Origin of the sequence: Enterococcus sp. AZ171, assembly GCF_051714005.1 — a bacterium.
In the GTDB taxonomy this organism is placed as follows: domain Bacteria; phylum Bacillota; class Bacilli; order Lactobacillales; family Enterococcaceae; genus Enterococcus_B; species Enterococcus_B pernyi.
Map to the genome: position 1 here is coordinate 1,873,285 of NZ_JBIORA010000001.1, position 849,216 is coordinate 2,722,500.

An 849,216-nucleotide genomic window follows, 5' to 3' on the forward strand; every position below is an offset into this window, starting at 1 on the left:
CATTATTAATTAAGTGTGGATATTTAGAAGCAACTTTCTTAAAAAAAATAAATAAATGATAAAAATATTTTTTTTAACTAAAATGAATATATACTTATAGAAAATTAAATCTTATGGAGGGATATCTATGAACCGACTTAATTTTTTCGCTAAATTGTTTAAACGTATAAACACTATGCCACCGTCAACTGTAAAAGTTAAAGATATGTTTTATATACAAAACCCCAGTGATCGAGGGACATTCCAAAAAGTTCAAAAAGAAGCTCTACTTGTCCAACAAAAGATGTCTGGTATTCCAACTGTAAAAACTCCTTATCCCGGAAGAAGCGGATGTGAGGGCAAATCTTTACAAGAACTACTAGTAAGATTTGCTCCCCAAAATACTCCAAAAAGTAATTTACCAATCAGTCGTCCTAGACAAAATAACATAGAATTATAATAAAAAGTCTAACTTTTTTGGGGGGGGGGAGAGAAATCTCCCCTCAGATTGTAGACAAACTCCCAAATTTGGAGTGTTGTTTGCGGTTTTTTTGTTTTGTACTCATTGTATAAACTATTTTGGGAGTGATTTTAATGATGAGAAAACAATCGATTGAAGGTAGAAATCAATTTGCTATGTTAACAATTGATGATCTTGTTCCTAAAGATCACTTAGTTCGAAAGATTGACGCTGCGATTCAGTTCGATTTCATTTATCCCATTGTAGAATCTACGTATTCGACCTATAGTCGTCCCAGTGTTGATCCAGTGGTCTTAATTAAATTAGTATTTATACAATATTTATTTGGGATTCGTTCGATGAGACCGACCATTAAAGACGTTGAAACAAATGTTGCTTATCGTTGTTTTTTAGGTGATTCATTTGAGGATCCTATCCCGAATTTCTCTACTTTTGGTAAAAACTATGTTCGAATTTTACTTCAAGTTCATTTTCTTCTTCAGAATACCAATCAGAAAAATCAACATCATTTTTAACTTTAAATATTGATTCACTAATAATATTTTTAACTAATCTTAAATTACTTAATTGAGTTTCTTTTTTTTACCCATTTATACTGCAGACTCACAATATAATTTTCCATTTAAACTAAGCTTTACAAAAGAAAAACTATTATTTTTAGATTTATCTTTATCTACGTAATCTTCAAATGACATATTGACTTTTATATCATTTGAACTGCTATTTTTAATCCTATTTTTTTCTAAAGGTAGGAAAAAATCGTCAGTTTTATTATAAGTATATTCATCCTCAATTATTCCGAAAGCAAAAAATATTTCACGTACTGAGTCTTCTGTAACCCAATTTTTTTCCTCATCTATACTTGAATTGATTTTTATAGACATATTATAAACACTCTTCCTCTAGTAAATCTATCTTATCTTTATTTCTTATACATAATTCCAATCCATTCGGAACATAAGAAACAAGTTTTCTGTCTTCTTCTGTTTCCTCACACGGCGTGAATGTCCACATCAGAACTGAAGAAATTGTTTTATTTTCTCATCTAGCTAATTCATTAATAAAATTTTCTATAACTAACCCATCAATAACATACTGATTATATGTATTACTGGGTTTGCCAAATTGTTCATTTATAATTTTGATGTGTTGTAAAAAAACATTCCTAAATGCCTGGAATTTATCTCTTACATCTTTTTCCTCAAAATCTAAAATTTCATCTTCTTCAGAATTAGAAATAACTTTCATTACTGTATAATCAGACTGACATTTTGAAATAAATTTTTCAGATAATTCCTTTGTATACACAAACGAATAAAAAATCTGCGTAACAAATATATCGATGTAAACAAGTAAAGTATATATAGCTGAAAGTAAATTAAATTCCGGACAAATAACCATTGACAATCCCAAGACTATAAGTAGTAGCCGTAAGATGATTATGACCGATCGAGCGCAACAAGGTTTTATGGATTTTTATAATTATTTTTACAATACCTCAGCCACACTTCCTATTACTAAACAAGTAGATGATTTCGTTTTTATATTTACTACTGGAAACTCCAAAGGAAATATTATTCGTAGTCGTAGTACAAATGGAGCAAGCGATAGAATTGCTAAGAAAGCAAGTTTGCCTAGAATAAAAGTACATGATGGCAGACATACTTACGCAGTGACTCTCCGAAAAGCTGATGTCCCTCTAGAAGACATAAAAGAATTATTACAACCCAAAGATATTTCTACCACTCAAATCTATGCCCAAGTATCTACCGAAGTGATTGAACGCGCAACAAATAAATTCAATGATTACATCAATAATCAACATCGAAAAGTTTCTGGGCAAATTATCTCATTACCAAAAAAAGGATGGCTATAATAAACCATCCTTTCATTTTGGGTACCTAAATGGGTACTAGTTTTTATTTCAAAAACCTACAAGTTTTGGGTACTATTTTATAAAAACTACCTAGAAACCCTTATTTTAAAGGCGTTCGTTCAATTCTTTCGCAAGGTCTTCAAACCCTGGTTTGCCTAGTAAAGCAAACATGTTTTTCTTGTAAGCTTCTACTCCTGGTTGGTCGAATGGGTTGATGCCATTCAAGTAACCTGAAATGCCGACAGCAATTTCAAAGAAGTACATTGTGTAACCTAATGTGTAAGCATCCATTGTAGGGATTTTAACTAATAGGTTTGGTACATCGCCGTCTGTATGAGCTAATAATGTACCTTCAAAAGCTTTTGTATTTACAAAGTCAATTTCTTTTCCTTGTAAATAACCAAGTCCGTCCAAGTCTTCTGCTTGTTCAGGAATTGTAATTGATTTACGTGGTTTTTCAACTTTTACGATTGTTTCGAAGATATTGCGACGTCCTTCTTGGATGTATTGTCCAAGTGAGTGCAAGTCTGTTGAGAAGTTTGCACTTGAAGGGTAGATTCCTTTTTGGTCTTTACCTTCTGATTCGCCGAATAATTGTTTCCACCACTCAGAGAAGTATTGCATTCCTGGTTCGTAGTTGATCAACAATTCAGTAACTTTGCCTTTACGGTAAAGAATATTACGCATTGCTGCATATTGGTAAGCTTCGTTTTCTTCAAGTTTGTCGCTTGAATAAGCTTTGCTTGCATCGGCAGCACCTTGCATCAAGGCATCGATATCTGCTCCGCTTGCGGCGATAGGTAGCAAACCAACTGCTGTCAATACAGAGAAACGTCCACCGACGTCATCAGGAATCACAAATGTTTCCCATCCTTCTGCGTCTGCTTCTACTTTAACAGCCCCTTTTGCTTTATCTGTTGTAGCGTAGATGCGTTTGTTTGCTTCTTCTTGACCATATTTTTTAACAAGTAATTCTTTGAATACACGGAATGCAATGGCTGGCTCAGTCGTTGTTCCTGATTTTGAAATGACATTTACTGAGAAGTCACGGTCGCCGATCACTTCGATCAAGTCAGCAAGATAAGTTGAGCTGATTGAGTTTCCAGCGAAGAAAATTTGTGGTGTTTGGCGTTTGTCGCTTCCCAACAAGTTGTAGAAGGTATGTTGTAAGAAATCGATTGCTGCACGAGCACCTAAATAAGAACCACCGATACCGATGACCACAAGGACTTCAGAATCAGATTGGATTTTCTTAGCAGCAGCTTTAATACGAGCAAATTCTTCTTTGTCGTAGTTCGTAGGTAGGTCGATCCATCCTCGGAAATCGCTACCTGCGCCAGTTCCTTCTCGTAATAATTTGTCTGCAGCAGTAACTTGACTCTGCATATAGCCTAACTCATGTTCATTGACAAATGGTGCAACTTTTGAATAGTCAAAATGAATGTGTGCCATTTTTGTTCCTCCTTAAAAGTTTCAATCTACAGATATACTTTACGTTTTTTTTTATTATTTTTCAAGCAAATATGCGAGAAGCTTCTAATATTTGCAAGAAACTTCCATTTTTTAGACTAAACCTTGCATAGCCATTACTTTTGCGACTTTTTCAAAACCTGCCACATTAGCACCAAGCAAAAGATTTTTTTCGTTGCTAAATTCTTTGGCAGTTTGACGACATGTTTGATAGATCGTTGCCATGATCTCATCAAGTTGCGCATCAACTTGGCTGCTTTCCCACACCAATCGTTGTGAATTTTGGCTCATTTCTAGCGCAGATACAGCTACACCACCAGCATTGGCAGCTTTTCCTGGACAATACCAGATGTCTGCTTTTTCATAGACTGAAACAGCATCTAATGTGGATGGCATGTTCGCACCTTCTGCGACGATCTTCACGCCATTTTCTACAAGGATCTCTGCCAATTGTCCGTCGATTTCATTTTGCGTTGCACAAGGTAAAGCAATATCAGCCGCTTGTTTCAAAGTCCAAACCGATTCATTTGCGTGGTATTCAGCTGATGAGCGTTCTTTGACGTATTCTGTTAAGCGGGCTCTTTTGACTTCTTTCAATTCTTTTAATAGATCAAGATCGATACCTTCTGGGTCATAGATATAGCCACCTGAATCAGAACAAGTAACCACTTTCCCTCCTAATTCATGGACTTTTTCGATTGCATAGATTGCCACATTCCCACTGCCTGAAACCATCACTGTTTTGTCAGCAAATGAATCTTGTTCTTCGTTCAATAAGTGTTTCACATAATAAACTAAGCCATAACCTGTTGCTTCTGTTCGGATCTTACTTCCCCAGAAATCTAAAGGTTTCCCTGTCAAAACGCCTGCATCATATTGTTTCAGTCGTTTATAGGCACCATACATATAGCCGATCTCACGAGCACCTACACCGATGTCGCCTGCCGGTACATCAATTGAAGGTCCGATATGTTTTGCCAGTTCCAACATGAAACTTTGACAAAAGCGCATGATTTCATTATCCGATTTTCCTTTTGGATCAAAATCACTTCCGCCTTTACCGCCACCGATTGGTAGGCCTGTCAGGCTGTTCTTGAAAATTTGTTCAAATGCTAAGAATTTTAAAATACTCAAATTGACACTTGGATGAAAACGTAAGCCACCTTTATATGGTCCGATGGCTGAATTGTATTGGATTCGGTACCCACGATTCACTTGCCAGTTTCCTTGATCATCTTGCCAAGGAACACGGAATTGGATCACTCGTTCTGGTTCTACTAAAATCCCTAGAATATTTTTTTCAATGTATTCTGGATTTTTTTCTAAAAATTGGATGACCGTAGGCATAAATTCATCGACCGCTTGCAGAAACTCGATTTGGCCGTCATCTTTTTGGTGAAGTTTTTCTTGTATCGCTTGTACGTATTCTTTTGCATTTGACATAGGTTCACGCTCCTTTATTCATCTGACTTTATTTTAGCTTATTTCAATCATAGGTCAAAACATTTTCTGCGAATCGTCTTCAAATATGCTACACTCTCTGTGAGGTGAGAAAATGGAAAAAACTTATGACGTGATTGTTGTTGGCGCAGGAACAAGTGGCATGATGGCTGCAATCAGTGCAGCCGAGTATGGTGCCAGTGTCTTGTTGATCGAAAAAAATAAAAAAGCAGGTAAAAAATTATTGATGACTGGTGGCGGTCGATGTAATGTCACAAATAATCGCCCTGTTGATGATTTGATTGCGCATATCCCAGGAAATGGTAAATTTTTATATAGTACGTTTTCTCAATACAACAATTTTGACATCATGGAATTCTTTGAAACACAAGGGGTTCACTTAAAAGAAGAAGATCATGGACGAATGTTTCCAGTGACTAATAAATCTAAAACGATCATTGAAGCACTGGTTCATCGTCTGAATGAATTGAACGTCACGATGTTTTTTGGTGAACGTGTAGAAAAATTGATCCATAAGGACAACCAAATCTATGGTGTGCGTACTGAATTTGATGAATTTAAAGCAAAATGCGTCATTTTGACGACTGGTGGACGCACCTATCCTTCTACTGGTGCAACGGGTGATGGGTATAAATTGGTCAAAAAAGTAGGCCACACGATCACACCACTTTATGCAACAGAGTCTCCTTTGATTTCTGAGGAATCATTTATTGCGGATAAAGTGTTGCAAGGTCTTTCTTTACAAGATATCACGTTACGTGTCTTGAACCAAAAAGGAAAAGTGATCACGGAACACACGATGGATCTTTTATTTACCCATTTTGGGATCTCTGGACCAGCAGCTTTAAGGTGTTCCAGCTTCATCAACAATGAACTACAAAAAACGCAGGCACCTGTAACTGTTTCTTTAGATTGCTTCCCGACGAAATCAGTCGAAGAACTGATACAGGAGTTAGTGGAACTAAGTAAGGAATCGAAAAAGAATTTGATCAATGCGTGGCGTGGTTTTCTACCTGAACGTCTACTCCAATTTTATCTTGAACGTCTAGAAATGACCGAACTAACTGGTAGCCAAACAACCGAAAAACAAATCCAAGAATTTGCTGAATTATGTAAAAACTTTGAGCTATTGATCCATAAGACATTTCCCATCGAGAAATCTTTTGTTACTGGTGGTGGCGTTTCATTAAAAGAAGTCAATCCAAAAACCATGGAAAGTAAAGTATTGAACGGATTGTTTTTTGGCGGTGAATTACTTGATGTAAATGGGTATACAGGTGGCTTTAATATCACGGCAGCTTTTGCTACGGGGCGTGTTTCAGGGATGCACGCAGCCATGCAAAGTCAATGGTAAGAGACAAAAAAGCAAAACATTGCTTGAATGAAACATCCATGAAAGGCAACGCGTGTCGTTCGCCTTTCATGGATCGATCTTTCAGCATTTGTTTTGCTTTTTGTTTGTGGTTTTTAAATTTTGATATCGACAAATGTTGCATTGGTCAACTCAGCGATTGCTTCTGGAGCAAGTTCCATTTGCAATCCGCGCTTTCCAGCAGAAATAATGATCTGGTCATATTCTTTTGCCTGTTCTTCAATAAATGTTGGGAATAATTTTTTCATACCAATTGGTGAACAGCCACCTCGAATATATCCGGTCGTTTTTTCCAAGTCCTTGAGATGGAGCATTTCTACTTTTTTATTGCCGGAGACTTTTGCTAGTTTTTTTAAATCAAGTTCAGTGCTTCCAGGGATAACGGCAACGATCGGACCTATGTTATTCCCCACTGCTACTAATGTTTTAAAAATTCGTGATTCACTTCCTGGCAACTGAGCAGCAACGGATGAGGCACTGATATGTGCTTCATCCCAAGCATATTCATGTTCTGTATAAGCAATCTTTTTTTGTTCTACCATACGTATAGCATTCGTTTTTACTGGTTTCTTCTTTGCCAAAATCTTCACCTTCGTCTAGCTTAATTTTCATTGAGTAAACTAATGATTTGTTTTAATTCTTTAACTGGTAATTGGCCAGGTGCAGAAGCTCGTGTCGCATCTAACGCACCGAAAGTGATGGCTGAACCTGTCACGTTGCCTGCAAGTCGAGAGACCATGCCAAGCTCACCCATTGACATAGTGATTAGAGGCATTGACACAAACGCATGTGCACGACGAGTCAATTCCATCATCCGTAAAACATCACGTTCATTATTTGGCATCACAGCAATTTTGCCGATACTTGCACCAAAATGTTCCATCATATTCAAACGATACAGCAAGACCGGATCTGCTGGTGTTTCTTTAAAATCGTGACTACTGATGACCAGTGGGATCTGGCGGCGGTGGATATCATGGAGCAGATCCTTTTCCATACTTTCGATTTTGAACAACTCAATATCTAGCATTTCCACTAATTCTGTGTCGATCAAAAATTTATACAGATCGTGATAGTCTTTGATTGAAATATCTTGCGTTCCACCTTCTTCTAAGGTTCGAAAAGTCAAAAGCAATGGAAGTCTTTCTAACATTTCATAGATCAGTACTAACGTTTCCTTTAGTTGTTCTTTGTTGAAGACATCCTGATAACAATCAAGACGCCATTCAGCCAAATCAGCACCGGCTTCCCTCGCCAGGATTGCTTCTCTCAGAAGTTCTTCGCGAGTTGTACCAGTCAAGGGCGCACAGACTTTTGGACGTCCAGTACCAAATCTTACTCCTTTTACTTGAAACATTTACTTCACGCCCTCTCTATTTTTTTATTTCATAAACAAATACCTTTAAATAATTTCCTTCTGGGAAAGAATCAATGGTTTGAAAATCATCAGGCAAACGATAAACACCGCTGATTTGGTATTCATACTCTGCAGAGATTAGTTCATCTTCGATCATTGCTTGAAATTGATCAATCGACACATTGGCTGCATTTGTTGAGGCAATCAGGATTCCTTCATCGGCTAAGATCGACAAGCTATCTTTCACTAATTCACCATAATTTTTGGCTACACGAAAGACTTTTTTCTTGTTCCGAGCAAAACTTGGAGGGTCCAAAACGATTACATCATAAGAGAAACCTTTACGTTGGGCATATTTAAAGTATTCAAAAACATCCATGACGATGATTTTATGGGCATCCGGTGTCAACCCGTTGACCTCAAATTGTTCACGAGTTTTTTTCAAACTTCGTTTTGCTAGATCGACACTTGTCGTTTCTGTTGCCCCACCCATAGCAGCAGCTACAGAAAAAGCACCGGTATAGCTAAACATATTCAGTACTGATTTCCCTAAAGCTAAGCCATCGATCAATGCCCCTCTGACTTCTTTTTGATCAAGGAAAATTCCTGTCATCAGACCTTCATTCAAATAAGTGGCATAAGTCACTCCATTTTCTTGGACAAGTAGTGGTTCTTTGGCCTCTTCTCCAGTCACATGCTGGCTCTCCGGTAATCGTGTTGTTTCAAAGCGGATTTTTTCGTAGATTCCGACAATTTCAGGATAAGCAGCTTGAAAAGCTTTTAATAAAACTTCACGAGCCAAATATAAGGTTTCATTGTACCAAGAAAAGACAGCAAAGCTATCGTAGTAGTCAATGATCAAACCACCGATCCCATCCCCTTCTCCATTGAACAAACGAAAAGCTGTTGTCTGCTCATCATTAAAATAGCTTGTCCTTTTTTCTTTAGCTGTCAGAAATTTTACTTCAAAAAATGATTGATCAAATGGTTCATCCTTTTGACTGAGTACCCAACCAATCCCTTTGTTTTGTTTTCCTAAATAGCCTTTTCCTAAAAATTTTCCTTGCTGATCAATTAACTCTACCCATTCCGTCGTTTTTTTCATTTGGAATAGATCTTCTTCTTGGATCAATGGATAGCCTTTTAAAAATTTTTTGACTGCTCTTTTTTTTATTGTTAGTTTCATTGGCTCACCTGCTTTTTCATTCTCCCTTTTAGTATAACAAAAAACACGCTTCTTGTCTTAGAGATTCCTTGTCTTATAGGTAGTTTCCCTTAGAAAAGAGCTAAAATAAAAACTCCTTATCTCCCACTAAAACGAAATGCACAGTGTTCCGAAAGTAGCTCCTTCAGAAAAAAATTTGAAAAACGACAATTTGAAGAATGATTTCCGATTTTCCATGATGATTTCTCAGTACTGCGCACTTTTGTCCTCCCTATTCATGTGTAGATTTTTGTACAAAACTTAGCGATCTTAAAGAAAATCTTAATCTATCAAGCTTGATTTGTACTTTCAATTGACACTATTTTGGTCTACTAGTAAAATGGTTAGGAGTATGTGAGTCGTGAGTATGTTTCATGTCACTCTTTTTTTATGTAAGAGTGCAGAAAGGAAGATTAATTTGAAAATAAAAACACCCGCTTTTTTAAATAAAAGGCTCGGATTTTTTTCTTTACTAGCAGTTTTGTTATGGGTCAAAACGATTGCTACTTATCTATTTGATTTCCATTTAGGGATCGAGAGTGGCATCCAATATTTTATCTTGTTCATCAACCCGATCGCAACGACTATCCTTCTTTTAGGGATTGCCTTATATGTTAGACGAACGAAAGCAGCGTATATCACGATGCTAGTCATCTATTTCTTGTTGACCTTGCTCTTATTTTCTAACATCATCTATTATCGTGAGTTCACTGATTTTATTACGATCAACGCGATCCTAGGCGCCGGAAAAGTCGCAAGTGGTTTAGGCGAAAGTGCCTTACGGTTATTCCGTCCTTATGATGTCCTTTATTGGATCGATATCATTTTGATCATTGCACTTTTAGCAACGAAAAAAATCAAAATGGACCCACGTCCTGTACGCGCTCGAATGGCGTTTGCTTTTACTACATTAGCAGTGATGATCTTCTCTGGAAATCTATTTTTAGCTGAAGCAGATCGCCCAGAGTTATTGACACGTACATTCTCTCGTGATTATCTAGTTAAATATCTTGGACTGAACGCGTTCATGGTATACGACGGTATCCAAACTTACCAAACGAACCAAGTACGAGCTGAAGCAAGTCCAAATGATATGAAAGAAGTAGCAACTTACGTCAAAGAACATTATGCGCAACCAAACCAAGATCTCTATGGATTAGCTGAGGGTAAGAATGTTATCTATATCCATTTAGAAAGCTTACAACAGTTTGTGATCGATTATAAACTGAAAGACGAAAATGGCGTAGAACATGAAGTAACACCTTTCTTGAATAGTTTATTCCACAGTAATGAAACATTTAGTTTTGACAATTTCTTCCATCAAGTAAAAGCTGGAAAAACAAGTGATGCAGAGACATTGATGGAAAATTCATTATTCGGTTTGAACCAAGGATCGCTATTCACTCAACTTGGTGGTAAGAATACTTTCCAAGCAGCACCAAATATTTTAAAACAAACAAAAGGCTATACCAGTGCAGCATTCCATGGGAATGCTGGTACATTCTGGAACCGTAACGAAACTTATAAGAGTTTTGGATATGATTACTTCTTTGATGCTTCATACTATGACGTGAATGACGATAACTCATTCCAATACGGTTTACATGATAAACCATTCTTTGAACAATCCGTCCAATATTTAGAACGGATGCAACAACCCTTCTACTCAAAATTCATTGCTGTATCGAATCACTTCCCTTATTCAAAATTCACGAATGAGGAAGCTGGATTCCCAGTAGCTAATACGAACGATGAAACAATCAATGGTTACTTTGCGACAGCTAACTATTTAGACACAGCGGTAGAAGAATTCTTCAACTATTTAAAAGCAAGTGGCTTGTATGAAAACTCAGTCATCGTCTTATACGGTGACCACTACGGGATCTCTAATACAAGAAACAAATCTTTAGCTGAATTAGTTGGTAAAACAAGTTCGACATGGACAAATTTTGACAATGCAGCGATGCAACGCGTGCCATATATGATCCATATCCCCGGACAAACAAAAGGTGGAATCAATCATACGTACGGTGGCCAAGTAGATGCTTTACCGACATTGCTTCATTTGTTAGGTGTTGATTCAAAAAATTATATCCAATTAGGACAAGATCTTTTCTCACCTGATAATAACCAGTTAGTCGCTTTCCGTGATGGTGACTTCGTTTCACCTAAATATACCTATTATGGTGGATCTGTCTACGATACCCAAACAGGTGAAGTCCTATCCGATATGACTGAAGAACAACAAGCAGAAGTTACTGCCTTACGTGAAGCAGTCAGCAAGCAACTCGCCGTTTCAGACCAGATCAACAATGGCGATCTACTTCGATTTTATACAGAAAGTGGTTTAGAACCACTTGATACTTCTAAGTTTGATTACAAAAATGGCTTGCAACATCTAAATGATGCCGAGCGTTCACTTGGTGACAAATCAACAAGCGTCTTCAGTGAGAACAACAATCAAACGACACAAAATCTTTACGAAACAAAAACTTTCCAAGATATCCATGGTATTCCTACCGAGGAACCTACCGATAGTGAAGATGCAGTAGAAAACAACGAATGAACAACGTGAGAACAAGTAGCGGATGTTATCACTCAACGAACAGCACTCGAGGAAATCCTTTCTTCGGGTGCTTTTTTTGATCTAATAACTAGCGATATAAATAGATTTGCTTATTTCTACTCAGTGATTTTTTTTACCCGCACGATTGAAAGTGCAAAGAGATGCTACTAATCATATTCGATGCATCTCTGTCCCCTCATACATACTCTAAGTCTGAAACCATTAAGATTCCAGACAAATCATTTGATTCTTGGGGACTCATCGCTCGTTCATAAATCTTGAAATTAATACATTTTCCTATTAGTTTTTGCACTGGATCTCATAGTAGGACCAAAAGAATAGCGTCACTAAAGAAGTTTTTTATACGCCTCCAGGTTCCCATTGCTTGTCCTACTTGGTCAGCCTTCCTTTATTTCGGTTTTTCACTAAATGATTTTCATACTTTATTCATATTCATTTTTTATACTATTCTTGAGGTGAAAAGTATGAATATGATCCGTTATTCTACCGCACGATTACTTTATTACAAAAAACAAACATTTCTATATACTTTGTTTTCAAGCTTTTCTGCTTTTCTATTATTGATTAGCTTTAACTTATATAATCTACAAACCACTTTACACAAACAAATCCAAGATCGGGTGTTGATATTTGATGCTTCTGATGTCAAAGAAAACTTGCCTTCATCAGAAACACTTCAACAAGCCTATCTGGTTGTGATCAGTTGTATACTGGCACTGTTTGCCTTGTGTTTCTTTTTTTTCTTTTTACTCTCACTCTATCGTCATCGTATGGAAATCATCAATTGGCGATTAGCGGGTCTTTCCAAACCAAAAATGTTCTTCTTTGTTTTTTGGCAATCCTTGATTCCATTAGTTCTGAGTTGTCTTGGCGTTCTTTTGATCGTTTTTGCTTTCCAAAATGGCTATCAAGCTTTACTCCAAAAAATCAATTTGGCTCTGTTAGATTTCTTCGAACTACCGAATTTACCAAGTGTCTTTTCTTCTGGAAATGGTTTATCGATCTCGATTGACCAAAATAGTTTTTTCATGATCGATTTTTTTAGCGATAACTTTTTAGTAGATACCTTAAAAGGGATCGGACAGACGATCATTTGTTTAGTTAGTATTAGCACATTACTTAGTACCTGTCTTTTCATGATTTCAAATCGACTTTTAAAAAGAAAGAAGCTGATCATTGATGAACCAACATGATTCACTGATATCATTTAGCGGTTTTACTGTTCTGATCGGTTCGAAAGCCGAGCAACAGGTGATTTTCACAGAGATCAAAGCACAACTCCTTGCTTCAGAACGAACTGATCTGATGATCGTTCAAAAAAATTGGCCGTTCTTCCCTTATCTTAATTTAAAAGAACAAGTATTTTTGGACATCCCCGAAAAACAAAAAAAAGCCAAACAGGAACAAGCGCAAGATAAGCTAATGATAGATTCCTCGTTGCTCAAAAAATCAGTAAGTGAATTGAGCACGTATGAAAGAATCAAATTGCAACTGATGCATGCGATCCTCGCCGATAAAAATAAACTGATCATCGAAGACCCTATCGATGATTTGTCGATTATCGAGATTCAAGATCTTTTGACAAATCTTTGCGATTTAGTCAACGATCGTTCTTTTTCGATCTTATTGTTGACTCATGATCTTTCGATTGCCGAAAGCCCATATGTCACTGATTGTAAAGAAGCGAGTTGACTTGTGCTTGTTGATCTTCATAAAAAAACCGTTAAAACAAGAGAGAAGCCTTGTTTTAACGGTTTTTGATTTAGTTATCATTCGATTTCAACATCTGGTAATTTTACAGTAAATGTCGTTCCTTTTCCTAACTCACTTGTTACGTCGAGTTTTCCTTTATGCAATCGAACTAATTGTTGAACGATCGGTAACCCTAAGCCGGATTCGCCATATTTTGTATTTTTTCTAGATGGATCAACTTTGTAATAGCGATCCCATATGCTTTTCATTTGTTGTTCTGACATACCAATACCAGTATCGGTCACTTTGATGATCGTTTCAAGATAACCTTTTTCTAATGTGACTGTGATCGTTCCATTTTCAGTGAATTGGATCGCATTTTGAATAATGTTGACCATGATCTGTACAAACCGATCATAATCAGCGTATACGTCTAATTGTTCAGGTGCTTCTAAAATCAATTGATTACCCGCAGCTTCTGCTTTTGCTTCCAATTGAGCAACAATGTTTTTTAACGTTTCTGTCCCATCAAATTTTTTGATGACCATACTGATTTGATTCGTTCTGATTTTTTCATAATCTAAATTCTCATTGACTAGACGAATCAAACGTTCAGTTTCATTTTTCATTAATTTAATGGCATTTTCCCGTTGGTTTTCTGGGATGGCATTATACTCTAAGCCTTCTAACAAGCCATTGATGGTTGTTAAAGGGGTCCGCATTTCATGGGAAGCATCTGCCATGAATTGTCTGCGCCGATTCTCTTGTTCCTCGATTTCTGCTCGTGATTCTTTCAGTGAGTTGGTCATCTTATTGAAATCGTCTGCTAATTCATCAAATTCATCTTTGTCATTTACAGGTAATTGCACATCGAAGTTGCCATTCGTGACTTCTTTTGTAGCATTTCTCAAACGATTGATCCGTTTGACTTGGAAAGCCGCAAAGGCATAGCTTGCGATGATTGCAATGATACTTGAGAAGATGAAGCCTTTGAAGAGATTCAAGGTGACTGATCGCACGCTATTGTCGATGTTTCTGGCTGGTTGGCTTACAACTAATCCCCCATAAAACTCATGATTCAAGTTGAAAGGAACCAAAGCATAGGATGTGGCTTGATTCTCTCCTGAGATATTTTTATTTGAAGTAAACTTGACTTGGCGACCGCTTCTCAAACTTTCCCATTGATCTGCTGTAATCGTAAAATTCAAGTAAACCCCAGCAGTTGGATAAATCACTCGCTCATATTTATCAATAAAGATAAAATTGACATTTTGTTCAGTTAATACTTGTTCAGTCAGTTCCAACGCATTTTGGAATGCTTGATCTTGATTGAATTGAGGAAACGTATCCGCAAAGGTTTGGGTCGTTTTCTCCACCGACTCGGCATAACCAAAAAGTTGTTGGTAATTATTTTCTTCTATGGTCTGCTTGGTCAATTGCGTAAAAGAAATACCGACGATCAAGATGATCATCGCGATCATCCCACAAAATGCCAGTAATTGTTGGTATAAATAGCGCATCAGGCAACACCTGAATCATCAAATTTATAGCCTACTCCCCAAACGGTCTGGATCACTTGTGGGCCTACTTTCTCGATTTTTTGACGCAATTTTTTGATATGGGCGTCGACGGTTCGTTCATCACCAAAATATTGATAATCCCAAACGAGTTCCAATAACTGTTCTCTTGAAAACACTTGTCTTGGTTTTTTTGCTAATGTAAATAAAAGATCAAATTCTTTTGGTGTCAATCCATCGATCGGTTGGTTATTCAAGTAGGCTTCACGCGTTTTCGTATTCATCTTGAAGTGATCGGTTTGGATGTCAAAATTTTGATCAGATAATGGATTTTCTTCTTTTGTTTCTACCAATTCGCTACGACGGTGTAATGCCTTCATACGTGCAATCAATGTCAAGGGACTAAAAGGTTTAGTGACATAGTCATCAGCTCCCATCTCTAAACCGATCACTTGATCACTTTCAGAATCTCGGGCGGTCAACATGATGATTGGTACTGTACTAGAAACTTTTCGGATTTCTCGTCCAACCATCATGCCATCCATTGTCGGAAGATTAAGATCCAACGTGACCATATCCCAATGTTGCGGATTCTCTAAAAACGCATCTAATCCTTCTTTTCCGTCGTATTTGAAGGTTGCTTCCCATCCTTCATTCAAAAAAAACATCTGCATCATTTCAGATACGGATTGATTATCTTCAATCATTAAAATGTTCATGCTCGTCTCCTCCATTTATCAAATCGTAAGTTTGTAATTTTTTTTCTGTTAATATAAAAATCGGCATGATCGGAAACACTAAGACCAACATTTCAATAATAAAAAAATTGGTATGTCCTGTGATTTTTAATCCGTAGCCGATCAAGGTCATCAATAATCCGAAAATCAAGAAATATTTTCCGCTTGTTCGTTGGGCAATCCGCCAATGTTCGTCGGATCTTGTGGCACGTTCTGAATGATAACCATAGAAAGGTAAATTACCTTTAGAAGGCAAAATTAAAAATAAGAGCCCTATCAAGGTCAAAAAAAGACCAACTGTTAAAAAAATCATGATTTCACTCTCCAATCTCTGTCTATAGTATACTCTAAAATGGTTGCTGAACCAATAAGTTCAGTAATTCTTCACGAAACGTTTGTCTTTTGTTCATTCTTTGATAAGATAAAGATAGTCAAATGAAAAAGGAGTTTTATTTGTGACAAACTATCAAGCAATCACATTTTTCGATCTCGATGGAACTTTATTAGATGGACATTCTAAAATAACTCCTGAGATCGCCGCAGCAATCCAAGTATTAAAAGAGAATGATATCCTACCTGTTATCGCTACTGGACGGACAGAAATGGAAATCAAACAAATCATGCGTGATGCGGGTATTACTTCCGCTGTAACAATGAATGGTTCTTGCATTAGCGTAGAGGGAGAAGAAATTTATTCTGTACGCTTTTCTAAAGAAGAATGTCAAAAAATGCGTGACCATATCGAAGAGCAAGGTCATGCCCTTTGTTTTTATAATAGAGAGAACATTTGGAGTACTCATCACACAGAGACCATGAGAAAAGCTTATGGCTTTATCCATTCAGATGTGCCACCAATCGATCCTTCCGCTTTTCAGGATCATCCGATCAATATGTTGCTGATTCTTTCCGAATCAGGTGATGAATATTATCATGAACGTTTCCCAGACATGACTTTTTACCGCAATAGTCCTTATTCGATTGATACGGTCAGAAAGGGTATTTCAAAAGGTGCAGGCGTCAAACACTTAAAAGAAACGTTACAATTGGAAAATGTTCCGACTTTTGGTTTTGGTGACGGACCGAACGATTTTGCCTTACTCGAAGCTTGCGATCACAAAATCGCAATGGGCAATGCCTATGATGAGTTAAAAGAACTTGCAACCTTCATTACGAAGAAAAATACCGAAGGCGGGATCGTTCACGCATTGAAGCATTTTGAATTGATTTGATTGTGGAACTGCTTAAACATGACAAAACAAAATAGCCGTCACTTTAACAGAGGACGACTATTTCTACTATACCGAATGAAATTTTTGGCGCCTTTTTTAGCGGCGCTTTCCAAAGGGACTGTTCAAGCAGTTCCTTTTTTATTGTTAATCTCGCCCAAGACTGAGGATTCAGACATCGCCCCTAAGTCCATGAGTAGGGAATTTTATCTACTCAACATCTCTAAAATGACATATATCCACCTTTATTTTACTATCTCTCAACTGCGGCTAAAAACCGAATCCTTGTTTTGACATCAGTCCATGTCGATCATCACTTCAACCGTTTGCAGTGGTACGTCATAGAAGCGGTCTTCGCGACGCCCTAAGAAATCTTTGGCTTGTTGAGGGAACAAGGCATAGCTTAAAAGATCTTCTGGTGATTTTGCATACTCACTGATTTCTTTTTTGAGTAGCGACAATTGAGGTGCTAGTAAATCTGCGGGTCGTTCCTGGATCACTTGTTCATCACCAATGATTGTTTGTTGGATGGCTTCAGCGATTGGTGCTGGAGGACGGCCGTACAACCCTCGAACATATTCTTTGATTTCAGTTGGGACGAGTTTATATCGCTCACCAGAAAGTACATTCATCAGCGCTTGAGTTCCTACCATTTGGGACAACGGAGTAACGAGTGGCGGAAAGCCAAGATCTGCTCGAACTTTTGGCACTTCTGCTAATACTTCTTCATATCTCTCTTGTAATCCTTGTTCCGTCAACTGACTTAATAAATTAGATAACATACCGCCAGGCACTTGATAAATCAATGTTTTAGGTTCAATGTCCTTGACTTTAGGATTTAACATCCCTTCTTCGCGAAAACGATCTCTGATCGGATTGAAGTATTCTGCTATTTTTGTTACTTTTTTCATATCTAACCCTGTCTCATAGCCCATTTCTTCAAGCACCAAAGCCATTGATTCAGTTGCAGGTTGGCTCGTTCCACCCGCAAAAGAAGAGATAGCCGTATCGATGATGTCCGCCCCTGCTTCAACTGCTTTTAAATAGGTCATTTCAGCGATCCCACTTGTTGCATGGGTATGGACTTCTAATGGTAATGGAACAGCATCTTTGATTCGACTGATCAATTTGTAACCCGTTTGCGGGGTCAATACGCCCGCCATATCTTTGATACATAACGAATCTGCTCCAGTATCCGCCATTTCTTTTGCTAACCTTACAAAATAATCGATCGTATGGATCTCACTCGTCGTATAAGAAATAGCTGTTTGGCAATGACCACCAGCTTCTTTAGCTGTCACAATAGCAGTCTGTAAATTTCGGACATCATTCAATGCGTCAAACACACGAATACTATCAATGCCATTCTTGATCGATTTCTCGACAAATTCTTTGACTACATCATCTGCGTAATTTTTGTACCCAAGGAGGTTTTGTCCTCGAAGCAACATTTGTAGCTTTGTTTGTTTGACTTGTGAACGAATCATACGCAAACGCTCCCATGGATCTTCATTTAAGAAACGTAAGCACGCATCAAAGGTAGCGCCACCCCACATCTCTAATGAATGGTAGCCTGCTTGATCCATTGTTTTCAGGATTGGCAACATGTCTGCTGTACTCATTCTTGTGGCAATCAAGCTTTGTTGCCCATCACGCAAAACGGTTTCCATCATTTGGATTTTTTTTGCCATTTACTTCCTTCCTTTCTCAACAAGTTGCTGGATATGTGTGCGTATCATTTGAAGGGAATGTTTCTGTTCGCGACTACAAACTTTGGCTACTTCGTTACACACGTAACATGTCCGTTGGTTATATCCCAGCATCTCGCGACTCAACTGCTGCATCTTTCCTTCTTCCCAAAAAAGTACATCAAGATCAACTAATCGACCATAGGGGCATGTTTCTTCGAGTTCGATCATGCGCTTTTTTAGTAGCTCTTTTCTTAAAGAAAGAAGCAAAAAATACTCGTAACCTGTTTTTTTCTTACGGTACAACTGGACCAATGGAGTGACTTCTGAAACACATTCTTCTATAGCTTCGACCACTATATGAAAGACTTGTGCGATTTCTTCTGACGTTTTGACAGGACCTGGTATATTCGTAGTTGCTGAAAGCAACACATGTTGTGGATTTGCTACCAATAATTTTCTTTGTCTTTTAGCACGGGCCTCTCTTGCGATAAGGATCTCTTCATGCGTCACAATTGGTCCATTGAATAATTTGCTACACATTTTTGACCACGTCGATCAATGTGCCATCGCGATATTCCACCAAGGCAACGATTTTTTCGCCATACTGGATGGCTGAAGGCTCGCCAACGATGGCATATGCTTTTTGTTTAAGCTCGTCAATCGTATATTGCGGTATATCTACACCCTTAAAATACTCGATCAGATCTTGACGTTCAGGATTGATGGCGATACCTACTTCCGTAACTAAGACATCAATGCTAGTTCCGGGAGTCACAACCGTATTGACATGATCAACAACAGTGGGTATCCGTCCACGAACGAGTGGCGTGATCACCAGGCTCATTTTACAACCCATGCTTGTATCTGGATGCCCGCCAACAGCTCCACGAATCACTCCATCTGAACCAGTCATGACATTGACATTGTAAGCCGTATCGATTTCTAGCGCAGACACAATGGCTGTATCTAGCTGATTTACCATAGCACCTTTACTTGCTGGAGAAGCATACATACTTGCATCTATTTCATAATGTTGGTTGTTTTCACCTAAAGAAATCGCAGATAAATGATCGAAATCCTGGACATCAATAATCTTTTCTACTAAACCTTCCTCCAGTAATTCCACCATCGCATTTGTAATTCCACCTAAAACAAAACTAGCAGTCATTTGGTCTTTCAACATTGCTTCGCGTAAAAAACGGGTAACTGCCAGTGCCGCACCACCTGTGCCAGTTTGAAAGGAGAATCCCTGTTGATAATAAGGCGAATGAGTGATAACTTTTGCTGCATACTCTGCGATCAAAAGTTCTTTAGGATTTTTAGTAAAGCGTGTCGCACCTTTGGCAATGCCTTCGGGATCACCTATCGCTTCCACTTCTACAACATAATCGACATCCGTCTGTGCAATACTGATTGGGATATTAGGAAAAGAAACTAATGTATCTGTGAGGATGACCACTTGATCCGCATATTTTGCATCGACCATGGCATAACCTAGTGATCCGCAAATGGCCTTTCCAGTGGTTCCATTGGCATTTCCATATTCATCTGAACTCGTCGCCCCTAAAAAAGCGACATCAATATGCAGATCACCGGATGCAATTGCTCGCGCTCGTCCACCATGGGAACGAATGATTACTGGTTTTTCCATGATTCCTTGCGAAATCGCTGCACCTACTTTATCCCGCAAACCGCTTGTGGTAATTCCTGTCACAACGCCATTTTTTATATGATCAATCAAAGGTTCATGGACATTTGCGATTGAACTTGGTGCGATCGTGATATCTTTGATTCCTAACGAGGCAATCTCTTCCATGACCTTATTAAGTACAAAGTCTCCTTCACGGAAATGATGATGAAAAGAAATCGTCATTCCATCTTTCAGCCCTGTTTTTTCAATGGCTTCTTTGAGACTTTCCACTATTTTTTTCTCATTTGATCGGACAGGATGGATGTTTCTACTGGCTTCCTTGTATGGTTCAATATGGTCCAACTCACCTTCGTACAGACGATGAGCAACTGTTGCTGTTTGTGGAATCTCTTTGCCAACTTTATTTACAACCATTTCTAGATCTCCTCCTCTCTGATAAACTTCGCTGCTTTTGCAAGAGCAATCACTCTTTCTGCTCGCTCGACGATTGGTTTGTCCACCATCTTGCCATTCACAGAAATCACGCCTGAACCTTTTGCTTCCGCTTCTTGGATACCCCAGATCACTTCTTTCGCTGCTTGGATCTCTTTTTCTGTTGGTTCATAAATAGCATGGACTAATGGAATCTGACGTGGGTTGATCACTGATTTCCCATCAAAGCCTAGTTGCTTGATCAGACGAACTTCTGTTTGAAATCCCTCAAGATTTTCAACATCTGAATAGACAGTATCGATTGCTGCAATACCAGCAGCTCTGGCTGAATGAAGGATCATATTTCGGGCAAAAGACAATTCTTGCCCATCTGGGTATCGTTGGGTTTTCATATTGGTCACATAATCTTCGGCACCTAACGCGATGCCAACTAACCGTTTGGAAGCTTTAGCGATTTCTCTTGCATTCAATACCCCTTCTGCAGATTCGATCGCTGCCATCATTTTTGTGGTTCCCATTGGGATTTGATAGGTTTCTTCCACTGAAGTGATGACCTGATCAACCTCGATGATGTCTTGTGCGGTTTCTGTTTTTGGCAAGCGAATGACATCGATCCCTGCTAATACCATTGCCTCAATGTCTTGGTCACCCCCAGCCGTCAATGCGTTGATTCGAACGACCGTTTCTACTTTGCTATAGTCAAATGTTTTTAATGCCATATGAACGAGCAAGCGTGCCGAATCTTTTTCTTTTAAGGATACGGCGTCTTCCAAATCAAACATGAGTGAATCTGCACCGTATAATGGCGCATCTCTCAGCATCGCTGCATTTGCACCAGGGACAAACATCATCGTTCTCCTTAAACATTCCATGAATTGATCTCCTTCCAATCATAGCGCTCTTGCTTTCCAGCTCGATGGACTGCTGTAATCGTCCTTGCCTGGATCGTGCAATCAAGCGCACCTTTATCGACAGCTGTTACTTTGGCGGCTTCAATGCCTAACTGTTGAAGGGTGTCCATAATGACTTTTCTGATTTGGTGACCAAATTGTTTTTCGACATTGCTTGTCAAGGAAAGTTCAATGCCTTTTTCTATCTTTGGATCGATCGTGATCATGATATCACTGGATTCAATTGTTCCAGCCACTGCACTTTGATAAATTTTCACTTCCTGTCACCTCTATTACGTTTATGATTTTTGATATAGTTATAAGTCGAAGCAGGCAAATACGCTTGTAATGTCTGCAAGTCATCTTCTTGTAAGGCTTTTCGGACTTTTGTTGCACTGATTGCTACTCTTTTGATACGTTTGCGTGGTAGGACAATCAAAGAAAGCGATTCTCCAAATACCTTTTTCAACGTTTCATTATAGATTTCAGTTATCTTAGAGTAGGGTTCTTCACCGACAAACCGATTTTCAATTTTAAGTATCGGTGCGATTTTTTCTTTAAAAAGTAGCGCATCCAAAGTACCTTGCGCTTTTGCCGCTTCTTCTGTAGCATGTTCCTTTAAAAAATAGGCAGGAAATGTGGCGGAAGAAATCAGATAATCTTCAGTCGGCAAAATCGTGACATTTTTTACATGCGCGACCCCTTGCTTGACCATTTCGAACCGTTCAGAAAAGGAAAATTCTGAACAATCTTCTGAAAGGATAAAAAGGTAGACTTGGTCTGCTTGTTTGGCTGCGCACTCCACCAAGTACTGATGTCCTTTTGTAAAAGGATTGGCATTAATCACAATCCCACAGCCTGTACCTTTTTTCTTTTTTGCCTTCAACATGTCAAGATAATCTTGAAAGTCAGGTGTACCTTGTTCCATAAACAATATGGTTTCAGTGGCAATGATCTCTTTAAATCCCATAGCATGAAAAATGGAGTGATTACTAGGATCTGTGTAGACAAAGAAATGCCTTTTGTTTTCTTCGGATAAATGATCAATTAATTGCTGAACGAGCTTCGTCAACAAATTTTCTGATTGGAAATCTTTCGCAACAGCCAAATATTTTAAAATATTACGCTCATAAGAACCGGTGGCAATCAGCTGCTCTTCTTGATAGATCCCAACGGTATAGTCAACCTTTTCATTCAATGTGAGACCGGATTTTTCGATCAGCTTCAGCCATTGTTGATAGACTTGAGCGTCCTTTTCCAACCATAATCTTTTGATTGTATACATGTACAAGACCTTCTTTTTATTTTCTTACTGGAAACAAGCGACTCAATAGCATCGAGGCAAGATAAATGATCAAGATAACAACGAATACGCCACCCCATCCTAAAACTAGTAGTTCAAGAGATTTAATTAACTCTGCTGACATCGTTTTTCTCCTTTCTTATACCAATAAGGCGAGCAATAAGCCGCCGGCAATCACTGAAGCAATCTGACCAGATACATTGGCTCCAGCTGCGTGCATCAAAATAAAGTTCTGTGGGTCTTCTTCTGTTGCCATTTTCTGAATGACGCGACTAGACATTGGAAAAGCAGAGATTCCTGCTGCTCCGATCATTGGATTGATTTTCTCTTTTCGGAATAAATTTAACAATTTAGCAAACAATACTCCACCGATCGAGTCCATAATGAAAGCAACCAGCCCTAGACCGATAACCATCAACGTATCGATCTGTAAAAATTCTTCATACTGCATTTTGACCGAAATGGCGATCCCTAATAATATGCTGATGAGATTGACTAACTCATTCTGAGCAGTGATCGACAAACGATCCAATACCCCACATTCTCGTAACAAATTTCCAAACATCAAAAACCCAACAAGTGGCAGAGAGACAGGCGCAATCAAACCAGCGACGACTGAAATAACTAAAGGAAAGAGGATTTTTGCTGTTTGCGACACTTCCCCTGCACGATAATTCATTCGAATACGTCGCTCTTTTTTAGTCGTCACAGCTTTGATCGCAACTGGCTGAATGATTGGCACGAGGGCCATATACGAATAGGCAGCCACCATGATGGCACCCATATATTTCGAATTCAACGTGTTCGCGACAAAAATGGAAGTTGGTCCATCCGCTGCTCCGATGATGCCAATAGAAGCTGCATCATTCAAATCAAAACCTAATAGGATCGCTACGATGATCGTAAAGAAAATCCCAAATTGTGCGGCGGCTCCAAAAAGTAATAAAAATGGATTTTGTAACAAGGGACCGAAATCGATCATTGCACCAATACCAATGAATAATAAGAGCGGAAATAGCTCCGTCGTAATCCCCATATCAAACAAAATTTGGAACGCGCCGGCCTCACCACCGGCACTCAGCACACCTGAATTAGGGAAATTAACTAAGATCGTACCTAACCCCATCGGTACGAGTAACGTTGGTTCATATTCTTTTTTTATCCCAAGGTACATGAGGACTCCGCCAATCACCATCATCACGATGCGTCCCGGCTCTTGCCCCATGCCAATAACTCCTTCAATAAGTGTTTCCACAGATGTCACTTCCTTTTACTTAATACTGAATACCAAGAGTCACCAAAATGACTCTACTCTCAAAGCGAACATTTAACTAATCGTGATAAGTGGATCACCAGGATTCACCATTTCTCCTTGACTGATATGAATTCCAGTCACTTGACCAGCTTTTCCAGCAACAATTTCATTTTCCATTTTCATCGCTTCTAAAATCATCAAAGGTTGATTGATTTCCACTACCTCCCCAACTGTAACTAATAAACGAGAAATCGTGCCTGGCATCGGCGAAGTCATCGCATCCGCTCCCGCTCCGACTGAGGATTTCGTTTCTGGTACAGTTGTTGAGACCTCTGATGGTATGACCGCTTCAACTGGTGTAGATCGTTCTGGTGTTGGAACTGGATTCGTTTGCGGACTTCCACCGATTTCTTCCATTTCCACTAAATATTCTTTTCCATCAATTGAGATTTTGAATTTCCGCAACATTTTTTCTCCTCCAAAACATTTATTTTTTGGCTATTTTTCGTATAATAAACTGACTATTTGGATTGACTCCCGCTGCTACACCTGTAGCAATCAGTGAAACCAAAATTGCTTCCGGATTTCTCTGCTTGATTTTTTTGATAATGAATCGACTCTCCGGATCATATTCTGCTGCTAAACTTGCAGCTACCACGCTGACAAGCTGAATATCAGCTGGCGCAGCATCAATATATGCAGGAACCGGTTTCATTTTTTCTGGCTTTTCATTGTCTCTTTCTACTATTGTGGGATTGGGCTTCACTGCTGGTTGTTGCTTCTTTCTTCGTTTTGTAAACAGCCACATACTTCTTGCTCCTTTCTTCTTTTCTGTCCTTATTTTTATTATAGGATGATTCAACCAATTATGTTTTCCAAACTGATATAAGATTGTTTTTTTGTTGTTTCTTTTTCTTGAATCAGGCAAAAAAAGCAATACAAACATTGATATAAAAGCTTTTTCCAATGAATTAATGTTTTGTTAAGGTACTATTAAGCATTCGATAAGATTAGGTAGACCAAATTGTTTTTTTCATGTTCTTTTTTCTTACTTCATCTATCTTCCCTTTAAAATATTGCTTATCCTAGAGTCGTCAAGGAGGCGTCAATTTTAGAAACACACAACTCTTTCTGTCCTAAGAATAATTTTCTACCCATCTAATTTTAATACCGCTTACAAACAATGCAATCAGAAAAGGAGAAGCGTATGTTACTAACCGTTTTATCTTATGCAATGATCATTATCTTCATGTATGTCATCATGAAAAAGAAAATGTCCCCTTTTACTTCCCTTGTGGTTATTCCACTTTTATTTACCTTAATTGCAATGATTTCTGGTGCTTCAAAGAAAGGAAATATTGGCGATTTTGTATTAGAAGGCATCAAAACAACTTCAAATACAGGAATCATGCTATTATTTGCCATTTTATATTTTTCAATCATGTTAGACGCTGGTCTATTTGATCCAATCACTAAAAAAATGATTTATTTTGCCAAAGGCGATCCGATGAAAGTTTTAATGGCAACTGCGATCGTTGCCGCAACCGTTTCGCTGAATGGCGATGGGACAACGACTACGTTGATTTGCTGTTCCGCTTTTATTCCTATCTATAAAAAATTAAACATGAAAATGATGAACTTAGGGGTATTGATCATTCTTCAAAATACCATCATGAATCTATTACCTTGGGGTGGACCGACCGCTCGAGCGATGGCAGTATTGGAAGTCGATGCGGATATCTTGTCTTACCTAGCTCCTGGAATGATCTTGTCTTTGCTTTATGTCATTTTTTTCGTTGCACGCCGGATGGGAAAACAAGAACGTGACCGTTTAGGTATTACCCAATTATCAAATGAGGAAATTGAAGAAATCACTAAAATCACCGATCCTGAAACAGTCAAAATGCGCTGTCCTAAAAATTTTGTATTCAATGGGATACTCACGATCGTGTTGATTGCCTGGTTGGTTGCAAGCTCGTTTATCTCTTCGATTGCCTTACCACCTCTTTTATTATTTTTAGTAGGAACATGCATTGCCTTAATGGTCAATTACCCTAATCTAAAAGATCAATCCGCCCGTATTGGTGCAAATGGTGGCGATGCAGTGCAAGTCGTGATTTTAGTTTTTGCAGCAGGAGTTTTCATGGGGCTTTTCCAAGGTTCCGGTATGGCTGAAGCACTCGCGAATAGCTTTACTTATCTCATTCCAAAACAACTAGCAGGATTCTGGGGATTAGTCATTGCGTTGATTTCAGCGCCCGGTACTTTCTTTATTTCAAATGACGGTTTTTATTTCGGTGTATTACCCGTTTTAGCAGAAGCCGGACATACCTATGGCTTTACGAATATGCAAATGGCTCTCGCCTCTTTGATGGGTCAAGCCTTCCATTTGCTCAGTCCTTTAGTCGCTTTTATCTATCTTTTGTTACGTTTGACCGGATTGGATATGGGGAAATGGCAACGAGAAGCTGGAAAATATGCCTTGGGTATTTTTACTATTTTTGTCGTCACAATTATTCTTTTTGGCTATATGCCATTTTATATTTCCCAATAAAAACAACCGTCTAAAGTAGATGTCCACTCTGAGAAGTGCTCCGTAATAGTAGAAAACAATTGATCCTCTCTTTTTCGATGTTACGGAACAATTTCTCAGAGATTTCCAGACGGACACTTTATTCCGATTTGTAAAATAAAAGTCACTCACATTTTAGTCATTTCTCATGAGGCGAAGGATAAAGCATGATAGACTTATTCATTGACTTAGTTTTTTATAGCAAAAGTAGAAATGGGGAGAAGAAATGAACAAGGTTGTTGAAGCATTACGTAAAAATTTGGACCTCACACAAAATAAGACATTGAATGTGCTTATTTATGAAGCGTTTCGTAAAACGATCATTCTTGGCGATATCCCTGCCAATACGCGGATCAACGAAAAAGTCTTAGCCGAAGAATTGAATATCAGCCGTACACCTATTCGCTTAGCAATGAAACAATTAGTCAATGAAAAATTGGTTGAACACGTACCCAAAAATCGGCATCGTCGTCAAAGGTATCCGCATAAAAGACGCTTACGAAATCTATGATATCCGTAAATCTTTAGATACACTTGCCACGATCAAAGCAATGAATCAGATGACAAAAGAAGATTTCATTGAGCTGAAAGAACTATTATTACGAGGCGAAAGCTATAATCAAGCAGATCAAACAGAAAAAGTCTTGCAAAATTTTTCGGACTTCAATACGTTCATCTATGAAAAAAGCCAAATGCTCCGTTTAAAATCCATTGTCTTAGAGTTACAAGCTTACCTCGTTTATTTTCGCGATATCGCCATTCGTTCATCCAGACGCAGGGATAAAGCCCTTGAAGAACATTGGCTGATCTATCGCGGGATGCAAACAAAAAATGCAGAACAAATCACTTTGATCACCCACGAGCATTTAGATCGTTCATTACAATTTATTTTAGCTGAAATGGAGCGTAGAAAAATTGACTGACCACAAACTGATCGGTACGATCTCACAGGCTGCACAGCACGCTTTGTTTTACGAAGTAGCATTAAGTCCAAAACCAGGATTAGTCGATCCTATTTCAAATGGCGCGCATACAGATATGGATTTTCAGACTTTTCAAATAAGTATCCAAACCTTAACACCTTTTTTTCAAAAATATATCGCATTAGGTCTTACCCATAAAGGAAACACAAAATCATTATTTGAACAGCTAAGGCAGACTGGATATCAAGCAGAGCAAGCAATGCTTGACGCAACAAATGACATCAACACACATAAAGGAGCGAATTTTTCGTTTGCAGTCATCTTGGGCGCGATCGGTTGGCACATGCAACAGTGTTTTATCCAAAGACTTCCATTAAACGCCAAACAGACGGAGCAAATTTTAAAGCTTACCGGAGAACTGACCCATGATTTGATCAAAGAGGATTTTCATGATTTAGCGCGGAAGACACAGCGTACACATGGGGAAGAGCTTTTTTTGGTGCATGGTATTTCAGGTATTCGTGGCGAAGCTGCTCAGTGTTATCCCAGTCTTGCTTCCATTCTTCTTCCCTACTTACGTTCAGCAAACTATCATGCGCCCGATGAAGTCTTTCTACGTGCCTTGGTTTTATTGATGAGCGAAATCGAAGACGGGAATATACTTCACCGAGGCGGTATTCAGGAGTGGCAAAAAGTACAACAAGAGACAAAAAAAATTCATCAAGCAAAGCTTCCACGGAAGCAGCTACTTGATGAATTAACGATCTATGATCAACGATTGACCAAACGCAATCTAAGTCCTGGTGGTGCAGCAGATTTACTTTCATTAGGTATTTTTTTCGCTCAATTAGAAGGATTACTTTCTTTACCAGAGGGTAAGAAAATATAACCAAGTCCTCTAACCGTTCTGAGGTACTGGACATTTTTTGGATCATCTTCGATTTTGTTTCGTAAGTGATTGATAAAAACCATAATGGTATTGGCATCCAGCTCACTGTCATTCCAAACACTTTGATAAATTTGTTCCTTTGAAAAAACCTGTTCGGGATTTTCTATAAAGAATTGCATCAGCTTGATTTTTTTTGAAGACAACTCAATGGATTTGCCTTTTTTATATAAACGATAAAGCGCTTTGTCAAAGCAAAAATCACCTATACTGATTTTATTTTTTTTGCACTTTGTCGTTTGTTCTTTAAGTACGTTGTGTCTGTCCAAAATAGCGAGAACTTGCGCCTTTAGCAGTGTCGGATTGAATGGTTTAGTGATGTAATAATCTGCTCCCATCTCCAATCCAGTGATAATTTCAATCTCATTTTGTTGTTCGGTAAAAAAAACGATGGGAGAAAGACTGTCTTGCTCTCGGATGAGTTGAACAATATGGTAGCCATCTGTTTGATGGGCTAAACGAATATCTAAGAGATATAGATCAAAAGTCACTCTAGACATGATATCCAGTGTTTTTTCGACGCAATCACTTTGATAGATCAATACACCAGCTGGTTGTAAGGCCTTCCAAATCATTCTTCTAAATGTTAGATCTTCATCGATCGCCAATATCTTCTCATTTCTCATTTTCTTTCCTCCTGCCTAGAGCATCCATAGGTTAAAAAATACACTATGACCTGTATTTTACTTATTCAAGTAAAAAAAGTAATTGATCATAATATCACAATTCATCCTCCAACTCTATTATACGCAAAGAAACGGTGATTTTCCGACTTCAAAAAAGAAAATACAATATAAAAACATTTTTGACCTGGATTTTGACCTAGATAAATTTTCATAAAAGCAAGAACAACTGAAAACTGAAAACTAAAAACGCTAAAATCCTTCATAAAAAGGATTCTAGCGTTCAGCTAAATCGTGTGATTTCTCCGAATGGAGACGGCGGGAGTCGAACCCGCGTCCAAACACATCGCCACTTAAAAATCTACGTTCATAGTCAACTCATTTAGAGGTTCGCTTTACAGCTTGCCGAGTGACAGGCATTCTGTATCGCTAGTCTGATGTTCTCTTTTTCAACTTACAGACGGAAAGTTGAAACGTATCCCACTAAAGTTAGGACCCTTACTCGAGCACATGGGCGATGCCGAGAGGATCTACGCTAACTGTTTTTAGGCAGCTAAAGCGTAAGAGTTGTTTTCGTTTTTAGCAGTTATATTTAACTGTAACGTTTTAGCGTAGACGTAACCTACGAAACGCAATTCAAGCTCGAACTGTGCCTGTCGAATCCGTAACGTCCCCTTAATAAAATGGGTTACGGTATTTTCAAGATACTTACATAATATACCATATATGTAGTTTTTTTTCAATATGGTTGTTTGCTTTTCGAGTAGATGCTTCACTTCTTGAGCGAAGCAAGAAAGGTCTTAGGGATGAATAGACATCAGACTTTTCTTGCTCCCTCTTAAAGTGAACGTTCTTTCTACTTTAGCTGCTTCGATCGTAAAAGAACGTGTCAGCGAATCCTTTTAAGCAAGTGTTTTCGCGACATTCAATTCTGTTTCTTTTTCTGCATATTCAGGCATATTTTTGAACAATTGTTGCAACAATGGACTTTGGTTATGTCCTTCGATTGCTTGTTCGTCACGCCAGTTTTCAACCATCACAAAGACATTTACTTGTTCCGTTGACTCATACAATTGATAACTCAAGCAGCCATCTTCTTTTCTAGTCGCTTCGATCAATTGTGTCGCTTCTTCTAAAAATTCAGCGCGTTTTGCTTCTTTGATGGTAAATTTTGCATTGATGATGATCATTCGTCCGTCTCCTTTTTCTTTCTATTTGAAAGAAGTGATTTTTTCTGAAGCTAAACGAACAGATTCGTAGCCTTGATCGACTGCTTTACCAACTGACAAGATCATTACAGGGACATAACGTTCTTTGTCCAAATCGAAAGCTTCGGCTAATTGGTCTGCTTCAAATCCGCCGATTGGATTTGTATCATATCCATGGCTACGTGCAGTTAACATAAATTGCATAGCTGCTAAGCTTGAATCGATCTTCACTACGTCATTCATTTGTTCACGTGTGAAATTTTTGTAATAAGGAATGATCGCTGCTAGTTGTTCGTCACGAACTTCTGCTGGCATTTTGCCTTCTTCCACAGCTTGATCATAGATTTCTTCTCCGTATTCATAGCAATTCATATCACCAAAAATCAAGACCATGGCAGATGATGTATCATTTTGTTTTGTGTTGAAACGGATCAATGGTTTCAATTTCGCTTTTGCTTCTTCGCTTTCAACTACTACAAAGCGCCAAGGTTGTAGATTCACAGAAGATGGTGCTGTTGTTGCTTCTTGGATCATTTCCAACATTTCTTCATGAGGGATTTTCACATTTTCATCGTACACACGGATTGATTTTCTGCCAAAGACGATATCAGAAAAATCATTGTTTGCTAGAGTTTTATTCATTACTTAACCGCTTCTTTCTTCGTTTTGATTTTTAGTATAATTTATCTAGTAATTTAGTCAGTTGATCGATTTCTTCATCTGATAGCGAAACACACAGGGAGTCATCTGATTCTTGATGATTTTTTTCACACTCGGTCAATTCATTCACTGCTTTATCGGACAAAGAAACGAATACTTCACGATTATTGTTCTCATTTCTTTTTCTGATCACATATCCTTTTTGTTCTAATATCTTTAGATGACGTGAAATAGCTGCCAAATCGATTTTTAAATCGCTCTGTAACTTATTTTGCAAACATTCCCCGTTTTCTTGTAAGAACATCAAGATCTCGTACCTCGTTAAACTAAATCCAGTTTCTTTTTCAAATAAAGCTGTTCCTTCTTGACTGATGATTTTTATCTGATAAAGCAATTGACTTAACTTTCTCAGCTCCATAATGTTGCCTCCTACTATCTTTGACTAATCAATTATTGACTTGTCAATAATATAAATCATTTACTTCCTTTTGTAAAGTAAAAAGAAAAAGAAGCAAGTTAAAAGTTATTTTCCCTTTTAACTTGCCCCTTCTTCAACTGTCTGTATTCGAGTATTCTATTTCTTAACGATTATGTATGAATGTTCAATTGCTTCTATTATGTATGCAAATTAAAGGAAGTCTGATAATTAACAATAGCTTATTCAAATCAGACTTCCTGCTAGGCGATAGGCGTATTCATCACTTTAAGATACCATTGCTTGTGTATACAGCTTGGTTGGTGACTGAAAGACCTGTTCAACGGGACTCAACTCAAAGATATCTGTATATTTTGCGACAACTTTCCCACATTTCTCTAGAATATCTAAGTGATCTGTACGATCATATTCCTCTACACTCATAATCACACAGTTTTCTAATTTTCCAATTACTTCTCCGACTACTTTATTTTTGATGCCGATTGGATAACATACATATTTTTGTCCTAAAACGATTGTTTCGCTTGTCATAACTCATTCTCCTCTTGGTTCTTTAATATTTTATAAAATGATAATAAAATTAAAATTAGATTATGAAAACAAAAATATTCAATAAATTAAAAAAAGTTGAAAAAAAGTGATCAAACACCTTTTTTCAACTCTTTTTCATTTTATTTCATAACATTTACAGGAAAATCACCTAACAATAACTCAACATATTGTTCCAAAAATTCTTGATCTAAAGCATCGTAGCCCTCGGTCACACCACAATCGATATCAAGTACTCCGATCAATCGACCTTCTTTGATCATAGGTACTACGATTTCAGATTGTGCGGCTGAATCACATGAAATATAATTTTCATGGGTTTTCACATTCGCAACGATCAATGTTTTTTGTTTTTCTGCTGCTTCGCCACAAACACCTTTTCCCATTTTGATACGGGTACATGACACTCTACCTTGGAAAGGGCCTAAAATCAATTCTTGTCCATCATATAAATAATAGCCGGCAAAGACTGTTTGAGGTAATGTTTCATTCAATAATGCAGAGGAATTAGCTAAATTGGCCAACCAGTTGTCTTCTGCTTCTAAAAGTCCTTTTTGTTGGAGTAGCAAAATTTCATAAGCATCTCTTTTTTCTTTTTCTGTCCATAACATCCAAAATCACTCCTTCTATGCCCAAAATTATAGCCTAATTCAAGGAGCAACGCTATGGTTTTATTTTTGTTTCTTAATGACTAGATCATTCTGCTTGCTCGATTTCAGCAGCTAGATCTGCATAGTCGATTTCATTTTGGATAAAAGTCGGATCATTCGTCGGAAAATGTTGCACCAAAGATTCCATTTGACTGATTTCTACTGTTCCTTGCGACACAGTAAAATCGAGGATATGCCCTCCAAATGTTTTCTCATCGTCAATAAAATGCAAATGGAAGCCTGCAGCAGCCACCCCTTGAAATAATTCCGGTGTATAAAACCCAACAATTGTCCCTTGAATATCTGATCGATGAAACTCTGGCTGGGATTCTGAGATCTTCGCTAAGCGTCGATATGGTTTTTCTTGTTTTGGCATGATCCGGATATGCATATCTTTAAATAAACCGCTGATCTTGACTGCTAAAAAGAGATTTTTCCCTGCTTCGTCCTTCAAGATTTTTTCTTTTAATGCTTCGCTAGATAGATGTTGGACTGTAAATGAACGGTCCGCTGAAAATGCAGTGATTGCCGCATAAGGAGTGGACTCTTCTCCGGACAAATGGATCAATGCACCATCTGATCTACCTTGATAGGCTTCACCGTCTAAAAATATCACTTCGCCGTCTAACCCATGTAATGTTCCAAGACCTAGTGTACCGTACTTCAAGACCCCCGCAATGGAAGTAGTCCCGTCCATCAGTCCCGCCATTAGCGCACCTAATGTACCATGTTGATATAATACTTTTTCTGTCATCTGAACATCCCCTTAGTAAAATTGGTCTGGTAATGTTAATTCGTTTCTGATTCCGATTAAATCAGCGTTTTTCTGCCATATCTTTGTCTATTTTCGAATATGAGTATGAAATGAGCATGGTTTTTTGACAAGTATGGGCAAGCTAATTTTGAGGTTTGGTGTAGATATACTCTTCCTATATTTTTGAAAGGTCTGCTAAAAGTTTCTAAAATTAGTTGATTTTCACTAAAATTTTATCGACCAATTGTTCCAACTTCTTGATATCTCAATGAACAGTCCCATCCAGAGATAAATTATAAATCTCATCATCAAGTTCAACATTAAATTCCGAATCATAACCCTTAGCTAAGCCTAGGGATCGAATCACTTCACGCTGAGTCCTCCCATTTCCTTCACGAAAAGGGTGCAAATAATTTTCATTAGCTAATATTGACGCTAAATGCCTAATAACTTTGTCCCTTGTATTTGCATTCTTATAATAATCTTGAATTAAAGAGTTCATATATGACTCAGCTGTTCCAAACGATTGCATCGCCATAAAAGCATGCTCTTGTTTTGAAATGTTCCCTTTCCAGTACTACCCTGCCCGCTAGTACAAATCTTGAAAAAGAAACTCATGAATTTTTAGTATATCTTTCATTGAATGAACTTCAATCGGTTGTGCAATTAATTTTAAGATTTGAGAAGCAACCATTCTGTATTCTGCTTGTTGCAATTTTTCAAAGTCTTACTCATCAAGTTTATTTATTGATACTTTTGAATTTGGGGAAGTATAAATATTATCAGGATCTTCATATTGTTTTCTAGCCATTATGAAATACCTAATACAATGGCTTCTTCACGCAATCGAATAACCTCTTTTACTTTGGGAATACAACCTTCAATCATATTTGTACTGATTGCATACCAAACACTTTTGAATAGTCGAAAACTATCGAATTTCACGCCCATAATAGTCAATTCTTCTTTGTTTACATCTAAAGTCATTAGCTTATCCTCCCTTATGTTCTTCTTTGATTATAGCATTTTTTAGCTTAAGATTCCCGTCATCTATTCGAAAAACACATAACAGTTAAAAGAAATGGTTAGTTTAAATATTCGCGATCATTACAAAATTCAAAAATGAAAACACTGTTCATCATAGGTTCTAGAATTATACTAAATATTTACTTTTCCTAAATAATATTAAGCTTATTACTTAGTTCATTTTTTTCAAATAAGTTCCAATAAAATGATTTACCAATAAATCATTTTGTGATAGATATTGGATTTGAGTCAATATCTTGGACATATTTTAGTAGAGACTGCTAAGACATTTTCTCTGTTTCTAAATCTTCAAACTCCTGTGGAGTTAAGTAATGAATCGAACTATGGATTCGATTACGATTATAAAATCCTTCAATGTAGCTAAATAAAGATCGATTCGCTTCTTCGAAGTCTGAGTAAGTCGTTGTGTATACTTCTTCTTTTTTCAATGATGCATGGAAGGACTCAATTCCTGCATTATCATATGGTGTTCCTTTGCGACTATAGGAATGCCTTATTTTATTGTTTTCAAGCCAATTTTCCACTTCGATTGCTGTATATTGACTACCTAAATCAGTGTGTAGAATCATTCCTTCTGGAATGTAGTACCGTTGCTTTGCTTGATTGAATGTTTGTAACACACAATCGACAGTCATTCGTTTAGAAAATGTATAGCTAATAATCTTTTTCATGTGTAAATCCATAATCGAAGATAAGTAACACCAACCATTTTTCTTAGTTGGAATGTAGGTGATGTCAGCTACCCATTTTTCACAGATAGTTTTAGTAGAAAAGTCCTGATTTAAGATGTTCTCTTTTAAAAAAACCGGCTAAACAGGCCGTTGAGGTCTGTATTTCTTAACCACAATTGACCTTAGATTTAATTGTTTCATCAGTTTTTGTACATGATTAAGAGATACTGAAATTCCTTATTTTAGCAACACTTGATGGATTTTTGTTGAACCATATCTCTGTTTATGATCAAAAAAGATCGTTGAAATCTTCTTTTTCAATTGGTTATTTCTGACTTCTGTAGCTGTTAACGATTTATTTTTATAAAAATAGTAGACACTTCTAGGAATTTCTAATAACCGACACAACAAAGAAACAGTGTACTCCTTACACCATTTTTCAATGAATCGAACAAGTGACTTTAGGTCTTTCGAGAGAATATGGCTGCGGCTTTTTTTAATATTTCAAGTTCCTCTTTCAAACGAGCATTTTCTTTTCTCAAATCAGCCGCTTCTTTTCCGGTCAGTCCTGTGGACTGATTTGGTAAATATAAATTTTTCCATTTGTAAATCGTTGCTTCAGATAAGCCATATTCTTTCGCCAATCCTCGAACAGAACGTCCAGTTTGATTCAGCTCAACAATCATCTGTTTGAAATTTTCTTCGTATCGGGTCATAAAATCCATCCTCTCGTAGATAAGTTTAATTTATTTCTGGCTCTACGAAAAGATGTCTAAGATTTGATACTAACACCAGTAATTGAACGCATTGTTGTCTTATCAGCAACTGGATTTGCATTTGTATCTGCATGGGCAACTGGAACATTGATTACAGCTTGACCAACAACTGGACCACCCAAAACGAGCAGTGCAGAGCATGCAAGCAAGTGATTCAAAACTTTTTTCTGTTTTTTCTTCATAAAAAACTCTCCTAGTATTTATAATTAAATGTAGTTTGTCTTATTTGTCTATACAGGCCCCACGAACGAAAAAGACTACACCAGAGAACACAAACAAGACATACTGTTTTTTACAATATTATTTTACAAAAATCTCCCCCCTCTGCGCACAACTTGTTCAAATTGACCAAATATTTCTTTTGAGGAATCGCGTATGTATGAAACTGCTATATTTCTCGGTAATGTCTCACTTTGAGGATAAAAAAAGCACGGAGGACTTGCCCCTCGTGCTTTACAATTCTTTACTTAGCTTTAGTAAATTGGTAAAAAACTCTGCAATTTTCATATACTCTTCTCGAGTTAATATTATCTCTAAAGCCTCTTTTTGTTTTGAGAGTTCGATTTTCATTTTCTCTACTTGTCCATAAACAAAACCTTTCTCTAGAGTATCCAGTGTCCTTTTAAATACTGACAAAAACCAATCCGAATGAAAGAATTCTTTATCGCTAATAATTTTTTTAAAAACGTTAAACTCTTTCATCCTTTTTTGTTCTAATACTGTCAGCGTAAATTGAATAAAAAAATTATCAAGAACTAATTTGGTTCTAAAATCAGTCATTTGGATATCTGTTTCTCTGAGTAATCTCAAGAAAAGGTTGGAATCCATCCGTTGTAAATTTAATTGATATTGCAAGGCCAAAAATTCAATATCAAAAAGCGTAAAAACCTCTGCTTCTTCTAGTCGCTTTAAAATTTCATTTTCAGTTGCTAATGCTTCCTCTTTTGTAACTATAGTCTGAGGATGATGCAAGAGTAATAAAGCTTGGAACATATACATGACTGATAGTTTTCCTAATGTAAAGGAGGTAGAATCAATATACTCCCTAAATCCTTTATAAACTCTTTGTGCCTCCTCAAACTCCCCAGTTTCCAGAAATTGTATGAATCGTTTGCGATAACTTACTGTCAACGAGGCATTTTCTGCTTCCATGTTTACTTCTAATGGCGATAAACAAAGTACCTCTGTTATGATTGCTAAGTCAGATAGCTTTAAATCAGCCTCTTCTTTTACAACCCTTTGGTATGTAGAAACAGACAAACCATTTTCTTTAAAAACGCGATATGGGATGTGCTTTCCCTTACGTATTTTTTCTAAATAATATCCCAAGCTTTTGTATTCTTCCAATTTTTTTTGCTCATACATCATTTTGTCCTATTCTCCCATTCTTGCACGAATTGTAAATCCTGAAATTGTACCTATGTAAAGGTTATTATATATTATACGATAAAACTAAAAAAATTCCCTCAGTAATGAAATTAGCTCTGAGGAAAGCTATTCAAACACTATAATCAAACACCCTGGGAATAAGTATTAGAATTAATACAACGAAAACCACAATGATATCATCTAAGTGTGCTGACCAAACAACTAATCCCGACAATACATATTAAAATACCAGTAATCCTTCTAGCCATAGGCTTTAAGATTCTTCTTTTCTTTTTTATTGATATTATCTGAGATTATAATAAAGTCAAAACCACCCGTTATACGGGTGGTTTTGACTATTCCTATTGAAACAAGTGGCTGGAAGCCATAAACTAAATAGAAGGTAACTCTATCTTTTTTTATCAAAAGTGAGAACTTAACAGTTTCGTATTAAATTCCTTTTGAGTAACCGTTCTTCACTTCAATTATTGGAAACTCCAATCTGGTCTTGTCATAGAAGAATGCGGGAAATCAGTTGATCCATCTTCACCAGCATGAGTAAGCTCTTCAACAACATTCACTTTAACAGTTGTCTCAACAGTCAAATCCTCCGCTACAGCAAAAGTTGCTTCATAACTGCCTGTTTTATTTGGATGAATGGTGGTATTTTTTACAACAACTCCCACACTACCTCCAATTAAATTCATAGCCTGCACACTAGCAGCTTCAATTAACTGTTGATCACTTGTTTTGCCTACTAAAATTTGAGCAACATTTTCTGCGTAAATAAAATATCTTTGAATATCATTTACTTCATTGCCATCATTCCCATTACTTTCCCCACTACTACCTGGATCTAGAGTCACATTTCCTGTAAGCCCATCAGCATTAACTACAGGCATGCTCATGCCACACCCCATGAAGACTACTGTTCCAATTCCTACTACCGCTTTTAAAATATTTTTTTTCATACTTGTAAATACCTCTTCCTTTTCCTTTTCAAGGCTCTGAAAAAAATAACATCATTGTTTTTTCCAAAGTTTTAAAAAATTTCATTTGGAAGTTGGTGTGCTCCTCCACTTCCTCCTGAGTTACCGAGGACTGTTACTTGGATTGTTTTATCTGGAACTGATGAATATCCGCCTTTTGCATCTAATACAACTGTATAGGTTCCTGGCTTGTCTTCAATTGTACTTGATTTAATATAGGGAGTATCAATTGTCATGCCCGTAGCCGCATTAATGACCGCAGCATTTGCAGCGGAAAGAATGCTATTATCATCAATTTGACCTGTTTCAACTGTAGCATCATACGCACGAATCATCCACGGACTAGGGATTGGTGTATCCGGATTTGTTTCTCCACCTCCAGATGAGTTGCCAAGGACTGTTACTTGAATTGTTTTTTCTGGGACTGACGAATCACCTTTCGCTCCTAATACGACAGAGTAGACTCCTGCTTTATCTTCGACTGTACTTGATTTGATATAAACTGGGGTTTCTATTACTTCCATTCCAGTAACTGGATTGATAACCGCAGCATTCGCAGATGAAAGAATCAAATTATCGTCGATATGCCCCGCCTCTACCACGGCATCATAAGCACGAATCACCTTTGTGCTAGGCTTTTCACCTTCTGTTCCAACAATCTTCACGTTAATTGTAATGCTAATAGTTGGATCTTCATTTATACCTAATACAACTTTGTAATCTCCAACCTCTGAACTCTTAACATCTGATTTTTTAATAATTACTTCTAGAGGAATCCCTGCCGTAGTCTTAGCTTGAGCTCCTGATTGAGCAATAATAGTTTGTTCATTTGCCTGCCCGATAGAAAAAACTACATCATTCGCAGTTAATGAATAAATACCATTTTGACCAACATCCTTTTTCTCATCTACAACGGTAATTGTCACAGTCTTTTCTAACTCTGGATCTTCAGCAATGCCTAATGTAACCTTATATTGACCAGGTACATCTTTAACGTTGCTTTGCTTCAGAATAACTTGTATATTCGGTGACTGCATCGGAATTTCACTTGCAAGAACATTCGTAGCAATAGCATGTGTAGCAGATAAAATTGAAGTTGCGTTCACAGAACCAACCTCAATCGTTGCATCTGTCGCACCAAGCGTATAAATACCATGCTGTACCAAATAGTCATCTGAAGACTTATAACCTGTCTTAACACTATCGGCACTAGCAACGGTTCCATTAGCACCTGTTAGCACCAAGCCAGACGCAAGTGCTAAACCTACAGCAACCAAATTAAAACATTTCCTCTTTTTAGTTCCCATAATTTTTCTCCTTACTTTTGATTTTGAAAAAATTTTGTACATCTATTTATACACTAAATTCCACCTAACAAAACCTAACTTGGTCAAATTGACCAAGCACTTCTTTTTTTGGAATCGCGCAAAAAAAGTATTATTCGCCAAATCTCTTTTAACGTAGTAGTTGCAATGCACCTCAAAAAGTTAAATTCTATTTGGCTAGTTACGGGCAGAGAGTATTATAATCCAGTTTTTTTCCAGCTCAATGTAAACTGTGGTAAACACTTGATGAATTTTTATCTTTTAAACCGCTTGTGTCTTCATCCATACTAGCGTAGATTTTAAAAAGCAGTAATACGCTCTCTTTCATTATTTTTGTGCATACTCTCACAAGAGCATTTGAATAGTTTCTAGCATCCTCTTGGAGAAAAAAGGGCATTTTATTCGGCAATTATTGGCAATTTTTCACAAATTCCATTGAGAATTTTTCTTATATGTTTCACAAAAAAAATCCCTGAACTCTTAGAGGTTCAAGGACTTCTTTTTTATGATTTTGATATTTCACAAATCACGCTATTTTTTCAATAAAATTGGTCTGGTAAGATCGTTTCACCTAATTTTTCATTATCTCGATAGTCAATCGGGATATCGATGATGACTGGTCCTTCTGTAGCAAATCCTTCTTCTAAGGCAGATGCCAATTCTTCTGCATTGCTTACTCGCAGACCTTTAGCGCCAAAAGCTTCGGCATATTGAACAAAATCAACTGGACCAAAATCAACCCCTGATGCTCGATCATATTTCATGATTTCTTGAAACTCGACCATATTATAACGACCATCATTCCAAATCAAATGAATGATCTTCAATTTTTTACGCACAGCTGTTTCTAAGTCTTGGGCAGAAAATAAGAAGCCACCGTCACCTGATACAGAGATTACTTGCGTATTTGGACGAACTAGTGCAGCAGAGATCGCCCAAGGAAGTGCAACGCCTAACGTTTGCATGCCATTACTGAATAGCAAATGACGTGCTTCATAACTTCTAAAGTGGCGGGCCATCCAAATATAATGACTACCTACATCAACCGTCACAGTCATGTCGTCTGTTACTTTCGATTGCAGTGTATTGATCACTTCTAACGGATGTAAGATCCCGTCTTCACTACTGGTTTCACAAATATCTCGTGCCTTCAACTTTTCTTGCAACGTATTTAAATATTCTTGCGCATCTGCTGATACTTGTGTTTCTTCTAATGACTCTGTCAGTAAATCTAATGTTGCAGAAATATCCCCGATTAGTTCACGTTCTGGTTGCATGTAACTGTCGATTTCAGCTGGTGTTTCATCAATGACGATGATTCTAGCATCTTTTTCAGCATTCCAGTTTCTCGCTTCATATTCGATTGGATCATAACCAATCGCAATCACTAAATCACTCCGTTTTAACAGCATATCTCCTGGTTGATTGCGGAATAGACCTACTCGACCAAAAAAGTGGTCTTCTAATTGACGAGAAATGACACCGGCTGCTTGGAAAGTTTCTACCACAGGCAATCCTGTTTTTTCAACAAGCTGACGAATGGCTGCTGTTTCATCTTTACTTGATCCACGCATTCCAACTAACAATACAGGTAACTTCGCTTCACGAATCCGTTCAACCAGATAGTCGATATCTCCTGAAGATGCTGAGCCTAATTTAGGATCTTGTAATGGTTTGATGACCTCACTTTTGACTGGTGCATCTACCACATCTTGAGGGATACTGATAAAACTAGCGCCTTTTTTCGAACTCTTTGCCATTCGATAGGCATTAGCGATAATTTCTGAAATTGTTTCAGGATCTTGGATCTCTGCACTATATTTTGTGATTGGTTCAAACAACGCAGCATTGTTCATGCTTTGATGTGTTAATTTTAATAAATCACTTCGTTTTACTTGCCCTGCGATTGCCAACACGGGATCACCTTCTGCTGTTGCTGTGACTAGTCCGGTTGCTAGATTACTCGCACCTGGCCCACTTGTCGCAATCACCACACCTGGTTCTCCAGTAATACGACCAATTGCTTGCGCCATAAAGGCAGCATTTTGCTCATGACGCGTCACGATCAACTCTGGACCATGATCTTCTAATTCATTGAATACTCCATCGATTTTCGCTCCTGGAATACCGAATACGTAATCAACTTGATGATTGATTAAACTTTCTACTACAGTTGTTGAACCTTGTTTTTCTTTAATCATTTCTTCTGATACAGTTTCGTCACCTTGTTTTTCTTTAATTACTTCTTCTGATACAGTTCCTACACCTTGTTTTTCCTTAAGCAACATGAGACACCTTCCTTTTCAAAGCTATTTACATGATCATTACATTATAAATAGAAATAATATTAATACAGATATTCATAACTGTTTCATCTATTAGTCTAGCACTTAATGAGTCATTTGTGTAGTAAGAAGCAAAAAAAAAAACATACATTTTTGTCACATGGACAAAATGTACATCTTTTTTATTGATTTTGATATTTTTTCCCTAGAATGATCAGGTCATTTTCTTGATTGCCCATATTGGCAACTTTTGGCAAATGTCCCCAAACGGCATATCCATTTTTGAGAAATAACTTTTTACTTGCCTGATTCACATCAAAAACAAATGCAAGCACTGTCTGGATTTTTAAACGATGCAGTTGAGTTTCCACAAAGGCAAGTGCGGCCTTACCTAAATGATGACCACGTGTCACTGGGTCTAGATAAATACTGATTTCCGCTGTCTGTTGATACGCAGGCCGACCATAAAAATCACTAAGGCTGATCCAACCGACGATATGATCGCCATGACGCATTACCCAAAGCGGTCTAGAATCAGCATGATGCGCCTCAAACCAAAGGACCCTCGAGTCAACCGTTATCGGTTCTAGGTCCGCTGTTGCTTGCTTCGATGCGATAGACTGATTATAAATGTCCACAATTCGCGGTAGATCCTTGATCGTTGCATAGGTATACTTGATATCGATTGGTTTCGCCCCCTTTATTTTTGAATAGTATAACACGTTTTTTATCATCGTTATACAGCAAAAAAAAGAGTTGTATCGAAACCAATGATATTACTACTATTAGTATTTATTCTTCAATCTTTTTGATTGTTGGATGAGTTTGAGCGCACGTTTTCGTGTTTTGATATTCGGGCTTTTCAATCGTCTATATGCGCTTGAAAGGTCTTGCTTTTCCATTTTATCCCCCCATTTTCTAGAACATTCATTTCACCTTATTTTACTTCTGTAAATAGCATTTTCTTTCTTAACTTTGGCGAATATTTCTTTAACGTTAATCGTTCCGGTGTATTTCTTTTGTTTTTACTCGTCAGATAGATTCGCTCACCCGTTTCTTTGCATTCTAATGTAATGTTTTGTCGCATGTTTTCTCCTTCTCTCACTCTTTTTTAGCAATTCAATCGTTGCCCTATTTTCAGCTTCGATCAAACCACTCAATTTTTAAATAGTAATGATTACGATTTATAAAATATAATATACGCTAGTAGCGAATTACTGTCAATAAAAAAACGAATGAAAATAACTTCAAATGAATGGATACTCATTTTAAACAATTAAAAATAACAAAAAAACTGATTTTCAATAGGCAACTACGTACGCCATCGAATGACAGTTTTTTTGTCTTTACTATTGTTTTACAGTTGTTTCTAGTAGTTCAAACAGATCGGCTAGTACAAACTCTGCTTGTGGCTCATCTGCCCAAATACCAACCATACTACCCATCACTGGTAATTCGGTATTGCTGACTACAGTGGATGTCGAAATTGTCGCTAGTGCGTTTTTTGCTGTATCAAAGGAGTAATGTCCTTGTTCACTTGTTTTTCGACCGATAACCCAATACCAGTGATCGTTCGTATTCACTAGTTGATGCCCTTGATCAAGTAAAAATTCGGCAGAACTGACGTGATAGTTGTCCCACCCTGCTGTCCAATAGGCAATCACTAAGTCTTGATCGAATCGACCAAATTGTTCTTTTTCCTCGTAGTAGATGCCGTCGTTAAATACGATCGGAATCATCCCATAGGTTTTGACCAGTTCAGCCAATTGATTGGTATAAGTGACAAAATCGCGATACTTCCCAGACTGCTGGAGTCCTCGCCATCCGCCATCAGTTAAATCATTGGCAAATTCATCGCAACCTATATTGAAGGAATTAGTGATCGTTGAGAAGTAGCTCACATATTTTTCAAGTAGTGCTTTGGTGAAAGCGACCGCTTCTTGATTATCCAAATCAAGTGTTCGAATCGACGTTTGATAACAAGGGTGTTCGATGCCTAATTGTTGCATTCCTGTTAGAATCGCGTCCATATGGCCAAGGGTATTGATAAGCGGGATCACTTCCATGTTTTCTGCCTTAGCCACACTAGCTAACTCTGCCATTTCTGTTTCCGTCAAATAAGTACCATTAGGATCATCATAGTACTGTTTTGTTCCTGCAATCAATGCTTCTTTGACTGATTGACTGGAATAAGTTTTTCCTTTGACAGTCAGCGTCATGTCATCCAGTAAAAAGCGTAATCCGTTATTTCCCAGCGCAAAAGAAATCGCCGTGTATCGACATTGACTTGCTTTTTTTATGATCTGGATCAATTGTTCTTTCGAAAAATATTTACGGCCATTATCAATCAATAAAACCTTTTTCATCTTTACCTCCACAAAAAGAAATCGTTTACATATTATACAATAAAGGAGGTCCAACGAAAATACTCTTTTGCACTTAAATAAAAAAATCCCCTCTCAACTAGATTACTCGATCGTTAAGAAGGGAGGTTGCTTATTCAACTGAATCTACACAGAATGCCTTTTCTTTGGCTAAAAAGAAGGGACGGAGATAGCCGACAGTGTTTGATAAAGGCAGCAATTCTTCACTTAAATGAATCTTCAAGACATCCGCTAAATATTGCTTACGTCTAACGATCCGCTCCCACATGTCTGGATATTGCTCTTTCAGTTCATTTCTCAATCCTTCATCTGCTAGTGCCACACATTCTTCTGCACTTACTCCAGTATATCCTGATACAGAAGGAATAATATCTAACTGGAAGATCATACCACTCTTGATGATTTCTTGCGAACCAGAATAAATGGGCGAGGCTAACCATTCTTCATCCGCCGTCAAGTGTCCTGGATTCAAATGCCAGTGATAGGTCACTTGTGGCAAGACTGTTTCAATCAATTGATATAGATCAGCCCCTTTCATTCCGATATGGATAGCTTCTAGCCAGCTGACGATAGCTGCATAATAAGGTTTTGCTACTCGATCCAGATAATCGGCTTGTTCTACTGGCAGTTGAGCTTCTTCTTCGATCACAAATCCTGTACGACTGGATAAGCCACCTTTGAAGCCTGTCGTCAATGACAGCGGATCACCGAATTGGATCGTTTTTGCTGTCGGATAAAGATTCGCAAATTCAAAACGGCGTCCAGTTGCAGCAATCGTGATCACTGTATTCGCTTGTCCTTGTCCGTGCAACAACTCTCCGATCTCGGATTCTTTCACACCAAGCTCAATGGCATCTAATGCACGTAGCATGCAAGACGAAGCAAGATTTGCCCCATATTCGTAGTGTGCGATTTCATTTGCATTGTTCGTGACACGCGCCCCTTCCTCACCAATCAATAGATGAGTGCCATTGACGATAGCAGTTTCCGCAGTGATTGCTTGTTTTAGCGCATCTACGATAAAGAATGGTACATCGAACAATTGGCTATTGTTTTGTGTCATAGACATAAACAACTTCCAACCGACTAACCCGATTTTCTTTCTATCTGCCACCTTTAATGATGCAAAAATAGCTGACAGGTTTTGTTCATGGTCCATTGGTTGATTCGGTAAAGAAAATGCTGGATAATGGATCAAATCCGCAGTGATCCGCGCATGGGCATTCATTTTTAGATTCTCATTCCCAAGAATCATCGTGAATTTGCCCGATTGATCTAACACCAATAATCCTTCTTCAAATCGCGGAATAAAGCCTGTAAAATATTCAAAATTACCACCATGCTCTTTATCTGCATATATCACCAACAGATCTATCGCTTCGTCTTTCATGCGTTCGATCGTTTTGTTGATCCGTTCGGTGATCGTGTCCTCCGTCAAAAAGACAGGGGGAACATCTGGAAAAATCGCTGGTTTTGGTATAGTTGTTAACTGGATGTTTTCTTTTTTCATTCATTCTTCCTCGCTTCTATGAGTTCTACATGGTTCTGAGTCAGTGCTTTGGCTAATGCTTTTGGAGGCTTTTGATCCGTGATCAAATAATCAATCGCTGATAAGTCGCTGACTTTATAAAAACCAGTTTTATCTAGTTTGGTATGATCCGCTAGCGCGATCACCCTACGTCCTTGTTGGATCATCTGACGTTTCACTAAGCCTTCTTCCTCTGTATGGATGAACAGTCCTTCGCTTGTCAACGCAAATACTCCAAGTAGTGTGTAGTCTGCTTGATAATTTTTCAACTGTTCCACTGTTTCCGTTCCAAATAAAAACAACTGTTCTTTGTGTAATCTACCAGGTAATAAGGAAATAGCTGTTTTCGGATGATGGGCTAGTAATAAAGCGTGAGATAAAGAATTGGTGACCGCATGGATTTTTTTGTCCGGCAGTTCTCTAATCACTGCTTCCACTGTGGTCGAAGAATCAAAGATGATCGAGGAAGGATCTGCCATTATTTCAAGCGCCTGCTCAGCCATTTGTTTTTTCACATCATTTAGGATCGTTGACCGTTGCTCATAATCAAAGATCGTTGCTTCTTTTTGAATCGCTAAAGCACCGCCATGGGTCCGTTTGATTTGGCGCTGTTTTGCTAACTGGATCAAGTCCCGACGAATCGTATCTTTAGACACATCTAAGCGATCTGCTAAATCTTCGATCGAAGCACTTTTTTCTTGATCAATCATTGTTTTAATACGTTGGATGCGTTCTTCCTTCAACATGACCGCTCACTCCTTTCATCTAAGATACGCTATTTTGCATTATTTTGCAATATTTTGCTGTTTTTTTCGTAAAATAAGTGGGCCACTAATTCTTTACCACCTAAAACCGAATAAATGGCAGGAACAGAAGTAACCTCTTCGAAAAAAATAAGGCGCCAGCCACAAAAATTGGAAGAACAATTTTCGCGGCTAGCGCCTTATTTTTCAAGGCTAAACATTTCGGTCTCGACCTCTTGATGGTTTATTGATTCAATTCATAACAGCTTGCTTCTCTTCAATTGTTTCAATGAGTCTTGGCAAATCAGAAAACCGATCGATCACATAATCTGCGCCAGCTTCTAAAAATTCTTGCCGCACCCGCTCAAAAAGTTTCTCTTTTTCAGTAGACGATAATTGCTGATACGTGTCAAAGGAATAACCAGCTTGTGAACTTCCTTCAATTACGCCCACAGAAAGAACTCCTGCATTCTTCCCTTCGAGTATATCAGAGATCGTATCTCCTAGTTTTAACACTTCTTGTCTATTTTCCTGTTTAAAATAATTCAAGTTCGTTAATAACATCTCTGGAGAGGGACGCCCTTTGCCGTCTACTTCATCTGGTGTGACGATGTGATCTGGCTGATACCCTTGTTCTTTCGCCTTCGCAACAACGATTGCCATCATTTCACTCGTATAACCAGTCGTACTGCCGATTTTGGTTCCTCGCTTACGTAAAGTTGCGACGGTGTCAAGTACACCAGGTTTCACTTCTGCATGATTTGCCAATTGCTGGAATAATACTTCTTCAAATGTTTCATAGATTGCCTCGATATCAGTAGTTTCAGGCTGACGTCCGTGAGTTTCTAACCAACTTTCAGCAATACGAGGCATTTCTAGCATCATTTGGATATGCTCGATTTTTTTCATTCCCATTGGCTCTCTGATTTCTCGTTCAGTCACAGTGATCCCTTGATGTTTGAATGCTTCGCGAAACGCCGACACCGGTGCCATACAACCAAAATCGACTGCTGTTCCTGCCCAATCTAAGATGACCACATTAATCATTTTTTCGCTCCTCCATATATTGCTGGATCAACCCAGCTACTTTTTCGATATCTTCCAGATAGATTTCACCAATATTCCCAATCCGGAAGCAATCAGTATCACTGATTTTCCCAGGATAGATCGCGTAGCCATGTGCTTTTAAATAGTCATAAAATGCTTGGAATTCGAATTGGATGTTCTCAGGATATTTGAATGACGTGATGAAAGGTCCCTGATTCTCACTAACATAGGCTTCAAACCCAATTTCTGCCATTCGTTCACGCAAACGCTCATTGTTCATCTGATATCTGTCATAGCGAGCATCGATACCACCTTCTTCCGCCAACTCTTCTAGCGCTTGCCAAAATGCGAGAACAGTATGGGTTGGTGAAGTGAAACGCCATTTCCCGTCTACATCCATCACACGAAATTGATCATACAGATCCATACTCAACGTGCGTGCTTGTCCGGCACTTTTTTTTAATAGCTCTTTTTGACAAATCACAAAACCAAATCCAGGTACTCCTTGGATACATTTATTTGCACTTGAAACTAGAAAATCGATTCCTAACGCGCCAACAGGGATCGGAATGCCGCCAAAGCTTGACATCGCATCGACGATAAAACATAATTTGTGTTTCTTTGTCACTGCTGAAATCTCTTCTAAAGGATTCAAAATACCAGAAGTCGTTTCACTGTGGATCATTGCAAGTGCAGTAATACCAGGATGCAACGCTAATAGTTCCTCGATTTTTTCAGCTTGTGGTGTTTCATTTTCAGCCACTTGATAAATCACATGATCAATGCCATGGTATTGAGCCATTTGCACCATCCGTTCGCCATAAGCACCATTTGTACAGATCAGTAAACGATCGGTCGCGCCAACAACTGAACTTAACACAGATTCAACTGCAAAGCTGCCACTTCCTTGCATCAAAACAGCTGTATAAGCCTCATTGGAGACACCAGCAAGATCAAGCAATCGTTGTCGAATCGCCTGAGTGATGACTTTAAAATCATCATCCCATGTACAATGATCGACAAGCATTGCTTCTTTCACTGTACGACTCGTGGTCAGAGGACCTGGTGTCAGTAATTTATAATTGATTTTACTGTGATTGATTTCTTTTTCATAATGTTCGATCACCTTTGTTTTTCCACTCATTTTCTTTCTCCTATTCAACTAGACTGGCATGTTTTTTTAGCAGATCTGGGGTTAATGCTTCCGGGAAAACTTTTTGATTTTTGGCGGTTTCAACCCCCGCTAGATCATCTGTTTCATAAAGTTTACTTGGGTAGAATTGTAATAAATCTGCCCGACCTTCTTTAAGGATCACATTCAACATTTCTTCGGCTAAAGGATTCGTCGCTTCTCCTTTATCGATCACCGCGAGTGATTCTGTTAAAGCATATGTTCCTTCACTTGGTTCCACAAAATCGATCGGCAATCCTTCTTTTTTATCTTTGATTGCTTGATGACGTAACCCAAAACCCAACGCCAATTCACCGACGCGGACTTTTTTCAACGGACCCGAACCAGACGCTTCAATATGGTCGCCTGCATTGTCATAAATATTGGCTAAAATCGCTTGTGCTTTTGTCTCTCCATATTGATCAATCAATCCTTGGAACAATAACCAAGCTGTTGAGGAATGGTTGATATCAGAAATCGCTAGTTGCCCTTCATAGATCGGATCAGCTAAATCAGCTAAACTTGTCGGTACAGGCAAGTCTGCTTCTTCCATTGCTTGAGTATTGTAGAAAATGCCCCCTTCTTGTGTCGTCATCGGTGCTTGGTAATTTGGCAGATCATCGATTGGTTGGACTTCTAATGCCAATTCTTTGAATATCAGTTCATTTTCTTGGACACCATCCAAATAGAACGTGCTCATTGTCACTAGACCCGCTTCAATATCTGTGCCTTCTGCCCAGAGTTTACCGCTCAATTCCGAAGTACCGAAGGATTGTAGCAAGTATTGGTTTTCAAATCCATTCGAATCAAGAACATCTTTGATGATTTGAACCGGCTCTTCATCTGCATTCGTGTATATTATGACTTTTTCTTCGTTACCGTTGGCATTCTCACTTGCGTTTGACGTACTACACGCCCCTAAAATTCCTAAAGCGCTGGCGAAAGACAGATAAATGAACCCTTTTTTGACTAATTTTTTCATTTGCTTCAAATCTCCTCATGATAGATTGCGCAAGTATTCTTGCGGTTAGATTGATCAACAATAATAAGATGGATAGGATAAAGATCTCAGTGAATCTGCCGAAATGTTGTAATTCTTTGATTTTGGTCGTGATCACCATCGTTCGGGCACTTGTCAAAAACACCACTGCACTGATCGTAACCATCGAATTTGTAAAATAGTAACAAGCCATTTCCACGATCGTCCGCTTTGAATTTGGAAGAATGATCCGAACCACTGTATCAAGCCAACTATCCCCCATCATCTTCGCTGTGTTTTCCCAGTTGGGATTCATTTTTAATAAGGCACTTTTCGCTAACTGATAAGGGGTTGCAAAATAATGCACCATGTTGGCAATCACCAAAATACTGATCGTACTTTGAAGAGTTGTTCCGCTAAACACCAGCAAATAGGCAATCCCTAAAACCATTCCTGGAATCGAATTCGTGACAGAAGCAAGACTATCGATCATTTTCAGGATCACGTTTTGTTTTGCGGATCTAGCGGTAAAAATGGCTGCCAAATAAGCAATAACTGTTCCAAACAACGCTGTCCATAAGGCAACGAATATCCCTGTATTCAACGTTCTTCTTAAATCAGACGTTTGTAGGAACGCTTCGATATGACGTGTAGTAAAAGTCATATCAAAGGGCCACCCTTCTACAAAAGGAAGAAGAAACATCACGAGGAAGACTCCTAAAATAAATAAACCACCAACTGTCAGTCCTACGCCAAAGAATAAATCTCTGACAGGGTTGCTTTTTACTGACGTATTTGTCCCGGGGGTTGCATGATCATTTTTTTGGATCTTACGCAAAAACAGAATGCTAACGATCGAAGGAACTAACATGATCAATGCAATGACGGCTCCTCGATTAAAGTCTGGGATCGAACCCATAAAGTACTCATACAATAAAGTCGTGATAAACGGTTCTCGCCCCCCCACCGCTACAGGTATACCAAAATCCGTAAAACTCATGAAAAAGGCTTGGACGAAAGCAACTCCAAATGTTTTACCCAAAGGTTGCAGGATTGTGATTTTCAATCCTCTAAAAAATCCGTCTCCCATCAATCTCGACACCGTCAAATAGCGTTTATCCAAATAATTCATGGCGTCATTCATCAATAAGAAAGTCACTGGGATCGTATAGATCAGTAATCCTAAGATCACACCTGATTTTCCATAGATCGAAAACAATTCTTGACCGACTAGACGTGTCCACAATCCTTGACGGCCAAAAGAATAGATCAACACAAACCCGTATGTGATGGTCGGTAATAACATTGGCAACATAAAGCATTTCTCAATCATCCACTTGAACCCCTTAGGTAGATTCGTAAAATGCATCCCGTAAGCAAACCAGAAACCAAGAAAGGTGGCAAAAAGTGCTGTGAGCCCAGCAATGAGCAAACTATTACTTAACGCATTTAGCCAATCGAAGTTCCTTGCTAGTTCCCTGAACAACTCAAAGGAAAATCCGCCTTCAACAGTCAACGCTTCTTTCAAAACATTCGCTAAGGGATAAAACAATACGAGGACAAAACCAAACAAGATGAACGCTGGCAGTAGTGCTTCTATTTTCATCTTTCTCATGAGAAGCGAACCACTTTTTCATGAACTACGCCGGTTGCTTGAGTAAAGATCCGTTCAATATTACGTCGTTTGATTTTTAGCTGATCGACAATAAATGCCTGTACAAAGGGTTCCATCGTGTTCGTCACGATTTCTTTTGGTGTACTGTATTGTGCGATTCGACCATCTTTCAAAACCATGATTTTATCAGAAAGGGTCAATGCCTCTTCTGGATCATGCGTAACGATGATCGTCGTTAAGTTCAGTTTTTTAGCAATCAATTGGATACGTTCTTTGATCGATTCTTTGATGACACCGTCCAATGCACTTAAGGGCTCATCAAGTAACAATACTTGGGGTTTCATCACCAGAGTCCGACCTAATGCCACCCGTTGTTTTTGCCCGCCAGATAGTTGGTGGATGCGTTTATCCAAATGATCATTCAAATCCAATAGATCGATCAATTCTTGCAATTCTTCTTTGGAAGTGATATTTTTTTGTTTTCGCAACCCGTACACCAAGTTTTCATAGGCACTTAGGTTAGGGAATAAAGCATAGTCCTGAAAGACAATATTAAATGGTCGTTTTTCCATGACCTGTTTTGTGATATCTTCGCCATCATAAAGTAGTTGACCATTTGTTGGTTGCTCCAATCCAAGGATGATATTCAATAAAGTTGTTTTTCCTGAACCCGAAGCACCGAGTATCGAAACGATCTCACCTTTAGCGATCGATACATTGATTTCTTTTAAAACTTCATGATGATTAAACGTCTTACTAATACCATCTAGCTTTAACATGCGTTCACTCCTTTGTTCTTTCTATACTGCTAATTGTAGAAAATCACTTTTTACTTCTGATTAACTTTAAGTAAATTATTTGTAGGAATATATATTTTTTGTGTAAATTTTCTAGTCATTTTCAGATAAGTATTTCTATAAAAAAACAGTGGCTTGCTTCAATGCGCTATCCTCAGCATTGAAAGCAGACCACTGTTTCAGTGATTACTTATTAGATCATTTTATTTATCTATTTGATGTAAATTTGGTTCAAGTGTAAGCTCGCTTCGTTCCAAATCGTTCTCCGGAAATAAGCACTTCTTCGACTTGATTATCGTTGCTCGGCAAGTGTTTCTTTAATATTTTTCACGATATTCTCTACTGTCAGCCCATTTTCCGCTAATAGTTCTGATGCTTCATAGCGATCATGAAAAGCTTTATCTAAGCCGTAAGTTTGTACACGAATCGTTGCATCTCCTAAATAGCCAGCGACCATTTGACCGTAGCCACCTTCCAAGAGACCATCTTCAAGTGTTACTACTATATCGTGCGTATCTTTAAGTTCATCCAGTAATTCAGTATCTAAACCAGAGATGAACGCTGGATTGATCACCGTAGCAGTTAGTTGGAGATGTTTCTTCAATTCAACAGCGACTTCTTCTGCCAAACCATAAAAATTACCTACACCAATGATTGCTACTTTTTCGCCTTTTTGGATGACTTTGTTCTTATATAACTGACTGTAATCTGTTCGATCTACTTTACCATAAGAAGTGATTGGGCCGACTGGTACGCGGATTGCCACTAATCGATCCGTTTGATCGATCGACCATTCAAGCATCGCTAAGTATTCTTCTTTAGTTGTCGGTGCTAAGTAGACTAGATTTGGGATATGACTCAAAAATGGAATATCAAAGATCCCTAAATGACTTTCATCATTCATTCCGTTTACAGAAGCAAGTGTCACGAGGATCGTACCTGATAAACGATTCAACGCTAAGTCATGAGAAATTTGATCGTAACTTCTTTGTAAAAATGGTGAATGGACTGCCCATACAGGTTTTACCCCGCCTTTAGCTAAACCAGCAGTCATCGTCGCCGCATGTTCTTCGGCAATCCCTACATCAACAAATTGTGCGCCAACTTGTTGACGTTGTTCCGGTGTAAATAAAATCATCGGTGTGCCTGCATTTACTGCCACAACTGTTGGATCATCCGCCATTTTGCGCAATAAGAAGTCTGTTGTTAGACCGCTATAGGTTTCTGCTCCTTTCGATCGCAGATACTCACCTGTTTCGAGACTAAACGGTCCACCCGCATGGAACTTTTCGCGATTTTCTTCTGCAAAGGAGAAACCTTTTCCTTTGACGGTATGGATATGCAACACAACTGGCTCTTTTTGATCTTTTACTTCTTCGAATAACTCGATCAAAGCAGCTAAATCATTACCTGCGTCAAGATAGCGATAATCAAGTCCTAATGCTTTAAAGAAATTGTTCGTGGCCTGACCATTCGTTTCCCTTAGCTCTTTGAGATTTTTGTAAAGTCCTCCATGATTTTCTGCGATCGACTGGTCATTATCATTGACGATAATGATCGTATTGGTGCCTAGTTCAGAAATGTTATTCAAACCTTCATAGGCTAAACCTCCCGATAAAGACCCATCGCCAATCACTACAACGACATTATTTTTTTCGTTTTTTAAATCTCTCGCCTTAGCTAAACCATTTGCTAAAGACAATGAAGTCGATGTATGTCCGATCGTAAAGAGATCATGTTCACTCTCTAATGGGTTCGTGTAACCTGAGACTTCCTGATAATGTGCTTGGTCCAAAAACGCTTGCGCTCTTCCTGTCAACATTTTATGCACATAGGTTTGGTGTGAGACATCAAAAACAAATTGATCTTTTGGTGAATCGAACACATAATGTAGCGCTACCGTCATTTCAACAACGCCTAGATTGGGGCCATTATGTCCACCATATTGGCTGATTTTTTGCAATAACGCGGCACGTGCTTCCTCTACCACTTGTTGAAGCTCTTCTTGCTTCAATTTCTTTAGATCTTGAGGACCTTTTATTTGTTTTAATAACATGAATTTCCCTCCTTTATTTCTGCTTAATCATACACCTTGAACCGAACTCTAAGTCAAGTGATTTTTTTAACAAATAATTCTGATTTGCGAAAATGTTGAACCTGCTGTTATAAAGCTATTTTTTATAAAAAAAAAAACGTAGATCCTTCAATCTACGGTTTTTATTTATTTCTTCGATGAATAGTTCACAATGATTTTACCCATTTTTTTTGGATTTCGTCGCTTGTCACGAATAATTTGATAACTAACAAGAACGATCAAAATCAAAATCACACCTGTCAAAACGTACAATACTTGTATTTGTTCTCCCAATGGTGGTAAAACGTTCTTTTTAGGCGGTGCGCTTGGTGTCACTGATTCTTTCGGATCATCGGTGTTCGGCTTTGTGGGGCTTGTTTCTTGTGTCGCATTTGAATCAAACTCTAGTTCTCCAGTGACTTCAATGGTATTAGAACTAGCTTCTATGTGCGTTTGTGGCAATCCAACGATCAATAGACTTAAAGCCATGAACAAACAAAGAATTGTTTGTTTTTTTTGTTTCATCCAATCACCTCACGATTTGAACTATGGATAAGGATCTCCAGCTTCATCTAGCGCTTCAATATTCAATGTCAACGTACTTGCAATTGAGATTGATCCTTTATCCGTTGGAAAATCAAGAACATCAGTATCAACATCCCCTTCAAAAGTAAACGTCGCTGTGCTTGCTCCTGTTAAATCACCAGGACGTGCATTCGGTGAAGCTAAAGTCATAAAGTCTTGTGATAAGGTTGAATTCACCGAACCATTTTCAATCAAAAGATTGCTGTCTCCTAAACTACCAACCAATGTTAACCGATCGATTGCTGAGATATCACCAGATGAAACTGCGTAATTTCCTAGAGTGATTTTTACTGGACGACCTGAATGATTGGTGATCGTATGCTCTCCACCTAGAATTGTCTTATAGTCTTCTGGTTCAGTGAAGAAGACCGCTTTTAAAGGTAACGTCACATTCAACCATTTATCTGGATTTTCTGGTTCTGGCGCTTCCGGATCTGTGTTATCAAAACCTATAGTTCCATCGATCGCCACATCTGCAGTCTTATCGATCGATCCACCTAATGAATTATCGATCGTTTGATCATCTCCGTTGATGACAATATCAGCTTGAACACTTGCCCCTGCTGCTAAAATCGTGCCGAATATCAAACCTGTTGCTAGAATATTTTTTGCTTTCATTTTGTTTTCTCCTTTATTTATGTCTTTATATCCTAAAGCATGATTGCTTTATTCCCTCTTTATTGATTGACATTGATGGTCACGTCAACCGTCGTTTTACCCATAAGCTTTTTATTTTCTAAATCATAAAACTCTAGTTCCACTACTCCTGGATGCGTGCCTGTCGTTAACTCTTTTGCTAATGTCAATTCGGTTACTTCATATCCAGGCTCCAATAAGCCTGTTTCATATAATGTTTCTTTAGAATCCTTCATAGACAATATGGCTTGTTGCCCATAACGATTGGTCGGCAAGTTTTGGATCCAGATATTGCCCGTTTTCCCATCCGCATTGACACTGACTTCTGGATACACATTGATAGTTACATTACTATCGTCTACCGCTTGATTGGCATATTTTTTCAGTTGATCGCCTGTCATTTTTTCCGCATGTTTGATTTCCGGAAAATCGTCCGACAAAATCTGCGTTGGTTGGATATTGACATACCAATACCAACCAATCGCAACAAACGCAAGCAATAATAAAAGAAGCGCCAGTAATCTTTTTTTCTTTTGTTGTTCATTTTTTTCAGTTATTTTCTGTGTTTCCTGTGTGATCATGTTCACCTTCTTGTGTGTGTTCAATTTATCTTCGCAGCAAGGTGTAAATTTAACTTGCCTGTTACTTTATTATTTTGTGTGGTATCCCCAAAATATTTTCCTGTAAAACCAAGCGACATTCGGGAATCTGACGGCACTGATTCCGCCCATTGAGTACCAGCAAAAGTACTTGCTTGTCCAACTAACGGCTTTTCAGATGGTGCCGCACCGATTTGTTGTAAATATAAAAACATCGATTCGCTCGTCGTCTCTTGTTCTGATGAATCTAAAAAGACAATATTTGAAGTACTTGCTAATTCCACATCGTTTTTGGTATGGAAGGAAACTGTCAGTTCTGTCGTTGTCGAATGATTGACCACCTCGTAATCATCACTAGTCACTTGATCGTCTAAGACATCAAAAGCCATCCGAACCGGTAACGTTACATGGATCGCTGGATCACTTTCCACCACAAAAGGAACGGTATATTCCCATGTGGCTGTTTCACCATTAACCAATGACTCGCTGACAACGATCTTACCAATCGTCGCTCCTTCTTTTGACGTATCAGGATATTGAGTGAAACCTTCAATTTTCAAGGTTGGATATTGACTGATATCTAAATATCGCCCAACTTGACGATCCATATCTTCACGAGACATTCCTAACACTGTTTTTTGTTCCCTTGGATTTAAACGATCGATGTTTATTCGTTCAAACCCCTTCGCAGTGATTTGATAACGACTTCGATTATCCGATATCCTTGACTGCACCACATTATCTTGGAAGTTGTCCAGTCTGCCATTGGCTTCTGCATGGAAAATTTCCACGATATCGCCTTTCGTAACTGATAGTCTTCGATTTGTTCCAAAACCATTCAATGTGTCTAACCTTTGATTGCCATTTACAGAAAAATCGAAATCTGGCGTTTGTGCATTCATTGGACCACTAGAAACAGTTGCTTGGTTATAGTGCCTGATTTGATAATACATATCATCTCCAAAATAGGGATGAACCGAAGTTCCAGCTAATGCACTATTATAGGTCGCAACAATTTGTGTTTGATCACTGTTCAAGCTTAAAGTTGCTGCTCGTAGGTCTGTTCCTTGAAAACTAATGCCTCTTACATTTAGCGAATGACCAAACTGATAAGTGACAGGAACATCGATCGTAGCTAATACTGTGCCATTTTTTGAAACCTCTACACGTGCAGCTTGACCATTCAGTGAATCAGGGAAACTTACAAAACGTGCATCATAATCCTCTGTTTCAGTTTGATCTTTGAAGACTGTGACAAAGTCTTTTGCCTGATAATCCGTTTCTCCATATCCATAGTTCAAAACTTGGTTCTTTGGCTGGATATCTGTATAATTTCCGATACCAGTAAAACCAATGATGCCTTGTTCATTGATGACCCCGATTGAAAAGCGTTCGGCATTATTCCGATTGATCTGGAATGTACCTGATGTGATCTCTCCTGCCAAGTCCGCTTGATATGGATTGAATAAGCGAACAGGTTGTCCTGCAAGATCTAAAGTTACTGTTACTTGGTTGGTTGAGACAGCTGTGTCTACTTCTGGTTGGATCGAGTGGAAGAACTCGACTGTTTGCGCTCCATTCGTCTGCCACCTCAAGTACGGATAAGTTCGATTGGCATTGCTCCCCAAAGCAAAACCTGTGAACCACTTTTCACCAAACCCAAGTTTAGTTATAGCTGTATCAATCAGCCCTATGGTGCTACTTGCTTCCCCCGCACCATTTGTCGTCGTTTTTCTTGTAGTGGTTGCATCAAAATATACATTGCTTGCTGTAATTCCTGTGGTAGTATTCGAAATTGGTTCTCCAGCAGTAAATCCTGCGACGAATAAATTCGTAAGCTTTGCGGTAGCAGTTGCACTTATCGCTCCGATCACCCCTTGTGCATTTGATGAACCAACACTATAATTGTCGGTCATCACTAACTGAGCATTGCCTTCGATCTTTCCGACAAAACCACCAGATCCACTAGTAACATTCCCAAGGATATAGCCATTGTGATAACTCTCATTGATCGTTACATTTCCTGCTAAACGACCAACAAATCCGCCAGCATAACTATTTCCACTTCGTAAATCACTCGAATTGATACTTCGCTCAATCTGCACTTGACCATTTTCTGTCACATAGCCAATCAATCCTCCACGATAGCTAGCAGTTAAAGAATTAACTGTCGAGCGAGTTTCACTATGTGTATCGATGATCGTAACTGTACCAGATACTTCACCGACCAGCCCGCCTAGATTCAAGGTATAATTATTACCACCAGTAAAATTCACTTTTGAACTAGCGTGATTTATGGTAAGCACGCCCGTCGTGCGACCGACGAGACCACCTAATAGACCGTTCGAAGTATTCGAGTGAAGATTACTTGATGCTTGGCTATTCGTAATCGTTAGTTGTCCATTGTTTTCTCCAATAAAAGCTCCACTTCCATTTGACTGGTTTGAAACAATGCTACTGTTACTATCCATCTGGATATTCTCAAGTTCAACCATATTTTCTGTACCAATTTGAGCAATCACCCCTGCTGTATAGTTGGTATATGACTGTCCTCTAGTATTCGTCACCCTCAAGTTTTCAAATGTTAGATTCTCAATTCGTAAAGAAGCATTCCCGACTGAGCGAATAAAGGCTAAGTCTATTTCTCCACTAGTCAATGTCAAATTCTTGATGACCGCATGATTACCGATCAATTTCCCTCCGTATACTTGTCTACCAGAAAAGATACCTGCATTTGCCATATCGATTGCTATCCCATCTTCTGGTTCAATCGAATAGTTTTCATCGTCTTGATCAAAAGGTGCTTGACGATTCAAAAAGCGACTGAGATCTTCTGCTGTACGAATGACCGTTTGCACATAATTTGCTGTCACTGTTGCATCTTCTGTCCCCATCGTGAAAGTAGCTGTTCGATTTTTTTGATCGACATTTGTCACGGTACTTCCTGTGCCCGTCACGCTAAATCCAACAAAACGATACCCTGTATTTGCTTCAGCCGCCTGAATCGTTGTTGTTTCCCCTTCGATAAAATTTGTTTGGTCAGCGTTTGGATCAGCTGCACTCCCTGCCAAGGGATCACGGGCCAGTGTCAAACTCATTCGCCGTGCGGTAAAGCCCACGACTCCTTGCTGATTGATGACACCAATCGACACTCTTGCAATAGATCCACGATTGAAAGTGAAGGTTCCTGCTGTCGCTTCACCAGCTAAGCCAGAACTATATGGATTGAATAGTTTCAATGGCTCGTTTTGTAAATCTAACGTTACCGACACTTGATTACCCGTTACTTGACGATCGACCATTGGATCGATGCTGTCAAAAAACATAGATGGTTGCGTATTTTGGGTCTGCCAACTCAAGTATGGATAAGTTTTATTCGTGCGTTGAGCCACTGAAAAGTCGGTTCGCCAACGACTCCCGAAACCTAGCGCAATAGTTGTTGACTCAATCAACTCTAGCGTAGTTTTCGCTTCACCTACTCCAGTCGTAGTTGATTTGTTCGTTGTACTGGAATCATAATACACATTGGTCGTAGTGATACCCATCGTATCTGAGGTAATGGGTTGTCCCCCTGTAAACCCTGCAACAAATAGTTGGCTGAGTGTCACTCGATCCGTTAATTGATTGATCCCGATCACACCATTGCTATTGGAGGAGCCGATGCTATAACTATCCACGATACCAAGTGCGCCATTGCCTTCGGTCATACCAATGAACCCAGCAGTTCCTAGACTTGTACTTCCTTGAACATGTCCATTGTGATAGCTTTCCTCGATTTTAGCAGTTCCTGACATCCTTCCGATAAATCCGCCCACATAACTGCTACTTCCTCGCATATCACTGGCATTGATACTTCGTTGGATCGTGACATCTCCTGAGAAGGTCACTCGACCAATCATTCCACCTCGATATGTCCCGCTCAATGAATTGATTGCTGTTTGGCTTTCACTCACAGAATCAGTGATTGTTACCTCACTGCTGGTTTCGCCCACTAGTCCACCGATATTTAATGTATATGAACCACCACCAGTAAAAGTAACTCGAGAAAGACTACTCTCAATGGTCAATGAACCGTCATTTTTACCAACGAGTCCACCCATTAGTCCATTAGCTGTGTTGGAATGTAACGTTCCTGAAACCTCACTGTTTTTGATCAATGCTGAACCTTGGTTGTTCCCGATCAATCCTGCACTTCCATCGGGTTGACTAGCAGTAATTTGACTGTTTTCATCGATCGTGATATTTTCAAGCTCAACTGACTTACTGCTTACTACTTGACCGATGATTCCAGCCACGTTAGACCGCGTCCTCGTATCATTGACGAGTACTCCTTCTAACTTCAAGTTCTCGATTCGTGAAAGGTTGCCACCGTTTAACGTTTGGATCAATCCAAGAGAAACGCCGGAATCTACTAATGAGAGATTTTTAATGATCGTGCCATTTCCGATCAGATGACCAGAAAATTGACTACGTCCTGAAAAATCACCTTCTCCTGACATGTCGATCGTTTGATTTGATTCTGGTTCGATCGTGTAAGTCTGGTCGTTTGCATCATAAGGAGACTCACTTCGTAAAAATTTTCCGAGATCATCGGCATTACGGATAATCGTTGAGGCGTATTCTGCTGTGACTGTCGCATTTTCAGTTCCCATGGTAAAGGTTGCTGTTCGATTTGCTAAATCAACATTTGTGATCGTACCATTACCTGTCACATTGAAACCAGCAAAACGATAGCCAGGAGAAGGTACGCCTGCTGTGACTGTCGTCGTTGCACCTACTACTAGAGTAGTCGTTGGTGCATCTGAATTACTTGCACTTCCGGCCTGTGGCGAATGTGCCAGAGTCAAGTTTCGATTACTCAACTCATAACATGCGGTAACGGTCGCATTTTGTGATCCCATAGTAAATGTGCCTGTGCGATTAGCTATATTCACATTCGTGATCGAACTTCCTGTACCACTCACATCAAACCCTGCAAATTGATATCCCGTCGCTGGGGCCGCCGCAGTCACTGTCGTTGTTTCTCCCATTTGAAGAGTTGTCTCTCCCGCTGTTGGGTTTCCTGCACTTTCTGCTTCCGGAGAACGTCCTAAGGTCAATGTTTGAAGTGTAATTGGTAGTTCAGTAAAGCTCCCTCGAATTGCCTGACGAACTGTCGCTGTGTAGTTCGGATAATATGCATGTGCAGGAAGGGTTCTCATATAGAAGTACGTATTAAAAATCCAATCTAGATCTATCGTAAATGAATTGGTTCGTGCACTAGTAATTGACGCAGCTCTAATTCGTTCCACAACAATGCTAAACTCATGAAAGTCTGCCAATACACCCTCTCTAACATCTGTAGGTGGTGATACAACTGCCGACTTTATATTGTACGGCGAGCTTTCTCGAACTGTAATTAAAAAGTCCCCTTGGTTATGTTCAATAACTGCATTTCCAAATTGATAGTCATTTCGAATAGGCATCGAATAGAAAGAAACCCCCGCTTGTAACAACGAGCCTATACTATCATTTGCGCTATCCCTATACAAATACTGCCTCGGCAAATTAACCGTGCCTTCAATCTTATCCCCTATCCTATTCCCTAATTGATCGCTACCATTCCACGATACCCTTGCACGGCTATCATTGGCAAAGAAATTAGCATATGTCGTTGGGAATTGCGTACGGCCGGGTGCATTCGCATTGCCTTGTAAAAATCTAGTAATAAAATGATGATCTAGACTCGTGAGTAAATTAGGTACATTCCGCAGACCGGGATCTAATTTTATTACCCCCTTATCCCCCTGGGTCTTTTCTTCCGAAGCATAGGTCTTTTGGGCGTCCCCGCTCTCTACAGGTACTTCTCTTGAAAGTTCATCGTTCTCTGTTGGGGAATCATCATCTGTTGATTCACTTATTTGTCCAGCAGTGCTCTCTTTTGTTGTTTCTGCTATAACACTGATACTATTTCCTAATGACGAGAAAAGCAGCAAGATAATTACAATAATATGTAAACTTTGTTTCTTATAAAAATGAGTCATTTCCTCCTCCTACTCTACACGTATTATTTGACGTGACGTAATCTGCTGATTTTTGGCAAAAAGTTATACTCAATGTATGGAATGTACTAATTTATAGTGATTCATTTTCTACTTAGTGTCTTCTATTGCACGATTGATTTCCTAAACAACTGTTCTTTACATTAGAACATGCCTACTTTTTTAGATATCGCTAGTTATATGTTCGACTAATTAAATAGCTGCACCCCTTTCTTAACCCAGATGAAACTACGATATTAAATAACGACGTAACAAAGCTGTTATTTTTTCATCTTTTGATTATAATAACACTAATCTACCCTTTGTTTATTTTTATTTTTTTTCGAACAAAAAAAAATAAAGCACTGCCTTATTTCTATAAGTTCTGTAATTCTAGTAATAGTCATTGGTTGCAATACATATATCTATAGCCAAAACTATTTTTTTATTATTCAGAAAAAAATATCACACTATACACCTAAGAAATTTTTGTATACTTTTTATTGAAAAAACAAAATATCTTCACTTATAAAAAATAACAAAATTATTTAAAAAATAATTATTCGATAAAAAACACGGCAATTCCAACTATTTCCCCTTAATTTAAAACAGATTATTTTTAAATTATAATGATTTTTTATTTCAAACGTTTGTTTTTTTTGTATACTTATAATATGCACATCTTTCCCTGAGCCTATCTAACTATGTGTTTTAACTTTAAAGAGAGACTATATTTCTTACATATTTATAGAAAAATAAAGATTGGAAGCCAGAATAATGGAAAATTTACCCATCACCTTACAACTTGATAATCAGTTTAAACGACAATATCAAATTTTAAATTTAGTACATAAAAATAAAACCAACCAGTTAACGCTCAATGATCTTTCTCTTAACTTAGAGAAGTCAAAACCAACACTAAAAAAAGACATCGAGGAAATCAACCATGCGCTGAATGAGCAGTGCGTTTCACTAAAGATTGATCACAAAGGACTACTATCGTTTCACTACAAAAAGGTAATGACGATCGATTCAATGATCACCTTATTAGCTAAAAGGACCATCACCTACCAGATCATGGATCTATTGCTTCATAATGTAACTTACTCAACCGATGAATTAGCCGATGCCTTGATGGTCTCTAGAAGTACAATTTTTAAAACGATCCGTCATATGAATAATATCTTGAAGGAATTCAGTGTGACGATCACCACTGGACCATTGAGTTTATCTGGTAGAGAAGAAGATATTCGTTTTTGTTTTTTTGCCTTTTACTCAAGTTTTGGCGATAGTACGATCATTGATTCAGATAGTGAAATCGATGCACAGTATTTAGTCGACGAAGGCCATAAAAGAGATCATGCCTTTTTACATTTTAGCCATTTTCGTGCCGCTTTATGGCTGTCGATTGCAAAAGCACGTTGGAAGTGTAAAAAACTTTGCAACTTAAATCGAAGTATCAAAGTGTTGATCAAAAGCAGCAAAGGCTTCTCTTCACTTGAGCCATTATTACAGGATTACTATCTTTCACGCTCCAATGAAACACTCTCATTAAATGAAACGATGTGGTTATACTTGGTCTCACTTCATTGTATTTCCTACACACGACAAAGTAATTTGGACGATGGTCGCTCCTATGCATTTTATCGAGAAGAAAGCCCGGGTGTCATCGAAGCGATCCAACGTTTTCTAGCGACTGTTTTCCCGGAACACATGATCAAAGACGGGACACTAGAAAAAATGGAAGCTTACTTGGTCAATGCGCGTTTACTTTCTAAAATGAGCCATACTTATGAATTACATTCACCCACGATGGTGACACAAATGAAGGCACGTTATTCTGAGCTCTACCAAGTATGGCTTGAAAAACTGACGATTCTAAAAAATAACCCATTATTTGGTTTTGTTCATATCGATTATCTTGCAGCTGCGTTGACAACGTTTCATGCTTCGCTGTTGATGAAGCAGTCGTATCGCCCTTTACGCATTTTGTTTACGATCCAAGGACCGCCATCTTTAGATGATTATATCCTGAATGAGATCGAGACACTTTTTATGCAACGGTCAACGGTCGAATTTCAAATTGAACATGCTGTCACAAAAGAATCGATCGAAACCTACCAAGCTGATCTCGTAGTTTGTAATTACGATCTTCATTTGATTGATGAACAGGTTTGTCGCATCCATCGAATCTCCAATGTACCGACGATAGCGGATTGGCGTCTTTTAATGGAGACGATCACTTATTTGTCTTTGCCTGCGTATTCAGAAACTAACTAAAGGAAAAACACTCCCTATTCTTTAGCCGTGATCTCAAAAAGACGTCGAAACAGACGTGTTTAACCTCGAGAAATAAGGCGCCACCCACGAAATTTGTTCTCCAAGTTTTCGTGGGTGGCGCCTTATTTTGCGAAGAGGTTTCTTCTATTCTTGCCGTTCATTCGGTTTTAAGTGGTACGAGAGGACGAATATCACACTCTCTTTTGATTGTCTCAGCCCTCTAATGAAACATTGAAATTTAAAAATATTTTCCTTTTTTTCTTTTCTGCTTCTACTAAAGCCTGGCGATACTCAGAAATTGGATATACGGGAGCGGTAGTTAGTAGATTCAATTGTCCCTCTTCAACCAAACGGAATAGTTGTTGAAATTGTTTTTGCCATTCTTCATTGGAAACCGAATCCGCCCAATGCCTTAGATGATAGACTTTAGCTTGGATCGGCAATGTTTGGATAAACGCCCAATCAACTTGTTGGCCAGAGAGTAACCCGATCGCAACGAACTTCCCATACGGTTGAATCGCTCGCGCCATGGTTTCACCGCTTTTCCCACCTACTTGATCAATCGCCGCCCTTACGCCTTTCCCCTTTGTATGTGCCAAAATTTGCGGCAACGTTGTTTCTTCATCCCAAAGAACGACCAAATCTGCTCCTAGTTCAGTTAACTCTTCTTTATATTTTTCGTGGCGAACGATTGCAATGACTTTAAATGATAAAATTTTACTCAATTGGATAAAAATTCTACTAATGGAAGAATTTCCTGCGTTGAGCAAAATATGATCTCCTTTATTCAGGTTCAATTCTTTTGTACAGATCAACCAGGCGGTTACAGGATTGATGTACATCTGGGCAGCTGTCAAAAGATCGACCGAAGAGGGAACAATAACTAATTCACTCTTGGGTACTGTGTGATAGGTTTGCCAAGTTCCTTCCCCTCGTAGAGGTAAAACGTATTGTCCTATCATTTGTTCATCCTGAGGATCAGTGACTTGGATCACTTTCCCGACACCTTCATACCCAGCAATTTGTGGCAAGTTGATGCGATGTGCATAGGCGCCGTGGATTGGAATCAAATCAGAAGGATTGATTGGAGCCACTAACATTTTGACCAAGACTTCTCCTTGTCTTAAAGAGAGTGGTTGCTCTGCTAGTTGCACAACCTCTTGTGGCAAGCCAAACGCTCGGTAAATCAGACAGTGATTTTTCATTTTTTTCTCCTTTGATGATCGTTGGATTCTTTTCACAAGTGTAACATTTACCTAAAATAAAAAGAAGACTATGCGCGCCTTAGAAACGAATAAACGGCGGAAACAGAAGTACGATCTTCAAAAAAAGACGACCACAAAAATTTTAAGAAGCGATTTTCATGGTTGTCGCCTTATTTATTGAGCTTGAATACTTTTATTCCCACCTCTTGTGGTATCCGTGAGATATCATAGTAACCGACTTCGTCTTTGACTGTCGATGCTTTGATCACTGGTCGTGCGTCGACTGGTTGACTAGATAAATCTGTCACAGTGGCCCGACTGCCGTTAAGATTGATTGATCATCCGTCTGTCCGACAGTCACAGCAGCATCCGCTACATTTAAAATGTACTCTTGTTGTGGAACTTGCTCCCCAACAACTGTGATTTTCACTGTTGTTTCCACACATTCATCTTGTTCAAGACCAATCGTCACTTCATATTCTCCTGGAGTATTTGTCCTACTAGTACAGTCACGTCTTTTGCTAAAATCGTATATTTTGTTTCTTCTTATTTCTCATTTAAAACTGTTACTTTTACTACTTTTTCCACACTGACACCTTCTTTTAAGCCAATGGTTATCTGGTATTCTCCTGGATTTGATTCAACGGTTGTTGCTTTGATATAAGGCGTGAAATCACTTAGAGGTTCCCTTCTCCATCAACAACTTTCGCATCTGCAGCCACTAAGAGTGACTTAGGATCAATTTTTTCAGGCAAGACAGTTGCATCATAAGCGACTAACTCATACTTTTGTTCTAAACGATTGATTTGTTCTCGGTTAGAAGTGATCGATCCTAGTCAAGACTGATTGCGTTGACTCGTCTGTATCGAATCATTCCCCTTCCTCTTTTCTACTGATTGAATTGTTGCTGACACATGGGAAACTGTCACCATTGTTGTCGACACAGAGAGAGCGAGCAACATCAACGGACACATTGTTTTCTTTTTTTCATAATGTAAATCATCCTCCTAAGGAAATTTTACCCACCAATTATCTACGGATAGATTCTTCACCCATTCATAGTCCCTTTTTATTAGCGGTTTTTTGCAAATAAATAACAATCTACATCCTTTAACCAAGAATAATAACACCATTCATCAGCGTTATCGTGCTTATTATTTCCTATTATATAAATAAACACCAATAACTTAGAAATATTCGTCATTGATTATTTCTATTAAAAGAACATTCAATTATTAGAAATCTCCCAGTATCATAATTTTTTCAGAAATAAAAAAGAAAAATCGAAATATCCCAGCTAAGATTCGATGGCTGCTCCATCATGGAACAGCCATTTAATGTTATACTGGATTTGTGAAACCCTTACCAAATACTTACAATAAGCAATTGAAGAAATCATACTTTTATGGATACAGCTTATTGATTAAAAATGAAAATAGATCAAAATGAACCGATTGAAGATTCCATGCTCTATCTTGAGCAAACACTGATCGTCAAATAATATGTACAACAAGAGAAACTATCCGCGTTAGGGAAAATTTTTGCTTTGGTTGGTTTAGCCGAAATCACCTATACCAGTCAATTACCGGTTACCCAGTCATTCAGTATGCGTCGCCAAGACTGTCCTTGGATCACTGAAATGATCTTACATTTCATCCGTACAAACTTGTTAAAATCATTTAAAAAAAATGGTCGATATATAACAAAGTAACCTAATTTCACTTTTTTAAATGTTATTAAAAAACGAACATTCCGCATGAACACCTTTTCACAAATATCTTTAAATCAAGCTTTCATATATAAAAATCACTTATTTTTATTTTAAAATCAAAAAAAATATTTTGTTATGATACTATTAATAGTTTTAAAAATAACACAAAAATGGTATTATTTGATTACGAAGATTATAGAGGAGTGAATGATGTTGGTTCAGTTAAGCAAGTTTTTATTTTGGTTTCCTTTAAGTATTGCCGTGCTAGCATTTTTTTATTTCTTTAAATTAACTAAGCGCACTTTCCTGGTGTTCCTAGCTGCATGTCCAGTGATTTATTTTATCACTAAAATCATGGCGTATTACTTTTACGATTCTCTGAGGGTGTTTGTATATTACGAAATCGGCCTTCTAATATCTGTGATTTTTTTCATCAGTGTGCTTTATTATTTCTATAAAAAACGCTAACTGACAGAAAGAGATTGTGATCCCTATGCTAAGACTCGTGTTAACATAAGGATCACAACCCCTTTTGGTTACTCTTCTTTTTTCTTCTTACGTATGAATAGAAAATAAATGATCAATAGAAGGATGATCCCAAGTAAGACACCCACAACTACATAGACCCAAGTTGGGATTGACTGCTGATTCACTTTAGAGATTGCTACCTTATTCACTTCTTTCGCATCACTCTCACTGATTGAAAAATCGCGATCGAATACCCATTCGTTGTCTTTTGCATCTGAGATTGTCAAATGTAAGGAATAATCTCCCGCTTCCAGTCGTTCATTGTCCCAATCGATTGCAAATCGATACGTTGACAAGGGCGCCATTTGCATCTCTTTATCATAAGATACTTCTTTTATAACTTCCCCTGTGGCATCTTTCACCTCAGCTGCATATTTCAAATGACCGATCGCATCCATCGTTGGATTCTTCAAAGTTGCTACCACACTTGTTTTCCCAAATGAAATGGCTGGTTCGACGCCTTCTAATTCCACCTTTCTTTGCACTTCATTCGTATTATTCGTTAATTTCAATCCTAAGACATAGCCATAATTGTTAACGATTTGGCCCTCTTGTTCCGCTTGACCTATTTTCATGACATGGATGGCTGCCAAGATTTGTCCATCAAATTCTTTTTCCGGCATTGTGAGGTCAACGCTAACTTCTTGTGACTTCCCACCAGCTAAAGTGATGCTTTCTGGGACTTTCGCAATGTTGTTGATTTGAAATTCCTCCGGTATATCTGATTCATCAGTTGGTTGCGTGTAATCAATAAATCCTTGATCATTCGTATAGGCTTGGTTTACTGCAACCTGATAAGTTGACTCTTCATTCGATGTATTTTCTATCAGGAACTTGATCGTTTGTTTTTGACCAGGTTCTAGTTGTAAATCAAAATAAGTTAATTTTTTATCGGCTTGATTTTCTGGAATAATTGCTTTGATATGAAAGCCCACTTCACTCTCAGTCTCTGCCTCGGTGACTAAGGGGAAGCAAAAAGCAAACATGAAACAAATGATTAAAATTATTTTCCGCATCACTACACCTCATTTATCGATTCATTTGGTTTTTCCCAGAGATTTGATCATGAACAAAAACCTATAGAAAGAATTGAAGCAATCGCTGAATGCGATTGCTCCAATCTTCTCAATTTGGACACAGCCATTAAGAAGCATCTGCCGTATTGTACAATTGATAATTGATCGTACCGTTCAAGACATTATTTACTTGTAAGACATTGCTCGGATCGGTAAAACCAATTGCGATCGATGTTACCGGAGTGGTGATTTGACCGGTATTATTTCCGGCATCTGGTGTAGTCGCTGATCGAGCGACAATCCCAGTTGCGCCTGTACCAACTAATTGTGCGCCATTGATTTGGAATGAATTCACATCAAATGTGGCTGGTGCAGCTGCTCGTGTCAATTGATTATTCGCAACAGTTGCTCTCACAGACCATGCTTGAGCGATACTATCATTTGAAACAACGATATTTCCTGATGTACCGATCGTTCCAGTACTAAGTGAATACGTGCCATTTTCGATTTCCGTCTCAAACGCATAAGTCGCTGGAACGGCATCGAGTCTTAAATCTCCTGAAGTAGCATCGGTGATCGTTACAGTCGTTGGTGTACTTCCAGTTTGTCCTGGTACCTCTGCTGCGAATGCTGCTACTCCACCTATATTTACTAAAATCAACCCTGCGAATACTGCACTTAATGTTTTTGTTTTGTGGTTCATTTTTATTCCTCCTTGATTTTCAATTAATCTACATCGGCAACCACATTTACGAGGTTGACCGTCTGTATCGCTTTATAGGTACCACTTGGACTATTAGCAGGAACACTCAACTTAATACTTTCTTTCGGGATGATCAATCGAAAGTTTTGTTTCGTTCCTTGACTGACTTTGACGAGTTCTTGCGTTTCACCATGACTGATATTTTCTATATCATTGACTTGATAGACACTGTTTTTTTCTGTCGTCAACTGTCCATCTTTCATAGAAAGTTTTGCTGTATATTCCTGCTGATTTTTAAAAGCAGATAATGAATAATCGAGTTTCCACCCGTTTGTTCCAGAACGATTGTCAACCACTTCGATCACTAGATCTTGCTTTGCTGGTACTTCAATGTCCGTCTCAGGGACTGGGTAGCGATCAAAAGTTGGGGGTATTACTTTCTTTAAATAAATAGCAGGTTCGATGATTTGGACATTCACTGCTGATTTTTTCTCTTCACCAACAGAAGACGCTCGAATCTTTGAAGGAGAAACAAACATCAGGGGCAAGATAAATAGTAGCAACCATTTGATTTTAGGCTTCATCGCTTCTGCCTCCTTGATCGATACATCAGTCCGACAAATCCAATCAGCAATGTACCGAGAAATGCAGATGTTCCATACAACAAACTACCTGTTTGCGGAAGCATCCCTTCCGCTTGCGGTTTGGTCGTTCCACTTTCACCCTTATCTATGGGACTCACTTCGTCTTTTTCATATAATTCAAACTGGATTTCTTGCTGATCGGAAGCAATCACCTCGTCGGCAAACGTAGGAGCGACTCGCACAAAGCCAGTGAACAAAACAACACTAAGCAGGAACAAAAGATTCATAGTTATTCTCTTCATCTCATCGCCTCCTTATTCGATCGTAGCCGTGTTATATAGCTTCCAATTGGCTGTTGCTCGTCCACTATAATCACCTACAGGCAACAGTTTTGAGCTATTTAACAATACACCCGCATTTTCACTCATATTCAGCGTATAAACATAACCAGTCGGGGTCACACTCGCAGAATCAAACACTTTGATTGGTGAATTACCCAGATTTTGAACCGCACTCGTAGGACTTGTTTTCCAGACGAAAGAAAAAGGTGCGTTCGTTCCACTCGTGATCGAAAGTCCAACTGACCAATTTCTTGTTGTTCGTGGATCTCTCGAATCCCATACCTTTAATTCTAAGCTATTGCCCGCATCACGATCCAAGATCCCTTTACTTTGACGAACCTTTCGATTCGTCCATTTGAATGTACTTGGTGCCTGCTCAAGTCTTAATTCTCCAGTGTAGTTTACCGTCAGATTCAATGACGCTGCCGGTTCTTCAGGTTTCGTCATTTTTCCGGAGGAGTAGACTTCAATGACAAATTTATTCTCACCATAATCAAAATATTTTGTTGGGATCACTAACTGTGTATTTGCGTTAAAATTTGTCGCCCCTGTTGTCGTGACATCAGAGAATGGAACATCAGTGAGATAATTCGTTCCTTTTCTCACTTTGAAACTCAATCGATCGCCGATATCTAAATCTTTCCAATAAAATGTTCTTTTGTACCCAGGATCGCGATTCGCAGAGATATCCAACGTCTCACTAAAATTGGTCACCGTATTGACATTTTCCCATGACAAAGCAGTAAATTGATCCGTTTTTCGAACCCAATAATACACGGTATCGCCATAGTAGATGATGTTTGTTGTATCATTTGGTGTCGTTCCCACTGGATTTGCCAAGACTGAACTTCCGTAACTAGTTAGTGCATCCGCTGACAATGTTCTTGTTGGTGCTGAATAACTCAGTGTCGCTGAATCTCCTGGATTGAGATTGATCGCGTTATTGGCTATTGTCGTGACCACTGTGATCACACCAGTCGTTGTATTATTTGTCACGACTGTTGCTAAATTTGCTGGGGCAATCGTTGACGTCACCCCTGCAGCAGTCGTTTTCGTGATCGTCGATGTGACTGTCGCATTTGTTGCCAAATTGACTGCTTTCGCATCAAGTACCGTCGTCCACCTCGTAGTATTCAAGGCTGCTTCACCTGTATTTACCTTGATCGTTGATTGGATCTTAGCTGGCTGCTCACTCATCAAATATTTACTTTTACTTGTATCTGTACTTGGAACAGTCACAGATGTATTGGTGTTGTCCAATACATTACTCGTCACTGTCGCGCCTATCGGTATCGGCGGCTGAGTAAAAGCAAAACGAACTTGTCCTGATACGCTACCGTTGGCCGCTGTAAATCCCCAGTAGGCTCGATTGTTGTTGGTCGCTAATTGTAATTCCGAGTTCAAATCCCCCCAAGGTATCGTTGTGTCAGCAGTTTTTGCTCCATTGACAGGATTTCTAAATGAATACGTAAAGTTCCGTGTGTTGCTATTAAAGCTATAATTGAACTCGTACCATGTTCCATCTTGGACATTGGTACTGACAGCTCCATTAAGTGGGATCAAGCTGTTGTGTTTGATCCGTCCGGGATTGGCGAGGGTCAAAGTGAACCACTCATTTGCTCCTAAATCACCATTCACTGCATTGATTGGTTGATACGTTCGGCTTAGGTTACCCGGAAAGGTATACGCCATATGTGGCGTACTTCCAGCAGGAATCTGTGCGTCATAGCGTGCTCTACCAGTTACTGCTTCATTGGCAAATAAATCAAATTCAACCGCAAATGAATTACGAATAGCTGTCGTTTCTGGCGTTCTCTGAGCCAATAACTCATAGTAGCCGCCAGTCGCTCCGTAGACACCCAAGTTTTGACCGTCGACACCTACCGCTCGTGAGTTCGTAATGGCCGTTGTTTTTCTTGCATCGTTATGCATGACAAACGCCACGCCATCTGCTTGTTGTGTGCCAAAATTGACGTAGACACGTTGCGAAAAGGATTTTGTGAAATCCAAGCGATACGCGTCATTTGACCAAATCGACGTCCAGTTATTACTCCCCGAAAGAGAGATTTGTGAAAATGGTTTTCCGCCATTGTCATTTGTATTCGTGACATTTGAAACGACAGCCCCACCATTTGGTGCGGCAAAAGCGCCACTGATAGGGATAGCTCCCGGCGGTACGTATTGGGAACCTGTACCTGTTGCAAAAGCTTGGATTGCTCGTGCCTGGGGTGGTTGATAGTCAGAAGACGTCGAGCTTTGCTCTTCCGCTACTTTCGCTTCACTGGTTGCTTGCTGTGTCTCAGTTGTTTCCTGATTTTCTCCAGTTTCGCTATTTTCTTCAATGGTACCGCTCGTTACTTCGGTTGGTTGACTCCCTGAAGTACCTGATTGATCATTATTTTCTGGTTCAACAAGTGGAAGAATTTCTCCTTCAGGTGGTGTCAGATCCGTCAGTGTTCCATTTGCGGACTTGTACTTGACAAATAATCGAACAGGTTCAGTTGGTTTAGTAAAATGTAGGGTAGAAAATTGTTCTTCTGTCAACACCTGATTCTCAGTAATGGATTGATCATCTATCATACGTGGGATTTTTTCACCCTTAGAATCAATCAAATTTACGGAAAATTGTAACGCTTCAGATGAATTTTTTTCTAGTTTAAAACGCACCCCTTTATTCGTGTCTTCGAGTGATAACGCCACTTCTCCATTATCGACCAACACATTTGTTGACTGCCTTTGATTGACATCAGCAAAAACAGAAGAGCAAACGCCTCCAATAAAGAACACCACAATAATAATGAACGTTATAAAAAACGGTCGCGTATTGGTTTGAATTCCATTCCTTATCCCCACAAACTTTACCTCCTTTGTCCAAACTATCGCAATTTGAATATAGAAGACTTTTAAAAAGTCGTTACTTTTATCATTTTTTCAAATAGCCTTTGAGATCAGGTCCATTTCTACTAGATTTCACTAGAAAATGAAAATTTATCAAAGACTATTATGTAAAAACAACGGAGGAACTAAGCGAGTTACCCAAAATAAAAAAATAAAACTATGTATAATCTAACTATTCTCTTACGATATCTCTCATCAAAAAAATAATAACATGCTTTATTTTTCAAATGAATTTTTATGCTTATAACATTATGTATTTAGAGAACAACAACTATAATAAAACACTTCAATACCAATAGTTGGAAACGCAATCGCAAAATATTAATATTTATGAACAAACAATGAATACGATGCTCATTGTATGCATGACTCGCTTTTTTAATCAACTAATAGGTTGCTTTAATTTTCCCCACACTAAAATTCTGCAAAGCAACTAAATTTACGATTGCTAAAAAAACACTAGTAAAGGCAGATAGATCCGCGTTTTACTAGTGTCATTCTTAGTTATTATTCCTTCACCCGAGCTAACTCCGTCCATTTCCAGTTTTCCACTACTGGCAGATCATGACCTTCTTTCCGAATATACTCTCGATGTGCTTTCAATTGTTGCGTCATTTCCTCAGAAAAAGCTGTTGCTTCTTCACCGTACACAGTTACCGCTGCATGTTGCGCTAAGTGGAAACGATCCAACTCACTAAAGACACGCATATCAAACGGTGTAGTGATATCGCCATTTTCTCGATAACCATGAACCATCAATTGGTGATTGTGCCGTAAGAAGAAAATATCCCGGATCATGCCTTCATAGCCATGGAAAGCAAACAGAATTGGTTTGTCTTTCGTAAAGAACGTGTCAAACGCTTCATCACTTAGTCCTCTCCGATCAACGGATGGGTGTCTTAACTTCAAGATATCCACCACGTTGATAAAGCGGATTTTTAGTTGTGGAAATGCTTGATTCAATAGCGAGACTGCCGCAAGTGCTTCAAGGTTTGGTTCTGTGCCTGCTGCTGCGACCACTAGATCTGGCTCTTCATTCGCAGAAACCGTACTAGCCCACTCGATGATTTTCACCCCCTCATTGGCTAGTTCTTCTGCTTCTGTTGCAGAATAAAATTGCGGACGTGGATGTTTACTGGAAATAATCAAGTTGATGACTTGCTCTTCTTGCAACGCACGATCCATCACAGCCATCAAACTATTCGCATCTGCAGGCAAGTATTCGCGAATAAACTCTGCTTTCTTCTCTGCTAGATGGGTCAACACACCAGGATCTTGGTGGGTATACCCATTGTGATCTTGTTGAAAAACAGTCGATGTGGCAATCAAGTTCAATGAAGGATAGTTTTTCCGCCAAGGCTGATCACTAGCTTTACGCATCCACTTGAAGTGTTGCGTCAACATCGAGTCAACCACACGTAAAAAAGATTCGTAACTAGCAAAGAACCCGTGTCGCCCTGTCAAAACATACCCTTCTAAAAATCCTTCTGCTTGATGTTCCGACAGTTGTCCATCAATGACCCTTCCTACAGAAGACTGCCACTCATCTGAAGCATCTTTAGGTTCCAACCATTGTCGATCTGTCACTTCAAAGACTTTATTCAAGCGATTGGATTTTGTTTCATCCGGGCCAAAGATCCGAAAATTGGTTGGGTTCTTCGTGATTACATCTTTGGCTTGTTCTCCAAAGACCATCATATCTTGCGCAACAACAGCTCCTGGTGTTGCAGTATCCACGGCATAGTTTTTCCAATCAGGCATAACTAACGGTTTGGGATCGATTCCGCCATTTGTGATTGGATTTGTCGACATCCGACGATTGCCTTTCGGTGAAAGATCTTTGATTTCTTGTTTGATTCTTCCTTGTTCATCAAACAGCTCTTCCGGACGATAAGATTGTAACCAATCAATCAAATGATCGACGTGTTCCATATGCTCAGAATCGACTGGAATCGGTACTTGATGCGCACGAAACGTTCCTTCCACTTGTTCATTTTCCCACGTCTTTGGTCCTGTCCAGCCTTTTGGCGTCCGAAAAATAATGACGGGCCACCTTGGCATCGTGGCTGATTCCGCAGGTGCTTGTCTTGCTTCGTTTTGGATTTCTTTGATTTCTTCGATCACTGTATCTAGCGTTAAAGCCAGGATGTGATGAACAACCTCTGAATCTGTTCCCTCAACAAAATATGGTTTCCAACCCATTCCTTCGAAATACTTTCGAAGATCCTCATCACTCTTGCGGGCAAGGATGGTTGGATTAGAAATTTTTCCGCCATTCAAATTCAAAATTGGTAACACCGCACCGTCATTGACCGGATTGATAAAGACATTTGAAAACCAACCGCCAGCTAATGGACCTGTTTCTGCTTCGCCATCGCCTACAACTGTCGCCGCGATCACATCCGGATGATCAAGGATCGCACCTGTCGCATGGGCAAGTGAATAGCCAAGTTCTCCACCTTCATGGATCGATCCTGGTGTTTCCGGCGCAGCATGGGATGCAATCCCGCGAGGATAAGAAAACACCCGACATAAATGTGCCAATCCGGCTTCATCTTCTGTAAATTCAGGATAGATCTCACTGTAACTGCCATCAATATAAGAATTGGATACCATCACTTGTCCACCATGACCAGGGCCCTCTATGTAAAACATATCCAAATCGTATTTATTGATGACACGATTTAAATGTGCATACACAAAATTTTGTCCAGCAATCGTTCCCCAATGCCCAATAGGATTTGTCTTTACATCGTCTTTAGTTAATGGACGGCGTAATAATGGATTATCTTTTAAATACATTTGAGCAACAGAAATATAATTTGCAGCCCGCCACCAAGCATCTAATTGTTCGAATTCTATTTGTTTGTCTACGTTTGTCATATCGAACACCCCTTTAATCATTGCTAGTCCTACGAAAGAACAAAAAATGAGTCTGGCCTTTACCAGAGTGTCCAGACTCATCTTCGTCGCTTCTTTCGACTGCTCGTATGTGCTATCCCTTAATCAGCTGATAACATTACGGTATTTATTTAACTTTAACTTGAATCTCTAAGAAATGACATCATAACGCTCTACTTCTTTGAAAAAGAGTGTTTGACGTAAGTTTTTCTAAAGTCCCAAAGTCCTTCAATTGATCATTTCACTTATTTGATGACGACATCTTCTAAATCAACCAAGCGCGCCCATGTTTGGATCTGATCAGTAGTAAGGTGCAATGACACAACGGTATGGTGTCCGCCACCTGTGCGGATCCAAGCACCTACTCCCTCATGGAAATTCGGTTTGACTTTCCAAAGTACGCGTGCCACTGGTAAATGTGGGGCTTCTTCTGTTGGTTCGAAGGCTTCCACTTCATTGATCAGCAATTTGTAATGCGTGCCAAAATCTGCCATGGAAACCACGACACCATCGCCTGCTTTACCGTCAAACACCAAACGAGCCGGATCTTCTCGATCACCCATCGATAATGGCGAAACAACGATTTTTGGTCGATTGACCGCCAATGTCGGATCTACTTCCATCATGTGAGATTGTAAAATTGCTTCTTTTCCTGGCGTCAATTCATACGTGTAATCTTCCATAAAACCTGTGTCTTTGTTTTGTGCCATGATTTTTAACATCCGATCCAAAGCAGCTGTTTTCCAATCCCCCTCACCGGCAAATCCGTAGCCTTCTGCCATTAACCGTTGGACTGCCAAGCCAGGTAATTGTTGCATACCGTAAAGATCTTCAAAGTTTGTTGTGAAAGCATTATAATTGCCCGCTTCCAAGAAACGTCTGATCCCGATTTCTTGTTTTGCTTGTACTTTGACATGTGCTTCCCAAGTGTCATGGTCATAATGTGCATAATCAAAATCATAAAGTTGTTTATATTCTTCAAATAATGACGCTACCTCTTCATCAGTGACTTCATCGATCACTTTGACTAAATCGCCGATCCCATAATAGTCGACCACCCAGCCAAACTGGATCTGTGCTTCTACTTTGTCTCCTTCGGTCACAGCCACATTACGCATATTGTCTCCAAACCGAGCAACCTTGATCGAGAAGCTTTCATTATAAGCCACAGCCACGTGCATCCAGTCTGAGATCTGACGTTGCACATCTTCGGATTGCCAATGACCTACCACGATTTCATTTTTCTTATTGAGTCGTGCATTGATAAAACCATATTCCCGATCCCCGTGGGCTGCTTGGTTCAAGTTCATAAAGTCCATGTCGATCGTTTCCCAAGGAATACTCTCATTAAATTGCGTAGCTAAATGCAACAAAGGCTTTTGTAATAACTGCGTGCCACGAATCCACATTTTTGCTGGGGAGAAAGTATGCATCCAAGTGATCACACCTGCTACTTGCTCCTGGTAATTCGCTTCTTTCATGATCGAGGTGATCGTATCAGCAGTTACTGCTAGTTCTTTTAGTACGATCGGATAAGGCAACGTTTGTTGATCATTTAGTGCCGTAACGATCGTCTCTGCATTCTTTTTGACCTGCGCTAACGCTTCTTCCCCGTATAGATGTTGTGAACCTACGACGAACCAAAATTCTTTTTTACTGATTGCTAACATGATTGTAACTCCTCTATTTTTTATTTTTTTTGGCCATAATACGCATCTTTACCATGCTTGCGTAAATAATGTTTATCTAATATTCGTTGGGGCAATGGTTCAGAAAAACTATTCAATTGGCGAGTAAATAAGTTCATTTTCGCCACTTCATCCAGTACAACGGCATTCATCACCGCTTGGGAAGCATCTTTCCCCCAAGTAAATGGTCCATGGCCATGTAACAACACTCCTGGAATTGCCATGATATCAATATTTCTATTTTGGAATGTCTCAATGATCACATTGCCGGTTTCATGTTCATAACCAGCATCGATTTCTTCTTGTGATAAAAATCTTGCGCAAGGAACGCTCCCATAAAAAGTATCTGCATGAGTCGTACCCATGGCGGGTAGATCGATACCCGCTTGTGCCCAGATCGTTGCCCACGTCGAATGCGTATGACAAATCCCACCAATTTCCGGGAAATGTTTGTAGAGAACCGCATGTGTCGGTGTATCGGAAGATGGATTTAGTTCACCTTCGATGACTTGATTATTCAAATCAACAACGACCATATCTGCTGCTTTCATTTCCTCATAACTCACGCCGCTAGGCTTGATGACAAAATAACCCGTTTCCCGATCAAATGCACTCACATTCCCCCATGTGTATTTGATCAGTCCTTGTTTTGGTAAAGCTAAATTCGCTTGATAAACAGATTCTTTCAGACTTTCTAACATTCTCTCACTCCTTCTTCCATTGATACGATCGCGGATGCTTCGATAGGCAACCCTTTTTCATACAGCTCAATAAATTTTTCGTAACCTTTTAAATCTGCCTCTTTAGGCTCGATCGTCAGACCTTCACTAGTTGAAAATACCTCTTTTGCTAAAAATTCTTCCAAAGTCATGCCGTCTGCCGATCGGAGATAAGCAGCTAATAAGGCAATCCCCCAAGCGCCTCCTTCTCCGGCTGTTTCCATGACTGTGACAGGTGTTTCCATTGCTGAAGCTAAAATCGTTTGAGCAACTTTCGGCGTTTTAAAGATCCCGCCATGTGCGACTAAACGATCGATCGTGACTTGTTCGGATTTAAGAATCTCCATCCCTAGACGCATCGCCCCAAAAGCACTTGAAAGGTGCATCCGCATAAAATTCGCTAAATCAAACTTACTATCCGACTGTCGCACGAATAATGGTCTACCTTGTTCCATTTTTGTGATGTTTTCTCCTGAGTGGTACCCGTAGCTGAGTAATCCTCCACAGTCACTCTCTCCTTGTAGCGCTTTCAAAAATAAGGTTTCATAAATCTGCTGTGTATCGATCGTCACGCCAAGACTCTCACTGAACTCTTTGAAAATCTTGACCCATGCGTTGATTTCTGATGAGCAATTGTTTGTATGCACCATTGCAACAGGGCTTCCGTCAGGTGTTGTTACTTGGTCGATTTCTGGATGGATATTTACTAACTCTTTATCCAATACGATCATTGCAAAAGCCGATGTCCCAGCTGAAACATTCCCTGTGCGTAGCCCCACACTGTTCGTTGCGACCATGCCGGTGCCGGCATCCCCTTCTGGTGGGCAAACAGGAATCCCTGCAGATAAGTTACCGGATAGATCTAAGAGCTTGGCTCCCTTTTCAGTCAGCGTCCCTGCAACCTCACCAGCTAAACGAATTTCTGGAAGAAGCGTTTCTAAAGGTTGCATAAAACCTTCTGCTTGTGCCAATTGATCAAAAATAGCAATCTTTTGTGCATCATATCCCTTCGTTTGACGATCAATCGGAAACATTCCTGAAGCATCTCCAACTCCTAATACTTTTTGTCCGGTCAACTGCCAATGGATATACCCAGCTAATGTTGTAAAGTAACTAAGATCTTTTAGATGTGTTTCTTTATTTAAAATTGCTTGATATAGATGGGCAATGCTCCAACGCTGTGGAATCGTATAATGAAAGGCTTTGCTCAATTTTTCTTCTGCCTCTGCGGTAATGGCATTGCGCCACGTGCGAAAAGGAACAAGCAATTCATCGTGCTGATCAAATGCTAAATAACCGTGCATCATTGCGCTAAAGCCGATCGCTCCTATCATAGTCAGTGTCGTATCATACTCTTCAGAAACCACATCGACTAATTGCTGATAACTCGATTGTAACCCCTTCCAAATATCGTCAAGTGAATAGGTCCAAATACCGTTTTCTAACTGGTTTTCCCAATCGTAACTTCCAGCTGCAATCGGCTCATAGTGTTGATCGATCAGCACTGCTTTGATTCTCGTCGAACCTAGCTCAATACCTAGTGCTGTTTGTCCTGTGCGAATCGCTTCTATTCGTTTCAGCCTAGTTTCTTTCGCTTCGATGTCAAACGCCCCCTTAGTTTCTCTTTATGATAGTTACAGTATAAAACTTTTTGTACGTACATGTCAATACAAACATAGTTATTTGTTCGTACATAAATCCTTTTTCTTTTTCCTGATAAATTCACATTTATCATATAAAAAAGGCAAAGAGAGTAAATTCCTCCTCTTTACCTTTTTAAGAGCAAATAATCTTGCTAGACATTGACTAATGTTCATTAAATAAATTTTTATCGTATTTGGTACACTTATCGTTTTCCCTCAGCTACTCGCCATTCTTTGTTGCACTTACTGAATCTCTGATCACCAAACTAGGTTCATAGACGATATTTTCTCCTTGATTGCCCGTTTGGATCGTGTGAATGATCCATTCTGCTGCATCTTTCCCCATCCGCTCTTTTGGATGAGTTAAAGTGGTCAGTTTCACTGCGCCCATCTGACTCAACGAGGAATCATCATTTCCGATGATCGACAATTGCTGCGGTACTTGATAACCCTTTGCGATCACCTCATCAAGCAACTGGCTAGCAACTTGATCGTTGTAACAGATGATGCCGGTGCTTGCCGATTCCTTTAGCTGTAAGAGGACTTTTTCACCTAGTTTCCCACGTGAATCAGTCGTGTAGGTAATGATATCTTCCGGCGAAAATTGGATACCGTAGGCTTCGCACGCTTGAATAAATCCCTTCATCCGATATTTCCCTTGTAAATCATCGATTTTCGTGATGAACAGTAATCGCTGATGTCCTTGCTGGATCAAATACTCAGTCCCTTTAAAGCCAACTTTTACATCGTCGACACAAATCGAGGCGACCGCTAATTCTTCATAGACAGCATTGATCATGACCATCGGGATCCCTTGTTCTCTCAATCTGACATAGAGCGCAAGGTTCGGATTGTATTCATTACTTTTTGTCGGCTCTACGATTAAGCCATCTACACCAAACTGCAACATTTTTTCCAAGCAGTTTTTTTCTTGTTGATGATCATTATTCGTACTGGCTAGTAAGAGGGAATAGCCTTGTTCACTCAACGCTTTTTCAATTCCTCGGATGATCGAGGGGAATATATAATCCGATAAATACGTCGTGATGACGCCAATCGTTTTTTGGTTTTTTCTACTTTCTGATGTTTTCTTATACGCGTCATCGACATATGTTCCAGAGCCTTTCTCTTTACGCAGATATCCTTCATTGACTAACAGACCAATCGCTTGTCTTACCGTATGACGGCTGACTTGATAGTCTTTTTGTAATTGGAGTTCAGGTGGTATCGGTTCATTTAGTTTGAAAATTTGGTCAATGATCTTATCCTTTATCTCATCTGCGATCATTTGATATTTTGTTTTATCCATGGTTACTTTGCCAATCCTTTCACTCCGACGTAAGTTGTCCGAACAATTATTTGATATCATTGTAGCACAACTTGTTTTGGAAAGGCTTGTTAACACGAAAAAATATTTACGAGTTTCTTTTTATTAGCGCTTTGTAAGGAACAACTGCTTTTTTTCAGCTTTTAGTTCAAGTGATTTCAAAAGAATTGTAAGATATCTGCTAAGACAGATTCTCCATCAAATGATTCGTAATCCTCTTTACGAATCAATTTGTAAGGAACAGCTTTCACCGTCAGAAAATCTTTTAATCGTTCCACTTCATATTCTGATTGTGGACCGATCATCAGTCCGTCAATCTGCTGGTTTTGGATCGCCTGCTCTGCCACGATTGCTGGTGCAGAGTATACATGTAGAGGTACACCTTTTTCATTTGCTGCATTTTGGATATTTTTTACTAGCAGACCTGAAGTGATCCCAGCGGTGCAAATCAATAATATCCGTTTTTCCTCTGTCGTTTCCATCCGTTCACCACCTTAAGAAATTTTGCGTTTTTTATTGTAAATATCCAATACGACAGCAAGCAACAAAATCAAGCCTTTGATCGCTTGTTGCCAGTCTACTCCAACACCCATGATCGACATCCCATTGTTCAGCACGCCCATGACTAAGCCACCGACGATTGCTCCAGTGATCGTTCCAATCCCTCCAGAAGTGGAAGCTCCTCCGAAGTAGACAGAAGCCATCGCATCCAATTCAAGCGAAGTCCCTGCCTGTGGGGTAGCAGCATTTAAACGTGCGGCTAAGATCAGTCCTGCTAAAGCAGCCATGACGCCCATATTCACAAATACCCAAAAAGTGATTTTCTTCGTCTTGATCCCAGATAATTGAGCAGCTTTCAAATTACCACCTGTGGCATAAATTTGTCGTCCCGCAACTGTCCGATTGGTCAAAAATCCATATATCCCAACAATCACACCTAAAATGATCAATATTACTGGAAATCCTTGGTAGGAAGCAAAGATATAACTTAATCCTAAGACAAGAACGATCGTCAATGCCGCTTTGATCAAGAATGCGTTCATTGATGGTACTTCAAATAAATTTTCTTTTCTTCGCGCTCTCGCACGCCATTGAGCAAATACTAAACTAACAGCTAACACGACACCTAAAATCAACGTCAATAAGTGCATTCCAGGAACACCAAAGATATCTGGTAAATACCCCGTCGAGATTTTTTGGAAACCTCCAGGGAAAGGCGCTAAAGATTGCCCTCCTAAGACAACCTGTGTCAAACCACGAAACATCAATAGACCGGCAAGTGTCACGATGAACGCCGGAATCCCTACATAAGCGACCCAAAAGCCTTGCCATGCGCCGATCACTCCACCGACTAATAAACATAAAGGAACGGCGAGCCATGGACTGATGTTGTTGTTGACCATCAACATACCGGCCATCGCTCCAACAAATGCCATGACTGAACCTACCGATAGATCCACGTAGCCTAAAAGCACGACCAACAACATTCCCGCAGCCAAAATCAAAATATGGCTGTTTTGCAACACGATATTCGTTATATTCAGCGGTCTTAAAAAGATCCCGCCGGTCATTAGTTGAAAAGCAATCAATAAAGCAACCAAAATAATGACCATACTATATTTACTAAAGATATCTAATATCTTTTCTTTTACATTCCAAGCTTTTTTTTCCTGACTTTTTTTTGTGACATTTTCCATCAGCCCACTGCCTCCTCTTCTTTTGTCATCAGGTTCATCAATAACTCCTGATTTGCCTCTTCTCTAAGCACTTCTCCCGTCATTTCCCCTTCATTCATGGTATAGATCCGATCACACATACCGATGATCTCAGGTAGTTCAGAAGAAATGATACAGACACATTTTCCTAAGGCAGCCATTTCTTCGATAATCGTGTAGATTTCATACTTTGCCCCGACATCGATACCACGAGTCGGTTCGTCCAGAAATAAAATTTCCGGTTCTGTCATCAACCACTTAGCTAAAACGACTTTTTGTTGATTCCCACCACTTAAACTACCAACGTTTTGGAACACATTAGTGGCTTTGGTCCTCATTTTTTTCCGGAAGTTTTCTGCTTCGATCACTTCTTTTTCTTGATCTAAAATACCACTTCGACTAATTTTTTTGAGACTAGCAATCGTCGTATTTTCTCTGATGTCCATCAAAAGATTCAAGCCAACAGACTTACGATCTTCGGACACATACGCCAACCCATGATCAATTGCTTGAGAAACATCTTTGATCACTAATTCTTTTCCATCTTTAAAAATCTTACCGCTGAGATTGCTTCCATATGATCGACCAAAAATACTCATGGCAAATTCAGTTCGTCCTGCCCCCATCAATCCGGCGATACCAACAATTTCTCCTCGTCGAATCGAAAAATCGATATGATCATTGATGATTCGGTCGGTGGTCAATGGATGATGGACCGTCCAATCCTTGACTTCAAAATAAACCTCGCCGATATCAGGATGACGATCAGGATAACGATTCGTTAAATCACGACCAACCATCCCCTTAATGATCCGTTCTTCACTGATTGCTGTATTTTCTAACGTTTCAATTGTTTGGCCATCTCGTAAGATCGTGATTCTGTCCGCCACCGCAACGATTTCATTCAATTTATGCGAAATGATGATCGAAGTGATCCCTTGATTGCGAAACTCCTTGATCAACGCTAAAAGATTGGCACTTTCTTCTTCATTCAGTGCTGCTGTCGGTTCATCTAATATGAGTAATCGAACATTTTTAGAAAAAGCCTTCGCAATTTCCACCAACTGTTGATGCCCGACACCGATTTGTGAAACTAAGGTATTTGGATCGATTTTCAAGCCCACTGTTTTTAGTAGATTTTCTGTTTTTCGTTCCGTCAAGTTCCAGTCGATCACGCCATATTTTGTTTGTTCGTTCCCTAAAAAAATGTTTTCTTTGATGGATAGATAAGGACTCAAGGCTAATTCTTGGTGGATGATCACGATCCCTTTCGCTTCACTATCTCTAAGATTTTTGAATTGGCATACCTCACCGTCATACATGATTTCGCCTGAATAACTGCCATAAGGATACAAACCGCTCAACACATTCATCAACGTGGATTTTCCTGCACCATTCTCGCCACAAAGGGCGTGGATCTCTCCACGTTTGATGCGGAGATTGACATTGTTCAACGCACGAACACCAGAGAATTCTTTGATGATTTCTTTCATTTCTAAAATATAATCTGCCATTTTTTCACTTCCTAATCGAGGGTGTGATAGTAGCGCTCAACTTCGAAAAATAAGCGCGAAAACTGAAAATTGTTCTTCAAATTTTGAGATCTCACGCTTGTTTTTGAAGGAGCTACTACTGAAACACTGTTTATTGAGGTTGTGCCAGAAGCGTTTTGAACTTAGCAATAAGAGAGAAAATTGAAAAATAGTTGGTTATATTTCCCGTTTTTTTGCTTAATATTGAAGGTCAGCTTCTAAACACCGTTTATTCGGTTCTAAGGAGTACAAGAGGACAAATGTTCCAAAGCCCTCTTATTGGCCTAAATCACTTTCGCTGTAATACTCAGTATCGATCAGCTCTTGTTTATAATTTTCTTTATCTACAGAAACTGGGTTAGCTAGATAAGTCGGAATGACTTTCACACCGTTATCGTAGGTTTCCTCATCATTGACCGGCACTTCTTTATCATTGTTGATTGCTTCGATCATCTCTACCGTATTATCAGCTAGCACCCGTGTATCTTTAAAGATCGTTTGTGTTTGCTCTCCTGCAATGATGGATTTCACTCCAGCAATCGTTGCATCCTGTCCTGTGATAACTGGAAGTGGTTTGTCGGCTGAGCCATACCCTACTCCTTTTAAGGAAGAAATGATCCCTAAACTAATTGGATCGTAAGGAGAAAGAACTGCATCTAGTTGGTCATCTGTATAGTTAGCACTTAATAAGTTATCCATACGTGCTTGTGCAGTTGAGCCATCCCAACGAAGCGTCGCGATTTGATTGAATTTCGTTTGACCTGATGAGACGTTCAATTGTTTGCTGTCGATATAAGGTTGAAGAATCGACATCACACCATTGTAATTGATCAATGCGTTGTTATCGTCAGGCGAACCGCCAAATAATTCGATCGTAAATGGGCCAGCACCATCTTTTAAGTCTAATTTATCTTCGATATAAGAAGCTTGTAAAACACCTACACCAAAATTATCAAATGTTGCATAATAATCGACATATTCAGAGTTCATCAATAAACGGTCATACGCAATGACTTTGATATCCGCCTGATGTGCTTTTTCTAAGACATCTGTCAATGCTGAACCGTCAATCGAAGCAATGACCAACGTATCCACTCCCTTTGTGATCATATTTTCGATTTGCGCCACTTGGTTTTCTACTTTGTCTTCTCCATATTGCAAATCCGTTTTGTAGCCTTTTTCTTCTAGTTGCTTGACCATATTGTCGCCATCTGCGATCCAACGCTCTGCAGATTTTGTTGGCATCGAAATACCTACGAACCCTTTTTCATCTCCGGCTGCACTGCCATTGCTACAACCAGCAAATACTGTCACTGACATTAATAAAAAAACAATTGCTACCAACCAATTTTTCCCAACTCGTTTCATGTGTGTCCCTCCAAATACTTATTTGATGAATTTATCATAGTTGAAATATAAAACGCTTTCATTGATTATTTTTCTGTGTTTCTATAAATTCCCTCGCAAATTTATGTAAACTTTTGATTTTTCTTCATTTTCTTTTGACGATTCTTGATTTTCTTACGAAATTGACAAACATGCTAATATGAAATTTGAAAACGCTATATGATATAGATAAAAGGGGAGATTCATTATGAAGAACAAAAGTTTTTTTATTCTGGCAGCTTTTTGCCTGTTGTTGACTGGGTGTGCTTTCAACTCTACTGAGCCTACAAAAAATGAGTTGACTATTGGTTTTTCTCAAGCTGGGACTGAAAGTAATTGGCGCAAAGTTCAAAATCAGTCCATCAAAGAAGCACTGGAAAAACAAAATTTCCAAGTCCTTCACCGAAATAGTTACTCTGATCCAAAACAACAGATACAAGATGTGATGACATTTATTGCCTATCAAGTCGATATGATCGTGTTATCTCCTATCGAAGAAACTGGCTGGGATTCTGTTTTGGAAGAAGCCAAAGAAGCGAATATCCCAGTCATCATCGTTGATCGTAACATCACAACGGAAAAACAAGATCTCTATTTGACCCATATTGGTTCAAGTTTCAAAGCACAAGGTAGTCGAGCTGGCCTCTACGTCACCAATCATTACCAGCAAAAAACACAAGAATCGATCCAAGTATTTGAGATACGTGGTTCAGAAAACACATCTCCCACTCGCTTGCGATCAGACGGTTTTTTAGAAACTATCGGTCGCGACCCAAGAATCCATGTCAGGCAAGTGATCACCGGAGACTATATTCGCTTAAAAGCCAAAGAACAATTTTCAAAAGCCATTGATGAGGGAAAACTTGAGGGAATCGATGTCATTTATTCTCACAATGATGAAATGACACTAGGTGCCTTAGATGCGATCAAGGAAAAAAAGCTCGAAAAGAATTTTGTGATTGTCAGCATTGATGCACAAAAAGAGATGATTGATCAATTAAAAAAAGGAAAGGTCAACTGTGTGGTAGAATGCAATCCTTTTATGGGTGAACTAGTAGCCAATACAGTCAAACGCTACTTCGGAAAGAAAGCGATTCCACAAGACATCTACGTTTCTGATACGGTGTTCTCAGATCAAAATGATTTTTCAACGATCCCACCGCGGGGATATTAGGAGGAAAAATGAAAAAGAACGAAAGCATTAAAGTACTACTTCGACATACAAGTTGGCTCATGTTATCTTTAGCAATCACGCCTTTGATCATTAGCATTGCACTTTATACACATTATCTTTTTTCCTATGAAAAAAGTATCCATAATATCTCGATTGCTAATCAAATCGCCAGTAATGTAGAAGAAACGATCATCGAAGAAGCTCTTGGATTAACTTATGGACAGATCACACCTGAAGAATTCCAAAAGAGCAACCAGATCAATCGCATCAAAGAAGAAATCAGTGCAATCAAGGTCAGCACTCAAAACTCACAAGAATTAGCAACACTCAATATCGTTTTGCGCTCCCTTGATAATGTTTCTGACTATTTAGACAAAATCATTGCAAATATCCATCAAAAAGAAACATTCGCAGAGAATCAAGCATTGATGTTACATGTTGAATCTGCGGTCAAACTTGCCCATGACATCTTACAAGATTTTGTCAAAATCGAAATCGATACAGCTTCCGTAAAAAGTGAAGAAGTTCGCAGTTCCTTGGTGATTCTCTCCACCATCGAGGCTGTTATCATCGCGCTGATTTTCCTAATGACAAGAAAGTTCAACACGAAAATGATGTACCAAATTCAACAGCCTATGGATGAAATGATCAAAATGGCTGATGCTTTAGCAGAAGGACATTTAAATCATCGGATCAAAACTCCACAAAATAATGAGTTAAAAAAATTAAGTAATAGCATGAATGATATGGCTGATAACTTAGTGATTTTGTTAGAGGAAAATGCGTTGAAACAATATAATCTTGCGCAAAGTGAAGTCAGGACACTACAAGCTCAGATCATTCCCCATTTTATTTATAATAGTTTAGATGCCATTTTGGTCTTGGCAGAAATGGGTCAAATTGAAAAAGTCAAAGAAATGACATATTCCTTATCTGACTTTTTCCGCATTTCATTAAGCCAAGGAAAAGACTGGATACCAGTCGAACAGGAAATTCGACATTGCGACAATTACCTGAAGATTTTGCAAATCCGCTATGGAGACCAATTATCTTATCAATTAACCATTGATCCAAAAGTCAATAATCATCCAATATTGAAAATGATTCTTCAACCATTGATTGAAAATGCGGTCTATCATGGAACCAAATTGGTACGTCGGTCAGGAAAAATCATCGTAAAAGCGTATATAGACCAAGAAGAATTTATCCATTTTTGGATCATTGATAACGGAAAAGGGATTACTGAAACCAAGTTAGAGGAGATCAACCAAGAACTCGCAGATGGCCTAGATACTAATTTCCATAAAGGATATGGACTCTTTAATGTCAACAAACGCTTGCTTTTATACTATGGAACCGATGCAAGTATCAAGATTACTAGTCGGATCGATCATGGAACGGTCATCCATGTCGTTGTCCCTACAAAAAATATAGATAGGAATGAAGCAAATGTATAAAATTTTTATTGCAGAAGATGAACATTTGATTCGCGAATCATTGAAGAGGATGATCACTGAATTTTCAACCTTTTTACCTTTGGGCTCTATTGAAGATGCCAGCGATGGCGAACTTGCTTTATCAATGATTGCCGAGCAGAAACCAGATATCTTATTGACAGATATTCGTATGCCTTTTATGAATGGGATTGAATTAGCCAATGAAGTAAAAAAACTTTTGCCTGATATCCAAATCATTTTTATTAGTGGATATGATGAATTTACGTATGCAAAAGCTGCGATTCAACTTCAAGTAGCCGAGTATCTGTTAAAACCGATCAAACCTAATGAACTACAAAAAAGCCTAGAACAAATCATTCAAAAACTAGAAGCTGACTCCTTATTGAAACAGTCTAAAGAAACAAATGGCTATTCCTTAGAAGTACAAAAAAACTTCTACTTGAATGCCCTGTTCAATAATCAGTTACTACTTTCAGAAGCAATTGAAGAAGGTCGAAAACTTGAACGTGAAATCGCCGGAAATAAATATATGGTTCTTTTGATCGCAAATCATACAAATAAATTTTTTTCAGATTATGATATTTTTCATGAAAAGATGGCTGAGCTATTCGATCACGATAAACAAATACTTTTTTCTTCCCTTTCTTCACGATTTATCAAACTATTGATTTTTGATCCAAATGAAGATCTATTACAAAAAAAAGCAAATCAGGTTGCATTGCTTTCTCACAAAACATTAGGGCATACAACAGATGATTTAGTTATTGCAATCGGATATCCTGTGAAACGAATCAGCGAAATTCCACATAGTTATCAGACTGCTGTTCATTTGCTCAGTTACTTGAAGATCGATCCTAAAATAAAAATTCTTTCTTATTTAGATTATGAAAAAAAGCTTGGCAATTACGGACAATCTTTTGATCTAAAAGAATCCATTCGTTTACTAAGAAAAAGCGAAATTTCTTCGTTTGTTGAGAAGTTGGTCAAACAGACCAATCAACATGCCGATCCACTTCTCGTTAGGCATCTGATCATCAATGAGTTGAATGAATTAGTAACGATACGTCAAAACCAAACCAATCAAGTCGTTTCTTTTACCACTACAGAGGAAATTCCGAACATTCTGTCAGAGAGGCCTCTCTTCATCCAATACCTTGAACAAATGATTTACTTTTTAAAAGAAATGGTACTTGAGAATCACATGAATCAATATAAAGAAGTACTCGAACAATCCATCACGTATATTGAAAACCACTATTTTGAACCAGAGCTTTCTCTTAAAGAAGTGGCTAATCATGTCCATTTGAGCAGCTCACATTTCAGTACGATTTTTTCTCAAGGAATAGGACAAACATTTATTGACTATCTTACTGAACAACGATTGAGCATGGCTAGGCGACTTTTGCGGGAAACCAATTCAAAACTATCTGTCATAGCCTCAGAAGTGGGATACAATGATCCAAATTATTTTAGTTCTATTTTTAAGCGAAAAGAAAAAATCTCACCAAAAGAGTATCGAAAAATGAAAAAAAATCGTACACATTCTTTACAAGAAAATAATTATCTAGTCAACAAATAAGCAACAAAGTCGCGGAGTATTTTTTTCAGTTTAGTCTGAAAAAGTTGTTACTTTCTTAACTGGACTACTTGCTATAATTATAGAAATAGTGAAAAAAGAAAGGAATACGCGTGTGAAAGCAGAAATAAAGAAATTACCTGTGATTATTGTTGGAATCATTAGTATTACTGTGGGACTAAATATGTTTTTGCTTCCACATCAAATTGCTTCAGCAGGCGTAGGATCAATTGGTTTTCTTCTAGAAATGGTCTTGCTGATCGACCGGACATTGATTGTTTGGGCAATCAATCTAGCGATGCTGTGTTTAGCTTTTATCTTTCTGGAAAGAGCAGTTTTTTTTAAAACTCTGATAGGTAGTTTGATATTTCCGATTATTTTAGCGTACACACCGGCTTTGGTAATCACCCAACATTTCCCAATTGCCTTAGTCGCTGGCAGTTTTCTATTTAGTCTTGGAATATTCATTCTTTATCAAATCGGCGCGTCAAACGGCGGGGTTACGGTTCCCCCATTGATTTTCAAAAAATATTTTGGGATCGAACATGCTCTAGGCGTTTTACTGACAAATACCGTGATCATCGCTCTAAACCTTGTGATTCTTGGGATAAGACAAGCGGTTATCTCTGCCATCTCTATTTATCTCATTTCATTTTTCATGAAAAAACTATTACAATTTCAAACTCAATTTTTAGCTATTAAGCCGATTGATTTAGTGAATGAGAGTTCGCCTATTCTAGATGAACAACCTAATAAAAATCTAGCAGAATAAGCATTGTAACTAATAGCTATTAGAAAACAACCCATGAAATCCAAAAATAGGAAACTATTTTCGGGGTTTCATGGGTTGTTTTCTATCGTTTTATTTTATCCATTCTTTAGTTGGAATGAGTTGAATCAAAATGACCACTTCCAAATAAAGTGTCTGGACATTAGTCCTATCACACACCTAAAACCGAATAAACAGCAGAAACAAAAGTAACATCATTGGAAATAAGGCACCATCCACTAAAACAAATTTCGTGGATGGTGCCTTTTTTTCGAGGCTAAGCACTTATGCTTCGATTTCTTGCTTATCGAGGTAAAAGTACTCTATTGTATCTTATCTTCTACTTTTTATCCTTATTTTCCTCTTTATTTTCTTGTTCTTCATCTTCCTCTTTGATCACACGTTCGACACGATCTTCATCCTTTTGTAATTCACGACGTTTACGTTTGAATAGTCCAAAGAATCCCGCAAAAGCAACAAGTATTCCACCAACAAATTTTCCAAAAATCCCTGAAGTTGAACCAGTCTTAGGTAATTGCTTACCTGAAACATCTTCAGAGTCACTTGTTCCTTGTGTGTTAGTCGTTTGGTCATTCGTTTGGTTATTACTAGATAATCCATCGTTAGAGCTGTTATCACTTAGTACTTGGGTTCTTACAATTTGATTATCTGTATCGGTAGTCTCAGTTGTTGTGGTACTACTTAAATCAGTTCCTCCACCACCGGTTCTTGGATTTACCTCTGGTGTTGTCGTGCCTAGGTCGGTTTCGCCGTCTCCTGTACCTGGATCGACTTCTGGTGTGCCTGTTCCTGGGTCAGTTTCTCCGCCTGTGCTTGGGTCTACCTCTGGCGTGCCTATTCCTGGATCGGTTTCCCCTCCTGTACTTGGGTCTACTTCTGGTGTGACTGTTCCTGGATCGGTTTCCCCTCCTGTACTTGGGTCTACCTCTGGCGTGCCTGTTCCTGGATCGGTTTCCCCGCCTGTTCCTGGGTCAACTTCTGGCGTTGTTGTCCCTGGGTCAGTTTCCCCTCCTGTACCTGGATCTACTTCTGGTGTGCCTGTTCCTGGATCAATTTCGCCACCTGTTCCGGGGGCTACCTCTGGCGTGACTGTTCCTGGATCAGTTTCGCCGCCTGTGCCGGGGTCTACTTCCGGTGTTGTCGTTCCGGGACCAGTCTCGCCTCCGCCCGTTCCTGGATCTACTTCCGGCGTTCCGGTGCCTGGATCAGTTTCGCCGCCTGTGCCGGGGTCTACCTCTGGCGTAGTTGTTCCTGGATCAGTCTCGTCTCCGCCCGTTCCTGGATCTATTTCCGGCTTTCCAGTGTCTGGATCAGTTTCGCCACCTGTGCCTGGGTCTACTTCTGGTGTGACTGTTCCTGGATCAGTTTCGCCGCCTGTGCCGGGGTCTACTTCCGGCGTTGTCATTCAGGGATCAGTTTTGCCGCCACCTGTTCCGAGATCTACTTCTGGTGTGCCTGTGCCGAGGTCAGTTTCGCCACCTGTGCCTGGGTCTACTTCTGGTGTGACTGTTCCTGGATCAGTTTCGCCGCCTGTTCCTGGATTGACTTCCGGTGTTGTCGTTCCGGGATCGGTTTCGTCGCCTGTGCCTGGGTCTACTTCCGGTGTTGTCGTTCCGGGATCGGTTTCTCCACCTGTGCCTGGATCGACTTCTGGTGTAGTTGTTCCTGGGGTCACTTGTGGGTTGGTTGCATCCGGTGTTGTTGCATCTGGTGAAGCCATATCCGTCATTGAGGAAGAAATATAAGCAAATTCTCCCCCGATTTGGTAGATATTAAAGTTCGTATCTTTCACAACGATCGTAAAATCACTGCCGCTTCCGTTTGCACCAGTTAAATAACCAGCATACTGAACCCCATTGACCATGATTGGTTGAGCAACAAACTGATTATAAGACACACCGTCTACTGTTATATTGACCGTACTTATAACTGAAGAAAAGTTTGTCTGAGAAACCTGTCCTGTTTTCACAGTTACTGCCGAATTCGCTGTAATCGTGTGTCCGCCATATCCACCACCAGAAAACGTCGCTGTCTGATTCCATCCTGCTAATCCAGCTGCGTCTTCTGCGAGATTACCATCAACTGCTCCCCCAGGACTAATACCTGATTGAGAACCACTATACGTTGGCATCGACATCTCATCTGCGTATGCTGTAGTTGAATCAGTGGCTTTTTGCTCGTCTAAACTAACGGTCACATATTCATATTTCAATGACTCGATCACTTGATCTTTTGCTTGGATTTCATAGTAAGTTGTATTTTCATCCGCTAATTGATCAACGAAATTTACTTTTACATTGATATTGGATTCATCTGTATTTAACCAAGAATCTGTGTTCTCAAAACTCCGTACACCGTGCAAGGATAAAGACGTTTTCAAGCTGTCGACTGTACTACCGAACTGAACAGGTGAGACCAAGTAATGACCATTGATCTCTAAAGGCAATCCATGTGTCGACGAAGAAAATGTGAAATAACCATCTGCTTGATTTTTACCATGGTCGGTAGAAATAGACTCATCATGATAAACTGCATAATAGGTACTACCTTCATAAGTGATGGAAAAATTCTTCTCCATTGCATCTTCAAAATCGCTTTTGATTTCATCTGTTAATTTTGCTTGACCATTTTCTGCTTTCACGTTCAGAGAAAAGCCTGTATCGATTTTCATATTTCCTAATACTGCACCATCATCCGCGGTAAAGTTGGTGCTTTCAGGTTTCGTTTTAGATGAGAAACTTAAGGATTTTTCTCTCGTACTTGCAACTACTTTTGAATCTTTCCAGTTTGCAGAATCTTCATAAGCCTTTTCTTTGGATTCATATAAATGAGGAGAGACCGTTTTATAATTATCTTGTGAAGTTACCTTCACATTCGGATTTGCTTGGATCAATTGCCGATAGCTTGACATTTTCATTACTTGCGCATCACTTGTAGATAAAGTGGAAGTTTGGTAATAAACGTCCGCATCTTTGATTCCTAGAATTTGTTGGATATCATATGCCGTATGACTATCACTGACTTTGATCCCTTCTCCTTCATACATAGAAGAAAGTTTTTCTTTACTTGGTAGTTGATCCATTAACTTAGCTACAAAGCCAGTATTTGTCTTCACACTGCTACTTTGACCTTTTTGTAAGGATTGATTCAATTCATCCACAGAAGTATGTTCAATATCTTGGATGGTCTCATCTTCAACAAGTCGCTTTTCGGACAAAGAGGAACTGTCTGCAGAGGCAGAAAGATTTGGAATCGTGACGCCACCGATAAATGCACCAGCACCTACTGTCAACAGTGCGCCAGCTTCAATCATTCGCTTTTGTTTTTTTGACATCTCTTTATCTGGTTTATTTAATTTCATTTGATCTTTCTTCTTTGCCATCACGACCACTCTCTCTTTCTTTTTCCCTAACTAAAGAGGCTAATATTTTTGTAAAACCTAGAGGATTCTTGTAGCCATGTTCATAAAAGAAATCCGTAAATTCAATTTCTGGCACGGTCACATTTTTTTGGATTGCTAAACTGATGATATTGACATATTGAGAAATATCAACTGTTCCTAGAACCTGCAATCCTAAGATTTTTTTTGTTTTCTTCTCATAAACTAGATAAATACTTGAATAATGATTCTTTCTGCCTTTTTCAATTGGTGAGTATTTGACAATCGATTCATGCACAAGCTGTCCGCCACGCTCTAGATAACGATTCTGGTAGTGTACTTCTTCTGCATCATATCCGAATTTTCTTGCTTGATTCAATGTAATCCCAGTATTCGCAATGGTAAATCCATCCATATTGAATTTATAAGTCCCTGTGGTCATTGCTACTTCTTGCTTTTTCTCGTGGATATTGACAGCAGCGATCAGTCCTTGACGAAAAGCATCGGAAGCATGAGGATTATAAATATTTTCTTTGGTCAAGTCCATATAAGTCGTAGAACAATCCCCTATCGCTAAAATCGAATCATCTGTTGTATACATGTACTTATCAACGACGATTGCTCCACGGTCACCGGTTTCGACTTGTCCAGCTAATAAGAACGAATTTGGTCGGAAGCCAACAGAAACAAAGACGCCATCTGCACGGATAGTCAAATCAGAAGAAGTTTCAACTTCGATTTTAGGTCGACTCCAGATTTTTTTATCAATTGTATGGTAGCTTGTCACTCTAGTACCTAGTAATAGTTGGATACCTTCTTCTTCTAGTTGCTTCTCTACTTCGATTGCGGCATTCTCATCCAAATATTTGTCAAGGATTCTTGCATTTGATTGGATCAAAGTGACTTTCATTTTTCGTTGAGCTAAGATACGAGCAATCTCTACACCGACCAGTCCAGCGCCAATCACTACCGCATGATGGGCTTCTGATATAAATTTTTCAATTGCTTCAGCATCCTTACGCTCTTTCAAAAGAAAAAGTGTCTCATTCAGTTTTCCGCCAGTTGGAGGAAGGTTGGGATACGAGCCCGCAGCCATGATCAATCGGTCATAAGTTATTTCGTGCTCATGTTGACTTAACACATTTCTAAAATTCAACGTCTTCTTTTTCGCATCGATGTTGGTTACTTCTTTTTGAATGCGTAAATCCACTCCTTGAGCAATAATTTCATGCGGTGTTGCATAATTTGCTTGGGAGTGGATATCTTGATGTCCCATCAAAAATAATGGGATTGTTTGGGAGACAAATGTTATTTCATCTTTTTTTTCAAATACGATTACTTCATCGTCTGGATATTCCTCACGAATACGAAGTGCTGCGGCAATCCCCGCGTGGTTTCCTCCAACAATTATGATCCTCATCAACTGCCTCCTTCATTAAGCTATAAAATATACATACGGTTATTTTTAATCTACTATTTATATAAATTATATCACTTAGAAAGACTAGTTGTCAGTTATAAAGGTCTAACCACTAAGACGCAATGAAGCAACTATTTCCTCTTCCACTTATTCAAATCGGTATATTAAAGAATATAATCATTCTTGCTTCAACGGATGAAATATACCGTTCATTTTTTTAGTAAACATCCAGTCATAAAGTAGATATGCTTATTTGTTGAATGTCATAAAAAAATAATTTTTAACGATATCAACTATATGTAGATGGACATATGAAGTTCCCATTCCATTGTTGGTTTAACTACACGGTGACTATTTGATTATGGATGAATATAATAAATATAACGTTATTTAAAAAAAGAGCCATAGAACGGATCGATCAACCATTCCATGACTCTTTATTCTTTTTTATTTAGTAGGACTTATCGCCCCTGTTGCTCCTAATGCTTTCACATCTTTGACACCGAATGTCTCTTCCCAATCTTTCCTAAAATCTGTCACTGCCTTATGAATGGAAGGCATACCGAATACTTGTGCAAAAATATCTGGTGACGCAGTAATACTGTGCGCCCCTTGGCGACAAGCATGATTGACTTGTGCAACATTTTTAAAACTAGCAGCTAAGATCTTGCTCTGAGATTGCGTTCGTTCGATTTCCATTGCTAATGCTTTGATAATAGCAACAGCATCGATATTCAGATTTTCCATACGGTTATAATAAGGTGCCACATAATCGGCACCTGCGGCAATTGCTAAGTATCCTTGCATTTCAGAGTAGATAGCGGTTGCAGTGACATATGCTCCTTTGGCTTTCAGTTGTTTGATGGCAGCCAGTCCTGGTTCGTTCACTGGTACTTTAATGAAGATATCCTTACCAAGGTGATCCATGATTACTTGGGCATCAGTTAAGATTTCCTTCGTTGTTTCTCTAACTACTTGTACATGTAAACTTGCTTTTCCAATGAGCTGCTTGATTTCTTTCAAGTGAGCAAACAAATCAATCTTTCCTTCTTTTTTGATGATTGAAGGATTTGAAGTTACTCCAGATAGCGGAAGGATCGATTGGTAATAACTAATTTTCTCAATATTGATCGTATCTAACATAAATTCCATTTTTTTCATCCTTTCAACAGATATGTTGCTCTGTATTTTACTGAATACTGATTTTAGTCTTGATACCAATCTCAACGATTTCTTTTCCTTCGACGTATAAAGTACCTGGAAGTTCAGGTGTTACCGCTCCATCAAATTTAATTGTGATATGTCCAAGCTCTTTTAGATTATCATTGACCAAACTTCCGACAGACGTGATGCGATAGCTTGTCTCATCGACGAAGAGCTGTTGTCCTACTTTGATCTCTCCGTGGATTGGCTGAAGTTCAATATGGTAACAATAGGCTGATAGCATATCGGGTGCATCTTTTCCAAATAGTATCACGAGCTTCTCTTCTTTAAAGAGCGTAGCTTCTGCGCCAATCGAAGTGACTTTTGTTGAATAAACTGACATTTTTTTCCTCCTAGATTCAACTATACATTCCAAAGCTTGCTATCCATGCGACTAACACCCTAGGTACACCGTTTAAAAAGCGTGAATATAAAACGGAAGGTACGCCAACCTCTACTGTTTCAGCCTCTGCTTCTTCTAAGCCTAATCCGACAGGGATGAAATCACAAGCATTTTGAGTATTGATGGCAAATAACGCAGGTAAAGCAAGCTGTGGTGGAATATTGCCTTTTCCGATCTCCACCCCGATCAGTGTCCCGATGACTTGGCTGATTACTGCCCCAGGTCCTAATAATGGAGAAAGAAACGGTAAGGAACAAATAAAACCGATGATCATCAACCCCCAAATATTCCCTGCTAAAGGTGCCATAATATTGGCAAAGAAATTACCGATACCAGATCCTTGTATGATCCCGATCAACAAAGAAACAAATGCCATGAATGGAATGACCGTATTGATCATCGTCTGTACACCTTCGCGCGCGGACTGATTAAAAGTTGCCACTACTTTTCCTGCACCCATGCCGATTTTTGCAATAAAATTCTGCTGTTCAGCTTTTTGTTCAGTAATTTTTTTGCTTGTATCGTACTTATATTCACGTGCTGCTACACGCTTATTTTCTATGTTATCAGATTGACCGACTGTGCCTTCTTCAGTAGTCAGTGTGATTTGATTGATCCCTACTGCCGAGACGTAAATGTCTTCTGTAATGTATTGTGCTAATGGTCCGCTTTTTCCTGTTGGTACGACATTGATCGTAGGTATTCCTTTTTTTGGATAGATCCCACAACGCAACGTTCCTCCGCAATCAACGATTGCTAAAGCGATTTCATTATCTGGGATAGAAGTTTTAAAGCCATTGACTGCTTCCATGCCTGTCAATTCAGCAATTTTATCGACGATTGCTGGCTTTTCTCCCCCACCAGTAATATAAATGAATTTGTGTTTTTCTTCTGTTGGTGTGATCACTAATGGCCCTCCGAACCCACCAGTTCCTCTTACAATTCGAATACTATGATAGCTCATTTTCTCACTTCCTCCTTATTCTGTCGCTGTTTCTACTGTTTTACTCAGGGTAACCCCTTGTTGTTTACAAACATATGCGGTGGTAAAATCTGTCACCCAACCACCAATAAAATTCATAAGAATTCCGACAAACATATAACGTACAGCTAATTCCATTGAATTTAATCCTAAGGTTGTGATTCCTTGGGCGATTCCTAACCAAACAAATAATTCACCCGGATTGATGTGGGGAAAGACGCCATTGCTCGTATGACAAAATTGTGCTTGAGAAGCATAATAGCTTGGCTTGTAATATTCAGGCAAAAAGCGAGCCATTGTAAAAGACATCGGATTCCCCAACATAAAGGCAGATAAAAAAGGTAAGATCAAATATCTTGTGACGGGATTCTTCGTTGATAATTTGGCAACTTTAGTTACTCGTCCTTCACCTAAGAAAGCAATCAGTGTATTCATTGCGACCATTAGGATCAACACTACAGGGACGATACCAGTCATCCAAGATATAAAAGTTTCCGCACCCGTTTCAAATAAACCGATGAAGCCTTCCGCAAATTTTGTGATATATTCCATTATTCAACACTCCTTTTTCTTGATAGGTATTGTTTTTTCCATAAACTGAATTGAATGCCAAGCATCGTAAGTGGGGAAGGTAGCGATTCTTCTTGATAATTGCCTAGTTCTACCCGCAAATAGATTTCTCTGGCATTTGCCATTGCTTGTTGCACCAATTTATTTTCTGTTCGTACCAAAGGATGATAGTTGTCGATGTAGTGGATATCTGTTCCGATATATTGTGGCAATAGACGAAACTTTGCTAGAACAGTCACGCCCTGCATCTTTCGCGCATCAATAATGATCCCTTTTTGATCGACAGCAAACATGACGATCGTTCCTGCTTTGATTTTTCCAGATCGACGACCGATAGCCACCTTCCCTTTTCTGCGCATTTCTAGATAGATTTGATTAAAGTGCTTGATTTGTTTCATTCCAAGTATTACTTGCAGTCCGTAAGCAACAAGTGCAAATGCGCCGAATATATATATGAAATTCATGTTATGACCCCCTTTCGTATCATCCAATTTTGTAACCCAACTAAATCATCCAAACGACATAGTTCACTTCTAAATTCAGGATCGCCAATAACAGCAAAAAGCTGATCATACAGTTTTAGCAATTCTTTTTCTTTTTCCATCGTTAGATCTTGTGGAATGGCTAACAACAAGACGACTTGTACTTGTCCGTTGATCGTGGAGATTCCTTTCCTAAAGATACCCACTGATAAAATAATTTCAGCCGATTTTTTATTGATGGCATGAGGAAAAGCAATGCCATATTCAAAAATCGTACTCCTTAACTTTTCTCTAATAAACAGTTGCTCCTTAAATTCTTGATCGACTAAGCCTTTGCTCTCAAGAGATTCAAGCATATGATCAAGATTTTGTTTGTAGGGTTTCTTTTCATTTAAAATCTCAAAATCTAATTTTAAGTGATGAACGTTTGCGGCTCTCAACTTTTCTGCTTTACGCCACTCTTCTTGCAACCAAGTTTCGTTGAATAGATTGATCAATCGAATGATTGGGGTATGTTTCTTTACATTTTTCAGCGGAATGGTTGTAAAAACAGCAAAATATTGGTCTAAGTCTTCCTGCTGATACTCCTCCTCAGAAAAATGGACCATGCTGATTTGCGGACCCAAAACCCGTTCCAATTGACGGCGAATAATCAAGGCTGTTCCTTTTCCGGTATTACAGACGATTGCAATTTCTTTGTGTTCGTTGTTACTGGTTTGTTTCCTCAATGCAAGTTCAAAATAAAAGGCAATATAGCTGATTTCAACAGTCGGAACCACTCGTTGTAACTGCTCCCCAATCTGCTGTAGACCAATTTTTGCCAGTTCATAGGCTAGAGGATATTGGGATTCGATTTCACCATAGAACAGATCTTGAAGCTCTATTCGAAAAATCAAACGATTGAGCATGTAAATGAAGTGCTCTTTTATTTCATGGACTAAGAAGGTTTCATCAAATTCTACTAGTAAATTTTGATGAATTGTCTCTATCATTTGTTGAAATAACTGTTCGATTTTTTGCTCATCAATAGTAGACTTATCCATGCCAGCAATAGCACTTATATTAAGAGGAAAACTGAGAAAAGCTTGTTCTGTTTGGCTTAATGTGATGCTATATTCATATTCCAAATGATGGATCAATTCGACAAAAGCAGGATGACTCGTCATAAGGTCCATATATTCATTTGGCAAATCTACCAGTATATTTCCTTTAAGGAGTCGTTTCATTGTAATAGAAATCGTTTTTTTCAAAAGAAGGCCCTGATTTTTAGGTAAATTAAATTTTTGAACTAAGTGTTCTACGAAATCTTGTGTGCATTCTGATAATGGACGTTCGGCAAAATATTCTTGTACATAATGAAGGTGTAACAGTCGTAGATCCAGTTCTTCTCCACGCATACGCAGTCCACGATTCGGCGTTCCAATCACTTCGACATTAAAAGAGGAAATCAGTTTTTTCATCACTCGTAGATCTTTGACAACAGTACTTCGGCTGACCCCTAATGCTTCTGACAGATCATCGATCAGCAAAAAATCTTTTTGCTCGATCAGCTTCTTGACGATAAAGAAAACTCTTTTACTGCAAGAATTAAAATCGCTCTTCCGCCTCAAACTGCCGTTCATTATCAAATCAAATTTTTCAAAATTTTCAATTTCGATATGAAAATCATTCTTATGTTGAACGATTTCTGCAATTCCAATCAATTCTTCGTTTAAAGATTCAATGCTGGTTTTTACCGTTTGCGTACTTGTATTCAGCTGTTGTTTCAAACTGCCGATCCTCATTTCTTTGTGGGTAACCAGTAATTGTAGAATTTGATACCATCTGTTCACCACCGTCATTTACTTCCCCCACTTATTATCCTCTAGTTTTTCCTCCGGCCACATTTGTGGTTACTCCAGTGATATAACTCGAACGATCAGATAGATAGTAACTAACTAAGTCAGCGACTTCTTTTAATTTCCCGCTTCGACCTAATGGAATCGTGCTCGTTTTGGCATAACCTGCTCTAAGCTCTTCAATCGTGATGCCACGAGTATAGGCCAAGGCTTCTTCATAAGAAAGTGTGCGTAGTCCGGTTTCCTCCATGATTCCTGGGGCGATCCCTATTACCCGAACATTTGATTTTCCTAACTCTTTTGCCCAAGATCGAGTAAAGCTGTTGACAGCGGCTTTCGTTGCCGCATACGCACTTTGCCCCTCTGAACCTTCAAGTCCTGATTCAGAAGACATATTGATGATTACTCCTTCTCCTTTAGCAACTAAGATTCTACTTACTGCTTGAGTCATCAAATATAATCCTTTTTGATTGATTGCGATGATTTTGTCAAATACTTCCTCGGATAATTCATATCTCCCATGCGCTTGCTTTTTATCCACTAATAAGCGTGGAATGTTGATGCCTGCATTGTTGACCAAACCATCTATCGTACCAAAGTGATCCTTTACTTTTGCAACTCCAGCTTCTACTTCTTGTCGTAATGTTATATTGGTTTTTACAAATAATAATCGTTGATGTTTAAGTGTCGAATCTTTAATATCAAAATTTGCTACATTGACATGTTGTTCCAATAGACTTTCTACGATACTTTTCCCGATACCAGAAGATCCTCCGGTTACAATAATCGTTTTCCCCTCAATGTTCAGCCAATTTGTCATAAGCTATCACCCCTTTTTTTGTTTACGCTTTCAGTATAGCTACGTAGAAGAAAATAATTAAGTCAGACTTTTTTTGAATTTCCAAAAAAAATCTGACTTAATGTCTTTTTATGAGTGATGTTTTTTTTATTTACTAGTTCTTTCCTTTATAATATTTTTTTACGTGAGGATTATCTTTCAGTTTTATCGGCTACCTTCTGATTTCGAACGTTTTAACCAGCATATTCCTATTACGAAGACTATAAACATACCCAAGCCAACCATACTAGTCGAATACATCGATTGTTCCGCCGTTTTTGGAAGATGACTCACTTTTCTAGGTTGTTTTATGGGTGTACTATACGTAACTTTATCTTTTTTCATTACTTTAGTTATTGCTTTAGTTGTTTCAGTTGTTTTTACTGTTTCATACACTTTGTTTCCTTCTGGTTGTTGGATCGGTGGTATCACCGGTTCAATGATTTGCGGTAATTTTTCCCATTGTGCGGTATAAGTCATATTACCTTCCACAAACTCGCTGACAGTTGGCGTCCAACCGATGAATTTATAGCCTTCTCTTGATGGTGTTCCACTAAACACAGGGGTTGCTATGCCTTTAATCAATTTTGAAAATACTTGGTTTTCAAAAATGGTTTGATTTGCAACACCGTCTGTATAGATCACTTGATAAGTGACAGTTTGTGGAATCACAGGTTCCCAAATGGCCGTATAAGTGACATCACCAGTCACTGTATCAGTTATTGCTTTATCCTATCCTTTAAATATATACCCAGCTCTTGTAGGTTGCCCACTAAATATGGGTGTCGCAGAACCGGCGACTAAATTGTTAAAGACTTGATCTGCAAAAATCTCTTCATCTGGTACACCGTCTGTATAGTTGACCTGATACGTTGGAATTGGTTCCCATGTTGCTGTATAAACCGCATCGGTTGTAACTGTCTCGCTGACAGTCGGACTCCAACCAGCAAATGTATAACCTTTTCTTGTTGGTTCTGCACCAAAACCTGGTGTAGCAGTTCCAGGTTCAATACGTTTGAAAGTTTTATCCTCAAATACAACTTCATTCTCTACACCATCTACATAACTCACTGTAAACGATTCAATTGGTGTGAATGAAGCATTTATAGTAATTGATGCTAGTCGAGAAGCATTTGACGCATCTACTGGTAGCTAGACATGAATTTCAAGTGTATTTATATCACCGACTTCACCTTCGATGGTAAATGGAACGCCGATCATACGAACACTTGGATCTAGGTACGGGCTAGTATTACTGAATAGGTCGCCGACCTGATATTTTCCTAAGGAGGTCCCATTTAGAAAAACTTCCAGCTCCATCTCACTAGGATTTCTTCTTTCCGCATCAGTATTATCTAGCGTGCTTAGATCAACCATGACCATTGCTCTGCCACTTTGTTGGTTTTGAGATAACAATTTCACTTGTGTTGAAAATATCCCTGGAGAACTTCCAGGATTGATTTGTGCACCATTAAAACGCCATGGGATCATTGCATCTTCCCCGACATCATAGTAATCAATGCCATTTGCAGAATACGACACTTCTGAATTGATTCATAGAGTTGCCGCAGAAATAGTTGGATTGAAACCTAAAAATACCAGTAAAACAATAAAACAAGCGACTATCTTTTTCATAATGATCCTCCATTCTGACATGAAGTCAAAAATCACATTCCGTTTACATATTAAATTGCTCAATACTGATCAATAAAAAAATGAATGTTTTCCGTTTTGTAAAACCTCCTTTTTTTGAAAAATTAATGATAGTAAATTCGATCACAAATTTAATCTCCTACCTTTCTATTTAGTTATAATGTTTCATTCGCTTTTAATTTATTATTAAAATTATAAAAATATAAAAGCCTGCGATCATACACCAAAATTGTTATGTTTTTTTGTTTATTAGATATTTTTTAGCGGTTTACAAAAATGAAAGTTCACTTAATCTCAAGTAAATTATAACGAATTTTAAATTAAAATTGCATGAATTTTAGCGTGCCAAATTCTCATAATACTAGTAAACCAGTAATTAAATATGTTCTATTTTTTTGTTTAAGTTCTCGTTTTTTCAAATTCAATCAATTTCATCGCTTCTTCCTAGCAATATATTTCTGTTAAAAAGTTATAAAAAAACTAAATATTGTTATTAAATTCACAAAAAAATATTCTTTAATAATTTCGTATTTTCTATCTTCATCGCTTATTTTGATCAGAAAAGTAAAACAAAGATTGCTTATCCATCGATAGCAATGAACTTTTTTTAAAAAAATTATACAAAAATAAGCAACGAAATACGGAACAAGCCACAATTTCCGGGTTTCATTGCTTATTATTTTAGCTTAGGCTTCGATAGAATTGCTTTAACTTTTCTTTTTCCTCTTTTGTCAAAGCTTGCATAGGCTTGCCTTTTCTCGCTCCTTCGATTCCATATAGCATATGCAGACAGGCGCCACTGTCCACCTTTTGACGAATTTCAAAAAATATCTGTTCCGTTCCCTTTTCTTTAAATTTTTCTTCCGTTGTCACACCAATCTTTCGCAAATTTTCTTCTAATACTTTCCCTATATTCGGTAGATTACTTAACTCTGTCATAAGATTCCCTCCAAAAGTTTGGCTTTGATATATTGCATCGTACACTTAGAATATTCTATCGTTTTTCTTTAGTATACCATCTTGAGAAACGCACTAGCAATTCCTATAAGAACGCTACTTCGAAAGAAAGTAAACTGTTGCTTTTAGCTACTCAGTGTAGGCTTGCTCCTGTAAACTTGAATCTTCTGCTTTTTTCAGATATCATTGGTTCGTAACTAAATATGATTTTGTTTGCAGGAGGACGTTATCGCGTTGAGAAGGTAAAACCTGACCCTTTGAACCTGTTGGTTGATACCAGCGTAGGGAGCAAATGTCCTTTTTGTTGATGCGAAATCGAAACAATCAAGGCATTCTTCTATACTGGAAGAATGTCTTTTTTCTATTTTAAGGAGGAATTTGATGAAAAAAGTACTAAGTATTGCTGGCTCAGACTGTAGCGGTGGCGCCGGTATCCAAGCCGATTTAAAAACATTTGCCGCTCATGGTGTTTATGGAATGTCTGTGATCACCTCAGTAGTCGCTGAAAATACCGCTCGTGTGATCTCATACCAAGACATCGCACCAACAATTATCAATGAACAAATGACAGCTGTTTTCGAGGACATCTATCCTGATGCAGTTAAAATCGGTATGTTGTCGTGTGCAGATACGATGTTAGCTGTCGCAAGCAGTCTACAAGAATGGCAACCTAAAAATATTGTACTAGATCCTGTGATGTATGCGAAAAATGGCGATGCCTTGATGGAGCCAGAAGCAATCGACACATTGATCAAAAACGTCTTACCATTAGCTACTTTGATCACCCCAAATATTCCAGAAGCAGAAAAAATCGCAGATCGCTCGATTACTTCCCTGGAAGAAATGGAACGAGCAGCAAAAGCTATTTATGAAACATGTCACGCTGCAGTTTTGATCAAAGGAGGCCATCGCACAGGTGAAGCCACTGATATATTGTATGATGGGAAAAATATTTACTCCTATACATCTGAACGAATCGTCACAAAAAACACCCATGGCACTGGTTGTACCTTCTCTTCAGCGATTGCCTCACAACTCGCTTTGGGCGTACCATTAGACCAAGCAATTTCCAAGGCTAAAAAATATATCACTACTGCAATCGCACATTCACTAGAATTGGGCGAAGGTCATGGCCCAACCAATCATTTCTATTCACTCTATCGCAATGGTCTTAAGGAGGAACAAAGTCAATGAATACATTTTTAAAAACAGCTGTAGAAACGGTCCGTATGAAAAATCCTTTGGTCCACCATATCACGAACTATGTAACGGTCAATGATTGTGCGAATGTCACTCTTGCGATCGGTGGTTCACCAATCATGGCTGATGATGCGTTAGAGGTAGCGGAAATCACAGCAATGTCACAGGCATTGGTACTAAACATGGGTACTTTGAATGAACGTACCGTAGCTTCGATGCTTTCAGCTGGGCAAACAGCCAACGAAAAAGGTATCCCGATCATTTTTGATCCAGTCGGTGCAGGGGCTTCACAGTTTCGTAATCAAACAGCGAAAACGATCATAGAAAACTTGAAATGTGCAGTGATTCGTGGCAATATTTCAGAAATCCGCTTTTTAGCGGGAATCGCAAGCACGACGAAAGGTGTCGATGCCTCGGCAGATGATGCAAGCTCCATTGAAGAAGCCCAACGGATTGCTGATCAATTAGCAACCGCTCACAAATGTATCGTAGTGATCACCGGTGCGACAGATGTGATTTCTGATGGGCGGCGTAAAATCTTAGTGCACAATGGTTGTCCTGAAATGAGTCGGATCACTGGCACGGGCTGTATGCTCACTTCATTGATTGCTAGCTTTTGTGGGGGGTCTCCTGAACATCTTTTCCATGCAGCAACTACAGCTGTTCTTACCATGGGGATTGCTGGCGAGCTTGCGTTGGAACAAACGGCTGGTACGGGAAGTTTTCGGATCGCACTGATTGATGAAATCAGCCGTATTGATCGGGAAACATTACTACTGCGAGGAAACTACTTTGAAAAATGACATCAACTATTCCTTATACCTAGTGACAGACCAGTCACTGCTGAAAAAAAAGCCCCTCCAAGAAGCAGTGCAACAAGCCCTTGAAGGAGGTATTACCGTCTTACAGTTGAGAGAAAAAAAAGCCAATTCACGAGATTTTTATGAGGAGGCGATCGCATTGAAACGATTAGCTAAACCATACAATGTTCCATTGATCATCAACGATCGAGTAGACATTGCGTTATCTTGTGATGCAGAAGGTGTTCATGTCGGTCAAACAGATCTACCTGTGGCTGTGGTGAGAAAAATGATTGGCCCTGAAAAAATCATCGGCGCTTCCGTCCAAACACTCGAACAAGCAATTTCCGCTGAACAAGCTGGGGCAGATTATTTAGGTGTAGGGACGATGTTTCCAACCGCTACTAAAACAGATGCCATCATCGTATCAAAAAATGAACTCAAGAAGATTCTTCAACACGTTTCGATCCCTGTTGTTTTGATCGGTGGTCTCAACGAACACACGATTGCAGAATTCAAAACCTTCCCCGTTCAAGGCTTTGCTGTGGTTTCAGCGATCCTAGCAAAAGAAGAAATCAAAAAAGTGACTAAAGAACTTTCTGTACAAATCAATACGTTCATCAAAAAACAGTAAAAACATAACCACCATTAAAAAGGGGGATTTACATTTCGATTGATCCTCGATGATATTCATTTAATTTAAATTCACGAACCCTACTTGTCGTAAAGCAAAAAAAGAACCCTTGAAAATTCAAGGGGTCTTCCTCTGTCTGATAATAAGAAATTAACGACGGATTTCTTTGATACGAGCTGCTTTTCCGTGTAATGCACGTAGGAATTTAAAGACTAGTTACATATACACCAAAAACTCCAAAACATTTTCATATCAAAATTTTAGATGTCTTAGACTATTCACAAATTGTCATAAAAAATCAACTATCAATCAATTTTTGCCCCTTTTCTGCCCCTTTCTCAAAAAAAGTACCTCAAGGCACTCCGCTATTTAGAGTTATAAAAAGACTGAAAACTAACATATCAACTATTACTTTTATCTACAATCTGAATTTTTTCCATTTTAGTAAAAAAAAAATAATAATAGGTTCATTAGAGAATTTCACCTAACTTACAGTATAAAATGTAATGAAAAGAATATGAATAATATTTGTAATTAAATGGATAATTCTATACAAACTATTGCAATCTAAAAAACCGCTAAGTTATAAATAAATATGGGATAAATCTATCTCTCTTATATTTATTTAAAGTGTTTGAAACATAAATATAATATTTTTTTATTATTATAAGTTAATTAGAAAGGATTTTTATTTTGACTTCAGAAGAAACTTATCAAACTTTAAAATTACTTGCACAAACAAAACGAAAAGATTTCTTAAATTCCAACGATTATGCCTCAATAATGACTGATATCATGCTACAAATACTAAATTTAAAAGACAATTCTTGGAAGTATCAAGATTTAGCACATTATAAATTCAATGTTGATCTAATATCTCTTTATAATGATTATTTAACACTAAATGAATCTGACTTTAAAAATAGAGATATTTTAAATTTAAAAAAATCATTAGAAAATAGCATATATAGTACCCTAGAACCTAGATTATTACAAGATGAAATACAGAATTTAATTACAAATGAAGAAGATAGTTTTTTAGTAATACCATTAAGTATATTTCAATATGACTCATCAAAAAATGAATGGATTAGTCACGAAGTAGGATCCATTATAAAAAAAAAATCAGATCAGATTGAAGTAGAGATTATCGATAAATCTGGTTTATTTATACCTTCTCGTGCAAAACAAGCAGATTATGTTTGGTCTCAAAATTATGAAAATACTCCTCCAAAAATAATTATTGATTATCATTATTATGTTTCATTTGAAAAAATTTCAGAACTTTCTGATTTATTATCATTAGGGATTAATAATTTAGAAACACAAAAAAAACGTGTTTTTTTATTGCCTTTCACACCTGAATTTACTAATTTTCCTCATTCAAATATAATAGATTATTTTTTTACTAAATTAAGTACTATATCAAGTAAAGAATATTATGGAAATAAAATCAGTAGTTACCAAGCTTTAGGAAATTGTTTCTCAAAAGAATTAGATGCCACACTAAAAGTAGCATTAGGTAAAATAAAGCCTAATAATTATTTCGAACCCCTATCTATGGATAAGCTTAATTCTTATACTTCATTTTCAGAATATAAATTACCTAATATTAAGTCTACTAGTACTATTTATGCTTCTTTAATTGCTATTCTGATGGACCGTTTAGAATCTCTAAAATTTACGAAAGAAGAGTATCAAACAAACCTCATAGAACTATATAATACTTATAAATATTTAAAGAGTTGTCGTCAAGATAGTCCGTTTAAAAAAACATTACAAAATAAATTAACAAATCAACTATACAGTAAATCTAATTTAGTTATTTCAAAATCCCAAAGAACAAATCTTTCTATAGATAGTTCCAATATGAATATAGACTATATAAGAAACATAAGAAAAGCATTAATACACGGATATTATAATCCTAAAAGTCTAGATGGTTTAAACGAAGAAATAAAAAAACAACCTTTTTATAAAAGAAAAAAATGGAAAGAAAGTATTACAATCAATTATAGGAACCGGTAAAAAAATATAAATTAATTAAAAATAACAAAAGTTATTTTTATATGATAAGACGGGGGATAAATATGAATCAAGAAGAGAACTATGCCCATTTCGTAGAACAGGCAAAAACTAAAAGAACAGCATTCATGAATGACGAAAAATATGCTTTTTTTTCTATGCAAATAATTTTACAATTACTCAATCTAATGGGTAACAAAATTACTTTATCAAAAATGGAATCCTATAAGCCTAACATAGAATTAATTTCTTTATATAAAGATTATTTGGATCTAAACGTAAATGATTTTAAATCTCAAAATATAGAATTACTAAAAGTTTCGTTAGAAAATAGTATAAATGCTTCAATTGTACCAGAGCTGTTACCTTTTGAAATTAAAAATTTAATTCCTAATAAAAAAGAAAGCTTTTTAATACTACCAATTACGGTAGCTTATTATGATTTTTCTATTGAAAATTGGCAATTTCATGAAGTTAGTTGTAGAATACAAAATAAAAATAATTTTATTCAATTAGAATTTTTTGATAAAGCTAATCAATTCTATTCATTAAGAAATAATTCTAAACCATTAACTATGGATCCTCATCCTGTCCAACGTAATAAAAGAGATATTATTAATTACTACTATATTATACCTAAAGAATCCGTGAAAAAACTATCTACAGTTCTTTGCTTGGGTACTGTAGGTATTAGAAAACAAATTAATGAATTATTAGATAAAATAGAAATGCAGAAATCTGATTCAAATAATATGGAATCAGATTTATCAGAAAATTTTTTTTCAAAAATTAAAAAATTAGCAATAAACGAATATTATGGAGAAATTGTTAGCACGTATCAAAATCTTGTAGAAAATTGCCTAATTAAAGAATTAGATATTGCTTTAAAAATTGCATTAGGAGAAGAAAAAGAATGTGAAGTATCCAAAATAAAGCATTCGCTTTCTTTGAAAGGCATTCAAGCTAAATATTTGTCTACTTGTAAATTACCATATATTAATTCAACTAAAGAAATATATTGGTCATTAATTGCTATATTACTAGATAGATTGGAAACTTTAAAATTTGATATTTCTATAACTAGAGAAATTATTGAAGATATCTTCAATACTTATTCTTATCTTAAACATTGTAGAATTAATCATCCACTAGCAAAAAAACTACAAATGTATCTAACAAATAATTTCTATAAAAAACAAGATTTTTATATTCCAAAATTGGATTATACTAATATTCATACTGATGTTATTAGTATGAATATTAGTAATGTTCACTCTATTAAGCAATCATTAAATAGAACGTCTATAGTACCCAAGAATATTGATTTATTAGAAAAAGAAATAAATAAAGTAAAAAAAAACAAACAAAAAAATTTTAAACGTAGTTTAAAATATATAGATCGTTAAATATAGCCGATAGTATTTTCTTTTCCTTAACTAAAAAATTATATTTAAATAATCATAGATAAAAACTCTCAGTCACTTCCATAAAGGAATTTTATGACAACAACGAACTGCCAATTGATTCTTCTTTTTACAAATAAACATATACAAAGGTTTTATTTTATAGGAATTAAAGCAACGTCTTATACTTAAAGTAACAACTAAAGAGGACGTGAAGATAAATGTCAAATTTAGAAAACAAAGAAGAAAAAGTTCTAAACAAAATCGTTGTAGTAATCAATAAACTGGATAATGGAATTAAACGAACTTGATACGTTATCTGAAAATCCAGAAAAAACATAAGCTAAAAAATGGTTAGTTGAACGAAAGGCGATTCATGAAATAAAAAATGCTTCGTGAAGCTGACTAATATGAAAAGTATGATGAAAAAAGAACTTGATAAAAAATTTAAAGAAATTAACGATCTATTACTTTGATACATTTAAACGACTCATTTCGAGTCGTTTTTTTACAATAAAAAACTGTTCTTTTAGACATCATAAATCAAATAATGCATTATAGCTGAAATTTGTATGGAGTGGATTCCTATTACTATATATACAAATCCTCATATAACAAGTAAGATGAATAATGAAATAATCAGCATCATGAAGGAATTAAGAAAGAATCCTTAGATTTTGCTACCAAAAAACCACCAGGGGTGATCCAGAAAGATATAAGTAAAAAAGCCACTCATTTGAATGGCAGTGAAAAATACCCATTGATTTATATGATATCCTTCAAAAAAATTCTTGCACAGAACTAACTAAATTACTATAGTATGTACCCTGTAGGACTCGAACCTACGACCGGACGGTTATGAGCCGTCTGCTCTGACCAACTGAGCTAGTGGTACGAATTGGCTAAGAATAGATTAGTTATATATAGTAAAAAAGTAGGATAATACCCATTATATTTTATCTGTCTTAATCATAGATAGTCTCAAGATGGATAAAAGTATTTACCTCCTATATCTGTTGTTCCCGTAGTTCCTTCTTTTCACTAGATAATGATTTCAGATTGAGTTTGAACTCATTCGGTTTGATACTCGTGGATTGAAGTTTAGGAATCGTAAAGTCTCTTTGACTATATATTTTGCTAGCTTCTGTTGTTTGGATTTTTTTTTGAACAAAACTGCTTTGTCTAACTTCTTTCAGCTGCAAATAATGTTGAAAGACTTCAGTTAGAAGACTTTTGTAAACCTGTGGATCAAATTTTAATATTTCCAATTGTTTCTCAATAATGGCTACTATATCTTTGAAAACTTCTTTTGTAGAATATCGTTTTGGATTTGGTGAACAATATTGAATTTTTTCTTGTAAACTTTGTTTTGATTCACTTTTCAAAAGATCAGCATCAGATGTATCAAATAATACATATTTAATCGCACCATCAATTTCTTTTGCAAAGCAGTTATCAAGATATTGTTGATAATTCCCTACCTTCGTCCCCCATTCTTCTGAATGTGCCAATATACTTAACTCATAAAAAAATAATTCCTGCACCTTATGTTCCATTAATATGTTTACTTGTTTATTTATATATTTATTATCTGTCAATAGACCTAATTTCAAAACATCAGATAATTCTTCAATATTCTTTGGACTATTTTTTATTTTGTATTGATACTCTATAATTCCTTTCTTATCATTAAGTTGAGCGTTCCTATCAAGGATAGGTGAAGATACTTGTAATCTATCTTTTATTCTAGTATCCGCTTTATCAATGATAGAAACAACAATATCACCTTCTATTTTTCTTAGAATTGCGCCAACTTCATGTGCATACCAATCATCTTTTTCCTCTTCAAAGAATATAATTGTTAAAGGTAGAATTAAAAAACTATCTTGATTATTAACAACTAGACTATCGATATAGTTACTTACAAGTTGTGGTTCGATTGAACTGTATATACTATTTTCCAGCGAAGAGTCTATCAAATCAATATTTCTATGACTAAACATTTCCCAATTACATTTCACATATTCTTGATATACTGCTAATAATTCGATATTTTGTTTATAAGGAGTTAACTTAGCAAAAGTAAAATGAGAAGAATCTAAATTCAATAATTGCAATAACAATTGAAGCATTATTTCTCCATAATCTTTAGAATTAATCAGTCTATGTCTTTTATACTTTGCTAATCTTAATAATGAATCTATCGTTACTTCGTCATACATCATTTATCCTCCACAGAAAATAATTTTTTTCAAATGTATATTTCTAATTTAATTTTATTTCGATAAAAAAGATAATAGCCCATTTTATCCAATATTTTCTTTAAAAAATAAATATTAAGAAAAATCAATATACTCGTCTTAAATTTTTAAATTAATCATCAAAAGTTTAAATATTTTTTATGATCTAATATAAAAATAATTCCTATAGTATATATCACTCTTCAATAAGAGCTTTTCTCAACTATAATTTTAAATAGATCTCCTTAATCCGCACATCATTGACTGCAGATTTACCATTTGCTTGATTACAGCAACGGAAAATCACATCAATTTTTGTGCCTTTTTTCACCCAACTTAGATCCACTGTGACGTCCATTCCTAGGATATCGCCACCTTTATAACCATAATTTTTCTTCACGTCAGGTCGTTTGATACCTTCTGGTTTATCTGGTACCAGCCATCCAGCAATTCGGACTTTCCCTTTACTTACTTCATTGAACTTATCTAATTTCGCCCATGCGTTACCTTGATGAACAGCTTTACTTTCTGCTACGGCTTTATCAGGATCAGATGGTGTTTGTGATTTTGAAACTGCATTTGTAGAAGAAGTAGCCTCGCTCAGTAACTCCCCTGTAATCGCTTCAACTAAACCTTTCGTAATCGCATCAATATTATCGACTAATCTCTTTACGTCACTCGTATTAGAAATGAATCCTACTTCAACTAAGCAATAGGAAATTCCACGATTAGAAAATACATTACAGTTCAATAGAACATCACGCCTATAAGTACCTGTTGTTTTTGATGATCCCCAAAGACCTATATACTTTTCCAAAACTTTGGCTATCGCAAGATCATTGTTATCTGGTAAATATTTAGCATTGAAAATTACATGACCACCAGTAGCTGTAGCACTTGCAGCATCCAAATGAAACTCTGTCACAGAGGCATAACCATTTACGTCATACGTGCCACCTCCAGCTTTTTTTGCTGAAAATGTCTAACGATTCATTGTAAAAGTCGATTTGATTCTTTTTCAACTTAGAGGCCCATGTTTTTAATTTTTGACCTAAAATATTTTTGGTAAACGCTGCTTTCTGATAGCCATTTCCTACTGTGCCTGGATCTACTTGTCCGTGTCCAAAAACTACTAAGTGTTTACTCATGATTAGTCTCCCCCTAAAGTATTATTTTTGTCTTTTCCTTGTTCTTCAGACGAATCTTTTAATTTGCTGAATCGATCTTTCACAAAATCTGGAATCGGGATACTTAGCTGACCTAAATTTTCGATCACCGAAATTCTATAAACAGTAATATACGAAAGTACAAAAGCTGTTGTGACTCCTTCAAAATTCATGATTTTGAGATAAGGATACACAATCATCCCTTACAAACTCCTGTAATAATATCTACAATGACAATTCAAACAAAAATTTGAATATAAACGTTGCTGACTAGATTTTTAAACTCTGATAACAAAACTAAATTATCTATGATCACCATATATCCACCCTTCACTTTCTATTTTTGACCATACAAAAAGCGCACTCATTTAAGTACGCTAATAACTGATATCACATTTCTTAATCTAACCAATATGAAAATGTATCTAAATAATAATATTTCACATCTTTGCCACTGTCATTTCCTATATATAGATTCCCAGAACTAGTAACAGCTATTCTACATGAAGTACTCAATAAATTAGTTGGCCCTAAGCCCATTTTAGTAACAGAAGGAATAAGTTCCTTTGGTAGGGTAGAAATAATATGTTGTTGTGATTGGCTAGGCAATGTATTATTTGTTGTGGTTAATGCACCACTAAATGATATTTTTTTTTGACCATCTTTTGTGTCAATTCGATACTTAGGACTAGTTCTGTCTCCTCCTTGATAGCCTTCTGCTAATGGTAAATCTTGCCATTTTCCTAAAACATAGGTATTATTTTTCATCCAAGCAACATTCGCCGTCACTACTCTTAAATCTTCAATTAATGTTTTGATGTTATTCGTGTTTGTTTTAACATCTGTTTCCTTAGCATAATTTGCTTCTATATATCCAGAAGTCAAATCCCATACAAAGTCATTTTGATTGTCACTATCTTTAATTCCTGTACCAAAATATTTGTATCCGCCTTCTCCTGTTACTTGTTTTGATAAATAAAATGGGGCTACTAATAGATTGGGCTGATATGGTGTAGCTGATTCACCTTCTTTAATTTTAATTTTGATAGCACCTGTAAAGTCATTTAATAGTAATTGTAACCAGGCACTGGTTATCTCAGAAGGATCAAACGATATTTCGTGTTTATTTGCCATTGTTTCTACTTCTATCCACTCATTTAATGGAAAATCACTTAACTTTATATGCAAATAAGAGCGACTGATTCGCTTCGAACAATTTCCACAGTAAAACCCACTTCTTCTAAAGCGGGCTTCAATATTTTTGCACGGTGCTTATCCATAGCAATCTTTTTAATGTGATATTTATTACTCATTTAAAGAAACCAACCTACAATATAATCAGCTTCTATATTTTTACCATGAACAATCTGTGCTTTACCTTGATTTATAGAAATATCTATAACCTCTCGTTTTATATTTTGTAAGCGAAGAGCTGATTCGTGGATAAAAATATGTTGTTTAAAATAAACATCTTTATCATATTTTCCTAGCAACCCAACGCTGGCAAAATCTCGTCTATCAGCAACATCGACTGTTCCTATCACTTCATCCACTTTTTCAGGAAATTCTTTTTCTTTCGTATGAAGAACATCATCATATGAAGCTACGGCAAAGCGTGTATCTTCCATTGGTCTGTTCATTCGTTTAGTCATGAACGTAAGTCTTAGTCCAGTATTTCGTTGCATTTGTGAATACTCTTGGAACATCTTCCGTTTTAAATCTGCATTATAATTAATAGATGGACAAGCTTTCTCCCACATATCAGGATCATCAACTTCATCATCATTATCCAAGCAAAAAACAAACGGAAATAGACTAGAAAATTCTGCTCCTTCTTTATCAATCCCAAGTTCTCCAGAAAGAATCATTTTCGATTCTTCTATGATGGCATCAAGTGGACCACCTCGAACATGAACATTGGTAGTATCATAAAACTCCCAATAATCTCGAATTTTATCACTACCAGAAGTAGCCACATTTATCATTGAATAATCTTCATTTTCGTGAATTTCATCAAAGCGGTTTGCACCTGGTCGCTTACCATCTTTTGTTCTAGCGTTTGCTGTGTTATAACGAAGTTGGCTATTTGTAGCAATATTTTGAATGACTTCTTTAGTTGCTTTGAATACTTTTTTATCTAAATCAGAATGATCTTTAATTACTTTATATACATCATCAAAGCTAGTCTTTGCCTGGCTCTCATTATTTGCGTAAATATCAATGTCATAATTTTTAATTCCATGTTTTGCCGTCAATAAAAAGAAATTGTTCCATGAAGCAAAACCAGTTTTTCCATTGCCACGCCCCATTAATGAAAGATATTTGTTAAATACTAGCGTATTATCTTTTTTCAATCGAACACCATAAATAAAACATTGCATAAATTTTCCCATGGAATTAGTTTGAATGGAAAGTATGTTGCTGGTATGTTGATAGAGTCTTCCACCATCTGTTTATCAAAATAAATATCATCTCTAGTAAAGACTCTTTCTTCTAGATACTCCTTTAGAGATAATTGATCTTTGCATACTTTGATAGTGCCTTCTTCTATTCCTTTGAACCAGCTTTCAATATGCTTATAACTCCTGAATTGATTCATTTGCTTCACCTACCAATTCAGAAGTAATGGCAAGTTTATCCAACATCAATCCCATTTGTTTGTTGACAGAAACAAGCAACGCTACTGATTCATTCTTTTTACCATTCTCCAATCTAATGCCGTTCTTGGATATATCTTCTTCCAGTGATATCGCCGTTTCCCATAAACTGATATAACGATCAACATTATCTAAAAATGGCTCAATATTTGTTTTCTGACTTTCCAATTGGCTTATTAAAGAGCGGCGTAATTTTTCTCTGTAGCGATTTTGAGAAAATTCGTTTTTAAACATTTTAGCCCTCCTTTCATGATAAAGTTCGAAAAAATCTCTTTACCTGTTAGCCTCCTCCGTTTCATCACCCCAAAAAAATTTGCGATTTATTTTAAGGGGGGGTTATCTCACCATCGGAATGAAAGTTTCAGCGAAGTCAATGTAATAATTAATCTCTTCCATGCCATATCCAAAAACATTTTTTATTCTTTCAATGTTATTATCTTTATTCAATGCTTCTCTTACTTGATTCACTTTGTATTTGTTGCAACAGTTCTCTGATAACAGATCCCTGATACCCACATAGCGAACGTATATCAAACATTTAATCAATCCTTGTACATATCTTCAATCTTTTCTGTGTCATATTCTCTGCCATTGTCATTGATGATCATGCACTTACCACCTTTCACTTGCATCGAAGTTAGCAAAGCTTTCTATCTTTTTCTCTTGTTTATCTAATGTCGTAAGATATCTGCCATGAACTTCATTATGATGTTCAATACATGCACAAATAAGATTATCTAAATCTAAAGCTAAGTCAGGTCTATCCTTGACTTCCTTTATATGATGAACGTTCTCTACTCTATGATACTTACCTAGCCGTCTACACTCTTGACATTCATAGTGATCTCGTTTCATCGCTTTCTCTCTGAGTCTGCGCCATTACGGTCTTCTCTTATCAATTGTAATAGCCATCTATAGAATTCCTCGGTCATAGCCTCGCCTCCTTTTATATAAAACAAAAAGACCACTCAACGAGTAGTCTTCATTATCAATTTCTTAAACTTATAAACCTATCATATGCTTCTTTATCTTGGATCAATTGGAAGTATTCAATATCCCGCTCCGCAATAAGTTTGTTATATTTTATATGATTTTTTTATTTGAACCATTTATAGAATTTTTTGATTAACTCAGTTAATGGTTCGCCAATTCCTTTTTTGAAGTTAAATCCAATAAGCTGAAGAACATTTAAGGTATTTATGGATAGCCGTGACTCAAATGCATCTAAAGATTCCATTAATTTTATTATCTTTAATTGCTCCTCTTTTTCTTGTGTTTCGGCTAATTTTTCAAGAAATTTTTTCGTAATTGGTAAAACAGTTGAAGAAATATGCTTCAGATCATCTTCGCTCAATTTTTGTGCGATGAATTCTTCTTGGTAAGATTTTACTATTGTTTCTAGCTCCTGTTTATCATCAAGCAATTCATAAATCATATCGTTCATTTCAGCAATTATTTTCTTATCATCTCTGCTTTGTTTTTACAACTTTAAGTTTTGATGAAATCGATGTTGATGTAGTTTTTAGTGCTACCTCATTAAGCCTCGAGCTTAGTTCAACTAATTGTGGATCCACTTATTTTTCCCTTTTCTCAATCTTTTTGTTTAAATCATAACAAATAGACTGCTTCGGTAAAAGAAAATCTAAATAAAAATTATCTACTTGATTCCAAGAGGTATCCATTAATGTCACTACCATTTCTAATCCTCCTTCAAACAAAATAAAAAGACCACTCTATGAGTGATCACATATGTAAAAAATAAATCTAAGAAATGAAATGCAGTTATACCTCTATACGCTTTTTGCTAACTGATAGCTTTAGATTATCGCAAACCCAAAATCACTGGCAAAGATTTGTACCTTTCATGATACCTACTCTAATTTGAGCTAAGCTCCGCCCTTGACTGGTATCCTTTGGAAGGACTAGTGTGTCTACCTGTTCCGCCACAGCGACATATTGATAAAAATAAATGACCATAATATAATTTTCTTATCAACAGGTGGTCCGCTGAAATAATTATACAAAGGTGGATAATATGCAGTTTTATTTTTTCAACGATAATGTTGATGAACACAATCGGCATGAAGTCCATACAGATGATTGTAAATTTCTTCCCGAAATTTTTCATCGGACATATATTGGTTTAGAAGATAGTTGTAGAGCTGCTATTACTATTGCTAAGAAAGAATATCCCGAGAAGTCCTTTGATGGCTGCTATTATTGTTGTAGATTGTGCCACAAAGGCTAATTAACTTGAGGAGCATTTTATCTGCTTCTCTATTCTTTTTGTACAACTGATCTATAATATTCTACTGAACGACACTCAATCACTTTCTCCAAACGATTTTGATAAACTTTTAAAGTCTCTTTCAAATGTTTATTTTCCTCTAACAAAAATTTTTTTCTTTTTCTAAATCTATATGATTACCTCCGATACATCAATTAAACAGACAGCAATCAGTTGAATAAATCAAGAGAAACACATAGTTAAAGAGCATTTCCACTTCCTTTGCTATAATTTTGTATGACTGCTGCCTATCAAAGCATAATTACAACGATGAGGGAGATTTCCTCCCTTCAAATTGTTTTTGTCGAAGCCCTGTTTCCTAATCTTTCGACACTATCATAATAAACCATTTGCTAGGTAGTTGATTAGTATAAAAAAGGTATAAACAGGAAAGCATTTGGGCAGTAAATAGGTATAAAAAGTGTAAAAGCTGGCTACTTAAAAGCAACCGGCTCTAATGCTGAAGCAAATTGAATATTGATTATATTTGATTCCTGCTTCACTGTTTCTTCACTTAAATTAGTTCTTTCTGCAACACCAAAGATAGCATTACCATAAATATAACGATCATAGAATATCTTTCTTCTTATCTCGGTGATATCAGGCTTATACGCATGTTGAATCGATGAATAACCTCTAATGAACAGTTTGTGTAGTTGAGTGAACTCTTCAAATGTGTCTTCTTTATCGATTAGCATTCTTTCTGCCTCAAAATCATGATTAGAAGTAGATGGCGGAATCAATGAATACGAAGCTGTAACTTTTAGCTCTCTCGGCTGTCCTACTCTGTATCTTGCTCTTAAATAAGCAGCCAAGAAGACGCTAACGTTATACTTCGTTTTTTCCATATCAACATCTTTTGGCTTTAGCGTTTCATACTTGCTTACATCAAAAAGTACCATCTTCGATTCCTCCGTTAAGTTATAATAAATGTGCTGATTTTATTTATTTTTTATCTGGTTATTTTGTATTTCATATTTCCTTTATTTTTATTCAAAAATAAAGATAAAGTATTAAATGATTATGCTATATTATTTATGTCCTTTGACACATAGATGATGGATAACTAGCGGAAAATAGTTGTCCAATAAAAGCGGCTGGCGGAAAACAGTCGCTTTTTTTAACACTTATTTCTTCGATACCTATTAGAAAAATAATACATAATGTAAGATAATAAATGTGCCAATAGTTAGTGTTACTCCCCTCTTCATTAAAAAATCAGCTGCCATTTATGTCTAACTAATAATTTTGTCATCCATATTTTTTCTTAATATTTTTAGTTTATATTCAACATATTAAAGGAGGAGATGTTGATGAAATCATATACAATTTCCATTATATTTTTTAATATCGGTTTACTTTTATTTGCACCCCATTCATTTGTCGGTTCTTATGTTGATTCAATCGGTATTTTGGTTGAACCAGCATTCTTTTGTATTCCTTTAGGATATTTGTCTTTTATGCTCTCCATTTTTCCGCAATGTATAGCTTCACCAGAAATAAGTTCTACAAAAAAGTCATTGAATTAAACGACCAATTGGTCGTTTTTTTTCAGCAATATATCTTCCTACTTCTTCTCTGTCGCAGTAAATGGAATAATACTTTCTGGTATGTAATTGACCTCATATTTATACTCGTTTACCTTAGCGCTCTCTAAATCAACTAACCCATTTTGCCAATCGACGAATAGAAAATTTCTTAATATTTGCATTTCTTTATCCCACTCTCTAAATTTCGGTACCAATTGCTAACCTCCAAATCGTTAAGCTCACGCTAAAGACTTCGAATGAATCACTTCTTTTGTTGACCTAACGAAACACCTTATTTCTTTGAAAGGAACAATCGTTCTTCCACCACTAAGTGATCATCTTTTGGATAATTACTCATAATGATCACCATTGCTGATTTCTCATAAATTTTTTCCCACATATTCTTCGAATAGATATAGCTATAGTGTTTCACGCTTTGAACTGCAACAAAAGCATTCGACTTCTTGATCAACTTCTGGAATAAATTTTTTTCATTTTTTATTTACCTCTTTTTCATCCAAGCTTGATTAGACTTTGTCTGTCTGTCTTTTTTCAAATTTCCCCTTTTAGAAAGACTAGCTTTATATAGCTTTTGAGAAAAATCTTTTACTTCCACTACTTCACCATTACTAACGTAGGCTGCTAGTTCAGCTTTAGGCGGTTCGTTAGCTATAATAGGGTTTATTTTGATACCAACAGATGATGATGACAAAAAATAAAACTAGTAATTCTACTGCATCTACGCATATTTCCTATGAAAATACACAATTAGAACAAAAATCAATAGAAAATATAAATAACTTCAAACAATTTCTTAGAAATAATAATCAATATTTGGGAAATTTTGTTGAACAATATTATTCTATTAATCCGACATCAGACCAATCAAAAGTATTTGATGAATTAATTAGAAATAAAAAATTTACTTTTACAGTTACAGTTATAGAATCAAGGAAGCACAGGGTAACTGTTATAGCAAATAATAAATTTAATAATGAATATTGGACAACTTCTATTTCAGATACTCACTTAGCATCTTATGTTATTTTTGTAAAAAATATTGAAGATACTAGCCAATTTTCAATTGGTGATCAAGTAGTTTTTCTGGTACTATGAGTTCTCCAGGAGCAAATTTAAATTCTATGTATGTTCAGTTAGATATGAATAACGGAGAAATAACCAAAATATAAAAAGCCTTCAGGCTTCTCTTTTAGAATAATAAGAACGTATGTTCGACAAGAGAAAAGGAAGATGTAATGTGAATCAAAGAACTTCCTAGTGGAAAATATAAATATATAGAATGATATACTGATCCCTTAACTGCTAAATTAAGAAGAGTATCAGTCATTAAAAATAATAAAACTAGACAAACACAAAAAGAAGCATCTTGTATTCTTAATAATAAAATTGCTAAAAAAGTTGAAGAAACTAATTCCACCACTAAAGAAATCACATTCCTTGAATTATATAGAGAATGGTTTAATCACTATAAAAAACAAGTAGCTGAAAGTACTTATTTATCTACAAGCAATTTAATGAATGCAGTTAAAAAAGACATTGGAGAAAATACTTTGGTCTCACGAATTAATACTAGATTATTAAATGATATTCTTGATAAATACTTATACGATAAAAATTTATCAAATAAGTACGTTGCAATCATAAAAACTAAAATCAATCTTGTATTAAAATATGCTGTAAGAAAAGAATATATTCATGATAATCCCATGGATAAGGTAGAAATTAATTATAAAAAAGAATTTAAAACAGCTAAAATAAAAGACAAATACCTTGAAGATACAGAATATAAAAAAATAATTGATTTCTCAATGGCTCACAACGAACGATATGGATTACTATTCCAATGGCTTTATCTCACAGGAATACGCCCAGGTGAAGCCACAGCTCTTCTTAAATCAGATATAGATATTCAAAAGAGAACAGTAACAATAAACGGCACTTTACTTTATCGTGAACGTAGTGTAAAAGAAATGAAAAAATCTAATCGGACAAAAACTGCCGCTGGAATGCGTACAATTGATTTATCAAAAAAAGCTTTAGGCATCTACCAACGTCTTCTCGAATTAAGTCCACAAGGTGAATTCCTTTTTCAAACCAAACATGGTACTCCAATCTTGATAAATGCAATAAATACGTATTTACGGACTCATAAGAAGCAAATGGGAATCGATGAATCTAAAAATTTAAGCTCTCATATTTTTCGACATTCTCATATTTCTAAACTTGCTGAAATAGGAACACCGATGTATGTCATTCAAGACAGAGTAGGTCATGAGGACAGTAAATTAACTCAACAGATTTATCTTCATGTTACTGAAGGAATGCGTGAAAAATTACAAAGCGATCTTGAGCTTTTATGACAGCTTGCCCCTTTTATGCCCCTTACTGCTATTTAAATTGAAATATCACTAATATCAATAAGCATTAGTATAACATAAAAAAGAAAAGAACCCTTGAAAATTCAAGGGTTCTTTCTCTGTCTGATAATAAGAAATTAACGACGGATTTCTTTGATACGAGCTGCTTTTCCGTGTAATGCACGTAGGTAGTACAATTTCGCACGACGTACTTTACCGTAACGGACAACTTCGATTTTTGCAACACGTGGTGTGTGCAATGGGAATGTACGCTCAACGCCTACACCGTTAGAAACTTTACGTACTGTATAAGTTTCGCTGATTCCAGCACCACGGCGTTTGATTACAACACCTTCAAATAACTGGATACGTTCACGAGTACCTTCGACAACTTTCGCATGAACACGTACAGTGTCACCAGGGCGGAAAGCTGGAATGTCAGAACGTAGTTGTTCTTTTGTTAATTCTTCGATTAATGGATTCATTGTTTTCTTCTCCTTATTCCAAACATTCTTATGAGTAATTTCTCACAGCGGAACATCGTAATAGTTAAGTGTTTTTACACTCACCATAGAATACTATCATATTCTATGGTGAGTGTAAAGAAAATTTTCATTTATTTGTTGCAACTCAAGCTTCTTCTTTTTTGATCTCCGCTAGCATTTTTTCCATTTGCGGTGTCATGTCTAATTTTGCTAACATATCTGGACGTCGAAGATATGTTCGGCGTAAGGATTCTTTTAGTTGCCATTCTTCAATCAATTTATGGTTACCATTGGTCAATACTTCTGGTACCTTCATGTCTTTGAATTCTGCTGGTCTTGTATATTGAGGATGTTCCAACAAGCCAGTAGAATGCGAGTCTGTTTGGGCAGATGTTTGATTACCTAAAACATCTGGCAATAGCCGCACGGTCGCATCGATCATCACCATGGCGCCTAGCTCACCACCGGTCAATACATAATCTCCCAATGAGACTTCATCTGTTACGAGTGAACGGATGCGCTCATCATAGCCTTCATAGTGGCCACAAATAAAGATCAGATGCTCTTCTTCCGAAAATTCTTCTGCCATTTTTTGATTAAATGGTTTACCAGCTGGATCAAGCAAGATCACACGTTTTTTTGTTTCTTGATGTTTTTCTTCGATGGCTTTGATATTGTCATAGATGGGTTGGACTTTCAATAACATCCCTGCCCCACCACCATATGGATAATCATCGACTGTTTGGTGTTTGTTGTCCGAATACTCACGAAAATTAGAAACATTGATTTCTAACAATTCTTTTGCTACTGCTTTACCAATGATCGATTCCCCCATCGGACCTTCAAACATTCGTGGAAACAGAGTCAACACGTCAATCTTCATCATCGATCAATCCTTCTAATAATGTCACACGAACCAAGCCATTTTCAAGATCGACTTCTTGAACGACGGAATCGATATAAGGGATCAGTGCATCTTTTTTCTTTGGTCGTTGGATGACCCAAACGTCATTTGCGCCTGGAGATAAAATCTCTTTGATCTTTCCTAGTTCTTTTTCGTTTTCATCAATGACCTTCAAGCCAATGATTTCATGGTAGTAATATTCATTTTCTGTCAATTCAACTAAGTTTTCTTTTGATACACGTAAGATACCATCACGGTATTTTTCAACGTCATTGATGGAAGGATGATTCTCAAAGCTGAGTAAATCAAAGTTTTTGTGTTTACGGTGACTCTTTACAGTCAATTCTACAGGAGCTTTTCCTTCTTGGAAGAGTGTCAAAACTTCACCTTTTTTGTAACGTTCTTCAGGGAAATCTGTGGTTGAGATGACACGGACTTCACCTTTGATTCCTTGTGTATTGACAATCTTGCCAACGTTTAGATATTCAGTCAACTTTTGTCCTCATTTCTTTCATGATTCTTGTCACTCTGCTTGGTCCCGATTTGCTTTTGGACTCAGAGTGTTCTATCGTTTCCTGTCTATTTTAGCATGTGGTTCTTGGCAATTCTAGTCTTCTTTTATTGTTGTTCCATGGAAACAGCCATTTTTAATGCATTCATCGAATCTTGATTCGTGATGGTATAGACAGTGGTTGGTTTTTGCCAAATGATTCGAGTATTTTGATTCGTGCCATCGGTCATATTGATTTCGATCGTTCCGACTTTTTCCGGTGCAGGTAAGCGGGCAGACTCCAAGTAAGTCACGATCTGTTTCGCCAAAGGTACAGGATCTTGTCCGTCAATATTGCTGGCACGTATTCGTAACCGCCAATTTCCTTCTTGCCATTCAAGAATCGAAGAACCAGCAGCACCTTGTTGATAACCGACAATGTTATAACCGAGATCGACTTGTCTTCCTCCAGTATCGACCGTAAATGGCTGAATCGTGTTCAGTGTTTCTTGGGAAGATGCAAAGTCATCTTGATAAAGGTAAGAAGCGATTGGTTCTGCTTGGTTCAATGAGGCGACGTTTAGTGGTAGCGCTTGTTCTGATTGATAGTATAAGACAGAAAAGCCTTGTTTTGTCATCGTTGCTGCGATGTTCAAGTTAGATGACCCAACTGGGATCTCTTTGGGCATCGGTGTGTCTGGATACTCTTTTTGCAATTGCTCAAAGGCAGTTTGCGTCGAATTTTCTTGCGTACTCGTACTTGTTTCAGCTGATGAGGCTGTCTCATTGCTACTCACGGAAGATGACCCTATCTCTTCTTTTGAAGTACTTGTTTCTGTCGTACGAACTGTTTCATTTGTCGTTTTTTGACTCGTTTCACTTGGTGATTGACAGGCACCGAGTAAAGCGACTGCGAATAAGCTGATCAAACCTATTTTTTTCATTCGAAACACTCCTCTCTTACTATTAAGGATACGCTTTGTACCTGTTTTTGCCAAATATGATCTCTAAAGAACACAAAAAAACTGTTTCGCGAAAACGAAACAGTTTATTCTTTATTGTCGATGATATTCAAACGCACTTTTTTCGGTGCATTGATTCGTACTCCGTAAACGATTGTGCGGATTGCTTTCGCAACGCGTCCTTGTTTACCGATGATACGACCGATATCTTCGGGAGCCACAGTTAGATTGTATTCGTAAAAATCTTCCGACTCAACGACTTCTAGCTGGACTTGATCAGGATAAGTAACTAACGGACGAACGATTGTTAAGACTAAGTCGCTTAAATCTTTCATATCCGGTCACCTTATTTCTTTGAGAATTTAGCTTCATGATGTTTTTTCATAACGCCTTCTTTTGAAAGGATGTTACGTACTGTATCTGAAGGTTGTGCACCTTTTGATAACCAGTCAAGTACTAAATCTTCTTTTAAAACTACTTCTGCAGGGTCTTTCAAAGGGTTGTAAGTACCTACAGTTTCGATGAAACGTCCATCACGAGGAGAACGTGAATCAGCTACGACGATACGGTAAAAAGGACTCTTTTTAGAACCCATACGTTTTAAACGGATTTTAACTGCCATTATATATTTCCACCTCCATTGTTTTATTCACAAGATGTAGTGTACCAGTTTTTTTTTACCCTGTAAAGCTTTTTTTCTTTACAGTCTGATTTTTTTCTATTTTTATTCTTTCTCTAAGTAGTTTGTTCCTTTTCTACGGATTTCTTCTTACTTTTTTGAATCATCAAGGTTGAACATAGGAAGCTTGTAATTCCCCTATCCATAAGCATTTCCTATGTTTTCGATCACACATTAAAATAACCCAAGTGTTTTTATTTGCTCAGTTTACTTATTTTTTGTAAGATAAATATAGAAAGATTGAAGGAGGAATTGTTTTATGACAAAAAAAATTGGTTTTTTCATCGGAAGTTTAAGAAAAGATTCATACAATAAGAAAGTTGCAGAAACTTTTGCGGACTTATTACCGGAAGGATACGAGAGCGTATTTGTAAAAATCGATGACCTTCCTTTTTATAACGAAGATATCGAAACACCTGAGCAAACGCCTGCAGAATGGACACGTTTCCGTGAAGAAGTCAAAGATCTAGACGGCGTGATCTTTGTAACTCCTGAGTACAACCGCTCAGTGCCAGCTGTATTGAAAAATGCCTTGGATGTTGGTTCTCGTCCTTATGGTCAAAGTGTTTGGGATAAAAAACCTGGTTTAGTGGTCACTGCTTCTCCTGGTGGAGTCGGTGGTTTTGGCGCAAATCATCACTTACGTCAATCATTAGTCTTTTTAAATGTCCCAACATTACAACAACCAGAAGCGTATATCGGAAATATCACTAACTTACTTGATGAAGAGGGCAACATTATCCAAGGAACCGTTGATTTCTTCCAAACGATTTTAGATGCGTATCTAGATTTCGCGGGAAAATTGAACGCTTGATGTCTTGCTAATTTTACAAAAAACCACGAAACAGCATGTTGTTTCGTGGTTTTTTGTGTGACCTACTATTCTTTGTGCTCTTCTTTACGATAGTGTAGCTCGATGAACTCGCCAAAGCGTTTCGTGTCCACCAATTGATACCGCTGTACATAATCCCCTTCTTGAAAAAGACGAATCCCATTCCCAAGTAAAACCGGCGCAATTTGAATGTACCATTCATCGATCAGTTGCTGTTCAATGATTGGTTTGAGCAAACTGCCCCCACCAACTACCCAGATCCTTTGTTCACTTGATTCCTTCACCCCCTTGATAAAGCTTACGGGATCTTCGTGAACGACCCTCGCATCCTCCAGCTTCAATTCTTTGTCTGTTGAAAAGACATAATTGGTTTTTTCTGGATAGATCTTGGCTGTATCTAAATATTTTTTTGCTTCTTGATACGTTTTTCTGCCCATGATCGTTGCATCGATGGTTTGATAAAACGCATCATAGGTTGTTTTTTCCCCAGTAGGCGTATCGAAGAGCCATTGTAAGTCATCATTAGTTGTTGCTAGATAGCCATCCATACTGATTGCTCCGTAAAAAATGATCTTAGACATATTATCCTTCTCCTTTAGCGTTTGACTTCTTGGTGGCGAAAACAAGTGATCAGGTGATCGTTGATGATCCCTACCGCTTCTAAAAAGGCATAAATTGTCGTACTTCCAATAAATTTGAAGCCGCGTTTTTTCAAGTCCTTTGAGATACGATCAGAGAGTTCACTAGTAGTTGGCACTTCACTTTGGTCTTGGTAGTTTCCGGTTACCACTTTGCCATCCACAAAAGACCAGAGATAATCCGAAAAACTGAGTCCAGTGGCTTGCATTGCCAGAACAGCTTGTGCGTTCGTTATTGCCGCTTCGATTTTTCGACGATTGCGAATGATCCCCTTGTTGTTCATCAATTCTTCGATTTTTTCTTCATCATACTTGGCAATTTTTTCGAGTTCAAACTGGTCATAAGCTTCATCAAAAGCTTGGCTCTTGTTCAAGATCGTTTGCCAGCTGAGACCTGCTTGATTGATATCAAGCATTAATTTACGGTACAGTCGTTGATCTTCATATTCAGGTACCCCCCAAATCGTATCATGGTACTCACGCATCATTTCAGTTGATTCACTCCATGGACAGCGTTTCATCGACTCACTCCTTTTAGGATTTTCAAACAATGTATGAAAAAACTCCGAAGACAAAATTAAATACGTCTTCGAAGCTTTTTTGCACTTGATTACTGTTTATTTCTTTTTCTTCTTTTTCTTTTTGTTTTTCTTCATCATGCGATTCATCGCCATTTTTCCTAGCTTCCCTTTGACACCGGTACCGAACATTTGGTCCATGCCAGGAATATTCATGTCCCCTTTAGACATTTGTTGCATCATCTTACGGGATTCTTTGAATTGTTTGATCATACGATTGACTTCTACTACGCTGTTCCCTGAACCAGCAGCAATTCTGCGTCGACGGCTGGGATTCAATAGGTCTGGATTTTCACGTTCTGCAGGTGTCATCGAATAAACCATTGCTTTTTTACGCTCAACATCTTTCGGATCAACTTTGATATTTTCGATTCCTGGCATTTGATTCATTCCTGGGATCATTTTTAATAAGTCTTCGATTGGGCCCATACCCATGACTTGATCTAATTGTTCAATGAAATCATTGAAGTCAAATGAGTTTTCACGCATTTTTTGCGCAAGCTCTTCTGCTTTTTTCTCATCATAGTCTTGTTGCGCTTTTTCGATCAGCGTCAACATATCCCCCATACCAAGGATACGACTTGCCATGCGATCTGGATGGAAGACTTCTAAGTCAGTCAGCTTTTCACCAGAACCGATGAACTTGATCGGTGCGCCGGTCACTGAACGGATCGATAGCGCCGCTCCCCCACGTGTGTCTCCATCCAATTTTGTGATGACGACCCCGGTGATCCCTAATTGTTGATTGAAGCTATCCGCAACGTTGACGGCATCTTGACCAGTCATCGCATCGACAACGAGTAAGATTTCGTTAGGTTGTGTCAAGTCTTTGATTTGTTTTAATTCATCCATCAATGTTTCATCAATGTGTAAACGACCGGCTGTATCGATCAATACGTAATCATTTTTCTTTTCTTTTGCGAGTTCCATCCCTTGACGAACGATTTCTACAGGACTCACATCTGTCCCCATATCAAAAACCGGAACATCCAATTGCTGTCCTAAAACTTTTAACTGGTCGATGGCAGCAGGACGGTACACGTCACCTGCAATCAATAAGGGACGAGCATTTTCATTTTTCTTTAAATAATTCGCTAATTTACCAGTAAACGTTGTTTTACCTGCACCTTGCAACCCAGCCATCATGATGACAGTCGGGATTTTAGGAGATTTAGTCAATTCAACTGTTTCAGAACCCAAAGTGATCGTTAACTCTTCATCCACGATCTTTACGATTTGTTGTGCTGGAGAAAGACTATCAAGTACTTCTGCTCCAACTGCACGTTCGCGCACACGTTTCGTAAAATCTTTGACTACTTGTAAGTTGACATCGGCTTCTAATAACGCAAGACGGATCTCACGCATCATTTCCTTGACGTCAGCTTCAGAGACTTTTCCTTTTTTTCGTAACTTTGACATCGCCTGTTGTAGGCGTTCAGTTAAGCTTTCAAATGCCATATTTTATTCATTCCTTTTTGTTATTCTTCGATTTCTTGAATTTTTTTGATGTATCCTTGTAGCGTTTGATCTTCAGGATACTGTTCATTGATATAGTTCGTCAATTCTGTCAACAACTGTTCACGAACGACATAGTCAGAAAAAAGGTGGAGTTTTTTTTCGTAATTCTCCAAGATCTTGCTCGTTCGTTTGATATTATCATAAACTGCTTGGCGACTGACTTCATATTCTTCAGCGATTTCTCCAAGTGAGAAATCATCTGCATAATATAATTCCATATAATTCATTTGTTTCTCAGTCAACAGTGTCGAATAAAATTCAAAAAGAGCATTCATCCGATTGGTTTTCTCAATTTCCATTCAACTCACCTCGTTGATCCATCCACTCTTCTTCTGAGCAGACACTGATTTTTTGTTGGAGAAAATAGGCGGTAGCTACGCCAATGCCTTCTTTCAGACTACCAGTGAAACTACCATCATAGATAGTTGATGAGCCGCAGGAAGGACTATTTGCTTTTAAGATCAACGTTGAGACCTGCTTTTCCTTTAGCACTTGATAAGCATTGATCGCACCTTTTTTATAGGCTTCTGTGACATCTTTTCCAGAGATCGTCATGACCTTAGCCTGATGATCCCAGACATCAAACCCATCACCACCAACGATTTCTGCTGGTTCTCTTGGAATGGGCAAACCTCCTGCTACTTCTGGACAGATCACGATTGCTTGACCTTCTGTCACGAGTTTTTTTAAGGCAGGGATTGTTTGTTCCCGATCATCATAGCGACATGAGACGCCACCTAAACAAGCACTGATACCGATCATCGGACATTTTCTCCTTTAGCTGAGCAAATTGCTTTTATATTATACCATTTATTTAACTGGTTAAATAGTCTTTGCCCCCGATTCTGTGCTAAAATAAAGGAGATGAAATTTATCAAAAGGAGAATTTATGAAAAAAGTACTAGTTGTTGATGACGAACCCTCAATTGTAACATTACTGACATTCAATCTTGAAAAAGAAGGATATAAAGTAACCAGTGCTGCAGATGGTCAAGAAGGTCTTGATCTTGCATTGGAACATTCATATGATTTCATTATTTTAGACGTGATGCTTCCTTCGATCGACGGTATCGCGATCACACAAAAACTTCGTCAAGAAAAAAATGACACACCTATATTGATCCTAACAGCTAAAGATGATCAAGTCGATCGAATCATTGGACTGGAGATCGGTGCGGATGATTATTTGACGAAACCCTTCAGCCCTCGGGAAGTCCTTGCACGGATGAAAGCCATCTTTCGTCGGATCGAACCCCGTAAAACTCAATCTGATGAGGCAGAACCAGAATACTTATCCATTGGACAAATCAAAGCCGACTTGACGAATTATCAAGTGACGATTGAGGACCAACCGATCGAACTTACGCCGAAAGAATTTGAGTTGCTTGTTTATTTCATGAAACGCAAAGATCGAGTGATCGACCGAGATACACTGTTGGATCGTATCTGGAATTTTGATTTTTCTGGACAAAGTCGTATTGTTGATGTCCACGTCAGTCATTTACGTGAAAAAATCGAGCGTGATCCGAAACATCCTAAATATTTACTGACTGTTCGGGGCTTTGGTTATAAATTCCAGGAACCAAAACGATGAAAAAACAATGGAAAAAATTCTCCGAGCGCTTATTTTTCCTCGTCTTGTTGCTTGGCTTATTTTTTGGCGGATGGCAGATCATCTCCCATTATTTCCAACAACAGATCATTGAACAGCAAGAAAGTTATTTGACTAAAAAAGCGCAGTTATTGGCTCGTCAACTAGATGTTGAGAATCCTGCATCTGCTAGTAATAAAGCAGTTCTGGATGAATTTGTCCATCAATCCAATGAACGAGTGACGTTGATCGATCAAACTGGCACGATCATTTATGACACGGAAGAATCTTCTTTGCATGAACAAAGAAAAACACGTCCGGAAATCAAAGCGATCTTAGAAGGCAGTACGCTTGGCACTTCACTTCGTAAGAGTACGACATTGAACGAAGAATTACTTTATGTCGCCTTGCCTATCAAAGTCAATGGGAAATTAGTAGCGATCATTCGCATCGCTGAACCTACAAGTGGCTTTCTTCCTCGCACGGAAAGTTTTCGCCGTTGGGTATTTGGTTTCTTCTTAGTTTTCTTTCTTTTATTGACATTTATGATCTACTATCTGATTTACCAACGGAACCAACCACTCAAAACAGTGATTCCTGTTTTGAAAAAGATGGTCAAGAACCCGGAACAAACGGAAATCATTATGCAGACTTCTGATCAATGGGAAGAATTATACCAGACGATCAATGGCTTGAGTGAACAGATGACCAAAATGTATCGCGCCTATACGACGACGGAAGAGCAATTATACAGCTTGTTGAATGAATTGATGATCGGTGTCTTTCTGATTGACTCCAATGCGACACTGCGTCTGCTTAATCCAAAAATGCAAGTCCATCTAGGTGTGAAAGATTATCAAGAAAATCAACATTACACAGAAGTGATCCGCGAACCAAAATTGATCCAATTGATCCATCAAGTTTCTCCGACTGAACCGATCGTTCATCAAGAAGTCACGATTGCTGACGGTACGCAAACACTGGATATCAGCTTGCGTTATTTCAATAGTTCAGAGGATACTGGCCAAATTTTAGGTGTTGCTTATGATCTGACAAAAGTCAGACATTTAGAAAAAATGCAAAAAGATTTTGTCGGCAATGTCTCACATGAATTAAAAACACCTGTCACTTCTTTGATCGGGTTTACTGAGACTTTACTGGACGGTGCAAAAGAAGACCCCGACACACTGACTGAATTTCTATTGATCATGCAAAAAGATGCGATTCGTTTAGATAAGCTGATCCGAGAAATTATTCAGTTATCAAAAGACGAAGAGAGTTTACATGAAACCCAAACGATCTATATGAAGCCTTATTTCCAACAAGTGATCCAAAGCTATCAACCAATGATCCGGAAAAAACAGTTGACGATCAAATTGATTGGAGAAAATACTGCCTTTACGACACATCCTGATTTGCTTTACCCGATCATCAAAAACTTATTTGAAAATGCGATCCAATATTCAAAAGAAGAAAGTGAGATCATCATTCGCTACGAAAGCCACGATCAGCTGATTTTCTCTGTACAAGATTTTGGTATTGGTATCGATCGCGAAGACCAAGAACGCATCTTTGAACGTTTTTATCGTGTAGATAAAGCGCGTAGTCGCCATTCAGGTGGTACAGGATTAGGATTGTCGATCGTGAAAGAATACGTGAATTTACTTCATGGTACGGTGGAGATCGAGAGTCACCCTGGTATCGGCTCTACCTTTATTGTGAAGATCCCTAAAATCAATTAATCGTGAACCTGATAGGTATAAATGAAATAAGCGTCAACCTCCAAGAACATTTCTGTTTTAGGAGGTTGACGCTATCTCTTTGTACCCAACAATTCTTCGCTCATTTCTTGAAAAATGGAAATACTTTTCTCCAACGTTTTTTCGTACGTGTCGTATCGATCTTATCTAAATGCAAATATTTTTCCACGAAAAAGGTCAACTGACGAAAGATGGATTCTGCTGCGAAAAAGAGCATGACCACCATTAAGATAGACACTGGCGAAATGGCTGATATTGAAAATAGTTTATGCAAGAAGACAACAGAAAAGACGATTCCACTTGCACAAAATAGTATGATCCGTGTTCGAAATTGATTCAATGGTTGACAGATTTTATAAAGGACTAAAAAGCCAACAACGATCAGCAACATGGTAGAGGCTGTCGACGTATCGGTTTTGTTCAGATTTAAAATTGAACCACCCACGACTAAAGCGCCTACCACCATCATATCGGTCAGACCACCCGGAATGGCTTTTTCCAAGACGTTCTCAATGAATCGGCCTTTGATTCGGTTTTCATTTTCTTCCAATGCTAATAAAAAGGAAGGTAACCCGATCGTAAATAAACTGATCAATGTGATTTGTGAAGGTTCTAATGGATAAGTGAATGCAAAAAGAACAGAAAAAACAGACAATAAGAATGAAAAAATATTTTTTACTAAGAAAAGGCTGGCAGAACGTTCGATATTGTTTACGACACGCCGTCCTTCGCCAACAATCTCTGGCATTTTAGAAAAATCTGATTCCAACAAGACCACTTGTGCAGCTTGCATCGTCGCTTCATTCCCTGATGCCATCGCAATGCTACAATCGGCTTCTTTCATCGCCAAGATATCATTTACCCCATCCCCAGTCATCGCCACTGTATGCTTCTCTTTTAGTAAACGAACAAATTCCTTTTTTTGTTCTGGTTTGACACGGCCAAAGACGGTATATTTTTCCATGGCTTCTGGAAATTCTTCTTCCCTTAACGAGGAGACATCCACATATTGCTCCGCGTTTGAAATACCCGCTTGTGTGGCAACATGAGAAACTGTCGCTGGGTTATCACCAGAAATCACTTTGATAGCAACATCTTGCTTCTTAAAGTAATTAAACGTCGCTTTCGCTTCTTGACGGATCGGATTAGCAATCAATAAATAACCTAACGGGATAACGGCTTCTTCCAAGTCTTCTTGTGACAGTATCCCTTGGTATTCACCGAAAACTAATACCCGATAGCCTTGATCCGTATACGCGCTAAATTCAGAAGCATAACTCGTGAACGCTTCACGTAAGACCATCTCTGGTGCTCCAAGGACATACGTTTTATCTGTAAATGTCACGCTGCTATATTTTCTCACAGAAGAAAAGGGTAAACTTGCTGTTGCCTCTCTGTCAGAATGCTTCGTGAAGTAATTTTTGATTGCTTGCATCGTTTCATTGTCAGCTTCGATTGCCTGTGCGTAGTCACCAAGTAATTCATCCAACTGATCTGCTGTTTGTTTTGCTAAAGGATTTTCAGGAATCAGCACACGTTGAACGTCCATTGAATTTTCAGTGATTGTTCCTGTTTTATCGACACATAATACATCCACTCGTGCTAACGTCTCGATACTTTTCATGTCATGAAGCAACACTTGTTGTTTCGCTAAGCGTGTCGCACTCATTGCTAGAGCAATCGTCGTGAGTAGGTACAGTCCTTCAGGAATCATACCGATCAACGCAGCTTCCATCGAAACAATACTTTCCCTCAACGTATTGCCATTGTAAAAATAGCTTTGAGAAAATAAGGTCAATCCAATGGGGATAATGATGATCCCTACCCATTTGATGATCCTATCTAACGAAGCAATCATCTCTGATTGTTCTCCAGTACCCATTTCTTTTGCCTGCATCGTTAATTTGGCAATATAAGATTCATTGCCGACTCGTGTCAACTGAACCTTCGCTTTACCCGCGACGATGAAGCTTCCCGACATTAGTTCGTCGCCGATTTCCTTATTTATCTCATCCGCTTCACCAGTCAATAGCGCTTCATTCACTTGTAGATTGCCGTCTATGATCTTTCCATCTGCGGGGATCTGGTCTCCTGTTTTTAGAATGACGAGATCATCTAGCACTAACTCTTCGATAGTTATCTTCTGTTCTTGACCATTCCGTAATACTTTGACCGTTGCGGCGTGTAACATGCTCAACTGATCTAAAATTTTCTTGGAATGGATCTCTTGATAGATTGCGATGCCCGTATTTGCCAATATGACAGGTAAAAAAGTCAAATTTTTATAGGAATTGACGACACATAATAGAATCGCTAAGACTAAAAAAATCAGATTGAAATAAGTAAAGACATTCTCCATCACGATTTGCTTGTTCGTTTTAAATGTAGGACTCGTTGCTTGATTGACAGCGCCAACACGTATTCTTTCTTGTACCTGTGTGTCTGTCAGCCCTTCATTTTTGTTAGGATCAATGCGTTCTAATTGTGCCAACATTTGCTGCATCTGTTTTTTTCGTTGTTTTTCTTTTTTATTCATAGCTAATCCCTCAACTTTTTTTCTACTCTTTAACCATACGTCATTTTGTCCAATAAATCCTCAGATATAACTGATATTCTTCTTTCAAAACTGTCATATGAAAAAAAACGAAACCGTAGAGTGGGCAATAAACTAAAAAAGCTTAGATCCTCAACGAGGAACTAAGCTTAATGATCAATGGTAGTCGTTTTGAATAAACATGTGATTGAAAGATGTATTCAATCTTATGATAAGTTACCTTCTGCGTCACGTTCAACTTTCATCATGCTGATCGGTAGGTAGCCTAAATCTTGTACTGGTCCTTCTTGAACGGCATCTGTCATCATGAAGTCTAAGAACTTCTTCACTTCTGGTTCAGGTTCGCCATTTGTATACATATGCTCATAAGACCAAATTTCCCAGCTGTTGTCTGAGACATTTTCAGGAGTTGGTTCTACACCGTTGATTTTCAACGCTTGAGTAGAATCATCTAAATAAGAGAAAGCTAAATAGCTGATCGCACCTGGTGTTTGTGAAACGATTTGACGAACTGTTCCTGATGAATCTTGTTCTTGAGATTGTATTGGTACAGCGCCATCTAATGCCCAGTATTCAAAGGTTGCACGAGTGCCGCTTCCGTTTGCACGGTTGATGACGTTGATTTCTTGATCTGCTCCGCCTAGTTCACTCCAGTTAGTGATCTTACCAGTGAAGATGTCGATCAATTGTTCTTTTGTAATATCTTCAACGCCTGTATCTTTATTTACGATTGGTGCCATTCCAACAACTGCTACACGATGGTCTACCAATTTACTTGCATCGATTCCATCTCTTTGTTCTGCAAATACATCAGAGTTTCCGATTGTTACAGCACCTGACGCTACTTGACTAAGACCTGTTCCACTTCCGCCACCTTGAACAGAAATCTGATAGTTGGGGTTATCTTGGATAAACATTTCTTGTGCAGCATCAACTAAAGGTTGCAAAGCGGTTGAACCGACCGCTACGATTTTTACTTGATCATCTGAACTAGCCGAGTTGCTGGCTGATCCATCCGTACTTCCTGAACCAGAACCACATCCAGCTAAGATAAAACCTAATACTCCTAAAGAAAATAAAACTTTTTTCATTTATATGCCCCTTTCTTAGTTACAAATTGATTGTATCAGGGTACTGTAAATCCTAGATATTGAATATGTAAAGTTATTGTTAAGTTGTGTAAATATATCGTAAAACAAAAAAATGTCCGAAAATGGACGTCCTACAAAAAACTATATCTTTTCTATAAGTAAAGATTGTTCACGGATCTCTGTATAATAGAATAGGCCGACTGCTAACGCAAAGGAAGCAATCGCTACATAAAAACAAGGTTTGATGGTCAAAAAATACATCGCAGAATAGCTTGTATCTTTTAGTCCACTTTCACTTAATCCATTCGGACCGATGATGATCCTCGGTAATATCGAGAAATAAGATGTAAAGACCAGCATAGAAGAAAACTGGATCAAATGCCAATTATACTTTTTTATAAATGTTTTTGAAACGATCAAATTCACACTGATCAAAAAATAAAAAAGGGTCAATGTCGGAAAATTTTTGGAAATAATAAAGCCACTTCCATTGATGATGCCAAGAATCTCAGCACCTTGTACCACTGCATTCACCCATGTAAAAGGCAAAAGAAAAATTGGGAAAAACCAAAGAAACAAATACAATTGTTCTAGTTTTATTCTCTTTTTCATACAAAACCTCCCAAAAGACACTCCATCTATCATACTATATTCTATTTCTCTAAAAAAACTGAGGGGAAAGACTAGTTTTTTAAGAATAAAGCAATGAGAGTTTATTCATTTTATTCAGAATATTTCTAAAAAGAATTGATTATTCATTGTTTGATTTTACAATTAAAACCAAGGAGAACTGATTTGGAGGAATGGACCTTTGCAATTATTCTACATAAAAAAAACAATCTACTTATTGATGTGTGTGCCTTATTTTTATCTTGCTCTACTTTTTGATTATTATTATCATTCAGTCATCCTATTTATACTATTGATATTTTGGGCTTTTTTCCTTGGTTTTACGTTGAGACGAGCCAATCGTTTAGGAACATTGGTTCTTGGCAATCTTTGTTCTACGATCACCTCTTATTTATGTTTTGCTAAATGTACTGAATGGCATTTTTTATATCATCCTTTTCCCCCTGAACAGATCATCTTACTGCTCGCTGGTATTTACTTATTTCCACAGTTATTAGGGATCATTTGGGGTAGTATATTTGCCTATTCGCGTAAGCAAATAAAATAAGCGTTCACTTTTTTAGATAGCAAAATAAAAGTAAAACCCCCAGAGACGGCTAGTGGTCGTTAGAGGGCTTTACTTTTATTTTTATATTCTTTTTGGCCTAGGTTCGATGTTTAGCGAAGCAATCAAGGCAACACTTCGTAGTTTTTTATATTTCATGTAAATAGATTTTTTTGATGATCAGCTTATCGAATAGTTGAGATTGACTATCTTGTTCACCGATGATCTCTGCGATCACGATTTTACCATTTGGTTTTTTCCTTAATTGGTAATTGATTTTACCCGTTTCTGTTAATTCATTGAGCATATCAACAACCCCGCCAAAACCAGTTTTCTTCGTAATGAATCCCAATGCCACCATTCGTTCATCAAGATTTTTAGCAGAGATAGATACACCTGTAACTAAATATTGTTTTAAGGCGCTAACCAATTCATCCAACGATTCAGAAGTGGATACGATGGCCGTGCGATTTTTTGTGAATGGTTCGTTTGTCCCAGTTCCATTTGTTTTTGCCTCTTCTGTTTCTGTCGCAACGAGTTGGCGAAGCGTGGCTAATTCTTGCAACAACGTCTCATATTGCTCTTGGGTCAACATCACACCAGCAACTTTTTCACGATTAAAAATATATACGCCTGTTTCAGCTTTTCTAGCTTGGTCAAACACATCCATCGGCGATCTTTTCACTTCTGTAATTGAAGATGTAGGTACTTCTAGTTTCTTTAATTCCAATGGATTTTCCTCCTTTGTTTTTCCAGTCCATTATAGCATATTCTAGCGTTCGATGATTCGTTTACTCGTAAAAGTTATATTTGTGTTGATCCAATAATCGATGTCTGATAATAGTTTTTCGATTCCAAGTGAGTCTTGATAAAAATAAGTTTTCTGATCATTAGTGAGACTAGCAGAAAAAAAATGGTCTGTGATGACAAGCTGAGCATAACTAGGTGGCTTACTCCTGGTACATACGTGGATCGATGTGCGTTTGCGATGACGTAACGTTTTATCTAAAATTGCTGCAAGTCGTCTAGCTTCTTCATGGTCATAGCGAAAAAAGAATACGATTTTAACTTCCGGTGCATACATCTCCAGATAGCCTCGTTCATTTAATAATTTCAGCAACATCCTTGCCCAATCGGTGGTTGGCTGAAACAAAGCTTGTTGCAAAGCGATACGAAACTGGTTTGATTTTTCAATAAAATTAGGGATCGTGTCTGCTAATGCTTGGTAGGCAACAGCTTCTTCATGGATAAAGCGATCATGAAGACCAATTGAATATTTTAACCACTCTTGGAATAGTACTCTTGTTATTTTCTTTTTGTTGGAACTTTCAAAATCATTCGTCAACCAAAATAATGAATCTAATTTTTCAGTAACGATCGATAATTTTTGATTGACGGAGGTTTTTTCGATCCTTTCCCACCGCTTGTCTGTGATCAAATGGCTATTCAGTCGCAGGATAGCCCGATAATTCTTTTCTTTTGTCGGAAGCTTTTGTTCAGAGCGAAAGAGTAGTTCTGGAAAAATCTCATAGAAGAACAATTGATGATTTGTAAAAATCTCAATATCTGTATGTTTGGGACGTTGGTCTAGAAGTTGGATGAATAGTTCTGAAAATGTTTGATCATGGTCTTCCTTAAAAAAAGTTGGGAACTCTTTGAGAAAACAAAAAAGTAAATATCTGATTTTTCGTTCAGAACCATAGATTTGTCGCTTTTTGTAGGAAAAAGAAAGATGATAATCCCCTAGCCATTTTTTCAATCGTTCTTGTGCGGAACGATCGTATTCGAAGGAGTATTCCCTTTGTAAAATCAGATCCCGTAATAAACAGAACGAATCCGATCGGATCAAAAATTCAAACAAAAGAAATGGCTCATTGTATGCTTGATGATAAACCAGTTGGACTTCTTTTTTGTCATACGCTAGTTCTAAGGGATAATCCTCTGATTTCAATCGCTTCAAATAACGATCGATCGTTTTGACATCGACATCCATCCTTTTTGCTAAGTCGCTTTTCTTCCATGTCAGATCTTTCATTTGGTTGATCAGTAAAAAGATATTCTGTGCATTTTTTGTTAGTAATGTTTGCCAATTCATTGCTTAACCTCACTCTATCAATAGTTTTTCCAGAGTGGTTCATCAATACTCTGAAAATGTCTCTTATATAAAGTACGCAAAGAAATATTTTTTATTTTTATTATTTTACTAATTTACAAAATTAACCAGAAATTAATCCAAAGTCTCTCGTTTGTGTAAATCATACCAACGACAAAAAAGAAGTGAGCCCTTCGTTCTCTCCCACCACCTAAAACCGGATAAACAACAGGAACAGAAGTAACTTCTTCGGAAATAAGACGCCAGCCACAAAAATTTGAAAAACAATTTTCGTGGCTGGCGCCTTATTTCTTGAGACTGAACACTTCTGTCCCGACCGCATTGACATAGTCATATTCACTCTTTATTCAATAATTATTTACTAAAAATGATCATTCTTTGATCTTCAACGTCAACGCATTCAGTGCTACAACTACGGTACTCAATGACATCAAGACAGCTCCAATCGCTGGGCTTAACAAAATCCCGATCGGCGCAAGAATCCCTGCTGCTAAAGGAATGGCAAGAATGTTGTAACCAGCTCCCCACCATAGGTTTTGGATCATTTTCTTTCTCGTTTGTTTGGCTAGATCTAAGAAATGCAAGATATCTTTTGGATCACTGTTGATCAAAACCACATCCGCTGAGTCGATCGCAATATCGGTTCCTGCTCCAATCGCCATCCCGATCGTCGCACGTGCTAAACTTGGGGCGTCGTTGATTCCGTCACCGACCATGATGACTTTTTTCCCTTGTTCCTGATAACGTTTGACGATATCTTCCTTGTCATTTGGTAAAAGTCCGCCATAATACTCTTCAATACCTAAGTATTGTGCGACCACTTCTGCTGCATGTGGATTGTCACCAGTCAACATCACCGGAGTGATATTTCTTTCTTTGAGACTTTGAATAAAGGTTTTTGCTTCTGCTTTGATGATGTCGCCTAAAGCCACTAATCCCACTAAACGATCATCGATCAATAGAAAACTGACTGTATTCCCTTGTTCTTCGTAAGGAGTTAATCGTTCCTTTGCAATTTCAAGTCCTAAACGTTTGATTTCTTTTTCGTTGACTACTTTTACATTCTTATCTGCTACTGTGCCAGTTAAGCCAACCCCTGAAAGATTTTTTTGATTCTCTGCTTGATAAGGAGAAATATTTTGTTCCTTCAAATAACGCATGATCCCAATGGCTAAAGGATGATTGGCGTTCGCTTCTAAGGCACCTAGATATTTCAATAGTTCTTCTTGAGGATAATCATCGTCTAAGCTTTCGATACCAGTGACGGTGAACTTTCCTTCCGTCAACGTACCTGTTTTATCCAGCATGATGACATCTAACTCATTGGCTTGTTCTAAGGCGCGACGACTTTTGAGCAACAACCCATTTTTAGCAGCAATCGATGTCGAACGTGCAACAACTAAAGGAATCGCCAAACCTAACGCATGAGGACAGGCAATAATGAAGACGGTGACCATCCGTTCTAAAGCAGTTGGTAAATCGGTTAAAAAGAGCCACACAACAAATGCCAATAGGCCGGCGATCAATGCGACATAAAACAACCATTTGGCTACTTTGTCAGACAAAGATTCTAGTTTTGACTTTTCACCTTGTGCTTGACGGACCATATCCATGACTTTTGCTAAATAGCTATTTTCACCAGTTCCAGTTACTTCGATCTCAATAGTACCGTCTCCATTGATCGAACCACCGATCACTGGATCAGATGTTTGCTTTTTGACCCCTCTGGATTCGCCAGTTACGGCAGATTCGTCCACGATCGTTTCACCTTTCAGGATCTTCCCATCCGTTGGCATTTTATCTCCTGCTCGAACGACTAAATGATCGCCCTCTTTGACCTCTTTTAAAGAAATTGTCTCTTCTGTCCCATCTGTTCGTAATCGTTTGACCGTTTCCGGTAATAATTCTGCTAATTTCTGTAACGCATTACTTGCATTAGAAACGGCACTCATTTCGATCCAGTGCCCTAATAGCATGATGACGATCAACGTCGCCAATTCCCAGAAGAAGTCCATCACATGAGTATGGGGATTGATGAGATTTGCGATAAAAGAATAGACACTATAAACATAGGCGACACTGATCCCCATAGCAATCAAGGTCATCATTGCTGGACTTTTTTGTTTCAATTCCATTTTAGCGCCACTTAAAAAGGGTTGTCCGCCATAGATGAACAAGATGGTCGCCAGGATCAAGACGAGCCAATCAGAGCCAGGGAAAGTCACTTGAAAGGGGAATTCCATGCCCATCATGGGAGAAAACAAGATGATCGGAATCGCTAGCAACAAGGACAACCAAAATTTTTGTTTAAAATTCCCCATGTGCATCGAATGATCCATCCCGCCGCTCATATGGTCATGATGATCCATTGAACTGTGGTCCATTGAGTGATGCTCATGTGCCATGCTCTCGTGGTTCATTTTTGTATGGTCCATACTCGTATGATCCATTTTATGGTGTGTCATGTTCGTTTGTTGCTTCATTTCATCATGATGATGCTCGTGCATCGTTTGTTTTTTTTGCTCGTTCATTTTCATTCTGTCCTTTCCTTTGTTGAACCGTTTATTTCTTCATTTTTTGGTTTAGACTTAATGAATTGAGTAACACACTGATTGAGCTAAAGGCCATCGCTCCTCCGGCAATGATTGGATTCAATAAGCCAAACGCAGCAAATGGAATGCCAATCGTGTTATAAATAAATGCCCAAAATAAGTTTTGTTTGATTTTTTTCAAGGTCACACTTGAAAGTTCGATCGTTTGTCCAATCGACGAGAGTTGACTATTCATTAACGTTACATCTGCTGTTTCCATAGCGATATCGGTGCCATTCCCCATGGCGATACCGACATTTGCTAAAGCCAAGGCGGGGGCATCATTGATACCATCACCGACCATCCCCACTTGTTTTCCTTCTTTTTGCAATTTTTCGACATATCCTGCTTTTTCATCAGGTAATACTTCAGCAAAGATGTGTTCTTTTGGAATACCAACTTCTTGTCCAATCGTCGTTGCAACTGATTGATTGTCCCCTGTGACCATATAAACTGCCAATCCTTGGGCTTGTAATTGTTGGATTGCTGATCGTGCGTGTTCTTTGATCTGATCAGCCACAGCGATCATCCCCAATACCTGTCTGTCATCTGCAAGAAACATCACGGTTTTTCCTTGTCGTTCTAATTGTAACGCTTGTTCTTGATACGCTTCAAATGAAACGTTCAGCTCCACTAGTCGTTTTCTCGTACCAATAAAATAAGATTTTCCATCTATTACCCCACTGATCCCAGCACCCGGATGTGCTTTTGCTTGAACCACAGGCAAAGTCGCGATCGCCTGTTCTTTTCCATAAGTCACAATGGCTTTGCCTAAAGGATGCTCTGAGCCTTGCTCTAATGTGGTGGCGATCGTTAACACTTCTTCGTCACCAATAACGTCTGTGACCACTGGTTTACCTTGTGTGATCGTACCAGTTTTATCTAAAAGGATCGTGTCTAGATGTGTTGCAGCTTCTAATGCCTCGCCGCCTTTGATCAAAATACCCTTTCGTGCGCCTAATCCTGTACCAACCATGATAGCAGTTGGTGTCGCTAGTCCTAACGCACAAGGACAAGCAATAACCAACACTGAAACACTATGGATCACTGCCAGTTCCCAGTTGCCACTGATGAGTCCAGTGACTATTAAGGTAAAGAAAGCAATGACTAAAACGATAGGAACAAAAATACCAGAAATCTTATCAGCAATTTTTTGGATCGGTGCTTTACTTCCTTGGGCATCTTCCACCATTTGGATGATTTGTGAGAGGACAGTTCCTTTTCCTACTTGGGTCACCGTCATTTCAAGAATCCCTGTGGAATTGATGGTTCCGCCGAAGAGTAGATCCCCCGTTTTTTTCTCAACTGGCACACTTTCTCCAGTCAACATTCCTTCATCGATCGCACTATCTCCTTTGATGACTTTCCCATCTGTTGGGATTTGTTCTCCCGGTCGGACGAGTAAAATATCCCCAATCTCTACTTCCTCGATTGGTATGGTCTTTTCTTCACCATTTTTTATGACCTGTGCTGTTTTTTTCTGAAGAGACATCAACTGCTTGATGGCATCGCCGGTTTTACTTTTGGCTGTGTGTTCCAAATATTTTCCTAACAAAATCAGTGTGATGATCATATTGCTACTTTCAAAATATAAGTCCGATGAATGTGTACTGAAAAAACCATTGTATACACTAAGCGCAAATGCGGCGGTCGTACCGATTGCCACTAACACATCCATATTGGGTGCGTTTGTTTTGATGGCATGATACGCTCCTTCATAAAAGCGCCAACCAATATAAAACTGGACAGGGGTTGCTAAAATCAGTTGGACCCATGGATCATGGAAAAAATGGACAAGCGTTCCGTGAAAGCCTAACATCATTGCAATCATCGCGATCATCATAGGAAGCGTCAAGATAGCACCTATGATGACATCTCGCTTCATCTTTGTTAAATAAGTTTGCTTTTCTTCTGCAATTTTTTGCTTATGGGCCTCATCATATAAAATCGCACCATAACCAATGGTTTCAACACTCTGGATCAGTTCTTCAATTGATACTTCCTGATAATTGATCGTCGCTTTTTCTGTTGCCAGATTAACAGTCGCAGATAATACACCGGGCTGTTCATTCAACTCTTTTTCGATTCGTGCAGCACAATTGGCACAAGTCATTCCAGTAATCACGAGTGTGTCTTTTTTAGCTGGATACTCCATTTAAATCACCTCTGCTTGATAGCCTAAATCATTGATTGCTTGACATATCATAGATGGTTGGATCACTGTTTCATCTAATGACACAGTTCCGATCTCTTTTTTTAAGTTGACATTAATTTTTTTTACACCCGGTAGCGCATTGACCGTTTCTTCCACTCTTGCAACGCAATGTTTACAGCTCATTCCTTTGATCGTTACTTTTGTTTTCATCCCTGTTTTCCTCCTAGTTGTTTTGATGGCAATGACATTGTCCTGGAATGCAATTGCACTGGATATCTGTTACTGGCTCTTTTTTCTTTAGTTCTGCCATGATTTGGTCAATATCTGCATGTGTTAAAGTTGCTTCTGAGACAAGATCTGCAATCGTCTCGCCGATTTTCTTCGCACAAATATGTGAGAATAAATTTTCAGCAGCACTTTGCACAGTGTCCGTTTCAGACACCGCTGGGTGATAAATAAATTTTTTCCCTTCTTGTTCTGTCCAAATCGCTTCTTTTTTGACAAGTCGTCCTAATAACGTTTTGACTGTTGCTGCTTTCCAGCCCATTGATTCAGAAAGGATCTGTGTGATTTCCTGAGCTGTGGTGTCTCCTAATGTCCAGACGACACGCATGATTTCCCATTCTGAGTCACTGATTTTGATTGGCTTTTTCACTTCTTCCATATGTATCACTCTCCTCTTCGTTTACAAATGTAAACTTGAATTCTAAATACAGATTACACTTGTAAACGAAACGTGTCAACTACTTTTACTTCGCCATTGCTCTAGAAATTTTTTTTGCTGTCGTGAACCATTCAAAATGACTAATTTTCCTTCTGCTCCTTGTTCATAGATTTTTTTGATTGCTAAGGGTTCCCTTTCTTTCTTGAAACGCCAAACAAAAAGTAAAAAGTCCAAATATTCTTTGTCGAATTTTTCTATAAATTCTTCTGGAACATCTGGACGGGTACTTTTATCTAATTTTCGTTTAATCGAACGTTTGACCACACGATACATCGCGATGTGTCTCGGCAAGCGAAGTAACAGGATCAAGTCAGTTTGTTCAATTCGATCTTTTGCAATCGATAGATAATTCCCTTCGATGATCCAATCCTTGTTCTCAGCCATAAATTTTTCCTGTTCTTTTAACAACCATTGCTTAGCTGCTTTTCCATAGTCCGTTGTTAGCCACAAACGATCCAGTGCTAAAAGAGGGCTTCCTGACGTTGCTTGTAAGCTTCTTGCAAGTGTGGACTTACCTGCACCCGACTGTCCAATAATCATTATTTTCATTTTTGTCCTCCTTCGAATGGTCATCTTTTTATTTTACCTCTTATTCTTAATAACTCAAAAAAAGACCGAACCAATCGTTGGACTGATTCGGTCAAATCTTATTTTAAAGTTGAGAAACTGGTTCTTTCAATGGATTTTTCTTATTATCACGACGCGCGATTGCTGGTAAGATCATACCTAGTAAAATCAAAATGATCGGTGTGACGATGTTTGAGATCAATTGGAACCACCAAGCTTGTGGATCAGCAGCGTATTCCACTTTTGGTACCATTCCCAAAATACATGCAAACGCAGTGAAAGCAAAACACCAAGCACCAAAGATGAATCCAACTTTAGGATTTTTCACGAACTTATATTCTGACGTGAATTTTTTGTATGCTTTGTTCAACATCATATAGGCTAGGAATACCCATAAGTAACGCATTGGCATAACGACTGAATTTAAGTTCGTCAACCATTTAACTAATTCATTCATATCTTTGATACCAATAATCGGTAATAGAATGATGATACCGACTAAGATACCAGTTAACATGTAACCATTGACCAACGTTCCTTTACGGTTACGTTTACGTAACCAACTTGGTACAAATTCTGGATCTGCATCGGCTAACAAGATCTTCAATGGCGCATCAATAGAAAATGCCAAGGCAGAAATTTGACCGACCATATTCGTCAATGCATAGATGATCATCAATGCATTACCGATACCATAATAGTTACCTAAGATTTGGAAGGCACTGTACGCACCGTTTGCCATTAAATCTTTCGGAATATTGTCACTTGCAAATAACATACCCATTGCCACAGAACCTAAAACAGCACAGATACCGACCATTGCTGCTAAAAAGATCATCCCTTTTGGAAATTCTTTTGCCGGGTTACGTGTAGAATTAACATAAGGAGAGATTTTCTCAGCGCCTCCTACAGCAAAGACTAACATTGAAACAGTCGTAAAGTAACTAAAGTCAAACTTAGGAATATACGTTTTGACTTGGTTCATATTTGCTGTCGCAAATTCCATCGTTGGATTGATGAATGGCGCAGTAACAGCAAGTAAAATGAATAATAATGACATGACGAACATCGCTGTACCTGCTAAACCACCGATAACTTTTAACGTTGATAAGCCTTTTGTTGATAGATACAAGAAAGCTAAAAAAATGATCAAGGAGATCACTGCGACCATTTGGACAGACATCGTATTGACGATATCGCCATTTCCTTGAACTGCCCAACCAGCTGCAATCAAAATCGCTTGTGGTTTTTGTGCTAAGTATGGAATATGCACGACCCAATATGTCCAGGCAGCATAATAAGCTAAGCGTTTATTCGAAGTAGTATTTTCTACCCAAGAACTAACGCCCCCTTTACTATCTTTGAATGCTGATCCTAATTGACCGACGATCAGTGCATAGGGGATAAAATAAATAGCTAGGATCAATAACCATGAAGTGATTACTGAGATTCCTTGTTGCGCGTAGTTATTGACGACATTCCCCATACCCCAGACCATGTTGAATGCAATCAACGCTACTGTAAACCAGCGCAGTTGTTTTTCGTTCATCTGATTTCTCCTTTATAAATATTTAATAATTATTCATTGACTATCATATTCAATTTTCATAATGTTTACAACACTTCGTTATTTTATTTGTGGATTATTTTAGGTAAAACACATTGTTTTTACATTTATTTTTCATTTTACCCTCTAACACCTAATCTAAAGGCGCACAAACAAGAAGTATTTTCTAACTATTTTGGAATTTTCAGAACAATTAAAATCTTCCAGTTATTTTAATCACAGAAAAACCACAGTCCTCAAATAAATGATTTCTGTGGTTTAACGGTGCTTTTTTGACTGTTTATTTGACTTTTTTGACAGATAGCCCACGCATGGCGTTTAAAACTGCTATCAGGGTCACACCCACATCGGCAAAGACTGCATTTCCCATAGAAGCAAAGCCAATAGCTCCGAGAACCAATACGATTACTTTTACTCCGATAGCAAACGCAATATTTTGCTTGACGATTTTCAACGTTTTTCTTGAAATTTCAATCGCCTCCGCAAGTTTTGATGGCTCATCGTTCATGATGACGACGTCGGCTGCTTCAATGGCTGCATCACTGCCTAAACCACCCATGGCGATTCCCACATCTGCTCGAGCTAATACCGGTGCATCATTGATCCCGTCTCCGACAAAGGCAGTTTTCTGAGTCGTTTCGCTCATCAATGCTTCTAATTTTTCTACCTTATCTTCTGGAAGCAGTTCACTATAGACTGTATCGACTCCGACCTCTTTTGCGACTTGTTCCGCAATCTTTTGGGCATCACCTGTCAACATCACTGTCTTTTTGACGCCGACTTTTTTCAATGTCTCGATAGCAAATGTTGCATCTGGTTTGATCGTATCCGCAATAACTAAATAGCCCATGAGCTGACTGTCGATCGCTAAATAGATCAATGTTCCTATTTCATGATTCTCTGGTTGCTCGACTCCATAGCGAGCCAATAATTTTTGATTTCCGACAAGTACCTCTTGTCCCTTGACCTGGGCGTTGATTCCTTCTCCAGCGATTTCTGCAGGTTCTTCAATTTCATATAACGGGCCACTGTAGGTATCCATGACCGCCTTGGCGATTGGATGTGTCGATACATTTTCTAGACTCGCCACATATTTCATAAATGCTTTCTTGTCAATGGTAGAAACAACTTTTTGTACGGCAAAATCACCCTTGGTCAGGGTACCTGTTTTGTCAAATACTACTGTTTCTGTACGAGCTAAAAGTTCTAGATAATTTCCACCTTTGACAAGTATCCCCCGTTTACTAGCTCCACCGATTCCTCCGAAAAAGCTAAGTGGAACAGAAATGACCAATGCACATGGACAAGAGATCACTAGGAATGTCAATGCTCGATAAATCCATTCAGAAAAATCTCCTCCATAAAGTAAGGGTGGGACAGTTGCTAAAAGAACAGCTAACGCAACGACGATCGGCGTATAGTAACGAGCAAACTTAGTGATGAATTTTTCAGCAGGTGCCTTTTTACTGCTTGCTGTCTCCACTAGTTCTAATAATTTGCTGATGGTCGAATTTTCATAGTTCTTTTTAACTTCGATGGTTAGAGGATGGGTCTTATTGATAAAACCACTTAATACATTTTCACCATTCATCACTTCTTTAGGCAATGATTCTCCTGTTAATGCAGATGTATCTACGAGGGATTGTCCCTTCAAAATCGTTCCATCCAAAGGAATTCTTTCACCTGGTTTGACCATGACCGACTCACCGATCTGCACTTCTTCTGGTTGCTTATTTACCAAGCCGCTTTCAGTGATCACATGAGCAACTTCCGGTCGGATCGCCATCAACTCACGAATGGACCGACGAGACTGATCGACCGCAAAATGTTGGAAATACTCACCGATTTGATAAAACAACATGACAGCAACTGCTTCTGGATATTCACCGATCATCATTGCACCAATCGTTGCAATCGACATTAAAAAATTTTCATCAAACACTTGTCCTTTACGAATATTGACAACCGCTTGCTTGATCACATCAAAGCCGATAAGAACAAAAATGGCGAAAAAAGTAACGAAACGAATTGGCTCAGCAGGCTTCCATAAAAACAATAAAAGTAAACTAAGTGACGCTATGATGATACGTAACAACGCTGTTTTATTTTCTTTTTCTTGTTCATGATTTTCACTTATCTGGTTTTTCACTTCGATTACTTTGACCTCTGGTTCTAATTGATGGATTTCTTCTGTTACTTGCTTTTCAATCGCTTCAATGACCGCTTTATCTGCATCGATCATCATTTTTCCAGTCGCAAAATTGACTGATGCTTCTTTTACGCCAGGTATTGCTTGTACTTTTTTTTCGATTTTCATCGCACAATTTGCGCAATCTAAACCTTCTAATTGATAACTTTTCATTTCAAGTCCCTCCTTACCAAACATATGACTATCTATTCATAAGTCATTATACATGAATAGTTATTCATATGTCAAATCATAGTAATAACAGATCATGATTAAAGTATCGTTCGGGAGAATCATTATTTCTGCAAGGTGTAAAAGAAGTTTCTTATGTAAAAGTGACGAATGATAAACTTTTACATAAGACACTAAAGGAGGAAATACATGATTGATTTCAACGATCAATACCATATACTAGCTATGGCTTTGCGACTAGGAAAAGCTACCAACTTCAAAGCAGTCGGAAAGAAAGGAAAAGAAAATTATCAATTTTTATTTTCAAAATTGATAAAAATGATCGAAAATGATCAAGATTCATTTTTTATTGAAACAGTCAAAAAAAATGACTTGATACACTCTCTTGAACATACAATTGACTATTACGATGCCAAAAAAAGATAAGACATTCAGCACATCATGGAAAACTTAAAAGAGGATGACCCAACTAGCTTTGTCATCATTCCCTCTTACTCTACTACTATAAGATTATTTCATGATCACATATATAGCTTGATCATTCACAAAAATAAGGACTACATTGTTACTAAGATCAATAAATTAGAGTCAATGACTACGAACTTCCAGCTTAAAATTGATGAAAAAAATTTAAATAAGCTTAGCGATATTCTTTATTATTCTAAGTTTGAGTATCGAAAGACGAGAATATCTGTTGATATATTCTCAAAACTAAAAAAAATAGCTGTTGAAAAACCCTCTGCTTTACATGTGGAAATGCGTGGTTATCCAGGCATTACAAATTGCCCGATACTTGAACCGTTAACAGCATTAAAATGGACTGTCTACAATTGCAATAAGCCAATTTCGTCTGCCGAAATCAAGGAGAAGAAAGTGATCAATCCAAAACTATGGCCTTCAAAGGAGCTTCGGATGCGATTTTATCAAACGTTTTTAACCGATAATGAACAACATAATCAACAATTTTCTATATTATGGCATTATTACACCATGCGAAAAGCAGAAACTCAATTAGTTGATAAAGAATACAAAGGAAAAATCCGCTATCTTTCTATATAAATATTTAAATAAAGTCTTAAATGATCCAGCCGTTCCAATAGAATTTAAGAGAAATCAAACAAATGAAGCCAGTCAACAAAATTATAAAGTATTTCATTCAAGGTCAAAAAAATTGGAAACATTGCACACAAAAATAAGTCATATAACCAATAAAAAGAACATAACAACTGATAAATCTCAACATAAAAACAATGAGAATTCTCAATATTTTAGACCAAGTAATAGTATTGCTTCTACTTCATCAGATAACATTACCTCCATTAGTTTTCTCTCAAAAAAAGAGCGCCAAGTCTGTTCAATACAAAGATAACTGTTTTCCTACGAAATTGAGATAAAGCGAAAAACAGTTGCCAAGTAAATTTATCCTATCCTTTCTATGGTGGGACTATTGCACGAAAATAAAAAATAAGGAGAGTTATTATGCTTGATTTTGATGGACAATACCACCAATTGGCACTTGCTTTAAGATTAGGAAATGCGGCGGCATTTGAAGTTGTCGGTTCAGGCGGAAGAAAAAATTATCAATTTTTATTTTCAAGATTTATCAAAATGATTGAAAATGATGTTGCTGGTACCTTGATCAATGAAAGTCAAAAAAATCAAGTGATCCAGTCTTTAAGAAATACGATCGTCTACTACGATATGAAAAAACCGACTGAACTGGAAGAGAAAATCAGACATTTAAAAAAAGATGACCCAGCCAGTTTTATGATTTTTCCAGCTTATTCAGTGACCCCTGACTCTTATCATAATCATATTTATGGCTTAGTAATTTATAAGCAAGATAATGATTATCTTGTCGCGAAATTAGATAAATATGAGACAAATAAAAAGATGGGGAATCATTTGCTAAAAATCCCAGCGGATCAGTTGGGGAAATTAAGTAAAATACTATTTGCGACAAAGCTTGAACACCACAGTGAGTCTAAGATCAACCTCATCAATGAAATCACCAGACTCTCAGATAAGCCTGCAAAAAACCTTAATTTTGAAATGAGAGGGTATGCAATGATTCCCAACTGCCCGATTTTAGAACCGCTTGTCACTTTCCGAAGTGTTCTTCATAATTGTCAGGAAGCTATTTTTACTCCACCATTGATTGAAGATAAAGTGAAACCTAAATTCTGCTCATCGTTTGCGTTTCGTGAGCGGTTCTTTCAGACTTTTTTAGGTGAAAATTTAAAACACGATCAAAAATTTTTTCAATTATGGAAACATTACGAACAGCGAAAAAAAATCACTGGTCTAAAAGAAACTATCTCCAGAGATGAATTCGTTGATATTTCGGGTGATTTCGTAAAGAAAGTCTACGAAGATCCTAAAACACCTAAAAAATTTGTCAAAAATCAATCCATCGAGGTTGCACCTTATTATTATCATGTTTTTTATGATGATTCCAGGCGATTGAAACCATTGGATGCTCACATCAACGCAATCATCGATGGAACGGATCAACCATTAAAAGAGGGATTTCGCCAAAAAGTAAAAGTTAAGAGCCAGCGGTTTGGGGGAACAGTCAAAACAGTCAAAGATAGGATTTTTTCTGATAGACAGACCTCTAAAAGTAACACCACAGACGTGACACTTCCAACTTCTCCAACACAAACGTCCTTTACACAAGCGAATTTTAATCATCGCGTAGTAGACGCAACCAACAAATCGAATTTTTTGAGTAAGCAAATACCTAAAAAACATACAGATATCACTCGCTAAGTGTAAAAAAAGTAACTCTTTGGACAGACAACCAACTGTGCAAGAGAGTTACTTTTATATTTAGTGACTATTTAAACGATTTCTGCCCCAAATGGCATCAACGCTAGGCGTGCTAGTTTGAAGGATTGCTTTGCGAAAGGAATACCAATGATCGTGATACAAAGTAAAATCCCACTGATGACATGACCTAAAGCAATCGGCAAACCTGACACGATCAACCAAATGATATTGACGATCAAAGACACGCCATTGTTTGTATAAATGACTTCTTTTCCAAAGGGTGCAAACGATAAAGAAGCTAGTTTGAAACATTGTAGCCCGACCGGAATACCAACAATTGTGATACACCATAATACACCTGCTACCGCCCAACTCAGTCCTCCGAGTAAGCCACCAAAAATAAACCAAATAATATTTCCAATACAACTCATTGTTTCTTTCTCCATTCTAATAAGAGTCTTACGTTAAAAACCATTGAAATCGACTCTCTTGATTTTACGTTTTTTTGCTTCTAGTAACCACTGCTCCATAAACTGAGCGGCTACTGTTCTTTCTTGATCGACTGCCACAAAAATCGTTTGAAGCAGTTCACCTGATTGCTGATCTGCTTCAGTCGTTTCGATTTGTCTCGCTTGTCCAAAAGCGAAAATCATTTGTTTTTCTGCGTCATCATGTGCTGCTATAAACGATATATTCAATGGATCGTTTATATCTGGCAGCATTAGTTCCTCCAAGAATCGATTTTCTTGTTGCCTGATCAACCTATTGATCATCGGTAGATCTGCTTCGGTTGCTGGGCGAATGATCATTCAAACCACTCTTTTCTTTTTTTGACCGTTTCTATCCAAATATTGGCAATCGTTTCATGACCCAGTAGTGTCGGATGGACACCATCATCCCCTGTATATTTCTCATAGCCATATGAGATGCCTAAAGAATTCAACGTTCCATCTAACGGGACAAAAACTGCTTGATATTCTTTTGCTAGTTGACGAATCAAGTGGATCTTTGGATCAAGATCACTACGCCAACTTCTCCGATCGTCAGGCTCTGGCAAAACAAATGGTTCCATCAAGACGATTTTTTTGATGCCACTTTCCACTAAACGATCAAGTAAATACCGATAATCGGCTTCAAAACGCTCAAAAGATTCTTTTGTCGCAAATGCTGCAGGCTCGCCTACATTGTGCCATGTATCATTGATACCAATCAAAATCGAGACCATATCAGGTTTCAAATCGATGCAGTCTGCTTGCCAGCGCTTCTTTAGGTCTGCTAACTTATTTCCGCCGATTCCGCGATTGACGAATGTCCACGTGTTTTCTGGATCACTCGCAGCCAATTTTGCCGCTGTTAACAGTGCATAGCCCTGACCGAGATCGTCAGTTCCTCTACCCGCATCTGTGATACTATCTCCAATGAATAAAAGTCGTTGTTCCATCACACACCCTACTTTCCTTGCCACTTTTACGTTATTATCCCACACACATCTAGCCAAAGAAAGAAGGAATTGGAACAATAGTGATTTCATAATAACTTCTTAAAAAAAATGCGTTCCACGAAAATACGATGAACGATTTTCGTGGAACGCGTCTTATTTCTTATGGGTAAATACGATTTAACAAACGTGGGAATGGAATTGCTTCACGTACATGATCGATTCCTGAGATCCAAGTCACTGTACGTTCTAAGCCTAAGCCGAAACCAGAATGTGGAACAGATCCGTATTTACGTAGATCTAGGTACCATGAGTATTCTTTTTCGTCTAAGCCATGATTCTTGATTTGTTCAAGTAAGAAATCATAGTCAGTCGCACGTTCACTTCCGCCGATGATCTCGCCATATCCTTCAGGTGCGATCATATCTGCACAAATCACGACATCTTCTCTTGTTGGATGTGGTTTCATGTAGAATGGTTTGATCGCTTTTGGATAGTTCAAGATAAAGACTGGTTGTTCAAATGAGTTCGCAATAAACGTTTCGTGTGGTGAACCGAAATCATCGCCCCACTCGATATCGTCAAAACCATTTTTCTTCAATAATTCGATGGCATCATCATACGTGATACGTGGGAAAGGTAATTTAGTATAAGTTTTCAATACTTCTTTATCACGTTCTAAGACGTCTAAAGCATACTCGCAGTTATCTAATACACTTTGAACTAAGAAAGCAACATATTGTTCTTGTACTTCTAAGCTTTCTTCTTGATGCGTGAACGCCATTTCAGGTTCGATCATCCAAAATTCGATCAAATGACGACGTGTTTTTGATTTTTCAGCACGGAAAGTTGGTCCAAATGAAAATACTTTACCAAATGCCATTGCAGCAGCTTCCATGTACAATTGACCACTTTGTGACAGATATGCTTTTTGATCAAAGTAGTTTGTCTCAAATAGATCGGTGGTTCCTTCTGGGGCAGAGCCAGTCAAGATCGGTGGATCGATTTTAACGAATTGGTTGTTGTTGAAAAATTCGTAGGTTGCACGGATGATTTCATTTCGAATCTGCATCACTGCATGTTGGCGTGAAGAGCGTAACCATAAATGACGATGATCCATCAAGAAATCTGTTCCATGTTCTTTTGGTGTGATTGGATAATCATGACTTTCACTCACTACTTCAATGTTCGTGATCCCGATCTCATAGCCAAATTTAGAACGGCTATCTTCACGAATCTCACCTGTCACAAGGATCGATGTTTCTTGAGAAAGATTTTTTGCCATTTGGAAAACTTCTTCAGGCACTTCGCTTTTTACGACAACTCCTTGGAAGAATGCTGTCCCATCTCGTAATTGTAAAAAGGCGATTTTCCCACTTGAACGCTTATTAGCGACCCAAGCACCGATCGTTACTGTTTCGCCTACATGTTTTTTTGAATCGATGATTTGAATTTGTTCCACGTAAAATTCTCCTTTGTCCTATAATAATTTCTATTCGTTTTGACTTTTACTCTCAATAAAACGTTGGATTCGTCGGATTCCTTCTTCTAACGTTGCTAGATTCGCCGCATAACTCAAACGAACATTTTCCGGTGCGCCGAAACCTTCACCTGTAACTAGAGCAACCCCTGCTTCTTCTAGTAGATCTTCGACCCACGGCGTCACTTGTTCATAGCCACATATCGCTAACGTTTCTTTCACATTCGGAAACAAGTAAAATGCGCCTTGTGGTCTTTTGACCGACACCCCGGGCAAATCAGCAACAAGCGGAAATACGATGTCTAGACGTTCTTCAAATGCTTTGCGCATCTCTTCAACGGTATCTTGTTCCCCTTGTAATGCTTCAACAGCCGCATATTGACTGACTGCAGTTGGGTTACTAGTTGATTGTGATGCAATCGCAATCATCCCATCAATGATTTTTTGATCGCCGACCGCGTATCCGATACGCCAGCCTGTCATTGCATAGGTTTTTGATACACCGTTGATGATTATCGTCTGTTCACGTATTGCTTTTGAAATCGTTGCAATTGGAGTAAACTCATTGTCATTATAAACTAATCGGCCATAAATATCATCAGCAACTATTAAAATATCGTTTTTTACTGCCCATTCACCTATAACTTGTAGTTCTTCTTTTGTATAGATCATCCCTGTCGGATTAGAAGGAGAATTGATAATGACTGCTTTTGTCTTGGAAGAACGTGCTTGTTCCAATTGTTCGAGGGTCACTTTGAAATCATTGACTTCTTGACCAGTGACAAAAACAGGGACACCTTCTGCTAACTTGACTTGTTCACCATAGCTTACCCAATAAGGTACTGGAATGATGACTTCATCTTTTGGATCTAGGATTGTTTGGAATAAGGCATAGAGGGCAAATTTCGCCCCGTCTGTCACAATCGTCTGAGAAGCATCGTAAGTCAAGCCATAATAGGTTTCCAGATACGAAACGATTGCCTGTCTTAATTCTGGAATACCCGCTGTTGGCGTATAATAGCTTGCTTTTCCATTCTTGATGGCTGCGATCGCTGCTTCTTGGATATTTTCAGGTGTAGCAAAATCAGGCTCTCCTACGGTCAAACTGATAATGTCTTTCCCTTGTGCTTTCAATGCCTTTGCTTTTGCTGCAGTTGCTAGTGTTACGGAAGGCTCTAAGCGTTCCACTCTTTTTGACTGTTTCATCCAATCTATCCTTTCATCCGTCTTTTCTATACCCCGCTAATGACTTTGACTTCCTCTCCCGTTTTAAAAGAAAGTAAATAATAATTCAACTGGTCATCTGACGTTTTGGTAATGACTTCCCATACCGGTTCATCTTTGTACATCCCTAAGGAAGCTTTTTCCACTTGTTGATCGGGATGTTGTTTGCTGATTTCTTGGCGGGCAGCTTCTTCGGTCAAGCCTGCTTTTTGTTCTAACACTTTCACACGCTCACCCGATTTAGGTATGATCACTGCAATATCTTGTCCTTTATCATTTTGGCCTGTTAATGAAAAATAAGTGGCTTCCCGAGTAAACCAATAGAATTGGTCCACTTCCTCAAGATTTGCATATTGTTCAGCTAGTTTTGTCGCCTCTTGTTTCGCTTGCGTCATTGGGCGTGTCGCACGCAGATAAAAAATCGTGCTGATCACGATTACTGCTAATAAAGCGATGATCAAGCCCAGCAAGATGCGATTGATCGTATATTCTTTGTTTGTCTGATTCTTCAAGGACTGTCGCTCCTTCTTTTTTCATTGATGTCCATTATAACAGATTTCGAGGTGAAAATAGTCCTCGATTATGGCTTAATTTCTTCGTTTTTGTTTAAGAAATCATGGATATCCTCACAAATTTGTTCAAAAGGCGCCTCTTGGACAGGCATCTTTTTAGGCAAGGCATGAATGATCCTCGCGCCATATTTTGCGGTCACTAATCGTCGATCTAAAATCAGCAAGACACCTTTGTCCGTTTCCGAACGAATCAAACGACCTAAAGCTTGTCTGACCTTCAGTGCTGCCTTTGGTAAGGATTCTTGATAAAAAGGGTTGATGCCTTCCGATTCCAAATACGCATTTCTCGCTTTGACCATTGGACGTTGTGGATGATCGAATGGCAACCGCGTAATGACGACTAGCTGTAACGCATCTCCTGGCAGGTCGACGCCTTCCCAAAAACTATCTGCGCCGAATAGCACGCTCATATCAGAAAGAACAAAACGCTTCAATAGTTTCTCACGACTGCCACCGATTCCTTGAGCTAAAATCTCTCTTCCTTGTTCAAGCATTGTCAAATGCATTCGTTGATACACCTTTTGTAAAACATCATGAGAAGTAAACAAAACTAGGATCGGTCTTTTTTCTTGTCTGATCAACTGGTATAACACATCCGTTAGATAGTCGACATACGTTGTACCACTTAATTGATTGATCTCTGGTGCTTCTTTTGGCACGAAGATCCGTGCTTGTTTTTCGTAATCATAAGGAGAGGCAATGACTTTCAGCGGAGTACCTTCAATTCCTAATCGTTTCGCCAAATATTGACGATCTGGGCCCACTTTCAATGTCCCTCCTATATATAAAATCCGTTCATAGCGCTGATACCAAACTGTATTGGGAATCAGTGCGGCAGTAAAATCGTGGAGATGGAACATCGTCTGCTGAGGGGTGGCACCCGGAACAAACCAATGGACTAAACTTTCTTGCCAATTCTCCAACCATTCTTCCATAAAACTTGCTTGTTGATCTAAACGTTCAAACAAAGCATACAGACTTGCAAGATCGACACGCATTTGCTTCGTCCAACTTTCTTGAAGCACCTCTAAGCCTGAACGGATCCTGTACTGTAATTCCTTTATTTCTTGGTAAAAAAGATGAAGATGGTCAATGGCTGTACTTGCTTCAAAAGATAATTTATCTAAGTCCTCTTTCGTGATCATGACTTCTTCCGGGTAAGTTTGTCTTTTTTGTTGAGGTATGATCTCAAGTAACCCTTCAGCTAAACAAACCTGTGCCTCACGAAGCGCAGACAACTCTTCTTTGTAGATATCAAGCCAGCGCTGCCCCTCATGATTGGCTGGAAGATAGCCTTTGAAGCGATCGAACAAACGATCAGGTTCTTCGAATAATTGTACTTCCTTGTTAAAATAGCTCAAACTGAATCGTTGATCATTGACTTTTTCAGCAATCTCAGGTAAATGATGTGCTTCATCGATCAATAAATAAGGACTTTCAGGCAACAACGGTGTCTTTCTTTGTGTTTCTTGGACTAAAAAAGCATGGTTGACGATCAAGAAGTTACTTTGCTTGATTTGTCGATGCAAAAATCGAATAAAATCTTGTTCATAGAACGCTTGTTTTTTCGCTAAAAAGTCAAGCCCGCGATGCGAAACATCTGTAAAAAAGGCATGATTCAAATTCGTTAGATGCAACTCATCTAAATCTCCTGTTTTCGTCTGCGTCAGCCAGACAAGAACTGTCATTTGATAGAGTGCATATTGTTTTTGCTCCTTTGGCTCAAGGAGTGTGGCTTTGAACCGTTGCAAATCAAGATAATGGCGGTAGCTTTTGATAATCGTCGCTTGGATCGGTTGGTCGAATAATTGATTCAACAAAGGAATATCTTTTTCCATGATCTGCTCTTGTAAAACAAGTGATACCGTACTGATCACTGCCGGCTTCTCCGGTGTGGCCAGATAGCTAAGAGGCAATAGATAGCCAATCGTCTTGCCCATACCAGTCGCTGCTTCAATCATCAAATTTTTCGATTCATCTTTGGTAAAATGATCATAGACAACATTCATCAAACGATTTTGTTCTTTACGATACATCAACGTTTTTCCAAATATTTTCTCTTTCGCTTGTTTTTTTCTTGGATAATCTTTATGACCATAGTAAACTTCTGAAAACAGTTCGACTTCTTTTTTTTGTAAGGCGATTCCCTCGATGATTTCCAGTTCATCTGATAAAGGTGGGGGCTGCTTTCTCAGTTCGTTGGTGGTTTGTTCGATGAATAATCTAGTATCCATCCCTGTATGATTGCTCAGTTTCACGATCTGTTCAAGCGTCACTAAAGGTAACTGACGCATCCGTTCTTCAATCAGTAGAAGCAACTGTGCTGTCACTTCCGCATCGCTATCTGCCTGATGGGGATTATCGTGGATAAACCCCAGACTTTCCGACAAATCAGCTAAACGAAAGCTCGGTTCAGTCGGCAAAAATATCTGGGCCAACTCGACTGTATCGATTCCTGGAATCTGTAATTTAGGTACGCCACAGCGAGTCAATTCATGGTTCAAAAACTGATAATCAAAATAAATATTATGCGCCACGAAGATGGTATCCGCTAGAAGGTTGTAAATCGTTTGTGCTACATCTTCAAAATAGGGTGAACGATGGACACGTTGATTGGTGATCCCTGTCAAATGCTGGATCTGTTTTGAGATTTTTCGCCCAGGGTTGATATCCATCGAATAACGAGAGGTGATCCGCCCATCTTCGATCATGACACATCCAAATTGGATAATGCGATCTTCTTTTGGATTTGTCCCAGTCGTTTCAATATCGACGACTGCATAAGTTTTCGGTTTCAACATATCTTCCTCTTCTCTTCCCTCTAGTCTTCTTTTGAAATTATACTACAAATCACTTGAAAATTCTTAGGAAATCAACCTAAAGCATACGTCTGTTGTTATCTTTGCTACTGAGAGAAACAGTAAGTTTACTTCTCCCCTTCCTTTTCTCGTTATCACTCATCTAACCATGTAAGGCGATGTTCTTAGGTGTAGAGAATCAAAGCATATGAAAAGAAAACACAAAAAAGCCCAGACCACTAGGAACTAGCAGACTGAGCTTTTATTTAGTAGTGGGTTAATTAAGCTTTAACAACGTTAGTTGCTTGAGGGCCACGTTGACCTTCTTCAACATCGAAGTTTACTGTTTGGCCTTCTTCTAAAGTTTTGAATCCATCACCTTGGATAGCTGAGAAATGAACGAATACATCGTTGCCGTTTTCTGCTGTAATGAAACCGAAACCTTTTTCTGAGTTAAACCATTTCACTGTACCTGTTTCCATAATAAAAATCCTCCTTGTGTATCAAACACATATTTTGCAATTACTTGAATGGTGAATATCTGGAAGATGTTTATTTGAAACAAACTACCAAGATTACCGAACAAAAACTACATAGTTATTGTAGCACATTAATTACAGTTTAGCTAGTAAATTTTGAACTTTTTTTATTTTTTTTTCATTCTTTTGCTTATTTATCCAAAAAAAACGAACGTTTTAATTTACGCTTAAAAAAAAATTCACTTTTAAACTTGATGATCTTCTGATCTTTCTCCCCTGAGAAATAAGAAAAAGCCACGAAATCAAATAAATGATCTACATGGCTTTTCCTTTCTTATAAAATGAATGATCAATCGGTTCTAGGTACTGTTCCTAGAGACTAATAACGCAATATCGCGGTCAAACTCTTTTCGTCAGGCGCATCTTTTTGATCCAAGATAAAGACTTGTCCGCCATTGGTGATCACATCATCAGCTAGTTGATTCAACACTTGTCGACGGTCGTACTCTGTTTCTGGGTCTTCACCAAATCCGTCAGCCAGATTAGAGGTTGCGATAAATAAGTGAGAAATCTTTCCCTCTTTCGCTGCTGGCACGATGTCCACTAGTTGATCCAAGAATTTTTTATCTAACAATTGATTGTAGCTACTTGCTTCCTTCGCTGCCAGTTCATCCGAAAGTTTCTTCGCACCTACTTCGATATCTTTTAAAGATAATTGGGCAGGTGAAGCTGAGATCGCCACATCCGAACGGTAATAAGGGTTTTTCGCCACTTTTTTGAACATTGTTTGATTTTCAGGCAAAGCATACAAGTACACAGGCCATTTTTCAGGATTATCCAAGCTGTCTTTAAGAAATTCATCGACCGCTTGGTAATAATTGATCCAGTCAATTTCAACTTCTTCGTCTTTAGGATTCACCCCATGGAATGTTGAGCCTTCACTACCATTTGACGAGTAGTTGATACCTCCACCTGTCAACTCAGATCCTAAAGCTGTCACCACATCTGTAGGTGCTCCTTCGGGTAGATCAACTTCTTTTACTTGTTTGTTGCTTACTTCGTAAAGCTTCATTGAATCACGATTCAATCCCAGTAAATAATACGAGTAGTTAAAATGTCCATTTTTAATGATCGCTAATAAATAAGGTAGGTCACTTACATAATATTGATCATCTACTGCAATGCTCAAACGATGAACAATGGTACTTTCAGGAGACAAGATCACCGCGACACTCGCAGTGGCACTGCGCCAAAATGAAGCATCTTCTAGTAGTTGATCGATTTTTTTTTGAAAATTCGACCAATCATGCTCCGCATATTTCTTTTCAAAACGTTTTTTTGCTTCTTTTGCAAAGTTCTTGAATTTGATCTGATCTTTTTCCACATCTTGATGTGCAACGTGAGTGTTTAGCATAATAGTAATAAATGGTCCTTTGACACCTTCTGAAGTCAGTTGTGACAGTAACTCTCTATCCTTTTTCGCCATAAACGTACCCCTCCTAAAAATCATTTCTTCAATACTACTAACTAAAGTCTACCACAACCATTTTTATCCATAAAATAAAATGGTTCCTAGATAAAAAATCGTTTACAATCCCATCTCTGACTAAGGATTGTTTTCTTCAACTATTCTTCAAAATTTCATCAATGATTCGTTACATTTCACAGCGAAATTATTCATACCTAACTGCTAACATAGAGAAAAGTAGAAATCGAGGTGTTTATATGCAATTATTGATGATATTTAGTTTACTATGTATGACTGCTCTATTTGTATTCACTGCCTTTCGTCTAAATGAACCCGAGGCTCAACCTGTACGAGTCAAAAAGAATCAACGCTAACTATCCTCTTGTGTTCGTTTGGTTTATCTAAAGTTTTTTTCAGAAAGATTGAAACTACGCACACTCTCTGATAAAATTTTAATTTGTAGCAAATCAAATTAGAAAACAAGGAGATTGGACATGGGCACTAAGAAAAAACATTTCGCTTTACTGTTGGCAACGCTTCTTTTAACGTTAGGATCATTCTTGCCAACTTTATCCGTACAGGCCGATGAAGCATTTTCTGTGAATTCCCAAGCAGCATTTGCTGTGGACGCAACAAGCGGAAAAATTTTATACGACCAAGACGGAGAAAAAACAATGGGGATCGCGTCAATCTCAAAAATCATCGGGTTGTACATCGTACTTGACCAAGTCAAAGAAGGAAAATTATCCTGGGATGATGAAGTGGCAATCTCCGATTATGCTGAAACATTAAGCATTGCACCTAATTTATCGAATGTTCCTTTACATAAGGAGAATACCTATACTGTAAAAGAACTTTTTGACTCTGCCTTTATCCAATCAGCCAACGCATCAATGGTCGCTTTAGCTGAAAAGATCTCTGGTAGTGAAACAGCATTTCTGACTGTCATGAATGACCAGTTAAAAGAATGGGGCATTGAAAATGCAACGATCGTCAATGTTTCTGGGTTGAACAATGTTTACCTCGGCGCAAATCGTCCAGAAGGTACTGGCGAAGCAGATGAAAATCAAATGTCCGCAAAAGACGTAGCGATCATCGCACGTCACCTGTTACTCGATTTTCCTGAGGTACTAGAAGTGACGAGTACTGCAACAAAAATGTTTGGTGAAAACACACAATCGCCGGTTGAAATGGTCAATTGGAATTGGATGCTTCCAGGTTTTATCAACTTCAAAGAAGGCGTTGATGGACTAAAAACTGGAACAACTGATTTTGCTGGTGCTTGTTTTGTCGGTACCATCGAACGAGACGGCAAACGCATCATTACAGTCATATTGAATGCGGAAGGTCATGAGCAAAACCCAAGCGTTCGGTTCACCGAAACGGCTCGCTTGATGGATTATTGCTATGATAACTGGTCAGTCAAAGAAATCGGTAAAGCAAACGCAAGCATTCCTTCACTCAAATCGATCGATGTGAAAAACGGAAAAGAAACTTCTGTCAATGTCGTACTAAAAAGCCCAGTCAGTGTCTGGGTCAGAAATGATATGGATACGGGTCAATTGACGATCACACCTAAGATCGATGAGACAAAAGTAAAGGATAATGAACTTGAAGCACCGATCGTTAGAGGCACAAAGGTTGGCACAGCCACTATCACTTTAGCTGATGATCAATTAGGTTACTTAGAAGATGGTGCCTCTCCAAGCACAGACATCATCACTGCTAGTTCGGTTGAAAAAGCGAATATCTTTGTGATCGGCTGGCGCAATGTCACTAATTTTTTCAGTAATCTATTCTAAATAAACATTCCAAATAGTTACATCCACTCCTTACCCAAACAGTAAATGCTGGCTCTTCTTCACGAATCGACGAGACGCCATCAACCTTTACTGTTTGGGTATCTTTCTGCTTCTTACAGAAAATAAATGTATTTTCTATTTTTTCTTTTTTTTATAACAGCATTTTTACAAATTTTTCGTTATACTGTAGATGGTAGATTGTTACTTGTAGGGTTGGTCTATGAGAGGCGAGTAACACTATCAGTTCGTGTTGAATAATCATCACTAGTCTGCTAATCAGCTGTTTCCTTTTCATTCGCAGTGATGACTCCACGATTAGAAAAAGGAGTTGGTATTATGAATTTAACAAGAGATTTGATTTTTTCGATTCTCTATATCGTAGGGATGGTTGGGATCATCACCTGGCGCAGGAAACAAAAAGATCCCGCGTTATTCTTTTATTGTGGTACTTGGACATTCACATTGATGCTTACGTACTTCGTTGTATTAGAGATTTTTTATGCGAGTTTTTATTTCTTGATCCCTCTCGCTTTTTTCAGTATCTTTGCTTTTTTTTACTTTACCGAAAAAAGGCGACTACTGAATGGTTTGATCTTCAATTTATTTTTGATTAGTTTCGGCGCTTATTTATTACTCTTACTTTTTGAGACGCAGAATATCTTTATTGGTGGGATTTTTGCTTTGATTGCAGTACCAGCTTTTTTGATTTTACTATTTGGCATATATATTTTGGTCGTCTTTCTCATTTGGAATGGCATCATCGTCTTAAAAAGAGAATCACGTTCACTAGCTAATCTTTTGACTTTACTGCTAGGGATTGCCTTAACGCTATATTTAATTGCCACTGTATTTTTAATCAACTACTTACCAGCGTGGATCAATGTTCTTCTTTCTGGTATAGCAGTCATCTTGATTTATCTGTTTATTGTCTTCTATAATTTTATGACTGTCTCTTTCTTATATCAGTTCAACCGACCACGTTACAACCAGAATTATATTATCGTGTTAGGCGCAGGCCTGATCAACGGGGAACGTGTTTCTCCCCTCCTAGCCAAACGGATCGACAAAGCAATTGCTTTTTATTGGGCCCAGAGTCATGCTACGCTCAATCCACCGATTCTTTTGATGTCTGGTGGTCAAGGTGCAGATGAAAAGTTACCAGAAGCAATTGCCATGAAAAACTATGCCTTAGAAAAAGGGATTCCGGAGCGGGACATTTTAGTTGAAACAAATTCAACAACCACTTTAGAAAATATGCGTTTCTCCAAAGAATTAATGGATCGTGAATCTGGCGGTGGCGCTTATCGTGCGATTTTCAGTTCAAATAATTACCACATTTTCCGTGCAGGACTCTTTGCGAAGCAAGCACAGTTAAAAGCCAATGGCATTGGTGCAAAAACAGCCTTTTATTATTTGCCAAATGCTTTTCTTAGAGAATATATCGCGATCTTGATGTTGCATAAAAAACGTCACATGATCGTATGTGGTATCATCCTTGGCCTGACTGCATTGTTAGCTTTGATCACACTTATTGCCTAAAAAAAGAAGTTGCGTTTCATGCAACTTCTCAGACTGTAGACAAAAAGGAGTGGCTTAATTGCCAACTCCTTTTTATTAGTCTTTGTAGAAATTTGAAATAAAAAGCCATAGGCTTTTTTGCTTTCCATAGCCATGAGGCTAGTTTTTTTAAATTCATGGCAGCAAACGTAAGCATCGTGTGCGTGGCGACTTTTTCGAGACCTCGATATTTTGTCCAACGCATACCATGCTTTTCTTTTGCATCTGCAAATATTCGTTCAATAGTTTGTTTTCTCTTTTTATAAATTTCTCTATTCAACGCCGTATGGCGTTGGTGTTCAAGTTCATCCATAAGATCCGCCCAAACATGTCGAGTTACTATTTTTTGATGTTTTGTACTCAAAGTACAGTTTTTAAGTAATGGACAACTCCTACAGAATTTTGGATTTGATTTATAGGTTCGATAACCATCACGAGTGATAGTTGAAAATAACAACGGTTGATTATTGGGACATAAATAGCAGTCAAAATAGGCATCATAAACAAAGTCTTTTTTACGAAACATTCCTTTTACTCCATGAGGTACAGTATATGGAAGAATCGGGTAGAGTTTCAAGTGTGACAGAAAATGAACAAATTTAGGCGTCTTATATCCTGCATCAGCGACAACACGCTTTATATTTGGAAAAGCTCTTTTCGACTGTTTGACCAGATCGATTGCGACTTGGCTGTCATGTACATTTCCTGGTGTGATTAATGTAGATAAGATAAAACCATTATCTTCACAGGAAGTATGCGCGGAATAAGCAAATTGTTTTTCTCGTTCACCTTTAACATAGTAACCACTTTCTGGATCTGAATGACTTATTTTTTGAAGACTCAACTCACTTTCTGTGTCCCATGTAAAAGGACGTTTTCCTACAGCAATACGTTCTTTATTTATTTCATCTTCTAATTCATCTTGATAAGCTTTAGCTTGACCGTAGGTCATTTCTTTTGTGAACTTATGTTTATTGGCATTTGCCTTAATATGAGTAGAATCAATATAAAGGTTGTCTTCCGTAACGAAGCCAGCTTTTACAGCTTGTTCTAGAATATGAGAGAAAATGTCTTCAAATAAAGTTGTTTCTCTAAATCTTCGAACATAGTTTTTACCAAAAGTAGAGAAATGCGGGATAGGATCCTCGAATGAATAACCTAAAAACCAACGATAAGCAACATTTGTTTCAACGTCTTTAATGGTCTGTCTCATCGAACGGATACCAAATAAATATTGGATAAATACTAATTTAATTAAGACCACTGGATCAATACTGGGACGACCATGGGTCGAATACGTAGATTCTACAATGGGATAAATGAAATCAAACTGAATCGCAGCATCAATCTTTCGAACTAAGTGATCTTTAGGTACAAGATCATCAATTGTTAACATAGCAAATTGATTTCTACCTTCAATCGATTGTTTTCTCATCATTAGAATCACTCCCAGAATAGTTTATACAATGAGTATAAAACAAAAAAACTGCAAACAACACTCCAAATTTAGGAGTTTGTCTACAGTCTGAGAAGTTGCGTTTCATGCAACTTCTTTTTTTCTTTCAATCAGTAAACTATTCTCTCTGATCATTATTCATTGGTAAAAATAAAATCCCTTTTTTGATCATTACTTTTTGTGCGGAATAGATTCCGTTATTTCCCGAACACATGAAACTGATCAAACAAATCATAAAAAAGAAACTAGCTGCTTCTCCTCCAAATAATTCGATGCCCATGACAAAACAAGCAATGGGTGTATTCGTCGCTCCAGAAAACACACCGATAAATCCTAATGCAGCTAGAAAAGGAATCGAAACATGCAGGATGGGCGCTAAAGTTGCCCCTAGAGTTGCACCAATCTCAAACAAAGGGGTCACTTCCCCACCTTGATAGCCAGCGCCTAAAGAAAGGACAGTAAATCCTAACTTACCGATAAAATCATAGGCATGTGCTTTTCCGGCAAACGCATCTTGCAATAAAGGCAAGCTAAGTCCTAAGTAGCGTTGTGTTTGTAAAATCATTGCCACAACTACGACAATTCCTCCACCTATAAAATTTCTAGTGATTGGATGTTTGAACCATTTCAGATACCACTTTTTCAAAAAGACGATTGAACGACTAAAAACCCAACCAATAATCCCAAAAGCGATACCCGCCACCATCAGTTTGCCAAAGAGTGCAGGACTCCACCCTGGAATTTCTCCCATCTTATAATGGATATGTGTGACACCAATCCTTTCGGTTACGAAGTTAGCAAATAAAGCAGCAAAAAAGCTGGGAAAGATCGCTTCTGTACGCATCTTTCCGATTGCTAGTACTTCAAGTCCAAACAATGTGCCTGCTAAAGGTGTCCCAAACACTGAACTAAATCCTGCACTGATCCCACTGATGACCAGCACCTCTCGCTCGATAGGACTCAATTTTAATCCCCTTGCTAGATTTTCAGCTAAAGCGCCACCCATTTGGACTGCTGTTCCTTCTCGACCGACAGAACCGCCAAAAAGATGCGTCGTGATCGTACCGAAAAGCGTTAAAGGAATCAATCGGAGCGGGATTTTTTCTTCCCCACCATTCCCTTGATCAATGACCAGATTATTCCCACGACTAGCATTCCCACCGTATCGTTGATAAAGAAACGCAAATAATGCCCCACTGACAGGTAATAGATACAATAACCAAGTATGTGCTTCTCGTAAATCCGTCACCACAGTTAAGCTATTTAGAAAAAAAGCGGAAAGTCCTCCCATTAGTACGCCTAAACAAGCAGTGATCACTAACCATTTCACCATATATGTCCCTATTTTGAATGGACTAAGTAACCGTTGATCCATTTTTCTATTCCTCCCCACAAAAAAAGCCTACTAAAAAAACGGATTCTCCGATTTTTAGTAGGCGTCATTAGTCATCTATCGATCGACATTTAAAGGCGAACACCATCACCTATTCATTTACAGAAAGTTTATCATACATTCTCAAGAAAAACAATGGCGCTATTTTTCTTTCTTCACGATGTCTGTAAATTCATAAAATGGTGCCAGCTTTACTAGTTGCTGATTGCACTGATCACTATCATGACAAATGTAATTTCCTTTTTTAGTATACGTGCCATCTGATCCTGATTTTGTCGTGGAAAGAAACATCGAAACACTCGAAGTCTTATGGCAAATCGCGCATACTCCTTTGATGATCGTCGGAGAAAGTGTGCCATGGACACCTTGTAGCCGCTCATCTGCATAATAAAGCAGATATTTCTTCTGTGTTCCTGGATCATTCCAGCCCACATAAGTATGCTCTTTAAGATCCAATGTTTGCCAATCTGGGTGTTTCAACTTTTTTACTTTTCGGAATATTTTTTCCACTTGGATTTTTGATGGTTGCTTGAATGGCGCAACATGTTCTTTTAAACGTTCGAGCAATTCTGTCGCTTTTTCTTTTTTCAAGTTTGTATCCATAACTTGCTTCACAAATGGTTCAACTAAGGCGATTACTTGTGGATCATTTTCTACTACCTCATTGATTCTTTCTGTGGCTAATGCTTGAACGGTTGCGACAGTTTTTTTATCATTCACTGAATGATAGACATTTAACAGTTGCTCGATTTCTCGTTTGATAAAGAAATATTGATACGTTTTGATTGTTGTTTCCATGATTTTTTGAGTCCTTTCTTCTTTCAAAAGTAGCTACTTTGAAGAAAAAAGAGTCCTTCAACAAAGTTAGCTTAATAACTGAAGTCCTTGAACTCTGCTAAATAAGATACGTATGGCATCTTATCATCACCCCCTTTATGCTTTTTTCATCTATGTACATTCACCTAATAAAGAGTTAACCTTATAAATCTTATTTCGTCAACTACTTTCGCAAAAAAAAAAAAACAGTCAAAGGTTTCCCATGATCGGGACCTTCGACTGTTTCCGTTCGGCTGGTCAAATAGTTAGATCGACTGTTCTTTTCCAAAATATCGTTGCCATTTTTGTTTCATTGTATCCGTTACTGGTTGCGCCGCTTCTTTCACTGCACAATACTTGTCAACAAATGTCACAATATAGCTTTCTTTGTATTTTGGTGGAGCGATCGTTGCTCCCCACATATGTTTCAAGATGATGTCGCGCTCTAAATCAGAAAGTTCAGTAATCTTTTCTGCATTTTTCACAGCGATCCTAGGATGCACATACGCATGTGTGCCTTCATCAAATTTTGTTGTACGCCAGTCATAATAGAATAGGTCATGTAAAAGTCCTGCACGTGCAGTAGCTCTTGCATCTCCACCCCATTTTTTTGCTAATTTGTAACTGTAATAAGAAACACTGATTGAGTGTTCCAATCTTGTCGAATGTACATGTTGGATATAATCAGCTAATTTTTGTACTGCTTCTGTTTCTAATAGATCTTCGATATAAGACATGTATTCTTCGTCTTCACGCCATTTTTCTGTCATAATTTTCGATCTGCCACCTTTTTGAATTTCATTTATCGTTGAAATTGTACATAGTATATCATTCATGTTCGGAATATTCTAGTGAGGTTGATTAAAAATCCAAAAAGCTTAATAGTTCCTTAATCAAGAAGAAAGATGATACAACAATATGCCGGTAGCTACGCCGACATTCAATGACTCAGCATGGCCATTCATCGGGATGTAGATATTTTTATCAGTTAGCGCCAATAATTCTGATCGCACCCCTTGCCCTTCATTTCCCATAATGATCGTATAATTTTTTGTTGGTACGACGGTTGGAAGAGAAACAGCTTCTTCATTGAGTTCTGTTCCGTATATCGCAAATCCTTTTTCTTTCAATTCAGGAATGAGCGCGTCTAACTCTTGTGAGATAACTGGTAAATGGTAATTGCTTCCCTGCATGCTTCTTAAAACTTTGGTGCTATAAATATCAGCTGAGCCTTTCCCTAAGATCACACCTGCTAAACCAAACGCATCTGCTGTTCGGATCATCGTTCCGACATTTCCAGGATCTTGGACATTGTCTAAAAGCAACCAGCCTCCTGTATCTATTGACACTTGGCTAACTTCTAGCGGCATCACTGCCACGATTCCTTGTGGTGTTGGTAGATCAGAGATCACCGCCATCACCTCATCAGTGACTAAAAAGCAATCCAATGCGTGTTGTTCGACCCATGTCCTCCATTCTGACCAGCCTCGTTCTGTCAGAAAGATCTCTTTAGGTATGACTTTGGCATTCACAGCTTCTTCGATCAAGTGAAACCCTTCAAGCAGGTACTCCTGTCCTTCTTCGCGGTGCTTCTTTTTATGTAATTTTTTTATTTCTTTGATTCTAGGATTTTTTGCTGATTGAATTTTTTTCACGTTTTCCACCTCACTTTATTATAGCATGGAATCAATCGTTGGGCTTGTTAGTTTTATAAAAAATCGTTATCATAAATTTATCAAATAGAGGAAAGAGTGGTGCTTCAAATGAAAAAAGTTAAAATGAATGTGCAAGGGCGTGTCCAAGGTGTAGGTTTTCGTTATATGACAAAAATAGTAGCTGATCAATTGGGCGTGACAGGAACAGTTAAAAACGAAGAAGATGGTTCGGTGACGATCGAAGCCGCTGGTGAGGAGGAAACCATCGATCAGTTCATCAAAGAAGTCAAGTTATCCCCTAGTCCCAGTGGCCGTGTCCAATATGTCGACTTGCAAGAACATCCGATGATGGAAGAACGAAAGAAATTTGATGTGATCGGCTAAATGTTTCTTCTTGAAAGCACATATGAAGAAAGTCGTTGTTGCCGTCTACTGGAAGATGATCGTTTCAATTCTCTGTTCTTTTATGTGCGCTTCCCTGTCCTTCCCATGATCGGTTAAACTTAAGGGAATTATTTGAATTTTCTATGAAGTTCATTGAATTATTCTCATATTTTTAGTATAGTTAAGCTTGTGTAAAAATTTTAAAAGAGGAAGTATTTTATGAATAAATGGAAAAATTGGTTACTAGGTTCTGGTCTTGTAACACTCTTACTTTTCTTATCTGGTTGTGTCAGAATGGATGCTGAAGGAAACCCTGATACATCTGGAATCGTCTATCGCGTATTAGTACAACCTATGGGACAAGCGATTACATATCTCGTGCAGAATTTCAACTGGTCATACGGTTGGGCTGTTATCTTGATGACTGTGATCGTACGAATCATCATTTTACCTTTAGGAATCAGTCAATCGAAAAAGACAATGATCCAATCTGAAAAAATGCAAGCATTGAAACCTCAAGTCAGTGCCGCCCAAGAAAAACTAAAAGCGGCAACGACCCGAGAAGAACAAATGGCTGCACAAGCAGAAATGCAACAAGTGTATCGCGAAAATGGGTTAAGTATGACTGGTGGAATCGGTTGTTTACCTTTATTGATCCAAATGCCGATCTTCTCAGCGCTGTACTTTACTGCTCGCTATACAGAAGGTATCCGTGAATCGACTTTTTATGGTATCGACTTAGGAAATCCAAGTTTAGTCTTAGTTGCGATTGCCGGGATTGCTTACCTAATTCAAGGGTACATCTCAACGATCGGTATTCCTGAAGAACAGAAAAAAACGATGCGCACCATGTTGATCGTTTCACCTGCGATGATCGTCTTCATGTCGATCAGTGCTCCTGCAGGAGTGACCCTTTACTGGGTAGTCGGTGGAATCTTTAGTTGTCTACAAACATTTATCACCAATGTGATCATGAAGCCACGCTTAAAAGCTCAAGTCGCAGAAGAATTGAAACAAAATCCACCGAAACAAGTCGTGACACCTCGAAAAGATGTGACACCTGAAGAAGCGACGAAACCAACGAAAAAAATCAATACACAAGCAACCAAGAAAAATGCTAACGGTCGAAATGCCGGTAAACAGCAACGTAAAAAATAAAAGGTTTGGGATGTTCGCATCCCAAACCTTTTTTGTTTCAAGCTTTTACTTGATCCGTCTTATTTTGTAATGATTTGATCCAGACTAGCAATACTTAATGCCATATCAGCAATTTGTTGCAACTGTGCTAAACGGTTGTTACGGACAGCTTCATCTTCGACCATGACCATCGTTTGATCAAAATACTGATCGATAACTGGTCTTAAGCTGACTAATTGCTCATAGTTCTCTTTAAGTGTACGTTCCGCAAACTGAGCTTTCACTTTCTCAACTGCTTCGTACAATGCTTGCTCTGCTTCATTTTCAAACAGGCTTGTATCAATCTCATTCGTTGTTCTTTCGGCTTTTTTCGCTAGGTTCATCACACGCGTCAAAGCTTCCATCGATGGTTTGAAGTTTTCATCTTGCAAACGTTCCTTCAACAGACGTGCAGCTGCAAAAACGGTTGTCAAATTACTTTCCTTCGCATTCAAGACAGCATCGATCACATCGTGGCGAATGGCTTTTGTCATCAATCGTTGGCGCAAACGACCTTTGATAAAGTCGATTACATCAGTTCCTTGAACGAAAGCTAACCCGAAACGCTCTTGATTTTCATTGATTGCAGCATTCACTTCTTGTTGTAATTGTGCCAATGGGAAAGCCCATTGTTTTGCTTCAATGATCCGAACGATACCATATGCTTGACGACGTAATGCGTAAGGGTCGTTTGAACCACTTGGCACCATTCCTACAGTAAAGAAAGAGAAAATACTATCTAATTTATCGGCAATGGCTAAGACTGCACCAATCGTCGTTTCTGGCAATTCACCTTCACTAGCGATCGGTAAATAATGTTCACGGATCGCTGTCGCAACCGCTGGATCTTCTCCATGCAACAACGCATATTTTTCACCCATGATTCCTTGAAGTTCTGGAAATTCTCCAACCATGTTCGTCACTAGGTCAAACTTATAGATTTCGCCGGCACGTTGTAATGCAGCTAGTTCTTCCCCCGATAAACCGACAGATTTACCGATAACAGATGCAATCACTTGCACACGTTGCATTTTTTCATAAATACTACCGATCTTTTCATGGAAAGTCACTGATTTCAACTTATTGACATAATGCTCGATTGGGAATTTTTTGTCTTCATTGTAAAAGAATTCCGCATCTTCTAAACGCGCCGTCAGTACTTTTTGGTTCCCACGAATAACGTTATCTAGCTTCACACGATCGCCATTTCGTACAGCGATAAAATGTGGTAAGAGTTGACCTTCGGCATTTCGAACATCAAAATAACGTTGGTGTTCCTTCATGGAAGTCACGAGTACTTCTTCCGGTACAGATAGATATTTTTCTTCAAAATCACCAGCAAAGACAGTTGGATACTCCACTAGATTATTGACTTCTTCAAGTAGGTCTTCATCAAAATCGATGTGCCAATCATTTTTTGTTGATAATTGAGTCGCTTGTTCCATGATCATTGCTCTTCTCTTTTGTGGCGAAGCAACTACAAATTGTTCAGATAGCTTTTCTTCGTATTCTGCTGGATGAGCAAATGTCACATCTTCACCTAAGAAACGATGCCCACGAGAAGTACGTCCAGTTTTCACATCTAAAAATTCAAACGGGATCACTTCTTCTCCAAATAGTGCCACGATCCAATGAATCGGGCGAATATATTCAAAGTCAAAAGAAGACCAGTGCATTGTCACAGGGAATGTCATGCTTTTAATCACATCGATCAATCCTGTCAAGACTTCGATTGCTGGTTTTCCTTGAGTATATTTCGTCACATAGACATATTCCACACCTTTGATTTCTCGGAAGGTGATATCGTCTGTCGTCAATCCTTGCCCACGAACAAATCCTTGAGCTGCTTTCGACCAGTTTCCTTCAGCATCTAATGCGATTTTTTTCGCTGGTCCCTTCACTTCTTCTTCACTGTCAGCCTGACGTTCTGGTACATTTGTTACTTTGATCGCCAAACGTCTCGGAGTAGAGAATGTCTCGATTGCATCGTAAGTCAATTGATTGTCCGTTAAAAACGCTGCTGTTTTTTCTTCTAATTGTTTCATGCTTGGTGTCACAACATGCGCTGGCATTTCTTCCAAGCCAATTTCTAATAATAAGTCCTTTGCCATCTTATTCACCTTCCTTAACAGTCGTTGGATTTTCTGATTGATTATTTAGCAATGGGAATCCAAGTTTTTCACGTTCTGCAACAAAGATTTTCGCCACAGATTTCGCCATGTTACGAATGCGAGCCAAGTAGCCAGCACGTTCAGTCACAGATACTGCACCACGAGCATCTAATAGATTGAAGGTGTGACTACATTTTAAAATGTAATCATATGCTGGATGGACCAGATTTTCTTCAATACAACGTTTCGCTTCTTTTTCAAAACGATCAAAATTACTTAATAATAATTCTTGATCACTCACTTCAAATGAATATTTTGAGTGTTCATATTCAGGCTGTTTGAAGATCTCACCATATTTGACACCTGCTGACCATTCAAGATCATACACACTTTCCACTTCTTGGATATAAGAAGCTAAGCGCTCTAACCCATAAGTGATTTCTGAAGTGACTGGTTTACATGGCAAACCGCCGACTTGTTGGAAGTACGTAAATTGCGTGATTTCCATGCCATCTAACCAGACTTCCCAACCAACACCGGCACAACCCATCGAAGGGTTCTCCCAGTTGTCCTCAACAAAGCGGATATCATGTTCTAACGGATCGATCCCTAACAAACGCAAGCTTTCCAAGTAAAGTTCTTGGATATTTTCTGGTGATGGCTTCATCACCACTTGGAATTGATGGTGTTGATATAACCGGTTAGGATTCTCACCATAACGACCATCAGCTGGTCGACGTGATGGCTCAACGTAAGCGGCATTCCAAGGTTCTGGACCGATTGCTCGTAAAAACGTGTAAGGGCTCATTGTACCTGCCCCTTTTTCTGTATCGTATGCTTGCATCAGCATACAACCGTTCGATGACCAAAATTTTTGTAATGTCAAAATCATTTCTTGAACTGTTTGCTTCTTACTCATATAATTACCCCTTTCATCTTAACCAAGAATCAAAAATAGTAACAAAAAAAGTCCCTATGTTTGCGTAAACAAACATAGGGACGAATATCTTCGCGGTTCCACCCTACTTCCGAGCGACTCGGCAGCTTCGTTGATCGTACTCACAAGTGCCTCTTCAAAAACCGTTAGCATTCGGCTCACACTCTCCCGAACTCGCTTGTGCCACTTGATTTTCTACTGATCTTGATCATCGTACGTATGTGATTATTGAATATCCTTTATAAATGACATTCGTCTATTGAAAAAACAATAGTTACTATCTAGGCTTTATAATAGACGTTAACCAAGTACTTTGTCAAATATTTTTGAAAAAAATCCATTGTTTCAAACATTTTTTCATTCTTCTGCAGGATTTTCCTTCGTTGCCTCATTGGTCGGTTTCATGATATGTTCCCAACTTTTCATTTGATCAATAAACTTTTTACTTTTCAAATGGATGCCTACGTATTCTTCATATAACAGATCAATCAATTGGCGAATCTTTTGTTTGGTTTCTTCTTTGAGGTCGATCCCGCTGATGCGATCATACGAGATTGCTGAGAAGAGCCGTACGAAGTGAACTGCACGTGGGTCCGCGTGATACCGATAATGATCTAACTCCCAGTGATTTTCACATAAGACGCCACCATATTTGGATGAATAATCAAATTTTCCTTGCGTCTTTCCACACACTGCACAGTGGGTCCAAACTGGCGAGATCCCGAAACGTTGCAATAATTGAATCTCAAAAATATTCGTAATGATCTCTGGGTCATCTCCTTGATCCATGCGTTGCAATGCTTGGTGTGTGAATTGAAATAGATTCGGATCATATTGCCGATCCTCGATCGCCGCATCCACTAAGTTCAACAAATAAGTCCCGTAACCGCTAAGAAAAATATCTTCTTGTATCTTACGAAACGAGTGGACATCTTTTACACTGTTAACAAAGGACAAGCCTTCATTATGAAAATGACCAATATAAATTGCTTCCGTAAAAGGCAACAATGCGGGTGCAATCGGTTGATTTTGACGATGGATCCCCTTGACATAAAACATCATTTTTCCTGCCGATTCTGTAAATATCTTGACTAATTTATCTTTTTCCTTGTAGTTGCGACTAGAAAGGATGATTCCTTTTGATTCTGCAAGCTGACTCATCGTCACCCCTCCTCTGACTTTAACGTAAATTGCTTTTTTAAATTGAAAAGAAGGAAAAAGTCATGCGAGCATCCGTGAAGTCGAGACAAAAGTAACTATTACTTTTATTCCAGACTCTTAATTGCTTCCATGACTTAGTTGTCCTCTAACTTCTGTAACTGGATAACCGGTGCTCAAGAGCAACTCTTCAATAGTAAGGCGAAACGTGAAGAAATATGGAAAGCTATTTTCCCACGTTTCGCCTTACTATTCGGAGCTGACCGGCTTTCTCACAACCTTGTTTAATACTCGTCTTGACGATATCCAAAGTCTTGTAAATAGACTCGTTTGTCTCGCCAATCTTTTTGGACTTTTACCCAAAGTTCTAGAAAGACTTTGTCCCCTAGCAGATTCTCAATATCTCTTCGTGCTTTTGTTCCGATGTCTTTCAGCATCTTACCGCCTTTACCGATTATGATTCCTTTTTGACTATCCCGCTCGACAATGATCGTAGCTTGGATATGGATTTTATTATTCTCATTACGTTTCATCGTATCGATGACTACTGCGACTGAATGGGGTACTTCATCTCGTGTCAAAAACAAGACTTTTTCCCGAATCAATTCAGAAACGATAAAATACTCCGGATGGTCAGTGACTTGATCGTCTGGGAAATATTGCGGGCCTTCAGGCATTTCATCCACTAAGACCTCCATCAAACGTTCGACATTGTTTCCTTCTGTCGCAGAGATCGGAACAACTTGGGCAAACTCCATTTGTGAGGAATAATCTTCAATGATCCCTAATAACTCATCTGGATGGACTTTGTCGATCTTATTGATCACTAAATATACCGGTGATTGGACATTTTTCAAGCGTTCGATGATGAAATCGTCGCCTTTTCCTCTTTTTTGATCGGCGCTGATCATGAACAATACCGCATCAACTTCACGTAAAGCACTATAAGCTGTTTCTACCATAAAATCGCCTAAGCGATGTTTGGGTTTATGGATTCCAGGTGTATCAATAAAGATCAATTGTGCTTCAGGAGTCGTATACACTCCTTGGATCTTATTTCTTGTCGTTTGCGCTTTATCACTCATGATCGCGATTTTTTGACCAACGATCCGATTGAGCAACGTCGATTTACCAACATTTGGTCGTCCGACGATTGCTACAAATCCAGATTTATGTTCTGACATAATTACTCTCCTTTTAATTAAAAAACAGTTGATAGATTTTTGGACCAAATAAGATGATCCCCACGATTACAGCGAAGCAAGCAGTCAATAACACTGCCCCAGCTGCCATATCTTTGATTTTTTTCCCAATGGGATGAAAATGGAAGTCTGTGAACATATCCACTACATTCTCAAACACAGTGTTCATGATTTCGACGATCCATACGAGAAAGACTGAAAGGAGCAACCATAGCCACTCCATTCGATCCAATTGAAAGATGAACCCCATGATCAGAGCAATGATCCCAAGAGCCACATGTTTCTTCATATTTCTTTCTTCATCAAAAACGGTTTTGACTCCTTGTAAAGCAAACTCCACTGACATCAAAAAATGTTTGTTTTTATCTACTTTTTGTTCTTCTCTTTTATCTTTTAAGTCCATAAGCATCTAAAATCTCTTTCTGTAAGCCAAACATTTCCGCTTCATCTTCAGGTGTCATATGGTCGTAGCCGTTGATGTGTAAAAATCCATGGACGGCTAAGAAGCCTAGTTCGCGATCATAGGAGTGACCATATTCTTCAGCTTGTTCTTTTGCCCGATCGATTGAGATCATGATATCTCCCAATACACGAGGCATTGGCTCATCGTCCTCTTCAAAAATCACTGGGATCTCGTCTTCACCTTCATCTTCTAACGCAAAACTGATCACATCTGTTGGTGCGTCTTTGCCACGGTACGTACGATTGATTCCTTGGATAGACGGATTATCCATGAAGGTCACCGACATTTCCGTCTCATCTGATAAAGAAAGTTTTTTTGCCGCAAATTGAAGCAATTCTTCAATTTCTTTGATTTTCGTTTCAGATACAGTGTTTGTTTCATCGATAAATGTAATATCCATTAGTCATCGCTTCCTTCTTGCTATTCTTTTTCTTGTTTCATTTTTTCTGCTTCAGACTTCATTTTAGGGTATTTGATCCTTGAGTGGAAGGTACTGCTCAATCCACTAACAAGAGATTTTTCAACTTTGCGGATTTCTTTGAGTGTCAATCCACTATCATCAAGCTGACCATCAGAAATCCGTTCTTCAATCAAATTATGCACAAAAGCTTCGATTTTTTCACTGGTTGGATGATCCATCGCTCGCACAGCGGCTTCGCAACTATCCGCAATATTGACGATCCCAGCTTCCCGTGTTTGCGGTCTAGGGCCAGGGTAACGGAATTGTTCCTCTGTTACTTCGGGATTACGTTCTTTTGCTTTGATATAGAAATAACGCATCAAAGTCGTCCCATGATGTTGCTTGCAGATATCGATCACCATTTGTGGCATATCGTACTCTTCTAAAATCTTCGCACCGTCTGTCACATGCCCAAAAATAATTTGTTTACTATCTTCAGGAAGTAAAAAGTTATGGGGATTTTCCGCACCAGAAGGTAAGTTCTCCACGAAAAAGCTGGCATGTTTGATTTTGCCGATGTCATGGTAATAACAAGCCACACGTGTCAACAATGAACGCCCACCGATTTCAGCAACTGCATTCGCACTCAGATTCGCAACCATCATACTATGATGATACGTTCCCGGTGCTTCTTCTAACAATTGCTTCAATAATGGATGGTTCGGGTTACTCAATTCATTTAGAACGATCACACTGTCGTCATTCACTAATAGCTCAATATAAGGGTGCAGACCAATCGTCAGTAAATACGACAGAAATGCGCCCATGAAGCCACATACAAGTGTTAACCAAGTGGTGCCATCGCTAAAGCTCATGCCTTGATAAACCACTAAAACGACATCCATCAATAACGGAAAGACAACGACCCACATGATTGCTGGGAACCATTGTTCTGAAATACGTTGCCGTTTTAAAATGGCTGCTAAAAAGCCGGCAAATAGGTACGAGACCAAAATCACAGTCAAGAAATTCGTACCGATCGAATTGTAAAAAATGAATAGCGCTGAAACTGCTTGGAATAACGCAGCCATGATACCCGCTCTTCGATTCAAGAAAAAGTTTAAGACAAGCGGTACAAACGCTGCTGGGTAAAGTAACGGAATATACGTCGCTTGCTCTGTTTGAAAGACTTGGAAAAATTTCATCAATAAAATACTGATGGACATCGCTGTTACGTAGAAAAGAATATACTCTGTTCGTTTGAATAGATCTTTATACTGTAGTGAATTGTAGAATAACACACCAATTTGCAATAATACCGCTAGAATCATAGCGACAAGAGGAAAAATCGAAGTAGATTGACTCGTCAAACCTAACAACTCTAATTTTTTCATAGCAGCTGCATCGATTTGATTCCCTTCACGAACAATGATCTCCCCTTGGAAAATCATGACGGGTTGGATGGAGTCACGTGCCTCTTGCTTCAACTCTTCTGTTCGTTTTTCATTTAGCACATCATTCACAACAATGCCCTGATCGACTAAATAGCGGATCATTTCTTGTTGTTCTGCCGAAACATTCAAATACTGGATCTTATCATTTGCTTCTTGTTTGAAATTATCTAAATCACTTTCTCGAACTTGCTTACTCATTTGTTCGTCGATCAATTTCAAGCTTTCATCACGAACCGTCGTAATCTCGCTTTCTGACATATTCATGATCGTTGAGTAAAAACTATTTGGTAATTTTTGGTAGAACGCGACATCATCCGCATTTGAACTTTCGAATATTCGTTTCAATGCGGCTATCCGTTCTTCTACTGTTGGCTTTGGAACATTTTCATCTTCTTTTGCCTTACTGACTTTTTCTTCGTATTGTTTGTCGATCGTGTCATTCGCACGATCGATCAAAACAAACAGTTGATTGATCCGACGATCTTGTTCCGAAGCTAGGTCACTTTGGTAGGTGTACTCAGGTGTCACTGCTTCAGCTGCTAATTTCCTTTTTTGTTCGGTTTCTTCCGTGTTCTCAATCGTTTTATTGGCACGGATACTTTCTTCCGCTACTTGTCCCTCTCTAAAATCATTGGGCTTTTGCTTCACGCTGCTAAACGTGATCCCACACATCAATAGAAAGAAAAGCAATAAGAGAAAAGGTGCTGCAGCTTTCCCTAATTTCGCTTGAAGCTGCTGCAATATTTTGTTCAACATGTGGTAATCCTCCTAAAAAAGCTATTCTTGATGAAGATCCGCTTTTTCATAAGCTTTGATGATTTCTGCCACGACAGGGTGACGAACGACATCACTAGCTTCAAAATTCACAAAATCGATTTTTTTGATTTGTTTGAGTGTTCGTTCTGCATGGATCAATCCACTCATTGTCCCTTTTGGTAAATCGATTTGGCTCGTGTCCCCATTGACGATCATTTTTGACTGATAGCCAAGCCGAGTCAAAAACATTTTCATTTGGGCGACTGTTGTGTTTTGCGCCTCATCCAAAATCACAAAGGCATCATCTAACGTTCTACCACGCATATATGCAAGTGGTGCAATCTCGATGATTCCTCGCTCCATCAAACGATTGGTATGATCCAACCCAAAAATCTGGTACAGTGCATCATAAACTGGTCGTAAATATGGATCGACTTTTTCCTTCAGATCTCCAGGTAAGAATCCAAGATTTTCACCTGCTTCGACGGCTGGACGAGTCAAGATGATTTTTTGGACTTCGCCTTTTTTTAAGGCAGCAATCGCTAATACGACAGCCAAAAATGTTTTCCCAGTACCAGCTGGTCCTACGCCAAAGACCACATCATGTTTGGCGACAGAATCGACGTATTTTTTTTGTCCGCTGTTTTTGACACGGATCGGTTTGCCATTGCGATCTTTGACGATCTCTTGTTCATACATCTCAACAAAATAGTCCAATGTCCCTTTTTGAGCCATTTTCAAGGCAGTGACCACATCAGGCATACTGATATGGATCCCTCGTTTGATCAATTCTTGTAACGTTCGGATGACGGAAGCAGCCAAAGAAATATCGGTTTCTTCCCCGATGATCTGGATCACTTCACCTCTTGTGTGGATCGTCGTTTCAGTTGTTTCTTCGATCAGTTTGATATGTTTATCATGTGACCCTAAAAGCATACTGATATCATCAGTTGCTGTTAATCTAATATCCAAAGAACTAGACGCTTCTGTCAAAAATAGACATCTCCTTTATTTCAAATCGTTCTTACCTATTCTACCATAATCATGAAAAACTATATAGCGAATAAAATGAGACGACTTGAGAAAAAAGTTTTAATTTGGATTACTGAGACAAAACGTTCTTCAACTAAAACAACCTAATCATTTAGTAACTAGCAGAGATACCTGACTTTGATCATCAGTTGTCCGATTTATTTTAATCTATGAATCTTTTGTCAAGTAACAACAAACGTTTTTAAACAAAAAAATATTGATCAAAAAACTATTCTTTTAATGAACACAAAAAAACTACGGACACTTTCGCGTCCGTAGTTTCGTTTGCTAAGATTAAGACTGCAATAGTTCTTTTACGATAGCATTTACTTGATTTCCATCAGCTTTTCCTTTGACTTTAGGCATGATAACTCCCATGACTTTACCAAATTCTTTTGCAGATGAAGCACCTGTTTGCGTGATCGCATCTTGAACAAGTTGTCGAATTTCTTCTTCAGAAAGTTGCTCTGGCATATACTTTTCGACTATCACAATTTCACTTTTCACTTTTTCAGCTAAATCGTCACGTCCAGCTTCCTCGAATTCATGCAAAGAATCACGGCGTTGTTTCATTTCGCGAGACAACACTGTTAGTTCTTCTTCTTCTGTCAAGTCGTGACCTTCTTTAATTTGCTCGTTTTGTATAGATGACTTGATCATACGAATCACCTGTAAAGATTCTTTATCTTTAGCTTTCATCGCTGTCTTCATGTCATCGTTCAATCTACTTAGTAGTGACACACTACCAACTCCAATTCATCAAAGAACTAGAATTTTTTGCGTTTTCTAGCTGCTTCAGATTTTTTCTTACGCTTTACACTTGGTTTTTCGTAGAATTCACGTTTACGAGATTCTTGTAAAGTACCCGCTTTTGACACGGAACGTTTGAAGCGACGAAGAGCATCGTCAAGTGATTCGTTTTTGCGAACGACTGTTTTTGACATATTAATTCCCTCCCTCCGAGCTTAAAAAGTAACCGTAATTGTTATTGAAATGTTAATCTCAAGAAACAAGACTGTTCTATAAACATTATAGCTAAAGCAGTTTTGACCGTCAAGAGAATCTTATGTTTTTTTTTAATAATCACCTGTTATTTTATTGAAAATTATTATTGACAGCTCTCACAGCGACCAAATATCTCAAAGCGATGCCCTTCAATGGTACACCCACTGAGTTGTTCTTCAAAATAATTCATTGGACACATATGGATTTCTTTTGTCGTCCCACAAACGGTACATATGAAGTGGTGATGATGCCCAATCTCGCCTTGACAACAATGAAAACGGAATTTCATTTCTCCATTTAGATCCGTTTCTTCCAAAAGATCTAACTCTGAAAAGTCATGTAAATTACGATAGATCGTATCATAGCTGACTCCTTTAAATTCCTGACTCATATAGTCAAAGACTTCTTTTGCAGAGACGTAACGATTTCGTTTGATTAAATATGCGAGTAATGCTTCTCGCTTTTTCGTGTATTTGAACCCGTTATTTTTCAATGTTTCTAAAGATTGTTCGATCAATGTTTGTTTATTCATCATTATCCCCCAAATCAAAATGATTACGAAGTATGTACACTCGAGTATGGTATAATAAACCTAAAAAAAAAGCAAGCGAGGTTTTTTATTTATGACTGCCGAATCAAATGAAGTCGTCACCTTTTTTGTCATTTCAGACTCTGCAGGTGAAACAGCAACAAAATTAGCCCAAGCCACAATGGCGCAATATCCATCCATCGAATTTAGTTTATTTCGACGAACTTTTGTGACTGATCCAGAGACGTTGCAACGCGCACTAAATGATGCATTGTCAGAACAAGCATTAGTTCTCCATACATTGATCAACCAAGAATTGGTGGATTTAACAAATGAATTTTGTCAAAAAAACAAATTATACAGCTTTGATGTATTGACCCCGCCAATTGCAGAAATCGAGCGCTTGACTGGCATCAAACCGACACGTCAACCAGGGGCACTTCACTTATTGAATGAAAATTATTTCAAACGAATCAAAGCGATGGAGTTTGCGGTGAAATATGACGACGGAAAAGATCCTCGAGGTTTTTTGGAAGCCGATGTCGTCTTACTTGGTGTTTCCAGAACTTCTAAAACACCATTAAGTTTGTTTTTAGCCAATAAAAATTTAAAAGTAGCGAATCTCCCACTGATACCTCAAGCACATATCCCTAAACAGTTGTGGGAAATCGATCCGAAGAAGATTGTTGGATTAACAAATAACCCTGATATTTTAAATAACATTCGTAAAGAACGCATGCGTTCATATGGCCTGAATCCAGATACTGCGTACTCCGATATCGAAAAAATTCGTGCAGAATTGGAATTTGCCAATGAACTTTATGAAAAATTAGGGTGTGTCGTCATCAATGTTGCTTCTCTTTCCATTGAAGAAACAGCATCATTGATATTGAATGAGTTAGAGCTGGAAGACCATAGCTATTACGGCACAGAAACTTCGGAAGAGAAATAGCTTTTTATTATCTTTTTAAATGATAAAAATAGGAGTTGATCGAGGTCGGGACAGAAGTGTTCAACCTCAAGAAATAAGGCGCCATCCACGAAAATTGTTCTTCAAATTTTTGTGGATGGCGCCTTATTTCCGAAGTGGTTACTTCTGTTCCCGCCGTTTATTCGGTTTTAGGTGGTACAAGAGGACCAATGTCCCAGACACTTTCAAATCCTTTTTTAATGACTTTAGTTAGCTTTTTTGATGCTCTACATGTTTGATCGTTTGTTCTAAAATATCTAATACATGAAAGTCATCTAAACTGTAAAGGATCGTTTTTCCTTCACGTCGTGATTTCACCACGTGGTTTTCACGTAACAACCGTAATTGATGAGACACAGCCGATTGTTCCATTTGAACAGATTGACTGATCGACGTCACATTTTTTTCACCATCTTTTAAATAAAGTAAAATATTCAAACGTGTCGGATCACTTAATACCTTGAATAATTGACTCACTTTTTCTACTTTAATGTTTTGATTCCCCGACAAACGATTCACCTCCAAAAAAAGACTGACTACTAAAGTGTACCACTTTTTTCGTCAGTCTCAACTGTTTATTCTTCTGTCATTGATTTGATGCTAGCTTCAAGTGCAGCAATTTTTTCTTGTGCTGCTTGGTTTGAATCACCTTTGACACCAATATAAAATTTGATTTTTGGTTCCGTTCCAGAAGGACGGATCGCGATCCAACCGTCTTCTTCTAGTGTATATTTCAATACATCTGAAGGTGGAGTCGTTAGTTTTTCTACATTTCCTTGGTCATCTGTTTTTGTCAGTGCCTTGAAATCTTCTGTTTGTAAAACTTTTTCTCCGGCAAATTCAGTTGGTGCATCTTTTCTGAATTTCTCCATCAGTGCTGCAATTTTCGCTGAACCTTCTTGCCCACTCATTGTGACTGAAATTGTTTTTTCTGCATAATAGCCATACGTTTCAAAAATCGATTGTAACCCATCATAAAGGGTCTTACCTTGTTTTTTATAAAATGCAGCAACTTCTGCTAATAATAATAGTGCTTGAATCGCGTCTTTATCGCGAACGAATGGTTTGACTAAATAACCGTAGCTTTCTTCAAAACCAAACATGAATGTATGCGCCTTGGTTTCTTCAAATTGTTGGATTTTTTCAGCAATAAATTTGAAGCCAGTCAAAACGTTCATCATTTCTACACCATAATGTCTAGCGATTGCTGTCGGTAGTTCACTTGAAACGATTGATTTCAAGACCGCCGCATTTTCTGGCAGTGTTCCTTTTTCTTTGTGAGCTTCTAGGATATATTGGACAAGCAAAGCGCCGATTTGATTTCCAGTCAATACTTTGTATGAACCGTCTGGCAAGCGTACAGCTGCACCTAGACGATCGGCATCTGGATCAGTAGCAATCAATAGATCTGCGCCTTCTTTTTCGCCTAAACGGATTGCGTATTCAAAAGCAGAGTGTTCTTCTGGATTTGGTGATTTGACTGTGGTGAAGTCTGGGTCAGCGACTGCTTGCTCAGGAACCAAGACAAATTGTTCAAATCCCGCTTGAGTCAACGCACGCTCACCTAACATTTTGCCTGTTCCGTGTAACGGCGTGAAGACTAGCTTCAATTCTTTCCCTAATGTTTCTACTAATTCATGATTGATCGTCACTGCTTTGATTTCTTCCAAGTACGCTTGGTCGATTTCTTCGCCGATGATCGTGATCAAATCACTATTTTTTGCTTGTTCTTCTGCTAAAACTTCTACTTTTAATGGATTGCTGATGTTTCGTACATATTTTGTCAATGCGTCTGCATCAGCAGGCGGCATTTGTCCACCATCTTCGCCATAGACTTTATAGCCATTATATGCCGCTGGATTATGAGAAGCTGTAACCATGATCCCAGCGAATGCGTTAAGATGACGAACCGCAAATGAAAGCTCTGGGGTTGGTCGTAAGCTTTCAAATACAAAAGATGGAATACCATGTTGCGCTAAAGTTTTTGCCGCTTCCATCGCAAATTCTGGCGATTGATGACGTGAATCATAAGCAATCGCTACCCCACGTTTTTTTGTTTCTGCTCCTTGTTCATCCATAAATTGTGCAAGCCCTTCTGTTGCTTGACGTACAGTATAGATGTTCATTCGATTGATTCCAGGTCCTAAGATCCCGCGCATTCCTGCTGTACCAAATTCCAAAGGTGCGTAGAACGCATCTTCTAATTTTTCAGGATTTTCACTTAATTCTTTTAATTGTTTTTTTAAATTTTCTTCTAATGATTCTTCAGTTGCCCATTGCTCGTAAACTTGTTTCCAAGACATGAAGCTGACACCTCTTTCTAAAAATATATTCCTTTCTAAGTATAGCATTCTCTATTTAGATAGCAAAGCATAAGAAAAAGAGGTCGGGAAAGAAGTGTTCAGCCTCGAGAAATAAGGCGCCATCCACGAAAATTGTTCTTCAAATTTTTGTGGATGGCGCCTTATTTCCGAAGAGGTTACTTCTGTTCCCGCCGTTTATTCGGTTTTAGGTAGCACAAGAGGACTAATGTCCCAGACACCTTTCGTTTTTTAAATCATTAGTTATCCTTGAGCGTTTGGCGTTTCTTCTAATGCTTCCAAGTATTTATACACTTGTTGTCCAGCAATCCCGCCATCGCCTACTGCTGTGGTGATTTGGCGTAGATCTTTTTCTCGCACATCGCCAATAGCAAACACACCAGGCATATTCGTACGCATATCTTGATCTGTTGGAATCCAGCCAGCAGCATTCGTGAGTCCTGCTTTGCGGAAAGGTTCAGTTAATGGATCTAGTCCAACGTAGATGAACACACCGTCAGCTGCTAATTCGATTTCTTCCCCTGTTTTTGCGTTGTGCCCTTTGACACCAGTAACGACCATATCATTTCCGATGATCTCATCAGTGATCGTATCCCAAACAAATGAGATTTTTTCGTTCGCAAATGCGCGATCTTGGATGATTTTTTGCGCTCTTAGTTCATCACGACGATGAACGATAACGACTTCTGAAGCAAATTGTGTCAAATACACAGCTTCTTCTACTGCAGAATCGCCACCACCGATCACGACTAAGCGTTTATCACGGAAAAATGCACCGTCACAAACCGCGCAATAAGAAACGCCACGTCCAGCATATTCTTCTTCGCCTGGTACTCCTAGTTTACGATGGATACAACCAGTTGCAATGATGACTGTTTTCGCTTCGTAACTTTTGTCTTCACAGATGACTTCTTTATAGTTGCCATGATCTTTGATATCTTGGACGATACCGTAGACATTTTCAGTTCCAAATCGTGAAACACCTTCATACATTTTATACGCAAGGTCTGGCCCCATGATCGAATCAAATCCAGGATAATTTTCTACTTCTGCGGTGTTGTTCATTTGCCCACCAGGTGCCCCTTGTTCGATCATCGCTACTGATAAGTTTGATCTTGAAGCATACAAAGCAGCGGTCATGCCAGCAGGTCCTGCACCAATTACGATTACATCATACATATGTAGATTCCTCCGTTTTAAAATCAAGTAAGCCTACTTTACAGCCAATCACACAAAAAGTCTATTGTTCTGCCTACGAGTTTCGAATAGATATATTATACTCGAAATCGATAGACAAAAACAATAGACATTCTTATTCTATCCTATTTGTTCGCTAGATTTTCACCATTCGAAGCAATCACTTGTTTATACCAATCAAATGATTTTTTCTTTGTTCGTTTCAATGTACCATTGCCTTCATTGTCACGATCAACGTAGATAAAACCATAGCGTTTCTTCATTTCACCAGTTCCAGCAGAAACTAGATCGATACATCCCCAAGTCGTATAACCTAAAAGATCAACACCATCTAATTCGACTGCATCTTTCATCGCTTGGATGTGTGAAGCAAGATATGAAATGCGATAGTCATCTTCCACATAGCCATTCTCATCCGGAGTATCTACCGCGCCCAAACCATTTTCGACAATAAACAATGGTTTTTGATAACGATCATAAATATCATTCAAGGTTACCCGTAAACCTAATGGGTCAATTTGCCAGCCCCATTCACTTGCTTCTAAATAAGGGTTTTTCGTTGATTCAAAGATATTTCCTGCGGTTTGTTCTAATAGTTTTGGATCGGTTGTTGAAACACGAGAAGAATAATAAGAGAATGAAATAAAATCAACAGTATGTTGTTTCAATAACTCTAAGTCTCCTGGTTCCATTTTGATCTCGATGCCTTGGCGTTCCATTTCTTTTAGTGCATATGCTGGGTATTCTCCTCTTGACTGCACATCGATAAAGAAGTAGTTTTCACGGTCTGCTTGGCGTGAAGCCCAGACATCTTCTGGTTTACATGAATAAGGATAATAAGCCCCCGCAGCTAACATACAGCCGACTTTATTCTCAGGGTCGACTTCATGCGCGATTTTTGTGGCAATCGCACTCGCTAGTAACTCATGATGAGCTGCTTGATATTTGACTTGCTCTACATTGTCGCCTTCTTCAAAATACAAGCCAGCGCCCATGAACGGTGCATGTAAAATCATGTTGATTTCATTAAAGGTCAACCAATATTTTACTAATCCTTTGTAACGGTTAAAGATCACGTGACAAAGGTTTTCATAAAATCCGACTAATTCACGCGAACGCCATGCCCCATATTCCTTGACTAGATGCATCGGGCAGTCAAAATGGGTGATCGTTACTAAGGGTTCGATCCCATACTTTTGACATTCTTTAAAGACATCTTCATAGAATTTCAACCCTTCTTCGTTTGGCTCTTTCTCATCACCTAATGGAAAAATACGGCTCCAGGCAATCGATAGACGGTAGGTTTTAAAGCCCATTTCTGCAAATAAGGCAATATCTTCTTTATAGTGATGGTACATATCGATCGCTTCTTTTGCTGGATAAAAATGTTCGTCATCAAACTCAAACATTTTTTGTTGACCGGTAATCACTGGAAAACGATCTGGACCAATCGGCACGACATCTACATTGGCTAAGCCGCGCCCTCCTTCGTCGTATCCACCTTCACATTGATTGGCAGCTGTTGCGCCACCCCATAAAAAGTCTTTTCTAAATCCCATCGTTGTTATACTCCTTCCACTACACGTTTTTCTGACAATTCTCTTGCTAATTCATCTTGCACTTCGATGCCTTCTGCTGTTAAGCGATCGATGGCTTCTTTAAATTGTGGTAAATACTCTTGATGAGCAATAAATAATTCATCCATCATACGTTTTGCTGTTTTACCAGAACGAACTAATGGGTTGATCGTAAATGCTTGTAACGCCGTCCCGTAATCACCTGTGACAGCTGCTTCGATCGTCAACAACTCCATATTTTTCATCACTTGTAACCAGCCACGTTCTGCTGTAGGTAATGAACCAAAAGCAACACTTCTTGCTCCTTGCGCGCCTACATACGCTGTTACTTCAACGACACAGTCTGCTGGTAGATCAGGCACTGCCCCATTGTTTTTCGTTGAGACAACGATTTGAGTTTCTTTATTGCCATAGATCGAAGCAATCGTTTCACACGCAGCATCCGAATAATAGGCACCACCTCGTTGTTGTAATTGTTCTGGTTTATGATCGAGTTGCGGATCTTTGTATAGCTCAAACAATTCCGCTTCTGTTTGTTTGACTTGTTGTGCTCGCGTTCCGATCGTGTGGTATTCTTCCAACGCATGCTCCAACATTTCTTCTTCACGATAGTAATAGCGGTGATAGCCACAAGGAATCATTTTCATCTGATCGAGTTGTTCTCTAAAGAATGGCACATCGAATATGTTTTTTGGCAACCCGTTATCTTCCGCATAAAGTTGTTCAATCAAATCTTCTGTACGATCATTTCCTTTTGCATCCGCTACTTTGTGCCAATGGAAATGGTTCAGCCCAGCAAATTTATAAATCAACTCTTCTTTCTTTTCACTGATCATGACTGGCTCTGTCATCATTGCCATTACTGGTACATTGCACAATCCAATCACTTTGTCCCATTTCCCATAACGAACGACTGCTTCAGTCACCATACCGCTTGGATTAGCGAAATTGATCAACCAAGCGTTCGGACAGAGGCGTTTCATGTCTTCAACTACTGCTAAAATGACTGGGATCGTACGAAATGCTTTGAACATTCCCCCAGCTCCATTGGTTTCTTGGCCTAACATGCCGTAGTACGCTGGAATGCGTTCGTCTTTTACACGAGCATCCAATTGACCGACCCGAAATTGTGTAGTGACAAAGTCCGCATCTTTCAGTGCTTCTTCGCGATCTAAGGTGGCATAGATTTTCACGTCATATGGAGAAGCATCCCACATCCGTTGGGCCATTTCACTGACGATCGCTAGTTTTTCACGCCCAGCTTCGATATCGACTAACCAGATTTCACGAATCGGCAATTCATCGTAACGTTTGATGAATCCTTCCATTAGTTCCGGTGTGTAACTACTTCCGCCACCAATTGTCGCGATCTTGATTCCTTGATTCATACACTCACTCCTTCGTTTTTTTACAACTCCATTATCATTTTTGTAAATAAAAGTCACAATACTTTTTGATCAATTTGAATAACCATTTACAAAATGATAGATATTCTTGCATTTTTTTGTAAATTTATTGCGCATAACAAAAAGAAAAATAATGAGAAAATCCAAATAAAACCTAATTTTTCAATCAAAATAAACGAGTAAAGGAATTACTTCTCTTTTTTTTGTTTCATTGACACACTAAATAATACCGTTTACAATTATTTTACATATTTTTAACTAAAAACGTAAAAAAGAGGATCGAATTATGCTATTAAAGGAAAAGCTTAAACAAATCAACTTTTCACCTTCAGAAAGCGAAGTCATCCGTTTTCTCCAAGCCAATGAAACAACTCTGGCCGATCGAACGATTCAACAAATTGCTGAAACTTGCTATGTCCATCCTTCTACTTTGATTCGGATCGCCAAAAAAATGGGTTTTCACGGATGGGTGGATTTTAGAGATGCGTTCATTGCTGAAACAGAATATCTACAAGGAAACTTTCAAGAAGTGGACGCCAATCTCCCTTTTTCCGAAAATGAAGGCATCATGACGATCGCTAATCGGATTGCGGCACTTGAACGTATGACGATCCAAGATACGTTATCCTTGTTGATGCACGACGATCTCCAACAAGCAAAGCAACTTCTGCTGCGATCGAATAAAATCGTATTATTTTCGAGTGATACCAACACATTGATTGCTCAATCATTCAAATTGAAAATGAATCGGATCAAACAAGAAGTGACCATCGTGCCCACATCTGGCGAGTCCTATTACGATGCCTACAATTGTCAGCCTGAAAACTGTGCGATCTTGATCTCTTATACGGGAGAAAATCAGATGATGCTTCGGACTGCTGAAATTTTGAAAGAAAAAAATGTGCCGATTTTATCGTTGACGAGCATCGGTGAGTCCAGTTTGTCCACAGCGAGCGATGTGGTATTACGCCTGACAACACGTGAACGATTGTACTCAAAAATCAGTAGTTTCACGATCAATACGTCGATCTCCTATTTGTTGGATGTGTTATATAGTTGTGTCTTTGCTGAACATTATCGTGAGAACCTCGATTATTTGATCGAAGTCGGGCAAAAAGTCGATACACGGCAGATCAGTTCATCCATTATGAAAGAAGAACTATTTACCGATTCAATCGAAGATGGCGATTAGTCTACTTTTATAGCGGGAACGATCAGAAAGATTCGTTCAGAACAAAGTTGCTCCTTGAAATTTACTCTCTAATTAAATAGCTGAACTTCTAAGAAAATAAGCCGTAACATCCAAAATATGAGAGGAAACCCTCGGATGTTACGACTTTTTTTGGAATCAGGTACTTAGAAACATTCTCCTGTGGAAAAATGCTTTTTAACACTAAGCTAACTTTCTAAAACCTTGATCTAAAGGGCTTTGAACTCATCAAGTCAACGCTGTGATCAACTCATCCCCATTCGTCACGATCTTCGATTGATTCTCGACGATATCGAGGTAATCTGCTGAATTGGTAATGATGACAGGGGTTTCTACACTATAGCCTTCACTTTCGATCGCATTGATATCAAATCGCAATAAGACGTCTCCTTGTTTCACTTTATCCCCTTGTTTCACAAAAGACTCAAAATGTTTCCCTTCCAATTGTACAGTGTCTAACCCAACATGGATCAACAGTTCTAATCCACTTTCAGAAACTAAACCGATCGCATGTTTTGAAGGAAATAACGTCATCACTGTCCCATCGAATGGTGCAACGACTTCCCCTTTTTCTGGATAGATCAAGATTCCTCGTCCTAACGCGCCTTTAGCAAATGCTTGGTCTTTTGCTTCGCTTAAAGATGCAATACCACCTTGGATCGGTGTTTTGACGATTTCTTTGATTTTACTTTCTTTTTTCTCAGGCACTACTTCTTCGGTATCTTTCCAGAACAAGAAAGTCGAAGTAAAACCGATTGTTGCTGCAATTGCGATACCGATAAAGGCATTGTACATGCCACTTGCATCGCTACCACTAATGAAGTCGACCACTCCGAAGATGCCCAATCCACCCATTGTATAACTTGTCGTACCACTCATCATCAAATAGATACCAGAGATTGCCCCACCAATCATTGAATAAATGAACGGGGTCTTTTTAGGTAGAGTGATTCCATAGATGGCTGGTTCTGTCACACCAAAGATTCCTGAGATAAAGGCAGGCATACATAAGGCTTTCATTTTCTTGTCTTTAAACTTGAAGTACATTGCTAATACCACGGCGGTTTGTGCAAAACTTGCCCCAAAAACACCTACAAGCATTTGACTTGAGCCATTTTGTGCCAACTGCATGATTGCCAAAGGAATGATACTCCAATGTAGACCGAAGATAACTAATACTTGCCAGAAGAAGCCTAGAACCCCACCATATAATGCTGGTGAAAAATCCATCAATGCTTGGAAACCTGCACTCAACCACTCTGTTAACAAGCTAACGATTGGGCCAATCACCAAAAAGCCGATCGGTAGAGCAATCAATAAGACCATAAAAGGAACAACAAATGTTTGGACAACTGTTGGAACGATCTTCTTCGCAAATTTTTGGACTTGTCCGGCAAAAGCAATGATAAAGATGACAGGAATGACACTTGATGTATAAGAAGCTCCTACCCAGGGAATACCCAAGAAACTTTCATATGCAGGTAATCCTAAAAGGCTAAGCGGCGCTGCAGCACCTTGATTGGCTGCTTCAAAACTACTTTGTAATGCGGGACCTTGCACGGTCGGATAGAAAAGGGCTGCACCGATGACGATGCCGACCATTGGATTCAATTTGAATTTTTTAGCTGCTGTATACCCTAGAATAACTGGCATGAAATAAAAGATCGAATCACCGATCCCATTTAACATGATATAAGTTCCGGAAGTCTGCTCATAAAATCCTAAAAAGATAAATAATGCATTCAATCCTTTGACCATCCCGGCAGCTGCTAAAGCTCCTAAGAAGGGTTGGAAACAACCACTTAAAATATCGATCAAACGATTAAATATATTGCCTTTCGCAGGGGCTAATTCCGCATCTTCTGAAATCCCTGCTACACTTAATACATCTGCATATACGTCTGGTACATGATTACCAATGACTACTTGGTATTGCCCACCGCTTTTCATGACGGTCACGACACCATCCATATTCTTCAATGTCTCGTCATCTGCTTTACTTTCGTCTTTTAACCGAAAACGCAAGCGAGTCACACAGTGCGTCAAACTACTGATATTTTCTTTTCCGCCAACATATTTCACGATTTCTTTTGCTAAATCTTGGTATTTTCCCATGTTCTTTTCCTCCAATTGTTTGATTGAAGGTTTAGCCAACTCAATGTCACTATCCTTTGGTACTCATTCGTTGAATCCACGGCCCTCCTTTTAGTGATTTTTTTAATGATTATTATCTGCCAAACGAGCCAGATGGATCGTTAAGTAGACAATTTCATCGTCTGACATATGATAATTAAATGTTTCCTGTAAGAATAAAGCGATTTTGTCCACGCAGCCAGAAGCCGTTTGGTATTTTCGCTGGATCATCTGGACCAATTCCTCCTCGACCTCACCTTCTTGGGTAAGGGACGTGTTCATCACACGGCTAAGAAAAAAACGAAGATGCGTGACAAATCGGAAAAAATAAAGCGATTCTTCATCAAAGGGTGTTTGATAATAATAGCGAACGATATTCAAAATATCTTGAATGGTTTTCGTAAACTGGTACATATTGTTCATACTATCTTGTTCTGATTGTGCATTGACTAAATGAAGGGCAATGAATCCAGCTTCATTTTCGGATAAATCAAATCCATATTTATGATGGACTTTTTCAATCGTTTTTTTACCTATTTGGTATTCTCTCGGAAATAATTGCTTGATATCATATAATAAAACATTAGGTAATCCAACGCCGGTTTTATAACGTTTGATCGCATTGTATAAATGATCGGTCAATGAAATATAAATGGATTCATTCAATGTCACATCTAACTTTTCTTTCGTATACTCAATGATCTCGTAGGAGAGTTCGAGGTATTCCATCGGGATATCCTCCGCTAATTTTTGAAAATGTCTCGACAGTCGATCATCTGTCAAATGAAATTCTTTATCCACACCCGCTTCTAAAATAGCATCACCAATCTTTTTTTTGAATGCTAATCCTTTTCCCATAACGATCATTTCTCGATTTAATTTGTCCCTTGTGACAACGACATTATTATTTAGAATTTTTTCAATCCGCATAATATCCCCTTTCTATGATTGTCACTCCTAAAAAAACAAAAAAACCCAAAAAGTCAGCCATGGAATCGTTTCATGGTGACTGATTAGGTTTAGCTTGCGTGATGCAATCACTATCCAACAGTATGTTCTTTTCTTCATAGTAGCGAAACAATTTTAAAATGTCAACGCTTTCTTTTGTATTATTCCTATATTTCTAAAAAAAATTCTTTCACGTTAACATGGAAACTACCACTCCCCCAGAACAGCCATTAACTAGACAGTAAGAATAGCCGATTGACTTTTTTGATTTGAATCACACCGCTATCAATCAAGTCATAAAAAAAAGCCTTGATCCCCAAAAGTTGGCATGTTTTTGGGGATTCAAGACTTATGAGTTGAGGCTAACTATTTTTATCACGGCTTACGATACAAGTGTTTCAAAAACAGATGCCTTTATTCTTCCCTGTTACTCACTTTGTAATTTGTACATATCTGCGTATAGCCCTTCTTCCGCTAAAAGTGTTTCATGATTCCCGCGCTCCACGATATGTCCTTTATCTAATACGAGGATCAACTCTGCATCACGGATCGTTGACAGACGATGGGCGATAGCAATCGTTGTCCGACCTTGACGCATCTTCGCAAGTCCTTCTTGGATCAACACTTCTGTTTCTGTGTCGATATTCGCCGTTGCTTCATCCAGAACTAAGATTTTAGGATCCGTTACAATCGTTCTGGCAAACGTGATCAATTGGCGTTGCCCACTTGAATAGCTCGCCCCTCTTTCAATCACTTTTGAATGATACCCTTTCGGTAAGTCTTCAATAAACTGATTCGCTTGGACAAACTCAGCGGCTTCACGTATTTGTTCGTCTGTGATCTCTGGATTCATCATTCGGATGTTTCCAGCGATATCCCCATAAAATAAGAACGCATCCTGTAATACTAGACCCATTTTATTGCGTAATTCAGCGATCGGATATTCACGAATGTCATGGTCATCAATCAAGATCTGCCCTTCGTAAAACTCATAAAAACGCATCAACACATTGATGATCGAACTTTTCCCACTTCCTGTATGTCCGACTAATGCGACAGTTTCTCCTGGATTAGCAACAAATGAAATATTGTTCAATACATTGTTTTTTCCATCATAAGAGAAACTGACATTACGAAATTCGATTTTTCCAGCAGTGATCGTCCGATCCGCTGATTCCTTTTGCTGTGGTGCATATTCTTCCGTATCCATGATTTTCAAGATACGACTTCCTGCGACTGTTCCGTCCGTAAAGACACTCAAGAAGTCCATCATTTGCGACATCGGATTAAAGAATCCTTGAACATAGGTGGTGAAGGCAAAGATCAAACCGACTTCAACTGGTGAATGTAACGCGTCGAGTCCGAACAACGTCAAAGTCAAGGCAACTGCTAAAGCATATAAAAAACTGATGATTGGACTCAAAAGAATCGAATTTGTCTTGATCATGGCATAGCGAGTCGCTAGATACTCTTCATTGACTTCCTCAAATTCTTTTGCTAAACGCGATTCTTGACGAAATTGTTGGATGATCCGCATCCCAGAAATCGATTCATTTAATTTTGTGTTCAATTGACTCAAGCGCTCACGCATATTTCGATAGATCCTTGAACTGAATTTTTGATAATACCAAATCACTACTCCTAAAATCGGTAAAAAGATCAGACACCATAGCGCGATTTTTTGATTGATTTGAAACATCGCAATAAATGAAGAAATCACGGCAAAAATTCCTGTTAAAACCATTAGAAAGACATACCAAAATTCAAACAGTGTTTCTGTGTCATTAGTCACACGAGAAACAGTCGATCCAGCTGGCGTTTGGTCAAAGTACCGCATTCCTAGTGTATGAAGTTTCTCAAACAACTTTACACGGATATGTTGGTAGGTCTTCAATGACGCCATCGAATATAGATACCATTGGAAAAACCAGATGATACTTTTGACAATGACCCCAAATAGATAAAGCCCTGCAAAGAAAAGGATGACTTGTGTCGTTGCTGACTGCTTCGCTAGATGCTCATCCATGAATGTTTGGATGATCCTTGGCAATAGCACATTGATGACTGATAATACTAAAGCAAATAAAATCGCAATGATGAATGTCGAGCGAAAGGGTTTAGCAAATTGCATCAACCGTTTAATGATCGAAGCTTGTTCTTTATAGGTCATGGATTTTGACCATTCCGACTGATATTGATCTTCCATTATTCGCCACCTCCTTCAATTTTTGCTTCTAATTGTTGTTTCTGCCACATTTGTTCGTACCAACCGCCAAGAGCTAACAACTCTTGATGTGTGCCACGTTCAATGATCCGACCATGATCGATGACGATGATTTCATTGGCGTGCATGACACTACTTAAACGATGGGCCGCAATGATCGTGGTTTTGTTTTTCCGTTCTGCTTTAAGGTTACGTAAGATTGCTTCTTCTGTCTTAGCATCAACAGCGGATAATGCGTCATCCAAAATCAATAATTCGGGACTTTGGATCAATGCACGAGCAATCGACAACCGTTGCTTCTGTCCACCAGAAAGGGAGACTCCACGTTCACCGACCATTGTCTGGTACCCTTCTGGCAGTTCTTTGATTTCTGTGTTGATATACGCCAATTCCGCTGCTTCTTCCACTTCTTCTGGTGATTTCTGTGGATTGGAGAAGCGAATATTATCTAGGATCGTCATCGAAAACAAGAAATGATCTTGTGGCACATAACCAATCGAGCGCAACAAGGCATCTAGTGAGTAGTCTCTGATCGTTCGTCCGCCAAATTTGATTTCTCCTTGATAATGGTCATACTCACGCATCAATAATTTGATGATCGTCGTCTTACCGGCACCTGTTTTACCAACGATACCTAACGTATCACCTTCATTGATCGCAAATTTGATGTGTTCTAATGCTGGCTGTTCATCGTCTGGATAGGTAAATTGTGTGATTGCCACATTCAACTCACCTTTTGCTGGTGTCATTTCTGCTCCTACTTTTTCGACGATATGTGTTTTCTCATGCAATAGTTCATTGACACGATCATACGAAGCATTCCCTCTCTCTAGTACATTGAACAGACGTCCAATCGCAAACATCGGCCAGACAAGCATACCGATATAACTGATAAAGGAAACCATCTGTCCAATTGAGATCGTACCATCCAAGACATAACGTCCACCTAAAATAATTGTCGCCACATATGACAAGCCAATGATCAATGTGATGAATGGATCAAAAAGCGCATCTAAAAAGTTTACTCGCTTATTTTTCTCAATGGCATCATCGATCTTTTCTTGGAAATCTTCCAAGTCTTGTTTTTCTTGACCAAATGTTTTGATGACTTTGATACCTGTGATACTTTCTTGCGTTTTATCGTTGATACTTGAAAAGGCTTCTTGTGAGTCACGAAACGCATCATGTAATTTTGAGCCTAAGATCCTTGAAGTAACCGCTAATAATGGCAATGGGATCAATGCAATCAACGTTAACCGCCAATCAACGAATAGAACCATCGCAATGATCGTCGTTCCTCCAGTGATCACTGAATCTGCAAATGTTAAAATTCCTGCACCAGCTACATTTTGAATCGCGTTCAAATCATTCGTTGCATGAGCCATCAAATCACCCGTCCGGTATTTTTGATAGAACAAACTATCCATTCGCGTAAAATGAGCAAATAGACGCTGGCGTAATTCTTTTTCAAGTCTAGCTGCACTGCCCCAAATGTTCATTCGCCAAATATAGCGAAAAAGATATTGCAAAAAAGCTGCAATGATCAATACACCTATCCACAATGCAATGATTTGCATCGAGATATTTTGATCGGCGATTTCATCGATAATGATCCCGATGACTTTAGGTGGGATCAACTGCACTATTGCCACCGCGAACAAAGAAAATACGCCAATCAAATAGTGCCTTTTCTCTTGTTTAAAAAACCAACCCAATTTTCTGAAAATCGACATATACTTCCTCCTTCTAACTCCTAAAAATTTCATTTATTTCCGAGGTTGAATTGCATCCTCAGATATCGTTGATCACAATCGAAAAAATATGATCGTCATACAATTTATAAAAAATAATCATTGATCGGCATGAATGCGCTTTTCTCAAATGGAGAAAAAGAAAAAAGCGAGCTGAAATCAATCAGCCCGCTTTTTGATGTTGTCGAATAAGAACCTACTTCTTCCCTTGGTTCTTCATCTGTTGCATCATCTGACGAATTTTCTTTTCAGATGGTTTTTGCCCCATAGACATCATCATTGATCTTAACATTTCCTCATTAACGGGAGGATTTTTTTCTAAGTAATCTTTCATATATTTACGCGCAAGAAAGAATCCACCGACTGCGCCGATTAACAATGCAATAACTGCAATAAGTACAACGATTCCGTTTGATACCATGTAAATCTCTCCTTTCCTTTTCCTAATTGCTCTCAATGATTCATTTTACTAAAACTTACAAAAAAAAGAAAGGCGTTTTCTTAAGAATATGTAAAAAAAGTCATTTTTATTTCATGATTATACAAAAATACCTATTTAGAAAGTGAGCCACATTTAATTTTTAGGTTAGCCGAATTTTTTTCTTTTATTTTTTCGTCTCTGGGTGTAGAATGAATTCGAAAAGAAATAGAAGGGTGGTTTTCATTTGAATAATCACGAGAATAAACATAAATGGATTGAACACACTAATGGGTTATCCCTTTCAGAAGTAAACGGTACGGTTAAAGTACCAAAAGGAAAAAGTTTCTTCCGCACCTTACTTGCCTATTCCGGACCTGGTGCACTCGTAGCAGTCGGCTATATGGACCCAGGTAATTGGTCAACATCGATCACCGGTGGCCAAAATTTCCAATACTTATTGATGTCAGTTATTCTGATGTCCAGCTTGATTGCTATGTTACTACAATATATGGCGGCCAAACTTGGGATCGTCAGCCAAATGGATCTGGCACAGGCGATTCGTGCTCGTACGAGTAAAACGCTAGGGGTCATTCTTTGGATCTTGACCGAATTAGCGATCATGGCGACAGATATCGCTGAAGTCATTGGTGCAGCGATCGCTTTATATTTATTATTTGATATTCCTTTGGCAATTGCTGTCTTTATTACCGTCTTGGATGTCTTTGTCTTGCTTCTTTTGACAAAGATCGGTTTTCGTAAAATCGAAGCGTTAGTCGTCTGTTTGATTTTCGTTATCCTATTTGTCTTTGTCTACCAAGTGGCGCTTTCAAACCCTGATTGGAGCAGTCTATTCAAAGGCTTTATTCCTAATAGCCAAACATTTGCTGAAGAACCAAAAATCGGTGGAGAGACCCCATTGACTGGAGCTTTAGGGATCATTGGTGCAACTGTGATGCCTCACAATCTCTATTTGCACTCTGCTGTTTCCCAAACCCGCGAGATCGATCGAAAAGATCCAGAAGATATTGCAAGAGCGGTTCGTTTCTCAACATGGGATTCCAATATTCAATTAACGATGGCTTTCGTTGTCAATGCACTTCTATTGATCATGGGGGTTGCCGTCTTTAAAACTGGTGCAGTTCAAGATCCCTCTTTCTTTGGTTTATATGAAGCACTTTCCGATCCATCTGCGATGAGTAACGGCGTCTTGATCGCCGTAGCAAAATCAGGCATTTTATCAACCTTATTTGCAGTAGCACTGCTTGCTTCTGGTCAAAATTCAACGATTACCGGTACATTGACTGGACAAGTCATTATGGAAGGCTTTATCCATATGCGCATGCCGATCTGGTTACGCCGTTTAGTCACTCGACTATTGTCCGTCATTCCAGTACTACTTTGTGTCTTGTTCACTAGCTCCAAAGGCACGATCGAAGAACATACAGCACTTAATAATCTAATGAATGAGTCCCAAGTATTCTTAGCTTTTGCCTTACCTTTTTCAATGATTCCTTTATTGATGATGACCAACAGCCAAGCAGAAATGGGCGCCCGTTTCAAAAATTCACTGATCGTCAAAATACTTGGTTGGTTTTCTGTCATCAGTTTGACGTATTTAAACTTGCGCGGACTCCCTGGACAAATCGAAGCTTTTTTCGGCGATCAAGCTTCTACTGCGTCAATCGCCCTTGCTGATCGGATCGCTTACATCATCATCGTTGCAGTTCTCGCCTTACTCGCTTGGACGATCGTTGATCTTTACAAGGGAAATAAACGCTATGAACAACGTTTACAAGAGTTGTCGTGAGCCATTCCCCCCTCTAAGCAGGAAAAAAAGAAGCATAGGTTTTGACCTATGCTTCTCAGACTGTAGACAAAAAGGAGTGGCTTAATTGCCAACTCCTTTTTATTAGTCTTTGTAGAAATTTGAAATAAAAAGCCATAGGCTTTTTTGCTTTCCATAGCCATGAGGCTAGTTTTTTTAAATTCATGGCAGCAAACGTAAGCATCGTGTGCGTGGCGACTTTTTCGAGACCTCGATATTTTGTCCAACGCATACCATGCTTTTCTTTTGCATCTGCAAATATTCGTTCAATAGTTTGTTTTCTCTTTTTATAAATTTCTCTATTCAACGCCGTATGGCGTTGGTGTTCAAGTTCATCCATAAGATCCGCCCAAACATGTCGAGTTACTATTTTTTGATGTTTTGTACTCAAAGTACAGTTTTTAAGTAATGGACAACTCCTACAGAATTTTGGATTTGATTTATAGGTTCGATAACCATCACGAGTGATAGTTGAAAATAACAACGGTTGATTATTGGGACATAAATAGCAGTCAAAATAGGCATCATAAACAAAGTCTTTTTTACGAAACATTCCTTTTACTCCATGAGGTACAGTATATGGAAGAATCGGGTAGAGTTTCAAGTGTGACAGAAAATGAACAAATTTAGGCGTCTTATATCCTGCATCAGCGACAACACGCTTTATATTTGGAAAAGCTCTTTTCGACTGTTTGACCAGATCGATTGCGACTTGGCTGTCATGTACATTTCCTGGTGTGATTAATGTAGATAAGATAAAACCATTATCTTCACAGGAAGTATGCGCGGAATAAGCAAATTGTTTTTCTCGTTCACCTTTAACATAGTAACCACTTTCTGGATCTGAATGACTTATTTTTTGAAGACTCAACTCACTTTCTGTGTCCCATGTAAAAGGACGTTTTCCTACAGCAATACGTTCTTTATTTATTTCATCTTCTAATTCATCTTGATAAGCTTTAGCTTGACCGTAGGTCATTTCTTTTGTGAACTTATGTTTATTGGCATTTGCCTTAATATGAGTAGAATCAATATAAAGGTTGTCTTCCGTAACGAAGCCAGCTTTTACAGCTTGTTCTAGAATATGAGAGAAAATGTCTTCAAATAAAGTTGTTTCTCTAAATCTTCGAACATAGTTTTTACCAAAAGTAGAGAAATGCGGGATAGGATCCTCGAATGAATAACCTAAAAACCAACGATAAGCAACATTTGTTTCAACGTCTTTAATGGTCTGTCTCATCGAACGGATACCAAATAAATATTGGATAAATACTAATTTAATTAAGACCACTGGATCAATACTGGGACGACCATGGGTCGAATACGTAGATTCTACAATGGGATAAATGAAATCAAACTGAATCGCAGCATCAATCTTTCGAACTAAGTGATCTTTAGGTACAAGATCATCAATTGTTAACATAGCAAATTGATTTCTACCTTCAATCGATTGTTTTCTCATCATTAGAATCACTCCCAGAATAGTTTATACAATGAGTATAAAACAAAAAAACTGCAAACAACACTCCAAATTTAGGAGTTTGTCTACAGTCTGAGAAGCATAGGTTTTGACCTATGCTTCTTTTTTGTGGTTACTAAATTAGAAAGTTCTATTTTTCATCATGAAGATAAATAGGTACCACGGCAATAGCTATGATTGTAAAAGCAACCATCCACCAGATCTCAGTTTGAAAATTAGTAGTAGTCGAGACAATCAATGACAAACCAATTGGTCCACCAATTTGGTGCATGGTATTCGTCAAACCACTTGCGATACCTGCTAATTCGTCAGGTGCTTCATGGATACCAGCAGATGTCACTGGCGCTAAAATCATTCCTTGTCCTAATCCAAGGATCATCATAGGAACAAAGATCGTTTGCCAATAACCATTAAACGGGTTCGAAACCGCCAGTAAAATCAACCCTATTACTAGTATTATTTCTCCAACAAACAATATCCTATTATTTCCAAATCGTGCAGTCATTCTCGGCAACTGCATCGCAATAATAAAATTAACTATCGTTAGTGGTAGAAAAGCAAATCCTGATTGTAACGCTGAGAATCCATATTGACTTTGCATCATTTGAGGTAAAAAGAACCAAAATGGCAGCATCGCCATCATAAATAAGAGACGAGTAGCATAGGCACCAGAACGTATCTTATTTTTAAAAAGTTCGAGGGGAAGCATTGGCGAAGAAGTCCTTCGCTCCCATAAAATAAACAAACCTAAAAACATGATACCTATGAATAAAAAGTTGCTTTTTCCTTCAGTAAGACCGTAGATGATTCCTATCAATCCGAGGATCGATAATAAACTTCCTAAATAATCAATACGTTCCCTTCGACGTTCCGAAGGTCTCACATATTTCAATGTTAAAACCACTAACAAAAGAGTAAATGGCACATTTATTAAGAAACCAGCGCGCCAAGAAATCAAGCTAGTCAGTCCCCCACCAACTAACAAACCAATACTTGAACCAATTCCCGCCGTTGCTCCATAATAAGAGATCGCACGTTGCCTCATATTATTTTGATAAGCATCCATGAGCAGTGCTAAAGATGTCGGAGCAATTATGGAACTACCTACTCCTTGGACACCACGCATCATGATCAACGTTCCTGCTGTTTGTGATAATCCAATAAGCAGTGAACTTATCCCAAAATAAATAAACCAACTAAAAAAATCTTTTTTCTTCCGAATAAATCAGAAAGGCGACCACTTAATAGTAAAAAACCACCAAAAGTAAGCGTATATGCACTTGATACCCATGAAAGTGCTCTTGCAGATAAACCTAAACTTTCTCCTATCTTCATAGAACTTGTAAAAATAATAGAATTATCCATTAAAATCAAAAAATAGGATAATAAAGTAATTGGTAAAATGACACCAAATTTTTCTCTCTTCAAATTTCCTAACTTCTTTCTATTGCTTTTATTATTTCGTCCTTTCACATTCGATTCTTTTAAACTTTTATCCTTTTCACAGATCAATAGTTTTCTATCATTTTTCTGTAGCCAACATTCTCTCCATAAACCATTCCACTTGTTGTGGTGCATCATGGTCAAAGAAGGCAGACTCTTTCATATCTAAAGCGGCTATTTTTTCAACATCTTCATTCGAAAGTTCAAAATCAAAGATATCAATATTTTCAGCCATTCTCTCTGGTCGAACAGATTTTGCTAGAGCAACGATCCCTCTTTGCATCAACCAACGAAGAACAACTTGTCCGACTGTTTTATCATATTTTTTACCGATTTCTGCTAATTCAGGATTTGTGAACAACTCGTGACGACCTTCAGCAAATGGTGCCCAAGCTTCGATTTGTACGCCATATTTTTCATGCCATTCTTGATCTTCTACACGTTGGTTCCAAGGATTTACTTCTATTTGATTGATTTGAGGTTTCACATCATTCAAACCAACAAATTCGATCATTTTAGCCGATTTGAAATTGGAAATCCCAATTGCACGTAATTTCTCTGCTTTTTGAGCAGCAACCATTGCACGCCATGCGCCATAGATATCTCCATAGGGTTGATGAATTAGATATAAATCAAGATACTCTAACCCCATTGCCTCCAGAGAATGTTCGATCGTTTCAGTTGCTTTTTCTTCTGGAGTTTGTAGAATAAATAATTTAGAAGTGACAAAAAGTTCATCACGCTTTACAATTCCTTCGGCGATCGCACGTCGGATTCCTTCACCAGTTTCTTTTTCATTTCCGTAAATAAATGCTGTGTCGATCAAACGATATCCTGCATTGATGGCTTGATAAACCGCTTCTGCTGTTTCTTCTAGTGGAATTTGATAACCCCCAAATCCTAGTTGAGGCATCTCTACACCATTGTTCAATTTTATTGTGTTCATGTTATTTCCTCCTTTTCTATCCTAAACCTTGAAGTTAGATCCATAGCAAGAAAAAATTTTTACTTTTTTCGTTCCCATAATTTTTCGACTTTATCTGGAATCATTTCCCCAGCCTTGAACTTCGCAATATGTTCATCATACGTTTCGATCTTATAAACCAGCAATTCTCTCACTTCCTGCATCTCCTCTAGTTTTCTATCTAGTTCTTCTAACTGATCAACTAAAATCTGCTTTTGCGCTTTTTCCACGTTTTGTGCTTCGCGTAATTGAGCCAAGTGAGCAAATTCAATGAGAGATTCTACAGACAAACCCGCGTTACGTAAATTTTTTGCTAAATAAATCCAATTTAGGTCATTTGTTGTGTAATCCCGATACCCACTCTCATTACGACTAACCGGCGGGATGACTCCTACACGTTCATAGTAACGGAGTGTATCCACACTCAAATCAAACATGTCAGCTGCTTTTTTTATATTCATTCCATCACCCTCCACTTTTATATAGGTTATCATAAACCCTAAAGTCAACTCCAAGGCAAATGATAATCAACAAATTTTCTTTATTTGATTGGTTTTCTTTTATCATCCGTTTCTTTCAAAATAAACATAACCTTATCTTTTTAATTTAAAATCAAGTTAACAACGAGAAGAGAAGCAACTTCTTCAAAAAATAAGGCACCATCCACAAAAATTTGAAGAACAATTTTCGTGGATGGTGCCTTATTTCTCGAGGCTGAACACTTCTGTCCCGACCTCATGTCATTCGATCCTAAAAATCAATTTATTTAATAAAGAATATGACTTACTTAGCCTTCTACATCTGCTAATAATTCTGGGAATACTTCTGGGTTGAAGGTTTCAGCTTTGAACATCGCGATTTCTTTCCCATAAGGGGCATAAGCTAATTTTTTATCTTTTCCGACATATGGTGTTTCAAGAATCTTTGAAACATCTTTGAACATTGGTTCATGGACGATTTTATTCAATGCATCAAAACCGATCGTACCAAAGCCGATATTGGCGTGGCGGTCTTTATGTGAACCTTGTGGATTTTTTGAATCATTGATGTGTAGTACTTTTAAGCGATCTAAACCAATCACTTTATCAAACGTTTCAATGACGCCATAAAAATCATTCGCTACATCATAGCCGGCATCATTCGTGTGGCACGTGTCAAAGGTGACTGATAGCTTTTCATTCAATGTCACTCCATCAATGATCTGTGCCAACTCTTCGAACGTTCTGCCGATCTCTGTACCTTTTCCTGCCATTGTCTCTAAGGCGATTTGTGCGGTCTGTTCTTTCGTCAAGACTTCATTTAGCCCTTCAATGATCCTTGCAATCCCTGCCTCTGCTCCAGCACCGACATGTGCGCCTGGATGCAATGTGATCTGAGTTGCTCCTAATGCTTCCGCTCGAACGATTTCTTCTCTTAAAAACTGTACAGCAAAAGGAAACATCTCTGGTTTCGTTGTATTTCCTAAATTAATGATATACGGTGCATGGACCACTATATTCTTCAATCCATTTTCTTCCATATATTGTTTTCCAGCTTCAATATTCATTTCTTCAATTGGTTTTCTACGGGTATTTTGTGGTGCGCCTGTATAGATCATAAAAGTAGAAGCACCATAGCTGGCTGCTTCTTCTGCTGCACCTAGTAACATCTTTTTACCGCTCATACTGACATGTGAACCTAATAACATCTTACTCCTCCTATAAAGCCCTCTCGGCTAGTAACTCAGTGAATGGATTTGTTCACTCTCCTTTTATCTTAACTGAAACGAATTTGAAAGAAAAGTTTGAAATCTGTCCAATGATCCGAGCAGATACAAAATAACTAGAAGAATTTTTAATGTTTTCTCAAAACCAAAGGTCAAATAAGACACAAAAAAAGCCATGTCTGTTTTTTTGTTCTATTATTTGCTATAATTAGCGAAATAAAACCATTAGTTGAGGTGAAACCTTTGCCACGTAATAATACACGAAGAAAACAAGCACGACGAACAAAAGAAAAGTGGTTTGTTCCTAAGGTCATTTTTCGCGTTTTTCAATCATTAACCGTTTTTATCATGGTTCTTATCATTCTATTCGCTGCATTAGGTGTGGGAGTCGGTGCCGGCTATTTTGCGTATCTAGTTGAAGATACAAAGCTACCTTCCAAATCTGAGTTACAATCTGAGTTAGGCAATATAACCGAAACATCAAAACTTGTTTATGCCGATAATACAGAGATCTCGACGATCCAAACTGATTTGATGCGGACAACCGTCCCTTCAGATCAAATGTCGCCTTATTTAAAATCTGCGATCATCAGCACAGAGGATGAATATTTTGAAGAACATAAAGGCTATGTTCCTAAAGCGGTGATCCGAGCACTTTTCTCTGAAGCAACCGGGATCGGCTCATCTGGAGGATCAACACTGACCCAGCAGTTAGTCAAGCAACAGATTTTGACCGATGAAACAACCTTTAAACGTAAAGCAAATGAGATCTTATTGGCTGCTCAAGTCGAGAAACATTTTACAAAAGACGAAATCATCTCCACTTATTTGAATGTTTCACCTTTCGGAAGAAACAATAAAGGCCAAAATATTGCCGGTGTCCAAGAAGCTGCGCAAGGGATCTTCGGAGTCAATGCGAGCGATTTAACCTTACCACAAGCGGCATTTATCGCAGGTTTACCACAAAGTCCTATCACTTATAGCCCTTATACCAATACAGGTGCATTGAAAGAAGACCTTACTGCCGGCTTAGAAAGAAAAGACATCGTGCTATTTAGCATGTACCGTGAACACCAAATCACAAAAGAACAATATGAAGAAGCAAAAGCCTATAACTTAACAAAAGATTTCTTAGGTCAACAAGTGGCAGAACAAACTGACCGTGACTTCTTATATTACACGGTCATGAATGCCGCGACCGATATCATTGCTAGACAATTGGGAGAAAAAGATAACGCAGATCTATCCGATACAGACGTCTACAATGCCTACTATCAACGTGCAGAACAAACGATCCAAAATCAAGGGTACACGATTCATTCAACGATCGATAAAGGCATCTATGATGCGATGCAAGCAGGTGTTGCCAATTATGGTTACTTACTTGATGACGGAAAAGGCACACCTGTTGAGACTGGTAACGTTCTGATGGATAATAAAACCGGTCGAGTTTATGGATTTGTCGGTGGTCGTAATTATGCGCTGAACCAAAATAATCATGCCTTTGATACTCAAAGACAAGCCGGGTCATCGATCAAGCCGATGTTGGTTTATGGTCCAGCGATCGATATGGGCTTAGTTGGTTCAGAATCACGTGTTTCTGACTATGCAACTACTTGGCAAGAAGGCTCAAATGCGGGAGAAGACATCGTCAATGCGACGAATAAAGGATCAAATACCTTCCAAACGGTTCGTGAATCATTGGAATGGTCGAACAATATCCCTGCTTACCATTTATATCAAGATGTTTTGAACAATGGCGGCTCAAAACAATACGCCTACGAAACGTATCTATCAAAAATGAACTATCCCGCAAATGCCAACTGGGGCGTTGAATCGGCACCACTGGGAACAGTCGATGTCACCACTCTTCAACAAACCAATGGCTTCCAGGCATTAGCAAATAATGGCGAATTCCAGCAAGCGTATATCATTGATGCGATCACTGACAACGAGGGGAATGTTATTTATCAACACGAAGTTAAACCAGTGCGCGTCTTTTCCGAAGCCGCAGCTTCGATCGTCAATGATATGTTGCGTAGCGTTATCAATGAAAAGATCACCACACCATTCAAAGATGATATCACTAGTCTCAATGGCAGCTTAGGTCAAGCGGATTGGATCGGTAAAACTGGTTCAACGAATGATTACCGAGATTCATGGTTAGTTGTCTCCACACCCTCTGTCACGATCAGTAGTTGGGCAGGACACGATGATAATACCGGAATGGATGCCCAAGCAAGATTGCGTTCATCCAAATATTTAGCGAATTTAATCAATCAAGTGTATCAAGTAAACCCAACGATTTTTGGTACCGATCAGAAATTCACACTTGCTTCTGATGTGAAGAAAGAAGACGTTTCTGCCTTCACAGGACAATTACCTGGAAAAGTGACCGTTGACCGAAGATCGATCAATACACCTAGCAAAACTGTCGAGTCACTTTGGGCAAAAAATGGTCCTGAGAAAAGCACCTTCAAATTTGGTGTAGGTGGAACGGATGAAAATTACAAAGATTACTGGAATACTGTCGGAACATTCGAACGTGAAAATCCACAGAACAAAGAGGATGACAAAGACGACGATTAACGAAACAATCTGAGTCCACTACTCTTTCTCAAAAAAAAATGAGTCAGATCTTGATAAATGATATCAAGATCCGGCTCATTTTTTTTTCGTTTTTACTTATCTTTGGTGAAGCTTTGCCCCTGTTATTTCCATAAAAAAGTAGCTGAAACGACTATTCTTTGTCATTTCAGCTACTTTTAGTTATCGTTTTATTTGATCAATCGCTTGATGTTTATCTCAATCGATTTATTTCGTTGAACCTTTTTCTTCAATTCCATATGGTAAGATGATTGTTTTTTCTTCTACTTCTTCTTTGTTCATCATTTTTGTCAATAGACGCATTGATACCGCACCTAAGTCATATAATGGTTGCGTAATACTTGTCAAGCGTGGTCGAGCAACTTCAGTCAATAAAGAATTGTTGCTTGTGATGATCTCAAATTCTTCTGGTACTTTGACACCACGGTCAATCAAGCCATCTAAAATACCGATTGCTAGTTCATCATCCGTTACATAAACAGCAGTTGCTCCACTATTGTGGATACGTTCTACTAATGACAAGCCATCTCTAAAATTATAGCTTGATTCAAAGATCAAACCTTCACTATAAGTCAGCCCGTTTTCTTTCAACGCTTCTTTGTAGCCTTTCAAACGGTTTTGGCCATTGATCGGGTCAATCAATGCACCACTTACAAAGGCAATTTTTTTATTGCCGTTTTTAGCTAATTTAGTTACTGCATCTTTTGTCGCTGAAGTATAGTCGATATTGACACTTCCTACTTGTTCGTCTGGATCGATCGAACCAGCTAAAACAACTGGAGTTTTTGAACGTGAGAATTCGCCACGGATTTCATCTGTGATATGATGCCCCATGAAAATCACACCGTCAACTTGTTTGGCTAAAAGATTGTTCAGTACGTTGACTTCTTTTTGGTCATTTCCGTCTGAATTTGCCAAAATGATATTATATTTGTACATCGTTGCCACATCATCGATCCCACGTGCTAATGAAGCAAAGAACATATTGCTGACATCTGGGATGATGACCCCAACCGTCGTTGTTTTTTTACTTGCAAGACCACGAGCTACAGCATTTGGGCGATAATCTAAGCGGTCAATGACTTCCAATACTTTTTTTCTTGTAGCTGGTTTTACATTTGGATTCCCATTGACAACACGTGAAACAGTAGCCATAGAAACATTTGCCTCTCTCGCTACGTCATAAATAGTGATAGTTTGTTTTTCCATCGTTGTTCTCCTATTCTGTTTTTATATCTTTTCTGAAAATACGATTTACATTTCTAAAACAGGATATCAAAGATTGACAGAAATTGCAACCGTTTTACTAGCGTTTTCATGAAAAAAATCACCTTTTTCACTTTTAGTCAATTGGTCTTTTTTTACAAGAGTGGTACAATGAATTATCGAAACATGCCATAAATGCGAAAGAAGGATGTCCAAATGAATCTTGAAAAAATCAATGAATTACGCCAATGGATGGCTCAAAAAGAAATCGACCTTGCTTATATCAGTGATCCAGGTCATATCGCCTATTTTGCTGGTTATGAAAGTGAACCCCACGAACGTGTACTAGCTCTATTTCTTCCACTTGACCAAGATCCTTTCTTGTTTACACCAGCGTTAGAAGTAGAAGATGCACAAAATAGTCCTTGGGCCTATGATGTCCGTGGTTATCTTGATAGTGAAGATCCTTGGCTATTGATCGAGCAAGAGATCCGCACCCGTTATCCACAAATAAAAACGATCGGGATCGAAAAAAATGCATTGACGGTTGATCGCTTTGACGCATTATCGCTACAAATGACAAGCAGCATCCGATTTGCTGACCTGACTCCGGTCATCCAACGTCTGCAATTGATCAAAACAACAAAAGAAAAAGAGCAATTGATTGCGGCAGGAAAATGGGCAGATGTAGCTTTTGAAATTGGTTTTCGCTCCATCAAAGAAGGCGTAACGGAACAAGCGATTATTGCTGAAATCGAATATCAACTAAAAAAACAAGGGGTATCTCAAATGTCTTTTGACACGCTAGTTTTAGCGGGGACAAATGCAGCAAGCCCTCATGGAACACCTGGAAGTACTACGATCCAACCAAATGAACTTGTCTTGTTCGATCTAGGCGTCGTATGGGATGGCTATTGTAGTGATGCGACACGAACAGTTGCCTTCCAAAAACCGACAGAATTTCAAGAGAAAATCTACCAAATCACGCTTGAAGCCCAATTAGCAGCTCAAGAAGCTGTTCGTCCAGGCGTCACAGCCGCTGAACTTGATCAAGTCGCACGTAACGTCATTGAAAGCTACGGCTACGGCGAATACTTCAATCATCGTCTAGGTCATGGTATTGGTACAACTGTTCATGAATATCCCTCACTAGTGGCAGGCAATGATCTAGTGATCGAAGAAGGCATGTGCTTCTCATTAGAACCAGGTATTTATATCCCTGATCAAGTAGGCGTAAGAATCGAAGATTGCGTCTATGTCACAAGTGACGGTTGCATCCCATTTACAACAACACCAAAAGAATTATTAGTAGTGGAGTAAGGTTGTGAAAGAAGCGTTTTGACCTGAGCAGTAAGAGGGGAAATCAGAAAATAGCTTTCCATATTTTTTGATTTCTCAGCTTAATGTTGAAGGTCAGCTTCTTGAACACCGTTCATCGAGGTTGTGAGAAAGCCGTTCTGCTCCGAGTATTAAGACAGAACTTGAGAAAATAGCTTCTCATATTTTTTCAAGTTTTGACTTAATATTGAAGGAGCTGGCTTTCGAACACCGTTTATCTAGGTTGTGAAAGAAGCGCTCAACACTGAGTAATAAGGGCAAAAAAACAAAATGGCTTTTTTTATTTTGGTTTTTTTGACTTATTATTGAAGTGTTGCTTCTTGAACACCGTTTATCATAGGTTGTGAAAGAAGCGTTTTGACCTGTAAATAAGCGATAACCCCAAAGTAGAAACTATTTTCGGGTTATCGCTTATTTTTTTAGTTGCTTTTTCTGATATCCGTTAGTTGTCGATACCTATTCATTTGCTATTTGTTGCTTTAAATAGAATTTCGTTGTGCCAACAAAAGGCATATTTTCCACCGAAGCAAACACCTCAAAGCCATGCCTTTCGTAGAACTCTCGAGCTTGATAATCTTGCGTATTGACGGTCATATACAAACACTGGTTTTCCAATGCTGTTTGTTGAACCGCTTCTATTAATCGCGATCCGATGCCTTCGTGACGGTACGATTGATCTACGGCGAGCAATGATAGATGCAAGGTATTACCAAATAAAGATGCTACTGCGCCACCGATCCACTTCTCATCCTTAGATGCACTGATTGAAATGATTTGAGTTGTTAAGTGTTCATTTGTAGAAAATGATTGCATATATTGTTCGTTCAGCAGACCAATGATTTTCTTTTCTGTTTCTTCGGAATCGCTTTTCTTGATCTCAATGATTTACAATATCCTCTCCACGTAAGATTAGAGAAAAAAGGACACGAATCAGGTTGTTTCCTGATCGTGCCTTTTCTTGCTCACTTTTTAGTGTTGCTTATTTAAATGTATCTTTTAAATCTTCTTTCGCAGTAGCTGCATCTTCTTTTGCCATCTCAGACAAGATTTTTGCATCTTCAGCTACTGGTTTAGCTTCGTCAATGCCTTCTTTTACAGTACTACCTGCTTGGTCTGCTGTATCTTTGATGTCGATCATAATGTCTTCTTTCGCAGCAGCTGCTGTGTCGCCTAAATCAGCAGCTGATTTTTTGAAACGATCAGATAAATCAGCTGATTGCTCTTTCAATGTCACTAAAATATCTTCTGATTCGTCTCCTGCGTCGGCTGTTGCGTCTGAGACTGTTTGTTTGACATTACCAGCTAAATCGCCTGCTTGTTGTGAAAGATCATGCGCTTTGTCTTTTGCGATACTTGTCAATTCAGTTGATTTTTCTTTTACCATCTCTGTATAATCAGAAGCCATATCTAGAAAATCATCCGCTTGTGCTGCTAATTCATCACGTAATTCTTTACCAGATTTTGGTGCAAGTAGCAATGCTGCCACTGCTGCGGCTGTACCACCAATCACTGCACCTAGTAAAAATCCACCTTTTTTTGCCATGATTATTTTCCTCCTGTCGTATCTGTTGTTGGTTTTTTATGTTTAAAGAATTTCACTGCAGTCCCACCGACTTTGCTGGCAACAGTTGCTTTTGCTGTTGTTTTACCGATGCCACCAACTTTTGTAACGATGTGTTTGCTTGAAGAATTCAATTCTGATACACTCTCGCTCAAATCAGCGACAGCTGTAAATAAAGGATCGATCGTTGCTACTTTTCCGTTGATATCATTCAACAATTCGTTGCTTTTCACTAACAAGCCTTCGACTTGTCTCGATAAAAGATCAACATCTTTGGTAACGACTTCAATCGTTGTGTTTGCTTCTGTTACTGTTTGTTCTGCTTTTTCAATCGTTTTTGCTAATCGAATCAATACACGTACTAGAAAGACCACAAGTATTGCAAAAGCAATTGCTGCAATCAAGCCAGCAATTTCTCCAACTGTCATAATCAAGTCTCCTTCTCCTCTTCTTGCTATAAGGATAGCATTTTCATATTTTTTAAACAAATAAAAAATAGCAAAAAGCTTCAACTACCTACATTTTTATCAGCAGCTGAAGCATCTCGCTTGTTTACTTTTTGTTAGTTGGTTCAGAAGTTTCTGTTGATTGATTGAAAGATGAAGGCGTCTCTGCTGCTAAAGACTTGCCTAATGATAGAATGTATTCTCTTAATGGTCCACCCACTTCTGGATGTGTCAATCCATATTCGATACTTGTTTTCATAAAACCAAATTTGTCGCCGACATCATAACGTTTACCCGTAAATTTACGTGCGAATACGCGTTGTGTCTTATTCAATGTATCGATTGCATCGGTCAATTGGATCTCATTACCTGCACCTGGTTTTTGCTCTGCTAAGACATCAAAGATTTCGGGTGTCAATAAATAGCGTCCAATAATTGCTAAATCACTTGGTGCTTTACTTGGTTCAGGCTTTTCAACAAAATCTTTGACATTGAATAAGCCGTCTTCTAGTTCTTCTCCTGGATTGATGATCCCATATTTAGATGTATCTTTGTGAGGTACTTGCATCACGGCGATCGTTGAAGCATGTGTACGCTCATAATCGTCGATCAGTTGTTGTGTCAATGGGATTTCATCTTCCATGATGTCATCACCTAACATGACAACAAACGGTTCATTTCCGATGAATGCTCTTGCTTGCAACACAGCGTGTCCTAACCCTTTAGGATGCGATTGGCGAATAAAATGAAGGTTTACATCCGTTGTTTCTTCCACTAATTTTAGTAATTCAGTTTTTCCTTTTTCGCCTAAGTTCGTTTCTAATTCGATATTTGAGTCAAAATGATCTTCAATTGGGCGTTTTGCTTTCCCTGTGACAATCAAAATATCTTCAATCCCTGATTTTAACGCTTCTTCTACGATAAATTGAATCGTTGGTTTATCAACGATCGGCAACATTTCTTTTGCCATCGCTTTTGTTGCAGGTAAAAATCTTGTTCCTAAACCTGCTGCTGGAATCACTGCTTTTTTTACTTTCATTTTTTTCTCTCCCTTAAAAATGTTAGTGAAATTCATTCTCTTTTTTGCCATCGCGCAACATGATCTCTGTCGCTGCTTCATTTATGTTCTTGTGCTCATATAGCACTTCATAAATCGTTTGAGTGATCGGCATCTCGATCCCCATGGTCTCAGCTAACTCTTTAGCAGCTCGTGTGGTCTGGACACCTTCCACGACCATGCCCATATTATCCAAGACTTCGCTTAATTCATGGTCTTGTCCAAGCAGATTACCGGTACGCCAATTTCTCGAGTGGATACTTGTACAAGTGACAATTAAATCACCGACACCGCTCAGTCCGATGAAGGTCAACGGATTTGCTCCCATAGCAACACCTAAGCGGCTGATTTCTGCTAATCCTCTTGTCATGATAGCTGCCTTTGCATTATCCCCAAAACCTAAGCCATGGATTGCACCTGCACCGATTGCGATAATGTTTTTTAAAGCGGCACCCATTTCGACCCCAATAACATCAGGATTCGTATAGATTCGGAAATAATGATTCAAAAATAGTGTTTGAACAAATTTAGCAGCATCTGCTTCCGTGCTTGCAGCAGTGATCGTCGTAATATCGTGACGAGCCACTTCTTCTGCATGACTTGGACCCGATAAAACAGCAATTGCTTGTCTCTTTTCTGCTGGGATCTCTTCTGCCAGGACTTCTGAGATCCGCTTGTGTGTTCCTTGTTCTAAGCCTTTACTTGCATGGATGATCACTGGTTTTGTTTGCAAGACCTCAACGAGTTCTTGACATACCGAACGAATCGCCTTAGTCGGTACAACGAACAAAACAGCATCTACATCAGAAACAGCCTTCGCCATGTCCGAGTATGCGATGATCGTTTTGGGCAATTGGTGTTTTGGTAAATAATGCTCATTGGTATGCTTTTGGTTGATTTCATTAACCTGTGAGGCACGGTGACTCCAGAGTCGAACGTCATGACCATTTTCAGCAAGCACTTGTGCTAATGCTGTTCCCCACGAGCCAGCACCTAAAACCGCTACCCTATATTTCATTTTACCACTCCTGCAAATTTTTTCATTTTTTTCGACTTGGACTTTAGATAATGAATTGATTTTTCCCTAAAGATCGGTCGTAATCTGGTAAGTTGCCTTTTTTCCGACGCCAGATGAATAGAACGATTGCTCCAATGAATAGCACAGCAGATAAAAGCTGTGACACACGGATCGTATCTAAAAAGTAAAGACTATCCGTTCTCATTCCTTCGATGAAGAAACGACCAAAACTATACCATATCAAGTAAAGCAGTGCGATTTCCCCTTTTTTCAAAAGATGCGTTTTCTTCCGTAGTAATAAGAGGATGATCACGCCAATAAGGCTCCATACTGATTCATAAAGGAAAGTTGGCTGTCGATAGATCCCATCGATATACATATTATCAATAATAAAATTCGGTAAATATAGACTTTCTAAGAAACTCCTTGTTGTATCTGGTCCAAATGCTTCATGGTTCATGAAATTTCCCCAGCGCCCAATTGCTTGTGCTAATAAAACACTAGGTGCAGCAATGTCCAAGAACGTCCAGACATCAATGAAGTGATATTTCGTGTAAAAATATAATGTGATACCGCCTGCAATCAGACCACCATAAATCGCTAGACCGCCTGAACGGATATTGAATATTTGGATCGGATTTGCAATATACTGTGGTAAATCGAACAAGATGTAATACAAGCGTGCGCCAATGATCGATAGCGGTAATCCCCATAACATAAAGTCAGTGACGTCTTCTGCTTTCATTCCTACTCTTACTGCTTCTCGACTGCTTAACCACATGGCGATGATAATGCCTGAAACAATGATCAATGCATACCAGTAAATAGGAACTCCTAAAAGGTCAAAAGCGACCCGATTGATTTGTGCAATCATACTTTCACTCCTAGCTATTGTCCGTTTGAATTTTCTTCAATCAAACGGCTCAATCTTTCTTCAAATGTCTTCGTTGCATCGAATCCCATCGTTTTCGCACGGAAATTCATCGCAGCAACTTCAATGATGATCGCGACATTTCGTCCAGTTTTCACAGGTATTTTGATTTGGGGGATACCTACTTCCGCAATTTCAACAGAAGTATCTTCAGACCCTAAACGATCGTATTTTTTCTCTTTTGCCCAAGCTTCTAAGTAGACAGCTAATTGGACTTGCATCGATCCTCTGACTGCACTGGCACCAAAAAGATTCATCACATCAATGATCCCGATTCCGCGAATCTCAATCAAATGTTCAAGGATTTTTGGTGGCTCTCCAATAACAGTTAGCTCATCTTGTTGATACACATCCACTCGATCATCTGCAATCAATCGATGGCCTCTTTTGATCAGTTCTAACGCTGTCTCACTCTTCCCAATACCACTATCTCCTTGGATCAAGACACCTAGTCCATAGACATCGACTAAGACGCCGTGAACACTTGTCCTAGGTGCTAATCGTCCATCTAAATAACTTGATAACTCACCAAGTAAACGTGAGGTTGAGATTGGCGAACGCAAAACGGCCATGCCATGTTCATTTGCTGCTTGAATCATTTCTTCTGGTGCAGCTAAACCTCTAGAGATGATAAAGGCTGGCATGTCTTCACTGCATAAACGACGCATGATCATCAAACGCTCTTCCGGCATCATCCGTTCTGCGAAGCTGATTTCTTTGCTCCCAAATAACTGTAGTCTATCATGCGAATAATAATTAAAATAACCGGTCAATTCCAGTCCAGGTCTGGAGATATCACCGGTTACGATGACACGATTTAAACTTTGCTCGTCACCAGTGACGATTTCTAATGATAGTTTTTCTACTAATTGGCTAACTTTTACCATTTCTGCCATTCGTATACCTCATTTCTATTAAACTGTTCTCTTTTATTTTATCATTCTATCGGTAAAAGTACTACCAATAAAAAAAACAAGGGATATCCTTTTCATTACACTCGTTTTTTATGGCAAGCACCGATCAAGAAATCGCTGTCATTTCTTTAGAAATAAGAAGAGGAAGCGACAATTGCCACTTCCTCTTTCCACTTATTTGATTGTGCTTTATTGTCCTTTGCATTGTTTTCTAACGATTCCTGTTCATATTACGATTGCTAACGATGATATTTACGAATGACATGATCACTGCAATCATTATAGCTGATCCAAATGACGAAAAGCTAAAATTAGCTGCTCCGACAAAGAAGGAGGTCATTTGTAAAATCAATGCGTTGATCACAAAAGTGAATAATCCAAACGTCAACAAGGTAAAGGGGATCGATAAAAACATAATGAATGGCTTGACTAATAGATTCAGCACAGAAAGAACAAAACTCGCCACAACTGCGGTCCAAATACTATTCACAAATATCATATTTGGAAAAATAACTGCCAGAGAGATAAACGTCAGCGTACTAACAACAATACGTTGAAGATAAGACATTAAAAGTCACTCCATTCGTCATCGTTGATTTTCTCTGCCTCTTTTCGTTTATTCGTTTGTTCTCTGTAGTTGTTTTTTTGATAATAGTCGTTGTCATGTCCATAACGACGTTGATTATTCTTTCCTGAAGGCACAAGCAAAGCCAACAGAATGTATAAAATAATTGGGCTTCCGAATGCAACTAAACTTAAGAAGACGTAAATGACACGAACAACTGTTGGATCAATCCCAAGATATTCAGCAATCCCAGCTAAAGTACCAGTCAATACAATATTTTTATTTGATTTTGTCAACTTTTTTTTCATTTTCTTTCACCTCTGTTCTCCTATTTTAATTGAAGAAAGATGCTAAAACAATCTTACTTCGGAAGATTTATTGAAATAATAAACCTATTGTTTGTTTCTTATAAGTATGATTTTCGCTTCGCCTTCCTCTTTCAGAAGGTCGAAGCGAAAAAATTATTTATCTGTATCTTTTAAATAGATACTACCAGTTGTAGTAGACAATTCAATTTTCGCCATTTCATTTTCAGAAACGCGACGGAATTCTAACATTTGATTCGTGCGCTCTTTCTTTTCACGGATCACTTCATAATCAGACAGGCGGCTATTGATACTGCCGAGACTTGTTTTTGCATGACCGTCCATACCGATGGTTGTTGGCAATGCAACTTTGACGTTACCATTGACTGAGCTTGCTTCGATTTTCTTCAAACGATCTTCTTTCACTGTCAAACGAACATCCCCATTGACTAATGAAATCGCTAAGTTTTCTGGTGTTGCGCCAAAAGTAACTGTACCGTTGACTGTTTCAATGATTGAATCTAAAATATCTCCATTACGGACATCGATATTCCCATTGACTCCACCAATCTCAAGCATCGTTGCAGCCATTTGCTCAACCAAGATATTACCGTTTGTTGATTTCATATAAATATCTTTTACATCTAAATCTTCAACTACAATATTACCATTGAGTAATTTGATTGCTGTATGGTCATACGTGCGTTTTGGTAAGTAGAAGACTAAATCGGCACGTACACGTTTGTTCGGGATTTGGAAATAAATGTGTTCATCATTGACTTCGATTTGACTGCGTTCAGCAAAAGCTTCATAAGGCTCTGCACCCATTTTTCCATAAAGCTTGATTTTCGCTTCGACTTTTACGTCTTCGCTATCCCAAGTTTTCAAGGTGACATTCCCATTAGCCGCTTTGATGTCGATAATACTTGCTTGTGGCGCGCTATAGTAAAATTCGTGTTCAAATTTAGTTGTAGCGATCCCAGGTACTCGTAAACTGACATCTTTCCATTCCATATTATCATTCACTGTTACGGAAACATTTTGGAAGGTTTTCTTTAAGAATTTACCTAGTTGACTCCCAGCTTCAGTCATTTTTTCGCCGACTTGGTTCAATGTGTCATTTGCTTGTTCTTTCCAATCCTCTGGCAAGTCAAATTTCTCAGCAAAGGTGTCTTTTTTCTCAGACCATTGGCTTTTACGGATATCTTTTAATTCAGCTTCAAGCTTGATCCGCTCTTCAGATAAGAGATCTCCGGCTGCTTCAAGTTCTTTGACTTCTTGCTCCAATTGTTGACGTTGTGTCAATTCTTCTTCTGTTAGTTGATCCAACTCTTCTTTTGTATTCAATTGCATCAATGTTTCCTGTTTTTCATTGCGTGCAATTTTATTTTCAAAAAGTTTTGCGTTGACTTCATCTAAGTGAGCAGAAGTTTTGTTCGCTTCAGTCGCCAATTCATCTAAGATTTTTTCTAGATTCTCTTTGTCTTCTTGCTCTTTTTGTCTTGGATCTGGTTCTACTGCTTCACGTTCAGCTTTGCCATTTTCAAGTTCATCGATCAAACGACTTGCTTCATCTTTTTCTTTACGATCAGCATGTACACGATCTGCCTCTTTTGCGATTTGCTTTTCATCTTTTTCAGTTGCCATACTCTCCAATAGGTCTAAACCTTCTTCAGTTGAAAGGATGCCTTTTTTAACTAATTCTAAAATACGTTCTCTTTCTTTCATGGAAATTGCCTCCTTATAGCAAAAATTGTTTGCAAGCTTTTCCTTACATACATATTATGCAATGATTTGAAGAAAAAGTCATAGGACTTAAGTTGTAACTTTCTCTCATTCTTAGGATGATTTTTTCTGTCGAGTAAATAAAATTGAAGAAATGACTGATGTTATCGGTAAAACAAGGATCGCTGCGCTTGTCGTGACTACTACAGTTACATACTCCAAAACGAAAGTTTTTTCGTTGATCAACTGGCCAAAAGACAATTCTAGATCAATGAACCACAATATCAGGGCTAAACAATTTCCCATAAAAGCAAAAACCAAGGTCGTTACTGTTGTAGCTAAAATTTTTCTGCCGATCCGTATACTCGATTTTACTAATTCCCGATAGCTTTGTAATGGATCTGTCAGATATACTTCATACGTCGCACTAGCGATGGACACACTTGCATCTAATACGGCTCCACTCACACTGATCAATAAAATTGCTCGCGTCAATGCGAAAAAATCCAAGGGTATATGCAAATCGAACCCTGTCAGTTCATCTAATTCAATCCTTGTAAACCCTTGGATCGCTAATTCAGAAAGAAACGGCGTCACCACTAAGAAAACCACTAAAAAAAGCAATACACTAAGAAAAGCTGCTTTCATCTTGAGATTATAGCCATTAACAAAAAACAATGTGACACTAGTGATCAATAAAAAGATCACGATGGCACTTGGTAATATTGGCAACCGAAAATGATAGAGGAGTAATAGAAGGAAAAACAACAGGACGTTGATGAACAGACCTAAGATCGTATAGAGCCCATTTTTCCCACCAACCAGTAAAATCAATAGCACTAAGAGAAGTGCTAAGAGCAAAAGTACATTCATCAAATCGCCCTCCGATACTTCAAATGGCCTAAATAGCATAAAAGTGTAATGGGAATCGAAAGGACAATGCCTAGACTTCCGCTGATCACACGTAGCAATTCCAACGAGAGATGTAGCTCAATCGCATCTCTCAAGGGCCAACCATTGTTAAAGTAAACAAGTAATATCGGGATCGTCCCACTGACGTATACGAATAGTAAGATATTCGTCATGGAGCCAATTACATCTTGTCCTACCATTTGACCAGACTGCCACAATCGTTTCATCGTTATTTTTGGTTTTTTATTCACTAACTCATCTAAAGTTGTCGTGACTGTGACAACTGTATCCAATACCCCACCTGTCATCCCTACTAATAAACTAGCTAAAAAAACGGAACGATACGGTCGAGTCAAGTAACTCATTTCCTCATAACGTAATCCTTGATCGTTCAAATAATCCATTGCGAACAAACAAATTAGAAAAGCTACACCTACACTCGTCATGGTTGCGACGATTTTTATCCGTCCACCTTGTTGCCAACCATCTAAGGCAAAAACGCAAATGACCGTTCCTAGAAAGACAAAAAGGACACTCGTCATCACCAAAGATATCCCTTGGATCTGCGTGAAACCCTGAAGAAGTAAAATCAATAACAAGAGATTGAGTCCTACACTGATCAAAGTGAATATGCCTGCTTTTCCGCCTACGAACAAGAGCGCACAGATAAATAAACTTGTAAAAAGGAATAACCAGCCGTCATTTTTTTTGCTGAGTATCTGCCATTCATCCCCGATTTTCCGTACGAGATAAAGTTGATTCGTCTTAGCTTTTGCATGTTCGATCTGATTTTCTTGGTGCGGAATAAACAGAGTGAGTTCTGTTCCTTTCGCTTGCGTATTCATCAATTCTCCTTTGATTACTTGTTGTTCATTTTCTAGCGATACTTGCTGTACTTGCATGATTGGGTCTTCGTACCATTCAGTGGCATGTTGGATTACCCATGCGGCCACAAAACAACTACAAAGAATCAAACATTTGATCAATAATCGATTTTTTTTGTACATACGCCTTCCTTTCTAAGGTTGTGAAAGAAGTGCTCAGCTCCGAGAAATAAGCGTGAAGAACCGAAAATTGTTCTTCAAATTTTGGGGGGTTCACGCTTATTTCTGAAGGAGCTACTTCTTGAACACCGTTTATTCTAAGGTTGTGAAAGAAGCGGTCAGTACTAAGGCATAAGGCAGAAAAATCGAAAATGGCTTTTTCATTTTTTATTTTTTTGACTTATGTCCGAAGTGTTGCTTCTTGAACACCATTTATTCATTTTTAGAAGGAACAGGATATCTAATGTACCCGATCCTTAAAATTTATGAAATGGATAACAACAAACAATTAATCATCGCCAAATCTCGAATAATTGTCTTCTATATTAATAAAAAAGCCAACTTCCAAAAATATATCTCTCTTTTCGGAAGTTGGCGCTTATTTCTCAGAAATACTGATCAGCATTTGACAAAAATCAGCGAATGATTTTTATCTTTGATTAGTCTCTTCGTTATGATTTGTGTTCAACTCAGTGATTTTACCTGTAGCTAGATACACGATCCATTCACAGATATTTGTTACGTAATCACCGATCCGCTCTAAATAACTTGCTACGTTGACATAGTCCGTTCCACTGATAACAGTTTCGGGATTTGCTTGCATATTTTTGATCGTTGCATTGTAGATCCGATTGAATGATTCATTGACACGATGATCCATATTTGCAATCGTACGTGCATCCTTTTCATCTGTTTTAACGTAAGCGACTAAGACATTATCTACCATTTTTTTGACATAATCAGACATATCAGAGATTTCTTTTTCGATTTCAGGAATTCTTGTTTCTCCTTTAAGACGAATCGTTGACTTGGCGATTGATACTGCGTGGTCAGCCATACGCTCTAAATCTGAACTTGCTTTCATGACTGTGATGATCGTTCGTAGATCAGTTGTCACCGGTTGTTGCAAAGCAATCATTTCAAAACTTTTTTTCTCTAATCGTGTTTCCATATCATTGATTGTAATGTCATTTTCAATTACTTCTTTTGCAAGAACTTTGTCGTGTTTTGTATAAGAGCGCACTGATTTATGCACGGCATTACTAACCATCATTCCCATTTCGTAAAATTGATTATGAAGGTTCAATAATTCTTCTTCAAATTGTGTTCGTAACATCCTCTTTCCTCCTTATCCGAATCGTCCTGAGATATAATCTTCCGTTTCTTTTTTATCAGGATTCATAAATATTTTTTTCGTATTGTTGAACTCGATCAAATTGCCATCTAAGAAGAAAGCTGTTTTGTCTGAGATACGTGATGCTTGTGACATATTGTGAGTCACAATGATCATCGTATAGCGTTCTCTTAATTCTAATAACATACTTTCTATTTTACCAGTAGAGACTGGATCTAAGGCACTAGTTGGCTCATCTAATAAAATAATTTCTGGATTGACAGCTAACACACGGGCAATACACACTCGCTGTTGTTGTCCACCTGATAAAGACAACGCACTTTTATGCAATTTATCTTTGACATCTTCCCAAACAGATGCTGCTTTCAAGCTCTCTTCTACTACTTGGTCTAACACTTTTTTGTCTTTTTCACCTTTGATTTTCAACCCATAAATGACATTTTCATAGATGGAGAATGGAAAAGGATTTGGTTGTTGGAACACCATACCGATTTCTTTACGTAGTCCAACGATATCCGTTTTAGGACTGTAGATATCATTGCCCTTGTAAACGACACTACCAGTGATCGTTACACCTGGGATCAAATCATTCATACGATTCAATGAACGTAAATAAGTAGATTTCCCACAACCAGATGGTCCGATCATTGCAGTGATCTCGCCTTTATTGAAACTTAGATCAATGCCTTTCAAGGCTTCTTTTTCCCCATAATACAGATGAAGATCTTTTGATGAGATAATTTCTTTTGTCATAGCAAGTCCTCCGTCTTAACCAAAATGACCGGACACATAGTCTTCAGTTGCCTGAATCTTAGGTCTAGTAAATATCTTATTCGTCTTGTCATACTCGATCACATTTCCAAGATAGAAGAACGCAGTGTAATCGCTGATCCGGGCAGCTTGTTGCATATTGTGAGTCACAATAATAATCGTATAATCTTCTTTTAAGTTGACTAACGTTTCTTCAACAGTCCCAGTAGAAATCGGGTCTAACGCACTCGCTGGTTCATCAAGCAATAAAATATCTGGTTTCATCGCGATTGCACGAGCGATACAAAGACGTTGCTGTTGTCCACCTGATAACGCCAAAGCACTTTTATTCAAACTATCTTTGACTTGATCCCATAATGCCGCTTGCTTCAAACTAGTTTCGACGATCTCATCTAGTTTTTGTTTGTTTTTCTCACCATGCTGTTTCAAGGCAAACGTAATATTGTCATAGATTGATTTACTAAAAGGATTCGGACGTTGGAACACCATGCCGATTCGTTTGCGCATTTCGTAAACGTCGATTTGTGGTGCATTGACATCGACTTCTTTATACATGATCTTTCCAGTGATCTTCGTGTTTGCGATCCCATCGTTCATTCGATTCAATGAACGTAGATAAGTGGACTTCCCACACCCTGATGGTCCGATCAATGCAGTGATTTTATTCTTTTCAAATTCAAGATTGACACCTTTAATGGCTTCGTTATCGCCATACCATACATGCAAATCATCTGTATATAGCGCGATATCTTTTTCAGCGCCCATTTTGATGATGTTGGTTTCATTCATATTATATTCTTTCATTCTGCTTCTTCTCCTTAAGCTGAAGTCATTTTACGGTGCAGACGTTTTCCAATTGCTCGAGCACCAAAGTTGAATAGTAACACAGCGATGATCAATACTGCAGAAGCTCCTGCCGAAACGGAAACCCCATCGGGCATCGTTCCTTCTGTATTGATTTTCCAAATGTGGACAGCTAGTGTTTCAGCTTGTCGGAAGATACCGATCGGGCTGGAAATGCTAAATGGATTCCAGTTAGTAAAATCTAAGGCTGGCGCACTTTGACCAGCGGTATAGATCAACGCTGCGGCCTCACCGAAAATACGGCCAGAACTCAAGATGACCCCCGTCAAAATACCTGGTGTCGCTTCAGGAACAACGACACGAAGCACTGTTTCCCAACGAGACAATCCTAGAGCTAAACCAGCTTCGCGTTGTGTGTAATGAACTGCTTGTAAAGATTCTTCGACTGTCCGAGTCAATAAAGGCAAGTTGAATACGGTTAATGCCAAGGCACCTGAAATGATCGAGAACCCATATTGGAATTGGATAACGAAAACCAAGAAACCAAAGAGACCGACAACGACAGAAGGCAATGAGCTAAGAATCTCAATGGATGTGCGGATGACATCTGTCAACCAGTTTTTACCTGCATACTCAGACAAGTAGATTCCTGCACCCAGTGAAATCGGAAAACTGATGATCATTGTGATGATCAGTAAATAGATAGAGTTGAATAATTGGATTCCAATTCCTCCGCCAGTTTGATACGCTTTTGACGGTTCAGTCAAAAATGCCCAAGAGATATGTGGAATACCGCGAACTAAGATATAAAGAAGCAACGCAGCGAGGATCAGGACGATGATGCCTGAAATCACATATAAGACACCTGTTGCTATTTTATCAGAACGTTTTGCATTCATTATTTCAATTCTCCCTTCTTACCAATCAAGCGGATAACGATATTAAAGAATAATGACATCAAGAGTAGGATCAAGGCTAGAGACCACAAAACGTTGTTTTCAACGGTACCCATGATCGTATTTCCGATACCCATCGTCAAGATCGATGTCAGCGTTGCAGCTGGAGTGGTAAAGCTTGTTGGCATCAATGCCGCATTACCGATAACCATTTGGATCGCTAAGGCTTCACCAAAGGCACGAGCCATCCCAAAGACGATAGCTGTCAAGATTCCTGGAATTGCTGCGCGTAAGACTACTTTATATGTGGTTTGCCATCTCGTTGCTCCTAATGCAAGAGAAGCTTCACGATAGTGTCTTGGTACGGCTTTTAACGCATCGACTGTCATCGTCGTAACCGTTGGTAAGATCATTACGAACAACACAAATGTTCCGGCTAAAATACCAAAACCCGTTCCGCCAAAAATGCCGCGAATGAATGGAACGATGACGGATAGACCGATAAACCCATAAACAACTGAAGGAATACCTACAAGTAGTTCAATGACCGGTTGTAAAATCTTTGTTCCGTTTTTCGGAGAGATTTCTGTCATGAACACAGCTGCTCCGATGGCAAAAGGTGTTGCAATGATCGCAGATAAAAAAGTAACGATAAACGAACCCGCGATCATTGGTAGAGCTCCTACCATTGGTTTTCCATCCGGCCCGAGTGCGCTTGGATTCCAATTTGTTCCAAATAAGAAATCAAAAACATTGATTTTATCAACAAAAAAGGTCGCTAACCCTTTGCTGGCAACAAAATAAAATATTGCTAAAACAACCACTACAATCAATGCAATACATAAAAAGCTGATAAACTTTCCACGTTGTTCCATTTTCGAGCGCTTGGATTTAGTTACTAGTGCTTTTTTTACATCTTCCACAGATGATTCCTCCTTGGTCCTTTAACATACCTATACAGTCTACTAAGCGAATATCAATTTGATTTTAATAACATGTAAATTTTTTGCTAACTTTGTAAATTTTGTGTAAAGATGGTTAATTCACCACATTACCTTCCCAATCGCGTTCAACTTTCATACTCGACACTGGAATATAGCCTAAATCTCCAACGATATTTTTTTGCACTTCATCTGATAAGATATAAGCTAAAAAGTCTTTCGTTAATTGACTTGTCTCTTTTCGCGTATACATATGCTCATAAGCCCAAATCGTCCAATCATTTGTTGTGACATTCTTGTCTGTTGGCTCGACTCCGTCGATTTTCAGTGTATCCACATCTTTTGATACATAAGAGAATGCGACATAGCTGATTGCTCCTGGGGTATCCGCAACGATTTGACGGACCATTCCACTAGAATCTTGTTCTTGGGAACGAATCGCTGTTTCACCGTCTAAGACCCATTTTTCAAAAGTTGCTCTCGTTCCACTACCTGCTGCACGGTTCAAGATCACGATTGGCTGATCTTTCCCACCTAGTTGTTTCCAGTTCGTCAGTTCACCAGTAAATACTTTTTTCAAGTCTTCCATCGAAATGTTGTCAATGCCGACTTCTTTGTTGACAATTGGTGTAATGCCCACTACTGCTACTCGATGGTCAATCAGCGCGGACGCATCGATCCCTGATTTCTCCTCTGCGAACAAATCAGAATTACCGATCTCAACAGCACCTGATTGGACTTGCGATAAACCAGTACCACTTCCGCCACCTTGTACATTGATAAATTTGCCGGGATTTTCTGATTGATATGTCTCAGCAACCGTTTCAACTAAAGGTTGTAAAGCGGATGACCCCACCGCTGTGATCGATTCACCTTGGTCGACCAGGTTTGAACACCCAGACATTGTTATAAATAGTGCTATCATTGGTATTAATAATCGTAATTTTTTCATTAGAAATCTCCTTCAATCCTAAAGTATTTCCATTTTAACATTTTCACTATTACTTGAAAATCAATTGATTTTATTAAATAACAAATAATTTAATTTAATTAAAAAAAATACTATCTCAATAAATTTTTCTATGCTATACTGGCATTGAAATGTGTCTCTGTACCAAGCAAGCATTAACTTATTTCTTGCTTTCCCCAAAAAACAAGAAATACCCCAAAAGTTAATTCCCGCTCTTGCGAGACGCTTTCTCCATTTCTTGTAATAAAACTACAGAAATGGCCCCGATAGAAAAGGACATGAAAATCTGCTCTTATGAGTCTATTTCATGTCCTTTTTTGTTCAGTTTTTTACAAGAGTGGTGAAACAAGTCGAGCCAATCCCTCTTTTAGCTTGATCATCCAGCCCCGAGCCTCGTAACGTTCTTTTGTCAAACGCTCAGAAACTTTTGCATCTTCAAAAAATGCCCCTCGCACTTGAGTTGCGAGCCGTTCGTCATAGATCAGTGTATTGACCTCAAAATCTAAACGGAAAGAACGAACGTCGATGTTTGCTGAACCTACGGAAACGATTCCGCTATCGATGATCATTGTCTTCGCATGAATAAATCCATTTTCATAAGTTTCGATGACAGCACCATATTCGATCAATTCAGCAGCAAAAGAATACGTTGCCCAATACACTAATGGGTGATCTGGTTTATTGGGAATCTGCAAATGGACCTTCACACCGGATAGCAATGCCAATTTCAACGCTTCATGGATTGATTCATCTGGAATATAATAAGGCGTTTGGATCAAAATCTCCCGCTTGGCCAGTGAGATCATTTTAAGGTACGTCATTTTGATTTGTTCATGTTCTGAGTCTGGTCCACTCGTCACGACCTGTAAGGCAATCTCACCGGTTGATGCAATACTTGGGAAAAAGCGCGCCGCATAATGCACTTCTTTTGTATGTTGAGAATTCCAATCCATCAAAAAGCGATTTTGTAGCGCATAGACTCCTTCACCATAGATACGCAAATGATTATCTCGCCAATAACCAAATTTTTGTACGAGACCTAAATACTCATTTCCCACATTGAATCCACCTGTATAACCAATTTTCCCATCGATTACTACGATCTTTCGATGATTACGATAATTGATTCGCGGGTTCAGATAAGGAACAAAAAGCGGAAAAAAGAAAGCAACTTCTCCACCAGCTTCTTTTAACTCATGGAAAAACTTGGTTGAAACTTCCGTCGATCCCCACGCATCCAGTAAAACTCTTACTTGTACCCCTCTGCGAGCAGCAGAAGTTAATGCTTGGCAGACCTCGATCCCTAAGCTATCGCTGCGATAAATATAATATTGTAGATGGATGTGGTCAGTTGCCTGTTCAATATCCTCGATCAACCGGTCAAATTTTTCTCTGCCATCGGTGAACAGCGTCACATCATTGCTTGTGGTATACAGTGTGCTTTCTCCAACAGTTAACATATAAATCAACTGTTTGACATCCACTTGTCCAGTCGGAGGATGTGGGTATAATCCCCGCATCAATGCCTGTCGATCCTCTTCGATCTCTAAGTTCTTACCGATCTTTCCTTGAATCTTCAAATCAAATATCTTATCTTTTGAAATCCCACGTCCAAAGAAAATGTAAAGGAAAAAACCTAGTATCGGGATAAAAGTCAATACAAGTAACCATGCCCAAGTTTGAGCAGTTTCTTTTCTTTCGGTAAAAACGATCACTAAAGATAATAATGTGTTCGTAAGCAGTAAGATCGTCGAAAAATTGTCAAAAATAATATCCATTGCCTCACCTCTTATCCGGCTATCCTCCTTAGGATAGCGAAGTTGTTTTTTAAAGTAAAGAAAAACCACTGATTTGTCTACCAGAAAAACCGACTTCCTTAGAATACTATAGATAGACAGGAAAGAGTAAGTTTATTTTTCTATAAAATAGATTTTTCGAGAATGAAAATTTTTACAAAAAAAACCAGCAGGATCGCTCCCACTGGTCTGCTTCATATCTTTGACTAAAATTTCAAGAATCTTCTCATTGAAATAATCGAACCTAATGAACCAATAATGACACCAATACCGGCCATCAATGCGTCGATTTTCCAAACGATATCCTGTGGCTGTATCAATGAGTAATTTGAACGCAACAAGGTTGGGTTGAGCAATTTGTAGATTTCCTGATACCCAAATGTGAAAATCAATACAGGAATAATGGCTCCAATCAAGCCGATCCAACCTCCTTCAAGGAAGAAAGGCCAACGGATATAGCCATTCTTGGCACCAACTAAACGCATGATCTGGATCTCTCTTTGACGTGAAATGATCGTGATACGAATCGTATTTGAGATCAAGAACATCGCGACAAATAATAGCAAGGCAGCTGCTGCTAATCCCCATGTACGTACTGCCGCAGCAATATCAAAGATTCGGTCAGACGAAGTGCCACCATAATCCGAACGGAAAACATTTTTCAACTTCGCGGCTTCTTCAGAAACTTCTTTAGTATAAGAAGGTTGTGTCGTTGTTACAACGTATACATCGTATAACGGATTGCCGTCTCCCTCAAACAAACTCCAAGAATCACCCATTTGATCCTGGATTTTCTTTAATTCTTGGTCTTTACTTGAAAATTCAACTTTGTTGACGTGTTCAAGTTCATTCAATTCTTTTTCGAGTGTTTTCATATCTTTCTCATTCGTCCCGATATCAACGAACACAGAAACATCTACGTTACCTTCGATGTCTTCGGCTAATTTAGTCGCATTCATGATGATTGCCATAAATACACCAACCAAAGTCAGTGTGATCGTCACCGCACTGATTGATGCGATGGTCATCCAACCGTTTCGTTTTAAACTTTTGATACTTTCTAATAAATGACGGAAAAAGGTTCTAATCATCGTATCCATATTCCCCTTCCGCTTGGTCACGAATAATCCGGCCATTTTCAATGGCGATTACGCGGTGACGAATTGTATTAACGATCGTACTGTTATGTGTAGCCATAACAACAGTCGTTCCTTGCGCATTGATCCGATCCAATAACTTCATGATTTCCCATGAGTTTTCCGGGTCTAAGTTTCCTGTCGGTTCATCTGCAATCAATACTTTTGGTGTATTCACGATTGCTCGAGCAATCGAAACACGCTGTTGTTCCCCACCTGATAATTCACTTGGGAAAACACGTACTTTATGTTTCAAGCCGACTAAGTCTAAAACTTCCATGACACGTTTTTTTATGTCACGAGGTTTTCTACCGATGACTTGCATCGCATATGCGACATTTTCATATACTGTTTTTCGAGGCAACAATTTATAGTCTTGGAAAACTACTCCGATTTCTCTACGTAAATAAGGTACTTCACGATCTTTGATATTTATCAGATCATGGCCAGCAACGTTCAATGTTCCTTTCGTTGCTTTTTCTTCTCGGTACATCAATTTGATGAATGTAGATTTACCAGCACCAGATGGTCCTACTACATAAACAAACTCTCCTTGGTCAATGACGATCGAGAGATTTCGGATAGCTGTGGTACCATTTGAGTACTTCTTCATTACATCCTTCATTTCAATCATGGCGTTCTCTCCATATCTTTTCAGTCTTTAGTCATTATAGCATGGGAATGTTTCAGCTTGCTTTCGAAATCTTACAATTTTATTTCAATTTACTACTAATCGTAAGCATACTATATATGCATTTTTAAATAGCCATCGATGAATGGGTCTAACTCGCCATCCATCACCGCTTGGACATTTCCAGTTTCCACATTGGTCCGATGATCTTTGACCATCGAATACGGATGGAAAACATAAGAACGGATCTGTGAGCCCCAGCCGATTTCCATTTGTTCCCCACGTAATGCAGCTGCTTCTTGTTCTTTCTTTTCAACTTCCAATTGATAAAGTTTCGCTTTCAGCATCCCCATCGCTTGTTCACGGTTTTTTAATTGTGAGCGTTGTGCCTGACTGGCAACGACCGTTCCTGTTGGCAAATGCGTGATCCGTACAGCAGATTCTGTTTTGTTGATATGCTGTCCACCCGCTCCACTTGCTCGGTAAGTGTCGATCTTCAAATCATCAGGATTGACCTCGATGTCGATCATGTCATCTAATTCTGGCATGACATCGACCGAACAAAATGACGTATGTCGGCGTTTCGCCGAATCAAATGGCGAGATCCGAACAAGACGGTGAACGCCTTTTTCTGATTTCAGATAACCATAAGCATTATGCCCTTTGATCAATAATGTCACACTTTTGATTCCAGCTTCATCACCAGCCTGGTAATCTAACATTTCCACTTGGTAGTTGTGTTGCTCTGACCAACGGGTGTACATTCGTAACAACATACTTCCCCAGTCTTGAGATTCTGTTCCCCCAGCACCTGGATGCAGCTCGACGATGGCGTTATTGCGGTCATAAGGTCCGTCTAGTAACATGGCTAATTCGTAAGTCGTCATTTTTTCAGCTAACGCACTGATTCGCTCTTGTGCTTCTTCTTGCATTTGCGCATCTGGCTCTTCTTGTAACATTTCCACCATCAATTCTAGTTCTTCTAGCTCTTGTGCGAGTTCATTGAACTGATCATAGGTTTCTTTGTTTGCATTATTTTCATTGATCACTTTTTGTGCAGCTTCACTATCATCCCAAAAACCTGGTTCAGCCATTTTTGCTTCTGCTTCAGCAATATCTTCTTCCAGCTGATCTAAGTCAAAGAGACCCCCTAAAACTTGTGACTTTCTCTTGCATTTCGGTTAGGAGGTTTCGAATTTCAGAAATTTCCATTTCGATTTCCTTCTTTCTGTCTAATCTTCATTGTTTAGTCTACCAGAATCTTGAACGAACAGAAAGAATAAGATGCGACAAGCTTGCCACTTTCCCTTTTTCATTCCGTTCTTAATGGTAGTGTGTCCCAAAAGTAACCTCTTCGGAAATAAGGTGGAATCCACAAAAATTCAACGAACGATTTTTGCGGATTCCACCTTATTTCTTGAGGCTCAGTACTGCTTGACCTCAGGGAAGTCATAAAACAAAAAATAGTGCTTTAAGATTCCCTATCTATTTTAGTTTGTGAAAAGGAACGATCACTCTCATATGAGGGGAGTTCCTTTTCTGAATTGATCAAATCTTATTGTTCAGTATGAACGATTTCTTTCAATAGGAAAGATTACATTTCATTCTTGCCGTGACAATTTTTGAATTTTTTACCACTGCCACATGGACAAGGGTCATTACGACCAACTTTATTGACACTGACAGGCTGTGATTTCACATTCAATCGACTGTTTTCTTTCGCGCCGCCTTCTGTTGGTTGAACAGGCTGTCCTTGAGACACTTGTTCACGTTGGACGTTTTGACGGATCTCTGCTTTCATAAAGATACGTGTTACTTCGTATTCGATTGCACCAATCATGTCTTCAAACATTTTGTAGCCTTCTGTTTGATATTCGACAAGTGGATTGTTTTGTCCGTAAGCACGTAGTCCGATCGATTGACGTAATTGATCCATTGCATCGATGTGGTCTGTCCATTTTGAATCGACAACACGTAAGATCACGACTTTTTCAAACTCAAGTAATTGCTCAGGTCCATTTAGTTGTGAAGCTTTCGTATTAAAGATTTCTTGTGCTTTTTCATTTAAGAATTCTTTGATTTGTTGCGGTGTCTTGCCTTCTAGATCAGCCAATGAAATACTGTCTTCATGAACAAGTGTACTACCAGCAAAGTCAACGATCCCTTCAAGGTTCCAGTTTTCCTTTTCAAGTTGAGTATGTGCATCTACTACTCGACTGATCGTTCGTTTGACCATATTCATCAATGGTTCAGATAGACTTGTTTCTTCCATGATGACGTCTTGACGTTGTTTATAGATTACTTCACGTTGTTCACGCATCACGTCATCGTATTGAAGAACGTTTTTACGTGTGTCGTAGTTGTTTCCTTCTACACGTTTTTGCGCAGATTCAACTTGTTTCGACAACATCTTACTTTGGATCACTGCATCTTCTTCACCGATCTTCATGCGTTCCAAGAAAGCTTTGATTCGTTCTGAACCGAATCGTTTCATCAAGTCATCTTCAAGAGACAAGTAGAATTGTGACATCCCTGGATCTCCTTGACGACCGGCACGTCCACGTAACTGGTTATCGATACGTCTTGATTCGTGACGTTCTGTACCAATAACGGCTAATCCACCCAACTCACGAACACCTAGACCTAACTTGATATCCGTACCACGACCAGCCATGTTCGTTGCAATCGTAACTGCTCCTTTTTGACCAGCATTCATGATGATCTCGGCTTCTTTAAAGTGGTTTTTGGCATTTAGTACTTCATGAGGTACGCGTTCTCGGTTCAATAAATCAGAAAGCAATTCAGACGTTTCAACAGCGACAGTACCTACAAGAACAGGTTGTCCTTTACGGTAACGATCTTTGATATCTTGAACGACTGCATTGAACTTGCTTGTCAATGTCGGATATAACAAATCTGGACGATCATCACGAATGACCGGACGATTTGTAGGGATTTGAATGACTTGGATGTTGTAGATTTCTCTAAACTCTTCTTCTTCTGTCTTCGCTGTCCCTGTCATACCAGATAATTTCTTATACATACGGAAATAGTTTTGGAATGTGATCGATGCCATCGTTTTTGTTTCATCTTCGATCTCCACGCCTTCTTTGGCTTCAATCGCTTGGTGCAAGCCATCAGAATAACGGCGTCCATCCATGATACGACCAGTAAATTGGTCAACGATCATTACTTTTCCATCTTGGACCACATAGTCGATATCTAAAATCATGATATAGTTTGCGCGTAATGATTGATCGATATGATGCGTTAAAGCAGAATTTTCGATATCATATAAGTTATCTAAACCAAAAGTTTCTTCGGCTTTTTCAATTCCCGCTTCAGTCAAGCTGATCGTTTTTGATTGAACATCGATTTTATAATCTTCTTCTTCTTTCAATCGTTTGACAAAGTTATCAGCACGCGTATATAACGCAGTTGACTTTTCTGCTTGTCCAGAAATGATCAATGGCGTTCTTGCTTCATCGATCAAGATCGAATCGACTTCATCGACGATTGCATAGTTCAATGGACGTTGTACCATTTGATGACGATAAACGACCATGTTGTCTCTCAAATAGTCAAACCCTAGCTCGTTGTTTGTACTATACGTAATATCACAATTGTAGGCTTCACGTTTTTCATCTGCTGATTTTGAATTGATATTCAAACCAACTGTCAAACCTAAGAAGTTGTATAACTCACCCATCTCATTGGAGTCACGGGTAGACAAGTATTCATTGACAGTAACTACGTGAACGCCTTCTCCCGTCAAAGCATTTAAATAAACAGGCATCGTAGCAGTCAAGGTTTTCCCTTCACCGGTACGCATCTCTGGAATATTTCCATCATGAAGTACGATCCCCCCCATCAACTGCACAGGGTAAGGGTACAATCCTAATACGCGTTTTGCTGCTTCACGAACGACTGCGAAAGCTTCTGGTAAAAGTTGATCTAATGTTTCCCCTTTTTTATATCTTTCCTTAAATTCGGTTGTCTTTGCTTGTAATTGTTCATCTGTTAATGCTGCCATATCATCAGCATGAGCTTCGATTTTTTTTACAATACTTTCTAAACGTTTTAGTTCTTTCTTATCATTTTCGATAATCGAACGAATAAAATTGGCCATGCGTTGTTTAATCTCCTTTTATATAATATCCAAACTATGTAGACTCTGTTTCTTATTTTATCATTAGTTGTGGATAAATGAAATAACTTAAGACAATTAAAGTGATATCTTCATAATTATTTCATATTCTTTTTTATCTATTCAATCCGAAAAAAAAGCTTGCAGTAGTCATTAGAGACCACTGCAAGTTTTTCTCATGTTATTCTTTCGTTATTTATCAATCAGTTTCGATCAATCCATATTTGCCATCTTTACGACGGTAAACAATGCTTGTACCATTCGTTTCTGCATCTTCAAAGATGAAAAAGTTATGGCCTAACATATTCATTTGTAAAACAGCTTCTTCGCTGTCCATTGGTTTCAATGACAAGCGTTTTGTACGCACGATATCTAATTCAGACTCATTTTCTTCTTCGTCTTCATTATTGAACATAACCGCCGCATTTGCTGTATTCAAACCAGTTTCACGAGATTTGCGATTGATTTTTGTTTTGAATTTGCGGATTTGACGTTCCAATTTATCAACAACCAAATCAATACTTGCATATAGATCTGGTGAAGTTTCTTCGGCACGTAATACGAGATAAGGTAATGGAATCGTAACTTCCACTTTTGCTGTTTTTTCAGTATAAACTTTTAAATTCACATGCGCCGTAGCATCGGGAGCATCGCTGAAATAACGTTCTAATTTTCCTACTTTTTTCTCTACGTAGTCACGAATCGCTTCAGTTACTTCGATATTTTCGCCGCGTACATTATATCTAAACATAAAAACTACCCCTTTCATCTACCACAATCAAGAAGGAGAAGGACCACTCTTTCCCTCTTCTTACTTCTATTATATCGAACTCGTAAGCATTTGCAAACTAAATCGCTGTCATTTTACTGCTGTTTCTACAAAAAGCTTATCTAGCAAGTGAGAACGTCTGTACTTTATTGGGTGACTGCGCCAATAGGCAGGTCGCTGCATGGAACATCGTCTGGCCAGTCGTATAAACATCATCGATCAGTAAGATATTTTCCCCTTTGATTTTAAGTGTAGATGGCTGATAAACAAATGGTTGGGACGTAATCAAACGTTGCTCTCTTGTTTTTTTAGATTGCGGTGTATGGTGTTTTTCTCTGATCAGCAATTCTTGAAAAGGAAGCCCAGCAGCTCTCAATAGTTCACTCACTTGATTAAATCCCCTTTCGCTGATCCTTTCTGTAGACAATGGGATCGGACAAAAAAGAAACGACTTATATTGTTTTCGTAATTCTTGTAACTCTAAGCTGAATGTGTGTGCCAACAGGATATCCCCCATGAATTTATATTGTTTGAGCCAAGTACGGAACGCGTGATCATAGCGGAAGAACGCACGATGACAAAAACGATAGTCAGGATAACGCGTACGCCAATGCAAGCAATCTCGGCAATAGTCAGGTTGATCAATCGCCTGTTTCGTCCATACTTTTTGGCAGCCTTCGCACTGATGGCTACTCTCCTGTTGTATTCGTTGGAATAAAAATTGACATTCCTGGCAACGTCTCGCTATTTTTTTCAGTCCAAGCAATTCACTAATTGTTATATTTCTACTAAATGTTTTCTTACAGTATACGCATCTCATCTCGTTGCTCTTTTCCTTTTTTATTCATTTGTTTGATTTCTTTACACGCCTTTGCGATAGCACGTGTCTTTTCTTCATAGAAAAAATAGACCTGACTATTGGTGAATCCTCCCTTTCGATCGGCACGTCCAGCAATTTGGACCAGTGATGATTTGCTGAATACCGGATGGTCGGCGCCTAAAACAACGACTGAGATCCGTTCAAAAGTCACCCCGCGCTCTAAGATCATCGTTGTCAAAAACACATCGTAATGTTGCTTTCTCATATTTTGGACTTTGCTACTACGTGCTTCATCTTTTGATGAGGCGGATGTCATACGACAAGACAATTGTTTTTTTAATTGTTTCTCCAATTGCTCCATTAAAGAGATACTCGGGCAAAACAATAGCACATGGTTTTCTTTGACTAGCTCTTGGATCAAGCGACACAATCGTTGATTCTTTTTTGGGTGTAAACAGCGATTAGCCCACTGATCCCAAAAAAGCAGTTTCGGTTCTGGCAATAATCGTTGATGAAAGCGTAAAGCCAACTGATGAACAGTCATAGCTGTTCGGCTTTTTTTCAATAACTGGTCATCGGGTGTCGCACTTAAATATATCAGTTGGCCATTTCTTTGTAGCGCGGTTTCCACTGCATAAGCTAACCCTTGATCCCCCACAAATGGAAAAGCATCCACTTCATCTACTACTAAAAGAGCAAATGCTCGGTAAAAACGATACAACTGATGCGTCGTACAAATCACTAAAGAACCATAGCGATCAGGTTCGTCTAATTTCCCATGAAGCAGGCGGATCGTTTCTTCTGGGAAGACCTTGCTAAGTCGTAGGTATAATTCCTGACAAACATCGATCCTTGGTGAGGCGATAGCAACTCTCCTACCTTTAGCTAAGGTCTTTCGGATACTGGCGTAAAGCATCTCCGTCTTGCCTGAACCGGTAACTGCCCAAACCAAATGCTCACCCGATCGTTCACATAGATCATCCGAAATTTGCTGTTGTAGTGTTGTTAATTGACCTTCCCAACAGTGATTTATATGACGCTTCTTTCCATTTGGTTGTTCGAATAAGTAGAGCTGTTGCAGGGTATCGCAACGCCCCAAAAACAGACAGTGGGGACAGTAGTAGGTAGACGCATTGAGCCTTGCAGTTTGCAAAGGGGTAGTTTGACTGCAACGATTGCAATAAAGCTGCTTCTTTTTTATTGTGATTGCATCGACCACTACATAGTTCAATTTTTCATAAGAATGTTCATTCCCATATACTTCTTTAGTTAATAATCGCCGCCCAAAAAAATCTTCCGCTTGCATGTGCACTTCTCTCCCTTCGCAAAATAGATATGCCAAAAAAGAAATTCTTCATGCAGAATCAATTGGATTGATCCAATTAGAAAATCAGCTAATAAGCGGACGAACGAACGTGATGATTTCAATGAAAAACAAAAAAAGTATGAAACTGAGTCAGCGGGCCATTTCTTTAACAGAAACTTTCGGACTCAGATCATACTGATATATGTAGCTAGACCTAAATTTGAACTTGAATCGAAGGATCGGATCAACAGCTAGAAAAATAGTTATTCGTCAAACAACCAACTGGATTTGACTAATTGATTGAATACGATAAATTCTTTTTCTAAATTGATGACCACCACTTCATAGCCAGCATTGATCCAGCCATAGGCGCCTTTTTCAGGATGTTTATAGTCGTTCGCCCACCAATCGGTACTTTCTCGTGCAGAACGGGGCAAGGCACTACTTGGAAAAAGCAACTCATCGATTTGAGTAAATGTCAGCGTGATTTGAGAGCCACCATTTGTCTTTAAATAATGAGTGATGGCATCATACTTTTTGACTCGTTCTTTCATGTTACGCACCTCACTTTTCTTTATTATCCCATATTCCCTTCGTTAAGCAACTATTAACATAATTGTCATGCAGAAAAAAATTCTCTATACTTGAAAAGAGACGAGAACAAACAATGAAAGTAGTGAAACAGATGTTAGAACGTTATTACACGATCAAAGAAAATGGTCAAAGTGAGCTTGAAATAAAAAAATCACGTTTTATCTGCTCACTGAAACGAGTTGAAACGGAAGAAGAAGCAAAACAATTTATCCAAGAAACAAAAAAAGAACATTGGAAAGCCAATCATAATTGTAGTGCGTTCGTGATTGGTGAAAAAAATGAGATTCAACGAAGTAGCGATGATGGTGAACCGAGTGGAACTGCTGGCGTGCCGATGCTAGAAGTAATCAAAAAAAATGAACTAATCAATGTTGCGGCTGTTGTGACTCGTTATTTCGGCGGGATCAAATTAGGTACAGGCGGCTTGATTCGTGCATATGCGCATTCGGTTTCCCACGCATTACAAGAAATTGGCATCGTTGAAGGGACATTGCAACAAGAATTATCGATTCATATTGCCTATCCCCAGCTAGGAAAAATAGAAAACTTCTTGGCACTCCAGCAGGTGAATGTGAAAGAAATCCGCTATACAGAAAAAGTCATCGTTGTTTGCATGATCAATGAAAAAGAGGTCTCTGCTTTCCAAGAAGCAATCATTGAACTTTTGAGCGGTCAAGTGACATTTACTGAAGGCGCTGTTTCTTATCATGAACAACTCATTCAAACAAGAGAATGAGCCTGATCATAGAGAAAAAGACCAAAGAATAGAAGGCAGCTATGCCAATGACTATTCTCTGGTCTTTTTATTCAATATGAACGATCATCTTTCTAAATAAAACTCAAAGCGGTCGCCGACATATTGGGTACGTACGTATTCAAATGGCGTGCCATCTTCAAAGTAAGAGATCTGTCTTAAACGTAAAACAGCATCTCCTCGCTTGACCTCTAAATATTCAGCAATTTTTTCTGAAGCTAAGACTGCTGAAATTGTTTGTTTCGCCGCACCGATCTTGTTTCCTCTTTTTTCTTCGAGTGTTCGGTACAATGACTCCGTAATTTCTGCTTTGCTGTATCCGTCGATGATTTTTTGCGGAATACTCGCAATCTCAAAGCAAATAGGGATATCATCAGCAAAACGAATACGTTCCATTCGTAAGATAGTATCATCTTTTTTTAGTTGCAATTTCTCCATTTCACTCGAACTGGGTGACGTGAGAAAATAAGAAATCGTTCGACTGGATGGTACACGATTTTGTGATTCCATGATTTCGGTAAAACTGGTTGCACCAGACATCTTTTCTTGGACTTTTTCTCGTGCCACGTAGGTACCTGATCCAATTTTTCTTTCAAGGATTCCTTCATCGGCTAAGTTTTGGATTGCTTGTCTTAAAGTCATTCGACTAACATTAAACTTGATGGCTAATTCTCTTTCTGAAGGAAGACGATCTCCAATTTTCCAGACGCCTTGCTCGATTTCACTTTTGATTTGATCGTGAATTTGTATATATACCGGTAATTGATTCGACATAACATCTACCCGTCCTTTCATTTCTATTTTATTATAACTGGTATATACCTAATTCTCAACAAAAAAGAGCCCATCATGCTGTTCATTCCACTGCCTTGCCCTCCGATATAATAGCGTTTGGATATAGACCTATGATCATTCACTCTTATTCAATAAGTAATTAAAGTAACAAGCCCTTACTATTCTTGCTCGGAAACGACAGAATCAAAAAAGGCTGGCTCAAGTTCACCCAACTAATCATTGATCCAGTATTTTCATGGCCGTTGCCATCATCAAACGGATTCGATTCAATTGATTGACTAAGGAAGCACCTGGGTCATAATCGATTGCCGTAATGTTGGCTTTTGGGTAACGATGACGAAGCTCTTTGAATACCCCTTTGCCTACGACATGATTCGGTAGACAGCCAAATGGTTGCATACAAACGATATTAGGCACATCATTTTCCAACAATTCAATCATCTCACCGGTTAAAAACCAGCCTTCGCCGGTCTGATTGCCAATTGATAAAATCTGGCTTGCTCCCTCTGCTAATTGATGAATTGGTGTTATTCCATCAAAGCGTTGTGATTTCCTTAATGCTTTATCCATTGGCTTTAGAACATATTCAATCAAGCGGATAAGAAACTGCGCGACCCATTTACTTTTTTTCGAATGACCTAAATGTTCATATTTCCAGATTTGATTGTATATCGAATAATTCATAAAGCCCATGATATCAGGTACAACGACTTCAGCTCCTTCTTCTTCTAATAATCGGACGATATCATTATTGGCTGTCGGTGAATACTTGACTAGGATCTCTCCAACAATCCCTACTTTAGGTTTCGTTTGGTTCGTTAGCGGAACCGTGTCAAAATCATGGATGATTTTCGCCATATTTCGATTGAAATTTGTCAAAGAACCATTTTTGACATTGCGTTCCACTCGTTCAAGCCATTGATGGTGTATTTCATCAATCGCGCCTTTTTCTATCTCATACGGTCGAGTGCGGTAAACGACTCGTTCAAAAAGATCGCCATATAAAAAAGCAACAGCTAAACGTTTCAACAATGGCAATGTGAACGTAAAACCAGGAGAAGATTCTACCCCTTGATTGCCGAAAGACACAGAAACCACAGGTATCTGTGGGAAGCCAGCTTCATCAAGCGCCTTGCGAAGTAGTGGGATATAATTAGTCGCTCGGCATCCACCTCCTGTTTGGGTCATCATCACGCTGGTATGATTTAAATCATATGTGCCACTTTCCAATGCCTCGACTATTTGCCCAATCGAGATGATTGCTGGATAACACGCGTCATTGTTGACATACTTCAACCCAACATCAACGGCACTGCCACTTTCACTTGGCAAACAAACGACTCGATATCCCGAGGATTTTAGAGCAACATCAACTAAACCAGATTGATGGATAGGACTTAACATCGGCAATAACAAGGTATGTGTTTTCTTCATTTCTTTGGTAAAGGTGATTTTTTCCGGTGTAAGAAATTGTTTCGTTGGGCGAAATTGTTGTTTGGTTCGTGCATTGACTGCCGCTTTTAATGAGCGCAAGCGTATCCTGATGGCACCTAAATTTGCACCTTCATCGATTTTTAGGACAGTGTATAACTTGCCATATTGCGCCATGATTTCTTCCACTTGATCAGTTGTCACCGCATCGATACCACACCCGAAAGAGTTTAATTGCACTAATTCTAACTCCTTAGATTTGGCGACGACTCGGGCAGCTGCATATAATCTTGATTGATAGACCCATTGATTCACTACTCGTAATTGCCCCACATCTCCTAGATGAGCAATGCTATCTTCTGTCAAGACATGGAAGCCTTCTTGTGTGATCAATTCTGCAATCCCATGATTGATTTCCGGATCTAGATGGTAAGGGCGACCTGCAAGGACGATGCCACGTTCATTGTTTTGATGTAGCATCCTCAAGGTTTCTTCTCCTTTTTGCTGAATTTCTTTTTTAAAATCGGCTAATGCTTCATATCCTTGGTGTAAGGCTTCTTTTATTTGATCTTCTGAAAATCCATAGTCAGAAAATGTTTGGTGTAACGTCTTTGCCACTGATGCTTCGTTCGCTAGATTCAAAAACGGCTGACGGTAATCGATCCTTCCTTCTCGAATCGCATCGACATTATTTTTGATGACATCTGGATAACTTTGAACGATGGGACAATTAAAATGATTGTCCGCTTGGTTGTTCTCCTTTTGCTCAAAGATCACGCCCGGATAAAAAATGCAGGGAACACCAGCATCGATCAGTGACTGGATATGGCCATGCACCAGTTTCGCTGGATAGCAGACGGTATCACTTGAAATCGTGTCGATTCCTTGTTCGTAGATTTCCTTACTCGAACGAGGGGATAAGACTACTCGAAAGCCTAAAGTACGAAAGAAAGTCTGCCAAAGAGGAAAGTTTTCATACATATTCAATACTCTTGGAATCCCGATTTCCCCGTTGACAGCTTCTGTTTTTCGTAATGGACGGTAACGGAATAATTGCCGAGATTTTTCAGCCACTAAATTGATTTTCTTATCGGCTTTTTTGATTTTGATCTGTGCCCCACGTTCACAACGATTACCAGAAATCAACTTCCGACCATCAGAAAATAAAGTGACCGTCAATAGGCAATTATTCTCACACAACCCACAGTGCGTCAATTCTTTTTCTGTCGTCAACTGAGACAATTCTTCGAATGAGAGTACTTCACTTATTTCCCCTTTTTGATATTCTTCCAAAGCAATCAAAGAAGCCCCATATGCACCCATCAATCCTGCGATAGAAGGACGAACAACTTCTCTTCCACTGATTGTTTCAAATGCTCGCAAGACTGCATCGTTGTAAAAGGTTCCACCTTGGCACACGATCTTATTGCCTAGATCTTCTGGTTTTCTGATTTTGATCACTTTGTAGATCGCATTTTTGATCACAGAATAAGATAGACCAGCCGAGATGTCTCCAACAGAAGCGCCTTCTTTTTGGACTTGCTTGACCTTTGAATTCATGAAGACCGTACATCTGGAACCTAAGTCCACAGGGTTCTTGGCTGAAATAGCTGCAACCGTAAAATCTTGGATTCCATAACCTAATGACCTAGCAAATGTTTCGATAAATGAACCACAACCTGAAGAACAGGCTTCGTTCAATTGAATCGAGGACAATGCGCCGTCCTTGATCGTCATTGCCTTCATATCTTGTCCGCCAATATCTAAAATAAAATCGACACCTGGTTGAAAAAAATTTGCTGCTTTATAATGCGCCATCGTTTCGACTTCACCAATATCGATTTTCAACGCACTCTTGATCAACGCTTCACCATATCCAGTCACTACCGCTTTACCGATAAAGCAGCCTTTGGGCATTTGCTGATACATATTTTTCAATACGTTGATGGTTGTTTCTAAAGGCTGTCCTTCATTGTTTCCATAAAACGAGAATAATAGCTCTCCTGATTGATTGATCAAGGTGACTTTCGTCGTTGTCGAACCAGCATCAATACCTAGAAAAGCCACCCCCTGATGGGTAGCTAGCGCACGTTCTTGCACCTTCGCTTTTTCGTGTCGACTGCGAAAATCAGCTAACTCTTGATCGTTCTGAAACAGTGGCGCTAAAGAACGAGATGGATGAAGCAACTCTTGCTCTTGGCTTTTCAATTTCTGGATTAATTCACTGAGTGTTTTTTCCTTTGAAGTTTTTGCGTGATAAGCTGCCCCTAATGCTACGAATAGTTGCGGATTTTCTGGAAAAATCACTTCTTCTGTCGATAGACCAAGCGTTTCAATAAAGCGTTGGCGCAATTCGGACATAAAGTAAAGTGGGCCACCTAAAAAGGCGACCTTTCCTTTGATCTTTCTGCCTGCTGCTAAACCAGCGATCGTTTGATTGACGACGGCTTGAAAAATACTAGCAGCGATATCGGCTTTCGCCGCTCCTTCATTGATCAGTGGTTGTACATCCGTTTTAGCGAATACACCACAGCGAGAGGCAATTGGATAAAGCTGTTGGTACGCTTTGGCTAGTTCATTCAACCCATTTGCATCGGTTTTCAATAGTGCTGCCATCTGATCAATAAACGCGCCTGTCCCTCCCGCGCAGCTACCATTCATGCGTTGTTCTAAAGAAGAACCAAAAAAAGTGATTTTGGCATCTTCTCCCCCTAATTCAATTGCTACATCTGTTTCGGGAATCCTTTCTTCGATCGTTTTTGTACATGCAATCACTTCTTGGATAAAAGGTAATTGTAGATGTTCCGCTAATCCCATACCGCCAGAACCAGTGATGGCAAAAGCAATCCCCTGATCTTGTAAGGTTGTTTTGGCTTCTTCTAATATGTTGATGGTTGCTTTTCTGATATCTGCATAATGTCGTTCGTATTTAGCAAAAAGAGTTTCGCCATGGTTATCAAGAATCACTAATTTTACTGTCGTTGAACCTACATCGATACCTCCGTACATTTTCATCGTCTCGCCACCTTCTTAAAAAAACGATTTGTTTAACATTGAACAAACCGTCTGTTATACTACATATATCTATTTTAAAACGATTTAGAGCGATTTCAATAAGCAATAATCGTCAGTTTGTGAGATAAACAACAATCGTGTGCGATTTGTCGACCAAAAGTGAGGAGATTTTTATGATGAAGAAAAACGATCTTCGAGTGAAACGTACCAATAAAATGATTATTGAAGCATTCTTACGTTTACTAGAAACAAAAAGTATGGAGCGAATCACGATCCAAGAAATTGCCGATGAAGCAATGATCAATCGTGCGACTTTTTATGCTCATTTCAAAGATAAACAAGATCTTTATGAGCATTTATTCCATATCGCTATCCAGACATTTACCTCGATCTTAGATTTGGAACCCTTGATGGAAGACAATAAATTGAAGCTGAAACGGGTCAACCGCGCCTTAACTCAAATTTACCAATTGGTGGCTGAGAACAAAGCCATATTTATTACGACTTTGGACGGCACTTCGATCGAGTTTTTCAGGAAAAAGTTAAAAATTTTCTTATCAGATAAATACGCCACTATCTTTGATCGTCTAAAAATCACAGAGAACGAACTAGAAGTACCTATTGACTTTATCACAGAATACATAACTGCCATTTTCACCGGTACTTTACATTGGTGGGTCACTAGTGATACCGAGATGACACCACAGCAGTTAGCTACTTTAGTCATCAAATTAGTGGGAAATGGTCACTTGACCGTCTTAGGGATCGAGATTGAAAAATAACAAAAGCTCTGAAGAACACAAGATTATGTGAACTTCAGAGCTTTTGTTATTCTTAACGATTTTTAGACAACCATTTTTTGGTATGATTTGTTGGACGTTTCGCTTTGATTTGGATAAATTTTTCTGATTTTTTCGGTACATGGATCTCTACATTGTACTTCTCCGATTTGATCATATCGTAAATTTTTTCTGCTGTTTCATCTACTTTTTGTTTCCACTTCATTTGTGCCGCCTCCTTTTTTTCTTCTTATATCTACTCTAGCCTATAATAGCAAAATCAGCAAGAAACAAGGTGTTTTACACAAAAAAAAGAGTGATCTGCAACTGATCACTCTAGGAACTGGGGTAGCTGGATTCGAACCAACGCATGAGGGAGTCAAAGTCCCTTGCCTTACCGCTTGGCTATACCCCAATGAAATGGAGGAGAGTGGATTCGAACCACTGAACCCTAAGGAACGGATTTACAGTCCGTCGCGTTTAGCCACTTCGCTACTCCTCCGAAAGGTTTGTATCAACCTGACTTAGTTATAATACCTAATTTTCCAAGTGATTGCAACCCTTTATTGAAAATTTTTTTGATATTTTTTTATTCGTGTAAATTCCAATGACGAATTACTGTTTCTATCGCATTTTCAAGACTTTTTTCTTTGCCAAAGTCTTCTTCTCCCAAGAAAATCTCAAATTCTTTTGGGCCATACGCTAAAATTTCACCGATCATTTTTTTACCAATAAATAACTGCGTTACCTCATATGTGTTCCCTTTGATCGTTTTTTTGATCTCTTCGGTACGCACTTCAATATCTTTATTCTTTTTTGACATTATTTCCCACCTCCTCAATAGTTTATCACATTTAACGGCAGAAAACATTCACTGCGTGCCTTCTATTTGATAATTTATTTTCCTGCTTCGTGTTGCGCTAGATAATTTGCTGCTGCCCCTATCAGGTTCGCATCATTGCGATACTCACACAGGGTGATCAATGGATCAAAATCATTCAACCCAAAATGATTCGTCAATTTTTTCATCCGTTGATTGATTTCTGTCAGTAATCCCTCTTTTGCAGAAATTCCGCCACCCAATACGATCACTTCTGGATCAAAAGAAAATTGAATACTAAATAACCCTTTTGTTAAATAATCATAAAAAGATTCAACTTCTTCTTGTGCGAGCGGATCACCATTTTCTGCTAATTCAAAGACTTCTTTTCCACTAAAGGTATGTTTATCTAATCCTTTGCGTTCACAATACCGCCACGCCATTTGGACTGCCGTTCCTAATGTACTGAATGTATGCTCCCCATTAAGAAACATCAAGCCAAATTCTCCGCCATAAAGATGAGCGCCTTTATTCAATTCACCATTAGTGAACATCGCACCACCTACGCCTGTACCAATTACTACAAAAGCAACATTTTGATAGCCACGAGCAGCACCTTCATAAAACTCAGCCATTCCCGCGCAATTCGCATCATTTTCCATAGCAACTGGCAGACCAAATAATTCCTCTAATTCAGTATAAATATCAAACCCATGGATATAAGGGATCGCGCTGATACCTTCAATCACTTGTCGTTGGCTGTTCACAACACCTGGTGCACTAAAGGCGACCCCACTGATTGCTACTTCTTGTGATAATTGTTGGAATACCAATGATAATTGCGCTTTCATTTCTTTCCATGTAGCTGGTGTTGTGAACTGACCTTTATGTGTTAGTGTTTCTTGTTCCCAATAACCATATTTGACAGCTGAACCACCAAAATCGAATGCTAAAATCCCCATAATTATTTGTTCCTCCTCGATAGTTTTTCATCATTATTTTCACTATGAAACGCTTTCTTTTTATTCTATAATTCTTTGGATAAAGTGACTTGATCTCTCAGAAGTATTCCTTCTTCATAGATTGGTTCTGGGTAGTTATTGATGAAGTAATCCTTTTCTCTTGATACTTCTTTAAAGCCTTTTTTTTGATAAAGATGTAACGCTGGATTCGTGATACTTCCTGTACGGATCAGTATTTTTGTTGGTTGTTTGCATTCCTTGCTAAACTGTTCGAGTGCATGGTCAATCAGCTTGCCACCGATTCCTCTTCCTTGATGCGCATCAGCAACAGAAACATTCATGATCTCACATTCCGTTTCTCTGATTTCATAAACAAGCACACCAATCACTTCATCCTGCTCTTTCCAGATAAATCCATCGCCATTGGTCACATAAGCGATCACTTTGTTTTTATCAGGATCGGCTTCTAGTAGTAATGCCCATGGTAAGTCACTTTTGTTCAATTGTTGAAACATCGCTTTCTCCCATCTAATAAAAATCAATGACTCTATTTTTTGTATTTTTTATAGTCTGGCATCGATTGATCTTCTTTATTACGCGTCAAACGAAAGTTACGAGGCACATAATCGATACCGCCTTTCACAAATGGGTGGCAACGAAAGATGCGTGCTGTTCCCATTAGGGTTCCTTTGAGCGCACCATGTACTTGGATGGCTTGGATCATGTAATTAGAACAAGTTGGATAATACCGACAACTTGGTGGGAACGCAGGTGAAATAAAACGCTGATATCCTCGAACTAAATAAATTAAAATCTTTTTCATATTCTCATCTCCATAAAAAAGAGGATTGGTCATACATCCACTTACCATCCCCTATAACCGGATAAACGGTGTTCTAAAAGCAACTCCTACAGAAATAAGCGCCAAAACCCAAAAATATGAAAAGCTATTTTCGGATTTTGGCGCTTATTTCTCGGAGCTGTACGCTTTTGCCACAACCTCTTTTTATCTTATCTGTTACCTAGTGTACACACTTAACTAAAGAAATCGAAGATATGCAACCATAAGCTCGGTTGAAAGACCTTGAATGGACTTCCACCGCCAATCAAACCATATCCGATCATTGTTCCAATGATGAATAATAGGAGTACAAGTAAAATGACAGCTAAAATTTTTACCAAACTTATCAAAATATAGCGTGGACTCGTCATCTCTCGTCACATCCTTAAGCGATTGTTTGTGGTGTTTTTTCGACTGGTGTTTCTTCTACATTTACACGTTCCACATCTGCACCTAATTGTTGCAATTTAATATGGAAATTATAATAGCCACGATCTAAATATTTTAGGTTACGAACGCGTGTGATTCCATTTGCTTTCAAACCAGCTAATACGAGCGCTGCTGCTGCTCTTAGATCTGTTGCATAGACTTCAGCACCTTGTAATTCGTGATTACCATCCATGATTGCAACGTTGCCATCGATTTTTACATGTGCATTCATTCTGCGCATTTCTTCAAGATGTTGGAAACGGTTCTCAAAGACTGTTTCAGTCACAACACTTGTACCTTCTGCAACCAACTGGATAGCAGTCATTTGTGCTTGCATATCCGTTGGGAAACCAGGATGTGGCATTGTTTTTACATCTGTTGGTAAAATATGTTTTGGTCCGATGACACGAACGCCACCGTCTTCTTCAGTGATCGTTGCACCCATTTCGATCAATTTAGAGATCAATGGACGATTATGCTCAGAAATCGCATCAGCGATCAATAGATTGCCTTCAGTCATTGCTGCTGCTACCATGAAAGTACCAGCTTCGATACGGTCTTGGACGATTGAATGGTTGACTGCATGCAAATGATCAACGCCTTCGATACGCATCGTTTCTGTACCAGCGCCATAAACATTCGCACCCATTTTATTTAAGATATTCGCTAAATCAACGATTTCAGGTTCACGTGCGACGTTTTCAATGATCGTCGTGCCTTTTGCTTTGACAGCAGCCATCATGATGTTTTGTGTCGCACCAACACTTGGAAAATCTAAATAGATCGTATTTCCGATCAGTTGATCGGCGATTGCTTCGATATAACCATTCTTTTGAATGATTTTTGCACCCAAGGCTTGAAAACCTTTTAGGTGTAAATCGATCGGACGTTTTCCAATCGCACATCCACCAGGCATTGCAACTTTTGCATGACCATTTCTAGCCAATAATGGTCCCATCACAACGATTGACGCACGCATTTGGCTTACGTATTCATAAGGTGCTTCAATTTCTAATTCTCTCGATGCATCAAGTGTCACACGATTATTCTCTTCATCAAACGCTACATCTACGTTCAAATGACGGATCACTTGATTCATAGTGAACACGTCAGAAAGAATTGGCACATTATCTAAAACGGTCGTTCCTTCTTCAGCCAATAAACTTGCGGCTAAAATCGGCAATACCGCATTCTTTGCTCCTTCGATCTTTACTGTTCCTTTTAATTGATTGCCACCTTTTACGATGATCTCTTCCATGTTGTTCCCCCCAAAAAAATCCGTTGAGTATACATTCGCTCAAAATCTTTTTTATTATATCACTTCTTGTTTTAAAATAGTACCTTTTTTTAAAATTATAGGCTGACGAAAAGATTTCGACATAGCGCAATGATCTCTAAGAAAAAACTGCTCGCTGTATACCCTAAAAAAATTGAAAAAAGGACAATTGCCATTCTAATTTGTGTCGTATGCATTGAACGAAAAAAAGCGTCAACGCGTAAAGAACGCAAAGACCAAAAGGCTAAGTAAATAAATGCCAAATGACTAACGATCCGAATGATTGCATCAATACCATATACTTGCATCATTACGCCCTTTCTAACAAATGTTTTTGATAACTAACACACTGATGATACCATAAATTTTATAAAAGTAGAAATTATTGGTTGTAAAAATGATAAATCTCTGTAATTTTCTTGACAAACTCTGAAAAATGGATGAAAAATATCATTTCTTTACACCAAAAAAATAAATTTTATCCTAACAATGAATGATAAAGAAAAGAAGAGATCGGGAAACACACGTGGCTGCATTAGCACCCATAAGTGTTTGTCCCGCTCTCTTCTTTTGGGAGTTGTTCTCCCGCCATAATTCAATTACTTGTCAATTATAGTAATCACTTATGTTTTGATACATTGATACGGTTCACTGCGCGGTGTAACGCAACAGTTGCCCGTTTCAGTTCATTCTTATCTTCTTTTTGTTTGGCTTCTTCGATTTGGCGTTCAGCACGTTGTTTTGCGCGTTCTGCTCGAGTGACGTCGATATCTCGTTCACGTTCCGCACTATCTGCGACGATTGAAACTAAGTTATCGCGAACTTCCATGATGCCGCCGTTCACAGCGATCCAGTCAACGTGTGTATCTGAATCTGTCCGCTTCACACGAACTTCATCGATCGTTAAAGGCACGATGATTGGCGCATGCTGTGGTAAAATACCAAGTTCGCCAGCAGTAGTGCGTGCAACAACGATTGCCGCATGGTGATCATAAACTAAACCATCGGGAGTAACCACATTAACAGTTAAATATTGATCCATGGGGCACCCCTTTCTAGTAGCCTAGTTTTTTCGCTTTTTCGACAACGTCTTCGATTCGGCCGACACTGCGGAATGCTTCTTCAGGAAGATCATCGTATTTACCTTCAAGAATCTCACGGAAGCCTTTGACAGTTTCTTCAACTGGTACATAAGAACCTGGAAGACCTGTGAATTGTTCAGCTACATTGAAGTTTTGTGATAAGAAGAATTGGATTCGACGAGCGCGTGAAACCAATATTTTTTCTTGATCTGATAATTCATCCATCCCTAAAATAGCGATGATGTCTTGCAATTCACGGTAACGTTGTAATACATGTTGTACTTCAGTCGCTACTTTGTAGTGTTCTTCTCCTACGATTTCAGGAGATAACGCACTTGATGAAGAAGCAAGTGGGTCAACGGCTGGATAGATCCCTTGTTCGGTCAATTTACGTTCCAAGTTTGTCGTTGCATCTAAATGGGCAAATGTCGTTGCTGGCGCTGGGTCAGTATAGTCATCCGCTGGCACGTAGATTGCTTGGATCGAAGTGATCGAACCTTTTTTCGTTGAAGTGATCCGTTCTTGGAGTTGTCCCATTTCAGTCGCTAAGGTTGGTTGATAACCAACCGCTGATGGCATACGTCCTAGTAAGGCAGATACTTCCGAACCTGCTTGGGTGAAACGGAAAATATTATCAATAAATAAGAGCACGTCTTGTCCTTCGACATCACGGAAATATTCCGCAATCGTCAATCCAGTTAGTGCGACACGCATACGAGCACCTGGTGGCTCATTCATTTGTCCAAACACCATCGCTGTTTTTTCGATTACGCCTGAATCTTTCATTTCGTAATACAGATCGTTTCCTTCACGGGTACGTTCACCAACACCGGTAAACACTGAGATTCCCCCATGTTCTTGGGCGATATTATGGATCAATTCTTGGATCAGTACGGTTTTACCAACACCGGCACCTCCAAACAATCCAACTTTCCCACCTTTTAAATAAGGTGCTAATAAGTCAATGACTTTGATCCCAGTTTCAAGAATCTCTGTACTTGTGCTTAATTCATCAAAATTTGGTGCTTTCTTGTGGATCTCGCTTCTTTGGGCATCCTCTGGAAATGGTGCTTCCAAATCGATTGTTTCACCTAACACGTTGAACACACGACCTAATGTTTCTGTTCCAACTGGTACAGAGATCGCTTTACTTGTGTCGATGACTTCCATTCCACGTTGTAGTCCATCCGTCGATTCCATTGCGATCGTACGGATCACACCGTCACCTAATTCTAATGCTGCTTCAAGAACAACTTTTGATTTTTGCTCATCATTTTTATAAACAACTAATGCGTTGTTGATATCTGGTAAGGATTGGTCTAAAGAAAATTCCACGTCGACAACGGGACCGATTACTTGAACAATCTTGCCTGAACTCATCTTTTTTCCTCCAATCTCCTTGCTATTCTAGTGCCGATGCTCCGGCAACAATTTCGGTAATTTCTTGGGTGATCGCCCCTTGTCTTGCACGGTTATAAGAAACCGTCAGATCATCGATGATGTTCGCAGCATTATCTGTTGCGGTTTTCATTGCAGTCATTCCCGCGGCATGTTCTGCCGTTTTCGCATCGACGATCGCACCATAAATCAAACTTTCGGCATATTGCGGCAACAGTTGAGTCAAGATTTCTTCTTTTGAAGGTTCAAAAATATATTCTTGCTCAAAGCTTTTCGCTTCTCCCGGATCTAAATCTGAAATAGGTAACATTTTTTCTACACGAAATTGACTAGTCAATGAATTGATATGATGGTTATAACATACATACAATTCGTCAAATACTTCATTTTGATACATGGTCGTTGCCATGTTCACGATTTTACGAACCTCATCAAAGCTAGGTTGATCAGACAAATTGCGCAGTTCATACGCTAAGTTGATGTCACGAGCTTTAAAGAAATCCGCTCCGGTACCACCAATGGCGATCATGACATATTCATCTGGTGATTGATGGTCTTCTTCCAAGATGGACATGGTTTGTTTCAATATGGAACTATTGTAGCCACCGACTAACCCACCATCAGCTGTGATCACGATATAACCGGTTTTTTTAACTGGTCGACTGATCAGCATACTATTATAATTGACATCTCCTCTTGGATTAGCCGAAGCAATGTCAGTTAATTGTGTTGCTGTTAAATGCGTAACGATTTCTCTCACCTTATTGGCATAAATCTGGAACTTCTGTGAAGAAGCTTCAGATTTTGTCAATTTAGAGGCTGACACCATTTGCATGGCACGAGTGATTTGGCTCGTCTTTTTCGTTGACGCGATTCGTGTCTTGATTTCATTTAATGAAGCGCCCATTCATCTCACCTCACTATGCATTTTGAATGGATTTCAATTTGTCTTCTGTTGAAGAATTATTTCCTTTTGTTGCCATAAAGATATCTTTGTACTCTTGAATTGCTTGGTTCAACGCTTCTTCTTCAGGAAGATCTTTCGTCGTACGGATCGTTTCAAAGAGATCTGCATGATTTGTCTCAAGATATTCAAATAACTCATGTTCAAAATCTAAAATGCTATCTACAGGGATACTGTCTAAGTAACCGTGTGTCAATGCATATAAGATGACTACTTGTTTTTCCACTGCAAGAGGTGCATGTAATTTTTGCTTCAAGATTTCTACTGTACGACGACCACGATTCAATTTCGCTTGTGTCGCCGCATCTAAATCAGAGCCAAATTGAGTAAATGCTTCTAATTCACGGTAACTTGCTAAGTCTAGACGCAATGTTCCGGCAACTTTTTTCATTGCTTTGATCTGTGCTGAACCACCAACACGAGAAACTGATAACCCTGCATCTACGGCTGGACGAGTTCCTGCATAGAACAAATCACTTTCTAAGAAGATTTGTCCATCAGTGATCGAAATGACGTTTGTTGGAATATAAGCAGAGATATCCCCAGCTTGTGTTTCAACAAATGGTAAAGCAGTCATTGACCCTCCACCTAGATCATCACTTAATTTTGCTGCACGTTCTAACAAACGTGAGTGCAAGTAGAAAACATCCCCTGGATAGGCTTCGCGGCCTGGTGGTCGACGAAGTAATAAAGAAAGCTCACGATAGGCAACAGCTTGTTTAGATAGATCATCAAAAATGATCAATACATGTTTGCCGTTATACATGAATTCTTCACCCATAGCTGTTCCAGCATAAGGTGCGATGTATAGCAATGGTGCAGGTTGAGAAGCGCCCGCATTGACTACGATCGTATAATCCATTGCGCCATATTTTTTCAATGTTTCTACTTGTGTACGTACCGTTGAATCTTTTTGTCCAATAGCTACATAGATACAAATCATATCTTGACCTTTTTGGTTGATGATTGTATCGATTGCAATCGATGTTTTCCCTGTTTTACGGTCACCGATGACTAATTCACGTTGTCCACGTCCGATCGGAACTAACGCATCGATCGCTTTCAACCCTGTTTGCATTGGTTCGTTGACTGATTTACGTTGCATAACACCAGGTGCCATCGCTTCAACTGGACGTGTTTTGTCCGTCACGATTTCTCCTAGCCCATCAATGGGTTGTCCTAAAGGATTGACGACACGTCCGATCATTGCGTCCCCTACAGGTACTTCCATGATCTTTCCTGTGCGTTTTACTTTATCCCCTTCACGAATGGATTCAAAATCACCTAAGATAATGATTCCGACATCATTTGATTCCAAGTTTTGTGCCATACCATATGAACCGTTCGAAAATTCAAGTAGTTCACCACTCATGGCATTTTCAAGTCCATGCGCACGTGCGATTCCGTCACCAACATAAGTGACTGTACCGATTTCTTCGACTGAAAGCACGTTTTCATAATGTTCAATTTGTTCTTTAATCAAGGCACTAATTTCTTCTGCTTTGATAGCCATTCGATTCACCTACCTCTTTGTACTATCTATTTAATTGATTACGCAATTTTTCCAACTGCGTCCGAATGCTTCCGTCGATCACTTGATGATCTGCTTCTACAATTGCCCCACCAATGATCGTAGAATCAACTTGTTGCTTCAATTCGACCGTTTGATAGTTCATTGTTTTAGCGACATTTTCTTCAAGTCTAGTCAATTGTTCCGCTGAAAGTGGGACTGCTGTAGTCACACTTCCCAGTAACAAACCATTATTTTCATTGTAACGATGTTCATATTCGTCGATCATCAAAGGTAGATCGTTCATCCGATTGTACATGAACACGACTTCTAAAAAGTTTTTTACGATTCCTTGATAACCACTGACTAATTTGTCCATGATCAATCGCTTTTCATGAGGTTCCAACCGAACATCACTAAGGATACTCCCTAATTCAGGAACATCAGCATAGATTTTACGTAGACTAAGAAGTTCTTGGTAAATTTCTTCTGTATTATTTGAATCGATCGCCAGTTCAAATAATGCTTTTCCGTAACGTCTACCTACTGTATATTTATCTAGTTTCATTTGACGAACCTAGACCTTCGATATATTGATTGATTAAAGATTCGTGCATTTCTGGAGATAATTCTTTATTCAAGATTTTTTCCGCGATTTGAAGAGAAAGTTCAGCTACATCGTCTTTGACTGAGTTCAATGCCGTATCACGTTCCATCGTGATATCCGATTGAGCTTTACTTTTTAGACGAGCAACTTCTTCTTGCGTCTCCTTCAAAATATTTTGGCGGCTTAATTCTCCACTTTCTTTCGCATGTTTGATGATATCCGCAGCATCAGAGCGAGAAGCCAACAATTGTTGCTCACGTTCTTGTTCTAATTTTGCTGATTTGATGCGAGATTGTTCTGCAGAATCTAAATCATTGGCGATCTTATCTTCACGTTTTTTCAAAATATCGCTGATCGGTCCCCACGCAAAGTGTTTTAATAGGACCATTAATATCAAAAATGAGCCGCTGACAACGATGATATTACCTAACATCGGATTGCCAACTTCTGCAATTGCCAATTGATTCAGCATAGGTTAGCCTTCCTTTCTCTGAGAATCCAGTTTTCTTAGATTGCGTATTTAATAAAATAGTAGATAGCTTTTTTGACTATCGCGCAACCTCAGCATTTTTATTACACACCAAAAACTAGGATCAAGGCGATAACAACACCTAGAATAGGAACGGCTTCGACTAAGGCTACCCCGATGAACATCGTTGTACGTAATTGACCTGACATTTCAGGTTGGCGTGCCATTGATTCGATTGTTTTAGAAATTACTTGACCATTACCGTAACCAGCTCCGATAGCTGCCCCTAAGATTGCGATTGCTGCTGCGATATAATTCATAATTTACTTCCTCCTAAAATAGTTTAAATAGTAATTAAATCTAGTTATTTTACTCTTCTACTTCGATTTTGTGACTCATATATACCATTGATAAAGTGACAAAGACAAATGCTTGGATGCTTCCGATAAATAATGAGAACGCGATCCAAACCATCTCTAACGGAATTGCTAAAGGCAATGAGAACCAGCCTAAGCTTGTCATCATTTTTGCGATTAAAGTTAGCAATACTTCTCCCGCATAAATATTCCCATAAAGACGTAAAGCAAGTGTTAACAAGTTTGTGAACTCTTCGATCACCTTCATTGGAAACATAAAACTATAAGGTTTTAGGAACGAGTTGACAAAGTAACCTTTGAAGCCGAGCTTCTTCACCCCGAATAGATGAGTAAGTGTGATCATAATAAATGCCAATGTTAAAGTTACAAACGGGTCTGCTGTCGGACTTTTCCAAAGTGTCGTTTCGCTAGGTAAGACGATTTTTGTAACTAAACCGATATTGTTCGCAACAAAAACAAAGAGAAACAAGGTAAATGCCAATAAATGAAAATTATTCAATTCTTTTCTAGGCACATTATCTGTAACGATCCCTCGTGTAAAATCAATGACCCATTCAAGTGCATTTTGCTTCCCAGTTGGCTTCATCTTTAGATTTCTTGTAAAGAAGTAAACTAAAAAGAAAACGATCAAACAAGTTAACAACACCATCAAACAAACAGTCCCATCAAACCAAACCGGTCCAATGTGGAACGTTAGCGAGCGTTCATCCAATCCATTTCACCTCTTTTCCCCGAATTTCACATAAAATCAATTTCATGTGTGTATCTGGTTTTTCTTTATCGGTTTCTAACCAAACGGTATCATACCACCACGAAATAGAAATTTCAAAGTATTTTCATGAAAATTAGACACTTTTTTATTTCAGTCTAAAAATCATCAAAAACATGGATGATATGATGCCAGGAAACTCAGAAAAAACCTGTGATAATCATGTTTCATCAGATTAAATGCTAACAAATTTTATCATTAAGTAAATCTAAAAGCACCGAATATGCGAAAAAGGATAATGAAATTATCTAGAGAAATTTTTTAATGTACGATCAATTTGTCGATCCACATCTTTTCGCTTCAGATCTTCTCGCTTATCATACGATTTTTTCCCTTTGGCCAATCCGATCAAGACTTTCGCATAGCCATCTCGGATATAGACTTTCAAAGGAACAATCGTGATTCCGGTATTTTTTGTTTCATTCAATAAACGCGCAATTTGCTTTTTATGCAATAACAATTTTCTAGTTCTTAGTGGATCATGATTAAAGATATTCCCTTGTTCATAAGGGCTGACATGGACATTATGCAAAAAAGCTTCGCCGTTTCTCACACGAACAAATCCATCTTTTAAGTTGATACGACTATTGCGAATAGATTTGATCTCTGTACCTTGTAAAACCATTCCTGCTTCCATTGTGTCGATGATCGAATAATCATGGCGAGCTTTTTTATTTTGCGCAATCAGTTTTCCCTCGCCTTTTGGCATTGGACATTCCCCCAATTCATTTTCATTTTATATTTATTTTTTCTTTTTCTTCTTGGTGACGCCTTTGTAAAAAGGTTTTTTCCCTTTTTTCCCTTTTTCTTTTTTTGGACCATATTTACTATCGGCTTTCTTCGGACGTTTTTTCTTGTCCGTTTGCCGTCCATTTGAATGTTTTGAAGAACCTTTATTGGCTTCTTTTCTTCTTCCTTTTGGCGCTTCCAACGGTGCCAATTCCTCTGCGGAGACTAATTCGAAATCAACCGCTCGCTCCGTAGGATCAGCCTTGACTACTTTTACTCGAACTTTTTGTCCGATCTTGAAAGTTAATCCTGTCCGCTCACCAACGAGCGCTAGATGGTTTTCAATGTAGTGGAAGTAATCTTGTTTCAATTCATTGATATGGATCAAACCTTCTACTGTATTTGGAAGTTCGATGAATAACCCGAATTTCACCACAGAGCTGATGATCCCATCAAATTCTTCTCCCACTTTATCCATCATAAACTCGGCTTTCTTCATTGAGTCCACTTCACGTTCTGTTTCAACTGCACGTCGCTCCATTTTCGAGCTATGATCGGCAATATCAGGCAGTGCATTTTCCCAATGCGTCTGATTGCTTTCACTTGGATCTTGACCATATGAACGAATCAAACGATGCACGATCAAGTCTGGATAACGACGGATCGGTGATGTGAAATGTGTATAGTACTCTGCTGCTAATCCGTAATGACCAAAATTATCCTCAGAATAGCGTGCTTGTTGCATACTTCTTAACAACATGGTATTGATCACTGCTGACTCCGGTTTTTCTTCAACATCTTCGATCACTTTTTGTAAGTCCTTAGGTGTGATCGTGCCCTTCGTTCCTTTGACTAAAATCCCTAAAGCAGATGCAAAATCAAAGAATCGTTGCATTTTCTCTTCTTTTGGTTGCTCATGGATACGATAAATAAAAGGGAAATTCGCACGTGAATAATGTTCTGCCACCGTTTCATTGGCTGCTAACATAAAGGATTCAATCAAACGTTCTCCTACACCACGACTCCGCAAGAGGATATCTTGAGGGTGACCGTCTGGATCAACCATGATTTTGGCTTCCCGATCTTCAAAAGAGATCGCACCACGACGAATACGCATCGTCTCTAAGATCTCATGCAACTCACCCATCGCTTGAAACATAGTAACCAATGGTTCATAGCGAGCCATAGTTTCTTCGTCTTGCTCTTCTAAGATCTGATTGACTGCTGTATAAGTCATTCGCTCTGTTGTTTGGATCACACTTGGAAAAATCTCATGAGAAATGATTTTCCCTGTTGGGTCGATCTCCATTTCACAACTCATCGTTAAACGAGGAACCTTAGGATTCAGCGAACAAATACCATTTGATAAACGTTGCGGGATCATCGGAATCACACGATCAGTCAAATACACACTTGTTCCACGTTCATAGGCTTCACGATCTAATTGACTGCCTTCTGTCACATAATATGAAACATCGGCAATGTGGACGCCTAAAAAGTAATTCCCATTATCTAACTTTCTAACTGTGACTGCATCATCTAAATCTTTGGCATCTTCGCCATCGATCGTCACGATCAATTGGTCACGTAAATCCCTGCGACCAATCAAATCTTTGTCACTGATACTATCTGGTACAGCATCTGCTTCGCTTAATACATCATCCGGAAACTGGGTCGGTATTCCATTGGCTACGACAATCGATAAAATATCCATCCCAGGATCATTCTTATGACCAATGACTTGTTTGATGATTCCTTCTAAACTCGTTGCATAGCTTTTTTCTGGATAATGGGTCAATTCGATCAGCACGATACTTCCATCTACTGGACGGACACCTTCTGCTGCGGCGTACACTTTGAATTGATTCATTTTTTTATCTTTTGGAATGACTACTCCATAAAGATCCGTTTCTGCCATTTCATCTTCTGTATAAGCGATGAACTCTCCGGCAATTTGTGTGGTTGCGCGTTGACGAATCTCAACGACCTTTCCTTCGGCTCCACGATCCGAAAAGGCATCCGCCGTTTTGACGATATCGATTGCAACAGTATCCCCGTCCATCGCATAGCCAGTCGCTTCTTTAGGGATATACACATCATCTTCTTCAGGATCGATCGTGACAAACCCAAATCCTCGCTCATTTGCGCGGAACGTTCCTTCAATCAAAATAGGCTGAAGTGGCAGTTTGATTTTTCCTTTTTTGGTAAATACGATACTTTGTTCTCTTTCCATCTGTGCGATGGTTTGCACTAGTAATTTAAAATCTTCGCTTTTTTGAAAGCCAAGACCTTCAGCGATTTCTTCCATCGAAAAACTTTTCTTGCGACTGCTTTCAATAAAGAAAATGATTTTTTCTTTTAATGTTTCTTTTGTCATTATTATTCCTCATTCCAAGGTAAGTTCTCTAGAAAATCCAATACATCCTTTTCAAACGCTTTTCTTGCTATTCCTACTGTGATCACATGCTTACTTTCTGGATACCAGTGTAAGGAAATGTCAGTTTGCGTAAGTTTTTTTGCTGTCTCGTAGACACCATAAGGATCAATCATTTCATCTTGACCCGCTTGAGCCATGAATACTGGTTTTTGGATATCTGATAACTTACTTTCTGTTATTGCTGCTTGCTCTTGAATATCTATTAATTGTTGCTGTACTCGTGGCCGAAAGCTTTCGACTTTTTGTTCGATCATCGACTCCGATTCACCGGCAATTTTCAAGACCTGGCGTACATAATTCTCAAAATTCTCCGGCACATGATTTTCTACTGGAGAAATTGGCGAACAAAAAAATCCGCCTCCTATCATCGGAAATTCTGATAATGCTCGAACGGCAAAAATGCCACCCATCGACAATCCTAATACGGCGATGTCAGAAAATCCTTCATCGTTGAGAAACTTGATCGCTTGTTTCGTGTCTTGCCACCACGTCTCAGCGTCCTGTTCTAAGATCTCATTTGGAGCAAGCGTGCCATGTCCTGTAAACATTGGGGCATAGACCGAATAGTTTGATTTCTCTAAAAAACGGGCTAACATCCGTACATCATTTGGACTACCTGAATACGCATGCAATAAGAGGATTGCACGCTTCCCATGTTTTTCATAAATAGGTTGTGGTAGACTTTTCATTTTATTCACCTCATTAGCCTTATTTTACCATAGTTAGCAAATACCTTCTTATATAACGGTTCTTTTTCTATTCAACAAAAAAGGTCTGGGAGCATTTCGTTTCCCAGACCTTCTATTTTTTTGAACAATCGATGAACCATCCGTGTATCCTCAAAATCTGAATGAAGCAAATGATCACTTCTGATCATTAGTTTCGAACGATTTATTTAGAAGATAAAAATGCAAGTACGAACAACAGAATCATCCATACAGCGCCCATAACAGCTGTCGAGCGTTGCATTACTGCTTCAAATCCACGTGCTTTTTGCTTTCCGAATAATTGATCTGCGCCACCTGTAAATGCACTTGCTGCACTATTTTGTTTGCTTGGTTGCATCATGATCGCAATGACCATCATAATCGAGATGACAATGACGATCCCTAAAATAATATTATACATCAAACAGCCTCCTTTCTCAAAATATCGTCCTTCTAACTTTATCACATAACACGTCTTGTGACAACAGTGTTTCATAAGATGGGCGATGTTTTAAAGAACATTTCTAGGCTTTTTTACATCGATTTTTTTGCAGGTTCTGTGACAAACGATCCACCTGTATCCTCCTCTAAAATCAATGCTTTTTTGCTAACCATTAACGCTTATTTCCGCCAAACATCATGATATTCAGCTTTTCTCTCAAACTCCGCTTTTGCGTAGGGGCATAACGGAATAACTTTTCTGCCAGTACGTCTGGCTACTTCCACTCCTGTAGCAACCAATTTTTCTGCTAATTTCTGTCCACGAAATGCAGGATCAACAAATGTATGATCAATGATCATAATATCAGGACCAGCATCAGACCACGTCATTTCTCCTATTTCATTTTGTTCATCGTCCAATAACACTAAGCGATTCTTTTCTTCTTTGATTTCCATCATTTCACTCTCCCAACCCTAAAATAACGAACAGTTTCTTTATTCAATTTGATTTTACCAGTCCTATTTTTTTCAAACAATCATTTGTACTTATAGACCCACTCTTTGCTCAATGAATGAAAAAATCACTGTCCAGTAGGTCTCTGGATCTTTACTGACTGCTTCTAAATGTTCTGCTCCAGGCACTAGCAGTAAGGCTTTATCTCCTGCCGTTGCATTTTGGATCGTATAAGCTGCTTCCATCGGAACAAAATGATCATGTTCACCATGGATGATCAGAACGGGTAAATGATTGCTCCCTAACTGTCTCGTTGCTGATGCCTGTTTCAAAGAATAGCCTGCATATTTTTGTGCGTAACGATTCGCATGTCGCATAATGATTTTTTTGGGAAAAACTGTCAATTTGCTTAACATATAACGAAATTCTGAATAAACGGATACAAAGCCACTATCAAGGACCAAGCCTTTGACAGCACTCGGCAACTTCTCGCCACTAGCCATCATGATCGTAGAAGCCCCCATTGAGCCTCCATGTAAGATGATCTTAGCCTCTGGCTCTCGTTGCAAGATCTCATTGATCCAGAGTATCAGATCTAATCGATCCAACCACCCCATCCCAATGATCTCCCCTTCACTTTCCCCATGGGCACGCAAATCAGGGATCAAGACATTGAAGCCTTTTTCTGCATACTTTTTCCCGATATAAGACATGTCTTTTTTTCCTGTGCTGCGATAGTCATGGACACAGACTACCCATTTACCTTTGTTCGAATAAGTAGAGAATATCCTCCCCTTCAATTTTAACCCCTCTTGACTTTTAGTCATAATGGGTTCTCCTTGTTGCCAAAAATCTTCTGCTAGATCTTCTAAACGTTGGCGTTGCTCTTCGACTGTCGTCAAAGAGGCAGGGTCCATGAGTTGATGACCTGTCTCTTCATACCAAGCATAACCACGTTGTAATCCAGTTTTGATCAACTTCTTTGCGTACAGATAAGCAATAAAATGATAACTACCGATCATTAATAACATAATTAATAAACTATAAAAAACAATCACTTGCATCCCACACTTTCTACTTGGTGATTGAAACAAAAATTCAAGTATGCTAAATGGTGCTCTAGCATTCTCCTACGTATTTCAACGTTCATTTCTATTGTACCACGTTCTACCAAAGAGGCAGACAGTGAACCATTGACCAGCTGTAATTTTAAACACCTTATTCCTTACAAACGATCTTCTCTTCCTACTTCTAACACTCATAAGAGATAATGAATTGTTTGCATAACATTTACATTCTTCATAAAAATAAGTATACTAATGCCGTGCATTGGAATCAAGGGTTGACCCCTTGGACTGGTTCGGAAACTTCCCAGGATAAAAAACTAAGTGTCTCTAAAGAAAGGAGATTGGAAATAATGCGAAAAGTTATTATTGATTGCGATCCCGGTATCGATGATACATTAGCGCTATTGTTTGCATTAAAATCACCAGAAATCGAAGTTGTCGCAATCACCACCGTTTGTGGGAACGTCCCCGTACATTTGGGAACTGAAAATGTCATCCGTTGTTTGGAACGTTGTGACCGTTTAGACATCCCTGTCTATCAAGGTTCTGCAACACCACTCAACACGCCATTTATCAGCGCTCAAGATACTCACGGCATGGACGGTCTAGGGGAAACGAACTTCCCATTAGTAACAGACAAGCAAGCCGAAACGATCCACGCTGTTGATTTTTTAGCGAGTTATTTTGCTGAACAAAAAGATACTTCAGTGATTGCTTTAGGGCCGCTAACAAATGTCGCTTCTGCTTTACAAAAGAATCCACAAATAGGAAAGCACATGGATCGATTTGTTTCGATGGGCGGCACGTATAAAAGCCACGGCAATTGTTCACCAGTAGCAGAATACAATTACTGGTGTGACCCTGATGCCGCAGCTTATGTATTTGAACATCTTGGTCAAATGATCGAGATGGTCGGTTTAGACGTGACACGAGAAATCGTCTTTACACCAACGATCTTAGAATATTGTTGCCAACTTTCGCCCGAAGAAGGCAACTATTTAAAAGCAATCACACGCTTTTACTTTGACTTTCATTGGCAGCAAGAACGCGTCCTAGGTTGTGTCATCAATGACCCTTTGGCAGTTGCATATTTCATCGATGAACAACTGTGCCAAGGATTCACTAGCTATACTGCTGTTGAAACACAAGGCATCAGCCGCGGACAAACCTTGGTTGATCGTTATGATTTTTGGCAGAAAAAACCAAACAGTCTAATCATGACAGATGTCGACACCTCTCTTTTTTTCCGGAAGTTTTTAGCCGTTCTTTTACATGCACAAGAAGAATTGATAAAAAATGATCTGGAAAGATTAAAGATAGGATGAAAAAAGATGACACAAAAGAAAATCACGACAAGAATGATCACAATCATGGCACTAAGTATCGGAATCAACTTTCTCGGTGGAACGATTGCTTTATGGCTCCGTTTACCGATTTATCTTGATTCGATCGGTACGATTTTTGCAGGTGCCTTACTTGGACCAATTCCTGGGATTTTGACAGGATTGAGTAGTAGCTTACTTAGTGGCGTGACGATGGATATGTTCTCTTTGTATTATTCCCCGATACAAATCATCACTGGGTTATTAGCGGGGTTGATTTTACCACAGAAATTACAGGCGCAAGGTTTGAAGAGTAAACTTTCATTATTCGCATGGACGTTTGTCCTTTCAGCGCCTGGAACCATACTATCCTCGATCATCACGATCCAATTATTTGGTGGTATCACTTCATCAGGTTCAAGTATCATTGTCCAACTTCTTTATGGATTAGGACTAAACCAAGCTGTAAGTGTCACGATTGTTCAAGCAGCGACAGATTATTTAGATCGGCTACTATCGGTCCTTGTCGTTTCACTCGTTGTGTTGAAATTACCAAACCAAGTAGTGGCAAAGACAAGAAATCGTTGATGCGTATTTGTACTATAGCTAATCACTAAATGCAAAAACCCGAACGTCGAATCAATTTCTCTCATCTCTATGAGAAGGAATGATCCATCGTTCGGGTATTGTTTGTTATCCAAAAGTTTTTGTCTCTTATTTGACTGAAAGAGACTTTCCTAAATCCAGTATGCTATCGTTCCATCAACAAGGCACTATCCTGGACTTTAATATTTTTTTCTCGATCTTTATACGTAATTGGTCGGATCACTTTACATGGATTTCCCGCAGCAATCACATTTTCTGGTATATCTTTTGTTACGACACTTCCTGCCCCAATGATGCTATTTGCACCAATCGTTACCCCTTGAAGAACATGGACTCCCGCTCCTAACCAAACTTTATCGCCAATATGGATTGGCTTCGCATAAACGACATGATCAGCACGTTCAAATGGATCTTCTGCATGATTGGCTGCATACAAACCAACTCTCGGCCCTACATAAACATCATTTCCGATCGTCACCTCATGACAATCAAGAATGATCATATCATGGTTCAAATAAACATTATTTCCTATAGAAATGTTGAATCCAAACTCACATTGAAAATTCGACTCGATATAGACATTCTCACCCATTGAAGCGAATAGCGCCCGTAAAATGGGGTATTTATAATGATTTTCTGAATTCACGAGAAAATTATATCTCCTGCATAGTCTCAAGGCATGATTTCGTGCGTGTACTACTTTAGAGTCCATATCATCGTATGGCAACCCTGTATTGGTTATCTGTTTCACATCATCTTCGCTCATCTTTATCCCCCTATTATCTTATTTGATTACATGTATTATAACAGAGAGTCTATTTTCTATAAGGAAGAGAGATTTGTGAAAGATCGTGACTGTTTTTTTCTAGTAATTGGTTTCGTGAATTCGCTCTATCTCTTTTCGATAGGATCTTGTTAATTCTTGCTCTTTTTCTTCTAATTGTCGTTCATAGTTTTGAGCCGTATGGATCAGGTTACGATCTATTGCCTCCATTTGATGATAGAATTGTCGGTTATCCCAATGATCATTCTTCGACAAATACATGATTTTTTGTACCAATTGACCTGTTTCTTTCCTAAAGTTTACTAACTGATGATCGATTTCTTCTTGTTGACGGTGTATCTGACGTTTGTTTTCATTAAATCGCTCCTCTAAATCTTGTAGTTTACGTTGTTTCTCTACTGTCCCCATTCTTTATCCCCTTTTCACAGGTGTGAGCAATGTTGGTTGTTTCATTTGTTTGACATACTGTTCTGCTGCAACGGCACTTTCCCCTTCTAAAGCGCCTTTCAAAGTAGATGGTAAGACACTATTCGTTTGTTGATACATTCCTTCTGAGATCTCTTTTAAGGATTCGATCGAAGTTAACTTGGCCTGAGCAATACGACTTTCCTTTGCCAGAATCAGCGCTTGTATGGCTACTCGTTCCCGTTCCTTTTGCTCTTGTCCAAGTCTTTCTAGAAATTCTTGCAATTCTCTATCTTCCATGGATAAACTCCTTTCACTTGTTTTTGAACAAAATATTTCCTGCCTGCCTGTCTGTCATACTCTGTAAGATGATTTGCTACTACCTCCAGTTTATTACTAAATTCCTCCAGCTTCTCTTTATATTGTTTCACTTGATTCGTATTTAATGAGGCTTGTCCGCTGTCCCATAAATTATTTTTTTCATATGGGGAAACCATCTCTTGTACTTCCCAATAAGTCAAATAGTTTTTGATTGCTCCCGCACCAGCCAATATTTCTTTTGATATTGCCGTAATCTCATCTTCAAATTCTTTTTGGGCATTTTTAAAGATGATCTCGTACTCTTCGCCTATATTTTTCGCCTTTTGGATGATCGATTGAACTAACTCCGATTGTAAAGTGATTTTTTTAGAACCTGAAGCATTAGAAATTCTTTTATGTAATTCGTTGACCGTCTCGTTCCATTCACTAGCAACTTTTGCTTCCGCAATAATCGTAGCGTATTCTTTTTCAAAATCTTTATACTCTCCAGATAACAATAGTTTTATGACTTCTGTAAAAGATAACCCACCTTCTGGTTTTTCTTTTACTACACGATTCAAATATTTATCGATCAAATGGGAAACCTTGATCCCCGCAGCAAAAATGTAGCCATGTTCCTTTAAATTAGCTTCCTGAAGTGTGCCATCAGGATTTATTTGAAACTGTCCAAAGTCATGGCTAGAGCCGTTTTGATCTTCCATATCAAACGTCGTGTTAAAAGATTTCGGTAGTAAATAGCGAACATTCCCGATTTCATCTACTCCAGGCTTATTTCTATTCAACATGGAAACGATATCAAAAGCATTGACGTAATAATCGATTTTCCCATCCTCTTCCAACTTCTGGATATTTTTTTGTGCCTGTTCAGACATTTTATTGATACTTTCACGCGCATCAGGTCCTTGAAACAAAACCACTTTGTCGATTTTAGCAATATCTTTTTCAGGGAGATTCGCCACAGCCTGAATCGACACCATCGTTCCCAGAGAATGACCTGTGACAGACATTGTAGCATGAGGTGCTTGTGTGGTCATTTCCGTTATCTTCTGGTGCATGGCTTGATTTGCTAATTTTGCTTGCGGAATATAAGCATTTTTTGTTGTAAATGCCTGGTTATTATGCCACCAGTCATTAAGATTCAAATTACTTGAAGAAATACCATCACTGCCTCTAGTAACAAAATAAGTATGCTTAGTCTCTATCGACAACTTAGGCGTATCCGTCACATAATAAGCATTGAATCCAGCTTTTTCATCCGTCAAGAGTCCTTGCTTATATGTGTTTTTTACATAGCTCTGTATTTCATAGCCTCCGTTTACTTTCGGCACTCGGCTGTTTCCTAACTCCTTGACTGTTTTTACGGTGGTGTCGGGTTGGAGGTAGACTGTACTTAAATCATTTCCATGAGCATCTTTTGCATTTGGGAAGTTGAAACGAATAGATTTACCTTTTTCCAAAGCTCTCTTTTCTTTTTTTGTCATGCCATTTACAAAATTATACGTAACTCCAGCATTGTTTCTTCTATTATTGTATGAACTTTGTGCTAAGTTAGCATAAACATTATATGAATTACCTAAGTTAGCCATTATTTAAATTCCTCCAATGCTTCTTCAAAATTATTTGTTGCTATCTCTTCTATTTTAGTAGGTTTTTGTAAATTATTTGGTAACACTTGAATTACTCCAGCATCTATTTCATTATTATCAATTCCATATAATTCAATATCAACTATATACATCTTTTTGGTGAACGCTCCACTATCTTCTATCCTAAACGATTCCCAATTATATTTGACAATATTTATATTAGCTTTTGAATTTCTCTTTATAATGTACTTTGTTAATTCTTCTTCATGTTCTTTCAAAAAAGCGATTTGTTTTTCTTTTTCTGTCGGTTCCATTATTTTTTTCACTCCTAACGTGCCTAAAAGTACCAAGACAATAGTCAAACTAACTACAATAATTTTTTCCTTTTTCCTCACAAGAACTTCTCCCTTCTGTAGCTGCAACTATAGTAATCATAGTTAGCTAATTTCTTTTTTACTAGACCAAGGTTTTCGCTATGACCACAACCTGTATAAAAGCTTCGCCTAAAATCAGGATATATCTTGATTCTCTATATCAGCTATTAAGTTCCTCATCACTTATTTGTTGTCCATAATGTAAAGTTGACATATCAGGCATATTATTTTGATTTAATTCTATATCCAGTCTGAAATCCATATGTGGATTATGGTTTACAAATCCAAAAATTTGAATTTTTTTGCCAGCCCCACTAGGAAGACTATTTCCGATAACCACTCGATTAACATTATTCCAATCATAATTAATTTCTGTTACTTTTTCACCTTTGTATTGATTAATATATTCTGTCATTTTACTTTCATGCTCTTTCAAAAAAGCAATTTGTTTCTCTCTTTCTGTTGGTTCGCTCATCTTCTTCACTTCTATCGTCATCAAAAGAACTAATAATACACCTATACTTACTAGAATCAGCCACTTTTTCTTTCCCAAATGATTATCCCTCATTCCTTACTCTTCAAATTCTCGGATACTTTTTGTGTAAGTTCTGTCAGCACATCAATACTTTCTAGTATTTTCTATTTGTACTACTCTTTACTCATCTACTTCGTTCATTATTACTATACGTAATTTTTGCCTATTTAAATTAAAATTTACTGGATAAGGCGCATATACGTCGTATACGGTTCGTTTTAGTCTTATACGATCATAGAGAAATGCTTATTTCGTCTAACCTTTTTACAGAGGGAGCAATTATGTTAAGAAAAACAAGCTTAGTAGTTGGTTCTATTGTTCTAGCAATTTTAGGTTTTAGCCCGATGCTATTATCGATCGTTCGAAAAAATAACTCCCACGTGGATATAAAATTAACCCCAAAGTATTATGAGCAGTCAGAAGAGTCTCTGTTTATTTTGGAAAATCAAAAAGAATAAAGCATTGTTTGTTTTATGGACGATACCAGAAATGTCTTGGTATTGTCTTTATTGATATGGATGTGTCCTTTACTGTTTGATGTATTACATAGGCTATAATGAAGTTGACCACCTTTTTTTTAACAATAAAAAGCCAGTGTATACATAATAAAACTCACTATATTCATTACTCAAACATCATTCGGAGGTGACCCTTCATGAAAAACCAACTCGCTTTTAAATTTTTACCCAAGTTATGGACTTCTATTTTATATCTTGTGGTGATTGCTATTGGCTCATTCATGTATTTATCAAAGTATTGGAATGTTACGATTTTCACCTCTATCTATCCTGATTTTTATCTTCATATCTCAAACTTTTCAATTAGTTTGATTTTAGGTTTGATTCCATATTTTTGGTTATTGATGGGGATAAAATTCAATTATGTAGTCATCTTTTCTTTACTCTTACTCGTAGTAAATGCACTATGTGAAACTGTCTTTGGATTCATAAACACACCTGATCTTATTGATATGTGTTTTGGCTTTGTTGGTACTGGAATTTCTTTCCTGACATTGTTAATCATTTATACATTCGGACTTTTACCTAATAAAGAAACCACATAATTTTTCAAAAATCATCTGACTGAAATGCAAAACGAGAATCGAAGCCTTAGCTGTCGATTCTCGTTTTCTTATATTTGAGATAAAGTATTACACTTGTGATGATCAACAGAGCAGAAAAAACAAGCAACAAACCGATCACCCAGATATTACTTCCTTGATTGACGATAATCTTGTTTGAACCACCTGTTTGCTCTATCAACCCTTCCAGCTCTTCTTTTGTATAATTAAATTTAGTTACTTTTTCTTTGCCATCAACAGTTAGGATAAACTGATATTCCCCAAACATCAATTCTGCATCACTAACTAACGGTAGATTTAGCTTTGTTTTAGTCATTGGAGTCAATGCAATTGAGCTTTCTTCAATTTCTCCTTCAGAAATGATATCCCCGTTTGGATTGATTACTTTGTACGAGCCGCTTTCCGCAAAAGTTACTGCAGGATCATTGTTGGCTATATAGTAATCAAGCCTTATCGCATCCTGTGAGCTCACAAACTCAAACTCATCATAAGTTTGTTCTTTTTCAGCCTCTATTTCATCCATCTTGAGATGAAATAGGATTACTTTCTCATAGACATGAACGATATCTACAGCATCTTCATGACTTTCTTCACTTAATGTCTGAGAGAAATTCACCCCACCTAAAACTTCTCCATCAAGTTCCTCAGTCACATTGATCAAAATTGCTATCGTTTCACTTTGTTTCGCTTCAACTTTGATTTTCCCGTCTTCTAGTTCGCCATTAGCATCAGTTATCTTCACGTATTTACTAAAGTCATACTTTTCATCTAAAAGGTTTTCTGTATTTTCAACATAAGTGACACTTCCCATCGTTGATATAGCAACCGATGGATAGACAGTAACATCTAAGTCCTTGTCACCTATATTTGTAATCGTAGCAGTGAACTCATAATTCTTATTAAGTTCTGGAGTAAACTGCAGATAGCTATCTCTGATCTCATATTCTTTGGGTTGCACATCCACTAGGATCGATGCAGTATCTTCCTCGGACGCCTCTACTGGTTGTATGTAAAAAAAACATCCCATCAATAAAACGAAAATAAGCGAACAGAAGTCAACTAACTTGTATTCTTTGGCTTGGCTATTTTTTGTCATTATTTCTCCTATTCATTTTCCTATCAAGTATCTTAAATCTCTATATTTTTTCTTGATCATTCTTATTCCTCTTTTTTCACAACAGTAGTTATCCTATCATCATACTTTGTATTTTGATTCATCAGAATGTTTCACTTTTTCCTGATCAAATTGAAAAGAATAAGTATCCTTAGAGATTTTTTTTATTATTTATATTTATTAAATTCATTACTCTAACTTTAAGATAATTCTTGCTTGGACAATCGCGTTTAAATTGTCCCAATGATCCTTATTGTGAATGTCTCTAAAAAAAGCAAAATCTTGAGACTCTTCGTGATACACAATCCCATCAGACACCAAAATATCTGCATCAGTAAAGTCAGAAGTGAAATGAATGATTTTTTTATTAAATATCGTTAGTAATTTACTTTCGATAACTGGTACATATTCCGGATGATGCAACATCGATATAGCAATAGTCACTCTTTCATTGTTTTGGATAGGCAAATAATACGAAAGGATATGTGCTAACTTGTTCGCAAATATTTGTCTATCACCAACTTGAAAATTCCTGTTTTTGACTATTCCCAATAGTAGCTGCTTCACTTCATGGATTCTACTATTGGGACTATTTTGATTAGCCACTCCTTTTAAATTCTCGAAATAAATATTTTTGTATGCCCAACTATTGATGACACTTTCATATAAAATCACATGTTCCACATCGGAATTTATCTTATATTTTTCTGATAATGTTTCGACGACATTCATAGAAAAATCAACGATTTCGTTCTGTCTATGCTCTTTGAATTTTTTGCCTAAGACTATCTTGTCCTGCTTGCTTGTCGTTTCAGGGATGAGAAGTTGTCTACAAAAATAAAAGAATGCAACTTCTTTTTCTCTATCTTCCATGTTTCGAGTTGGTATCAACTTTGTTAGCGAGTCCTCTTCATATAGTTCTTTCATATCAGCGAATAGTTCTATCGCTGTTTTGTCCAAATCTTGTATGATATACCCACGTGACACAGCATTTTCAAGTATTGAGAATAGAATGTCATGCTTTGCTTTTGTTGTCTTCAACCTCTCGTAGTGTCCACCTACTAGGTCAATATTCACTCTTGTTTGGCTATCTGCGAAAACATTATAGGCCATGATTTGTACCAGGTAATGATATGTTCTGATAGACATCTCATTGCCTTCCAAAGAAATTGATTCAAAATTACTATTAATAGTTATTGGTATTTTTTGATAATGAAAGATATCTTTCAGTCGGCTGATCAATTTATAACTATAAGACTTACTAAACATCAACTTTTCGGAAATATCGACTACACGAGTTTTTCGGTGTTTCAAGAGATAGAGCAATAATTGAAAATAAGGTGATTCATTAAAAAACTTTTTTTTCAAATTAACAAATACTTGAAGCAACAGTTCCTGATTAACACCTTCGATTAAACCAATCGTCCCCTTTTCTAGTAAAAAGAAAGATGAAAATGTAAAATTCAATTGTTCGAAGTTTTCTTCGAGTTCAACCAGTAATATTTTCGTTTGATACATCGTTAAGTTTAACCGCTCACTTAATTTATTCATTGACAAATATTTTTCTGTCACTAGAACCGTAAACAGTTGCAACATTTCGTTTTGTTTTTTTGTTAAGTAACGGCTACTAAACGTATCCATTATATATTCCATTTCTTCTACCAACCTTCATTTTTAGAGGATTCTATACTAAGAAGAATTCATTTAGTCAGAATGTTTCATTTTTTATTTTCAGCGAACTATACCGATGTCTCCTAGTTCAACTTGCATGGCTGTTGTATTGGTCTTGCCTGTACATTTTGACTTGATTACTAAGGTAGTGAAGCTTTGATCATGTATATTTGTCTTTCTACGGAATTATTATCTAAACACCTTCACTTTTTCTAATAAATTTCTATTGATTAAAATTTTCTCTGTTTGCATTACTAGATTCATAAATCTGATGGACCAACCAGCGACAGTAGAAGCTTGCAACTACGCGAAAGAATAAAAGAAGGAACACTGATCAGGCAATCAACAAGAGTAGTTTTCATTGATTGGATCAGCATTTCTTCTTTGAATATTCTATAGGACAGACGGATAGATCTACGTATTCTATATTATGATCCATCGTATTCTGTCAATCTTCGCACACTTAACTCTTTTTATCTGTCAAGCCTTTCACAACTGAAAAAAACTATTTTTTAATCCGGAGTATTATCCCCAAGGATTATTTACTTCTTGTGCTGTCAAGATGATTTTGGCACTATCATCTCTGTTTGATCGCCATACGTAATCATTTGCATCTAAAATGACATCGAAATCTTTTTCGATCTGTACCGAACTCATTCGCATTACCTGTTGTGCTTGAAGATGTGGGTTTGAAGGTTGAATGTCTAGTCCATTTCCATATTGGTCAAGTTTTGCAAAAATATTCACAAAAACATCCTGTGATTTTGTATTATTTACTGTAGCAGTTGCTTTCAAGACCTTCGTTTGTTTACGCATATCTGAGTTTAAGTCAAAATCAGATAATTTGAAATCGACTTTGTTTGTTGTTCCTTCATTGAAAGTGATATCTAGTTTTCCATCTTGGACTTCAATCGGTATTTGTTTTTCACTGACTGCCTCGGATGCGTTTACTAAGCTTGGGTTACTACCTACTAACAACAAAGTTGATAGCATAACTGTTGTGGATACCTTTTTTTTCATTGTTGGATAGCCTCCGGAATTTAATATTTTTTTCACAAAATCAGTTTACATTAAATTCCCTCATAGGGTTTATCCGAACATTCAACTCTTTTTTTAAAAACAGGATAATCTTTCACCACGTTCTTTGCTACATGATAGAAACTTGTCCGGAAAGATGGACTAGGCTCACTCCTTAACTCTATAAAAGCTCCCTATTTGTCCTTTGATCAGAGTTATTAGACCTTTTAGGCGTGATATTTCGACCAAATCCGTGTCCGGTTATCAAAAAAATTTCCATGAGAACTTATTCTCTTACATTCATCAAAAATCAACTTATTTATATTGGAACCGAACACTATGCGGGTTTTGTTTATATGGCAACATATGGTGATGACGTCAAAAGAGTTGGTGGTTAGCTTGAGGAAGTAAGAGAAGCAAATGATAAAGAAGAAATCCTTCGGAATCGTTCGTCGTTTAGATAATCAATAGACTATAACACACTATATAATAAAAAGAAAGCCCACATAGTTGTCGATCTTCAAGTTTATAGGAGATACATTCTTGTTCTCAATCGTCTCGTTTTCATCATCCATGATAAAGACGCGATGAATTAAGAACAGCTTGGATAAAGCTAATTAATCGATTTTGTGCCTAATAAAAATATGAGGAATGATGATCTTTATTTATATTCATAAGAATCTATGATTTGTTTTTATCATTCGTTTCTGTAAGTACTAAAAATATTTTTTCTGATTAATCATCTGCCTAAAAAAATACCCCTCTCATGTCATTGACATAAGAAGGGCATTTTTACATTCATTTAATTATTTGTTTTTTAAGTTGTAGAAAGATTTCAAACCTTTGTACTCTGCAACTTCACCAAGTTGGTCTTCGATACGTAATAATTGGTTGTATTTCGCAACACGGTCAGTACGTGATAGAGAACCTGTTTTGATTTGGCCAGCGTTTGTTGCAACTGCGATATCAGAGATTGTTGAATCTTCTGTTTCACCAGAACGATGAGAAACTACTGCAGTGTAACCAGCTTCTTTAGCCATTTCGATTGCTTCGAAAGTTTCTGTCAAAGTACCGATTTGGTTAACTTTGATAAGGATTGAGTTAGCAATTCCTTTTTCGATACCTTCAGCAAGTTTTTCAGTGTTTGTTACGAACAAGTCGTCACCCACTAATTGAACTTTGTCGCCTAGAACTTCTGTCAATTTCTTGAATCCATCCCAGTCGTTTTCGTCTAATCCATCTTCAATAGAGATGATTGGGTATTTAGATACTAATTCTTCGTAGAATTTGATCATTTCATCAGTTGTTTTTTCGCCTTCGCCTGAATCAGCTAATACGTAAACACCTTTTTCTTTGTCGTAGAATTCTGAAGAAGCAGCGTCCATTGCAAGAACAACGTCTTTACCAGGAACATAGCCAGCTTTTTCGATTGCTTCGATGATTACTTCGAAACCTTCTTCGTTTGAACCAAGGTTAGGAGCGAATCCACCTTCGTCACCAACTGAAGTTGCTAATCCACGAGATTTCAAGATTGCAGCTAATGCATGGAATACTTCCGCACCCATACGTAGTGCTTCTTTGAATGTTGGCGCGCCAACAGGCATGATCATGAATTCTTGGAAGTCGATTGAGTTATCCGCATGTGATCCACCGTTGATGATGTTCATCATTGGAGTTGGTAATACTTTTGTGTTGAATCCGCCTAGGTAGTGGTATAAAGGTACTTCTAGGTAGTCAGCAGCTGCACGAGCAACAGCGATTGAAACACCAAGAATAGCGTTCGCACCTAATTTACCTTTGTTAGGAGTTCCGTCTAAAGCGATCATTGCTTTGTCGATAGCCATTTGGTCACGTACATCGTAGCCAATGATTGCTTCAGCAATGATGTTGTTTACGTTGTCAACAGCTTTGATTACACCTTTACCGCCATAACGAGATTTGTCTCCGTCACGTAATTCAACTGCTTCGTATTCACCAGTTGAAGCACCTGAAGGAACCATTCCACGGCCGAAAGCACCGCTTTCTGTGTATACTTCTACTTCGATTGTTGGGTTACCGCGTGAGTCTAGAATCTCGCGAGCGTAAACATCAGTAATAATTGACATGTTTTGTCTCTCCTTTGAGTTTGGTTTTTTCCTAAGGGATTTCCCTCATATACGATTTTAGTTAATTTTGTGTCTTTGTGCAAACATTTCTTGCATTTTTCACAAATTTTCAATAATTATTTTACAGCATCAAGTAATGCTAAGAATGAATCCGCTTCTAAGCTAGCTCCGCCAACTAATGCGCCATCCACATTTTCTTTTGCCATATACTCAGCAATGTTCTCAGGTTTTACAGAACCACCGTATTGGATACGAACTGCTTCTGATACTTCTTTGCCGTAAAGTTTTTCAACTGTTTGACGTACCACGCCACAGATTTCGTCAGCGATTTCAGCATCTGCTGATTTACCTGTACCGATTGCCCAGATTGGTTCGTAAGCAATAACTAGATTACTTACTTGACCTTCTGTTAAGCCTTCAAGACCAGCAGTGATTTGTCCTTCGATCCACTCAGCAGTTTTGCCTGCTTCATATGTTTCTAATGACTCACCACAGCAAAGAATTGGGATCATACCGTTTGCGAAGATTGCTTTCGCTTTTTTGTTGATATCTTCGTCAGTTTCGTGGAAGTATTCACGACGCTCAGAGTGACCGATGATCACATATTGTACACCTAGATCAGCTAAAGCTGCTGGTGATGTTTCACCAGTGAATGCACCTGAGTTTTCCCAGTAAGAGTTTTGTGCAGCGATTTTCAATTCTGTACCTTCAGCTGAAGCCATTAATTCTTGTAAGAATAATGCAGGAGATCCAATCACTGAATCTACTTTATCATTTGAAGGGATCTTGTTTTTTACTGCTTCTGCAAAAGCTTTTGCTTCAGATGCAGTTTTGTTCATTTTCCAGTTACCAGCGATAATTGGTTTACGCATGATATGCACTCCTATTCAGAATGTAAGAGGACTACAGATTTGAGCAATCTGTAGATGGTCCTCTCACCATTTTATTTATTCGTTGATTTTATGCTTATTTGTCGTTGATTGCAGCTAGTCCAGGTAATTCTTTCCCTTCAAGCAACTCTAAGCTTGCACCGCCACCTGTTGAGATGTGAGTGAATTTGTCTGCAAAACCTAATTGTTCCGCAGCAGCTGCTGAGTCACCGCCACCGATGATCGTTGTAGCATCTTCAAGGTTAGCGATTGCTTCACAAACACCGATCGTACCTTTAGCGAAGTTACTCATTTCGAATACACCCATTGGTCCGTTCCATACAACTGTTTTCGCACCTTGTAATGTATCAGCAAATAATTTAACTGAAGCAGGACCGATGTCTAATGCCATCAAGCCTTCAGGAATATCTCCTTCGATGACTTGTGTTTCTACATCATTTGAAAATTCAGGGGCACAAACATTGTCGATTGGTAAAACTAATTTGTCGCCTGCTTTTTCGATCAATTCTTTTGCTAAAGCTACTTTATCTGCTTCAACTAAAGAGTTACCGATCTTGATGCCTTTTGCTTCGTAGAATGTGTAAGTCATTCCGCCGCCGATCAAGATTTTGTCTGCTTTAGGAATCAAGTTTTCGATGACACCGATTTTATCTGAAACTTTCGCTCCACCTAAGATCGCGATCATCGGACGTTTTGGTTCTTCAACTGCTTCGCCGATGAACTTGATTTCTTTATCCATCAAGAATCCAGCAACTGTTGGGATACCTGTTGAAGCGATCCCTACGTTTGAAGCATGCGCACGGTGAGCCGTACCAAATGCATCATTGACAAATACATCGCCTAAAGAAGCCCAGTATTTACCTAGGTCAGCATCATTTTTGCTTTCTTTTTTGCCGTCGATGTCTTCAAAACGAGTGTTTTCAAAAACAACTACGTCTCCGTCTTTCATGTCAGCAATTGCTGTTTCTAATTCTGAACCACGAGTTTCAGGAACGAAAGTTACTTCTTTACCTAGCAATTCGCCTAAACGTTTTGCAACTGGTGCCAAAGATTTTCCTTCTTTGTCTTCTTCTGTTTTCACACGTCCAAGGTGAGAGAAAAGAATCGCTTTTCCGCCTTGCTCCAACACATAATTGATTGTTGGTAACGCAGCTTTGATACGTGTATCATCAGTGATGACGCCGTCTTTCAAAGGAACGTTGAAGTCAACACGGACAAGGACTTTTTTATCTTTTAAATCAATATCTTTGACTGTTTTCTTAGCCATTTGATTTCCTCCTAAAATAAACATCTTATCAAAAAAAGCGGAGAAGCGCGATTGCTTCCCCGCTTTTAAGTGTACATGGATATAGGTTACACTTGTACGATTTATCTTATAAGTTAGCGAAGTATTCTAAAGTACGTACTAATTGTGCAGTGTATGACATTTCGTTGTCGTACCAAGCAACAGTTTTAACTAATTGTTTGTCCCCAACAGTCATTACTTTTGTTTGAGTAGCATCAAATAATGAACCGTAAGTCATACCAACGATATCTGAAGAAACGATTTCGTCTGTGTTGTAACCGTAAGATTCGTTAGCTACTTCTTCCATTGCAGCATTTACTTCATCAACTGTTACGTTTTTATCAAGAACTGTAACTAATTCTGTTAATGAACCAGTTGCGATTGGTACACGTTGAGCAGCTCCGTCTAATTTACCGTTCAATTCAGGGATTACTAAACCGATTGCTTTAGCAGCACCTGTTGAGTTAGGAACGATGTTTGCAGCAGCAGCGCGTGCACGGCGGAAGTCACCTTTAGGATGAGGTCCGTCAAGAGTCATTTGGTCACCTGTGTAAGCGTGGATAGTTGTCATTAATCCTTCAACAACACCAAATTTGTCATTCAATGTTTTAGCCATAGGAGCTAAACAGTTAGTTGTACATGAAGCACCAGAGATAACTGTTTCTTTACCAGTTAATGTTTCATGGTTTGTGTTGTAAACGATTGTTGGTACATCGTCTCCACCAGGAGCTGAGATAACAACACGTTTAGCACCAGCTGTTAAATGTTTTTCAGCAGCTGATTTTGAAGTGAAGAAACCAGTACATTCTAGAACGATGTCTACGCCTAGTTCGCCCCAAGGTAATTCTTCAGGGTTACGGTTAGCTAATACTTTAACTTCTTTTCCGTTTACGTTGAATGAACCTTCGTGAACTTCAACTGTTCCGTTGAAACGTCCTTGAGTTGTATCGTATTTTAACAAGTGTGCCAACATTTTAGCATCTGTCAAATCGTTGATTGCTACTACTTCGATTCCATCTACATCTTGGATACGACGGAACGCTAGACGTCCAATACGTCCAAAACCATTAATACCTACTTTAACTGTCATTTAAGATTTCCTCCTTATGAAAATCAAAAAAATATTTATTTTAAAGGGATACCCCTTTTAAAATCTCATTAGCAGCGGCTTCATCTGTGATGAGCCACGTTTGTTTTGGTGCATTATTCATATACGCTCGAATTGCTTTGGCTTTGGCTTTCCCTCCTGCAACCGCAAGAATGATCGGGACTTTAGCTAAGTCTTTTAATTCGATGCCGATTCGTGGGACTTTATAAACGACTTCTCCTTTTTCATTGAAGAAATAGCCAAAAGATTCCGCAACGGCATTGGCTTGTTTCAACATCAGCAATTCTTCTTCATTCATCTTTCGTCGCGCTGCCATATGCAACGCCCGTCCAATACTATGAATAACACAATTTGCCTGACTTATCAAGTTTAAAACTTCTTGTATAGACGGCTCATTGAGTAATGAATTGTAAGTAGCCAAGCTTAATTGTTCCGGCACATATAGTGCTCGGTGTTTTCCATTTGCCTTTGTAGCCATTCTAGCACTGACTGAGTTCGCTTGTACAGTAATCGCCTCACCGATCCCACCTCGCGCAGGAACAAACAAATTATGGCGCTTGCTGTTTTCTAAGCTAGTCAATTGCTCTGCAACGATCGCCATCGTCGTTCCTCCCATGACTGCGATGATATTATCACCTTCAGGAAGTAGTAGATTCAGTGATTCGTCTAAGGCTTCGCCAAAAGCATCTGCTACTTTTGGTTGTTGTTCACTGTTTCCAGAAACAACGATACAGCGCTGGTTTCCAAAATACTCAGATAGTTTCATTTCAATCTGATGCATTCCTAAAAGTTGGTCCATAAAGCCTTCGAGGCTTTGATAGACTTCCTCTCCTTTTTTCGTCAGCGTCATACCACTTTTAGAGGCGTTGATCAGTTCAAGTTGTTTGAGCAGATCCGTTTCTGTTCGTAAGACACGTTCGGTCATGCCCATGCTTTCCGATAAACTACGACGACCAATTGGCTGCATCCAGTAAATATTGCGCAAAATCTTATAGCGTTCTTGCAAAACATCCATGATGTCTGGCGCAACAGCTTCAATCAGTTTCAATTCATCTAACATAGCGATCTCCTTAGTTGGACATTTTTCGTCCAATGTAGACTCAAAACGACCCATGTGATCTAAAAAAATAAATCGGACTTTCCAACTTGCACGTTTTCTACTAGGAAAATCTCAACCTCACATGACATAGTCTAACAGTTTTGTCCGTATTTATCAACAAAAAAAGACTAGAAAAATGTTTAAGATTCTTCCAGTCTTTCATTCAATTATCTATCATACCGTTTTCTTTTCGATGAACTAGGGATTCCTAACAATTCACGATATTTGGCGACTGTTCGTCGAGAAATCGAAATTTTGTCATTTTTCAGTAGTTCTACTAATTTTTGGTCAGATAATGGTTTGCTTTTATCTTCCGCATCCACTAGTTCTTGGACTTTTTTCTTTGCGGTATCTGCTGATAGGTCTTCAGTACTCTCTGCATTTGTAGGTTGGAGTCTTGTCGTAAAGAACTTTTTCAATTCGAAGACACCAAAATCGGTTTCAAGATACTTGCCATTGACTGCTCGACTGACCGTTGATTCGTGGACGTCGATTTCTTCTGCGACTTCTTTTAAGGTCAATGGGCGGATCGGTCGTGCGACATTTGTAAAGAATTCTTTTTGCCGAGAAACAATGATTTGCGCCACGCGCATGATCGTATCACCGCGTTGCAAAATCGTTTTTTGCAGCCATTCAAATTCTTGTTTTCGTTCGTTCAAATAGGCTTGAGTCTCTTTATCTGCTTTTTTTTGCATCTGTTGAAAATAGGCTTCTTGAAAACGTACATTCGGCTGGTTGCCTCGATTTGAGATGACTTGGACTTCTTCACCTATTACGACAACTTTGACATCGGGAATGATATACAAACCGCTACTATGGTCAAAGACTCGTCCAGGACTTGGACTAAGGGTTTGGATATAGTCAAAGATCCGTTGTACATCGCTTAATGGAATCGCAAAATGTTGGGCGATCTCTTTCCATTTGCGTTCGACTAATTGATCAAACCATTCTTCCAAGACGATGTAAGCCAATTCGGGCGCATAATCGTCTCTTTCGGTTTGTAACATCAAACATTCTTGTAAACTTCGCGCCCCAACACCTGCTGGCTCTAACTGCTGGATCAGCGTCAATGCGTCAAGCATTTGGATCGGTGTCGCATTCGTTTGTTGGATGGCGTCTTCTAAAGAAATAGTCAAAAAACCATTCAGGTCGATATATTCGATCAAATATAAAATCAACTTACGTAAGAAAGTATCTCGGTAATTCAAATGGACTTGTTCGATCAATGATTCAAAAAGTGAGCCTGTTGTATCAGGAATTTGATTCAAGTAGCTCGTCTCTTCTCCCTCATAACTGGCATTACGTTTTTGGTAATCGGGTTGCCAATCCGGTTCGATCACTTCTACTAAGGGGTTTTCCAACGCCTGATTTTCAACAAAAGCCAGTAGCTCTTCGCTGTTATACTGCAAGACTTGGATGGACTGTTGGAGCTGTTGTGTCATGGCAAGTTTTTGTGTTTGTTGTTGTTTTTGTGAAAAATTTTGTTCAAATTTCATTTTTTTGTCCATTCCCCTTGTAATTTATTTTTGATTTCGATACAATTGTTGCAGTGCTTGCGTCCTTAGTGTAGTGGATATCACGTAAGATTCCGGTTCTTGAGACGGGGGTTCGATTCCCTCAGGACGCGTCTATTGTTATCTTAGCATATTTGTGAAGATTTTGCTTTCAAATTTCTAAGAAAAAAAGCGGTTTTCCTATCTAGGAAAACTGCTTTTTTTGATTTCTTCATGGGATTTCAAAAAGTAAACCAATCTTCTATGTAACTATAGTAGAAATGATTCGTTAAAGGTCCAGGAGTATAGCGCTCTGTCACACCCTCACCTTGACGAAGCGTTAAACCGTTTCTTAAAGTGGCTGTTTTTTGATCATAAAAATCACCATTGATGAGATAAAATATTCGGTTAGGGTCCTCTAAATAAGCAAATACATCCCCTGTAAAATGTTTTTCCAATCCTTGATCAGCGGATTTCAACTGAACGGATAAAATTGACTTGATTGCTCGGAAATTTCCACTTTCGCTCGTTTCACAGTATAACAATAAATTTGGTTGGTATACTCTGTTGACAGTTATGTTTTGAGAAAAGATACGGTAGATTGCCCCATTATGTATTGCGCTTTGCACCATTTGCTCAGTATAGCCGAGCTGTTTTTTAGCTTCTTCTTCGGTTAGTTGATATTCTCTCGAAATGACACGAAGCAGTTGCTGAAAATCCAACTTACTGGACATTGTACGATATGTATTTTCTTCATTTTTCGTTGAAAGATTCAAAGAGGTTTGCTCTTTTGGTGATGAATGGACCAAGAGAAACAACCCAAATAAAATCACAAGAAAACCGATTACTTTTATTCGTATTGACTTTTTCATTGATTACTCCTATTTATTTGTTATTCTTCTATCTATAATCATAATCAGAAATAGCCAATGAAGCAAAGAGTTTTTATAAAAAACAATCGTTTTTTATTTTCCGACTTGATTCTATAACCTGTTTCCTCAAGAAGTCACTACAGCAGTGTTTGACCACGAGAAATAAAGCACCATCCACGAAAATTATTTTTCAAATTTTGGTGGACGGCGACTTATTTTTCGAAGAGTTACTTCTGTTTCCGCGGTTTATTCGATTTTAAATGGTGCGAGAGGATTATTGTCCCACTCTCTTTCATTTTTTATCAATCATAAGGAACATAATCTTCGTAACTTTCTTCGTTGTTCAAGGCTTCATTTTCAATAAAATAGTTCATACCGCCCATCAATTCCGAACTCATTGGTCCGTTTAAAGATAAATCATGACGTTCAATCATTTCCCGGTATTCATCTGCACTGATCACCGCACCGGTTTTCAAGCTTTTGTATTGCTTCGGTGTTTCCTCCACTTCTTGATCCAACTTTGAAAAATCTGTTTCTTTGTATGTCACGAAATAGCCATGAGAAAGTTTCCGTTCGACTACTTCATTGCATTCAGGACAGCGGATCGGCATTTCTTTTTCTCGATGCTTCACAATGTGACGTACTTCATTATAATAGAATTTGGTCTGACAATTGGGACATTTTAATTGATCATCTAACATATCGATCGTCTCCTTTTATATTTGATTGTCATGTCTCAGTTTCACTTTCATCATACTCTTTTTTACAACAAATGAAAAAAGATTCGCTGACATCACCTAATGCTTTTCTCTGAAACATTTCTATAAACCACAAAAATATGCCTTCATCCTTAAGGAGAAACACTTTTGGTTTCTAGTTGACGTTCTGCCTTACTCTCTAGGACTTTTTCTTTTATTCTAATACAAAAAAACTGCAAGGCTACTTTTACAAGTAACTTGCAGTTTTTTGTGATTTCTCTTACTTATTCTTCTGGGAAATCTTCGTCTTCAAATTCTTCGTCTTCTTCGTCATCGTCTTCGATAATGCTTAGATCTTCTTCGATGTTTCCTGGGATTTCTTCTTCGTCGTCTCCAGTATCTGCACCAATTTCTTGTAAGTCTGAATTGTATGCAGCGATTTCTTCATCATCGTCATCTTCATCTTCAAAAAGATCATCATCGTCTTCGTCAGACAGATCAGTATCTTCTGGGTCATCATCGTTATAATCGATGGCATCTTCGTCATCATTGATAAAGGCATTGACTTTTTTGCGTTTACGACGACGTGGTGTATCCTCGTCTTCTTCGTCGATTCCATGGTTGACTTCTTCATCGATCGAATCGATGGCATACCATGAACGCAAGCCCCAACGATTGTCGCCTAATGAAATAAAGCTACCGTCGATATTTAAGTCAGTATAAAATTGTGCGAGTGAATCACGAATGTCACTATCTGATTTGCCAAGATATGTTTGAATCTCATTTGCTAAATCAGAAAAGTCCATCACATCACCACGCTGCTCTAAGATCGCGTGTGCGACTTCGATCATTGATAATTCGTTTTTGTTTGCACCTTCAAATACACTAATTTCCAATCAGGACACGTCCTTTCACAGTCTACTCCTTATCATACAAAATCACAGGTAAAAAATCAAACGTTTCTTTGCTATTTATGCAGTAAAATCTAAGACCATCTCATATTCGCCTATTTTTTCGACACCCATGAACAAATCGTAATCGATCATGACTTTGCCAGCCGTTGGACGATCTTTTAGACTGACATGTAGTTCTTTTGTGTATGTGTCGACTTGGATCATTCCATAAGGCGTGCGGTAATGGGTTTCTAGACGCTCCCGATAGGCAAATTTTAGACGCATACGCATTTCACCAGCACGGATCAATTGCACGTGACCATCTGGCATGATCTTGATTGTGACAGGAATTTCTTCTTGTCCTTCTTGGATCTCTTTATAGCGTATGTATAAGGTATCGCCAATTTTGACCATTTGTCCTTTCAGATCAAAATAAAAATCTTGTTGCTCTCCTTGTTGTTTCACTTTTGTACGTAATTGTATCGAAATCGGTAATCCAGATCGTTCCATTTGACATTCTCCTTTTCTCATAGCTACATTGTTCCCACTTTCCACTGATTTGTCAACCGACAGGTATAGAGAACAGATAACTTTTTTCATCTCTTCTTTCTTATTTTGGAGTATAATGAAGAAAGAAGGAGTGATACTCCTGTATATTAGAATGAGTTGAGGTTGTAACAATCGCTGCTCAAGCAGATTTAAATAGGAGTTGAGTACATGACGTCCATCATTTTGGATCAAGAAGTCTACCAAACAAATGATTTTTCTCCGTTTGCTTTAACGGATATTTTAACAGAGTATGCCAAAAAAAATCAACAAACTTTTCTACATTTTTGGCAATATGAACAGACGATCATCCTCGGTATGAAGGATACCCGAACCCCTTTTTTATCTGAAGGGATCAAGGTCATCCAAGATGCGGGATTTACACCGGTGATCCGCAATGCTGGTGGACTAGGTATCGTTTCAGACCAAGGGATTTTGAATATCTCGTTGATTTTCCCACAAGAAGATGAGAACAAGATCTCGATCGATGAAGGATATGAACAGATGCTCGCTCTTACTCGTCAGGCTTTTCCTGTTTATGCAGACAAAATAGAAGCCTATGAAATCAAAGATTCTTATTGTCCTGGTACCTACGATCTCAGTATCAATGGTAAAAAATTTGCCGGGATCGCACAACGGCGGATCAAAAACGGGATCTCTGTGATGATGTATCTGAGCGTGAATGGGGATCAAGAAAAACGAGGCGAACTGATGCAACAGTTTTATCAACAAGCATTGAAAGAACAATTCGGTACAAACGGCTATCCTGCGGTGGCACCTACAAGCATGGCGACACTAGAAAAGTTATTCGATACACCGTTGACCGTTGCTCAAGTAAAAGATTCATTTATCCAATCGTTCACTACATCTTATCCAACAAGTATTTCTATGGGGTCTGACATTTGGCAAGAAGCGAATGTTTCGCCAGATGAATGGCACGGACAAATTGAACGTATGACCCAACGAAATGCACTAAAGGAGCTGGCTTATGACAACACCTTATAAATACAAACTATTACCAATGGAAAAAGTCTTTAGAGATCCAGTGCATAACTACATCCACGTGCAACATCAAGTGATTTTAGACTTGATCAATTCGAAAGAAGTCCAGCGATTACGACGGATCAAACAACTCGGTACTTCGTCATTTACTTTCCATGGCGCAGAGCATAGCCGTTTCACTCATTCACTCGGTGTATACGAAATCTCCCGACGCATCTGTGACATTTTTTCAAGAAATTTCTCCATTGAAAAAATCGGTCCTTCTGGTTGGGATGATCGGGAACGTCTCGTGACTTTATGTGCCGCCTTACTCCATGATATTGGCCATGGGCCTTATTCACATACCTTTGAACATATTTTCCAGACCAATCATGAAGCAATCACTGTAGAGATCATTACTTCGCCAGAAACGGAAGTCTATCAGATTTTGAATCGTGTCGAAGAAGGTTTTCCTGAGAAAGTGGCTAGTGTGATCCAAAAAACATATCCAAATCCACAAGTCGTCCAAATGATCTCTAGCCAAATCGATGCCGATCGTATGGATTACCTTTTACGTGATGCCTACTTTACAGGTACAGAATATGGAACGTTCGATCTGACAAGGATTTTGCGTGTGATTCGCCCCTATCAAGGTGGAATCGCTTTTTCCATGAATGGGATGCACGCAGTAGAGGATTATATCGTCAGTCGCTATCAGATGTATGTTCAAGTATACTTTCATCCAGTTTCTCGAGGAATGGAAGTCGTCTTGGAGCATCTATTGCATCGTGCCCATGAACTTTATCACCAAGATGATGATAGTTTTGCACGTTATTCACAGTTACTGTTGCCATTTTTAGATGGCACATTTAGTTTAGATGAGTACTTAAAGCTGGATGATGGCGTCTTGAATACGTGTTTCAGTCAATGGACGGATTCATCTGATCCAATCCTTAGTGACTTAGCCAAACGCTTCTTAAATCGTAAACCATTGAAATCAGCGATGTTTTCTGGTGATCGTTACTCACCACTGATTGCTGAATTGACCTCTTTGGTCGAAAAAGTGGGCTACAATCCAAACTATTATACAGCCATCAATTCAAGCTATGACCTGCCTTATGATTTTTACCGTCCAGAAGAAGGCAGACATCGCACACAAATTGAAATCTTGCGAAATGACGGAACTTTGGTAGAATTATCAGAGGTCAGTCAATTAGTTGCTGCACTCGCAGGGCAAGAACAAGGAGATGAACGCTTCTTCTTTCCGAAAGAAATGGTCGATCCTACCTTGCGTAATCACTATGATCTTTTTGATGAAACCTACCAAGAATTTGCGCGTCATATCCATAATGGCGCATTGATTGAAGAAATAAACTAACTAAGGAGAATTTTATGTCTATCAAATTAGTCGCTATCGATATCGATGGCACCCTGTTAAACGAAAAAAGAGAAATCACACAAGAAGTAAAAGAAGCAATTGCAAGCGCTGTGGAAAAAAACGTGGCAATCGTACTATGTACAGGTCGTCCGCTTCCAGGAGTCAAAAACCAATTGAATGAATTGGGATTATACCAAGACAACGATTATGTGATCACTTATAACGGTGCGTTAGTCCAGCAAACAAAATCTGGCAAGATCATTGCTCGTCATGGCTTGACTTATGAAGATTTCTTGGAGATCGAAGTCATGGCCAGACGTGTGGGGAGTCATTTGCATTCGATCGATGATCAAACGATCTATACAACGAATCGTGATATCAGTCCCTATACTGTCCATGAAGCTTTTTTAGTCAACATGCCATTGAAATATCGGACAGCTGATGAAATGACACCTGATATGAGTATCGTGAAGATGATGATGATCGATGAACCAGCGATCCTAGATGCGGCCATCGCTCGTTTACCACAAACTTTCCGCGAAAAATATACAACTGTCAAGAGTTCACCTTTCTACTTTGAGATCTTGAACAAAGAAGCTAGTAAAGGCGCTGCTGTTGCTAACTTAGCCCAACATCTAGGAATCAAACAAGAGGAGATCATGGCAATCGGTGACAACGAAAATGATTTGTCGATGATCGAATACGCTGGATTAGGCGTGGCGATGGGAAATGCCGTTCCGTTGATAAAAGAAGCGGCTAATGTGGTTACTGCAACCAACGATGAACACGGTGTGGCTGAAGCAATCAAAAAATATGTCTTGTAAAAGTAATGAATAAAAACAGCTCATTTTAAAGTCCGAAGTATCGGCTCTTTCTTATGAGCTGTTTTTTTGTTCAATTTTGCTTCATCGCTAACCATTTTTCCACTGCCCAACGATGACTTCCTCGTTTTAATTTTTCTAAGGCAGTTTCAGGAGTGACCCACCAGATCGATTGGTCTTTTTCGGTTGGTTCCCCTACCTTTTGCCAACTCTTTGCTACATAAAAATAGCCAGGATTGTGGAAGTAAGTTTTTCGATGGTTTGAGTAAAAATATTCCGCTGCTTCCCCTAGATAACAAGAAATCTCTGCGCTGATCCCCATTTCCTCCAGTAATTCACGAGAAATCGCTTCTTCATTTGTTTCCTGTCCCTCTTTTTCACCGCCTGGCAAAAAAAAGGCACCATTTGGCGCTTCGATCATTGCGATTTTCCCATGTGTTTCGACAATGATATACGCTGCGTAACGGTCTTGGTAATTTGCAGACTCGTCTTTTTCGCCAAACATTGGGTTTTCCATAGGTATTGTCCCTTCATCTTTTTCTTTCTATTCTACATGAGAGTTTTCTCATAAACAAGCACAAACCCATAGCGTACTTGAAATTTTTGATATGATAATGTGGAAAATGTAAAAAAGAAAGGAAGATATACTTATGAAAATGGCTCACACTTGCGTCCGCGTTAAAGATCTTGACGCTTCTTTAAAATTCTATCAAACAGCATTCGGCTTTGAAGAAAGTCGTCGTCGCGATTTTCCAGAAAACAAGTTCACGCTGGTTTACTTGACTTTACCAGGAGATGATTACGAATTAGAGTTGACTTACAACTATGATCATGAAGGCTATGATTTAGGAAACGGCTACGGTCATATCGCTATTTCAGTTGAAGACTTAGAAGCACTTCATGAAAAACATCAAGCAGCAGGCTTCAACGTGACTGACTTGAAAGGACTGCCAGGAACAGCTCCGTCTTATTACTTCGTTGTCGATCCTGATGGTTACAAAATCGAAGTCATTCGTACAAAATAAATAGAGCAATACTAAAAAACAGAGGATGTGAACACCGCGTGTCAACTTCCTCTGTTTTTTTCTGTTCTTAAAACCACTTACTGTTAACCGATCAATACGCTCTCTTCTGGATATTTGTACTTCGTCCCTACTTGATTTCCTTTTACAAGAATAGAGAAAAAGACGGTTAAAATCCCTACACGTCCGATATACATCAATGACATGATGATCAGTTTCCCGACTTCTGTCAGATCTGGCGTCAACCCCATTGTCAACCCAACTGTTCCAAAAGCTGAGAACACTTCAAAAGCAATATATTCGATGCCTGAAGTTTCTGGGATCGTCTCAGTCACAGACAAGACCATGATCGCCAACATACATAAAGACAATGTAACGAAAAACAATGTCAGTGCGCGAAGTACTGCTGCTGGGCGAATAGTTCGTCCGAAAGCTTCAGCTCTGGTTTTCCCGTTAAATGTCGCATGCATTTGAATCAATAGGATGCCCAAAGTAGTGGTCTTTAACCCACCTGCTGTTGAACCGGATGTTCCACCGATATACATCAAGATCATTGTCAACATCAAGCCGGCATGACTCATTTGTAAATAGTCGATGGAGTAGTAACCAGCTGTTCTTGGTGTGACACTCATGAAGAACGTATTTGCTAAACGTTCAAGATAAGTTCCTTCAACTAGATGGATCGCATTTTGTTCGGTAAAGAAAAAGACGATAAAACCGCCCACCAATAAGCCACCAGTGACAATCAATGCAATTTTTGAGTGGAGAGTGATTTTCTTTACTTTATGATAACTAAGTAGATCCCGCCAAACAATGAAACCTAACCCACCAGCAATGATCAGCGCAGAGACCACCATTAAGAGATAGATGTTTGGCTGATCATTTGCTAAGCTATCCCCTAACAAATCAAACCCAGCATTACAAAAACTTGATACGGCATGGAAGATGCTGTACCAAATCCCTTTTGTCCATCCGTAAGTCGGCACAAATGTAAAACTCAAGGCAAGTGCTCCCAGCCCTTGGATGACCATTGCGAATTTCAAGATATAGAGCATCAAACTCATAACACCTGACATGATTTCAAGATTCAATGCTTCTTTTAGTAAGATCCGCATACTAAAGCTGACTTTTTTCTTCGCTACTGCAAAGAAAATAATGGGGATCATCATAAAACCTAAACCACCGATCTCGATCAAAACCATGATCAGAAACTGACCGGCTTCATTCCAATGCGCCGCAGTGTTCAATGTAGTCAAGCCAGTGACACAGACGGCTGAAGTTGCAGTAAATAATGCATCAATATAATTCGTCGGTTCGCCACTTTTACTAAAGAAAGGCAAAGTAAGTAAACTGCCACCAACTAAGATCAAAAGAAAAAAGCCAACAGCAATCAATTGAACTGGTGACAGTTGTTTTGTTATCCTCTGTTTCATTCGAATCACTCCTCTAAGACCGTTAGCTACCTTCGCAACGAACAAATGAAGTAGCTATTGCTCTCACGGATGTAAAAGTAAGTCCGCCAAACGCTCGCTTTCTTTTCATCCCTTATCTTACCCTGTTTTTCTTCTTCCAGCAAAGAATTTGAGTCTTTTTCCTCCCTTATACCTGTTCGTTTGATACACATGCTTTCGAACAAACAATAGGAACGCTCAAATGAGTTCTACAAAAAAAAACTCCATATAATAAGCCATAAACATCCGAAATTAGTTAAAGATATTTTTCGAAATTTACGGCCTATTCTTCGGAGCTTAGAACTGTAGCTCGGATGAACGAACAACGTTACTAATTTGCTCAGATGACTTAGCTAATCAGCGTTCCCCATATTTTTCACTTTGATCAAGCGAGTAACTTCCGCACGTTCATTTTCTTCTAACTTCATCTTGATATAATAGATCGTTTCTTCTAATTGTGGAATCGTCATGTACTCTAACGCATTCACTCTGCGCCGTGTTTTTTCGATCTCACCGGCCATCAGTTGACAGGTTTTCTCGATCTCTGTCAACTCAAGGAGCTTAGGCAGAAATGAGGTAAAACGATCGATCGAACGGTCTAATTCTGCATTGGAATTCAAATAGCCATAATCCACCGGTGCTTCGCCTAGCTGTTCGTCATATTCAAAATTCATGATCGGTACTTTGACGCTCATAATGTTTTTTTCGATAACAGCTAACTCGACATTTTCAGCCGGTAGTACAAACAATTCATCAATGAAGGCTTCAGGTAATGAAGCTTTCGAAAGGACAAAATCGCTCATAGCTGCTGTCATTTCTTTTTCTACTACTTGGCGCAGTTCATTGTTCTTACGGATCAGTAGGATGAATTGACGCATCAATTCATCCTGCTTATCCTTCAACAATTTGTGTCCTCTTGTTGCAGTCGTCAATTGTTTTTTGAGTCGTGTCAATTCCATTCGTGTCGGATTAACATTTAATCGAACCATCTGACACTCACTCCCCTTCTGGCAGGTACTGGTCAAGCAGATCATCTTTGATCCGTTTTAATTCCGTTCGTGGAAGCATGGCTAAAAGTTCCCATCCTAGATCCAGCGTTTCAGTGATTGAGCGGTTGGTATAAAATCCTTGATTGACATATTCTTTTTCAAAACGTTCCGCAAACTTAGCATAGATTTTGTCCACGTCTGACAACGCCGACTCCCCTAAGACAACAGCTAATTCTTTGGCTTGTTTACCTTGGGCATACGCCGCAAATAATTGGTTCATCGTCGCTGCATGATCTTTTCTAGTTTTCCCTTCACCTGTCCCTTTATCTTTCAAACGTGAAAGCGAAGGCAGGACATCGATCGGTGGTTGGATGCCACTCTTATACAATTCCCTCGTCAAAATGATTTGTCCTTCTGTGATATAGCCGGTCAAATCAGGGATGGGATGTGTCTTATCATCTTCTGGCATGGTCAAGATCGGGATTTGTGTCACAGACCCCTTTAATCCTCGTATTCGACCAGCACGTTCATATAAAGTTGCTAAATTCGTATAAAGATACCCTGGATAGCCACGACGACCTGGCACTTCACGACGGGCAGCAGAGATTTCTCGTAATGCTTCGGCGTAGTTAGTCATATCTGTCATGATGACTAACACGTGCATCCCTTTTTCATAAGCGAGATATTCAGCCGCAGTCAATGCCATACGAGGCGTTGCGATCCGTTCGATGGCTGGGTCATTCGCTAAGTTCATGAACATCACCGAACGATCGATTGCTCCCGTCTGGCGGAAGTCTTCCATAAAGAATTCTGCTTCTTCAAAGGTGATTCCAATGGCAGCAAAAACAACTGCAAAATCATCAGAAGAGTCTAACACCGTCGCTTGTCTCGCAATTTGAGCAGCTAATTCTTTGTGTGGCAAACCAGAGCCAGAAAATACCGGCAATTTTTGTCCTCTGACCAAAGTATTCAGGTGATCGATTGCTGAGATACCTGTTTGGATAAACTCATCAGGATAATCACGAGCCACCGGGTTGATGACTTCTCCATTGATGTCCAAGTATTTTTCTGGTAGGATTTCTGGCCCATTGTCTTTTGGACGACCTAACCCGTCAAATACACGACCGATCATGTCTTCAGAAACTCCCAACTCTAATGGATGCCCTAAAAAGCGGACCGTTGAATCTCTCAGATTGATCCCACTAGTTCCTTCAAAAATTTGGACCATCGCTTTGTCTTCTTGTACTTCAAGTACTTGTCCACGACGAATCTCGCCATTTTGCATACGAACTTCAATCAACTCTTCATATTTCACCCCAGCGACTTTCTCGACCGCCATCAAAGGACCGACCACTTCACCAATTGTTCGATATTCTTTAATCATCGGTCATTCCTCCTTCTGAAACGATTGCTTGGATCGTTGGTTTGATATTCGCTTGGATTTCATCTAATTTCTCTAATTCTGTTTCTGGCACGAATTTACTACGACCGATTCGTTCTCTCAATCCCACAGTTCCTTTCATGATCTCACTGAGATAAGCACCTAATGAAATCGCCTGACGTGCTTCTTCACCAAAAGATAGGATCAATTTCAACATCTTGAATTGTTTTTCTCTAGAAGTAAATGTATCCACCTCATCAAACGCATTTTGTTGTAAGTAATCTTCACGAATGGACTTTGCTACTTCAAGCGTCAAGCGATCATTATCTGAAAGTGAATCGACACCAACAAGACGCACGATTTCATTCAATTGCTCTTCTTGTTGCAAGATACGCATTCCTTCTGCCACCATCTCTGCCCAATCCGCTTGTAGGATCTGATCCATGTAACGTCCCACTTCTGACGAATAAAGAGAATAGCTTTGAATCCAGTTGATGGATGGGAAATGACGTTTTTGCGCCAAACTGGAGTCTAATCCCCAGAAAACTTTCACGACACGCAACGTATTTTGAGTCACTGGTTCAGAAACATCTCCACCAGATGGTGAGACCGCACTGATCGCTGTAATGCTTCCTTCACGTTCTTCATTACCTAAAGCAATGACACGTCCTGAACGTTCATAGTATTCAGCTAAACGAGAACCTAAATATGCAGGATAGCCTTCATCACCAGGCATTTCTTCTAAACGTCCACTCATTTCTCGCAATGCCTCTGCCCAACGAGAAGTGGAATCTGCCATGATCGCCACATCATATCCCATATCACGGAAATATTCCGCAATAGTGATCCCTGTATAGATCGATGCTTCCCGTGCAGCTACTGGCATATTTGATGTATTGGCAATCAATACGGTACGTTCCATCAATGATTCACCTGTATTAGGATCAATCAGTTCTGGAAACTCATTCAGTACGTCCGTCATCTCATTACCACGTTCACCACAACCAACATAAACGACCATATCAACATCTGCCCATTTAGCAATTTGGTGCTGAACAACTGTTTTACCAGCACCAAATGGGCCAGGTACAGCGGCAGCTCCGCCTTTTGTCACTGGGAAAAAGGTATCGATAACACGTTGCCCCGTGATCATTGGCGCGTCCGGATTCAATTTTGCTTTGATCGGACGACTCCGTCTAACAGGCCATTTTTGCAACATCGTCAATTCTCGCAAACCGTCTTCTGTTTCGATGACACAAACCACTTCATCGATCGTAAATGATCCCGCTTCGATTTTTTTGATTTTTCCTTTGACACCATGAGGTACCATGATTTTGTGTTGGATGATCTTTGTTTCATCCACCACACCTAGAACATCTCCGGTACTGACTTCTTGCCCGACTTCAGCAGTTGCTTCAAACCACCATTTTTTTTCATGGTCTAACGCTGGTAATTGGACACCACGACTTAAAAAGTTGCTTTGCGTGATCTCCATGAACGTATCCAATGGCCGTTGGATCCCATCAAACATTTGTGAAATGATCCCAGGCGCCAACTCAACAGACAACGCTTCACCTGTTGAACGAACGGGTTCACCAGGGCCGATCCCTGAAGTTTCTTCGTATACTTGTATCGATGCGACATCTCCGCGCATCTCAATGATTTCGCCGATGACTCCTAGCTCTCCCACTAAGCACATATCTTGGATACTTGCATCTGACATATTTTTTGCCATCACGAGAGGGCCGGAGACTTTTATGATTTTTCCAATTTGCAATGCACTATCTCCTTTACATTCTATAAGATATTTTGTCCAACTGCTTTTTCCACACTCTTTTGGATCTCTGCTACGCCGATCCCCATCGTTCCTTGATGGCTAGGGATTAGGACAATTGCTGGCGTCATCGATTCTTTGTAACGTTCTATCGTCTCAGGTGTCATCGCCGCCGATTGTTCTGTGATATAGATCACTCCATAGGCGCTTTTTGCCATTTGTTCGATTGCGCGCCTCACTTCTTGTGGCTCTGTCGCATAGTGCACATCAAACCCAAATAATTTAAATGGTAAAACAGAATCTTTGTCGCCAACGACACCGATTTTATGCGTCATAGACTTGTCTCACCCTTTCTCTGATCGTTTCATTATCAAAGTGATTTTTCTTACCGATCACTAATAGCCGAAGATTTTTACTCTCAATTTCTTTTGCATTCAAGAAAGCAAGTAAAGGCAACGGGCCAAAAGCCTGCGTTTGTGTGGCTTCATACAGCGAAGATAAGTAATCGTCTTTGATTTGTTCTAATCGAACAAAATCTAGTTCTCCTTCATGGATTGCAGGTTCGATCAATTGACGATAATCTGTTGTTTGCAGAAAGTTCAAATAGGTATCCAACTCGCTTTTGACGAAACTCAAAAACGTTTCTTTCGGGATACTGCCAGAACTTGAAAGTACTGCAGTCATAAAACCACTGGATCGTTGTTGCAAGATACCGCGTGCCATCGTCGTGATATTAGTCAAATCAATAAACGCAATGATTTCTTCCAGTAATTCCGGATACCCAAGTTTCTCTCCAAGACGGCGTTGCTCTGTCAAGAAATAGCGATCATAGATAACATCGATTCCTTGTAACACAGAGGATTCTTCGCAGTATTCATGGACTTCACGAATACTATCCATCAACTGCGAAGGCAATTCTGTAGAGCCTTGTGTATGGATTGCTTGCTTTAACGCTTCGCATGAATAAAAACCATCATTACGGTACAGGTGATCCAGATTTTTACCCGTCATCTCGGCTTTTGTCAGGACTTTTAAATTATGGAACGTATACCGCATCGTATAGACCCAAACGACTTCAGGTTCTGGCGCCGATTCTTTCAACCAGGTAAATAGTTTGCCCGACTCAGCCAATAGATTTTCCTCAAAGTCCCGTTCAAAACCTTCGTAGATATAAGGATGATAAATCGTTGTTTTTAACATTTCGCCTAATGCGTCCAATGATTTCGTCTGGATCATGCGATCAAAATCTTCTTTTGATAAAAGTTCTAATTCTCTTCCACGAATCAAGGGATTTAATTCATGATAATCCATTCACCGATCCCTCCTTACTCGAATAGTTGTTTCGCAATTTCAAAGCGCATTTGTTCTTGCACTTCTTGTACTAGATCACTATAGACAAAGTTGTATTGTACCCCTTGGTCATCAATCAAAAATCCTGCTTCTTTGGCAATCCTTCGATCACTTAGATGCAAGGTGAAGGGCAACTGTTGGTTCCACTTTGTCACTACTTCATTGGTTAAAATGGCAGCAGATTTTTCTCCGGCTAATAAAGTAACCTCACCAGATAAGGATAAATTCTGCACCATATTGAACATCAATGAAAGTTGATCTTCTGCTGGCCAACTTTCTAATTCTTGGCGTGCTTCAGCAAACAAACGATGTAAAAATTCTTGTTTTTCATTGAGTGTTGCTTGACGCACTTCCACCTGTTGGCGATTTCTTAATTGACGGTAACTCTTTTCGATTTCTTCAAGTTCTTTAGATTTTTGCTTTTCATCGTCTGCTTCTAAACGCGCACGCTCGATTTTGAACTGCTGATCGATTTTTTCACGTTCTGCTTTTTCAAACGCCGCTCGTTCTGCTTCAGCTGTTTCATTCATTTGACGAATGATATTATCAATGGCGTTCATTGTTTTTCCTCCTTGTTTAAGCATTCAATACTAATAAGAAAGAAATAACGAAGCCTAAGATTGCGTAAGTTTCAACCATTGCGGCAAAGATAATTCCTTTAGTTGCGTGTTCTGGTTTTTTCGCTAAGATCTGGATACCTGCAGCAGATACTTTCCCCTGAGCAATCCCAGAAAACAATCCTGTAAAGGCAATCGGTAAAGATGCGCCTAAAAAATTCAGCCCTTGGACAACCGACATATCTGCATTTAAATTGATAAAGATCAAGAAGGCGATTACGAAGCCATAAAGTCCCTGTGTTCCGGGAAGTAATTGTAAAATCAACGCTTGTCCAAATTTTTCCGGTTGACTTGTCGTCAATGCAGCTGCGGCTTCACCAGTCATCCCCACACCTTTCGCTGATCCGATCCCTGAAAAGATCGTGGCTGTTGCCATCGCTAATACCGCAAACACCATTCCACCATTTTGAGCAATTAAGTAATCCATCATTTTTTAAAATTCCTCCAATTTTTTTACTTTTTCTTATGATTGATATTGACATATTTTTCCGCTGTTTTCAGTGGATCGAAGGCCCGTCCGCCTCCGGTATAAAACTTGCCGAAAAATTCGACATATTGCAATCTCGCGCCATGCACGTAGGCACTAAGCAAGGTCAAGAACATATTCAACGCATGTAAAGCGATGATCAATAAGATCCCGACACTAAAGCGCGCGGCTGGCGGCATGAAAGCAACCAACATATTGAAGGCAGCGCCGATACTCCCACCAGAGATCCCCAAAGCCATCAATCGTGTGTAACTCACTAGATCACCGATATAACCAGTCAAACCATACAAATTATAGGCTCCTTTTGCAGCACCTTTGACTTTGGATGAAGATTGGAAAATCGGAATGACAAAAATACATAGCGCTGATAAAATCGCTAATCCTGCACCTAGGTAAACAAAAATCGGGTTCTTGACGATCATACTACCAAGTAATAAAAGGACGACTCCCACTAAAATCCCTTGCCAGGCAAATCCATCATTGATCGCATCCACGTAATCTTTGCGCTTGATATGCTCTTTTGCTGCAAGAAACAATCCTACTAAGATTTGGATAAGCCCAAAAATGACAGACAAGACTAAAATCGTATTGACATCATCTGTTGTAGACAACAACGGGAAGGGTAAGTGGATACCTAATACTTCGGTCGGTAACGCTTGTCCAAAGAAGGAACTATAAATAAATCCCCAGATGATCGACGGAATCGCTAAGATTTCGAAAAACTTAGCAAATCGCTGCATCCCTCGAGGTAATACCAACAATTTTTGCGCAATGATTGCGCCTATAAGCATGAGTAAACCATAACCAATATCAGCCACCATCATCCCGAAAAAGACAAGATAAAATGGCGTCATCCATGGTGTCGGATCAATTTCATGATACTTAGGTAAACTGTACATTTCCGTCAGCATTTCAAAAGGTGCCACGATTGGATGGTTCTTCAATTTCGTTGGTACTTCTTGATCGATCTCTTCTTCGGTGGGCGCTTCAAAGCTAAGAAAGACTTCATCAGCAGACAACGTATTTTCTACCTGCTGGATCAATTCTTGCTTTTCGTCCTCGCCGACCCATCCTTGGACAACGATCAGGTAAGGCGCCATGACAAATCGATCCTTCACTGCTTCTCGTTCTGCCATTGCCAAGAAAATTTCTTCTGCCCATTCCAATTCTTGGATGTAACTGCTACAACGACCGATTTTGATCGCTAATTGTTTTTGTGCTTCGTAACAAGCTTGCAACTCTTGCTTGATTTCCTGTAGCTGTTCTTTTGGCGTTTGCTCATAAGGATATGCTTCTTTGACAAAACCATAACGAGTAGCAATCTCATCGACAATAGATGCTGAAGTTTTGAGCCCCACGTAAGTCAAGTAAACGAAGTGATCTGTTTCGCTGACTTCTTCCACATAGACCTCTGGAACTTTTGCTAATGCTTCTCTAAATTCTGTCGCATTAGCAACACTGATCGTTCCCATCTCAACTGTTGTTTGGTGACTACTAAAGCTTTGCGGTATAACATCCAGATTTGCCCAATGTGTCAACCAGTCTTCCTGCTCTGACAGTTGTTCTCGTTGTTCTGCTAATGTTTCCCATTGTTTCTTCAAGCCTAATATTTCAGTTAAACGCTTCGTAAAATCTTCTTCCGAATAATTTGCTTCTAGTTCCTGCAAGGTCACTTCTCTTCGTTTGAGGTGTTGTTTCTTTTGTTGCTTGTCCCCATGATGATCAATGAACTGAACAGCTTCTCTTGTTTGCATGATCCGACTAGTAAGCGCATTGACGATCGGTTCTTTTTCAAAAATCGCTGCCTTAGGAAAATAAGTATCCACCCATTGATTATTTGTCGTTTCTTGAAAAAGATCGCGAATCTCTACATTTTGGATGCCTTGGATTGCTTGTAATAAGGCATCCTGATTTTGTTTATCGGAAATAAGAGTCACTTTTTCCATCTTAGTGACGGCCATAGGTTTCTTTCACCCTTTCAATGATCGCGTCAACCGCTTGCTGACGTTGCTTCTCATATTGTTCTTGTACGATGGATTGCAATCGTCTAGCGTCTTCGTTCAATTTATTTTTTTCAGCAATCGCTTTTTGCTGTTCCGCTCGTTTTTTTTCTTCAAGCAACTGTTCCAAATGTTGTTTTTGACTTGCACGAAGTTGATCCAATTCGACCGCTTTTGCTTCTTTATAATCTTTTAACTCTTGCTGAAGCTTTTTCATCGCTTGTTCATTTTCTTTTTCAGCTTGTTTGATTTTTTCTAAGGCTTCTAGCACATTCCCCACTTCCTTTCTCTAAAAAAAGAGGGACATCCTTTCTTTTTTCATTGAAAGTATGTCCCTCTAAAAATAACTTCAGATAATCTAGGCACTTTCAAAAAAATGTTCTTCTCACCCCTTGAAGAACTAGATCCTTGAAGCTTGCGCCCAACCATTTATATATTTCTTACTTACAAGTATAACAAATTCAGGTAAAATTTCAACTAACAGATCCCTTTTTCCTTTCAGAAAGTTCATAACTGACAGTAAATGAGCAACTTTAGAAACATTCTACCTATTATATAATTACGTACGTTTTCCAAAACAAATATTTTAATTTTTTTAAACTATTGCTAAAATAGAAGTAGTTTATGAATGGAGGAAATCGTATGCATCAAAAAATTGGTATCGCGGCCAATCAATTACTGCGGGCTACAGAAACATTTCAAGGAAATCAAGTCACTTACACCCCGCAAGGTTTTGTTAATGCGGTACAGCAAGCAGGGGGCTTGCCTTTGCTTCTCCCTATTTCTTCCACAGAAAGCGCTCGTGACTACATTCAGCTCGTCGATAAGCTGCTCCTAGCTGGCGGTCAGGATGTCAGTCCTTCGTTCTACAACGAAGCGCCTCACCCTAAATTGACAGAAACAAACCTGAATCGGGATCTATTTGAACAGGCGTTGATCAATGAAGCATTAAAACAAAATAAACCGATCTTAGCTGTGTGTCGTGGGATGCAATTATTGAATGTAACGTTAGGGGGGAATCTTTACCAAGACCTTACGTTATATCCAAATTGGTCAGTGAAACATGAACAACAACCAACTCCCCCACAATTTGCTACGCATGAAATCACAGTCGAACCAGATAGTATCCTCCACGAAGTATTACCTACTTCTTATTTTGTAAATTCTTATCATCACCAAGCAATCAGGGATCTTGCTCCTACACTAAAAGCAACAGCGTATTCTCCTGATGGATTGGTGGAAGCTGTTGAAAGTAAAGGATCCAACCAACGAATACTTGGTGTTCAATGGCATCCTGAGCTTATTCACCAAAAAAATCCACTCGATCAAAAATTATTTGATTATTTTGTACAATCGTTATGATCGTTATAAACGAAATGAAGAGCCCGTCTAGCAGGAACATGTTGTTTCGGCTAGACGGGCTTTCATTCATTTTATGCAAGGAACATCGATCTGCAGTTAACTTCTACGATACTCAAGCAGCTGTTTCAATTGCTCGATTTGTCGCTGCAATTCGCTCCCTTTTGTCGTATCACGATTTAATTTTCGTGGCAACTGTTGATCAATGACCTTTTTGACTTCTGCCAAGCCATTGGCTGTTTCAAATTGTTCCTCGATGCCTAAAAATGGGTAGTGGGTCACGATTTGAAAGCCATAAGAGTTACATAGCAACGAATACCCTGCAATACCCGTTGTTCGTTGATAGGCCTTTGATAAACCACCGTCAATCACGAAAACTGTTCCGTCCGCTTTGATTGGTGACTCCCCTTTTTTCACTTTGACTGGTGTATGTCCATTGATGATCACTGAACCATAGACAGGTACACCGAACTCACGCCTTACTTTTTGACTCAACCATTCTTTGTCTCGTAATCGATAGTAAGCATTGCTGACTTCCACATGCGTTTCTTTTTCTGCTAAATAATAACGCTCAAACGTAGCCATCTTACTTTTACCAAACAACGGCGAGTAAGGCCCACTCCATGCGTACCAAATCAAATCAGTCGCTAGGTCTTCTTTTTTCTTCAGTGATTTAGCACTTTCACGAATCTGTTCTTCAAAAAATGCCATCAATTGCTTCCCTTGATACGTCTCACTCCCAAGTTTAAAACTTAGAAACTCACCATGTTCATCTACCGGCATACAGCCATGAAACAAGATACTTTGGTTCGTGACAAGATACATCCTACCTTTTTCTAAAAGGAAATCCATATGTTTTTGCATTCGGAGTGAATGTTGAAAAGAATACAGCAACATATCGATCACTCGTCGTTCGTCTGCCGTTAAACGATCCGGTTCCTGCACAGAAATCGTCTGGAAACATGGGTGATGGATCGTATACTTTTGACCATCCAGAAACAACTCATTTTTTTCATAATCGATATTCGCTAACATATCCCGATCCGCCATCTCAAATTCTGGTCGTCGTTTCAGTAAATGCGATTCTAGTTTGAATTGCATGATCGCAAGCGCTTGATGGATTTTCTCCATCTCTTCTCTCTCGCGTTCCGTTGCGTCTTGGCTATTCTTAGGTGTAAACAAAGGGTTTGTTTGATAAGTTTCTGTCGCAAACGAACAAAGGGAACGCAGATTCAACGCGTATTCTTTTTCCAACTCGAATAAATAATTATACCGCGCAGCGATACGCAATAAGGTCAACAAACAAGTTTCCGAGCCACAATATGCCCCCAGCCATAAAATATCATGGTTGCCCCATTGGATATCGATTGAATGGATCTCCATCAAGCGGTCCATCACTTTGGCGGCTTGTGTCCCCCGATCAAAGATGTCTCCGACCACGTGGACATGATCGATCACCATTCGTTGAATCGTCTGCGCTAACTTTTTTAAAAAGCGCTCTTCTTCATTCATCTCAAGCAACTGATCAACGATTTTACTCACATAAGATTTTTTCCCTTGCACACGATCATCGACATACAATAATTCCTCAATGATATAACTATATTCTTTAGGTAAGGCTTTTCTTACTTTTGATCTCGTATACTTAACAGAAGTGAATCGCAGTAACTCGATCAATTGATGGATCAACGTTGTTTTGTCTTGTTTTTTGTACCAGTCAGTCGCTAATGCGTATTCCGGATATGCAACAAAAATCGTTAATCGTTTCATCTCTTCTTCACTTAAACAATCTTGAAATAAATCTTTGATTTTCTCTCGTAGATTCCCTGAACCATTTCTCAATATATGATCAAATGCTGGAAACTCTCCATGGATATCACTTAAAAATAATTCGGTTCCTTTTGGTAGTTGTAGGATTGCTTCTAAGTTGATGATCTCCGTAATGACTTCTTCTTTTGTTGGGAATTTTTCTGACAATAATTCTAAATATTGATCCATCCAAACGCCTCCAAAATTGGTATACCTAAAATTATAGGACACACAATGGATATTTACAACAAAATTACTTTACTAAATAAAAAATAGGTACATATAAAATCGTGGATTTTTCAAATCAAACAAAAGCACTCTAGGTATACGTCTAAAAGCAACTCTTACGAAAATAAGCCGAGACACCCGAAAATTGTTCTTCACCTTTCGGGCGTCTCGGCTTATTTCTCATCATTGAATATTTCTGTTACAACTTCAACATTTATTTCTTTTTGCGTTCATTTCTCATGATTGAAATCGATTGTTTCAATGACGTCCAAATACCACCTTCACTGTAAACAAGCACGTTTGATTTGTACATATTTGCGGACATGAACATCAATACGAATGTGATGATCACTAGAACGATCAAAGAAATCAATACGCCACTTATTTCAACCGTTTCATTTGCCAAGCGGATCGGCATGATATATGAAGATAGGAATGGAATATATGAAGTGATGCGGATCACGATATTATTCGGATCAGATGCACCAAGGATCAATCCTAGCATATAACCACCTAAAGAAAGGTACGTCACTGGTAAAATCGCTTTTGCTGTATCTTCGGCTTTGTTGACTAGTGAGCCACATAAGGCAGCTAACACGGCGTAGATCAAGATCCCAAAGAACATAAATAGTAAAGAGTACCATAAGAATGGCCCGAAAATACTATCCAAAGAAATCCCATCCAGTACACTTTTAACGATTTCCATATCTTTGAACTGGTTGAATCCTACTGCAAAGATGATACCGTATAAAGCCATTTGAGTGACTGCCACTAGCAGAACTCCTGTTAGTTTTCCATAAAAATGTTTTTGTGCAGTGGTACTAGACAAGATCACTTCCATGATTCTTGTCCCTTTTTCTGAAGCAATCTCTTGCGCGATGATCTGTGCATACGTCAAGATGATGATGAATAGAATGATCGTTGCGACATAACTGACTGCATATTGAACAGCTGAGTTATCTTCTCCTATCGTCATTTCACCATTGGCGTCAAAACTGACTTTTTGTCGTGAAAATACAGCCGGTTGACTTAATGCAGCCACTTCTTCAGGAGAGATCCCTAAGCTACTTGCCCGCATCATTGACTGTAAACCAGTCAACTGCTGTTGGATCAACAGTTGTGTTGCTTGGCCTAATGAGTTTTCACTAAATAATTCTCCGGATACTTCTCCATTATCTGTCGTGACTACCATGTACGCATCGATCTTTTCGTCAGATAACTTACTTTTGGCTTCATCCTCCGATGAAAAAGCTTCAAAGTGGAAATCCCCCATATCGGATTGACTCAAATAATCAGTGATTTGTTGGTCTTCAGCAATCACACCGATTTTATCTGTTTCACTGTTTTGTTGAGCAAAATTACCTGCTAAGTAAATCACACCCATCAAAACAAACGGGACTAATATCATAATAATAAAAGAAATCGATTTGACATTTTTCAAATAGACATCTTTTGTGATGATCCAAAATTTACCCATGTAGTTCACCTGCTTTCATCTTGAAGATTTCTTCTAAAGTAGGCGGTTGTTGATTGAACATTGGAATATAGCCAAATTGTGTCGCACGGGTAAAAATTTCTTTCCCTACATCTGGATGATCCAACGTGATTTCCAACGATTGATCCTCACGAAGAACCACTTTTTGGACCCCAGCGATTTCCTCTACTTCTTGTTGTGACAATCCAGACTCCAAAAATAGCTTTGTTCTGCCAAATGCTTCTCGAATCTCGTGGACTTTCCCATCTAGTACCATCTCCCCATTTCGAAGCATGATCAAGTGGTCACAAATCTTTTCAACATTATCCATATTGTGACTAGAAAAAATGACACAAGAGCCATTTTTCTTCAATTCGATGATCCCGTCTTTAAGTAGCTCAGCATTCACTGGGTCCAACCCACTAAAAGGTTCATCTAAAATAATCAACTTGGGTTCGTGGATCAGTGTTGCAATCAGTTGTACCTTTTGTTGATTTCCTTTTGATAAGGACTTAACTTTATCTGTTTTTTTCCCTTTTACTTGAAATTTCTCCATCCAAAAATCGATCTTAGGTTCAATTTCTTTTTTTGTTTTTCCCCGTAATGCGGCAAAATAGATCAACTGTTCTTGGATCGATACCTTGGGATAAAGCCCTCGTTCTTCAGGTAAATACCCAATGATGTCATAATCTTTTTCACTCAAATGATGGCCGTTCCATAGTACTTCTCCTTGATCTTGCGTCAAAAAATCTAAAATCAAACGAAAAGTCGTTGTTTTTCCTGCCCCGTTTTGCCCAATCAATCCCATGATTTTCCCATCAGGTATTTGAAAAGAAACATGATCAACAGCTGTATAACTGCCAAATGTCTTAACCAAATCCTTTACTTCTAGCATTTTCTCACTCCTTCATCCTAAATTCCTCTATCCTTTACTGTACGATATAAAATAACTTATACATAAGAACTTATGTTATTGTTTTTTATTGTACATATGAAAATGATAGGACACTTTACAGGTTTTGTAAAGCGCCCTCAGTTCAATTTTTATGCAGTTTATCGAAAACATTTTGTGCGACATTTTTTGGTAGACCAATTTCTTGTAACTCCTCAATTGACGCAGCGGTGATGTTTTTTAACGATTTGAACTCTTTCAACAACATTTTTTTTCGTTTTGGCCCTAACCCTTCAATTTCATCTAAGCGCGACGCAAAACTATTTTTACTACGTAACTGACGATGAAACGTGATTGCAAAGCGATGGACTTCGTCTTGGATACGTTGCAATAAAAAGAATTCTGGTGAATTTCGTTCAAGCGGAACCACTTCTAATTCATTCCCAAATAACAACTCATTGGTTTTATGCTTATCATTCTTAGCCATTCCAGCGACAGGGATATCGATTCCCAATTGATTCTCCAGTACATCCTTCGCTACATCGACTTGCCCTTTCCCCCCATCGATTAAAATCAGATCAGGCAAGGGCAGTTCTTCTCGTATCACACGTGCGTAGCGGCGGTAGATGACTTCTCGCATCGAAGCATAGTCGTCTGGTCCAACGACCGTTTTGATTTTGTATTTACGGTATTCTTTTTTTGCTGGTTTTCCATCGATGAATACCACCATCGCCGCTACTGGATCGGTTCCCATGATATTAGAGTTATCAAAAGACTCGATCCGAATGGGTGCTGGAATGTTCATCGCATTACCAAGGCGCTCGATCGCTCCGATCGTTCGTTCTTGTTTCCTCACGATCAAATCAAAGCGTTCGTTCAATGCCACCCTTGCATTTTCATTGGCTAGTTCGACTAATTTTTTCTTCTCACCACGTTTGGGCTGGATGACTTTTGTCGATAATAACGCCTCAACACTCGGTTGATCGATCGTATCAGGGATCACCACTTCTTTTGGAATGAAATGTTCATTTTCCTGATAAAACTGCCCGATGTATGTTAAGAAATCCTCTTCTGCTTCATTATAAAAAGGAATGATCGATACATCTCGTTCAATCAGCTTTCCTTGACGTACAAAGAATACTTGGACACACATCCAGCCTTTATCAATGGCATAACCAAACACATCTCGATCAATCAAATCAGTGTTTGTCATTTTTTGTCTTGTCATGATCGTTTCAATAGCTCTGATTTGATCACGATACTCTGCTGCTTTTTCAAATTCCATATTTTCTGCAGCCTTAGCCATTTTCTCTTTGATTTCAGCTTCGATCGTCTCATGGCCACCATTCAAAAAGCGTTTGACTTCGTTCACGATACTTGTATATTCCGCTGGATCTACATCAAAATAGTAGGGACATAAGCATTGACCTAAATGGTAATAAAGACAAGGTTCTTTTGTCTGACTTGGTTTACACTTCCGTAAAGGGAATAAACGATCTAAAATCTTTTTTGTTTCATTCGCAGCCCCAACATCCGGGTAAGGGCCAAAATAAAAGGCTTTGTCTTTTAATACTTTACGAGTGATCACCAAACGAGGATATTTTTCATTCGTGATTTTTAAGAAAGGATAAGTTTTATCATCCTTTAACATGATATTGTATTTTGGATCATTCTTTTTGATCAGATTGATTTCTAGCAGTAATGCTTCAATGTTGGATTCTGTCACAATGTACTCAAAGTCCTCGATCTCACTGACTAATCGCTCCGTTTTCGTGTTATGACTTCCAGTAAAATAGGAACGCACGCGATTTTTCAAGACTTTGGCTTTTCCCACATAAATGATCGTGCCGTTTTTGTCTTTCATCAAATAGCAGCCAGGCTGATCAGGAAGTAATGCAAGTTTATTTTTTATTCGTTCATTCATGGTGACTGCTCCTTTATATTTCTGATATCGCTATTATAACAGAGGTTGAGAGAGAAGTATCAAGCGAAGAGACATAAGAAAAATTTTGCGCAGTTTATTGTATAAATTTTTAAGTATCTTGTCTCCAAAAATAGATACTATTCTCTTCATCTATGACTTTTTTGTTCCACTTCTCTGTTCAGTTTCATGACTTGATTAGTCGCAAAAAAACCGAGACAGCAATCCATATGATTGTTGTCTCAGTCTGATGTGTTAGTTACTTAATCTTATAAGTGTTGGGCAATCATTTGACGTAATTGATCTTTTGATTGAACACCGATTGCTTTTTCTACTACTTCGCCGTCTTTTTTCAAAAGTAATGTTGGAATACTCATGATCCCAAATTGTTGTGGTGTTTCAGGATTTTCATCAACATCCATCTTCACGATTCTGAATTCGTCTTCGTCATATTCTTCTTCTAACTGGTCTAAAATTGGCGCTTGCATTCGACAAGGTCCACACCAAGTTGCCCAAAAGTCGATTAAAACTAACCCTTTATCTGTTTCTTCGTTGAATGTTGCATCTGTAATTACTTGAGCCATATCAAAGACCTCCATTTATTAGTCTATTCTAAGTATAGCACTATTGGTACCTAGATTCGAGCTATTTGCTTACCTTTAGTAAGCTTTATTTAAATTTAACAATTGTCGCACCATTGCCCCCTTGATTTCCAGGAGCAAAATCGAAGCTCTTGACGCTACGATGATTTTTTAAATAATCGGTGATCCCGGTTCTTAGTGCGCCTGTGCCTTTTCCATGAACGATCGTCACTTGAGGGTAGCCAGCCAAAATTGCCGCATCTAAATATAGATCGACTTCATTTAATGCTTCTTCATAACGTTTCCCTCGAAGATCAAGTTGATTGGAGACCGTCGAATGCGCATCTGAGCGAACCGTATGGATCACTCGTTGTTGTGGTTCTTTTTGGGGAGCGATCGGTGTCAATTCACTTTCCGAAACGTTCATCTTCAAGATACCGATCTCCACTTGCCATTGGTTGCCATTTTTGCGCAACAATGTTCCACGTTGCCCATAAGTCGTCACGAGTACTTCGTCACCTGGTTTCAATGTTTTCTGTTCTTTCGCTTTTTTCAAGACTTTATTTTTCTTTAATTGTTCTTCTTGATGCAAGTTAGCTAACTGTGATTTGGCATCGATCAATTGATGCTCTTTGACCGTACCTTGCCCCACTTGTTTTTGTAAATTGCGAATATCTGCGATGATTTTTTCTGCCTTTTCTTCTGCTTCAGAAACAAGTGCATTGGCTTTTTGTTTGGCTTTCGCCATTTCTTGTTCGCGCTCTTCAAAGAAGTAGCTATAAGCTTCTTTCAAATCATTGTACAGACGTTGCGCTTCATCGACATAATGACGCATCTCTAAATACTCTGTTTCTGCCATTTTTCGACGATTCTCTAAATCAGTGATCATTTCATTCAAGTCTTGACTTTCATCGTTCATCAATTGCTTGGCTTCATCAATGACTTGGTTGTCTAATCCTAAACGACTTGAAATCTCAAAGGCATTACTTCTACCTGGCACGCCGATCAACAAGCGGTATGTGGGGCTAAGGGTGTCAACGTTGAACTCCATGCTTGCATTGATAGTATTCGAACGATTGTAGCCGTAGACTTTCAGTTCAGGATAATGTGTTGTTGCCATCACATAGGCAGATTTCTTTCCTAGATCATCTAAAATAGCAATTGCTAGCGCTGCTCCTTCTTGAGGATCAGTCCCTGCACCTAGTTCGTCAAATAAAACTAAGCTTTTTTCATTAACTTTGGAAAGGATATCCACGGTATTTGTCATATGTGAGGAGAAGGTCGATAAACTTTGCTCAATCGATTGTTCATCTCCGATATCAGCAAAAATATCTTCAAAGATCCCGATCTGACTTTCTTCATCCACCGGGATCGGTAACCCTGCTTGCCCCATCAATTGCAATAAGCCCAGTGTTTTCAACGTGATGGTTTTCCCACCAGTATTTGGTCCAGTAATGACGATCGCTTGATAGTTTTCCCCAATCGAAATATCATTTGGTACGACTTTTTCTTGATCGATCAATGGGTGTCTGGCTTGCTTCAAATCAACAATGTTTTCTGTACTGATCGTCGGTACGATTGCCTTTAGTTCTTTCCCAAAGCGTGCTTTCGCATTCATCAAGTCCATTTTTCCAATGACATACGCATTGTGGAGAATTTCTTGGCGATGAGGAACCAACTCCGCCGACAACTCAATTAGAATACGTTGGATCTCATTGCGTTCGGCAATTTGATATTGACGCAAGCGATTGTTCAACTCCACGACTTGTTTTGGTTCAACGAATAGTGTTTGTCCCGAAGAACTTTGATCATGGACGACTCCGCCAAACACACCACGATATTCTTGTTTTACTGGAATAACATAGCGGTCGTTTCTCATCGTAATGATGGCATCGCTTAGGTATTTGGCATTTTTCCCACGAACGATCCCATCTAATTGTTCTCTGACTGCTTGTTCGCTTCTACGGATATTATGGCGGATCGTCTTCAACTCTGGAGAGGCATCATCCGTCACTCGTCCATCATCATCGATTGCTTCTTTCAAACGACGGCTCAAGGATGGGATAGCGACTAATTGATCTGTCCAAAAATAAAGACGCGCAAACTCAATCTCGCTATCTGCTAAATCATCAATAAAACGTCGCAACTCACTAGTAGTAGATAAGACACGAGAAACTTGTGCTAACTCGACCCCATTAAGATCCGCACCGATTTGGATCCGTTTCATATGTGGGCGGATATTCTCTATTTTGGGGATTGGGATGCCGCCACGCAATCGTTGGGCTTTTAGTCCATCTTCCGTTTCTTCCAACCAATATCTGATCGTCTCTGCTTCATTCACTGGCACAAGCTGGGCTAATTCTTCTTGCCCTTGTGCTGTGATCACAAACTGTCGTACTTGTTGTTTTACTTTTTCAAACTCTAATGTTTCTAGAATGCGTTTGTTCATTTTTTCACCTTACTTTCACTAAAAAAGAGGCCGATAGATGGCTAAGCAGTCTTCAAGACTAACCAACATCTTCATAGCCTCTGTCATTGACAAAAAATCATCTCTTACTTAGTTAATCACTTGTGTCACCCATAGATCATATATTTTATTTGCTAAAATAGGTGTTCGTTCAACCATAAATGTTGCAAGATTATTGCCACTAAATTGGTTTTGGATAAATCCCACCGGAATAAATGTTAGTAAACGTAAAACTAGAACCAACGAAATATAGGTGATGATCACGGATAAAACCCCTCCAGCCACCCAGTCTAATTGCTTTAGTACAGGAATAAATGTCAACCCATGAGCGAATACCCCAATGAATCGTGTGACTAGCCAACCAACAAATAAAATGATCAAGAAAGCCACCCCTGCATAAAATGCTTCATCTAGTTTAAATGAAAAAGCTTGATCAAAAAAAACTAAGTTAGAATTGGCGGTTACCGCAGGATAAGGAATATATAATTGCAGATGATTGGCTAATGTTTTGTAATAGGTTTGTGCTGCTAGAAATGAGACAAAATAGCCAACCAGATAAATTCCCTGTAGCGCAAAACCACGACTGGCTCCAGAAAAAAATGCAATCAGCAAAATAAATAAAATCAAAAGACTAAGCATACATTCTTCCTTTCTCTTCTATAATAATATCAATTCGAAGATCTTTGTTTGATTTGACCTTTTCGTTTTTCATTTAGAATCTGTTGTGCTTCCACATGATTCTTGATTTCATGGTCACTTCCATTTTCTTTCAATACTGCTCGTGCTTCATTTTCAATTGCTTCGATTCGTTTGATCCGATTTTCCATTTCTGTGAATCTCACCATTTTTTGTTTCAGTTCTGTGACTTCTTTTATTAAATTCAAATTTTTTTCCTGTCTTTTCAATTGATCAGAAAATGCATTGACTGCTAATAAAATAGCTGCTTGTTCATTGTCTAATTGAGGGGACAATTCTTTCAGTTCAGCTAATTGTTCATTGATTAATTTTGTGACCATATCCATATGCTGTTTTGATTCTTGCCCGATAATAGTATACGTTTGGTCCGCAATCACCGCTTTATAGCGTGTTTTTTCATGTGCCATATGAATCTGTCTCCTCCTATTGCCAAAAATATTAACTAGTGTACCATATAGTTAAGTAATTAACCGTACACGAAAAACTTCATTATAAATACTTTACTATTATATGATAAACTTTGCAAAAATGCTATGTGTGCATTGATTTCAAATCAGCTAGATCTAGTCAAATACAACTTTTCTTACGACTGGATCACAACAGGAGGAAAACATGAGTAACATTATCTTAAAGGTAACAACAAATCAAATGAACATGATGAAAGAGGCATATCGCCCATTTTTAGTACAAAAGCCGATTCCATATACGCATTTTTCCGCTAAAAAAAATGGCACAACGATCACTGCCTATACTTCTGGAAAAGTGATGTTTCAAGGTACCGGCGCTGAACAAGAAGCAGCGAAATGGGGAAACCCACTTACAGCAAAAAAATCGACACAAACTAATTCTTCTTCCTTACCCAAAGATCTACAAACACTATCTGTTTTAGGGAGTGACGAAGTCGGCAACGGTAGTTACTTTGGCCCACTGACTGTTTGTGCTGCCTATGTCGATCAAATACAATTGAAAGAATTACGCACGTTAGGCGTCAAAGATTCAAAAGAATTAAAAGATGGACAAATCATTCAATTAGCCAAAGTATTAAAGGAAACGATCCCATATCAATTACTGGTTCTGCCACCAAAAAAATACAATGAGATCCAACCTACGTATAATGCAGTGAGAATGAAGGTCGCTTTACACAATCAAGCTATCCATTTATTGTTACAAAAAATAGCACCAGTCAAGCCGGATGCTATTTTGATCGACCAGTTCACACCGGAAGCCAACTTTAAAAAATACGCTCGTTTAGAAAAAAATCAACTCACCGAAAAACTCTACTTTGTGACAAAAGGTGAACAATATCATTTAGCTGTTGCTGCCGCTTCGATCATTAGTCGCGCAAGCTTTTTAGAAGAGTTGGACAAAGAATCTGCTGAACTTGGTCTCACGCTTCCTTCTGGTGCAGGTACAAAATCCGACCAAGTCGCTGCAACGATTTTAAAAAAAGGTGGCGAAGCCTTGTTAGCAAACTATGCAAAATTGCATTTTGCGAACACAGAAAAAGCCAAAAAAATAGTCAACTAACTATCCGTTTTAGCTTGTTCCGCTTTTCTTTAAGTTCGATTTAAGTTTTGTTGTTTATCCTCATGTTCAAGAGGTGAAAACGATGAAAAAAATGCGAATTATTATTTTTATATGTCTGATCGGGATCATTGCTCTTTTCAAATTTGGTCTTAGCAATCAAGAAACAGATGCGAGACAACAGACAAGCAATAGTGTCTCTAGCATCATACAATCAACTGATTCTTCTTCAGAGGCCCTCATAAAAATCGGAAAAGAAGATGCTACATTGTATGCAGACTCGTCATTAAGTGAACCGCTAATTTCCGTCAATGCTGGTGAACTGGCCACGCTTCTTTCAACTACAGACAACGCCTACAAAATTACCACGAATGATGGTGAAACTGGCTATTTATCACTTACGAATGGCTCATCACTGACTCGCTCGACACAAGAGCTACCGAGTGACCTATCAGAAGCGGTGATCGTACTAGATCCTGGACACGGAGGCGACGATACAGGCGCGCTTAGCATAGATGGACATATAGAAGAAAAGACAGTGACACTCGCTGCTGCAAAACAGTTACAAACGAGTTTAGAAGCCGCTGGCGCAACGGTTTATTTGACACATGAAACAGATGACTACATTTCATTAGATGACATTTGTGCATTTAGCGAAGAAAAATCAGCTGACCTTTTTATCAGCTTACATGCTGATTCGACTGAATCAGCCAATGAAGCAACTGGTACAACCACTTATTATTATTACAATAGTGAGCAACGTCTAGCGGAAACTGTTTCTGATGAACTGGCGGATCTGCTCATTACATCTCGTGGAACTGCTACAGGGAACTATCAGGTGTTAAGAGAAAACCTTCAGCCATCCCTCTTGATCGAAATGGGCTATATGAACAATGACGAAGATTTAGCTACATTGACTACTGTTAACTATCAACAACAGTTGGCGCAATCGATCACACAAGCGCTACTCACTTATTTCAATCAGTAATTTTTTTCTAAACGCAAGAACCTCGTTAGGTATTGATGTTTCATCAAGACCAACAAGGTTCTTCCATTTCATCAGCAACCAGTTGTCAGTACATGGTCACCGCTGAATCTGTTTATATTAAAACGATCTAATTGATCAATTCCCATGGTCCCCATTGTTGAGTACCAGGTTCATCGCCTTGTGTCCACCATTTCGCCCGATACGCATTTCCTAAATGAGTGACTCTATCACCCATAAGATAGACTGTTGAGGCATCCCATGCCGCATATCCAGGCACACTGTCTTCCAAGGTTCGAACGATCACTGGTTGACTAGCTGCTGAAACATTGTTTGAGGCATCGAATGCTTTTACAGTATACGTATACTGTGTATCAGGTGCTAATCCCGTATCTGTAAATGATGGCGTTCTTGGTTGCCCTACTAATTGACCATCACGGTAAACAAAGTAACCTGCTACTCGCTGATTATCGGTTGAAGCCGTCCAGTTCAACGTCACTTCTGTCGCATTGATCGTGGTTGCTGCCACATTTGTTGGAATTGACGGTGCCTCAACATCTGATGGGTCTGGCGCTTCTACACCAAAGATCACTTGGTGATTGATTTCAATACCGTCAGTCCCAATTCGTTGACTTAAAGTGATCGTGTCAATATGATCAACCGAAACCTGTGACGTATCAGATTGTAAACGGAAATCATAAGAAGCTCCTGGAGCAAGTTCTCTGCCATCATAAACGGTGGCTAGATCAACAGTTACCATGCCGTTCGTGGTAGTCACATCCCCTGCCTTGAAGTTACCAGAAGTTAACGTTTCATTACTATTCAACTCCAGCATAAGTTTAGGCAATTTGACTGTTTTCTGGGCAGCTTCCACAGCGCTTAGTACAGTAGACGTTTCTGTCAATGTTTCATTATTTGTCAAAGTGATTTCGTACCCGCTTACATTATTCTCTGTATAAGGCGTAATATCTACAGAGATATCTAACGGTGTGCTAACGATCTCGTGCTGTGGTAATGGCGTATTCCCAAATAATCCTTCTTTGATCGCATTCGTCAATTCATCACGTTTTGTACTTGTCGTTTCTTTGTCTTGTGATTGCATCCAAGAAATCACACCACCCAGTTCTTCTTCTTGCACATACTGGGTTTTGTAACCGATTGAACGTTCATTATCGAAACTGAAAAACTCGCCTGTTTCTGTACTGTACATATAAGGAGCCTTCGCTACATCATCCCAGTACTCAGTCAATCCACTCGTTGCACTGATCAAATCTGGAATATTTCGATATGGCCAGACACCTCCGGCTCTACCACCATCCCCAACGACTAATGGACTTTTATTTTTTGCACCGTATGTTGCCGTTAGGTCAGCATTTCGATTACTCTGTTCAGCCGTTTGGAACAATCCCGGCAGTAATGGATCATTGCCTTCTGCCACTTCATGCCAACCACGAGTATAAAAAGCTGCCCCAATCACGATTTTTTCAGCTGGCGCACCTTCATCCCTTAAAAACTGAACCGTTTGATCTACCGAAAGTCCTTGGTCATAATTAGGATCAGCAGGATTCCCATAAAGTGCTGTATGATGTCCACTGCGGTCACCCCAACCACCGTTCATATCATAGGTCATGATATTTGCAAAATCAACAACTTCAAATAAACCATCAATGTCTATCCCTGAAGATAATTTACTTTGAGATGCAGGCAGCGCAACTGATAATTCATAAGTTTTGCCTAGTTCTTCGCCTTGTTCATCAATCGATTCACGAATCTCATTTAGTAAAATGATGTAATTTTCTTTGTCTTCAGGTACTGCATTTGGCGTTCCTTCATCGTTAACATTGTCTACCAAGTCAGGTTGTCGAACATCTGCAGGATACTCCCAATCGACATCAACAAAATCCATATTCGTATATTTGATGAAGCGGGTAACGTTCTCCACTAGATTTTGTCGTTTCACTGGATCAGCCGCTACTTCAGAAAAATCACCTGATTTAGACCAGCCGCCCAAAGAGACACCAATTTTCATATTAGGATTTTTCCCACGTAGATCTTGGATCGCATTCAAGATACCCGAACTTGCTGAATTCCATTGAACCCCTGTTTGTCCTACAGGCGCACCAACAGCAGCATCCGTATCTGTAAATTCTAAATCGCCATTACTATCAAAATCTAAAAAGGCAAAATTCAAATGAGTGATTTGATCAGCTGGAATATCTTTAGGATAGAAATTTCCTTCTCCACCCCAAATCGACCAATCGCCATAGTACATGACATTGCGATAAGGTGCGACCTGAGTTTCTCGCACCTCTTCAGCATGAACCTCTGGCGACTCATTAAATGCTGGTAAAGTCATTGCAACAATCGAAGAAAATAACAAAGTAACTAAACTAATACTCTTAATTCTTTTCATATCAATCTCATCTCCTTTTTTTCTCAGTTTTTTTACGAAAAAACAAACGCGCCCAAATCACAGGTTAAAAGTTATTTTATCACTCCTTAAAAATTAGAAATCAGATAAATTTTAATTGTAAAAATCTTACAAATATGAATTTAACATTTATTTATTTTTAACGCAACTAATTGCAACCGATTACACTTGTCGTGTTTCAAGTTATTTTTAAACCATATGATTTTGTTTATTTTTTAACTAACATGTTTTTTTCAGTGAATTCGAGTAAATAAGATAAATAACAATGACAGAATAACATTATAAAAAAAGAACAAGGCAATCAGCCCTGTTCTTTTTTTATTTAAATTAACCAATTAGTTCCCATGGACCCCATTGTTCAGTTCCTGGCTCATCACCTTGTGTCCACCATTTCGCACGATAAGTATTTCCTTTATGAGTTACTACATCACCTAAATCATAGACTTTGTTCGCATCCCATTCGCCTTCAGCTGGCGGAGTTGTTTCTTCTAAAGTTGTGACAACTAATGCTTTGCTTTCTTCTGAAACATTTCCTGCTGCATCAAACGCTTTTACTGTATATGAGTATTCCGTATTCGCTGTTAACCCAGCATCAGCAAATGAAGTTGTTGCTGATTGACCCACTTGTTTGCCATCACGGAAAACATAGTATCCTGCTACTGCAACATTGTCAGTTGAACGAGTCCAAGACAATGATACATTTTTCTCACCGATCGTTGAAGCTTTCAAGTCTAATGGAATTGAAGGTGCTTCTGTATCTACTGGTGCTTTTTCTAACGTTTTAACAACTAATGCTTTACTGTCTTCTGAAACATTTCCGGCACGGTCAAATGCTTTTACTGTATATGAATATTCTGTATCTGCAGTTAAACCAGCGTCAGTAAATGAAGTTGTTGCTGATTGACCCACTTGTTTGCCATCACGGAAAACGTAGTATCCTGCGACCCCTTTGTCGTCAGTTGATTTTGTCCATGATAGAGAAACGTTTGTTTCACCGATTGTTGAAGCTGTTAGTTCTGTTGGTACTGAAGGTGCTTCTGTATCCGGTGTTCCTGGTTCAGTCGTTGAACCTTCACCAAAGATCACTTGTTTATTGATTTCAATACCTTCGTTACCAATTCTTTGGCTTAATGTGATTGAGTCGATATTGTCAACAGCGACATCTGCTTCAGCAGCATTTGAACTCAATCTGAACTCATAAGATGCACCTGGTGCGATTTCTTTGCCATCATATACAGAAGACAAATCAACGATTGCAGCGCCATCAACATTTGTTACAGTACCTGCTTTGTAATCACCAGCGCCAAGCTTTTCATTTGTCGCCATTGGAATCACTAATTTAGGTAATTTGATTGTTTCTTGTGAAAATTCAACTAATTTCAATACAGAAGAAGTTTCTTCCATTTTTTCATTGTTGGTAATTTTTACGTCGTAACCACTAACGCCATATTGTGTATAAGTTGAGATCTCAACATCCACATTCAATGGTGTGCTCTTGATTTCAAACTCTGGAAGTTTCTCACTACCTAACAATCCTTCTTTGATTGCATTGGTCAACTCATCACGTTTTGTTCCAGTTGTTTCTTTGTCTTGTGATTGTTGCCATGAAATGATTCCACCAAGTTGGTTTTCTTTTACATATTCAGCTTTATAAGTCACTGATTTTTCATTTTCGTAAGTAAAGAATTCACCAGTTGTTTCGCTGTACATAAATGGTGCTTTCGCTACGTCATCCCAATACTCTTTCAATCCAGATGTATTACCAAGTAACGTTTCAATATCTCGATATGGCCATACACCACTGGCACGTCCACCGTCACCTACTTTTAATGGATTTTTGTTTTTCGCTCCATAACTTGGTGTTTGATCGGCATCTTGACTTGATAATTCTGCTTTTTGGAATAATCCCGGTGCCTCTTCATTATCCCCTTTTGCCACTTCGTTCCATCCACGAGTATAGAATGCTGCTCCAATAACGATTTTTTCTGAAGCCGCACCTTTCTCACGTAGGTATTCTACTGTTTGATCTACTGAGAAGCCTTCATCATAATTAGGATCAGCTGGATTCCCGTAAAGTGCTGAATGGTGACCACTTGTATCTGACCATGCACCAGTTAAGTCATAAGTCATGATGTTTGCGAAATCGACAACATCAAATAGTCGTTTCACGTCGATACCTGAATCTAATTTACCTTGAGCTGCTGGCAATGCAACAGATAGTTCATATGTTTTTCCTAATTCTTCGCCTTGTTTATCAATTGTTTCGCGAATTTCATCTAATAATTTTATGTAATTTTCTTTATCTTCAGGTTTTGCATTTGGTGTTCCTTCGTCATTTACGTTATCCACTAGATCTGGTTGACGTACATCTGCCGGGAATTCCCAGTCAACATCGACAAAGTCCATATTTGTATATTTAATAAATTTTGCTACATTATCTACAAGGTTCTTACGTTTCGTAGGGTTTGCTGCTACTTCAGAGAAATCTCCTGATTTAGACCAACCACCTAATGAAACACCAATTTTCATGTTTGGATTTTTTCCACGTAAATCTTGAATCGCATTTAAGATACCAGAACTAGCAGAGTTCCATTGTACGCCCGGTAATCCTACAGGTGCGCCTGTCGCTGCGTCTGCATCAGTAAAGACTAGTTCGCCATTACTATCAAAATCTAAAAAGGCAAAATTCAAGTGAGTCAATTGATCTGCTGGGATATCTTTTGGATAAAAGTTACCTTCGCCGCCCCAAATCGACCAGTCACCATAGTACATTACGTTTCTATAAGTTGCTTGTTGTTCTGTTTGTTGGATTTCTTCTGCATTGACGATAGACAATTCCCCAATTGTCGGAAGCGCCGTTGAGACAACAGAAGAAAATAACATCGCTGCCAACCCAATTTTTTTAATACTTTTCATTTTTAAATTCTCCCCTTTTTACACTATTCACTTTTCAAAAAACAATTATGTAACAAAATAAACACGAAAATATGTTATTCATCCCCCCTCTATTTCTCTAAAATAGTGAGTTAAACTCAGTGAAACTTTTGTTGCTAACAGAATATTATCACCTGAAAATGGCTTTTTCAACCGTTCTCCTAAAATTATTTAAAAAACAAATTAAATCACCTTGGTTATTTACCTGTTTTATAATCGTTATTATTAAAAATCTTTATATCACTTGCTTTTCACCTCTTTTTCTCAATTGCTAGAAAAATTAAATATCCCTCATTATTTTAATTAAAAAATAACAATTCAAGAAAATATAATAACAAAAAGGCGTAGAGGACAAGAAATTAAATTGATTTTTGTTTCTAATCTTAAAAATCAAATAAACGAAGTTCCAGAAGTAACTCCTTCATAAAAAGCCGAGAAACTCAAAATTTGAAAAACAATTTTTGGGTTTCTCGGCTTATTTCTCGGAGCTGGACACTTCTGTCCCCACCGCATTTAATCAGCTACGACACCATGAAGGTATAAATCGATCAGTCGTTCCACACTAAATGGGTTTTCAAGTGAATTAGAAGATTCGGTGATATATGGTGCTAACAGAAGAAAAAAGTGCTTTGCAGCAATTTCTGTCGTAACATGAGCGCGCATCAAAGATTGATTTGTCGAAAAAATCACTTCAAATGGTTCACGATAACTTTTTTTCCACAAGGTAAAAAGATGATTTCGTGTCTCGGCAGAAAGGTTTGATTTTAAATCATGGTGCATCATAAATAGGTCTAAAAGATGGGTATCGATCAGATACTTCGTCATTTTAGTCAAAGATTGTTTAAAATCAAGTTTGTTCTCTTCTAAGATTGCTCTTAAGTCTGTACCTACAGTACTCAAATGCTCTTCTAAGACTGCACAATATAACTTTTCTTTATCGCTAAAGTAATGATAAAGATTTGGTTGCGTGATTCCAGCATTTTTAGCAATCTCACGTGTTGAAGTTCCTTGATAACCTTTTGACATAAACAAACGATTGGCTTCTTTTAAAATTTTCTCTTGTGTATCCTTATTGTATCGATGGACCAACTTTTACACCCTCTGACTTATTTTTTTTCTCGAAAGACACCATCTTCTATCATAAATACTTTATCACATCTGTCAATAAGTCGGGTATCATGAGTGACCATTATGATTGCTTTATTTTTTTCCTTGGATTCTTTTGCTAAAATATCTACAACTTCTACTGCTTTTTCTGAATCCAAACTAGCTGTTGGCTCATCTGCCAAAATAATCGAAGGATCGTTATATAGCGCTCGAGCAATTGCCACTCTTTGTCGTTCACCACCCGAAAGATCTTCTGGATACTTATTAAGGAGTTTATCCACCCCAAGTTGTTGGAATAGTTCTTTTGCCTCCTCTTGTCGATTTTCATGCTTGATCTTATCGACCAGTACTAATTGTTTTTTGACGGTCAAAAATGGAACTAGATTGGAAGCTTGAAGAATAAATCCGATTTCCTTAAACCGTAATTTTACTCGTTTTTTCTCCGGTTGTTCACTGAAATCTTCTCCATTGATCTTGACGGTTCCTTTATTTGGTGTCTGTAAACCGCCTGCAATCGTTAAGAAGGTACTCTTTCCAGAACCAGATGGTCCAATGATTGCGACAAACTCCCCTTTATCGACACTGACATTTGTTTTTTTCAATGCTTGGATGGTTTGATCACCATCTTTAAAACTTTTTTCAACATCTATAAATTCAATTGCTTTCATTTCCCATTCTCCTTTCTATCCGATTGCTTTTAATGGATCAATTTTTACGATCGTTCTAACAGAGAAAAGTGCCCCTAAAATAGCAACGATCAACATCATTACACTAATCACACCGAAAAACAACCAGTTACTTTGGAATGGTACAGCATCTGGTAGAACAAGTGAGGTAACGAACGTTCCAAACAATCCAAGAGCGACACCGAAAAATGAAAGTAAGAACGTTTGTGCAACTACTGAACGTGCAATAAATCCACCAGTAACGCCTTGGGCTTTAAGTACACCAAAAATATTGATTTTTTGCATGGTCAATACATAAATGAAAATGCCGATCACGATTGCTGCAATCACAATCAAAAAGCCGATCATGAAACCAAACGTCAATACTTGTGCATTGTACCCTGGTAGTTCATTGATGAATGTCGAAATACTGATTTTCTCTAGATCATCCGGTAAGCTATCCACATCTCCTCGCACGACCACTGCATTGATACGAGCATTATCAGTTGCATCTTGTTTCTCAAATCGTATCTCTTGGTACGCATTGATCGTTGTATAGACGACAGGAGAGACATTGAATTTGGCATTCTCAGTAAATCCAGTCAATTTAAATGTCTTGTCGCTTCCTGATAATTTGATCGTATCTCCAATGTCTAAGCCATATTCTTCTTTTAAACTAATATCACCGACTGCTTCATCATTTGACTGGAATTCTTCTCCTTCCACGATATTCGGCATGATGAATTGGTTTTGATCGATTCCAAAAAAACTAACATTGACTTTATCAGCATCTGGACGATCTGGACTCGTGACTACTCCAGGTGTTTGAGCTAAATAAGCGACTTGATCACCTTTCACTTCTTCTGCCATCTTTTTCGTGATCATCGACATCCCTAAGTTTGTATTGGCGTCTTTTGATAAAACAATGGTATCTGCCTCCCATTTATCTACAGCAGTTCGATTGTCTTGTGCCAACCCATAGGCTAATCCTGTCAAAAAAAAGACAAGGTACGCAATTAGAAACATGACGCCTGTCACTAAGGCATAGCGTAATTTTGAATGAATGATTTCATTTAATGCTAAAAACATAAAATTACCCCCTAAAAATTTATCAACTGATAAATATATCTTATCACTTGATAAATTTTTAGAGGAATAATCTGCTCAGAATAATCAATAAAAGAAAAAACAATTGAGTTGATCATATTCAATAAGGAATATGTCAGTCGTTTATTTCTAAGTTTCATCAAAAAATTGAGGTTAAAATCCCGATTCTTTTAACTTTGGCAATAGATATTCTTTCGCTTGTAAGATCTGACTTTCATAATCCTTATCCTGACCACTCCACATTTCAATCAAGAATGACCCTTCGTAATTTACACGTTTCAATGTTTTAAATAAGCCAGAAAAATCCACACAACCTTGACCAAACGGAACGTCTCTGAACTTACCCTTACTACTAGCTGTTACTGGTTGCGTATCTTTTAGGTGGATCGAAGTAATATATTCGATGCCTTGTTCAAGTTCAATCGCCACATTATTTTCTGGCCACGCTGATAGATTTCCTAAGTCAGGATACACTTGTAAATAAGGAGAAGGGAGTTGTTTTTTTATCTCTATGAATTTACGAATGGAATTCATAAATGGGTCATCCATGACTTCAATCGACAAGATTATCCCAAACTGTGCTGCCTCTTTGATACTGGCACGCAATCCTCTGATAAACGCTTCTCTTGTCTCTATTGATTTTTTTTCATAGTATACATCGTATCCCGCCACTTGTATGATCCTGATACCTAACCGATACGCAAGCTGTATCGCCTTTTTCATCATAGATAAGGCTTTTTCTTGTTTTTTGACATCTACTGAGCCGAATGGAAAACGGCGATGCCCACTTAAACAAAGCGAATGGATAGCAATCCCTGAAACCGCTATCGCTTCTTTTAACTCAGCGATTTGTTCATTCGTTCAATCTAAACGAGCCAATCGTTCCTCGCTTTCGTCAATCGATATTTCCAGAAAATCAAACCCCAATTCTTTTACTGCATCTAACCGCTCTTGCCACGACCATCCGCTAGGCAGTGCCTTTTCATAAAGTCCGATTCTCATCATCTCATTCTCCCCACAGTCGCTTGATCTCCTTTTGGAATGCTTGGGCTTGTATGATAGGATCTGCACACGCCGTCAATCCTCGACCGACAATAAAATGAAAGATCGGCATCCCTTGGAACAAGGCTAACGTTGAAATTGACAGCCCACCAGTTACTGAGACTTGAAAACCTAAATCGATCAATTGTTGGACGAGCTTCAGATCCTTTTCTCTCCAAACTTCTCCAGCTAACAAGGCATCCCTACTTTGATGATAGACGACCTGAGAAATCCCAATTTCTCGCCATTTTTTTGCTTGTTCCATCGTCCATTCTCCGTATAGTTCTACTTGAAGTGCTTTGACTTTCTTTTGTGCGGCTTGCATGGTAGCTAGAGAGGCACAGCAGATCACTGTCATGAAATCTGCCCCAGCCTGCGCTACATTACCAGCCACAGTTTCTCCTGCGTCGGCACATTTTGTATCCGCAACGATCGTTTTTTCTGGAAACATTTTTCTCATACATTCGATTGGTTTGCTTCCTTCTTGAAGACAAAGAATGGTGCCTACTTCAATCACATCGACGATTTCTCCAATTTTTTTCACATCTGCCAATGCAGACGCTAACGTGTTATGATCCAGTGCAATTTGTAATTTTGGTCGTTTCATCTAATTCTCCTTTGATTTCAATTCTTTGTACATTGTTGTTTCTTTGAATTTCTCACAGATCTCAGTAGGTGACATCACATTTTTGATCCCCACGACCGTCACACCTCGCTCAATTGCTTGCATGAACATCGGCATAAAATTGAGTGGCGTAAAGACGACATCATATTGACTTGCCGAACTTTTACCTTCAGAGATCGGGCAATGATGGATTTTACTCACTGTAATATTTAATTCTCTCATTGCCTTTTCTACACTACGCATCATCATTAAACTTGTACCAGAACCATTGGCACACGAAACTAAAATTCTCATTTACTTTCCCTCCTATTAATTACTGTCTCCAAACTTTTCTTTATATTTTTGATAATCCTCCACAATCAAAAAATATCCTTCTGGATTTTTTCGATATTGTAGTTGCGGAATTAGCAACAAACCGACGACCACTAGTGCAACACCTGCATAACCAAAAAATTTCATCAAAACAGTAAAGACTGGCCAAGCAGTCGCCCAATCAAACATACCAATGTACCCTCCGTAACTAGATAACCCGATCCATGTCGCAAAGAGTGCAGAACCACCGACTTGGATCAGCCCAGATAAGAAAGGGAACAAACATGCTGCCTTGAACCCACCCCGATTATTAGAGAACACAGCGATGACCGCATTATCAAAAAATAGTGGGATAAATCCAGCGATCACGATCGTTGGTGATCGGAAGACGATCAATAAGATGATCATCAAGAATTGTCCTAATGCACCAAATAAAAACCCGATCGTGACTGCATTTGGTGATCCAAAGCCAAAAGTTGCAGCCACATCGATCCCTGGCACAGCTCCTGGTAAAATAGTATTTGAGATTCCTTGGAAAGATTGTGTCAACTCATCCACAAAGGTCCGGACACCAAGCTGTAAAATGGCTAAATACACAGCAAAGTTCAAAGAAGTGGTCAGTACGTAGAATAGAAAACTTTGTCCTGCCACCATAAATTCTGCCTCAATCAAGTACTGCTGTCCTAATACCAATAAGATGATGCCAAAGAAGAACAGCATCAATAAAGAAGTCGCCACCATGTTTTCGTTGAAAATGGATAAGAAACCCGGAAGCTCCATATCTTCAAGCTTTTTATCGGCTTTTCTATTCCCATTTTTTTTACGACTACTCTTTTGCCACCACTTCGCTAAGGTAGAAAATAGGTACACCCCAAACATCTGTTGGTGCGCAATCGCAAAACCAGCTCCGTCTGTCAATTCTTGTGTCACACCAACAGTTAAATTAGAAGCAACTGCCCAGTAACACCCTAAAATGATCCCCATAAATACTAATACTTCTACTCTTCCTAATTCAGGAAAACAGAAAAGTAAGATCCAAAAAGCTGTAGCTGCTTGCTGGATCTGAACATTTCCTGTCGTAAAAACAGCTCGCAACTTCGTATATTTTTGGAAACGAACTAACAGGATATTCAATACAAATGCAATCAATAATAAAATCATCACATCACTGAACGTTCGTCCAAAAGTATCCATCAATCCTGCATCTACAGCATTTTGACCAAAATAGGGATCAGTCACCATCGCCTCAAGATCAAAACGATCCTTTAAACCAACTAAGATCGGTCGGAAATTGTTTACTAATCCACCTGAACCAACAACTAAAATCAGATAACCTACAGTGGCTTTCAAAAATCCAGCTATACATTCGTATAATGGTCGGCCAAGAAGTATATACCCTAATAAAACGATCGAACCGATCAAATAAGCCGGCTGCGTTAAAATATTTGTCGCAAAATACGTCCATATCTCCATCAAGATAGCTCCCATATTTTTCCGTTACCAAAAACCAGAACAACTCCTCAAACGATGCGAGATATCATGGTTTTCATGTAAACGGACTCCCTCCCTTGCCTCGTATTTTTTAGTTGATAATTTATCTTTTATGTCTATTTGCTTTGTACCGAATGGTCCTCACTGGCCATACCTAGCAAGCAAAAGACTACCTCTACCTTATAGTGGCTCGTATTTCTCCATGACCATTTGATAATCTTCGATTGTTTCTGTCGCTAGTAATTCTTCGATCAACCCATCTTGCATCAGTAATTCTGATAATGATTGAATATTTTCTAAGTGTTGCTTTGGCTCTTTAGCTGCTAAGGTGAAGAAAAGGCTGGCAGACTTTGACCCTTCCTCAAAAGGAACTGGTGCGTTCATTTTGGTAAATGAAATCGTCGTATCGAAAACATGGGAGCCACCTTGCATGGCATGAGGCATCGCAACGTGCGGGGCGATCAGGATATATGCCCCATGTTGTTCGACATTGCGGATCATTTCTTCTACATATACATGATCAATGATTCTTTTTTCTAATAAGTGACGACTGCTCTCCTCGATTGCTACTCGCCAATCATTTATCGTAGTTTCTACATAATTGACTAAGTCATTCTCATAGAAATATCTCAACATATTTACAAACAGTATCAAGCAGTCAACCCGTTGTTTGACAATAGCGCATTCTTATCAAGAGATGACTTTGTCTTACGTTCACTTGCTTTGATACGTTCTCCCTCCTCGCTCTTGCTTTTGTTAAAAAATTCTCAGCTCAGCTGATTTATTGTCATATATCTCTTGGGCTCCTACAAAAATGATGGAAACGGCGTATCATTTTCCTGGGTGAAGACATCATGGAAGCCACGATCGAAATTGAATGCCAAGTCTTTTCTATTATCTGGGTACGTATACTTCCCACCCACTTGCCAAATATAAGGGGAAAACTGATAAGCCAATCGATCTTTTTTCATGCGCCATAATTGAGTGATCTCGCTAGGATCAGCCATAAAATTGGACCAAATATCATAATGGACTGGGATCACGACTTGAGCTCTTAACGATTCTGCCATTCTCAACAAATCACTGGCGGTCATCTTATCAGTGATGCCACGCGGATTTTCACCATATGCACCTAGACAAACATCGATTTGATGTTCATTGCCATGTTTGGCAAAAAGGTTGGAATAATGCGAATCCCCTGCGTGATAGATGTTCCCTCCTGATGTTTTGAAAAGATAATTGACAGCGATCGTATCCATTTCTTGTGGCAACTGATCTTTTAATTGCACATTAGGATCATCATGTGTGATCAATGCCGTCCGATCAAAGGCTTCCAGCGCAACGATCTCTACTTCATTGATCAAAGCGATATCGCCGGGTTTGACTACTTGGGTCTTTTTTTTGGTATCCCCCAAGAGAGCCATGTTTCCACTACTGCTTTGGGGCCAATAAATAGTGCCTCCGGACAATTTTGATGAACAGCTGCGGCAGTGTGAATATCCAGATGATCGGAATGGATATGTGTCACCACTAATGCATCCACATTTTTGATCGCAAATGGATCGATCACAAAAGGTTGCGTTCGTAAATTCGGTTGCATCTTTTCTGTACCGCTCATACGCATCATCTGGTGGCCTTTTTTCATCTGTCCATTCCCGTGTGTTCGTTTTCCTGTCCCACACCATAAGTCACAAAGGATATTTGTACCTTCATGTGACTTCAGCCATATACCTGTACATCCTAGCCACCATATAGATACGCTTTTTTCTTTTACTTGTTCCATTTCGATTTCTTCGTTCAGATAGGTTCCCCATTCTGGAAAAGTCGAACGTAACCAACTTTCCTTTGTTACTTCTGTTATATTCATGTGCCATCCTCCTCTTTATTAGGTATATATAAATGATAAAGCGCTATCAAAGTGATTGGAATAGCTTTATATGACTGTTATTACTTTATGTGATCGTTTCCATTTTTTTATGCTCGTTTAGCTATAATTAGTCATATAGAGAAACAAATTGATTGAAAAGGAAGGATAACAATGAAAAATTCTCTGTTGACGATTAAAAAAAGACGTAATGAAATTCTTGATCTATTACAAAGGTACACAAAAATGACCACGATTGAACTGTCTGAAAAGCTTCACGTATCACTCAGCACTATTCGTCGAGACCTTAGATTATTAGAAGAAAAAAATGAGATTATTCGTGAATATGGCTATTGCCTCTTCAACTATGACAATCAAACAAATTTCGATCTTTCAGGACCAACGTGGATCAAACATCAAATTGCTCGTTGTGCTAGTCAATATATTGGAGACTATGCCACCGTATTTATCAATTCAAGTTCCACTGCCTTAGCTACACTCGATTATTTAGAATCGAATCACGTCACCGTCGTAACGAATAATTTAAAGGTCGTTTCTTGTGTCAGACAAGGAAATTATACGTATATACTCACTGGTGGCGAATTACGCGTACCGAAAGAAGTCTTGGTAGGAGATATTGCCGCTCGCACATTAGCAGATATGAATGCAGATGTCTGTATTATTGGATGTAGCGGAGTAGATTTAGAGAATGGTGTGACGACAAAAATTTTAAACGAATCTAAAATCAACGAATGGATGATCAAAAAGAGTATCAAATGTCGTATTCTTGTTGCAGACCATCGTAAGATTGGCCGGACTTCACAGTTTAAGATTGCCGATATTTCTGCCTTTGATTATTTGATCACCGATCAGCATTGTTCACCAAAACTTGCCAAAAAAATCGAACAATTAGGTGTCACTGTTATTCGAGTAAGTTTATAAAAGAAAGTAAATTTCATCAAAGTTGCTAACAGATAAAAAACAGCTATGATTCGATTTTCTTCTTTTAGTCGAGTATTCAAAGCGTGACTATACTCTTGCATAGCGGTAACTCTCCGTTCAGTTAAATAAAATAAAACAGATTATTTGCCTGTTTTAAAAACAAGGCGTAGTATAAAAATGTAAACGCTGACAAATTCAATATTATTTATTGATCGATACTACGAAAGAAGGTTTGTTTTATGGAAATGATTTATCAAGCTGGCTCACAAGAAGGTCAAATCAATTTTATCAATACAGAAGACTTAGAAATGGCGGCAGCTCAAGTGATTCCTACTGGCGGATACGGCTATATCAGTAGTGGTGCTGGAGATCTCTTTACGTATCAAGAAAACGTGCAATCATTCAATCATCAATTGATTATTCCTCATGTTTTAAAAGACGTGGAAATTCCAGATACAACGACTTACTTTGACCAAGAAACATTAACTGCGCCAATCATCATGGCGCCTATTGCAGCTCATGGTTTAGCTCATACACATGCAGAAAAAGCTTCAGCTAAAGGAGTTGCCGATTTTCATACGATTTATACGGCGAGTTCTTACGCTTCCTGTACATTAGAAGAAATCCGTGAGGCCGGTGGTCCAGATGCACCACAATGGTTCCAGTTTTACATGAGTAAAGATAATGGGATCAATTTAGATATTCTAGAGATGGCCAAACGTAATGGCGCAAAAGCAATCGTTTTGACAGCTGATGCAACCGTTGGTGGGAATCGAGAAACAGACCTTCGCAATGGCTTCACTTTTCCATTGCCAATGCCGATCGTTCAAGCCTATCAGTCAGGGGTCGGACAAACGATGGACGCAGTTTATAAATCCTCCAAACAAAAGTTAAGTCCAAAAGATGTGGAATTTATTGCCGCTCATTCTGACTTACCCGTTTATGTAAAAGGTGTGCAATCAGAAGACGATGTTTATCGTTCATTAGATGCGGGGGCAAATGGCATCTGGGTATCGAATCATGGCGGTCGTCAATTAGATGGTGGGCCAGCAGCCTTTGATTCTTTGAAATATGTAGCAGAAGCCGTCGACAAACGTGTCCCTATCGTCTTTGATAGTGGTGTTCGTCGTGGTCAGCATGTCTTTAAAGCCATTGCTTCTGGTGCCGATCTAGTCGCGATCGGTCGTCCTGCCATTTACGGTTTAGCTCTCGGTGGAAGTACAGGCATCCAACAAGTATTCGACTTCTTCAAAAAAGAATTAGAAATGGTCATGCAATTAGCTGGGACGCAAACCATCGAAGATATCAAAAATGTGACATTACGGGAAAATCGTTTCTTCTAAATTGAGAAAATCTCAAATAAAACAAGCGCAGTTTCCATAATTATTTCGCACTTTTGAATCCAAATAAACGAACATCAAAAAAAGCTTTTAAAAATAAGCAAGAAGACCCAAAAATTTGAATAAATTTCGGGTCTTCTTGCTTATTTTTCAGAGCTGTATGCTATTTATTGCACTCTGTATCCTACCTGTTTGGATGGATTTTCTAAATGTACGCTTCACCTTTTGCAAACAAAGTTGCTTCGCCACTGATCATCACGCGTTCACTTAACCACTTGCAAGTCAAGAACCCACCTCTGGCAGAAAGTTGTTGAGCAACCAAGTCGTCCTTTCCAAGCTTTTGTGCCCAGTAAGGAATCAAATTCGCATGAGCCGAGCCACACACTGGATCTTCATTGATCGTTAGTTTTGGGAAAAAGGTCCTAGAAACAAAATCTTCTTTCTTTCCTTTGGCTGTGACAATCACGCCGACGCCTTCTTCTAATTCCCTCATTGCAGTATAATCAGGCGTCAGCTTTGCCACTGTCTCTTCGTCTTCTAATACAAAAAATAAGTCCCTTGCCAGATAAGCCTCTTTTATTCTTGTGCCGATTGCTTGTTCGTATGCTGGTAATATAGCAATTGGTTGCGGTAAAATACTTGGAAAATCCATCGCATATTTTTGCTCTTTTTTTGTGACAACTAGGTTCCCACTTTGCGTTGAAAATGAAATCATGGATTCACTGATACCATAGAAGTGGAACAATACAAATGCGGTTGCCAAGGTCGCATGACCACATAAGTCGATTTCACGATCAGGGGTAAACCAACGTAATTCATAACCTTTCTCTTTTCTAACGGTAAAGGCTGTTTCGGATAGGTTATTTTCGATGGCGATTTTTTGCATGGTATCATCAGGTAGCCATTCATCTAACACAAAGACCGCAGCAGGATTTCCTTTAAACACTTCATTGGTGAAGGCGTCAACTACATAATAGGGTAAATTCATTTATAAACTACTCCTTTACTTTTTGATAAATATATTCGGCACAACATAAATCTTCCACTGCTAAGCCAACCGCATCAAAGATCGTGATCGCTTGTTCGTCTGTACGCCCTGTTTTCTGATGGGTGACTAATTCACCTAGAGAACCGAGGATGTTTGTCTGATCAATTTTCCCTTCTGACAAGGGAATCAAATAGTCGCCACTTTCCCTTTTGACCGCTTGGTAATCATCTACATACAATTGTCCAGATGCCATCAAATCACTCGTTAATTCACGAATCTCTGGTGTAAATGTACCGATTGCATTGATATGCGTGCCTGGTTTAACCTCTTTTTTTGATAAAAAAGCATGTTTACTAGGTGTTAAAGTACAGACAATATCTGCTTCTATAGTCGCTTCAGCCAATGTCGAGCAATCAATAAAACGCAGTTTTGGATAATTAGTTTGCTGTTCTAGGATAAATTGTTTTCGTCGTGTTTCATCTAAATCATAGACATATACACGGTGAATCTTTCGGACACAGGTAATTGCGGCTAGATGTGAAACTGCTTGTTGTCCAGTTCCGATCAATGTGAGTGTATCTGCTGATGGCTTTGCTAGATAATCTGTGGCTAATGCTGAAACTGCTGCGGTTCGTATCCAAGTCACGGCATTCGCATCGATCATTGCGACGGGTTGCCCGTTTTTTGAATCGAAGAGCATGATTTCACCCAAATGTGATGGTAGCTTTTGTTTGTGATTGCTTGGAAAAGCCGTGATGATTTTTGAACCAAAGTACCGGTTTCTTCCCAAATAAGCGGGCATCATCGCAAATACATTTTGTTTCTCGCCATCTGGTAATTGTTGGACCATTCGATTCTCTTGAGAAATCTTTCCGACTTGAAAATCTTTAAAACACTGTTCCATTACGTTGATTGCTTCTGTAAAACTAAAATGGGTGATTACTTTATGACTATCGATGATTTGCATATTTCCCCTCCTTTTTTCTATCCTAGCGCCCGAAAACAATACATTCAATGATATAATTGTATGGAATACAATTTTTGAAAGAAGGAACGAGTATGTCGATCAACTCTTATGAGAATTATCCACTGACTTGGCGTCCAGATAAAAAAAAGTTACATCGCCCAATCTACCAATCACTTATCACGCAGCTAGAAGCTGATATCTTATCAAATAAATTACAAAAAAATACAAGGTTACCTTCCCAAAGAGAACTAGCTGATTTTTTAGACATCAATTTCACAACAGTTGGTCAAGCTTATAAGTTGGGTCTAGAAAAAGGGTTACTCTATACAAGTATCGGGAGTGGGACATTTGTTTCCCCAAATGCGTTTACCTCCATCACTATTTCTTCTGATCAAGTACCTGATCATGTCATTGATTTTGGGTTAGTCAGTTCATTTGATGAATGCAACGAAATGATCACTCCTTTTATTCAAGCTGTTTCACAAAATCATGCGACTAACGGACTTCTTAGCTACCGTGAACCATTAGGGACAACCTATCAATTGACGATTGCCAAAAAATGGTTGGGAACACAAGGTGTCTATGCTTCAAGGGAACAGATTGCTATTGTTTCAGGTGTCCAAAACGGCTTGGCGATCACGCTAGCTGCTTTGTTTTCTCCAGGAGATCGTTTGGCAGTCGATCGCTATACTTATTCGAATTTCATTGAGCTTGCTCACCTTTACCATATGGAAATCGTGCCGATTGATTTTGATGCGGAGGGTATGCTTCCAGAATTACTTGAACATGAATGTCGGAAAAAAGCAATCCACGGTATTTTTCTGATGCCTTCATGTAACAATCCTATTGGGTTTCAACTATCTGCAAAACGGAGGCAACAGCTAAAAGAAGTCATTACAAAGCAACAATTGATCGTGATCGAAGACGACATCCATTCTTTTTTGACTACCTATAATCAAAAAACACCCATTCCCTCATTCCAGCAGTTACTTCCTGAACAAACCATTTATCTTGCCGGAATGACCAAGTTTATCTGTGCAGGCATGCGTGTTGCCTTTCTAGTATTTCCCGATAAGTACAAACAAAACATCCAACAGGCGATTTTCAATATCAATGTCAAAACCTCAAGTTTAGATGCTGAGATTGTCACGCAAATCCTATGTTCAGAAACCGCACAGGACATACTCGAAACAAAATCCAGCTATACAAAACAAGCAAATGAACGATTCGATACACTTTTCAACTTGCCTCGACCGACCAATCCACTTCCTTTTTATCGAAATCTCCCTGTTCGAAATGATCTGTCTCCGAAAACGATCGAACAAGCTTTTTTAAATAAAGGGATTCGTGTCTATCATTCACATCGTTTTACGACACAACCGCAACATGATCCTTTTATTCGAATTGCTTTATCCTCTAATCCTTTGGAAGTATTAACGAAAGGACTTGAAATCGTCAAGAAAGAAATCGTGTACTTTCAACGATGACTTATCATATAAAATCAAAATGATCCAACTCATTCTTTTTGTTTTTAACTGCTCGAATCCCCATCGAGGAGGAGCCTATTTTTAATCATAGGCTCCTCTTTTTTCTATTGTCATATAAATAAAATTTATCATAACTACCTATTTTGACTATAGCCTTGAGCGAATCCTATACTTCGTATGTATTAAAACTTAGGAGGAATCATTCATGCTAACAGGGTTAAACTTATTAAATAATCCATTTTTAAATAAAGGAACTGCTTTTACAAAAGAAGAACGTAAAAAATACGGGATTGCCGGAATGCTTCCTAGCACAGTCCAAACATTAGAACAACAATCTGTGCAAGCATATGGCCAATACCTAAGCAAACAAACTGATTTAGAAAAACGTATTTTCTTAATGAACTTATTCAATACAAACCGCACACTTTTCTATAAATTGATGGGACAACATTTAGTAGAATTTATGCCGGTAGTATATGATCCAGTAGTTGCAGATGCAATCGAACAATACAATGAAATTTTCTTAAAACCACAAGATGCTGCATTTCTTTCGATCGATGAACCAGAATTGATCAAAGAAAGTTTGAAAAATGCCGCAGCTGGTCGTGATATTCGTTTGATCGTTGTTACAGATGCAGAAGGTATCCTTGGAATGGGTGACTGGGGAGTTAATGGTGTTGACATCGCAATTGGAAAACTAATGGTTTATACAGCAGCTGCTGGTATCAATCCAGCGCAAGTATTACCTGTATCGATCGATGCTGGTACAAACAATGAAGAGTTATTGAATAATCCGTTATATCTAGGAAACAAACATGCGCGTGTCGAAGGTGATTCTTACTATGAATTCATCGACCAATTCGTTTCATCTGCTACAGAACTATTCCCTGAATTATTGTTACACTGGGAAGACTTTGGTCGTGGCAATGCCGCAACGATCTTAGAAAAATATGAAGACAAAATCACGACATTCAATGATGACATCCAAGGAACAGGGATCGTCGTACTAGCTGGTGTACTCGGCGGATTGAATATTTCTGGTGAATCATTGAAAGATCAAACGATCCTAACATTCGGAGCTGGAACAGCTGGAGTCGGCATTGCGAATATCTTATTAGATGAAATGATCCGTCAAGGTGTACCAGAAGAAGAAGCACGTAAACACTTCTATCAAGTGGATAAACAAGGACTATTATTCGAAGATACTGAAGGATTGACACCTGGACAAATTCCTTTTGCACGTAAACGTTCAGAATTTACCAATAGTGAAGAATTGACTAATTTAGAAGCTGTTGTCAAAGCAATTCACCCAACGATCATGATTGGTACATCTACTCAACCAGGGGCATTCACAGAAGAAATCGTCAAAGAAATGGCTAGCCATACACCACGACCAATCATCATGCCTTTGTCTAACCCAACAAAATTAGCAGAAGCAAAAGCAAAAGATTTGATTGAATGGACAGATGGAAAAGCATTAGTCGGAACAGGTATCCCTGCGGATGATGTGGAATACAATGGCGTGACTTATCAAATCGGACAAGCAAACAACGCATTGATGTATCCAGGTTTAGGACTTGGTTTGATTGCTTCAACAGCTACTCGTGTCAACGCTGAGATCATCTCACAAGCAAGTCGTGCATTAGGTGGTATCGTTGATGTCACAAAACCAGGGGCAGCTATTTTACCACCAGTTGCAAGAATCACTGAATTCTCACAAACGATTGCTGAAACAGTCGCTCAATCAGTCGTGAATCAACAATTGAACCGTGAAGAAATCACTGACATCAAAGCAGCTGTCGAAGCAGCTAAATGGGTGCCTGAATATCAAGATTTAGAAGCTTAATTCACGCTAGTCTCTTTCACAATAATTCGTTACTAAACAGTTCTGAGCAAAACGAGACTTAAAGTAAAAAATACGCATGGTAAACATCGAAGCCTTGGATCATTCGTTCACCGAGAAATAGGAAAACCAACTATTTTTCAACGAATTGATCCAAGGGGTGTTTTTTGCCAAGAAATACTGGAGCCAGTTGAGGAATAGCTTTAGATTATTTTCCAACTCATAGGGAACTCCTCTTACGTTAATCAAGGAAAGGATCTGTAAGAATGTTACATCAAGAACAAACGACTTCTACAGTCGTTAAGACAAACAAAGAAGGTTTTTGGGAAACAAAAATCAGTGGGGTCAGTTTACCTATCTATTTGATCATGGTTCTCGTTTTGATCGTTGCGATGGCATTAGGTAAATTACCAACAAATATGATCGGTCCTATCGCCGTGCTCGTCATTTTTGGGAATCTATTCCATTTTATTGGGACAAAAATCCCAATCGTCAAAAGTTATTTAGGTGGTGGTTCTGTTTTTGCGATCTTCGCTTCCGCAGCTATCGCAACCTTTGGTATTTTACCTGATTATGTCGTGAAATCAACTGAAAACTTTGTCAATAATATGGGCTTTTTAGACTTTTATATCGCTGCTTTGATTACCGGAAGTATTCTAGGAATGAACCGCAAATTATTGATGAAGGCTTCCGTTCGTTTTATCCCTGTTGCACTTATTTCTATGGTTGTTTCATTTTTTGCAGTTGGACTTGTGGGAATGTTGATTGGGAATGGCTTCGCTAATTCCGTATTATACATCTCTTTACCTGCCATGGCTGGTGGTGTAGGTGCTGGCGCTGTTCCACTATCAACTATTTATGCAAACGTCTTAGGAACAGATGCTTCTGCTATTATTTCACGTTTGATCCCTGCAACTGCAATGACAAATGTGCTAGCCATTATCGGAGCCGCTTTAGTGGCTCGTGCTGGACAATCCATGCCAAAATTGAATGGTAATGGGAAACTGATGGAAAAAGGCGATCTAGGTGACGGCAAACCACGCAATGTGAAACCTTCTATCCCTCAATTAGGTGTTGGTTTAATGGTCTCGATCACATTCTTTATTCTTGGCCAAATCTGTAATTTCTTTGTACCAAAAGTTCATGCTTATGCTTTCATGATCATTATTGTGGTCATCTGTAAAATCACCAATGTTCTTCCTGAATACTACGAAGATGCAGCAATCATGTTCAATAACTTGATTGTTAAAAACTTAACGGCAGCTGTTTTAGCAGGTATCGGGATTGCTTTATTGAATTTGAATGTTTTAGCTTCTGCTTTAACATGGCAATTCGTCGTACTCTGCTTAACAAGTGTCATCGTCATCTCCCTTGTCTCTGCATTTGTTGGTCGTCTATTTGGACTTTATCCGATCGAATCAACGATTACAGCAGGACTATGTAACAATTCAATGGGTGGTACAGGAAATGTTGCCGTCTTATCCGCATCAAACCGCATGGAATTGATTGCTTTTGCTCAAATGGGCAATCGTTTAGGTGGAGCGATCGTCTTGATCATTTCAGGATTTTTGATGCAACTATTTTCTTAATTCGAATAAATGTAAAAAAACTTCTCGATCATTATTCGAGAAGTTTTTTTGCGATGACCTTCATCATTCATTTAGAAAATCTTTTTTGAAATTGCTTTTGCCATTTGGTTGAATGATAGCCGATACGTTCATAAAAACGATGTGCCTCGTTGCGATATTCGCCAGAGTTTAGTCGAACACCAAAGTAGCCACGTTCTTTTCCTTGCTTCTCAACACTCTCCATCAATCGTCTGCCAATTCCTTGATGTTGCGCTTTTGAAGAAACTGCTAATGCTAAAATATTGAACAACGTTGGACTTAACAATGTTGCATACTTTTGGGCATGGACATATCCTAATACTTTCCTCGTCCCTTCTTCCTCATAAACATCAATGACATAGATCTCTGGCTGTGCCAAGATGTATTTTAATTGCTTCGTTGTTTCCGAAAGTGGCATCTCATACCCTAATTCTTCCTTATTTAGCTTGTTTATGGTTTCTGCATCCTCCACACGAGCAGTTCTGATCATTTTGGTCTTCCTTTCTTCTCTAAGGTTATATACTATGCTAAGGATAGTATGGATTTTTCTATCGAAATGAACCATGGTCAATTCCTTGATCAAAAGAATGATAAAAAAAGAGAAACCTTGTCATTTCAAGGTTTCTCCACTATTTTAATACTATTCTTCTTCTTCAGCCATGAATGTATTGAAGACCTCTTCGATCATATCCCATTCAGCATCTGTTTCGATTTGTTCTAATTCGCCTTCTGTTCCGTCTTCGTTTTCAACGTAGGCATAGGCTTGTAATTCTACATCTTCATCTTCCGGTACGCCGGCTGGATAAAGCAATACGTAGTTACGACCAAATTCTTCTTGTCCATCGACTGTTAACAAGATTTCGTATAATGTTTCATTTCCTTGATCATCGACCAATGTGATATGTTCATGTCCTTCATGATCATGTGTATGATTGTGTTCTGCCATTAGAACCCCTCTTTTCATTTTTTAAAATAGTTGTTTTCCCGAACCATCTAAATAATTTTGTAAAATCATCACCGCAGCAAGCTTATCGATGACTTTTTTTCTTTTTGCTCTTGACGTATTTGCCTGTTCGACCAACATGCGTTCTGCTTGGACGGTAGTCAGTCGTTCATCTTGATAGTCGACTGGTAGAGAAAACATTTCTTTGATCTTTTCTCCGTAAACCATTGAGCTTTCTGCTCTCGGACCGATTGAATTATTCATGTTTTTCGGCAAGCCTACAACAAAACGATCTACTTCGTACTGTTTGACCAGTTCTGCCAATCGTTCAAATCCAAATTCTTCTTTATCTTCATCGATACGAATGATCTCTACGCCTTGTGCAGTCCAGCCAAAAGGATCACTAACAGCGACACCTACAGTCTTTGAGCCGACATCCAAGCCCATCACTCTCATAGATTCACTCCATGATTTGAGAGATAGTCTTTGACGATCACTTCCATGATTTCATCGCGTTCATGACGACGGATCAGATTCCTTGCATCACGATAACGAGGAATGTAGGCCGGGTCTCCAGAAAGCAAGTAGCCCACAATCTGGTTGATTGGATTGTAGCCTTTTTCTTCCAAAGCCCGATAAACGATCGCTAATGTTTCGCTGACTTCTTTTTTACGACTATCATCAAAACCAAAACGTACGGTTTCATCTGTAAAACCCATGATTCTACACCTCTTTCCGCAGGGTAGTCAAATTACCCTCTACACCCTTTATTTTACTCGAAATGTGGTAAAACTACAAATAAATATTCCAACTTCGCTGGAAATATAAAAATAATAATGATTTCTTATTTGATTGTATCGATTCCAACATTTATGAGTACACTTTCTTACAGTATACGTGATATTTAATCAAAAATAAGTCTTTTCTCTGTTTTTTCAAAAAATTCACAAAATATTCAAATAACGAACGCCTATGGATCATGTTTTCTTAGCTTGCCCCGTTTGATAGTTGATCGTATAACCGTCTTGCACATTATAGATAAACACATTGAACGAGATTTGGTTATCTTCAATGCTTTGGGCTTCTAACTGAACACCTCGTGCTACTAGTTCTTCCCCTTCAAAATGTGGTGTTACCCGATAGCGAACGTGATGATTGGTTTCTTTGATGTATGCGGCAATATCATTTTCATGTGCCAGCATATGAGGGGTATTCAACGAACGAGTCCCTGTCATCAAATTTTTGATGTTATTGTTTTGACCAGTTAGCTGAAAACCTATCAAGTGGCTTCGATTGTAAAGCCATTGTCCGTCACTCAATTTTTTTTGTTTCCAACCTGTAGGATCGATATAAAGAGACTCACGTTTTTCTTTAGGGAACATCTCTTTTCCTAACATGGCATTGGCTTGACCTACACGATTCAGTCGATCGATATCGGAATAACTTTCCCATGTTCCTTTATCTAAGCTCAGTTCTTCTTTTGTAAAAGTTGGCTTATTTTGATTGATTTCGATTTCTTGGTGCGTGCCGTCGTATTCTGGAACATTCGCCACTTGTGAGACTTGAGGTTTTGAATCAAATAAACCTGTCAGTTGTTGAACGAGATCAGAGTCTTTTTGCGTCGTTGAAATCCCTAATGCACCAGCTAAAAGAGCAACTGCGACTCCTATGATTGTTTTGGTTGTTTTTTTGCTCATGTATCTACTCCTTTATTCAGTCGAACTTCATAAATCTTAACATACGTTCCCCTTTTTTAAAATAAAGAAGTATTTAAATTCTTTCAACAATTCCTTCTTCAAAAATTATATACGCATGTTTAGTCTATTTCCTAAAATAAACAACCTAAATTTCCACGTGAAAGGAAATCTAGGTTGTTACTAAAACTTCATCACTCGATTCGATTGATCTTCTTATCTATTCTATCACCAAGTAAATACGTTTTCCGATAGGACAATTAGGCGCTCAACATCGATTCTTATTTCAAGTTTCTTTTACAAAGTTTGCTCTGTTCATTGCCTGTTCAATCATCGCGACTGTTGCTTCTGGGTCTTCTACTCCAATGATGAGACGATTGAATTCTTCATCTTTTAGTGTGATAACGACTGCGTTTTCTTTTCTTTTGAGGTCATAAAATACCTTGTTTGAATCTTGGACGAATGTTCCGGCAAAATAATGTCCATAGGCATCAACTCCCATTCTTTTTTCGCCAAATTTCGGTGTATCTTCCCAGACATCGGCATCCACAGTTGCGCCTAATACATTGGATAATGGTGTGGATATTTCATTTTTCAATGCCCACAGTTTTCGTACGCCCTCCATACTGATGATCAATCGATCATTTTGGATTTCAACTTTAGCCATTTTCTACTTCCCCCTGTCCGTAAGATCCGCTCGACGCATGACTCGATCAGCAATGATCGTTTCAATCGAACCTTCGTTTTTCTCTTCCAAAGCGGTGATTACCTTCTGTGCGACTTTCTTTACTTCGTTGTCATCTGCCGTACGTTCTAATAATGCGATGATCAATAAATCAATCAATAACCCATTATCGGTCACTCCATCTTCAGCTATATAGTTAAAGCAAGTCGTAAATAAACCAGCTTTACTATAATAAGCAGAGTATAAACTTCCTCGAAGCAAGCCAGTCGCTTTTACCAATTGACTGATCGACGTCCCTGCATACCCATTTTTGGCAAATATTTTTGCCGATTCTAGTAAAACTTTCTCTTCATTAAATTCTCTCGTTCTTCCCATAACTTAATTATGCCACATTATTGAACGATTGGTCAACAATTAACCAAAAAGCTTGATTTAGCCTAACTGTTGACTTAACACTTGGATCTCTTCTGCATTGCTCTCACTTGGATCTTATTTTACCTTTCACTGCTTATTTTTTTGATTCAAGTTTTCTTTTTATACGTTTTCCAATTTGTTTGTAGTAAAATAAATACAAGAAAACAACTATTGGAGAAAATGCCATGCCAGAAAGAGATTTAGATTTATTGCTTAATACCTGTTTATTGGCGGGAAAAATAATGACGGAAAGTAATGCAGAGATGTACCGTGTAGAAGATACGATGAGTCGGATCGCTTCTGCTTCTGGAAATTATCGCTTAGTTAGCTACGTGACCCAAACAGGACTATTTATCGGATTTGATCGGACTTCGACGATCCGCATGGAACAAATCACCAATCGAACGATCAATTTAGAAAGAGTAGTCAAGGTCAATAATCTTTCAAGAAAATATGTTGCCAATGAATTGACTTTGGAAGAACTATATAGCGCATTACAAGAAGTCGAGAAAGATCGTCGGATGTTCCCAGTATGGCTACAAATCATCAGCGCTGCTATTATTAGCGGGACGATCATGATTTTGTTTGGTGGCGAATTGAAAGATTTACCGATCACATTGTCGATTGGTGGAGTGGGCTACATTGTTTATCTTTGCAGTTTGCGTTTTTTTAGAATCAAGTTTTTAGCTGAATTCCTTTCCTCTTTGATTATCGGCATTGCCGCTATTTTAAGTGTGCGTTTAGGAATCGGTCTCAATCAGGATTTGATCATCATTGGTTGTGTCATGCCGTTGGTTCCTGGTGTTCAAATCACCAACGCGATTCGTGATCTATTAGCGGGGCACTACGTTTCTGGTGTTTCTCGTGGAGCAGAAGCGATGATGACTGCGGCGATGATTGGTTTTGCAATCGCCTTTATCTTTCAAATCTTCTACTAAGAAAGGACTTTAGCCATGTGGCATGTATTGATTCAATTTTCTTTTAGCTTTTTAGCGACCGCTGCCTTTGCAATCATCACTAATGTGCCAAGGAAAGCCTTAGTTTGGTGTGGTTTAGCTGGTGCCGTAGGTTGGATGATCTATTGGTTGTGTCTAGCTATGGGTGGCGGTGCAGCTTTAGGTTCATTACTAGGTTCATTAGGCGTTGCGTTTGCTAGTGATCTTTTTTCTAAACAACTAAAAATGCCCGTCACGATTTTCAATATCCCCGGTATGGTACCACTGGTTCCTGGAGGCTTAGCCTATCAAGCTGTTCGCAGTTTAGTTACAGGTGCTTATCAAGATGCGGCATTTTTCACTGTTCAAGCGATCATGATTGCTGGAGCGATTGCCTTAGGTCTAGTGATATCAGAAGTATTCAACCACAATATCCGTAGTTTTAAACTGAAACGTGAAGCGATTGTATTGAAGAGAAGAAAGAAAAAATGAGCGTTTCTCGCTTTAATCTTTTTTGTACAGAGCAATCATACTGTGGGATTCTTGCAAGCTTTAATAAAAAAAGTGATAAGAGAGGAAATTCTTACGAGTTTCATCTCTTATCACTTTTTTATTTGTGTTGTACATGACTACAACTTTATTTCGTTCATTTAAAATGCACGATACACATATTGATTTTCAGGAGCAGTGATTTTTTCTACTTTCGTCACTACGACTGAAGGAATCTCTCGCTTGAAAGGTTGATAAAAATCGGTTTGGATCGTTCCTTCGACTTTGTACCAGTCATCATTTTTCACAGTCATTCCTTCTGGCAGATGCGTCAACAATCCAAAAACCCCGGAATCAGCAACACAGTGGATGATCCCAAATCGAAACAGAAAGGTATCAGTAGCCTTGTCATTTTTCGACTGATAGATAAAGCCTTCATAAGAGACTTTCTTACCAATGAATTCGCTTGGATAGTTGTAGATCAATTCCATGATCTCTAAATAATTATCGTCTGTGATCGCAATCGTTTGTTCATCTTCGTATTTGTCTTTTAACTCATTCATTTGATCTTGATAGTCGGATTTATTGAAATAAATACTCGTATCTGGTTTCAAATATTGCGTTTGCACTTGTGGATCACCGACAGATTCTTTGCTTAGTGGAAAGTTGAACCCTTTCGCTTCCACGATCGTTGTGTTTAAACTAACTGTCGGAAACAGTGTTCCTACAACGATCGGCAAGGCTAATAAGAGATAAGCAATCCAACGCTGATACGGTTTTGATAATCCGTGATCATGAGAATCATGGGACTCATGGACTCCTTTTTTTCCATCTGCTTTTACCCAAAGATACAACTGAACTAAGGCTAGTAAGGCAGATAAAACCATCGATAATACTGCCAAATAACGATAATGGACATTGATGTATTGATCTAAACGCCCTGAAACTTGAAGATACATCATCATTTCAAAATAACCAGATAAAATCAAAAATCGCAGCATGATTCTCCTCCTAAATAAATAGTGTAAAGCCGATAACACTTAAGGCAATCAGCCCGATCAATGAAACGATGAAGCGTGTGTTGAAGTAACGTTTCATCATCAATAGGTTTTTGATATCCACCATTGGTCCAAAAACTAAGAAAGCAACAACTGGAGCTGTTCCAAAAAGACTTAACAAAGAGGAACCAATAAACGCATCCGCCTCGGAACAAAGAGACATCGTGAATGCCAATACTAGCATGATCAAAATGGCTAATAGCTTTGTCGAACCTAACGTCAACATCACTCTCGTAGGTAAATAGGTTTGCATCCCTGCAGCAATCAAACCGCCAATGATCAAATAGCGGCCCGTATCGAAGAACTCATCAATCGAGTGAGTCAAGACATGGAGGATTCGATATCCCCATTTCTGTGGTGCGATTGCTTCCACTTCCTCATGCTCATGTGTATGGGAGTTAGGCTCAACCATCGCTGAATCAAATGAAGACTTCAAGATTGTGCCTTTTTGGATATAGGCCAACCAGACACCTACAATCAGTGCGACAATAAAACTTCCTAACATGCGCAGTCCCGCCATTTTCCAAGTATTGCCAAATGCAATAAAAGTTGAAAAGATCACGACTGGATTAATGATTGGCGCAGTGAGCATAAACGCAAATGCTGTGTGGACAGGAACCCCTTTTCTTACAAACTGATGAACGATTGGAACGATCCCACATTCACATGAAGGAAAGAAAAAACCTAAAATAGACCCAACAATAATCGATAAAAAGCGATTTTTAGGTAACCATCGTTTGACACGTTCGGGGGTCAAAAATACTTGTAAAGCACCTGAGATGATACATCCCAATAAAACAAACGGCAAGGCTTCGATAACGATCGATAAAAAAATCGTTCCCATCTGCGATACCGAATTTGGAATAAACGAAAACATATAATTTCTCCTTGTCATTTGAACTTCATTCGCCCATCAATATACGCTTTTCTTCAATAAAATACAAGAAAGCTTAAATTTTTTTCATAAGTTTAAGAAATCAAAAAAAGCTTTTTTATTGACATCTCCGTCATAAGGATTTACTTTTAGCACAGCTAAGATGAAGATTCAGGTAAAAAGAAGAGAGTCATTTACCTATTTTCTATCTGTATACGACTGAATACTTTTTCACCATCGAATTAGCGATGTGCTAAAAGTAACCTTAAGGAGTTATCACCATGAAAGAAACCTATGATTTAACTGAAGTCTTAAAAACTATCCAAGAAGAACCGACTGTCGTGCTTGCGATTTCCACCCCCAATTGTAGTGTTTGTCATGCAGTAGTGCCAAAATTGGAACAATTATTGACTCATTATAATTTCCCAGCGTATCATTTAGATGCCTTCGAGATGCCGGAAGTAGCTGGCACATTCCAAGCATTTACTGCACCAGTGATCTTGCTCTTCCATTTTGGAAAAGAAGTCGAGCGACAAGCCCGCTTTATTCAATTTGAACAACTGACAAAGCGTTTAGATCAATTAAATGAATCAAGTGATCAAATCGGCTACGATACTTTATTTGATCACTAGAAAAAAGAGCGACAAGTCATTTTCTACAAACAATGACTTGTCGCTCTTTTTATTTAAACATCCATCAAATAACGAGCTGTGATCGACTGTTCACAAGTAACGATTTTTTCTGGTGTTCCTTCATAAAGGATCTCGCCACCACGAATTCCCCCATCGATCCCTACATCGATCAACCAATCTGCCGCCTTCATGATTTCCAGGTTATGTTCAATGACGATGACCGTATTGCCTTTATTGACCAACCGTTCGATGATTTCTAAGATACTCTTGATATCTGCCATGTGTAAACCGGTTGTTGGTTCGTCCATAATGTAGATATTGCCTTTTTTACTTAATTCTTTCGCCAGTTTCAACCGTTGACATTCTCCTCCTGACAATGTATTTAACGGTTGTCCCAACGTCATATATCCTAGCCCTACTTCTAAAATTTGTTTCAATTTTCGTTGAATCGATTTTTCTTCAAAAAATGCCACCGCTTCAGTCACACTCATCGCTAATACTTCATCGATCGATTTCTCTTTTAATTTGTACTGATAAACTTCTTCTTTGAATCGTTTACCGCCACAGGCTTGGCAAAGGACCTCTACAGAATCCATAAAAGATAATTCCATTTTGATATGACCATGTCCTTTACAAGTTTCACATGCCCCTTCTGAATTATAAGAGAACAGTCCGGCAGAAACATTATTTTCCAACGAGAAGACCTTGCGGATATCGTTCATGATCCCTGAATAAGTCGCTGGGTTAGAACGAATATTCCCTGCAACAGCTGACTGATCGATATTGATTGCTTCCGGGTACTCCTTCGCAAACACACCATTCACTAAACTGCTCTTTCCTGAACCAGCTACTCCGGTCACTACTGTAAAAACACCTAATGGTACTCTGAGAGAAGTATTTTTAAGATTATGCAATGTCGATTTTGAAGTTTCAATAAACTTGTCTGTTTTTCTTGGCTCCTGTTTGAAATCTGTCATTTGTCCAAAAGCTTTTCCTGTCAATGTATCTGAAGCCAGTAATCCTTCGTAACTACCTTCATAGGTGATATACCCACCATTTTTTCCTGCTTTTGGTCCAACGTCAATGATATGATCTGCTACTTTGATGACATCTGGATCATGTTCTACAACAATGACCGTGTTTCCTTTATCACGCAATTTGATCAATAGTTCGTTTAACCGATGAACATCTCGTGGATGTAACCCAATACTAGGCTCATCGAAGATATAAATGACGTCATTCAAACTAGAAGATAAGTGCTTGACCATTTTCACTCGTTGGCTTTCTCCTCCAGATAAAGTCGCTGTCTCGCGATCTAAAGAAACGTAATCTAACCCAATATTGATCAGATCTTGTAGTCGTGATTGGAGATTTTTCAACACTGGTTGGATCATTTCATCTGTGATCCCCGGTAAGATTTCTAATAGTTCATCCAGTTGCATCGCTAAGAAATCTGCGATTGAATATCCGTTGATCTTGCAGCCCAAAACCTTTTGATTGAATCGTTTTCCCTGACATTCTGGACATCTTTGTTCATCCATGAACGCTGCGATTTTTTTCTGGGTCGCGGCAGAGCTCTCATTGCCCCCTTTTATATTGGAACGATTGAAACGTGCCACTAATCCCTCATAGGTCGAACTCATCCCTTCCATATACAACGAATCGATTTTTTCTCCTGAAGCATACAAGAACTTTTCCATTTCTTCTGTTGAATAATCCTTTAATGGCTTATCATTGTCAAAAAAACCTGTGTTCGTGAAAGACTTCAATAACCAAGATCCGACTTTGTAGCCTGGAAGTATAATCGCTCCTTCATTCAACGATTTTTCTAAATCTAACGCTTTGTCTAGATTCAATCCAACGATCCGACCAATCCCTTCACACGCTGGGCACATGCCGTGAGGATCATTGAATGAGAAATTCCAAGCGGGGCCTAAATGGGGAATGCCAATACGAGAGAAAAGCAAGCGGATCAGTGGGTTGATATCTGTGATCGTTCCTAGTGTTGAACGCGAATTCCCACCTAAACGGCTTTGATCTACAACGACTGCCATAGATAAATTGTCGATGGCATCTGCTTCTGGCTGACTATACTTAGGTAAGAAATTCTGCACAAATTTAGAGAAATTTTCATTGAGTTGTCTTCCCGCTTCTTGGGCAATCGTATCAAAAACGATGGAAGATTTTCCCGAACCGGAGACACCTGTAAAAATCGTGATCTTTCTTTTTGGGATTTGTAAATCAAACCCTTTTAGATTGTTCTGTCTGGCATTATGTATCCTGATATATTCCTGCATTGCTGATCCTCCCGTATTCCCTCGATTTTTTTGGTGAAGTATTATTATAACACAGAAACAATGTATCACTATAATAAATTTCGAAGCTTTCAGTTGTTCACCTATCAGCCTCCTAATTGAAGAGACGCCAATGAAAGAAAATATCACTTATTTTTATCTATTTCTAAAAAAGATCATAAAAAAACAAACTATTTTTTCTAGTGAATAGAAAAATAGTTTGTCATTGATGGTTTAACTTTTCTTTATTTCCGGTTATTCGTTGTCGTCATGCTCATGCAAGGACGCATCGGAATGCAAGAAGTAGATCAACGTTTGTAACTCGTTCGTCAAATCGACATTTTGGATCAATACTTCGGATGGTGCATTTAGTCGAGCAGATGTAAAGTTTAATATCCCTTTGACACCAGCTTCTGTCAAACGATTCACTACTTCTTGTGCTTTTTCGGCAGGTATCGTTAAGATTGCCACTTCGATTTGTTGGATCTTGATTTGTTCGATCATGTCATCCATTGGATAAACGGGGATACCATCAACGATCCGACCCACGATTTCTGGGTTCACGTCAAAAGCGCAGCTGACACGGATACTATTACTTTGGTGAAACTTATATTTCAACAAAGCACTTCCTAGATTACCGACCCCGATCAATGCAACGTTCGTCAATTGGTCATCATTCAAGGTTTTTGCAAAGAAATGCATCAAGTCCTCTACATCATAACCGTAACCACGTTTTCCTAGTTCGCCGAAATAGGAAAAATCACGACGGATCGTCGCACTATCTACTTGGACTGCTTCACTTAGTTCAGTTGATGAAACTTTTTTCTTACCTGCGTTATTCAAGATTCTTAAATAACGATAATATAAAGGCAGGCGTTTTGCGGTTGCCTTTGGAATTACATGGTCTTTCACTTCATTACCTCCACTGTATTTCTTCTCGATTTATACATCATATCAGTACTTACACAAAAAAATCAATTTCGTTGCTTGTATATTGTGAATTTTTATTCTTATTCTCATTTTCCTAGCTTCTCAGAACCTCGCAGTAACTATGAATTTGTGGTAGACTACAATAGAAAAAGTCCATGAAATTCTAGGATAATTCACAAAGTAGAAAAGAGGATTCGATGATACTATTACAAGCCAATCAAATCGCTCGCCATTTTGGCGCTGAGATTTTATTTGAAAATATCCACTTAGAGATCCAAACGGGCGCACGTATCGCTTTAGTCGGACGTAACGGCGCCGGTAAATCGACATTATTAAAAATCATTGCTGGCATTGAAGCCCCAGATGTAGGTAATATCGCAAAAAATAAAACAGCTACCCTTGGTTATTTGGCCCAAGATACAGGATTAGATTCCACTGAAACCGTCTGGAATGAGATGCTAAAAGCATTTGAAGAAGTGCGCTTGATGGAACAGCGGATGCGTGACCTTGAAGTATTTATCAGTGAAGGCACTCCTGACACGCCGGCTTATCAAGCCTTCTTGAAAGAATATGATAAATTGCAGCATGATTTTTCTGATAAGAACGGCTATAGTTATGAAAATGAAATTCGCTCTGTATTGCATGGATTCAAATTTGATCCGTCGTTTTACGAGCAAAGAATCGATACGTTATCTGGTGGTCAAAAAACAAGATTAGCTTTAGCTAGGATGCTTTTACAACATCCAGATATCTTGATCCTGGATGAGCCAACCAACCACTTGGACATCGAAACACTTGCTTGGTTGGAAAACTATTTGCAAAGTTATACTGGTGCCCTTCTGATTGTCTCCCATGACCGTTATTTCTTGGATAAAGTGGCGACTGAGGTATATGAACTAAGTCGGAAAAAGATGCGTCACTATAAAGGAAATTATTCCAAATATTTAGATATGAAAGCTGAACAATTAGCTTCTGATTGGAAAGCCTATGAAAAACAACAAACAGAAATCAATAAACTCGAAGATTTTGTTGCCAGAAATCTTGTCCGTGCGTCAACGACAAAACGTGCCCAAAGTCGTCGAAAGGCATTAGAAAAAATGGAACGGTTAGACCGTCCACAAGGAGATGAGAAACAAGCTCATTTTCTCTTCAACGTGGCGAAACCTTCGGGAAATGTTGTGTTGCAAGTAGAAGATGCCGCTATTGGCTATGACGGCACCATCTTATCTGAACCAATCAACTTGGATATCCGTCGTCAAGAAGCAATCGCATTAGTGGGACCAAATGGAATCGGTAAATCCACTTTACTAAAATCGATCATCCAACAGCTGCCTTTCATCCGTGGAAAAGAAACACTTGGTACGAATGTCAGCATTGGTTATTACGATCAAGGACAAGCGGAACTGCACACTAATAAAACGATTCTAGCTGAATTGTGGGATGAACATCCAACCGTTCCAGAAAAAGATATCCGTTCGATTTTAGGCGCTTTTTTATTTTCTGGTGAAGACGTTGAAAAAACGATCCCCTTGTTAAGTGGTGGAGAGAAGGCACGTGTCGCGTTAGCTAAGCTAGCAATGAATCAAGAGAACTTTTTGATTTTAGATGAGCCAACCAACCACTTAGATATCGACAATAAAGAAGTGTTGGAAAATGCATTGATCGACTATGAAGGAACATTGCTCTTTGTCTCTCATGACCGCTACTTCATCAATCGTATCGCCACTAAAGTCATTGAACTCTCAGAAAACGGAAGCAAAGTCTACTTGGGGGACTATGATTATTATTTAGAAAAGAAAAAAGAAGAAGAAGAAATTGCAGAACTGTTAGCAGCTGAACAACCTGAGGTCAGCACGCCTTCAACAAACAAATCCACTTACTTCCAAAGCAAAGAGCAACAAAAGATCATGCGGAGCTTGCAACGTAAGATCACGCAAATCGAAGAAGATATGGCTCAACTAGAAGAAACAGTGGATGAACTCGAACAACAGATGGTTTCTCCTGCTGTATTAGATGATCATGTCAAATTGAATGAATTAAATCAAGCGCTTGATGAAGCACATCAACTACAAGAAGAAAAGTTGTCTGAATGGGAAAACTTGAGTCTTGAGTTAGAAGAAATCGAAAATAATCAATAGACTCGCTCCTGTCATCCTTTTTAAACAAAACCGCTGAAAGCTGGCTTTATATCCTGCTTTCAGCGGTTTTACTTTAGACTTGTTGATATAAATCGAAAACATGTTTCAATTCGACAGTTACTGGAGAATGGTCTGGATTTGTTTCCATCAGATCTTCCATGAACACCCACCACTTTTGATTGATTGCTGTTTCTGGTACATGACGCCATTTTTCTTCATCTTCAATCTCTAGATACCCAAAAAGAGTATTTGTTTCTGGATCAAGAAAAATCGAATAAGAGCGCGCACCATGTTCAGCCAACATGTCACGCATCTCCGGCCACAATTCATGGTGTCTTTTGAGGTACTCTGCTTCGTATCCTGGGTACAACTTCATTTTTACTGCTTTTTTGATCATTTTTATTCCCCTTTCACTGATTGTTCGATCTGCTCGACCCTAGCAATTATCATTTGGTTCTTACTTCTTTATTTTCCAATTTAAAGCAAGCGTTTACAATAGCAAAAAATAAGGATAATGGTGGCAGATTCACAGGAATTCATCATAGGACAAAAAAGCGACCGCGGTGGGTGGCCGCGGTCTAGGAGTTTATTTTTACTTGAGGAGTAAAAATGAAAAAGTATAGGGTTGTTGGTTGGTATGTATATAGAATAGAAGAAAAGTTTGAAGAATTTTCACTATAATATTTGTCTTTTGTTAGGATAATTCATTAAGAAAAAGTAAAATGCCAAGTCCTTTAGTTACTTAGTAACAAGATAATCATTCCATAGGATAAACTTTACACCTTGTTTTCCCCTTATCTAAGGTAGTTAAAGTAATCGGTTCGTCTACTTCTTACTTTCTTGCTTGCTTTTGCTTGTTGCTTTAAGAAACTTATTTTTTTTCGATTTCTGAAATTAAGTTTTCTTAGTTGGTTCCGAATAAAGACGAATCTTCTTCTATTATTCATTGATTTTTGTTTCTTTTGATAAATGGTTACTTTCCTATTCGCGATGATAATAGCCTTCTTATTTTTTTGTCTGGCGCTATTCTTGCTCGCATCTAGCACTGATGATAACTGTTTTTTTTGACTCTGATCATCTTTTGATGACGCTGTTCCTAATTCTTGGGGCTCTTTGTTTTTTTCTAGGATGGTCATTTTTCTATTTTGAACCATCACCGTTTCAAATACACCCACTCGTCTAGCATCCTGTTCTTGTTTCAGACGATTATTTTTTTCTAATACGCTCTCTGATGACAGGTTAGTCAATGAATCTTCTTGAACATTCGTTGATGGAATAGCGGCTTCTTGCTTGTCCATGTCTTTCAAATATTCTTGGATCATCGGATCAAGCATAAAAAAGCTAGGTTTCGCTCGGTGGCTCACTTCTTCTCTTACCTCATCCTTCAGCAGTCGATTGTACTTTGGATTCTTTAAGCAGAACTGAAGGATTCCCTTTCGTATATCAACGGTTTCTTCTAATGACTGAACTAATCTCGTAAGCACACTAGCATCGACATTTGCATCGATTGTTCGATTTTTCTGTTGCTGAAATTGCTCAAGTTTTTCTTTATCGATACTTAACCATAAATGTATATAATCCGATAAATAGAAATTTTTATCGTAATACTTAGTTATTTGATTAGTCAACTCATTTTGTCCACTGTCTTTGCAGTTGATTGCAATTTTTTCTGCTTGTTGGAGGCGAATGATGGCAGCTTCCTTACTTGACCAAGCCCCGTCAGGTATCTGGTGTTTTAGAATTTTCTCTACTTCTTCTTTGACCGTTTTGTCAAACTCATTAAAAGAAGTTTGTTGATTTTCAATCGTCAAGGTTGGTTCCTGATTTTGACTAAAGATATTCCTGATACGTTGGCTGATTCCCATAATATTCCTCCTTGTTTCTGTTGATAAAATGAGTATACAGTTTGTAAATCGATTCGTTCGCCTTTCTTTTCTTATACATGCAAAAAAAAGACTTGACGTTTTTATTGAACTTAACCTCTTCAAAAACAAGGCGCCATCCACAAAAATTTGAAACACAAATTCCGTGGATGACGCCTTATTTTTCGAGGTTAAATACTTCTGTATCGGTCTCTTGTTTTTCTTTTAATTTGGCGTATCCATCATGAATTACCTCACGCTTTTTTGCTCAGCTATATACTTCTTGCCTCGTTCTTCTCGTATATCCATATATCGCCAAACTTAGAAAGAATAGAATATAAATGACCAAGATGAGTATTTCCCTACTGTTAGCTCCCCATGTTTGTCCGGATTGAAGGTTTTTGATAATCGTCAAGACCCAATATTGCGGAGTAATCATCGATACGTTCTGCATCAATTCTGGCATCACCTCATGGGGGATCAAAGCACCCGATAGTAAACTTGTGACGGTAATCAAAATACTTTGCAAAGCCGCTGCCACACTTGTACTTGGTGCAAGCACACCAATCGCGATCGACCAACCTACCGCTAATAAACTAAATAGACTTAGTAGGCCAATCAAATCAAAAGCGCTTAACCCTGGGTCGATGTTGAATAGACTTGTCATGACGATAACTGCTAACATTACTTGGATCAGCATAGCCAATGTCGCAAAAATCGTTGTCCCGATAAAATACGTACTTTTAGCTACCGAAGTCGTCATCAAACGCGTATAAATTTTATTTCGTTGTTCTTGTTGAATCGTCGTCGTTCCAAAATTACCTGCTTGGAAAAGAAACATCATCAACAAAAAGCCAATGATTTGCACTGACATTCGTTCGGTCGTTGTGCTTTGATCTACTTGCTTGATCTCGATTTCTGTCGATTCTTTCAAGCGTTCCAGCGATTCGTCCTTCCCTTCAGCTTCTGCTAACAGATGGATACTAGAAACTTCTGCCAATGCGCGTTGGGTCAATCGGTCGATATTCTCCAACAGCTCCCCTTTTTGGAATGTTCGGAGAGAGAGTTTCGTATTTTCAGAAACATTTTCTTGATAACCTTTAGGGATTGTGATGACTGCCACCGCCTGTTGTCGGGAAAGAACCTGATCGATTTCTTCTACTGAACCAATTTCCTGAACGCTGACTCGTTTTTCCAAACTTTCAATAAGCAATTCACTATAGGATGAGCGGTCCTGATCAACTACCCCTATCGTCAGTAGATTCGTTTCTTGATCTCCATAAGCAAAAAGATAAAGGACGACACTCAAGAAAGGAATTCCTAAAAGAAACAAGATTTGCAATGGTCGATTTCTCCAAAGAACCAACCGTTCTCTAACGATCCAAAAGATATCTCTCATTAGAATACCTCCCTTTTATCTAAAATGACGACTGACGACATGAGTAAAACAAACATTAACCCAAAATTTCCATAGATACCTAACCATTGCAAGGAATTGTTGGTCCACAAACTTTCTCTTACAGATGCTAAAACCCAACCTAATGGTGACAATCCCATCATTGTTTCATTCGTTGGAAAATAGGCACCACCTAAAAATCCAGTGAGTTGAATAAATATCTGGGTAATGCCAGAACCAATTCTTTTTTCATCACGGTCTCCAATGGTTTCTAAAAATAAACCGAGTGCGAGAAAACTGCCCATAAGTGCGATTAAGTTTAGGTAAGAAAAGCCAAATCTTAAATACCATGGAACATCAAATAAAAATTGAGAGATGAGCATCAAGACCAACACTACCAACATGCCAAATATGAAGTGTCCAGAAAATGTCGAAAAAATGATTGTTTTACGGCTAAGTGGCGTGACTAATTCTCTTTGCACCGTTCCATGCTGTCGTGCTTCTCGAAACATGCTCAGACCAATTTCAGAAAAATATAAAACAAATAGACTAATCATAGCAATCGCATAGTATTGGTAGGAAGATGCGCTTTCTCGTTGATTTTCTTGATCGACGACAATCGCCTCTGTAAACTGCTCTGCTGAAACTAGGCCAGTAGTTGGTGGCAAGTGCTGTTCCATAATAAAACTTTGTCGTTTGATTTCCTGTACAATTTCTACTAGATAGCTTTGTAGGATTGTTTTTTCTACATTGGTCAATTCCCGACTCTGCACTTCGATGCGATCGGAAAAATGTAAGTAAGCATCAGCTTCTTGTTGTCTTATATTCGCTAATCCTTCCTTTTCATTTGTCACTTCTTCAAAATGAATAGCACCTTCTGCAAAAGAACTTACTTGTTGGAATATTTCACGAACTTCTTGATCGTCTATCTGATATTGTACCGTCAATGGCTCCATATCAGAGGTTATGTCATTATTGAATACACCTTGGAGTACGGCCCCTAGAATAAACATCAACGTGATCGGAAAAGCGAGATAATAAATGTAATTGGATTTTTCACGAAAATTTTGTATCAGGGTCCGGATAATTATTCTTTCATTCAGACTCACTCCTCCTAATCACGTAGATTACGTCCAGTCAAACAAAGAAAAACTGTTTCTAAATCTGGAGCTTGTTGCAGTACATCGACTACGCTAACTTCTTGCTTGATCAGTATCATTAATATTTGATTCAACAATTTGCTCTCAAGCACCGTCACGATCTGTACTTGCTGTTTGTCGAGTGAAACATTGATGATCCCGTTAATATTATTGATTTCTTCTAAATCCAGTACCTCTGGATTCTCCACAGTGATTTGCAGATTGATTTTATCCGTGACGAGATTCACCAATTCTTCTTCACTACCGATAGCAATCACTTGACCTTTATCAATAATGACGATTTCATCCGCCAAACGTGCGACTTCTTCCATATAGTGACTCGTATAGATGATCGTCGTACCGTTTTCTTTCATTTTTTCAATGGCATCTAAAATATAATTTCTAGATTGTGGATCGATCCCCACTGTCGGTTCATCCATGATCAGTAAAGCAGGTTGATGGGCAATCGCCATTGCAATATTCAATCGTCGTTGCATTCCTCCAGAAAAAGCACTCGGTCGCTCTTTTCTTCGTTCATACAAATCAACCGTTCTCAATGCCTTTTCTACATTCTTTTTTAGTTCTTCCCCTCTGAGTCCATATAGCCCACAAAAAAAGCGGACATTTTCTTCAGCAGACAAATCATAATAAATCGCTAACTCTTGCGGAACAACGCCTAATTTTCGCCTAAGTTCTCTTTTTCGCTCGCTCATCTCTTCTGAAAACAACTGAACCGTTCCAGATGTCTTATTCAATAAACCAGTAATCATATTGATAACGGTTGACTTTCCTGCTCCATTTGGACCTAGTAACCCTGAAATCGTTCCTTCTGGTACTTCAAATGACACACCATCCACAGCAATTTTCTGTCCAAATTTTTTTGTCAATTTTTGCACACTGAGTATATTCATTCAATCACTCCTTTTCTTTATTTTATAAAAAAAGAGAAACTGTAATAGTACAGTTTCTCATGATTTACGAATTAGAAATCTCATGTTCTTCATCAAAAGGTAATATCGTGGTGATGTGAAAACCATTCGTTCCATCGATTAACAATTTGCCGCTCAATACGGCTGTTCGTTCTTCCATTCCTACGATCCCCAGACCTTTACGATAGTCTATTGCACTTTTTCCATTGTTCTTCGATTCAAATCGTAAAAATTTTTGATACACATGTAAACGCACCGTAACCGTTGAAGCTTCACTATATTTCAACGTATTCGTCAAAAACTCTTTCAAATTCGCCGCTAATACTTGCCAATGAAAACGACTGATTTTATCTAAGGAACCGCTATATTGGAAATCCACGATAATCTGGTGAGTCTCGGAGAAACGTTGGAGTTCAGCCTTTACTTTATTGATGTTCAAGGTTTCATTCTTTGGTCGCTCGTCATGTAACACGTTGCGCACTTCGTTGATCGACTTTCTTAAGCGACCAGCAGATTGACTCAATAATTGATGCGCTTGTTCCGGTTGTTCTCGATTGATGACCTTTGCCGCCTCTATTTGGATCAAGCAACTCGTTAAGTCGTGCCCAAGATGGTCATGGATTTCATGAATGATCCGTTGTCTTTCTACTAATGTTGCTTCTTTTTGCATCGCTTCAGCATTCAAAGTGCTTTGTGCAAAGAGTTTTGATAATTTGTTTCGTTCAATCCGTAAAAAATCGGAAGAAGTAGTTAACTCTTCTTGTTGTTTCATCATTTTTTCCGCAGACCAAACGATACTGATCATCCCACTTACCCACAGTACAAAGAGAAAATAAAGTGAATCAGAGAGAAAAAAGCTGCCAACACTATAATTGATCAAGGCTACGACTAAAAGTAACCATGATTTTTGGAAGCAAAAATAACCTTGCAGCAAGGAAAGTGACAATAGAAAAATCGCTTGTTCGACAAAAATCAAACTCAATAGAACACTGATCAATTGCAAAGCAACAAACCAAGGCCGATGTTTCTGAAAACTTTCGCCTAAGAAAAAAAATGTCAACCATACCATACTTAAACTAATGACAAACATCAAAATGGTAGCGGATGTTTGATAGATCATCAACCCGATCAAACCAATGATCGATAGCAAGTTGATCGATAATTTGATTGTTTGCATCTACGTCATAACCTCACCTGTGAGAACATAGATCGCTAATTGCGTACGATGATCCAAGTTCAATTTTTTTTAAAATCATTGAAAGATTGTTATGGACAGTTCCTTCACTTAAAAATAGTGTTTGCGCAATCACTTTATTTGTCATTCCTTTTGCGACGAGGTAGGCTATTTCTTGCTCTCGTTCCGTCAGTAAGGAGAGATCTGCTTCTTGATCATTCTTGTTACCTAATTGTTGCGTTGCCTTCACGAGGATTTCTTTCGAAAGGATCGTTTGTCCCTGTAACACACTCTTGATTGCTTGGATCACCGCTTCAGGAGGAGTTGTTTTCAGCAAGTAACCACTTGCACCGTTGCGTATCCCTTCCTCTATGTAACGATCTTCATCAAACGTAGTTAAAATGATGACAGGTATCTGATATTCTTCCGTAATCTGTTGCGTAGCAGTGACGCCATCCATTCCCGGCATTCGGACATCCATCAATACAAGATCGACTTGATTTTTTTCGCAAAAAGCAATAGCTGAACGCCCATCATGACAAATACCCACTACTTGAAAATCGTTTGTACTTTCTAAAATGATTTTTAAGCCGCTTGTAATCAGTGCACTATCATCTACTAATAAAATGTTTGTCATAGTGATTCTCCATTTTTTTATTTTGAGCAAGTAGGAGTAACAAGCAATCAAATCAAAAAGTGTTGGCTTCTACTTACAAAGTAGTCTTTGCATGTGTTATCTTTTTTTGATGAGTTCATTTCTTTTGCCTCTCGTACTTGATCTTTTCTTATAGTATACTCGAAAGAATCAGCAAATAGAATTTTGAGCCCGTAGGCGACGATTGTCTGTCGAATGACTACTCACTGATCTTCCCTATCCTTTTTTAATCAACGAAAAAAAGATTGAGACAATCATGTTAGTTCTCAGAAATAGTTCAAAACCTAAAAATCCGAAAAACAAATTCTAGATTCATAGAAATATTTCTTGACACTATACACAATTAGCTCAATCTTTATGTCACCGCTTAATTGTTTTTCTTACGCTTCAGCCAGCTAGCTAAAGCTGTACCTACCGAGCCAAAACCAAGTAATGCGAATGCACTAGCTACTTCGCCAGTTTTCGGTAGATTGCTGTCTCTGCCATTATTTTTTGTTGATGCAACATTTGTCGCTACACTGCCACTACCACCATTTGGAGTCGTGCCGGTTTGATTGTTGCCTGACTGATTGTTGCCAGAAGGAGCGCTGATGTTATTCCCACCATTTCCAGTATTCCCAGTACCCCCCGTGTTTCCACCGGAATCTCCGCCATTGCCTCCCGACTGTGCTGTAGTAAGCATAATGGGTTCAGACTCTTCCCCTGCTAAAAAGTTGTCGCTCTCATCTGAAATTTCAGTGATCCAATAGGTAGTGTTGGCACTTAATCCTACAAAAACCCCATCTACCGCTGCTACACCATCCGCATAAGCTACTACTCGTGCAAGCGGAGTGGCTTGTGGATCTGTGTCGTAAATCAGGTAGGTCACATCTTGCAGCAATTCTTCCGCATGGTCATGGTACCAGTGCTCACCTGGTGTATTTGGGGTGTCGTCATGGTGTAGAAGTGCAGTATCCGCAATCGTGATCACTTCATGGGTATTGTTTTGTTTTGCTAATTCCTCATCTATTCTCAGAAATGCACGGCTGCTTTTGTGATTGCTTCGACATCAAAGAGATCTGTGACCAGATACTCATGATTCCCAATAGTCGGTAAGCCGGTAACCTCATAGTTGGAAAGGTTAACCGTGCCCCAATCAATGGTCCAGTTCGCTCCTTCGATCGTATTCGTTCCAGCAGCACTATTCGTATATTGGAAGCTTGCTTCTTGCCAAATCACCTCATCTCCAGGTGCCAATCCAGTTAACGTCGGCATATCGAAATGATCAATTTCAGTCGTTCCATTGAATGAACGAGCAAAAACTGTCCCTTTTTCTAGAATGATCTCAGCCGGAGTCACTTCAATCATTGCTTTATTCCAATTCTGTCCAGGTTCTAATGTAGTGATACGACTGATTGGTGTAGCAGTCACTTCATAAATCCCAACACTAGAAATTTCCAAGATCAAATCCATACCATCGGCTGAAATGCTTACCCCATCCGCATCTGTCTCAAAAAGATAATCATTTGGATTTCCACCTCGTCCGAATAAAGAAAAGACATCAGTAAGTGGAATCTTTGTTTCTGCTCCACCATATGGCACTTGAAGCGTTTCTCCTAACGCATTGATCGGTAAAGTATCCATCTCGTTACCTAGTCCTAGCTTCAGATAATTTGTCGCAGTATCCCACACCCAAGTACTACCGAAATCCCAACCATTAGATTCATAAGTCGCTTGCGTGCGCAATTCAATGACATCTTTGATCACTTGACCACCAACTGGAACCCCGCCGTATAAAGCTTCAGAGTTATTATAGTAGTAATTATTGATATTCGTTCCACCTAAACCGAAATGATCGACATCGGATTCTCCAGTGACATCCCCCATCCCATAACTGTTTTTGATTGTTAAAGAGCCTGCATTACCGACAAAACCGCCAACAGCTTCAATGCCAGTTACATGTCCTGTACTATAGTTGCGTGCTACTTCAATCGCATAAGGATGAATGGCCCCGAACGTTCGTTCTCCCAATAACATCGCCTGTCGCATAGGAATCGACTACTGTACTGTAGAAGTCGTGTCCACCAACAAACCTCCCACGTTTTCACTTTCCGGGCTGTCAATGTTCCCAGTAGCATACGAGCGGCTGACTTTACCCCAGCTATTCAGACCAATTAGGCCTCCAGTATTGGTTGTATTCGCTGTGACATTTCCTGTGGCATAACTATCTACAACTGTATTTCCATTTACTCCGATCAGCCCCCCAACAGCTTGAGGATACATGTAAGGATTGGCATTAACTGTTATCGTTGCTGAAGAAGATGAGCGCGCAATCGTAGTACCTGCGACAGTATTCGCCATATAACCAACTAGTCCACCAATGTTATTCCCACTTGCTTCAATACTTCCACCAATAACAGTAGAATCAGTGACGGTCGTTGGTCCTTTAGATAGGTCATTGATTTGACCAATCAATCCCCCAACATTATTTCCGTAGAGCCCTCCCACAACCCGAGGATTTTCTAATGTGATCTCGGAAATCTTTGCACCGTCTGTCACACCGAAGAACCCACGATTATGCAGATCCCCAAGTTGTACCCCAGTATTCACTATCATATTACAGATCACTGTTCCAGGTTCAGCTGTAAAACTTCCAGTAAATTTTGTTGCTAAAGTTGTCCCATATCCAACAGGTATCCAATCTGAAGTGAGTGTAATATCATTCATCAATTGGTAATGCGCCGCGAGATCATTTCGCATTTCATTCAATTCAGCTTCAGTGGTGATTTGGAAGGGCGAGGTGAGAGAACCATCACCTGCTCCAGAAAAGTACGATTCAATGATCGTTTCGTTTTGCGCTTCCATTTCTTCCATCACTGTCTGTTGCACTTCAACCAGTTGATCGGTTGTCTCGAGTGTTACATGGTCGTCTTCTTCAGTTACCACCACATGACGATCATCCTCCAGAACCACGACTTCCTCGGAAGACACTTTTTCATTTATGATTTCATCATCAAAGCTTTCTTTTTCTTCGTCTATTGGCTCTTCTTCAATAACTGTATGTCTTACTGGATCAATATCTTCTAGAACGTTTGCAAAAGTCGGTACTGTTTGCGTTAACACCATTGAACTTAAAAATATATTTGCAATAAGTTTTTTCTTGTTCAGTTTAATCATAAATATGTCCGCCCTTCACTCTCTAATCATATTTTAATTTATATACAAATTATCTCATAAAAAATTTGATAAATGAACTTTTTTACTATCTAAGCAGCACCTATAATTAGAGAACTCTAATTATATTATAACTAAATGTTTTTTTATTTATGATATGAAAGTTCATGTTTACTTCATGAAACTTCTTGTTATTACTTTTTTACCAATAAGGAAACACAAGATATTAAAATATTGTTATGCAAAAAAAATCTTTTTTATTTTCCACTAAAATAAAAGTATGTCCCTCTCTGAATCGAGAGAACTTTCAATATCTTCTTAACGGCTTCCAGTTTAATTACTAATTTGTCGATCTCTTACTTCGTTTCATAGAATGATAATTATAATGTTTCCTAAAAATAGAAAAAACAACCGCCAACTTGCACATTGTAAATTTTACTCCTCATAAAATGATAAGGTTAATCATTGTTAATTCAGGCAATCAAAAGCGAAGGTGTCCGATAACCACCATGAATGATGATTCGATCAATCATAAAACAAATATTTTTTTTTGTTATTTTATTTTGATAGTATTTTCGGATCTTTTAACTGACAAAAATAAGAAAAAAAGAAAAACAACCAGAAAATACACGGATGTATTTTCTGATTGCTTTCTTTTTCTTAGCAATTGATTTACGCAGATACAGATAAACAACTAACTATTTTTTAGATATTCAAAATATGAGCACATTGAAAAGGACGTAATCGCTTAAATTGATAGTGTCATTTTTCTAACTCTAAGTAACTGACCTTTTTGTCTTGATATGAAACAATCCAAACAATGATAGCTTTCGGTATGTTTACCGTTGCTTTAGTTGGTTTGGGTGTTACGATGCTGAAAAATGACAAAGAGAAGTAACCGTCACTTTAGCGAGCCGATGGTTTACTTCTCTTTGAGTTAACTATTACACTTGCCACTAGCTTTTAGCGGTGCTGTCAAAAGGGAACTGTTGACGCAGTTCCTTTTTTCGTTTTTATTATAGCACAGCTCCAGCTTCTTCTTCAATTCTGATTCCTGATTCAGTGTATTTTAAGTGAACATACAAATTTTTCAAAAAAACATCCGTGTTTATCTAAAGTTCAAGGACTCTATCTAGGGCGATATGCTATACTTTTTGGGACAGTAAAGTTGAATGACGGTGGCGACTTCAAAAAAGGTGGTGGTGCTTATGGAGATAAGTACTGAAATCGAAGAAAGGAGAAGCCTTTTGTCTGTTGAAACAGCGTTAGGGCTAATGATCAGTTTCGGTTCATTTACCGCTACTTTGATCTTTGGCATCCTAGCCTTGACCAACAAAAATGACAAAAAGAAATAGCCGTCACTTTTTCCCGGAGACGACTATTTCCAACTTAGAATAAAATTCTGTCACCGGGTTTAGCGGTGCTGTCAAAAGGGAACTGTTGACGCAGTTCCTTTTTTCGTTTTTATTATAGCACAACTTCGGCTTCTTCTTCAATTCTGATTGATATATAAGAAGGATTTATGGAGACAACTAATTGGCTGGACCAATAGATTCCGACTTAAAAAATGATTACTCAAAATTTATGACAAGCTTTTTATCCAATCCTTGTGCTAGTTCGATCACTAACTCAATACTAGGATTCATTTCACCTGTTTCAACTCGTGAAATGGTTGATTGAGGTTTTCCAATTTTTTGCGCTAATTGTTTTTGTGTTAATCCAGCACTTTTCCTTAATTCTGCTAGTTTTAACGCAACATCTAATTTATCTTCTTCAATTTCCATTAGATGCACAAATTCTTCACTTTTTTCCGCTCTTTTTTTTATATAATTTTGTACTTGACTCATCATATCCACCTCTCGTTCTTACTTAAAAAATTGTCTCGCACCTTTCTACCTTTTTCTAACTCTCGTCTGGAAAGCTTATTTGCTTTCTTTCGAAACCCATGAGTAATAAAATATTCATTCCCTTTTCTTTGAAAATATATCCCTCTTAAAGCATTACTACTTATACTTGCTCGCACTTCATGTAGATTGCTCTCCAGTTTTTTTACCCACTTTTGCCGCATGGCTGTATGTATATCTGTTTTTTCAATTTTATCAATGATTGATAAAATTTTTGCAGCCTCATTGTCACTCAATGAATCAAGGAATCTTTCAAAATCATCGTCCCACTTAAATTTAGGATGATTCAACTTATTTCCTTGTAATCATATCATTATATAGCGAATTAGCTATATTTTTCTACTATTTGTTAAAAACTTTTTTCTTTAGGCAAATCAAAATTTCATGTTTATTTTTCCCTTCTTTTCATGGTTGATTTATCCTTTACACAATCAATTACGCTAATTAAAGACTATTATTTTAATCTATATTGCTATCCTTAAATCAAAACACAAAAAAAGCGCCTAAAAAGGCGCTTTTGGTAGAAATTTGGAAAACTGAGCTTTTAAAAGTACGTAAACAAAGGTTTTTGATCCTTGAGTTTTACCATCATTTCCGATACATCTTAAACTCTAAGAATAAATCATTATAGATTCCTAAGTATTCTGAACCGAGATTTTCGTAAACTTCAAGATGCGAAATCGTTTCATCAGATGGATAAAATTGTTCATCTTCGGAGATTTCCTTTGGTAACAATGCTTTGGCTGCTTTATTTGGTGTAGAGTAGCCGATATATTCTGCATTTTGAGCGGCATTCTCCGGATCGAGCATGAAGTTGATAAAATCATAGGCGCCTTCTTGGTTTTTAGCTGTTTTTGGCATGACGATGTTATCAAACCAAAGATTTGAGCCTTCTGTTGGGATCACATAATGTAAATGTTCATTTTCATACATCATATCTGCTGCTTCACCTGAGAAAGTCACAGCTGCTGATGCCTCTTCGTTGATCATATACATTTTGATCTCATCTGCAACGATTGCTTTGACATTTGGCGTCATTTTATTCAATTTTTGAGCTGCTTCGTTCAGTTCGGTCATGTCTTTGCTGTTCAAAGAATACCCTAAACTATTCAAAGATAAGCCCATCACTTCTCTTGCTCCATCAATCAACATCAAGCTGTCTTTCAATTCTGGTTTCCAAAGGTCATCCCAATGCTTGATTTCTTCTTTGTCGAACACTTTATTGTTATACACGATACCCAGAGTTCCCCAGAAATAAGGAATCGAATATTTATTATCAGGATCGAAATCCAAATCCAAGAAGCGATCATCGATATTGTTCAAGCCTTTGATCTTACTATGATCTAAAGGCATGACAAGTTTTTCTTCAATCATTTTTTGGATCATGTATTCACTAGGAATAGCAATATCATAATTGGTTCCGCCCTGTTGGATCTTGGTAAACATGGCTTCATTCGAGTCAAATGTTTCGTAATTGACTTTATAACCGGATTCTTGTTCAAACTTCGTGATTAAACTAGGATCGATGTAGTCTCCCCAGTTATAAATGGTCACGATTTTCGCTCCACTCATTCCGCTCGCTTTTTCTAATTGTCTAACACTGACAAGCAATACACCAATGATCAAGATAATACCGATCAGTAAAGATTGTAATTTTTTCATCGTAAACGAGCCACCTCCTCACGGTTGCGGCGATTTTTTTTCAATCGTTTTGGTCGGTTTTCTTTACTGATAAAGTAGTAACCGATCACTAACACCATCGAGAACAGGAAGACAAGTGCGCTCAATGCGTTGATCTCTAAGCTGATTCCTTGCCGCGCTCTTGAATAGATCTCAACGGATAAAGTAGTAAAGCCGTTCCCTGTTACAAAGAAAGTGACCGCAAAATCATCCAAAGAGTATGTGAACGCCATGAAATAACCGGCAATGATTCCTGGAGATAAAAACGGTAAAATGATATTTTTTACGACTTGGAAATTATTCGCCCCTAAATCTCTCGCAGCATCCACCATCGAATCGTTCATTTCTTGCAATTTTGGTAAGACCATTAAAACAACAATAGGGATACTGAAAGCGATATGGGAAAGCAAGACACTCTGAAAGCCTAACCCAAAGCCGATTAGCGTAAAGAAAATCAAAAAACTCGCACCGATGATCACATCAGGAGAAACAAGTAAAATATTGTTCATGCTCAATAGCGCCGTTCGTGCTTGACGTTTTTTCGTGTAATAGATCCCCATCGCTCCAAATGTCCCGATGATCGTTGCAATCAAAGCCGATAAGAACGCCAGCATAAATGTATTCAATACGATGATGATCAGTCGTGTATCCTCAAATACCGCTTGATAATTCTCCCAAGTAAAGCCGGTAAAGCTGTTCATCGTTCCGCCTTCATTGAAGGAATAAAAAATCAAATAAAAAATCGGTAAATACAATAATAGAAAGACAACTGTTAGATAGAGATACGACCATTTGAATTTTTTTCTCATGAGCGACCTCCTTTTTTCTTCTCACCAGTTAGTAACATCACAATGAACATAGCGATGATCAAAATCACGCCGATCGTTGAACCCATGCCCCAATTTTGCGTCACTAAGAAATGCTGTTCGATCGCTGTACCTAGCGTGATCACTCGATTTCCACCTATCAAACGTGTCAACATAAAAAGTGATAGTGAGGGAATGAAAACTGCTTGTACCCCACTTTTCACGCCATTCAACGACAAAGGAAAAATCACTCGGCGAAATGTTTCAAAATTACTTGCTCCTAGATCTTTACTAGCACTCAATAATGAAGAATTCATTTCTTCTAAAGCGTTAAAAATCGGCATGATCATGAAAGGAATCTCGATATATGTCGCTACGAATAAGAAGCTAAAATCAGTAAATAAAATCTGTTGCGGGCCAATGTCGACAAACTCGAAAAAGTGGTTGACACTTCCATGGATACTGAAAATCCCGATAAAGGCATATGCCTTCAACAATAAATTGACCCATGTCGGTAAAATGATCAACATCAACCATAATTGCTTATGTTTCAATTTCGTTAAAAAATAAGCTGTTGGATAGCTGATCAACAATGTGAATAATGTAATCAAGAACGCATACCATACCGAATTGATCGTCATGGCGATGTAAGTTCCTGAAGTAAAGTACGCAGCATAATTGCTTAATGTAAACTGACCACTCATATCAAAAAAAGATTGATAGATGATCATCAAAACAGGCGCAATCACAAATAATCCAAGCCACAAAACATAAGGGATGGAATAGATCCTACGCATTGTTCTCATATTCTCTCCCCCTATTCTTCGTAGCTTTCCAAACGTGCATCGAAGTCTTCTTCTGACTCATTGAAACGCATAACGTGGATGTCTTCTGGTTCAAAGGCTAAGCCGACTTGACTCCCTTCGCGCGCTTTTTTCGTTGAGTGGACCATCCATTCATTTTGTTGCTCATCATAGCAAATGATCTCATAATGGACACCACGAAATAGCTGAGTGTCAACTGTCACGACTAATTTCCCTTTATCCGGTGTTGTGATCGTTAAATCCTCTGGACGAAGTACGACTTCAACTGGTTCATTGACGCGCATCCCACCATCGACACACTCAAATTGTTTGCCCACAAACTCAACCAAGTTATCTTCAATCATCACGCCATTGACGATATTGCTTTCACCAACAAAATCTGCCACAAAATGATTGATTGGTTCATCATAAATATCCACAGGAGTACCACTTTGGACGATTTTCCCTTTGTTCATCACAAAAATCTCATCACTCATTGCTAACGCTTCTTCTTGATCATGCGTCACAAAAATAAAGGTGATCCCTAAACGTTGTTGTAGTTCGCGCAACTCATATTGCATATCAGTACGTAACTTTAGATCCAAGGCTGATAACGGTTCATCCAATAACAAGACTTTCGGCTCATTGACGATAGCTCGCGCGATGGCCACCCGTTGGCGTTGTCCCCCTGACATCTCGCTGATCTCCCGCGTTTCATATCCAGGTAATTGCACCATACGTAATGCGTCTTTGACTTTTTTTTCGATTTCTGATTTAGGCATTTTTTTGATTTTCAATCCAAATGCAACATTATCAAATACATTCATATGAGGAAATAAGGCGTAATCTTGGAAAACCGTATTGACTTGGCGCTTATTTGCCGGTAGATCGTTTAGGCGCTTTCCTTCAAAATAAATATCTCCTTCGGTTGCTTCCGTAAATCCTGCAATGATTCGTAAAATCGTTGTTTTCCCACAACCAGAAGGCCCCAACAATGTATAAAATTTCCCTTGTTCGATCTCAAAACTGACATTCTTCAAAATTGTTTCATCATCATAGCTTTTTACGACCTGATCGAATGATATGATTGGTTTTCCCACTTTTTCTGCCCCCTATATTACAAGTATGATTCGGTTGCGACGATCAATACCTTAGTTTGTTTGTTTTGATGATTGCGTAATTGATGGTGTGTCGTTGCCTGATAGTACATCGATTGACCTTTTTTTGCTACATACTCTCGCTCACCCAAGCTTAGCGCGATCTCCCCTTCTAAGACAAAGATAAATGTCTCTGAGAGTGAAGGTTCAAAGGTTTTATATTCACCAGCTGTATCGAATGTCAATAAAACTGGTTCCATTTCTTTTTCGTTGGAATCTGTCACTAACCATTCCAGTTCATAACCATTTTCCTCATCATAATAGACCGTTCGATCTTCTTTCGTATAAACGATTTGAAGGTTGGGTGTTTCTTGATGAAAAAAAGCTTCTGGGGTAACTCCTAATACTTCAAGGATTGAGAAAAATGTTTCCATCGATGGCGAACTTAAATCCCGCTCAAGTTGTGAGATATAGCCCTTTGATAAATCTGTCCGCTCCCCTAATTCTTCTTGTGTCAAGTTTTTTTGGATACGCAGATTTCGTAACTTCTCACCAATTTCCATTTGTCACTGTCCCCCTATGCGAAGTTTTCTAATAGTAAACTCCAAGTTTACTACCACCTGTATTAGTATACAAATTTCCGCTGAAAAAACAACCCTTTTGCTTGAATTTCCTTTGTACTTTTTCGGTTATCTCGACTTTTTTTTAGAAGAAATTAATCAGCAAACTACTAGAAAATGAAACGCTTTATGGTATGATTAAGGAAAATTTCGAAAGGAGTACCTTCTATCTAATGAATACATTCAAACAGTTTCAAGTAAACAACGAGCCTACTTTTCATACAAGCATCGTTGACAAAGAATTTCCTGAGCTGACTAATAATGAAGTTTGGGTAAAAATCGCTTACTCAGATGTCAATTATAAAGATGCGTTAGCTTGTAGTGAACATGGCCAAGTGATTCGTCATTATCCAATGACTCCCGGAATTGATTTTTCTGGTGTCGTCATGAAAAGCTTGGACAAACGATTTCAACCAGGAGATCAAGTTCTAGCAACCGGCTATGGGTTGGGTGTTAGTCAACCTGGTGGCTATAGCGATTACCAGAAAGTAACTGGAGATTGGCTCATCCCTCTTCCAGAAACGATGACCCTACGTCAGGCAATGGTTTTAGGCACCGCTGGTTTGACTGCTGCACTTTGCGTGAATGCTTTACTTACCCAAGGAATGAAAGCAGAGGACAAAGTGATCGTCACTGGTGCCTCTGGCGGAGTTGGTAGTGTGGCAATTGCCATGTTGCATAAAATGGGCTTTCAGCAAATCACCGCATTTTCTCGTAAAGAAGAAGCAAAGACTTGGCTACAGAAACTAGGGGCGACTCAAGTCGTTCATCCAGAAGCCTTTCTACCAGAAAAAAATAAACCGTTAGATAAACAACAAGTCGATTATGTGATCGATACTGTTGGGGGCGAACAGCTCACACGATTATTGCCTTTGATTGCTTATGATGGCGCAGCTGCTCTCTGTGGCAATGCGGGTGGTATCAAATTGACAACAACAGTGTTACCTTTTATTTTACGTAATATCCAGTTGATCGGTATCGATTCAGTCAATGTCCCACATGAGAAACGCTTGAATATCTGGCAACAACTAGCAGACCTATCTGTAACAGATCATTTAGTCGTCAATGAGATCACCTTAGATCAATTGGAAGAAACGACCCAAAAAATCCTTGATGGGACACACCAAGGAAGAACACTTGTCACTGTAGGTGAAACAATATGAAGGTATTGATCACAGCCGGTGGCACAAGCGAACGAATCGACCAAGTCCGCTCGATCACGAATCATTCGACTGGACGATTAGGTCAAGCCATCGCAGAAGCCTTTCTGGCTCACGAGACTGTGACGATCGACTATGTAACGACACGATCTGCTGTAAAGCCTACTGCTTCTGAGCATTTGAAGATCCATCTCATCGAATCTACTCAAGACTTATTGACTACATTAGAACGATTGATGCAAGAAAATACCTATGATACCATTATCCATAGCATGGCAGTTAGTGATTTCACACCGGCTTTCAGTCTTTCTGAACAACAGTTTGCTGAGCGCTTGAGTAAAGAGGCATTGACCCCTGATTCACTGCCGGCATGGTTTGCAGAAACAGAACGAACCGCTAGTAAAGAAGCCAAGATTTCATCTGATACGGACTATCTCTTTTTGACATTGAAGAAAACACCAAAGATTATTCGTTCTTTACGCCAATGGCAACCAAATGCTGTCATCGTTGGTTTTAAATTATTAGTCGATGTCTCGAAAGAACACTTATTGGAAGTAGCTAAAAATAGCTTGATCACCAATCAAACCGACTATATTTTAGCAAATGACTTGACCCAAGTCAGTGAAACACAACATCATGGATACTTATTATCAAAAAATGGAGAGGTCATAGAAGCCGATACCAAGCAAGAGATTGCAAAATGTATCGTCACTGCGATTTTAAAATAAGGAGGAATTCACGATGAAAAAAATCCTATTAGGCGTATCGGGCAGTATCTCTGCTTATAAAAGTGCAGATATCACAAATCAACTAGTCAAACTCGGTTATCAAGTCGATGTCATCATGACAAAAAGTAGTACCAAATTTATTACACCTTTAACATTGCAATCCCTTTCAAAACGTGCTGTCCATACAGACGTTATGCAAGAAAACGATCCTTCAGTGATCAACCATATCGAGCTAGCCAAACAAGCAGACTTGTTTTTGATTGCACCAGCCACTGCAAATATTATCGGCAAGTTAGCGAATGGTCTAGCGGATGATCTCTTATCGACTGTTGCCATGGCACTTTTACCGGAAACACCAAAATTGATTGCACCGGCGATGAATACTAATATGTACCAACATCCGATCAATCAAAGAAATTTAATGACGCTAAAAGAAATCGGTTATCAAGAGATTGAACCTAGAGAATCCCTCTTAGCTTGTGGCGATTACGGAAAAGGTGCTTTAGCGGATAACCAAATCATTATCGACCAAGTCACACTTCTGCTGAATCAGAGGTCGGTCTAGTATTTAAGGAGTTATGATGAAAAATACCAAAAACTTTACTTTAACTGCTATGTTTTTAGCAATTATGATCTTACTCGCTGTCACGCCTCTCGGATTTATTCCAATTGGGCCGATCAACGCAACAACGATGCATATCCCTGTCATCGTCGCTTCAATTATTTTAGGTCCTCGGCTAGGTGCCTTTCTCGGTGGCACATTTGGTTTGATCAGTCTGATTCGCAGTACGTTCATACCAACACCGTTGTCTTTTGTTTTCTCACCGTTTATTCCGGTGATCGGCACAGATCAAGGAAGCTGGAAAGCCTTGATCATTGCCTTGATACCTAGAATCCTGATCGGTGTTGTTCCTTATTTCGTGTATAAAGGAATACAGCGATTGACAAAAAACAAAGTTAGTCCGCTCTCATTGTTTCTCGCAGGGATCGCTGGTTCTCTGACCAATACGATCTTAGTGATGAACTTGATCTATTTTCTATTCCAACAAGATTATGCACAGGTTCTTGGGACAAATATCAATGCAGTCTATTCAGCAGTTTTAGCGGTCATCTTTACTAGTGGCGTACCAGAAGCAATCGTCGCTGGTTTAGTCACAGCTGCGGTATCTACCGTTTTACTACGAATGATTCGTTAATGATCGGATTAAAAAACCAAAAAAGAGTGATGCGGTATGGTAGCTCTTTTTTGGTTTTTTTGTTGATAAGTGTTTAGTCCTGAATTTTTTATCTTTTGGTGTTACCATGATTGATACAGATATGTAGCGAAAGGATGAAGAAAATGAATATTTTTGTAGTAGGAGCAAACGGACAAATTGGGCGTCATTTGATCCAAAAACTCGGAACAACCGAACATCAAGTTTACGCGGGTGTGCGAGATGTTGCCAACCAAGCGATTTATGATGAAGAAAATATCGCTTATGTTCCCTTTGATTTAACTTGGTCTTCAGAAAAAATGGCGGAAGCCTTTCAAGAGAGTGAACTCGTCATCTTTGCTGCTGGTTCTCAAGGAAAAAATCTTTTACAAGTTGATTTAGACGGCGCAATCAAAACAATGATTGCAGCAGAGCAAGCAAATATCTCTCGTTATTTGATGATCAGTGCAGCTTTTGCGGATAACCGTGAGAAATGGCCTGAGTCAATGACTGATTATTATATTACCAAATATTATGCAGACGAATGGTTGAAAAATCAGACATCATTAGATTATGTCATACTACAACCTGTAGCTTTGACGAACGACGAGGAGGTCACTTCGATCCAATTGACCAAACCAGACGAAAAACCAGCTCAATCGATTACAAGAAAAACGGTAGCAGAAGTTTTAGCAGCGTTAGTGGATCAACCAAACATTTCAAAAACAACTGTTGTACTATCTGAAGGATCAGCTACAGTATCGGATGCCATCAAACAACTTGTTGAGGAGGCTTGATCATGCGTGGAATCTCTATGAAACATCCCGGTTCAGCAGACGTTTTGACTGAAGTGGATGTCCCTAGACCTATTCCAAAAGCTGGGGAGTTATTGTTAAAAGTCCACACCGCTGCGGTCAATCGTACGGATATCATGCGTCGCGAAAATACTACACTTCAAGCGCCTTACCCGATCTTAGGTGTAGAGGTTGCTGGTGAAGTCATTGAAAACGCAAGTGACCGTTCTGAGTTTTCAACTGGAACAAGAGTCTATGGTCTAGTGAATTTAGGTGGCTATGCAGAATATGCCGTAATCCCAGCAGATCGAGCAATCCTCTTGCCCGATTCCCTTGACTACGTATCAGCCGCTGGTATCGCTGAAGTTTTCTTGACTGCCTATCAAACCTTGTATTGGTTAGGAAAACTCCAAAAAAATGAGACTGTCTTGATTCATGCTGGCGCAAGTGGCGTTGGTACTGCAGCGATCCAATTAGCCAAACAATATTCGCAAGCACGCATCATCGTTACCGCAGGTTCAGCTGAAAAGTTAGCCTTTTGCCAAGAATTAGGCGCAGATGAAGTAATCAACTATAAAACGCAAGATTTCGCGGAGGAAGTAAAAAAGATAACTGATGGGCATGGAGTTGATGTCATCTTAGATTTCATCGGTGCTTCTTATTGGGAAAAAAATCTGGCATCGATTGCTGTAGATGGTCGCTGGGTCTTGATTGGCACACTAGGAGGCACAACAGTCGAGTCTCTTGATTTAAGCGTTTTGCTGCAAAAAAGAATCCAATTGATTGGTACGCTATTGACACCAAGAAGTGATGAATACAAAGCAAAACTGACTCAAGAGTTTATGAAAAACATCGATCCTTATTTTGAAACCGGAGCGATCCGTCCAATCATTGATCGAACCTTTCCATTATCAGAAGCAAAAGAAGCCCATGAATATATGGAAGCCAACAAAAACGTTGGAAAAATCATTTTGACAGTCAGTGAAACTTAAAAAGAGAACCTAGGGCATGCGCCTTAGGTTCTCTTTTTATATCATTTCTATTATTGTGCAGAGACAAATTTTGCTGCTTGTTGTCCTGCTTGACGTCCAAAAATAATGATTTCCGCTACAGAGTTTCCGCCGATGCGGTTTTCACCGTGTAAGCCACCAGTGACTTCACCTGCTGCGTAAAGTCCAGTGATCGGTTGTCCGTCTTTATCCACAACTTCTGTGTTCGTATTGATTTTGATTCCACCCATCGTATAGTGGATACCAGGTGCGATTTTGATCGCATAGTAGTTTGGTTTAGACAGATCATGCTCCATGGCTGTCGTACGACCAAATGCTGTATCGTCTTGATTGGCAACTTCTTCGTTCCAAGTTGTTACTGTTTGTGCTAATGTTTCTGCTGGTAAGTTGATTTTCTCTGCCAATTCTTCAATCGTCTCACCTGCAGTTACATAACCTTTTTCATCATAAAACTCAATGGCTGTTGCGCGATCGCGTACCCCTTGGTCAAAAATCAAATAAGCAGATTTTTCTGGCAATGCAGTGATTGCATCTGATACTTTGTCTCGTGTATTCATTTCGTTGACGAAACGCTCGCCATCTTGATCGACTAAGATCGCTCCTTCACCACGTACCACTTCTCCGATCAAGAATCCTTCATCTTGTTGAACCGTTGGATGGATCTGGATCTTATCCATATCGACCGTTTGACCGCCTAATTTTTCAATCATCTTGATACCATCGCCTGTTGATCCCACTTGATTCGTCGTTACATATCCTTCCAGATCTGGACGGTAAGTTTGGATGTATTGCTCACTCGCACCGAATCCACCAGTTGTAACAACTACAGCCTTACCAGTGATTTCTTTTGGTTCTTCCCCTTGGACTTGGACTGTTACTTGGTTAACTGTATCTCCCGTTTTTTGGATATCTGTCACTTCAGTATTTACAAAAATCGGGATTTGGCGTTCGTGGACATTTCGTAATAACCCATCGACTAAATAGCCACCAATAGCAGAACCATCAGAAGGGCGATGTGTTCGTCTTTCGCTCATTCCACCAGTGATCGTCAAGTTATCTAATTTAATGCCATTTTCATCTAACCACTCGATTGCAGCAGCCGAATGATCGACAAAATAGCGTAACATTTCTTTATCATTTGTGCCATTCGCACCTGCTAATGTTTCTTCATAAAAGGCGTCGTTCGAATCAGTGATACCTTCTTCTTCTTGGAATTTTGTTTCAGATGCGTTCATTCCACTTGAAGATTTTAATGTATTTCCACCAGCAACTGGCATTTTTTCAAAAATGACTGGATTCAAGCCTGCATCTTTTGCTTCGATTGCAGCTGCCATACCAGCTCCTCCTCCGCCGACGATGATCAAATCATATTCTTCTTTCATATCAGCTGGATTTGTGTAAGTTTGAGCAGACGCTCCGGATGATACTTCTGTTGATTCTTTTGTGGAAGAGCTACTGGATGCAGATTCTTTTTCATCAGGCGTACAGGCACCTAAGGCAAAAATTGCTGTAACTGTCAGTAACCCTTTAATTGTTTTCTTCATAGTTGTCCTCCTAAAATTTAACACTTACCCCATCATAAGTGATAGCATTCACAAATTCAACCAACAATTTACATTTTCCGTACTACTGGTATCTCACTCTTTTATAAATAACCATTAATATTCCAAATTTTTCAAGTTTTCGTTAGTAACTATCGAAAAACAGTCGAGTTTCTTGAATAAATAGTCAGGCAAAAAAAAATTTTTTTTTTGATCCAAACAGAAGATTTGGGCTTTTTTCATTAGACAAGTATAATCGATATGAAACACGAAGGAGTTCATTTATGAAATTTATCAAACATTTTTTTTCAAAAGGGAGTAAGTCTGCTGGGAAGGTCACTCATGCGATTTACATCATTTTACGTATCATTGTGGTGGTCATGCTCGTCGACCAATTGATCGACCGGAACATGGGGAATATCATGCTCTTATTATTAACTTTATTATTGTTTGAAATCCCCTATTTACTAGAAAAATTACTAAAGATCCAAATCCCTAACACACTGGAAATCATCATCTTATCCTTTATTTTCAGTGCCACTGTCTTGGGTGAATTAAGTGACTTTTATGGCTACTTTTCACTATGGGACACAGCGTTACACGCACTAAGCGGCTTCCTAGCAGGTGGTGTCGGTTTTTCTCTTGTCTATCTTTTGAACAAAAACACGAAAACAATGAATCTGACGCCATTACTAGTCGCTCTAGTCTCTTTCTGTTTTTCCATGACCGTAGGGGTTTTTTGGGAATTTATCGAATTCTCTGCGGATCAAGTCTTGCAGATGGACATGCAAAAAGATAACTATGTTGATCAGATCAACAGTGTCAAATTAAGTGAGGATGGCAACACCGTATATAAGATCAAAGATATCCAACAAACAACCGTCACATATAAAGATGAGCATGGCAAAACCAAAGAGTATGTCATGGCAGATGGGTACTTAGACATCGGGATCTTAGATACGATGAAAGATTTATTCGTCAATTTTATCGGAGCCCTTGTCTTCAGCGTTTTCGGCTATCTTTATACACGAAACGATTATCGGAAATTTACGTTCATCCGGAACTTCATCCCTAGAAAAAAAGGTGTGACCACACGGATGGATACTGCTGGAAACAAAAAAGAGTAGCTGGAGAAAAAGTAAATTTGATTTTAGTTTTTGACCTCAAGCCCAAATAACCGGCTGAACCATAAGCGATAATAGTCAGAAAAAAGGTGAAATCCACAGAAATTCAAAGAGTAATTTTTGGGGATTACACCTTATTTCTCGTGACCAAACACTTCTGTCCCACCTTTTTTTGTTTTCTAGGATCAATAGCCATGATCTTTTGAAGTTCTGTTTTTTTGTCTGTTGTAAACCAGTCACAAAAACAATGATTGACATATTTATCTAATGAATGGCCTAAATCATTCGAACGATCAGGATAAATTGCTAGATTTGGCAGAAATACCTGCTTGGAATCCTAATAAGCTATTTTACGCTGGAAATGGACAAGTAATGAACGTGAGGTTCTTTTCCATGCGAAATTTTTGTAGTATTTTAGCAAAACACCTTGCATTTTTTGGTGATTCAACTATCTCGAGTATCTAATTGACTCTTATAACTAAATCATCTGGACGATTTGTTGTTTTTTTATTAACAGGATTATACACACAAACCTCTTTCTAAGTTGACCTATTATTTCTTGATATTTAAATAACGTTGGTATATGAACTAATAACTTTAATACCTTAGTGAAGGATTTTCCACTTAGCGATCAACCTAATAATTCTCTAACATTGAAGCAATTTGAAGCGTTAGGAAAAAAATGAAATTCCTTTTTGTTTCTATCCTTAAAATCGTGTATACGGTATTCGCAAGCCAACTCCGTCAAAAATAAGCCGTGAAACCCAAAAATTTGAAGAACAATTTTCGGGTTTCACGGCTTATTTCTCGGAGCTGAATACTTCTGTCATCACCTATTTTTTAGGTGCCTTTTTTAATTTTCGATGATAAAATATCTATCACCATTTCATAATCGGGATTTTCGCTACCATCAAATTTCTCAGGGATGAACGTGAAACCTAAACTTTGATAAAGTTTGATTGCTGGATGACTCCATGTCTGTGTGTGTAAATAAATTGGACTTTGTGTCGTTATTTGCTGAAAACAACGGAGCACTTCGATCGTCAAACTTCTGGCAATCCCTTTTCCTTGATGTTCTGGCTTGACCGCTAACCAATGAAAAAGCGGATATTCTTTCTCACGAAGCTTCCACCAAGCAGTGCATGTGGCAATGCGTTCACCTTGTTCGTTGACCACAAAATACATGCGCTTTGCCAGTTCTTCTGGATAAGGGGCAAAAGCTTGGTCAAAGTAAACCAGTGCTTCCTCCACAGAGTCAAATTCACCGACTGCTGTTTCAATGATTGCCCAATCCTGCTCTGCGCCTGGTTGATACTTTTCAAAGCGATACTGCTGATTCAAGGGATAAGAAGGCAATTCTTCATTGAGTGGGCGTGTCATCCAAATCTCTGCATAGGGCAATTGCTTATCTAACATCACGCCACCTACTTTCCTTTAGCTTCTTTTTTCACCAATGATCCGTACTTCTGTTTCTAATGCGACATCAAACTTCTCTTTGATCACCTCTTGGATATGGGCAATCAACTCTGTATAATCAGTTGCTGTTGCATGGTCGATATTGACGATAAAGCCGGCATGTTTTTCCGAAATCTGTGCGCCGCCCCATTTCAAACCTTGTAAGCCTGCTTCTTGGATCAGTTGTCCTGTGAAGTGTCCTTCAGGTCGTTTGAAGACACTACCGCATGAAGGGTATTCCAATGGTTGTTTTGCTTCACGCAATTCCGTCAATTCGTCCATCCGACCTTTGATCATCTCATGATCACCAGGTGTTAATTGGAAACGAGCTTCTAAGACGATGGCCTCCATCTTCTGTAATTCACTGTGGCGATAAGAAAAGGCCATTTCTTCATTTGACAGAGTTTGGATCGTCCCATCACTTAATAATAAATCGACTTCTGCAAACACGTCTTTGATCTCCCCACCGTAAGCTCCTGCATTCATGTAGACTGCACCGCCGATACTTCCAGGAATCCCACAGGCAAATTCGAATCCTGTCAAAGATTCTGCTAAGGCTGCATACGTCGTATCGATCAGTTTCGCACCTGCTTCTGCAATCACCATCGTGCCTTCAACGCTGATTTGGTTCATCTCTGTCAACATGATGACCACGCCGCGTATCCCACCATCTTGGACGATCAAGTTACTTGCATTTCCTAATACCAACCATGGCACTTGGTTTTCTCGACAATAGTCAACTAACTGTTTGACTTCTGATTTGGTTTTGGGAAAAGCTAAAACATCTACCGGTCCACCGGTTTTGGTAAATGTATAATGACTTAACGGTTCATCAAGCAACAGATTCAACTCTGGATTTTTTTTAACGATATCTTCTTTATTCACTGAGGACTTTCCTTTCTTTTCAAACGTCCCCATCATTCTATCACGCTTAAAACAATCTTGCCAGTTTTGCTCAAAGCTGATGACGATAAAGATTATTCAACATCTCCTCACAAAGTGCATGGCTCTCATAAATGTTGGTTTGTTTTAACTTTTCATTATTTGGCGTCGGTTGTTGGATTTCTTCAAAAAATCGTTCAACCATTGGCACAAAACCACGTTTGCTCAGCGTGGTTTCCCAATCACCAAATTTCTTTATTTCCACCGTATCTGGTTTACGGATGACTAATTCTGTCAGATCACTCAATTCATAGGTTCCTTGTTTGCTCGTTACTTGATAGGTTTCAGTATTTGCACCACTTCCAAGATCCATCGTCACAATTGCCATTTGGTTCGCAGTTTCAAGTTGCAACATCGCTACTTCCATAGATTCTTCCTTTTCTCGGATATGAGAAGTTGTTTTGATCACTGGTTCGTCTAATAAATAAACAGCCGTGTCCACCAGATGCAAAAACAGATCGTAAATGACAAAAGCAGTTGTTTCTTTTGCCGCAATGCGATTTTTTTGTAACTGGATCAACCGTTTTTCTGGAATTGCTTTTAATTCTTCGACCATTGGGGCGAATCGTCGGTTGAAGCCCACCATTAAAATCACTTGATGTTGTTCTGCCAATTCTTGTAACTCTTGGATTTCTTTTAGGTCGACACTTAAAGGCTTGTCGATATAAACATGGATATTATGTTCCAAACATTTTTTAGCTAATTGAAAATGAACGCTTGTTGCCGCATGGATCATACATGCTTCGATCTCCTCTTCAATTAAGTCATCCAAAGACTCATACAAATGAGCAAATCCATAGGTTTTCTTCAGACGATCTTTCGTTACCTGATTACGTGTCGCAAAATAAAAATCAACCATTCCTTGTTTCCCTGCATATGTGGGTAAATATGCTTTTTCGGCAATGTTACCTACTCCTACTACGCCAATTTTCATGATTTCCCTCCTGCTATCTGTTATTACTCTTATCTTACACTATTTTTAATAAAAATGAGGTACAATATAATCGCACAGACTTGATAGAAAAAGGAGCGTGTTTTTTTGAAACTGATTTCGTGGAATGTCAATGGTTTAAGAGCCATCGTCAACAAAAATTTTCTAGAAACATTTAAGGAATTTGATGCAGATTTCTTCTGTCTTCAAGAAACAAAGCTACAAGAAGGTCAAATCGACTTGGATTTACCAGGTTACCATCAATATTGGAATTATGCAGTCAAAAAAGGCTATTCAGGTACAGCGATCTTCGCCAAAGAACCTGCATTGAACGTTTCTTATGGAATGGGCATTGATGTCCATGATCAAGAAGGCCGATTGATCACGTTAGAATATCCTGAATTTTACTTAGTCACTTGCTATACACCAAATTCACAAAATGAATTGAAACGTCTCGATTACCGTTTAGAATGGGAATCTGCTTTTTATGATTATTTAGAAGAGTTGAAAAAACAAAAACCGGTAATTGTTTGTGGGGATCTAAATGTTGCCCATGAGAACATCGATTTGAAAAATTGGAAAACGAATCAAAAAAGTGCCGGTTTCTCTATCGAAGAACGAAACGCATTGTCTCATTTACTTGATAATGGTTTTGTAGATACTTTCCGTTACTTCTATCCAGAGTTAGAAGGTGTCTATTCTTGGTGGAGTTATCGTTTCAATGCTCGAAAAAACAATGCAGGTTGGCGTATCGATTATTTCTTGACGAGTGAAGATTTGACACCTCGTTTGGTTGATGCAAAAATCCATACATCGATTCTAGGTAGTGACCACTGCCCTGTCGAATTAATTATCGAATAGTTAGGATAGCAACGGAAGAAATTGGGTTGTCCCGATTTTCTTCCTTTGATCCTTCACTGGCACCATATTTACTTGATACATAGTCTGAAAAAGCTATTTCTTTTCATACAAATCTATGTTATGGTTTATTTTTTAAAGGAGGCTTATTTGAAAATGAATTTTATCGCGATGGACTTTGAAACTGCGAACCACCAATCTCATAGTGCGTGTTCCTTAGCCCTTGTCAAAGTGGAGAACAGTCAGATTGTCGATGAATTTTATACCTTGATCCAACCGGAAACGCCATTTTTCTGGCGGAACATCCAGATCCATGGTATCCGACCCGAAGATGTCCAACAGGCACCTAAATTTCCAGATGTTTGGCAGAAAATCGAAAAGTATTTCCAAAAAAACCGATTAGTCGTTGCGCATAACGCCGCATTTGATACAAAAGTATTAGCTGGTTGTTTAGATTATTATCAGTTGCCTCAACCGAACTATCTCTCATTGTGTACCGTCAAAACAAGTCGCCGCTTGTTTCCAGAAATGCCAAATCATCGCTTGAATACAGTTTGTGAAAATTTGGATATCACGTTGAAAAATCACCATGATGCGTTAGAAGATAGTCGAGCATGTGCGGAAATCTTGTTATATCAGGAAAAATATTTTGGGACAGACCCATTGAAAAAATTAGTCACAGTGAAATAGTTCAACTAGCTAAAATAAGCTAATTCTTGCATTTCTATTGGTTGATTCCCTCGTACGAAAGAATCAAAGATGATGATAAATAAAGAACCTGAAAAGTGGACAACTATTTTTCAGGTTCTTTGTTTTTGAAATCAGTTTATTTTATGCTCGATCGTTCGTTTCATCTTGATTATCGCCAATGATTGACCTTGTCTTCTCGAAGAGTCAACACTTTGGGTTTCCTCTTGAAACCCCATTTTTTGATAAAGATTTATGGCTCGTTGATTGCCCGCCAATACGTCAAGAACCAACGTACTAAATCGCGCATTTTCTGTAGCCCAAATGATTGCCTCCTCTAAAAGAATCTTACCTAACCCCATTCCCCAATATTCTTTCAAGATACTGATCCCTATTTCGCCATGACGGGGCAAGTCAGGTTTGGGAGCAACAGAAACAACACCTACCACCTGTTTTTGACACAGGCTAAAAATAATAAATGTTCTGCACTTTCTTTTATTCGAGACAATTCAGTTGCAAGTACCTCTTTACTTTTATTGAGTGAACGCTCCTCAACAACAAAATAATCCGTTTCTTGTCTCGCTTGGCGTAGCATCACTAACAATCCTTCAGCATCTGATTTCTCCGCTTCTTTTAACGTCAGTTCAACATCATTAGCCATGAGAATTCGCCCATGCTTCATAGATACGTTTTTCAAACTCTTGACTATTCGGTCCGTATGATTGGAATTTCACATATCTTTTTTCTAATTCTGTATCACTTTTCTCAATAATCAGTTCCAAATAATCTTCAGGTAAAGCATCTTCTAATAGATTTCCCCACTCAATGACTGAAAGTCCATCACCTTCAAAATATTCATCTAATCCCAAATCAGCACCGCTAGCAGCGACACGATAGATATCCATATGGTACAAAGGCATTTTTCCTTGTGTATATTCCCGAATGATCGTATAGGTCGGACTCTTGATCATTTGAACGATGCCTAATCCTTTTGCAATTCCTTTTGTCAAAGTCGTTTTACCAGCACCTAGATCGCCAGTTAACACTAGATTATCTCCCGGATGAGCGACTTTTCCAATGATTTCTGCTAATTGGTCTGTCATCGCCACACTTGTTAATTCAATCATCATCATTTCTCCTCATTCTTTTTTGTCAGTATAACGTGTAATCCAACAAAAAAAAAGAAAAGAGTCAGGAATCCTCAGCTCCCTAGCCCTTTTCTTTTTAGATCTACTGTTCGATTAATCTAATAATGTTTGTGCACCTGTAATGATTGCTAATTTGTAGACATCTTCTTCATTAGCACCACGAGAAAGGTCACTTACTGGTTTGTTCAATCCTTGTAAGATTGGTCCGATTGCTTCAAAGTTACCAAAACGTTGAGCGATCTTGTAGCCAATGTTTCCTGATTGTAATTCAGGGAAGACAAAGACTGTTGCTTGACCTGCCACTTTAGAATCAGGGGCTTTTAATTGAGCGACTGCTGGAACGTAAGAAGCATCAAATTGTAATTCGCCATCGATCGTATATTGAGGCGCTAATTCTTTCGCGATTCTTGTTGCTTCAACCACTTTATCTACTTCAGGAGCTGCTGCAGAACCTTTTGTTGAAAAGCTCATCAATGCGATTTTTGGATCGATATCGAATAGTTCAGCTGTTTTTGCTGATTCCACAGCAATTTCAGCTAATTCTTGTGCGTTTGGATTCACGTTGATCGCACAGTCAGAAAAGACATACTTTTCTTGATCTCTACCGCGAACCATGATCATAGCACCACTTGTACGACTTACACCTGGTTTTGTTTTGATGATTTGTAGTGCTGGACGTACTGTATCTCCGGTTGAATGGATCGCTCCAGAAACCATACCATCAGCAATGCCCATATATGTAAGCATTGTTCCAAAGTAATTGACATCTTTTAAGATTTTTTCTGCTTGTTCTTTTGTTGCTTTTCCATTACGGCGTTCAACAAAAGCTTCGACCATTTCATCCCATTTTTCATAATCATTTGGATTGATGATCGTGAAGTTAGATGTTTGGATACCACGTGCATTTGCTGCTGCTTCAATTTCTTCTTTGCTGCCGATCAAAATCGGTTCAACTAATTCTTCTGCTTTTAAACGTGCTGCTGCTCCTAAAATTCTTGCATCCGTTGCTTCTGGAAACACGATTTTGATGCCGCGACGTACAATTTTAAATCTTAAACTATCAAACAATTCCACAAGATGACCCCCAGTTATTTTTATTAACTACCATGATACACTATTATCAAAAAAAAGAACAGTTTTAAATTTCTGTATCAGTCAAATAATGGATAATAATTAAGTTTTTCACATAATCCGGAAAAACTGCACTATAACAGGAAAGCGCTGTATCATTACACTGTTTTAGGCAGTTGCCAATCAATCGGTGTTTCACCCAGAGCAAGCAACGCATCATTCGTTTTTGAAAATGGTTTTGAACCAAAAAAGCCACGATGCGCCGATAATGAGCTTGGATGTGGGGCTGTTATTATAATGTGTCGACTTTTATCGATCATTTTCATTTTTTCTTGTGCAGGTTTCCCCCAAAGAATAAATACGATCGGTTTGTCTCGTTCATTCAGCTTTTCAATGATCGCATCCGTCAATTGTTCCCAGCCTTTTCCGCGATGAGAATAAGCTTGCCCTTCTCTGACAGTTAGTACAGTATTCAACAGCAGCACACCTTGTTTGGCCCAAGTCACTAAATTCCCATGAGAAACTGGTTCGATCCCTAAGTCATTCTTCAATTCCTTGTAGATATTGACCAGAGACGGTGGTGTTTTTACTCCTGGTTGTACGGAAAAAGAAAGACCATGTGCTTGATTTACTCCATGATAAGGGTCTTGTCCTAGAATCACGACTTTGACTTCTTCATAGGGAGTCAGCTCTAACGCTTCATAAACATGATACATATCCGGATGGATTTTTTGAGTTGCGTACTCATTTTTTAAAAATATTCTCAACTGCTGATAGTAATCTTTTTCAAATTCATCAGCTAATACTTCTTGCCAACTATTGTGGATGATTTTCTTCAAATTTCCCACCTCCTATTTTCCAGAATAACTCACAAATTATTTGTTAACAAGTCAAAATCTTCCATCTTATCTCGCATTAGTATGTTAAACTAGGAAGGAGAAAAGGAAAGGAACGGTAATCACATGATCAAATTAATTGCCTCTGATATGGACGGCACTTTACTCGATGCACATATGAGTATCTCAACAGAAAATACTGAAGCAATCCGCATGGCAAATGAGCTGGGTATTGAATTTATGGTCGCTACTGGACGTAACGCACAAGAAGCACGAGCAGCCTTAGATGAAGCAGGAATCGATTGTGCGATGATCACTTTGAATGGCGCGCAAGTTTTTGACAGATCCGGTAAGTCGCTTTTTACAGTACCAATTCCAAGTCCCCAAGCCATGACAGTTATGGATATTTTAGATGCAAATGGTATTTATTACGAGGTAGCGACAAACCAAGGATTGTATTCGGAAAGCCAACCAAAAAGAATCGAAAGCTTTGCTTCTTCCATTGCGACCCATATGCCCCATTTGACTTACAAAATGGCGATCGCCATGGCTTCAGCTAATCTTGAACTCTTACACATCACTTATGTTGACAGCATTCGCGAATTACTACTTGATGATAAACTTGAAGTCCTAAAAATCATCTGTTTCCATACTGAAGGTCCACGTATTTTAGGCCCTGTAGGGAAAGAAATCAGTAATTTAGGCGAACTGGCAGTGACCTCTTCTGGTCAAAATAATCTTGAAGTCAACCATAAAAATGCTCAAAAAGGAATCGCAGTTGCTCATGTCGCTCATGAACGAGGGATCACTTTAGATGAAGTCATGACGATCGGTGATAATTTCAATGATGTCAGCATGTTGCAAACCGCCGGCGTTAGTTTCGCTATGGGAAATGCAGAGATCGAAGTCAAAGATTACGCTAAATACTTAACAGACACGAACCTTGAATCGGGTGTTGGCAAAGCCATCTTACGCGCAATCAACGAAAATCTATAGTTGTTTGAAGAAAGAGGGGAACAAATATGTCAGAATTTTTCATTCAGGAAAAACAGCTGAGTCGTGCGACCCGGACAATCGTCAAAGACGAAAAAGGCAAATCACTTTTTTTGATGGTCGGCCGCTGGGGAACGAAAGGAGATGCTTTATCTCTTTATGCCATGAATGGAGATCTAGTCGCTCATATCAAACAAATCAGTCTGACATTTGGGACACGCTTTGAACTTTATAAAGATTTCGAAAAAGTCGGTACGATGCAAAAGATTTTCAATTGGCCAGGAGATTTTTATTATATTCGCCGATTACATTGGACTGTTCAAGGAGATATCTATAATCATCGTTATCAGATCCAGCATTTCAATGAACCAATCATGGAAATGGACAAAGCAACCCTCTTTACCGGTGATTATTATGTCCTTGATATCCCTTGTGAAGAAAATGCGCCTATCTGTATCTGTATCGCTGCTGTCCTTGATTACTGGCTCTATCGAAAAAACAAAGACAAAGAAACACCTCTTTCTTATCGCTTTGATGTCAACTAAAAATAAGGTTGTGACAGAAATGTCCAGCTCCGAGAAATAAGCCAGAAAACTCCGAAAATTGTCTTTCAAATTTTTGGAGTTTTCTGGCTTATTTTTAAAGGAGTTACTTCTGGAACACCGTTTATTCAGGTTTAAAGGGATCAGACAATCGATGTCACAGCTTCGTTTTTTCTTTTACACCTGTTTTCTTCTATAGAAAAGAAGTGTCACTACATAGATAAGCACTGCACCTACCATGATCCACAAATTATTTCTTTCCCCATTTGTTTGAGGGAAAAGCTGTTGATTTTGTGATTGTACATTCTTAGTCGAAGGATCATCATTATTGGTATTTGATTCAACAGCTAGCGCTACTTTATTTTCACGTCTATCGTTCATTTGCATCGTACCTGATCCATCGCTTTCAACTGTTCCTTCTCCACTGATAACAGGCTCGTCAGACTCGTTTGTTGATGAAACACTACTAGCACTACTTGTTGTGGTACTTGTATCTGATTGCTTTCCATTTTTACCTGGATAGGTACTGCTTTCGCTCGTACTTGGCTCTGTACTGCTTTCACTCGTACTTGGCTCTGTACTGCTTTCACTTGTGCTTGGTTCTGTACTGTTTTCGCTCGTACTTGGTTCTGTACTGCTTTTACTTGTGCTTGGTTCTGTACTGCTTTCACTCGTACTTGGTTCTGTACTGCTTTCACTCGTACTTGGTTCTGTACTGCTTTCGCTCGTACTTGGTTCTGTACTGCTTTCGCTCGTACTTGGTTCTGTACTGCTTTCGCTCGTACTTGGTTCTGTACTGCTTTCGCTCGTACTTGGCTCTGTACTGCTTTCACTCGTACTTGGCTCTGTACTGCTTTCGCTCGTACTTGGTTCTGTACTGCTTTCGCTCGTACTTGGTTCTGTACTACTTTCGCTCGTACTTGGTTCTGTACTGCTTTCACTTGTGCTTGGTTCTGTACTGCTTTCGCTCGTACTTGGTTCTGTACTGCTTTCACTCGTACTTGGTTCTGTACTGCTTTCACTCGTACTTGGTTCTGTACTGCTTTCACTCGTACTTGGTTCTGTACTGCTTTCACTCGTACTTGGTTCTGTACTGCTTTCACTCGTACTTGGTTCTGTACTGCTTTCACTCGTACTTGGTTCTGTACTGCTTTCACTCGTACTTGGTTCTGTACTGCTTTCACTCGTACTTGGTTCTGTACTGCTTTCACTCGTACTTGGTTCTGTACTGCTTTCACTCGTACTTGGTTCTGTACTGCTACTTGTTGTATCTGTCGTGTCATCATGCGTATTTGGTACAGCAAAAATTTCATTTGGGTCCCAACGATTTGTTGTAGCATTCAAGATCACATTTTTCCCTATGATCGTTCCATCTTGACTTTGATTGACTGTAATATCCGCACAAGGTGCAATAATCGTTCCTTGGAAAGGCGCATTGATTTCTAATTTTTCTGTTAGATTACCAAAATTCCAAGAAATATTGGCATCAGAAAAATCTTCTGTTTGATGATTGGAACGTTTATTATATTGGATCTGGGATTGTACCGAAAAATTAGTCGGTGCATCGACAACATTGATTATAAGCACTTTTCCCTCAGGATTGTTGATTCGTAAGGGGGTATTCTTTGCCAGAACAGAAGCAGCAACATTGATGACATAGGGCTGGTCCCCAACCAGATCTGTACAGTCAATCACACGATTATTCATATCAGGGAAATCATCTGGCGTATATGTTTTTAATGGATCTAATGACATCAACATATTTGATGTCAGCATTAAATTTTCAAACTCTTTGTTGAAATCAATATATTGAGCATCTTCTCGATCTTGATAGAACTCATCCACTGATAAATGATCCAATCTTGTTCCATTGACAATTATTTTATCGTTTTCCGTCGTGATCACATTGTTTGGTCCCACAATAAATTTATTCGATCGTTTAACAGAAGCCGCAGTTTCTGCTGAGCTAATGATTGTCTCAACGGATTGTGCATAATTGATCTCTTTATTTAAATCCCCTGTACTGATCGATGTACCGAAGTTATTCGTTGCTGATAAAACACTCGTTGCTACATTCCCCTCTGTATGCGCATTGATGGTCGTTTTTTCTTTTGCGAACACATGGAACTGAGAAGCAATCCCTAATACCCCATAATCACCAGTCAAATCATCATAAACACTTCCTGGATCTTGTGGAAGAAATGTCTCAGCAATTACTTGGATTGGAAAAAATAAATGGAGAAGCAAAACAGACATTAGGGAAAGATTCACAACTTTATTTTTGAACATTTTTTCATCTCTTTTCATCAATATATGAAATTTCATAACATAAAAACATTCGTAATTATATTCCTAAAAATCGATAAAATACATATTTTTTCTGAAATTATATAGAAAAATTACATTAATTTCATACATTCTTCATTTAACATAACGTATAGTATTTATATTCTTTCACAATTATTTTTGAATTATGTGATATTCCTCACTTTTTTATTAATAAAAAAAGACACACCTTTTCAGGTATGCCTGCATTTTGTTAATCTGGTAAGCTTGATTGAGCAATAAAAACTCACTAGACGATTTTCTTTTGCATATGATCATACAGATGTCCACTAATCGTTCGTTCCCCGATTACTTTGAACCCATGGCGCTCGTACAATTTTCTAGCTTGCGGGTTTTGCTTATCGCAACTTAGTCCAATGACATCGCGGTTTTGTTTTTTGACGATTGGTGGCAATGCTTCTAACAAAGAGGAACCGATTCCTTGTCCTCTAAATTCTTCTGAAACACAGATAGAATCTAAATACCATTCATCAGGGAATGTTTCTCTATCCGTAAACATTTTTACTTGCTCATAAATGCCATGCTTTTGTAAGATTTTTTCTAACGGCTGGTCGATGATTGGTTCTTCTTCGTCTGTATAACCGTAAACGATTCCTGCTACCTTGCCTTCTCGCTCATCAACGATCCCTCTTGTATAGCTGTAACGATAGTCTGGGTCTGTAATGGCTTCTTCCAAGACTTCTAATGTTTTTTCTTCACCGTACTTTAAAAGAAACGGTAAGTCCATATCTTTCAATATAACTAAAATAAGCGGAGCGATAGCTGCCGCATCTTCTTTTTTTGCATTACGAATCATTTCTGACACTCCTTTTTTTCATTTTACCATAATGAAATCTCAGAGCAAAACAGCTAATTCAAATAATCTTCAATTTTTTGTGTCACGAAATAACCATTCGAAACGATTGTTTTTGCTTCAAAACGACAGTAGGGGCAAACAATCGGCATCTCTTTTTTTACGTGTTCGACGATATGATTTACTTCTTCATAAGTGAATTTTTTTCCACAGTTTGGACAAACCATTTTTTGCATGATTCCCTCAATCCCTTCTTTGTTTTACACTTTTAGATTACTCTTATCTATAAAAAAAGAGAAGTGAAACCACTTCTCTTTCAAGCACTGATCAATACATCTTCTAAATGATTCGTTCCATCTACGGCTACAGAATAATACAATTGACCACTTTTTGTCGTGATTTCCCAACTTTTTGCTTTCCCGTGATGTTTTCCGACTTTATGGACTGCTTCTTTCATTGCTGCCTGTGGATGTTTCACTTGATGGATCGTTTTCAAGTGAAAGAATTGCCCTGGTTCGTTTCGGCTTTCATCAACAACCATCGTCTTTCCTGAGATTGGATTCACTGTGATCACTCGATTGGGAGTATAAAAAATATATTCATACATCTTTTTATTACTTTGTTCTTCGTCTAATTGGTTGAACTGGATACGACTGACTTTCTCTTCATGGTACTCATCTCGCAAAATAGACACTGCCTTTTGCAATGAGATTTGATATTCTTGGTCACTGATGTCATCAAAAGAAAAGTTTGCATCCAATAGTCCTAACGAAGCCGCTAAGCTAACAATGATAGCAATCGATGCTGCAATGATTATTTTTTTCATTCCACTCTCTCCCCGTTTTTTTTTAGAATAACAAGAAATAGGAAAGAAAAAAATCGAATGAACGGAAGAAAAAGTGACAAATTTGTTACCTTTATTCGTGTAACTCCAACGGCAATCCGTCCGGATCAAAAAAGAAAGTCATTTTTTCGCCTGTAAAGGTATCGATACGGACTGGTTCAGTTTCAATCCCCAATCCTTGTAGTTCCGCGACTGTTTCTTCGATATGTTCCACTTTGAATGCTAAGTGCCTCAAACCACAAGCTTCTGGATAGCTCGGTCTTTTAGGTGCGTCTTTGATGCCAAAAATCTCAAGCTCCATATCTCCTAGTTTTAAATCTAGCTTATAATCGCCACGGTCTTCTCGATAATTTTCACGAATAACTTCAAAACCTAGCAAATCAACATAAAAAGCACGTGACTTTTGGTAATCCGACACAATGATCGCAACATGGTGAACGGTTGTTAAATTCATTCTCACACTTCCAATCTTTTTGTTTCCTTTATCTTATCAATACTTTTAGACATAGCATAGATTTTTCTCCCGCTGCACAAAAAAAGAGAGACCACATCAAATGGCCTCCTACTTTTCATCGTTTGAAAGTAAATGTTTCTCAGAAAACAATCAAATCGAATAATAACATATATTTTTTTAAAATGAAAGACTAGAAATAAATTTTAAAAGGAATACAATAATTTGTGTCTCTAAAATAAACAGACACTATATATTGTGTTTCAAGGAGTTTTTTATTATGAGTAATTATTTCAGATTTTTGATTCATCAATTGAAAGGTTGGCCTCAACAAAATTATTATCTATTCTATTTTAGCCTAGGTTGCCAAGTCATGACACTTGTGAATCAGCCAATCACTTGGTTATCGATCATTACCTTTATCGGGACAAATCTAGGGGTGTTATGTATTTTATCAATCAATGCCGCTAAATCAGTCAACGGTATTCTAGGAATTCTCTCTGCTATTTGTTTTATCGTCGTTGGCTTTTCTGCCAAAAACTATTTAAGTATCGGCGAACAAATTGCTTACATGGTCACATTGGATATCCCAGTTTTATTAAGTAAAGAATGGAATCATAATATGGCTTCTAAAATTCGAGAATTTAGTGGAAAAAGTTGGTTGATTGCATTAACCGGGACTGTTTTCGTTTACTTGATTTCAGGTTATTTGATTGGTACGTATACAGACGACCCTCGTCCTTGGATCGATGCCATTGCTTTTTCGATCAGTCTTTCTGCCGGCATCATTAGCTTCCTTCGCTACAACAATCAGTATTATTGGTGGCTTGCTTCTGGTCTTGCACAAATGGTCTTATGGTATGTTTCCTATACCCATGGGTCTGCTAGTTTAGCTATGTTTATCAATAGCTCTGTTTACTTGATCAATGACTTATTAGCCTTTACTGTCTCTCCTTGGTACAACAAAAAAGAAAGAGCGCGCATGCAGCGCATGGAAGCAGAATATTTTTCGCACCATGTTTCTTGATGGAAAACAATAAATAAACTTGTACTAGAAATTGGTTTGTTTTTCAAACCTCTTACTAAAGCGAGAAAGTCACCCAAAATAGGATGGGACTTTTCTCGCTTATTTCTAGGTATCGTCATACCAAGATTCTCTCAGCGGTTCGAGTCAACTAAATCAAATCCTTGAGCAACATTCTAATGTCTTCATCCATCGTTTGTATCACTGATTCCAATTCTTGGAATTTTTTTAATGCAAGCTGTTGTTCTGAAGTAAATACATAGTCTGCTTGTTCATATTCTTGGATCAAAGAGGCGACTGATTGTTTTTTGATTTTCTTTGCAAGTTCTTGCCATTCAGTTTCTGTCACAGTTTTTGTTGTAGCTTGCTGTTTTTCTTCGCGTTCTTTGCGTAAAATCTTTAGAAAACCATTTCTCATCACCCGAGGGATACTATCGAAAAAACCAGTTGTAAATCCATAACGCTGATATTGTTGCCAAACAAAATAATAAATTTGCGGTTGGATAAAACGCTGTTCTTTTGCTAATCGATCGACGTCTACAGCTTCATTCTTCGATCCTTCTCGCAGATTAGCGATAAACTCTGCAAAAAAAGCGACAGATGGTTGGCTTGTCTCAGCCATTGAAACAGATGACCAATCTTTTCGAAGAAATAGTTGATAATTAGTCAAGAACGCTTCAACATCTTTAGTCAAATCTTCTGAAAAATCCTCAAATAATGATTTTTTCTCAAGGATTTTTTTCGGCTTTTCTTTTGCCTGATAGCTCACTTGTTGGATGTACTTTTCCATTGCTTGATAGTCTGCCAGATAAATCGGTAACTGGGCATGACGAAATTCAGTGAGTCGTTTAGTCAGCTTTTTATCTGGTAAAATCGGTTGTTTCAGCCGGCGATTATGATACAACATTAGACAATATTCTTGCCAGAGTCGTTCAGGAAAGGCAATATTTTGTTGTTTCAGCCAGAGGATCTCATCCAGCGCTAGATCCACTTTAGTCATTCCCTGATTGATCGACGCTGCAACTGTTGGACTAACGTGCAAGTGTTCTGCAAAATGATTGATCCCTAGTTTTAATTCCTTACCCGTTTTAGGGGAACGAACGATGTATTGGACTTTCAGTTCACGGCCACATTCACAATAAAGTTTCTGTTGCCTACGTGATGTGCGATAAAATGGATTGATCTTAAAGTCAGAAAAAATCCAATCCGTTGCTGCTAAATAGTTTTCTTCCAAAAACCGTGAGTGGATCAAGTAACGACGATGTTGATCCATGACAATTCGTTGTTGTTTCGTCAATCGTTCATAGATTTCCCATCGTTGGCTACTTGTATATTGTTTGGAGATTTTTATTGGGTAGTGTTGCTTGATTTCTTTTGGGAACCATTCATCAAAAATTGCTTGCCAACTTTCATTCATACCTTTCACCTGCCTTTCTAAATTAAGAGAGTAAAAATAAATACGTTCAAAGAGCAACAAAAAAGCCGAAAATAATGTGAGCTATTTTCGGCTTTTCGCTTTTTTCATACGTGAAGCTGAGGTTGTGACAGGAGTGTCTTGCACTTGCTGCGCTTCAGCTAACTATCAGTGAGTTGTTCCTGCGTTACCTGAAATATCTTCTTTGTTGTTGACTGCTGCTTCTACCGCATAAGTCAATGAAGCCGCAATATCATCAAGTGACATTGCCGGTGTCCCTACAGGGCGATCGATGACTTGATCTGGTGAGAATGGTACATGGATAAAGCCTCCACGAATCGTTGGGAACTCTGTTTCGATCAAGTGTAACAATCGATACATGATGTCGTTGCAAACAAACGTACCAGCTGTATAAGAAATATAGGCTGGTAAACCATGTTCATGGACATTTTTTGTCATTGCTTTGATTGGTAATGAAGTAAAGTAAGCAGCTGGGCCGTCTGCTTCTAACGGCGTATCAAATGGCTGGTTACCTTCATTATCTGCAATACGTGCTTCAGCTAGATTGATTGCTACGCGTTCAAAAGAAATCGCTGAACGTCCACCCGCTTGACCAACACAAATCACGATTTCAGGTTGATGTTCTTGGATTGCTTCTTTTACGACTTGACCACTTTTACCAAAAACAGTGGGAACTTCTAATTTGATGATTTCTGCACCGGCAATCTCAGACGGCATTTTTTTGACTGCTTCATAGGCAGGATTTACTTTATCTCCACCAAATGGATCAAAACCAGTTACGAGTACTTTCATTTTTCATTCCTCCATTATTCTATAAAATGATGCGCTCAATTCATCCTTCAAAGATTTAACTAAACATTAAAATTTGATTGTTTCTCACTCGTGTATTTAGTACTTTCAGTAAGTCATTCCTATTAGAAGGACTCAGTGTCTATCTATTTTAACAAAAAACAGTCAATAATGAAATGCTTAGCTGTTCAGAAAAAGAATCAATCTTCTCCATATTTTATGGAAATCATTGATTCTTTTTCGCTCAAGATACTATTTAAATAAAATCATATAGATGATTTGGAAAACCAGCATGAATACAGCAACAAATAGTTGATTCTTGATCACGCCGTATTTATCTTTCATTTCTAACATCGCCACTGGTACTACGTTAAAGTTAGCAGCCATCGGTGTCAACAACGTTCCACAGAAACCGCATGTCAACGCGACCATACCGATCAATGCTGGATTAGCCCCTTGACTAAAGACAAAAGGTGCACCGATTCCGACTGTCATGACGGTGATTGCCGCAAAAGCATTCCCCATGATCACTGTAAATAGAACCATTCCTAGCGCATAGATGATGATACCAATATTGACATTTCCTTCTGGAACGATCGTACCGACTGCACTAGAAATCACGGTACCAACACCTGCACTCGTGAAGACCGCACCCAATGAAGCTAAGAGCATCGGTAACATACTTAAAGGACCGACTGTACCTAACATGTCTGAAGCATCATCCAAGAAAGTCGTTGGTCGATTATCTCTTGAAAAGAACATCAAGATCAACATCGCTACAAATACCCCAACACCTACACCGACTAAAGCACCTAAATCAGTGAATAGTGCGAATAAAATGGCAAAGATCCCAATACTCAATGCCGGAATAAAGATTTTCATCCCTAATTTATCTGACATTTTTTCCATGTATTCTTTTGATGGCAAACGACTTGCACCTTTACTCACTCTTTTGGTGATTGCTGGGATCGTCATCGCGAAAATCAAGATTCCGTTGTAAGTTGGAGATATCCAACGTCCAGCAGCAATCACGACTCCTAAAACTGTCCAGAAAAAGGCAGAACCAAATCGATGAGGATTACTTTTATCAAAGGCATTACGAAGGCCCGTATAGATCAAGACTAGTCCCATCAAGATATATAAGATTTCCAATAATTTTTCACTTAACAATATTTCAGAATTTGTAAAAAAGTTCAAAAAATCCATCTTATTTCTCCTTTCCTGAATAGTATTTCTTCGCTAATTTCTTTTCTTTTAGATAAAAATAGACACTCGCTACGACTAAAGCTGTGATTGCGACTGGTATTTGCACCAGTGCCAACTGACCAAGAGTTACCTCGTAGCCTAAGTCTTTTAATGTGGATTGTACTAACAAAGCACCGGCTCCACCGATAAATAATACTTGACCAAAGAACCAACAAATATTTTCCATCGCTGAAGACATTCCTTTTAATTCCTCTTCATGTTCGGGATTGACGGTTAATCCTTTTGATTCAACGGTACCTAACGCCATTGGCATGATGATTGGACGTACAAAGCCGGCCACCCCACCAAAACTGACATTGAAAGCTGCAAAGATCATGCGGAAAACACCATAAATATCGATGATCATTCCAGCGGATACCTTCTTGAAACGTTTGATCAACGTTGCAGCAGACTCCTTCAGACCATTGCGTTCTAACGTACCAGTTGCTAACATAATAATAATAAAAATTGCCATTCCTCGGTTATTCACAAAACTTGTACCTAAAGTTTCCAGCATACCTTCTAGTCCTAATCCACCAGTAAATGCGGTCACGACTAACGCAACCATAACGATCAAGATCGAATCTAACTTGAAAGCAAAACCAAGAATAACAATCAGTACGCCTAACAGGCTAAGATAATTTTCCATCTGTTTTCCTCCTAAAAATTACATGATATTTTTTCATTATAAAATAAAATTGATTGAAAATATAGAGAATTCTTACAAAAAAAATAATATATTTTAAAAATTCTGTCAATTCCATAACAACAAATGACTTGAAGTCTTATTTATACTGCCGATTTTCTTGAACTACATAACATTTCTTTACATCTAACTAAGGGATCAAAACTGTAATGTTTGAAACAACTCATAAAAACAAATGAGACGTTTCTGAGACATTAGTCCTCTCTCCCTTAAAACCGAATAAACGACAAGAACAGAAGTAACCTCTTCGAAAAAACAAGACGCCATCCACAAGAATTTGAAGAACAATTTTTGTGGATGGTGCCTTATTTCTTGAGGCTGAATATTTCTGTCCAGACCTCGCCTCATTTGTTTCTTAATGAATAAAAGAAAAAATCAAATAAATGATCCATAGATGTAACGGATAAAACAAGTAAAAAAAGTATTTGTCGAATGCGCGTCCGGCTCCACCTAGTTTTCCATTATAAAGAATGATAAATGGGATGACGGTGACCATCATAAATTCATTATCAAACGTTAAAAATTGATACAATGATTGATAATCAGGCATTTGTGTGTAGGATAAAATTGCTAGACAAAATAAAATCAGCGTATACACAAAAATACCTAGAACCAATTTCCCTCGTTCTTTTTTCTCGCGGAAGAAATACATCAGCAACAACATTGGAACTAAATACAGACCACCTTCTGAAAAAGCAATCGTGATCATGACCAATAAAAGTGCTACTGCTACGAGCATTCCTTTTCTCCAAAGTGTTTTTCCTTTTATTATAGAAAGAAGCCACATCAAGCAAAACAGCAAAAATAATGTCAAAAAGATATTATGTGGACCTAAAAATAAATAATAGTTTGGCTGATGATTATATTCACTGATGTAATTTCCTGTTAATAAATGATAGATGATATTTCCAATCGCTACTACGAATGCAGCTATTCCTAATCGTTTCGCATACTGATATTTACTATGCGTATACTTGAAACCTTCAACTAATAAAAATACAAATAATGGCGCAACAAAACGTCCCAACCACGAGACCCAAATTGGTAACCCTAATTGCATCCCGAAATAACTGTTGATATGATCAACGACCATAAAAACAATTGCTATCCATTTCAATTGATAGCTCGTCAACCCTTTCACTCTCATATATTCCCTCCATTTTTTTATGCCTCAAGGAATAAGTATAGGCAATCACTACCTATTTCGACCATCTTTCTCTCAACTTTTTCTCTTACAAAATTGTTTGTTTGGATCATCATTAAAACAAAATCTGCCTCAATGTGTCAAAATGTGACAACGTAACCATTCCTCTTCACTGAAATGAAACGAACAATCGCGGAAAAACGTTGTGAGAAAGTCACGTATCGTTTTTACTAAACAATCAGTGAATAGGCAGCATGAAAAAACACCTAAGAAATGACCTGAATCGGGTCGATCTCTTAGATGCTTTTTGAGTGATACAAAAGAATGGGTTTCAACTTTTGTGCGTTTTATAAATGCAATACTCCAGTTGCAAATAATGCCAATGCCACTACTCCAAAAATCGATACTAACGAAAGCAATAAATAATCAAGTTTTGTCTGTGGAACAGCTTGCTGTTTTTCTTTTCTTGCTTTGAGATAAAATAAGATACCTGGTAAAAATAATACAAGAACGAGCATCACTTCATTGAAAGCGACAAATAGCATTGCCCAAATTTGAAAAGCACTTGCTAATGAGCCAACCAAGAACTGGACCCATTCTTTTCTTTGATAAGATAGTTTCATTTGATACAATCCTAAGAATAACCACGTAAAGAAGATCGCTGCTGTTCCGAGGGTATAAGCAAAGTTATAGGCACTATCTGTAAACAGTAGCGAAAGCAAAAAGACATTTGTACATAAAGTCGTTAATACGATCGCATATGTGGGTGCGCCCTTTTTATTGACTTTTCCCCAACGCGCTGGCAATAAGCCGTCATCCGCCATATTGCGCATCGTTTCAATGGGTAAAATCGTCCAAGATAACCATACACCGACCAAGGAAATGATCAGTCCACCATTGATCACGACAGCTCCCCATTTACCAACCATCATCTCAAACACATAGCCCATTGCTGGTTGCGTTTGGATTGTTTGGAGTTCTTCCATCGTCATTGTACCGTAAGGCAACATCGAAACTAAAACATAGATCACGATCAATCCAAAAATTCCTAAAATCGTGGCTTTTCCGACATCTGATTTTTTCTTTGCTCGTGAACCAACCACAGATGCACCTTCAATTCCAACAAATACCCAAAGCATCACCATGATACAACTTAGTATTTGACTTGAGAAAGGAATCGGCTGTCCATTGGCATTCAAGATGATATCACTTGAAAAATTATTGATGAATTGTTGCAATGAGAACGTGCTGATAGCAACAATGATAAATAAAAATAGCGGAACTAATTTACAAATTGTCACGATTGCATTGACGTAACTGGCATTTTCGACTCCTCGATTGACGAGCCAAGCATATCCCCACAAAAATATAGTACTGACGATGACCGAGGCGACATTTTGCCCCCCATCGAATACTGGAAAGAAATAGCCCAACGCACTCATCAATAGCGTAGCAAATGCCACGTTTCCTAACCAGCAGGTCAGCCAATAGCCCCACCCACTGATGAATCCCGAAAATCGACCAAAGCCAGCTTCGGCATAGCTAAAAATACCACCTTCTAATTCTGGACGTTTCTTATTGATATTATTGATTGACAAAGAGAGCATCATCATGGACGTCCCAACTAATACCCAGCTGAACAATGCTGGGCCACCAGCCGATCCTGAGATGTCGGTCATAATACCGAAAACGCCACCTCCAATCGCTGACCCAATCACTAAGGCCGCTAGTGGGATCAATCCAATACCTTTTTTCTGTTGCTCTGTGTCCATGTACGCATCCTCCAAAATAAACCGCTTTCATGCAAAGTATAGCAAAACTTCGTTTCATTTATTTTTTTCTAAAAAATTCTAATTGAAATTTAATTGTAACTATTTTTTTCTAATTATACAAGGAAAGCGACCGCTTCTCTTCCTCTTCTTATCTACCCAAAAAACAAAAAAATGCTATACTGGATAAGAATGATTGGAGGACGATATCATGAATATCTTATATATCTCAATTTCTGGTAACACCCGAGGATTCGTCAAAAAATTAGCAGCATTTGCTGTGGAACAACATGAAAAAGATGCTTCACTTCCCTTAGTCCACCTGAAAGAGATCCATGAAAATAGCGACTTTGAAAAAGAAACTAAACCTTTCTTTGTGTTTGTGCCAACCTATCTAGAAGGAGGCAATGGCATTGACAGTGGTGACCAAGAGATTTTGACAGAAACCATGCGAGAATACTTGGAATATCAAGAAAATCATGCGCTTTGTCTTGGTGTTGTCGGTAGCGGAAATAAAAATTTTAACTATCAATATTGTTTGACAGCGAAACAATATGCTGAACAATTCGGCTTTCCTATGATAGAAGATTATGAATTACGTGGTACACCAATAGATGTTGAAAGAATCTACCATGCCTTAGTTCAACGATATAGAGCTTAATAAAAAGCGCAAAATCCTTTGATTTTGCGCTTTTTATTATTTTACACTTTCCACATCCATCACGGGTGTTTTTGCTGTTACTTCACCTGTATGTGTTAAAACAAACGTTAGGACATGTTCCATATTTGTCAGGAGAACCATCATAGCGGTTTCTTTTCCTGCCTCTTTGATCGCAGCTAGATCCACGTCCGCTATCATCGTATCTTTTGTGACAGCTTGTCCTTCACTCACTTTTATATCAAATGGCGTCCCACCTAGTTCCACAGTATTGACTCCCATGTGGATTAATAGCTCTAACCCATCAGCTGTTGTTAATCCGATGGCATGTTTCGTTGGGAAAATAGAGCTGATGATCCCAGAAGTTGGCGCATAGATATGACCATTCGTTGGTTCAACAAAATACCCTTCTCCCATCATCTTTTGAGCAAATACAGGATCACTCGCTTGTTCGATTGATTGCACTGTACCATCTGCTACTGCACATAATTGAACGGCTTGTGTTTGATTTGTTGAGTCAGTACTTGATGCTGTATAAACAGGTGCTTCTTCTGCTAATTCTTCTTTCGCTAATTGTTCTTTAGGAATCCCGAAAAAGAAAGTAGCTAAGAATCCGCCCGCATAAGCAGCTAATAATCCAAGGACGTAGCCAAACCATTTGCCATCTGAAATCAAAGGAATCAACGCTGCGCCAGAAGGTCCAATAGCAATGGCACCAATATTCCCGATCAAGCCAATCACCGCACCACCGATACCGCCTCCAATACAAGCAGTAATGAATGGACGACCTAAAGGCAATGTTACCCCATAGATCAATGGTTCACCAATCCCTAAAATCCCTACAGGTAACGCACCTTTGATCATTTCAGTCAATTCTTTGTCTTTCTTACAACGTACCCATAAAGCAAGCGCAGCACCAACTTGTCCAGCTCCTGCCATTGCTAAAATAGGCAATAATAATGTACGTCCTGTTTCATCGATCATTTGCACATGGATCGGAGTCAATATTTGATGCAAACCAAACATGACCATCGGTAAGAATAATGTACCTAATACAAATCCTGAGAAGGCACCACCCACACTAAGTACCCAATTGATCCCTCCTACCATACCATCTGAGATAAAACCAGCTAATGGCATGATCAAGAAAATCTCGATCAGCCCGATGACAATCAATGAAAGTGTTGGTGTCACAATGATGTCTACTGCATCAGGAACGATTTTGTGTAATTTCTTTTCAACGATCGAAAGCAACCAGACCGCAAAGATCACTCCGATGATCCCACCTTGTCCGGCAGCAAGTGGGGTTCCAGTAAACAGGTTCGTCAAAGGAGCTTCTGGATTCATCCCTGTCAACATGACAACCGCACCGATTACTCCACCAAGTGTTGGCGTTGCGCCAAATACTTGAGCGGCATTGATCCCAGTATAGATGACAAGATAACTAAACATCCCATTTTTAAGAATGTTCATGATGTCAATGTACTGTTGCCATGATGCGCCATCGATGGTTCCGGCTGTCACAAGGTTTGTCAATACTGCGGCAATCCCTGCAACGATCCCTGTACCAACAAAAGCTGGAATCATTGGGACAAATATATTCGAGATATCTTTTAAAATAGATTTGATTTTTGACGGTTTTTGTTTTGATTTTTGTACGTTCTTCATCTCTTGGGCACGTTCGTTGACCTTGTCTTTCCCTGATAAACCAGTTGTAACATTAGGGTTTCCAGGAATTTTTTCACCTAGTTTGACTCCTGCTTGGTCAACCATTTCTTGTGCGACTTTGTTTACTTTCCCTGGTCCGATGATGACTTGTAACTGTTCGTCCTCAACTACCCCTAACACGCCCGGTATCGCTTTCAATTTCGCTACGTCGACCAACGATTCATCAATGACCTTCATCCGAACCCGTGTCATGCAATGGACAACGCTGTCTACGTTGCCCATGCCACCAGCCCCAGCATAAATTTGTTTTGCCAGTTCTGTCAAAGTCAATTCATTTTTTGCCATTTCCTTTTCCCCCTTACAACGTTCGTTTTACAAAGCCGTCTGCCTCAGCTAGTTTTCTTTTTGCTGTCTCTTTGTCACTATTCGTCAATAACATAACGATCGCTAGTTTAACATTTTGTTCCGCTTCATAAAAGTATTTTTCTGCTGTTTCATAATCCACTTCTGTTGCTTCCATGATGATTCGCTTTGAACGTTCGACTAATTTGTCATTTGTTGGCTTGACATCGACCATTAGATTATTGAATACTTTTCCGATACCGATCATACTGATTGTAGAAATCATATTTAAAATCAATTTCTGTGCAGTTCCAGATTTTAAACGTGTCGAACCTGTTAAAAATTCTGGTCCGGCATCTACCTCAATAGGAAAATCAGCATGTTGACTGATTTCAGCTTCTTTATTACAAGAAATCGTGGCCGTCTTTGCGCCGATTGAACGAGCATAGTCTAAGCCACCAATCACATAAGGCGTGCGACCGCTTGCCGCGATACCTACGACCAAATCATTTTCCGTCAAGTTCAACTGGATCAAATCTTCTTTCCCTAACTCAAGTGAATCCTCTGCACCTTCAACTGCGACAGTCATAGCCGCTTCACCACCTGCAATCAAACCAACGACCATTTCAGGCTCTACACCAAATGTAGGAACACACTCGGCTGCATCCAGTACACCCAATCGTCCACTTGTGCCAGCGCCCATGTAGATCAAGCGTCCATTTTTTTTGAAAGAAACAATCGCGGCTTCAATCACTGGTTCAATACTTGGTAGTTCTTTTGCGATAGCTGCCGCCACTTCATGATCTTCTTGATTCATCAAGCGAGCGGCTTCAGAAACACTCATCTCATCCAAACCAAATGTCTTTTGATTTCTACGTTCCGTTGTTAATTTATCTAAATCGATCGTCATTTCTCAATTCCTTCTTTACATTTAAATTTATAAATCATTCCTGCATGGATTTGTTGGATCAATGGCAAATCAGCCGAGATCACTCGTGCCACACAATTGACTTTTTCATCTGCTGGTAAATCTTCTTTCATTAGTTGGATTTCACCCATATAGCGAAGATACGCTTCATTATCTAACGTGACCGTACCTGTTTTCCGTTCATCTGTTAGTCGAGCAGGAATAGGAGGGATTTCTCTAAATCGTGCATCTGCACTACGTACCACAGCTTTAGCTTCATCTTGTCGATTCGTATGTGTACCTAAAATGATTGGACCAAATGTTGGGTCCAACAATGTCACATGCAATAAGATACCACCTGTTTCTTTATAATACGAAAATTGTTCCTGCGTGGTCAGCGATAGCCCACCGTCACCAATATAGATCAGATCCGTTCCACATGAAGCTAAGTCTAGCGCTGCTGCCAAAGGATGTTGGTAACGATGTTCTTCCAATGTTGGAAGTCCTTTGTATAAAGGCCCTCTCAACACTTCATCTCCTGGTACAAATCCTTGAATCGTAAATCCTTGTTCTGCTAACCATTGATTTTTTCTTTGGTACCACGATTTGTCTAACCCTGTTTCTGGGCGCGGATAATAATTGTGCCAAGCTTCCATCTGAGTAAAATCAGCACCTGCTTCTTTTAATTCTTGCACATCTTGTTCAGTGATCGTGCTTGCATTCAAACTGATTTTCAATTGATGAGACCACTTCGCAATCTGTTGGTTCGACAGGTGATAATCCATCCGCAGACCTGTCACACCAATCTCTTTTAATGGCTCAAGATTTTCTAAGGAGAACCCTGCCAACTCTAATGCCTTACCCGATATATCTACCATCAACTCTAATCCGGTTGCTTTTGCTTCTTGGCCAAGTTCAGTCAAACGCCTTTTATAAGCTGAAGGATCATCTTCTGGAATATGCATGGATGTAAAGATACCAATAAATCCCTTCTCTGCCATTTCATGGATATACGTTTTCGTTTCTTCGGACAACTCTTGATTCATAAATACAGAAAAACCAAACATGTACTCTCCCCCTTACCATGTATCCGCATTCATTTATAAATTGATTATACTTCGTATGAAATAATTTTTCAACATAAATATAAAATATATTAAATTTCATTTCTTAATAGTGTAAAAAAAAACGAATCAATGAATTCATCTAAGCAACTAATCCAAAAAAGCCGAAAATAGTCCAACCTATTTTCGGCTTTTATAGATTATTCAGTTGATCAGTTCTGACAGAATCCTTTAATCAATTTATGTAAGAATAAGTTTTTTGTGTTTCTTTGACTAACCTTTGTCTAAGGCTTTTTCTTGTTCGTCTAAAGCTAGCGACACTTTGTTGCCAAATTGCCCTTTGAGGGTCTCCTTCAATCCTGTACCTGCTGAAGAAATCGTGCGTTTTGCTCTATTTGTCTCATTCTTCCCAGATTGATTTGTCGTTCTTATTTTCAATCCCTTCTCACTTTTCAGCGCGATTCCAAGTGAACGAGTTAAGCATTTCTCCATATCTTTCTGATATTTCTCCCACCATTGATCAATCGTTTCAATCATTTCAAACATCTCAAAACCTCCATTCTTTTTAATCCAATTGTGCCAGTTTCTTACGATAGACCTGCTCGTTATCTTCTAGGTCAAGCTGGATTTTCTTTCGTTGATGGCGCAATTCCGTCGACAGATCCTCTTCTAAACGAGAAATCATGATACGTCCATAGTCAAAGGCCTCTTGTGGTTCAGAAAAAGAGTGCAAAATCAATCGGAGATCTTTGTAAGTTGCTTCCGCTAGCTCATGGACTTTTCTTTCTGTTGCAATCAATGCTTCTTCTTGCTCTGATAACCCTCGTTTCGTTGCTTGATATGTTTCATAAAGCTGTATTTCCTGACTCAATTTTCCTCTCCTCCTTTTATACACCAAACAATTGATTCGCTAATTCTTTGTCACTTGTCACCATTTCATTGATTTTTCGGGTGATTTCATCGGCGAGCGTTTGAAACTGTTCCGACATCTGATCGATCTGGCGGATTTTATCTCTAAATTCCTGTGTTGGCTCATCGACAATCTCCCATTTTGTACAATTAACTTCGGCTAATGTTTCAATTACCTCGTTGTACGTCAAATGTGGCGTATAATTGCGTACTCTTCCCAACCAGTCATTCCATAACTCTTCCAACTCCGTGATCCCGTTTTGGTAAATCACGCGAACATTGCTCATCGCCTCATCAAATTTACTTGCTGCGGTCCGTACTACAGCAAATGCTTGGCTATCCTCTAAATAAATTTTTTCTGATTGAGAAAGTCCGCCGCCACTTGCAGTCAGCTTCTTACCTAACTCTTTTAAGGTCAAGAATTCTTTGATTTGAACCTTGAGCCACTCATTTTCTTCTTTCAAACGCTTGATTTCATCTAGCGTATGTTCGCCACTGACTGCTAGTAGTTTGATCATTGCTTCGTTTTCCAAAAGTGTTTGTTGCCACAAAGTTGGGGCTAACAAGATCCCCCCATTGCCATCAACGTATACGATTATCTGTCCATGCTTATCGATATAATTTCCTTCTTTATCAACCCTGAATTGATCCAATGAATGCCCTGCTGTTTGCCACCCCGGGTTATCAATCCCAAAACTATTGATTGGAAGCATCCCTTTCCCACCAGTGAAAAGCCCACTCGTGACGACATCCGAAGTGTCGTATATATTGATCAGGGTACCGTTGTGATTATCGAATAAGGCTTGTGCAAGCCCTGGTTCTGCCGCGCCGTACGTCACACTATCATAACCATTGATCGCTGCGACAAAAAGTGCTTTAGCGCCACCTAATGAGTGTCCTGTCGTTGAGATCGTATAGCCATCTGATTTGGGATACTGCTTTTCAATTTCACGGGCATAGTTCAAGGCAGAAGCAAATGCACCATTTGAGTGTTTATTACTTCGACCAATTTCCTCAAGGTTAGTATGCCAATCTTTGAGCGAAGTCGTGCCAGCATAGGCAATCGTCAGGTTTTTGGTGATGACGGAGTCGGGGAAGCCATTGACTTTCATCAGCTCTTCATCATCAAATGCCTTGTACTGATCCTTAAGTTCAGCGACCACCATTGCCTGCATACTGTTTTCCTTTGGTTTAGATTCATTACCTATTTTATCTTTATCTGTATTTAAAGTTCCTATAACGATATGGTTTGTTCCAAGAGGTTTATCACCATAATTTACCTTGCTACTTTCTAATTGATATATAAATTCAGATAAGTATCTATTTTGATCCATTAATTTATTCCTCCTGTATAATAAACAATTTGATCATCTGAGATATCAATCCCTTTTTCTTCCTTTCTTTCATCAATAAAATAAGGTCCCTGACCTCTGCCACTAGTTATTCTGTAAATAAACTTATCTGTTTCTGCAGATATTGTGTTTAACAATACTTCTTCTTGATAAACATCATTAACTGTGAAATAGATCACTAATGAATTCATCGGACTAACCGAATATCCAGTAAATTCTATCTTCTCAATATTCGAATACTCTCTGATACTCAACATTTTTTCTAAATATTCTTCCGTTGTTATTCCTCCTTCTTTTTGATATTCTTCTACGATTTCCTTTTGTTTCTCACTATCTCTCGTATAAATTCGATAGTTATTGTACACATAATTCGCCAAATCTTTCTGTATTTCCAGCAATTCTTGGCGATCTTCTTCCCTTTTATCCATATGCATTTTTCCTCCGATTCCTCCTAAAATAATTACTACTAATACACCTAACCAAAGTCGTTTCTTCATAGCTCCTCCTTTCAGATTCTATCTTGTTCTATATATGTTCAGACTAAGCTTCTCGCTTATTCTGGAATTTTTATGTAATATATATTTTTTTCATAGTTATGTACTTCTACAATAAAAGATAATTATATGAATAGGTAATACGTCATAACCGTTGATTTCTCTCACCAATTTCCTCAAGGTTTGTATGCCAATCTTTGAGCGAAGTCGTGCCAGCGTAAGCAATCGTAAGGTTTTTGGTGATGACGGAGTCGGGGAAGCCAGGTACTTTTTTTAATTGCTCTTCATTGTACCCAAGATATTCCTCTTTTATTTTAGCAACTACCATTGCTTGCATACTATTTTTCTTTGGCTTAGATTCATTGCCGATTTTGTCTTTATTTGTATCTATTGTATCTATAACGATAAATTGAGTCCCTTTTACTAGTTTACCGATTTTTACTAGACCGTTTTCGATACGATATACAAATTTAGATATCTTTCTATTTTGGTCCATTAGTCTATCCCTCCCCTATAGTATATAATTTGATCATCAGGGAGTACAAGTTGAGTTTTTGCTTCTTTTTCAGTGATATAATAGGGACCCTCACCTGTACTATTAGTTATTGTATAAATGAACTTGTCTGTTTCTGCTGACCTTGTATCTAACCATACTTCTTCTTGATAGACATCATTAACTGTGAAATAGATAATTAATGAATTCATTGGATCAATGGAATATCCAGTAAATTCAATTTTAGTTATCTCCTCATATTCTCTGACCTCCAACAATGCTTTCAAATATTCTTCCGTTGTCATTTCACCTTGTCCGCGGTCATACTTTCTGAAAATTTCTTCTTCTTTCTCCCGATTGTTTACATAGAGACGATAATTATTATATACATAATTCGCCAGATCTTTCTGTATTTCCAACAGTTCTTGACGATCTCCTTCTCTTTTATCCATATACATTTTTCCTCCAATTCCTCCTAAAATAATTACTACTAATACACCTAACCAAAGTCGTTTCTTCATATACGCTCCTTTATCTATGAATATCTGTTCCCTCATATTTATTTTCTATCATAGGGTTACTCTCTTTTTTGTTATATACGTTTTTTCACTCAATTGTTTTTATGTAAAACTTCTCACTATGCCTATGGTCGTATCACTAAGGATTGATATCGGATGTTTTTTAATGAAAAAAGACATCTAAAACAGAAGGATTTCTGCTTTAGATGTCTTTATGACTATAAGATTATTCGCTAACTGTTACGTCGCCTGTTACTGATGCGTCGTTTTCGTCAAGTTTTGCTGAATCTTGGTATTCTTGTTTTTCAAATGTTACGTTACCCTCTACTTTTGCTCCGTCTAATACAAAGCCGTTCGCTTTTACAAGTACGTCACCTTTGATTGTTCCGTGAACGATATTTGTGTTTTCTGATTCAACGATCAATGTTGGAACAGTGATTGTGTATTCAGCAGTTACGTTACGGTCATCGTCTTGTGAGTACAAAGCAATTTTACGGTAGATGTCTGCACTTGCATCATCTTTGTCATGGAATTCGCCTGCGATAGTTACATCATTTGAGAATGTCACATCACCTGTTGCTGCAACGATCCAGTTACCGTCAGCTGACATTGCTTTTTCTAAAACAGCTGGATCATCACTGATTGAAGCTGTTGATACAACATCTGCTGAACTTTCTGTTGTACTTACTTCTGTTGTTGATGAAGCTGAACTAGAATTAGATGAATCATTGTTGTCAGCACCACAAGCTCCTAAAGCCAAAAGTGCTGTTGCTGTTAAACCTAATAAAGATAATTTTTTTGATAACATTAAATTTCTTCCTCTCTTTTTGTATTCCTATGAAATTATACCATGAAAGCGTACTTATGTGAAATAATCTTCATGAAAAGAAAAAATATTTTATATAGTAGAAAATTTACGATAACATCCTCTAGTTATTCTTGTTACGCCAAGAATAAAAACAGCTAGTCAAAGGTAACTAATTCCGTATTTTCAACAAAAAAGTCAAAGAATGTGTCATTTGCCATCGGATGAAAATAGGCATTGATGATTCGGATCAGTGCATTATGGCAAACAAGCAAGTAGACATTGTCCTCATCTTCTAAGCACTCTTTCAATAAAGGAGTGATCCGTGCATACACATCTAAAACCGATTCCCCATTTGGAAAACGTACCGCAAAATTTTGGCGTGCACGTTGAAAGTCTTCGTCTTCGCTAGGACGCCCATCATAATCCCCAAAATCCATCTCGATCAGTCGTTCATCCACTGTCATAGGTAGATTGACTTTTTTGGCTACCGCTTGTGCCGTATCTCTTGCGCGTTGCAAAGGGGAATGTATGATCTTGGTGATCGGTATTTCCAAGTTTGCAACTTTTTCAGCGAGTTTTTCTGCTTGTTGTTTACCTTTTTCTGTTAATTCGATGTCTGCATGGCCACAAACTAAGCCTTGAGCATTCCAAGTCGTTTCGCCATGTCTAGTAATATATAACATTAGATAACTCTCCTTTATTTTATGCTCTTTCAATTTTATCATACAATTTCAGTCCAAATGGATCATCTGCTTGGAGTCGACGACGTTCGATTAGCCTTAGTGATTCAAATGTGTGTTTCTCTTCTTCTCAAGTCGATTCTTTTCGTTGCGACTTTTTCTAAGAATCGCTGGTCATGGTCGACGATCAACATCGCTGGTTTGACTTGTACTAAAAGCTGCTCGATTTGTTCTTGATTGAACACGTCCAGATAATTCAATGGCTCATCCCAGATATAAAGATCTGCGGATTGTGCAAATGATTTGGCTAATTCCACTTTTTTTCTTTGCCCCATACTCATGTTTTCAATGGAGGTATGAAACATGTCTCTTTCCATTCCTAATTTACGAAGATTATTTAAAAAGAGTTCCAAGTCTAGCTGATTCTTTTGCGCAAAATCTGTTAATGTTCCGGTGTTATCTTCATAGTTTTGGCGAACATAACTGATGCTGATTGTTGCCGGACGTGTGACATCCCCCTTGGATTGACCAGTAAATTCCCCAAGTAAATACTGGATGATCGATGATTTACCACTACCATTAGGTCCAGTTATTGCCACACACTCTTGTTGCTCGATGCTAAAGCTGATAGGATCGAATAACATCTCTTCATAGCCTAATTGTAGATTTTCTACTGTCAATAAGCGTTTATGATGCGACTGATTTGGGCACATATTCAATGAATCGATCGACTCTAGATCTTTCAATAATTTCTCTTTCTCACTAATTTGAGTTTCCATCCGATTGACGATCGCTTTTGAACGTTTCATTGTACGAGCAGCATCCGCTCCAATTGCGCCACGATTGACACGCCGTGCTTCGGTATCAATAAAGCCAACACGTTTTTTTGTTTTGTCTCCTTCTCGAGAGTTAGCCCACTCCGCTTTTTCAGCTGCGGTTTTTTTCAAACGTCCGACTTCTTTTTTGATTTTTTGGTTTTGTGCTAACTCAAATTCATCTTTTCTACGCTTTTGTTCTTCGTAGACGGAATAATTTCCTTGATAGATCACTAATTGACTTTTTTCGATGACCAAAAGATGGTCAACGACTTCATCAATAAACTGACGATCATGACTGACAACAATAAACCCTTGTTTTTTCTTATTCAGGTATTCAGCTACTTGCTGACGCCCAATCACATCTAAGTGATTTGTTGGTTCGTCAATCAGTGGAAAATGCAGCTCATCGGTAAATAAGAGAGCCAGCAATACTTTTGTTTTTTCTCCGCCGGAAAGGGAATCGTAAGGGCGCCAGAGAATTTCCGGATTTGCCTGCATCAACATCAGCTCACGCTCGATCTCCCATAACTCACAATCTGAAACTTCTAACAACACATCATAGGTTAGTCGATTCGTTTCCCTGACCTGTTGTGGAAAATAGACAAATTCTTGTTGATGGGTCACTTGTCCTTGATAAGGTAGTTTGTTTTGCAAAATAGTTAATAACGTCGTTTTGCCACGACCATTTCGACCAATCAGTCCTAATTTCCATGTGGAATCAATATTTAAGTTTGCTTGATCGAATAACAGATCGTCTTGGCTGTCATAGCCAAACGTCAATTGTTTGATTTCGATTTTAGACATTTATCTTCACCTCGTTATAAAAAAGACCAGTCCTATTTTCAGAACTGGTCAAAGAAGATGAGTACAAAAAGAGACCCACTCATTGAAAACAGCCAATTCTGAAAATCTGCATACTATCCCCTTGAACGAACAAGGTATAGTTAAAATGCAGCTTCAACAAATTGACTTACTTTTTCAATGCGCGGATCCCTCACTTTGTCTTTATTTGCCACTAGGTTACCATAGGTGTTTTAAGACTGTCAACCAATAAATTATTGAAACAAGCCACTGATTGCCTGTGAAAGCAGTCTGACGTTCTCTAGTGTTTCTTGATGATCCAATGCCTTATCAAGAGAAGTTGGGCCAGTTTGGATACTAAATACACTAGGAAGGATCGTCGTTAATTCACCTAAATCTTTTTCCCGACTCCCACAGAACGCTACAACTTTTTTGTTGTGTTTTTTTGCCAAAGAAGCTACACCATAAGGCACTTTCCCATGAATTGTCTGTTGATCGATCCGTCCTTCTCCTGTAATCACGATATCGGCTGATTTGATTTTATCTTCTAAGTCTACTAACTCAGAGACAGTCATAAAACCTGCTTTCATCGTAGCCCCGACAATGGCTAGAGCGCCTCCGATTCCACCCGCTGCGCCACTGCCAGCGAGTTTATTCAAATCAATTGCTGTGCTTTCTTTGATTTGTTCAACGATCTTTTCTGCTTGGGCTTCCAAATATGCTAGAGTTTCTGGTGAACCACCTTTTTGTTTCCCAAATAGTTGAGTCGCACCCTGTTTGCCAGTGTAAGGACTCGTAACGTCCGCTGCGATCGTTAATCGTTGCTCGATTCGCTCTAATTGAGAGACGTCGATTGTCTCGATGGATAACAAAGGATTCCCTTCTGTAACGCCATTTAGTTTCGCCCCTAATGACTGCAATAAACCCAAGCCTCCATCAGAACAACCGCTACCACCTAATGTTACGATAACTTCGTCTACTTGCTGATCCAAAGCATCTTTGATCAACTCTCCTAAACCAAAACTTGAAGCTAACCGGATCGTTTGATCTGTCGGTTCGGTCAACAAGTCCAATCCAATGACTTCCGTCGATTCAATGATGGCTAACTTACGGTTCTTTTTTTGTGTCAGTAAATAACGACATGCTTTTTCCCGAAAGAGCAAATCTGGACAAAAAAGTGTTCGCCATTCCCCACCTAAAGTAGCGTAAATCACTTCAGCAGTTCCTTCGCCACCATCTGCGATAGGTTGATTGACTGTTTGTTCCGCCTCCCCCCAGCCTTGCAATGCTGCTTGGTTGAGTTCAATAGACGATGCGCTACCTTTAAACGAATCGATTGCTGCAAGTAATTTCATTCTGAGACTCCTTTTTCTGCGATGATTGAACAACGTGTTTTTCTTTAACTATATCATATCTAACGTGCTTCAATACCGCTATATTCATAGATAGAAAATACTTCAGGATCATAATCGATAAACCGCTGTGACCAATTTTCTACATCAAAAAATTCGATGATCTCACGATCGACGGTTTGATAAGGGCTATCTAAGAAGGCAGGAAGTTCATCCAAATTCCTTTCTTCCAACAAGAAAATATTTTGTGGATTGTAGAAACGATACCCGGAAATCGCTTTGTTATCAGTGACTAATTTTTTTTGGAAGAAAATAGATTCAAATGTTCGTAAAGTCACACCACTTTGACCTTCTCGCAACAATTCCAAAATACCGGTCGAACCATTCGTCTTTTGTAAATATTCTGTATAGGTCAGATACCCTTCTTGATCATTTCCACGACTTGGTAAAATATAAAAGTTTGTTGAAATACCTAACTGTTCAAATGCGGCTTGATAATCATCTGCTCGTTGTTTTCTGCCGTTATCAGTTGCTCCAAAGAACAGATCAGTCGTGACTTCAGCTTTTGGTAATTCCATCTCTTTTGAATAAAAAGAACTATTGTGTTTAATCCCTAACTCTTTTGCTTCTAAAATATCAAAATGGTAAATGTCATCAATTGCTGGTTCTGCTTCTGCTTTCTTCAATAATTGAAGGTGTTCTTCTTTAAAATGGTTCCAAAAGAAGAGGATGATCTTCGCATTTGTGTACGGTCGAATACGAGAAGCAAATGCCACATCAAATCCATAATCTAAAAAAATAATTAGTTTATATTGATCGAGTTGCTGTTGGAACGATGACATAAAGAAATCATCCATCAAATCTTTTGCTGAGATGACGTCCATTGTTTGTACGTATGGGAAAAAATATAACGCCTTATTTTTCGCTATAAGCAATCGTTCGTGTTGGCTCATAGTTATCAACTCCTTATTTTTACTTACTCAAAACAATCCTATTAATTATGGGTTTCCTCTTATAATAGCCCTGCATGAAAGGAAAAAGCGAATGAAACGCTTTCCTTTCAAGTTATTTTTTATAGAAATATAACAATAATTATCAAAACAGATAAGAGTTCTATGATTGTTTCATTAAAAATTACAAAAAAGTTTTCAGAATAGTTGTAATTGTCAGACAATTTGTTATTATAGAGAATATTATTTTATAACCTATTTGTTTTTTCATTCATGTTTTTAGAAAAGAGGTTTTTTGATGGAAAGTACAGAACAAACAAAATTAAAAAAACAGCTAAGCTCCAGACACATCACGATGCTTGCTTTGGGTGGTGCAATTGGTGCTGGTTTATTCAAAGGAAGTGGTGAAGCCATTGGGATCGCTGGTCCTGCGGTCTTGCTTGCTTTTTTGATCGGTGGTGGTATTTTATTTATTGTTATGAGTGGTCTGGGTAAGTTAGTTTTAGACGGTGGGGATACACAACATGGATTATCTGGCTTGATTCGCCCTTATTTAGGTAATCATTCTGCGGATTTCGTCGACTGGGTCTATTATTCCATGTGGATGATCAATATCATCGCTGAGGCTGTAGCAGCAGCTTCCTTCTTACAATTATGGTTTCCGCATGTTCCTGCATGGTGTTTCATCTTACTTTTAGCTATTTTAACGACTCTGATCAATCTTTATTCTGTCCGCTTGTTTGCTGAAACCGAATATTGGTTGGCTTTTGCGAAGATCAGTGTCATTATCTTGATGATTCTTTTCGGGTTATATCTCGTCGGACAACAAATGTTAGGAACTGGAATTTTTCCTACATTAAGTCAATTGACTGATCACGGTGGCTTTACTCCCCATGGATTAAAAGGGGTCGTTAGTTCATTACTTGTCGTTATCTATTCATATGGTGGGTCAGAATTGATTGCAATTACTGTCAGTGAAGCGGACGATCCTAAAAAAGCCATACCAAAAGCGATAAAAGGGGTCATGGGCCGAATTGTTTCCTTCTATATTATTCCGCTTTTCTTATTGCTGATTCTTTTCCCTTGGAATACTTTAGCTGGTTCTGCGGTTAGCCCGTTTGTCTTGGTGTTTGAACAGATGAATATCCCTTTTGCTAGTGATATCGTGAACTTCGTCATTGTCTTGGCACTCTTTTCATCGATCAATTCTGGCGTTTATGCTTCTTCTCGTCTCTTGTTTTTCCGTTTGAAAGACAAAAAAGGCACCGCCAAGAAACTGGCAAAGTTGAACAAACATTATGTGCCACAACGTGCTGTATTATTTTGTACCAGCGTGCTATATCTAGGGGTCATCCTTTCCTATTTCGTAGGTGACAAACTTTTCGGTTACTTAGCCGGTTCTCTTTCTTATACGGTACTCGTGATTTGGCTAATGATCAGCGCTGCCGCTTTTCGTTTAGCATTGAAGAAAGGCACTTGGCAAGCCAAAAGTTTTAATTTATTTGCTTTGATCGCGTTAAGCTTGATCTTGATTGGGATACTCATGACAAATTCAATTGGTGTAACGGTCTTGACAGCTTTATTATATGCGGTGATTTTCTTTAGCTATCAAAAGAAAAAAGATGTCTTTACGATAAAAAATGAGCCTTTTTCTTCGATATGATTGATGGTAAAGATAGATAACTAAAACTTCCCCATGAACCAGCTAGAAAATACGAGATCACTTGATGGATCTTTGAGCTTTCTAGCTGGTTTTTATTAATCTTTTTAGAGAACTTTGAGCCTGAATGAACCATTCGTCCAAAAAGATCCCCCTCGTTTTTTTGCAACGACACTTGAACAGATGTTGTTTCACTTCATCGATACGTTCACTTGATAAGTCAATCATTGATTATCCAAAAAAAATAGCCCCCCGCTTGATGTGCACCCCAAAAGTTAGACTAGAAATCTAATTAAAAGGGGTGCTTTTTTTGCGGAAATATACATTTGATTTTAAGAAAAAAGTAGTTTCAGACTATTTAAATAACGAAGGCGGCTACAAATATCTTGCACATAAATATCAAATAAATCGTACACTGGTTAGACATTGGGTAAGGATTTATAACTATCATGGTTGGGAAGGCTTGGTTGGAGGTGGCAAAAGCTACACTACAAAATTTAAACTTGATGTTATAGAATATATGGAAACAAATGGTCTTTCTATCCAAGAAACTGCTAAAAAATTTAATATCGGTTCAAATAGAACTCTAAGTAAATGGATAGAGCAATATGAAGAAGACGGTTCTTCTTCACTTGAGAGCCAAAAAAGGGGCAGAAAAATTAGTATGAATTCCAAGCTAAACATTCCTAAAAAACTTAAAGATGAGTCTCTTGAAGAAGAAGTTATTCGTTTAAGAGCAGAGAACGCATATTTAAAAAAGTTAGAAACCTTGATTCAAGAACAAGATTTGAGCAAGAAGAAATCAAGGTTAAAACAATCCTTCAGCTCAAAAAAGAATTTAAATTGAATCTATTACTTTCAATTGCACAATTAGCGAAGTCAACTTATTATTACTGGGTAAAAAAATTAGATAAGCCAGATAAATATAGCAAGATTAAGCAAGAAATTACAGCGATTGTAAAAGAATCAAGAAACTCTTATGGTTATCGTAGAGTCACTTTAGCGTTAAAGATGAAAGGATATACAATCAATCATAAAACAGTTAGAAAATTAATGTCCCAAATGGGACTTACCTGTCAAATCCGAATAAAGCGATATAAATCTTATAAAGGAACAGTAGGAAAAATTGCCAAGAATGTGTTAAAACGAAATTTTTCAGTAGATACACCCAATAAAAAATGGGTGACAGACGTCACTGAATTCAAGATAAAAGGAAGAAAAATCTATCTATCTCCTATACTTGATTTATTTAACGGAGAAATAATTAGTTATAGTATATCAACTAGTCCAACATATAAACTGATTGAAGAAATGCTTCAACAAGCAATTAAAAAAAAGGGAACTGAGGGTTCACTGATTCTACATTCAGATCAAGGATGGCAGTATCAGATGCCACAATATCAAAAAAAATTAAAAGAGAATAACATTATTCAAAGCATGTCTAGAAAAGGAAATTGCTTAGATAATTCTGTAATAGAAAATTTTTTTGGTGTGCTTAAATCAGAGTTTTTTTATCGAGAAAAATTCCGATCAATTGAGACATTTCAAAGTAAATTAAATGAGTATATTAGATAGTATAATAACAAAAGAATAAAACTAAAGTTAAATGGACTATCTCCAGTAGAATATCGGAAACAGTCCATTAAATAGTTCAACTTTTGGGGTTCAGTTCACTGATTGGGTGACTATTTTTTTGAGTTTATATCGTTTCCTTCACAACGTTCAATTGTTCCTGCTTTTCATTATTTTTTGCAATACCTAAACCAGTAATGGCACTGACCATCGAAAAGACGGGAGAAAGCAAACTGAAAAATACGAATGGTAAGTAGGTCATCGTTGGTATTCCAAACGTGCTGGCAACAAAACTACCGGCAATCCCCCAAGGAATAAGGTAATTGATGACTGTCCCTCCATCTTCTAAGGTACGACTCAAAACAGTTGGATCAAGTCCTGCTTTTTTGTATGTTTCTTTGAACGCATTTCCTGGTAAGATCACAGATAAGAACTGTTCACCGATAAACAGATTGACACCAATACTTGTCATTAGTGTCGTAAAAATCAGTTTAGGTATCGTCGTCATTTTCTTCGATACCACTTCCATAACTGTAGAGATCAACTCAAATTCGATCAATAAACCGCCTAATGAAAGCGTCAGAATAATCAAGGAAACTGTAGGCATCATACTTTCGATCCCACCGCGGCTAAGTAACGCATCGATTTGCGTGTTTCCTGTTTCAGATAGAAAACCAGATTCGAGGACTGTCGCTAGTCCTGAGAAGGAAGTGCTTGGATCTTGGATAAAAATCATTCCAACTGCTACGGCAATATTCAACAGGATCGTTAAGATCGCTGGAACTTTTTTCCAAGCACAAACCAACATCAAGAATAAAGGGATTAGAGACCAGATCGAAATCGTAAAGTTGTTTTCTAAAATAGTTGTTACATTTTGGATTTCTGTCAAGCTGGCACCTTTATCTGTATGTCCTAAAAATGCAAACAAAATCAAAGAAACAATAAATGCCGGAAGTGTTGACCACATCATATGTTTGATATGTTTAAATAGATCCGCATCAACAATGGCTGCTGCCAGATTTGTCGATTCAGATAATGGCGACATCTTATCTCCAAAAACTGCCCCAGAAACAATAGCACCGACAACTAATGCGGGGTTCAATCCCAACGTTGTGCCGATACCGAAAAAGGCGATACCGATGGTTGACATGACAGTAAAGGCACTACCGACTGCACTGCCGACAATGGCACACACAACAAAAACTGAAGGCACAAACCATGGGACACTAATGATGTTAAAGCCATAGACCATCAACGTTGGAATGATGCCAGCTTGGATCCAGACCGCAATCAATGCGCCGACTAAAATAAAGATAAAGATCGGGATGATCCCCGGTTTGAGACCGTTGATGATTCCTTCATGTAATCGATCGGTTGGCTGTTTCTTCACTACTGCGTAGACCATGACCATACCAATAGCAATCAAAATCGCGATATTCGGTGAAATCTTAAAGCCAACTACTCCGGCTGCTATCGTTGCAACGATAATTATTAATACACTCACTGCTTCTATAAAACTAGGTTTTTTTATTTTTTCCATATCCATTCTCCTTTTTTAAGTTTGTTACGTCTTAAAAAAGCTTCGATATCGAATGACTCCGCCACAATTCATCTGCGTTTCCTCCCTAAAAAAAAGACAAAAAGATCTGTTTTCAACTAAGGACGAATTTCTCCGCGGTACCACCTTAATTAAAAACAGATCTGTTTTTCACTTTGATTTGAATGATTTAATTGTTAAAACTTTTCCTGTAATTCATAGAATTGGCTTGGTCGGTTCGCAGCAACCACCGACTTTCTGAACAAAACACCAAAACTACTACTGGGTGAAAAGTGAACTTTCATGAAGTTTACCTGCATCTGTCCAATTTGTCAATCTAAATGTATTTTTTCTGAAAACAAATGTTTTGATTCATAACGATCTAGTCCTTTCACCCATCCATCATTTTCCGTTATTTTTTTGCAAGGATTGCTTGATGCTCCTGCTTTATTTTATCTAGAAGTTCTGGCTTTCCAAATAGATCTAATGCAGTATTTGCCAATAGTTCAGCAGCAATGGCAATCGAAGCTAGTCCTTTTTCACTACGAGCAGCTGCTTTAAATTCTTCCGAATGACCGGCGATATATTCATCAGCAATCGAGACGGTTGGTTGGATCGTCGGAATCACATGGCTCACGTTACCAACGTCAGAAGAACCTAGACTTGTTTGTTCTTTTGTTTCGATTTCTTCATCAGGTACACCTGCTGCATTCGCATGACTGAAGAACAGCGCATCAAATGAAGGCGTCACGATCACATCATCGACAGAATTTTGGAACAATCCAAATTCATAACTTGTTCCCGTACTCAAAGCCGCCCCTTTCACGATATTTTCGACTTTTTGATACACCTCATTCAATGTCTGACGATTTTTTGCTCGTAAGTAGAATCGACCTGCTGCGTATTCGGGAATCACATTCGCAGCGACTCCCCCATCCGTGATGATCCCATGGATATTGACGTCTTTTGGCAGTTGCAGGCGCAACGCATTGATTCCATTAAACACTTGAATCAACGCTTCTAAGGCATTCACTCCTTTATCTGGTGCGGCAGCTGCATGGGAAGCAACACCATGGAACTTGATGTCCACCGGGTCATTCGCTAATGATTCTGTCGTTTTGCCGTAACGATATGCGGGATGGACACAAAGTGCCGCATCCACATCTTCAAAGAAGCCTTCCCGTACAAAACTTCCTTTAGCTGATCCGTTTTCGCCTCCCTCTTCTCCAGGTGTGCCATATACCCGAATCTCTCCACCAATCTCAGCAATTCGTTCGCGCAAGACACTGGCAGCTAAGACAGAATACGTACCAAACAAGTTGTGTCCACAAGCATGACCGATTCCTGGTAAAGCGTCAAATTCTGCTAAAAAAGCAATCGTTGGTCCTGGTTTTCCTGAAGCGTAACGAGCATCAAATCCTGTTCGATGACCAGCAACATCTTTTGTGACAGAAAATCCTTCTTTTTCTAATTGTTTGATCAAAGCATCTGAGGAATAAAACTCATAATTACTTACCTCAGGATGGTCATGGATATCTAGTGCTAATGCTTGATATTCAGCTAATCGTTGCTGGATTGCTTCCTTAAAAGAATGTGTTGTTAAAGTAGATGTTGTCATATTGGCTTCCTCCAGTTTGCTTTTTATTTTTCACCAAATGTTTCCCAGGCAGGTACGCTTGATCCTTTTGATGTTTCTTCGATCACTTTTGCTGTTTCTTCCGTTTGATAGGTGTCAACGATCTTTTGATAGATTTCGTTATTTTCATCTTCTTTTCTTGCTACAATGATGTTGACATATGGTCTGGCACTGTCATCGACAGGTTCTAAAAAGATAGCATCACTCGTTGGGTTCAATCCTGCATCGACTGCCACACCACTGTTAATCACTGAAAGATCCACGTCATTCAATGCACGAGCTGTTTGTGAGGCATCCAGTTCAGAGATGTCTAGGTTTTTTGTATTTTCAGTGATATCTGAAGTAGTCGGCGTTTGGCCTTTCGCTGGATCAACTTTGATCAAACCAGCTGTTTGTAGCAATAGCAACGCCCGTCCGCCATTTGTGACGTCGTTTGGAATAGCTACTTTTGCGCCATCCTTGATATCATCAATGGATTGGATCGTATTGGAATAGATCCCTAAAGGTGCATTCACTGTGTTGCCGATCGAGACTAGATCCGTTCCGTGTTCCGTATTGTAATTGTCTAAAAAGAATTGATGTTGAAAAGCATTGAGATCGATCGAGCCATCTGCTAATGCAGCATTCGGTTGATTATAGTCGGTAAATTTCACGTATTCTAAGTCAATATCTTCTTTTGCTAAACGTGCCTTGACATCATCCCAAACGTCAGTGTCCTCTCCAATAATCCCAAGTTTTACTGTCGTTTGTTTTTTTGTGTCTGTTTCGGCATTGCCTTGGCTACAGCCAGCCAACCAAATAAGTGCAACAAAAGCAAGTACTGTATAACGAATGAGTTTTTTCATGATGATTCCTCCAGTTTAATGTGATATTTTTTTGATCAATAAATTGCTGATCCATTGACTTAAGAAAACAAGGATCAAGATCAACAAAGTGGCGACGATAGTCACGTCTGTTTGAAAACGATTATACCCACGAGAAATAGCTAGGTTTCCTAATCCTCCTGCCCCAACTGCTCCTGCCATAGCAGTCAAGCCAATGACATTGATGATCGTCAATGCAGAGACACGAATGATCCCTGGCAAGCCTTCGATCAAATAGACTCTAAAAACGATCCCTATTGGACTGGTTCCCATAGATTCGGCTGCTTCAATCACTCCAGGATCTACTTCTAACAACGCATTTTCCACTTGTCGAGCGAAAAATGGCACAACACCAAAGATCAAAGGGACTAAAGCAGCTTTCGCGCCGATCGTAGTACCGACTAAAAAGCGAGTCGTCAATGCCAGTAAAGAAAGTAAAATGATAAAGGGAATCGAGCGGACAACATTGATGACCTTGTCTAGCACCTCATAAAGCAAGCGATTTTCAAGCAATCCTTGGGGCCGTGTCACAACCAATACGATCCCAAAACCAAGACCGATCGCACCTCCGATCAACGCGGTCCAAAAAGACATATACAACGTTTGTTTCGTCGCTTCAATAAATTCATCGGGTATCAAATAGACATTAGGTAAATAGGTTTCTAAGAAATGGGTCATATCAGCGTCCTCCTTGAATCACTTTCATTTCCTTACTTGCGCCATTTTTTTGTAAAATCGTTGCTTGTACACCGGATTCAATAAGATAAGCCAAGGCTTTTTCTCGTTGATGGATCTCTCCTGATAAAGTAACGATCAATCGTCCTAATGGGGTTTCTTGTAATAGTTCTACATTGCCGTATAAAATATTCGCACTGACTTGGTATTTGCTATAAAGTTGTGCGATCAACGGTTCATTCGTTTGTGTGCCCACATAACTCAATTCCACTAACCATTTATTGGTCAACTGATCTGCAAAAGCACGATGCGAGCGAATCGTTTCTAATGCTTGGTCAACGTGGGTGGCTGTTCGGATAAACTCTTGCGTCAAAACTTCTTTTGGTGCACTGAAAATCTGAACGCTACTTCCCTGTTCGATCACTTCCCCGTTTTCCATCACAGCTACTTTGTTGCAGATTTCTTTAACGACTTGCATCTCATGTGTGATCAAAACGATTGTCAATCCTAATTGCTGATTCAGTTTTTTCAATAAAGCTAAAATCTGATGGGTCGTTTTTGGATCTAAGGCACTCGTTGCCTCATCACAAAGTAATACTTGCGGATCACTGGCTAATGCACGAGCGATAGCAACTCTTTGCTTTTGTCCTCCTGAAAGTTGTTTTGGATACGCAGTAGCTTTTTCTTCTAACCCGACTAATGTTAAAAGCTCATTAACTTTTTGACGACGCTCCTGTTTCGATTTTTTCGTATATTTCAACGAGAAATCGACGTTGTCAAAAATCGTGCGACTTTCCATTAGGTGAAAATGTTGAAAAATCATCCCGATCGATTTTCGTTCTTTTCGTAATTCTTTCGGGGATAGTTTTCCTAGCTCTGTTCCATTGATGATGACTTTGCCACTTGTTGGTTTTTGTAACAGGTTCATGACACGAACCAGCGTACTTTTCCCAGCACCTGAATAACCTACGATTCCGTAAACATCCCCTTTAGCAATCGAAAGATCCACCTGTTTCACTGCCTGGATCGTCTTTTCTTTTTGTTGGAAAGAAACATTTATTGCTTGTAATTCAATCATTTTTACTCCTCCTTCGGTTTGACGATAAAAAAAGGCATCCTCAAGAAAATGACTCATCACTTTCTTGAGGACGCCTTTTTGCGTGTTACCACCTCATGTTCAAGTTACACTTACATGTAACTCCTCTTCGAGTACAATCATACTCTAGCAAGCTAACGGTTGCGACCGTCACCGTCTCACAATTTTGCTCGGGGTGAATTGCTCAATAGCCATTTTCCAAACATGCCGCCTTGCTTCTTCTCAGCTACCGAAGCTCTCTGTTAAAGGTTTTTGTATTTGTACTTACTATTTCAACGCAAAAAATATAAAAAAAATCCTTTTATCAGCATAAATCTACTGATAAAAGGACGACGTATCGTGGTACCACCTTTATTCGGAAGTTTCCTTCCCTCGATCCAACATCTCTTGACGAGAGATTGGTTGTCCGTTTTAACGGTCAGACATTTCCGAACTTGCCTACTTATCGACAAGTTATTCTCCAAGGCCATTTTTCAACTTTTCTTACTTGACTCTTTCCACCAACCAGAGCCTCTCTTTGAAGTTTCCAAGTTTACTTTCCTTATCAACGAATCCATATTTTGTTGTTGAGAACACTTTATCTAAGTGAAAACAAAAAGTCAAGCAAGAAATTTAAAAAAATATGCACTCAGTCGATTGATCAATAAAAAAATCGTTGGTGGCACTGGATTTCCAGCCGTTTATTTTTTTCCTTTTTGTTTTTCTAACATCTCCAACACGATCAAAAGATCGGTACCTTCTGCTAAGATCGATAAATCTGCTTTTTCTCTTTCGGTATAAGCCCGATCAAAGCTTGAATCTGGAATCAAAACAACACCCATTCCTGCTCGTGATGCGGCGGTCGCACCAACCAAAGAATCTTCCACTGCAAAGGCTTCTGACGCTGTCAATCCCGACCGCTCTAGCGCAGTTAGATAAGGAATTGGTGAAGGTTTATTTTCAGACACTTCATCCCCAAAGGTATATGTATGAAAATAAGGCTTCAAAGAAAATTGATCCAAAATATTGTTTGCTCGTTTTGTTACCGTCGTCGTTGCGAGACCAAGAATGAGTTTTTGGTCATTCAATTCTTTCAATACTTCTTTTGCATGAGGTTTTAATTGGATAGCGCCACTATGCAGTTGTTGATAAAAATATTCTTCTCGTTTTTCGCGAACCTTTTGTACCATTTCCGGTGTTCCCGCCATTTTGATCAACAAATCATAGCTTTGTTTCCAATTTTTTCCACCCCATGTATCAACGATTTCTTGAGGTATTTCGATATCAAATTGCTTGAATCCCCATAGCCAACCGTCACGATAAGTTCTTTCTGTATCAACTAATAGTCCATCTAAGTCAAATATTGCACCCTTCATATCCACTGATCCTTTCAAAAAAACAATATCTGTAGTGTATCATGTTTTTTCATTCAAACCAATGGGATCTCAAGCATTTTTGTTATGAGTAATAATTACACTCACCCTCCGTACTCAATTATTCGGATTCATTTTAGTTATTTTATTTCTACGAATCTTTAATAATTGATTCGTAAAATTAGCCCAATCGACTGCCCTTGGAGGAACTAACCAAATGATTTGGAACAAGTCTCCAAAAGAACAGATTTCTTTATCTGTCAAAAGTAGATCTGTTTCATCATCTGCCTTCGTTTGGTAGATGATATTCAAGTCAGAGATTTTCTGGATATTATTTTTGATCAACGCATTAAATTGTGGTCCAAAGGAAAAATCAATGCAAATACGGAGCGGTTTCAATTGTTGATCGATGGGTAATATATCCATCATAACTAACACATAATGAAAAAATAAAAATTCTTTTGCGAGCCAAATTTGCTTGTTCTTTTTTTGTTTTTTGATGTAATCTCTGCAAAACAAAAAATATTCTGGATACATTTCATAAAAATAAGTGACATCCAGGTTGTTATTGTCATCAATATTTTCTTCTTTGAAATATTTGATCTTCAAATGCAAGACCGTCAGCTGTCTTCTGATTTCTTTTAGCTGATTCTCTGAGAGAATAAATGCTTGTCCAAGTTCTTCAAGAAATAAGTCATTCAAGGCAAGTATTTCCTTTAGTGTCACTCCCTCAATAAGTTCCGGCTCATTGATTGCGCCTTCGACAACAAGATAAGCAAAAATCTGTTGCGCTTCGCTATATAGCTCTTTTTCCGTATCGATCTTTGCCTCTTTTTCAAGCCAAGAAAATATGCTTCGAAAGAAATCATTAGTTTCTAACATTTTTTTATTGAATGTCAATTGACTTTTTTTATTCTCGGACATTCGCCAACCTTGCTTTATTCGAATCAAGCTGACTGAAAGAAAATGTTGGAGTTTTGTTTCACTAAAACCTGTAAAAGAAGCAGCGAATTTCGGTTCAAGCAACCGAATCAATTCTTCCACTGGTTTCGTGATCTCTGTTGGATAAACCGAATAAGCCCGTCCGTATAATTTGGTGAAATAAAACGTCACCAATCCACGTACAGAGCCTTCTTCCCCACTTAGTAAGAATTTTTTTGTGACTGTAAGTTCTTTGTCTGCTAATCTCGTACGCATGTCTTTCAGCTTTTGGTAGACGAGGGGATGACTGATATAATTCTTGATCGCATAGTCATTGACAGATTCGAACGTTTCAAAAAATATTTCTTGTAACATCAAAAAACCAAAGGAATGGCGGACATACATTTCACCTAAAATTGTCGAATTCCCTCGACCACTCTCAATCAGTCGGACGTTATTTCCTTCGAAAAACAGTTGAAATTCATCCGTTAGCCCATAGTCCACAAAATCATGTGACAATTCTTCCATTGACTTATTCAGCAAAAAATAAGAGATATCCAATTCTTCCAGCACTTTTTCATGATTTTCAATTAAAAGTGGCTTTGTTTCCAAATAACGTAGCAACTCTAACTTTCGTTGCGCTGGCTTATCTAAAAATAGTTTGAACATTTTGATTTCCTCTACCTTCTGGTTTTTCTCCATAGAGTATCGTACCTGAAAATAAGTAGCTCATTGCTGCCATCTGACTATTATCTGAACTAGCAGAACCAGAACCACTCGACTGTGGCAACATCACTTGGCTATGAGAGTGATCATCAGAAAAAAATTGATCATCTAAGGTTATTTTACGTGATGTACTAGCAATCTGGCTAATAATATCGCCCTGGTTATCTAATAATTTTGTTTTGTTTGGTCGCTTTTTTTTAGGAATTGAAGAATCTTGATACGGTAATTCGGCTGGTGGTTGTTCTTCAACTTTCTGCTTTTCGTTATTTATAATTGCAGTATCTTGTGATTGTTCGGTGTGTTCAACCTCTGCTTCTTTCTCATCCGTTACAGGCCGTTGGGGAGTAACTGGTTGAATTTGGATTTCTTCTGTTGGATTCAACGGATCATAAATGATCGTTTCTGCATATATATAGTTGGAAGATTCAAAATAGACTGCCGCGAACAAAAGTGTTCCTAATATGGCGATTTTTTGTCTTTTCACTTTTCTCCCCCTTTTTTGATTAGACATTTTAAGTAAGTGAAACCATACGTTTCCAAGCAAAAATTGTCTGACTGATCTTATTTATTTGATCAGTCAGACGTTTTTTTATCAGGGATTGATATTATTTATTTTCAGATTCGTCTTCATCTTTTTGTTTTTTTCTTTTCCAAAAAATAAATAGAAGTAAAAGAATCAATAATAATAGGATACCGAATAATAGATAGATCCAAGTATTGTCTTGTTCGATCGTCACATCTTTTTCGTTTAATTCCCTAGCAACTTCGCCTTTGATTTCAAAGTCTTTTTCAAATTCCCATTTATATTTATAGGTTTCCTCAGAGCCATTAGAAGTTTTGACTTTGTATTCTCCATCTTCAGCTTTTTCGCCGTAAGCAGTCATCTTCATCGTATACTTCCCTGCTTCCAACTTTTCACCATTTAAAGAAATGGGGTAAGCAAAGTGAGAATTTGGCGCCATTTGCATACTTTCGGCTTGGCTTTCGTACAGCACTTCAGCTGATCCTTTTTTCGTGATCGTTGTTGCTACATTCAATTGATTCAAGTAAACCGCTTGAGGGTTTTGCAAATGTACATTGATCACATTTCTCGCATTGACTTGTGCGGGTTCCACTTTCGTTGCTTTGAGATCAGGCTTGATCGCTGTCATATTTTGACGGATCAATAATGCAACTACGTAAGAGTACTCATTTTTGATGGCTAATCCTTTATCTTCGGAAGAAGAGTCCTGAGTGTCATCCGTTTTTTCTTTAAAAGTGATCCCGCCTGCCATGACACCATCAAATTTTTCTGCTGGCATCGTGACTGTGATTGGCACTGTCACTTCCGAATGTTTTGGTAACGTCACCTCTGGCTCTGCTTTCGCATAATCTTTTAAATTGTAAACCAAACTATTATCGGGTTCAATTTTATTTTCACCATACTCCACCACACCATTCAAATTAGTTGTTGCACTGTTGATCGTGGTTTCGATCGTGATGTCGTTGTCTGTGTCATTGCGTAATTGGACTTCGATTGTTTGTTGTTTGTCAGGTTCCATCAATAGATCGAAATATGTTTTTTCTTTATCGATTTGATTTTCAGGAATCACTGGGGTAACCGCAAAATTAAATTCTGATGCAAAAGTTGATTGGACTGGAACCATACTTAGCATGGCAACAATGAGGCTGACAATAAGGATAAATCTTTTTTTCATAATATTTTTAACTCCCTGATAAATTAGATGTTGGCGAGGCTATGACAGAAGCGTTCTATCCCTTCAAAGGTAACTAATATCACTGCGTTGCACCAATTTTTTTGAGGTCAAGACAAAAAGTTCTTTCATTTTTGCCTTGACCAGATTGTATTCGATTAGTTTCCTGGCGCATCTGTTAACGTCCAAGTGAACGTTGTTTGATAAGCTTTTGCGTATTTTGTCGTTGAACCTGGTACTTCTAGTGCAATACTATTTTTCGCGGTATCCACTGAATTTCCCCAATCCATCAAATACGTTCCAGCACCTTCACCATTTTTCGCACTCATCACTAATGATTCACTACCACTTGGATCTAAGCTGAAAGTTGCAACGCCTGTTGGTTTTGCTGATTGTGAACCAGTCACGACATTACCATTTGATAATGTGATTTTTGCACCTGTCAATTCTTGGTCTTCCGCTGTTTTGAATTGTGCATTTTGTTTTACTTTCAATGTCCAACCTGTTTCAGTTCCGCGGTTGTCAGATACTTGAACAAAGTTTGGTCCTTCTTTTTCAACATCACTTGCATCTTTATATTTTTGTGCTGCAGCATAGTATGTTTGCGTTTTAGATGTGATTTTTTGTTCACCGAAGACTAGACTTGAAGCAAAGTCGATCGACAATGGTCCATTTGTACCTGGATTTGGCTTACCATCAGGATTTGTTGGATCAACTGGCGTCACTGGTTGTTCTGGATCAAGTGGATCAACTGGATCAGTCGTCTCTGTATTTGGCACATAATTGATGACACCATTTGAAGTATACTCTCCACCATCAGCTGCTGCTACGCTAACTGTACTAAATACTCCGCCTAATAACATTGTTGATAATAAGATCATTTGTGATTTTTTCATTTTTATTTTCTCCATTCTTAATTTCCTGGTGTATCAGATAGATTCCAAGTTAATGTTGTTGAGTACGTGACTGCATCTTTCGGCGTTTTACCCGGGATGGTCAATGAAACACTTTTTGTAACCATTGAGGATACGTCTTTATTTTTTTGGTCTTTCATTGTGATTGTCTCCACTTTATCCCCCCACGCTTCGATCCACGTGCCAGAACCTGCATCTTGTCCTGCACTTAGAACAATCGATTCTGCACCGTTTGGATCTAAGGCGATTTCAGTGGTCGCAGTCGGTGCAGCCACACCCTCTGCATTTGATTTGACTACCGGATCTTGCAATTCGATTACCGCGCCAGTCAACGTGTTGTTTAATGTGTCATCGTTCTTAAATTGACCGTTTTGACATACTTTCAATGTCCAACCAGCATTATTTCCTCGGTGATCAGACACTTGGACATAATCTGGTGTGACTAGATCCGAAAATGTGCCATCGTCATTTACATAAGTCTGTGCTTTGGCATAATAGGTTTCTGTTTTATTCGATATCTTATTCATGCCGAAATCAAAACTTGAAGCAAAGTCGATCGATAGTGGCCCTTTTGTACCTGGTTCTGGGTCGGTTCCATCTGGATTAGTTGGATGAACCGGTTTGTCTGGATCAGGGTCGATTGGATTGACTGGATCGGTTGGTTCCGTATCAGGTATAAAATTGACCGTACCGTTACTTGTATACTTTGCTTGATCGACTGCTTGGACGGTAACCGTAACTCCTGTCAAAAGACTAATGATCATTAAACCACTTACTGTTTTTTTCATACGATCCCCCAAAGTGATTCATTTTCTGCCTTTTTCTTTTATGGTGCTGGAGTAGATTTAAGGCTCCATGTCAATGTGGTGCTATACTCTTTCGCTAATTTGACCGTTTTACCTGGTACGTTAAGTTTTACAGCAGTTTCGCCTTGTGTGGCATCCGTACCAAATTTGTAGATCCAAGTTCCCATGCCTTTACCCGCGTCAGCAGTCATCAAGACTGATTCGCTTCCAGGAGTCAATGTGTTTTGTGTTACTAGATCTGGTTTGTATTGATCATCCATGATCGATGCACTTGCACCGTTACTTAAGGATAGTACTGCACCAGATAACTCTTCATCAGCAGCAGTTTTGAATTGACTGTCTTGCTTGACAGATAAGCTCCATCCTTCTTGTGTTCCACGTTTGTCTGTTACTTGGACGTAGTTTGGTCCGTCTGTTCCATCTTTGAATGTTTGGATCTGTGCATAGTAGTCTTTTGTGACAGTAGTGATTTTTTGTTTCCCAAATTGGAAGCTTGAAGCAAAATCAATTGATAATGGTCCGTTCGTCCCTGGATTTGGTCCATTTGGATCAGTTGGATCTACTGGTTCTACCGGACTTGTTGGATCAGTTGGATCAACCGGGTTTGTTGGATCGGTATCTGCTTCAAATGCGATCACTCCATTTGTCTCATAGCTTGCAGTTTCATCCGCAGCAAATACTGTGCTTGTTCCTACTAGTGTACTAAATAAAATAATTCCAGCTGTTAACAACGTTGTCTTTTTCATTTTTCTCTTCTTCTCCTTTTTATAACAATAATTATCAATACGATCAAAAGAAGGAAACTTCCAATAATCGTAAATTGTTTACTTCTGTATTCTCCAGTTTTTGGTAACTGTTTGCTATCCCCTTGTATCGCCTCTTGCTGTTCCACAGTTGCTCCATTTTTTTCAGAGGACGTTTGATCCTCTTGAGTAGAGCTGGGGGAAGTTGGCTCACCCACCCCTTCTTCGGAACTGCTACTTCCTGCTTCAGGATATTCATAGGTGCCATAAAATCCTGTAACACCCTCACTTTTGAACGATTGCTCTTCATCGGCTAGACCAATTGGCGTTTGAGTAAAAAGAAGTCCTAACAACACAAGGATCTTCCACCTTTTTTTCTTCATCTTTCCCACCTATTCTCTATCGTCGTGTTTTCTATGGGTTACCAGGTGCTGCAACCAATGACCATGATAATGTTCCTTGATAACTTCCGACTTTTTGTTTTTCCGGAGGAACAGTTAACTTGATTCCTTTGTTGTTCGTTTGTCCCCACTCTTGATTGACAAGATATTCACCATTTGTCGTCAGTGTCTTCTCTTCCACGATCACTGCATTGGGGCCGAGTACGGTATTCTTTGTACCGTCTGTAAATGAAAGTATATTAGAAAGTTGGGTTGTCCCCGAAGTCAAAGGTTGTTTTTCAGTGACTGTCAATTGCCAACTATCCCGTTCAGAACCTCTTGTATCTTTCACGATCAAATCACCTTCGATCAATGGCCAATACGTTTGAGTCGTTGTCTTAACTTTTTGTGTCTCGAAATTCATCGTATTTGGTACTTCTTTAAGCTCTAATGTCCCTGTAATTGCTACATTGATTGTTTTTTCAGTTGTTATTCCATTTAGTTGATAGCTATACGTCGTTGAAACATTTTTTAAAACTTCCGCTTCTGTCGCATTCTTGATTGCTGAAAACGTTGCGTCTGTCAACGTTGGTACTTGATTCGCACTGCCATCGGCTAAGATCACTTGTGCCAGTGTTCGTTGATTCAACTCTTGTTGAGACGTCAACCCATTGGCATCAGATAAACTCATCCGAACATCTTTTGCATAGACTGCAAAACTGCGATCCGTCGAAATCGTTGCTTCATTTTTTACAACAATCAAGTTTGCTTGTTGTTCCTTTTCATTCCCTGTCGTACCGACTTTGTAATCAATGACATGTTTTCTGGAAACTTCATCTGCAGCTAGTGGTTGCTTGATCTCGTCCATCACATCAGCGGTGATCGAATCCGTAAAGAATGGACGTCCCTTCGCCTCCATCAATGTTAAAATCGATTGTTTATCGACTAAATCTTGTGCTTCTTTTTCAGAAATGATCACATTTTTAGCAGAAAGCTCAGCTGCATTCGAATACTTCACTTTGACTTCATAACTGTATTCGCTATCTGGCGATTGCCAATCGATCGTTGAAGAATCCTTTTGTTCAGCAATCGTTGTCGGGGTATCTCCTTTTTTTGAACTGATGATTTCTGCTTGGTACAACCATGAACCAGTTGTTTGTGTTTCTGGTTCAAAGCTTAATTTTGGTGTGATACCTTTTCCTGATGGAATCACCAAGCGCCCTTTTTGAACTTTTGTACCTGCAGTTTCTGTTCCCCATGCATTCAGGACTAATGGCGCATTTCCTTCTTTCACTTCACTGACGTCATGAAAAATACTTCCTTTGCCTTGAGCGATCCCAGGATTTTCTACTTCATAATCGATAACTGAACCAGGTATGGCGATACCATAACCACTACCGGATTTTGAGACATCGTTATCTCCGATGAAGCTTTTCCCAGTTGCTTTTTCAGTTCCTCTGAAATTCAAAGGTGTTAGCTTTGTTGCATTGGCAATCGTTGGATTGATTGTCAAAACTTGATAGGCTTTATTTGCACCGAACCATGTACCGGTACTATCTACTTGCGTTGCTGAATCTCCAGTAGTTGACTTGATCCAGACTAATTCATCTTTTGCAGGATCAGGAAACTCGACATCTGAAATATTGACTTTTCCTGTTCCAGGAATCGTTTCTAAAGTGACTTCATCCTCTATAGTTAACTTAGCTGCTGAAATTAAGTTACTAGAAGTTGAAACGCCGATCCCAGCATTTTTTGACAGATGGATGTCCCCAAATGAATGATAGGTTGTTGCATGATTGGCAGCAGTCGCAGATAAACCATTTTTGATATTTCCGCCATTTGCCATTAATTTCAATCCGTTTGTTACATTTAATTCGGTGAAATTGACGATGCCTAGTCCAGTAAGATTGATTGGATCAGTTTGATAGTTGTTTGTACCATCGACAGTCTCACCAAAATTGAACACGACTTTGTTTGTACTAGCACTAGCGATCGTATTCGTAAAGTTATCACTCGCTGAACCACCGGATAAACCGTTGATGCTGACCGCTCCTTGAACATTAGCAGTAACATTACGCAAAATTTTCCCACTGCTGATATTGGAATACTGTGTAGCATACAGATTACCAATACTAGAACCCTCCGCTTGGATATTCATCTGGATCGAGCCATTTTTGGTGTACGCAGCATTACTACCACCATCCCCATAAATGCTCGCACCATTTAATGAATCCACACCTGGTTTGGTAAAGATATTCAACGTAATCGTATTGTCTGCAGATGTCCCCAAATTCGTGTTTTGTCCATATGGTCGTCCACCTGTGATATACGTATTACCTGGCAACTTGAATTCACCGTCATAGTTTCGTAAATCGATGAGTAAACTAGCATTTCCAAGTAGTGACCCATAGTTTGTGATACCACCAGAAAAGCCATTAGAACCAGTTCGTGGAGTACCAGAGAAGTTCCCACCATAGATGCGATTATCTGAATTTCCAGTGACAGTATGTCCACCACTTGCGCCATAGGATGCACCCATTGAAGCATTAATGACGCCTTCATAAACGGTCACTCCTACGTTTCCGACAATTTTTTTGTCATCCCATCCGCCACCAGATAAGAACCAGTCTACTTGACCATCATTGACGATGGTTTGTCCGTTACCATACACACGTGTACCTGCATAGCCTGTACCTTCTAACGTATCAGCGATTCCACCATTTAATATGTTTGAGCTATTTCCTTCAATAACCCCTGAATAAGAACCACCATAAGTCCATCGCGCTACAGTATTATTTAATACTGTTTGTGTATCTCCTTTAATATAGATGTCCCATGTATCATTTGAAGCAGGATAACCACCTCCACCTACAACGTCCCAACCAGAAGCTTCCCCACGATTTTTCTTCGTGGTCGAATAGGCTAAATCGGTTGGCATTGATCCGGAATAGGCAAAGCCAGCTCCGCCGATTGAACCATCTGCATTAGCCGTTCCAACTTCAATCGTTGTGTTACCTTCGATGTAGCCACCGCGACCTGCTGCTGTTGTCCAAATTGCACCATTATTGAATGAACCACTGACTAATTTTGAGGTGATGTTACCGAAGACTTTGAACTCTGCTGCAGCTTTGGCTAAATCCGCTCTTTGTTGTGGTGTATACGCATCATAGGTTGTTTCATTTGATGCTCCAATCCCACTTTTATTGAATTTAACCACGTTATTGCCGGCGCCCCCATTGAAGTCATTGATTCCACCGGCAGATGGGGTTCCTGCTTTGACCGTATTCGTGATATTCCCAGTGACCGTACCGGTATAACGATTGCCGCCTTCAAATTCTGCCCGTCCAGCACTGTATAAACTACTATCCAAATTTGTTTCGATTCCGTCAGTTGAACGATTGGTTCCGATATTTCCTCGAGAGGACCCACCGATGAATCGTTCCCCTGCGCCGTACCAACGACCATAACCTGAAATGTTATTGGTTACTTTTCCACCAATATTCCCGTAGATGACACCACCATAAAAGGTACTTAATTGAAACCCTGTTGCACTATTTGTAATCCCGATAGTTGTAGATACAGTGCCCGTAACATTTGCTGTATTGGTCGCACTGGTTCCATTTCCACCACCGTACAAATTCGTGATTCGTCCACCCGCATTATTGATAATCGTAGAGACGTTTCCATCAACGGTACCAATATTAGCTCCTCCTGCTAATGTATTGATTCCCCCATTATTCGTATTGTTGATAACGATACTCGTATTCCCTTTCAGCGTGCCGCCATTTTGATTACCACCAAAGATATTCCATGTATAAGAACCTGTCGTATTGATGGTGATTACCGGATTCCCTACGACATCTCCTGAATTGGTTCCACCATAGATTGAAATACCATTACCGTTTGCTCCCCCATTCAAATTCAAGCTGTGTCCATTCATATAGAAGTAAGAGCCGGTATAGCTAATATTTCGTAAAGTAATCGTTGAACCAAAGTAAGCATTCGCAGTAAAAGCAAGTGTTTTTGCACCAGATGGTACCGTTAAATCTTGTGTGATTGGATCATCTGAATGGCCAGTGATCACTAGTTTATTTACTTTATCTTTTAATGAGGCAAACGTAGCATTAGTTGCATCGACCGTACTTGGAATATTGTTAGCGACTGTTGCAGCTGTTAATGTGACGTTTGATCCAATATACATGACGTAATCTTGCATATTGCCCGCATGATACAAATCATTTAATGCCGCTTTTACTCCGGCATCTGATGCAGCATATGTCTGGTAAGCTTGCGTGCTATCTGTGGGATTTGGTACAACAAGTACTTTCGTCTTATCCGCGGTAGCAATCGTATCTTTGATCGAAGCATCTGTACTTCTCAAAGAGCGGAACGCCTGTTGTTTAAATACTGCTTTTAATTGTAGATCCTTCGTCACTGTTAATTGGCTGATTTCTTCATTCGTATAGAGTTTGCCTTCAACTTCCCAACCGTTCAATGGTTGATCATCCGCAAAACTCGGGATATCATTACTTGCTAATTTTTCGTTTTCCTTCACTGTCAGTTCTTTAACTTCCGCTCCTGATTCGAATAAATGAGTGCTATCTGTCATAAAAGTTAAAGTAAAGTGTTTTTCTTCAGTCGTCGATTCTTGTGTCTGCGCCTCTGACTGTTTCACCTCCTCTTTTACTGATTCTGTTGTCTGTGTGACTGTCTCTTCACTTTGCATGGTTTGATCAATCGACTCTTCTGTTTGAGTTGTGGGTGATAGAGTGACTGAGTCATTTTCAGCATCCACTGCCTGCACGACGGTTGACAATGGAGAAGTTATTCCTGAAAAAAGAAGCATTGCGGCAACACACATAACAATATTTTTTTTCATCTTATCTTCCCTTCTGCTTCATACAACAAAATTAACTTATTGATAATTATTATTGCTTGCTTGATTCTTTTTGTATTGTATAATGTTAAATCCAGTTATTTTTAAAAAAAATTTCTTTATTACTGAAAAACGATTAATTTTTTTCAGAGCATATTATTTGACTTTAAAAAATAACAAGCGATTTCAAAAAAAAATCAATTGAAAGTAAAAAAGCTGTTATATCAACGTTAATCATGTGTCGCTAATTCGCTTTATCACCCATTTTCTGCTTATTTAATTTTCTACCATGAAAAACGAATGAAATTTTCATGAATTATATTATAGTAAAGAATCAGTCATTTTTTTAAACGGCTATTTTTTCGAGTGCGTTTTGTTGTTTTTTTATTTCGAGTTTTGCATTATAATCTTATTTTTTTGTTTATACTCATCGAATTACCATGCGTAATCCCTTCAAAAATGAATACATTCTATTCCCAAACACCATTTTTCATAAATAAGCCATCATTCATAAAAATTTGTAAAATACAATTTTTCATGAATGATGGCTTATTTGTTTGAACACTTATGTTCCGACCTTAAAGGATCAATTTTAGACTCTACTATTTTCGACTCAAACCTCTGTAACAAAAATTTTATCTACCTGTCTCAACATTATTAGCTACCGATCTAAACAAACAGCTATTTTTATAAACGATAGCGCAACTATTCGTGACCGTAACCCCAACTACACTCACTTATCATTAGTTATTCGCTTAAATCTACTTAGAGTAACTACGACAATATATCATTCCCGCTTCTATTGAAGCCACGATTCCCAGCATACTCTTATGATCGTATTTCCCAAGAGTATTTCCCCGTCGGATTGCTTCAATTGATCCATTCTTCGCCCCCTTATCCCGTTGCGAGTCAAGAAGTGAGACAAATGATCCATTTGATTCAATGTTTGATCGAACTGCTATATCAATGGTTTATCGTTATCTAGTTTTTCTAAAAATCAAGCATTTTGAGTCTTACTTGAATCATAGATTTTCTTTATCCAACATAACAATAGCTGGCAACGGGTAATAATAGATTGCTTTTAAACAATCGCTCGAACACATTGTATAACGCTTGTTTCCGTTATATTTAAATATAATTTATTCTTTTTTGAAAAATTATTTAAATATAACTTACGCGAGTACTTGACTTTTTTAGTAGCGCAGAAAAAAAATAGATTAGGTATTTAAAATACCTAATCTATCAGCGTTTTACTATTGATGGAACGATGCAGCGATTCACTAAAATTTTATAGAATAAGCGAACCATTTAAATGAAGTTTATTTTTTTATTGAAATCTTACCTGAAGGATGCTCAAATTCCTCGTACGAAAGTGCAGAAAAGATTTTCTTTTACAATAGTTCTCCAAATTTATTGATATAGATTTTTTTCATGAATGTAACTAATCCTAAATAAGCGATAACAGTCACGATCAACCAAATCCAATAGTTAGCTGGTAATGGTAACAATCCTAGTCCTTCACCAAAATTAGTAAAAGGAAGAACAGAACCTACCAGAATACCTAATGTTGTAATTGAAAACATAATAAAAGTGGCATTACTTTGCAAGAAAGGCACTTTAGGTGTCCGTAACGCATGTAACACTAAGGTTTGCGTCCATAAAGATTCAACAAACCAACCAGCATGGAACAATGCGATAAATAGAATTTGTTGTGAGCCAGTCAATGTATGGTAACTTCCACCAACCACTGCTGGACAAATCACAAAGTACATCAATAGATAGGTCGTGATGTCAAAAACGGAACTCGTTGGTCCGAAGTACACCATAAATTTGCCAATACTTGATGCTTCCCATTTTTTTGGTTCATGCAAATATTCTTTATCCATTCTATCCCATGGCAAAGAGATACAAGATACATCATAAATCAAATTTAAGAATAAAATTTGTAACGGTAGCATAGGTAAAAATGGAAGGAATGTACTAGCTACTAAGACAGAAAACATGTTGCCAAAGTTTGAACTAGCTGTCGCTTTGATGTATTTCATAATATTGCCGAAAGTCTCTCTACCTGACAATAATCCTTTTTCTAAAATCATCAAATCTTTTTCTAACAAGATAACATCCGCTGATTCTTTTGCAATATCTACTGCTGTATCTACTGAAATACCGATATCTGCGACTTTCATTGCTGGTGCGTCGTTGATACCATCGCCTAAAAAACCTACTGTGTGACCATTGTTACGTAAGGCAGTGGTTAATCGTGCTTTTTGTTGCGGATTCAATTTGACAAAGACATCATGTGCCTCAGCAACTTTTCCTAATTCCTTATCAGACATCTCAGCGATTTTCTCGCCAGTGATCAATTCATTGATTTGTAAGCCTACTTGTCGACAAACAGAACGTGTGACCAACTCGTTGTCACCAGTCAATACTTTTACAGCAACACCATGATCTTTCAAAGCTTTCAATGCTTGTTTGGTTGTTTCTTTTGGTGGATCAAGGAAAGCAAGGTAGCCAATCAAGACCATTTCTGACTCATCTTTCACTGAAAATTCTCCAACGACACTTGGATTCGTTTTTTGCGCGACACCGATCACACGCAACCCATCTTCATTCAAGTCCTTCACTTTCGCCAAAACTGTTTCTCTTTGTTCAGCAGTCAATGGTTTGACTTCACCACCAAGGTCGATGTATGAAGAGATACTTAACATTTCTTCGATTGCACCCTTTGTGATCATTTGCGTTTTTCCAGCTGGGTCAGCCACCACGACACTCATTCTTCTACGTTCAAAATCAAAGGGGATTTCATCTACTTTTTGATAACGAATCTTCTCTGTATCTAACGTCTCAACTGCTTCATCGATAATGGCAACATCTAAAAGATTCTTTAATCCAGTTTGGTAGTAACTATTCAAGTAGGCGTGGCGCAGTACTCGGTCATTTTCATTTCCTTCACAATCCATGTGGTATTCTAAAATAATTTTATCTTGAGTCAATGTACCTGTTTTATCTGTACAAAGGACATCGATCGCACCAAAATTTTGAATGGCATTTAGATTTTTGATGACTGTTCCTTTTTTTGCCATAGCACTGGCACCTTTGACCAGATTTGTCGTAACGATCATCGGTAGCATTTCTGGTGTTAACCCAACAGCGACTGATAAACCAAACAAGAATGCTTCTAACCAGTCTCCTTTTGTAAATCCATTGATCACGATCACAGTTGGTGCCATCAATGCCATGAATTTGATCAACAACATGGATGTTTTTTGGATGCCTAATTCAAAGCTTGTTTTTATCGGTTTTTGTGATAAGTTTTGTGCCACATGTCCAAACATCGTGTCGTTCCCAACAGAGATGATGATACCTTCTGCACTACCACTGATCACATTGCTTCCCATGAATGCAATATTTTCATAACTCGTTTCGCTTTGTGTTCTTCCAGAGCACACAGTCGCATGTTTCTCAACGGGATAGCTTTCACCCGTTAATGCCGCTTGTGAGATAAATAAATCTTTAGCAGAAAGCAACCGCATGTCTGCTGGGATCATATCTCCCGCTGACAAACGAACTTGATCGCCACAAACAATTTCCTCCATAGGAATTTCTTTGTATTCACCATCTCGTTTTACGGCAGCTGTTACTTTCACCAATGATTTCAACTTTTCAGCAGCTTGGTTCGAACGTACGGATTGGATCAAGGTCATCGTGCCACTGACTAACACCATGGCAAAAATTATGATTACACCAAACAAATCTTTATCTGCTGGAGCAGCTAATAGATACTCGGTGATAAAAGAAATAATTCCTAAAGCAATCAATACTAATGTGAAAGGGGTGATAAACGCCTTGATCACTTCTACAATAAACGGCGTTTTCTTTCCATATGAAATACTATTATTTCCATAAGTTTCTCTTAAATTTTCTACTTGTTCTGAAGACAAGCCTTTTTGTGTTGTTTGAAATAAGTCAAATAACTGTTGCTTATTTTTACTAGCAAAACCAGCGTAGACTTTTTTTGTTTCTTTCTTTTTTTCCATCTCGTGTTCCTCCTTTGATCTTATCAAGCACACACTGATATCTGTTGTGCGCTTGATCGTTTATCTAATCAACGGAGACAGAGTGTTCTAAAGGCGCTGAGAACAGATAGATAATAGTCTCAACATACCAACGCTTTGTCTCCTTGTACACCGGACTTTCATCCATTTGTTCTCATCTCCTTTCGTTTACTTAAATTACTTTCTTGGCCGACTACTGGATACTTCAACTTCCCAACTTGATCACCCTCTAACACCTTTTTATTTGAAAAAACAGATTGGTGAGAAACAAAAAACCTTTCGCCAAAACTCAGCGAAAGGTCAAAAAAGTGCACAAAAAAAAGCATGGATGATCTACTCGTTGAGTTTTGGCACTATACAACGTAAAAAGCAAAAGCGCTTTTAGCTACCTTATGAAAAGCCTTATCTCGACAATTCCTGTTCTACCCATTGGCGTCTCTCGACATTTTTGGGCAGTAGCCTATGTTTGTATAGGAGCCTCACCTAACAAATCTTATTCAGTTTTCCCTCACCTAATGTAACAACTATTGGCTGGAATGTCAAACACATTTTCAAAAAAATTGAAACTCTAAGGGATTCGTTTGTCATGTTTTCTTTCTCTAGGTATAATGAACCTATCACAACAGATCGGAGTGAAGGATATGGAACGTACACTTGTTATTATCAAACCTGATGGGGTAAGACGTCATTTGATTGGCCGAATCATCCAGCGTTTTGAAGAAAAAGGATTCGCAATCGCTGAAATGAAATTCGCGACGATGACTGAAAAACTAGCAAAAGAACACTATCAACATCTATCTAATCGAAGCTTTTTCGATGACTTGATCGACTATATGACTTCTGGTCCAGTCGTCTATCTGGTATTAACAGGTGAAGATGTGATCGATCTCGTACGCAAAATGGTCGGTGCAACAAAAGCAGCGGATGCCGTTCCTGGGACGATCAGAGGCGATTTTGCCTTACCTGGTACAGAAAATATCATTCACGCTTCGGATTCACGAGATGCAGCCAATACTGAGATCACACGTTTCTTTCCGCCATTCGATACAAAGAAAGTAGAAGATGCGAAAAAATAAATTTTTTGCTCACTGACTTTTTGAGTGCATAAATTTTTGATCATCTTATTGATATGCCAGTCCTTCTGTTAGAGGTCATGCTCCACACGTTTAGTGAGAAGATTGACTCAATACTAGAGGGACTGGTTTTCCTTTTGTATTAAGTCAAATGCCCACTAAATAGCCGCTTTCAGCAAATCTCTAGCGTTGTGCTTGGATAGACAATAGTTTTTCTTCTAATTCATCTCGCTCTTCTTTGCCTAAGGTATACTCGATCACTGCAAATAATGACTCAAACTCCTCTTTTTTGATGGGTTCCCCTAATGCGGTGGCGATCAATCGACGATAATAATCGGACATCAAACTCTCGTAAATGACTGCTGTCTTTGATTTCAAACCTAAACAACGATACATATCTTCATTGATGCTTCGTGCTTTTTTATATCTTTTTTTGTCGATATAATAGATAGTCAAATTCTTTAAAAAAAGAAACAAACACTGATCATAACCTGACTTCATTGCTTTACGCATTCGTTTTTTAATTTTCAAATAATTGTTTTCGATAAAGGAATCGCTGAAAATAAAGGGGAACTCTGCTAATAAGTCTAGTTCATATCGACCAAATTCTTTCAGTTTCATAAAGTAATCTTCGATCATTCGTATCTCATATCCCAAAAATTCCAATTGGATATCTGGCTTCACACTTGATTTCCAATACATATGTATATTCAGTACGAGATAGTAAAGATCAGCCGTTCGCTTAAATTGCTTGCGATTGTCGGCAATTTCTTTGTAGGGATCAAAATCATCCTCCTGAACTTTATTCAAAAGATTACGTGTTTTTCTCGTTTTCCGTGGTTCTTCCACTTGATTTCGTAACGATTCGTATTCAGTAAGTGTGATATTCAACCGATCAAGAAATGCCATCAGTGTTAAAAAAGAAATTTTTTTGATCGTACGATTCTCGATCCCCACAAGCGAAGTTTTTGAACAGATCCCTTCTGCCAATTGTGACTGTGTCAACTTGCGACTTACCCGTAATTTTTTGATCAATTCTCCATCGTGCATAATATGCCTCCTTTAGTGTGTGCATTTTCCAATAAGATCCTCTTCGTCAGAACAACAACCGAAAAAGAGAAATAACTATCGAAATATTTATTGCATTCACTAATTAAGTACGCATAAATAAAAAAAATATTTGAAGAACAATAAAAAAACTTCTAAAAAGTGAAATGACAACTTTTTAGAAGTTTAGTAAGGTTGTGAAAGAAGCGCTTTGACCTGAACAGTAAGATGAAAAGGCAGGAAATAGTTCCTCATATTTTTTGATTTTTCTGTTTAGTGTTGAAGGTCAGCTACTTGAACACCGTTGATCCAGGTTGTGAGAAAGCCGTTCAGCTCCGAATATTAAGACGAAACTTGAGGAAATAGCTTTCTATATTTTTTCAAGTTTTGACTTAATATTGAAGGAGCTGGCTTTCGAACACCGTTTATCATAGGTTGTGAAAGAAGCCTTCAGATAGCTTGCTCCTTCACCGACATCTAGCCATGTCTATGGTTTGTCCGCCGATCCATCCTCTGCAGGGTATAGATTGGTTGTTGTTTGATCATGATTTTTAGAATAGACACTTGTTGAGGCTGCACCTTTTTCTTTTTCAATTTGTTGGTTCCGTTGCACTTGATTCTTATAGTCATACTTTGCAGGATCGATCGTCGTAAATCCATTTGGCACATAGAATCGCAAAAGATTTTCTTGATTGAGTTTATCAGAAAGACTCAAAGCTGTTTTTACCTGATTTTGTTCTTGTGCGACTTTTTGTTCCGCTGCTTGGTTTTCTTCAAGTAATGCCCCTGTTTTCGTATCATAGATTTTTCCACCTAATACGGTGTAATCCGGCGCGACAAAATTCCCATTTCTGAATGCCACGACTTGATCATGTTGAGGTGAAAGTAAATCTGTACCAAAATGGATATAATTTTTGTCCTCGATTCCTAATAAATGGAGTAAAGTTGGTAATACATCGATTTCACCACCATACTCATGTTTGACTGTTCCTTTTGTATAACCTGGAATATGGAACATCAGCGGTACTCTTTGCATCTGCGCATTATCAAAATCGCCCCATGTTTCTGGATCTTTTCCTAATGCTGAAGCAAGGTCTTTATTGTCCGTATTTGAGATACCAAAATGATCCCCGTAAATCACGAACATCGAATGGTCATAAATCCCAGAAGCTTTCAAATAAGTAAAGAACTGTTTGAGCGACTGATCTAAATAATGGGCCGTTCGCACATAATTATCAACGGTACTATTTCCTGTATTTAACGAAGGAAAATCAAAGTTTTTGTCATCTGTATAATAAGGGGTGTGATTCGTGACAGAAAGAAACTTCGCATAAAATGGTTGTTGCAAATGTTCGAGATAGTTTGCGGATTCTCGAAATAGATTTTTATCTAAAATACCATAGCCAAGCATCTCATCTGAATCATCGAAATATGAGCGATCAAAGAAATTATCATACCCTAGATTTTTGTATACATGATCACGATTCCAGAAACTACCGACATTCCCATGAAAAACCGCACTGGTATAGCCTTGTGTCTGATCCAAGATGGCTGGAGCAGCTTGGAACACATTATCTGAACCTAATTCTGTAAACAACGAACCTTGGGGTAACCCAAACGTCCCGGTTTCCAACATGTTCTCAGCATCACTGGTTTTCCCTTGTCCAACTTCATGGAAAAAGTTATCAAAACTGATTGTTCCCTGATCGGTAAAGAGACTATTTAAAAAAGGAGTGACTTCTTGTCCATCTACTTTCATATTGATCAAAAATTGTTGAAAACTTTCCAAATGCAATACGATCACATTTCTTCCTTTTGCAAGTCCAAACATCTCTGGATCAGGAACAGCGTAATGAGATTTGGTGTAATCGAGGACTTCATCTAAGCCATTGCTGCTTGCATGCGCTCTGACACTGCTAGTGATCCCTGTTTTTATCCCATCATAAATCGTATAGGCATCAAGTCCAAGATATTTGACAATATAAGAACGATCGAATGTCCGTTGCAATAATTGAGGGCGATTCGCTTCACTCATTGCCAGATTGCCAGAAAAGATCAACGCAGACAAACAAGTCACCGCAACCGCCACTGGCTTACGCACAGGGGGTGCTTTCAATGGTACTTTTTTTATAAATACGCGAATCAGCAGAAAAGCAAAGACGGCGATATCGATCCAATAAAGGATATCATGAGGCTTCATCAAAGAAAAAGAGCTACCAGACAATCCCTGGGAAACCTTGGAGAAACCTAGTGCTGATTTAACGGTAATGAAATCTGTGAACTCACGATAGAAAATAATATTCAAATATAGCAATAACGTGTTTAAAAAATCGATGATAAATAAAACGATCAAACTTGTTCTGACTTTCTTAAAATACAAAGAAATCCCAAAAAACAATAGCGTTGTCGCTATTGGATTGATCCATAAAATAAACGTTTGGATGCTTCCTTCTACGCCTAAAGAAAAATCAGTATAGTAGGCAAAAATCGTTTTCATCCAAAAGAAAAAGCCAGCAATCAAAACGATGAGTACTTGATGTTGGCCAATTTTTTTTAGTTGTGTCAAAGTCACCACTTCTCTCTAAATTATTGTTCCTGTCTATTTTGCTCCTAAACATTTAGTTTTTGCTAAAAAAATCTGTTTTTTTACTCTTTTTTATAAATTAATAACTGGTGTTCTATCGTTGCTTTTCTGCTTTCCGGAAAGTAACTGCTTCGAAAATAAGGCGGAATCTAGGCAAATTGTCTTAATTTGCCTAGATTCCGCCTTATTGATCAGAGCTGAACATTTCTTGCCCCAACTCTTCAACTAGCTGATCTCAATATTTTTATGTTAGAAAATTTGAACTTTTTTCACTTGTTTATGCGCTTGTTGCTGTTACGGTCCAGTTACTACACTAGAATTAGTCGTATTGGACGTCTCTTCGGATGAAGAGGTGGTGGTTTCAGTTATTTCTTGGATTTCTTCTGTCGTCTTCCGCCATTCAGTCAAGCGTTGATTGACCATCTCTGGGTCTACTTTTTCAGAATAACTAGAAGATACCTTTCCATTTTTTAACCGTGCGACTTTCTGTTTATCTTCGGTCAAAAGCAGCACGCTCAAGTGCTTGTCCCCGTGTTGGACTTGCCTGATTGAAATGGCACTTAATACATCATTGACATTGATGAATTGATTTTTTTCCTTGTCTTTTGGCAGATAAATCTCTAATTCTCCCTTTTCATAGTTCGCTACAACTTCGTAGTCCGCCCACCAATAGGTTGAAAATTCTTTTTTGAATTCATCTACTGAAGCTTTATTTGCAATGGTTGTTTCTGGTTCTTTGTGCGCAAGATCAGCGGTCATTTTACCAGAAAATACTGCGGATAACATAAGTATTATAAAAAAGCCAATTAACCAAAAGAGAAGAAAAGGCCTTTTTTTTCGCATACCTTCTTCCACTCCCATTCAAATTTACCTAATCTATTATATACAAAAAATGAAACTTTAAGCGAAGAAATTAAAGAAAAAGATAAAAAATAACGCATATCGATGATGTAGGAAAGTGAAAATCCCGAGATCATTGTGAATCTCGGGATCATTTTTTAAATTAAAAAATTTCAAAAAAGAACAAATTTCTAATCAAAAAGAAAAACTATTTGTATCAGCTACTTCTTTGAACCAGTAGCCAGATTTTTTGATCGTCCGTTTGCCATCAGCTAGATCGACTGAAATAAAGCCATAGCGATTTTTATACGCATTCGTCCATGACCAGTTATCCATACACGTCCACATGTGATAGCCTAAGCAGTTCGCACCTTCTTCGATTGCTTGATGCACATATTTTAAGTGTTCTTGGACAAATTCGATGCGATAATCATCATGGATCATTCCGTCAGCTTCAATAAAGCGGGCTTCATTTTCAACACCCATACCGTTTTCTGAGATAAAACAGTCGATGTTGCCGTAGTTGTCTCGAACATTGATCAAGATATCGTAAATACCTTTTTCATAAATCTCCCACCCACGATAAGGATTCATTTTACGTCCTGGCATTTCATAGTTATCAAAGTAATCTTCGGGCATTGGGCCATTTGTTGTATCGATTGCTGTTTCTTTAGCTTTGACACGGCGTGGCTGATAATAATTGATTCCTAAAAGATCCACCGTATTATTTTTGATAATTGCTAGATCTTCTTCCTGCATGTCCGGAAGAATCTCTAGCTCAGTTACGATCTCGATCAATTCTTGTGGAAATTCTCCTTTAACAGCGGGATCTAAAAATGAGCGATTGAAAAAGGCATCGGCGATTTGCGCAGCTTTCACATCGGCAGGATTGTTCTCATTTCTTGGATAACTAGGTGTTAAATTTAAGATGATCCCGATTTTACCGTCTTGTTTTGTTTCATGATAGGCTTTGATAGCTAACGCAGAAGATAATGCCTCGTGATAGCCAACTTGAACTGCTTTTTTCATATCCGACTCTTCAGGATAATGCCAACGATATAAATAACCAGCTTCGACAGGAACGATTGGTTCATTATGCGTGAACCATTTTTTTACCTTCGTTCCAAATAATTCAAAACAAGTTTTGGCATACGTTTCATAAGCTTCGACAGTTTCACGGGCGAACCAACCACCTTTTTCTTGAAGGTACATCGGCATATCGAAATGATACAAGTTAACAAATGGCTCAATACCATGTGCAATCAGTTCATCAAAATAACTATTATAAAATGCGACTGCTTGGGGATTGACTGCACCTGTTTCATCTGGAATCAAGCGACTCCATTGAATAGATGTCCGAAATGAATTATGTCCAGTTTGTTTCATCAACTGAACGTCTTCTTTATATTTTGTATAGACTTGCGACGCTTTTTCCGGACCGACTTGATCAAAGAATTTTTCTGGCTCTTTGGAAAACCAATAATCGAAAATATTGTCTCCTTTATGATCGCCAGGTACCCGACCTTCTGTTTGTGGTCCACTTGCTGCAGAACCCCACCAAAATTTTTCTGGAAATTGATATGTTGTCATTTTTGCACCTCGTTGATTCTTTTCATTTATGTTTTTTTATGTCGCACATCTCAATACAGCAAACGTTTTCTCCGCTTACAACCATTATTATAAACCGTTTTCCCAAAAAAGACTAGACCAATTAGGATAAATAATAAAATCGAACCAATAAGACTAAAAATGTTTACTTTACTTCCTAGCAAACTTCTCCTGGAACCACTCTAAAACATCAATCGCTTCAAAAACTTACTTTTTGTAGCCATTTATTTCATGTTGCTGGATTCAATGGTATAATCACTTTATCCAATCTACTGGGGGCATTATTTTGAAAAAAACATTGATTTACTTTACGTTGATTTTTGCCTTATTCGCTTTTTCTGGCTGTAATCAATCAAATCACTCAACGGAAGAAACAACGAATACGACCACTTTTCAGGCGGATAAATCTGATATAACAAATAGCACCTATACACTGAAGGTCCGAAAAAACATGGACCTTGCCAATGCAGAGATCAAATTTAAAGACGACACGATGGAATGGACACGAACATATGCTGAGTCTGAAACTGATACAGCAAGCACGTCTCCAGATAAAATCGTGTTAACCGATGTCAAGATCACAACTGAAAATGAGGAGTATACGATCGTTGGTAAAAAAGACGGTTCGACTCAGACTTTTCATTTTAGAAAAATCGGTAATTTTCGTATAGAAGATGATGAAGGTAATATCTATACGTTATAGTTTGAGTGCATAACATAAAAGTAGCAGTCGAGACAGAAATGTTTCATCTCGAAAAATAAGGCGTCATCCAAGAAAATTGTTTTCCTAATTTTTGTGGATGGTGCCTTATTTTTCGAAGCGGTTACTGCTATTTCGACGTTTATTCAGTTTTAAAATATGCTTTCCCACTCATGTTTCTTTTCATTAGATCGTGCATCTTTTAGCCGTTTTTCACTATGAAAGCTCACAATGATGAGTCAATTTTCTGATACATGCTCATCACTAAAAATTCTAAGTTTTCTTAATTAATTTTGTTTCTATCCTGTGTTTCTGCTATAGTAAAGAAGCACTTGATATACTAAGGAGAAAGAATATGCAGACAGCAAATACTCAAGATTACTGTACCTGTACGACGAATCAAAATGTACACACAGAGATCAACGACCAAGGAAGAGCCAATTTTTGTGACCATTGCCATAAAATGATCGAGGGTTCGAATCAACCTTTTGAGTTTTTTACAAGCCGAGAAGAGTCGAACAAAGAAACAAATAGTTAAAAATACAAAAAAAGAGCGCGGAACAGAAATGTTTAGTCTCTAAAAATAAGGCGACAACTACAAAAATCATTCTTCCACTTTTTGTAGTTGTTGCCTTATTTTTTTAAGAGAGAACTTCTATCTCCATCGTTTATTCAGTTACAGGTTGAAAACAATCAGTGAATTTTGCTTTTGTCTCGCCTTACATAGCACCAAACGAATCTAATTGCTGCCCTTTAGCATGTTGATTGTCAGTATAATAACTTCCAGACTGCTGTTCTTCTAATTCAGCCAATTTTGCTTGAATCTGCTCAATCACGACTTGTGCATCTTCAGGTCTTTCAACAAAATCAAAGGCATCACCATCTATTTGGATTTTTGGACAAACATCAAAGTCTTCGTACCATTGATCATATCGTTCATTTAACGAGCGGTAATACTGATAGAGCGTTTCATCACTATCCAATTGTTCATAGTCTCGTCCACGTTTTTTGATTCGTGCCAACATCGTATCAAGAGAGACTTTGATATGCACGAGTAGATCGGGTCTTTTTTTAGGTGCAACATCATCTAATTCATGAAGCATCGTATCTAAGAGGTTATCGTATTGTTGGACTTCAATATCTGACACACGACCTAAATCAGCATTTAGATGAAACAATAAACTGTCTTCATAAATTGAACGGTCCAATACGTTATCATCATGGTTCAGTGCATTTTTCATAGCTAAAAATCGTTTATTCAAAAAAAAGATTTGTAATAAAAACGCATATTGCTCTGGATTAGAGTAAAACAAAGGTAGTACCTCGTTGTCCTCTACATTTTCATAAAATGGTGTTGAATCAATCTTTTTGGCAAGCATATCGGTCAAACTACTCTTTCCTGCGCCAATTGTTCCTGAAATCAATATCACTGACATCTAATCCCTTCTCATTCTATAAATATTCGCCTTTATAAGCACTTTTGGGTAACATCTTAAAATCATATGCTTGGATCGCTTCGAACGTTTTTACATATGAATGTAAACTTTGGGTGATCATCAAATTAGTAGGTACCGTTTCTTCTTGAAAAATGATGATCGGTTTGTCCATCATCGTGGCGACGCCTAATTCATAGGCAGTGCCAGGATCGATCGTCTGATGTTCAAAGTCTAGGATTGCTACAACTTGTTCTGCCGAGGCAAGTTCTTTCATGTCTCTCTCGTAGACTTCTTGCGCCCATCCGCTACTAAACATCTCATAATTACTGTGTTGATGGTGTCTTGGTGAGTAGAAACTATCCACCGTTGGATTGGCAGTCAATGCCGTTTCAACCTGAGCAATCCGCTCGATTTGTTCGTCTGAAAAGAAAGGTCCTGCTAAATAAATATAACTCATTATTTAATCTCCTGCATCATTGATTTCGTTTGTTTTTCTGTTGCACATAATTGATCGATCAGCTCAAAAGGATCATTTGAAAAATAAAGATGATTGAGCCATTTCTCAGCCATAAATCCTTCTCTTGCAAAATTCCTAATCAATTCTTTCAATCCTGAATAATACCCATGAACATCAAGGATACCAATTGGTTTTTCTGGTACCAAGCCGATCGCCATCCAGGAGAGTAGCTGCGAAAATTCTTCAAGTGTACCTAGTCCTCCAGGAAAAACCAGCACTGCTTCCCCTTTTTCGAATAATAGTTCCTTACGTTTATCGATCGTGTCTGTTGGTATAAACGTCGTCACATCTGTTTTTGGTAATTCTTCAGAAAACAGCCCGACTGGATAAATCCCTGTTACTTGTCCGCCATTTTGTAAGATCGTGCGACTAAAAACACCCATGATACCCGAATCTGAGCCACCATAAACCAATTCAATTTGTTTTTCTGCCATATATTTTCCAATCGTTTCAGCTAACAGAATATACTTCTGATCTTGTCCAAAACGTGAACCACAAAAAATAGTCAACTTCAAAAAAAACACATCCTTACTAATCGATCTACCTTTATTCTACTCTTGTTTTTTTAAAATAAAAGACTAGATTTAGTTGTATTTTAGTGTTATGCAAAATAAAAAACACTATATATAGTGTTTTGTCTTAGGATAGCATTTCAATAGATTATGTTTTAATACTATTTTTTAAATAACTAAAAACTAAAAAAACGTATGGTCTTACTTTGTGATATTCTCTTTCTTTCGACTTTCTTGCGAATAACATTTGACTTCTGTTGAAGAAAGAAATCTATTTTATTTCTTTTGTTATTTTTATTTGTATCGATCAACAAATTCTCAATGGCTGATCCGTTAGAAGATAGAAAACAGTCAAAACATGGCTGAGGTCAGTACGCATGACTTGCCTTGATCATTGATAAGGGTTCGGAAAAAGCGATAAACGATGTTGTGGATCATTACTTATTCTTTCGATCTTACTTCTGATCAATCGTCCTTGGGTATACGTGTTGGACAAAAAAAGAAGAGGGAACGATTGTCCCTCCTCTTTTGGCACAGTAAATAAAAGCCCATACATTTTATTCATTTAATCGACAAAAAACCTAGCAATCTCTTTTAAGATTCGATACAATGAACTCGGTCGATGGTTTCCATTGACTATGGCAAACTTGATTGGTCAATGCGTTGACTACTCAAGCCCTCAATTTTTAGCTGCCACTAAAAATTGGGGGGCCTTTTTTATTTGACTGTTTCTATCTGCCATTTATGATACTGATTCCCAGATGGAGAGTCAAGCGAATCTGAAAAGCTACGAAAAACTGTACCATTTTTCGCCCATTTTTTTGTATAACTTATTTTATCGATTTAAATCAATCGTTGGATGCGTCAATAATTGGTCCACTTGCTTTCTGGTCGTCAGTGGCACATCCCCTTGGATCGTGTGGGCTAAGCGTGAATTACCTAAAGCAAATTGGACGGTTCGATCCAATGACCATTCCTCACTATAGCCTAATAAAATCCCCGCAGCAAAGGCATCACCTGCTCCGATACGATCTAAACTATCCAGTGGATAAGCTTCTGTTTCGATCCATTCTGTCGAAGTCATCAGATAGCCACTTAGTTGTTTCTTTTCACTGGTTGATTGCCGTGTCGTACCAGCAAACCAGTCAATTTGGTAATCACTTAAAAATTCTTGGAACGAACGAATCTTGGCAGAACGACTGGAAAGGTCGATCGGCCTCTCTAATAATTCAGACAAATCACGAACAGAACCAAAGATGACCGTGCAATAGGGCAGTATTTCTTGATAACGTTCCTTCATCACTCTTTTTTTATCTGGCTCTTGGTTTAGACTCGGACGAAAATTAAAATCAAAACAAACTTTTTTTCCTTTCCTATGCGCTGTTTTTGCTACAGCAAGCGCCACTTCCGCTGAATGCTCATTCAAACTCAAACTGATGCCACAGATGTGGACTAAATCAACTGTTTCGATAAAGTCCTCGATGGCATAATCAGCCACTGTAGCTAAGCCAAAAGAACTGTTTTTACGATTTTGATAGGTGATTTCTGTTGGTCTGATCCCATAGCCCATCTCAGCAAAATAAGTACCGATATGTTGTTCTTTTTGAATGACATAGGAGGTATTGATGCCTAAACTCTTCAAATTAGCTAACGCTGCATCTCCCAAACGATTGGCTGGTAGTGCCGTCAACAAGTAACTTTCCAATCCAAAATGTGCTAGATTACCAACTAGATTCACACCTGTTCCAGTATAAGCCATACGCAAAGTGTGTGTTTGTTCCAACATCAGATATTCAGGAGGTGTCAGCCTCAACATCACTTCACCAAATGCACCGATTTTCATGGTCACTCACCTGTTTTCACTAATTTTTTCATCATTTCCAACAACTGACGGACTTCCTGTGGTCGAGTGTCACCTGTCTCTGGATCAATGATCGAACTATAGACGTGGGGGATGATTTTTTTGACTCCTGCATCTAATGCGATCTGAACGATTTCTTCAAAATTCGTCAAATCGATTCCACCTGTTGGCTCTAAATAAAAATCAAACGCTGCACAAGCTGCTGCAACAGCTTCATATTCTTTCTTATGCGCCAATCCCTTCATTGGAAAATATTTGATCGAGCTTCCACCCATATCCTGTAACAAACGAATAGCTGTTTCGATCGGTACCATCGCAGCAGGGCCTTGGCTACTTAAAGGACCAGTGGCAAGATTGACGTATCCTTCTTTTCCAGTTGGAGAAACTAAACCATTGACGATCGTGTCTGACTGTCCTAAGTCCGCACGAGAAGCGCCAACACCTGTGAAAACTTGGTTGACATGTTGGGGTTGTAATACTTTCGCCAAGCGAGTCACCATCTGGCTTTGTTTTGGATCGCCGGCACCTAAGCCGATCGATAAGGCGTTATTTGTTGCTTCTTGGTATTTTTTCATGTCTGTGATAGCTGCATCATCACTCGGATAATTTTTAGATAAAACACCTAGTAGGATATGCCCTTCGGCTGCTTCATAACATTCTTTTGCATTTTCGACAGAATTGGCTAGCACATTCAAACAGATTCTATCTTCAAGATAATTTGGGGTCAATGACATCATGATTACTCCTTTGGTTGAAAGATTTCATTTAAACGTTGGATGATCTGTTCCATCTCTTTTTGCGTCACTGAGCGAATATCGAACTCAATGATCCCATTGTTCGCTTGGTACTCTCTGGTATAAATGACTGGGGCTTTTGCTTTTAGCTGCTCGATGATCGTCCTGGCAGAGCCTGTAACGACTTGGATGCTGGCACGATAGATTTCTCGCCCAGCTGGATCTTGGACGACTTTAGCCTTGATACCTGGCAACTTTTCCAGTGCTTCGACAAATGGTTGAACTCTTTTTTTCATCGATTCACCTGATTCACTACCATGTATCAAATAATCATCGACTGCTTGGACAAAGCCTAAAACATTTTCTTTGCCGATCTTCATTGATCGACCAATGCCTTGTGATTGCAGACGAACCCAAGAAACGAGCGGATCTTTACCAATCACCATCCCTGCACTTGGACCTTCAATCGCTTTGGCACCTGAATAGATCACTAGATCAGCGCCCAATGCGGTATATTTCAGTAAGTCTTCTTCGGCTGCTGCATCAACGATCAAAGGCAGTTCGTAGTGATTAGCCACTTTTACCGCTTCTGCCACATCCAACATACTTTTCTGTACGGTATGATGACTTTTGATGTACAAAATACCTGCTGTTTGCTCGGTGATCATCGCCTCGATGTGGTCAGGTGTACATTGGTTGGCATACCCTGCCTCAATGACATGCCCACCTCCTTGTTGGATCATTAATTCCACTGGCACACCGTAATCGACATTGTGACCTTTTGGTAAAATGATTTCTCTGCGTTTGATCGTTTCGTCATAAGGGTGATGCACATGGTACATCGATCCTTGACCGATCACCGCAGCAACGGATTGAGCGATTCCAGCAGATGCGGAAGAAACGATTTGAACATCGTCTACTTCTAATTGTTTTGCCAAGTATGCACCGGTTTTCTTCATCAATTCAGCCATTTCAAAAAAATGTTCGCCCCCAAAACGCTGGGCTTCTAACACCGATTCGCTCAAGGTGGACACGCCTAAGATCGTCATTCGACCAGAAGCATTGATCACTTCATTCAAGCCAAATTTCTCATGATTCACAGTCATAACTGACACCTCCAATAATAACGCTTACAGGGATGATTTGCTGTGTGGTCGTTCGTGTATTGCCATTCGAATCCATCAATTGTTTTTCTTGATCGAGAAACTTATAAATCGTAAAGTCTGCATCAAAGCCTTCTTTGATGTTGCCTTTTGTCGCTAGGTTGAACTGTCTCGCTGGTGCGCTGGTCACTTTTTCAAGGATTTCTTTCCAAGAATAACCGACAACGTAGAGTTTCTCCATCGTCGTTGCTAAATCATATACCGGACCATTTTTACGATTTCTGATATAGATATCTGTGCTGATCGAATCGGCTTTGATTCCCGCATGGAGCGCAGTTTCTGCCACATCAAAATTGAAACTATCAGTCCCATGTCCGATGTCGAACACCACACCATCAGCAATGGCTTTTTTGACGAAGGATTTGATTTCATTGGTCGCTGGATCAATGATGCCATTAGGCTTTCCATTGAAGCAATGAGTCATCACATCATTCTTTCCCATATGCGCTAAAATTTCATCTAAACGTGGAGGCGCAGAACCGATATGGACCATTAATGTTAATCCAGCATTTTGCTTTTGGATTTCTTTTGCTAACTTTAAAGGCGTAATCCCATTTTTACCCACGACTGTTTTACTCATCCGAGCTTTTAGCCCTACAATAAAATCAGGCAATTCTGTTAGTTTTTGATGAACCAGATCTGTTTGGATTTTTGATAAATCTGCCAACTCATCTTGTTCCACAATCCCCCATTTTGAAATATTCAATAAAGCAAAAACATTTGTCTTTGCTTGCTTTGCATGTTCATAAAATGTATGGATGTTCTCCGCACCTGTCGTTCCAGCATCAATGACCGTGGTTACCCCTTTATCCACACCGATTTCATCGGGATAGTCGTAATATAATGTCATTTCTTCAAAACAATGGACATGATCATCGATCCACCCTGCGGAGAGATACTGTTCATCTGAAAGTACCAGTTCTTGTTTCCCAGATTCTTCGATATGCTTACTGATCAAGACGATCTTGCCGTTCTTCACACCGATATCAACAGGTTCTTTGCCTAACTCCTGACTGTTTCTTATAATTAAATCAAACATGACAAACGCCTACTTTTCTTTAAATTTGAATTTTGACCAAGGGTGGACGAAGGATAGTAACAGTTGTTCATCCGCCACAATGGCACCCACTTTATTTTTTCTTGGATCTTGATGTGGCGTTAATACGATCTGTAACTCATTCTTGTATTTCCCAAAAGAATCATTTCCAATGACGACATCACCCACTTGAAACGTTTCTTCATTGTCATGAGGAGGATTAGCATCTGCTTGATACGTTTTTCTCACTTCTGTTGAACGGATCACTTGCGACGTAATATCTCCTCTGCGAACGTGTTGTTCGTTCAAAACGATTCCTCGTTCGACTTCATGGGTCTGAGGAAGAAACTCAATAGCAAAAACAGTTTGGTATCGATCAACTGTACCTAACGCTTGCAACTCTTCTTCTGAAGCATACGCATTGCCGATAATGACATCATCGATAAGATCAGTCGCAAATAAATGTTTAGCCGCTGGAACGACACCTAACTGGCGATGCATTTCCAATGTTGGTAAGCCATCGTTTACATCCCAAGGGCCGATTGTTCCCGTTTGAGAGGTAATAAAAGCGGCGGTACGGATGCCTTGGCGTTTAAATCGGCAACTGCACGTTTCAAAAAATTCATAAGGAAGTCCAGTTCCTGCTTGAGGATAAAAATTATGACACCCGTATAAAAACGGGGTATTCGCTTGGTGGCTCAAAATATTTTCTAAATAGGCCACATCATTACTCATATTCAATTCAATTGCTAACTGGTAAGGATTGTAAGTCAGTAGCGCTTCTTTTCTGCCATCAAAGCCTAAATCTAAACGAATCCCATCTGCACCTAGTTCATGAAAAAAACTCATGTCATCATAAGAAATGTTCAACTGTTCAAAAATCGATGGTGCGACATCTAAAATCGTTTCAAAGCCAAGTGATGAAGCATATTCGATCAATTGTTGAAATTTCTGTTTGATTTGTTCTGTTTCCTCAGTCACTTCTAACATGCTCATAAAAATTCGAGTAAACCCATATTTATGTGCCATTTCGAGATAGGCACGATCTTCTTGCGGATTGCTATGATCAGGATAAAGAGAGATTCCTAGTGAACGTTTCATATTAACGCCTGCTTTCTTTTCTATTTACTCGTTCGTGATACCATCTGTGATCTGGACAGAGGCTTGTTCTGCTTGTTCTGCTTTCTCCTGTGCCAACTGTTGTTTCTCAAATACTTTGAAGAATGGATAATAGATCGCCAAAGTGATAAAGAAGTTGAACACGACTAAGACACCCGCAGCGACACTCCAATTGGTACTCATCCAAGCCGCAAATGGCGCTGGTATCGCGAAAGGCAGCCTTGCCACCATCATTGGCACTAAACCACTTACCGTAAGGACATAAGAAATTGTTGTCGTTACTAAGGGTGCGACAATAAATGGGATGCCTAATACTGGGTTCATGACGATCGGTGCACCAAAAATCATTGGTTCATTGATATTGAATAAACCGGGAAGGATCGACAGACGTCCTAAGCTTTTCAGATACTTGGATTTGGAAAACATGAACAGTACGACTAATGCAAGGGTCGTACCTGCCCCACCGATCCAGACAAACCATTGTAAAAATTGTTCTGTAAAGATATTTGGCATATCATGTGCATTGGTTCCTGCATTGAATGCATCGATATTTTCAGCAATCGAGATATCCCAAAACGGACGAATCACCGGTCCCATGATAGCTGGTCCATGAATCCCTAATACCCAGAAGAAACAAATCAAGAAAACCGTAAGTAGTCCACCAAATAAACTGTTCCCTGCTAACACGCCTTTAAGTGGCATCAACAATTGACTCAAGAAACCATTCAAGTCAAAGCCAAGCAAATGACGGATGACCCAAAAGAAAATCAAGATCACTGCTCCTGGGATCAATGCGACAAAAGAATTCGTCACTTCTGGCGGCACACCATCTGGCATTTTTATCGTGATTTTCTTTTCAATAAAGAAACGATAGATCTCTACAGTCAAAATCGCTGTTACGATTGCCCCAAACAAAGAACCTGAACCAAGATTTGCAATATTGATATAGCGTCCAGCGGTTATCCCTTCAAGATCTTCCAACACTTGAGTTGGTGGCGCAGCTACGATCAGAAAGGACATCAAAGCTAAAATACCAGCAGTTAATGAATCTAAACGATAGCTCTTTGCTAATGAAGAGGCAATCCCAAATGTGGCATATAAAGCTAAGATCCCCACTGTATATCGAAATGGGATATCTAAAATTGCCCGATATGGTTCAATGACTGCTGCGACCGACGCAATCGGGATGTTCAATAATATCGTAAAAAATGAACCAACGATCGTTAATGGCATTGTCGCAATGATTCCTTTTCGAATCGCTGTCATGTGACGCTGTGTACCAATCCGATTCGCAACAGGCATGATTTTTTGTTCGATCAACCCTACAAATTTATCCATTTATTACTCCCTCTCATTTAAACATTATAATGTTTAAATAAAAGATAACATATCAACGATATAATGTAAACATTTTCATTAAAATATATGATTATTCTGACAAAAAGAGACTGAGACACCCAGCCTCTCCCACCTCCTGAAACCGAATAAACGGCGTGAACAGAAGTAACCTCTTCGAGAAACAAGGCGCCATCCACAAAAATTTGAAGAACAATTTTCATGGATGACGCCTTATTTCTCGAGGTTACACACTTCTGCCCCGACCTCATTGCGATTGTCTATGTTTCGTAGTTGATATGATAAGGATGTAGATCCGTATGATAAATTGCCTCTGAATACTCGACCACTTCTCGATCTTCCGTCGTTGATCGACGTACACGCTTGATCCCGATTTCTGAAGTCGTCTTTAATAGTGCTTTTTCTTCATCTGTTAAAAACGTGGCAGAAAAGTCATCTGAAAAAGAGTCGATAATGTGATTATTCTGTGTGAGCAATCGGTACAAAGATTCTTTATCAAATTCTTTTTGTTTCATTTTATTCATGTCTTTTGGTAAATAGTGAACAAAATAGATATATGGTTGGTCATTTAAATAGTATAAACGCTTGAAGCATACCGCAGCTGAACCAAACATCGAATATAATGGATGATCTTTTTTGATACTGATTTTTTCTAAACCAATCGTTTCTTTGCGAACCTCATATTGGGAATCTTTTAAGATCTGAGTAAAACTTTCGGCTTTAGATAAACGATTGTAAGGACGATTGCTTAATACTGTCGTTCCCCGACCACTTTTCTTTTCAACATATTCATCTGTAGCTAATAACTCGATGGCTTTTCGCACAGTGATTTTACTCACTTGGAACAATTCTTCTAACTCATTTTCAGTCGGTAACATACTCCCCACCGGATACTTTCCTGAAAAAATATCCTCTTTGATCTTGTCTGCTACTTCTAAATATAAAACACGCGTTCTTTTCATAGCTTCACCTTTCACCTTTATGTTAGTAAAAGAATAACATAAATAAACAAAAAAAAGAATAGAAATATTGATAATTGGTCTACCTATGTACAAATAATAAGCTTAGACATAACAAAACGTCTAAGCTTATTACCCTACTTTTTTCGTACCTTTGTTATATCCTTGTTTTAATAACATAATTACCGATTATAAAAACAAGGAGAATTTTATCAGAAATTTCAAATAATCATTAAATTTGTAAGGAATTTTGTGGTGAAAGGCCTTTCTATAAAAATGGCCCAGTCGTTATTTATCCTAATTCTTCGCCGTTCGTTTTAATGACTGCCTTGTACCAGTCAAAAGATTTTTTCTTGGTACGTGCTAACGTCCCATTTCCTTCATCATCAAGGTCGACATAAATAAATCCATAGCGTTTACTCATTTCCCCTGTAGATGCGCTGACTAAATCGATACAGCCCCATGGTGTGTAGCCCATCAAATCGACCCCATCAGCAACTGCCTCAGCCATTGCTTCGATATGACGACGCAAGTAATCGATACGATAATCATCATTGATTGAGCCATCTTCTTCCACTTTATCGATCGCACCCAAGCCATTTTCAACAATAAACAGTGGTTTTTCATAGCGGTTATATAATTCATTCAACGCCACGCGCAATCCTTCAGGGTCGATTTGCCAGCCCCACTCACTTGCTTCAAGGAATGGATTCTTCACGCCGCCTAGTAGGTTTCCATTCGATGTATCGGCACCTGGATTGGTTTCATCGATAGCTGATGACATATAGTAACTAAACCCGATATAATCTACTGGATACTCTTTTAATAATTGGAAATCTTCTTCTGTTTGTTCTAGTTTTGCGGCGTCAACTCCATATTTCTTATACGTACGTGCTGTATAGGCTGGATATTCGCCACGAACTTGCACATCTGTACAGAAGAAGTTGAACTCTTGATTTTGGATCAATGTAGCCACTTGATTGATCGGATTTGCATCAATACTATAGGTCGTTGCATAAATGATCATACAGCCTACTTGGATATCCGAACGCAAATCATGTGCGATCTTCACCGCTTTACTGCTAGCGACAAACTGATTATGCCATGCTTGGAAAATATTTTGGTAGTCACTTGCGCCATTGCTTTTGACCAATCCTTGACTCAATGCTGGGAAATGGAAAGCTGAATTGATTTCATTGAATGTCATCCAATATTTCACTTTGCTGCTGTAACGTTCTAACACTGTACGAGCAAAACGTTCATAAAACTCTATCAACTGACGATTTTTCCACCCACCGTATTCTTTTGCTAAATGTAATGGCATTTCATAATGAGAAATCGTAATGACTGGCTCGATATCATAGCTCAAGCACGTATCGATCAGTTCATCATAAAAAGCTAAGCCCGCTTCATTTGGTGTTTGCTCATCACCTTGAGGGAAAATTCGTGTCCAAGCAATGGAGAAACGATAACTTTTAAAGCCCATTTCTGCAAATAAAGCAATATCTTCTTTGAAGTGATCGTAATGTTCGATTCCACGATGATTCGGATAAAGGTATTTCTCCTCATCGATCGTCCAATCAAATTCTTCACTCCCGATGATTGCAAAACGTTGTTTACCACCAGGCATTGCATCGGCGACAGATAAGCCTTTCCCATCGCGGTCGAAAGCACCTTCTAATTGATTGGCGGCTGTTGCGCCACCCCATAAAAAGTCTTTTTTGAATCGTGCTGTCATGTTTGTTTTCCTCCTTTTATTTTACAATTGCCAGAAAATCTTCATTAGCAATAATTTCTTGTTGATCAAGTTCTAACACATCTGCAAAGTGATCGGTATTCGTTACGACCACAGGGGTGATCACGCTATAGCCTGCTGCTTTTATTTTCTCAACATCAAAGCGGACAAGCAAGTCCCCTGCTTTTACTTTGTCTCCTTGTTTGACAAATGTTGCAAATCCTTCACCATTTAATTCGACAGTATCCATCCCGATATGCATCAAAATCTCTACACCATCTGTGGTTGTCAAACCTACTGCATGACCTGTTGGGAAAATCGTCGTGATTTCGCCATCTGCCGGAGCAACTAATTCCCCCTTCTCAGGATCAATCGCAATCCCTTTTCCCATTGCCCCAGAAGAGAAGACTTTATCTGGTACTTCTGTCAGTGGTAAGACTTTTCCAGTCAATGGACTTTTCAAATTGTGACGTGCTGTGCTGATCGTATCCCCTGTGGTTGTTTCTGTTGCTTCTAATTTTTCATCTTGAACTTCTTCATCAAAACCAATCAAGTAAGTACCGACAAACCCAAGAACAAAAGCAACTGCTGTACCGATGATCGCCATAGTTACACTTGATTCAAGCGCTGGATCGGTACTAATAAATGTTGGGATGGTCAGTAAACTGATCAAACCACTAGAGAATGCTTTTACGCCAGCAAACCCGATGATTCCTCCACCGATCCCACCGGAAATACAGGCAACGATAAATGGTTTTTTCAAAGGTAAAGTCACACCGTAAACAGTCGGTTCAGTGATTCCAAAGAACGAAGTGATCATTGAAGAGATCCCTAATGAGCGTAATTTTGAATCTTTCGTACGTAAAGCCACACCTAATGCTGCACCACCTTGTGCCAAAATTGCTGGCAAAAGCATTGGCATCAAAACATCAAAGCCATATTGTTCGATATTCAAGAAGATGATTGGCACAAAGCCCCAGTGCATCCCAAACATCACTAATACTTGCCACATGCTACCCATGATGACCCCAGCAACTAATGGACTAAAGCTATAAATCGAATTGAACAACCCACCTAAGGCATTACCGATAACGGTTCCAATTGGCCCTAATACTAAGAAAGTCAAAGGCACCATGACTAACAAGACGATCATTGGCACAAAAATCATTTGTAAAAATTGTGGAATAACTTTCTTCACAAGTGGCTCAAACTTACTTTGTACCCAAACCGCTAAGATGATTGGAATAACAGAAGAAGTATAGCCTGATTGAGATAAGATCACTGGAAGACCAAAGAAATCAACTGCAACACCTGATCCTGCTAATTGCGTGATTGTTGGATAAACTAATGCCATCGCGATTGCTACGGACAAAAATTGATTGGTCTTGAATTTCTTTGCGGCTGTAAAGGCCAACATCACTGGTAGGAAAGTAAAGACTCCATCTGCTGCTGCAAACAAGATTTGGTAAGTACCACTATCTGCTGCCAACCAACCGAGAACTGTCGCCAGTGATAAGAAACCTTTCAATATCCCAGCAGCTGCCATAGCACCTAAGAACGGGGTGAAAATACTTGAAATAATATCGATCAAGCGATTCAAAGGATTTTTACTTGTATCCTCACTTTCTGAACTTGCCCCTTCGCCCAAGCCTTGTTCATCCACAATTGCTTGATAGACATCAGACACATTACTGCCGATCACGACTTGGTATTGTCCGCCACTTTGAACGACTTGGATGACATCTGGATCATTTTTTAATTTCTGAGTGTCGGCAATCGATTCATCTTTCAATTTGAAACGTAATCTTGTCGCACAATGCACTAAACTATTGACATTTTTTTCTCCACCTACGGCTTCCCAGACTCTCCGTCCTACTGCTTGATTATCCATATTCTTTCCTTCTTTCTTTTTGATAAAAATAAAAAACCTAGATTGAAAAAACGGTCACGTGATGAGACGTGTCCATATTTTCAATCTAGGTTTTGCCTGCTTGATCCAGTAACAATCCTTATCATTGGGTTTGTTTTTCTGTTACTACACGTTGGATGTGGATCGTCAGGTAGATTTGTTCCCCTGGTCCCATCTCTTTTTGTTGTGTTTGTATCAGGTATTCATTGATCCGTTCCACACAGCGAAACGCTTTTGGATATTTTCCTTGGACAAGCGCATAAAGAAATTCATCTTTCTCATCCGAAGCTTCATCTTTTAAGTATCGTTGTGTGAAAAATTGTAAATGTGTGATGATTCGTTGATAATTCAAGGAATCTTCGTCAAAGGCGATGCCGAAAAATTTACTGATGATACTTAGGATATCTCGCACCATTTTCGTTGCCGCCATCGTTACTTGCATGTCGCCATTTCCTTGTTCACTATTGACGAAATGAAAGGCTATGAAGCCTGCTTCATCCATTGGTAAGGTCACACCAAGCTTTTCTTCAACAAGTTGAAGGGCTTGTTTGGCTGCTCGATATTCTTTAGGATAAAACTTTTTTGTTTCAAATAATAAAGGATTCGGTAATTCGATGTTTTCCTTTGCTCGACTGATCGCATAATGGATATGATCGGTCAGTGTCAAATAGATGTTTGGCGATAATTGAATGTTTAGTTGTTCTTCGGCAAGGTCGACGATCTGCTTCACCAGCTCGACCTCTTCTAATGGGACATCTGCCATCAATTGTTGGAACTGATGCGTAGTAAAAGAATCTTTTAACACAAATTCTTTTTGGATCGATTCTTCAGAGATCGTATCGCCTGATTTTTTTTGAAAAGCAAGACCTTTTCCCATGCAGATGATTTCTTCGCCTAATTCATTTTTTGAAATGACGACATTATTATTCAAGACTTTTTCTATGACCATCTACATCGACCTCCCAACTAAAAAATAAAAAAACCTAGAACCCGCCCGTAATTACTAGCTGAATTCTGGTTTTGCCTGCCGAACAGTAACAATCCGTTGTTTAACTACATTTACTATATCACTATTACATTCGTTATGCAACCCTTTTCATGGTTTTTATTTTTTCAAAAGGAGAAGAACTTTTAGCATTTTGTAACACTGAATCCAATATACATGCGATGAGAGTAACAAAAAAGGAGTGGGACATTCGTTCATCTCCCCCACCTATAACCGAATAAACGGCGGGAACAGAAGTAACCTCTTCGGAAATAAGGGTCTCCCTGAGAAAATATAGAAAACTATTTTCTCAGGGAGACCCTTATTACTTGGAGCTGAACGGCTTTTTCACAACCTCTAATAAACGGTGATCGAAAAACTGATCTTCATCACTAAGCAAAAAAATTGTAAAATATGAGAAGCTATTTTTCAATTTTCTATCTTACTGCTCAGATCAAAACGTTTTTCTCACAACCTCTTCTAAAACGTTCTCGTTGGCATGTCAAAGGCGTTTTTCATTTCTTGGGTGGCTTCTTTCATTGGTGTGATACTTTCGAGTTCTCCTTGGACGACTAGGCGTGTAATGGCATCCATATCACCACAAGTGATCAAGGTGATCAATTCTTTTCCTTCTTCGATGTTCAATAATTCTGTTGCTGAAGGGTCGACTTTTTCTTTGAATGTCGCTTTATACGTGTAGACGTTTTCCAAATCGACGATATAGATTTTATCCCCTAAGTTTAGATTTTCTAATGGAGTAAAAAGTAATTCCGGATTGTTGGCACGATGACTTGCTAAGGCATAGTTGCCTTTCCCCATTTCTTGATTTGGGTCTAACGTTCCGGCACCGTACAATAAGTTTGCATTATCTAACCCTCTAAAAATCGGCAAATTGATCGAGACGGATGGGACGGCGATACTTCCAATGACTGGTAGATCTGGTCGATTCAATTGGGCTCTTAACACCGCTTCTGAACTCATTGATTCAACTGAATCAAAGTCAAAGTTTGCCTCTTTTTGATTATTTTTGACAATATCATCACGAGTCACATTAGAGATAGCGTACGCATCTCCTGTATTTTTAACAAAAAAATCTTTGATCTGTTCATTAAAGATCAAGGCTAATCCTACTAATAATAGTAGAAACAATAGGAAATTGACCAGCCACTTTTTGACTCTTCCTTTTTTTTTCATGTATCTTCCACCTTCCACGCTTATCTTCCTATGATAATTCTGTATATTTTTCTTTGTTGTTTTTACTTTTTTCTACTGGGTATTTCTGATTGTTTTTTTCTAATTTTTCTTCAATGATCGTATCGATATCTAAATTTAGATTGTCGGCCATCATATAAGAGTATATCAACACATCTGCTAGTTCTTCTTTGATTCGTTCAAGCTGAGTGGTTGTCACTTCTTCTGGTTGCTTCCATTGGAATAACTCTAATAATTCTGAGGCTTCTAAAGAAATCGAAATTGCTAAATCTTTTTCATTATGAAATTGCCGCCAATTGCGATCATCTCTAAATTGATTGATTTTTTCCATTGATCTTCTCCTAATTTTAAATCAAGTTACATTAATCATACCATGTTTAACGAAAAAATAGTTTAGACTTATTTTAATAATCTGTTCTATTTTTCAGAAAAAAAAATATCTTATCGCCGGTTTTAAATTAAAGAAAAGGTTCATTTACGTCTCATCCACGCTAAGTTCACCGTTTGGATTGGTTGGTCGGTGCTTTATGTAAAACTGGGGCTGTGACATTCGTCTTCTCCAACTTAGAACAAACGCTTCTGTCACAGCCTCAATTTAATCATATGTTAGAATATCGCTTTGATCCATTTACTATTGTTGTAAACTTGTTTTCAGATCTCTTACGCCTGATAAAGTCATCAAGACGAGTAAACTGATTAAATAAATTCCACTTAGAAATAGAATAACAGCCGTCAAACTATAATGGTCCATTAGAAAGCCGATCACGATCGATGAAAAACCGCCTACTGCTCGTCCTAGGTTCATGATAAAGTTATTCGCCGTGGCACGGATCTCTGTTGGATACAAACTACTGATGATCGCTCCATAACCACCATACATTCCGTTGATGAAGTAACCTACGACTACTGCTGCAGCAACTAAACTCCATTGACTGTGTGCAAGTACGAGTAAAAAGACAGACAAAGAGGAGCAAATCAGAAACAAACCAAATGCGAGGGTTGGACCAACTTTATCCATGATGATCCCAAACGTCATCATCCCTAATGACATCCCCAAAATCGTGCTGATCATCCATAAAGAGGAACCCGATACTGATAGACCTAATTGTGCTTGCATGATTGAAGGCAACCAATTCATCAAGCCGAAATAACCAGCAATCTGTACAGTAACCATCAGACTAAGACCTGTCGTTTGCCATGCCATGTGTTTCGTTTGGAACAAATGACTAAGCTTTGTCTTTTTCCCAGTTTCTTTTGTTTCTTCAAATGCCTCTGGTTCTTTTAGCCCTCTTCGAATAAACAAAACCATCAAGACCGGCAAGACACCGATGACATAAAGCATTTTCCAGCCAAACAAAGGAATGATCACTGCTGCTAAGATGGCGGCCAAAGCTGCACCAACTTGTGCGCCGATTGCAGCGACAGAAGATGCACGACCAATTTGTTTCTTTGAAAAGCTTTCAGAAATCAAAGACATACATGCGCCGTATTCCCCGCCAGCGCCGATTCCTGCGATAAAACGAAACAGATAAACAAGATAAATATTCGAAGCAAAATACATGAGTAAAGAAGCAATCGAGAATAAAATGACGGTTTGCGAAAATACTTTGACTCGCCCATATTTATCCGCCATCAATCCAAAAAAAATACCTCCAACGAGCATCCCTAAATTAGTGATCGTTGCAATCAACCCTGCTTGCGTTCCACTAATATTAAAAGTTGCGATCATTGAAGATAATGAAAAAGCTAAAAACATAATATCCATATTTTCTAAAGCAATACCCGCCGATGTTGATAATAATACCTTTCGTTGATACTTCGTCATTTTTCTTCCCCTTTTCTTTAAATCACCCTAAATTGTTAAAATCATATCCAAAATCCAAGAAAAAATCAAGAACTTTTTCAGTATAAGCGAAAAAATTTTGATCCTTCTTTTGTAAACGAATGATTTTTCCAATGGAAGGTGCTGTGAATAAAGCCCTTTCTCTTTACACGCATGAAAGCGGATGCTATATTTCTTGGTAGAAATGGCTTACTATTGTTTTCAGATTGGAGTTTTTGACAAATGGACAAACAAGAATTTTTAGAACAAATCAGTCATGGATTGATCGTTTCTTGCCAAGCATTACCTGGCGAAGTTTTTTATTCAGAAGAAGGTGGCTTGATGCCTTATTTTGCACTAGCTGCAAAGAAAGCTGGCGCAGTCGGTATTCGGGCAAATTCAGTCAGAGATATTTTAGAGATCAAAGAAAAAGTTGATTTACCGATGATCGGTATCATCAAACGGGACTATCCACCTGAAAAACCGTTTATCACTGCAACGATGAAAGAAGTGGATGAATTAGTCGCCACTGGCGTAGAAATGATTGCACTTGATTGTACCCTGCGTAAACGACACGATGGCTTATCGATCAACGCATTCATTGAACAAATCAAAACGAAATATCCTCATCAATTATTCATGGCAGATATTGCGACCTTTGAAGAAGGAATCAATGCTTATAAAGCCGGGATCGATTTTGTCGGGACGACATTAAGCGGCTATACCGAAGAAAGTGAAGAAACAGAAGGGCCTGATGTGCAGTTGATCAAACGCCTTCTTGAAGCAGATGTGTGCGTGATTGCAGAAGGAAAGATCCACACGCCCCAACAAGCCAAGGAAATCCAAGCGTTAGGTGTAGCTGGTATCGTGGTTGGGGGCGCCATTACCCGCCCACAAGAGATCACGCAACGATTTGTTGCTGCGTTAGATTGACAACACTTGAAAACAAAAAAACCACTGTCTTGAAGTAACGGTTCACACTGATCAGGGAATGGGACATTCGTTCACCTCCCCCACCTATAACCGAATAAACGGCGGGAACAGAAGTACCCTCTTATTATTAAAGTGCCCCTTCTTGAATTCCGTTTATTCCATTCTAGACAGTAATGGCGTACTAGATACTTTTTACCTACACAAAAAACGGTCTTTCAACACGTGCAAGGATGATCGCACGAATGGAAAGACCGTCTTTTCAGCCAGGGGGCTAAATAAAATATAGGATAAAAAAGAAAAAAATTTAGTTGGCTTTCATATGTGCATCGAGTAATAACTCGTCAGGAAATTCACGAACATTAGCCATGGCACACTCACCAAAATAATCTGGCCCGTTCTTCCCTTTAAAATCAGATCCTCCAAAACAGTGGATATTGAAACGATCAACTAATTCCTGTACTTTTCGTTGATCTTTCAAACTATGTTCTGGATGATATTTTTCGATACCATCAATACCAAACGAAGCCAGTTCAGGGATCAACTCGAAACTGTCGAGCTTTCCCGGATGGGCAACGACGGACATCCCGCCGCCGAGCTTGATTGCTTGGATCACTTCGTAGACATCGATCATCTCTGCCTCTTCTTGACCAAAATCATTATATTTGAATAATTTACGGTAAAGATGTCCATCAATCGATGTATCGTATCCTGCTTTGATCAACGCAGACATGATGTGTTGTTTGTAAAGAGCGGTCGCCTGTTTCGCAAACTGTCTTACTTGCTCTTCTTTGATACGAAATCCTTCAGTTTGGATACGTCTCAACTGACGTAAGGTATTTCTTGTTCGCGCCGCACGCAACGGTTCACATAACTGTTCGATATACTGATAATTCAGTAAATTATACCCCAAGATATGTACCTGTTGCCGGCGTTTGAAATCATAAGCGGTCACTTCGATGCCTTCAATAAAATTGATTGGGGAAGGAGCGAAGACCTGTCTTATGTGAGCTAATCCCGCCGAGGTATCTTGATCTACGACGGACAGGATATTCATGTGATGATTCAATGCTAATTTGAGTAGTTCTTCTGGTGAACTGCTACCATCTGAAAAGTAACTATGGACATGCAAATCTGCTTTCACTCGACGTTCTCCTCTCCTTTTTTCCAGTCAATTTCATCTCAATCAAGCGTGAATGATATATTTTTTTCGTAGTCTGATCGCCACGACTTCTAAGATCGCAACTACTGCTAAAATCATATACACTAATACGCCGATCTCATGAAAATCAAAATAAAAACTACTTGTCATCGCAAGTTGGAACCCTAAACCACCCGCTCCTGCGGCGGCACCTACGGCAATCGCATTAGTAAAGTTGATCTCAAAACGAATGAACAACCAAGAAAGCAAAGCGGTCATACAAGAAGGTAAAATTGCTTGGAACACCACCTGCCACCAACTTGCCCCACATGCACGCAATGCTTCGATCACACCAGAATCGATTTCTTCAATACTCTCAGAAAAGACCTTTGTGAGGTAAGCAATCGTGTGAAAAGACATGCCAATGATTGCCGCATTCGCACCCAATCCAATCAAGATCGAGAAAATCATGACCCACAAGATCGTTGGCACCGCACGGATGAAGGACATCACTGTTCGGATCGCGTTTGATGGGCCTGAATGGCTGATATTTCTTGCTGTAAATAACGCCATCAAGAAGGCTGTCACACCTCCAAGCAATGTGGTGATCACCGCCAAACCTACCGTCATACCTAAAGCTTGGAGCAATGTCTCAAAAGAAAAACGTCCAGAGAGTCTTGGCTGGAGAAAAATCCGTTGCAAGTCTGTAAAAAATTGTCGCGTCGCATCCAGCAATACAACCTCGCCATAATCCATCGTGAGTAAGGTGTAGATCGATATACTAGTCAGTAGCGTAAACAAGACCCAAGGGACGATCCGATAGGTTTTCCACACGCGAATACGGATTTTCTTTTTAGCATTTCGTCTGATTTTTGTCGGTTGGGCTAAGACGGTTTCTGTCACCGCTAATTCAAGTTCACTTTGTCGTTGGACCATATCAATGAATCATCCTCCTAATTTTATTGGACGAAAGTTCCAGTGCGATCACGATGACAACGATCGTCAAGATGACCATTCCTGCCATATCGTAGCGAAATTTCTTATAATAGAGGTCAAATAGAAAACCGATCCCCGTTCCGGTCAATATGCCGACCAATGTTGCATCACGGATGTTGTTTTCGATCATGAACAATATCCAACTGATCAGCTGACCAAAGACCATCGGTAAGATGCCTTGAAAAATGATCGCAAAGTAAGAAGCACCAGTCGCCGTCATCGCTTCTGTGATACTTCCTGCCACTTCATCGATCGTTTCCATAAACGAGCGTGTCAAGTAACCGTACGTTGTAAAGGTGATGGCTAAATAACCAGTAAATTCATTTTGTTTGAAACTCAACAGTAGGACCATTGCCCAAACCACGATCGGGATATTTCTAAAAAAACTAGCAAAGACCCGTGCCACTGTTTTTGTTCCCTTATTCAGGCCAGTTGTCTCTGAACCAATGATTGCCGTGATCAATGAAAATACTGTGGCAGTCATCGTTGCTGTGATCGACAACAAAACCGTCTCAAGTAATTTAGATAAGATCAATGGCAAGGATTGGATCGAATTTTCCGTTGGGATAAAATTGGTGAACAACCAGACAAAACTCTGGGGAATCGCCGCAATAGCTGCACCAAATTGAAAGCCAACAAATTGTGAAAAGGCAACGTACACGACAACAAAGCTAAAGAGTGTCACAAATAAAAACTGCTTCTTTTTACGAAAGAGATCTTGATTCAGTTTTTTATCCATCCAAGCCCTCCCTATACTAACAATTCATCAGACTGATAAATCTGATTGATTTGATTTGTTGTCAGTTCATCTGGGTTCCCAGAGAACACGACATTGCCACTGTTTACGCCAATGATCCGATCGGAATAATCGATCGCAACCTCTACTTGGTGAAGATTCACTAGACAAGCGATATCTAATTCTTTCGTCACTTGCCGTAAGTAATCCATAACGACTTTCGAAGATTTGGGGTCTAAAGATGCAATCGGTTCGTCACATAAGATCAACGCAGGACGTTGCATCAACGCTCGAGCAATCCCGACACGTTGTTTTTGTCCACCACTCAATTCATCACAACGTGTGTAAGCAAACTCTGATAATCCGACTTTTTCTAACAAATCGAAGGCTTCCTGTTTTTCCTCTTCATTGTAGACACCAATCGAGCCTTTCACGGCAGACTTGTATCCAAGTCTACCGTGAAGGACATTCTCAATAGCTGTGAGGCGACTGACTAAATTATAATGCTGGAAAATCATACCGATTCTTCTTCTTTTTAAGCGCAAAGACTTCTTCTTTAGACGTTGCATGTCCTCATCTTCAAAGAAGACAGCCCCTTCATTGGCAGAAATCAACTGATTGATACAACGTAGAATCGTGGATTTTCCTGCCCCAGATGGTCCGATGATCGAAACAAATTCTCCTTTTTCTAGTTGAAAGGAAATGTCCTTTAACGCTTGTTTCCCGTTACTATAGGTTTTTGAAATCGAGTCTACTTGTAATAGCATGGCTCGTCCTTTCTACTTCGAGCGAAGTGGGTCATAGAAACTATCAGTGACTTCTACAAATTGTTCATCGGCTTCTTTCTGATATAGACCCACAGATTCTGAGTCTTTTGGTGAAAAGATCGCTTCATTATTCGTCACTTCTTCGCTCATCATGGCTTGAGTGATTTTATCGACTGTTTCTTCATCCAGATTATCTTTGTTGACAACAAATGGTCCATTTAACACTGGGATCGAATGGATCACACGGACTTTTTCGCCTCTGACTGTATCAAATGGTGCCTCTGCATCAGCTTTTACTTGGTAAACGACACCAGCTTTGTTTTCTTCCCCCTCCACGACATCAAAATATTGAGCCATGTTCATAAATGCTGCTGCATCCGCATCTCCCTTAAGCAAGTTGACGGCAGAGCCTTGATGGGAACCTCCGAAAAGTACTTTGTTGAAGAAATCGCCATCGATGATCAATTCATCCGAACTACCAAGTCCAAACTGATCAACGATTGCTTGACTTGGTACTCTAAACCCAGAAGTCGAAGAATTAGAGACAAAGGAAAACGCTTTGCCTTCGATCGGTTCCAACGTATAGCCATCACCCTCTTGATACTCCGCTGTATCTTCTTCATTGACGACAATAAAACTGTAATAGACGGCATCTTCCAGAGTGCCACTTGCACCCGAATTTGTTAAAATCGCTTGAACATTTTCGTTTTTTCTATTTGCTTCAATATAGCCATCGGGCCCCATATACGCCAAATCTACTTGTCCTTTGGCAATGGATTCGATCACGATATTATAGTCCGTACTTATGACGATTTCGACGTCTCTACCTGTTGCTTCTGATACGATCGATTGGATTTCATTTCTTGATTGTTCAAATTCACTTGCTGATTCATTGGGATAAAAAGCAATCTTGATTGGCTCAGAAGAATGTTGACTTTCGCCATCCGCTTGAGCATTAGAATTACACCCAGCTAATAAAAATAAACCGGTCATGAAAAACATCGCACTAATAAGTTTCAATCGTCTTTTATTCCAAAACATGTGTGGTAAGCTCCCTTGTTTTTTATTTGGTACATCTTCCATTTTATGGACTCAATGTAAATTTCTAATGGACTTCGCGATAGGAGTAGATGAAGATTGTAAATCATTTGTAAAACAAGGGTTCTTTTCTTTGATCAACCAACACCTTGGTACATCTGCGTCTTTTTTTGAAATAAATGAAAACCATAAAAAATCCTCTTAACAAATTCATCCAATGTTTACAAAAAAACGCAAAAAATAAAGGATGACTCGGTTGATTTGTTTCATCATCGAGTCACCCTTTTCTATTTTTATCTTTCATATTCGTGGTTTTAGGTAGTTGGTCTAGTTGATTTTGTTTAATTTGATTCTAACAATAAACGGATAGATGAGACGGTAATACTTCGATCGTTACTGGAAGTTTTGTTCCTTCATCTCCATCGATATTTGTTGCCAGTTCTTCTTCGTCCACTAAAGAAATCACTAGTTTTTCTGCGGTCTGATACGCAAGATTCTCCGTTGTCGCATCGACCCCTTTGATCAAATCAGGCACTGCTTTTAAGGTATCAAAAAATGAGCGGTCTTTTAAATATACAAAATGAAGCTTGCCATCATTGATTTCTGCCTCTGGTAAGAGCGTCTCAAAACCACCGACTGAGTTTGTCAAACCAATCAGCAGTGTGCTACTTTCGATTTCTTCCTCTACGCCATCAGCTTCCACACGGAACGTATAGGATTGGGTATTCGTCAGTTGTTTGAAGCCAGAAATAAAATAAGCCATCTTTCCTAGTTTGGTTTTCTTTTCAGGATCAACGTCATTGATCGCTTCTGGAATCGTTCCAATGGCAACGACGTTCATAAAGTATTGATCATTGATTTTCCCGATATCTAACGGTTTCGTGTGGTCGATCGAGAATTGTTGGATGGCTTCTTCTGGATCAATCGGCATATTCAATGCTCGGGCTAGATCATTGACCGTTCCTAAAGGAAAGAAGCCAAAATTTGGTCGTTCCTCTTGCTCTGCGAGACCGCTGATTGCCTCATTGACTGTTCCATCACCGCCCATCGCAAAGACACTATCGACTTTTTCCAACGCCCCTTCACGAGCAAAATTTGTTGCATCGCCACTTTTTTCAGTGTGTAAGACTTGGACTTCCTCAAAAATGGTACGCAATTTATTTTCTGCCATTTCTTCATATTCTTTTGCTTTTTCTCCTCCAGAACTAGGGTTAACGATCAACAACGCTTTTTTCATCCGATTTCTTCCTTTCTTGTTTGTTCTTTCTCTTACAATAACATAAAACAAGAAAATTCTAAGGAATGATGCTATTGGGAAAAGCAACAAAAAAGCGGTAAATCCTGAATCAACAGAATTTACCACTTCACTTTTCAGATCATTTATGCGACAAAAAATACTGCCGCTTCAAAACGTGCCACTTGACTCATTAAACCTAAACTATTCAGAAGCACCGGTTATTCGGCTTTAGTACATTCTAGACCTTCTTCCGCACTCTCATGTAACGATACTTGAAATAAAAAATAGCCACTCACTTAAATTGATTATTTGCACCTATCCATTGTTACCTGAGATCATGAAGCCCGACCAGCCATAAAACCAAATAACCGGTACTTCCGAAATACTTTGTTTATTGCGATTGCCAATCGGCTGGATAAGTGACATAGATAAAGCGTGCTTCACCAGTTACTGAGAACTGGATACTCGTACTTTTCGGGATCAAGATCAATTCGCCAGCTTTTGCAGAGACTTTGCGTCCATCGATCAATACATCTAACTGACCAGAAATCACATAATCGATTTCATCATATTCTAACGTCCAATCAAAAGTCGTATCGGTCATTTCCATAATGCCACAACCCAGACGTGGGCTTTCTTGTAATGAAAAAAGATCTTTTGTATACACACGGTCAGCAGGGTTACCTGTATCAAGGCGATCTTCCTCAGAAACAGTCATTTCTGCTAGTCTAATGGAAGCAACACCACTAGGATCGACCTGTTTTGCCGGCATCAATTTTTCCATCACTAATTGTCGTACTAAGTTTTCGATCATTTGACGATCTAATTCTGCCATTTTCGCCACGCTCCTATTCTACGATCGTTTGCTCTTTCGTTGTTGTTTGCTCACTTACGGTTACTTCTTTTTCTTTTCCTAATAAACGATTGGCCATGAATACTGCGACAAAGATTGCAGTGATCCCACCAACGATTTTTCCAACCATCATCGGGAAAATCATTTCTTTCGCCACGCCCGCAGTAAAGCCTAAATGATCACCTAAAATAAATGAAGCAGAAACTGCAAATGCTACATTGATGATTTTTCCACGACGGTCCATATCTTTTAACATTTGGAACATTGGGATATTGTTTGCTAAAGTAGCCACCATGCCGGCAGCTGCAATTTCATTCATACCTAAAACTTTTCCTAATTTCATCAATGGTTTGTTGAACACTCGTGTGATGACAGCTACTAAACAGAATGCGCCTGCCAATGTCAACGCAATGTCACCCACTACTTCGATACCTTCTGTCACCGGAGCAATTCCTGGAATCAATGTGATGTCAACTAATTGTTGGATTGCACCAATGACCAAGCCAGCAATTGCGACGATCACTACGCCTTTACCAAAGACATTGAATCCTTTGATCATCCCTTGTGGCGCTAACCATAGACCAACGATGATCAAAGCAGCCACGATCACGATCGGCAATAAGTTTAGTAAGATCATACTCATTGGCATACCAGCGACTAAGCCACCTGCTAACAAACCTAATGGAATCGTAATGATCCCGCTCAGCACACCTGTTGCTAAGTATTGTTGATCTTCTTTTTCAATGATCCCTAAGGCAACGGGAATCGTGAAAACTAATGTTGGGCCCATCATTGCACCTAGAATCGCACCGGCAAACAAGCCAGCTTGTGGATCATGTGCCATTTGTTGTGCTAAGGCGAAGCCACCCATATCGTTTGCTAACAAAGTCGTCGCAAACATCGAAGGATCCGCACCTAAGAATTCATACACAGGTACAACGATTGGGCTAAGAACTGTTGCAAGAACAGGTGCTAATGTGATGATCCCGACCATTGACAAAGCTAATGAACCCATCGCCATCAAGCCTTCTTCAAATTGTTCCCCTAAACCTAATTTGTTCCCGATACATTTATCGATCCCGCCGATAACCATAAAAAGAACCATGATATACATAATGATTTCATTGATACTCATCGTAAATCTCCTTTATTCTTCAATTGAATCAATCACACCGACAATCATTGCATCAATGGGTGTATCTGGATCACCAGCTGAAATTCTGGCTGCTTGTCCTTTGCTGATCAATACCTTGTCACCAACTCCGGCACCGGCATTGTCTGCTGCGACAATAAATCCGATTTTTGTTTCTTTCTCGTCTAGTACATCGACCATCAGTAGTTTCCAACCATTTAGTTTTTCATCTTTTCTGGTCGACCATAGACTTCCAGTCACTTCACCTAATAGCATCTGTGATCCCTCCTCATTTGAATAAACGATTTCTTAGCGCATACTCCTCTGCTAAGGGTGTCAACCGTTCCTGATTCATTAAATCTATTCCATTTGTTTGTTGTAGTCGCTGGATCAATTGCTTCTCTGTGATATACTTTCGCTTTGGCAACTCATTTGCTAACACCTTTTTTCGGCAAGCCGCTAAAAATGAGTCATAGCTTGCATTTTCTTCTTCGAAAAAATACATCCCATAACGTTGGCATTGCACTGTTGATTCAGTGATTTTCTTTTTCAGATGGTACTTCATTTTGTTTGGACTGTTCACTGACTCTGTTTGCAGAACCAAGACAGGCTTTCCTGCGAACAAAAAAGAAAGGATACTCGCCGTTTTACGATCAGTCGGTAGCAACTGAGCAATCGCGGCCAATTGAGGAAAACTGACATGTTGGACGACTAAGCCATCGCTTTTCGTTGGATCTTGCGTTTCTATCCAATCGACCATCGATCGTTCAGCGAATAACGTTGTAGGATAACTTGCTTTTTCGTCCATCCATGCTAACTGATAGTCAGCTGCGGGCAATCGGTTCATCAGCATTTCGGTGACTTGCTGAATGACTTTTTCAATCTCCGTTACCTTCACGAAATCCCCTCCCTATTTACAAATGTAACCACGATCTCCTTTGTTCAAGCCACACGCATTTGCTTCATCGTAATCAATGTGCATATACGTCGCAAAATCTGGACTGACACGGACAACCACATCATCAAAGATCAGCGGACGACTTGCTTCCACACGTACTTTCACCGTTTGACCATTCACTACTTGGTTTTTGTTTGCATCTTCTGGCGTCATATGGACATGGCGCTTTGCCACGATCAACCCTTTATCTAATTGAACAGCTGATTCACCGTTCATCAAGACCACACTTGGTGTTCCTACGATTTTGCCGCTTTCTCTGACAGGCACGCGACTGCCTAAAATACGTGTATCCGTCATCGAAACTTCGACTTGTGACTCCGCACGTTCTGGGCCTAAAATAACCACATTTTGGAATAAGCCTTTGGGACCTGCGACAGTGATCCGCTCTTTGCAGACATACTGACCTGGTTGGGACAATTCTTTTACTTTGGTCAATTGGTATCCTGGACCAAATAATGCGTCGATATCTTTGCGACTCAAATGCACGTGTCTTCCTGAAGCTTCTACTTCGAAAGAATGTTGTTGTGACTGGATACGTTGTACCACTTCATTGATAATTTCATTTAAATGATCCAATCGGTTCATCTCCTACTCATTTTTCGGCAGTTGAATCATACGTTGCAATTCTTCTGCCCATAACATAAAAATAGCTAAATCTGTCGGAAATTCTTCTAACAATTGACTGATTTTCTCTATTTGATACTCGATCTCATTGATTGAATAGCGCAAGGTTCTTTTTTGCAAGGAGGAACGATACATCATTCCTGAAAGTCGTTTTGGATGAGTTGAGAGCTTTTCCCCATCCAATCGACTAAAGCTTACTAACCAATCTTGCTGATACTCTAAATACAACCAACCTTCGGCATAAATATCGTTTTCTTCCAATAAATGAAAGAAGAGTAGATTTTTCAGTTTTTTTATTTCTAAACAGATTTTTCGTCGCACACTGGGTATCAACGATTCTTGTTCAAACATAGGTTGCTTAGGTTTCTCCATTGGAGAAGAAACGAGGTTTTCTCGCATAAGCGGAATATGATGCTCACGTAAATAGCTAGAAGCTGCGGGAGTCAAAAGACAATCCTTTGGCACAACGAAAGTGATTCCTGTTTGTATTTCTTTTTTCCGAAACATGTACCGTAACTGGTCTTCTGTAATCACACTCATAGGACGCTCTCCTTTCTCCAATGGATTATTTCCAAGCATTGATCTCGTCTTGGAAACAAGCCTATAACAATAATATCCACTTTACTTCCACAACATAGATAAACGGCATTCCAGAAGCAACTCCTTCAAAAATAAGGGCGAAAAGCCAAAAATATGAGAAAATATTTTCGGCTTTTCGCCCTTATTTCTCGGAGCTGAACCCTTCTGTCACAACCTCTTGTTTCATTTTAGATGTCTATAACGATGATTATTCAGCCACTTTTGGTAAAATCGCATCTACTTCAGTGTGAGGACGTGGGATCACGTGTACAGATAATAATTCGCCAACACGTTCAGCTGCTGCTGCACCTGCATCTGTTGCTGCTTTTACAGCCCCAACATCACCACGAACCATGATTGTTACTAAGCCGCCACCTACTTGTTCTTTGCCGATCAATGTTACGTTTGCTGCTTTCACCATTGCATCTGCTGCTTCAACAGCACCTACTAATCCACGAGTTTCGATCATTCCTAAAGCGTTTGTACTTGACATTATAATTTCCTCCTATTGTGTGTTTTTTCAATTAATATATATTACATATTATTGTAATCGAGCTAATACTTGGGCAACGAGTGTATCGATCAACTCATCTTTGTTGCCCCCTTGGTTGTTTGTTTCTTGGACTGGCATTTGAGCGCCAGCGCCAAATTCTTGACGGATGTCCGCTAGATCAGTGACACCGTAAGCGACACGACGAACATTGAATAGGTTTTCTACTCCGATATTGTCAGATGTAGAACTTCCACCAACGGCGCCACACCCTAGTGTCAACGCTGGAACTAAGCCAGTTGAAGCCCCGATTCCGCCTAATGAACCTGCGGTGTTGATCAACAGACGAGAAACTGGTTTTCTTAAGCCAAATTCACGGACGACTTCTTTGTTTTCAGTATGGATACACATTGTGTGTCCTGCACCTTCACCTTTTAAGATTTCTACCGATAGATCACAAGCTTCTTGCCAGTTTTCTACCGTGTAAAAAGCAATGATCGGTGCTAATTTTTCTCTTGAGAATGGATACTTGATGCCAACGTTGCTTTCTTCTGCCACGATCAGACGACGATCAAATGGAATATTCAACCCAACTAATGAAGCGATATGACGAACCGAACGTCCAACGATTTGTGGGTTCATCGTGCCGTTAGGTCGTAAGATAAAGCGAGACAATTTATCTGCTTCGTCTGGACTCAAGAAGTAAGCACCTTGTTTGATCAATTCAGCTTTGACTGCTTCACGATTGACTTTTTCCACGATGATCGACTGTTCTGATGCACAGATCGTTCCATTATCAAATGTTTTAGAATCCATGATCCGTTTCACCGCCATTGGGATCAATGCGCTACGTTCAATATATGCTGGACCATTGCCTGGGCCTACGCCGATCGCCGGTGTTCCTGAAGAATACGCAGCTTTGACCATCGCATTGCCACCAGTGGCTAAGATCAAGTTTGTATCTTTGTGGGTCATCAATTCTTTTGTTGCTTGCATCGTTGGTGTCGTGATCACTGAAACACTCTCTTTTGGTCCACCCGCAGATTCGATCGCTGAACGAATGATCTCCACTGTCGCTTGGATCGATTGTAATGCGTTGGGATGTGGGGAGAAGACGATACTATTCGCAGCTTTCAATGCGATCAATGCTTTGTAGATCACTGTTGAAGTTGGGTTTGTCGATGGGATCAACCCAGCAACTACGCCAACAGGTACGGCAATCTCCGTTACCTTTTTCTGTGGGTCTTCATTGATGACACCCACTGTTTTCGTATGTTTGAATTCTTCATAAACGATTTTTGAAGCAAAAGCATTTTTGATGATTTTGTCTTCATAGATGCCGAAGCCAGTTTCTTCATTCGCCATTTTCGCTAGACGTTCACGTTGTGCAAATGTAGCGTCTGAAACGGCTTTGACGATTTGATCAATCTGCGTTTGCGAAAATGTTTCTAATACTTTTTGCGCCTTTTTTGCAGCTTCGATCAAATCACGGGTTTCTTGGATCGAGCGTAAATCTTTATCCACGATGGGTCACTCCTTTAATTTCTGCCATGATCGCCTCTACTAATGATTGTTTGCTTGCAGATTTGATTTCTGATGGTTTTAAATGTTTCACATTCAATTTGTAAGCTTCTTTTCGTAGCTCTACGATACGTTTTGCTTGTAACTCCGCACGACGATCGTTTGTTTCACTGATCTGGGTGGCTTCAACCTTCGTTTCGACTTTCGTCGACTTGGCTGGTTCTTCTAAACGATCAGGTGTTACTTCAGTGACACGTTCTTCTGTTTTCGGTTGTTGAAAAAGGATGTGCGTCTGTTCATCCACCCGTGAAATCACATGATGTGAGATCAGACAGTTCAACGCCTTCGCTACGACGACCCCTGCATCGACTGCTGCATTCACAGCAGCAACATCACCACTTAGTTGGACAGTGGTTAGTCCACCTTTGATGATCTCCGCATTCAACAAGGTCACATCTGCGGATTTCAACGCAGCATCGCTGACACTGACAGCGCCTAAAAATCCGCGAACTTCGATCATTCCAATCGCATTCATTCGTGACACTCCCTTAGTAGCTCAATGGATTTTCTGCAATCCGTTGAACGACCTGTTCAAAAGCTGTACAAGCTGCTTTACATGCTGATTGACTACCCGTTAAAAGCGCCCCACCAAAGTTTGTTTCAGATGGTGGTCCAAAGAAACTGCAGATTTCAACATCCGCCGCTTTCAATGCTGCATCTAGTGCAACCATCGCTTCTAAAGGTGGCGCGATCAAGTAAGCAATTGCTTCGCCTTCACGAATGTTCGCTTCTTTTGATAAGTATCTTCCAGAACGAGAAACCACATGGGCAAAGTACACGATGCTGTCATCGTCATTTGCACTGATAAAGCTTGCTTCTTGTTCAATGACTTGTGTCACGACAGATAGTCCACTGGTGATCTCAGCCGGACTTGGTCCAGCAATGATCCCAATCACTTCACCCGCAAGTTTCGTAGAGGCATTCGCCGCTCCTGCATACATACTTTTTGCATAAACAACTTCTACTTCCGCCGCCTTTGTTGCTTCATCTAAAGCCACATAAGTCACATCATCACAATCTGATGTCACGATACCTAATGAGCGCATCCCTGGTGTCAACCCAAATTGCTCCGCTAATGCAGCATCTACATTAGGAATGACTTGAACACTTAAGACGTTTGCGCCTAAACGATCATTTTTCATTGATGTTTCTCCTCCTATTCGGCTTCTTTCAACTCAATACCAGATTTTTTCTTATCTAACATTTTCTTGATCAATTCCGCAATATATGCACCGGCCTCGACCGCTGGTGTCCCACCTTTATGGATGTTTGAGATCACTGTACGACGAGCTTCTGGCATTCCGACAGTTGGACGGTAAGCAACATACGCACTCATCGATTCTGCTGTTACAAGCCCAGGACGTTCACCAACTAATAAACAAACGACCTCTGCATCGGTGATTTCGCCGATTTGATCCATTGATGGTACACGACAATATTTTACGAATACGACTTGATCAAAATCTAAGCCATACATTTTCAAGCCTTGTTTGATTGCTGGTAGTACTTCTTTGATATTTGCTCCGATAGCCGCAGAACTTAATCCGTCCCCAACAACGATCTGTACTTTGGCTTTTGCGGTCGTTTGTTGTTTGATTTTTGTGCTATTTTCTTCGTCAAATTGACGACCAAAATCTGGACGAGTCAAGTATTCGTCTTTTGTTTTACAAATCGTTTGTGTTGAAATGAAGCCCATTTCCTCAACCAATTGCGGATCAACATCAGAGAATACGGCATCTTGTGCTGCTGCATGGTCCGCACGGAAACGTAAGGTAGAATCAGTCATATAGCGAGTGCCTGTACGTCCCACTCCGATACGAGCAGGTGTAAATGCCTTCATACGTAAGTATCCTGTTTCGTCTTTTGCATCTTTGACCAAAAGCTGTTTCCGCAGATCTACCTCTGTGATGTCATCGATCATCCCTTCTTCTACTACTGGCATGGTTGTTGTCATCGTATTTGTTGTTGCGGCTGGTGCTTTCGGTTGTTCTATTGTTTTTTCACCGGCTACCATTTCACTTAGCATGGAAGTGATCATTTCTTTCAATTGTTGTTCGTTCATTTTTTTCTTGCACCCCACTTATTTGATAAATACTGAAGCATCGCCGGCTAGGCTTGTTAATTTCCCATTTTCCATCAAACCCATTTTCTCCATCCAACCTTCAAATTCTTTAATTGGACGTAAACCGAACAATTCACGGACTGTTGCTGTTTCATGGAAACCTGTCGTTTGGTAGTTCAACATCACATCATCCCCATGAGGAATCCCCATAATATACGTACACCCGGCTGATGTTAGTAACACAGCTAAGTTTTCCATATCATTTTGATCTGCTTTCATGTGGTTTGTATAACATACGTCACAACCCATTGATAAACCTGTTAGTTTACCCATGAAGTGATCTTCTAAGCCTGCACGAATGACTTGTTTTGAATCATACAAGTATTCTGGTCCAATAAAGCCGACAACAGTATTCACAAGGAATGGATCAAATTTCTTCGCTAATCCATAGCAACGTGCTTCCATCGTTACTTGGTCTGCACCAAAATGAGCTTCAGATGATAACTCAGAACCTTGACCAGTTTCAAAATACATCACGTTCGGTCCAGCTGCTTGGCCATTGCTCAATGCTAATGCTTGCGCTTCAGCTAACATATCCGCAGTCAAACCAAACGCAGTGTTTCCTTTTTCTGATCCAGCAATGGATTGGAAAACTAAACCAGTCGGTGCGCCTTGACGCATGGCTTCCATCTGGGTCGTCACGTGAGCCAAGACACAGGTTTGTGTTGGAATCTCCCATTCGCTACGAAATTCTTCAAATTTATCTAAACAACGTTTCACGCTTTCTGTCGAATCATCCACTGGATTCAATCCGATCAGTGCATCGCCGGCCCCGTACGATAATCCTTCCATTACAGAAGCCATGATCCCGTCTACGTCATCTGTTGGATGATTTGGTTGTAGACGATTGGAGAAAGTACCTGCGCGACCGATTGTTGTGTTGGCTGTTTTTTCAATGTGGATTTTTTTTGCGCCTACGATCAAGTCCATATTTGACATCAATTTGCAGACTGCCGCAATCATTTCCGCAGTCAATCCACGAGAGATATATTTGATTTCAAAATCTCCTGTTTTGTCTGAAAGGATATATTCTCTTAATTCGGCAACTGTCCAATGTTTGATCATGCCGAAAATACGCATGTTGACTTGGCCGATGATGATACGTGTGACTTCATCTTCCTCATAATCAACCACTGGATTGTTGAATAAATCGTTTAAAGTCAGATGAGATAGCACGACTTTGGCTGCCACTCGTTCTTCCGCAGAAGTTGCTGCCACACCCGCTAATTTATCTCCTGATTTTTCTTCATTTGCTTTAGCCAATACTTCTTTGACTGAAGAAAATTGATAGGTTTTGCCAAATAATTTTGTTTTTAAAATCATTTTTCTTGTCGCTCCCTTAATTAAATACTAATGTTTTGACAACTATCGGTAACACTGCACCTTCGGCAACAGGTTGACCAATATCGATATAATCCCCATTTTCTACTTTGACGGAATCAATGCAGATGAACGGATAATTCCCCGGTAAATACGCATGTAATGCATGACCTAATGCTTTTGCCATGTCCTCGTCCACCATGATGACTAGTGGGATATTTTCATTGATCAAGGCAGATAACCCTCGAACGATGCCTTCCCCATATCGTTGGACGTCTGCGAATGTCGGATTCACGAGCCCCTTCATCGCTAAAGCGATTTGCGGTGTTTCTTCCAAACGATGCCAAGCCAGCTTTTCATTGATTCGCTCACCCATTGCTTCCGCAGGCAAGGACTCATCTTCTTGGGAAACTTTCAAGATCGGAATATTTTTGATTGGCAGGATCTGCTCATGATAAGCGATCGTACTGCCACTAATATCAGCGGTATGGGAACCTGCACCGACCACCGTTGCCCGAATCGTTTCATTACTTTGTAAGACTTCTTTTTCAACAAAAATTTGCGATTTTCGTAAAGCCGTACCTAGTAACAGACCGATATCCCCATACTTGAATATATCTGTCACTTCTTCGATCAAGCAATCCGCTACGCCACCAGAAAAAGTGACGATTGGTAGTTCGCCATCTAGCCGTAATCCTCGGTTCGTAATGAATAACTCATAAAAGGGACTTCGTTCTCCGATACCCACACTATTCGCCAAAACTTTTACTAACTCATCGATCACTGGTTGGATGACAGTAACAGAAGCTTTTGTTCCAACTTTCAAGGGTAATCTCAACTGCTCGACCATTTCTGTGATCTTTGGTGAAATATACGAAATATTCCCTGCTTGGTCGACCTTGATCAACCGACCACCGATATCAAAACAGGCGGTATCATCGATTTCCCCATCGATGAAGACGACTAAATTACTCGTGCCGCCGCCGATATCGATGTTGACGACCGAAGCATGACGCTTTGTCGAATACTCTTGCGCGCCTGCCCCTTTTCCGGCAATGATACTTTCAAGATCTGGGCCAGCTGTCGCGACCACGAAATCTCCAGCAAAGCCACTCAGTGCTTGTAATACTTTGCTCGCATTGGCTTTACGAGCTGTTTCACCGGTGATGATCACCGCACCCATTTGGATTTGCTGCTTTTCTATCCCTGCTTGGTGATATTGTCGGGAAACAAACGCTTTGATTGCTTCATCATCAATCATTGTCTGATTGATCAAAGGAGTGAAGATGATTTCACTACGGTAGATCACTTCCTTATCTGAGATCGTGATCCGCGGAACAGAAAACGCAGAGGCGAAATTTTCGATCGTCAACTCAGATAAAACAAGCTGAGTCGTCGAGGTACCTAAATCGATCCCTACAGTAAGAATTTTTTCTTTTGCCATCTTTTTTCTCCTTTCTGCAAACAAAAAATGCTTAAAGACAGCCTAGAATCTCTTCTACGCATCTTTAAGCATCGTTGCTTTTTCACCGAACAACATCTTTGGTGTTCTGTTCAAAATAGAAACAAGTTTTTGTTCCTTTATTGGATGATTCAATTTTTACTTTTCCTTTTAGCTTATCTTTGATATAGCTATTCACGATCATCAAACCTAAACTGGTCTCTTTGTTTCGGTTGATATCGTAGCCATTGCCATTATCTGTGACAGTGATCGTAATGACTCTATTTTCGATTTCCCCACTGACTTCAACTACGCCATTTTGATCTGCCTCAAAGGCATGATCAAAGATATTTTGGAGTAATTCGTTAACGACTAAGGAAATGGAAACCATTTGATCGCTAGAAACAGTGATCGTCGGATCAACGGTTAGATTCAATCGCACTTTCTCCGGATTGAAAATATGCCGGAAATTGTACATCACTGCCTCAAGCATTTGTCGCAAGGAAACATTATCTTCCACTTGCTTCGACAATAATTCATGTGTCATCGCGATCGCCATGATCCGGTTCACACTTTCTTTTAGTACTTTACTAGCCTCTTTGCTAGTGGTACGGCGTGCTTGGATCCTCAATAACGAAACGACGGACTGTAAATTATTTTTGACACGGTGATGGATCTCGCGGATCGCCACCGATTTTGAGACGATTTCATCTTCTTTCTTTTTCACTTCTGTATTATCTTGAATAATCATTGCTACTCTCGATCCTGCATCAATCCAAACTTTTCGAATATTAAAGTAATAATTTAAATACGCTGTCTCTAATTCGATCAACCGATTTTCGGTCTGATCGTTCATCTGATAAAGAACATATTCGAACGTTGTATAATCAAGGGAGAGATTGTCATAGTGTAAATCGTTGATCATTTCGCGATAGCCTAGTTTTCGGTATAATTCTTTGGCCCGATGATTTGCTAAGACCAAATTTCCTGTGGTCGTATCAAAAATCAAGACCGCTTCGGCTAACTGGTCCATGATTAGAGGATCAACTGTCGATTCGATTGCTATTGTCCCTTGCTCGTTTGACTGTAATTCTTGTCGTTCAACTGCCCCAATCGGTTGCTCGACTCCCTCTTCTACGATGATCACACCAATTGTTCGTTGTTCATTACGAATCGGAAAAATGTTTTGTTTGATCAAGCGATTCTCTTGCGTGACTGCTAACAAACCAATGCTATTCAAGCTTGTTTCCATGGTCCGTAAAACGCCAGGTTCATTTTTTAATAACGCTTCTTTTCCGACAACTTCATGTTTATATAATGAGGGAATATATTTTGGCTTTTTGTGATAGACAACTAATGCTTCTTTCGTCATTTCATTAAAAACATCGATGAACACATCTGCCATCTCATAATGCTTAGACTCTGCTAAATAAGCACTCGTCCGACAAAGCTCTTGGATATCTGACTGGGTTAAGTTGGTATAACGCTGACATAATGTATTGATCCGTTCCATTATTCATCATCCATAATAATCAATTCTGCGATGTCACTCATCCGTGCGCGTTTGTTCATACTTAATGCGCGCAACATCTGATAAGCTTCTTCTTCAGAAATATTATTTTCTTTTGCTAAGATCCCTTTTGCCTTCTCTATAACTTTTCGTTCTTCCAATTTCAACTGTAGTTTATCGATCTGCTGCAGCAAGTTTTGGGTTTCTTTTCCTCTAGCGATCCCCATTTCAATGGTCGGGATCAATGATTTTGCATCTAATGGTTTTACCAGATAACCGATTGCTCCTAATTTCTTCGCTTTCTCCGTATTCTCATGATCACTGTAAGCAGAAAGAAACACGATACTCCCTGCTAACTGATCTTGGATGATTTTTTTACCGGATTTTAGACCATCTAAAATCGGCATTTGGATATCCATCAATACGAGATCCGGCTTGTTCTCTTTACAAACTTCGATTGCTTCAAATCCATCTGCGGCTTCCCCAACAACTTCATAACCAGCTTCCAGTAGAATATCTCGAGTGTCCAATCGTGTGATTGGTTCATCGTCTACTATCACAATTCTGCCCTTCATATTCAATACGCTTTGTCTCCCCCGAACTAAGTTCTTGTAATTTCACACGTCACAGAGAATTGCAAAATCTGTTTGAGTCCATCCAATACAGCATGTAATGCTGCTTCAATAGAACTCACGTCGCCAGAAATAACTACTGAACCAGAGAAACGATCGATAAAACCAATGGTAATGTCGCCACTTTTCGTTGCAATATCCACAGCGATGATTGCGGCTTCACTTGGCGTGATCGTCAAAATCCCTAACGCATTGCTTGTGCCTGCCGGTAATCCTAATTTTGTATAGACTTCCTTGTCGGGACTCGCAATGATGTGGGCTAAAGTGACTTGTTTTCCTGGGACGTATTCTTGGATCATTCGTTGTTTTTCTTCCAAACAAGACTCGCTCCTTCATTTTAAGCAATAAAAAATCCTCAATAATAAGCCATAAAGTGTTCACTTTACGCTTGTTATTAAGGGCCCCATTGCTCTTAAATTTTGAAGCACTCCGTTGTGCTCATTCATTATATGTTAACCTTTTCACGATGTCAATCTTTATAAAATGGCTTTTAATATTGCTCTAACGCCTTTTTCATCTGCCTTACGAGGATTCGTTCTCGTGCAACCATCTGCTAAGGCAGAGGTGGTAATTGCTTCTTCTTGTACTAATACTTCTTTTGAAGACAAGCCGTATTCACTCAACGTCGCTGGCATCTCTAATTTTTCTCGCAGCTGTTTGATCATACGAATCAAATTCTGCACACCTAAACGAGGATTTTTCGTTTGCGTATTGCTTATGCAGTTTGCTAATGCCGCATATCGTTCAGCCACTTTGATTTCAGTCACTTGACCATTTTCTAAACCACTATTGTAAGCAATCACTTCTGGCAGTAAGATCCCATTGATCCGTCCATGTGGCACATGTAAACGAGCGCCAGCTGCATGAGCGATTCCATGATTCAACCCTAATGAAGTTGAATTGAACGCCATCCCTGCCATACAAGAGGCTAAGTGCATTTGCTCTCTTGCTTCTTTGTCTTGCCCATTTTTGTAGGCTCGCTCTAAATATTCGAAAACTAAAGCAACCACTTTCTCACATAAGGCATCTGCTACCCCATTTGCTTCTGTAGAAACGTAGGATTCAATCACATGGGTCAGCACATCCATTCCCGTATCGGCAGTGATTTTTGGTGGGACACTCATGACTAGTCCAGTGTCTAATATCGCTATATCCGGTTGGATCTCTTCTGTTACTAAAGGGATCTTCAACCCCAATTCACTGATCGTGATCACTGAGAAGTTTGTCACCTCAGACCCTGTCCCACTGGTGGTTGGGATTGCAATAAATTGGGCAGTCAAGAGATCCATTGTCTTTTGCCCAAAATATTTCATTGCTTTCGCTGCATCGATGGCTGAACCGCCACCGATTGCTACGATGACTTCACTTTGAAATCTTTCCATTTCTTTGATTCCTGAAACGATTTTATCAAGTGGTGGATCAGGAACAATATCACTAAATACGTGATACTGATTTAAATAAGTCCTGACTTTTTCTACCAGACCATTTTCTACCATAAAGGGATCAGTAACGATGAAAACACGCTTATCTTTGACACTCTCAAGACTTTGTAACGCATCTTCTCCCACAATGATCTGTGTCGAGAATTGTATACTTTCCACGAACATTCCTCCTTGAAACCAAAATAAAAGAGCCTTCAAACCAATGGAAATCACAAGATCCATTTGTCTGAAGCCCCTTTGCTTCTTTTACAATCCATACAACAGTGTATGGTGTCTATTCTGTAATTATTAATCAACACATGCGCTGGGAATCAGCAGTACGCCATTGTACTTGAAATCTCTTTCCCCATTGAAAGACCAGCCCAATATTCCCATACACATCATCGTGCTATGTGTGGGATTGAATCAAATATTCTTGGGCTGACTTTCAAAAAACGTCATTTTTTTAGCAACACCCTGTTTTGCCTCGAAACAGTTTGCCCAATAATGAAAAATAAGAAAAGACCTGACTTAAAAGCTCGAACGCTTTATCACAGTGGCGGGACCGTGCCAGCATCTCACTGGCTTCCATTCGTATCTCTCATAAACATTTGATTAATCTAACAGCACTTTACCACACTGTTTGTGAAAAATCAAACAATTTTTATAAACCTTCTTCTTTTATCTTATGGAAGATCTTCTCTCCTCTTGTATAAAAAACATCCTCTTGCCCCATTTGCACATTCATATAACGCGCCAACGCATAAAAATAGTCAGACAAGCGATTCACAAACACGATCACTTCAGGATTGATCGCCGCAGTCGCACTTAAACGGACGATATGTCGTTCCCCGCGACGAGCAATTGTTCGCGCCACATGGACCATGCTCGCTCCTTGACAGCCCCCTGGTAAAATAAATCGTTCGATATCCGGCGATTGCTGTGTATAAAAATCAATCCGTTCTTCCAACCAAGTAACGCTCTCTTGTTGGACTTTCAGCGGTCGTCCATCTTCCAAGACCGTTGATAAATCAGTCCCTACATCGAATAAAAGTTGTTGTAGTTCTTCCAATTCTTTCTTAAAAACCTCTTGTTCTTTTGACAATTGACTGATCGTATAGCCCAACCATGAGTTCAATTCATCGATCGTTCCATAACTTTCCACACGATCTGAATCTTTCGATACACTATGACCGCCAACTAATTTTGTCATTCCCTTGTCGCCTGTTTTTGTGTAGATTTTCATGATTCTCCTCCTAAGTACTCAATCAATTCTGCTAGTCCCGTTTTTTCGACTGATGAGACTTCAAACAGCTTCGTTGCTCCAGCTGCAAGCAATTGTTCACGTACACGCGTCAACTCTTTCTCGTCTTTCACTAGATCAACTTTGGTCATGATCCCGATGACTTCTTTTGGAAAGATGTGGCCAAATCCTGGTGAAAAAATCTGTTCTTGGTCTAACGCACTTTGCACCAAACCAATGACATCTGCTTCTGCTGCTGTTACAGTCAAAGCAGCGTAGTATTGGCGATGTAAAATAAATTCCCCTGGTGTATCGATCATCTCAGGATGAAATTCTACCGCTTGGGTCTTATCATAAACGATCGCTTCTCCTCGCAAGGCTTGACAAAGAGTGGTCTTTCCACAGCCAATCGCACCCATTAAAATGATTCTCCTCATTTACCTCTCCTCCATAAAAAAAGCCTAAAAAAGCAGAAAAAGCTCTACTTTTTTAGGCGTCATTGCCGTATTCATACGCACACATCGTTGTGTGCTTCTTTTCACTAGTGTAATCGCTTCTTTCAAGTTTGTCAAAATAAATCTTAGCATCTAACTATGTGAATAGTAAAATCCCTCACACTTATATTAAAATTTGAAGTTAACTTCAGATAGTCTATAAAATTGTGATTACTGATAGAAATCACAACACAAAGCAAATTGCCGCTATACCAATTGTATATATTGTTAATTAGTTGCTTGAACAATAGTAATAAAAAAAGGACCTCCACTTTCACTTTTTAGAATATATCTAAAATGAAAGTAGTGTCCATTTAATCACTTAAATTTCTAACGCACGATCGAGCGTGACATCATCGCGATCGTATGACGGTTTCCACGGATCGCACGGCTCATCGCCATGATATTTTCTACCGGAGCGATTCCCGAGTAGCCGGCATCCCCGATATGTTGGATATCCACACCACAAATTTTATTTTGGATCGCAATTTTTTTGATCGTGTCTGAATCGGATGATTCTTGGCTCGTACCAATTACATTTGAAATTGAACTGTTCAAAAAAATAAATTTCTGTTGAGAATATCACCACTTCGATCGCACAATATTTAGATTTAGGAAAACATGACAAAAACATCTTTGTTGTTAGGAACTGGGCATATTTGACTGATTATACCCACTTTCAATACACAGAAAGTTGACATCAAGTCGATTCATTCAAATTCGTTTTGTTGGCTGATCGGCCGATGAATCACTAATTGAGTCAAATAAAAATGCCATTGGAAGAGAGAACTCTTCCAATGGCATTTTTTCATTATCACTAATTAAAACAAAACAGTTGCTGGATCAATCAATTGCGCTTGAGCTAAGCTGTTGTCACGACTGATCTCAAAATGCAGATGGCTGCCTGTACTATTACCAGTAGCACCGACAAACCCAATGATTTGTCCTTGTTCAACTTCATCATCAACTTTCACAACGTATTCTTGTTGATGAGCATAAAGCGCTGTTGTGCCATCTTCATGTTCAATGGCAACATAATTTCCCCATGAAGGATGGAATTCTGCTTTGATCACAGTACCCGCTTTACTAGCATAGATTGGCTCCCCTTGAGGTGCCGCAAAATCTAATCCACGGTGGAATTCACCACCACGAGGACCAAATGGGCTAGAAATCGTATAATTTCTTAATGGCACGATATATCCTTCTTTATTCACTTCAGGTCCGGCAACTTCTTTGTCATATTGTTCTAAATCATAAGTTTCGATCAGACCATTTAGTTTTTCGTTATATCTTGTATCTGTTGCGTAACGGCCTGTTAAAAATTCTGTTGCTTCTTTATAAGTTTCTGCATTGGATTTCCAAGCACCTGAATAGAACTCACTATTTCCAGTCAATCCTTCAGTCATTAATTTAGCATAGTCTTCAAGACTTTCTTCATAGTTGGCATATTTTCTGAATGTTGCTTGGATCGTATACAATGTACCATCACCAGCATCTTCTTGTGTGGCAAAAGTCACACCATTGCCCTCGTGTGTACCTTTGATCCCAAAAAGATTGTAGTTAGGGGCTTGCGCCAACTGGCTTTGTCCACTAGCTGATTCTAAAATCGCTTGGGCGATCATCACTGATGCGTATAAATCATGTTCTTGCCCGATTTCTCGAGAAGATTCACCGATTTTGCGAATGAAGCTCTCAACTGATTCATCTTTTTCAAAATGGATCGATCCTTCATCCGTTTCTTGACTTGATGGTACAAGATCTTGAATCGGTGTAGTTGCAGAAGGTTGACGTACCTCTTGAGCAACTGGCGCTGCAGGAGCAGGCGTTGGTGCCACAGGTGCAGCTGGTTGTGTCGGCTGACTCGGCTGTGGTGTAGTTGGTTGTGTTTCTCCAGTAGAACCGCCAGTTGATGGTGGCGTTGGTTTTTGTGGCTGACTCGGCTGTGTTGGCTCTGTCGGCTTCGTCGGTTCTGTTGGTTTTGTCGGCTCCGTTGGTTTTGTTTCCTCCGGTGTGCTTGGCTCTGTCGGTTCTGAAGTATCAGGTGTGGTTGGTTCACTTGAATCACCAGTAGACGGTGGCGTTGATTCTTCTGTACCATCTGTTGTTGTATCTGTTGTGTTATCTTCACCTGTGGTATCAGACGAATCCGTCGTTGTTTCTGTTTGGGCTTCCGCTGTTACTTGTTGGTCCGCAGAAAAAACTTGTTCATCTGCTAATACTTGTAAAGGCGTAGTTAGTAACATTTGTGAAAGAAATACAAATGAAACTAATTTATACGTAGACTTTTTTTTCAATTTTCTTACATCCTTTTCTTTAGTTATTTTTAAGATACATGTTAGTTATGAATTTTTTGTTAAAAAAATTCATAATTTTTATAAAGTAATAACAATTATTTATCTCATATTAATGCTTCGTTCCACTACTAATAACAAACGTTAAGTGAAAATATCTAGCGAACACTGAGATAATACGACAGACTTTTACTTTATTATAATTCATTTTAACAGGAATAAGAAGAGTTAAGCAGTCCATATTTTTTCATCATTAAGAGCAAAATTTGAACTTGACATTGATTTTTCCCCATTTTTTTTACCGAGTAATATCAAATAATCTATAAAAAAAGCCCTCCAAATATTGCTATTCAACTATTTGGAGGACAGTCTCTGCTAAATTTGCTATCGCTAAAAAAGATAGAGTAGATAACCATCTAAGTTGCGGTGGCTACAAAAAAATTTCAGGTAATTCTGGTAGTGCGGTGATTTCTTCATAATAACTAGCGGAAGCCTTATTGATTGTGAGGGTCTTTCCCTTCAGTGAGACAGTAATCATCATGGTAGAGCACTTTGCACCTTACTCCTTTAGATACGTCAAAAGCTAAAATAAAGGACATGCGACTTCTCCTTTATTATTTGATTGAAAAACCTTCACTGATTAATCCCGATTCAACTTATCTTTACACGGATTACCAACATACTTAAAACAGATTCTAGAATGGTAGTGTAGAAGCTCGTTTTATGATTCGGACTCAAAGTCCGTGAGGTCATGTCCGAGCTTTCTTTCACTCTTACTATACTTGATGACAAAAAAATAGTGGGTAAAATATTTCGTCAAATATCTTACCCACTAATCTTAGTATGTTTAGTATATTTATAAGTGATCCAACAATTTCTGAAATTCCTTCTGTAAGCGAAGCAATTTCGCACGTGCAGAAGTTTGAGATTTATCCTTCACTGAATAATAAATCTTAAACTTTGGTTCTGTACCTGATGGTCGTAGACAGAACCATGAACCATCTGTGAATAAATACTTCAAGACATTGGAAGTAGACAGGTCAATCGTGGATGATTGGTGATTTGGCGTCGTTCTTAGTGAAGTAGCGTAATCTTCTGTACAGGAAAGCACAAACTCTCCTAAGTGAGAAAATGATTGTTCTCTCAGACAATCCAGTCGTTGATTCATTTGGATGATTCCATCTTTCCCAGAAAAAATCTGCGTTTCCAAATGTTCTTCGTAGTAGCCGTATTCTTTATAAAGTTCGTGTAAGCGATCGATCAAATCCTGCCCTGATAAATGGCGATCTAACGCAGCTTCCGCTAATAAGACCGCCGCTTGGATCGCATCTTTGTCTCTAACAAAAGAGGCGATCAGATAGCCATAACTTTCTTCTATAATCGTTATATAAAACAAGAAATCCTGAGATTTATTACAATTAATCTCAGGATTTCTATAATTATTTAGTAATTTACAATAATCCTTCCCCCAACTTCTCCCAAATCTCACTCTGCTCCTGAAAATGCTTCACTAAATCCACATCAAAGATATCTTTGAGTAGTTTCCTTGAAGCTGTTTCCAAAAATGGGCCTTGCTTGATGACTTGGCCTGCTTTCATGAATAGGACTTGATCACTTAATGACAGGGCTAAACGGATGTCGTGGAAGACGCCAATGATTGTTTTGTCTTGGTTCTTGCCCCAGTCTTTTAAATAGCCAATGAGTTCGAGCTGGTGCTTGATATCGAGATGGTTATTGGGTTCGTCTAGTAATAAGATATCTGGGTCTTGGGCTAGTACTTTAGCTAGGAAGACGCGTTGCTTTTGGCCACCGGAAAGTTGATTGACGGGGTGGTCTTTCAATTCCAACAAATTGGTTAGTGTCAGGCACTCCATGACTTTTTCTCGGTCTTCTGCTGTGGTGACTGACCATAGTCCTTGTTTGATGTGCGTATAGCGGCCCATCATGACAGTTTCATAGACGGTGTAATCAAAGGCAATAGTTGAAAACTGGCTGAGTAAAGCAACTTTGCGTGCAGCTTCTTTGCGCTTCATCGTGCGGACTTCTTTTCCATCGATCGTGATCGATCCTTCGTAGGAAAGGATGCCTGCAATTGATTTCAATACGGTCGTCTTGCCACAGCCGTTAGGTCCTAGGATACATAGGTTCTCACCTTTGTTCAGCTCGAAGGAAACTTCTTTGATGATTTTTACTGAGCCATAGCCAGCTTTGACTTGCGATAGCTTCAATGTCATCACTTTTCCTCCTTTAGCGGTAATTTCTGCTGACAAAAGGAATTTCTGCTACGTCATCTTCTCGGTTGAATTTCAGCGCAATCATGAAGAAGTAACCCGACAATAAATTGAAAAAGTCTAGCAAGCCTGAATCGACTTTTTTACCTTGATAAAGATGGCGATACAGCAAACGAACGATTACTTTACAATCGACACGTAAAATATGAGCTAATGCACCTCGTTCACTTCCTTGAGGTAAGAAGAATGGTCCACTTTGGTTTGTTCTTTCTGCATTCAATTCATCGACACGACTCTTTAACCAGTCGACTTCTTCTTGCGTGATCGTCATTTTTGTACGCACGCACGCATTTGCATGGTAAACCAATTCACCGATTTTTTCTAACTCCTTGTAAAAAGGAGAATCTTCACACTTTGCGCGTAATAGCCCGATTTCTGAAGATAAGCGATCGGTGTGTAATTCATAATCGCAGCGTAAATCATCTGCATCGTCTGCTAAAAATGGATAAGCCTCATAAGGACTTCGATAAATATCTTTCATAATTGTAAAACACTCACTTTCGTTTGAAATAAACATAGGCAAAAAAGGGCGCACCAATCAGTGCTGTAACAGCGCCGATCGGGATTTCTTGGGGAGATAATAGCGTTCGAGAAATCGTATCGCCGACAACCATCATACTGCCACCTAACAGTGCTGCTCCTGGAATGACCCAACGATGACTGGCACCGAAGTAACGTCGGATGACATGGGGGGCAATCAAATCAACAAATCCGATCACGCCGACAAATGAAACCGCACTTCCTGCAAGTAAAGCCGCAAGAACCATCACCCATAGCTTGATCGTTCGAACATCTACACCAGAGATTAACGCCTCTTCTTCACCTAAAGATAACACATCTAAACTTCTAGCAGAGAACCAAAGAGCGATTGTTCCAAATAGTAAGATAGGTAAAAAGATTTGGATTTTTGCCCACGTGCTTCCTGAAAAGCTACCCATTTGCCAGAAGACTAATTGCTGCAAATGATCTTTGAACAATGCCGTGACGATCGTCAACATTGCGCCCACAAATAAGGTCATAACCATTCCCACTAAAATAACTGTTTGGTTCGATAATTGCTGATCCAATCTTTGACTCATCGCCAAAACAATAAACACAGTTGCTAAACCAAAAATAAAGCCTGTCAGAGGTAATGTGAAATTCGGGAACAACGGTAAAGTGATTCCTGAAACAATGATCAACGCAGCGCCAAGTGATGCCCCTGATGACACACCTAGCGTATAAGCAGAAGCCAACGGATTACCTAATAAGGATTGCATGACCGTTCCACTAACAGCCAAAGCAGCTCCTACAAGAAACGCCAAAACCACTCTCGGCAAGCGAACCTGCCAAAGAATGGTGACGATCGTTGCATCTAGCTGTTTGTCTCCTCTTGAAAATAATGCTTGGATCAAGGTATCAAAAGGAATGGATACACTTCCGATTTTGATCCCAAAGAATACTACGATGATACTTAAGACAACTGCTATCAGCAACCGACTTTGTTTATTCATTTTCCAACGATTGGTATTCATCAGGGTAGATTGCTAATGCCATTTCTTTTAAGGCTTTTGTCATATGGTGGTTTGGTAAAGAGCTCGCAGCGTTATCGATATAGAATACTGCTTCATTTTTCACCGCAGGAACGTCTTTCCAGTTGCCACGATCTAAGATTTCTTGCACTGCATCATCCAAGTAATTCACGTTCGTCAAAATCACATCTGGCTTGCTAGCAATCGCTGCTTCTTCTGTTACTGGAATCCAGCTTTCTTGATCCGCTAAGACATTTTCTGCACCTACAAGTTCGATCATTTCATTCAAGTAAACGCCTTTACCAAAGCTATAGATTTCAGGTAATGCGCTAATCTCAAACAATACTTTTTTCTTATCCGTAATCGTTTCACCAATTTCTTTGATTTCATCGATCTCTTTGTTCATTGTATCGACTAATTCTTGTCCTTTTTCATGCTCTTGTAAAGTATCCGCGATAAATTGGACATCTAAAGCAATATCTTCAATGGTATTACTTGTTGGAATGTTCACGACAGTAATTCCTGCATCTTTTACTTGTGACCAAACATTTTCAGAGCCATGCAGACTAATATCTGAAACATAGATCACTTGTGGGTTCAATGAAATCAATGTTTCTGCATCCACAGCCATCATATCAATTTGTGGCAACTCATCAATATCTTTTGTCATTGCTGGGCTTTGTGTGTCAACCGCTACTAATTGATCTTTACGTCCTAGATCATCGATCACTTGTGTAACTGAAGGAACTAAAGAAACCATTTTATCCACTTCTTCAGGAATCTCGATTTCTTCACCGCCACGATCTTTCGTCGGCAAAGCAACTTCTGAAGCTGTCGTTGTTTCTGCTGTTTCGCTTGTTTCGTTGTTATTATTTGAGCAAGCACTCAACCCAAAGACTACACTCAATCCCAATACAGCAACTAATTTCGATAATTTTTTCATCATCTTTTCCCACTTTCTTTGACTCATTTTTACTTTTCCCAGTGATTACTTTTTTACGATAACCCTTTCATTTCCATTTTCTTATCAAACAACTTTTTTTAAAAGTAAATAAAAACTGCCTTTCCTTTTACAGGAGAAGACAGTTTGATTGATCACACAAAAAAACGCTTGATCTTTCTCCTACAAAAGAACATGATTGCCGTTAAACCGGTCTCCTGACTTGGCTTCCATTTACTCCCAACCCTTCCAGAATGATCTGTGGTCCTATTGGTTTCATCCACCTTACAGTAGGTAGGTCTGTAGAGGACTTTCACCTCTTTCCCTGACATCTAATCGACTATTTTATTTTAAATTCACTTTTATTCACTCATTTATCTCTTGGAAATTTTAGCTCTATCAACAAAAGTATCTCCGCCAATACTTTAACATATGGATTTCATAAAAGATAGACGAAAATCAAGCGAAAAGAGCTACAAAATACATGAATTTCAACAAAAATATATTATTTTCTGTTTTTTAAAATGGTATTCATTTATACTATAAAAACTGACGACACTGTATCATTCGTTGATTTATCTAACGTTTTTTATTTTAATTAAACAAAGCTATTGATAGTCATTCCTATCATGTAAGTGTAAGGTAAAAGGACAAGAATTTGCTAAAAACCATGCAAAAATTTCCTATGTTATTCATTAGAAAAAAGAATAGATTTATCAGATTAAGGCGATTCATTTTAATAATAAAGTCAAAGATTACATTGAGATAGATGCCGAGATCCAAGTTTTGGGCTATTTCTCTTCTTTCACTTCTTTGGCTGTTCCTTTGATATGCTTGTTAAAATATTTTTCTCCGTACCATTCTAGCTGACTCTTACCTTCCCAATTGCGATATTCTTCTGGATATTTATATTTATAATAACCATGTAATAGATAGGGGAAATATAGATAGGCTTCTGCAAAAATGATTGCACTATCCATAGCTATCCACATACCTAATATACTGATAAATCCAACAAAATCTGTTCGTACTTCACCACTTTTCGGGCAAACGAATTTCCATATTATACCTACGGTCACAATTCCCCAGCCATATTTCATTGCTAATTTCATTACTTGATCTATCAACATATCTATCCTGCCTTTTTTTCTTTCAACTTCATATAACACATACTCAATCGTACGTTTTTTTACTCCTAAACACGAGGTAGGATACTACTCCGATCAATCCTAGTAGGAACAGCATACCTAAAATGGTTAGTGGTTTAAGAAATACTGTTATGAATAAAAGATTCATCTCTATCACTAACCAAATGATATATAAGTTTAAGTTGAATTGACCTCGTATCCTTGTAAAATAATACTCTCCTCTATCCCTAAAAATGAAAACTGACGTTACCCACACAAAAAATAATAAATAGAACAACCACATTGGTAAAAAATTGATATCTGGTATAGGAAGTGGACTAGGTCCTAATTCTCCTGCACTAATTTTTGTGGATATAACAGCGATCAAATAATTGATTCCTATTAAAAAGGCAAGAAATAGTACTCCTACCACTCTAGCAACGACCTTTTTACCACCTGTTGGATCCGGCAATCGATTAACGTCTTTATTCATAAACGTAACAAATATGTCATCACTTAGATTTAAACTCTCTTCGAATGTTGCATTGAATAGTTGCTTCATGATTTTTATCCACTAAAGCTATCCTCTAATAGTTTTTACTTGAGATAGCACCTTTCTTATTTTTTTCATTCTAAAGAAATTTTATATTTTTGTTCTGTCAGTGCAGCACGACCAATTAGTAGTAACAAGAAAACAAAATTGATTATTAAAAAAGGCATATATAACAAATTAAACCTTTTTATATACAGTACTGAGAAAGCGATTGAGGTACCGTTCAGTAGTAAATTTATTACAATCATTTTCAACAAACGGTCCACTCTTATTAAAGGCACTATTCTGATTTTTACCTTTTCATATGTTTCTAAAAAAACTTTCTTATGTAAAAGTTGCTTTTCTCTGTATGATAAATAGAATTTGATGAATAATGCACCAAGTAAAATGATAAGAAAAGTGATCATGCTATATTTCGAATCTTCTGGAATAAACATTCGTAATAAAAGGACGAAAAGGAATAAGATCAACGTATATAAAAACGAGAGATTGTTAATATTTTTTTCATTTACTTTTTGAACAATCAAATCATCGTAGTCTTTCTGTGTTATCTTGACCCCCTCATACTTTCCCAACCAACCGAGTGTGGCAAACAGCAACGTCTTTAATTGGCTGTCTGCATCTATCAAGTAAAACTCATTCTCTTCAGTAATCAAAACTTTATAGCGATCGTTATGAATAATATTTTTTAATTCTGATATCATAGTTAAGCTGATACTCCTTTTCTTAATTATGGGAAGAGGATGATTCTCCCTACCTTTATCTCCCGATTAGCTAGCCTAATACTCAAATTCCTTTTGAGCCTTCACTCATTATTACTATACGCAAATTCCATTTATTTTAACGAAAATCGTTTGGATAAGAATCATCTACTTCGGATACGACCACTTTCAATCTTATACGCACACTAAAACAGTCCTAAAATACTTCATTCAATAAGTATTTAGGACTACTTCAACTAGATTTTTTATAATTTTTTCTATCTATTTCAGTGATTGTTTTTGTACCACTCAATTGATTTCACTTTGTATCATTTACCAGTGTGTCAGTATACTCGGATAACTTCTAAAATAAGTCTACAGGCTGATGGATCGATTCTCCTTCTATGAGATGATTAACTATACGAATTACTCATTCACTTAAGGAAAGAAGGCGGAAAATATGACGCAACAAATTGGGTACTGGGAATCCATAGTAGATATCTTGACTTTAAAACCAGTATTCTTGATAGGTCTACTGATTTTGGCAAGTTTTTTATTCTGGCTCACTAGAAAAAATAAAGATTCCTCTAAATTGATAAACATTCTATCAGCACTTTTACTATTTTATTATATGAGTTTCACATTCTTCAATGTGTTCGGTGTTCCTACGATTCGTGAGTTGAATAGGATCAGTGGATTTGGTGAGAGTATTTTCAATCCGAATATCAATCTTATCCCTTTTATAGATGGAATAAATGCAGGTTATATTCTTAATATTCTTTGCTTTATACCCATCGGGTTCTTGTGTCCGTTAATTAGCAACAAATATAGAAAATTCAGTTATTCTCTTTTACTTGGATTTGGTACCTCATTGTTGATTGAAATAAGCCAACTATTTACGATAGCTAGAGCAACAGACATTGACGATTTAATTTCAAATGTACTAGGAATGATTCTAGGTTATTTTCTGATTGAGGTCATCTTAAGAATGATCAATCATTCGTCAAACAAAATCCTTGATAAAACGTATGGTTTTTCATGGATGATTCCTGTATTGGTCGTTTTTATTGCTTTCGCTAATACATTTTTTAGTTAATGCTTAAAGCTTAATATCTTAGAAACAATTCCTCTATAAAAAAAATAAGAACCCCAAAAATTGTTCTTCCAATTTTTGGGGTTCTTGCTTTTTATCATGCTATTCCGTTTGTTTCAATCACACTTTTATACCAATCAAACGATTTCTTTTTGTATCTGTTTCCGGTGCCTTTTCCTTCATCATCCAAGTCAACATAGATGAAGCCATACCGTTTCGAAACTTATTACTGTTCTTTTTGAAAGGTCGGTTGTTTTCTTCTTTTTCTTTTTTCTTCACTATCTTCCAGAGAAGAAACGGATTTTTGTATTTTCTCTGTTTCTTTTAAAGTTCTTTGGATTTGTAAAGATTGGTCTTCTTCAGGTAAATCAACATTATTTAAAATTTCACTGTCATGATAAAAGTTTGGTAAATTTATAAATTCTGGCATATATCTCTCCCGTCCTCTCCTTTACTAACTGCCTTAGACAATGATTCATGTGCTTCTTTTAGCCATGGATGAACAACTTTGACGCCTTGATCCAATAGATATTTAATATAATACAATGCAGCACTTTCTAAAGAACAGTCAAGTGCTGATAATAAACCGTCTAGATACGGAGAAATTCCATCTTGATCCCAACTTATTTTATCTGCAATGAACACAACTAAGTCTAGTTGAGAATATCTCCCCCTTAAAGTTGTATGACACTCAATTGCAGATAATATCTCATTGTCAGTGATATCAAAAATCTTTTCTGCCATTCTTTTTGAAATCTTCTGGTGAATGATCATTGGAAATACCAACTCTTCTTGATTTAGTTCTATCCCCATTTCTTTTGCTATAGTAATTCTACGATTGTTTGGATAAATTGCGGATATATCGTGTAAATAACCCGCTATTTTGGCTTTTTCGCCATTGATATTGTAATTTACAGCAAGTTTCTCCGCACAATCACCGACTGATATACAATGTTCATAAGTTTTTATATGATCATGTTCTTCAAGAAAACGATAAACATCATCTCTTAATGCCAAACTATTCACTATTGTCATTTTTTCCTCCATTTACTTACTATGTGTATTTTCAAATGAATTATTTACTACTTATGGTTATTAGAAAAATCGAGCCTTACATAGAAGAAATATACATAGAGAATTAGATATTTTATACTCTACTTTTAAATATATTCTTAATTTTTCTTCTGATTTAACAATTATCTCGGTCTTGCCTAAATACTGGATTTCTTTGCCAAAGATTTGTTTTATGTAATTTAATTCCACTTCATCATTTTTCTTGATAAGTGTGTAATAACTTCATATTTAGAAAAAGAAACGATAAATTTTAATCGCTTCTTTTCAGTATTGGATTTGGATCTTAAAATAAAATTGTATATCCTTTTATTTATTTTGTTGTAAAAAGTCTTCTAAAATATGCTTTACCGACAAACTGGCATTTTTTAATAAACTTTCTGCTTTTTTTATTGTTGCTACATTGGAAATAATCATGGTTTTATATGGTTCTCTATCGAATGAACGCAACGAATCTAAAGCATATTCAGCAACCTCAGCATTATCGTTTACTAGCTCTAACAACAAGTTGAAGCCATTCATACCAGTATCCTCTTCAATAGAATAAGCTAATCTAATTTTATATCTATCATTCTTTTTTTACAGATTGCATTAACGCTCTCCAATCGCTCTCAGTAAAATTTCCTAGTAATTCTTCAGTATAGATACATCCATCATCATACCAAGAATCCTCTGAACTATCTTCAGATAATATTTTATCTAACTCATCATACATATTTTAACACTCCTTATTTACTAAATCCTATAGGAGGAGGTCCATTAACTGTTCCAGTAGGATAAGCACTAATTATTTTAGCTCCTTGTTTTATTACATCAATTTTGACGCCACAAATAATACTTCCATGCCATGTAGCACCATCACTAGTTAACTAGATTGCTATTACCAATAGTCTTTGAACTTTCAATGATTTTCGTATCAATGCAGCTCTCTGGAAATGCTGTACTGGTTTTTATTTTAATTTTTTATGTAACTTTCAGCATCAGAAATAAAAAAGGTTAGCTTCAAATCAGGATATTTTTTATCAAGTTCCCTTAAACAAGAGATGAATCTTTTACTTTGTAATTTTTCAGAAACATCAGCAAAAACTGAGCTAATCAATAATAAGTCTTCCTTAGAACAATTTTTCAAATAATTAATTGTTTTATCTTCACTCATAGATAGTATAGTGGTTAATTCTGTCCAACTTTTTTCAAGTCCAAAGTCGTCTTCTTCATGTAAACTTCTTCGTTCTTCTAAGTTTTTATTTATTTGATTAAATATATCCATAATTTTTTCTCCTTTAAATAGTTATTTATGGTTGTTTCGTGCCATCTGGAAAAATGGTTCCAATATTCCCATCAGTTTTTATTACACCCACTCGTACACCATTATAATCCCCAAAAATAACATCCCCATTTTGAGCACCTACAAAATTTGATTGGTTAGCAATATGCTGTGCTGCACGTTTTATCTCTTTATTTGTCCAATTTTCAGGAAACCAAGATTGACCTGTGCCTATACGTTTCGACGGTGTCTTGTGGTGTGGTACATTTCCAGCTCTGACACCATTAGAGTAAGTTTTTTCAATGTTTACTTCAAACCCATTTTCCTTTAGAAAGTCAATGTTAGCTTGGCCATGTCCCCCACCCTTCATTTTGGAAACTTTTCCTGTGAAAGGATTAACAGTAAAATCTCCGACATCAGCATGTTTCAAACTTTGTTCCGGAATTTCAAGTTTAAAGACTGTAGCTCCTCCCTCTTTCTCACTAAACGACTTTTTATTGACACTCCCAACATTATCGATGCCATCTAATCTCGAAGCACCTTTATTTCCATAATACGCCCCCATCACTGTGTCGCCAATATTCGTAAATGTTCCTGACCATGCAGCGTACTTGAATTTATTCGCTTCTTCTTGGCTGATTTTCTTTCCTGTGTAGGGATTGATTCTTATATTCGCACAACCAAGTGTTTTGCGATTGATTTCTTCTAGACTATCTGTTTCTTTGATTAACTCAATCTCTTGATCGCCTGATTCAATAACCAAAGATACGTCTTTTTTTATTTTCTCAAAATAACTTTTATTTGTACCTTTTGGTAATGAGTATGAGCCATCACTTTTGATTGTCGTATTATTTAATATCAATACACCTTGCATCGCTATCTTCAACTCATTTAGACTATTAGCAAATAAACCACTTGTTTGTGTATTGAAATCCTGTAGTTTTCTTAGTTGATTTTGTAAATGATCGATAGCTTGTTGAAAGCTATCAATCATTCGCTGCAAATCTCTTTCAACATTCAACAAGGTATCTAGTACACTTGCGATTGGGTTCAGTGTCGTTTGTAATCGGACGAAAAATAAGGTCTTGTCTACTGAGTTTTTCATTGTACGTGTGACTTGTATCTGTTGATTTAACTTATCTTCATTCAATTCGCCTTCACTTGCCACTATTTTATCGGCATTTTGGTATTTTTTCAATTCTTGTTCAATCTGTTCAATGGCATTTGTTGTGCGGGTGATCGTTGGAATGATCAAATCCGCAAACAAGCCTTTGCCTGCTGTATACGCCGCACCAGATAATTGCTTGCCATCTACTGCTGAGACAACTTTTTGACTACCCGATTTCAATTGACTTACAGTTTCTTTACCACTTTCTAAATTACTTTTAAGCGCAGACATAAAGTCTGAAGATTCACTACTGACATAAATCAATCCCATGAGAGGTTTCTCCTTTGCGCCTGTAATTCTTCTCGTTCCGTTTCTAATTTCTGAATGGCTTTATTATATGTATGATTTAATTCCTCATTGGCTTGTCTTAACTGACGTTGAAAAATATGTTGTTTTGTTTCATTATTTTTATGTAACCACTGTGTTGAGGTATAACCTCGTTGCAATGCCTCATGGTTTGATTCAGCTAATTGTTGAAAACCTCTTTGAAGTACATCTTGCAACTGAAGCAGTTTTTCTTCTAATACACGTTTTTCATTCGATAATTTTTCTTGATGTTTTTCTACTTTGACAATTTCTTGTTGATTTTTTAGCATTTCACCATTCATTTACTTACCTCCATTCCATATCATACATTTGATTTGAATCTACCTAGAAGTAATGATTTTTACCGTTTTAGAGAACGTTTCGCTACTTCCAAGATATAAATCGTATCACTATTGATCTTTGTAAAGAAAGCGCATTCTATGTAAAGTTTACCAAATATATAAATCGAAAAACGAAAAATCTCATAAAATGTAGTTTTGATATCATAATCGTGCAAATCGTTGTAACTGTTCTTTTAAATATAAAAAATTGCAAAAGAAAAAGGCTTACGCCCTTTACCAAAAAACTATGCGGAGTCTCTCTCTACGCCATCCGATTGCAATGTTGTTCAGTCACACATTCTACAATACCGTACCAGTCGGAGAGACCACTGGCATATTGTAGCTTTACGAGATGTGGTCAGGCATGACAGCCTACAAATTCCACAAGGGCATTCGGTATATTTTGATTATGATTAGTATCAACATATACCGCCTTCTGCTACTCTCACGCGTTTCTTGTCTTATAGATTATTTCTAATCACTTCACGGCGAAGGACTTCTTTGGATGTTTCCATCAGTGTGAAATGCCAATCCCTTAGCAAATCTCTTCACAGGGAGGCTAAGTCTTATCAACTTAGCTTTCTATTGTCGTCCCGACAAGTTCGCTACCTTACATTTGGTCACACTTTGCACACGTTCTTTGCGCTCCAATGCTTTTACACTGGCTTTCCTCTTGTTACCAAGAATACTCACTTGATACGCAACAGTATCCCATTACGACATCAACAATGACTGATTCCCAAACGTTCCTTGACGAGTTGCTTAAACTCTCATACACAAGGTTCTGCATTAGTTTTTTGATAAAAAGAATAAACCTTTTAACATTTTTTTAATGATCATTATTTCATATATTTAGCTGACCTCAACGATATCATTCTTTCTCAACTTTATCATGAGTTAGAAAAATTTTCGTTCCTTAAATTTAAAAAAAAAGAAAAAAAGTGGGACAGTCATCAGATATTTTCTGATGATTGTCCCACACTATTTTACTTGATTGAACGCATCAGCAGTTCTTATTGACAAAGAGACCGCATAATTCATTTACTTAACCCACAGACCCTTCCAGCAAAAGGCTAGCTTTTCCAGAGCTTCTGACAAGCTCTAATCGTTGGTATACCAGTATTCTAGATCTTCTGTGAATACTGCGAAATTCTAGTAATTTTTGTCAATTGTAGTTAGTTTTGATTTAGTATTACACATCTCTAAGAAACAATGGATATTCTGTTCTTTAAGTAAGATCAATTGCGAGCTAGATGAAAATACTAATACTATTAATCTTTTGAACGTTTCTTATTGATTCAAAAAAATAGTTTCACAAATATCACAGCCTTTTAGTAATTTTCACTGAAAATTTATCAAATCAGAATAACCAAACTAATCAGAGAATCCTCGTTGATCTGAAAGAAAAAAAGAATATAATATTTCTATTAGGGGGGATTATTTTGAAAATTAATAATCACTATGTGCCAAAAACATATCTGAAACAATGGGCTAATAATAATAAAATTTATGAATATAACCTTTTAGTTCCTCATGAGAAGTATCCTAAATGGAAAAGTGTTTCGATCTCAAGAACTTCAAGCCTTGACTCTTTATATTTATATTATGATGAAGGAGAAATCACAGATGAAATGGAAGATTTCTTTTCATCTGAATTTGAAATGCAGTATAGCTCATTCATCGATAAAATCAATTCCTATTCTATTCTTGATGAGAATGACAAAGAATAGATTTCAAAGCTAGTTGCAAGTCAATACCTCCGAACATTGAAGGGTTTTTACCGTATTCAAAAAATTGTAATAGATACATTTCCTGATATTGTAGAGAATTTAATACTATCAATGGAACAGGAGTTTAAAACACCAGGTACTTTACGAGTTGATAACAAATCAAAACCAGAATATGACAACTTCATTCCTTTAAAAGTAGATATACAGAAACTTAATGAAGAAAAATCTGGGTTGAACATACAAACAATTGCTGGTAAATCATTGTGGTTGTTTGGTATGAAACATTTCCTTACTTCCACTTATAAAACCTTAAATAAGATTTCATGGTGTATCTATGATGCTCCCAATAATTTTGAATGGGTTACTTCCGATGATCCAGTAATTTTCCTAAACTATTTTAATAAAAAAAATTATAATTTTAATGGTGCCTGGAGCGTAAATAATACAGACATTATTTTTCCATTATCTCCAACAAAGTTATTATATGCAAATATTGGTCAGTCAACCGCTTCCTATAAAAAAGCGACATTTTCTTTTGCTGAAGAAATACAAAAATACATTGTTGAAAATGCATATAATAAAGTATATTCACGAGAAGCTATTAGAAAAACTACTAAGATAGGGAGGCGACATGTAAACAAAGAAGATTTCAATAAATTCAACGATTCATTAAAAAATTTCCACAAGAATTATATAAATAATGAAATTCCATTTTTAAAAGGAAAATATTAGTATTTCTCTAATTATTTTGAAAAGTGATTCACCCGGTTATCCTATCAGCTGGCTTGTAAAATAAACGAAATATTTTAGTCAATTCCAAAAACTCATTACCATTTCTTAAATACTGCCCCTACATCCTATCAAACTAAAAAAGAAAGAAACAAAGTTAAATTATACCATTTGATTTTTTTTGATTATTTCCGTTTTTTAGAATCAAATAAATCCTATAACTTCTAACTGTATAATGATATAATAATGAAAAAAAGGAGATTTCTATGGGGGTTAATGATAATAGACGAATACCTACTGAGAATGAAAAGATGCTTCTTCATACTGAAGTCAATGGTCGTTGTCCTATGTGTGGTGATTCACTAACATATAAAAAAGGAACTAAAATTTACAAATCTTTTGAGATCGCTCACATTTATCCAGCAAATCCTAAGAAAATAGAAAAAGAAACGCTTAAGGGCATGCCCTTATTAGATTCAGATGTCAACAGTCTTAAGAATCTAATTGCAGTATGCCCTAGGTGTCATACTAAATTTGATAATCCTAGAACAACTGATGAGTATATTAAATGGTACATTATAAAACAGAAACTAGTTTCAAATGCTGAACTAAGGCAATCATTTTATCTCTTTAACATTGAAGAAGAATTGAAAACCATACTTGAGAAATTAGATGATGAAGCAATTGAAGAGCAGTTAATTCAATTAAGTTTAAACTCATTAAGAATTGACCAAAAAACAAATGAAACTATGCCTTATGCTATTAAAAGAAGCATTAAAAATGACGTCGTTGATTATTTTGACTACATAAAAAATGTATTCTTAGAAATGGACAAAATATCACCTAGAAAATTTGATACTCTTGCCACGCAAGTGAAATCATTTTATTTAAAGTGTTCTCAAAGTTGTTCGGATCAAAATCAATTATTTTTAACATTAGTTGACTGGCTTGATGAAAAAACAGAACACTATTCAAAAAGAGCATGCGAAATTGTAATTGCTTTTTTTATTCAAGATTGTGAGGTATTTTGATGTTATTTCCAAATAAGATAACAAAATTCCAAGAGAGCACAATCTCTAAGTTGATTTTTATATTAGATGAATTGTCATCTAAACCGTTAGGTATTTTTCCTCTTTATACTAAGGTAATGAAACATTTTGAAGATTTAGATCAGTTTATATTAGCTCTAGATGTGTTGTTTTTATTAGAAAAAATTAGGTTTGATGAGAAATGGGAGGTTCTTACTTATGTTAAAGAGGATACGATGTACTAAATTTCAACAGAAAGAGATTATTTTTCATAAAGGATTAAATTCTGTTGTCGGAGATGATATTGCTACAAATTCTATTGGTAAAACAACTCTTCTAATGATAATTGACTTCATTTTTGGTGGGAATGACTATATAACTAAAAACAGTGATACTATCGAGAACTTAGGGCATCACGAATTTCTTTTTTCCTTTGAGTTCGCTGACCAAGAATACTATTTCAAACGGAGTACAGAACACCCAAAAGAAGTCGTTGTATGTAATAATAATTTTAAAGATATAAATACAAAAACATTAGAAAAATATTGTCTGTGGTTACAAAAAAAGTATAATTGTGTAGTAGATGATTTATCTTTTAGAAACATTGTTGGAAGATATTTTAGAGTTTATGGCAAAGACAATTTGAATGAAAAACGTCCTATTCAATACGTTGCTAAAGAAAAAGAAAATGTGTCTATCTTGAATTTAATTAAGTTGTTTAATAAATATAAACCGCTTAAGTCCTGTGAAGAACAGTTAAAGGACTTACAAACTAAGAAGAAAGTATTAACTGATGGAAGTAAGAAAAATATGATTCCTATTACTACTACTAAAAGAGAATACAAAGTCAATGAATCGAAAATTACCAAGTTGTCCTCAGAACTAGAAGAATTAAAAAAGGATATATTGAATCAAACTGTTGACGTTGAATCATTGGTTTCAAAAGAAGTACTTGAACTTCAAAGTGAGAAAAGTAGATTAACTGTTCAAAAAAATGTTTTAAACAATAGATTGCACCGAATAAAAATGAATATTGAAAATAAAAAGTCAAAAGCATATGCTGAACTATCTTCTTTTACCACCTATTTCCCCAATTTTAATGTAGATCAAGTCGGTAAATTAGACGAGTTCCATGATAATCTTACTAAAATTCTAAAAGATGAACTTACTAATGTAAAAAAAGATTTATCTAATCAAATCGCTATTTTAGAAAACAAAGTAAATGAAATAGATTTACAAATTGTCAAAACTCTCGAAATTAAGAATGCACCCGTTCACTCAATTAATAGACTAATACAACTAACAACTGAAATAAATGAAATTATGGAACAAAATAGAAACTATGAAAAGCGTAATGAGTTAACAGCAGATATAAATGATACAAATTCAGTACTTTCAGAATTAAAAGTTACTATAACTGATGATATTTGTGATCAAATAAACAAATCTATGAGTAAGTTTATCAAAGAAATATATTCGGATGGTCGAAGAACTCCCAATTTTAATATTCATAACAATCAATATACCTTCAATACCTATGGTGACACAGGAACTGGTACAGCTTTTGCAAGTTTAATTTCATTTGATCTCTCATTACTTAAATTAACATGCTTACCTACTCTAATCCATGATTTGCCCCTGCTAAAGAACATAGAAAACAATGCTTTAGAAAATATTTTTAAATTATACAGTAGAAGCGAAAAACAAATTTTTATCGCTATTGATAAATTAAGTTCATATAGCAAAGAAAGTAAAGAACTAATAGAAAATAGTAAAGTATTGCAACTAAATAAAGATAAGCTTTTATTCATTAAAAATTGGAAAAATGCAAACTAAATGCAAAGCCATTTCTAAAACAGGAATGGCTTTTTTATATCTAAATAACTTATAATGAAAGGAAACGATATGAAATAAAAAACGAATATTCTAAATAGAACCTTAAGGGTGCTGATGGTCTTTGTGACTATTATCGGCATCCTTTTTACTTCTTCAATTGCTACCTTTGCCAGTTCACTTAGTTTAGATGAACCGACAAATTATTATTATACGGGAATCAGACCTAACACAGGCTACGCCATGACTCATAATATCTACGTGTTAAAAATGGATGGCAAAAAAGTCTTCTGCATTGAATCTGGCATTGTAGCAAATGGCGGTGAAGGCTATATACCTGAATCCTATATTAGTACCAAAAAAGATAAGCTGTCAAAAACTGCTTATTACGGATATACAATAACTAGTCAAAGTCACTACGACTATGCCGTAACACAAGCCATGATTTGGGAAGAATTAGGTGACCAACGTCAAAGTACGACGATTCCCAATTATGACCAACGCAAAGCTGAAATTATGGCGCTTGTTAACCGTCACGATACCTTCTCTCTTTGAATGGTCAAACAGTCGCCGTCACCTTTGGAGACTCCATTACATTAACCGATTCAAATAATGTGTTAGTGGATATGAGCTTAGAATCAAGCAACACCAATGCAACCTTAAAACAAAATGCTAATAGTTTAGTGATCACTCCAAGTAAAGAATCTAACATCTGTCTCAATTTTAAAATACATAGTTAAATCTTTTCTTCTACATAACTTACTTTACTTGTTCCTGAAATAACAAAAATTATATCTCCCTAAACATGCAGTAGCCAATTTAATTGCATCCGATGTCCTCTCGCCATACATTTCTTTTATTATGGATATTTAAAGGATTTCTCCTAATAAGACTTTTAAATAAATCAACCTTGGAGGAACAGATTCATCATAACAATCTACCTATCCATTTCTCATTGGTGTTACTTTCTACACGACCCAAAAAAAAAGCCAGAAACACCTGCAAATAGGCATTTCTAGCTTATTCAATACCATTACCCCACAGACCCTTCCAATGACTCTTTTGGGAATCAAAGTAAGGGAATAGGCTTTATATAAAGATTTCATTTAACAAATTGCTATGGACTGACAGTGTATATTATCAGGTACTATCATCGAGAACGTAGCTAATATCGTAGCCAAAACAGCAGGTAGAGAAGTTATTTTAGGAATTGATACAATAAAAGTCAGGAATTAAATCCATAATCGGCTTACATTTTTTAAGTTTTAAACTCCTACTTTTGTTACTTACTCCATTTACATAATCCTTCTATGATTGTATATTCAATTCTAATCGATAATAAGTATCAATGTTTTCTATAATACTGTCAATTTTATCTAAAGGAATATTTTTCAACCATTCTGATAGTTCGTTTATTGTAATTATTTCTTCGATAGATTCTTTATATGAATCCTCAATAACCGATAATCCTCCAAATTTTTCTCTTAAATAATCATATAATTCTTTTAATATTTGTTGCTTTGTTTTGATAGTTTTTACCACAAAAGTTATTGGAAATTTCATTACCTTATCTATGTCTAAAAAGTATTTGTCATAATTATTTACTTCAGTTACTTGAAAAAAACGACCTAACGGGCGCATTACAAAATCAATCCCACCATCATTCGCATTTGTTCGTCCAGTTTTATAGAGTTTTAAATATTTTTCTTCTATTTCCGCTTGCGAAAAACCTATATAAACTTTTTTATCTGCATAATGATTCGATAAAATAGCATAGCTAACAATCTCAAAAATTCTGGCTTCTGAGTCTTCTGTTAGCAACTGCTCTATAATTTCTTTTTTATGCAAATTACTTGATTCATTCTGGAGTTTTTCTAAAATATTTAATAATTCGTTATCTTTGTTTTGTAATAATTCGATGTATCTTTCAGAAATTTTTACAACTACTTCAGATATATCAATATTATCTATATAAATGTATATAGGATTTATTAAATATTTACCATTGGCTTTTACAATCAGGGGTTTAGAATCATCATGAGAGATTTTTGAAGCAAACTCATCATTTGTTCTTGAATTAAATCCATGATTTTGTAACTTTTCTCCTCCATATAAATTCCTTTGCAATGCAAATAAATCACTATATGAAAAGCCTTCAAATTTCATGTACAAATCTTTTTTCTCAAAAAAGCCTTTGTCCATGTAAAATTTTAAAATAGTATATATTGAGTACCATGCAGCAAGTGAACGTCTTGTTTTGCTGTTCCCATGTATTGCATTAGACTTTTTATTTAAGTATTGTAGCAAAAAAGACTTATTATAGATTTCTTGTGCTTTCTCCCCAAATTCTTCAATTAAAATATCTGATATAAATTTTTCTACATTATTTATTGTAGGTATTTTCTCTACACTCTCAATATCAGATATAGTTATTAGGTTCAGGTTTTTTTCTGTTTCCATACTCCTATCCTTCCTCAGTTAACGATTCTAATTGCTTAGTATCTGTTTGCTCTAATAATCTACTTTTTTTTGACTTATTTTTAGTTTTTCTTTCTTTGATCTTTACTAACTTTTCACCTTTATATTCCTCAGCAAGTTCAAGTCTTCGAATACCTATTTTGAAATAGTCTTCATTTATATCAACACTTACAGATTTTCGGTTTAAATTCTTTGCTACTTTTGAAGTTGTAAAACTTCCTCCGAATGGATCAAAAACAATATCACCAGGATTAGAGCTTGCTTTTATGATCCGCTCTAACAGAGCCTGTGGCTTTTGTGTAGGATGATTTTCATACTCATCCATTTTAAATCTGACTCTACTAAAATCCCAAACATTGCCTGGAACTTTTTTTGTGTTATAGGGTTGAGGAGGATTTTTTCTATAATCTATTAATCCCCTTTTAGCTCCGGTTTTGGCTTCTACCAAGATTTCTTCATGATTAAATGTGTATTTTGCCGATTTACTTTTTTTCGCCATAATTATTGGTTCATACATTGAACCATATTTCTTTTTGCTCTGAACTCCTGAAGAATCATAGGTCCAAACAATTCTGGAAATAACATCATAACGCTCAGATAAATAGATATCAATATAAGGCATAAACTGAGTAGCGGTCATAATATATATTGTTCCATTTGGTTTTAAAATTCTCATAGCTTGTTCAATCCATGACTTATTCCAATCTATATAAGCTTCTGTACTGTCCCACCTATCTTTATTATTTCCAAAATCTTTACCAATATTATAAGGCTCATCTGCAAAGATCAAATCTATAGTTTCGCTTTTCATATTCATCATGACTTTCAAGGAGTCTCCATTTATTATTAAATGTTTATCATCCCCTAAGTTTTCTTCTTCTAAGTCTTTAATAAAAAGATCATTATTCATCAAAAAAACTCCTCTATTTGCTATATTATTTCTTAACTATGCTTATCTTATATTAGTCATAAGTAAAATTAAAGTACACGTAAATAAGTTTATTTTGCATTTTGTATATTTAGATAACGTCGTGTTCTTCAGTCTCATTCATTTATATCTCTTCCTTTTTTCCAATGTAATTTATTTTATACAAATCTTAAAGACTGTTTTATTACATAGTATTTTAGACTAACCATTAAGTTATACTATTCAATTTTCATTTATATCAGCATTGAAAAGTATATCATATCAAGTGCAATATCAGTGTTTCATTGAGTTAACTACTTGTAGTCATTCAAGTAACTCCTTATAAGAGATTTTTAAGATATCTTTAATTGCTTTTAATTGGTCCAACTTAATGTGTTGTCGGCCACCTTCAATCTTAACCAACGTTTCTCTAGTTATAGAAATTTTACGAAGCTGTAGGTCTCTAATCAGCTCGTTTTGACCAATTCCTTTTTCTAATCGGATTCGTCTGATATTGCTACCGATTACATTTTCTTTATCAATAATTTTTCTCTCTTTCAAGGATAGCACACCTTTTGGACTAATATCAGTCCTTTTTCTTATTAATCTTAAAGATTTGGTGTGCTACAACGGAACTAGTATTAGAGCATATTCAATTTTAGGAGGGATTTTTTTGAAGAAATATGCAAGCATTCTAACCTGTGCTTTACTCATCGGAACTATAAACGGATGTACCACTTCTGACACTAGTTCTACAAGTACGGAAACCAGTAAAACAACCTCAGAGAAGAATTACCCAATACATTTTTTTCCGGTTCCAGATGGACTTGAAGCTTATTATCATGATAAAAAACTAGATGTCCCTTTATCAGAAACTGAATCTATTGAAAAGATTTTTCCAATTGAAATTGAAAGAAATCAAGACGATATAAAACTAAAAGCTGATCTTCCCTTACTGGACAGCACACAAATTGATAGACATGAAAATATCAAAGTTAATATTGAAAAAGGAGCGTTAGCACAACTTTATACTAAAAAAGTTGAACAATTTTTTGAGGCTAGTGCCAATAAAGACTTTTCAAAAATAAGCGATTATTCGGATAACTTTTTTTAATGAAACACAAGATGAAATCACAAACTCAACTTTTATGACTGAAGATATGTACAATATGACGTTAAAAAAAATAAAAGCTTACGGCCATCCGTTAAATCTGACACTAAATTATGGATTACTCTATTTTGTATTAGCAGGTTAAGTTGATTATGAATATTCACCAGATTATTTGGAGACACCTCTTCAACACGAGAACAATAATATTAATTTTAGTTTCGTCTAAGAGTCAAAAAATAAAATATGGTTAGTTGATCAATTAAGCACTATAAACACTAGCTTCCATGAATTACCTAATCCTGAAAGTGAAGTTGATATGGTCATTAAAATCTTCTAAAAAAGAAGCGTTGAAAGAATGAGCTCTTCTTCAACGCTTCTTTTATTGATTCAATTTGCAATATTATTTGAACGAGTAATCTGATTTCTAAGCAGTTGTAAAACTCTTTGTGGCGGATAATAGAATGATTATAACGATTCTATATTGATATAACATATATCAACAAAAATAGTTTTTATTCACTACAAACTAAGACAAGATCCACTATACTCAAGTAGTAACCGATTGGTTAAATTGGATTTACAAAAAGACACCGATGGAGCCTCAAATTACTCCACATGGATTTAGGCATACCCACTGTAGCTTATTGTTTGAAAGTGGTGCTTCGATAAAAGAAGTACAAGAACGATTAGGTCACAAAGATATTAAAACTACCATGAATATCTATGCTCATGTCACACCACAATCTATTAAGAAAACAGGTGACCGATTTGCAAAATTTATGGGCGAATAATTCCAAACGTAGCCAACTATTAAAATGCAAATAAAAAAATGCTCGAAACGCTTTAATATCAACGTTTCGAGCAATGAAATAGTTGTTACCCCACAGACCCTTCCATCTCATAACTAATCAACCGGTTCAACTCTACCGCATATTCCATCGGTAGTTCTTTTGTGAATGGTTCGACGAAGCCCATGACGATCATTTCTGTGGCTTCGGATTCGGTCAAGCCGCGGCTCATGAGGTAGTAGAGTTGTTCTTCTGAGATTTTGGAGACTTTTGCTTCGTGTTCCAACGAGACTTGGCTGTTGTGGATCTCGTTGAATGGGATGGTATCAGATTTGGACCATTCGTCCATGATGATGGTATCACATTCAATATGAGAGATCGAGCCGGCACTGTCTTTTGCAAAGGTGACTTGGCCTCGGTAGTTTACTTCGCCGCCGTCTTTTGAAATTGATTTTGAGACGATCGAGCTTGAAGTGTTTGGTGCGTTGTGGATCATTTTTGCGCCTGTGTCTTGGATTTGGTTGGCTCCGGCAAATGCAATGGATAGCATGGTGCCTCGTGCGCCTCGTCCGTCTAAGTAGACACTTGGGTATTTCATGGTTGTTTTGGCTCCTAAGTTGCCGTCGATCCATTCAACGGTCGCGCCTTCGTAGGCTTTTGCTCGTTTAGTTACGAGGTTATAGACGTTGTCGGACCAGTTTTGGATCGTTGTATAGCGGCAGTAGCCGTCTTTACGGGTAAAGATTTCCACGATGGCTGCGTGTAGGCTGTTGCTTGAATACGTTGGTGCAGTACAGCCTTCGACATAGTGGATGCTGGCGCCTTCGTCCACGATGATCAACGTACGTTCGAATTGGCCGGTGTTTTCGGCGTTGATTCGGAAGTAGGTTTGTAATGGGACATCGACTTTGACGCCTTTTGGTACATAGATAAACGTACCTCCAGACCAAACGGCTGAGTTTAGTGCGGCTAGTTTATTATCTGTTGGTGGCACGAGTTTTGAAAAGTATTCTTTGAATAGTTCAGGATACTCTTTCAATGCAGAATCTGTGTCGGTAAAGACGATGCCGAGTTTTTCGAATTCGTCTTTCATATTGTGGTATACGACTTCTGATTCGTATTGGGCTGAAGCGCCGGCTAAATAAGCACGTTCGGCTTCTGGAATACCGATTCGTTCAAAGGTTTCTTTGATTTTTTCTGGTACGTCATCCCAATCGCGAGCAGGTCGGTCACTTGGTTTTTGGTAATATTTGATGGCATTGAAATCAATGTCAGATAAGTCTGGTCCCCAGTCTTGCATAGGCATTTTGTTGAATGCTTCCAGAGATTTCAAACGAAACTCCAACATCCATTCTGGTTCTTCTTTGATTCGTGACATTTCTCTAACGACTTCTTCGGTCAAGCCTTCTCCTGTACTAAAAACGGGTTCCACATCGTCGTGGAAGCCAAATTTATATTCTTCTAATTCTGGTACGCCCATTTGCCCACTCCTTTTCCTTGTGCTCATGATGGACGGTTGCAGTACCGTCTTCTTCCATTGCTTTGCCTAGTGCTTTCCAGGCAAGTGTTGCGCATTTGATACGCGCGGGGAATTTTGCGACACCACTTAACATGGCAGCGTCCCCTAGTGATTCAAGCTCTGCGACTTCTTTTCCTTGGACCAGTAGTAAAAAGTCGTCTGTCAATTGCTCTGCTTCTGCAATTGTTTTGCCGATGACAGCATCGGTCATCATTGAGGCACTGGCTGTGCTGATGGAGCAACCACTGCCGTCAAAGGCGATATTATTGATTTTGCCGTCTTTGATCTCGACTTGTAATTCAATGACATCCCCACAGGTGGGATTGTTCATTTCAATCTTATTCGTTGATTCCGTCAACGTGCCACGATGATGTGGATGGGATGAATGGTCCAAGATCACGTGACGGTAAAGATTGTCTAATTTAGATAGGGCCATGTTGGAAAAACTCCTTTGTTGCGAGAATTGCTTGGACGAAACGATCGGCATCTGCTTTTGTGTTATACATGTAAAAGCTGGCACGAGCTGTCGCAGCAACCCCTAGATACTTCAATAATGGTTGGGCACAATGATGACCGGCACGAACGGCGACGCCTTCCATATCAAGAGCAGTCGCTACATCATGGGGATGTAGGTTCTCTAAGTTAAAGGAAATCACACCTGTACGTTGGGTCGGGTCTTTTGGTCCATAGATCGTCAAGCCTTCGATTGCTTGCAGTTTTGGTAAGACATAACCAACAAGTTCTTCTTCATATTGATGAATGCCTGCTAGACCAATCGATTCAAGATAATCGATGGCAGCGCCAAGTGCGATCACACCGGCGATGTTTGGTGTGCCTGCTTCAAATTTCCAGGGAAGTTCTTTCCATGTGCTGTCTTGTAGGCCAACAAAGTCGATCATTTCTCCACCGAATTCAACGGGTTCCATTTGTTCCAACCATTTCCGTTTTCCATATAATACACCTATTCCGGTCGTTGCGCACATCTTATGTCCGCTAAAGGCAAAGAAGTCACAGTCTAAAGATTGGACATCGATTTTGATGTGTGGGGCAGATTGTGCACCGTCCACCACCAAAATTCCGCCTTTTTCATGAACGATCGTCGCCAACTCTTGGATCGGATTGATGACACCTAATACATTAGAGGCATGGGCAACCGACACGATCTTGGTTTTTTCTGTAATGATCGAAGTGGCATGATCTAAATCAAGAAAGCCTTCTTCGGTCAATTCGATGTATTTCAAAGTAGCGCCAGTTCGTTTTGCCAACTGTTGCCAAGGGATGATGTTGGAATGATGCTCCATATAAGAGATCACGATTTCATCACCGGCTTTGACAAAGGCGTCACCATAGCTTTGTGCTACCCAGTTCAAACTTGTGGTCGTTCCACGTGTGAAAAGGATCTCGGCGGTCTCTTGGGCATTTAAAAAACGACGAACTTTTTCTCTGGCAGCTTCGTAATCATGGGTTGCTCGCTCGGCTAACGTATGCACGCCTCGATGGACGTTGGCATTGTTTGCGGAATAATAATGCGTCATAGTCGCTAACACTTGTTTGGGTTTTTGCGTAGTCGCTGCATTGTCTAAATACACCAGGGGTTCGTCATTGACTTCCTGAAATAAGATCGGGAAATCTTGACGGATTTTTTCTGGAGAAATCATACATTTAACTTCCCTTCAATAACTGCCACTAGTTCTTTGCGCACCGCTTCAACTGGGATTGCAGTTAAGACAGACCCTAAGAAGCCACGAATGACTAAACGTTCTGCTTCTTCTTTTCGTAAGCCTCGACTCATCAAATAATACATTTCTTCCGGATCGACACGTCCAACACTTGCGGCATGTCCTGCTGTAACTTCGTGTTCATCGATCAAGAGGATCGGATTGGCATCGCCTCTGGCTTTATCTGAAAGCATCAAGACACGGCTTTCTTGTTGGGCATCTGCACCTTTAGCTTTTTTCAAGATGTGTCCGATACCGTTGAATGTCAACGTACCACGTTCGCGGATCACGCCATGTTGCAAGATATGTCCGATTGTATGCGGGGCTTTATTTGTCACCCGGGTATCGATTCCTTGGGTTTGTTTTCCTGAACTGATTGCCACGATCTTGACTTCCGCATGTCCGCCTTCACCGACAAGATCTGAATCAAAATCAGCGACGATATTCCCATCGTTCATCACTCCGATTGCCCAGTCCACAAAAGCATCCCGTAAGATATGTCCACGACGGTTCATATATGCTGTGACATTTTCGCCTAATTGATCGACTGCTGCATATTTGACTTTGGCACCGGCTTTGGCGATGACTTCAACAATGATATTCCCAGAGACTTTTTGTAATTCTTCTCCAGTTGTTTGGAATCGTTCCAAGTAAGAGAATTCACTGTGTTCATCTGCGACGATCAAGACGTGTTTAAAGAAGTGTTGCGAAAATGCGCCTTCTTGGATAAACAGGGATTCGATCGGTTCTTTGATGACCACGTTTTTTGGTACGTATAAGAACAAACCACTATTCATGAATGCGGCATGAAGCGCAGTCAATTGGTCTTCGTCCATTTCAACCGCTTTCGTCATGTAATATTCTTGGACTAATTCAGGGTATTCTTGCATTGCAGTAAATAGATCTGTAAAGATTACTCCTTGTTCTGCAAGGTCTGCGGATAATTGCTCAAAGACAGTCAAGGTACCTTGTTGCACGACTAATGGATTGTCTTTCATCGCATCAAATGCCGCAACATTTCCAGATTCAGGTGTCTGATCATTCAACTCATTGATTGAAAACAATGGCCAACGGTGGAATTTCACACGTTCGATATGGGGCAATGGTAGTTCATCTGCTTTTTTCAGCGCCTCTTGACGAAGCGTCGTCATCCATTCCGGTTCACCTTTACTGAATGAAAAATCTGTAACAGCGTCAAGATGATCGAGCCATTTAATGTCTTTCATAGATGTGCTCCTCCTTACGCTTCTTCTTCTTTGTAGTCGATTCCTAATTCTTTACTGATGCCAGCATATCCTTCGGCTTCTAGGCGTTTTGCTAGATCTGCACTACCAGTCATCACGACCCGACCTTCCATCATGATGTGGACGACGTCAGGTGTGATGTAGTTTAACAAGCGTTGGTAATGAGTGATGATCAAGGCACCAAAGCTGTCGCCACGCATTTCGTTCACGCCTTTTGCCACGACTTTCAGTGCATCGATATCTAAACCAGAATCGATTTCATCTAAAATCGCAAACGTTGGTTCTAACATCAAGAGTTGTAAGATCTCGTTACGTTTTTTCTCTCCACCAGAAAAGCCTTCGTTCAAATAACGTTCAGCCATTTCTTCTGGCATGTTCAAAAGTGCCATCTTTTCATCTAACTTTTTCAAGAATGACATGACAGAAATCTTGTCATCTTCCGGACGTGTCGCATTGATCGCTGCACGCATAAATTCGGCATTTGTGATTCCTGGAATCTCACTTGGGTATTGCATGGCTAAAAACAGACCTAAACGTGCACGTTCATCTACTTCTAGCTCTAACACATTTTGCCCATCAAAAAGGATTTCTCCTTCAGTTACTTCGTAATTCGGATTTCCCATAATTGCAGCAGACAAGGTCGATTTACCTGTTCCGTTTGGTCCCATGATGGCATGGATTTCCCCTGTTTTCATTGTTAAATTCACGCCTTTAAGGATTTTCTTGTCCTCAATCGACACATGTAGGTTTTTTATTTCTAAGACAGACATGTAGTTCCCCTCCATATTCTGATTCGTTCTCACTTATTTTAGACTAATTGAGAATGAAGCGCAACGCCCCGACCAGTTAAAAATGTCATAATTTTGATTTATTGCAAATAAAACATCATTTTCAATTGATAATCTTTATAAACTGAATAAAATAGTTTTGTTCGTTTTTTCTCAAAAAAAGTCTAGGAATCATTCCCAGACTTTACAGGTTTTATTTTGCATCCGCATCGACAGATTTTACGGAGCCTTCCCATTGTTCTTCGATCCATTGACGAACATCTTCTTGATGCAAGACTTTAATCAATTTTTTGATCTTGTCGCTGTCTTCGTCACCTTTACGTGTCGCAATGATGTTGACATATGGTGAGTTATCTTTTTCTAGTAATACCGCATCTTCTAATGGATTCAATCCAGCGCCGTAAGCAAAGTTCGCGTTGATAGCTACTAGATCACCTTCATCATTTTGGTAGGTAGAAGCCAATAATGCTGGATCGATCGTATGATTGAATTTCAAGTTTTTAGGATTTTCATCGATATCATCAAATGTGGCTGTTTCTAAATCAACGCCGTCTTTGACTGTCACTAAACCAGCGTCTTTCAAGATCGTGATGATCCGTCCCCAGTCAGATTCTGAATTTGAAGTAATGATCGTTGCGCCATCTTCTAATTCAGAAATGTCTTTGATTTTTTTTGAATACAAGCCCATTGGTTCGATGTGGACAGCACCCGCATTGACAAAATCATAGCCTTTTTCGTCGATTTCTTTGTTCAAGTAAGGGATGTGTTGGAAATAGTTCGCATCGATGTCGCCTTCTGATAATGCTTGGTTTGGCAAGACATAATCGTCAAATTTGACGATTTCCAAATCAATGCCTTCGTCTTTCAAAAGAGGTTTCACATGTTCTAAGATTTCCGCATGTGGTGTTGGTGATGCGCCGATTTTCAAGGTTGTATCGTCGTCTGATGCGTTTGATGAGTCACTACTGCTTCCACCGTTTCCACATGCGGCTAATCCAACTGTCAGTAAAAGCGTTGCTGCAAATCCAAAAATTTTCTTTTTCATATCCTATATCCTCCTATTTCCTACTATCTTTTATCTGTTTTCTTCGTTAAGAAATCCCCGATTCCTTGAACAATAAATACAATGACTAAAATAATCAAGGTAGCGACAAAAGTCACTGTTAAATTACCACGTTGGTAGCCTTCTTGCCAAGCCAAGCCACCTAGACCACCGGCACCGATTGCTCCTGCCATGGCAGTAAAACCGATCATCGAGATCGTCGTTACAGTCAAACCTGAGATCAAGGCTGGGACACTTTCAGGGATCAAGACTTTCCAAATGATTTCCCAATAGCTCGCGCCCATCGCATCTGCGGCTTCTAAGACCCCAGGACTGACTTCGCGAAACGCGATTTCTACAAGTCGAGCGTAAAAAGGAGCAGCGGACAACACGAGAGCTGGAATCGCTGCTTGTGCGCCTAACATCGTTCCTACGATTGCTTTGGTAAAGGGAATGATCAAGACCATCAAGATCATGAATGGTGTCGATCGGAAAATATTACTAATGATCGAAACGATACCGTAAATGATCCGCGCGTACGGTTTGTTTTTGCGACCAATCGAGTAAAGGATCAAACCAAGGATCAAACCGATGATGGTTACTAAGACCATGGAGATCAACGTCATGTATAACGTGTCCATGATGGCTTGTTTCATTGTCTCCATGTTGATTTGGCTGAAATCAAGGTAGGTTTCTGTGAAGCTTTTATCCATGATGGATCACCTCCACTCCGACGCCTTGCTCTTTGATGAAGTTTTCTGCTTGGTCCAATTCGTTTTCCTCTCCGATCATCAAGGTAGTCAGTGAACCAAACGAGCCTTCTTTAGTTTGCTTGATTTTCCCATATACGACGTTGATATCCACATTGTAACGACGAATGGCTTGAGAAATCACTGGTTCGTTGGCGTTCGTTTCGTTGAAGGTCAATGTCACTAAGCGACCATCTGGATTTTCTTTGATCAACTCTGCCAATAATTCAGTGGATTCAGCTTCTGGTTCGATGTCTTGTTGGACGAAACGTTTCGTGACTTCTTGTTGCGGATGACGGAAAACGGTCAACGCATCGCCTTCTTCTACGACTTGCCCACGCTCCATCACTGCCACTTTGTTACAGATTTTGCGAATAACATTCATTTCATGAGTGATCAAAACAATCGTCAAGTTCAACTTTTTATTGATTGCTAATAATAAATCTAAGACCTCTTCTGTCGTTTGTGGGTCCAATGCACTTGTCGCTTCATCGCAAAGGAGGATTTCTGGCTCATTGGCTAACGCACGAGCAATCCCGACTCTTTGCTTTTGTCCACCGGATAATTGGGACGGATAAGCTTGTCCTCGTCCTTCCAAACCGACTAAACGGAGCAATTCTTCTGCTCTTTCTTTCCGTTGTTGTTTCGGTAAACCGGCTAATTCCAAAGGGAACTGGATATTTTCTAGTACGGTACGTGACCACAATAGATTGAAATGTTGAAAAATCATACCGATTTTTTTACGAAAAACGCGTAATTCTTTATTTTTTAATTTAGTAATGTCTTGGTCGTTGACAATTACTTGACCATCTGTAGGTAATTCCAAGCCGTTCAACAAACGAACTAACGTACTCTTACCAGCACCGGAATAACCGACGATGCCGTAAATGTCGCCTTGTTCCACTTGTAGTGAAACGTCGTTGATAGCGTGGATCGTCCCATGTTTCCCGCCAAATGTTTTCTTGACATTCGTCAATTGGATCAATGACATATCGTTCACATCTTTCTTTACTTATTTTCTCTTAGACAACAAAAAAACTTTCGTCCTTTGCGTTTAGCAAAAGGACGAAAGTTTAGACTTCCGTGTGACCACCTTGATTCGCTGCTATTTCACAATAACAACCTCGTTCAGTACTTGACGCTAGTCGCATACTGCTGTGCTATAACGGGCACTCCCGTAGTCAGTTTGCTTGCGCTCACTCACTCTGCTCTAAGACCATCTTCCATCTCATTTCCGTTACCCTTTCACAGCAAACCGGGCTCTCTTGAAACATCTGTGACATGTACTCTTCTTATCAAAGCTTTCAATATGATTGTTTATGATTATAGCAGTTACAAGAATCAGTGTCAAACGTTTATTTGAACATCGTGTTTCTTAAAGTGCGTCGAATTCTGCTGCATCGACATCTTTAAAACTCAATAACCAAGCAGTCATTTCATCTTCATCGTTCAAAACAGCGATATTCTCACTGATTTTTTCATTCACAGATGAGACTGTTCCAGATAATGGACTTGCAAATTCAGTAACTGCTTTTTCTGCTTCTACTTCAACTAGTGCATCGCCTGCTTGATACGCTTTACCGATTTTTGGTAAGTTGGCAAACGTGATCTCACCTAGATCTTCTTGCGCTTCTTTTGTCAAACCTACACAGTATTCTTTTCCATTAAATAAAATCCAAAGGTTATCTTTCTTCTTTAAGTGTTTCCCAGCCATTTTAATTGAATGCTCCTTCGTATATTTTTTCATTAAAACCGATTGTGACCAGTTGATTGTCTTTGACGATCAATGGTCGTTTGATCAACATGCCGTCCGTAGATAACAGCTGACTTGCTTCTGTGAGGGATAATTCATCGATTTGATCTTTTAGACCAAGTTCACGATACTTCATCCCGCTTGTATTAAAGACACGGCGAAGCGGCACATCAGAATCCTTCAACCATGATTCGATCGTTTCTGCCGTAGGCGTATCTTTGACCATATCGACCGCTTGATACGTTACTTGATGATTGTCGAGCCAAGCCTTGGCTTTTCGACAAGTGGAACACTTTGGGTACTCATAAAAAGTAAACAACTTACGTTACCTCCTAGAATTTTTTACCGGTGCTTCATTTTGATAACGCATAGATAAGATCAATCCGATCCCAATCATATTCCCTAAGATCGATGAACCCCCTTGACTGATAAACGGCAATGGAATCCCAGTTAATGGAAGTAAGCCGATATTTGCGCCAATGTTTTCAAAGACATGGAATAAGAGCATCATGATCAATCCACTTGCGATATAGGCATAAAACTCATTGTTCGTATCGAAGCAGACACGTATCATACGATAAATCAATACAAAATACAAGAAAATGACAAATGCGCCACCAATAAAGCCAAAATTCTCGCCAATGACAGTGAATATCATATCCGATTCTCGGACTGGCACGTAAATGTTGCTGACGTTAAAGCCTTTTCCGAACATCCCACCTGTTCCGATTGCTAAAATCCCTTGGGCGGGTTGGAAGCTAAAGCCCGACGTATCATGAAATGGATCGAGCCAAGAATCGATTCGGGCAAATTGGTAAGATTTGAACCCAACAGTATATAGGAATTCTCTTCCTGATTCTGTGGTCACAAGGAAAATCGTTCCTGCCCCCACAATAAATGCTAAAGCAAAGATCGGACCAATGATTTTCCAAGAAATCCCTGACATCAAAAAGACGCCACCAAAGATCGCCAGAAAGACGAGCATCGTCCCAAAGTCTTTTTGCGCCATGACTAACGCAATCACAGGAATCGAAATGATCAACATCTTTGCAATCAGCCAAAAATCAGATTTGATTGTTCGAACTTTGACTTGCGTATTGTGCTTCGTTACGATCAACGCCAGCATCAAAATATAAGCGATCTTCATAAGCTCGGCTGGTTGAAATGTGACACTTCCAAAACGGAACCAGTTTTTTGAACCAGTACTTGCCGCCAGATTCTGGTCGTAAAATCGTAAGAGCAACCCCATGACAAGCAATCCTAGTCCATAGAGATAAGGTGTCAATTTCCAGATCCATTTTGAATTGATCCGCATGACGATTGCAATCGCTACTGCTCCCACAAGGTACCAAATGATCTGCATCCCGACACCTCTTGTCACAGAAGGACCGTTTGGATCATGTGTCAATGCAACGTATAAGGATAAAATCCCAATCAAACATAATAAAAATACTGGTAGAATGACTCCGTAATCAATGCGGTTATCATTCGAAGTTTTTATTTTTTTTTCCATTTTTCATCCCTTTTCCTAAAAACCATACTGCTCTATATTATAGCTGTCTCCTTCTATAAATGAAAGCCAAAGCAAATGAGATTTGCGAAAAATTAATCTTATTCATTTCTCTTTATCCTTTCTTAAGATAAAAACGAAAAAAACGCTTATTCAAGGGAGAAGTTCTATTGATTCCGTCTGATATTTTTCATTTTTTCTTTTCCTTTTTATAGAAATCCAAGATCTCATTTCCTACTTCTAATAACCGTTCAGAGGTCAAATGGGTCCGTTGGATCAAATAGAACTGACGAGATTCAGCTAAAGGTTCAACGTGTATCCCTTTTGGTACTGCTCGTTTGGATAATATGGATCGTCCGATTCCTTCTTTCAACATCGCCACAATGACTTCATTACTTTTTACAAGCATTTTCTTCCCTTGGATATTCTTTTCTTCAAAATAACGTTGCGTGTAATGGAACACACCTGAAGAAGATTCCCTGACTAGCCATAGCTCACTCTTAGGATCACCTGCAACGACCAACGCATCTTCAAGTAAAGAAAAGCGTTGTACTCCGGTTGTTTCTAAAGGTTTTTCGATAAAACCAAAATCAGCTTCATGTTTTGCCACTTGCTCCAAACTCTCATGAGAATTCGCAAAAGCAATCGAAAACTTGATTTTAGGAAAACGCACGATCAACTCTTTCATCAATTGAGGCAATAAATACACAGCAAATGTATGGGAAGCGACGATCCGGCACACTTCTTCTTCATTTTTTTCATCCGCTAATTGTTGTTGTGTTGTTTCCCATTCTTCCAATAAAACCAATGTTCGTTCATAAAGCAAATCCGCTTGTTTTGTCGGTTTCATCTCTTGTCGTCCATTACGCTGGAAAAGTTCCACCCCAAGATCCCGCTCCAATTGTTTGATTTGATTGGACACCGCAGGTTGAGACAAATAGAGTAATTCAGCAGTTCGCGAAAAATTTCTTGTTTCATAAACGACACGAAAGGTTGTTAATAATTTAAACATCTAACCACTTCCATTATCTTTTTTTATAGTAACTATAATAACTATTTGATTTAAATATATCAAAAAGACTCTATAATGAAAAGTGTAAGGAACAGGTTGTGGACCTTCAGTTACACACACCTCACAGCCTTCCAGACAGCTTACTGCAACGATAAGGAGAAGCATCCATGCAATTTGTTTTTTCCCATTGAAAAACTTTACTATTCTTCGTAACAAGCAGTTTTCATCGTTGGCTACTTATCGTTGCAACGAGTCTGTCCTTGATTATCAATAAAAAAGGAGAGTAATGTATGAAGCATTTCTTGAAGATTGTTCCGATCCCGATTTGTGGGTTGATCCTTGGATTGACTTCTTTAGGGAATCTTTTAAAAGACTATCATTTGACGCATTTAGGGAATTTTGTAGGCGCGATCGGTATGCTTTTGATGCTGTTGATCATCGGCAAACTGATCCTTTTATTTGAACACACGAAGCAACATCTATATGATCCAATCGTCGCTTCCGTCTCGCCGACCTTTACGATGTCTTTGATGGTCATCTGTACGTATTTTGTTTCTTTCAAATCAATTGCGCCAATCGTCAAATTGATTTGGTTAGCCGCAGTGATCTTCCAAATCATCTTGGTTCTGTACTTTAATTACCATCATGTAGTTAAAGCAGACTTGTCAATAGAAGCAATTTTTCCAAGCTGGTTTATCGTGTATGTTGGTTTTGGTGTCATCACAGTAACTGCTGGAAACTTTTCTCCGATCCTTGGAAAGATCTTCTTCTGGCTTTCGTTAGCTTGTTATGTAGTACTACTACCAATCATCATCCATCGAATTTTCTTTGTCAAAAATATGGCGCAACCAACCTTGCCATTGACTGCGATTCTTGCAGCACCTGGTTCTTTGTGCCTGACAGGGTACTTAAAAAACTTTGAAGACCCAAATTTGGCCTTAGTCATGACGTTGTTCCTTGTTTCGCAAGTACTTTACTTTATCGTTTTAGCCATGTTACCACGTCTGTTATTGCTTGATTTTTATCCAAGCTTTGCAGCCTTTACTTTCCCATTGGTAATCTCTGCTACAGCAATCTCTACTGCCACTGCTTATTTCCATCAATTAGGGTTTGCTACAGGGATCTTAGATGGATTGAAAGTCATCGAGTGTTTGATTGCCTGTGGCATGATCGCTTACGTCTTAGGACACTATGCCATCTACTTGATTAAAGAACACAGTCAACATAAACATCACCTTTCAAAGGGATTGATAGAATAGACTTCACCTTCTGTCTTTTTCACTTAGTAAAAAGGCAGAAGGTTTTTTTGTATTCACGAAGAAACAATTAAATGATACTATATTTTAGAAAAACTTTTTCTTAAATGAAAGGAAAGAATCAAATGAATGCTTTATTCACTTATATAAAAACGCTGAAAAAATTTGGTGGCCGAAAAATCTTACCCGGACTACTACTCGCCTTTTCTGTCGCAGTCATTAGTCGACTACTGGGACCCTTTGTCCCTCAACTCGGTGCAGGAACGATTGCGATTTTACTTGGTATCGTCTTAGGAAACACCTTGTTTAAGCAACCTGAACTTGCGGTGGGTACCAAATTTGCCGAAAGTAAACTATTAGAATGTTCCGTTTTCTTGCTTGGTGCAACTGTGACGATCCAAACGATTGCACAGATTGGTATCAAAGGTGTAACTTTCGTGTTACTCCAAATGACTGTCACGATTCTTGGTGCCTATTTCATCGGAAAAAAACTATTGTTCAGCGATACATTTTCCTTGATGATGGCAGGTGGAAACGCCATTTGCGGTTCTTCAGCCATTGCTTCGATTGCTCCAGTGATCCATGCAGATAAAGAAGAAAAGGGTCAAGTCATTACCTTGGTCAATCTTTTAGGAACAGTGATGATGTTGACACTTCCCTTTTTAGGTCTCCAACTCTTTGGTGATCAACTGATCGAAAAAAGTGCACTTATAGGTGGTACTTTACAATCCGTTGGACAAGTTGTTGCTGGAGCAAGTCTATTAGATGCTTCTGTCGTGCAATTTGCGATGCTGTTTAAAATCATGCGGATCATGATGCTTGTGGTCGTGGTCTTCCTCTTTGAAAAATTTATGACAAAAAAACAGCCGGCCGTCTCGTCTACGTATACGCCAAAAAACCACAAACGAAAAATGCCACTTCCTTGGTACGTTTTAGGCTTCTTGATCGTGTGTTTAATCAACAGCTTCTTCACCATTCCCCATGTGATTGATCAAAGCGCTAGTTTTATTAGTGGTTGGTTTGAGGTCACTGCATTAGCTGCAATTGGCTTACGTTTGGATTTTGCAAAGTTCATGAAAGAAGGAAAGCGATTCTTGACGTATGGATTGACTGTGGGACTTTTACAAACGATCATGGCTTTATTCTTTATTTGGTTGATCAAACTATAAGTAAAAATAAGCACCAACAGCTCGGAAAGAATTTCTATTTCGAGGTGTTGGTGCTTATTTATGCTGTTATCTGGTAGTACAGCCTAATGAGCTAAAATATTTTCAAGCACTAATAGTTGCCGTTTGATCACTAACCCATTTTCAGCTTTCCCCATATACCCAGTCAATTGTCCATTTTGTCCAATCACTCGGTGACAAGGAATAACGATTGGCAGAGGATTCAAACGATTGGCTTGACCAATCGCACGAGCTGCCTTTGGTTGCCCGATTGCCTGTGCCACTTGTTTATATGTGCGACTTTGTCCATAAGGGATTCTTGTGAGCACTCGCCAAACCTTTTGTTGAAAGGCTGTTCCTCTTTGGAAAGATAAAGGTACATCGAAAACGTGTCTTTCACCTGAAAAATACTCTTCCAGCTGTTGTTTTGCCAAGGATAAAATCTGAGCATTGGCTTCTTCATTTTCAGAAATCCGTTCAAAAGAGACAGCTGTTAATCCTTTTTGATCGGCATCAAGCCACAAAGGACCGATTGGTGTTTCAATTTTCATTTTTGTCCGCCTTCCTCCTCACTTATTTTATTTATCATCTATGATTCAAGAAAAAAAAGCAACCTAAAAGTTTATTTAATGCCATAGAGATGGTACACTGAATAAGGCGCTTATAACATCTTTTATTTTTGTTATTTAAGCATACTTTTATATATAGAGGTTATATGAAAAAAACATGCTTGAAAGGAACGAAAACATGAAAATATCAATTGTCATCCCTTGTTTTAATGAAGAAAAAACTGTCCCACTTTTTTTTGATGAAGTCGAAAAATTTCGTGGCGATTACGAGTTCGAGTATCTTTTTATCGATGATGGGTCCAGTGATGGTACCTTGGCTGCCATCAAAAAATTAGCGAATGTACATGAATCCGTTCGTTTTGTCGCTTTTTCACGAAATTTCGGAAAAGAAGCCGCACTATATGCCGGCCTGCAAGCCTCTACAGGAGACCTTGTCACTGTCATGGACGTCGATTTACAAGATCCGCCTGAATTATTACCAGTGATGATCGATAAAGTCATCAACTCCGATATCGATTGTATCGGTACACGCCGTTCTACTCGTGAAGGTGAACCAGCTATCCGTAGTTTCTTTGCGAAGAAATTTTACCAATTGATCAATAAAATCAGTGATACTGAAATGGTTGACGGTGCAAGAGATTATCGCATGATGACTCGCCAAATGGTGGATGCGGTCTTAGAATTAGCGGAATACAATCGCTTTTCAAAAGGATTATTCAGTTGGGTAGGATTCAAAACAGAGTATCTCTCATTTGAAAATCGTGAACGCGTTGCCGGTGAAACGTCTTGGTCATTTTGGAAATTATTCAACTATTCAATCGATGGGATCGTCAATTTTTCTGACACGCCATTGAACATCGCCTCATTTGTTGGCGCATTATCATGTATCGGTTCAGGAATCGCCATCTTATTTATTATTTTACGTGCGTTATTATTTGGTGATCCAACATCCGGCTGGCCTTCACTCGTCTCAATCGTCCTATTCATCGGCGGAATCCAACTCCTTTGTCTTGGCATCATTGGGAAATATATCGGGAAAATCTTCCTAGAAACGAAAAAACGCCCAGTCTATATCGTACGGGAAACTGAAAAACAAAAAGCCCACCAAATTGGTGAACAAACAGACAAATAATCAATGAATAAAGCTATCCTTTAAAATTAGAGGGTAGCTTTTTCTTTATGATAGCCAGTTAAAATAACTCTCATTATAAAAAGTTGTTTTAACTGATTGCGTTTTATCTATCCATTCATTGCGTATACTTATAGATGATAACGTTTCTATCTGTTAATTATAGCTGATAGCATTTTTTATGTTAGATTTTTGACTAATCCGTAAGAGTGGAGTTATTACATGGATAATTTTTTAGTAATAGTTGCTTACTTTTTTCTCTCTCTTCTCTATATATTTTTATTCTCATTGGCTTTTTTTTTTGAAAATGGAAAAATATCGTAAACAAATCTTCGAGAATAAATACTTATTACCAGATATTGAATACACAAAAGAGTATTATTTGATTACGAAAAGAAGTAATCTATTTGTTTTTACTGGCTTAACTTCTTGTATCATAGCTAGCATATTTTTGATAAATAACAAATATTACTTAACTTTAGGATGCGCCTTATTTGCTGTACTCTGCTTACACTTATCTCTAGACAAATGGCGATACTTTAAAAGAACAATCTCTCAAGGTTACCTAGTAACCTACAGAAAAAACTATATTCTATCTATTTTTTTACAGAACCAGAAGAGCAACAAAAGATTCTTTCTAGGCAAAGAGTCATGCTTGTACTCGCATACCTAGGAGCTTTTTCAGCAATTATAATTGTAAATTGTATTCTTTGTTCTAAAATTTTTGATTTGTAAGAATGATTAAGTAAATTTCCCCTGTAAGGCACTATGCAGAAAGTTATTCAAGAAGCTTTACATATTTATAAAAGAGGAGAAACAGCATGCATAATTTCTTGGTTATGACCAGTTATTTTTTTCTATTACTTATGTTAATTACATTAGTATTCTTAAGCTACATAAACACTAAGATAGAAGTGTTCAAAAAGACAGTAATTAAACGTAATATTCTGAGTTTCAGTACAGCTGAAGCAAATGAATATATTCCGATTCTTAGAAAAAGTAATCGTTTTATACTTTTCTCATTAATTTCTTGTATTTTGTCAATTTTTTTTATAACCGAGAATAACATACCTTTCTCCATACTATTTATTATCCTAGGTATAATTTTTTGTCTTGTAGCTTTACAAAAATGGCGATATTTAAAAAAAACAATTTTAGCAGGATATTTAATCATTACTAAAAAAAAGAATCATTTTACTTATTTTTTCACTAATTTAGAAGAGAAACAAAAAATCCTGTCCTGGCAAAGCAAAATGATCTACTCAGTTTACTTGATATTTATTTTTGGTTCCTTGTCACTGTTTATTGGTTTAATGACTACAGTTTAACAAGATAAACCAAAGTGCTTTTCAACTTTGATTTATCTTGTTTCCTGATTGTTATGCTCCAATAAAATGAGAATATATCCCCATTAAAGTGATACCAATTACTGCTAGTGCAGCAACAACGGTTGAAATAGAACCAGTAATACCAACAATAATTGCTCCTATAGCACCTATGATAGCTGAACCGTACGCATAAAGCAGTACAACGGCTGTGGTTGATACCAATACCCCAACAATTAGCTTAGTATCCCACTCAAACGTCCCATTCTCCAACTGTTCTACGACGTCCTGATAAACTGGATCTGGTAAGGGGGAATCAACAAGCGGACGTAAGTAAATCTCAATCTCTAATTGAAATTTGGATGTAATTTCATGGTCTCCGTGCTTCAACTCTTTCTCAAAGGTCATCAAGATACGTGTACCTATTAACCCTTCTTTCGTTGCTAATCCAACTGCAATCGCTCCATTATCTACTTTTGGTCCAAGTTCGTTGATGACATCTTCAAAACTTTTTGTGTCTCCTTTAAGATACTCACTGTATTCCACGATCGACTCAGTGATTTCATTGTAATAAGGAGACATATCCACTTTTTTATCCTTCACTAATACAGAAATCCCATATTCTTCTCCTGAAATAGACCACTCCATATGAGGTTTCAAATAGACCACGTAATTTGGTGCTGGCTCTATACGTACTTCTTGTTCAAATTCAAATGCTGTTTCTGCTACACCGAAATTTTTATACAGCTTCAATAACTCTCTTTTCGCAATTGCTTCTGGCGATACAGAAAAAGATGAAATACCTCGATCTCTACCTGACACAGCAACTTTATCGATACCTACTCCCGCTGTGGTCAGTTCAATAAACTGATCAAATGCCCATTGTTTAGGCATAGGAAATCCTAAATTACCACTAAAGCCTGAGGACATATTAGATACAAAAGCTTGAGTTGCATAACTCGCATCAATGATTTTCTGACAAACATTTCTAGTACCATAAACGCCAACATTATATGTCTGGTCTGATGAAAGAATTGACCATACTCCCGCAAAATAAGGTAAGACGGTTCCGGGGATATTTCCGTCTTGAATATCCACATCACATGCAAAATAAATGGTTGTTCCTAGAGGAAAACCTAAGTTATATGCTGCTTCAATCGCCAGTTTTCCATCTTTTAGGCCTTGATCTTGCGTGAAATAAGATTCATACCAACCGCCATCTTGGTAGATAGGAAAAATAGCTAAGCCAACTTGTGTAATTGCTTCTATCTCTTCGAATGATAAACTTTTATCACGTTCGTCGGCTCCTGTTCCAACCGTACCTGTCAAGTAGCGTCCAACAATCGAAAAACCTTGTGATTTCAAACCTTCCGCTGTTTCTTTAGTCAAAATTGTCGAGGTGTCAAAGGCCTCTGCTGAACGATTCGTGTTCCCGTTTGATGTTAGTAAACCTTTCATCACGGTTAAATCCGACGTTTGATTATACGGTGGCAATACCATAAACTGTCGGAAAGCAAGAATTTGCTCCGCAATATATGACGTAAAGTTTCCTGAAAAATCACCTTGTTTGTTATAACCGTTCACATAAAGACCGTATTGCAAAATTCGAACAAATGGACCGATGTCTCCTTGATTTAGTACTGGGGTACCCGCTTCAGTCCCAGGACCATAATTACCATTTGCTGTATTTGTATCCATACCAATTTCTGCTTGAAGACCATAAATCAATGCTGTATTGGTTTGACGCTGATAAACGCCATCACAAGGCAAAATCCCCGTATATTGCCAGTACTCTCGATTCAATCCTTGTTGCATCGAGCGAATCGTCGCATCTCCACTTGGTACTAAAACAAAAGCGCTCATATCAAACAAGGCTTTGGCCCATGTGGAATCTAATGTACTATTGACTGATTCAAATCCTGCGGCAATTTTTAACTGCTTTATTGCATTGTCATTGTCCGTTGTGTAAATGGTATTAAACTTTCCAGTTCCCATTCCTTTACAACGAAATGCACCATCAATCAACTTTACAAAATTACTTTCATATGTGTTGATTAGATTGGGGGTGACTTCTTTATCCCATAAAGCAGAAGTGGTAGCACCGAAGTTATCAACTAATGTCGTAATTCCTAGTTCATGTTGTACCGCTCGAATCAATCCATAAATCGTATTCCATCCAGTATAACCATCTTCCGGTACTGAACCAAAGCCTGCTACATTTCCATATGTCTCATTCAACCATTGCTGTACCTCTAACACCCAAGGATCACGTGTTTGTTTTGCTTTCTTATCCATTCTTTTCACTCCTCAACATTATTTTGATTCGAATCACTTAGATATGTTGAGATTTTTTAGAATTTGTGACAGTATTCAGGAAATATTTTTCTTGAAGCAAATATTTTTTTAAGCGTTTCTTCATTCTCTCCACTCTTTTACGCACTGACGGATGGTAGTCCTTTTCTGAAAACATGATTTTCGCTGCTTCAGAACAAGTAAACCCTTCAACTAGCAATGAAAAGAAGAACCCATCAAGTGGTTCTTGCTTTTGATAATTACAAACCATCTCTTTTAAATCGATAGTTGAATCAATTTCCACCGATGACTGACTCTCTATAAATCCAGGATCTAAAGATTGCCAACGCCCAGCATCATAAGTAATCCCATTTTTGTCATTCTTATTGTTTGAACTTTTTTTGTAAAGACGCCATACATCTTTCTCAGCAATTGCTAAGCGATAGAGAAACAAATTTTTAAACTTCAACTCTTTCTTCTTTCTTTCCAGTCGATAATCTTCAATCGCTTTCCATGTAGCTAACAGATAAGTACTATAAAAATCTTCAAAAGGTATGTATACGCCCAATTTCTCTGCTGAAATTTGGGCATTTTTAGCACTTTTTTTTAAATATGGAAAAAAATCTCTGAGTATTGCTTCCAGTAACTCTCCATTTTGTTCTATTACATACAAATCCACTCTTTCTGTTATGCTTATCCAAAAACTCATCATTAGCCACTCCATTCATTCTTTTGAAAGGATATGTCGATAAGTTGAATAAATCTGTGACATAGAATCTACTCTTTATTTTTCTATTTTTTGGATATTAGCTGCCTTTTTTTAATTTCTGTTCAATCGATTCGATGATCTGACGAAAATATTTTGTTAGATTTGTTTCTGCCATATTCTCTAAAATACTTCCGATTTCCGTCAGTACTAAGAATGTTGTAAATACTTGCACTAGTGTGAATTCAAGTTGAACATTATTTTTTGATAGAACGATGTCCACGACGCTTGTCAAAATCAATAAAATAAAATGACTAAGCTTCTTCCACAGACCTTGCCAGCTCAAATTAGAATACCAAGTTCTTTGTACTTTCGCTTTTAGCCAACCAGTGAATAAATCTAATAAAATCAACAAAAAGAAGATATGAATCAATTCTTTTTCAGTTTCAAATAAATGTATAAAAATCTCCATTTTACTAAACATTATCTCCCTCTTAACTGATCACTTCGCAACATTTTTCGTAATAGAATTTACGTGAAGCTAATCCATTGTATCCACCATTTACTTTAAATGTCACTTGTTCAACAGTAGGTGATAATAAACAGAAATCATTCATCCCATTGACCTCCCACCAATAGCCAGCACTTGACCAAGGATATCTTTCAGCCACATAAGTTACTCCTTGATTGACAACTTCTGGATCTGCGATTGATAAAGAAAACTGTGTATAGTTATAACGACCAGTTAGTTGAATAAACCCTGCCCCTTTGAATTTTCTACCATCCCCACTAAAAACATTTCCAAGGTCACTACGCCCTTCATAAGCTTCTCCAGAAGCAAGTTCTATGCGCCATTTCCCACAACCTGACTCGTGACTACACTGGCTAATAAAATGCTGTAAAGGATTAAGTTCAGTGATACGATACACGTTGATGCACTGATTTAAATCGTTGATTATCTGCTCTGAAAAATTACTCCATCCAATTGCTTCAAGTTGGCTCCTAGTAATCTTTCGCGTAAGTGTATCATTCGACTCTTTCATGATCATCAGCTCTTGCCCAACTAAAATAAAGTCAGGATTTTTGATTCCATTCCATTGTTGTAATTGACTAACTGATACCCCAAATTTTTCACCAATCCTACTTAACGAATCTCCAGATTTTACAACATACTTCATTTTGATTCTCCTCTCAAAATTTTTGCGTATTTAAATACGTTTAATATGTCGATAAAATGAAGAAAATTGTGACAAAAAAGCATCGGCAGAATACCGATGCTTTAAATCGCTTATTTATTTAATGACTTATAAATAGATTGAGCACAAAAAATACTGGTTTATGGAATTATTTTTTTCATAGGATACATAATGACTTGATGTTCTTTCACTTCCTCGCTGAATAAAAACAATCTATCTGCTTCGATCCTGTACTTATGATCTTTGATCACATTTGCATAGTTCACACTTGCTGGATCTGGTTCTAAATGGAAGTTATCTTGATTAACTGAATATATTCCAGCATACTCTATCAGCCCAGACAGATTGATTCGCTGTACTTCACCTGATTCATTGAAGATCAAAATACCTCCTCCCTCCAGTTTCCAGGAATACTTAATCAAGAGATCGTGTAACTGGTCGTGGGAAATATCGCTTTTTATTTTTAATTTCTGATATGCTTCATCGAGTTTTCCCGGACCAGGAAAGGCTTTTTTATATTCCTCGAATGTTAAATCGTCTGAATCAGCTATTTCCTGTGATTGAGTGCTTTCTTTTGTTTCCGGAACGCTGTCACTCATTTCAAATTGTCTTGTATTTGTTTCGCTACTACAGCCAGCCATTAGTAATAGAAATAGCAGGATGGATATTATTCGTTTCTTCATTCTATTTGATCACTCTCTCTTCATTTCAAAAAATAGAAAGAGGCTTCTTCCCAAACAGTCTATTTTTAGTTTAGCAAATCATTCTTATCAGCAACACTCAGCCATAACCTTCTATACCATTGCCACTTTGTATCAGAAATGTTGAAGTATCTATAGTAATATCCTCCATCCCATACACCAGTTCCATAATCTTGCACATAATCACCTAGAAAATAAAACTGATTATAAGACATTATTGCATGGATACCCGCAATGCCATTGTCCTCTATTGTAAATAAAGGTGCTAATTCGTTGCATCTTATCCCACTAGCTGACGAAGTACTACCTGAACTAGGATTATAAATTTGAACTGAGAACCCTGTGGCATTAATACTATATAGTTTAGCCTTTGGTAACAACTCTTCTGTACTTAAATTATCTGTTGAATTTTTATCTTCTCCTTCGATTATATATGTGCCAGGTTTTGGTTTTTGTGTCGTCAACTTGTCTTTTGAAAAAGGTAGATTATCTACATCAATCCCCTGTTCTTCAAGTTGTTGTATTGCTTTTTGGTTATCTTCTTTCGAAATAACAATACTTTCAGGATCAATTGCTCGAATTGCTGCATCTGCAACCTCAGTATGCATTCCACTAACTATCAAACCAAACAGCATTGTAAACCCCATCAATACTTCCTTCATTTTTTATTCTCTCCTTGATCTTCAATTATAATTCATTACCAAGTGTGTTTATATTTTCGATTTTAGAAGATATCTTCACCAATATAATAAATTATTCGAATAAACTATGACTTCTTAATTATATATATTTATATAAATATATATAATTAGTTATTTAACATTCAAAGATTTTCTGCTCATTTTTGTTAACTTATTCTACTTTTATGTAAATGAATTAGAAAGTATTAATATAAAATTAAAAATGATTATTACGTTATTTAAGTAGGATACTCCTTCTAATATTATCTATTTTAAACTTTATGCTCTATTCTATTAAAAAAGCTTTTAGCGTATTTAGAATCTCATAGATTTCAATTTATTATTATTTAATTTAAGAATAGATAGTATAAAAACATACACATTATTCTTAATATAAAATCAATAAATTTCTATAGTTATTAAATAAATCATCCACTTAAATCTCCTAATTTTATGTTTTTTTATCTTTTTTGCTATATATAATATATTTATTTTTTTCACACAATATAAAATTTTATTTTCCGAGCTAAATTATACAAAAAAACAGGTTGATGAAGAGTAAATTATTCATTAAATATTATGCAAATATAATGATTAATAAAAAATATATGTTTTTTTATTTCTTAGATTTATACTTCAAGAGAACAAATAAATAAGTAAAGGAGTCACTCATGAAAAAAATCTTTTCTTTATTTTGCTTTTGTCAGTACTATTTTTTCTGGGTACAAGGTTTTTGCTGGTGAGCAATTAGTAGACAACGATGCAGCTGCAGGGCAACCGGGTTTGAGTCATATTATGTCAGGGAATTGGACGTGGATCTCATCAGGTTATTTTGGAGACGCAAGGATTAGTTACGACAAAAGTGGTGCATTTTATGCGTATGGCTTTAACCCTACAAATAGAACAAATGTTGGGAATTTTTACGCATATTTAGCTAATCCAGCATTCGAGTCAACAGCTGCTTATAATGTTGCTTCACCGCCAGGGATAGGTGAAGGAAATACTATTGAACAATACTACGCTGCTGTAGGATGGAATTGGATTGGTGCTTTGGGTGCCACTAATTGGAACCTAGATGCAAATGTTGGGAAACCTAATAATGTGAATATTCAGGGTGGTCTGGGTGCAGATGCATTCAAAGTCACATGGTAAAAGGAGATAACTATGGAAAAACAAATAAGAGGAGTTATTATTGGTTTAACGTTGACAACAATCTTGGCAAGCTCTACTTATGCTGTCTTAGCTAATCAACAAACAGATGTACAAGTTAAGTCTGAGAGTAGAGTAATCACGACTTCTCCAGAAGAAGAAAAACAAACAACAATTGAAATACCAACTGTACAAATAGAAGATGAAATCACAACAAAACAAGAAGCAGTCTATCGAATGATCAATGCTATTGATTATTATCACAGTATCGAGATTCATTTTTTAGCGACTAAAAAAGCAGGAGAATTAATTGAATCAATTCATCTAACAGCTGTTAATCTGCCTGACAATCATCTCACGAAAATCGATACTACTTATTCAACAAATAATCGAAGTTTTCTTTTTTACGACAACGGCAATATTAAAACGGAAAATTTTGATTCAAACGATAAAAGCTTAGGCATAGATACTTCCTTTGTTAGGTTAGAAGGAGCATCTAGTAATCATTCTATGACATTAGCCGATAGTATAAAAATTGGTGAGGATGGAGAAAAATTGTACAAGGCAAGACCAGATGCAAATTATTATAGCAATGCAAAAATAGTTGCATTACCTTCCGATTTAGCAATTAACTTATTAGAGGATGAAGCTATTTATGAACTTACAGATACTGGAAAAATAGCTGGACGAAATACAGTAGTTTTAGAAGGTAGCTTATCAGACGCCAATCAAGTCAGATATCAGGCTAATCACTTTAAACTAAATATTGATGCCAAAACTGGCGTATTACTAGGGATGATTTTTACGAACAATGGGATTGAAAAAGACTATTTAAACGTTTCTTCCGTTACGTTCGATCAACTTCCTGAAGACTTTAAGTCTAATTAACAATAAATAGGTGATTCCTATCTATATCAAATCATTTGATAAGAAAGGTTCTTGAAATAATAAGCGCCAAAGGACAAGATACAAGAAGTAGTTGTCCTTTGGCGCTTGTTTTAAATAAAATGATAGGTGATCTATTTATAAATACTTTCTCTCTCTTACCCCAAACTCTCCGTCAATCGCCGCAATCCTTCTTCCAATTTCTTACGTGGGCATCCCACGTTCAATCGCAAAAAATTGTGACTAGCTTTCCCATATACTTCGCCTGACATGATTGCAACCTTGCCTCGTTCGATCATTCGTTGCTGAAGTTCTTCCATAGTGAATGGGAGTCGGGCACAATCGAGCCACATCAAGTAGGTGGCTTCGCTTTTGGTCACGATGATTTCCGGATGATGTTTTTTAAGGTACGCAGTGACAAAAGCAATATTATCATCAATGTACTGATTGAGTTCACTGACCCAGTTGTTTTCTTTTTCATACGCCGAAATCGTAGCAACTAATCCAAAAACACTCGTGGAACCGAGGCCATCAGCTTCTTTCATCTGTTGTAAAAACCGCTGGCGCAAGGACGAATCTGGAATCAATCCGTAAGAAAAAATCAATCCAGGAAAATTAAATGTTTTACTTCCTGATGTGACGACTGCGACATTTTTTTGAATCAATTCTGTCAGTGGTTGATGGTGTTGTCCCTTTCTGAGAATATCCATGTGGATCTCATCCGAAATAATGAACACCTCGTTTTTTTGGGCAAGCTCGATGATGTTCACTAATTCTTTTTTGGTCCACACTCTACCTGTTGGATTGTGGGGACTACACAATAACAAAATTTTATTCTCCGGTTGCTCAAATTGGCGCCTCAAGTCCTCAAAATCCAATTTATAGGCACCTTCTTGATAAATCAATTCATTGCTTACCAGTTTGCGGCCATTCCCAGCAATCAGTTTATAAAAGGCATCATAAGCAGGCGTTTGGATAATCACACCTTCTCCCGATTCGCTTAATAAACAAATCAGTTGCTTGATGCTATAGATGACGGAAGGACTGTAAACCAACCAGTCCTCGTCGATCTGGTGTCCAAAACGTTCTTTGTACCAGTGAGTGACTGCTGATTTAAAATCTGTGTGATTCCAACGAGTATAGCCAAAAATTGGATGTCTTAACCTTTCTTGGAGCGCAGCTTCGACGCCTGTTGGTACTTTAAAATCTGTATCAGAAATCGTAAATGGCAAGAGATCATTTTTACCGAAGCGGTCTTCAATATAATCCCATTGCGTACAATACGTCCCTTTACGATCGATTTGTTCATTGAAAGACATCTTCTACACTCTCCCGATTTCAGAACAACAAGATGTCGTCCAGTTGATTTCTAACAGTCGTCACTTTTGTTCCTATAATGACTTGTACATTCGTATCATCCAAATGAACCACGCCTAATGCACCTAATTTTTTCAGTCGGTCATCATCAACGATCGATCCGTCATTCACCACTAACCTTAGACGTGTGATGCAATTATCTAAAGAAGTGATATTTTCAGCACCACCTAAAGCAGCCAAGATTCCTCGTGCATCAACTGTGCCTTTTCCTTTATATGATACTTCTTCGTCTGTATATTCTGTCTCAGCAGTCATTTCTTCACGTCCAGGGGTCTTTAAGTTTTTGCGTAAAATCACCGTTTTAAATGTAAAGTAATAGATACCAAACCAACAGGCACCCACAAGTAAAACTAACCACCATTTAGTATAAGTCCCTTGCATGACCCCGAAAATAATAAAATCTAAGATACCGCCATCGGTGTTCCCGATTGTTACGCCCAACAAACTCATGACCATAAATCCGGCACCAGTCATCAACACATGGAATCCCCATAAGAGAGGACTGACAAATAAGAAGAGAAATTCGATTGGTTCAGTGATCCCTGTTACAAAAGTCGCAATCACACCTGAAATCAATAATCCTTTGATTTTTGCACGATTCTCTGGCTTTGCGGTTTGATACATCGCTAAAGCCGCTGCGGGAAGGCCAAACATGAATGTCGGCATTTTTCCTTGTGAAAGAAAAGCAGTGGCGCTCGGTGAAATCGCCAATCCTTGTTGCAATTCATTATAAAAAATATTTAGTGCGCCAAAGACTTCTTGCCCATTGATGACCTGACTTCCTCCAGCTTCTGTAAACCGGATCATCGATACTAAAATATGATGTAAGCCAAATGGCAATAAGAGTCGTTCTCCAGAACCGAATAAGAACGGACTAAATGCACCAGAGCGTTGGATCAAATTTCCGATCCCAGTGATCAACATGGCAAAAAGTGGCCAAACCATCGGAATCAACACGCCAACAATTGCTAAAGTTACTGAAGTAATGATGGGTACAAAACGTGTCCCTGAAAAGAAGGCAAAACTATCTGGTAATTGGAATTGATAAAATCGCGTATGGAGCTGATAAACGATTAGCCCGACAATGATCCCTCCCAGAACACCCATAGATAATGTTTGGATACCAAAAACCATTTCTTGACCAGCTTCACGTAATTGTTCACTTGCTGCCAATTGATTCGTTTCTTGCAAATAAAAATTGATCGATATTTGCATCACTACATATCCAACAAACCCAGAAAAAGCAGCCACGCCTTTTTCTTTACGTGCTAAGCCTAAAGGAATCGCCATGGCAAACATCACAGGTAAATAGCTAAAAGCAAAGCCACCAATCGTCGACATAAAGCGAAACATCACCTGTAACCAAGCAGCACCTAAAAATGGAAAAGCAGTAATTGCTGATTCAGCGGAGAACGCACTCCCAATCCCTAAGAACAATCCCATGAAAGCTAACAGTGCGACTGGTAACATGAACGTTTTGCCTAACCCTTGAAAAATCTCCATCCAACTTGCTTTCTTCCCTTTTTGCATCCCTTTTCCCCCTTACTCTATTTCTTACCCTTAAAATGTAAGCGATGACAAAGGCGGTTGCAATACTTCCTGTCCATGTAGAATGGGCATTCATAAATTAGAATCTCCATTCTGAGAAATGACTTGTTTCGCATAATGGATCATCAAAATATCTAACAAGATATCCATTGAAACTCTTGGACTCAAATCAATATTCTGATGATAGATCGTCAACATTTCTGCAATAAATGCGACCGTCGACAATTCTTCTAAAGAACTTGTCGGTTGACCAATAAAAGATAGCAGAGGAACATTTCGCTCCTTTAGTCGTTTAGCATAATCGAGCATTCCTAATGTTTCCCCACTATGACTAATAAAAATAGCAAGATCTCCTTCTCCTAGTTGTTTACTCACTGCTAGCAATTCGTCCCAATCGGTTGAATGCCCCACATTTTTACCAAGAAAATGCAATTTTCGATTCAGGGAAACAGCGACCGGAATACTTTGCCCTACAGCAAACAGTTCAATACGTTGTGCTTCTTTAATCATATTGACTGCGCGATCGATTTGTTTCGGCTCGATTTTTTCTAACGTCTCTGTAAACTGACGAAGGATTTCATTGATCAATGGTTTGAATTCATCCGACACATCAGTAGAACCACTCGTTTCTTCTAATGACCGGTAACTTTTAAGGGCAAACTTAAATTCTTGAAATCCTTTAAAGCCAAGCTTTTTTGCCATTCGAGTAATAGTCGATTGGCTAGTAAATGTTTCACTCGCTAATTCTTCGGCTGTCATGGAGGAAACTTTTCTTGATTGATGCAAACAATAAACTAAGATATTTTTTTCCACTTGATTTAATTCAGAAAATTTATATTGGATTCTCTTATAAAACTGATTCATCTCTTTCTCCTATTCTGGCAGTTTTTCGCCAATGAACGATATGGTCTGTTTTCTTATCTATTCTACCGGAGAATACGATGGAAAACGAGTCTACAGTTAAATTCAGACATGCAAAAAAATCCACAAAAATCGGTAATATGATTTTCGTGGATTCTGTGTTGTTCTTTGAAACAATCCATTGATATGACTATTTATTTTAATAATTTTGCAGCTGCTTCATCTAAAATCACTGTGATATCGGGATGAGTCATCAAGATCGATGCAGGAATCTGCTCTGTTACTGGTCCTTCGATCACTTGTTTGATGATCTCTGCTTTATGCTCCCCGTTAACGATCAATACTAACTGTTTCGCTGCCATGACCGTCTTTGGCCCAAATGTCACAAAGTAATCACCAGGTTCTTCTCCCAGATGTTCTTTTAACGATTCATACATCTGATCTCCTGGAATGACTGGAATGCTATAAGTCTCCTTACTAAAATCCGTATATCCAGGCATGTTTCCACAAAAATGACCATCTTCACCAAGCCCCATCAAGACTAGATCCAATCCACCCGCTTGCGCCATTCGTTTATCCACATCTTGATAATTATCAATAGTCAGTTCATGGATATTTTCAGTAGCGACCCCTATAGGATCATAAAGGGCTTCTTTCAGTCCTGACATAGTCAGACCATACTGCTTGTCCTTTAATGCCACTTCATCAAAATTATAATAATGGATCATCGATGTATCCATCTGTAATTTACTAAGCGTCTCCACTAAAATCTCGTACGCCATCTTAGGCGAATTTCCTGTCGTCAAAGACAAATTCACTCGTTTTTTCTTCAACATTTTTTCCAAGACGATCCCCGCTGTCACTTCACTAAGCGTTTCATAATCTGTTGCAATCACTAAATCCATTGCTGTCCACTTCCTTTCACTCATTTAGTTAAAGTATAATAGTGCGGGAGCGTTTTTGCGGTTGCGTTTTCTTGCGTGGTGACAATTTTACTAATAAAAAATATACTTTCCCTCACAAAAAACAAGTTTCATTACTCATATGAGGGTGTAACTCAAACTATGGTATTATCAATCGAAGACAAATACATAAACAATTTATAAATAAAATTCTTGAAAATTACATAATGAAAAGTGATACTATTTATTGCATTTATTTTGCTATAAAAATTTTTCACTACATATTTAACATACGATTTACAAATTCTATATTAAGGACAGTCAGTTTTAACTAAATGGAGAGAAACTTAACTAAATTACTTTCATGTGATACTACTCAGTTACAATCTAAGCATTTATCATTTTTATTGTTATTTTAAATTCTTTCATTTATTTTTATAATGATAAAAAAATGATTATTTATCTTGTGTGATAAAAAATCACTTATAATTATTTTATAAATAATATAAGGAGTGAGTAATAATGATAAAGTATTCAGGTATGGTTAGTGTAGTATTAGGTCTTATAGTAAATCTTTTATTTTTTGTTGATGATGCAAGCCTTACATTAGGTTTAACCAGTGTCATTCCAATATTTATTTTAGGCTTTATCGGCACGATTTTAGCTATTATTGGTTTTATAAAATTATCAAATAGTTATTTACGTATAACTTGTGTCATTGGTAGCTTAGTGAATTTATTACCAATTTTTTACTTTATTTTTTTAAATTTTGCTATTGGCTAAATAACGTTCAACTTATTAGATAAGATTAGATGAAACAATCATTTAAGGCTCTATAATTTATGGGACTGAAGAATCAAAATTGAATCTTCAGTCCCATTCTCATTTTAAGTATTGACTCTAGTATGATTAAATCACCACAAAATAAACAACTGAGAGGACGATATGCTATATGAATGATTCTATCAAAAAAATGCTGAGATTAATAGATAAAGAGTTGATGATTACTGAGTTCTCTTACGAGATCTTTCATAAAGAAAAGACATTGATCATTCATGCTATTCTCTCACCTGATTCTCGTCTCTGTAGAAGTTGTGGTTCTACTGTGGTAGATGGAAACGGGAAAGCAATTGTGTTGAAAAATGGAAAGAAGGAAATCATTGTCCGCTTTGAACAATACAATCCTATGCCAATGATTATACGCTTAAAAAAGCAACGCTATACCTGTAAAACTGTCGTCCCCATTGGACTGCTCAAAGCTATTTTGTCCGCCCAAGACGTTCAATTGCGGATCCTGTCAGATATAAAATTGCTTCTTTACTGACTGAAAAAGTCTCTTTATCTTTTAATGTGAAAAGTTGTCAGGTATCTTTGACCGTCGTTATTCGTATATTGAAAGAGTTTAAAAGCTATTTACTAAAGCCCACTAAGAGGATTCTCCCCAAAGTATGGATGGTTGATGAATTTCGTTCGCACACTTCCATAAAAGATAAAATAATCTTTATTTGCGCGGATGGAGAAACAGGTAACTTAATTGATATCTTACCTACGCGTAAATTGCCTCGATTAACAAACTATTTCTTAGGCTGCACCAATCCAAAAGAAGTAAAATTCTTAGTCACAGACAGGAACACCGCCTACTTCCAACTCACCAAACGCGTTCTGCCAAATGCGACAGTAGTGATTGATCGGTTTCATATTAGCAAACACGTGAATCAAGCTTTCAATGAGTTACGTATCCGTGAAATGAATGAACTGCGTAAAGCAGGACAGAAAAGCCATGCAGAAAAACTGAAAAAGAACTGGCGCTTTCTGCTAACAAATCGTGCAAACATTAACCACTATGAATATAAAACATGGAAAAGTTTCCGAGCACCTAAATACCCATTTCTTACTGAAGCAATGATGATTGCTCGATTGCTTAGATTTTCCACGCCCCTAAAAAATGATGTGCACCCCAAAAGTTAGACTAGAAATCTAATTAAAAGGGGTGCTTTTTTTGCGGAAATATACATTTGATTTTAAGAAAAAAGTAGTTTCAGACTATTTAAATAACGAAGGCGGCTACAAATATCTTGCACATAAATATCAAATAAATCGTACACTGGTTAGACATTGGGTAAGGATTTATAACTATCATGGTTGGGAAGGCTTGGTTGGAGGTGGCAAAAGCTACACTACAAAATTTAAACTTGATGTTATAGAATATATGGAAACAAATGGTCTTTCTATCCAAGAAACTGCTAAAAAATTTAATATCGGTTCAAATAGAACTCTAAGTAAATGGATAGAGCAATATGAAGAAGACGGTTCTTCTTCACTTGAGAGCCAAAAAAGGGGCAGAAAAATTAGTATGAATTCCAAGCTAAACATTCCTAAAAAACTTAAAGATGAGTCTCTTGAAGAAGAAGTTATTCGTTTAAGAGCAGAGAACGCATATTTAAAAAAGTTAGAAACCTTGATTCAAGAACAAGATTTGAGCAAGAAGAAATCAAGGTTAAAACAATCCTTCAGCTCAAAAAAGAATTTAAATTGAATCTATTACTTTCAATTGCACAATTAGCGAAGTCAACTTATTATTACTGGGTAAAAAAATTAGATAAGCCAGATAAATATAGCAAGATTAAGCAAGAAATTACAGCGATTGTAAAAGAATCAAGAAACTCTTATGGTTATCGTAGAGTCACTTTAGCGTTAAAGATGAAAGGATATACAATCAATCATAAAACAGTTAGAAAATTAATGTCCCAAATGGGACTTACCTGTCAAATCCGAATAAAGCGATATAAATCTTATAAAGGAACAGTAGGAAAAATTGCCAAGAATGTGTTAAAACGAAATTTTTCAGTAGATACACCCAATAAAAAATGGGTGACAGACGTCACTGAATTCAAGATAAAAGGAAGAAAAATCTATCTATCTCCTATACTTGATTTATTTAACGGAGAAATAATTAGTTATAGTATATCAACTAGTCCAACATATAAACTGATTGAAGAAATGCTTCAACAAGCAATTAAAAAAAAGGGAACTGAGGGTTCACTGATTCTACATTCAGATCAAGGATGGCAGTATCAGATGCCACAATATCAAAAAAAATTAAAAGAGAATAACATTATTCAAAGCATGTCTAGAAAAGGAAATTGCTTAGATAATTCTGTAATAGAAAATTTTTTTGGTGTGCTTAAATCAGAGTTTTTTTATCGAGAAAAATTCCGATCAATTGAGACATTTCAAAGTAAATTAAATGAGTATATTAGATGGTATAATAACAAAAGAATAAAACTAAAGTTAAATGGACTATCTCCAGTAGAATATCGGAAACAGTCCATTAAATAGTTCAACTTTTGGGGTTCAGTTCAAAAGGAGGCGTATCCCTTTTTCCATGAATTAGTTGATGCTTTTCGAGACAAAGACCCTGACTTGTTTTTCTCCTTATTAGCAGAACTTCCTGAAACGTTAAATGACGGCTTTCGTGAGAAACTTCAAAACCTTCTGACTTACCAAGAAGGCATCGCCAATGCGATGATTTATCCTTACTCCAATGGAAAAATAGAAGCAAAAAATACCCACATAAAAACAATGAAACGAGTATCCTACGGATTTAAATCATTTGAGAACATGAAAATTAGAATCTTTTTGACCAATCAATTAATCAAAGTTAGATAACAAAAAATCTGAGCCAGAATGAGGTTCATTTTGACCCAGATTTAATTTTTCGCAACTCATCAGTCCTTATTGACAATGAGCCTCATTTAACAGTGATTATTTCCTCTAATTTGGATATATTTCTCTTAGATACTCTACCCTATGATCACTTTTCTATTAAAATTTCATTTTAGTTATTAAATAAACTCAAAGACTCAGTATTTATGGTAACATTGTTTTAAAGAAAAGAAATTTGATCTGAATATAATAAGCATTTTATTCTTCATTTTGACAATGACTTTCTATAATTTTTTACTGAATCAATAAACGTATATAAGACCACTTACCGAATTCAAAGCAAAACTTAAGTACATTCTACTAGAATAGTTTAAAAACAAACTTGATTGAAGTATTTTTTTTAGGATTAACATTCTCTCTGTCAATGAACATTACAGTGAACTAACCAAAACATCATAATAATTTATCCGTAATTATGTGTTTAAAGAATTAGATATTACTTTAATGATATCTTTATGAGAAATTCAATCAAAATACTCGCAAGCAGATTGATTACCTAATGTGCGTTCACCTAAGATATTTACTCAACTTTGATAGATTGCTTACTGAAACTATAATTTGATCCATTATTCGTTTATTCTATGCTAACATATTTCTTCCGTACGTATACTTTTTATAAAAGCTGTCGCTGAAAAAAATGCAGCTTTTATTAACCAATACTATGTTGTTGTCGCTAGATTTAACTACTGCAAATGGAAATACCTGATTGCAACTGAACAAAAAAGAAATTTTTTAGCGTTTCTTTGTCTTTCATTCGTTGTGATTATTCTGATAACTAACTTATTCACGAAATTAGCCGTATTTTATAGTGAAAGTCTGTTTCATGCGCATTTTTTTAGAAAAGCAACGGATTAACCTTTCAAAAAGACTATCCAGACTTATCTGTTAATTGTTATTATAAACAAAATGATGGTACAACTTATAAACCATCACACAACTAAATTACTCTTAAAGTCTACTAATCTAACAATATAAAAAAGAAGCTATGTTCACAACTTGTAGATGACGAGAAATTTTGTCTCATAATAATACTAGACAAAAATTCTGTTACATAAAGTAAAAAAGAAAACGTTTGTTGGTAAATAATACGAGATTCCTTCTATTCAATAATATCTCACTATGAAATTCAGATCAGCACAACAAGAATTTCTAAAAGATAACTAAAACAATATTCTCTACTCTCTCTTTATTTTATACACATTAACGCTCATGTGTCATTCTAACTGATGAATCAGATTGCTTGGAATAGTCCCTAAAATTACCTCTTCTCGTTCGAATATCTACCAACGAATTTTTTTCTATTTGTTCATAAAGATGTTCTTGTGATGGTGAAGCTATCTCCTTAAGATTCTCATAAATCGGTTCTGTCTGTCTTGGGCTAGATGTTCCTTTAATTTCTGCATAAATCGTTTCTGGTAATTTATTTTGTGGTTTTGGATTTGTTCTTAGCACGTTCAAATCAAGATCTGCATAAGTTACCTCAAAGGATTCAGGTTGTACAGTTACTGTCTGAACTTTTTCTTCTAATCTTCTTGGAGAATGTCTTCTTCGGTTTTCTTGACTTTTTTGAGCTGCTGCTAGCAACATTTTGCACGTTTCTTCTTTTTGTTGTCTGGTCATCACTTTAGCTTCATCTTCTCTTCTATAGCTAACTGTCGTTTCTTTTCTTTGCGGACGTTCTGTTTCATTATGTTTTTTTCGTGGATCTAAATAACTTACTAATTGACTAAATTTTCCCATATGGAAACACTCCTAACATTTCTGTTTCTGATTTACGTTAATTATATGACAGAAATAGTCAACAAAAAGGAATCGATTCATTTTTTACTAGCTATTGAATATTCCGGTAATAAATATACTAAAAAAAGATTCTATAATAGCTAGGCTTGCAAAAAAATAGAAAAAGGGAGAGCCAAGTTGATAAAATCAAGTCGTCTAAAGCAAACTCTCTCAAGAAAGTAAATCTCCATGGATTATCATACTAAAAATTCTTTAGTTTAACCGATAAAAAAATCGTTTTTTCTACAAATTGGCTGTCTGAAAAGAAAGAAGAAATCATTACCTTCATCTTGATTCATGGACGCTTAGATTCCGCTCCTATTGTCCAGAATGTGGATATCAAAAATGAAGGACTCGCGACTAAATATGGTACCCACGAACCCACGATTCAAATCCTACTGATTCTTTGTCTAAAGTCTAAAAAAACTAAATTTCTATGTAAAGAGTGTGGTCAATTTTCTTGGCTGAAACTTCTTTATTCAATAGAAATTGTTTGATTTCTGTCGGTTTGAAACGAAAAATTATTACATAATTAGCGATCGATAATTAAAAAAGCTTTTGTTGATAAAGCTAACCTATTTCTCCACATTTAAGTAGGATTATAATACTTGTTAATTTCTTCTTCATAAACAGTAAACAAACAGATGGGGAATGCTTTTTCGAGGGGGGGATACCTTATAAATACAACTTCCTGAGTGATTTCGTAAGAAACTTACATACTTAAATAATTATAGAAAATACTTCCTAGTATTCTACATTAACCGAGTATTAGAAGGGAAAAACAATTAAATCAAAAATCATTAAACGTGTCGCTTAGAATTATCGTAATTTACTCCATTTCTATGACTGTATTTACTAATTTCAAGGTTTAGTTTTACAGAACAAAAAAGAACCAATCGAAGCGTAGTTATGCTTTGATTGATTCTCAATGAATTTCTTTCAATTTGAACTTACAATACTATTTGTCAAAGAGCCGATATGTTCCATACTTATCATAAATGATATCATAAATGATATCATTAATCATATACGTTTAACAACTTCATTCCACTAGTTAGGATATCCTATTATAATAGGCTTTTTTTGCTACATAAATTACCCACAAATTTATAAGTAAGCCTTATACGTCACTTAAATTTTTGTATGATGCTCCTTCTCAATTTCTCTAGTCATTTCATGTATGAGCATCAATCAATGATAAGTTCAATTTTTTACATAATATTTGTCAAAAAATAGTCCGCTCTCAAAGGGGAACCAATAGCAACTTCTTTATCTCCCCTTTTCTTATTACTCTTTTAATTATCCAAATAGTATTTCTGTGAAAATTCTTTGATGACTTGTTGTAATTGAGTAAAAATCGTTTTTCCAATTATAATTATCAAAAATTAACGGCTTCTATTTTCCATTGACCCTATCATGAACGAACTTCAAAAAAATGTGCATTTTTTTATTTCATTTTATTTTTGCTCTTTTATTTTTATAAAATTTGTTTTCTGTATGGCTCCAGTATAATTTAAATGAGTAACATACGAATAAATTGTTCAATCAACCTATAACTTATCTAACTATTGGAGATTCATGTACGAACGAATTAGTTGGCACCTTGATTAATCCATAATATCCCTCTTTCGAAGTAAATTTTGCTTGATCTATTTTTTTACTTAGTCTAACTTTCTTAAAATTTTCTAGCTTAAATAGTTGGATTTCTTTTTGTATTTCCTTGATTTCTGTTTTCTTTTTCTCAGAAATTTCTCCCGATGGGAACTTCGCGAGAACAAGCTTTTTCTTAATTTTATCTTCTTTAACTTCTAATTGTTTGATTTGTTTAGCAATTTTTTGTTTTATTTTCTTTTCTGATATAACTTTCTTATGATTCATTTTTTTTCCGAAAAATTTATCTGTATGAGTTTTTAGGGAAGATGATTCCTCCAAAGTCTTTAGTTTTTCTAATAAAGTCAATCGTCTAATTTGATATAATTTCTTTTTATAAAGTAATAAATCACTAAAAGTATATTTCAGTGCTATATTATGACAGGAAATTTGTTTTGAAAGCGGGAGATTAAGACTGATTGTCTTTAAAGATATTTTATAAAAGAGAGCTTTTTCTAATTGTTGTGTTATATTTTTTATCACTTCACTTACTTGTTCTTTGCTTTTATTTTGTATTTCACCAGGAGAAAGCTTCGCTTTCACAAAATTAGCATGTAACTGATTGACATCGTAAGACGCCATCAATTTGTTTAACCCAGATTTGTTTCGATCAATTATTCGCTCTGTCACTTGATTTGTTGCCTGATTTACTAATTTTCTCAACTTATTTTTATTAGTCCCTGTATATAGATTTTGATTGATTATCTGTAATACTTCTTCCATACATTGATCCGCAAAACGTAAAGATATTTCAATATCCTTTGCTTTAATCTGCAAAGGTAATTTTTTTATTGATGGAGCTTGGCCATGTTCAAAAGCGTCCAAAAGAAAAATCATCTTTCGCTGATTTGATTTTCTTAATAAGTTGAGCTCTACTGTATTAGCATAAAATTTAACTAATTGATTTTTAATAACTGTATCCAATATATTCACCTTTCTTAAAGCATGTAAATGTTGTTACCAATGTGAGATTATAGAAAAGGAGAACTTTTCTGTCTATCATCGTTTTTCACTTTTTTATAAAAAGAACAAAAAAAAAGAATAATAGTAGTTTTTATCACTTTAGTTTTTTTTTTTTTTTTTTAGGGACCTTGTTTTCATAACCAACCAATAAATAACTAAAATATATTGAAGGCTATTTTCTTCATTCATAAAAATACGTACCAACAGAACCCTTGAATACTCTGCAAAACTCTTTTTTATGCTAGTAAAAGAAGCCATACTGTAAACAAACTCCTAAATTTGGAGTGTTGTGCGCAGTTTTTTTTATACTCATTGTATAAACTATTCTGGAGTGATTCTAATGATGAGAAAACAATCGATTGAAGGTAGAAATCAATTTGCTATGTTAATAATTGATGATCTTGTGCCTAAAGATCACTTAGTTCAAAAGATTGATGCTGCGATTTAGTTTGATTTCATTTATCCTATTGTAGAATCTACGTATTCGACCTATGATCGTCCCAGTATTGATCCAGTGGTCTTAATTAAATTAATATTTATCCAATATTTATTTGGTATCCGTTCGATGAGACAGACCATTAAAGACGTTGAAACAAATGTTGCTTATCGTTGTTTTTTAGGTGATTCATTCGAGGATCCTATCCCGCCTTTCTCTACTTTTGGTAAAAACTATGTTCGAAGATTTAGAGAAACAACTTTATTTGAAGATATTTTCTCTCATATTCTAGAACAAGCTGTAAAAACTGGCTTCGTTACGGAAGACAATCTTTATATTGATTCTACTCATATTAAGGCAAATGCTAATAAACATAAGTTCACACTATGGTCAAGCTAAAGCTTATTAAGATGAATTAGAAGATGAAATAAAGAAAGAACATATTGCTGAAGGAAAACGTCCTTTTACGTGGACATAGAAAGTGAGTTGAGTCTTCAAAAAATAAGTCATTCAGATCCAGAACGTGGCTACTATGTTAAAGGTGGACGAGAAAAACAATATGCTTATTCTGCGCATACTTCCTGTGAAGATAACGGTTTTATCTTATCTACATTAATTACACCAGGAAATGGACATGAGAGCCAAGTCGCAATCGATCTGCTTAAACAGTCGAAAAGAACTTTTCCAAATATAAAGCGCGTTGTCGCTGATGCAGGATATAAGACGCCTAAATTTGTTCATTTTCTGTCACACTTGAAACTCTACCCGATTCTTCCATATACTGTACCTCATGGAGTAAAAGGAATGTTTCGTAAAAAAGACTTTGTTTATGATGCCTATTTTGACTGCTATTTATGTCCCAATAATCAACCGTTGTTATTTTCAACTATCACTCGTGATGGTTATCGAACCTATAAATCAAATCCAAAATTCTGTAGGAGTTGTCCATTACTTAAAAACTGTACTTTGAGTACAAAACATCAAAAAATAGTAACTCGACATGTTTGGGCGGATCTTATGGATGAACTTGAACACCAACGCCATACGGCGTTGAATAGAGAAATTTATAAAAAGAGAAAACAAACTATTGAACGAATAGTTGCAGATGCAAAAGAAAAGCATGGTATGCGTTGGACAAAATATCGAGGTCTCGAAAAAGTCGCCACGCACACGATGCTTACGTTTGCTGCCATGAATTTAAAAAAACTAGCCTCATGGCTATGGAAAGCAAAAAAGCCTATGGCTTTTTATTTCAAATTTCTACAAAGACTAATAAAAAGTACTTGGTAATTAAGCCACTCCTTTTGGTCTACAGTCTGAGAAGCTAGAAAAACCAAAAGTAGTAGAAGCTACTTTTGGTTTTTCTGGTTTCCTGTTTAAAACAATTTTATCTTTATTTATATTAAGAAATAAACTAGCATTTTGCTTTATTATTTGTTACGGAGCAGAAGTCAAGTTCCATTCAATCGTTGCTTGATAATTTCCTTTTGCTACCTTTTCAACAGCAGGGATTTCTAGCGTGACGTCTTCCAAATTGTAATCATAGACACCGTCCATCATTGAACCTTCACCACTCATTACTACTGAAGAAACTGTCTCAATTTTTGCGTTTGACTCGCCAGTAACTGTTGGATTACCTGACAGCTCTTTAAGATCGGTCAAAGCATTAAATTCTTTTGAACCATCATTTATATTTTTAGTTATTTTACCTGTCTCATTCGTAGTCTGGATATAGGCTCCAACAATTGGTTGACTTAACCAATTTAATTTGGCCGTCAATGTCCATGAACTATAAACTGCTCGCTTATCAAAAACCCCTACATTCAAAGATTCCCTTTTTTTTATTGGAATACTTTGTTCGCCTTCTTTCTTTAGAATCGTAGCATTTGTTTCAAAATTTTTAGGAAAATAAGCAATTCCAAATGAATCATAAATATACTCTACTTTTTGATTATCGCTAGTAGAATGAATCGAAGCTTCTTTCCAGCTAGCGGTATAAATCGTATTTAATAAATCAAGCACAGTTCCTTCATTTTTTGTTTGCTTTGCTTTCCAACCATTAAACTCATATCCTGACCGTACAGGAACATTTGCTTTTTTAAATGCTTCAAAACTTTCTAACTGAATGTTCTCTCTCGTCACCGCACAGGAAGTCAAATATTGCTTGACTGTAGGTGTATTCATCGTAGTATCTTTAAAGGTACCACCGTTAGCATCTAATCGTGGGTAAGCATGTGGTACTCGATGATCCGTAGTAAAAGAATAATTCAATAATTTTTCATCTGTGGTAACTACAACTAGTGGCTTGTTACTATAAACGAAAAACATGTAATTGTTATCTGTCACATTATTTAGATCAAAATTTGACAAATCAATTTTTTCTAAACTATCACATTCATTAAACATTCGATTCATATTCGTTGCTGCACTCGTATCAATACCAGTTAAATCAACATTCACCAGTTTCTTACAGTTCGAAAACATTCGTGAAAAATCTTTGACCCCAGCTGTATCTAATCCTCTAAGATCAACACTCGTCAAATTTGGGAATGTATCAAAGGCACTTTTCAACGTTTTATTTTGTAAAGCAACGCTACCAGCTTCTTCTTGGCTAATCGAAAAACTCGTAATATCTTTTGGCAACACATTGCTATTAATCGATTTTAATTGCACAGGTAAGCCATTCATCATTTTTGGAACCACGATATCTTTAGACGTGCCGATATACTTTGTTAAAATAACATAATTATCAGTTTCAGTATAATCCCAATCCTGTTGAACTTTGGAAATTTTTCCGGATTCGTCAATTTTATAATTAATCGTTACTTGCCCTAGTATCGGTTTTAACTGATCATCATTTAAATGCAAACGACTTGGTTCAACATGAGACATTGTGATCACCGTGCCTGGTTTTAAGGTCCATTGTAAGCTTTCATTCGTCAGATTTTCAGTCCCTTTAATTTTACGATCGTATAGCACTGTTCCATCTTCTTCTTGAATTTTAAGAGAAAAATAAACAGAATCTCCATAATAAGAATGGGGTTGGCTGCCATTTGTTGTAAAGACGAAACGGTTGGTTCCATCTTCAAAGTAGCGGATACGTCCAAATGTTGCATCGGCTAAGCCTTTTGTTAGCCATTGTTTGAACATATTTTGAGCTTTTTCAATTAATTCTATATTCGCTTCTTTTCGTGGGCCATCAGCTAATTCAGCCACTAATTCAATGGCCTGATCAATTTGCTCTTGCATCAAATCAGGTGATAACGTCGTATATTTTTTCGTTTCATAAAGTTCTTGTACTCTATTTAAAATATAGTTATCAATTGCGGTGATTTCAACTATACCATCTTCTTTTACATAGAGATACTGTTGATCAAAAATAATCTGCCCATCACTTGCTTCAATCGTGTACACGCCATTCGGCATGTTTTCAATAATGACTTGATCTCCTTTTACAGTTACTTCTTTGACAACTTCCTGACCATTTTTTAAGCGTAATGACTTATTTTGAAGCAAGTCACTATTTTTTATTTTAATAGTTACTTGACTCGTTAAATTCAATTTTTGTACTTCTTGATTTGTAACCAATGTCAGTTGCGAATCGAGATCACCCGTTAACCCTAGTGTTTGAAGTGCTTGTTCTATTTGGTTATCTGGAACCACTTGAGTTACGAGAGCCACCGGTTGACTATCATTTTGCAAGAACTGATTTGCTGTTTGATCATTAACTGTTAATCCCAATAATTGGAAATATGGAACCAAATTATACTTTTGATATTTATATCCAAATTCTATAAATAATTGTACTAGGTCATTTACCGTTTTCCCTTCATTTGCTAACTTACGATGATACTTATTAAATTCAGCAAAACCTTGTTGACCTAAACGTTCTACCAAAATCATAAATAAAAGAAGTTTTTCATGATAGCCTTGTTCGTTATAGCCAATATGCTTTTCTAATACATTCGTTTTTACATTATTTATTAAACCTTGTTTATTGTTTCCAAATAGCCAGCTATCTTTAATAAAATTGGTCAAATATTTTTGTTGATAATACGTACCGTAAACATTATTTAATACATCTACTATACCCATTTCTTTACTTGGTACTTCATACCCATGTGCAATTTCATGAATTGGTAACCAATCGATTGAAAGATACGCATCTAAGCTGGTAGAATTTTGCGCTGTCCAATTCCCTCCATAGTATGCTTCACCAGCACCGTGAGCATCGGCTTTGATAAAATAGCGTTGTTTTTCCTCTTCATGAATTGGATCTGAACTATTGACTTCTAGTCCTGTTAGCTCGTCAATTAATTGGAAAACTTGATTATCATACTCATGAACTAATTTAGGCAGATCAATACTTTTAACAGTGTTGAAATCATTCACCGGAATCAACATTTGGAATTTTCGTCCTTTGACAACAGCAAAACTAGTTTTGCTCTGAGTCCATTTAGCCAAGAAATCATCAACCGACATCTGAGATTCATAAGTTGGGATTTGTTTAGCGACACCTTGAACAACTCTTAGTTCAATCTTTGGTTTTTCATTCGTTTTTGTATTTAAATAAGGTGTTTCAATATATGGGACTAATGAAGTCGCTACATCGATCGTTGTCCACTCATTAGAAATTGACTTAGACATTTCTAATTTGGAATCATTTCCTAGCAAACGTAATGTCACATTCTCTGTATACTGATCATTGGCTTGTCGTATCTGAATCTGCGTTTGGCCTTCTAATACAATCCCTAAATCTTGACGGTCATGGTACGCAGCCATTTGCCGACCTTCTTTTAAGAGGTGGGTAGGTTGTGGTAACATAAAAATTTCTTTTGTTAGAATCTGATTATTTTGAATCAATTCTCCTAATTGATTTATCAATTGTTGCGCTTTTTCTAACAATTGCAGCAATTCTTGCTTTTCATGTTCCTCTATTTTATAGTCACCTTCCATCAATTTTTTTTTCAATTCATTGATTTTGACTTGATTGGCTGATTCTGATAATTCAATTTTTTCTTCATTTTTAAAAAGAGCGTGTACTTGTTCATTTAAATACACACTATCCGTAATGTTCTCCAAGGTATAATTGGCTACTAACTTATAATTATAAGTTTTAATATCGACGTCCTTTGATTTAAAATTTGTATCTGATACCACAAAACGATTTTTCGGTTCAGCATGATAAATTGTGAGTTGATCGCCTTCTTTAAAAGGAATTTCTTCTGTTTGATTTGCTAACCAATCATTCCCTTTAATGACTTTCGTATAGGTTTCAGTTCCTTGACTTGTTACTTTCAGAGATACATATGTGCTTGTTCCAAAGACAGAGTGGGCTTGTCCACCCTTTAGTGTTAGTAGTAGCTTCCCCTCTTTCGTAAATTGTAGTGTACCAAAATTTCGATCACCTATACCTAAGAAATCAAAGGTGATGGTTTCTGTTGCATTTTCATTGTTGTTTGTTAGTCCATTGTCTATTGCCTCACTATTATTTATTATCCCCCCTTGCTCAACGACATCAATCGCTGTTTCCTTATCCGTATCGCTCGTATCTTTTTGATCAATAGTTTTTATGTTTGCTTTTTCAGGTAAGTCTAAACTTGCTTCTAGCTCTTCAGAATTTGACATTTCTGTCAGTTGATTGCTTCCTTCATTTGAGCCACTCTCGGTAGTCGCTGTTATTAGGTCAGTTTTTTTTTGAGGTACTTCTTCCTCAGTCATCGTCAGCTCAGGTTTAGTTAAACTCTCTTGTGCATATGTCGTAATAACAGGTGATATAAGTAAATTTGCCGTGGCAAATAATGCAATTGATTTATATTTTTTTTTCATTTTTTCCCCTCTTTATTTTTCCAGATTATTTTCTCCAGAGTCTCACACATCAATTATAATTGCTGATTGATCATAAAAAGATGGATAATTCCAAGAACAACCGTCGCTATCACTAAAATAAGGACTAACGCATTGATGTAAAGATTTCGCTTACTTTCATTGACTATCAAGTTATTTTTGTAGTCACTAAGTAATAGAAAAATATTTCCAATTAGTAAACAGCCTCCTATTCCTAAGAATAAAATTGGTTGTTCATACATTTTTATGCCCCTCCCTTCTTTGCTTTTTCCATAATAAAGCACTAACTATTAGTAAAATACCTCCTATCCATCTTGATAACTCATTGATTTTTGTACCTGTCTCAGGAAAATTTGAAGCTTGCGATGCGAGACTAGGCTGATAGTTTTTCGTTATTGAAGAGGAATTATTGACATTTTGAGTCTTATTTGTCAAAGCAATTTCTTCTCTATTTGGGTCGGAAAACTTAGTTGAAGAAGTATTAGATGTACTCAAAGAACTTGTAGTTTGTTCATTTGATGACATGTCTACTTCTTCTTTATTCCCTGTAGTTCCATTACTCTCTTCCACATGTCCTCCTCCAGGTAGTTGGTCTGGATTAGGTTTAATGGGACGAACAAAGGTCACTTCGACTTCAGTCTCTGCTTTTTGACTTGCGTCAGCTTGGACTGTGAGCATTGGCAACATGAAACTACTTAGTAAAATGTACCGAATAATTATTTTCATCTTAATCTACCTCACTTTTTTTCTCAGAATCAAATAAACAGTTCCTAGTATACTCATACCAATTGTTCCATAAGAAGCAATATGCAACCACTCTGGGATTGTCACTTTATAAACAGATTTTTTGTTTAATGTATCTGCCTGCTTTTTACTGATTGTAAATTCCTTTTCCAATGTCCAGTTTTTTCCATTTGCTGATACTTCCCCCTTGAATATATATACCCCAGGCTTTAAGTTCGCTTTTTGCCAATCTAGTTGAAAAGGATAGACTGAATATGGAGCAATATTCACAGATTCATTTGTAACCTGCTTTATAATTTTTTGATTTTTTTTATTGATGACCGTTCCTTGGACTTGAGCATCTGCAAAGATGTATGGGTGTGGATTTAAAAAATTTGCTTCAACAATTTTTTTCCCATCTACTAGTTTTGCTTGAGTACTCTCTAATTCGACGGAAATATGCTTATTTATATCTACTTTTTTTTCATTTGTAAGAACTAATCCTAAAGTATAACTATATCTATTTTCTAAGGAAATCTGTTCAGCTGTTTGATTTTCTGTTGATTTCTCAGAAACTACGATGCCACCAATAATCACGCCAGGTAGTTTCTCTTCAGGCATCGTTAGTTTGATTTCTGTTTCGACTTCGCTTGATGGTGGTACAGTTACTTCTTTTTGACTAACTTCTGCGAGAGAAGTTAAAGAGTACTTCAATGAAGTATGTTCTGGCAATCCCCCAGTATAATCAAGTAAGCCATTACTATTCGTAGCCGCATTGGTCAGTTTTACAAATAGTATTTTTTCTTCAGAAGAAGTATTGATCAATTTCACCTTGACTGTATCACTTGCACCTATCTCTTCATGCAAATAAAAGTAACCGAGAGTAGGATCAAGCTGATTAGGATTAGGTACACCTTCAATGGTGTACCCTCCTAATTCCCCAGCAGCTGCTGACTGAGTTCCTAAAGAAAACAATAAGCAGATCAAGCTTACGAATTTCCAAATCTTGTTCACTTCATTTTTCCTTTCATCATTTTCTTTTTCTACTTAGTAAAACTTATTAATTTATGTGACCTAAGGCGCTTTCTCTAAATTCCATTGTAACGACGAATAAGAATAATCTCCCGCTTGAATATGACTCACATCAGCAATCTTTAATTTGACTTCACCAAGTTCGTAGTCATAGACATCATTATGAACTTCTCCCGCTTTTCCTTGCATGACAAGTGCTTCTGTTTGTCCCACTGAAATGTTTTTAGAAGCTGAGACTACATCTAAAGGCGCAGCGAATAATTGTGCTGTCATTGTATCTCCTTGGTTTACTTTAACCTCACCCGTCCCATTACCTATTTCAATTGTGACACCTGCTTGCTCAGTTAAAGAACCTTTTAATCCAACCTTTAACGCCCATCCAGCTGTATCTCGATTTTTAGCTTTCACACCAACATGAAACTTACCATCCCCATTTTTAGGTAATTTAGCAAAAACCTCTTGTTCACCTTTTTCTTTTAAAGTGACTTGACCAAAATTAAAGACATCCGGTTGGTAAGCTAACCCAAAGGCCGATTGTAACTGATTGTTTCTATTTCCTGGATTATCTGGATCTGAACTAGCAAAATTAGGCGAAGCAGAAGGTGGAGCAGGTGTTTCTCCTCCATTTTCTGGTATAGTGATCTGAACATTTAATGGTGTTTCCTCTTTGATTTCTTCTGCATAGGTGGCCATCCCATTTAGTCCTATTAAGCTTATTACAGTTAATAAGCACAGACGATAATTCATTCTTATTTTTACCCCTTTCTTTTATCCATTTATAAAAAGAATAACAAACATATAAAAATCGTTTTTTTTTTTTTTATAAAAAAAACGATCTAAATCTTTAATTTTTATATAGAGTGGTAAACTAGAAATAATTGATGTAGCCGTAGTATTTAACTATTCATCTTCTCCATTCTTTATAATAACTTGTGTAAAATAAAAAAGAATTTGTTCACATGCGAACACTTCAAAAATAGGTCGTAAATCATTCAACTAATCAAATGGTTTACGACTTATTTGTATCATTTAGCTAGAATTCAACATATGCCTACTTTATATTAGATACTGAAAAATACATTTCATTTTAAAAACTATCGTGTGCCCCAATTTGTGTCACGTAATGTAAATAATGCATACAATCTAATTGGTAAAAGAAGCGCAACATGTACGAAACCATAAAGTGCAAAAATAATAAAATTTCGATCTTTTGTTTGGTAAATACCATAGATGATACGAATTAGTGACATAACTATTAAAATAACTACGTATTGAAGAATCAAATGATATTGTTGTTGAATAAAAACTTGATAAAATAATGTGAAAATAGCGCCTAATAATAAAAATGGCAAAACTGTTTGCATCAATAATTCATACATAAAATAAATTGGTTTGCTAAACATTAATTTTCCAGACCAAAATAGTTCTCGATAAAAACTTTTATTCCAACGTATTTGTTGCTTTAAGTAATCCTTCATGTTTTCTGGAACATAGGTGTAGGCTTTAGCATCTCGGGCATAAATTGCTTTATAGCCTTTTTTTAAAACTAAATTTGTTAAATGCCGATCATCTCCATACGTGCATTTTTTCCCTAAAAATACTTGACTGATATATTTCTCTTTGATTTTATCTATAATTGTCTTTTTATAGGCCGAAAAAGGTCCAGAACAACAAAACACCACACCACTTAAGCTTTGGGCTTCTCGTTCTTGATTAAAAGCTAACCAATAACGATAAGAAATCAAACGAGTTAAAATCGAGGTTTCTTTGTTTTCAACACGAACGTTACCTGTGACAGCCCCGATACGAGAATCTATTTTAAAATGATTTAATAAACGATGAATAGCCCTAGGGTCGTGTACTATCGTATCAGAGTCCACGGTTACAATATATTCTTTTTTTGCTGCATCAAAACCTAATTTTTGCGAGTGTCTCTTTCCTTTGTTATGATCTAGATAAAAAATTGTAACCCTTGGATCAGCTTCATAATACGAATAAACCTCTTTTGATAAAGCTTCTCGATTCTCTGAATAATCGTCAATTATTAGCAGCTCCAAATCAACATTTTTTTGACTTAGAATGGATTGAATGACTTTTTTCACAATTTCTTCTTTCTCATTGTAAATAGGTAAAACAACTGAAGCTCCAACTGATTCTGTTTCTTGCGTATCTTTCTGTTTAAATTTTGTTTGTCGGTAACTTAATTCACTTCTTACAATTTGGATGATCAAATGCGTCAGCGACAATACTCCATAAATAATAACAAAAGTTTTAAAAAACATATATTTTCTCCTCAATTCACGATTTAATACTGCTTGTTGTTTTCGGCTTATTCAGTTCTCATGAAAAAGATCTCGAGAGTAAACCTTTTCAATGACATCTAGTAATTCTTGATTCATACGATTCGCTAAAATTACTTCAGATTTTCTTTTTAATAAATCAATGCTCGAAACTACTTCATTCCCTAAAAAAGAATTTTGCTCTTTTAATAAAGGTTCATAGATATAGAGTTGGAGCTTTGGATTAGCTAAATTAATTTGTTTAACCAAATCAATCATCACAGAATTCCTACAATTGTCTGAGTTTTGTTTCATATTCAAGCGATAGATACCGATCGTTTTTGGTTTTTTTTGCAGAATTTGCTGAATGATGAATGTTTTCCTTGTTTGATTGGCAGCTATTATAGCAGATATCAAATTTTGCGGCGTATCATGATAGTGTGCTTGTAACTGCTTAGAATCTTTCGGTAAACAATACCCTCCGTAGCCAAACGATGGATTATTATAATTATTACCGATTCGACTATCTAATCCTATGCCTTGAATGATTCTCTGACTGCTCAATCCATGAATTTCCGCAAATGTATCTAATTCATTAAAATAAGCAACCCTCATTGCTAGGTATGTATTAGAAAATAATTTGATTGCTTCCGCTTCTTCCGAAGAAACATAACAGACTGGGATGTGATCAGCTAAACAATTCTTAGCATACAACTGATAAATTGCCATACATTCGAAAGAGCGATCTCCAATCACAATTCTAGATGGATATAAACTATCTTCTAAACTATTACCTTCTCGTAAAAATTCAGGAGAAAACACAATATTTTCTGTTTTAAGTTGTTGTTTTAACCGGGTCGTAAAACCTACAGGAACCGTTGATTTAATGACAGCTTTGATTGACTTTTTCAAGCGAAAAACTTGATGTAAAACTGTTTCTAAAATCGTTGTATCAAAAGCCATTTTTTCCTCTGAAAAATTTGTCGGTACGCAAATAAATGCATAATCCGAAAGGGTAATCGCTTTCTTCAGTTCATCTGTAAAAATCAAATTACAGTTTTCCTTCTTTAATTCATCGATAACTAATGGTTCATCAATTGGGCTTTTACCACTTTTCAATTGCACGATTTTGAAATGGTCACTATCATAGGCAAAAACACGATTCTTTCGACTAAATAATAATGCTTGGGATAACCCAACATAACCTAACCCGATTACTGTAATATTCATTTTTTTCACTCCTATCTTATCAAAATCACTAATTGCTAATCGCTAATTAGAATATAACAAAAAATATTTCTTTTTATTTATAAAAAAATACATAAATTTTTCTTATATATGTAAAAATGAAATTGACTATTTTATAAAAAAAATATAAAATTCGCTTTTTTAAAATTTAGAAAATTCTGTCAAAAAAAAGAGAATAAAGAAATTTTTGTTGTTTTATCCTCAAATAGTCTTTTTTACATTATGATATAGCTACCCTGTTCATTTATAATTTATTATTTCCCATAGTCCATGAATCCATTAGAAAGAGCTCTAGTTTCAGGTGTCCCCTAACTATTGAAACTTAGAGCTCTTTCAATAGTAGAGAATTGATGAAAATCGTAACTAAAGGTGACTCCTTCCGATATTATTTCAGTAGAGAATACTGTTTATGTTAATAATAAATTTTTCTTATATGATTATTTATTACAAAAAGGAGAGCAATAGAATAGTATAAATGAAAATCCTTATTTTTCCCCGTCATTCCTGTATATTCTATAGCAAAGATTGACAGTGTCTTACTTTTATGTCATTCATCCAACTTTTTTATTTTATGATGGCTAGAGAACTTGCATTTTTTTAACTATTATGGAAAAATTTTATCTATTTATGATTCATACTAAAACTAAAGCTTCAATAAAAGGAAAAATTATACTTATCTTCTATATGAAAGTATACATAGATCAAAACTATTCACAACGAAAGGATGAATTAAAAATGTCTCAAAAATTAGCTTATCTTCTAGCAGGTCTATTATTTACTATCGGTATCTTCTATTATTTTTCTCAGGAATCTCCTAAGAACCACGAATCAAAAACCACTTCTTCTGATCTCTTTGATCCAGAAATCAAAAATAATACATTAGCAGTCGGTCCTAAAGAAGATATCGTGATTGTTGGTAAGAGTGACAGTCCAGACATCCTCATCTATGATTTAAAGACTAAGAAAAAAATCAAAAAACTGTCCGGATTCCTCTCTCCTAGAAACATTGCTTTTTCAAAGGATAGTAGCTCCTTTTTTGTTTCTGATAGCTCCTTAGGAAGCATCCAAGAATTTGATGTCATGACGTTTGAGCGTATTACTAATTATCCAATGGAAAAAGGAGTCTTTGGTTTTGCTTTGACGAAAGATGGTAAAAAGATCATCGCCAATAACCAAGCCGAAAATTCCGTTACGATCCTTGATATCAATACGAAAAAACAAGAAACTATTTCTGGCTTTTCAGGACCGCGACAAGGTATTTTGATTGATTCGACAGATAGTTATGCTTATGTCACCAATTTTCAATCGGATGATGTTAAAGTGCTAGACTTGAAAACTAAACAAATTGTTAATACATTGAAAAATATTCCTAAAGTGCGTGCTATTTCATTAGATGAAAAAAATAATCTTTTATATGGTGCTTCAAGTAGTAATAATTCTATCAATGTCGTCGACTCTGCTACAGGAGATCTCTTACATCAAATATCAGTTGGTGAAGAACCTTATGGTTGTATTTTGTTACTAGATAAAAATCTGATTTTAACAGGAGACAAAGGTAGTAATCAGGTTTCAGTTATTGATTTGGCTACTAATAAAGTAATTCGAACCATCAAGGGGTTAAAAGCACCACGACAAGCTATTGCTATTAGCCAAACAGATGATCAAGCCTATGTATTGAATGAAGATCTTTCTGTCTCGCTCATTGATTATCAAAAAGGAACAATCTTAGAAACTATAGGAGCATAGTAAGGTAAAACAAGTATAGAGAAAAAAGAGGAAGTGGTCTCTTACCACCTCCTCTTTTTCTCAAATTCACTTTAAGTCAATACTTTGGACACGATTTGTGAGAAGTTTTTAGAGATTCCGACGCATGAATGCCTTACCTGTTCAATTAGATGAAGTGAATTTCCTGTTGAATCTCCGCAAAAATGTTCTCGGTTGTAAAATATCTACGCCTGTAATGCCAAATCTTCTATTTGATTTGGCGTTAAATAATTGATATTATTATAGATTCGTCTGCGATTGTAAAATCCTTCAATATTTGAAAATCACTAAATAGGCTTTTTCAATCATTCCATAGGTTTTCGACGAACATACTTTTCTGGCACACGTACTAGCTTGAATAAATTCATAGAAATCGTCGGTTTCTACTTTTGAACGAATAGGGTTAAAGCCTTTTTTAGAATAGCATTTTCCTCTTTCATAAGAGCTATTTCCTTTTTCATTGCATGGATTTCTGCTTTAGTCAAACCAGTTTCTTCCCTTTTTGTATAAAGCTTGCTCCAGCGGTAAATAGTTTGTGCTGCGATCCCATATTCACTGCCAACTATTCAATATATTGGTCTGATCAATAAAACTCAACGATTATCTTTTTGAATTAGTAATTAAATATAGTACTCGCTAAAACACAATTCCATTACTACCAAACTGTTCACGAAAAACAATTTTTGAACTTTAAATACCTCACTTGCATGTAAAGAGCGTGATGCAACTTTTTCATCTGAAACTTCTTTATTCGATAAAATCAATGACTGAAAAAGCTATGATTCTACATTGAAGTTGCCTTATCTTCCATGGAACTTCTTCTCTTACTATAAATAAAAAGACACAAGCACTAAAATCAAAGTCATTAACGAATCACTTATAGTTATTGTAATTTTCTCTATTTCCTTGACCGTATTTACTTGTTCCAGGTCTTAGTTTTCCAAGATCAATCCAAAATAAAAAGAATCAATCGAAGTGTATTTCTACTTCGATTGATTCTCGAGAAAAATTTTTCAACTTTAGTTCATGCAAATGAGCTTATTTACAATAGAAATGCAATGAATTCGGGGTCCTGTTTTCCATACGAAACCCACATAATTCCTTCATATAGTAAGGATAATCTTTTCGAGACAATTCAAGGATTTCCTCTTCCGTCAAATAACCTAAAGGTTGATCCTCCTCTTTGGGTACCAAAGAAAAGAGAATCTGCAGACGTGCATCTAATCCTAAAATTTCCGCATGTCGTTCAAAAAAATTATCCCCATTGATCCCTGCAATTTTATCTTGTATCACTAAACACAACTCTTCTACTTCCGCCTTGATCAAGGGAAATCTTAAAGCTAAATAATCCTTTTGACATTCTTGTTGGAAGTAGGAAAAATAGTTTTGATGGTTCATTGTCTTCCTATCCATTCTAAGTAGTTAAAGTAACCACACTATAGTTGGTTCATTTCAGTATTTATCAGTTTATTAGGTTGGTGTATTTGTATTCTCAATGAATGTATACGTTAGCGTATCTGAATATTGACCTTTTTCAGTAGCTTTTCCAGTCAACTCAGCTGTTCCTGGAATTTTTTTACTAGTATTATCACCTACACCTAATCTTGTTGTAATTTCTTTTTCTTCAGTCCCAGAATCAAATGATTTAGCATTTCCATCCATCGTTATTTTATAAGGAACTTTCTTAGCTTCTTTATCTAAAGTATAACCATTTGTAGATTTCACTTTTGCAGTAACATTTAATTCTGTCCAGTCATTATCCAGATTATACCCATTAATTCCAACAATTTCTAATGAAGCATCTGCATTTTTTTCATCATCCGTAAACGAAATTGCTGTAGGGATAATCACACCATATTGTGCATTATCATCTGGTAAAACTGTTCTATTATCATATGTTACAGGAGTTGTTCCTGATTCAGAAATTGCTCTTGTCTGTGCATTTACTAATGTTCCTCCTGCTAGCATCATCCCCAATACTGCCATTGTACTCATAATTTTTTTGTTGATCATCGATTTTAATCTCCTTTTAGTTATTATTTTTTATTCAAACATAGTTGCCTATGTTGATCACAAAATTATTGACGTTCGATATAAAATTGAACATTTCCTTGCCATCGGCCTTTAGTTCGGTCGACTTTATCCGTTGGAGCAGTAAAAGTAACACTTAGCCCGTTTCCTTTGGTATTTGTTGACGATAAATTACCTAAAGCTAATTGACCATTACTTGTTCCTTTTTGATTGTTATTTGACGTTGCTGTTACAGTAAATTTATTGGAATTATCTATAACATTCGTCATTTCAAAAGTATTATCAACTGATACTTGGAAAGTGACTCCAGTCGCATTCATATAATTTGCAAAATAGACTTCAGAGGTTGCTGAAAGTTGATTCGGATTGTTATGATCCCGTTGCAAATCAATTCCTTTTGGAATCACTACAAATCCGGAAGCTCCATTTGTTTCTGTGCGCTCTGGTATATCGTAACTCCAAGAATTTTCAGTTACATTTAAATGAAAAGTTTGTTCAATTGTTCCACTAGTATTTGTGAATTTCAAAGTTCCTTGATAGCTCCCTGCCTTAGGATTCGTTTGTTGAAGTTTACTATCAAGAACTATTTCTGCATCTGCAAGATTTGAACTAGCTGTTCCAATTACTTGAGCCAGTCTCTCCTTAATCTGATTCTTTAGCTCTGTTTCATTCCATGAAGCAATTTGTGTTTCAGATACGTCCACTTGATAATCTGTTGCTATCACTGTCACAGGGTCTTTTTTTATTGTTACAGAAGTAATTTGGTCAGCAGGTATACGGTATTTCCCTCCAAGATCGACTTCTTGTAAATCTCCAGTAGAACTTTTTATCATTCTGGTTCTTTCAGTTCCCCCATAGGGTATTACTAAACAAGCTTCCCATTGAGGATTTGCATTGATCACCACACTAGAAGACAAAGTCACAGTATGATCCTTTGTATTTACCGTTGCCTCGGGAAAATGGACAAAGCCTTCGACTTTTTTCCCATCAACTATTTTTTCCTCCATCTCTTCAATAGTTATTTTAGAATCAAATTTAGGCAACTTGATACTTTCACGATTAATAGTTGTTTGTCTTCCCCATGAGTCTGTGATAGTGTACCTCATTGTCCAGCACCCAGAAACCACACTAGCGGCTGGTCTATTGTTTGTAACATAATTTATAGCTCCAGTCTTCTCTTCAATCGTATAGCCATCAGGTTGATAAATTCCTTGTTCATTTCGATCATCCTTGAAGACCATGTTAGAATAGATTGCTGAAGTTGCTAACTCACCATCCGACCAATCTCCTTGTCCATATAGAGAATAAAGTGGAATTTCTTGGCCAGTAGCGGTAGGAGCTGCATTATAGATCTCTTTAAATCCTCTACTAGTGATTTCATAAACTGAATTTTGGAATTTTTCCTTTGGAACAGAACTTGTAGCATAATTGATAGTATTGATACCATCACTAGCAATTACAGGATCCCCCAAGAAGTTAAATCTAGATTCTGGACTCCAAATTTGAATCATATCGCCTTCTTCAAAATCAAATGTTGTCATTTGGGTCATTTGATTTTGTTGAACATTATCAGTTCCTTTAACTTCAAGCAACAAGGTACCACTATCTCCCAAAACAGCGTCTTTTTTATATGCTGTAATTCTATAATAAACACTTGAAAAATAGCTGTGCCACCGATAACCTCCCCCCATCAATTGAGCAGAAATATTATACGTTTCAGGGTCAACTTTAAACTTTACTTTGTTTTCATTTCCTGAAATACCTAATCCTCTTAACAATAGCTCTTGCGGGTAACTTATCGCATTCTCTTCATTTACTGAAGCCTCATTGCCTTCTTCCGTTTGACTATTTTCCTTGGTATTTTCTACAGTATTGCTTGTTTCTGATTGCTCTTGGCTCATATCAGTAGATGACATGACTTCTGAAGAGTCAGCATTTGAAGCTACATCGGTTGTTTCAGTCGTTGCTACTTCAACAGAAGCTTCAGCATTTTCTTCAGAATCTACAGGTAGTTGTTGATCTGAACCAGTTATCTCCGATGTTGGTTGTATTCCATCTACTTTTACGGTTACTTGAGTACTCTCTATTGCTTCTGACTCAGCTGAAAGAGTTTCATTCTGATTCGCTAACAAAGAGGCCGAACGATATGTCACCTTAAAATGATAATCGCCATTCTCAGTTACATCATAATCAGAGGATTGATTTATACGATTTGCCTCATAAACGATTTCCCCATCATTTTCACTCGTAATCTTGATAATTTCAGCTATCTCTTGATTAACACTTGTTAGATCGAACACGATACTCGCTTTTCTATGATCCGCACTATAGACAATATTTGCTTCAATCAATGGATCAGTTGTAATAGCCTCGACGATTTCTTTAAAGCCAAGCGAACTAATAATCATTGTAAGAATCGTTAACCAAGCAATTCCTGGATAAAGATATTTCAATCTTTTTTTTCTTTCCATTTTTCTCATCCCCCCTTTTAATCCACTACATTAATTTTCACATCAATATTTGAGGAATTATATGCAATTTCTGTATCTTCCAAATCAAAAGTTTGAAAAAGTAATGTTGCTTCATGTGTTCCCGCTTTTACAAATGGTTTCGATAATTTGATTGGACTAATGCCTTTTCCTGGAGCAACAAGTTTACTTTCATAAAGTACCTCACCTGTTTCTTTCTCTGTTAAAGTAAATTTGAAAAAACAAGGATTTTCTTCAGGATTAAACAATACAGTATCAATCGTGTCACTTCCTTTTTCTAAGGTAAATGTTCCATATCCAGGCACCAAGACCTTAGAATCATCAATATTATCTGGACGTTTCAGCTGAGAAATATAATCTTTCGCTTGAGGATCGATATCAGCTACTTGATTTTGATTAAAATAATAACAGCCTGCAAAAAGAAGTAAAAGTAACCCTATAATGCACACAAAATTTAAGTTTTTTCTTTTCTTTACGACAATATATTCTTTCTCGTCACAAGGAATATAGCCAACAGTTCGATAACGTTTTTCCTCGTAAGTTCCTATGGGAAAAATCGTTAGCTCCTGATCTCCTATTACCTTTATTATCCCTTCTTTTTTTGGTTGTTTAATGTTTTTTGCGATTTCTCCAATGATAGTGTAGTTACCATCTGGATGTTGTATTTCTATTTCTTTTTTAGACTGATACATTATGTAACTTTTAGTTTTTTTATCATAAATATTTTGTTTTTTCTTTAGAACCATTTTGAACTCCCTTCAATATTCCTATTGTGTTTTCATAAAATATTTCAAAATATTTACGAAAAAAATATAACTAAAAATAAACTACTTTTGTTTTTCATTTTTAAAAAAATCGATTATTGACTATGAACAAATAGCAAATCAACTTACCTATGATCTACACAACAAAAACAGCTTTTTTTCAGGCTATAAATGAAAAAGCAAGTAAAACTTCGACTATTTGTCTAAAAGTTTCACTTGCTTTTTAAAATTCTTTTTAAGTAAAAGGATATATATATATAAAAGAGAGAAAAGAGATTACTTGAAGAGACTTACATCCATTCTCAATTTTTGCATAAATGAAAATAATCATTCATAAAAAAATAAAAAATAGTACTATTTTCAAAACAAAGTTTTTTAAATTTCATTCCATCTTTTTCATCATTCTAATATTTTTTAATTAAAATAAAAAATCAGAATAGTTTATTTGCTTTATTTCTACTTAGAATAATTTCTCTCGAAGTTTTCACCAGTTAAGTTTTTCTTGAAATACTGAATAAAGACAGATCACCATAGGTCCCCCATTTAACAATCTTCTAAGAATAGATAGCACTATTCTTTTTCATCAATCATTTCCCAACTATATAAAGCCAATAGAACCAATAATAAAAAGAGCGATGATTGAACTAAAAGAAGAGAATAGATGAATAAACAGCGTATCATTAGTATAAATACCTATTAAGATGCTAATGATCCCTAAATTTTTCATAATTCATTCCTTAGTTTTTTTTTGTTATGATAATTCTTACCCGATTCCCAGACAAAAATAAAGATAGCTCATCATGGGAAACAAATTAACTAATAATCCAACACTTGCTAAACAAGTGTGATAATTCCCTTTATTTTCTTTAAAACTAAGTGTTGCTAATCCCATTCCTGCAAATCCAATTAAAAAAACAGGGATTACCGTGTCAAAAGTCATTCCAAAAAATTGATTAAATAGAGCTAGATTAACATAAATACCAATTAAAATACTAATGATTCCTAAATACTTCATGTAATTCCTCCTTAATGCTTATTTTTACCAGATACCTCCACAAATTTTTATCGTTCTTTGTTCTGCTTATTTAATAGCTCGTGTTGTTGCTTTTCTTGATTGTGTCGACGAGATTTTTGTTTCATTTCTTCTAAAAACTCTTTTGTTAACTTTGGCTTAGGAGGAATAATTGGTTTATTAGCTCCTGCGACCTGGTCACAGAGCGATTCTTTCTGAAAATTAATATTTTCATACGTATGTTGTTGCAACAATTTATCGTGTGGTGTTTTTTTCGATGTTTCTTTCTTTTGCTCTTCAAATTCAAAGTTTTCCTTTGTTCTAGTATCATAAGTTCCTGCATCTGATACGTGATTATACGTGAATTCTTCTGTTACAAAATCATAGATTGACTCTGAACTGATTTCATCATAAATATAGTCTTCCTCTTTTTGAGGAATTTGATCACGGATCTGAGAATACTCTTTAAAAAAAACAACTGGTCGCTGGTGTTCCTTTTGTGGTAATAATTTAACCATTTCTTCTAACATTGCCCCATAATGTTTGGGTTGCAAAGGTTGCGGTTTTTTAGATGGTTGATTAGTCTTTTTAGATTTTTTACCCTTTATTAATTTTTCAAAATTCCGAATTATCCTTGCTACTTTCCCCATTTTTTTGCTCCTTTAAAAACAACTTATTTTTTATATTATCACTGAATATATAATACGTATTTTACAACGGCTGTTTTTTCTTTTTTTTGAAAATAATGAAAAAACAATTTAGTTTAAAAATAACTGGAATAATTTATAAGATACATTACTTAACGCTCTTTCCATTCCTTTTTAGTATATTTTTCTGATAATTCGTTCTCCACGCTTCTTTCATCTTTTACATTCGCTACTTCGTTCAACGTTCGTCTATCAGTGTCTTTTTCTTGATTAGCCGCTAAACTTGCCTGAATTGATGATTTTACAGCCTCCGCTTCTTCTAACGAACATAATTGCAAAAAAACTTGTTCAGCTTTTTTCGCATTACTTACATTGTTTCCTTTATGGTATGTTGAAAAATATGGAGATACTACTTTTGGGCTTAAAGAAACATCTAATTTAATCTGTTTTTCCTTTTTAAATAACTCGATTGTTGACATATCATACTTTGTTCTTAAGTCCTTTAATTCATTGATTTTCTGTCTCGCTGTATGAGGACGAGATTTTTGTACACAATATTCAGCTGTTAGTGTCTCAATTGCCTTGATTGCCTTTGAAGAATATCCTAGTTTTTGTATACGAGTTTTCATTATTTCTGCTAGTGAAACAAGTACCTCCTTTGCAGAGTGCCCGGGAATTTTTCTTAATTCTACCTCTTTCCCTTTTATCACATATTTATTCGTCGTTTGCCTATCTCCCAATACATGTTGCATAGCAGCACTAACAGATTTGATATAACAATTTTTCCCAAAATATTGTCCATCATATAATTGATTTCCCCAATAGGATAGCTCTGCTAATTCAAAAAGTTTTTTTTGAATCAACAACGACTCATTTTTCTCAGAAAATAAACTAAGTTGTAGATTTCTACCTAAAAATGTTGTTCCCAAGGCAAAAATATAAGTCAAGTGTGTTCTGATTTTTTGTGTATCCTGAAATTCTAAAACATAGGGAAGAGCTACTTTCAAATTTTTATCGAGTGATCCCGTGAATAGACCTTTTATTAGGCCACTGATACCTAAATCTGTCATTTCTTTTACGCTGATTTCTGGTACTGTGTTCAAAATTTTATCAGAATAATGCATGGCTTTATCTAATATGGTTACCGTGATCTTGCCCTCCTCTTTATAAATAATCAGAGAACTGCTATGTATACCATCTTTAGGTAACATTTGAATCACTGGTAAAACTAAAAATGAATCTTTATTATTTGCTTCCAAACTTTCTAATGCTTGTTCCAATAACAATGGTTTTCTAGCACAGTAGATACTATTCTTAATTGATTCTTTTAAAGAACTAATCTCTCTTTCCATAAAATGATCTGCATGAACTGTTAAAAAATCTAGATAGAGTGTCATATATTCTAAATTTAAATCTAATTGTGTTAAGTAATCCGAAATTGTTTGAGTACTATGCTGATAATTTGCATGTTGACATAACGCATTATATAAAAGTGAAGCATATTCCGGACTATTTACTAAATCTGCTCGCTCCTCCTCTACCTCTTTTCTCAATTTCTTTACTAATTCCCCATTGATCGGTACATGTTTTTCTACTAATTCTTTTATATAATCTTCTGATTGAATATATTTTTCATATTCTACTTGTGCTTGCCTCGACGCCTGTGCATAATACCTAAATTTAGTTGATAACGTAACCTCAATAAATTTTTTTTGTTCTTCTGGAGACAAATGGTTGATCATTTCATTTCTTTCCACTGTTGTTAATGTAAACATTAGTTTTTTTATTTCTAATTTATTAGCTGATTCTTGTTTCAATAGTTCTTTTAATAATTGAAATTTTTCTTCGGGCATTCCACTCACTCCTTTTTCATTATCATAGCTTTGAAAAAAAATGAATTTTTTATTTAGTCATTATTTTCATAATTTTGATTTTTATGTTTTAATAAAGTCTAAGTATAAAAAAGGAGCGTGTATGTAAGCTGATTATCGAAGAATTTATTGAAAAAGACATTATTCGCCGGGGGATGTTAGTGGAATATATTTTTGAATTAAGAACGATTAGTCTGTACGAAATAAGTGAGCGTTTACATGTTTCTGTCAATACTATAAAAACTGATATCCATAAATTAACGTTAGAATTAGAATCTTTTATTACTTATAACAAGCATGAAAATACACATATCACTATGCTTTTTTCAAAAGACACAACTGCTTATCAACTAGTCAAAGAGGTTTATAAACAATCTCATTTTCTTAGAGTCCTTGCTCGCTACCTACTGGGGGAAACAAATTATTTAACGATTGTTGAGGAAGATTTTGTTTCAACAACAAAAGCCTTTCATACAAAAAAAATGGTAGAAACTTTTCTTCTTGCTCAAAACTTTCAAAAAAAAGGACATCAATTTGAAGCAAACGAATTAACCTATCGAATGGTTTTCGTTGCAGTTTGGATGCGTACAGATTTTTTTAACAAAAAAATCAATCAACGATTACTTTTATTAGCTAATTCTTTTGTCAAAGAAATTTTTGAAACTTTTTCTTCTAATTACTATTTAAACAACCGTCAATATCAATTCTTGGTTTATCATACTTATCTTTGTTTATCAAGATCGGATGAACATCTCATTTTTACAAATGAGACGATTACACATGCTAGAATTGAATATCAACAACTTTCACTTATTGCCAAAAAAATTTTCAATAAACATGAGCTCTCTTCTAAAAATATAACATTTTTAACTGCTATTTGTTGTACGCTCCCAATTCGAGCAAAAAATTACTCAGTAATTGAATTAAATTATCAGAATGAACGTATGCAAATAATTGAACAAACGCAAGAAATAAAATACTTGATCACTCTATTAGAAGAAGAATTCCAGACAATTCTTTACCAGAATGAAAGCTTCGAAATCCCTTTAATCTATTTTATTTATTCACTATGGGAAAATGTTCAATTATATTACTTAGAAAGAAATTACTATTTATCCACTGAACAGTTTCATTACGTTTCACGAGTAGAAAAAGTGCTTTATCAATGGAAAGAAGCCACTAATAACTATAGTCTTTATTTTAATCCGTTATCTGTTATTAAATTCACATCAGAAATTTTACCTAGTCTGACAATAAAAAGAAAAGAAAAATATGTATGTATAATTATTGCAGAAACTGAATTATCTCATATTATTTATCGTCATACTTTAAAAAAGTGGTTGAACTCAGATTTTATCTTTATTGATGATACTCTCTATTATTCATTGAATGATATTCCTATTTATCGTGAAAAATGGCCTCATATTATTATTTGTGAACGAACTTTGAAAACAAGACATATGCAAACAGAGCCCAATTTCTTTTACATTTCAAGAAATACATTACTAGAAGATACGAAACACGTTATTGATTCTTTTTTTGAACTTAATTTGATTGATCCGTTAAGTTCCTTTAAAGAGAGTGAATAACTAACTGATTTGATTAGTTGATTCCTTTTTATTCATCTAGATTTATCGCAAAAAATAAACTAACAAGTAACTTAATTTTTCATTTCTTTATCAAAAAACACCATTTTTTTCAAAAAAAATAAAAAAATGGTGTTTTTTTTGTTTATCATTTATTTATATGCTAATAAAATAAATAGAAGGAGAAGATAATGAAAAGAAACAAATATCTGCTTTATAGCTGTTGTCTATGGACATTGCTTTCAATAACCACACCAACTTTTTCTGATGAAATCAATGTCTCTAATGATGAGTCTTTCCTAGCACATCAACAGTTGCAAGAAACAGCACAAGAGACTATTCCAACTGAACATACCGAGGATCCTGCTGCTGGTCCGATTACGATTGAAAATCCTTTAGTTACTGGAGAAAAGTTAATTCACCAAAGTTCATCTACCATGTATAATGAAGATGTTTCTTCAGCTACAACTAGGAATACTCAACAAAATTTTATCCAATCAATTGCGAATGATGCTCAACTATTAGCAAGTCAAAATAATCTCTATGCTTCAGTTATGATTGCGCAAGCGATTGTAGAAAGTGGCTGGGGGAAAAGTACGCTAGCCTCTTATCCAAATCATAACTTATTTGGTATCAAAGGTCATTATAATGGACAATCCGTTACACTCCCTACATTAGAATATTTGAATGGCAAATGGGTGACTGTTCAAGCGGCTTTCAGAAAATACCCTTCCTATAAAGAATCTTTAGAGGATAATGCGAAAATTTTAAGAACAACTTCTTTTCAACCTGGTGTCTATTATTATAGTGGAGCTTGGAAAAGCAATACAAAATCTTATAAAGAGGCAACTGCTTGGTTAACCGGACGTTATGCAACAGATCCAAATTATGGATCAAAATTAAACACCATTATCGAGACATATAATTTAACCAAATATGATAGTATTTCACCTACAGACTCCACAACGTATTCAGCGATGTACCGCTTGTACAATCGCAATACTGGTGAACATTTTTATACATTAAACGCTGCTGAAAAAAATCAATTATCCAAAATAGGGTGGCAATACGAAGGAATTGCTTGGTCTGCACCTAATCGTGGAACGGCAGTCTATCGTCTTTATAACCCGAATAATGGGGATCATCACTATACGTCAAATCAAGCAGAAATTAACTCACTTACTAAAATTGGATGGCGTTATGAAGGTTTAAGCTTTTATTCTGGTGGATCAAAGACGATTCTAAGGCTATTTAACCCAAATGCCAAAACAGGTACTCATCATTACACCGCTGACATCAACGAAAAAAACACTTTAGTAAAAAGAGGCTGGCGTTATGAAGGTATAGCTTTCCACGGAAATTGATCAAACAATAACAGACTCCTAAATAGGACCCATGTGCATATCAATGATTAAGTAGCCTCTTCGGCAAGTAGTGTTGGTGAGTTCAAATTGAAAGAATTTTATCGAGAATCAATTGAAGTAGAAATATGCTTTGATTGATTCTTTTTTATTTTTGATTGATCTAGGAAAACCCTGGATCAAGTAAGTAAATGCGGTCACGAAAATGGAGAACATTACGATAGTTATAAGTGAATCCTTTGATGCCCTTGATTTATTTATAGGATGTTTGGCAGGCATTTTTCGATTCGTTTTCTATATTTAAAACGTAGTTCGTAGCTATTCTTTATAGTGATGAAGCTGAAACTAACAGGTGTCATAAGGCAACTTCAACGTTGCTCATTCATCCATCTTGTTTTTTCAGTCATTGATTATTAATTTTCCCATGATTTTTCATTTCAAGTCGACAGAATTGAACAATTTTTATTGACTAAAGTATTTTTAGCTGAGAAAGTTTCCTCACCTTTTACATAGAAAGTGAGTTTTTTTAGCTTTAAGTTTGTTTTACGTGAATAGACTAGTAGTAATTAAATCTTGGTTTAGTGGGTACCCTAAATTACTTCTCTTTCGTTTTTAATCCCATATTTTTTAAAACAAGAAAGAGTGTAATCCCAACGTCTATAAATTATGTAGGAGATATACCTCCATCTTTTTTTCAAAAAGTTAATTTGTAAGGGAAATCCCATTTTTATCGGTCAAACGAGTACTTTTTTAGTAGGATAGTCCATGGAAATATCCTTTCTTGATGAGTTTATTTTAGACGACTTAATTTTACCAATTTGCTCTCTCTCTTTTTTAAAAAAAAATAGCGTTCGCAGAAAACAAAATTGTTTTCTACCAACACTAGATATTATAGAACTATTAAATATGGAGCCAGTCTTATTTACAATTCCAATATATTTACAAACAAGCAATTTCTTTCAAATCTGTTTTTCTAGCTAAAGCAAGTTTAGTGGCACCATCTATTATTTCAACGACAGCTGTTTTTTCTAAAATATTTACAATACGAACTTGATATACCTCTTTTTTCCCAATTATTTTACATTGGTATATTTTCCTTTTATCTAAACATACATCTTGCATTTATCATTCTCCTTAATATTTTCGTTAGATGTCTTTTTCTATTACAAAATTTTAGTCAATCTGAGTACTTTATATATTTTATTTTAACAGTTGATTGTTACCATTTTTTTCATAAAATGAAAAAAACAGCACTAAGCCTTATAAAAATTATGTTATTAACATAAAGACTATAGAAAAAGTAAGAAGAAGTGTTACAAAACACTTCTTCTTACTTTTTTATGGTTTTTTTTGGGTAAGCATATAGAATAACAATGGTTTTGTAGTATCATCAATAAGTTAGATAATATTACTCTTAAACTATATCTTTTTTTAACCTTTTTATTTTTTTTTTTTTTAAGAAACCGTTTTTCTGTAAAATTAAATGAAATATTATGAGGCAATAGTATGTTTAACTTCTAATGGTGACAACTTCATTTTATGTGTAATAAAAAAATACAGGAGGCAACTACGTTGAATATAGAAAACTATATAGAAAAAGATATCATTAGAAAAGTGAAAATTGCCGAATACATTTTTGAACACAAAGGCCTAGTTATTAGAGAACTCGCAAAAAAACTAGATGTTACCTTCAATACGGTAAAAAAAGATATCTCTATGCTGTCGGTACAATTAATGCCCTACTTAGATCAATACGAGCTTTCTGCTACAGAAGTCACAATGATTTTTACAAAACATACGACAAGATATGATTTAATTAAAGAAATTTACAGCGAATCAAAATTTTTAAAAGTTGTCGCTCGTTACCTTCTAGGTGACACAAACTATTTAAGTATTGTAGATGAAGAATTTGTATCTGTTACTAAAGCATTCAAAATCAAGAAAGAAGTTGAGAATTATTTAAAAGAAGAAACTATTTTAGATGATAATAATAAAATCAAGCCAAATGAGTTACTTTATCGTTTTATTTTTGTTTCAACCTGGCTTCGTACAGACTTTTTTTCTGAATATATCAATAGAGAATCTTTCACATATGCTCAAAAATTTGTTGATAAAATTTTTGACGTATTTGATGTGAACTACTCACCAAATGATCGAGAATATTCATTTTTTTTATACCATACCTATCTTTGTTTAGAACGATCTGATATGAATTTAGTTCTAAGCAATTATAGAGAATCAAGGATCAACAGTTCATATAATAAGTTATCCGAAATTTCTGAATTGATACTAGGTGACCGTCACTTATCGGATCAAAATCTTAAGCTACTTGCTATATTTTGTAGATTATTGATGCTAAAATCAAAAAATTTTTCCATTGTAAACATGAATTACCACCTAGATCGGCAAGCTATTATTGAAGAACAACCTGATATCCAGCAATTAATCAAAGCACTAGAAAAAGAATTTAATATTCCTTTAAGGAATAATATAATTTTTGAAATTCCATTTATCTACTTTATCTGTTCACTTTGGGAAAATACACAAAATTATTTTGTTGAACGAAACTATTTTTTAACAATGTATCAGGTTGGCATTGCTCAGAGACTGGAGAAAGTGTTAAAACAATGGAAAGAATTATACCTCCCGGATGAAAACATCCACTTTAACAAAACTTCGATTATTCGATTAGTTTCAGAAATACATTCAGCTTTATTAAGTAATCACATGCAAAAACATCTATGCATGATTGTTGCTGAAAATGAATTATCACATATTATCTATCGAGAGAGCTTAAAAAGATGGATCAATTCAGAATTTATCACAATTGATGACCAAATGTACTATTCAAGTGAGCACATTCCTGTTTATAAAAACGATTGGCCACATTTTATTATTTATGAACGTTCATTATTAACAAAGGAAGAGCCTAATATTACAGATAGTCACCTCTTTTATATTTCAAGAAATTCGTTGCTACAGGATATTAAATTAATTCGTGATTATCTTTATGAAAAAACTTTGTCTGTTCATCAAAAAAAATTGACATGATTTTTTCTCTAACATCTTTTCTAAAAAAGTTAGAGTCCATGAGTTAATTTATTGGATTCTAACTTTCTTTTTATTTCTTAAAGTCTAAAATAAGTTTTTCATTTATGACTCTCTTTTTTATAGAAAAATGATATCAATTTACATTTTTCTCTTGAAATTTACTTCATTTTTTTTTTTAAAAAAAAATATTGATATCTCTACAACAGAGGTTACACAACAAAAGGAATCAAAGATAATTTTCTAACAATCGCTATTTATTTACTGATTTATCAAGTATACGTGAATTCTTTTATCTCTATTTCTATATTGTTTCATTTGATTACTTATAAATGAAGCAATTCTTCCTTAATTATGTATTAAACTGAAAAATTGAGAAAATAGCTGGCTACAATTACATAAATATTATAGTTAAAATCTTGATGAAAAGCGCAATCTGTTACATATTACTTAAATTTTTTTATAATCATGGTATCAACATTCTACTATTTCTATCTATCAAGTAAATCTTTATAGAGAGGCCAACTTACTAAAACAAACTCGATAATCTCATTAAGCCTTTAAGAAAACGATACTTAAAAAACCTTTATTTGTTACCAGACCTTCTTTTTTTATGAAAATAAATTGTGCTGATATAAATCGTTTGATTGCATTCATTCAACTATTTTGTTCTTTTATTCGTATGATTTCATCATATAACTAAAGGTACTATTTTTTTAAGAAGATTTAGCCTAACATGAATAATCAAATAAACTAGAGTAAAACAATGAATACGTCCTTTTTAAGCTAGCTTCTACTTTGTACTATTCCTCTTTAATTTTATAGTTTTATTGTTACTTCACTTTTAAATTACATAAGCTAAAATTCCCCATATACCTTTATTTTTTTATATTTTAATTACATGTTAGTTTTTCTGTTTCTATAATAAGTATTGGGATATACAGTTTTTTTCTGTGAACACTATTATTTTTGAAAAAGAGAGAGAGCAAATTGGTAAAATTAAGTCGTCTAAAATAAACTCATCAAGAAAGGATATTTCCATGGACTATCCTACTAAAAAAGTACTCGTTTGTCCGATAAAAATGGGATTTCCCCTACAAATTAGCTTTTTGAAAAAAAGATGGAGGCATACCTCCTACATAATTTATAGACGTTGGGATTACACTCTTTCTTGTTTTAAAAAATATGGGATTAAAAACGAAAGAGAAGTAATTAAATAGGGTACCCACTAAACCAAGATTTAATTACTACTAATCTATTCACGTAAAACAAACTTAAAGCTAAAAAAACTCACTTTCTATGTAAAAGGTGAGGAAACTTTCTCAGCTAAAAATACTTTAGTCAATAAAAATTGTTCAATTCTGTCGACTTGAAATGAAAAATCATGGGAAAATTAATAATCAATGACTGAAAAAACAAGATGGATGAATGAGCAACGTTGAAGTTGCCTTATGACACCTGTTAGTTTCAACTTCATCACTATAAAGAACAGCTACGAACTACGTTTTAAATATAGAAAACAAATCGAAAAATGCCTGCCAAACATCTTATAAATAAATCAAGGGCATCAAAGGATTCACTTATAACTACCGTAATGTTCTCCATTTTCGTGACCGCATTTACTTACTTGATCCAGGGTTTTCCTAGATCAATCAAAAATAAAAAAGAATCAATCAAAGCATATTTCTACTTCAATTGATTCTCGATGAAATTCTTTCAATTTGAACTCACCAACACTACTTGCCGAAGAGCCTCAAAAATCTATATTTCTTTTATCAACTAAATCTAATAGATTAGCACTATGATTATCTAAAAGGTAGTACAGCTCGTGGATCAACTAATTTTGTTTTTAATAAAGAAGCATCTGTACACAATTCCAAATGTAAATGTGGTCCCGTACTATGACCTGTTGATCCAACAAAGCCAATCACACTTCCTTGACTCACCTTTTGCCCTACACTAACAATAAAGCTTTCTTGATGGGCATAAAGCATAGTTGTACCATCCTCATGTTGAATCACGACATAATTTCCCCACGAATAATGGGTATCTGCCACAACTACTTTCCCAGATTTGGCTGCTTTAATTGGTGTTCCTGTTGGTGCTGCTAAATCAATACCGCGATGGAATTCTGAACCACGTAAGCCAAATTCAGAACTTACAGTATAGGAATCTAATGGCATACGATATTTTGCATCACTAATCGTTACTTCTTTAGCTTCATCATATTGTGTCAAATCGTAAGTGTCGATCAAGTGATTTAATTTTTCACCATAATATATATCTGTAGCATATGTTCCAGTTAATGCTTTTGTAGCATCTCGGTAGCTTGCTGTTTTCGATTTCCAAGTACCTTGGTAAAATGTTGGATCACTAATCAAGCCATTTTTCATTAATTTCGCATAATCTTGGAAGCTTTCTTCGTAACCACTGTATTTTCTAAATTGTGCAAGGGTTGTCGATAATTGCCCGTAGCCATTGTCTTCTTGCGTAGCTAGATAGACGCTTTGATCTTTGTATGTTCCTTTGATTCCAAATAAATTATAATAAGGTGTTTGACTTAAAACACTGGAACCTGCTCCTGATTCTAAAATAGCTTGTGCTAGGATGACAGATGCGTACAAATCATTTTCTTGTCCTACTTTTCGCGCATCTTCGCCAATTTTTTGAATAAATAGTTCAACCGATTCACTTTTTGTTCCAGTCTGCTTACTCGTTTCTTGTCTTTGGCTATCATTAACATTTTCTGGATAAATTGGTTCAGTCGTGAATTGACTTAAATCTGGTTGACGGATTGTGGGTGGCGTTGGTATATTGAAGTTTGGTTTTGGAATACTTATGCCTTCAGAAGAACTGTTGGTTGCTCCGCCTTCTTCCGCCATATTGCCTTGCTCTTCTTGTGTATCTTCTATTGATTCTTCTGGTACATTAGTTGAATCGGTCCCATTTGTGTCGATGTTATCTGTACCTTCGGTTGTCTCTGTCGATTCAGTTGTTGATTCTTCCGTTATTTCTGTTTCTTCATTCGTTGTACTACTTGAATCGCTTGTATTTACGGTTGAATCAGTCATATTTTCTTCTACAAGAGAAGAATCAATCTCAGAATTATCCTGTTCAATTGCAAAAACTTTATTGATTGGTGTCGTTGGCGCAGTTAATAGTGTAGCCACACACAAAAATTTCGACATTTTTTTCATTTATAAAATTCCCCTTATCCTTATTTTATTCGTCTGAATCTTGTATATTATTTCCCTTTGGTTCCACTTTTTCTAATGCATCAAATTCTTCTTCAAGAAGCTCTTCAAATTGATCGACATCCAGTTCTTCATGTAACCGTGCCAGCTGTTCCTCAGACAAACCCTGTAAATGATTTAGGTCAAAATCTTCTTTTTCCATAGATTCTAATGATATTGTTTTAGGTTTTTCATCCCTCGAATACCAATAATCTTTATTAACATCTCCTAGACGTTTATAGTTTTTATGTTTTTCAATATTGTATTTTTTGGATAGAAATGGATGAACTCCCCTAATTTTTAAAATACATTCTTGTCCTTTTAAGCTAGCCACTTCATCCGGCTCCATTAAATTACGTCCTAATTTTTGAAAGCTTTCATTGTAAGAACCATTAACTCCTTTAGTCACACTAATATTTCGTTGTTCAATTGTTTCTTTTCCCAACAATTTAGAAATATATTCATGGGTACTTTGTTCCATTCCCCCTAGATATAAGAATGTATCACTGGTACCAATGATTGTTTCCCAGGTGTCTTTATACAATGTTTTTAATTGACTAATATTTTGCAAAATAACATTGGTTGAAATTTCTCGACTCCGAATAACAGAAATAACTTTTTCAAAATCAGGAATTTGCCCTATATTCGCAAACTCATCTAGAATACATCGAACATGGACTGGTAGTCTTCCTTTATAATAATTATCAGCTCGATGTACAAGCATATCGAATAATTGTTGGTACATCATACTTGCTAAGAAGTTGAAACTTGTATCAGTATCAGAGAGCAAAATATAAAGAATCGTCTTTTTATCTCCTATCGTATCTAACTCTAAGGTATCTTTTGAAACTAATTCTTTGATACTTGGAATATCAAAAGGTGCTAAACGTACCCCTAAGCTGACAAGAATGGATTTTGTCGTTTTATCTCCAGATAATTTAAATATTTTGTATTGCAGTACTGCAAAGTTTTGTGGATCTTTTTCTTCTAATTCTTGGAATAAAATGTCCAACGGACTAACGTAACCTGGTACATCTTCTGGGATATCTGCTAAACGAACTAACTCAACTACACTTGATAATGTTTGATCTTCTTCTACGACTTCTTGTAAAAGGTAACTAAAAATAGCCATTAATAACGCTGTCTCTGCCTTTTCCCAGAAATCATCGCCACCTTTTTTATTTGGGTTGGTCGTATTTTTAATCAGGTTATTCACAATTTTTAAAATATCATCTTCATTTCTTATATAGTTGAACGGATTATAATAGTTACAGTTTTTTCTAGAAATCAAATCGAAAATTTTGATTTCATAGCCTTCTTCTTCGAAAAGTTTCCCTGTTTCGCTTAACAATAATCCTTTTGAGTCGCTGACTACATAAGAAGAATGCATCTGCATCAAATTCGGTTTTACAAAGAAACGCGTTTTACCACTTCCGGCTCCTCCTACCACGATCACATTTTTATTACGATTAAAGTTATCTGCTTTGGTAATTTTCATACGTCCAGATAATGACAAACGTTCAGTTTCCGTCAATAAGATATTAAAGAATTTTTTCTTATCGATAAACGGTGCGATATCTTTACTCGTTCCCCATCTCGCACTACCATACTCTTCATTTGTACGTGTATTTTTCTTATTATACTTATGGTATAGTACAACCATTACGTAAAGTAACGCTCCCATAAGCCCTGCGATATATGAGGAACCAATTATCTCAAAATAGAATTGTAAAGACGAAATTTCACGTGTCAGTAAATCAAATGTATTTAATAAGTTACCAATAGTATCTGGATTAATTGCTTTATTCATTTCAAATAATAAATAGAATCGATTGAAAATATAAGCGATTAAACTAATAGCAAGGAGATGAAAGATTAAGCCAATTGGTAGTTTATTTTTCATACATATTCTCCTGTTTTTTTATCATAAAAATTGCTATTGATAGGAACCCCTTCTCCTATCAATAGCGAATTTTTTCTATTTATTTTTCACTTTACTTTTTTTTAGATAGAACATGCTTATTCCAAGTAGCACAGCTCCCATCACCGTAATCCAAATAGATTCTTTTTCTCCAGTCTTTGGTAATGTAGACGCACTTGATGCACTACTGATTTTAGCTAAACTGCTACTTGTTGATGTTGTACTTGGTTTTGACGGTTCAGAAGGCGTATAAATAACTGGCGTTTTCGCTTGTGAACTCGTTGTACTTGTTGAAGTTGATGGGTCAGTACTGCTTACACTAGAACTTGATGATGTTGTACTTGTATCGATTGAGCTTGAGCTTGAACTTGAGCTTGGACTTGAACTTGAACTTGAGCTTGAGCTTGAGCTTGAACTTGAGCTTGAGCTTGAACTTGAGCTTGAGCTTGAACTTGAGCTTGAGCTTGAACTTGAGCTTGAACTTGAGCTTGAACTTGAGCTTGAACTTGAACTAGTTGAATCAGTTGTATCAGCTTTCACTGCAACATTTACAGTACCTAAGTCTAATGTTGCTTTTGTTTTACTATCCGCTAGATTTATTTCCTTAACCTCTAATGGAATGTTGTATTGACTACTATTTTTTGAATCTACTACTTGTGTCCCCATATTAATCCCAGTAGCAGTGTAGTTTAATGGAATATTCTTAATATCTATATCTTTTTTCAACACAATTTTTGTAGTTACAGAAATTTTATGATCTGTTTTGTTTACCGCAGAGGATACTTCTAAATCAGCTATTGTATTATCTGTAGTCGTAACAGCTAGTCCAGTAACTTCAAATTTCCCATTATAATCTGGGCCATCTCCATAATAAATCTTATCGTATCCAGGAACACCTGTACCTGGTCCCGTAGCTGTTTGTCCATTTCCAGCTAAACGTTCTATCCATTCACCACGAGCTGCACTTACTGAACTCCATGTTGGTACATCAAAACTAAAAGTATATTCAGTTCCAGACTTATTAGATGTCATTGTATGGCTTTGTTTTTTTAACTCTTCTTTAAAAATACCATCTACATAAGATTTTTTACCTTCATCAATTAATTTTTGGCCTAAATTTTCACCATTATAATCACCTAAATAAATCGCAAAACTATTTTCTGGATAGGATACCAGTGCTGTACCACATATTGCTAAACTTGCAAGAACACCTAATAACTTTTTATGTTTCATTTCCTTTCTCCCTTCTTAAAGACCGACCACTTTATTTTCTTTATCTGTTTTTTCTTTTTTCTTCTTTTCTTTTTGCGGATCTATACTTTTAACATTTTGAACATTTGCTTTGTCAATCCCTTTATTAGTAATTTCACTTAACTTTGCTTTTTTCTCTTTCACTGATCCAGCTTTTTCTAAATTGATGGACATATTTCCTAATTCAGCAAAAGCTTTTTTCAAATTAGGATCATGACGGCGGTTATCATAAAAAATATTACCCATTGTTTTTTGATTATCTTCTCGACTGTTGGTCTTTTGTTGTTGGTATCTCTTGTCAAAAAACTTTTCAAGACGAACAATTCCGAATTTTTCAAACAGTTGTACCGTGATACTGATCGCCGCTCCTGTTAATGCGACCCCACCTAGAGCCATTAATCCTGAAATCGTCGATGCTGTTAGAATCGGTCCTAATACTGCTGGTACTAAGAACAAGCCGATTCCACCGAGTAATGCTGTTACCCCTAAAATAATGGCAATTGTTTTCCAATTTCGGCGGAAGAATTTCCGCACTTTGTTTTGGTTGTGTTGGTTTCTCTCCATTTCTTTTTGTTTGACATATGAACGCGCATCTAAACCTAATTTTTTCGCTCTTCTTACCAAAAGTCGTTTACGAACAAAGCGAATAATTTTTGGTAAGTAATAACTTAGACAAATAGCTGTAAAGGTTGCAATTACCGCTGGCATAACTACAGGTATCAACTGGAACGGTAAAGCAACTGTCATCCAAGTCATACATAACGGCCAAGCAGCAATAGGCCATAGATTCAACAAATAACGTAACCAGCGAATTCCGCGTGAAGCACGTTTGTTACGATTTTTGTGCCAGAAGTAACGTCCTAAACCACGTTTTTTCTTCTTATCATTTGGTTGATTTTCCTCATCTCGGACAATTGCAGCTGGCTCGGTGTTCACACCGACATTTCTATTTTTTCCTTTTCTTGGATTATTGCCATTGTCTTTTGTTGTCTTTTCTTTTGGTCGTTCATTCTCTAACCGTATATTTTTTGGGGGAACCGGCGGAGCTGGTCGTTTGTTTCGACGTTTATTATTTTCTTTGTTATTTTCTTTTCCATTTTTCTCAGGATCTGTTTGCTCACCAACGTCTGTTTGCGATTCTGTTACTTGATCTAGCTGACGATTTTTTTGTCCTTTATGTTTATTTTTATTCTTTTTGGTATTTATTTTTTCTTGGTCAGTTTGTGTTCCATCTTCCACAAGTGTCGTTTTTGGCGGTACTGGTGGTACCGGACCTTTATTTCGATCCTCTTTGTTTCCTCGTTCTTCTTGGTCTTCGCCTACATTTTGGCCTTGATCTTTACCTTTGTTTTCTTGGCCTTTTGGTGGTTTTGGCGGTACTGGTGGCACCGGACCTTTGTTTCGATCCTCTTTGTTTCCTCGTTCTTCTTGGTCTCCGCCTACATTTTGGCCTTGATCTTTACCTTTGTTTTCTTGGCCTTTTGGTGGTTTTGGCGGTACTGGTGGCACCGGACCTTTGTTTCGATCCTCTTTGTTTCCTCGTTCTTCTTGGTCTCCGCCTACATTTTGGCCTTGATCTTTACCTTTGTTTTCTTGGCCTTTTGGTGGTTTTGGCGGTACTGGTGGCACCGGACCTTTGTTTCGATCCTCTTTGTTTCCTCGTTCTTCTTGGTCTTCGCCTACATTTTGGCCTTGATCTTTACCTCTGTTTTCTTGGCCCTTTGGTGGTTTTGGCGGTACTGGTGGCACCGGACCTTTGTTTCGATCCTCTTTGTTTCCTCGTTCTTCTTGGTCTTCGCCTACATTTTGGCCTTGATCTTTACCTTTGTTTTCTTGGCCTTTTGGTGGTTTTGGCGGTACTGGTGGCACCGGACCTTTGTTTCGATCCTCTTTGTTTCCTCGTTCTTCTTGGTCTTCGCCTACATTTTGGCCTTGATCTTTACCTTTGTTTTCTTGGCCCTTTGGTGGTTTTGGCGGTACTGGTGGCACCGGACCTTTGTTTCGATCCTCTTTGTTTCCTCGTTCTTCTTGGTCTCCGTCTACATTTTGATTCTCAAGTTTTTTTTCTTTATTTTTACCTTTTTCATGTTTCTTTCGTTGAACATCTTGCACTAAAAATTCTAATGTACTAGCAAATTGTGGTCCTTGTGTTTGTTCAAATGCTTGATCTTCTTGACGATAAACAACAATTTCTGATTTTACTACTTGATGTTCTTTTTTTAGATTTTCTAGTCTATCTGTTAATTTCTTGGCCGTTTCTATAAGTTCATCAATCGGTTCATCTTCTCTAGGATCAATCACAGTTGCCCATTCTAAATTACCTTTACTTTCTTGTAAGATAGCTTTTTGTTCTAATCCATTTTTATTTTGAAGATCACGTAGAACTTTGCTGATTTCAGCCTTTTCTGATAGTAAAATCGTATCATTTCCTTCGATATCACGAAGTTTTTGTTTAATCAATTCTGCTCGTTTAGCAAGTACACTAATTTTCGCTGCAGCAAGCAATTCATTAGAGTAACTAACGTCTTTTGCATTAACTGTTAATTCCTCATTTAACTTCCCAATTCGTACAAGGACTGCTTGCTTCACTGATCCTTGTGAAACTTGACTCTCACGAAATAGTTCATTATTTTCTGTAGTAATTTCTTCCGTTGCAATCGTATTTGCTTGTGTATTTGATTCCGCTTGTTGTAATTCATTTTCTATTTCTTGTTCAGATAAGTGTTCAACAGGAAATTCTATTTTTTTACCTTTTAATTGGTCTAAACTTCGAGTCAATTCAACTTTCTCTTTTTGTAATTCTTTGATTTCTTTACTCAAGCGTTTGGCTTCTTGCTGTATAGCAGGCTCTCTATTTGTTCCTTTAGCTTCCAGTAATTGAAGATTATTTCTTTGTCTACTGCTGACCAAAACAGCCAATTTTAACTCTGTTCGGTATAATTTTGCTTCTATCAAATCTTGATTTGATTTTATTTCTGTTTCTTTAGCCTTAGTCAACTTGATTTGTAGACTGGCACGATAACGAATATTTTCTTGCTCAGTTTTTTCTTGGCGATTAATGGGAATCTTGATTTCCGAACGATGAGTTTGCGTCGTTGGTTCAATTACTTCAGCACGTTCTTGCTGTTTTAGTAATTCACCTGTATCTTGTTGGATCTCTACTTTAAAACCAAGCTCCTTTGTTTGAGCTAATAATGCTTTAATCTTCGCTCTGGTTTCATCAAATGTAGTTAATTCTTTTTCCTGTTCATTTTTTTTCAATTCAGAAATTTGTTCTAATGCTTCTAGTCGCTTATAGGATTCCACTTGCTCAGATAAAACAACCTCAATTTTAGCTGCTTTCTCACGAATTAAAGACGCTCGTTTTCCAGTTGGTCGTTGTACTTCACTCTGATAATCTTTTAACAGTGTTTCAAGAACTGAAGTGCCTTCTTGTACTTTTTTAACTTCATGTTTTCGCTGTTTTCTTAAGTTATCACGAATTTTATTGAACTCAATCTCTGCTTTTCTTTCTTTGTCTTGAAAATTACGATGTTTTCTAGCTTCAGCTAAATTGATTTTGTACTGAGCATATATTTCTCTCCCATAATTTTCCGTAAATTGTTGAATATCCCATGATTCATAGATATTTTTTTGCTGAAATAGCTCTAAACGAGTAATTTCATCTTGTACTCGGATCATTCCTTCATTTGATCGCTTGACGATTTCCTGATATTTCTGCTCCTCTTGATTACCAAGTGCAAGCATGCCAAGAGCTGCTTCTTTTTCTAAACGATAAACAGTCTCCTGCGTTTTAAGAATATCCATCGTCATCTTAAAAATAACTGTAGCTTGTGTCTGCAATTTATCCCTATAAGAACTAACCGAAAATTCTTTTTCTGCTGTATCGTATACAAAACGTTCAGCATCAGGAATAGTAACAGTTGCGTGCTGCGTTCCATAAAATTCTTCAATTGATCGAAGCATATTTTTCACTCCTTTAACTCTAATGATTCTTACCATTGTTAATCAAATCTTTTTATTAATATAATTTACTGTGAAAATGTTCCCAGAAATTATCAGTTGGAATTCTGGAGATCTTTAAAAAATCAGCGTTCAGTTGTTCCATATCTAAACTATTTTCAGCCAATACCAAATCATATTGATTCAAATAGGTGTAATCAATCAATGTATCTTCACCTTTATAAATATCTAATTTTTTTAGAAATGGATATCGTTGCTTGATTAATTTTTTATAGAGTTTTTCTACTCCTTTATTACTATTAAAAAATATCGCAATACTTTTTTCTTTAAGTGAAGGTTCGACAATATCAATTAGTTCTTCAGTATCCATATACATCTCAATGAAAATTTCTTTCATTCTGGCAGAAGAAAATGGAATAATCGAAGATAAACCACTTTTTATAAATTCTTTTTCAAATTGATCAATCAACCATGGCGAGCGTTTTACAATTTGGTAATAAAAAATTTCATGATAATCGATCATAAATGAATTTCGATTGGAGGAAAGCAACACTATACGATACAACGCACTCTTTTTCTCTGGTGTTAGTAAATATGACAGGTCAATTCTTTCAAAATACTGATGGAAAAATTGGATTGTCAGACGATATAGTTGCTTTTCTTCCTGATTTAATTCTTGATAATCGACAATATTGTGACTGATATAGCTGGCATTCACATTTAGCAAATCCTGAATGTTGAATTTGTCGATCTCGAATCCATATTCCTGTTTTAATACGTCACACAGCCGGGGATTACCACGCATGACATTGTAGATTTGATTGACGACATCATCTCCTATCGGTCGAATATTTTTTGATTTTAAATTATAATGATTCTTTCCAATTCGAATGATACCAATTAGCAAAAAGAAAACTAGCTTCAAATAAAGATACAACTGCTCATTTTGATTCCCACTATTGGAAAACAATCGATTGCATTGGAATAATGCATCATAAATTAACGTATATTGAGGTAAGCTTGTTTGATCATAGATTTCTAAATACATTTGACAAAAGAATTCTCGAATCTGTTTCTCATCTCCTTGAATAGAAAGAGATGGCATACTTTCGATTTCTATCTTTAAATTTTTTTCTTTAAAAAAAAGATTTGTTCGACTGATCATTCTACGAATACTTGTTTCACTAACGAAAATTTCTTTACTTAATTCCTTGATAGTTAATTCACGTTCAAAAATCATTTTTAAGGCTTGAACGGTTGTTGAAGCGTTGAGAATCTTTGAAAATAAATCACTCAAGCTCATATCCGAAGGTAAATTAAGTATTATCTTTTTATTTTCTAGTTCGCGTAATTCTGCTGGAGAATATTTTTCATTGAAATCATCAATATCTCCTAAAATTGTTTTATCAATTACATGTAGCTGATCAGCAATAAGATTGATATCATTGATATCTTTATTCACTAGTAAGACAATATTAATCTGTCTTTCTGTCTGTTTTTCTAAAAAATTAATGATGCTAATCACATCCCTATCAGATACACAATCTTCAATTTTTGATAAATATCATTCAACCGATCGATCATTTTTCTTTTTCTTCTCTCTTTTTCTCATTTTGTTGTTTCTCTGTCTGATTTTGTCGTTGACTTTTCGCTTCGGCTTCAACTCGCAAATCTTTCAAAAAGCGTTTATCTTGATGCTGTTGTCTTTTAAAGACAGCTTTCTTTAATTCTTCTTCAAAAATAGCATTTCGTCCACTCAATAAAGATGATGGTGTGGGACCTTCCACCACTTCATCCACTAAACCTTTCGCACTTCTTTCCTGTCGACGTTGTTGTACTGCTTTTTTCAGTTCAGCTTCAAAGTTACTATTTCTTGCACTCGAGCTTGATTGTAGTACAGGCGTCGGGCCTTCCACCACTTTATCCACTAAACCTTTCGCACTTCTTTCCTGTCGACGTTGTTGTACTGCTTTTTTCAGTTCAGCTTCAAAGTTACTATTTCTTGCACTCGAGCTTGATTGTAGTACAGGCGTCGGGCCTTCCACCACTTTATCCACTAAACCTTTCGCACTTCTTTCCTGTCGACGTTGTTGTACTGCTTTTTTCAGTTCAGCTTCAAAGTTACTATTTCTTGCACTCGAGCTTGATTGTAGTACAGGCGTCGGGCCTTCCACCACTTTATCCACTAAACCTTTCGCACTTCTTTCCTGTCGACGTTGTTGTACTGCTTTTTTCAGTTCAGCTTCAAAGTTACTATTTCTTGCACTCGAGCTTGATTGTAGTACAGGCGTCGGACCTTCCACCACTTTATCTACTAAACCTTTCGCACTTCTTTCCTGTCGACGTTGTTGTACTGCTTTTTTCAGTTCAGCTTCAAAGTTACTATTTCTTGCACTCGAGCTTGATTGTAGTACAGGCGTCGGGCCTTCCACCACTTTATCCACTAAACCTTTCGCACTTCTTTCCTGTCGACGTTGCTGTATCGCTTTTTTTAGCTCCTCCTCAAACGATTGATCATTTTTAAATGGGGCTTGTGGTGGAGGTGAACTTTGCATCTCCACTGTAGTTTGTTGTTCCTCTTCCCCTTCTTCTATGATGGTCGTTGGGCCAAAAGTCACATGATTTTCACTCTTAGAAGAACCGCTTTTCTTTAAAATACCTTTTGTTTCTAAATCAGACAGATCCTTTGGAGTGACTATCTTACTTTCTTTTGGGATTAACTCCACGATACTCACCCCTTTTATTGTTTTTTATCCTGAGTTATTTCCTGAGTTTCCTCCAAAAATTTAATTCACATTTTGTTGCTCTTCTAATTGTTTGTGGTATTCTTCTAATTGTTTTTGATATGCTTCAAGTTGCCGTTGATACTCTTCTAGTTTTTGTTGTTCGGCTAGTTGTCGTTGGTATTCTTCTTGTGCTTTTAGTTGTGCCTCTTGTTGTTTTCTTGCGGCTTCTTCTGCTGCTTGTTGTGCTTGTTGTGCTTGTTGTGCTTCTTGCTCTTTTTTCGCTTCTTCTTCCGCTTTTTGTTGCGCTTCTTGCTGTTTCTTCGCTTCTTCTTCCGCTTTTTGTTGCGCTTCTTGCTGTTTCTTTGCTTCTACTTCTTTAGCAACTTCTGCTTGGACTACTTTAATTTTTTCGATTTTTTCAGAAAAAGCTTGTTTTTGTTCATTATTTTTGACTTGTTCAAGTGATTGTTCAATTTCTGATAGTTTTGAAAAATCAGCTGTTTTATCAATATTGCCTTCTGAATCATAAAACTTATTCAAGTTTGATTGAATTTGTGTAGCTAATTTAATTTGAGAAGTAGCATTTTCTAAAATCTGATCAACACTTTCTTTCCATTTATCAGCCAGTTTTAATTCAGCCACTTGGTTATTAATTTTTTCGATTTTACTTAAAATGATTGTCGATTTAACCGGTAATGAAGCATCAACTTCCTCCCCGTTAATTGCTAATTCATTTCCTACAAATAATTTATTGATAATATCTTGAAGATTCTTCTTATTCCTGATTTGTTGGATTTTTAATGCAATTTCTTCGACATTTTCTTGCATGCTTTCAAGATCTTTTTCCGAAACCTCTTTAGTTTCTTCTTTTTTATTTAGCATTTCTTTGATGCCGTCTATTGTTGTCGTTAACGTATCTACATCATTATCATTTACGTTTTCTGCTAAATATCCTTGTTCATTCATTAGTTGTTCAAGTTTCTTTTTAATTAATGTAATCTCAGCACTCTGACTCTTTAATAGAGTAGCTTCTTTATAATTCGTAGAATCAGTAGTACTAGTATCTACCGTGTTTTTCTCATAAAAGAATGTACCTAATAAAACGATTAGAATAACGGCTGCTAAGACTGGCATCAAAATCTTGAAACGCTTCATGTTTTTTAACATATGACTGTCTTTAATAGTTATCCCTCCAAACTTTCATTCTGTTAGCTACGTGTTCGATCGAATGAGACAGTTCTATCCAGATTCTGATTCGCTTTATTGGCTTTTTCAACAGCTTTTGAAACTACTTTTTGTAATGATTGTTTTTGTTTATGTGCTCTGCTTTGAAACTTTTCCTTTTTCAATGAAATAGAATCGCTGGAAGCTCTTCGAGTGTCTTTTGTAATAGAACTTTTATTCGCTCCTGTCAGATCTATGCTTCTATTTCTTTTGAGAATAAAACTTTTTATTTTCTTTCCTAAATTCACTAATGTTGAAAAGAGCTTTCGTAACATACCCATTGATTGTTTAGGCATTTTCTCCATTCCATTTTCAAGTTGTCGAATTTCTGGGTCTTTTTCTGGACTAATATTCAATTACCTCACTCCTTAATTTGCTGTTTCTTCAGTAATAGTGACTTTATTGCCATTCTCATCCGTTGTTATAGTTGTTTCCAAAGGAGCATCTTCTTTTGTCGTCCCATCTTGAGTTAGTTGCACCTCTGATTTCAATTTTTCATAAGAAGGCACCCATAAAAAGGTTCCTGTATTTCCAGCTAGCTCATAAGTTGAATCTCCTTCCGAAACTGTAAACGTCACTTCATCAACTTCACCAGTTTCAGAAGTTCTAGAAATCTTGTAAGTTGATTTTTCTTCCTCTACTTCTTGTGAAATAATTCGATACTCAAAAGTATAAGACTCCTTTTTACCATCAGATTCTTCTTTTGTCTGAACATATTTATCTTGATAGAAAGTAATGTTAAACTTAGTATTTCCCGTTTTAGATTCCCAGCTATTTTGATAAAGGATATCTGACCATTTTTGATTGACAAGATTACTTAGGTCATCATCAATTTCTTCTTGTTGATTCTCTGATTCCTTCAGTAAATCTTCATTTGGATATAGATAAATTTCTTCGTTATCTTCATTTAGGAACATAATAGTTTGACCTGATTTTGTTTGCAGCTTAAATTTTTTGCTTCCTTGCCTCTCATCTTTCAATACCATCGTATCGCCGTTTAAAGAATAGGTTCCTTTACTTAACCAGACAGATGCCGTATAGCTACCATCGGATTTCAACTCTACAATCATGTTGTCTGACCGATTAGAATACCAGGTCCCTTGATAAACCACTGCATTTTTTTTTGCATATTCACTTGAACTTGTGACATCTTTTATACTTTTCTGGATTTTACTATCCTGTGTGGCAAGCTCCTTCGATGTACCATCTGAAAAAGAAAACAGAATAAGGACACCCACCGCAAAAAAGAAAGCTAATACGATTAAGATAGTAAGTCGTTTCCCTTCTTTGGTTTCCAATAAATTCTTTAACACATGATTTCCCTCCTTTTTAACTATTATTTGGTAGCTCCAGTCAAGCCATAACCAGAAATAGATTGGTTATTGATATCATAAGTATTACGTTTGACTGTTCCTCCAGAATTTCCTTCAATAGTTTGAATGATGTTGCCATCTGAATACTCTACGATACCCACATGGTCTTTTCCTGTCTTCGTTCCTTTCCAATCAAAGAAAACCAGATCTCCTGCTTGTGGTATATAGTTTTCCTCAGTTGTTTTATAACGTTCATTATTTTTGTACCAGTTAACCATATCAATTGTATTTCCTACTTTCGGTACTCTTCCTTGATCAATATATCCTGCTTGGTCAGCCACCCACGAGATAAAGATTGAACTCCATTCTACTTCTCGGATAAAACCATACCATCTCCAATATCTAGAGCCATCAGAATTTCCAATTTCATCTTTTGCAATTTTTACTAGTTCATGATCATCTTTCATGATATGCTGCGTAATTAAATCAACGTAAAACATATTGCCATACTTATATCGCCAATTATAGCCACGCTGTTCAGCTATCGGATGTTTGTACTCCACAATTTGGCGATTACTTTTTTCGGCTGCAAAATCTTTTGCCCAATCAAACGAATAATCAATATTTTTTGTTGCTAACCATGTTAAAAAACTACCACCATAGTTATAAGCTTGGACTGCAGCATAATCACTTAAATTCAAACTTTTAGCTTGTTTTAATAATATTGCTAAATATCTTGTTCCTGCATCAATTGATTCTTCTGGTGAATCAATAGTATTAGGATCTTTTCCTTGTGATTCACTCGCCTGCATAATATCTGGTGTTTGTTCGACTAAGCCACCTGATTCTTCCCAAATAATGGCTAAAATCAAATTCTCATAGCCGACAATCTCGTATTTTTCAGCTGCTTTTTTAACTAGTTCACGCCATTTCGTGACATTTGCTGGTGGATTTAATAATTCCCCTGTCAATCCACCGCTTCCTGCATGATACCCCGTATTACTTTCATAATTAAAGGCAAGATCGTCAAAGAAAATCGCAGGATAGTTATAATATTTACGATTGATTGGACGAACTTCTTTGACAGCCATTTGGAACTTACTGTTTGCATAGCCTAAAAGTTGACCTCGTTTTACTTTTTGACCTTTTTTTACTTGGATATCTTCAATATCCCAATAACAAATATCTTTTTTAATGTTTGTCCATAACCATAAGCTGTCATTATCGACACCCCCAATTGAAGCATCTAATGTAGAATAAACTGGAACTCGTCCATTAACAGTAATCGTAATACCTGGATGAATCGTGTTCGGATCTCTTCCTTGATACCCAAAATTTTCTGTAACAGTCGCAGTATTCCCTTCACCTAACGGGCTATCAAGAAAAATTTTGTTTTCAAAACGATCCAAATCTTGAATAGGATAATATCGATCTTCTTGATCTTCCGTTAAGGTATTTGGATTTTCATCAACAAATTGTTGGAGTGTTTTTGCTGTAACATTTATGGTAGCGATATCCTGAGTTTCCTGCACCTTCTCAACTTTTTCTTCTCCTGAATCTGGATCAACAGTCGTAATCGTTTTTTCTGTATCTTTTGTTTCTTCTGTCACATCGTAATGATAGGTATACTCATGAATCTTTTCCACTTCGCCTTTAATCGTTCTCACTCCAAAAATGTTGGAACTGCTACCTATTTTTTTATCAATATCATAAACTTCGTATTTCGCGTTTAAATAATACAAATATTTATCTCCATCAGATCGATACATAAACTGCTCTGGATCTGATGCCGCTCCATTGACAAGAAAATAAACTTTGTCTTTTTCTTCTTTTAATTGCTGGTAGCGTTCATAAACTTCTTTATTTTTACTAGCGTCTAACCAAGTCACATATTGATAAGCTTGTGTAATTGCCATATCTTCAGTTTTTATGGTGAATAGATCCACGATAAATAGCCATACTGCTAATACTGCGCAAACGACTGCAATAACAACACTACAGATAGCAACAATAATGATAGACGTTCCTAAAATAGGAATAATCATGATAATTGCTAAAATAATTCCAAAAATATTCAAGTTACCTTCATTATCTCGCCCAAATTTATCTAGCAATTTTTGTAAAAATAATCCTTTAGCAGTCGATTTCTTCTTTGACCTAGCAGATTTTGCTGATTTTAATTTGTCATCTAATTTTTTTCTGAACTTAATTTTTTTTGAGGAGTTTACTTTATGTCCTACTTTTAAAATCGACTTTTTCCCATGGTAACCATTGTTCTGACTACCAATTGATCCTGACCGAAGAATAGCTCTCTTCCGGCTACTATTAGGATTTAATGTTTCTTTTGTTTTTTGTACTGCAGATAATCTTTTCTTCTTTTGCCGATCAAATCCTGGAGCGACGCCTCCCATTTTATCGATCGGATTACCATCATAAACACTGGATTTTTGTATTCCTGCTTTTTTTCTTAAAGCTTGTAATCTGCGATGCTTATTGATAATTTGACTTCTAGCACTAGAAGTAGTTGAATTAGAAACAGAACGAGTTACAACATATGTTTTCGGTATCGTACCAACTATCCGATGGTGCTGATAATTGGATTGTCTGGTGAGTCGATAATTTCTACGCATAGATTGACGAAGCCGATAACTCCTGTTACTTTCATTATTTCTATTTTCATATCTCAATTTGTCATCCCTCATTTATCTCCTGATCTTCACCAGGTTTTGTTGACATCATTTTGTATAAATGAGTATGTTTAGGAAATTTATCGTAAAATGGCAGAGTTGTATCGCCGTAAACCAATAATCCTGCCCCTTCATTTGTATTGATCATAAATTTTTCTTGTTCTTCTGAAATATCAAATAAGCGAATTAATTGGGTACGGTCTGATTTTGCTTGATTTAGCATCATGACAAAATCACTATTAGAAAGCATCCGTCTTGCTAGATCAGATAAAAGCAAGGTTTCAACGTTCTGTGTAATACCAGTAGGAATTGCCCCCCATTTTCGTGCACGACTCCACAATTCAAAGAAGTAGTTTGCTGCGTAATCATTTGTAAAGAGTAATTGCATCTCATCGATATACAACCATGTTCGAACGCCTTTACTTCTATTTTCAGTAATTCGATTCCATACTTGGTCTAAAACGATTAGCATACCCATTGTTTTCAGCTGTTTTCCTAGATCTTTGATGTCATAAACAACCAAACGTTTATTTATATCGACATTCGTTTCATTTGAGAAAACAGATAAACTTCCTTCGATATAAATTTCTAGATCCATCACTAACAATTTAGCCTCTTCTTCTTGTTGCTGTTTCAATAAATCATAAAAATCTAGTAAAGTTGGTTGTCTATGAATACCTTCTTGATAGAATTTTTCATATAGGTGACGACAAACTCGGTCTATCAATGTTTTTTGCGTAGAGGTCAAGCCGATTGTCCCGCCAATAATCAAATCAAATAGGGAAATCAAAAACTCGGATTTCATGACAATTGGATCAACGTCATCGCCATAATGTTCATTTATATCTAAGGGATTGATATGAGTTTTCGAATCACTAGAAATCTTAATTACTTCGCCCTTAAAGTTTTCTGCAATCAACGTGTATTCTCTCTCTGGATCAATAATGATGATTTCGTCTTTTTCATCTCTTAATAAAACATTGACAATTTCTCGTTTTACTGAAAAACTTTTCCCTGATCCAGGTGTTCCAAGCACAAAACCGTTAGGTGCTTTTAACTGTTTACGATCAATGGAGATAATATTTTTTGTAATGGCATTTACCCCGTAATATTTACCGTTTTCTTGAATCAATTCAGAAACCGTGAACGGCAAAAATATAGCTGTGCTTGCTGTCGATAAGGTACGATCTACTGGCATGAGGTTGTTCCCAAAAGGCAAGACTGATTGTAAACTGATTTCTTGCATATAATCTAAAATAGAGAACTTAAAACCATATCTTCGACCTACGGAAAAAACTTCTTCTTTGATTTCCTCAAGTATTCTTTGCTGTTTCGCATTGATATAGATTAATGCTGTTAATGAAAAAAGTTTTTGGCCTTTATTTTGTAAATCATCCAGCAAACTTTCTGCTTCTTTTAACGAATACGTCAACTCATAAGGTAACATATCAAAATCATAGCCATTTTTGAGTGCTTTTTTCTGTTCATCTACTTTTTGCTGTTCCATAAATGCTAATTTTGTACGAACTAAATCAAATGCATCTGATTGTTCTATTGGTTTAATCTGAAAAGAAATTAGTAATTCTCGTGGAATCTCCAGTAAGTCAAATAAAAATTGATCAGATAATTCTGAAGGATATTGTTCCAAGTAAATGACTTGGGCTAATTCATCGTCTAATTCAATCCATTTTTTATTTTGCTTAAAATTGATTGAATTTGGTAATAATCGTGCCTTATCTTCTATACTTATTGCTTGATAAGTTTGATTAAATATTTTGGCAGTTAATCGATTTCTTTCTTCACCAGTCAAACAGTGAATCGAAGAACCAATTTTTTGTGAATAATTTTCAAATCGATCCAATAGTAAACGGAGCTCTTTTTTAGCGATTTCATAGCTAGTATGGCTTTGGGTAAAGGTAAAAATAATTGACTTTTTATAACCATTTTTATCTTCTTCTACTTTTTCAGAAACAATTTGATTCATTTCATCACGATAGTGATTAAATGAATCCTCTTTGTGAGGATATAGTACAATGCTTTTTAGTTCATTCGTATGTCTTTTTACTTTACTTAAGGTTAGTTGTATATTTGTTCGTTGATCTAAAGAATTCAAAAAATCACAATAACGAGAAAAAATATTAATTTGACTTTCTTCTGAAGAAAGCTGGTAGTTAATATCTGCCACTTCAACAGATGCGGAATACTTGCCTTCTTCTAACAAACAAATACCGTCTTCATACATTTTTTCATAAGGTAGAACACTTTCAATCATCGTCATATCTTTCTTTACTTTTTTTACTGTTGCTTTTTCACTATGTACTCTTTGCCTGAACATTTTGAGCATAGCTATCCTCTCCCTTTCCTAAAAATAACCATTTAGAAAATTGATGTTCTTCCCATTTTTTATGAAAGAACATCAACTACTTATATCATTACTCTACAAATTGATTCTTTTTATTATATTTTATTTTTTTGATTTTTTTCCAGGATTGAAATGGTATTTAAAAAAGTATTTCATAAAAACTTCAAAAGCGAGACCATGTTTTCTAAACCATCCGAAAGAAACAACAGGTATCGAAAGAATAATCATAAACCAGCTCGCGATATCCATACTCATTCCCAAAATTTTAATCAATACAATACTTAAAACGATATTTAAAACAATCGCTAAACTTACGCTTAAAAGTTGCTTCATACTCATGCCAGCAATAATTTTCTCTTTATATTCTTTAATATCCTTTGGAACTTTCACTTCAATTGCCATCATTTTTCTCCTTTTTGTTAAAATTAAGCTTAAGCAGAAACAAGTGTTTTCGCCCAGCCTTTTGTTTTATTGATGGAGAATAGCAATGCAATCATATAGATTGTAATTCCGAGAATAATTCCCCAAACCCCATTACTATAGTTATTCAAAATTTCTTCAAAAATAAACGGATAAATCACTAATACGAGGCCAATAAAACATGATTGTAGTCCTGTTGCTGCAAAATTTTTGAAAAAATTCTTCGCCAAAGATGAAAATTCTTGATTTGGTAGAGCTCCCATTGGTATTGGTGCCATTGCACAAAAGATATACAATTCTAAAAATCGTATGTAGATCGTTACTTGAATCAATACTCTGACAACTAATGCAGCTAAAAACATGATACAAAAAATCAATAAGATAACTAATTGATCCCACCAAGCTAATGATTTAACAACTGATTCAACACGTGCATATAAATCGTTCAAATGGCTTTGCCCAGCACCATTTAATATACTTCTCGTTAAGGACGATGTAATAGCAATAATTCCATCGAGAATAACTTGAATTTTCAAAATTACGATATAGCAAAGAACAAATTTGATGAATGCTTTGATAATCATCTCAAAACCTAAGGTCGCTGCCCCACCTGCTCCTTCTACTTTCATTGAAATTTTTTGAAATTCAAGTAGGATAAAAATAGCTAATAAAGCATAAGCAACTGGACCAACTACAGTTTTCTGCAGATCAATTACAAAAACATAGGCATTATATAAATATTGTTGTAAATCTAAACTCAAAATATTTCTTAAATCTTCTCCATTCAGATAATACATAATCTGTTTGAAGATATTCATTACTGCTCCGCCCAATTAAGACACTCCCTTGTTTATTTAGCGACCTCCTACTAAAGAACCAACATCAAACGATGAACTGAACCATAACGCAGCTACAAGAATCAACATTCCACCGACTACTTGCCAAATCGCCGTTTGTAGTTGCGGTCCATTTTTATCTTTCAACGCACCAGCCATCATCACTATTCCCCAGATTAGCCATAGTCCTCCACCAACTTGTGTAAACTTTGTAATCAAACTAAATACTTGTGTCAGTAAATCTGTATTTGACATTTCTTTTACTCCTTTTTCCTTGACTATTTTTTAATGAAAATTAATTGTTTATTTTTTTACTTAGAGCGCCGTACCTCCCCTTATAAAAAAAGATATGTATCATTTATACCTGATACACACCTTATTTTTTTTTTCGTTTTTTCAAGATAACTACTGTTTTTATTTCTATAAACAAAATAGTTGAAAAGTTCAGTTAGTTAACGTGATTCTCTAGTTGATAGATAAACAGTTGGTGTCGGTAAGCTACGTAAACTACTAATTGAACTCAATGAACTATTTCTAGAACGGCGATCCAAAGTCGACATTCTACTTTTATGTCTATTATTTTTGAAACGTTTATCTTTAATTGAGTACTCTCTTCTTCTATTTGAGTATTCCTCATTTCTTGTTTGTTTATTTCTTTCCATACATTTATATGCAAAGCGTATAAATTTAAATGGAAGAGGGATAATTTTAAAAATAATTTTAAAAACTAAACGAAACAAACAACATAGTCCTGTCATAAAACAACAAACACTTGACATCATTTCCACCTCTTTTTTTGATTGAATATATTCATATTAGTAACATTTCTTTTTTATTTTCATTTTGTGTCATTTTTTCTTTTTTTTTTTTTTTTTTGTTGCAGCACTTGATCAAACTAACGGAAATAATGTTCTCTTGACTTAGCAATTGGTACACGTCTAAAAATAGCTGATTCTGCTTGAGATAATGCACGTGTTTTAATGGCGGCCAGGGTATAATTATTTTCGGATTTTATTCTCATTGATGAATACCACTGCGCTCCCTCCACCCGATTTTTTAATAAACTCATTACATATATATCTGGCAATACTAAACTGGGGGTGGTTCGGCCAATCATATCCTTCGTAAAATCTTCATTCAGGCGTGGATTTAAATGTGGATGCTCAATTAAAAATAATAATTTTTTCCTCAACTGTAATGTTTCAGTTTCTAAGCACAACTTAAAATCTCTTGGTATTTGAGGAATAGTTAGTTTTTGTTGGTTCATATTGATCAAATACATATAGTAGTCACTTAGATAAAAATTTTTATCATAATACATAAGACACATTTGTTTAAATCTTAAACTAGAAAGCTGTTTTTTTAATGCCAGTTCTCGTATATCTTTAAAACGTGCGTATAAATTATCAGTAGTATCATACTTTCCTCTGTATTTCTCAAATACCTTCCGATTAGCCTTCAACTCACTATGAATATATATTCTCGACATAAATGGATACTTAACAACTGCCTTATCTAATAATTGAATCAAAAATTTTTTCATCTATTATTCCTCCATTTCTATACATAAACACCTAAATTTTCTAAAAAAAATTATATGGAAGAATGAAAAACAAAAAACAAATTTTTACAAAAAAATTCTAAACAAAAAAAAGATGTTTCCACACAGCAATAAATTTTCATCGTTTAAAATAGCGAACTGTTATGTATACCTTGCTTAAAAGCAAGGATTTAGAGATCAAAAAAATAGAAAAGTATTTTAAAAGGTAATCTATATACGATGTGGGGACCAGAAAATCTGTCTTTGCTATTTCAGAAGTTGGTTGGTAAACATGTTCTTTAACATTATCTATTTTTGTATCTAGATGATGTTTGTTTTTACTTCCCTCTCTTCACACAAGATATACTGATTCATATAATCAATTTAATCCACACATATTTGCTTCATTTTTATAAAAAGAAATAATTAAAAAAAGAATTAATCATTGAACTAGTTTTATATCTTACAAAAAGAAAAGGTTTTTGGTTAACGTTCTTGTTGCTCTAGTTGTTTTTGCGGTTTGTTTTTCAACTTTGGTGCCATCTTCTGTTTAAGCTCTTTGCAAAGAGTTCCTATACTTTTCTTCTTACTCTTTTTATTTTGATTTTGTTCGTGTTCCAAAAGTATTTTTCTTTTAACCTCCTCTGTTTTCAAATCAATAGCAGATAACTGCTTCTCTGGCTGTGAATAATTTGAATTAGGCAATTTCATCCGTTTAGGTTTTTGAGGTATCGGCCGATTATATAAGTTTTGATAAATTGGTTCCGTTGATTCTTTTTCTTCAATTGGTCGATGTTGTTCTTTTAGCAAACATGCTTCATTTTTTTCACTTTCTTTTCTTTTTCGCTTAAATGCTTCTCTTCGTTTATTAGGGGATTGACTTGATTTTCGTTTCTCTGCATCTATTGGCATAAAATATTCTCCTTTGTATAAAAAATTTTTTGCTCGTTTAGTATAGAACCTGAAAGAGCAAAAAAGTTACTCAAAGCAATTTATTCAAAAATAAAAAAAAAATGAAGGTCGAACAATTTTTTTATAAAAATACGCACAAAAAAGAGCAGTTGAACTGCTCGCTCTAAATTTATTCATATTTTTAATGTTCCTACCTCATAAAAATATTTTGAAGCTCCTATCTTCATTTGGTATTTTATCTGTAGTTTCTATTTGAATAAACATTGTCATCTTTACGATAAAACAATGATTTATCTAGATACACCTAACTTTATTAGTGATAACATTCTTTTGTGAATGAGATGTCTTTATTATTTGGGCTTGATTGCTTTTGATCATTGCTTGCTTGATCACAGTAGCCAATGACTGTCTTTGTTGTATTTCTACCAATTTAGTCATCAATTGTTGTTTTTTTTGTTCTAATTGCACCATTTTTTTTCGATCGATTGGTAAAATCAGCACTTTGCCATTTACAGTAATCGAATGATTAGATGGCAACATCAGATTAATCATCCGTCTATCCACTGTATCTAGTTCTTTTTTTAACTGTTCAATGTATTCATCAGAGGTCAGAAAATTCTTACTCTCCATATCATTAGTTCTTTGAAGAACTAGATTCACTGTTCTTGAAGTATTTTCTTTTGTTCTCAATTGTTGTTCTTTTTTTTTCTTGGGTAAACGAAAGAATTTTTTCACCCTCATCGCCTCTTTTTCTAATAGATTTGCTAATATTATAACGAGCTAAATAATAAAATTTTTTTCAAAAAAACACTAAAAAAGCATCACAATAGAATAATATGAAAGAGATAACCTCTTCATAATTAAAATTCTATATACAAAAATTTGAAGAATAATTTTTGTATATGGCCTCCTATTTTTGAAGCTAAACACTTCTTTCTCCCCCTGCATTAAAACATACAAGCTAATTTAGTTATAAACTTAACGATTTAGTATATTCTGCGCTAGATACCAATTACTGGACATCCATAATTGGTATGAACTTTTTGTTTATGTAATCCAAATCTGCAGTATCTAAGGAGGCGTATCCCTTTTTCCATGAATTAGTTGATGCTTTTCGAGACAAAGACCCTGACTTGTTTTCCTCCTTATTGGCAGAACTTCCCGAAACGTTAGATAACGGCTTTCGTGAGAAACTTCAAAATCTTCTGAATTACCCAGAAGACATCACCAATGCCATGATTTATCCTTACTCCAATGGAAAAATAGAAGCAAAGAATACCCACATAAAAACAATGAAACGAGTATCCTACGGATTTAAATCATTTGAAAACATGAAATTTAGAATCTTTTTGACCAAACAATTAATTAAAATGAAATAACAAAAAATCTGGACCAGAATGAGCTTCATTCTGGTCCAGATTTGATTTTGTATAACTCATCAGTACTTATTGACAAAGAGCCAAAAAAAGTTATATTTAAGGCGTAAAAAACCTTGATATGTCTGCTTTTATCGTATGCCAGCTATAGGGATCGAACCTACGACCTACGCGTTACGAGTGCGTTGCTCTACCAACTGAGCTAAGCTGGCGTTTCCAAAAGAAATTATAGTCGTTATGTTAAGAAATGTAAAGGGGTAATGTGGAAGATTTTTCTACTTTCATGATTTTTTTCAAAAAATGTGCTATAATTATAGATGAAAGGCAGGTTTTATGAAAATGGCAACTTTTGGAAAATTTGAAACAAAGGTCGAACCGTCAGAATTTGGAGAAAAATTTACCACTGATACACATGTTACCTTTATGATTCACGGAAAAACGCAAACCGGAACGATTTCCAAGCAATTGAAAAACTCTGCTGTTGTTGCAATTGATGAAACTAATGAGAATACCGATTTGATGGCCCAAAGTAAAGGCGTCGTCATTATCAATTACAAAGATATGAGTAAGATTTAGTTTTTTCAACCATCCATCAAGTGGATGGTTTTTATTTTGACTGAATGAAATAAAAAAAAATCTGGGAAAATCCCAGATTTTTTGTATAGCTGATTTTTCCTATTTAGTACCAAATAAACGGTCGCCAGCATCGCCTAGACCAGGAACGATATAGCCTTTGTCGTTTAATTTTTCATCTAATGAAGCAGTATAGATATCAATATCTGGATGTGCTTCTTGTAAGGCTTTAACACCTTCTGGAGCTGCAACAAGGCAAACAAATTTAATGTTTGAAGCGCCACGTGCTTTCAGAGCATCGATCGCCATGATCGCTGAGCCACCTGTCGCTAACATTGGATCAACTACGAATAATTGACGTGCGTCGATATCTTCCGGTAATTTAACGAAATACTCGTGCGGTGCCAATGTTTCTTCATCTCTGTATAATCCGATGTGGCCGACTTTAGCTGCTGGGATCAATTCTAAGATTCCGTCAACCATTCCAATACCTGCGCGCAAGATTGGGATAATGGCTACTTTTTTACCAGACAATGTTTTTTGTGTTGTTTCTGTGATTGGTGTTTCGATGACAATGTCTTCAAGTGGCATATCACGTGATACTTCATATGCCATCAGCATAGCGATTTCATCAACAACCTCACGGAAAACTTTTGTACCACAATTTTTGTCGCGAATAATCGTTAATTTGTGTTGGATCAATGGATGGTCGATTACTTGAAATTTGCCCATTTTTTTGTCTCCTTTTTCTCTCGTTTCTTTTTAATTGTAAAACAAAATCACTGACTTGACTAGTCTAACCCGTCATTTTCCTAAAGAAAATCAAAGAAATAAAAAAACAAAGCGGTGTTCTTTTTAAAATCAGCAAAAAATAACAAAAACGCCTGAAAATCAGACGTTTTTTGTTATTTTTCTAATTTATTAATGGATAAAGATGACAAAAAACAACTAGTTTTTTAGCCATTCTGTGGAAAGAGTCATTGCTGCTCGTGTCGCATTGGTTTGGTCCATCGCATTTACCATGACAAAATCATGGATGATCCCTTGGAAACGTACTTGCGTAACTTCCACACCAGCTTCACGAAGTTTTCTAGCGTATGCTTCTCCTTCATCTCTTAACACGTCCGCTTCACCAGTCAAGATCATTGCAGGTGGTAAACCTGTCAATTCTTCTTTACTTGCACGTAGAGGTGAGGCAGTGATTTCTGCTCGTTTCTTTTCATCTGTCGTATACTGATCCCAGAACCATTGCATCCCTTCTTTTGTTAAGAAGTAATTCTCTGCGAATTGGTTATAAGAACCTGTATCGAAATTTGCATCAGTTACAGGATAATATAGTAATTGTTTTTTGATTGGTAATCCTTGACGTTGCTTTGTAAGGATCGTCATCACCGTTGCCATATTCCCACCTACGGAATCCCCAGCGACTGTCAAGTTCTCAAGATCCAAGCCTTTCGACTCAGAAAGCTCCGCAAGTTTTTGCAAAATCGCGTAGTTTTGCTCGATGGCAGTAGGATATTTTGCTTCTGGCGAACGACTATACTCAGGAAAAATAACGATCGAATTTGTACGAACAGCCAATTCTCGAATCAATTTGTCATGTGTCTTGGCACTTCCAAATACCCAACCAGCACCATGTATATAAAATATGACAGGTAATTTTTCTACATTTCCTTCAGGACGGATAAAACGCACATTGATTTGTCCCCAATCATTGGTATCCATTTTCAAATCCTCGATATCCACAGGTAATTTTTCCACAGAAGAACTTTGAACTTCTTCTAGAAGATCACGCCCTTCTTCCGGAGGTAATTCATAGATACGCGGGTGCGGTGCATTAGCATCACTAAACTCAATTGCTTCTTTTTCTAATGAAATTCGATCAGTCATACGGATTCCTCCCTAAATTGAATGCAACAAATAAAATTACACCTCATATACTAGAGAGCAACCAGACAAAAGTCAAAAAATCAGATTGAAAGAGGTTGTGAAAGAAGCGCTCAGCACTAAGGCATAAGACAGAAAAATAAAAAATGGCTATTTCATTTTTTATTTTTTTGGCTTATGACCGAAGTGTTGCTTCTTGAACACCGTTTATCCAAGTTGTGAAGAAGCGCTTTGACCTGAGCAGTAAGATGAAAAATCAGAAAATAGCTTTTCATATTTTTTGAGTTTCCAGAGAGCCATCTAACACTTCAACAATCAGAAAATAGGTGAGACAACCAAACAGCTACATGCCTGGTTGTCTCACCTTTTTCTATTCTCTTACCTTCTTATTGATGACTCTTAGTTATAAACTATTTATTTTTTATATAATGGAAATTGCTCTGTTAATTCACGGACGCCTGCACGCACTTCTTCTAATTGTGCTTCATCATCTTTTGCCTGTAAGGCTTTGACGATCAATTCAGCTACTTTTGCCGCATCTTCTTCGCGGAAGCCACGGGTCGTAATTGCTGGTGTCCCAATACGGATACCGCTTGTTTTGAATGGGCTTAGTGTTTCAAAAGGAATCGAATTTTTATTGACGGTGATATGAACACTGTCCAAAATCGCTTCTGCTTCTTTTCCGTTCAATTCTAAGTCACGTACATCGATCAAAATCAAATGGTTATCTGTGGCACCTGAAATCACTCGGGTACCAATCGATTGATTGAATACTTTTGCCATAGCTTTTGCATTGGCAATGACTTGTTCGCTATATTCCTTAAATTCAGGAGTCAATGCTTCTTTAAATGCAGCAGCTTTTCCGGCAATCACATGCTCCAAGGGGCCACCTTGGATGCCTGGGAAGACTGCGCTATTGATTTTTTTCGCCAGCTCTTCATTGTTCGTTAAGATCATCCCACCACGAGGTCCTCGTAATGTTTTGTGAGTAGTAGTTGTTGTGATATCGGCATAAGGGATTGGGCTTGGATGGACACCCGCTGCAACTAAACCAGCAATGTGTGCCATATCGACCATCAATTTTGCCCCAACTTCGTCCGCGATTTCTCTGAATTTTGCAAAATCGATCGTCCGACCATAGGCACTTGCTCCTGCTACGATCAATTTTGGTTGATGTTTTCTCGCTAAGATGCGTACGACATTATAATCAATGACTTCTGTTGACGGATCTACACCATAAGCAACGAAGTGGTACGTTTTTCCACTAAAATTGACTGGAGAGCCATGTGTCAAATGTCCGCCAGCAGAAAGATCCATTCCTAAGATCGTATCCCCCGGTTCAACTAACGCAAGATATGCAGCTGTATTGGCTTGTGATCCAGAGTGTGGTTGAACATTGACAAAATCGGCACCAAATAATTCTTTGGCACGGTCGATCGCCAGATTTTCAACGGTATCCACAAATTCACACCCACCATAATAGCGACGTCCTGGATACCCTTCTGCGTACTTATTCGTTAAAATACTTCCTTGTGCCGCCATCACAGCTTCAGAGACAAAGTTTTCAGAAGCGATCAGCTCCAGATTGTTTTCTTGTCTTTCCTCTTCTTTTGCGATTGCTGCCCATAAATCAGGGTCAAACGTTTTGTAGTCTACCACAAACAACAACTCCTTATTTATTTATGTGTCAACTTCTCTAAATTTCAAATGATTGTTCAGTTTATTTGTCTTTTTTTGATGTTGACCAAACATTACTAGCTAAGAATACGAACATTATTTCTTAAATAGCTATTTTAGTTTGTTTCCTAGATTGTATCACAGAATGATTTTGCAGCAATCACTTCTGGTTCATTTTTTATAATAATTTTGTCCTGCGGCTTTTTTCAACCGATTCATATAAGCAATACCTAGCCCTTCTTCAGGTGCAACTTGTACTAGAATCAGATCAAGAGCTAATCGATCATCATCTAAGCCACGTAACCCCGCAAACAACCCTTTCGTTGCTGCCTCTACTGAATCATCGTAATACATATACACAGCTGCGACATCCTTGCGTACCTGATCAGCAATTGTTGGTCCAGCTAAAACACCGGTACGTAGTTTTTGCTCTTTTGTCCAGATGATCGCCTCTGGCCAATCCTTTTTTTCAACCATTAGTACTCGAGTATCAGGTGAGTAATGTTTGTATTTCATCCCCGGTGATTTCGGTGTTTCAGATTCTTTGACCAAATGGCGGTCTGTCGCCACTGGACTTTCAATGACAGCTTCTAGTTGCTCTTTCGTGATTGCTCCTGGTCGTAAGATCATCGGCGGTGCAGATGGGTCACTCAGATCAAGTACCGTTGATTCCACACCGATCCTCGTCGCCCCATCGTCAATGATTCCTGTGATTTTTCCATTTAGATCATGAAAGACATGGTCTGCTGTTGTTGGACTCGGTTTACCTGAAGTGTTGGCACTTGGCCCGACAAGTGGTACACCTGCTAATTGGATTAATTCTAACGTTTTCTTGTTATCTGGCATGCGAAAAGCAGCTGTGGATAAACCACCAGTGACAATCCCTGGTAAACTACCTTTTTTGATGTGAAAAATCAAAGTCAGTGGTCCTGGCCAGAAGTTTTTCACAATTTGTTCTGTTAATGAGTGAAAGTTGTCCACATACTCTTTTACTTGTTCGAAGGAGGCGACATGGACGATCAATGGGTTGTCTTGTGGTCGACCTTTCACTGTAAAGACTTGTTTGACAGCCTCCGGTAAAAGGGCATTAGCTCCTAATCCATAGACAGTTTCCGTTGGAAAAGCCACTAGATTTCCTACTGCTAATTCCTTCGCAGCTTCATTCAATTGTGTTTCATCATATTTAATTGTTTCCACAGTCTATCCACATCCTCTTTTTTCAAAATCCTTGTTTTATTCCGTTTTTTCAGGTAGTTATACACAAATTGTTGATAACTAGTTTGTCAATAGTGGATAAGCATGTTGATAACTAAAATATTCGTTTTCATCCTTATCAAATCAGTGTTTTTTTATTATAAAAAAACAGAAAAAAATTTTTTCATCCACAAACTAATTGGTAACAAAAATCATTCGATCATTTCCTGCCATATCTTTTTTGATCCGTACTTTTTTTGTCGGAAAGGCTTGCTCCATGATTGCTTTGACAGCTGCTCCTTGTTGGAAACCAATCTCTAAAAAAAGTTGTCCATCGCTAGCTAATATTTGTGCAGCTTCCTTTGCGATTTTCTGGTAGATCGCTAAACCATCTTCTTCAGCAAACAATGCCATCTTCGGTTCATAGGTTCGTACACTCTGATCCATCACCGACCATTCTGCTCGACTGATATAAGGGGGATTAGAAATAATGACATCAAAGGTTTGATCCAAGACAGGTTCCAACGTATCACCATGATAAAAATTGATCGTTGTTTGTTCATGTTCTGCATTTTCCTTAGCGACAGCTAGTGCTTCTAAAGATAAATCAATTGCTGAGACTTGCCAATTTTTTCTAGCAGCTTTCAAGCTGATGGCGATTGCTCCAGTTCCTGTACCGATATCCACGACATTTAAGGTTTCTTCGCTTGTTTTTGCCAAACACAGTGCGACTAATTCTTCGGTTTCTGGACGAGGAATCAAAGTTGCTTCCGTGACTTTCAAGCGGTGATCAAAAAATTCAGCATAACCTAATAAATAGTGGGGCGGATAATGTTGCACTAGTCGTTGCATATCTGCATTGATCATGGCTTGATCCTCGGCTGTGATCGGTTCATTCATTCGCATGAGCCAATCCAGTTTCGTCCACTGCTTTCGTTCAAGAAAGACAAACTGGATATTATACCCTTCTACTCCTTGTTCTTCTAAAAAAGAAGAAGCCCGTGTGAGGACTTCTCGATAGGTTTTATCCATTTTGCATCTCTTCCAACTTAGATGTTTGGTCGTACACGATCAATGCGTCGACGATCTCATCTAGTTTTCCTGCTAGAATCTGATCCAATTTTTGGATCGTCAAGCCAATACGGTGGTCGGTCACGCGATTTTGAGGGAAGTTATACGTACGGATACGCTCTGAACGATCCCCAGTCCCTACCGCAGATTTACGGTTCGCATCATATTCGCTTTGTGCTTCTTGTTGGATCTTGTCGTAGACGCGCGCACGTAAGACTTTCATCGCTTTCTCCCGGTTTTTCAATTGTGAACGTTCATCTTGCATCGCCACCACGATTCCAGTTGGTAAGTGAGTCAAACGTACCGCAGATGCTGTCTTATTGACATGCTGTCCACCGGCTCCAGAAGCGTGGTAAATATCGACGCGGATATCCTTGTCAGCCAGATCGATCTCTACTTCTTCTGCTTCAGGCATGACAACGACAGTTGCCGTTGATGTATGGATACGTCCTTGAGATTCTGTTGAAGGGACACGTTGGACCCGATGTGCGCCACTTTCATATTTTAATTTCGAATAGACATTTTCACCTGAGATCATCATGATGACTTCTTTATAGCCACCGATCCCTGTCACACTTGCTTCCAAGACTTCTGTTTTCCAGCCTTGGCTCTCTGCGTATCGTTGATACATCGAGAAAAGATCCCCTGCAAATAGTGCGGCTTCGTCGCCACCAGCGGCTCCGCGAATCTCCATGATAATGTTTTTGTCATCGTTTGGATCTTTTGGAAGTAACAAAATCTTGATTTTTTCTTCTAGTTCTTCTTTTTCTTTTTTCAAATCAGCTAATTCTTCTTTAGCCATCTCTGCCATTTCGTCGTCTAACTTTTCGCCGAGTAATTCTTCTGTATCTTTGATCCCTTGAACAACTTCCTTGTAGCGACGATAAACTTCAACCGTTTCACGTGTATTTGCTTCTTCTTTTGAAAGCTGCATGAAACGTTTCGTATCTGAAATCACTTCTGGGTCACTCAGTAGTTCCCCAAGCTCTTCGTAACGGTCTTCGATTGATTGTAATTGATCGTACATGCTTAATCTCCTTCTGTGATCATCAATGGATGAAAATAGTGTTTTCGACATACGGGATAATAGGCTTCATTGCCACCAATTTGGACTTGATCTCCTTCGTACACCGGTGTTCCGTCTATATAATGTAAATTCATCATTGCTTTTTTATGGCAGAACCAACAGATCGTTTTCATTTCTTCGATTTTGTCTGCATAAAGCAATAAATATTTCGATCCTTCAAATAATTCATTTCTAAAATCATTTTTTAATCCGAACGCCATCACCGGAATATTGAGTTCATCAACGATTCTCGTGAATGCTAAGACATGTTCTTTTGTTAAGAACTGCGCTTCATCGATCAATACACAGAATGGTGGATGTTCCATCTGCTGGATGACTTCAAATACATCGGTCGTTTCAAAAATGGGAATTGCTTCACGTTTCAGCCCGATTCTGCTTGAAACTACGCCAACGCCATCTCTTGTATCGATTCCGCTGGTCATCAAAACAACCGGTTTGTTTTGTTCTTCATAATTATGTGCGACTTTTAAGATCTCGATTGTCTTGCCGCTGTTCATTGCGCCGTACTTAAAAAATAGTTGTGCCATGTCCTCATTCACCTTCCAGTTTGTTCCTATGGTATTATACTTGATTTTCAATCATTTTTACAGTGAGAATTTTCGAAGCGAGATTTCCCTAGTGTAAATGTTGGTATTTTCGTTATAAATCAATAAACTACCCGCACTTCTTTTGGTATAATCGAATGAAAAATAAAGGAGGGCACTTATGTCCGAAATATTCCACCAAATGGCGAACCATTATGATACCCCCGAACGAATACAATTAGCTGCTACGATTCGTTCAGCTGTTGAAAAAGAATTTTCTGCACAGACTCATGACCAGAAATTGATCGATTACGGTGGGGGAACTGGTCTTGTCACGTTACCCTTTGCCTCACGTTTTAAAGAAGTGATCATTATAGATTCAGCCGCAGGAATGCTAGCGATGGCTGATAAAAAAATCAAAGAGGCAAAACAAGCAAATGTACGAACACTTGAATTGGATGCTACAAAGGATTTGCCGGCAGAGAAAGCCGACATCATCTTACTATCTTTAGTCTTGTTACATATTCCAGAAACGAAAGGCATTTTAAAACAACTTTCGCAAATGCTTCATCCAAGCGGAAAACTTTATATCGTTGACTTCGATAAGAACGAAAAGATCCAGCATCCAAAAGTTTATAATGGTTTTGACCACGAGGAGCTAAGAGAACAATTGAAGCTTGCTGGATTTAAACCACTCTCAATTGAAACATTCCATCACGGAAAAAACTTGTTCATGAAACAAGATGCTTCTTTGTTTTTGGCTATAGCAATCAAAGAATAAGCATTTTCTATTTCTATAAAAAAACCTTTCATAAATACGCAAAGTGTCTGTGACATTAGTCCTCTTGTACCACCTAAAACCGAATAAACGGCGGGAACAGAAGTAATCTCTTCGGAAATAAGGCGCCATCCACAAAAATTTGAAGAATAATTTTCGTGGATGGCGCCTTATTTCTCGAGGCTGAACACTTCTGTCCCGACCTCTTTTGATTATTTTAATTGAGTTCGTATTTGTTTAGTTCTTCCACTGATCAATTAGTTTGAACTATCTGTCGAAGTACTTGTCGAAGCTTCAGTTGAAGCATCGGTTGAACTTTCGCTTGTGGATGGTTCCGTCATCAAGCCACTTAGTACGTTTTTGAAATCTTCATCTTTGATTTTTACATTTGCTTTTTTCAATTCATTACGCACAGCTTCTTGTTGGAATGTTGGATCTGCTATTTTTGTCTCTGTTGCTATTTTTTCTAATTCATCTTTATATTTCGACATATCATTGCCTTTTTCTTGTTGTTTGACCATTTTCACAAGATAATATTCCGTGGCGTTCGTAGAGGAATTAGTCGCTGTGATAACATCAGATACTTCCTCATTTTTAAGTTTGAACGCTGCTTGTTTGACTTCTGTTGGCACACTTGTAGATTGCGAGTCAAAGGTGATTTCTCCACCCTTTTCTTTTGTCGCTTCATCGGTCGATTTTTCTTTGGCGATTTTAGCAAAGTCGCCCCCTTCATCGAGTGACTTTTTGATTTCCTTGGCTTCATCTTCGCTACTTACTTTGATCAATTGTGCCTCTACTTCTGGATGGAAGTTTTCCCACGCTGTTTTAAGATCTTCATCCGTCAATTCGACATTCGCTCGTAAACCTGCTTTGTAAGCTAACCCTCTTTTTATTTCTTCTTTATAAGATTCAGTTGTATAGCCCGCTAATTTCAATTGCGAATCGAAAGAATCACCGAGTGCTTCTTTGCTAGCGTTGTATTCTTTATCTACATCTTCAGCCGTAATTTTGTCGCCATAATTTTCTTCAAAAATCTGGAAGATGATCAAATCTTGGACAGCGGTCTCCGCACCCTTGATTTTTTTCAAGTGGTCCACTAGTTCCTGCTCTGAGATGGTACCGCCTTTATACGTCACTGCAGCTTGATCTGACGGATTTGTTGAACATGCAGAAAACAAAACCAGTCCTGATGATACAGCTAATATTGAGATGAATTTTTTCATGCTGTCACTCCTATATATTTTAATAGTTATTTATATCTATGTGTCTTTCACTTTAGCCTTACTTTATGAACAAACTTTGAAAATAACGTGATTTTATAAAAAAATTATACTTGATCACTTGTTGTTTTAGTTTATATAACAAAAAAACCTCAACATTCCAAACGAATGTTGAGGTTTTTTCAGGGTATATCTTTACTGTTTAGAGTTATATCGCTATCGCATTACGTATCATCGATTAAATGATATTGATCTTATTCAACGGCCAATAGCGGAAAACGACTTTACCTTGGATCAAGTCTTCATCGACTAAACCAAACATGCGGCTGTCTTTTGAGATCAAACGATTGTCGCCCAGTACCAAGTATTGTCCTTCCGGAACAGTGAATTCAAAATCACTGGTGAACGTTTCAGCATTTTCAGCTTGCGATTGGAAGGCTGAATTATAAGAATATTCCTCTTGTAGTTTGTCTTCTGAAAATTCTTTTTTATACTCATCTAAGTAGGGTTCATCTTGCTTTTCCCCATTGATGTATAGTTGATCATCTTCCATTTTCACAGTATCGCCTGGCATCCCAATGATTCGTTTGACGATCATCCGTTCTTCATCCCCAGGTTCTTTTGTTGTAATGATATCCCAGCGGTCAAAATCTGAGATTTTAGATGAGATCAAACGTTGCCCATCATGTAACGAAGGGTCCATGGAATGACCACTCACTGTGACTGGTGTGAATACATAGACTCTTGCCAAAATGATGGCGGCTAAAACAACGATCAAGATTCCCCAATTTTTCAAAAAGTTTTTCACTTTATACCTCCTATTAACCAAACATTTTTATGTTATTTTTTATTTATTTGTTAGCTATTCTTTATTTTACATTTTTTATCAATTAAAAGAAAGAATAAGTGTCGGATCGTGTTGGGAATAATCCGTTTTTTTTTTGAAATGTTTTTTTGAACTTCATGTATCTTTCATATTAGAGCGAAATAAATACTTGATGGAGAAGATTTATCCTACACTTTTGATTTTTTTCTTCGTTGGCTTCGACTGTATGTCACTTCACCTTCTTGTTCCTTTGGTTGATTTTTCTTGATGATCAACTTCAAACGATAGGGTTCATGGTATCTAAGACCATCTTTGACAAAATCACCGCCTGCAAGGAATAAGCCTACGGGTTCAATATGATCTTCTGGCGAGTCGACCTTGATCGTTCCTACTTTTTCCATGCTGGAATAATTACGACCTATACTTAATTGATAAGTTTTGTCGGAGACTTTTTTCACATAATAGTAGGGATAAAGTGTATTTCGATCAATCAAGAAACCGTCCATTCGACCAAGTTCATTGACCTTGATTTCCCCTTTTTCAATCAAATAACGCATATTCTCTGCTAGTTTCAATTGGTAGTCTTCATCGAATAGAACATTGGCTTTTTCTGTATTGACTTTGTCGATATTTCCGTTGTTCCCGCGAACCGTTTCTCCTTCAATATTGAATGCTTCATCAGGTAGATATTTTACGATCACTTGGGTCACATCGGCTTTTGAATTTTTATCAAAAAAGTAATAAAACACATTTAGAACAGTGAAATATAAAAGAACTAAAAACCCTAATCCGTATAAAAAGAACTGCAAATAGTTTTGATTTTGCCATAATCCATAAACAATCCGTAAAAGGTAAACGGTCGGAATCACACTTAATATAGTATAGCCTCGGTTCAAATATTTAGGACTGATATCTAAATATCCTAAAAACTTGTGTATCCCATTGATGATATCTAATATAAATGTCATTCTTCATCACCTGCCTGTTGATTATACATCTGTGTTTCAGCGGATTGCTCTGTAGGTGCATTATTTTCATTTAGATTGCCTTCACTTGGCGTAGAAGTACTTGGCGTTGTATTAGGCGTCGTACTGCTTGGTGTAGTGGCACTTGGCGTCGTACTTGAACCGCTGTCGTCCCCTTGATTTTGACTAGTCGAATCGGTCGTATATCCTGTATTTCCTTCATCCACGGAACTTTCTGGTATTGAGTTTTGGTTGTATGTAGAATTGGTTGTGTCTTGTTCTACAGTCGTCGGTGTTGTTTCTACCGTGTCATTCGTTTGCCCTGTTCCTTCATTGGTAGAAGTCGTCGTAGTCTCTGTGGAACGACTTGGTGCACGATAGCTAGAACTATTAACAATGCCTGTTGTGGTAGCAACAATCGTCGAAATCGTCAATACAGCGATTGGCTTTAATATAGGTGCTACTTTTCGCATATTCTCTCATCCTTTTCCTTGTTGCCGCTTGAAGTCTTGATCCGTTTGGCAAAAATTGATTTTTCTCACACGTATTCTTTAGTTTTACCATAAATTTCTTATTTTTTTCTTATTTTTTCATGAAACTTTTGTGTAGATTACTCAAATGTTGTTTTAGTCGTAATCAGACAGTCTATGACTAGTTGATACACTTCATTTTATCATGGATCTCCCTCCAAGTTGTTTCGCAAAGTCATCTTTATTATAAGACACTTTTCCAATAACTAAAATCCTAGTAAATTTTAGTTTTATTATTTCTTTGTGTATTTATTTTATTGTCGGTATACTGGAAGAAACATCTAACAAGGAGGATCGAATTTGTGCAATTGAATCTTTTTTTCCGGAAATGGCGAAGGCGTAGTGCAAGATATGCTTCTAGTCACTTTTCTTCTATTCAAATTATTGTATTTTATTATATTTTAATGACTATGATTTCTTTGGGCTTGTTTTACATCCCATTTTTCCGAAATCCGGGTAGTCATGCTTCATTTATTGACATGCTTTTTATGGCTATCAGTACGATCAGTGTCACTGGTCTTTCGACATTTGACATCCACGCGATTTTTAATAACAATGGCATTATTTTACTCGAAGTGTTGTTTCAAGTGGGTGGTTTAGGGATCATGATGATCTCAACGGCATTTATTATCTTTTCTAAGCGACGGATCACCTTACGTCAAAGACAATTGATCATGACAGATATGAACCAACCACGTTTATCTGGTATCGTTCGTTTGATTCGGATCACTTTTGTCATATTGCTCTGGTTCCAATTGCTATTTGGTGCCTTGTTCTCCGTTTATTTTTATATTCGCGGCTATTTCGATCATTGGCACGAAGCCATTTTCCATGGATTTTATCAAGCTATTTCCGCGGTCACAAATTCGGGATTCGATATTACTGGTGAGTCGATCAAGCCATTTGAACATGACTATCCATTTTTATTTATGATCATGTTCCTGATTTTCATTGGTGGAATCGGTTTTCCAGTATTGATGGAGTTTCGAGAATGGCGCTTGTATCGAAAAACAAAAGCCAAGATTCCTTTTCGGTTCTCTTTGTTTACAAAACTCGCCGTCCTCGCTTTTGTCATTTTATTTGTAAGCGGGACTGTCTTGATTTTTTTACTTGAAAAAAATCACTTGTTCAAAGATCTCCATCCTAGTGTCCAGTGGATCAATTCAATGTTTTATTCCATGACAACTCGTAATGCGGGTTTACAGATCCATGATCTAGGAGATTTTCAAATCACCACCTTGATCGTCTTTTCCTTATTGATGTTCATTGGTTGTAGTCCCAGTTCTGTCGGCGGGGGTATCCGAACCACGACTGTGGCGATCATTGGCCTTTATCTTTATTCATTTTTGAAAAGTGAAGATAACATTAATATTTTTGGTCGTCGAATTGATGAAGATGATGTCCGAAAATCAGTAGTCGTTTTTATGCTCTCCTTAGGGATGTGCTTCTTCTGTATTCTTTTTTTATCTGCCACGGAGAAACAACCGCTGATCTCAATCATCGTGGAAGTGACTTCTGCTTTTGGGACAACGGGGTTATCGCTAGGAATTACCGGTGATCTATCAACAGTCGGTAAAATCACGATCGGTGCGTTGATGTTTATTGGACGTATCGGGATGTTGTATACATTAATGTTATTTGTGCCAAAAGAAACACGAGATTTAGGTTATGAATATCCTACTGAGAAAATCATTATCGGGTAAGCTAGTCTATCGTTACCATAAAAAAACGATATGTAAGAAGCAAGGAAGCGATCGTTTTTCGTTTTCTTGCTTCTTTCGTTTTTGTTTTGCGAACAGTATAAACTTTTGTAAAATAAGACAAAGCAATTTAACCTTTTTTTCAACATATGGTATGATTAGTTGAATTTATTTGTAATTATGACGTTTTGGAGGTTACATAATGGGAATACGCAGTCAATTTGCGATTGCAGTTGGTAAAACCGCACAATGGGGACTAAAAACCTTTTTTAAAGGAGGATCAAGTTTACCTGGTAAACTTGCTTTATCGATCGATCCTCATATTTTAGATACATTAGCAAAAGACTATCAAGTCGTCGTCGTAACTGGAACAAATGGAAAAACATTGACGACCGCTTTGACCGTCAATATCTTACGACAACAATTTGATGAAGTCTTGACGAACCCTACTGGCGCCAACATGGTCCAAGGAATCGTTTCGACTTTTTTACAAGCAAAAGCCGGAAAAGGCCAAAAGAAATTTGCGGTGTTAGAAATCGATGAAGCCAGTCTAAGTAGAGTGACTGAATACATCAAACCTGAACTATTTTTGTTTACAAACATTTTCCGTGACCAAATGGACCGTTACGGTGAAATCTACACCACGTATAAAATGATCGTTGACGGTGCCGCAAAATCGCCAGATGCTACGATCATCAGTAATGGCGATTCACCGATCTTCAATTCAGTTGAGACCGTCAACCCTAGAAGATATTATGGATTTGATCACGAAGAAGACCATGAACAGATGGCCCACTACAATACAGATGGCGTGTTGTGTCCGAAATGTCATCACATCTTGCACTACAAAATGATCACTTATGCAAACTTAGGTAAATACTATTGTCCAAATTGTGACTTTAAACGTCCAGAACTGGATTATCGTTTGACAGAAATGAAACGAATGGACAACAAATCAGCTGATTTCGTCATTGATGGCAATGAATATGGCATCGAAGTTGGTGGCATGTACAATGTCTATAATGCTTTAGCAGCTACTGCGGTGGCTGAATATTATGGTGTTGTTCCTGAAAAAATCAGACAAGGCTTAGGGTATGACGAAAAAGTATTTGGTCGTCAAGAAGTCATCGAAATCGATGGCAAGTCCTGTACCTTAGTCCTAGTCAAAAATCCTGTAGGGATCAACCAAGTCATCGACATGATGGGACATGCGCCGTATCCATTTTCACTAGTAGCCCTCTTGAATGCGAACTACGCAGATGGAATCGATGTGAGTTGGATCTGGGACGGAGAATTTGAACGCTTTGCAGATATGGAAATCCCTGCTGTGATTGCTGGTGGCGATCGCCACACAGATATGGCACTACGTTTGAAAGTAGCGGGTATCGCTGAAGATAAATTGACACAATCAAAAGAATTGACTGATGTCATTGAGAAAATCAAGCAACTACCGACGGATCATGTCTATATTTTAGCGACCTATACAGCTGTCTTACAATTACGAAAAGAATTAGCGAGTCAAGGCTTTATCAAAGGAGGCATGAATCGTGGCTAACTACGAATTACGCATTGCCCATCTCTATGGGAATCTGATGAATACTTATGGTGACAATGGCAATCTCTTGATGCTCCAATATATCGCCAAAAAAATGGGGGTCACTTCTCATACTGAGATCGTCAGCATCCATGAACCCTTTGAGGCAGATAAATATGACTTAGTTTTCTTTGGAGGTGGTCAAGATTTTGAACAAATGATCATTTCAAAAGACATTCAAGAAAAGAAAGAATCATTGACTAATTACATTGAAAATGATGGTGTCGTACTTGCGATTTGTGGCGGTTACCAACTACTTGGTCATTATTATATGGGCGCAAACGGTGAAAAAATCCAAGGAATCGGTGCGTTGGATCATTACACCTTAAGCCAAGAGAATAATCGCTTCATTGGTGACATCGTGATCCACAACGAAGAGTTCAACGAAACCTATTATGGATTTGAAAATCATAATGGTCGAACATTTCTTGGCGAAGGCGAACGCCCGCTGGGAAAAATCGTCAAAGGTCAAGGGAATAATGGGGAAGATCAATCAGAAGGTGTCATTTACCGCAACGTTTACGGCTCCTATTTCCATGGTCCGATCTTAGCACGTAATGAACATCTAGCGGAGCGTCTCGTTCGCTTAGCATTAGAGAAACGTTATGGAAAAGAGCTTGATCTACCAACAGTTGCCGCAGCTCCAATCAAGTAAACAGCGAAAAACCTCTAAAAATATCTAAGATATTTTTAGAGGTTTTTTTTTACAATCCACTTGTTTATTCCATTGATCGTATCAAGAATCAAGCTACTTGTTTCGCATAACGCATCACATTTTGCTTGATGTTACTGATTGTTGTCGGATCATGGATACCTGTGACTTCTTGGATCAACTGATCCATATTTTCTCGCACTTTCATCTCTTGCAGTTCACGACTTTGCTCATCTTCAGGATCATAGTAGTTGAAAATGATCCCCATCGTAGCTGTCAAATGTGGACAAGTCAAATTGTATTCTTGCAATTCACGAACCGGACGAGTAAAGCGTTCTTGATAGCCTAACTTCCGTAAAGGCGTTCGAGCTACCCGAGTGATGGCATCTGAGATATATTTATTTTGGAAACGTTGGATGATTTTCTCAATATAGGCTTCATGTTGTTTATTATCAAAGCCCCATTTTGCTTCCAGTAAACTTCCTGTTTCTTGTAGTACTGATTTTAGTTGGGCAACGACTAACGAATCTTGCATTGCCTCATCGATCGTTGCATATCCCAATAATGCACCGGTGTAAGCTACAGTCGCATGCCCTGTGTTCACACTAAATAGTTTTCGTTCAATATATGGTTCCAAATCTTTGACGTATAGTACGCCATTTAACGAAATCTCTTTATTTTTTCGTTGCGTATCATCAATGACCCATTCTTTAAAAGGTTCCACTTGCACAAACAAAGGATCTTCATGTTGTTGCATCGGCACGATGCGATCCACTGCTGCATTCGGAAATCCGATGGACTGATCTGCAAAGTGGGTATCTGACAGATATTTATAGACTTCCATTTTTAGATGCTCAGAGCCACCAATCATATTTTCACAAGCGATGATGTCTAGCGGTTGCTGATTGCCCTCTTGTTCTCTTTGCTCGATCCCTTTTGCAATCAGTTCAGCAATGAATGGTAAAATATTGGGACCGATCGCTGTGGTCACAAGATCTGCTTGTGCTATTTCTTTGATCACTTGTTCAGGCTGTTTTTGGTTGTTCAATCCGCGAACGCGTTCAACGACAAGTTGTTTTTTCGATTCGTCAGCTAGTTCGATCGTATACCGGCTTTTTTCATTTAATGAATCGATGATCTGTTCGTTGACATCAACAAAAGTGATGTCAAACCCATTCTCAGCTAAAACTTCTCCAATAAATCCTCTGCCGATATTTCCGGCACCAAAGTGTACTGCTCTCATTCGTCTTCTCTCCTTAGGCAATTGCTAGATTGTGTGTGACTTCTTCTTTACTCAGTGCATCTGCTAATTGGACAACATTGTCCATGTCGCTACAATAAAGAGCGATTTGTTGCACTAATTGCAGATGTTCTTCTCCTACGCCAGCGATACCAAACAAGACTGTCGCAATCTTTTCTTCTTGTTCAGTCCCGAAATTGACACCATCTGGCACTTGGATCACACAGATCCCTGATTTTTTTACGAATGCTTTGGCTTCATCTGTTCCATGAGGGATCGCGATAAAATTCCCCATATAAACGGATAACATCGCATCACGTTCCACCATTGCGTCAATGTAGGGTTCTTCGACACAACCGGCTTCCACTAATTTTCTTCCACAGTATCGGATGGCCTCTTCCTTTGTTGCAAAAGCCTTATTCAACTCGATCATATCAAATGCTAATTCAGACATTTTATTTCCTCCTTATGCTACTTTTTTCAAATAGTGAGCAATCGTTTCATATTTTTGTGGACTGACCATCGTCGCCACTGAAAAATGAAGTGAATGCGGTGCCACTGAACGTGCCTCCTCAGACAAGGATTCTCTTGAAACGATCAGTGTATTCGGTTGCTCCGTCAACTCATCAATATTGATTTTTTTCAGAGGAATCTCCAATTGGTTTTTCTTCAAAATATCTTTCAATAAGGACAATCCCATTGTCGCTGATCCTGCACGATCGTCATGAACAAGTAAAATCTCTTTGATATCTTTTAATTCAGATAAATCCAAATCATCTGTTGGAGTAGTAGAGAGTGGTTGGCTTGGCTGTGTTTCTTCCTTACTTCCTAATGCTTGGATGATTTCATCATACTTTGGTGAATTTAAGAAGTTTTCTACTGCAACAAAATGAGCATGTGGCGCTTTTTGTTTTGCTCGTTCCTGCAACTCAACTTGAGTCACGATCAATACGTCTGCTTCATCAGATAATTGACTAACGGCTTGATTCGTCACGAGTTGAGGTAAGTGATGCTCTTGGACTTTTTTTCTTAACAAGGAAGCACCCATCGCACTTGACCCCATTCCAGCATCACAGGCAAAAATGATTTTTTTGATCGCTGATAAAGCTGGTTGTCCCTGACTAGTAGTTCCAGTTCCTTTCGCTTGTTGTTTCGCTTGACGAGTCGCTTCCACTGATTTTTCAAAATCTTCACTTGTTTCTTTCGCATCAGCTTTTAGAATGACTGCAGAGATCCCAAAAGAAACGGCTGTTGCAGCGACGATCCCTAAAATAACTGGTAAGTAAGCACTCAATGGTGCCATTGCTAAAATGGCAATGATCGAACCCGGTGAAGCTGGCGCACGTAAGCCTGCATCCATTAATTGGAAAACGAAACTACCTGTCATCCCACCAAAAATCACTGATAAGAATAATAACGGTTTCATCATTACGTATGGGAAATAGATTTCATGGATTCCACCTAAGAAATGGATGATCATTGCACCCGGTGCAGATGATTTTGCCGCGCCTTTGCCAAATAGTGTGAAAGCTAACAATACACCTAGACCTGGTCCAGGATTAGCTTCCAACAAGAACAGGATCGATTGACCGGCTGTAGCCACTTGTTCTGTTCCTAAAGGAGTCAAAATGCCATGGTTGATCGCATTATTCAAAAACAAGATTTTCGCTGGTTCGATAAAAATACTCGTCAATGGAATCAAATTTGCATTTAAAATTGCTTCAACACCTGTTGCCATCGCTTGCGTCAGTGTATCCACCACTGGACCAATTGCAGAAAAGCCGATCAATGCTAACGCAAAACCGATTAATCCTGCAGAAAAATTGTTGACCAACATCTCAAACCCTGATTTGATATGTTTTTGAAACACTTGATCGAATTTCTTGATGGCAAAGCCACCTAATGGACCCATGATCATGGCACCTAACATCATCGGAATATCTGTCCCAACGATCACACCCATCGTCGCAATTGCTCCGACGACTGAACCACGATCACCACCGATGACTTTCCCTCCGGTGTAGCCGATCAATAAAGGAATTAAATACGTCAACATTGGGCCGACCATCGTAGCAAACGCTTCGTTTGGTAAATAGCCATCTGGAATAAATAATGCTGTCAAAACACCCCAAGCAATCAACGCACCGATATTCGGCATCACCATACTAGATAAGGTACTTCCTAACTTTTGTACTTTTGCTTTGAATGAAATTTTATTTTTTGGTATCGTCTCTTCCACTTCAATCGCTCCTTTATCTCTTTCTTTAACCAAATTGTATCCGCTTACCATTTAGATAAATAGTCGGATTTTGTCACAATCATTTGTGCCAAAACATGGAGTGATCCAAATGAGTGATTTGATGAAAGGCTTCTGGTACTAATTAGAGACGCTGATACAATTATTTTCTTCATTTAAGGGAGCATTTTATCTGTAGATACCTACGAAAAGGCACATCCTCGTGATCTTTTGGACTCTTTTTTACAAAGTAAGGTTTTTATTCCATTGACTCTCCTAATCGAGCCAACCGTTCTTCCCAAAGCATTAGATTTTCAGACATATCGGCTGACGCCTCATAGAACGTAATGAAATCTAAAATAATCGTTCCTTGCTCTATGTATGCCGCCATCACCGCTTTTAATTCTTCCGTTTGGATTTGTTCAAATGCTTCTTTCGCTTTGTTCATTTCTTTTTCTTTCAACCAATCAAGACTTTTTTCAAAATAAAACTGATCCAGTGCTAACGTGATCTCCTGATGTTTCAAGTGGCGATTCAACACAACGGCTTCTTGTACTTGTTCCAGCTCCAAATAAGCAATCGCTAACTTGGTTTGGCGCTTTTCCGTCAATTGTTCCACGTGGGTCGCAATCACTTTTTTCCAATCGTTTTGATAAAAAGCCAGATCAAAGGTGGCATTTCCTGTTGGCTTTTGCTCATTCAACTTCTCTACCCAAGAAAATTCCTGTTCTTCCACTAAGTGATCGATCAATTGCTGATACTGAGTGGGATATTCTTCCGCAGCTTCTTCATATGCGCCTGCTTCTACTAATGACTGCCATGAACTTTTCTGATTTTCTTCGGTTGTCGCTTGCTCATTATTCGTTCTTTGTTCAACAAACAAACCGACACCTTGAATCACAACAAAAACGATTACTCCACTAAGAAGTAATCGCTTGATGATTTTTTTCCAATTGATTTGTAACAACTGATTTTTTTTCAGTGTGTTGCTTGAATGAGAGAACTGACTCTTCTCTTTTGTATTGGCTATTTCTTGCTCCCAGTGTTGACTTAAGATCTCTTCAATCTCCTCTGTCAAAGGAAATTGAAGCACTTTTTCTATCATCATTTCTCCCTTACGATCATAAATACGTATGCGACATTGTCCTTGTGTGTTTGCCAGCAAGACTCGTCGATTTTCAGTTTCTAAATCTTCCAAAGCCTGAAACAAATCCAACTGAGTCTCTTCTACTTGTAAGTGATGGATCTGATCGATGATTACAGTTTCTTTCGCCATACGTTGTCACTCCCCTCATTCATTTTTGTTGCGTCCATTTGTAAGGTCTTCCTTACTCAATCATTGTATTTCCATAAAAGAAGACAGCTGTTCGAGATCATCCAAGACATAGCGATGATTTTTAGTGTCATAGAGATAAGTCAGTTTGACACCCTCACGATGGCGAATATCTTTTTTTACAACTCCGCCTTCTTCATTCAATAAAGACGTCGTAAAATCAACCAAACAGAGGACTTCAACCATTTCCTCGTTCGTTTGTTTAAAATAATGCTCGCTTTTGAGCCAGCGACTGAAGCCAAAACGCTGTGGACTATGCGTTTTTTTACCTTGTTCTGTTTTTACTTTATCTTTCATCTTGTTAGAAAGAGCATCAACATATGCAGAGTAATTGTCGCCGACTGTTTCAAACGTATAATAAGCTTGTAAAAATTCTCTGACTTGTGCTTCCGAAAGTTGTCTGGATTTTTTTTCAGAGGCTTGTCTTTTTTCTTGTGAACGAAAGACAAGTGACCTACCAACACTAAAAGTCATGCTACCAAACAGAAAGAAAGCTAGAATGAGACAAAGGAAGCGGGATTTTGCATTCATTTTTTTTCTCCCAACAATCGATAGAAATAAACAGGCGCCAGCTGGAAATCACCTGCATAGCCTTCAAATGGAGTGATGACGATATCGCCTTCTTGACCATACCCTCGTGCAGTAGCAGGTGTGCAATGAAGGATCGTTTTACCACCATCATCTAAAAATAGCCCTGTATGGCCGTAACTACCTAAAGAGTGTCCTTTCTTCCCCCACACAAACAAGTCACCGGCTCTGACATCTTCTCGACTGATTGGCATCAGGAAAGTCCCTTCCAAAGAATACAATGTCTCAGTGCTACCTAGTGGCACAGGCAAGCCAACACTTCTCATCGCCCACAGAACAAAAGAAGAGCAATCATGATAAGGAAAGGTGCCTCGTTCAAAGCCTTGTGAGTACTGAACGTTTTGACGATACAATGTTCTGGCTTGTGTCAACACCTCTTGACCCACTGTGTGATTCGATTGCCAGAGTAAGCTCATCTCTTTACTGCCACCTAGTTGTACAAATAATTCTTTGATCGTCGGTACCCAGTATTGGTTTAATCCCAGGGGATCATTACTTGCACCTACAGGACAATACACACTTCCGAGTTGCTCGACTGTCAGCAGTCTTTGGTTCACGATCAATTTTAGTGTTCGAGCGGTGGCGGCAATCCCTTCTTCAAGTGTGGCGTAGGAAAGCAACTCATTTTCTCGCATCAAGCCACCTGGATTGTTCTTTTCTCGAATTCCTTCGCTCGTCCCCCAAGCAGTTTCGTGGATCATGATGGCTGCTAGAACAATGGGGGAGATATTATTCTTTTTAGCTTCTTGGATAATCGTTTCTGCATGGTCACTAAATGCGTGACAATGCAGTAAAATCACTTCTCGAAATTTCTGTCCATTAAATGTAACGTCCGTTTCAATGGGATCAAGCTGTGTCTCATTGTTATCGACTACATTGGGGAGATAAAAAGCTGGATTGACGATTTCACCTTTTTTCTGGTAAGACAGATGCAGTTCCTCTTGTTTTACTCTCCCGATCTCTGTCCCCACCGATACCATCTGTCCTTCAGTAGCTGTTAGATCTACATCATGATAAGTAATGGTTTGATCGTTCATTGTGATGGTTACGTTCTCTCGGTCTCTTGTAATTTCTCCAGCGATCACAGCGACTATGCTTTCTTTCGGTTCTGTCTGGATGAGCAGTCCTTCAAGTAAGCTTTTTTCTTGATTTGTTACGTAATAACCAAAGCGTTGTTTTATGCGTAAAGAGTCTGTTTCTTTCAATGGATTGCTTAATTCAGTCAAACTTGCATAAAGACCAATTTCTGCTAACAGCTGTCTGCGTTCTTTCCACTCCGGCGTCCAAGTGATCACTTGCGACAATGATCGTGATGTTAATTTGATTTGACCTTCGTTACTGTCTACTTGCCACATCTGTTCATGCAATCCTTGGATCGTTTCTTTGAGAACATCTGGATTTCCTAATTGGTCTTCACCATAAGCCATGTCTAAATAAATCAGCACCTCTTCAATATCAGACCTGATCACGACTTCATTTGCAGCCACTACTCGTTCATTTACTAGAATCAAACTCTTAGTTGAGTTTAATTCTAGTGTCAATTCCACATCCAATTCGGTTAAATATTTCCATACCTTCGTCAATTCAAGCTCATTGATTTTGATCGTGGCAGACGAAACGAAGCCGATCATACTGAAAAAGAGAAAAAATATGAGAATGCTAACACCAACAAGTAGGTAAAGGCTGACTTTGCTACTGATCGAAGTTTTATTTCCAAGTAAAGAGAAATCAACTATTTTTGTCTGATATGCAAGCATGACTCTGCGAGGATCTTTCGTTTTCCTACGCAGAAAATGTCTGTTACTCCTTCGTTTATTTCGTGATTTCACGGTCTCTTCAATGCCTACATCGTTTTTTTTCATGGCGATACATCCTGTCGTAATCTGTGGCGTTCGACAGGATCAGTGGTGATCAACTCATAAAGTTTTGTTGTTGGATCAACAGTGTTGGAAAAAGGGACAATGGCATTGCCTGCCCGTATCAATCCTGCGCCTTTGATTGGATTGAGTAATTGTCTTTGTTGCTGATACGAAAGATTGAATAAGGAAGACAGCTCATCTAAATCACTTTTCGCTTGTTTCAACATAATGATAAATTCCGTATTACTTAACATTCGGCGTGCTTTATCTGATAATAATAAGGTTTCGACATTTTGGGTAATACCAGTGGCAATCGCACCCCATTTACGGATTCGGCTCCATAGTTCAAAAAAATAATTTTCACAGTAAGGATCATTTAACAGGAGTTGCATTTCATCAATATAGATCCAAGTAGTGATGCCTCTGTCTCGATTGCGAACGACCCGATTCCACACTTGTTCCAAAACAACCATCATCCCAAAAGTTTTCAATTGATTCCCTAGTTGTTTCGTATTGTAAATCACAAAACGTTTATTTAAAGAAACATTAGTTGGTTTAGAAAACATCGAAAGTGAACCATCGATATATAACTCTAAGTCTAACGCCAATGTCTGCGCCTCTTTTTCCGGTTGTTCTTTTAAAAGCGGAAACCAATCTTCCGCCAATGTCGGCGCTGATTTTTCTGAGATTTTTTGAAAATTGAAATACGTCAATCGCGTGACACGATCAATGATCGATCGTTGTGCCGAATTTAACCCAGTTGGCCCACCGATCAAGGCTTCACAAGCAGTTAACAGAAAGTCAGATTTCAATTTTACTGGATCTGCCTCTCCTCTCAAGTCTTCTGAAATATCTAGTAAGTTGATGAAGGTATTGGTATTAGGGGCGATATTGATGATTTGAGCATCAAAATCATTGCCGATGATCGTATCTTCATCTTCCGGATCAATCGAAATGACTTCATCTTCGGGATTTTTAAGTAACGTCGTGATTTCTTCATATTTTTTGGCTACACCTTTGCCTGAACCAGAGCTACCTAAAATCATGCCACTCGGCGTGTTTAGTTGCTTACGATCGATCCTTACACTATTTTTGGTCATTTCATTTTTCCCGTAATATTTGCCATCTATATGATTAAGATCTTGCGCTGAAAATGGAATAAAAATCGCTGTACTTTCTGTCGTCAACGTCCGTTGTTGTTCGATCCAATTTTTTCCTAAAGGTAAGACCGAATTGAATCCTTCATCTTGTAGATAGTCTAATGCATTGAAATGACAACGATTTTTACGCCCAACATGTTGGACTTGTTCCGCAATATCAGCAAGTTTTTCTTTGGTCTGAGATCGGAAATAAACGAGGAAGGTAACAAAATATAATTTTTGACCGGTTTTGACTAGATCGTCTAATAAAGCTTCGGCTTCTTTGATACTATTGGTCAATTCATACGGAATATTTGAATAAGGATCATAGCCTTTTTGTGTCGCTTTTCTTTCAGCAGTTGTTTTGTCCCCTTCCATATAAGCTTTTTTAATTTGAACCAACTGATTTGCTTTTTCAGAATCCACTGGTTCAATGTGGATCGATAAACACAACTCTTCGCCAATATCCATTAATTCTAAGATCAATCTATCTGAAAGTTTGGTGGGGTAATCTTTCAAATATAGGACTTGGGCATACTCTGAGCCAATTTCGATATAGTCTTTTGCTTTAAAGCTGAAACTTGCAGGGGTAACAACTGCTTTTGTCGACAAACGGCTATAAACTAAATCTTTATAATTGAACTGGAACCATTCATTAGGTTTGATCAATTCATGGAGCAGTTGCAACCGTTCTTTGCCAGAAAGTGTTTGACTACTTGATTCGATTTCCGAAAGACTATGACTAAGTTGTTGTTCGATACGTGTCAAGGAATGCTTGGCTTGGTCATAATCAGTAGACTGCGTGCTGAAGGTCAATAGATTTTGTTTGCTAAAATTCGTTCCTCCTTCTGTCATGGTTCGCCGCAGCATTTCATTCAATTCTCGACGGTAGATGTCCTGACTCTCCCCTGTTTCTTTATAGAACAATTGCTTTTCCAGTTCCTTTTGTTCCATTCGCTTTTTTTCAAGGTAATCGTTAGATGCGTTCGTTCATCACAACTATCTAGTAAGGTACAATACCCTTGAAAAATAGCTTGTTGGTCTTCTACAGGTGCAATTTGGTAATTGACATCTGAAAACTGGATACTTTTTGAATAATATCCGGAAGCAAGTTCACAAATTCCACTTTCGTACATTTTTTCATAACGAATCTTCCTTTGTGCATGTTTGGCTGGTGCTGATTTTCGTTCTTTTTTTCCTCTTTTTTTCTTTTGCTTGTGTAATAGTTTGGTTAAGGAAGACTTTTTAATTCCCTTGTTCACTTCGATATTTCTCTGTTTTACTGTTTTTCCTCGTTGAAATCCCTTCATGATCTTCCTCCAAACGAGCATTTTGATATGGATAGTGCTTTGTTGCGATAAGATGGCGCCAACGGATAAGGAGATATTTTTCTAAAGGTAACTGATTTTTTTTGATCCAACCCACCGATAAAATCGGACTAGTAAAAAACATCAATACAATTCCTAGATCATCAATTGAATAGCCCCAAATAAAATGATTAAGTAGGCCGACCGGTAAAATCACGATTAAAGCCAATGCAATAACGATAACCTGTCTTAAAGAGAAGCCAAAAAAGATCTTCTCTTGATACTCTTTGATTTCTTTTCTGATCACGACTTCAATCGCCATTTTTCACACTCCTTTTCCCACTCAGGCCGCAACGATAATCGCTTTCGACCATTTCATGGTGTAAAACAAACACATGGAAAGCGCCAAGCAATTACCGACGATCGCACTGATCACTGCAATCATCCCCTGCGTCTCATCAAATGAAAAAATAGTACTCACTAGTAGTGGATAGATATTCAACACGATAAAAAGCAATACACCTTGTAAAGATGCCGCACCAAATAGTTTTAAAAAATTCTTTCCGACATGCCCGATTTCTGTATTCACTAAAGCGACAATCGGTAAAGGTGAGATACTCAAATAAAGATACATTTCCAAAAAGCGTAAAAAGATCAGCACTTGAGCAAGGACGCTAACAATGATCGATAGAATCAAGGGAACGAGTAAGATCATCAACAACACCATTTTTTCAAAAAAACCTAGCTGATCGATCTGCTCCATCACGTTGAAGATATCCATTGTCTGATCCGTCACACCTCGAATCTCCAATTGATTGATTCCTTGACTAACAAAAATACCTACATCCATAATGGCATTGAGGAAAACCATCAAGTGGCGTAAAAGCAGTACGGTCAATCCGATTTTGATAAACAATGGCAAAAAAAGATCCAGTCCACCAAACTCTGACTGCTTGCCATATAGTCGATGTGCGAGTTGTTGAAATTCGATCAACAATAGAAAACCTAATAGGGAATAAGCAATAGGTTTGACGACACTTTCCATGATCGTCACACTGTAACGATAGATTTCCGGCAGATAATGTTCGAGGTTTTGTAAAAGACTATTTTTATGATTCGTCGATAAACTTAATTGTTCTGCAATCGTTTGTAGCAAAAATTCGATCGCACCGTCCATTCTTTTTCGCTCCTCACATTGAAATATTCGTGATCCACGCACCAGCAGCTAAAATCACTGCACCCCCAACGATTTGAAAAATGGCATGTTGCATCCCTGGCCCATTATGCTCTTTGATTGCAACGCCTAATTGGATAATGCCCCAAACGGTCAGTAAGCTTCCTGCAGTAATCACCCCGTTGGAAAATAAAGACATTGCTTGATTGAAATAATCCATTTATTTCTCCTTATTCGCTCAATTTCTCTGGCATTTCTGGATTGTTGTCTTGAATAATGACATGAAAAGATACTGTCGTTTCTGTAAATGTATCTTTGACCGTCAAATAAACAGGATAGCTTCCAGGTGTATCCCAAGCGATTTCTTCTATGATCTCAACATCTTCTATTCCAATACTCTCTTCACGATCCGAAACGGAGATCCCTGCTAATAAATCTGGCTTTTCTTCGCCTACAATGATTCTCTTATCCTCTATCCCAGAAAATACAGGTGGTTCATTGATTACTTGGATGCTCCCAAAGGTTTTGGTGATCTCTCCATGTGTATCTTGGACTTGAAGAGGAAAACGATAGGTATTTAATCGGGAAGTGTCGATTTTCTCCCAAAAAGGCAGATCGATTGCCACATGTAATTGCTCAACCGGATCTTCACGATCTGCAAGAACTAGTTTTGCTAGATAGCTTTCTTTATTCAGTTCACTAAATACAGGAAGAGTCATATGCGTATTTGTAATCGTCGGCGCTTCATTTGTTAAGTGAACACGGATCGTACGCTCTGCCGCTCTTTTGCCATACCGATCAACGACATTCCCAATTCTTACGAAGTAGTTTCCTGGTACATATGGGACAAGATCGGATGCCAAGATATTGTCTGAAGTAAGGTTGATCGCACCATCTTCTTGATCATTTGCGGAGAAATAATCAAATAAAGAGAATGATTGATCAACAGGTAAAACGAGCTGGTTCGGCCCCGCGATTATTGGTGCTTCATTGGTGATCCTCATATTACTTATCAGCTTGGTACTTGCTCCAAATTGATCAGTCACAGAATAAATCACTTCATAACTGCCTTCTTGTTCTGTTTGGAGTGTGGTTTGTACTTGAACTTCTGAGGTCAATTCACCATCTTCTTCATCATGAGCAGAAATGCCCGCTAATAAGTCAATACTTGAACCAATCGTGATGTGGTGACTTTGTCTTACTTGCTGAATGATCGGAGAGTGATTAAACAGAAAGGTGACTGTCGCAACACTCACTTTCCCTTTTGAATCAATTGCTGTGATCTGCATCACTTGGTAGCCAGATTCATTAGGATCGACGGGCGTATAATGGATCACTGGAACGGGATCACTTCCTTGAACAACAGTAAAATAGGTAAAGGGATCAATTGCTGTTCCTCTTGGTAAGATCTGCAATGGAGCATTTGCATGGACGTAAGGACCTTGCCAATGATTATCGCTCTCTGGAATTGCTGAAATATTGGATAGAGTACCTTTTTGTTCGTTTTCTTCGAAGCGATTCGTGAGATTGCTTCTTGATTCTGTATTTTCCCGATTTTGAGAGACTGTTGTGGCTTCAAGGTAAGCGATTCTCAGCTGATTGGTTTCATCCTTGATCATTGCTTCCGTGGGAAGATCCAGTGGTTTTCTAAATTGAGAAGCAAACTCAAACAAATGAGAAGAATTGTTTTCTTTTTTGAAATAGCTCTCCTCTGGTGTCTCCGTGCTGATTGCCTGTTTCATTTTGCTTGAAGTAGGGCCAGCTGTTGATGGATCTTCTGTTTGTTGTGTTTTACAGCCGCTGACGAACAAAACAACTGAACAACTGAATATGAACAAGCCAAATCTCATGTATTTTTTCCTTTTAGTCATTCAAACCACCCTTTTTTTGTTGATAGATCAAAAGACCACTCACTCCTAGAAATAAACTACCTAGCCCTACTAGAGAAACAGAAGTACGACTATTTGTTTTAGGTAAATCACGAGTATTTTCCTGCTTTTTCGTTTCTTCTTTTTCCCCTTCTTTTGGTGTATTGAAATGAACAGTCTGTTCTTGATTCGTCAAATCATCTTCACGTGCTACCTCATTTTCTTGCTCAGACTCGTAGTATAAAATGTGAGTGGCAGTCAACTGCTCCTTGTCTTTTAGCGTATTGGCTTTCAGCTCAAGAAAAACTTCAAATTGATCTTCTTTACTCTTTGCTGTGTAGGTTGAGATTGCTTCGTTGATGAGTTCTCCGGTGTCACCTTTTCGGTACTGGGTCACTACGGTATACACATGACCGACTTCAATGGCTGCTCCTTTGATCCAGACTACGTCTTTCAATTGATTGTCTTTGGTTGGATCAAGCTCCTTACTTCCGTCGATTGCTGTGAACAAACTCGTCAATGCTAATTTTTCGCGTTCGTTATAGGCTTCTAATACGATCAACTCACCATCTTTTTCAATAGTTACTGAAAAATCTAAAGGTTCTTCTAAAGGTAAATACCCTTCCAATGGTTTTCCTTCAATAAATTGATAGGTCCCATAGGGCAAATCGCTTACTTCGATTTTTCCCTCATCATCCGTGAGATATTCTTCAATAAATTGAAGGATATCCCCGCCATTTTCTGCTTTTTCTACCTGATATAAACCAAATGGTACTTGCACCAAAGGTTGTTCATTCAAGCGATCTCGTTTGATCAATTCAATGGATTGTCTTGCTAAACGGTTAGGGACTTCTAAGCGAATCAATGCACTATGATTTTCTGCTGTTACACTGAAAATCAATGGTTCTTCTAACGGGAGATAGCCTTCTGGCGCTTTGACTTCATGAAGCTCATAGCGATCCACGCCCCAAGGTAAGCTCTCTGTTGTCACTAATTCCCCTTTTTGATTCGTTTCAAAAATCTCAGTTTTTTCTGTATCATTCGGACGTGTCATTGCTACAAATGCCCCTTGTCCATCATTCGCCCAAGTATCAAAAATCTTGAATTGTGCGCCAGCATAGGGAATTTGTTGTCCTGTTTCTTGATCGATCTTGATGAGATGTACGCGTGATTCGATGATTTCATCTTCTAATAAAAAGAAATGTGTGTAGCCTTCCTCACTGATCGTCACTTCAAATGGTTCAATGATCAAATAGCCATCCGTTCCTTTAGTTTCAGCGATCGTATACGTGTCATAGGGTAAATCGATAAATTTAAAGTAGCCGTTTTTTTCAGTGACTTGGACATATTCTTTTCCTGTGGTATGAGCGGTGGCTGTTTGTTCGATTCCTTCGAGTGGTGGTTTATGATTCGTTTGATTGGATGTTAATGCGTGTAAAATTTCGAAGATAGAAGTGGGGATAAGAGGTTTTGAACCAAATTTATATCCTTCGACATGTCCCTTGATGACGCGATCAGTGACTGTTTTGCTATGAACAGCCACCGTTTCATTTTGTCCTGCGTAAGTCAAATGTATAGGATAGATGGTCGGATCTAAGTTATATCCTTTCGGTGGAATGGTCTCTTGTAAATAATAGGTTCCTAGTTTTAACCCTTTTAGCTCAGCTGATGCACTTCCATTAACCTCTTCCATCGTCAATTCCGCCACTGTTTCTCCGTCTTTGTCCGTTAATTTATAGACAGCTCCGATCAATTGGGCACCTCCTTGAGGCTGATTGCCTGTTTCTGCATCTTCTTTGATGACCTTCAAATTAGCTGTCTGTTCTTGATTAGCTAATGTGATACTCGTCAATTCATTCACTTTGACAGTGACAGTCTGGGGCGTTGGATTTAAAACGTAGCCTTCTGGCGCTTTGATTTCTTGAATCGTAACGACCGTATCAACGAGTAGATCATGCCAAATAGCAACACCATCAGAATCTGTCGTCAATTCTTTTATCTGTCCATCCGCAGTCGTGAAACAAAAAACGGCGCCTACTAATGGTTGTTTTGTTTGTTGATCGACTTTGCGGATACCTGCATGTCCATATTTTTGCACGCGTAACTGAAAGGAGGTTCTTGTCAGCTGTGGCACTCTACCGACTACCATGTTTTGTGTATAAGGATGTTGGTACACGACGATTGCTCCTTGATAACTACTGGGGATATGATAATCAAATGCGATTTCACTTGTCGCCGGTGCTTCTTTCGATGCAGTGACTGTTACTTGATTACCTTGCTTTTCAATGGTTACTCCATTGATTTGTTGAACAGGCGATGAGCTATAATTTGAAAATGCTCCTGTTGTGTCGGTCAATATTTGGCTTTCGCCGGCTTTTATATCCAATATTTGTCCATCAAAACTCGGTTGGGTATAGAACCGTTCCACTTGTTCCATCACTGTTCGTTTGAATGTTTGGTAATCGTTCATTGTCAAAACACCAGTAATACTGGTGGGGGTGATTCCTTGTTGCTCCCAAGCAAGGAGTTGCGTCATCAATTCTTTTTCCATCGTGTAGTTTGTCGCAATCACCCCATAATATTTAATCAAAGAAATTTTCTTCAATAATTCTGTGTTTTGAATACTTGAAGTATACCCGCTATTTTCTCCAATATTCAGCGCTACTCCTTGTTCCAGACAAAGCGCAATCTCTCCCTTCACTCGCTTGCCGTACCAACCAATTTCTCTGCCACCATTAGATAGATGGATATCGATATGAGGGATATGGATCGCTGGATCAACAACGACACTTTCATTTGCAAATGGATCAGCCAATCTTGGAGAATATTCATGGATCGCCGCTTCAATATAATTCGTCGAACCAATAGTAATCAATTTCCCAGTGGCCCTTTGGACTAATTGATAGTTTTTTTTGAAATTTGTCCAGCTATTATCCTGTGGGATTGATTGTTCAGCTGTACGTAAAGTTTGATTGGGATCAGATGCAGTGATTTGTTGATACATGGGTAGGTCAGGCAATGTTTCTGCCGAGACTGGTCTCACTTTCATTTGAAAAAAAATAGTGATTAAAATAATGATTGGTAGAATCAAAAATAGTGATTCAGAGGATTTCTTCATTCTTTGGCTCCTTTCATTAGTGGAATAGATCAACTGGGAACATGTGCCCTTCTCGTCGTACCTCCTTCACTATATAATTACGATTTTGGCGAGATTCTCCCAAAAAAATAGAAAAAAAAACGACCAATCAATTGATTGGTCGTTGCGTATTTTACGTCAAAACTCCTCAGCTTGTTTTAAGATTTGTTGGATTTCCTCTACTGTTTGAGCATCGCTCAATGCCATCACTTGATCGACATCGGAACAAAAAAAGGCGAGTTCTTGTAAACTTGTTAGTTGTTGGTTTTCTCGCATGATCACTGCAAATAAAATCGTTGCGATTTTCTTTTCTTCGTCGATACCAAAGTCAACGCCATCAGGTACTTGGAACAAAAAAATACCTTCTTCAACAATCTGTTCATCTTTTGCTTTTCCATGAGGAAGTGCCACAAAGTTGCCGATATAGACACTTGCTGCTTCTTGGCGAGCAACCATCGCATCGGTATATTCCTTTTGGATCACTCTTTTTTCAAGAAGTTGTTCACCAATCTGCTGAATGGCTTCTTTCCAGCTACCAAACTGTTGGTTCAACCAAATATGTTCAGATGGAATCTCAAGCATCAATAGAGCCCCCCTTTATTTTTTTATTTCATCGATCAAAATTTTAGATAACAACTGATAGATGATTGCCTCATTTCCTGATCGAAAAATCTCAGTATTCAAATCATTCATGATCAATGCACCACTTATTTTCCCAAGTAACTTTCCAGTAGCTTCATCAATTGGAGACGGGGCTAACATCACTAACATTCTTGATAAATCAACTTTCGTTTTGTCCATTCCTTCGATTTCCAATACTTGCTTCAATTGAAAAATACAGAAGAAGGGTTCTGTGACCTCAGAACTAGAAGTATGGAAAAGCCCCATGTTGGTATGAGGTAAACCGATCGGTGCTTGTTGATATCTTTTCATTAAACGCTGATAGACTTTTTCTTTATCTTGGACCAACCCTGTAGGTAAATAGTCGAAAATATCCTTCAACGTAGCTTCTACTGTTTCTGGATTGTCTAATTCTTGAATGAAGAAGTGCTGAAGTAATCGATTGATTTTGCTCATCATCAACACCGTTTCTTCATAAGTATCTTCGATAACAGAAGGTTGATCAGCTAACCGGATATGTTCCGTTCGATGGGCTGTCAAACGAGCAAATTCTGCTTTTAATTGTTTGATTTCTTCCTCAAGAAGTAATGGTGAAACTAATAGATATTTCCCCTCATAGCCACTTAAGATCGAAGTAGAAATGACGAGATCATACTCTTCTTCTAAATTGATTTTCTTTAGATCAGCAATTCGATAAAAATGGATATGTTGAACAAATGGGAAGTACCTCTTTAGTTTTAACTCAAGCATACTTGTCGAAGCTAATCCACTAGGGGAAAAACCAGCGATTTTGATCGTGCTGTCCTTTGGTGTTTTTTCTAACGAGTTCGCAAAGTGGAGAACCATATAAGCAATTTCTTCTTCGGATAGTTTCTTTTCTTGAAAAATCTGCTCGATTCCTTGACGGATGGCTTGAGCAATCTCTTGATATTGAACCATGATTTTTTCTAAAATTGGATTAGTCAATTGTTCTTCTTGAAGTACCGCTCGAGAGAATACTCCTGATAAATGGGTCAACAACATTTTGTAGAGTGTTTCATCTTGGTAGAATGGATTATTTGTTGCTTCACTCACTACTTGGATCAACTGTTTCACAAGATAAGCGAGTTGCGTATCAAATGTTTCTTCAAAGAAATCCTGATCGAAGGAATTCGAGAAGTCATTTAATAGACTAGCAAAAAAGACGATCTCATTGACTGGATAAAGTTGTTGCGTTTCCTTAGCGATTTTAGAAAATAAAGCTTTGGCGATACGTAATAACTCTTTGTTCACTAGTCCAGTGTAGGTTTCATTCGTCAGCACGTGATTTTTTTTGACACGGTCGATCGTAATGCTGAGTATCAAAACTAAATGTTCCAGTTTCCGGTCACTTAATTCTTTCTTTTGCTGGATCAATTCTTCTCGTACCACTTGACGCGCCAGTAATAAACTATCTGTCGTGATAAATTGAAAAAAGAAATTCGTTGTCGTATCAAATTCCAGCAAGTGAAATATTTCATACGCATTAATCTCCAACTCTAAGATATTCGCGATCAGCAATCTTCGGTATTTTTCCGGTCCAGTGATTTCATAACCACGGTTACGAGTGATAGATAATGGTAGCTGTTTCATACTGGTTTCGAGTTGCTTGATATCAGCATAAAAAGTCGTATTACTAATCAAATACTTTTCTAAAAAATAACTTAAAGACAATGGTTCTTTCGTGAGTAACAGCTCTAATAAAATTGCATGTTGCCTTTCAGTTGTCGATAATTCCATCTCTTTTTCGTTCAGTAGTTGGCGCAGTTGTGTCATTGTTTCAGGTGTCGCTTCAATCATAAATGATCCGCGGGTTATTTTTTTCAGCGAAGCATTTACTTCCTTGAGCGATCGTTCTAATTGCTCCAACTCGCGGTATACAGTCCGTTTGCTGACACGTAAAACATTGACCATTTTTTGTATAGAAACGGGTGCTGGACTATTGATGAGTTCTGTCAATAATTCTTTTTCCCTTGGTGACAAATACATCTTAGTCCACTTCCTTTACTAATGATAGATAGGCTTTGGTACTGACAAAATGATCAATGATCAACAAATGCTCCACTTGTTGTTCCAGTTGATACGTCTTTGCCATTCTTTCATTCGCAAGATATACCACTTCTTTTTCGGGTACTAGGTCTTCAACGGCTGTTTTTTCTACAGATAGATCGACCTGATATTCCTTGGCTAGCTTCATTAAAATCGTCATCCCCATCGTTTGTGAGCCTCGTCGATTTCCTTGGTATAAAAACACAACTCTGGTTCTAGGTTGTTTAACTTCTTGTTGCTTTTTGATCTGAGGTTCACTGTTTATTTCATGAAGTTGCTGCTTGATCAATGGTAGATACGACTCAACTTCTAAAAAATGTTCGACAGCAATGATCTGACTCTCTTTGGCTTTTTCTTGTGCTAAAGATTGAAAGGCACTTTGTACGATCACCAATTGTTTCTGATGATTCTTCAGACTATAAATAGAGGTATAGCTTATAGGTATATCTATCCCTTGCGCATGCAGTTTTTTCTTCAAAATGGCTGCGCCCATTGCACTAGAACCCATCCCGGCATCGCAAGCAAAGATGATTTGGTTGACCGCTTCATGATTCATCAGTTGGCTCCTTTCTGGGAGGATCGATTCCACAGGTTTCGTTTTTCTCAATAACAGTATGGCACAAATAAACGTAGCAAGCGCACTGAGAATAATACCTAAAATGACACCTGCTAATTGTGAAGGTGGTGTATTCCCTAAAATAATCACCAATGAACCTGGTGAAACCGGAGCATTCAACCCACTAGCAAACAGTTGGAACACAAACGTTCCTGTTGCTCCTCCAATCATAACGGCAAAAAAAAGCGCAGGTTGCATCAAGACAAAAGGAAAATAAATCTCATGGATTCCTCCGACAGCTTGGATCATCAATGCTCCACCTGCTTTGACACTTTTTTCTCGATCAGCAGCAAACAAGAATGCACTTAAAATCCCTATTCCTGGCCCAGGATTGGCTTCCATCAAAAATAAGATCGAATGCCCCGCATGTTGTGTCATCTCCATTCCTAAAGGTGTCAAGATGCCGTGATTGATGACATTATTCAAAAATAAGACCTTTAACGGTTCCAACACTAAACTGACCACTGGTAACAAATGTTGTTCAATGAGCCAATAAACAAAGCGTCCAACATAAGACAAACTACCTTCAACAATTGGTTGGATGACCAGTATGCCTAACAGACAGACAACCCCACCGATTAGACCGATCATCAAGTTATTCAGCAACATCTCATAGCCAGGTTTGATTTTCGGCGCCAACCAACGATCCACCCAGTGAAAAATACCTCCCGTGATCAAACCGATGATCATCGCTCCGAATAGTTGTGGAAGATCAGAAACTACTATCATACCGATGACAGCAATCCCACCTGCTACAGCTGCTTTTTGATCAAAAATCTTTGCTCCAGAGTAACTGATCAAAATAGGCAATAACAGATAAATCAGCCAATCACTGACATGTGCAAGCGTTTGATGCAAATCACCTGATACGATATTTGATACAATTGATAACAAACCCCAAGCAATAAAAATACTTAGATTTGGCATGATCATTTGTTTAAAATAATGTAGTAATTGACGAAACCAGGTTAATTTCGCCACTGCATTAGCAGGAAGCGCATTCAAATTCTCCCCCACGTTGATCACCTGCCCTTTCTACTTCAGCAGACTGCGCTTATGCTTTTTTCAGATAGCTCTATTCTAACAGTTTCCGTTATCTATTTTCCACAAAAAAAATTGGGCAAGTAACCGTAGTTACTTCCCAATTTTTTAAAATAACGCTTCTAACAAAATATCTTATATCAAAACAGTCATCGTTGCGGCAGCTAAGATAAGGACCAAGCCAATGATCGTGACAGTCATTTCTTTTTTCGTTTTCTTTTGACCTAAGAACCAGATACCAGTCAAGGTTGCTAGAACAACAGAAGTTTGCGATAGGATGAAGCCCGTTGCCAAACCATTCATATTTGGTTGTGCAGAAATCAAATAGGTCAATGCAGCAAAGGCAAAAAAGAAGCCAGAAAAAATTTGTTTATAAGAAACAACTTCCGTAAATGCTGATTTTTCATGCCCTTTCATACTTAATACAGCGGTGTAGATGATCGCCACTAAGACCATCCCCATTGCTTGTGGCAAGAAAGCGTGCATTCCGTCGATGGTTGTTGCTTGAGGTGCTGCGGAATATGCCCAATACCCAATCTCTCCGACTGCTAATAATAAAACCGCTTTTTTCAGTAGACTGCTATTTTCTTTGGTTTTTTTCTCAGTCCAAACAGTCATCCATGCGCCTAAAATAATCAAGATCAATGCTAATCCACCAAGAATCTTCGCTGTCGTTCCTGGCCAATTGCCTAGCGCAAAAACACCCCATAATGAAGCCCCAAGTAATTGAAAAGCTGTGGTGATAGGCATTGCACGTGACGAGCCAATCAGTGTGAAAGATTGAAAAGTAATGATTTGAGCAGTCGCCCAGCCTACACCGGAAAGAATAGAAAAGACAAGATCCATTCCAGATGGCAGTGCTATGCCATTGATCAGGGCAAAAATAAGTGCGAATATCAAAGTTCCTATTGTTAATCCTAAAATCTGGTTCACAGGACGTCCACCGATCTTCGAAGCAATCGTTGGATAAAGTCCCCAACCTAGTAATGGTCCTAATCCGATCAATAATGCTGTTGCATTCATTTATTACATCTCCTTTTTTAGAATACGACGCCACTTTCTAACAAGATATTCGCATAAGGAGTCATCTCACCTGTGCGAATAAATGCGTGACAATTGTTTAACTCGGTTTTCATTTCACTATGCGGAATAAACGTGATCGGTGTCTCCGGCATTTCTTTTTGGATTTCTAGAAGGATGTCAGGATTCTCTTTTTTGATTTCCTCTGCTAGATAAATACGTTGCACCTCTAATTCTGACAACACATTGCGTAAGACTTCCATAAAGCTAGGAACCCCTTGCGTGACTGCTAAATCGATTTTTTCAGTGGTCATAGGTACAGGCATTCCTGCATCTCCAATACTCAATTTATCAAAATGTCCCATTTGTGCAATCACTCGTGAGATATCAGAATTGATTACTTTCGTTTTTTTCATTATTTGTTCATCCTTTCCTCAATCAGATTAATTCATGTTTATACGGAATAGAAGGCTGTGCACCAAAACGTTGAACAGTCACAGAAGAGGCTTTATTACCATAGCGGATTGCTTCTTCTAGGTTACTGAAGTCTTTGGCTAATACACTGCTCATCGCGCCAATAAAGGTATCCCCAGCAGCCGTTGTATCTACTGCATGGACTTTAAAAGCTGGTACGATCCCACTAGCGCCGTCAGCAATATCATAATAAGCGCCTTTACTTCCGATCGTGATGATCACCGCTTCAATACCTAATCCATGAAAGACTTGTGCCGCCTCTTTTAGACTTTTTTCATCGGTAATAGTAATGCCTGTTAAGATCTCCGTTTCTGTTTCATTTGGAATGATCATATCCGTTACTGCTAATAACTCGTCAGGAACATTTTCTAGCGCCGGTGCCGGATTCAAGATCGTTTTCACGCCAGCTTCTCGAGCGATTTTGAATGCTTCGATCGTCGGTTCTATAGCGCTTTCAAACTGAGCAATAATAAAATCACTTTTTTGGATGATTGTTTTATTTTCTTGTACTTGTGCTACGGTAAACGCATTGTTTGCACCAGCATGGATCATGATACTATTTTCACCTTGGTCATCAACAATGATATACGCTTGTCCAGTCGCTTGATTTTCTAATGTCGCTACACCAGATAAATCAATTTCTTCTTGTTCAAGTAATTCTGTCATCGTTTTTCCTGCTTCGTCTTTACCCACGCCACCAATAAAGTAAGTTTTTGCCTCCGAACGTCTAGCAGCAACCGCTTGGTTGGCTCCCTTTCCTCCACCAGCTGAAAAAGTTTCTTTCGTATGGATCGTTTCTCCAGGTTTTGGCATATAAGTCACACGGATGGTTCGATCTAAATTGATGCTTCCGATAACTGTAACAGTATTCATCGTTTTCCCTCTCCTTTAACAAGAAAATCATTTTAACGTTCTATTAAAACGTTTTAACTCTACGAGAAGAATATAACATATTTTGTAAGTGATTTCAACAAGCAACTTTTCATCGATAAAACTAACTGTAATTGGTACCTTCTTTGTTCTTATATCACTAGATCAGTGATAGCTCATCACTGATCTAAAAAAAAGCGCCAGCCAAAAATAGCAAGCCCATTTTCGGTTGGTACGCTTTATTGTTATCGCTGAACCTAGCAACGACAGTTTTATCTTATTATTTTTTTCCTGGATCAGAAGCGATGATCGAAAGTTCTCCTTGAACTTTCCACTCCGTGATATCGCTTGGTAAGATCGCACTTGTTCCTTTTTCTAGTGAGTAGGTTTGGTTACCTATCACCAATTCTCCCGCACCATCAATAACTGTCATCAATGTATACGGTGCTTGTTTTTTAAAGGATGTGATCCCTTTGATGTCCCACTCGTAGACGTTGAAAAATTCTGTTTCTACGTAAGTGACGATCGAAGAGTTCCCTTGACGGATCTCTTTGATCTGTAATTCAGGAGCTTTTGCTGGTACTGTTGTTACGTCGACTGATTGTTGGATGTGTAATTCCCGAGTGTTTCCTTGGTCGTCTTTGCGATCATAATCATAAACACGATAAGTTGTGTCTGAACTTTGTTGTGTTTCTAAAATCATGATCCCTTTACCAATTGCATGGATCGTTCCACTTGGTACGTAGAAAAAATCACCTTTTTTGACAGGAACTTTTTTCAATAAGTCATCCCAGCGACTATCTTGGATCATTTCGGCTAATTCTTCACGTGTTTTTGCATGATGACCATAGATGATCTCTGCACCTGGTTCGGCATCAATGATGTACCAGCACTCTGTTTTTCCTAGCTCTCCTTCATGTGCCATACCATAAGCATCATCTGGATGGACTTGAACAGATAGATCATCTTCTGCATCTAAGATTTTGATCAATAACGGAAAAACTGGTTCTGTTGGATGGCCGAATAATTCTTGATGTTCTTTCCATAGATCATCTAGTTTCCAGCCTTTGAATGGGCCATTTTCAACGACACTCACGCCATGAGGATGCGCACTGATTGCCCAATCTTCCCCAATTTTATCATTTGGGATATCAAAGCCAAAAACAGTACGTAAGCGACTGCCTCCCCAGATTTTTTCTTGAAAAACAGGTTTTAAAAATAATGGTTCTTGCATACGTCAAACTCCTCTCAATTTTCAATTGCTATTATAGCATTATTTTCAGTGTAACGCTTTCTCTTGTAAATAAATTTCAATGATTTCATCCCGACATTTTAGATATTCTTCCCGATGATCGTTTGGATGTAGGCGATTGGACAGAAAAATGAAGGCTTCTTGATCGATTGGGTCGATCAATAGAAATGTCCCTGTATAGCCTGTATGGAATAGTAATGGATGGCCATCCTTTTTATCTTGTTTTAAATCCCATCCGAGTGAGCGACCACCTTTACCAGTTGGCGTATGATCAGCCAATAAGGAACGGATGGTTGTCTCTTCCAAAAAATGACCAGAATCTAACTTTCCGTATTGCAGATACATCCGGACAAACTTCTCACAATCCGCAAGATCAATAAATAGACCAGCATTACCTGCATGTTCTGCTAACACTCGTGCTTTTGGATCATGGGTCAAGCCATGGATCACCTCACCAGAAGGAAGTTGTTCAGTCGGAACGATCCGTTCTGAAGGACGTGGTAAGAATAAGCTATTCATCATTCCTAACGGTGCTAGTACTTGCTCTTCAAAAAGCTCGACCGCCTCTTCCTGGAAAATCTCCTCTAGCATCAATCCTAAAAGAATCGTGCCTGCATCCGTATAGCGAACTTCGATTCCTAATTGATCGCCTGGTTGAAGTTTCAAATAAGCTTCAATCAATTCTGTTTGTGATAGACGATCTCGATCAGGAATAAATGTCTGGATGTCTGAGGTATGTGTCAATAAGTGGCGAATCGTGATCGTTTGATTCTCAAAAGTCGGCAAGTACGTATGCAAAGGTTCATCTAATTCAACTTTCCCGTCTTCGATCAATCGCAAGACCAGACTTGTCGTTGCAATCACTTTTGTCAGGGAGGCTGCATCAAAGAGCAAATCTTCGGTCATTGGTCTGATTATAGGAATGATCTGCGCATCACCTGCGATCACTTTTTTAATCTGATCCCCTTTCATAAAAGCAGCGACGACCCCTGGATAATATCCCTCATTCATTTTTTTTAGTATATATTCTTTCGTTTTAGCGTACATAGTTTCTCCTTATTTATCTCTGGATATGCTTGTTTGCTCCCCAAGCATAATTCTTTCTTCCATAAGAATCAATTGTTTTTCTCATTTATCCCAGTATTCAGTGGCTGACATAAAAAAGCAGGAAACTTTCAGCATCAGCTGAATTTTTCCTGCTTTTTCCAACGGACGAGCAATCGACTGATCCTAGCCACTGTTCATTGGATAACATTAGTTGCTTTTGTTTCGTCCACGAACCACCATTCGATGCCAATTGCATCATACAAAGTCAAAACTTTTTGTTTTTTGTCAATGTAAAAATCGATCGTTTCTGTGTTCAAATGTGCAATCAGACGTTGCATACTCTCTGGGTCAACAACAAATTTCAAAAAGTCTAATCCTAAGATTTCATCAGTCGGTAAGGCAATCACTGGACTCTCAGCTTGAGTCAGTCCTACATGAAAATCACCTTTATTCAAGATAAATTCTTTTTCTTCCTCTTTATGCACAGTCAGACCTAAAAGCTCTGATAAAAATTCTCGTTCCTTTTCCATATCTAGTACATTTAGGTGGACTTTTTGGAAATAAGTACCAGCAGATAATTTCTTAAAGCGTTCATTTGATTGTCTTAATAGTGCTTCTTGGTCTAATTGTTCCACCGCTTGTTCTTGTGAAGTATGAGTCTCTTCATGATAGATCTCTAACATATTGCCTTCAGGATCTTTCAATAAAATACCGATTCTGCCATCACTTTCCAGTGCTTCTTCGATCGTTTGATTCGTTTGGCGAATGCGATACAGCACATCTGCCATTTCTTCTAATGTTGGAATGATCAAAGAAAAGCGATTGAGCTTTTTGATTTCCCCAAAGTGATCATTTGCTCGTGGACTTTCCTCTAATAATAACATCTCGCTGTCATTTTCTACTGTACCGAAAATCGCTAATTCATTTTCTTCTCTCTTTAAATCGAAACCAATCGTGTCTCTATAAAACTCGATCATTTTATTACGGTCTTTTACACGTATCGCAATACTTTTCAAATAAGTAGTAGACCCCAAATCAAAAACTTTCATAATTTCTTGCTCCCCTCTACGTTAAGCTTTATTTTAACGATGCTTCTCTTTTCTTTCAAGCAATATCTTATTTTTTGTTGAATTAATTCTCAGATTGTCTTATTTTTTAGCTAATTATCAGAATGGGAAGGGAAAATCATTCTATATGTAAGAAAAGCGGCGAATCTTTGATAAAACTTTTTTATCTTTTTAAACGCCGCTTTCCCATAATCCTATAAAGATTATTATAACTTATTTTATCTTATTATGAAGCTTCTTCTGTAAACTGACTATTATACAGATCAGCATAGAACCCATCTTTTTCCATGAGTGTATCATGGTTTCCTGTTTCAACGATCGATCCTTGGTTCATCACGATAATATTATCCGCATCACGAATCGTTGATAATCGATGCGCAACTACAAAACTTGTACGATTTTTCAATAAACGGTTCATCGCTTTTTGAATCAAAATCTCCGTACGAGTATCGACACTTGAGGTTGCTTCATCCAAGATCAAGACATCTGGATTTGCTAAGAATGCTCGGGCAATCGTAATCAATTGACGTTGACCTTGTGAGATATTGCTTGCATCTTCATTTAAGATCGTATCATACCCGTCAGGTAATTTGCGGACAAATTCATCGACATGGGCAGCTTTCGCAGCTTCGATCACTTGTTCATCCGTTGCATCATCATTTCCATACTTGATATTGTCATAGATCGTTCCAGTAAATAACCATGTATCTTGTAGTACCATTGAAAATTGCGCACGTAATACATCACGAGAAACATCTCTCGTATCGACACCGTCATACCGAATGCTTCCGCCTGAAACATCATAAAAACGTTCCAATAGATTGATCAAAGTCGTTTTACCAGCCCCCGTCGGACCAACAATAGCGACCATTTCACCTGGCTTCACATCCAAATTGAAATCTTTCATCAATAAGTGATCTGGCGTATAACCAAACTGCACATTTTCAAAACGAACTTTGTACGGTGTATTTTCTTCGACTGGTAAACCAGATTTTTCATTTGTCATCTCTTCTTCATCTAGGACTTCAAAGACACGTTCAGCCGAAGCTACTGTTGATTGGATCGTATTCATCAAGCTTGCCAATTGTGTGATCGGTTGAGAAAATTGTGTCGTATATTGCAAGAATGCTTGTACATCCCCTAATGCCATATTCCCATTGGCTACTTTGATCCCACCAAGCACAGCCACAAAGACGTACCCTAGATTTTTTACGAAATTCATCAATGGCATGATGATCGCAGAAATAAACTGTGCTTTCCAACCAGAGGCATATAAATTTTGGTTTTCAATCTCAAAAACAGCTTGGTCTTTTGCTGTATGGTTGAACGTTTGGACGATCGTATGTCCAGCATAGGTTTCTTCGACTTGGTTGTTCAATAATCCTAAACTCTTTTGTTGATCCGCAAAGAAAACTTGTGATTTCGGTGCAATGATCATCACGATGATCAAGCTCAATGGAATCATCAACAACGCCACTAATGTCAGTTGCCAGCTGATGGATAGCATCATAACGATGACCCCGATCAGTGTGACTGCACTTGTGACAAATTGAGTCAAGTTTTGTTGTAACGTGCTGGCGATATTATCCATGTCGTTGATTGCTCGAGACATGATATCCCCATTCGTATGTGTATCATAATAAGAGATCGGCACACGATTCATTTTTGTCTCTAAATCATGTCTTAACTCATATACCGTACGTTGTGACACGCGAGTCATAATGAACTGTTGCAAGAAGTTGAACACGGCAGAAATCAAGTACATGACAATCACTGTCGCAATGATTTGACCAATTTTGTCAAAATCGATTGGGAATTTCGTGACTTGTTGCCCTTCTTGCATTTGTCTTGCGCCAAGCATCACACCGTTAAAAATTTCTGTGGTTGCTTTCCCTAATACTTTTGGTGTCTGGATTTGGAAGACGACAGCTGCAATCGCTAAGACAAATACAGCAATGATCGCTACTAAACGCTTAGACATATAGCCGAATAACCGGCGAACAGTGCCCCAAAAGTTTTTTGGTTTTTCTCCTTTAGCACCAATGTTACGTCCTGGTCCCCCACCCATTGGTCCTTGAGGAGGTCGATTGTTTCCTTTACTCATGCTAAATCCTCCTCTCTCAATTGTGAGTTGACGATTTCTTTGTATGTTTCATTTGTTGCTAGTAATTCTTTATGCGTTCCTTTTCCAACAAGTTTTCCTTCATCTAATACTAAGATCGTATCTGCATCCATGACGGTACTTACTCGTTGCGCCACTAAAACGGTGATACTTTCTGTCATATTTTCTTTTAGTGCTTGACGGAGTTTCGCATCTGTTTTAAAGTCTAGTGCTGAGAATGAATCATCAAAGACATAGATGTCGGCTTCTTTTACTAAGGCACGCGCAATGGCTAATCGCTGTCTTTGTCCACCAGAGAAATTTCCGCCGCCTTGTTCGACATGACTATCTAAACCATCTTCCATTTTAGAAACAAAGTCTTTTGCTTGGGCGATCTCTAATGCTTTCCAAATCATCTCATCTGTTGCGTCTTCTTTCCCATATTGCATATTCTCACGAATCGTTCCAGAAAAAAGGACAGCTTTTTGGGGAACAAATCCCATCAATTCACGCAAGTTATATTGCGTCATATCAGTGATGCTCGTTCCGTTAATCGCGATCTCACCCGATTCAATATTATACAAACGTGGGATCAGATTCACTAAAGTCGTTTTTCCTGAACCTGTACCACCAATGATAGCTACGATATCGCCGGATGACGCTTCAAAGTTGATATCTTCCAACGCTAGTTTTTCTGCGCCGTGGTAACGGTAATTCACCTGTTCGAATGACAAACTTGCGTCTTTTCCAGCTAAAGCAACCGTTTCTGGTTGTTCTGGATCAACGATACCCGCGTCTTCTTCTAGTACTTCATTGATCCGATCAGCCGAAGCTTGGGCACGAGGAACCATGATAAAGATTGCTGATAGCATCATGAAACTAATCAAAATTTGCATCGCATAAGTCATGAAGGCAATCAGATTTCCGACCTCTAATGTCATATCCGCTATGTAGTGCCCACCAAACCATGTGATCGCTACGTTCGTCCCACTCATGATCAACGTCATCAATGGCATCATCAATGCAACAATCGTGTTGACTTTGATTGCCGTATTTGTATAATCCTTATTCGCTAAATCAAAACGATTTTCTTCAAAACGTGTTTTGTCAAACGCCCTGATGACACGTACACCGGTTAATCCTTCACGAAAAACAAGGTTTAAGCGGTCCGTTTTCTTTTGCATGCTCTTGAATAGAGGAACAGCAAAATACATAATACCACCGATCAAAATGATCATGACAGGAATCACGACTAAGAAAATTCTTGTCAGTTGATGGTCCTTTTGATAAGCAAGGATACTTGCCCCAACAAGAGTGATGGGTGCATTGATCATCATCCGCAAAAACATTTGCATCACCAATTGGATCTGCGTCACATCATTCGTTGTACGAGTGATCAATGAAGCTGTTCCATACTTGTCGAATTTGTCTTTCGTCAAATTTTCGGCTTTTTGATAGACTTCTGTTCGTAATTGTTTTCCTAACTTTTGAGATTCTCGTGTAGCAAAAAACGTATTGGCAATGGCGGCTAAAATACTGATCAAAGAAAATCCGATCATGACAAATCCCGTCTGCCAAATATAGTCGACGTCACCTTTTGCTACGCCTTTGTCAATAATATTAGATGTTAACGTTGGCAAATACAGATCTGCTAACACTTGAATAATCATAAAGACCGTTGCAGCGATTGCTGAGGTCAATGAAATTCGTTTGACAATTTTTAGCATTCGTTCCCCTTCTTTCTATTTATAAGCGCCATCTTTTATCCATGACAGTTTTAGATTGAATTCTGCAATGGCTTGTTCAACAGAATACTCCTCAGAGGTTGAAAATGATTTATAGGCATGAGCAATCGTTGTAAATAGTGTACTCATGACTAACTGAAACAATAATTCCATTTCATGGTCATCTTTTACTCTAAGATTGGAACGATCAATCAAACCAATCAACTCTTTGGACGCTTTTTTATGATTTTTATGTGGTGATGGACGATGTCCTTGTGGATGCGGCACGACTTTTCGTGAGGCACGGTAATCCATGTGCATAAAAAGATGTTTATAAAACGCGGCATTTTCACCTTCTAGAATATCTCGAATCATTTTCCCAAAATAAAGTTCAAAACCGATAAATAAGTCTCCATTCGATTCTTTGATTAGTTGGATCATATTTTTTGTACTATCGCTACGAACGGTTTCAAAATAATAAAAATAAAGATCTTCTTTATCTTCAAAATATTGATAAAAACTACCTCTAGAGATCCCCGCAAGTTTCACGATTTGTGCAATCGAAGCTTCATTCAATGGTACTCTTGAAAATTCGACCCTGGCAGCTTCTAAAAGTCTTTGCTGTTTTTCTTCAGGTAGATGAAAAAAAGTCTGTGTCGGCATCGTTGATTCCTCCCTACATAAAAATGACACACCGTCATATGACACCTTGTCATTATAACACCATCTGATTGTTTTGCAAGTCATTTACATTTTTTTTCATAATTATTAAAAAAAGAATAAATCGAGTAAAAAGATTTGTTTCTTCTATTCTATACATCTAAAATAGGATCATTATATAAAAAGGATGAACGCCATGATCAAATCAATAACCGTCCACGAACTCTATTTCGTCTATCAAAAGAAGGATGTTGTAATTCTAGATGTCCGAAAAACGAATGAGTATATAAAAAAACACCTAAGTCATTCGATATCCATCCCTATTACCAGTTTGCCAGCCCAATTAAATAATCTCGATACAAAAAAACAGTACTACATTGTCGGAGCATCTAACCATTCAGCACAAGAAATCACTAGTTACCTAATAGAAAACGGATTGCAAGCAACTTATGTGATCGACAACATGAAGTTATTTGAAAGTCGTGAATTAACTAGTCCTCTTTGATCGTACTGGAAAATAACTTACTTTTTATCAGTAAAAATACTTGATAGCCTTTTCTGTTTCAAGTAAACTGGTATTGTTAGCAGTAAAGTTAACAATTACGACTAAAGGAGAGAGATTATGGCATCAGTATTAGTAATCAAAGGACATCCACTAACTGCACAAGAATCACGTTCAGTTAACGCATTAACTAGTTTTTTAACTAGCTACAAAGAAAATCATCCAAACGACGAGGTAACTGTTTTAGACCTTTATCGTGATGATATCCCAGAAATTGATGAAGAATTGCTTTCTGGATGGGAAGCGCTTCGTGCAGGTGCAGATTTCTCTAGTCTATCTGAAAACCAACAACAAAAAATTGCTCGTTTCAACGAATTGACAGAGCAATTCCTAGCAGCAGATAAAATCGTTATTGCCAATGCTTTATGGAATTTGAACATTCCTACAAAATTAAAAGCTTGGTTTGATACAGTCAATGTTGCTGGTAAAACTTTCAAGTATACTGAAAATGGTCCTGTTGGCTTAGTTACTGGTAAAAAAGCACTACACATCCAATCAAATGGCGGAATCTACAATGGACAAGATTTTGCTTCTCAATATGTAAAAGCAATCTTGAACTTTGTCGGCATCGATCAAGTCGACCAATTATTTATCGAGGGGATCGACTATACACCTGATCGTGCAGAAGAATTGATGCAAGCTGCCTTAGATAAAGCAACTGCATTCGGTAAAGACTTCTAGTCACTATTAGGTAAATCTTTCTCTTAAAATGTTGAGAAAAGAAAAAGGATTTCATGAACATTCACAATAAATGTTCATGAAATCCTTTTTTATTTGTTGCAAAGTGGCTGATTTGCGACGCTAAAATTCATTAATAACCATATCTAATACTAGAAATAGCCATCAGTTCACGTAGCTTTTCGGATTGATGCTCGTTGAGAGAGGCGCCATCTTTTTTCAATGCATTAGATATATCTAAGTTCATACGGCTTAGAATGAACGGCACTGATGCTCCATCATTTTGTAATTTTTCTAGATAAGCGTGTAAAACCTCTCTAAGCGATTCATTTCCAAGGTCTAACGCTAAATCAGCTATCAATTCATTAATGATTGTTTCTGCTGTTTTGCGTCGATCGTTTCCACCAGAAAACCATCTTAGATGACTCATTTACTGTTGCTCCTTCTCTTAATTTCAAGGAATATTACTATAGTCTTACGCAAACTAAACCTTGGTTGAAATCAGATGTTATTAAAAGAAAGAGTTCAAAAAACATCTATTTGTTTTTTGAACTCTTTCTTGAACCAACTAAATAGGCAATGGAGAATCCGAAGAACATACCTAAAGTAATCCACCATTTGAATGGACGATTTAATAGATAGGATAAGCCCCAGTTTAAAAGTAGTGACAAAAGAAACCCACCAAAAATTATTTTCAACTCTTTCATACGTCCCCCTTTTTTATCCAGCTAAACAGCTTTGGCATGCTAGCGTGTTGGTTCAAAATAAGATAGAAATCATTTTACTCTAGGCTATATTTCCTTCTTTAATTTTCAACATTACGAACATAGTCATCAAAATACTGGATCAAATCATTTTTGATCTTTTGGTATTCTTCTTCACTATACTCTTTGTCTTCGATTTTTCCTTGAAAAAACGGAATCTCTAATTCTTCACGTAAACGGTCTAATACTTCTTCTTTATTCATGTCACTACTCCTTAATCAAAGTAAACACAGACACACTCAGGTGCATAGATGTCTTTTTGGATCAATGTCAATTCTCCAGTTGTAGCATCACGTTTGTACAAGGTAAGATTATCCGTATTCTGGTTGGCAGATACCACGTAATCATTTTCTGGATCTAAGGCGAAATCTCTTGGGAAATCTCCTTCAGTTGAGATTGTCTGTACGTGTTCTAAATGTGAACCTTCTTCATTCACAGCGAATACAGCAATCGAATTATGTCCCCGATTTGATGCATAGACAAAACGTCCATCGTTTGAAATACGGATGGCAGCCCCACCATTTTCTTCGGTGAATCCTTCAGGCAATGTGCTGATTTTTTGCACTTCTTTGAATTCGCCTGTTGTTTCATCATAGGAAAGAACACGAACTGTACTATCTAACTCACCAAACAAATAGACGAATTGATTATTAGGATGAAAAACTAAATGACGTGGGCCGGTTCCTGGCTCTACTTCTAATACAGCTTTTACAGCTAATTTCCCATTTTCATCTACATCATATGTGTACACACGATCAGTTCCTAGATCACAGACAGCTAATCGTTGGTCAGGTGTTAAGTCTGTGTAATGGACATGGGCATGATCTTGGTTTTTGTGTGGACCAGTCGGTTCTTGATGAAAGACTGCATCTGTCGCCTCTAAACTACCGTCTTCAGTGATACGATAAACATTGACTTCTCCTTTATGATAATTTGCGCCATAAACCAGTTGGCGTTGCTCATCGACTGTCACGTAACACAAAGGTGCGCCGGCTTCTGTTACCGCATTCAAAAAATTATATGAATGATCGTATGCACCGACTCCACCTAACCCATCGACACTTGTTACTGTGTAAAGATTACCTGCATCGCTTTTTGCCACATACGTTGGGCTATTTTCTTTTGTCACTAACGTTAGATTCTCTAAAGTGCCTTTATCTGTATCTAATTCGATTTGATAAATTCCTTCACTTTTTCGTCTTGTATATGTTCCTAGAATGATTTTTTTTATCATTTTGATCCTCCTCAAATTAAGAATTCTAATTTATTCTATCATACATCCATTCATGTCGTTAATCAAAGAGAATATGTTATACTGTTTTTGTAACCATAGAATCATTGATTTTTTAGGAGTAAAGGAGAGAAATGAGATGACTCAAGCAACGATAACAGAAATTGGCACGTCAGCAATCAATTCAGAGGAACCTATGCTGATTTTATTCGATCAGTCGGCAACATCCGCGTTGCGTGACTATACGATCATTCAAGAATTTAGTACAAAAGAGAATTTTTCACTTAATCAAGGTGATCAAATTTCTTTTGATCATCAAGAATATACCATCGAACATGTTGGTCCGTTGGCCAATGAAAACTTAACAACGGTTGGTCATGTGACTCTGGTTTTTGAACAACCACCAGCAGGTGACAGAATCGTCAATGGAATCTATTTGTCCCCTTATCAACTACCAGAAATCACTGTCGGCGCGACCATCGACTATAAGCAGGTGAACTAATGGAAGAGGATAAAAAAAGAAAAATCAAACCTGTTTCATGGTTTTGGCGTTGGTTTTTGAATAATCAAGTAGTCACGGCTTTATTAGTCGTTCTTTTGGTCTTACTGATCGTTTTCTTATTTACGAAAGTCTCTTATCTTTTTGAGCCCATTTGGCAGTTTCTAGCGATCGTTAGTTTACCGATCATTCTATCAGGTATCTTATATTACCTGATGAATCCTGTCGTCGATTATTTTGAAAAGAAAAATATTCCAAGGCTCTATAGTATCATCGGTTTATTTATACTTGTTATCGCTTTGATCGTCTGGGGAAGTGTAGTGATCATCCCGAAAATCCAAGAACAAACCGTCAGCTTTGTCAGCAATTTTCCACAATACGTCGAGACCATCGATGACAAATTAACCGAGATTTTTCGTGATCCACTATTCAGTCAATTTAGAGAGCAACTGGAAAATACAGGCGATCAGTTTATGAATTCTGCTGGCGATATTTTACAGAATCTATCAAAAAGCACCGTTCAAAGCTTAGGGAGTTTTGTTGGCGCTGTAGCTACGATCGTTGTTGCCGTATTGACGATGCCGTTTATTTTATTTTATCTGTTGAAAGATGGAAAACAATTAGCACCTTATTTGGTCAAGTTCTTACCCACTCGTATGAGAGTGCCTACGTTAAAAGTCTTAGGAGAGATGAACAGCCAAGTCTCTTCTTATATTCGTGGACAGCTGACTGTGGCTTTCGCAGTTGCGGTGATGTTCATGATCGGATTTGCAATCATCGGGTTAGATTATGCTGTCACTTTAGGAATCATTGCCGGTTTCTTGAACTTGATCCCTTACTTAGGTTCATTTTTAGCGATGATCCCTGCGGTATTTTTAGCCATCGTTGCAGGACCAATCATGTTGGTCAAAGTATTGATCGTTTTCGCCTTAGAGCAAACCATCGAAGGCCGTTTGATCTCGCCACTTGTACTTGGCAATCAGTTGTCGATCCATCCAGTGACGATTTTACTTGTCCTATTAACATCCGGAAAATTATTTGGTGTGGTCGGTGTGATTTTAGGGATACCTGTCTATGCCGCAGCGAAAGTATTGATTTCTCACATTTTTGAATGGTACACTACGATTTCTTCCCTTTATGAAGAAAAGCAACAAGAATAAATGAAAAGCCGAGATGATCGAGAATAGGAACCCTATTTTCAGTCGTCTCGGCTTTTTGATTATTTCATCAATAAGTTAGTCATTTTTTGGATTGCTGCGGAAATATCATCTGTCGCTTGGTCTTGTTTTGCTTCTGACGCATCAAATTGTTCAGCATCGATGCCTTTTTCTGGTTGGATGCTTTGAGTCATTTCTTCACAACCAGCTACATAATTTTTGTAGGCTTTTTCAAAGTTCTTATGGATACCCATTACTTTGGCTGGTGGACGCAACGTACTGATTTTCTTTAGCATATTACGATATTTTTCAGTACCTTGGTCAAATAGCTCAACCGTCTCAACAAGCTCGGCTTGCGTTAGTTCAGCTGTTTTCTTTTGATCGATTGCTTCTCTGATTTTTTCATATTTTGGGTGCATCGTTTCGCCGATTGCTTCTGTTTCTTTCACGATTTTATCGACTGTCTGCACGTAATAACCGAGATTCGGTAACATAGGTTTTCCTACTTTCTTCTTTTTCTTTCTCTATTTTACCTGTTTATTCTAGTAGAAAACAAGTCATTACATCAATAAAATGTTATTTTTATCGTTTATTTTTCATAAAATCCTGCATCCAAACTATATTGTTCTCCTGAAACTAGATCATATTGGATCAAGCGATACGCCTCGTATACTTCCTCTTGCGCCTGATTCAACTGAGCTTCTTTTCCCCATTGGCCATTTTGAAAATACAGTTCTCGTTCGAACGCGGGAATAGCCGACTCCATTTCAAGCAGTAATTGATAAAAACCAGTGGTCTTTTGATTCGTTTGTTCTAAAAGATTCGCTGCAAAATAAAAAGGGCTAGTGACAGCATCATTGGTTTCACGTTTCTCTAACTCACCTGCTGTATCGAACATGAGAAACTCTGTCTGATGTAAGGCTTGTTTCTCATTTTTATTTTTGATCTCGTCCGAATAGATCCCCGGTAAATGATCTCCCCAAAAAACGACTAGTGTTCTTCTTGGCGTATCTTTCAGCGCTTCAGTGAATGCTTTCAATGCTTGACTACTATAGGCAATATCTTGCAAATAATTGTTGAGTGTATCTGTTCCAGTATCATCTTCTGTTGTAGCCGAAAAATCCAATTGCGAATACTTGCCTGCATAAGGCATGTGAGTCTGCATCGTGACTAGATGGACAAACTGAGGCGTTTCCTCATCTTTTAATAAGTCTAAAATTTCTTTATAGGCAGACTCATCTGAAATATATGGATTATTATCAATGGTATCGGTGTAAGTCATATTTCCCTCGCTGATAAACGAATCAAACCCTAGCGTCTGATAGACATCTTCACGTTTATACATCGATGTATTATAAGGATGGATCGCCGTTGTTCGATAGTTTTGTGCATTAAGTGTGGAAACAAGCGATGGTAATTGATCCAGCTTGGGAACGAGCATCGTATATGGTGTGGTCATTTGACCGTTGAATAGTGCCATGGCTAGACCAGTTAAGGCTTCAAACTCAATATTTGCTGTTCCACCACCATAATTTTGCGAAAGCATTCGGCCACTATAGGTTTGATTTGCCACTTCACGATAGTCAGCTAAGGGATCACCGGTCACCGTGACACCATTTAGATGACTTGGATCAGAAAAGCTTTCACTCATCACATAAATGATATTTGGCTGCTCATCACTTGCCGTTTGATTTTTTTCGTCTGCGGTTGCTTGATATTTTTTAGTGATTTCATTGATTTTTTCTTTTGAATAACCTTCTGGTCGTTCCATCGGTTCGACTTTTAGATTGTACAAAAAGCCACCAATGAATCCTGTATTATAATAATTCATTTTTTGACTATAAGGAATCCACAAAGCCGTTTGATTATAAGCTTTACGCAACAAATTATTGGGATTATTGAAGTTACTGAAATAACCCATCATTGCAACGGTCATGACTAAAGTCAAGATACGATAGATTTGGAATGTTCGATCTTTTTTGAAACTACGGACAATTGCCCAGACCACTCCACCAAAGGCAAGGATCGCTAGTAGCATCAACCCAATAAAAATCGGTGTTCCGGTCATGTCTTTGAGTAAATTGAACTCTGTGATCATCTTTAAGTCATCTGGATAGATTGGTTCTTGACGATAGCTCATTTTCAAGTAATTTGCAAAACCTAATATACCGATACTTACAAGATAAAAAAGCAGACCAAATAAGTAAGAACCCGCGAAAGCGACCATAAATAAAAAGACAGTAAGTAATACGAAACAAGCAAGTAAAAATTTTTCTGTGTGCCATGAAAAAGCAAATTTCAAGGCTAAATCAACTGAAAGATTATTCTGGCACCATTGTAAATACAAATTACTTATAAGTATCACTAAGACTGTTACTACCCCCAGAGTAGTGATTCGTAGAATTTTTTGTTGTTTGGTTGAAAGCTTATCTAAATGTTTGTTCAAGAGAGCGCTCCTTCACTTTTTCTAAACTACTTTAACGCCTATTTTATTCTAGTCGCTTCACAAATGAAAGTAAAGTTCAAAAAACAAGTAGTCTGAACGACCAATTTTATAAAAAAATAAATAGAAAACAAAAGGAATGAAACTGTGTCTTAGTCTCTCCAGCTCGCAAAGAATAAGCGGTAATAGCCACAATTTTGAACAACAAATTGTGGCTATTACCGCTTATTTCTTGAAGGGCTTTATTGAAATGATGCTCAAATATCAGCCGAATACGCAACTGGTTCACCAAAAACTGGGAATCCCTCTGTGTCCCACGAAAATACTTGTGCGTTAGCATGACGATTGGGATTGTTCAGAGGATCGATTCCTTCATTTTTTTCTGGTCGTGCATGGTAAACTAATACATCTTCTTTGCCATCTTCTGAGAGAGTAAAGGAGTTATGTCCCGGTCCAAACTGCTTATTTTTCTCCGAAGAGACAAAGACAGGTTTAGGATTTTTATGCCAAGAATAACCGTCAAGTAGATCCGCTGACTCTTCTGCCCACAGCAAACCCATCGCATAATTTTCATCCGTGGCACTCCCTGAGTAAGTGATGAATATTTTCCCGTTACGAACCAGTACGGCTGGTCCTTCATTGACTGCAAATCCTTGCTTTTCCCAAGAAAATTCTGGGATGGCTAATAATAGTTGTTTTCCGGTCAGTGTCCAAGGATTTGCCATTTCTGATAAATAGAGATTGGAGTTTCCCGGAATACGCGGGTCTAATTGCGCCCAAACATAATACAACTTTCCTTGATGTGTAAAAGTCGTGCCGTCTAAACTAAACGTATCTGTAGCAGTGATGATTTGCCCTTTTTCTTCCCAATCAGTATTCATTGGGTCAATGGACGTGTTTTCAAGAACGAACATCCGATGGTGATGATCCCGATCACGAATCTCTGCATGATCACTGGCTGCAAAATAGATATACCACTTTCCTTGGATATAATGGATTTCTGGTGCCCAGATCAACTGACTCATGGGTCCAGTTTTAGGTGCATGCCAAACCAGTAACTTTTCTGCATGCTTCAAGCCATCGATCGTTTTCGCACGTCTCAATTCGATGGACTGATAACCAGGTAGAGAACCTGTAAAATAATAGTAGCCGTCCGTATGTTTGTAGATCCAAGGATCGGCTCGTTCAAGGACGATTGGATTAGCATAAGTTGTTTTTTTCATAAAGGTTCCTCACATTTTTTTAGTCTGATGACATTCCAAGAATATGCTTCAAGCACCATATGGATCTTGTTCTTTTCATTTACATCGATTACTTGTTCTATCGGCTGGATCGTATTCGGAGCGTCTTTCGTATTTTTATCTAGTAAATGATCACTTTTTACGACTAGTTGGACTGCTTTAGTCTCCAGCTCAAAATCATGCGTTGTCGTAATGGACACTTTCTCTTCTGTGCGATTCACTAGAAACAGTACGATTTCTTGCTCATTTTCGACAACTACGCTATCAATGATCGGCACTTCTTTTCCAGTATCACAGTCATAAGTGGGACAAAACGTTTGTTGATCTAATACAGTGCCTTTCGCATATTTTGCCAGATGTTGCATCACATAATAGGTCGGATTTACCCATGCGATCCCATTTTTCTCTGTTAGGATAAGCGGGATGGTATTGACTAAAAGCGATTGGCAAGCAATTTTGACACGATCTGCATGCCGTAAAATCGCAAGACCTAACGTGCCGAACAGTAATGTATCTTCCATGGTGAACTGGCACCAATCGATTGGTGACCCCTCTTGGAATTTTTGATAGGTTTGTTCTGGTTGGCTATGAACATTCCATTCATCAAAAGCTAAGTACATCGTCTTGTCACTGCGTAGATAGCCTTTCACATAGTCACACGTCGCAATGATCTCTTCGATTTGTCGATCAAACCGTTCCGCTTTAGCTAAGTAAGTTTTGGTATCTGCTCGCTCATTTTTTGGAGGTTTAGTCAAATCTTCTTCGTCATATTTATCGATGTAATTATGCAAAGCAATATAATCTACGTTTTCATATGCTTCTTCTAAAGCGATTCGGTCCCATTCAGGATAAGACGCTAAGCGTGGCGTCGAACTACCGACTAAAATCGTTTCGATCGATTCATCGACTAATTTCATCGCTTTGGCAGATTCATTGGCTAACCTGCCATACTCATAGGCACTTTTTGCGCCAATTTGCCAAGGACCGTCTAACTCATTTCCTAAGCACCAAAGTTTCACGTTAAAAGGTTGCTCTTGTCCGTTTTGTTTGCGTAACTCACTCCAAGAGGTTCCTTGAGGAAAATTACAATACTCTACTAGATTACGCGCATCATCGATTCCTTTTGTGCCTAGATTCACCGTCATGATTGGCTCCGCTTCTACCATGTCTAACCATTTGAAAAATTCATGTAGCCCGAATGTATTTGGTTCGATTCCTTGCCATGCAAGATCGATTTTTTTTGGACGCTCGGTGACTGGACCAATCGTATCTTGCCAGTCATATCCTGAAGTGAAATTCCCTCCAGGATAACGGATCACCCCTAAAGACAATTCTTTTACATAAGAAAGCACGTCCTGTCGAAAGCCATTCTTATCCGCGGTCGGATGTCCTGGTTCAAATATTCCGTTATACACGACACTTCCCATATGTTCAACAAAAGAACCGAAGAGTCGTGGACTGATAGCTCCTTTAGAAAATCCTTGACGTACCTTTAATTCAACTTTTTTCATTGCCACACTCCTTTCCTATTTATGTTTCCCACTAAATGATTGATCAACCACCAAACCCCACCTGCTAATACAAAAATAATTGGCGGAAACATAAACACAAGCACAAGAAAAACTAATAATATGCCACAACATACAAGATTCTTCAAAAAGTTGATCAACACCCACAACGTACTTTCTTGAAAAAGTTCCTTTCCGGAAAGAGCGTCATTTTGGGCAAGAGAACTACACCAAGAAAGTAAAAACATCGTAAAAACCAACATTGTTACATACCCACAAATCACTAACCAAATAGCAGATTCTTGCAAAATAAGATTCATCGCAAAATAACTGATGATGGTCACGCAACTCATCACTAATTGAAGGAAAAACTTACGCTTAAAGCCCTGCAAAAAGGAATAGCAAACATGCCCTGATTCGCCATTCTTCCATTTATTCAACGCTGTAAAGACCCCTGTTGTGGCTGGTACTACTGTGACTAAAGGCAAAGAAACGACGACCCATAAAATCCCTAATAAGATATGATCGGAAATTTGGATCAATTGACCATACCATTTTGTTTCGACTAATTTCATCTTCTCACTCTTTCATGCCAGACATTGCAGTTCCTTGTACAAAGTATTTTTGAGCAAAAATATAAATGATCAACAATGGCAACATCGAAATAACTGTTCCTGCCATCACCGGTCCATAAAATGATATATTTTGTCCAGTGAATAAAGCTAATCCTGCAGGTAACGTCCGCATTTTCGAACTTGTTGTCAAAATCAGTGGATACAATAAATCATTCCAACTGTTCATCAACGTAAAGATTGCTAGTGATAGAAGTGTTGGCTTGCTCAAAGGCAACATGATCTTCAAGAAAATCTTGAACTCACCTAACCCGTCAATACGTGCGGCTTCTTCCAATGAATCTGGTAAAGTCACAAAAAACGACCGCATCATAAATATCCCAAAAGCAGTAGTCATCCGAGGAATGATCAATCCGGCATACGTATCTAACATACCTAAAAAGTTTGCTTGGATGAACAGTGGGATCATGAAGACTTGAAATGGGATCATCATCGTTAACAAAACAAAGTAAAACAACACCGATTTCCCTTTGAAGCGCATCCGAGCAAAAGCATACCCTGCAAGAGAGTCAAAGAAAACAGAAGTGATCACTGTCCCACCTGCAAAGATTACTGTGTTTTTGATGTAATCTAACAACGGAATAGTCGTCCAAACCTTGATATAATTCTCAAAGGTATATTCATCTGCAAAAATTCTCGGGGGAAAAGAAATAATGTCTTTTTCATATTTGAACGAGGAAATGATCAACCATAGAAAAGGAAAAGCGATAATCAATAATACGAGTAACATTCCGACGACACGCAACCATTTCTTTCCATCAAACTTTTTCCGACGATTCGTTGAAACTGCTGTATAACTTTCCGAAAGCATATTATTACTCCTCCCTATTTCATTTGTTTTTCTTTTCTTGACATATATAAATTGGTCGAAATTGCCAGCACAGCTACAATGACAAACAGTACTGAAGATAATGCGGAAGCATAGCCTAACTCATATGGAGCGGTGAAGCCGCGACTATAAATGTATTGGACAGCTGTTTCCGTTTTGAATTGTGGTCCGCCGTTCGTTGCCACATATACTTGGTCAAACACTTGCATGGAACCAATCAGGTTGGTCAAGATACAAAAACCAAGAGATGGGACGATCTGCGGTAACGTGATATTAAAGAATTGTTGACGATTGGTTGCTCCATCCATTTGCGCTGATTCGTAAAGCGAAGGGGAGATTCCTTGAATAGCAGTGATCAGGATCGTCATCGTGACACCGAAATTTTTCCAAACCGTCATCAGCGCAACTGTTGGCATTGCTAATGTTGGATCACGGAAAAATTGTGGAATCGGCAAACCTACTTGTGAGAAAAGGTAAGGGATAGCCCCAACGTTTGGGTCAAGCAACATTGAAAAGATGATTGCAATGGATGTTAAGGAACAAATAACAGGGATATAAAAAGTTGAGCGACAAAAGCGATTGAAACGAGTATTCTTTGACAAGATCACCGCAGCTAATAAACCAACGATAATCTGTGTTGGTGTTTCAAGTAAGGTAAAATACAACGTATGGAAAAGTGAATTGACCGCACGTTCATCCCCAAAGATCCGAAAAAAGTTATCCATGCCTACGAACTCTCTTGAAGTAAAAAAGATGTTCAAATCAGTAAAACTGATCGTAAATGTACCAATCAGTGGCACCACTGTGAATAACAGTAGAATCAAAAAGGATGGCACTAAAAACAAATAAGCCGCTCGATCCGGTCGGTTCCAGTATCTGGTGAATGCTTTCATTTCGTCTATTTCCCCTCTTTCTTATTCGATGGATTCCTTGATGAACAGTTCAAGCGATGAAAAATCAGCCCAAGAAAGGAAAGAAGTTTTTCTCGAAAAAGGAAAGCGAAAGCAATAAATATGTTTTTGCAATTTATAGTACTTTCGCCTTATCTTCTACGAGATTCCTTCTATTTCTTTCGTTGTTTTGATTTCATTGTGAACTGTTACTCGATTATTCCTTCAATAGATCATTGATCTGATCATCTGCATCATTCATGAGTTGCTCTGGATCTTCACCAGCCAACAATTTTTCGATCAATGGATTAATGATGTCATTATTGATTGCTGCGATTTTCGTGAATCCTGGTAGATAAGGTTCAGCATATTCCATTTGTTTGGATAGTTCCGATACGATAGGATCATTCTTCACTTCTTCATCTTCTGCGACAGATGATAAGTAGGCAGGGAAGCCATTTTCAATACTCCATTTTTTACCGATTTCACTTGTGTTCCAGTATTTTAGGAATTCATAGATTGCCTCTTTTTTGTCACTATCTGTACTTGCTGGGATTGCATAACCAACACCATCTAAAATCGCTGTTTTTTCACCGTCCGCACTTGCTTGCGGTAATGTCGTTACACCGTAATCGATTTCGTTTGCTTTCAAGCCGTTATTCAACCACGGTCCGTTGATGATGATCGATAATTGTCCAGCGTTCATCAAATTATCCATTTCTGCTCCTGAAATCGATTCTGGTCCTGCTTTATCGACATGGATCATTTTTTGGATGGCTGTTAGTGTTTCAAGATTTTCTGGTGAAGCAAACTCAGATTTTGTATAGTCATCGCTGACAAGTTTTCCTCCATTTGCCTTCATCCAGTTATAAAGTGGTGCAGTACCGTCTTTATTGAAGACAAAACCTGAGACATTTTTACTACTATCGGTCAGTTGTGGAGCCATCTCTGTTAATTCTGTCCAAGTAGTTGGTGGTGTTGTTTCATCCAAGCCAGCTTGTTTGAATAATTCTTTGTTCCAATACATATACATCCCTTGTACTTGCATCGGAATAAAGTATTGCTGATCATCCACCATTCCTAGATCTACCGCAGTATCTTTGAAATCTCCTTTATCCACACCGTCATATTCCCAGAAATCATCTACAGGCTGCACAGCCCCATTCTCCACATATTGAGCAAAATCAGCGTAGTTCAGTGCAACAAAATCTGGCGCTTTTCTCGAAGAAATAGCCGTTGGTAATTTTTCATTCAAATTAGCCCATGTCATCACATCCATCTCAATCGTGATGTTTTTGTCATTATTCTTATTAAAATCATTGACGATCTCTTGTAAGATCTCTCCGTCAGAAGCTGTAAACCCATTCCAAAAAGAGAGTGTGACTTCTCCGTCATTTTTACTTTGAGAAGAAGCACCACCGCCACAAGCACCTAATATTCCAGTCGCAGCTAACAACAATGAACCAATCATCAATTTTTTTCCTCGCATCTCTATCTCCTCCTTATTTGTTCGGGGTCAAGCTTGTACGGATCACATTCCAAGATAACGGTTTCAATTTGCAATTCAACTGATTTTCTTTATGTTCGTAGGCTTTTGAAGACACAGGTTTGATTTGCTCATTTCCTGCTTGATTGACCGCTTTGATTTCATAGCCAGACATCTCTGAAAAATCAATGACTTCCTCAATCTTTAAGTCAGAAAATTGTAGATCTAAACTCATCTCTTCTTCTCCACGATTCACTGCAAAGATCACCAACTCATTTTTTTCTTCATTCAGCACCGCGATACTTTCTAAATATGGAACTGTATCAAATTCACTCGTTGCATACGTATCGACAGTGATTTCAGGTCGTAAAGCAATACCTTGCCCTAAAGTCGCGACTTGCATAAATGGATAATAGATTGTTTGACGCCATGCTTCACCGTCTTCTTCTGTCATGATCGGAGCAATTACGTTGACTAGCTGCGCCAGACAAGCAATTTTTACTCGATCAGAATGTTTTAACAAAGTGATCAATAAACAGCCCAATACTAAAGCATCCTCAAAATTATAGTGATCTTCTAATAAAGGTGGGGCCACTTGCCATGGCTTGACTGTTTGATCATGTTCTGTCGAATGATACCAAATATTCCATTCATCAAAAGATAGATTGATTTGTTTCTTGCTGTGTTTTTTCGCCTTGATTGCATCACACATCGCAACAACACCAGAGATGAACTGATCCATATCGACTGAACGAGCTAAATAATTTTTCAAATCATTTGTTTGATTGCCATAATACTGATGCAATGAAAGATAATCGATTTGTTCATAGGCTTGATCCAATACAGTCAATTCCCACTCACCGAACGTCGGCATTTTACTATTCGAGCTACCACATAAAACGACTTCGATCGATTCATCGACAAGTTTCATTGCTTTTGCTGTTTCTTCTGCCAGCCGTCCATACTCCGCTGCTGTCTTATGACCGATTTGCCAAGGACCATCCATTTCATTGCCTAAACACCACGTCTTGATCGCAAAAGGTTCGGTTTGTCCATTTGCTATTCTTTGATCACTCCAATAAGTACCACTAGGATAATTGCAATATTCTACTAGATTTCTTGCAGCATCTAAGCCACGTGTTCCAAGATTGACAGCCATATTGATCTCAGCGCCCACTTCTTGACACCACGCAGCAAATTCATGCACACCCACTTGATTTGTTTCTAAAGATCGCCAAGCAAGGTCTAATCTTTTCGGCCGCTCCGCTATAGGCCCCACACTATCTTCCCAATTGAACCCAGAAACAAAATTCCCACCTGGATACCGGATCAATGGTACCGATAATTCTTTGACTAGCTCCATAACGTCTTGGCGAAATCCCTTATCATTTGCAGTCGGATGATCCGGTTGATAGATCCCTCCATACACTGCACGTCCCATATGCTCAATAAACGAGCCATACAAACGACGATCGATTTCCCCTATCTTTTGCACACGACTAACTGACATTACAGCTTCCATATGTCCCCTCCTTTAATTTATACATGAATCATATCTTTCTTTGAAAGCGTTGTCAATAATAATATTATTAAATATAAAAATATTTTTACATTATATTTAACATTAATGTTAATTATATATATTAGTTTTATGATATTAACCTATAAATTAATATTTATGTTAATATATAGTTAAACAAAAACCTAAATAAGAGGTGAAAAATCATGCAACTCCAAATCAATGAAGAATCGTTACCTGTTTATGAAGCTTTAGCTAGTAAAACAAGGATAAAAATCATCCAGTTACTTTCAAAAAACAAAATGAATATCAAAGAGCTTGCCCAAGCACTCGGTATCAGTAGTGCGATTACAACAATGCATGTAAAAAAACTTGAAGAAGCAAATATCATCAAATCTGAAAAAATAGGCCAAAAAAAAATTTCCAGCTTACGTGTCGATAAAATCAACATCACGTTTCCAGAAAAAATCTTCAATGCCTTTGATACGAAAGAAACATCGATCCCTATCGGTCATTATACCCGCTATTCGATCGAGCCGACATGCGGTCTGGCAACGATCCATGACTTTATCGGCAAAGTCGATGAACCACGTTATTTTGCCGATCCACGACGAATGGATGCTCGGATTCTGTGGTTTACAAGCGGATTTGTTGAATATCAAACACCAAACTTTTTAAACGAAGAAGATACCTTGGAAATGTTGGAATTGTCCGTTGAACTATCTTCCGAGTTTCCCTTTTCGAACGACAATTGGCCATCGGATATCACTTTCAGTCTAAACGGTGTGGAGTTAGGTAACTGGACAAGCCCAGGAGATTTCGCAGACATTCGTGGAAAACATACCCCGGACTGGTATCCAGATAATCTAAACCAATACGGACTATTGAAAACAATCCGTATCACTAAACATTTGACCAATATCAACGGCGAACCATTATCTGAAATCACGATCAATGACATCCCAAGAAACGAAGACGTCTGGACCTTCCGCATCGAAGTCAAAGAAGACGCCAAAAACGTCGGTGGCTGCACCCTATTCGGCAAAGGCTTCGGCAACTACGACCAAGATATCAAGATGAAGGTGTATTATAGTTAAGGTTGTGAAAGAAGCGGTCAGCACTGAGTAATAAGACAGAATCATCGAAAATGGTTTTTTCATTTTTGATGGTTTTGACTTATTATTGAAGTGTTGCTTCTTGAACACCGTTTATCTAGGTTGTGAAAAAAGCGGTTTGACCTGAGCAGTAAGATGAGAAATCAGAAAATAGCTTTCCATATTTTTTGATTTTTCAGCTTAATGTTGAAGGTCAGCTTTTTGAACACCGTTTATCTAAGTTGTGAGAAATCCGTTTAGCTCCAAGTAGTAAGGCAGAACTTGAGAAAATAGCTTCTCATATTTTTTCAAGTTTTGACTTACTATTGAAGGAGCTGGCTTTCGAACACTGTTTATCTAGGTTGTGAAAGAAGCGGTCAGCACTGAATAATAATATCAATGAAAAGGAGTAATTTTATGGCTATCTATTCAAATAGTGTTATGACAGATTCACCTTTATTATTTATTTCCGGACAGACACCTCAAAAAGAGGATTACATTCCCGATGGTATCGATGAGCAAATACAAATCGTTGTTGAAAAAATAAATTCCATCATTATGTATAACGAAGCGAGTACCCAAAATATTGTCAAAATGAACGTGTATTTAACTGATGCTTCCTTTTTAGGATCACTTAGGACGACACTTATAAAACTATATGGAGAAAATAAACCAGCAATGACAGTAGTAATAGTAGCTGGATTGATTGATCCAAGATTCAAAGTAGAAATAGATGCTATTGTCGCTATCAAATGATTTTCTTAAGGAACATCGATTTGTTTCAGACTGTCAAAGAGTGCCAATCAAGTATAGCCGATCCTATTTTGTTTCTTTCAATACTGACTCTTCCAATGTGGAAAACTTATTTTTTAAGCCTTCTTTTCTATGAGAATGAAGCAAAGCAATAAAAATCTTCACCTTAAAAATACACTGGAGAACAAAACGCGAATACAAACAAAAATAAACCGTTAATCCCTTGATCAACAAAGGATTAACGGTTTATTTGATTCGTTTATTTCACTTTATTTCCAAAAATCATCAAAGATCGAAATTGGCAAATGACGTTTATGCTGTGTTTTATTCCACCATTGCTCGATTTTTTGTTGTGCATCTACTGGAATTTCTTTCCCTTCCAAATAGTCGTCGATCTCATCATATGTGACACCTAATGCGACTTCATCGGCAATCATCGGCTTGCCTTCTTCAAGGTCAGCTGTTGGCACTTTGGTATAGAGATGTTCTGGCGCGTCTAAAGCCTTCAACAATGCTTTTCCTTGGCGTTTATTCAAGCGGAACAATGGCAAAATATCTGCCCCACCGTCTCCATATTTTGTAAAGAAACCAGTAATATTTTCAGCTGCGTGGTCGGTTCCGATCACGGCCCCTGCGCGTTGTCCAGCAACCGCATATTGTGTGATCATTCGTTGGCGCGCTTTGATATTTCCTTTATTGAAATCACTGATTTCCACACCTGCTTCAATCAATGCTTGCGTTTGCGCATCGACAGCGGGTTTGATATTTACACGTAATTGGACGTCTGGTTGGATAAAGTCTAACGCCGCTTTGGCATCTTCTTCATCTGCCTGTTCTCCATATGGCAAACGTACACCGATAAACTGGTAACTATCATCTTTCGTTTCTTCCCGCATTTCTTCCATTGCCAATTGTGCTAAACGTCCAGCTAAAGTAGAATCTTGTCCTCCACTGATACCTAAAACCAAGGTTTTTAAGAAGGGATTCTTTTTCAAATATTCTTTCATGAAATCGATACTCACACGAATTTCATTTTGAGGATCGATGACTGATTTCACGCCTAATTCTTCGATGATTGCTTGTTGTAAATGATTCATCTTCCATTCCTCCTATAGTTCACTCGTTAATTGTGTGACGCTTTTTTTCATTCGTTCCATGATTGCCATCTTATGATTCCAGCAATCTGTTGATAGATCCACAGGATATTTTTGCGGATTCAAATCACGTTTGTATTCTTCCCAAAGAGAATCTAAGTTTCCTCTGGTATACTCTTTGATTTCTTCTAATGTCGGTAAGTCATAGACTCTCGTTCCTTCAACAAAAATATCTTGTAAAATTGGCCGAGCTGTAAAATCACGAACAGTTTTATTGATAAAGGTATGTGTCGGGTGGAACATGAAGATCTCTTCTTCTTGTCGAGGATCTTCGTCCCATAGTGTCACATAATCGCCTTCTGATTTCCCATCAAAGTTACGAGTGATACGCCATACTTGTTTTTTACCTGGTGTAGTAACTTTTTCTGCATTGCTAGACAATTTGATCGTATCGATCATTTCACCTTGTTCATTTTCGATGGATACCAGTTTGAAGACTGCACCTAAAGCCGGTTGGTCATAGGCGGTGATCAACTTTGTTCCCACGCCCCAAACATCGATTTTTGCTTTTTGCATTTTTAAGTTTAAAATCGTCGCTTCATCTAAATCATTTGAGGCATAGATTTTTGCTTCTGTAAAACCAGCGGAATCTAATTGTTCTCTGACCCGTTTCGAAATATACGCCATATCACCACTATCGATACGTACGCCTTGGAAATTGATCTTGTTGCCAAGTTCTTTTGCCACACGGATCGCACTAGGAACACCCGATTTCAAGGTATCGTAAGTATCCACTAGAAAAACACAATCTTTATGTGTCTTTGCATACGCCATAAATGCTTCATAGTCATTCCCATAACTTTGAACAAGTGAATGAGCGTGGGTACCGCTTGCTGGAATCCCGAAAATTTTCCCTGCACGAACATTGCTCGTTGCATCTGCTCCACCAATATAAGCAGCACGAGTACCCCAAACCGCAGCATCCAATTCTTGCGCACGGCGTGTACCAAACTCCAATAATGGATCGTCACCGATCACTGATTTGATACGAGCCGCTTTCGTCGCGATCAACGTTTGAAAGTTCACCATATTCAATAAGGCTGTTTCTACTAATTGACAATGGGCTAATGGGCCTTCCACTTGGATCAATGGCTCATTCGCAAAAACAAGTTCTCCTTCACGAGCGGAACGGACAGTCGCTTTGAATTTGAATTCACGTAAATACGTCAAAAAGCCTTCCGGATAAACAGCCATTTCGCGAAGATACGCAATATCTGTATCAGTAAATGTCAAGTTTTCTAAATAATCCACTAATCGTTCTAACCCTGCAAAAACAGCATAACCATGATTGAATGGCATCTCGCGGAAGTAACATTCAAAAACTGCATGTTTATCTGCTCTATCTAGTTCCCAGTAAGTCTGCATCATGTTGATCTGGTAAAGATCCGTATGTAGCGTCAAACTGTCATCTGAGTAAGTTGTCGTCATCTTTTTTATTGCTCCTCTTAGCCAATTTTCATTTCTTATCCATTATAACAAAAAAATACCCTAGTAAAAGAAATCTTGTTTTATTTTGTACAAAGTAAAGAAATAAGATAGGAGGTTGTGAGAAAAGCGTTTTGACCTGAGCAGTAAGATGAGAAATCAGAAAATAGTTTTTCATATTTTTTGATTTTTCAGCTTAATGTTGAAGGTTAGCTTTTTGAACACCGTTTATCGAGGTTGTGAAAGAAGCGCTCAGCACTGAGTAATAAGACAGGAAAATCAAAAATGGCTTTTTCATTTTGGATTTTCTTGGCTTATTATTGAAGGGTTGCTTCTTGAACACCGTTTATCTAGGTTGTAAAAAACGCCTAAATCCCAAAGATCAAACTATCTTGGAATTTAGGCGCTTTACTTCCTATCGCTTATTCAATTTAGGATCATCCATAACTTTCTTGCTGTATTGATCGAGCTATGCAATCGTTGCGATGGCTTGTTCTACAATGACGATGTCCTTATTCGGCCGTTTGAACTGAACACCCGCTTCTTCTAATTCTTGCTTGACACCTACATGGATATTGACCGCTGATCGTTCTGTTTTCAACACTTTTTTGATTGCATAATCAATTTCCTGTTTAGTGATTTTCTTTTTTGTATTGATCATCACTAATTGGACTTGATTATAGGTATCGATCAACAAAATCTGTGTACGATCTAAAGAAAATAGTTTATAAAATCGAATAGCAGAATTTCTAAAAAAGAAATCAACGATTTTTGGATAAAAAGTTTTGATATTCAAGTTGCTCGTAATCGGGGTTTCAATCAGTTTCATACTTTTCCTCTTTTCTTAATTTTTTTACTCAATAAAATAAATCGCTTTCATAAAGACGATAAAAAAACAATTTGATTTCCCTCTCTTCGTTTAATAGTATAACATATAATCAATTAGATAAAAAAGATGATTTTTCACTTGACCTTCTCGTTACGTCAAGGATTATGCTAGTTTTGTCAGGAGGGAAAACAATGGAATACACAATTAAGAAAATGGCACAGCTCTCAGGAGTAAGTAGTCGTACACTACGTTTTTACGATGAAATTGATTTACTCAAACCCAAACGGATCAATTCAGCTGGTTATCGTATCTATGGTTCTCAAGAAATCGATCGTCTACAACAAATTTTATTTTATCGATCCTTAGATTTTCCGCTGAACCAAATTCGCGAATTATTAGATGATCCTACCTTTGATCATCAACATGCACTCATCGAACATCAGAGAAAACTACTAGAGAAACGAGCAGAAATTGATACTCTCCTGGCAACCGTCCAACAAACATTAGCACAATTCAAAGGAGGAAAAAAGATGACTGACCAAGAAAAATTTGAAGGATTAAAAAAACAAAAAATAACTGAAAATGAAACAAACTATGGCACAGAGATCCGTGAAAAATACGGAGAAGAAACGATTGATAAAGCAAACGAACAATGGCAAAACCTTTCCCAAGAAAAATACCAAGAAATGCAAGAAGTTGAGCAACAATTACTAACGAACTTAACGTCTTATCTGTCTGACCAATCAAATCAGGCACTTGCAAAAGAAATTTTTGATGCACATAAAAAATGGCTATTATTTAGTTGGCCCACGTATCAAGCAGAAGCCCACAAAGGATTAGGTATGCTGTATATCTCAGATGAACGTTTTACTGAATACTATGATTCTCGCTGTGGTAAAGGCGCCGCTATAGCATTGAATGAGATCATTCAAGCTCATGCATAAATAAAAAAAGACAAATCCACAAAAAGGATTTGTCTCAGACTGTAGACAAACTCCTAAATTTGGAGTGTTGTTTGCAGTTTTTTTGTTTTATACTCATTGTATAAACTATTCTGGGAGTGATTCTAATGATGAGAAAACAATCGATTGAAGGTAGAAATCAATTTGCTATGTTAACAATTGATGATCTTGTACCTAAAGATCACTTAGTTCGAAAGATTGATGCTGCGATTCAGTTTGATTTCATTTATCCCATTGTAGAATCTACGTATTCGACCCATGGTCGTCCCAGTATTGATCCAGTGGTCTTAATTAAATTAGTATTTATCCAATATTTATTTGGTATCCGTTCGATGAGACAGACCATTAAAGACGTTGAAACAAATGTTGCTTATCGTTGGTTTTTAGGTTATTCATTCGAGGATCCTATCCCGCATTTCTCTACTTTTGGTAAAAACTATGTTCGAAGATTTAGAGAAACAACTTTATTTGAAGACATTTTCTCTCATATTCTAGAACAAGCTGTAAAAGCTGGCTTCGTTACGGAAGACAACCTTTATATTGATTCTACTCATATTAAGGCAAATGCCAATAAACATAAGTTCACAAAAGAAATGACCTACGGTCAAGCTAAAGCTTATCAAGATGAATTAGAAGATGAAATAAATAAAGAACGTATTGCTGTAGGAAAACGTCCTTTTACATGGGACACAGAAAGTGAGTTGAGTCTTCAAAAAATAAGTCATTCAGATCCAGAAAGTGGTTACTATGTTAAAGGTGAACGAGAAAAACAATTTGCTTATTCCGCGCATACTTCCTGTGAAGATAATGGTTTTATCTTATCTACATTAATCACACCAGGAAATGTACATGACAGCCAAGTCGCAATCGATCTGGTCAAACAGTCGAAAAGAGCTTTTCCAAATATAAAGCGTGTTGTCGCTGATGCAGGATATAAGACGCCTAAATTTGTTCATTTTCTGTCACACTTGAAACTCTACCCGATTCTTCCATATACTGTACCTCATGGAGTAAAAGGAATGTTTCGTAAAAAAGACTTTGTTTATGATGCCTATTTTGACTGCTATTTATGTCCCAATAATCAACCGTTGTTATTTTCAACTATCACTCGTGATGGTTATCGAACCTATAAATCAAATCCAAAATTCTGTAGGAGTTGTCCATTACTTAAAAACTGTACTTTGAGTACAAAACATCAAAAAATAGTAACTCGACATGTTTGGGCGGATCTTATGGATGAACTTGAACACCAACGCCATACGGCGTTGAATAGAGAAATTTATAAAAAGAGAAAACAAACTATTGAACGAATATTTGCAGATGCAAAAGAAAAGCATGGTATGCGTTGGACAAAATATCGAGGTCTCGAAAAAGTCGCCACGCACACGATGCTTACGTTTGCTGCCATGAATTTAAAAAAACTAGCCTCATGGCTATGGAAAGCAAAAAAGCCTATGGCTTTTTATTTCAAATTTCTACAAAGACTAATAAAAAGGAGTTGGCAATTAAGCCACTCCTTTTTGTCTACAGTCTGAGACAAATCCACAAAAAGGATTTGTCTTTTTTATTTCACGGACGTTGAATAAAAGTATACGGAATCTTTACTTGTTCGACTGTATCATTCAAAAACAAACGAAAAGCGGTCTCACCACATTGTTTCAAATGGTGATCAATTGTTGAAAAATTTAATAATTCACTGATCAGCATATTTTCCCTACCAACAATTGGTATTTTTTGTTTTTTGTAGCTTTGCAGGATTCCCGCTGCTACTGTGTCTGAATTCGTGAAAATGCCATCAATTCCTCGTTCCTTAAAAAATTCCCCTGCCATTTTCCCATGCTCGGTATCAATACACTGCCAGTAGACATCAGCTTCATTAAAGTCAGGAAAAATCTCTTTACACAGTTTTAATGTGATTTTCGAATTGTAACTCATTCGACCGGTTCTTCCTAAGGTGACACCTAAACGTTTGACACCTTGATCTTTTAAAAAGGATAAGCCATCAGTAATCGATTGTTTGCGATCAATATAGACACTCATTACTTCCAAGTCTTCGATCTTTTCGCAAAAGACGATAGGGCCATAGCGTTGATAATCAAGCAACAACTCTAAGGGATTTGCTCTTGATGTAATGATCAATCCGTCAAATGCTTTCGCCGCAAACTCTTCTAAATATTGTTGTTCCCGTTTTATTTGGTAGTTTGTTGGCAACAACGTCACTTTATAGCCCTCACTAAAAGCGACTTCAATGATTCCACTGAGCAACTGATCAAAATATGGGTGATTTGTGTAAGGTAAAATGACACCAATATTTTTAGTTTTTCCAGAACTTAGTTGCCTGGCATTGGCATTCGGTACATAATTTAATTCTTTGATCACTTTCAAGATCTCTGTTCGTTTCGCTTCATCGACATAAGGATGTTGATTGATGACACGGGATACCGTCGAAACAGAATATCCTGTTCGTTTGGCTATATCTCGGATGTTTGCCATGACTACTGTTCGCCACCTATACAAAAAGATTTTCTTGTAGATAGTCTACCACAGCAGGTCCACATTCGAAAAATTGATACAATGTTCCTTGGTCATAGAAACTGATTCGTTGACCACCCCAATAATTATCCTTGGTCAAACCAGAAATATCTGCTAAATTGATTTTTTTGATCACCGATCGATTAAGGCCTTGAAAACTAGACAACACGAGCATGGAATCTTTAAACTCAACAAATGCGTAAAAACATTGATTCTTGGTGCCTTGCGTTGCTTTGATATAGGTATTCATAAGAAGCCCTCCTTTATTTATGCTTTGAGTATACGGTATGAAACGCGTCTCATAGCAAGGAGTTTGCTTCTTTTATTCTTCTGGTTCACCTAGATTAGGATCTAAACGGTTTGCAGCCAAGATAAATGGTGCCCAAATTAAAGCAGCGACTAAGAGATTGACGATCGTCAAGACAATGGCACGCCAGTCACCTGCGGTTGCTAAGAACCCACTGATAATCGTTGGCATGACCCAAATCACATTTACCACCACTGGGCGAACAAGGCCTGCCATTGTCGCAAAGTAAGCAATGGTTGCCGTTACAAGTGGTGCGACGATGAATGGGATCATCAACAATGGATTCAATACGACTGGTAGACCAAACATCACTGGTTCATTGATATTGAACAAACCAGGAGCAATCCCTAGCTTACCAACTGTTTTATAATCGGCACGTTTTGATAAAAATAAAATCATGACGATCAATACCAACGTTACGCCGGCACCACCAGGCCATACGAATGCTTCAAATGAACCTGCTACCCATTTGAAGGGGATTGGCTCATTATTTTGAAAGGCATTGGTATTTTCGACCATCGCTGTACCATAAAGTGTCTGTAACACTGGTGACATGATATTTGTTCCATGTAATCCAAAGAACCAAAGCACATGAACAAGTAACACGATAATAAACACTGCGCCATACCCTTGCGATAAATTCATCAAAGGTTTTTGAATCGCTTCAGAGATCCAGTCAATCAATGGTACTCCTGCTGTTTGTCGGAAGATATAATTGATCGTTCCCACAACATATAAAGAAACAACTGCAGGAATGATTGCGGCAAAAGCACGTGCAACTGCTGGTGGCACTGATTCTGGCATTCTGATAATAATTTTTTTACGCATCAATAGTGCAAAAATGATAACAGAAATAAAACCAAAGATCATAGCTGTAAAAAGACCAGAACCCCCCATGTATTTCCCAAAGTTGAAATAACCCCATGCGCCCATCGAAAGCGTCTGTCCACCATCAGTACCATCAGCAATCACGCCGCCTGCGGTAGTGATCATGTCCATAGCATCTTGTGACAATTTTTCTGGCAACGTCAAAACAGCTGTGGCAGCATCAGGTAATCCAATAATAAATGCAACTAAAGATACAATACTTCCTGATACAGGGTCCACTTCATATGCCTTTGCCAAATTTGCGCCTAGTGACAATGCGAATACGACTGCCATAATCGCTAGCGTCCCATTCCAAATCAGGCCATTGACACCAATTACTGGTGTAAAAAAAGTCGTAATGGCATTCCCTTCACCTAGATACGTGTTAGGAAAATCACGCATAAACGCATTCAATAGCACCGCAATTGCCCCAGCCATCGTTGCCGGCATGGTTCCAATAAACGCATCACGTAAAGCAACCAGATGCTTTTCCGAACCAATCTTCGTGGCAACTGGCAAGATATATCTCTCCATCCATTCCATCAATTTATTCATTTTCATCCTCCTACAATTCGATCTTCCATCATCATGAATACGCATACATTATAATGATATCACAAATATAGCATAACTTTGTGAACTTCGCTAGCGAAAGAGTGAAAGAAATATTAAAGGAAATAAATTTTCTTCCATAGATTAAATCGATGAAATAATAATACAACAATTTGATGATTGGCTTGTCAATTTAGTGATTTGCCCATTTTTTATTTACAATATGAATGCACAATCTCATTACGTCACACTCAATTTTACCCTATTTATGCTTTTTTCTAAGAAGACAAAAAAAGAAGAACCTTGATTGAACAAGGTTCTTCTGGAGTTATTACATCATACCGCCCATCATTGATGGATCCATAGCTGGTGCAGCAGGTGCTGCTGGTTCTGGTTTATCTGCCACAACTGCTTCAGTTGTTAATAGTAATGCAGATACAGATGCTGCATTTTGTAATGCTGAACGAGTTACTTTTGTTGGGTCAACGATTCCGGCTTCCACCATGTTTACCCATTCACCAGTTGCTGCATTGAATCCTGTTCCTAAATCAACATTTTTCAATTTATCAACAATAACTGATCCTTCATAACCAGCATTTTCAGCAATTTGGCGAATTGGTTCTTCTAATGCACGAGTAACGATCTTGATACCTGTTGCTACGTCGCCTTCTGCTTCGATCATCGCTACTTTGTTGATCACGTTCACTAATGCTGTACCACCACCAGAGACCATGCCTTCTTCAACAGCAGCACGAGTAGCGTTCAACGCATCTTCAATACGTAGTTTCAATTCTTTTAATTCTGTTTCAGTTGCTGCTCCGACTTTTACGACTGCTACTCCGCCGGCAAGTTTCGCTAAGCGTTCTTGTAATTTTTCACGGTCAAAGTCTGAAGTTGTTTCAGCGATTTGGTTTTTGATCAATTGAACACGTGCATCAATAGCTGTTTTATCGCCTGAACCTTCAACGATCGTTGTGTTGTCTTTATCCACAACAACTTTTGAAGCATTTCCTAAGTTTTCGATTGTTGCATCTTTCAATTCTAATCCTAGGTCATCTGTGATCACTGTACCACCAGTCAAGACAGCAATATCTTCTAACATTGCTTTACGACGGTCGCCGAAACCTGGTGCTTTTACAGCAACAACATTGAATGTTCCACGGATTTTATTCAATACCAATGTTGGTAATGCTTCGCCATCCACGTCATCAGCAATGATCAATAAAGGACGTGATTGTTGTAAGATTTGTTCTAATAAAGGTAAGATATCTTGGATATTTGAAATTTTCTTGTCAGTGATCAACAAGTATGGATTTTCCAAAACAGCTTCCATTTTGTCGTTGTCTGTTACCATATATTGTGACAAGTAACCACGGTCAAATTGCATACCTTCTACGACATCTAATTCTGTTTCGATTCCTTTAGATTCTTCAATTGTGATGACACCGTCATTGCCGACTTTTTCCATTGCATCCGCAATCAAACGGCCCACTTGTTCTGAACCAGAAGAAACAGCCGCAACTTGTGCAATAGCCTCTTTTGAGTCAACAACAGTTGAGATGTTGTGTAATTCTTCCACTGCTGTTTTAGTGGCTAATTCGATCCCACGACGAATACCTAATGGGTTAGCACCAGCTGTGACGTTTTTCAAACCTTCACGGACAATTGCTTGAGTCAATACAGTCGCTGTCGTTGTACCATCTCCAGCGATATCATTAGTTTTAGATGCAACTTCTGAAACTAATTTTGCACCCATGTTTTCAAAATGATCTTCTAATTCGATTTCTTTTGCAATCGTCACACCGTCATTTGTGATCAATGGAGAACCATATGATTTTTCTAAAACAACATTACGGCCTTTTGGTCCTAATGTCACTTTTACTGTATCTGCTAATTTATCTACACCACGTAACATTGCTGCACGTGCATCTTCTGCAAATTTTAATTCTTTTGCCATTTTTTCGTCACCTCATCAATTATTTTTGTTTTGTACTTACTCAACAATCGCCATGATATCTTTTCCAGAGACGATCAAATATTCTGTTCCTTCAAATTTCACTTCTGTACCGGCATATTTTTCAAACATTACTTGGTCGCCTACTTTAATAGCTGCAGGAACTTTTTCACCGTTTTCTAGCAAACGTCCCTCACCCACTGCTACAACTGTTCCAGTTTGAGGTTTCTCTTTCGCTGATGAAGCTAAAACGATTCCTCCAACAGTTTTTTCTTCTTCTTGCGCGACTTCAATGATGACGCGATCACCTAATGGTTTTAACACGATAAATCCCTCCGATAACTCTTTTTTTGAATCCATTAGCACTCTATCACATCGAGTGCTAACCTACATTTTTAATAATACTCATTCTCCTATTCTTTTGCAAGCTTTTTAAATCATAGAAAAAAAATTTTTAAAGAAGATTGTGAAAAAGCCGATCAGCTCCAAGTATTAAGGCAAAATTTGAGAAAATAGCTTCTCATATTTTTTCAAGTTTTGACTTAATATTGAAGGAGCTGGCTTTTGAACACCGTTTATCATAGGTCATGAAAAAGCCGATCAATACTAACTGATCAGAGAAACATCTTGATATGGTATAATGAACAATGGATAGTGTTTAGTAACACAGAAGTTGATTAAGCTACTAAGTTTCTTCAATTAAAGTTCAACGAACGGTTGCTTTTCCTATATTATTAGAGCAAGAAAGAAAGTTACACTTGGCTTTTCACTTAGCTCAAGGAGGTTTCATATGTCATTAAAAAAATATAGCTTTTTTAGCATTTTTTGTTACGGGCTAGTATTTGTCTCGCCTTTACTTCTGACATCTGTCGGACTTGTAAATTCAACGTCAGGTTTGATTAATGCTACAACAGTTGCGTATATCTTAGGTGCAATCATTCTGTGGTTCTTGTACTTCAGGCATAAAGAACCCATAGAAATCGAAGCAAACGTACCAGTTGCTTCTCGCTCAAAAATCATTTTATATGGAGTAGTTGGTATCTTTATCGCTCTAATTTTACAAAGTATTGCGGTTATGATCGAGAGTTTCTTTTTTGGAGAAGTCTCTCCATCTGAAAATACGCAAAATATTATCCAACTGATTTTAGATACTCCTGCTTTTATTATTGCTACAACTATTGCCGGACCAATCATGGAAGAATTTGTATTTCGTCGCAGTATTCTTGGCATCGTTGGTCACTATACCAACTTTTGGGTAGGTGCAAGTGTTAGTTCCTTGCTCTTTGCATTAGCACACAATGATGGGCATTTACTCGTCTACTTCTTTTTAGGATTTTTCTTTAGTTTACTATACCGATCCACTGGACGAATCTGGGCACCAATGATTACCCATATTGGTATGAACACTCTAGTTGTCATTGTACAATTGGCATTGCAACAAGATTTACTGTAAAAAATAAAAAAAGCCTGTGACTTTCATCATCAGGCACTCCCTATAATAAAATAAATAGCATTCAGGAGGTAACTCCTTACGAAAAAAGCGGTAAATCCCAAAAATTCCTTCAAATTTTCGGACTTTACCGCTTATTTTTATGAGCCGATCACTTCCGTCACAACTGATTGATCAAATTGAAAATAATTCTGTTGCAGCATCCGGGTCAGTGTCGTACACATTGAAATCATATCCCACACCTAGATCTTTTTCCTTAAGAATATTTTCCATAGTCAAATGGGCCAATTCTTTCATATTGTTTTCTTTACTTAAATGGCCTAAATAGATTCGTTTTGTACGATCGCCAATTACATCAGTCATCACTAATGCACCATCTTCATTCGATAAATGACCACGATCGCCTAAAATACGTTGTTTCAAATTCCAAGGATACGGCCCCATACGCAACATCTCTAGATCATGATTGCTTTCCATCAAGTACCCATCAGCATTTTCAATGATCCCTCGCATATGATCACTACAATAACCCGTATCCGTCAGCATGACAAATGAACGATTCTCTTTATGGAAACGATAAAATTGTGGTGCAGCTGCATCATGAGAAACACCAAAACTCTCGATATCTAAATCGCCAAATGTTTGGACTTTCCCCATCTGAAATAAATGTTTTTGTTCAATTGGGACATTTCCGATCATCGGAGCCATAGCTTCCCATGTTTTTTCATTTGCATAGATATCTAAATGGTACTTACGCGCCAAAACACCTACCCCATGAATGTGATCTCGATGTTCATGTGTCACAAGAATACCGTCTAATTGATCGGGCGTCCGACCGATTTGTGCCATTAAGGAAGTAATTTTTTTCCCACTCAGTCCTGCATCTACCAGAAGTCGCTTTTTGTCACTCTCGATATATAATGAGTTTCCTGAACTCCCACTTGCAAGGATACTGATTTTAAAAGCTGTATTTCCTTCAGCCATTTTACTACTACTTCCCTTCTTACTTTGTAAACTTTTTTCATTATACCTACTTTTTTAATGATCTTCCACCTTTGGGATCGAATTATTTGTAATAATCGTATTACTAAATGCATTGACCGTTTCGATCTGATAAGTCTTATCCGGCGTTTCAATTGCAACATACCAAACCGGTACATACACATTTTTCTCTCGTACTTTCAAAATACGAGAGTAAGCCAGCTGACGCCAAAGGATATTCGATCCTCGAGAGATTTTATTATTTACATACAATGTATTAATAGCTTCTTCTTCCGTATGCAATTCTGTTTTTTCTCGCAACTGTTCAATATTCGTTAAGTGGGTTTGAGTATACTTCAAAATGCGATACTCATCCCCCTTTTTTTCGAGGGAGAAAATAAGTTTAGCTGTATCATCATAGAATGGCAATCCTTCATACGTTTGGCTCGCTGTGATTTCAGGAGAATCACCTTCTAATACAGAGAAATTTTTCATATAGATATACTCATTACCAAATAAAACATCTTCCTCGTTATCCAAAAAATCATTGAGTGAACTTGCTATGCGATTTGGATCAAGGACTTTGCTTTCAGATTCAGAGTCCGATAATGTTTTAGTCAATATATTATCATTGATCGAAACTCCACTTTCTAATAAACCACGTCGATTATTATCTTGGCGATACTTGAACAACGTTTGACTCAGTTCCGTTTCTTCCGCACTTAAATAGTAGCCTTGCTTACTTTCAGAAGAGAAATCACCCGTATAAGTAATATCATCATTTGCTAACCGTTTTTTGATTGATTCTGTCTGATCTGAGCGTATTACCGTATGCTCTTGGTTGATCGATTCATGATAACTACTAAATAAAAAAACATTCAATCCTAGAAAGGCGACGAAGAAAATCCATTCAATTTTTTTGAAATCCATAGTTACTCCGCCTCCTTCTCAGGTAGTTTGGTCAATAATTCATTTGCAGAATACCATTCTCCTTGATATTTCACATACCACTCTGGGAATAGATCAACCACCCGATTTGTTTCTTCGATGTTTTGCCATGTATAGCCAACAATAATCAACTCGATTTTCGATTCTTCTGCCCCATTATCTACTAATTCCTGATATACATCGTCGGTGCTAGGCAACTCGACTTCTTCATCTGAAGGAATCGGGACTTGGATGGTATTTAAACTCGTTTGGATACTTACTTGATTATTGACTTGCTCATTACCGATTTCGATTGCAACTTTTCCTTTACTGTCTGAACCAAATACGGGAAATCCTTCTACAAAAATACGATAATCGATTGTATTCTTATTACGATCAAAATATCGAACATTGCCTAACGCGCCACCTAGTTTGCTGACATAAGGAAAACTGTCCGTAAAAATATTGTTTGGTTCATCAATCGTCGGTAAATCTCCTCTAAAATCGACGATCTGATTTTCTGAATGGATCGTCATTGTTTCATTGCCATCATAAAAAATCAATTCCGTACTTTCATCATTGTTTTTAACCACATCTGGCTGGGAAAAAAAAGCATTCCGAAAGACGGTGTATGGTTGCTGAGATAAGATATAACTGTATTTTTTTAGTTTCATTGGTTCTTTGATACTGTGCTGTGTTTCAATACTTTCTGGCGTTCTGAATACAGGTGTCCAGTTGACATCTGAAGAATTCAAATCATGTTCTATTTCTTTCCAATCCATCGATATACTGGCTTCGTAAATCGTCCGCTGATCATAATCAATAAAACTAACTTTTTCGTCTTTTAGATCAAATTGGACACTCGTAAAATAGACATCTTCATTTTGGACTGAACCTAGATCAATATTCAAACCAAATGCTTTCACATAGCCACTGAGTAGATAGGGTGCGTTATAAGAGAATTCGATTCCTTCATTGAGAGACTTCTTTTGATTGAACTTCTCTTGGTCTGCTTCCACGACTTCTGTCAGCTTGCCAAAACGAGCACCTTCGATCAACCCATGTATTTGAGAAATCAGGTTCTCACTATTCGTTTCTTTCACTGTATCTGTTTGAAACCATGCGAGGTGTAAAGGCAAATAAATTTCTGATGCTTTACGATAGCTTTGTGATTCAATCACTTGTGAATTGCTCTCTTCTAAGTTGATTGAAGTTTTCCCTGCTGGACTCAACCAAATTGCATAAGAGAAGTACAGGCTTAATGCAACCATCAAGATCAAACCAATTCGTATAAATTTTTCAGAAATCTTCATTCCCACCATTCCTCCTCATACGGTTCATAAGGTAAAGAAATATAGAAGGTTGAACCTTGTCCCTCCTTACTTTCTGCCCAGATTGCGCCACGATGTGCTTTCACTACTTCGCGAGAGATTGCTAAGCCTAATCCTGTTCCACCTTGCGCTCTAGCTCTTGCTTTATCTACTCGATAAAAACGTTCAAATACACGATTCAAATCTTTTTTAGGGATACCTAGCCCTTGGTCTGTAATACTTAAAATCACATTGTTATGTGTTTCAAGCAACCGGCAGGTGATTGCTCCCCCATCGGGTGAATATTTGATTGCATTGTTCATGATATTGTCAATAACTTGAATAATTTTATCTGTGTCGATCTCGACCCACAGATCTCGTTGCGTAAATTCTCGACGGATCGTATAATTTTTTTCTTGATTACCAACCATCATATCAAAACGATCTAACACAAAATTAACGAGTTCATTAAAATTGACATATTCTAATTGTAATTGAGTATTCCCCGTATCCATGCGAGATAGGTTCAGTAGATCATTGATCATACGGATCATACGATCGGTCTCATCTAAGGTCACTTTTAAAAAGTTCGGTGCGACTTCTTCGTCCTTCCAAGCACCCTCACTAAGTGCTTCGATATAACTACGCATACTTGTTAAAGGCGTACGCAACTCATGGGAAACGTTCGATACGAACTCACGACGTTCCCGTTCTGTTTTCTCTTGTTCCGTTACATCATGTAAAACTGCAACCAACCCACTGATAAAGCCAGATTCTCGACGGATCATCGAAAAATCGACGCGTAAAATCATCTGGTCAGCTTCTCTCGCTCCAGTTGATCGATCTAAAATCATTTCATTCGGATCTTCTAACAGTTTTCGTAACGTGTATTCTTCTTCAATTGCTAAAAGGGTCAAGATTGACTGTCCGATTGCTTCTTCTTTTTTCAAGTCTAATAATGAGACAGCCATATCATTGATCGTAATGATCTTCCCTCGACGATCGGTTGCGATAACACCATCTGTCATATGTGACAAGACGCTATCTAACCGATTTCGTTCAGCTTCCATTGTATCCTGCGCTTCCTCGATCCGTTCTGCTAGTTGGTTGAACGTTTCAGCCAACTGACCTAATTCATCTTGACCATGGACCTTTACTTTACGGCTATAATCACCACGCGCAATGCGGATCGCTTGCTCACGCATCTCACCGATCGGTTGCGTAATGGAACGTGCGACCAGAACAGACACAACCATTGAGATAAATGCAGCAATTAACGAAGCCGTAAAGAAAATTAGTGCTGTATTATTGATTTCTGAATATTTTTGTTCGATATCACTTTTGACGTAAAGAGCCCCGATGACGGCGTCGCCGGTCGGGGACAAAATCGGTTGAATATTGATATTTACTCGTTTTCCGTCATCATCTAATGCGACATATCGTTTGGTTGTAAAATCATTCATATCGACGTAATCATTCTTTTTGCCGACTGAACCTTGTTCGCTTACCTCTGTCGTTGCTCGAATGATGCCTTTTTCATCCACGACACGGATCTCAATGATATCACTTGAAGCACTGGTCTCAATAAAACGCTTGATATTCCCATTGACATCATCGATAGTCGCACTTTCATTGCCTTTCCCATTCAGTTCTGGACTGATCGTTGTCGCTAATGTTTCGACTGTTTGGTTCATATCTTTGATAAAGGTATTGATCGTTGAACGTTCCAATCCTCTAATAAAATAAGCACCTATAATTTCAATTGAGATCAGTAAAATCAAAATAAATGTAATAGCTATTTTGAAGTTTACTGATCGAAAAAAACGGACTTTTCCTTTCATCCAATTACTCCTGTTCTTGATTACGCAAGTAATACCCTACGCCTCGGCGTGTAACTAAATAGCTAGGATGACTTGGATTATCCTCGATTTTTTCACGCAAACGACGAACGGTCACGTCTACTGTACGAACATCACCAAAATAATCATAGCCCCAAACGGTTTGTAACAAATGTTCCCGTGTCATGACTTGACCAATGTGTTTTGCTAAATAAAAGAGCAGTTCAAACTCACGGTGAGTCAATTCAATCGTTTCGCCACGTTTCGTCACCATATACGCATCAGGATGGATCGTTAAGTCCCCAATGATCAGTTCAGAAGGTGTGACTTCTTCCACTTCTTTGGTAGCAGAAGCGCCACGTCGAAGATTTGCTTTCACACGTGCCACTAATTCACGATTAGAGAACGGTTTGGTCACATAATCATCTGCTCCCAGTTCCAAGCCTAACACTTTATCGATTTCAGAATCCTTAGCTGTCACCATGATGATCGGCATATCAAACGTTTTTCGTACTTCACGAGCCACTTCTAAGCCATCCATTTTTGGTAACATCAAATCTAGTAAAATCAAATCAGGTTCCACTTCGGCTACTTTTGCTAAAGCTTCTTCCCCATCATATGCTGTATAGACGTCATAGCCTTCTTTTGCTAAGTTAAATTTGACGATATCCGAAATCGGTTTTTCGTCGTCGACAACTAGTATTTTTTTCATAAAGAGCCACCTCTTAGTTAGTATTGTCATTCTGTTCTATTATACCGCATTTCTTATCAGGTTTCATCTTTCTAAAAAAATAGGAGGTTATTGATAAAAATTGCATGATTGAACAGGCGGATTCAGATTCCTACACCCCCCCACGAATCTCACTTGTCGCTTATCAAAGTATGCAATTAGATGATTATAAAAATAAACCGCTAACCCGGAAAAGTTATAGCGGTTTATTCTTGCTTCATTGACTAAAGATCCGTATAGGGTAGCTCAAATCAAATATTTCATACATAAAAAACTATTTCGATTATTGAGAGTCACCAGAAAACATGCCAGTGATCGAATCCCATATGCCACTAAAGAACCCTTTGATATTTTCCCAAAGCCCTTTTGATTTTTCTTGAATTTGCTTACTCGCCTCAGTCAAGTCTAATTCTTTCACGAAGTCTTCAAAAATATTTTTATCTTTCATTTCACTCATCAACGAAGTTATTTCTGTGACTTGATCGCTTGTCATTACATCTTCTAGTCCATTATCCTTCAGAGCTTTTTCTACTGTCGTTTGAATATCCGCTTGTGTCAGCTCTTTGCCGTCAGCAGTCTTAGCTGCTAACTCTTCTTTCGCTTGCTCCTGTGCTTTATTTAATGCTTCATCGGAATAGCCATCTTTGTCTTTGTTTTCTTCTGTGATAGACGATAAAACATCCATCTCATTTTGAGCCACGCTGACACGGTCTTGATTAATGATGCCCCCTGACTCTTCAACGATTTTGTACACACCAGCTAAAGCACCTGAACCATCGATCGGTACTGCAGATGCGACCGTCAATTTTGCATCGGTAATCCCAGCTGTTAACGCTGCATTTTGATACTGAGCGGCTGTGATTCGTGTGATATTTTCTGGTGTCGCGATATCAACAGTGATCCCTTCGCCTTCAGCGAGCGTCTGCATACGTACAGAACTATAAACTGCCCAGTCTTTGGTAAATCCACCGTCAGGAATATAGGACATCAAGTCTGTACCGGACGTTTTATAGATCGGTGTTTCTCCTTTGATCCCTAATTTATCTAATGTATAAGTTTCTTGTTCTTTCGTTAACGCATTACCGATTGCTACTGCATTGATCTGTAATCGTTCACTAGAGCTGGTTGTCGTTGTTGAATCGGAAGAATGCGTAGCAACTGTCGAGTCGACCGTTCCTGAAATTGGGACAATACTTTGCGTTGTTGCTGTCTCGTCTGCTAATACGATTGGTGTTGCTAGTAAAACTTGGCTTGAGACCAAGAGAGTGGCAATAAGTTTTGTTTTCTTCATACATAACCTCCATGTAGCTGTTTTCTGTTTTAAACATTGTACTATAAGGTCTATAAGATAACCTACGCCTCAAGGCTGATTTGAAAAGAATCTTATACTATCTTTTAAGATTACGAGTGTTTTCTTAGCTATTCCAAACTTTTTAGACTTTATCTTTCATCAAAAAGCCCAACCTCCGAATGTATCCGAGTGTTGGGCTTGGGCTATCTCCTTATTCTTCTAAGCTTCCTAGTTTCCCATTTGTATGAATCGATTTTTAATAGCGTAATTGTAATAGGATCGGCGATTGATTTTCTAATACTTCTGTTTCGGCAAAGATAACTTCTCCTCCGTAACGCATGACTTCATAAATGATTTCATTGACGATATCTTCGACGTAGCCTTCGTCACTCGGTGAGATATCTACTAATTTGACTTGATGATCTCTAATCACCGCCTCTTGATAGTAAGCGTGATCTACAATCAATTTTTGCCCTTTTCCTTTAATTACTTGTCTGTAGATGTTGGCTACATCACGCTCTACACGCCCTTGGTTTTCCATTCCTACTATAGTGTGTAGTATCGTCTCTTTTTGATGACGAATGTATTCGTGAATCACCTGATTTGCTTGCTCTCCTATTGCCAACTCATTTTCGCCACTATCAACTGTAAAGTTCCCATAGATTTCTCCAACAATCCGTTCATCTTTATGTGAAATCTGTTTATATGTCGCAATATTTTCTGTTGTTCCAGCTAAAATGATTGGGTGTGGATGACGATTCAAATAAGGTTGTAACTCAGAATCAATCCATTTGAAGAACTCTTTTTTGTAATTCGTTTGAACACTTCCCATTGAATTCAATACGCGGTCTTTTGCCCAGTAGCCTTTATTCCTGATTGGGAAATGTGCGTCTTTCACTTCTTGTATCAGCGTATCATCTACATATTCTAGTAAACGTGAACAATCCATCCCAATCGTTAACACATAATAATGGTTCATTTTACTTTCACTTCGTAAGATTTCTTTTGTATGGAAATACGCATCAATAACAAATTGACTCTCCAACACAAACGGTACTTCGATTTGTTCATTGACACTTGGCGAAATAAAATAGACAATGCTTCCTCTTTTATGCGTAGGTTGAAAGTCTTTTAACACTTGATCGATTTTACGAATCATTGTTTTCGCCGCTGTTCCTTCCCTTTCTTCCAACTCTAAAATAATCTGTTTTACTAGATTTTTTAACACTAGTTTATATTTTTCAGCACTTTTCTCGTCATTTGGCATCCCTAACATGATCGTTACCGCTGGATTTTCTCTGTGGGCACTTAATTCTAAATAATTCATTTTTAAACTCCTTCTTTCTACCTAAAAATAACCTGGCATAGTGATCAATCGATATGATCCGCATTTCTATGCCTACTTTAATGATATTGGTTAGAGCGATTCTAAGGTCAACCTAATTTTTTATACAAAATCAAAAATGCCGGAATTGTGTTTTTTCTTCTCCAAAAACTCTTGAAGCATGTTCCATTAAATTCAAAAATTAAATTTCCCCATAAAAAATCCCGCCCTAGAGAAGTCAGACGAATATCTAACTTCTACAGAGCGGAATTCTATTTGCGATTCTTTTAGTGTCCACTATTTTTTTCTAATTATTTTAGATAAAAAATAATGCTGTTCTTTGATGATCACTTAGCTTCGATCATATTATGGTTCAAGTATTTGCACACCGATCCCTAATAAACCTGGGCCAGTATGGACAACCAATGCCGGTGAGATTTGTCCAAAATAAATCTCTTGGACATTAGGGAATTCACGTTCAAAACGAGCCTTCATTTCAATTGCTTCTTCTTCCGCCGCACCATGTGCGACTGCCAAGTTGAAGACTTTTGCATCCCCGACAGCTTCTTTCACATAGGACATTGTCTTGTCTAAACTTTTCTTTCTGCCTCGTGCTTTACCTACTGTATAATAGATGCCCTCTTCATTACAAGAGATGATAGGATTCAATTTTAAGGCATTTCCTAAAATTGAGGCAACTAGACCGATACGTCCGCCTTTTTGCAGGTATTCAAGTGTTGCTACATTGAAAAAGACTTTCGTTCGTTCAGCTAATGCAACTAATTCATCGATCAGCGTGTCCCATTCCATGCCATCTTCGATCCATTTTGCGGCTTGGATTGCTGTAAAACCGGCGCCAATACCAATATTTTTAGTATCTAATACATGTGTTTGGATTCCTTCTTGTTCTTGTGCGACAAGACGAACCACATTATTCGTCCCGCTCAAACCACTTGAAATAGTGATTGCTAGAACTTTATCATATCCATCATTTTTGATTTGATCAAAAATCTTAGTGATTGATTCTCCATCAGGTAACGAGGTACCCGGAATTTCCTCAGGTAAACGCTTATAAATCTCTTCAGGAGTAATATCGACTTTATCTGTATATTCTCTATCTTTATAAATGATTTTCAAAGGGATCACATAAATATTGTACATATCGATGATTTCTTGTGGCACATCTGTTCCTGAGTCTACTAAAATCGCAATCTTATTCTTCATTTTCTTTCTCCTTTTTTGCCTCTTGTAAATATTCGCTTTCTAAACTGATCGTTTTTTCTGCTAGTAGCTTCATTGCAAAAGAAATCGTCGCTGAACGTACAGCAACATATTCTAATGGAAGTTCTTGATTCAATAATTGTTCATGTTGTTTTCCTTGGGCTAATTGACTGACCATTCGTATCGCATTTTCTTGTTCATCACAAAAAAGATTGTATGCTTCACGGATGCCCACTGTTTTTCCTTGAAACAAAATTCCTTCTTTGATTTCAGGAATCGTCAACACTTGTTTAAGCGTTGTGATAGCAATCAGAAATGCCACATGTTGTTTGTTGTATCGCTTTTTGATTGGCGCCGGTACTAAACCTAGTTTCACATAATTATTAACCATTGAAGAAGTTAACAAAGGATGTTTTTCTCCTTGGATAACTGGTGATAAATGACGATCTACTAGTGTCTTGACTTGATCCATGTATAGCTCCAAGTCTGGAAGTTCTTCCCAATGTGGTAAACGAAACGTTTCGATACTAACAGCCCAATCAATTAATTGCTGACGCATTTTTTCCATTATGAAAGCTCCTTTAATGTTCTCATTAATATCTTATCAAAGTTTTCAAAAACATTCAATCTAGTTACTCAAACTAGATAAATTAATAACAAAATCAAACATCGATAACAAGCGTTTAAACGATGCTTGTTCTAGATTCTTCTTGGAATAAAAAAAGACCCGCCATTTTCATGACGGGAAAAGGAGTAAAAAAATGAAAAAGTGTTATGGGTTGTTCTTTTGCAAGAACTTTATTGGTTGGGATACATTTATCATAACGGTCATTTATGAATAAACTATGAATGAATTTCTAGGAAGTAGTAAAGTTTTCGTAGATTTTTTATTGTACGTGCCTTGCATTTTAAAATGCTTAGTGCTACTATAATAAAGTACTTTTTCATATGGGCCGTTAGCTCAGTTGGTAGAGCAGCTGACTCTTAATCAGCGGGTCGCGGGTTCGAGCCCCTCACGGCCCATTGGGTGCCAAACCCACGTCACCAGTACACTCTTGGCTACTTCGGTAGTTTGGAAAAGAGTGTATGTGGTGGCATTTTTTATTTTTCGGGTATGAAATTTGGGAATGTATCTTAGTATTTTATTTGGCTCTATAATTTATGGGACTGATGAATCAAAATTGATCCTTCAGTCCCATTTTCATTTTAGTTATTAAAAAACATATCGTTCTCTAGTATGATTAAATCACCACAAAATAAACAACTGAGAGGACAATATGCTATATGAATGATTCTATCAAAATAATGCTGAGATCAATAGATAAAGAGTTGATGATTACTGAGATCTCTTACGAGATCTTTCATAAGGAAAAAACATTGATCATTCATGCTATTCTCTCACCTGATTCTCGTGTCTGTAGAAGTTGTGGTTCTACTGTGGTAGATGGAAACGGGAAAGCAATTGTGTTGAAAAATGGAAAGAAGGAAATCATTGTCCGCTTTGAACAATACAATCCTATGCCAATGATTATACGCTTAAAAAAGCAACGCTATACCTGTAAAACTGTCGTCCCCATTGGACTGCTCAAAGCTATTTTGTCCGCCTAAGACGTTCAATTGCGGATCCTGTCAGATATAAAATTGCTTCTTTACTGACTGAAAAAGTCTCTTTATCTTTTAATGTGAAAAGTTGTCAGGTATCTTTGACCGTCGTTATTCGTATATTGAAAGAGTTTAAAAGCTATTTACTAAAGCCCACTAAGAGGATTCTCCCCAAAGTATGGATGGTTGATGAATTTCGTTCGCACACTTCCATAAAAGATAAAATAATCTTTATTTGCGCGGATGGAGAAACAGGTAACTTAATTGATATCTTACCTACGCGTAAATTGCCTCGATTAACAAACTATTTCTTAGGCTGCACCAATCCAAAAGAAGTAAAATTCTTAGTCACAGACAGGAACACCGCCTACTTCCAACTCACCAAACGCGTTCTGCCAAATGCGACAGTAGTGATTGATCGGTTTCATATTAGCAAACACGTGAATCAAGCTTTCAATGAGTTACGTATCCGTGAAATGAATGAACTGCGTAAAGCAGGACAGAAAAGCCATGCAGAAAAACTGAAAAAGAACTGGCGCTTTCTGCTAACAAATCGTGCAAACATTAACCACTATGAATATAAAACATGGAAAAGTTTCCGAGCACCTAAATACCCATTTCTTACTGAAGCAATGATGATTGCTCGATTGCTTAGATTTTCCACGCCCCTAAAAAATGATGTGCACCCCAAAAGTTAGACTAGAAATCTAATTAAAAGGGGTGCTTTTTTTGCGGAAATATACATTTGATTTTAAGAAAAAAGTAGTTTCAGACTATTTAAATAACGAAGGCGGCTACAAATATCTTGCACATAAATATCAAATAAATCGTACACTGGTTAGACATTGGGTAAGGATTTATAACTATCATGGTTGGGAAGGCTTGGTTGGAGGTGGCAAAAGCTACACTACAAAATTTAAACTTGATGTTATAGAATATATGGAAACAAATGGTCTTTCTATCCAAGAAACTGCTAAAAAATTTAATATCGGTTCAAATAGAACTCTAAGTAAATGGATAGAGCAATATGAAGAAGACGGTTCTTCTTCACTTGAGAGCCAAAAAAGGGGCAGAAAAATTAGTATGAATTCCAAGCTAAACATTCCTAAAAAACTTAAAGATGAGTCTCTTGAAGAAGAAGTTATTCGTTTAAGAGCAGAGAACGCATATTTAAAAAAGTTAGAAACCTTGATTCAAGAACAAGATTTGAGCAAGAAGAAATCAAGGTTAAAACAATCCTTCAGCTCAAAAAAGAATTTAAATTGAATCTATTACTTTCAATTGCACAATTAGCGAAGTCAACTTATTATTACTGGGTAAAAAAATTAGATAAGCCAGATAAATATAGCAAGATTAAGCAAGAAATTACAGCGATTGTAAAAGAATCAAGAAACTCTTATGGTTATCGTAGAGTCACTTTAGCGTTAAAGATGAAAGGATATACAATCAATCATAAAACAGTTAGAAAATTAATGTCCCAAATGGGACTTACCTGTCAAATCCGAATAAAGCGATATAAATCTTATAAAGGAACAGTAGGAAAAATTGCCAAGAATGTGTTAAAACGAAATTTTTCAGTAGATACACCCAATAAAAAATGGGTGACAGACGTCACTGAATTCAAGATAAAAGGAAGAAAAATCTATCTATCTCCTATACTTGATTTATTTAACGGAGAAATAATTAGTTATAGTATATCAACTAGTCCAACATATAAACTGATTGAAGAAATGCTTCAACAAGCAATTAAAAAAAAGGGAACTGAGGGTTCACTGATTCTACATTCAGATCAAGGATGGCAGTATCAGATGCCACAATATCAAAAAAAATTAAAAGAGAATAACATTATTCAAAGCATGTCTAGAAAAGGAAATTGCTTAGATAATTCTGTAATAGAAAATTTTTTTGGTGTGCTTAAATCAGAGTTTTTTTATCGAGAAAAATTCCGATTAATTGAGACATTTCAAAGTAAATTAAATGAGTATATTAGATGGTATAATAACAAAAGAATAAAACTAAAGTTAAATGGACTATCTCCAGTAGAATATCGGAAACAGTCCATTAAATAGTTCAACTTTTGGGGTTCAGTTCAAAAGGAGGCGTATCCCTTTTTCCATGAATTAGTTGATGCTTTTCGAGACAAAGACCCTGACTTGTTTTCCTCCTTATTAGCAGAACTTCCTGAAACGTTAGATGACGGCTTTCGTGAGAAACTTCAAAACCTTCTGACTTACCAAGAAGGCATCGCCAATGCGATGATTTATCCTTACTCCAATGGAAAAATAGAAGCAAAAAATACCCACATAAAAACAATGAAACGAGTATCCTACGGATTTAAATCATTTGAGAACATGAAAATTAGAATCTTTTTGACCAATCAATTAATCAAAGTTAGATAACAAAAAAAGCACTCTACCGATTAAATCGTAGAGTGCTTTTGGTATATGCACCTTGTAAGACTCGAACCTACGACTAGACGGTTATGAGCCGTCTACTCTGACCAACTGAGCTAAAGGTACAGGTTGTTGCCACGACAAGGTCAAAGAATAATCTTATTTTTTTATTATATGCGACAACAATCCTATTATCGTATTAAAACGTTAGTGGATGGACAGTTATGAAATTGATTATTTTGTATACGATAACAAAAATATTTTATCGATTAATTTTTACCTTTGTCAATAAATTTTCTACTTATATAAATCTATTATAAACAAATATAATAATAACTCATTTATATAAGTCTTTTCTCCTATATTAAAACTGATAAAAGTACTTTTGTACTACACACGCTGTTTCTTATTTTCACTAGATATTGATTTTAGATTGACTTTGAAATCATTCAGTTGGATATTCGTAGATTGAAGTTTAGGAATATTGAACTCTCTTTGACTATATAGTTCACCAGCTTCCTTTATTTGAATTTTTTTTTTAAGCAAACAGCTTTGTCTCACTTCTTTCAGATGCAAATAATTTTGAAAAATTCCAGCTATAAGACTTTTGTAAACACGTGGATCAAATTTCAATACTTCCAATTGTTTCTCAATAATAGCTACTAAATCTTTAGAAACTTCTTTGGTAGAATATAATTTTGTGTTTTTTGAACTATGTTGAATTTTTTCTTGTAAACATTGTTTTGATTCACTTTTCGAAAGATCAGGATTAGGTTTATCAAATAATACAAATTTAATCGTGCCATCAACTTCTTTTGCAAAGCAGTTACCAGGATTATGTTGATAATTTCCTACCTTTGTGCCCCAACCTTCTGAATATGACAAAGTACTTAACTCGGAAAATAATAATTCTTGCATCTTATGTTCCTTTAATAAGCTCATTTTTTTACGTACACTTTTCAAATCTGTCCATAGACCTAATCCCAAAATCTTCGATAATTTTTCAATATTCTCTGTACTATTTTTTATTTTGTATTGATACTCTATAATTCCTTTCTTGCCATTTGATTGAACTTTCTTATCTATAGGTGGAGATATTTGTATTCTATGTTGTATTTGAGCTTCCGCTTTATCAATGATAGAAACGACAATATCATCTTCTATCTTTCTTAAAACTGCACCAACTTCATGACCAAACCATTCATCTTTTTCCTCTTCAACTTTAAGGAATAAAATTGATAAAGGCAGAATTAAAAAACTATCTTGATTGTTAGCAACTAAACTATCAATATATTTACTTACAAGTTGTGGTTCAATTGAACTATATATACTCTTCTCCAGTGAAGAATCTAGCAAATCAACATTTCTATGACTAAACATTATTAAATTGTTTTTTACATATTCTTGATATACTGCTAATAATTCGATATTTTGTTTATAAGGGGTTAACTTAGAAAAAGTAAAACGAGACTCGTCTAAATTCAATAACTGTAACAATAATTGAATCATTATGCTTCCATACTCTGGAGAATTAATTAACATACGCCTTTTAGATTCAGCTAATCTTAGTAATTTTTTTATTTTGACATCATTCATCATTTATTCACCACACTAAACTATTTTTTACAAATATATATTTATAACATAAATTATATTTATAATTAAATAAAGTTAGACTAATTCATCCAACATTTTCTGTTCAAGATAAATCTTGATTAAAAATATTACAATTCTTGAATATTTGGAAAATTAACGTATTTAATTGAAGAACCTAAAAAAAATCAACCAAAAATGATAAATTGAGATCTTTAATCCCTACTGAGGAGCTCGAAGTTACGTCTCCATTGTGAGATTCTAGGGGATTTTATTGAACACTTAAATCTTTATGTATAAAGAGATTGACTATTTTTATTTTCGTTAATTTTCGCTAAAAAATTATACATAGCATTCAAAAAATACAGTTTTAATATAAATAGTTCATTCATACTACCTCTATATTTACAATCATTTTTTCTCTCATAAGTCATGAAAAATAGACTAAAAAAGATCACTCAAAATGAGTAATCTTTACCTAGATTCTATATCATAACCTCTCGACCTAATTGAGTCTTTGTTTTTTGCACGTTCTCATTCACTTTCTGCGCTTGTTTTTTTATAATTTCTAACTTTTCTTTAGTTAATTGAGTCCTTGGAGGAACTGGAGGTGCAACTTTTGTTTCTTCCACTGTAGAAACTACATTTTTATTTTGAGCCTGAGATTTATTTATTATCATGTCTTTGTATACTCGGTCCCCTTGAACTTTATTTTTCAAAAGACTCATTAAATAAATATTAGGAACCATTGTATCTAAATTTACTTGATTGCTTATAAGGAAAGTAAATTCTGTATTTAATTTTTTATTTAAGTGTGGATAATCCATTAATAATAAAATCTTGTTTCTAAGTTTCACATTTTCAAATTCAAGGAAATGTTGAAATTTTTTTGGAAAACCGCCCTGTTGAATCTTGTTGCTATTTATATTTAATAAAGTCATATAATAATCACTTAAACGATAGTTATTTTTATAGTAATTCATGTATAAGTCTTTTCTAGTGCATTCATTTACGTTTTTAACTAATCCTAATCTTCTAACATTAGCATACCGTGTATATAATCCTTCTAAAGTATCATAAGCAGGCTGTTTTTTATCAAAATGAGGTTCACTATTTTTAAATTCACTATGAACATAAAATTTTGACATCCATTTATGTTTTTCAACCATCGCGTCTAAAATCTTTATTACTCTATTTCTCATAAAAAACTTTCCTTTCATACATTAGATTTAACTATATCCTAATTGATAGCTAACTCCCTATGTTTGAATTGTCAAAAAAAATTTTTAATTTAAAAAAAATGCCATCCTTACTAACAAAGAGATGGAGCACTTTATTTAACTTCTTGAGCTATTGATAAACATACACTTCTAGTTTTACAATTCTTGATTAATTCTAGTTAACGCTGTTTGCCTTAGTATCAAATTTTCTATAATTTTACAGTCAGTAATATTTTCTATTTTTCTAAATAGTATGGCATTTTTTTCTCATGATTAATGTAACATTAACATGACGTATTCAGAAATACATCATATTTTTCTTTACAGAAATAACTACTCTTTTGAGCAGTTATTCACACTAAACATATAAAAACTGGATGATGTTACTCGACTGTGGTTTACCATGCATGTGTTATTTGTTGTCAAGCAGATCGTGTAAAAGAAGAACGGAATACATATAGCACAATATAATCATAATCTACAAAAATTAGGTTTTTTATTCATTTTCATTATAGCTATTCTAAAAAAACGAAGGTGGTGGAAGTACATCTATTTTTTGATAAAAAATAAGAAGAGCAACTCAATTTGTTTCTTTCATTCGGTAGTCAATTGGAGAATTATAGCCTAATTTGGCTATAATTCGGTGATAATTTCAAAAAATAGATGTAATTTTCGACAATTTCGATTACTCTATTAATTAGAATCTATTGGTTCTTTTGAAATGTAGAACGTTTCAGAATTTAGCGAGGAGTGAAACGATTCTATCGGAGCGTTATCTGAAGTGGTTCCTTTACGTGACATACTTTGGATAACGTTTTTTGTTTAACAAGTTCGTATAATACCTTCAAAGTGTAGGTTGATCCTTGATCACTATGCAAAATAATTGTTTCTTTTAAATGGTTTAATGTATCTACTGCTAATTGGGTATCCGGTTGTTCAGACAATTGATAAGCAATAATTTCACTATTAAAAGTGTCCATAATGGTAGAAAGATATAACATGGATTTGCCAAAGGGCAAGTAAGTAATATCTGTGGTTAATTTTTCCATTGATTGATTTGTTGTCCAATTCTTTTGAATGAGGTTATCAAAGGTTTTGTGTATCTTTCCAGCATGTTTACGTTTTTTCACTTAGCAAGACAATTCCACCAGTATTTTTTCATAATTCGTGCGACCTTATTGATACCTACAAGCATTTCTCGATTTAATAAAGCATGTATTTTGCAATAACCAAATAAGAAATGATTTTCCACAACTAATTGATGAATACGTTTTTCAATTGAAGTGAGTGCAGAAAACTCTCGTTTTCGATTGCGATAATAGGTAGTTTCTTGAGAAATCAAATAATTTGGTCAAGCGTACAATTGACAGTTCATTGGTACACTGGTTAATAAAGTGAAAGATGTTTTCTAATTCACCACCTTTCCTGAAAGAAAAATTTTTTTAATAGAGATAGTTCCTTGTTCTTCTCTTCTAGTTCTTGTAAGACTGTCTATTTTGCTTTTCTAGGACGACCAGAAGAAGAATCAAGTCTTTTTAAATTATTAGTAAGATACCATTTTTTCCAAGTAAAAATGATTCCAGTACTAGTGATATGAAACTCCATTCGAAGTGCAGTGGGTGACTCACCCGCTAGCAAACGTTTAACAATCTGAATCTTTAATTCTTTCGGATAATAATTATGTTTTGTCATGATAAAAACACCTCCAAATTTATTTTACTAAATTTGAGGTGCTCTTTTTTAAGAGTATCTTATTATATTGTCAGCTCCGGTTGAATAATAAGCTTTTATTTATAAATATTATTATACCTATTATTTTAAACTAGCAATCATTCTATTTATACAGGAAAACTATATGTTTTTTTATTACCAAATTCCATTCTCTTTCAAATGAAACATCATCATCAAAATATAAAATATCCTTAGTGAAATTTACAAAGAAACATATCCCTAAAATAACCAATACTATAAAATGAAAAAGTATTTCTTTATTCTTTACTACCTCATAAATTAAAACTACAAATGCTAGAATCAAAAATAAAATCTCAAAAAAATAAACTCTAAATACTACTATCATTTTTTAATATTATCTACTACTCATGCTACTCAAAAAGAAATTTTACACATAAAAACAGGCTATCTTTACAGACAGCCTGGAACGGATAGTTTGTCATCATGTAATTTAAGATTGTGTAATTTGATGACACAATTATTTTACTACGATTAAAAATTAATATTTTTCCTTTTTTTTAATAAGAGACAAAAAACAAGTATTTATTTGTAAAATAATTGACAAATAAATACTTGTAAGTTACTACTAATCTAATTTTATATTAAAAAATTATTTTTTCTTCTACTTTTACGTGCACTTTTCTACTTGTATTACTATTTTTGAAACTAGAGTTTACCTTGGCACAAACAATTTTTCCTTGCAAACAATTTTTGTGAAATCGAGTTACTTCTTGTAAGTAACTACTTCCTCTTTTTTCTGAAGTTACTGAATTCTTATTACTGTTTCTACTTAAATTTTGAAGTTTTGATTTTCTTCTATCCCCGTAAAGCTTCCACCTATCAGGGTTACTTATCCAAGGAGCATCTACTTCCTTACCTTGTAGAAAAAATATAACCTTACTTGATAAATCAGACCAATTGCGATACATAAAACGTAACTCTGGTCCCAGAGTAGGAAACCAATCTGCTTCCTTTGTCAAAACTTCAGTCATAGCTACTTTATCTAAACTAACCCACACCTTTACCTCAGGATTTTCTATAGCCATTTGAAGTCCTAGCTTAGAAGATTCTTTCATAAGATGTCCAAGAACAAATGAATCCATAAAACGGGGGCCATTAGGATCGTAAAGTTCCAATGGTTGGCTTCTACATGAAATAGTTTTTTGTAAAAACATATCCCATAACGGCCAATTTTTAACTTTATCTGGGAAGACAAAAGATTTTTTTGTACTTTGTAACAGTGCATCAGCATAATCTTTTTCACTTCTTGTAGTAATGTTTTTTATTTTTAAATATTCTTCTATGGACCAATAAAAAGCACTATAATAATCCTCAATACTTACAGGTCCGCGATTACCTTTTTGTAACTGTCTTTTTAAATTGATTGTTTCACTTTCACCATATAACAATATTTCCATGATTCAATAAAGCTCCTTTAATAATAACAAAAAAGTTTATCCCCTTAATTTAGATAATAAATTCAATTCTTTGTAATTTTATCTCTTATTTGAAAATGATATACTTCTTTTTTCTTTTTTTTTTTTTTTATAAATTTATAGTTTCACCTGCTAAAAAAAAAGCCACTTCTCATTATTTCTTATAAATAATTTATGGATTTAGCTTTTAAAAAAATTATGTACTCTGTAGGACTCGAACCTACGATCGCTCGATTATGAGCCAAATACTCTGACCAACTAAACTAAAGATATCCAATATTGTCGCGAGAACGCCAAAGGACTACCGTAATTTTATTATTAAATGCGACAACAATTCTGCTATTACATAAAATTAAATTGATATTAGATTATGAGATAAAATCATACAATAACATATTTATTATATCGAATTATTTTTGTAATTGTCAAAATTTTCGAGAGTAATTAATGTGTTTAAGAGTTACATATTGTTGCCGTTGTGCTTTCTTCTCACTGTTAATGATGTTATCTTCACTCTGAAATCGCTAGGTTTAACATTCGTAGATTGAAGTTTAGGAATATTGAACTCTCTCTGACTATATACTTCACTTACTTATGTTGTTTGAATTTTTTGAAGAAAGCAGCTTTGTCTAACTTCCTTTAAATGCAAATAGTTTTAAAATATTTCTTTGATCTAGTCTTCGAAATATCAGATTTAGATTCATTAATTAATACGAATTTAATAGTCTCATCCAGCTCTTTTACAAAACAATTATCTAAATATTGTTGATAGTTTCCCTCTCTCGTTTCCCATTTTTCTGAAGTTTATAGCTCACTTAGCTCAGAAAATAATATCTCTTGTATCTTATATTCCATTAATAAATTTACTTTTCTATCTATATTATCTAGATCTGTTAGCAAACCTAATTCTAATAATATTAGATAGTTTTTCAATATTCGCTGGACTATTTTTTATTTTGTATTTATACTCTACATTTCCTTTCTTGAAATTAGATTGAATTTTCCCGTCAAGTATATAGGGAGATACTTGTATTCTATCTTTTATTTTAGTGTTAGCCTTATCGATGATACAAACTACAAATTCATCTTCAATTTTTTTAATAATTGCACCCACTTCATATGCATACCAATCATCTTTTTCCTCTTCAAATAATATAACTGTTAAAGGTAAATTTAAAAAACTATCTTGATTATTAACAACTAGTCTATCGATATAGTTACTTAAAAGTTGTGGTTCAATTGAACTGTATGTACTATTTTCCAGTGAAGAGTCTATCAAATCAATATTTCTATGACTAAAAATTTCCAAGTTACATTTCACATATTCTTGATATAACGATAATAGTTCGATATTTTGTTTATAAGGAGTGAATTTAGGAAAAGTAAAATGAGAAGAATCTAAATTCAATAATTGTAATAGTATACTTCATATTCTTTAGAATTAATCAGCCTATATCTTTTAGACTTTGCTAATCTTAATAATTAATCTATCTTTACTTAGTCATGCATCATTTATCCTCCACATCAAAATATTTTTTTCAATAGTATATTTCTATAAAAAATATACTATTTCATACGATGTTTTCTTTCAAAGATAAATAAAGAAAAATATGGGTATCATAAATTTTGCTAATTAATCATCAAAAATTTGTGTATTTTTAAAATAATCTGATATAAAAAGAATTCTTATAATATATATAGCTACTTAATAAGGAGCTTTTCTCGGCTATACTGTCAAAAAGATCCCCTTAATACGTACATCATTGACTAACCCTTCATCATTTGCTTGGTTACAACGCCGCAAAATAACATCAATTTTCTTGCCTTTTTTCACGCAACTTAAATCTACAATGGTATCCATTCCTAAAAGGTACCGCTACCTTTGTATTAGCTATTATTACTCTTAAATCATCAATTAATATTTTGATGTTATTAGTATTTTTTACATCTGTATCCTTGGAAAAGTTTGCTTCTATCTTTTGAACGCGTACAAAAATTATTGAGAGAAATGAATTTGTGTTTTATTACAGGCAAGAAATACAAACTTGGAAAGAATATAAAAAATAAAGCGACGAAAAAACTGTTAAATCAAAATTTTACTACTACGACAATCAAAAATAGGTAATCGGTATCATATATATTCATACACTAAAACAAGGTGTAAAAAGAATATTGAAGTTCATGTAATACTAAAAGTAACATTTGAGGAAACTATAGAAATTAACTTAGCATTCATTACAGAAGTAAGACAAGGGGAAATTGCAGCTTTACAAGAAAAAGATATTGACTTTGATAAACATAAAATAAGATTTCATCATCCGATATAACAATTAAAGATTATTTTTCAAAGTATAAACTCGTATAGGATATACAGAAATACGCAAAAATTCACTTATCTTTAATTTAATAATCATTAAATAACAAACTATTAATAAGCAGCCAGCAGGTTCGAGTCACTTATGGCCTATTGAGTGTCAAGCCACGTCACCAGTACACTTTTGGCTACTTCGGTAGTTTGGAAAAGAATGTGCATGATGGTATTTTTTATTTTTTTGTATAAAAATTTATTCGTCAATATCATCTTCTGTATGGTCGTTAACTGTTCTATTGTACTGTTGTTTTATTCTCGCCTTCGAATCTACTTCTCTTGTGAAAGGTGTTGTTTCCACAATATTTCCAAAGAATTATTATTTTATAAGTTATTCTTTATTGATTGTCTGAAATACTCCATTTTCATCATTTGAGCGTATAATAAGATGGACATAGATTTAGTTTTTTAAAATCTTCCTCATAGCAAATCTATATGCTACTTTAGATGCTCTGATATGTGCTTGGACCTAAATTTCAGCTAAACCCTTCACATGTTCAAAATATTTTTTTATCATATTATAGTTATTTTGACAAAATATCCCATTATATCTTTCAGTTTTCCTACTCTTTAGATTGTCGATATACATCTCCTTTACGATTTTTTTATTCTTTTCGAAAGTACCTGTTAAATGACTTGCTCAGTTAGTACAATCCTTGCTAATTTCTCCTACTCAATCGATAAGCTTGAGAACTAGTTCATTTGGCAACAATAATTCGTAAACATATTCATTTTGATGCTGATTTCGTAGGGCTATGTCTCTTAAACTCCAGAAATTTTTAAAAGCTTCTGAACCAAAAATTCTTTAACACTTTCGTATTGCTTTACCGTATAGAGCACAAAATTAATTTTGATTCATCTAAAGTAAAAATAGAACGAGTGAATCTTTTTTTAACCAACTAAAATTGCTTGTACTAAGAAGCGTTTATCATCAATCACATCAGGTTTCGCACAAGTAGATAAACTGACTATTTTTGATTCTGCCGTTAATTGTTCTTCATTTAATTGACTATTTAAAAATGCTAAATAATTAGAATAATCATCTAGGTTAACAAAACGATTTTGATAATTTTTATCTGTATTCTTAACATAATTCGCAAAAAATATTTTATATTTCTTTACTTCACCAGAAATAGTGTAGATATAAAAATAAGGATATTTCTTCCTAAAATCTGAGTTTTGATAGGTAGGTAATTCAGAAAACATACCTGTTCCAAAACCTAGGTTATGGCCATATATAATTGTATTTTCATCACTAAAACGCTCATTATTATCTTTATCCATAAAGATTGAACCATATTTATCATAGGTTCCTTGAAACGTTTTTGTTAAATACTCTTTATTGTCCTTACTTTTAACGATAGGATAGTTAATATTTTTTGGTTCATCGAAAATTAGCCAACCTACGATGTCTGAATTGATTGTTTTTAGCGCATCAAAATCAATCTTTTTATTATTTGGCTGGCCTTTCACGTAACTTTCACTAAGTTTCTTGTAATACTTTTCTCCTTCAATATAAGGTAGTGTCTCTATAATAATTCGGCCTCCTACAACGATCAGTCCAATAAAAGTAAATAGCATAAGAATAGAACTAATTCTAAAATGCTTTTTGGCTTCCTTTTTTATCTGATTCCGCATTAATATCTCCTACTTCATATCTATCATTTTTTCAAAATCAAATTGCTGGCTTTCCCTGTTACTAGTTAGGTTTTTATTATAATAAATTTTAATACGATCAGCAGTTGAAGACGTATTGATTCTTTCTTTTTTTAACGCTGTAAAAAGATAACCACTCACTTTTTCTTGACCTTTCAAACTATTTTCAAACCGTTTTTTTTCTATATCTAAAGAGACTAATTTTGCTTTTGAAATTTGTTTGTCTAGTTGAACTTGTATCACTAAATTTTTAAGATTGATATCAGAAACTCCTTTATTTTCTAAGATAACTTCATAAACTAAATATTGATAATTGTCAATTTCTTCATAATAATCAAAGTAACCAACCGGATTGGGGGGCTTTAATTCGGTAGTAATTTTTTGTGTTCCAAATGTTAGTTGCAGATTTTCTAAATTTGTTACTTGCTTTTGCTTTTCAAAAATCGTCTCCTTCCCAGAAAAGCTATTTTTAGTACAACCAGTTAGAGTTAGTACTAAACTACATAATAGGATACCAAATAATACACTTTTATTTTTCATCTTCTATCCTTACACCATTCCTCAAGACACGATTAGTGGAATTTCGATATCACCACTATTCAGTGATTGTTCAAAGTTATCTAATTTCCTTGTTTCAATTTTTAACTTTAATTGATAGTTTCCTGGATTAAGCGTCCGACTAATTGAAAATTCAGTAATTGCTTTTCCAGGTTCAATATACTCGCTTTCATACAATATTTCGTCTGTTTCTGACAAAATTAATTTGTATTTAAAATAACATGGATTCCCTTCTGGATTAGCTAGAGCAATATGCATTTTTTTAGTATCTGAGGCTAACTTAATTTCATTGAAAGCTGGTAACATAATACTAGAGGGATCTTCATTTTTTTTATTACCTGGCATTTGATAAGCTACCGCCATCTCGTCTAGATTTGGTCCTCTATCCTTACAAAAATATAAAATTCCACTACCGACTAGCAAACTAAAAAAAGAAATAAAAAATACTAGCTTTAACCAGTTTTTTTTGACGATTCTGACATAGACTTCCTCTTGTTTTTTTTCACAAGGAATATAACCGACAACATTATCAAAAATACTCAATTTTTCTCTATAAGGAAAAACCTTCAATTGTGTCTGTTGATCATAATGAAGTACCTGATCTATCGGTCGTTTTCTCGTTTTTCTAAATACATCACCTACAATTTTTTGATGCGTAACTCCCATACTTTTAAACTTTTTTTTACTGATATACTGCCATTTGACACCTTGAACATCCATTAGTTCATTTAACTCATTGTTTTTTATTGCTTTAATCTTTGTCTACTCCCTTCACAAATTATTCGCTTGTTTTTTGTACATTTAAAGTAATCATTACTTCACCAGTATTAAAAGTAATTTTAGGATTTTTCAAATCTCTCGTTAAAATTCTTACAGTTCCTTGATGTTCACCAACTGATAATTCCCGAGTCAAATGAAATTGTGTTATCATTTTTCCTGGAGGAATTAGACCTGATTTATAAAGTATTTCCTTTGTACTATCTAAAATCACTTGGTATTGAAAATAACATTGGTTTCCTTTTGGGTTTGGTAACATTTGTTGAACATTTGTTGATTTTTCTTGTAAATTAATGGTTGTTATTCCTGGTAACATAATCTTATCTGGTTGCTCGTTGATCAATCCATTCAAATCGTATACAACGGCTGATTGATCAACTTTAGGTATTGCTTCTTTATTTATGTACCAACTTATCCCCAAAAAAATAAATAAAGCTACTAATAAATAGAATACAGGATACAAAAATATTTTTATATACGATCTATCTACAATTTTTATAAAATAACTACTATTGACTCCATCGTTTTCATTATCCTCTTTCACTGGAATATAACCAACTGTTTTTTCATACCACTTATTTTTTAAGTGATACTCAAAAAGTTGTATCCTTGTTCGTTCATCTTTAACCAACCAGTAATTATAGTTGCTTTTTTTGCTATCTTTCCTTAATTCACCACATATACAGAAGGAATGATCCCCTAACATTTTAAATTCTTTTTTTGTATAGTAGGGCCAATAAGTCCCATCGTTCGTTCGAAAATAAGACATCATTTTTTTATCTAAGAGATGATAATGCATGGTTGAGTTCCTTTCTCTTTTATTCTCCTTTTGTAAGCTTTGTCCATTTCAATGCTTTTAAATTGATAAGTAGTGTCCACCACATTGCTTTATTTTAAGCAAAGCAATATGGTGAGCACCTGTTCATTACTAATCCTATAAAAACAACATGTTATTGCGTTTCATTTGAGTGATTGGTAACTTTTAATTTATAAGTTAGCGTGTCTTCAAATAAATCATCAGCTAAGGCCGCTACTTTCGGAGCGGTTGTCATTTGGGCTTCCCCAGTGATTTTTTGACGCTGATTATTTAGTGTACCAATATTTTTAGCTCCAGTACTATCAGGTGTATTTTGGTTGTAATAGGTAAATGTTTCGGGTTCTCCTGCTACTTTATATCCTAGTTTATATTCTCCTTTTTGGCTGTACTTCTGATTATTCAAAGTATAGCCATTACTAGATTGAACTTGTACATCTACCTTAAAGTTATTCGGTAACCCGCTCACATCACTACTTGGACCATCTGGATAAATTGCCATTAATTGAACTGAAGTATCGACTTTTGAAGTTGTATCGGAAAATATGACTCCTGTGGGAATCAAAACACTAGCATTCGGATCCACTGTCACGCCTCCAGCAAAATACCCTACGTTAAGAGAAGCTTCTTTCTCTTCTGCCTTAGCAGTACTCGAATCTCCAGCAAGAACACTCGTCAGTAATACGCCTAACAAGCCTAATGAAAATAGACCAATTCGTTTTTTCATCATTTTTTCCTTTCTTTCTATTTAGATAATTAATCAATGTTTCTAAAAAAATCATATTATCAATAGTTCATATCTCTGCTAGTTTTTCTGCGTCTCCATACTAGAATGAAAAACAGCATCAGTAATAATAAAAATGTTAATATTAATAACTTAAAGGATGTAGGATCGCCAGTCTGTACCGAATTAGGTTGCCCTAATTCGATACTTGTTTTCTTTTGGACTAAGTCCTTAACCATAGCTGGCAATGTTGAATAACTAACTGGAATACTTCTTTCTTCAGCAAACGCCTGAAGCGGCATACCAGCAAATATGAGGCTAATTATACAAAGGTAAAGTCTATTCAATTGTTTTTTCATTTTTTATCACTACCTTCTACTTGTCCATTTTCTTGTAAAGTAAAAATATATTTTAATGTAGCAAAATACGTATCACCTGCATACAGGGATCTGCGAGTGTTTAATCTAAATGAAATGTTCTCTCCTACGGGTAAAGCTAAACCATTTTCAATAATCTCGGTTTTTTCAGAATTTTTATCTAAATATCCTAAAACAGAATATCGACTACCATTCTTTTCAACTGATGGATTTTTTAAACCATTTGGAAAATAAATATCTACAAAACGATCATCAACATCTCGGCCAGAAGCAGTCATTTTAACATTATCTTCTATTTCTGCTTTAAAAGATGGCCAAGTTTTAGAATTTTTAGTGGCGTCAAAAGAAATCATCTGTTCTTTCCCTGCGTACTTGTTTGATTGATCTTTTCCTGAAGAATCAAGTACTTTTCCTTCATGATCATCCAGTTGTACCATGGTTGGAATTGTTAAATAGTATTCTGGGTCTTGAAATACTTCAATCGGGGTAGTAACGGAAGAAATCAGATCCGAATGGTGGGTTGAATCATTGGCAATATCATCAACACTTGTATTTGCTATATTCGCATAATTCCATGCAATGATTTTGTAGTTGGCTCCATTATCTGAATCATAATTTATGCTATCTTTTCCATCACTAAGAGAAATATTTTTGATAGCAAATGTCACATTCATTTTTCCTGTTTCTTCATTAAATGTAATATTGGGTTTACCTACTTTTTCTAGTCCATCTTCCACTCCATTTTGATAAGAACCTTCATCATTACCCCACAATTCATACTTCTCAACGCCATTTTCATCTGTTATTTTTTTAAATAGAGCAACATGTAATTGCTTTTTATCTGCATAATCCACCACATTTTTATTTTCTTGCCATTGCTCTAGATGTGGGTAGAAATAATCATAGCTAAAATCCGCCGAAACTGTGAAGTTCTCGCCTGGTGAAATAGTAATTTTCGTGTTACTTTCATTACTAATTCCACCATTTTTTGATTCTATTTTTGTTGGCAATACAGTTACGTTCGTTTGACTTAATGGTACCTTTCCATTAATTGGTGCTTGCTCACTTGTATCTGGAACATTTAACTCACCATTCTTATCATTCCAGGCATAAATTAGATAAGAATGGCCGTTTTCTTGATCATAGCGAATGGAAGGCTTACCATCTTCATCTACATTTTTTATTCTAAATGTAATCATTAGTTTACCATCTTTCGCCTCGATATTTCCTGAGCTTACCTGCTCTTTGAAGTTCTCTTTGACACCCGCTTCCGTTGCTAAGAGCTGATGTTGTCCATCTGGAGATTTTTTATATAACGCAAACTTCAGTTTTTTATCTTGATCTGACCAATCACCTTGATAACTGAAAGTTGAAGAAATCGTAAATCCATATTCTTGATCTGTTTGCTCTTTTGTTCCACCTGTAAATGTTTCTAAAGACGTTTCAAATGGCGTATAATCATTATTCTCGCCTGTGATTTCATAGTATCTTGGTTCATAGACTGCTTCTAAAATCAGTGTTCCTTCTGTAAAAACTTTTTCCCATGTTTCTGGATAATTCAAGCCTAATTCATAAAAATTTATTTTTCCATTTGAACTTGGTGTAATGATATAATTTTGAGCATCAAGTGCCGCATTTTTAATTTTCCAACCTATAAATTTATAGTCTGTGATCGTTCCTGGATTCATCTCATCTAAAGGACTGCCATCAGCTTTATATAATGTTTTTTCATAAGAATATTTCTTCCCATCTACTTGACCAGTATCACCATTAACACCTACATAAAGTGTTGATTCATCATAACTCATATTCGGATTTTGTCCCAAGCTATCTTTATCATAGGTAACTGTGATGGCTTTTAAATAAACTAATTCTGCAAATGTATCTTTACTTAGTTTCACTGAAGTTTTACTTTTTCCACTTAAAAGATATTTTGTAGACCCCTGTTGATAGACATCCTTGTGGCCGACTAAGGTAATATTTGACTGATTATAGCCATAGATATCTTCCGTATTTCTGGTAAATGCACCATTTGGAAAGAGTTTAGACAGTTCTTGATTTTTAGTTGTATCCGATGCCTCGGAAAAACTTTGTTGAACCGTAGTATAGAAACTACCACGCATATAAGCACCATTCTCACTAGTTCCTGTCTGCGCCTCTAAACGAATTGTATATTCTGTTTGTTCTGATAATTTATCATTTTCTATCAGTTTATCATAGACTACTCTGATATCTACTAGTTCTTGTGGCCGCCAATAACTTCCATTTTTAGGTGAAATTTCTATTCTTGAATTATCACTACCAATAACAACCACTTTGTAACCATAAAAGTACTCATTCGTATTCTTGGTCTTTGTAGGTATTTTTTCTTTGACCGCATAATTTTTATCTTCTGAAGGTTTTAATTTTGTTGTTTCCTCATAATACATCGACTCATTATTATAATATTGTATCTTGAAGGAAATCGGTTCCGCAGAAATATCTATACCAGTTGCTGGCTGAATCCCATCATTTCCTCCTCCAGATTTTAATTGATAGAGGTAATAACCTTTTTTTAGTGCTTCGGTGTATTTATCTTTATCATCTGCAATATCCATAGACTGAGGATCTCGTCTATTCTTTAAGGTTACTGTCGGTTTACTATACCCATATCTTGGCTTGATATAAGCAAGAATATCACCTTGACCTGCAAATTTTCCCATTACACTTATCCCTGTGCTCAAAGGAATTTTTACTGGATTCCAATCAATAACATAATCAAGATAACTCTTAGAAAGATCGTCTAAGCTTTCTCCTAGTTGAATTCCTGTCAAATTATCAAAGAAGAAATTTTGTTGCGCACCGGATACTGTATTGATGTAGGTGCTAAAATCGTAGCGCATATTTGAAAAAGTCAATTTATATTTAAATCGAGCCTTATTTAATGTTGCTTTGTCAATCGTTAATGGGGCTTCATATTCCACAACTTCGATTTTTACTTTACCACCATTTGATAAATCTTGGATTTGTACCTTTCCTTTCCCAGTAGGTAAAGATACTAAATCTGTAATCATTTGATTTTGATCGTGATATCCTTTTGTATAAGCATCAACAACTAATACTACTGGAGTAAATCTAAAAGATTGCTTTTCAACATACTGATACAAGCCGTGCCCAGTTTCTAGTTCTAAAACAATCTCTTCTCCAACTTTAAATTTACCAATAGCAGTTGAAAAAGAGTTGGTATGACGACCGTTCGTTGAATTTCTATAATTAGTTGTCTGGTTTTGTAACCCAGATTGCGACTTTATTGTTGTGGTAGGCCCACTTGAAAAATTTTTGCTTTTGATAGTATAACTTGGTAAATTTTGTGGTTTACCAGCGACTGAAATGGTATTAAAAACTTGCTGATACAATTTACCATTTCTAAAACCGTCTTGGCCTTCCCAGCCAATCCCGAACCAGCGATCCGTTCCCCCGACATAGTCTCTCCCACTAAACGCTACCGTTACTTGGCCCTTAGGCATTTTGAAAACTCCAGTATATCTTCGATTAGCAGTATCAATTAATTCTAATGGACTACCTTGATTTGGTGTCTCCGTATTGAATGTATAAAGTACCGTATTGTTTTGTGATACAGTAATAGTTGCAGATGAAAACTCTGTTGGTACATTAAAACTAAAAACTACTTGTTCATTGGTTTGTGCTTGATCTTTTAGATTTACAGCCCATATATCTGCTTTATTATTAGAAAAAGTTTGATTAATGGTAAATACTTCCGCTGGTTCTGTATCTAATTCGTAATATAAAATCACCTCTGAATTTGCTGTGTCTAATTCAACCCCAACTTCTGCTTCAATTTGATCATTAATTGCTTTATTTTTCGTTTCATCTGTTGCTACAGTATAAAACCATTTACCCTCATACGAATACAAGCCTAAAATTGGAAATTCTTGGGCTGATCCATTTATTTTATAAGCAGCTCTCCTGAATGTCCGATTAGAAATCCATTGTTTAATGGAAACATTCTCTTCTGAAAATTTACCACCTTGATAATCAAAATATCCAGAAACTCCAGCTTCCGTTAGACGAACATTACTTTCATTTGAAAACAACGATACTTTCAATGAAGTCGTTGCTTTATTTCTAGCTTTTAATTCTTGTTTTAATTTTTCTAATGGTACAGTGCGTTGATTCAATGTTCCGTCTATTTCCGCTTCTTCCTTACCTGTGTCTGTAGTTTGCCCTTGTTCCTTCATTGAATATTCAGTTGTACTAGGAATACTCATTTCCGATGATGTCATTGTTTGATTTTCTTCCAAAGAATTGATTCCTGCCTCAGCTGTAGATGCCACACTACTCTGAGTTTCAGTCTTAATTTCTTCTCTGGAATCATCAATTGAAACTGCAACTGTCACAAAAGGGGGGATAAGACAGTAAAATAAAATGGTCAAAATCATCATCCATTTTATAGTTCGTTTAACTTGCATTGCATTCCATTTCCTCCATAAAAATTTATTTTCTTTTTTAATAAAAAATCACTCTATTCAAAATACTTATCTACTTTATTTTCTATATTAATATCATAACGTAAGTTGTTTGTCGTTGAACTAGTCGTTTTATTATCTGACTTTGTCTCTTCTCTACTCAATTTTCCACTGAGATATACTAAACTAAAACCAGCTAAGAGTAGAATTAACAGATATATCCATTTATTATTCTTTTGTTTGTCTATCGACTCTCGTTTTCTTGACTGCATTAAATTAACCACTTTAGTAAAACTACCCTTTCTTTAACACCGTACTTTTCACCTACTCACCTCCATCAATGAAAAAATTAACAAAACAGCTTCACCATTTTTTTCTTTTTTTTGATTTTTTAGAAATAAAAACTTTCAAAAATGAATAGTCCACTTTTATTATTGAATAGTCGGATAGAAAATTCTTTATTTAAGTTTTATAAAATATATCTCACTCCATCTATTTATAGCAAAGCATGTAAAAATATCTAAACTACTGAAATAAAACACGATGAAATATCAAATTAATGAAGTTTATTTTTTTATGTAATAATCAATAAGCAATTGATAGATTAGGTTGCTTTAATTTAGAAAAGTGATTCTTCTGCTCTATAATACTTTTTATAATTTTTTCAAATTAAAATGTTAATCCTTACATTATTAGTTTAGGGCTCTTCTTCAAATTTTTGGACTGAATAAAAAATTAAATCATTTAGTTTTCTAAATAGTATTTGAAATTATTCAGTACTTAGCTGTTTCATCCACAGTTAAACTTTTATGTATGAATCTCATTAGCATTAGTTTCTCCTATACCAAGCACTACTCTCAACTTAAGTTTGGAACAAAAATTCTTGTCTTCGAGAAATAAAGTATCATCCACAAAAATTACTTTCCAAACTTTTGTGGATGATACTTCATTTCCAATGAGGTTACTTCTGTACCCGCCATTTACTCAGGTTTAAGTAACTAATTTTGCTTTTAACTCAGATACTTGAGCTTTTTTAATAAGCAAAACTATTATCCTACTTGTAAAGCAATCATTTTTTTGATGGTATGAAGTACAGCATCTTCATCGTTCGACTTTGTCACAAATTGCGCAACTTCTTTGATTTGCTCAAAGGCATTACTCATCGCAAAGCTATAAACTGCACGTTCTAATAATTCCACATCATTTAGACCATCACCAAATGCCATGGTTTCTTCTGGTGTGACGTTGAGGATTCTTTGCAGTTCTGCGACTGTCGTCCCTTTGTGGACATTATGATTGGAGATATCGATCCAAGCAGCTTCTGAAGCAACAATATAGGCTTGTTGTTTAAATTCTTCTAACTGTTTGACATGCTCAAAACATTTTTTTTGTGGATCAAAAACGGTGATTTTTACAAAGTCTTCTGCCATTTCCTTTAGACTCTCAACCGTCTTAACCTTAGCATAGGATCGATGAACCACTTTAGCTTCTTCTTCAGGTACAGTATTTTTGATGACTGCTGCACTCGGTGTGCAAGCGATGCTCGTATATTCATCAGAGATGTCCTCTAGTTTTTGAAGGATTTCAGTTCCGACTTTATTTGGCAATAAAGATTCGTAAATATATTCATCTTTGTGCTTGATTCTAGTAGCACTATCTCCTAAAATCCATAAATCTTTTGAAAACTCTGGACCGAATAATTCTTCGACACGTTCACACTGTTTGCCCGTACACGGTGCAAAATAGATATTTTGTTCATCCGTAAGCGCTTTCACTTCTGTATATAAATCTTTATCAAACGCTCCTTTACTATTTAAAAATGTTCCATCTAAGTCCGTTAATATCAATTTGATCATCTGAGACCCTCCTAATTCTATTTAATTAACCTCCTTTATTAAGTTTATCAATTAATAGGTGGACGTCAAGTATTAAATGAGAGAAATAGGTTGGTTTGACTATTACAGCTACATATTTACATTTATACTTGCGTCCGCTATACTTAATTAAATAACTTAATAAAGGAAAACCTCAATAATGACAATCAATAAAAATCTAATACGTCAAACAAATTTAAATCGAGTGATCTCTTTACTATTCCAACATCAAAAACTATTTTCTTCCGAAATCGTTGAAGCAACAAAGATCAGTATGGTGACGACCAATTCCTTGGTGAAAGAGTTGGTGTCTGAGGGTTTTTTATTTGAACATCCTAACAAGCCAAGAGAGATTGGTCGTCCAGCAACGCAATATGAATTCAATTATGATAGAAAACATTCACTGCTCTTTGTTTTTCGAGAAGAAAACAAGCAATTATATGTAGATATTTTTACGATTGATTTAAAAGGGGACCGATTAGCAAAGCAGACACAACCTTTTCATGAGATCTCTCCTTCTGCCTTTCAACTGTTACTTTCCAATCATTTGAAGAGCGCATCAACTATTTCCTCTATTGGATTTTCAATTCCTGGTAAAATCTCAGAGGGCGTAATCACTTCTAGTTGGTATGAAAAAATGGATCGTTGGCCTATCCATCAACTGATTGAAGAAGTGACTGATCTTCCTTACTATATCCAAAATGATGCCCATCTTTTTACGATCGGTCATTGTCTTTTGAAACAACTTCCATTATCTGAAACGATCGTAGGCATCTATTATCCACAAAATAGTATGCCAGGTGTCACGTTACTTGCCAAATCATCTTTGATCGAAGGACATGACTCGCTAGCTGGTGAAGCAAAATATTTCCCTTTATTCTTAGATCAAGGGAGTCCTAATACACCTATTGAACTTGCTAAAAATCTTTCTTCTTTGATTATTACGTATAATGCTTTGATTGCTCCAGACAAGTTCGTCTTAGCTATTGACCCAGATATTAAGCCGCTCGTAGAGGAAACTTTAGCGCAAAACCGTTATTTGCCGAAACAGCCCAATGCTCCTGTATTCAGCTATCTGGATGATTTAGAAAGCAGTATCGTTTTAGGACTCCATTGGCTGATGTATCACCATACGCCTTTTGATCTCGCATACTATTGAATTTTTCACAAAAAAGTGTTACCGAAACATCTCATTTGTTTCGGTAACACCTTTTTTATATGGTATTTAATTTTTCCAGCTTGCAACTTTTTCTTGGTTCTTATCGATCCATTCTCTTGCTGCTTGTTGTGGATCTTTGCCGTTGTTGATTTCCAACATGACTTCTTCCATGTCTTTTTCTGTCCAGTTGAATTTATCCAACACAGCGTATGCTTCTGGTTGATCTTCTTTTAAGCCTTGGCGGACGATAGTGTGGATTTCTTCCGCATCTCCCATCGCATTTTTTGGATCTTCTAGATATTTCAAGTCATACTTCGCAAACATCCAGTGTGGTGTCCAACCAGTAAAGACGATTGGTTCTTGATTTTTGATTGCTTGTCCTAATGCAACCGTCATTGCACCTGAAGAAGAGGTCTCAACTGTCCACCCCTCCAGATTTGGATATTGGGCAATCGTATTTTCTGCAGCATTCACCACACCTGCACCAGGTTCGATACCGGTGATTTTTTTGCCTGCTTCATCGGTTAGATCCGCAATCGAGTTAACATCCATGTATGCTGGAACAGCTAATCCGACTTTGGCACCTTTCAAGTTTGCACCTAGATCATCGACTTGATCTTTGTATTGTTCATATTGAGAACCATGAGTCTTAGGTAACCAAGCAGCCACCATTCCATCTGATTCTCCTTTTGCAACGGATTCCCACATGATCGAATTATCAAGAGGTGTCACTTTCACATCATAGCCCATCTCTTTTAAGACTTCTGCTACGACATTTGTTGAAGCAACTTCTGTATCCCATTCCACATAAGAAAGATTGATCGTGTTTGTTTCTTTTGTTGAAGAACTAAAACTTCCAACACCGATCGCACCTAATAAAACAACGACTACTGCACCAATGATCACTCCTTGGCGCTTTTTATTTTTTTGTTTCGCAGTACCTGCTGCTTTTTGATCATTTGGTTGATTCAAGTGTTGCGTAAAACGGTCAATGATAATGGCTAAGATCACCAACGCTACCCCATTGACAAAACCATTTCCGACTTGTGCACGTTGTAGAGCAGAAAGGACACCACGACCTAAACCAGGCGCTCCGATCATTGAGGCAATCACGACCATTGAAAGAGAAAGCATAGTTGTCTGATTGATCCCTGCCATGATCGTTCCTTTTGCTAGTGGTAATTCAAGTTTCACTAGTTTTTGCCAACTCGTACTACCAAATGAATCAGACGCTTCTACTAACTCTTTCGGTACTTGGCGAATACCTAGGTTCGTAAAGCGAACAGTTGGTGGTAAGGCAAAAATCACTGAGGCAAACACCCCTGGAACCATACCAATTCCGAAAAAGGCAACCGCTGGAATCAAATAAACAAAACCAGGCATTGTTTGCATAAAGTCAAGGATCGGTTTAATGATTCCTTGCGCTTTATCATTTTTCGCCATGAGAATACCAAGAGGTACACCAATGATGATCGAGATCACACTAGATAGTAAAACCAATGTGACAGTATTCATCAAATCTGTCCATAGCCCTTGATTATAAATGAACCATAAGCCAATCAAAGTAAATAATGTCAATCCGGGTCGTTTTTTTGAAATAAAGAACGCTGCAACTGCCATTAAAAGAATAAATAGTGGTGCTGGTATCACTAATAAAAGATTCGTGATAGCTGTCATCACTGCTTGACCAATCGTTTGAAGGAATGAGAACAGTCCTGCGAACGTTGTTGTCAACCAATCAGTGATCGTTTCGACCCAGTCAGCGACGGGTATTTGATAGTTCAATAGATTATTCATGTTCGCTCACCTCACTTGTTGCTGCTAATGCTTCGATTACGCTACCTCGGATAATAACGCCTTTTAATTTCCCGTTATCAACCACGGCTAATGGAGTCGGCGAATCATAAATAATATTGAAGATATCACTAACTAACATATCTTTACCGATCACGGTAACATTTTCATCAAGGAAATCGATCAATGGACGTTTTTGACGTCTTGCTTCTAATGCTTGATCTGCTGTAATGATCCCTTTTAAGTTACGTTTTCTATCAACAGCCATCAACATGCTGACTTCTTCATTACGCATACGTGTCAACGCAACGTTTGGACCATCTGATTCGATGTTTGTTGTTAGTGCAGGAACCATGATGTTTTGCGCCGTCAAGACTTTCGAGCGATCGACTTCTTCAACGAATTCTCTCACGTAATCATTGGCTGGATTAGTCAAGATTTCTTCCCCAGTACCGATTTGCATGATCTCTCCGTCTTTCATCAACGCAATGCGATCCCCGATACGCAATGCTTCATTTAAATCATGTGTGATAAAGATGATCGTTTTTTGCACATTGGATTGTAGTTCCAATAACTCATCTTGCATTTCACGACGAATCAATGGATCAAGTGCTGAGAAAGCTTCATCCATCAATAGGATCTCTGGATCATTTGCCAATGCTCGGGCTAACCCAACACGTTGTTGCATCCCACCAGATAATTGACTAGGATATTGATCTTTAAAGGATAACAAGCTTGAGTTCTCTAACGCTTTTTCTGCTTTAGCTTGACGTTCTTCTTTAGGAACACCGCGAACTTCAAGACCGTATTCTGTATTTTCTAAAATCGTACGATGTGGGAATAGACCGAAGTTTTGGAACACCATGTTGATTTTGTGACGACGAACTTCGCGAAGTTCTTCTTTGCTAAGTGTTGAGATGTCTTCTCCATCAATCAAGATATTGCCAGATGTTGGTTCAATCAAACGATTCAATAGACGGATCAATGTTGATTTCCCACTCCCCGAAAGTCCCATGATCACGAAGATCTCACCTTCTTGTACATCAAAACTCGCTTCATATACACCGACAGTTGCGCCGGTTTTTTGTAAAATCTCTGTTTTCGATTGGTGCTTTTTCATCATTTCCAAAGCAGTTTGTGTTCGTTTACCAAATATTTTCGTTAAGTTTTTGACTTCTACTTTTACCAAACAAATTCTCCTTTGTATGTAAATTCATTTTTCTTTCTGAAAAAAGTGACCACACTACGATAACACCATGTAGTCACTTTGTCAAAATTCAAGCATCTCTATTCTTAGTGAAACTATACAAAAAAATGGTCAATCCCTTATCAGTATAGGGATTGACCAAAATTAGAATTAAATGAGATTTTTCTTATCCGCTCGTTCACTGCCCATCTGGATAAAAAAAGTTTGTCATTCGTTGCAGCGTATACTCGTTCCCAATAAAGTGGACAGTATCCCCCGCTGAAAATTTAGCATATGGACCAGGCGAGACCAACAGTTCTTGATCGTGGGAAATTGCAATCACTGTTGCACCAGTGGCTTGCCAAATATTCAATTCGCTGATGGATTGGTTTAAGTGAGCCGCTTCCTCTGTCAAAGCAAGTTCAAAAGGCAGAAGTGGGTTCATCTTATGTATTCGTTTCGTTTGGCTCACCAGTTGATCCAATAGTTGTGAAAAATGGTTCAATTCTTCTTGTTGTTTTTTCACGCTTTCCATGATTTCTGCTTTTGTTTCTTGGATCGATTGCACATCTTGGTATTGTAAAAGGAAATCCTTTGCTTTTTCTTTAGATGCTACAAACGCGCCACTGCCATGACGAACTTCCATGATCCCCAGATCGACCAAAACATTGATTGCTTTACGAGTCGTCTCTGGCGAAGCGTTATACGTGCTTGCTAAAGTGGATCTTGCATGGATCTTCTCGCCGATTTGATAACGATTTTCTACGATTCGTTCAGCCAAATCAACAGCGATCTGTTGATAACGTGGGCGAACCAGTTTGGTTTTTTCACTCATTTTATTCTTCCTCTTTCATCTACTTGTCAGCTAACATCTTACTATGGACGCTTCAAAGAAGCAAAAGTAAACTGGTTTTATTTTTTTCTTCTATACAAGAAATCCGGTAGTTATCAGTTGATTTCTCAAACTAAACAGTTCGTATCACTCACTTCGAGAATAAAGCGACAACCACGAAAATCAAAAAATTTTCGTGGTTGTCTTTTTGTTTCTTGCGCTAAAAAATAAATTTCATTTAACTTGTAAATTTTTTCAAATAGTCACTACTTACATCAAAATGACGGCTAGGAAATTCTGGGAAATAAAGATCACTTGCCCACTGCCAAGCTGCTGTATCTGTATGCAACGGATTTTTATCAGAAGGATCGTAGGGCCACTGTGCAACCCAACAATTTTCTTTTACTAGACGTGTCATATCCAATTTGTTTTCGGTGAACCAAGAAGCACTCGAATAGTGGACGACGTTTTGATAGCCTCCCTGTTGGATCGCTTTTTGGAAAACCAATGCATTATCTGTCACTTTGTCCACGTTCATCTTTGGATTTTCGCTATCGTTGACAACAACAGTTGACGATGACAGGTTCAACTCTCTCATATAATCCAATAAAAACTGAGCTTCCCCTTTTGTGTCAGCTTCTTCATTGAACCACGCATAATGATAGACACTTACTTTTAGGCCTGCCGCAACGGCTGAAGCAATCTGTTCAGGAGCAAGCGGATTTTTATACGAGTCTCCTTCAGTCAATTTTATGACTACCCCTTTAATGCCGTAGGTTTTCATCGTTTGAAATTCTTCACTCGATATCTTGCCATTATTGGAAGATATGTCAATAAAATCTTTAGCTGGTCTGCCTGGTTCTGCAGCGGAGATTCCTGAATCGTCTGTCAGACTTCGAGTGAATGGCTCTGAGAATTGGTTGCTGCTACCTAACACATGTTGATTTTTTTCAGTAATCGTAGGTTTGATTGGAATCGAAGTTGCCTGTGCTGTTCCTCCAACGTAAACTAGTAAAGTAAAACAAATAACACCTACCCATTTGACCATTGTACGCATCTTGGATCGCTTCCTTTTATTGAATTTTCAAAGCATCAACAAGACGTCCTGTTGGCTCTATTTAAACAAAAATCTAGGAATAAAAAAACTGATAACATGACAATTAACCAATTTTTAAACATAACATCGTTATTAAAAATTAAAAAAATATTGTTAGTTCAATTTTTACAACATTTATCATCTTACTACTATATATAGTGAGTACTCTTTTGACTTTTGCTATTTTGATTCGGGTTTCTCTTTTCGATGATCCTTAGACGCTTCATGATCATTTTTCGTTTTGTGAAAAAATTTCTATCTCTAAAATGTATAAATACCTTTTTCTTCTGGTTTTGATCTGCATTTATTTCTCTTCTTCTTTCCATCATTTTGCATACCTTTTTCGTTTGTGATTTTTCGATCGAACATTCATTTATTGGCAAGCAAAGGTTAAAAAAATATTTTTTAACGGAGTTTTCCACAAGCATTTCTGTATTAATACAAGCGAATCTGCACGAGATACTTGTTTTCATTGTTTTTCAAAAACCACAAAACATAGTATTCCACAATTTCCACAACACAAGATGTAGTGTTTGTTGATTGACTTTTTTACTAATAGATTTATACTATTGATTATAGAGAAAACACACGAGCAAGGAGGCAAATAATAATGAACGTAAAAATCTTTTCAAAAAATAATTGTATGCAATGTAAAATGGTGAAACGCTTTTTAGCTGAAAATAAAATCGACTTTGAAGAAGTAAATATCGACGAGCAACCTGAAGCAATCTCATGGTTAAAAGACCAAGGATTCCAAAGTGTTCCGGTCATCACTTCAGACGCAGCGACTGTCATTGGTTTCAGACCAGATCAACTACGTCACTTAGCTAGCTAAGAATCATTCAAACAGTTGTCAAATAGATCGAGGATTTACTTGATCCTCTGCCACCATGGATTTGATGGACTTACGGATATTGTCCGTAACCTCCCCAAATCCTTTTTTACAGCAATGAACACCACTATATCTTGTGGTCAAACACGTATCATCAAAATCAAAAAGAAGGTTGGGCGTATGTATGAGTCTTAAAAATCTAAAAGATGTCAGCTACTTTAAGCTGAACAATGAAATCAATCGACCAGTCAACGGGCAAATCCCTTTAAATAAAGATAAAGAAGCTTTAGCTGCTTTTTTTGAAGAAAATGTCAAACCAAATACGATGACGTTTCCAACAGTGATCGACAAAATCCAGTATTTGATCGACAACCAATATTTAGAAGCAGAGTTCATTCAATTATATAGTAGTGAATTTATTGAAAAACTTTATCAATTCCTATTCGAACAAAACTTTACATTTAAATCATTCATGGCAGCCTATAAGTTCTACTCTCAATATGCGTTAAAAACAAATGATGGTTCTGCCTACTTGGAATCTTATGAAGATCGTGTCGCATTCAATGCGTTGTACTTTGCGAATGGCGACGAAGAACTAGCCTTAGCTTTAGCTGATGAAATGATCCACCAACGTTATCAACCAGCAACCCCTTCATTTTTGAATGCTGGACGTAAACGTCGTGGTGAACTTGTTTCTTGTTTCTTGACTCAAGTAACGGATGATATGAATTCAATCGGTCGTTCGATCAACTCTGCCTTACAACTTTCACGAATCGGTGGTGGTGTTGGGATCACACTTTCTAACTTACGTGAAGCCGGAGCGCCGATCAAAGGATACGAAGGTGCAGCTAGCGGTGTTGTTCCAGTCATGAAATTGTTTGAAGATAGCTTTAGTTATTCGAACCAATTAGGACAACGTCAAGGTGCGGGTGTCGTTTATTTAAACGTCTTCCACCCAGACATCATGATGTTCCTTTCAGCAAAAAAAGAAAATGCAGACGAAAAGATTCGCGTGAAGACTTTATCACTTGGTGTGATCGTCCCAGATAAATTCTATGAATTAGCACGTAAAAACCAAGAAATGTATCTATTCAGTCCTTATAGTGTGGAAAAAGAATATGGTGTGCCATTTTCTTACGTAGATATCACTGCGGAATATGACAATTTAGTCGCAAATCCAAATATCCGTAAACAAAAAATCAAAGCCCGTGATTTAGAAAATGAAATCTCTAAATTACAACAAGAGTCTGGTTATCCGTATATCATCAATATTGATACGGCAAATCGTGAAAATCCTGTAGACGGTAAAATTATCATGAGTAACTTATGTTCTGAGATTTTACAAGTACAGACACCTTCTGTCATCAATGGCAAGCAAGAATATGAAGAGTTAGGGACAGACATCTCATGTAACTTAGGTTCTACAAACATCGTCAATTTGATGGATAGCCCTGACTTTGGTCGCTCTGTCCGCACGATGACTCGTGCATTGACGTATATCACAGATGCTTCAGACATTGACGTGGTTCCACCGATCCAAAACGGGAACAAATTGAATCATACGATCGGACTTGGTGCCATGGGACTTCATACTTATTTTGCCAAAGAGCAAATGGAATATGGTTCCGAAGAATCAATTGATTTTACCAATGTTTATTTCATGTTGTTGAATTACTGGACACTTGTTGAAAGTAACAATATCGCACGTGAGAGAAAACAAGTCTTCCATAATTTTGAAAAATCAGCTTATGCAGACGGCACTTATTTTGATAAATATGTCACTGGCGAATTCCAACCAAAATCTGAACGAGTTGCTGCTTTGTTTGATGGTATCTTTATTCCGACTGCCCAAGACTGGGAAAACTTGAAGCAAGCAATCATGAAAGATGGTTTGTATCACCAAAATCGTTTAGCTGTAGCACCTAATGGTTCTATTTCTTATATCAATGATACTAGTGCAAGTATCCATCCGATCACTCGTATGATCGAAGAACGCCAAGAAAAGAAAATTGGGAAAATCTATTACCCAGCGCCTTATTTATCAAATGAAACAATCCCGTATTACACTTCTGCTTATGATATGGATATGCGTAAAGTGATCGATATTTATGCCACAGCACAAAAACATGTGGATCAAGGAATGAGTATGACGTTGTTTATGCGTTCAGAAATCCCAGAAGGTTTGTACGAATGGAAAGAAACGACAAAACAATCCACACGTGATCTAAATATTCTAAGACACTACGCTTTCCACAAAGGAATCAAATCGATTTATTATGTACGTACGTTTACAGACGATGCAGAAGAAATCGGCAGCAACCAATGTGAAAGCTGTGTGATCTAATTTCACTTAGTGATAGAACCCGTTACTGGATTTTAATAAAGGAGCATTCTCATGTCAGAAACTTATTATGCAGCGATAAACTGGAATGAAATTGAAGATATCATTGATAAATCGACTTGGGAGAAATTAACTGAGCAATTTTGGTTAGACACACGTATCCCTTTGTCAAATGACTTAGACGACTGGCGTACGCTTTCCCAATTAGAAAAAGATACAGTTGGTCACGTATTTGGTGGATTGACTTTACTTGATACCGTCCAATCAGAAAGCGGGATGGATCAATTACGTAAAGATGTCCGCACGCCCCATGAAGAAGCGGTATTGAACAATATCCAATTTATGGAGTCTGTCCATGCGAAAAGTTACTCTTCGATCTTCAGTACATTGAATACGAAAAAAGAAATCGAAGAAATCTTTGAATGGACGAATACCAATCCTTATCTACAGAAAAAAGCGGAGCGTATCAATGAGATCTACAAAAACGGTACGCCGTTAGAGAAAAAAATTGCGAGTGTCTTTTTAGAAACCTTCTTATTTTACTCAGGATTCTATACACCACTTTATTATTTAGGAAATAATAAATTAGCCAACGTGGCAGAGATCATCAAGTTGATCATTCGTGACGAATCTGTCCATGGCACGTATATTGGCTATAAATTCCAACTAGGTTACAACGAATTACCTGAAGAAGAACAAGAAACATTGAAAGACTGGATGTATAATTTGTTATATGAATTATACGAAAACGAAGAGCGCTACACAGAAGAATTATATGATCCAATCGGTTGGACGGAAGAAGTCAAAACATTCTTACGCTACAATGCAAATAAAGCATTGATGAATCTAGGAATGGACCCACTATTCCCTGATACAGCAAACGATGTCAACCCAATCGTGATGAATGGGATCTCTACTGGTACAAGTAACCACGATTTCTTCTCTCAAGTCGGAAACGGCTACCTATTAGGTAACGTAGAAGCGATGAAAGATGAAGATTACTTGATTGGTTTAGACTAAACAAAAAAAGAGCTTGGATATTGCATCCTCGCTCTTTTTTTGTTTCTCTTTAACCAACTACCAACCTTAGTTCTGCCTATTTTTTATCTAAATAAAGATGTGCTGGATACGTCATATATTCGACAGGTTGCAATTGATCGATCGTGACATAGCCTGCGTTTGAATTGATCACCGTCGGTATCCGGTTAATCAACGTAGCGCACGTATGCTTTGGTGTATCTGGTTTGGTCACTTCAAATTGCATACTTGGTGTTCCTTCGATCGACCAAGTACATAAATCGCCTTCACCTGTCTGATAGACTTTCCCAGTACAACCGACTTCCACCACTGGACCTTGTACCGTTTCAATCGTTGCAACGGCAGACATGCCGATCGCTTCACCTGCTTTGATCGGCCGTTCCATTGTTTTCGATGGAATATCTTTATCTAAAACGATTGGAACGTTCTTTTGAGCAATGCGTTTGATCGTCCAACCCATTTTGGCACAGATGGCTTCTGCGGTCATCCAAGAATAGGAAGGCAAATCGGTTGCATTGGCAATTTCTTTGTCAAATTTTACTTGATCATAGCCCACACCATGCGCTTCCGCTAACGCTTTCCCATAGTGTTCGACATCATAACTAACTTCCCCACTGATTTTTTGTACATCATTCATGCCAGCAGCCAGCAGCGTTGGAAACAACACCCAGTAAATATCTTGCATTCCTGTTCCTGAAATCGTAACGTTGTTGGCTTTTGCGATTTTATCCAAACGATTGGTTTCTGCAACCGAAGTCGTCCAAGAATATAAAGCTTCTTCACTGATTGTTAAAACATTGACTCCATAGGTCAAGGGTATCTCTAAACTTGGCATGAAATCTTTGATATAACTAGCTATCGTGACTAATGCCACATCGGCATCACAGTTTTGAAATACTTCATGGGGATCGTTAGAGATTTTCACTCCTAAAGCTTGGTCATATCCTAAATATAGCCCTAGATCCTGACCGATCGCCTCTGGACGATTGTCTACAGCTCCAACGATTTCAATATCTTTTGCCATGGCATATTTGATAATCTCTTTCGCCATTTTTCCACAGCCGACTTGGACCATACGAATTTTTTTAGTCATTGTATTTCCCTCACTTTTTAGAAAATTTTTAAACGAGCTCACGAATATCGTCAACGGTTCGCTCAAAGACTTCCCCCACTTCAGGACAGGTCAGTTTTCCTTTATAGGTACCGATTCCTGGTAGGATCTCTGGATACGTTTGGATGACTTCTGTCAGTGATTGGGAGGCTAAGCCCTTGATATATCTCATCGTGACATTCGTTAAAGCTAACGTAGACGTTTGAGGAACTAAACCTGGCATATTCGCAACCGAGTAGTGGATCACTCCATGTTTAACGAAAGTCGGTTCTTCATGGGTGGTTGGCTGGCTCGTTTCAAAACAGCCGCCTTGGTCAATCGCAATATCCACTAAGATCGTTCCTTCTTTCATCTGCTTCACTAATTCTTCTGTGATAAGATGTGGGGCTTTTTTACCTGGTAATAAGACTGAACCAATCACGATATCACTAGTCAATGCCATTTTCTCAATATTCGCTGGGCTTGAGTAGAGGGTTTTTACTTGTCCATTAAACATCTCTGACAATTCACGTAAGCGGTCGACATTGATATCTAAGATCGTCACATCTGCTCCTAATCCGTGCAAGTAATGTGCCGCACTCACTCCGGCGATCCCACCACCTAAAATAGTTGCCTGAACCGGTAAAACACCTGTTACACCTGAAATCAATTTTCCACTTTGCTTCGCTAAAATCTCCGCACCCAATAGACCGCCTAAACGGCCAGCGACTTCACTCATTGGTGCGAGTAATGGGAATGCTCCGTTTTTCGTAACCATTTCATAGGCAATCGCTGTTGTTCCAGACTTGATCAATGCTTCAGTCAATTCAAGATTTGCGGCTAGATGCAAGTACGTAAACAAAATCAAATCGTTTCTAAAGTATTGATATTCTGATGCTAGTGGTTCTTTGACTTTCACGACGATTTCTGCCGACCAGACTGTCTCTGGATCAGCTTTGATCTGAGCGCCAGCTTCACGGTATTGACTATCTGTAAAGCCTGATCCTTCCCCTGCACGTTCTTCTACATAAACGATATGACCTGCTGTTACTAACTCTTTGACTCCTGCGGGTGTCACACCTACACGTTTCTCTGAATTTTTGATTTCTTTTGGTACACCAATGATTGTCATATTATATCCTCCTTTGAATTATTGTTGCTTTTGCCACTTCTCAAAGCCCATATGAATCGCATCGAATAGTTGATCTGCGTTTTCCTTTGAAAAGGTCAACGATGGTGAAATGATAATCGTTTGTAATTCATCACGTAGCAAGACGCCTGCATTGATGGCATAATCAGCCACGGCTTGTACATTCTTTGCTGTTTGTTCCACATCATATTTCCCTGTATTCTCAAAATCGATAGCGATCATCAAGCCTTTTCCACGAACATCACTAATGCAGTCATATGTTCCTTCAAGTCCTTTTAGACGTTCCAATAAATATGCACCGACTTCACGGGCATTTTCAACTAAATTTTCTTCTTCCACAATACGTAAAGCTTCTAATGCTGCCACACAGCCGAGCGGATGTCCACCGTAAGTATGCCCATGGATAATGACATTAGCTCCATTGGTCGCTGATTCGATGCCTTCAACGATGCGTTTGTTAAAAACAGTAGCCCCTAGTGGAACATACCCAGAAGATAATCCTTTCGCTAGAACCATAGCATCTGGTTTGATGCCCCAGCCACGACTACCAAAAAGATGTCCTGAACGGCCAAAACCTGTCACCACTTCATCTGCAATCAATAAAATATCATAAGTATCACAAACCTCCCTTAAAGCTGGCCAATAAGAAGTTGGTGGAACGATGATACCGCCAGCACCTTGGATCGGTTCAGCAATAAATGCAGCAATATGATCTGCGCCAATCTGTTCAATCGTTTCAACTAGTTCAGCGATACAGTGTTTTGTCAATTCTTCTGGATCTTGGCAATTCCAATTATTTTTCTTCAAATGCGGGGAAGAGACACGTACACAATCTTGTAAACCTGGACCAATAAATTCCCGATAGATTGGGTTGCCACCTATCGACGTTCCACCATAATGCATCCCATGATAGGCTTTTTCCAATGACAGAAATACTTTCTTTGTCGGTTTACCTACTGCTTGCCAGTATTGTCTTGTGATTTTTAAAGCAGTATCTACTGAATCACTTCCTCCAGAAGTAAAGAATACTTTCGCCATCTCTTCTTCTTGCGTCATTTGAATGATTTTTTCTGCCAAGTCATATGCCTTGGGATGGGCAATATTCGTAAACAATTGATAGTAAGATAATTTTTCCATTTGATCAGCAATTGCTCGGTTCATTTCAGGGCGATTATGACCAACGTTCATACACCATAATCCACCAACACCATCGAGTAATTTTCTCCCCGTATCATCATAGATAAAATTCCCATCTCCACGTTCGATAACGATTGTTTCTTCTTCACTTGCTCGAGTATCCGTCATCGGATGCCAAAAATACTTTTTCTTGCGATTGTTCATATTATTCTCTCCTTTATCTGCTTTCCTGTTTACATGTTAAGACTAAAGGGTAGAACAATTCTAAGGTCAATCTTTTTTTTATTCTTTTAATAAAATCGCTTACATTAAAAAAGTAAAAAATCACTTATATAGAAGAAAAAATACTTTTGTGATTTTATTTGTAAAGCATATTGACCTTATAACGATTCTAACCTCTAGGATGTAATTGAGGAGGAGTGGTACACATGCACAGCTGATTAAATAAACAAATTAAAACATTCACAAGAATTGAGGAGGAAAATTTAAATGTCACTATCAGAAACATTAAGCAATGTCATCAACATGGAAATTATCAGTGCGATCACTTCCACACTGTTTATTATATTATTAGGTTACTTTTTAAGAAAGCGTGAGGTTTTCTCATCAGATGTCGGAAAGACTTTGTCTAAGGTCGTCTTAACTGTCGCAATTCCTGCATTAGCTTTTAATTCGTTTATGCAGGAATTGAATGATGAAGTATTGAATCAAGGAATCAACATTTTGATTCTCGGAATCTTAGTCCACGTTTTCTTGATTTTTCTAAGTAAATTCTTCTTTTTTAGATATGCACCAAATAAAGAAGACACATTGCGTGTACTCTCTATTTTCGGGTCAACAACATTCTTCGGTATTCCTGTCGTCGGTGCAGTTTTTGGCGCAGAAGGGATTTTGTACGCATCGATTTTTAACATTGGCTATCGTATCTTTTTATACTCTTATGCTTATCTAAAAATGAGCGGATTGAAAATGGCACGCAAGAATATTAGAGAAATGATCTTGAACCCAATCGTATTGGCAACGTTTATCGGATTATTTATTTGGCTCTTCCAAGATAGCTTACCTCAAATTGCTCAGTCTAGTTCTGAATCTGTTGCTTTTTTAAGAATCGATCAGACGTTGCCATGGCTATTTAAACCTTTGACGTTCCTCTCTAGTTTAGCCTCCCCACTCGCTTGGTTGGCAATCGGGATCACATTAGGCGATCTGCCATTCGGAAAAACCCTCAGCAGTCACACCTCTTGGTACTATTCATTCATCAAAGTCATTGTCTTCCCACTTGTGATTTTACTTTCAATTTTACTGTTGAACGCAATGAATATTTTACCAGTGAATTCAGTTGGTCTAGGTACGATGATCATTATGATGGCTACTCCAGCTGCAACAGTTGCGGTTGCTTATGCCATCAATTTTGAAAAAGAAGCAGTACTTGCCTCTAACGCCTCTTTACTTTCTACACTCTTCTCGATCGTCTTAATCCCTATCTGGATCATCGTCTTAAACTTGATTGGAAATTAACCCACATTATATAATTAATTAACGAAAGGAAACTATACTATGAAAAATTTAAATGTTGTATGTTATGGTGTTCGCCCTGCTGAAAGATCTCTCTTTCAGCAGTTGAATGTCCACGGATTCAACTTGAAACTAGTAGAAGATTTATTAAATGAGACAAATTACGCAGAAGCAAAAGGAATGGATGCCATCATCGTTCGAGGAAATTGTTTAGCAAATCGCATGAATATCGAACGCTTTGCCCAATTCGGGATCAGGTTCCTCCTCACGCGTACAGTGGGGACAAATCATATTGATTTAATGGCAGCTCACGATCATGGAATGCAAGTCGCGTATGTACCATTTTATTCACCAAATGCAATCGCTGAATTATCTGTTACTTTAGCAATGATGCTTTTACGTAGAACAACTCATACAACGAATAAAACAGCTGCTTATAATTTTACGATTGATCGCTTTATGTTCAGTAAAGAAGTCCGAAACTGTACAGTTGGAATCGTTGGCGTGGGGAACATCGGACTAACAGAAGCAAAACTTTTCAAAGGATTAGGCGCAACGGTGATTGGTAATGATCTATATCCAAGTGAAGAAGCAAAAGCATTCATCGAATTTAAGTCGCTTGATGACTTACTGGCAGAAAGTGATATCGTCAGTATCCATATTCCTTACATCCCCGGTAAAAATGAACGTTTCATTAATAAAGATTTTATCGAAAAAATGAAGGATGATGCGATTTTGATCAATACTGCTAGAGGGGAGTTACAGGATAATCAAGCAATCCTTGATGCGTTGACAAGCAAAAAACTATCTGGATTTGGTACAGATGTCTTGCCTAATGAAGCGCTGATTTTCAACAAAAATTTTGATGAAGATCCCTTATTGATCGATGCAACAGCTAAGGCACTGATCGATATGTATCCGCGAGTGATCATTACTCCACATATTGGTTCGAACACCGACGAAGCAGTATCTAATATGATCGAAACAAGTTTTGACAATCTTTATAAAATGTTCAATCAATTGGACTGTGCCAACACGCTTCCCACTCAGGCTGGGTAGTCGCCATCAAAGAATCAGCGATCCGATATTGCACCGAAGTGTTTAGCCTCATGAAATAAGGCGATAGCTATAAAAATTGCTCTTCCAATTTTTGTAGCTGTTGCCTTATTTTCGAAGTGGTTTCGTTAATTCTTCCCGTTGATTTGTTTGTATGGTGACAGACAAAAGTGAATCTTACGTTTGTCTTAACTACTTTCCTTTCAATCATCACAAAAAATAGTAAGACAGAATCCCCAGAAAATCAAAGAATGCTTTCTGGGGGTCCTGCCTTATTTCAAAGCTGAAAATTTCTGTCAAACCTCAATTATTTTTTACTCGTGTATTTTTTCCTTTGCTGTTAATGCAATAGAGTCATACATATGAGTAGTTGGCTCGTTGATCAAAGTTGCTAGGTATTTCCCTACAGTTTGTCGGCTGATTTCACCAATGTAACTTTTTCCGTTTCTATTCTCGATACGAATATCCTCAACAATCTCTTTATCGGTTAACCAATTAGGACGGATGATGGTAAAGTCTAGATGACTGTTCTCAATCAAATCTGCTGCAATACGCTGGTCCCCTAAATAAGTATCAGGATCGCGATAGTCGCCCAACTCTGCAACTGCTTCTTCGTCATTGAAGTCAACTTCACCGTAGATCCCAAGTGTTGCCATCCAATATACGCGTTTGATCTTATTCTGGTTCATCGCCTTGATCACATGTTTAGCTAAAGGCACCATATTGTAAGGACCTAAGCAAGAATAAACGATATCAATGCCTTTCATTGCATGAACCAAATCATCTAGATTCATCGCATCACCAATGATACTTCGCTCCTTATCAAAGACTTTATCCGGATTTCTCAAAAATAAAGTGACATTCACAGTAGGATCATTTTTTAAAAATTCATAGCTATATTTAGCAATTGGTGCTGATGCACCAAGGATCAATACGTTTTTTTTCAATCTATTTCCACCTCTAGTTTTGTTTTTTTACTTGTACAACGCTCCTCCTTTGATAAGATGAGTAAAGTATAAGGCTTAGAACGACTCTAACCGCAAGTATTTATTCGCATCTTTTATTACAATCAGTATGATTCTCAAAAAAGCATCTATTCCAGAAAGGGTTTTAGTTATATGAAAAATACGCAAAAAATAAAAAAATTATTAACCGCCTCCATCATTGCAGGAACCGTTTATGGTCTTTTAGCGCTACTTACAGGATTGATGATCAATTACAATGTCCTCTTGCTTGATGGTGTCTATACGATGGTCGGTGCGCTGATGTCTCTGATCGCATTATATATTGCTAAGTTTATCCAGACACAAGATTTTGAACGTTTTCCATTTGGAAAGGAATCACTGATGCCCTTGGTTGTTTTTATCCAATACAGTGTCATCCTATTGATTTCTTCCTATGGCCTGATTGAGTCTTTTTTCAGTTTGCTTTATGCAGATACCTACGTTGATTTAGCGATTGGTTTGCCTTTTTCTTTGTTTGGGACACTCTTTTGTTTTGTCTTTTATCTTTATTTGAAAAAAAATCCGATCAATCATTCCTTTTATAAGGTGGAGCTGGAACAATGGCGCTTCGGTTTTCTGTTCAGTTTAGGAGTCGTGGTCTCGATCATCGTCTCTGGTGTACTAGCAAAAACGCCATATCTTGCAATCGCCCAATTGATCGACCCTGTGATTTCCATTGGAATCACCATTTTCTATATTTATCTATCAGTGACTGAAATCAAAAGTGCCACATTAGAACTTACTTATGCACCCCCCAAATATGAATTGCGCGAAAAAATATTGTTAGTAGTTGATAAGCTCTTGCAAAATGTCGCTATCGAAACCTATGTCTTACGAATCGCAAAAGTAGGGGATCAAGTCATTCTTGAACTAGATATCGTGATTTTACCCGATAGTGAATTAGATAGTATCCGCGCGCAAGATCATCTAAGAGATAAACTCAACCGCAAAGTAACTGAAGGTTTCTCTGACTATTCTTTATGGTTGAATATCAACTTTATCGGTGATCTCAAGTGGGCTTAAGAAAGAGCGTACTTTATAAAAAAACAGAAGCTCCTCCAATACGAAAACGATTGGGAAGCTTCTGTTTTTTTCAATTGTTCTGTGTTTAATTATGACTTAGAAAGGTAGATCTATTTAACAACAATCGTTTTACTTTCAAACTGTGCGAAGTCAATGGTGAATGTGTGCGTTTGACTATCATAGACAATCCCTTCACTCGTAGACACCACGTCAGTAAAATCACTTGGTAAAGTAAGTGTTACTGGTTCAGTTTGTTGCGTTGGATTGGTAATTGTATAAACTGTTTGTTCTGCCTTCGTTTGTTTTAGTAAAGAAATTGGTTTATTCGTTTTGATCCCTGCCATTTCTCCGCCTTGTTCTTGCCAAAAATTGATGCCTAAGTAACCAGAGGTTTTCACTTCGACTGCTTGGATTTCTTTGGTATTTTGCAAAATCGCAACTGGCTGTTTTGCTGCATAATCTGCTAATTCCGATTGAGTCTTGCCGGGCAACATCACATAAGCATATTCTGCATCTTTTGGTTGCTGTCCATGATTGATTGAGAAGGTGCGGTAGTCACCTGTATAGGGTGTATCACTAGGAAATGCTTCATTGATTTCTCGATAAGTACCTGTACGTGTCTCACTGATCACATCGACTGTTTCCTTTTGTGGGAAATAATAACCGATCGACGCATGTTGATGATCTGATTCTAACAATAACCAAGATGTCTCCTTCGTTTGTTGTGACTGATCAATCATTCCTGTATCCGAAAGTACTTGATACGTATACGAATCATTTAATAAACGATTATCGACAATTGTTTCGATTGAAGCAGTTGTATCTCCTGTAATACCGGCACCTAAGGCAATGATTTGCCCATCCAATGTAAACCATGACTTCTTCCCTTGTACATTCATCGGTAAGGTCGTTCCATTATTCTTTGTTCCTTCTTTGTTAAGAGCCATTCCTACTACACCTTGATCTCCAGCAACGGCACCGCCTACCCATGTTTCATTTGAAGTCACTGTAGTAAATGCTGAAATTTCATCTGCTAAAGGTACTGTATCGATGGTCGTACCAGGTAAACGATAAGGATCGATTGTTGGCCAATAACTCGGACCGAATTGGACTTGGTCATCATTGTAAAGATAGATCATCCCGTCAGACGTATGCCAGCCTCGTTGATTTTCCAGATTTCCTGCTTCAAATGAAGAGATTCGCTTCGAATACATGCTTAATCCTAAATGGTAACTCTCTGTTCGTTGGACAAACCGATCCATTGCATGGTACATCTTTGTTCCGATGAACGGTAGTTGCTTACCCATCACCGTGGTATTAGCCAATAGCTCCGTTGTCATCATCAAATCATTGTAATCTCTCGTATTTGTCAAATAATAGTTAGGATTAGACAACATCCAATATTTCACTGCTTCTTGTAAAGCTTTTTGCTGTGTTTCAGGTGCAAATTTCGCCACGATCATTAAATTGTACATCGTTGTCGATCCGTAACCCGTTTTTGTCGCTGCTGGTACTCGAGAAATGGAACGACCATTGACTAAAGGCAACATTTCACCTTGATACACTAATGGGATAAATGCCGATTGTACGTTATCAACAAAGGACTTTATTTGATCAGCTGTCAACGTATAGCGAGATTCTTTGACGATCGATAAAATTTGGCCTACGCCTTTGACTAGTACATTGCCATAAGAGCCTGTATAAGGGATCGTTTCATGCTGGATAAATGAACCATCTTGATAAAATCCATCTCCATGTGTCACTAGTTTGAAGACATCAGTAATACTTTCAACTGCTTGTGTGACTTTTGCTGGGTCATTTTGTAAGAGACCTAGTCCTAAGACAGTTTGCGCTAAATCTGTGCGATTCGCACCAGTTGTTGAAAAATTTGGTATAAAATCAAGCGCGACAAAAGTTCCTTGTGGTTTTGTGTAGAGTTGTTTAAATGGATCGGGTACATATCTACTCAACACAGCCGTATACTCTTGAAGTTTCTCCTCTGGTACGTCTTCATCCAGCACCATCAAAATTGCCACAAATTTTTGAGCTACTCCGATTTGCCAATCCCACCAATTGCCATGATACTTTGTTCCATCATAGCCTTTTTTTGTGATCATAAAATCTAATCCACTTTGAATCGCTTGACTGATGACTTCATCTTGATAAAAACTTGTCCCATTCGTTCCATATGCTAACGCTAGTTTTTGCAACTTTGTAAATTGCGTGGTTAAATCTGCCGAAGCGGTATTCCCAGATTCTAATGGCCACAGATACGTGCGGTCAGGATCTTGATTCATTGTCTCGTAAAGTTTTTCTGCTTCGTCAGAAAGAGCGTTTACATAATTGGCAATCGCTGGATTAGCTAAATCGGTCGTTGTTGACACAAGTTGATCTTTCCAGTTTGCTTTCATTGTTTGAAATTCTTCTGTCGGTTCTTCCACTTGCAGACTATTGACCGCTCCACTACGCATGGAATAAATAGTTAATTTACTCTCATTCCCAAATAACCGAATCCCTGAATAACCTGACCAGTCCCCATTGATCGTTGTCCCATCAGAATAAAGAACTTCTTGATTTTCATACAACAAATGGTCGTTCAAATATGCTTGGAACGATGTTCCTTCATATCTTAGTAACAATTTATAGGTTTGTCCTGAAATCAGTGTAGGACCTTTGATGGCTGTCAACCATTTCCCCCCAGGCTGCCCCAATTGCCATTCACCATCGCGCATATAGGCAAACGATTGCCAGTTCGATGTCGTCTGATCGTTTCCTCGAAAAACTAGTCCAAAATTGGTCTGTCCCTCATATAGAAACGTGTATTCTAGATCACCTGAGCTACGGACACCTGCATCTAATAATAACGACACAGACTCAAATTGTTGATTGACTTTCTGGTTTGCGATCTGTAACCCATTCTCGTTGGTATATTTATCTGCTTTTCCAACAATGTCTTGCCAAGTACCCAAATGCTGCGAAAAATCTGACTCATAGTTCCCTGATGTCGTATTTTTTTGCATGTCAGTCTGTGTTCCTTCTGCACCGACTTGTTGACTGTACCCTAACCCAATACCAACGAATAAACTACACCCTAATGTCACCACTAATTTTGTTGAGCAACACTTCATTTTGTTCTCCTTTTTGATTATAGATATTTTTTGAACTAAAAAAATCTGCAAGAAAGGCGCATTCTTATTTCGAACGATTCTTTCTTGCAGATCGGATCACGACCTTGCGATCACTTCATTCATTTTTTATGAATCATTTAAGCTAAGATCCCGGCAGCACTTAATGCAATCGAAAGAATCAAAATGATCCAGATCACGCGAGTTGAATTCAATTTCTTCTGACCTAACATCCAGTAAGTCAATAAGACTAATAAAACCGGTACTAATGAAGGTAAGATCGCATCTAATGTATCTTGAACAACTAACTCCACCCCATTTTGTTTGTAAACGAAAGGAACCGTTGCTTTGATAACTGACGGAATCAAGGCACCAATAACTGTGATCCCTAAAACAGTTGCTGCGTTGGTGAATGCTGTTAGTTTATTTTTCAGAGTCGTAACTAATTTAACTCCTTGCTTATAGCCAAGTGGTAATAATGCTGCTCGTCCAAAAAGTAAAGCGATATTGGCAATGATCCAGATCACACAGCCAACGACTGATCCGCTTTGTGCCAATGTACCTGCGATTGAACCAAAAATCGTTCCCCAGATGACATGGAATAATGAATCGCCTACCCCTGCCAATGAACCCATCAACGCTGTTTTCAACGCGACAATCGTATCTTTTGCTTTGTAACCATCTTCTTCTTCAATTGCCACATCGATCCCCATGATCAAGTTCCCAAAAATTGCATTCGTATTGAAAAATTGATTATGAGTATTCATCATATCTTGTAATTGTGATTTGTCTTCCCCATAGAATTTTTTCAGTACAGGTAAAATACCATAGAGATAACCGGTACTCATCATACGCTCATAGTTCCAATTCAATTGGCTACCAAGGATATAGCGCCAACTGATGACATTCAATTCTTTTTTCGTTAACTTTTGATTACTCATCGCCATCAAAACCTCCTTCAAGTGTTCCAGTGGTTGTCACTGTTTGAGCAGTTGCTTCTTTTTCGTTATCTCGTTTGAATACTAACAATGCAGCAATAACACCAACGATTGAAATACCAAGCATTGGTACTTGTAGATATGCTGATAAGAAGAAACCTAAAAGTAAGTAAGGAATATACTGTTTTGCTGGTAAATAATGTAAAAGGATGGCCACACCGACAACTGGTAGTACGCCACCTGCTGTACGCAATCCATTCATCAACCATTCAGGTGTATTTTCTGTGATTGTTGAAACTGCCGCATCACCGACTAGTAACATCAATAAGATCGGGATTGCTCGAGAAAGCCCCCATAGGAATGAACCAGATAATACTAACCGTGGGATACTGTTGATACGCATATCTTCAATCGCACGATCGACACGGTGAAGCAAAAAGACATTACAGAAGCGAGCAACGACATCAAGCTGTAGCATCAGTAATGATACTGGTACAGCTAGACCGATCCCATATTCCGCCCCTTTACCAGAAATAACAGCAAACGCCGTTCCTAATACAGCGCCAGTAAAGAAGTCGGGTACAGATGCACCTCCAAAAGCCGCAATCCCTAAACGCATCAATTGAAGGGTTCCCCCTACCATCAAGCCAGTTTCTAAATCTCCCATGATCATCCCGGAGATCATTCCCGCAATGGCTGGTTGTGTCAACGTATTTGAAATAAGTGAATCATTGATTGCAATAAAAGCATAAACTGTAATAAGAATAATTTGATACATGGCTAAATGTTGCATGATTATTTCCTCCTAAATCACTTTCTTAGTTTTTCCATAAAATCGATGACTGGATCATTTGGTACCAGTTGAGCGGTCACTTTTATGTCTTTGGCTGCGATTGCTTCAAACACTGCTTCTTCTTCTTTCATGACCTTGATGCTTTTCGTGATTTCTCTCGCACCTTCTTTATGACTCATGTTTCCTACATTAATTGCAGCCAGCTCACCGCCCTCTTCTAAATACCGCAAGACATCTGTTGGATTTTTAAAAAGTAAAAAAATACGTTGCTTGCCATATTTGCCAGATTGAACATTTTTTGCCGCCGCAGCAACAGTTAAAACGGATAGCCGCATAGATGTAGGCGCTGCCATTCTTAATGAAGATTTTTGTAAAGAATCCATTGCTGCCTCATCATTGATCACGATGATCCGTTGTGTATTCAAACTTGTGGACCAAATTCCTGCAACTTGACCATGAATCAAGCGTTCATCAATCCTTACATTGACAATATTCGCTTTGCCTTTAAATTCCTTATATTGTGCTAGATCTCCCTCTGCGGCTTGCGTTTCTTCCGCTTCCGTTGCGATCATCTTGTTTTTGACATCTACGATACCCCCGCGTGCCAAATCGATCAACGCCTCGATCGTTGCTTGTGGATTAAGGGTCGCTTCCATGACTAAAGGTAAAGACATCCCAGCAATAATTGTAACTTCTTCATCTTCTAGGTAATTTTTTAGCGCTGTGTTACATGGTGTCCCACCTAGCAGATCTGCAATAATCAAGGTCGAACCGTTAAGGGCTTTCATTTTCTCAGTTAATTCATGTTCAAATTGTAAATTATCGCCATCTGGCCTTAAAGAAAGTGTGTGGACATGTTCTTGCACGCCAACGATCATCTCTAAACTGGCTTTGACTCCATCGGCCATGCTACCATGACTGACCAATAAGATATTTCTCATCTCTCTTCCCCCTTAAATAAACATCTAAGCTACTTAACATGTTAGCTATTGATTACGTACACTATATCACATATCAACTCAAACGTAAACCTAACATCTTAACATATTATATTTTTTCTTAAAAAATTTAGATCCAAAATTAATCCATTGCCACAAACAAGTTAACATGTTATGGTAAGATTAATTGAATACCGCAAAAAAAGGAGGTCTCATGTGGTGATTCCCAAATATGAACAAATTAAGCAAGAATTATTAGCTGAAATCAAAAATCATTTATTTGTTCCTGGAGATAAGTTTTACTCAGAAGCAGATATCAAGAAAAAATATTCTGTCAGCTCGATCACAGCCGTTAAAGCATTGAATGAGCTTACAACCGCTGGCTATCTCTATCGCGTCCAAGGGAAAGGGACCTTTGTTTCTAAATCAAAAGTCTCTCAATCAGTCAAATTCTCAGATATCGAATTACATTCATTAGATAAAGAGAAGGTCAAGGTCGTTTCGATAGAAGAAGCGCAAGAACCTGAAATTTTAGAAGAACTTGGACTACCAAAAAATGGTTCTTATTATCGCATCAAACGAGTGCGATATTTTGAGGATATCCCTTTCCTTGTGCATATCACTCATCTGCCAAAACGTTTGATCAAGGAACCTATTAGTAAAGACTTATCTCAATACTCCAGTATCTACGAGAGAGTGAGAAAAGATTTTGGGATCGACCTCTTCTCTCTTTCATCTGTTGAGACGAATGAAATTGTCTTTCCCGATGATCCAGAATTATTGAACTTGTTAAAGTTAAGCTTTCGCGAACCAGTCGTCAAACAAGTCAAGCATTCTTTTCTTGCCGATCGAAGCGTAGCCGAATATATCATTAGTTATAAGCACTGGAAATATTTCAAAACAAAAATCGAAGTAGAAGCAGAATAAGTAGAACGGTAATAGCCGTAATTTCGCACCCATTGAATTAAATAAGCAAAACCAGAAGGAATCCATCAGACCGTTCTTTGAACGTTTTGTGGATTCCTTCTTAACTATATATATCTATCCATGATCGGAGTTACTTACTTTAAAAAATAAATAAAGTTATTTATTTTCCGATCTTTCTGTTTTTTTATTTTGCCATTCGCTTTTTCTGATTATTTAGGTTATACTAGTTTAAAGTTAATATGTTAACAAATTAAGAGGAGTGGTATGATGGGATTACAACAAACAAAAGATTCCCTTATTTCCATAAGTCAGTCTGTCGATAGCGCCTGGCTAGCGAAGCAAATTGATTGGTGTTGCCAAAAAATCGAACATAATATGACATGCTACGGTCTAGATTTTCCGTCGGCTTGCGCAACAAATGGGATCTATCGGATCAAACCTAATGATGACTGGACGAATGGCTTTTGGACTGGCATGTTATGGTTGGCTTATGAATGGACTGGCAAAGAGAAATTTCTCGTACGTGCCATGGAAAATATCCATAGTTTCAAAGAGCGTTTAACCACACATCACGTGCTAGATCATCATGATATTGGTTTCTTATATAGTTTATCTGCTGGTGCAGGCTATCGGTTAACCAACAGCTTATTATGCAAAGAAGAATTGCTTCAAGCCGCAGATGTCTTACTTGCACGTTTTCAAGAAAAAGGACAATTTATCCAAGCCTGGGGCGCGTATGGCGATCCAAAAGAATATCGCTTGATCATCGATTCATTGATCAACTTACCTTTATTGTTCCAAACTTCTGAGATTTCAGGTAATGATCATTATCGAGAAGTAGCAAAGAAACATTACGAAACAGTGTTACGTACCGTTGTTAGAGAAAACGCAACAACTTTCCATACGTATTATTTTGATCCTTCAACCGGTACACCAACTCACGGTGCCACACATCAGGGAAATAGCGATGAGTCGATTTGGGCACGTGGTCAAAGTTGGGCTGTTCTTGGGATTCCTTTAAATGAAAGTTATTTAAAAACTTCGTCTTTACCTACAAATTATGAAGCAATCGTGGATGTCTTTTTGGCACATTTGCCAGAAGACCTTGTTCCTTATTGGGATTTTGATTTCACAGATGAACATCCTTCTGACAAAGATAGTTCAGCCTTAGCGATCACCGCCTGTGGATTATTAGAAGCCGCAAATATGGAAGCGTATCCTCAGTCTGAAGAATTAGCGAAAGGAATGCTCTACCAATTAGGCGAACATTACACATCTTTGTCCGAACCTGATAATGAAGGTCTATTACTACATGGCGTATATGCCCATGCAGAAGGTAAAGGAATCGATGAACCTAATCTTTGGGGCGATTATTTCTATCTAGAAGCTCTGATGCGTTTAGCAAAACCCTCGTGGAAAAAATATTGGTAAGGAGAAACCAACATGCAAACTTTTGAAATAAAAGAAGACTTTCTTTTAGATGGGCAGCCAATTAAATTGATCAGTGGCGCCATCCACTATTTCCGTCTTCCTCAATCGCAATGGGAAGATAGCTTATATAACTTGAAAGCATTAGGCGCAAATACTGTCGAAACCTATATCCCTTGGAATATCCATGAACCCAAAGAAGGACAATTCAACTTCGAAGGAATGAATGATTTCACTGCTTTTGTTGCACTTGCTCAACAACTTAGCTTGATGGTCATTTTACGCCCTTCTGTATATATTTGCGCAGAATGGGAGTTTGGCGGTCTACCCGCTTGGTTGTTAAAAGAACCAGGTATTCGTTTGCGGTCGACGGATGAACGATTTATGACAAAAGTCAAAAAATACTATGATGTCTTACTGCCCAAGATCCTCCCTTTACAAATTTCAAACGGTGGCCCTGTTATCATGATCCAAATCGAGAATGAATATGGTTCTTATGGGATGGAAAAAGCGTATCTACGTGAAACGAAACAACTACTAGAGAATGCCGGCATCACTGTTCCTCTATTTACTTCCGATGGCGCTTGGAATGAAGTATTGGATGCTGGAACGCTGATTGAAGATGATGTATTCGTCACTGGTAATTTTGGTAGTCATTCTAAAGAGAATAGTGCGGTCTTGCAAACCTTTTTTGAGAAACATGGGAAAAAATGGCCCTTGATGTGTATGGAATATTGGGATGGTTGGTTTAATCGCTGGGGCGAGCCGATCATCAAACGAGATGCTCAAGACCTAGCGAATGAAGTCAAAGATATGTTAGAAGTCGGTTCTTTGAATCTGTACATGTTCCATGGAGGCACCAATTTTGGTTTTTATAATGGCTGTTCCGCACGTGGAAATACCGATTTACCACAATTGACAAGCTATGACTACGATGCGTTACTCACTGAAACGGGTGAACCTACAGAAAAATATTATGCTGTCCAACAAGCAATCAAAGAAGTTTGCCCCGACGTATGGCAAGCAGAACCACGTACAAAACAATTAGAGTCTCTTGGTAGTTACCCAATTGATACTAGCGTTTCTTTACTAAACACAAAAGAAACACTAGCAAAAGCGGTACCTACCGCATATCCTATGACGATGGAACAAGTCAGTAATGGGTATGGTTACGTCTTATATTCTTTGGCATTGAAAAACTATCACCATGAAAACAAAGTGCGGATCATCGAAGCAAGTGATCGAGTTTCTGTTTATGTGGACGAAACCTATCAATTGACGCAAGACCAAACAACGATCGGTGAAGAGTTCATGATCCAAGGAAAGACAGAAAATGAAGAAATCCAATTAGATGTACTAGTAGAAAATCATGGAAGAGTCAATTATGGCTCAAAATTGAATAACCCGACCCAAACAAAAGGGATTCGTGGCGGAATCATGCAAGATATCCATTTCCATCAAGGCTATCTACATTATCCTTTGCCACTATCAGCCGAGCAACTTCAGCTGATCGACTATCAAGCTGGCAAAAATCCAGCTCATCCTTCGTTTTATCACGTATCATTTGATATAGCCGAGCCGATAGATACGTATATCGATTGTTCCAACTATGGTAAAGGAGTGATTTTTGTCAATGGGATCAACCTTGGCCGCTATTGGAATCGTGGACCGATCTATTCACTTTATTGTCCAAAAGATTTCCTTAAAAAAGGGGGAAATGAAGTGGTGATTTTCGAAACAGAAGGCGTCGAGATCCACTCTTTAGATTTTCTCGCAGAACCGAAAGTTGAGCAAAGTGTTTGATAATGATAACTAAACAAAGACGAGGGTCATCATCTGATGACCCTCGTCTCTTTTCGTTGACAGTTATTCATGTTCTAATTCAATTTTCTTGGGTTGTTCTTCTGCTGGAACTTGTTCAAACTTCCGCAATAAATAAATCTTACGAATATTCAATACTAATGTTTTGATCACCGCATACACAGGGATACAGATCAACATTCCCATGATGCCAGCAACACTTCCTGCACCGATCAATACTAAAATGATCGTTAGTGGATGAATGTTCATTGTTTTTCCGAAGAGTAATGGCTTGATCACATTGCCATCCAATTGTTGGATAACAAGAATGGATAACGCCATGTAGAGTGCTTGAAATGGCGAAATAAACAGTCCGACAATAATAGCTGGTACTGCACCAATAAAAGGGCCAACGTACGGTATGATATTCGTCACTCCGCAAACGACTGCCAGCAACAAACTATACGGCTGCTTGAAAATCGTCATTGCAATAAAACTCATCACGCCAATGATCACTGCATCCACAATCGTGCTACTGATATAAGCAGATAGTGTTTCATTCAACTCTCTGACCGTTTGGCGTAATTCTCCTCGAATTGCTTGAGGAAAGAAAGGCGATAACGCATCGATAAATTTATGTCCATCTTTGAACATAAATAATAAGATGAATGGGACAGTAAACAATAAAATAAAGAATTGCATCATAAAAGAAAGAATTCTTGAAACGCTCCCTGTCAGACTAACCAACAAGATATTGAACAAGTTGCTCAACGACAAGTTGGCAGACGCAAACTGTTCTTCTAGATTCAATGAACGAAACTCTTCTCTTTGCATGATCTCAGTCAACCAACGACTTGTTTCGTCTGCATATGCAGGGATACTTCTGGTTAATTGCACTGCTTGATCAACCAATTGAGGCAAGATGTTCATGATGGTCAAAAAGACGATCACTAATAAAACGATCAATGTCAATAGATAGCCCAACACGCGTGGTACTCGATGTTTTTCTAAAAACAAGACAACTGGATTAAACATGTAATAGAAAAATCCAGCAATGATCAACGGCATAATGATTGCAGATGCCATTCTTAAAATCGGGTGAAACACATTTGGCATACGTAAAATAAAGAAAACGCCAATAATCGTTAAGACTAATTCCACTGTCCAAAATAACAATTTTGACTCTTTGAACCTTGAATACATAGATATCCTCCAAATTTCATGCTTACAGATACTCTTATTTTATCATTTATTCATCGGTAAAGCGCTATTTTTTCTTTTATTTCTTGTTATTTAAAAAAAGTGGTTACTTAGGTAGATAAACTAACCAGATGTAAGTTAGTAATATTTTTATACGTGGATAATTCTTCGATCACTTCTGCATACGTCAATCCTTTTGGTAAATCGATCGTATAAACATTTTTATAAATACGGTAATCATCCACAAATTTTACATCAAAATTGACATCCTCGATCGTAATGTTTCTTTTTTCAAAATAATCATTCAAGAAATCCTTGGTTTCTTTTCGATGAATAAATTGGATCACTAATTTTTTCGTTGTTGGTACATGGATGATGCGCTTCACTACAGTCAAAGCAAACACAATACCGACGAAACTAGTGAGTGCAATGGCATAAAAACCCATTCCGATTGCAATACCCAATCCTGCGATTGCCCAAAGTGAGGCTGCGGTCGTTAACCCAGTCACTGATTGTTTCGTAACAATGATCGTACCTGCTCCTAAAAAGCCGACGCCACTGACAACTTGTGCAATCAAGCGAGCTTCATCTGAACGGAGGGTCCCAACTAATTCAGGATACTCTAATGCATTTCTCAACGCACCACTGGCAATTTCCACTTGGATCAAGGCAATAATACAAGCCCCCATACAAACCAAAATATGTGTACGCATCCCTGCTGGACGGTTTTTATATTGTCGCTCAAAACCAATTGCTCCGCCAAAAAGCAATGCGATACTCAATCGTATAATAATTTCTGGTATGGATAAAACCATATCCTCCATGAATATCCCCCCTCCTATCAAATATAGCACGACTAAAAAAAACAAACAAAATATAACTATTTTTTATGACCTAAAAAAAAGCCACTGTGCCAGATCATCTGATAAAAACCAGATGATCTCCAGTGACTGAAATCTTTTCTATTATAATTTGCTTGCTGCTGCTTCATCAACAATGACTATCACGTCATCATGATTTTGCAAAGCACTTGCTGGCATATCTGTGGTAACAGGTCCGTTGATCATTCCATTGATTGCTTCTGCTTTACTTTCGCCATAAGCCATCAAAACGATTTTTTTACCGTTTAGAATTGAGCCGATTCCCATAGAAACTGCTTTCGTTGGGACGTCTTCCACTTTATCAAAGAAACGTTTATTGGCATTGATTGTTGATTCAGTTAAATCGACAACACTTGTTTTTCCATCAAATGGAGCACCAGGCTCATTAAAACCGATGTGACCGTTTTGACCGATCCCTAAAATTTGGATATCGATTGGATGTTCTTCAATGATTTGGTCGTAGGATTGACAAGCTTGATCTAAATCAGCTGCTTTTCCATCAGGTACGAATGTTTCTTTAAATGGTTTCTTGTCAAATAATTCAACATTCATAAAATGGCGGTAGCTTTGATCATCTGAGCCACCTAGTCCAACATACTCATCCAAGTTAACAGAAGTCATGTTACTGAAATCCATGTCGCTTGAAGTCATTTCTTTATATAAAGTGATTGGCGTACTCCCTGTTGCTAAACCTAGAACTTTCGCACCATTTTCCATTCCATTTTTAATTATCTCAAAAGCTTTTTTTCCGCCTTCTTCAGCATTTTTCACACGAATGATTTCCATAACGATTACTCCTTTTGTTTTGGTATAGCCCAATTATAGCACCTTTATTTCAAAATGACAATATCTGTATAGACCAAATATGCCATAATTATCAAAATATTATTGATTTCATCAAAACGTAACTAAAAGTTCCAGAATCAAAAAAAACTATAAAAGTCATCCATCTCTAATGGCCTTCATAGTTTTTTTGTCAATTCATAGTACTATCCTTATTCCTATTTAGGACTCTAGTGATTGTTGGATGTTTTTTCTGCGAGTAGAGAAATAGTATTGAAAAATAAACGCGCACAATTGGAAAATCAGTCCCGTAACAGTCACACCTACCCAACCATAATGCTGCCACATCATTGAGCCTAATAAAGAGCCTGTTGCTCCACCGATAAAGTACATAAACATAAAAATCGTGTTGTTGCGGTTACTTGTTGCTTCGCCAAGACCTTGTACTCTGCTTTGATTCGCTACTTGCCCGAACTGGTTCCCAACATCTAATAAAATGATTGCAACTAATAGGACAGCAACATAATCACCAGCAATGAATAAGGCTAGGAAACTGATCGTCTGCATCACTAAGCCCATGCCAACGATTCTTCTTTCTGAATAACTATCCGCCAAGCGGCCCACGATCGGCGCAGCTACTGCTCCCGACAAACCAAAGATTGCCAAGATCCCTGCTTCAAAAGTTCCCCAACCATAGGCTGGACTACTGATATAAAAGATCAGCGTTGACCAAAAAAGCGAAAACGTTCCAAACATAAAAAAGCCATTGATTGCAGCTTCACGCAACAATCGTTGCTCTTTGACGAGTTTCGGTAAGCTTTTTAGTGAGGCAAGATAAGAGACTGTTGACTCTTTTTCCAACGTTCCTTGTGTTCTCGGTAATTTTAAATAGAGTAGCACAGTGAGCGCTCCAACAAGGCAAAGGGCAAATAGGTAAACACTACGCCAAGAAAACCAACTGGCAAGAAGTCCTGAAACAGTTCGAGAGAGCAAGATGCCCATTAGTAAACCACTCAATAAGATCCCCATGGTTTTTCCTCGCGCTGCTGGTCCTGCAAGTACGGCGCCGTAAGGAATAATGATTTGCGGAACGATCGATAGTAGACCAATCAAGAAAGAAGCAACTGCAAATAGAGCAAAGTTTGGTGCGAAAAAGGCTGCTAATAAGGATAGTGCAGATAATCCCGCCATGCGAATGATCAATTTAGGTCGATCGACAACATCCCCTAATGGAACTAAAAATAATAATCCTAATGCATAGCCTAACTGAGTCAGCATCGTCAACAAACCCACAGCACTCGTATTGACTGATAAATTTGCCGCTACTTTTGTGCCAATTGGTTGGATATAATACATATTTGCGACAACTACTCCACAGGTGATCGCTAATAATAAAATCAATGATTTCGAAAGCGGTGTTTGCTTATTCATTTCCATCGGATTCCCCCATTTCCTTTCTTAGTTTACAACTTCTTAGAATAATTGAAAACAGGGAGGCTCAAATAAAATAAATAAAGTTATTTAACTAAATGTTTTCTTCGATCTCGATAGATAATGACCACCAATACTGTTAAAACTAACACACTAGCGACCAAAACAAGTGCTTTTATATGTTCCCCATGAAACAATGCTTCTCCGCCACACGCATATAAAAGGGAAGATGGCACTACGCCGATAAGGATCGATAATAATAACTCACGAACCGAAAGATTTAAGGAGGTTGCGGCAAAGTTCACGACAGAAGACGGAATCACCGGTACCATATAGCCGATCATGACTCCTATTTTTGGATGCTTCATCCGACGTATTGCTTTGACCCAACGATTCTCTTTTTTACTATGATCCATAAAGGATAAATGTTGCATCAAAACGATCGATAAGATATTTCCAAGTGCATTGCCTGTTACATTGATAACTGTTCCTAGAAATGGACCATAACTTAGGCCGACGACCACACCGATCACAGAAGTAGGAATACCTGGCACCGCACACATCAAACCGATCAATAACGTCAAAATAAACGCAGCAGATACTCCGTGTGAACGAATTTCTCGCATCCATTCTTTGCGACTTGCCCGTGGATCTAGCAATAAGTGGATATCTGGTCGATACTCTAAATAAAGTTGATAGCCAACAAACAAAATCAGCAGTAATCCTAAACCAATCAGTGTATTACGTATATATTGCTTTTTCATAGCGACTTCTTCTCCTCCTCAGACTTACTCACTGTTAGTGTATCATTAGATGAGGAAACAGAACAAACGTGATACTTAAAATACCAGACTTTCAATCACTATTATTCTAAACATGCTGAAGGCAATACAATTCGCTCAAAAAATACCGGAACTACTCATGTTAAAGTTTCGGTTCATAATCATGAATAGAAAAGATTTAATTACTTTTATTTTGCAATAATTCACTGCTTTTAGTTTACCTTGGTGGCTTTAATATCTGGCTTTCTAATTTTTCATTTATTAATATTTCCTATTTCTTTCTACATCGTAAGAGGATTTTTTCGATTCATCAGACTTTACTATCAGAGGATTTATTGTACATGAAGTCTATAGCTACGTTTAAATTCAATATTTGCCATTTTCATCACTGCTTTTATTGCTTCATCTGAAGAGTCGAATTCATACTTACTCTTTTCGAATCCCTCTTCAACTATTGTATATCGTTCTTGATCATAACTGATAAGTAAATAGCGATCTTTTTTGAACGTAAGAATTTTTAACTTAAAACAATCCTTCGATTTAAATTTTCTTTTCAAAAATTGCTTTAATTGCTTTTTACAAATCATGTTCATTTTACTATGCCTCTACTTTCTTCATAGACTTAGTAATTCTGTGATTTTTATTGAATCGATGGACAAATCTATTTACTTCTTTATCAAATAATTCTTTTTTTAACGTTCGACTAATATAAAAAACTTGTACCTTCTTATCCTCTATCATAAAAGCAATTCGAAAATTTTCTTTTCCTAAGCGGATTTTCATTTCATAAATTGATTGTTTTACAGGTGTAACAACAAGTTTGATTCGATAAAAGTTGTGTGTCAAATACTCATTCACTTTATATAAGATTATTTCTTGATACCTTTTTGATTGATTCTCAGAAAATATATTCAGAATTTCTTTACTGACTTTAACTTCATATGTCATGCCTATCCCTTCTTACATATATTTTTAAAGTCTATCTATCCACACTTTCTCACTGATAACCTTTATGAAATTAAGCATGTGTTGTCCTTCTATTGCTTTGCCTGATTAAAGTTTCAATCATTTTCACTTTTCTATGATAGTGACATTTGCTTTTCCACAAGTTAATTCTTGTTCTAATATTGACTTTATTTGCAATGCACATTCTTTTGAAAATGGTTCAGCCTCTTCCCATGATCCTAATAATGGATAATTATGGCGTACCGTTTTAACATACTGTTTATTTTTTACTCCTCGCGTTTGGACTTCTACATAATACATAACTATACCTTCTTTGTTAAATTATTTATGTAAAGGCTACTCTTTCAAGCAGCTGAGAAAAAGTAGCAGAAAACACAGAAGCTCTGGTGAGACTAATTGAGGGTTGCAACAACAAGCCTTTTGTCCTAAAAGTTGGATAGAAGATCATGCACCACAACATAATTATAGTCTATAAAAACAAGGCTTTCTATTCGTTTTAATTATATATGTTATAAAAAATGCCATCCGAAGATGGTTAGCGCATAAGCTTTTACCTGTATTATAATTTTATAATTATTGATGACCTCTATTCACTTCAACCGCTTTAATATCAAGCTTTTAATATTACTAATAGTTTCTGTGCTTTAATGAAAATTACTATCATTTTTAGTTACTCCACCAAAGTATAGCTCAAAAACCCACCACTTTTTCAATCAAATAATCCTATGGAGGGGATAAACTATCAATTGTTGAGTTCTTCTACTCCTTTATGCAAATAAGTATATACAAGGGTTTTATTTTGAAGAATTTTTGGCAACGTCCTATACTTAAATTATCAAATAAAAAGGACGTGAAGATAAATGTCAGATTTAGAACACAAAGAAGAAAAAGCTTTAGACAAAATTGTTGTTACAGTCAATAATCTGGATAAAGAATTAAATGAACTTGATACGTTATCTGAAAATCCAGAAAAAAAACACAACCTAAAAAAATGGTTAGTTGAACGTAAGGCGATTCATGAAATCAAAAAAATTCTTCATGAAGCTGACAAATACGAAAAATATGATGAAAAAGAACTTGATAAAGAATTTAAAGAAATTAATGATCTATTACAATAATCTGTTTAAACGACTCATTTTGAGTCGTTTTTTTTATACAAAAAAACTACCAGAACGAGTCTGGATAATAGTTGAGTTACAAGAAGATTGTACACGTACCCAAATTCCTTTTAGCTACCATCATCTATCGCCAACTATATCTAATTACGAATAAGTTTTAGTAATATACTTGATGAACACCTTTCTTTTCTGCAACTCCTCATGGTCAAATGGTTTTTATGTTTTTACTTGTGTTGCTACGGTTTAGAACTAGAAATAAAAAGCATTTCAAAAAAAGGCTAAAAACCTTAATCAATAAGGTTTTTAGCCAATCAAAAATCAATAAAATTATTTAACTGTTACAGAAGCGCCAACTTCTTCAAGTTTAGCTTTTAATTCTTCAGCTTCTTCTTTAGAAACGCCTTCTTTAACTGGTGCAGGAGCGCCATCAACTACAGCTTTAGCTTCTTTCAAGCCTAAGCCAGTTGCTTCACGAACTGCTTTGATAACTTTAACTTTTTGGTCTCCAGCTGCAGTTAATTCTACAGTGAATTCAGTTTGTTCTTCAGCAGCAGCACCGCCACCAGCAGCAACTGCAGCTACAGGAGCAGCAGCAGATACGCCAAATTCTTCTTCAATAGCTTTAACTAGGTCGTTAAGTTCTAGGATAGTTGCTTCTTTTAACTCAGCAACGATGTTTTCAATGTTCAATGCCATTTTTGTTTCCTCCATTTTAAATGTTCTTTTTTTATTTATTGTTTATGCTATGCGGCGATTAAGCTGCATCTCCATCTTCTTTGTCTGCGACTGCTTTGACAGCGTAAGCCACGTTGCGGACTGGCGCTTGTAGTACAGATAGCAACATAGATAGAAGTCCTTCGCGGTTTGGCAATTTTGCCAATGCTGTGATTTCTTCCAATGTAGATACTTTACCTTCGATGATACCGCCTTTGATTTCTAATGCTTTTGCTTCTTTAGCAAATTCGTCCATGATTTTCGCTGGTGCTACTACATCTTCGTTACTGAATGCAACGGCTGTAGGGCCAGTGAAAACTTCGTCCATGCCTTCTAGGCCGGCTTTTTTCGCTGCACGTGAAAGGATTGAGTTTTTGATAACTTTCATTTCAACGTTAGCTTCACGAAGTTGTTTACGTAAGCGAGTTACTTCATCAACAGTTAATCCACGGTAGTCAACTACGACTACAGAAGCTGCTTCAGTAAATTTTGCACTTACTTCGTCAACGATTGCTGCTTTTTTTGCGATAATTGCTTCACTCATTTTTGAGTTTCACCTCCTGAATTTTGATGGAAGAGTTTTTTACGACTGAATCGTTTGTTCATCATCTAATCACTGCGTTCTTAGTGATTCTACTCGCTTGCGCTCGAAAGGAGACTCCTTTCGCTCAACTCAATGAGTATTGTTCATCATCTAATCTCTTCGTTCTTAGTGATTCACAACAAAAAACTCTATGCCACCGTAGACATAGAGGGACTATTGAATATATTCAATAAACGTCCTCGGTAGGAAATTAAGGCTACGCCACCTACTGTCTTCGGTACAAGTTAATTATTAACCTCAACTAGCTTAGCACGCTAAACTAGTTGAGTCAAGAATTATTTTTCAGTTGGATCAATCAACGTTCTAATCGTTGGATTAGAAAGAAGCTTGGTCTACATGGATACCAGGTCCAAATGTTGTTGTTACAGTAATGTTTTTCATGTATTGACCTTTAGCTGCAGATGGTTTAGCTTTCACTAATACATCATGGATCGCAGCAAAGTTTTCAACTAATTTTTCGTTGTCGAAAGAAACTTTACCGATTGGTACGTGGATGTTTCCAGCTTTGTCAACGCGGTAAGTTACTTTACCAGCTTTTACTTCGTTGATTGCTTTTGTTACGTCCATTGTTACAGTACCAGTTTTAGGGTTTGGCATTAAGCCTTTAGGTCCTAATACACGTCCTAGACGACCAACAGTAGCCATCATGTCAGGTGTTGCAACAACTACGTCAAAGTCAAACCATCCGTTTTGGATTTTTTGAACCATGTCGTCGTCACCAACGAAGTCTGCACCAGCTGCTTCAGCTTCTTTTGCTTTATCTCCTTTAGCAAATACTAAAACAGTTTGTGTTTTACCAGTTCCGTTTGGTAATACAACAGCTCCACGAATTTGTTGGTCTGCTTTTTTAGGGTCTACGTTTAGACGGTATGCAACTTCAACTGTTGCATCAAATTTTGCAATGTTTGTTTCTTTCGCTAATGCTACTGCTTCAGCGACAGAATAAACTTTACTTGAATCCACTTTTTTCAATGCTTCTTGCATTTTTTTGCTCTTTTTAGCCATTTTGGTTCCTCCTTGATTGTGGTTATAACGGTTGTACCTCCCACGTGTCCTATACCTTTCAATACAGGGCCAACTGAGAAGCTACTTTCTTAGGGTGTAGATTATTCTACAGTGATCCCCATGCTTCGTGCAGTTCCTTCAACCATGCGCATTGCTGCTTCAACGTTAGCTGCGTTTAGGTCTTCCATTTTTAATTCAGCGATTTCTTTTACTTGATCGCTAGAAACTTTAGCAACTTTATTTTTGTTTGGTTCGCCTGAACCTTTTTCGATTTTTGCTGCTTTTTTCAATAATACTGCAGCTGGTGGTGTTTTTGTAACGAATGTGAATGAACGGTCTTCGTATACAGAAATCACAACTGGAATGATCAAACCTGCTTGATCAGCTGTACGAGCATTGAATTCTTTTGTGAATCCCATGATATTGATACCCGCTTGACCTAGTGCAGGACCTACTGGGGGAGCTGGAGTTGCTTTACCTGCAGGAATTTGCAATTTAACGATTTTTTCTACTTTCTTTGCCACGAGACATACCTCCTTAAGTCCGTGATGTGGTTAATTGGAGATGCATATTTCTCCTCCCACGTATTGTCAGTTGATCTTAAAACCAATTGACATATCATGTACATAACGAATGCACACTGATACAGTATAGCAAATTTTTCTCTTTTTTCAACAATTTTTTCTGATTATTTTCACCTTTATCCAAAAAAAAGCTAAATATCTGGTTAAAACGTGAAGAAATCTCTTTATAAATCGCTTATTTATGCTAAACTTACGCCTGTATGAACCTAATACATATTATATATAACAAATAAGTTCTTCTATTCTAATGAGGTGAAATAATGAAAGATCTAAAATACAGAAGTGTATTTGATATTATTGGTCCTGTCATGATTGGACCGAGCAGTTCGCATACTGCTGGAGCAGCAAGAATCGGAAAGATCGTCCGTAGTATTTTTGGTGATCAACCAGATTCTGTTGACATCTACCTATATGAGTCTTTTGCCAAAACCTATCGTGGACATGGTACTGATATTGCCTTAGTTGGAGGATTATTAGGCATGGAACCTGATGATTCTCGTTTAGCAGATTCGTTAAGGTTGGCTCATGAAGCAGGTATGGAAGTATTATTCGTACCTAAAAGTGAAAAAGCCGATCATCCTAATTCCGTCAAAATGTTGTTGAAAAAAGGCAGTCGAAAGCTTTCGGTTACAGGCATCTCAATTGGTGGGGGTAACATCCAGATTTCTGAATTGAACGGCTTCAAGATTTCATTAAGCATGGGAACACCAACCTTGATCATCGTCCACCAAGACGTTCCTGGCATGATTGCTAAAGTCACCAATATTCTTTCAGAAACCAACACCAATATCGGTACAATGACAGTTACTCGTGAGTCAAAAGGCGAAAATGCCATTATGATCATGGAAGTGGACGATCCTCAAGTAGAAGATACCGTAAAAAAACTAAAACAGTTACCAAATATTGACAGTGTCAATTATTTCGAGTAAAGGAGCAGACGAGGTATGTTTTTATCAATTGAAGAATTAGTCCAACAAGCACAAGACTACCCTAGCGTTGCCGAATTGATGATCGCAGTTGAGATGGAGATGAGCGGTCGTTCTCGTGAGCAGATCATCAAGATCATGGAAAAGAATCTACTCGTGATGGAACAATCTATCGCAGAAGGAAATGCCGGCGTAACTTCTGTCACAGGAATTACTGGCGGCGATGCCAAAAAGATGGACAACTATCTTTCTAACGCTGATTTTCTTAGTGGCGAAACAATCTTGACCGCGGTTCGTAATGCGATTGCTGTGAACGAAGTCAATGCCAAAATGGGATTGATCTGCGCAACGCCTACTGCGGGCAGCGCAGGAGTTGTCCCAGGTGTCTTGATGGCCGTACGTGATCGTTTGCAATTAACCCATGAACAACAACTCGACTTCTTATTTACAGCTGGCGCTTTTGGCTTGGTCATTGCAAACAACGCATCAATCAGCGGGGCTGAAGGTGGCTGTCAGGCAGAAGTTGGATCGGCGAGTGCGATGGCTTCGGCTGCCTTGGTTTGTGCGAAAAACGGCACAGCTCACCAAGCCGCCCAAGCGGTGGCAATCACGCTTAAAAATATGATGGGTTTGATCTGCGATCCTGTAGCTGGTCTCGTCGAAGTCCCTTGCGTTAAAAGAAATGCTTTAGGTTCGTCACAAGCATTCATCTCAGCTGATATGGCTTTAGCTGGCATCGAAAGCGTGATCCCACCTGATGAAGTAGTCGCTGCCATGTACCAAGTGGGCAGACAAATGCCTTCGATTTTCAAAGAAACAGCAGAAGGCGGACTTGCAGTGACACCTACCGCGAAACGACTAACGAAAGAAATCTTAGAAAAACAATCATAGTTACTTCTTATATCAAAAGCTGAATCAGACAATGCACAAAAATTCGTTATCGCCAAAGATATGCCGAATAACCATGGCAGCAAATTTGCTGCCATGGTTATTCGGTTTGTTTCTTACATCCTCTGCTTTGCTTCAAACACAAATTGCCCCATTTGTTCATAGAGATCCGCTTTGATTTGTTTAAAATCATGATGGACTAACTGATGATCACGTACGAGTTGTCTGCCATCCACCCATACATGGGCCACATTGGAAGCATTCGCTGAATAAACTAAGGCAGAATATGGATCAAAAATCGGAAACATATTCACAGACTGCGTCTCAACTACAATAAAATCTGCCTTGTTCCCTACAACAAGCTGACCAGTCTCTTTAAAATCTAACAATTCCGCCCCACCTCTAGTGGCTAAACGGACAATTTCCTTCGCTGGGAAAAGCGCACGATCTTTTTCAAAGGTTTTATGGAAATTGGCAAAGAGCTTCATTTGTGCAAAGAGGTCTAAAGTGTTGCCACTACTTGGACCATCTGTACCTAACCCGACAGTTAACCCCGCAGACAGCATGGCTTTAACTGGTGCTATACCTTTCGCTGATTTTGTGTTCGCGCCGATACAGTGCGCAATTCCGACTTGCTCTCCTGCTGTAGCGACCAAGGCAATATCTGCTTCTGTCATATGGATACAATGGGCCATGATCAACGGTCTGTTCATAAAACCTAAGTCTTTTAATAACTCGAATGGCGTTTGTTGATACTGCTTCACTAATTCCTGCATTTCATAGTCCATTTCTGCCACATGCAAGGTGATCGGCACATCGAATCGTTCACTCAATTCAACTGTCCGCTTCAGCCCTTCATAGGTATTGGTATTCGGCGCATGAGGAGCCAACGCAGGCGTAATCAATGGATGATCTTTCCACTTTGGCAGGAATGTCTCACAATAAGTCAAGCCGCCAGAAGGCTCTACATTATCACACACAGGCATATCAATGATCGTTTCACCAAGAATCGCACGAATCTTAAACTGATCACATACTTGCGCGACTTGATCTTCAAAATAATACATGTCACAAAAAGCTGTCACACCACTAAGCAACATTTCACTAATTGCATATGCTGTACTTGCTGCCACTAGCTCTGGCGTCATGAACGCTTCTAATGGAAATAAGAACCGTCGTAACCGATCTGGCACATCGTCTCCTAAAGATCGAAAAGGAATCATCCCAGCATGGGTATGTGTATTCACAAAACCTGGCAACAAGATGCCGCCTGCTCCATCGATGACTTCCTCCGCAGAAGCTATCCCTTCCTGCCATTCTCCTATCTCAATGATACGATTTTCTTCAATCCGTACATACCCGTTTTTGTATTCAGTCAGTTGATCATCCATCGTTAGAACGTGGACATTTTTTATCAGTGTACTCATAACAAAACACCATCACTTGGAAAAACCAGCGGATAAAATTCCTGTGTTTTCGTATTCATCATTCCTTTATCTGTCATTTTGATTGCAGGTGAAACTGGTAGTGACAACGTAGAAAACGACATGATCTCATTCATGTTTTTATAGCCTAGATTTTGCATTTCTCTACGCACAGTTTTTAAGTCTTGGCCTAACTCTTCAATTGGCGCTTGTGAAACGATCCCGCCAATCGGTAGCGGGCAAGTTGCTGTTAATTTGCCCTCTTTAACTACCACATAGCCACCTTGTAATTCCAACAATTTTTGCTGAGCCAGCAGAATGTCTTGGCAGTTATTCCCCATCACCATCACGTTATGATGATCATGCGCCCAAGTCGTCGCAATACTTCCTGGTTTTGAAATGGGTTCTTCCATCAAAGCATACGCCACATTGCCATTCTTTCCATAACGTTCCATCACGAGCAATAAGGCGCAATCTGAATTTTCCCAATCGAGGTACCCATCTTTCACCGGAATTTTCTTCGTGATCCGTTCTGTAAATGTACCAACCTCATGTTTACGAATAACATTACAACGAACACTTGCCAAATCCGTTTTGACTGGCAACCTTAGATCGTCTAAAGAAAGCTTTTTACAATGGACCGTTTGACTGTATGAAGTAGGAAATTGTTCGATTTTTTCTGGATAAGTGATCGCCTTACCTTGCCTGTAGACTTCTTTGCCCGATTTAAAGACCGCAGAAATAGCGAATGTGGATAAATCATCTAACAAAATAAAATCAGCCATTCGTCCAGGTCCAATCAATCCACGATCATTCAAACCCATTCTACGTGCAGGCGTATAAGTCGTCATATAGATTGCTTGTTCGATCGGCACCCCCGCCTCTACTGCCTTTTTCAAATTTTCATTTAAGTGACCAGTGAGTAAATCGTCTGCCATCACATCATCAGTGATGAGACAAGCATAGTCATAATATTCATTTTCTGTGATCACCGCCATATTTTCCGGTGTGATCGACTTGTTTTGGAATTGGATGAACATGCCGTTCTCAATTTTTTCTGCTAAGGATTCCGGAAACTGATGCGTATGATCAGAAGAAATCCCGCTATACATAAATGCTGCCAATTCTTCTTCGTAAATTTTAGGACAATGTCCTTCTAACGGCATGGTCGGACGTTTTTCTTTACATAGGTCAATAATTTGGCGAATCAGCGAAGTTGGTTCATGGGCAATGCCGTGAAAATTCATGGCTTCGCCTAAACAAATCACTTTTGGATTGTCTAACAACTTTTCTGTTTCAGCTAACCCAATGATGCCACCGGTAGTTTCTAGTTCAGGTGTAGTGGAAGGAACGGACGATGGGATTGCATGGAAAATATCTAATTCCGTTTCTGCAGCCATAAATTCAGTCAACCCTTCAAGCCCAAAAACATTTGCCATCTCATGCGCATCCGCAATCACTGTAGTCACACCAAATGGTAAAACGGCCTTTGAAAAAATACTTGGCGTAGTCATTGAACTCTCAATGTGCATGTGGCTGTCAATCAAGCCAGGAATCATGTATTTCCCTCGGCCATCAATTTCTTGAAGGATCTCCAAGTGACTCAGATCCTTTGTTGTGATGTAATAAAATTTTTCACCGCTGACTGTGACATGTTTCTTCTCAAAACATTGTTTGGCTGTGTTATACACTTGTGCATCTCTAATCAGTAAGTCAATCTTCACATTTTTCCCTCACTTTTATTGTTCTTAGACAAGAATAGGGGGCTGTGCGCTTCCGACACAACCACCCCAATGTTTATTTTTTCAATGATTTCCCGTTATAGGAAAATGTTTATTGGTTGATCAAACGATTCCAACGATCGATCCAGTCAGTCATTTGACTATTCACGAAATCAAAGTCAATATTTTTTGCGCGATCAGCAACTGCCCCATACGTCATATTACCAGCTTCTTCTTCACTCAACTCCACTTTATCATTCGTCGGTGCTTCATTTAATGAAAGTGCCTTTGTTTTTTGTGATTCTTCGCTAATTCTATAGTTGATGAATGAGTAAGCCAATTCTTTATTCGCTGCTTCTTTTGGAATATTGATCGTGTTGTAGTTCGCATATGTGCCACTTTCTGGTACAACATACTCGATCGTATCAGAATCTCCTTTGACGATATCATAAGCAAAATCCATCACGATCGCTGCTTCGATTTCTCCTGCTTGGAACATGTTTGCTAAGTCAGAAGATCTTGCATAGGTCTTAACGATATTTGGTTTCAATTCTTCTAAGGCTTCAAATGCTGCCTCACCATTGTCATCTTCAATCGCTACACCCGCATGATCACTTGCAATATACATCATCAAAGGACCGGCAGTCGTAGTAATTTCCGGGATCGAGATTTTTCCTTCTAATGCTGAATCCCAAAGATCTGACCAGCTAGTAATTTCTTTTCCAACTTTTTCTCTGTCGTAAACGATACCTACACTGTTTACAGCAATCGGAACACCCGCACCACTATCAAAGACTTCCTTCGCTCCTTCAGTTAAGTCCGCTAAATTCGGGATTTTTGATTCATCTAGTTTTTCAAATAATTCTTGAGAAGCGCCATCCGCTGAGTTCGCTTGCGCTAACTCAATCACGTCGATTCCTCTAGGATTACTGATTAATTTGTTGAAGCGATCGCCACTGTTCCCTAGATCCATTGTGATCTTCGCATCGAATTCTTTTTCAAAAGGATCCATTACATCGCTTTTCACGATATCTTCACTTAAACCAAATGTTGATACAACTAGATCTTTTGACTCTTTCGCTTCGGATGAATTAGTTTCAGATCCTCCACCGCAAGCTGTCAATACAAACATACTCGCTAAAACTACTGAACTTACTAGAAAGCCTTTTTTCACTGATTTTTCCCCTTTTCTTTGCTTATTTATCTTCCAAAAGAACGATTTTATCTTTTGGGAAATGCAGGTTGATTTGATCCCCTGCTTGGTAAATTTGTTTATCCGTACCGTTTACTAAGAACTTACCTAAAGCCGTTGTCACTTCATACTGGTAACTTTTCCCTAAAAATGTTCTGACTTTCACTTCACCTTTTACAACGTTATGTGTCGCATCAGAGGCAATCTCGATATCTTCGGGACGGATCGTCGCTACTAATCGTTCTGCTATCGGTTGCTCATAAGGTGTCTCAATGACATTCCCTGCTGCTTGATAGCGGATGCCTTCGATTGGTTCAACTGGAAAGAAATTTTCAAAACCGATAAAATGTGCAACAAAACGAGTTTTGGGATGCCGATAGATTGTTTCCGGTGTATCATATTGCTCGATAACGCCATTATTCATGACCGCGACTTTATCCGAGATCGAAAAGCATTCTTCTTGATCGTGGGTCACAAAAACTGTTGTGATACCAAGTTGTTGTTGAATACGTTTGATCTCGATCCGCATTTGGACACGTAGTTTAGCGTCTAAATTACTTAATGGTTCGTCTAAGAGTAGTAACTTAGGTTCAATAACCAATGCTCGAGCCAATGCCACTCGTTGACGTTGCCCACCTGATAGTTGTTTCGGGTAACGATCACCCAACTGTTCTAAGCCACAGATTGCTAACATATCTGCTACTTTCTTGGCGATATCCGCTTTATTTTCTTTACGCAATTTCAAACCGAAAGCAACATTCTCAGCAATCGTTAGATGAGGAAACAACGCATAGCTCTGAAATACCATACCAAAATTACGTTTATGCACAGGAACTTTCACTAATTCTTGATTTTCCAGAACAAAAGAGCCCTCATTCGGCGAAATCAATCCAGCAATCACACGTAGCGTCGTTGTTTTACCGCAACCACTGGGGCCTAATAAAGAAACTAGCTCTCCTTTTTCCATTGAAATAGACAAATCTTCTAATATATTTTGTTTTCCGTCATAACTCACACGGATATTGTTCAAATTTACAAAACTCACGGTTCTCCCCCTCATAGTTTCCAGTCATTCTCAAGTACGGTTCGATTTCTTCACTCAATAGTTAAGCGATTGAAGCCAATCCTAACGTTTTCTCAATAATAAACATCAAGAAAACGGTTAATACCATGATCATTACTGAAATCGCCGACACAGTCGGGTCATACGTATATTCAATGTAGCTCAACAATGAAGTGGGCAACATCGTTACTCCTGGTCCAGATAAAAACATTGAAACTGGTACATTATTGAATGAGTTGACAAAAGCCAGCATAAACGCCGCAAATATTCCAGAAGAAACATTTGGTAAGACGACTTGCATAAAAGCGCGGGTTTTGGTACAACCCAACGTCCAGGCAACTTCTTCAATCGAAAAATCTAATTGCTCCATGCTTGAACCTACGACGCGAATGATATACGGTAGGCTGATCAAAAAATGACCAATCAATAAAGCTTGGATCACCGGCAAGTTAAACTTGATCACAATGTATTGGAACAAGGAATAGCCGACAACGATACCCGGAATCATCGTTGGTGACAAAAAGAAATTTTTAAAAAGCTGTTTACTCTTCATGTGGTAACGAGAAAGTGCGTAAGAAGTCGGCACGCCTACTAATAAAGCTAACAGAGTAGCCCCTACGCCAATACTTAAACTCAATTTAAAGCTATTCATAAATGTTTCAGAACTTAGTGCTTTCTTGTACCATTCTAATGAGAATCCATCAATCGGAAATTGTATCGTCGATGATTGTCCAAAAGACGTTACAACAATAATCACTAATGGTAAAAACAAAAACGCAAAAACTAATACTGCGATGATCGTCATCCCTTTTTGCTTACGCATGATTCATTTCCCTCCGATCTAAACGTGCAGCAATCATATTCAATCCTTTATTCACGATCAGAGTCGTGATGATCATGATCAATGCAATGACACTTGCTGAAGTCCAATCACCTAAAGTCGATGCTTTCTGGTATAAGAAAGTCGCCATCATCATATTTTGGTTCCCACCTAAAAGTTGTGGTGTCGTATAAGCCGTCAATGTGCCTGTAAATACTAAAATACTGCCAACGATCACTCCAGGTATACAAAGCGGCATGACAATTTTATAGAACGTTTTAAACGGACTCGCACCTAACGTTTCGGCAGCTTCCAGTGTTTCTTTCTCAATATTTTCCATCACGCCAACAAGTGTCATGACCATGGTAGGTAAGAATAAATAGACAGACCCGATAATAATTGCAAACTCCGTATATAGTAAGGCGATGGGTTGTTCGATCAGTCCTATGCGAATCAAGAAATTATTGATTACTCCTGTCCTTCCTAAAATGTTGATCCAAGCAAAACTACGGATGACTGAATTGGTCAATAATGGAAACATCGTCATTGCCATCAATAAACTTTTCCACTTTTTACCCACACCTGCAATAAAATAAGCAGTTGGAATACCTAAAACGGCAGAAATCAACGTCACAATGACAGAAACGCGAATTGTTCGAAGAAAAATCTTCAAATTGAAATCATCTGTCAAAAAACTGGTGTAAGCACTTAGACTAGCACCTGTTTCAGTAAAAATAGTTGGCCATATAATATTGACCAATGGCAAAATCATAAAAAATAGTAATAAGATCGTTCCTGGCGCAATGATCAAATACGGAACATTCTTCCTCATTATTCTCCCCCTCATTCGTGTTCTGTCTCATTATAAGAAAAAATACGAACATTTTCAAGAAAACTTTGTAATATATTCAGAAAAAAACATGAGTTATATGAAAAACATCGTAAAAAACCTGCGTTTATCCGTTTTATACAAAAAATACTCGTATTCATTTTATTTTTTTTAGTTATCTATGTTTATCCGCCAAACGATTATTAGTAATTAATGCGAGTTAATTATCAAAAGTGTCGAGGAATACATCTCATACGAAACAGAAAATCAGTTTTCTGGAAACCCAAAAAGAGCAATTACCGAACATCCACCCAAAAACGTTCGTTAATTACTCTTTTTATTCGACTCAACTATTCCATAAAAACTGACTAACTTCTCGATCCACTTCTTCATTTTCATGAAGCATACTATGTGAAGCACCTTCACCTTCTTCGACCTTTTCCATTACAGGGTTACCATGTTGTTTCAATAAGGCGTAAACTGCCAATGCACTATTCAGCGGAACAGTTCCATCACTTAGCTCTACTTCACTCAACTGCCCTGCAACTAATAAAAATTGTGTGTCGGTAGGGAGATTCCCTATCATTGTTTGATAATCTTGATACCTTGAAGACACCACTGTTGGCCCATTTTCGAGTAAATCAGCTAAATTCTGACCGCTATCATCCACAAAGTCATTGAACGGTGCGCCTAGTGCTACAAACTTTTCAACTTGCGGTAAAGTTGTTTCTTGGCCATACGTGACTAGATAACGGAGGCCGCTGACTCCACCCATCGAATGTCCGACAATGTTCACTTTGTTGATTTGATCAGTTGTCTGCAAATAAACCAGACATGCACGAATCCATTCTGCTTGATTCCACTCATTATTTTCATTGTCTTCGAAAAGCACTTGGATCATTGGATTGGTTGCTTCTTTTGATAACTCCCCTTGCGCTTGAACGTTCCCATTAGTATCTACAGTCAATGTCAATTCTTGTTGCCCTTTGCTTTCTCCTTCTAACCGATCGATCATTCCTTTGAATGAATTCACTGTTCCTTTATATCCGTGAACAAATAAGGTAGGCACACTCCCCTTTTCTACGGATTCTACTTGGCTTGTCCTCGTTGTTTCAGTAGAGGCAGTTTCTTTTTGGCTCTTGTTTTCTTGCGTTTGACAACCAGAGAGGATTAGCAGTACCAGCAACACCATGCCACTTAGCACCCGATTAAAATTCACTTCATTTTGTTTTATCACTTTTCTCACTCCTTTCATTCAAGACAAAAAAGAGCTGAGATGACTAGGCATCCCAACTCCTCCATTATTCTGATCACTGTTTAGTCGATTTTATCTACTTGATCAAAATCAAGCTCTGTACTTGTTTCACGACCGAACATGTCAATGTTTACTTTTAGTTTTTCTTTTTCTTCATCGACTTCTGTCACTTGACCTTCTAATCCAGCAAAAGCTCCTTCGATGATCTTAACAACTTCGCTAACTTCTACTTTCAGTTCGTTTTGACGTAAACTCATACCGATTGAACGTAAGATATGATTTACTTCTTCCGGTAATAAAGGTGCAGGCTTACTTCCTGCTCCGTGAGAACCAACAAAACCTGTAACGCCCGGTGTGTTACGGACAACATACCATGAAGCATCTGACATGATCATTTCTACTAAGACATATCCAGGGAATGTTTTATGAACGATTTCTTTTTCTTTCCCATTTTTCACTTCAGTTTCTGTTTCTTCAGGAACAACGACACGGAAAATAAAATCAGCCATTTTCATACTTTGCGCACGTGACTCGATATTTGCTTTTACTTTGTTTTCGTATCCAGAGTATGTATGCAATACATACCAATTTTTTTCAAAAGATTCCATTGAAGGCTCCTCATTTCATTTGTAAAATAAAAAAACCTCAGTTCCCCGAAGCTTTTCCTCTCTTTGATTATAGCACCGTTTGCTGGTTTTTACTAGTGACTTATTTTTAGTTCTTTAGTAATTTAAAAAGCGTTATTTATTCTTGTTTTGGTGCAGAAATTATATTATCTACTGTTTTTTTGAAAAAAAATAATTCCTTAAAAAGCTTATTTTATAAAGATGAATCAATAAATTTTTTTATTTTTTGTTATTCAGCGAAAAGGCATAGGAAAATACATACCCATGTCAATATTATTTATTCCTACAATGTACAATTATAGTCATAAGGCATCTTATTGAGCTTTAAAGAACTTTACGAGAGGAGGTATCCCCATGGAAACAATTAGACAACTCATTGCAACGGTTTTTGATTGGTTAGATTCTCTCGCCTTGATTCTCTCCTGTCTCACTGTTTTCTTTTTAAGTTTAAAAGTCTCATCTTTAGAAAAAGAAGTAAAAATACTAAAAGATACTTTTGAAAACCATTCAAAATAAGAGTCATGTTGTATGAATCAATACATATCTACATTTTCAGATAGTCCGATCAGTTCAAACTCTCCCTAAATAAGCAAACAAGAAATCTCTTTTAGCCTCATATATTAAAAATATGTTCAATCTCGTATTGTGTTTCAAATCTATGTAAATCAGCTAAAAATTCATTCTTCAACTTGCTCGCTCCAATCAATTCTAATCCCATAATAAAATCCTTTATTTTATTACTGACAGCCTCTCCTTCGATGTGCGCAAGTACAAGTTGATAAAACCGATGATATATTTCAGTTTCTCGCTGAAAAATAATTCTACGTCGAGTCTCACATAGTTTTTCCAAATAATACTTAGCTAATTTTAGCTCTTCTCTTTCAATCATCAGTAAAAACACATTATTATAAATACCTGATAATATGGAATGGAAGCTCTCCAACTCTCCTTTTTTCATCACATTCTTTTCTACTTCTTTCAATCGCTGTTTGATGTAACTTGTTTCAAATAAATAGATGAGAGTAGCAAAAGTCGTCATTTCAAATCTTCCCCACTCATCGATTTTCTCTAAATAATCAGATAATCTTTTCAGATAGTTAGTATCTTTTTTATTTAATTTTTTTACACCACCGATTCCCTCATACCACTTATAATTTTTGACAGCAAGATAATTTCTTATGACGACTAAATCATCTGAGTATTCTACTTCTTGGGCTAGTTTTTTTAATTGATAATTGATTGCACCACTATTTTTTTCTAGATTCCGGAATATTTTCTTCAAACTCAAATTTTTTTGAGATACTTTATCTCCATCAAGATAAAACATGAATTCATCGATCGTCATATTCAAGCGTTCTAATAATTCTAAAAAGACTAATAATGGTAAATGATTTTTCCCATTCTCATATTTAGCTAACGTTTCCCGCGAAACAATTCCATCGGCTAGCTTTTTTTGAGAGATGCCTCTGTCAACACGCATTTTTTTTAATAATTCATGAACTTCCATATGTTCCTCCTTACTTAAACTAGCAAAGCAAAAGAATCATCAATGATTCACAAAAAACTTGTTGAAATTTCACGGTTACTATCAAAAAAAATAGAGCTTCCAATTGATTGATAATCATGGATAGCTCGCCTTTTATTTAGATAAACTTATTGAATTATTGCAAGATCCATGCAAACAGACTTTGGATCGCTGTATCCATCACGAAAAACATTAGTCCGAAGATGATCGACGTTTCGATAACGACTAGTGTATCTTTACGTAATTGTTTTTTACTTGACCAAGTCACTTGTTTCATTTCATCTTTTACACTTTTAAGAAATTTCATCGTAAGCCTCCTCCTTGTTATTTTGTCTCTTTATGTAATGTGTATTGATTACAATATTTACAAAATTTGTTGATTTCCAAACGCTCGCCGCTTTTTCCTTCACTAATCGACTTCGTATAGTTTCGAGAACCACAAACGGAACATGCTAATGCCGCTTTTTTCTTTGCCATCCGTTTCCCCTCCTCACTGAAAACCAAATTTATACCATACTACATTATCATGTAAATTATTTTATGTCAATTAGTGATCATACGCTCTACTGTTTTTATTTTAGTTATGATATGATTACTTAAAGGATTTTAAAAATGAACAATCTGGAGGTATGACTATGCTATTAAAAACTCTTGTTTACAAGAAAAAAGATTTGACTACCGTCTCTGAGACAAGCAACTTGGAAGAAGCACTAGAAATTTTAGAAACATCCGGTTACCGTTGTGTACCGATTCTTGATACTTCCGGAAATATTTTCCGTGGGAATATTTATAAAATGCACATCTATCGTCACAAAGCAAATGGCGGCGATATGACTTTACCAGTCACTCATCTATTGAAAAACGCAACAAAATTCATTTATTTAGATACTTCTTTCTTTAAAGTATTCTTTACGATCAAAGAGCTTCCATACATTGCTGTACTTGATAGCCAAAACCATTTCTATGGGATTTTGACACACAGTACCTTACTTGGTATGTTGTCTCAGTCTTGGAGCGTAGAACAAGGAAGCTACGTCTTGACGATTGCTTCGACAGGTAAACAAGGTGACTTAGCGGCGATTTCAAAAATCATCGCAAAATATAGTAGCATTGCTAGTTGTATCACTTTGGATATCGAAAAAGATGAATACATCCGTCGTACCTTGATCACTCTACCAGCTCATACAGAAAAAAGTGTCTGTGATTCGATCGTCAATCACTTAGAAAAGAAAAATTACAAGGTGATCGAAATTGAAAATTTACAAGATACTGATAAATAAAAACCTGTTTAGTGGTTGATATTTACTAACTATTTTTCGAAAAATCATATTTCAAAAAAGCCAGAAATCCCAAAATCATTTACGACTTTTGGAATTCCTGGCTTTTTTACTCGATTAAAAACAATCATACACGATCGTTGAATTTCACTGCATGGTCTAGATAATACATCAATGGCGCAGAAACAGCCATCACGATAAATTCACTTAACGCAAGTGTACCATACGTTGTCCAAAACGCTTGACCGCCAGTTGGTACTAACATATAAGCAATCATAAACATACTGATTGTAAAGAACGCTGTATTTAATGCTAAGCGCACTTTGACATTTTTCACTTTATTTTGGATAAGTGCCGTTAGTCCTAATGCAAGTAGTGTTTGACCACCACCGAAAATCACATCCATGACACCAAAACCATAAATGGCATTATAAACGATCACGCCACCTAAGACACCCCATAATAATTTTCGATTGAATACAACTAAATGATTCAAACTTTCTGAAATACGAAATTGGATTGGCCCCGAAGACACAGGTGCTACCAAAATCGTTAACGCTAGATATAAGGCCATGATCAACCCATTAATAACGACTACCATCAGTCGTTGCCTACTCTTTGTTCTCTCCATATTCTATTCCTCATTTCTCCTAGTTTTGTTAATGCGGGATGGTTGATGAACCGCAAGGCGTATTATAACATAACAATTCTAGATTACAACCTTCCCTCCACCCCACCATTTCAGCATTTTTACCTTACCCTGAAAAGATTGTTATAAAAAATAAAAGAAATAAAAACAAGCAAGACACCTCGAGTAGTTAGCGCAAGACCTTATTGAACAGCCTCATTGAGAGATTGAGGCTTGATAGATAAAGGAATCGCACTCTTCTTATCAAAAAAATGAGTGTCGCTGTTGACTAATACTCTCCAGACAATTCTTTGTTTCTATCTTTTACCTACGTTTTTTCGTTTGTTCTTTATTGTATTTTCTAACTTAACTTCTTTTTCATTTCCCCAAACCTCTGCTATAATAACCAAGATTGTAATTCTTTTGACAATAATGACGAGATGCTTTGTTGAACCTTCAGTGGTTGACTCTATTATTCAACCACTGCTTACTCAGGGTGAGACGATTTAGTAAAGCATCGTTGATCTATTTACATGACTAAAACCACAAGTATTCACAGCTGTTGATTAAATCTGACACTGCTTGCTCTCCTTTTGACTATGTCACCTTGCTATCGTATGTTAATGAGAACTCATGAAGGAGCCCGACAAGACTTGTTTTCTCAACTCAGGTACACGATACTTTGGTGCATTCCAGGAGGAAAAAATGAATTTTCATTATCACCTATTAATCAACCAAGCTGCTGGTAGCGGAAACGGAAAGAAAACAGCGGATAAGATTTTACCAATTTTGGATCAAAAGAAACTTTCCTATACGGTTCACTATAGTGAATATAAAGGGCACGATGCCCTTATAGCGGAACATTTAGCCGAAAATACCCTCATTGAATGGGAAGAGGATATCGATGCTGATACTATCGGATGGTACCCACTTCTCATCGTCATTGGAGGAGATGGTACGCTTCATCAAGTCCTGAATACGTTTCATCATTTATGTGTATCTTTTCCTGTCGGCTTCATACCAGCCGGCTCAGGCAATGACTTTGCTCGTGGAATTGGGTTAAGTAGAGATCCAGAAAAAGCTTTAGAAACGATTTTAGCAACCAAAGAACCACAAAAAATAAATGTGTTGCATTATGAAGAAAAAGTAAACGATCGCGAAGGGCTGGCACTCAATAATTTCGGGATTGGTTTAGATGCAGCAATCGTTCATACTACGAATCATTCCAATGCAAAAAAACGATTGAATAAGTATAATTTAGGCTCGCTTTCTTATATTTTTTCTTTACTATATGCTCTTTTCTCACAAAAAGGCTTTCCGATTCTTGTAGATATTGGTGGGAAACGTGTGAATTTTAAAAAAGCCTTTCTATGTACGGCAACTAATCATCCTTATTTTGGTGGAGGAGTATCGATTGTTCCTACTGCAGATGTGACCAAGCCAACTATCGACTTCGTGGTTGTTGAACGAGTAAATCTATTTAAAATCGCTTGGTTGCTTCTTTTATTATTACAGAAGAAACAAATGCACTCGAAGTATTTCCATCACTATACAACAAGCAAACTTCGAATTGTTTCTACTATTCCCCAATATGGTCAAGAAGATGGGGAAGATTTAGAAAAACAATCGTTTGATTTACAACTAACAAATAAAACACAGTTATTGTGGTGTGAAAAAATAGTAATGAGGGAGGAACAGTCAGCCTCTTGATCTGTGGAAGTTCTTCAGATGGAGCATCTACCTTTCCAATGAAAAGACACCCGAAACGTTAGCGTTTCGGGTGTCTTTTCTGGGCTGATACTTCACACTTCCAACTGATGTTGCCTGTTTATGGTCGAATGTTCTCCATACCGATCATTGGATCAATCCATTGCTGTTCCACAGCTTCGGTTGTGAGAATGTAATTATCAGGTAATTTTGGCGTTTCAGCTTCTTTCACTTCATTTTTTTCTTCTTCGATGGCAAAAAGCGAAACTTCCTGCGCTTGGTCAGTTGCCTCTTTACGGTCCTCTATTTGTTTTGTTGGCTCAGACACTTGTTCAATGGCTGCCGAATACGTTCCTTCTTCAAATGGATCATCACCTGTCAAGGAATCTTCATAAGCGGCTAATTTCGTACGCAGATTAAGAGTCATTTCGTTATCTTCGATCCGCTTCTTCAGTGTCGTCAATCGAACAGCGGATTCGTTTTTTGCACATGTCAAATATGCTTGCTCTTCCCCTAACAAAATCAATAATTCCTTACTACGAGTAACCGCTGTATACAACAGATTCCTTTGGAGCATTCGTTGGTATTGATGAACCATCGGCAAAATCACCATCTTAAACTCGCTACCTTGGGATTTATGGATCGAGCAACAATAAGACAGGGTGATCTTATTCCATTCATTTCGTTTGTAACTCACTTCATTGGCATCAAATTGGATGACGAGTTCGTCCACCTTATCTTCCGAATCTTTTGCTAAAACAATTCCCGTGATTACCCCCATGTCACCATTGAACACATTTAATTCTGGCGTATTGACCAAATGGAGTACTTTATCCCCGATTCGATAAACTGTATCATTCCAGTGAACTTCTTTCCGATTCCCACCGCCTGGATTGAAAATATTTTGCATCATTTTATTCAAGGCATCGATACCAGCTGCACCGCGATACATCGGTGCCAACACCTGAATATCTTGTGCAGTAAATCCTTTGTTTTTCGCCTTTTCCACGATTTTAGAAATCAATGGTTCGATTTGATACGCATCACTTGCAAAGAAAGAGCGATCCTTTTGATTTTTCGTAAAATCTGCTGGCAATCTTCCTTCTTTGATCTCATGAGCCAAAGGAATGATACTTGAGCCATCGCCTTGACGATAGATCTGATTCAATTCGATTTTAGGGATTTGATCGATTTCTAATAGATCATGCAAGACTTGCCCAGGACCTACTGATGGTAGCTGATCCTTGTCCCCTACTAAGATCACTTGCATATTCGTAGGGATCGCCTTGAACAGTGTATTGGCCAACCATGTATCAACCATCGACATTTCATCGACGATCAATAAGCCACCGTCTAATTCCTTCGTGCTGATTGAAGGGGTTTTTTCACGACCATTCAAACCTAAAAGCCGGTGGATCGTACTAGCTGGCAAGCCAGTCGTTTCATTCATCCGTTTAGCAGCCCGTCCTGTGGGTGCAGCTAAGAGGATCGGAAAAATCTCTTGTGTATATTTCGTCGGATCAAGATCTAAGCCGTTTAACTCTGCAAACAGATGAACGATGCCATTGATCACTGTAGTTTTTCCAGTTCCTGGACCACCAGTCAAGATAAATAGTGGTGAGCGAATCGCTTCAGAAATCGCTTCTTCTTGTGAATCCCCATACTGGATACCAAACATTTTCTCAATTCGTCGAATATTCTTTTTAATTTCTTTTGGTTCGTACTTGATTTCCTTTTTTCGACTCAACAAGCGTTGGATCGAATTGCCAATCCCCCATTCAGAAAAATACAAACTATTTTCATATAGATTCGTTTCTTCTTGTTGGATCTTTCCCTCTTCCACTAACTGAATAATGACAGTCGCTACTTGATCCGGTTCGATTTCGATTGGACGACTTGATTCCAAGATTTTGATCGTCTGCTGCAATAAAGATTCAGCAGGCACATAGGTATCACCGGTTTGGATCGCCTGTTGGAAAATCTGGTGCAAGATCGCTGCTCTGATGCGTCGTGGCGAGTCAGCAGCAATGCCGATTTGTTCAGCTAAGTTATCTGCACGTTTAAAGCCGATTCCTTCAATCTCTTCGACTAATTGGTAAGGATTTTCTTGAATGATATCCAACGCTTCATTTTTGTAAGCTTGATAGATACTAAAGGCTAATTGACTCCCAAATCCGTAACGGTTCAACCCCATGATCACTTGATCCATTCCATGATTCAAACGGATCGTTTCAGCAATCATTTCTCTTTTTGGCTTCGTTAAACCTGAAATCTGTTGCAATTGCGCAGGATCTTCGATGATTTTTTCAATCGCATCTTCACCAAGCAGTTCCACGATTTTCTCTGCGGTTTTTTTTCCGATACCGGGAAACTTGTCACTTGATAGGTAGTTGACGATCCCGTTGGCTGTCGTCGGCTTTTCCTGTTCGTAACGCTCTACCTTCAACTGTCTGCCATATTTAGGATGATCAACTAGCTCACCATAAAAACGATACACTTCGTTCTCTTGGATATCGCCAAAACTACCAGTTGCGACAATTTCTTTTTCCCGATAATCAACACTTGTTTCACTGACTTGGATGAGCAATACTTTATAAAAATTACTAGGATTTTGAAAAAAGATAGCGGCAACTGTGCCGACAAAATAAGGCATTTCTTCTGGCTCCATCGAGGCCGCCTCCTTTATTTATAGTAAAGGCTCTGGCTGTCCATTACCTAAAAAATCCACCTGATTCCATACTTTAAGGTCATATGGTAACAGATTGTTTGGTTCTCCTGTTTCTAAAATCGTCAAGCTACTATTGAATAAACCGCCCATTTCTCGTAACTGACCTAATTCTTTACCAGTCATCCACTGGATCGCAGCAGTTAAAGAGGCACCATGCCCTACAAATAGAATAGGCCCTTGATGTTGACAGACTGCATCCGCAACAACGGCTTCGATCCGCGTGATTGCTTCGGTGATCGGCTCTCCTTCAAAAGGTGTTGGATCATATTTATCTAAATGATTTCGTAAATTAGGTAAGTTCTCTGGAAATTTTTTGTACATCTCTTCGATCGACTGTCCTTCCAGTTTTCCTAAACCTAATTCTCTTAATTTATCTGTATAAATGATTTCTGTCGGATGGTCCAATTCTTGATTGATCCCTTTTGCTGTATCTCTTGCACGTTTTGCCGTACTGCAATAAATAGCTTCAAAAGGAACAGACTTGACCATTTGGCCGAATGTCTTGATCTCCTCATAGCTTTGAGGTAACAACGGTGAGTCTCCTTGGCTTCCTTGAAAGCGTCTTTCAAGATTCCATTCCGTTTTACCATGTCTTGTAAAGTATAGTTCCATAGATGTTAGACTCCTCACTCCGTACTTGTATATATATACTATCATATAGGATTTTCCTGTTGGACCGTGTAGAAAAGCTTGTTTCTAAAAAATAGAGGCTTTCGCCAATTGAATATCGCTAAAAATCGACTGTAAAAAAACTGTGCTATCGTTTATGTAGTCTTGTTTTCGATCAGCGATGTTCACGAAATATACTTCATCCACACCCTCGATCAAGGAAATGCAAAAGGAAGCTCCTACTCTATCAAAACGAAGGTTGAGCAGCAAGAGAAACTATTTTCTCAACTTCGTCTTCTTAATAGGAGCGAAACCTCTCTTTACAACCTTTAGTCTAGCTTATCATTTTCGTAATGATGTGTTAACTCTAAATTTGGGAAACCTTGTTGACGCAATGCCTCATACACGATCATTGCCGCTGTATTCGATAGATTCAATGAACGGACGTGTGTATCATTCATAGGGATACGTAAGCATTTTTCTTCATGCTCGCGCATAAAGGGTTCCGGTAATCCAGTTGTTTCTTTCCCAAACAAAAAGAAATGCTCTTCGCCATCTGCAAAGTTTTCATCACTGTATACTTTATTCGCAAATTTGGAGATCAAATGTAACTTTCTATCGCCTAAGTAAGCCATAAATGCTGGTAGATCTGCATGATACGTGATATCCACATCATGCCAATAATCAAGCCCCGCTCGTTTCAGCTGTTTATCATCTGTTGAAAATCCTAGTGGTTCGATCAAGTGTAACGGTGTGTTGGTCGCTGCACATGTTCGTGCAATGTTTCCTGTGTTTGCAGGAATCAAAGGTTCAAATAAAACGATGTGGTTCATACTATTCATCCTCTCATGTATATGTGAAATCCATTTTAGACTAAATCTTGATTTTTGCATAAAAAAAAACGTATCAACTCGGTGTCAGTCACTGCGAGTCGTTACGTTAGTGAAGCTCTTTTCACTATCTTTTATCAGAACAGGAACCTGATAAAAACCAATGAAAAAACAACTTGTTGCTACTATATCACCATTAAACGCTTTTTGCAACCTTAACTCTATAATATTCTTATTGGAATCGTTTTCTCTTATTTCCTTTTAACAATTCTACGTCAATTGTAATTTTTCTAAGGGGTTCTTCCATCAGAGCCTCTTTTATTTCTTTTGCTACTTGCCATTCCAGTGGCGACATTGCCAAGAGATCACGGCGATTTTCTTCAGGAATCGTAAATTCATACGTCACACGTTGACGTTCCACTGACGCCATTGATTCCATGAATTTGTCAACAACACGTTCGTTAGAATAATGGTGTTTTTCTGGCTGATCTGGATAAAAAGCTTGGCGTAATTCTTTTAAATAGCCTGATTGTGGAACGACTTTTAATACCATGCCGTCATCTGCAAGTACTCGCTGAAACTCTTGATAGTGAGAAGGCGAGAAAATATTCAATATCGTCGAAAATTGTTGATCCGCAAAAGGCAAATTCGTTAAATCCGCGACACACCAAAATGCTTGCATCGGCTGTTCAGTGGCTGCATAGACACCTTCTTTCGCGATATCAAAGCCAATTGCTTGTTTTAATGGTTGTAATTGATCGATGGCCGCCAAAAAGCTCCCTTCTCCACAACCGACATCTAGAACAGTCGCATCACTTGGTAGATGCTTAGCTAACTGTTCGATCAATGGTTGATACATACCTGATTGGATCATTCGTCTTCTTGGAGCAAACATACCTTGATCATATTCAGTTTTGATTGCGTGAGATAAAAAATACAACGTTCCCTTTTTAGATAAATCAAAACGATGATTCTTTTGGCAAATAAGCCCATTCGTGGTCGATAAAAAGGATGCTTGACATAACGGACAGCGGAACATTTGGGCATTCTCTGATAAAAATAGTCGACTCTGGTCTATTTTCTTTAACATAGTGATTATTCATTCCTTTAAAATACGTAGTGAGATAGTCATATAAAGATAAAAAACTTTCTTTAAAAACATTCGTTATCCGATGTTGCCTATCATGCTATCCCCTTCATCTTACCGTTTGAAGAGCGCTTTAGCAACTGTAAAAACTATGGTATAATTTCAACAAAAGTAGACATAATAAAGGAGCAAGAATATGATCAAAGAATTTTGTGCGGAGAATTATACATCGATCCCGTTAGCCATCGCAAATGGAGCCAATCGGATCGAATTATGTGACAACCTAGCAGTAGGTGGCACTACACCAAGTACTGGTGTCATTGAAGAAGTATTGAGCTACGCTAATGAAAAAAGTGTACCTGTCATGACGATCATCCGACCACGTGGTGGCGATTTTGTTTATAATGATATCGAATTGAAAATCATGCACACTGACTTGATTGAAGCCAAAAAACTAGGAACTGATGGTGTAGTGATCGGTTGCTTGACTCCTTCTGGTTGGTTAGATGAAGAAGCACTGGAAGTCTTGATCGACTCCGCAGAAGGCCTACAGATCACCTTCCACATGGCGTTTGATGCGATTCCTCAAGAACGTCAATACGAAGCCATCGATTGGTTGGTTGAACATGGCGTTCATCGTATCTTGACACATGGCGGTGTTGCCGGTACAAACATCGAAGATAATTTTGCACACTTAAAACAGTTGATCGCTCATGCAGACGGTCGAATCATCATTTTACCTGGTGGTGGTATCACTTCAGAAAATGCACAAGTAGTTGCTGATGCTTTAGGAGTCCACGAAGTCCACGGCACCAAAATCGTTCCTTTATCTGAATAAACAAAAATAAGAGGTCGGGACAGAAGTGTTCAGCCTCGAGAAATAAGGCGCCATCCACGAAAATTGTTCTTCAAATTTTTGTGGATGGCGCCTTATTTCCGAAGAGGTTACTTCTGTTCCCGCCGTTTATTCGGTTTTAGGTGGTACAGAGGACTAATGTCCCAGACACTATTTTAGCTCTATTATCTTACATAAAATACCCCATAAACAACGAAGCGATATTGAAATAGATCAATACACTGGTCAAGTCACTCAAGGTCGTAATAAATGGCCCGCTGGCAACGGCAGGGTCAAAGCCTAAACGATCCATCAACATCGGGATCAAACTTCCCGCAAGATTTGCCACTGTGATCGCAAATAGCATCGCAATACCAATAACAAAGCCTAGAATAAAGTTCTGCTTCCAAAATCCTACGATCAAGAAGATCGTTAGGCCAGTCACAGCGCCGGTCACTAAACCCGTCAATACTTCCGCCACGATCAACCGAACAAAGCCCTGATCTTTTTCATCTGAAATCGCTAGGCGACGTACAGCGACCGCTAACGATTGTGTACCGGCGTTTCCAGCCGTCCCTGTGATCAAAGAAATAAAGACAGCTAAAATACTTGCTTCACTGACCAATTCTTCATAATGACTGATCAAAGAGGCAGTTGACATACCTAAAAATAATAAAGTGATCAACCAAGGTAAGCGGCGAGAAGCTGATTTTACTGGATTCTCATTGATTTCTTCGACGTTGACCCCCGCCAATCCAGAATAGTCACTCGCGGCTTCATCATCGATAACGTCAATGATATCATCGACAGTCACGATCCCTAATAAATGATCATCATAATCCGTGACAGGCAACGCAAGAAAGTCGTAGTCACGGAAAGTTTGTGCCACATCTTCTTGGTCATCGCCTACGTGAACAGATAATACCCGTTCACTCATCAAATCAGAGATCATCGCATCATCATCATTGACGATCAAATCACGCAACGAGATAACCCCAACAAGTTGATTGTCCTGATTGACTACATAAATGTAATAGATCGTTTCTGCCACATCTGCTTCATTTTTCAAGACATACATCGCCGAACGAACGGTTTGGTTCGCAACGATCGAAATAAATTCGGTCGTCATGATCGCCCCAGCCGTTTCATCTTCATAATGCAAGAGGTCTTTGATCTCGCTCGCATCTTCTGCTGCCATCAAGCTAAGATATTTCGCCACTTGTTTCTTATCTAATGTATTCAACAAATCGACCGCGTTATCGGTATACATCTCTGAGAGCATTTCCGCAGCATAACTAGGACGCATTTCTGCTAAATATTCCTTCATATATTCGTTATCTTCTTCAATGACATCGAACATATCCGCCAATTCCTTTGGCGAAAGATAGGTATAAATCTGTTGACGATCTGCTTCCTTAAGGGATTGATAGAATTGCCCCTGTTCGTAGATATGCATCTCCAAGAAGTTATTTCTAAAATCTTGAATATTGTTTTCTCTTAGATCTTGAGCTAACTGGGCAAATCTTTCCTCTAATTCTTGATTTTCGTCCAAACCAATCTCACCTCACCTTAATCTTCAAATCGTTTCACTATTGTTGCCATATCTTTTGCTAAAGGCTGTTTGAATGCTAATAATTTTTCTGTAAACGGATGATAGAACTGTAAGTCATAACAATGCAACGCCTGTCTAGCTATGTCTTGATCCATCCTTCCCCCATACATGTCATCGCCTAAAAGAGGACACCCGATCGCAGAAAAATGCACTCTGATCTGATGCGTGCGCCCCGTATGCAATTGGATATCAACGAGTGCAATCTCTGCTGATCTGTTTTCTAACCAGTATTCCGTTTGCGCACTTTTCCCCGTAGAAGAAACTTTACGTTTTAATAATGATGTCATATCACGAGCAATTGGTAAATCGATCTGCCCATGCGCTTTCAACGTAGCCACATCGCCACTGACCAAGGCTTGATATTTTTTGACGAACTTCTTTTCGCGAAGCTGTACGTCCAATTTTGCATGCGCAAAACCATGCTTTGCAAAAAGCATCAATCCTGAAGTATCTCGATCTAGTCTAGTCACTACGTGGATCACCTGATTTTCATAGCCTTGTTGTTTATAATAAGCTTTCACTCGATTCGCCATCGTACCGGTAGGATGGTATTGTGCCGGTATCGAGGATACTCCAGCTGGTTTATTGACGACTAAGAGGTGTTCATCTTCATAAACGATCTCGATCGGTGTTTCGTCTAAAAGAACCGTTTCATGCTCGCCTTCTGCTGGAATCACAATGGTTACCTTATCATTTTGAGCCAAAGAAAACAAGACGTTCTCAACCTGATCATTGACCATGATCGTGCCGCCTTGAAACTTGATTTTCGCTAGTAGCCCTTTGGAGATCCCTTTTTCTTTTAAAAAATATTTTACTTGTTGCGCTTGCTCTTTTTCATAGATCCATGTAAACTCCATTACTAAACCTCACCAATAAAGGCATCTTTCACACGGTGCCAAAAATGCATATGTCGATAAGAAGCAAAGTGGATTCTTTCTTCTGCAATCCGATAATAAATGGCTCGTATATTATTTTTTGAAACGTCCAATTGATCAATCGTCACCAAATAATCTGCGGTATTCTCTAAACGAATTTCCACCCATTCATCTTGAGCAATGACCATCGGCGCACCTAGCGTACGAAAAACGCGGTTATTCAATGAAGCAATCTCTGCTAATTGAAATGCATTGATACTTGGATGGATCACAGCCCCACCAACACTCTTATTATAAGCAGTCGATCCGGTAGGCGTAGATAATGCCAAACCATCACCACGGAAGCTTTCAAATAGTTCGTTTTTGATATACACATCTGCTACCATCGTTCGGTTAGAACGCTTGATTGTCGACTCGTTCAAAGCAAAAAAATGTTGATCAGGCTTATCATCTAAATAGCTGATTCGAACGTCCAGCAACGGGTAGCTGACACTTTGCTCACGATTAGTTTTCAGGCTATCGACTAGTTCTTCTAATTCATAGTCCCGCCAGTCCGTATAAAAGCCTAGATGCCCTGTATGGACGCCTAAAAAACGCACATCGTTCAAAGCATGGCTAAATTGATGGAACGCTGCTAATAGCGTCCCATCCCCACCAACTGAAATCACTAACTCTGGCTGTTGATCGTCGATTTTGATATTTGCTTGAGCCAAAAGATTTTTCAATCGTTCGGTGACTGCTAATGTTTTGGGCTCCTTGTTATGAACGATCGCTACCTTCATCTTTTGCCTCCTCATGTTTATTCTCTTGATTGATCAATGAGCGATAATAGGCATCTTCAGATTTGCCTCTGCCATGTGAGAATAACCGTTGTGCTTCTTGGATTTCTTCACGAATATTCGACATTTCTTCGTCGAGTTGATACGCGGCTTCCGCTGCACGTTGTAATCGTTCACTCATTTCTTCCGGAAATACACCTTGATATTTATAATTCAACGAATGTTCGATCGTTGCCCAAAAGTTCATCGCTAACGTTCGAATTTGAATTTCTGCTAAAATTTTCTTTTCACCACTGATCAATTGGACTGGATATTCGATCACTAAATGATACGAGCGATACCCACTCGCTTTTTTATTGGTGATATAATCTCGCTCTTGTAATACTTTCATGTCTTTTCGGTTACGGATGATCTCAACCACCTGATGGATATCTTCTACAAATTGACACATGATTCTTAGCCCAGCAATGTCTGACATTTCTTCCTCTAAACGCGCCATTGGGATATGACGCAATTGAGACTTGGTAACGATGCTTTCTACCGGTTTGACCCGCCCCGTCACAAACTCGATTGGGACATGGCGATTTTGTTCTCTAAATTGTTTACGTATTCCTCTTAGTTTTACTTTTAATTCTGATACTGTTTGTTCGTAAGGTGCTAAAAACTCTTCCCAGTCTCGTTCCATAATCTATACCTCTACTTTGTTAACATTCATAGATATTCTAACATATAAACATAGTTTTTTTGCACCTTCTGTCTTTGAAGTTGACCAAAAACAAAAAATTAGGCAAAATAAAAGAAAAGGGGCGAAGCCAATGACTGAAATGTTAGAGATCGAATTTAAAACATTGCTAGCTAAGGAAGATTACACGCGTTTGCTTTCGCACTATCAACTTACAACGGAATCCTTCCATATCCAAACCAATATTTATTATGACACGCCTGATTTCCAATTAAAACAGCGTGGTTGTGGCTTACGTATCCGCTTATTAGATACCTATGCGGAGTACACGTTAAAAACGCCAGCTGCAGAAGGAAAATTGGAAACAACAGACACCTATACGCTCCAAGAAGCCACTAAAATGATCGAGGATCAGACACTGCCACGAACGGGCGCTGTTTTAGAAAAACTTCATGAGCTATCGATCGACTCCAATCAATTGTTCGAAATCGGAGAACTGACGACTAAGCGTGTTGAATTTCCTATTGATGAAGGCTTGTTAGCCATTGACGAAAGTTGGGGGGAACAACTTCACGACTATGAATTAGAATTAGAAGTCACTGATGCTGCCAGTGGAAAAGTAGCATTTGAGCGCTTCCTTCAACGTCAAGGAATTCCTTATCATCCTTCAAAAAATAAAATCCAACGAATGTTTGAGGCCAAAAATTAGAACTCTATCATTTTCATAAGGCTCATGAGTTCATTTTTTCGGGATTTTCTGGTAAGTTATACGTTGTGAATATTATTCATGATTTGCATAGAATCTAATTTGGGGGAGATTCGTATGATCGAAATCTATTTTTTTGTTAATCCATTGGGGAAAAACTGCTTTCATTTAGAGCAACAGCTCGTTCAATTTATTGATGAGGAATATGGAAAGAAGCCGAAAGACAAAGTACAATTTCGTTTTCTACCACTAGTTAACTTGCAGACAATCGGGGATGTCATGCAGACTAACGGGATTTCTCAAACTAATCTTGAAGAGCGCAACAAACTATTTTCCATTACTTATTCAGCCGCATTAGATTGCAAAGCTGCGCATTTTCAAGGAAAGAAAAAAGGAAGACAATTTCTTAGCCGTTTACAAGAAGCAGTCAGTTGTAAAAAAATTCCATATTCTCAACAGCTTTCTGAATCGATTTTTTCAGAAATTGGAGATCTAAACATGTTCAAAGAAGATCGCCAATCTGAATTTGTCAAAGAAGCATTTTTCTCAGACCAAAAAATGGCCCGTGAAATGGGAATAAAGAAACATCCATCTGCTGTTGTTTATAATTATAATCGTGAACAAAATTTTGGAGTATTAGTTGAAGGCATGAACAGTGTTCGCCAAATCATGGCGATCTGTCAAGGAAAAGAAGACAGCTATCAGCTGTTTGAAAGCCATCCATTGCAAGCAACGAATCCACAACTTCATTCCGGAAATAGCCATTTATCTTTGCTTTCAAATTAAATAATAGATGTGTGTATCACACAAAATAAAAAGACACAAAACAAGGTAAACTGTTTTATGTCTTTTTTACTATTTTTTCAAATCAAATATATTGTATATGGTTAAACATTTCCTACAATATGAATACGGAACCTTTGACTTGACGTACCACGACCCTCTCCTTCGGTAGCAACTAATTTCTGACCTTGTGAAGGAGCCCCATTTTCAATATCCAGTACTTTACCTGTTTCAGTATTTTGTAATACAAAAAGTCCATCACCTAAAAGTTCATCTACACCTACTTTATACAATCGCCAATTTGAATTTAGACCTGTCGTTGCAATTCTTGGATTTCCTTTGCTATCAAAAGATTTTTCGGATACAGATAAGGATGGCTGATTTGATAAACCCGTTGAACTGATGAGGATCAGTTGAGAGAGTGTACGTCTCAGTAGCAAAATTATAAAACATATTCCATTTTTGATTCCATGAGTTAGCACTATTATATATAATCACTTGGTCTAAATTGCTTTGATCCCAATCCAATACCATTCCTCTATTCATTTCACTTTGAATCTTTACAACTTTGTTGTTAAAGTAGTTAGCAACATTAGATCCTGGTATATTTTCTTCTATGCCTGCCGAGACTGTTTGATTTCCTCCTACTACTCCTAATGTCGTTACTACAAACGCTCCTACCATTAACTTTGTGAACACTTTCATTTTTTATTCCCCTTTTTTGTTTTTGTCTTTTTTCGTTTTTCTTCGATTTAAATGAAATACAGCTAGCGAAGGATCAAAGGTTACCTACTACTCTAAGAATAAATCGTTGACTAGCAGTTCCAGTACCCTATCCTTCACGTGCGACTAGGCCTTTCGTGTCGTACGGGCTACCATTTTCCAGATCCAATACTTTACCTGATTCAGCATTTTTTAAAACATAAACACCAGCACCCACAGCATCGCCTACTCTGTACAGTTTCCAATTTACTTTTAATCCAGTCGTAGCAATCTTTGGATTTCCTTGACTATCAAAAACTTTGTCAGATACAGCCAATTCTGCTGATCTGATATAGCCGTTGATCTGGTGAGGATCAGTTGAGATAGTATATGTATCAGCACTAGAATCATAAAACATATTCCATTTTTGATTCCATGAGCCAGTATTATTGTACATGATTACTTGGTCAAGATTAGATTGATCCCAATCCAACGCCCTTCCCAAATCCATTGCACTTTCAATTCTCACCACTTGATTTTTAAAGGTGTCCGCAACATTAGAACCTGGTATGTTTTGATCCAAATCTGCCGAGACTGTTTGACTTCCTCCGACTACTCCTAACGTCGTTGCTACAAATGCTCCTAAAAATAATTTTGTGAACACTTTCATTTTTTTGTTCCCCTTTTTGTTTTTTTGTTTGATACAAATCGATTTGTTGAACACAGTATGCCATGTTTTTATTTAGTAAATTTATTTTGAGTGGTAATACAACACTATTTATTTTTTATTTAATAAGTGCGTTAATTATAATAAAAAGCACTTATTTTATAGGCTTTCTTGCTTTTTCACGCACAATTAAAAGTAAATTTACTATGAATTTTTTCATGTTTTTTATTTTTATTATTAAACATAAAAATATATTGTTTTTCAACTGTATAAAAAAGAGAATCATCGGTTACTTGAAACACCTACAATTCTCTAATTATTTCTGTTAAATTATAAATGATACACACTGCCGGACTAATTTCCTTAAACAGCAGACTGATCCTTCTTTCTTTTTTTATTGACAACAACTAGTAAAACCAAGCAGATAAGAAGACTAATGATTCTCAGTGCAGGAGTAAATAATAGGAAGATCATCAAATTAGCAAACCCTTGAACAATGGTAGAATCCGATTGATACAATTTGATCCAAAGGCTCTGCAAACACGCTCACATGGCGATAGACATATGCAGTAAATAAATACATAGCCACACCTACTCCTACTATAAGGATATTTTTTATTGATTTCGACAATTTCTGTTCCTCCATCTAGTGTTTATTGATCGGATTTCTCTTTTTGTTTCCATAATCGATCAATAAAAATTTCTTTGCTCTAACTAGAAATCCATTTTATCTTTAAATAACAAATCATAAAAAATATGTACATGTTTCTTTCTAATTAGAAAAGCTGTAGACATTCATATATCATCTCCTAATTCGTTAATCAACATTCTTCATCTCCTCACATTTATAACATAAGACAACATATTTATCCTATAAAAATCCATTGTACTACTAATAGATCACCCACTCAAAAAAGGAGTAAAAAAGGGTTACCCTCTCATTACTCCTTTTCGCTATCAAATAATCGTAGTCAATACGCTGACTTATTCCATCATCTGCTTTTTGATCCCCGCAACATCCAACCCAAATTCTTGTTGCAAGAAATCTGGTGTGCCAACTTGACCAAAACGTTCATTGACACCGATTCGTTTCAGAGGAACGCCAATCCCTTCTTCTGCAAGAACTTCAGCGACTGAACTACCTAAACCGCCAGTAATCGAGTGATTCTCAATGGTTACGATTTTTTTCTTACCAATTGCTTCACTGAGGATCAACTCTCGATCAATCGGTTTGATGGTAAACATATCGATCACTTCACAGCTGATTCCTTCTTCCATCAATTGTTCGGCTACTTGCAATGTTTCAGAAACGAGTTGCCCTGTTGCAATCAGCAGATAATCCGTCCCTTTACGCAAAACATTTCCTTTGCCTAATACAAATGTTGAACCTTTCTCATAAACAGGCGTGACGCCTTTACGATTTCCTCGTACATAATGGATTCCTGACATTTGATGAAATTCTTTGATGATCCATGCCATTTGTACGTCATCTGCCGCATCACATACTACGGAATGAGGGATGGCTTTCATTAAGGCCACGTCCTCCCAAGTCGTATGAGTTCCCCCATTGTGCCCTGCAGCAAATCCCGGATCTGAACCATAAATATTGATGGTATTCCCGCCGTAGCCACCTGAAATAAACAGTTGATCAAATACCCGGCGTGTCGCAAATGGACCAAAAGTATGGATAAATGGTGTGTACCCCGTCAAACTTAATCCTGCTGCGACGCCAACCATATTGGCTTCGGCAATTCCCATATTGATAAAGCGGTCAGGGTGTTCCTTTCCAATCGCTGTCCAACCACTTGCAGATCCTAGATCAGCATCTAACGCAATGACTTTCTCGTCTTTTTCCATCAATTCATTGATGGTTTCCACGACACAAGTTCGTAATTCTTTTTCGATCGCTGTCGATTTAGTTAAATGGAACATCCCTTATCGCATCCTCTCGATTTTTTCTTCTAATGTTCGGATTGCTTGATCTGCTGCTTGATTGACTTGTTCCGTATTGAATTTTACGGAATGATTCGCGCCTAAAGTTTCAAAATATGGAACCCCTTGTCCCTTCACGCTATCAAGTACAAGACAAACTGCTTGATCAGTCACTTCTTTACATTTGTTGATTGCAGCATCAATCGCTTGTATATCGGAACCTTTTACTTTTAAGGTATAGAAACCGAATGCTTCCATTTTTTTCTGTAAATCGAACGGGTCAAGGATGTCCTTTGTTTCTCCATCTAATTGCTTTTTATTATCATCGATGATCACGATACAATGATTTAATTTAAAATGAGCGATATATTGGAATGCTTCCCAACACTGGCCTTCATTCAACTCTCCATCTCCCACGATCAAGTACACATAGTTGTCTTTGTTAGCCTGCTTAAAACCTGTAGCGATCCCCGCAGCTATTGAAGTCCCTTGACCTAAAGAACCCGTAGTTGCATCAACACCAGGTGTTTTTTGGCGATCCGGATGAGAAGGCAGTCTTGTTCCACCTTCATTGATCGTCAGTAACCATTCTTTGTCAAAATAACCAACATTTGCTAAAGCACTGTATAACCCAGCTCCTGCGTGTCCTTTAGATAAGACCAACCGATCGCGTTCTTCCCATTGTGGATTTTTAGGATCGACCTTCATCTGCTTACCGTATAAGACGGCTAACAACTCAACGATCGAAAATGAACCACCTAAATGCCCTTGCCCCATATGTTTGATACTGATTAATGTATCTAATCGTATTTTAGTGGCTAATAATTCCAGTTCTTTTAGCTGCTCTTCCTTGATGGTCAAAATGATCCCCCCTTACTCTGCGACTGTATCTGATTTTTTACTTTTCTTTAAAAGTGTCAAACCGATCAAAACAGCAAGCACAGCGACCACACCAGAAATAACTGCAATTTGTCCGCCCATATTTGCTAAGTTTCCTAAAAAGATTCCTGAAACACCATAATCTGTATCTGAGAAAGTCGAACCTTGGAACCCGAGATCGCCCATTACTGGCATCAACAAGATCGGCATGAAACTAATGATGATCCCGTGGATAAAGGAACCGATGACCGCGCCACGTACGCCCCCAGTGGCATTTCCATAAACACCGGCTGTCGCGCCACAGAAGAAATGAGGAACTACGCCAGGAATGATCACTGTTGTCCCGGTAAAGACCATAATCACCAAACTAACTAATCCACCAACAAAACTTGTTAAAAAGCCAATCAATACGGCATTTGGTGCATAAGGGAACACGATTGGACAATCCAACGCTGGAATCGAATTCGGTACTAATTTTTCAGAAATTCCTTTAAATGCAGGAACGATTTCAGCTAAAATCAAACGTACACCGGCTAAGATCACAAAAACACCTGCGGCAAATGAACCCGCTTGTTGTAACGCATAAATAATATAATTCGTGCCATCGCTCAATGTGGTAGTAATATAGTCACTTCCGGCAAACAACGCAACGATCACATAGACGATTGCCATCGTAATCGTGATACTTACTGTTGAGTCACGTAAAAAAGCTAACCCTTTAGGAAAATTGATGTCTTCTGTTGATTTTTCTTTATTTCCAACATATTTACCGATCAAGCCACTCAATGCGTAGCCAAAGTTCCCTGTATGACCTAAAGCTACAGAGTCATTTTTTGTGATTTGACGTGTAAACGGTTGTGCGATTGCTGGAAAAATCGTATTACAGATGCCTAGCGCTAACCCACCGAATAAAATCAGACTAAACGTACTCATTCCTGTTACACTTAAAATGACTGCAATCATACATGCCATGTATAACGTTGCATGCCCTGTCAAATAAATGTATTTGTACCGAGTGATTCTCGCAATCAAAATATTGAATGCCATCCCCGCTAACATAATAAGTGCTGTATATGTTCCATAGGTAGTTAGAGCTAACGCTACTATCGCTTCGTTATTAGGAACAACTCCTTGCATATTGAATGCGACTTGAAACATTTCTCCAAATGGCGCCAACGAACTTTCTATGACCCCTGCACCAGCTGTCACAACCAGAAATCCTACAAAGGTCTTGATTCCGCCTTTAACAGTCGTTGCCACATCTTTTTTCTGCAACATATTCCCCAATACAGCAATCAATGCCACTAAGATTGCTGGTGTACTCGCAATATCGATCAATAGATCTAAAATACTATTCATTTATTTTTCCTCCCCCAAAAAAATTTTTTATAGTAATCCTTTTTGTCTACATGTCTCCGCTACTTTTTCTTTCAATTCATCTAGATCGATGATACTCTCTAACACGACGATTTCACCTAAATGTTGTGCGCTATCTGCTAAATCTCTACCGATAAAAAAGACATCTGCTAATTCTGGTGCTGCACTTCCTAGATCGTAATGAGCAACTTCCACTCCACTTACCCCTAGATCATTTAATACTGAATTGATATTCATCTCCACCATAAAACTGGATCCTAATCCTGAACCACATACTGCTGCAAATTTCATTTTTCATCTTCCCCTTCTTTGATTACATGGATGATTTCTTCTACATCTTTCGCTTCGAGTAATGACGCTAAACGTTCTTTATTCGACAAAATTTTCGTCAAGCTAGCTAAAGCTTTCAAGTGCATCTCGTTGTCCACTGCTGCTAAACAGATAAATAATTGGATGGGATGCTTTTCATCGTCGCTCAATAAGACTGGATCAGTTACCTTCAGTAATGACATCCCAATTTCTTTCACTCCATCTTCTGGTCGTGCATGAGGCAAAGCAATTCCTTTTCCGATATGGATAAAGGGCCCATGTTCCATGACCTTTTCGATCATCGCCCCCACATACTTTTCTTCGATTTTATTGGTCGTTAACAAAGGCTGAGCTGCCTCGGTGATGGCTTCTTGCCATGTCAGTTGTTTGTCCGTAAATTGTATGGTTTCTTTTGTTAATAATTCTGATAACATCGGCCGTTGATCTTCCCTTCTGTTCAATTCTTTGTTTATTTTTCTCTCGACGATCTGTCGCAGTTTCCTCTTTGTCATTCCCTCTTTCAAATCAATATATGGAAAAATCACTTCCAAAATTTCTTCGATCGAATGCACACCTCTTTCTGAAACATAAAATGCTTGTTGGACCTTTTTAACTAATTCATTTTTTTCTAAAGGAGTCATGATGGGTTTCACAACATAACTGGTCACCGGTGTTTTTAGTGGGACACTGGAAAACACCATATCAATGTCTTCCGAAAAACGAAGCATCTGATATTCTTCTGTTGATCGTGCTGGCAAAAATTCGATTTGTGGAAATAGCTCTTGTAATTCCGATTCCATGATCAAGCCAGAGCTGATGCCACTCGGGCAGACGATCATCGCCTTTAATCGTTGGTAATGATGTCGCTCCTTTTGTTTTCTGATCTCTCCACCAAATAAAATCGTAAAATAACCAATTTCTGTATCCGGAATCTCGCCAACTAATTGTTTGAGTGGATAAAGCGCTAAACGAGTCAATTCAAATAATTCTCGATATTGGGTTTTGATTTCATCGATCAACACATTATTCAATGTGAATCGATAGCGGATACGAAAATAAGCGGGAACAAGATGATAAAAGAAATTCATCAATAATTTCCGATAGTCAACAAACCGGACAGCGGATAAACGTTCCATCTCATGGATGACCTCTCTTGCACATTCCAATAAAATTTCTACAGAGTGATCCTCGATATCGCCTTGTAAAACAGTTTTTAACAGCACAGTCAAATAGCATTCTTTTTCTACTTGATTTTTGATTTGACCAAAATCTGTTAAAAATTTTTTGCTTGCTTGATAGACATTCAAAGAGGTCAGCATCTCTTTATCTTTTTCAGTTAGAAAAACTGCTTTTTTTGTGATCCGTGACAATAAAAAACTAATAAAATACAACATTTCCTCAAAACGACTAGGAACGATGATTAAATCAAATTCCTCTAAAATACGAAGTAGGCGGTCTCTCACCACAACATAATTCGTTCTAGAAATGCCATAGATCCCTTCAAAAAGTAACCAGTGGCCGTTCTTGGTGTCTGTTAGTACTCCCACAGTTGAATAAGCTACGCGGCGAACATCAAGTTCAGCGCCATCTATGTAGAAGCCTTTTTTTCTCGAATAAATCAGTCGAATGTCTTCCTCTTGGAGTTTCATTCTTAAATTTCTGACATCTTTTAAAACTGTATTCTTACTTACATTGAATAATTCTTGAAAATAATAAACAGATAAGTCATCAACCATCGAAAAAGCAAGAAGATAGATCATGGCTTGTCTTTCCTCTTCAGAAAAATATAGTTCCTGTTTTGACACTTCGAAGAGGACTTCAGACCATCGTCGTCGAATCGCCTCTGGAACCAGTATCTCCTCTCCAGAGATATTTATTTTTTGCCCTAGCTTTTTTTCACAAAAATGATTGATTTTTGTTAATTCTATTTTTAGAGTCTCTTCCTCCAAGTTCGTCAGTCTTATCAATTTTTGTCTGTTCGTTTCCTCAAACAGATAACTCAAGCGGTAATTGATCATTCCCGTCCCCCCATTTCAACTATAATGACTTTTTACTGGAAACGCTATCACACTTCAGCCCAATTTGACTCGTGCTTTTTCCATTTTGATGGACCGAACAGAGTCAACGACGCAGCCGTGTATTAAAATTAAAATAAAAAAAGTAAGTCACCAGAAAAAAATCTTGCAAAAAGAAACAGCGAAATCCCAAAATAGGAAAAACGATTTCCGGATTTCACTGCTTATTCAGTTGCCTATTTTGGCACTCCCTTTAACTCTCACTTAGCAACAATAGCAAGCTCGTTTTACGCTGATTCAATCTCGTCGAATCAGTTTTCGATCCTTTATTTCATAGACTTGATCTGCCACTTGTTGAACAAAATAAGGGTCATGCGAGGTAAACAAAACAGTTCCATGATATTGTTTCAAAAAATACTCTAGCGCATTCATTGTCCGCAGATCAATAAAATTAGTCGGTTCATCTAGAATCAATACGTTGGAAGGCTTAGCAAACAAGGTTGCTAGTGACAGCCGTGTAGCTTCTCCTCCACTTAACGAACAAACTGATTGTTGGATAGCCTCCGGTGAAAAGCTTAAATGGTGTAGCATACTTCGGATCAAACTTTCTGGATATTCGGTCTGACGCATCAAATACTGTAGGACGGTCAGATCCTCAACATAGTGATAATCCCTTTGCTCATAGACAGCAAAAGTAACTTTGGGACTAAGCTTCACTCCATTTTTTTGCTGTAAGATGTGTCGTAATAAACTAGATTTCCCACTGCCATTCGATCCAATAATCGCGATATTTTTCCCTAGTGCGAAGGCAAAGTTAACTTCATCAAGCAGGATTTTTTCATCATAATGGATCGTCACTGATTCACCTACGACTGGGAACTTATTGTGTAAAACAGTTGTTTCTGACTGCGGGAAATAAATCGGATGCTTTTTTTGTACTCTTGCGACTTCCGTTAATTTTTCTAAACGTTTCTCCATTGACTTCGCCGCTTTCATTATCCCTTTTTGACCACTTTCTTTTTGTTTTGTTCCTGACAAACGATCAGGTTTCCGACTGTTTTTATTACTTCTGCTTTTTTGATTGGAAGATTGTGCCATTTTTTTGGCTTGTTGCTCTTTTTTGATCATGCTATTTTCTAATTTTTTACGTTCTCTCAAATAGTCATCATGCGCTCTTTCTTGAGCAATTACTTCTTGTTCTTTTTGCTTTACATAATCATCATAATTCCCTGTATATTCTTTGATCGTATGTCCCGATACTTCCCATATTTTGTCAGCTAATTCATTGAGAAATAAGCGATCATGGCTAACAAAAACTAAGGTTCCATAATAATACCGAAGTTCTTCAATCAACATTTGCACGCTTCGTTGATCTAAATGAGTGGTTGGTTCATCTAACAACAAACCTGTCGTGTACGTAGATAATACTTGTGCCAAACGATATTTCGTTTCTTCACCACCACTAAAGTGAGCCATTTGATTGGGAACTCGGAAACGGCTGAGTAACTCAAAATCGATTTCTTCGACTAGATGCTGACCAACGGTATCGATCTGTGCAAAATATTTAAAATCAATCCTTCGATCTACTCTTCCTTTTTCTGGTAGGATTTCTCCAGCTAATAATTTAAGTAACGTCGATTTCCCGCTACCATTATCTCCGACGATACCGATCCGCGCATTCTCATAAATCGCTTGCTCATTGATTGTTAATACTTCTTTTCCGTTATACGTAATCTCAATCTCTTTTAATAGCATTGCTAATGCTTCCATTGTTTGCACTCCTTTTGTGCAAATGAACATCCTTCTAACGGAAACACAAAAAAGAAGCAGCCTGTGAAAGACTGCTTCTTCAAGAATTTTGTCCATACTAAAAAAGCATAGAAAAAAAGCAAAGTTCCCGTGAATTGTCATTTACAAGTTATTTTTAAACGATTCAATTAATTGTTTAAAAATACTTGATCCAAATAAAACAACCACATGGCACATCGCTCCTTTTCTCTAATTACATTTATTTTATCATGATTGAAACCGTTTGACAAACGGTTTCAAGGTTAATGAAAGATACTATATTGAGTAATTAGATGGTAGCATTGCTTCTTGACCTCTGATCTATTCAAACTCAAGAACTATGTGATGACCAACAGTGATTTGATTGCTTTTCGTTCATCCATTGCCTCATAAGCAGCTTGAACTTGATCTAACTCGAATTGTTGCGTAAAGACTTTACCTGGTTCGATTTTATTTGATAAGACTGCTTCTAATAGTGCAGCTCGGTCGTGAGTCGTCACAGCCGCAATCCCTCCACGTAAACCGATATTACGATAAAACAAAGCGTTCGTATCCAACTCATCTACGTGAGGGACGCCAACACGTCCAACAACCGCACCTGGTCGGCCTACTTTTACAGCCGTTTCAACTGCTTGTTGTGTCCCTACACATTCTAACACTGCATCTGCGCCGGCACCTGTTAATTTCATGACCTCAGCGATTGCTTCTTCTCCACGAGCCGCAATGATATCCGTTGCTCCAAATGTCAAAGCTAGCTGTTGACGGTCTTCATGTCGACTCATCGCAATGATTTTTGATGCGCCTAACAATTTTGCTCCAATGACTCCACATAACCCTACAGCTCCATCTCCGATCACAACAACTGTATCTCCTTCTTTCACCTCAGCACTCACTGCTGCATGATAGCCCGTTGCCATAACATCTGCCAACGTAACAAAAGAATTTAACATATCATCGGAATAATCTTCTGGTTTACCAGGGATTTTTACTAACCCCCAATTCGCATTGCGATAGCGAATATACTCTGCCTGATACCCTGTTGAACCTGAAGTATCTGATAAACAATCACCATCAAACCCAGCTAAACAGGCCTCACATTCCCCACAACCATGGGTAAAAGGCACAATAACAAAATCACCCGGTTCAACGTTTGTAACATCTTCTGCTACTTCTTCTACGATACCAATCGCTTCATGTCCCGCAGCAGATCCTGCTTCTTTTTTAGAGATACCACGATACCACCATAAATCAGAACCACATACACTTGCACGTACCACACGAATGATTGCTTCGTTCTCTTGATTCAATTCTGGCTTAGGCATTTCTTTGATAGCCATTTTCCCTGGCTCTAAAAATACTGTTGCTTTCATAGCTTCCACTCCTTAGATTAATTGCTTCTAGTATATCCCCTTGAGTCAACTCCAAGTCAAATAAAAACAATTATAGCCAGTCTTTTTCCAATAAGCCGGAAGAAAATGAACTCGCTTTTATATACTCGTTATGGTATCATAACTCTGAAAAGAGAGCGTTGTATCAACAACCCTCTCTTCAGATAGCACCGTTTTACTGGTGGCTAGCTTGGTTAGTTACAGAAAATAACCGTTAAACTCGCCAAAGTTTAAGGAGCGGTTATTTTTTGTTGTCTTTGTCGCTGACGATCAAGACCAATGTTGCAAACGACAATGCAAACATCAATGCCTCAAACACAGACATGCTTATTCCTTTCTAGGAGAAAGCCACAGATCAACATAGGCATCACCTCTTTTCTTAAGGTTAGCCACCGCATCAACTTTACTATCCCTGTCAGTATACTATAAACCGAAAATCCAAACCTTAATTTTTAAATTCTCATGTTATTTTTAACAGTAAAAACCGGAAAAGTGTTGAGCGAGAAACTCACACACTTTTCCGGTTTTTGGCAGGATCAGAACGGACCTAGAAAGATCCAATCAATAGATCACTCAACACATGATTTCTATAATTCTTCCACTAATGCTTCTAATTCATTTAATCGTTGTTCAAACACGGCCATTGCATCTTCAATATAAGCTGCTTGGGTCATGTCCACACCAGCTTTCTTCATTACTTCTACTGGATAATCGCTGTTTCCTGCTTTTAGATACGTTAGGTAAGCATCTAATGCGCCTGGTTCTTTCTCCCAGATTTTCTTCGCTAAAGCAGATGCAGCAGAAAATCCTGTTGAGTATTGATAGACATAATAATTATAGTAGAAATGTGGGATACGCGCCCATTCATCTTTGATTTCTGGATCTTTTTCAACAGCTGGACCATAATACTTAGCATTTAATTCGCCATAGCTTTCACTTAGGTACTCACTCGTCAAAGGTGTTCCTTTTGCATCTTCTTGATGCATGAAGTGTTCAAACTCTGCAAATTGTGTTTGACGGAAAATTGTTCCTTTAAAACCATCTAAATAATGATTCAAGACATAGGCACGAACCCGAGGATCTTCTTCGGTCGCTAATAAATGTTCGGTCAAAATATTTTCATTTGTTGTTGACGCGATCTCGGCTAAAAAGATTGAATAATCACCATAGACGAAAGGTTGGTTCGAACGTGTGAAATAGCTGTGGACACTATGTCCCATTTCATGGACCAAGGTGAACAGTTGATCCAACGTATCATGCCAGTTCATCAGAATGTAAGGGTTGGTATCATAACTACCAGAAGAATAAGCGCCACTGCGTTTCCCTTTATTCTCGACTACATCGATCCAACGGTTTGAAAATGCTTCTTTTACGACAGCCAGATATTCTTCTCCCATTGGCGCAAGTGATTCAATGGCTTTTTCTACTGCTTCTTCATACGTAAATTTGATTGGTGCTTCACCTAATACTGGCGTATACAGATCATACATATGCAATGTATCTACGTTTAATAGTCGTTTCCGTAGTTCCATATATCGATGCAATAACGGCAAATGTTTGTTCACAACAGTAACTAAAGTATCATACACACTTTCAGGAATATGGTTATTGCTTAGTGCAGCTTCTCTGGCAGAAGCGTATCGACGTGCTTTGGCTTTGAAGTTGTGCCCTTTGATATGCGTCCCAAGTGTGGAAGCAAAAGTGTTTCTAAATTGTGCATATACGCTGTATAGTCCTTTGAACGCCGCTTCACGTACTTCACGATTGGTACTTTCTAATAATTGACCATATACACCATGCGATAATTGGATCTTTTCACCATTCTCGCCAGTGATTGTTGGGAACTCTAAATCAGCATTATTCAATACTGCAAATGTACCACTTGAAGCACCAAAGATTTCTCCGGCTCCAGCAAGTAATGCTTCCTGATCTGCTGACAAGATGTGTGCGCGGTTATCAACCATTTGTTTGACATAATGACGATAAACTTCTAATTTTGGTTCTTCTTCAAAATATTGCCAAATTTGCTCATCAGAAAGTTGCAATACTTCTGGCTCATACCAAGCAATTGCTTCACTCACTTTTGAAAGTAAACTTCCAGCACGAGCATACAATGCTTGATATGTCGTATTTGTCGTATCTTGGTCATTTTTTAAATGGGAATAGACATAAATAAGCTCAACTTTACGATACATTGTTAAGACAAATTCAAGCGCCTCCAAAAATGCTGTTGCTCCATTACCTAATGTTCCTTTATAATGCTCAGAATTTTTTAATTCTTCAGTCAATTCTTCGTACTTTTTATCAAATTCTTGATCGCTTGAAAAGATTGGTGTTAGGTCCCATGTCAATTTTTCAGGCAAATCTTCTCTATTTGGTAACTTCGTTGTTTCGCTCATCTGTTCCACTCCTTTTGTTCATCTTTGCAACTATGCTTTTCTGAATAAAAAATAATAGTTACTTTTTACTTACTCTTTTGAGTTTATCATAACTCTTTCATGTTTTGTATATGGAATTCTTCTCTGATTATTATTTTTGTACTAAACGTTTACACTCTTCATAAAACAATCGATAAATTTTTTGTTCATCAATCAAAGGAAATAACCACTCATTTTTATATTCCTTGATTTCCTGATACCATTTATCGAAAGAACTTGTTTTCTTATCATTCTCTTTGCATTTCATCTGTGAAAACAGCAACCGATAAAAGAATACTTGTTCAGAAAAAAAGCAAAAGAAATCACTTCCTTCATAGAACCACGATTCAAGATAAAGCACATGCTTCTTTCTTAGATAGCACTGTTCTTGTACTCCTAATACTTTTTTATTTTTTCGAATGATTTGTTTTGCTATCCAGTCTTTTGTTTTCACGGAAGAAGAACTTGGTATTTTTCGCAATGAGCCACTTTCGACTTCTAATACTGTTAATAGCTCTTTCTCAAAAAAGGACCAAGAAGATTGTTCAAACCTGATTTTCCCCGATAAGTCTGTGAAGATCTGACTATATAAGTAAACCTTTTGCGTAGACCAGTCGATTTGCCAAAAGTGGAGCTGTCGTAAATCGTCGTAGTAGCAAAACTTTTTTTCTAATCTTAAGCAATCGTTCCTTTTGAAAAATTTCATTCCTAATAGCCACCAAACAACATACCCATTTGCTTTGTAATTGATCGTCCTTTCGATCATTCGCTCATAAGACAATGGAGAACATTGGATCTCAAACGCATGATGACCAACCAAGATATCCGGACGTTGCATCAGTTGTGATAGATATCCTTCCATTTCTACTCTTGGATAGCTTTTTTTCAACCATCGGAAACATTGTCTTTTTAGATTAAGATGCTCTTCAGATTCCGCCTCACTAAATACTTGGCAGTCCGAAGTATCATGATGGAAAAAATGGGCGATTCTCTTCATTCCTCTTTTTAAAAACACTTGATTCCCACAGTTTGGACAATAGTAGTCGCACTCTTTTGTTGCATCAGTTGCTAAAAAAATAGACCCTTCTTTGTCTTTGGCGAGTAACATCGACTCACTTCCTTTCATTAGATAAATACGCCAACGAAAAAAGGTCTCAACAAATGTTGAGACCCTCGACAAAGCATACCTAGCAATGTCAACTATCGCTGTGTTAGCCTATCCTATGCTTTATTCAAAATAAAATTTTACTCGTTCCAGAGCATTACGTTCCATCAATTGCTGCCCATATTCATTCAATGCTTCAGCTGTTCGTGTACTTTTCTCAGCGAATTCTAAAATACGTGCATATTGATTTTCAACATCGGTTTGATTTAGATTTTCCATCCAAAAGTGAACAACTAAATAATAACGTTCTTCTAATTGGTATAGATCTGTCCAAGCTGATTCTAACTGAACATCATTGGCAAGCTGGATCACTTGCTCAAAGTCATTGAATACAAAGATTGCTCGTTGTTCACTTGCAGTAGTTGATTCTGTTAAGTCGCTTTCCTCTTCATTTGCAAGCATTTGATCTTGAAGAAACTCACTAACATCTGCGCTATTCAACGTCGATTCATTGTTTTGACCGATCTCTTCGTCTGGCATATTCTTACTGATAAACAGCTCTAGGCCATCCCCTTTTGGCAAAACTTGGAAAGTGACAGCTTCGCTACTTTGGAACTCCTCTTCAATATCCACTTCTTCTAAGATACTATAAAAAAAGTTTTCAATTTCTCTGTGGTTACCTAATAAATCTAAAAATGAGACCCCACGTTCTTCTAGGTCATCATGACCAATCATTACACGAATCGTATTCTCATTGATATGTTCCATTTCCATATGCTACACCTCACTTTATCCCAACTATCCATATAGATTAATTGTAGCGAAATAAGAATAAATGTAAAGAAAAAATCATTAAGTCCTAAAAAAACACAATTTATTTTTAATAAAAAAAAACTTAGAAAGACATCACATCCTCCTAAGTTTCATTCTGTGTTTTCTATAAACCAGCCATTAGCTGGGCTTGACGTAATTCTAATTGACGAACATCTCGTGGTAAGAAACGACGAATTTCATCTTCATTAAAGCCGACTTGTAGACGTTTGTTATCGATCATAATTGGTCTACGTAACAAACCAGGATTGTTTTGTACAAGCTCTAAAAGTTCTTGTAATGGTAACTCATCAAGATCCATGTTTAATTTTTGGAAAACTTTTGAACGGGTAGAAATAATTTCTTCTGTTCCGTCTTCCGTCATTTGTAAAATTGCTTTTAATTCAGAGCTATTAAGAGGTTCTGAAAAAATATTTCGCTCTACAAATGGAATCTGATGCTCTTGCAACCACGCACGAGCCTTTCTGCAGGAAGTACAACTTGGGGAAGTATATAGTGTTAACAACGTGCATCACTCCTTTTTGTGATTATAGCCACATTTTTGTAACAGAAGATCCTGAATATCTTCCATCTGTTTCTATTATACCTAATCAACATTTAAATAGCTAGCTTTTTTTTAAATTATTTTTAAAAAAATGAAAGTTATCTAAGACAGATATACAGTTAAACCAAGGTTTCTACTTAATTTTGAGTAAAAAAATTAGAGTTTTCAAATACTTTTACAATACAAAAAACACATAACACAGCACAAAAATCTGTACTAGTCTTTTTGAAAACTTTAAAAATGATAGCGTTTTTTTCACGTGTAATGTTTTTTATTTATTTAATAACAAAAAATTTTTAAAACTCAGAAAATAAAAAAAACTAAAAAAATGTTGATTTTAACGCCACTATAAAATTGAAGTAGCAGATGCGTTCAACGGAAAAGTTAAAACCTACTAGCCAGCTTGCTAGTTAACGTTATTTTATATTTTGCTAATTTTATTTTTTCTGTATTAAAAAAACAAGTTATCTTTTGTTTTATTTATTTTTACTATTATAATCCATTTGACAAAGCGGAAAATAGATTTGTTGATTTCTTTATAATAAAATTAATTATTTTTAGTTAAAAAAACTAAAATACACAAACCTTATTCTGTCAACTAATAAGAAATATAGTAATAAAAACCTTTAAATCTCAACGTTTTTATCACCTTTTCTTTGATACAATAAGCGAGGATTTGTGAAAAGATAGAATATTGAAAGGCGTGTAATAATTTGATTAAATCAGTTGTATTTGATGTTGACGATACAATGTATGATCAGCAGCAACCATTTAAGAATTCAGTTCAAAGCGTGGTACCTCAAGTAGCAGAAGAAGATATGCATGGATTATATATCCGTTTCCGCCATCACAGCGATGAGAATTTCCCAAAAGTCATGGCTGGAGAATGGACACTTGATTATATGCGTGCACACCGCATTAGTCAGTCCTTGATCGATCTAGGTTATTCACCTATCTCTGATGAAAAATGCTTAGTTTTCCAAGAAGTCTACGAAGAGGAACTAGCAAATATCTCTCTTCATCCTGAAGTAAAAAAAACACTTGATTTTCTTAAAGAAAAAAATATTCCATTAGGGATCATCACCAATGGACCAACTGATCATCAAACAAAAAAATTAAATCAACTTCAATTAACAAATTGGATTCCTGCTGATTGTATGCTAGTTTCTCAAGCAACTGGCTTTCAAAAACCAGAAAAGGAAATCTTCCAATTAGCCGAGAAAACTTTCAATATGTCACCTAATGAAACACTATACGTTGGCGATAATTACGAAAACGATGTGTTAGGTGCTAAGAGTGCCAATTGGCAGACGTTATGGTTCAATCACCGCAAACGTTCCATCAACGAGCGTCCAGTGTGTGATGTAGAGATCAACGAGTTCGATCAACTGCTATCCGCTATAAAAACTGCTGTAGGAGAAGCTCAGCTTGTCTGATCAAATAAGCATCTGCGAATAAATAAACAAGAAAAACCAAGGAAGATCACTGCGCAGATTTGCGTGGCTATCTTCCTTGGCTTATTTACTGTTTCCTGTATAAGAGAGTAATTACTCAATAAATGATCTTTACGTTTTATTCGTCATTTTCACCAATACTTAGAATCAAACGAATATCGTCTTCTGTTAGTTTCGTCAATTGTTCTTCGTTTCCTTGGATTACTTTTTGGAACAATTCTCGTTTTTCTTGCTGTAAGGAATCCATTCGCTCTTCGATTGTTCCTTCAGCAATCATTCGCCATACTTCAACAACATTTTTTTGTCCAATACGATGGGCTCTTCCAGCAGCTTGTTCTTCGATCGCTGGGTTCCACCATAAATCATAAAGGATGACTGTATCTGCGCCAGTTAGATTTAACCCAGTCCCTCCTGCTTTAAGTGAAATAAGAAAGGCATCTTTTTCACCCGCGTTGAAAGCATCGACCATGGTTAAACGATCTTGTGCCTTTGTACTTCCTCGTAAATAAAAGGTACTTAGCCCTAATTCAGCTAATTCCTCTTGAAGGATCGTCAGCATACCCGTAAATTGGGAGAACAACAAGACACGACGGTTATTTTCTTTTGCAGCTAGTAATAAATCTTTTACTTGTTCTAACTTACCTGATCCACCTTGGTAGTCTTCTACAAACAAGCGAGGATCACAACAAATTTGACGTAAACGTGTCAGTCCTGCCAAGATGCCGATCCGATTCTTTTTGAACGACTCTGAATCCATAGCTGATACTTCTTCACGCATTTGTCTTAAATAAGCAAGGTACACTGTTTTTTGTTCTTCCGTCAACGCAGAATAAAGATTCATTTCAGTTTTTTCTGGTAAATCTTTGAGAACTGTTTGCTTATCTCGTCTTAAAACAAAAGGTCGGATCATTTGCGCGATTTCATCTGTCGTCAATTCTCTAAAACGTGTCCGATTCGGAAAGAATCCCGGCATGATTGTAGCAAATAGTGACCATAGTTCTTCAAGGCTATTTTCGATTGGTGTCCCACTTAAAGCAAAGCGCTGTGGAATATGCAACTCTCGTAAAGCTTGAGCAGTCTTTGTGCTGCTATTTTTCACCATTTGCGCTTCATCTAAGACTAAATAATTAATCGTCGATGATTGATATTCAGAAAGATCCTGACGTAAGCTCGCATAAGAAGTAACACGAATATCTACTTTTTCAGCTAACAAAGTTTCTCGCTCTTTCTTATTGCCATTGATCACTTGGACACTCAATGAGGGTGCAAACTTTTTCACTTCGGCTTGCCAGTTATAGATCAAACTCGCCGGTGCTACGATCAAGGCGTCCAACGCACCTTTTTCTTCTTTCTCCGAAAGCAGAAAAGCAATAGTCTGCAACGTTTTCCCTAGACCCATTTCATCAGCTAAAATGCCACCAAATTGATAATGACTTAACATTTTCAACCATTGGAAGCCTTGCTTCTGATAGTCTCTAAGCTCTGCTTGCAAATTCTTTGGTAAAGTGGCTTTGTAATTCGTAGGATCGATCAAGTCTTGAGTCATTTGTTGGAAAGAATCGCCAAAACTAGCATTACTTCCTGTAAATTGTTCTTTGATCATCAATCCTTGATTTTTTGGCACTTGGATAACGCCATCGTCTGAACGGATCGTATCTCTGAATTGTTGTAGGATTTTGCTTGTTTGTTGGAATTCTTCTGAATCAAACGATAATACCTGTCCACTTTCTAAGGTATAAAATGAATCATTTCTTAACAAACTCTGCAAAACATTGTCGATTTCATGCTCGTTGATTCCTGTCACATCAAAGCGGATATCTAGCCATGATCCTGTTTCTTCTACTTCGATCTGTGGTTGGTGTTTTTGTGCATCTAGATATAATTCCCGTAATTTTTTTCCTATACGGACTTCTCCAAATTGACGAAAAACAGCTAATTCTGTCCGGAAAAACTGATACAAAGCTTCACCTTCAGGTAATGGACGTTCGTAGCCCGTTTTATTTTTCCGGTAACGGTACATACGAAACAAATCAAGGACCCGCTGTTCTTGCGCCGTATCTCTCAATATTTCGGTAGTTTGCTCAGCAAGCGTTTCATGTCGTTCATCTGTGGAGAACACAACATCTCCATATACAAAATCGATCCTTGCTTGAATTTGCCCTTTCATTTTTTTAAAAACAAAGACAAACTCTACTGGAATATCTGCGACTTCTGCTGTCACTTCATCATCAATAGCAACGGTTCCTATCTGATCTAAAAGCGGTAAAATTTCTTTAAATAAAGAAGACAATTCTTTTTTATGAAAGGCAACTTCTGGCTCTTCAAAACGTTTCATCAGTTGCTTCCAAGTCAAATAGATCGTCTGTTGCTGTTTAGTCAAATGATAGATAGTACCTTGTCTGATCCCCCACTGATAGTGAGACAAGAACAAATCAAAGTCACTTACGGCAGTCAATTGATACTGTGTTTCTCTCTTCTTGACTTGAAAACTTAGCGGTTTCGTATCATCTGAAAACTGGATGCCATGATAAGTTTGATCATTGATCTGTAGTTTCAAACGTGTCGATTGATTCATACGCTCTAACAAAGATTTCGATTGATCGATTGGCAAAAGTAAGTAACGCTTGTCTAATTTCCCTTTTACCAAGACACCGTTTGCGCCTAATAATGTTTGTGTCTGTGCAATACCTGCGAATAGCTCCATTAGTTGTTGATCTTCTTGTTGGAAAACTCGGTGCTCTAAACGGAATTGATACTGTTTATTTACCGTATAGTTTTCTTCTTCTGTATACGCCTGTAGAAATTCATAAATATTTTTTACGATGTATGTCTTCTTAGGTGTTTCTAGAAAGCCCACACGTAGATAAACCGCCAAAATAGAAAGTTCTGGATGGTATTGATTGGTTTCGATCTGTTCGACATGATAATCGATCACTAAGGGTTGCAAGGATTTAGTAGAAGTCTTCCCTTTTAATCGGGCAAATCCTTTTGTCAATAGTTCTCCTTCACTGGTCTTTTTCGTTGGTTCGATCATTTTTTGATCTTTCTGCATGATACGAGAAAGTTGTTTCGATCGTAAATAAAGTTCTACTGCAACAGTGTGCTTGCAATAATGATGTTCTTCCCAGTATGGGCATTGACAGTAGTCGATTTCTTTTGCTGTACCATCTAAATCAACTAAATACAGCTCGCTACCTAAAACCTCTGCATGCCACACATTATCTTCTTGATCTGGGACAACCGATAACACACGGTCTTCTTGCAAATATTGACGCCCTCTTGCAATGACTTTTTCCGGAATACTCCATTTCATTGTTATCAATCTCCCTTCTTAACCAAAATGGTAGTGTATTTCACTCTGTCCACTACCTTTTGTATCAATTCGTATTTGTTGCAAGACACGTTCTTTCAACTCACGTACATGGCTGATGATCCCGATCATCCTGCCTTCGCTTTCAACTGTTTCTAATGCTTCCATCGCCATTTCCAAGGCTTCTTCATCCAGTGAACCAAACCCTTCGTCAATAAACAATGCTTCGATCGTGATTCCACCAGCTTGCGCTTGAATCACTTCTGCCAAGGCTAAAGCTAATGATAATGCAGCAATAAAGCTTTCGCCTCCGGATAAAGTATGCGATCCTCTGGTCGTTCCTCCTTCATCATCGTACACGTTGATCTCCAGGCCAGTCTTTCCGCGGTAGCTACCAACTTCTTCATCTAATTCAAACTGATAGCGGCTTTTTGTCAATCGTATCAGATGTTCATTAGCGACTTGCAAGACTTCTTGTAAATAAACTTGCAAGACATAACGTTCAATACTTGTTTTTTTAGGATTTTCGCCATTCATTGTCTGTGATAATTGTTGCAACTGGATCAATTCATCTAGTTGTTCCTGACTATTTTGATAACTTGTAGTAAATTCCATGATCACTTTCTGATTGGTTTTATACTCTTGTTGTAAGTGATAGATCAATTGTTGTTGCTCTTCAATGTGTTGTTTGATTTTTTCGATTCGTTCACTCAACACTGTCAAATCTTGGGATTTTTCATCATAAGTGACATGTGCCAATTGTTCTAAGCGAGTGGAAAGAACCAACTGTTTCGTTTGATAATCCTTGATCGTTGTTTTTCTATTTTCGTATGTGACTGTTTCTTTTAACAACGCTGCTATTGCTTCTTGCGAAGAAAAATCAGTGTGTTGCTCTAAGAAACTAGAGATTTTCCGTTGTTCTTTTTCATATTGAGCAATTGTCTTTTCGATTTGTTCAGTCAACGCTTCGATTTTAGTCGTCAAAACAGCTGATTCTTGCTGGAGTTTCTCACCTTGGGCCATTTGCTCTTCCAATTCTTGCTTGCTCTTGCTCGACTGTTCGGCTAATTGATCAGCTTCTTTTACTAAAGTATCAAGGTCTTCTGCTCCTAATTGTTGACTCAATCCTGCCATCTCACCTTGGAGTCGTTGGATTTTTTCATTATGGAGCATTTGTTGAGCTTTGATCTGTTCACTTTGTTCTTTGTTGCTGGCTAGTTCTTCCATGACCCTTACTTGTGCTTCTTCTGCTTTTTTGATTTCCTTTAAACGAGCATTGAGGGTTTTCTCTATTTCCGCCAACCCTTGAACAATATCTTCTTGGACATCTATTTGGAAGGTGGCTTTTAACTCTGTGTTCAAATAAATTGCTTGTTGATCCAACTGTTGACTCATTTCCACTTGTTGCTGGCTTAAACGAGCAAGCTGTTGGTTGATTTCTTCGATTTCTGCTTCTTTTCGACCAATTTCTTGATGCGTTTTTTCGATCGATTGTTCTGCTTGGACCATTTTTTCTTCAAGCACAGCTAAGTTTTCCTGCACTGATTCACGATTATCCGGTGTCAATGGATGCTCCGTTGCACCACATACTGGGCAAGGTTCACCAGGTATCAATAGGGTTTGTAAATAAGTAATTTGTTGCTTTGCCCAGTCGCTTTTACATTGATTGAACTCGTGTGTTTGTTGTTCAAGTAATCGTTGTTTTTCTACCAATTGCTCTGTTGTTTGTTCAAAGTACTGATGATTTTTTACTAGTTCTTTGTCAAGGTGATCAAGGTGTTGCTGTTGTTCACAGTAACGTTCCCCTTCTAAACGTAAACGTTCATAAACCAACTGTTTTTCTTGTAGTTCCCCTTGGGTTGCTAAAACGGTTTGACTCGTTTGTTGTCTTTCTTGAAGGATCAATTGCTGATCTGCCAGTTGTTGGATTTCTTGCTGTAACTCACTGACTTTTTTTTCCATTACGGAAAGTTCCGATTGTTTTTCTCTGAAAGTATCGGCCACTGGGATCAATCGTTGCTTTTCTTGGAGCGTTTGACTCATTTTTGCTATTTTTTGTTCGAGATTTTCTCGTACGTCCGCCTGTTCTTGCCATTTCTGTAAATCACTTGTCACCTTATTGCACGCAATAATTAGTTGCTGTTTCTCACTTTCCTGTGTGGTAAGTGATTCTTGATATTCTTGGCTACGTTCAAGCGGTGTGCGCAATTGCTGAGCAACTTCATAATGGGAAATCCATCTTTGGTGCTCCTCGATCACTTGTTGTTGCTCATTGAGCACTTGTTGTTCTGCTAATAATTGTTGCTTTTCTTCATAAGCAGATTTTTGATTTTTCCCGTGGTAGTAATCCGTCTCGCTGATTTTTTGTTCTTCTTTCAGTTGCTCTAATACTTCTTGCTCTGAGGCGAGCCTTGTTGAAACTTGATCTTGATACTCTTTCCACTCATTGATCACTGTCTCAAAAGATTGTAGACCAGCCGGTTGCTTCTCCTCATAGGAACTAAATTGCCTTTGCAATAAGACTAATTCTTGCTCTAAATGATCCAGTTCTTTTTGCTTGTTCTTGGCTTTTTCTTTCAATTGTTCGGTGAATCGTTGAAAGAATTGTGTGCCGAATAAGTTACGTAAAACTGTTTCTTTTTCACTACTAGAGGAAATCAAGAAATTCCGAAATTCTCCTTGCGGCAGTAAGACGATCTGTGAAAATTGTTTCGCATCTAAATTCAATAGTTCTTTGATTTCTTGATCGACTTCACTACGTTTTGTTAATTGTCGAATTTCTTTTCCTTTTTCATCAAAGATCGTTAAACTGACTTTTGCCGCCTGTTTTCTCATGCCCTCACCCTTGCGTTTAGCTAACAATTGTTCAGGCTTACGTTCGACTTCATAACGCAACTGTTGATGTTCAAACGAAAAAAAGACACTCGTTTCGTCTTCTGGTGTCGCAAATAATGACCGCATCTCTTTGCCAGACCGCAACCTTCCAGATGTTTCTCCAAAAAGCGCATAAGTCATGCCATCAAAAATCGTTGTTTTGCCAGCCCCTGTTTTTCCTGTAATCAAAAACAAGGCCGCTTGGGTCAATTTTGAGAAATCAATCGTTTCATCAATAAATGGGCCAAAATTTTTCAATCGTAACGTCTGTGGTTTCATACTTGATCATTCCGTTTCTGTGAGTTCTTGCAACGTTTCTTCTAACCAGCTCATTTGTTGTTCTGTCATCGGTTCATCCACCATTTCGGTAAAGAATGTTTCCGCGAGTTTCTTTGGTTGCTTGATTTCAAGTGTCTGTCGTTTGCTTGTGGAACGATGCCGTCCATTGACACGTTCGACACCAAGTATTCGAGGATAGATTGCTCGTAGTTGGTTCATCATGTTAGGAATAACTGCGCGATCTTTTAAATAAATCTGCAAATAATTTTCTCGGTTGATCGTATGGTAAAAACTTGGGTCTAATAATTCTTTAAAACTAGCAGTTACTTCAGCGATATCATACAAAGGTGTGATTTCTTGAAAATCCAACACCAAGGTGTCAGTTAGATCAACGATCCAAACACCTTTTTTCTGATTGATCTCTGAAAGTGAGAATTTAAGTGGCGAACCACTGTATCTAGCATTTTCTTGTTGCAAGGCTGCTTGATTATGAAGATGTCCTAAAGCGACATAATCAAATGGCTCCAATAAACTACCTGGAATCGCATCTAGTCCGCCCACTTCGATTTTTGTTTCTGAATCTGATTTCTTACTACCCGTCACAAAAAAGTGGCTGACCAGCACCTGTTTTTTTTCAGGATCAAAAGCGAGTTGCATCTGGTCAACTACTTTTTCCATTGCTTGTTGGACCGTGCGGATCGTATCATCTTCAAAATAACTTCTAGCAGAGATTGGTTCAAAATAAGGCAATAAGAAAAATTGAGTATTTTGATAGTCGATAGGTTGGAAAGCTTCAGCAAATCGGGTGTGTAAAAAGAATTTTGTTTGGCTGAACCATTCAGTTCCAGCAGATAATCGAACACTGCTATCATGGTTTCCTGAGATAGCGAAAATCGGGAATTTTTCGTTCAGGTTCCAGTCGATCATCAATCGATTGAATATCTCTACGGCTTCTACGGCCGGAATACTTCGATCATAGAGATCACCTGCAATAACGATCGCATCCACTTTTTCCTTTTTCGCAATCGTTAAAATCTCAGATAGTACATGTTCTTGCTCTTTAAGTAAATCGTAGCCCTGCAATTTTTTCCCTATATGCCAATCAGCTGTATGTAAAAAACGCATCTCATCACCTCAAAAAAATATCCTTCTTACTATTATAACACTTCCATCAAGGACATGACAGCTAGAATCAATTACAAAAAGGGGATTTTATAACAAAAAAAGCGATAAAGAAGCGGTGTCTTAGACAATCCGTTTCTTTTATCGCTCATCGAATAAAGAACAATTATTCTGTTTCATTCTTTTTTATGATCTCATATTTAAAATCAGGATTTACTTCCTTGTCTAGTTTATCAAATGCGGCTTGTGTGCGTCGCTCGATTTCTGCCATTCCTTCCTTGTCAGTTTTTTTGATATCTGACAAGTCGATCGGTTCACCAAAGCGAACAATCACTCGTTTGCGTTTGAATAGATCACCTAACGTGAAAGGTCCTTGATACACAGCTGGAACGATTTTTACTTTGGCCATTTTGGCAATTAACGCCATTCCACCTTTCAACTCAGTCGCATGTCTTGTCCCACTTGGAAACATGATCAATCCTAGATCGGTTGATTTTAGAATCTTGACAGGTGTCTTGATCACACTTGGTCCCGGATTGTCTCTTTTGACTGGAAAAGCATTCGAGCGTGTTAAGATAAATCGTAAAACAGGGTTTTTGAACAATTCTTCTTTCGCCATAAAACTAAACGATTTAGGTGATGCAGCAACAGCGAGATACAACGGGTCCCACCAAGTGCGGTGTGGTGCAACAAGTATGTAATTCTCGTCTTTTGGTAAGACTTCTTTATTTTCATAACGGGCATTGCCATTGATGACAGCTAAAATCACTTTAACGAGCCCGCGCATAAATCGATAGAACATATCCTCTTCCTTTCTTTACTTCTCGTTCCTATAGTATGCCTAAAAAAGACCGATTTGACAAGTTCTCTTGGTTCTTTTGAACAAAAATAGTATACTACATACGATTAGTTTTTTCATTTGGAGGGAATTAGATGCTTCACGAACATGAACGTATTGACCAATTATATGCAAAAGATATTAAGATTATCCAAAGTTCCCAAGTTTTTTCCTTTTCTTTAGATGCTGTATTGCTTGCTCATTTTGCTCGTGCGCCAAAAACCGGTCAAATCGTTGACCTTTGTTCAGGGAATGGTGCTGTCGGACTATTTTTAAGCAAACAAACACAGGCAAAGATCGATGCAATCGAACTACAGCCACGCTTAGCTGACATGGCTCGACGGAGCATTTCCTTGAATCATTTAGAACAACAAATGACCGTGCATACGATTGACTTAAAAGAAAGTTTATCGGTTGTCAGACACAACTCTTGTGACTTAGTCGTCTGTAACCCCCCTTACTTTAAAGGCTTACCTACAAACAAAAAAAATCCAAATGAGCATCTAGCAATTGCCCGACATGAGATCCATACAACGTTGGAAGAAGTGATCCAAATCTCCGGCAAGTTATTAAAAACAAATGGTCGCTTAGCTCTTGTACATCGCCCAGAACGTTTCTTAGAGATTTTGACCCTTATGCAAACCTATCAGATTGCACCGAAACGTGTTCAGTTTGTTTATCCTAAAGTAGGCAAAGAAGCAAATATTTTATTGATTGAAGGAATCAAGCAAGGAAAAGCCGATGGTTTCAAAGTGTCTCCACCTTTGTTCACCTACGATACGCAAGGTGAGTATACCCCTGAACTCCGTGAGATGCTTTATGGAGAATAACCATTACTTTTATGTGTTGCACTGCCAAGATAATACGTTCTATGGAGGATATACCACCGATTTGGCTCGTCGTTTACAAGAACATAATAATGGCACAGGTGCGAAATACACACGTTTGCAAAAAAGACGTCCTGTAAAAATGATCCATGCAGAAGGATACGCTACAAGAAGTGAAGCCACAAAAGCCGAAGCCACGTTCAAAAAACAAACACGTCGGCAAAAAGAAACCTATTTGAAGACACACCCTTCTCTTTCTTTACCTGATCAAACGGAGTAAAAAAATTTTAGAGAAAAAGAATGCCTCAACGAAAGATCGGAGAACGATTTTCGTTGAGGCACTTTTTTATAAGAGTTATCCTACTGCTCAGGTCAAAACATTGCTGTCACAACCCCAGTTTTTATTCACTTACTTGAGTACTATCAGATAGAGTGTCGCTCGTACTAGTCGAAGCAGTCTCACTCGTTTTACTTGTCTCTGATTCTTTTGTTCCACCTAATAGTGCTTCACTGACTAGATGGATATAATTCAACATACCATCTGGATTTGGATGGACTTGATCGTCATAGAACCATTCACTGTGACCGTTACTATAACCGTACCAATCAATCACTGTCATGTTATCATATTTCTTTTCCATTTCTGTGAGCATGGCGTTGACTTCATTTTGCCAGCGCTTCGTTGGTACGCGAACATTGACCCAGTAAACTTTGCGATCCCCGATCGCGTTCATCAAGCTATCAAATTGCGCCTCAGAAAAAGAGCCATTTGTTCCTAACCCAATTAATACCGTATCTTTCAATAGATCCCTATTTTTCAATTCTTCGATATAAGGAAGGCTTGTGTAGAGTTGACGACCGACATCGCCATCTACGACTACTTGCGGATATAGTTCTTTTAAATCTGCCGCAGCATCTAACATGACTGAATCACCAAATGCAGTCAGCTCTAGTTGTTGGGCTTTTTCCCCTTGCGCTTTGGTCAAATCATATTTATCCAAAATCGCTTGGTCAATAGGTGCTACATTATTTCCTTGATTATTCTGACTTTTTTCAGCTAGTTTTTTACTTTCAGCAATATTCTTTTGTAATTGCTCTTGGTCCGCTGTCACAGCATTTTTAGGTGCAGTGACGAACCCGACTAAGGCAATCGCTACGACTAAGGTTCCAGGGACCACCCATGGCTTTTTCCAACTGAAAATAGGTTTGGTGAACCAGCCTTTGACGATGCGAAACGTTTGGCTATAATCAAAGCGTGCCAATGGACGTTCGATAAAGCGGTACGACAGTTCACTGATCAATAAAATCAATGTGATTTCAATGACCGTGTGTAACAACACATGATCAGCGATACCTGATACTTTCGCTTCGTAAAAAATCATTACCGGAAATTGGTACAAGTAGATCCCATAACTTCGTTTACCGATCCAACTAAAGACCGGATTCGTCAACCAGCGATTCAAGCTCGCACCGGGATGCGCTGTGACTGCCACAAGAACCATACATAAAAGACTGACTAAAAAGAACCCGCCATAATAGATAAAGCTCAAATGGTCATCTAAGAAAAAGAAAAAGAGGATCAAAATGATCAACGAACTAAAACCCGCTAAATTCAATACTTTCTTTGCTTGTTTAGGGATATTTTTCTTCAATCGCGTACTTGGCCAAACAAAAGCCAATGCACTCCCCATCCAAATCGAGAACAAGCGAGTATCTGTCCCATAATACACACGGGTAGGATCGCCATTTGGCGAGTACAACACCATCATCAAAATCGCTGAAGCAATGGCTGTGCCCATAATGACATAAAAAATATTTTTTTTCTTACGGACAAATACCATGAGTAATACAAAAATGATCGGCCAGATCAGATAGTTCTGCGCCTCTACTGCTAAGGACCAAATATGGGTAAATGGCGACTCATTTGCAAAACGATCAAAATAGGATAATCCATTATTGATCTGCCACCAGTTATTGACATAGAATAAACTGCTGAGTACAACGCCCCGAAGATTATTCAACAATCCTCGCTGGAATAGCGTAATATATGCTGATGCAGTAATAAGCAAGAAAACGAGCCCAGGATACAGTCGTTTCATTCGCCGAACGTAAAATTGCCAAATATTGATTTTTCCATTTTGTTCCCACTCTTGTCGTAAGAGATCGGTAATAAGATAACCTGAAACGACAAAAAATATCGGAACTCCGAGGTAACCACCCTTCATACTTGTTGGCAACAAGTGGTATAAAATAACCCCGATGACCGCTAATGAACGAATCCCATCGAAGCCCGTGATATACCGGCTATTTTTTAATCTTTTTTGTTTTTCCATTCAATATTCCAACTTTTCATAAACTTTTTTCATTCGTAATATACGTGCATTACCAAAAAATAGCAAGCAAAAACTTCATAAAAGTTGCCACTTTATACTATAATCCCATAGTTCATCAAAAAAGAACACATTTTTAAGTAACTTTAACAAAATTTCAAATATAACAAGTTGGCTAATTGTTGCTTGGATAGGGTTTCATTATTTTCTATTATTTTTCGTTGATGGGCGAGAAATAATTGAATGATATCTACTCTTAACAAGGATAAACATCTATACTCCTTGGTTGCAAGCACTCTGTCACTCCTTTTCTATGATCACTTTAATAACTCATTCCTAATTATTACAAAAAAACATCACCTGTCCTTTAGCAGACAGATGATCGTTCTCTTTCGTATCATATATTTAATTTTTGAACCAAAGCTTCAGACATTGTTTTTGAAAAATTTATCCCTTCATTTGTTGCGCGCACATTTAACCAATGAGGAATTTTTATTGTCTTTTTATCTAGTTGGACATCTTTTAAGTAATCATTTAGATCCACAGAAATCAAAGTAGCAAATTCACGCTCAGAATCAATCGAAAGATCATTGATATTAGTTGGCTTTGGCAAAGATTTATTATTCTCAACTAAATCACCGAGCATGATCCCTAAAGCATCCGATGCAACTTCTAACCCCTCGATAATATCTTTTGATTGTGTCACTGCTCCTTCGATATCAGGAAAATAAATTCCATATCCAACAGGATCCTTTTCAAAAATAGCTGGATAAACTTTTTTCATTCATCTCCCCTTCTTTCGTAACAGCACAGCGGGCTTAAATGCCCACTGCTTTTCGAACAGAATCTTCTACTCTTCTAGATAACTCTTTTGAATGGCTAGTAAGGATAACAGGTCTAGGATGATCCTTTTTAGTGAATTTCCTATGTGAGCCCTTCCCACCTTTCACTTCAACAAAGCCAGCATCTTTCAGTAGCTTTTCTGCTTCTCTGATTGTCATGGGCATTGCACATACCTCTTTACTATTATATAATAATACGTACTGGGCGTACTGTAAAGTTGCAAACTATAGCTTCAACGAAAATAAAAATTCTCTTAAATTATTTTTAAAGTGAGCACATCCTATTATGTAATACTAGTCAATATCTATAATTTCAACTTGTTATTTCCCATGTCGTCTTCTTCAAAGTTACGAAAAACGCCAGAAATTTTTTTAATAATAATTCTTATGACATTCTGCATTCCTAATCGCAGCACACGAATAAAAATACTTTGTGTTTAATTGTATATTTAAAATAAGTGGGGTGGGAGAATCAGCAATGTTAAAATGAAAAATAAACTAGATTGCATAGTAGTTTGTTTATGCACTATTCATATTAGCAGATCGAATCACATTTTTTTGGTTTCCAATTAATATGAAAGGCTAGTTATTCATTGAATATTAATATTATTTATGATATAATTTAGCTACAAAGAAGAATTCTCATAGCTATAATCAAAAACCACTAGCGTGCAGGCTAGTGGTTTTCTTTTACGTTTCTATACGAATTAACGGGTAGGCTTACTGTCTTTTTTGGCAATTTTACAATCAAGCCATTGACAGAAGTAGTGTGCAGCTACCTCTGCTATGATTGCAAAAGTAAAATCAAGAAGAAACTTCATAGCTATAACCTCCTCCCCTTGCCAGAATAGGCCGGGGTAGCAGACAGCACAATTATTATACCATAACTGAAAATACAAATTTTAGTGTTGCCACTGATAGTTTTAGTGTCATTATTCTACAAGTGGCTACCGAAGTAAGAGAAAAAAACTACACTTTTTAACTTTTTTCAAAATAAGTGTTGCCATTTCAATTTTATGAACTCCAGGTTGTAGCATTTCCTCTGAAAATCCATCCCTTTCAAATGTAGTACCGTCTTTTGATTAAAAGGCTAGAGAAATTAATTCGAAGATATCCTCTTTAATGATTTGATCAATTTCCAAGTATTTAATAAGTATCTCTCCTTGTTTTGGAGGTTCGTTCGCCGGCTTCAAGACAATTCAATTGCACAGACAGATTGCTAACGGAACTGTCGTTAGATGCGCCGATTCTATTATTATGTGTTGAGACAAAAACAGGAATACGTTTAGAAATATCTTGTAGGACAGTATTTATTCTGTTGTTTAAAAACATATTATCAAAAGAAGACTCAGGCTCATCAATAAGAAGTAGATCCTATTTGAGTGAATCTTCTATTTTTCTGTGAAAATTATATTCTGCTCGTTGCTCCCCAGAAACGGGATTCAACTCTTTGTTTAATATGTCAATTTGCATTTTAACAAAGTATTTTACAAAGTCAGCATGCTCTAAAATATCTTTATTTTTTAAGCTTGTAGGTAGTCAAATGGTTGATCATAAAATTTAAAGACTTCAATAAAGGAAGTTCGCTTTTTGATTTTCTAATTGTAAAATCGTAAACTTCGGTTTCGTTCAATATCTTATCTTTTTGTAGTTCTTTGGTTATGTTATTGCACTCATTTATCATTTTTGTATCAATCAATTATTGTCACTTGTTTTAAGATATCTTCTTGCATATGTTTAGCAACCAAGCTAGGAGGAATTTTTTCTAACCCGTCTTGAACAGGTACATAGTCAAGGAAATTACCAATCGTCGTTAGGCCTACATCATCACTAGCCAATTCTACTAATCCAATTTGAATTGCATTGTGGCTATCTAAGATCAGGTAAGTGCTTCATATGATCATACTTCATAAATCTTATGAAAGAAGACGCCTTTTGTCTGTTGAAATATCGATAGCATAAATGATTATTTTCAATTCCTTAATCGCAACAATCATTTCTGGTATTCTAGCGACAAGAAGATCAAAAAAACACAGCGATAACCATTCAGTTATCCACTGTGTTTTATCTAACTAGTTTACTAAAATCTAAATCCCATCTTCATAAAAACGTCCGAGAATTTGAACATTTTCCGCAATACTGACAAATGCTTGCGGGTCAGAAGATTTCATTGCTTCACGTAACAAAGGAAGCTCATAGCGAGTAACGATCGTCATTAAGACTGTTTGTTTATCGTGCTTGTACGCACCTTCTGCTTCATTGATGATCGTGATCCCACGACGCATACATTTTTGGATGGCTTCGATCACTGCTTCAGGATGTTTAGTCACGATCATGACTTGCATCTTTTTTTGTTTCGTATAGACGACATCCGTCACTTTACCACTCACAAAAATCGACAAAGCACTATAAAACATATACTGCCAGCCGAAGAGCAAGCCCGCTACGAAAACAATCAGTGCATTGAAATAAATGGAAATCGAACCGATGGATCGACCTGTTTTTTTACGGATCGTAATACTCACGATATCTAATCCGCCAGAAGACAAACCATTTTTTAATGCTAAACCAATACCAACCCCATTGACGGCACCACCGAATATCGCACAAATGATCGGATCAGTCGAAAGAATCGTTTGTGGCAAAAGATGGATACTAAGCGAGGTTAATGTCACAGTGATAAATGTAAAAATCGTAAATTTCTTTCCAAGTTTAAACCAAGCTAAAAAAAATAACGGGATATTCAATAAATATAATGTGGTTGAAACAGGGATTTCAAAACCAATCACTGATTTAGAAAGGGTCGTTAAGATTTGTGCAAGACCGGTTATCCCACTTGAATAGATGTTTCCTGGTTGATAAAAAAAGTTCAATGCAACTGAAGCAATCAGAGCATAGACGATCGACACCGAAAGTTTGGTCGTATAATCATGATACGCCCAATTTTCGAAAGTTTTTTTCATGAAAAAAGCCTCGCTTTATCTGGTATGCCCTTATTATATGATCTTTTAGAATATAATCAAGAGACTTCTTTGAAAAAAAGATTGGAAATTCCAATATAAGAGAAAAAAAGGTTGCTCCAGTGTCACTAGCACGAATCAATCGCGACTTATCAGTGACTCCTTCACAACCTTGGTATTCCTATGAAAATAACTTCTCTTTCTTATTTGTTATTCAACATCTGTAACATCGATGTTCAATTCAAATAATTGAAGATCAGAAACAGTACTTGGCGCATCACTCATGACATCAGCTGCTTTACCATTTTTAGGGAAAGCAATCACTTCACGAATGTTTTCTTCACCTGCAAGCAACATCACAAAGCGATCAAGTCCCAAGGCAATTCCTCCATGTGGTGGGAAGCCATAGTCTAATGCACTTAATAAGAAACCAAATTGCTCTTCCATTTCTTCTTCAGAAAAGCCTAGTGTTTTTAATACTTTTTCTTGTAATTCTCTTGTATGGATACGTAACGATCCCCCACCTAATTCATAGCCGTTCAAGACGATGTCATACGCTTCTGCGTAGACTTTTGCCGGATCAGTTTCCAATAACTCGACATCGGATGCTTTAGGCATCGTAAACGGATGATGCGCGGAAACATAGCGGCCTTCTTCTGCTGAATATTCAAATTGTGGCCATTCTGTCACCCATAAGAAATTGAATTTTGATTCGTCGATCAAGTCTAATTCTTTTCCTAAGCGAGAACGAATCGCTCCAAGAGTGGCTGCAACGATTTCTTCTTTGTCTGCACCAAACAATAAAATATCTCCAACTTCAGCGTTTGTTGCTTGGATCAATGCTTCAGATGCCTCGCCCATAAATTTCGCAATAGGCCCTTTCAAGCCATCTTCTTCTACTTTTAACCAAGCTAGTCCTTTTGCGCCAAACTGAGTGGCATATTGTCCAAGATTATCTAAATCTTTACGTGAATACTTGCTTGCTGCATTTTTCGCATTCAGCGCTTTGACCACTCCGCCATTTTCAAGTGCCATTTGGAAGACTTTAAATTCAACGTCTTTCACAACCGTGCTCAAGTCGATCAATTCCATGTCAAAACGTGTATCAGGTTTGTCACTTCCATAACGGCTCATTGCTTCATCATATGTCATACGAGGGAATGGTAAAGTGACTTCGATACCACGTACCTCTTTCATCACTTTAGCAATCAATCCTTCTGTATAAGTTTGGATTTCTTCAGCGGTCAAGAAAGTCGTTTCAATATCGACTTGTGTAAATTCTGGTTGACGGTCGCCACGTAAATCTTCATCACGGAAACAACGAACGATTTGATAGTAACGATCAAATCCAGCATTCATCAATAATTGTTTGAACAACTGTGGTGACTGTGGTAAAGCATAGAAATGCCCTGCATGGATACGAGAAGGTACTAAGTAATCTCTCGCGCCTTCTGGTGTTGATTTGCCCAAATAAGGTGTTTCAATATCCAAGAAATCATGGTCATCCAAGTAATGACGGATTGCTTTCGTTGTGTCGTTGCGCAATTTGATATTGTTCGTCATTTTTGGACGACGTAAATCAAGATAACGATACTTCAAACGAATCTCATCACTGATCGTTTGTTCATCCTCAATCAAGAAAGGTGGTGTTTTGGCTTGATTCAAGATAATGATTTCATCCGCGATGATCTCAAATTCACCCGTTGCCATTTTAGGATTGATTGCCAATTCATCCCGATTTTTTACTGTACCTGTCACTTCAATGACATATTCACTACGGCATTTATCTGCGATTTCCCATGCTTCTTTATTGATTTCTGGATTAAAGACAAGTTGAACGATCCCTTCACGATCACGTAAATCGATAAAGATCACGCCACCTAAGTCACGTCTTTTTTGTACCCAACCTTTTAATGTAACTGTTTGTCCTAACTGCTTTTCTGAAACCAGTCCACAGTAAACTGTTCGTTGTGCCATCATTTTTCCTCCTGTTCAGTAGATAATGTCATTTCATCATAGACTTTATCAAAGTGTTCATAAATATCTTCTAGTGCAAAGCTTTTCTCTGTACGATTAGCCATTGATTTGACGTTGATCGTTTGATTTGCTAGTTCATCCGCACCAATCACCAAGACCAACTTCGCATCGGCTTTGTCTGCTGTCTTAAATTGTGCTTTGGCTTTACGTCCCATAAAATCACGATCTGCGGAAAAACCAAAATCACGGATTGCTTGAACGATTTTCAACGCTTCGATATTTGTTTCTTCGCCTAGTGCCACCACATAGGCATCTAATGTATTCATTACAGGGACAGCTACTTCTTCTGCCTCCATCGTTAATAAAATACGTTCGATCCCCATCGCAAAACCAAATCCTGGTGTCGCTGGTCCGCCTAGTTCTTCGACCAAGTTGTCATAACGGCCACCCGCACAAATCGTTGCTTGTGCGCCCATTTTAGGTGCGTCACTCATCACTTCAAAAATCGTATGCGTATAATAATCTAACCCACGAACCATATTGCTGTCGATTTCATAAGGTACATCTAACGCATCCAACATGGCAATCACTGTATCAAAATGTGCTTTTGCTGTTTCACTTAAATAATCTAAGATTGAAGGCGCTTCTGCTACGAATTTTTGATCACGTTTGTCTTTACTATCCAATACACGCAATGGATTTTCATGTAAACGACGTTGTGAATCTTCGCTTAATTCTGCTTCAAACGGTACAAGGTAATCGATCAACGCTTGACGATACGCTTGTCGCGTTTCTTGATCGCCTAAAGAGTTGATCACTAAACGGATTTGACTGATTCCTAATTGTTCGAAGAAGTCTAATGCCATCACCATGCTTTCAACATCCGTCGCAGGATTGTCTGAGCCAAATGCTTCGACACCGATTTGATGGAATTGACGTAAACGACCTTTTTGCGGGCGCTCATAACGAAACATTGGTCCCATATAAAATGTTTTGTAAGGTTTTGTATATTCTGGTCCAAATAATTTATTCTCAACAAATGAACGAACGATTGGTGCAGTTCCTTCTGGACGAAGCGTAACATGACGCTCGCCTTTGTCATAAAAATCATACATTTCTTTTGAAACGATATCAGTCATATCCCCTACACTACGAGCAATCACTTCATAATGCTCAAAAATCGGCGTGCGGATCTCATTATATTGATAATCTTTAAATAATAAACGGGCAGTTTCTTCAACAAATTGCCATTTTTCAGATTCTCCAGGTAAAATATCATTTGTTCCTTTTGGTCTTTGGAAGCTCATCTTTTTCTCTCCTTTTCTTCACGCTATGTAATCAATGCAAACAAAAAACACCCTTGTTCGCCATGAACAAGGGTGAATGATTATTTCATACACGGTACCACCTATATTTGAAAGATTGCTCTTTCCTCTCACGATTAACGCTCGTTTACGGGACGGCTTTGCACGCGTCCATCTCCAGAGTGTCTTTCAGAAACTACTTGTTTTAGATCGCTCTCAGCCACGACGATCCTCTCTTATAAAGCATTTAGTTACCTACTCGCTCTTTCATCGATATTTAGATATTAATTATAACCTACTAAAAACACAGCGCAAAGTCAAGTAGATTCTTATTGATTTCTTTTTTAAAGTCATTTTGATTTAGCTTTTTTTCTTTTTGATTTAGACTAAATAAAAAAGGAGGTAAAAAAATGTCAGAAGTAAAAATTGGTCATTCTCAAGTATATGCCGAAGCAATCGGCTTAGGTGCAAATGCCGTCGGAGGGCACAATCTTTTTTCAGGATTAGCGGATGAAACTGGAAAAGAAGTCGTCAGAGCTGCCTTAGATAATGGCTTGAACCTTATTGATACTGCTTATATTTATGGCGAAGGTCGTTCGGAACAATTGATTGGAGAAGTCTTGCAAGAACCGGCTTATGATCGTTCCCGTATTATTATTGCCACCAAAGCAGCACATCTTCCAGATCAACCGAAAAAATTTGATAACTCTCCTGAATTTTTGAAGAAATCAGTCGATGAAGCGTTAGAACGTCTGCAAACAGATTATATCGATATTTTTTATATCCATTTTCCAGATGAAGCAACACCTAAAAATGAAGCAGTTGCCGCTTTACACGAACTAAAAGAAGCAGGGAAGATCCGTGCTATCGGTGTGTCTAATTTCACTTTAGAGCAATTGAAAGAAGCCAACCAAGACGGCTATGTCGATATCGTACAAGATCAATTCAGTTTGATCCATCGCACAGCGGAAAAAGAATTATTCCCTTACCTCGAAGCTAACGAGATTGGTTTTGTGCCTTATTTCCCACTTGCTTCAGGTTTATTGACTGGCAAGTATGATCTAGAAAGTCCAAAACATTTTTATGAAGATGATCCTAGAAAGAACAAACCAAACTTTCAAGGTGAACGATATGAACAAATCATCACAGCGGTCGATCAACTCAAACCGCTTGCTGAAAAGTACCAAGCAACTACTGCTCAATTAGTCTTAGCTTGGTATATCGCGCACCCGCGGATTTCATTTGTCATTCCTGGCGCAAAGAAACCCGAACAAGTCGCAGACAATGCCAAAGCTTTGGATATTCATTTATCTTTAGAAGATGCCCAAACAATCGATCAGTTATTCCGAGAGTTTAAATAATACTCAAAAACAGCCACATCAAGAAAATGATGTAGCTGTTTTTTTATAAATGATACAGTAAGCCTCGACTATTTGAATAGGGCTAAAATTGGTTGAAAGAAGTTAATTTTTGGTTGAATAACTTCCATTCAAATTAATCAAATCTATACATAAAACACTATTTATAGATGTCATTTCGATGACCAATTTGTACGATCAAAATCGTTATCACTTCATCATCTATATCTGCAATGATCCGATAATTCCCCACTCTATAACGCCATTCGCCACTCCTATTCGCTACTAACCCTTTACCATATTGTCTGGGGTTATCTGTATTGATAAGATTTTTTTCTATCCATGATAGTATCAAAGAAGCTTGAAATTTATCCATTTTTTTCAATGCTTTTTGTGCACCTTTTTCATAACGGACAAGATATTGCTTCCTCATAATCCTAGTTCTCTTTTCATTTCTTCATGCGAGATACTTTCATCAAGACTCTTATGATCTTTCATCGCTTTATTATAGATATCCATATCAATCTGATCTTCTAGCGTTTCTAATAAAGTTGTCCTTGCCAATTCTGAAACGGTCATTCCATTCAAATCAGCCATTGCTAACATAAATGCTTTTTCTTCGTCTGATACACGAAACGTAATATTACTCATACCTTGACACCTCCTGTATACATTTGTATTACATATCTATATCGTAATACAAATGTATACAACTGTCAATAAAATACTGTATTGCCCCCACGTTACTCTTTATATAACAATCCTCGACTATTTGGATAAGTCGGAAATTGATTGAATGGAATCGTCCAGTCTTGTTCTGGCACAGAAAAGGCAAAACGATTCACTAATTGATCGGAAAAAACGCGTAAACTATGCAACGTGATCCATTCACCTGCGCATCGGTGCATTTTTCGGAAGTCACCGCCACCTTGTGCAATCATCTCATACTCTTCTTCATAAGAGATTTTTTTCGCTTTACCAATATACCGTTTGATCAAAAATGCCTCTGGTGAATCCACTGTCCGTTCATCATGATTTGTTCCATACAAATCTAAGATCACCCAACTGTCTTTAGGGATGCGATAGCCGTCTACTTCTACATCTTGCAAAGCAAAGGCGGGTAACATTGGGAAAAATGGGTAATACCGACGCATCTCCTGAATAAAAGGATCTTGCAGTTCCTTAAAATCGTTTTTTAGTTGTTGATAGAGATCTGGTCGGCTGAAAAGAGCATGCCCCATCAACGCCGCCCATACGGTCAATGCCACGGTCGGCCGAATGATATTCAATAATTCTACCGACGCAATATCCAAAGGCAAAAGATTACCTTTAAGGTCAGTCGCATTCGCAAAAGCATAAAGCGCTACATTTTCTTTTCCGGCTACTGGATTTTCTCGTGCTTCTTCCAACAACTCTTGTGCCCATTTTTCTGATTTTTTCCGATTTTCTACACCTTTAAAATGATCGAGTGGCGAAGTGACTGTCCCACTGATCATAGAGATCTGATAATCTGCCAGTTGGTTGATCTCTTCTTCTGAATAATCCGCTAAGTTGATTCCTGACCATTCACAGATGGCGGTAAAAAGTACTTTTTTACTCAGGTCAAATAACTCAAAAGTACCATGTTGTTGTTCCAATTCATGTGCCAATACTCGATCCAATATTTGATGATAGTCTTCCATTCGCTCTGGTGTCATCAAATCCATAAAAATTGCTTTACGGTGATGATGCTCCGCGCCATCTAAAGACTGCACACCGTCCTTTCCAAATAATGTTTTTTGGACCATTTTAGGCATTGCGCCTTCTCGTTTGAAATTTCTTGGATCATAAAAATGTTTCGCTGCCTCTTCTCCATAGATGATCACAGCTTCCTTATTGAATATCTTTGCTTTCACAACAGGTGATTGGGCTTCTTCTCTTAGCTTTCCAAGCATTTTGTAGCCCTCGTTATAGTATTTTTTGATTTCGGTCATTTTGATATCGACCACGGGAATTTCTTGCATATTTTTTGCTCCTCCTAATAAATAACTTTAGATATTATTAGGATACTCCTTGTACAATAAAACTGACAAAAGAAGTGTTTGAGACAAAGCCATACCATTTATTTCTCTTGAGCTGCCTAACCTCGAATAAAAGGCTTCCTCATCACTAATAAGATTTCATTATAACGTTCTGTGACTCTGTCATTCACCTCATTCCTTCGTCTAGCTTTGTAGTCAACTCGTGAAATGCCTCTTTGAACCGCACGTCTTTTCTAGCATGTTTGTAAAAAGACAAAACATAGACATCATAAAATAAATTATAGCTTCTAAAGGAATATTTTACTTGCAACTAAAAGATATAATGGCATTCTAAAGTAGTGAAAGGGACTTCTTTGATCAATTTTTTGTCTGGTATTGCCCAGTAATCAAAGCCATTATCATAGCGGTGGGAAAGTATCTCGTCTATCGTTGTCTGATTTCTCTCATCTCAGTAATACTAACGAACAAAAAATAAAAATGGCTGCCAAAATGAGGGAGAATAAAAAAAGTCTGATTTTGAGAAACTTCATCAAAATCAGACTGATCTTTTTTATTCATTTATCATTTATTTTGAGAATCAATAATGATCGTCACTGGGCCATCATTCACAAGAGAAACCGCCATATCTGCACCAAATTCTCCTGTTTCAACTGTGATTCCTCGTTGTCTTAGCCCTTCGTTAAATGCTTCATATAAAGGAATCGCTGTTTCCGGACGTGCTGCTGCGATAAAACTTGGTCGATTGCCTTTTTTTGTGTCTGCAAAAAGAGTGAATTGAGAAATACTCAACAGCGCTCCTTTGACATCTTCAATACTTAAATTCATTTTTCCTTGTTCATCTTCAAAGATACGCATCTGGGCAATTTTTTTGATCAAATAATCGACGTCTTTTTGCGTATCTGTATCATGAACACCTAGCAAAATCAACAAGCCATGATCGATACGCCCCACTTCTCGTTCGTTGATCGACACAGCTGCTTGACTCACTCGTTGGATCACTGCGCGCAAAGTACTACCTCCTAGCCATTCATCCGGCGTACGCTATATACATCCGGTACAGTCTTGATTTTATCGACAATACTTTTCAAGTGTGACAAGTTACGTATCCCTACTGTCAAATGGATCGTCGCCATTTTGTCTTTATTCGTTCGTGCTTCGACACTGTTTAGATTTTTAGTCATCGCATTCACTGTCTGCAAGACGTCATTTAACATGCCCGAACGATTATAGCCATAGATCTCTAAATCAGCATCATACTCTTTGTTCGTATTTGAAGTGTCTTCCCATTCAACGTCAATCAACCGTTCTTCCACGTTTGGTTTATCCGGTTGGACATTCGGACAGTCTTTGCGATGGATCGAGATACCACGTCCTTTGGTGATATAGCCCACGATGTCATCCCCTGGTACAGGATTGCAACAACGGCTGATCCGGATCAACAAGTTTTCAACACCTTGGATGACGACGCCACCTTCATGACGAACCTTCATTTTTTCAGGCTCTTTTTTAGGTTGATTCATCAACTCTTCTGCTTCTTGTTTTTGTTGCTCGATTTTTTGTTCTTTCCGCTCTTTTTCAGTCAAGCGATTAGCCATCGTCAATGGACTTACTTCGCCATAACCAATCGCAGCATACATATCTTCTTCTGTTTGAAAATTCAAGCGTTCTAATGCGTCGTGTAATTTATTTTTTGAAAGAATCTCCTTTGGTACAAAACCAAGATCCATAATACACTTCACTAAAGCTTCATGGCCCTTCGTCACATTTTCGTCTCGATCTTGCCCTTTGAAGAAACGCTTGATTTTATTTCTCGCTTTACTTGTGGCTACTAATTTCAGCCAATCACGACTTGGTCCAAATGAATTTGGCGAAGTCAGAATCTCGATGATATCACCATTCTTCAATTTGTAATCTAATTGGACCATTTTCCCATTGATTTTGGCACCAGTCGTTTTGTTCCCGATATCTGTATGGATGCTATAAGCAAAGTCTAACGGTCCTGATCCTTTAGGAAGTTCAGTCACATCGCCTTTAGGGGTGAACACATAGACTTTATCACTAAAGATATCGCCTTTCACACCCTCCATGAATTCAGAAGCATCGTAACTTTCATCTTGCAATTCGATGATCTCATGGAACCAACTTAACTGTTTTGTCATCCCATCGGGTTCAACTTTGTCGCCTTTTCCTTCTTTATATGCCCAGTGAGCAGCTACCCCAAACTCAGCGATTTCGTGCATTTCTTGGGTACGGATCTGAATCTCGACAGGGTTGCCAGCTGGTCCGATAACAGTCGTATGCAACGATTGATACATATTCGCTTTAGGCATCGCGATATAATCTTTGAATCTACCTGGCATAGGTTTCCATTTCGTATGGATCGCTCCTAGTACTGCATAACAATCTTTGATCGAATCCACGATCACTCGGATTGCCAGTAGATCATAGATTTCATTGAATTGCTTCTTTTGGTCTTTCATCTTACGGTAAATCGAATAGATGTGTTTCGGGCGACCATAGATCTCTGCAAAAATCCCCAATTCTTCCGTTGCTAAACGGATATCCTCCACTGTACCACTGACATAATTTTCACGTTCTTCTCGTTTTGTTTGCATCAAGTGAACGATTCGATAATATTGCTTTGGATTGAGATAACGCAGCGCCGTATCCTCTAATTCCCATTTGATTCGACTGATCCCTAAACGATGAGCAAGCGGTGCGTATATTTCCAATGTTTCTTGCGCAATGCGTCGTTGTTTATCTTCCCGCAAATGCTTTAACGTACGCATGTTATGTAAACGATCGGCTAACTTCACCATGATTACACGTAAATCTTGAGCCATAGCTAATAACATTTTGCGGTGATTTTCCGCTAGTTGTTCTTCGTGGGATTTGTATTTGATTTTCCCTAACTTCGTCACTCCGTCCACCAACATTGCCACGTCGTTCCCGAAGGCTTCTCTTAAATCTTCTAAGGTTACTTCTGTATCTTCTACCACATCATGTAAAAAACCAGTGGCAACCGTATGGGGGTCCATTCGTAGATCTGCAAGAATCCCTGCAACTTGGATCGGATGGATGATATAAGGTTCTCCTGATTTACGAAATTGTCCCTCATGTGCAGTGGTCGCGTAGTCACATGCTTTTTGCACAAAAGCGACATGTTCAGGTCCCATGTATTGGCTAACCATCTTAATGACGTCAGGCCCTGTTAATATTTCTTCTTTTGGCATGGGAAACATCCCCCTTTCTATTCATAATCAAAACAGATATTTTTTGTCGTGAGAAAGCATTTTTTTATAGCTTAGGATCAAATAATTGTTCTTATTATACCGATTGTGTCAATGATTTTCAATTCCGTACAAAAGGCAAAATCCCACTTTCACTTTGAGGGATCAAGAAAATAGGAAAATTCATACATTTGTTTTGTAGAAGATCGTTATCCCTAACGATTAACTCGCCTATTACTTGCTAAGTGCTTGTAATTCAAGTTGGAAACTTGCGGCACTTAACAAATACAATGGCGCAGTTTCTGTTCGTAGGATTCTTGGACCAAGACCACAAAGAATGCCACCTTGTGATTCGAAATGAGCGATTTCTTGAGGTGATAATCCGCCTTCTGGGCCAAACACTGCAAGGATCCGAGTACCTGGTAAAACAGATTGCAGTATTTTGGCTAAATTAGCGGCTTCCCCTTGTTTTGCTGATTCTTCATATGCAACCAGAAGGACATCATACGAACTGAGCGTCTCATAAAATTGCTTTTCTGTCTCCATTAAAGATACTTGCGGTACGACTTGGCGATGCGACTGTTCCGCCGCTTCCTGTGCAATCTTGACCAACCGCTCTTGTCGCTTTTTGCGTTTTTTGGCATCCCATTTAACGACAGAAGCAGCAGCAGGAAATCCCACAAACCCGTGAGCGCCTAGCTCTGTCCCTTTTTGTACGATCCAATCCAACTTATCCCCTTTAGGATATCCGCTAGCAATCGTGATCTTGCAGGATAATTCTTTTTGAACACTTTCTTTCGCCACTTCGATTAAGAAGACTTCATTCTCCTTCATTTCACTGATTTCTGCAATGATCGCGATCTGGTCGTTAAATGCTAAATAGACCTGATCTTTCACTGCCATTCGCATAACTCTTACCATATGGTGATAGGCTTCACCCTCTATTACAAAACGCTCTTGTGGTCGATAAGGCTCATCTAGAAAATATCGTTGCATTTAATCCACCTCAGGCTTTTTTAGCATAATGGCATACCAATCTTTTTGTTGGAACACTTGATCGACAACAAAACCTTGTTCTTCCATCGCCGTAAGAACCATTTCTTTCTTCTCTTCAATGATTCCAGAAACGATCAACGTCCCAGTTTGTTTTAGTAAACGCCACGCATCAGGAATCATCAACAAAATGATATCTGCCAAAATATTAGCTACGATCACATCGCTCTCGCTCTCGATGCCTTTTAATAGGTCATTGGCTGACACATGCACATCTTTTGCTACTTCATTTAGGTCCATATTTTCTTTTGCTGAACGTACTGCCACTTCATCGAGATCATACGCATAGACTTCTTTTGCCCCTAAATGCTTCGCCGCAATACTCAACACTCCGGAACCAGTACCGACATCTAAAAGCGTTTCTCCACCTCGCAAGGTCGACTCCAGTGCTTGTAATGTCAAAGAAGTCGTTGGATGCGTACCTGTTCCAAACGCCATCCCTGGGTCTAATGTAATGATTTTTTCTAATGGATCAGTCGTTTGATAACTTTCCCAACTTGGTACGACAGTTAGTAGACGTGTGATCCGAACCGGATGATAATATTTTTTCCAAGCCGTTGCCCAATTGCTTTCTTCGACTTCACTCACCGTCACAATGTTCTTACCGATCGCTAATCCAAATTCGGGTAATTTTGTCACACGTTCTTTGATAAAGGGTAAAATTTCCGGTAAAAAGATCGTTTCAGGGAAATAAGCCATCACGATGGCACCCTCTTCAATCGTTGTAAAATCTTCTTTTGTCAGGATTTCTCCATAAGGATCAGATTTAAAATTTTCGACGTCCAATGAATCTTCGATCGCGACACCACTCGCTCCTGCTTCCATTAAAATATTTGCGACTGCTTCAACCGCTTCACTCGCCGTTTCGATTTTGACTTCATTCCATTTCATATACGTTGCTCCTTAATAGCTGGGATAGGGTAGATATACATCTTTTTCATTTTGTTGTTTTTCTTCGACTAAACGTGTGAACACATGGTTATCCCATTTCAATTCAAAGACAGCTGTTTCGTCTTCTGCATCTAAAAAATCTAAAAGATCACTTTGACCTTGTGCTAATACATCATTCAAGTAGTCAATCAGTGCATCGGCTACAGAACTCGCTAACCCTTTCTTTCCTTCATAAGGGATCACTGCCAGATAATCTTGCTCATCAAATATAGATTTTTCTGGGTTGAATAATAAGACACCATCTTCAAATTCAATGATTTCTTCTTCCGAGACAACACCTTGGGCATCATCTAATTCAAAATGTGCCTGATTTTCTGCAAATAAACGTACCACGATCTCAATCGTATGGTTTTTTGTGTCCCAATCTAACGCCACATCATAGTCTGTGATCTTCTTTTCAATGGCTGTATCAAGGTAATCCAATATTGTTGTTTTCTTCATTTTGTTTCCTCCAACCCCAGTCTTCATCGACTTGGTTCTTTTTTTGTAATGAAAGATACGGATTTCCAGCAACGACAAAACGCAATGGTTTTTCCGTCCATTCTCCTTTATTCGGTATACCGATTCTAGGCAACGCCAATATTTTTTTTGGTAGCCGTTTTTTCTCAAAAACCAAACGCAACGAGCTATCACGAATCGACTGTCCATATAAATCTGGTGATAGACCTAAGGCTTCCACTAATTTCCCTGGACCATTACTAATATCAGGACCCGCCTTCCCTTTGCGATTCAGGCTCATTTGCTCAATCCCCTCCACAGGCTCAATGGCACGGATCATCACTCCTTGTGGTACTCCTTCAGGTTGTGTGATGATATTTAAAATCAAGTGGGTGTGCATCGTGTAGAGATAGATCGTTCCTGGTTCTTCATACATTGCACGCACTCGAGGCGTACGCCGCATACCATAACTGTGAGCAGCCAGATCTTCCGGACCTAAGTAAGCTTCTGCATCTACGATATAGCCACCTAAGCGCCCATTTGGTGTTTCATATTCCAGATACATTCCTAGTAAATCTTTTGCCACTTCTGCCGTTGTTTTATTTAATAAAAGTTCATCTAATTGTTTTTGATTTGTCATTTGCTTCACCACCTTTATCATACACAATATTAGGCAAAGAAGCTATGAAAAAAGCGGGTCAACGAGTTGGCGATTACCATTGCTGAACTAGAGAAACCTATTTCTAGCTTCTCGCCCTATTCTGACTATTCCTCCGCCTTTTGCGCCCCTTTATCCTATGAGATATGTTATAATAAACGAACGAATAATCTAAAGGAGGCAGACTGATGCAACAACCATTAGCCTATCGGATGCGTCCGAAAAATATCGATGAAGTCGTTGGCCAACGCCATTTAGTTGGTGAAGGTAAAATCATTCGCCGAATGGTTGATGCAGAAATGTTATCTTCCATGATTTTATATGGACCACCCGGCACAGGAAAGACAAGTATCGCTAGTGCCATTGCTGGCTCAACTAATTTTGCCTTTCGGATGTTGAATGCCGCGACCGATTCTAAAAAAGATCTACAAGTTGTCGCCGAAGAAGCTAGAATGAGCGGTACTGTGATTCTTTTACTTGATGAAGTCCATCGATTAGATAAAACAAAGCAAGATTTTTTACTTCCGCATTTAGAAAACGGTCGTATCATCTTGATTGGGGCAACCACTGAAAATCCTTATATCACGATTAATCCAGCAATCCGTAGTCGGACACAGATCTTTGAGGTAAAACCGTTAGACGAAGAAGATATCCAATTAGCAATTCATCGTGCATTGTCCGATAAAGAAAATGGCTTAGGAGAATCATCGATTAAAATAGATGAAAATGCCTTGCTTCATCTATCTCGTGCCACTAACGGTGATTTGAGAAGCGCACTTAATGGCTTGGAACTTGCTGTACGTTCCACTAAAAAACAAGAAGACGGTACAATTCATCTCACCCTCGCGATTATCGAAGAGTGTATCCAGCGAAAAGCATTGACGCATGATAAAAATGGGGATGCTCACTATGATGTGATCTCCGCATTTCAAAAATCCATTCGTGGGAGCGACGTGGATGCTGCATTACATTACTTGGCGCGTTTAGTCGAAGCTGGGGATTTAGCAAGTATTTGTCGTCGCCTGATGGTGATTGGCTACGAAGATATTGGCTTAGGCAACCCTGCTGCTGCGGCTCGAACAGTCAACGCTGTGCTAGCTGCCGAACGTTTAGGTCTACCAGAAGGTCGTATCCCTTTAGCTGATGCAGTCGTCGATCTTTGCCTTTCACCAAAATCCAATTCTGCCTATACCGCATTAGATACAGCCATTGCAGACATAAGAGCAGGAAAGGCAGGCGAAATTCCTGATCACTTAAAAGATAGCCATTATCAAGGGGCCAAGTCATTGAATCGAGGTGTAGACTATCAATATCCTCATAGCTACGAAAATGCTTGGGTCGATCAACAATATCTACCTGATAAACTGAAACATACACAGTATTATCAACCTAAAAATACTGGGAAGTACGAACAAGCCTTAGGACAGCAATATCAGCGCATTAAAGAATGGCAGAAAAAAACACAATAACCACCGTCATTGAAAGCGTTCAAAATTATTGAGCGCCCACATTGCTCTTTTTAAATCCATGTGCTACTATAGAAGTGGGAAATCTGTGATGTTCGAATTGTCCTCTTTGTGTGTTGACCGAACATTTTTATTGATATCTTGGGACCTGTCTTGTGTCACAGCTGGTAACATGCCTTATCATTTGGTAGTTCGATGCGACGACCATGGGACCCACCTGCTTGAATTCGCGGGATCAATACTACAGGACAAACAACGGCATTAACGGAGATTACCATTTTTTTACCTATTAAGAGGCAGTACCGATTTATCGGTGCTGCCTCTTTTATGGTATGATTGGTTTTAGAAAAAGTAGGAGTGGATACAATGATTCGTTTATTGATGGCGATTGCCGCCTTATTGCTATTATTTGTCAGTTATTACTTATTTAAAAAACAAACGATTTTTTTCGTTCTTATCGAACAGAATAAAAAGAATCAAGATTTTCTAAGTATTTTCGGTTCGATCTACGCATTTTTAGGACTTCTAGGACTCGTTGTCGTAGCAATCAATCATCGTTTTTTTGCATTACTTTATTTAGTCATCGTAATTGCTGTTGCCTCTGTCTTCAGCATCGGTTTTGCCAAAAAAATGACGAAACCTGACAGTAAATAATTCTCATTTCTTTGAATTTGCTTTACAATAGAATTGTAAACCAAGTATCTTTTTTGAAGGAGTGAATGCTGATGTTACAACAATATAGAAAAATCATGGTTGCGGTCGACGGTTCTGAAGAAGCCGAATTAGCGTTTAAAAAAGCAGTAAACGTTGCTTTAAGAAATAACAGCGAGCTTTTATTAGCTCATGTCATTGACACACGATCTTTCCAAACTGTTTCATCCTTTGATGGCATGTTGGCAGAACAAGCAACAGAAATGGCCAAGCAAACACTAGCCGATTATGAGATGAAAGCTAAAAAAGCTGGATTACATCAAGTGACAACTGTGGTAGAATACGGTTCTCCAAAGCATATCATTGCTAAAGAAATCCCTGAAGACCATGAAGTGGACTTGATCCTTTTAGGTGCAACTGGACTCAACGCAGTCGAACGTCTATTTATCGGTTCTGTTTCAGAATACGTTATTCGCAATGCAGCATGTGATGTTCTAGTCGTACGTACAAACTTAGAAAATCAATTACCAAAAAAAGAAGATAAGTAATTATTTCATAAAAAGCATTGAGAAATAAAAATTTCTCAATGCTTTTTATTAGTTAGATTCTGTCTTTGAACGTAGCATGAGCAATCTTTCTTTGCTATCTACTGTGCCTTCTGTAACAAGAGTAATTGATTCATACGATAAAGAATTGGTAATAATCACCATTACCGTATCATCATAGCCGGCTTGCTTGAGCTTTTGCTGATCAAATCTTCCCAACAACTGGCCTTTCTTTACCTTATCTCCTACCTGAAATTCTGTCGAAAACCCTTGACTATTTAATTCAACTGTATCAATACCGATATGGATCAAAATTTCTCCACCAGCATCTGTTTTCAACCCATAGGCATGTTTCGATTCATAAACAACAGTCAGTTCACCATCGGCTGGAGCAAATAAAAGTCCTTCCGTTGGTCTGATTGCTATTCCTTTCCCCATCATTTCTTGAGAAAACACAGGGTCATTTACTGCTTGCAGTGATATCAGTTCACCAGAAACAGGAGCGACGATTACTTCTTCTATCACACGTTCCTCCTCTTCTTTTGCATCACTCGGTACATCTGCTGTTTCCGGTTCTTCACTAGCAAGTAGGTATGCATGTTTTTTCCCATAAAGATATGTTGTAGTGAAACCAACGAGTAAACTGATCAGGATACCTATCATGAAAAAAGGAATCTGATTAGGCGTAATTGAAATAAAGCCGATGACGCTGGCGGGACCTAAAGCAATAGCAAGTACATGGAAAAAACCGATGAACATGGAGGAAATCCCGGCAGCAATCATTCCACAAATAAATGGAAACTTTAATTTTAGATTGACACCAAAAATTGCTGGCTCTGTAATTCCTAGTAAAGCAGAGATGCTAGCAGAAGTTGCTAAACTTTTTTGCTTTGTATTTTTAGTCAATAACATGATGGCAAGTGTTGCTGCCCCCTGTCCAACGTTTGCCATTGAAGCAACTGGGAAAATAAATGTTCCTCCCGTTCGAGCCACGTCAGCCAATAAAGATGTTTCAATTGCTGGAAAACTTTGATGAAGACCAGTGATCACGATTGGTGAATAGAACAAACCAAAAATCCCTAAACCGATTGCTCCGGTTGTTTGATACAACCAACTCAATCCTGCTGTTAAGCTGTCTCCGACTGTTTGCATCACTGGACCAACCACAACGAATGTCAAAAAACCTGTAATGATAATTGCTAACATCGGTGTAAATGTATAATCAAATGCATTAAGTAAACGTTTATGGAAAAATTTCTCTAAATTCGCCAAAATCCATGAAACAGCTAAAACTGGTAAGACCGATCCTTGGTAACCTGCTTGAGCAATGTTTAACCCAAAAATATTCCAATAAGGCATTGTTCCTTCTGCCACAGCATTTGCTACGCTGTACCCATTGACCAGCTCCGGCATCACCATCGCCATTGCCATTGCTGCTCCTAGATAAGGATTGCCACCAAATCTTCGCGTTGCTGAAAAACCTACTAGGATCGGGAGAAATGCAAATGGAGCAGAAGCCAGTAAATTAATAATGCTAGTCACATCTTTTAAATTAGGATACATCTCAATCACTGATTGTGGTCCGAATAGATCTTGTGCGGTCAAAACATTATTGATTGCCATCAATAACCCACCTGCGACTAAAGCAGGAACAATTGGTACGAATATATCAGACAGTACTTTGATCAAGGACATAAAAGGATTCTGTTTCTTCCCTGATTGTGCTACCGCTTTCAAATCGTCAGTCGATGCTTCTTTTGTACCGGTCAGCTGGATAAGTTCGTCGTAAACATTATTCACATCACCTGCGCCTATAATGATTTGGAATTGATGGTTTGCTTCAAAGGTTCCTTTTACTTCATCAATGGCATCTAGTGCCTTTTGATTCACTTTCGCTTGATCTTTTAATACTAAACGCAAACGAGTTGCACAATGTGCGGCAGCTTGGATATTATTTTCCCCTAGTGCGTCATTGATTTCTTTTGCCACTTTTGTATAATCCACTTTTTGTCCCCCCTATATAATCTAAACATCAATTTTTTGTAACCGTTATCCTAGTTTGAGTATGCCACGACACTTCACAATTGTCAAACGTTTATCAAAAATAAAGCTTATATTTTATAATAAATAACTAGAGAGAACGATAAAAAAAAACAACAATAATGATATGCGTTTGACATTAATGCTGGTTCGAGCTATTCTATAATAGAATACGTTTACAAGGAGTCGTACTTATGAATAATAATTTTAAATGGACACGTCAACTACGTTATCAAGCTTATCAGGCGTGGCCTCAAGAGTATCAAACACTGTTAAAGGAACAAGTAGCTCATTCTCCTTGGCGTTTGGATTACCACATTCAGCCACCTTCTGGTTTGTTGAACGACCCAAATGGTTTTTCTTTTTTCAACGGCAAATGGCACTTATTTTACCAAGCTTATCCGATGGGCGCTGTTCATGGGTTAAAATCTTGGTACCACTTGACTTCTAAGAATTTAGTCGATTGGCAAGAGGAAGGATTGAAACTTCTACCCAGCACATCATATGATAGTCATGGCGTCTATTCCGGTTCAGCACTTCCGGTTAATGACAAATTATTTTTGGCCTATACAGGCAATGTCCGTGATGAAAATTGGGCACGCACTTCGTATCAGTTGGGTGCATGGATGCAACCTAATGGCGAACTATCCAAATTAACCACCCCACTGATTTCTAAGCCACCTTACGGCTATACACAAGAATTTCGAGATCCTCAAGTGATTTTTTATAAAGACGAATATTTGTTATTGTTGGGTGCACAAAATCAAAATAAACAAGGGGAAATTTTAGTTTACCGTAGTCCCGATCTAGACACTTGGTCTTACGCAGGTCCTTTACAATTTACGCAACAATCGATGGGATTTATGATCGAGTGTCCTAACTTAGTATTCATTGACGGAAAAGCGCTATTGCTCTTTTGTCCACAAGGCTTAGAACAGTCAATTTTGGAGTATCAAAATATATACCCGAATGCTTACATCATCGGAGAAGCCTATGACATCGAAACGAATCAACTTACCCAACCTTTAACCCTTAAAAACCTTGACGAAGGCTTTGATCTTTATGCTACTCAAGCATTCAACGCTCCTGATGGTCGTGCCTTAGCAGTTAGTTGGATCGGGTTGCCTGAAATCAGTTATCCGACTGATCCATTTGGCTGGGCCCATTGTTTAAGTATCGTCAAAGAGTTGACGATTGAAAATGGGACACTCCATCAACGTCCTGTAAAAGAAATGAGTCAATTACGGATTGATCCGCCATGTTCTTTGAATCATTCAGTCTCACAGATAAATACCGAGCAAAATCGCTACGAAATCAACTTAGAGTTTAAAGAAAATCAAAGTGGAAAAATTCATTTATGTAGTGATCCCATGGGAAATAACGGATTGATCCTCTCTTTCGATCGCAGGCATGGTAAAATGAAAATAGATCGTAGCTTATCAGGAGAAGTATTTGCAGAAGATTATGGTGTCACAAGAGAATTTACAATTTCACAAGAACCTTTGTCTTTACAAATCTTTGTTGATATTTCTGTAGTCGAAATCTTTATCAATGACGGTAAACAAACGACTACTGCCCGAATTTTCCCTTCAAGCGAACAGACCACACTCTTGATCGAATGTGACCATGCCTTCTCAGGAACGCTTTGGAAGTTACGTAAAATGAATGAATAGAGGGTAAGTTAAATGGTTGTTAAATTAACCGATGTAGCCAAAAAGGCTGGAGTCTCACCAACCACTGTATCACGTGTCATCAATAACTACGGCTCATTGAGCCAAAAAACAATCGATAAAGTAAATCAAGCAATGAAAGAATTAAATTATCAACCCAATTCATTGGCTCGTTCTCTTCAAGGAAAAAACACCCAATTGATTGGCTTGATTTTTCCTACAGTTGCCAACCCTTTCTTTGGTGAATTAGTCGAACAATTAGAAAGTAAGCTATTTGATTTAGGATACCGTTCAATATTATGCGATAGTGCAAACAATAAAGAAAAAGAACGAAACTACCTCAACATGTTAGCTGCAAACAAAGTAGATGGTATCCTTGCTGGAGCGCATAATCTGGGTATCCAAGAATACGAAAATATTGAACTACCCATTGTCTCCTTCGACCGCTATTTAGCAGAAGGAATTCCAATTATCAGTAGTGACAATTTACGTGGTGGATACTTAGCTACCGAAAACCTTTATTTAAAAGGTGCCAGAAACATTGCCATCTTAACTGGCTCCCAAGAATCAAATTCACCGACCAATCAACGATTGAATGGATATTTGGCATTTATGGAAGAATTCCAGTTAGAGCCGCACGTGTTTCATTTTCATTCTACTGCCCGCTCAACTGCTTTAAAAAATTTAGAGATCAAACGGATTTTAGAAATGGAAACAATTGATGGTTTATTTTGTACAGACGATTTAACTGCTATTTTAGCCTATAATCTCTGTCAAGAGTTGCATATTAAAATTCCTGAAGAAATAAAAATCATCGGGTATGATGGAACAAAAATGATTCAAAATTATTTCCCACAGCTCTCGACCATCGCACAACCAATTACAGATATTGCTGACATCTTAGTCGACCTAATGCTCCAACGGATCCAAGATCCAGAGAAACCACTTGAATCCAACTATGTGTTGCCAGTGAAATTGATTCAAGGAAGCACGACATGAAACAATCAGCGATTTGAATGAAAGTATATCTTCTATTTTCCTATTACTAGAAGATATACTTTTCTTAGGCGTTGCTTCTAGCTTCGTTCAGCTGATTTAAATTAGGCAAAAAACCAAAAAGAGCTGGACAATGTCCAACTCTTTTTTTAGAACCCTTATGTTAATCTGACTAATTTCTTAGCGTCATCCAAATTAACGCAAGCGTTCTACATCACGTGCAATCATTAATTCTTCATCTGTTGGGATGACTAATACTTTGACTTTTGAGTCTTTTGTTGAGATGTCTAACTCTTCACCACGTAATTTGTTCAATTCTGGATCGATTTCACAACCAAACCATGTCATACCTTTGATCACTTCGTTACGCACATGACCATCATTTTCTCCGATACCCGCAGTAAATACGATTGCGTCAACGCCGTTCATTGTTGTTACATAGCCACCAATATATTTACGGATACGGTCAACAAACACATCATAAGCCAAACGGATTTCTTCTTTATCGTAATTGTTTTCAAGGTCACGCATATCACTAGATAGATTTGTTAACCCTAAAAGACCAGATTTTTTGTTTAAGATATCAACCATTTCATTGATATCGATCGATAATTTTTCCATTAGATAAGGTAAGATCGCTGGATCGATATCACCAGAACGAGTACCCATCGTTACACCTGCTAATGGCGTGAAGCCCATTGATGTATCAACAGATTTACCACCGTCAACAGCAGTAATTGAAGCACCATTTCCTAAATGACAAGTAATGATTTTTAAGTCTTCGATTGGTTTACCTAACATGTCTGCCGCACGTTCAGAAACATAACGGTGACTTGTTCCGTGGAACCCATATTTTCTCACTTTAAAATCTTCATAGTAAGCGATTGGTAAGCTGTACAAGTAATTGTGTTTTGGCATAGTCGCATGGAAAGACGTGTCAAAGACAGCTACACTTTGGATATCTGGCAAAATTTTCTTAAATGCTTTGATTCCCATTAAGTTGGCAGGATTATGCAATGGCGCAAATTCTGCTAATTCTTGGATGCGTGCCATTACTTCTTCATCAATGACTACAGAGTCACCATAAGTTTCTCCACCGTGAACGACACGATGTCCGACACCTGTGATTTCATCATATGCGCCTAAAATATTTAATTCGATCAATTGGTCTAATAACATTTTTACAGCAACTTCATGATCATCAATATCTAAGATTTGTTCAAATTTTTGGCCTTCACCATATTTGATTGTAAAAATTGAATCATTTAATCCAATTCTTTCAACGATTCCTTTAGCGACTACAGTTTCTTCTGGCATTTGGTATAACTGCCATTTTAAACTTGAACTTCCAGCATTGATTGCAATTGTTTTTGACATGTTACTCTCCTTTTTGGTAAATAGTTATAAGGAAGCTGATTTCCAGTTTTTAAATTCGTTAAAAAACTTCGTCACCTTCTCTGGTTCTTTTAGTGAATCAAGTTTAACAAGCAGTACTTCCTTGGTTTGTTTTGCTTGTTTGCCTTTTTTCTGTAAAATCAAAATACTTTTTTGTGATTGCTTATTTCGGAACAACTCATCCGGCAATTGGATCATACCTTGAAGATAGCCTTCTTCTTTAAACCATTTTTTAATGTACTCGCTTTGCTCTGTCTCCAAGAAATTGCTTGGCATCAAGAATAAACCGAAACCATCTGGCTTGACGTATTTCATTGCCTGTTCCAATAAAAGATGATGAGCATAACTGTGACCTTCTGTCGCGCTTGTCAAAAAGTCTTGCGCTTTTTGATCATTCGGATAAAAGCCGATTGGCAAGTCACTGATAGCGACATCAACTGGTTCGATCAATAATTCTTGTAATCCATCTTGGTGAAAGTATTGAACACTCGCTTGCGCCAACTCACTTGTAGAAGCCGCGACAGAGAGTAGTGTATCATCGATATCCACACCAAAACCTTCTGTATGGTATCCAGCAATGTTTAGGTTTAAAAGAACTGTTAATAACAAATTGCCCATTCCTGCTGAAATATCCAAGACACCGATTTTTCCTTTATGATCAGGGAATAGTTGTTCGATCAAGAAAACAAACAAGAAACCAATACTATCTGGTGTCAATTGATGGTTTGCTTGTAAGTGCTCGGTTTGACTTCCCTTTAACAAAAGCAACTGCGATAAACGACGCCACTCTTCCGGTTCAAATGATAATTCACTCAGTTTTTGATAAAGTTCTGAGATCTGTTGGGTTGTCTTTTCATTTGGTACACCATCTACTACACGTACTTGATAGTTGTCTCTTAAATTTTCGGCATTTTCAACATAAGCTTCTAAAAAAGAAGTTCCCAATGCGTTTTGTAAAAGCTGAATAGCTTCCAGGTTTTGCTCAAACCCTTGTTCCATTTTTTCTGGTAACATCGTGCGCCTCATTTCTAGATATATTATAACAATTATTTTACCTGTTTAATTCTAACGAACAATCACTAAAATTTCAATCGTTTTCATCCTTTTTCTTTGTGAAATAGCGAACATTCAACACCTTCAAAACAGCTGTATTATAGAAAAGAACGGTTATTGCTTTAGAACCTCTTAATCTGTAGTATTTTCTGTATCAATGATTCGCTCTGTAAATTCAAATTGGAAAGGTGAAACAGTTATTACTAGCTCCACTAGGTCCTGTTTGACTGTATACTGGACCGTACCTACATTGTAATCATACTCCCCTTTGCCTTGCTCTTCCAACTGATTGGATTCCATCAGAAACATTTGCTTGATGATCTTTGCTTGGTAATATTTTTTTATGCGTAAATAACTGTCTATTTTTAGACGATAACTTTCAAGTAATCCTTGCATGAAGAATATACATAATAGAAAAAGAGCCAAGCTCGAAAACAACACATTTCCTTTTAACCGCTTATGTTTTTTGCTTTGTCCAAATACCATACTTGTTATCTCCATTCATAAATTCAACATGCAGTAAAATCACTCGATCTTCTTCTTTGAATTGGACATGCTTAACACCTGTCAGCATAGGCTGATGGCCACCAGCAGTTCCACGTTTTCTGATCATTTGCTGATAGCCTTCTATGACGAACGTTTTCTCGTTTTCATAATATAAGCGATTCTCAATGATCGAAATACGTTGACTTGAAGCAAGTTCGTTTTCGAATTGAGCTAAGAAAATTAACCATTCTGTTTGTTCGTCTTTTTGAAAAAATGTATTCAACTTTTCGCTTTGTCGAATAAAGAGACCAAATGATAAAAGAATCGTATTTAGAATAAGTAATGCAATCAGACATTCAATCATTGTAAAAGCAGATACTTTATTTCTTCCGTTCAATGGCGATCACTTCATTTCCATCATTGATTGAAACTTTTCTTATTCTCTGGCTTTGCGTATCGATTACTGTAGTTCCCCGCTCCCACTCTGCTGGTCTTGTCGGCAACTCTCCATATCTACGATAGTTTCTCACGTCTTCATACAATGTCCTCAATAGAAGAATTTCTCGGTCTTTGGTTTGTTCTTGTTGGATCAAGAACAAATTACCAGAACTCATAATATAAATACTCATGGCTGTGATCATTAGCGCGGTTAATGATTCAAGCAGTACAAAGCTAGCTAGATTGGATTCTTTTGATATAACGACCACCTCCTAGTTGGAATTGGTAAATGATTCTTTGTTTCTTTTCTGGCCAATAAAATTCATACGCCTTCAACGAGCTTTCGTTCCCTGTCTTCGCAGCATAAGTAATCGGTGCATGACGTTGGATGGTCAAAGCTTCAGGGATCGGCAACACTTGCCACTCCATTGATGAGTAAGGAGGCACCTCAAATAAAAGACTATGACGCTTTGGATCATAATAAAAACGAGTAACTTGTTGATGGATAATAGCACTTTGTTGTACGAGATCGATCCTTTTTTCTAGCTGATCAAAAAAACGATGGATCGATTGTTCTTTTTCTAAAGAATGGAATGAGAGGACAGGAAAGATAAAGAAAGCAAGGGAGACAATCAAGACAATAATCGTTTCTGCTAAAGTGTAAGCTTCGGTGAGGTATTTATTAGTTCTTGCGATACGCATCGGCATGTTCCTGTTTGATGTATCCTTCTCGTAATAGTTCATCAATACTTGGGATCTTTCCATCATTTTGTAATGCGTAAAGTTCACTTTGAGCATCAATCAGTTGCATAACTGCTTCACGACCTTCCTTATTGACATGATCACGATAACGAGAAATATTGGGGATAAATAGTAAAACTAACGCACTAATGACGAGTAAGACGATCAACATTTCAATCAGTGTAAAACCTTTTAGACGAGCCATTCTTTTTCTATTCTTCATTTTAGAACCTCCTCGATATTTCCATATACTGGCAACAAGATAGCCACATAAATCAGCAAAATCAATACAGCAATCCCTAAAAAAAGGACTGGTTGGACCCAGTGCAACCAACGATGGATTTTTTGAAAAAATTCTTTACGTGTCAAATCACTGTAAAACAATAATTCTTTACCTAAATTTCCTTTGGCTTCTCCTTGTAGTACGATTCGACTAAACTCGGTCGTCAAAAAACCGTATTGCTCAAATTGTTGCGCCAAAGGAATACCTAGTTCGAGCCCTTCCATTAATTGATACGCTAAAGACTGAACCAAACTTCCTTCTTTAGTTTCTTTCAAACAGCGAATAATTTGTTTCAAGTCGAGGCCTTCATAAAATAGTTTGCCTATTTCTAGTGCTAGATAAGCTGATTGATAGGAACGATAGATCTTTCCTATCATCCATTGCTTACTTATCCACTCACTTCTCTTGACAACTTCCAACTTTTTCAAGCGAAAAAAAATCATTGAACCACAAAAAATACTACTACCAACGGCACCTAAGAATAGCCAAGGACTTGTTTGAAGCAATCGAATCCCCCAATGTGTCGTGGTGACCATGTCGGTCTGAAGCAATTGTGGCAAGACGAACTCACTTAGACTGACTAAAATGCCGACTAAAAAGACCAACAATACCAGTGGATAGCTGATGACCTTTTTTAAGTCTCTTCGAAATTGTTCAATCAATCGAAATTGTTCAGCGATGCCCTTTAAAGTTTCGACTAAATTTCCATGGACTTCTGCCAGTTCCACCTGTACGAGTTGCTCTTGCTTAAATCCCAATTGCTGAAGGACAAAATGAAAAGATTCGCCAGCTTGAAGATTTCTTTTAGCGAAATGGACATAAACTTGTGGTATCAGTTGCAGTAATTCCAATAAATCAATTGCTTGCTGTAAACTAAAGCCATTCAAGAGTAACTCACCGATCGTTTGGATAAAACGAGTTTGTTGTTTGTGATCCATCTTTTTAAAATGGATAGGATTGCCAAACATTTTTTTGTGCCTCTTCATAGCTAGCTCTCCATTCTTTTCTTTCGATTTCATTGTCAGAAAAACAATAAGACCACAATGCTGTCAGTTGTTCATTAAAATCAGGCAGCAACTCTTGATAGATAACGCCGGACAAACATTCGTCAAATCCATCGTTTCTCGTTAGTTCTTTCATCCTTGCCACAGTCCCCTTGAGATCTCGTGCATGGACGGTAGCAAATACACGATGGCCCGTCAACGCTGCCCGAATCGCTGCATCTGCTGTCTTCTTATCTCTGATTTCACCGACAATCAATAAATCAGGACGATGACGTAAGGCTAGTTTTAATAGCTGATCATAAGTCTGATCGATTTTTTCATTGACTTGTAACTGTAAAAACAATGGCTCTTCAATTTCTACTGGGTCCTCGATCGTGATCACTTGTTCCTCATTCCTACGAGCAAGGTGATACATCAATGACGTTTTACCAGAACCGACCGGTCCACTAAACAAAAACAATCCACGGTTGTTCGTACTCCGCTCAATAACTTGCAAGTCTTTGGGGACAAAACAGCGAAAACTTTTTTCATTCAATGCATAGAGTATCCGGATGACTAAGCTCTCTCTTTGTAAATAATCACCTACGGACGAGAGTCTTAATCTTATCATTCGTTGATCCACTAAATAAGTCAGTGAGCCTAGTTGTGCTTTTCTTCTTTCACCGATATCCATTTGTCCCAGGTACTTAAAACTAGCGATCAATTGTTGTCCAATCTCAAGGGAGATCGATTTTTGGAATGTTCGTCTTTTACCTGTACGAAAATAAACCTTAAAATCTTCTACATATGGCAAAATATAGATATCTTGCACTTTATTTTTAGCTCCTCCATAAATGATCTCATTTGCTAAATCTTTTATCTTCATTTCTTTGCCCTCCAAGAAAATATACGTCTTTTTAAGATGAATCGTTTATTTTTACAAAATTTAATGAAAATCATAGGTTAAATCCGAATTTATGTTATACTAGTAAAAATTTATTTGGGGAGGTTTCAGAGTGGATTCGCACTTAAACAAACACATTGCAGTTGCAGGAAAAAAACAACCCGCTGATTTAGTTATCAAACATGCAAAAATCGTCAACGTCTTTACGAAAACAATCATGGAGGGTGATGTCGCTGTCTGCGACGGAAGAATCGTAGGTATTGGGGAATACGAAGGTACGACTATCTATGATGCAAAAGGACAGTATTTAGTTCCTGGTCTGATCGATGGTCATGTGCATATCGAAAGTTCTCTATTAGCACCTAAAGAGTTTGCGAAAATCTCTCTATTACATGGTGTGACAACAGTAGTAACTGATCCTCACGAAATCGGTAATGTCGCCGGAAATGTGGGCCTTGAATTTATGCTGGCAGATGCAAGAGAGACACCAATGAATATATTCATCATGCTACCTTCATGTGTGCCTGTCACACCATTTGAAACAAGTGGCGCTGTCTTAGATGCAAAAGCACTTGCTCCTTTTCTTGAGTATCCTGAAGTACTTGGTCTAGCTGAAGTAATGAACTATCAGGCAGTCGCTTCAAATGAGCAAACGATTATCGATAAATTACAGCTGATGCATCAAAAGAACAAAAAAATCGATGGCCACGCCGCAGGAATAAACGGAGACGACTTAAACGTTTATTTAACTGCGGGCATTCGAACAGACCACGAAGCAACGACCGCCCAAGAAGCGGAGGAGCGTTTAGCGCTAGGAATGTATTTGATGGTTCGAGAAGGAACCGTAGCAAAAGATCTCCAGGCACTCTTACCTGCTATCACACCAGACAATTCACGTCGCTGTTTATTCGTGACTGATGACAAATTGATCAATGATCTTGTAACAGAAGGTTCCATCGATCATATCGTCCGTGAAGCCATCTTGGCGGGCATGGACCCACTACAAGCCATCCAAATGGCTTCATTGAATGCGGCAGAATGTTTTGGCTTACAACATTTAGGGGCAGTTGCGCCAGGCTATCAGGCAGACTTTTTCTTAACAGATGACTTGAAAAAGTTGCCGATCAATACCGTGTTCTATCAAGGAGAAACGGTTGTGATAGATGGACAGTTGGTCCCTGAAGTTACAAAATTAAAAATTCAGCCAGCGATTGATGCATTACCAAAAATGACAGTTGCACCATTTGGTCCACACTCTTTAGAACTAGCTTTATCTTCATCAACCGCTCATGTCATAGAAATCATTCCAAATAGTTTGTTGACCAACGATTTATTGGAGCAAGTTCAAGTCGATAATGGTTCTTTCACTCCTTCAGTGGCAGATGATCAACTAAAGATTGCTGTCATCGAACGACATCATGCTACAGGAAATATTGGTCTAGGAATTGTAAAAGGATTCCAACTAAAAAGGGGGGCCTTAGCTACTACGGTGGCTCACGATTCACATAATATCGTCGTTGTAGGAACAAATGATGAAGATATGTGCTACGCTGCTGAACAATTAATCCAAAAAGGCGGCGGGATGATTGTTGTAGATCAACAAACTGAATTAGCTTGTTTACCATTACCTATTGGCGGTTTGATGTCACTCGAATCTTATGAAACAGTTAATCAGCAATTACTGAACTTGACTGACCAAGCACATCATTTAGGCGCAAGTGAAGCATTCGATCCATTCTTGACACTTTCATTTTTAACGTTATCAGTTATTCCTGAATTGAAAATCACTGATATGGGGCTCTTCTCTTTTTCAAAATTTGACTTGATTCCCGTCTGTGATCAACAAGACTAAAAAAATAAAAAAAGAAGAGACAAGAACTTACAGTTCCTACTCTCTTCTTTTTTCTATTTGGTTTTGTCCACAAACTGTGCTTCCACACGATAGATCCGTTGTCCTCGAGAAGAAAACTTCTCTTCATATTCTGTCATGATATTGTCTTCAAAATCACTTTGATGTAAATCAAGCCAGACTTTTTTTAGACGCATCCCGTATTGTGAAAAACTAGCCAACGAATATTCAAACAATCCTTGATTATCTGTTTTGAAATGAATTTCGCCATTTGGTTTTAGGATCTCTTCGTCAACAGCTAAAAATGTACGATACGTCAAGCGCCGTTTTTCATGTCTCTTTTTAGGCCATGGATCTGAAAAATTCAAATAAATCTGATCGATCTCATTCTCTGAAAAGTACTCAGTCAAAGCAGAACCGTCCACGTGCAATAATCTTAAATTAGGTAATGGTTCCTCCAATACTTTATCTAAAGCAATAGACACGACACTTACTTGCATTTCGATCCCAATATAATTGATTTCTGGATGAGCTTTGGCCATCCCAGTAATAAACTGTCCTTTTCCCATGCCGATCTCAATATGGATTGGTTGATCATTGCCAAATAATTCTTTCCATTTTCCACGCCATTTTGTTGGCTCACTGATGACGATCTCTGGATGAGCGGCTAGCATTTCTGCTGCATTTGGTCGGTTGCGAACACGCATCTTTTTCTTCCTCTCTATTCCTATAAAAGATTGTTCCTTGTATTTCACTGAATTTATTGTAAACCGCTATTGGTATTACCCCTAAAAATAAAAAAATCAACTGAATATCCGAGCTTAACCACTAAAAATTCGTTTGAGTTGTAAAATCTCTTCATTCATTCGTCGATAATCTTCACGTTTGCAGTAGCGTGTGATTTCTTGTAATAGGTTCATCACCGCATACCAATGTAGTTTTTCTAAAATTTCATCTGTTGGTCGGATACCGTAGCTGATCAACCACTGATTCCAACTAGACAATGGCACGTAATTTCCTAAAATAGTCGCGATATCTACCGCTGGATCAGCGAACATGATTGAATCCCAATCAACTAAATATAAATAATTTTTACAGACTAACCAATTCCGATGATTGACATCTCCATGCACGACCGCTAATTTTTCCTTGTCTACCGAAGGAACTTGTTGGCACAAATAGCGATAAACGAGTTGTAAAAATTGATTGTTTTTTAAGCTGTCCGGCAAATCTTGTTCATAATATTGCAGCATTTTCTGGGGTGTCAATACTCTACCACCAATTCGAGAAAGCATGGTTTTTAAAGACGTTGAATGATGTAGATGATAAAGTACATCAATGACATCATTTCTTTGGCCAATCTCACTAGGCGTCAACAAGCGGCCTTCCAGCCATTCTTGTGCGGTCAAGGTATCGCCATCTCCTGTTCGCTTAGTCCACACTAATTTAGGCGTAATGCCTTCACGAGAGAGTGCAGCGAGCATTGGCGTTGTGTTCCTCTTGATAAAAACTTTGTCTTTATCACGCATGCCTATGTATGTTTTTCCTGTGTCACCTTTGATGGGGCGTAACCGCCACTCTTGGTCTAACTGAAACTCCATCGCGCATTCTCCCGTCCTCTACTATATGTTTGCAGTATCTATTATTCTAGTCGCCCAAGTCTTGAACGTCAAGCACATATACGTTCTTTTTCTATGTTTTGCCTTCTAAAAAACCAACTTTTATCAAAATAAAAAAAGTCCCTAGTGATTTCTTCCTATAATAAGGTTTAATACATCCTTTTTTGACCATGGAAAAAAATAGGAAAGTTCGAAAAAACATAAAGTAATTTCGGACTTCCCCACAATTCTTGTGATCTATTCTCGTAAAATAATAAAATTTTTCTGCTTGATTTCTCAAGACTACTCCGCAATCTTCTTGAGCCGCGATGGCACGTACCATTTGATCAAGAGTCCGTTGACAACAAGATAGACCAAGATAGGTAGCCATCTCTCATTTCCATCAAGAACAACAGCAGCGATCACTCCAAATAAAACAGCAACAAAAGTCAATAACCACGTCAAAAGACGTTGGAGTGCTCCACTTTTTTGACTCTGTGGGATAGGATACAATTGGCCCAAGATCATATAGCGAAACTGACTGTATAACGGTAATAACTGAAAGCCAATCAAATATAGAAATAATGAGCCAATACCTAAAGTAAAGTATAGATCGTTGATTCCGGCGATAATGATCGAGCCAATCACTGTCAAACGTACGTACAAACCAATAAAGTCTGACCCTCTAGCAAAACGTCGAACAAATAAATAAAAATACGTGTTTTTCGTTTCTTTCTTGATTCCTCGTAACACCGGATCAAGATAACGGCGCCTTTTGACTTTCGCGGTGATCTCCGGCACATCTGTAAACAAATTGATGAACTGATAGATTTGGTGCAAACGTTGTTTTTCTAATTGGATCATTTTTTCCCAGTCCAAATGAGCGGACAGTTTTTTCCATAAGAACCCATAATAGATCCCAGCTTGAACAGATGAAAGAATCAAGCCCAACCAAATATTCCCATAAAAAGAAAGAAGTAAGATCCCAAATGACGAGACCCACCAACCATATTTAAACAGGTTTTTACGTGTTTCTTCCATACGATAAAAATCTACTCGCTTCACTTGTAAATGACTAGACTTCAAACTCCATAGTATAAGTAGATAAACAAAAAATAGCGAAAATGGTTGTTGCGTTGAAACCACAACTAACGGCATCGCAAATCCACACACTAATCCTAGAAAAACCATAGGAAAAATACAAGAATAACGAAAAGCTCGTTGCAAATAGCCTTTCATTTCTTTTTCTTTCGGTAAAAGAAAAACTAAATCTGCCGGCTCCGCAAAAGTCGCGATTTTCCCAACGATCAAGCAAATCATCCAAATCAATGAGACGATGATACCTCCCATCGAAAAAGGAGCTTCAAGTGTTTTTAGCCAGTTAGAATAATAAAGGCCTAGACCCCCAATCAAAAATAAACAGACTAATACAAAATGGTCGTTGAATACATAGCGTAAATATTTCATCATTTTTTTATGATGTTTTGCTAGTCTTTTTTGAAAAAAATCATTCATAACCTTGCTCCTTCGTCAATGCGATGTAGATTTCATCTAGGGATGCTTCCGGCATTCGAAAAGCAGTTTGCAACTCTGCTAACGTGCCATCTGCTCTGATTTCTCCTTCATGAAGAACAACAAAACGGTCACAATATTTTTCAGCAGTGGCTAAAATATGCGTAGACATCAAAATACCCGATCCTTCATTTTTCATCTCGACCATTAATTCCAACAAAGCATTGATTGCCAACGGATCTAGCCCTAGAAAAGGTTCGTCAATGATATACAAAGATGGTTCAATCAAAAAAGCACACAAAATCATGACTTTTTGTTTCATCCCTTTTGAAAAATTCGCTGGAAACCACTCTAACCGATTGGACAATCGAAACGTGTGTAACAACTTTTCTGCCCGTTTCATTGCAATATCCATTGGAATGTTATAAGCCATCGCCGTTACTTCAATGTGTTCTTTTAACGTAAGTTCTTCATACAATGAAGGTGTTTCTGGAATATAACCAATTTGTTTACGATAATTTTCTACATCCTTTTTAAGGGATAATTGATTGATCTCGATTTTGCCTTTCGTTGGTTCAAGCAAACCGATAATATGTTTGATCGTTGTACTTTTTCCTGCTCCATTCAAACCAATCAACCCAACCATTTCTCCAGGTTGAACGTTAAAACTGATATCTTTCAAAACAGGTAAATGACCATAGCCACCTGTAACATGTTCGATTTTTAAACTCATATTTCTTCCTCCGTTATTATATTGTCTTCATTATACCACGAAGCAAATCACGTCCAATTATTTTTTACGTGCATTCTCACGAACTTATGTTAAAGTTGAGGTAACGAAATTTGAATAGAAGAAAGGTGTTTTTATATGGACAATTGTATTTTTTGTAAAATCATCAATCAAGAGATCCCTAGCTATAAAATCTATGAAGACGAGAAAATCTATGCGTTCTTAGATATCTCTCAATCAACTAAAGGACACACATTGATCATTCCTAAAGAACACGTAACTGATATCTTTGATTACAACGAGGAATTAGCCAGTGATGTCTTTGCCCGTATCCCAAAAATCGCTCGTTCCATCGAAAAAGCATTTCCCGAAATGGAAGGTTTAAATATTATCAATAATAATCGAGAACTAGCCTATCAAACTGTATTTCATTCCCATATCCATTTAATCCCGCGTTATAGTAAACAAGATGACTTCTCCATTCACTTTGGAAACCATCAAGCAAATTATACAACGGAAGAAATGACTGCTATCCAAGAAAAAATCAAAGAGCAGGTGACGATTCATGGTTAAAAATTTTCTAAAAGGATTAGTATTCGGTGCTGTTACCGGTGCAGCAGCAGGATTATTATTTGCACCACGTAGTGGAAATGAGACCAGAGAGAAATTGATTGCAGAATTAGATGAAGCAACTGAATTAACTAACGAATTAAATAACAGTTTAAATCATTTTAAACACGCGTTATCTGAAACAAAAAGAACAGCTGAAACTGTTATCCCATCTTTTCAAGAATCAATCGAAAAAGACCTTGAAAATTTCAAATTCCAAGCAGAACCACGAGTGACACAAATCCAAGAACAAGTAGAAAAACTTTCGGCACATTTACCTGAAAGCTTGACAGACGTGCAATAATGATCAAAAATCAAGCGCTTTTGATAACTATATGTCTTTTTCATGTACCTAGATGTATGGAATGTGACAAAAATTTGAATTTTGTTTGAAACTATCAGTCAGAACGTTTTTATTCGCTCATAGATATGGTATAGTAATATTTGTGAAAACCAATAATAAATTACAGGAGTGCAAAACTTAAATGAAAAAGAAAAAAATAATTTTAGCTGCGACAAGTGCGTTAGCTATTCTAACACTAGCAGCTTGTTCTGGTGGCGGGGATACAAACAAGGATATCGTAACCATGAAAGGCGGCACAATCACCGTCGCTGATTTTTATGAAAAAGCAAAATCTGAATCTGCTAACCAACAATTACTTCAACAAATGGTGATCTATGATGTATTCAATAGCAAATACAATGATAAAGTTTCAGATAAAGAAGTAGATGCTGAATATAATAAAACAAAAGAAACTTATGGTGACAGCTTCGAGACACAATTAGAATCTGCAGGATATACAGAAGAAAGCTTTAAAGAATTCCTTCGTAATAATCTTGTCTTTAAAGCTGGGATCGAATCTCATGTGAAATTGACAGATGAAGACTTGAAGAAAACGTGGGAAACATTCCACCCAGAAGTAGAAGCACAAATCATCAAAGTTGCTAGTGAAGACGAAGCAAAAGAAGTTAAGAAATCAGCTGATGACGGCAAAGATTTCGAAGAACTAGCGAAAGAAAAATCAACAGATACAACTAAAGACGATGGTGGTAATATCAAGTTTGATTCAGAAACACAAACTGTTCCATCTGAAGTAAAAGAAGCTGCTTTCAAACTTAAAGACGGTGAAATCTCAGATGTGATCACTGCAACAAATCCTTCTACTTATGCAACAGAATACTATGTCGTTAAAATGGTGAAAAACCAAGATAAAGGAAATGACATGGATAAATTCAAAGATCAATTAGAAGAAATTGCGACTCAAGCAAAAGTGAATGACAGCGAATTTCAAACAAAAGTAATCGGTGAAGAACTAAAAGAAGCGAATGTAAAAATCAAAGATGACGCATTCCAAAACATCTTGACACCATTTACTTCAGCTACAACAAGTACATCTTCAACTGAAGACTCAGCAACAGAAAGCTCAGAAACAAAGAGTTCTGAAACAAAATCAACTGATTCTACTGAAGCATCAGAAACAGAGCAAAGCACGACTGAATCAACAAACGAATAAATACTATACGCTTCTAGACATTAAAAATAAATGCTAGAAAGTATTTAAAAAATGGTTTAGGAAGAGAAAATTCTTCCTAAACCACTTTTTTGAATACGATAAGTTCTCATTATCCATCTCTGCTAACGGAAAGTAAAACATTCTTTGGGTTCATAAAAAAATGTTTGGGGACATAGTTCTCTTCGGAAATAAGACAACACCCACAAAAGTTTGAAAAACTACTTTCGTGGGTGTTGTCTTATTTATCGAGGCTAAATACTTTCGTCTTGATCTCTTTAAAACTAGTGAGATGCTATCAATAAATTATTACGTATCTTTCAATACCTAATCAACAATTACCATCATTTCTGTTTTGGTACATAAAAACTACGATTATCTAAACCAAATATTCGATCTGTATATTTCCCTGGCTCTGTTTGACGAATCGCAGTAGTCATCATTTGCATTGAAGCATCGATCGTGTCGATTTGGTGTAATACTTCCGCTTCCATGATTCGAGGACGAACAGGCGAACCATATTCTAACAATCCATGATGTGATAGAACCATATGACGTAAGATCAGCACATCTTCTTCTTCCTCACTGATTTTCAACGCTAAACAAGCTTTTGTTATTTCTTCATCAATTAAAACTAAATGCCCTACTAAATTACCTGCTAATGTGTATTCTGTTGCCATTGAGCCGGACAACTCGATCACTTTTCCTAAATCATGTAAGATAATCCCCGCATAAAGTAGTGGGCGATTCAATTCAGGGTATTCATCAGCAATCGCTTTACCTAAGTGTAACATCGATACTGTATGATAAGCCAATCCACTAGCAAATGCGTGATGATTTCGTTTTGCTGCTGGATATTCAAAAAATTGTTTTTGGTATTTATTGAGTAAATAACGTACGATTCGATTCCAATGTGCATTGGTGATCTCAAATAGCAATTGGTTGATTTCTTCTTCCATTTCTTCTTTTCTCAATGGTGCTCTTTCCATGTACAAACTGGGATCACTCGGTTCATCAACTTTTGTTAAACGCATATGCAAGATTTTAACTTGAGGGTTTCCTTGATAGACCTCGCGTTTACCATTTAAAAAGACAACTGTTCCCGGTGTAAATTTTTTGATCTCGTCCTCTGATGCATCCCAATATTTGCCATCAATTGTTCCTGATGTATCTTGAAATGTAAAAGCGATAAATTTCTTACCGTTCTTAGCAATTCTTACATCTGCATTTTTGATCAAAACGAATTGTTCGAATTGTTCATCAACGACTAATTCACGTATTTTTTTCACTATTTGCACCTTCTAACTTTCTCACAGATTGTTCTAGCTCATGATAATAGCTTACCATTTCTTGATCAGAAGACAAGCAGATTACTTGATAGGTTTTGCTAAATTCAGCTAGTAGTTTAGCTAAACGGTATTTTCTCTTATGGTCGTAGTGTAGCCAGCCATCATCAATGATCACTGGACAGATCGAACGTTTCGCTTCCAAAGCAAGATATGCAAAACGCATCGCCATAATCATCTGATCCTTTGTCCCTGTCGATAGTTCATAAATTGGAAACTCATCTGTACCATTTGTTAATGTCAATGTATCGTTTTTCAATTGTATTTCTTGGTACTGTCGATCAGTTAGGATACTTAGATAGTCTCCAGCTAATTTGAGTAACTGTGGTAATTGCCGTTCACTTAATTCTGTCGAAAGATCACCTAAAAATGTCCCAGCAATCACTAAGCCTCCCCACTCTTCAAATAAAGTTTGTAGTTGTGCTTTTTGTAGACTTTCCTGTTGATATAATTCATCTAATGTCCCGTCTTGTTGTAATCCCTCAATTTGCAACTGCAAACGTTGACGTTGCTCACTCTTCCTACTTTCTTCCCTCTTTAGTTCTTGCAATCGTTCGGATTCATGAGCAATCTGAGTCTGCAACTGGCTATAAGTAATGACAGTTTTAAAAATTGGGGAAAGAATATGCGTCAATTCTTCAAAACGCGCTTGTTGTTGCTTCGTTTGCTCCACCTTTTGTAAAAAAATCGGTACTTCTGATGGGTAAGAAAGTTCTGCTCTAGTAAATTGTTCTTTGTATTCCTCCAACCACATTTTTTGTTTCTTTTTCAATGCGTTGATTTCTTGTTTCAATAAAGTATTCTGTTGATAACTTCTAGCATATTTCATTTGTTCCATCTCTTGGATGAACGTGGTTAATAGCGCCATTTTTTCCGAGAGAGATTTATGTTGGAGAGGTAGCCATTCTTTTGCTAGGTCAAGTTTCCCATCTATCTGTAAGAGTTGTTCCTGTATCTCACGTTCTCGTTGTTGCTTTTTTTGGAAAACAGCATAAAGCTTTTGATAATCTGTTACTTCTTGGCCCTCATTTTTCATCGTTTCAAGCGTGTTCATTATTCCTAATGAGTGATGATAGGCAAAATCAGCCACTGATTGTTCCATTTTTTGTTGCTTTCGTTTATTCTCATTGATTGTTTGAGTAATCTCTTCTAATTGTGCCAATACAATATCCAGTTGTCCTAGTTTCTCTTGCCATTTCCCTTTGATTTCTGGCAAATTTTGGTTTGTAGTGTTCTTAGGTTTTCTACGAGTCAACGTATAGCCAACCACTCCCAAAGCAAGCAATGGCCCCAATATTTTTCCAGGCATAGGTAAGATTAAACCAATCACAGCTAACACTAACGCACTAACGTAAAATTTGAAAAAGGATTGTTTTTCCGGAACATCCTGGGTCGGTCTTGTTTGGATCAGCGTTGGATGGGCTAGTTCTAATTCATTGATCTCTGCTTCTAGTGTTTGTTGCTGTTCCTTCACAATATCAAAACGAATCGCTAACTGACTGTGTTCATCATTTAATTGTTGCGCCATCGTATACAAAGAACGCCACTCTGGATCATCAATAAATTCCTGTGGTCGTTGCAATCGATCCCAGCGCCAACGTTGTTCTAAGATTTTCAATTCTGACGCTGTTTCCCTTGTCTCTACTTGCAGTCTTTGCCACTCATCCATTAATTGCTCAGTTGAAAATTGCTTTTGCTGTAGTGCTTTCAACTCTTGTTCTTGTTCTAAATAAAAATAATAACGTGCAGACTGTTGATCCATCCCACTATGTCGCTCTAACGAAGCCTCAAGTTCTTCCAGACGTTCGTTCATTTGTTGATAACGTTTGGTAAATACTTCTAAATCTTGTATTAGTGATTCATCCGGTACTTCAGCTAGCATATTTTTTTTCAGTGATTGCCACTCTTCATATAAAGAGAAATTCAATTCTTGTTGATGATACAGCGTAAGTTTTTGATTGATTTGTTCGATATCATGCAATAAGAGCTGTTGTTGTTCTGCTAGTCGTTGTTCCTCCATGATCCATTCACTATAGATCGCCTCTTGTTCTTGCTTTTGATGAATCTTTTCTTGTAGTTGTTTCCATTCATTTAGTCGCTGATTAATCACTAATTTTTGACCTTTTCTTTTAAACAACTTATCAGCTGATTGATAATATTCTTGTCTTTTTTGAAAGACATGAGAACTTCCAGTGATTCCTAATGAAATCAGCGCATCATGTAATTCTTTTTCTGTTAAATGAGCAAGTTCACTCAGTTGTTCTTGTTGAAATGTAAAAACCTGCTGGAATAACTCTTTCGTCAAAGGTGAAAGTAGTTTTTCTAAGAGTTCATCACTTCCACTTTGGCCATTACATGTGACCTTCGATTTACCTCTATTTTGTTGTTTATATCTCTCAACATAAATTTCTCCATGTACAGGATGATTCAGCCATAATTTCCCACCATATGCAGAACCGTCTCTCGGTGTGTAATCTTTCTTTTTCTTCCCTTTTGATGGAAAACCAAAAAGGATTGCTTGAATAAATTGATAAATTGTTGACTTTCCCGCTTCATTTTCACCGTAAATCAACTGATTGCCAGAGGTAAAATCAAAGGTTTGCTGACGCCACTTTCCAAAAGCTGCTATTTCGATTTTTAAAATATTCATTCAGTACCCCCCTCAAACAAAAAGTCTTGCCGAATGATTTCTTGGGCCTTTTGTATCGTAGATTCTTGAAAGTCCGGTAGCAGATCCAACACTTTGATTGCCTCTTGATTTGTGTAGGCTTCATGTAATATATGCTGAAAATCTTCTTTTGTTTGGTAATTTTCGAATAGTTGTTCAAACATCAATGTGGAAGCAGACAAAGAAATTTTTACCTTGTTATCTCTTTCTAAAGTAGAGATGCGCCAAATAACTAAATTCGAAAATTTCCTGTTTGTTTCTTCCTTCAAATAATCTAATAATTCTCCAGAATAAATACGATCCAACACTTCCTGATCTAAGTGTTCATAATCAATGATCTCAAATTCAATGAGAGTCATCTTATTGGGTTCAACTAATTCTTGCTGGATTTTCTTCAATACATCCGTCGTTTGTTTCACTTCTCTGAGAGAAATTTGCTGACGTTTCCAATAAACTTCTGCAACTTTTATAGGTGTTGTTCGACAAGATGCTCCTTGAAGTTCAACTAAAACTATTGAAGTCGCAGGCTCTTCTTTTTTTGTATGACCTTGTGGTGCACCAGGATAAAGAATGGTCCCTTTTTCATTTAATTTAGTTGGAACATGGATATGGCCTAATGCCCAGTAGTCATAGCCTTTTGCTTCCATTTGATTTGCTTGAAATGGTGCATAATTCCCATGAGTTGACCCAGTTTCACCATGATAGAGTCCAATATGGTAGTCGACAGCAAAACGTTGGGGAAATTCAGGTACTTTTTCCTCAGTGATCCATTGTTTTGTGTAACTAAAACCACTGAGTGCAATCGTTTCGCCAGCATCCGTCGTCATTTGCAGTGTCTCTACAGTTTCCGAAGTAAACAAAGAAAGATTCTCGGGAAATTCAAACCAATATCTCTCTTTTTGATAAAAATCATGATTACCAAATGTTAAAAAAACTGAGATATTGTGTTCTCCTAAGCGCTTGATTTGTTCCGAAAAATGCTTTTGGATCTTTAGCGAAGGACGATTCTGGTGGAAGCTATCCCCTACCAGTAAAAC

The 849,216-nt window shown here is 37.8% G+C and carries 769 protein-coding genes, 7 tRNA genes, 2 other RNA genes, 25 pseudogenes, 6 riboswitches and 6 other annotated features (1 of these 815 only partly in view); of the genes and pseudogenes, 160 read left to right on the top strand and 643 right to left on the bottom strand.

Annotated features, from left to right (window positions below; genetic code table 11):
- The first annotated feature begins 127 nt into the window (after positions 1–127).
- Both IGJ49_RS09090 and IGJ49_RS09095 read left to right on the top strand, forming a co-directional pair.
- A complete protein-coding gene (locus IGJ49_RS09090) occupies positions 128–439 on the top strand; it encodes a hypothetical protein (RefSeq protein WP_438723200.1) in 312 nt (103 codons plus the stop codon).
- A gap of 134 nt (positions 440–573) precedes the next feature.
- Positions 574–912 (top strand): annotated as a pseudogene (locus IGJ49_RS09095) (transposase); the annotation flags it as partial.
- A 138-nt stretch (positions 913–1,050) separates the two neighbouring features.
- Here the strand turns inward: IGJ49_RS09095 and IGJ49_RS09100 are convergent.
- Both IGJ49_RS09100 and IGJ49_RS09105 read right to left on the bottom strand, forming a co-directional pair.
- A complete protein-coding gene (locus IGJ49_RS09100; RefSeq protein ID WP_438723201.1) occupies positions 1,051–1,344 on the bottom strand; it encodes a hypothetical protein in 294 nt (97 codons plus the stop codon).
- 157 nt (positions 1,345–1,501) lie between these two features.
- Positions 1,502–1,861 carry a hypothetical protein gene (locus IGJ49_RS09105; RefSeq protein WP_438723202.1) on the bottom strand — a complete coding sequence of 120 codons (360 nt, stop codon included), beginning with the start codon at positions 1,859–1,861 and terminating at the stop codon, positions 1,502–1,504.
- Between the two features lie 34 nt (positions 1,862–1,895).
- On the opposite strand from IGJ49_RS09105, the gene IGJ49_RS09110 reads away from it, so the two are divergent.
- Complete coding sequence (locus IGJ49_RS09110; RefSeq protein WP_438723204.1) at positions 1,896–2,336, top strand: tyrosine-type recombinase/integrase; 441 nt, start codon at positions 1,896–1,898, stop codon at positions 2,334–2,336.
- 105 nt (positions 2,337–2,441) lie between these two features.
- On the opposite strand, the gene IGJ49_RS09115 is transcribed toward IGJ49_RS09110, so the two are convergent.
- Both IGJ49_RS09115 and gdhA read right to left on the bottom strand, forming a co-directional pair.
- Complete coding sequence (locus IGJ49_RS09115) at positions 2,442–3,788, bottom strand: glucose-6-phosphate isomerase (protein ID WP_019722952.1); 1,347 nt, start codon at positions 3,786–3,788, stop codon at positions 2,442–2,444.
- Between the two features lie 111 nt (positions 3,789–3,899).
- Positions 3,900–5,249 carry an NADP-specific glutamate dehydrogenase gene (gdhA, locus tag IGJ49_RS09120; RefSeq protein ID WP_023519903.1) on the bottom strand — a complete coding sequence of 450 codons (1,350 nt, stop codon included), beginning with the start codon at positions 5,247–5,249 and terminating at the stop codon, positions 3,900–3,902.
- Between the two features lie 112 nt (positions 5,250–5,361).
- On the opposite strand from gdhA, the gene IGJ49_RS09125 reads away from it, so the two are divergent.
- Positions 5,362–6,621: an NAD(P)/FAD-dependent oxidoreductase gene (locus IGJ49_RS09125; RefSeq protein WP_010735106.1), complete on the top strand. Its 1,260-nt coding sequence runs from the start codon at positions 5,362–5,364 to the stop codon at positions 6,619–6,621.
- Positions 6,622–6,734: 113 nt separating this feature from the next.
- Here the strand turns inward: IGJ49_RS09125 and ybaK are convergent, their stop codons facing one another.
- From ybaK to IGJ49_RS09140, 3 genes are read right to left on the bottom strand one after another with little or no spacing between them, the layout of a single operon-like run.
- Positions 6,735–7,220, bottom strand: coding sequence for a Cys-tRNA(Pro) deacylase (ybaK, locus tag IGJ49_RS09130; protein ID WP_224434865.1), 486 nt, complete (start codon positions 7,218–7,220; stop codon positions 6,735–6,737).
- 20 nt (positions 7,221–7,240) lie between these two features.
- Positions 7,241–7,996 carry a type I 3-dehydroquinate dehydratase gene (aroD, locus tag IGJ49_RS09135; RefSeq protein WP_023519905.1) on the bottom strand — a complete coding sequence of 252 codons (756 nt, stop codon included), beginning with the start codon at positions 7,994–7,996 and terminating at the stop codon, positions 7,241–7,243.
- Between the two features lie 16 nt (positions 7,997–8,012).
- Entirely contained in the window at positions 8,013–9,182 is a 1,170-nt protein-coding gene (locus IGJ49_RS09140) for a class I SAM-dependent rRNA methyltransferase (RefSeq protein WP_438723207.1), read from the bottom strand.
- Positions 9,183–9,567: 385 nt separating this feature from the next.
- Here IGJ49_RS09140 and IGJ49_RS09145 point away from each other — a divergent pair, with 385 nt between their 5' ends.
- The 3 genes from IGJ49_RS09145 to IGJ49_RS09155 all read left to right on the top strand — a co-directional run bounded on the left by IGJ49_RS09145 (position 9,568) and on the right by IGJ49_RS09155 (position 13,479).
- The gene (locus tag IGJ49_RS09145; RefSeq protein ID WP_404852096.1) at positions 9,568–11,766 is read left to right on the top strand and encodes an LTA synthase family protein; all 2,199 of its coding nucleotides are present in this window, start codon (positions 9,568–9,570) and stop codon (positions 11,764–11,766) included.
- Between the two features lie 485 nt (positions 11,767–12,251).
- On the top strand, positions 12,252–12,980 hold the full coding sequence (locus IGJ49_RS09150) for a hypothetical protein (RefSeq protein ID WP_019722957.1): 729 nt from the start codon (positions 12,252–12,254) through the stop codon (positions 12,978–12,980).
- Positions 12,967–13,479, top strand: a complete 513-nt coding sequence (locus tag IGJ49_RS09155; RefSeq protein WP_349519788.1) for a hypothetical protein — start codon at positions 12,967–12,969, stop codon at positions 13,477–13,479. Before IGJ49_RS09150 ends, IGJ49_RS09155 begins: the two co-directional genes overlap by 14 nt.
- A gap of 77 nt (positions 13,480–13,556) precedes the next feature.
- On the opposite strand, the gene IGJ49_RS09160 is transcribed toward IGJ49_RS09155, so the two are convergent.
- The 3 genes from IGJ49_RS09160 to IGJ49_RS09170 are packed head-to-tail and all read right to left on the bottom strand — an operon-like array spanning position 13,557 to position 16,046.
- Positions 13,557–14,999 carry a sensor histidine kinase gene (locus IGJ49_RS09160; protein ID WP_019722958.1) on the bottom strand — a complete coding sequence of 481 codons (1,443 nt, stop codon included), beginning with the start codon at positions 14,997–14,999 and terminating at the stop codon, positions 13,557–13,559.
- The gene (locus IGJ49_RS09165; RefSeq protein WP_010735098.1) at positions 14,999–15,715 is read right to left on the bottom strand and encodes a response regulator transcription factor; all 717 of its coding nucleotides are present in this window, start codon (positions 15,713–15,715) and stop codon (positions 14,999–15,001) included. The genes IGJ49_RS09160 and IGJ49_RS09165 overlap by 1 nt, the downstream gene beginning before the upstream one ends.
- Positions 15,696–16,046: an SdpI family protein gene (locus IGJ49_RS09170; protein ID WP_010735097.1), complete on the bottom strand. Its 351-nt coding sequence runs from the start codon at positions 16,044–16,046 to the stop codon at positions 15,696–15,698. The genes IGJ49_RS09165 and IGJ49_RS09170 overlap by 20 nt, the downstream gene beginning before the upstream one ends.
- Before the next feature lie 142 nt (positions 16,047–16,188).
- Here IGJ49_RS09170 and IGJ49_RS09175 point away from each other — a divergent pair, with 142 nt between their 5' ends.
- Positions 16,189–16,962 carry a Cof-type HAD-IIB family hydrolase gene (locus IGJ49_RS09175; protein ID WP_010735096.1) on the top strand — a complete coding sequence of 258 codons (774 nt, stop codon included), beginning with the start codon at positions 16,189–16,191 and terminating at the stop codon, positions 16,960–16,962.
- A 293-nt stretch (positions 16,963–17,255) separates the two neighbouring features.
- Here the strand turns inward: IGJ49_RS09175 and IGJ49_RS09180 are convergent, their stop codons facing one another.
- From IGJ49_RS09180 to IGJ49_RS09225, 10 genes are all read right to left on the bottom strand, one after another.
- Positions 17,256–18,650: an oxaloacetate decarboxylase subunit alpha gene (locus IGJ49_RS09180; protein WP_224434869.1), complete on the bottom strand. Its 1,395-nt coding sequence runs from the start codon at positions 18,648–18,650 to the stop codon at positions 17,256–17,258.
- The gene (citX, locus tag IGJ49_RS09185; RefSeq protein ID WP_438723210.1) at positions 18,651–19,190 is read right to left on the bottom strand and encodes a citrate lyase holo-[acyl-carrier protein] synthase; all 540 of its coding nucleotides are present in this window, start codon (positions 19,188–19,190) and stop codon (positions 18,651–18,653) included.
- Positions 19,183–20,715: a citrate lyase subunit alpha gene (gene citF, locus IGJ49_RS09190; protein ID WP_438723212.1), complete on the bottom strand. Its 1,533-nt coding sequence runs from the start codon at positions 20,713–20,715 to the stop codon at positions 19,183–19,185. Before citF ends, citX begins: the two co-directional genes overlap by 8 nt.
- A 2-nt stretch (positions 20,716–20,717) precedes the next feature.
- Entirely contained in the window at positions 20,718–21,605 is an 888-nt protein-coding gene (gene citE / locus IGJ49_RS09195; RefSeq protein WP_438723213.1) for a citrate (pro-3S)-lyase subunit beta, read from the bottom strand.
- Positions 21,593–21,901 (bottom strand): citrate lyase acyl carrier protein, encoded by a 309-nt coding sequence (gene citD, locus IGJ49_RS09200; protein ID WP_010735091.1) that lies wholly within the window; start codon positions 21,899–21,901, stop codon positions 21,593–21,595. Before citD ends, citE begins: the two co-directional genes overlap by 13 nt.
- Positions 21,898–22,908 carry a [citrate (pro-3S)-lyase] ligase gene (gene citC / locus IGJ49_RS09205; protein ID WP_438723215.1) on the bottom strand — a complete coding sequence of 337 codons (1,011 nt, stop codon included), beginning with the start codon at positions 22,906–22,908 and terminating at the stop codon, positions 21,898–21,900. Before citC ends, citD begins: the two co-directional genes overlap by 4 nt.
- A 16-nt stretch (positions 22,909–22,924) precedes the next feature.
- Positions 22,925–23,050, bottom strand: coding sequence for an OadG-related small transporter subunit (locus tag IGJ49_RS09210; protein WP_010735089.1), 126 nt, complete (start codon positions 23,048–23,050; stop codon positions 22,925–22,927).
- Between the two features lie 15 nt (positions 23,051–23,065).
- On the bottom strand, positions 23,066–24,181 hold the full coding sequence (locus IGJ49_RS09215; RefSeq protein WP_034691433.1) for a sodium ion-translocating decarboxylase subunit beta: 1,116 nt from the start codon (positions 24,179–24,181) through the stop codon (positions 23,066–23,068).
- Positions 24,182–24,253: 72 nt separating this feature from the next.
- A complete protein-coding gene (locus IGJ49_RS09220) occupies positions 24,254–24,649 on the bottom strand; it encodes an acetyl-CoA carboxylase biotin carboxyl carrier protein subunit (protein ID WP_023519913.1) in 396 nt (131 codons plus the stop codon).
- A 19-nt stretch (positions 24,650–24,668) separates the two neighbouring features.
- Positions 24,669–24,989, bottom strand: a complete 321-nt coding sequence (locus IGJ49_RS09225) for a hypothetical protein (RefSeq protein WP_023519914.1) — start codon at positions 24,987–24,989, stop codon at positions 24,669–24,671.
- Between the two features lie 399 nt (positions 24,990–25,388).
- Here IGJ49_RS09225 and IGJ49_RS09230 point away from each other — a divergent pair, with 399 nt between their 5' ends.
- The 3 genes and pseudogenes from IGJ49_RS09230 (at position 25,389) to citG (ending at position 28,565) form a co-directional block, all read left to right on the top strand.
- Positions 25,389–26,735, top strand: a complete 1,347-nt coding sequence (locus tag IGJ49_RS09230) for a CitMHS family transporter (protein ID WP_023519915.1) — start codon at positions 25,389–25,391, stop codon at positions 26,733–26,735.
- A 244-nt stretch (positions 26,736–26,979) separates the two neighbouring features.
- A pseudogene (locus tag IGJ49_RS09235) lies at positions 26,980–27,676 on the top strand (GntR family transcriptional regulator).
- Positions 27,669–28,565, top strand: coding sequence for a triphosphoribosyl-dephospho-CoA synthase CitG (gene citG / locus IGJ49_RS09240; RefSeq protein WP_438723220.1), 897 nt, complete (start codon positions 27,669–27,671; stop codon positions 28,563–28,565). Before IGJ49_RS09235 ends, citG begins: the two are co-directional and overlap by 8 nt.
- Here citG and IGJ49_RS09245 read toward each other — a convergent pair.
- The 32 genes and pseudogenes from IGJ49_RS09245 to IGJ49_RS09400 form a co-directional block, all read right to left on the bottom strand.
- Entirely contained in the window at positions 28,520–29,248 is a 729-nt protein-coding gene (locus IGJ49_RS09245) for a response regulator transcription factor (protein WP_023519918.1), read from the bottom strand. The two genes, citG and IGJ49_RS09245, sit on opposite strands and share 46 nt — an antisense overlap.
- A gap of 304 nt (positions 29,249–29,552) precedes the next feature.
- Positions 29,553–29,920, bottom strand: a transfer-messenger RNA (tmRNA) gene (ssrA, locus tag IGJ49_RS09250).
- A 227-nt stretch (positions 29,921–30,147) separates the two neighbouring features.
- A complete protein-coding gene (locus IGJ49_RS09255; RefSeq protein ID WP_023519920.1) occupies positions 30,148–30,435 on the bottom strand; it encodes a putative quinol monooxygenase in 288 nt (95 codons plus the stop codon).
- 21 nt (positions 30,436–30,456) lie between these two features.
- Positions 30,457–31,095 carry a nitroreductase family protein gene (locus IGJ49_RS09260; protein WP_010735080.1) on the bottom strand — a complete coding sequence of 213 codons (639 nt, stop codon included), beginning with the start codon at positions 31,093–31,095 and terminating at the stop codon, positions 30,457–30,459.
- Between the two features lie 31 nt (positions 31,096–31,126).
- Positions 31,127–31,531: a MarR family winged helix-turn-helix transcriptional regulator gene (locus IGJ49_RS09265; RefSeq protein WP_019724433.1), complete on the bottom strand. Its 405-nt coding sequence runs from the start codon at positions 31,529–31,531 to the stop codon at positions 31,127–31,129.
- 285 nt (positions 31,532–31,816) lie between these two features.
- Positions 31,817–32,080 (bottom strand): hypothetical protein, encoded by a 264-nt coding sequence (locus IGJ49_RS09270; RefSeq protein ID WP_023519921.1) that lies wholly within the window; start codon positions 32,078–32,080, stop codon positions 31,817–31,819.
- A gap of 140 nt (positions 32,081–32,220) precedes the next feature.
- On the bottom strand, positions 32,221–32,709 hold the full coding sequence (locus IGJ49_RS09275; RefSeq protein WP_010735077.1) for a GAF domain-containing protein: 489 nt from the start codon (positions 32,707–32,709) through the stop codon (positions 32,221–32,223).
- Between the two features lie 85 nt (positions 32,710–32,794).
- Complete coding sequence (budA, locus tag IGJ49_RS09280; protein ID WP_010735076.1) at positions 32,795–33,502, bottom strand: acetolactate decarboxylase; 708 nt, start codon at positions 33,500–33,502, stop codon at positions 32,795–32,797.
- Positions 33,503–33,767: 265 nt separating this feature from the next.
- The gene (locus tag IGJ49_RS09285) at positions 33,768–34,040 is read right to left on the bottom strand and encodes a Fic family protein (protein WP_309296175.1); all 273 of its coding nucleotides are present in this window, start codon (positions 34,038–34,040) and stop codon (positions 33,768–33,770) included.
- 272 nt (positions 34,041–34,312) lie between these two features.
- Entirely contained in the window at positions 34,313–34,489 is a 177-nt protein-coding gene (locus tag IGJ49_RS09290) for a hypothetical protein (RefSeq protein ID WP_010735074.1), read from the bottom strand.
- Between the two features lie 320 nt (positions 34,490–34,809).
- Positions 34,810–35,936 (bottom strand): annotated as a pseudogene (locus IGJ49_RS09295) (IS3 family transposase).
- A 56-nt stretch (positions 35,937–35,992) separates the two neighbouring features.
- Positions 35,993–36,178, bottom strand: a complete 186-nt coding sequence (locus IGJ49_RS09300; RefSeq protein WP_023519925.1) for a hypothetical protein — start codon at positions 36,176–36,178, stop codon at positions 35,993–35,995.
- A gap of 271 nt (positions 36,179–36,449) precedes the next feature.
- The gene (locus tag IGJ49_RS09305) at positions 36,450–37,364 is read right to left on the bottom strand and encodes a hypothetical protein (protein WP_051093541.1); all 915 of its coding nucleotides are present in this window, start codon (positions 37,362–37,364) and stop codon (positions 36,450–36,452) included.
- A 485-nt stretch (positions 37,365–37,849) separates the two neighbouring features.
- Entirely contained in the window at positions 37,850–38,335 is a 486-nt protein-coding gene (locus IGJ49_RS09310) for a hypothetical protein (RefSeq protein WP_438723226.1), read from the bottom strand.
- A 71-nt stretch (positions 38,336–38,406) separates the two neighbouring features.
- Entirely contained in the window at positions 38,407–39,660 is a 1,254-nt protein-coding gene (locus tag IGJ49_RS09315) for a hypothetical protein (RefSeq protein WP_438723228.1), read from the bottom strand.
- Between the two features lie 557 nt (positions 39,661–40,217).
- Complete coding sequence (gene alsS / locus IGJ49_RS09320; RefSeq protein WP_065096024.1) at positions 40,218–41,879, bottom strand: acetolactate synthase AlsS; 1,662 nt, start codon at positions 41,877–41,879, stop codon at positions 40,218–40,220.
- 266 nt (positions 41,880–42,145) lie between these two features.
- A complete protein-coding gene (locus IGJ49_RS09325; RefSeq protein WP_062804993.1) occupies positions 42,146–42,697 on the bottom strand; it encodes a GNAT family N-acetyltransferase in 552 nt (183 codons plus the stop codon).
- A gap of 51 nt (positions 42,698–42,748) precedes the next feature.
- The gene (locus IGJ49_RS09330) at positions 42,749–42,865 is read right to left on the bottom strand and encodes a putative metal homeostasis protein (protein WP_126134186.1); all 117 of its coding nucleotides are present in this window, start codon (positions 42,863–42,865) and stop codon (positions 42,749–42,751) included.
- Positions 42,866–42,900: 35 nt separating this feature from the next.
- Positions 42,901–43,050, bottom strand: a complete 150-nt coding sequence (rpmG, locus tag IGJ49_RS09335) for a 50S ribosomal protein L33 (protein WP_010735066.1) — start codon at positions 43,048–43,050, stop codon at positions 42,901–42,903.
- A 262-nt stretch (positions 43,051–43,312) separates the two neighbouring features.
- The gene (locus IGJ49_RS09340) at positions 43,313–44,329 is read right to left on the bottom strand and encodes a family 20 glycosylhydrolase (RefSeq protein WP_169058341.1); all 1,017 of its coding nucleotides are present in this window, start codon (positions 44,327–44,329) and stop codon (positions 43,313–43,315) included.
- Positions 44,330–44,459: 130 nt separating this feature from the next.
- On the bottom strand, positions 44,460–45,857 hold the full coding sequence (locus IGJ49_RS09345) for a M24 family metallopeptidase (RefSeq protein ID WP_438723231.1): 1,398 nt from the start codon (positions 45,855–45,857) through the stop codon (positions 44,460–44,462).
- Positions 45,854–46,621 (bottom strand): DeoR/GlpR family DNA-binding transcription regulator, encoded by a 768-nt coding sequence (locus IGJ49_RS09350; RefSeq protein ID WP_010735063.1) that lies wholly within the window; start codon positions 46,619–46,621, stop codon positions 45,854–45,856. The genes IGJ49_RS09345 and IGJ49_RS09350 overlap by 4 nt, the downstream gene beginning before the upstream one ends.
- Before the next feature lie 249 nt (positions 46,622–46,870).
- The gene (phnX, locus tag IGJ49_RS09355; protein ID WP_023519934.1) at positions 46,871–47,665 is read right to left on the bottom strand and encodes a phosphonoacetaldehyde hydrolase; all 795 of its coding nucleotides are present in this window, start codon (positions 47,663–47,665) and stop codon (positions 46,871–46,873) included.
- Positions 47,658–48,809 (bottom strand): 2-aminoethylphosphonate--pyruvate transaminase, encoded by a 1,152-nt coding sequence (gene phnW, locus IGJ49_RS09360; RefSeq protein WP_010735061.1) that lies wholly within the window; start codon positions 48,807–48,809, stop codon positions 47,658–47,660. Before phnW ends, phnX begins: the two co-directional genes overlap by 8 nt.
- A 10-nt stretch (positions 48,810–48,819) precedes the next feature.
- Entirely contained in the window at positions 48,820–49,818 is a 999-nt protein-coding gene (locus tag IGJ49_RS09365) for an extracellular solute-binding protein (protein WP_438723234.1), read from the bottom strand.
- Positions 49,745–51,430, bottom strand: coding sequence for an ABC transporter permease subunit (locus IGJ49_RS09370; RefSeq protein WP_194179817.1), 1,686 nt, complete (start codon positions 51,428–51,430; stop codon positions 49,745–49,747). The genes IGJ49_RS09365 and IGJ49_RS09370 overlap by 74 nt, the downstream gene beginning before the upstream one ends.
- Complete coding sequence (locus IGJ49_RS09375; RefSeq protein WP_023519938.1) at positions 51,427–52,209, bottom strand: ABC transporter ATP-binding protein; 783 nt, start codon at positions 52,207–52,209, stop codon at positions 51,427–51,429. The genes IGJ49_RS09370 and IGJ49_RS09375 overlap by 4 nt, the downstream gene beginning before the upstream one ends.
- Before the next feature lie 310 nt (positions 52,210–52,519).
- Complete coding sequence (locus IGJ49_RS09380) at positions 52,520–54,283, bottom strand: 1-deoxy-D-xylulose-5-phosphate synthase (RefSeq protein WP_096081607.1); 1,764 nt, start codon at positions 54,281–54,283, stop codon at positions 52,520–52,522.
- 165 nt (positions 54,284–54,448) lie between these two features.
- Positions 54,449–54,826, bottom strand: a complete 378-nt coding sequence (locus tag IGJ49_RS09385) for a hypothetical protein (protein ID WP_066025237.1) — start codon at positions 54,824–54,826, stop codon at positions 54,449–54,451.
- A gap of 21 nt (positions 54,827–54,847) precedes the next feature.
- Positions 54,848–55,504, bottom strand: a complete 657-nt coding sequence (locus tag IGJ49_RS09390) for a hypothetical protein (protein WP_438723236.1) — start codon at positions 55,502–55,504, stop codon at positions 54,848–54,850.
- Between the two features lie 59 nt (positions 55,505–55,563).
- Complete coding sequence (locus IGJ49_RS09395; protein WP_010735054.1) at positions 55,564–56,103, bottom strand: hypothetical protein; 540 nt, start codon at positions 56,101–56,103, stop codon at positions 55,564–55,566.
- Positions 56,104–56,123: 20 nt separating this feature from the next.
- A complete protein-coding gene (locus IGJ49_RS09400) occupies positions 56,124–62,144 on the bottom strand; it encodes an InlB B-repeat-containing protein (RefSeq protein ID WP_438723238.1) in 6,021 nt (2,006 codons plus the stop codon).
- 774 nt (positions 62,145–62,918) lie between these two features.
- On the opposite strand from IGJ49_RS09400, the gene IGJ49_RS09405 reads away from it, so the two are divergent.
- Positions 62,919–64,421 (top strand): helix-turn-helix domain-containing protein, encoded by a 1,503-nt coding sequence (locus tag IGJ49_RS09405; protein ID WP_224434103.1) that lies wholly within the window; start codon positions 62,919–62,921, stop codon positions 64,419–64,421.
- Between the two features lie 212 nt (positions 64,422–64,633).
- Here the strand turns inward: IGJ49_RS09405 and IGJ49_RS09410 are convergent, their stop codons facing one another.
- From IGJ49_RS09410 to chvE, 17 genes are all read right to left on the bottom strand, one after another.
- Entirely contained in the window at positions 64,634–65,626 is a 993-nt protein-coding gene (locus IGJ49_RS09410) for a zinc-dependent alcohol dehydrogenase family protein (RefSeq protein ID WP_438723239.1), read from the bottom strand.
- Between the two features lie 170 nt (positions 65,627–65,796).
- Positions 65,797–65,934 (bottom strand): hypothetical protein, encoded by a 138-nt coding sequence (locus tag IGJ49_RS09415; RefSeq protein ID WP_023519946.1) that lies wholly within the window; start codon positions 65,932–65,934, stop codon positions 65,797–65,799.
- Entirely contained in the window at positions 65,931–66,098 is a 168-nt protein-coding gene (locus IGJ49_RS09420; protein WP_023519947.1) for a hypothetical protein, read from the bottom strand. Before IGJ49_RS09420 ends, IGJ49_RS09415 begins: the two co-directional genes overlap by 4 nt.
- A 1,775-nt stretch (positions 66,099–67,873) precedes the next feature.
- Positions 67,874–68,881, bottom strand: a complete 1,008-nt coding sequence (locus IGJ49_RS09425) for a DUF916 and DUF3324 domain-containing protein (protein ID WP_023519948.1) — start codon at positions 68,879–68,881, stop codon at positions 67,874–67,876.
- A gap of 127 nt (positions 68,882–69,008) precedes the next feature.
- Positions 69,009–69,584 (bottom strand): hypothetical protein, encoded by a 576-nt coding sequence (locus IGJ49_RS09430; RefSeq protein WP_349519838.1) that lies wholly within the window; start codon positions 69,582–69,584, stop codon positions 69,009–69,011.
- A 23-nt stretch (positions 69,585–69,607) separates the two neighbouring features.
- Positions 69,608–70,168: a WxL domain-containing protein gene (locus IGJ49_RS09435; protein WP_010735042.1), complete on the bottom strand. Its 561-nt coding sequence runs from the start codon at positions 70,166–70,168 to the stop codon at positions 69,608–69,610.
- On the bottom strand, positions 70,165–70,470 hold the full coding sequence (locus tag IGJ49_RS09440) for an LPXTG cell wall anchor domain-containing protein (protein WP_010735041.1): 306 nt from the start codon (positions 70,468–70,470) through the stop codon (positions 70,165–70,167). Before IGJ49_RS09440 ends, IGJ49_RS09435 begins: the two co-directional genes overlap by 4 nt.
- 12 nt (positions 70,471–70,482) lie before the next feature.
- Positions 70,483–73,362 (bottom strand): hypothetical protein, encoded by a 2,880-nt coding sequence (locus tag IGJ49_RS09445; RefSeq protein ID WP_438723242.1) that lies wholly within the window; start codon positions 73,360–73,362, stop codon positions 70,483–70,485.
- Positions 73,363–73,914: 552 nt separating this feature from the next.
- On the bottom strand, positions 73,915–76,290 hold the full coding sequence (locus tag IGJ49_RS09450) for a phosphoketolase family protein (RefSeq protein WP_438723244.1): 2,376 nt from the start codon (positions 76,288–76,290) through the stop codon (positions 73,915–73,917).
- A gap of 263 nt (positions 76,291–76,553) precedes the next feature.
- Positions 76,554–77,978 carry an L-arabinose isomerase gene (araA, locus tag IGJ49_RS09455; RefSeq protein ID WP_349519844.1) on the bottom strand — a complete coding sequence of 475 codons (1,425 nt, stop codon included), beginning with the start codon at positions 77,976–77,978 and terminating at the stop codon, positions 76,554–76,556.
- A 20-nt stretch (positions 77,979–77,998) separates the two neighbouring features.
- Entirely contained in the window at positions 77,999–78,697 is a 699-nt protein-coding gene (locus tag IGJ49_RS09460) for an L-ribulose-5-phosphate 4-epimerase (protein ID WP_438723246.1), read from the bottom strand.
- Positions 78,691–80,316, bottom strand: a complete 1,626-nt coding sequence (locus tag IGJ49_RS09465; RefSeq protein ID WP_438723999.1) for a xylulokinase — start codon at positions 80,314–80,316, stop codon at positions 78,691–78,693. The genes IGJ49_RS09460 and IGJ49_RS09465 overlap by 7 nt, the downstream gene beginning before the upstream one ends.
- A 262-nt stretch (positions 80,317–80,578) precedes the next feature.
- The gene (locus IGJ49_RS09470; protein WP_062804970.1) at positions 80,579–81,667 is read right to left on the bottom strand and encodes a GntR family transcriptional regulator; all 1,089 of its coding nucleotides are present in this window, start codon (positions 81,665–81,667) and stop codon (positions 80,579–80,581) included.
- Between the two features lie 176 nt (positions 81,668–81,843).
- Positions 81,844–82,167, bottom strand: a complete 324-nt coding sequence (locus IGJ49_RS09475; RefSeq protein ID WP_010735034.1) for a hypothetical protein — start codon at positions 82,165–82,167, stop codon at positions 81,844–81,846.
- Positions 82,168–82,179: 12 nt separating this feature from the next.
- Positions 82,180–83,382 (bottom strand): multiple monosaccharide ABC transporter permease, encoded by a 1,203-nt coding sequence (gene mmsB, locus IGJ49_RS09480; protein ID WP_023519955.1) that lies wholly within the window; start codon positions 83,380–83,382, stop codon positions 82,180–82,182.
- Positions 83,382–84,914 (bottom strand): multiple monosaccharide ABC transporter ATP-binding protein, encoded by a 1,533-nt coding sequence (gene mmsA, locus IGJ49_RS09485; protein WP_438723247.1) that lies wholly within the window; start codon positions 84,912–84,914, stop codon positions 83,382–83,384. Before mmsA ends, mmsB begins: the two co-directional genes overlap by 1 nt.
- A gap of 294 nt (positions 84,915–85,208) precedes the next feature.
- On the bottom strand, positions 85,209–86,252 hold the full coding sequence (gene chvE, locus IGJ49_RS09490) for a multiple monosaccharide ABC transporter substrate-binding protein (protein ID WP_226075794.1): 1,044 nt from the start codon (positions 86,250–86,252) through the stop codon (positions 85,209–85,211).
- Between the two features lie 274 nt (positions 86,253–86,526).
- Here chvE and IGJ49_RS09495 point away from each other — a divergent pair, with 274 nt between their 5' ends.
- The 4 genes from IGJ49_RS09495 (at position 86,527) to IGJ49_RS09510 (ending at position 91,297) form a co-directional block, all read left to right on the top strand.
- Entirely contained in the window at positions 86,527–87,492 is a 966-nt protein-coding gene (locus IGJ49_RS09495; protein ID WP_438723249.1) for an ABC transporter substrate-binding protein, read from the top strand.
- 8 nt (positions 87,493–87,500) lie between these two features.
- On the top strand, positions 87,501–88,949 hold the full coding sequence (locus tag IGJ49_RS09500; protein ID WP_438723251.1) for a sensor histidine kinase: 1,449 nt from the start codon (positions 87,501–87,503) through the stop codon (positions 88,947–88,949).
- A complete protein-coding gene (locus IGJ49_RS09505; RefSeq protein WP_023519959.1) occupies positions 88,942–90,528 on the top strand; it encodes a response regulator in 1,587 nt (528 codons plus the stop codon). The genes IGJ49_RS09500 and IGJ49_RS09505 overlap by 8 nt, the downstream gene beginning before the upstream one ends.
- Before the next feature lie 112 nt (positions 90,529–90,640).
- Positions 90,641–91,297 (top strand): YitT family protein, encoded by a 657-nt coding sequence (locus IGJ49_RS09510; RefSeq protein WP_010735027.1) that lies wholly within the window; start codon positions 90,641–90,643, stop codon positions 91,295–91,297.
- Between the two features lie 337 nt (positions 91,298–91,634).
- On the opposite strand, the gene IGJ49_RS09515 is transcribed toward IGJ49_RS09510, so the two are convergent.
- The 14 genes from IGJ49_RS09515 to IGJ49_RS09580 all read right to left on the bottom strand — a co-directional run bounded on the left by IGJ49_RS09515 (position 91,635) and on the right by IGJ49_RS09580 (position 105,022).
- Complete coding sequence (locus tag IGJ49_RS09515) at positions 91,635–92,720, bottom strand: LPXTG cell wall anchor domain-containing protein (RefSeq protein WP_438723253.1); 1,086 nt, start codon at positions 92,718–92,720, stop codon at positions 91,635–91,637.
- Positions 92,721–94,697, bottom strand: a complete 1,977-nt coding sequence (locus IGJ49_RS09520; protein ID WP_438723255.1) for a hypothetical protein — start codon at positions 94,695–94,697, stop codon at positions 92,721–92,723.
- Positions 94,663–96,114 carry an FAD-dependent oxidoreductase gene (locus IGJ49_RS09525; protein ID WP_023519961.1) on the bottom strand — a complete coding sequence of 484 codons (1,452 nt, stop codon included), beginning with the start codon at positions 96,112–96,114 and terminating at the stop codon, positions 94,663–94,665. Before IGJ49_RS09525 ends, IGJ49_RS09520 begins: the two co-directional genes overlap by 35 nt.
- A gap of 447 nt (positions 96,115–96,561) precedes the next feature.
- A complete protein-coding gene (locus IGJ49_RS09530; RefSeq protein WP_438723257.1) occupies positions 96,562–97,266 on the bottom strand; it encodes a fructose-6-phosphate aldolase in 705 nt (234 codons plus the stop codon).
- Between the two features lie 37 nt (positions 97,267–97,303).
- Positions 97,304–97,660, bottom strand: a complete 357-nt coding sequence (locus IGJ49_RS09535; protein ID WP_349519861.1) for a PTS glucitol/sorbitol transporter subunit IIA — start codon at positions 97,658–97,660, stop codon at positions 97,304–97,306.
- A gap of 16 nt (positions 97,661–97,676) precedes the next feature.
- Entirely contained in the window at positions 97,677–98,684 is a 1,008-nt protein-coding gene (gene srlE, locus IGJ49_RS09540) for a PTS glucitol/sorbitol transporter subunit IIB (protein ID WP_010735020.1), read from the bottom strand.
- Positions 98,685–98,699: 15 nt separating this feature from the next.
- Positions 98,700–99,254 (bottom strand): PTS glucitol/sorbitol transporter subunit IIC, encoded by a 555-nt coding sequence (srlA, locus tag IGJ49_RS09545; RefSeq protein WP_349519863.1) that lies wholly within the window; start codon positions 99,252–99,254, stop codon positions 98,700–98,702.
- Positions 99,254–99,736 (bottom strand): transcriptional regulator GutM, encoded by a 483-nt coding sequence (locus IGJ49_RS09550; protein ID WP_062804959.1) that lies wholly within the window; start codon positions 99,734–99,736, stop codon positions 99,254–99,256. The genes srlA and IGJ49_RS09550 overlap by 1 nt, the downstream gene beginning before the upstream one ends.
- A complete protein-coding gene (locus IGJ49_RS09555; RefSeq protein WP_062804958.1) occupies positions 99,733–101,595 on the bottom strand; it encodes a BglG family transcription antiterminator in 1,863 nt (620 codons plus the stop codon). The genes IGJ49_RS09550 and IGJ49_RS09555 overlap by 4 nt, the downstream gene beginning before the upstream one ends.
- 16 nt (positions 101,596–101,611) lie before the next feature.
- The gene (locus tag IGJ49_RS09560; protein ID WP_010735016.1) at positions 101,612–102,412 is read right to left on the bottom strand and encodes an SDR family oxidoreductase; all 801 of its coding nucleotides are present in this window, start codon (positions 102,410–102,412) and stop codon (positions 101,612–101,614) included.
- Positions 102,413–102,595: 183 nt separating this feature from the next.
- Complete coding sequence (locus IGJ49_RS09565) at positions 102,596–103,141, bottom strand: LPXTG cell wall anchor domain-containing protein (RefSeq protein WP_438723260.1); 546 nt, start codon at positions 103,139–103,141, stop codon at positions 102,596–102,598.
- A 21-nt stretch (positions 103,142–103,162) separates the two neighbouring features.
- Positions 103,163–103,501 carry a hypothetical protein gene (locus IGJ49_RS09570; RefSeq protein ID WP_438723262.1) on the bottom strand — a complete coding sequence of 113 codons (339 nt, stop codon included), beginning with the start codon at positions 103,499–103,501 and terminating at the stop codon, positions 103,163–103,165.
- A gap of 81 nt (positions 103,502–103,582) precedes the next feature.
- Positions 103,583–103,972, bottom strand: a complete 390-nt coding sequence (locus IGJ49_RS09575) for a hypothetical protein (protein WP_349519868.1) — start codon at positions 103,970–103,972, stop codon at positions 103,583–103,585.
- Positions 103,973–104,764: 792 nt separating this feature from the next.
- Positions 104,765–105,022 carry a TfoX/Sxy family protein gene (locus IGJ49_RS09580; RefSeq protein WP_062804957.1) on the bottom strand — a complete coding sequence of 86 codons (258 nt, stop codon included), beginning with the start codon at positions 105,020–105,022 and terminating at the stop codon, positions 104,765–104,767.
- A 225-nt stretch (positions 105,023–105,247) separates the two neighbouring features.
- A riboswitch (TPP riboswitch) is annotated at positions 105,248–105,345 on the top strand.
- A gap of 76 nt (positions 105,346–105,421) precedes the next feature.
- On the opposite strand from IGJ49_RS09580, the gene thiD reads away from it, so the two are divergent.
- The 6 genes and pseudogenes from thiD (at position 105,422) to IGJ49_RS09610 (ending at position 111,578) form a co-directional block, all read left to right on the top strand.
- Positions 105,422–106,234: a bifunctional hydroxymethylpyrimidine kinase/phosphomethylpyrimidine kinase gene (gene thiD, locus IGJ49_RS09585; RefSeq protein ID WP_023519969.1), complete on the top strand. Its 813-nt coding sequence runs from the start codon at positions 105,422–105,424 to the stop codon at positions 106,232–106,234.
- Positions 106,231–107,043, top strand: coding sequence for a hydroxyethylthiazole kinase (thiM, locus tag IGJ49_RS09590; RefSeq protein ID WP_023519970.1), 813 nt, complete (start codon positions 106,231–106,233; stop codon positions 107,041–107,043). Before thiD ends, thiM begins: the two co-directional genes overlap by 4 nt.
- Positions 107,033–107,674: a thiamine phosphate synthase gene (thiE, locus tag IGJ49_RS09595; RefSeq protein WP_062804954.1), complete on the top strand. Its 642-nt coding sequence runs from the start codon at positions 107,033–107,035 to the stop codon at positions 107,672–107,674. The genes thiM and thiE overlap by 11 nt, the downstream gene beginning before the upstream one ends.
- Positions 107,675–108,367: 693 nt before the next feature.
- A complete protein-coding gene (locus tag IGJ49_RS09600) occupies positions 108,368–109,702 on the top strand; it encodes a hypothetical protein (protein WP_438723265.1) in 1,335 nt (444 codons plus the stop codon).
- Between the two features lie 62 nt (positions 109,703–109,764).
- The gene (locus IGJ49_RS09605; protein WP_438723267.1) at positions 109,765–111,105 is read left to right on the top strand and encodes a hypothetical protein; all 1,341 of its coding nucleotides are present in this window, start codon (positions 109,765–109,767) and stop codon (positions 111,103–111,105) included.
- A gap of 218 nt (positions 111,106–111,323) precedes the next feature.
- Positions 111,324–111,578 (top strand): annotated as a pseudogene (locus IGJ49_RS09610) (hypothetical protein).
- A gap of 345 nt (positions 111,579–111,923) precedes the next feature.
- Here IGJ49_RS09610 and IGJ49_RS09615 read toward each other — a convergent pair.
- The 12 genes and pseudogenes from IGJ49_RS09615 to IGJ49_RS09670 all read right to left on the bottom strand — a co-directional run bounded on the left by IGJ49_RS09615 (position 111,924) and on the right by IGJ49_RS09670 (position 120,354).
- Positions 111,924–111,997, bottom strand: a tRNA-Ile gene (locus IGJ49_RS09615).
- 112 nt (positions 111,998–112,109) lie between these two features.
- Positions 112,110–113,324 carry a hypothetical protein gene (locus IGJ49_RS09620; RefSeq protein WP_438723269.1) on the bottom strand — a complete coding sequence of 405 codons (1,215 nt, stop codon included), beginning with the start codon at positions 113,322–113,324 and terminating at the stop codon, positions 112,110–112,112.
- Positions 113,325–113,565: 241 nt separating this feature from the next.
- A pseudogene (locus IGJ49_RS09625) lies at positions 113,566–114,490 on the bottom strand (N-acetylmuramoyl-L-alanine amidase).
- Between the two features lie 2 nt (positions 114,491–114,492).
- Complete coding sequence (locus IGJ49_RS09630) at positions 114,493–114,708, bottom strand: phage holin family protein (RefSeq protein WP_438723271.1); 216 nt, start codon at positions 114,706–114,708, stop codon at positions 114,493–114,495.
- Positions 114,709–114,907: 199 nt separating this feature from the next.
- Positions 114,908–115,642 carry a hypothetical protein gene (locus IGJ49_RS09635; RefSeq protein ID WP_438724032.1) on the bottom strand — a complete coding sequence of 245 codons (735 nt, stop codon included), beginning with the start codon at positions 115,640–115,642 and terminating at the stop codon, positions 114,908–114,910.
- 62 nt (positions 115,643–115,704) lie between these two features.
- A pseudogene (locus IGJ49_RS09640) lies at positions 115,705–117,107 on the bottom strand (terminase TerL endonuclease subunit); the annotation flags it as partial.
- Positions 117,085–117,399 carry a terminase gene (locus IGJ49_RS09645; RefSeq protein WP_438723273.1) on the bottom strand — a complete coding sequence of 105 codons (315 nt, stop codon included), beginning with the start codon at positions 117,397–117,399 and terminating at the stop codon, positions 117,085–117,087. The pseudogene IGJ49_RS09640 and the gene IGJ49_RS09645, both read right to left, overlap by 23 nt.
- Before the next feature lie 102 nt (positions 117,400–117,501).
- Positions 117,502–117,773 (bottom strand): annotated as a pseudogene (locus IGJ49_RS09650) (hypothetical protein).
- A gap of 4 nt (positions 117,774–117,777) precedes the next feature.
- A pseudogene (locus IGJ49_RS09655) lies at positions 117,778–118,097 on the bottom strand (HNH endonuclease).
- Between the two features lie 164 nt (positions 118,098–118,261).
- On the bottom strand, positions 118,262–118,600 hold the full coding sequence (locus IGJ49_RS09660; RefSeq protein WP_438723274.1) for a hypothetical protein: 339 nt from the start codon (positions 118,598–118,600) through the stop codon (positions 118,262–118,264).
- Between the two features lie 139 nt (positions 118,601–118,739).
- Complete coding sequence (locus IGJ49_RS09665) at positions 118,740–118,862, bottom strand: hypothetical protein (protein ID WP_438723276.1); 123 nt, start codon at positions 118,860–118,862, stop codon at positions 118,740–118,742.
- A gap of 1,024 nt (positions 118,863–119,886) precedes the next feature.
- The gene (locus tag IGJ49_RS09670; protein ID WP_438723278.1) at positions 119,887–120,354 is read right to left on the bottom strand and encodes an ArpU family transcriptional regulator; all 468 of its coding nucleotides are present in this window, start codon (positions 120,352–120,354) and stop codon (positions 119,887–119,889) included.
- Between the two features lie 411 nt (positions 120,355–120,765).
- On the opposite strand from IGJ49_RS09670, the gene IGJ49_RS09675 reads away from it, so the two are divergent.
- Complete coding sequence (locus IGJ49_RS09675; protein ID WP_438723280.1) at positions 120,766–120,981, top strand: DUF3955 domain-containing protein; 216 nt, start codon at positions 120,766–120,768, stop codon at positions 120,979–120,981.
- A gap of 38 nt (positions 120,982–121,019) precedes the next feature.
- Here the strand turns inward: IGJ49_RS09675 and IGJ49_RS09680 are convergent, their stop codons facing one another.
- Positions 121,020–121,196 carry a hypothetical protein gene (locus tag IGJ49_RS09680; protein ID WP_438724034.1) on the bottom strand — a complete coding sequence of 59 codons (177 nt, stop codon included), beginning with the start codon at positions 121,194–121,196 and terminating at the stop codon, positions 121,020–121,022.
- A gap of 77 nt (positions 121,197–121,273) precedes the next feature.
- Positions 121,274–121,414, bottom strand: coding sequence for a hypothetical protein (locus IGJ49_RS09685; protein ID WP_438723282.1), 141 nt, complete (start codon positions 121,412–121,414; stop codon positions 121,274–121,276).
- Positions 121,415–121,680: 266 nt separating this feature from the next.
- On the opposite strand from IGJ49_RS09685, the gene IGJ49_RS09690 reads away from it, so the two are divergent.
- Both IGJ49_RS09690 and IGJ49_RS09695 read left to right on the top strand, forming a co-directional pair.
- On the top strand, positions 121,681–122,097 hold the full coding sequence (locus tag IGJ49_RS09690; RefSeq protein WP_438723284.1) for a hypothetical protein: 417 nt from the start codon (positions 121,681–121,683) through the stop codon (positions 122,095–122,097).
- Between the two features lie 332 nt (positions 122,098–122,429).
- The gene (locus IGJ49_RS09695) at positions 122,430–123,362 is read left to right on the top strand and encodes a tyrosine-type recombinase/integrase (RefSeq protein ID WP_438724001.1); all 933 of its coding nucleotides are present in this window, start codon (positions 122,430–122,432) and stop codon (positions 123,360–123,362) included.
- 134 nt (positions 123,363–123,496) lie between these two features.
- Here IGJ49_RS09695 and rplS read toward each other — a convergent pair whose 3' ends face one another.
- The 6 genes from rplS to rpsP all read right to left on the bottom strand — a co-directional run bounded on the left by rplS (position 123,497) and on the right by rpsP (position 126,822).
- Positions 123,497–123,844, bottom strand: coding sequence for a 50S ribosomal protein L19 (gene rplS / locus IGJ49_RS09700; protein WP_002286913.1), 348 nt, complete (start codon positions 123,842–123,844; stop codon positions 123,497–123,499).
- Between the two features lie 145 nt (positions 123,845–123,989).
- Positions 123,990–124,727 carry a tRNA (guanosine(37)-N1)-methyltransferase TrmD gene (gene trmD / locus IGJ49_RS09705; RefSeq protein ID WP_349519997.1) on the bottom strand — a complete coding sequence of 246 codons (738 nt, stop codon included), beginning with the start codon at positions 124,725–124,727 and terminating at the stop codon, positions 123,990–123,992.
- Positions 124,717–125,241 (bottom strand): ribosome maturation factor RimM, encoded by a 525-nt coding sequence (gene rimM, locus IGJ49_RS09710; RefSeq protein WP_010735009.1) that lies wholly within the window; start codon positions 125,239–125,241, stop codon positions 124,717–124,719. Before rimM ends, trmD begins: the two co-directional genes overlap by 11 nt.
- 125 nt (positions 125,242–125,366) lie before the next feature.
- Positions 125,367–126,182 carry a hypothetical protein gene (locus IGJ49_RS09715; protein WP_438723287.1) on the bottom strand — a complete coding sequence of 272 codons (816 nt, stop codon included), beginning with the start codon at positions 126,180–126,182 and terminating at the stop codon, positions 125,367–125,369.
- A gap of 104 nt (positions 126,183–126,286) precedes the next feature.
- Positions 126,287–126,535: a KH domain-containing protein gene (locus IGJ49_RS09720; RefSeq protein ID WP_010735007.1), complete on the bottom strand. Its 249-nt coding sequence runs from the start codon at positions 126,533–126,535 to the stop codon at positions 126,287–126,289.
- An 11-nt stretch (positions 126,536–126,546) separates the two neighbouring features.
- A complete protein-coding gene (gene rpsP / locus IGJ49_RS09725; protein ID WP_010735006.1) occupies positions 126,547–126,822 on the bottom strand; it encodes a 30S ribosomal protein S16 in 276 nt (91 codons plus the stop codon).
- A 316-nt stretch (positions 126,823–127,138) separates the two neighbouring features.
- On the opposite strand from rpsP, the gene IGJ49_RS09730 reads away from it, so the two are divergent.
- Positions 127,139–127,693, top strand: coding sequence for an NADPH-dependent FMN reductase (locus IGJ49_RS09730; protein WP_010735005.1), 555 nt, complete (start codon positions 127,139–127,141; stop codon positions 127,691–127,693).
- 65 nt (positions 127,694–127,758) lie between these two features.
- On the opposite strand, the gene IGJ49_RS09735 is transcribed toward IGJ49_RS09730, so the two are convergent.
- The 5 genes from IGJ49_RS09735 to IGJ49_RS09755 all read right to left on the bottom strand — a co-directional run bounded on the left by IGJ49_RS09735 (position 127,759) and on the right by IGJ49_RS09755 (position 131,207).
- On the bottom strand, positions 127,759–128,292 hold the full coding sequence (locus IGJ49_RS09735; RefSeq protein WP_438723290.1) for a dihydrofolate reductase family protein: 534 nt from the start codon (positions 128,290–128,292) through the stop codon (positions 127,759–127,761).
- Between the two features lie 14 nt (positions 128,293–128,306).
- Positions 128,307–128,870 (bottom strand): DNA-3-methyladenine glycosylase I, encoded by a 564-nt coding sequence (locus IGJ49_RS09740; RefSeq protein ID WP_438723292.1) that lies wholly within the window; start codon positions 128,868–128,870, stop codon positions 128,307–128,309.
- Between the two features lie 96 nt (positions 128,871–128,966).
- A complete protein-coding gene (gene ffh, locus IGJ49_RS09745) occupies positions 128,967–130,385 on the bottom strand; it encodes a signal recognition particle protein (protein ID WP_010735002.1) in 1,419 nt (472 codons plus the stop codon).
- Between the two features lie 20 nt (positions 130,386–130,405).
- Entirely contained in the window at positions 130,406–130,744 is a 339-nt protein-coding gene (locus tag IGJ49_RS09750) for a putative DNA-binding protein (RefSeq protein WP_010735001.1), read from the bottom strand.
- The gene (locus IGJ49_RS09755; RefSeq protein WP_438723295.1) at positions 130,734–131,207 is read right to left on the bottom strand and encodes a DUF523 domain-containing protein; all 474 of its coding nucleotides are present in this window, start codon (positions 131,205–131,207) and stop codon (positions 130,734–130,736) included. Before IGJ49_RS09755 ends, IGJ49_RS09750 begins: the two co-directional genes overlap by 11 nt.
- A gap of 127 nt (positions 131,208–131,334) precedes the next feature.
- On the opposite strand from IGJ49_RS09755, the gene IGJ49_RS09760 reads away from it, so the two are divergent.
- Together IGJ49_RS09760 and IGJ49_RS09765 are read left to right on the top strand one after the other, a co-directional pair.
- Positions 131,335–132,039: a response regulator transcription factor gene (locus tag IGJ49_RS09760; RefSeq protein WP_010734999.1), complete on the top strand. Its 705-nt coding sequence runs from the start codon at positions 131,335–131,337 to the stop codon at positions 132,037–132,039.
- The gene (locus IGJ49_RS09765) at positions 132,036–133,778 is read left to right on the top strand and encodes an ATP-binding protein (protein ID WP_438723297.1); all 1,743 of its coding nucleotides are present in this window, start codon (positions 132,036–132,038) and stop codon (positions 133,776–133,778) included. Before IGJ49_RS09760 ends, IGJ49_RS09765 begins: the two co-directional genes overlap by 4 nt.
- Positions 133,779–133,878: 100 nt before the next feature.
- On the opposite strand, the gene IGJ49_RS09770 is transcribed toward IGJ49_RS09765, so the two are convergent.
- The 3 genes from IGJ49_RS09770 to IGJ49_RS09780 all read right to left on the bottom strand — a co-directional run bounded on the left by IGJ49_RS09770 (position 133,879) and on the right by IGJ49_RS09780 (position 138,053).
- Positions 133,879–136,332 (bottom strand): cation-translocating P-type ATPase, encoded by a 2,454-nt coding sequence (locus IGJ49_RS09770; protein WP_023519977.1) that lies wholly within the window; start codon positions 136,330–136,332, stop codon positions 133,879–133,881.
- 224 nt (positions 136,333–136,556) lie between these two features.
- The gene (locus tag IGJ49_RS09775; protein WP_438723300.1) at positions 136,557–137,441 is read right to left on the bottom strand and encodes a phosphate ABC transporter substrate-binding protein PstS family protein; all 885 of its coding nucleotides are present in this window, start codon (positions 137,439–137,441) and stop codon (positions 136,557–136,559) included.
- Positions 137,442–137,582: 141 nt separating this feature from the next.
- A complete protein-coding gene (locus IGJ49_RS09780; RefSeq protein WP_010734995.1) occupies positions 137,583–138,053 on the bottom strand; it encodes a hypothetical protein in 471 nt (156 codons plus the stop codon).
- Positions 138,054–138,252: 199 nt separating this feature from the next.
- Here IGJ49_RS09780 and IGJ49_RS09785 point away from each other — a divergent pair, with 199 nt between their 5' ends.
- Positions 138,253–138,618: a hypothetical protein gene (locus IGJ49_RS09785; RefSeq protein WP_438723303.1), complete on the top strand. Its 366-nt coding sequence runs from the start codon at positions 138,253–138,255 to the stop codon at positions 138,616–138,618.
- A 145-nt stretch (positions 138,619–138,763) separates the two neighbouring features.
- Here the strand turns inward: IGJ49_RS09785 and IGJ49_RS09790 are convergent, their stop codons facing one another.
- The 9 genes from IGJ49_RS09790 to IGJ49_RS09830 form a co-directional block, all read right to left on the bottom strand.
- Positions 138,764–139,345: a hypothetical protein gene (locus IGJ49_RS09790; RefSeq protein ID WP_010734993.1), complete on the bottom strand. Its 582-nt coding sequence runs from the start codon at positions 139,343–139,345 to the stop codon at positions 138,764–138,766.
- 42 nt (positions 139,346–139,387) lie between these two features.
- Entirely contained in the window at positions 139,388–140,710 is a 1,323-nt protein-coding gene (locus tag IGJ49_RS09795; protein WP_438723305.1) for a hypothetical protein, read from the bottom strand.
- A gap of 389 nt (positions 140,711–141,099) precedes the next feature.
- Complete coding sequence (gene copB, locus IGJ49_RS09800; RefSeq protein ID WP_414458098.1) at positions 141,100–143,163, bottom strand: copper/silver-translocating P-type ATPase CopB; 2,064 nt, start codon at positions 143,161–143,163, stop codon at positions 141,100–141,102.
- A 127-nt stretch (positions 143,164–143,290) separates the two neighbouring features.
- On the bottom strand, positions 143,291–145,474 hold the full coding sequence (locus IGJ49_RS09805) for a heavy metal translocating P-type ATPase (protein WP_023519982.1): 2,184 nt from the start codon (positions 145,472–145,474) through the stop codon (positions 143,291–143,293).
- Positions 145,475–145,684 carry a copper chaperone CopZ gene (copZ, locus tag IGJ49_RS09810; RefSeq protein WP_438723308.1) on the bottom strand — a complete coding sequence of 70 codons (210 nt, stop codon included), beginning with the start codon at positions 145,682–145,684 and terminating at the stop codon, positions 145,475–145,477.
- Between the two features lie 13 nt (positions 145,685–145,697).
- A complete protein-coding gene (locus tag IGJ49_RS09815) occupies positions 145,698–146,138 on the bottom strand; it encodes a CopY/TcrY family copper transport repressor (RefSeq protein WP_010734988.1) in 441 nt (146 codons plus the stop codon).
- A 75-nt stretch (positions 146,139–146,213) separates the two neighbouring features.
- The gene (locus tag IGJ49_RS09820; RefSeq protein ID WP_023519983.1) at positions 146,214–146,747 is read right to left on the bottom strand and encodes a DNA topology modulation protein; all 534 of its coding nucleotides are present in this window, start codon (positions 146,745–146,747) and stop codon (positions 146,214–146,216) included.
- Positions 146,748–146,850: 103 nt separating this feature from the next.
- Positions 146,851–148,314, bottom strand: a complete 1,464-nt coding sequence (locus tag IGJ49_RS09825; protein WP_010734986.1) for an APC family permease — start codon at positions 148,312–148,314, stop codon at positions 146,851–146,853.
- A gap of 298 nt (positions 148,315–148,612) precedes the next feature.
- Positions 148,613–150,694 (bottom strand): heavy metal translocating P-type ATPase, encoded by a 2,082-nt coding sequence (locus IGJ49_RS09830; protein WP_349519886.1) that lies wholly within the window; start codon positions 150,692–150,694, stop codon positions 148,613–148,615.
- Positions 150,695–150,901: 207 nt separating this feature from the next.
- Between IGJ49_RS09830 and IGJ49_RS09835 the strand changes: the two genes are divergently transcribed.
- The 3 genes from IGJ49_RS09835 to IGJ49_RS09845 all read left to right on the top strand — a co-directional run bounded on the left by IGJ49_RS09835 (position 150,902) and on the right by IGJ49_RS09845 (position 153,484).
- Positions 150,902–151,138 (top strand): hypothetical protein, encoded by a 237-nt coding sequence (locus IGJ49_RS09835; protein WP_438723312.1) that lies wholly within the window; start codon positions 150,902–150,904, stop codon positions 151,136–151,138.
- Between the two features lie 15 nt (positions 151,139–151,153).
- A complete protein-coding gene (locus IGJ49_RS09840; RefSeq protein ID WP_438723314.1) occupies positions 151,154–151,771 on the top strand; it encodes a hypothetical protein in 618 nt (205 codons plus the stop codon).
- Between the two features lie 420 nt (positions 151,772–152,191).
- Positions 152,192–153,484: a hypothetical protein gene (locus IGJ49_RS09845; RefSeq protein WP_438723316.1), complete on the top strand. Its 1,293-nt coding sequence runs from the start codon at positions 152,192–152,194 to the stop codon at positions 153,482–153,484.
- A 71-nt stretch (positions 153,485–153,555) separates the two neighbouring features.
- Here the strand turns inward: IGJ49_RS09845 and IGJ49_RS09850 are convergent, their stop codons facing one another.
- From IGJ49_RS09850 to IGJ49_RS09890, 9 genes are all read right to left on the bottom strand, one after another.
- Complete coding sequence (locus IGJ49_RS09850) at positions 153,556–153,915, bottom strand: YccF domain-containing protein (protein WP_010734982.1); 360 nt, start codon at positions 153,913–153,915, stop codon at positions 153,556–153,558.
- A 33-nt stretch (positions 153,916–153,948) separates the two neighbouring features.
- A complete protein-coding gene (locus tag IGJ49_RS09855) occupies positions 153,949–154,293 on the bottom strand; it encodes a hypothetical protein (protein ID WP_023519988.1) in 345 nt (114 codons plus the stop codon).
- Positions 154,290–154,925: an SGNH/GDSL hydrolase family protein gene (locus IGJ49_RS09860; RefSeq protein ID WP_104776392.1), complete on the bottom strand. Its 636-nt coding sequence runs from the start codon at positions 154,923–154,925 to the stop codon at positions 154,290–154,292. The genes IGJ49_RS09855 and IGJ49_RS09860 overlap by 4 nt, the downstream gene beginning before the upstream one ends.
- A gap of 160 nt (positions 154,926–155,085) precedes the next feature.
- Positions 155,086–156,384 (bottom strand): asparagine--tRNA ligase, encoded by a 1,299-nt coding sequence (gene asnS, locus IGJ49_RS09865; protein ID WP_010734979.1) that lies wholly within the window; start codon positions 156,382–156,384, stop codon positions 155,086–155,088.
- Between the two features lie 30 nt (positions 156,385–156,414).
- On the bottom strand, positions 156,415–157,608 hold the full coding sequence (locus IGJ49_RS09870; protein ID WP_062804936.1) for a pyridoxal phosphate-dependent aminotransferase: 1,194 nt from the start codon (positions 157,606–157,608) through the stop codon (positions 156,415–156,417).
- A gap of 26 nt (positions 157,609–157,634) precedes the next feature.
- The gene (locus tag IGJ49_RS09875; protein ID WP_438723320.1) at positions 157,635–158,138 is read right to left on the bottom strand and encodes a cell wall elongation regulator TseB-like domain-containing protein; all 504 of its coding nucleotides are present in this window, start codon (positions 158,136–158,138) and stop codon (positions 157,635–157,637) included.
- 68 nt (positions 158,139–158,206) lie between these two features.
- A complete protein-coding gene (locus IGJ49_RS09880; protein ID WP_438724004.1) occupies positions 158,207–160,996 on the bottom strand; it encodes a helicase C-terminal domain-containing protein in 2,790 nt (929 codons plus the stop codon).
- Positions 160,997–161,277: 281 nt separating this feature from the next.
- Positions 161,278–161,478 carry a cold-shock protein gene (locus IGJ49_RS09885; protein WP_005875554.1) on the bottom strand — a complete coding sequence of 67 codons (201 nt, stop codon included), beginning with the start codon at positions 161,476–161,478 and terminating at the stop codon, positions 161,278–161,280.
- A gap of 376 nt (positions 161,479–161,854) precedes the next feature.
- Positions 161,855–162,961, bottom strand: a complete 1,107-nt coding sequence (locus IGJ49_RS09890; protein ID WP_023519992.1) for a baeRF6 domain-containing protein — start codon at positions 162,959–162,961, stop codon at positions 161,855–161,857.
- Between the two features lie 476 nt (positions 162,962–163,437).
- Here IGJ49_RS09890 and IGJ49_RS09895 point away from each other — a divergent pair, with 476 nt between their 5' ends.
- Positions 163,438–164,745, top strand: coding sequence for a serine hydrolase (locus IGJ49_RS09895; protein ID WP_062804932.1), 1,308 nt, complete (start codon positions 163,438–163,440; stop codon positions 164,743–164,745).
- Positions 164,746–165,081: 336 nt separating this feature from the next.
- Positions 165,082–166,284: a YdcF family protein gene (locus tag IGJ49_RS09900; RefSeq protein ID WP_010734972.1), complete on the top strand. Its 1,203-nt coding sequence runs from the start codon at positions 165,082–165,084 to the stop codon at positions 166,282–166,284.
- Between the two features lie 28 nt (positions 166,285–166,312).
- Here IGJ49_RS09900 and IGJ49_RS09905 read toward each other — a convergent pair whose 3' ends face one another.
- The 5 genes from IGJ49_RS09905 to IGJ49_RS09925 form a co-directional block, all read right to left on the bottom strand.
- The gene (locus IGJ49_RS09905; protein WP_371740615.1) at positions 166,313–167,740 is read right to left on the bottom strand and encodes an IS1182 family transposase; all 1,428 of its coding nucleotides are present in this window, start codon (positions 167,738–167,740) and stop codon (positions 166,313–166,315) included.
- A 136-nt stretch (positions 167,741–167,876) separates the two neighbouring features.
- On the bottom strand, positions 167,877–169,133 hold the full coding sequence (locus IGJ49_RS09910) for a voltage-gated chloride channel family protein (protein WP_023519995.1): 1,257 nt from the start codon (positions 169,131–169,133) through the stop codon (positions 167,877–167,879).
- A gap of 51 nt (positions 169,134–169,184) precedes the next feature.
- A riboswitch (Fluoride riboswitch) is annotated at positions 169,185–169,252 on the bottom strand.
- 40 nt (positions 169,253–169,292) lie between these two features.
- Complete coding sequence (locus IGJ49_RS09915) at positions 169,293–169,949, bottom strand: FusB/FusC family EF-G-binding protein (RefSeq protein WP_010734970.1); 657 nt, start codon at positions 169,947–169,949, stop codon at positions 169,293–169,295.
- 284 nt (positions 169,950–170,233) lie between these two features.
- Positions 170,234–170,737, bottom strand: coding sequence for an HD domain-containing protein (locus IGJ49_RS09920; protein ID WP_010734969.1), 504 nt, complete (start codon positions 170,735–170,737; stop codon positions 170,234–170,236).
- A 123-nt stretch (positions 170,738–170,860) separates the two neighbouring features.
- Positions 170,861–171,622 carry a TrmH family RNA methyltransferase gene (locus IGJ49_RS09925; protein WP_438723325.1) on the bottom strand — a complete coding sequence of 254 codons (762 nt, stop codon included), beginning with the start codon at positions 171,620–171,622 and terminating at the stop codon, positions 170,861–170,863.
- A gap of 108 nt (positions 171,623–171,730) precedes the next feature.
- On the opposite strand from IGJ49_RS09925, the gene IGJ49_RS09930 reads away from it, so the two are divergent.
- On the top strand, positions 171,731–172,006 hold the full coding sequence (locus tag IGJ49_RS09930; protein WP_023519998.1) for an acylphosphatase: 276 nt from the start codon (positions 171,731–171,733) through the stop codon (positions 172,004–172,006).
- Positions 172,007–172,225: 219 nt separating this feature from the next.
- Entirely contained in the window at positions 172,226–173,164 is a 939-nt protein-coding gene (yidC, locus tag IGJ49_RS09935) for a membrane protein insertase YidC (protein WP_010734966.1), read from the top strand.
- A gap of 59 nt (positions 173,165–173,223) precedes the next feature.
- On the opposite strand, the gene glyS is transcribed toward yidC, so the two are convergent.
- From glyS to IGJ49_RS09990, 11 genes are all read right to left on the bottom strand, one after another.
- Complete coding sequence (gene glyS, locus IGJ49_RS09940) at positions 173,224–175,293, bottom strand: glycine--tRNA ligase subunit beta (protein ID WP_023519999.1); 2,070 nt, start codon at positions 175,291–175,293, stop codon at positions 173,224–173,226.
- A gap of 1 nt (position 175,294) precedes the next feature.
- Entirely contained in the window at positions 175,295–176,212 is a 918-nt protein-coding gene (gene glyQ, locus IGJ49_RS09945) for a glycine--tRNA ligase subunit alpha (protein WP_010734964.1), read from the bottom strand.
- 375 nt (positions 176,213–176,587) lie between these two features.
- The gene (gene recO / locus IGJ49_RS09950) at positions 176,588–177,391 is read right to left on the bottom strand and encodes a DNA repair protein RecO (RefSeq protein WP_023520001.1); all 804 of its coding nucleotides are present in this window, start codon (positions 177,389–177,391) and stop codon (positions 176,588–176,590) included.
- Positions 177,392–177,672: 281 nt separating this feature from the next.
- The gene (era, locus tag IGJ49_RS09955) at positions 177,673–178,572 is read right to left on the bottom strand and encodes a GTPase Era (RefSeq protein ID WP_010734962.1); all 900 of its coding nucleotides are present in this window, start codon (positions 178,570–178,572) and stop codon (positions 177,673–177,675) included.
- A 13-nt stretch (positions 178,573–178,585) separates the two neighbouring features.
- The gene (locus IGJ49_RS09960; RefSeq protein ID WP_029594236.1) at positions 178,586–178,993 is read right to left on the bottom strand and encodes a diacylglycerol kinase family protein; all 408 of its coding nucleotides are present in this window, start codon (positions 178,991–178,993) and stop codon (positions 178,586–178,588) included.
- Complete coding sequence (gene ybeY / locus IGJ49_RS09965; RefSeq protein ID WP_438723329.1) at positions 178,977–179,453, bottom strand: rRNA maturation RNase YbeY; 477 nt, start codon at positions 179,451–179,453, stop codon at positions 178,977–178,979. The genes IGJ49_RS09960 and ybeY overlap by 17 nt, the downstream gene beginning before the upstream one ends.
- Before the next feature lie 20 nt (positions 179,454–179,473).
- The gene (locus IGJ49_RS09970; RefSeq protein ID WP_010734959.1) at positions 179,474–181,663 is read right to left on the bottom strand and encodes an HD family phosphohydrolase; all 2,190 of its coding nucleotides are present in this window, start codon (positions 181,661–181,663) and stop codon (positions 179,474–179,476) included.
- Positions 181,664–181,684: 21 nt separating this feature from the next.
- The gene (locus IGJ49_RS09975; RefSeq protein ID WP_010734958.1) at positions 181,685–182,656 is read right to left on the bottom strand and encodes a PhoH family protein; all 972 of its coding nucleotides are present in this window, start codon (positions 182,654–182,656) and stop codon (positions 181,685–181,687) included.
- A gap of 333 nt (positions 182,657–182,989) precedes the next feature.
- Complete coding sequence (locus tag IGJ49_RS09980; RefSeq protein WP_010734957.1) at positions 182,990–183,436, bottom strand: GatB/YqeY domain-containing protein; 447 nt, start codon at positions 183,434–183,436, stop codon at positions 182,990–182,992.
- Between the two features lie 26 nt (positions 183,437–183,462).
- Entirely contained in the window at positions 183,463–183,639 is a 177-nt protein-coding gene (gene rpsU / locus IGJ49_RS09985) for a 30S ribosomal protein S21 (RefSeq protein ID WP_002356740.1), read from the bottom strand.
- A 164-nt stretch (positions 183,640–183,803) separates the two neighbouring features.
- Positions 183,804–184,232, bottom strand: coding sequence for a Fur family transcriptional regulator (locus IGJ49_RS09990; RefSeq protein WP_010734956.1), 429 nt, complete (start codon positions 184,230–184,232; stop codon positions 183,804–183,806).
- 91 nt (positions 184,233–184,323) lie between these two features.
- Here IGJ49_RS09990 and IGJ49_RS09995 point away from each other — a divergent pair, with 91 nt between their 5' ends.
- A complete protein-coding gene (locus tag IGJ49_RS09995) occupies positions 184,324–185,181 on the top strand; it encodes a pyruvate, water dikinase regulatory protein (protein ID WP_010734955.1) in 858 nt (285 codons plus the stop codon).
- Positions 185,182–185,409: 228 nt separating this feature from the next.
- Here IGJ49_RS09995 and IGJ49_RS10000 read toward each other — a convergent pair whose 3' ends face one another.
- The 5 genes from IGJ49_RS10000 to IGJ49_RS10020 all read right to left on the bottom strand — a co-directional run bounded on the left by IGJ49_RS10000 (position 185,410) and on the right by IGJ49_RS10020 (position 191,682).
- Complete coding sequence (locus IGJ49_RS10000; protein WP_010734954.1) at positions 185,410–185,709, bottom strand: ArsR/SmtB family transcription factor; 300 nt, start codon at positions 185,707–185,709, stop codon at positions 185,410–185,412.
- 65 nt (positions 185,710–185,774) lie between these two features.
- On the bottom strand, positions 185,775–187,502 hold the full coding sequence (locus IGJ49_RS10005; protein WP_010734953.1) for a phospho-sugar mutase: 1,728 nt from the start codon (positions 187,500–187,502) through the stop codon (positions 185,775–185,777).
- 261 nt (positions 187,503–187,763) lie between these two features.
- On the bottom strand, positions 187,764–188,699 hold the full coding sequence (gene trxB, locus IGJ49_RS10010) for a thioredoxin-disulfide reductase (protein ID WP_023520004.1): 936 nt from the start codon (positions 188,697–188,699) through the stop codon (positions 187,764–187,766).
- Positions 188,700–188,842: 143 nt separating this feature from the next.
- On the bottom strand, positions 188,843–190,276 hold the full coding sequence (locus IGJ49_RS10015; RefSeq protein WP_019724140.1) for a 6-phospho-beta-glucosidase: 1,434 nt from the start codon (positions 190,274–190,276) through the stop codon (positions 188,843–188,845).
- Between the two features lie 5 nt (positions 190,277–190,281).
- Entirely contained in the window at positions 190,282–191,682 is a 1,401-nt protein-coding gene (locus IGJ49_RS10020) for a 6-phospho-beta-glucosidase (RefSeq protein ID WP_019724139.1), read from the bottom strand.
- Positions 191,683–191,986: 304 nt separating this feature from the next.
- On the opposite strand from IGJ49_RS10020, the gene IGJ49_RS10025 reads away from it, so the two are divergent.
- Positions 191,987–192,892, top strand: a complete 906-nt coding sequence (locus IGJ49_RS10025) for a MurR/RpiR family transcriptional regulator (RefSeq protein ID WP_023520007.1) — start codon at positions 191,987–191,989, stop codon at positions 192,890–192,892.
- A 246-nt stretch (positions 192,893–193,138) separates the two neighbouring features.
- Here the strand turns inward: IGJ49_RS10025 and IGJ49_RS10030 are convergent, their stop codons facing one another.
- The 5 genes from IGJ49_RS10030 to IGJ49_RS10050 form a co-directional block, all read right to left on the bottom strand.
- Positions 193,139–195,025 carry a beta-glucoside-specific PTS transporter subunit IIABC gene (locus IGJ49_RS10030; RefSeq protein ID WP_438723334.1) on the bottom strand — a complete coding sequence of 629 codons (1,887 nt, stop codon included), beginning with the start codon at positions 195,023–195,025 and terminating at the stop codon, positions 193,139–193,141.
- A gap of 102 nt (positions 195,026–195,127) precedes the next feature.
- Positions 195,128–195,973 (bottom strand): BglG family transcription antiterminator LicT, encoded by an 846-nt coding sequence (licT, locus tag IGJ49_RS10035; protein ID WP_194179838.1) that lies wholly within the window; start codon positions 195,971–195,973, stop codon positions 195,128–195,130.
- A 445-nt stretch (positions 195,974–196,418) separates the two neighbouring features.
- Positions 196,419–198,197 (bottom strand): ABC transporter ATP-binding protein, encoded by a 1,779-nt coding sequence (locus IGJ49_RS10040; protein WP_010734946.1) that lies wholly within the window; start codon positions 198,195–198,197, stop codon positions 196,419–196,421.
- On the bottom strand, positions 198,197–199,948 hold the full coding sequence (locus IGJ49_RS10045; protein ID WP_194179839.1) for an ABC transporter ATP-binding protein: 1,752 nt from the start codon (positions 199,946–199,948) through the stop codon (positions 198,197–198,199). Before IGJ49_RS10045 ends, IGJ49_RS10040 begins: the two co-directional genes overlap by 1 nt.
- Positions 199,949–200,162: 214 nt before the next feature.
- Positions 200,163–200,387 (bottom strand): YneF family protein, encoded by a 225-nt coding sequence (locus IGJ49_RS10050; protein ID WP_010734944.1) that lies wholly within the window; start codon positions 200,385–200,387, stop codon positions 200,163–200,165.
- 244 nt (positions 200,388–200,631) lie between these two features.
- Between IGJ49_RS10050 and IGJ49_RS10055 the strand changes: the two genes are divergently transcribed.
- Positions 200,632–202,194, top strand: a complete 1,563-nt coding sequence (locus IGJ49_RS10055) for an Nramp family divalent metal transporter (protein WP_023520012.1) — start codon at positions 200,632–200,634, stop codon at positions 202,192–202,194.
- 55 nt (positions 202,195–202,249) lie between these two features.
- Here IGJ49_RS10055 and IGJ49_RS10060 read toward each other — a convergent pair whose 3' ends face one another.
- The 5 genes and pseudogenes from IGJ49_RS10060 to IGJ49_RS10080 all read right to left on the bottom strand — a co-directional run bounded on the left by IGJ49_RS10060 (position 202,250) and on the right by IGJ49_RS10080 (position 207,786).
- Positions 202,250–203,677, bottom strand: coding sequence for an IS1182 family transposase (locus tag IGJ49_RS10060; protein WP_371740615.1), 1,428 nt, complete (start codon positions 203,675–203,677; stop codon positions 202,250–202,252).
- Positions 203,678–203,822: 145 nt separating this feature from the next.
- Positions 203,823–205,120 (bottom strand): annotated as a pseudogene (locus IGJ49_RS10065) (MFS transporter).
- A 94-nt stretch (positions 205,121–205,214) separates the two neighbouring features.
- Positions 205,215–206,081, bottom strand: coding sequence for an aldo/keto reductase (locus IGJ49_RS10070; protein WP_438723337.1), 867 nt, complete (start codon positions 206,079–206,081; stop codon positions 205,215–205,217).
- 59 nt (positions 206,082–206,140) lie between these two features.
- Complete coding sequence (locus IGJ49_RS10075) at positions 206,141–206,560, bottom strand: MerR family transcriptional regulator (protein ID WP_438723338.1); 420 nt, start codon at positions 206,558–206,560, stop codon at positions 206,141–206,143.
- A 326-nt stretch (positions 206,561–206,886) separates the two neighbouring features.
- Complete coding sequence (locus tag IGJ49_RS10080; protein ID WP_010734938.1) at positions 206,887–207,786, bottom strand: deoxyribonuclease IV; 900 nt, start codon at positions 207,784–207,786, stop codon at positions 206,887–206,889.
- Positions 207,787–208,047: 261 nt separating this feature from the next.
- Between IGJ49_RS10080 and IGJ49_RS10085 the strand changes: the two genes are divergently transcribed.
- Positions 208,048–210,393 carry a transglycosylase domain-containing protein gene (locus IGJ49_RS10085; RefSeq protein ID WP_438723339.1) on the top strand — a complete coding sequence of 782 codons (2,346 nt, stop codon included), beginning with the start codon at positions 208,048–208,050 and terminating at the stop codon, positions 210,391–210,393.
- Between the two features lie 225 nt (positions 210,394–210,618).
- On the opposite strand, the gene ccpA is transcribed toward IGJ49_RS10085, so the two are convergent.
- Positions 210,619–211,620, bottom strand: a complete 1,002-nt coding sequence (gene ccpA, locus IGJ49_RS10090) for a catabolite control protein A (protein ID WP_023520019.1) — start codon at positions 211,618–211,620, stop codon at positions 210,619–210,621.
- A 213-nt stretch (positions 211,621–211,833) separates the two neighbouring features.
- Here ccpA and IGJ49_RS10095 point away from each other — a divergent pair, with 213 nt between their 5' ends.
- Positions 211,834–212,937 (top strand): aminopeptidase P family protein, encoded by a 1,104-nt coding sequence (locus IGJ49_RS10095; protein WP_438723342.1) that lies wholly within the window; start codon positions 211,834–211,836, stop codon positions 212,935–212,937.
- Positions 212,938–213,411: 474 nt separating this feature from the next.
- On the opposite strand, the gene IGJ49_RS10100 is transcribed toward IGJ49_RS10095, so the two are convergent.
- The 27 genes from IGJ49_RS10100 to IGJ49_RS10230 all read right to left on the bottom strand — a co-directional run bounded on the left by IGJ49_RS10100 (position 213,412) and on the right by IGJ49_RS10230 (position 240,108).
- Positions 213,412–213,768 (bottom strand): GNAT family N-acetyltransferase, encoded by a 357-nt coding sequence (locus IGJ49_RS10100; RefSeq protein WP_349519918.1) that lies wholly within the window; start codon positions 213,766–213,768, stop codon positions 213,412–213,414.
- Positions 213,769–213,934: 166 nt separating this feature from the next.
- Positions 213,935–214,498: a YtxH domain-containing protein gene (locus IGJ49_RS10105; protein WP_010734933.1), complete on the bottom strand. Its 564-nt coding sequence runs from the start codon at positions 214,496–214,498 to the stop codon at positions 213,935–213,937.
- A 2-nt stretch (positions 214,499–214,500) separates the two neighbouring features.
- A complete protein-coding gene (locus IGJ49_RS10110) occupies positions 214,501–214,944 on the bottom strand; it encodes a DUF948 domain-containing protein (protein ID WP_010734932.1) in 444 nt (147 codons plus the stop codon).
- A gap of 124 nt (positions 214,945–215,068) precedes the next feature.
- A complete protein-coding gene (gene galU, locus IGJ49_RS10115; RefSeq protein ID WP_010734931.1) occupies positions 215,069–216,001 on the bottom strand; it encodes a UTP--glucose-1-phosphate uridylyltransferase GalU in 933 nt (310 codons plus the stop codon).
- 22 nt (positions 216,002–216,023) lie between these two features.
- Positions 216,024–217,037 (bottom strand): NAD(P)H-dependent glycerol-3-phosphate dehydrogenase, encoded by a 1,014-nt coding sequence (locus tag IGJ49_RS10120; protein ID WP_226075633.1) that lies wholly within the window; start codon positions 217,035–217,037, stop codon positions 216,024–216,026.
- A 43-nt stretch (positions 217,038–217,080) separates the two neighbouring features.
- Complete coding sequence (lgt, locus tag IGJ49_RS10125; RefSeq protein ID WP_023520023.1) at positions 217,081–217,911, bottom strand: prolipoprotein diacylglyceryl transferase; 831 nt, start codon at positions 217,909–217,911, stop codon at positions 217,081–217,083.
- Between the two features lie 14 nt (positions 217,912–217,925).
- Positions 217,926–218,864 carry an HPr(Ser) kinase/phosphatase gene (gene hprK, locus IGJ49_RS10130; protein WP_010734928.1) on the bottom strand — a complete coding sequence of 313 codons (939 nt, stop codon included), beginning with the start codon at positions 218,862–218,864 and terminating at the stop codon, positions 217,926–217,928.
- Positions 218,865–219,093: 229 nt separating this feature from the next.
- Positions 219,094–219,450 (bottom strand): phage holin family protein, encoded by a 357-nt coding sequence (locus IGJ49_RS10135; protein WP_010734927.1) that lies wholly within the window; start codon positions 219,448–219,450, stop codon positions 219,094–219,096.
- Positions 219,450–219,755 (bottom strand): PspC domain-containing protein, encoded by a 306-nt coding sequence (locus IGJ49_RS10140; protein ID WP_010734926.1) that lies wholly within the window; start codon positions 219,753–219,755, stop codon positions 219,450–219,452. Before IGJ49_RS10140 ends, IGJ49_RS10135 begins: the two co-directional genes overlap by 1 nt.
- A gap of 153 nt (positions 219,756–219,908) precedes the next feature.
- The gene (gene liaX, locus IGJ49_RS10145; RefSeq protein ID WP_224434133.1) at positions 219,909–221,480 is read right to left on the bottom strand and encodes a daptomycin-sensing surface protein LiaX; all 1,572 of its coding nucleotides are present in this window, start codon (positions 221,478–221,480) and stop codon (positions 219,909–219,911) included.
- 111 nt (positions 221,481–221,591) lie between these two features.
- Positions 221,592–222,350: a YibE/F family protein gene (locus tag IGJ49_RS10150; protein WP_438723346.1), complete on the bottom strand. Its 759-nt coding sequence runs from the start codon at positions 222,348–222,350 to the stop codon at positions 221,592–221,594.
- Positions 222,350–223,396, bottom strand: a complete 1,047-nt coding sequence (locus IGJ49_RS10155) for a YibE/F family protein (protein WP_438723348.1) — start codon at positions 223,394–223,396, stop codon at positions 222,350–222,352. The genes IGJ49_RS10150 and IGJ49_RS10155 overlap by 1 nt, the downstream gene beginning before the upstream one ends.
- 466 nt (positions 223,397–223,862) lie before the next feature.
- A complete protein-coding gene (gene phoU / locus IGJ49_RS10160; RefSeq protein ID WP_010734921.1) occupies positions 223,863–224,549 on the bottom strand; it encodes a phosphate signaling complex protein PhoU in 687 nt (228 codons plus the stop codon).
- Positions 224,550–224,561: 12 nt separating this feature from the next.
- Positions 224,562–225,320 (bottom strand): phosphate ABC transporter ATP-binding protein PstB, encoded by a 759-nt coding sequence (gene pstB / locus IGJ49_RS10165; RefSeq protein ID WP_010734920.1) that lies wholly within the window; start codon positions 225,318–225,320, stop codon positions 224,562–224,564.
- A gap of 15 nt (positions 225,321–225,335) precedes the next feature.
- The gene (pstB, locus tag IGJ49_RS10170) at positions 225,336–226,142 is read right to left on the bottom strand and encodes a phosphate ABC transporter ATP-binding protein PstB (protein ID WP_010734919.1); all 807 of its coding nucleotides are present in this window, start codon (positions 226,140–226,142) and stop codon (positions 225,336–225,338) included.
- Between the two features lie 14 nt (positions 226,143–226,156).
- Positions 226,157–227,041, bottom strand: a complete 885-nt coding sequence (gene pstA / locus IGJ49_RS10175) for a phosphate ABC transporter permease PstA (protein WP_010734918.1) — start codon at positions 227,039–227,041, stop codon at positions 226,157–226,159.
- The gene (gene pstC / locus IGJ49_RS10180; protein WP_034687410.1) at positions 227,041–227,961 is read right to left on the bottom strand and encodes a phosphate ABC transporter permease subunit PstC; all 921 of its coding nucleotides are present in this window, start codon (positions 227,959–227,961) and stop codon (positions 227,041–227,043) included. Before pstC ends, pstA begins: the two co-directional genes overlap by 1 nt.
- Positions 227,962–228,076: 115 nt before the next feature.
- The gene (locus tag IGJ49_RS10185) at positions 228,077–228,931 is read right to left on the bottom strand and encodes a phosphate ABC transporter substrate-binding protein PstS (protein WP_010734916.1); all 855 of its coding nucleotides are present in this window, start codon (positions 228,929–228,931) and stop codon (positions 228,077–228,079) included.
- Positions 228,932–229,278: 347 nt separating this feature from the next.
- A complete protein-coding gene (gene cls, locus IGJ49_RS10190) occupies positions 229,279–230,727 on the bottom strand; it encodes a cardiolipin synthase (RefSeq protein WP_010734915.1) in 1,449 nt (482 codons plus the stop codon).
- A gap of 224 nt (positions 230,728–230,951) precedes the next feature.
- Positions 230,952–231,836: a permease-like cell division protein FtsX gene (gene ftsX / locus IGJ49_RS10195; RefSeq protein ID WP_306795955.1), complete on the bottom strand. Its 885-nt coding sequence runs from the start codon at positions 231,834–231,836 to the stop codon at positions 230,952–230,954.
- Entirely contained in the window at positions 231,829–232,515 is a 687-nt protein-coding gene (gene ftsE / locus IGJ49_RS10200) for a cell division ATP-binding protein FtsE (protein ID WP_010734913.1), read from the bottom strand. The genes ftsX and ftsE overlap by 8 nt, the downstream gene beginning before the upstream one ends.
- 110 nt (positions 232,516–232,625) lie before the next feature.
- Positions 232,626–233,724 (bottom strand): peptide chain release factor 2 gene (gene prfB, locus IGJ49_RS10205; RefSeq protein ID WP_178946468.1). Its coding sequence is split into 2 segments (ribosomal slippage): positions 232,626–233,651 and positions 233,653–233,724, totalling 1,098 coding nucleotides; the frame shifts between segments, so codons are not numbered across the junction.
- Positions 233,725–234,106: 382 nt separating this feature from the next.
- Entirely contained in the window at positions 234,107–236,641 is a 2,535-nt protein-coding gene (gene secA / locus IGJ49_RS10210; RefSeq protein WP_010734911.1) for a preprotein translocase subunit SecA, read from the bottom strand.
- A 217-nt stretch (positions 236,642–236,858) separates the two neighbouring features.
- Positions 236,859–237,410, bottom strand: coding sequence for a ribosome hibernation-promoting factor, HPF/YfiA family (gene hpf, locus IGJ49_RS10215; RefSeq protein WP_010734910.1), 552 nt, complete (start codon positions 237,408–237,410; stop codon positions 236,859–236,861).
- Between the two features lie 136 nt (positions 237,411–237,546).
- Positions 237,547–238,248, bottom strand: coding sequence for a ComF family protein (locus tag IGJ49_RS10220; RefSeq protein ID WP_438723350.1), 702 nt, complete (start codon positions 238,246–238,248; stop codon positions 237,547–237,549).
- On the bottom strand, positions 238,229–239,554 hold the full coding sequence (locus IGJ49_RS10225; RefSeq protein ID WP_438723352.1) for a DEAD/DEAH box helicase: 1,326 nt from the start codon (positions 239,552–239,554) through the stop codon (positions 238,229–238,231). The genes IGJ49_RS10220 and IGJ49_RS10225 overlap by 20 nt, the downstream gene beginning before the upstream one ends.
- 263 nt (positions 239,555–239,817) lie before the next feature.
- Positions 239,818–240,108, bottom strand: coding sequence for a DUF7662 domain-containing protein (locus tag IGJ49_RS10230; protein WP_010734907.1), 291 nt, complete (start codon positions 240,106–240,108; stop codon positions 239,818–239,820).
- A 131-nt stretch (positions 240,109–240,239) separates the two neighbouring features.
- Here IGJ49_RS10230 and IGJ49_RS10235 point away from each other — a divergent pair, with 131 nt between their 5' ends.
- Positions 240,240–240,884 carry a YigZ family protein gene (locus IGJ49_RS10235; RefSeq protein ID WP_023520031.1) on the top strand — a complete coding sequence of 215 codons (645 nt, stop codon included), beginning with the start codon at positions 240,240–240,242 and terminating at the stop codon, positions 240,882–240,884.
- Between the two features lie 84 nt (positions 240,885–240,968).
- On the opposite strand, the gene IGJ49_RS10240 is transcribed toward IGJ49_RS10235, so the two are convergent.
- Positions 240,969–241,676 (bottom strand): GntR family transcriptional regulator, encoded by a 708-nt coding sequence (locus IGJ49_RS10240; protein ID WP_010734905.1) that lies wholly within the window; start codon positions 241,674–241,676, stop codon positions 240,969–240,971.
- A gap of 237 nt (positions 241,677–241,913) precedes the next feature.
- Positions 241,914–246,143: an acyl-CoA dehydratase activase-related protein gene (locus IGJ49_RS10245; RefSeq protein WP_438723354.1), complete on the bottom strand. Its 4,230-nt coding sequence runs from the start codon at positions 246,141–246,143 to the stop codon at positions 241,914–241,916.
- 173 nt (positions 246,144–246,316) lie between these two features.
- Between IGJ49_RS10245 and IGJ49_RS10250 the strand changes: the two genes are divergently transcribed.
- Positions 246,317–246,925 (top strand): TetR/AcrR family transcriptional regulator, encoded by a 609-nt coding sequence (locus tag IGJ49_RS10250; protein WP_438723355.1) that lies wholly within the window; start codon positions 246,317–246,319, stop codon positions 246,923–246,925.
- 52 nt (positions 246,926–246,977) lie between these two features.
- Here IGJ49_RS10250 and IGJ49_RS10255 read toward each other — a convergent pair whose 3' ends face one another.
- The 24 genes from IGJ49_RS10255 to IGJ49_RS10370 all read right to left on the bottom strand — a co-directional run bounded on the left by IGJ49_RS10255 (position 246,978) and on the right by IGJ49_RS10370 (position 264,252).
- Positions 246,978–247,148 (bottom strand): hypothetical protein, encoded by a 171-nt coding sequence (locus IGJ49_RS10255; RefSeq protein ID WP_438723357.1) that lies wholly within the window; start codon positions 247,146–247,148, stop codon positions 246,978–246,980.
- A gap of 117 nt (positions 247,149–247,265) precedes the next feature.
- Positions 247,266–247,337: transfer RNA gene (locus IGJ49_RS10260), tRNA-Gln, on the bottom strand.
- Between the two features lie 6 nt (positions 247,338–247,343).
- Positions 247,344–247,424 (bottom strand) — tRNA-Tyr (locus tag IGJ49_RS10265).
- 87 nt (positions 247,425–247,511) lie between these two features.
- Entirely contained in the window at positions 247,512–247,745 is a 234-nt protein-coding gene (locus tag IGJ49_RS10270) for a DUF2969 domain-containing protein (RefSeq protein WP_010734899.1), read from the bottom strand.
- 74 nt (positions 247,746–247,819) lie between these two features.
- Positions 247,820–248,704, bottom strand: coding sequence for an ROK family protein (locus IGJ49_RS10275; RefSeq protein ID WP_023520035.1), 885 nt, complete (start codon positions 248,702–248,704; stop codon positions 247,820–247,822).
- 65 nt (positions 248,705–248,769) lie between these two features.
- On the bottom strand, positions 248,770–249,219 hold the full coding sequence (locus tag IGJ49_RS10280; protein ID WP_010734897.1) for a GNAT family N-acetyltransferase: 450 nt from the start codon (positions 249,217–249,219) through the stop codon (positions 248,770–248,772).
- Between the two features lie 32 nt (positions 249,220–249,251).
- On the bottom strand, positions 249,252–249,527 hold the full coding sequence (gene yidD / locus IGJ49_RS10285) for a membrane protein insertion efficiency factor YidD (protein ID WP_010734896.1): 276 nt from the start codon (positions 249,525–249,527) through the stop codon (positions 249,252–249,254).
- 212 nt (positions 249,528–249,739) lie between these two features.
- A complete protein-coding gene (locus IGJ49_RS10290; protein WP_010734895.1) occupies positions 249,740–249,916 on the bottom strand; it encodes a DNA-directed RNA polymerase subunit beta in 177 nt (58 codons plus the stop codon).
- A 14-nt stretch (positions 249,917–249,930) separates the two neighbouring features.
- The gene (murA, locus tag IGJ49_RS10295; protein ID WP_438723360.1) at positions 249,931–251,232 is read right to left on the bottom strand and encodes a UDP-N-acetylglucosamine 1-carboxyvinyltransferase; all 1,302 of its coding nucleotides are present in this window, start codon (positions 251,230–251,232) and stop codon (positions 249,931–249,933) included.
- A 95-nt stretch (positions 251,233–251,327) separates the two neighbouring features.
- A complete protein-coding gene (locus IGJ49_RS10300) occupies positions 251,328–251,558 on the bottom strand; it encodes a DUF1146 family protein (RefSeq protein WP_029594144.1) in 231 nt (76 codons plus the stop codon).
- Between the two features lie 311 nt (positions 251,559–251,869).
- Positions 251,870–252,292, bottom strand: a complete 423-nt coding sequence (locus IGJ49_RS10305) for a F0F1 ATP synthase subunit epsilon (protein WP_010734892.1) — start codon at positions 252,290–252,292, stop codon at positions 251,870–251,872.
- A 13-nt stretch (positions 252,293–252,305) separates the two neighbouring features.
- Positions 252,306–253,712, bottom strand: coding sequence for a F0F1 ATP synthase subunit beta (gene atpD, locus IGJ49_RS10310; RefSeq protein ID WP_010734891.1), 1,407 nt, complete (start codon positions 253,710–253,712; stop codon positions 252,306–252,308).
- A 22-nt stretch (positions 253,713–253,734) separates the two neighbouring features.
- On the bottom strand, positions 253,735–254,637 hold the full coding sequence (locus IGJ49_RS10315) for a F0F1 ATP synthase subunit gamma (protein WP_010734890.1): 903 nt from the start codon (positions 254,635–254,637) through the stop codon (positions 253,735–253,737).
- A gap of 13 nt (positions 254,638–254,650) precedes the next feature.
- A complete protein-coding gene (gene atpA, locus IGJ49_RS10320) occupies positions 254,651–256,207 on the bottom strand; it encodes a F0F1 ATP synthase subunit alpha (RefSeq protein ID WP_010734889.1) in 1,557 nt (518 codons plus the stop codon).
- Positions 256,208–256,229: 22 nt separating this feature from the next.
- Entirely contained in the window at positions 256,230–256,772 is a 543-nt protein-coding gene (gene atpH / locus IGJ49_RS10325) for an ATP synthase F1 subunit delta (protein WP_010734888.1), read from the bottom strand.
- Entirely contained in the window at positions 256,759–257,283 is a 525-nt protein-coding gene (gene atpF, locus IGJ49_RS10330; RefSeq protein WP_010734887.1) for a F0F1 ATP synthase subunit B, read from the bottom strand. Before atpF ends, atpH begins: the two co-directional genes overlap by 14 nt.
- Positions 257,284–257,384: 101 nt before the next feature.
- Positions 257,385–257,600 carry an ATP synthase F0 subunit C gene (atpE, locus tag IGJ49_RS10335; RefSeq protein WP_010734886.1) on the bottom strand — a complete coding sequence of 72 codons (216 nt, stop codon included), beginning with the start codon at positions 257,598–257,600 and terminating at the stop codon, positions 257,385–257,387.
- 49 nt (positions 257,601–257,649) lie between these two features.
- Positions 257,650–258,369: a F0F1 ATP synthase subunit A gene (atpB, locus tag IGJ49_RS10340; protein ID WP_010734885.1), complete on the bottom strand. Its 720-nt coding sequence runs from the start codon at positions 258,367–258,369 to the stop codon at positions 257,650–257,652.
- 301 nt (positions 258,370–258,670) lie between these two features.
- Positions 258,671–259,135, bottom strand: coding sequence for an SsrA-binding protein SmpB (gene smpB, locus IGJ49_RS10345; protein ID WP_010734884.1), 465 nt, complete (start codon positions 259,133–259,135; stop codon positions 258,671–258,673).
- A 33-nt stretch (positions 259,136–259,168) separates the two neighbouring features.
- The gene (rnr, locus tag IGJ49_RS10350; RefSeq protein ID WP_224434137.1) at positions 259,169–261,532 is read right to left on the bottom strand and encodes a ribonuclease R; all 2,364 of its coding nucleotides are present in this window, start codon (positions 261,530–261,532) and stop codon (positions 259,169–259,171) included.
- Positions 261,533–261,534: 2 nt separating this feature from the next.
- Positions 261,535–262,281 (bottom strand): alpha/beta hydrolase, encoded by a 747-nt coding sequence (locus tag IGJ49_RS10355; RefSeq protein ID WP_010734882.1) that lies wholly within the window; start codon positions 262,279–262,281, stop codon positions 261,535–261,537.
- Between the two features lie 202 nt (positions 262,282–262,483).
- The gene (gene secG, locus IGJ49_RS10360; protein WP_010734881.1) at positions 262,484–262,720 is read right to left on the bottom strand and encodes a preprotein translocase subunit SecG; all 237 of its coding nucleotides are present in this window, start codon (positions 262,718–262,720) and stop codon (positions 262,484–262,486) included.
- Between the two features lie 200 nt (positions 262,721–262,920).
- Positions 262,921–263,196, bottom strand: coding sequence for a GNAT family N-acetyltransferase (locus IGJ49_RS10365; RefSeq protein WP_019724263.1), 276 nt, complete (start codon positions 263,194–263,196; stop codon positions 262,921–262,923).
- Positions 263,197–263,286: 90 nt separating this feature from the next.
- Entirely contained in the window at positions 263,287–264,252 is a 966-nt protein-coding gene (locus IGJ49_RS10370) for an alpha/beta hydrolase (RefSeq protein WP_029594240.1), read from the bottom strand.
- A gap of 291 nt (positions 264,253–264,543) precedes the next feature.
- A riboswitch (PreQ1 riboswitch) is annotated at positions 264,544–264,588 on the top strand.
- Between the two features lie 23 nt (positions 264,589–264,611).
- Here IGJ49_RS10370 and IGJ49_RS10375 point away from each other — a divergent pair.
- Both IGJ49_RS10375 and IGJ49_RS10380 read left to right on the top strand, forming a co-directional pair.
- Positions 264,612–265,586, top strand: a complete 975-nt coding sequence (locus tag IGJ49_RS10375; RefSeq protein ID WP_010734878.1) for a nucleoside hydrolase — start codon at positions 264,612–264,614, stop codon at positions 265,584–265,586.
- Positions 265,587–265,592: 6 nt separating this feature from the next.
- On the top strand, positions 265,593–266,171 hold the full coding sequence (locus tag IGJ49_RS10380) for an ECF transporter S component (protein WP_438723364.1): 579 nt from the start codon (positions 265,593–265,595) through the stop codon (positions 266,169–266,171).
- A gap of 163 nt (positions 266,172–266,334) precedes the next feature.
- Here the strand turns inward: IGJ49_RS10380 and IGJ49_RS10385 are convergent, their stop codons facing one another.
- The 6 genes from IGJ49_RS10385 to IGJ49_RS10410 all read right to left on the bottom strand — a co-directional run bounded on the left by IGJ49_RS10385 (position 266,335) and on the right by IGJ49_RS10410 (position 270,227).
- Positions 266,335–266,955, bottom strand: a complete 621-nt coding sequence (locus IGJ49_RS10385) for a sugar O-acetyltransferase (RefSeq protein WP_438723366.1) — start codon at positions 266,953–266,955, stop codon at positions 266,335–266,337.
- 99 nt (positions 266,956–267,054) lie between these two features.
- Complete coding sequence (locus IGJ49_RS10390; protein ID WP_010734875.1) at positions 267,055–267,381, bottom strand: hypothetical protein; 327 nt, start codon at positions 267,379–267,381, stop codon at positions 267,055–267,057.
- A 3-nt stretch (positions 267,382–267,384) separates the two neighbouring features.
- Positions 267,385–267,678 (bottom strand): hypothetical protein, encoded by a 294-nt coding sequence (locus tag IGJ49_RS10395; protein ID WP_023520042.1) that lies wholly within the window; start codon positions 267,676–267,678, stop codon positions 267,385–267,387.
- On the bottom strand, positions 267,648–269,285 hold the full coding sequence (locus IGJ49_RS10400) for a cutinase family protein (RefSeq protein ID WP_438723369.1): 1,638 nt from the start codon (positions 269,283–269,285) through the stop codon (positions 267,648–267,650). Before IGJ49_RS10400 ends, IGJ49_RS10395 begins: the two co-directional genes overlap by 31 nt.
- Positions 269,285–269,680, bottom strand: a complete 396-nt coding sequence (locus tag IGJ49_RS10405; RefSeq protein WP_224434138.1) for a hypothetical protein — start codon at positions 269,678–269,680, stop codon at positions 269,285–269,287. The genes IGJ49_RS10400 and IGJ49_RS10405 overlap by 1 nt, the downstream gene beginning before the upstream one ends.
- A 139-nt stretch (positions 269,681–269,819) precedes the next feature.
- A complete protein-coding gene (locus tag IGJ49_RS10410; protein WP_010734871.1) occupies positions 269,820–270,227 on the bottom strand; it encodes a hypothetical protein in 408 nt (135 codons plus the stop codon).
- Between the two features lie 248 nt (positions 270,228–270,475).
- Between IGJ49_RS10410 and IGJ49_RS10415 the strand changes: the two genes are divergently transcribed.
- Together IGJ49_RS10415 and IGJ49_RS10420 are read left to right on the top strand one after the other, a co-directional pair.
- A complete protein-coding gene (locus tag IGJ49_RS10415) occupies positions 270,476–270,652 on the top strand; it encodes a hypothetical protein (RefSeq protein WP_010734870.1) in 177 nt (58 codons plus the stop codon).
- Between the two features lie 197 nt (positions 270,653–270,849).
- A complete protein-coding gene (locus IGJ49_RS10420) occupies positions 270,850–271,257 on the top strand; it encodes a hypothetical protein (RefSeq protein ID WP_023520046.1) in 408 nt (135 codons plus the stop codon).
- Positions 271,258–271,303: 46 nt separating this feature from the next.
- Here the strand turns inward: IGJ49_RS10420 and IGJ49_RS10425 are convergent, their stop codons facing one another.
- The 9 genes from IGJ49_RS10425 to rpoN all read right to left on the bottom strand — a co-directional run bounded on the left by IGJ49_RS10425 (position 271,304) and on the right by rpoN (position 283,060).
- Positions 271,304–272,371: a WxL protein peptidoglycan domain-containing protein gene (locus IGJ49_RS10425; RefSeq protein WP_010734868.1), complete on the bottom strand. Its 1,068-nt coding sequence runs from the start codon at positions 272,369–272,371 to the stop codon at positions 271,304–271,306.
- A gap of 207 nt (positions 272,372–272,578) precedes the next feature.
- Entirely contained in the window at positions 272,579–274,042 is a 1,464-nt protein-coding gene (locus IGJ49_RS10430; RefSeq protein ID WP_438724009.1) for a helix-turn-helix domain-containing protein, read from the bottom strand.
- A 543-nt stretch (positions 274,043–274,585) separates the two neighbouring features.
- A complete protein-coding gene (locus IGJ49_RS10435) occupies positions 274,586–275,080 on the bottom strand; it encodes a hypothetical protein (RefSeq protein WP_019723101.1) in 495 nt (164 codons plus the stop codon).
- Between the two features lie 803 nt (positions 275,081–275,883).
- The gene (gene eno / locus IGJ49_RS10440) at positions 275,884–277,182 is read right to left on the bottom strand and encodes a phosphopyruvate hydratase (protein WP_010734865.1); all 1,299 of its coding nucleotides are present in this window, start codon (positions 277,180–277,182) and stop codon (positions 275,884–275,886) included.
- 116 nt (positions 277,183–277,298) lie between these two features.
- Positions 277,299–278,054 carry a triose-phosphate isomerase gene (gene tpiA / locus IGJ49_RS10445; RefSeq protein ID WP_010734864.1) on the bottom strand — a complete coding sequence of 252 codons (756 nt, stop codon included), beginning with the start codon at positions 278,052–278,054 and terminating at the stop codon, positions 277,299–277,301.
- 94 nt (positions 278,055–278,148) lie between these two features.
- Entirely contained in the window at positions 278,149–279,339 is a 1,191-nt protein-coding gene (locus IGJ49_RS10450; protein ID WP_010734863.1) for a phosphoglycerate kinase, read from the bottom strand.
- A 106-nt stretch (positions 279,340–279,445) separates the two neighbouring features.
- Positions 279,446–280,447, bottom strand: coding sequence for a type I glyceraldehyde-3-phosphate dehydrogenase (gene gap / locus IGJ49_RS10455; RefSeq protein WP_438723373.1), 1,002 nt, complete (start codon positions 280,445–280,447; stop codon positions 279,446–279,448).
- Between the two features lie 40 nt (positions 280,448–280,487).
- Positions 280,488–281,579 carry a sugar-binding transcriptional regulator gene (locus IGJ49_RS10460; RefSeq protein WP_171844984.1) on the bottom strand — a complete coding sequence of 364 codons (1,092 nt, stop codon included), beginning with the start codon at positions 281,577–281,579 and terminating at the stop codon, positions 280,488–280,490.
- Between the two features lie 152 nt (positions 281,580–281,731).
- A complete protein-coding gene (gene rpoN, locus IGJ49_RS10465; protein ID WP_438723374.1) occupies positions 281,732–283,060 on the bottom strand; it encodes an RNA polymerase factor sigma-54 in 1,329 nt (442 codons plus the stop codon).
- 59 nt (positions 283,061–283,119) lie between these two features.
- Here rpoN and IGJ49_RS10470 point away from each other — a divergent pair.
- Positions 283,120–283,191: transfer RNA gene (locus IGJ49_RS10470), tRNA-Arg, on the top strand.
- A gap of 108 nt (positions 283,192–283,299) precedes the next feature.
- Here the strand turns inward: IGJ49_RS10470 and IGJ49_RS10475 are convergent.
- From IGJ49_RS10475 to IGJ49_RS10490, 4 genes are all read right to left on the bottom strand, one after another.
- On the bottom strand, positions 283,300–283,929 hold the full coding sequence (locus tag IGJ49_RS10475; RefSeq protein WP_019724552.1) for a hypothetical protein: 630 nt from the start codon (positions 283,927–283,929) through the stop codon (positions 283,300–283,302).
- Positions 283,930–284,231: 302 nt separating this feature from the next.
- Positions 284,232–284,630 carry a hypothetical protein gene (locus IGJ49_RS10480; RefSeq protein WP_010734858.1) on the bottom strand — a complete coding sequence of 133 codons (399 nt, stop codon included), beginning with the start codon at positions 284,628–284,630 and terminating at the stop codon, positions 284,232–284,234.
- Between the two features lie 281 nt (positions 284,631–284,911).
- Positions 284,912–285,523: a DNA-directed RNA polymerase subunit delta gene (gene rpoE, locus IGJ49_RS10485; protein WP_019723160.1), complete on the bottom strand. Its 612-nt coding sequence runs from the start codon at positions 285,521–285,523 to the stop codon at positions 284,912–284,914.
- Between the two features lie 75 nt (positions 285,524–285,598).
- The gene (locus IGJ49_RS10490; protein ID WP_010734856.1) at positions 285,599–286,030 is read right to left on the bottom strand and encodes a DUF1934 domain-containing protein; all 432 of its coding nucleotides are present in this window, start codon (positions 286,028–286,030) and stop codon (positions 285,599–285,601) included.
- A 207-nt stretch (positions 286,031–286,237) separates the two neighbouring features.
- On the opposite strand from IGJ49_RS10490, the gene IGJ49_RS10495 reads away from it, so the two are divergent.
- From IGJ49_RS10495 to yidA, 3 genes are read left to right on the top strand one after another with little or no spacing between them, the layout of a single operon-like run.
- On the top strand, positions 286,238–287,071 hold the full coding sequence (locus tag IGJ49_RS10495) for a lipoate--protein ligase family protein (protein ID WP_224434140.1): 834 nt from the start codon (positions 286,238–286,240) through the stop codon (positions 287,069–287,071).
- The gene (locus IGJ49_RS10500; RefSeq protein WP_096081645.1) at positions 287,055–288,425 is read left to right on the top strand and encodes an HD domain-containing protein; all 1,371 of its coding nucleotides are present in this window, start codon (positions 287,055–287,057) and stop codon (positions 288,423–288,425) included. Before IGJ49_RS10495 ends, IGJ49_RS10500 begins: the two co-directional genes overlap by 17 nt.
- 14 nt (positions 288,426–288,439) lie before the next feature.
- On the top strand, positions 288,440–289,249 hold the full coding sequence (gene yidA / locus IGJ49_RS10505; RefSeq protein ID WP_010734853.1) for a sugar-phosphatase: 810 nt from the start codon (positions 288,440–288,442) through the stop codon (positions 289,247–289,249).
- Between the two features lie 70 nt (positions 289,250–289,319).
- Here the strand turns inward: yidA and IGJ49_RS10510 are convergent, their stop codons facing one another.
- Complete coding sequence (locus IGJ49_RS10510) at positions 289,320–289,763, bottom strand: NUDIX hydrolase (protein ID WP_023520053.1); 444 nt, start codon at positions 289,761–289,763, stop codon at positions 289,320–289,322.
- Between the two features lie 133 nt (positions 289,764–289,896).
- Between IGJ49_RS10510 and gloA the strand changes: the two genes are divergently transcribed.
- The gene (gene gloA / locus IGJ49_RS10515; protein ID WP_010734851.1) at positions 289,897–290,271 is read left to right on the top strand and encodes a lactoylglutathione lyase; all 375 of its coding nucleotides are present in this window, start codon (positions 289,897–289,899) and stop codon (positions 290,269–290,271) included.
- 83 nt (positions 290,272–290,354) lie between these two features.
- Here the strand turns inward: gloA and IGJ49_RS10520 are convergent, their stop codons facing one another.
- The 10 genes from IGJ49_RS10520 to IGJ49_RS10565 form a co-directional block, all read right to left on the bottom strand.
- The gene (locus tag IGJ49_RS10520; protein ID WP_019723165.1) at positions 290,355–291,701 is read right to left on the bottom strand and encodes a TrkH family potassium uptake protein; all 1,347 of its coding nucleotides are present in this window, start codon (positions 291,699–291,701) and stop codon (positions 290,355–290,357) included.
- Between the two features lie 371 nt (positions 291,702–292,072).
- Positions 292,073–292,708: a V-type ATP synthase subunit D gene (locus IGJ49_RS10525; RefSeq protein WP_349519961.1), complete on the bottom strand. Its 636-nt coding sequence runs from the start codon at positions 292,706–292,708 to the stop codon at positions 292,073–292,075.
- A gap of 7 nt (positions 292,709–292,715) precedes the next feature.
- Positions 292,716–294,092, bottom strand: a complete 1,377-nt coding sequence (locus IGJ49_RS10530) for a V-type ATP synthase subunit B (RefSeq protein WP_010734848.1) — start codon at positions 294,090–294,092, stop codon at positions 292,716–292,718.
- Positions 294,085–295,866: a V-type ATP synthase subunit A gene (locus tag IGJ49_RS10535; RefSeq protein ID WP_023520055.1), complete on the bottom strand. Its 1,782-nt coding sequence runs from the start codon at positions 295,864–295,866 to the stop codon at positions 294,085–294,087. Before IGJ49_RS10535 ends, IGJ49_RS10530 begins: the two co-directional genes overlap by 8 nt.
- A 20-nt stretch (positions 295,867–295,886) precedes the next feature.
- Positions 295,887–296,198 (bottom strand): V-type ATP synthase subunit F, encoded by a 312-nt coding sequence (locus IGJ49_RS10540; RefSeq protein WP_010734846.1) that lies wholly within the window; start codon positions 296,196–296,198, stop codon positions 295,887–295,889.
- Entirely contained in the window at positions 296,188–297,174 is a 987-nt protein-coding gene (locus IGJ49_RS10545; RefSeq protein WP_224434141.1) for a V-type ATPase subunit, read from the bottom strand. Before IGJ49_RS10545 ends, IGJ49_RS10540 begins: the two co-directional genes overlap by 11 nt.
- A gap of 14 nt (positions 297,175–297,188) precedes the next feature.
- Complete coding sequence (locus IGJ49_RS10550) at positions 297,189–297,773, bottom strand: V-type ATP synthase subunit E (RefSeq protein ID WP_023520056.1); 585 nt, start codon at positions 297,771–297,773, stop codon at positions 297,189–297,191.
- 16 nt (positions 297,774–297,789) lie between these two features.
- Complete coding sequence (locus IGJ49_RS10555) at positions 297,790–298,260, bottom strand: V-type ATP synthase subunit K (protein ID WP_010734843.1); 471 nt, start codon at positions 298,258–298,260, stop codon at positions 297,790–297,792.
- Between the two features lie 23 nt (positions 298,261–298,283).
- Positions 298,284–300,278, bottom strand: coding sequence for a V-type ATP synthase subunit I (locus IGJ49_RS10560; protein WP_224434142.1), 1,995 nt, complete (start codon positions 300,276–300,278; stop codon positions 298,284–298,286).
- Positions 300,265–300,597 carry a hypothetical protein gene (locus tag IGJ49_RS10565; RefSeq protein ID WP_438723379.1) on the bottom strand — a complete coding sequence of 111 codons (333 nt, stop codon included), beginning with the start codon at positions 300,595–300,597 and terminating at the stop codon, positions 300,265–300,267. Before IGJ49_RS10565 ends, IGJ49_RS10560 begins: the two co-directional genes overlap by 14 nt.
- 99 nt (positions 300,598–300,696) lie before the next feature.
- Positions 300,697–300,744: a sequence feature (sodium ion sensor (DUF1646 type); this cis-regulatory element may regulate processes involved in with the transportation of sodium ions), on the bottom strand.
- Positions 300,745–300,959: 215 nt separating this feature from the next.
- On the opposite strand from IGJ49_RS10565, the gene IGJ49_RS10570 reads away from it, so the two are divergent.
- Positions 300,960–301,679, top strand: a complete 720-nt coding sequence (locus IGJ49_RS10570) for a gamma-glutamyl-gamma-aminobutyrate hydrolase family protein (RefSeq protein WP_010734840.1) — start codon at positions 300,960–300,962, stop codon at positions 301,677–301,679.
- Between the two features lie 96 nt (positions 301,680–301,775).
- Here IGJ49_RS10570 and IGJ49_RS10575 read toward each other — a convergent pair whose 3' ends face one another.
- From IGJ49_RS10575 to zapA, 8 genes are all read right to left on the bottom strand, one after another.
- Complete coding sequence (locus IGJ49_RS10575; RefSeq protein WP_224434143.1) at positions 301,776–303,674, bottom strand: fructose-1,6-bisphosphatase; 1,899 nt, start codon at positions 303,672–303,674, stop codon at positions 301,776–301,778.
- A gap of 253 nt (positions 303,675–303,927) precedes the next feature.
- Positions 303,928–305,190 (bottom strand): ABC transporter permease, encoded by a 1,263-nt coding sequence (locus tag IGJ49_RS10580; protein WP_062804873.1) that lies wholly within the window; start codon positions 305,188–305,190, stop codon positions 303,928–303,930.
- On the bottom strand, positions 305,183–306,082 hold the full coding sequence (locus tag IGJ49_RS10585) for an ABC transporter ATP-binding protein (protein ID WP_010734837.1): 900 nt from the start codon (positions 306,080–306,082) through the stop codon (positions 305,183–305,185). The genes IGJ49_RS10580 and IGJ49_RS10585 overlap by 8 nt, the downstream gene beginning before the upstream one ends.
- A gap of 142 nt (positions 306,083–306,224) precedes the next feature.
- Positions 306,225–308,003 carry an excinuclease ABC subunit UvrC gene (gene uvrC / locus IGJ49_RS10590; protein WP_438723383.1) on the bottom strand — a complete coding sequence of 593 codons (1,779 nt, stop codon included), beginning with the start codon at positions 308,001–308,003 and terminating at the stop codon, positions 306,225–306,227.
- Positions 308,004–308,269: 266 nt separating this feature from the next.
- Complete coding sequence (gene trxA / locus IGJ49_RS10595; RefSeq protein ID WP_010734835.1) at positions 308,270–308,584, bottom strand: thioredoxin; 315 nt, start codon at positions 308,582–308,584, stop codon at positions 308,270–308,272.
- An 85-nt stretch (positions 308,585–308,669) separates the two neighbouring features.
- Positions 308,670–311,030, bottom strand: a complete 2,361-nt coding sequence (locus IGJ49_RS10600) for an endonuclease MutS2 (protein ID WP_438723384.1) — start codon at positions 311,028–311,030, stop codon at positions 308,670–308,672.
- Positions 311,031–311,138: 108 nt separating this feature from the next.
- The gene (locus tag IGJ49_RS10605) at positions 311,139–311,687 is read right to left on the bottom strand and encodes a CvpA family protein (protein WP_010734833.1); all 549 of its coding nucleotides are present in this window, start codon (positions 311,685–311,687) and stop codon (positions 311,139–311,141) included.
- 29 nt (positions 311,688–311,716) lie between these two features.
- Complete coding sequence (gene zapA / locus IGJ49_RS10610) at positions 311,717–312,151, bottom strand: cell division protein ZapA (protein WP_010734832.1); 435 nt, start codon at positions 312,149–312,151, stop codon at positions 311,717–311,719.
- Between the two features lie 205 nt (positions 312,152–312,356).
- On the opposite strand from zapA, the gene rnhC reads away from it, so the two are divergent.
- Positions 312,357–313,271 carry a ribonuclease HIII gene (rnhC, locus tag IGJ49_RS10615; protein ID WP_023520062.1) on the top strand — a complete coding sequence of 305 codons (915 nt, stop codon included), beginning with the start codon at positions 312,357–312,359 and terminating at the stop codon, positions 313,269–313,271.
- Positions 313,272–313,353: 82 nt separating this feature from the next.
- Positions 313,354–314,256 (top strand): N-acetylmuramoyl-L-alanine amidase family protein, encoded by a 903-nt coding sequence (locus IGJ49_RS10620; RefSeq protein WP_438723386.1) that lies wholly within the window; start codon positions 313,354–313,356, stop codon positions 314,254–314,256.
- 127 nt (positions 314,257–314,383) lie between these two features.
- On the opposite strand, the gene IGJ49_RS10625 is transcribed toward IGJ49_RS10620, so the two are convergent.
- From IGJ49_RS10625 to ulaG, 11 genes and pseudogenes are all read right to left on the bottom strand, one after another.
- Positions 314,384–316,666, bottom strand: a complete 2,283-nt coding sequence (locus tag IGJ49_RS10625; RefSeq protein WP_349519981.1) for a glycosyl hydrolase family 18 protein — start codon at positions 316,664–316,666, stop codon at positions 314,384–314,386.
- A gap of 345 nt (positions 316,667–317,011) precedes the next feature.
- On the bottom strand, positions 317,012–319,600 hold the full coding sequence (locus IGJ49_RS10630; RefSeq protein ID WP_194179469.1) for a glycosyl hydrolase family 18 protein: 2,589 nt from the start codon (positions 319,598–319,600) through the stop codon (positions 317,012–317,014).
- A 531-nt stretch (positions 319,601–320,131) separates the two neighbouring features.
- Entirely contained in the window at positions 320,132–320,707 is a 576-nt protein-coding gene (locus tag IGJ49_RS10635; protein WP_010734827.1) for a TetR/AcrR family transcriptional regulator, read from the bottom strand.
- A 17-nt stretch (positions 320,708–320,724) separates the two neighbouring features.
- The gene (locus IGJ49_RS10640; RefSeq protein ID WP_019722442.1) at positions 320,725–321,393 is read right to left on the bottom strand and encodes an ABC transporter ATP-binding protein; all 669 of its coding nucleotides are present in this window, start codon (positions 321,391–321,393) and stop codon (positions 320,725–320,727) included.
- Positions 321,394–321,408: 15 nt separating this feature from the next.
- The gene (locus IGJ49_RS10645; protein ID WP_010734825.1) at positions 321,409–322,479 is read right to left on the bottom strand and encodes an ABC transporter permease; all 1,071 of its coding nucleotides are present in this window, start codon (positions 322,477–322,479) and stop codon (positions 321,409–321,411) included.
- 171 nt (positions 322,480–322,650) lie between these two features.
- Positions 322,651–323,502, bottom strand: a pseudogene (locus tag IGJ49_RS10650) (L-ribulose-5-phosphate 3-epimerase).
- A 1-nt stretch (position 323,503) separates the two neighbouring features.
- Positions 323,504–324,145: a 3-keto-L-gulonate-6-phosphate decarboxylase UlaD gene (locus tag IGJ49_RS10655; protein ID WP_224434146.1), complete on the bottom strand. Its 642-nt coding sequence runs from the start codon at positions 324,143–324,145 to the stop codon at positions 323,504–323,506.
- Entirely contained in the window at positions 324,146–324,457 is a 312-nt protein-coding gene (locus IGJ49_RS10660; protein ID WP_019722445.1) for a PTS sugar transporter subunit IIB, read from the bottom strand.
- Positions 324,458–324,472: 15 nt separating this feature from the next.
- Positions 324,473–325,963 (bottom strand): PTS ascorbate transporter subunit IIC, encoded by a 1,491-nt coding sequence (locus tag IGJ49_RS10665; protein ID WP_438723390.1) that lies wholly within the window; start codon positions 325,961–325,963, stop codon positions 324,473–324,475.
- Between the two features lie 183 nt (positions 325,964–326,146).
- Complete coding sequence (locus IGJ49_RS10670) at positions 326,147–326,602, bottom strand: PTS sugar transporter subunit IIA (protein ID WP_349520005.1); 456 nt, start codon at positions 326,600–326,602, stop codon at positions 326,147–326,149.
- Between the two features lie 170 nt (positions 326,603–326,772).
- A pseudogene (gene ulaG / locus IGJ49_RS10675) lies at positions 326,773–327,833 on the bottom strand (L-ascorbate 6-phosphate lactonase).
- Between the two features lie 171 nt (positions 327,834–328,004).
- Here ulaG and IGJ49_RS10680 point away from each other — a divergent pair.
- Positions 328,005–328,772, top strand: a complete 768-nt coding sequence (locus IGJ49_RS10680; protein ID WP_023520069.1) for a DeoR/GlpR family DNA-binding transcription regulator — start codon at positions 328,005–328,007, stop codon at positions 328,770–328,772.
- A 239-nt stretch (positions 328,773–329,011) separates the two neighbouring features.
- Complete coding sequence (locus tag IGJ49_RS10685; protein ID WP_224434147.1) at positions 329,012–330,115, top strand: alpha-hydroxy-acid oxidizing protein; 1,104 nt, start codon at positions 329,012–329,014, stop codon at positions 330,113–330,115.
- Between the two features lie 202 nt (positions 330,116–330,317).
- On the opposite strand, the gene IGJ49_RS10690 is transcribed toward IGJ49_RS10685, so the two are convergent.
- Complete coding sequence (locus IGJ49_RS10690) at positions 330,318–331,100, bottom strand: PhzF family phenazine biosynthesis protein (protein WP_137072640.1); 783 nt, start codon at positions 331,098–331,100, stop codon at positions 330,318–330,320.
- Positions 331,101–331,107: 7 nt separating this feature from the next.
- Positions 331,108–332,067, bottom strand: coding sequence for an ornithine cyclodeaminase family protein (locus IGJ49_RS10695; protein WP_023520072.1), 960 nt, complete (start codon positions 332,065–332,067; stop codon positions 331,108–331,110).
- 92 nt (positions 332,068–332,159) lie between these two features.
- Between IGJ49_RS10695 and IGJ49_RS10700 the strand changes: the two genes are divergently transcribed.
- The 3 genes from IGJ49_RS10700 to IGJ49_RS10710 all read left to right on the top strand — a co-directional run bounded on the left by IGJ49_RS10700 (position 332,160) and on the right by IGJ49_RS10710 (position 336,986).
- The gene (locus tag IGJ49_RS10700) at positions 332,160–333,554 is read left to right on the top strand and encodes a PLP-dependent aminotransferase family protein (protein WP_409173938.1); all 1,395 of its coding nucleotides are present in this window, start codon (positions 332,160–332,162) and stop codon (positions 333,552–333,554) included.
- A gap of 205 nt (positions 333,555–333,759) precedes the next feature.
- A complete protein-coding gene (locus IGJ49_RS10705; RefSeq protein WP_224434148.1) occupies positions 333,760–335,400 on the top strand; it encodes a malolactic enzyme in 1,641 nt (546 codons plus the stop codon).
- Between the two features lie 263 nt (positions 335,401–335,663).
- Entirely contained in the window at positions 335,664–336,986 is a 1,323-nt protein-coding gene (locus IGJ49_RS10710; protein ID WP_010734811.1) for a 2-hydroxycarboxylate transporter family protein, read from the top strand.
- Between the two features lie 67 nt (positions 336,987–337,053).
- Here IGJ49_RS10710 and IGJ49_RS10715 read toward each other — a convergent pair whose 3' ends face one another.
- The 7 genes from IGJ49_RS10715 to IGJ49_RS10745 form a co-directional block, all read right to left on the bottom strand.
- Entirely contained in the window at positions 337,054–337,494 is a 441-nt protein-coding gene (locus IGJ49_RS10715) for a GNAT family N-acetyltransferase (RefSeq protein ID WP_023520077.1), read from the bottom strand.
- Between the two features lie 150 nt (positions 337,495–337,644).
- Complete coding sequence (locus IGJ49_RS10720) at positions 337,645–337,950, bottom strand: DUF1292 domain-containing protein (protein WP_010734809.1); 306 nt, start codon at positions 337,948–337,950, stop codon at positions 337,645–337,647.
- 21 nt (positions 337,951–337,971) lie between these two features.
- Positions 337,972–338,403, bottom strand: a complete 432-nt coding sequence (ruvX, locus tag IGJ49_RS10725; protein WP_010734808.1) for a Holliday junction resolvase RuvX — start codon at positions 338,401–338,403, stop codon at positions 337,972–337,974.
- The gene (locus IGJ49_RS10730) at positions 338,400–338,666 is read right to left on the bottom strand and encodes an IreB family regulatory phosphoprotein (RefSeq protein ID WP_002290885.1); all 267 of its coding nucleotides are present in this window, start codon (positions 338,664–338,666) and stop codon (positions 338,400–338,402) included. The genes ruvX and IGJ49_RS10730 overlap by 4 nt, the downstream gene beginning before the upstream one ends.
- Positions 338,667–338,924: 258 nt before the next feature.
- On the bottom strand, positions 338,925–339,644 hold the full coding sequence (locus tag IGJ49_RS10735; RefSeq protein WP_023520078.1) for a DNA/RNA non-specific endonuclease: 720 nt from the start codon (positions 339,642–339,644) through the stop codon (positions 338,925–338,927).
- Between the two features lie 283 nt (positions 339,645–339,927).
- On the bottom strand, positions 339,928–340,308 hold the full coding sequence (locus IGJ49_RS10740; RefSeq protein ID WP_023520079.1) for a hypothetical protein: 381 nt from the start codon (positions 340,306–340,308) through the stop codon (positions 339,928–339,930).
- A gap of 3 nt (positions 340,309–340,311) precedes the next feature.
- On the bottom strand, positions 340,312–340,701 hold the full coding sequence (locus IGJ49_RS10745) for a TetR/AcrR family transcriptional regulator (RefSeq protein WP_010734805.1): 390 nt from the start codon (positions 340,699–340,701) through the stop codon (positions 340,312–340,314).
- A gap of 224 nt (positions 340,702–340,925) precedes the next feature.
- Between IGJ49_RS10745 and IGJ49_RS10750 the strand changes: the two genes are divergently transcribed.
- The gene (locus IGJ49_RS10750; RefSeq protein ID WP_023520080.1) at positions 340,926–341,678 is read left to right on the top strand and encodes a threonine/serine exporter family protein; all 753 of its coding nucleotides are present in this window, start codon (positions 340,926–340,928) and stop codon (positions 341,676–341,678) included.
- Positions 341,679–341,693: 15 nt separating this feature from the next.
- The gene (locus IGJ49_RS10755; protein ID WP_010734803.1) at positions 341,694–342,167 is read left to right on the top strand and encodes a threonine/serine exporter family protein; all 474 of its coding nucleotides are present in this window, start codon (positions 341,694–341,696) and stop codon (positions 342,165–342,167) included.
- A gap of 158 nt (positions 342,168–342,325) precedes the next feature.
- Here the strand turns inward: IGJ49_RS10755 and IGJ49_RS10760 are convergent, their stop codons facing one another.
- Positions 342,326–343,165 carry a TIGR03943 family putative permease subunit gene (locus IGJ49_RS10760; protein WP_062804858.1) on the bottom strand — a complete coding sequence of 280 codons (840 nt, stop codon included), beginning with the start codon at positions 343,163–343,165 and terminating at the stop codon, positions 342,326–342,328.
- Positions 343,166–343,175: 10 nt separating this feature from the next.
- Positions 343,176–344,099, bottom strand: a complete 924-nt coding sequence (locus IGJ49_RS10765) for a permease (RefSeq protein ID WP_438723399.1) — start codon at positions 344,097–344,099, stop codon at positions 343,176–343,178.
- Positions 344,100–344,377: 278 nt separating this feature from the next.
- On the opposite strand from IGJ49_RS10765, the gene IGJ49_RS10770 reads away from it, so the two are divergent.
- Positions 344,378–344,728: a thioredoxin family protein gene (locus IGJ49_RS10770; protein ID WP_438723401.1), complete on the top strand. Its 351-nt coding sequence runs from the start codon at positions 344,378–344,380 to the stop codon at positions 344,726–344,728.
- A 53-nt stretch (positions 344,729–344,781) separates the two neighbouring features.
- On the opposite strand, the gene IGJ49_RS10775 is transcribed toward IGJ49_RS10770, so the two are convergent.
- Complete coding sequence (locus IGJ49_RS10775; protein ID WP_438723402.1) at positions 344,782–347,025, bottom strand: ATP-binding cassette domain-containing protein; 2,244 nt, start codon at positions 347,023–347,025, stop codon at positions 344,782–344,784.
- Between the two features lie 252 nt (positions 347,026–347,277).
- On the bottom strand, positions 347,278–347,934 hold the full coding sequence (locus IGJ49_RS10780) for a redox-sensing transcriptional repressor Rex (protein ID WP_010734798.1): 657 nt from the start codon (positions 347,932–347,934) through the stop codon (positions 347,278–347,280).
- A 215-nt stretch (positions 347,935–348,149) separates the two neighbouring features.
- Here IGJ49_RS10780 and IGJ49_RS10785 point away from each other — a divergent pair, with 215 nt between their 5' ends.
- Complete coding sequence (locus IGJ49_RS10785) at positions 348,150–350,090, top strand: ABC-F family ATP-binding cassette domain-containing protein (RefSeq protein WP_010734797.1); 1,941 nt, start codon at positions 348,150–348,152, stop codon at positions 350,088–350,090.
- Positions 350,091–350,163: 73 nt separating this feature from the next.
- On the opposite strand, the gene rhaM is transcribed toward IGJ49_RS10785, so the two are convergent.
- From rhaM to IGJ49_RS10835, 10 genes are all read right to left on the bottom strand, one after another.
- Positions 350,164–350,487, bottom strand: a complete 324-nt coding sequence (gene rhaM / locus IGJ49_RS10790) for an L-rhamnose mutarotase (protein WP_010734796.1) — start codon at positions 350,485–350,487, stop codon at positions 350,164–350,166.
- A gap of 397 nt (positions 350,488–350,884) precedes the next feature.
- A complete protein-coding gene (locus IGJ49_RS10795; RefSeq protein ID WP_010734795.1) occupies positions 350,885–351,955 on the bottom strand; it encodes a hypothetical protein in 1,071 nt (356 codons plus the stop codon).
- Positions 351,956–352,220: 265 nt separating this feature from the next.
- Positions 352,221–353,351, bottom strand: a complete 1,131-nt coding sequence (locus tag IGJ49_RS10800; RefSeq protein WP_438723405.1) for an ABC transporter permease — start codon at positions 353,349–353,351, stop codon at positions 352,221–352,223.
- Positions 353,351–354,457: an ABC transporter permease gene (locus IGJ49_RS10805; RefSeq protein WP_438723407.1), complete on the bottom strand. Its 1,107-nt coding sequence runs from the start codon at positions 354,455–354,457 to the stop codon at positions 353,351–353,353. Before IGJ49_RS10805 ends, IGJ49_RS10800 begins: the two co-directional genes overlap by 1 nt.
- Before the next feature lie 5 nt (positions 354,458–354,462).
- Positions 354,463–355,398, bottom strand: coding sequence for an ABC transporter ATP-binding protein (locus tag IGJ49_RS10810; protein ID WP_438723408.1), 936 nt, complete (start codon positions 355,396–355,398; stop codon positions 354,463–354,465).
- 64 nt (positions 355,399–355,462) lie between these two features.
- Positions 355,463–356,593, bottom strand: coding sequence for a sensor histidine kinase (locus IGJ49_RS10815; protein ID WP_438723410.1), 1,131 nt, complete (start codon positions 356,591–356,593; stop codon positions 355,463–355,465).
- Positions 356,594–356,606: 13 nt separating this feature from the next.
- Positions 356,607–357,227, bottom strand: coding sequence for a response regulator (locus IGJ49_RS10820; RefSeq protein WP_438723412.1), 621 nt, complete (start codon positions 357,225–357,227; stop codon positions 356,607–356,609).
- 385 nt (positions 357,228–357,612) lie between these two features.
- Positions 357,613–358,215, bottom strand: a complete 603-nt coding sequence (locus tag IGJ49_RS10825; protein WP_438723414.1) for an LPXTG cell wall anchor domain-containing protein — start codon at positions 358,213–358,215, stop codon at positions 357,613–357,615.
- A gap of 41 nt (positions 358,216–358,256) precedes the next feature.
- Positions 358,257–359,273 (bottom strand): hypothetical protein, encoded by a 1,017-nt coding sequence (locus tag IGJ49_RS10830; protein ID WP_438723416.1) that lies wholly within the window; start codon positions 359,271–359,273, stop codon positions 358,257–358,259.
- Positions 359,274–359,282: 9 nt separating this feature from the next.
- Positions 359,283–360,401, bottom strand: a complete 1,119-nt coding sequence (locus IGJ49_RS10835) for a GLUG motif-containing protein (RefSeq protein ID WP_438723418.1) — start codon at positions 360,399–360,401, stop codon at positions 359,283–359,285.
- A 799-nt stretch (positions 360,402–361,200) separates the two neighbouring features.
- Here IGJ49_RS10835 and IGJ49_RS10840 point away from each other — a divergent pair.
- Positions 361,201–361,296, top strand: a pseudogene (locus IGJ49_RS10840) (putative holin-like toxin); the annotation flags it as partial.
- A 310-nt stretch (positions 361,297–361,606) separates the two neighbouring features.
- Positions 361,607–361,753 carry a putative holin-like toxin gene (locus IGJ49_RS10845; RefSeq protein ID WP_010734785.1) on the top strand — a complete coding sequence of 49 codons (147 nt, stop codon included), beginning with the start codon at positions 361,607–361,609 and terminating at the stop codon, positions 361,751–361,753.
- Positions 361,754–361,969: 216 nt separating this feature from the next.
- Here IGJ49_RS10845 and IGJ49_RS10850 read toward each other — a convergent pair whose 3' ends face one another.
- From IGJ49_RS10850 to IGJ49_RS10880, 7 genes are all read right to left on the bottom strand, one after another.
- The gene (locus tag IGJ49_RS10850) at positions 361,970–362,245 is read right to left on the bottom strand and encodes a helix-turn-helix domain-containing protein (protein ID WP_077151091.1); all 276 of its coding nucleotides are present in this window, start codon (positions 362,243–362,245) and stop codon (positions 361,970–361,972) included.
- Positions 362,245–362,592: a type II toxin-antitoxin system RelE/ParE family toxin gene (locus IGJ49_RS10855; RefSeq protein ID WP_010734783.1), complete on the bottom strand. Its 348-nt coding sequence runs from the start codon at positions 362,590–362,592 to the stop codon at positions 362,245–362,247. Before IGJ49_RS10855 ends, IGJ49_RS10850 begins: the two co-directional genes overlap by 1 nt.
- A 298-nt stretch (positions 362,593–362,890) precedes the next feature.
- Positions 362,891–363,964 (bottom strand): ABC transporter substrate-binding protein, encoded by a 1,074-nt coding sequence (locus IGJ49_RS10860; protein ID WP_010734782.1) that lies wholly within the window; start codon positions 363,962–363,964, stop codon positions 362,891–362,893.
- Positions 363,961–364,791: an ABC transporter permease gene (locus IGJ49_RS10865; RefSeq protein ID WP_019723762.1), complete on the bottom strand. Its 831-nt coding sequence runs from the start codon at positions 364,789–364,791 to the stop codon at positions 363,961–363,963. Before IGJ49_RS10865 ends, IGJ49_RS10860 begins: the two co-directional genes overlap by 4 nt.
- Complete coding sequence (locus tag IGJ49_RS10870) at positions 364,788–365,594, bottom strand: ABC transporter permease (protein WP_438723422.1); 807 nt, start codon at positions 365,592–365,594, stop codon at positions 364,788–364,790. Before IGJ49_RS10870 ends, IGJ49_RS10865 begins: the two co-directional genes overlap by 4 nt.
- Before the next feature lie 11 nt (positions 365,595–365,605).
- Positions 365,606–366,691 carry an ABC transporter ATP-binding protein gene (locus IGJ49_RS10875; protein ID WP_010734779.1) on the bottom strand — a complete coding sequence of 362 codons (1,086 nt, stop codon included), beginning with the start codon at positions 366,689–366,691 and terminating at the stop codon, positions 365,606–365,608.
- Between the two features lie 17 nt (positions 366,692–366,708).
- Positions 366,709–367,251 (bottom strand): helix-turn-helix domain-containing protein, encoded by a 543-nt coding sequence (locus tag IGJ49_RS10880; protein ID WP_019723760.1) that lies wholly within the window; start codon positions 367,249–367,251, stop codon positions 366,709–366,711.
- 230 nt (positions 367,252–367,481) lie between these two features.
- On the opposite strand from IGJ49_RS10880, the gene IGJ49_RS10885 reads away from it, so the two are divergent.
- From IGJ49_RS10885 to IGJ49_RS10910, 6 genes are all read left to right on the top strand, one after another.
- Entirely contained in the window at positions 367,482–368,471 is a 990-nt protein-coding gene (locus IGJ49_RS10885; protein WP_062804846.1) for an acrylyl-CoA reductase family protein, read from the top strand.
- Positions 368,468–369,196: a phosphopantothenate--cysteine ligase gene (locus IGJ49_RS10890; protein WP_438723425.1), complete on the top strand. Its 729-nt coding sequence runs from the start codon at positions 368,468–368,470 to the stop codon at positions 369,194–369,196. Before IGJ49_RS10885 ends, IGJ49_RS10890 begins: the two co-directional genes overlap by 4 nt.
- A 13-nt stretch (positions 369,197–369,209) precedes the next feature.
- Complete coding sequence (gene coaC / locus IGJ49_RS10895) at positions 369,210–369,761, top strand: phosphopantothenoylcysteine decarboxylase (RefSeq protein WP_010734775.1); 552 nt, start codon at positions 369,210–369,212, stop codon at positions 369,759–369,761.
- A 16-nt stretch (positions 369,762–369,777) separates the two neighbouring features.
- Positions 369,778–370,392 (top strand): ECF transporter S component, encoded by a 615-nt coding sequence (locus tag IGJ49_RS10900; protein WP_010734774.1) that lies wholly within the window; start codon positions 369,778–369,780, stop codon positions 370,390–370,392.
- A 143-nt stretch (positions 370,393–370,535) separates the two neighbouring features.
- On the top strand, positions 370,536–371,186 hold the full coding sequence (locus IGJ49_RS10905) for an NAD(P)-binding oxidoreductase (RefSeq protein ID WP_010734773.1): 651 nt from the start codon (positions 370,536–370,538) through the stop codon (positions 371,184–371,186).
- 2 nt (positions 371,187–371,188) lie between these two features.
- Positions 371,189–372,175, top strand: a complete 987-nt coding sequence (locus IGJ49_RS10910) for an NAD(P)H-quinone oxidoreductase (RefSeq protein WP_438723428.1) — start codon at positions 371,189–371,191, stop codon at positions 372,173–372,175.
- 50 nt (positions 372,176–372,225) lie between these two features.
- Here the strand turns inward: IGJ49_RS10910 and IGJ49_RS10915 are convergent, their stop codons facing one another.
- Entirely contained in the window at positions 372,226–373,737 is a 1,512-nt protein-coding gene (locus tag IGJ49_RS10915) for a flavocytochrome c (RefSeq protein WP_137072690.1), read from the bottom strand.
- 281 nt (positions 373,738–374,018) lie between these two features.
- Between IGJ49_RS10915 and IGJ49_RS10920 the strand changes: the two genes are divergently transcribed.
- Positions 374,019–374,861, top strand: coding sequence for a hypothetical protein (locus IGJ49_RS10920; RefSeq protein ID WP_023520102.1), 843 nt, complete (start codon positions 374,019–374,021; stop codon positions 374,859–374,861).
- Positions 374,862–375,698: 837 nt separating this feature from the next.
- Here IGJ49_RS10920 and IGJ49_RS10925 read toward each other — a convergent pair.
- From IGJ49_RS10925 to IGJ49_RS10935, 3 genes are all read right to left on the bottom strand, one after another.
- Entirely contained in the window at positions 375,699–376,274 is a 576-nt protein-coding gene (locus IGJ49_RS10925) for a GNAT family N-acetyltransferase (protein ID WP_137072692.1), read from the bottom strand.
- Between the two features lie 18 nt (positions 376,275–376,292).
- On the bottom strand, positions 376,293–377,198 hold the full coding sequence (murB, locus tag IGJ49_RS10930) for a UDP-N-acetylmuramate dehydrogenase (RefSeq protein WP_062804841.1): 906 nt from the start codon (positions 377,196–377,198) through the stop codon (positions 376,293–376,295).
- Positions 377,199–377,268: 70 nt separating this feature from the next.
- Entirely contained in the window at positions 377,269–378,189 is a 921-nt protein-coding gene (locus IGJ49_RS10935) for a Gfo/Idh/MocA family protein (protein WP_438723431.1), read from the bottom strand.
- Between the two features lie 105 nt (positions 378,190–378,294).
- On the opposite strand from IGJ49_RS10935, the gene IGJ49_RS10940 reads away from it, so the two are divergent.
- Positions 378,295–379,047: an exodeoxyribonuclease III gene (locus IGJ49_RS10940; RefSeq protein ID WP_023520106.1), complete on the top strand. Its 753-nt coding sequence runs from the start codon at positions 378,295–378,297 to the stop codon at positions 379,045–379,047.
- A 153-nt stretch (positions 379,048–379,200) separates the two neighbouring features.
- The gene (locus IGJ49_RS10945) at positions 379,201–379,734 is read left to right on the top strand and encodes a 3'-5' exonuclease (protein ID WP_010734765.1); all 534 of its coding nucleotides are present in this window, start codon (positions 379,201–379,203) and stop codon (positions 379,732–379,734) included.
- 131 nt (positions 379,735–379,865) lie between these two features.
- Here the strand turns inward: IGJ49_RS10945 and IGJ49_RS10950 are convergent, their stop codons facing one another.
- From IGJ49_RS10950 to IGJ49_RS10970, 5 genes are all read right to left on the bottom strand, one after another.
- Complete coding sequence (locus tag IGJ49_RS10950) at positions 379,866–380,180, bottom strand: GNAT family N-acetyltransferase (RefSeq protein WP_438723434.1); 315 nt, start codon at positions 380,178–380,180, stop codon at positions 379,866–379,868.
- The gene (locus IGJ49_RS10955) at positions 380,174–380,392 is read right to left on the bottom strand and encodes a hypothetical protein (protein ID WP_438723436.1); all 219 of its coding nucleotides are present in this window, start codon (positions 380,390–380,392) and stop codon (positions 380,174–380,176) included. Before IGJ49_RS10955 ends, IGJ49_RS10950 begins: the two co-directional genes overlap by 7 nt.
- Positions 380,385–380,858 (bottom strand): tRNA (adenosine(37)-N6)-threonylcarbamoyltransferase complex ATPase subunit type 1 TsaE, encoded by a 474-nt coding sequence (tsaE, locus tag IGJ49_RS10960; protein WP_023520108.1) that lies wholly within the window; start codon positions 380,856–380,858, stop codon positions 380,385–380,387. The genes IGJ49_RS10955 and tsaE overlap by 8 nt, the downstream gene beginning before the upstream one ends.
- A 114-nt stretch (positions 380,859–380,972) precedes the next feature.
- Positions 380,973–381,953, bottom strand: a complete 981-nt coding sequence (pta, locus tag IGJ49_RS10965) for a phosphate acetyltransferase (protein ID WP_010734762.1) — start codon at positions 381,951–381,953, stop codon at positions 380,973–380,975.
- 155 nt (positions 381,954–382,108) lie between these two features.
- Positions 382,109–382,789, bottom strand: coding sequence for a uracil-DNA glycosylase (locus tag IGJ49_RS10970; protein WP_438723439.1), 681 nt, complete (start codon positions 382,787–382,789; stop codon positions 382,109–382,111).
- A 123-nt stretch (positions 382,790–382,912) separates the two neighbouring features.
- On the opposite strand from IGJ49_RS10970, the gene IGJ49_RS10975 reads away from it, so the two are divergent.
- Positions 382,913–383,782, top strand: a complete 870-nt coding sequence (locus IGJ49_RS10975) for a Cof-type HAD-IIB family hydrolase (RefSeq protein WP_023520110.1) — start codon at positions 382,913–382,915, stop codon at positions 383,780–383,782.
- Positions 383,783–383,808: 26 nt separating this feature from the next.
- On the top strand, positions 383,809–384,324 hold the full coding sequence (locus IGJ49_RS10980) for an LURP-one-related/scramblase family protein (protein WP_010734759.1): 516 nt from the start codon (positions 383,809–383,811) through the stop codon (positions 384,322–384,324).
- A gap of 174 nt (positions 384,325–384,498) precedes the next feature.
- Here IGJ49_RS10980 and IGJ49_RS10985 read toward each other — a convergent pair whose 3' ends face one another.
- The 5 genes from IGJ49_RS10985 to gloA2 form a co-directional block, all read right to left on the bottom strand.
- Complete coding sequence (locus IGJ49_RS10985) at positions 384,499–386,610, bottom strand: hypothetical protein (protein ID WP_438723442.1); 2,112 nt, start codon at positions 386,608–386,610, stop codon at positions 384,499–384,501.
- A 286-nt stretch (positions 386,611–386,896) separates the two neighbouring features.
- Positions 386,897–387,463 carry a GNAT family N-acetyltransferase gene (locus IGJ49_RS10990; protein ID WP_023520112.1) on the bottom strand — a complete coding sequence of 189 codons (567 nt, stop codon included), beginning with the start codon at positions 387,461–387,463 and terminating at the stop codon, positions 386,897–386,899.
- A 53-nt stretch (positions 387,464–387,516) separates the two neighbouring features.
- Entirely contained in the window at positions 387,517–387,696 is a 180-nt protein-coding gene (locus IGJ49_RS10995) for a hypothetical protein (RefSeq protein WP_010734755.1), read from the bottom strand.
- A gap of 80 nt (positions 387,697–387,776) precedes the next feature.
- The gene (locus tag IGJ49_RS11000) at positions 387,777–388,286 is read right to left on the bottom strand and encodes a hypothetical protein (RefSeq protein WP_010734754.1); all 510 of its coding nucleotides are present in this window, start codon (positions 388,284–388,286) and stop codon (positions 387,777–387,779) included.
- A 91-nt stretch (positions 388,287–388,377) separates the two neighbouring features.
- Complete coding sequence (gene gloA2, locus IGJ49_RS11005; RefSeq protein ID WP_010734753.1) at positions 388,378–388,758, bottom strand: SMU1112c/YaeR family gloxylase I-like metalloprotein; 381 nt, start codon at positions 388,756–388,758, stop codon at positions 388,378–388,380.
- A 277-nt stretch (positions 388,759–389,035) separates the two neighbouring features.
- Here gloA2 and pnuC point away from each other — a divergent pair, with 277 nt between their 5' ends.
- Positions 389,036–389,782 (top strand): nicotinamide riboside transporter PnuC, encoded by a 747-nt coding sequence (gene pnuC, locus IGJ49_RS11010; RefSeq protein ID WP_010734751.1) that lies wholly within the window; start codon positions 389,036–389,038, stop codon positions 389,780–389,782.
- 148 nt (positions 389,783–389,930) lie between these two features.
- Here the strand turns inward: pnuC and IGJ49_RS11015 are convergent, their stop codons facing one another.
- The 6 genes from IGJ49_RS11015 to IGJ49_RS11040 form a co-directional block, all read right to left on the bottom strand.
- A complete protein-coding gene (locus IGJ49_RS11015; protein WP_023520113.1) occupies positions 389,931–391,196 on the bottom strand; it encodes a hypothetical protein in 1,266 nt (421 codons plus the stop codon).
- Between the two features lie 165 nt (positions 391,197–391,361).
- Positions 391,362–392,006, bottom strand: a complete 645-nt coding sequence (gene pcp / locus IGJ49_RS11020) for a pyroglutamyl-peptidase I (protein WP_010734749.1) — start codon at positions 392,004–392,006, stop codon at positions 391,362–391,364.
- 249 nt (positions 392,007–392,255) lie between these two features.
- The gene (locus IGJ49_RS11025; RefSeq protein ID WP_034691805.1) at positions 392,256–393,200 is read right to left on the bottom strand and encodes a DUF979 domain-containing protein; all 945 of its coding nucleotides are present in this window, start codon (positions 393,198–393,200) and stop codon (positions 392,256–392,258) included.
- Between the two features lie 10 nt (positions 393,201–393,210).
- Positions 393,211–393,897: a DUF969 domain-containing protein gene (locus IGJ49_RS11030; RefSeq protein WP_023520114.1), complete on the bottom strand. Its 687-nt coding sequence runs from the start codon at positions 393,895–393,897 to the stop codon at positions 393,211–393,213.
- A gap of 412 nt (positions 393,898–394,309) precedes the next feature.
- Entirely contained in the window at positions 394,310–395,101 is a 792-nt protein-coding gene (locus tag IGJ49_RS11035) for a TraX family protein (protein ID WP_194179478.1), read from the bottom strand.
- A 344-nt stretch (positions 395,102–395,445) separates the two neighbouring features.
- Positions 395,446–396,870 (bottom strand): basic amino acid/polyamine antiporter, encoded by a 1,425-nt coding sequence (locus tag IGJ49_RS11040; protein WP_023520116.1) that lies wholly within the window; start codon positions 396,868–396,870, stop codon positions 395,446–395,448.
- A 208-nt stretch (positions 396,871–397,078) separates the two neighbouring features.
- Between IGJ49_RS11040 and nrdI the strand changes: the two genes are divergently transcribed.
- Complete coding sequence (gene nrdI, locus IGJ49_RS11045) at positions 397,079–397,528, top strand: class Ib ribonucleoside-diphosphate reductase assembly flavoprotein NrdI (RefSeq protein WP_010734744.1); 450 nt, start codon at positions 397,079–397,081, stop codon at positions 397,526–397,528.
- Positions 397,529–397,564: 36 nt separating this feature from the next.
- Here the strand turns inward: nrdI and IGJ49_RS11050 are convergent, their stop codons facing one another.
- The 14 genes and pseudogenes from IGJ49_RS11050 to IGJ49_RS11115 form a co-directional block, all read right to left on the bottom strand.
- Complete coding sequence (locus tag IGJ49_RS11050) at positions 397,565–399,538, bottom strand: glucose PTS transporter subunit IIA (RefSeq protein WP_023520117.1); 1,974 nt, start codon at positions 399,536–399,538, stop codon at positions 397,565–397,567.
- Positions 399,539–399,551: 13 nt separating this feature from the next.
- Positions 399,552–400,445, bottom strand: a complete 894-nt coding sequence (murQ, locus tag IGJ49_RS11055; RefSeq protein WP_023520118.1) for an N-acetylmuramic acid 6-phosphate etherase — start codon at positions 400,443–400,445, stop codon at positions 399,552–399,554.
- Positions 400,442–401,509 (bottom strand): DUF871 domain-containing protein, encoded by a 1,068-nt coding sequence (locus IGJ49_RS11060; protein WP_023520119.1) that lies wholly within the window; start codon positions 401,507–401,509, stop codon positions 400,442–400,444. Before IGJ49_RS11060 ends, murQ begins: the two co-directional genes overlap by 4 nt.
- Before the next feature lie 270 nt (positions 401,510–401,779).
- The gene (locus IGJ49_RS11065) at positions 401,780–402,052 is read right to left on the bottom strand and encodes a hypothetical protein (RefSeq protein ID WP_010734740.1); all 273 of its coding nucleotides are present in this window, start codon (positions 402,050–402,052) and stop codon (positions 401,780–401,782) included.
- A 19-nt stretch (positions 402,053–402,071) separates the two neighbouring features.
- Entirely contained in the window at positions 402,072–402,377 is a 306-nt protein-coding gene (locus tag IGJ49_RS11070) for a hypothetical protein (RefSeq protein WP_023520120.1), read from the bottom strand.
- Between the two features lie 16 nt (positions 402,378–402,393).
- Positions 402,394–403,749: a lipase family protein gene (locus tag IGJ49_RS11075; protein WP_438723448.1), complete on the bottom strand. Its 1,356-nt coding sequence runs from the start codon at positions 403,747–403,749 to the stop codon at positions 402,394–402,396.
- Positions 403,749–404,264: a hypothetical protein gene (locus IGJ49_RS11080; protein WP_023520122.1), complete on the bottom strand. Its 516-nt coding sequence runs from the start codon at positions 404,262–404,264 to the stop codon at positions 403,749–403,751. Before IGJ49_RS11080 ends, IGJ49_RS11075 begins: the two co-directional genes overlap by 1 nt.
- A gap of 151 nt (positions 404,265–404,415) precedes the next feature.
- A pseudogene (locus IGJ49_RS11085) lies at positions 404,416–404,757 on the bottom strand (triacylglycerol lipase); the annotation flags it as partial.
- A complete protein-coding gene (locus IGJ49_RS11090) occupies positions 404,757–405,275 on the bottom strand; it encodes a hypothetical protein (RefSeq protein WP_010734737.1) in 519 nt (172 codons plus the stop codon). The gene IGJ49_RS11090 and the pseudogene IGJ49_RS11085, both read right to left, overlap by 1 nt.
- Positions 405,276–405,498: 223 nt before the next feature.
- Entirely contained in the window at positions 405,499–406,080 is a 582-nt protein-coding gene (locus tag IGJ49_RS11095; protein WP_019723609.1) for a polymer-forming cytoskeletal protein, read from the bottom strand.
- Between the two features lie 155 nt (positions 406,081–406,235).
- A complete protein-coding gene (locus tag IGJ49_RS11100) occupies positions 406,236–406,763 on the bottom strand; it encodes a histidine phosphatase family protein (RefSeq protein ID WP_010734735.1) in 528 nt (175 codons plus the stop codon).
- Between the two features lie 104 nt (positions 406,764–406,867).
- Positions 406,868–408,382, bottom strand: coding sequence for an Lsa family ABC-F type ribosomal protection protein (locus IGJ49_RS11105; protein ID WP_438723451.1), 1,515 nt, complete (start codon positions 408,380–408,382; stop codon positions 406,868–406,870).
- 251 nt (positions 408,383–408,633) lie between these two features.
- Complete coding sequence (locus IGJ49_RS11110; protein WP_010734733.1) at positions 408,634–409,734, bottom strand: glycerate kinase family protein; 1,101 nt, start codon at positions 409,732–409,734, stop codon at positions 408,634–408,636.
- 59 nt (positions 409,735–409,793) lie between these two features.
- Entirely contained in the window at positions 409,794–410,684 is an 891-nt protein-coding gene (locus IGJ49_RS11115; RefSeq protein ID WP_010734732.1) for a hypothetical protein, read from the bottom strand.
- 295 nt (positions 410,685–410,979) lie between these two features.
- Here IGJ49_RS11115 and IGJ49_RS11120 point away from each other — a divergent pair, with 295 nt between their 5' ends.
- Both IGJ49_RS11120 and IGJ49_RS11125 read left to right on the top strand, forming a co-directional pair.
- Entirely contained in the window at positions 410,980–412,344 is a 1,365-nt protein-coding gene (locus IGJ49_RS11120; RefSeq protein WP_010734731.1) for an amino acid permease, read from the top strand.
- A 307-nt stretch (positions 412,345–412,651) separates the two neighbouring features.
- A pseudogene (locus tag IGJ49_RS11125) lies at positions 412,652–413,991 on the top strand (IS3-like element ISEnfa3 family transposase).
- A 49-nt stretch (positions 413,992–414,040) separates the two neighbouring features.
- On the opposite strand, the gene nhaC reads toward IGJ49_RS11125, so the two are convergent.
- The 15 genes from nhaC to mgtA form a co-directional block, all read right to left on the bottom strand.
- A complete protein-coding gene (gene nhaC / locus IGJ49_RS11130) occupies positions 414,041–415,453 on the bottom strand; it encodes a Na+/H+ antiporter NhaC (protein ID WP_169058938.1) in 1,413 nt (470 codons plus the stop codon).
- Between the two features lie 409 nt (positions 415,454–415,862).
- Positions 415,863–417,068 (bottom strand): M20 family metallopeptidase, encoded by a 1,206-nt coding sequence (locus IGJ49_RS11135; protein WP_010734729.1) that lies wholly within the window; start codon positions 417,066–417,068, stop codon positions 415,863–415,865.
- 23 nt (positions 417,069–417,091) lie between these two features.
- The gene (locus IGJ49_RS11140; RefSeq protein WP_153830179.1) at positions 417,092–417,931 is read right to left on the bottom strand and encodes a MetQ/NlpA family ABC transporter substrate-binding protein; all 840 of its coding nucleotides are present in this window, start codon (positions 417,929–417,931) and stop codon (positions 417,092–417,094) included.
- A gap of 15 nt (positions 417,932–417,946) precedes the next feature.
- Positions 417,947–418,627: a methionine ABC transporter permease gene (locus IGJ49_RS11145; protein WP_023520129.1), complete on the bottom strand. Its 681-nt coding sequence runs from the start codon at positions 418,625–418,627 to the stop codon at positions 417,947–417,949.
- A 1-nt stretch (position 418,628) separates the two neighbouring features.
- Complete coding sequence (locus IGJ49_RS11150; protein ID WP_010734726.1) at positions 418,629–419,702, bottom strand: methionine ABC transporter ATP-binding protein; 1,074 nt, start codon at positions 419,700–419,702, stop codon at positions 418,629–418,631.
- A gap of 63 nt (positions 419,703–419,765) precedes the next feature.
- Positions 419,766–420,005 (bottom strand) — a binding site (T-box leader).
- Between the two features lie 37 nt (positions 420,006–420,042).
- Positions 420,043–420,277: a binding site (T-box leader), on the bottom strand.
- Between the two features lie 123 nt (positions 420,278–420,400).
- The gene (locus tag IGJ49_RS11155) at positions 420,401–421,075 is read right to left on the bottom strand and encodes an HAD family hydrolase (RefSeq protein ID WP_010734725.1); all 675 of its coding nucleotides are present in this window, start codon (positions 421,073–421,075) and stop codon (positions 420,401–420,403) included.
- 114 nt (positions 421,076–421,189) lie between these two features.
- On the bottom strand, positions 421,190–422,662 hold the full coding sequence (locus IGJ49_RS11160) for a helix-turn-helix domain-containing protein (RefSeq protein WP_010734724.1): 1,473 nt from the start codon (positions 422,660–422,662) through the stop codon (positions 421,190–421,192).
- Positions 422,640–423,203 (bottom strand): hypothetical protein, encoded by a 564-nt coding sequence (locus IGJ49_RS11165; protein ID WP_104776705.1) that lies wholly within the window; start codon positions 423,201–423,203, stop codon positions 422,640–422,642. The genes IGJ49_RS11160 and IGJ49_RS11165 overlap by 23 nt, the downstream gene beginning before the upstream one ends.
- Before the next feature lie 121 nt (positions 423,204–423,324).
- Entirely contained in the window at positions 423,325–424,416 is a 1,092-nt protein-coding gene (locus IGJ49_RS11170) for a DUF916 and DUF3324 domain-containing protein (protein ID WP_023520132.1), read from the bottom strand.
- A 155-nt stretch (positions 424,417–424,571) separates the two neighbouring features.
- Positions 424,572–425,309: a WxL domain-containing protein gene (locus IGJ49_RS11175; RefSeq protein WP_019724077.1), complete on the bottom strand. Its 738-nt coding sequence runs from the start codon at positions 425,307–425,309 to the stop codon at positions 424,572–424,574.
- 17 nt (positions 425,310–425,326) lie between these two features.
- Complete coding sequence (locus IGJ49_RS11180; RefSeq protein ID WP_019724078.1) at positions 425,327–426,115, bottom strand: WxL domain-containing protein; 789 nt, start codon at positions 426,113–426,115, stop codon at positions 425,327–425,329.
- Positions 426,116–426,153: 38 nt separating this feature from the next.
- Positions 426,154–426,879, bottom strand: a complete 726-nt coding sequence (locus tag IGJ49_RS11185) for a WxL domain-containing protein (protein ID WP_077151925.1) — start codon at positions 426,877–426,879, stop codon at positions 426,154–426,156.
- Entirely contained in the window at positions 426,876–427,259 is a 384-nt protein-coding gene (locus IGJ49_RS11190; protein WP_010734718.1) for an LPXTG cell wall anchor domain-containing protein, read from the bottom strand. Before IGJ49_RS11190 ends, IGJ49_RS11185 begins: the two co-directional genes overlap by 4 nt.
- 31 nt (positions 427,260–427,290) lie before the next feature.
- The gene (locus IGJ49_RS11195) at positions 427,291–432,135 is read right to left on the bottom strand and encodes a beta strand repeat-containing protein (protein ID WP_438723455.1); all 4,845 of its coding nucleotides are present in this window, start codon (positions 432,133–432,135) and stop codon (positions 427,291–427,293) included.
- 1,388 nt (positions 432,136–433,523) lie between these two features.
- Positions 433,524–436,172: a magnesium-translocating P-type ATPase gene (gene mgtA / locus IGJ49_RS11200; RefSeq protein WP_375152449.1), complete on the bottom strand. Its 2,649-nt coding sequence runs from the start codon at positions 436,170–436,172 to the stop codon at positions 433,524–433,526.
- 343 nt (positions 436,173–436,515) lie between these two features.
- Positions 436,516–436,688, bottom strand: a riboswitch (M-box (ykoK) riboswitch).
- A 143-nt stretch (positions 436,689–436,831) separates the two neighbouring features.
- On the opposite strand from mgtA, the gene ndk reads away from it, so the two are divergent.
- Positions 436,832–437,266 carry a nucleoside-diphosphate kinase gene (ndk, locus tag IGJ49_RS11205; protein ID WP_010734714.1) on the top strand — a complete coding sequence of 145 codons (435 nt, stop codon included), beginning with the start codon at positions 436,832–436,834 and terminating at the stop codon, positions 437,264–437,266.
- 180 nt (positions 437,267–437,446) lie between these two features.
- Here the strand turns inward: ndk and IGJ49_RS11210 are convergent, their stop codons facing one another.
- From IGJ49_RS11210 to IGJ49_RS11225, 4 genes are all read right to left on the bottom strand, one after another.
- Positions 437,447–438,313, bottom strand: a complete 867-nt coding sequence (locus IGJ49_RS11210) for a helix-turn-helix domain-containing protein (protein ID WP_010734713.1) — start codon at positions 438,311–438,313, stop codon at positions 437,447–437,449.
- Between the two features lie 484 nt (positions 438,314–438,797).
- A complete protein-coding gene (locus tag IGJ49_RS11215) occupies positions 438,798–440,876 on the bottom strand; it encodes an LTA synthase family protein (RefSeq protein WP_023520139.1) in 2,079 nt (692 codons plus the stop codon).
- A 312-nt stretch (positions 440,877–441,188) separates the two neighbouring features.
- Complete coding sequence (locus tag IGJ49_RS11220; protein ID WP_080674330.1) at positions 441,189–441,737, bottom strand: hypothetical protein; 549 nt, start codon at positions 441,735–441,737, stop codon at positions 441,189–441,191.
- Positions 441,738–441,929: 192 nt separating this feature from the next.
- A complete protein-coding gene (locus IGJ49_RS11225; protein ID WP_224434172.1) occupies positions 441,930–443,324 on the bottom strand; it encodes a glycoside hydrolase family 1 protein in 1,395 nt (464 codons plus the stop codon).
- Between the two features lie 304 nt (positions 443,325–443,628).
- Between IGJ49_RS11225 and IGJ49_RS11230 the strand changes: the two genes are divergently transcribed.
- Positions 443,629–444,045, top strand: coding sequence for a hypothetical protein (locus IGJ49_RS11230; protein WP_153830176.1), 417 nt, complete (start codon positions 443,629–443,631; stop codon positions 444,043–444,045).
- A gap of 352 nt (positions 444,046–444,397) precedes the next feature.
- On the top strand, positions 444,398–444,580 hold the full coding sequence (locus tag IGJ49_RS11235; protein ID WP_010734708.1) for a hypothetical protein: 183 nt from the start codon (positions 444,398–444,400) through the stop codon (positions 444,578–444,580).
- A 181-nt stretch (positions 444,581–444,761) separates the two neighbouring features.
- On the opposite strand, the gene IGJ49_RS11240 is transcribed toward IGJ49_RS11235, so the two are convergent.
- The 16 genes from IGJ49_RS11240 to IGJ49_RS11315 form a co-directional block, all read right to left on the bottom strand.
- Positions 444,762–445,478 (bottom strand): deoxynucleoside kinase, encoded by a 717-nt coding sequence (locus IGJ49_RS11240; protein WP_224434173.1) that lies wholly within the window; start codon positions 445,476–445,478, stop codon positions 444,762–444,764.
- A 16-nt stretch (positions 445,479–445,494) separates the two neighbouring features.
- Positions 445,495–445,935 (bottom strand): nucleoside 2-deoxyribosyltransferase, encoded by a 441-nt coding sequence (locus IGJ49_RS11245; protein ID WP_010734706.1) that lies wholly within the window; start codon positions 445,933–445,935, stop codon positions 445,495–445,497.
- Complete coding sequence (locus IGJ49_RS11250) at positions 445,935–446,510, bottom strand: TIGR00730 family Rossman fold protein (RefSeq protein WP_438723456.1); 576 nt, start codon at positions 446,508–446,510, stop codon at positions 445,935–445,937. The genes IGJ49_RS11245 and IGJ49_RS11250 overlap by 1 nt, the downstream gene beginning before the upstream one ends.
- An 832-nt stretch (positions 446,511–447,342) precedes the next feature.
- Complete coding sequence (locus IGJ49_RS11255; protein WP_010734704.1) at positions 447,343–448,350, bottom strand: sugar kinase; 1,008 nt, start codon at positions 448,348–448,350, stop codon at positions 447,343–447,345.
- A gap of 2 nt (positions 448,351–448,352) precedes the next feature.
- Positions 448,353–449,102, bottom strand: a complete 750-nt coding sequence (gene dagF, locus IGJ49_RS11260; RefSeq protein ID WP_438723457.1) for a 2-dehydro-3-deoxy-phosphogluconate aldolase — start codon at positions 449,100–449,102, stop codon at positions 448,353–448,355.
- Positions 449,103–449,107: 5 nt separating this feature from the next.
- Entirely contained in the window at positions 449,108–450,208 is a 1,101-nt protein-coding gene (locus tag IGJ49_RS11265; protein WP_349520467.1) for a DgaE family pyridoxal phosphate-dependent ammonia lyase, read from the bottom strand.
- A complete protein-coding gene (locus tag IGJ49_RS11270; RefSeq protein WP_010734701.1) occupies positions 450,192–451,304 on the bottom strand; it encodes an amidohydrolase/deacetylase family metallohydrolase in 1,113 nt (370 codons plus the stop codon). The genes IGJ49_RS11265 and IGJ49_RS11270 overlap by 17 nt, the downstream gene beginning before the upstream one ends.
- A gap of 9 nt (positions 451,305–451,313) precedes the next feature.
- Positions 451,314–452,402: a DUF871 domain-containing protein gene (locus IGJ49_RS11275; RefSeq protein ID WP_010734700.1), complete on the bottom strand. Its 1,089-nt coding sequence runs from the start codon at positions 452,400–452,402 to the stop codon at positions 451,314–451,316.
- 24 nt (positions 452,403–452,426) lie between these two features.
- On the bottom strand, positions 452,427–453,758 hold the full coding sequence (locus IGJ49_RS11280) for a PTS sugar transporter subunit IIC (protein WP_224434175.1): 1,332 nt from the start codon (positions 453,756–453,758) through the stop codon (positions 452,427–452,429).
- A 278-nt stretch (positions 453,759–454,036) separates the two neighbouring features.
- Entirely contained in the window at positions 454,037–454,738 is a 702-nt protein-coding gene (locus IGJ49_RS11285; protein WP_010734698.1) for a GntR family transcriptional regulator, read from the bottom strand.
- A 289-nt stretch (positions 454,739–455,027) separates the two neighbouring features.
- Entirely contained in the window at positions 455,028–456,473 is a 1,446-nt protein-coding gene (locus tag IGJ49_RS11290) for a glycoside hydrolase family 1 protein (RefSeq protein ID WP_438723461.1), read from the bottom strand.
- Between the two features lie 16 nt (positions 456,474–456,489).
- Positions 456,490–458,361, bottom strand: coding sequence for a beta-glucoside-specific PTS transporter subunit IIABC (locus tag IGJ49_RS11295; protein ID WP_438723463.1), 1,872 nt, complete (start codon positions 458,359–458,361; stop codon positions 456,490–456,492).
- Positions 458,362–458,482: 121 nt separating this feature from the next.
- Positions 458,483–459,328, bottom strand: coding sequence for a BglG family transcription antiterminator LicT (gene licT / locus IGJ49_RS11300; RefSeq protein ID WP_023520149.1), 846 nt, complete (start codon positions 459,326–459,328; stop codon positions 458,483–458,485).
- Between the two features lie 516 nt (positions 459,329–459,844).
- Positions 459,845–460,558: a class A sortase gene (locus tag IGJ49_RS11305; protein ID WP_010734694.1), complete on the bottom strand. Its 714-nt coding sequence runs from the start codon at positions 460,556–460,558 to the stop codon at positions 459,845–459,847.
- A 28-nt stretch (positions 460,559–460,586) separates the two neighbouring features.
- On the bottom strand, positions 460,587–460,907 hold the full coding sequence (locus tag IGJ49_RS11310) for a nucleotide pyrophosphohydrolase (RefSeq protein ID WP_438723466.1): 321 nt from the start codon (positions 460,905–460,907) through the stop codon (positions 460,587–460,589).
- 300 nt (positions 460,908–461,207) lie between these two features.
- Entirely contained in the window at positions 461,208–462,401 is a 1,194-nt protein-coding gene (locus tag IGJ49_RS11315; protein ID WP_019722476.1) for an MFS transporter, read from the bottom strand.
- Between the two features lie 240 nt (positions 462,402–462,641).
- Between IGJ49_RS11315 and IGJ49_RS11320 the strand changes: the two genes are divergently transcribed.
- Positions 462,642–463,331, top strand: a complete 690-nt coding sequence (locus IGJ49_RS11320) for an N-acetylmannosamine-6-phosphate 2-epimerase (protein WP_438723469.1) — start codon at positions 462,642–462,644, stop codon at positions 463,329–463,331.
- 304 nt (positions 463,332–463,635) lie between these two features.
- Here IGJ49_RS11320 and IGJ49_RS11325 read toward each other — a convergent pair whose 3' ends face one another.
- From IGJ49_RS11325 to IGJ49_RS11495, 35 genes and pseudogenes are all read right to left on the bottom strand, one after another.
- Positions 463,636–464,472, bottom strand: a complete 837-nt coding sequence (locus IGJ49_RS11325) for a PHP domain-containing protein (RefSeq protein WP_062804802.1) — start codon at positions 464,470–464,472, stop codon at positions 463,636–463,638.
- Positions 464,473–464,514: 42 nt separating this feature from the next.
- Complete coding sequence (locus IGJ49_RS11330) at positions 464,515–465,405, bottom strand: PhnE/PtxC family ABC transporter permease (RefSeq protein WP_010734688.1); 891 nt, start codon at positions 465,403–465,405, stop codon at positions 464,515–464,517.
- 1 nt (position 465,406) lies between these two features.
- Positions 465,407–466,204: an ABC transporter permease subunit gene (locus IGJ49_RS11335; protein ID WP_438723472.1), complete on the bottom strand. Its 798-nt coding sequence runs from the start codon at positions 466,202–466,204 to the stop codon at positions 465,407–465,409.
- A gap of 11 nt (positions 466,205–466,215) precedes the next feature.
- Positions 466,216–466,968 carry a phosphonate ABC transporter ATP-binding protein gene (gene phnC / locus IGJ49_RS11340; protein WP_224434181.1) on the bottom strand — a complete coding sequence of 251 codons (753 nt, stop codon included), beginning with the start codon at positions 466,966–466,968 and terminating at the stop codon, positions 466,216–466,218.
- A gap of 12 nt (positions 466,969–466,980) precedes the next feature.
- Positions 466,981–468,051: a phosphate/phosphite/phosphonate ABC transporter substrate-binding protein gene (locus tag IGJ49_RS11345; RefSeq protein WP_438723474.1), complete on the bottom strand. Its 1,071-nt coding sequence runs from the start codon at positions 468,049–468,051 to the stop codon at positions 466,981–466,983.
- 307 nt (positions 468,052–468,358) lie between these two features.
- Complete coding sequence (locus IGJ49_RS11350; RefSeq protein WP_010734684.1) at positions 468,359–469,243, bottom strand: diacylglycerol/lipid kinase family protein; 885 nt, start codon at positions 469,241–469,243, stop codon at positions 468,359–468,361.
- A gap of 391 nt (positions 469,244–469,634) precedes the next feature.
- The gene (locus IGJ49_RS11355) at positions 469,635–470,078 is read right to left on the bottom strand and encodes a cupin domain-containing protein (RefSeq protein ID WP_010734683.1); all 444 of its coding nucleotides are present in this window, start codon (positions 470,076–470,078) and stop codon (positions 469,635–469,637) included.
- Between the two features lie 13 nt (positions 470,079–470,091).
- The gene (eutH, locus tag IGJ49_RS11360; RefSeq protein ID WP_375152454.1) at positions 470,092–471,231 is read right to left on the bottom strand and encodes an ethanolamine utilization protein EutH; all 1,140 of its coding nucleotides are present in this window, start codon (positions 471,229–471,231) and stop codon (positions 470,092–470,094) included.
- 12 nt (positions 471,232–471,243) lie between these two features.
- Positions 471,244–471,504, bottom strand: coding sequence for a EutN/CcmL family microcompartment protein (locus IGJ49_RS11365; RefSeq protein WP_010734681.1), 261 nt, complete (start codon positions 471,502–471,504; stop codon positions 471,244–471,246).
- 13 nt (positions 471,505–471,517) lie between these two features.
- Positions 471,518–472,126: a hypothetical protein gene (locus IGJ49_RS11370; protein ID WP_224434184.1), complete on the bottom strand. Its 609-nt coding sequence runs from the start codon at positions 472,124–472,126 to the stop codon at positions 471,518–471,520.
- Positions 472,127–472,138: 12 nt separating this feature from the next.
- Complete coding sequence (eutD, locus tag IGJ49_RS11375) at positions 472,139–472,771, bottom strand: ethanolamine utilization phosphate acetyltransferase EutD (protein ID WP_224434185.1); 633 nt, start codon at positions 472,769–472,771, stop codon at positions 472,139–472,141.
- Positions 472,772–472,774: 3 nt separating this feature from the next.
- A complete protein-coding gene (locus tag IGJ49_RS11380; RefSeq protein ID WP_438723478.1) occupies positions 472,775–473,350 on the bottom strand; it encodes a hypothetical protein in 576 nt (191 codons plus the stop codon).
- A gap of 247 nt (positions 473,351–473,597) precedes the next feature.
- Positions 473,598–473,882, bottom strand: coding sequence for a BMC domain-containing protein (locus tag IGJ49_RS11385; RefSeq protein ID WP_010734677.1), 285 nt, complete (start codon positions 473,880–473,882; stop codon positions 473,598–473,600).
- A gap of 48 nt (positions 473,883–473,930) precedes the next feature.
- Positions 473,931–475,406: an acetaldehyde dehydrogenase (acetylating) gene (locus IGJ49_RS11390; RefSeq protein ID WP_096081676.1), complete on the bottom strand. Its 1,476-nt coding sequence runs from the start codon at positions 475,404–475,406 to the stop codon at positions 473,931–473,933.
- A complete protein-coding gene (locus IGJ49_RS11395) occupies positions 475,396–475,935 on the bottom strand; it encodes a BMC domain-containing protein (RefSeq protein WP_224434187.1) in 540 nt (179 codons plus the stop codon). Before IGJ49_RS11395 ends, IGJ49_RS11390 begins: the two co-directional genes overlap by 11 nt.
- A gap of 13 nt (positions 475,936–475,948) precedes the next feature.
- A complete protein-coding gene (gene eutL / locus IGJ49_RS11400) occupies positions 475,949–476,602 on the bottom strand; it encodes an ethanolamine utilization microcompartment protein EutL (RefSeq protein ID WP_010734672.1) in 654 nt (217 codons plus the stop codon).
- A gap of 14 nt (positions 476,603–476,616) precedes the next feature.
- Positions 476,617–477,522: an ethanolamine ammonia-lyase subunit EutC gene (eutC, locus tag IGJ49_RS11405; protein WP_224434188.1), complete on the bottom strand. Its 906-nt coding sequence runs from the start codon at positions 477,520–477,522 to the stop codon at positions 476,617–476,619.
- Positions 477,523–477,540: 18 nt separating this feature from the next.
- Positions 477,541–478,905 (bottom strand): ethanolamine ammonia-lyase subunit EutB, encoded by a 1,365-nt coding sequence (locus tag IGJ49_RS11410; protein WP_438723482.1) that lies wholly within the window; start codon positions 478,903–478,905, stop codon positions 477,541–477,543.
- Positions 478,906–478,921: 16 nt separating this feature from the next.
- Positions 478,922–480,346 (bottom strand): ethanolamine ammonia-lyase reactivating factor EutA, encoded by a 1,425-nt coding sequence (gene eutA, locus IGJ49_RS11415; protein ID WP_438723484.1) that lies wholly within the window; start codon positions 480,344–480,346, stop codon positions 478,922–478,924.
- A gap of 82 nt (positions 480,347–480,428) precedes the next feature.
- The gene (locus tag IGJ49_RS11420; RefSeq protein WP_010734668.1) at positions 480,429–481,856 is read right to left on the bottom strand and encodes a sensor histidine kinase; all 1,428 of its coding nucleotides are present in this window, start codon (positions 481,854–481,856) and stop codon (positions 480,429–480,431) included.
- Entirely contained in the window at positions 481,856–482,428 is a 573-nt protein-coding gene (locus tag IGJ49_RS11425) for an ANTAR domain-containing response regulator (protein ID WP_034691823.1), read from the bottom strand. Before IGJ49_RS11425 ends, IGJ49_RS11420 begins: the two co-directional genes overlap by 1 nt.
- 26 nt (positions 482,429–482,454) lie before the next feature.
- Entirely contained in the window at positions 482,455–482,802 is a 348-nt protein-coding gene (locus IGJ49_RS11430; protein ID WP_438723487.1) for a BMC domain-containing protein, read from the bottom strand.
- Positions 482,803–482,961: 159 nt separating this feature from the next.
- Positions 482,962–484,086: a 1-propanol dehydrogenase PduQ gene (locus tag IGJ49_RS11435; protein WP_194179487.1), complete on the bottom strand. Its 1,125-nt coding sequence runs from the start codon at positions 484,084–484,086 to the stop codon at positions 482,962–482,964.
- 287 nt (positions 484,087–484,373) lie between these two features.
- Positions 484,374–484,523, bottom strand: a riboswitch (adenosylcobalamin (AdoCbl) riboswitch).
- 47 nt (positions 484,524–484,570) lie between these two features.
- Positions 484,571–485,152 (bottom strand): cob(I)yrinic acid a,c-diamide adenosyltransferase, encoded by a 582-nt coding sequence (locus IGJ49_RS11440; protein WP_438723489.1) that lies wholly within the window; start codon positions 485,150–485,152, stop codon positions 484,571–484,573.
- Complete coding sequence (locus tag IGJ49_RS11445) at positions 485,149–485,586, bottom strand: EutP/PduV family microcompartment system protein (protein WP_023520165.1); 438 nt, start codon at positions 485,584–485,586, stop codon at positions 485,149–485,151. Before IGJ49_RS11445 ends, IGJ49_RS11440 begins: the two co-directional genes overlap by 4 nt.
- Positions 485,587–485,973: 387 nt before the next feature.
- Positions 485,974–486,189 (bottom strand): annotated as a pseudogene (locus IGJ49_RS11450) (DUF7916 family protein); the annotation flags it as partial.
- Between the two features lie 275 nt (positions 486,190–486,464).
- Positions 486,465–487,937, bottom strand: coding sequence for a glucosaminidase domain-containing protein (locus IGJ49_RS11455; RefSeq protein WP_438723492.1), 1,473 nt, complete (start codon positions 487,935–487,937; stop codon positions 486,465–486,467).
- Positions 487,938–488,790: 853 nt separating this feature from the next.
- Positions 488,791–489,330 carry a hypothetical protein gene (locus IGJ49_RS11460; RefSeq protein WP_228065540.1) on the bottom strand — a complete coding sequence of 180 codons (540 nt, stop codon included), beginning with the start codon at positions 489,328–489,330 and terminating at the stop codon, positions 488,791–488,793.
- A 55-nt stretch (positions 489,331–489,385) separates the two neighbouring features.
- A complete protein-coding gene (locus IGJ49_RS11465) occupies positions 489,386–490,168 on the bottom strand; it encodes an ABC transporter ATP-binding protein (RefSeq protein WP_153830160.1) in 783 nt (260 codons plus the stop codon).
- A gap of 13 nt (positions 490,169–490,181) precedes the next feature.
- The gene (locus tag IGJ49_RS11470; protein WP_062804795.1) at positions 490,182–490,706 is read right to left on the bottom strand and encodes an ATP:cob(I)alamin adenosyltransferase; all 525 of its coding nucleotides are present in this window, start codon (positions 490,704–490,706) and stop codon (positions 490,182–490,184) included.
- A gap of 13 nt (positions 490,707–490,719) precedes the next feature.
- Positions 490,720–491,718, bottom strand: a complete 999-nt coding sequence (locus IGJ49_RS11475; protein WP_438724012.1) for a FecCD family ABC transporter permease — start codon at positions 491,716–491,718, stop codon at positions 490,720–490,722.
- Positions 491,711–492,679 (bottom strand): ABC transporter substrate-binding protein, encoded by a 969-nt coding sequence (locus tag IGJ49_RS11480; protein ID WP_428221907.1) that lies wholly within the window; start codon positions 492,677–492,679, stop codon positions 491,711–491,713. The genes IGJ49_RS11475 and IGJ49_RS11480 overlap by 8 nt, the downstream gene beginning before the upstream one ends.
- A 188-nt stretch (positions 492,680–492,867) precedes the next feature.
- A riboswitch (cobalamin riboswitch) is annotated at positions 492,868–493,044 on the bottom strand.
- 423 nt (positions 493,045–493,467) lie between these two features.
- A complete protein-coding gene (locus IGJ49_RS11485; protein ID WP_438723495.1) occupies positions 493,468–493,806 on the bottom strand; it encodes a hypothetical protein in 339 nt (112 codons plus the stop codon).
- A gap of 43 nt (positions 493,807–493,849) precedes the next feature.
- Complete coding sequence (locus IGJ49_RS11490) at positions 493,850–494,365, bottom strand: hypothetical protein (protein ID WP_240481907.1); 516 nt, start codon at positions 494,363–494,365, stop codon at positions 493,850–493,852.
- Between the two features lie 65 nt (positions 494,366–494,430).
- Positions 494,431–495,060: a DUF443 family protein gene (locus IGJ49_RS11495; RefSeq protein ID WP_010734652.1), complete on the bottom strand. Its 630-nt coding sequence runs from the start codon at positions 495,058–495,060 to the stop codon at positions 494,431–494,433.
- A 457-nt stretch (positions 495,061–495,517) separates the two neighbouring features.
- Between IGJ49_RS11495 and IGJ49_RS11500 the strand changes: the two genes are divergently transcribed.
- Positions 495,518–496,153: a VanZ family protein gene (locus tag IGJ49_RS11500; protein ID WP_010734651.1), complete on the top strand. Its 636-nt coding sequence runs from the start codon at positions 495,518–495,520 to the stop codon at positions 496,151–496,153.
- A gap of 94 nt (positions 496,154–496,247) precedes the next feature.
- On the opposite strand, the pseudogene IGJ49_RS11505 reads toward IGJ49_RS11500, so the two are convergent.
- From IGJ49_RS11505 to IGJ49_RS11540, 8 genes and pseudogenes are all read right to left on the bottom strand, one after another.
- Positions 496,248–496,373, bottom strand: a pseudogene (locus IGJ49_RS11505) (family 1 glycosylhydrolase); the annotation flags it as partial.
- 3 nt (positions 496,374–496,376) lie between these two features.
- Positions 496,377–496,580 (bottom strand): hypothetical protein, encoded by a 204-nt coding sequence (locus IGJ49_RS11510; RefSeq protein ID WP_010734650.1) that lies wholly within the window; start codon positions 496,578–496,580, stop codon positions 496,377–496,379.
- On the bottom strand, positions 496,565–497,185 hold the full coding sequence (gene yqeK / locus IGJ49_RS11515) for a bis(5'-nucleosyl)-tetraphosphatase (symmetrical) YqeK (protein ID WP_438723498.1): 621 nt from the start codon (positions 497,183–497,185) through the stop codon (positions 496,565–496,567). Before yqeK ends, IGJ49_RS11510 begins: the two co-directional genes overlap by 16 nt.
- Before the next feature lie 345 nt (positions 497,186–497,530).
- A complete protein-coding gene (locus tag IGJ49_RS11520; protein ID WP_438723500.1) occupies positions 497,531–497,743 on the bottom strand; it encodes a hypothetical protein in 213 nt (70 codons plus the stop codon).
- Between the two features lie 46 nt (positions 497,744–497,789).
- On the bottom strand, positions 497,790–497,936 hold the full coding sequence (locus IGJ49_RS11525; protein ID WP_023520184.1) for a hypothetical protein: 147 nt from the start codon (positions 497,934–497,936) through the stop codon (positions 497,790–497,792).
- A 240-nt stretch (positions 497,937–498,176) separates the two neighbouring features.
- Complete coding sequence (locus tag IGJ49_RS11530; protein ID WP_019723443.1) at positions 498,177–498,488, bottom strand: hypothetical protein; 312 nt, start codon at positions 498,486–498,488, stop codon at positions 498,177–498,179.
- 25 nt (positions 498,489–498,513) lie between these two features.
- A complete protein-coding gene (locus IGJ49_RS11535; RefSeq protein WP_438723503.1) occupies positions 498,514–499,923 on the bottom strand; it encodes an EndoU domain-containing protein in 1,410 nt (469 codons plus the stop codon).
- The gene (locus IGJ49_RS11540) at positions 499,914–500,261 is read right to left on the bottom strand and encodes a hypothetical protein (RefSeq protein ID WP_062804790.1); all 348 of its coding nucleotides are present in this window, start codon (positions 500,259–500,261) and stop codon (positions 499,914–499,916) included. Before IGJ49_RS11540 ends, IGJ49_RS11535 begins: the two co-directional genes overlap by 10 nt.
- 1,481 nt (positions 500,262–501,742) lie before the next feature.
- On the opposite strand from IGJ49_RS11540, the gene IGJ49_RS11545 reads away from it, so the two are divergent.
- From IGJ49_RS11545 to IGJ49_RS11570, 6 genes are all read left to right on the top strand, one after another.
- Positions 501,743–502,030 carry a DUF4238 domain-containing protein gene (locus IGJ49_RS11545; RefSeq protein WP_438723505.1) on the top strand — a complete coding sequence of 96 codons (288 nt, stop codon included), beginning with the start codon at positions 501,743–501,745 and terminating at the stop codon, positions 502,028–502,030.
- A gap of 111 nt (positions 502,031–502,141) precedes the next feature.
- On the top strand, positions 502,142–502,762 hold the full coding sequence (locus tag IGJ49_RS11550) for a DUF4238 domain-containing protein (protein ID WP_438723507.1): 621 nt from the start codon (positions 502,142–502,144) through the stop codon (positions 502,760–502,762).
- Positions 502,763–503,025: 263 nt separating this feature from the next.
- Positions 503,026–503,790 (top strand): ABC-three component system protein, encoded by a 765-nt coding sequence (locus IGJ49_RS11555; protein WP_438723509.1) that lies wholly within the window; start codon positions 503,026–503,028, stop codon positions 503,788–503,790.
- Entirely contained in the window at positions 503,790–504,032 is a 243-nt protein-coding gene (locus IGJ49_RS11560) for an ABC-three component system middle component 7 (RefSeq protein ID WP_438723511.1), read from the top strand. Before IGJ49_RS11555 ends, IGJ49_RS11560 begins: the two co-directional genes overlap by 1 nt.
- The gene (locus tag IGJ49_RS11565) at positions 504,007–505,623 is read left to right on the top strand and encodes a DUF2326 domain-containing protein (protein WP_438723513.1); all 1,617 of its coding nucleotides are present in this window, start codon (positions 504,007–504,009) and stop codon (positions 505,621–505,623) included. Before IGJ49_RS11560 ends, IGJ49_RS11565 begins: the two co-directional genes overlap by 26 nt.
- A gap of 114 nt (positions 505,624–505,737) precedes the next feature.
- Complete coding sequence (locus IGJ49_RS11570; protein ID WP_438723515.1) at positions 505,738–506,175, top strand: thioester domain-containing protein; 438 nt, start codon at positions 505,738–505,740, stop codon at positions 506,173–506,175.
- Positions 506,176–506,928: 753 nt separating this feature from the next.
- On the opposite strand, the gene IGJ49_RS11575 is transcribed toward IGJ49_RS11570, so the two are convergent.
- The 3 genes from IGJ49_RS11575 to IGJ49_RS11585 form a co-directional block, all read right to left on the bottom strand.
- On the bottom strand, positions 506,929–508,080 hold the full coding sequence (locus IGJ49_RS11575) for a restriction endonuclease (RefSeq protein WP_438723517.1): 1,152 nt from the start codon (positions 508,078–508,080) through the stop codon (positions 506,929–506,931).
- Between the two features lie 4 nt (positions 508,081–508,084).
- A complete protein-coding gene (gene yhdJ / locus IGJ49_RS11580; RefSeq protein ID WP_438723519.1) occupies positions 508,085–509,008 on the bottom strand; it encodes an adenine-specific DNA-methyltransferase in 924 nt (307 codons plus the stop codon).
- A gap of 321 nt (positions 509,009–509,329) precedes the next feature.
- Positions 509,330–509,575, bottom strand: coding sequence for a helix-turn-helix domain-containing protein (locus tag IGJ49_RS11585; RefSeq protein ID WP_438723521.1), 246 nt, complete (start codon positions 509,573–509,575; stop codon positions 509,330–509,332).
- A 103-nt stretch (positions 509,576–509,678) separates the two neighbouring features.
- Here IGJ49_RS11585 and IGJ49_RS11590 point away from each other — a divergent pair, with 103 nt between their 5' ends.
- Both IGJ49_RS11590 and IGJ49_RS11595 read left to right on the top strand, forming a co-directional pair.
- Positions 509,679–510,119 carry a hypothetical protein gene (locus IGJ49_RS11590; protein ID WP_438723523.1) on the top strand — a complete coding sequence of 147 codons (441 nt, stop codon included), beginning with the start codon at positions 509,679–509,681 and terminating at the stop codon, positions 510,117–510,119.
- Positions 510,120–510,625: 506 nt separating this feature from the next.
- A pseudogene (locus IGJ49_RS11595) lies at positions 510,626–510,907 on the top strand (tyrosine-type recombinase/integrase); the annotation flags it as partial.
- 85 nt (positions 510,908–510,992) lie between these two features.
- On the opposite strand, the gene sufB reads toward IGJ49_RS11595, so the two are convergent.
- The 12 genes from sufB to IGJ49_RS11655 all read right to left on the bottom strand — a co-directional run bounded on the left by sufB (position 510,993) and on the right by IGJ49_RS11655 (position 522,239).
- Positions 510,993–512,384, bottom strand: a complete 1,392-nt coding sequence (sufB, locus tag IGJ49_RS11600; RefSeq protein WP_062804755.1) for a Fe-S cluster assembly protein SufB — start codon at positions 512,382–512,384, stop codon at positions 510,993–510,995.
- Positions 512,356–512,859, bottom strand: coding sequence for a Fe-S cluster assembly sulfur transfer protein SufU (sufU, locus tag IGJ49_RS11605; protein WP_438723524.1), 504 nt, complete (start codon positions 512,857–512,859; stop codon positions 512,356–512,358). The genes sufB and sufU overlap by 29 nt, the downstream gene beginning before the upstream one ends.
- On the bottom strand, positions 512,846–514,081 hold the full coding sequence (locus IGJ49_RS11610) for a cysteine desulfurase (RefSeq protein ID WP_438723526.1): 1,236 nt from the start codon (positions 514,079–514,081) through the stop codon (positions 512,846–512,848). The genes sufU and IGJ49_RS11610 overlap by 14 nt, the downstream gene beginning before the upstream one ends.
- Entirely contained in the window at positions 514,078–515,367 is a 1,290-nt protein-coding gene (gene sufD / locus IGJ49_RS11615; RefSeq protein ID WP_010734637.1) for a Fe-S cluster assembly protein SufD, read from the bottom strand. Before sufD ends, IGJ49_RS11610 begins: the two co-directional genes overlap by 4 nt.
- A 14-nt stretch (positions 515,368–515,381) precedes the next feature.
- Complete coding sequence (sufC, locus tag IGJ49_RS11620; protein ID WP_010734636.1) at positions 515,382–516,155, bottom strand: Fe-S cluster assembly ATPase SufC; 774 nt, start codon at positions 516,153–516,155, stop codon at positions 515,382–515,384.
- Positions 516,156–516,366: 211 nt separating this feature from the next.
- Positions 516,367–517,218 (bottom strand): MetQ/NlpA family ABC transporter substrate-binding protein, encoded by an 852-nt coding sequence (locus IGJ49_RS11625; protein ID WP_349520532.1) that lies wholly within the window; start codon positions 517,216–517,218, stop codon positions 516,367–516,369.
- A gap of 23 nt (positions 517,219–517,241) precedes the next feature.
- Positions 517,242–517,928: a methionine ABC transporter permease gene (locus IGJ49_RS11630; protein ID WP_062804752.1), complete on the bottom strand. Its 687-nt coding sequence runs from the start codon at positions 517,926–517,928 to the stop codon at positions 517,242–517,244.
- Positions 517,921–518,955: a methionine ABC transporter ATP-binding protein gene (locus IGJ49_RS11635; RefSeq protein WP_438723530.1), complete on the bottom strand. Its 1,035-nt coding sequence runs from the start codon at positions 518,953–518,955 to the stop codon at positions 517,921–517,923. Before IGJ49_RS11635 ends, IGJ49_RS11630 begins: the two co-directional genes overlap by 8 nt.
- Before the next feature lie 67 nt (positions 518,956–519,022).
- Positions 519,023–519,272, bottom strand: a binding site (T-box leader).
- Positions 519,273–519,339: 67 nt separating this feature from the next.
- On the bottom strand, positions 519,340–519,678 hold the full coding sequence (locus tag IGJ49_RS11640) for a glycine cleavage system protein H (protein ID WP_010734632.1): 339 nt from the start codon (positions 519,676–519,678) through the stop codon (positions 519,340–519,342).
- A gap of 1 nt (position 519,679) precedes the next feature.
- Positions 519,680–520,036 (bottom strand): arsenate reductase family protein, encoded by a 357-nt coding sequence (locus tag IGJ49_RS11645; protein ID WP_349520534.1) that lies wholly within the window; start codon positions 520,034–520,036, stop codon positions 519,680–519,682.
- A gap of 6 nt (positions 520,037–520,042) precedes the next feature.
- On the bottom strand, positions 520,043–521,230 hold the full coding sequence (locus IGJ49_RS11650; RefSeq protein WP_010734630.1) for an FtsW/RodA/SpoVE family cell cycle protein: 1,188 nt from the start codon (positions 521,228–521,230) through the stop codon (positions 520,043–520,045).
- A gap of 187 nt (positions 521,231–521,417) precedes the next feature.
- Positions 521,418–522,239 (bottom strand): LysR family transcriptional regulator, encoded by an 822-nt coding sequence (locus IGJ49_RS11655; protein ID WP_010734629.1) that lies wholly within the window; start codon positions 522,237–522,239, stop codon positions 521,418–521,420.
- A 290-nt stretch (positions 522,240–522,529) separates the two neighbouring features.
- Here IGJ49_RS11655 and IGJ49_RS11660 point away from each other — a divergent pair, with 290 nt between their 5' ends.
- On the top strand, positions 522,530–523,498 hold the full coding sequence (locus IGJ49_RS11660; RefSeq protein WP_438723534.1) for a TDT family transporter: 969 nt from the start codon (positions 522,530–522,532) through the stop codon (positions 523,496–523,498).
- A 122-nt stretch (positions 523,499–523,620) separates the two neighbouring features.
- Complete coding sequence (locus IGJ49_RS11665) at positions 523,621–524,664, top strand: YeiH family protein (protein ID WP_438723536.1); 1,044 nt, start codon at positions 523,621–523,623, stop codon at positions 524,662–524,664.
- Between the two features lie 83 nt (positions 524,665–524,747).
- Here IGJ49_RS11665 and IGJ49_RS11670 read toward each other — a convergent pair whose 3' ends face one another.
- A complete protein-coding gene (locus tag IGJ49_RS11670) occupies positions 524,748–525,212 on the bottom strand; it encodes a methylated-DNA--[protein]-cysteine S-methyltransferase (RefSeq protein WP_010734626.1) in 465 nt (154 codons plus the stop codon).
- Between the two features lie 196 nt (positions 525,213–525,408).
- Here IGJ49_RS11670 and IGJ49_RS11675 point away from each other — a divergent pair, with 196 nt between their 5' ends.
- Positions 525,409–526,362, top strand: a complete 954-nt coding sequence (locus IGJ49_RS11675) for a glycosyltransferase family 2 protein (RefSeq protein ID WP_034686848.1) — start codon at positions 525,409–525,411, stop codon at positions 526,360–526,362.
- Between the two features lie 1,376 nt (positions 526,363–527,738).
- Here IGJ49_RS11675 and IGJ49_RS11680 read toward each other — a convergent pair.
- From IGJ49_RS11680 to IGJ49_RS11705, 6 genes are all read right to left on the bottom strand, one after another.
- Positions 527,739–529,979 (bottom strand): glycoside hydrolase domain-containing protein, encoded by a 2,241-nt coding sequence (locus IGJ49_RS11680; RefSeq protein ID WP_137072800.1) that lies wholly within the window; start codon positions 529,977–529,979, stop codon positions 527,739–527,741.
- 37 nt (positions 529,980–530,016) lie between these two features.
- Positions 530,017–530,688, bottom strand: coding sequence for a BacL2 family protein (bacL2, locus tag IGJ49_RS11685; RefSeq protein WP_224434221.1), 672 nt, complete (start codon positions 530,686–530,688; stop codon positions 530,017–530,019).
- Between the two features lie 94 nt (positions 530,689–530,782).
- Positions 530,783–531,166 (bottom strand): phage holin family protein, encoded by a 384-nt coding sequence (locus IGJ49_RS11690; protein WP_438723541.1) that lies wholly within the window; start codon positions 531,164–531,166, stop codon positions 530,783–530,785.
- A gap of 10 nt (positions 531,167–531,176) precedes the next feature.
- Complete coding sequence (locus IGJ49_RS11695) at positions 531,177–531,860, bottom strand: LysM peptidoglycan-binding domain-containing protein (RefSeq protein ID WP_153830129.1); 684 nt, start codon at positions 531,858–531,860, stop codon at positions 531,177–531,179.
- 158 nt (positions 531,861–532,018) lie between these two features.
- Positions 532,019–532,561, bottom strand: a complete 543-nt coding sequence (locus IGJ49_RS11700; protein ID WP_438723543.1) for a hypothetical protein — start codon at positions 532,559–532,561, stop codon at positions 532,019–532,021.
- Positions 532,562–532,626: 65 nt separating this feature from the next.
- Entirely contained in the window at positions 532,627–533,241 is a 615-nt protein-coding gene (locus tag IGJ49_RS11705; RefSeq protein ID WP_023520262.1) for a hypothetical protein, read from the bottom strand.
- An 813-nt stretch (positions 533,242–534,054) separates the two neighbouring features.
- Here IGJ49_RS11705 and IGJ49_RS11710 point away from each other — a divergent pair.
- Together IGJ49_RS11710 and IGJ49_RS11715 are read left to right on the top strand one after the other, a co-directional pair.
- The gene (locus tag IGJ49_RS11710; protein WP_438723545.1) at positions 534,055–534,411 is read left to right on the top strand and encodes a hypothetical protein; all 357 of its coding nucleotides are present in this window, start codon (positions 534,055–534,057) and stop codon (positions 534,409–534,411) included.
- A 12-nt stretch (positions 534,412–534,423) separates the two neighbouring features.
- Positions 534,424–535,296: a hypothetical protein gene (locus IGJ49_RS11715; protein WP_438723547.1), complete on the top strand. Its 873-nt coding sequence runs from the start codon at positions 534,424–534,426 to the stop codon at positions 535,294–535,296.
- Positions 535,297–535,451: 155 nt separating this feature from the next.
- Here IGJ49_RS11715 and IGJ49_RS11720 read toward each other — a convergent pair whose 3' ends face one another.
- The 4 genes from IGJ49_RS11720 to IGJ49_RS11735 all read right to left on the bottom strand — a co-directional run bounded on the left by IGJ49_RS11720 (position 535,452) and on the right by IGJ49_RS11735 (position 539,984).
- Positions 535,452–536,612 carry a MalY/PatB family protein gene (locus IGJ49_RS11720; protein WP_062804739.1) on the bottom strand — a complete coding sequence of 387 codons (1,161 nt, stop codon included), beginning with the start codon at positions 536,610–536,612 and terminating at the stop codon, positions 535,452–535,454.
- 19 nt (positions 536,613–536,631) lie between these two features.
- On the bottom strand, positions 536,632–538,200 hold the full coding sequence (gene malX, locus IGJ49_RS11725; RefSeq protein ID WP_438723549.1) for a maltose/glucose-specific PTS transporter subunit IIBC: 1,569 nt from the start codon (positions 538,198–538,200) through the stop codon (positions 536,632–536,634).
- Between the two features lie 90 nt (positions 538,201–538,290).
- Positions 538,291–539,082, bottom strand: a complete 792-nt coding sequence (locus tag IGJ49_RS11730; RefSeq protein ID WP_438723551.1) for a MurR/RpiR family transcriptional regulator — start codon at positions 539,080–539,082, stop codon at positions 538,291–538,293.
- Between the two features lie 191 nt (positions 539,083–539,273).
- Positions 539,274–539,984: a glucosamine-6-phosphate deaminase gene (locus IGJ49_RS11735; protein WP_438723553.1), complete on the bottom strand. Its 711-nt coding sequence runs from the start codon at positions 539,982–539,984 to the stop codon at positions 539,274–539,276.
- Between the two features lie 519 nt (positions 539,985–540,503).
- Between IGJ49_RS11735 and IGJ49_RS11740 the strand changes: the two genes are divergently transcribed.
- The 4 genes and pseudogenes from IGJ49_RS11740 to IGJ49_RS11755 form a co-directional block, all read left to right on the top strand.
- Positions 540,504–540,764: a hypothetical protein gene (locus tag IGJ49_RS11740; protein ID WP_438723555.1), complete on the top strand. Its 261-nt coding sequence runs from the start codon at positions 540,504–540,506 to the stop codon at positions 540,762–540,764.
- Positions 540,765–540,933: 169 nt separating this feature from the next.
- Positions 540,934–541,925 (top strand): annotated as a pseudogene (locus IGJ49_RS11745) (ISL3 family transposase); the annotation flags it as partial.
- A 55-nt stretch (positions 541,926–541,980) separates the two neighbouring features.
- Positions 541,981–543,320, top strand: a protein-coding gene (locus tag IGJ49_RS11750; RefSeq protein ID WP_438722996.1) for an IS3-like element ISEnfa3 family transposase whose coding sequence is annotated in 2 segments (ribosomal slippage) — positions 541,981–542,422 and positions 542,422–543,320 — 1,341 coding nt in all. Because the reading frame shifts where the segments join, the coding sequence is not laid out codon by codon here.
- 24 nt (positions 543,321–543,344) lie between these two features.
- Positions 543,345–543,650, top strand: a pseudogene (locus IGJ49_RS11755) (transposase); the annotation flags it as partial.
- Between the two features lie 1,257 nt (positions 543,651–544,907).
- Here IGJ49_RS11755 and IGJ49_RS11760 read toward each other — a convergent pair.
- The gene (locus IGJ49_RS11760; protein WP_438723557.1) at positions 544,908–545,447 is read right to left on the bottom strand and encodes a hypothetical protein; all 540 of its coding nucleotides are present in this window, start codon (positions 545,445–545,447) and stop codon (positions 544,908–544,910) included.
- A 1,596-nt stretch (positions 545,448–547,043) separates the two neighbouring features.
- A complete protein-coding gene (locus IGJ49_RS11765; protein ID WP_438723559.1) occupies positions 547,044–548,060 on the bottom strand; it encodes a hypothetical protein in 1,017 nt (338 codons plus the stop codon).
- A 379-nt stretch (positions 548,061–548,439) separates the two neighbouring features.
- Between IGJ49_RS11765 and IGJ49_RS11770 the strand changes: the two are divergent.
- Positions 548,440–549,825 (top strand): annotated as a pseudogene (locus IGJ49_RS11770) (IS1182 family transposase).
- Positions 549,826–549,972: 147 nt separating this feature from the next.
- Here IGJ49_RS11770 and IGJ49_RS11775 read toward each other — a convergent pair.
- The 7 genes from IGJ49_RS11775 to IGJ49_RS11805 all read right to left on the bottom strand — a co-directional run bounded on the left by IGJ49_RS11775 (position 549,973) and on the right by IGJ49_RS11805 (position 559,646).
- Entirely contained in the window at positions 549,973–554,364 is a 4,392-nt protein-coding gene (locus IGJ49_RS11775) for a putative mucin/carbohydrate-binding domain-containing protein (protein WP_438723561.1), read from the bottom strand.
- A 53-nt stretch (positions 554,365–554,417) separates the two neighbouring features.
- A complete protein-coding gene (locus IGJ49_RS11780) occupies positions 554,418–554,624 on the bottom strand; it encodes a hypothetical protein (protein WP_438723563.1) in 207 nt (68 codons plus the stop codon).
- Positions 554,617–555,108: an LPXTG cell wall anchor domain-containing protein gene (locus IGJ49_RS11785; RefSeq protein ID WP_438723565.1), complete on the bottom strand. Its 492-nt coding sequence runs from the start codon at positions 555,106–555,108 to the stop codon at positions 554,617–554,619. Before IGJ49_RS11785 ends, IGJ49_RS11780 begins: the two co-directional genes overlap by 8 nt.
- A gap of 6 nt (positions 555,109–555,114) precedes the next feature.
- Positions 555,115–556,119: a DUF916 and DUF3324 domain-containing protein gene (locus IGJ49_RS11790; RefSeq protein WP_438723567.1), complete on the bottom strand. Its 1,005-nt coding sequence runs from the start codon at positions 556,117–556,119 to the stop codon at positions 555,115–555,117.
- A gap of 60 nt (positions 556,120–556,179) precedes the next feature.
- Complete coding sequence (locus IGJ49_RS11795) at positions 556,180–556,830, bottom strand: hypothetical protein (protein WP_438723569.1); 651 nt, start codon at positions 556,828–556,830, stop codon at positions 556,180–556,182.
- A 401-nt stretch (positions 556,831–557,231) separates the two neighbouring features.
- Entirely contained in the window at positions 557,232–558,419 is a 1,188-nt protein-coding gene (locus tag IGJ49_RS11800; RefSeq protein ID WP_438723571.1) for a glycosyltransferase, read from the bottom strand.
- Positions 558,420–558,470: 51 nt separating this feature from the next.
- A complete protein-coding gene (locus IGJ49_RS11805; protein WP_438723573.1) occupies positions 558,471–559,646 on the bottom strand; it encodes a nucleotide sugar dehydrogenase in 1,176 nt (391 codons plus the stop codon).
- Between the two features lie 624 nt (positions 559,647–560,270).
- On the opposite strand from IGJ49_RS11805, the gene IGJ49_RS11810 reads away from it, so the two are divergent.
- On the top strand, positions 560,271–561,410 hold the full coding sequence (locus IGJ49_RS11810; protein WP_438723575.1) for a YncE family protein: 1,140 nt from the start codon (positions 560,271–560,273) through the stop codon (positions 561,408–561,410).
- A 1,056-nt stretch (positions 561,411–562,466) separates the two neighbouring features.
- On the opposite strand, the gene IGJ49_RS11815 is transcribed toward IGJ49_RS11810, so the two are convergent.
- The 7 genes from IGJ49_RS11815 to IGJ49_RS11845 all read right to left on the bottom strand — a co-directional run bounded on the left by IGJ49_RS11815 (position 562,467) and on the right by IGJ49_RS11845 (position 570,224).
- Entirely contained in the window at positions 562,467–562,826 is a 360-nt protein-coding gene (locus IGJ49_RS11815) for a DUF7006 family protein (RefSeq protein WP_438723577.1), read from the bottom strand.
- 72 nt (positions 562,827–562,898) lie between these two features.
- Positions 562,899–563,441, bottom strand: a complete 543-nt coding sequence (locus IGJ49_RS11820) for a hypothetical protein (RefSeq protein WP_438723579.1) — start codon at positions 563,439–563,441, stop codon at positions 562,899–562,901.
- A gap of 65 nt (positions 563,442–563,506) precedes the next feature.
- Complete coding sequence (locus IGJ49_RS11825) at positions 563,507–565,939, bottom strand: hypothetical protein (protein ID WP_438723581.1); 2,433 nt, start codon at positions 565,937–565,939, stop codon at positions 563,507–563,509.
- 8 nt (positions 565,940–565,947) lie between these two features.
- Complete coding sequence (locus IGJ49_RS11830) at positions 565,948–566,694, bottom strand: hypothetical protein (protein WP_438723583.1); 747 nt, start codon at positions 566,692–566,694, stop codon at positions 565,948–565,950.
- Between the two features lie 781 nt (positions 566,695–567,475).
- Entirely contained in the window at positions 567,476–567,727 is a 252-nt protein-coding gene (locus IGJ49_RS11835) for a hypothetical protein (protein WP_438723585.1), read from the bottom strand.
- Positions 567,728–567,774: 47 nt separating this feature from the next.
- The gene (locus tag IGJ49_RS11840) at positions 567,775–568,374 is read right to left on the bottom strand and encodes a hypothetical protein (protein ID WP_438723587.1); all 600 of its coding nucleotides are present in this window, start codon (positions 568,372–568,374) and stop codon (positions 567,775–567,777) included.
- A 149-nt stretch (positions 568,375–568,523) separates the two neighbouring features.
- A complete protein-coding gene (locus IGJ49_RS11845; protein ID WP_438723589.1) occupies positions 568,524–570,224 on the bottom strand; it encodes a hypothetical protein in 1,701 nt (566 codons plus the stop codon).
- 161 nt (positions 570,225–570,385) lie between these two features.
- Here IGJ49_RS11845 and IGJ49_RS11850 point away from each other — a divergent pair, with 161 nt between their 5' ends.
- Positions 570,386–571,831 carry a helix-turn-helix domain-containing protein gene (locus tag IGJ49_RS11850; protein ID WP_438724015.1) on the top strand — a complete coding sequence of 482 codons (1,446 nt, stop codon included), beginning with the start codon at positions 570,386–570,388 and terminating at the stop codon, positions 571,829–571,831.
- 188 nt (positions 571,832–572,019) lie between these two features.
- Entirely contained in the window at positions 572,020–573,192 is a 1,173-nt protein-coding gene (locus IGJ49_RS11855; RefSeq protein WP_438723591.1) for a glycoside hydrolase family 73 protein, read from the top strand.
- A 936-nt stretch (positions 573,193–574,128) separates the two neighbouring features.
- Here the strand turns inward: IGJ49_RS11855 and IGJ49_RS11860 are convergent.
- On the bottom strand, positions 574,129–574,311 hold the full coding sequence (locus tag IGJ49_RS11860; protein WP_438723593.1) for a hypothetical protein: 183 nt from the start codon (positions 574,309–574,311) through the stop codon (positions 574,129–574,131).
- Positions 574,312–574,761: 450 nt separating this feature from the next.
- Here IGJ49_RS11860 and IGJ49_RS11865 point away from each other — a divergent pair, with 450 nt between their 5' ends.
- Positions 574,762–576,240 carry a helix-turn-helix domain-containing protein gene (locus IGJ49_RS11865; RefSeq protein WP_438723595.1) on the top strand — a complete coding sequence of 493 codons (1,479 nt, stop codon included), beginning with the start codon at positions 574,762–574,764 and terminating at the stop codon, positions 576,238–576,240.
- 1,802 nt (positions 576,241–578,042) lie between these two features.
- Here the strand turns inward: IGJ49_RS11865 and IGJ49_RS11870 are convergent.
- The 17 genes from IGJ49_RS11870 to IGJ49_RS11950 all read right to left on the bottom strand — a co-directional run bounded on the left by IGJ49_RS11870 (position 578,043) and on the right by IGJ49_RS11950 (position 601,360).
- Positions 578,043–579,434, bottom strand: a complete 1,392-nt coding sequence (locus IGJ49_RS11870) for a peptidoglycan DD-metalloendopeptidase family protein (protein WP_438723597.1) — start codon at positions 579,432–579,434, stop codon at positions 578,043–578,045.
- Positions 579,435–579,459: 25 nt separating this feature from the next.
- Entirely contained in the window at positions 579,460–581,373 is a 1,914-nt protein-coding gene (locus tag IGJ49_RS11875) for a VirD4-like conjugal transfer protein, CD1115 family (RefSeq protein ID WP_438723599.1), read from the bottom strand.
- A gap of 75 nt (positions 581,374–581,448) precedes the next feature.
- Positions 581,449–582,624, bottom strand: a complete 1,176-nt coding sequence (locus IGJ49_RS11880; RefSeq protein ID WP_438723601.1) for an LPXTG cell wall anchor domain-containing protein — start codon at positions 582,622–582,624, stop codon at positions 581,449–581,451.
- 15 nt (positions 582,625–582,639) lie between these two features.
- Positions 582,640–586,608: a hypothetical protein gene (locus IGJ49_RS11885; RefSeq protein ID WP_438723603.1), complete on the bottom strand. Its 3,969-nt coding sequence runs from the start codon at positions 586,606–586,608 to the stop codon at positions 582,640–582,642.
- A 55-nt stretch (positions 586,609–586,663) separates the two neighbouring features.
- A complete protein-coding gene (locus IGJ49_RS11890; RefSeq protein ID WP_438723605.1) occupies positions 586,664–588,130 on the bottom strand; it encodes a helix-turn-helix domain-containing protein in 1,467 nt (488 codons plus the stop codon).
- 55 nt (positions 588,131–588,185) lie between these two features.
- The gene (locus IGJ49_RS11895; protein WP_438723607.1) at positions 588,186–589,331 is read right to left on the bottom strand and encodes a hypothetical protein; all 1,146 of its coding nucleotides are present in this window, start codon (positions 589,329–589,331) and stop codon (positions 588,186–588,188) included.
- A 60-nt stretch (positions 589,332–589,391) separates the two neighbouring features.
- On the bottom strand, positions 589,392–590,498 hold the full coding sequence (locus tag IGJ49_RS11900) for a hypothetical protein (RefSeq protein ID WP_438723608.1): 1,107 nt from the start codon (positions 590,496–590,498) through the stop codon (positions 589,392–589,394).
- A gap of 41 nt (positions 590,499–590,539) precedes the next feature.
- Positions 590,540–590,911, bottom strand: coding sequence for a hypothetical protein (locus IGJ49_RS11905; RefSeq protein ID WP_438723609.1), 372 nt, complete (start codon positions 590,909–590,911; stop codon positions 590,540–590,542).
- Between the two features lie 12 nt (positions 590,912–590,923).
- Entirely contained in the window at positions 590,924–591,853 is a 930-nt protein-coding gene (locus tag IGJ49_RS11910; protein ID WP_438723610.1) for a hypothetical protein, read from the bottom strand.
- 38 nt (positions 591,854–591,891) lie between these two features.
- Positions 591,892–594,555 (bottom strand): lysozyme family protein, encoded by a 2,664-nt coding sequence (locus IGJ49_RS11915; protein ID WP_438723611.1) that lies wholly within the window; start codon positions 594,553–594,555, stop codon positions 591,892–591,894.
- Positions 594,556–594,559: 4 nt separating this feature from the next.
- Positions 594,560–596,899, bottom strand: a complete 2,340-nt coding sequence (locus IGJ49_RS11920; RefSeq protein WP_438723613.1) for a VirB4-like conjugal transfer ATPase, CD1110 family — start codon at positions 596,897–596,899, stop codon at positions 594,560–594,562.
- A gap of 120 nt (positions 596,900–597,019) precedes the next feature.
- Positions 597,020–597,319: a PrgI family protein gene (locus tag IGJ49_RS11925; RefSeq protein ID WP_438723615.1), complete on the bottom strand. Its 300-nt coding sequence runs from the start codon at positions 597,317–597,319 to the stop codon at positions 597,020–597,022.
- A gap of 29 nt (positions 597,320–597,348) precedes the next feature.
- Positions 597,349–598,170 carry a hypothetical protein gene (locus tag IGJ49_RS11930; RefSeq protein WP_438723617.1) on the bottom strand — a complete coding sequence of 274 codons (822 nt, stop codon included), beginning with the start codon at positions 598,168–598,170 and terminating at the stop codon, positions 597,349–597,351.
- A gap of 21 nt (positions 598,171–598,191) precedes the next feature.
- Positions 598,192–598,428: a hypothetical protein gene (locus IGJ49_RS11935; protein ID WP_438723618.1), complete on the bottom strand. Its 237-nt coding sequence runs from the start codon at positions 598,426–598,428 to the stop codon at positions 598,192–598,194.
- Between the two features lie 640 nt (positions 598,429–599,068).
- Entirely contained in the window at positions 599,069–599,716 is a 648-nt protein-coding gene (locus IGJ49_RS11940) for a hypothetical protein (protein WP_438723620.1), read from the bottom strand.
- A 483-nt stretch (positions 599,717–600,199) separates the two neighbouring features.
- Positions 600,200–600,625, bottom strand: coding sequence for a hypothetical protein (locus IGJ49_RS11945; RefSeq protein WP_438723622.1), 426 nt, complete (start codon positions 600,623–600,625; stop codon positions 600,200–600,202).
- Positions 600,626–600,919: 294 nt separating this feature from the next.
- A complete protein-coding gene (locus tag IGJ49_RS11950; protein ID WP_438723624.1) occupies positions 600,920–601,360 on the bottom strand; it encodes a hypothetical protein in 441 nt (146 codons plus the stop codon).
- Positions 601,361–601,698: 338 nt separating this feature from the next.
- Here IGJ49_RS11950 and IGJ49_RS11955 point away from each other — a divergent pair.
- Positions 601,699–602,004 (top strand): annotated as a pseudogene (locus IGJ49_RS11955) (transposase); the annotation flags it as partial.
- A 136-nt stretch (positions 602,005–602,140) separates the two neighbouring features.
- On the opposite strand, the gene IGJ49_RS11960 reads toward IGJ49_RS11955, so the two are convergent.
- Positions 602,141–602,213, bottom strand: a tRNA-Thr gene (locus tag IGJ49_RS11960).
- A gap of 121 nt (positions 602,214–602,334) precedes the next feature.
- On the opposite strand from IGJ49_RS11960, the gene IGJ49_RS11965 reads away from it, so the two are divergent.
- Positions 602,335–602,577: a hypothetical protein gene (locus IGJ49_RS11965; RefSeq protein ID WP_010736620.1), complete on the top strand. Its 243-nt coding sequence runs from the start codon at positions 602,335–602,337 to the stop codon at positions 602,575–602,577.
- 99 nt (positions 602,578–602,676) lie between these two features.
- Here IGJ49_RS11965 and upp read toward each other — a convergent pair whose 3' ends face one another.
- The 7 genes from upp to IGJ49_RS12000 all read right to left on the bottom strand — a co-directional run bounded on the left by upp (position 602,677) and on the right by IGJ49_RS12000 (position 610,017).
- The gene (upp, locus tag IGJ49_RS11970; protein WP_010736621.1) at positions 602,677–603,306 is read right to left on the bottom strand and encodes a uracil phosphoribosyltransferase; all 630 of its coding nucleotides are present in this window, start codon (positions 603,304–603,306) and stop codon (positions 602,677–602,679) included.
- A gap of 216 nt (positions 603,307–603,522) precedes the next feature.
- Positions 603,523–604,464: an alpha/beta hydrolase gene (locus IGJ49_RS11975; RefSeq protein WP_010736622.1), complete on the bottom strand. Its 942-nt coding sequence runs from the start codon at positions 604,462–604,464 to the stop codon at positions 603,523–603,525.
- 411 nt (positions 604,465–604,875) lie between these two features.
- Positions 604,876–606,120 carry a serine hydroxymethyltransferase gene (glyA, locus tag IGJ49_RS11980; protein ID WP_438723627.1) on the bottom strand — a complete coding sequence of 415 codons (1,245 nt, stop codon included), beginning with the start codon at positions 606,118–606,120 and terminating at the stop codon, positions 604,876–604,878.
- Positions 606,121–606,309: 189 nt separating this feature from the next.
- Entirely contained in the window at positions 606,310–607,335 is a 1,026-nt protein-coding gene (locus IGJ49_RS11985; RefSeq protein WP_349520650.1) for an L-threonylcarbamoyladenylate synthase, read from the bottom strand.
- Positions 607,336–607,527: 192 nt separating this feature from the next.
- Positions 607,528–608,364 (bottom strand): peptide chain release factor N(5)-glutamine methyltransferase, encoded by an 837-nt coding sequence (gene prmC / locus IGJ49_RS11990; protein WP_375152485.1) that lies wholly within the window; start codon positions 608,362–608,364, stop codon positions 607,528–607,530.
- The gene (gene prfA, locus IGJ49_RS11995) at positions 608,357–609,430 is read right to left on the bottom strand and encodes a peptide chain release factor 1 (protein WP_010736626.1); all 1,074 of its coding nucleotides are present in this window, start codon (positions 609,428–609,430) and stop codon (positions 608,357–608,359) included. Before prfA ends, prmC begins: the two co-directional genes overlap by 8 nt.
- A gap of 2 nt (positions 609,431–609,432) precedes the next feature.
- Positions 609,433–610,017 carry a thymidine kinase gene (locus IGJ49_RS12000; protein ID WP_010736627.1) on the bottom strand — a complete coding sequence of 195 codons (585 nt, stop codon included), beginning with the start codon at positions 610,015–610,017 and terminating at the stop codon, positions 609,433–609,435.
- Positions 610,018–610,195: 178 nt separating this feature from the next.
- Here IGJ49_RS12000 and IGJ49_RS12005 point away from each other — a divergent pair, with 178 nt between their 5' ends.
- Positions 610,196–610,795: a class I SAM-dependent methyltransferase gene (locus IGJ49_RS12005; RefSeq protein WP_438723631.1), complete on the top strand. Its 600-nt coding sequence runs from the start codon at positions 610,196–610,198 to the stop codon at positions 610,793–610,795.
- Between the two features lie 254 nt (positions 610,796–611,049).
- Here the strand turns inward: IGJ49_RS12005 and IGJ49_RS12010 are convergent, their stop codons facing one another.
- The 4 genes from IGJ49_RS12010 to IGJ49_RS12025 all read right to left on the bottom strand — a co-directional run bounded on the left by IGJ49_RS12010 (position 611,050) and on the right by IGJ49_RS12025 (position 614,276).
- Positions 611,050–612,015: a peptidylprolyl isomerase gene (locus tag IGJ49_RS12010; RefSeq protein WP_010736629.1), complete on the bottom strand. Its 966-nt coding sequence runs from the start codon at positions 612,013–612,015 to the stop codon at positions 611,050–611,052.
- Between the two features lie 235 nt (positions 612,016–612,250).
- Positions 612,251–612,820 carry a signal peptidase I gene (lepB, locus tag IGJ49_RS12015; RefSeq protein ID WP_010736630.1) on the bottom strand — a complete coding sequence of 190 codons (570 nt, stop codon included), beginning with the start codon at positions 612,818–612,820 and terminating at the stop codon, positions 612,251–612,253.
- A 206-nt stretch (positions 612,821–613,026) separates the two neighbouring features.
- Entirely contained in the window at positions 613,027–613,806 is a 780-nt protein-coding gene (locus IGJ49_RS12020) for a DUF6681 family protein (RefSeq protein WP_010736631.1), read from the bottom strand.
- Positions 613,803–614,276 (bottom strand): hypothetical protein, encoded by a 474-nt coding sequence (locus tag IGJ49_RS12025; protein ID WP_023520277.1) that lies wholly within the window; start codon positions 614,274–614,276, stop codon positions 613,803–613,805. The genes IGJ49_RS12020 and IGJ49_RS12025 overlap by 4 nt, the downstream gene beginning before the upstream one ends.
- 359 nt (positions 614,277–614,635) lie before the next feature.
- On the opposite strand from IGJ49_RS12025, the gene IGJ49_RS12030 reads away from it, so the two are divergent.
- The 3 genes from IGJ49_RS12030 (at position 614,636) to IGJ49_RS12040 (ending at position 618,282) form a co-directional block, all read left to right on the top strand.
- A complete protein-coding gene (locus IGJ49_RS12030; RefSeq protein WP_010736633.1) occupies positions 614,636–616,036 on the top strand; it encodes a TrkH family potassium uptake protein in 1,401 nt (466 codons plus the stop codon).
- Between the two features lie 199 nt (positions 616,037–616,235).
- Positions 616,236–617,588, top strand: a complete 1,353-nt coding sequence (locus IGJ49_RS12035) for a Mur ligase family protein (protein WP_019723471.1) — start codon at positions 616,236–616,238, stop codon at positions 617,586–617,588.
- Positions 617,581–618,282, top strand: coding sequence for a type 1 glutamine amidotransferase (locus IGJ49_RS12040; protein WP_010736635.1), 702 nt, complete (start codon positions 617,581–617,583; stop codon positions 618,280–618,282). The genes IGJ49_RS12035 and IGJ49_RS12040 overlap by 8 nt, the downstream gene beginning before the upstream one ends.
- A gap of 88 nt (positions 618,283–618,370) precedes the next feature.
- On the opposite strand, the gene IGJ49_RS12045 is transcribed toward IGJ49_RS12040, so the two are convergent.
- The 25 genes from IGJ49_RS12045 to IGJ49_RS12165 form a co-directional block, all read right to left on the bottom strand.
- Complete coding sequence (locus IGJ49_RS12045) at positions 618,371–619,522, bottom strand: mannitol-1-phosphate 5-dehydrogenase (protein WP_023520280.1); 1,152 nt, start codon at positions 619,520–619,522, stop codon at positions 618,371–618,373.
- A gap of 13 nt (positions 619,523–619,535) precedes the next feature.
- Entirely contained in the window at positions 619,536–619,973 is a 438-nt protein-coding gene (locus IGJ49_RS12050) for a PTS sugar transporter subunit IIA (protein WP_019723779.1), read from the bottom strand.
- A 12-nt stretch (positions 619,974–619,985) separates the two neighbouring features.
- Positions 619,986–621,758 carry a PTS mannitol-specific transporter subunit IIBC gene (locus IGJ49_RS12055; RefSeq protein WP_023520281.1) on the bottom strand — a complete coding sequence of 591 codons (1,773 nt, stop codon included), beginning with the start codon at positions 621,756–621,758 and terminating at the stop codon, positions 619,986–619,988.
- A gap of 256 nt (positions 621,759–622,014) precedes the next feature.
- The gene (locus tag IGJ49_RS12060) at positions 622,015–623,031 is read right to left on the bottom strand and encodes a hypothetical protein (RefSeq protein WP_137072815.1); all 1,017 of its coding nucleotides are present in this window, start codon (positions 623,029–623,031) and stop codon (positions 622,015–622,017) included.
- Between the two features lie 60 nt (positions 623,032–623,091).
- On the bottom strand, positions 623,092–623,619 hold the full coding sequence (locus IGJ49_RS12065; RefSeq protein ID WP_010736640.1) for a hypothetical protein: 528 nt from the start codon (positions 623,617–623,619) through the stop codon (positions 623,092–623,094).
- A complete protein-coding gene (locus tag IGJ49_RS12070; protein WP_438723638.1) occupies positions 623,616–625,538 on the bottom strand; it encodes a peptidoglycan amidohydrolase family protein in 1,923 nt (640 codons plus the stop codon). Before IGJ49_RS12070 ends, IGJ49_RS12065 begins: the two co-directional genes overlap by 4 nt.
- Positions 625,535–627,628 (bottom strand): VirB4-like conjugal transfer ATPase, CD1110 family, encoded by a 2,094-nt coding sequence (locus tag IGJ49_RS12075; protein WP_438723641.1) that lies wholly within the window; start codon positions 627,626–627,628, stop codon positions 625,535–625,537. The genes IGJ49_RS12070 and IGJ49_RS12075 overlap by 4 nt, the downstream gene beginning before the upstream one ends.
- Entirely contained in the window at positions 627,550–627,984 is a 435-nt protein-coding gene (locus IGJ49_RS12080) for a hypothetical protein (RefSeq protein WP_438723643.1), read from the bottom strand. The genes IGJ49_RS12075 and IGJ49_RS12080 overlap by 79 nt, the downstream gene beginning before the upstream one ends.
- Positions 627,920–628,303: a PrgI family protein gene (locus tag IGJ49_RS12085; RefSeq protein ID WP_023520286.1), complete on the bottom strand. Its 384-nt coding sequence runs from the start codon at positions 628,301–628,303 to the stop codon at positions 627,920–627,922. Before IGJ49_RS12085 ends, IGJ49_RS12080 begins: the two co-directional genes overlap by 65 nt.
- A gap of 21 nt (positions 628,304–628,324) precedes the next feature.
- Positions 628,325–629,158 carry a hypothetical protein gene (locus IGJ49_RS12090; RefSeq protein ID WP_010736644.1) on the bottom strand — a complete coding sequence of 278 codons (834 nt, stop codon included), beginning with the start codon at positions 629,156–629,158 and terminating at the stop codon, positions 628,325–628,327.
- Positions 629,159–629,171: 13 nt separating this feature from the next.
- Complete coding sequence (locus IGJ49_RS12095) at positions 629,172–629,375, bottom strand: hypothetical protein (protein WP_010736645.1); 204 nt, start codon at positions 629,373–629,375, stop codon at positions 629,172–629,174.
- Between the two features lie 10 nt (positions 629,376–629,385).
- Entirely contained in the window at positions 629,386–631,026 is a 1,641-nt protein-coding gene (locus IGJ49_RS12100) for an immunoglobulin-like domain-containing protein (protein WP_438723646.1), read from the bottom strand.
- Entirely contained in the window at positions 631,019–634,141 is a 3,123-nt protein-coding gene (locus IGJ49_RS12105; protein WP_438723649.1) for a SpaA isopeptide-forming pilin-related protein, read from the bottom strand. The genes IGJ49_RS12100 and IGJ49_RS12105 overlap by 8 nt, the downstream gene beginning before the upstream one ends.
- Before the next feature lie 156 nt (positions 634,142–634,297).
- Entirely contained in the window at positions 634,298–634,741 is a 444-nt protein-coding gene (locus IGJ49_RS12110) for a PTS sugar transporter subunit IIA (protein WP_023520289.1), read from the bottom strand.
- A 15-nt stretch (positions 634,742–634,756) separates the two neighbouring features.
- Positions 634,757–636,787: a BglG family transcription antiterminator gene (locus tag IGJ49_RS12115; RefSeq protein ID WP_409173601.1), complete on the bottom strand. Its 2,031-nt coding sequence runs from the start codon at positions 636,785–636,787 to the stop codon at positions 634,757–634,759.
- Between the two features lies 1 nt (position 636,788).
- A complete protein-coding gene (locus IGJ49_RS12120; RefSeq protein WP_232508854.1) occupies positions 636,789–638,396 on the bottom strand; it encodes a PTS transporter subunit EIIC in 1,608 nt (535 codons plus the stop codon).
- Positions 638,397–638,639: 243 nt separating this feature from the next.
- The gene (gene rbsU, locus IGJ49_RS12125; protein WP_438723652.1) at positions 638,640–639,527 is read right to left on the bottom strand and encodes a ribose/proton symporter RbsU; all 888 of its coding nucleotides are present in this window, start codon (positions 639,525–639,527) and stop codon (positions 638,640–638,642) included.
- Between the two features lie 17 nt (positions 639,528–639,544).
- Positions 639,545–639,940 (bottom strand): D-ribose pyranase, encoded by a 396-nt coding sequence (gene rbsD, locus IGJ49_RS12130; RefSeq protein WP_010736652.1) that lies wholly within the window; start codon positions 639,938–639,940, stop codon positions 639,545–639,547.
- Between the two features lie 22 nt (positions 639,941–639,962).
- Positions 639,963–640,871 (bottom strand): ribokinase, encoded by a 909-nt coding sequence (rbsK, locus tag IGJ49_RS12135; protein ID WP_023520292.1) that lies wholly within the window; start codon positions 640,869–640,871, stop codon positions 639,963–639,965.
- 277 nt (positions 640,872–641,148) lie between these two features.
- Positions 641,149–642,102: a mannose-6-phosphate isomerase, class I gene (gene manA / locus IGJ49_RS12140; RefSeq protein ID WP_438723655.1), complete on the bottom strand. Its 954-nt coding sequence runs from the start codon at positions 642,100–642,102 to the stop codon at positions 641,149–641,151.
- A 45-nt stretch (positions 642,103–642,147) separates the two neighbouring features.
- Positions 642,148–643,167 (bottom strand): serine hydrolase domain-containing protein, encoded by a 1,020-nt coding sequence (locus tag IGJ49_RS12145; protein ID WP_023520294.1) that lies wholly within the window; start codon positions 643,165–643,167, stop codon positions 642,148–642,150.
- A 194-nt stretch (positions 643,168–643,361) separates the two neighbouring features.
- Entirely contained in the window at positions 643,362–644,216 is an 855-nt protein-coding gene (locus IGJ49_RS12150) for a VOC family protein (RefSeq protein WP_438723658.1), read from the bottom strand.
- Positions 644,217–644,460: 244 nt separating this feature from the next.
- A complete protein-coding gene (locus IGJ49_RS12155; RefSeq protein WP_010736657.1) occupies positions 644,461–646,338 on the bottom strand; it encodes an ABC transporter ATP-binding protein in 1,878 nt (625 codons plus the stop codon).
- Positions 646,335–648,062, bottom strand: coding sequence for an ABC transporter ATP-binding protein (locus tag IGJ49_RS12160; protein WP_438723660.1), 1,728 nt, complete (start codon positions 648,060–648,062; stop codon positions 646,335–646,337). The genes IGJ49_RS12155 and IGJ49_RS12160 overlap by 4 nt, the downstream gene beginning before the upstream one ends.
- 15 nt (positions 648,063–648,077) lie before the next feature.
- Positions 648,078–648,722, bottom strand: a complete 645-nt coding sequence (locus IGJ49_RS12165) for a TetR/AcrR family transcriptional regulator (protein WP_010736659.1) — start codon at positions 648,720–648,722, stop codon at positions 648,078–648,080.
- 193 nt (positions 648,723–648,915) lie between these two features.
- Between IGJ49_RS12165 and IGJ49_RS12170 the strand changes: the two genes are divergently transcribed.
- Both IGJ49_RS12170 and IGJ49_RS12175 read left to right on the top strand, forming a co-directional pair.
- Positions 648,916–649,224, top strand: a complete 309-nt coding sequence (locus IGJ49_RS12170) for a rhodanese-like domain-containing protein (protein ID WP_010736660.1) — start codon at positions 648,916–648,918, stop codon at positions 649,222–649,224.
- Positions 649,225–649,341: 117 nt separating this feature from the next.
- Complete coding sequence (locus tag IGJ49_RS12175) at positions 649,342–649,962, top strand: NAD(P)H-dependent oxidoreductase (RefSeq protein WP_010736661.1); 621 nt, start codon at positions 649,342–649,344, stop codon at positions 649,960–649,962.
- 130 nt (positions 649,963–650,092) lie between these two features.
- Here the strand turns inward: IGJ49_RS12175 and IGJ49_RS12180 are convergent, their stop codons facing one another.
- From IGJ49_RS12180 to IGJ49_RS12195, 4 genes are all read right to left on the bottom strand, one after another.
- Positions 650,093–650,389, bottom strand: a complete 297-nt coding sequence (locus IGJ49_RS12180) for a bacteriocin immunity protein (RefSeq protein WP_062806192.1) — start codon at positions 650,387–650,389, stop codon at positions 650,093–650,095.
- Between the two features lie 106 nt (positions 650,390–650,495).
- Positions 650,496–650,666: a hypothetical protein gene (locus IGJ49_RS12185; RefSeq protein WP_438723664.1), complete on the bottom strand. Its 171-nt coding sequence runs from the start codon at positions 650,664–650,666 to the stop codon at positions 650,496–650,498.
- 98 nt (positions 650,667–650,764) lie between these two features.
- Entirely contained in the window at positions 650,765–650,926 is a 162-nt protein-coding gene (locus IGJ49_RS12190; protein ID WP_019724465.1) for a hypothetical protein, read from the bottom strand.
- A gap of 11 nt (positions 650,927–650,937) precedes the next feature.
- Positions 650,938–651,957 (bottom strand): lactonase family protein, encoded by a 1,020-nt coding sequence (locus tag IGJ49_RS12195; protein WP_010736664.1) that lies wholly within the window; start codon positions 651,955–651,957, stop codon positions 650,938–650,940.
- A 136-nt stretch (positions 651,958–652,093) separates the two neighbouring features.
- Between IGJ49_RS12195 and IGJ49_RS12200 the strand changes: the two genes are divergently transcribed.
- Positions 652,094–652,456, top strand: a complete 363-nt coding sequence (locus IGJ49_RS12200) for a PTS glucitol/sorbitol transporter subunit IIA (RefSeq protein WP_349520445.1) — start codon at positions 652,094–652,096, stop codon at positions 652,454–652,456.
- Positions 652,456–653,613 carry an AI-2E family transporter gene (locus tag IGJ49_RS12205; RefSeq protein ID WP_010736666.1) on the top strand — a complete coding sequence of 386 codons (1,158 nt, stop codon included), beginning with the start codon at positions 652,456–652,458 and terminating at the stop codon, positions 653,611–653,613. The genes IGJ49_RS12200 and IGJ49_RS12205 overlap by 1 nt, the downstream gene beginning before the upstream one ends.
- 59 nt (positions 653,614–653,672) lie before the next feature.
- Here the strand turns inward: IGJ49_RS12205 and IGJ49_RS12210 are convergent, their stop codons facing one another.
- From IGJ49_RS12210 to arfA, 9 genes are all read right to left on the bottom strand, one after another.
- Positions 653,673–654,104: a hypothetical protein gene (locus IGJ49_RS12210; protein WP_019723602.1), complete on the bottom strand. Its 432-nt coding sequence runs from the start codon at positions 654,102–654,104 to the stop codon at positions 653,673–653,675.
- Between the two features lie 95 nt (positions 654,105–654,199).
- A complete protein-coding gene (locus IGJ49_RS12215) occupies positions 654,200–656,056 on the bottom strand; it encodes an LTA synthase family protein (protein ID WP_349520442.1) in 1,857 nt (618 codons plus the stop codon).
- Between the two features lie 254 nt (positions 656,057–656,310).
- A complete protein-coding gene (locus IGJ49_RS12220) occupies positions 656,311–657,276 on the bottom strand; it encodes a glycoside hydrolase family 43 protein (RefSeq protein ID WP_062806187.1) in 966 nt (321 codons plus the stop codon).
- Positions 657,273–658,805 carry an alpha-N-arabinofuranosidase gene (locus tag IGJ49_RS12225; protein ID WP_438723669.1) on the bottom strand — a complete coding sequence of 511 codons (1,533 nt, stop codon included), beginning with the start codon at positions 658,803–658,805 and terminating at the stop codon, positions 657,273–657,275. The genes IGJ49_RS12220 and IGJ49_RS12225 overlap by 4 nt, the downstream gene beginning before the upstream one ends.
- The gene (locus IGJ49_RS12230) at positions 658,802–659,377 is read right to left on the bottom strand and encodes a DUF624 domain-containing protein (protein WP_438723671.1); all 576 of its coding nucleotides are present in this window, start codon (positions 659,375–659,377) and stop codon (positions 658,802–658,804) included. Before IGJ49_RS12230 ends, IGJ49_RS12225 begins: the two co-directional genes overlap by 4 nt.
- A gap of 4 nt (positions 659,378–659,381) precedes the next feature.
- Complete coding sequence (locus IGJ49_RS12235; protein ID WP_010736672.1) at positions 659,382–660,245, bottom strand: carbohydrate ABC transporter permease; 864 nt, start codon at positions 660,243–660,245, stop codon at positions 659,382–659,384.
- 14 nt (positions 660,246–660,259) lie between these two features.
- The gene (locus IGJ49_RS12240; protein ID WP_349520436.1) at positions 660,260–661,156 is read right to left on the bottom strand and encodes a carbohydrate ABC transporter permease; all 897 of its coding nucleotides are present in this window, start codon (positions 661,154–661,156) and stop codon (positions 660,260–660,262) included.
- Between the two features lie 214 nt (positions 661,157–661,370).
- Entirely contained in the window at positions 661,371–662,642 is a 1,272-nt protein-coding gene (locus IGJ49_RS12245) for an ABC transporter substrate-binding protein (RefSeq protein WP_010736674.1), read from the bottom strand.
- 13 nt (positions 662,643–662,655) lie between these two features.
- Positions 662,656–664,161: an arabinosylfuranosidase ArfA gene (arfA, locus tag IGJ49_RS12250; RefSeq protein WP_438723674.1), complete on the bottom strand. Its 1,506-nt coding sequence runs from the start codon at positions 664,159–664,161 to the stop codon at positions 662,656–662,658.
- Between the two features lie 203 nt (positions 664,162–664,364).
- On the opposite strand from arfA, the gene IGJ49_RS12255 reads away from it, so the two are divergent.
- Positions 664,365–665,255, top strand: a complete 891-nt coding sequence (locus IGJ49_RS12255; RefSeq protein ID WP_019723205.1) for an ArsR/SmtB family transcription factor — start codon at positions 664,365–664,367, stop codon at positions 665,253–665,255.
- A 414-nt stretch (positions 665,256–665,669) separates the two neighbouring features.
- Entirely contained in the window at positions 665,670–666,008 is a 339-nt protein-coding gene (locus IGJ49_RS12260) for a RidA family protein (protein ID WP_169058488.1), read from the top strand.
- 266 nt (positions 666,009–666,274) lie between these two features.
- Here IGJ49_RS12260 and nadE read toward each other — a convergent pair whose 3' ends face one another.
- The 3 genes from nadE to IGJ49_RS12275 form a co-directional block, all read right to left on the bottom strand.
- On the bottom strand, positions 666,275–667,102 hold the full coding sequence (nadE, locus tag IGJ49_RS12265) for an ammonia-dependent NAD(+) synthetase (RefSeq protein WP_023520311.1): 828 nt from the start codon (positions 667,100–667,102) through the stop codon (positions 666,275–666,277).
- A gap of 12 nt (positions 667,103–667,114) precedes the next feature.
- The gene (locus tag IGJ49_RS12270) at positions 667,115–668,587 is read right to left on the bottom strand and encodes a nicotinate phosphoribosyltransferase (RefSeq protein ID WP_010736679.1); all 1,473 of its coding nucleotides are present in this window, start codon (positions 668,585–668,587) and stop codon (positions 667,115–667,117) included.
- 466 nt (positions 668,588–669,053) lie between these two features.
- Complete coding sequence (locus tag IGJ49_RS12275; RefSeq protein ID WP_023520312.1) at positions 669,054–669,413, bottom strand: DUF1827 family protein; 360 nt, start codon at positions 669,411–669,413, stop codon at positions 669,054–669,056.
- A gap of 191 nt (positions 669,414–669,604) precedes the next feature.
- Between IGJ49_RS12275 and IGJ49_RS12280 the strand changes: the two genes are divergently transcribed.
- Both IGJ49_RS12280 and IGJ49_RS12285 read left to right on the top strand, forming a co-directional pair.
- Positions 669,605–670,357 (top strand): MerR family transcriptional regulator, encoded by a 753-nt coding sequence (locus tag IGJ49_RS12280; RefSeq protein ID WP_010736681.1) that lies wholly within the window; start codon positions 669,605–669,607, stop codon positions 670,355–670,357.
- Between the two features lie 125 nt (positions 670,358–670,482).
- Positions 670,483–671,910: an IS1182 family transposase gene (locus IGJ49_RS12285; RefSeq protein WP_371740615.1), complete on the top strand. Its 1,428-nt coding sequence runs from the start codon at positions 670,483–670,485 to the stop codon at positions 671,908–671,910.
- Positions 671,911–671,944: 34 nt separating this feature from the next.
- On the opposite strand, the gene IGJ49_RS12290 is transcribed toward IGJ49_RS12285, so the two are convergent.
- From IGJ49_RS12290 to groES, 5 genes are all read right to left on the bottom strand, one after another.
- Positions 671,945–672,868 (bottom strand): LacI family DNA-binding transcriptional regulator, encoded by a 924-nt coding sequence (locus tag IGJ49_RS12290; protein ID WP_010736682.1) that lies wholly within the window; start codon positions 672,866–672,868, stop codon positions 671,945–671,947.
- Between the two features lie 16 nt (positions 672,869–672,884).
- Positions 672,885–673,157, bottom strand: a complete 273-nt coding sequence (locus IGJ49_RS12295; RefSeq protein ID WP_010736683.1) for a hypothetical protein — start codon at positions 673,155–673,157, stop codon at positions 672,885–672,887.
- Between the two features lie 72 nt (positions 673,158–673,229).
- On the bottom strand, positions 673,230–674,636 hold the full coding sequence (locus tag IGJ49_RS12300) for a PTS sugar transporter subunit IIC (RefSeq protein WP_019723199.1): 1,407 nt from the start codon (positions 674,634–674,636) through the stop codon (positions 673,230–673,232).
- A 328-nt stretch (positions 674,637–674,964) separates the two neighbouring features.
- Positions 674,965–676,590: a chaperonin GroEL gene (gene groL / locus IGJ49_RS12305; RefSeq protein WP_010736685.1), complete on the bottom strand. Its 1,626-nt coding sequence runs from the start codon at positions 676,588–676,590 to the stop codon at positions 674,965–674,967.
- Positions 676,591–676,626: 36 nt separating this feature from the next.
- The gene (groES, locus tag IGJ49_RS12310) at positions 676,627–676,911 is read right to left on the bottom strand and encodes a co-chaperone GroES (protein ID WP_019723198.1); all 285 of its coding nucleotides are present in this window, start codon (positions 676,909–676,911) and stop codon (positions 676,627–676,629) included.
- A 466-nt stretch (positions 676,912–677,377) separates the two neighbouring features.
- Here groES and IGJ49_RS12315 point away from each other — a divergent pair, with 466 nt between their 5' ends.
- On the top strand, positions 677,378–678,040 hold the full coding sequence (locus IGJ49_RS12315) for a lysostaphin resistance A-like protein (RefSeq protein WP_438723681.1): 663 nt from the start codon (positions 677,378–677,380) through the stop codon (positions 678,038–678,040).
- Between the two features lie 171 nt (positions 678,041–678,211).
- Here IGJ49_RS12315 and IGJ49_RS12320 read toward each other — a convergent pair whose 3' ends face one another.
- From IGJ49_RS12320 to IGJ49_RS12360, 9 genes are all read right to left on the bottom strand, one after another.
- Complete coding sequence (locus IGJ49_RS12320) at positions 678,212–679,021, bottom strand: MBL fold metallo-hydrolase (protein ID WP_010736688.1); 810 nt, start codon at positions 679,019–679,021, stop codon at positions 678,212–678,214.
- A gap of 54 nt (positions 679,022–679,075) precedes the next feature.
- A complete protein-coding gene (locus IGJ49_RS12325; RefSeq protein WP_010736689.1) occupies positions 679,076–679,948 on the bottom strand; it encodes a two-component system regulatory protein YycI in 873 nt (290 codons plus the stop codon).
- Between the two features lie 2 nt (positions 679,949–679,950).
- On the bottom strand, positions 679,951–681,258 hold the full coding sequence (locus tag IGJ49_RS12330; protein WP_438723683.1) for a YycH family regulatory protein: 1,308 nt from the start codon (positions 681,256–681,258) through the stop codon (positions 679,951–679,953).
- Positions 681,255–683,096, bottom strand: coding sequence for a cell wall metabolism sensor histidine kinase WalK (walK, locus tag IGJ49_RS12335; RefSeq protein WP_010736691.1), 1,842 nt, complete (start codon positions 683,094–683,096; stop codon positions 681,255–681,257). The genes IGJ49_RS12330 and walK overlap by 4 nt, the downstream gene beginning before the upstream one ends.
- Before the next feature lie 4 nt (positions 683,097–683,100).
- Positions 683,101–683,805 carry a response regulator YycF gene (gene yycF / locus IGJ49_RS12340; RefSeq protein WP_019723593.1) on the bottom strand — a complete coding sequence of 235 codons (705 nt, stop codon included), beginning with the start codon at positions 683,803–683,805 and terminating at the stop codon, positions 683,101–683,103.
- A gap of 301 nt (positions 683,806–684,106) precedes the next feature.
- On the bottom strand, positions 684,107–685,114 hold the full coding sequence (locus tag IGJ49_RS12345) for a DUF1002 domain-containing protein (protein WP_010736693.1): 1,008 nt from the start codon (positions 685,112–685,114) through the stop codon (positions 684,107–684,109).
- Between the two features lie 256 nt (positions 685,115–685,370).
- Positions 685,371–686,441, bottom strand: coding sequence for a baeRF3 domain-containing protein (locus IGJ49_RS12350; protein WP_010736694.1), 1,071 nt, complete (start codon positions 686,439–686,441; stop codon positions 685,371–685,373).
- 363 nt (positions 686,442–686,804) lie between these two features.
- Positions 686,805–687,662, bottom strand: coding sequence for a DegV family protein (locus tag IGJ49_RS12355; protein ID WP_010736695.1), 858 nt, complete (start codon positions 687,660–687,662; stop codon positions 686,805–686,807).
- Positions 687,652–688,227: a DUF1836 domain-containing protein gene (locus tag IGJ49_RS12360; RefSeq protein ID WP_010736696.1), complete on the bottom strand. Its 576-nt coding sequence runs from the start codon at positions 688,225–688,227 to the stop codon at positions 687,652–687,654. The genes IGJ49_RS12355 and IGJ49_RS12360 overlap by 11 nt, the downstream gene beginning before the upstream one ends.
- Before the next feature lie 382 nt (positions 688,228–688,609).
- Between IGJ49_RS12360 and IGJ49_RS12365 the strand changes: the two genes are divergently transcribed.
- From IGJ49_RS12365 to IGJ49_RS12380, 4 genes and pseudogenes are all read left to right on the top strand, one after another.
- Positions 688,610–688,682 (top strand) — tRNA-Lys (locus IGJ49_RS12365).
- A 261-nt stretch (positions 688,683–688,943) separates the two neighbouring features.
- A pseudogene (locus IGJ49_RS12370) lies at positions 688,944–689,935 on the top strand (ISL3 family transposase); the annotation flags it as partial.
- Positions 689,936–689,990: 55 nt separating this feature from the next.
- A protein-coding gene (locus IGJ49_RS12375; RefSeq protein ID WP_438722380.1) for an IS3-like element ISEnfa3 family transposase occupies positions 689,991–691,330 on the top strand; the annotation gives its coding sequence in 2 pieces (ribosomal slippage) (positions 689,991–690,432 and positions 690,432–691,330; 1,341 coding nt in all).
- Between the two features lie 24 nt (positions 691,331–691,354).
- Positions 691,355–691,660 (top strand): annotated as a pseudogene (locus IGJ49_RS12380) (transposase); the annotation flags it as partial.
- Positions 691,661–691,706: 46 nt separating this feature from the next.
- Here the strand turns inward: IGJ49_RS12380 and IGJ49_RS12385 are convergent.
- From IGJ49_RS12385 to IGJ49_RS12465, 17 genes and pseudogenes are all read right to left on the bottom strand, one after another.
- Positions 691,707–691,780, bottom strand: a tRNA-Ile gene (locus IGJ49_RS12385).
- Between the two features lie 264 nt (positions 691,781–692,044).
- On the bottom strand, positions 692,045–693,250 hold the full coding sequence (locus IGJ49_RS12390) for a hypothetical protein (protein ID WP_438723688.1): 1,206 nt from the start codon (positions 693,248–693,250) through the stop codon (positions 692,045–692,047).
- A gap of 482 nt (positions 693,251–693,732) precedes the next feature.
- A complete protein-coding gene (locus tag IGJ49_RS12395; RefSeq protein ID WP_438723690.1) occupies positions 693,733–694,449 on the bottom strand; it encodes a hypothetical protein in 717 nt (238 codons plus the stop codon).
- 779 nt (positions 694,450–695,228) lie between these two features.
- Positions 695,229–695,597 (bottom strand): IS3 family transposase, encoded by a 369-nt coding sequence (locus tag IGJ49_RS12400; RefSeq protein ID WP_062806176.1) that lies wholly within the window; start codon positions 695,595–695,597, stop codon positions 695,229–695,231.
- Positions 695,594–695,809 (bottom strand): IS3 family transposase, encoded by a 216-nt coding sequence (locus IGJ49_RS12405; RefSeq protein WP_438723692.1) that lies wholly within the window; start codon positions 695,807–695,809, stop codon positions 695,594–695,596. The genes IGJ49_RS12400 and IGJ49_RS12405 overlap by 4 nt, the downstream gene beginning before the upstream one ends.
- 149 nt (positions 695,810–695,958) lie before the next feature.
- Positions 695,959–696,159, bottom strand: coding sequence for a helix-turn-helix domain-containing protein (locus IGJ49_RS12410; protein ID WP_438723694.1), 201 nt, complete (start codon positions 696,157–696,159; stop codon positions 695,959–695,961).
- A gap of 641 nt (positions 696,160–696,800) precedes the next feature.
- Positions 696,801–697,616 (bottom strand): hypothetical protein, encoded by an 816-nt coding sequence (locus tag IGJ49_RS12415; RefSeq protein WP_438723696.1) that lies wholly within the window; start codon positions 697,614–697,616, stop codon positions 696,801–696,803.
- Positions 697,617–698,514: 898 nt separating this feature from the next.
- Positions 698,515–698,943 carry a hypothetical protein gene (locus tag IGJ49_RS12420; RefSeq protein ID WP_438723698.1) on the bottom strand — a complete coding sequence of 143 codons (429 nt, stop codon included), beginning with the start codon at positions 698,941–698,943 and terminating at the stop codon, positions 698,515–698,517.
- Between the two features lie 417 nt (positions 698,944–699,360).
- Positions 699,361–699,501 (bottom strand): annotated as a pseudogene (locus IGJ49_RS12425) (GH25 family lysozyme); the annotation flags it as partial.
- A gap of 1,392 nt (positions 699,502–700,893) precedes the next feature.
- A complete protein-coding gene (locus tag IGJ49_RS12430; RefSeq protein ID WP_438723700.1) occupies positions 700,894–701,640 on the bottom strand; it encodes a class B sortase in 747 nt (248 codons plus the stop codon).
- Between the two features lie 9 nt (positions 701,641–701,649).
- Positions 701,650–702,198 (bottom strand): hypothetical protein, encoded by a 549-nt coding sequence (locus IGJ49_RS12435; RefSeq protein WP_438723702.1) that lies wholly within the window; start codon positions 702,196–702,198, stop codon positions 701,650–701,652.
- Positions 702,199–702,219: 21 nt separating this feature from the next.
- Complete coding sequence (locus tag IGJ49_RS12440) at positions 702,220–702,936, bottom strand: hypothetical protein (protein WP_438723704.1); 717 nt, start codon at positions 702,934–702,936, stop codon at positions 702,220–702,222.
- A gap of 58 nt (positions 702,937–702,994) precedes the next feature.
- Positions 702,995–703,699, bottom strand: coding sequence for a hypothetical protein (locus tag IGJ49_RS12445; protein ID WP_438752488.1), 705 nt, complete (start codon positions 703,697–703,699; stop codon positions 702,995–702,997).
- Between the two features lie 244 nt (positions 703,700–703,943).
- The gene (locus tag IGJ49_RS12450; protein ID WP_438723708.1) at positions 703,944–704,537 is read right to left on the bottom strand and encodes a hypothetical protein; all 594 of its coding nucleotides are present in this window, start codon (positions 704,535–704,537) and stop codon (positions 703,944–703,946) included.
- Between the two features lie 56 nt (positions 704,538–704,593).
- Positions 704,594–704,890, bottom strand: a complete 297-nt coding sequence (locus IGJ49_RS12455; protein WP_438723710.1) for an LPXTG cell wall anchor domain-containing protein — start codon at positions 704,888–704,890, stop codon at positions 704,594–704,596.
- Positions 704,887–709,377: a hypothetical protein gene (locus tag IGJ49_RS12460; protein WP_438723712.1), complete on the bottom strand. Its 4,491-nt coding sequence runs from the start codon at positions 709,375–709,377 to the stop codon at positions 704,887–704,889. Before IGJ49_RS12460 ends, IGJ49_RS12455 begins: the two co-directional genes overlap by 4 nt.
- A gap of 1,046 nt (positions 709,378–710,423) precedes the next feature.
- Complete coding sequence (locus tag IGJ49_RS12465; protein WP_438723714.1) at positions 710,424–711,230, bottom strand: Cof-type HAD-IIB family hydrolase; 807 nt, start codon at positions 711,228–711,230, stop codon at positions 710,424–710,426.
- Positions 711,231–711,408: 178 nt separating this feature from the next.
- On the opposite strand from IGJ49_RS12465, the gene IGJ49_RS12470 reads away from it, so the two are divergent.
- On the top strand, positions 711,409–712,407 hold the full coding sequence (locus IGJ49_RS12470) for an ROK family protein (protein WP_438723716.1): 999 nt from the start codon (positions 711,409–711,411) through the stop codon (positions 712,405–712,407).
- 66 nt (positions 712,408–712,473) lie between these two features.
- On the opposite strand, the gene IGJ49_RS12475 is transcribed toward IGJ49_RS12470, so the two are convergent.
- From IGJ49_RS12475 to IGJ49_RS12490, 4 genes are all read right to left on the bottom strand, one after another.
- Positions 712,474–714,204: an ABC transporter permease/substrate binding protein gene (locus IGJ49_RS12475; protein ID WP_010734322.1), complete on the bottom strand. Its 1,731-nt coding sequence runs from the start codon at positions 714,202–714,204 to the stop codon at positions 712,474–712,476.
- The gene (locus IGJ49_RS12480; RefSeq protein ID WP_019723090.1) at positions 714,197–715,390 is read right to left on the bottom strand and encodes a quaternary amine ABC transporter ATP-binding protein; all 1,194 of its coding nucleotides are present in this window, start codon (positions 715,388–715,390) and stop codon (positions 714,197–714,199) included. Before IGJ49_RS12480 ends, IGJ49_RS12475 begins: the two co-directional genes overlap by 8 nt.
- 196 nt (positions 715,391–715,586) lie before the next feature.
- A complete protein-coding gene (locus IGJ49_RS12485; RefSeq protein ID WP_010734320.1) occupies positions 715,587–716,222 on the bottom strand; it encodes a GntR family transcriptional regulator in 636 nt (211 codons plus the stop codon).
- A gap of 235 nt (positions 716,223–716,457) precedes the next feature.
- Positions 716,458–717,276: a GH25 family lysozyme gene (locus tag IGJ49_RS12490; protein WP_438723720.1), complete on the bottom strand. Its 819-nt coding sequence runs from the start codon at positions 717,274–717,276 to the stop codon at positions 716,458–716,460.
- A gap of 649 nt (positions 717,277–717,925) precedes the next feature.
- Here IGJ49_RS12490 and nrdH point away from each other — a divergent pair.
- The 3 genes from nrdH (at position 717,926) to nrdF (ending at position 721,508) form a co-directional block, all read left to right on the top strand.
- A complete protein-coding gene (gene nrdH, locus IGJ49_RS12495) occupies positions 717,926–718,150 on the top strand; it encodes a glutaredoxin-like protein NrdH (protein ID WP_010734318.1) in 225 nt (74 codons plus the stop codon).
- A 181-nt stretch (positions 718,151–718,331) separates the two neighbouring features.
- A complete protein-coding gene (gene nrdE / locus IGJ49_RS12500) occupies positions 718,332–720,491 on the top strand; it encodes a class 1b ribonucleoside-diphosphate reductase subunit alpha (RefSeq protein ID WP_062806161.1) in 2,160 nt (719 codons plus the stop codon).
- Between the two features lie 51 nt (positions 720,492–720,542).
- On the top strand, positions 720,543–721,508 hold the full coding sequence (gene nrdF / locus IGJ49_RS12505) for a class 1b ribonucleoside-diphosphate reductase subunit beta (RefSeq protein ID WP_010734316.1): 966 nt from the start codon (positions 720,543–720,545) through the stop codon (positions 721,506–721,508).
- Between the two features lie 76 nt (positions 721,509–721,584).
- Here nrdF and IGJ49_RS12510 read toward each other — a convergent pair whose 3' ends face one another.
- Genes IGJ49_RS12510 through IGJ49_RS12520 form a run of 3 tightly spaced genes read right to left on the bottom strand, consistent with a single transcriptional unit; the run spans position 721,585 to position 725,107 of the window.
- The gene (locus IGJ49_RS12510) at positions 721,585–722,619 is read right to left on the bottom strand and encodes an NAD(P)H-dependent amine dehydrogenase family protein (protein WP_375148523.1); all 1,035 of its coding nucleotides are present in this window, start codon (positions 722,617–722,619) and stop codon (positions 721,585–721,587) included.
- A gap of 28 nt (positions 722,620–722,647) precedes the next feature.
- Positions 722,648–723,748: an alanine dehydrogenase gene (gene ald, locus IGJ49_RS12515; protein WP_023520329.1), complete on the bottom strand. Its 1,101-nt coding sequence runs from the start codon at positions 723,746–723,748 to the stop codon at positions 722,648–722,650.
- An 18-nt stretch (positions 723,749–723,766) separates the two neighbouring features.
- The gene (locus IGJ49_RS12520) at positions 723,767–725,107 is read right to left on the bottom strand and encodes an aminotransferase class III-fold pyridoxal phosphate-dependent enzyme (protein ID WP_023520330.1); all 1,341 of its coding nucleotides are present in this window, start codon (positions 725,105–725,107) and stop codon (positions 723,767–723,769) included.
- Positions 725,108–725,392: 285 nt separating this feature from the next.
- On the opposite strand from IGJ49_RS12520, the gene IGJ49_RS12525 reads away from it, so the two are divergent.
- Together IGJ49_RS12525 and IGJ49_RS12530 are read left to right on the top strand one after the other, a co-directional pair.
- A complete protein-coding gene (locus IGJ49_RS12525) occupies positions 725,393–726,421 on the top strand; it encodes an AEC family transporter (RefSeq protein ID WP_077151978.1) in 1,029 nt (342 codons plus the stop codon).
- Between the two features lie 39 nt (positions 726,422–726,460).
- Entirely contained in the window at positions 726,461–727,477 is a 1,017-nt protein-coding gene (locus IGJ49_RS12530; protein ID WP_077151977.1) for an NAD(P)-dependent oxidoreductase, read from the top strand.
- Between the two features lie 311 nt (positions 727,478–727,788).
- On the opposite strand, the gene IGJ49_RS12535 is transcribed toward IGJ49_RS12530, so the two are convergent.
- Positions 727,789–728,421, bottom strand: a complete 633-nt coding sequence (locus IGJ49_RS12535; protein WP_062806156.1) for an NAD(P)H-binding protein — start codon at positions 728,419–728,421, stop codon at positions 727,789–727,791.
- Positions 728,422–728,592: 171 nt separating this feature from the next.
- Between IGJ49_RS12535 and IGJ49_RS12540 the strand changes: the two genes are divergently transcribed.
- Entirely contained in the window at positions 728,593–729,501 is a 909-nt protein-coding gene (locus IGJ49_RS12540; protein WP_077151976.1) for a cation transporter, read from the top strand.
- 110 nt (positions 729,502–729,611) lie between these two features.
- Here IGJ49_RS12540 and IGJ49_RS12545 read toward each other — a convergent pair whose 3' ends face one another.
- The 4 genes from IGJ49_RS12545 to IGJ49_RS12560 form a co-directional block, all read right to left on the bottom strand.
- On the bottom strand, positions 729,612–732,629 hold the full coding sequence (locus IGJ49_RS12545) for a polysaccharide lyase 8 family protein (RefSeq protein WP_438723724.1): 3,018 nt from the start codon (positions 732,627–732,629) through the stop codon (positions 729,612–729,614).
- A gap of 137 nt (positions 732,630–732,766) precedes the next feature.
- Complete coding sequence (locus tag IGJ49_RS12550; RefSeq protein WP_029593929.1) at positions 732,767–733,567, bottom strand: PTS system mannose/fructose/sorbose family transporter subunit IID; 801 nt, start codon at positions 733,565–733,567, stop codon at positions 732,767–732,769.
- Entirely contained in the window at positions 733,560–734,357 is a 798-nt protein-coding gene (locus IGJ49_RS12555; protein ID WP_010734299.1) for a PTS mannose/fructose/sorbose/N-acetylgalactosamine transporter subunit IIC, read from the bottom strand. The genes IGJ49_RS12550 and IGJ49_RS12555 overlap by 8 nt, the downstream gene beginning before the upstream one ends.
- A gap of 17 nt (positions 734,358–734,374) precedes the next feature.
- On the bottom strand, positions 734,375–735,298 hold the full coding sequence (locus IGJ49_RS12560) for a PTS mannose/fructose/sorbose transporter subunit IIAB (protein WP_438723727.1): 924 nt from the start codon (positions 735,296–735,298) through the stop codon (positions 734,375–734,377).
- A gap of 216 nt (positions 735,299–735,514) precedes the next feature.
- Here IGJ49_RS12560 and IGJ49_RS12565 point away from each other — a divergent pair, with 216 nt between their 5' ends.
- From IGJ49_RS12565 to IGJ49_RS12575, 3 genes are all read left to right on the top strand, one after another.
- A complete protein-coding gene (locus IGJ49_RS12565) occupies positions 735,515–736,222 on the top strand; it encodes a GntR family transcriptional regulator (RefSeq protein ID WP_438724017.1) in 708 nt (235 codons plus the stop codon).
- A gap of 267 nt (positions 736,223–736,489) precedes the next feature.
- The gene (locus tag IGJ49_RS12570; protein ID WP_438723729.1) at positions 736,490–737,653 is read left to right on the top strand and encodes a glycoside hydrolase family 88 protein; all 1,164 of its coding nucleotides are present in this window, start codon (positions 736,490–736,492) and stop codon (positions 737,651–737,653) included.
- 12 nt (positions 737,654–737,665) lie between these two features.
- Entirely contained in the window at positions 737,666–739,453 is a 1,788-nt protein-coding gene (locus IGJ49_RS12575; RefSeq protein WP_438723731.1) for a glycoside hydrolase family 35 protein, read from the top strand.
- Between the two features lie 63 nt (positions 739,454–739,516).
- Here the strand turns inward: IGJ49_RS12575 and IGJ49_RS12580 are convergent, their stop codons facing one another.
- The 7 genes from IGJ49_RS12580 to IGJ49_RS12610 form a co-directional block, all read right to left on the bottom strand.
- On the bottom strand, positions 739,517–740,653 hold the full coding sequence (locus tag IGJ49_RS12580; RefSeq protein ID WP_010734294.1) for an AI-2E family transporter: 1,137 nt from the start codon (positions 740,651–740,653) through the stop codon (positions 739,517–739,519).
- A 107-nt stretch (positions 740,654–740,760) separates the two neighbouring features.
- Complete coding sequence (locus IGJ49_RS12585; protein WP_010734293.1) at positions 740,761–741,474, bottom strand: MgtC/SapB family protein; 714 nt, start codon at positions 741,472–741,474, stop codon at positions 740,761–740,763.
- 141 nt (positions 741,475–741,615) lie between these two features.
- A complete protein-coding gene (gene nagB / locus IGJ49_RS12590; RefSeq protein WP_438723734.1) occupies positions 741,616–742,317 on the bottom strand; it encodes a glucosamine-6-phosphate deaminase in 702 nt (233 codons plus the stop codon).
- Between the two features lie 219 nt (positions 742,318–742,536).
- Positions 742,537–743,751: an MFS transporter gene (locus IGJ49_RS12595; protein ID WP_153830522.1), complete on the bottom strand. Its 1,215-nt coding sequence runs from the start codon at positions 743,749–743,751 to the stop codon at positions 742,537–742,539.
- Between the two features lie 80 nt (positions 743,752–743,831).
- Positions 743,832–744,509: a TVP38/TMEM64 family protein gene (locus tag IGJ49_RS12600; protein ID WP_137072846.1), complete on the bottom strand. Its 678-nt coding sequence runs from the start codon at positions 744,507–744,509 to the stop codon at positions 743,832–743,834.
- Between the two features lie 615 nt (positions 744,510–745,124).
- The gene (locus IGJ49_RS12605) at positions 745,125–745,475 is read right to left on the bottom strand and encodes a hypothetical protein (protein ID WP_010734288.1); all 351 of its coding nucleotides are present in this window, start codon (positions 745,473–745,475) and stop codon (positions 745,125–745,127) included.
- 123 nt (positions 745,476–745,598) lie between these two features.
- Complete coding sequence (locus tag IGJ49_RS12610; RefSeq protein WP_019722298.1) at positions 745,599–745,793, bottom strand: hypothetical protein; 195 nt, start codon at positions 745,791–745,793, stop codon at positions 745,599–745,601.
- A gap of 560 nt (positions 745,794–746,353) precedes the next feature.
- Between IGJ49_RS12610 and IGJ49_RS12615 the strand changes: the two genes are divergently transcribed.
- A complete protein-coding gene (locus IGJ49_RS12615) occupies positions 746,354–746,611 on the top strand; it encodes a hypothetical protein (RefSeq protein WP_438723737.1) in 258 nt (85 codons plus the stop codon).
- 327 nt (positions 746,612–746,938) lie between these two features.
- Here IGJ49_RS12615 and rplL read toward each other — a convergent pair whose 3' ends face one another.
- From rplL to rplK, 4 genes are all read right to left on the bottom strand, one after another.
- Positions 746,939–747,307, bottom strand: coding sequence for a 50S ribosomal protein L7/L12 (gene rplL, locus IGJ49_RS12620; protein WP_010734285.1), 369 nt, complete (start codon positions 747,305–747,307; stop codon positions 746,939–746,941).
- Between the two features lie 58 nt (positions 747,308–747,365).
- On the bottom strand, positions 747,366–747,869 hold the full coding sequence (gene rplJ / locus IGJ49_RS12625; protein WP_010734284.1) for a 50S ribosomal protein L10: 504 nt from the start codon (positions 747,867–747,869) through the stop codon (positions 747,366–747,368).
- 170 nt (positions 747,870–748,039) lie between these two features.
- Positions 748,040–748,165, bottom strand: a sequence feature (ribosomal protein L10 leader region).
- A 79-nt stretch (positions 748,166–748,244) separates the two neighbouring features.
- Positions 748,245–748,934: a 50S ribosomal protein L1 gene (gene rplA / locus IGJ49_RS12630; protein ID WP_010734283.1), complete on the bottom strand. Its 690-nt coding sequence runs from the start codon at positions 748,932–748,934 to the stop codon at positions 748,245–748,247.
- Between the two features lie 101 nt (positions 748,935–749,035).
- Complete coding sequence (gene rplK, locus IGJ49_RS12635; protein ID WP_010734282.1) at positions 749,036–749,458, bottom strand: 50S ribosomal protein L11; 423 nt, start codon at positions 749,456–749,458, stop codon at positions 749,036–749,038.
- Between the two features lie 320 nt (positions 749,459–749,778).
- On the opposite strand from rplK, the gene sdaAB reads away from it, so the two are divergent.
- Together sdaAB and sdaAA are read left to right on the top strand one after the other, a co-directional pair.
- On the top strand, positions 749,779–750,447 hold the full coding sequence (sdaAB, locus tag IGJ49_RS12640; RefSeq protein ID WP_010734281.1) for an L-serine ammonia-lyase, iron-sulfur-dependent subunit beta: 669 nt from the start codon (positions 749,779–749,781) through the stop codon (positions 750,445–750,447).
- Positions 750,448–750,462: 15 nt separating this feature from the next.
- Positions 750,463–751,335: an L-serine ammonia-lyase, iron-sulfur-dependent, subunit alpha gene (gene sdaAA / locus IGJ49_RS12645; RefSeq protein WP_023520400.1), complete on the top strand. Its 873-nt coding sequence runs from the start codon at positions 750,463–750,465 to the stop codon at positions 751,333–751,335.
- A gap of 113 nt (positions 751,336–751,448) precedes the next feature.
- Here the strand turns inward: sdaAA and IGJ49_RS12650 are convergent, their stop codons facing one another.
- From IGJ49_RS12650 to nusG, 8 genes are all read right to left on the bottom strand, one after another.
- On the bottom strand, positions 751,449–752,759 hold the full coding sequence (locus IGJ49_RS12650; protein ID WP_153830525.1) for an amidohydrolase: 1,311 nt from the start codon (positions 752,757–752,759) through the stop codon (positions 751,449–751,451).
- Positions 752,756–754,480, bottom strand: coding sequence for an adenine deaminase C-terminal domain-containing protein (locus tag IGJ49_RS12655; RefSeq protein WP_062806143.1), 1,725 nt, complete (start codon positions 754,478–754,480; stop codon positions 752,756–752,758). The genes IGJ49_RS12650 and IGJ49_RS12655 overlap by 4 nt, the downstream gene beginning before the upstream one ends.
- A gap of 109 nt (positions 754,481–754,589) precedes the next feature.
- Positions 754,590–755,651, bottom strand: a complete 1,062-nt coding sequence (locus IGJ49_RS12660) for an ABC transporter substrate-binding protein (RefSeq protein WP_023520403.1) — start codon at positions 755,649–755,651, stop codon at positions 754,590–754,592.
- A gap of 22 nt (positions 755,652–755,673) precedes the next feature.
- Entirely contained in the window at positions 755,674–756,714 is a 1,041-nt protein-coding gene (locus IGJ49_RS12665) for an ABC transporter ATP-binding protein (RefSeq protein ID WP_023520404.1), read from the bottom strand.
- A 61-nt stretch (positions 756,715–756,775) separates the two neighbouring features.
- Entirely contained in the window at positions 756,776–757,555 is a 780-nt protein-coding gene (locus IGJ49_RS12670; RefSeq protein ID WP_010734275.1) for an ABC transporter permease, read from the bottom strand.
- The gene (locus IGJ49_RS12675; protein WP_010734274.1) at positions 757,548–758,384 is read right to left on the bottom strand and encodes an ABC transporter permease; all 837 of its coding nucleotides are present in this window, start codon (positions 758,382–758,384) and stop codon (positions 757,548–757,550) included. The genes IGJ49_RS12670 and IGJ49_RS12675 overlap by 8 nt, the downstream gene beginning before the upstream one ends.
- 343 nt (positions 758,385–758,727) lie before the next feature.
- A complete protein-coding gene (locus IGJ49_RS12680; protein WP_153830555.1) occupies positions 758,728–759,573 on the bottom strand; it encodes an alpha/beta fold hydrolase in 846 nt (281 codons plus the stop codon).
- A 125-nt stretch (positions 759,574–759,698) separates the two neighbouring features.
- A complete protein-coding gene (gene nusG / locus IGJ49_RS12685) occupies positions 759,699–760,244 on the bottom strand; it encodes a transcription termination/antitermination protein NusG (RefSeq protein ID WP_438723745.1) in 546 nt (181 codons plus the stop codon).
- Positions 760,245–760,616: 372 nt separating this feature from the next.
- On the opposite strand from nusG, the gene IGJ49_RS12690 reads away from it, so the two are divergent.
- A complete protein-coding gene (locus tag IGJ49_RS12690; protein WP_010734271.1) occupies positions 760,617–760,778 on the top strand; it encodes a hypothetical protein in 162 nt (53 codons plus the stop codon).
- Between the two features lie 97 nt (positions 760,779–760,875).
- On the opposite strand, the gene IGJ49_RS12695 is transcribed toward IGJ49_RS12690, so the two are convergent.
- The 3 genes from IGJ49_RS12695 to rpmG (IGJ49_RS12705) form a co-directional block, all read right to left on the bottom strand.
- Positions 760,876–761,769 carry a helix-turn-helix domain-containing protein gene (locus tag IGJ49_RS12695; protein WP_438723747.1) on the bottom strand — a complete coding sequence of 298 codons (894 nt, stop codon included), beginning with the start codon at positions 761,767–761,769 and terminating at the stop codon, positions 760,876–760,878.
- A gap of 154 nt (positions 761,770–761,923) precedes the next feature.
- On the bottom strand, positions 761,924–762,094 hold the full coding sequence (gene secE / locus IGJ49_RS12700; RefSeq protein WP_010734269.1) for a preprotein translocase subunit SecE: 171 nt from the start codon (positions 762,092–762,094) through the stop codon (positions 761,924–761,926).
- Positions 762,095–762,111: 17 nt separating this feature from the next.
- Positions 762,112–762,264, bottom strand: coding sequence for a 50S ribosomal protein L33 (rpmG, locus tag IGJ49_RS12705; protein WP_005878997.1), 153 nt, complete (start codon positions 762,262–762,264; stop codon positions 762,112–762,114).
- Between the two features lie 158 nt (positions 762,265–762,422).
- Here rpmG (IGJ49_RS12705) and cbpA point away from each other — a divergent pair, with 158 nt between their 5' ends.
- Positions 762,423–763,067, top strand: a complete 645-nt coding sequence (gene cbpA / locus IGJ49_RS12710; protein WP_010734268.1) for a cyclic di-AMP binding protein CbpA — start codon at positions 762,423–762,425, stop codon at positions 763,065–763,067.
- A 124-nt stretch (positions 763,068–763,191) separates the two neighbouring features.
- Here the strand turns inward: cbpA and IGJ49_RS12715 are convergent, their stop codons facing one another.
- Complete coding sequence (locus IGJ49_RS12715) at positions 763,192–763,695, bottom strand: QueT transporter family protein (RefSeq protein ID WP_438723751.1); 504 nt, start codon at positions 763,693–763,695, stop codon at positions 763,192–763,194.
- 702 nt (positions 763,696–764,397) lie between these two features.
- Between IGJ49_RS12715 and IGJ49_RS12720 the strand changes: the two genes are divergently transcribed.
- Positions 764,398–765,402, top strand: a complete 1,005-nt coding sequence (locus IGJ49_RS12720) for a diacylglycerol/lipid kinase family protein (RefSeq protein WP_409173616.1) — start codon at positions 764,398–764,400, stop codon at positions 765,400–765,402.
- A 342-nt stretch (positions 765,403–765,744) separates the two neighbouring features.
- On the opposite strand, the pseudogene recD2 reads toward IGJ49_RS12720, so the two are convergent.
- From recD2 to IGJ49_RS12740, 4 genes and pseudogenes are all read right to left on the bottom strand, one after another.
- Positions 765,745–768,067 (bottom strand): annotated as a pseudogene (gene recD2 / locus IGJ49_RS12725) (SF1B family DNA helicase RecD2); the annotation flags it as partial.
- Positions 768,068–768,085: 18 nt separating this feature from the next.
- Positions 768,086–768,739 (bottom strand): histidine phosphatase family protein, encoded by a 654-nt coding sequence (locus IGJ49_RS12730; RefSeq protein ID WP_010734264.1) that lies wholly within the window; start codon positions 768,737–768,739, stop codon positions 768,086–768,088.
- A 326-nt stretch (positions 768,740–769,065) separates the two neighbouring features.
- Positions 769,066–769,569, bottom strand: a complete 504-nt coding sequence (locus IGJ49_RS12735) for a tRNA (cytidine(34)-2'-O)-methyltransferase (protein WP_010734263.1) — start codon at positions 769,567–769,569, stop codon at positions 769,066–769,068.
- 229 nt (positions 769,570–769,798) lie between these two features.
- Positions 769,799–770,656: a methyltransferase domain-containing protein gene (locus tag IGJ49_RS12740; protein ID WP_041684305.1), complete on the bottom strand. Its 858-nt coding sequence runs from the start codon at positions 770,654–770,656 to the stop codon at positions 769,799–769,801.
- A 193-nt stretch (positions 770,657–770,849) separates the two neighbouring features.
- On the opposite strand from IGJ49_RS12740, the gene IGJ49_RS12745 reads away from it, so the two are divergent.
- Positions 770,850–771,491, top strand: a complete 642-nt coding sequence (locus IGJ49_RS12745) for a copper homeostasis protein CutC (protein ID WP_023520410.1) — start codon at positions 770,850–770,852, stop codon at positions 771,489–771,491.
- A 187-nt stretch (positions 771,492–771,678) separates the two neighbouring features.
- On the opposite strand, the gene mgtE is transcribed toward IGJ49_RS12745, so the two are convergent.
- From mgtE to IGJ49_RS12765, 4 genes are read right to left on the bottom strand one after another with little or no spacing between them, the layout of a single operon-like run.
- Positions 771,679–773,040: a magnesium transporter gene (gene mgtE, locus IGJ49_RS12750; protein ID WP_010734260.1), complete on the bottom strand. Its 1,362-nt coding sequence runs from the start codon at positions 773,038–773,040 to the stop codon at positions 771,679–771,681.
- 17 nt (positions 773,041–773,057) lie between these two features.
- Complete coding sequence (locus IGJ49_RS12755; protein WP_010734259.1) at positions 773,058–773,957, bottom strand: RluA family pseudouridine synthase; 900 nt, start codon at positions 773,955–773,957, stop codon at positions 773,058–773,060.
- A gap of 2 nt (positions 773,958–773,959) precedes the next feature.
- Positions 773,960–774,757: an NAD kinase gene (locus IGJ49_RS12760; protein WP_010734258.1), complete on the bottom strand. Its 798-nt coding sequence runs from the start codon at positions 774,755–774,757 to the stop codon at positions 773,960–773,962.
- Positions 774,735–775,439: a GTP pyrophosphokinase gene (locus tag IGJ49_RS12765; protein WP_019722324.1), complete on the bottom strand. Its 705-nt coding sequence runs from the start codon at positions 775,437–775,439 to the stop codon at positions 774,735–774,737. Before IGJ49_RS12765 ends, IGJ49_RS12760 begins: the two co-directional genes overlap by 23 nt.
- A 130-nt stretch (positions 775,440–775,569) precedes the next feature.
- Between IGJ49_RS12765 and IGJ49_RS12770 the strand changes: the two genes are divergently transcribed.
- Together IGJ49_RS12770 and IGJ49_RS12775 are read left to right on the top strand one after the other, a co-directional pair.
- A complete protein-coding gene (locus IGJ49_RS12770; RefSeq protein ID WP_010734256.1) occupies positions 775,570–776,145 on the top strand; it encodes a CYTH domain-containing protein in 576 nt (191 codons plus the stop codon).
- A gap of 114 nt (positions 776,146–776,259) precedes the next feature.
- Positions 776,260–776,928 carry a DsbA family protein gene (locus IGJ49_RS12775; protein WP_023520411.1) on the top strand — a complete coding sequence of 223 codons (669 nt, stop codon included), beginning with the start codon at positions 776,260–776,262 and terminating at the stop codon, positions 776,926–776,928.
- Between the two features lie 101 nt (positions 776,929–777,029).
- Here IGJ49_RS12775 and IGJ49_RS12780 read toward each other — a convergent pair whose 3' ends face one another.
- The 14 genes from IGJ49_RS12780 to spxA form a co-directional block, all read right to left on the bottom strand.
- Positions 777,030–777,218 (bottom strand): RICIN domain-containing protein, encoded by a 189-nt coding sequence (locus IGJ49_RS12780; RefSeq protein ID WP_023520412.1) that lies wholly within the window; start codon positions 777,216–777,218, stop codon positions 777,030–777,032.
- 52 nt (positions 777,219–777,270) lie between these two features.
- Positions 777,271–777,630, bottom strand: coding sequence for a hypothetical protein (locus tag IGJ49_RS12785; protein ID WP_224434923.1), 360 nt, complete (start codon positions 777,628–777,630; stop codon positions 777,271–777,273).
- A gap of 127 nt (positions 777,631–777,757) precedes the next feature.
- A complete protein-coding gene (locus IGJ49_RS12790) occupies positions 777,758–778,297 on the bottom strand; it encodes an RICIN domain-containing protein (RefSeq protein WP_023520414.1) in 540 nt (179 codons plus the stop codon).
- Positions 778,298–779,278: 981 nt separating this feature from the next.
- On the bottom strand, positions 779,279–780,226 hold the full coding sequence (locus IGJ49_RS12795) for a transketolase family protein (protein WP_023520416.1): 948 nt from the start codon (positions 780,224–780,226) through the stop codon (positions 779,279–779,281).
- A gap of 3 nt (positions 780,227–780,229) precedes the next feature.
- On the bottom strand, positions 780,230–781,087 hold the full coding sequence (locus tag IGJ49_RS12800) for a transketolase (protein ID WP_010734250.1): 858 nt from the start codon (positions 781,085–781,087) through the stop codon (positions 780,230–780,232).
- A 12-nt stretch (positions 781,088–781,099) separates the two neighbouring features.
- Positions 781,100–782,464 carry a PTS ascorbate transporter subunit IIC gene (locus tag IGJ49_RS12805; protein WP_010734249.1) on the bottom strand — a complete coding sequence of 455 codons (1,365 nt, stop codon included), beginning with the start codon at positions 782,462–782,464 and terminating at the stop codon, positions 781,100–781,102.
- A 27-nt stretch (positions 782,465–782,491) separates the two neighbouring features.
- Positions 782,492–782,773, bottom strand: a complete 282-nt coding sequence (locus IGJ49_RS12810) for a PTS sugar transporter subunit IIB (RefSeq protein ID WP_010734248.1) — start codon at positions 782,771–782,773, stop codon at positions 782,492–782,494.
- Complete coding sequence (locus IGJ49_RS12815; protein WP_438723759.1) at positions 782,770–784,809, bottom strand: BglG family transcription antiterminator; 2,040 nt, start codon at positions 784,807–784,809, stop codon at positions 782,770–782,772. The genes IGJ49_RS12810 and IGJ49_RS12815 overlap by 4 nt, the downstream gene beginning before the upstream one ends.
- Positions 784,810–785,103: 294 nt before the next feature.
- The gene (gene abc-f / locus IGJ49_RS12820) at positions 785,104–786,576 is read right to left on the bottom strand and encodes a ribosomal protection-like ABC-F family protein (RefSeq protein ID WP_438723761.1); all 1,473 of its coding nucleotides are present in this window, start codon (positions 786,574–786,576) and stop codon (positions 785,104–785,106) included.
- 356 nt (positions 786,577–786,932) lie between these two features.
- A complete protein-coding gene (locus IGJ49_RS12825) occupies positions 786,933–787,964 on the bottom strand; it encodes a zinc-binding dehydrogenase (protein WP_023520418.1) in 1,032 nt (343 codons plus the stop codon).
- Positions 787,965–788,569: 605 nt separating this feature from the next.
- Positions 788,570–790,381 carry an oligoendopeptidase F gene (pepF, locus tag IGJ49_RS12830; protein ID WP_010734244.1) on the bottom strand — a complete coding sequence of 604 codons (1,812 nt, stop codon included), beginning with the start codon at positions 790,379–790,381 and terminating at the stop codon, positions 788,570–788,572.
- Positions 790,382–790,511: 130 nt separating this feature from the next.
- Positions 790,512–791,525: a competence protein CoiA gene (locus IGJ49_RS12835; RefSeq protein WP_438723764.1), complete on the bottom strand. Its 1,014-nt coding sequence runs from the start codon at positions 791,523–791,525 to the stop codon at positions 790,512–790,514.
- 102 nt (positions 791,526–791,627) lie between these two features.
- Positions 791,628–792,278, bottom strand: a complete 651-nt coding sequence (locus IGJ49_RS12840) for an adaptor protein MecA (RefSeq protein WP_375152515.1) — start codon at positions 792,276–792,278, stop codon at positions 791,628–791,630.
- Positions 792,279–792,441: 163 nt separating this feature from the next.
- Complete coding sequence (gene spxA, locus IGJ49_RS12845) at positions 792,442–792,840, bottom strand: transcriptional regulator SpxA (protein WP_019723016.1); 399 nt, start codon at positions 792,838–792,840, stop codon at positions 792,442–792,444.
- A 752-nt stretch (positions 792,841–793,592) separates the two neighbouring features.
- On the opposite strand from spxA, the gene IGJ49_RS12850 reads away from it, so the two are divergent.
- Positions 793,593–794,315, top strand: a complete 723-nt coding sequence (locus tag IGJ49_RS12850; protein ID WP_010734240.1) for an HAD family hydrolase — start codon at positions 793,593–793,595, stop codon at positions 794,313–794,315.
- Between the two features lie 136 nt (positions 794,316–794,451).
- On the opposite strand, the gene IGJ49_RS12855 is transcribed toward IGJ49_RS12850, so the two are convergent.
- From IGJ49_RS12855 to IGJ49_RS12870, 4 genes are all read right to left on the bottom strand, one after another.
- Positions 794,452–797,646, bottom strand: a complete 3,195-nt coding sequence (locus tag IGJ49_RS12855) for a DEAD/DEAH box helicase (protein WP_438723768.1) — start codon at positions 797,644–797,646, stop codon at positions 794,452–794,454.
- Between the two features lie 18 nt (positions 797,647–797,664).
- The gene (locus IGJ49_RS12860; protein ID WP_438723770.1) at positions 797,665–800,796 is read right to left on the bottom strand and encodes an AAA family ATPase; all 3,132 of its coding nucleotides are present in this window, start codon (positions 800,794–800,796) and stop codon (positions 797,665–797,667) included.
- A gap of 6 nt (positions 800,797–800,802) precedes the next feature.
- Complete coding sequence (locus IGJ49_RS12865) at positions 800,803–801,921, bottom strand: exonuclease SbcCD subunit D (RefSeq protein ID WP_019723019.1); 1,119 nt, start codon at positions 801,919–801,921, stop codon at positions 800,803–800,805.
- A 163-nt stretch (positions 801,922–802,084) separates the two neighbouring features.
- On the bottom strand, positions 802,085–802,720 hold the full coding sequence (locus IGJ49_RS12870) for a lysophospholipid acyltransferase family protein (RefSeq protein ID WP_438723773.1): 636 nt from the start codon (positions 802,718–802,720) through the stop codon (positions 802,085–802,087).
- Positions 802,721–802,851: 131 nt separating this feature from the next.
- On the opposite strand from IGJ49_RS12870, the gene IGJ49_RS12875 reads away from it, so the two are divergent.
- Positions 802,852–803,586, top strand: a complete 735-nt coding sequence (locus IGJ49_RS12875; RefSeq protein ID WP_010734235.1) for a tRNA1(Val) (adenine(37)-N6)-methyltransferase — start codon at positions 802,852–802,854, stop codon at positions 803,584–803,586.
- Positions 803,576–803,863, top strand: coding sequence for a GIY-YIG nuclease family protein (locus tag IGJ49_RS12880; RefSeq protein ID WP_349520362.1), 288 nt, complete (start codon positions 803,576–803,578; stop codon positions 803,861–803,863). Before IGJ49_RS12875 ends, IGJ49_RS12880 begins: the two co-directional genes overlap by 11 nt.
- Before the next feature lie 121 nt (positions 803,864–803,984).
- Here IGJ49_RS12880 and IGJ49_RS12885 read toward each other — a convergent pair whose 3' ends face one another.
- The 7 genes from IGJ49_RS12885 to hisS form a co-directional block, all read right to left on the bottom strand.
- Positions 803,985–805,916: an acyltransferase family protein gene (locus IGJ49_RS12885; protein ID WP_438723776.1), complete on the bottom strand. Its 1,932-nt coding sequence runs from the start codon at positions 805,914–805,916 to the stop codon at positions 803,985–803,987.
- A 394-nt stretch (positions 805,917–806,310) separates the two neighbouring features.
- A complete protein-coding gene (locus tag IGJ49_RS12890; RefSeq protein ID WP_438723778.1) occupies positions 806,311–806,697 on the bottom strand; it encodes a type II toxin-antitoxin system HicB family antitoxin in 387 nt (128 codons plus the stop codon).
- Between the two features lie 34 nt (positions 806,698–806,731).
- Complete coding sequence (locus IGJ49_RS12895) at positions 806,732–806,920, bottom strand: type II toxin-antitoxin system HicA family toxin (RefSeq protein WP_010734231.1); 189 nt, start codon at positions 806,918–806,920, stop codon at positions 806,732–806,734.
- A gap of 1,526 nt (positions 806,921–808,446) precedes the next feature.
- On the bottom strand, positions 808,447–808,593 hold the full coding sequence (locus tag IGJ49_RS12900) for a hypothetical protein (RefSeq protein WP_155237725.1): 147 nt from the start codon (positions 808,591–808,593) through the stop codon (positions 808,447–808,449).
- Between the two features lie 249 nt (positions 808,594–808,842).
- Positions 808,843–809,718 carry a YitT family protein gene (locus tag IGJ49_RS12905; protein ID WP_010734230.1) on the bottom strand — a complete coding sequence of 292 codons (876 nt, stop codon included), beginning with the start codon at positions 809,716–809,718 and terminating at the stop codon, positions 808,843–808,845.
- A gap of 207 nt (positions 809,719–809,925) precedes the next feature.
- The gene (gene aspS, locus IGJ49_RS12910; RefSeq protein WP_010734229.1) at positions 809,926–811,692 is read right to left on the bottom strand and encodes an aspartate--tRNA ligase; all 1,767 of its coding nucleotides are present in this window, start codon (positions 811,690–811,692) and stop codon (positions 809,926–809,928) included.
- The gene (hisS, locus tag IGJ49_RS12915) at positions 811,692–812,999 is read right to left on the bottom strand and encodes a histidine--tRNA ligase (RefSeq protein ID WP_438723782.1); all 1,308 of its coding nucleotides are present in this window, start codon (positions 812,997–812,999) and stop codon (positions 811,692–811,694) included. The genes aspS and hisS overlap by 1 nt, the downstream gene beginning before the upstream one ends.
- 65 nt (positions 813,000–813,064) lie before the next feature.
- Positions 813,065–813,276: a binding site (T-box leader), on the bottom strand.
- Positions 813,277–813,406: 130 nt separating this feature from the next.
- On the opposite strand from hisS, the gene IGJ49_RS12920 reads away from it, so the two are divergent.
- Positions 813,407–814,357, top strand: coding sequence for an aldo/keto reductase (locus tag IGJ49_RS12920; protein WP_349520359.1), 951 nt, complete (start codon positions 813,407–813,409; stop codon positions 814,355–814,357).
- 157 nt (positions 814,358–814,514) lie between these two features.
- Here IGJ49_RS12920 and IGJ49_RS12925 read toward each other — a convergent pair whose 3' ends face one another.
- The 9 genes from IGJ49_RS12925 to IGJ49_RS12965 all read right to left on the bottom strand — a co-directional run bounded on the left by IGJ49_RS12925 (position 814,515) and on the right by IGJ49_RS12965 (position 822,687).
- Positions 814,515–814,787: a type II toxin-antitoxin system RelE family toxin gene (locus tag IGJ49_RS12925; RefSeq protein WP_010734226.1), complete on the bottom strand. Its 273-nt coding sequence runs from the start codon at positions 814,785–814,787 to the stop codon at positions 814,515–814,517.
- Positions 814,784–815,005: a type II toxin-antitoxin system RelB family antitoxin gene (gene relB, locus IGJ49_RS12930; RefSeq protein ID WP_010734225.1), complete on the bottom strand. Its 222-nt coding sequence runs from the start codon at positions 815,003–815,005 to the stop codon at positions 814,784–814,786. Before relB ends, IGJ49_RS12925 begins: the two co-directional genes overlap by 4 nt.
- A 92-nt stretch (positions 815,006–815,097) precedes the next feature.
- Entirely contained in the window at positions 815,098–816,357 is a 1,260-nt protein-coding gene (locus IGJ49_RS12935) for a cytochrome P450 (protein WP_010734224.1), read from the bottom strand.
- Positions 816,358–816,936: 579 nt separating this feature from the next.
- Positions 816,937–817,383, bottom strand: a complete 447-nt coding sequence (gene dtd / locus IGJ49_RS12940) for a D-aminoacyl-tRNA deacylase (protein WP_010734223.1) — start codon at positions 817,381–817,383, stop codon at positions 816,937–816,939.
- Positions 817,384–817,394: 11 nt separating this feature from the next.
- Positions 817,395–819,608: a RelA/SpoT family protein gene (locus IGJ49_RS12945; protein WP_010734222.1), complete on the bottom strand. Its 2,214-nt coding sequence runs from the start codon at positions 819,606–819,608 to the stop codon at positions 817,395–817,397.
- A 231-nt stretch (positions 819,609–819,839) separates the two neighbouring features.
- The gene (locus IGJ49_RS12950) at positions 819,840–820,601 is read right to left on the bottom strand and encodes a 16S rRNA (uracil(1498)-N(3))-methyltransferase (RefSeq protein ID WP_438723789.1); all 762 of its coding nucleotides are present in this window, start codon (positions 820,599–820,601) and stop codon (positions 819,840–819,842) included.
- The gene (gene prmA, locus IGJ49_RS12955) at positions 820,602–821,549 is read right to left on the bottom strand and encodes a 50S ribosomal protein L11 methyltransferase (RefSeq protein ID WP_010734220.1); all 948 of its coding nucleotides are present in this window, start codon (positions 821,547–821,549) and stop codon (positions 820,602–820,604) included. It lies immediately after the preceding gene.
- A 12-nt stretch (positions 821,550–821,561) separates the two neighbouring features.
- Complete coding sequence (locus tag IGJ49_RS12960) at positions 821,562–822,050, bottom strand: DUF3013 family protein (RefSeq protein ID WP_010734219.1); 489 nt, start codon at positions 822,048–822,050, stop codon at positions 821,562–821,564.
- Complete coding sequence (locus IGJ49_RS12965) at positions 822,019–822,687, bottom strand: DNA-3-methyladenine glycosylase (RefSeq protein WP_438723792.1); 669 nt, start codon at positions 822,685–822,687, stop codon at positions 822,019–822,021. The genes IGJ49_RS12960 and IGJ49_RS12965 overlap by 32 nt, the downstream gene beginning before the upstream one ends.
- Positions 822,688–822,893: 206 nt before the next feature.
- Between IGJ49_RS12965 and IGJ49_RS12970 the strand changes: the two genes are divergently transcribed.
- The 4 genes from IGJ49_RS12970 (at position 822,894) to IGJ49_RS12985 (ending at position 825,370) form a co-directional block, all read left to right on the top strand.
- Positions 822,894–824,174 (top strand): replication-associated recombination protein A, encoded by a 1,281-nt coding sequence (locus IGJ49_RS12970; RefSeq protein WP_153830542.1) that lies wholly within the window; start codon positions 822,894–822,896, stop codon positions 824,172–824,174.
- 77 nt (positions 824,175–824,251) lie between these two features.
- A non-coding RNA gene (gene ssrS, locus IGJ49_RS12975) (6S RNA) lies at positions 824,252–824,446 on the top strand.
- Positions 824,447–824,537: 91 nt separating this feature from the next.
- Positions 824,538–824,825, top strand: a complete 288-nt coding sequence (locus IGJ49_RS12980) for a hypothetical protein (protein WP_010734216.1) — start codon at positions 824,538–824,540, stop codon at positions 824,823–824,825.
- A 71-nt stretch (positions 824,826–824,896) separates the two neighbouring features.
- A complete protein-coding gene (locus tag IGJ49_RS12985) occupies positions 824,897–825,370 on the top strand; it encodes a universal stress protein (protein ID WP_010734215.1) in 474 nt (157 codons plus the stop codon).
- Between the two features lie 48 nt (positions 825,371–825,418).
- On the opposite strand, the gene IGJ49_RS12990 is transcribed toward IGJ49_RS12985, so the two are convergent.
- Entirely contained in the window at positions 825,419–827,371 is a 1,953-nt protein-coding gene (locus IGJ49_RS12990; RefSeq protein WP_438723795.1) for a sucrose-specific PTS transporter subunit IIBC, read from the bottom strand.
- A gap of 230 nt (positions 827,372–827,601) precedes the next feature.
- On the opposite strand from IGJ49_RS12990, the gene IGJ49_RS12995 reads away from it, so the two are divergent.
- Together IGJ49_RS12995 and IGJ49_RS13000 are read left to right on the top strand one after the other, a co-directional pair.
- Positions 827,602–829,080, top strand: coding sequence for a sucrose-6-phosphate hydrolase (locus tag IGJ49_RS12995; RefSeq protein ID WP_438723797.1), 1,479 nt, complete (start codon positions 827,602–827,604; stop codon positions 829,078–829,080).
- Positions 829,081–829,092: 12 nt separating this feature from the next.
- Positions 829,093–830,076 (top strand): LacI family DNA-binding transcriptional regulator, encoded by a 984-nt coding sequence (locus tag IGJ49_RS13000; RefSeq protein WP_010734212.1) that lies wholly within the window; start codon positions 829,093–829,095, stop codon positions 830,074–830,076.
- A gap of 192 nt (positions 830,077–830,268) precedes the next feature.
- Here the strand turns inward: IGJ49_RS13000 and IGJ49_RS13005 are convergent, their stop codons facing one another.
- From IGJ49_RS13005 to comGA, 9 genes are all read right to left on the bottom strand, one after another.
- Positions 830,269–831,450: an acetate/propionate family kinase gene (locus tag IGJ49_RS13005; RefSeq protein ID WP_062806107.1), complete on the bottom strand. Its 1,182-nt coding sequence runs from the start codon at positions 831,448–831,450 to the stop codon at positions 830,269–830,271.
- 24 nt (positions 831,451–831,474) lie between these two features.
- Positions 831,475–832,482: a class I SAM-dependent methyltransferase gene (locus tag IGJ49_RS13010; RefSeq protein ID WP_023520441.1), complete on the bottom strand. Its 1,008-nt coding sequence runs from the start codon at positions 832,480–832,482 to the stop codon at positions 831,475–831,477.
- Positions 832,483–832,653: 171 nt separating this feature from the next.
- The gene (comGG, locus tag IGJ49_RS13015; protein WP_010734202.1) at positions 832,654–833,007 is read right to left on the bottom strand and encodes a competence type IV pilus minor pilin ComGG; all 354 of its coding nucleotides are present in this window, start codon (positions 833,005–833,007) and stop codon (positions 832,654–832,656) included.
- Complete coding sequence (gene comGF, locus IGJ49_RS13020; RefSeq protein WP_023520442.1) at positions 832,979–833,404, bottom strand: competence type IV pilus minor pilin ComGF; 426 nt, start codon at positions 833,402–833,404, stop codon at positions 832,979–832,981. Before comGF ends, comGG begins: the two co-directional genes overlap by 29 nt.
- Positions 833,388–833,621, bottom strand: a complete 234-nt coding sequence (locus IGJ49_RS13025) for a hypothetical protein (RefSeq protein ID WP_016250009.1) — start codon at positions 833,619–833,621, stop codon at positions 833,388–833,390. Before IGJ49_RS13025 ends, comGF begins: the two co-directional genes overlap by 17 nt.
- 58 nt (positions 833,622–833,679) lie before the next feature.
- The gene (comGD, locus tag IGJ49_RS13030) at positions 833,680–834,147 is read right to left on the bottom strand and encodes a competence type IV pilus minor pilin ComGD (RefSeq protein ID WP_010734199.1); all 468 of its coding nucleotides are present in this window, start codon (positions 834,145–834,147) and stop codon (positions 833,680–833,682) included.
- Positions 834,128–834,409: a competence type IV pilus major pilin ComGC gene (comGC, locus tag IGJ49_RS13035; RefSeq protein WP_010734198.1), complete on the bottom strand. Its 282-nt coding sequence runs from the start codon at positions 834,407–834,409 to the stop codon at positions 834,128–834,130. Before comGC ends, comGD begins: the two co-directional genes overlap by 20 nt.
- Positions 834,406–835,455, bottom strand: coding sequence for a competence type IV pilus assembly protein ComGB (gene comGB / locus IGJ49_RS13040; RefSeq protein WP_051377627.1), 1,050 nt, complete (start codon positions 835,453–835,455; stop codon positions 834,406–834,408). The genes comGC and comGB overlap by 4 nt, the downstream gene beginning before the upstream one ends.
- Positions 835,412–836,338 (bottom strand): competence type IV pilus ATPase ComGA, encoded by a 927-nt coding sequence (gene comGA, locus IGJ49_RS13045; RefSeq protein ID WP_062806102.1) that lies wholly within the window; start codon positions 836,336–836,338, stop codon positions 835,412–835,414. The genes comGB and comGA overlap by 44 nt, the downstream gene beginning before the upstream one ends.
- A 130-nt stretch (positions 836,339–836,468) precedes the next feature.
- Here comGA and ade point away from each other — a divergent pair, with 130 nt between their 5' ends.
- Positions 836,469–838,208, top strand: a complete 1,740-nt coding sequence (gene ade, locus IGJ49_RS13050; protein ID WP_023520446.1) for an adenine deaminase — start codon at positions 836,469–836,471, stop codon at positions 838,206–838,208.
- Positions 838,209–838,261: 53 nt separating this feature from the next.
- Here ade and trmB read toward each other — a convergent pair whose 3' ends face one another.
- From trmB to IGJ49_RS13070, 4 genes are all read right to left on the bottom strand, one after another.
- Positions 838,262–838,912, bottom strand: coding sequence for a tRNA (guanosine(46)-N7)-methyltransferase TrmB (gene trmB / locus IGJ49_RS13055; RefSeq protein WP_010734194.1), 651 nt, complete (start codon positions 838,910–838,912; stop codon positions 838,262–838,264).
- Between the two features lie 114 nt (positions 838,913–839,026).
- The gene (locus IGJ49_RS13060; protein WP_010734193.1) at positions 839,027–839,806 is read right to left on the bottom strand and encodes a phosphotransferase family protein; all 780 of its coding nucleotides are present in this window, start codon (positions 839,804–839,806) and stop codon (positions 839,027–839,029) included.
- A gap of 300 nt (positions 839,807–840,106) precedes the next feature.
- Positions 840,107–841,318, bottom strand: a complete 1,212-nt coding sequence (locus tag IGJ49_RS13065; protein WP_438723805.1) for an ABC transporter permease — start codon at positions 841,316–841,318, stop codon at positions 840,107–840,109.
- Positions 841,311–842,048 carry an ABC transporter ATP-binding protein gene (locus tag IGJ49_RS13070; protein ID WP_010734191.1) on the bottom strand — a complete coding sequence of 246 codons (738 nt, stop codon included), beginning with the start codon at positions 842,046–842,048 and terminating at the stop codon, positions 841,311–841,313. The genes IGJ49_RS13065 and IGJ49_RS13070 overlap by 8 nt, the downstream gene beginning before the upstream one ends.
- A 135-nt stretch (positions 842,049–842,183) precedes the next feature.
- On the opposite strand from IGJ49_RS13070, the gene IGJ49_RS13075 reads away from it, so the two are divergent.
- The 3 genes from IGJ49_RS13075 to IGJ49_RS13085 all read left to right on the top strand — a co-directional run bounded on the left by IGJ49_RS13075 (position 842,184) and on the right by IGJ49_RS13085 (position 844,168).
- Entirely contained in the window at positions 842,184–842,618 is a 435-nt protein-coding gene (locus IGJ49_RS13075; protein WP_023520449.1) for an HIT family protein, read from the top strand.
- A complete protein-coding gene (locus IGJ49_RS13080) occupies positions 842,611–842,958 on the top strand; it encodes a YtxH domain-containing protein (protein ID WP_023520450.1) in 348 nt (115 codons plus the stop codon). The genes IGJ49_RS13075 and IGJ49_RS13080 overlap by 8 nt, the downstream gene beginning before the upstream one ends.
- Before the next feature lie 181 nt (positions 842,959–843,139).
- Positions 843,140–844,168, top strand: a complete 1,029-nt coding sequence (locus IGJ49_RS13085; protein WP_023520451.1) for a peptidylprolyl isomerase — start codon at positions 843,140–843,142, stop codon at positions 844,166–844,168.
- 341 nt (positions 844,169–844,509) lie between these two features.
- Here IGJ49_RS13085 and IGJ49_RS13090 read toward each other — a convergent pair whose 3' ends face one another.
- The 3 genes in view from IGJ49_RS13090 to IGJ49_RS13100 are tightly spaced (each overlapping or abutting the next) and all read right to left on the bottom strand, a layout consistent with a single transcriptional unit that may run on beyond the window.
- On the bottom strand, positions 844,510–845,454 hold the full coding sequence (locus IGJ49_RS13090; protein ID WP_010734187.1) for a 3'-5' exoribonuclease YhaM family protein: 945 nt from the start codon (positions 845,452–845,454) through the stop codon (positions 844,510–844,512).
- On the bottom strand, positions 845,438–848,161 hold the full coding sequence (locus IGJ49_RS13095) for an ATP-binding protein (protein WP_224434272.1): 2,724 nt from the start codon (positions 848,159–848,161) through the stop codon (positions 845,438–845,440). Before IGJ49_RS13095 ends, IGJ49_RS13090 begins: the two co-directional genes overlap by 17 nt.
- Positions 848,158–849,216, bottom strand: the 3' portion of a protein-coding gene (locus IGJ49_RS13100) for a metallophosphoesterase family protein (protein WP_010734185.1). It continues 156 nt past the right edge of the window; 1,059 of the gene's 1,215 nt are visible here — the last part of the coding sequence; its start codon lies beyond the right edge, outside the window; the stop codon is at positions 848,158–848,160. The genes IGJ49_RS13095 and IGJ49_RS13100 overlap by 4 nt, the downstream gene beginning before the upstream one ends.

Bases quoted from the DNA above. Each gene is read 5' to 3' on its own strand.
- IGJ49_RS09580 (WP_062804957.1), bottom strand. From the start codon at position 105,022: ATGACAGAGTTAAGTAATCTACCGAATATAGGGAAAGTATTAGAAGAA.
- IGJ49_RS12080 (WP_438723643.1), bottom strand. From the start codon at position 627,984: ATGAAGGGATTTCAACGAGGAAAAACAGTAAAACAGAGAAATATCGAA.
- IGJ49_RS12950 (WP_438723789.1), bottom strand. From the start codon at position 820,601: ATGCAACGATATTTTCTAGATGAGCCTTATCGACCACAAGAGCGTTTT.
- IGJ49_RS09930 (WP_023519998.1), top strand. From the start codon at position 171,731: ATGAAAAAAGTTAAAATGAATGTGCAAGGGCGTGTCCAAGGTGTAGGT.
- IGJ49_RS12815 (WP_438723759.1), bottom strand. From the start codon at position 784,809: ATGATCAATTACCGCTTGAGTTATCTGTTTGAGGAAACGAACAGACAA.
- glyQ (WP_010734964.1), bottom strand. From the start codon at position 176,212: ATGAGTAAGAAGCAAACAGTTCAAGAAATGATTTTGACATTACAAAAA.
- IGJ49_RS09290 (WP_010735074.1), bottom strand. From the start codon at position 34,489: ATGACTTTAGATGTAAACAAAGAAGAATTGACTATTATGGGCGTGAAA.
- IGJ49_RS09230 (WP_023519915.1), top strand. From the start codon at position 25,389: ATGTTACTAACCGTTTTATCTTATGCAATGATCATTATCTTCATGTAT.
- IGJ49_RS12230 (WP_438723671.1), bottom strand. From the start codon at position 659,377: ATGAAATTAGTCGAAACAAAATGGTATGGTCAATTGATCCAAATTTCC.
- IGJ49_RS12060 (WP_137072815.1), bottom strand. From the start codon at position 623,031: ATGGCGAAAGAAACTGTAATCATCGATCAGATCCATCACTTACAAGTA.
- IGJ49_RS11195 (WP_438723455.1), bottom strand. From the start codon at position 432,135: ATGAAAAAAAATATTGTTATGTGTGTTGCCGCAATGCTTCTTTTTTCA.
- IGJ49_RS10315 (WP_010734890.1), bottom strand. From the start codon at position 254,637: ATGGGCGCTTCATTAAATGAAATCAAGACACGAATCGCGTCAACGAAA.
- IGJ49_RS10155 (WP_438723348.1), bottom strand. From the start codon at position 223,396: ATGTACAAAAAAAATCGATTATTGATCAAATGTTTGATTCTTTGTAGT.
- IGJ49_RS10765 (WP_438723399.1), bottom strand. From the start codon at position 344,099: ATGTTTTCGTTTATTCCAAATTCGGTATCGCAGATGGGAACGATTTTT.
- IGJ49_RS11740 (WP_438723555.1), top strand. From the start codon at position 540,504: ATGATAAAGTATTCAGGTATGGTTAGTGTAGTATTAGGTCTTATAGTA.
- IGJ49_RS09805 (WP_023519982.1), bottom strand. From the start codon at position 145,474: ATGGAGTATCCAGCTAAAAAAGACACACTCGTGATTACTGGAATGACT.
- IGJ49_RS10850 (WP_077151091.1), bottom strand. From the start codon at position 362,245: ATGAGTCAAGTACAAAATTATATAAAAAAAAGAGCGGAAAAAAGTGAA.
- prmA (WP_010734220.1), bottom strand. From the start codon at position 821,549: ATGAAATGGAATGAAGTCAAAATCGAAACGGCGAGTGAAGCGGTTGAA.
- IGJ49_RS10070 (WP_438723337.1), bottom strand. From the start codon at position 206,081: ATGAACACAATAAAATTGAACAATGGTGTAGAGATGCCTCAACTAGGA.
- IGJ49_RS12450 (WP_438723708.1), bottom strand. From the start codon at position 704,537: ATGATGAAAAAACGAATTGGTCTATTTTCATTAGGCTTGTTAGGCGTA.
- pstA (WP_010734918.1), bottom strand. From the start codon at position 227,041: ATGAATGCAAAACGTTCTGATAAAATAGCAACAGGTGTCTTATATGTG.
- IGJ49_RS10490 (WP_010734856.1), bottom strand. From the start codon at position 286,030: ATGGAACGATCTGGATTACCGATTTCGATACAATTACGTACAAAAGTG.
- IGJ49_RS09760 (WP_010734999.1), top strand. From the start codon at position 131,335: ATGAAAAAAGTACTAGTTGTTGATGACGAACCCTCAATTGTAACATTA.
- IGJ49_RS11290 (WP_438723461.1), bottom strand. From the start codon at position 456,473: ATGACAGCACGATTCAAAAAAGACTTTTTATGGGGTGGCGCAACAGCC.
- IGJ49_RS10060 (WP_371740615.1), bottom strand. From the start codon at position 203,677: ATGATGAGAAAACAATCGATTGAAGGTAGAAATCAATTTGCTATGTTA.
- IGJ49_RS13070 (WP_010734191.1), bottom strand. From the start codon at position 842,048: ATGAGTTTAAAAATCGAACATGTTACAGGTGGCTATGGTCATTTACCT.
- IGJ49_RS10050 (WP_010734944.1), bottom strand. From the start codon at position 200,387: ATGGTATCAAACGGAATCGTTGTACTTATTGCAGTTATTGCATTGTTA.
- IGJ49_RS11410 (WP_438723482.1), bottom strand. From the start codon at position 478,905: ATGATTTTAAAAACAAAATTATTTGGCAAAACCTATCAATTTTCTTCA.
- IGJ49_RS11490 (WP_240481907.1), bottom strand. From the start codon at position 494,365: ATGAAGCAACTATTCAATGCAACATTCGAAGAGAGTTTAAATCTAAGT.
- IGJ49_RS12890 (WP_438723778.1), bottom strand. From the start codon at position 806,697: ATGAAAAAAGTTTATCCAGCTATTTTTGAAAAGGATCCTGTTGGATAT.
- IGJ49_RS10235 (WP_023520031.1), top strand. From the start codon at position 240,240: ATGTTAGAACGTTATTACACGATCAAAGAAAATGGTCAAAGTGAGCTT.
- IGJ49_RS09405 (WP_224434103.1), top strand. From the start codon at position 62,919: ATGGAAAATTTACCCATCACCTTACAACTTGATAATCAGTTTAAACGA.
- IGJ49_RS12455 (WP_438723710.1), bottom strand. From the start codon at position 704,890: ATGAAAAAACAATTGAATAGACTTTACCTTTGTATAATTAGCCTCATA.
- IGJ49_RS10740 (WP_023520079.1), bottom strand. From the start codon at position 340,308: ATGGCTAAAGTTGAAATCCAAAATGATCGATTGATCATCAGTATGGAG.
- IGJ49_RS11710 (WP_438723545.1), top strand. From the start codon at position 534,055: ATGTCAGGGAATTGGACGTGGATCTCATCAGGTTATTTTGGAGACGCA.
- IGJ49_RS10365 (WP_019724263.1), bottom strand. From the start codon at position 263,196: ATGGAAATCAAAGAAGAAAAGAATCGCTTAGTGTTATTGGACGATGAA.
- IGJ49_RS09425 (WP_023519948.1), bottom strand. From the start codon at position 68,881: ATGCGGAAAATAATTTTAATCATTTGTTTCATGTTTGCTTTTTGCTTC.
- IGJ49_RS11785 (WP_438723565.1), bottom strand. From the start codon at position 555,108: ATGAAAATAATTATTCGGTACATTTTACTAAGTAGTTTCATGTTGCCA.
- IGJ49_RS12065 (WP_010736640.1), bottom strand. From the start codon at position 623,619: ATGAATGCAAAATCCCGCTTCCTTTGTCTCATTCTAGCTTTCTTTCTG.
- tpiA (WP_010734864.1), bottom strand. From the start codon at position 278,054: ATGCGTAAACCAATTATCGCTGGTAACTGGAAAATGAACAAAACTGCA.
- IGJ49_RS10685 (WP_224434147.1), top strand. From the start codon at position 329,012: ATGGAAATGATTTATCAAGCTGGCTCACAAGAAGGTCAAATCAATTTT.
- IGJ49_RS09255 (WP_023519920.1), bottom strand. From the start codon at position 30,435: ATGATCATCATCAATGCAAAATTTACCATCAAAGAAGCAAAACGCGCT.
- sdaAA (WP_023520400.1), top strand. From the start codon at position 750,463: ATGTTTTTATCAATTGAAGAATTAGTCCAACAAGCACAAGACTACCCT.
- IGJ49_RS11835 (WP_438723585.1), bottom strand. From the start codon at position 567,727: ATGAAGTATTTAGGAATCATTAGTATTTTAATTGGTATTTATGTTAAT.
- IGJ49_RS09665 (WP_438723276.1), bottom strand. From the start codon at position 118,862: ATGGTAGTGACATTAATGGATACCTCTTGGAATCAAGTAGATAATTTT.
- IGJ49_RS11935 (WP_438723618.1), bottom strand. From the start codon at position 598,428: ATGTCAAATACAGATTTACTGACACAAGTATTTAGTTTGATTACAAAG.
- nrdF (WP_010734316.1), top strand. From the start codon at position 720,543: ATGTCAGAAACTTATTATGCAGCGATAAACTGGAATGAAATTGAAGAT.
- IGJ49_RS12840 (WP_375152515.1), bottom strand. From the start codon at position 792,278: ATGGAAATGGAACATATCAATGAGAATACGATTCGTGTAATGATTGGT.
- IGJ49_RS11965 (WP_010736620.1), top strand. From the start codon at position 602,335: ATGAAAATGGCAACTTTTGGAAAATTTGAAACAAAGGTCGAACCGTCA.
- IGJ49_RS10715 (WP_023520077.1), bottom strand. From the start codon at position 337,494: ATGATCAGAACTGCTCGTGTGGAGGATGCAGAAACCATAAACAAGCTA.
- IGJ49_RS11650 (WP_010734630.1), bottom strand. From the start codon at position 521,230: ATGGAAAAAAAAATAAAAACTTCGAATGATAACCGCATTGATTACGGA.
- IGJ49_RS10745 (WP_010734805.1), bottom strand. From the start codon at position 340,701: ATGGGAAGAACGAGAGAATTTAATGAAGAGAAAGTTTTACTAGAATCG.
- IGJ49_RS10770 (WP_438723401.1), top strand. From the start codon at position 344,378: ATGAAAGAAACCTATGATTTAACTGAAGTCTTAAAAACTATCCAAGAA.
- gap (WP_438723373.1), bottom strand. From the start codon at position 280,447: ATGACAGTTAAAGTAGGTATTAATGGTTTTGGACGTATTGGACGTCTA.
- rbsK (WP_023520292.1), bottom strand. From the start codon at position 640,871: ATGAATACTGTTACAGTTATCGGAAGCATCAATTTAGATCGAACCATC.
- IGJ49_RS11610 (WP_438723526.1), bottom strand. From the start codon at position 514,081: ATGATTTCTCCAGAAAAAATCCGTCAAGATTTCCCGATCTTATTTCAG.
- IGJ49_RS12120 (WP_232508854.1), bottom strand. From the start codon at position 638,396: ATGATCATGCCAAATCTAAGTATTTTTATTGCTTGGGGTTTGTTATCA.
- IGJ49_RS12865 (WP_019723019.1), bottom strand. From the start codon at position 801,921: ATGCGTTTTTTACATACAGCTGATTGGCATATAGGGAAAAAATTGCAG.
- manA (WP_438723655.1), bottom strand. From the start codon at position 642,102: ATGCAAGAACCATTATTTTTAAAACCTGTTTTTCAAGAAAAAATCTGG.
- relB (WP_010734225.1), bottom strand. From the start codon at position 815,005: ATGAGTAATATTACGTTTCGTGTATCAGACGAAGAAAAAGCATTTATG.
- IGJ49_RS11280 (WP_224434175.1), bottom strand. From the start codon at position 453,758: ATGGATAAATTTGTAGGGTTGATCGAACAAAAAATCATGCCTGTTGCG.
- IGJ49_RS12650 (WP_153830525.1), bottom strand. From the start codon at position 752,759: ATGAGTACACTGATAAAAAATGTCCACGTTCTAACGATGGATGATCAA.
- IGJ49_RS11870 (WP_438723597.1), bottom strand. From the start codon at position 579,434: ATGAAAAAAATGTCGAAATTTTTGTGTGTGGCTACACTATTAACTGCG.
- aspS (WP_010734229.1), bottom strand. From the start codon at position 811,692: ATGGCACAACGAACAGTTTACTGTGGACTGGTTTCAGAAAAGCAGTTA.
- IGJ49_RS09310 (WP_438723226.1), bottom strand. From the start codon at position 38,335: ATGAAAAAAAATATTTTAAAAGCGGTAGTAGGAATTGGAACAGTAGTC.
- IGJ49_RS11855 (WP_438723591.1), top strand. From the start codon at position 572,020: ATGAAAAGAAACAAATATCTGCTTTATAGCTGTTGTCTATGGACATTG.
- IGJ49_RS11255 (WP_010734704.1), bottom strand. From the start codon at position 448,350: ATGAAAATCGGTGCATTTGGTGAAGTGATGTTGAGGCTGACACCTCCT.
- IGJ49_RS13005 (WP_062806107.1), bottom strand. From the start codon at position 831,450: ATGTCAAAAACAATTGCAATCAATGCTGGAAGTTCAAGTTTAAAATGG.
- IGJ49_RS10420 (WP_023520046.1), top strand. From the start codon at position 270,850: ATGAAAAACCAACTCGCTTTTAAATTTTTACCCAAGTTATGGACTTCT.
- IGJ49_RS12835 (WP_438723764.1), bottom strand. From the start codon at position 791,525: ATGAAAGGAAGTGAGTCGATGTTACTCGCCAAAGACAAAGAAGGGTCT.
- nagB (WP_438723734.1), bottom strand. From the start codon at position 742,317: ATGGAAATCATTCGTGTGAAAAATGCTGAAGAAGGCGGAAAAAAAGCT.
- comGA (WP_062806102.1), bottom strand. From the start codon at position 836,338: ATGAAGATAAAAGATTTAGCAAATGAGATCATTTATGGAGGAGCTAAA.
- IGJ49_RS10120 (WP_226075633.1), bottom strand. From the start codon at position 217,037: ATGAAATATAGGGTAGCGGTTTTAGGTGCTGGCTCGTGGGGAACAGCA.
- IGJ49_RS11925 (WP_438723615.1), bottom strand. From the start codon at position 597,319: ATGGCAATTGAAGTGAAAGTTCCAAAGGATATTAAAGAATATAAAGAG.
- eutC (WP_224434188.1), bottom strand. From the start codon at position 477,522: ATGAACGAACAACAATTGAAAGAAATGATCACTTCCATGCTAAGTGAA.
- IGJ49_RS10480 (WP_010734858.1), bottom strand. From the start codon at position 284,630: ATGTTAGATGATCAATTAAAATGTCCCAATTGTCAGACCAAATTCTAT.
- IGJ49_RS09395 (WP_010735054.1), bottom strand. From the start codon at position 56,103: ATGATCACACAGGAAACACAGAAAATAACTGAAAAAAATGAACAACAA.
- IGJ49_RS12925 (WP_010734226.1), bottom strand. From the start codon at position 814,787: ATGAGGAAGCAATATCTTGTCCGTTATGAAAAAGGTGCACAAAAAGCA.
- IGJ49_RS12670 (WP_010734275.1), bottom strand. From the start codon at position 757,555: ATGCGTAAGCAAAAAGGGATGACGATCATCGCAGTATTAGTTTTTGCG.
- IGJ49_RS10395 (WP_023520042.1), bottom strand. From the start codon at position 267,678: ATGGAAGATAGAGAATTGCAAGAATTTCTAGAAAGACTTGGACAAGAG.
- IGJ49_RS12520 (WP_023520330.1), bottom strand. From the start codon at position 725,107: ATGAACAATCGCAAGAAAAAGTATTTTTGGCATCCGATGACGGATACT.
- IGJ49_RS09125 (WP_010735106.1), top strand. From the start codon at position 5,362: ATGGAAAAAACTTATGACGTGATTGTTGTTGGCGCAGGAACAAGTGGC.
- IGJ49_RS09920 (WP_010734969.1), bottom strand. From the start codon at position 170,737: ATGACAGAAAAATGGCGTGAAGACGAAGAATACATGTCTTATATCGAA.
- IGJ49_RS09505 (WP_023519959.1), top strand. From the start codon at position 88,942: ATGTATAAAATTTTTATTGCAGAAGATGAACATTTGATTCGCGAATCA.
- IGJ49_RS12585 (WP_010734293.1), bottom strand. From the start codon at position 741,474: ATGGAGGATATGGTTTTATCCATACCAGAAATTATTATACGATTGAGT.
- IGJ49_RS11100 (WP_010734735.1), bottom strand. From the start codon at position 406,763: ATGTTATATATTACTAGACATGGCGAAACGACTTGGAATGCTCAAGGC.
- IGJ49_RS12325 (WP_010736689.1), bottom strand. From the start codon at position 679,948: ATGGATTTCAAAAAAATTGAATGGATTTTCTTCGTCGCCTTTCTAGGA.
- thiD (WP_023519969.1), top strand. From the start codon at position 105,422: ATGAAAAAAGTACTAAGTATTGCTGGCTCAGACTGTAGCGGTGGCGCC.
- IGJ49_RS12855 (WP_438723768.1), bottom strand. From the start codon at position 797,646: ATGAAATGGAGTATTCCGGAAAAAGTCATTGCAAGAGGGCGTCAATAT.
- IGJ49_RS12395 (WP_438723690.1), bottom strand. From the start codon at position 694,449: ATGAGAAATAGAGTAATAAAGATTTTAGACGCGATGGTTGAAAAACAT.
- IGJ49_RS10820 (WP_438723412.1), bottom strand. From the start codon at position 357,227: ATGACAAACATTTTATTAGTAGATGATAGTGCACTGATTACAAGCGGC.
- prmC (WP_375152485.1), bottom strand. From the start codon at position 608,364: ATGGATAAAACCTATCGAGAAGTCCTCACACGGGCTTCTTCTTTTTTA.
- zapA (WP_010734832.1), bottom strand. From the start codon at position 312,151: ATGGCACATGAAAAAACACGCTATAAAGCGGTGATTGCGGACCAAACG.
- IGJ49_RS12085 (WP_023520286.1), bottom strand. From the start codon at position 628,303: ATGGCGATTGAAGTCGTGATCAGAAAAGAAATCAAAGAGTATCAAGAG.
- IGJ49_RS11830 (WP_438723583.1), bottom strand. From the start codon at position 566,694: ATGGTTCTAAAGAAAAAACAAAATATTTATGATAAAAAAACTAAAAGT.
- IGJ49_RS12805 (WP_010734249.1), bottom strand. From the start codon at position 782,464: ATGAATAGTATTTTAGATCTATTGATCGATATTGCGAGTACACCAGCA.
- rnhC (WP_023520062.1), top strand. From the start codon at position 312,357: ATGAGTAACATTATCTTAAAGGTAACAACAAATCAAATGAACATGATG.
- IGJ49_RS09905 (WP_371740615.1), bottom strand. From the start codon at position 167,740: ATGATGAGAAAACAATCGATTGAAGGTAGAAATCAATTTGCTATGTTA.
- IGJ49_RS09520 (WP_438723255.1), bottom strand. From the start codon at position 94,697: ATGGCAAAGAAGAAAGATCAAATGAAATTAAATAAACCAGATAAAGAG.
- IGJ49_RS11180 (WP_019724078.1), bottom strand. From the start codon at position 426,115: ATGAAAAAAACAGTAAGTGGTTTAATGATCATTAGTCTTTTGACAGGA.
- IGJ49_RS12160 (WP_438723660.1), bottom strand. From the start codon at position 648,062: ATGCTAAAAATTGTCAAACGAATTTCATTGACCTCAGCAATCGCTGCA.
- IGJ49_RS11945 (WP_438723622.1), bottom strand. From the start codon at position 600,625: ATGCCAATAGATGCAGAGAAACGAAAATCAAGTCAATCCCCTAATAAA.
- IGJ49_RS12460 (WP_438723712.1), bottom strand. From the start codon at position 709,377: ATGCAAGTTAAACGAACTATAAAATGGATGATGATTTTGACCATTTTA.
- IGJ49_RS12105 (WP_438723649.1), bottom strand. From the start codon at position 634,141: ATGAAGAAATCCTCTGAATCACTATTTTTGATTCTACCAATCATTATT.
- IGJ49_RS11815 (WP_438723577.1), bottom strand. From the start codon at position 562,826: ATGAACCATCAAAACTATTTTTCCTACTTCCAACAAGAATGTCAAAAG.
- IGJ49_RS09325 (WP_062804993.1), bottom strand. From the start codon at position 42,697: ATGATAAAAAACGTGTTATACTATTCAAAAATAAAGGGGGCGAAACCA.
- IGJ49_RS11525 (WP_023520184.1), bottom strand. From the start codon at position 497,936: ATGTATGATGAGTTAGATAAAATATTATCTGAAGATAGTTCAGAGGAT.
- IGJ49_RS12765 (WP_019722324.1), bottom strand. From the start codon at position 775,439: ATGGAACGAGACTGGGAAGAGTTTTTAGCACCTTACGAACAAACAGTA.
- IGJ49_RS09720 (WP_010735007.1), bottom strand. From the start codon at position 126,535: ATGAAAGATTTAAGCGACTTAGTCTTAACAATCGTTCGTCCGTTAGTT.
- IGJ49_RS10100 (WP_349519918.1), bottom strand. From the start codon at position 213,768: ATGCAATCATTTTCTACAAATGAACACTTAACAACTCAAATCATTTCA.
- IGJ49_RS10270 (WP_010734899.1), bottom strand. From the start codon at position 247,745: ATGTCAAAAAAGAATAAAGATATTGAAGTGCGTACCGAAGAGATCAAA.
- IGJ49_RS09515 (WP_438723253.1), bottom strand. From the start codon at position 92,720: ATGACAACGCCGGAAGTAGACCCCGGCACAGGCGGCGAAACTGATCCA.
- IGJ49_RS11735 (WP_438723553.1), bottom strand. From the start codon at position 539,984: ATGGATTTAGTGATTGCAACAGATTATGAAACGCTTAGTGAAGTGACA.
- IGJ49_RS11075 (WP_438723448.1), bottom strand. From the start codon at position 403,749: ATGGATCAAAATAGATACTTATCTGAATTTATATATCAATTAGAAAGT.
- IGJ49_RS11040 (WP_023520116.1), bottom strand. From the start codon at position 396,870: ATGGACACAGAGCAACAGAAAAAAGGTATTGGATTGATCCCACTAGCG.
- eno (WP_010734865.1), bottom strand. From the start codon at position 277,182: ATGTCAATTATTACTGATGTTTACGCTCGCGAGATTCTAGACTCACGC.
- IGJ49_RS12090 (WP_010736644.1), bottom strand. From the start codon at position 629,158: ATGGACGGTGCGATCGAATTTTTGCTACAAACGATTGCAGAACAATTA.
- IGJ49_RS10720 (WP_010734809.1), bottom strand. From the start codon at position 337,950: ATGGCAGAACACAATCATACACATGATCATGAAGGACATGAACATATC.
- IGJ49_RS11635 (WP_438723530.1), bottom strand. From the start codon at position 518,955: ATGTCATTGATCCAATTGACGAATGTCAAGAAAACATTTGGCGGGAAA.
- IGJ49_RS09795 (WP_438723305.1), bottom strand. From the start codon at position 140,710: ATGAATTGGCAAACATTACTAACAAAAAATGCACAGAATATCTTTTTA.
- IGJ49_RS09260 (WP_010735080.1), bottom strand. From the start codon at position 31,095: ATGAATAAAACTCTAGCAAACAATGATTTTTCTGATATCGTCTTTGGC.
- phnC (WP_224434181.1), bottom strand. From the start codon at position 466,968: ATGCTATTACAAGTAGACTCGATTTCAAAAACCTATAGTAACGGGAAA.
- IGJ49_RS11310 (WP_438723466.1), bottom strand. From the start codon at position 460,907: ATGGAAAAAATCAATCAATTTAGAGATGATCGCAATTGGCGGCAATTT.
- IGJ49_RS09690 (WP_438723284.1), top strand. From the start codon at position 121,681: ATGATGATGACAAAAAATAAAACTAGTAATTCTACTGCATCTACGCAT.
- IGJ49_RS09555 (WP_062804958.1), bottom strand. From the start codon at position 101,595: ATGACGGTGGTGAACAGATGGTATCAAATTCTACAATTACTGGTTACC.
- nhaC (WP_169058938.1), bottom strand. From the start codon at position 415,453: ATGGAAAAAATAAAAAAACCTAGTTTTATAGAAGCAGTGAGTGTATTA.
- IGJ49_RS13085 (WP_023520451.1), top strand. From the start codon at position 843,140: ATGAAAAAGAAAAAAATAATTTTAGCTGCGACAAGTGCGTTAGCTATT.
- IGJ49_RS11550 (WP_438723507.1), top strand. From the start codon at position 502,142: ATGGAACAGGAGTTTAAAACACCAGGTACTTTACGAGTTGATAACAAA.
- IGJ49_RS11330 (WP_010734688.1), bottom strand. From the start codon at position 465,405: ATGGTCCAACGACAAAGTGAACTTGAATTAGCGGTGACAGAAACCGTC.
- IGJ49_RS11530 (WP_019723443.1), bottom strand. From the start codon at position 498,488: ATGGATATATTTAATCAAATAAATAAAAACTTAGAAGAACGAAGAAGT.
- IGJ49_RS10500 (WP_096081645.1), top strand. From the start codon at position 287,055: ATGACAACACCTTATAAATACAAACTATTACCAATGGAAAAAGTCTTT.
- IGJ49_RS12010 (WP_010736629.1), bottom strand. From the start codon at position 612,015: ATGAAAAAATTCATCTCAATATTAGCTGTATCATCAGGACTGGTTTTG.
- IGJ49_RS11305 (WP_010734694.1), bottom strand. From the start codon at position 460,558: ATGAAAAAAAAAGGAAGAGTCAAAAAGTGGCTGGTCAATTTCCTATTG.
- IGJ49_RS09385 (WP_066025237.1), bottom strand. From the start codon at position 54,826: ATGAAACAAAAAAAACAAACAATTCTTTGTTTGTTCATGGCTTTAAGT.
- IGJ49_RS10080 (WP_010734938.1), bottom strand. From the start codon at position 207,786: ATGTTATTAGGTTCACATGTCAGTATGAGCGGTAAAAAGATGTTACTA.
- IGJ49_RS12200 (WP_349520445.1), top strand. From the start codon at position 652,094: ATGACTCAAGCAACGATAACAGAAATTGGCACGTCAGCAATCAATTCA.
- IGJ49_RS09970 (WP_010734959.1), bottom strand. From the start codon at position 181,663: ATGTTGAACAAAATATTGCAGCAGCTTCAAGCGAAATTAGGGAAAGCT.
- IGJ49_RS12875 (WP_010734235.1), top strand. From the start codon at position 802,852: ATGCTTCACGAACATGAACGTATTGACCAATTATATGCAAAAGATATT.
- citC (WP_438723215.1), bottom strand. From the start codon at position 22,908: ATGTATACAATCAAAAGATTATGGTTGGAAAAGGACGCTCAAGTCTAT.
- IGJ49_RS10835 (WP_438723418.1), bottom strand. From the start codon at position 360,401: ATGATTAAACTGAACAAGAAAAAACTTATTGCAAATATATTTTTAAGT.
- IGJ49_RS09450 (WP_438723244.1), bottom strand. From the start codon at position 76,290: ATGACAAACGTAGACAAACAAATAGAATTCGAACAATTAGATGCTTGG.
- IGJ49_RS10135 (WP_010734927.1), bottom strand. From the start codon at position 219,450: ATGTCTTATCTTCAACGTATTGTTGTTAGTACGCTGACGTTTATCTCT.
- IGJ49_RS12970 (WP_153830542.1), top strand. From the start codon at position 822,894: ATGCAACAACCATTAGCCTATCGGATGCGTCCGAAAAATATCGATGAA.
- IGJ49_RS12170 (WP_010736660.1), top strand. From the start codon at position 648,916: ATGATCAAATCAATAACCGTCCACGAACTCTATTTCGTCTATCAAAAG.
- IGJ49_RS12995 (WP_438723797.1), top strand. From the start codon at position 827,602: ATGAATAATAATTTTAAATGGACACGTCAACTACGTTATCAAGCTTAT.
- IGJ49_RS10630 (WP_194179469.1), bottom strand. From the start codon at position 319,600: ATGAAAAGTATTAAAAAAATTGGGTTGGCAGCGATGTTATTTTCTTCT.
- IGJ49_RS11270 (WP_010734701.1), bottom strand. From the start codon at position 451,304: ATGTTTGATTTAATTATAAGAAACAGTCAGGAGTTAGGCAAAGAACCT.
- IGJ49_RS09990 (WP_010734956.1), bottom strand. From the start codon at position 184,232: ATGAATAAACAAACATTGATCGAACAATCTTTAGAAACATTGAAAAAT.
- IGJ49_RS12350 (WP_010736694.1), bottom strand. From the start codon at position 686,441: ATGAATTATTTAGAATTAAGTGCCCACAGAGAAAATCCAGCGGTAACG.
- IGJ49_RS11065 (WP_010734740.1), bottom strand. From the start codon at position 402,052: ATGTTTGAAATGATTGAAACGATTGATCAATGGTGGGAGAAATATCAG.
- IGJ49_RS11190 (WP_010734718.1), bottom strand. From the start codon at position 427,259: ATGAAGAAAAAAAGGTGGAAGATCCTTGTGTTGTTAGGACTTCTTTTT.
- IGJ49_RS11295 (WP_438723463.1), bottom strand. From the start codon at position 458,361: ATGGATAATCAAGCAGTAGGACGGAGAGTCTGGGAAGCCGTAGGTGGA.
- IGJ49_RS10510 (WP_023520053.1), bottom strand. From the start codon at position 289,763: ATGGAAAACCCAATGTTTGGCGAAAAAGACGAGTCTGCAAATTACCAA.
- IGJ49_RS09845 (WP_438723316.1), top strand. From the start codon at position 152,192: ATGCTTGATTTTGATGGACAATACCACCAATTGGCACTTGCTTTAAGA.
- coaC (WP_010734775.1), top strand. From the start codon at position 369,210: ATGAAAAAAATCCTATTAGGCGTATCGGGCAGTATCTCTGCTTATAAA.
- trmB (WP_010734194.1), bottom strand. From the start codon at position 838,912: ATGCGTGTTCGCAACCGACCAAATGCAGCAGAAATGCTAGCCGCTCAT.
- srlE (WP_010735020.1), bottom strand. From the start codon at position 98,684: ATGAGCTATCATAGTATTCGAATTGTAAGAGGAACTGGTGGGTTCGGA.
- IGJ49_RS10830 (WP_438723416.1), bottom strand. From the start codon at position 359,273: ATGCGACAGGCGATGTTATTGGGAGAACGAACGTTCGGGGCCATTCAT.
- IGJ49_RS11720 (WP_062804739.1), bottom strand. From the start codon at position 536,612: ATGTCTTTCAATGAACAAATCGATCGTAAAGGGACGTATTGTACGCAA.
- IGJ49_RS11170 (WP_023520132.1), bottom strand. From the start codon at position 424,416: ATGAAAAAAAGATTTATCCTTATTGTCAGCCTCATTGTTGCCATGCTA.
- IGJ49_RS10240 (WP_010734905.1), bottom strand. From the start codon at position 241,676: ATGTCGAATCAATTACCGGTATATATACAAATTCACGATCAAATCAAA.
- IGJ49_RS10705 (WP_224434148.1), top strand. From the start codon at position 333,760: ATGCTAACAGGGTTAAACTTATTAAATAATCCATTTTTAAATAAAGGA.
- srlA (WP_349519863.1), bottom strand. From the start codon at position 99,254: ATGGAATATATCACAAAATTTGCGGAAGGCTTCATCGGTTTATTTGAA.
- glyS (WP_023519999.1), bottom strand. From the start codon at position 175,293: ATGGCAAAGGACTTATTATTAGAAATTGGCTTGGAAGAAATGCCAGCG.
- IGJ49_RS11480 (WP_428221907.1), bottom strand. From the start codon at position 492,679: ATGAAAAAATTATCGAAATTAGTTGCTGTATTGGGATTGAGTGTAGTC.
- IGJ49_RS12035 (WP_019723471.1), top strand. From the start codon at position 616,236: ATGGGAATACGCAGTCAATTTGCGATTGCAGTTGGTAAAACCGCACAA.
- IGJ49_RS11425 (WP_034691823.1), bottom strand. From the start codon at position 482,428: ATGAAGGGCAGAATTGTGATAGTAGACGATGAACCAATCACACGATTG.
- smpB (WP_010734884.1), bottom strand. From the start codon at position 259,135: ATGCCAAAAGGCGAGGGAAAACTGATTGCGCAAAATAAAAAAGCTCGC.
- IGJ49_RS09895 (WP_062804932.1), top strand. From the start codon at position 163,438: ATGGGCACTAAGAAAAAACATTTCGCTTTACTGTTGGCAACGCTTCTT.
- IGJ49_RS12415 (WP_438723696.1), bottom strand. From the start codon at position 697,616: ATGGAAATATTGTTATATGGTGAAAGTGAAACAATCAATTTAAAAAGA.
- IGJ49_RS10660 (WP_019722445.1), bottom strand. From the start codon at position 324,457: ATGAGAATTTTAGTTTCGTGTGCCAATGGTTCTGGTACAAGTTTAATG.
- IGJ49_RS12445 (WP_438752488.1), bottom strand. From the start codon at position 703,699: ATGTTAGGGGATCATTCCTTCTGTATATGTGGTGAATTAAGGAAAGAT.
- IGJ49_RS11885 (WP_438723603.1), bottom strand. From the start codon at position 586,608: ATGCTTCGATCAATTGAAGAATTTTATGGAACGCAGCACGCAACTGTT.
- sdaAB (WP_010734281.1), top strand. From the start codon at position 749,779: ATGAAAGATCTAAAATACAGAAGTGTATTTGATATTATTGGTCCTGTC.
- IGJ49_RS12605 (WP_010734288.1), bottom strand. From the start codon at position 745,475: ATGACATATGAAGTTAAAGTCAGTAAAGAAATTCTGAATATATTTTCT.
- rpmG (WP_005878997.1), bottom strand. From the start codon at position 762,264: ATGGCAAAGAAAAAAGCGGCATTAGCATGTTCCGTTTGTGGTTCTCGA.
- IGJ49_RS12320 (WP_010736688.1), bottom strand. From the start codon at position 679,021: ATGGCTGAAGGAAATACAGCTTTTAAAATCAGTATCCTTGCAAGTGGG.
- sufC (WP_010734636.1), bottom strand. From the start codon at position 516,155: ATGTCTGTCTTAGAAATAAAAAACCTACATGTGTCGATTGAGGACAAG.
- IGJ49_RS11235 (WP_010734708.1), top strand. From the start codon at position 444,398: ATGCAGACAGCAAATACTCAAGATTACTGTACCTGTACGACGAATCAA.
- ndk (WP_010734714.1), top strand. From the start codon at position 436,832: ATGGAACGTACACTTGTTATTATCAAACCTGATGGGGTAAGACGTCAT.
- eutA (WP_438723484.1), bottom strand. From the start codon at position 480,346: ATGGCAAAAGAAAAAATTCTTACTGTAGGGATCGATTTAGGTACCTCG.
- IGJ49_RS11555 (WP_438723509.1), top strand. From the start codon at position 503,026: ATGGGGGTTAATGATAATAGACGAATACCTACTGAGAATGAAAAGATG.
- groL (WP_010736685.1), bottom strand. From the start codon at position 676,590: ATGGCAAAAGAATTAAAATTTGCAGAAGATGCACGTGCAGCAATGTTA.
- IGJ49_RS10435 (WP_019723101.1), bottom strand. From the start codon at position 275,080: ATGAAAAAAAAGGTATCCACAACAGTTATGCTATCAACTTTGTTGTTA.
- IGJ49_RS10655 (WP_224434146.1), bottom strand. From the start codon at position 324,145: ATGAAACGACCAAAATTACAAATTGCACTGGATCATAACACGTTAGCG.
- IGJ49_RS12785 (WP_224434923.1), bottom strand. From the start codon at position 777,630: ATGAAAGTGTTCACAAAGTTAATGGTAGGAGCGTTTGTAGTAACGACA.
- IGJ49_RS12735 (WP_010734263.1), bottom strand. From the start codon at position 769,569: ATGAACCACATCGTTTTATTTGAACCTTTGATTCCTGCAAACACAGGA.
- atpD (WP_010734891.1), bottom strand. From the start codon at position 253,712: ATGAGTTCAGGCAAGATTGTTCAAGTAATCGGTCCCGTTGTCGACGTG.
- IGJ49_RS11975 (WP_010736622.1), bottom strand. From the start codon at position 604,464: ATGACTGATCGAATTTCATTAGAAAAAGAAGCAATTGAGTTTAGTGAT.
- IGJ49_RS09530 (WP_438723257.1), bottom strand. From the start codon at position 97,266: ATGGAATTTATGTTAGATACGATCAATATTGAGAAAATTAGTTATTAC.
- IGJ49_RS10375 (WP_010734878.1), top strand. From the start codon at position 264,612: ATGCGAAAAGTTATTATTGATTGCGATCCCGGTATCGATGATACATTA.
- IGJ49_RS10800 (WP_438723405.1), bottom strand. From the start codon at position 353,351: ATGAGAGATATCTTTTGGATCGTTAGAGAACGGTTGGTTCTTTGGAGA.
- lgt (WP_023520023.1), bottom strand. From the start codon at position 217,911: ATGATTGCACAAATCAATCGGGTCGCTTTTGACCTTTTAGGAGTTCCT.
- IGJ49_RS11630 (WP_062804752.1), bottom strand. From the start codon at position 517,928: ATGGATAAAAGCTTCACAGAAACCTACCTTGATTTCAGCCAAATCAAC.
- ftsE (WP_010734913.1), bottom strand. From the start codon at position 232,515: ATGATTGAAATGAAGGATGTAATGAAGAAGTACTCAAATGGTACCACA.
- IGJ49_RS12615 (WP_438723737.1), top strand. From the start codon at position 746,354: ATGTCAGATTTAGAACACAAAGAAGAAAAAGCTTTAGACAAAATTGTT.
- IGJ49_RS10450 (WP_010734863.1), bottom strand. From the start codon at position 279,339: ATGGCTAAGAAAACAGTCAAAGATATTGATTTAAAAGATAAAAAAGTC.
- eutL (WP_010734672.1), bottom strand. From the start codon at position 476,602: ATGAAAAATGATCGTTTAGGCGCAAACGTCTTAAGTGTTCAAGTCATT.
- IGJ49_RS10250 (WP_438723355.1), top strand. From the start codon at position 246,317: ATGATGAAGAAAAACGATCTTCGAGTGAAACGTACCAATAAAATGATT.
- IGJ49_RS09750 (WP_010735001.1), bottom strand. From the start codon at position 130,744: ATGGAAATTGAGAAAACCAATCGGATGAATGCTCTTTTTGAATTTTAT.
- IGJ49_RS10400 (WP_438723369.1), bottom strand. From the start codon at position 269,285: ATGGCTAACTTAGGTAATTCATATAATGTTTATGCTAACTTAGCACAA.
- IGJ49_RS11440 (WP_438723489.1), bottom strand. From the start codon at position 485,152: ATGAAAATCTACACAAAAACAGGCGACAAGGGAATGACAAAATTAGTT.
- IGJ49_RS12560 (WP_438723727.1), bottom strand. From the start codon at position 735,298: ATGAGAAATATCTTATTGGTCAGTCATGGTAGCATGGCCGATGGAGTC.
- arfA (WP_438723674.1), bottom strand. From the start codon at position 664,161: ATGGAAGCTGTAATGTCAGTTAGTCGTGTGCAAAAGATAGGGGAAATC.
- IGJ49_RS10880 (WP_019723760.1), bottom strand. From the start codon at position 367,251: ATGGAAATTGGTGAGAAGTTACGAAATCTGCGTATCCAAAAAAACTTG.
- pstB (WP_010734919.1), bottom strand. From the start codon at position 226,142: ATGAAAGAATATAATATGAATGAAACCAACATCATCAAAATGGGCGCT.
- abc-f (WP_438723761.1), bottom strand. From the start codon at position 786,576: ATGGAAGCATTAGCAATGCTATTAAAAGAGATTGAGATTACGTATAAC.
- nadE (WP_023520311.1), bottom strand. From the start codon at position 667,102: ATGAATCATTTACAACAAGCAATCATCGAAGAATTAGGCGTGAAATCA.
- IGJ49_RS09100 (WP_438723201.1), bottom strand. From the start codon at position 1,344: ATGTCTATAAAAATCAATTCAAGTATAGATGAGGAAAAAAATTGGGTT.
- IGJ49_RS09275 (WP_010735077.1), bottom strand. From the start codon at position 32,709: ATGTTATGGACAGAAAAAGAAAAAAGAGATGCTTATGAAATTTTGCTA.
- rbsD (WP_010736652.1), bottom strand. From the start codon at position 639,940: ATGAAAAAAACGAAAGTAATCAATTCTGATATCTCACGAGTGATTGCA.
- IGJ49_RS12435 (WP_438723702.1), bottom strand. From the start codon at position 702,198: ATGAAAAATAAAAGTGTATTATTTGGTATCCTATTATGTAGTTTAGTA.
- IGJ49_RS10900 (WP_010734774.1), top strand. From the start codon at position 369,778: ATGAAAAATACCAAAAACTTTACTTTAACTGCTATGTTTTTAGCAATT.
- IGJ49_RS11920 (WP_438723613.1), bottom strand. From the start codon at position 596,899: ATGCTCAAAATGTTCAGGCAAAGAGTACATAGTGAAAAAGCAACAGTA.
- IGJ49_RS11780 (WP_438723563.1), bottom strand. From the start codon at position 554,624: ATGTATGAACAACCAATTTTATTCTTAGGAATAGGAGGCTGTTTACTA.
- IGJ49_RS11110 (WP_010734733.1), bottom strand. From the start codon at position 409,734: ATGAAATTACTTGCAGCAATCGATTCGTTTAAAGGTAGCGCATCGTCT.
- IGJ49_RS12270 (WP_010736679.1), bottom strand. From the start codon at position 668,587: ATGACGACAACTTACTCAGATGACAGTTTGACGCTACATACGGATCTT.
- IGJ49_RS11140 (WP_153830179.1), bottom strand. From the start codon at position 417,931: ATGAAAAAACTCATTCGTTATACAGTACTTGCTTTTGTTGCACTTATT.
- IGJ49_RS10495 (WP_224434140.1), top strand. From the start codon at position 286,238: ATGACGTCCATCATTTTGGATCAAGAAGTCTACCAAACAAATGATTTT.
- IGJ49_RS12525 (WP_077151978.1), top strand. From the start codon at position 725,393: ATGTCACTATCAGAAACATTAAGCAATGTCATCAACATGGAAATTATC.
- IGJ49_RS10700 (WP_409173938.1), top strand. From the start codon at position 332,160: ATGTCGATCAACTCTTATGAGAATTATCCACTGACTTGGCGTCCAGAT.
- rnr (WP_224434137.1), bottom strand. From the start codon at position 261,532: ATGACAAAAGAAACATTAAAAGAAAAAATCATTTTCTTTATTGAAAGC.
- IGJ49_RS11810 (WP_438723575.1), top strand. From the start codon at position 560,271: ATGGAAAAATTTTATCTATTTATGATTCATACTAAAACTAAAGCTTCA.
- IGJ49_RS09605 (WP_438723267.1), top strand. From the start codon at position 109,765: ATGAATCAAGAAGAGAACTATGCCCATTTCGTAGAACAGGCAAAAACT.
- IGJ49_RS11095 (WP_019723609.1), bottom strand. From the start codon at position 406,080: ATGTTATCAAAAAAATTATCTTTATTAGGTTTAACAGCAACAGCACTT.
- IGJ49_RS10550 (WP_023520056.1), bottom strand. From the start codon at position 297,773: ATGAACGCCATTGATAATATCATTCGTCAAATGAATGAAACAGCTGAA.
- IGJ49_RS12220 (WP_062806187.1), bottom strand. From the start codon at position 657,276: ATGAAAAAAACAACTTATGCTAATCCAATCGTCCTTGAACGAGCCGAT.
- IGJ49_RS09475 (WP_010735034.1), bottom strand. From the start codon at position 82,167: ATGGAAACGACAGAGGAAAAACGGATATTATTGATTTGCACCGCTGGG.
- IGJ49_RS13060 (WP_010734193.1), bottom strand. From the start codon at position 839,806: ATGGAGTTTCAGTTAGACCAAGAGTGGCGGTTACGCCCCATCAAAGGT.
- yidD (WP_010734896.1), bottom strand. From the start codon at position 249,527: ATGAAAAAGATTTTAATTTATTTAGTTCGAGGATATCAGCGTTTTATT.
- alsS (WP_065096024.1), bottom strand. From the start codon at position 41,879: ATGATTAAAGAAAAACAAGGTTCAACAACTGTAGTAGAAAGTTTAATC.
- IGJ49_RS11655 (WP_010734629.1), bottom strand. From the start codon at position 522,239: ATGTTTAAATTATTAACAACCTTTCGTGTCGTTTATGAAACAAGAAAT.
- IGJ49_RS09525 (WP_023519961.1), bottom strand. From the start codon at position 96,114: ATGAGGATCATAATTGTTGGAGGAAACCACGCGGGGATTGCCGCAGCA.
- IGJ49_RS10985 (WP_438723442.1), bottom strand. From the start codon at position 386,610: ATGTTCAAAAATAAAGTTGTGAATCTTTCCCTAATGTCTGTTTTGCTT.
- ald (WP_023520329.1), bottom strand. From the start codon at position 723,748: ATGACAATCATTGGTGTACCAAAAGAAATCAAAAATTCAGAGAAACGT.
- IGJ49_RS10275 (WP_023520035.1), bottom strand. From the start codon at position 248,704: ATGGGGATTTTAGCATTCGATTTTGGTGGTTCAGCTGTCAAATATGGT.
- pstB (WP_010734920.1), bottom strand. From the start codon at position 225,320: ATGACAAAAGAAATTATCTCATCAAAAGATCTTCATCTGTATTATGGG.
- IGJ49_RS12165 (WP_010736659.1), bottom strand. From the start codon at position 648,722: ATGCCGACACAGACTTTTTTTCATCTACCTGAAGAAAAACAGCAAAGA.
- IGJ49_RS09735 (WP_438723290.1), bottom strand. From the start codon at position 128,292: ATGTCTAAGATCATTTTTTACGGAGCAATCAGTATGGATGGCTATCTA.
- IGJ49_RS12255 (WP_019723205.1), top strand. From the start codon at position 664,365: ATGCAACTCCAAATCAATGAAGAATCGTTACCTGTTTATGAAGCTTTA.
- IGJ49_RS12020 (WP_010736631.1), bottom strand. From the start codon at position 613,806: ATGACATTTATATTAGATATCATCAATGGGATACACAAGTTTTTAGGA.
- IGJ49_RS11000 (WP_010734754.1), bottom strand. From the start codon at position 388,286: ATGAAAAAAATAATCATTGCAGCATCGATTGCTATCATTGTTAGCTTA.
- IGJ49_RS10845 (WP_010734785.1), top strand. From the start codon at position 361,607: ATGGAGATAAGTACTGAAATCGAAGAAAGGAGAAGCCTTTTGTCTGTT.
- IGJ49_RS11135 (WP_010734729.1), bottom strand. From the start codon at position 417,068: ATGACAACATCTACTTTAACAACACATTCTTTTAAGGAAGCAATCCAG.
- cls (WP_010734915.1), bottom strand. From the start codon at position 230,727: ATGGATATTATTTTTGACAATTTTTCGACGATCTTACTGCTTACGAAC.
- IGJ49_RS11665 (WP_438723536.1), top strand. From the start codon at position 523,621: ATGAATGCTTTATTCACTTATATAAAAACGCTGAAAAAATTTGGTGGC.
- IGJ49_RS10775 (WP_438723402.1), bottom strand. From the start codon at position 347,025: ATGCAGGAATATATCAGGATACATAATGCCAGACAGAACAATCTAAAA.
- IGJ49_RS09550 (WP_062804959.1), bottom strand. From the start codon at position 99,736: ATGAATTTCATATATATATTCGGCGCATTTGCACTTGTTGCTTACGGA.
- IGJ49_RS12570 (WP_438723729.1), top strand. From the start codon at position 736,490: ATGGGATTACAACAAACAAAAGATTCCCTTATTTCCATAAGTCAGTCT.
- IGJ49_RS10430 (WP_438724009.1), bottom strand. From the start codon at position 274,042: ATGGAATATATAATGGATACGTTTAGTAGCCGTTACTTAACAAAAAAA.
- IGJ49_RS10540 (WP_010734846.1), bottom strand. From the start codon at position 296,198: ATGACGCATAAAATCGGTGTCGTTGGCGACAAAGATTCTGTTTTACCA.
- licT (WP_023520149.1), bottom strand. From the start codon at position 459,328: ATGGTCATAGAAAAAGTCTTGAATAATAATGTCGTCATTTCAAAAAAT.
- IGJ49_RS12225 (WP_438723669.1), bottom strand. From the start codon at position 658,805: ATGAAAAAAGTTGAATTAAAGGTACGTCAAGGATTTTCTAAAGGAGCT.
- IGJ49_RS12965 (WP_438723792.1), bottom strand. From the start codon at position 822,687: ATGACAAATCAAAAACAATTAGATGAACTTTTATTAAATAAAACAACG.
- IGJ49_RS10030 (WP_438723334.1), bottom strand. From the start codon at position 195,025: ATGGGAAAATACCAAGATTTAGCAAAAGAAATCGTGAAATATGTTGGC.
- IGJ49_RS12610 (WP_019722298.1), bottom strand. From the start codon at position 745,793: ATGTATTATGTAGAAGTCCAAACGCGAGGAGTAAAAAATAAACAGTAT.
- IGJ49_RS11120 (WP_010734731.1), top strand. From the start codon at position 410,980: ATGGAAAGTACAGAACAAACAAAATTAAAAAAACAGCTAAGCTCCAGA.
- era (WP_010734962.1), bottom strand. From the start codon at position 178,572: ATGTCAGAACATAAATCTGGATTTGTAGCAATCGTCGGACGACCAAAT.
- IGJ49_RS12895 (WP_010734231.1), bottom strand. From the start codon at position 806,920: ATGCCCATGACAATCAGAGAAGCAGAAAAGCTACTGAAAGATGCTGGC.
- ruvX (WP_010734808.1), bottom strand. From the start codon at position 338,403: ATGAGAGTGATGGGCTTGGATGTCGGCTCAAAGACTGTAGGTGTCGCT.
- IGJ49_RS09410 (WP_438723239.1), bottom strand. From the start codon at position 65,626: ATGAAAAATCACTGTCTGATTTACCGAGCGTTTGGCTTGCCACAAGAG.
- IGJ49_RS10865 (WP_019723762.1), bottom strand. From the start codon at position 364,791: ATGAGAAAAAAATTCAAATGGTCGTATCTCTATCTAACAGTTGTCTTT.
- IGJ49_RS09825 (WP_010734986.1), bottom strand. From the start codon at position 148,314: ATGAACGAAAAACAACTGCGCTGGTTTACAGTAGCGTTGATTGCATTC.
- IGJ49_RS09830 (WP_349519886.1), bottom strand. From the start codon at position 150,694: ATGAAAAGTTATCAATTAGAAGGTTTAGATTGCGCAAATTGTGCGATG.
- IGJ49_RS10300 (WP_029594144.1), bottom strand. From the start codon at position 251,558: ATGCAAGTATATGGTATTGATGCAATCATTCGGATCGTTAGTCATTTG.
- IGJ49_RS10110 (WP_010734932.1), bottom strand. From the start codon at position 214,944: ATGACAGTTGGAGAAATTGCTGGCTTGATTGCAGCAATTGCTTTTGCA.
- IGJ49_RS11475 (WP_438724012.1), bottom strand. From the start codon at position 491,718: ATGAATAAACAAAGTCGGTTGCTGATAGCAGTTGTCTTAAGTATCATC.
- rpsU (WP_002356740.1), bottom strand. From the start codon at position 183,639: ATGTCAAAAACAGTCGTTCGCAAAAACGAATCACTTGACGATGCTCTT.
- IGJ49_RS10570 (WP_010734840.1), top strand. From the start codon at position 300,960: ATGCATCAAAAAATTGGTATCGCGGCCAATCAATTACTGCGGGCTACA.
- copZ (WP_438723308.1), bottom strand. From the start codon at position 145,684: ATGAAAACAAAAGTAACGATCAAAGGAATGAGCTGTAAACATTGCGTT.
- IGJ49_RS10980 (WP_010734759.1), top strand. From the start codon at position 383,809: ATGTCAGAATTTTTCATTCAGGAAAAACAGCTGAGTCGTGCGACCCGG.
- IGJ49_RS09675 (WP_438723280.1), top strand. From the start codon at position 120,766: ATGAAATCATATACAATTTCCATTATATTTTTTAATATCGGTTTACTT.
- IGJ49_RS10670 (WP_349520005.1), bottom strand. From the start codon at position 326,602: ATGTTGAGATATTTCTATGAGAATGACTTAGTCAATTATGTAGAAACT.
- IGJ49_RS12540 (WP_077151976.1), top strand. From the start codon at position 728,593: ATGAAAAATACGCAAAAAATAAAAAAATTATTAACCGCCTCCATCATT.
- IGJ49_RS10150 (WP_438723346.1), bottom strand. From the start codon at position 222,350: ATGAATGTACTTTTGCTCTTAGCACTTCTCTTAGTGCTATTGATTTTA.
- IGJ49_RS10925 (WP_137072692.1), bottom strand. From the start codon at position 376,274: ATGTTAGATAAGCAATTGCCCTATGCAGAGATTTGGATGACACGCCCA.
- comGB (WP_051377627.1), bottom strand. From the start codon at position 835,455: ATGAAGAGGCACAAAAAAATGTTTGGCAATCCTATCCATTTTAAAAAG.
- IGJ49_RS11470 (WP_062804795.1), bottom strand. From the start codon at position 490,706: ATGAAAGATATTTATCGAAGTCCTTATGAGGCTTATCCATTTTTAGCA.
- IGJ49_RS10380 (WP_438723364.1), top strand. From the start codon at position 265,593: ATGACACAAAAGAAAATCACGACAAGAATGATCACAATCATGGCACTA.
- sufD (WP_010734637.1), bottom strand. From the start codon at position 515,367: ATGAAAGACATTAAATGGCTCGATCATCTTGACGCTGTTACAGATTTT.
- IGJ49_RS10040 (WP_010734946.1), bottom strand. From the start codon at position 198,197: ATGGAAGATCAATATCAGTCGGAATGGTCAAAATCCATGACCTATAAA.
- IGJ49_RS12210 (WP_019723602.1), bottom strand. From the start codon at position 654,104: ATGTTACCGAATCTCGGTTATTACGTGCAGACAGTCGATAAAATCGTG.
- IGJ49_RS09885 (WP_005875554.1), bottom strand. From the start codon at position 161,478: ATGGAAACAGGTACAGTGAAATGGTTTAACTCAGAAAAAGGTTTCGGT.
- mmsA (WP_438723247.1), bottom strand. From the start codon at position 84,914: ATGGCAGATTATATTTTAGAAATGAAAGAAATCATCAAAGAATTCTCT.
- IGJ49_RS10760 (WP_062804858.1), bottom strand. From the start codon at position 343,165: ATGCTGCGATTTTTGATTTTATCTGGTTATTTTGAAATGATGATGTAT.
- IGJ49_RS09090 (WP_438723200.1), top strand. From the start codon at position 128: ATGAACCGACTTAATTTTTTCGCTAAATTGTTTAAACGTATAAACACT.
- IGJ49_RS10755 (WP_010734803.1), top strand. From the start codon at position 341,694: ATGTGGCATGTATTGATTCAATTTTCTTTTAGCTTTTTAGCGACCGCT.
- IGJ49_RS12905 (WP_010734230.1), bottom strand. From the start codon at position 809,718: ATGAAAAAAACTTTCGAAAATTGGGCGTATCATGATTATACGACCAAA.
- IGJ49_RS11825 (WP_438723581.1), bottom strand. From the start codon at position 565,939: ATGAGAAAAATGGAAAGAAAAAAAAGATTGAAATATCTTTATCCAGGA.
- IGJ49_RS12595 (WP_153830522.1), bottom strand. From the start codon at position 743,751: ATGGAAATGAATAAGCAAACACCGCTTTCGAAATCATTGATTTTATTA.
- IGJ49_RS09460 (WP_438723246.1), bottom strand. From the start codon at position 78,697: ATGTTAGAAAGTCTGAAAGAATCTGTTTATCAAGCGAATTTAGCTTTA.
- nrdH (WP_010734318.1), top strand. From the start codon at position 717,926: ATGAACGTAAAAATCTTTTCAAAAAATAATTGTATGCAATGTAAAATG.
- IGJ49_RS12580 (WP_010734294.1), bottom strand. From the start codon at position 740,653: ATGTATTCAAGGTTCAAAGAGTCAAAATTGTTATTTTGGACAGTGGAA.
- IGJ49_RS11145 (WP_023520129.1), bottom strand. From the start codon at position 418,627: ATGACCCATTTCTTAGAAACCTATTTACCTAATGTCTATTTGATACCC.
- IGJ49_RS10255 (WP_438723357.1), bottom strand. From the start codon at position 247,148: ATGAAGTGGAAACAAAAAGTAGATGAAACAGCAGAAAAAATTTACGAT.
- IGJ49_RS12100 (WP_438723646.1), bottom strand. From the start codon at position 631,026: ATGACTAAAAGGAAAAAATACATGAGATTTGGCTTGTTCATATTCAGT.
- nrdE (WP_062806161.1), top strand. From the start codon at position 718,332: ATGAGTCTTAAAAATCTAAAAGATGTCAGCTACTTTAAGCTGAACAAT.
- nrdI (WP_010734744.1), top strand. From the start codon at position 397,079: ATGAATATCTTATATATCTCAATTTCTGGTAACACCCGAGGATTCGTC.
- IGJ49_RS12860 (WP_438723770.1), bottom strand. From the start codon at position 800,796: ATGAAACCACAGACGTTACGATTGAAAAATTTTGGCCCATTTATTGAT.
- IGJ49_RS12070 (WP_438723638.1), bottom strand. From the start codon at position 625,538: ATGAAAAAAAACGATGTAGGCATTGAAGAGACCGTGAAATCACGAAAT.
- IGJ49_RS12770 (WP_010734256.1), top strand. From the start codon at position 775,570: ATGACTGAAATGTTAGAGATCGAATTTAAAACATTGCTAGCTAAGGAA.
- IGJ49_RS09270 (WP_023519921.1), bottom strand. From the start codon at position 32,080: ATGACAAGCGAAACAATCGTTTTAGGACAAAAATATGTATGTTATCCA.
- citX (WP_438723210.1), bottom strand. From the start codon at position 19,190: ATGTGTAGCAAATTATTCAATGGACCAATTGTGACGCATGAAGAGATC.
- IGJ49_RS12190 (WP_019724465.1), bottom strand. From the start codon at position 650,926: ATGAATAAAGAAGAAGTATTAGACCGTTTACGTGAAGAATTAGAGATT.
- IGJ49_RS12745 (WP_023520410.1), top strand. From the start codon at position 770,850: ATGATCAAAGAATTTTGTGCGGAGAATTATACATCGATCCCGTTAGCC.
- IGJ49_RS10305 (WP_010734892.1), bottom strand. From the start codon at position 252,292: ATGGATCAATATTTAACTGTTAATGTGGTTACTCCCGATGGTTTAGTT.
- IGJ49_RS12960 (WP_010734219.1), bottom strand. From the start codon at position 822,050: ATGAAGAAAACAACAATATTGGATTACCTTGATACAGCCATTGAAAAG.
- IGJ49_RS12475 (WP_010734322.1), bottom strand. From the start codon at position 714,204: ATGAATAATCTATTGAACTATCAAATACCCGTCGCTGACTGGGTCGAA.
- rpmG (WP_010735066.1), bottom strand. From the start codon at position 43,050: ATGCGACAAAACATTACATTAGAATGCAAAGAAACGGGTGAGCGAATC.
- mgtA (WP_375152449.1), bottom strand. From the start codon at position 436,172: ATGGAAAAAAAGAAAGAAACAAAAAAAGTCTACGCTGGTTTTGCTAGT.
- IGJ49_RS09400 (WP_438723238.1), bottom strand. From the start codon at position 62,144: ATGACTCATTTTTATAAGAAACAAAGTTTACATATTATTGTAATTATC.
- IGJ49_RS11185 (WP_077151925.1), bottom strand. From the start codon at position 426,879: ATGAAAAAGACAACGTTGTTAACAGCTGGAATTATTTTATTTAGTACA.
- IGJ49_RS09150 (WP_019722957.1), top strand. From the start codon at position 12,252: ATGAATATGATCCGTTATTCTACCGCACGATTACTTTATTACAAAAAA.
- IGJ49_RS10220 (WP_438723350.1), bottom strand. From the start codon at position 238,248: ATGAGATGCGTATACTGTAAGAAAACATTTAGTAGAAATATAACAATT.
- IGJ49_RS11510 (WP_010734650.1), bottom strand. From the start codon at position 496,580: ATGCCAGAATTTATAAATTTACCAAACTTTTATCATGACAGTGAAATT.
- aroD (WP_023519905.1), bottom strand. From the start codon at position 7,996: ATGTTTCAAGTAAAAGGAGTAAGATTTGGTACTGGACGTCCAAAAGTC.
- araA (WP_349519844.1), bottom strand. From the start codon at position 77,978: ATGTTAGCAATCAGTAAAAAAGAATTTTGGTTCGTCGTAGGTTCACAA.
- IGJ49_RS11355 (WP_010734683.1), bottom strand. From the start codon at position 470,078: ATGGCAGAATTAGATCGTCAAATGATCGAAAACTTAGTACGACAATTA.
- ccpA (WP_023520019.1), bottom strand. From the start codon at position 211,620: ATGGAAAAACAAACTATCACTATTTATGACGTAGCGAGAGAGGCAAAT.
- IGJ49_RS10945 (WP_010734765.1), top strand. From the start codon at position 379,201: ATGAATTTTATCGCGATGGACTTTGAAACTGCGAACCACCAATCTCAT.
- IGJ49_RS12000 (WP_010736627.1), bottom strand. From the start codon at position 610,017: ATGGCACAACTATTTTTTAAGTACGGCGCAATGAACAGCGGCAAGACA.
- IGJ49_RS10645 (WP_010734825.1), bottom strand. From the start codon at position 322,479: ATGTTTTTAGCATTAAATGAAATCATTCATTCAAAATTACGCTATGCC.
- IGJ49_RS11570 (WP_438723515.1), top strand. From the start codon at position 505,738: ATGGTCTTTGTGACTATTATCGGCATCCTTTTTACTTCTTCAATTGCT.
- IGJ49_RS11560 (WP_438723511.1), top strand. From the start codon at position 503,790: ATGTTATTTCCAAATAAGATAACAAAATTCCAAGAGAGCACAATCTCT.
- IGJ49_RS09350 (WP_010735063.1), bottom strand. From the start codon at position 46,621: ATGTTGAAGGAAGAACGCATCCAACGTATTAAAACAATGATTGATCAA.
- IGJ49_RS10870 (WP_438723422.1), bottom strand. From the start codon at position 365,594: ATGAGAACAATGCGTAGGATCTATTCCATCCCTTATGTTTTGTGGCTT.
- IGJ49_RS09535 (WP_349519861.1), bottom strand. From the start codon at position 97,660: ATGTCAGTTTATTCAACAAAAGTCACTTCGATTGGCGCAGAAGCTACG.
- IGJ49_RS12185 (WP_438723664.1), bottom strand. From the start codon at position 650,666: ATGAAAGAGTTGAAAATAATTTTTGGTGGGTTTCTTTTGTCACTACTT.
- IGJ49_RS09870 (WP_062804936.1), bottom strand. From the start codon at position 157,608: ATGAAACAGTCAAAAAGAGTGGAACGCTTAGAGCCTTCCGTAACACTA.
- IGJ49_RS09345 (WP_438723231.1), bottom strand. From the start codon at position 45,857: ATGAAAAAAGAAAACATCCAGTTAACAACTATACCAAAACCAGCGATT.
- IGJ49_RS09835 (WP_438723312.1), top strand. From the start codon at position 150,902: ATGATTGATTTCAACGATCAATACCATATACTAGCTATGGCTTTGCGA.
- IGJ49_RS10415 (WP_010734870.1), top strand. From the start codon at position 270,476: ATGTTAAGAAAAACAAGCTTAGTAGTTGGTTCTATTGTTCTAGCAATT.
- IGJ49_RS12180 (WP_062806192.1), bottom strand. From the start codon at position 650,389: ATGAGTCATCTAAGATGGTTTTCTGGTGGAAACGATCGACGCAAAACA.
- IGJ49_RS11565 (WP_438723513.1), top strand. From the start codon at position 504,007: ATGTTAAAGAGGATACGATGTACTAAATTTCAACAGAAAGAGATTATT.
- comGD (WP_010734199.1), bottom strand. From the start codon at position 834,147: ATGCGTATCGCAAGAACTAATAAATACCTCACCGAAGCTTACACTTTA.
- IGJ49_RS09850 (WP_010734982.1), bottom strand. From the start codon at position 153,915: ATGAGTTGTATTGGAAATATTATTTGGTTTATTTTTGGTGGCTTACTC.
- IGJ49_RS12295 (WP_010736683.1), bottom strand. From the start codon at position 673,157: ATGAATACCTATATCAAAGCAACGCAAGGCACCAAGAATCAATGTTTT.
- IGJ49_RS10795 (WP_010734795.1), bottom strand. From the start codon at position 351,955: ATGGGAATCAGCCAACGTATCAGGAATATCTTTAGTCAAAATCAGGAA.
- IGJ49_RS11320 (WP_438723469.1), top strand. From the start codon at position 462,642: ATGGACAAACAAGAATTTTTAGAACAAATCAGTCATGGATTGATCGTT.
- yycF (WP_019723593.1), bottom strand. From the start codon at position 683,805: ATGAAAAAAATACTAGTTGTCGACGACGAAAAACCGATTTCGGATATC.
- IGJ49_RS10555 (WP_010734843.1), bottom strand. From the start codon at position 298,260: ATGATGGATTACTTAATTGCTCAAAATGGTGGAATGGTGTTTGCGGTA.
- IGJ49_RS11155 (WP_010734725.1), bottom strand. From the start codon at position 421,075: ATGAAGGGTGCAATATTTGACTTAGATGGACTATTAGTTGATACAGAA.
- IGJ49_RS10735 (WP_023520078.1), bottom strand. From the start codon at position 339,644: ATGAGCAAAAAAACAACCAAAACAATCATAGGAGTCGCAGTTGCTCTT.
- IGJ49_RS11675 (WP_034686848.1), top strand. From the start codon at position 525,409: ATGAAAATATCAATTGTCATCCCTTGTTTTAATGAAGAAAAAACTGTC.
- IGJ49_RS09775 (WP_438723300.1), bottom strand. From the start codon at position 137,441: ATGAAAAAAGTTTTATTTTCTTTAGGAGTATTAGGTTTTATCTTAGCT.
- citF (WP_438723212.1), bottom strand. From the start codon at position 20,715: ATGGTTGTAAATAAAGTTGGCAAAGAGATTCCACAAACAGCAACAGTT.
- IGJ49_RS10105 (WP_010734933.1), bottom strand. From the start codon at position 214,498: ATGGCAAAAAAAGGTGGATTTTTACTAGGTGCAGTGATTGGTGGTACA.
- walK (WP_010736691.1), bottom strand. From the start codon at position 683,096: ATGAAAGGAAAAGTCCGTTTTTTTCGATCAGTAAACTTCAAAATAGCT.
- IGJ49_RS11660 (WP_438723534.1), top strand. From the start codon at position 522,530: ATGAAGCATTTCTTGAAGATTGTTCCGATCCCGATTTGTGGGTTGATC.
- IGJ49_RS11820 (WP_438723579.1), bottom strand. From the start codon at position 563,441: ATGATCAACAAAAAAATTATGAGTACAATGGCAGTATTGGGGATGATG.
- IGJ49_RS11840 (WP_438723587.1), bottom strand. From the start codon at position 568,374: ATGGGGAAAGTAGCAAGGATAATTCGGAATTTTGAAAAATTAATAAAG.
- IGJ49_RS12600 (WP_137072846.1), bottom strand. From the start codon at position 744,509: ATGAAAAAGCAATATATACGTAATACACTGATTGGTTTAGGATTACTG.
- yhdJ (WP_438723519.1), bottom strand. From the start codon at position 509,008: ATGAATAATGATCTTTTTATTAAAGACTTAGAAGAAGAAAACTTAGGG.
- liaX (WP_224434133.1), bottom strand. From the start codon at position 221,480: ATGAAAGAAAGAGAACGTATTTTAGAATTAGTTAAAAAAGGCATCCTT.
- upp (WP_010736621.1), bottom strand. From the start codon at position 603,306: ATGGGCAAATTTCAAGTAATCGACCATCCATTGATCCAACACAAATTA.
- IGJ49_RS09820 (WP_023519983.1), bottom strand. From the start codon at position 146,747: ATGAAAATAATGATTATTGGACAGTCGGGTGCAGGTAAGTCCACACTT.
- IGJ49_RS11105 (WP_438723451.1), bottom strand. From the start codon at position 408,382: ATGTCTAAAATCGAAATCAAACAATTGACGTTTGGCTATGACAGCCAA.
- trxA (WP_010734835.1), bottom strand. From the start codon at position 308,584: ATGGCTCAAGTAATTACAGATGCAACATTCAACGAAGAAACAGATAAA.
- IGJ49_RS12145 (WP_023520294.1), bottom strand. From the start codon at position 643,167: ATGTACGCTAAAACGAAAGAATATATACTAAAAAAAATGAATGAGGGA.
- IGJ49_RS11220 (WP_080674330.1), bottom strand. From the start codon at position 441,737: ATGCGAAAAAAAAGGCCTTTTCTTCTCTTTTGGTTAATTGGCTTTTTT.
- IGJ49_RS12810 (WP_010734248.1), bottom strand. From the start codon at position 782,773: ATGAAATTTGCAGCAGTATGTGGTTCAGGATTAGGATCCAGTTTTATG.
- murQ (WP_023520118.1), bottom strand. From the start codon at position 400,445: ATGACGATCGATTTAGATAAATTAACAACGGAACGTAGAAATCAAAAG.
- thiM (WP_023519970.1), top strand. From the start codon at position 106,231: ATGAATACATTTTTAAAAACAGCTGTAGAAACGGTCCGTATGAAAAAT.
- IGJ49_RS12730 (WP_010734264.1), bottom strand. From the start codon at position 768,739: ATGGAACTATACTTTACAAGACATGGTAAAACGGAATGGAATCTTGAA.
- rplJ (WP_010734284.1), bottom strand. From the start codon at position 747,869: ATGAGTGAAGCAATTATCGCAAAAAAAGCAGCAATCGTTGACGAAGTA.
- prfA (WP_010736626.1), bottom strand. From the start codon at position 609,430: ATGTACGATCAATTACAATCAATCGAAGACCGTTACGAAGAGCTTGGG.
- IGJ49_RS10600 (WP_438723384.1), bottom strand. From the start codon at position 311,030: ATGAACAAACGCATTCTAGAAACATTAGAGTTTGAAAAAGTAAAACAA.
- IGJ49_RS10955 (WP_438723436.1), bottom strand. From the start codon at position 380,392: ATGGCTAATGATGTTGAACTGACGTTAAAAGAAGCGGAGAAATCAGAT.
- yidC (WP_010734966.1), top strand. From the start codon at position 172,226: ATGAATAAATGGAAAAATTGGTTACTAGGTTCTGGTCTTGTAACACTC.
- IGJ49_RS09960 (WP_029594236.1), bottom strand. From the start codon at position 178,993: ATGGACTTAAAAGATAAAAGAGAAGAACAAAAAGTAGATAAAAACAAA.
- IGJ49_RS12045 (WP_023520280.1), bottom strand. From the start codon at position 619,522: ATGAGAGCAGTACACTTTGGTGCCGGAAATATCGGCAGAGGATTTATT.
- IGJ49_RS10530 (WP_010734848.1), bottom strand. From the start codon at position 294,092: ATGATTAAAGAATATCGAACAATTGGTGAAGTGGTCGGTCCTTTGATG.
- IGJ49_RS09265 (WP_019724433.1), bottom strand. From the start codon at position 31,531: ATGGAGCTGAGAAAGTTAAGTCAATTGCTTTATCAGATAAAAATCATC.
- IGJ49_RS12530 (WP_077151977.1), top strand. From the start codon at position 726,461: ATGAAAAATTTAAATGTTGTATGTTATGGTGTTCGCCCTGCTGAAAGA.
- IGJ49_RS10045 (WP_194179839.1), bottom strand. From the start codon at position 199,948: ATGTCGATTTTCAGAAAATTGGGTTGGTTTTTTAAACAAGAGAAAAGG.
- IGJ49_RS10020 (WP_019724139.1), bottom strand. From the start codon at position 191,682: ATGAATCAAGGAATCAAGATCGCGACAATTGGTGGCGGAAGTAGTTAC.
- IGJ49_RS12290 (WP_010736682.1), bottom strand. From the start codon at position 672,868: ATGGCAAACATCCGAGATATAGCCAAACGAACAGGATATTCTGTTTCG.
- IGJ49_RS11900 (WP_438723608.1), bottom strand. From the start codon at position 590,498: ATGTTAAAAAACATGAAGCGTTTCAAGATTTTGATGCCAGTCTTAGCA.
- IGJ49_RS11540 (WP_062804790.1), bottom strand. From the start codon at position 500,261: ATGAATGGTGAAATGCTAAAAAATCAACAAGAAATTGTCAAAGTAGAA.
- IGJ49_RS09500 (WP_438723251.1), top strand. From the start codon at position 87,501: ATGAAAAAGAACGAAAGCATTAAAGTACTACTTCGACATACAAGTTGG.
- IGJ49_RS09145 (WP_404852096.1), top strand. From the start codon at position 9,568: ATGTTTCATGTCACTCTTTTTTTATGTAAGAGTGCAGAAAGGAAGATT.
- IGJ49_RS11225 (WP_224434172.1), bottom strand. From the start codon at position 443,324: ATGACAACATATCAATTTCCAGAAAAATTTTGGTGGGGTTCTGCAGCA.
- IGJ49_RS10665 (WP_438723390.1), bottom strand. From the start codon at position 325,963: ATGGGAGCTATCTTGATGGAGATATGGACGTATTTTGCGACAAATATT.
- IGJ49_RS09225 (WP_023519914.1), bottom strand. From the start codon at position 24,989: ATGTGGCTGTTTACAAAACGAAGAAAGAAGCAACAACCAGCAGTGAAG.
- IGJ49_RS09370 (WP_194179817.1), bottom strand. From the start codon at position 51,430: ATGAGAAAGATGAAAATAGAAGCACTACTGCCAGCGTTCATCTTGTTT.
- IGJ49_RS11245 (WP_010734706.1), bottom strand. From the start codon at position 445,935: ATGAGTTATATTTATTTAGCAGGACCTTTCTTTTCAGACGAACAAATC.
- IGJ49_RS11845 (WP_438723589.1), bottom strand. From the start codon at position 570,224: ATGCCCGAAGAAAAATTTCAATTATTAAAAGAACTATTGAAACAAGAA.
- tsaE (WP_023520108.1), bottom strand. From the start codon at position 380,858: ATGATTGAATTAACAAGTGTGGCGATGACAGACCAATTAGCAGAAATC.
- IGJ49_RS12880 (WP_349520362.1), top strand. From the start codon at position 803,576: ATGGAGAATAACCATTACTTTTATGTGTTGCACTGCCAAGATAATACG.
- IGJ49_RS10410 (WP_010734871.1), bottom strand. From the start codon at position 270,227: ATGAGGGATAATCATTTGGGAAAGAAAAAGTGGCTGATTCTAGTAAGT.
- IGJ49_RS11880 (WP_438723601.1), bottom strand. From the start codon at position 582,624: ATGAAACATAAAAAGTTATTAGGTGTTCTTGCAAGTTTAGCAATATGT.
- IGJ49_RS13010 (WP_023520441.1), bottom strand. From the start codon at position 832,482: ATGTTACCAGAAAAAATGGAACAAGGGTTTGAGCAAAACCTGGAAGCT.
- IGJ49_RS09365 (WP_438723234.1), bottom strand. From the start codon at position 49,818: ATGAAAAAATTAGTCAAAAAAGGGTTCATTTATCTGTCTTTCGCCAGC.
- IGJ49_RS12715 (WP_438723751.1), bottom strand. From the start codon at position 763,695: ATGGAGAGAACAAAGAGTAGGCAACGACTGATGGTAGTCGTTATTAAT.
- IGJ49_RS10690 (WP_137072640.1), bottom strand. From the start codon at position 331,100: ATGAATTTACCCTATTATGTAGTTGACGCCTTCACCAATGAAGTGTTT.
- rbsU (WP_438723652.1), bottom strand. From the start codon at position 639,527: ATGAATGCAACAGCATTATTGATCGGATTAGGACCATTACTAGGTTGG.
- IGJ49_RS12920 (WP_349520359.1), top strand. From the start codon at position 813,407: ATGTCAGAAGTAAAAATTGGTCATTCTCAAGTATATGCCGAAGCAATC.
- galU (WP_010734931.1), bottom strand. From the start codon at position 216,001: ATGAAAGTAAAAAAAGCAGTGATTCCAGCAGCAGGTTTAGGAACAAGA.
- IGJ49_RS11705 (WP_023520262.1), bottom strand. From the start codon at position 533,241: ATGAAGGAAGTATTGATGGGGTTTACAATGCTGTTTGGTTTGATAGTT.
- IGJ49_RS12355 (WP_010736695.1), bottom strand. From the start codon at position 687,662: ATGAAGAATAAGATTGCGATTTTAGTAGACTCAGGAACAGATGTGCCA.
- IGJ49_RS12285 (WP_371740615.1), top strand. From the start codon at position 670,483: ATGATGAGAAAACAATCGATTGAAGGTAGAAATCAATTTGCTATGTTA.
- rplL (WP_010734285.1), bottom strand. From the start codon at position 747,307: ATGGCATTGAACATTGAAAACATCGTTGCTGAGTTAAAAGAAGCAACT.
- IGJ49_RS11445 (WP_023520165.1), bottom strand. From the start codon at position 485,586: ATGAGGAGAATCATTTTAATGGGTGCGATTGGCTGTGGAAAGACCACT.
- IGJ49_RS11060 (WP_023520119.1), bottom strand. From the start codon at position 401,509: ATGTTTGGTTTTTCTGTATTTATGAATCAAGAGTTGTCCGAAGAAACG.
- rpsP (WP_010735006.1), bottom strand. From the start codon at position 126,822: ATGGCAGTTAAAATCCGTTTAAAACGTATGGGTTCTAAAAAGAGTCCT.
- IGJ49_RS09765 (WP_438723297.1), top strand. From the start codon at position 132,036: ATGAAAAAACAATGGAAAAAATTCTCCGAGCGCTTATTTTTCCTCGTC.
- IGJ49_RS10640 (WP_019722442.1), bottom strand. From the start codon at position 321,393: ATGAAAGCAATTGAATTTATAGATGTTGAAAAAAGTTTTAAAGATGGT.
- sufB (WP_062804755.1), bottom strand. From the start codon at position 512,384: ATGGGCGTACCAGAATTAGAAGAATATAAATTTGGCTTCCACGACGAT.
- IGJ49_RS09340 (WP_169058341.1), bottom strand. From the start codon at position 44,329: ATGAAAAAGGTTTTATTGATTGATAATGGCCGTAAATATTTTTCGAAA.
- IGJ49_RS12440 (WP_438723704.1), bottom strand. From the start codon at position 702,936: ATGGATGTTCAAGGTGTCAAATGGCAGTATATCAGTAAAAAAAAGTTT.
- IGJ49_RS11080 (WP_023520122.1), bottom strand. From the start codon at position 404,264: ATGAAGAAACGACTTTGGTTAGGTGTATTAGTAGTAATTATTTTAGGA.
- IGJ49_RS12275 (WP_023520312.1), bottom strand. From the start codon at position 669,413: ATGAAACTGATTGAAACCCCGATTACGAGCAACTTGAATATCAAAACT.
- IGJ49_RS09855 (WP_023519988.1), bottom strand. From the start codon at position 154,293: ATGATCATTCGCCCAGCAACCGAAGCAGATCTACCGATGATCAATAGG.
- IGJ49_RS13025 (WP_016250009.1), bottom strand. From the start codon at position 833,621: ATGAGTTCTGGTAATTTGTTCTTGATCCAACAAGAACAAACCAAAGAC.
- IGJ49_RS11805 (WP_438723573.1), bottom strand. From the start codon at position 559,646: ATGAATATTACAGTAATCGGGTTAGGTTATGTTGGGTTATCCCAAGCA.
- IGJ49_RS12260 (WP_169058488.1), top strand. From the start codon at position 665,670: ATGGCTATCTATTCAAATAGTGTTATGACAGATTCACCTTTATTATTT.
- IGJ49_RS12680 (WP_153830555.1), bottom strand. From the start codon at position 759,573: ATGGTGTTGCTGGTACTGCTAATCCTCTCTGGTTGTCAAACGCAAGAA.
- secG (WP_010734881.1), bottom strand. From the start codon at position 262,720: ATGTATAATATTATTTTAGGGATCGTCATTGTCATCTCGATTATGATG.
- IGJ49_RS09770 (WP_023519977.1), bottom strand. From the start codon at position 136,332: ATGAATAAAAAAGAAAAACAACGAAAAAAACAGATGCAGCAAATGTTG.
- IGJ49_RS12110 (WP_023520289.1), bottom strand. From the start codon at position 634,741: ATGCTTGAGATTCCATCTGAACATATTTGGTTGAACCAACAGTTTGGT.
- comGC (WP_010734198.1), bottom strand. From the start codon at position 834,409: ATGAAGAATAGAAAAAGAATGGCTCGTCTAAAAGGTTTTACACTGATT.
- IGJ49_RS11860 (WP_438723593.1), bottom strand. From the start codon at position 574,311: ATGCAAGATGTATGTTTAGATAAAAGGAAAATATACCAATGTAAAATA.
- IGJ49_RS10680 (WP_023520069.1), top strand. From the start codon at position 328,005: ATGAAAAATTCTCTGTTGACGATTAAAAAAAGACGTAATGAAATTCTT.
- IGJ49_RS11335 (WP_438723472.1), bottom strand. From the start codon at position 466,204: ATGGATAAAAAACTGAATCAAGATCTCTTTCGTAAAAAGAAGCAGTTT.
- IGJ49_RS09285 (WP_309296175.1), bottom strand. From the start codon at position 34,040: ATGGCGATGCAATCGTTTGGAACAGCTGAGTCATATATGAACTCTTTA.
- IGJ49_RS11775 (WP_438723561.1), bottom strand. From the start codon at position 554,364: ATGAAAAAAAAATATAAATCAATTGCATTATTTGCCACGGCAAATTTA.
- IGJ49_RS11715 (WP_438723547.1), top strand. From the start codon at position 534,424: ATGGAAAAACAAATAAGAGGAGTTATTATTGGTTTAACGTTGACAACA.
- IGJ49_RS11485 (WP_438723495.1), bottom strand. From the start codon at position 493,806: ATGTTGATAGATCAAGTAATGAAATTAGCAATGAAATATGGCTGGGGA.
- cbpA (WP_010734268.1), top strand. From the start codon at position 762,423: ATGCTATTAAAAACTCTTGTTTACAAGAAAAAAGATTTGACTACCGTC.
- IGJ49_RS12980 (WP_010734216.1), top strand. From the start codon at position 824,538: ATGATTCGTTTATTGATGGCGATTGCCGCCTTATTGCTATTATTTGTC.
- ybeY (WP_438723329.1), bottom strand. From the start codon at position 179,453: ATGGATATTACATTTATCGATGAAACAAACACTGTATCTGAAACGAAA.
- comGG (WP_010734202.1), bottom strand. From the start codon at position 833,007: ATGGTATTTGGACAAAGCAAAAAACATAAGCGGTTAAAAGGAAATGTG.
- IGJ49_RS10935 (WP_438723431.1), bottom strand. From the start codon at position 378,189: ATGAAAATTGGCGTAGTAGGAGTAGGTAACATTGCCGAAAAAGCATAT.
- IGJ49_RS13080 (WP_023520450.1), top strand. From the start codon at position 842,611: ATGGTTAAAAATTTTCTAAAAGGATTAGTATTCGGTGCTGTTACCGGT.
- IGJ49_RS11695 (WP_153830129.1), bottom strand. From the start codon at position 531,860: ATGAAGTATGTTGTAAAATCTGGAGATTCGTTAAGTAGGATTGGTGAA.
- secA (WP_010734911.1), bottom strand. From the start codon at position 236,641: ATGGCCAATTTTATTCGTTCGATTATCGAAAATGATAAGAAAGAACTA.
- IGJ49_RS10890 (WP_438723425.1), top strand. From the start codon at position 368,468: ATGAAGGTATTGATCACAGCCGGTGGCACAAGCGAACGAATCGACCAA.
- IGJ49_RS12555 (WP_010734299.1), bottom strand. From the start codon at position 734,357: ATGCAACATTTAGCCATGTATCAAATTATTCTTATTACAGTTTATGCT.
- IGJ49_RS09380 (WP_096081607.1), bottom strand. From the start codon at position 54,283: ATGTTATTAAAACAAATAAAAGGTCCTCAAGATCTAAAGAAATTGAAG.
- IGJ49_RS12695 (WP_438723747.1), bottom strand. From the start codon at position 761,769: ATGGAAGTTCATGAATTATTAAAAAAAATGCGTGTTGACAGAGGCATC.
- IGJ49_RS09245 (WP_023519918.1), bottom strand. From the start codon at position 29,248: ATGAGAAATGAGAAGATATTGGCGATCGATGAAGATCTAACATTTAGA.
- IGJ49_RS10025 (WP_023520007.1), top strand. From the start codon at position 191,987: ATGCTATTAAAGGAAAAGCTTAAACAAATCAACTTTTCACCTTCAGAA.
- rhaM (WP_010734796.1), bottom strand. From the start codon at position 350,487: ATGATCAAAAAAGCAGTAAAAATGAAGTTGTACCCAGGATACGAAGCA.
- IGJ49_RS13075 (WP_023520449.1), top strand. From the start codon at position 842,184: ATGGACAATTGTATTTTTTGTAAAATCATCAATCAAGAGATCCCTAGC.
- IGJ49_RS09560 (WP_010735016.1), bottom strand. From the start codon at position 102,412: ATGACAAATTGGCTGAACATTGAGGGGAAAACGATTATTGTAACCGGA.
- IGJ49_RS09740 (WP_438723292.1), bottom strand. From the start codon at position 128,870: ATGAAACGCTGTCCATGGAGTGAATCAACTGAAATGATGCGTGAGTAC.
- IGJ49_RS12690 (WP_010734271.1), top strand. From the start codon at position 760,617: ATGGAAACAATTAGACAACTCATTGCAACGGTTTTTGATTGGTTAGAT.
- IGJ49_RS10580 (WP_062804873.1), bottom strand. From the start codon at position 305,190: ATGGGTAAATTTTGGATCATCACAAAAGATGTCTATTTGAAAAATGTC.
- IGJ49_RS11210 (WP_010734713.1), bottom strand. From the start codon at position 438,313: ATGCACGATGGAGAATTGATCAAAAAATTACGGGTAAGTCGCAAGTTG.
- IGJ49_RS09110 (WP_438723204.1), top strand. From the start codon at position 1,896: ATGATTATGACCGATCGAGCGCAACAAGGTTTTATGGATTTTTATAAT.
- IGJ49_RS09300 (WP_023519925.1), bottom strand. From the start codon at position 36,178: ATGAAGAAAAAACAGAAAAAAGTTTTGAATCACTTGCTTGCATGCTCT.
- copB (WP_414458098.1), bottom strand. From the start codon at position 143,163: ATGGACCATACAAAAATGAACCACGAGAGCATGGCACATGAGCATCAC.
- IGJ49_RS10225 (WP_438723352.1), bottom strand. From the start codon at position 239,554: ATGCAAGCGGAAGATTTTTTTGGGCGGCGATTATTAACTAAAGAAGTA.
- trxB (WP_023520004.1), bottom strand. From the start codon at position 188,699: ATGTATGATGTAATCGTAATTGGTGCAGGACCTGCTGGCATGACCGCT.
- IGJ49_RS11050 (WP_023520117.1), bottom strand. From the start codon at position 399,538: ATGGCAAAAAATGAATTGACTTTGACAGAACTGGCAAAACAAATTTAT.
- hpf (WP_010734910.1), bottom strand. From the start codon at position 237,410: ATGTTTAGATATAATGTACGCGGCGAAAATATCGAAGTAACTGAAGCG.
- IGJ49_RS09620 (WP_438723269.1), bottom strand. From the start codon at position 113,324: ATGTATGACGAAGTAACGATAGATTCATTATTAAGATTAGCAAAGTAT.
- IGJ49_RS12025 (WP_023520277.1), bottom strand. From the start codon at position 614,276: ATGCGAAAAGTAGCACCTATATTAAAGCCAATCGCTGTATTGACGATT.
- IGJ49_RS10990 (WP_023520112.1), bottom strand. From the start codon at position 387,463: ATGATTCGTAATGCAAAAAAAGAAGATGCGGCAGCTATCGCTCCGCTT.
- IGJ49_RS12490 (WP_438723720.1), bottom strand. From the start codon at position 717,276: ATGCGTACAATGGTCAAATGGGTAGGTGTTATTTGTTTTACTTTACTA.
- IGJ49_RS11275 (WP_010734700.1), bottom strand. From the start codon at position 452,402: ATGAAACGTTCACTAGGAATCTCTCTTTATCCTGATCATAGCAATCCG.
- IGJ49_RS09430 (WP_349519838.1), bottom strand. From the start codon at position 69,584: ATGAACCACAAAACAAAAACATTAAGTGCAGTATTCGCAGGGTTGATT.
- atpF (WP_010734887.1), bottom strand. From the start codon at position 257,283: ATGCTGAATCAATTGGCAATTGCAGAAGTTGGCAATCCGATGTTAGGT.
- IGJ49_RS09105 (WP_438723202.1), bottom strand. From the start codon at position 1,861: ATGGTTATTTGTCCGGAATTTAATTTACTTTCAGCTATATATACTTTA.
- IGJ49_RS10525 (WP_349519961.1), bottom strand. From the start codon at position 292,708: ATGGTTCGATTAAATGTTAATCCGACACGAATGGAATTGACACGACTC.
- IGJ49_RS10585 (WP_010734837.1), bottom strand. From the start codon at position 306,082: ATGCTAGAAGTAAAGGATTTGGTTAAGACATTTGGCAGTTATACAGCT.
- gloA2 (WP_010734753.1), bottom strand. From the start codon at position 388,758: ATGAATTTAACAACCGTTCACCATGTTGCGATCATTGTGTCGGATTAC.
- IGJ49_RS10015 (WP_019724140.1), bottom strand. From the start codon at position 190,276: ATGGGATTTAGAAAAGACTTTTTATGGGGTGGCGCAACAGCTGCCAAT.
- IGJ49_RS12430 (WP_438723700.1), bottom strand. From the start codon at position 701,640: ATGCGGAATCAGATAAAAAAGGAAGCCAAAAAGCATTTTAGAATTAGT.
- IGJ49_RS10545 (WP_224434141.1), bottom strand. From the start codon at position 297,174: ATGGATTATCATGAATTAAATCCCTTGATTCGTGGAAGAGAATTAGAA.
- IGJ49_RS10920 (WP_023520102.1), top strand. From the start codon at position 374,019: ATGAAATTTATCAAACATTTTTTTTCAAAAGGGAGTAAGTCTGCTGGG.
- IGJ49_RS10695 (WP_023520072.1), bottom strand. From the start codon at position 332,067: ATGCAAATCATCGATAGTCATAAAGTAATCACCCATTTTAGTTTTACA.
- pnuC (WP_010734751.1), top strand. From the start codon at position 389,036: ATGAGTAATTATTTCAGATTTTTGATTCATCAATTGAAAGGTTGGCCT.
- IGJ49_RS12005 (WP_438723631.1), top strand. From the start codon at position 610,196: ATGTCCGAAATATTCCACCAAATGGCGAACCATTATGATACCCCCGAA.
- IGJ49_RS09305 (WP_051093541.1), bottom strand. From the start codon at position 37,364: ATGATGTATGAGCAAAAAAAATTGGAAGAATACAAAAGCTTGGGATAT.
- eutD (WP_224434185.1), bottom strand. From the start codon at position 472,771: ATGAACCGATTGGATCATTTAAATGAAATTATCAATGAAGTGGTACAA.
- pepF (WP_010734244.1), bottom strand. From the start codon at position 790,381: ATGAGCGAAACAACGAAGTTACCAAATAGAGAAGATTTGCCTGAAAAA.
- IGJ49_RS09900 (WP_010734972.1), top strand. From the start codon at position 165,082: ATGAATTTAACAAGAGATTTGATTTTTTCGATTCTCTATATCGTAGGG.
- IGJ49_RS09375 (WP_023519938.1), bottom strand. From the start codon at position 52,209: ATGTTAAAGCTAGATGGTATTAGTAAGACGTTTAATCATCATGAAGTT.
- IGJ49_RS10730 (WP_002290885.1), bottom strand. From the start codon at position 338,666: ATGGGTTTTACAGATGAAACCGTACGTTTTGGTTTTGATGATAGTCGT.
- IGJ49_RS09495 (WP_438723249.1), top strand. From the start codon at position 86,527: ATGAAGAACAAAAGTTTTTTTATTCTGGCAGCTTTTTGCCTGTTGTTG.
- IGJ49_RS09815 (WP_010734988.1), bottom strand. From the start codon at position 146,138: ATGGAAGAAGTGAAAAAGCCAATCAAAATCAGTGACTCAGAATGGGAA.
- IGJ49_RS10750 (WP_023520080.1), top strand. From the start codon at position 340,926: ATGCCAGAAAGAGATTTAGATTTATTGCTTAATACCTGTTTATTGGCG.
- IGJ49_RS12390 (WP_438723688.1), bottom strand. From the start codon at position 693,250: ATGAATGATGTCAAAATAAAAAAATTACTAAGATTAGCTGAATCTAAA.
- IGJ49_RS09440 (WP_010735041.1), bottom strand. From the start codon at position 70,470: ATGAAGAGAATAACTATGAATCTTTTGTTCCTGCTTAGTGTTGTTTTG.
- IGJ49_RS11345 (WP_438723474.1), bottom strand. From the start codon at position 468,051: ATGGAAGATGTACCAAATAAAAAACAAGGGAGCTTACCACACATGTTT.
- IGJ49_RS11385 (WP_010734677.1), bottom strand. From the start codon at position 473,882: ATGTCAAGTACAAACGCTTTAGGAATGATCGAAACTCGTGGATTAGTA.
- rpoN (WP_438723374.1), bottom strand. From the start codon at position 283,060: ATGAAATTTGAACAAAATTTTTCACAAAAACAACAACAAACACAAAAA.
- gdhA (WP_023519903.1), bottom strand. From the start codon at position 5,249: ATGTCAAATGCAAAAGAATACGTACAAGCGATACAAGAAAAACTTCAC.
- bacL2 (WP_224434221.1), bottom strand. From the start codon at position 530,688: ATGATGAGTTTTTGGATAAGCATAACAGAAAGAGTGGATTTGTATGTA.
- budA (WP_010735076.1), bottom strand. From the start codon at position 33,502: ATGACAGAAAAAGTATTATATCAACATGGTACATTAGGTGCGCTAATG.
- IGJ49_RS09210 (WP_010735089.1), bottom strand. From the start codon at position 23,050: ATGTCAGCAGAGTTAATTAAATCTCTTGAACTACTAGTTTTAGGATGG.
- IGJ49_RS11520 (WP_438723500.1), bottom strand. From the start codon at position 497,743: ATGAATGGCTTCAACTTGTTGTTAGAGCTAGTAAACGATAATGCTGAG.
- IGJ49_RS10245 (WP_438723354.1), bottom strand. From the start codon at position 246,143: ATGAAAATGTACGGAGGTATCGATGTAGGTTCAACGACAGTAAAATTA.
- IGJ49_RS09660 (WP_438723274.1), bottom strand. From the start codon at position 118,600: ATGATTTATGAATTGCTTGATGATAAACAGGAGCTAGAAACAATAGTA.
- atpE (WP_010734886.1), bottom strand. From the start codon at position 257,600: ATGAATTATATCGCAGCAGCAATCGCAATCTTAGGGGCAGCTATCGGA.
- IGJ49_RS12330 (WP_438723683.1), bottom strand. From the start codon at position 681,258: ATGAAGATTTCTGAAAAATTTATACGAATTGGTTTGATCTTGATGGTT.
- hisS (WP_438723782.1), bottom strand. From the start codon at position 812,999: ATGAGCTTCCAAAGACCAAAAGGAACAAATGATATTTTACCTGGAGAA.
- uvrC (WP_438723383.1), bottom strand. From the start codon at position 308,003: ATGAATGAACGAATAAAAAATAAACTTGCATTACTTCCTGATCAGCCT.
- IGJ49_RS09160 (WP_019722958.1), bottom strand. From the start codon at position 14,999: ATGCGCTATTTATACCAACAATTACTGGCATTTTGTGGGATGATCGCG.
- rplA (WP_010734283.1), bottom strand. From the start codon at position 748,934: ATGGCTAAAAAGAGCAAAAAAATGCAAGAAGCATTGAAAAAAGTGGAT.
- IGJ49_RS11350 (WP_010734684.1), bottom strand. From the start codon at position 469,243: ATGAAAAAAGCGTTGTTGATCGTTAACCCTAGTTCTGGAGGAGAAAAA.
- IGJ49_RS10230 (WP_010734907.1), bottom strand. From the start codon at position 240,108: ATGAAAGAACGAGTCAAAAAGTATGATGCCATCACTCATTATTTAAAG.
- trmD (WP_349519997.1), bottom strand. From the start codon at position 124,727: ATGAAGATTGACGTGTTGACTCTGTTTCCACGAATGTTTGAAGGTCCG.
- IGJ49_RS12870 (WP_438723773.1), bottom strand. From the start codon at position 802,720: ATGTTCTATCGATTTATGCGCGGGCTCGTTAAAGTGATTTTAGCTGTC.
- IGJ49_RS10620 (WP_438723386.1), top strand. From the start codon at position 313,354: ATGAAAAAAATGCGAATTATTATTTTTATATGTCTGATCGGGATCATT.
- eutH (WP_375152454.1), bottom strand. From the start codon at position 471,231: ATGAGTATCAATGAAATCATTATGTATATCATGGTTCTTTTTATGGTT.
- IGJ49_RS10475 (WP_019724552.1), bottom strand. From the start codon at position 283,929: ATGAAAAAGTCAATACGAATAAAAGTAATCGGTTTTCTTGTGATTTTA.
- IGJ49_RS09630 (WP_438723271.1), bottom strand. From the start codon at position 114,708: ATGATTGTGTATCCTTATCTCAAAATCATGAATTTTGAAGGAGTCACA.
- IGJ49_RS12760 (WP_010734258.1), bottom strand. From the start codon at position 774,757: ATGAAGGTAGCGATCGTTCATAACAAGGAGCCCAAAACATTAGCAGTC.
- IGJ49_RS09170 (WP_010735097.1), bottom strand. From the start codon at position 16,046: ATGATTTTTTTAACAGTTGGTCTTTTTTTGACCTTGATAGGGCTCTTA.
- IGJ49_RS12195 (WP_010736664.1), bottom strand. From the start codon at position 651,957: ATGATAAAAAAAATCATTCTAGGAACATATACAAGACGAAAAAGTGAA.
- IGJ49_RS11175 (WP_019724077.1), bottom strand. From the start codon at position 425,309: ATGAAAAAATCACAAATGATCTTATTATCAACAATGTTATTAGGCGGA.
- IGJ49_RS09115 (WP_019722952.1), bottom strand. From the start codon at position 3,788: ATGGCACACATTCATTTTGACTATTCAAAAGTTGCACCATTTGTCAAT.
- IGJ49_RS09155 (WP_349519788.1), top strand. From the start codon at position 12,967: ATGAACCAACATGATTCACTGATATCATTTAGCGGTTTTACTGTTCTG.
- IGJ49_RS09180 (WP_224434869.1), bottom strand. From the start codon at position 18,650: ATGGCAAAAAAAATCCAAATGATGGAAACCGTTTTGCGTGATGGGCAA.
- IGJ49_RS10860 (WP_010734782.1), bottom strand. From the start codon at position 363,964: ATGAAAAAATTACAATCTTTACTGATCGGTATTATCTTGATCATTGGT.
- nusG (WP_438723745.1), bottom strand. From the start codon at position 760,244: ATGGAATCTTTTGAAAAAAATTGGTATGTATTGCATACATACTCTGGA.
- IGJ49_RS12315 (WP_438723681.1), top strand. From the start codon at position 677,378: ATGTCATTAAAAAAATATAGCTTTTTTAGCATTTTTTGTTACGGGCTA.
- gloA (WP_010734851.1), top strand. From the start codon at position 289,897: ATGAAAATGGCTCACACTTGCGTCCGCGTTAAAGATCTTGACGCTTCT.
- IGJ49_RS11800 (WP_438723571.1), bottom strand. From the start codon at position 558,419: ATGTTTTTTAAAACTTTTGTTATTATTTATGGAGTATTGTCGCTGACG.
- recO (WP_023520001.1), bottom strand. From the start codon at position 177,391: ATGAGTCAGCTTGCAGAATCAAAAGGAATCATCCTTTCTAGTCGCAAC.
- IGJ49_RS11315 (WP_019722476.1), bottom strand. From the start codon at position 462,401: ATGACGAAGTATCAACGAAAGGTATTATTATCAACATCGGCGGGTATT.
- IGJ49_RS10810 (WP_438723408.1), bottom strand. From the start codon at position 355,398: ATGAATATACTCAGTGTGCAAAAATTGACAAAAAAATTTGGACAGAAA.
- IGJ49_RS09910 (WP_023519995.1), bottom strand. From the start codon at position 169,133: ATGGATCAACGGTTACTTAGTCCATTCAAAATAGGGACATATATGGTG.
- IGJ49_RS12410 (WP_438723694.1), bottom strand. From the start codon at position 696,159: ATGACAAAACATAATTATTATCCGAAAGAATTAAAGATTCAGATTGTT.
- IGJ49_RS10975 (WP_023520110.1), top strand. From the start codon at position 382,913: ATGATCAAATTAATTGCCTCTGATATGGACGGCACTTTACTCGATGCA.
- IGJ49_RS13065 (WP_438723805.1), bottom strand. From the start codon at position 841,318: ATGAATGATTTTTTTCAAAAAAGACTAGCAAAACATCATAAAAAAATG.
- IGJ49_RS12050 (WP_019723779.1), bottom strand. From the start codon at position 619,973: ATGTCTGAATTAGCATTTGATATGATCGAGTTGAATAAGGCTTTTGCA.
- IGJ49_RS12885 (WP_438723776.1), bottom strand. From the start codon at position 805,916: ATGGAAAAACAAAAAAGATTAAAAAATAGCCGGTATATCACGGGCTTC.
- ftsX (WP_306795955.1), bottom strand. From the start codon at position 231,836: ATGATTAGAACCTTTTTCCGTCATTTATTAGAAAGTATCAAAAGTTTA.
- IGJ49_RS12155 (WP_010736657.1), bottom strand. From the start codon at position 646,338: ATGAGTAAAGGAAACAATCGACCTCCTCAAGGACCAATGGGTGGGGGA.
- IGJ49_RS12240 (WP_349520436.1), bottom strand. From the start codon at position 661,156: ATGAAAGCATTCACCAGATACTGGAACCGACCGGATCGAGCGGCTTAT.
- IGJ49_RS11285 (WP_010734698.1), bottom strand. From the start codon at position 454,738: ATGAAAAGAACGCGTGTTTTATATTTAGAAGTAGCAGACAAGATCAAA.
- IGJ49_RS12300 (WP_019723199.1), bottom strand. From the start codon at position 674,636: ATGAATAAATTGATGGAATGGATGGAGAGATATATCTTGCCAGTTGCC.
- IGJ49_RS10520 (WP_019723165.1), bottom strand. From the start codon at position 291,701: ATGAAACAGAGGATAACAAAACAACTGTCACCAGTTCAATTGATTGCT.
- IGJ49_RS10910 (WP_438723428.1), top strand. From the start codon at position 371,189: ATGCGTGGAATCTCTATGAAACATCCCGGTTCAGCAGACGTTTTGACT.
- IGJ49_RS12740 (WP_041684305.1), bottom strand. From the start codon at position 770,656: ATGTTAAAGAAAATAGACCAGAGTCGACTATTTTTATCAGAGAATGCC.
- IGJ49_RS10560 (WP_224434142.1), bottom strand. From the start codon at position 300,278: ATGGCCGTCACTAAGATGGAAAAAGTGACTCTTATTTCCGATAAACAA.
- IGJ49_RS11500 (WP_010734651.1), top strand. From the start codon at position 495,518: ATGACGCAACAAATTGGGTACTGGGAATCCATAGTAGATATCTTGACT.
- licT (WP_194179838.1), bottom strand. From the start codon at position 195,973: ATGCGGATTGAAAAAATTCTAAATAATAATGTCGTTGTCACAAGGGAC.
- IGJ49_RS12935 (WP_010734224.1), bottom strand. From the start codon at position 816,357: ATGCAAGAAATTCCCGTGGTCGATATCAAAATGACCGAAATCAAAAAA.
- IGJ49_RS10425 (WP_010734868.1), bottom strand. From the start codon at position 272,371: ATGACAAAAAATAGCCAAGCCAAAGAATACAAGTTAGTTGACTTCTGT.
- IGJ49_RS10460 (WP_171844984.1), bottom strand. From the start codon at position 281,579: ATGGGTCGTTTTGAGTCTACATTGGACGAAAAATGTCCAACTAAGGAG.
- IGJ49_RS11760 (WP_438723557.1), bottom strand. From the start codon at position 545,447: ATGGGAAAATTTAGTCAATTAGTAAGTTATTTAGATCCACGAAAAAAA.
- IGJ49_RS11575 (WP_438723517.1), bottom strand. From the start codon at position 508,080: ATGGAAACAGAAAAAAACCTGAACCTAATAACTATATCTGATATTGAG.
- IGJ49_RS10815 (WP_438723410.1), bottom strand. From the start codon at position 356,593: ATGCAAACAATCAAATTATCGATCAACTTGCTATCGATCATTGGTTTG.
- IGJ49_RS12205 (WP_010736666.1), top strand. From the start codon at position 652,456: ATGGAAGAGGATAAAAAAAGAAAAATCAAACCTGTTTCATGGTTTTGG.
- IGJ49_RS11240 (WP_224434173.1), bottom strand. From the start codon at position 445,478: ATGTCAGTGATATTGATTTCAGGAACAATTGGCGCAGGAAAGAGTAGT.
- sufU (WP_438723524.1), bottom strand. From the start codon at position 512,859: ATGGCCCTATCTAAATTAGACAATCTTTACCGTCACGTGATCTTGGAC.
- IGJ49_RS13095 (WP_224434272.1), bottom strand. From the start codon at position 848,161: ATGAATATTTTAAAAATCGAAATAGCAGCTTTTGGAAAGTGGCGTCAG.
- IGJ49_RS09755 (WP_438723295.1), bottom strand. From the start codon at position 131,207: ATGATCGGTATCAGTGCTTGTTTAGGTGGCGTCTCATGTCGCTATGAT.
- IGJ49_RS11730 (WP_438723551.1), bottom strand. From the start codon at position 539,082: ATGAATCAGTTTTATAAGAGAATCCAATATAAATTTTCTGAATTAAAT.
- IGJ49_RS11680 (WP_137072800.1), bottom strand. From the start codon at position 529,979: ATGGATAAGAAAGCAAAACAAACACGTGATCCTTGGGTGTTAGAGGTA.
- yidA (WP_010734853.1), top strand. From the start codon at position 288,440: ATGTCTATCAAATTAGTCGCTATCGATATCGATGGCACCCTGTTAAAC.
- IGJ49_RS09645 (WP_438723273.1), bottom strand. From the start codon at position 117,399: ATGTTTAAAAACGAATTTTCTCAAAATCGCTACAGAGAAAAATTACGC.
- IGJ49_RS11265 (WP_349520467.1), bottom strand. From the start codon at position 450,208: ATGACTGTGAATCATGAGAAATTTGGCTTGAATGAAGTGATCAATGCT.
- IGJ49_RS11380 (WP_438723478.1), bottom strand. From the start codon at position 473,350: ATGAGTGTGATTACAGAAGACCAGTTACGGTACATGTTTCGGAAAAAA.
- IGJ49_RS11160 (WP_010734724.1), bottom strand. From the start codon at position 422,662: ATGTTCAAACTATTTTTAGATAAGCCAGCGCAACGAAAGTTAGAGTTG.
- phnW (WP_010735061.1), bottom strand. From the start codon at position 48,809: ATGAGTGGAAAAACAAAGGTGATCGAACATTATGAAAAAGAAATCAAT.
- IGJ49_RS09330 (WP_126134186.1), bottom strand. From the start codon at position 42,865: ATGGAAAAGCAAGACCTTTCAAGCGCATATAGACGATTGAAAAGCCCG.
- secE (WP_010734269.1), bottom strand. From the start codon at position 762,094: ATGAAATTTCTTAAAAGTGTAAAAGATGAAATGAAACAAGTGACTTGG.
- IGJ49_RS10385 (WP_438723366.1), bottom strand. From the start codon at position 266,955: ATGAGCGAAGATGATGTGAAACAGATAACCAATACAGGGTTGCCATAC.
- IGJ49_RS09635 (WP_438724032.1), bottom strand. From the start codon at position 115,642: ATGGCAAATAAACACGAAATATCGTTTGATCCTTCTGAGATAACCAGT.
- IGJ49_RS11495 (WP_010734652.1), bottom strand. From the start codon at position 495,060: ATGATATCAGAATTAAAAAATATTATTCATAACGATCGCTATAAAGTT.
- IGJ49_RS11640 (WP_010734632.1), bottom strand. From the start codon at position 519,678: ATGGCTGGGAAACACTTAAAGAAGAAAGATAACCTTTGGATTTTATTT.
- IGJ49_RS11015 (WP_023520113.1), bottom strand. From the start codon at position 391,196: ATGAATGAAAGTTGGCAAGCAATTTTTGATGAATGGTTCCCAAAAGAA.
- IGJ49_RS10785 (WP_010734797.1), top strand. From the start codon at position 348,150: ATGATACTATTACAAGCCAATCAAATCGCTCGCCATTTTGGCGCTGAG.
- IGJ49_RS12235 (WP_010736672.1), bottom strand. From the start codon at position 660,245: ATGCTTTCGGAAAGTTATACAGCAGTTTCAACGAATCGTCGGAAAAAG.
- IGJ49_RS12095 (WP_010736645.1), bottom strand. From the start codon at position 629,375: ATGGATTATTTCAATCAAGCAATGTCTTTATTTTCCAACGGGGTGATT.
- atpH (WP_010734888.1), bottom strand. From the start codon at position 256,772: ATGAAACTAGATAAATATACAGTAGGTAGACGTTACGGAAAAGCATTA.
- IGJ49_RS09470 (WP_062804970.1), bottom strand. From the start codon at position 81,667: ATGGATAAAACAAAATATCAAATGATCGCAGATGAGATAAAGGATAAG.
- IGJ49_RS11150 (WP_010734726.1), bottom strand. From the start codon at position 419,702: ATGATTGAATTACAAGCAATAAATGTTTCTTTCCAACAAAAAGAAAAG.
- IGJ49_RS11465 (WP_153830160.1), bottom strand. From the start codon at position 490,168: ATGACATTGAAGCTATCGCAAGTCAAAGCTGGCTATGGCTCAGTAAAA.
- IGJ49_RS11535 (WP_438723503.1), bottom strand. From the start codon at position 499,923: ATGGGATTGATTTATGTCAGTAGTGAATCTTCAGACTTTATGTCTGCG.
- IGJ49_RS11795 (WP_438723569.1), bottom strand. From the start codon at position 556,830: ATGGCCACCTATGCAGAAGAAATCAAAGAGGAAACACCATTAAATGTT.
- IGJ49_RS10140 (WP_010734926.1), bottom strand. From the start codon at position 219,755: ATGAAAAAAAAGTTGACAAAATCAAATAAAAATATTGTATTGACTGGT.
- malX (WP_438723549.1), bottom strand. From the start codon at position 538,200: ATGCAAAAAGGGAAGAAAGCAAGTTGGATGGAGATTTTTCAAGGGTTA.
- IGJ49_RS12775 (WP_023520411.1), top strand. From the start codon at position 776,260: ATGATCGAAATCTATTTTTTTGTTAATCCATTGGGGAAAAACTGCTTT.
- IGJ49_RS09860 (WP_104776392.1), bottom strand. From the start codon at position 154,925: ATGGAACAACGACTTTTATTCATTGGAGATAGTATCACAGATGCGGGT.
- IGJ49_RS09390 (WP_438723236.1), bottom strand. From the start codon at position 55,504: ATGAAAGCAAAAAATATTCTAGCAACAGGTTTGATATTCGGCACGATT.
- IGJ49_RS10390 (WP_010734875.1), bottom strand. From the start codon at position 267,381: ATGGGGACAGTAGAGAAACAACGTAAACTACAAGATTTAGAGGAGCGA.
- IGJ49_RS11940 (WP_438723620.1), bottom strand. From the start codon at position 599,716: ATGAAAAAATTTTTGATTCAATTATTAGATAAGGCAGTTGTTAAGTAT.
- IGJ49_RS09715 (WP_438723287.1), bottom strand. From the start codon at position 126,182: ATGAAAAAAATAGGTTTGATCAGCTTATTCGCAGTCGCTTTACTCGGT.
- ffh (WP_010735002.1), bottom strand. From the start codon at position 130,385: ATGGCATTTGAAAGCTTAACTGAACGCCTACAACAGGCGATGTCAAAG.
- IGJ49_RS09890 (WP_023519992.1), bottom strand. From the start codon at position 162,961: ATGGCGAAAAAGGATAGAGAGTTACTGTCACAACTGACTTCAGAAGGT.
- IGJ49_RS12550 (WP_029593929.1), bottom strand. From the start codon at position 733,567: ATGAGTAATCAAAAGTTAACGAAAAAAGAATTGAATGTCATCAGTTGG.
- IGJ49_RS11030 (WP_023520114.1), bottom strand. From the start codon at position 393,897: ATGGAAAATTATCTTAGCCTGTTAGGCGTACTGATTGTTATTCTTGGT.
- IGJ49_RS12825 (WP_023520418.1), bottom strand. From the start codon at position 787,964: ATGAAAGCAACAGTATTTTTAGAGCCAGGGAAAATGGCTATCAAAGAA.
- atpA (WP_010734889.1), bottom strand. From the start codon at position 256,207: ATGGCTATCAAAGCAGAAGAAATTAGTGCCTTGATTAAAGAACAAATT.
- IGJ49_RS10005 (WP_010734953.1), bottom strand. From the start codon at position 187,502: ATGTCTTGGAAACAAGTTTACGAGCAATGGGCAACTGAAGAATCATTA.
- IGJ49_RS12510 (WP_375148523.1), bottom strand. From the start codon at position 722,619: ATGACTAAAAAAATTCGTATGGTCCAAGTCGGCTGTGGAAAAATGGCG.
- IGJ49_RS11395 (WP_224434187.1), bottom strand. From the start codon at position 475,935: ATGAATGCGATTGGAATGATCGAAGTTCGCGGATTTTTAGGCGCTGTC.
- IGJ49_RS11090 (WP_010734737.1), bottom strand. From the start codon at position 405,275: ATGAAGAAACGACTTTGGTTAGGTGTATTAGTAGTAATTATTTTAGGA.
- IGJ49_RS12115 (WP_409173601.1), bottom strand. From the start codon at position 636,787: ATGTATTTGTCACCAAGGGAAAAAGAATTATTGACAGAACTCATCAAT.
- IGJ49_RS10995 (WP_010734755.1), bottom strand. From the start codon at position 387,696: ATGCAAAAAATGGTTTGTCCAAACTGTGGAAAAAAATTCACTTATGAA.
- phoU (WP_010734921.1), bottom strand. From the start codon at position 224,549: ATGTTACGAACACAATTTGAAGAAGAATTATTGAACCTTCATAATCAA.
- IGJ49_RS10280 (WP_010734897.1), bottom strand. From the start codon at position 249,219: ATGTTTCAACAATTGAACAAAAGTGACTTACCATGGGCATTACTACTA.
- murA (WP_438723360.1), bottom strand. From the start codon at position 251,232: ATGGAAGAGATCATCGTAAAAGGTGGCAATCAATTAAAAGGAACAGTA.
- IGJ49_RS12360 (WP_010736696.1), bottom strand. From the start codon at position 688,227: ATGGAAAAAATGCGTCAGCAATTAATTGATTGGGCTGTTAGTATCGAA.
- dagF (WP_438723457.1), bottom strand. From the start codon at position 449,102: ATGTCATTGACCCCAAATTATCTTGAAGATAGAATCTGTTTGAATGTG.
- IGJ49_RS09730 (WP_010735005.1), top strand. From the start codon at position 127,139: ATGACAAAAAAAATTGGTTTTTTCATCGGAAGTTTAAGAAAAGATTCA.
- IGJ49_RS12075 (WP_438723641.1), bottom strand. From the start codon at position 627,628: ATGGAACAAAAGGAACTGGAAAAGCAATTGTTCTATAAAGAAACAGGG.
- IGJ49_RS09140 (WP_438723207.1), bottom strand. From the start codon at position 9,182: ATGAAACTAACAATAAAAAAAAGAGCAGTCAAAAAATTTTTAAAAGGC.
- IGJ49_RS11690 (WP_438723541.1), bottom strand. From the start codon at position 531,166: ATGTTTAGTAAAATGGAGATTTTTATACATTTATTTGAAACTGAAAAA.
- citE (WP_438723213.1), bottom strand. From the start codon at position 21,605: ATGGAATGTTTAAGGAGAACGATGATGTTTGTCCCTGGTGCAAATGCA.
- phnX (WP_023519934.1), bottom strand. From the start codon at position 47,665: ATGATTAATGTGGTCATCTTAGATTGGGCAGGAACAGCAGTCGATTTT.
- IGJ49_RS12465 (WP_438723714.1), bottom strand. From the start codon at position 711,230: ATGATCAAATTGATATTAACGGACTTAGATGGAACATTTTTAAATAGT.
- IGJ49_RS10625 (WP_349519981.1), bottom strand. From the start codon at position 316,666: ATGAAAAGAATTAAGAGTATTAGTTTAGTTACTTTGTTATTTTCTTCG.
- IGJ49_RS12150 (WP_438723658.1), bottom strand. From the start codon at position 644,216: ATGAAAGTTTTTGATTTGGGGTCTACTACTTATTTGAAAAGTATTGCG.
- IGJ49_RS11625 (WP_349520532.1), bottom strand. From the start codon at position 517,218: ATGAAAAAGAAAATTTTTGGATTTGCAGCAACGCTTTTACTGACAGTT.
- rplS (WP_002286913.1), bottom strand. From the start codon at position 123,844: ATGAATCCATTAATCGAAGAATTAACAAAAGAACAACTACGTTCTGAC.
- IGJ49_RS11035 (WP_194179478.1), bottom strand. From the start codon at position 395,101: ATGAGAGTGAAAGGGTTGACGAGCTATCAATTGAAATGGATAGCAATT.
- IGJ49_RS10905 (WP_010734773.1), top strand. From the start codon at position 370,536: ATGAATATTTTTGTAGTAGGAGCAAACGGACAAATTGGGCGTCATTTG.
- IGJ49_RS11365 (WP_010734681.1), bottom strand. From the start codon at position 471,504: ATGCTATTAGGTGAAGTGACTGGAAGTCTATGGTCGACCAGAAAAGAT.
- IGJ49_RS09995 (WP_010734955.1), top strand. From the start codon at position 184,324: ATGACTGCCGAATCAAATGAAGTCGTCACCTTTTTTGTCATTTCAGAC.
- IGJ49_RS12795 (WP_023520416.1), bottom strand. From the start codon at position 780,226: ATGTTCCATTTAACTAAATCGACAGCGATCGAAAAAGAATTACGAACT.
- IGJ49_RS11875 (WP_438723599.1), bottom strand. From the start codon at position 581,373: ATGAAAAATAAACTACCAATTGGCTTAATCTTTCATCTCCTTGCTATT.
- IGJ49_RS12985 (WP_010734215.1), top strand. From the start codon at position 824,897: ATGTTACAACAATATAGAAAAATCATGGTTGCGGTCGACGGTTCTGAA.
- IGJ49_RS10185 (WP_010734916.1), bottom strand. From the start codon at position 228,931: ATGAAAAAATTACGATTATTAATACCAATGATAGCACTATTTATAACA.
- IGJ49_RS10915 (WP_137072690.1), bottom strand. From the start codon at position 373,737: ATGAAGAAAACAATTAAAGGGTTACTGACAGTTACAGCAATTTTTGCC.
- IGJ49_RS13000 (WP_010734212.1), top strand. From the start codon at position 829,093: ATGGTTGTTAAATTAACCGATGTAGCCAAAAAGGCTGGAGTCTCACCA.
- IGJ49_RS09670 (WP_438723278.1), bottom strand. From the start codon at position 120,354: ATGGTACTTTTTGATGTAAGCAAGTATGAAACGCTAAAGCCAAAAGAT.
- IGJ49_RS11115 (WP_010734732.1), bottom strand. From the start codon at position 410,684: ATGAGCCAACACGAACGATTGCTTATAGCGAAAAATAAGGCGTTATAT.
- IGJ49_RS10605 (WP_010734833.1), bottom strand. From the start codon at position 311,687: ATGCTTAGTCTTTTGATTTTATTTATTTTGCTGATTGCATTTTTTTCT.
- IGJ49_RS11670 (WP_010734626.1), bottom strand. From the start codon at position 525,212: ATGAAAATTGAAACACCAATCGGTCCTTTGTGGCTTGATGCCGATCAA.
- IGJ49_RS10575 (WP_224434143.1), bottom strand. From the start codon at position 303,674: ATGGATCAATATTTAGAATTATTGTCAGAAAAATTCCCAACAAAAGAA.
- IGJ49_RS12545 (WP_438723724.1), bottom strand. From the start codon at position 732,629: ATGAAGTGTTGCTCAACAAAATTAGTGGTGACATTAGGGTGTAGTTTA.
- IGJ49_RS12245 (WP_010736674.1), bottom strand. From the start codon at position 662,642: ATGCGAGGAAAAAAATTGATGATTGGTTCATTGTTGTTAGCTGCGACT.
- IGJ49_RS09780 (WP_010734995.1), bottom strand. From the start codon at position 138,053: ATGAAAAAGAGAATAAAACTAGAACAATTGTATTTGTTTCTTTGGTTT.
- IGJ49_RS10355 (WP_010734882.1), bottom strand. From the start codon at position 262,281: ATGAAAAGTCTACCACAACCTATTTATGAAAAACATGGGAAGCGTGCA.
- IGJ49_RS10075 (WP_438723338.1), bottom strand. From the start codon at position 206,560: ATGAATATAAAAAAAGCAGCTGACATGTTTGATTTGAGTGTGGATACA.
- IGJ49_RS10290 (WP_010734895.1), bottom strand. From the start codon at position 249,916: ATGACGAGTCCACGCTATATTTTGATAAGTTTGGTAAAAATTTTAGCT.
- IGJ49_RS12470 (WP_438723716.1), top strand. From the start codon at position 711,409: ATGACAATCAATAAAAATCTAATACGTCAAACAAATTTAAATCGAGTG.
- IGJ49_RS12755 (WP_010734259.1), bottom strand. From the start codon at position 773,957: ATGGAGTTTACATGGATCTATGAAAAAGAGCAAGCGCAACAAGTAAAA.
- IGJ49_RS09165 (WP_010735098.1), bottom strand. From the start codon at position 15,715: ATGAACATTTTAATGATTGAAGATAATCAATCCGTATCTGAAATGATG.
- IGJ49_RS10710 (WP_010734811.1), top strand. From the start codon at position 335,664: ATGTTACATCAAGAACAAACGACTTCTACAGTCGTTAAGACAAACAAA.
- IGJ49_RS09840 (WP_438723314.1), top strand. From the start codon at position 151,154: ATGGAAAACTTAAAAGAGGATGACCCAACTAGCTTTGTCATCATTCCC.
- IGJ49_RS09220 (WP_023519913.1), bottom strand. From the start codon at position 24,649: ATGTTGCGGAAATTCAAAATCTCAATTGATGGAAAAGAATATTTAGTG.
- mmsB (WP_023519955.1), bottom strand. From the start codon at position 83,382: ATGGAAAATGTCACAAAAAAAAGTCAGGAAAAAAAAGCTTGGAATGTA.
- IGJ49_RS12280 (WP_010736681.1), top strand. From the start codon at position 669,605: ATGGAATACACAATTAAGAAAATGGCACAGCTCTCAGGAGTAAGTAGT.
- IGJ49_RS11700 (WP_438723543.1), bottom strand. From the start codon at position 532,561: ATGAAGAAACGAATAATATCCATCCTGCTATTTCTATTACTAATGGCT.
- yqeK (WP_438723498.1), bottom strand. From the start codon at position 497,185: ATGACAATAGTGAATAGTTTGGCATTAAGAGATGATGTTTATCGTTTT.
- IGJ49_RS12675 (WP_010734274.1), bottom strand. From the start codon at position 758,384: ATGAGGAAGAATGTTCCGTATTTGATCATTGCGCCAGGAACGATCTTA.
- IGJ49_RS12485 (WP_010734320.1), bottom strand. From the start codon at position 716,222: ATGAGTGAAAAAACCAAACTGGTTCGCCCACGTTATCAACAGATCGCT.
- hprK (WP_010734928.1), bottom strand. From the start codon at position 218,864: ATGGCAGAAATGGTAAAAGTTAGCCAATTAGTAGAAAAACTATCATTA.
- IGJ49_RS09915 (WP_010734970.1), bottom strand. From the start codon at position 169,949: ATGGAAACAACAATCAAAACGTATCAATATTTCTTTATCAAACGAGAA.
- IGJ49_RS09315 (WP_438723228.1), bottom strand. From the start codon at position 39,660: ATGGGAACTAAAAAGAGGAAATGTTTTAATTTGGTTGCTGTAGGTTTA.
- IGJ49_RS12575 (WP_438723731.1), top strand. From the start codon at position 737,666: ATGCAAACTTTTGAAATAAAAGAAGACTTTCTTTTAGATGGGCAGCCA.
- IGJ49_RS12790 (WP_023520414.1), bottom strand. From the start codon at position 778,297: ATGAAAGTGTTCACAAAATTATTTTTAGGAGCATTTGTAGCAACGACG.
- IGJ49_RS11420 (WP_010734668.1), bottom strand. From the start codon at position 481,856: ATGGAACGGATCAATACATTATGTCAGCGTTATACCAACTTAACCCAG.
- pcp (WP_010734749.1), bottom strand. From the start codon at position 392,006: ATGAAAGTACTCGTAACTGGTTTTGATCCATTTGGTGGAGATAAAGTA.
- IGJ49_RS10885 (WP_062804846.1), top strand. From the start codon at position 367,482: ATGAATACATTCAAACAGTTTCAAGTAAACAACGAGCCTACTTTTCAT.
- IGJ49_RS12720 (WP_409173616.1), top strand. From the start codon at position 764,398: ATGAATTTTCATTATCACCTATTAATCAACCAAGCTGCTGGTAGCGGA.
- IGJ49_RS12345 (WP_010736693.1), bottom strand. From the start codon at position 685,114: ATGAAGAAAACAAAACTTATTGCCACTCTCTTGGTCTCAAGCCAAGTT.
- IGJ49_RS12175 (WP_010736661.1), top strand. From the start codon at position 649,342: ATGGCATCAGTATTAGTAATCAAAGGACATCCACTAACTGCACAAGAA.
- IGJ49_RS12945 (WP_010734222.1), bottom strand. From the start codon at position 819,608: ATGCCAAAAGAAGAAATATTAACAGGGCCTGACGTCATTAAGATGGTT.
- IGJ49_RS10095 (WP_438723342.1), top strand. From the start codon at position 211,834: ATGAATCTTGAAAAAATCAATGAATTACGCCAATGGATGGCTCAAAAA.
- IGJ49_RS09435 (WP_010735042.1), bottom strand. From the start codon at position 70,168: ATGAAGCCTAAAATCAAATGGTTGCTACTATTTATCTTGCCCCTGATG.
- chvE (WP_226075794.1), bottom strand. From the start codon at position 86,252: ATGTCAGTGACAGTATTTGCTGGTTGTAGCAATGGCAGTGCAGCCGGA.